Annotated in this window: 848 protein-coding genes, 15 tRNA genes, 13 pseudogenes and 2 riboswitches (1 of these 878 only partly in view); of the genes and pseudogenes, 413 read left to right on the top strand and 463 right to left on the bottom strand. The window is 67.3% G+C overall.

Annotation, left to right across the window (positions count from 1 at the left end; all coding sequences use genetic code 11):
* Window positions 1-284: 284 nt before the first annotated feature.
* Window positions 285-1,982, bottom strand: a complete 1,698-nt coding sequence (locus tag C6570_RS05820; protein WP_106702375.1) for a hypothetical protein — start codon at window positions 1,980-1,982, stop codon at window positions 285-287.
* 264 nt (window positions 1,983-2,246) lie between these two features.
* Between C6570_RS05820 and C6570_RS05815 the strand changes: the two genes are divergently transcribed.
* From C6570_RS05815 to C6570_RS05795, 5 genes are all read left to right on the top strand, one after another.
* On the top strand, window positions 2,247-3,404 hold the full coding sequence (locus tag C6570_RS05815) for a saccharopine dehydrogenase family protein (protein ID WP_106702374.1): 1,158 nt from the start codon (window positions 2,247-2,249) through the stop codon (window positions 3,402-3,404).
* Window positions 3,401-3,832 (top strand): DoxX-like family protein, encoded by a 432-nt coding sequence (locus C6570_RS05810; protein WP_106702373.1) that lies wholly within the window; start codon window positions 3,401-3,403, stop codon window positions 3,830-3,832. The genes C6570_RS05815 and C6570_RS05810 overlap by 4 nt, the downstream gene beginning before the upstream one ends.
* Before the next feature lie 18 nt (window positions 3,833-3,850).
* Window positions 3,851-4,312: a DUF2269 family protein gene (locus tag C6570_RS05805; protein ID WP_106702372.1), complete on the top strand. Its 462-nt coding sequence runs from the start codon at window positions 3,851-3,853 to the stop codon at window positions 4,310-4,312.
* Window positions 4,313-4,474: 162 nt separating this feature from the next.
* The gene (tgt, locus tag C6570_RS05800; protein WP_106702371.1) at window positions 4,475-5,647 is read left to right on the top strand and encodes a tRNA guanosine(34) transglycosylase Tgt; all 1,173 of its coding nucleotides are present in this window, start codon (window positions 4,475-4,477) and stop codon (window positions 5,645-5,647) included.
* Complete coding sequence (locus tag C6570_RS05795; protein ID WP_245896312.1) at window positions 5,619-6,452, top strand: YiiX/YebB-like N1pC/P60 family cysteine hydrolase; 834 nt, start codon at window positions 5,619-5,621, stop codon at window positions 6,450-6,452. The genes tgt and C6570_RS05795 overlap by 29 nt, the downstream gene beginning before the upstream one ends.
* A gap of 103 nt (window positions 6,453-6,555) precedes the next feature.
* On the opposite strand, the gene C6570_RS05790 is transcribed toward C6570_RS05795, so the two are convergent.
* Window positions 6,556-7,038 (bottom strand): hypothetical protein, encoded by a 483-nt coding sequence (locus C6570_RS05790; protein ID WP_106702370.1) that lies wholly within the window; start codon window positions 7,036-7,038, stop codon window positions 6,556-6,558.
* 284 nt (window positions 7,039-7,322) lie between these two features.
* Entirely contained in the window at window positions 7,323-7,664 is a 342-nt protein-coding gene (locus tag C6570_RS05785) for a hypothetical protein (protein WP_106702369.1), read from the bottom strand.
* Window positions 7,665-7,921: 257 nt separating this feature from the next.
* Here C6570_RS05785 and C6570_RS05780 point away from each other — a divergent pair, with 257 nt between their 5' ends.
* Window positions 7,922-9,376 (top strand): mechanosensitive ion channel domain-containing protein, encoded by a 1,455-nt coding sequence (locus tag C6570_RS05780; protein WP_164675496.1) that lies wholly within the window; start codon window positions 7,922-7,924, stop codon window positions 9,374-9,376.
* Between the two features lie 298 nt (window positions 9,377-9,674).
* Window positions 9,675-11,246, top strand: coding sequence for a hypothetical protein (locus tag C6570_RS05775; protein ID WP_123812226.1), 1,572 nt, complete (start codon window positions 9,675-9,677; stop codon window positions 11,244-11,246).
* A gap of 131 nt (window positions 11,247-11,377) precedes the next feature.
* Here C6570_RS05775 and C6570_RS05770 read toward each other — a convergent pair whose 3' ends face one another.
* From C6570_RS05770 to C6570_RS05755, 4 genes are all read right to left on the bottom strand, one after another.
* A complete protein-coding gene (locus tag C6570_RS05770) occupies window positions 11,378-12,487 on the bottom strand; it encodes a zinc ribbon domain-containing protein (RefSeq protein WP_106702366.1) in 1,110 nt (369 codons plus the stop codon).
* Window positions 12,488-12,564: 77 nt separating this feature from the next.
* Entirely contained in the window at window positions 12,565-13,401 is an 837-nt protein-coding gene (locus tag C6570_RS05765) for a DUF2145 domain-containing protein (protein ID WP_106702365.1), read from the bottom strand.
* 330 nt (window positions 13,402-13,731) lie between these two features.
* Entirely contained in the window at window positions 13,732-14,271 is a 540-nt protein-coding gene (locus C6570_RS05760; RefSeq protein WP_245896310.1) for a hypothetical protein, read from the bottom strand.
* Between the two features lie 71 nt (window positions 14,272-14,342).
* Window positions 14,343-14,846 carry a YiaA/YiaB family inner membrane protein gene (locus C6570_RS05755; protein ID WP_106702364.1) on the bottom strand — a complete coding sequence of 168 codons (504 nt, stop codon included), beginning with the start codon at window positions 14,844-14,846 and terminating at the stop codon, window positions 14,343-14,345.
* 372 nt (window positions 14,847-15,218) lie between these two features.
* Between C6570_RS05755 and C6570_RS05750 the strand changes: the two genes are divergently transcribed.
* From C6570_RS05750 to C6570_RS05720, 8 genes are all read left to right on the top strand, one after another.
* Complete coding sequence (locus C6570_RS05750) at window positions 15,219-15,452, top strand: hypothetical protein (RefSeq protein ID WP_106702363.1); 234 nt, start codon at window positions 15,219-15,221, stop codon at window positions 15,450-15,452.
* A gap of 261 nt (window positions 15,453-15,713) precedes the next feature.
* A complete protein-coding gene (locus C6570_RS05745) occupies window positions 15,714-16,097 on the top strand; it encodes a hypothetical protein (protein ID WP_123812225.1) in 384 nt (127 codons plus the stop codon).
* Between the two features lie 448 nt (window positions 16,098-16,545).
* Entirely contained in the window at window positions 16,546-16,965 is a 420-nt protein-coding gene (locus tag C6570_RS17975) for a hypothetical protein (protein WP_123812224.1), read from the top strand.
* Between the two features lie 211 nt (window positions 16,966-17,176).
* Window positions 17,177-17,602, top strand: coding sequence for a hypothetical protein (locus tag C6570_RS05740; protein ID WP_106702361.1), 426 nt, complete (start codon window positions 17,177-17,179; stop codon window positions 17,600-17,602).
* 538 nt (window positions 17,603-18,140) lie between these two features.
* Entirely contained in the window at window positions 18,141-18,350 is a 210-nt protein-coding gene (locus C6570_RS05735; protein WP_123812223.1) for a hypothetical protein, read from the top strand.
* A gap of 261 nt (window positions 18,351-18,611) precedes the next feature.
* Window positions 18,612-18,995 (top strand): hypothetical protein, encoded by a 384-nt coding sequence (locus C6570_RS05730; protein WP_123812222.1) that lies wholly within the window; start codon window positions 18,612-18,614, stop codon window positions 18,993-18,995.
* Between the two features lie 295 nt (window positions 18,996-19,290).
* Entirely contained in the window at window positions 19,291-19,491 is a 201-nt protein-coding gene (locus tag C6570_RS05725; protein WP_106702358.1) for a hypothetical protein, read from the top strand.
* An 84-nt stretch (window positions 19,492-19,575) separates the two neighbouring features.
* On the top strand, window positions 19,576-20,079 hold the full coding sequence (locus tag C6570_RS05720; RefSeq protein WP_123812221.1) for an ankyrin repeat domain-containing protein: 504 nt from the start codon (window positions 19,576-19,578) through the stop codon (window positions 20,077-20,079).
* Between the two features lie 139 nt (window positions 20,080-20,218).
* Here C6570_RS05720 and C6570_RS05715 read toward each other — a convergent pair whose 3' ends face one another.
* Window positions 20,219-20,698: a hypothetical protein gene (locus tag C6570_RS05715; protein WP_106702356.1), complete on the bottom strand. Its 480-nt coding sequence runs from the start codon at window positions 20,696-20,698 to the stop codon at window positions 20,219-20,221.
* 122 nt (window positions 20,699-20,820) lie between these two features.
* Between C6570_RS05715 and C6570_RS17970 the strand changes: the two genes are divergently transcribed.
* On the top strand, window positions 20,821-22,545 hold the full coding sequence (locus C6570_RS17970; RefSeq protein ID WP_123812220.1) for a hypothetical protein: 1,725 nt from the start codon (window positions 20,821-20,823) through the stop codon (window positions 22,543-22,545).
* Window positions 22,546-22,557: 12 nt separating this feature from the next.
* Here C6570_RS17970 and C6570_RS05710 read toward each other — a convergent pair whose 3' ends face one another.
* On the bottom strand, window positions 22,558-23,784 hold the full coding sequence (locus tag C6570_RS05710) for an IS256 family transposase (RefSeq protein ID WP_106702355.1): 1,227 nt from the start codon (window positions 23,782-23,784) through the stop codon (window positions 22,558-22,560).
* Between the two features lie 120 nt (window positions 23,785-23,904).
* Here C6570_RS05710 and C6570_RS17965 point away from each other — a divergent pair, with 120 nt between their 5' ends.
* From C6570_RS17965 to C6570_RS17955, 4 genes are all read left to right on the top strand, one after another.
* Complete coding sequence (locus C6570_RS17965; protein ID WP_123812219.1) at window positions 23,905-24,336, top strand: hypothetical protein; 432 nt, start codon at window positions 23,905-23,907, stop codon at window positions 24,334-24,336.
* Window positions 24,337-24,529: 193 nt separating this feature from the next.
* A complete protein-coding gene (locus C6570_RS05705) occupies window positions 24,530-25,018 on the top strand; it encodes a hypothetical protein (RefSeq protein WP_106702354.1) in 489 nt (162 codons plus the stop codon).
* Window positions 25,019-25,266: 248 nt separating this feature from the next.
* Window positions 25,267-25,515, top strand: a complete 249-nt coding sequence (locus C6570_RS17960; protein WP_123812218.1) for a hypothetical protein — start codon at window positions 25,267-25,269, stop codon at window positions 25,513-25,515.
* A 113-nt stretch (window positions 25,516-25,628) separates the two neighbouring features.
* Window positions 25,629-26,324 carry a hypothetical protein gene (locus C6570_RS17955; protein ID WP_123812217.1) on the top strand — a complete coding sequence of 232 codons (696 nt, stop codon included), beginning with the start codon at window positions 25,629-25,631 and terminating at the stop codon, window positions 26,322-26,324.
* A gap of 388 nt (window positions 26,325-26,712) precedes the next feature.
* On the opposite strand, the gene C6570_RS05700 is transcribed toward C6570_RS17955, so the two are convergent.
* From C6570_RS05700 to C6570_RS05690, 3 genes are all read right to left on the bottom strand, one after another.
* Window positions 26,713-27,192 (bottom strand): hypothetical protein, encoded by a 480-nt coding sequence (locus C6570_RS05700; RefSeq protein WP_106702353.1) that lies wholly within the window; start codon window positions 27,190-27,192, stop codon window positions 26,713-26,715.
* A 20-nt stretch (window positions 27,193-27,212) separates the two neighbouring features.
* On the bottom strand, window positions 27,213-28,184 hold the full coding sequence (locus tag C6570_RS05695) for an aldo/keto reductase (protein ID WP_106702352.1): 972 nt from the start codon (window positions 28,182-28,184) through the stop codon (window positions 27,213-27,215).
* A 315-nt stretch (window positions 28,185-28,499) separates the two neighbouring features.
* Window positions 28,500-29,357: a DODA-type extradiol aromatic ring-opening family dioxygenase gene (locus tag C6570_RS05690; protein WP_245896309.1), complete on the bottom strand. Its 858-nt coding sequence runs from the start codon at window positions 29,355-29,357 to the stop codon at window positions 28,500-28,502.
* Window positions 29,358-29,481: 124 nt separating this feature from the next.
* Between C6570_RS05690 and C6570_RS05685 the strand changes: the two genes are divergently transcribed.
* A complete protein-coding gene (locus tag C6570_RS05685) occupies window positions 29,482-30,393 on the top strand; it encodes a LysR family transcriptional regulator (RefSeq protein WP_106702351.1) in 912 nt (303 codons plus the stop codon).
* Between the two features lie 357 nt (window positions 30,394-30,750).
* Window positions 30,751-31,869 carry a protein adenylyltransferase Fic gene (fic, locus tag C6570_RS05680; protein WP_106702350.1) on the top strand — a complete coding sequence of 373 codons (1,119 nt, stop codon included), beginning with the start codon at window positions 30,751-30,753 and terminating at the stop codon, window positions 31,867-31,869.
* 334 nt (window positions 31,870-32,203) lie between these two features.
* Here fic and C6570_RS17950 read toward each other — a convergent pair whose 3' ends face one another.
* The 16 genes from C6570_RS17950 to C6570_RS05600 all read right to left on the bottom strand — a co-directional run bounded on the left by C6570_RS17950 (window position 32,204) and on the right by C6570_RS05600 (window position 40,006).
* Window positions 32,204-33,574, bottom strand: a complete 1,371-nt coding sequence (locus tag C6570_RS17950; RefSeq protein WP_123812216.1) for a hypothetical protein — start codon at window positions 33,572-33,574, stop codon at window positions 32,204-32,206.
* A gap of 123 nt (window positions 33,575-33,697) precedes the next feature.
* Window positions 33,698-34,915, bottom strand: coding sequence for an RtcB family protein (locus tag C6570_RS05670; protein WP_106702348.1), 1,218 nt, complete (start codon window positions 34,913-34,915; stop codon window positions 33,698-33,700).
* A gap of 71 nt (window positions 34,916-34,986) precedes the next feature.
* Window positions 34,987-35,775, bottom strand: a complete 789-nt coding sequence (locus C6570_RS05665) for a hypothetical protein (protein WP_123812215.1) — start codon at window positions 35,773-35,775, stop codon at window positions 34,987-34,989.
* A 67-nt stretch (window positions 35,776-35,842) separates the two neighbouring features.
* Window positions 35,843-36,979 carry a slipin family protein gene (locus C6570_RS05660; protein WP_106702346.1) on the bottom strand — a complete coding sequence of 379 codons (1,137 nt, stop codon included), beginning with the start codon at window positions 36,977-36,979 and terminating at the stop codon, window positions 35,843-35,845.
* 391 nt (window positions 36,980-37,370) lie between these two features.
* Window positions 37,371-37,442 (bottom strand) — tRNA-Thr (locus C6570_RS05655).
* Window positions 37,443-37,678: 236 nt separating this feature from the next.
* Window positions 37,679-38,254, bottom strand: coding sequence for an HNH endonuclease (locus tag C6570_RS05650; RefSeq protein WP_106702345.1), 576 nt, complete (start codon window positions 38,252-38,254; stop codon window positions 37,679-37,681).
* A 142-nt stretch (window positions 38,255-38,396) separates the two neighbouring features.
* Window positions 38,397-38,473 (bottom strand) — tRNA-Lys (locus C6570_RS05640).
* A gap of 20 nt (window positions 38,474-38,493) precedes the next feature.
* Window positions 38,494-38,570: transfer RNA gene (locus C6570_RS05635), tRNA-His, on the bottom strand.
* 18 nt (window positions 38,571-38,588) lie between these two features.
* Window positions 38,589-38,789, bottom strand: a complete 201-nt coding sequence (locus tag C6570_RS17945; RefSeq protein ID WP_123812214.1) for a hypothetical protein — start codon at window positions 38,787-38,789, stop codon at window positions 38,589-38,591.
* Between the two features lie 39 nt (window positions 38,790-38,828).
* Window positions 38,829-38,908: transfer RNA gene (locus C6570_RS05630), tRNA-Cys, on the bottom strand.
* A 22-nt stretch (window positions 38,909-38,930) separates the two neighbouring features.
* Window positions 38,931-39,006 (bottom strand) — tRNA-Arg (locus C6570_RS05625).
* 16 nt (window positions 39,007-39,022) lie between these two features.
* Window positions 39,023-39,098 (bottom strand) — tRNA-Phe (locus tag C6570_RS05620).
* Window positions 39,099-39,120: 22 nt separating this feature from the next.
* Window positions 39,121-39,198: transfer RNA gene (locus C6570_RS05615), tRNA-Pro, on the bottom strand.
* Window positions 39,199-39,205: 7 nt separating this feature from the next.
* Window positions 39,206-39,294 (bottom strand) — tRNA-Ser (locus C6570_RS05610).
* A gap of 11 nt (window positions 39,295-39,305) precedes the next feature.
* Window positions 39,306-39,382, bottom strand: a tRNA-Leu gene (locus C6570_RS05605).
* Window positions 39,383-39,811: 429 nt separating this feature from the next.
* Window positions 39,812-40,006, bottom strand: coding sequence for a hypothetical protein (locus tag C6570_RS05600; RefSeq protein WP_123812213.1), 195 nt, complete (start codon window positions 40,004-40,006; stop codon window positions 39,812-39,814).
* Window positions 40,007-40,164: 158 nt separating this feature from the next.
* Between C6570_RS05600 and C6570_RS05595 the strand changes: the two genes are divergently transcribed.
* Entirely contained in the window at window positions 40,165-40,533 is a 369-nt protein-coding gene (locus C6570_RS05595; RefSeq protein ID WP_106704535.1) for a hypothetical protein, read from the top strand.
* Between the two features lie 72 nt (window positions 40,534-40,605).
* Here C6570_RS05595 and C6570_RS05590 read toward each other — a convergent pair whose 3' ends face one another.
* Both C6570_RS05590 and C6570_RS05585 read right to left on the bottom strand, forming a co-directional pair.
* Complete coding sequence (locus C6570_RS05590; RefSeq protein WP_106702343.1) at window positions 40,606-42,567, bottom strand: MFS transporter; 1,962 nt, start codon at window positions 42,565-42,567, stop codon at window positions 40,606-40,608.
* 40 nt (window positions 42,568-42,607) lie between these two features.
* Entirely contained in the window at window positions 42,608-43,441 is an 834-nt protein-coding gene (locus C6570_RS05585) for a hypothetical protein (protein WP_245896308.1), read from the bottom strand.
* A gap of 323 nt (window positions 43,442-43,764) precedes the next feature.
* On the opposite strand from C6570_RS05585, the gene C6570_RS18380 reads away from it, so the two are divergent.
* The 3 genes from C6570_RS18380 (at window position 43,765) to C6570_RS05570 (ending at window position 46,583) form a co-directional block, all read left to right on the top strand.
* The gene (locus tag C6570_RS18380) at window positions 43,765-44,712 is read left to right on the top strand and encodes a hypothetical protein (protein WP_245896307.1); all 948 of its coding nucleotides are present in this window, start codon (window positions 43,765-43,767) and stop codon (window positions 44,710-44,712) included.
* Window positions 44,713-44,812: 100 nt separating this feature from the next.
* Entirely contained in the window at window positions 44,813-45,565 is a 753-nt protein-coding gene (locus C6570_RS05575; protein WP_106702341.1) for a helix-turn-helix domain-containing protein, read from the top strand.
* A gap of 199 nt (window positions 45,566-45,764) precedes the next feature.
* Window positions 45,765-46,583: a crotonase/enoyl-CoA hydratase family protein gene (locus C6570_RS05570; protein ID WP_106702340.1), complete on the top strand. Its 819-nt coding sequence runs from the start codon at window positions 45,765-45,767 to the stop codon at window positions 46,581-46,583.
* 32 nt (window positions 46,584-46,615) lie between these two features.
* Here the strand turns inward: C6570_RS05570 and C6570_RS05565 are convergent, their stop codons facing one another.
* The 5 genes from C6570_RS05565 to C6570_RS05545 form a co-directional block, all read right to left on the bottom strand.
* Entirely contained in the window at window positions 46,616-47,899 is a 1,284-nt protein-coding gene (locus C6570_RS05565; RefSeq protein WP_106702339.1) for an FIST signal transduction protein, read from the bottom strand.
* 46 nt (window positions 47,900-47,945) lie between these two features.
* Window positions 47,946-48,962, bottom strand: coding sequence for a PhaM family polyhydroxyalkanoate granule multifunctional regulatory protein (locus C6570_RS05560; protein ID WP_106702338.1), 1,017 nt, complete (start codon window positions 48,960-48,962; stop codon window positions 47,946-47,948).
* A gap of 138 nt (window positions 48,963-49,100) precedes the next feature.
* Complete coding sequence (locus C6570_RS05555) at window positions 49,101-49,637, bottom strand: copper chaperone PCu(A)C (RefSeq protein WP_106702337.1); 537 nt, start codon at window positions 49,635-49,637, stop codon at window positions 49,101-49,103.
* 46 nt (window positions 49,638-49,683) lie between these two features.
* Window positions 49,684-50,271, bottom strand: a complete 588-nt coding sequence (locus tag C6570_RS05550) for a YcnI family copper-binding membrane protein (RefSeq protein WP_106702336.1) — start codon at window positions 50,269-50,271, stop codon at window positions 49,684-49,686.
* 201 nt (window positions 50,272-50,472) lie between these two features.
* Window positions 50,473-50,835, bottom strand: coding sequence for a DUF2946 family protein (locus C6570_RS05545; RefSeq protein ID WP_106702335.1), 363 nt, complete (start codon window positions 50,833-50,835; stop codon window positions 50,473-50,475).
* Between the two features lie 87 nt (window positions 50,836-50,922).
* On the opposite strand from C6570_RS05545, the gene C6570_RS05540 reads away from it, so the two are divergent.
* Window positions 50,923-51,570 (top strand): glutathione S-transferase, encoded by a 648-nt coding sequence (locus C6570_RS05540; RefSeq protein ID WP_106702334.1) that lies wholly within the window; start codon window positions 50,923-50,925, stop codon window positions 51,568-51,570.
* A 229-nt stretch (window positions 51,571-51,799) separates the two neighbouring features.
* On the opposite strand, the gene C6570_RS05535 is transcribed toward C6570_RS05540, so the two are convergent.
* On the bottom strand, window positions 51,800-52,609 hold the full coding sequence (locus C6570_RS05535) for an enoyl-CoA hydratase/isomerase family protein (protein ID WP_211297649.1): 810 nt from the start codon (window positions 52,607-52,609) through the stop codon (window positions 51,800-51,802).
* Window positions 52,610-52,775: 166 nt separating this feature from the next.
* On the opposite strand from C6570_RS05535, the gene C6570_RS05530 reads away from it, so the two are divergent.
* Window positions 52,776-53,381, top strand: a complete 606-nt coding sequence (locus C6570_RS05530) for a MarC family protein (RefSeq protein WP_106704532.1) — start codon at window positions 52,776-52,778, stop codon at window positions 53,379-53,381.
* Between the two features lie 155 nt (window positions 53,382-53,536).
* Here the strand turns inward: C6570_RS05530 and htpG are convergent, their stop codons facing one another.
* The 3 genes from htpG to C6570_RS05515 form a co-directional block, all read right to left on the bottom strand.
* On the bottom strand, window positions 53,537-55,627 hold the full coding sequence (gene htpG, locus C6570_RS05525; protein WP_106702333.1) for a molecular chaperone HtpG: 2,091 nt from the start codon (window positions 55,625-55,627) through the stop codon (window positions 53,537-53,539).
* A gap of 165 nt (window positions 55,628-55,792) precedes the next feature.
* A complete protein-coding gene (locus tag C6570_RS05520; protein WP_170100123.1) occupies window positions 55,793-56,611 on the bottom strand; it encodes a pseudouridine synthase in 819 nt (272 codons plus the stop codon).
* A 175-nt stretch (window positions 56,612-56,786) separates the two neighbouring features.
* A complete protein-coding gene (locus C6570_RS05515) occupies window positions 56,787-57,815 on the bottom strand; it encodes an SLAC1 family transporter (RefSeq protein ID WP_106702331.1) in 1,029 nt (342 codons plus the stop codon).
* 199 nt (window positions 57,816-58,014) lie between these two features.
* Here C6570_RS05515 and C6570_RS05510 point away from each other — a divergent pair, with 199 nt between their 5' ends.
* The 13 genes from C6570_RS05510 (at window position 58,015) to C6570_RS05445 (ending at window position 69,920) form a co-directional block, all read left to right on the top strand.
* Complete coding sequence (locus tag C6570_RS05510; protein ID WP_106702330.1) at window positions 58,015-59,031, top strand: sulfate ABC transporter substrate-binding protein; 1,017 nt, start codon at window positions 58,015-58,017, stop codon at window positions 59,029-59,031.
* Window positions 59,032-59,084: 53 nt separating this feature from the next.
* Window positions 59,085-59,348, top strand: coding sequence for a hypothetical protein (locus C6570_RS05505; RefSeq protein WP_106702329.1), 264 nt, complete (start codon window positions 59,085-59,087; stop codon window positions 59,346-59,348).
* Window positions 59,349-59,382: 34 nt separating this feature from the next.
* The gene (locus C6570_RS05500) at window positions 59,383-59,580 is read left to right on the top strand and encodes a hypothetical protein (protein WP_106702328.1); all 198 of its coding nucleotides are present in this window, start codon (window positions 59,383-59,385) and stop codon (window positions 59,578-59,580) included.
* Window positions 59,581-59,610: 30 nt separating this feature from the next.
* Window positions 59,611-60,078, top strand: coding sequence for a rhodanese-like domain-containing protein (locus C6570_RS05495; RefSeq protein ID WP_106702327.1), 468 nt, complete (start codon window positions 59,611-59,613; stop codon window positions 60,076-60,078).
* A 55-nt stretch (window positions 60,079-60,133) separates the two neighbouring features.
* On the top strand, window positions 60,134-61,081 hold the full coding sequence (epsC, locus tag C6570_RS05490) for a serine O-acetyltransferase EpsC (RefSeq protein ID WP_106702326.1): 948 nt from the start codon (window positions 60,134-60,136) through the stop codon (window positions 61,079-61,081).
* Window positions 61,081-61,380 carry a helix-turn-helix domain-containing protein gene (locus C6570_RS05485; protein ID WP_106702325.1) on the top strand — a complete coding sequence of 100 codons (300 nt, stop codon included), beginning with the start codon at window positions 61,081-61,083 and terminating at the stop codon, window positions 61,378-61,380. The genes epsC and C6570_RS05485 overlap by 1 nt, the downstream gene beginning before the upstream one ends.
* A 91-nt stretch (window positions 61,381-61,471) precedes the next feature.
* The gene (locus C6570_RS05480; protein ID WP_106702324.1) at window positions 61,472-62,410 is read left to right on the top strand and encodes a family 2A encapsulin nanocompartment shell protein; all 939 of its coding nucleotides are present in this window, start codon (window positions 61,472-61,474) and stop codon (window positions 62,408-62,410) included.
* A 15-nt stretch (window positions 62,411-62,425) separates the two neighbouring features.
* Window positions 62,426-64,468 (top strand): family 2A encapsulin nanocompartment cargo protein cysteine desulfurase, encoded by a 2,043-nt coding sequence (locus C6570_RS05475; protein ID WP_211297648.1) that lies wholly within the window; start codon window positions 62,426-62,428, stop codon window positions 64,466-64,468.
* A gap of 67 nt (window positions 64,469-64,535) precedes the next feature.
* Window positions 64,536-65,441 carry an EamA family transporter gene (locus C6570_RS05470; protein WP_106702323.1) on the top strand — a complete coding sequence of 302 codons (906 nt, stop codon included), beginning with the start codon at window positions 64,536-64,538 and terminating at the stop codon, window positions 65,439-65,441.
* A 234-nt stretch (window positions 65,442-65,675) separates the two neighbouring features.
* On the top strand, window positions 65,676-66,671 hold the full coding sequence (locus tag C6570_RS05465) for a sulfate ABC transporter substrate-binding protein (protein ID WP_106702322.1): 996 nt from the start codon (window positions 65,676-65,678) through the stop codon (window positions 66,669-66,671).
* Window positions 66,672-66,919: 248 nt separating this feature from the next.
* Window positions 66,920-67,798: a sulfate ABC transporter permease subunit CysT gene (gene cysT / locus C6570_RS05455; protein ID WP_106702321.1), complete on the top strand. Its 879-nt coding sequence runs from the start codon at window positions 66,920-66,922 to the stop codon at window positions 67,796-67,798.
* A gap of 61 nt (window positions 67,799-67,859) precedes the next feature.
* A complete protein-coding gene (gene cysW, locus C6570_RS05450; RefSeq protein WP_106702320.1) occupies window positions 67,860-68,756 on the top strand; it encodes a sulfate ABC transporter permease subunit CysW in 897 nt (298 codons plus the stop codon).
* Between the two features lie 72 nt (window positions 68,757-68,828).
* Window positions 68,829-69,920, top strand: coding sequence for a sulfate/molybdate ABC transporter ATP-binding protein (locus C6570_RS05445; protein ID WP_106704530.1), 1,092 nt, complete (start codon window positions 68,829-68,831; stop codon window positions 69,918-69,920).
* Window positions 69,921-70,070: 150 nt separating this feature from the next.
* On the opposite strand, the gene C6570_RS18485 is transcribed toward C6570_RS05445, so the two are convergent.
* Window positions 70,071-71,066, bottom strand: a complete 996-nt coding sequence (locus C6570_RS18485; RefSeq protein ID WP_123812212.1) for an IPTL-CTERM sorting domain-containing protein — start codon at window positions 71,064-71,066, stop codon at window positions 70,071-70,073.
* 379 nt (window positions 71,067-71,445) lie between these two features.
* Here C6570_RS18485 and C6570_RS05435 point away from each other — a divergent pair, with 379 nt between their 5' ends.
* Window positions 71,446-71,838 carry a universal stress protein gene (locus tag C6570_RS05435; protein WP_106702318.1) on the top strand — a complete coding sequence of 131 codons (393 nt, stop codon included), beginning with the start codon at window positions 71,446-71,448 and terminating at the stop codon, window positions 71,836-71,838.
* A gap of 96 nt (window positions 71,839-71,934) precedes the next feature.
* Here the strand turns inward: C6570_RS05435 and C6570_RS05430 are convergent, their stop codons facing one another.
* The 3 genes from C6570_RS05430 to ssb form a co-directional block, all read right to left on the bottom strand.
* Window positions 71,935-72,927 carry a DUF2145 domain-containing protein gene (locus tag C6570_RS05430; protein ID WP_245896306.1) on the bottom strand — a complete coding sequence of 331 codons (993 nt, stop codon included), beginning with the start codon at window positions 72,925-72,927 and terminating at the stop codon, window positions 71,935-71,937.
* A gap of 60 nt (window positions 72,928-72,987) precedes the next feature.
* Window positions 72,988-73,470 carry a hypothetical protein gene (locus C6570_RS05425; protein ID WP_106702317.1) on the bottom strand — a complete coding sequence of 161 codons (483 nt, stop codon included), beginning with the start codon at window positions 73,468-73,470 and terminating at the stop codon, window positions 72,988-72,990.
* 133 nt (window positions 73,471-73,603) lie between these two features.
* Window positions 73,604-74,116, bottom strand: a complete 513-nt coding sequence (gene ssb / locus C6570_RS05420) for a single-stranded DNA-binding protein (protein ID WP_106702316.1) — start codon at window positions 74,114-74,116, stop codon at window positions 73,604-73,606.
* Between the two features lie 81 nt (window positions 74,117-74,197).
* Between ssb and C6570_RS05415 the strand changes: the two are divergent.
* Window positions 74,198-75,460, top strand: a pseudogene (locus C6570_RS05415) (chloride channel protein); the annotation flags it as partial.
* 64 nt (window positions 75,461-75,524) lie between these two features.
* Here C6570_RS05415 and C6570_RS05410 read toward each other — a convergent pair.
* From C6570_RS05410 to C6570_RS05395, 4 genes are all read right to left on the bottom strand, one after another.
* Window positions 75,525-76,751 (bottom strand): MFS transporter, encoded by a 1,227-nt coding sequence (locus C6570_RS05410; protein ID WP_106702315.1) that lies wholly within the window; start codon window positions 76,749-76,751, stop codon window positions 75,525-75,527.
* Window positions 76,752-77,190: 439 nt separating this feature from the next.
* Complete coding sequence (locus C6570_RS05405) at window positions 77,191-77,958, bottom strand: class II glutamine amidotransferase (RefSeq protein WP_106702314.1); 768 nt, start codon at window positions 77,956-77,958, stop codon at window positions 77,191-77,193.
* Between the two features lie 10 nt (window positions 77,959-77,968).
* The gene (locus C6570_RS05400; RefSeq protein ID WP_106702313.1) at window positions 77,969-79,471 is read right to left on the bottom strand and encodes an MFS transporter; all 1,503 of its coding nucleotides are present in this window, start codon (window positions 79,469-79,471) and stop codon (window positions 77,969-77,971) included.
* A 256-nt stretch (window positions 79,472-79,727) separates the two neighbouring features.
* Window positions 79,728-79,982 carry a cysteine-rich CWC family protein gene (locus C6570_RS05395; RefSeq protein WP_106702312.1) on the bottom strand — a complete coding sequence of 85 codons (255 nt, stop codon included), beginning with the start codon at window positions 79,980-79,982 and terminating at the stop codon, window positions 79,728-79,730.
* A 75-nt stretch (window positions 79,983-80,057) separates the two neighbouring features.
* On the opposite strand from C6570_RS05395, the gene C6570_RS05390 reads away from it, so the two are divergent.
* Both C6570_RS05390 and C6570_RS05385 read left to right on the top strand, forming a co-directional pair.
* Complete coding sequence (locus C6570_RS05390; RefSeq protein ID WP_164675495.1) at window positions 80,058-80,435, top strand: TraR/DksA family transcriptional regulator; 378 nt, start codon at window positions 80,058-80,060, stop codon at window positions 80,433-80,435.
* Between the two features lie 113 nt (window positions 80,436-80,548).
* On the top strand, window positions 80,549-80,878 hold the full coding sequence (locus C6570_RS05385) for a hypothetical protein (protein ID WP_106702310.1): 330 nt from the start codon (window positions 80,549-80,551) through the stop codon (window positions 80,876-80,878).
* A gap of 437 nt (window positions 80,879-81,315) precedes the next feature.
* Here the strand turns inward: C6570_RS05385 and C6570_RS05375 are convergent, their stop codons facing one another.
* Both C6570_RS05375 and C6570_RS05370 read right to left on the bottom strand, forming a co-directional pair.
* Complete coding sequence (locus tag C6570_RS05375; protein WP_106702309.1) at window positions 81,316-83,541, bottom strand: malate synthase G; 2,226 nt, start codon at window positions 83,539-83,541, stop codon at window positions 81,316-81,318.
* 412 nt (window positions 83,542-83,953) lie between these two features.
* A complete protein-coding gene (locus C6570_RS05370) occupies window positions 83,954-84,790 on the bottom strand; it encodes a hypothetical protein (protein WP_123812211.1) in 837 nt (278 codons plus the stop codon).
* A 109-nt stretch (window positions 84,791-84,899) separates the two neighbouring features.
* On the opposite strand from C6570_RS05370, the gene C6570_RS05365 reads away from it, so the two are divergent.
* The 5 genes from C6570_RS05365 to C6570_RS05345 all read left to right on the top strand — a co-directional run bounded on the left by C6570_RS05365 (window position 84,900) and on the right by C6570_RS05345 (window position 90,659).
* Entirely contained in the window at window positions 84,900-85,895 is a 996-nt protein-coding gene (locus C6570_RS05365; RefSeq protein WP_106702307.1) for a LysR family transcriptional regulator, read from the top strand.
* Window positions 85,896-85,949: 54 nt separating this feature from the next.
* Window positions 85,950-86,399: a DUF2214 family protein gene (locus tag C6570_RS05360; RefSeq protein WP_106702306.1), complete on the top strand. Its 450-nt coding sequence runs from the start codon at window positions 85,950-85,952 to the stop codon at window positions 86,397-86,399.
* 10 nt (window positions 86,400-86,409) lie between these two features.
* Window positions 86,410-87,918, top strand: coding sequence for a glycosyltransferase family 39 protein (locus C6570_RS05355; RefSeq protein WP_106702305.1), 1,509 nt, complete (start codon window positions 86,410-86,412; stop codon window positions 87,916-87,918).
* Window positions 87,915-88,787 (top strand): ChbG/HpnK family deacetylase, encoded by an 873-nt coding sequence (locus C6570_RS05350; RefSeq protein ID WP_106702304.1) that lies wholly within the window; start codon window positions 87,915-87,917, stop codon window positions 88,785-88,787. Before C6570_RS05355 ends, C6570_RS05350 begins: the two co-directional genes overlap by 4 nt.
* A gap of 183 nt (window positions 88,788-88,970) precedes the next feature.
* On the top strand, window positions 88,971-90,659 hold the full coding sequence (locus C6570_RS05345) for an ArnT family glycosyltransferase (protein WP_106702303.1): 1,689 nt from the start codon (window positions 88,971-88,973) through the stop codon (window positions 90,657-90,659).
* Here the strand turns inward: C6570_RS05345 and C6570_RS05340 are convergent.
* Window positions 90,576-90,950 carry a GtrA family protein gene (locus C6570_RS05340; RefSeq protein WP_106702302.1) on the bottom strand — a complete coding sequence of 125 codons (375 nt, stop codon included), beginning with the start codon at window positions 90,948-90,950 and terminating at the stop codon, window positions 90,576-90,578. The genes C6570_RS05345 and C6570_RS05340 overlap by 84 nt on opposite strands.
* Window positions 90,947-91,900, bottom strand: a complete 954-nt coding sequence (locus C6570_RS05335) for a glycosyltransferase family 2 protein (RefSeq protein ID WP_245896305.1) — start codon at window positions 91,898-91,900, stop codon at window positions 90,947-90,949. The genes C6570_RS05340 and C6570_RS05335 overlap by 4 nt, the downstream gene beginning before the upstream one ends.
* 126 nt (window positions 91,901-92,026) lie before the next feature.
* Between C6570_RS05335 and argS the strand changes: the two genes are divergently transcribed.
* The 9 genes and pseudogenes from argS (at window position 92,027) to C6570_RS05295 (ending at window position 102,533) form a co-directional block, all read left to right on the top strand.
* Window positions 92,027-93,730, top strand: a complete 1,704-nt coding sequence (argS, locus tag C6570_RS05330; protein ID WP_106702300.1) for an arginine--tRNA ligase — start codon at window positions 92,027-92,029, stop codon at window positions 93,728-93,730.
* 17 nt (window positions 93,731-93,747) lie between these two features.
* Window positions 93,748-94,530: an SPOR domain-containing protein gene (locus C6570_RS05325; RefSeq protein WP_106704528.1), complete on the top strand. Its 783-nt coding sequence runs from the start codon at window positions 93,748-93,750 to the stop codon at window positions 94,528-94,530.
* Window positions 94,531-94,626: 96 nt separating this feature from the next.
* A complete protein-coding gene (locus C6570_RS05320; protein WP_106702299.1) occupies window positions 94,627-95,256 on the top strand; it encodes a thiol:disulfide interchange protein DsbA/DsbL in 630 nt (209 codons plus the stop codon).
* Between the two features lie 106 nt (window positions 95,257-95,362).
* Complete coding sequence (gene lptA / locus C6570_RS05315) at window positions 95,363-96,016, top strand: lipopolysaccharide transport periplasmic protein LptA (RefSeq protein WP_245896304.1); 654 nt, start codon at window positions 95,363-95,365, stop codon at window positions 96,014-96,016.
* Window positions 96,017-96,060: 44 nt separating this feature from the next.
* The gene (lptB, locus tag C6570_RS05310) at window positions 96,061-96,831 is read left to right on the top strand and encodes an LPS export ABC transporter ATP-binding protein (protein WP_106704527.1); all 771 of its coding nucleotides are present in this window, start codon (window positions 96,061-96,063) and stop codon (window positions 96,829-96,831) included.
* Window positions 96,828-98,408 (top strand): RNA polymerase factor sigma-54, encoded by a 1,581-nt coding sequence (gene rpoN / locus C6570_RS05305; protein WP_106702297.1) that lies wholly within the window; start codon window positions 96,828-96,830, stop codon window positions 98,406-98,408. Before lptB ends, rpoN begins: the two co-directional genes overlap by 4 nt.
* A gap of 182 nt (window positions 98,409-98,590) precedes the next feature.
* Window positions 98,591-100,639, top strand: a pseudogene (locus tag C6570_RS18370) (GAF domain-containing protein); the annotation flags it as partial.
* A gap of 57 nt (window positions 100,640-100,696) precedes the next feature.
* Window positions 100,697-102,037: a THUMP domain-containing class I SAM-dependent RNA methyltransferase gene (locus C6570_RS18365; protein ID WP_245896422.1), complete on the top strand. Its 1,341-nt coding sequence runs from the start codon at window positions 100,697-100,699 to the stop codon at window positions 102,035-102,037.
* A gap of 37 nt (window positions 102,038-102,074) precedes the next feature.
* The gene (locus tag C6570_RS05295; protein ID WP_106702295.1) at window positions 102,075-102,533 is read left to right on the top strand and encodes a putative toxin-antitoxin system toxin component, PIN family; all 459 of its coding nucleotides are present in this window, start codon (window positions 102,075-102,077) and stop codon (window positions 102,531-102,533) included.
* Window positions 102,534-102,593: 60 nt separating this feature from the next.
* On the opposite strand, the gene C6570_RS05290 is transcribed toward C6570_RS05295, so the two are convergent.
* The 11 genes and pseudogenes from C6570_RS05290 to C6570_RS05240 all read right to left on the bottom strand — a co-directional run bounded on the left by C6570_RS05290 (window position 102,594) and on the right by C6570_RS05240 (window position 114,553).
* Window positions 102,594-103,595 carry a branched-chain amino acid ABC transporter permease gene (locus C6570_RS05290; protein WP_106702294.1) on the bottom strand — a complete coding sequence of 334 codons (1,002 nt, stop codon included), beginning with the start codon at window positions 103,593-103,595 and terminating at the stop codon, window positions 102,594-102,596.
* Window positions 103,596-103,605: 10 nt separating this feature from the next.
* Window positions 103,606-104,490 carry a branched-chain amino acid ABC transporter permease gene (locus tag C6570_RS05285; RefSeq protein WP_106702293.1) on the bottom strand — a complete coding sequence of 295 codons (885 nt, stop codon included), beginning with the start codon at window positions 104,488-104,490 and terminating at the stop codon, window positions 103,606-103,608.
* A gap of 44 nt (window positions 104,491-104,534) precedes the next feature.
* Entirely contained in the window at window positions 104,535-105,746 is a 1,212-nt protein-coding gene (locus tag C6570_RS05280) for an ABC transporter substrate-binding protein (protein WP_106702292.1), read from the bottom strand.
* Between the two features lie 53 nt (window positions 105,747-105,799).
* On the bottom strand, window positions 105,800-106,516 hold the full coding sequence (locus C6570_RS05275; protein ID WP_106702291.1) for an ABC transporter ATP-binding protein: 717 nt from the start codon (window positions 106,514-106,516) through the stop codon (window positions 105,800-105,802).
* Window positions 106,517-106,531: 15 nt separating this feature from the next.
* Entirely contained in the window at window positions 106,532-107,308 is a 777-nt protein-coding gene (locus tag C6570_RS05270) for an ABC transporter ATP-binding protein (RefSeq protein ID WP_106702290.1), read from the bottom strand.
* Window positions 107,309-107,874: 566 nt separating this feature from the next.
* A pseudogene (locus C6570_RS05265) lies at window positions 107,875-109,595 on the bottom strand (FMN-binding glutamate synthase family protein); the annotation flags it as partial.
* Window positions 109,596-109,816: 221 nt separating this feature from the next.
* On the bottom strand, window positions 109,817-110,284 hold the full coding sequence (locus C6570_RS05260; RefSeq protein ID WP_245896303.1) for a CinA family protein: 468 nt from the start codon (window positions 110,282-110,284) through the stop codon (window positions 109,817-109,819).
* 64 nt (window positions 110,285-110,348) lie between these two features.
* Window positions 110,349-110,822, bottom strand: a complete 474-nt coding sequence (locus C6570_RS05255; protein WP_106704526.1) for a phosphatidylglycerophosphatase A family protein — start codon at window positions 110,820-110,822, stop codon at window positions 110,349-110,351.
* A gap of 433 nt (window positions 110,823-111,255) precedes the next feature.
* The gene (locus C6570_RS05250) at window positions 111,256-111,876 is read right to left on the bottom strand and encodes a glutathione S-transferase family protein (RefSeq protein ID WP_106702288.1); all 621 of its coding nucleotides are present in this window, start codon (window positions 111,874-111,876) and stop codon (window positions 111,256-111,258) included.
* 58 nt (window positions 111,877-111,934) lie between these two features.
* Window positions 111,935-112,651, bottom strand: coding sequence for a helix-turn-helix transcriptional regulator (locus C6570_RS05245; protein WP_106702287.1), 717 nt, complete (start codon window positions 112,649-112,651; stop codon window positions 111,935-111,937).
* Window positions 112,652-112,852: 201 nt separating this feature from the next.
* Window positions 112,853-114,553, bottom strand: a complete 1,701-nt coding sequence (locus tag C6570_RS05240) for a GMC family oxidoreductase (RefSeq protein ID WP_106702286.1) — start codon at window positions 114,551-114,553, stop codon at window positions 112,853-112,855.
* Between the two features lie 114 nt (window positions 114,554-114,667).
* Here C6570_RS05240 and C6570_RS05235 point away from each other — a divergent pair, with 114 nt between their 5' ends.
* The gene (locus C6570_RS05235; RefSeq protein WP_106702285.1) at window positions 114,668-116,317 is read left to right on the top strand and encodes a TIGR04222 domain-containing membrane protein; all 1,650 of its coding nucleotides are present in this window, start codon (window positions 114,668-114,670) and stop codon (window positions 116,315-116,317) included.
* Between the two features lie 99 nt (window positions 116,318-116,416).
* Here C6570_RS05235 and C6570_RS05230 read toward each other — a convergent pair whose 3' ends face one another.
* Entirely contained in the window at window positions 116,417-116,875 is a 459-nt protein-coding gene (locus C6570_RS05230) for a bacteriohemerythrin (RefSeq protein ID WP_106702284.1), read from the bottom strand.
* Between the two features lie 237 nt (window positions 116,876-117,112).
* Here C6570_RS05230 and argG point away from each other — a divergent pair, with 237 nt between their 5' ends.
* On the top strand, window positions 117,113-118,456 hold the full coding sequence (argG, locus tag C6570_RS05225) for an argininosuccinate synthase (protein ID WP_106702283.1): 1,344 nt from the start codon (window positions 117,113-117,115) through the stop codon (window positions 118,454-118,456).
* 103 nt (window positions 118,457-118,559) lie between these two features.
* Here argG and purT read toward each other — a convergent pair whose 3' ends face one another.
* From purT to C6570_RS05210, 3 genes are all read right to left on the bottom strand, one after another.
* The gene (gene purT / locus C6570_RS05220; protein WP_106702282.1) at window positions 118,560-119,792 is read right to left on the bottom strand and encodes a formate-dependent phosphoribosylglycinamide formyltransferase; all 1,233 of its coding nucleotides are present in this window, start codon (window positions 119,790-119,792) and stop codon (window positions 118,560-118,562) included.
* Window positions 119,793-119,883: 91 nt separating this feature from the next.
* Window positions 119,884-120,732: an archaetidylserine decarboxylase gene (asd, locus tag C6570_RS05215; protein WP_106702281.1), complete on the bottom strand. Its 849-nt coding sequence runs from the start codon at window positions 120,730-120,732 to the stop codon at window positions 119,884-119,886.
* A gap of 114 nt (window positions 120,733-120,846) precedes the next feature.
* Entirely contained in the window at window positions 120,847-121,545 is a 699-nt protein-coding gene (locus C6570_RS05210; RefSeq protein ID WP_106702280.1) for a fumarylacetoacetate hydrolase family protein, read from the bottom strand.
* A 197-nt stretch (window positions 121,546-121,742) separates the two neighbouring features.
* On the opposite strand from C6570_RS05210, the gene C6570_RS05205 reads away from it, so the two are divergent.
* Window positions 121,743-122,687, top strand: a complete 945-nt coding sequence (locus C6570_RS05205; protein ID WP_106702279.1) for an ATP-binding cassette domain-containing protein — start codon at window positions 121,743-121,745, stop codon at window positions 122,685-122,687.
* A gap of 137 nt (window positions 122,688-122,824) precedes the next feature.
* Here C6570_RS05205 and cynS read toward each other — a convergent pair whose 3' ends face one another.
* The 6 genes from cynS to C6570_RS05175 form a co-directional block, all read right to left on the bottom strand.
* Complete coding sequence (gene cynS, locus C6570_RS05200; protein WP_106702278.1) at window positions 122,825-123,268, bottom strand: cyanase; 444 nt, start codon at window positions 123,266-123,268, stop codon at window positions 122,825-122,827.
* 52 nt (window positions 123,269-123,320) lie between these two features.
* On the bottom strand, window positions 123,321-124,178 hold the full coding sequence (locus tag C6570_RS05195; protein WP_106702277.1) for an ABC transporter ATP-binding protein: 858 nt from the start codon (window positions 124,176-124,178) through the stop codon (window positions 123,321-123,323).
* Window positions 124,168-125,043, bottom strand: a complete 876-nt coding sequence (gene ntrB, locus C6570_RS05190; RefSeq protein ID WP_106702276.1) for a nitrate ABC transporter permease — start codon at window positions 125,041-125,043, stop codon at window positions 124,168-124,170. Before ntrB ends, C6570_RS05195 begins: the two co-directional genes overlap by 11 nt.
* A gap of 4 nt (window positions 125,044-125,047) precedes the next feature.
* Window positions 125,048-126,439, bottom strand: coding sequence for a CmpA/NrtA family ABC transporter substrate-binding protein (locus C6570_RS05185; protein ID WP_106702275.1), 1,392 nt, complete (start codon window positions 126,437-126,439; stop codon window positions 125,048-125,050).
* Window positions 126,440-126,596: 157 nt separating this feature from the next.
* On the bottom strand, window positions 126,597-127,334 hold the full coding sequence (locus tag C6570_RS05180) for a response regulator (protein WP_106702274.1): 738 nt from the start codon (window positions 127,332-127,334) through the stop codon (window positions 126,597-126,599).
* Window positions 127,331-128,524, bottom strand: coding sequence for a sensor histidine kinase (locus C6570_RS05175; protein ID WP_106702273.1), 1,194 nt, complete (start codon window positions 128,522-128,524; stop codon window positions 127,331-127,333). Before C6570_RS05175 ends, C6570_RS05180 begins: the two co-directional genes overlap by 4 nt.
* A gap of 89 nt (window positions 128,525-128,613) precedes the next feature.
* Between C6570_RS05175 and C6570_RS05170 the strand changes: the two genes are divergently transcribed.
* Window positions 128,614-129,453, top strand: coding sequence for an ABC transporter permease (locus tag C6570_RS05170; RefSeq protein WP_106704525.1), 840 nt, complete (start codon window positions 128,614-128,616; stop codon window positions 129,451-129,453).
* 271 nt (window positions 129,454-129,724) lie between these two features.
* On the opposite strand, the gene C6570_RS05165 is transcribed toward C6570_RS05170, so the two are convergent.
* The 12 genes from C6570_RS05165 to C6570_RS05110 all read right to left on the bottom strand — a co-directional run bounded on the left by C6570_RS05165 (window position 129,725) and on the right by C6570_RS05110 (window position 143,475).
* Window positions 129,725-131,002, bottom strand: coding sequence for an amidohydrolase family protein (locus C6570_RS05165; RefSeq protein ID WP_106702272.1), 1,278 nt, complete (start codon window positions 131,000-131,002; stop codon window positions 129,725-129,727).
* Between the two features lie 133 nt (window positions 131,003-131,135).
* On the bottom strand, window positions 131,136-131,627 hold the full coding sequence (locus C6570_RS05160) for a YbhB/YbcL family Raf kinase inhibitor-like protein (RefSeq protein WP_106702271.1): 492 nt from the start codon (window positions 131,625-131,627) through the stop codon (window positions 131,136-131,138).
* A 41-nt stretch (window positions 131,628-131,668) separates the two neighbouring features.
* Entirely contained in the window at window positions 131,669-132,592 is a 924-nt protein-coding gene (locus C6570_RS05155) for an ABC transporter permease (protein ID WP_106702270.1), read from the bottom strand.
* Between the two features lie 244 nt (window positions 132,593-132,836).
* Window positions 132,837-133,895 (bottom strand): ABC transporter permease, encoded by a 1,059-nt coding sequence (locus C6570_RS05150; RefSeq protein ID WP_106702269.1) that lies wholly within the window; start codon window positions 133,893-133,895, stop codon window positions 132,837-132,839.
* 148 nt (window positions 133,896-134,043) lie between these two features.
* A complete protein-coding gene (locus tag C6570_RS05145; RefSeq protein WP_245896301.1) occupies window positions 134,044-135,726 on the bottom strand; it encodes an ABC transporter ATP-binding protein in 1,683 nt (560 codons plus the stop codon).
* Window positions 135,727-135,862: 136 nt separating this feature from the next.
* On the bottom strand, window positions 135,863-136,870 hold the full coding sequence (locus C6570_RS05140; protein ID WP_106702268.1) for a BMP family protein: 1,008 nt from the start codon (window positions 136,868-136,870) through the stop codon (window positions 135,863-135,865).
* A gap of 75 nt (window positions 136,871-136,945) precedes the next feature.
* On the bottom strand, window positions 136,946-137,575 hold the full coding sequence (gene upp, locus C6570_RS05135) for a uracil phosphoribosyltransferase (RefSeq protein ID WP_106702267.1): 630 nt from the start codon (window positions 137,573-137,575) through the stop codon (window positions 136,946-136,948).
* A 259-nt stretch (window positions 137,576-137,834) separates the two neighbouring features.
* Window positions 137,835-139,091: a URC4/urg3 family protein gene (locus tag C6570_RS05130; RefSeq protein ID WP_106702266.1), complete on the bottom strand. Its 1,257-nt coding sequence runs from the start codon at window positions 139,089-139,091 to the stop codon at window positions 137,835-137,837.
* Window positions 139,091-140,389: a GTP cyclohydrolase II gene (locus C6570_RS05125; protein WP_106702265.1), complete on the bottom strand. Its 1,299-nt coding sequence runs from the start codon at window positions 140,387-140,389 to the stop codon at window positions 139,091-139,093. Before C6570_RS05125 ends, C6570_RS05130 begins: the two co-directional genes overlap by 1 nt.
* Window positions 140,390-140,534: 145 nt before the next feature.
* Window positions 140,535-141,167 (bottom strand): CDP-diacylglycerol--serine O-phosphatidyltransferase, encoded by a 633-nt coding sequence (gene pssA, locus C6570_RS05120; protein ID WP_106702264.1) that lies wholly within the window; start codon window positions 141,165-141,167, stop codon window positions 140,535-140,537.
* A gap of 70 nt (window positions 141,168-141,237) precedes the next feature.
* Window positions 141,238-142,215, bottom strand: a complete 978-nt coding sequence (gene gshB, locus C6570_RS05115) for a glutathione synthase (protein ID WP_106702263.1) — start codon at window positions 142,213-142,215, stop codon at window positions 141,238-141,240.
* A 66-nt stretch (window positions 142,216-142,281) separates the two neighbouring features.
* Window positions 142,282-143,475 carry a benzoate/H(+) symporter BenE family transporter gene (locus tag C6570_RS05110; protein ID WP_106702262.1) on the bottom strand — a complete coding sequence of 398 codons (1,194 nt, stop codon included), beginning with the start codon at window positions 143,473-143,475 and terminating at the stop codon, window positions 142,282-142,284.
* Between the two features lie 182 nt (window positions 143,476-143,657).
* On the opposite strand from C6570_RS05110, the gene C6570_RS05105 reads away from it, so the two are divergent.
* The gene (locus C6570_RS05105; protein ID WP_106702261.1) at window positions 143,658-144,881 is read left to right on the top strand and encodes a CaiB/BaiF CoA transferase family protein; all 1,224 of its coding nucleotides are present in this window, start codon (window positions 143,658-143,660) and stop codon (window positions 144,879-144,881) included.
* A gap of 324 nt (window positions 144,882-145,205) precedes the next feature.
* Here C6570_RS05105 and C6570_RS05100 read toward each other — a convergent pair whose 3' ends face one another.
* The 6 genes from C6570_RS05100 to C6570_RS05075 form a co-directional block, all read right to left on the bottom strand.
* The gene (locus tag C6570_RS05100) at window positions 145,206-145,970 is read right to left on the bottom strand and encodes a DNA adenine methylase (RefSeq protein ID WP_106702260.1); all 765 of its coding nucleotides are present in this window, start codon (window positions 145,968-145,970) and stop codon (window positions 145,206-145,208) included.
* Window positions 145,971-146,120: 150 nt separating this feature from the next.
* Window positions 146,121-146,819: a hypothetical protein gene (locus tag C6570_RS05095; RefSeq protein ID WP_123812210.1), complete on the bottom strand. Its 699-nt coding sequence runs from the start codon at window positions 146,817-146,819 to the stop codon at window positions 146,121-146,123.
* Between the two features lie 2 nt (window positions 146,820-146,821).
* On the bottom strand, window positions 146,822-147,403 hold the full coding sequence (locus C6570_RS05090) for a hypothetical protein (RefSeq protein WP_106702258.1): 582 nt from the start codon (window positions 147,401-147,403) through the stop codon (window positions 146,822-146,824).
* Window positions 147,400-149,043: a carboxypeptidase-like regulatory domain-containing protein gene (locus tag C6570_RS05085; protein WP_106702257.1), complete on the bottom strand. Its 1,644-nt coding sequence runs from the start codon at window positions 149,041-149,043 to the stop codon at window positions 147,400-147,402. Before C6570_RS05085 ends, C6570_RS05090 begins: the two co-directional genes overlap by 4 nt.
* Window positions 149,040-152,225: a hypothetical protein gene (locus C6570_RS05080; RefSeq protein WP_106702256.1), complete on the bottom strand. Its 3,186-nt coding sequence runs from the start codon at window positions 152,223-152,225 to the stop codon at window positions 149,040-149,042. Before C6570_RS05080 ends, C6570_RS05085 begins: the two co-directional genes overlap by 4 nt.
* A gap of 62 nt (window positions 152,226-152,287) precedes the next feature.
* Window positions 152,288-156,355 carry a tape measure protein gene (locus C6570_RS05075; protein ID WP_106702255.1) on the bottom strand — a complete coding sequence of 1,356 codons (4,068 nt, stop codon included), beginning with the start codon at window positions 156,353-156,355 and terminating at the stop codon, window positions 152,288-152,290.
* 29 nt (window positions 156,356-156,384) lie between these two features.
* On the opposite strand from C6570_RS05075, the gene C6570_RS05070 reads away from it, so the two are divergent.
* Entirely contained in the window at window positions 156,385-156,642 is a 258-nt protein-coding gene (locus C6570_RS05070; RefSeq protein WP_106702254.1) for a hypothetical protein, read from the top strand.
* A gap of 75 nt (window positions 156,643-156,717) precedes the next feature.
* On the opposite strand, the gene C6570_RS05065 is transcribed toward C6570_RS05070, so the two are convergent.
* The 14 genes from C6570_RS05065 to C6570_RS05000 are packed head-to-tail and all read right to left on the bottom strand — an operon-like array spanning window position 156,718 to window position 163,944.
* The gene (locus C6570_RS05065; RefSeq protein ID WP_211297647.1) at window positions 156,718-157,509 is read right to left on the bottom strand and encodes a phage tail tube protein; all 792 of its coding nucleotides are present in this window, start codon (window positions 157,507-157,509) and stop codon (window positions 156,718-156,720) included.
* 34 nt (window positions 157,510-157,543) lie between these two features.
* Complete coding sequence (locus C6570_RS05060; RefSeq protein ID WP_106702253.1) at window positions 157,544-157,804, bottom strand: DUF7210 family protein; 261 nt, start codon at window positions 157,802-157,804, stop codon at window positions 157,544-157,546.
* 23 nt (window positions 157,805-157,827) lie between these two features.
* Window positions 157,828-158,352, bottom strand: coding sequence for a hypothetical protein (locus tag C6570_RS05055; protein WP_106702252.1), 525 nt, complete (start codon window positions 158,350-158,352; stop codon window positions 157,828-157,830).
* Window positions 158,353-158,355: 3 nt separating this feature from the next.
* Window positions 158,356-158,844, bottom strand: a complete 489-nt coding sequence (locus C6570_RS05050; RefSeq protein WP_106702251.1) for a hypothetical protein — start codon at window positions 158,842-158,844, stop codon at window positions 158,356-158,358.
* Between the two features lie 3 nt (window positions 158,845-158,847).
* Window positions 158,848-159,372 carry a hypothetical protein gene (locus C6570_RS05045; protein WP_106702250.1) on the bottom strand — a complete coding sequence of 175 codons (525 nt, stop codon included), beginning with the start codon at window positions 159,370-159,372 and terminating at the stop codon, window positions 158,848-158,850.
* Window positions 159,373-159,376: 4 nt separating this feature from the next.
* Window positions 159,377-159,595, bottom strand: a complete 219-nt coding sequence (locus C6570_RS05040) for a hypothetical protein (RefSeq protein WP_106702249.1) — start codon at window positions 159,593-159,595, stop codon at window positions 159,377-159,379.
* A gap of 2 nt (window positions 159,596-159,597) precedes the next feature.
* On the bottom strand, window positions 159,598-160,059 hold the full coding sequence (locus C6570_RS05035) for a phage tail terminator protein (protein ID WP_106702248.1): 462 nt from the start codon (window positions 160,057-160,059) through the stop codon (window positions 159,598-159,600).
* Entirely contained in the window at window positions 160,056-160,373 is a 318-nt protein-coding gene (locus C6570_RS05030) for a hypothetical protein (protein WP_106702247.1), read from the bottom strand. The genes C6570_RS05035 and C6570_RS05030 overlap by 4 nt, the downstream gene beginning before the upstream one ends.
* A gap of 6 nt (window positions 160,374-160,379) precedes the next feature.
* Entirely contained in the window at window positions 160,380-160,883 is a 504-nt protein-coding gene (locus C6570_RS05025) for a phage protein Gp36 family protein (RefSeq protein ID WP_106702246.1), read from the bottom strand.
* A 16-nt stretch (window positions 160,884-160,899) separates the two neighbouring features.
* Complete coding sequence (locus C6570_RS05020) at window positions 160,900-161,241, bottom strand: capsid cement protein (RefSeq protein ID WP_106702245.1); 342 nt, start codon at window positions 161,239-161,241, stop codon at window positions 160,900-160,902.
* Complete coding sequence (locus C6570_RS05015; protein WP_106702244.1) at window positions 161,238-161,429, bottom strand: hypothetical protein; 192 nt, start codon at window positions 161,427-161,429, stop codon at window positions 161,238-161,240. Before C6570_RS05015 ends, C6570_RS05020 begins: the two co-directional genes overlap by 4 nt.
* Before the next feature lie 2 nt (window positions 161,430-161,431).
* Window positions 161,432-161,776 (bottom strand): hypothetical protein, encoded by a 345-nt coding sequence (locus tag C6570_RS05010; protein WP_106702243.1) that lies wholly within the window; start codon window positions 161,774-161,776, stop codon window positions 161,432-161,434.
* A gap of 2 nt (window positions 161,777-161,778) precedes the next feature.
* On the bottom strand, window positions 161,779-162,708 hold the full coding sequence (locus C6570_RS05005; RefSeq protein ID WP_106702242.1) for a hypothetical protein: 930 nt from the start codon (window positions 162,706-162,708) through the stop codon (window positions 161,779-161,781).
* 39 nt (window positions 162,709-162,747) lie between these two features.
* Window positions 162,748-163,944: a peptidase gene (locus C6570_RS05000; RefSeq protein ID WP_106702241.1), complete on the bottom strand. Its 1,197-nt coding sequence runs from the start codon at window positions 163,942-163,944 to the stop codon at window positions 162,748-162,750.
* A gap of 78 nt (window positions 163,945-164,022) precedes the next feature.
* On the opposite strand from C6570_RS05000, the gene C6570_RS04995 reads away from it, so the two are divergent.
* Window positions 164,023-164,550, top strand: coding sequence for a hypothetical protein (locus C6570_RS04995; protein WP_123812209.1), 528 nt, complete (start codon window positions 164,023-164,025; stop codon window positions 164,548-164,550).
* Here the strand turns inward: C6570_RS04995 and C6570_RS04990 are convergent.
* The 22 genes from C6570_RS04990 to C6570_RS04900 form a co-directional block, all read right to left on the bottom strand.
* A complete protein-coding gene (locus C6570_RS04990) occupies window positions 164,513-164,947 on the bottom strand; it encodes a Mor transcription activator family protein (protein WP_106702239.1) in 435 nt (144 codons plus the stop codon). The two genes, C6570_RS04995 and C6570_RS04990, sit on opposite strands and share 38 nt — an antisense overlap.
* Before the next feature lie 2 nt (window positions 164,948-164,949).
* Window positions 164,950-165,384, bottom strand: a complete 435-nt coding sequence (locus C6570_RS04985; protein ID WP_106702238.1) for a regulatory protein GemA — start codon at window positions 165,382-165,384, stop codon at window positions 164,950-164,952.
* Between the two features lie 2 nt (window positions 165,385-165,386).
* Window positions 165,387-165,617, bottom strand: a complete 231-nt coding sequence (locus C6570_RS04980) for a hypothetical protein (protein ID WP_106702237.1) — start codon at window positions 165,615-165,617, stop codon at window positions 165,387-165,389.
* A complete protein-coding gene (locus C6570_RS04975) occupies window positions 165,614-165,970 on the bottom strand; it encodes a hypothetical protein (RefSeq protein WP_123812208.1) in 357 nt (118 codons plus the stop codon). The genes C6570_RS04980 and C6570_RS04975 overlap by 4 nt, the downstream gene beginning before the upstream one ends.
* Before the next feature lie 144 nt (window positions 165,971-166,114).
* Window positions 166,115-166,387 (bottom strand): HU family DNA-binding protein, encoded by a 273-nt coding sequence (locus tag C6570_RS04970; RefSeq protein WP_106702235.1) that lies wholly within the window; start codon window positions 166,385-166,387, stop codon window positions 166,115-166,117.
* Window positions 166,388-166,461: 74 nt separating this feature from the next.
* Complete coding sequence (locus C6570_RS04965) at window positions 166,462-166,683, bottom strand: hypothetical protein (protein ID WP_106701341.1); 222 nt, start codon at window positions 166,681-166,683, stop codon at window positions 166,462-166,464.
* Window positions 166,680-167,591 (bottom strand): recombination-associated protein RdgC, encoded by a 912-nt coding sequence (locus C6570_RS04960; protein WP_106701339.1) that lies wholly within the window; start codon window positions 167,589-167,591, stop codon window positions 166,680-166,682. Before C6570_RS04960 ends, C6570_RS04965 begins: the two co-directional genes overlap by 4 nt.
* A 10-nt stretch (window positions 167,592-167,601) precedes the next feature.
* Entirely contained in the window at window positions 167,602-167,778 is a 177-nt protein-coding gene (locus C6570_RS18135; protein ID WP_164675466.1) for a hypothetical protein, read from the bottom strand.
* Window positions 167,775-168,017 (bottom strand): hypothetical protein, encoded by a 243-nt coding sequence (locus tag C6570_RS04955; protein WP_106701337.1) that lies wholly within the window; start codon window positions 168,015-168,017, stop codon window positions 167,775-167,777. Before C6570_RS04955 ends, C6570_RS18135 begins: the two co-directional genes overlap by 4 nt.
* Entirely contained in the window at window positions 168,014-168,223 is a 210-nt protein-coding gene (locus C6570_RS04950; RefSeq protein WP_106701335.1) for a hypothetical protein, read from the bottom strand. The genes C6570_RS04955 and C6570_RS04950 overlap by 4 nt, the downstream gene beginning before the upstream one ends.
* The gene (locus C6570_RS04945; RefSeq protein ID WP_106701333.1) at window positions 168,220-168,771 is read right to left on the bottom strand and encodes a hypothetical protein; all 552 of its coding nucleotides are present in this window, start codon (window positions 168,769-168,771) and stop codon (window positions 168,220-168,222) included. Before C6570_RS04945 ends, C6570_RS04950 begins: the two co-directional genes overlap by 4 nt.
* Before the next feature lie 17 nt (window positions 168,772-168,788).
* Entirely contained in the window at window positions 168,789-169,046 is a 258-nt protein-coding gene (locus tag C6570_RS04940) for a hypothetical protein (RefSeq protein ID WP_106701331.1), read from the bottom strand.
* Window positions 169,043-169,432, bottom strand: a complete 390-nt coding sequence (locus tag C6570_RS04935; RefSeq protein WP_106702234.1) for a hypothetical protein — start codon at window positions 169,430-169,432, stop codon at window positions 169,043-169,045. Before C6570_RS04935 ends, C6570_RS04940 begins: the two co-directional genes overlap by 4 nt.
* Window positions 169,429-170,043, bottom strand: a complete 615-nt coding sequence (locus C6570_RS04930) for a hypothetical protein (protein ID WP_106702233.1) — start codon at window positions 170,041-170,043, stop codon at window positions 169,429-169,431. Before C6570_RS04930 ends, C6570_RS04935 begins: the two co-directional genes overlap by 4 nt.
* Window positions 170,040-170,342 (bottom strand): hypothetical protein, encoded by a 303-nt coding sequence (locus C6570_RS17940; RefSeq protein ID WP_123812207.1) that lies wholly within the window; start codon window positions 170,340-170,342, stop codon window positions 170,040-170,042. Before C6570_RS17940 ends, C6570_RS04930 begins: the two co-directional genes overlap by 4 nt.
* Window positions 170,339-170,503, bottom strand: a complete 165-nt coding sequence (locus C6570_RS18130; protein ID WP_164675493.1) for a hypothetical protein — start codon at window positions 170,501-170,503, stop codon at window positions 170,339-170,341. Before C6570_RS18130 ends, C6570_RS17940 begins: the two co-directional genes overlap by 4 nt.
* Window positions 170,504-170,512: 9 nt before the next feature.
* On the bottom strand, window positions 170,513-171,385 hold the full coding sequence (locus C6570_RS04925) for an ExeA family protein (protein WP_123812206.1): 873 nt from the start codon (window positions 171,383-171,385) through the stop codon (window positions 170,513-170,515).
* A gap of 95 nt (window positions 171,386-171,480) precedes the next feature.
* Entirely contained in the window at window positions 171,481-173,289 is a 1,809-nt protein-coding gene (locus C6570_RS04920) for an integrase catalytic domain-containing protein (protein WP_106702231.1), read from the bottom strand.
* A gap of 13 nt (window positions 173,290-173,302) precedes the next feature.
* Window positions 173,303-174,352 (bottom strand): hypothetical protein, encoded by a 1,050-nt coding sequence (locus tag C6570_RS18245; protein ID WP_211297646.1) that lies wholly within the window; start codon window positions 174,350-174,352, stop codon window positions 173,303-173,305.
* 22 nt (window positions 174,353-174,374) lie between these two features.
* Window positions 174,375-174,680 (bottom strand): IclR family transcriptional regulator, encoded by a 306-nt coding sequence (locus tag C6570_RS04910; RefSeq protein WP_106702230.1) that lies wholly within the window; start codon window positions 174,678-174,680, stop codon window positions 174,375-174,377.
* Window positions 174,680-174,880, bottom strand: coding sequence for a hypothetical protein (locus C6570_RS04905; RefSeq protein WP_106702229.1), 201 nt, complete (start codon window positions 174,878-174,880; stop codon window positions 174,680-174,682). Before C6570_RS04905 ends, C6570_RS04910 begins: the two co-directional genes overlap by 1 nt.
* On the bottom strand, window positions 174,877-175,356 hold the full coding sequence (locus C6570_RS04900) for a hypothetical protein (RefSeq protein WP_106702228.1): 480 nt from the start codon (window positions 175,354-175,356) through the stop codon (window positions 174,877-174,879). Before C6570_RS04900 ends, C6570_RS04905 begins: the two co-directional genes overlap by 4 nt.
* Window positions 175,357-175,473: 117 nt before the next feature.
* Here C6570_RS04900 and C6570_RS04895 point away from each other — a divergent pair, with 117 nt between their 5' ends.
* Window positions 175,474-175,752 (top strand): hypothetical protein, encoded by a 279-nt coding sequence (locus C6570_RS04895; RefSeq protein WP_106702227.1) that lies wholly within the window; start codon window positions 175,474-175,476, stop codon window positions 175,750-175,752.
* A gap of 9 nt (window positions 175,753-175,761) precedes the next feature.
* On the opposite strand, the gene C6570_RS04890 is transcribed toward C6570_RS04895, so the two are convergent.
* A complete protein-coding gene (locus C6570_RS04890; RefSeq protein WP_106702226.1) occupies window positions 175,762-176,022 on the bottom strand; it encodes a helix-turn-helix domain-containing protein in 261 nt (86 codons plus the stop codon).
* Window positions 176,023-176,091: 69 nt separating this feature from the next.
* On the opposite strand from C6570_RS04890, the gene C6570_RS04885 reads away from it, so the two are divergent.
* A complete protein-coding gene (locus C6570_RS04885) occupies window positions 176,092-176,400 on the top strand; it encodes a hypothetical protein (protein ID WP_106702225.1) in 309 nt (102 codons plus the stop codon).
* A 139-nt stretch (window positions 176,401-176,539) separates the two neighbouring features.
* Here the strand turns inward: C6570_RS04885 and C6570_RS04880 are convergent, their stop codons facing one another.
* Complete coding sequence (locus tag C6570_RS04880; protein ID WP_106702224.1) at window positions 176,540-176,728, bottom strand: helix-turn-helix domain-containing protein; 189 nt, start codon at window positions 176,726-176,728, stop codon at window positions 176,540-176,542.
* Between the two features lie 85 nt (window positions 176,729-176,813).
* On the opposite strand from C6570_RS04880, the gene C6570_RS04875 reads away from it, so the two are divergent.
* The 16 genes from C6570_RS04875 (at window position 176,814) to C6570_RS04800 (ending at window position 186,691) form a co-directional block, all read left to right on the top strand.
* Entirely contained in the window at window positions 176,814-177,167 is a 354-nt protein-coding gene (locus tag C6570_RS04875; RefSeq protein WP_106702223.1) for a helix-turn-helix domain-containing protein, read from the top strand.
* Between the two features lie 70 nt (window positions 177,168-177,237).
* Window positions 177,238-177,693, top strand: a complete 456-nt coding sequence (locus tag C6570_RS04870) for a DUF4124 domain-containing protein (RefSeq protein WP_106702222.1) — start codon at window positions 177,238-177,240, stop codon at window positions 177,691-177,693.
* Window positions 177,694-177,714: 21 nt separating this feature from the next.
* Complete coding sequence (locus C6570_RS18125; RefSeq protein WP_164675492.1) at window positions 177,715-177,891, top strand: hypothetical protein; 177 nt, start codon at window positions 177,715-177,717, stop codon at window positions 177,889-177,891.
* 242 nt (window positions 177,892-178,133) lie between these two features.
* Complete coding sequence (locus C6570_RS04860) at window positions 178,134-178,685, top strand: hypothetical protein (protein WP_106702221.1); 552 nt, start codon at window positions 178,134-178,136, stop codon at window positions 178,683-178,685.
* Window positions 178,686-178,986: 301 nt separating this feature from the next.
* Window positions 178,987-179,412 (top strand): putative holin, encoded by a 426-nt coding sequence (locus C6570_RS04855; RefSeq protein ID WP_106704523.1) that lies wholly within the window; start codon window positions 178,987-178,989, stop codon window positions 179,410-179,412.
* The gene (locus C6570_RS04850) at window positions 179,412-180,131 is read left to right on the top strand and encodes a transglycosylase SLT domain-containing protein (protein WP_245896300.1); all 720 of its coding nucleotides are present in this window, start codon (window positions 179,412-179,414) and stop codon (window positions 180,129-180,131) included. Before C6570_RS04855 ends, C6570_RS04850 begins: the two co-directional genes overlap by 1 nt.
* Window positions 180,132-180,140: 9 nt before the next feature.
* Window positions 180,141-180,374: an Acb2/Tad1 domain-containing protein gene (locus C6570_RS04845; protein ID WP_106702220.1), complete on the top strand. Its 234-nt coding sequence runs from the start codon at window positions 180,141-180,143 to the stop codon at window positions 180,372-180,374.
* A 3-nt stretch (window positions 180,375-180,377) separates the two neighbouring features.
* On the top strand, window positions 180,378-180,788 hold the full coding sequence (locus tag C6570_RS04840) for a hypothetical protein (RefSeq protein WP_106702219.1): 411 nt from the start codon (window positions 180,378-180,380) through the stop codon (window positions 180,786-180,788).
* A gap of 96 nt (window positions 180,789-180,884) precedes the next feature.
* The gene (locus C6570_RS04835) at window positions 180,885-181,280 is read left to right on the top strand and encodes a hypothetical protein (RefSeq protein ID WP_106702218.1); all 396 of its coding nucleotides are present in this window, start codon (window positions 180,885-180,887) and stop codon (window positions 181,278-181,280) included.
* A complete protein-coding gene (locus tag C6570_RS04830) occupies window positions 181,277-181,588 on the top strand; it encodes a hypothetical protein (protein WP_106702217.1) in 312 nt (103 codons plus the stop codon). Before C6570_RS04835 ends, C6570_RS04830 begins: the two co-directional genes overlap by 4 nt.
* 3 nt (window positions 181,589-181,591) lie before the next feature.
* Window positions 181,592-182,137 (top strand): DUF3486 family protein, encoded by a 546-nt coding sequence (locus C6570_RS04825; protein ID WP_106702216.1) that lies wholly within the window; start codon window positions 181,592-181,594, stop codon window positions 182,135-182,137.
* The gene (locus C6570_RS04820; protein ID WP_106702215.1) at window positions 182,137-183,600 is read left to right on the top strand and encodes a terminase large subunit domain-containing protein; all 1,464 of its coding nucleotides are present in this window, start codon (window positions 182,137-182,139) and stop codon (window positions 183,598-183,600) included. The genes C6570_RS04825 and C6570_RS04820 overlap by 1 nt, the downstream gene beginning before the upstream one ends.
* Before the next feature lie 2 nt (window positions 183,601-183,602).
* On the top strand, window positions 183,603-185,159 hold the full coding sequence (locus C6570_RS04815) for a DUF935 domain-containing protein (RefSeq protein WP_245896299.1): 1,557 nt from the start codon (window positions 183,603-183,605) through the stop codon (window positions 185,157-185,159).
* Window positions 185,159-185,914 (top strand): phage head morphogenesis protein, encoded by a 756-nt coding sequence (locus tag C6570_RS04810; RefSeq protein WP_106702213.1) that lies wholly within the window; start codon window positions 185,159-185,161, stop codon window positions 185,912-185,914. Before C6570_RS04815 ends, C6570_RS04810 begins: the two co-directional genes overlap by 1 nt.
* Entirely contained in the window at window positions 185,901-186,377 is a 477-nt protein-coding gene (locus C6570_RS04805) for a phage virion morphogenesis protein (RefSeq protein ID WP_164675491.1), read from the top strand. Before C6570_RS04810 ends, C6570_RS04805 begins: the two co-directional genes overlap by 14 nt.
* 140 nt (window positions 186,378-186,517) lie before the next feature.
* Complete coding sequence (locus C6570_RS04800; protein ID WP_106702211.1) at window positions 186,518-186,691, top strand: oxidoreductase-like domain-containing protein; 174 nt, start codon at window positions 186,518-186,520, stop codon at window positions 186,689-186,691.
* 74 nt (window positions 186,692-186,765) lie between these two features.
* Here C6570_RS04800 and C6570_RS04795 read toward each other — a convergent pair whose 3' ends face one another.
* The 4 genes from C6570_RS04795 to C6570_RS04780 all read right to left on the bottom strand — a co-directional run bounded on the left by C6570_RS04795 (window position 186,766) and on the right by C6570_RS04780 (window position 193,061).
* Window positions 186,766-188,649, bottom strand: a complete 1,884-nt coding sequence (locus C6570_RS04795; protein WP_106702210.1) for a potassium transporter Kup — start codon at window positions 188,647-188,649, stop codon at window positions 186,766-186,768.
* 114 nt (window positions 188,650-188,763) lie between these two features.
* Entirely contained in the window at window positions 188,764-190,050 is a 1,287-nt protein-coding gene (gene gshA, locus C6570_RS04790; protein WP_106702209.1) for a glutamate--cysteine ligase, read from the bottom strand.
* Window positions 190,051-190,133: 83 nt separating this feature from the next.
* On the bottom strand, window positions 190,134-191,645 hold the full coding sequence (locus C6570_RS04785; protein ID WP_106702208.1) for a class I SAM-dependent methyltransferase: 1,512 nt from the start codon (window positions 191,643-191,645) through the stop codon (window positions 190,134-190,136).
* Between the two features lie 93 nt (window positions 191,646-191,738).
* Complete coding sequence (locus tag C6570_RS04780) at window positions 191,739-193,061, bottom strand: glutamate-5-semialdehyde dehydrogenase (protein ID WP_106702207.1); 1,323 nt, start codon at window positions 193,059-193,061, stop codon at window positions 191,739-191,741.
* Window positions 193,062-193,467: 406 nt separating this feature from the next.
* Between C6570_RS04780 and C6570_RS04775 the strand changes: the two genes are divergently transcribed.
* Window positions 193,468-193,827, top strand: a complete 360-nt coding sequence (locus C6570_RS04775; protein WP_106702206.1) for a hypothetical protein — start codon at window positions 193,468-193,470, stop codon at window positions 193,825-193,827.
* Window positions 193,828-193,960: 133 nt separating this feature from the next.
* On the opposite strand, the gene C6570_RS04770 is transcribed toward C6570_RS04775, so the two are convergent.
* From C6570_RS04770 to C6570_RS04735, 8 genes are all read right to left on the bottom strand, one after another.
* Complete coding sequence (locus tag C6570_RS04770) at window positions 193,961-194,155, bottom strand: ribbon-helix-helix domain-containing protein (RefSeq protein ID WP_106702205.1); 195 nt, start codon at window positions 194,153-194,155, stop codon at window positions 193,961-193,963.
* A gap of 143 nt (window positions 194,156-194,298) precedes the next feature.
* Entirely contained in the window at window positions 194,299-195,375 is a 1,077-nt protein-coding gene (gene holA, locus C6570_RS04765; RefSeq protein ID WP_106702204.1) for a DNA polymerase III subunit delta, read from the bottom strand.
* A 45-nt stretch (window positions 195,376-195,420) separates the two neighbouring features.
* Entirely contained in the window at window positions 195,421-195,921 is a 501-nt protein-coding gene (locus C6570_RS04760) for an LPS-assembly lipoprotein LptE (RefSeq protein WP_106702203.1), read from the bottom strand.
* A 2-nt stretch (window positions 195,922-195,923) separates the two neighbouring features.
* On the bottom strand, window positions 195,924-198,617 hold the full coding sequence (gene leuS / locus C6570_RS04755) for a leucine--tRNA ligase (protein ID WP_106702202.1): 2,694 nt from the start codon (window positions 198,615-198,617) through the stop codon (window positions 195,924-195,926).
* A 148-nt stretch (window positions 198,618-198,765) separates the two neighbouring features.
* Entirely contained in the window at window positions 198,766-199,212 is a 447-nt protein-coding gene (locus tag C6570_RS04750) for an ExbD/TolR family protein (protein WP_106702201.1), read from the bottom strand.
* Window positions 199,213-199,310: 98 nt separating this feature from the next.
* Window positions 199,311-199,949, bottom strand: coding sequence for a MotA/TolQ/ExbB proton channel family protein (locus C6570_RS04745; protein WP_106702200.1), 639 nt, complete (start codon window positions 199,947-199,949; stop codon window positions 199,311-199,313).
* A gap of 26 nt (window positions 199,950-199,975) precedes the next feature.
* A complete protein-coding gene (gene dapB, locus C6570_RS04740) occupies window positions 199,976-200,788 on the bottom strand; it encodes a 4-hydroxy-tetrahydrodipicolinate reductase (RefSeq protein ID WP_106702199.1) in 813 nt (270 codons plus the stop codon).
* A gap of 51 nt (window positions 200,789-200,839) precedes the next feature.
* Entirely contained in the window at window positions 200,840-201,373 is a 534-nt protein-coding gene (locus tag C6570_RS04735; RefSeq protein WP_106702198.1) for an outer membrane protein assembly factor BamE, read from the bottom strand.
* Window positions 201,374-201,481: 108 nt separating this feature from the next.
* Between C6570_RS04735 and fur the strand changes: the two genes are divergently transcribed.
* Window positions 201,482-201,901, top strand: a complete 420-nt coding sequence (gene fur / locus C6570_RS04730; RefSeq protein ID WP_106704521.1) for a ferric iron uptake transcriptional regulator — start codon at window positions 201,482-201,484, stop codon at window positions 201,899-201,901.
* Between the two features lie 103 nt (window positions 201,902-202,004).
* On the opposite strand, the gene hprK is transcribed toward fur, so the two are convergent.
* The 3 genes from hprK to hpf all read right to left on the bottom strand — a co-directional run bounded on the left by hprK (window position 202,005) and on the right by hpf (window position 204,109).
* Window positions 202,005-202,964 carry an HPr(Ser) kinase/phosphatase gene (hprK, locus tag C6570_RS04725; protein ID WP_106702197.1) on the bottom strand — a complete coding sequence of 320 codons (960 nt, stop codon included), beginning with the start codon at window positions 202,962-202,964 and terminating at the stop codon, window positions 202,005-202,007.
* A gap of 90 nt (window positions 202,965-203,054) precedes the next feature.
* A complete protein-coding gene (locus C6570_RS04720; RefSeq protein ID WP_106702196.1) occupies window positions 203,055-203,522 on the bottom strand; it encodes a PTS sugar transporter subunit IIA in 468 nt (155 codons plus the stop codon).
* A gap of 254 nt (window positions 203,523-203,776) precedes the next feature.
* Entirely contained in the window at window positions 203,777-204,109 is a 333-nt protein-coding gene (hpf, locus tag C6570_RS04715) for a ribosome hibernation-promoting factor, HPF/YfiA family (RefSeq protein ID WP_106702195.1), read from the bottom strand.
* Window positions 204,110-204,475: 366 nt separating this feature from the next.
* On the opposite strand from hpf, the gene corA reads away from it, so the two are divergent.
* The gene (gene corA / locus C6570_RS04710; protein ID WP_106702194.1) at window positions 204,476-205,462 is read left to right on the top strand and encodes a magnesium/cobalt transporter CorA; all 987 of its coding nucleotides are present in this window, start codon (window positions 204,476-204,478) and stop codon (window positions 205,460-205,462) included.
* A gap of 359 nt (window positions 205,463-205,821) precedes the next feature.
* Here the strand turns inward: corA and C6570_RS04705 are convergent, their stop codons facing one another.
* The 6 genes from C6570_RS04705 to C6570_RS04680 all read right to left on the bottom strand — a co-directional run bounded on the left by C6570_RS04705 (window position 205,822) and on the right by C6570_RS04680 (window position 212,576).
* Entirely contained in the window at window positions 205,822-206,556 is a 735-nt protein-coding gene (locus C6570_RS04705; protein WP_106702193.1) for a 5'-methylthioadenosine/adenosylhomocysteine nucleosidase, read from the bottom strand.
* Between the two features lie 139 nt (window positions 206,557-206,695).
* On the bottom strand, window positions 206,696-208,408 hold the full coding sequence (locus C6570_RS04700; protein ID WP_106702192.1) for a long-chain-fatty-acid--CoA ligase: 1,713 nt from the start codon (window positions 208,406-208,408) through the stop codon (window positions 206,696-206,698).
* Between the two features lie 278 nt (window positions 208,409-208,686).
* Window positions 208,687-210,123 carry an NAD(P)(+) transhydrogenase (Re/Si-specific) subunit beta gene (locus tag C6570_RS04695; protein WP_106702191.1) on the bottom strand — a complete coding sequence of 479 codons (1,437 nt, stop codon included), beginning with the start codon at window positions 210,121-210,123 and terminating at the stop codon, window positions 208,687-208,689.
* Window positions 210,124-210,156: 33 nt separating this feature from the next.
* Window positions 210,157-210,474 (bottom strand): proton-translocating transhydrogenase family protein, encoded by a 318-nt coding sequence (locus tag C6570_RS04690; protein ID WP_106702190.1) that lies wholly within the window; start codon window positions 210,472-210,474, stop codon window positions 210,157-210,159.
* A gap of 48 nt (window positions 210,475-210,522) precedes the next feature.
* Window positions 210,523-211,362, bottom strand: a complete 840-nt coding sequence (locus tag C6570_RS04685; RefSeq protein ID WP_106702189.1) for a hypothetical protein — start codon at window positions 211,360-211,362, stop codon at window positions 210,523-210,525.
* A 53-nt stretch (window positions 211,363-211,415) separates the two neighbouring features.
* Window positions 211,416-212,576 (bottom strand): Re/Si-specific NAD(P)(+) transhydrogenase subunit alpha, encoded by a 1,161-nt coding sequence (locus tag C6570_RS04680; protein WP_106702188.1) that lies wholly within the window; start codon window positions 212,574-212,576, stop codon window positions 211,416-211,418.
* Window positions 212,577-212,743: 167 nt separating this feature from the next.
* On the opposite strand from C6570_RS04680, the gene C6570_RS04675 reads away from it, so the two are divergent.
* Together C6570_RS04675 and C6570_RS04670 are read left to right on the top strand one after the other, a co-directional pair.
* Window positions 212,744-213,232, top strand: a complete 489-nt coding sequence (locus C6570_RS04675; protein WP_106702187.1) for an NUDIX hydrolase — start codon at window positions 212,744-212,746, stop codon at window positions 213,230-213,232.
* A gap of 182 nt (window positions 213,233-213,414) precedes the next feature.
* Window positions 213,415-214,176, top strand: coding sequence for a sulfite exporter TauE/SafE family protein (locus tag C6570_RS04670; RefSeq protein ID WP_106702186.1), 762 nt, complete (start codon window positions 213,415-213,417; stop codon window positions 214,174-214,176).
* Between the two features lie 18 nt (window positions 214,177-214,194).
* Here the strand turns inward: C6570_RS04670 and C6570_RS04665 are convergent, their stop codons facing one another.
* Together C6570_RS04665 and C6570_RS04660 are read right to left on the bottom strand one after the other, a co-directional pair.
* A complete protein-coding gene (locus C6570_RS04665) occupies window positions 214,195-214,956 on the bottom strand; it encodes a hypothetical protein (protein WP_106702185.1) in 762 nt (253 codons plus the stop codon).
* Window positions 214,957-214,998: 42 nt separating this feature from the next.
* Window positions 214,999-216,138 (bottom strand): ABC transporter substrate-binding protein, encoded by a 1,140-nt coding sequence (locus tag C6570_RS04660; protein WP_106702184.1) that lies wholly within the window; start codon window positions 216,136-216,138, stop codon window positions 214,999-215,001.
* Window positions 216,139-216,344: 206 nt separating this feature from the next.
* On the opposite strand from C6570_RS04660, the gene mnmA reads away from it, so the two are divergent.
* On the top strand, window positions 216,345-217,565 hold the full coding sequence (gene mnmA, locus C6570_RS04655; protein WP_106702183.1) for a tRNA 2-thiouridine(34) synthase MnmA: 1,221 nt from the start codon (window positions 216,345-216,347) through the stop codon (window positions 217,563-217,565).
* Between the two features lie 81 nt (window positions 217,566-217,646).
* Here the strand turns inward: mnmA and C6570_RS04650 are convergent, their stop codons facing one another.
* Window positions 217,647-218,987: a dicarboxylate/amino acid:cation symporter gene (locus C6570_RS04650; RefSeq protein ID WP_106702182.1), complete on the bottom strand. Its 1,341-nt coding sequence runs from the start codon at window positions 218,985-218,987 to the stop codon at window positions 217,647-217,649.
* Window positions 218,988-219,292: 305 nt separating this feature from the next.
* On the opposite strand from C6570_RS04650, the gene uvrA reads away from it, so the two are divergent.
* From uvrA to C6570_RS04630, 4 genes are all read left to right on the top strand, one after another.
* Entirely contained in the window at window positions 219,293-222,271 is a 2,979-nt protein-coding gene (uvrA, locus tag C6570_RS04645) for an excinuclease ABC subunit UvrA (RefSeq protein ID WP_245896298.1), read from the top strand.
* A gap of 205 nt (window positions 222,272-222,476) precedes the next feature.
* Complete coding sequence (locus C6570_RS04640; protein ID WP_106702180.1) at window positions 222,477-222,917, top strand: hypothetical protein; 441 nt, start codon at window positions 222,477-222,479, stop codon at window positions 222,915-222,917.
* A 222-nt stretch (window positions 222,918-223,139) separates the two neighbouring features.
* Window positions 223,140-223,730, top strand: coding sequence for a M48 family metallopeptidase (locus C6570_RS04635; RefSeq protein WP_211297645.1), 591 nt, complete (start codon window positions 223,140-223,142; stop codon window positions 223,728-223,730).
* A 179-nt stretch (window positions 223,731-223,909) separates the two neighbouring features.
* Window positions 223,910-225,139 carry a DUF2254 domain-containing protein gene (locus C6570_RS04630; protein ID WP_106702178.1) on the top strand — a complete coding sequence of 410 codons (1,230 nt, stop codon included), beginning with the start codon at window positions 223,910-223,912 and terminating at the stop codon, window positions 225,137-225,139.
* A 193-nt stretch (window positions 225,140-225,332) separates the two neighbouring features.
* Here the strand turns inward: C6570_RS04630 and pyrF are convergent, their stop codons facing one another.
* A complete protein-coding gene (gene pyrF, locus C6570_RS04625; protein ID WP_106702177.1) occupies window positions 225,333-226,184 on the bottom strand; it encodes an orotidine-5'-phosphate decarboxylase in 852 nt (283 codons plus the stop codon).
* A 123-nt stretch (window positions 226,185-226,307) separates the two neighbouring features.
* Here pyrF and C6570_RS04620 point away from each other — a divergent pair, with 123 nt between their 5' ends.
* Window positions 226,308-227,426, top strand: coding sequence for a phosphoserine transaminase (locus C6570_RS04620; RefSeq protein WP_106702176.1), 1,119 nt, complete (start codon window positions 226,308-226,310; stop codon window positions 227,424-227,426).
* Between the two features lie 100 nt (window positions 227,427-227,526).
* A complete protein-coding gene (locus C6570_RS18120) occupies window positions 227,527-227,664 on the top strand; it encodes a hypothetical protein (RefSeq protein WP_164675454.1) in 138 nt (45 codons plus the stop codon).
* 72 nt (window positions 227,665-227,736) lie between these two features.
* On the opposite strand, the gene C6570_RS04615 is transcribed toward C6570_RS18120, so the two are convergent.
* The 5 genes from C6570_RS04615 to C6570_RS04595 all read right to left on the bottom strand — a co-directional run bounded on the left by C6570_RS04615 (window position 227,737) and on the right by C6570_RS04595 (window position 233,141).
* A complete protein-coding gene (locus C6570_RS04615) occupies window positions 227,737-229,869 on the bottom strand; it encodes a TonB-dependent receptor domain-containing protein (protein ID WP_106702175.1) in 2,133 nt (710 codons plus the stop codon).
* A 246-nt stretch (window positions 229,870-230,115) separates the two neighbouring features.
* A complete protein-coding gene (locus tag C6570_RS04610; RefSeq protein ID WP_106702174.1) occupies window positions 230,116-230,556 on the bottom strand; it encodes a hypothetical protein in 441 nt (146 codons plus the stop codon).
* 36 nt (window positions 230,557-230,592) lie between these two features.
* The gene (locus tag C6570_RS04605) at window positions 230,593-231,492 is read right to left on the bottom strand and encodes a phosphoribosylaminoimidazolesuccinocarboxamide synthase (RefSeq protein WP_106704520.1); all 900 of its coding nucleotides are present in this window, start codon (window positions 231,490-231,492) and stop codon (window positions 230,593-230,595) included.
* Between the two features lie 90 nt (window positions 231,493-231,582).
* Window positions 231,583-232,470 (bottom strand): fructose bisphosphate aldolase, encoded by an 888-nt coding sequence (locus tag C6570_RS04600; protein ID WP_106702173.1) that lies wholly within the window; start codon window positions 232,468-232,470, stop codon window positions 231,583-231,585.
* A gap of 89 nt (window positions 232,471-232,559) precedes the next feature.
* The gene (locus C6570_RS04595) at window positions 232,560-233,141 is read right to left on the bottom strand and encodes a TetR/AcrR family transcriptional regulator (protein WP_106702172.1); all 582 of its coding nucleotides are present in this window, start codon (window positions 233,139-233,141) and stop codon (window positions 232,560-232,562) included.
* A gap of 90 nt (window positions 233,142-233,231) precedes the next feature.
* Between C6570_RS04595 and C6570_RS04590 the strand changes: the two genes are divergently transcribed.
* The 3 genes from C6570_RS04590 to C6570_RS04580 all read left to right on the top strand — a co-directional run bounded on the left by C6570_RS04590 (window position 233,232) and on the right by C6570_RS04580 (window position 235,254).
* Entirely contained in the window at window positions 233,232-233,699 is a 468-nt protein-coding gene (locus tag C6570_RS04590) for a nuclear transport factor 2 family protein (protein ID WP_106702171.1), read from the top strand.
* Window positions 233,700-233,865: 166 nt separating this feature from the next.
* A complete protein-coding gene (locus tag C6570_RS04585; protein ID WP_245896297.1) occupies window positions 233,866-234,603 on the top strand; it encodes a phosphatase PAP2 family protein in 738 nt (245 codons plus the stop codon).
* A 66-nt stretch (window positions 234,604-234,669) separates the two neighbouring features.
* On the top strand, window positions 234,670-235,254 hold the full coding sequence (locus C6570_RS04580; RefSeq protein ID WP_106702170.1) for a phosphatase PAP2 family protein: 585 nt from the start codon (window positions 234,670-234,672) through the stop codon (window positions 235,252-235,254).
* An 89-nt stretch (window positions 235,255-235,343) separates the two neighbouring features.
* Here the strand turns inward: C6570_RS04580 and pyk are convergent, their stop codons facing one another.
* The 5 genes from pyk to dacB all read right to left on the bottom strand — a co-directional run bounded on the left by pyk (window position 235,344) and on the right by dacB (window position 243,760).
* A complete protein-coding gene (gene pyk / locus C6570_RS04575; RefSeq protein ID WP_106702169.1) occupies window positions 235,344-236,777 on the bottom strand; it encodes a pyruvate kinase in 1,434 nt (477 codons plus the stop codon).
* A 229-nt stretch (window positions 236,778-237,006) separates the two neighbouring features.
* Window positions 237,007-238,587: a phospholipase D family protein gene (locus C6570_RS04570; RefSeq protein WP_106702168.1), complete on the bottom strand. Its 1,581-nt coding sequence runs from the start codon at window positions 238,585-238,587 to the stop codon at window positions 237,007-237,009.
* Between the two features lie 72 nt (window positions 238,588-238,659).
* Window positions 238,660-239,856 carry a phosphoglycerate kinase gene (locus C6570_RS04565; protein WP_106702167.1) on the bottom strand — a complete coding sequence of 399 codons (1,197 nt, stop codon included), beginning with the start codon at window positions 239,854-239,856 and terminating at the stop codon, window positions 238,660-238,662.
* Between the two features lie 330 nt (window positions 239,857-240,186).
* Window positions 240,187-241,827 carry a long-chain-fatty-acid--CoA ligase gene (locus tag C6570_RS04560; RefSeq protein WP_106702166.1) on the bottom strand — a complete coding sequence of 547 codons (1,641 nt, stop codon included), beginning with the start codon at window positions 241,825-241,827 and terminating at the stop codon, window positions 240,187-240,189.
* A 409-nt stretch (window positions 241,828-242,236) separates the two neighbouring features.
* Window positions 242,237-243,760 carry a D-alanyl-D-alanine carboxypeptidase/D-alanyl-D-alanine endopeptidase gene (gene dacB / locus C6570_RS04555; RefSeq protein ID WP_164675490.1) on the bottom strand — a complete coding sequence of 508 codons (1,524 nt, stop codon included), beginning with the start codon at window positions 243,758-243,760 and terminating at the stop codon, window positions 242,237-242,239.
* Window positions 243,761-243,941: 181 nt separating this feature from the next.
* Between dacB and C6570_RS04550 the strand changes: the two genes are divergently transcribed.
* The 5 genes from C6570_RS04550 to C6570_RS04530 all read left to right on the top strand — a co-directional run bounded on the left by C6570_RS04550 (window position 243,942) and on the right by C6570_RS04530 (window position 248,099).
* Window positions 243,942-244,586, top strand: a complete 645-nt coding sequence (locus tag C6570_RS04550; protein WP_106702164.1) for a hypothetical protein — start codon at window positions 243,942-243,944, stop codon at window positions 244,584-244,586.
* A 183-nt stretch (window positions 244,587-244,769) separates the two neighbouring features.
* A complete protein-coding gene (locus C6570_RS04545; protein ID WP_106702163.1) occupies window positions 244,770-245,759 on the top strand; it encodes a DMT family transporter in 990 nt (329 codons plus the stop codon).
* A 4-nt stretch (window positions 245,760-245,763) separates the two neighbouring features.
* Complete coding sequence (tsaB, locus tag C6570_RS04540) at window positions 245,764-246,501, top strand: tRNA (adenosine(37)-N6)-threonylcarbamoyltransferase complex dimerization subunit type 1 TsaB (RefSeq protein ID WP_106702162.1); 738 nt, start codon at window positions 245,764-245,766, stop codon at window positions 246,499-246,501.
* Window positions 246,502-246,543: 42 nt separating this feature from the next.
* Window positions 246,544-247,062, top strand: a complete 519-nt coding sequence (gene rimI / locus C6570_RS04535) for a ribosomal protein S18-alanine N-acetyltransferase (protein WP_106702161.1) — start codon at window positions 246,544-246,546, stop codon at window positions 247,060-247,062.
* Window positions 247,059-248,099 carry a uracil-DNA glycosylase gene (locus tag C6570_RS04530; protein ID WP_170100122.1) on the top strand — a complete coding sequence of 347 codons (1,041 nt, stop codon included), beginning with the start codon at window positions 247,059-247,061 and terminating at the stop codon, window positions 248,097-248,099. The genes rimI and C6570_RS04530 overlap by 4 nt, the downstream gene beginning before the upstream one ends.
* Before the next feature lie 30 nt (window positions 248,100-248,129).
* On the opposite strand, the gene C6570_RS04525 is transcribed toward C6570_RS04530, so the two are convergent.
* Entirely contained in the window at window positions 248,130-249,026 is an 897-nt protein-coding gene (locus C6570_RS04525; RefSeq protein ID WP_106702160.1) for a LysR family transcriptional regulator, read from the bottom strand.
* A 12-nt stretch (window positions 249,027-249,038) separates the two neighbouring features.
* On the opposite strand from C6570_RS04525, the gene C6570_RS04520 reads away from it, so the two are divergent.
* Window positions 249,039-249,821 (top strand): class I SAM-dependent methyltransferase, encoded by a 783-nt coding sequence (locus tag C6570_RS04520; RefSeq protein ID WP_106702159.1) that lies wholly within the window; start codon window positions 249,039-249,041, stop codon window positions 249,819-249,821.
* A 117-nt stretch (window positions 249,822-249,938) separates the two neighbouring features.
* A complete protein-coding gene (locus tag C6570_RS04515) occupies window positions 249,939-250,343 on the top strand; it encodes a hypothetical protein (RefSeq protein ID WP_245896296.1) in 405 nt (134 codons plus the stop codon).
* Between the two features lie 118 nt (window positions 250,344-250,461).
* Here the strand turns inward: C6570_RS04515 and gyrB are convergent, their stop codons facing one another.
* The 3 genes from gyrB to dnaA form a co-directional block, all read right to left on the bottom strand.
* Entirely contained in the window at window positions 250,462-253,044 is a 2,583-nt protein-coding gene (gene gyrB / locus C6570_RS04510; RefSeq protein WP_106702158.1) for a DNA topoisomerase (ATP-hydrolyzing) subunit B, read from the bottom strand.
* Between the two features lie 84 nt (window positions 253,045-253,128).
* Window positions 253,129-254,256: a DNA polymerase III subunit beta gene (dnaN, locus tag C6570_RS04505; protein WP_106702157.1), complete on the bottom strand. Its 1,128-nt coding sequence runs from the start codon at window positions 254,254-254,256 to the stop codon at window positions 253,129-253,131.
* 139 nt (window positions 254,257-254,395) lie between these two features.
* On the bottom strand, window positions 254,396-255,838 hold the full coding sequence (dnaA, locus tag C6570_RS04500) for a chromosomal replication initiator protein DnaA (protein WP_106702156.1): 1,443 nt from the start codon (window positions 255,836-255,838) through the stop codon (window positions 254,396-254,398).
* Window positions 255,839-256,171: 333 nt separating this feature from the next.
* On the opposite strand from dnaA, the gene rpmH reads away from it, so the two are divergent.
* From rpmH to C6570_RS04475, 5 genes are all read left to right on the top strand, one after another.
* Window positions 256,172-256,306 carry a 50S ribosomal protein L34 gene (gene rpmH / locus C6570_RS04495; protein ID WP_005798102.1) on the top strand — a complete coding sequence of 45 codons (135 nt, stop codon included), beginning with the start codon at window positions 256,172-256,174 and terminating at the stop codon, window positions 256,304-256,306.
* Window positions 256,307-256,370: 64 nt separating this feature from the next.
* Window positions 256,371-256,799, top strand: coding sequence for a ribonuclease P protein component (locus tag C6570_RS04490; protein WP_106702155.1), 429 nt, complete (start codon window positions 256,371-256,373; stop codon window positions 256,797-256,799).
* Complete coding sequence (gene yidD / locus C6570_RS04485; protein WP_106702154.1) at window positions 256,784-257,068, top strand: membrane protein insertion efficiency factor YidD; 285 nt, start codon at window positions 256,784-256,786, stop codon at window positions 257,066-257,068. The genes C6570_RS04490 and yidD overlap by 16 nt, the downstream gene beginning before the upstream one ends.
* Window positions 257,065-258,762, top strand: a complete 1,698-nt coding sequence (gene yidC, locus C6570_RS04480; RefSeq protein ID WP_106702153.1) for a membrane protein insertase YidC — start codon at window positions 257,065-257,067, stop codon at window positions 258,760-258,762. Before yidD ends, yidC begins: the two co-directional genes overlap by 4 nt.
* 157 nt (window positions 258,763-258,919) lie before the next feature.
* Entirely contained in the window at window positions 258,920-260,506 is a 1,587-nt protein-coding gene (locus C6570_RS04475; protein ID WP_106702152.1) for an ABC transporter substrate-binding protein, read from the top strand.
* A 192-nt stretch (window positions 260,507-260,698) separates the two neighbouring features.
* On the opposite strand, the gene C6570_RS04470 is transcribed toward C6570_RS04475, so the two are convergent.
* The 3 genes from C6570_RS04470 to C6570_RS04460 are packed head-to-tail and all read right to left on the bottom strand — an operon-like array spanning window position 260,699 to window position 263,776.
* A complete protein-coding gene (locus C6570_RS04470; RefSeq protein ID WP_106702151.1) occupies window positions 260,699-262,072 on the bottom strand; it encodes a metal-dependent hydrolase family protein in 1,374 nt (457 codons plus the stop codon).
* Between the two features lie 28 nt (window positions 262,073-262,100).
* Complete coding sequence (locus C6570_RS04465; protein WP_106702150.1) at window positions 262,101-262,883, bottom strand: alpha/beta fold hydrolase; 783 nt, start codon at window positions 262,881-262,883, stop codon at window positions 262,101-262,103.
* Window positions 262,880-263,776 (bottom strand): fumarylacetoacetate hydrolase family protein, encoded by an 897-nt coding sequence (locus C6570_RS04460; RefSeq protein ID WP_106702149.1) that lies wholly within the window; start codon window positions 263,774-263,776, stop codon window positions 262,880-262,882. The genes C6570_RS04465 and C6570_RS04460 overlap by 4 nt, the downstream gene beginning before the upstream one ends.
* 156 nt (window positions 263,777-263,932) lie before the next feature.
* Between C6570_RS04460 and C6570_RS04455 the strand changes: the two genes are divergently transcribed.
* The gene (locus C6570_RS04455; RefSeq protein ID WP_106702148.1) at window positions 263,933-264,652 is read left to right on the top strand and encodes a FadR/GntR family transcriptional regulator; all 720 of its coding nucleotides are present in this window, start codon (window positions 263,933-263,935) and stop codon (window positions 264,650-264,652) included.
* 202 nt (window positions 264,653-264,854) lie between these two features.
* Here the strand turns inward: C6570_RS04455 and C6570_RS04450 are convergent, their stop codons facing one another.
* Window positions 264,855-265,826, bottom strand: a complete 972-nt coding sequence (locus tag C6570_RS04450; RefSeq protein ID WP_106702147.1) for an IS5 family transposase — start codon at window positions 265,824-265,826, stop codon at window positions 264,855-264,857.
* Between the two features lie 149 nt (window positions 265,827-265,975).
* Here C6570_RS04450 and mnmE point away from each other — a divergent pair, with 149 nt between their 5' ends.
* The gene (gene mnmE, locus C6570_RS04445; protein WP_106702146.1) at window positions 265,976-267,406 is read left to right on the top strand and encodes a tRNA uridine-5-carboxymethylaminomethyl(34) synthesis GTPase MnmE; all 1,431 of its coding nucleotides are present in this window, start codon (window positions 265,976-265,978) and stop codon (window positions 267,404-267,406) included.
* A gap of 117 nt (window positions 267,407-267,523) precedes the next feature.
* Here the strand turns inward: mnmE and C6570_RS04440 are convergent, their stop codons facing one another.
* Complete coding sequence (locus C6570_RS04440) at window positions 267,524-268,081, bottom strand: adenine phosphoribosyltransferase (RefSeq protein ID WP_106702145.1); 558 nt, start codon at window positions 268,079-268,081, stop codon at window positions 267,524-267,526.
* 101 nt (window positions 268,082-268,182) lie between these two features.
* On the bottom strand, window positions 268,183-270,168 hold the full coding sequence (locus C6570_RS04435) for a cation:proton antiporter domain-containing protein (RefSeq protein ID WP_106702144.1): 1,986 nt from the start codon (window positions 270,166-270,168) through the stop codon (window positions 268,183-268,185).
* Window positions 270,169-270,210: 42 nt separating this feature from the next.
* Here C6570_RS04435 and C6570_RS04430 point away from each other — a divergent pair, with 42 nt between their 5' ends.
* From C6570_RS04430 to C6570_RS04410, 5 genes are all read left to right on the top strand, one after another.
* Window positions 270,211-271,188: a KpsF/GutQ family sugar-phosphate isomerase gene (locus C6570_RS04430; protein ID WP_106702143.1), complete on the top strand. Its 978-nt coding sequence runs from the start codon at window positions 270,211-270,213 to the stop codon at window positions 271,186-271,188.
* Window positions 271,188-271,760 (top strand): KdsC family phosphatase, encoded by a 573-nt coding sequence (locus C6570_RS04425; RefSeq protein ID WP_106702142.1) that lies wholly within the window; start codon window positions 271,188-271,190, stop codon window positions 271,758-271,760. The genes C6570_RS04430 and C6570_RS04425 overlap by 1 nt, the downstream gene beginning before the upstream one ends.
* Window positions 271,757-272,374, top strand: a complete 618-nt coding sequence (gene lptC, locus C6570_RS04420; RefSeq protein WP_106702141.1) for an LPS export ABC transporter periplasmic protein LptC — start codon at window positions 271,757-271,759, stop codon at window positions 272,372-272,374. Before C6570_RS04425 ends, lptC begins: the two co-directional genes overlap by 4 nt.
* 57 nt (window positions 272,375-272,431) lie before the next feature.
* Window positions 272,432-273,259: an SDR family oxidoreductase gene (locus tag C6570_RS04415; RefSeq protein WP_106702140.1), complete on the top strand. Its 828-nt coding sequence runs from the start codon at window positions 272,432-272,434 to the stop codon at window positions 273,257-273,259.
* A gap of 84 nt (window positions 273,260-273,343) precedes the next feature.
* On the top strand, window positions 273,344-274,282 hold the full coding sequence (locus tag C6570_RS04410; protein ID WP_106702139.1) for an IS481 family transposase: 939 nt from the start codon (window positions 273,344-273,346) through the stop codon (window positions 274,280-274,282).
* Window positions 274,283-274,391: 109 nt separating this feature from the next.
* Here the strand turns inward: C6570_RS04410 and C6570_RS04405 are convergent, their stop codons facing one another.
* Window positions 274,392-274,973 carry an RNA recognition motif domain-containing protein gene (locus C6570_RS04405; RefSeq protein WP_106702138.1) on the bottom strand — a complete coding sequence of 194 codons (582 nt, stop codon included), beginning with the start codon at window positions 274,971-274,973 and terminating at the stop codon, window positions 274,392-274,394.
* A 564-nt stretch (window positions 274,974-275,537) separates the two neighbouring features.
* Here C6570_RS04405 and metX point away from each other — a divergent pair.
* From metX to C6570_RS04390, 3 genes are all read left to right on the top strand, one after another.
* Window positions 275,538-276,791, top strand: a complete 1,254-nt coding sequence (gene metX / locus C6570_RS04400) for a homoserine O-acetyltransferase MetX (protein ID WP_106702137.1) — start codon at window positions 275,538-275,540, stop codon at window positions 276,789-276,791.
* A complete protein-coding gene (gene metW / locus C6570_RS04395; protein ID WP_106702136.1) occupies window positions 276,788-277,381 on the top strand; it encodes a methionine biosynthesis protein MetW in 594 nt (197 codons plus the stop codon). Before metX ends, metW begins: the two co-directional genes overlap by 4 nt.
* Window positions 277,382-277,474: 93 nt before the next feature.
* Window positions 277,475-278,827 carry an amidase gene (locus C6570_RS04390; protein ID WP_211297644.1) on the top strand — a complete coding sequence of 451 codons (1,353 nt, stop codon included), beginning with the start codon at window positions 277,475-277,477 and terminating at the stop codon, window positions 278,825-278,827.
* Window positions 278,828-278,831: 4 nt separating this feature from the next.
* On the opposite strand, the gene C6570_RS04385 is transcribed toward C6570_RS04390, so the two are convergent.
* The 5 genes from C6570_RS04385 to C6570_RS04365 form a co-directional block, all read right to left on the bottom strand.
* Complete coding sequence (locus C6570_RS04385) at window positions 278,832-279,242, bottom strand: PaaI family thioesterase (RefSeq protein ID WP_106702135.1); 411 nt, start codon at window positions 279,240-279,242, stop codon at window positions 278,832-278,834.
* Window positions 279,243-279,525: 283 nt separating this feature from the next.
* Window positions 279,526-280,182, bottom strand: coding sequence for an HAD family hydrolase (locus C6570_RS04380; RefSeq protein WP_211297681.1), 657 nt, complete (start codon window positions 280,180-280,182; stop codon window positions 279,526-279,528).
* 232 nt (window positions 280,183-280,414) lie between these two features.
* A complete protein-coding gene (locus tag C6570_RS04375; protein WP_106702133.1) occupies window positions 280,415-281,875 on the bottom strand; it encodes a TrkH family potassium uptake protein in 1,461 nt (486 codons plus the stop codon).
* A gap of 46 nt (window positions 281,876-281,921) precedes the next feature.
* Window positions 281,922-283,310: a Trk system potassium transporter TrkA gene (trkA, locus tag C6570_RS04370; RefSeq protein ID WP_106702132.1), complete on the bottom strand. Its 1,389-nt coding sequence runs from the start codon at window positions 283,308-283,310 to the stop codon at window positions 281,922-281,924.
* A 90-nt stretch (window positions 283,311-283,400) separates the two neighbouring features.
* Complete coding sequence (locus tag C6570_RS04365; RefSeq protein WP_106702131.1) at window positions 283,401-283,826, bottom strand: YchJ family protein; 426 nt, start codon at window positions 283,824-283,826, stop codon at window positions 283,401-283,403.
* 49 nt (window positions 283,827-283,875) lie between these two features.
* Between C6570_RS04365 and C6570_RS04360 the strand changes: the two genes are divergently transcribed.
* Window positions 283,876-284,373: a DUF421 domain-containing protein gene (locus C6570_RS04360; RefSeq protein WP_106702130.1), complete on the top strand. Its 498-nt coding sequence runs from the start codon at window positions 283,876-283,878 to the stop codon at window positions 284,371-284,373.
* A gap of 54 nt (window positions 284,374-284,427) precedes the next feature.
* The gene (locus C6570_RS04355) at window positions 284,428-285,282 is read left to right on the top strand and encodes a DUF7003 family protein (RefSeq protein WP_106702129.1); all 855 of its coding nucleotides are present in this window, start codon (window positions 284,428-284,430) and stop codon (window positions 285,280-285,282) included.
* Window positions 285,283-285,408: 126 nt separating this feature from the next.
* Here the strand turns inward: C6570_RS04355 and C6570_RS04350 are convergent, their stop codons facing one another.
* The 13 genes from C6570_RS04350 to C6570_RS04290 form a co-directional block, all read right to left on the bottom strand.
* Window positions 285,409-286,614 (bottom strand): DUF1501 domain-containing protein, encoded by a 1,206-nt coding sequence (locus C6570_RS04350; RefSeq protein WP_106702128.1) that lies wholly within the window; start codon window positions 286,612-286,614, stop codon window positions 285,409-285,411.
* A gap of 33 nt (window positions 286,615-286,647) precedes the next feature.
* A complete protein-coding gene (locus tag C6570_RS04345; protein ID WP_211297643.1) occupies window positions 286,648-288,288 on the bottom strand; it encodes a DUF1800 domain-containing protein in 1,641 nt (546 codons plus the stop codon).
* 141 nt (window positions 288,289-288,429) lie between these two features.
* Window positions 288,430-289,566 carry an acyl-CoA dehydrogenase family protein gene (locus C6570_RS04340; protein ID WP_106702127.1) on the bottom strand — a complete coding sequence of 379 codons (1,137 nt, stop codon included), beginning with the start codon at window positions 289,564-289,566 and terminating at the stop codon, window positions 288,430-288,432.
* A 48-nt stretch (window positions 289,567-289,614) separates the two neighbouring features.
* Window positions 289,615-290,928, bottom strand: coding sequence for a glutamate carboxypeptidase (locus C6570_RS04335; RefSeq protein WP_245896295.1), 1,314 nt, complete (start codon window positions 290,926-290,928; stop codon window positions 289,615-289,617).
* A gap of 108 nt (window positions 290,929-291,036) precedes the next feature.
* Window positions 291,037-291,708 (bottom strand): SDR family oxidoreductase, encoded by a 672-nt coding sequence (locus C6570_RS04330; RefSeq protein ID WP_106702126.1) that lies wholly within the window; start codon window positions 291,706-291,708, stop codon window positions 291,037-291,039.
* Between the two features lie 156 nt (window positions 291,709-291,864).
* Window positions 291,865-292,530: an MSMEG_1061 family FMN-dependent PPOX-type flavoprotein gene (locus C6570_RS04325; RefSeq protein WP_211297642.1), complete on the bottom strand. Its 666-nt coding sequence runs from the start codon at window positions 292,528-292,530 to the stop codon at window positions 291,865-291,867.
* Window positions 292,531-292,596: 66 nt separating this feature from the next.
* Complete coding sequence (locus C6570_RS04320) at window positions 292,597-293,778, bottom strand: acetyl-CoA C-acyltransferase (protein ID WP_106702125.1); 1,182 nt, start codon at window positions 293,776-293,778, stop codon at window positions 292,597-292,599.
* A gap of 18 nt (window positions 293,779-293,796) precedes the next feature.
* Complete coding sequence (locus C6570_RS04315; protein WP_106702124.1) at window positions 293,797-294,450, bottom strand: hypothetical protein; 654 nt, start codon at window positions 294,448-294,450, stop codon at window positions 293,797-293,799.
* A 25-nt stretch (window positions 294,451-294,475) separates the two neighbouring features.
* Complete coding sequence (aceK, locus tag C6570_RS04310) at window positions 294,476-296,380, bottom strand: bifunctional isocitrate dehydrogenase kinase/phosphatase (protein ID WP_106702123.1); 1,905 nt, start codon at window positions 296,378-296,380, stop codon at window positions 294,476-294,478.
* A gap of 2 nt (window positions 296,381-296,382) precedes the next feature.
* Window positions 296,383-297,084, bottom strand: a complete 702-nt coding sequence (can, locus tag C6570_RS04305; RefSeq protein ID WP_106702122.1) for a carbonate dehydratase — start codon at window positions 297,082-297,084, stop codon at window positions 296,383-296,385.
* A 199-nt stretch (window positions 297,085-297,283) separates the two neighbouring features.
* Window positions 297,284-298,465, bottom strand: coding sequence for an isovaleryl-CoA dehydrogenase (locus C6570_RS04300; protein WP_106702121.1), 1,182 nt, complete (start codon window positions 298,463-298,465; stop codon window positions 297,284-297,286).
* A gap of 37 nt (window positions 298,466-298,502) precedes the next feature.
* Window positions 298,503-298,943, bottom strand: coding sequence for a PaaI family thioesterase (locus tag C6570_RS04295; RefSeq protein WP_164675489.1), 441 nt, complete (start codon window positions 298,941-298,943; stop codon window positions 298,503-298,505).
* Between the two features lie 55 nt (window positions 298,944-298,998).
* The gene (locus tag C6570_RS04290) at window positions 298,999-299,412 is read right to left on the bottom strand and encodes a MerR family transcriptional regulator (RefSeq protein ID WP_106702119.1); all 414 of its coding nucleotides are present in this window, start codon (window positions 299,410-299,412) and stop codon (window positions 298,999-299,001) included.
* Window positions 299,413-299,527: 115 nt separating this feature from the next.
* On the opposite strand from C6570_RS04290, the gene C6570_RS04285 reads away from it, so the two are divergent.
* Window positions 299,528-300,613, top strand: a complete 1,086-nt coding sequence (locus C6570_RS04285) for an MBL fold metallo-hydrolase (protein WP_106702118.1) — start codon at window positions 299,528-299,530, stop codon at window positions 300,611-300,613.
* Window positions 300,614-300,699: 86 nt separating this feature from the next.
* A complete protein-coding gene (locus tag C6570_RS04280) occupies window positions 300,700-302,010 on the top strand; it encodes a leucine-rich repeat-containing protein kinase family protein (RefSeq protein ID WP_106702117.1) in 1,311 nt (436 codons plus the stop codon).
* 95 nt (window positions 302,011-302,105) lie between these two features.
* Here the strand turns inward: C6570_RS04280 and C6570_RS04275 are convergent, their stop codons facing one another.
* Window positions 302,106-302,921, bottom strand: a complete 816-nt coding sequence (locus tag C6570_RS04275; protein ID WP_106704514.1) for an IclR family transcriptional regulator — start codon at window positions 302,919-302,921, stop codon at window positions 302,106-302,108.
* A 101-nt stretch (window positions 302,922-303,022) separates the two neighbouring features.
* On the opposite strand from C6570_RS04275, the gene C6570_RS04270 reads away from it, so the two are divergent.
* From C6570_RS04270 to C6570_RS04250, 5 genes are read left to right on the top strand one after another with little or no spacing between them, the layout of a single operon-like run.
* Window positions 303,023-304,024 carry a tripartite tricarboxylate transporter substrate binding protein gene (locus C6570_RS04270; RefSeq protein ID WP_106702116.1) on the top strand — a complete coding sequence of 334 codons (1,002 nt, stop codon included), beginning with the start codon at window positions 303,023-303,025 and terminating at the stop codon, window positions 304,022-304,024.
* Window positions 304,025-304,045: 21 nt separating this feature from the next.
* The gene (locus C6570_RS04265; protein WP_106702115.1) at window positions 304,046-305,554 is read left to right on the top strand and encodes a class I adenylate-forming enzyme family protein; all 1,509 of its coding nucleotides are present in this window, start codon (window positions 304,046-304,048) and stop codon (window positions 305,552-305,554) included.
* Window positions 305,555-305,576: 22 nt separating this feature from the next.
* Window positions 305,577-306,359 (top strand): citryl-CoA lyase, encoded by a 783-nt coding sequence (locus C6570_RS04260; protein WP_106704513.1) that lies wholly within the window; start codon window positions 305,577-305,579, stop codon window positions 306,357-306,359.
* Entirely contained in the window at window positions 306,356-307,090 is a 735-nt protein-coding gene (locus C6570_RS04255) for an SDR family oxidoreductase (RefSeq protein ID WP_106702114.1), read from the top strand. The genes C6570_RS04260 and C6570_RS04255 overlap by 4 nt, the downstream gene beginning before the upstream one ends.
* Window positions 307,087-307,908: an SDR family NAD(P)-dependent oxidoreductase gene (locus C6570_RS04250; RefSeq protein ID WP_106702113.1), complete on the top strand. Its 822-nt coding sequence runs from the start codon at window positions 307,087-307,089 to the stop codon at window positions 307,906-307,908. The genes C6570_RS04255 and C6570_RS04250 overlap by 4 nt, the downstream gene beginning before the upstream one ends.
* 22 nt (window positions 307,909-307,930) lie before the next feature.
* On the opposite strand, the gene C6570_RS04245 is transcribed toward C6570_RS04250, so the two are convergent.
* The 14 genes from C6570_RS04245 to C6570_RS04180 form a co-directional block, all read right to left on the bottom strand.
* The gene (locus tag C6570_RS04245) at window positions 307,931-308,887 is read right to left on the bottom strand and encodes a M48 family metallopeptidase (protein WP_106702112.1); all 957 of its coding nucleotides are present in this window, start codon (window positions 308,885-308,887) and stop codon (window positions 307,931-307,933) included.
* 22 nt (window positions 308,888-308,909) lie between these two features.
* Window positions 308,910-309,683 carry a lysophospholipid acyltransferase family protein gene (locus C6570_RS04240; RefSeq protein ID WP_106702111.1) on the bottom strand — a complete coding sequence of 258 codons (774 nt, stop codon included), beginning with the start codon at window positions 309,681-309,683 and terminating at the stop codon, window positions 308,910-308,912.
* A gap of 59 nt (window positions 309,684-309,742) precedes the next feature.
* On the bottom strand, window positions 309,743-310,354 hold the full coding sequence (gene gmhB, locus C6570_RS04235) for a D-glycero-beta-D-manno-heptose 1,7-bisphosphate 7-phosphatase (protein ID WP_106702110.1): 612 nt from the start codon (window positions 310,352-310,354) through the stop codon (window positions 309,743-309,745).
* Between the two features lie 9 nt (window positions 310,355-310,363).
* Complete coding sequence (locus tag C6570_RS04230; protein ID WP_106702109.1) at window positions 310,364-311,032, bottom strand: hypothetical protein; 669 nt, start codon at window positions 311,030-311,032, stop codon at window positions 310,364-310,366.
* A complete protein-coding gene (gene glyS, locus C6570_RS04225; protein WP_106704512.1) occupies window positions 311,029-313,287 on the bottom strand; it encodes a glycine--tRNA ligase subunit beta in 2,259 nt (752 codons plus the stop codon). Before glyS ends, C6570_RS04230 begins: the two co-directional genes overlap by 4 nt.
* 14 nt (window positions 313,288-313,301) lie before the next feature.
* Window positions 313,302-314,225 (bottom strand): glycine--tRNA ligase subunit alpha, encoded by a 924-nt coding sequence (glyQ, locus tag C6570_RS04220; RefSeq protein ID WP_106702108.1) that lies wholly within the window; start codon window positions 314,223-314,225, stop codon window positions 313,302-313,304.
* Between the two features lie 199 nt (window positions 314,226-314,424).
* Entirely contained in the window at window positions 314,425-315,129 is a 705-nt protein-coding gene (locus C6570_RS04215; protein WP_123812205.1) for a hypothetical protein, read from the bottom strand.
* A 189-nt stretch (window positions 315,130-315,318) separates the two neighbouring features.
* Window positions 315,319-316,542 carry a beta-ketoacyl-ACP synthase I gene (gene fabB, locus C6570_RS04210; protein ID WP_106702106.1) on the bottom strand — a complete coding sequence of 408 codons (1,224 nt, stop codon included), beginning with the start codon at window positions 316,540-316,542 and terminating at the stop codon, window positions 315,319-315,321.
* A complete protein-coding gene (gene fabA, locus C6570_RS04205; protein WP_106702105.1) occupies window positions 316,539-317,084 on the bottom strand; it encodes a 3-hydroxyacyl-[acyl-carrier-protein] dehydratase FabA in 546 nt (181 codons plus the stop codon). Before fabA ends, fabB begins: the two co-directional genes overlap by 4 nt.
* 81 nt (window positions 317,085-317,165) lie before the next feature.
* Complete coding sequence (locus C6570_RS04200) at window positions 317,166-318,494, bottom strand: class I SAM-dependent methyltransferase (RefSeq protein ID WP_106702104.1); 1,329 nt, start codon at window positions 318,492-318,494, stop codon at window positions 317,166-317,168.
* A gap of 16 nt (window positions 318,495-318,510) precedes the next feature.
* Window positions 318,511-320,136, bottom strand: coding sequence for an apolipoprotein N-acyltransferase (gene lnt, locus C6570_RS04195; RefSeq protein ID WP_106702103.1), 1,626 nt, complete (start codon window positions 320,134-320,136; stop codon window positions 318,511-318,513).
* 14 nt (window positions 320,137-320,150) lie between these two features.
* Window positions 320,151-321,044, bottom strand: coding sequence for a CorC family transporter (locus tag C6570_RS04190; protein ID WP_106702102.1), 894 nt, complete (start codon window positions 321,042-321,044; stop codon window positions 320,151-320,153).
* A gap of 189 nt (window positions 321,045-321,233) precedes the next feature.
* Entirely contained in the window at window positions 321,234-321,941 is a 708-nt protein-coding gene (locus tag C6570_RS04185; protein WP_123812204.1) for a GNAT family N-acetyltransferase, read from the bottom strand.
* 192 nt (window positions 321,942-322,133) lie between these two features.
* Window positions 322,134-322,622: an Lrp/AsnC family transcriptional regulator gene (locus C6570_RS04180; protein WP_106702101.1), complete on the bottom strand. Its 489-nt coding sequence runs from the start codon at window positions 322,620-322,622 to the stop codon at window positions 322,134-322,136.
* A gap of 213 nt (window positions 322,623-322,835) precedes the next feature.
* Here C6570_RS04180 and hppD point away from each other — a divergent pair, with 213 nt between their 5' ends.
* Window positions 322,836-323,987, top strand: coding sequence for a 4-hydroxyphenylpyruvate dioxygenase (gene hppD, locus C6570_RS04175; protein ID WP_106702100.1), 1,152 nt, complete (start codon window positions 322,836-322,838; stop codon window positions 323,985-323,987).
* Window positions 323,988-324,183: 196 nt separating this feature from the next.
* Here hppD and C6570_RS04170 read toward each other — a convergent pair whose 3' ends face one another.
* The 4 genes from C6570_RS04170 to C6570_RS04155 form a co-directional block, all read right to left on the bottom strand.
* The gene (locus tag C6570_RS04170) at window positions 324,184-324,636 is read right to left on the bottom strand and encodes an HIT family protein (protein ID WP_106704510.1); all 453 of its coding nucleotides are present in this window, start codon (window positions 324,634-324,636) and stop codon (window positions 324,184-324,186) included.
* A 156-nt stretch (window positions 324,637-324,792) separates the two neighbouring features.
* Window positions 324,793-325,188 carry a DUF1090 domain-containing protein gene (locus C6570_RS04165; protein WP_164675488.1) on the bottom strand — a complete coding sequence of 132 codons (396 nt, stop codon included), beginning with the start codon at window positions 325,186-325,188 and terminating at the stop codon, window positions 324,793-324,795.
* 171 nt (window positions 325,189-325,359) lie between these two features.
* Window positions 325,360-326,322 (bottom strand): lysylphosphatidylglycerol synthase transmembrane domain-containing protein, encoded by a 963-nt coding sequence (locus C6570_RS04160; RefSeq protein WP_106702098.1) that lies wholly within the window; start codon window positions 326,320-326,322, stop codon window positions 325,360-325,362.
* Entirely contained in the window at window positions 326,319-327,353 is a 1,035-nt protein-coding gene (locus C6570_RS04155; RefSeq protein ID WP_106702097.1) for a glycosyltransferase family 2 protein, read from the bottom strand. Before C6570_RS04155 ends, C6570_RS04160 begins: the two co-directional genes overlap by 4 nt.
* A 114-nt stretch (window positions 327,354-327,467) precedes the next feature.
* Between C6570_RS04155 and C6570_RS04150 the strand changes: the two genes are divergently transcribed.
* From C6570_RS04150 to C6570_RS04125, 6 genes are all read left to right on the top strand, one after another.
* Window positions 327,468-328,982, top strand: coding sequence for an ArnT family glycosyltransferase (locus C6570_RS04150; protein WP_106704509.1), 1,515 nt, complete (start codon window positions 327,468-327,470; stop codon window positions 328,980-328,982).
* Window positions 328,979-329,989, top strand: coding sequence for an NAD-dependent epimerase (locus tag C6570_RS04145; protein WP_106702096.1), 1,011 nt, complete (start codon window positions 328,979-328,981; stop codon window positions 329,987-329,989). Before C6570_RS04150 ends, C6570_RS04145 begins: the two co-directional genes overlap by 4 nt.
* Entirely contained in the window at window positions 329,986-331,317 is a 1,332-nt protein-coding gene (locus C6570_RS04140) for a UDP-glucose dehydrogenase family protein (protein WP_106702095.1), read from the top strand. Before C6570_RS04145 ends, C6570_RS04140 begins: the two co-directional genes overlap by 4 nt.
* A gap of 86 nt (window positions 331,318-331,403) precedes the next feature.
* Window positions 331,404-332,252, top strand: a complete 849-nt coding sequence (gene otnI / locus C6570_RS04135; protein ID WP_106702094.1) for a 2-oxo-tetronate isomerase — start codon at window positions 331,404-331,406, stop codon at window positions 332,250-332,252.
* Between the two features lie 245 nt (window positions 332,253-332,497).
* Complete coding sequence (locus tag C6570_RS04130) at window positions 332,498-332,866, top strand: hypothetical protein (protein WP_106702093.1); 369 nt, start codon at window positions 332,498-332,500, stop codon at window positions 332,864-332,866.
* 56 nt (window positions 332,867-332,922) lie between these two features.
* Window positions 332,923-333,522: a YceB family lipoprotein gene (locus C6570_RS04125; RefSeq protein ID WP_106702092.1), complete on the top strand. Its 600-nt coding sequence runs from the start codon at window positions 332,923-332,925 to the stop codon at window positions 333,520-333,522.
* A 220-nt stretch (window positions 333,523-333,742) separates the two neighbouring features.
* Here C6570_RS04125 and C6570_RS04120 read toward each other — a convergent pair whose 3' ends face one another.
* The 3 genes from C6570_RS04120 to C6570_RS04110 all read right to left on the bottom strand — a co-directional run bounded on the left by C6570_RS04120 (window position 333,743) and on the right by C6570_RS04110 (window position 336,335).
* Entirely contained in the window at window positions 333,743-334,279 is a 537-nt protein-coding gene (locus tag C6570_RS04120) for a 6,7-dimethyl-8-ribityllumazine synthase (protein ID WP_106702091.1), read from the bottom strand.
* Window positions 334,280-334,387: 108 nt separating this feature from the next.
* A riboswitch (FMN riboswitch) is annotated at window positions 334,388-334,544 on the bottom strand.
* A 159-nt stretch (window positions 334,545-334,703) separates the two neighbouring features.
* Entirely contained in the window at window positions 334,704-335,534 is an 831-nt protein-coding gene (locus tag C6570_RS04115) for a DUF72 domain-containing protein (RefSeq protein WP_106702090.1), read from the bottom strand.
* Between the two features lie 96 nt (window positions 335,535-335,630).
* The gene (locus C6570_RS04110; RefSeq protein ID WP_106702089.1) at window positions 335,631-336,335 is read right to left on the bottom strand and encodes a glutathione S-transferase N-terminal domain-containing protein; all 705 of its coding nucleotides are present in this window, start codon (window positions 336,333-336,335) and stop codon (window positions 335,631-335,633) included.
* A gap of 409 nt (window positions 336,336-336,744) precedes the next feature.
* Here C6570_RS04110 and C6570_RS04105 point away from each other — a divergent pair, with 409 nt between their 5' ends.
* Window positions 336,745-338,217, top strand: coding sequence for a M20/M25/M40 family metallo-hydrolase (locus tag C6570_RS04105; RefSeq protein WP_106702088.1), 1,473 nt, complete (start codon window positions 336,745-336,747; stop codon window positions 338,215-338,217).
* On the top strand, window positions 338,214-339,101 hold the full coding sequence (locus C6570_RS04100; RefSeq protein WP_164675487.1) for an alpha/beta hydrolase: 888 nt from the start codon (window positions 338,214-338,216) through the stop codon (window positions 339,099-339,101). The genes C6570_RS04105 and C6570_RS04100 overlap by 4 nt, the downstream gene beginning before the upstream one ends.
* A 97-nt stretch (window positions 339,102-339,198) precedes the next feature.
* Here C6570_RS04100 and C6570_RS04095 read toward each other — a convergent pair whose 3' ends face one another.
* Window positions 339,199-339,927: a 16S rRNA (uracil(1498)-N(3))-methyltransferase gene (locus tag C6570_RS04095; RefSeq protein WP_106702086.1), complete on the bottom strand. Its 729-nt coding sequence runs from the start codon at window positions 339,925-339,927 to the stop codon at window positions 339,199-339,201.
* A 111-nt stretch (window positions 339,928-340,038) separates the two neighbouring features.
* Between C6570_RS04095 and C6570_RS04090 the strand changes: the two genes are divergently transcribed.
* Entirely contained in the window at window positions 340,039-340,728 is a 690-nt protein-coding gene (locus C6570_RS04090) for a TFIIB-type zinc ribbon-containing protein (RefSeq protein WP_245896294.1), read from the top strand.
* Between the two features lie 446 nt (window positions 340,729-341,174).
* Here C6570_RS04090 and fahA read toward each other — a convergent pair whose 3' ends face one another.
* From fahA to C6570_RS04050, 8 genes are all read right to left on the bottom strand, one after another.
* Entirely contained in the window at window positions 341,175-342,500 is a 1,326-nt protein-coding gene (gene fahA / locus C6570_RS04085; protein WP_106702084.1) for a fumarylacetoacetase, read from the bottom strand.
* A 241-nt stretch (window positions 342,501-342,741) separates the two neighbouring features.
* Entirely contained in the window at window positions 342,742-343,539 is a 798-nt protein-coding gene (locus tag C6570_RS04080) for a cyclase family protein (protein ID WP_106702083.1), read from the bottom strand.
* Between the two features lie 32 nt (window positions 343,540-343,571).
* Window positions 343,572-344,612, bottom strand: a complete 1,041-nt coding sequence (locus tag C6570_RS04075; RefSeq protein ID WP_106702082.1) for an SMP-30/gluconolactonase/LRE family protein — start codon at window positions 344,610-344,612, stop codon at window positions 343,572-343,574.
* Between the two features lie 163 nt (window positions 344,613-344,775).
* Window positions 344,776-345,552 carry an ABC transporter permease gene (locus C6570_RS04070; protein WP_106702081.1) on the bottom strand — a complete coding sequence of 259 codons (777 nt, stop codon included), beginning with the start codon at window positions 345,550-345,552 and terminating at the stop codon, window positions 344,776-344,778.
* Window positions 345,549-346,358: an ABC transporter permease gene (locus C6570_RS04065; RefSeq protein ID WP_106702080.1), complete on the bottom strand. Its 810-nt coding sequence runs from the start codon at window positions 346,356-346,358 to the stop codon at window positions 345,549-345,551. The genes C6570_RS04070 and C6570_RS04065 overlap by 4 nt, the downstream gene beginning before the upstream one ends.
* A gap of 196 nt (window positions 346,359-346,554) precedes the next feature.
* Window positions 346,555-347,319 carry an ABC transporter ATP-binding protein gene (locus tag C6570_RS04060; protein ID WP_106702079.1) on the bottom strand — a complete coding sequence of 255 codons (765 nt, stop codon included), beginning with the start codon at window positions 347,317-347,319 and terminating at the stop codon, window positions 346,555-346,557.
* Between the two features lie 76 nt (window positions 347,320-347,395).
* Complete coding sequence (locus tag C6570_RS04055) at window positions 347,396-348,334, bottom strand: ABC transporter substrate-binding protein (RefSeq protein WP_106702078.1); 939 nt, start codon at window positions 348,332-348,334, stop codon at window positions 347,396-347,398.
* Entirely contained in the window at window positions 348,331-349,050 is a 720-nt protein-coding gene (locus tag C6570_RS04050; RefSeq protein ID WP_106702077.1) for a TetR/AcrR family transcriptional regulator, read from the bottom strand. The genes C6570_RS04055 and C6570_RS04050 overlap by 4 nt, the downstream gene beginning before the upstream one ends.
* Before the next feature lie 97 nt (window positions 349,051-349,147).
* Between C6570_RS04050 and C6570_RS04045 the strand changes: the two genes are divergently transcribed.
* From C6570_RS04045 to C6570_RS18240, 3 genes are all read left to right on the top strand, one after another.
* Complete coding sequence (locus tag C6570_RS04045) at window positions 349,148-351,430, top strand: acetoacetate--CoA ligase (RefSeq protein WP_106702076.1); 2,283 nt, start codon at window positions 349,148-349,150, stop codon at window positions 351,428-351,430.
* 326 nt (window positions 351,431-351,756) lie between these two features.
* On the top strand, window positions 351,757-353,916 hold the full coding sequence (locus C6570_RS04040; RefSeq protein ID WP_106702075.1) for a TonB-dependent receptor: 2,160 nt from the start codon (window positions 351,757-351,759) through the stop codon (window positions 353,914-353,916).
* 415 nt (window positions 353,917-354,331) lie between these two features.
* Window positions 354,332-355,174: a glycine zipper 2TM domain-containing protein gene (locus tag C6570_RS18240; protein ID WP_106702074.1), complete on the top strand. Its 843-nt coding sequence runs from the start codon at window positions 354,332-354,334 to the stop codon at window positions 355,172-355,174.
* A gap of 198 nt (window positions 355,175-355,372) precedes the next feature.
* Here C6570_RS18240 and C6570_RS04030 read toward each other — a convergent pair whose 3' ends face one another.
* The 4 genes from C6570_RS04030 to C6570_RS04015 form a co-directional block, all read right to left on the bottom strand.
* On the bottom strand, window positions 355,373-355,693 hold the full coding sequence (locus C6570_RS04030; RefSeq protein WP_106702073.1) for a chaperone modulator CbpM: 321 nt from the start codon (window positions 355,691-355,693) through the stop codon (window positions 355,373-355,375).
* Window positions 355,694-355,732: 39 nt separating this feature from the next.
* Window positions 355,733-356,728, bottom strand: a complete 996-nt coding sequence (locus C6570_RS04025; RefSeq protein ID WP_106702072.1) for a DnaJ C-terminal domain-containing protein — start codon at window positions 356,726-356,728, stop codon at window positions 355,733-355,735.
* Window positions 356,729-356,863: 135 nt separating this feature from the next.
* Window positions 356,864-357,769, bottom strand: coding sequence for a DMT family transporter (locus C6570_RS04020; protein WP_106702071.1), 906 nt, complete (start codon window positions 357,767-357,769; stop codon window positions 356,864-356,866).
* Between the two features lie 55 nt (window positions 357,770-357,824).
* Complete coding sequence (locus tag C6570_RS04015; RefSeq protein WP_106704508.1) at window positions 357,825-358,334, bottom strand: flavin reductase family protein; 510 nt, start codon at window positions 358,332-358,334, stop codon at window positions 357,825-357,827.
* A gap of 135 nt (window positions 358,335-358,469) precedes the next feature.
* Between C6570_RS04015 and C6570_RS04010 the strand changes: the two genes are divergently transcribed.
* A complete protein-coding gene (locus C6570_RS04010; RefSeq protein WP_106702070.1) occupies window positions 358,470-359,264 on the top strand; it encodes an alpha/beta fold hydrolase in 795 nt (264 codons plus the stop codon).
* A gap of 341 nt (window positions 359,265-359,605) precedes the next feature.
* On the opposite strand, the gene C6570_RS04005 is transcribed toward C6570_RS04010, so the two are convergent.
* Both C6570_RS04005 and C6570_RS04000 read right to left on the bottom strand, forming a co-directional pair.
* Entirely contained in the window at window positions 359,606-360,028 is a 423-nt protein-coding gene (locus tag C6570_RS04005) for a universal stress protein (protein WP_106702069.1), read from the bottom strand.
* A 79-nt stretch (window positions 360,029-360,107) separates the two neighbouring features.
* Entirely contained in the window at window positions 360,108-360,995 is an 888-nt protein-coding gene (locus C6570_RS04000; RefSeq protein WP_106704507.1) for a metallophosphoesterase, read from the bottom strand.
* Between the two features lie 294 nt (window positions 360,996-361,289).
* Here C6570_RS04000 and C6570_RS03995 point away from each other — a divergent pair, with 294 nt between their 5' ends.
* Window positions 361,290-361,475, top strand: a complete 186-nt coding sequence (locus C6570_RS03995) for a hypothetical protein (protein ID WP_106702068.1) — start codon at window positions 361,290-361,292, stop codon at window positions 361,473-361,475.
* A gap of 469 nt (window positions 361,476-361,944) precedes the next feature.
* On the opposite strand, the gene C6570_RS03990 is transcribed toward C6570_RS03995, so the two are convergent.
* From C6570_RS03990 to C6570_RS03985, 3 genes are all read right to left on the bottom strand, one after another.
* Window positions 361,945-363,852, bottom strand: a complete 1,908-nt coding sequence (locus C6570_RS03990; protein ID WP_106702067.1) for a phosphoenolpyruvate carboxykinase (GTP) — start codon at window positions 363,850-363,852, stop codon at window positions 361,945-361,947.
* A 330-nt stretch (window positions 363,853-364,182) separates the two neighbouring features.
* On the bottom strand, window positions 364,183-364,338 hold the full coding sequence (locus C6570_RS18115; RefSeq protein ID WP_164675486.1) for a hypothetical protein: 156 nt from the start codon (window positions 364,336-364,338) through the stop codon (window positions 364,183-364,185).
* 106 nt (window positions 364,339-364,444) lie between these two features.
* Window positions 364,445-366,076 carry a mechanosensitive ion channel gene (locus C6570_RS03985; RefSeq protein ID WP_245896293.1) on the bottom strand — a complete coding sequence of 544 codons (1,632 nt, stop codon included), beginning with the start codon at window positions 366,074-366,076 and terminating at the stop codon, window positions 364,445-364,447.
* A 262-nt stretch (window positions 366,077-366,338) separates the two neighbouring features.
* On the opposite strand from C6570_RS03985, the gene C6570_RS03980 reads away from it, so the two are divergent.
* Window positions 366,339-368,672, top strand: a complete 2,334-nt coding sequence (locus C6570_RS03980; protein WP_106702065.1) for an ATP-binding protein — start codon at window positions 366,339-366,341, stop codon at window positions 368,670-368,672.
* A gap of 64 nt (window positions 368,673-368,736) precedes the next feature.
* Here C6570_RS03980 and C6570_RS03975 read toward each other — a convergent pair whose 3' ends face one another.
* A complete protein-coding gene (locus C6570_RS03975) occupies window positions 368,737-369,402 on the bottom strand; it encodes an ankyrin repeat domain-containing protein (protein WP_164675485.1) in 666 nt (221 codons plus the stop codon).
* A 155-nt stretch (window positions 369,403-369,557) separates the two neighbouring features.
* Window positions 369,558-371,114 (bottom strand): Tle-like phospholipase domain-containing protein, encoded by a 1,557-nt coding sequence (locus C6570_RS03970; RefSeq protein WP_123812203.1) that lies wholly within the window; start codon window positions 371,112-371,114, stop codon window positions 369,558-369,560.
* Between the two features lie 266 nt (window positions 371,115-371,380).
* Between C6570_RS03970 and C6570_RS03965 the strand changes: the two genes are divergently transcribed.
* Window positions 371,381-372,823, top strand: coding sequence for an NAD-dependent succinate-semialdehyde dehydrogenase (locus C6570_RS03965; RefSeq protein ID WP_106702062.1), 1,443 nt, complete (start codon window positions 371,381-371,383; stop codon window positions 372,821-372,823).
* A gap of 93 nt (window positions 372,824-372,916) precedes the next feature.
* Here the strand turns inward: C6570_RS03965 and C6570_RS03960 are convergent, their stop codons facing one another.
* Complete coding sequence (locus C6570_RS03960) at window positions 372,917-373,552, bottom strand: ATPase (RefSeq protein ID WP_106702061.1); 636 nt, start codon at window positions 373,550-373,552, stop codon at window positions 372,917-372,919.
* Window positions 373,553-373,816: 264 nt separating this feature from the next.
* Here C6570_RS03960 and C6570_RS03955 point away from each other — a divergent pair, with 264 nt between their 5' ends.
* The gene (locus C6570_RS03955; RefSeq protein WP_106702060.1) at window positions 373,817-374,278 is read left to right on the top strand and encodes a methyltransferase family protein; all 462 of its coding nucleotides are present in this window, start codon (window positions 373,817-373,819) and stop codon (window positions 374,276-374,278) included.
* A 27-nt stretch (window positions 374,279-374,305) separates the two neighbouring features.
* On the opposite strand, the gene C6570_RS03950 is transcribed toward C6570_RS03955, so the two are convergent.
* From C6570_RS03950 to C6570_RS03935, 4 genes are all read right to left on the bottom strand, one after another.
* Complete coding sequence (locus tag C6570_RS03950; RefSeq protein WP_164675484.1) at window positions 374,306-374,659, bottom strand: type II toxin-antitoxin system prevent-host-death family antitoxin; 354 nt, start codon at window positions 374,657-374,659, stop codon at window positions 374,306-374,308.
* 98 nt (window positions 374,660-374,757) lie between these two features.
* Window positions 374,758-376,776, bottom strand: a complete 2,019-nt coding sequence (locus C6570_RS03945) for a RecQ family ATP-dependent DNA helicase (RefSeq protein ID WP_106702058.1) — start codon at window positions 376,774-376,776, stop codon at window positions 374,758-374,760.
* Window positions 376,777-377,021: 245 nt separating this feature from the next.
* A complete protein-coding gene (locus tag C6570_RS03940) occupies window positions 377,022-377,621 on the bottom strand; it encodes a hypothetical protein (RefSeq protein ID WP_106702057.1) in 600 nt (199 codons plus the stop codon).
* 8 nt (window positions 377,622-377,629) lie between these two features.
* Window positions 377,630-378,211, bottom strand: a complete 582-nt coding sequence (locus C6570_RS03935) for a hypothetical protein (RefSeq protein ID WP_106702056.1) — start codon at window positions 378,209-378,211, stop codon at window positions 377,630-377,632.
* 138 nt (window positions 378,212-378,349) lie between these two features.
* Here C6570_RS03935 and C6570_RS03930 point away from each other — a divergent pair, with 138 nt between their 5' ends.
* The 3 genes from C6570_RS03930 (at window position 378,350) to C6570_RS03920 (ending at window position 380,744) form a co-directional block, all read left to right on the top strand.
* A complete protein-coding gene (locus C6570_RS03930; RefSeq protein ID WP_106702055.1) occupies window positions 378,350-379,396 on the top strand; it encodes a homocysteine S-methyltransferase family protein in 1,047 nt (348 codons plus the stop codon).
* Window positions 379,397-379,514: 118 nt separating this feature from the next.
* Window positions 379,515-379,937, top strand: a complete 423-nt coding sequence (locus C6570_RS18110) for a hypothetical protein (RefSeq protein WP_164675453.1) — start codon at window positions 379,515-379,517, stop codon at window positions 379,935-379,937.
* Window positions 379,938-380,018: 81 nt separating this feature from the next.
* Entirely contained in the window at window positions 380,019-380,744 is a 726-nt protein-coding gene (locus C6570_RS03920) for an IPTL-CTERM sorting domain-containing protein (protein ID WP_106702053.1), read from the top strand.
* Window positions 380,745-380,843: 99 nt separating this feature from the next.
* On the opposite strand, the gene C6570_RS03915 is transcribed toward C6570_RS03920, so the two are convergent.
* From C6570_RS03915 to C6570_RS03905, 3 genes are all read right to left on the bottom strand, one after another.
* Window positions 380,844-381,599: a 4'-phosphopantetheinyl transferase family protein gene (locus C6570_RS03915; RefSeq protein ID WP_106702052.1), complete on the bottom strand. Its 756-nt coding sequence runs from the start codon at window positions 381,597-381,599 to the stop codon at window positions 380,844-380,846.
* Window positions 381,600-381,681: 82 nt separating this feature from the next.
* A complete protein-coding gene (locus C6570_RS03910; RefSeq protein ID WP_245896292.1) occupies window positions 381,682-382,908 on the bottom strand; it encodes a phospholipase A in 1,227 nt (408 codons plus the stop codon).
* A 327-nt stretch (window positions 382,909-383,235) separates the two neighbouring features.
* A complete protein-coding gene (locus tag C6570_RS03905; protein ID WP_106702051.1) occupies window positions 383,236-387,303 on the bottom strand; it encodes a Pls/PosA family non-ribosomal peptide synthetase in 4,068 nt (1,355 codons plus the stop codon).
* A 223-nt stretch (window positions 387,304-387,526) separates the two neighbouring features.
* Between C6570_RS03905 and C6570_RS03900 the strand changes: the two genes are divergently transcribed.
* The gene (locus C6570_RS03900) at window positions 387,527-387,991 is read left to right on the top strand and encodes a PACE efflux transporter (protein WP_106702050.1); all 465 of its coding nucleotides are present in this window, start codon (window positions 387,527-387,529) and stop codon (window positions 387,989-387,991) included.
* A 50-nt stretch (window positions 387,992-388,041) separates the two neighbouring features.
* Here C6570_RS03900 and C6570_RS03895 read toward each other — a convergent pair whose 3' ends face one another.
* Window positions 388,042-390,999: a DEAD/DEAH box helicase family protein gene (locus C6570_RS03895; RefSeq protein WP_211297641.1), complete on the bottom strand. Its 2,958-nt coding sequence runs from the start codon at window positions 390,997-390,999 to the stop codon at window positions 388,042-388,044.
* Here C6570_RS03895 and C6570_RS03890 point away from each other — a divergent pair.
* Window positions 390,998-391,762: a phosphoribosyltransferase gene (locus tag C6570_RS03890; protein WP_245896291.1), complete on the top strand. Its 765-nt coding sequence runs from the start codon at window positions 390,998-391,000 to the stop codon at window positions 391,760-391,762. The genes C6570_RS03895 and C6570_RS03890 overlap by 2 nt on opposite strands.
* Window positions 391,763-391,845: 83 nt before the next feature.
* On the opposite strand, the gene C6570_RS03885 is transcribed toward C6570_RS03890, so the two are convergent.
* Window positions 391,846-393,702, bottom strand: a complete 1,857-nt coding sequence (locus C6570_RS03885) for a site-specific DNA-methyltransferase (protein WP_425437920.1) — start codon at window positions 393,700-393,702, stop codon at window positions 391,846-391,848.
* A gap of 395 nt (window positions 393,703-394,097) precedes the next feature.
* On the opposite strand from C6570_RS03885, the gene C6570_RS03880 reads away from it, so the two are divergent.
* Window positions 394,098-394,523, top strand: coding sequence for a transcriptional regulator (locus tag C6570_RS03880; RefSeq protein ID WP_106702048.1), 426 nt, complete (start codon window positions 394,098-394,100; stop codon window positions 394,521-394,523).
* A 92-nt stretch (window positions 394,524-394,615) separates the two neighbouring features.
* Window positions 394,616-395,818 carry a threonine ammonia-lyase gene (locus C6570_RS03875; protein ID WP_106702047.1) on the top strand — a complete coding sequence of 401 codons (1,203 nt, stop codon included), beginning with the start codon at window positions 394,616-394,618 and terminating at the stop codon, window positions 395,816-395,818.
* A gap of 116 nt (window positions 395,819-395,934) precedes the next feature.
* On the opposite strand, the gene C6570_RS03870 is transcribed toward C6570_RS03875, so the two are convergent.
* From C6570_RS03870 to C6570_RS03860, 3 genes are read right to left on the bottom strand one after another with little or no spacing between them, the layout of a single operon-like run.
* Window positions 395,935-398,013, bottom strand: a complete 2,079-nt coding sequence (locus C6570_RS03870; protein ID WP_106702046.1) for a two-component system sensor histidine kinase NtrB — start codon at window positions 398,011-398,013, stop codon at window positions 395,935-395,937.
* A 4-nt stretch (window positions 398,014-398,017) separates the two neighbouring features.
* The gene (locus C6570_RS03865) at window positions 398,018-398,839 is read right to left on the bottom strand and encodes a carbon-nitrogen hydrolase family protein (RefSeq protein WP_106702045.1); all 822 of its coding nucleotides are present in this window, start codon (window positions 398,837-398,839) and stop codon (window positions 398,018-398,020) included.
* Window positions 398,836-402,990, bottom strand: coding sequence for a YhdP family protein (locus tag C6570_RS03860; RefSeq protein ID WP_245896290.1), 4,155 nt, complete (start codon window positions 402,988-402,990; stop codon window positions 398,836-398,838). Before C6570_RS03860 ends, C6570_RS03865 begins: the two co-directional genes overlap by 4 nt.
* 69 nt (window positions 402,991-403,059) lie before the next feature.
* On the opposite strand from C6570_RS03860, the gene glnE reads away from it, so the two are divergent.
* The 5 genes from glnE (at window position 403,060) to C6570_RS03835 (ending at window position 413,159) form a co-directional block, all read left to right on the top strand.
* Entirely contained in the window at window positions 403,060-406,038 is a 2,979-nt protein-coding gene (gene glnE / locus C6570_RS03855) for a bifunctional [glutamate--ammonia ligase]-adenylyl-L-tyrosine phosphorylase/[glutamate--ammonia-ligase] adenylyltransferase (RefSeq protein ID WP_106702044.1), read from the top strand.
* 418 nt (window positions 406,039-406,456) lie between these two features.
* Window positions 406,457-408,046, top strand: a complete 1,590-nt coding sequence (locus tag C6570_RS03850; protein ID WP_106702043.1) for an efflux transporter outer membrane subunit — start codon at window positions 406,457-406,459, stop codon at window positions 408,044-408,046.
* 41 nt (window positions 408,047-408,087) lie between these two features.
* A complete protein-coding gene (locus C6570_RS03845; RefSeq protein WP_106702042.1) occupies window positions 408,088-409,359 on the top strand; it encodes an efflux RND transporter periplasmic adaptor subunit in 1,272 nt (423 codons plus the stop codon).
* Window positions 409,360-409,437: 78 nt separating this feature from the next.
* Window positions 409,438-412,548, top strand: a complete 3,111-nt coding sequence (locus C6570_RS03840; protein ID WP_106704502.1) for an efflux RND transporter permease subunit — start codon at window positions 409,438-409,440, stop codon at window positions 412,546-412,548.
* Complete coding sequence (locus tag C6570_RS03835) at window positions 412,548-413,159, top strand: rhomboid family intramembrane serine protease (RefSeq protein WP_106702041.1); 612 nt, start codon at window positions 412,548-412,550, stop codon at window positions 413,157-413,159. The genes C6570_RS03840 and C6570_RS03835 overlap by 1 nt, the downstream gene beginning before the upstream one ends.
* A 154-nt stretch (window positions 413,160-413,313) precedes the next feature.
* On the opposite strand, the gene C6570_RS03830 is transcribed toward C6570_RS03835, so the two are convergent.
* From C6570_RS03830 to C6570_RS03810, 5 genes are all read right to left on the bottom strand, one after another.
* A complete protein-coding gene (locus C6570_RS03830) occupies window positions 413,314-416,694 on the bottom strand; it encodes an IPTL-CTERM sorting domain-containing protein (RefSeq protein ID WP_164675483.1) in 3,381 nt (1,126 codons plus the stop codon).
* Window positions 416,695-416,958: 264 nt separating this feature from the next.
* Window positions 416,959-417,576 (bottom strand): MOSC domain-containing protein, encoded by a 618-nt coding sequence (locus C6570_RS03825; RefSeq protein WP_106702039.1) that lies wholly within the window; start codon window positions 417,574-417,576, stop codon window positions 416,959-416,961.
* 81 nt (window positions 417,577-417,657) lie between these two features.
* The gene (locus tag C6570_RS03820) at window positions 417,658-419,055 is read right to left on the bottom strand and encodes an aminopeptidase P N-terminal domain-containing protein (protein WP_106704501.1); all 1,398 of its coding nucleotides are present in this window, start codon (window positions 419,053-419,055) and stop codon (window positions 417,658-417,660) included.
* Between the two features lie 446 nt (window positions 419,056-419,501).
* The gene (locus tag C6570_RS03815; RefSeq protein WP_106702038.1) at window positions 419,502-420,176 is read right to left on the bottom strand and encodes an NAD(P)H-binding protein; all 675 of its coding nucleotides are present in this window, start codon (window positions 420,174-420,176) and stop codon (window positions 419,502-419,504) included.
* A 40-nt stretch (window positions 420,177-420,216) separates the two neighbouring features.
* Window positions 420,217-421,080 (bottom strand): nucleotidyltransferase family protein, encoded by an 864-nt coding sequence (locus C6570_RS03810; protein ID WP_106702037.1) that lies wholly within the window; start codon window positions 421,078-421,080, stop codon window positions 420,217-420,219.
* Window positions 421,081-421,314: 234 nt separating this feature from the next.
* Here C6570_RS03810 and tkt point away from each other — a divergent pair, with 234 nt between their 5' ends.
* Both tkt and gap read left to right on the top strand, forming a co-directional pair.
* Entirely contained in the window at window positions 421,315-423,366 is a 2,052-nt protein-coding gene (gene tkt, locus C6570_RS03805; RefSeq protein WP_106702036.1) for a transketolase, read from the top strand.
* A 71-nt stretch (window positions 423,367-423,437) separates the two neighbouring features.
* The gene (gene gap, locus C6570_RS03800; RefSeq protein WP_106702035.1) at window positions 423,438-424,439 is read left to right on the top strand and encodes a type I glyceraldehyde-3-phosphate dehydrogenase; all 1,002 of its coding nucleotides are present in this window, start codon (window positions 423,438-423,440) and stop codon (window positions 424,437-424,439) included.
* 88 nt (window positions 424,440-424,527) lie between these two features.
* On the opposite strand, the gene C6570_RS03795 is transcribed toward gap, so the two are convergent.
* The 3 genes from C6570_RS03795 to C6570_RS03785 all read right to left on the bottom strand — a co-directional run bounded on the left by C6570_RS03795 (window position 424,528) and on the right by C6570_RS03785 (window position 428,068).
* The gene (locus C6570_RS03795) at window positions 424,528-425,487 is read right to left on the bottom strand and encodes a lactate/malate family dehydrogenase (protein ID WP_106702034.1); all 960 of its coding nucleotides are present in this window, start codon (window positions 425,485-425,487) and stop codon (window positions 424,528-424,530) included.
* Between the two features lies 1 nt (window position 425,488).
* A complete protein-coding gene (locus tag C6570_RS03790) occupies window positions 425,489-427,006 on the bottom strand; it encodes an SLC13 family permease (protein ID WP_106702033.1) in 1,518 nt (505 codons plus the stop codon).
* A gap of 384 nt (window positions 427,007-427,390) precedes the next feature.
* On the bottom strand, window positions 427,391-428,068 hold the full coding sequence (locus tag C6570_RS03785; protein ID WP_106702032.1) for a DUF4230 domain-containing protein: 678 nt from the start codon (window positions 428,066-428,068) through the stop codon (window positions 427,391-427,393).
* 303 nt (window positions 428,069-428,371) lie between these two features.
* Between C6570_RS03785 and C6570_RS03780 the strand changes: the two genes are divergently transcribed.
* The 3 genes from C6570_RS03780 to C6570_RS03770 all read left to right on the top strand — a co-directional run bounded on the left by C6570_RS03780 (window position 428,372) and on the right by C6570_RS03770 (window position 430,457).
* Window positions 428,372-428,926, top strand: coding sequence for a DUF3717 domain-containing protein (locus C6570_RS03780; protein WP_106702031.1), 555 nt, complete (start codon window positions 428,372-428,374; stop codon window positions 428,924-428,926).
* Between the two features lie 366 nt (window positions 428,927-429,292).
* Entirely contained in the window at window positions 429,293-430,003 is a 711-nt protein-coding gene (locus C6570_RS03775; RefSeq protein ID WP_106702030.1) for a TerC family protein, read from the top strand.
* A 112-nt stretch (window positions 430,004-430,115) separates the two neighbouring features.
* The gene (locus tag C6570_RS03770; protein WP_106704500.1) at window positions 430,116-430,457 is read left to right on the top strand and encodes a phage holin family protein; all 342 of its coding nucleotides are present in this window, start codon (window positions 430,116-430,118) and stop codon (window positions 430,455-430,457) included.
* Between the two features lie 169 nt (window positions 430,458-430,626).
* Here the strand turns inward: C6570_RS03770 and C6570_RS03765 are convergent, their stop codons facing one another.
* Together C6570_RS03765 and tfpZ are read right to left on the bottom strand one after the other, a co-directional pair.
* Window positions 430,627-432,231 carry a M48 family metalloprotease gene (locus C6570_RS03765; RefSeq protein WP_483870161.1) on the bottom strand — a complete coding sequence of 535 codons (1,605 nt, stop codon included), beginning with the start codon at window positions 432,229-432,231 and terminating at the stop codon, window positions 430,627-430,629.
* 41 nt (window positions 432,232-432,272) lie between these two features.
* Window positions 432,273-433,031: a TfpX/TfpZ family type IV pilin accessory protein gene (tfpZ, locus tag C6570_RS03760; RefSeq protein WP_106702029.1), complete on the bottom strand. Its 759-nt coding sequence runs from the start codon at window positions 433,029-433,031 to the stop codon at window positions 432,273-432,275.
* Window positions 433,032-433,096: 65 nt separating this feature from the next.
* Between tfpZ and moaC the strand changes: the two genes are divergently transcribed.
* Entirely contained in the window at window positions 433,097-433,603 is a 507-nt protein-coding gene (moaC, locus tag C6570_RS03755; RefSeq protein WP_106702028.1) for a cyclic pyranopterin monophosphate synthase MoaC, read from the top strand.
* 148 nt (window positions 433,604-433,751) lie between these two features.
* On the opposite strand, the gene C6570_RS03750 is transcribed toward moaC, so the two are convergent.
* From C6570_RS03750 to sucC, 9 genes and pseudogenes are all read right to left on the bottom strand, one after another.
* Window positions 433,752-435,200: a PglL family O-oligosaccharyltransferase gene (locus C6570_RS03750; RefSeq protein WP_245896289.1), complete on the bottom strand. Its 1,449-nt coding sequence runs from the start codon at window positions 435,198-435,200 to the stop codon at window positions 433,752-433,754.
* A 678-nt stretch (window positions 435,201-435,878) separates the two neighbouring features.
* A complete protein-coding gene (locus tag C6570_RS03745; RefSeq protein WP_106702026.1) occupies window positions 435,879-436,364 on the bottom strand; it encodes a pilin in 486 nt (161 codons plus the stop codon).
* Window positions 436,365-436,913: 549 nt separating this feature from the next.
* Window positions 436,914-437,718, bottom strand: a pseudogene (locus C6570_RS03740) (MBL fold metallo-hydrolase).
* A gap of 32 nt (window positions 437,719-437,750) precedes the next feature.
* Window positions 437,751-440,000 carry a CHASE2 domain-containing protein gene (locus tag C6570_RS03735; RefSeq protein WP_106704498.1) on the bottom strand — a complete coding sequence of 750 codons (2,250 nt, stop codon included), beginning with the start codon at window positions 439,998-440,000 and terminating at the stop codon, window positions 437,751-437,753.
* 41 nt (window positions 440,001-440,041) lie between these two features.
* Window positions 440,042-440,680 carry an FHA domain-containing protein gene (locus C6570_RS03730; protein ID WP_106702025.1) on the bottom strand — a complete coding sequence of 213 codons (639 nt, stop codon included), beginning with the start codon at window positions 440,678-440,680 and terminating at the stop codon, window positions 440,042-440,044.
* A 96-nt stretch (window positions 440,681-440,776) separates the two neighbouring features.
* Entirely contained in the window at window positions 440,777-441,562 is a 786-nt protein-coding gene (locus C6570_RS03725; protein ID WP_106702024.1) for a Stp1/IreP family PP2C-type Ser/Thr phosphatase, read from the bottom strand.
* A gap of 54 nt (window positions 441,563-441,616) precedes the next feature.
* Window positions 441,617-442,330: a TerC family protein gene (locus tag C6570_RS03720; protein ID WP_106702023.1), complete on the bottom strand. Its 714-nt coding sequence runs from the start codon at window positions 442,328-442,330 to the stop codon at window positions 441,617-441,619.
* Between the two features lie 102 nt (window positions 442,331-442,432).
* A complete protein-coding gene (sucD, locus tag C6570_RS03715; protein ID WP_106702022.1) occupies window positions 442,433-443,326 on the bottom strand; it encodes a succinate--CoA ligase subunit alpha in 894 nt (297 codons plus the stop codon).
* A 19-nt stretch (window positions 443,327-443,345) separates the two neighbouring features.
* The gene (gene sucC / locus C6570_RS03710) at window positions 443,346-444,506 is read right to left on the bottom strand and encodes an ADP-forming succinate--CoA ligase subunit beta (RefSeq protein WP_106702021.1); all 1,161 of its coding nucleotides are present in this window, start codon (window positions 444,504-444,506) and stop codon (window positions 443,346-443,348) included.
* Between the two features lie 183 nt (window positions 444,507-444,689).
* Here sucC and argC point away from each other — a divergent pair, with 183 nt between their 5' ends.
* The gene (gene argC / locus C6570_RS03705; RefSeq protein WP_106704497.1) at window positions 444,690-445,601 is read left to right on the top strand and encodes an N-acetyl-gamma-glutamyl-phosphate reductase; all 912 of its coding nucleotides are present in this window, start codon (window positions 444,690-444,692) and stop codon (window positions 445,599-445,601) included.
* 301 nt (window positions 445,602-445,902) lie between these two features.
* Here argC and C6570_RS03700 read toward each other — a convergent pair whose 3' ends face one another.
* Both C6570_RS03700 and C6570_RS03695 read right to left on the bottom strand, forming a co-directional pair.
* Window positions 445,903-446,091 carry a hypothetical protein gene (locus C6570_RS03700; RefSeq protein WP_123812202.1) on the bottom strand — a complete coding sequence of 63 codons (189 nt, stop codon included), beginning with the start codon at window positions 446,089-446,091 and terminating at the stop codon, window positions 445,903-445,905.
* 169 nt (window positions 446,092-446,260) lie between these two features.
* Entirely contained in the window at window positions 446,261-446,716 is a 456-nt protein-coding gene (locus C6570_RS03695; RefSeq protein WP_106702019.1) for a hypothetical protein, read from the bottom strand.
* Between the two features lie 273 nt (window positions 446,717-446,989).
* Between C6570_RS03695 and C6570_RS03690 the strand changes: the two genes are divergently transcribed.
* Window positions 446,990-447,514: a CZB domain-containing protein gene (locus tag C6570_RS03690; RefSeq protein WP_106702018.1), complete on the top strand. Its 525-nt coding sequence runs from the start codon at window positions 446,990-446,992 to the stop codon at window positions 447,512-447,514.
* Between the two features lie 101 nt (window positions 447,515-447,615).
* Here the strand turns inward: C6570_RS03690 and recX are convergent, their stop codons facing one another.
* Together recX and recA are read right to left on the bottom strand one after the other, a co-directional pair.
* The gene (gene recX / locus C6570_RS03685) at window positions 447,616-448,188 is read right to left on the bottom strand and encodes a recombination regulator RecX (RefSeq protein WP_106702017.1); all 573 of its coding nucleotides are present in this window, start codon (window positions 448,186-448,188) and stop codon (window positions 447,616-447,618) included.
* A 98-nt stretch (window positions 448,189-448,286) separates the two neighbouring features.
* A complete protein-coding gene (recA, locus tag C6570_RS03680) occupies window positions 448,287-449,357 on the bottom strand; it encodes a recombinase RecA (RefSeq protein WP_106702016.1) in 1,071 nt (356 codons plus the stop codon).
* Between the two features lie 139 nt (window positions 449,358-449,496).
* On the opposite strand from recA, the gene C6570_RS03675 reads away from it, so the two are divergent.
* Window positions 449,497-449,976 carry a helix-turn-helix domain-containing protein gene (locus tag C6570_RS03675; protein WP_106702015.1) on the top strand — a complete coding sequence of 160 codons (480 nt, stop codon included), beginning with the start codon at window positions 449,497-449,499 and terminating at the stop codon, window positions 449,974-449,976.
* A gap of 62 nt (window positions 449,977-450,038) precedes the next feature.
* Here the strand turns inward: C6570_RS03675 and C6570_RS03670 are convergent, their stop codons facing one another.
* Together C6570_RS03670 and C6570_RS03665 are read right to left on the bottom strand one after the other, a co-directional pair.
* A complete protein-coding gene (locus C6570_RS03670) occupies window positions 450,039-450,479 on the bottom strand; it encodes a PaaI family thioesterase (protein ID WP_106702014.1) in 441 nt (146 codons plus the stop codon).
* A gap of 180 nt (window positions 450,480-450,659) precedes the next feature.
* Window positions 450,660-451,073 carry a VOC family protein gene (locus C6570_RS03665; RefSeq protein WP_106702013.1) on the bottom strand — a complete coding sequence of 138 codons (414 nt, stop codon included), beginning with the start codon at window positions 451,071-451,073 and terminating at the stop codon, window positions 450,660-450,662.
* A gap of 208 nt (window positions 451,074-451,281) precedes the next feature.
* On the opposite strand from C6570_RS03665, the gene C6570_RS03660 reads away from it, so the two are divergent.
* Window positions 451,282-451,956 carry a response regulator gene (locus tag C6570_RS03660; RefSeq protein ID WP_106702012.1) on the top strand — a complete coding sequence of 225 codons (675 nt, stop codon included), beginning with the start codon at window positions 451,282-451,284 and terminating at the stop codon, window positions 451,954-451,956.
* 69 nt (window positions 451,957-452,025) lie between these two features.
* Entirely contained in the window at window positions 452,026-453,477 is a 1,452-nt protein-coding gene (locus tag C6570_RS03655) for a sensor histidine kinase (protein ID WP_106702011.1), read from the top strand.
* A 150-nt stretch (window positions 453,478-453,627) separates the two neighbouring features.
* Here C6570_RS03655 and C6570_RS03650 read toward each other — a convergent pair whose 3' ends face one another.
* The 4 genes from C6570_RS03650 to C6570_RS03635 form a co-directional block, all read right to left on the bottom strand.
* Complete coding sequence (locus C6570_RS03650) at window positions 453,628-454,293, bottom strand: glutathione S-transferase family protein (RefSeq protein ID WP_106702010.1); 666 nt, start codon at window positions 454,291-454,293, stop codon at window positions 453,628-453,630.
* Window positions 454,294-454,461: 168 nt separating this feature from the next.
* A complete protein-coding gene (locus tag C6570_RS03645; protein WP_106702009.1) occupies window positions 454,462-455,235 on the bottom strand; it encodes a sporulation protein in 774 nt (257 codons plus the stop codon).
* Complete coding sequence (locus C6570_RS03640; RefSeq protein ID WP_106702008.1) at window positions 455,232-456,050, bottom strand: biotin--[acetyl-CoA-carboxylase] ligase; 819 nt, start codon at window positions 456,048-456,050, stop codon at window positions 455,232-455,234. Before C6570_RS03640 ends, C6570_RS03645 begins: the two co-directional genes overlap by 4 nt.
* Window positions 456,050-456,646 carry an SET domain-containing protein gene (locus C6570_RS03635; RefSeq protein ID WP_106702007.1) on the bottom strand — a complete coding sequence of 199 codons (597 nt, stop codon included), beginning with the start codon at window positions 456,644-456,646 and terminating at the stop codon, window positions 456,050-456,052. Before C6570_RS03635 ends, C6570_RS03640 begins: the two co-directional genes overlap by 1 nt.
* Before the next feature lie 106 nt (window positions 456,647-456,752).
* On the opposite strand from C6570_RS03635, the gene C6570_RS03630 reads away from it, so the two are divergent.
* Both C6570_RS03630 and C6570_RS03625 read left to right on the top strand, forming a co-directional pair.
* Window positions 456,753-459,707 carry a DNA topoisomerase III gene (locus tag C6570_RS03630; protein WP_106702006.1) on the top strand — a complete coding sequence of 985 codons (2,955 nt, stop codon included), beginning with the start codon at window positions 456,753-456,755 and terminating at the stop codon, window positions 459,705-459,707.
* Between the two features lie 61 nt (window positions 459,708-459,768).
* Window positions 459,769-460,239: an FKBP-type peptidyl-prolyl cis-trans isomerase gene (locus C6570_RS03625; RefSeq protein WP_106702005.1), complete on the top strand. Its 471-nt coding sequence runs from the start codon at window positions 459,769-459,771 to the stop codon at window positions 460,237-460,239.
* A gap of 172 nt (window positions 460,240-460,411) precedes the next feature.
* On the opposite strand, the gene C6570_RS03620 is transcribed toward C6570_RS03625, so the two are convergent.
* A complete protein-coding gene (locus tag C6570_RS03620; protein WP_164675482.1) occupies window positions 460,412-461,503 on the bottom strand; it encodes an SGNH/GDSL hydrolase family protein in 1,092 nt (363 codons plus the stop codon).
* A gap of 133 nt (window positions 461,504-461,636) precedes the next feature.
* Between C6570_RS03620 and C6570_RS03615 the strand changes: the two genes are divergently transcribed.
* The 4 genes from C6570_RS03615 (at window position 461,637) to C6570_RS03600 (ending at window position 464,658) form a co-directional block, all read left to right on the top strand.
* On the top strand, window positions 461,637-462,845 hold the full coding sequence (locus tag C6570_RS03615; RefSeq protein ID WP_245896288.1) for an MFS transporter: 1,209 nt from the start codon (window positions 461,637-461,639) through the stop codon (window positions 462,843-462,845).
* A 150-nt stretch (window positions 462,846-462,995) separates the two neighbouring features.
* Window positions 462,996-463,217 (top strand): hypothetical protein, encoded by a 222-nt coding sequence (locus tag C6570_RS03610; protein WP_106702002.1) that lies wholly within the window; start codon window positions 462,996-462,998, stop codon window positions 463,215-463,217.
* A gap of 126 nt (window positions 463,218-463,343) precedes the next feature.
* Window positions 463,344-463,661 (top strand): putative signal transducing protein, encoded by a 318-nt coding sequence (locus C6570_RS03605; protein ID WP_106702001.1) that lies wholly within the window; start codon window positions 463,344-463,346, stop codon window positions 463,659-463,661.
* A gap of 223 nt (window positions 463,662-463,884) precedes the next feature.
* Window positions 463,885-464,658, top strand: coding sequence for a hypothetical protein (locus C6570_RS03600; protein WP_106702000.1), 774 nt, complete (start codon window positions 463,885-463,887; stop codon window positions 464,656-464,658).
* A gap of 154 nt (window positions 464,659-464,812) precedes the next feature.
* Here C6570_RS03600 and C6570_RS03595 read toward each other — a convergent pair whose 3' ends face one another.
* Window positions 464,813-465,373 carry a YaeQ family protein gene (locus C6570_RS03595; protein WP_106701999.1) on the bottom strand — a complete coding sequence of 187 codons (561 nt, stop codon included), beginning with the start codon at window positions 465,371-465,373 and terminating at the stop codon, window positions 464,813-464,815.
* Window positions 465,374-465,604: 231 nt separating this feature from the next.
* Entirely contained in the window at window positions 465,605-467,011 is a 1,407-nt protein-coding gene (gene purB / locus C6570_RS03590; RefSeq protein WP_106701998.1) for an adenylosuccinate lyase, read from the bottom strand.
* 132 nt (window positions 467,012-467,143) lie between these two features.
* Between purB and C6570_RS03585 the strand changes: the two genes are divergently transcribed.
* Complete coding sequence (locus tag C6570_RS03585; RefSeq protein WP_106701997.1) at window positions 467,144-467,773, top strand: glutathione S-transferase family protein; 630 nt, start codon at window positions 467,144-467,146, stop codon at window positions 467,771-467,773.
* Between the two features lie 546 nt (window positions 467,774-468,319).
* Here the strand turns inward: C6570_RS03585 and C6570_RS03580 are convergent.
* Both C6570_RS03580 and C6570_RS03575 read right to left on the bottom strand, forming a co-directional pair.
* Window positions 468,320-469,963 carry an FAD-dependent oxidoreductase gene (locus C6570_RS03580; RefSeq protein ID WP_106701996.1) on the bottom strand — a complete coding sequence of 548 codons (1,644 nt, stop codon included), beginning with the start codon at window positions 469,961-469,963 and terminating at the stop codon, window positions 468,320-468,322.
* Window positions 469,964-470,017: 54 nt separating this feature from the next.
* A complete protein-coding gene (locus C6570_RS03575) occupies window positions 470,018-471,574 on the bottom strand; it encodes a polyamine aminopropyltransferase (protein ID WP_106704496.1) in 1,557 nt (518 codons plus the stop codon).
* 448 nt (window positions 471,575-472,022) lie between these two features.
* Here C6570_RS03575 and C6570_RS03570 point away from each other — a divergent pair, with 448 nt between their 5' ends.
* Window positions 472,023-472,970: a porin gene (locus tag C6570_RS03570; RefSeq protein ID WP_164675481.1), complete on the top strand. Its 948-nt coding sequence runs from the start codon at window positions 472,023-472,025 to the stop codon at window positions 472,968-472,970.
* A 30-nt stretch (window positions 472,971-473,000) separates the two neighbouring features.
* Here C6570_RS03570 and C6570_RS03565 read toward each other — a convergent pair whose 3' ends face one another.
* On the bottom strand, window positions 473,001-473,936 hold the full coding sequence (locus tag C6570_RS03565; protein WP_106701994.1) for a LysR family transcriptional regulator: 936 nt from the start codon (window positions 473,934-473,936) through the stop codon (window positions 473,001-473,003).
* A gap of 313 nt (window positions 473,937-474,249) precedes the next feature.
* On the opposite strand from C6570_RS03565, the gene C6570_RS03560 reads away from it, so the two are divergent.
* From C6570_RS03560 to C6570_RS03540, 5 genes are all read left to right on the top strand, one after another.
* Window positions 474,250-475,032, top strand: a complete 783-nt coding sequence (locus C6570_RS03560) for a 5-formyltetrahydrofolate cyclo-ligase (RefSeq protein ID WP_106701993.1) — start codon at window positions 474,250-474,252, stop codon at window positions 475,030-475,032.
* Window positions 475,033-475,146: 114 nt separating this feature from the next.
* Window positions 475,147-476,088, top strand: coding sequence for a BMP family protein (locus C6570_RS03555; protein WP_211297640.1), 942 nt, complete (start codon window positions 475,147-475,149; stop codon window positions 476,086-476,088).
* Between the two features lie 63 nt (window positions 476,089-476,151).
* The gene (locus tag C6570_RS03550) at window positions 476,152-477,723 is read left to right on the top strand and encodes an ABC transporter ATP-binding protein (protein ID WP_211297639.1); all 1,572 of its coding nucleotides are present in this window, start codon (window positions 476,152-476,154) and stop codon (window positions 477,721-477,723) included.
* Window positions 477,707-478,831 carry an ABC transporter permease gene (locus tag C6570_RS03545; protein WP_106701991.1) on the top strand — a complete coding sequence of 375 codons (1,125 nt, stop codon included), beginning with the start codon at window positions 477,707-477,709 and terminating at the stop codon, window positions 478,829-478,831. Before C6570_RS03550 ends, C6570_RS03545 begins: the two co-directional genes overlap by 17 nt.
* Window positions 478,824-479,759: an ABC transporter permease gene (locus tag C6570_RS03540; RefSeq protein WP_106704494.1), complete on the top strand. Its 936-nt coding sequence runs from the start codon at window positions 478,824-478,826 to the stop codon at window positions 479,757-479,759. Before C6570_RS03545 ends, C6570_RS03540 begins: the two co-directional genes overlap by 8 nt.
* Window positions 479,760-479,963: 204 nt before the next feature.
* On the opposite strand, the gene C6570_RS03535 is transcribed toward C6570_RS03540, so the two are convergent.
* From C6570_RS03535 to C6570_RS03515, 5 genes are all read right to left on the bottom strand, one after another.
* Window positions 479,964-480,461, bottom strand: coding sequence for a hypothetical protein (locus C6570_RS03535; protein ID WP_245896287.1), 498 nt, complete (start codon window positions 480,459-480,461; stop codon window positions 479,964-479,966).
* Between the two features lie 151 nt (window positions 480,462-480,612).
* The gene (gene rarD, locus C6570_RS03530; protein WP_106701990.1) at window positions 480,613-481,503 is read right to left on the bottom strand and encodes an EamA family transporter RarD; all 891 of its coding nucleotides are present in this window, start codon (window positions 481,501-481,503) and stop codon (window positions 480,613-480,615) included.
* A 64-nt stretch (window positions 481,504-481,567) separates the two neighbouring features.
* Window positions 481,568-481,795 carry a DUF350 domain-containing protein gene (locus tag C6570_RS03525; RefSeq protein ID WP_106701989.1) on the bottom strand — a complete coding sequence of 76 codons (228 nt, stop codon included), beginning with the start codon at window positions 481,793-481,795 and terminating at the stop codon, window positions 481,568-481,570.
* 81 nt (window positions 481,796-481,876) lie between these two features.
* Window positions 481,877-483,376: a DUF4178 domain-containing protein gene (locus C6570_RS03520; RefSeq protein ID WP_106701988.1), complete on the bottom strand. Its 1,500-nt coding sequence runs from the start codon at window positions 483,374-483,376 to the stop codon at window positions 481,877-481,879.
* A 91-nt stretch (window positions 483,377-483,467) separates the two neighbouring features.
* Window positions 483,468-484,523, bottom strand: coding sequence for an SPFH domain-containing protein (locus C6570_RS03515; protein ID WP_106701987.1), 1,056 nt, complete (start codon window positions 484,521-484,523; stop codon window positions 483,468-483,470).
* Window positions 484,524-484,741: 218 nt separating this feature from the next.
* Here C6570_RS03515 and C6570_RS03510 point away from each other — a divergent pair, with 218 nt between their 5' ends.
* The 3 genes from C6570_RS03510 to C6570_RS03500 all read left to right on the top strand — a co-directional run bounded on the left by C6570_RS03510 (window position 484,742) and on the right by C6570_RS03500 (window position 488,111).
* Window positions 484,742-487,057, top strand: coding sequence for an NADP-dependent malic enzyme (locus C6570_RS03510; protein ID WP_106701986.1), 2,316 nt, complete (start codon window positions 484,742-484,744; stop codon window positions 487,055-487,057).
* 137 nt (window positions 487,058-487,194) lie between these two features.
* Window positions 487,195-487,602 carry a guanyl-specific ribonuclease gene (locus C6570_RS03505; protein ID WP_106701985.1) on the top strand — a complete coding sequence of 136 codons (408 nt, stop codon included), beginning with the start codon at window positions 487,195-487,197 and terminating at the stop codon, window positions 487,600-487,602.
* An 83-nt stretch (window positions 487,603-487,685) separates the two neighbouring features.
* Window positions 487,686-488,111 carry a barstar family protein gene (locus C6570_RS03500; RefSeq protein WP_106704492.1) on the top strand — a complete coding sequence of 142 codons (426 nt, stop codon included), beginning with the start codon at window positions 487,686-487,688 and terminating at the stop codon, window positions 488,109-488,111.
* Window positions 488,112-488,636: 525 nt separating this feature from the next.
* Here C6570_RS03500 and C6570_RS03495 read toward each other — a convergent pair.
* The gene (locus C6570_RS03495; protein ID WP_123812201.1) at window positions 488,637-489,119 is read right to left on the bottom strand and encodes a hypothetical protein; all 483 of its coding nucleotides are present in this window, start codon (window positions 489,117-489,119) and stop codon (window positions 488,637-488,639) included.
* Between the two features lie 161 nt (window positions 489,120-489,280).
* Here C6570_RS03495 and C6570_RS03490 point away from each other — a divergent pair, with 161 nt between their 5' ends.
* Window positions 489,281-490,792: an FAD-linked oxidase C-terminal domain-containing protein gene (locus C6570_RS03490; RefSeq protein WP_106701983.1), complete on the top strand. Its 1,512-nt coding sequence runs from the start codon at window positions 489,281-489,283 to the stop codon at window positions 490,790-490,792.
* A 62-nt stretch (window positions 490,793-490,854) separates the two neighbouring features.
* Window positions 490,855-491,394 carry a GNAT family N-acetyltransferase gene (locus tag C6570_RS03485; protein WP_106701982.1) on the top strand — a complete coding sequence of 180 codons (540 nt, stop codon included), beginning with the start codon at window positions 490,855-490,857 and terminating at the stop codon, window positions 491,392-491,394.
* Window positions 491,395-491,581: 187 nt separating this feature from the next.
* On the opposite strand, the gene C6570_RS03480 is transcribed toward C6570_RS03485, so the two are convergent.
* Complete coding sequence (locus C6570_RS03480) at window positions 491,582-492,772, bottom strand: MFS transporter (protein ID WP_106701981.1); 1,191 nt, start codon at window positions 492,770-492,772, stop codon at window positions 491,582-491,584.
* Between the two features lie 175 nt (window positions 492,773-492,947).
* Here C6570_RS03480 and C6570_RS03475 point away from each other — a divergent pair, with 175 nt between their 5' ends.
* The 3 genes from C6570_RS03475 to C6570_RS03465 all read left to right on the top strand — a co-directional run bounded on the left by C6570_RS03475 (window position 492,948) and on the right by C6570_RS03465 (window position 495,610).
* The gene (locus C6570_RS03475; protein WP_106701980.1) at window positions 492,948-493,946 is read left to right on the top strand and encodes a LysR family transcriptional regulator; all 999 of its coding nucleotides are present in this window, start codon (window positions 492,948-492,950) and stop codon (window positions 493,944-493,946) included.
* A 505-nt stretch (window positions 493,947-494,451) separates the two neighbouring features.
* Window positions 494,452-494,889 (top strand): CidA/LrgA family protein, encoded by a 438-nt coding sequence (locus C6570_RS03470; protein WP_106704491.1) that lies wholly within the window; start codon window positions 494,452-494,454, stop codon window positions 494,887-494,889.
* Window positions 494,882-495,610 (top strand): LrgB family protein, encoded by a 729-nt coding sequence (locus C6570_RS03465; RefSeq protein ID WP_106701979.1) that lies wholly within the window; start codon window positions 494,882-494,884, stop codon window positions 495,608-495,610. The genes C6570_RS03470 and C6570_RS03465 overlap by 8 nt, the downstream gene beginning before the upstream one ends.
* 118 nt (window positions 495,611-495,728) lie before the next feature.
* On the opposite strand, the gene C6570_RS03460 is transcribed toward C6570_RS03465, so the two are convergent.
* The gene (locus tag C6570_RS03460; RefSeq protein WP_106701978.1) at window positions 495,729-497,087 is read right to left on the bottom strand and encodes a ferredoxin reductase family protein; all 1,359 of its coding nucleotides are present in this window, start codon (window positions 497,085-497,087) and stop codon (window positions 495,729-495,731) included.
* Window positions 497,088-497,244: 157 nt separating this feature from the next.
* On the opposite strand from C6570_RS03460, the gene C6570_RS03455 reads away from it, so the two are divergent.
* Window positions 497,245-498,564: an NAD(P)/FAD-dependent oxidoreductase gene (locus C6570_RS03455; protein ID WP_106701977.1), complete on the top strand. Its 1,320-nt coding sequence runs from the start codon at window positions 497,245-497,247 to the stop codon at window positions 498,562-498,564.
* Window positions 498,565-498,721: 157 nt separating this feature from the next.
* Here C6570_RS03455 and cutA read toward each other — a convergent pair whose 3' ends face one another.
* Window positions 498,722-499,039, bottom strand: coding sequence for a divalent-cation tolerance protein CutA (gene cutA, locus C6570_RS03450; protein ID WP_106701976.1), 318 nt, complete (start codon window positions 499,037-499,039; stop codon window positions 498,722-498,724).
* 22 nt (window positions 499,040-499,061) lie between these two features.
* Complete coding sequence (locus tag C6570_RS03445; RefSeq protein ID WP_106701975.1) at window positions 499,062-500,228, bottom strand: pyridoxal-phosphate-dependent aminotransferase family protein; 1,167 nt, start codon at window positions 500,226-500,228, stop codon at window positions 499,062-499,064.
* An 84-nt stretch (window positions 500,229-500,312) separates the two neighbouring features.
* Here C6570_RS03445 and C6570_RS03440 point away from each other — a divergent pair, with 84 nt between their 5' ends.
* Window positions 500,313-500,987: a MarC family protein gene (locus C6570_RS03440; protein WP_106701974.1), complete on the top strand. Its 675-nt coding sequence runs from the start codon at window positions 500,313-500,315 to the stop codon at window positions 500,985-500,987.
* A 98-nt stretch (window positions 500,988-501,085) separates the two neighbouring features.
* On the opposite strand, the gene C6570_RS03435 is transcribed toward C6570_RS03440, so the two are convergent.
* From C6570_RS03435 to putA, 5 genes are all read right to left on the bottom strand, one after another.
* Window positions 501,086-501,469, bottom strand: coding sequence for a hypothetical protein (locus C6570_RS03435; RefSeq protein WP_106701973.1), 384 nt, complete (start codon window positions 501,467-501,469; stop codon window positions 501,086-501,088).
* A gap of 20 nt (window positions 501,470-501,489) precedes the next feature.
* The gene (locus C6570_RS03430; protein WP_106701972.1) at window positions 501,490-501,873 is read right to left on the bottom strand and encodes a hypothetical protein; all 384 of its coding nucleotides are present in this window, start codon (window positions 501,871-501,873) and stop codon (window positions 501,490-501,492) included.
* A 22-nt stretch (window positions 501,874-501,895) separates the two neighbouring features.
* Window positions 501,896-502,282: a hypothetical protein gene (locus tag C6570_RS03425; protein ID WP_123812200.1), complete on the bottom strand. Its 387-nt coding sequence runs from the start codon at window positions 502,280-502,282 to the stop codon at window positions 501,896-501,898.
* A 12-nt stretch (window positions 502,283-502,294) separates the two neighbouring features.
* A complete protein-coding gene (locus C6570_RS03420) occupies window positions 502,295-503,245 on the bottom strand; it encodes a DNA/RNA non-specific endonuclease (protein WP_106701970.1) in 951 nt (316 codons plus the stop codon).
* A 276-nt stretch (window positions 503,246-503,521) separates the two neighbouring features.
* The gene (putA, locus tag C6570_RS03415; RefSeq protein WP_245896286.1) at window positions 503,522-507,346 is read right to left on the bottom strand and encodes a trifunctional transcriptional regulator/proline dehydrogenase/L-glutamate gamma-semialdehyde dehydrogenase; all 3,825 of its coding nucleotides are present in this window, start codon (window positions 507,344-507,346) and stop codon (window positions 503,522-503,524) included.
* A gap of 169 nt (window positions 507,347-507,515) precedes the next feature.
* On the opposite strand from putA, the gene C6570_RS03410 reads away from it, so the two are divergent.
* Both C6570_RS03410 and C6570_RS03405 read left to right on the top strand, forming a co-directional pair.
* Window positions 507,516-508,007 (top strand): Lrp/AsnC ligand binding domain-containing protein, encoded by a 492-nt coding sequence (locus C6570_RS03410; RefSeq protein WP_106701968.1) that lies wholly within the window; start codon window positions 507,516-507,518, stop codon window positions 508,005-508,007.
* Between the two features lie 258 nt (window positions 508,008-508,265).
* A complete protein-coding gene (locus tag C6570_RS03405) occupies window positions 508,266-508,643 on the top strand; it encodes a P-loop NTPase family protein (RefSeq protein WP_245896285.1) in 378 nt (125 codons plus the stop codon).
* A 97-nt stretch (window positions 508,644-508,740) separates the two neighbouring features.
* Here the strand turns inward: C6570_RS03405 and C6570_RS03400 are convergent, their stop codons facing one another.
* The gene (locus C6570_RS03400; RefSeq protein WP_245896284.1) at window positions 508,741-509,328 is read right to left on the bottom strand and encodes a hypothetical protein; all 588 of its coding nucleotides are present in this window, start codon (window positions 509,326-509,328) and stop codon (window positions 508,741-508,743) included.
* Window positions 509,329-509,467: 139 nt separating this feature from the next.
* Between C6570_RS03400 and C6570_RS03395 the strand changes: the two genes are divergently transcribed.
* Window positions 509,468-509,965: a hypothetical protein gene (locus tag C6570_RS03395; RefSeq protein WP_106701967.1), complete on the top strand. Its 498-nt coding sequence runs from the start codon at window positions 509,468-509,470 to the stop codon at window positions 509,963-509,965.
* Here C6570_RS03395 and rocF read toward each other — a convergent pair.
* The gene (rocF, locus tag C6570_RS03390) at window positions 509,962-510,918 is read right to left on the bottom strand and encodes an arginase (protein WP_106701966.1); all 957 of its coding nucleotides are present in this window, start codon (window positions 510,916-510,918) and stop codon (window positions 509,962-509,964) included. The two genes, C6570_RS03395 and rocF, sit on opposite strands and share 4 nt — an antisense overlap.
* A 156-nt stretch (window positions 510,919-511,074) precedes the next feature.
* Between rocF and C6570_RS03385 the strand changes: the two genes are divergently transcribed.
* The 4 genes from C6570_RS03385 to C6570_RS03370 all read left to right on the top strand — a co-directional run bounded on the left by C6570_RS03385 (window position 511,075) and on the right by C6570_RS03370 (window position 515,115).
* The gene (locus tag C6570_RS03385; protein WP_164675480.1) at window positions 511,075-513,213 is read left to right on the top strand and encodes a LysM peptidoglycan-binding domain-containing protein; all 2,139 of its coding nucleotides are present in this window, start codon (window positions 511,075-511,077) and stop codon (window positions 513,211-513,213) included.
* Between the two features lie 85 nt (window positions 513,214-513,298).
* The gene (locus tag C6570_RS03380; protein WP_123812199.1) at window positions 513,299-514,153 is read left to right on the top strand and encodes a hypothetical protein; all 855 of its coding nucleotides are present in this window, start codon (window positions 513,299-513,301) and stop codon (window positions 514,151-514,153) included.
* Window positions 514,150-514,437, top strand: a complete 288-nt coding sequence (locus tag C6570_RS03375; RefSeq protein ID WP_123812198.1) for a hypothetical protein — start codon at window positions 514,150-514,152, stop codon at window positions 514,435-514,437. The genes C6570_RS03380 and C6570_RS03375 overlap by 4 nt, the downstream gene beginning before the upstream one ends.
* Before the next feature lie 90 nt (window positions 514,438-514,527).
* Window positions 514,528-515,115: an NnrU family protein gene (locus C6570_RS03370; RefSeq protein ID WP_106701962.1), complete on the top strand. Its 588-nt coding sequence runs from the start codon at window positions 514,528-514,530 to the stop codon at window positions 515,113-515,115.
* A gap of 523 nt (window positions 515,116-515,638) precedes the next feature.
* Here C6570_RS03370 and C6570_RS03360 read toward each other — a convergent pair.
* Window positions 515,639-515,944 carry an acylphosphatase gene (locus C6570_RS03360; protein ID WP_106701960.1) on the bottom strand — a complete coding sequence of 102 codons (306 nt, stop codon included), beginning with the start codon at window positions 515,942-515,944 and terminating at the stop codon, window positions 515,639-515,641.
* 117 nt (window positions 515,945-516,061) lie between these two features.
* On the opposite strand from C6570_RS03360, the gene C6570_RS03355 reads away from it, so the two are divergent.
* The 4 genes from C6570_RS03355 (at window position 516,062) to C6570_RS03340 (ending at window position 520,207) form a co-directional block, all read left to right on the top strand.
* Window positions 516,062-517,312: a M14 family metallopeptidase gene (locus C6570_RS03355; RefSeq protein WP_106701959.1), complete on the top strand. Its 1,251-nt coding sequence runs from the start codon at window positions 516,062-516,064 to the stop codon at window positions 517,310-517,312.
* Between the two features lie 128 nt (window positions 517,313-517,440).
* Window positions 517,441-517,725, top strand: coding sequence for an ATP-binding protein (locus C6570_RS03350; RefSeq protein WP_106704489.1), 285 nt, complete (start codon window positions 517,441-517,443; stop codon window positions 517,723-517,725).
* 267 nt (window positions 517,726-517,992) lie between these two features.
* Window positions 517,993-518,862, top strand: a complete 870-nt coding sequence (locus tag C6570_RS03345; RefSeq protein ID WP_164675479.1) for a transporter substrate-binding domain-containing protein — start codon at window positions 517,993-517,995, stop codon at window positions 518,860-518,862.
* Between the two features lie 253 nt (window positions 518,863-519,115).
* A complete protein-coding gene (locus tag C6570_RS03340) occupies window positions 519,116-520,207 on the top strand; it encodes a 3-deoxy-7-phosphoheptulonate synthase (RefSeq protein ID WP_106701957.1) in 1,092 nt (363 codons plus the stop codon).
* 330 nt (window positions 520,208-520,537) lie between these two features.
* Here C6570_RS03340 and infA read toward each other — a convergent pair whose 3' ends face one another.
* Window positions 520,538-520,798 (bottom strand): translation initiation factor IF-1, encoded by a 261-nt coding sequence (infA, locus tag C6570_RS03335; RefSeq protein WP_106701956.1) that lies wholly within the window; start codon window positions 520,796-520,798, stop codon window positions 520,538-520,540.
* A 769-nt stretch (window positions 520,799-521,567) separates the two neighbouring features.
* On the opposite strand from infA, the gene C6570_RS18105 reads away from it, so the two are divergent.
* Entirely contained in the window at window positions 521,568-521,975 is a 408-nt protein-coding gene (locus C6570_RS18105; RefSeq protein ID WP_164675478.1) for a hypothetical protein, read from the top strand.
* 431 nt (window positions 521,976-522,406) lie between these two features.
* Here C6570_RS18105 and C6570_RS03325 read toward each other — a convergent pair whose 3' ends face one another.
* The 6 genes from C6570_RS03325 to C6570_RS03300 all read right to left on the bottom strand — a co-directional run bounded on the left by C6570_RS03325 (window position 522,407) and on the right by C6570_RS03300 (window position 530,358).
* Entirely contained in the window at window positions 522,407-523,207 is an 801-nt protein-coding gene (locus C6570_RS03325; RefSeq protein WP_106701954.1) for a RodZ family helix-turn-helix domain-containing protein, read from the bottom strand.
* A gap of 600 nt (window positions 523,208-523,807) precedes the next feature.
* Window positions 523,808-524,248, bottom strand: a complete 441-nt coding sequence (locus tag C6570_RS17925; protein WP_123812197.1) for a TRADD-N-associated membrane domain-containing protein — start codon at window positions 524,246-524,248, stop codon at window positions 523,808-523,810.
* 187 nt (window positions 524,249-524,435) lie between these two features.
* Window positions 524,436-525,935, bottom strand: coding sequence for a biosynthetic peptidoglycan transglycosylase (locus tag C6570_RS03315; protein ID WP_106701952.1), 1,500 nt, complete (start codon window positions 525,933-525,935; stop codon window positions 524,436-524,438).
* 86 nt (window positions 525,936-526,021) lie between these two features.
* Window positions 526,022-526,828, bottom strand: coding sequence for a hypothetical protein (locus tag C6570_RS18480; RefSeq protein WP_106701951.1), 807 nt, complete (start codon window positions 526,826-526,828; stop codon window positions 526,022-526,024).
* Window positions 526,829-526,878: 50 nt separating this feature from the next.
* Window positions 526,879-527,793 (bottom strand): exosortase Q, encoded by a 915-nt coding sequence (gene xrtQ, locus C6570_RS03305; RefSeq protein WP_106701950.1) that lies wholly within the window; start codon window positions 527,791-527,793, stop codon window positions 526,879-526,881.
* A gap of 222 nt (window positions 527,794-528,015) precedes the next feature.
* Window positions 528,016-530,358 carry a VIT and vWA domain-containing protein gene (locus C6570_RS03300; RefSeq protein ID WP_106701949.1) on the bottom strand — a complete coding sequence of 781 codons (2,343 nt, stop codon included), beginning with the start codon at window positions 530,356-530,358 and terminating at the stop codon, window positions 528,016-528,018.
* Between the two features lie 312 nt (window positions 530,359-530,670).
* Here C6570_RS03300 and creD point away from each other — a divergent pair, with 312 nt between their 5' ends.
* From creD to C6570_RS03280, 4 genes are all read left to right on the top strand, one after another.
* Window positions 530,671-532,071, top strand: a complete 1,401-nt coding sequence (creD, locus tag C6570_RS03295) for a cell envelope integrity protein CreD (RefSeq protein ID WP_106701948.1) — start codon at window positions 530,671-530,673, stop codon at window positions 532,069-532,071.
* A gap of 208 nt (window positions 532,072-532,279) precedes the next feature.
* Window positions 532,280-533,563 carry a putative DNA modification/repair radical SAM protein gene (locus tag C6570_RS03290; protein WP_106701947.1) on the top strand — a complete coding sequence of 428 codons (1,284 nt, stop codon included), beginning with the start codon at window positions 532,280-532,282 and terminating at the stop codon, window positions 533,561-533,563.
* A 102-nt stretch (window positions 533,564-533,665) separates the two neighbouring features.
* A complete protein-coding gene (locus tag C6570_RS03285; protein ID WP_106701946.1) occupies window positions 533,666-535,213 on the top strand; it encodes a UdgX family uracil-DNA binding protein in 1,548 nt (515 codons plus the stop codon).
* Between the two features lie 468 nt (window positions 535,214-535,681).
* On the top strand, window positions 535,682-535,927 hold the full coding sequence (locus C6570_RS03280) for a hypothetical protein (protein ID WP_106701945.1): 246 nt from the start codon (window positions 535,682-535,684) through the stop codon (window positions 535,925-535,927).
* A gap of 179 nt (window positions 535,928-536,106) precedes the next feature.
* Here the strand turns inward: C6570_RS03280 and creC are convergent, their stop codons facing one another.
* Window positions 536,107-537,633, bottom strand: a complete 1,527-nt coding sequence (creC, locus tag C6570_RS03275; protein ID WP_106701944.1) for a two-component system sensor histidine kinase CreC — start codon at window positions 537,631-537,633, stop codon at window positions 536,107-536,109.
* Between the two features lie 273 nt (window positions 537,634-537,906).
* On the opposite strand from creC, the gene C6570_RS03270 reads away from it, so the two are divergent.
* The 3 genes from C6570_RS03270 to C6570_RS03260 all read left to right on the top strand — a co-directional run bounded on the left by C6570_RS03270 (window position 537,907) and on the right by C6570_RS03260 (window position 540,220).
* Window positions 537,907-538,698 carry a quinoprotein dehydrogenase-associated SoxYZ-like carrier gene (locus tag C6570_RS03270; RefSeq protein ID WP_106701943.1) on the top strand — a complete coding sequence of 264 codons (792 nt, stop codon included), beginning with the start codon at window positions 537,907-537,909 and terminating at the stop codon, window positions 538,696-538,698.
* An 11-nt stretch (window positions 538,699-538,709) separates the two neighbouring features.
* Entirely contained in the window at window positions 538,710-539,684 is a 975-nt protein-coding gene (locus C6570_RS03265; protein WP_425437908.1) for a quinoprotein relay system zinc metallohydrolase 1, read from the top strand.
* A gap of 206 nt (window positions 539,685-539,890) precedes the next feature.
* The gene (locus tag C6570_RS03260; protein ID WP_164675477.1) at window positions 539,891-540,220 is read left to right on the top strand and encodes a c-type cytochrome; all 330 of its coding nucleotides are present in this window, start codon (window positions 539,891-539,893) and stop codon (window positions 540,218-540,220) included.
* A gap of 313 nt (window positions 540,221-540,533) precedes the next feature.
* Here the strand turns inward: C6570_RS03260 and C6570_RS03250 are convergent, their stop codons facing one another.
* From C6570_RS03250 to C6570_RS03215, 8 genes are all read right to left on the bottom strand, one after another.
* Complete coding sequence (locus C6570_RS03250; RefSeq protein ID WP_106701939.1) at window positions 540,534-541,802, bottom strand: NAD(P)/FAD-dependent oxidoreductase; 1,269 nt, start codon at window positions 541,800-541,802, stop codon at window positions 540,534-540,536.
* On the bottom strand, window positions 541,799-542,020 hold the full coding sequence (locus C6570_RS18535; protein ID WP_342747952.1) for a c-type cytochrome: 222 nt from the start codon (window positions 542,018-542,020) through the stop codon (window positions 541,799-541,801). The genes C6570_RS03250 and C6570_RS18535 overlap by 4 nt, the downstream gene beginning before the upstream one ends.
* Before the next feature lie 145 nt (window positions 542,021-542,165).
* Complete coding sequence (gene pqqD, locus C6570_RS03240; protein WP_106701938.1) at window positions 542,166-542,423, bottom strand: pyrroloquinoline quinone biosynthesis peptide chaperone PqqD; 258 nt, start codon at window positions 542,421-542,423, stop codon at window positions 542,166-542,168.
* A gap of 93 nt (window positions 542,424-542,516) precedes the next feature.
* Entirely contained in the window at window positions 542,517-542,981 is a 465-nt protein-coding gene (locus C6570_RS03235) for a c-type cytochrome (protein ID WP_211297637.1), read from the bottom strand.
* Complete coding sequence (locus C6570_RS03230; RefSeq protein ID WP_211297636.1) at window positions 542,978-543,604, bottom strand: pentapeptide repeat-containing protein; 627 nt, start codon at window positions 543,602-543,604, stop codon at window positions 542,978-542,980. The genes C6570_RS03235 and C6570_RS03230 overlap by 4 nt, the downstream gene beginning before the upstream one ends.
* 15 nt (window positions 543,605-543,619) lie before the next feature.
* Complete coding sequence (locus C6570_RS03225) at window positions 543,620-545,503, bottom strand: methanol/ethanol family PQQ-dependent dehydrogenase (protein ID WP_245896282.1); 1,884 nt, start codon at window positions 545,501-545,503, stop codon at window positions 543,620-543,622.
* A gap of 187 nt (window positions 545,504-545,690) precedes the next feature.
* Window positions 545,691-546,278: a cytochrome b gene (locus C6570_RS03220; protein WP_106701934.1), complete on the bottom strand. Its 588-nt coding sequence runs from the start codon at window positions 546,276-546,278 to the stop codon at window positions 545,691-545,693.
* Between the two features lie 34 nt (window positions 546,279-546,312).
* Window positions 546,313-548,346, bottom strand: coding sequence for a sigma-54-dependent Fis family transcriptional regulator (locus tag C6570_RS03215; protein ID WP_106701933.1), 2,034 nt, complete (start codon window positions 548,344-548,346; stop codon window positions 546,313-546,315).
* Window positions 548,347-548,781: 435 nt separating this feature from the next.
* Between C6570_RS03215 and pedF the strand changes: the two genes are divergently transcribed.
* Window positions 548,782-549,231 carry a cytochrome c-550 PedF gene (pedF, locus tag C6570_RS03210; protein WP_106701932.1) on the top strand — a complete coding sequence of 150 codons (450 nt, stop codon included), beginning with the start codon at window positions 548,782-548,784 and terminating at the stop codon, window positions 549,229-549,231.
* A gap of 146 nt (window positions 549,232-549,377) precedes the next feature.
* Here pedF and C6570_RS03205 read toward each other — a convergent pair whose 3' ends face one another.
* The 10 genes from C6570_RS03205 to C6570_RS03160 form a co-directional block, all read right to left on the bottom strand.
* Window positions 549,378-551,513, bottom strand: a complete 2,136-nt coding sequence (locus tag C6570_RS03205) for a TonB-dependent receptor family protein (RefSeq protein WP_106701931.1) — start codon at window positions 551,511-551,513, stop codon at window positions 549,378-549,380.
* A gap of 308 nt (window positions 551,514-551,821) precedes the next feature.
* A complete protein-coding gene (creB, locus tag C6570_RS03200; RefSeq protein ID WP_106701930.1) occupies window positions 551,822-552,640 on the bottom strand; it encodes a two-component system response regulator CreB in 819 nt (272 codons plus the stop codon).
* A 285-nt stretch (window positions 552,641-552,925) separates the two neighbouring features.
* Window positions 552,926-553,204 (bottom strand): cell division topological specificity factor MinE, encoded by a 279-nt coding sequence (gene minE / locus C6570_RS03195; protein ID WP_106701929.1) that lies wholly within the window; start codon window positions 553,202-553,204, stop codon window positions 552,926-552,928.
* 3 nt (window positions 553,205-553,207) lie between these two features.
* Window positions 553,208-554,026 (bottom strand): septum site-determining protein MinD, encoded by an 819-nt coding sequence (gene minD / locus C6570_RS03190; RefSeq protein WP_106701928.1) that lies wholly within the window; start codon window positions 554,024-554,026, stop codon window positions 553,208-553,210.
* Between the two features lie 146 nt (window positions 554,027-554,172).
* Window positions 554,173-554,970: a septum site-determining protein MinC gene (gene minC, locus C6570_RS03185; protein ID WP_106701927.1), complete on the bottom strand. Its 798-nt coding sequence runs from the start codon at window positions 554,968-554,970 to the stop codon at window positions 554,173-554,175.
* 682 nt (window positions 554,971-555,652) lie between these two features.
* The gene (locus C6570_RS03180; RefSeq protein ID WP_211297635.1) at window positions 555,653-555,862 is read right to left on the bottom strand and encodes a DUF2788 domain-containing protein; all 210 of its coding nucleotides are present in this window, start codon (window positions 555,860-555,862) and stop codon (window positions 555,653-555,655) included.
* On the bottom strand, window positions 555,862-556,698 hold the full coding sequence (locus tag C6570_RS03175; RefSeq protein WP_106701926.1) for a DUF2189 domain-containing protein: 837 nt from the start codon (window positions 556,696-556,698) through the stop codon (window positions 555,862-555,864). The genes C6570_RS03180 and C6570_RS03175 overlap by 1 nt, the downstream gene beginning before the upstream one ends.
* A 370-nt stretch (window positions 556,699-557,068) precedes the next feature.
* Window positions 557,069-557,638 carry a Spy/CpxP family protein refolding chaperone gene (locus C6570_RS03170; protein ID WP_106701925.1) on the bottom strand — a complete coding sequence of 190 codons (570 nt, stop codon included), beginning with the start codon at window positions 557,636-557,638 and terminating at the stop codon, window positions 557,069-557,071.
* Window positions 557,639-557,831: 193 nt separating this feature from the next.
* Window positions 557,832-558,332: a Cu(I)-responsive transcriptional regulator gene (cueR, locus tag C6570_RS03165; RefSeq protein ID WP_106701924.1), complete on the bottom strand. Its 501-nt coding sequence runs from the start codon at window positions 558,330-558,332 to the stop codon at window positions 557,832-557,834.
* A complete protein-coding gene (locus C6570_RS03160) occupies window positions 558,329-558,526 on the bottom strand; it encodes a heavy-metal-associated domain-containing protein (protein WP_106701923.1) in 198 nt (65 codons plus the stop codon). Before C6570_RS03160 ends, cueR begins: the two co-directional genes overlap by 4 nt.
* A 219-nt stretch (window positions 558,527-558,745) precedes the next feature.
* On the opposite strand from C6570_RS03160, the gene C6570_RS03155 reads away from it, so the two are divergent.
* Window positions 558,746-561,304 (top strand): heavy metal translocating P-type ATPase, encoded by a 2,559-nt coding sequence (locus C6570_RS03155; protein WP_245896281.1) that lies wholly within the window; start codon window positions 558,746-558,748, stop codon window positions 561,302-561,304.
* Between the two features lie 33 nt (window positions 561,305-561,337).
* Here C6570_RS03155 and C6570_RS03145 read toward each other — a convergent pair whose 3' ends face one another.
* Window positions 561,338-562,390 (bottom strand): acyltransferase family protein, encoded by a 1,053-nt coding sequence (locus tag C6570_RS03145; protein WP_106701922.1) that lies wholly within the window; start codon window positions 562,388-562,390, stop codon window positions 561,338-561,340.
* A gap of 322 nt (window positions 562,391-562,712) precedes the next feature.
* On the opposite strand from C6570_RS03145, the gene C6570_RS03140 reads away from it, so the two are divergent.
* From C6570_RS03140 to C6570_RS03120, 5 genes and pseudogenes are all read left to right on the top strand, one after another.
* Window positions 562,713-562,985: a metal/formaldehyde-sensitive transcriptional repressor gene (locus tag C6570_RS03140; protein ID WP_106701921.1), complete on the top strand. Its 273-nt coding sequence runs from the start codon at window positions 562,713-562,715 to the stop codon at window positions 562,983-562,985.
* Between the two features lie 48 nt (window positions 562,986-563,033).
* Entirely contained in the window at window positions 563,034-564,146 is a 1,113-nt protein-coding gene (locus tag C6570_RS03135) for an S-(hydroxymethyl)glutathione dehydrogenase/class III alcohol dehydrogenase (RefSeq protein ID WP_106701920.1), read from the top strand.
* A 4-nt stretch (window positions 564,147-564,150) separates the two neighbouring features.
* The gene (locus C6570_RS03130) at window positions 564,151-564,657 is read left to right on the top strand and encodes a DUF2004 domain-containing protein (RefSeq protein WP_106701919.1); all 507 of its coding nucleotides are present in this window, start codon (window positions 564,151-564,153) and stop codon (window positions 564,655-564,657) included.
* Between the two features lie 46 nt (window positions 564,658-564,703).
* Window positions 564,704-565,549 (top strand): S-formylglutathione hydrolase, encoded by an 846-nt coding sequence (gene fghA, locus C6570_RS03125; RefSeq protein WP_106701918.1) that lies wholly within the window; start codon window positions 564,704-564,706, stop codon window positions 565,547-565,549.
* Between the two features lie 24 nt (window positions 565,550-565,573).
* Window positions 565,574-565,825 (top strand): annotated as a pseudogene (locus C6570_RS03120) (ArgP/LysG family DNA-binding transcriptional regulator); the annotation flags it as partial.
* A 121-nt stretch (window positions 565,826-565,946) separates the two neighbouring features.
* Here C6570_RS03120 and C6570_RS03115 read toward each other — a convergent pair.
* Window positions 565,947-567,809, bottom strand: a complete 1,863-nt coding sequence (locus C6570_RS03115) for a DUF262 domain-containing protein (RefSeq protein WP_106701916.1) — start codon at window positions 567,807-567,809, stop codon at window positions 565,947-565,949.
* Window positions 567,810-568,363: 554 nt separating this feature from the next.
* Complete coding sequence (locus C6570_RS03110; RefSeq protein ID WP_281260868.1) at window positions 568,364-569,425, bottom strand: alkene reductase; 1,062 nt, start codon at window positions 569,423-569,425, stop codon at window positions 568,364-568,366.
* A 325-nt stretch (window positions 569,426-569,750) separates the two neighbouring features.
* Between C6570_RS03110 and C6570_RS03105 the strand changes: the two genes are divergently transcribed.
* Both C6570_RS03105 and C6570_RS03100 read left to right on the top strand, forming a co-directional pair.
* On the top strand, window positions 569,751-571,040 hold the full coding sequence (locus C6570_RS03105; protein ID WP_106704486.1) for a YbfB/YjiJ family MFS transporter: 1,290 nt from the start codon (window positions 569,751-569,753) through the stop codon (window positions 571,038-571,040).
* Between the two features lie 171 nt (window positions 571,041-571,211).
* A complete protein-coding gene (locus C6570_RS03100; RefSeq protein WP_106701914.1) occupies window positions 571,212-572,123 on the top strand; it encodes a transporter substrate-binding domain-containing protein in 912 nt (303 codons plus the stop codon).
* A gap of 191 nt (window positions 572,124-572,314) precedes the next feature.
* Here the strand turns inward: C6570_RS03100 and gstA are convergent, their stop codons facing one another.
* Window positions 572,315-572,920: a glutathione transferase GstA gene (gstA, locus tag C6570_RS03095; RefSeq protein ID WP_106701913.1), complete on the bottom strand. Its 606-nt coding sequence runs from the start codon at window positions 572,918-572,920 to the stop codon at window positions 572,315-572,317.
* Between the two features lie 191 nt (window positions 572,921-573,111).
* On the bottom strand, window positions 573,112-573,429 hold the full coding sequence (locus C6570_RS03090; protein ID WP_245896279.1) for a YkgJ family cysteine cluster protein: 318 nt from the start codon (window positions 573,427-573,429) through the stop codon (window positions 573,112-573,114).
* Window positions 573,430-573,622: 193 nt separating this feature from the next.
* Between C6570_RS03090 and C6570_RS03085 the strand changes: the two genes are divergently transcribed.
* Complete coding sequence (locus C6570_RS03085; protein ID WP_106701911.1) at window positions 573,623-573,808, top strand: DUF1328 family protein; 186 nt, start codon at window positions 573,623-573,625, stop codon at window positions 573,806-573,808.
* Between the two features lie 248 nt (window positions 573,809-574,056).
* Complete coding sequence (locus tag C6570_RS03080; protein ID WP_106701910.1) at window positions 574,057-575,028, top strand: cation diffusion facilitator family transporter; 972 nt, start codon at window positions 574,057-574,059, stop codon at window positions 575,026-575,028.
* Between the two features lie 96 nt (window positions 575,029-575,124).
* On the opposite strand, the gene C6570_RS03075 is transcribed toward C6570_RS03080, so the two are convergent.
* Window positions 575,125-576,462 carry a Glu/Leu/Phe/Val family dehydrogenase gene (locus C6570_RS03075; RefSeq protein WP_106701909.1) on the bottom strand — a complete coding sequence of 446 codons (1,338 nt, stop codon included), beginning with the start codon at window positions 576,460-576,462 and terminating at the stop codon, window positions 575,125-575,127.
* A 387-nt stretch (window positions 576,463-576,849) separates the two neighbouring features.
* Window positions 576,850-577,746, bottom strand: a complete 897-nt coding sequence (locus C6570_RS03070; protein ID WP_106701908.1) for an amino acid ABC transporter substrate-binding protein — start codon at window positions 577,744-577,746, stop codon at window positions 576,850-576,852.
* Window positions 577,747-577,976: 230 nt separating this feature from the next.
* Here C6570_RS03070 and mnmG point away from each other — a divergent pair, with 230 nt between their 5' ends.
* The 7 genes from mnmG (at window position 577,977) to C6570_RS03035 (ending at window position 584,057) form a co-directional block, all read left to right on the top strand.
* The gene (gene mnmG, locus C6570_RS03065; protein ID WP_106701907.1) at window positions 577,977-579,986 is read left to right on the top strand and encodes a tRNA uridine-5-carboxymethylaminomethyl(34) synthesis enzyme MnmG; all 2,010 of its coding nucleotides are present in this window, start codon (window positions 577,977-577,979) and stop codon (window positions 579,984-579,986) included.
* A complete protein-coding gene (rsmG, locus tag C6570_RS03060) occupies window positions 579,983-580,636 on the top strand; it encodes a 16S rRNA (guanine(527)-N(7))-methyltransferase RsmG (protein WP_106701906.1) in 654 nt (217 codons plus the stop codon). The genes mnmG and rsmG overlap by 4 nt, the downstream gene beginning before the upstream one ends.
* A gap of 151 nt (window positions 580,637-580,787) precedes the next feature.
* Window positions 580,788-581,411 carry a LysE family transporter gene (locus C6570_RS03055; protein WP_106701905.1) on the top strand — a complete coding sequence of 208 codons (624 nt, stop codon included), beginning with the start codon at window positions 580,788-580,790 and terminating at the stop codon, window positions 581,409-581,411.
* A gap of 25 nt (window positions 581,412-581,436) precedes the next feature.
* Entirely contained in the window at window positions 581,437-582,222 is a 786-nt protein-coding gene (locus C6570_RS03050; RefSeq protein WP_106701904.1) for a ParA family protein, read from the top strand.
* A 126-nt stretch (window positions 582,223-582,348) separates the two neighbouring features.
* Window positions 582,349-582,918: an RBBP9/YdeN family alpha/beta hydrolase gene (locus tag C6570_RS03045; RefSeq protein WP_106701903.1), complete on the top strand. Its 570-nt coding sequence runs from the start codon at window positions 582,349-582,351 to the stop codon at window positions 582,916-582,918.
* On the top strand, window positions 582,905-583,723 hold the full coding sequence (locus C6570_RS03040; protein ID WP_106701902.1) for an NYN domain-containing protein: 819 nt from the start codon (window positions 582,905-582,907) through the stop codon (window positions 583,721-583,723). Before C6570_RS03045 ends, C6570_RS03040 begins: the two co-directional genes overlap by 14 nt.
* 85 nt (window positions 583,724-583,808) lie before the next feature.
* Window positions 583,809-584,057, top strand: coding sequence for a hypothetical protein (locus C6570_RS03035; protein WP_106701901.1), 249 nt, complete (start codon window positions 583,809-583,811; stop codon window positions 584,055-584,057).
* 78 nt (window positions 584,058-584,135) lie between these two features.
* On the opposite strand, the gene C6570_RS03030 is transcribed toward C6570_RS03035, so the two are convergent.
* Window positions 584,136-585,326, bottom strand: coding sequence for an MFS transporter (locus C6570_RS03030; RefSeq protein WP_106701900.1), 1,191 nt, complete (start codon window positions 585,324-585,326; stop codon window positions 584,136-584,138).
* 302 nt (window positions 585,327-585,628) lie between these two features.
* On the opposite strand from C6570_RS03030, the gene C6570_RS03025 reads away from it, so the two are divergent.
* The 5 genes from C6570_RS03025 to C6570_RS03005 all read left to right on the top strand — a co-directional run bounded on the left by C6570_RS03025 (window position 585,629) and on the right by C6570_RS03005 (window position 592,854).
* Entirely contained in the window at window positions 585,629-586,456 is an 828-nt protein-coding gene (locus tag C6570_RS03025; RefSeq protein ID WP_106701899.1) for a hypothetical protein, read from the top strand.
* A 292-nt stretch (window positions 586,457-586,748) separates the two neighbouring features.
* Window positions 586,749-587,744 (top strand): ParB/RepB/Spo0J family partition protein, encoded by a 996-nt coding sequence (locus C6570_RS03020; protein WP_106701898.1) that lies wholly within the window; start codon window positions 586,749-586,751, stop codon window positions 587,742-587,744.
* A gap of 300 nt (window positions 587,745-588,044) precedes the next feature.
* Window positions 588,045-588,785: a class I SAM-dependent methyltransferase gene (locus C6570_RS03015; RefSeq protein WP_245896278.1), complete on the top strand. Its 741-nt coding sequence runs from the start codon at window positions 588,045-588,047 to the stop codon at window positions 588,783-588,785.
* A 242-nt stretch (window positions 588,786-589,027) separates the two neighbouring features.
* Window positions 589,028-591,550 carry a peptidoglycan-binding domain-containing protein gene (locus C6570_RS03010; RefSeq protein ID WP_106701897.1) on the top strand — a complete coding sequence of 841 codons (2,523 nt, stop codon included), beginning with the start codon at window positions 589,028-589,030 and terminating at the stop codon, window positions 591,548-591,550.
* 335 nt (window positions 591,551-591,885) lie between these two features.
* Window positions 591,886-592,854, top strand: coding sequence for a CsgG/HfaB family protein (locus C6570_RS03005; RefSeq protein WP_425437907.1), 969 nt, complete (start codon window positions 591,886-591,888; stop codon window positions 592,852-592,854).
* Between the two features lie 175 nt (window positions 592,855-593,029).
* On the opposite strand, the pseudogene C6570_RS03000 reads toward C6570_RS03005, so the two are convergent.
* The 18 genes and pseudogenes from C6570_RS03000 to C6570_RS02935 all read right to left on the bottom strand — a co-directional run.
* Window positions 593,030-593,253 (bottom strand): annotated as a pseudogene (locus C6570_RS03000) (EamA/RhaT family transporter); the annotation flags it as partial.
* Between the two features lie 116 nt (window positions 593,254-593,369).
* Window positions 593,370-593,879, bottom strand: a complete 510-nt coding sequence (locus tag C6570_RS02995) for a methylated-DNA--[protein]-cysteine S-methyltransferase (protein WP_106701896.1) — start codon at window positions 593,877-593,879, stop codon at window positions 593,370-593,372.
* A 6-nt stretch (window positions 593,880-593,885) separates the two neighbouring features.
* Window positions 593,886-595,454, bottom strand: coding sequence for a DNA-3-methyladenine glycosylase 2 family protein (locus C6570_RS02990; RefSeq protein ID WP_106701895.1), 1,569 nt, complete (start codon window positions 595,452-595,454; stop codon window positions 593,886-593,888).
* Between the two features lie 376 nt (window positions 595,455-595,830).
* Window positions 595,831-596,502: a 7-cyano-7-deazaguanine/7-aminomethyl-7-deazaguanine transporter gene (locus tag C6570_RS02985; RefSeq protein WP_106701894.1), complete on the bottom strand. Its 672-nt coding sequence runs from the start codon at window positions 596,500-596,502 to the stop codon at window positions 595,831-595,833.
* Between the two features lie 283 nt (window positions 596,503-596,785).
* Entirely contained in the window at window positions 596,786-597,313 is a 528-nt protein-coding gene (locus C6570_RS02980; RefSeq protein ID WP_211297634.1) for a hypothetical protein, read from the bottom strand.
* Between the two features lie 60 nt (window positions 597,314-597,373).
* Window positions 597,374-597,883, bottom strand: coding sequence for a ClbS/DfsB family four-helix bundle protein (locus C6570_RS02975; protein ID WP_106701893.1), 510 nt, complete (start codon window positions 597,881-597,883; stop codon window positions 597,374-597,376).
* A gap of 90 nt (window positions 597,884-597,973) precedes the next feature.
* Window positions 597,974-598,465: a hypothetical protein gene (locus tag C6570_RS17920; protein WP_123812195.1), complete on the bottom strand. Its 492-nt coding sequence runs from the start codon at window positions 598,463-598,465 to the stop codon at window positions 597,974-597,976.
* Window positions 598,466-598,523: 58 nt separating this feature from the next.
* Window positions 598,524-598,823 (bottom strand): DUF1010 domain-containing protein, encoded by a 300-nt coding sequence (locus tag C6570_RS02970; RefSeq protein WP_106704482.1) that lies wholly within the window; start codon window positions 598,821-598,823, stop codon window positions 598,524-598,526.
* Between the two features lie 41 nt (window positions 598,824-598,864).
* Window positions 598,865-599,668 carry a CPBP family glutamic-type intramembrane protease gene (locus C6570_RS02965; protein ID WP_106701892.1) on the bottom strand — a complete coding sequence of 268 codons (804 nt, stop codon included), beginning with the start codon at window positions 599,666-599,668 and terminating at the stop codon, window positions 598,865-598,867.
* Window positions 599,669-599,708: 40 nt separating this feature from the next.
* Window positions 599,709-600,068, bottom strand: a complete 360-nt coding sequence (locus tag C6570_RS02960; RefSeq protein ID WP_211297633.1) for a hypothetical protein — start codon at window positions 600,066-600,068, stop codon at window positions 599,709-599,711.
* Between the two features lie 11 nt (window positions 600,069-600,079).
* Window positions 600,080-600,370, bottom strand: a complete 291-nt coding sequence (locus tag C6570_RS02955) for a DUF1010 domain-containing protein (protein WP_106701890.1) — start codon at window positions 600,368-600,370, stop codon at window positions 600,080-600,082.
* 28 nt (window positions 600,371-600,398) lie between these two features.
* The gene (locus C6570_RS02950; RefSeq protein ID WP_106701889.1) at window positions 600,399-600,656 is read right to left on the bottom strand and encodes a DUF1010 domain-containing protein; all 258 of its coding nucleotides are present in this window, start codon (window positions 600,654-600,656) and stop codon (window positions 600,399-600,401) included.
* A 318-nt stretch (window positions 600,657-600,974) separates the two neighbouring features.
* The gene (gene maoP / locus C6570_RS02945; protein ID WP_106701888.1) at window positions 600,975-601,271 is read right to left on the bottom strand and encodes a DUF413 domain-containing protein; all 297 of its coding nucleotides are present in this window, start codon (window positions 601,269-601,271) and stop codon (window positions 600,975-600,977) included.
* Between the two features lie 14 nt (window positions 601,272-601,285).
* Complete coding sequence (locus C6570_RS02940) at window positions 601,286-601,531, bottom strand: DUF1010 domain-containing protein (RefSeq protein WP_106701887.1); 246 nt, start codon at window positions 601,529-601,531, stop codon at window positions 601,286-601,288.
* Between the two features lie 18 nt (window positions 601,532-601,549).
* The gene (locus C6570_RS18565; RefSeq protein ID WP_425437863.1) at window positions 601,550-601,783 is read right to left on the bottom strand and encodes a DUF1010 domain-containing protein; all 234 of its coding nucleotides are present in this window, start codon (window positions 601,781-601,783) and stop codon (window positions 601,550-601,552) included.
* A gap of 81 nt (window positions 601,784-601,864) precedes the next feature.
* Entirely contained in the window at window positions 601,865-602,152 is a 288-nt protein-coding gene (locus tag C6570_RS17915) for a hypothetical protein (RefSeq protein ID WP_123812194.1), read from the bottom strand.
* Window positions 602,153-602,157: 5 nt separating this feature from the next.
* Window positions 602,158-602,391 (bottom strand): DUF1010 domain-containing protein, encoded by a 234-nt coding sequence (locus C6570_RS18560; RefSeq protein ID WP_425437863.1) that lies wholly within the window; start codon window positions 602,389-602,391, stop codon window positions 602,158-602,160.
* 29 nt (window positions 602,392-602,420) lie between these two features.
* Window positions 602,421-602,675 carry a DUF1010 domain-containing protein gene (locus C6570_RS02935; RefSeq protein ID WP_106701886.1) on the bottom strand — a complete coding sequence of 85 codons (255 nt, stop codon included), beginning with the start codon at window positions 602,673-602,675 and terminating at the stop codon, window positions 602,421-602,423.
* 149 nt (window positions 602,676-602,824) lie between these two features.
* On the opposite strand from C6570_RS02935, the gene C6570_RS02930 reads away from it, so the two are divergent.
* Window positions 602,825-603,853, top strand: a complete 1,029-nt coding sequence (locus C6570_RS02930; protein ID WP_106701885.1) for an integron integrase — start codon at window positions 602,825-602,827, stop codon at window positions 603,851-603,853.
* An 81-nt stretch (window positions 603,854-603,934) separates the two neighbouring features.
* On the opposite strand, the gene C6570_RS02925 is transcribed toward C6570_RS02930, so the two are convergent.
* Entirely contained in the window at window positions 603,935-605,362 is a 1,428-nt protein-coding gene (locus C6570_RS02925) for an FAD-binding oxidoreductase (RefSeq protein WP_106701884.1), read from the bottom strand.
* Window positions 605,363-605,585: 223 nt separating this feature from the next.
* A complete protein-coding gene (locus C6570_RS02920) occupies window positions 605,586-606,989 on the bottom strand; it encodes an MFS transporter (RefSeq protein ID WP_425437919.1) in 1,404 nt (467 codons plus the stop codon).
* Between the two features lie 116 nt (window positions 606,990-607,105).
* On the opposite strand from C6570_RS02920, the gene C6570_RS02915 reads away from it, so the two are divergent.
* Window positions 607,106-607,831 (top strand): ArsR/SmtB family transcription factor, encoded by a 726-nt coding sequence (locus C6570_RS02915; protein WP_106701883.1) that lies wholly within the window; start codon window positions 607,106-607,108, stop codon window positions 607,829-607,831.
* Between the two features lie 306 nt (window positions 607,832-608,137).
* Here the strand turns inward: C6570_RS02915 and C6570_RS02910 are convergent, their stop codons facing one another.
* A complete protein-coding gene (locus tag C6570_RS02910; protein ID WP_106701882.1) occupies window positions 608,138-609,091 on the bottom strand; it encodes a LysR substrate-binding domain-containing protein in 954 nt (317 codons plus the stop codon).
* A 101-nt stretch (window positions 609,092-609,192) separates the two neighbouring features.
* On the opposite strand from C6570_RS02910, the gene C6570_RS02905 reads away from it, so the two are divergent.
* From C6570_RS02905 to C6570_RS02895, 3 genes are all read left to right on the top strand, one after another.
* Window positions 609,193-609,459 (top strand): hypothetical protein, encoded by a 267-nt coding sequence (locus tag C6570_RS02905; protein ID WP_106701881.1) that lies wholly within the window; start codon window positions 609,193-609,195, stop codon window positions 609,457-609,459.
* A gap of 69 nt (window positions 609,460-609,528) precedes the next feature.
* Window positions 609,529-610,371: a shikimate dehydrogenase gene (gene aroE, locus C6570_RS02900; protein WP_106701880.1), complete on the top strand. Its 843-nt coding sequence runs from the start codon at window positions 609,529-609,531 to the stop codon at window positions 610,369-610,371.
* A gap of 53 nt (window positions 610,372-610,424) precedes the next feature.
* Window positions 610,425-611,188 (top strand): IS5 family transposase gene (locus C6570_RS02895; protein WP_106701879.1). Its coding sequence is split into 2 segments (ribosomal slippage): window positions 610,425-610,740 and window positions 610,740-611,188, totalling 765 coding nucleotides; the frame shifts between segments, so codons are not numbered across the junction.
* Window positions 611,189-611,219: 31 nt separating this feature from the next.
* Here C6570_RS02895 and C6570_RS02890 read toward each other — a convergent pair.
* Window positions 611,220-611,543 (bottom strand): hypothetical protein, encoded by a 324-nt coding sequence (locus C6570_RS02890; protein ID WP_106701878.1) that lies wholly within the window; start codon window positions 611,541-611,543, stop codon window positions 611,220-611,222.
* Between the two features lie 363 nt (window positions 611,544-611,906).
* On the opposite strand from C6570_RS02890, the gene aroQ reads away from it, so the two are divergent.
* Both aroQ and C6570_RS02880 read left to right on the top strand, forming a co-directional pair.
* Window positions 611,907-612,371, top strand: coding sequence for a type II 3-dehydroquinate dehydratase (gene aroQ, locus C6570_RS02885; RefSeq protein ID WP_106701877.1), 465 nt, complete (start codon window positions 611,907-611,909; stop codon window positions 612,369-612,371).
* Window positions 612,372-612,380: 9 nt separating this feature from the next.
* Window positions 612,381-612,965 (top strand): cob(I)yrinic acid a,c-diamide adenosyltransferase, encoded by a 585-nt coding sequence (locus C6570_RS02880; protein WP_106701876.1) that lies wholly within the window; start codon window positions 612,381-612,383, stop codon window positions 612,963-612,965.
* 46 nt (window positions 612,966-613,011) lie between these two features.
* On the opposite strand, the gene metH is transcribed toward C6570_RS02880, so the two are convergent.
* Window positions 613,012-615,786, bottom strand: a complete 2,775-nt coding sequence (gene metH, locus C6570_RS02875; RefSeq protein WP_245896405.1) for a methionine synthase — start codon at window positions 615,784-615,786, stop codon at window positions 613,012-613,014.
* Between the two features lie 58 nt (window positions 615,787-615,844).
* Window positions 615,845-615,919: riboswitch (S-adenosyl-L-homocysteine riboswitch) on the bottom strand.
* A gap of 337 nt (window positions 615,920-616,256) precedes the next feature.
* Between metH and C6570_RS02870 the strand changes: the two are divergent.
* The 4 genes and pseudogenes from C6570_RS02870 to C6570_RS02855 all read left to right on the top strand — a co-directional run.
* A pseudogene (locus C6570_RS02870) lies at window positions 616,257-616,610 on the top strand (ABC transporter permease subunit); the annotation flags it as partial.
* A 2-nt stretch (window positions 616,611-616,612) separates the two neighbouring features.
* Window positions 616,613-617,266 (top strand): amino acid ABC transporter permease, encoded by a 654-nt coding sequence (locus tag C6570_RS02865; protein ID WP_106701874.1) that lies wholly within the window; start codon window positions 616,613-616,615, stop codon window positions 617,264-617,266.
* On the top strand, window positions 617,253-617,990 hold the full coding sequence (locus C6570_RS02860; protein ID WP_106701873.1) for an amino acid ABC transporter ATP-binding protein: 738 nt from the start codon (window positions 617,253-617,255) through the stop codon (window positions 617,988-617,990). The genes C6570_RS02865 and C6570_RS02860 overlap by 14 nt, the downstream gene beginning before the upstream one ends.
* Window positions 617,990-618,514, top strand: a complete 525-nt coding sequence (locus C6570_RS02855; protein WP_106701872.1) for an ureidoglycolate lyase — start codon at window positions 617,990-617,992, stop codon at window positions 618,512-618,514. Before C6570_RS02860 ends, C6570_RS02855 begins: the two co-directional genes overlap by 1 nt.
* Before the next feature lie 46 nt (window positions 618,515-618,560).
* Here the strand turns inward: C6570_RS02855 and C6570_RS02850 are convergent, their stop codons facing one another.
* From C6570_RS02850 to C6570_RS18100, 4 genes are all read right to left on the bottom strand, one after another.
* Window positions 618,561-619,511: a metal ABC transporter solute-binding protein, Zn/Mn family gene (locus tag C6570_RS02850; protein WP_106701871.1), complete on the bottom strand. Its 951-nt coding sequence runs from the start codon at window positions 619,509-619,511 to the stop codon at window positions 618,561-618,563.
* Window positions 619,512-619,572: 61 nt separating this feature from the next.
* Window positions 619,573-620,469 (bottom strand): metal ABC transporter permease, encoded by an 897-nt coding sequence (locus tag C6570_RS02845; protein ID WP_245896277.1) that lies wholly within the window; start codon window positions 620,467-620,469, stop codon window positions 619,573-619,575.
* On the bottom strand, window positions 620,466-621,341 hold the full coding sequence (gene aztA / locus C6570_RS02840) for a zinc ABC transporter ATP-binding protein AztA (protein WP_106701870.1): 876 nt from the start codon (window positions 621,339-621,341) through the stop codon (window positions 620,466-620,468). Before aztA ends, C6570_RS02845 begins: the two co-directional genes overlap by 4 nt.
* Window positions 621,342-621,345: 4 nt before the next feature.
* Window positions 621,346-621,483: a hypothetical protein gene (locus tag C6570_RS18100; protein ID WP_164675476.1), complete on the bottom strand. Its 138-nt coding sequence runs from the start codon at window positions 621,481-621,483 to the stop codon at window positions 621,346-621,348.
* Window positions 621,484-621,706: 223 nt separating this feature from the next.
* Here C6570_RS18100 and C6570_RS02830 point away from each other — a divergent pair, with 223 nt between their 5' ends.
* Window positions 621,707-622,195 carry a Fur family transcriptional regulator gene (locus C6570_RS02830; RefSeq protein WP_106701868.1) on the top strand — a complete coding sequence of 163 codons (489 nt, stop codon included), beginning with the start codon at window positions 621,707-621,709 and terminating at the stop codon, window positions 622,193-622,195.
* A 159-nt stretch (window positions 622,196-622,354) separates the two neighbouring features.
* Here the strand turns inward: C6570_RS02830 and C6570_RS02825 are convergent, their stop codons facing one another.
* Complete coding sequence (locus C6570_RS02825; protein ID WP_106701867.1) at window positions 622,355-623,080, bottom strand: Crp/Fnr family transcriptional regulator; 726 nt, start codon at window positions 623,078-623,080, stop codon at window positions 622,355-622,357.
* A gap of 222 nt (window positions 623,081-623,302) precedes the next feature.
* On the opposite strand from C6570_RS02825, the gene C6570_RS02820 reads away from it, so the two are divergent.
* The 9 genes from C6570_RS02820 to C6570_RS02780 all read left to right on the top strand — a co-directional run bounded on the left by C6570_RS02820 (window position 623,303) and on the right by C6570_RS02780 (window position 633,838).
* Entirely contained in the window at window positions 623,303-625,237 is a 1,935-nt protein-coding gene (locus tag C6570_RS02820; RefSeq protein ID WP_106701866.1) for an AMP-dependent synthetase/ligase, read from the top strand.
* Window positions 625,234-626,085: an ABC transporter ATP-binding protein gene (locus C6570_RS02815; protein WP_425437906.1), complete on the top strand. Its 852-nt coding sequence runs from the start codon at window positions 625,234-625,236 to the stop codon at window positions 626,083-626,085. The genes C6570_RS02820 and C6570_RS02815 overlap by 4 nt, the downstream gene beginning before the upstream one ends.
* 10 nt (window positions 626,086-626,095) lie before the next feature.
* The gene (locus C6570_RS02810; RefSeq protein WP_106701865.1) at window positions 626,096-627,025 is read left to right on the top strand and encodes a branched-chain amino acid ABC transporter permease; all 930 of its coding nucleotides are present in this window, start codon (window positions 626,096-626,098) and stop codon (window positions 627,023-627,025) included.
* A 134-nt stretch (window positions 627,026-627,159) separates the two neighbouring features.
* The gene (locus tag C6570_RS02805; RefSeq protein ID WP_106701864.1) at window positions 627,160-628,224 is read left to right on the top strand and encodes a branched-chain amino acid ABC transporter permease; all 1,065 of its coding nucleotides are present in this window, start codon (window positions 627,160-627,162) and stop codon (window positions 628,222-628,224) included.
* 84 nt (window positions 628,225-628,308) lie between these two features.
* Window positions 628,309-629,631 (top strand): ABC transporter substrate-binding protein, encoded by a 1,323-nt coding sequence (locus tag C6570_RS02800; protein ID WP_106701863.1) that lies wholly within the window; start codon window positions 628,309-628,311, stop codon window positions 629,629-629,631.
* 208 nt (window positions 629,632-629,839) lie between these two features.
* Window positions 629,840-630,652, top strand: coding sequence for an ABC transporter ATP-binding protein (locus C6570_RS02795; protein ID WP_106704478.1), 813 nt, complete (start codon window positions 629,840-629,842; stop codon window positions 630,650-630,652).
* A 232-nt stretch (window positions 630,653-630,884) separates the two neighbouring features.
* Window positions 630,885-632,162 (top strand): phenylacetate--CoA ligase family protein, encoded by a 1,278-nt coding sequence (locus tag C6570_RS02790; RefSeq protein ID WP_106701862.1) that lies wholly within the window; start codon window positions 630,885-630,887, stop codon window positions 632,160-632,162.
* Window positions 632,163-632,407: 245 nt separating this feature from the next.
* Window positions 632,408-633,397, top strand: a complete 990-nt coding sequence (locus C6570_RS02785; RefSeq protein ID WP_106701861.1) for a tripartite tricarboxylate transporter substrate-binding protein — start codon at window positions 632,408-632,410, stop codon at window positions 633,395-633,397.
* Between the two features lie 93 nt (window positions 633,398-633,490).
* Window positions 633,491-633,838 carry a hypothetical protein gene (locus tag C6570_RS02780; protein WP_106701860.1) on the top strand — a complete coding sequence of 116 codons (348 nt, stop codon included), beginning with the start codon at window positions 633,491-633,493 and terminating at the stop codon, window positions 633,836-633,838.
* Window positions 633,839-633,987: 149 nt separating this feature from the next.
* On the opposite strand, the gene C6570_RS02775 is transcribed toward C6570_RS02780, so the two are convergent.
* The 3 genes from C6570_RS02775 to C6570_RS02765 all read right to left on the bottom strand — a co-directional run bounded on the left by C6570_RS02775 (window position 633,988) and on the right by C6570_RS02765 (window position 636,882).
* On the bottom strand, window positions 633,988-634,326 hold the full coding sequence (locus C6570_RS02775) for a DUF1840 domain-containing protein (protein WP_106701859.1): 339 nt from the start codon (window positions 634,324-634,326) through the stop codon (window positions 633,988-633,990).
* Window positions 634,327-634,543: 217 nt separating this feature from the next.
* Window positions 634,544-635,404, bottom strand: coding sequence for a DMT family transporter (locus tag C6570_RS02770; RefSeq protein ID WP_106701858.1), 861 nt, complete (start codon window positions 635,402-635,404; stop codon window positions 634,544-634,546).
* Window positions 635,401-636,882 (bottom strand): aminotransferase-like domain-containing protein, encoded by a 1,482-nt coding sequence (locus C6570_RS02765; RefSeq protein ID WP_106701856.1) that lies wholly within the window; start codon window positions 636,880-636,882, stop codon window positions 635,401-635,403. Before C6570_RS02765 ends, C6570_RS02770 begins: the two co-directional genes overlap by 4 nt.
* A 165-nt stretch (window positions 636,883-637,047) precedes the next feature.
* Here C6570_RS02765 and C6570_RS02760 point away from each other — a divergent pair, with 165 nt between their 5' ends.
* From C6570_RS02760 to C6570_RS02730, 8 genes and pseudogenes are all read left to right on the top strand, one after another.
* A complete protein-coding gene (locus C6570_RS02760; RefSeq protein WP_106701853.1) occupies window positions 637,048-637,656 on the top strand; it encodes a LysE family translocator in 609 nt (202 codons plus the stop codon).
* A gap of 133 nt (window positions 637,657-637,789) precedes the next feature.
* Window positions 637,790-638,245 (top strand): annotated as a pseudogene (locus C6570_RS02755) (EamA family transporter); the annotation flags it as partial.
* An 89-nt stretch (window positions 638,246-638,334) separates the two neighbouring features.
* Window positions 638,335-638,631, top strand: a pseudogene (locus C6570_RS18355) (gamma-glutamylcyclotransferase family protein); the annotation flags it as partial.
* Window positions 638,632-638,733: 102 nt separating this feature from the next.
* Window positions 638,734-639,963: an aminotransferase-like domain-containing protein gene (locus C6570_RS02750; protein ID WP_245896403.1), complete on the top strand. Its 1,230-nt coding sequence runs from the start codon at window positions 638,734-638,736 to the stop codon at window positions 639,961-639,963.
* A 35-nt stretch (window positions 639,964-639,998) separates the two neighbouring features.
* On the top strand, window positions 639,999-640,409 hold the full coding sequence (locus C6570_RS02745) for a VOC family protein (protein WP_106701848.1): 411 nt from the start codon (window positions 639,999-640,001) through the stop codon (window positions 640,407-640,409).
* Window positions 640,406-641,053, top strand: coding sequence for a glutathione S-transferase family protein (locus C6570_RS02740; RefSeq protein WP_106701846.1), 648 nt, complete (start codon window positions 640,406-640,408; stop codon window positions 641,051-641,053). The genes C6570_RS02745 and C6570_RS02740 overlap by 4 nt, the downstream gene beginning before the upstream one ends.
* Before the next feature lie 21 nt (window positions 641,054-641,074).
* Window positions 641,075-641,980 (top strand): PhzF family phenazine biosynthesis protein, encoded by a 906-nt coding sequence (locus C6570_RS02735; RefSeq protein WP_106701844.1) that lies wholly within the window; start codon window positions 641,075-641,077, stop codon window positions 641,978-641,980.
* Entirely contained in the window at window positions 641,977-642,684 is a 708-nt protein-coding gene (locus tag C6570_RS02730) for a VOC family protein (protein WP_106701842.1), read from the top strand. Before C6570_RS02735 ends, C6570_RS02730 begins: the two co-directional genes overlap by 4 nt.
* A 64-nt stretch (window positions 642,685-642,748) precedes the next feature.
* On the opposite strand, the gene C6570_RS02725 is transcribed toward C6570_RS02730, so the two are convergent.
* Entirely contained in the window at window positions 642,749-643,087 is a 339-nt protein-coding gene (locus tag C6570_RS02725) for a hypothetical protein (protein ID WP_106701840.1), read from the bottom strand.
* Between the two features lie 187 nt (window positions 643,088-643,274).
* Here C6570_RS02725 and C6570_RS18350 point away from each other — a divergent pair, with 187 nt between their 5' ends.
* The 5 genes from C6570_RS18350 to C6570_RS02705 all read left to right on the top strand — a co-directional run bounded on the left by C6570_RS18350 (window position 643,275) and on the right by C6570_RS02705 (window position 646,912).
* Entirely contained in the window at window positions 643,275-643,478 is a 204-nt protein-coding gene (locus tag C6570_RS18350; protein ID WP_245896276.1) for a GntR family transcriptional regulator, read from the top strand.
* Window positions 643,424-644,737, top strand: coding sequence for an aminotransferase-like domain-containing protein (locus C6570_RS02720; protein WP_245896275.1), 1,314 nt, complete (start codon window positions 643,424-643,426; stop codon window positions 644,735-644,737). The genes C6570_RS18350 and C6570_RS02720 overlap by 55 nt, the downstream gene beginning before the upstream one ends.
* 4 nt (window positions 644,738-644,741) lie before the next feature.
* Window positions 644,742-645,380 (top strand): LysE family translocator, encoded by a 639-nt coding sequence (locus C6570_RS02715; protein WP_106701837.1) that lies wholly within the window; start codon window positions 644,742-644,744, stop codon window positions 645,378-645,380.
* Complete coding sequence (locus C6570_RS02710) at window positions 645,377-646,372, top strand: threonine dehydratase (protein ID WP_106701835.1); 996 nt, start codon at window positions 645,377-645,379, stop codon at window positions 646,370-646,372. Before C6570_RS02715 ends, C6570_RS02710 begins: the two co-directional genes overlap by 4 nt.
* Window positions 646,373-646,654: 282 nt before the next feature.
* A complete protein-coding gene (locus C6570_RS02705; RefSeq protein ID WP_106701833.1) occupies window positions 646,655-646,912 on the top strand; it encodes a hypothetical protein in 258 nt (85 codons plus the stop codon).
* 277 nt (window positions 646,913-647,189) lie between these two features.
* Here the strand turns inward: C6570_RS02705 and C6570_RS02700 are convergent, their stop codons facing one another.
* On the bottom strand, window positions 647,190-649,073 hold the full coding sequence (locus C6570_RS02700) for an ATP-binding response regulator (RefSeq protein ID WP_106701831.1): 1,884 nt from the start codon (window positions 649,071-649,073) through the stop codon (window positions 647,190-647,192).
* Window positions 649,074-649,171: 98 nt separating this feature from the next.
* Between C6570_RS02700 and C6570_RS02695 the strand changes: the two genes are divergently transcribed.
* A complete protein-coding gene (locus C6570_RS02695; protein ID WP_106701829.1) occupies window positions 649,172-649,858 on the top strand; it encodes a histidine phosphatase family protein in 687 nt (228 codons plus the stop codon).
* A 104-nt stretch (window positions 649,859-649,962) separates the two neighbouring features.
* On the opposite strand, the gene C6570_RS02690 is transcribed toward C6570_RS02695, so the two are convergent.
* From C6570_RS02690 to C6570_RS02675, 4 genes are all read right to left on the bottom strand, one after another.
* Complete coding sequence (locus C6570_RS02690) at window positions 649,963-650,949, bottom strand: Bug family tripartite tricarboxylate transporter substrate binding protein (RefSeq protein ID WP_106701827.1); 987 nt, start codon at window positions 650,947-650,949, stop codon at window positions 649,963-649,965.
* Between the two features lie 223 nt (window positions 650,950-651,172).
* The gene (locus tag C6570_RS02685; protein ID WP_106701825.1) at window positions 651,173-652,018 is read right to left on the bottom strand and encodes a creatininase family protein; all 846 of its coding nucleotides are present in this window, start codon (window positions 652,016-652,018) and stop codon (window positions 651,173-651,175) included.
* Window positions 652,019-652,277: 259 nt separating this feature from the next.
* On the bottom strand, window positions 652,278-653,726 hold the full coding sequence (locus tag C6570_RS02680; RefSeq protein WP_106701823.1) for a heavy metal sensor histidine kinase: 1,449 nt from the start codon (window positions 653,724-653,726) through the stop codon (window positions 652,278-652,280).
* Complete coding sequence (locus tag C6570_RS02675) at window positions 653,723-654,424, bottom strand: heavy metal response regulator transcription factor (RefSeq protein ID WP_106701820.1); 702 nt, start codon at window positions 654,422-654,424, stop codon at window positions 653,723-653,725. Before C6570_RS02675 ends, C6570_RS02680 begins: the two co-directional genes overlap by 4 nt.
* Before the next feature lie 102 nt (window positions 654,425-654,526).
* Between C6570_RS02675 and C6570_RS02670 the strand changes: the two genes are divergently transcribed.
* From C6570_RS02670 to C6570_RS02660, 3 genes are all read left to right on the top strand, one after another.
* A complete protein-coding gene (locus C6570_RS02670; RefSeq protein WP_106701818.1) occupies window positions 654,527-656,389 on the top strand; it encodes a copper resistance system multicopper oxidase in 1,863 nt (620 codons plus the stop codon).
* Window positions 656,390-656,895: 506 nt separating this feature from the next.
* On the top strand, window positions 656,896-657,645 hold the full coding sequence (locus tag C6570_RS18555) for a copper resistance protein B (RefSeq protein ID WP_425437918.1): 750 nt from the start codon (window positions 656,896-656,898) through the stop codon (window positions 657,643-657,645).
* A 129-nt stretch (window positions 657,646-657,774) separates the two neighbouring features.
* Window positions 657,775-658,281 (top strand): DUF411 domain-containing protein, encoded by a 507-nt coding sequence (locus tag C6570_RS02660; protein ID WP_106701816.1) that lies wholly within the window; start codon window positions 657,775-657,777, stop codon window positions 658,279-658,281.
* Between the two features lie 549 nt (window positions 658,282-658,830).
* Here the strand turns inward: C6570_RS02660 and C6570_RS17910 are convergent.
* Window positions 658,831-660,117 (bottom strand): DUF5677 domain-containing protein, encoded by a 1,287-nt coding sequence (locus C6570_RS17910; RefSeq protein ID WP_123812192.1) that lies wholly within the window; start codon window positions 660,115-660,117, stop codon window positions 658,831-658,833.
* A 266-nt stretch (window positions 660,118-660,383) separates the two neighbouring features.
* Between C6570_RS17910 and C6570_RS02650 the strand changes: the two genes are divergently transcribed.
* Complete coding sequence (locus C6570_RS02650) at window positions 660,384-662,744, top strand: cytochrome P450/oxidoreductase (protein WP_106701813.1); 2,361 nt, start codon at window positions 660,384-660,386, stop codon at window positions 662,742-662,744.
* Between the two features lie 126 nt (window positions 662,745-662,870).
* On the opposite strand, the gene C6570_RS02645 is transcribed toward C6570_RS02650, so the two are convergent.
* Together C6570_RS02645 and C6570_RS02640 are read right to left on the bottom strand one after the other, a co-directional pair.
* Window positions 662,871-663,194 (bottom strand): hypothetical protein, encoded by a 324-nt coding sequence (locus C6570_RS02645; RefSeq protein WP_106701811.1) that lies wholly within the window; start codon window positions 663,192-663,194, stop codon window positions 662,871-662,873.
* Window positions 663,195-663,314: 120 nt separating this feature from the next.
* A complete protein-coding gene (locus tag C6570_RS02640; RefSeq protein WP_106701809.1) occupies window positions 663,315-664,184 on the bottom strand; it encodes an IclR family transcriptional regulator in 870 nt (289 codons plus the stop codon).
* Window positions 664,185-664,305: 121 nt separating this feature from the next.
* Here C6570_RS02640 and C6570_RS02635 point away from each other — a divergent pair, with 121 nt between their 5' ends.
* Window positions 664,306-665,277, top strand: coding sequence for a Bug family tripartite tricarboxylate transporter substrate binding protein (locus C6570_RS02635; protein ID WP_106701807.1), 972 nt, complete (start codon window positions 664,306-664,308; stop codon window positions 665,275-665,277).
* Window positions 665,278-666,296: 1,019 nt separating this feature from the next.
* On the opposite strand, the gene C6570_RS02630 is transcribed toward C6570_RS02635, so the two are convergent.
* Window positions 666,297-667,571 carry an SAM-dependent methyltransferase gene (locus C6570_RS02630; RefSeq protein ID WP_106701805.1) on the bottom strand — a complete coding sequence of 425 codons (1,275 nt, stop codon included), beginning with the start codon at window positions 667,569-667,571 and terminating at the stop codon, window positions 666,297-666,299.
* A gap of 242 nt (window positions 667,572-667,813) precedes the next feature.
* On the opposite strand from C6570_RS02630, the gene C6570_RS02625 reads away from it, so the two are divergent.
* Window positions 667,814-670,048, top strand: a complete 2,235-nt coding sequence (locus C6570_RS02625) for a protein-disulfide reductase DsbD family protein (RefSeq protein ID WP_245896273.1) — start codon at window positions 667,814-667,816, stop codon at window positions 670,046-670,048.
* A 185-nt stretch (window positions 670,049-670,233) separates the two neighbouring features.
* Here the strand turns inward: C6570_RS02625 and C6570_RS02620 are convergent, their stop codons facing one another.
* The 5 genes from C6570_RS02620 to C6570_RS02600 all read right to left on the bottom strand — a co-directional run bounded on the left by C6570_RS02620 (window position 670,234) and on the right by C6570_RS02600 (window position 673,682).
* Window positions 670,234-670,653, bottom strand: a complete 420-nt coding sequence (locus tag C6570_RS02620) for an organic hydroperoxide resistance protein (RefSeq protein WP_106701801.1) — start codon at window positions 670,651-670,653, stop codon at window positions 670,234-670,236.
* A gap of 40 nt (window positions 670,654-670,693) precedes the next feature.
* Complete coding sequence (locus C6570_RS02615) at window positions 670,694-671,155, bottom strand: MarR family winged helix-turn-helix transcriptional regulator (RefSeq protein ID WP_106701799.1); 462 nt, start codon at window positions 671,153-671,155, stop codon at window positions 670,694-670,696.
* A 108-nt stretch (window positions 671,156-671,263) separates the two neighbouring features.
* Window positions 671,264-672,118, bottom strand: a complete 855-nt coding sequence (locus tag C6570_RS02610) for a 3-hydroxybutyryl-CoA dehydrogenase (protein ID WP_106701797.1) — start codon at window positions 672,116-672,118, stop codon at window positions 671,264-671,266.
* Window positions 672,119-672,289: 171 nt separating this feature from the next.
* Window positions 672,290-672,970, bottom strand: a complete 681-nt coding sequence (locus C6570_RS02605) for a hypothetical protein (protein ID WP_245896272.1) — start codon at window positions 672,968-672,970, stop codon at window positions 672,290-672,292.
* A gap of 139 nt (window positions 672,971-673,109) precedes the next feature.
* On the bottom strand, window positions 673,110-673,682 hold the full coding sequence (locus C6570_RS02600) for a bactofilin family protein (protein ID WP_106701795.1): 573 nt from the start codon (window positions 673,680-673,682) through the stop codon (window positions 673,110-673,112).
* A gap of 398 nt (window positions 673,683-674,080) precedes the next feature.
* On the opposite strand from C6570_RS02600, the gene C6570_RS02595 reads away from it, so the two are divergent.
* Genes C6570_RS02595 through C6570_RS02580 form a run of 4 tightly spaced genes read left to right on the top strand, consistent with a single transcriptional unit; the run spans window position 674,081 to window position 677,752 of the window.
* Complete coding sequence (locus C6570_RS02595) at window positions 674,081-675,202, top strand: MlaE family ABC transporter permease (protein WP_106701793.1); 1,122 nt, start codon at window positions 674,081-674,083, stop codon at window positions 675,200-675,202.
* 4 nt (window positions 675,203-675,206) lie between these two features.
* A complete protein-coding gene (locus tag C6570_RS02590; RefSeq protein ID WP_106701790.1) occupies window positions 675,207-676,112 on the top strand; it encodes an ABC transporter ATP-binding protein in 906 nt (301 codons plus the stop codon).
* A 5-nt stretch (window positions 676,113-676,117) separates the two neighbouring features.
* Window positions 676,118-677,086: an MlaD family protein gene (locus C6570_RS02585; RefSeq protein WP_106701788.1), complete on the top strand. Its 969-nt coding sequence runs from the start codon at window positions 676,118-676,120 to the stop codon at window positions 677,084-677,086.
* Window positions 677,087-677,095: 9 nt separating this feature from the next.
* The gene (locus C6570_RS02580) at window positions 677,096-677,752 is read left to right on the top strand and encodes an ABC-type transport auxiliary lipoprotein family protein (protein WP_106701786.1); all 657 of its coding nucleotides are present in this window, start codon (window positions 677,096-677,098) and stop codon (window positions 677,750-677,752) included.
* Window positions 677,753-677,980: 228 nt separating this feature from the next.
* On the opposite strand, the gene C6570_RS02575 is transcribed toward C6570_RS02580, so the two are convergent.
* Window positions 677,981-678,490, bottom strand: a complete 510-nt coding sequence (locus C6570_RS02575; protein WP_106701783.1) for a MaoC family dehydratase — start codon at window positions 678,488-678,490, stop codon at window positions 677,981-677,983.
* A 130-nt stretch (window positions 678,491-678,620) separates the two neighbouring features.
* Window positions 678,621-679,370: an SDR family oxidoreductase gene (locus tag C6570_RS02570; RefSeq protein WP_106701781.1), complete on the bottom strand. Its 750-nt coding sequence runs from the start codon at window positions 679,368-679,370 to the stop codon at window positions 678,621-678,623.
* A 72-nt stretch (window positions 679,371-679,442) separates the two neighbouring features.
* Between C6570_RS02570 and C6570_RS02565 the strand changes: the two genes are divergently transcribed.
* Window positions 679,443-680,042 carry a 2-hydroxychromene-2-carboxylate isomerase gene (locus C6570_RS02565; protein WP_106701778.1) on the top strand — a complete coding sequence of 200 codons (600 nt, stop codon included), beginning with the start codon at window positions 679,443-679,445 and terminating at the stop codon, window positions 680,040-680,042.
* Window positions 680,043-680,110: 68 nt separating this feature from the next.
* Entirely contained in the window at window positions 680,111-680,803 is a 693-nt protein-coding gene (locus C6570_RS02560; protein WP_106701775.1) for a dienelactone hydrolase family protein, read from the top strand.
* A gap of 71 nt (window positions 680,804-680,874) precedes the next feature.
* Here C6570_RS02560 and C6570_RS02555 read toward each other — a convergent pair whose 3' ends face one another.
* The 3 genes from C6570_RS02555 to hemB are packed head-to-tail and all read right to left on the bottom strand — an operon-like array spanning window position 680,875 to window position 684,277.
* Window positions 680,875-681,999, bottom strand: coding sequence for a LysR family transcriptional regulator (locus C6570_RS02555; RefSeq protein WP_106701773.1), 1,125 nt, complete (start codon window positions 681,997-681,999; stop codon window positions 680,875-680,877).
* A 50-nt stretch (window positions 682,000-682,049) separates the two neighbouring features.
* The gene (locus C6570_RS02550; protein WP_106701771.1) at window positions 682,050-683,213 is read right to left on the bottom strand and encodes a magnesium transporter CorA family protein; all 1,164 of its coding nucleotides are present in this window, start codon (window positions 683,211-683,213) and stop codon (window positions 682,050-682,052) included.
* 56 nt (window positions 683,214-683,269) lie between these two features.
* Window positions 683,270-684,277, bottom strand: a complete 1,008-nt coding sequence (hemB, locus tag C6570_RS02545; RefSeq protein ID WP_211297632.1) for a porphobilinogen synthase — start codon at window positions 684,275-684,277, stop codon at window positions 683,270-683,272.
* A 300-nt stretch (window positions 684,278-684,577) separates the two neighbouring features.
* On the opposite strand from hemB, the gene C6570_RS02540 reads away from it, so the two are divergent.
* The 21 genes and pseudogenes from C6570_RS02540 (at window position 684,578) to C6570_RS02440 (ending at window position 699,756) form a co-directional block, all read left to right on the top strand.
* A complete protein-coding gene (locus tag C6570_RS02540) occupies window positions 684,578-685,006 on the top strand; it encodes a CopD family protein (RefSeq protein WP_106701767.1) in 429 nt (142 codons plus the stop codon).
* A gap of 19 nt (window positions 685,007-685,025) precedes the next feature.
* Window positions 685,026-686,123: pseudogene (locus tag C6570_RS02535) on the top strand (VanZ family protein); the annotation flags it as partial.
* 353 nt (window positions 686,124-686,476) lie between these two features.
* The gene (locus C6570_RS02530; protein ID WP_106701766.1) at window positions 686,477-686,821 is read left to right on the top strand and encodes a (2Fe-2S) ferredoxin domain-containing protein; all 345 of its coding nucleotides are present in this window, start codon (window positions 686,477-686,479) and stop codon (window positions 686,819-686,821) included.
* A 111-nt stretch (window positions 686,822-686,932) separates the two neighbouring features.
* The gene (locus tag C6570_RS02525) at window positions 686,933-687,571 is read left to right on the top strand and encodes an alpha/beta hydrolase (RefSeq protein ID WP_106701764.1); all 639 of its coding nucleotides are present in this window, start codon (window positions 686,933-686,935) and stop codon (window positions 687,569-687,571) included.
* Between the two features lie 76 nt (window positions 687,572-687,647).
* On the top strand, window positions 687,648-688,823 hold the full coding sequence (locus C6570_RS02520) for a D-alanyl-D-alanine carboxypeptidase family protein (protein WP_106701762.1): 1,176 nt from the start codon (window positions 687,648-687,650) through the stop codon (window positions 688,821-688,823).
* Window positions 688,824-689,007: 184 nt separating this feature from the next.
* Window positions 689,008-689,385 carry a 30S ribosomal protein S12 gene (gene rpsL / locus C6570_RS02515; RefSeq protein WP_106701760.1) on the top strand — a complete coding sequence of 126 codons (378 nt, stop codon included), beginning with the start codon at window positions 689,008-689,010 and terminating at the stop codon, window positions 689,383-689,385.
* A 160-nt stretch (window positions 689,386-689,545) separates the two neighbouring features.
* Complete coding sequence (gene rpsG / locus C6570_RS02510; RefSeq protein ID WP_106701758.1) at window positions 689,546-690,016, top strand: 30S ribosomal protein S7; 471 nt, start codon at window positions 689,546-689,548, stop codon at window positions 690,014-690,016.
* A gap of 158 nt (window positions 690,017-690,174) precedes the next feature.
* The gene (gene fusA, locus C6570_RS02505) at window positions 690,175-692,283 is read left to right on the top strand and encodes an elongation factor G (protein ID WP_106701756.1); all 2,109 of its coding nucleotides are present in this window, start codon (window positions 690,175-690,177) and stop codon (window positions 692,281-692,283) included.
* Between the two features lie 190 nt (window positions 692,284-692,473).
* On the top strand, window positions 692,474-693,664 hold the full coding sequence (gene tuf, locus C6570_RS02500) for an elongation factor Tu (RefSeq protein ID WP_106701453.1): 1,191 nt from the start codon (window positions 692,474-692,476) through the stop codon (window positions 693,662-693,664).
* Window positions 693,665-693,675: 11 nt separating this feature from the next.
* The gene (rpsJ, locus tag C6570_RS02495; RefSeq protein ID WP_106701754.1) at window positions 693,676-693,987 is read left to right on the top strand and encodes a 30S ribosomal protein S10; all 312 of its coding nucleotides are present in this window, start codon (window positions 693,676-693,678) and stop codon (window positions 693,985-693,987) included.
* A 182-nt stretch (window positions 693,988-694,169) separates the two neighbouring features.
* The gene (gene rplC / locus C6570_RS02490; protein WP_106701752.1) at window positions 694,170-694,850 is read left to right on the top strand and encodes a 50S ribosomal protein L3; all 681 of its coding nucleotides are present in this window, start codon (window positions 694,170-694,172) and stop codon (window positions 694,848-694,850) included.
* 3 nt (window positions 694,851-694,853) lie between these two features.
* Complete coding sequence (gene rplD, locus C6570_RS02485; RefSeq protein ID WP_106701751.1) at window positions 694,854-695,474, top strand: 50S ribosomal protein L4; 621 nt, start codon at window positions 694,854-694,856, stop codon at window positions 695,472-695,474.
* On the top strand, window positions 695,471-695,806 hold the full coding sequence (gene rplW, locus C6570_RS02480; RefSeq protein WP_106701749.1) for a 50S ribosomal protein L23: 336 nt from the start codon (window positions 695,471-695,473) through the stop codon (window positions 695,804-695,806). The genes rplD and rplW overlap by 4 nt, the downstream gene beginning before the upstream one ends.
* A 3-nt stretch (window positions 695,807-695,809) precedes the next feature.
* Complete coding sequence (gene rplB, locus C6570_RS02475; protein ID WP_106701747.1) at window positions 695,810-696,634, top strand: 50S ribosomal protein L2; 825 nt, start codon at window positions 695,810-695,812, stop codon at window positions 696,632-696,634.
* 12 nt (window positions 696,635-696,646) lie between these two features.
* Window positions 696,647-696,922, top strand: coding sequence for a 30S ribosomal protein S19 (gene rpsS / locus C6570_RS02470; RefSeq protein ID WP_028603962.1), 276 nt, complete (start codon window positions 696,647-696,649; stop codon window positions 696,920-696,922).
* A gap of 12 nt (window positions 696,923-696,934) precedes the next feature.
* Window positions 696,935-697,264, top strand: coding sequence for a 50S ribosomal protein L22 (rplV, locus tag C6570_RS02465; protein ID WP_106701745.1), 330 nt, complete (start codon window positions 696,935-696,937; stop codon window positions 697,262-697,264).
* Window positions 697,265-697,282: 18 nt separating this feature from the next.
* Window positions 697,283-698,182 carry a 30S ribosomal protein S3 gene (rpsC, locus tag C6570_RS02460; RefSeq protein WP_106701743.1) on the top strand — a complete coding sequence of 300 codons (900 nt, stop codon included), beginning with the start codon at window positions 697,283-697,285 and terminating at the stop codon, window positions 698,180-698,182.
* A 2-nt stretch (window positions 698,183-698,184) separates the two neighbouring features.
* Entirely contained in the window at window positions 698,185-698,601 is a 417-nt protein-coding gene (gene rplP / locus C6570_RS02455) for a 50S ribosomal protein L16 (protein ID WP_106701741.1), read from the top strand.
* Between the two features lie 16 nt (window positions 698,602-698,617).
* Entirely contained in the window at window positions 698,618-698,815 is a 198-nt protein-coding gene (gene rpmC, locus C6570_RS02450) for a 50S ribosomal protein L29 (RefSeq protein ID WP_106701739.1), read from the top strand.
* An 8-nt stretch (window positions 698,816-698,823) separates the two neighbouring features.
* Complete coding sequence (rpsQ, locus tag C6570_RS02445) at window positions 698,824-699,093, top strand: 30S ribosomal protein S17 (protein WP_106701737.1); 270 nt, start codon at window positions 698,824-698,826, stop codon at window positions 699,091-699,093.
* A gap of 156 nt (window positions 699,094-699,249) precedes the next feature.
* Window positions 699,250-699,756, top strand: a complete 507-nt coding sequence (locus C6570_RS02440; protein ID WP_106701735.1) for a peroxiredoxin — start codon at window positions 699,250-699,252, stop codon at window positions 699,754-699,756.
* Window positions 699,757-699,905: 149 nt separating this feature from the next.
* On the opposite strand, the gene C6570_RS02435 is transcribed toward C6570_RS02440, so the two are convergent.
* Complete coding sequence (locus tag C6570_RS02435) at window positions 699,906-700,379, bottom strand: GNAT family N-acetyltransferase (RefSeq protein WP_425437917.1); 474 nt, start codon at window positions 700,377-700,379, stop codon at window positions 699,906-699,908.
* Window positions 700,380-700,466: 87 nt separating this feature from the next.
* Window positions 700,467-701,147 carry a cytochrome b/b6 domain-containing protein gene (locus tag C6570_RS02430; RefSeq protein ID WP_106701731.1) on the bottom strand — a complete coding sequence of 227 codons (681 nt, stop codon included), beginning with the start codon at window positions 701,145-701,147 and terminating at the stop codon, window positions 700,467-700,469.
* A gap of 178 nt (window positions 701,148-701,325) precedes the next feature.
* Between C6570_RS02430 and C6570_RS02425 the strand changes: the two genes are divergently transcribed.
* Window positions 701,326-701,784: a c-type cytochrome gene (locus tag C6570_RS02425; protein ID WP_106701729.1), complete on the top strand. Its 459-nt coding sequence runs from the start codon at window positions 701,326-701,328 to the stop codon at window positions 701,782-701,784.
* A 194-nt stretch (window positions 701,785-701,978) separates the two neighbouring features.
* On the opposite strand, the gene C6570_RS02420 is transcribed toward C6570_RS02425, so the two are convergent.
* The 4 genes and pseudogenes from C6570_RS02420 to C6570_RS02410 form a co-directional block, all read right to left on the bottom strand.
* The gene (locus C6570_RS02420; protein ID WP_106701727.1) at window positions 701,979-702,476 is read right to left on the bottom strand and encodes a TlpA disulfide reductase family protein; all 498 of its coding nucleotides are present in this window, start codon (window positions 702,474-702,476) and stop codon (window positions 701,979-701,981) included.
* Between the two features lie 204 nt (window positions 702,477-702,680).
* Window positions 702,681-703,370, bottom strand: a complete 690-nt coding sequence (locus C6570_RS02415; RefSeq protein ID WP_106701725.1) for an alpha/beta fold hydrolase — start codon at window positions 703,368-703,370, stop codon at window positions 702,681-702,683.
* Window positions 703,334-703,417, bottom strand: a pseudogene (locus C6570_RS18605) (alpha/beta fold hydrolase); the annotation flags it as partial. The pseudogene C6570_RS18605 and the gene C6570_RS02415, both read right to left, overlap by 37 nt.
* A gap of 111 nt (window positions 703,418-703,528) precedes the next feature.
* The gene (locus C6570_RS02410; RefSeq protein ID WP_106701723.1) at window positions 703,529-704,767 is read right to left on the bottom strand and encodes a CaiB/BaiF CoA transferase family protein; all 1,239 of its coding nucleotides are present in this window, start codon (window positions 704,765-704,767) and stop codon (window positions 703,529-703,531) included.
* A gap of 202 nt (window positions 704,768-704,969) precedes the next feature.
* On the opposite strand from C6570_RS02410, the gene C6570_RS02405 reads away from it, so the two are divergent.
* From C6570_RS02405 to ptsP, 5 genes are all read left to right on the top strand, one after another.
* Window positions 704,970-705,470 carry a hypothetical protein gene (locus tag C6570_RS02405; protein ID WP_123812191.1) on the top strand — a complete coding sequence of 167 codons (501 nt, stop codon included), beginning with the start codon at window positions 704,970-704,972 and terminating at the stop codon, window positions 705,468-705,470.
* 345 nt (window positions 705,471-705,815) lie between these two features.
* Window positions 705,816-706,265, top strand: coding sequence for a PTS sugar transporter subunit IIA (locus tag C6570_RS02400; protein ID WP_106701719.1), 450 nt, complete (start codon window positions 705,816-705,818; stop codon window positions 706,263-706,265).
* Entirely contained in the window at window positions 706,234-706,503 is a 270-nt protein-coding gene (locus C6570_RS02395; RefSeq protein WP_106701717.1) for an HPr family phosphocarrier protein, read from the top strand. Before C6570_RS02400 ends, C6570_RS02395 begins: the two co-directional genes overlap by 32 nt.
* Window positions 706,504-706,525: 22 nt before the next feature.
* Window positions 706,526-707,458, top strand: a complete 933-nt coding sequence (locus C6570_RS02390; RefSeq protein ID WP_106701715.1) for a hypothetical protein — start codon at window positions 706,526-706,528, stop codon at window positions 707,456-707,458.
* Window positions 707,455-709,209, top strand: a complete 1,755-nt coding sequence (gene ptsP / locus C6570_RS02385; RefSeq protein ID WP_106701714.1) for a phosphoenolpyruvate--protein phosphotransferase — start codon at window positions 707,455-707,457, stop codon at window positions 709,207-709,209. Before C6570_RS02390 ends, ptsP begins: the two co-directional genes overlap by 4 nt.
* A gap of 119 nt (window positions 709,210-709,328) precedes the next feature.
* On the opposite strand, the gene C6570_RS02380 is transcribed toward ptsP, so the two are convergent.
* Window positions 709,329-710,222, bottom strand: a complete 894-nt coding sequence (locus C6570_RS02380) for a DMT family transporter (RefSeq protein ID WP_245896271.1) — start codon at window positions 710,220-710,222, stop codon at window positions 709,329-709,331.
* Window positions 710,223-710,367: 145 nt separating this feature from the next.
* On the opposite strand from C6570_RS02380, the gene C6570_RS02375 reads away from it, so the two are divergent.
* Both C6570_RS02375 and C6570_RS02370 read left to right on the top strand, forming a co-directional pair.
* Complete coding sequence (locus C6570_RS02375; RefSeq protein WP_106701710.1) at window positions 710,368-710,934, top strand: hypothetical protein; 567 nt, start codon at window positions 710,368-710,370, stop codon at window positions 710,932-710,934.
* Between the two features lie 113 nt (window positions 710,935-711,047).
* Complete coding sequence (locus tag C6570_RS02370) at window positions 711,048-711,938, top strand: amino acid ABC transporter substrate-binding protein (protein ID WP_425437916.1); 891 nt, start codon at window positions 711,048-711,050, stop codon at window positions 711,936-711,938.
* A 110-nt stretch (window positions 711,939-712,048) separates the two neighbouring features.
* On the opposite strand, the gene C6570_RS02365 is transcribed toward C6570_RS02370, so the two are convergent.
* Window positions 712,049-714,007 carry a sigma-54-dependent Fis family transcriptional regulator gene (locus C6570_RS02365; protein ID WP_164675474.1) on the bottom strand — a complete coding sequence of 653 codons (1,959 nt, stop codon included), beginning with the start codon at window positions 714,005-714,007 and terminating at the stop codon, window positions 712,049-712,051.
* Between the two features lie 349 nt (window positions 714,008-714,356).
* Here C6570_RS02365 and exaC point away from each other — a divergent pair, with 349 nt between their 5' ends.
* On the top strand, window positions 714,357-715,883 hold the full coding sequence (gene exaC, locus C6570_RS02360; RefSeq protein ID WP_106701706.1) for an acetaldehyde dehydrogenase ExaC: 1,527 nt from the start codon (window positions 714,357-714,359) through the stop codon (window positions 715,881-715,883).
* Window positions 715,884-716,077: 194 nt separating this feature from the next.
* Here exaC and C6570_RS02355 read toward each other — a convergent pair whose 3' ends face one another.
* The 4 genes from C6570_RS02355 to lipB form a co-directional block, all read right to left on the bottom strand.
* Window positions 716,078-717,091: an AraC family transcriptional regulator gene (locus C6570_RS02355; RefSeq protein WP_106701704.1), complete on the bottom strand. Its 1,014-nt coding sequence runs from the start codon at window positions 717,089-717,091 to the stop codon at window positions 716,078-716,080.
* Between the two features lie 38 nt (window positions 717,092-717,129).
* The gene (locus tag C6570_RS02350; protein WP_106701702.1) at window positions 717,130-718,317 is read right to left on the bottom strand and encodes a serine hydrolase domain-containing protein; all 1,188 of its coding nucleotides are present in this window, start codon (window positions 718,315-718,317) and stop codon (window positions 717,130-717,132) included.
* Window positions 718,318-718,676: 359 nt separating this feature from the next.
* Window positions 718,677-719,696, bottom strand: a complete 1,020-nt coding sequence (gene lipA, locus C6570_RS02345; RefSeq protein WP_106701700.1) for a lipoyl synthase — start codon at window positions 719,694-719,696, stop codon at window positions 718,677-718,679.
* Window positions 719,697-719,712: 16 nt separating this feature from the next.
* Entirely contained in the window at window positions 719,713-720,432 is a 720-nt protein-coding gene (lipB, locus tag C6570_RS02340) for a lipoyl(octanoyl) transferase LipB (RefSeq protein ID WP_106701698.1), read from the bottom strand.
* Window positions 720,433-720,582: 150 nt separating this feature from the next.
* On the opposite strand from lipB, the gene C6570_RS02335 reads away from it, so the two are divergent.
* Together C6570_RS02335 and C6570_RS02330 are read left to right on the top strand one after the other, a co-directional pair.
* Complete coding sequence (locus tag C6570_RS02335; protein WP_106701696.1) at window positions 720,583-721,485, top strand: amino acid ABC transporter substrate-binding protein; 903 nt, start codon at window positions 720,583-720,585, stop codon at window positions 721,483-721,485.
* A gap of 401 nt (window positions 721,486-721,886) precedes the next feature.
* Window positions 721,887-722,387, top strand: a complete 501-nt coding sequence (locus C6570_RS02330; RefSeq protein WP_106701694.1) for a hypothetical protein — start codon at window positions 721,887-721,889, stop codon at window positions 722,385-722,387.
* Between the two features lie 337 nt (window positions 722,388-722,724).
* Here C6570_RS02330 and C6570_RS02325 read toward each other — a convergent pair whose 3' ends face one another.
* Window positions 722,725-723,090: a YbeD family protein gene (locus C6570_RS02325; protein ID WP_106701692.1), complete on the bottom strand. Its 366-nt coding sequence runs from the start codon at window positions 723,088-723,090 to the stop codon at window positions 722,725-722,727.
* Complete coding sequence (locus C6570_RS02320) at window positions 723,087-724,025, bottom strand: D-amino acid aminotransferase (RefSeq protein ID WP_106701690.1); 939 nt, start codon at window positions 724,023-724,025, stop codon at window positions 723,087-723,089. Before C6570_RS02320 ends, C6570_RS02325 begins: the two co-directional genes overlap by 4 nt.
* A 207-nt stretch (window positions 724,026-724,232) precedes the next feature.
* Between C6570_RS02320 and C6570_RS02315 the strand changes: the two genes are divergently transcribed.
* The 10 genes from C6570_RS02315 to C6570_RS02270 all read left to right on the top strand — a co-directional run bounded on the left by C6570_RS02315 (window position 724,233) and on the right by C6570_RS02270 (window position 732,201).
* Window positions 724,233-724,745 carry an ATP synthase subunit I gene (locus tag C6570_RS02315; RefSeq protein ID WP_106701688.1) on the top strand — a complete coding sequence of 171 codons (513 nt, stop codon included), beginning with the start codon at window positions 724,233-724,235 and terminating at the stop codon, window positions 724,743-724,745.
* Between the two features lie 20 nt (window positions 724,746-724,765).
* Entirely contained in the window at window positions 724,766-725,644 is an 879-nt protein-coding gene (gene atpB, locus C6570_RS02310) for a F0F1 ATP synthase subunit A (RefSeq protein WP_106701686.1), read from the top strand.
* Between the two features lie 60 nt (window positions 725,645-725,704).
* Window positions 725,705-725,953 (top strand): F0F1 ATP synthase subunit C, encoded by a 249-nt coding sequence (gene atpE / locus C6570_RS02305; RefSeq protein WP_106701684.1) that lies wholly within the window; start codon window positions 725,705-725,707, stop codon window positions 725,951-725,953.
* 36 nt (window positions 725,954-725,989) lie between these two features.
* Entirely contained in the window at window positions 725,990-726,460 is a 471-nt protein-coding gene (locus tag C6570_RS02300) for a F0F1 ATP synthase subunit B (protein WP_106701682.1), read from the top strand.
* A gap of 30 nt (window positions 726,461-726,490) precedes the next feature.
* Entirely contained in the window at window positions 726,491-727,021 is a 531-nt protein-coding gene (locus tag C6570_RS02295) for a F0F1 ATP synthase subunit delta (protein WP_106701680.1), read from the top strand.
* Between the two features lie 49 nt (window positions 727,022-727,070).
* On the top strand, window positions 727,071-728,630 hold the full coding sequence (gene atpA, locus C6570_RS02290) for a F0F1 ATP synthase subunit alpha (protein ID WP_106701678.1): 1,560 nt from the start codon (window positions 727,071-727,073) through the stop codon (window positions 728,628-728,630).
* A 29-nt stretch (window positions 728,631-728,659) separates the two neighbouring features.
* Window positions 728,660-729,544 (top strand): F0F1 ATP synthase subunit gamma, encoded by an 885-nt coding sequence (atpG, locus tag C6570_RS02285; protein ID WP_106701676.1) that lies wholly within the window; start codon window positions 728,660-728,662, stop codon window positions 729,542-729,544.
* Window positions 729,545-729,586: 42 nt separating this feature from the next.
* Window positions 729,587-730,990 (top strand): F0F1 ATP synthase subunit beta, encoded by a 1,404-nt coding sequence (atpD, locus tag C6570_RS02280; protein ID WP_106701674.1) that lies wholly within the window; start codon window positions 729,587-729,589, stop codon window positions 730,988-730,990.
* A gap of 75 nt (window positions 730,991-731,065) precedes the next feature.
* Entirely contained in the window at window positions 731,066-731,485 is a 420-nt protein-coding gene (locus C6570_RS02275; RefSeq protein WP_106701672.1) for a F0F1 ATP synthase subunit epsilon, read from the top strand.
* A 122-nt stretch (window positions 731,486-731,607) separates the two neighbouring features.
* Entirely contained in the window at window positions 731,608-732,201 is a 594-nt protein-coding gene (locus C6570_RS02270; protein WP_106701670.1) for a cyclic nucleotide-binding domain-containing protein, read from the top strand.
* Between the two features lie 100 nt (window positions 732,202-732,301).
* On the opposite strand, the gene C6570_RS02265 is transcribed toward C6570_RS02270, so the two are convergent.
* Genes C6570_RS02265 through C6570_RS02255 form a run of 3 tightly spaced genes read right to left on the bottom strand, consistent with a single transcriptional unit; the run spans window position 732,302 to window position 734,445 of the window.
* Window positions 732,302-732,850: a TPM domain-containing protein gene (locus C6570_RS02265; protein ID WP_106701669.1), complete on the bottom strand. Its 549-nt coding sequence runs from the start codon at window positions 732,848-732,850 to the stop codon at window positions 732,302-732,304.
* Window positions 732,851-732,852: 2 nt separating this feature from the next.
* A complete protein-coding gene (locus tag C6570_RS02260) occupies window positions 732,853-733,776 on the bottom strand; it encodes a TPM domain-containing protein (RefSeq protein ID WP_106701667.1) in 924 nt (307 codons plus the stop codon).
* Between the two features lie 48 nt (window positions 733,777-733,824).
* On the bottom strand, window positions 733,825-734,445 hold the full coding sequence (locus C6570_RS02255) for a LemA family protein (protein ID WP_106701665.1): 621 nt from the start codon (window positions 734,443-734,445) through the stop codon (window positions 733,825-733,827).
* A 330-nt stretch (window positions 734,446-734,775) separates the two neighbouring features.
* Here C6570_RS02255 and C6570_RS02250 point away from each other — a divergent pair, with 330 nt between their 5' ends.
* Window positions 734,776-735,222: a YybH family protein gene (locus C6570_RS02250; protein ID WP_106701663.1), complete on the top strand. Its 447-nt coding sequence runs from the start codon at window positions 734,776-734,778 to the stop codon at window positions 735,220-735,222.
* 77 nt (window positions 735,223-735,299) lie between these two features.
* Window positions 735,300-736,385, top strand: coding sequence for a YheT family hydrolase (locus C6570_RS02245; protein WP_106701661.1), 1,086 nt, complete (start codon window positions 735,300-735,302; stop codon window positions 736,383-736,385).
* A 144-nt stretch (window positions 736,386-736,529) separates the two neighbouring features.
* Here C6570_RS02245 and C6570_RS02240 read toward each other — a convergent pair whose 3' ends face one another.
* From C6570_RS02240 to speD, 3 genes are all read right to left on the bottom strand, one after another.
* Window positions 736,530-737,285: an IPTL-CTERM sorting domain-containing protein gene (locus C6570_RS02240; RefSeq protein ID WP_106701659.1), complete on the bottom strand. Its 756-nt coding sequence runs from the start codon at window positions 737,283-737,285 to the stop codon at window positions 736,530-736,532.
* Between the two features lie 285 nt (window positions 737,286-737,570).
* Window positions 737,571-737,894: an MliC family protein gene (locus C6570_RS02235; protein WP_106704474.1), complete on the bottom strand. Its 324-nt coding sequence runs from the start codon at window positions 737,892-737,894 to the stop codon at window positions 737,571-737,573.
* A gap of 199 nt (window positions 737,895-738,093) precedes the next feature.
* Window positions 738,094-738,531 carry an adenosylmethionine decarboxylase gene (speD, locus tag C6570_RS02230; protein WP_106704473.1) on the bottom strand — a complete coding sequence of 146 codons (438 nt, stop codon included), beginning with the start codon at window positions 738,529-738,531 and terminating at the stop codon, window positions 738,094-738,096.
* A 206-nt stretch (window positions 738,532-738,737) separates the two neighbouring features.
* Between speD and C6570_RS02225 the strand changes: the two genes are divergently transcribed.
* The gene (locus C6570_RS02225; RefSeq protein ID WP_106704472.1) at window positions 738,738-739,283 is read left to right on the top strand and encodes a DUF2946 family protein; all 546 of its coding nucleotides are present in this window, start codon (window positions 738,738-738,740) and stop codon (window positions 739,281-739,283) included.
* Window positions 739,284-739,415: 132 nt separating this feature from the next.
* Here the strand turns inward: C6570_RS02225 and C6570_RS02220 are convergent, their stop codons facing one another.
* The 4 genes from C6570_RS02220 to C6570_RS02205 all read right to left on the bottom strand — a co-directional run bounded on the left by C6570_RS02220 (window position 739,416) and on the right by C6570_RS02205 (window position 746,480).
* Entirely contained in the window at window positions 739,416-740,336 is a 921-nt protein-coding gene (locus C6570_RS02220; RefSeq protein WP_106704471.1) for a c-type cytochrome, read from the bottom strand.
* A gap of 119 nt (window positions 740,337-740,455) precedes the next feature.
* Complete coding sequence (locus tag C6570_RS02215; RefSeq protein WP_106701657.1) at window positions 740,456-741,973, bottom strand: efflux transporter outer membrane subunit; 1,518 nt, start codon at window positions 741,971-741,973, stop codon at window positions 740,456-740,458.
* Window positions 741,970-745,131: an efflux RND transporter permease subunit gene (locus C6570_RS02210; protein ID WP_106701655.1), complete on the bottom strand. Its 3,162-nt coding sequence runs from the start codon at window positions 745,129-745,131 to the stop codon at window positions 741,970-741,972. The genes C6570_RS02215 and C6570_RS02210 overlap by 4 nt, the downstream gene beginning before the upstream one ends.
* A gap of 35 nt (window positions 745,132-745,166) precedes the next feature.
* Window positions 745,167-746,480, bottom strand: a complete 1,314-nt coding sequence (locus C6570_RS02205) for an efflux RND transporter periplasmic adaptor subunit (RefSeq protein ID WP_106701653.1) — start codon at window positions 746,478-746,480, stop codon at window positions 745,167-745,169.
* 233 nt (window positions 746,481-746,713) lie between these two features.
* Here C6570_RS02205 and C6570_RS18475 point away from each other — a divergent pair, with 233 nt between their 5' ends.
* From C6570_RS18475 to C6570_RS17895, 7 genes are all read left to right on the top strand, one after another.
* Window positions 746,714-747,367, top strand: coding sequence for a TetR family transcriptional regulator (locus tag C6570_RS18475; RefSeq protein WP_106701651.1), 654 nt, complete (start codon window positions 746,714-746,716; stop codon window positions 747,365-747,367).
* Window positions 747,368-747,383: 16 nt separating this feature from the next.
* Window positions 747,384-747,459: transfer RNA gene (locus tag C6570_RS02195), tRNA-Arg, on the top strand.
* 81 nt (window positions 747,460-747,540) lie between these two features.
* Entirely contained in the window at window positions 747,541-749,025 is a 1,485-nt protein-coding gene (locus C6570_RS17905; RefSeq protein ID WP_123812189.1) for a DUF6538 domain-containing protein, read from the top strand.
* The gene (locus tag C6570_RS17900; RefSeq protein WP_123812188.1) at window positions 749,012-749,533 is read left to right on the top strand and encodes a site-specific integrase; all 522 of its coding nucleotides are present in this window, start codon (window positions 749,012-749,014) and stop codon (window positions 749,531-749,533) included. The genes C6570_RS17905 and C6570_RS17900 overlap by 14 nt, the downstream gene beginning before the upstream one ends.
* Before the next feature lie 339 nt (window positions 749,534-749,872).
* A complete protein-coding gene (locus tag C6570_RS02190; protein ID WP_106701649.1) occupies window positions 749,873-750,193 on the top strand; it encodes a site-specific integrase in 321 nt (106 codons plus the stop codon).
* A gap of 1,232 nt (window positions 750,194-751,425) precedes the next feature.
* Window positions 751,426-752,109: a recombinase family protein gene (locus C6570_RS02185; RefSeq protein WP_106701647.1), complete on the top strand. Its 684-nt coding sequence runs from the start codon at window positions 751,426-751,428 to the stop codon at window positions 752,107-752,109.
* Between the two features lie 165 nt (window positions 752,110-752,274).
* A complete protein-coding gene (locus tag C6570_RS17895; protein ID WP_123812187.1) occupies window positions 752,275-752,841 on the top strand; it encodes a hypothetical protein in 567 nt (188 codons plus the stop codon).
* Window positions 752,842-753,205: 364 nt separating this feature from the next.
* On the opposite strand, the gene C6570_RS02180 is transcribed toward C6570_RS17895, so the two are convergent.
* On the bottom strand, window positions 753,206-754,174 hold the full coding sequence (locus C6570_RS02180) for a tetratricopeptide repeat protein (RefSeq protein WP_106701645.1): 969 nt from the start codon (window positions 754,172-754,174) through the stop codon (window positions 753,206-753,208).
* A gap of 213 nt (window positions 754,175-754,387) precedes the next feature.
* Here C6570_RS02180 and purE point away from each other — a divergent pair, with 213 nt between their 5' ends.
* The 5 genes from purE to C6570_RS02155 all read left to right on the top strand — a co-directional run bounded on the left by purE (window position 754,388) and on the right by C6570_RS02155 (window position 758,933).
* Window positions 754,388-754,882: a 5-(carboxyamino)imidazole ribonucleotide mutase gene (gene purE, locus C6570_RS02175; RefSeq protein WP_106701644.1), complete on the top strand. Its 495-nt coding sequence runs from the start codon at window positions 754,388-754,390 to the stop codon at window positions 754,880-754,882.
* Window positions 754,883-754,976: 94 nt separating this feature from the next.
* On the top strand, window positions 754,977-756,215 hold the full coding sequence (locus C6570_RS02170; protein ID WP_425437905.1) for a 5-(carboxyamino)imidazole ribonucleotide synthase: 1,239 nt from the start codon (window positions 754,977-754,979) through the stop codon (window positions 756,213-756,215).
* A 32-nt stretch (window positions 756,216-756,247) separates the two neighbouring features.
* Window positions 756,248-756,883: a LysE family translocator gene (locus tag C6570_RS02165; RefSeq protein ID WP_106701642.1), complete on the top strand. Its 636-nt coding sequence runs from the start codon at window positions 756,248-756,250 to the stop codon at window positions 756,881-756,883.
* On the top strand, window positions 756,880-757,872 hold the full coding sequence (locus C6570_RS02160) for an L-threonylcarbamoyladenylate synthase (protein WP_106701640.1): 993 nt from the start codon (window positions 756,880-756,882) through the stop codon (window positions 757,870-757,872). The genes C6570_RS02165 and C6570_RS02160 overlap by 4 nt, the downstream gene beginning before the upstream one ends.
* 149 nt (window positions 757,873-758,021) lie before the next feature.
* The gene (locus C6570_RS02155; RefSeq protein ID WP_106701638.1) at window positions 758,022-758,933 is read left to right on the top strand and encodes an SGNH/GDSL hydrolase family protein; all 912 of its coding nucleotides are present in this window, start codon (window positions 758,022-758,024) and stop codon (window positions 758,931-758,933) included.
* Window positions 758,934-759,066: 133 nt separating this feature from the next.
* Here C6570_RS02155 and C6570_RS02150 read toward each other — a convergent pair whose 3' ends face one another.
* Window positions 759,067-760,260, bottom strand: a complete 1,194-nt coding sequence (locus C6570_RS02150) for an SGNH/GDSL hydrolase family protein (RefSeq protein WP_106704469.1) — start codon at window positions 760,258-760,260, stop codon at window positions 759,067-759,069.
* A gap of 109 nt (window positions 760,261-760,369) precedes the next feature.
* Between C6570_RS02150 and C6570_RS02145 the strand changes: the two genes are divergently transcribed.
* Window positions 760,370-761,458: a tartrate dehydrogenase gene (locus C6570_RS02145; RefSeq protein WP_106701636.1), complete on the top strand. Its 1,089-nt coding sequence runs from the start codon at window positions 760,370-760,372 to the stop codon at window positions 761,456-761,458.
* Window positions 761,459-761,803: 345 nt separating this feature from the next.
* On the opposite strand, the gene C6570_RS02140 is transcribed toward C6570_RS02145, so the two are convergent.
* The 5 genes and pseudogenes from C6570_RS02140 to C6570_RS02120 all read right to left on the bottom strand — a co-directional run bounded on the left by C6570_RS02140 (window position 761,804) and on the right by C6570_RS02120 (window position 768,788).
* Window positions 761,804-763,336: a catalase gene (locus C6570_RS02140; RefSeq protein WP_281260849.1), complete on the bottom strand. Its 1,533-nt coding sequence runs from the start codon at window positions 763,334-763,336 to the stop codon at window positions 761,804-761,806.
* A gap of 258 nt (window positions 763,337-763,594) precedes the next feature.
* Window positions 763,595-765,556: a penicillin-binding protein 2 gene (gene mrdA / locus C6570_RS02135; RefSeq protein WP_106701634.1), complete on the bottom strand. Its 1,962-nt coding sequence runs from the start codon at window positions 765,554-765,556 to the stop codon at window positions 763,595-763,597.
* Between the two features lie 262 nt (window positions 765,557-765,818).
* Complete coding sequence (mreD, locus tag C6570_RS02130) at window positions 765,819-766,337, bottom strand: rod shape-determining protein MreD (RefSeq protein ID WP_106701632.1); 519 nt, start codon at window positions 766,335-766,337, stop codon at window positions 765,819-765,821.
* Window positions 766,338-766,672: 335 nt separating this feature from the next.
* Window positions 766,673-767,569 (bottom strand): annotated as a pseudogene (gene mreC / locus C6570_RS02125) (rod shape-determining protein MreC); the annotation flags it as partial.
* A gap of 178 nt (window positions 767,570-767,747) precedes the next feature.
* Entirely contained in the window at window positions 767,748-768,788 is a 1,041-nt protein-coding gene (locus tag C6570_RS02120) for a rod shape-determining protein (protein ID WP_106701628.1), read from the bottom strand.
* Between the two features lie 201 nt (window positions 768,789-768,989).
* Between C6570_RS02120 and gatC the strand changes: the two genes are divergently transcribed.
* The 3 genes from gatC to gatB are packed head-to-tail and all read left to right on the top strand — an operon-like array spanning window position 768,990 to window position 772,247.
* Complete coding sequence (gatC, locus tag C6570_RS02115; RefSeq protein WP_106701626.1) at window positions 768,990-769,289, top strand: Asp-tRNA(Asn)/Glu-tRNA(Gln) amidotransferase subunit GatC; 300 nt, start codon at window positions 768,990-768,992, stop codon at window positions 769,287-769,289.
* Complete coding sequence (gene gatA / locus C6570_RS02110) at window positions 769,286-770,776, top strand: Asp-tRNA(Asn)/Glu-tRNA(Gln) amidotransferase subunit GatA (RefSeq protein WP_106701624.1); 1,491 nt, start codon at window positions 769,286-769,288, stop codon at window positions 770,774-770,776. Before gatC ends, gatA begins: the two co-directional genes overlap by 4 nt.
* A 1-nt stretch (window position 770,777) precedes the next feature.
* Window positions 770,778-772,247 carry an Asp-tRNA(Asn)/Glu-tRNA(Gln) amidotransferase subunit GatB gene (gene gatB, locus C6570_RS02105; protein ID WP_106701622.1) on the top strand — a complete coding sequence of 490 codons (1,470 nt, stop codon included), beginning with the start codon at window positions 770,778-770,780 and terminating at the stop codon, window positions 772,245-772,247.
* A 434-nt stretch (window positions 772,248-772,681) separates the two neighbouring features.
* Here gatB and C6570_RS02100 read toward each other — a convergent pair whose 3' ends face one another.
* Window positions 772,682-773,425, bottom strand: coding sequence for a DUF4124 domain-containing protein (locus tag C6570_RS02100; RefSeq protein WP_123812186.1), 744 nt, complete (start codon window positions 773,423-773,425; stop codon window positions 772,682-772,684).
* Window positions 773,422-774,129: an orotate phosphoribosyltransferase gene (gene pyrE / locus C6570_RS02095; protein WP_106701620.1), complete on the bottom strand. Its 708-nt coding sequence runs from the start codon at window positions 774,127-774,129 to the stop codon at window positions 773,422-773,424. Before pyrE ends, C6570_RS02100 begins: the two co-directional genes overlap by 4 nt.
* Before the next feature lie 12 nt (window positions 774,130-774,141).
* Here pyrE and C6570_RS02090 point away from each other — a divergent pair, with 12 nt between their 5' ends.
* Window positions 774,142-774,933, top strand: a complete 792-nt coding sequence (locus C6570_RS02090) for an exodeoxyribonuclease III (protein ID WP_106701618.1) — start codon at window positions 774,142-774,144, stop codon at window positions 774,931-774,933.
* A gap of 280 nt (window positions 774,934-775,213) precedes the next feature.
* On the opposite strand, the gene C6570_RS02085 is transcribed toward C6570_RS02090, so the two are convergent.
* Together C6570_RS02085 and C6570_RS02080 are read right to left on the bottom strand one after the other, a co-directional pair.
* Window positions 775,214-775,993: a substrate-binding domain-containing protein gene (locus tag C6570_RS02085; protein ID WP_211297631.1), complete on the bottom strand. Its 780-nt coding sequence runs from the start codon at window positions 775,991-775,993 to the stop codon at window positions 775,214-775,216.
* A 425-nt stretch (window positions 775,994-776,418) separates the two neighbouring features.
* Window positions 776,419-777,501 carry a YeiH family protein gene (locus tag C6570_RS02080; protein WP_211297676.1) on the bottom strand — a complete coding sequence of 361 codons (1,083 nt, stop codon included), beginning with the start codon at window positions 777,499-777,501 and terminating at the stop codon, window positions 776,419-776,421.
* Between the two features lie 168 nt (window positions 777,502-777,669).
* Between C6570_RS02080 and C6570_RS02075 the strand changes: the two genes are divergently transcribed.
* The 8 genes from C6570_RS02075 to C6570_RS02040 all read left to right on the top strand — a co-directional run bounded on the left by C6570_RS02075 (window position 777,670) and on the right by C6570_RS02040 (window position 785,040).
* Window positions 777,670-778,581: a LysR family transcriptional regulator gene (locus C6570_RS02075; RefSeq protein WP_106701612.1), complete on the top strand. Its 912-nt coding sequence runs from the start codon at window positions 777,670-777,672 to the stop codon at window positions 778,579-778,581.
* 79 nt (window positions 778,582-778,660) lie between these two features.
* On the top strand, window positions 778,661-779,035 hold the full coding sequence (locus tag C6570_RS02070) for a COG4315 family predicted lipoprotein (RefSeq protein WP_106701610.1): 375 nt from the start codon (window positions 778,661-778,663) through the stop codon (window positions 779,033-779,035).
* Window positions 779,036-779,065: 30 nt separating this feature from the next.
* Window positions 779,066-779,581, top strand: coding sequence for an RNA polymerase sigma factor (locus C6570_RS02065; protein ID WP_106701608.1), 516 nt, complete (start codon window positions 779,066-779,068; stop codon window positions 779,579-779,581).
* Between the two features lie 2 nt (window positions 779,582-779,583).
* Entirely contained in the window at window positions 779,584-780,438 is an 855-nt protein-coding gene (locus C6570_RS02060) for an anti-sigma factor family protein (RefSeq protein ID WP_106701606.1), read from the top strand.
* A gap of 239 nt (window positions 780,439-780,677) precedes the next feature.
* Window positions 780,678-781,316 carry an MBL fold metallo-hydrolase gene (locus C6570_RS02055; protein WP_106701604.1) on the top strand — a complete coding sequence of 213 codons (639 nt, stop codon included), beginning with the start codon at window positions 780,678-780,680 and terminating at the stop codon, window positions 781,314-781,316.
* A 219-nt stretch (window positions 781,317-781,535) separates the two neighbouring features.
* Window positions 781,536-782,903 (top strand): AmpG family muropeptide MFS transporter, encoded by a 1,368-nt coding sequence (locus tag C6570_RS02050; protein ID WP_425437915.1) that lies wholly within the window; start codon window positions 781,536-781,538, stop codon window positions 782,901-782,903.
* A gap of 169 nt (window positions 782,904-783,072) precedes the next feature.
* Entirely contained in the window at window positions 783,073-783,780 is a 708-nt protein-coding gene (locus C6570_RS02045) for a response regulator (RefSeq protein ID WP_106704466.1), read from the top strand.
* Window positions 783,781-783,786: 6 nt separating this feature from the next.
* The gene (locus C6570_RS02040) at window positions 783,787-785,040 is read left to right on the top strand and encodes a sensor histidine kinase (protein ID WP_211297630.1); all 1,254 of its coding nucleotides are present in this window, start codon (window positions 783,787-783,789) and stop codon (window positions 785,038-785,040) included.
* Window positions 785,041-785,300: 260 nt separating this feature from the next.
* On the opposite strand, the gene C6570_RS02035 is transcribed toward C6570_RS02040, so the two are convergent.
* The 8 genes from C6570_RS02035 to proV form a co-directional block, all read right to left on the bottom strand.
* Window positions 785,301-786,611 (bottom strand): O-antigen ligase family protein, encoded by a 1,311-nt coding sequence (locus C6570_RS02035; protein ID WP_106701600.1) that lies wholly within the window; start codon window positions 786,609-786,611, stop codon window positions 785,301-785,303.
* A 55-nt stretch (window positions 786,612-786,666) separates the two neighbouring features.
* A complete protein-coding gene (locus tag C6570_RS02030; RefSeq protein WP_106701598.1) occupies window positions 786,667-786,879 on the bottom strand; it encodes a zinc-finger domain-containing protein in 213 nt (70 codons plus the stop codon).
* 98 nt (window positions 786,880-786,977) lie between these two features.
* Window positions 786,978-788,027 carry a glycosyltransferase family 4 protein gene (locus C6570_RS02025; RefSeq protein WP_106701596.1) on the bottom strand — a complete coding sequence of 350 codons (1,050 nt, stop codon included), beginning with the start codon at window positions 788,025-788,027 and terminating at the stop codon, window positions 786,978-786,980.
* Between the two features lie 53 nt (window positions 788,028-788,080).
* Window positions 788,081-789,019, bottom strand: a complete 939-nt coding sequence (locus tag C6570_RS02020; protein WP_106701594.1) for a branched-chain amino acid transaminase — start codon at window positions 789,017-789,019, stop codon at window positions 788,081-788,083.
* A gap of 121 nt (window positions 789,020-789,140) precedes the next feature.
* Complete coding sequence (locus C6570_RS02015; protein WP_106701592.1) at window positions 789,141-789,587, bottom strand: glycerate kinase; 447 nt, start codon at window positions 789,585-789,587, stop codon at window positions 789,141-789,143.
* A 166-nt stretch (window positions 789,588-789,753) separates the two neighbouring features.
* On the bottom strand, window positions 789,754-790,794 hold the full coding sequence (proX, locus tag C6570_RS02010; protein ID WP_106701590.1) for a glycine betaine/L-proline ABC transporter substrate-binding protein ProX: 1,041 nt from the start codon (window positions 790,792-790,794) through the stop codon (window positions 789,754-789,756).
* Window positions 790,795-790,810: 16 nt separating this feature from the next.
* Window positions 790,811-792,043, bottom strand: a complete 1,233-nt coding sequence (proW, locus tag C6570_RS02005) for a glycine betaine/L-proline ABC transporter permease ProW (RefSeq protein ID WP_245896270.1) — start codon at window positions 792,041-792,043, stop codon at window positions 790,811-790,813.
* 25 nt (window positions 792,044-792,068) lie between these two features.
* Window positions 792,069-793,358 (bottom strand): glycine betaine/L-proline ABC transporter ATP-binding protein ProV, encoded by a 1,290-nt coding sequence (gene proV, locus C6570_RS02000; protein ID WP_106701586.1) that lies wholly within the window; start codon window positions 793,356-793,358, stop codon window positions 792,069-792,071.
* Window positions 793,359-793,952: 594 nt separating this feature from the next.
* Here proV and C6570_RS01995 point away from each other — a divergent pair.
* Window positions 793,953-794,879 (top strand): alpha/beta hydrolase fold domain-containing protein, encoded by a 927-nt coding sequence (locus tag C6570_RS01995; RefSeq protein ID WP_164675472.1) that lies wholly within the window; start codon window positions 793,953-793,955, stop codon window positions 794,877-794,879.
* Between the two features lie 28 nt (window positions 794,880-794,907).
* Here C6570_RS01995 and radA read toward each other — a convergent pair whose 3' ends face one another.
* Window positions 794,908-796,413 (bottom strand): DNA repair protein RadA, encoded by a 1,506-nt coding sequence (radA, locus tag C6570_RS01990; protein ID WP_106701583.1) that lies wholly within the window; start codon window positions 796,411-796,413, stop codon window positions 794,908-794,910.
* A gap of 263 nt (window positions 796,414-796,676) precedes the next feature.
* Between radA and C6570_RS01985 the strand changes: the two genes are divergently transcribed.
* A complete protein-coding gene (locus tag C6570_RS01985) occupies window positions 796,677-797,921 on the top strand; it encodes an MFS transporter (RefSeq protein WP_106701581.1) in 1,245 nt (414 codons plus the stop codon).
* A gap of 167 nt (window positions 797,922-798,088) precedes the next feature.
* Here C6570_RS01985 and C6570_RS01980 read toward each other — a convergent pair whose 3' ends face one another.
* The 8 genes from C6570_RS01980 to C6570_RS01945 form a co-directional block, all read right to left on the bottom strand.
* On the bottom strand, window positions 798,089-798,391 hold the full coding sequence (locus C6570_RS01980) for a helix-hairpin-helix domain-containing protein (protein WP_245896269.1): 303 nt from the start codon (window positions 798,389-798,391) through the stop codon (window positions 798,089-798,091).
* Between the two features lie 37 nt (window positions 798,392-798,428).
* Window positions 798,429-799,373, bottom strand: coding sequence for a 2-hydroxyacid dehydrogenase (locus C6570_RS01975; RefSeq protein WP_106704463.1), 945 nt, complete (start codon window positions 799,371-799,373; stop codon window positions 798,429-798,431).
* A 160-nt stretch (window positions 799,374-799,533) separates the two neighbouring features.
* The gene (locus tag C6570_RS01970; RefSeq protein ID WP_245896390.1) at window positions 799,534-800,520 is read right to left on the bottom strand and encodes an NAD(P)H-dependent flavin oxidoreductase; all 987 of its coding nucleotides are present in this window, start codon (window positions 800,518-800,520) and stop codon (window positions 799,534-799,536) included.
* Between the two features lie 348 nt (window positions 800,521-800,868).
* Window positions 800,869-801,606 carry an amino acid ABC transporter ATP-binding protein gene (locus C6570_RS01965; protein ID WP_106701577.1) on the bottom strand — a complete coding sequence of 246 codons (738 nt, stop codon included), beginning with the start codon at window positions 801,604-801,606 and terminating at the stop codon, window positions 800,869-800,871.
* Window positions 801,603-802,316 carry an amino acid ABC transporter permease gene (locus tag C6570_RS01960; protein ID WP_106701575.1) on the bottom strand — a complete coding sequence of 238 codons (714 nt, stop codon included), beginning with the start codon at window positions 802,314-802,316 and terminating at the stop codon, window positions 801,603-801,605. Before C6570_RS01960 ends, C6570_RS01965 begins: the two co-directional genes overlap by 4 nt.
* A 10-nt stretch (window positions 802,317-802,326) precedes the next feature.
* Window positions 802,327-803,022 (bottom strand): amino acid ABC transporter permease, encoded by a 696-nt coding sequence (locus tag C6570_RS01955; protein ID WP_106701573.1) that lies wholly within the window; start codon window positions 803,020-803,022, stop codon window positions 802,327-802,329.
* 53 nt (window positions 803,023-803,075) lie between these two features.
* A complete protein-coding gene (locus tag C6570_RS01950; RefSeq protein WP_106701571.1) occupies window positions 803,076-803,903 on the bottom strand; it encodes a transporter substrate-binding domain-containing protein in 828 nt (275 codons plus the stop codon).
* Window positions 803,904-804,091: 188 nt separating this feature from the next.
* Complete coding sequence (locus tag C6570_RS01945; protein WP_106701569.1) at window positions 804,092-804,811, bottom strand: aldolase; 720 nt, start codon at window positions 804,809-804,811, stop codon at window positions 804,092-804,094.
* A gap of 182 nt (window positions 804,812-804,993) precedes the next feature.
* Between C6570_RS01945 and hpaR the strand changes: the two genes are divergently transcribed.
* The 13 genes from hpaR (at window position 804,994) to C6570_RS01880 (ending at window position 815,891) form a co-directional block, all read left to right on the top strand.
* Complete coding sequence (gene hpaR / locus C6570_RS01940) at window positions 804,994-805,512, top strand: homoprotocatechuate degradation operon regulator HpaR (protein ID WP_106701567.1); 519 nt, start codon at window positions 804,994-804,996, stop codon at window positions 805,510-805,512.
* Entirely contained in the window at window positions 805,509-806,261 is a 753-nt protein-coding gene (locus C6570_RS01935) for a fumarylacetoacetate hydrolase family protein (protein WP_106701565.1), read from the top strand. The genes hpaR and C6570_RS01935 overlap by 4 nt, the downstream gene beginning before the upstream one ends.
* Complete coding sequence (locus C6570_RS01930) at window positions 806,258-807,067, top strand: fumarylacetoacetate hydrolase family protein (RefSeq protein ID WP_106701563.1); 810 nt, start codon at window positions 806,258-806,260, stop codon at window positions 807,065-807,067. Before C6570_RS01935 ends, C6570_RS01930 begins: the two co-directional genes overlap by 4 nt.
* Before the next feature lie 12 nt (window positions 807,068-807,079).
* Window positions 807,080-808,549 (top strand): 5-carboxymethyl-2-hydroxymuconate semialdehyde dehydrogenase, encoded by a 1,470-nt coding sequence (gene hpaE, locus C6570_RS01925; protein WP_106701561.1) that lies wholly within the window; start codon window positions 807,080-807,082, stop codon window positions 808,547-808,549.
* Between the two features lie 60 nt (window positions 808,550-808,609).
* Window positions 808,610-809,596, top strand: coding sequence for a Bug family tripartite tricarboxylate transporter substrate binding protein (locus tag C6570_RS01920; RefSeq protein WP_106701559.1), 987 nt, complete (start codon window positions 808,610-808,612; stop codon window positions 809,594-809,596).
* A gap of 21 nt (window positions 809,597-809,617) precedes the next feature.
* The gene (hpaD, locus tag C6570_RS01915; RefSeq protein WP_106701557.1) at window positions 809,618-810,541 is read left to right on the top strand and encodes a 3,4-dihydroxyphenylacetate 2,3-dioxygenase; all 924 of its coding nucleotides are present in this window, start codon (window positions 809,618-809,620) and stop codon (window positions 810,539-810,541) included.
* A gap of 6 nt (window positions 810,542-810,547) precedes the next feature.
* Window positions 810,548-811,006 carry a 5-carboxymethyl-2-hydroxymuconate Delta-isomerase gene (locus C6570_RS01910; RefSeq protein ID WP_106701555.1) on the top strand — a complete coding sequence of 153 codons (459 nt, stop codon included), beginning with the start codon at window positions 810,548-810,550 and terminating at the stop codon, window positions 811,004-811,006.
* A gap of 2 nt (window positions 811,007-811,008) precedes the next feature.
* The gene (gene hpaH, locus C6570_RS01905; protein WP_106701553.1) at window positions 811,009-811,824 is read left to right on the top strand and encodes a 2-oxo-hept-4-ene-1,7-dioate hydratase; all 816 of its coding nucleotides are present in this window, start codon (window positions 811,009-811,011) and stop codon (window positions 811,822-811,824) included.
* 13 nt (window positions 811,825-811,837) lie between these two features.
* Window positions 811,838-812,674 carry an HpcH/HpaI aldolase family protein gene (locus C6570_RS01900; protein ID WP_106701551.1) on the top strand — a complete coding sequence of 279 codons (837 nt, stop codon included), beginning with the start codon at window positions 811,838-811,840 and terminating at the stop codon, window positions 812,672-812,674.
* 40 nt (window positions 812,675-812,714) lie between these two features.
* Window positions 812,715-813,182, top strand: a complete 468-nt coding sequence (locus tag C6570_RS01895; RefSeq protein WP_106701549.1) for a nuclear transport factor 2 family protein — start codon at window positions 812,715-812,717, stop codon at window positions 813,180-813,182.
* Between the two features lie 33 nt (window positions 813,183-813,215).
* A complete protein-coding gene (locus C6570_RS01890; RefSeq protein ID WP_106701547.1) occupies window positions 813,216-813,959 on the top strand; it encodes a class II aldolase/adducin family protein in 744 nt (247 codons plus the stop codon).
* 39 nt (window positions 813,960-813,998) lie between these two features.
* Window positions 813,999-814,991: a 2-dehydropantoate 2-reductase gene (locus tag C6570_RS01885; protein WP_245896268.1), complete on the top strand. Its 993-nt coding sequence runs from the start codon at window positions 813,999-814,001 to the stop codon at window positions 814,989-814,991.
* A 78-nt stretch (window positions 814,992-815,069) separates the two neighbouring features.
* Entirely contained in the window at window positions 815,070-815,891 is an 822-nt protein-coding gene (locus C6570_RS01880; RefSeq protein WP_106701546.1) for a YecA/YgfB family protein, read from the top strand.
* 191 nt (window positions 815,892-816,082) lie between these two features.
* On the opposite strand, the gene C6570_RS01875 is transcribed toward C6570_RS01880, so the two are convergent.
* Window positions 816,083-816,985 carry a LysR family transcriptional regulator gene (locus tag C6570_RS01875; protein ID WP_164675471.1) on the bottom strand — a complete coding sequence of 301 codons (903 nt, stop codon included), beginning with the start codon at window positions 816,983-816,985 and terminating at the stop codon, window positions 816,083-816,085.
* A gap of 172 nt (window positions 816,986-817,157) precedes the next feature.
* Between C6570_RS01875 and C6570_RS01870 the strand changes: the two genes are divergently transcribed.
* The 4 genes from C6570_RS01870 (at window position 817,158) to C6570_RS01850 (ending at window position 821,973) form a co-directional block, all read left to right on the top strand.
* Window positions 817,158-818,357, top strand: a complete 1,200-nt coding sequence (locus C6570_RS01870; protein ID WP_106704461.1) for a serine hydrolase domain-containing protein — start codon at window positions 817,158-817,160, stop codon at window positions 818,355-818,357.
* A 131-nt stretch (window positions 818,358-818,488) separates the two neighbouring features.
* Entirely contained in the window at window positions 818,489-819,736 is a 1,248-nt protein-coding gene (locus tag C6570_RS01865) for a nucleoside recognition domain-containing protein (protein ID WP_106701542.1), read from the top strand.
* A gap of 71 nt (window positions 819,737-819,807) precedes the next feature.
* Window positions 819,808-820,395, top strand: a complete 588-nt coding sequence (locus C6570_RS01860) for a hypothetical protein (RefSeq protein WP_106701540.1) — start codon at window positions 819,808-819,810, stop codon at window positions 820,393-820,395.
* Window positions 820,396-820,596: 201 nt separating this feature from the next.
* A complete protein-coding gene (locus C6570_RS01850; protein ID WP_106701536.1) occupies window positions 820,597-821,973 on the top strand; it encodes a hypothetical protein in 1,377 nt (458 codons plus the stop codon).
* Between the two features lie 122 nt (window positions 821,974-822,095).
* On the opposite strand, the gene rsmI is transcribed toward C6570_RS01850, so the two are convergent.
* Window positions 822,096-823,034: a 16S rRNA (cytidine(1402)-2'-O)-methyltransferase gene (gene rsmI / locus C6570_RS01845; RefSeq protein WP_106701534.1), complete on the bottom strand. Its 939-nt coding sequence runs from the start codon at window positions 823,032-823,034 to the stop codon at window positions 822,096-822,098.
* Between the two features lie 33 nt (window positions 823,035-823,067).
* Between rsmI and C6570_RS01840 the strand changes: the two genes are divergently transcribed.
* The 3 genes from C6570_RS01840 (at window position 823,068) to C6570_RS01830 (ending at window position 824,940) form a co-directional block, all read left to right on the top strand.
* Window positions 823,068-823,451 carry a YraN family protein gene (locus C6570_RS01840; RefSeq protein WP_106701532.1) on the top strand — a complete coding sequence of 128 codons (384 nt, stop codon included), beginning with the start codon at window positions 823,068-823,070 and terminating at the stop codon, window positions 823,449-823,451.
* Between the two features lie 110 nt (window positions 823,452-823,561).
* Entirely contained in the window at window positions 823,562-824,161 is a 600-nt protein-coding gene (locus C6570_RS01835) for an SIS domain-containing protein (RefSeq protein ID WP_106701530.1), read from the top strand.
* Window positions 824,158-824,940 carry a BON domain-containing protein gene (locus C6570_RS01830; protein ID WP_106701528.1) on the top strand — a complete coding sequence of 261 codons (783 nt, stop codon included), beginning with the start codon at window positions 824,158-824,160 and terminating at the stop codon, window positions 824,938-824,940. The genes C6570_RS01835 and C6570_RS01830 overlap by 4 nt, the downstream gene beginning before the upstream one ends.
* Before the next feature lie 297 nt (window positions 824,941-825,237).
* Here C6570_RS01830 and C6570_RS01825 read toward each other — a convergent pair whose 3' ends face one another.
* The 3 genes from C6570_RS01825 to C6570_RS01815 all read right to left on the bottom strand — a co-directional run bounded on the left by C6570_RS01825 (window position 825,238) and on the right by C6570_RS01815 (window position 828,552).
* On the bottom strand, window positions 825,238-826,155 hold the full coding sequence (locus C6570_RS01825; protein WP_106704460.1) for an NAD(P)-dependent oxidoreductase: 918 nt from the start codon (window positions 826,153-826,155) through the stop codon (window positions 825,238-825,240).
* A gap of 117 nt (window positions 826,156-826,272) precedes the next feature.
* A complete protein-coding gene (locus C6570_RS01820; RefSeq protein WP_106701526.1) occupies window positions 826,273-827,409 on the bottom strand; it encodes a PilT/PilU family type 4a pilus ATPase in 1,137 nt (378 codons plus the stop codon).
* A gap of 99 nt (window positions 827,410-827,508) precedes the next feature.
* Entirely contained in the window at window positions 827,509-828,552 is a 1,044-nt protein-coding gene (locus C6570_RS01815; RefSeq protein WP_106701524.1) for a type IV pilus twitching motility protein PilT, read from the bottom strand.
* 58 nt (window positions 828,553-828,610) lie between these two features.
* On the opposite strand from C6570_RS01815, the gene C6570_RS01810 reads away from it, so the two are divergent.
* The gene (locus C6570_RS01810) at window positions 828,611-829,306 is read left to right on the top strand and encodes a YggS family pyridoxal phosphate-dependent enzyme (RefSeq protein ID WP_106701522.1); all 696 of its coding nucleotides are present in this window, start codon (window positions 828,611-828,613) and stop codon (window positions 829,304-829,306) included.
* A gap of 87 nt (window positions 829,307-829,393) precedes the next feature.
* On the opposite strand, the gene C6570_RS01805 is transcribed toward C6570_RS01810, so the two are convergent.
* From C6570_RS01805 to C6570_RS01785, 5 genes are all read right to left on the bottom strand, one after another.
* On the bottom strand, window positions 829,394-829,615 hold the full coding sequence (locus C6570_RS01805; RefSeq protein ID WP_106701520.1) for a LiaF transmembrane domain-containing protein: 222 nt from the start codon (window positions 829,613-829,615) through the stop codon (window positions 829,394-829,396).
* A gap of 46 nt (window positions 829,616-829,661) precedes the next feature.
* Window positions 829,662-830,030 carry a LiaI-LiaF-like domain-containing protein gene (locus tag C6570_RS01800; RefSeq protein ID WP_106701517.1) on the bottom strand — a complete coding sequence of 123 codons (369 nt, stop codon included), beginning with the start codon at window positions 830,028-830,030 and terminating at the stop codon, window positions 829,662-829,664.
* A 33-nt stretch (window positions 830,031-830,063) separates the two neighbouring features.
* Entirely contained in the window at window positions 830,064-830,660 is a 597-nt protein-coding gene (locus C6570_RS01795; protein ID WP_106701515.1) for an RNA polymerase sigma factor, read from the bottom strand.
* A 211-nt stretch (window positions 830,661-830,871) separates the two neighbouring features.
* Window positions 830,872-831,720, bottom strand: coding sequence for a formyltetrahydrofolate deformylase (purU, locus tag C6570_RS01790; RefSeq protein ID WP_106701513.1), 849 nt, complete (start codon window positions 831,718-831,720; stop codon window positions 830,872-830,874).
* Window positions 831,721-831,763: 43 nt separating this feature from the next.
* Complete coding sequence (locus C6570_RS01785) at window positions 831,764-832,411, bottom strand: TetR/AcrR family transcriptional regulator (RefSeq protein WP_106701511.1); 648 nt, start codon at window positions 832,409-832,411, stop codon at window positions 831,764-831,766.
* Window positions 832,412-832,546: 135 nt separating this feature from the next.
* Here C6570_RS01785 and C6570_RS01780 point away from each other — a divergent pair, with 135 nt between their 5' ends.
* The 4 genes from C6570_RS01780 to C6570_RS01765 all read left to right on the top strand — a co-directional run bounded on the left by C6570_RS01780 (window position 832,547) and on the right by C6570_RS01765 (window position 839,809).
* A complete protein-coding gene (locus tag C6570_RS01780; RefSeq protein ID WP_106701510.1) occupies window positions 832,547-834,154 on the top strand; it encodes an AMP-binding protein in 1,608 nt (535 codons plus the stop codon).
* A gap of 241 nt (window positions 834,155-834,395) precedes the next feature.
* Complete coding sequence (locus C6570_RS01775) at window positions 834,396-835,598, top strand: ABC transporter substrate-binding protein (RefSeq protein WP_106701508.1); 1,203 nt, start codon at window positions 834,396-834,398, stop codon at window positions 835,596-835,598.
* 177 nt (window positions 835,599-835,775) lie between these two features.
* Window positions 835,776-839,129 carry an acetyl-CoA carboxylase family protein gene (locus C6570_RS01770; protein ID WP_106701506.1) on the top strand — a complete coding sequence of 1,118 codons (3,354 nt, stop codon included), beginning with the start codon at window positions 835,776-835,778 and terminating at the stop codon, window positions 839,127-839,129.
* 170 nt (window positions 839,130-839,299) lie between these two features.
* Window positions 839,300-839,809, top strand: a complete 510-nt coding sequence (locus C6570_RS01765) for a YXWGXW repeat-containing protein (protein ID WP_106704459.1) — start codon at window positions 839,300-839,302, stop codon at window positions 839,807-839,809.
* A gap of 53 nt (window positions 839,810-839,862) precedes the next feature.
* Here C6570_RS01765 and C6570_RS01760 read toward each other — a convergent pair whose 3' ends face one another.
* The 3 genes from C6570_RS01760 to C6570_RS01750 all read right to left on the bottom strand — a co-directional run bounded on the left by C6570_RS01760 (window position 839,863) and on the right by C6570_RS01750 (window position 842,350).
* Entirely contained in the window at window positions 839,863-840,480 is a 618-nt protein-coding gene (locus C6570_RS01760) for a ChaN family lipoprotein (protein ID WP_106701504.1), read from the bottom strand.
* A gap of 217 nt (window positions 840,481-840,697) precedes the next feature.
* A complete protein-coding gene (locus C6570_RS01755) occupies window positions 840,698-840,979 on the bottom strand; it encodes a BTH_I0359 family protein (protein WP_106701502.1) in 282 nt (93 codons plus the stop codon).
* Window positions 840,980-841,159: 180 nt separating this feature from the next.
* A complete protein-coding gene (locus C6570_RS01750; protein ID WP_164675470.1) occupies window positions 841,160-842,350 on the bottom strand; it encodes a DUF3108 domain-containing protein in 1,191 nt (396 codons plus the stop codon).
* A 111-nt stretch (window positions 842,351-842,461) separates the two neighbouring features.
* Here C6570_RS01750 and C6570_RS01745 point away from each other — a divergent pair, with 111 nt between their 5' ends.
* Window positions 842,462-843,454, top strand: coding sequence for a fumarylacetoacetate hydrolase family protein (locus C6570_RS01745; protein ID WP_106704458.1), 993 nt, complete (start codon window positions 842,462-842,464; stop codon window positions 843,452-843,454).
* A 127-nt stretch (window positions 843,455-843,581) separates the two neighbouring features.
* On the opposite strand, the gene thiL is transcribed toward C6570_RS01745, so the two are convergent.
* From thiL to apaG, 6 genes are all read right to left on the bottom strand, one after another.
* Window positions 843,582-844,631, bottom strand: coding sequence for a thiamine-phosphate kinase (gene thiL, locus C6570_RS01740; protein WP_106701498.1), 1,050 nt, complete (start codon window positions 844,629-844,631; stop codon window positions 843,582-843,584).
* 28 nt (window positions 844,632-844,659) lie between these two features.
* A complete protein-coding gene (locus tag C6570_RS01735) occupies window positions 844,660-845,508 on the bottom strand; it encodes a gamma-glutamyl-gamma-aminobutyrate hydrolase family protein (protein ID WP_106701496.1) in 849 nt (282 codons plus the stop codon).
* A 111-nt stretch (window positions 845,509-845,619) separates the two neighbouring features.
* Window positions 845,620-846,738, bottom strand: a complete 1,119-nt coding sequence (locus C6570_RS01730) for a YbdK family carboxylate-amine ligase (RefSeq protein WP_106701494.1) — start codon at window positions 846,736-846,738, stop codon at window positions 845,620-845,622.
* A complete protein-coding gene (locus C6570_RS01725) occupies window positions 846,735-848,018 on the bottom strand; it encodes a cation:proton antiporter (protein WP_245896267.1) in 1,284 nt (427 codons plus the stop codon). Before C6570_RS01725 ends, C6570_RS01730 begins: the two co-directional genes overlap by 4 nt.
* 54 nt (window positions 848,019-848,072) lie before the next feature.
* Entirely contained in the window at window positions 848,073-850,160 is a 2,088-nt protein-coding gene (locus C6570_RS01720) for a site-specific recombinase (protein ID WP_106701490.1), read from the bottom strand.
* A gap of 51 nt (window positions 850,161-850,211) precedes the next feature.
* Window positions 850,212-850,607: a Co2+/Mg2+ efflux protein ApaG gene (gene apaG, locus C6570_RS01715; protein ID WP_106701488.1), complete on the bottom strand. Its 396-nt coding sequence runs from the start codon at window positions 850,605-850,607 to the stop codon at window positions 850,212-850,214.
* A gap of 78 nt (window positions 850,608-850,685) precedes the next feature.
* Between apaG and rpe the strand changes: the two genes are divergently transcribed.
* The gene (gene rpe / locus C6570_RS01710) at window positions 850,686-851,372 is read left to right on the top strand and encodes a ribulose-phosphate 3-epimerase (RefSeq protein WP_106701486.1); all 687 of its coding nucleotides are present in this window, start codon (window positions 850,686-850,688) and stop codon (window positions 851,370-851,372) included.
* 437 nt (window positions 851,373-851,809) lie between these two features.
* On the opposite strand, the gene C6570_RS01705 is transcribed toward rpe, so the two are convergent.
* The 4 genes from C6570_RS01705 to C6570_RS01690 all read right to left on the bottom strand — a co-directional run bounded on the left by C6570_RS01705 (window position 851,810) and on the right by C6570_RS01690 (window position 856,986).
* Window positions 851,810-852,658: a DUF2894 domain-containing protein gene (locus tag C6570_RS01705; RefSeq protein WP_106701484.1), complete on the bottom strand. Its 849-nt coding sequence runs from the start codon at window positions 852,656-852,658 to the stop codon at window positions 851,810-851,812.
* Entirely contained in the window at window positions 852,651-853,370 is a 720-nt protein-coding gene (locus tag C6570_RS01700) for an OmpA family protein (protein WP_106704457.1), read from the bottom strand. The genes C6570_RS01705 and C6570_RS01700 overlap by 8 nt, the downstream gene beginning before the upstream one ends.
* 61 nt (window positions 853,371-853,431) lie before the next feature.
* Window positions 853,432-856,182 (bottom strand): DUF802 domain-containing protein, encoded by a 2,751-nt coding sequence (locus C6570_RS01695; protein WP_106701482.1) that lies wholly within the window; start codon window positions 856,180-856,182, stop codon window positions 853,432-853,434.
* A 39-nt stretch (window positions 856,183-856,221) separates the two neighbouring features.
* Window positions 856,222-856,986 (bottom strand): DUF3348 family protein, encoded by a 765-nt coding sequence (locus C6570_RS01690; RefSeq protein ID WP_123812184.1) that lies wholly within the window; start codon window positions 856,984-856,986, stop codon window positions 856,222-856,224.
* A 391-nt stretch (window positions 856,987-857,377) separates the two neighbouring features.
* Between C6570_RS01690 and gph the strand changes: the two genes are divergently transcribed.
* A complete protein-coding gene (gene gph, locus C6570_RS01685) occupies window positions 857,378-858,199 on the top strand; it encodes a phosphoglycolate phosphatase (protein ID WP_106701477.1) in 822 nt (273 codons plus the stop codon).
* Window positions 858,192-859,154, top strand: a complete 963-nt coding sequence (locus tag C6570_RS01680) for a succinylglutamate desuccinylase/aspartoacylase family protein (RefSeq protein WP_106701475.1) — start codon at window positions 858,192-858,194, stop codon at window positions 859,152-859,154. Before gph ends, C6570_RS01680 begins: the two co-directional genes overlap by 8 nt.
* Window positions 859,155-859,193: 39 nt before the next feature.
* On the opposite strand, the pseudogene C6570_RS01675 reads toward C6570_RS01680, so the two are convergent.
* A pseudogene (locus C6570_RS01675) lies at window positions 859,194-859,815 on the bottom strand (chalcone isomerase family protein).
* 78 nt (window positions 859,816-859,893) lie between these two features.
* On the bottom strand, window positions 859,894-860,715 hold the full coding sequence (locus tag C6570_RS01670; RefSeq protein ID WP_106701472.1) for a transglutaminase-like domain-containing protein: 822 nt from the start codon (window positions 860,713-860,715) through the stop codon (window positions 859,894-859,896).
* Window positions 860,716-861,144: 429 nt separating this feature from the next.
* Here C6570_RS01670 and trpE point away from each other — a divergent pair, with 429 nt between their 5' ends.
* The 29 genes from trpE (at window position 861,145) to C6570_RS01535 (ending at window position 889,519) form a co-directional block, all read left to right on the top strand.
* Entirely contained in the window at window positions 861,145-862,653 is a 1,509-nt protein-coding gene (gene trpE / locus C6570_RS01665; protein WP_106701470.1) for an anthranilate synthase component I, read from the top strand.
* 68 nt (window positions 862,654-862,721) lie between these two features.
* Entirely contained in the window at window positions 862,722-863,273 is a 552-nt protein-coding gene (locus C6570_RS01660; protein WP_106701468.1) for a hypothetical protein, read from the top strand.
* A 49-nt stretch (window positions 863,274-863,322) separates the two neighbouring features.
* Window positions 863,323-863,898: an anthranilate synthase component II gene (locus C6570_RS01655; RefSeq protein ID WP_106701465.1), complete on the top strand. Its 576-nt coding sequence runs from the start codon at window positions 863,323-863,325 to the stop codon at window positions 863,896-863,898.
* A gap of 7 nt (window positions 863,899-863,905) precedes the next feature.
* The gene (locus tag C6570_RS17890; protein ID WP_123812183.1) at window positions 863,906-864,646 is read left to right on the top strand and encodes a hypothetical protein; all 741 of its coding nucleotides are present in this window, start codon (window positions 863,906-863,908) and stop codon (window positions 864,644-864,646) included.
* A 39-nt stretch (window positions 864,647-864,685) separates the two neighbouring features.
* On the top strand, window positions 864,686-865,759 hold the full coding sequence (gene ltaE / locus C6570_RS01650) for a low-specificity L-threonine aldolase (protein ID WP_106701463.1): 1,074 nt from the start codon (window positions 864,686-864,688) through the stop codon (window positions 865,757-865,759).
* A gap of 24 nt (window positions 865,760-865,783) precedes the next feature.
* Window positions 865,784-866,506, top strand: coding sequence for a LysE family translocator (locus tag C6570_RS01645; protein WP_106701461.1), 723 nt, complete (start codon window positions 865,784-865,786; stop codon window positions 866,504-866,506).
* Window positions 866,507-866,576: 70 nt separating this feature from the next.
* Complete coding sequence (gene trpD, locus C6570_RS01640) at window positions 866,577-867,608, top strand: anthranilate phosphoribosyltransferase (RefSeq protein WP_106701459.1); 1,032 nt, start codon at window positions 866,577-866,579, stop codon at window positions 867,606-867,608.
* A 102-nt stretch (window positions 867,609-867,710) separates the two neighbouring features.
* On the top strand, window positions 867,711-867,854 hold the full coding sequence (locus C6570_RS18090; RefSeq protein ID WP_164675469.1) for a hypothetical protein: 144 nt from the start codon (window positions 867,711-867,713) through the stop codon (window positions 867,852-867,854).
* Window positions 867,847-868,659: an indole-3-glycerol phosphate synthase TrpC gene (gene trpC, locus C6570_RS01635; protein WP_106701457.1), complete on the top strand. Its 813-nt coding sequence runs from the start codon at window positions 867,847-867,849 to the stop codon at window positions 868,657-868,659. The genes C6570_RS18090 and trpC overlap by 8 nt, the downstream gene beginning before the upstream one ends.
* Window positions 868,660-868,777: 118 nt before the next feature.
* On the top strand, window positions 868,778-869,626 hold the full coding sequence (locus tag C6570_RS01630; RefSeq protein WP_106701455.1) for a uracil-DNA glycosylase: 849 nt from the start codon (window positions 868,778-868,780) through the stop codon (window positions 869,624-869,626).
* Window positions 869,627-869,642: 16 nt separating this feature from the next.
* Window positions 869,643-869,728, top strand: a tRNA-Tyr gene (locus C6570_RS01625).
* A 107-nt stretch (window positions 869,729-869,835) separates the two neighbouring features.
* A tRNA-Gly gene (locus C6570_RS01620) sits at window positions 869,836-869,909 on the top strand.
* A gap of 35 nt (window positions 869,910-869,944) precedes the next feature.
* Window positions 869,945-870,019, top strand: a tRNA-Thr gene (locus tag C6570_RS01615).
* A gap of 76 nt (window positions 870,020-870,095) precedes the next feature.
* Window positions 870,096-871,286, top strand: a complete 1,191-nt coding sequence (gene tuf / locus C6570_RS01610) for an elongation factor Tu (RefSeq protein WP_106701453.1) — start codon at window positions 870,096-870,098, stop codon at window positions 871,284-871,286.
* Window positions 871,287-871,318: 32 nt separating this feature from the next.
* Window positions 871,319-871,394 (top strand) — tRNA-Trp (locus C6570_RS01605).
* A gap of 122 nt (window positions 871,395-871,516) precedes the next feature.
* Window positions 871,517-871,900, top strand: a complete 384-nt coding sequence (gene secE, locus C6570_RS01600; RefSeq protein ID WP_106701451.1) for a preprotein translocase subunit SecE — start codon at window positions 871,517-871,519, stop codon at window positions 871,898-871,900.
* Entirely contained in the window at window positions 871,900-872,481 is a 582-nt protein-coding gene (gene nusG, locus C6570_RS01595) for a transcription termination/antitermination protein NusG (protein ID WP_106701449.1), read from the top strand. Before secE ends, nusG begins: the two co-directional genes overlap by 1 nt.
* A 127-nt stretch (window positions 872,482-872,608) precedes the next feature.
* Window positions 872,609-873,040: a 50S ribosomal protein L11 gene (gene rplK / locus C6570_RS01590; protein ID WP_106701447.1), complete on the top strand. Its 432-nt coding sequence runs from the start codon at window positions 872,609-872,611 to the stop codon at window positions 873,038-873,040.
* Window position 873,041: 1 nt separating this feature from the next.
* Window positions 873,042-873,737 carry a 50S ribosomal protein L1 gene (gene rplA, locus C6570_RS01585; RefSeq protein WP_106701445.1) on the top strand — a complete coding sequence of 232 codons (696 nt, stop codon included), beginning with the start codon at window positions 873,042-873,044 and terminating at the stop codon, window positions 873,735-873,737.
* A 258-nt stretch (window positions 873,738-873,995) separates the two neighbouring features.
* The gene (gene rplJ / locus C6570_RS01580) at window positions 873,996-874,505 is read left to right on the top strand and encodes a 50S ribosomal protein L10 (protein WP_106701443.1); all 510 of its coding nucleotides are present in this window, start codon (window positions 873,996-873,998) and stop codon (window positions 874,503-874,505) included.
* 43 nt (window positions 874,506-874,548) lie between these two features.
* The gene (gene rplL, locus C6570_RS01575; RefSeq protein WP_106701441.1) at window positions 874,549-874,929 is read left to right on the top strand and encodes a 50S ribosomal protein L7/L12; all 381 of its coding nucleotides are present in this window, start codon (window positions 874,549-874,551) and stop codon (window positions 874,927-874,929) included.
* A gap of 362 nt (window positions 874,930-875,291) precedes the next feature.
* Window positions 875,292-879,404, top strand: a complete 4,113-nt coding sequence (gene rpoB, locus C6570_RS01570; protein ID WP_106701439.1) for a DNA-directed RNA polymerase subunit beta — start codon at window positions 875,292-875,294, stop codon at window positions 879,402-879,404.
* 130 nt (window positions 879,405-879,534) lie between these two features.
* Complete coding sequence (gene rpoC, locus C6570_RS01565) at window positions 879,535-883,764, top strand: DNA-directed RNA polymerase subunit beta' (RefSeq protein ID WP_106701438.1); 4,230 nt, start codon at window positions 879,535-879,537, stop codon at window positions 883,762-883,764.
* A gap of 72 nt (window positions 883,765-883,836) precedes the next feature.
* The gene (locus tag C6570_RS01560) at window positions 883,837-884,421 is read left to right on the top strand and encodes a hypothetical protein (RefSeq protein ID WP_106701436.1); all 585 of its coding nucleotides are present in this window, start codon (window positions 883,837-883,839) and stop codon (window positions 884,419-884,421) included.
* A 1-nt stretch (window position 884,422) separates the two neighbouring features.
* Window positions 884,423-885,769, top strand: coding sequence for a 16S rRNA (cytosine(967)-C(5))-methyltransferase RsmB (gene rsmB, locus C6570_RS01555; protein WP_106701434.1), 1,347 nt, complete (start codon window positions 884,423-884,425; stop codon window positions 885,767-885,769).
* 46 nt (window positions 885,770-885,815) lie between these two features.
* The gene (locus C6570_RS01550) at window positions 885,816-886,355 is read left to right on the top strand and encodes a DUF4390 domain-containing protein (RefSeq protein WP_245896266.1); all 540 of its coding nucleotides are present in this window, start codon (window positions 885,816-885,818) and stop codon (window positions 886,353-886,355) included.
* Window positions 886,352-888,643: a sensor histidine kinase gene (locus tag C6570_RS01545; RefSeq protein ID WP_106701430.1), complete on the top strand. Its 2,292-nt coding sequence runs from the start codon at window positions 886,352-886,354 to the stop codon at window positions 888,641-888,643. The genes C6570_RS01550 and C6570_RS01545 overlap by 4 nt, the downstream gene beginning before the upstream one ends.
* A 44-nt stretch (window positions 888,644-888,687) precedes the next feature.
* Complete coding sequence (locus C6570_RS01540; RefSeq protein WP_106701428.1) at window positions 888,688-889,407, top strand: response regulator; 720 nt, start codon at window positions 888,688-888,690, stop codon at window positions 889,405-889,407.
* Window positions 889,408-889,443: 36 nt separating this feature from the next.
* Window positions 889,444-889,519: transfer RNA gene (locus tag C6570_RS01535), tRNA-Phe, on the top strand.
* Window positions 889,520-889,572: 53 nt separating this feature from the next.
* Here C6570_RS01535 and C6570_RS01530 read toward each other — a convergent pair.
* On the bottom strand, window positions 889,573-889,739 hold the 3' end of the coding sequence (locus C6570_RS01530) for an alpha/beta hydrolase family protein (protein ID WP_106701426.1). The gene runs 1,072 nt beyond the window's last position; only the last 167 of its 1,239 coding nucleotides appear in the window; the start codon falls outside the window, past its right edge; the stop codon is at window positions 889,573-889,575.

The following is an 889,739-nucleotide window of genomic DNA, read 5'->3' as shown; positions in this document are numbered from 1 at the left end:
ATATCCAATACCAATGCGCGATCTTGAGTGAACGAAAAGCCAATTTTTTGCGCCACTGAACGCCACCAAACGATGGAGAGCGATTTGGGCCGCCAGCGCAGATGGAACCAGCGCCAGCAGCTCCATAATTCATAGCACCTGATCCACTTGGACACGCAACCCACAGCGCCGCCCTGACACCCCCCTCCGTGTCGGCGCAGTTTATTGTCGCCGCCCGCCGTTTCGCAACACGCAAAAAAAAAACGCCCGGCGACTGGCCGGGCGTTGTTCCAAGCGACCTGCAATTACTGGCGTTTGCGCTGCCAGCCGCCCAAGCCCATCAGTGCCAGCGCCATCAGGCCCAGTGCGAGGGGGCCCGTCGCAGGCACCGGGGTGGCGCGCGCCAGGGTCACGGTGGCGGTGGTGCAGTTGGCCGGTGTCGCTCCGGCTTCGCAGAGGCGGTAGATGAGGTTGTAAGTTCCGTCGGCAAGTGCGCCAGTGACGTTGACGTTGCCGGACGCATCCAGGCTGACGCCAGCGGGCCAGGTGCCGACCTGCGCCAGCGTGGCGTTGGTGGGGGTAGCCGCAGCGTTGTTCACGCTGTCGTTGCCCAGCACGTTGCCCGCGGCGCCGCTGAAGGAGGCGTCCACAGCCAGCGGGTCATTGCCCGCCGAGATGGGGTGCGCGCCAGCCGCGTTGACCTGCACTTCCACGTTGGTGGTTTTGCAGTTGCCGGGCGCAGCCTGCTCGCACAGCTTGTACGCCACCGTGTAGGTGCCCGCCGCCACGCCGCTGGCCACGCTGACGGCGCCCGTGGAGGTGTCGAAAGTGATGCCCGTGGGCCAGATGCCTTCCACCGCCAGGGTGGAATTGGCGCTGGTGGCCGCGGCGGCGCCAACCGTGTCGTTGGCGCGCACGTTGGCTACTGCGGTGCCGCCAGCCGTGGTGACGGTGCCCGAGTCGTAGTTGGCCACCACCGGCGTCAGCGGCGCAGCGCTGACATGCACCGTGACGGCCGCGCCGGCGCAGCTGGCGGGCGTGGTGACCGTGTCGCACAGCGTGTAGCTGAGCGGGCCGTAGTCGCCCGCCGCCACGCTGGCCGCCACATTCACAGCGCCGGTGGTGGTGTTGAGCGTGATGCCCGCAGGCCAGCCGCTGCCTTGCGCCAGCGTGGCGCGGGGTGCGGTGGGAGTTGCACCCGCCAGATAGTCGTTGGTGCGCACGTCGGCCACCGCCGTGCTGGCGCTGCCGGCGGAAACGCTGCCTTCGTCGTCGCTGACAGCCATGACGATGGCGGCGTTGATGGTGCCAGTGTTGTCCATGTAGCACTGGTTGACGCCGGAAACGCCCGCCGCATCGGCAAAGCCGAAGAACAGGCGGGTAGCACCCGTGGGCACCTGCATCGTCTGGCGCTGTTCCGTGCCATTGGGTGTTCCGCCCGCAGCAACCCAGTCCGTTACAGTGCCATCGCCAATAAAAAATGGATTCTTGAGCCCGCGGCTGATAGTCGCTTGACTGAGATCCGCTGATGTGAAGCTGTTGAGCGCGGTCGAGTTGTAGGGGGAAACCGGCGCCAGTGTGGCGCCGTCAAGAAACACGGCCGCCAATGTGCCGTAGCGCCCGGAAAACTGCAGCCCAGGCATGGTGCCCGAGCTGTTGTAAGACACCGTGGCACTGGGCGCAGCGCTGCTTCCTGCATTCTGGTGGCCGTCTGGCGTCGTGCCCGCCGGAAATCCGCCTCCGCCAAAGCTCACGCCAGCATTGGATGTGGTGATCTGGATGGCGCGCAGACCTGCTGGCAGCGTCATGTTGGGCGGGTAGACGCCGTCTCCCAGTCCGATAGAGGGGTTGAAGGTGCAGTTGCCGGTGCTCGGCGTCAAACCCGTGCCGGCATAAAAAAGATTCGACTTGGCGTCGATACTGACCACGAAACTCTGCGCGGCGGCGCCACCAGCCACCCCCATCAGCGCCAGCGAAACGGCGACCTGAATGCCTTTGACCATGAGATTCCCCCTCCAGAGATTTGATTCTGCAGCGGCGGATATTAATCGCAACGTCTTTCTGCGGGTGATGTAGCAGCGCCTAGAGCGAGCGCACTTTTTCGCGCATCCGCACCTGAAAAACCCTGCGGGGTATCCACCCGCGCATGCGCCCGAGGTGGGCGTTTGAGAGAATCGTGCGCGCAATGGGCTGCCACCGGATAACGCCATCGCCGCCCCAGCTGCCGCGTCGGTGAATTCGCTGCAGCGCGCCCAACGCCATCTGCCATGCCCGCACTTGCACCTATTCCCTCGCCCGAGGCGGCCCAGCTGCCGAGCCCCCGCCCGCTCAAGGTGCTGATCCTGGGCGGCTACGGCAACTTTGGTGCGCGCATCGCGCGGGCGCTGGCGGGCGACGCGCGCATGGCCTTGCACATCGGCGGGCGCAGCCTGCCCCGTTCCGAGGCGCTGGCGCGCAGCTTGCCCGGCGGCGCGCGGGCCCTGGCGGTGGACGCTGGTAGCGCCGGCCTGTCCGGCTTGCTGCGCGACGAGGCCATCGGGCTGGTCATCCACACCGCCGGGCCGTTTCAGGCGCAGGGCTATCACGTGGCCCAAGCCTGCGCCACGGCGGGCGCACACTACATCGATCTGGCCGACGGCCGCCGTTTTGTGTGCGACTTTCCCGCCGCGCTGGGTGCCGCGTTTGCCAGCGCCAGGCGCGTGGGCATCAGCGGCGCCAGCACCGTGCCGGCCTTGTCTTCGGCGGTGGTGGATGCGCTGACGGCCGGCTGGCAAGCGGTGCACGGTATCGACATCTGTATTGCACCCGCGCAGTCGGCCCCGCGCGGTGTGGCCACCTTGGCCGGGGTGCTGAGCTACTGCGGCGCACCGATTCGCATCTGGATGGGCGGCCGCTGGCAAAGCGCCATCGGCTGGGCGCAGCCAGAGCGCGTGGCGTTCGCCAGGCTCAAGCCGCGCCTGGGCGCGCTGTGCGACATCCCTGATCTGGAGCTGTTTCCCGCGCACTACGCCGTGCGCGATGCGGTGATGTTCCGCGCCGCGCTGGAAGTGCCGCTGTCCCAGCGCAGCTTTGCCTGGCTGGCCGCACTGCGGCGAGCAGGCGTGCTGCGCAGGCCCGAGAAGCTGGCGGCGCTGCTGCACGCCGTATCGCCGGTGTTGGACCGCTTGGGCAGCGCGCTGGGCGGCATGGTGGTGCAGGTGCGCGGCGAAGACGCGCAAGGCCAGCCCGCGCAGGCACGCTGGGACATCGCCGCAGACGACGACCACGGCCCCGAAATCCCGTGCATGGCCGCCATCCTGCTGGCGCGCCGGCTGGCCGCAGGCGAAGGCCCGGCACCCGGCGCCTACACAGCCACCGGCCTGCTGCCGCTGGATGCGTTCGCCCCCGAATTCGCCCGCTGGGGCATGGTGGTGGATCGCGCATGAGCGGGCTGCGCCCCGCCGCCGTACCCGCCGCCGCGCCCGCGGGCTTGGGCTGGCTGCGCATCAGCCTCGTCTTCGTCTGGCTGTGGACGGCCGCCGTGTCGGCCTGGGAATGGCACGGCCAAAGCCTGGCCCTGCTGGACGCGCTGCCGCCCGCCTGGGCGGGCAGCAAGCCCTGGCTGATTGGCGCGGGCATTGCGTTAGATGCGGCGCTCGGCCTGTGGCTGCTGTGCCGCCCGGGCCGCGCCGCCTACGCCGCCGCGCTGGTGGCCTTGGCGGGCATGACGCTGCTGGCCACCTGGGTACAGCCTTCGTGGTGGCTGCACCCGTTCGGCCCACTCAGCAAAAACGTGCCCATCGCCGCCGCGCTGGTCTTGCTGTGGCGGCAGTCCGCGCGCGAACCTGCGCCCTGCCCCGGTCCCAGTGCCTGAACCCATCTACCAACCGCGATGTACCTGCTGCTGAAAACCATCCACATCCTGTCCAGCGTGGTGCTGGTGGGCACGGGCTTCGGCACGGCGTACTACCTGTTCTTTGCCAACCGCAGCGGCCAGGTGGTGGCGCAGGCCGAGGTGGCGCGGCTGGTGGTGCGGGCGGACTGGTGGTTTACCACCCCGGCGATCATCGTCCAGCCGCTGACGGGCCTGGCCATGGCGCACATGGCCGGCTGGCCACTGGCCACGCCGTGGATCGCCTGGTCGCTGGCGCTGTACGTGATGACCGGCGCGCTGTGGCTGCCGGTGGTCGTGCTGCAGGTGCGCATGGCGCGCATGGCGGCGGCGGCCGCGCGCAGCGGTGAGGCGCTGCCGACGGCGTACTGGCGCTGCGCGCGCTGGTGGGAAGCGCTGGGCTACCCCGCCTTTGCGGCGATGCTGGTCGTGTTCTGGCTGATGGTCAGCAAGCCGGGGTGAGATCGGCGCGTTCATTTCCGAATCAAAAAAGCCTCCAGCGCTAGTGGCACCTGCGCTGACAGCTATCTTTTTTATAGTTATCACACGATCCAGAAGCGGCGCGACCTGCGCCACGCCTGCCCGCGCAGCACCCCACCGCGCGCATCCCCGACAATCTCGGCCATGCTGAATTTCGAGCTTCTGGGCACCGACCCCGCCAGCCACGCCCGCCGCGGGCGGCTGACGCTGAACCACGGCGTGGTGCAAACACCCATCTTCATGCCCGTGGGCACGTACGGCACCGTCAAGGGCGTGATGCCGCGCAGCCTGCACGAGATGGGCGCGCAAATCATCCTGGGCAACACCTTCCACCTGTGGATGCGCCCCGGCCTGGACGTGATGGCGCAGTTCGGCGGCCTGCACGGCTTCGAGAACTGGCAAAAGCCCATCCTGACCGATTCGGGCGGCTTTCAGGTGTGGTCGCTGGGCGAGATGCGCAAGATCAGCGAGGAAGGCGTGAAGTTCGCCAGTCCAGTCAACGGCGACAAGCTGTTCCTGACGCCCGAAATCAGCATGCAGATCCAGACCGTGCTGAACAGCGACATCGTCATGCAGTTCGACGAATGCACGCCCTACGAAACCAAGGGCCACATCACCACCGAGCGCGAGGCGCGCAGCAGCATGGAGCTCAGCCTGCGCTGGGCCAAGCGCTGCCAGGCCGAATTCGCCCGGCTGGAAAACCGCAACGCGCTGTTCGGCATCGTGCAGGGCGGCATGTTTGAAAACCTGCGCCAAGAGTCGCTGGAGCAGCTGGTGGCCATGGACTTCCCCGGCTACGCCATCGGCGGCGTCAGCGTGGGCGAGCCCAAGGAAGACATGGCGCGCATCACCGCACACACCCCGCACCGCCTGCCCGCGCACAAGCCGCGCTACATGATGGGCGTGGGCACGCCCGAAGACCTGGTGTATGGCGTGCAGCACGGCGTGGACATGTTCGACTGCGTCATGCCCACGCGCAACGCGCGCAACGGCCACACCTTCACGCGCTATGGCGACCTGAAAATCCGCAACGCGCGCCACAAGGCCGACCCGCGCCCCATCGACGAAACCTGCACCTGCTACGCCTGCGCCGGCACCAGCGGCGTGCCCTGGGCCGATGGTGGGCGCGAAGGCTTCAGCCGCGCCTACCTGCACCACCTGGACCGCTGCGGCGAAATGCTGGGCCCCATGCTGGCCACCGTGCACAACCTGCACTACTACCTGAACCTGATGCAAGAAATGCGCGACGCGCTGGACGCGGGCAGCTTCAGCGCCTTCCGCCAACGTTTTGCGACCGACCGTGCGCGCGGTGTTTGACCGCCTCAGCCTCCGCCGCTGCGTAGCGCTGGCTGGCATGGGCCTGGTGCTGATCGGCCTCAGCGCATGCGCCGCGCGCTGGGACGCCGCCCCGGGCGACAGCGCGCCCCGGCTGCAGGTGCAAAACCGCTTGCTGCTCACGCCCGCCAACGGCGGCCGGCGCATCGGGCCAGAGGCACTTCGTGCAGGTGATCTGCTTTTATCTTCTGCCAATGGGCTTACTTCTGTCGGCATTCGGCTTTTGAGCGTGACGCCCGTCAGCCACGCCGCGCTGTACGTGGGTGAAGGCCAGGTGGTCGAGGCCGTGGGTTCCGGCGTGCGGGTGCGCAGCGCCGCCGACTTCGTGGCGGAAGAAGCCACCATCGTCGCCTTTCGCCACCCGGCGCTGAACGGCGCGCAGGCCCAGGCCGTGCGCGACTACGCGCTGGCGCAGGTCGGCAAAAAGTACAACACGCTGGGCGTGCTGCTGCAGGCGCCCTTCACGCTGCAGCGCCAGACATGCGAATTGCCCGTGGTGCCCGGCCTGGTGCGCGATTTCTGCATTCGCGGGCTGGCCGCCATTCAGCTGGGCGCGGCGCGCAACGACCGCTTCTTCTGCTCGCAGCTCGTGCTGCAGGCTTACCAGCAGGCGCAGTTGCCGCTGACCACGGCCGACCCGCTGCTCGTCAGCCCCGCCGACCTGCTGCACATGCGCGAAGGCGACGTGCCCTCGGTGCGCACCGAGCAGGCGCTGCAGTACGTCGGCCACCTGAAATCCGAGGACGACGCGCCCGCCAACGCGGCGGTGGCGTCCTCTGGCAACTGAACGGTCACTGAGCCGCAACCGAGTGGCGGTGGCACCGCCATCCGGCGGGCGCGGGCTGGCCGGTTTGCCCGCTGCAAGCCAAGCCAGCCGCGCCGCGCCGCGGTCAGTTGCCCACGTGCATGGTGAAGACCGCGCCGGTGTTCAGGCGGCAGCTGCCCGTGCCCAGCGTGGGCGAATTCATGGTGTATTGGCAAGTCAGGTAGCTACCCCGGTTGCCTGCGCCGTTGGCCACGCCCTCGCGGCCCGATCCTGCCTTGCGCGTGGCCTCGCCCACGAAACTCTCTCCATTGATGCTGGCGTTGAACGTGCCGCGCCCATGCAGGTCGTTGGTGACCGTGCCGTTCACCATGCCGTAGGCGCTGGCCAGCTCATTGGCCGGGTACAGGCGCGCGGTGAACACGGCAGGGCCCGGGGCCGGCGCGGGCACAGCGACAGGCGCCACTGCACCCGGCGCCGTGGCAGGCTGGCCGGTGCGCGGGTCGATCGGCACGACATAGCAACCCGTCAGGCTGGCCACCACGGCGGCCAGCCCTGCGGCGGCGCCCAGACGAGCCAGCGTAGGTCGGACAGCAAACAATGTCTTCATCAAAGTTCTCAATAGCCCAGCACATGCTGGTGAGGCAATGATCCGCAGCCGAGGCCGGCAAGGCATCGAAATTCGCGCATCTGGCTGCGCGAAGACACCTTCGGTATCGCACGTTAATACCTTGGGCAGCCGCAGCGCTTTGCCACCTCCTAGCTCACGGATGAGCATGCATGCGCGCCGCGCCAAAAAGCAAAACGGCCGCATCAAGCGGCCGTTTTGTTGAGAGCGGGAAGCTGACCGGGCCACCTGACCACCCGAAGGCGATCAGGCCAAGCCCCGGTGCATCACTCGCCGGCTTGCACAGCCTGGTTGTGGTACTGCTGGGCCACCGTGGAGCCGTCGAACATGCCCGATGCGGGGCGGTGGGCGATGGCTTCTTGGCGCACAGCTTCGCGGCTGGGGCTGGTGGTGTTGCGGGCTGTGGTGGTGCCGTCAAAGGCGCCGCTGGCAGGGCGTTGGGCCACAGCGTCGTGGCGCACGGTGTCGCGGCTCACGGTCGAGACAGTTTTGCCTTCGTTCAGGAACAGCGGGCCTTCGCCGCTGGCGGGCATCTGTGCCATGGCGTTGCCTGCGAACAGGGCGGTCAGGGCGGCAGCGGTAGCGATAGAAGCGAAACGTTTGGACATGATCTTTTTCCTTGGAAACTTGAATGTTGGCCAGCAACACAGCTGGCGGTGCTGGCTGGGGCGCGGCGGCGGGGTTAACTTCAAGTCCCCGGGGCCAGCGCTGCTGCCATGACCTGTACTTTGCGCCTCGCGGGTGGTTTGAAAAAGGAGCGGGCGGGCAAGGCAGTGTTTCGCCGACGGAAACAATCGCCGGGAACTTCCGGCCGCATACCCTGCCCGCGCTGGCGCTGCAGAGGCCCAATGGCATCATGGCGGCCATGCTGTTTCTCCGCTCTTTTTTCCGCTTTCCCCTGTCGACCGGCCGCTGCCGCAACGCGCTCGCCGCGCTGGCCATGGCCTTGCTGGGCGCGCTGGCCCTGCCAGCCCATGCGCAGAACAAGGGCGCGGCCACGCCGGTCGCAGCCACTGCCAGCACCGCGTCACCCGCCGCGAGCGCCAGCGCAGCGCCCGCCGACCCCAAATTGCTGGAGCAGGCCGAGCGCGCTACGCTGGCCAACGACGAACGCATCCAGATCCAGGTGACGGCGCGGCTGGCGCGCAACGCCGCGTTTCGCAACGTCGATGCGGCGGTGCGCGCCGGCGTGGCGGTGCTGACCGGCTCCGTGCCCGACAACGAAACCCGCGGCATGGCCACCAAGGTCGTCACTGCGGTGGACGGCGTGGTGGCGGTCGAGAACGAGCTGGTGCTGGTGGCCGACTTCGGCGCGCGGGTGCAGGAGACGTGGGAAATCTTCAAGGACCGCGCCGCGCGCATGGTGGCGGCCACGCCCTTGCTGCTGGTCGCGGTGCTGATCGTCCTGCTGACCAACTGGCTCGGCCTGTGGGCAGCCAACCACCTGGGCGCGGTGCGCCTGAACAGCCGCAACCCCTACCTGGGCACCGTGATCAGCCGCTTCGTGCGCACCGGCTTCCTGCTGGTGGGCGTGCTGGTCGCGCTGGATTTGCTGGGCGCCACCTCGCTGGTCACCGCCGTGCTAGGGTCGGCCGGCCTGGTCGGCATCGTGGTGGGCTTTGCCTTTCGCGATACGGCAGAAAACTACCTGTCGGGCGTGCTGCTCAGCCTGCGGCGGCCGTTTGAGCCGCGCGACCACGTGCGCATCGATTCGCACGAAGGCCGCGTGGTGTCGCTGTCCACCCGCAACACCGTGCTGATGACCTTGGACGGCAACGAGCTGCTGCTGCCCAACGCCACCGTGTTCAAGGCCGTGATCCTGAACTTCTCGCACAACCCCCGGCGGCGCCTGAGCTTTCAACTGGCGGTGGGCACCGACCAGGACCTGCAGGCCGCGCAGACGCTGGGCGTCAGCACCCTGGCGGGCATCGCGGGCGTGTTGACCGACCCTGGCCCCAGTGCATCGCTGGACGTGATCAACCCCACCACCGTGGCCATCAATTTCTACGCCTGGGTGGATCAGCGCCAGACCGATTTCGGCAAGGCCCGCAGCGAAGGCATCCGCCTGGTCAAGCTGGCGCTGGACGGCGCGGGCATGGCCGTGCCATCGCCCACGTACCAGGTGCAACTGCTGCCCGCCGCCTCTGGCAGCAGCCCGGCCGAGCCGCCGCCACCACCACCTGCCAAGCCCGAGGAAACAGCACCCTCCGCCGCCGACCTGAAGCCATCGACCGACCTGGACGAGCAGCTGACCCAAGAGCGCGCCCGCAAGGCCGAGGACGACATGCTCAACGCGCCGAGCGGCCCTGCCGCGAAATGACCGAGACGCGCCCCACTGCGAGCAGCGCCACCGACTGACCACAGCCGTCGCCGCGCAGCGGGAGGTGACCGGCGTGGACGCTCCGCTGGCCTGATCTGACCTGCCAGCGGCGGTCGTTCGGCCTGCAACCGAGCGCGGCGCTTTACGGCAGCAGCGCCTTCCTTGCGCTGCGAACGGAAGCTCCCCCGCGCCGCAAGCCAAGGGCGCGACCCTCCCACATCTGCGGTATGTTCGATCAAGGGTGCGGTAGCTAACCTCAAGGCCTCTTTACATTTTCAAACGAATGGAGGCCCCCGACATGCGTACCCAACCACGCTCTGCCCGCTTCGCACTGTCCGCGATCGTGATCGCATCTCTTGCCGCCTGCGGTGGCGGCAACGACGACGACGGCGGCAACACCCCGCCCGCCAGCGAATCCCGATCCGGTGTGGTTGTGGCCGACCAGCCCGTTTCGGGCGTCACGGTTTGCCTGGATCTCAACGCCAACGGCGCCTGCGACACGGGCGAGCCTGCCGCGCAGACCGACGCGCAAGGCGCCTATTCCGTGAAAACGACCGCCGCGCAGTCTTCGGCCTCTGTGATTGCCCTGATGACGCAGGCCGCTGGGGCGTCTTCCCCGTATGTCTTGCGACAGGTGCCCGGCAAAGGCGGCCAGATCAACCCGTTGACGACGCTGGTCGCCGCCGGGGTGGCGGCCGGCATGACCGAGGCTGCGGCGCGCAGCAACACGGCGGTTCAGCTGGGCATTGCCGAGGCGAAGATCGACAACTTCCAGGACGACCCGGCCAATGACCCGGCGCGGGTGCAGGACAACGCGCGGACCATGGCGCGCATGGTGGCGGCCGCACTCCAACGCGGTGCGGTGCTGGAGGTAGGCGACCAAACCGCCGCCTCGGCCGACGCACCCGGCGACCTCGCCAACCTGAGCTTTGGCAGCCCACAAGACTATTACTATCGAGTGATCCACACGCCGGCCAAAGCCGCTGGCGCCACACCCGTCGTGTTCAACGACCTCCGCACGCTGGTCAGCCAAGGCGCGCCGGTGACGGACGTGGCCGCTTCGTACCGCAGCATTTACCTCACCCCCACAGGGTGGAAGCGTTGCAACGCGGCGTCCGCCCACATCGTGACCCGTGGCAACCCCTATCGAGCCACGTACTGCGAAACAGAGGTCACGGCGGCCTACGTCGTGCCAACCGACGTGTCCGGCCAGCGCATGGCAGATGTCGTTACCGCCATGAGAGCCGATGGCGCGGCCAACACGCTCAACACCGACTCCGACGCAGCCCCTTTGCTCAGCGCGGTGGGTGGCGCGGTGTTCCCGGCCAATTCGGCGGTGCGCTCGCGGACCTCTCTGATGTTGAACCAGCACTACCTTGTGAACAACACCAACGCGGACTTCCGCCCCGCATCCGAGGCCACCACGCTGGAAGAATTCATTGCAGCGTATCCAGCCACCAAGGTGAACCTTGCCAACGGAAGGGGCACACGCACCCTGGGCTACGGCGCCACCACCAGCCGCACCCAGCGGTTTGCGTTCACAGGCGTTTCAAGCGCCGTCGCCGGCACCGTCCAGTACTACGACTGCGCACTCGACGCCACCGAAACCAATGTGTCTGACTGCGCCGCCACCGGCACGGGCACTTACACCATCTCCACCGTCAGCGGCAGTCGCATCATGAGCTTCACGGGCTACGCGCCTGCGCCGGCTTACCGCTACGTGGATTCGTATGCCCAAATCACCACCCCCAGCGGCGAACGCATCGCCCGGGTGCGCTCGCCCAAGCTGGATTCGACCTATGCGGCCAGCGCCACCAAGCGCCTGAACCCCACCGCATGGGCAGCGATGAAGTCCACGCTGGGCCTGTAAGGCAATGAGCGCGGGCCGGATTGACCAATCTGGCCCGCGACAGCCTCGATAGCAGGCCGCCCGCAGCCGGCGAGCGCACGCCTGGCGCGGCGGGCGGGCCCCCTGCTCCGCCGCGCCCAAGCGCTGCGCATCTAAACCGCGTTGGCGCCGCCCGGCACGGTGCCCGTCGCTGCGGCCCCCGGCAGCGGGGCCGCTCCGGCATCGGGTTCTGCGGCAGGCGCCCCACACGCCTGGCAAAAGTGCGAGAACGCGTTCTTGCGCGTGTCGCACACGCCGCAGTGGTTGAACAGGCCCATGCCGCAATGCGGGCAGAAGTCGATGCCGGGGTTTTTCAGATCCACTGCGCGCTCGCAGCCGGGGCACACGCCCTTGGCCATGCGCGCCAGCGCCGTGTCGTAGCTGAGTTCGGCGCGGCGCAGCAGGTCGGGCTGGGCTTCGACGGCGCGCTGGCGTTCCAGGTAGTTCTGCAGCGCCACGATGGCCCAGCGCCCCACCAGCGCAGTGATGACGATGCCGACGATATAGCGCACGTAGCCACCATAACTCGGCAAGTAAGGCACCAGTTCAACGAAGAAGGCGAAAAGCGCGAAGAAGATGAAGCCCCACACGAAGGGCCACCAGCGGCTTTGGCGATGGCGCTTGAACAGCCAGCCCGCCACCAGCAGCAGCGGCAGCGTCAGCGCCAGCCGGTAGCCGAACACGCGCAGCTCTTGCGCGCGCAGCGCCTCGTGGTATTGGCTTTGCGCGGCTTCTTCCAGCGTGGTGAGGTCGCGCTGCGCACCTTGCTGGGCCTGCTGCGCGTCCAGCAGCCGTTGTTGCTGGCGCTCGGTCTCGGCGCGGGCCTGGCGTTCGCGGGTTTGCAGCGTGTCCAGCGCCTGGGTGCGGCTGATGACTTCGGGGTCTTGCTCGGCGCGCTCGGTCGCCTTGCGGGTGGCGATCCAGTTGTTGAAGCTGTCGCGCGCGGTGCTCACGTCCGATGCGGCCACTTTCTGCTTGAGCTGCGCCTGCTCCAGCGCGTCGGTGGCGGCGCGCTCGGCTTGTTCGGCCTGCTTCATGTCGGCGTGCGCCTTGGCGGTGGCCGCCGGGTCCATGAAGTCTTCCAGCGAGCGGGTGGCTTCCACGCGGGGCAGGTCGCCCACGATGGTGCTGCCCAGCCCGATCAAGAAGCCGGCGAACACCAGCGCCACCAGCCACAGCCCGCGCTGGAACCATTTTTCAGACAGGCGCAATGCCTTGCTCATACCATTCCTTCGTGTTGTTAGCTACATTTTAAATAGCTGCCAGCGCTTTCCCCAGCTGCGCCAGCGGCCATTTTCGTTCATATCTTGATCATGCCCGCGGCGGCAGTTGGGCGCGCGGCAGCGTCCAGCCTGTCCAGCCAGCTGAGTACCGAATCGGCGGTGACGGTCTGGATCTGGTTGGCAAAGCGCTGGGCGTCCGGGTGGTCGTCAAACGCGACGTTGGCCGACCCCACGCGGCCGCCCAGCCGCGCCAGCGGGCCAATGCGCAGCGTGGCGGGCTGGTAGTCCTTGAGCTTCAGCCACGCCTGCGCCTGGGCGCGCTGGCGCAGGCCGGGCTCGGCCGCCAGGGCCAGCGTTTCAATCGCCCACTGGTTGGACTGCTGGTAGCGCGTGCCCCAGGCGTAGCTGACGATGCTGTAGCGCGGCTGGTGCAGCGTGAGCGCGCGGCCGTTGTCCTGCAGCAGCTGCCACAGGGCGTCTTGCCAGGCGCGGGGCGCGGCGCGCCACGTGGCCTGGTAGCGCCAAAGGTCGTCCAAGAAGAATTCGCCCAGGCCCTGGCGCGTCACCATCGACCGGTCGCTGCCGCACTGGTTGAGCTTGTGCACCACGCGCCACACACCCTGCGGCGTGCGGTAGGCCCAGCCCACGTGCGACCAGGTCTGGCCGTACTTCGTCAAATCCTGCCCCGCGCGGGCCAGCAGCACCACGCGCGTGCCGTCTTGCGCATACGCCGCGTCCAGCGCGGCGGCGGTGCGCTGCGCCAGCGCCATGCCGCGCTCGATCACCTGCGGCGTGGGCTTGGCCGTTTCGCACTGGCGGCCTGCGTAGGCTGCGCCCGTGGCCAGCGCCAAGCCTGCGGCCAGGGTGGTGAGCAGCACAGTACGCGGACGAGGGAGATACGGATTCTTTGCCATGGTTTCAGCTCCTTGATGCCCGCCGCACGATGGCGACGGATGTTCCAGCGAGGCCCGCAGAGGGCGCCAAGCCAGCGAACGCCGTGCTCGGGCTTGCACCGAGCACTGGCGTTGCCCCCCCTCCCGAAGCGCGCAGCGCGAAGAGAGAGGGGAGAAGGCGCGTCAGCGCCTCATACGAATCCGCCCTCAAAAATATAAGAACCGTTCGGGCTGAGCCTGGCCTGTCCTGAGCTTGTCGAAGGGTCGAAGCCCTGCGCGGTGCATGCACTTCGACAAGCTCAGTGCGAACGGTTTCTGACGGATTGAACGCAATTGGGTATCAGGGGGGGGTTACCCCAGTTTTTCGTCATACAACAGCGCTCGCCCCACCGCGTTGGGTATGAAGCACAGCGCCTCGCCCGCTGCCGACAGCACCACCCCGCTGGCGATCACGGTGGTGACCACCGTGGCGCCCACACTCAGCCCCAGGCCGCTGGCCGCCGCGCCCGCCAGCTGCACGCTGGCCGTGGCGCCGTCGCTGGCGCGTTCCAGCACGTAGACCGTGCCGCGCGCCGACACCTGCACCACCTTCACCGTCAGCACCGCGCCGCTGACCAGCAGCGCAGCGGGCACGGCCACCACGGCGCTGGCCGCCGCTCCCGCCACCGACGCACCGCCCACCACGGAGGCCACCGGCAGCATCGACACGCCCACCGACGCCTCGCTTTGCGCCTGCGCCGGCGCCGGGCCGACCGCCGCCAGCAGCACCGCCGTGGCACACAACACGCTGGCGGTGGCGCGGCGCAAGGCCGGCAGCGGGCTGAGCGCGGCGCCGCTGGCTGGTGACGGACGGGGGCCGCGCGGCACGCCTTCAAGGCTTGGGTTGGTCATGATTTTTGCTCCTGATTGAATAGCTGCCAGCGCAGGTGGCACGTGCGCTGGCGGTACTTTTTCTTTGAAAATCACTGGGCCGATTCGGCTTGGCGGGCGCTGTCACCCACGGGGCGCGCATCGCGTCGGCTGCGCCATTCGGCCTCCAGCAGATCCGCCTCTTGCCGGTCGCGCAGCATCTTGGCCAGCGTGAACGCGCCGGTAATCAGGTACAGCCAGCTCACGCCCAGAAAGACTTTGTAGGTGGCGTTGATGTCCATGCGCAGCAGGCCCCAGGCTGTCATCGCCATCGCCAGGCCAAAGCCGCCCCACACCACCAGGCGGAACATGGGCGTATCCGGCACGCGGCGGGTGCTGCCCGGCTGCTGCTGCGCCACCTCGCCGTCGCGCACAAACTTCGACAACACAAAGGCCGTGGACAGGCAGAACAGGTAGCCCATGAACATGAAGGCGCGGTCCAGATCCTGCCCCGGCAGGTAGGCCAGCCCCGTGGCGCACAAGGCCACGGCAATGCCAAAAGACACCCAGACTTGCAGTTGCCAGGGCTTGGAGTCGCGACGGATCAGGTTTTGCATTTCGGTTCCATGAACAGGCGGGTTGAACGTGGAACGGAGTGTGCGGCGGCGCACCTCGCTGCGGGGCTAGGAATGCGACGAGTGTCCTTTAGCGGGTTGTCCGGTACCGTGTGACGGTACTTTTAGGCGCGCCGCTGGCAGTGTTGCCAGCTGCTGGCGATCCGTATTGCGGCGGCGGCAGGTCCAGTTGAACAGCCGCGCTAGCACGCATATCGCTGAAGGCTTGAAAAATGGAGCATGGACCTCTGGCGCTGGAGGTCGCTATCCTGACGGTGCGGTCACACATATGCCGCCCGATGGCAGAGCCGCAAGTTGGCATGCGACGGGTGAACTCATTGGATTTCGTGCATTAAAAAAACGAACGGCACAAACATGGTATTTGAAAAAGTCGGCGACATAAACTCACTCTACCCATACTTGTGTATTTACGAGAATGACACAAAGGACAACCCATTCATGGAAATAGGAATATCCCAAGACAAATTGTTGCAGTACACAATTTATGCAAATGATGCCGACGTTAAGTTGAGCGCAGCGGACTGGATGCTCATTCAAACAAAGGCGATGGATTTTCTTTCAAAAGAGCTTGCCAACGGCGCCGACTGAAATAGCCCGCCTTGAATAATCCATTTTTCAAGCACTCAAGCGTTGGTTCGAGCGCTTGAAGCGAGCCGCGGCGCGATTGTCGCGCGCATCTACAGACCGAACAAAGGGCGAGCTTACAGTTTCAGTGCAGCGCCCCAAAGTGGACGATTACGGGAACCGAACCAGCACATCTGTCATTACGGCCATTCACCGGAAATGCGGCAAGAGCTTCTGGAAGATGTTGAATGGCGATTCTTCTATAAGAGACACTGCACCCGCGCCATGATCTACCAAGCACAAGTTATCGCGTTAAGCGATGACATTGAAGAGAAGGTGACCCTTCAAATCAACGATATACGGCTGAATTGTTTTGCAGGCATTTGCCCTTACCCCATATCAGTAGGCAAGAACTATCCGGTTCAACTGGAATTGGTCATGCTGCATAACTATGAGGTAATGGCGTCACCTGATAGTTCAGGCCCAGCCTTTATTGAAACAGGAGAGGGCTTTACCTATCTGATTCAAGGGCGGCTCAACGGCATGTATTTGGAGGCAGACGGACTGCTGTTTGAAGACGAAATGCTTCAAACGGACTTCGGGTACCTGGACGGGAAAAAGGTCACCGTGAAGGCTGACCGTATAGACGTTGAGTTTTTGTCGCGATAACCATGCAGCTTGCACAAAACAAAGGGCCTTCGTCAGCGGCCCCTTGTTCTTCTAGGGTGGCTGCACGTAATGAGTTGACGGACAGAGAATTTGAGCCATGAAGCAAACTGCTCTGGGCCTGAAGAGCAATCGCGCCATAGCTCGGCAACCCGTCCTGCGTGGCAGGCCGGCCTTCTGACAGCGCGACCAGGCGGCTAAACAGGTTTTCAACGTCCTGGATGCTGAGCCGGGCAACGCCGCCGGTTGAGGCGGTCGGCGCCTGCGCTGCCCACCAGCTCGCACAAGAGCGCGTCTTCTACCTGCAGCTCAAACGCCTCGGGCAGGCGTGCGTGGGCGGGCACCAGTAGAGGCCGCACGGCAAATTCTCAACGACATGGGATTCCCTCCAATTCCATACAGAGTTACATCCAGAATGGATCGAGCTGAAATCTTGAATTCCGCACCAAGAATGAATCCTGAGCAAGTGGCGGAATTCCTCCGCCGCGCCAGGATGCTAGACAACAAACAGAGAGAGATCAAGATGATGAAAAATGCCACAGAAATACTAATATCTCAAATTTTTGAAAAAAAAGAAGACACGATGATATGCTTGGCGGTGGCTGACCATGATGTAAAAGTTGGGGATATATTCACAACCCGCTACCAGGTTTCGCGGGAGGATATTGTTAACGACGTTGTTCCACGGCGAAATATCAATGTGAAAAGCATTTCTATCCGCGTCGTTAAAATAATAATAGACCGCAAGGGCACCGAAGTTGCGCAACTTGACACGAGCATTGAGGACGGTGCGATATTTCATCTTCAGGGAGACATTGACGATTTATACCTAATGTGCAGGCTAAGGGCAGGGTCACTGCCTCAAAACTAGGCATCGCATCTCGGACGATTGCATAGACCACAAGCGCCATTCACTCCTCGTAAACATACCAAATGAAAATCAACTAGCCCAACTCGGCCTCCATCTAGAGTTCAACGGCGAACTACTCCCCGAGTTTCACACCTTGGAATTTAGAAGAGCAAATGGATCGCCGCCGCCCCTCAGACAAATGCGCTCTATGGTATTTGTTAAATAATAGAATATGCCGAAAATTATCAAAGATTGCTGGAATTCGGTGCACGCATTTGATTGCCAATATGGCGCCCACATCTACGACGGCAACATCGCATCTATTTACGTCAACAACTGGCTTGCGGTCGCGGAAGAATTAGCTCCGCTATTCCTAAAACACAATGATAGAGGTTTTGTTGGACACTGTTTGCTTGTATTTTCTGGCGTCAGACTATTTGAACTCGAAATCAGCCAGTACACCGAGGAAAACAACAAAATCATTTGGACTGACCCCATAATTGTCGCGCACCAGAACAGCGCAGTCACTGAGGGTATACAGAGCTTCGTGGCAGGGGGATCTCTGCATGGCTTCAAAAGCTCTGTATCAATATCGGTTGAGGCACGAGCCTTCGAGCTCCATATTCTTGCCGCCAACGAAACCGCGGCTGGGAGCTAATCTGAAGAGCCATCGCACGCAATCCCTGGCCGCAAGCTCGACAAAGTGCCACCCATGACTTGATTGAGCCAATCTGATCTACTAGTCTCGCCAGGGCATGACGTGCGGAAGGGGAACACAGCATCGCTTACCCTTCCAAGGCCTACTAGCGCGCCCGATGGGGTGTGGCGCAGCACTTCGCGCGCCAGTGTGGGGGGCGGTGGGCAAGCAGAGATTGACAGCCAAATCAGCCCCTGATGCTCTGGGCACGTGCGTGGATTGCTCCTGAAATCAGAGCATAAACAGGGGCGGGATGTCGGTAGCAGCGGTGGTCATGCGAAGAGGCCGAGTTGAACGAGCTCGCGAGCACGCATATCGTTGAAGCCTTTGAAAATGGCACAAGAACCTCTGGTGCAGGAGGTCGCTATCCTGCCGGTGGCGTCACACATATACCGCCTGACGGCAGAGCCGCAAGTTGGCATGCGACGCGTGGACTCATTGGATTTCGTACATTAAAAAAACGAACGGCACGAACATGATTTTTGAAAAAGTCGGCGACATGAACTCAATCCAACCATACTTGTGTATTTACCAAGATGACACAAAGGACAACCCATTTATGGAAGCAGGAATATCCCAAGACAAATTGTTGCAGTACACAATTTATGCAAATGATGCCGACGTTAAGTTGAGCGCAGCGGATTGGATGCTCATTCAGACAAAGGCGATGGATTTTCTTTCAAAAGAGCTTGCCAATGGCGCCGACTGAAATAGCCCGCCTTGAATAATCCATTTTTCAAGCACTCGAGCGTTGGTTCGAGCGCTTGAAGCGAGCCGCGGCGCGATTGTCGCCCGCATCTAGAGACCGAACAAAGGGCGAGCTTACAGTTTCAGTGCGGCGCCCCAAAGTGGACGATTACGGGAACCGAACCAGCACATCTGTCATTACGGCCATTCACCGGAAATGCGGCAAGAGCTTCTGGAAGATGTTGAATGGCGATTCTTCTATAAGAGACACTGCACCCGCGCCATGATCTACCAAGCACAAGTTATCGCATTAAGCGATGACATTGAAGAGAAGGTGACCCTTCAAATCAACGACATACGGCTGAATTGTTTTGCAGGCATTTGCCCTTACCCCATATCAGTAGGCAAGAACTATCCGGTTCAACTGGAATTGGTCATGCTGCATAACTATGAGGTAATGGCGTCACCTGATAGTTCAGGCCCAGCCTTTATTGAAACAGGAAAGGGCTTTACCTATCTGATTCAAGGGCAGCTCAACGGCATGTATTTGGAGGCAGACGGGCTGCTGTTTGAAGACGAAATGCTTCAAACGGACTTCGGGTACCTGGACGGAAAAACGGTCACCGTGAAGGCTGACCGTATAGACGTTGAGTTTTTGTCGCAATAGCCATCCATCTCGCACAAAACAAGCGAACTCGTCAGCGGCGAGAGGTTAGCTGATGGAAGACATGAGTTTTTTATACACAGCTATGCCCCCGCCATTCCTTCATTGAGATGCGTCTTTATTCGGTTATGACGAAGATGGAGATGCCATGCGAGAAATGCGAAGATTAATGGCGGCCAGAGCAAAAAAACCGCGCAGCTGAAGCAGCACATTAATCATGTCATTGCGAGAAAAATTGACAGATCTATCCGGAGCACTGGCTTCCATAACTCGTAGCCCGGATGCTTATCCCTCATTCATGAGCTATGAAGGCAACAAGGCTGACATCATCGAACTCTGGAATGAAATCAAACCCAAGCTCAAACGCGATCTAGAGCAAGCCGAAATCATCGACCGGACGCTGGCGGAGATGTTTGGCGCCTATGAGTCCGGTGACGTGCAAGGAGGGCGCAATGTGGCCTGGGCGCTGTACAACATGAATGTGAAGAAACTGCGTTAAATTGCATGGAATCCAGACCATTGAAGCCTTACGATATTTATTGCCCTCCAGGCTGAATTCAAACCATAAACCACGAAAGCTCCCGTGACAAGATCAACCCAAATTGACGACCTTATAGCCAAGTTTATAGGTAAAAATTTGAATTCTCTCAATTCAACTGAATTGAGGGAACTTGATTTGGATCAAATTGGGACAAAGGGAAGAACACCTCTGATGGCCGCAGCCTTCGAGGGTGCGCTTTGGGCAGTTCAAACCCTAGTCGAAGCTGGTGCGTCGCCAGGGAAAGCTGGGTTCGCCAACCTCACGCCGCTGCACGAAGCCGCCTCGGTAGATCAGGTTGAGGTGGCTCGTTATTTGCTTTCAGTCGGCGCGAACATTAATGCGATTACAGTGGATGGCGTAACCCCGCTTATGTGTGCCGCCGCTGGGGGAAGTTTAAATTGCGTGAAATTATTACTCGATAAAAATGCTGACATCGACATCAGAGACCGAACCGGATTAACCGCATCAGATATTGCCAGCGAAAAAGGAGAAGACCTGGCAGCGAGCTTGATTGATTCTTCCCCTCAAAAAGCGTCAAACGATTGATGGAGCGATCTCACCAAGTCGCCATGTAAGTCGAATTTCTCGGATATACTCAAACCACCAAAGTCACTCGCCGTCTCTTCAACTGGAACGCAGTAATAGCTCTGGTTAGAAACAAGGTGTCACGGCGGAAGCCTCTCGCTCAAACTAGCCATACGCCGTCTTGCCCCCAATGATGCAACACCTCCCGCATGATAATCAGCCGCGCCGCGCTCGCGCCATCGCTCGGCAACCCGTCCTGCGTGGCAGGCCGGCCTTCTGACAGCGCAACCAGGCGGCTGAACAGGTTTTCAACGTCCTGGATGCTGAGCCGGGCAACGCCGCCTGTTGAGGGGTCGGCGCCTGCGCTGCCCACCAGCTCGCGCAAGAGCGCGTCTTCTACCTGCAGCTCAAACGCCTCGGGCAGGCGTGCGCGGGCGGGCATGACGGCGTCTTCCACCAACTCAATGGCTTGCTCGATCTCCAGCGGGGTGGGCGGGGTGTGGCGCAGCACTTCGCGCGCCAGTGGGGCGGGGGCGATGGGCAGTGCGAGATTGACAACCGAATCGGCCCCTGGCGCGCTGTGCACGTGCGTGGTCAGCTCCTGAAATCGGAGCGTTAGCAGCGGCTGGGTATCGTCCATTCAGTCTTGCTAACGTGGGTGTCACGGGTGCCTGATTTCGCCCAGCGTGGCGATGTCGTCGGGACGCCTGCGTAGGCAGCGCGGTCGCCCAGGGCGCTGCAGCGGGCGCCACCGGCAGTCTATTGGGCCAGTACGTTGCCACCGGCCATGTCAATTTCAAAAGCGTGCTCACATCGGCGCTGGCTGGGGGTCTGACCGCTGGCGTGATGGAGATTCCGGGCGCGAGAGAAAACCTGACTGGCGCCAGCAGTACCGTGGGCAAACTGATCCAAGCCACGGGCAGGGCCACCATTCAAGGTGCCATTCAGGAGATCGTGGGCGGCAAGTTTAAAGACGGCTTCATCAACAGCATGCTGGCCAACGCCGCACAGGAAGTGGGCGACTTGATCAATGCGGAGATTGGGAAGATCCCGAATTTGACCGAGTCCGAGCGCGGTGCCATGCGATTGCTGTCGCGCGCAACAACCAGCGCCATGCGGATGGTGGGATCCAATGATCCTGCGGCTGGGTTTGCAAGTGACTTTCTCAGTGGGGTGGTAGGCGATGCTGTCGCATCGCAAGTCCCTGCGAATCAACAAGCGTCCGGTGCCTCTACAGAGCAAGGCGCAGAAGCCATAGCCACCTCGCCAGATGGCGATCGAGTTGACGTTGCCATGCCTGCCGCGGGTGAGAACTCGGCTGGCGCGCCTGGTCTAAACGTTCGCGGTAGCGACAGCCATATCGGGGTAACGGACGGCATGGATTCGAGTGGCGCCAGCGGGATCTACGCTGGAGATGCTGCCGATACCAACGCCGATGGCGCTGGAGTTATCCCGCCCTCTTTGGGACCCGTGGGCACTGGGGTCTATGACGAGGATGGCCATTACACATACGTCAGTGCGGAGGGCGAGCTCACAGTTTCAGCGCGGCGCCCCCAAATGGATGAAGCCGCGTCTGATCACGCGCAATCAGAGGCCGCAGGCAACAGTTTCCTCCAAGAAATCGCTACTCGCACAGCAGGCGCAGTGGGCGGTACCGCCGACAGTTTCTCAGGCATGGTCCAGGACACTTGGAGATGGGGCAGCAACAGCGCCATCCAGGTAGGCGACCTACTGACATTCGGCTACAACCACGATCACCCAAGAGTGCAGGAAGCCTGGTCAGAGCAAGAGCAATTGGGCCGAAGCATTGTGAACATGATGCTCAATCCCCGTGACGCCGCCAGCGCTGGTTTCGAGAGCGTAGTCAATCGCTACAACGCCGCGATGTCACTCAACGATCCATATGAGCAGAGCAGAGCCCTGGGTCACCTGTTCAATGACGTTGGCCAGGCAGCGGCTGGGCTGGGCGTCACCAGCGCTGGACTGGTCAAGCCTGCTACTACGGTTGTGACAACGATCGGAGAGAACGCCTTCACGGGGCCTGCGGCTGGAGGGCGCAGGGCGCAGATTGGGGCCGTTGGGGACTTATCCAACACAAGGCCGACCAGCACGACAGGCGGCACGTCTTCGTTTTCGACATCCCAAGGCGTGGAATCTACCGGGGCGGCATCTAGAATTCCGAGGGGAGAGGAAATCCACGCGACATTCCCAAATTTCAATGCAGCCCGCGATGCAGCTCGAAGACTCTCATCACTTGGGAACGACGCTGTAGATTTCGTTCAGGAGAGCGGGCCCAACCGGGGTCAAATTACCGGACGGCAGAGTCCAGACGGCCTACAAGGTTGGCGAATTGATTGGAGCCGCGACTCCGGATTTCACATCAATTGGTGGGATCGTCGAGGAGGCTCTAACAGACGGCAAGATTGGCTGCACGGATCGAATAGGATTGAAGGTGGATTAGAGGGGCGTGTCCGAATTTTTGTGTAAACGGTTCGGACTTCAATTGACGGAGATGCGGTCTCCGAACTGAATGGTAAAGCGGGTCAGCGCGGCCTTCCAATCGCGGATGGGCATGGTCCACTTCTGGCTGATGTTGCGCAGCGCCAGGTAGAACAGCTTGGTCAGCGCCTCGTCGCTGGGGAACAAGCCCCGGTTCTTGGTCAGCTTTCTCAAGCTCATGTTGACCGACTCGATGGCATTGGTGGTGTAGATGACCTTGCGGATTTCCGGCGGGTAATCAAAGAACGGGATGAGCCGGCTCCAGTTCCTGCGCCAGGACTGGCCGATGGGCAGGTACTCGGCATCCCATCGGGCCTCGAACTCTGCGAGCATCAGTTCGGCCTCCTCGGCGGTGGCGGCCGTGTAGATGCGGCGCAGGTCGGCTGCCACTTCCTTGCGGCGCTTCCATGAGACGTAGTTCAGGCTGTGGCGCACCATGTGAACGATGCACAGTTGCACCACCGCCTTGGGGAACACCGCCTCGATGGCGTCCGGAAAGCCCTTGAGCCCATCGACACAGGCAATGAAGATGTCCTGCACGCCCCGGTTGCGCAGTTCGGTTACAACCTGCAGCCAGAACTTGGCACCCTCGGTCTGCGCCAACCACAGACCCAGCACCTCCTTCTCGCCCGTCATGGTGATGCCGATGGCCAGGTACACCGCCTTGACCCGCACCGCGCCCTCGCGCACCTTCACGTGGATGCAGTCCAGATAGACGATGGGGTAAATCGGCTCCAGCGGCCGGGCCTGCCAGGCCTTGACCTCGTCGGCCACGGCATCTGTCACCGAGGAAATCAGGCTGGGTGAGACCTCGGTGCCGTACATCTCTTCGAGGTGGGCCTGTATCTCGCGCACCGTCATGCCACGGGCGTACAGCGAGATGATTTTGTCGTCGAAGCCGGCCCAGCGGGTCTGGTGCTTGGGGATGAGCTGAGGCTCGAAGCTGCCATGGCGGTCGCGTGGCACTTCGATGGGCAATTCGCCGAACTCGCCCTTGAGGGTCTTCTTGCTCTTGCCGTTGCGGGTGTTGCCAGCGGGGTTGGCCACCGCCTCGTTGCGTTCATGGCCCAGGTGCTCAGTCAGCTCAGCGTCCAAAGCTCGCTCGACCAGCAGCTTGGTCAGTTGCTTGAGCAGGCCGTTCTCGCCGATGAGGTCTTCAGGCTTCTTGTAGTTGGCCAGCAGGCCAGACAGCAGTTCTTCGGGTACGTTGTGTTTCTTGGTGCTCATTGTGCTTACGGACAGGCCGGCTTGCGTCGGCGTTGGATTGTCCGTTTACACAAAATTCTGCACACCCTCGATTAGAGTCGACCTACCAAGAGCTATTTCAGCACTTTCCCAAAAAATAGCATGTACATCACACAGCCACACATCCAATCTCTGATTGAATCGAACAACGCCATACCAATTTCACAGGAAATTTCCGAAAAATTCGAGAAAAAACTATTGATGCTGCCATGGAACTTAATTGGCAGTGGGCTTGACTGGAGTCAGATCAAATCTACTCAGACGCACATCGCAGCGCTTTCTTCATCGCAGGCAGACAGGTGGATAGCAGGGACAGCACTCAAGCATGACTCACATTTAATATTTTGGCTTGGATCAGATGAGCCGTGCATTGCCTCGCCATTGCACCATGCCATTTCTATAATCGACTTTGTTTTCTGGAAAAGACCAGGGCGACAGTTAATGTTCGGCGCGAACATCAATAACACAGTGAATCCAAATTATTCGCACATCATGGAATATGATGGCGGCGACCGCCTAGTTGCCGCAGTTTAGGAACGTCTTCAAGCCCCCCCGCCGCCGAGCGGCGCTGGACGTGAGGCCGACCCGATGGCGCGCAGGACACAAGCGCAGCAGATGCTGTATTTGCTCTCCTGAACAGGTAGAACAGCATCGTAGGCAAGCTGCTGCAAGCCACTGGCAAAGCACACGCGGCGCGGTGCACGGTACCGCCGACAGTTTCTCAGGCATGGTCCAGGACGCCTGGAGGTGGGGCAGCAACAGCGCCATCCAGGTAGGCGACCTACTGACATTCGGCTACAACCACGATCACCCAAGAGTGCAGGAAGCCTGGTCAGAGCAAGAGCAATTGGGACGAAGCATTGTGAACATGATGCTCAACCCCCGTGACGCCGCCAGCGCTGGTTTCGAGAGCGTAGTCAATCGCTACAACGCCGCGATGTCACTCAGCGATCCATATGAGCAGAGCAGAGCCCTGGGTCACCTGTTCAATGACGTTGGCCAGGCAGCGGTTGGGCTGGGCGTTACCGCAGGCAGCTTGGTCAAGCCTGCTACTACGGTTGTGACAACGATCGGAGAGAATGCCTTCACGGGTTCTGTGGCGGGAAGCCGCCGTGCTCAATTGGGCGCCGTTGGTGATCGGTCCACCTTACATCAAGCGCTCCAGAGTACCGCAGATGCCCCGTTCAACGGACAGACTTTGAGTCACGCTGGATGAGCAGCGACGAAACACCCTCAATATTTCGGATTTGCGAGCAACGCAGATCTACGCGCCACGTACAGAACAGATGCCCAGTTGAACGACCTCGCTAGTACGCAAATTGTTGAAGCCTTGAGAAATGGCACAAGAACCTCTGGTGCAGGAGGGCGCTATCCTAACGGTTGGGTCACATATACGCTGCCCGATGGTAGAGCCGCAAGCTGGCATGCCACGGGTGAATTCATTGGATTTCGCGGATTAAAAAAATGAACAGTACAAACATGGTTTTCGAAAAAGTCGGAGACATAAATTCGCACTATTCATATTTGTGCATTTATGAAAACAAAACAAAAGACAATCCGTTCATGGAAATAGGAATATCACAAGATAAATTGCTGCAGTACACGATTTATGCAAATGATGCTGACGTCAAGTTGAGCGCAGAGGATTGGATGCTCATTCAAGCAAAGGCGATTGATTTCGTTTCAAGAGAGCTCGCCAATGGAGTCGAATGAAATCGTCCACTCTGAATAATCCTGTTTTCAAGCGCTTGCGCATTGGTTCGGGCGCATAAAGGCGACCAGCGCTGCGAATATCTCAAGAGCAATTGGGCCGAAGCATTGTGAACATGATGCTCAATCCCCGTGACGCCGCCAGCGCTGGTTTCGAGAGCGTAGTCAATCGCTACAACGCCGCGATGTCACTCAGCGATCCATATGAGCAGAGCAGAGCCCTGGGTCGCCTGTTCAATGATGTCGGTCAAACGGCAGTGGGGATGGGGGTAACAGCAGGTAGTTTGGTCAAGCCTGCGGCAAGCGCCGTCGATGCAATCGGAGGGCGCCTTGCCCGCGTCAACAACGAGTCTGGGAAAGCGCGCATCGCGGAACTGGCTGCACAAATAGAAAAACAAAACTTTTATCGCGATGGATGGACGCCTGACGTGGCTTCGCCGCAGACCCTAGCAAACCTCTACAAACGCTCCGCAGAAGCATCCACGAACAACCCCTCGTCCTCCGAAGTAGTGCTTGGAAAATACATCAATAATAGCGATAGCTCTTACGACGCAGTTGCTCGAAAGCGCGGGGCAACGTATTTTTCGATGGGCGACTGGGATGAGGTCAAGAGCGTTATTGGCTCGGAGAGAATGTGGGAAATTAATCGCACATTTTTAGACCAGCAAATTGCACAGAACAAAAATTTTATATTTACCTCCGATCCATCAAAATCATCCGGTTACTTCACAAAATTGGAATACAGGCATTTAAGAGATAGCGGCTACAGAGTAATTAGAGAAGGAGATTTCTACCGTGCATTCAAGCCTTAAAAAAGTCAGCCCCGACGAACTTTATAACACAATAGTTCGGCATTATTCCGACCAAAATCGAGAGTACACCATCTTTGATCAGAACGACGGCGAGGCCGAGGGGGACACTTATGTCAGATTTTTAATAGATCGAAAGCACGTCATTGAATATCGAATAACCGTGGATCGCGGCATGGGCCTTGCGATTCCTTCGGTGGCGATTGGGCCTCACTACTTTCCCCCAGTCGACTATTGGGACTATAAAAATAGTCAAAGATTCAGTTTGAGCCCAGACATTGAGGCATTGAAGCACAATCTGTCTGTGCTGGATGATTTTTTGCGTACCAGATAGAACATATTTCGCTCCAGGTCGGTTAATTCGAGGCCAGCGCGACCTGAACTCTCAACCTTAAGCCATCGTCACTCCGACCAACATCCAATGATGCAAAACCTCCCGCAAGATAATCAGCCGAGCCGCACTTGCACCATCGCTCGGCAACCCGTCCTGCGTGGCAGGCCGGCCTTCTGACAGCGCAACCAGGCGGCTGAACAGGTTTTCAACGTCCTGGATGCTGAGCCGGGCAACGCCGCCTGTTGAGGGGTCGGCGCCTGCGCTGCCCACCAGATCGCGCAAGGGCGCGTCTTCTACCTGCAGCTCAAACGCCTCGGGCAGGCGTGCGCGGGCGGGCATGACGGCGTCTTCCACCCACTCAATGGCTTGCTCGATCTCCAGCGGGGTGGGCGGGGTGTGGCGCAGCACTTCGCGCGCCAGTGGGGCGGGGGCGATGGGCAGTGCGAGATTGACAACCGAATCGGCCCCTGGCGCGCTTTGCACCTGGGTGGTCAGCTCTTGAAATCGGAGCGTTAGCAGCGGCTGGGTGTCTGTCATACGGTTGTGCACATGGAGTTTCAGGTTGCGCTGGCTTCGTCCAGCGTGGCGATGTCGGCGGGGCGCAGGCTGAGCTGGGTGGCGCGGATGCGGCTGTCGACCTGGGCGACGCTGGTGGCGCTGGCGATGGGCGCGGTGACGCCGGGGCGGGCCATCAGCCAGGCCAGGGCGACTTCGCCCGGCTGGGCGCGGTGTTGGGCGGCCACTTCGTCCAGGGCGGCCAGCACGCGCAGGCCGCGCGGGGTCAGGTAGCCCTTGACGCGGGCGCCGCGGGCCTTGCCGGCCACATCGGCTTCGGTGCGGTATTTGCCGGTGAGAAAGCCGCTGGCCAGGCCGTAGTAGGGCACGACGGTGAGGTGCTCAAAGATGGCCAGGTCGCGCAGGGGGCCGTCGTAGTTGGCCCGGTCGATCAGGTTGTATTCGGGCTGCAGGACCTGGTAGCGCGGCAGCTGGTGCGCGTGGGCGATGTTGAGCGCGTCGCGCAGCTGCGGCGCGCTGAAGTTGCTGGCGCCGATGGCGCGCACCTTGCCCGCGTCGATCAGCCGCTGGTAGGCGCCCAGGGTATCGGCCTGCGGTACGGCGGGGTCGAATGCGTGCGAGAAGTACACGTCGACGTAGTCGGTGCCCAGGCGCGCCAGCGATGCGCCGATGGCCTGCGCGATGTAGGCGGGCGACAGGCCTTCGCCGGGCGGCGGGTTGGCGGCGGCGCGCTTGCCCACCTTGGTCATGATCTGCACGCGCTCGCGCTGGGCGGGGCCGCGGGCGCGCAGCCAGGCGCCAATGACGCTTTCAGACTCGCCGCCGTGGTGGCCGGGCACCCAGCCGCTGTAGACGTCGGCGGTGTCGATGGTGGTCAGGCCCGCGTCGACCAGGCGGTCGAGCATGGCAAAGCCGGTGGCCTGGTCGGCCGTCCAGCCCAGCACGTTGCCGCCAAAAACAACGCGCGACACTTTCACGCCGGTGGCGTGGGCGGGTGATTCAGGGGTGTGCATCGGGCGGCTCCGTGGGATGGGTCTTGGGCGCGAAAGGGCAACGGATTTGCTATTGATTAAATAGCTGCTTGCGCAGGCTGCACCAGCGCCAGTGCCCCAAACTACCATGATCGCGTTACCCGCATAGGCGCCATGGCGCGCGCGGGCCGCGCAGCGCCGCGCCGGCCCTCGCGCGCGCCGGGGTCGCCACTCATACCCAATTGCGTTCAATCCGTCAGAAACCGTTCGCACTGAGCTTGTCGAAGTGCATGCACCGCGCAGGGCTTCGACAGGCTCAGCCAGAACGGTTCTTATATTTTTGAGGGCGGATTCGTATCAATCGAAGCGGAAGGCCGATATCGTGGTGCGCAGCACTTCGTCTGAAAACACCTTGCGGCCCACGCCGTCGCCCGCGGCGCCCGCCACCACGTGCAGCGGCAGCAGGTGTTCTTCGGCGCGCGGCGGGTGCGACAGGCGCCCGGCGGGGCCGCTGGCCGCGGCCCAATCGGCCAGGCGCGCATTGCGCTCGGCGGCGGGCAGCGCCACGGTGTCGGTCAGCCAGCGGTCAAACTCGGCGCTGACGGGCGTGGAACGTGGGTCGCCATAGCCGCGCATGTTGTGGTAGCTCATGCCGCTGCCCACGATCAGCACGCCTTCATCGCGCAGCGGCGCCAGCGCGCGCCCGTAGTCCACGTGGTCTTGCGCGTTCAGGCTGTCCAGCAGCGACACCTGGAGCACCGGCACATCGGCGTTCGGAAAAGCCACTTTCAGCGGGATGAAGGTGCCGTGGTCAAAACCGCGCTGGCTGTCTACCTGCGCGGCGATGCCTGCGCCGGTCAGCAGCGTGCGCACGCGCTCGGCCAACGCCGGGGCGCCGGGCGCGGGGTAGCGCAGCTCGTACGTGTGCGGCGGAAAACCGTAGTAGTCAAACAGCATGCCGGGGCGGGCGGCGCCGGTCAGCGTGGGCTGCGGCGCCAGCCAGTGCGCGGTGACCAGCACGATGGCCTTGGGCGTGGCCGGCAGGCTGGCCGGAATGCTGCGCAGAAAATCGGCCGTTTTGTCCCAGGCGTCGGCCGGGCTCCAGTCCATGAAAAAGCACGGCCCGGCACCGTGCGGGATGAACAGCGCTGGCATGCGCGTGCCCGGCGCAGCGGCGCTGGCCGAGGTGGTGGGGGTGGTTGTGGAGGTGTTCATGATGGCAAGAAGTTTGGGCTTTGACCGGCAGGAATCAAAGCCGCAAAATCGCCATTCAGTTTCAACCCCCGGTGCGAAGTGATGCACCCCAACCCCGTCAGCCGCGCCCGCTGACAGAGCACCGATGGACCGATTGACCAGCATGCGCGTGTTTGCGCTGGCCGCCCAGGTGGGCACCCTGTCTGGCGCCGCGCGCGTGCTGGACATGTCGCCCGCCATGGCCACCAAGCACCTCGATGCGCTGGAGGCGCGCCTGGGCGTCAAGCTGCTGCACCGCACCACCCGCAAGCTCACCCTGACCGAGGCCGGCGACGACTACCTGGAGGCCACCCAGCGCATCCTGAACGAGCTGGACGACGCCGACGCCGCCGCCACCTCGCAGCGCACCACCGCCACCGGCCTGCTGCGCATGAACACACCGCTGGTCTACGGCCTGCGCTACATCGCCCCGCTGATGCCCGCGTTTGGCCGCGCGCACCCCGCCGTCACCGTGGAGCTGGGCATGACCGACGCCGCCGTCAACCTGGTGGATGAGCGCTGGGACATGGCCGTGCGCATCGGCGCCCTGCACGACGACACCCTGCAAGCCCGCCCGCTGGGCGACTGCCGCATGGTGCTGTGCGCCGCGCCCAGCTACCTGAACGAGCACGGCCAGCCGCGCACCGTGGCCGAACTGGCCAACCACAACTGCCTGGGCTACACCTTGTCGGCCAGCCAATCCCCCAGCGAATGGCGCTTTGGCGCCGACGGCAGCGTGCGCCAGCCCGTGCGCGGCAACCTGCGCGCCAACAGCGGCGACGCCCTGCGCACCGCCGCGCTGGGCGGCATGGGCCTGGTCTATGAGCCCAGCTTCATCGTCGGCGCCGACATCGCCCGAGGCGACCTGCAAGCCATCACCCTGGACGAACCCCCACACGACCTGGGCGGCATCCACGCCATCTGGCCCGCCAACCGGCACCCGCCCGCAAAGGTGCGGGTGATGGTGGATTTTTTGGTGGGGCAGTTGGTGGCGGTGCCACCCGACGATCTGCGCTGAATCTCGCGGCGCTGGCGTGGGCAGCGGCCCGAATTCGTGGGTAACGTGGGCATGGCACGCACCATTCCGGCTGGCACGCGCCTCTAATGGCCGCGGGAAAAATTCACAAGCAAAAGGGGGTTTGGCGCCCATCTGACCTGCGCAGGAAGCTATCTATTTCTCAGCAAACATCAGCCCAGCGTCATCGGTCGTGTTCCAAGAATCAAAAACCATCGACACGTCAACGCCTCCTGTCGCCCGCAACGACATGAGACATGAACGTGTCGATATTTTTAAAAAAATCGTACACGTTTTATTGACGTGTCGTCCGCCGCGACATAAGCTGAAAACCTGTCGACAAAATCATCTTTTTGCATCATGAGCTTCGTAGCCCCAGCTTGGCGCGCCGATCAGCCCTACAACCAGCTGCCTACTCTTCCCCCCATACATGAGCTGGAAAGCCGCGCCGTGCTCAAGGCCTGCATCGAAGCGCGCGCTGCGCTGGCTGAACTCAAGCAGGCGGCCGAGCTGATCCCCAACCAGGCGATGCTGATCAACACCATTCCGCTGCTGGAAGCCAAGGACAGCTCGGAAATCGAGAACATCGTCACCACCACCGACCAACTGTTCCAGCACGTTCAAGGCCCAGACAGCGCCGACCCCGCCACCAAAGAGGCACTGCGCTACCGCACCGCGCTGCACCAGGGTTTTCAGTCGCTGAAGGCGCGGCCCCTGTGCACCGCCACCGCCGTGCAGGTGTGCCAAACACTCAAAGGTGTGGACATGGACATCCGCCGCACCCCCGGCACCCAGCTCGTCAACGACCGCACGGGTGAGGTGATCTACACCCCGCCTGAGGGCGAAGCCCACCTGCGCGACCTGCTGGCCAACTGGGAGCGCTTCTTGCACAACCAGACCGAGCTGGACCCGCTGATCCGCATGGCCGTGGGTCACTACCAGTTTGAAGCGGTTCACCCCTTCATCGACGGCAACGGCCGCACCGGCCGCGTGCTCAACATCCTCTACCTCATTCAGGAAGAGCTGTTGACCCTGCCCATCCTGTACCTCAGCCGCCACCTGATCGCCCACAAAGCCGACTACTACCGCCTGCTGCTGGCAGTCACGCGCAACGGCGCTTGGGAGCAATGGCTGATCTTCATGCTGCAAGCCGTGGCCGAAACATCGCAATGGACCACCGCCAAAATCGCCGCCATCCGCGCACTGGCCGAGCACACCACCGACTATGTGCGCACGCGCCTGCCCAAGATCTACAGCCGCGAGCTGGTCGACGTCATCTTCGAGCAGCCCTACAGCCGCATCGGCAACCTGGTGGACAAGGGCATCGCGAAACGCCAAGCGGCATCACGCTATCTGCACGAGTTGACCGACCTGGGCGTGCTGCGCGAGATGCCGGCGGGCAAGGAGAAGCTGTTCATCCATCCCAAGCTGATGCAGTTGCTCAGCCGGGATGGGAATGGGTTTGAGGGGTATATGTGAGCCCGATCAATACAGGAAGTCTTGATGGGCATCAGCAAACCGACCGACAGCGCGCGTCAACTCCCTGTGCACCGCCGCACGGCCTGGGTGGCATCTGCGCCGTATGGCCCGCCAACCGGCACTCGCCCGGCAAAGGTACAGGTGATGGATGATGCTTTAGTTGGGCGAGCGGTCGGCGTTGCCAAACGCACCCTACAGGAAGCCGCCTAACCGCTCACGAGCATGCAGTGGGCCCTTGTTGAAGCTGGAAGCGCATCTACATCCCGGTACCGTCTAGCTGCATTGATTCTGCATGGCAGACACATAGAGCTACCTCGCATTTTTTTTGAACTGATCACTCCTCAGCCTCAGGGGCCTCGATGGGCGGCGGCGACCAGCCGTCTGATTGTAAAAACGTAACAACTTTCTCATATTTTTCAACGCGGCGAACGCGATGGATATTTCGGTATAGGCGATCTCGCGCGCCTGCGCTAGGCAAGTCCTTCGGCGGCGTGTTTCGAAACAAGGCGAGCAGCAGGGTATCTGTATCTGCAGCATCCCAGTTCTGCCCATTTGACATAATTGCCTCACACACCTGCTCGAGTTTCTCATCATCCAATTTTCCTGCGAAGGGACTAATGAAATCACTGAAGTTCCTTTCGGATGACCGCCAGCTTCCCGATTCTTTGTATTTCTCGAGCGCTTTTGACCACAGATCGGAGAGCGGCGCAATTGCCACTGCCTCGCGCAACTGTATATCGCTTAGGCCCTCAATAAGCGACAGAAGCGACGTGCGAAACTGAGGGAGAGTTACGCCAGTTAGGATGCGATAGTCAAGTTCTGTAAGCTCCCCAGAATTCTCTGCAGTCTCCCTCAGGGCGATCTGAGTGGATTGTTGTAATAGCCCCCAAAAGTCAGGAAAAACCGCAATGAAGGCAATTGCTCGCGGCCTAAATGGCGGCTCCAGTCTATCTAGCAACTGAACAATCGACAATTTAATATCCGACCAATGATTTGGCGCACGGTCTCTTATTGCCACCAAGGATGATGATATTTTATGGTCGACGGCATCCCAGCGATCAGGCACCCCTTTAAGAAGCGACTTCGCGAGCACCGTTCCGAAGTTGCGAATATTTTGTGATCGTACATGCACAATGTAACGCTGCTCGACATATTCAAGAATACGCTCATGTTTGCTGGGGAAACCTTGAGAGAGCACATCGAGATCATAAATATCGAAAATCGCCTTACCTTGCAATGGCTCCTGCGAAAGGACGAGATCTATAGCATTAACGAGATGAAGCCTTACCAACTCCGATGTCGGCTCAAACAGCTCGGCCTCCGCTGAAAAAGCCGGGTGTGCACATAGGTGCCTGTCCTCGCGCAAGCGCTCCAAATGCGAACGTGCTAGACGGTTGACAACCTGAGTGTTCGCCGTCGCATCATTCAAGATTTCCGCTTCCAACTGAAGCAGTTTAGGGATGTCACCTGTCGACGTGGCGTTGTCCCACGATTGGAGGAATGCGCTGGCGGCCCCATCGCCCAGCGCGCTCAATTCGCGGTATTTCACGATCAAATCGTATACAAGCGCAACCCAAGCAGAAGTAAGTGCGCCGCGCAGCGCACCCGCCTTGTAAGCTTTGACGGCGTCGGCTAAATATGCTCGCGACTGAGGGCTCCTAACACGTGAAAGGAGAATGTCGAGGTCAATAAATGCGGTGTCCACAGCGGTGATTCCAAGAGGTCGTGCGACTTAACGTCATCCACTGTATCTTCATTTCTGCACGCAAAAAACGCATCGCGTGGTACTGACGCATCGCGACGCTCTGCGTGGTTCTTGAGTAGTCCCCTACCCCTTCACACAAACCACCTGCTTCAAGGTGTGCACCACGTCCACCAGGTCGCGCTGCGCGGCCATCACCGCGTCAATGTCCTTGTAGGCCGCCGGCGTTTCGTCGATCACGTCTTTGTCCTTGCGGCAGGCCACGCCTTCGGTGGCCGCGCGGTGCTGCTCCAGGGTGAAGCGGCGCTTGGCTTCGCCACGGCTGTAGACGCGGCCGGCGCCGTGGCTGCAGCTGTCGAAGGATTCGGGGTTGCCTTTGCCGCGCACGATGTAGCTGCGCGCGCCCATGCTGCCGGGGATGATGCCCAGCTGCCCCTGGCGCGCGCTGACGGCGCCCTTGCGGGTGACGTACACGTTTTCGCCAAAGTGCGTTTCTTGCTGCACGTAGTTATGGTGGCAGTTCACGGCTTCGATGTGGCTTTGGAAGGATTTGCGGATCACCGTTTTGGCGGCCTCCAGCACGCGCTTCATCATCAACTCACGGTTCACTACCGCAAACTTTTGCGCCCAGCCCACGGCGCGCACGTAGTCGCCAAAGTAGCGCGCGCCTTCTTCAAAGTAGGCCAAGTCGCGGTCGGGCAGCTTGGCGTTGTGGCGCTGCGCGTCCTTCTTGGCCAGCTCGATGAACATCGTGCCGATGGCGTTGCCCACGCCGCGCGATCCGCTGTGCAGCATGAACCACACGGCGCCCGCTTCGTCCAGGCACACCTCGATGAAGTGGTTGCCGCTGCCCAGCGTGCCCAGGTGCTGGATGTGGTTGGCTTTGGCCAGCTTGGGGTAGTCGCGGCAAAGCTCGTCAAACTCCGTCGCCAGCGGCGCCCACGCGGTGTTGACCGAGCCGGGCACCTTGCCCCAGGCACCCGGGTCGCGCGCACCGGGCTTGCGGCCGTGGGGCACGGCGCGCTCGATGGCGGCGCGCAGCGGCTCCAGGTTGTCGGGCAGGTCTTCGGCACGCAGCGTGGTCTTGCAGGCCATCATGCCGCAGCCAATGTCCACGCCCACGGCCGCCGGGATGATGGCCTTGCGTGTGGGGATGACCGAGCCCACGGTGGCCCCAATGCCGACGTGCACATCGGGCATGGCGGCAATGTGCTTGAACACGATGGGCAGGCGCGCCGCGTTGGTCAGCTGCTGGATGGCGCCGTTGTCCACGGGCACGCCGTGGGTCCACATCTTCAGCGGCACGCCGCCGGGGATGTCTTGGTGAATGTGTTGAGGTTCCATGATGAGAATCTGAAGAAAAAATGCCGCCAGCGCTCGTACCTAGAGCGCTGGCAGCTATGAATTTGATAGCTTTAGGATGCCACGGCATCGAAGGTGTTCTCCACCAACTGACGCGGGGTGAAGCGGCAGCCGCAGTTCCAGCTGTTGAAGCCGGGCAGCGCATCCAGATCGAGCGCAAGGATGCGCTGGGCGAACGTGGCTTTGGTTTCGGCGCTTTCCAGCCATGCGCACATCAGCGTTTGAAAGTCGCCTCGATCCTCACCAAACGCATTGCGTACAGCGCCGCCGCCGTGACACCAGTAGTCCCAATAGCTGGACGCGACGTAGTTGAGCGTGCCCTGCGGCGTATCGGCGCCGTGCCACCGTGCGAGCATGGGGGCGATGTCCACGCCGCCCATGGCGAACATCAGCAGCAGATCAAACAGTGAGGGCAGCGAACGCCCTTCCGCCCGCTGCCACGGGTACAGCGTCAGCCGGTGCGTGAAGATGCCTTGGCACGCACGCTCAATCGACGCCCACTCTTGCAGTGAGAACGCATCGGCCTTGCGCCGCCCGAGCCTGTCCAGGTACAGCTCGGTCGAATGGTGCACCGGCTCGCCGCGCGCCACCAATTCCAGCAGGCGCGGGATCAGGTAACGCAATTCGGGCGTGGGCTGCACTTCGCTCTTGGCCGAATCGTTGTACGCGTACATGTGCCGGCGGCCGATCTGGCGCAGCGGCAGGCGGTGCATCTCGGCTTCCAGCTTTTCGTCCATGCAGCAATGCGTGCACACGTCCAGCAAGGTGCTGGGCAGCGTGCACTTGTTGAAGGTGCGGTAGCACGCTTCGATGGCGGCTTCCAGCTCGGCGGGGATGTTCATGGTGTTCTCCTGCATTGAATACAAGGGCACGGAGCGGGCGCATGGCCCGCCCCGTTGCCGCAGGCACTCAACGCAGCGTGACCAGCCCGTTGAGCACCTGGTCCAGACCTCCGACGACTGAGATCTTGTCGATGCGCTCGGCCACGCGTTCCAGCGTTTCCAGCTCTTTCATGCGCAGGGCGATGGGGTTGCCCTCCATCACCTTGGCCGTGTTGAGCAGCGATCGCGTGGCCGCGGTTTCTTCGCGGCGGCGGATCACGTTGGCTTGCGCGGCCTTTTCGGCCTCGACCACCTGGGCCAGCAGCGCCTTCATGTCGCCGGGCAGCACGATGTCTTTCACACCCACGCTGTCCAGCACCAGGCCAAAGGCGGCCAGCCGTTCGCGCACGTGCGCGGTGACGACTTCGTCGATGACGCGCTTGTTTTCCAGCAGCTCGTCCAGCGTGCGCGTGCCCACGGCGGCGCGCAGGCCAAACTGCAGCTCGCGGTACAGGTGTTCCGCGGGCTTGGGCAGCTGGCCGAATGCGCGCAGCACGTCGGCATAGCGCCAGGTGGCCACCAGGTTCAGGCGCAGCGCGACTTTGTCGCGGGTCAGGATTTCCTGGCCGGTGACCTCCAGCGATTGCAGGCGCAGGTCGACCACGTCCACCGACACGCTGCGGCCGAACTTCCAGAACGCGTGGTTGCCGGGGGGCAGCACGCGCGCGGCCTGGCCGTCCAGCGTCAGCAGGCCGACGCCGTGTTCGGGCACCTGCACTTGCAGCACGCCCGCCAGGCCGCCCACGGGGCGTTGGCGCAGCTGGGTTTGCGTCAGCCGCTGCGCCAGGTCGGCGGGCAGTTCGGGCTGAGCGGCCACGTCGACCACGTCCACGCGCACCTCGCGCAGGCCCTGCCAGTACAGGCGGCGGGTGGCGGGCGGCAGCAGTTCGACCAGCACGCCGTCTTCAAAGCGCAGGCCGGCCTGGGTTTCGCCCAGTTCCACGCGCACGAATTCGCGCGCCACCACCTCGGGCTCTTTGGCCATCAGGTAGTCGGCCAGCGGGTGGGTGAAGGCGGGCTGGTCCAGCGCGAAGGTTTCCACGCGCAGGTCGTCCAGGCCGTCCAGCAGCCAGTGGCGGCCGGGCGGCAGTACGCGGTCGAAGTCGCCGTTGCGCAGCAACAGGCCGCGCTCGTTCTTCTTGATGGTGACACGCTTGAGCTTCATGTTGTTCTCCTTATGGAATGAGCGTGTTGATTAAAAAAACAACCTGCAGCGCAGGCGTATCCTGCGCTGGCAGCTATCTTTTACATAGTGAATGGGTGCCGTTACAGGCCGGGCAGCGGACTGGCGGCATCGGCCGCCCTTGCGCTGCCGCGCGCCCACGGCCTTGCTTGGCCCGCCGGCCAAAGCCGGGGTACATCAAGGCGGGCTGGCGACGCGCTTGGGTGGCGATGGTCGCCAGCGCAAAGCTGCCTGGGCTGACGGGCCGCTGGCGCACGCGGCCTGGCCCCTGCCAGGGGCCAAGCCCCCAACGGGTACCAGCGCCACGCGCGCTGCGCGCCCGCGTTCGGCGGGGTGGTCTTGCGACCTTGGCGTTCTGAACACTGTTCAGTACATGTTGGAACGGGATTCGAACCCGCGTCAGACGAATTACAAGTTCGTTGCTCTACCACTGAGCTATCCAATGGTGCCCCTTCGGGAATCGAACCCGGCGGCCTTGCGGCCTGCACCTGCACAGGGCGTATCGGCTGGTAGGGTGGTGCGGCATACGCGGCGGCCAACGGTTTTCACCGGGCGCCGCGCACCGGCGGGGCGCACCTTGCGGCGCCAACCCCTGGCCTGTGAGCGTTCCACCTGCGCAGCAGATGCGTGGGCGCGCCCAGCGATGGCGGGGCGCGCGTTGGTTGTCGTGCCCGAAGCTTCTCAGTTCAGGCGCGAGTGTTTGGGCAGCCGTGCAGCCAGCCAGTCGTGCACGTCGGCGCGGATATGGCGGCCTTCCAGCAGAAAGCTTTCAAACCGGCTGGGCACGTAGGGCAGGTAGGCCAATGGCATACCGGCTTCTTCGGGCGTGCGGTCGGCCTTGCGGCCGTTGCAGCCTGCGCAGGCGGTGACCAGGTTCATCCAGCTCCAGGCGCCGCCGCGCGAGGCGGGCACGATGTGCTCGCACTGCAGATCGCGCTCGGGCCACACCTGTGCGCAGTAGGCGCAGGTGTGGCGGTCGCGGCGCAGCAGCTTGCCCTTCACCACGGCAGGCACGATGTCGAACAGATTCACGCTGGGCGCGCCGTGCAGCGCGATGATGGGCGGCACGGCCAGCACCGACGGCGCCCCGCGCGGCACGTTGAAGCCGCCGCGCAGCACCGCCAAAGGCCCCTGGCCTTCAGCCCACGCCACGGCGCCGCGCGCCACGTGCGTGGCCGCCTGCTCGAGCGAGATCCACGCCTGCGGCGTGCCCTGGATGTCGAGTTGCAGCACTTGGCTGTAGCGGTGGGTGGGCATGGGCGGCCTCCTTTCGTGGCCGGTGGTGGTGATGGTGGGTGGGGTGTGGCAGGGGGCAGGAAGGTCTGAACCTTCAAGCTGCGCGGTCAAAGCGCGTTGCTCTTCCAGTTGAGCTATGCCGCGGCAATGTGGTGGAAGGGGTTGGTGCGCGCTCGAGGAATCGAACCTCGGACCCTCCGGTTAAGAGCCGGGTGCTCTGGCCTGCTGAGCTAAGCGCGCAAGGGTTGATGACCATGGGTTGGGGTGTCCAGCCGGTTTCGAACCGGCGACCTTCGGGATCACGACCCGACGCGCTGACCTGCTGCGCCATGGACACCGTCAAGCTGGGAGCGGCCTACCACTCGCCCGACGCGCGCACCCGCTCGTCCAGCGGCGCGCGGTCTGCGCGTGGGCGAAGCAACGCGGCGGGCAACCACGCGCGAGCGGTCAAGCGCAGCACGCGCTGGGCCGCGTCGGAACGCGGGGCGGAAACGGAACGAAGACCAACGCCCGGACGTACCGCCGGACGTGGCTGAATAAAACGCAGCTTGTGCATGAGGCACCTCCTTGAAAGTGGCTGGGTTGAAACAGACGATGGAGGTGCGGGCGAGATTTGAACTCGCGGTGATAGACGGATTTGCAATCCGTTGCCTTCGACCACTTGGCTACCGCACCTGGAAAAAACGAAACAAATGAATGGCACCCGCGCAGCACTGGAACCTGCAACCCCCGACTTCGTAGGCCGGTGCGCTGATCCATTGCGCCAGCGGGGTATAGAAGAAGAAAGACTGGTGCCGACAGAAGGACTCGAACCTCCCACGCCCTCGTCTTCAGCGAGGCGCTCTACCGGATGAGCTATGTCGGCAAGAAGGAAGAAAAACGAAAACTGGTCTTGGTGGCTGGCTTCGATCCAGCGTCCTCCCGCTTCCAAGGCGGGCCGTCTACCTGGCTGACACTACACCCAGAGAAAAATGGCGGAGCGTGCTGGATTCGAACCAGCGGGCCGCTGGCGCGACCACGGCTTAGCAAGCCGTTACCTTGGGCCGCTCGGCCAACGCTCCAAAAAAAACACTGGTACCCCAGGAGGGATTCGAACCCTCAAAACCCTGTGTCTGAGACAGGGACGTATGCCAGTTCCGTCACCGGGGCCAATACAAAACTTGTTATCCACTTCGGCTGTGCCCTTGCGCGATCACCCCGTCGGGTGCGGTGTTTCGCTGCACGTGGCGCCGGCCGGGCTGCCGCGCACATCACCATCGCCGCCCTCACCCGCGGTTGCGACGACGGCGTGCATGGGCACAGCCGAAGTGGGGCGAGAGCCCTCGCGCGGCACGCAGCCGGCGACGCTCTCACCTTGTTCTTTGCAAGGCGCTGGTTGCCCCATCCAGTACGGGGCGCGCCTTGCTCTAGCTTGTTAAAGAACAGTTGGGCTGCGCCCGGGGGCGCTGCCAGTGCGGTGCGATCACCACACACAGCCAGGGTTGGGTTGAAGAAAACAAAACGGCCCGGAAAACCTGTGGGTCTTCCGGGCCGTCTTGGGGCACCTGGGCTCAGGTGCCTGACGTGAGAGGCGTGCGTCTAGGCACGGCCCTCCCCGGAAAGAATGGTGTTCTCGCGCTGATCAAGCTGCCGCGGGCTCTTGCCGGCGTGCTGCTGGGCTGTGCCCCCGACTGCGGCGCAATTCATGGCGAACAGGTCATGTGCAAAACCGGCGTGCACCAGCGCGCCACTGCCAAAGCAGCGGTAGGCGGATAGGGTGTAGGCGGTTGTCACGATGAAGTCCTGAAGAAAATGAAAAGCGAAAAGTGAATCGAAAAAAGTGCTGCCCACTTGAGCGATGGGCGCAACTGTAAAGAGTCTTTACTCCACCGTCAAGCGCGGCGACAATCTTTTTTGTGCTGTTGTTGCGCGCCCACGCTGCGCCCCTTCCCTTGTCCGACTTCACTCTTGTGCGCCGCCAAAACGTGCTGGCGCTTTTTCAACGCTTTGCCGAACGCGCGCTGGCCCAGGGCGTGCCGCCCAAAGGGCTTGAGCAGGACTTTGCCGCTCGCCTGCAAATCTCGCCCAGCATGTGGAGCCAGATCAAATCGGCCCGGCCCATCGGCAACAAGCTGGCGCGGCAGATTGAAGCGGCCTGCGACCAGCCCAACGGCTGGCTGGACGAAGCGCACGAAGACGCCCCGCCCACCGAAGAAGAAAAAGCCTTCATGGCCCTGGCGCTGACCGCCTGGCGGGCCAGCAATGCTGCGGGGCGCAGGGCGCTGCGCAAGCAGATGCTGGCCATCGCGCAGGATTCATGAAGTGAACCGCTCGGCCGCGCAACCCGCGTGCATCCGCCTACAGCGGGCCTGCGCGGCGAGGATGCGGCCCGCTCAGCCGCGCGCCAACAGGCCGGCAACGCGCTCTTGGAGCAAGGCGGGCGTGACCTGCGCCGCCGGCACCGGCTCGCCCACGTTCAGGCCGACGCGGTTGAACATGCCGCGGCGGAAGGGGTGGGTCATGGCGCCTTTCTTTTCGATGCGGCTGAAGAAAGAGCCCCACAGGTTGGTCAGCGCCATGGGCACAACGGGCGTGTCCACGCCGTCGGCCTGGGCTTGCTCCAGGATCTTCATCACGCCGCCTTTGAAGGGCTGCAACTGGCCGTCGCGCGTGATGCCGCCTTCGGGAAAGATGCCCAGCAGGTCGCCTTCGCGCAGGACTTTGGCAGCCTCGTCGAAGGCGCGTTGGTAGGTGACGGGGTCGTCCTTTTGCGGCGCCACAGGGATGCACTTGGCCAGGCGAAACAGCCAGCCCAGCACGGGCACCTGGAAGATGCGCGAATCCATGATGAAGCGGATGGGGCGCGGGCTGGCGGCCATCAGGAGCACCGCATCGACAAAGCTGACGTGGTTGGCCACCAGCACGGCCGGGCCTTCGCTGGGGATGTTCTGCTCGCCCGTGACTTTGAAGCGGTAGACGATGCGGGTCAGCACCCAGGCGATGAAGCGCAGCAGGTATTCAGGCATCAGCAGAAAGATGTAGCCCGCCACCACGGCATTGGCCAGGCCGACGATGAGGAAGATCTGCGGGATGCTGAAGCCGCTTTTGAGCAGCGCGCCGGCGATCAGCGCGCTGGCGATCATGAACAGCGCGTTCATGATGTTGTTGGCGGCGATGATGCGGGCGCGGTGCGTGGGCGCGCTGCGCAACTGAATCAGCGCGTACATGGGCACGCTGTACAGGCCCGCGCACAGGCTGAGCAGCAGCAGGTCGCCCATGGCGCGCCAGTGCGCGGGCTGGGCCAGAAAGCTGCCCAGCGTGTAGATGCCGCCCACGGGCGCCGGCAGCGCGCGCGAGGCAAAGTACAAATCCACCGCGAACACCGTCATGCCCAGCGCGCCCAGCGGCACCAGGCCGATTTCCACCTGGCGGTGCGACAGCTTTTCGCACAGCAGCGAGCCGGTGCCCACGCCCACCGAAAACACCACTAGCAGCAGCGAGGCGACCTGCTCGTTGCCGTGCAGCACTTCCTTGGCGAACGCGGGGAAGTTGCTGAGGAAGACGGCGCCGAAGAACCACATCCACGAGATGCCCAGCAGCGAGCGGAACACGACGATGTTGCCGTGCGCCAGGCGCAGGTTGCGACAGGTTTCGGTGACGGGGTTCCAGTTGATCTTCAGGCCCGGGTCGGTGGCCGGCGCGCGCGGAATGAACTGCGCCACGGCGCGCCCCGCCACGGCCAGCGCTATACAAGCGATAGCTACTGATGCATGCCCCACCTGCGGCAGCGCCACCAAAAGCCCACCGACCACGTTGCCCAGCAGGATGGCGACGAAGGTGCCCATCTCGACCATGCCGTTGCCGCCCGTCAGCTCGCGGTCGTTCAGCACCTGCGGCAGGTAGGCGAACTTGACGGGGCCGAAGAAGGTGGAATGCATGCCCATCAGAAACACACAGGCCAGCAGCACCGGCACGTTGGCCACCACGAAGCCCCAGGCGGCGATCGCCATGATGACGATTTCCAGGTTCTTCACCACGCGGATCAGCGTGGTCTTTTCAAACTTGTCGGTCAGCTGCCCGGCTGTGGCCGAAAACAGCAGGAAAGGCAGGATGAACAGCGCGCCGATGACGATGCCGGCCATGGCCGGCTCCAGCCAGCTGACGCTGATCTGGTAGGTGACCATCACCGTGAAGGCGAACTTGAACAGGTTGTCGTTGGCCGCGCCAGAAAACTGCGTCCAGAAAAACGGCGCAAAGCGGCGCTGGCGCAGCAGGGCGAACTGATTGGGCTCGTCTGGCCCGCCGTGCGCTGGCGCGGCGGCGGTGGGCACGGTGGTGCCGTTGTGCTGGGTCATGATGGCGAATCCTCCGGGTACTGTCGTTCTTGTTGAAAAGTCAGCGCATTGTGGGGGCTGCACCCAGCGGCGCGGTGACGGCGGCGGCGCGGTGCAGCGCCTGCACCACAGGCCACGCGGCCAGCGCAGCGACCACGTGCTTGGCGCTGTGGCCGGACAGCCAGCCCTGCGTCCATTCAAATACGGGCTGGTCGGCCAATTCCAGCCCCTTGGCCAGCGCGTACCAGGCGATGACCGCCACGATGGCAAAGCCCAGTGCGCGCGGACGCGGCGCACGCAGGGCCAGGGCGGCCAGCAGCACCAGCCCGCCCGCCTGCAGCACGGCCCAGGGGGTCATGTTGGCCGCCCACAGCGCCACCAGCGCGGTGGCCGGTGCGGCCAGGGCGACGACCACGGCGGAGGCCACGCCCGCGCGGTCGCTGATGCGGTCGGCCACGGCCAGGCCCAGCAGGCCGGCGAAGGCCAGGCCCATGCCCAGCCGGTCGATGCACAGGCCCGCGTCGTGCGGCGCCCAGTGATAGAACGACGAGCACGCGGCGGTCGACATCAGCCCCACAAAGAACAGCGCGGACAGCGCGCGTTGCACGGCGCCGATCCGGCGCTGGCCCGCCCGCAGCAGCTGCAGGCCGCCCCAGGCGCCCATCAGGGCAAAGGGCAGATTGCTCAGCACATCCATGGCGTGCGGCAGACCCAGCCACGTGCGCTGATCGGCAAAGTCGTGGTAGTTGGCTGGCAAGGCGGTGACGGGCAACGCGAACGCCAGCAGCACCATGGCTGCAAAACTGAGCCAGAGAAAATGTTCCGGCGCAGTCAGGCGCTGGGCGCCGCGTGGGCCATCGGCAATACGCCGCAGGGAAGTTGAGATGCGTGGCATGGCGAAAAACAAGGCCCACAGGGCCGCAGTCAAGAGTGGGCGCAGTCTGTCAGCACCCCCCGGCTTGACTGGCCGGCTTTCGGCACCTGACGCGTTCTGAAAGACCCTCGGTATCGCTCAACGCTACCGGGCAACCTTGAGTCCGCGGCTGGCATCACCCGCCTTGGCGCCCGACAAGAAACTGCAAGCCGGCCATCGTCCTGCGGCGCACCAGCGTGACGGCTGAGCCGGCGGCCTCCGGGCCCACTGCGGTGCACCGCCCTAGAGCCCTTAGGGCCGTGCGGCACAATTCCTGTTCGCAGCGACACACGAGGAGTTTTCATATGACGCAGTTTCCCGCCTTCGCTATCGCGCGCGCCGCGCGTGCAGGTGCTTGGCCTTCCCGCCTGGGGGCACTGGCAATGGCGGGTGCCATCGCAGCGCTCACCGGCTGCGCGGCCTCTAATGGCGGGGGAACTGCGACAACGCCCGTCGACGACCGGGCGACGGGCAGCACGCCGCCAGCGCCGCCCCCAGCAGGCCTGCCCTATCCCGAGGTGCTGACGGCCGCCCAAGGCCCGCTCGCGCAGGCGAGGCAGGCACTGGTGGGCCAAAAGGTGGCTATTGAATTGCAAGCGCTGGGCCGTCGCGGCACGCCATCCAGCACTTACCAGGTGCAAGCGGGTGACGATGTGCTGTTTCGTTGCCTGAGCAGCGCCCGTGGTTTCAGCGGCGGGCAGGTGGTGACCGAAGTGCGCGCCGTGAGAGGCAGTGCCAACGGGCGCACGCGCACGGTGGATCTGGCCCGCTGCGACAGCGGGGCGACGGCCACGCCACCACCGGCCAGCACGCCGCCGCCAGCAGCGGATCGACCTGGCCCTGCGTCGGGCGGTGCCGGCGCAGTGGGCGCGGGCAAGCCTGGCATGGACGCGCGCGGCAACGTGGTCGACTCGTCCAAAGTGGAATCGGGCAGTGGCCGCACCGTCAAGGGCATCAACGACTACGAAGGAGAAATTACGGGCAACCCCGCGCGGGGCAGCCGCTTCACACGGTTGCAGATCGGCATGCCGGTGAAGCAGGTCACCGACCTGATCGGTCAGCCCACGGACCAAGGCGCCTACATGACCGGCAAGGCGTGGATTCCGTTTTACTTTGGCGGCGATAGGCATCGGTTTGAGCTGGTCTACAAGGGCCAGGGCAGACTGATTTTTGCCGGCGGCGGCGTGGGCAACTTCACCAGTGGCAACCTGATCTGGATCATTCACAACGCCAACGAAGGCGGTTACCGCTGAAACGCCTGTGGCACCGGGGTGCACACAGCACGCGCCCTGCCAGGCGCTGAGTCGACGCCCCCCGTGACGTGACCTCCTAATCGCCCAGAGCGCGCCCCCCATGAGCACCACCGCCGACCTGGTCACCGCCGTCAAGAAAGAGTTGAAAGCCGCCCAGATGACCTACGCCGATCTGGCGCAGGAGCTGGGCATGGCCGAATCCAGCGTGAAGCGCATGCTGGCCAAGGGCGACATGCCGCTGTCGCGCGTGGACGCCATCTGCCGCGCCCTGAAAATCGACTTTGCCGACCTGGCGCGGCGCGTGGCCGACGCGCAGCCCCAACTGCAAGAACTGACGGCCGAGCAAGAGCGCGCCGTGGTCGCCGACGAAAAGCTGCTGCTGGTGGCCATCAACGTGCTGAGCAGCTGGACGCTGGAGCAGATGACCAGCGCCTACCGCCTGAGCGAGGCGGAGGTGATCAAGTACCTGGCGCAGCTGGACCGCATCGGCATCATCGAGCTGCGCGCGCTGAACCGCTACCGCCTGAAGGTGGCCAAAACCTTCCGCTGGCGCCCGCACGGGCCGGTGATGCAGTACTTCCGCGAACACGCGCTGCTGGATTACTTTGGCGGCTCGTTCGACGGCAATGGTGAGCACCTGCAGCTGGTGCACGGCACCATCAGCCGCGCGCTGGCGCCGGGTTTTGTCGAACGGCTGCAGCGCGTGGCACAGGACTTTGCCCAGCAGCACCAGACCGACCAGAAGCTCAAAGACAGCGAGCGCGAGGGCTTCACCCTGATCCTGGCCATGCGCAGCTGGGAGCTGGCGGCCTTCGAGCGGCTGCGCCGCGTGGGCACTGCCGCCGGGGCGTGAAGCAATTGTTATCTTTTTGATAGCTGCCGGCGCCCGTCCGTAGTGCGCCAGAGGCCGTTTTGTCTTGAAGCTTTCGCTGCACGCCCGATGGCTGCGCGCCACGCAAGTGACAGCCTTGGCCGCCCGGCGCACCTAGCATCGGGCCAGCCCGCGCGCCAGCAGGTGCGCGCCGACGAACCCCGGCCCTGACAAATCGACCATGAGCAGCCCCGCAGACCACCCCGTGCCCGCCGAGGGCCGCATCGACACCGAAGTGCGCGGCCACGTGCTGCTGATCGGCATCAACCGCCCTGCCAAGCGCAACGGCTGGACGGTGCCCATGTTCCGCCAGTTGGCCGAGGCCTACACCCGGCTGGACGACGACCCCAGCCTGCGCGTGGGCGTGCTGCATGCGTTGGGCGACCATTTCACCGCCGGGCTGGACCTGCCCGCCATCGCGCCGTTCATGCAGCGCGGTGAAAAAGCGGTGCCCTACGGCCAGGTGGAGCCGCACGACTTTGGCCTGCCCGGCTACCGCCGCCGCACCAAGCCGATGGTGGCGGCCGTCAAAGGCATCTGCTTCACGGTGGGCATCGAGCTGATGCTGGGCGCCGACATCGTGGTGGCAGGGCAGGACTGCCGTTTTTCACAGATGGAAGTGCAGCGCGGCATCATGGCCACGGGCGGCGCCACCTTGCGCATGGCCGAGCGCGCGGGCCTGGGCAACGCGATGCTGCACCTGCTGACCGCCGACGAGTTTGGCGCCGACGAAGCGCTGCGCCTGAATTTTGTGCAAAAGGTGGTGCCCAACGCCGAGGTGCTGGACGAGGCCTTGCGCATTGCCGAGCGCATCGCCGCCCAGGCCCCACTGGCCGTGGTGGCCACGCGGTTGAACGTGCTGAAGGCGGTGGAACACGGCCCGCACGCGGCAGCGGCCGATTTCATCGAAACGCAGAAGCGGCTGGCCAACAGCGAAGACGCGGCCGAGGGCGTGCGCGCCTTTGTCGAAAAACGGCCCGCACGGTTTCAGGGGCGATAGAGCTGCTGTTGCCGCAGCCGGCGCCGCCTGCGTCAGTCCGAGGATTCGTCGGCGGATTCGTCGGCCACGAACACCGTCAGCACGCCGGTGTAGCCGTACAGATGGTGGCGCGCGATTTCGCCACCCGCAAAGAAGCCCACCAGCGGCACATCGCCCAGCGCGTGCCGCACGATCTGCAGCTCGGCCCCCGGCCCGCCGAAATGGGGGCCGCCGCGGCCTGAGCAGCTGATGTACACCGCGCCGGCGATGCGCCGCGCAGGGTGCGGCGCCGACACTTCCGGCGCGGCGGCCAGCGCCGCGGCCGTGGTGCCGGTGACTTCCTCTGGCTCCAGCTCTTCGCGGATTTCGGCGCACACGCGCATCAGATCGGCGCGGGCGGCCTGCACGTTGCGCTGGCAGAACGCCAGGCGCTGGCCGGGCTGGGGCCGCTCGGCAATCGCCACGCCGCGGCGCCCGGGATCGACGCCGATGATGTGGCGCACCACCACGTCCGGCCCGAAGTCGCCGGTGCGCCGCACGCCGGGCTCGCCCGCGTCGGACAAGCCCACCAGCGTCTGGCGCACCACGGCCAGCGCCTCGCGCGGCGCGTCCAGGCTGATGCGCAGGTCGGCCAGCATCACATCCAGCGCGGGCTGGCCGTCCAGCGCCAGCACCACGTTGCCCTCGGCCGCGGTGATTTCCCGCTCAGGCGCCACGGGCAGGCAGCCTTGCGTGACGCGCGAAACCAAGGCCACGCCCGCGCCCCAGGCCACGCCCGACAAGCCCCCGGCAATCACGCCGCCCACTGCGCCCTGCCCGCGCACATGGCCCTGGCTGCCCACGGCGAACTGCAGCACCTGGCTGCGGCTGGAGGACAGGCCGCCGAAGAGATAGCCGGTGTCGGTGCGCTGGGCCAGCTCGGCCACCAGCTCGGGCACGTCGGGCGTTTGCGCGTCGGCGTGGACCAGCGCGGTGTGCGGGCGAAACGGCGCGCCGCCGCCCAGCGGCATGACGCCCGAAAACACGCGGTACTGGTCGCTGGGCACGGCGCACAGCATCACGGTCAGCGCGGGCTCGTCGATGTATTCGGCATTGGTGGCGCACACGCCGATGCCCACGGTGCCGGCCCAGTCGGTCACCTCGGGCAGTTCGGCGCCGAGGTAGTCCAGGATGTCGCGCGCCGCACCCGCGTAGTGGTCGGTGATGTAGATCAGGCCCAGGGTGGGCGCGTCGGCGTAGTCGGGCAAGGCCATGTGCGCGCGCAACTGCGCCAGCACCAGCCCGCATGCCATCTGCCACTGGGGGTGTGTGGCGTGGCCATAGGGAAACAGCTTCATGCGGAGAACCGGGCCATCGTGCCCTGCTTCATGGGGTGGGTAAGTTTCAGCGCCGTTTGGCCGGCGGCGGCAAAGGCCAGCCGCCGGCCTGGCGGGCCGGTGCGGCTTCGCGCGAAGCGGCGCGCGCAGGCGCTGCCTTCTTGGCCGGTGCTTTCTTGCTGGCGGCAGCGCTGGGTTCGGCCTTCGCGCCCTTCTTGGCCGCTGCGCGCTGACCTGCGGTTGAACGAGCGGAAGGGCGTTGAGGCGCCGACTTGGGCGACGCCGCTTTCTTGGCGGCGCCCTTCGGGCGCGCGGCTTTCGGGGCCTTGGCGGTCTTTGCAGCTTTGGCGGCGGCTTTCGCGGCGGCCGGTGGTTGGGGGGTGCCGGCGGCGGCGCCCGCGTCCGCCTTGGCTTTGGGCGGCACCGCCTCGCGCAAGGCGCTGGCGGCGATTTGTTGAAATTGCTGCGTCAACGCATTCCACCACTGCATGCCGTCGGCCATGCGCGCGGCGGCAGAGGCGCTGGCGGCCGAGCTGGTGGCGGCGGCGCTGGATTCTTCGACCGGTGCGCCCTTGTCGCTGCCTGCTTGCTCCGCAGGGGCCTGCACGGCCTCTGGCGCGCTGTCGGCCACAGGCTCCGGCTCTGGCGAGGGCGCTGGCGTGTCTGGCTCAGCCGTGGGTTGGTCGACGAAGGGCCAGCTTGGCGCCGTGCCGCCGGGTGCGGGTGCTGGCGTGCGCGCGGCCGATGTCGGCGCGGGCGCGGCGGGCGTGGGCACGGCGGCGGTGAAGGCCTTGGCCACTTCGCTCATGCTGACGTTCATGCCCTGCAGCGTGGCCAGCGTCATTTTCTGGACTTCCAGCGCCTGAATGGTGGCCTTGAGCGCCGTGGCGTTCTGGTCCAGCCAGAACAGCACGGCCTTGAGTTCGCTGATGCGCTTGTCCAGCTCGTCCAAGCTCACGGTTGGCGCCACCCATTGCCCCAGGCCCGGCATGGCGCTGCCGGCCTTTTGCGCCGAAGCCAGCTGCTGAAGGAACTCAAAACCGGGGATGAACTTGCCGAAGGCAAAGGCGTTGGCGTCGCTCAAGGGGCACCTCGCGGAAGATGGGAGCCGGGGGCCGCCGCGCGCCGGGCACGGTGTTGCAGCGGGCTTGACCGCAGCTTAACCGATCACCCTGCCGCGCCGAGGGGCGGGCGCGCCTGGCGCGGCGGCGCCCGCCTGTCGTCAGTGCTGGTGCCCGCCCGCGGCAGGCGCGGCGCCCACAGGTTGCACCGGCACCTGCACATCCAGCCGCGACTCGCGGCCCTGGGCGTCGCGCAAGGTCAGCGCCAGCGGCACCGTTTCGCCCGCCTTCAACGGCTGCTTCAGGTCCATCAGCATCAGGTGGTGGCCGCCGGGCTTGAGCTCGACCGCGCTGCCAGCGGGCAGCGCCAGCGACGGGATGGCGCGCATGCGCATCACCCCGCCTTGCATGGCCATTTCATGCACCTCGGCCACACCGGCCACGGGCGACGCCACGCGCACCAGCTGCATCGGGGTGCTGGCGGTCAAGGTCATGAAGGCACCCGTGGCCTTTTGGCCAGGCACGCTGGCGCGCGCCCAGGCTTGGGTCACACGCACCGTATCGCCAGGGTTGGCGGCCGTGGGGGCGGGCGCGCTGGGGGCGGCGGTGGCGGTGGCAGGTTGCGCCCAGGCGCCAGCGCTGGCGCCCAGCCACAGCGCCGCCGTCAGGGCGTGCGGCAGAAAACGATGGGAAATCATGGTGAAGCCTCTCAGGCGGGGTGAATGGAGTGAATCATGCCGCGCATCAGTGCGCGTGTCCGGCGTGGCCAGCGTGCCCGGCGGGTGCCGCGGCATCGGCAGGGGCCGGTGCTGTGGGTGCGGCGCTTGCCGCCGCGGCGTCGGCTGCGGGCAGCACCTGCAGCAGCGCCGCCGGTGTGGCCAGGCCGTGGGTGTCGGTGCCGGTGGCGGGCACCTTGGCCCAGTCCACCTCGCCGTTTTCACACACTTGTTGCACGCGCCACCACAGCGGGCCGGGCTGCGCCGGCAGCTGCGCGCGCAGCACGAACTCGTCGTAGTGCGCGTCCAGCAGCGGGCCGCCGCGCCAGGCGATCTGCGTGGCTTCGCCGCTGGCGGGCAGCGCGTCCAGCGCCCAGCCGGGCTTGGGCATGGGATGGGCGTGGGTCACGCCAGCGGGCAAGTAGACGACAACCGCGCGCGTGGCCGAGCCGGCGCAGCCGTGCCCCACGCGGAACACCGCCTTGTAGGTGCTGCCGGCGTGGGCCGTACGCTGCTCCAGCGTGATGTGGGCCTGGGCAGCACCGGTCAGCGCCAAGGAGGCAAGAGTGGCCGCCGCGGCGGCGCTAAAGATAGAACGTAAAGCTGGGACAGTCATGGTGTCCTCCTTCAGATTTCAGGGTGTCGCTTGGACAGGCCGATCCCGCACAGCCCCGCATCGGCGCTGGGGCCCTCGCGGCGCATACCGGTGCATAGCGATGCAACCGCGCAGTGGATCGGTGAAGAAATGAGGCAGAGCCCGCCGCCGCACCGCCCGCCAATCGCCAAGCCTGGCGGGCGGGTGCGCGGCTGGCGCGGCTCAGGCAGCGCGCACGGGCGGGCCGCGGGCAGGAAGGGGCGCCCAGACGCCCGCCACGCGCGGCGCCTCGGCCTGCGCCCAGCGGTTGCCGAGCAAGGGGCGCGCGGTAGGCAGCGCGGTGGCCGGCACGTCGGCCGGGGGTGCGCCCACCAGCAGGCACAGCGCGCAATCCAGCGTGTGGCCCTGAGGCACCGGGCCCGGATCATCGTCGCCGACGGCCATCAGCTGCACGCTGCCTTGCGCGCACACCATCTGGTACGCACGCGGGGCCACCCATGGCGACGCGGCGGCCACGCCCAGCGCAAGCGCAAACCAGACGAGCGCCAGGCGCCCAAACCGGTGGTGAAGCTGCCGCCAAGACATGCGGGCGATTATGGCATGCCGTCCGCTGCGCGACTGATGGCGCGGGCCGAACCCGCTACGCTGCGCGGTTCAATTGAGGAGACCGATATGTTCAAGCTCTGTGGCTTCGCTGGCAGCAACTACTACAACAAGGTGAAACTGGCCTTGCTCGAAAAAGGCGTGCCCTTTGAAGAAGAACTGGCCTGGCTGGGCCAGACCGACGCCGCCGCCAGCCCGTTGGGCAAGGTGCCCTACGCGATCACCGAAGACGGCCCGCTGAGCGAATCCACCATCCTGCTCGAATACCTGGAAGACCGCTACCCCGAGCACCCTTTGCTGCCCGCCAACGCCTACCAGGCGGCCAAGGTGCGCGAGCTGGTTCGCTACCTGGAGCTGCACCTGGAGCTGACCGCGCGCAACCTGTACCCCGAAGCGTTTTTTGGCGGCACCGTCAGCGACGGGCTGAAGGCCAAGCTGCGCCCGCTGCTTGAAAAGTACATCGCCGGGTTTGGCCAGCTGGCCAAGTTTTCGCCCTACGTGGCGGGCGACACCTTCACCCTGGCCGACTGCGCAGCGGCTGTGCACCTGCCGCTGGTCAGCAGCTGCACCAAGATCATCTACGGTGAAGACCTGCTGGCGGGCCTGCCCGTGAAGGACTACCTGAAGCGCCTGGGCGAGCGCCCCACGGTGCAGAAGGTGAACGCCGACCGCAAGATCAACACCGAACAGATGATGGCGCGGATGAAGGGCAAGTAGCAATCAAACCGGCCGTCAGCGCTTGTCCATCAAGCGCTGAAAGCTATTATTTTTGCAGTACGCCGATATCGCTATCACACACACTCGCATGCGCCGCGCCAACCCGCCAGCGGCTGCGGAGCAAGCCAGCAAGCGCCGTTCCCGGACCTGCGCCGGGAACTGGCGTTGTCTCCCCTCCCGAAGCGCACAGCGCGTAGAGAGAGGGGGAGACGCGAAGCGGCTCAGGGGGTCAATACCGTGGCGCGCGACGGTCGCGCAGGCTGGCCACGCCCTCGTGCACGTCCGGGCCGCCAAAGCCCATGAATTCCAGCGCCAGCGAGGTGTCGAAGCTCGGCCCCGCCTGGCGGTACCAGTTGTTGAGCGAATACTTCGTCCAGCGGATGGCCGTGGTGCTGCCGGCGGCCAGCTTGTCGGCCACTTCGTAGGCTTTGGTGAGCAGCTGGTCGTCGTCCACCGCCAGTGAGACCAGGCCGATGCGCTCGGCCTCTTCGCCCGTCACCGCCTCGCACAGCATCAGGTAGTACTTGGCCTTGGCCATGCCGCACAGCAGCGGCCAGCAGATGGCGGCGTGGTCGCCCGCCGCCACGCCCAGGCGGGTGTGGCCGTCCACGATCTTCGCGGTCTTGGCGGCAATCGAAATGTCGGCCAGCAACCCTGCCACCAGCCCCGCGCCCACGGCGGGGCCGTGCATGGCGCTGACGATGGGCTTGTCGCAGTTGATGACGTTGTAGACCAAATCGCGCGCCTCTTTCCACACGCGGGTGCGCACGGCGAAGTCGCTGGCCATGTCCTGCACCAGCGCCAGATCGCCACCGCCGGAAAAGCCCATGCCTTCGCCGCGCAGCACCACGGCGCGCACGCTGTCGTCCTTGTCGATGTCGCGCCAGATCTCGCTCAGCTCCCAGTGGCCGTCGTGGCCTGCGGTGGGCAGCTTGCCGTTTTGCGCCTTCATCTGCAGATCGATCACGGCGCCATCCTGGCCGCGGCGGGTGATGTGCAGGGTCTGATAGCGGCTGTAGTCGATGGCGGGCTGGCTCATGGCAGGGGTGTCCTCGGGTGCTTTGGGATGGAGCCCGGATGGTAGCGAGCCAGTGCACCGCTGCACAATATGCACCGCCCAGCGCACGCCGCCCGTACGCTGCTTGCGCCGCCTGAACGCCACACCCCCGCAGCCCTGCGATGCACGCCAGGTCAGCCCGCCCCACATGACGTCCTACACCTTCGCCTCTGCCACCGTCTTACTGCTGCTGATCACCGATCCGCTGGGCAACATCCCGATCTTCGCCAGCGCGCTGAAGTCGGTGCCGGACGCGCGCCGCCCGTGGGTGATCCTGCGCGAAGTGCTGATCGCCTTTTTGCTGCTGCTGGCCTTCATGTTCGCTGGCGACGGATTCTTGCGCGTGATGAACCTGTCCCCGCTGTCGCTGCAGATCGCCGGGGGCGTGGTGCTGTTTCTGATCGCGCTGCGCATGGTGTTCCCGGCGCCGCCGCGCCCGGCGGCCGAGGCGGATGGGCCCGCTACCGAGCCGCTGATCGTGCCGCTGGCCATCCCTGCGCTGGCTGGCCCCTCGGCGCTGGCCACGGTGATGCTGCTGGTCAGCCAGGCGCCCCAGCAGCGCTGGGAATGGGTGGGCGCGCTGTGCGTGACGATGGCCGTCTGCGCCGTGGTGCTGGTGCTGGCCGAGCGCCTGCAGCGCATCGTCGGCCCGCGCGTGCTGCAGGCGTTTGAGCGGCTGATGGGCCTGATCCTGGTGGCCCTGGCGGTAGAGATGCTGCTGCGCGGGGCCAAGCTGTTCGCGCAGCAGCTTTGAAACGCGGCGCCACTCAGCTTGGGCGGCTCAGCGTCAGGCTGTCTGGCGAAACCGATTGCCGGCCCCGCTGCCAGCAGCGCGACAAGGCCAGCGAATCATTTCAAAAATGATAGCTGCCAGCGCTGGATACACCAGCGCTGGCAGCCGATTTCACATCAAACCAGCAGCGCATTCACGCGCCGCACGTAGGCCGCCGGGTCGGTCGGCATGCCGCCTTCGGCCAGCAGCGCCTGGTCGAACAGCACGTGGGCCAGGTCGTCAAAGCGCGGCGTGCCGGCTTCCAGCGTTTCCATCTTCTTGACCAACGGGTGCTCGGCGTTGATTTCCAGCACGGGCTTGGTTTCGGGCACGGGCTGGCCGGCTTGCTTGAGCATGCGCGCCAGCTGCATGCTCATGCCAGCGTCCTTGACCACCAGGCAGGCCGGCGAATCCACCAGGCGCGTGGTGACGCGCACGTCTTCCACCTCGCCCTTGAGCGCTTCCTTGAGCTTGTCCAGCAGCGGCTTGACCGATTCGGCGGCCGCTTCGGCGGCTTTCTTCTCGGCTTCGTCCTGCAGATCGCCCAGGTCCACCGCGCCCTTGGCCACCGACTGCAGCGGCGTGCCTTCGAATTCGGGCAGGTACGACAGCGCCCATTCGTCGACGCGGTCGGTCATCAGCAGCACTTCGATGCCCTTTTTCTTGAACACCTCCAGCTGCGGGCTGTTGCGCGCGGCGGCGGGCGTGTCGGCGGTGATGTAGTAGATCGCCTTCTGCCCTTCCTTCATGCGCGCCTTGTAGTCGGCGAAGGACACGGTTTCGCCCTCGGCGGTGGTCGATGCGTAGCGCAGCAGCTTGGCGATGCGGTCGCGGTGCGCGTTGTCTTCGCCCAGGCCTTCTTTCAGCACGGCGCCGAAAGCACCCCAGAAGATGGCGTATTTGCCCGGCTCTTTCGCCTTGTCTTCGGCAAATTTGACGGCCGTGTCGGCGGCGGTGGGCGCTTCGCTCTTGTCGACCACGTCGGTCACGGCGTCGCCGTGCAGCTCGGTCGGTTCGGGCGCGGGGGTGGCGTCGCCGGTGCCCACGTCGATCTTGCCTTCGGCGTTGGCGGCCTCGGCGGCGTCGGCGCCGCCAGCGGCCTGCTCGTCCTTGGCCATGCCTTCCAGCATGCTCAGCACGCGGCGCGTGTTGCCGTCGCGGATGGCGCGCACGTCGCGGCTTTCCTGCAGCAGCTCACGGCTGACGTTCAGCGGCAGGTCGGCCGAATCCACCACGCCCTTGATGAAGCGCAGGTAGCGCGGCATCAGCTGCTCGGCGTCGTCCATGATGAAGACGCGGCGCACGTACAGTTTGATGCCCGCCTTGCGGTCGCGGTCCCACAGGTCCATGGGCGCGTGGCTGGGCAGGTACAGCAGCTGCGTGTATTCGGTGTTGCCCTCGACGCGGTTCAGGCTCCAGGCGAGCGGCGGCTCCCAGTCGTGCGCCAGCTGCTGGTAGAAGTCCTTGAACTGCTGGTCGGTGATGTCTTTCTTGGGGCGCGTCCACAGCGCGTTGGCCTGGTTGACGGTTTCCCACTCGCCGGTCTTGGCCATGTGGCCGGCCTGGCCTTCTTCCTTGCCTTCGACCCAGGTTTCGCCTTCCATCTTGATGGGCAGCGAGATGTGGTCGGAATACTTGCCGATCAGCTCTTTCAGGCGCCAGCCGTCGGCGAATTCCAGCGCGTCTTCGCGCAGGTGCAGGATGACGCTGGTGCCGCGCGCTTCGCGGGTGATGGTTTCCACCTCGAAGTCGCCATCGCCCTTGCTCGTCCAGCGCACGCCTTGGTTGGCGGGCAGGCCGGCGCGGCGCGATTCCACGACGATCTTGTCGGCCACGATGAAGCCCGAGTAAAAGCCCACGCCGAACTGGCCGATCAGCTGCGAATCGGCCTTCTGGTCGCCCGACAGCTTGCTCATGAAATCCTTGGTACCGCTCTTGGCGATGGTGCCCAGGTGGGCAATCGCCTCGGCCTCGCTCATGCCGATGCCGGTGTCGGTCACGGTGAGCGTTTTCGCGGCCTTGTCGGTGGCAATGCGCACTTCCAGCTCAGGCTGGTCGCCGTACAGCGCCGGGTCGGCCAGGGCTTCGTAGCGCAGCTTGTCGCAGGCGTCGGAAGCGTTGGAGATCAGTTCGCGCAGGAAGATCTCGGGGTTGGAATACAGCGAATGGGTGACCAGGTGCAGCAGCTGCGCCACTTCGGCCTGGAAAGCATGTTTTTGGGTGCTCATGGGTGTCGATCAGGTCGGTGAACAAAAACAAGTGAGGGGCAGCGGCGCCAGCCAAGCCGGATGGGCGCGCCCGAGTCCCCTAAATGAGGGTGAATCCGCCCCGTTCAAGCCTGGCGCGCGGCGGGGCGGCGGCGGCCAAGGCGGTGGCGGGCAGACGGCGCGGCGTCAAAACCGCTCGTTCGGCCCCAGATAGCGCCACTGCCCGGCTGGCAGATGCCCCAGCGTGACGCCGCCAATGCGCACGCGCTTGAGGCCGGTGACCTTCAGCCCCACCGCCTCGCACATGCGGCGGATCTGGCGCTTCTTGCCTTCCTTGAGGATGAAGCGCAGCTGCTCGGGGTTTTGCCAATCCACGCGCGCGGGGCGCAGCGGCTTGCCGTCCAGGCTCAGGCCGTGGCGCAGGCGCGCCAGTTGCGCGGGCGGGAAGGCGGCCTGCACGTTCTGCACCAGGTCGCCATAGGCCACGCGCACGAGGTATTCCTTTTCCACGTCGGAATCCTCGCCAATCAGCTGGCGGGCGATGCGGCCGTCCTGCGTCAGCACCAGCAGGCCGGTGGAATCGATGTCCAGCCGGCCGGCGGGCGCCAGCCCCTTGTGCTGGGCCGACGCAAAGCGCGTGCGCGAAGGGTCTTCGCGCCAGTGGTTGCGCGCCTGAAACAGCGCGGCCGCGGGCTCGTGCCCGTCCTCGGCCTGGCCGCTGACGTAGCCCACGGGTTTGTGCAGCAGCACGGTGACGCGCTCGGCCTGCGCGGCGTCGGCGCGGCGGTCCACGGTCACGCGGTCTTGCGGGCCAACCTTGGTGCCCATGGCGGCCACCTGCCCGTTGACCAGCACCCAGCCGCGCTCGATCCATTCGTCGGCCTCGCGGCGCGAACACAGGCCCATGTCGGCCAAGCGTTTGTTCAGGCGAACGCCGGCGGCGGGCACAGCCGGCGCGGCGGCCTCGGGCCGGGGTGCGCGGCGGAAAGTGGGGGCATCGGACATGGCTGAATTATCGGGGCGGCTGCGCGGGCGGGGCGCCACAGGCAGGTGTCGCGCACGCCGATCACTATTATTCTGATAGCTGCCAGCGCTGGTACAGCCTGCGCCAGGGGCCATTTTCATTCACAAGTCTGGCTGGCGCTGCGGCGCTCAGCCCGCGCCGCGCAGCGCCCGCGCTTCACTGCGGGCCGGGTGGCTGGCCAGAGCCCGGCACGGCGACGATGGCGACCGGCTCGGCCTGCAGCAGGGAACCCTCGCGCACGCCCTTCCAGGTGGCCATGCCCAGCAGCACCGTGACGACCGACGCCACCGCCAGCGACACCATGCCGATCAACTGAAGCTGCGGAAACTGCATGGCCAGCCGCAGGGTCAGCGCCGCGAAGGCCGACAGCGGAAAGCCCAGCGCCCAGAACGCGATCGAGAACGGTTGCGCCAGCATGCGCCGTACGGTGTGGGCGCTCCACAGCAAAAAGAACAGCGCCACGCCCCAGCACATCCACGCCAGCACCGGCGCGCCGCCCAGGGCCAGCGCGCCCGTGCCCATCACGGCCGGCGGCGCCACGGTGATGAAGGTCAGCGGCAGCAGCCTTTCAGACCACACGCCCTGCACGGCGATGCGCGCCAGCAGCAGCGCCAGCACCACCGGCCACAGCAGCGCGCCCACGCCAAACTGCGCCGCCGACCAGACGGGCGCGTCCAGCGCCACGCCCGCCAGCGGCGCCAGCAGATTGCCCACGGCGGGCAGCAAAAGCGCCGGCGTCACGGCAGGCCAGCCCAGCGCGCGGCCCTTGTCGGCGCTCAGCCACCGCCCGGCCACCCACACGGTGGCGGCCATCTGGGACAGCGAGCCCAGCCACCACAGCGCCGCCACCCAGGGCTCGGCCCCGACCAGCCAGGTGGCGGCGGTGGCCAGCAGGATCAACGAAATCGGCAGCGCCGCCACAAAAGCGTGGCGCACCGGGTGCGACAAATCGCCCGCCAGCGCCGCTGCGTGGTGCTGCCACCGCAGCGCAGAAAACAAGCCCAGCGCCAGAAACAGCACCGCGGCCACGCCCGCCAGCACGATCGCCCCGGCGCCGGCCATTTCCCCCATCAAGGGCACGGCACGGGCCCAGGCCAGCGCCAGGCCGGCCAAGCCCATGACCATGGCAAACCAGTTGAGCGAGAGGTGGCGCAAAGCCTGTGAACGGTCTGATGCGGGCGACATGCCGAAATCATGCCACGCGGGCTGGCGCTGCCCGTCTGGCGCGGGCCGCCCGCGCCCGTGACCGCCCCTGGTCCGCACAAAGCGCCCAGGCGCACCTCACTCTGCGCATAAGCAAACAAAAAATGATTCGTTCGCTTTTGCGGGGCCCGGCGCGACCATCGCCTTCCTGATTGACCCATCCAACGATAAAGGCCTTCCCATGTCTCTTCGCCGCCGCACCGCCCTGAACGCGCTGGCCGCCACCGCCCTGCTTGCCACCACCGTGTCCGCCTGGGCGCAGCCGGCGCCGGTAACGCTGCTGAACGTCAGCTACGACCCCACGCGCGAGTTCTACGTCGACTTCAACAAGGCGTTTTCCGCCCACTGGAAGGCCAAGACCGGCCAGGCCGTGACCATCAAGCAGTCGCACGGCGGCTCGGGCAAGCAGGCGCGGTCGATCATCGACGGGCTGGAGGCCGACGTCGCCACGCTGGCGCTGGCCGGCGACACCGACGCGCTGCACACGCACGGCAACTGGATTCCCAAGGACTGGCAAAAGCGCCTGCCGCACAACAGCTCGCCCTACACATCCACCATCGTGCTGGTGGTGCGCGAAGGCAACCCGAAAGGCATCAAGGATTGGGACGACCTGGTCAAGCCCGGCGTGAAGGTGATCACCCCCAACCCGAAAACGTCGGGCGGGGCGCGCTGGAACTACCTGGCCGCCTGGGAATACGCCAAGCGCAAGTACGGTGGCGACGCCAAGGCGAAGGACTTTGTCGGCCGCCTGTACCAGAACGTGCCGGTGCTGGACACGGGTGCGCGCGGCTCGACCATCACCTTCGGGCAGCGCAACCAGGGCGACGTGCTGATCGCCTGGGAGAACGAGGCCTACCTGCTTGAGAAAGAGTTCGGCACCAAGTTCGACGTGGTGTACCCCAGCCTGTCGATCCTGGCCGAGCCGGCCGTCACCGTGGTCGACAAGACGGTGGACAAACGCGGCACGCGCCCGGTGGCGCAGGCGTACCTCGAATACCTGTACAGCGACGAAGGCCAGGACCTGGCGGGCAAGCATTTCTACCGCCCCATCTCCGACAAGGCGATTGCCAAGTACGCCAAGCAGTTTCCCAAGCTGAACCTGTTCACCATCGACCAGGCCTTTGGCGGCTGGACGCAAGCGAGCAAGCTGCACTTTGCCGACGGCGGCCAGTTCGACCAGATCTATACACAGAAATAAGCCCCAGCGCTGGCCGCACCTGCGCAACGCGCTATGTTTTCAGGAGTATCGCCATGAGCACACGCACCCACCTCGCCGCCGCACAAGCCGTGCTGAGCGTCACCGCCCGCGACTGGGGCGTGACCGATGAGATGCGCTGCGTGGGCGGGTCAGCGGTGGCGCTTGCCCCTGTGCGCGTGCGCGCCGCCCTGCCGACCTTGCCTGGGCGCGCCAAGCTGGGCCAGGCCGTGCGCGCCCCACGGGCCGGCAGCGACGTGACGGCCGAGCAATGGCCCTACTGGCCCACCTACCCCGGCCTGGCCGCCGGCTGGCGCTGAGGTGGTCTGGCGGAAAACCCAAGGCGCATCCACCATGTTGTTCACCCGGCCCCACACCCACTGGCGCGGCACAGAGCCCACGGACTGGGGCGCTGCCCCGTTCGACACGCCGCCCGGCGCGGCCGACGCCGCAGCCCCCCATTCCACGCGCCACGGCATGGGCCTTGGCGAGCGCATCGCCATCCTCGCCGCGGCCATCGCCCTGCCGCTGATCGCTTGGTGGCTGCGCTGAGCGAATCCACCCCCAACGAATCGAGACACCATGAGCACGCTGGATACCCTGAGCCCCGCGCTGGAAGCCTTGCGCGACATCGAACACCAGGCGGCCGACCAGGGCCTGCCGTTTCACGGTCAGGTGCCGCCCAAGCTGGCCTGGGCACTGGTCGAAGCGGGCGACGCCCGCCTGGTGGACGTGCGCACCGCCGAAGAACGCAAGTTTGTCGGCCATGTGCCCGACAGCCTGCACGTGCCGTGGGCCACCGGCACCGCATTGACGCGCAACCCCCGCTTCGCCCGCGAGCTGGAAGCCAAGGTGGGCAAGGACAGCACCGTGCTGCTGCTGTGCCGCAGCGGCAAGCGGTCGGCGCTGGCCGCCGAAGCCGCCGCCAAGGCGGGCTTCACGCACGTTTTCAACGTCCTGGAAGGCTTTGAAGGCGAGATCGACACCGACCAGCACCGCGGCGGCAGCGACGGCTGGCGCTATCGCGGCCTGCCCTGGGTGCAGGACTGAGGCCGCGCCCTGCTTTAGTACCTCACCGCCCTTCAACGCCTTCCCGCCTCTAGCCATGACGCGCCACGACGACCTTGCCCACACCTTGCCGCTGGACATCGGCCAGATCGTTGCCGAGCTGCGCGACGCCCGCACCGACTGGCGCCTGGCCCAGGGCCGGTCACTGGAGCCGCGGGGCCGAGACCTGCCTTCGCGCGAAGTCTTGCGGGGCTTGATGGTCGATCTGCACGGCCTGCTGTTTCCGATGCGGCTGGGCCCGCCCGACCTGCGCCAGGACGCAGAAGACTTCTACATCGGCTCTACCCTGGACCGCGTGCTGCACACGCTGGGCGAGCAGCTCCAGCTGGAGCTGCAGCACTCGGCCCGCCACGCACACCTGTCGCCGCGCGAGGCCCAAAGCCGCGCCGCGCACATCGTGCGGGCGTTCGCCGCGTCGCTGCCGGCCACGCGCCGCATCCTCGACACGGACGTGCTGGCCGCCTACCACGGCGACCCGGCGGCGCACAGCGTGGACGAAGTGCTGCTGTGCTACCCCGGCGTGCACGCCATCATCAACCACCGCCTGGCGCACACGCTGTACAGCCTGGGTGCCACGCTGCTGGCGCGGTTGATCGCCGAGCTTTCGCACGCCACCACCGGCATCGACATCCACCCCGGCGCGACGATCGGCGCGTCGTTCTTCATCGACCACGGCACGGGCGTCGTCATTGGCGAAACCGCCGTCATTGGCCAGCGCGTGCGCATCTACCAGGCCGTGACGCTGGGCGCCAAGCGCTTTCCCACGGACGAGACGGGGCAGCTCAAGAAAGGCGCGCCGCGCCACCCGGTGATCGAGGACGACGTGGTCATCTACGCCGGCGCCACGGTGCTGGGGCGCATCACCATTGGCGCTGGCGCAACGCTGGGCGGCAACGTCTGGGTCACGCACAACGTGCCTGCGGGCGCGCAACTGGCGCTGTCGCACTCACAGGACGCCGCAGCCACTTCGCCGGAGCCGATCTGATGACCTCGCCCGCCGCTGCCGAACCTTTTTCACTGGACATCGCCGCGCAGTTCGGCCTGACGCTGCGCTGCCAGCGCGACCAGCGGCGCTGGTCGCAGGAGCGCCTGGCGGCGGCCGCCAACCTGAACCGCACCTATGTGGGCGAGCTGGAGCGCGGTGAAGCCGTGGCTTCGCTGCAAACCGCGCAGAAGCTGGCGAGCGCACTGGGCATCGAGCTGAGCGCGTTGGTGCTGGAGGCCGAGCACCGCCACCGCCTGGCCAGCCAGCGCCGCCACGTGTTGATGGGTATAGCCGGTTGAGGCAGACCCGCCTCGCCAAGACACTTGAACGCGTCCGGTAGCCCCTGCGCTGCCACCCCACTTTTCTTTTCCGACTCACGGAGTGACTCACATGACAGCCACCGTCGGCGGCACCACCGCCCTGGGCGATCTGGCCGCGCGCCAGCTTGCCAACGCCACCAAGACCGTTCCGCAGCTTGCCACCATCACCCCGCGCTGGTTGACGCACCTGTTGCAATGGGTGCCCGTCGAAGCCGGTATCTACCGCCTGAACAAGGTCAAGAACCCCGAGGCCATCAAGGTCACCTGCACCGCCAAGGAAGAAGAAAACCAGCTGCCACGCACCTACGTGGACTATGAGGAAAACCCGCGCGAGTATTTCCTCAATGCCGTGAGCACCGTGCTGGACGTGCACACGCGCGTGTCCGACCTGTACAGCAGCCCGCACGACCAGATCAAGGAGCAGCTGCGCCTGACGATCGAGACGATCAAGGAAAATCAGGAAAGCGAGCTGATCAACAACCCCGACTACGGCCTGCTGGCGCAGGTGACCGAAGACCAGCGCATCTTCCCGCTGTCTGGCCCGCCCACGCCCGACGATCTGGATGAGCTGCTGACCAAGGTGTGGAAAGAGCCCGCCTTCTTCCTGGCCCACCCGCTGGCGATCGCCGCCTTCGGCCGCGAAGCCACGCGCCGCGGCACGCCGCCGCCGACGGTGAGCCTGTTCGGCTCGCAATTCATCACCTGGCGCGGCGTGCCGCTGATTCCGTCGGACAAGGTGCCCGTGGCCGATGGCAAGAGCAAGTTCATCCTGCTGCGTGTGGGCGACAAGCGCCAGGGCGTGGTCGGCCTGTTCCAGCCGGGTCTTCCGGGCGAGCAGGGCCCCGGCCTGTCGGTGCGCTTCATGGGCATCAACAACCACGCGATTGCGTCGTACCTGATCTCGCAGTACTGCTCGCTGGCCGTGCTGACGCCCGACGCGCTGGCCGTGCTGGACGACGTGGAGATCAACCGTTACCACGACTATTCCGCGCTGGACACCTACAAGTAAAGCGGCGCACGCACCATGACCACAGCTTCCCCACCCGTGGCCGTGCCACCGGGCCTGGAGGCGCCGATCGATCCCGCCCAGCTGGCGCGCCTGGCTTCGGCCATGTTCGCGGCGCTGCCCGGTGAAGCGGCCGGCCCGTCTGGCCTGGCGTCGGTGGCCGGCCTGCCCGTCACGCCGCCAGCCCAGCTGCCCGGCGCCGGTCAGTTGGCGCAGCCCGCTGGCGTGCAGGCGCCGGTGAACATCGCCCCGCCCGGATCGCCGCTGGCCAGCCCGGCGGGCTTCGGCCCTTCTGTGCCCGGCACGCCGCTGCCGCAGGGCGTGCTGCCCGGCGGCAATATGCTGCCGGCTTCGCCCACGCCCCTCGCCTCCCTGGCGCATCGCGCGCCCGCCTTGGTGCCGCACGCGCAGTCCGGCAACGGCCTGCCCGATCTGGTCACCAGCACCTTGCCGGCGTACGAGCCGCGCTTTGGCAGTGCGGTGCTGGGGGTGCCGCAAGCCACGGGCGCCAGCACCCAGTCGGCCACGACGCAACCAGCGGCGGGCGCCGCCCCCTACTACTTCTTGAACACCGGACACGGCCAGCCAGCACCCGGCAAGGCCGACCTGGCACCCGCCGCAGATCCGCTGGACGCCCTCGCCCGCTCGCCGTTTGCCACGGCATCGGTTCCGCAGGCCACGTCAGCGCCTGCGCCCCACGACGGGCCGCAAGGCGCATTGGCGGGCGAACCGCGCTACTACTTTGTGGATTCGGTGGTATTGCCCTCGGGCTACGTCACCCCCGCCACGCCCGGCGCGCGCACCCCGGCACCGCTGGCTGGCGCGGATCGGCATCCGGCGTTTGACGTGCACGCCGTGCGGCGCGACTTCCCCGTCCTGGCCGAGCGCGTGAACGGCAAGCCGTTGGTCTGGTTCGACAACGCGGCCACCACGCACAAGCCCAGGTCGGTGATCGAGCGCATCGCGTACTTCTACGAGCACGAGAACTCCAACATCCACCGCGCCGCGCACGAGCTGGCAGCGCGCGCCACCGATGCCTATGAAGGTGCGCGCGAGCGGGTCAAGCGCTTTATCAACGCGCCGGATGTGAACGAGGTGATCTTCGTGCGCGGTACCACCGAAGCCATCAACCTGGTGGCCAAGAGCTGGGGCGGCCAGCACGTCGGTGAAGGCGACGAAATCATCGTCAGCAACCTGGAGCACCACGCCAACATCGTGCCGTGGCAGCAGCTGGCCGCCGCCAAGGGCGCCAAGCTGCGCGTGATCCCGGTGGACGATTCGGGCCAGGTGCTGCTGGACGAATACCGCAAGCTGCTGAACGACCGCACCAAGATCGTCGCCGTCACGCAGGTGTCGAACGCGCTGGGCACCGTGGTGCCGGTGAAGGAGATCGTCGATCTGGCGCACCGCGCGGGCGCCAAGGCCCTGGTCGACGGCGCGCAGTCCGTCTCGCACATGCGGGTGGACGTGCAGGACATTGGCGCGGACTTCTTCGTGTTCTCGGGCCACAAGGTGTTCGGCCCCACCGGCATTGGCGTGGTCTGGGGCAAGCGCGAAGTGCTGGAAGACATGCCCCCGTGGCAGGGTGGCGGCAACATGATTGCCGACGTCACCTTCGAGAAGACCGTGTTCCAGCCCATCCCGAACAAGTTCGAGGCGGGCACCGGCAACATCGCCGACGCGGTGGGCCTGGGCGCGGCCATCGACTACGTGAACCGCATCGGCATCGAGAACATCGCGCGCTACGAACACGACCTGCTGGTCTACGGCATGGATGCCCTGCGCCCCATCAAGGGGCTGAGGCTGATCGGCACGGCGGCCGACAAAGCCAGCGTGATGTCTTTCGTGCTTGACGGCTACAGCACCGAGCAGGTGGGCCAGGCGCTGAACGACGAAGGCATTGCCGTGCGCACCGGGCACCATTGCGCGCAGCCGATCCTGCGCCGCTTCGGGGTGGAGACAACGGTGCGGCCCTCGCTGGCTTTCTACAACACCTTTGACGAGATCGACCGCCTGGTGGCGGTGGTGCAGCGGCTGGCCTCGCAGCGGCGCGCGGGCTGATCGCCACGGCGGGGGCCTGCGCCCCTGCCGGCGTCCGCCCTGGTGCACCGGGCGCTACAGTCGCGCCATGACCTCCACCTCCACGGCGCAGCGGGCGCCGTTTCTTTCGTCTCTGGTGCCGTTTCTGGCGGTGCTGGGCTCGGTGACGGCGCTGGGCCTGGGCACATCGTGGGCCAAGCACACGCTGTTTCCGGCGGTGGGCGCGCAGGGCACCACGGCGCTGCGCGTGGGGTTTTCAGCGCTGCTGCTGCTGGCGCTGTGGCGCCCGTGGCGTTGGCGCCTGGCGCCGCGCGACGTGAAGGCGGTGCTGCTCTACGGTGTCACGCTGGGGCTGATGAACCTCAGTTTCTACATGTCGCTGCGCAGCATTCCCTTCGGCGTGGCGGTGGCGATCGAGTTTGCCGGGCCGCTGGCCGTGGCCATCCTCGGCTCCCGCCGGGCGCTGGATTTTGTGTGGATTGCGCTGGCGATCGTCGGCCTGGCATTGCTGCTGCCCGTGGGCGTTGGCGACACGCATCTGGATGTGATCGGCGTGCTGTGGGCGCTGTCCGCGGCCACGTTCTGGGCGCTCTACATCATCTTTGGCAAGCGCCTGGGCCACTTGCATGCCGGGCATTCTGTGGCGCTGGGGCTCACGGTAGCCGCGCTGGTGGTGTTTCCGTTTGGGGTAGCGCACGCGGGGGCGGCGCTTTTCACGCCCGGCGTGTTGCTGGTGGCGGTGGGCGTGGCAGCGGTGTCCAGCGCGATCCCGATTTCGCTGGAGATGGTGGCCCTCAAGCGCCTGCCCAAAGAGGCTTTCGGGATCATGATCAGCATGGAGCCCGCCGTGGCCGCCCTGCTGGCGCTGTTGCTGCTGGACGAGCGCCTGAGCGCCGCCCAATGGCTTGCCATCGGCCTGATCATGGCCGCCTCGGTGGGCTGCGCGGCCACTTCACGGCGGGCAGCGCCCACCACCGAAACTCTCGCTGCATGAGTCGCCCTACGCTTTCCGAGCCCGTCGCCGCCGGCCCTCGCCCGATGGCTGCAAGATGCGCGCCGAAGGCGCTATCGCAGCCGGGTTGAACGCGCTGGCGTGGCTAAGGTAGCGCGCAGAGGATTTGCTGCTTATTCGGAATTCGACATAAGAACAGAAAAACAAAGTCGTTTGTATTGGATGGGCGCGCTCCCACAATCGTGCCTATCTTTGCTCTCTTGCCGATCGATTTTCATGAAAACAACGCTGAAACTGACGCTGGGCGCCGTTGCGCTGGCCGCCGCATCCCTGGCATCTGCCCAAACCACGCTGCTGAACGTGTCGTACGACGTGGCGCGTGAGTTCTACAAGGACATCAACCCCGCCTTCATCGCCAGCTACAAGAAAGCCACGGGCAAAGACATCAAGGTAGACCAGTCGCACGCGGGCTCCAGCGCGCAGGCGCGCGCCGTGGCCGACGGCCTGGACGCCGACGTGGTGACGATGAACACCACCACCGACATCGACTTCCTGGCCGACAAGGGCGTGGTGGCCAAGGACTGGCGCAACAAGTTTCCCAACCACGCGGCGCCCACCACGTCCACCATGCTGTTCCTGGTGCGCAACGGCAACCCCAAGAACATCAAGGACTGGGACGACCTGATCCGCCCCGACGTGAAGGTGGTGGTGGTCAACCCCAAAACCGGTGGCAACGGCCGCATGGCCTATCTGGCCGCGTGGGGCCAGGTGCGCGCCAAGGGCGGCACCGACGCCCAGGCGCTGGACTACGTGACCAAGCTGTACAAGAACGTGCCGGTGCTGGCGCGCGGCGGTCGTGACGCCACGGGCGTGTTCCTGCAGCGGGGCATCGGCGACGTGCTGATCACCTTCGAATCCGAAGTGGTGTCGGTGGACAACGAATTCGGCAAGGGCAAGGTGGACGCCATTCACCCCAGCGCCAGCCTGATCACCGAAAACCCGGTGGCCGTGGTGGAGCGCACGGTGGCCAAGAAAGGCACGGCCGAGCAAGCCAAGGCCTACCTGGACTTCCTCTACTCGCCCGAGGGGCAAGAGATTGCCGCCAAGCACAACATCCGCCCCAGCAACGAAGCCATCCTGAAGAAGTACCCCCAGTTCAAGCCGATCAAGCTGTTCTCGGTGAACCAGTACTTCGGCTCGTTGGCTGAAGCGCAGAAGGTGCACTTCAACGACGGCGGCCAGTTCGACAAGCTGTACCAGCCGAGCAAGTAATCCCCCCTGAGCGGCTGCGCCGCTTCCCCCCGCTCTCTTCGCGCTGCGCGCTGCGGGCGAGGGGACGCCGCCAGCGCTGCGGGGCGGCCCTTGCGCGGCGGCCGCTGGGTGTGGCGCCTTATCGACCTTAAAAGGCCTTCCGCTGATCGCGCACTTGGCCCGGCAACCGAGATCCGGCGATCAACCATTTATAAGTGTTTTAGGCCTCCAGCGCTTATCAGTCAAGCGCGGGCAGCTATCAAATTGATATGAGTACCGCGACCCTTTCCTCCCCCGGCACGCTGGCGCCGCCGCGCCGGCGCGCCGCGCGGCGTGTGCTGCCGGGCTTCAACATCACGCTGGGCTACACGGTGCTGTACCTCAGCCTGATCGTGCTGATCCCACTGTCGGCGCTGGTGTTCAAGACCTTGTCGATGACCTGGCCCGAGTTTTGGGCCGCCGTCAGCTCGCCGCGCGTGGTCGCGTCGTACCGGCTGACCTTCGGCGCTTCGCTGATTGCCGCGCTGGTCAACGTGGTGGCGGGTCTGCTGATCGCCTGGGTGCTGGTGCGCTACCAGTTTCCGGGCAAGAAGATCGCTGACGCGCTGGTCGACCTGCCCTTTGCGCTGCCCACCGCCGTGGCGGGCATTGCGCTGACGGCCATCCTGGCGGGCAACGGCTGGATCGGCCAGTACCTGGAGCCGCTGGGCATTCAACTGGCGTTCAAGCCCGCGGGCATCGTGGTGGCGCTGATCTTCATCGGCCTGCCCTTCGTGGTGCGCACCGTGCAGCCGGTGCTGGAAGACACCGAAAAAGAACTGGAAGAAGCCGCCGCCTGCCTGGGCGCCACGCGCTGGCAAACCTTCTGGCGCGTGATCTTCCCGGCCATTGCGCCGGCGCTGCTGACTGGCTTTGCCATGGCCTTTGCGCGCGCGGTGGGCGAATACGGCTCGGTCATCTTCATTGCGGGCAACATGCCAATGGTCTCTGAAATCACGCCGCTGATCATCATCGGCAAGCTGGAGCAGTACGACTACGCGGGCGCCACCGCCGTGGCCTCGGTCATGCTGCTGATCTCTTTCATCCTGCTGCTGATCATCAACGGCCTGCAGGCCTGGGGCCGCCGCCGCTACGGGGGTACGGCATGAGCACCGCACGGCCGATCCGAAGGTGCTCGCACCCGCAGTCCGAAGGACGGAGGGTCACCCGATGAGCGCAGGCATTCCCAAACGCGTCAGCACCACCGAATCGCGCGGTGTGCGCTGGCTGCTGACGGCGCTGGCCCTGGGCTTCATGGGCCTGTTTCTGGTGCTGCCGCTGGCGGCCGTGTTCGTCGAAGCGCTGCGCGGCGGCTGGCAGGCCTACTGGGACGCGCTGAAAGAGCCCGACGCGCTGGCCGCCATCCGCCTGACGCTGCTCACCGCCGCCATCGCCGTGCCGATGAACCTGGTGTTCGGCGTGGCCGCCGCCTGGTGCATCGCCAAGTTCGAGTTTCGCGGCAAGTCGTTCCTGACGACGCTGATCGACCTGCCGTTTTCCGTCTCGCCCGTGGTGGCGGGCCTGATCTACGTGCTGGTGTTTGGCGCGCAAGGCTGGTTGGGCCCTTGGCTGGCCGAGCACAACATCAAGATCGTCTTTGCCGTGCCCGGCATCGTGCTGGCCACCGTATTCGTCACCTTCCCCTTCATTGCGCGCGAGCTGATTCCGCTGATGCAGGCGCAGGGCACCGACGAAGAGCAGGCCGCGCAGGTGCTGGGCGCCAGCGGCTGGCAGACGTTCTGGCACGTGACGCTGCCCAACATCAAGTGGGGCCTGGTGTACGGGGTGATCCTGTGCAATGCGCGGGCGATGGGTGAATTCGGCGCGGTGTCGGTCGTGTCGGGCCACATCCGCGGGCAGACCAACACCATGCCGCTGCACGTCGAGATTCTGTACAACGAATATCAGGGCGCCGCCGCCTTCGCCGTGGCTTCGCTGCTGGCGCTGCTGGCCATCGTCACGCTGGTGCTGAAGTCGATCGTCGAATGGCGCCATGCGCGCGAGCTGAAGGCGGGCGCCGAGATGCTGCCGCCGGAGCCGGTTCCGCCGCACCTGAGCGCCACCTGATTGATTTGAATGAAATTAGGCTCTGGCGCCCGCCCCATCAGCGCCAGCAGCTATAGATTTGAAAGCAAGAACATGAGCATCGAGATCCGCCATGTCACCAAGCAGTTTGGCAGCTTCCGCGCGCTGAACGACGTCAGCCTGGACATCGAATCGGGCGAGCTGGTCGCGCTACTGGGCCCGTCGGGCTGCGGCAAAACCACGCTGCTGCGCATCATCGCGGGCCTGGAATCGGCCGACACGGGCAGCATTCTGTTTTCAGGCGAGGACACCACCGAGGTGCACGTGCGCGACCGGCAGGTGGGCTTCGTGTTTCAGCACTACGCGCTGTTTCGCCACATGACGGTGGCCGAGAACGTGGCCTTTGGCCTGCGCGTGAAGCCGCGCAGCCAGCGCCCCAGCGACGCGCAGATCAAGGCCAAGGTGACCGACCTGCTCAAGCTGGTGCAGCTGGACTGGCTGGCCGACCGCTATCCCTCGCAACTGTCGGGCGGCCAGCGCCAGCGCATCGCCCTGGCACGCGCCCTGGCCGTCGAGCCGAAGGTGCTGCTGCTGGACGAACCCTTCGGCGCGCTGGACGCCAAGGTGCGCAAGGAGCTGCGCCGCTGGCTGCGCCGCCTGCACGACGAACTGCACGTGACCAGCATCTTCGTCACGCACGACCAGGAAGAAGCGCTGGAAGTGGCCGACCGCGTGGTCGTGATGAACAAGGGCCAGATCGAACAGGTGGGCACGCCCCAGCAGGTGTGGGAACAGCCCGCCAGCCCCTTCGTTTACGGCTTTCTGGGCGACGTGAATCTGTTTCGCGGCCGCGCCAGCGACGGGCAGATGCAGGTGGGCGACTGGCAGCTTGCCGCGCCAGAAGTCGCCGGCGCCTTGGGCGCGGACGCCATGGCCTTCGTGCGGCCCAGCGACCTGGTCGTGTCGCGTTACGTTGCCGGCGCGCCCGGCCTGGCGGCACGGCTGGATCGCGCCCTGGTGGTGGGCCCCATCGCCCGGCTGGAACTGGTGCCCGCCGAGGGCGACACCACCCAGCTGCTCGAAGCGCACCTGGGCGCCGAGGAATACCGCGCGCTGCAGCTTAAAGAAGGCGACACCGTGCTGGTGTCACCCCGCAAGGCGCGCGTTTTCCTTGAAACGACCGACGACCCTGCGGCGATGATCTGACAGGCGGCCGCGCGGGCGGGCAGCCTGAGCCGAGCCAACCGGACACGGCCAGAGCATTCATCTCGTCCGTCACCCTGCAAAACAAAAGGCGGGCCATGCCCGCCTTTCTTTAGCGCGCCCGGCCAGCGGCCAGGCGTTGCGTTGCGTGGATCACGCTCCTGCGGACGCGCGGCGGCGCATTCCGCGCATGCCCAGCGCCGCCGCAGCAGCACCCAGCACCAGCAACGACCATTCGCCCAGCGTAGGCACTGCAGCAGGGGCAGCCGTCGGCACGATGGACACGAAACCGGCCGTGCCTGCGGTCGCGCGTGTGCGCGCCGCAGAAGCACCGCCGCTACCACCCACGCCAGTGCCCGAGGGCGCCGCGCTGGTCGCAACGCCAGAAACGCCTGCGCCGGTGTAGCAGGACTGACCTGCGCCGCCGCCCGTTGCAGCGGTTCCGTTATCGACACCGGCCGTACCGGCGGTACCCGCGCCGCCGCCACCGCCGCCGCCGCCACCGCCGTCGACGCTGGGCTGAAGGCCTGCCGCGCCAGCGCCAAGGCTGCCGCAGCTCCCATTCGGAGCTGCTGCTGCGCCCGAGCCGCCGTTCAAAGCCGACGTGGTGCCTGAGCCGCCGCCACCGCCACCGCCACCGGCGGCGTGCACGACGTTGCCCGCCACGGTCACGCTGCTCGAGCCGCCGCCGCCGCCGCCGCTACCGCTGGCCCCTTGCGCGCCAGCCAAACCGCCCACGCCACCCGAGGCGGCACCGGAACCCGCTGCCCCGCCCGCAGCGGGGTTGGGATCGTTGTCGGATGTGCCGAGACCGCCGCCGCTACCCACCATGACGTTCACCGTGCTGCCGGGCGTGACAGCAATGACCGCCTGCACGCTGGCCGCGCTGCCGCCCGTGCCGCCATTGCCGCCTTGGCGGTCGTATCCGCCGCCACCGCCGCCGCCACCGACGACCTGAACGGTGATCGACGTCACCCCTGCAGGGACTTGATAGGTGTGGGCGCCCGCTGCGCTGAAATCGTCGGCATATGCGCCAGCGGCGATCGTCATCGCTGCTGCTGCGACAGCGGCCCGCACGAATGCTTTGCTGCCCGACTTGGGCAGACCTGCCTCGGCTTTCCAATAGCCTGATGCGTGGTTGTTGTGCATGGATATTTCCTCCGGGAAGATGGGAAGCTCACCCGCGTCGATGCACTGGTTAAACCGATTTTGGCGCCGCCTCATGCCATGAATGCACGAGGTGCGAGGTGCTGACGCCAGCCTATGTCACCTTAGCTAAGGTGTGCAGGCGCTCTCATTGTAGGCAGCATCAGGGCGTCAAAGCATGGGTCGCGAGTACACAGGTCGGAGCATCCCGGACGAACGGAAGGCATACCCCCCCGCAGTGTGGCGTAAGCGATACGCATCGACCTCGTCGCCTGGGCGACGGTGACATCAGGCTTTCCCTCTCCCCCCGCGGTGGCGGTGCCCCTATGCTGTCGCCGATGCGCCCGATGGCGTGTCTTATTTACCCTTAGAAAGGCTACACATGACCATTCTCGTCGCCTATGTGGCGCGCCCCGAAGGCCGGGCCGCACTGGACAAAGGCATTGAAATCGCCACCCGCCGCAATGAAGCGCTGGTGGTCGTCAACGCGGGCCCGGGCGGGCGCGACAGCCATGACGGCGTGGTCGACGGCTACGAAGGCGAGCGCGTGGCCGACCGCTTGGCCGCGCTGCCGGTGCCGGCCGAGTTCAAGCACTTCGTGCGCGGCCGCGGCACTGTGGAAGAGATTGAAGAGCTGGTGGACACGCTGCCTGCCTCGCTGGTGGTGATTGGCCTGCGCCGCCGCTCGCCCGTGGGCAAATTGCTGCTGGGCAGCACGGCACAAGAGATCCTGCTGGGTGTGAATTGCCCGGTGCTCGCCGTCAAGGCGGATTGAGCCATCCCAAGGCGAGAAGCTGCGCTGGCTGCTGCGTGCGGACCACCGCTCCGCAGCCAGCGCTTCAACGCAGATGTCTGCCGCGCGGCTAAACGCTCATTGCGCAAAACGCTGAACACGATCCCCCGCCTCGGGTGAGCAGCTTTCGCCGATCGCCCGCCACCCCTCGCGCACAACGATCTGCTCGGTGTCGTGGCAGAACTCCAGGCGGCGTGCGCCGGGCCACCGGGCGTGCACCCAGGCTTCAATATCTGTTGGCAGGCTGGTCTGGAAGACCAGGCCCAGCTGGGTGTCCCGAGGGTGGTCGTCAAGGTGGACGAGCGGCACAAAGCCTGCGGCCAGCTTGGTGAGGTGGGAATCGACGGTGATGGGCCGGGGCGCGTAGCCGGTCTGCTGCAGCCAGGCCTGCGCGCGCCCGCGCAGCGCAGCGGGCTGGGTGGCCGACAGCGCTTGCGGGGGCCCCCAGGCGGTGGCCAGCAGTTCAGCCACCCATTGATTGCAGTTTTGATAGCGCACGCTGAAGGGGTACGCGTTGGCGCTGTACTGCGCGGCCAGCAGGGGCGCGAAGCGGGCGCGATCGACTGCCGTGGCTTGCAGCGCGTCGCCGGGCGCCATTGGCAGAAACACGATGGAGACATAGGCGAGATCGGGTGCGTCGGCACTCAGAACAAAGCCTGCCAGGCCCTGATCGAACAGGCGCGGCCTGCCCAACTCACAGTCGTAATACAGCTGGCGCACCGACCACGGCACGTCACCGTCCGACGCCAGCAGCACGCCGCTGTGCGAATAGCGCAGCTTGAAACGGCTCAAGTCCAGGCCGCTGCGCGCAATCAGCGCGACTTGTTCGCCACTTTCCCGCAAAGCCTGGCGAACCACGGCAGCAAACTGCAAGACGCGGTCGCGTTGCTGCACGGTCTGCGGCTTGCCGTTGGCACAGAACTGCGCCGACAAGGCGGTGCTGCCGCCAATTCCACCCGCTTCACTCGTTTGCGAGCCAGCCGATGCGCAGGTGAAAAAGACCGACAGTGCCGCGCCTACGACACCCGCACGCAGGCTGAAGGCTTTACGTCGGTGCGAAGGCTGTTTCAAGCGAGATAGGGGTTGCGGCGGCGCAGCCCTTCAGCAACCGGATGGCCCGCGCGCCACGCCTCACTGCGTCAACGGGCGCGAATCCAGCTCGGCACTCCACGCGTCGGCCAGCACAAGGTAGAAGGGCTTTTCCGCCCGGGCGAACTGCACCCCGTAGTCACGCCGCTGCGCCTGCAGCGTATCGCCCGTGGACGGAACTTCGCCGCCAAACGCGCCAACCGGCACGTTCAATACGAAGGCTTGCGCACCTTCCATGCCCTGCGGCGCCAGGCCCAGGCGCACCGTGCCGGCGGGTAGATCGGGCGTGACAGCCGTCACGCGGTAGGTGCCGTCCTGAACCAACGCGGTCTTGTCGCCGCGCGAGCTGCTGCCGCTGGAGCCCTCAATCGAATTGGACGAACCCTTGAGCGATACCGAGCCCGCGCTGCTGGCGGAAACACCCGCCGAAGAGCCCCCGGCAACGATGCTGTCGGCCAGCGCCGGGGCGGCTGCGCATGCCAGCGTGCAAATGGCGAGGGTGGCGCGAACAAAGGGGAAGGTCATGTCGCTGTCGGCTCAGGAATTGCGGAAACCGGAGCATAGCCGCCCACCGGCCGCCCACCAGCGCTGCACATGCAACAAGACTTCTCGAAGCAAACCGTGCCCGGCGGGCGCCAGCGATGGCGTTCTGCGGCCGTCAGAACGGAATGTCGTCGTCCATGTCGTCAAAGCCCGACGACGAGGACGGTGCAGGCGCGGGGCGCGGGGCCGGCGCACGCGGGGCCGCAGCGGGTGCAGCGCGGCGAGGCGCTTCGTATCCGCCGCCGCCACCGCCGTAGCCACCCTCGTCACCGCCACCGGGGCCGCCCATGCCCTGGCGGCTGCCCAGCATCTGCATGGTGTCGCCGCGCACTTCGGTGCTGTAACGGTCAGCGCCACTCTGGTCCTGCCACTTGCGCGTGCGCAGGCTGCCTTCAACGTACACCTGCGATCCCTTGCGCAGGTACTGAGCGGCGATTTCGGCCAGGCGGCCGTTGAAAACCACCGAATGCCATTCGGTGTGTTCGCGCATCTCGCCGCTTTGCTTGTCTTTCCACTTGTCGGTGGTGGCGATGCGCACGTTGCAGACCTGGTCTCCGCTGGGGAACGTGCGGGTTTCGGGGTCGCGGCCCAGGTTGCCGACGATGATGACTTTGTTGACGGAGGCCATGGCGTTGTCTCGCAGATGCAGGTGCCGTAAACGCCCGATTCTGACACGCCCGGCGCGCGCTGCGTGCCACAATGCCACGGCATGTCAGAGCGGCCAAGCCAGGATCCAGATTTCTACCGCCATCTGCGCAGCGAGTTTTCGGACGGCTGGCGCTGGCTCGACCGGGCGGTCGTGCTGGCCTATGGCGCTGTCGCCGGGCTGGTGGTGGTGGCGTTCACCCTGCTCAGCTACGCCGCCTTCAAGTTCTACGAAGCGCTGGCCGATACGGCGCCCGGCTGGTTCATGCTGCTGTGGACACCCGCCGTCGCGGCGGGCATCGTCTGGCTGACGCGGCGCTTCTACCCTACGGCGGCGGGATCGGGCATCCCCCAGGTCATCGCCGCGCTCGATCCTTCGCTGGACAACCGCAGCCGCGCGCGCCTGGTATCGCTTCGCCTTTCGGCCGCCAAGGTCGTGCTTTCGTCGGCGGGCCTGCTGGGCGGCCTGTCGGTGGGGCGCGAAGGGCCGTCGGTGCAGGTGGCCGCCGGGGTGATGCTGCACAGCCAGCGCTGGCTGCGGCACCGGCAGTCGCTGGTCAACCCCTACATGCTGCTGGTGGCGGGCGGCGCGGCCGGTATTGCGGCGGCGTTCAATGCGCCGCTGGCGGGCGTGGTGTTTGCCATTGAAGAGCTGTCGCGCAAGTTCGAGGCGCGCTACAGCGGCGTGATCATCGCCGCCATCGTGCTGGCGGGCCTGATCGGCGTGTCCGCCTTTGGCAACGTGGCGTATTTCGGCAGCATCCAGGTGGCGCCGCTGGGCTGGCGGCACGTGGTGCCTTCGCTGCTGGTGGCCATGGTGTGCGGCCTGGCGGGTGGGCTGTTCGCCAAGCTGATGATCGTGTCGCTGGGCGGGCAATCGCCCGACCGGCTGAGCGCCCTGCGCCGCACCCGCCCGGTGGCGTTTGCCGCGCTGCTGGGCCTGCTGATCGCCGTCATCGGCCTGGCCAGCGGCGGCCTGACGGCGGGCAGCGGCACCGAGGCGGCGCGCCACCTGCTGCGCGGCGAGCACCAAGTGCCCGGCGCCGAGGTGTTTGGCCTGCTGAAGTTCATCACCACCTGGCTGACCGCTTGGAGCGGCGTGCCCGGCGGCCTGTTTGCGCCTTCTCTGTCGATTGGTGCGGGCATCGGCTACGACCTGTCGCTGCTGACCGAGGGCCACATCAACGTGGCGCTGGTGGCGATGGGCATGGCCGGCTTTCTGGCGGCCGTCACGCAGGCGCCGCTCACGGCCTTCATCATCGTGATGGAGATGATCGACGGGCGCCCGGTGGTGTTGTCGCTGATGGCGGTGGCCATGGTGTCAGCCGCCATCTCGCGCATGATCAGCCGCCCGCTTTACGAGACGCTGGCCGACCGCATGGTCGCCACCGCTATCGAGTGGCAGGCGAGCGAGGCTGCGCGCCGGGCGCGTCTGGCGGCGCTGGCCGCCGCGGCGTCGGCGCCGGAACCACCTGCGCCCAGCCCAGCAGCAGCCACAGCAGCGCCAGCGCCGACGTTGCCGCAAACACCCCCGTCGGCCCCCACGCCTTGAGCACCAGCCCGCCCAGGGCGCCGCCGGCAAACAGGCCCAGCGACTGCAGCGTGTTGTAAACGCCCAGCGCCGCGCCGCGCGCCTGCGCGGGCGCCAGGCGCGAAATCAGGCTGGGCTGGCTGGCCTCCAGGATGTTGAAGGCCACGAAAAACCCGAACAGCGTGATGCCCAGCGCCCAGGCGCTGGGGTGGCGCGGCGCCAGCGTCAGCAGCGCCAGCTGCACCACCACCAACAGCGCCACACTGCCACGCAGCACCTGCCGCAGTTGGCCCCGCCGCTCCAGCGCGAACAGGCCGCCCAACAGCACGAAAGACCCCATCACGGCGGGCAGGTAGATGTGCCAGTGCTCGGCCTTGGGCACGCCAGCCTGCACCAGCAGCGCCGGCACCACGCCCCACATGGCCATTTGCACCGTGTGCAGCACGAACACGCCCAGGTCCAGCCGCCACAGGCTGGGGTGCATCCACACATCGGCCAGCCGGCCGCGCGGCACGTCGGCGTGGCGCGTGGGTTCGGCAGGGGTGATCCACAGCACCACGGCGATGCCGACCAGCGCCAGCAGCGCCGTCAGCCAGAACAGGCCCGACAAGCCGACGGCGCCCGCCAGCGGCGGCGCGGCCATCAGCGAAATGGCGAAGGTCAGGCCAATGCTGGCGCCCACCAGCGCCATGCCCTTGGTGCGCACTTCGTCGCGCGTCAAATCGGCCAGCAGCGCGGTGACGGCGGCCGATATGGCGCCGGCACCTTGCAGGGCGCGGCCCGCCACCAGCATCTGCACGCTGCCGGCCATGGCGGCCACGGCACTGCCCAGCGCGAACACCAGCAGGCCCAGCACGATGATCTTCTTGCGCCCGAAACGGTCCGACGCCAGGCCCAGCGGCACCTGCATGACCGCCTGGCTCAGCCCGTACACGCCCATGGCCAGGCCAATCAGCGCCGGGTCATTGCCGCCGGGCAGCTTGGCCGCTTCCAGCATGAACACGGGCAGCACCAGGAACAGCCCCAGCATGCGCAGCGCGAAGATCGCCGCCATCGACAGGCTGGCGCGCCGCTCTTGATCGGTCATGCGGTGGGTGTCGGGCGCGGCGGCAGGGGCCGCGGTGGCGGAGGGTGCGGGGTGGGCGGACATGCAGGCTGGGTGCGGGCCGGCGCCAGGGTTGCGCCGCTCGGGTCAACCCTTATTGTCTCGCATCGGTCATGCGGGGTGGTGCGCTGAGCCACGCGGCGCCCGCGGGCGGGGCGGGGCCGCACCGGCATGGCGGATGGGCGCCTGGCGCGGCGTGCAGGCTATTGCTACCAATAAAATAGCTGCCAGCGCTGGTGGCTGCTGCGCCATAGGCCGATTTGACCCTTGATCGTTCTAATTGACACAGCGGCCTGCGAAACCCTGGCTGCGCAGCGCGCCCAAAGCAATCAACTTCTGTTTTGATAGCTGCCAGCGCTTTCCCCGCCTGCGCCAGAGCCCGATTTAAGCAATCAATCAGGTCGACCGCGCCGCCCGGCCTTCAATCGGCCAGCGGCGTGCCGTCCACGAACACGCGCAGCTCGCCGGGCGCGAAGGGTGTCCAGCTTTCGTTGCTGGTCAGCGGGGTGGTGGCGATCACGGCCACGCGGTCGTGGGGCGTGGTGTGGTCGGCAAAGTTGACGGTCAGGTCTTCGTCGGCCAGCTGGGCGCTGGCAAACGGGTGCTGGCGCACGATGTAGCACAGCTTGGTGGACGCGTGCGCCCACAGCGCCTCGCCGTTGGACAGCAGGAAGTTGAAGGTGCCGTGGCACGCCACCTGGGGCACCAGCTCGCGCAGGGTGCGGGTCAGCTCGTGCACCGGCGGCACGGTGGCGTGCGCCTTGGCCAGCTCCTGCATCAGCCAGCAGAAGGCCTGCTCGCTGTCGGTGTTGCCCACGGGGCGAAACTGTCCGTGCAGGCGCGGCGCGTAGTCTTTCAAATCGCCGTTGTGGGCGAACACCCAGTAGCGGCCCCACAACTCGCGCACGAAGGGGTGGCAGTTTTGCAGCTTCACCTCGCCCACCGTGGCCTTGTGGATGTGCGAAATGACCAGCTTGCTCTTGATGGGGTAGCGGCGGATCAGCTCGGCCACGGGCGAGTCGCACGCGGCCGTAGGGTCGATGAACTGGCGCACGCCCCGGTCTTCAAAAAAGGCGATGCCCCAGCCGTCGGCGTGGTGGTCGGTGCGGCCGCCGCGCTGGGCAAAGCCGGCAAAGCTGAAGGTCACGTCCGTCGGCGTGTTGCAATTCATTCCCAACAACTGGCACATGGCCGGCAGTCTAGCGTGTTGGCGGCAGGCGGCTGTGCGAGCCCAGGCCGCGCGCGGCCAGCATGGCCAGGGCGCACAGCGCGGCCAGCATGACGAAGACGTCGTCGAACGCGGCCAGGCGCGCCGCCGGGTGGGCGTTGTCGGCCAGCGTGGCGCCGTGCACGGCCAGGCGCCATTCCAGCGCCACGCCGCACAGGCTGACGCCGGCCGCGCCGCCCAGCATGCGGATGAAGTTGATGGCGCTGGGGCCTTGGGTAAGCAGCGATCGGTCCAGCCCGCGCATCGCCCCCAGGTTGAGGGACGGCAGGATAAAGCCCAGCCCGATGCGCCCGATGATGGTGAAGGCGATCAGCAGCCACAGGCCCGATTGCAGGCCGATGGTGACCATCAGCGTGAAAGACAACGCCAGCAGCGCCAGCCCCATGTTGACCAGCCAGCTGGCGGGCGTGGTGTCGGCCCAGCGGCCCACCAGCGCAATCGCGCCGGCCAGCACCAGACCGGCCGGCAGCATCACCGCGCCGACGCTGGAGGCCGACAGGCCCAGCGCCATCTGCATGTACACCGGCAGCAGGTAGGTAGAGCCGAACAGCGCCGTGCCATAGCTCAGCGCCACCAGCGCGCCCATGGCGAAGGGCCGCCAGGCGAACAGGCGCAGGTCCATCAACGGGGCCTGGCCACGCCGCGCACGGCGGCGCTCCCACCCCACGAAGGCGATGCCGCACACCACGGCCAGCGCCAGCAGGCCCCACGCGCGCTGGGGCGGGCCTTCGCGCAGCGACACCAGCCCGTCCAGCAGCGCCAGCGTGCCCACGGTGCCCAGCACCAGGCCGCCCCAGTCCAGCCGCTCGTCGCTGCTGGCGGCCACGCCGCCGGGGGCCGAGGTGGGCACGTAAACGCGCGCCAGCCAAATCGACGCCACGCAGAACGGGATCACCATGAAGAAGATGGACCGCCAGCCAAACCAGTCCACCAGCAGCCCGCCCACCGACGGGCCCACGGCCGGCGCCAGGATCACGCCCACGGTGAACAGCGAGATGGCGCGCCCCTGCTCATGCGGCTGGAAGGCCCGCATGATGATGATGGCCGGAATGGGCTGCAGCACGCCAGCGGCCAGCCCTTCGATAACGCGCGCGGCCAGCACCAGCGGAAAGCTTTGCGCCACGCCGCCCAGGATGCCGCCGGCCATCAGCACCACCATGCAGCCGACGTAGGTGGCGCGGTAGCCAAAGCGCGCCAGCAGCCAGGGCGTGGTCAGCATGGTCACCGTGCTGGCCACCATGAAGCCGCTGGACACCCACTGCGCCATGGATTGCGCCAGGTGAAACTGGTGCGCCAGCGCCGGGATGGCGACGTTGACCACCGTGGACGACATGATCGACGCGATGGTGCCGACCATCACCGCCACCAGCAGCCGCCAGCGGTAGTGCTCGCCATGCCGCTCGCGCAGCGCCTGAGAGGTGCTGTTGGAAACTGGCGCGGATGGCGCGGATGAAAGGTCAGGCGGGCCAGACATGTAGGCCGAAAGGATACTGCCGATGCCGCCGGCGCGCTGGGCTGCGCGGCATAGCCGCCAAGGGGGGCGGCGGCGCGGCCTGCAGGGTTGGCGCGCCACACAGCCCATCGCCGGGCCGCACCAGCCTATTCACAGTGTTTTAGCCGTTCAGCGCAGGTGGCATCAGCGCTGGCAGCTATTGTATTTGGAGCAAACGCCGGCGTGGGCGAATCAGGCGCTGCCGCTTATCGGCGGGGCTGCCCTGCTGGCGCCGGCATCAGGCGCCCTCTCGCGCCGCCGCCTGCGCCGCGCAGCGCGCGCAGATGCAGGCGCGGCGGCGCGCGGCGGCGGGCACCTTCTCCAGCAGCGCGGGCGGAAAGCTGGCGGCCATGCACCAGCACGCGGCGGCCGCCTTCGGATCGGCGCCGGCCGCCGCCATCGCGCAGCCGTTGGGGCCGCCGCAAAGCGGGCAGCGGGTGGCGTCGATACCGGGGCTGGCGGCGCAGGTAGACACAAGGTGGGGCGCGGTCATGTGGGTGGTATTCTGAGCGATCACCCGCCGCGCCGCGCGCGGCGCCCCGGCATGAGCAACGAAGAGAGCCACCCCATGAGCGAAGGATTGAGCGCAGCGCAACTGAAAGAGCTGAAAGACATGCTGCTGGCCCGGCGCAAGGCGCTGACGGCAGAGATGGACCAGAACATCGAGAACCTGGCGCCGCCCGAAGTCAACGCCGGCAGCGTGTCGCAGGACGAAAACGCGCGCCTGCGCAACCAGACGCGCGAGGTGGACGCTGCCCTGACCAACCTGGACATGGCCGACATCGCCCGCATCGACCGCGCGCTGGAGGCGATGGACGAAGGCAGCTACGGCGTCTGCGCGCGCTGCGGCTGCCACATCCCGTTCGAGCGGCTGAAGGTCGAGCCCATGACCCAGCACTGCGTGAAGTGCAAGGGCGAGCTGGAACAGGCCGCCGCGCGCGCCTGACGCACTGGCCGGGCGGCTGGCGTGGGCGGCCGATGCCGCCCCTCAGCCAGCGCCGCTGACCGGCCACGCCCATCCGCGCCCGCACCCAGCGGCGCCCCACCCGTTCGCCACCCATGTCGCCCTCCACCTGGCTCAAGCTGCTCGTCGCCGCCCTGCTGGCGCTGCTGGCCGTCGCCTGGTGGACGACCTGGCTGGATGCCTACGTGCCGCCGCTGGCCGAATGGCGCCAGCAGGCGCGCCAGACCAGCGCCGGGCAAGCCTTGTCGAGCCCACCGCCGCCGCGCTGGGTGACCATCCCGCCGGGCGAGCGGGCCGCGTGCCTGAAAAAAGCCGGCGGTGAGCTGAACGCCGAATTCGTGCAGTGCCGCGCCGGGCGGCGCGAGCTGGTGCGCACCGAGTACGACGGGCGGCGCACCGTGCTGGAGGTCAAGCCGCTGGACTGATCCGCAGCGGTGTGGGAGCAGCGCGCCGATCGGCCTGCTACCGAATCCCTTTCAAGCCAACGAAGCCGTTCAAGCGGAGCCTGTCGAAACCGTTCAAGCGGAGCCTGTCGAAACCGTTCAAGCGGAGCCTGTCGAAACCGTTCACGCTGAGCCTGTCGAAGCGCGTAGCGGCTCTTTGACAAGCTCAAACCGAACGGTTCTTGTGGGTCGAAGGCCAATCGCTGCCATCCGATGGCTGCGGCGCGGCACAGCGCGGGGTGGCGGCGCGTCAGCACCGCGCCCACACGCGCACGACTGAGCCCCAGCGCGACCCAACGAAAAACCGCGCCGGAGCGCGGTTTTTATGAATCAAATTGGCCTCTGGCGCTTATCCCGCCTGCGCTAACAGCTTCTATTGTTATAGCAATCCGAAGCTGGCCGTGGAGCCGGTCAATCCATCAGGGCGTGGCGCCGGCCTTGACCTTCAGGCGCCAGGCGTGCAGCAGCGGCTCGGTGTAGCCGCTGGGCTGCTCGACGCCCTTGAACACCAGGTCGCACGCGGCCTGGAAGGCGGCGGACTTCTTGAAGTTGCCCTTCATCGGGTGGTACGCCGCGTCGCCCGCGTTCTGCTTGTCGACCAGGGCGGCCATGCGTTCCAGCGTTTCCTGCACCTGCTTGCGCGTGACCACGCCGTGCAGCAGCCAGTTGGCCATGTGCTGGCTGCTGATGCGCAGCGTGGCACGGTCTTCCATCAGGCCCACGTTGTGGATGTCGGGCACCTTGGAGCAGCCCACGCCCTGGTCCACCCAGCGCACCACGTAGCCCAGGATGCCCTGGGCGTTGTTGTCCAGCTCTTGCTGCTTTTCAGCGGCAGACCATTTGGCCTCGGGCACGACCGGAATGGTCAGCAGGCCGGTCAGCAGCTCGTCGCGCAGGGCTTGCGGGTCGGCCTTGGCCATGTCCTGCTCGATGCTTTTCTGCACATCGACCACGGGCACCTGGTGGTAGTGCATGGCGTGCAGCGTGGCCCCGGTGGGGTTGGGCACCCACGCGGTGTTGGCGCCGGCGCGCGGGTGGCCGATCTTCTGCTTCATCATCTCGCCCATCAGATCGGGCGCGGCCCACATGCCCTTGCCGATCTGCGCCTTGCCGCGCAGCCCGCAGGCCAGGCCCACCAGCACGTTGTTGCGCTCATAGGCCTGGATCCAGGCGCTGGTCTTCATGTCGCCCTTGCGGTAGACGGGGCCGGCCTGCATGCAGGTGTGCATCTCGTCGCCGGTGCGGTCCAGAAAGCCGGTGTTGATGAAGGCCACGCGCGCCTTGGCAGCGTCGATGCAGGCCTTCAGGTTCACGCTGGTGCGGCGCTCTTCGTCCATGATGCCCAGCTTGACGGTGTTGGCCTTCAGGCCCAGCAGCTGCTCGACGCGGCCAAACAGTTCGCTGGCAAAGGCCACTTCGGCCGGGCCGTGCATCTTGGGCTTGACGATGTAGACGCTGCCCTTGCGCGAGTTGCGCAGGCCGCTCTGGCCCTTGCCCTGCAGGTCGACCATGGCGATGGCGGTGGTGATGGCCGCGTCCATGATGCCTTCGGGGATTTCCTTCAGGCTGCCGTCCTTGGCCTTGTACAGGATGGCCGGGTTGGTCATCAGGTGGCCGACGTTGCGCAGGAACATCAGCGAACGGCCGTGGCGCGATACTTCGCCGCGGCCGTTGGGCTTGGTGTAGACGCGGTCGGGGTTCAGCCCGCGCGTGAGGGTCTTGCCGTCTTTCTGGAACGATTCGGTCAGCGTGCCCAGCAGGATGCCCAGCCAGTTGCGGTAGGCCAGCACCTTGTCTTCGGCGTCCACCGCGGCGACGGAATCTTCCAGGTCCAGGATGGTGGACACGGCGGCTTCCACCACCAGGTCGGCCACGCCGGCCGGGTCGTTCCTGCCGATGGGCGAGGTCGGGTCCACGCGGATGTCCAGGTGCAGGCCGTTGTGCACCAGCAGGATGGACGTGGGCGCGTTGGCGTTGCCCTGGTAGCCCACGAACTGGCTGGCGTCCTGCAGCTTGCTGCTTTTGCCGCCCTTGAGCTTGACGACCAGCTCGCCGTCTTTCACGACGTAGCCGGTGGAATCAACGTGCGAGCCTTTCTTCAGCGGCGCGGTGCGGTCCAGCACGTGGCGCGCCCATTCGATGACCTTGGCGCCGCGCTGGGCGTTGTAGCCCTTGCCTTTTTCCAGGCCCTTGGTTTCGGGGATCACGTCGGTGCCGTACAGCGCGTCGTACAGGCTGCCCCAGCGGGCGTTGGCGGCGTTCAGGGCGTAGCGCGCGTTCAGGATGGGCACCACCAGCTGCGGGCCGGCCTGCACGGCCAGCTCGTCATCGACGTTGGCGGTGGTCACCTGCACCTTGGCGGGTGCGGGCACCAAGTAGCCGATGCCTTCGAGGAACTGGCGGTAGGCGCGCATGTCCTTGATCGGGCCGGGGTTGGCCTTGTGCCAGGTGTCCAGCTCGGTCTGCAGGCGATCGCGCTCGGCCAGCAGCGCCACGTTCTTGGGCGCCAGATCGGTCACCAGCTCGGAGAAGCCGCGCCAGAAGACGTCGGGCTTCAGGCCGACTTCGGGCAGCACTTCCTGGTTGACGAATTCGTACAGCTCGTTGGCCACTTGCAGGTCGTGGGCCTGGGTGCGCTCGGTCATGAAAACCTCTTGAGAAGCAAACAATGGATGGACAAATGCCTGGGGGCGGCGCGCAGACAAGCCCGCACCGCTTGCAGACACTGTATTCGATTTGTTTAGGTCAAAAAACGGGATAAAAAACGAAGAACCTGTGACCAAAACGCAAAGATCGACGCGCTGAGCGGTTTGCGCGGGGAGGAGAGGCGGTGCGGGCTTTCAGGATGGGGAACACGATGCGCGAAAGAGCAGCTCGAAGGAGCGGGGCGCGGGCAGCCGCGCTCACCGCTGAGCGAAGGGCGTTGGCGCAAAGCGGGCGCCGTCAGCGCCGCACTATTAAATAAATAGCTGCCAGCGCTGGTGCAGCGGGCGCCGGCGCCTTATTTTCTTCATTGACGGACGCCGCCGATGCGCAACCAGCCCGGCGGCGCAGGCTTCAGTCCAGCCCCTCGCGCACGGGCCGTATCGTCATCCACAGCGCAGGCATCCACAGCGCCGCCGACTGCACCAGGGCCACCCCCAGGCTGCCTTGGCTGCGCCACGCCCAGCCCAGCGCGATCAGCACCAGCACGCCGTGCACGGGCATCGCCCAGCGCTTGCAGCCCATCAGCAACCAGCCCACGGCGGCGGCGCTGGCGCCGCAGAACAGGTAATAAACCCCGCTGCCGTGGCGCAGCGACACCAGCCCGCCAAACACCAGCAGCGCGGCCCAGGCGATCAGCACCATGCCCAGAAGGCGTGGCGGGCCGGAAGTGCGCGCGCCCGAATCTTCTTGCCGTGCGATCAGCGCCATGCGCATCTGCAGGGCTTCGTCCAGCACGGCGGCGTGGCCTTCGCCCGCTGCACCGCGCGGCGGGACGGCCGCGCCCTGCAGCGGGCCCGACGCCACGCGCGCTGGCGTGGGCGCAGCCGGCGGGGTGGCCACGGGCGTCAAGCCATTCAGGCTGGCGCGCTCGGTCAAGGTGGGCGGGTTGGCCGGGGGCACGCGGGTGGCGGGCGACAAGGCCGCCAGGGGCCGCGCGCCCTGTGCAGCCGCGGGCGGCCGGGTCATGCCCGGCACGGGGCCGGTGCGCGTTGCGTGCGCCACGGGGGCGGGCGCGCGCGGCGCCGGGGCCCGCGTGGCGGGGCCCGCGGGCTCGCTGGCGCGCATGCGGCCTTCCAGCTCGGCACGGGCGCGGCGGCTGCCGCGCTCGCTCAGCTGCTGCAGCTGGCTGACGCTCAACGAGCGCACATCAATGCGGGGCGAAGCGGGCGGCGGTGGCGCTGGCGGCATGGTGGTGGCGGGGGCTCCCTGTTTGGTTTGCGAGGATGATCGCATAGCCCCGCGCAGCGCGAACAGCGCGCGCCAGCTTTGCGCCACATCTGCGCATAATGCCCGCTTCATGGACAAGCTCAAGGCTTTCGAGACCTTCGCCTCGGTGGCCACGCGCGGCTCCTTGAGCGCCGCCGCCCGCGCCGAAGGGGTGGCGCCAGCCGTCATCGGGCGCCGGCTGGACGCCCTGGAAGAGCACCTGGGCGTGAAGCTGCTGGTGCGCACCACGCGGCGCATGGCGCTGACGCACGAAGGCGCGGCCTTTCTGGACGACTGCCAGCGCATCCTGACCGAGGTGGCGGGCGCCGAGGCCAGCGTATCGGCCGGCGGCGTGCACGCCAGCGGCCACTTGCGCATCACCGCGCCGGCGGGCTTTGGGCGGCGGCACGTCGCGCCGCTGCTGCCCGCCTTCCACGCGGCGCACCCAAGGCTGCGCATTTCGCTCAACCTGTCCGACCGCGTGGTGGATCTGGCTGCCGAGCCCTACGACTGCGCCGTGCGCGTAGGCGACTTGCCCGATTCCTCCCTGGTCAGCATCCGCCTGGCCGACAACCGCCGCTTGGCCGTGGCCACGCCCCAATACCTGCAACGGCGCGGCACGCCCGAGCACCCGCGCGAGCTGATGCAGCACGACTGCCTTGTGCTGTCCAGCGACGCCTCGCAAACCCGCGGCTGGGCTTTTCGCGTGCCCAAGGCCAGCGACGACGGCGCGCTGCCCGCCGGCGCTGCGGCGGAAGACGAGCTGATCCACCTGCGCCCCAGCGGGCCGCTGGATTGCTCCGACGGGCAGGTGCTGCACGACTGGTGCCTGGCCGGGCACGGCATCGCCTGGCGATCGACGTGGGAGGTGGAGCGCGAAATCGCCGAAGGCCGCCTGGTGCCCGTGCTGGAAGCGTTTGCCGCACCGCCCAACGGCATTTATGCGATCTTGCCGCACCCCACGCGGCACCTGCCGCTGCGCGTGCGGCTGTGGGTGGACTACCTGCGCGAGCGCTACGCGGACGAGGCCTTCTGGCGCGGCAGGCCTGCGCCGCTGGCGCGCCCGACGGTCACATCCGCTTCGTAGAATGGGCGGGATACCTGTCCCCCTATTTCGTCGCCCCCTTCGGAATCCTGTCGCATGGCGCTTGAAGCGATCCTGGCCTACCTGCACCTGCTGGCCATCCTGACCATGGTGGTGTTCATCGCCAGCGAGGCGGCGCTGTGCCGCATCGAATGGCTGAATGCCAAGGTGGTCGAACGCCTGGTGCGGCTGGACGCCATCTACGCCGGGGCGGCGGTGGCGGTGCTGGCCACTGGCGTGGCGCGCACGATCTGGGGTGTGAAGGGTACGGCCTGGTACTGGACCAACCCGCTCTTGCACATCAAGCTGACGCTGTTCGTGGTGGTGGCCCTGCTCTCCATCGGACCCACGCGCAGTTACCTGCGCTGGCGCAAGCGGCTGCGGGCCGACGGCACGCTGCCGACCGAGGCTGAGGTGCGCAAGACGCGCAAGCTGGTGATGATTGAAGCGCACCTGATCGCCCTGGTGCCGCTGGCAGCCGTGTTCCTGGCGCGCGGCTTCGGCTGACGTTAAGCCCGTGCCGCAGATTCTCCAGCGCCTGCCAGCGCGAAGCCTGGCTGCCCTGCTCTTGGCCGCCACCGGTGCGTGGGTGCTGCTGGCCGCACGGTTGTGGCGTACGCCACCCATCGACAACGTGGAGCAGCTGGTCTGGCGCGGGGCAGTGGAATGGGGCTACTACAAGCACCCGCCGCTGCCCACCTGGCTGCTGGCCGCCGCCAGCCCGGCGTGGCCCGCCACCCCGCTGCTGACGTACCTGCTGGCCGCCGCCTGCATGGTGGTGACGCTGTGGCTTTTTCACGCCCTGCTGCGGCCCCTGCTGGGGCGGGGCGATGCGCTGCTGGCCGTGCTGGCCGCGCTGTGCCTGACTTACGCCACCGACCGCCTGCCCATCTACAACCACAACGTGGTGATGATGCCGTTCATCGCCGCCGTGTGGTGCCTGCTGTGGCGCACCACGCAGCGCCCCAGCCTGGCGGCGTGGGCCGGCATCGGGCTTTGCCTGGGCGCAGGCATGCTGGCCAAGTACCAGATGGCGCTGGTGGCGCTGTGCGTTGCCTTGTGGTGGCTGCGCATCGGCGGCTGGCGCGTGGCCTGCCACCGGTGGGGGCTGGCACTGGCTGCGGTGCTGGCCGCGCTGGTCTTTGCGCCGCATCTGCTCTGGCTGACGACCCACCAGTGGGCGCCGCTGACGTACGCGAGCGACAGCTCGTTGGGCGCGCACCTGCGCTGGTCGGCGCGCGGGCCGCACGCCGTTTTGTGGATGGCCGACTGGATGGTCAACCGGCTGGCACCGGCCTGGGTGCTGGTGTTCGCTGCGGCGGGGGTGCTCAGCCAGCGCCCAGACAACCCAGAGCGGCCCGTGCCACCGCCGGACCGCTGGCAGCGCGATTTCCTGCTGCTGGCCGGTTTCGGGCCGATGCTGCTGACCGTGGCCCTCAGCATGGCGGGCGGCATTCACCTGCAGATGAAGTGGAGCACCGCCTTCGCCCTGTGGACGGTGCCGGCGATCCAGGTGCTGCTGCCCAGGCGCTGGCGCTACGGCGACGCGCCACTGCCCCGCGTGGTCTGGGCAATGGCCGGCCTGCTGCAGCTGCTGCTGCTGGCCATCACGCTGCACAGCGCAGACAAGCAGGCGCACCACCCGATGGGCAAAGGCGCCTGGCGGCAACGCGACTTTGCCGCCATGGCGCACACCATCGACGTGCCGGTGGACGTCATCAACGGGCCGTACGGCGTGGCGGGCATGCTGGCGCGCCATTTGCCCGGCCAGCCGCGTGTGCTGATCGACGGCGACTTGCGCCGAAGCCCCTGGCTGACACCCACCGATTTGGCCCAGGCCCGCACGATCAGCGTGTGGCCCACCTGCCAAGTCCCCGAAGGCGCCCGCCCGCTGGCGCGCGGCTGGGCCTGGTGGCCACGCCCAGCGCCCCCGCCGGTGGCGGACGGCCCGCAAGCTGCGGCAGAGATTGCGAGGCGTGCGCAAGCCAGCCACACGGGGGGCACAGCGGCGGTGCATTGCCCATGAACCCCTTCTTGCCCTCTGGCGGCGGCGATGTGGCCGCCACGAAACCCCTGGTGTTGTGCGCGGACGACTACGCCCAAAGCGCCACCATCAGCGCCGCCATCCGCCGCCTGGCCGCGCAGGGCCGCCTGTCTGCCACCAGCGCGATGGTGCTGTCGCCGCACTGGCCCGTGGAAGCCGCGGCGCTGCGGGCCAACGGGCGCGGGCGCATCGACGTGGGCCTGCACCTGGACTGGACCAGCCCCTTCGCCATCCACGCCGGCCACGGCATGACGCTGAACCGCGCCATGGCCCGCGCGGCGCTGGGCGGGTTTGACCGCGCCCAGGCCACGGCGGTGATTGAGCGCCAGCTGGACGCCTTCGAGGCCGCCTGGGACGCGCCGCCCGACCACGTAGACGGGCACCAGCACGTGCAGCAGTTCGCCGGCATCCGCGAGGCGCTGGTGGCCTGCCTGGCGCGCCGCTATGGCGCCCTGGCGCGCCGCCCGTGGCTGCGGGTGTCGCGCGCGCCCGCCGCACAGCGCACGCTGAAATCGGGCGTCATCGCAGCGCTGGGCGCCAACGCTCTTGAAAAGATAGCTACCAGCGCAGGATTGGCCTGCGCCAGATGGCTTTCTGGCATCTATGATTTTCAGGGCGACGAGGCCGCCTACGCCCACCACATGGCCCAGTGGCTGGCCACCAGCGACGCCGGCACGGTGCTGATGTGCCACCCCGGCGACGCCGACACGGTCAGCGAAGACCCCGACCCGATTGCGCCTGCCCGCGCGCGCGAGGCGCACTTCCTCGCCAGCGACACCTTCGCGCGGCAGCTGGCCGAGCAGCGCGTGCGGCTGGTGCGCGGCAGCGCGCTGTATTCAGCGCAGGCCTGAGCCAGCACCACGGTGCCCTGGCGCGGCAAAACGGCCCCAATCTGAAGCCGCGCTTAGCCAAACGCCTTGGCGGCCTGAAATCGCTTGCGCGCCCGCCACCGCGCCCCATACTGCGCAGCCGCAGGCCCAAGGCGGCCTGCCCAGCGCGACCCAACGCGCTGACGCACGGATGAGAGTCAGGGGATGGACGCTGCCAATTCATTGCCCACGCCGCCGCAAGGCACGCGCTGGGCCCCCAGCGCCGGCTGGCGCCTGAGCACGCGGCAGGCCCTGTTTGCGTGCTGGCTGGGGTTGATCCTGCTGGCCGCCGTTCGGCCGCTGGCGCTGCCGGACGAGGGGCGCTATGGCGAGGTCAGCCGCTGGATGCTCTTGTCTGGCGACTGGCTGGTGCCGCGCCTGAACGGGCTGCCCTTCTTCCACAAACCCCCGCTGCTGCACTGGCTGCAGGCGGCCGCCATGGCGCTGCTGGGCCCCACGGCTTGGGCAGGGCGCCTGGTGCCGGCACTGGCGGCGGGCCTCATGCTGGGCGGGCTGTACGCGGCAGCGCGGCGCCTGACGGGCGAACGGCTGGCCCGCCCCGCCGCCTGGATGCTGGCCACCAGCCCGGCGTTTTTGCTGGGCGGCCAGTACATCAACCACGACATGCTGGTGGCCGCGTGGATCGCCTCGGCCATCTGGTGCTTTGCGCTGGCCTTTTTGCTGGCGCCCGCCTCCGCCGACGCAAAACACGCTGACACGCCGCACGCCGGCTGGGCGCGGGCCGGTTTCGTGGCTTGCGCGCTGGGCCTGCTGACCAAGGGGCTGATCGGGGTGGTGCTGCCGGGCGCCGTGCTGTTCATCTGGATCAGCGTCACGCGGCGCTGGCGGCAGGTGCCGCGCCTGCCCTGGGTGTCGGGCGTGGCCTTGTTCCTGGCCATCGCCGGGCCGTGGTTCGCGCTGGCGGCGCACCGCTATCCGGGCCTGTGGGCCTATATGTTCGGCACGCAGCAGTTCGCGCGGTACACCAGCGGTGGCTTCAACAACGCGCAGCCCTGGTGGTTCTACGTGGCGGCCGCGGCGCTGCTGCTGTTCCCGTGGCCGGTGCTGATGCTCGTGCGCCAGCGCGCGCGCACCGCAGGCCAGCCCACCTCATTGGGAACGGCGGACGACCGCCGCACGCGCGAAACGCTGTGGCTGTGCGGGATCTGGCTGGGCACGATCTTGCTGTTCTTCAGCGTGCCGCGCTCCAAGCTCGTGGGCTACATCCTGCCCGTCATGCCGCCTTTGGCCTTGCTGTGCGCCGCGGGCTGGCAGCGCGCCGTGACGCGGTGGCCCGCCCTGACGCGCTGGTTCGTGGCGCTGGCGGCGGCGCCATTGCTGCTGTCGGTGGGCCTTACCCTGGGCATTGGCCGGATGACGGGGGACAAGCTCAACCCCGGCGTGGCGCAGGCGCTGGCGTGCCAGGCCAGCCCCAACGACCCGGTGTACCTGGCGCGCACCGGCTCTTACCCGTACGACCTGCCCTTTTTGGCGCGAACGCAACGCCCGCTGATCGTGGTGCAGGACTGGCCCAAGCTGCGCAGCAGCGCGGGCGACAGCTGGGCGCGCGAATTGATGGACGCGGGCGACTTTGAACCCGCCGCCGCTGCGGCGCTGCTGCAAACGCCCGACGCCCTGGCGCGCGCCGCCACCCAGCCCCGCCGCTGGCTGCTGACAGGGCCGCGCGCCGAGTCCGACACGCACGCCGACGCGCTGGCGCGCATGGGCTGGCACGCTACGTACGAAGACCCGCGCTGGACGCTGTGGCAATCAGCGCCGGAAGGCCCAGAAGCGGCTCAGCACGAAAGTTTGCCCGGCTGCCACCAGCAGGGCAGCCACCAGCGCCGGCCATGAGGGCACGCCCAGCCCGCGCAGCAGCAGCACGAATACCGCTTCGTTGGTGGCAAAGCCCAGCAGCGCCGTGGCGGCAAAGCGCCCCAGGCTCTGGCCGACGCCCGTGGCTGCATCGCGAAAGCTCAGCCACCGGTGGCCGCCAAAGCTGACGAAAAACGCCACCACGAAGCCCGCCGCATTGGCCCATTCCGGCGCCATCCAGCGCTGCGCCACACCAAACACCAGCAGGTGCGTCAGCGCGGCGGAGGCGCCCACGGCGCCAAACCAGAAGCCGGTGCGAAGGGCGCTCACAGCGTGGGGGTGTCCGCGGAAGGCGCGGCGCCATCGCCGGCCAGCCCCTGCCCCGCGCGCCCAGCGACCAGGTACAGCGGGCGCTGCTTCACCTCGTCGTAGATGCGGGCCACGTACTCGGACAGCAGCCCGATCGCCATCAGCTGCACGCCGGCCAGCAGCATCATGCCGGCCACGATGGTGGCGTAGCCAGGCACCGAGATGCCCAAAAAGGCGTACTCGAACACCACCCACAGCCCATACAGCAGCGCGGCCAGCGACAGCAGCACGCCCGTCATCCCCATCAGGCGCAGCGGCGTGGCCGAAAAGGCGAACAAGCCGGTGGTGCCCAAGGAAAAGGCGCCCACCAGGCCAAAGCGCGTCTCGCCCGCCAGGCGCGGCAGGGGTTCGTAGTCCAGCGCCAGGCTGCGAAAGCCCACCCACGCGTACAGGCCCTTCATGAAGCGGTGCCGCTCGGGCATCAGGCGCAGCGCCTGCACCACCCGCGCGTCCAGCAGGCGAAAGTCGCCCGCATTGCGCGGCACCTTGACGCGCGCGTGCCAGTTCAGCAGGCCATAGAAGACGCCCGTCAGGCGCCGCTGCAGCGCGGACTGGTCGCTGCGGGTGCGCCGCACGGTGTAGACCACGTCGTAGCCCTGCCGCCAGCCAGCCAGCATCTCGGCCAGCAGCGCCGTGGGGTGCTGGCCGTCGGCATCCATCAGAAAGACGATGTCGCCGCGCGCGCTGTCCAGCCCGGCGGACAAGGCCGCCTCTTTGCCGAAATTGCGCGACAAATCGATCAGCACCAGCTGCGGGTGCGCGGCGCACAGCTCGGCCGCCACGGCCGCGGTGGCATCGCGGCTGCCGTCGTTGACCACGATCAGCTCGACATGGGGCGAAAGCTGGGCCAGCGCGGCCAGCACCTGCGGCACGACGCGTGGCAGGGTGGCGGCCTCGTTGAAGGCCGGCATGACGCAGGAGATGCGGGGAACCGCCTGGGCGCGCTCATTCATGGGGCCGGATCATGCCGCAAATGGCGCGCGGGCTTGCGGCGCATCTGCCGCGACGGGCCGGGTGCGCGTGGATAATTCGCGCCCATGTCATCCGTCAAACAAGACTTGCTGGGCGCGCTGTCCGGCGAGCTCGAAAAACTATCGCCCGGCGCCGGTGAAAAGGCCGCGTTCGAATCGCCCAAGCAGGCCGCCCACGGCGACCTGGCGTGCACCGCCGCCATGCAGCTGGCCAAGCCCCTCAAGGCCAACCCGCGTGCGCTGGGTGAGCAGCTCAAGGCCACACTCGAAGCCACTCCGGCCTTCCAGCAGTGGGTAGAAGCGATCGAGCTGGCCGGCCCCGGCTTTCTGAACATCCGTCTGAAGCCCGCCGCCAAGCAGCAGGTGGTGCGCGAAGTGCTATCAGAAAAAGAGCTGTTCGCGCAGCAGCCACCTCGGCCAGACCGTGTTTTGGTTGAATTCGTCAGCGCCAACCCCACGGGCCCGCTGCACGTGGGCCACGGGCGCCAGGCCGCGCTGGGCGACGCCATCTGCAACCTGCTGAGCACGCAGGGCTGGCAGGTGCACCGCGAGTTCTATTACAACGACGCCGGCGTGCAGATCGAGACGCTGACGAATTCGGTGCAGTTGCGCGCCAAGGGCCTCAAGCCCGGCGCCGAGGGCTGGCCGGAAGCGGCCTACAACGGCGACTACATCCAGGACATTGCCGACGATTTTCTGGCCAAGAAGACCGTGCAGGCCGACGACCGCAGCTTTACCGCCAGCGGCGACGTGAACGACGTGGACGGCATCCGCCAGTTCGCGGTGGCCTACCTGCGCCACGAGCAGGACAAGGATTTGCAGGCCTTCCGCCTGAAATTCGACGAGTACTACCTCGAATCCAGCCTGTACACCAGCGGCCGGGTGGAAGCGACGGTGCAGCGCTTGATCGCCAACGGCAAGACGTACGAGCAGGACGGCGCGCTGTGGCTTAAGACCACGGACTACGGCGACGACAAAGACAGGGTGATGAAGAAGTCCGCCGTGACCACGCCGGACGGGCGCAAATCCGAAGGCGGCTACACCTACTTCGTACCCGACGTGGCCTACCACATCAGCAAGTGGGAGCGTGGCTACCACAAGGTCATCAACATCCAGGGCACCGACCACCACGGCACCATTGCCCGCGTGCGCGCAGGGCTGCAGGCGGCCGACGTGGGCATCCCCCTGGGCTACCCCGACTACGTGCTGCACACCATGGTGCGGGTGGTGCGCGGCGGCGAGGAGGTGAAGATCAGCAAGCGCGCCGGCAGCTACGTGACGCTGCGCGATCTGATCGAATGGACCAGCGCCGACGCGGTGCGTTTCTTCCTGCTGAGCCGCAAGCCGGATACGGAATACACATTTGACGTGGATCTGGCCATCCAGAAGAACAACGACAACCCGGTCTACTATGTGCAGTACGCCCACGCGCGCATCTGCTCGGTGCTGCAGGCCTGGGGCGGCGACGTGAACAGCCTGGCCAGTGTGGACCTGAGGCCCCTGGACAGCCCCGCTGCCCAGGCGCTGATGCTGCAGCTGGCCAAGTACCCCGACATGCTGACGGCCGCGGCGCAGGACTTTGCCCCGCACGACGTCACCTTCTACCTGCGCGAGCTGGCCGCCAGCTACCACAGCTACTACGACGCCGAGCGCATTCTGGTGGACGACGAGCCTGTCAAGCTGGCCCGCCTGGCGCTGGTCGCGGCCACCGCGCAGGTATTGCACAATGGTCTGTCGGTGCTTGGCGTGTCCGCTCCGACCAAGATGTGAGCGTTATTTTCAACATGATGAATTCAAAACAACGCGGCGGCACCTTTCTGGGCATCATCCTGGGGATGATGGTCGGCTTGGCGGCTGCGCTGGCCGTGGCGATCTACGTTGCCAAGGTGCCCATCCCGTTCGTCAACAAAAGCCCTTCGCGCACCAGCGGCCAAGATGCCGCCGAAGCGGAGAAAAACCGCGACTGGGACCCGAACAGCCCCCTGCGCAACCGCAACGCCGCCAAGCCGGGCGCGCCCACCGCCGCCGGCACCGTGGCGCCCGCCCCCGAGGCGACGCCTGTGCCTGCCCCGGTCGAAGTAGCGCGCCCCACCTCGCGGCCCGTGCCGGCGCCCGCCGAAGTCACCCCGCCCACGCGCAGCGCGGCCGCGTCCGCCACCCGTGAGCGCGAACGCGAAGCCAAGCCCGCGACGGAAACCGCCACCGCCTCGGCAACCAAGCCTGCGGCCGAATCCACCGCGCGCACCCCTTCCAAGCCCACTTCGTCCGACCCGCTGGGCGACCTGGTCGCCTCGCGCACCGGCAATGCCGCACCCAGCAGCGCCACGGCCGACCCGTTCACGTATTTCGTGCAGGCCGGCGCCTTCCGCACCCAGGACGACGCCGACGCGCAGCGCGCACGCCTATCCCTCATGGGCGTGGAAGCGCGCGTGACCGAGCGCGAGCAGGCCGGCCGCACGGTGTATCGCGTGCGCGTGGGCCCGTTCCAGAACAAGGACGCCGCCGACCGCGTGAAGGGCCGCCTGGATGGCAATGGCTTCGATTCCGCCCTGGTGCGCGTGCAGCGGTAATTCGGCACGCCGCTGCTGAAAGACGGCGGGATGGACGGAACTTCGGCCGCGCCGGCTCACTCCATAGCCCGCTACCCCTGTTTCTTGGAGAACTAGATGAAACGTCGCGAATTTGCCCTGAGCGCCACCGTGTTGGCCGCGCCGGCATTGATTTCCCTGCCTGCTCACGCCCAGTCGGGCAAGGGCTACGTCGAGCTGAAGAGCCGCGCCCCCGTGAACGCTCCGGCCGGTCAGGTCGAAGTGGTGGAATTCTTCTCATACGGCTGCGTGCACTGCATGCACTTTGAGCCGATCTTTGCCGCATGGAAGAAAGCGGCCCCCAAAGACGTTTCCGTGCGCCTTGAGCACGTGGGCTTCAACAGCAGCTTCGAGCCGCTGCAGCGCATCTATTACGCGCTGGAATCCATGGGCAAGGTCGACGAAGTGCACGCCAAGATCTTCGACGCGCTGCAGGTCAAGAAAATCCGCCTGGACAAGCCGGATGTGCTATTCCCCTGGATCGCCGAGCAGGGCCTGGATCGCGCCAAGTTTGAAGCCGCCTACAAATCCTTCGGCGTGGCCAGCAAGATTCGCCAGGTCACCCAGCTGCAGGACGCCTACAAGGTCGAAGGCACGCCTGCCTTGGGCATTGCTGGCCGCTACTACACCGATGGGTCGATGGCCGGTGGTTTTGAACGCATGATTCAGATCACCAACAACCTGATTGCCCAAACCCGCAAAGGTTGATGGCCGCAGCCCGCCAAGGCGCCAGAATGAGCCCGTTTCGACGGGCTTTTTCATGCGCGGGCGGCACGCTGCGCTTACAATGGCGCGCATAGGTAAAGCAAAAATCGTGCCCCATACCCAGACTCTCTGGCGCCTCTTGGGCGGTGCCGCTGCCGGCCTGTTGGCGCTGGCGCTGGTCACCCCCGCCTTCGCGGAACGCGCCGACCGCGACAAACCCATGAACATCGAAGCGGACGCAGGCCGCTACGAAGATCAAAAGCAAGTCACCACCTTCACCGGCAATGTTGTGGTGACCAAAGGCACCATCGTGATGCGCGGCGCGCGCCTTGAGGTGCGCCAGGACGCGAGCGGCAACCAGTCCGGCACGATGTACGCCGACTCCGGCAAGCGCGCCTTCTTCCGGCAAAAGCGCGAGGGCGTGGACGAATACATCGAGGGCGAAGCCGAAACCATCGAATACGACGGCAAAAGCGACATCGTGCGTTTCATCCGCCGCGCCGAAATGCGCCGCCTGGCGGGCGCCACGATTCAAGATGAAGTGATGGGCAGCTTGATCGTCTACAACAACGTGACCGAGGTTTACACGGTCGACGCCGGATCTCGCGCCGCAGGCGCCCCGTCGGCTGCCCCCGGCGGGCGCGTGCGCGCCATCCTGGCGCCGCGCAATCCGGCCAGCGCCCCGGCCGCTGCGCCAGCGCCCGCCGCCAGCGCGCCGCTGCGGCCCTCGACGACATTGCCCGCCACAGGATCCGCACGGTGAGCGAGGCGAACGCGGAAGCACTGGCCTCGCGCTTTGGCGGCAGCATGCCCGCCGCCTTGGCGCCTGAGCACGGCCACAGCCGCCTGGAGGTGCGCGGGCTGCGCAAGAACTACGGCGCCCGCCGTGTGGTGCACGACGTGTCGCTGGACGTGGCCAGCGGCGAGGTCGTCGGCCTGCTGGGCCCGAACGGCGCGGGCAAGACCACCTCGTTCTACATGATCGTCGGCCTGGTGCGCGCCGACGCCGGCACCATCAGCATCGACGGGCGGTCGATTGAAGACATGCCGATCCACCGTCGGTCGCGCCTGGGCTTGTCTTACCTGCCGCAGGAAGCATCGATCTTTCGCAAGCTCACGGTGGCCGAGAACGTGCGCGCCGTGCTGGAGCTGCAGGTCGGCCCCGACGGCCGCGCGCTGAGCCGCGACGAGATCGAGCGGCGCCTGACCGAGTTGCTGGAGCAGCTGCACGTCAACGACCTGCGCGATTCCCCGGCGCCGGCGCTGTCGGGCGGCGAGCGCCGCCGCGTCGAGATTGCTCGCGCCCTGGCCACTCAGCCGCGCTTCATCCTGCTGGACGAGCCGTTCGCAGGCATTGACCCCATCGCCGTCATCGAGATCCAGCGCATCATCGAATTCCTGAAGGCGCGCGGCATTGGCGTGCTGATCACCGATCACAATGTGCGTGAAACCCTGGGCATTTGCGACCACGCCGTCATCATCAGCGAAGGGCGGGTGCTGGCCACCGGCACGCCCGCGCACATCGTCGAGGACCCACAGGTGCGCCGCGTGTACCTGGGAGAGAATTTCCGCCTGTGAAGCCCGGTCTGTCGCTGCGGGTTTCGCAGCACCTTGCGCTCACCCCTCAGCTGCAGCAGTCGATCCGGCTGCTGCAGTTGTCCACACTGGAGCTGTCCAGCGAGGTGGAGCAGATGCTGGACGACAACCCTTTTCTGGAGCGCGAGGAAGACGGCGCCCCGCGCGAGGAATTCGGCCTGTCGCGTGCCGACACGCGCACCAGCGAGGGCGACCGGGTCAGCGAGAATGCTACAGAATTTGAAGCTGCCAGCGCTGATGGCGCGGGCGCTGAAGGCCCGTTGGACTCTGAATCCCTACTGCACGAAGGCTGGGACGGCGATGGCAGCGTGGACGTCAGCGCCGACGACGGCGAATGGGGTGGCGACGCCCCGGCGCGGGGACAGCAGGCTGCGGGCGACGACGAGCTGGACGCCGGCGAACGCACGGGCGCCCAGGAAAGCCTGACCGCACACCTGCATCAGCAGGCGCTGGCCCTTCGCCTGTCGCCCGAGGATTCGGCCGCGCTGCGCTTTCTGATCGAGTCGCTGAACGAAGACGGCTACCTGGAAGATTCCCTTGCGCAGCTGGCCGCCACGCTGATCGACGACGACGACGATATCGAGCAGATGGAAGAGCTGGTGCACCGCTTCACCATGGCGCTAAAACTGCTGCAGTCGCTGGAGCCGGCCGGCGTGGGCACCCGCAACCTGGCCGAATGCCTGTCGCTGCAGCTGCGCGATCTGCGCGCAGCCTGCGCGGGCGAGCCCGACGAGCTGGCCCGCGTCGGGGCGGCCGAGGCCATTTGCGCCCAGCACGGGGCAATCGAGCTGCTGGCCAAGCGCGACGCCAAGCGCCTGGCCGCGCTGACGGGCCTGCCCGAAGCGCAGGTGCGCCAGGGCATGCAGCTGATCGCCACGCTGGAGCCCAAGCCGGGGCGCCGCTTTGCCGACGTGGAGCGCAACGTGGTGGTGCCCGACGTGATCGTCAGCGTGCGCGGCAGCGGTGCGCAGCAGCGCTTTCGCGTGCAGCTGAACCCAGATGTGATGCCGCGCCTGCGCGTGCACGACGTGTACGCCAGCGCACTGCGCGGCGGCAAAGGCGGCGAAAACCACCAGGCGCTGGCGCAGCGGCTGCAAGAGGCCCGCTGGTTCATCAAGAACATCCAGCAGCGCTTTGACACCATCCTGCGCGTGTCGCAAGCCATCGTCGAACGGCAAAAGAGCTTCTTCATCCACGGTGAGCTGGCCATGCGGCCCATGGTGCAACGCGACCTGGCCGACGAGCTGGGCGTGCACGAATCCACCATCTCGCGCGTGACCACCGCCAAGTACATGGCCACGCCGCGCGGCACGTTCGAGCTGAAGTATTTCTTCGGCTCGGCGCTGGCCACCGAATCGGGCGGCAACGCGTCCAGCACCGCCGTGCGGGCGCTGATCAAGCAACTGATCGATGCCGAGAACACGGCCAAGCCGCTGTCCGACAACCAGCTGGCCGAGCTGCTGAAAGCCCAGGGCATCGACTGCGCGCGCCGCACGGTAGCCAAGTACCGCGAGGGCTTGCGCATACCCGTGGCCGGGCTGCGCAAGGCTTCTGCCTGACGCGCCGCCAGGCGCCGTCGTCGACCGCCTGTCACGGCTATGCCTCGTGGCAGAGCGCGCGTCGCGCACACCGATACACTGGGTCGCGTGTAGGAATTCCCCTACGCGTTTGCATCGGACGTGCGGCCAGCCACGGCGCCTCACGCCTGGCCGCCAGCGCACGATCTGACCAAGGACCACCGGTGGCGCTGCTCAAACCTCAATCCCAACTTCACACGCCTGGCGCGATTCAAGCCCACGGCGTGCTGATCGCGTTGGATGGCTTTGGCGTTGTGACGCACCTGAGTGCCAATGCGGCCAAGCTGCTGGGCCACGAGGCGCCCTCGCTCGGCCGCGCGCTGCCCGAACAGTTTGGGCTGAGCGGCGCCAGCCTGGTTGCCGCAAAAGCTGGCGGCGAAGATTCTGCGTTGGCCGATCATCACCGCGTCGCCCTGAACGGGCGGCAGTTTGACTGCCTTGTCCGGCGGCAGAAATGGGGCACGCTGGTCGAGCTGGAACCCAGCCCCCACCCTAGGCAAGACCTTGATCCCGGCCCAACCTTGCATCAGGTGGTGCGCCGCTTGCGCCAACAGACCAACGTACAGGGTTTGCTGGACGAAGGCACGCGGGCCCTGCGCGCCATGCTGGGTTTTGACCGCGTGCTGGCCTACCATTTCAAGCGAGACGGCAGCAGCCAGGTGGTGGCCGAGGCCAGCAGCGCCACAGACTGGCCGCCGCGCCTGGGTCAGCGCTTTCCAGAAGCCCACATACCGGTTGAAGCGCGTCGCTTGTTCAGCCTGAATCCGGCGCGGCACGTTCCGGATGCTGACAGTGCGCCGGTGCCGCTCGAAGCTGCGCCCGGTCACGAAGCTCCGCTGGATATGACACTGTCCGCACTGCGCAGCGTGCCGGACTTTCATGCCCATTACCTGCATGACAGCGGGATCAGTGCGTCCATGTGCGTGCCCTTGATCGTGGACGGCGATCTGTGGGGCATCCTCGCCTGCCATCACCGCGCGGCGGTGCAGGTGCCCTACCCCGTGCGCGCCAGCTGCGCCGTGCTGGGCGAGCTGCTGTCTACCCAGTTGCAATACCAACTGGACAAGGACCGCGCTGCACGCGAGTTGACGCACGAGCGCCTTCGCGGCAATTTGCTGGCGCAACTTCAGGGCGCCACCGATCCGGCGCTGGTGCTGGCATCGCGACTGCCGAACATGGCGCGCGCCTTCAGGGCGCAGGCTGCGGTGATGAGCCACCAATCCAGCGTGTTCGCGCACGGCGATATCCCCCACGGACTGCAGACCGCCCTGCTGCGCTGGCTGCACGACGGCGGCGTCGACAGCGGTCGGGTGTATGTCACCGATGCGCTGACCGAGTCTGCACCCGACCTGGCGGCACGGCTGACGGGCTGGGGCGGGATGATGTCGTTTTGCTTTGACGAACCCAGTCAAACGCGGATCCTGCTCTTGCGCCGCCAGGCCCCGGACGCCGGCGACGGCGATGTGCCCAGCGCAGCGCGTAGCGCCCTTGGTGAAACCACGACCGGCCCAGACAGCGACTTTGACGGCACTGTCGCATGGGGCGCGGTGGAGCGGGATGCGCTGCAGGCATTGGGTAACAGCCTGGGGCTGCTGGTGGGCGCTGGCGTGGCCGACATGCACCGCTACCGCAACGCCGTCGGGGCCATGCTGCGCGCGCAGGCGCGTGAAGTGGCGCTGCCCGAGTCCAGCGACCAAACCAGTCGCTTCGACCGCGTGCTGCACAAGGCGATGGAGCTGAGCCTCATGCGCGGCAACGTCAAGCCATTGGCCCTGGCACCCGTGGACCTGCCCGCCCTGCTGTCCGCGCGCGTGACGCAAGCGCTGCAGCGCGAACACGGTGCGTCGATCTATCTGGACACGCCCGCCAAGCGCGGCGACGCCGCCCCCGTGGTCGTTCAGGCAGACCACGAACGCCTGGCCGCGCTGTTCGACGGCTTGATCGACAACGCCTTGCGGCACGGGCAGGCCGGCGAGTCGGTGGTGGTGCGCGTCCGTCGCGAGGGCGATTCCGCCGTCACCGAAATCAGCAACATCAGCCCTCCCATCGTTCCGGCGGTGGTGGACATGTTGTTCAGCGGCACCGAACCGGCCGCGGTGGACGATTCGCGCGGCGGCCTGGGCTTCGGCCTGTACGTGTGCCAGTCGATCGCGCAGGCGCACGGCGGATCGCTGGCGTACACGCACGAAGACCCGTTCGTGACCTTGTCCGTGCGCCTGCCCCTGGCGCCGGCACTGGCGCACTGCGCGCGTCGGTCACAATGCGCAGCCATGGCGACTTCATCTGGCACTGCCGCATTCAAGGCGGCCGATCTGACACTTTTCCTGCCTTGCGCCGGCGGCGTGGAGGGCTACCTGGCCGACGAGGTTCACGGGCTCACCGGTTTGACCGGTCACGACCTGCTGGCCGAACGCGGGGGCGTGCGCGTGCGCGGCGACTGGGCCGTGGTGATGCGGCTGAACCTGCACAGCCGCCTGGCGCAGCGCGTGCTGATCGAGCTGGCGCACGGCCCCTACCGCGACGAACACGACCTGTACGCACTGGCCGCCGAAGTGCCGTGGGAACAGTGGTTTCAGGCCCGGCAGACTTTCCGCGTGGACCTGACGGCGCAGGCCAGCCCGCTCAAGAGCCTGAACTTCGCCACACTGCGCGTGAAAGACGCGGTGGCCGACCGCTTCCGCAACGCCGCGGGCGGCGTTCGGCCCAGCATCGACACGCAGCACCCGCAGGTCCGCATCCACGCGCACCTGAGCGCCACGCACGCCAGCGTGTCCATCGACACCAGTGGCGAGCCATTGTTCAAGCGCGGCTGGCGGCAAGACAAAGGCGATGCGCCGCTCAAGGAAACGCTGGCCGCTGCCATGCTGGCCGCCAGCGGCTGGTGGGAGCCCGCCGCAAGCCGCGTGAGTGAGCTGCCGCTGTACGACCCCTGCTGCGGCAGCGGCACCATCGCCATCGAAGCCGCGCAACTGGTGCTGGGCCTGCCTGCGGGCGGCGCGCGCCGCTTTGCGTTCGAGCAGCTGCGCCCGTTCGACGCGCGCACATGGATGGCGATCAAGGCCGCAGCGCGCGAAGGCGCTCGGCGCCCCGGCCCCATCCAGGTGTTCGGCAGCGACGTGGCCCACCGCATGGTCGACTTCGCCCAGCGCAACGCCGAGCGCGCGGGCGTCGGCCACGCCGTACAGCTGCGCGGTGGCGATGCGCTGCAGCGCGTACCGCCCACCCCGCAGCCGGGCGTCATGCTGATGAACCCGCCGTACGGCGAACGCATCGCGGCCGCGGGCGTGGCCGGGCAAAAGGCGCGCGGGCGCGAAGCGTTTCAGCACGGCCCACTGAGCCGCTCGGCGGACCAGCGACGCCCAGGCGAAGACGCCGCCGAACGCGACACGGGCGACGATTTCTTTGCCCAACTGGCCGCGCACTGGAAGACGCACTACGCCGGTTGGACGGCCTGGCTGCTCACGCCCGATCTGAAGCTGCCCAGCCGGTTGCGGCTGAAGGAAACGCGCCGCGTGCCGATGTGGAACGGGCCCATCGAATGCCGCCTGTTCCGCTTCGACCTGACGGCGCGGCGCGAAAAATCCGACTCAAATCCGCCTCCAGCGCCCTAGCCGCCTGCGCCGGCAGCTACACTTTTTGAAGTATTGAATGACCCAGCTGGAGGCAGGCACCGCCGTCGTCATCGACACCAACTGCGTGCTCGACCTGTGGGTGTTTCATGATCCCGGCGCCAGCGGCTTGCTGCGCGACATCGTGACCACGCGATGGCGCTGGCACGCTTCAGCGGCGATGCGCGATGAGTTGCGCCGCGTGCTGGCCTACCCGCTGATCACTGCGCGGCTGGAGGCCACCCGCCAAACCGCCGAGCAGATTCTGGCGCTGTTCGACACCCATGCCCTGATCGAAGAGGCCGCGCCAGCGCCCTGCCCTGTGCGCTGCCGCGACGCAGACGACCAGATCTTCATCGACCTGGCAGCGCAGCGCCGCGCCATGCTGGTCAGCAAGGACGGCCACGTGCTGGAACTGGCGCGCAGGCTGACCGCCTACGGGGTCCAAGTGCGCAAGCCCTGGCCTGAAGAAGCGACTTCGGCGCAAGCTGCGCCATAGAAAAAGCCGGCCAGCCCCTGCGGGGCCGCCGGCTTACGGTGTGCGGGCGGCCCGCCTGCGTCACAGCGATTTCTTGAGCAACGCCCCCAGCTCGCCGATGATGCCGCGGCGGAACAGCAGCACGCACACCACGAAGATGGCGCCCTGAATGACGGTGACCCAGGCGCCCAGCTCGGCCAGGTAGTTCTGCATCGTCACGATCACCGTGGCACCGATCACGGGGCCGAAGATGGTGCCCAGGCCGCCCAGCAGCGTCATCAAGACCACCTCACCCGACATGCTCCAGTGCACGTCGGTCAGCGAAGCCAGCTGGAACACCAGCGCTTTGGTGGAACCGGCCAAGCCCGCCAAAGCAGCGGAAATCACGAAGGCGATGTGCTTGAACTTGTCGGCGTCGTAGCCCAGCGAGATGGCGCGCGGCTCGTTCTCCCGGATGGCTTGCAACACCTGACCGAAGGGCGAATACACCACGCGGCGGATGAACAGAAAGCCAGCCAGGAAGATCACCGCCACGAAGATGTACATCGCGGTGGGGTTGGACAGATCAATCAAGCCAAACAGCTTGCCGCGTGGGACACCCTGGATGCCGTCCTCGCCGCCGGTGAACGGGGCCTGCAGACTGAAGAAGAAGATCATCTGCGCCAAGGCCAGCGTGATCATGGCGAAGTAGATGCCCTGGCGACGGATGGCCAGCAGCCCCACCACCCAGCCCAGCACGCCCGCGCTCAGCGTGCCCAGCAGGATGGCCAGCTCGGGCGTCAGGCCCCATACCTTGGCAGCGTGCGCGCTCACGTAGGCGGCGCCGCCGAAGAACATGGCGTGGCCGAAAGACAGCAGGCCGACGTAGCCCAGCATCAGGTTGAAGGCGCACGCAAACAGCGCGAAGCACATCACCTTCATCATGAAGACCGGGTACACGCCCAGCAAGGGCGCGGCCACCAGGATGGCCACCATGATGATGAAGGCGGCGCGCTGCGTGCGCGCCACGCCTTGGCTGGTGGCGGCCTGTGCTGCGGCGCCGGCCTGGTAAACGGAAGAGGAATTGGAAGTCACGGCGTTCATGGTCGGTCGCTTACTTCTGGGTGCCGAAGAGGCCGGCCGGGCGGATCAGCAACACGATGGTCATGATCACGAAAATCACGGTGGTGGAAGCCTCGGGGTAGAAAACCTTGGTCAGCCCCTCCACCAGGCCCAGCGCGAAGCCGGTGATGATGGCGCCCATGATGGAGCCCATGCCACCGATCACGACCACGGCGAACACCACGATGATCAGATCGGCCCCCATTTGCGGGCTGACCTGGTAGATGGGCGCGGCCATCACGCCGGCCAGCGCCGCCAGTGCCACACCGAAGCCGTAGGTCAGCGTGATCATGCGTGGCACGTTGATGCCGAAGGCTTGCACCAGCTGCGGGTTTTCGGTGGCCGCGCGCAGGTAGCCGCCCAGCTTGGTCCGCTCAATCACGAACCACGTGGCCAGACACACCACCAGCGAAGCCAGAATCACCCAGCCGCGGTACTTGGGCAGGAACATGAAGCCCAGGTTGTAGCCGCCCGAGAGCTGCTCGGGTATGGAGTACGGCAAGCCGGTCGAGCCGTATTCGTTGCGAAAGAACCCTTGGATCATCAGGCCCAGGCCGAACGTCAGCAGCAGGCCGTAGAGGTGATCCAGCTTGTACAGGCGCGCCAGCATGGTGCGCTCGATGACGACACCGGCCGCGCCCACCAGCAGGGGCACCAGCAGCAGCGACCACCAGTACCCCAGGCCGAATTTGTTCAGCAGCAGGTAAGCCCCAAAGGCGCCCAGCATGTACTGGGCCCCGTGGGTGAAGTTGATGATGTTGAGCAGGCCGAAGATGACGGCCAGGCCAAGCGACAGCAAGGCGTAGAACGAGCCATTGATGAGGCCGATGAGCAACTGCCCCATCATCGCCTGAATGGGAATGCCAAAGATATCCATGCGTGTCCTACGCCTTGCTAGTGCCTGACCTTAGTGGGCCTTGATTACTTCTTGACCAGCTGGCAGCTGCCCTGATCCATCGGCCGGAAAGCCTTGTCGGCCGGGATCGTGGCGACGGTCTTGTAGTAGTCGTACGGGCCTTTCGACTCGCTGGGCTTCTTCACCTCGAAGAGGTAGACCGGATGGATCTTGCGGCCGTCCTGGCGGATCTGACCCTTGCCGAACAGCGGGTCGTCGGTGGGCAATTCCTTCATCTTGGCGACCACCTTGGTGCCGTCGTCCGTCTTGGCCGCGTCGACCGCCTTCAGGTAGTGAATCACCCCCGCATATACGCCCGCGTGGTCGGAGCTGGGGTACTTGCCACCGTTGGCCGGTGCGAAGCGCTTGGTCCAGGCACGGGTCTGGTCGTTCTGGTCCCAGTAGAAAGCTTCGGTGATGTTCAGCCCCTGCGCCGTGTTCAGCCCCAGGCCATGCACGTCGGGCAGGAACACCAGCAGGCCCGCCAGCTTCTGGCCACCTTTGGTGATGCCGAACTCGGACGCCTGCTTGATCGAGTTGATGGTGTCGCCACCCGCGTTGGCCAGGCCAATGATCTTGGCTTTGGACGACTGCGCCTGCAGCAGGAAAGAAGAGAAATCCTGCGTGTTCAGCGGCACCTTGACGGCGCCCAGCACCTTGCCGCCGGCGCCTTTGACCACATCGGAAGTGTCGCGTTCCAGCGCGTGGCCGAAAGCGTAGTCGGCCGTCAGGAAGAACCAGCTGTTGCCGCCGGCCTTCACCACTGCGCTGCCCGTGCCGTGTGCCAGCATCCAGGTGTCGTACAGCCAGTGCACGGTGTTGGGCGAGCAGTCCTTGCCCGTCAGGTCAGAGGTGGCAGCGCCGGTGTTGATGAAGGCCTTGCCCTTTTCGCGCGTGACCTGGTTGATGGCCAAGGCCACCGACGAAGTGGGCACGTCGACGATGGCGTCCACTCCATCGGTGTCGTACCACTTGCGAGCAATGCTGGAGCCAACGTCCGGCTTGTTCTGGTGATCGGCGGATACCACTTCCACCTTCAGCGAAGACTTGGTGGCCTTGAGGTAGTCCTCCACCGCCATCTTGGCGGCGACCACCGAGCCTGGCCCGCCGATGTCGGCGTACAGGCCAGACATGTCATTCAGCACGCCGATCTTCACGACGTTGCCCGACACCTGGGCTTGCGCCACGCCGGCGGCACCCATGCCCGCGATCAGGGCGCACAGCAATTTGCGTTTCATACAGACTTCTCCTTCAGGTAAGTGAACAGACGTGAAAACACCGGCCAGAGCGCTCAGACGCCCAGGTACTCGTGCAGCATGTGCATGTTGGCTTGCAGCTCTTCGGCGCTGAATTCGCGCACGATCAACCCACGCTCCATGATGTAGAAGCGGTCGGCCAGCGGCGCGGCAAAGCGGAAGTTCTGCTCCACCATCAGCACCGTGAAGCCGCGTTGGCGCAGCTCGCGGATCATGCGTGCCAGCGCCTGCACGATCACCGGCGCCAGGCCTTCGGAAATTTCATCCAGCAGCAGCGTTTTGGCACCGGTGCGCAGAATGCGCCCCACGGCCAGCATCTGTTGCTCGCCGCCCGACAGGCGCCCACCCGGGCTGTTGCGGCGCGCCTTTAGGTTGGGGAACATGTCGTAGATTTCTTCCACGCTCATGCCGCCCTCGGCCACCTTGGGGGGCAGCATCAGGTTTTCCTGGCAGGTGAGCGAAGTCATGATGCCGCGCTCTTCGGGGCAGAAGCCCACGCCCAGCCGCGCAATGTGGTGCGGCGCCATCTTGATCGTTTCGGTGCCGTTCACCTGGATGGTGCCGGCGCGCTTGCCCACCAGGCCCATGATGGCGCGCAGCGTGGTGCTGCGCCCGGCGCCGTTGCGGCCCAGCAGGCTGACCACCTCGCCCTGGCGCACGTCCATGTTGACGCCATGCAGGATGTGGGATTCGCCATACCAGGCGTGCAGGTCCTTGAGCTGGATGGCCAGCGGTGCATTCGATGTGCTCATGTCGTGTCTCCCCCGTCAGCCGTGCGCGCCTTGCAGCGCTTCTTCGGCGCTGCCCATGTAGGCCTCCAGCACCTGCGGGTTGCGCGACACTTCGGCGTAAGGGCCTTCGGCGATCACCTGGCCGAACTGCAGCACGGTGATCATGTCGGCGATGCTGCCGACCACGCTCATGTTGTGCTCCACCATCAGCACGGTGCGGTTGGCGGCCACCTTCTTGATCAGCTGCGTGACCATGTCCACGTCTTCATGGCCCATGCCCTGCGTGGGTTCATCCAGCAGCATGAGCTTGGGCTCCATGGCCAGCGTGGTGGCGATCTCCAGCGCGCGCTTGCGGCCGTAGGGCAGCTCGACGGCGGGCAGGTGTGAATACTCGGTCAGACCCACTTCGTCCAGCAGCTCCATGCAGCGCATGTTCAGCTGGTTGAGGGTGCTTTCCGACTTCCAGAACTGGTAGGCGGTGCCCAGCGTCTGCTGTAGCGCCACGCGCACGTTTTCCAGCACGCTCATGTGCGCGAAAGTGGACGAGATCTGGAACGACCGCACCACACCGCGGCGGGCGATCTGGGCGGGCTTTTCCTTGGTGATGTCCACGCCATCGAACAGGATCTGGCCACGCGTGGGATCGAGAAACTTGGTGAGCAGGTTGAAGCACGTGGTCTTGCCCGCGCCGTTGGGGCCGATCAAGGCATGGATGCTGCCGCGGCGCACCTTGAGGTTCACCTCGTTGACGGCCACGAAGCCCTTGAACTCTTTGACGAGCCCGCGCGTTTCCAGAATGTTGTCCGAACTCATGTGGCCCGAGCTACCCGATAGTTGGTGAAAAACGGGCAAATTATGGGTGGCGCACTGCAGCACAACGCTAGGGGTTTTCACCCGTGAAACGTCTTGCGGGCGTGCCCAGGCTGGCCGCTTTCGGCCACGCTTTTCTGCGTCCAGAAAGGTCATCACGCGAGCGCTTTCCAAATTGCCACTGGCGGCTTGCGCGAACCGGCTGAGGGGCTGTACTAACCACTCTTGCGCGCAAGGTTCGAGTCGATTGAGCACGCCAATGGCGGCGACGCCGATAACCAATCGCTATTTAATCAATAGCCTCCAGCGCTTATCCAGCTTGCGCTACAGGCTGATTTGCCTCAAAAAAACTATTCAGCGCCGCATGGCTCAAGCGGCGGCGACGCGCACGGGCGCCACGCGCTCAGTCAATGCTGCGCGTTGTGCGTGTCGGACGCCGTCCACGTCACCGGCACCTCGCTGGGCGATGGCGGCGCGGCCACCGGTTCGGGCGCTTGTTGCGGCTCGACCGACACAGCATGCGGCTGCGCAGCAGCGGGGGCGGTGCGCAGCTGCTGCGCCACCTCGCTGGCCGAAGCGGGCGCGTTGCTTTTGCGTCGCGCCGCGGCGTCGCGCAGGTCGGGCGGCGCCGCATCGGTGGCGGGCTGTTGCGGCGCAAAGCTGTGGGCGCTGGCCAGCGGCCAGTACAGGCGGAACACGTTGGGCAGGTGCGCCAGGTCGTCCAGGATGGCGCCGCGCGCCACTTGCGGCATCAAGGAGGACAGCAGGCGCACCTCGGCATCGTCGATGCGGCGCACGATGTGGTGCGTGGTGACTTCGTCCGTGTGCTTCAGGCCCGCAGCCTGCAGCAGCTCTTTCAACGCGTGCAGCGTGTTGGCGTGGTACTGCGCCACGCGCGGCGCCTTGTCGCCCACCACCAGCGCGCGCTGGCGCAGCGGGTCTTGCGTGGTCACGCCGGTGGGGCAGCGTCCGGTGTGGCAGGTTTGCGCCTGCAGGCAGCCCACGGCCATCATGAAGGCGCGGCCCGAGTTGCACCAGTCGGCCCCCAGCGCCAACATGCGCGCGATGTCGAACGAGTTGGTCACCTTGCCCGCGCAGCCCAGCTTGATGCGATCGCGCAGGCCCACGCCCACCAGGGTGTTGTGCACCAGGCGCAGGCCTTCCTGCAGCGGCGTGCCGACGTGGTCGGTGAACTCCACCGGCGCCGCGCCCGTGCCGCCCTCGGCTCCATCCACCACGATGAAATCGGGCGTGATGCCCGTCTCCAGCATGGCCTTGGCGATGGCGAACCATTCCCAAGGGTGGCCGATGCACAGCTTGAAGCCCGTGGGCTTGCCGCCAGACAGCTCGCGCAGTTGCGCCACGAAATGCATCAGGCCCGCCGGCGTTGAGAAAGCGCTGTGCGCTGCGGGCGAGATGCAGTCGACGCCCATTGGCACGCCGCGCGCGGCCGCGATCTCGGGGGTGATCTTGGCCTTGGGCAGCACGCCGCCGTGACCCGGCTTGGCGCCCTGGCTGAGCTTGATCTCGACCATCTTCACCTGCGGCCCGCGCGCCTGCTCGGTAAAGCGCTAGGCGCTGAAGGTGCCGTCGACGTTGCGGCAGCCGAAGTAGCCCGCGCCGATTTCCCAGATCAGATCGCCACCGTGCTGGCGGTGGTACTGCGAGATGGAGCCCTCGCCCGTGTCGTGCGCAAAGCCGCCGATCTTGGCGCCCTGGTTGAGCGCCAGGCTGGCGTTGGCCGACAAGGCGCCGAAGCTCATCGCCGAGATCTTGAACACGCTGGCACTGTGGGCTGCGTGCACGGCGCGGCACCGGCGCGCGGCTGGCCTGGGTCGCCGCCGATCCAGATGCGGAAGTCGTGCGATTCGATCTTGGTGGGGTGCATCGAATGGTTGACCCATTCGTAGCCCTCGGCGCCCACGTCCAGTTGCGTGCCGAAAGGCCGGTTGTCCGGCTCGCCCTTGGCACGCTGGTAGACGATGGAACGCTGCGCGCGCGAAAACGGTTGGGCCTCGGTATCGCTTTCAATGAAGTACTGGCGAATCTCGGGGCGGATGAATTCCAGCGCAAAGCGCAGGTGGCCCAGGATGGGGTAGTTGCGCAGGATGGCGTGGCGCGTCTGCTGCATGTCGTACACGCCCAGCGCGATCAGCGCCAGCGACAGCAGCAGCCACGGCAACCCGGTGCCAAAGCCGATCAGCGAAAAGAGGCTGAGCACGGCCACCAGCACGCACAGCGCCAGGGTGCTGTAGCGCACGGTGTTGGTGAAGGTGATCGGTGGCGTCATCGGGGAAGCTCCAGGAGCGGTGAGCGCGGCGAGCGGCACGGGCGCCTGCGCAGAGGGCGATTTAGGGAGTAATCCAGCGGCGGGCCTCGCCCTGCCGGGAAGGCGCCGCGACAACGCTGCAATGGCATCGCGGCGGCACGCGAAGGGTTCAAACCATCTTAGCGGACGCGCACTTCATGGCGACGACGGCGGCGCGTGGCCCCGCCGACGTTGCCGGCCACTCAGGCCGCGCCGTTGGCGAGCCGGCTCAGCAGGCCCTGCAGCGCGTGCTGCACGGTTTGCGCGCGCACAGCGGCACGGTCGCCGTCCAGGTGCAGGCATTGCGCCTCTGCGCAGCCGCCCACGCACCACGCCACCCACACCGTGCCCACCGGCTTGGCTGCGCTGCCGCCGCCGGGCCCGGCCACGCCCGTCACGGCCACGCTGACCTGCGCGTGCGAATGGCGCACCGCACCTTCGGCCATGGCCAGCGCCACCGCTTCGCTGACGGCGCCGTGTTGGTCGATCAGCGCAGCGGGCACACCCAGCAGCTCGGACTTGGCGGCGTTGCTGTAGGTGACGAAGCCGCGTTCAAACCAGTCGCTGCTGCCCGCCAGGTCGGTGCAGGCGGCGGCGATCAGCCCGCCGGTGCAGCTTTCGGCGGTGGCCAGCATGGCGCGCGCTGCGCGCAGCGCGTCGGCCAGCTTCATAACCAAATGGGCCGCTGGCGCTGGTGCAGTCTGCGCTGGCAGCTGCTGATTTAATAGCATAGGTTCACCACGCACGCCAGATGGCGATGACCAGCAGCGTGCAGAACGCGGCAACCAGGTCGTCCAGCAGGATGCCCCAGCCGCCCTTCCAGCCACTGGCGCCGTGAAAGCGCCGGTCGGCCCAGCCGATGGGCCCGGGCTTGGCGGCGTCGAAAAAGCGGAAGAGGACGAATGCAGCGAGCTGCGCCGTCCAGCTGCCGGGCGTGACCAGCCACAGCACGATCCAGAAGGCGACGACTTCGTCCACCACGATGGCGCCTGGGTCGGCCGTATGCAGGTGGCGCGCGGTGACGGTGCTGGACCACCACGCCACCGGCACGCCAAGGCCGATCACCAGCGCCTGCGCCACGGGCGGCAGGTGCGCCAGCAGCAGCGCCCACACCAGCCACGCCCACAGCGTGCCCACGGTGCCGGGCGCCACGGGCGACAGCCCGGCGCCAAAGGCCAGCGCCAGCCAGTGCGCCGGGTGGGCGCGCATGAAGCGGGCCGTGGGGCGAATGGGTGCGCCGGGCGCAGCTTGCGCGCCGGGCGATGTGGGGGTGAGGGCCACCGGCTCGGCGCGCGCAGCGGCCTGCGCCGATTCGCGCGGCGGGCGCGGCAGATCGCGCGCGGCCACGTCCTGCACGTCGTCGCGGGGGGCGTTGCTCAGCGGCACGGGCAGCCCCCGTGGGCCGCAGGGTGCGGCGCAGCGGCTTTCGGCGCGGTGAATCTTGGCGCGGATGACGTCATCGCGCCGGTGCGCGCGCATTGGCCGGGCACGCGCATGGCGGTTGAAACATTCGGTGTGTCGGGCAGGTGGTGCGGCATGGCTCAGACGGCGCGCCACGCTCAGCGGGCGCCTGCTCGCATTGTGCCAAGGCCGAGCCAGGGCGACGGCCCATCGCCGCCCCAACGATGGCCGCAGCGCGCGCTCAGGCTGGCTTGCGGTCAGGAATGGGGCCGTCCAGCTCGTTGGCGCGCTGCGCGGCCGGGCGTTCGCGATGCCGCGCCGCGAACTGCGCGAACGCCGGGCGCGCGGGCAGCAGGCCAAATTGCAGGTACCAGCCGATGTAGGCAGACACCAGCAGGTCGGCCGCGGTGAAGGTGTCACCCGCCAGGTGGGCGCGGTCTTTCACGGCCGCTTCCAGCGTGTTGACCAGGTCGTCCTCGGTGCCGTAGCCAGCCATGGCGGGCTCGGCCAGCGGACCGCCGGTGCTCTTGGCCACCATGAGCTGCTCCAGCGGCCCCATGAAGCTGATCCAGCGGTAGTACGGCCCACGCGCGGGGCTGCCCACCGGGGGCGCCAAATGCTTGCCTGGCACCAGGTCGGCCAGGTACATGCAGATGGCAGCGTTTTCAGTGATGACCGTGTCGCCGTGCGTCAGGGCGGGCACCTTGCCCATGGGGTTGATGGCGCGAAACGCGGGCGCCTTCATGGTGGTGCCGTAGTCCAGCACCACGGTGTCGTACGGCAACCCGGTTTCTTCCAGCATCCAGCGAGCGACGCGGGCGCGGGACATGGGGTTGGTATAGAAGGTCAACTGGGCTGACATGGCGGCGTCCTTATTCAAAAGTGGCAACGGGAAGGCGCCACTTTGCGCAGCCGGGCTGTCAACTTCTGTCAGCAGCCTGCCCGGCGGGGTGCACGTTCAGGCAGCCCGCGCGCCAGCGCTGCAGCAGCACGTGGCGCCGTTCGGGGTAGCGCTGGCCCGTGGCTTCCAGCGCCACGACGCGGTCGGCACGGAAGCTGCGGAAGTCCTGCCGCAGTTCGCACCACGCGGCAATCAGGCGGGCGTGGTCAAAAAAGGCCATGGCGAAGGGCCACACGCGCCGCCGCGTGGCGCGGTCGGCTTCGTCGCGGTAATCCAGCCACAGCGCGTGTTCGTCGCGGATGGCCTGGCGCAGCGCGGGCAGCCAGGGCGCCACGGGCTGAGCGTCTGCGCGCGCGGGCACGAACAGGCCGCTGGTTTCCACCGCCAGGCGCAATTCGGCGGGCAGCGTGGTGGTGATGCGGTTCATCACCCCTTGCGCGGCAGCGGCCAGCTCACCGTCGGCGGCGTGGGCGGCCACCCAACGCGCGCCCAGCACCAGCGCTTCGAGCTCGTCCTCGCTGAACATCAGCGGAGGCAAGGTGAAGCCAGGGCGCAGCACGTAGCCAACCCCAGGGTCGCCTTCGATCTGCGCGCCTTGCTCGCGCAGCGTGCCGATGTCGCGGTACAGCGTGCGCAGGCTGACACCGCTGGCGCGCGCCAAGTCAGCGCCCAGCACCGGTCGGCGGTGGGCGCGCAGGTGTTCGAGCAGTTGCAACAGGCGGGCGGCGCGCGACATGGGCGCGAGTGTAGGCGGCAGCGACAGCTCAAAGGCGGCTGCAGTTGGCACGCTGCCGACGCGGCGACCTCGCCAATTTGCACTCAAACCAGCCTCTGGCGCCCGGCTCACCTTCGCAAGCAGCTATATATTGAATAGCGCTTCAAGCCCGCTGTTCACCGGCAGTTGCGTCCACAAATGCGTTGAACGCCGCACCTGACCTTAGCGCCCGGTGATCCAGCGCGCGGCCTTCTCGGCCATCATCAGCGTGGGGCTGTTGGTGTTGCCGCTGGTGATGGTGGGCATGGCGCCCGCGTCCACCACGCGCAAGCCCTGCACGGTGCCGCCCGCGCCGTCGCGCAGTTGCAGGCGCGGGTTGAGCACGGCCATGGGGTCGTCGTCGCGGCCCATCTTGGTGGTGCCCACGGGGTGGAAGATGGTGCTGGCGATGTCGCCGGCCAGGCGCGCCAGCTCTTCGTCGGTCTGGTATTGCACGCCGGGCTTGAATTCGTCAGGCACGTAGCGCGCCATGGCGGGCTGGGCCATGATGCGCCGCGTGACGCGCAGGCTGTCGGCGGCCACTTGCCGGTCGTCGTCGGTGGCCAGGTAGTTGGGGGCGATGGCGGGCGCGTCGCCAAACTTGGCGCTTTGGATTTGCACCGTGCCGCGGCTGGTGGGGTTGAGGTTGCACACGCTGGCGGTGATGGCCGGAAAGCTGTGCAGGGGCGAGCCGAACGCGTCCAGGCTGAGCGGCTGCACGTGGTACTGGATGTTGGGCCATTCGCGGTCGGCCGACGAGCGGGTGAACGCCCCCAGCTGGCTGGGCGCCATGCTCATCGGGCCGGTGCGGCGCAGCACGTATTCCAGGCCGATGCCGGCCTTGCCCCACGGCGTGGCGGCCAGGCGGTTGAGCGTGCGCGCGCCCTGCACTTTGTACACGCTGCGGATCTGCAGATGGTCTTGCAGGTTGGCGCCCACGCCGGGCAGATCGGCCAGCACGTCGATGCCATGCTGCTGGAGCAGCGCTGCCGGGCCGATGCCCGACAGTTGCAGCAGCTGCGGGCTGCCGATGCTGCCGCTGCTGACCACCACTTCGCCGCCGGGGGCGAGCAGCGCATCCACGCTCTGGCGACCGTCCCACACCTGCACGCCCGTGCAGCGCAGCGCGCCACCGGTGTGCGGGTCGCGCTTGATCAGCAGGCGCGTGGCCTGGGCGTTGGTCCACAGCTCGAAGTTGGGGCGGCCATAGCAGGTGGGGCGCAGGAAGGCTTTGGCGGTGTTCCAGCGCCAGCCGTTCTTTTGATTGACTTCAAAGTAGCCCACGCCTTCGTTGGTGCCGCGGTTGAAGTCGTCGGTGGCGGGGATGCCCGCCTCGACCGCGGCGGCGGCGAAGGCGTCCAGCACGTCCCAGCGCAGGCGCTGCTTGTCCACGCGCCATTCGCCGCCATGGCCGTGCAGCGCACTAAATTCAGGCGAAACCGGGCTCTGGCGCCCGCTGGATGCGCGCCGGGCGCTATCACCTTTGTAGTGGTCTTCGTGCGCCTTGAAGTCGGGCAGGCAGTTGTCCCAGCGCCAGTCGTCTTCGCCCGTCAGCGCGGCCCACTGGTCGTAGTCGCGCGCCTGGCCGCGCATGTAGATCATGCCGTTGATGCTGCTACAGCCGCCCAGCACCTTGCCGCGCGGGTACAGCAGGCTACGCCCGTTCAGGCCGGCGGCGGGCTCGGTTTTGAAGCGCCAGTCGGTGCGCGGGTTGTCGATGCAGTACAGGTAGCCCACCGGCACGTGCACCCAGTGGTAGTCGTCCTTGCGCCCGGCCTCCAGCAGCAGCACGCGCTTGGACTGGTTGCGCGACAGGCGGTTGGCCAGCAGGCACCCGGCGGTACCGGCGCCGACCACGATGTAGTCGAAAGTGGTTTCAGACATGGCGCACAAAAAGCCGGGTGCAGGCTGTCATGGGTTTGTCACATTTCTGTCGCAAAGTGAGATCCAACAAGAAGAAGTAGATCAGAACAACAAGAAAAGAAAGGAGAAGGCAGCATGCCACAAGCACCCTGCACCCCACGCCGCGCTGGAGACAGCGCGCGCCACCGAGACCATCCTGCCCGCCCGCCACGGCCCCAAACGGCCACGCAGGCGGGGCACGGCACATCCACCGCACGTGAACCCAGCTGCCCACTGTGGCAGCGCCTGGCCCGCCACGCCTGGGACGACCCGCAGGACGCCCGCCCCTTCAGCGCGCGGCTGCGGCACACCACCGGCTGGAGCGCGGCGCACACCCAGCGCGTGCTGGTTGAGTACCAGCGCTTTCTGTACCTGGCCGTGCGCCGGCGCGGCCGCGTGTGCCCCAGCGGCGCGGTGGACGAGGCCTGGCACACCCACCTGCTGGACACGCCGCGCTACTTCGGCGCCTTTTGCCCGCAGGTGCTGGGCACCACGCTGCACCATGTGCCCGACCGCGGCAGCGGCACCCGCGACGACGCGCGCCGGTACCGCGCCACACTGCGCGCCTACCGCTGGGCGTTTGGCGAGGCGCCGCCATCCGATATCTGGCCCGCGCCCGCGCATCGCTGGGCCGAGCGGCGCTGCCACGTCGACCTGCGCAGCCACTGGCTGCTGCCGCGCCCAGGCCATGCAGGACGGGCGATGGGGCGCGCGGCGCTGCGAATCTGGCAAGCCCTGACGCAGGTGAACGCCCGCGCGGTGCGGCCTTGGGCGATGGCGCTGATCCTGCCGCTGGTGCTGACGCTGGGCTGCACGCAGGGGCGCATCAGCATTCAGCCGGGCGTCAGCGGCGCGGCCTTCCTCAAGGGCTACTTCTGGACGCTGGTGGCGCTGCTGGCGGTGGGCATCTGGCGATCGGCGCGGGGGCGGCCCTCAGCGCAAGGGCCGGTGCGCGCCACGCGGTTGAACCCCATCGAAGTGGCCTACCTGAATGGCGGTGCCTTGCGCGCGGTGGTCACCGCGCTGGCACGCCAGTGGCAACGCGAAGCCATCGCGCCGATCGCCGAATCGCCCGATCGATCAACGCACTACGTGCTGCCCTGGCGTGTGGTGGGCGCGCCCGATGCCGTCCAGCCCTTGCACTCAGCGACCGACACCTCGGCGCTGGAGCGGGCCACGCTGCAGGCGCTGGGCGAGCGCCGCACGCCCGCCGCGCTGCTGGCGGCCCTGCAGGCACCGCTGGACGAGCTGCATGCGCGCTTGTACGCGCAGGGCTGGCTCACCTCGCCCACGCGCACGCAACGCCTGCGCAGCGAAGGCGACCGGCTCTACAGCGCCCTGTGGGGCGTCGCCCTGCTGTGGGGCGGCCTGCGGTTGGCCTACGGGCTGCAGCACGGCTACCCGGTCTCGCTGCTGGTGGTCTTGTTGATCGTGGCGACGCTGCTGGCGCTGCTCATGCACCACCTGCTGCCGCACCGCCGCAGCCGGGAGGGCCACGCCGTGCTGCGGCAGGCCCGGCGCCGACTGGTTCGGCGCAGCGAGATGGCCCTGAGCGACCCGCAGCTGGCGCTGGGCGTGGCCGTGTACGGCCTCGGCGCCCTGGGGCCAAGCTTGCAGCCCCTGCGCGACAGCGTCGGTTTGCTGCAACCGCGCGACGCGGGCGGCAGCGGCTGTGGCAGCACGGGCTGCGGCGCAGGCAGTGGCTGCGGGGGTGGCGACGGCGGCTGCGGTGGCGGCGGCGATTGAGGCGCCACGCGCCCGCACGGCGCGGCAAAATCAGCCCCCCCCCGTGCGCGCGCCCTGCCCCCATCAGCCTGAGCACATCGCCCGCAGCGGCCCGCGCACTTAGGCCGAGAACAGGTTGAACTTGCTGAACCAGCCCTTCTTCTGCAGCGTGGGCTTGATGCCGCGCGCGATGAAGTGCGGCACAAACTGCACGTCGGTTTCCATGATGTGCTGGCTGAGCCACTGCTTGATCAGGTACACCAGCTGGAAGTTGACGCCCTGGGGCAACTCCTCGGCCAGGCGAACCAGCCTGCGCAACTCTTCGATCAGCGCGTCGTGCGCCTTCTTGTGCGCCTCGTAGTCGGGGTATTCCATCATCCGCATCAGCGCTTCCTCGGTGGCGAAGTGCACCGACGTGTAGTGCCCCAGCTGCTGCAGGATGCTCAGCGTTTCGGCCGAGCCTGCCCGCGACTCGATCGCATCGCACAGGCCGTTGTAGATCACCACCAGCTCGTGATGCTGGTTGTCAATCTCCTCCAGGCCGATCTTCAATTTGTCGTTCCATTCGATGCGGTTCATCAGGCGCTCCCTCTGCTGTTGGTGGCCCGGAAAAGACGCCGGGCCTTCGAATTCAGTCTAGACCTCGCGCTGAGGCAGCCCATGACGCAGATCAAGACAAAGATCAAGACTGGCCCGCAAGGGAACGCTGCGCGGCATTACTTGGCACGGCGCTCCAAGCCAACGACAAATCGACCGACAATAGCCGGCTGATTCCGTTTCGATAACGCTTGCGGCCACGCGCCCTTTGTTCACGCCATGTCCAACACCATCCTGCAATCGCTTCCCACCGGCCAGAAGGTCGGCATCGCCTTTTCCGGCGGCCTGGACACCAGCGCCGCGCTGCTGTGGATGCGCCAAAAAGGCGCCGTGCCCTACGCCTACACCGCCAACCTGGGCCAGCCGGACGAGTCCGACTACGACGCCATCCCGCGCAAGGCGATGGACTACGGCGCCGAAAAGGCGCGCCTGATCGACTGCCGCACCCAGCTGGCGCACGAAGGCATTGCCGCGCTGCAGTGCGGCGCCTTCCACATCCAGACGGCGGGCGTCACCTACTTCAACACCACGCCGCTGGGCCGCGCCGTCACGGGCACCATGCTGGTCAACGCGATGAAGGAAGATGACGTCAACATCTGGGGCGATGGCAGCACGTTCAAGGGCAATGACATCGAGCGCTTCTACCGCTATGGCCTGCTGACCAACCCGTCACTCAAGATCTACAAGCCCTGGCTGGACCAGCGCTTCATCGACGAGCTGGGCGGCCGCAAGGAAATGTCGGAATTCATGCAGAAGGCCGGTTTTGACTACAAGATGTCGACCGAAAAGGCCTATTCGACCGATTCCAACATGCTGGGCGCCACGCACGAGGCGAAAGACCTGGAAGAGCTGAACAGCGGCATCCGCATCGTCAACCCGATCATGGGCGTGGCTTTCTGGAAGCCCGAAGTTGAAGTGAAGCCCGAAGAAGTGCGCGTGCGCTTCGAGGAAGGCCGCCCCGTGGCGCTGAACGGCAAAGAGATCGCCGACCTGGTGGAGTTGTTCCTGGAAGCCAACCGCATCGGCGGGCGCCACGGCCTGGGCATGAGCGACCAGGTCGAAAACCGCATCATCGAAGCCAAGAGCCGCGGCATCTACGAAGCGCCCGGCATGGCGCTGCTGTACATCGCGTACGAACGCCTGCTGTCGGGCATTCACAACGAAGACACCATCGAGCAGTACCGCATCAACGGCCTGCGCCTGGGCCGACTGCTGTACCAGGGTCGCTGGTTCGACCCGCAGGCGCTGATGCTGCGCGAAACCGCCCAGCGCTGGGTGGCCAACGCCATCACCGGCGAGGTGACGATCGAGCTGCGCCGGGGCAACGACTATTCCATCCTGAACACCGAATCGCCCAACCTGACCTACGCGCCCGAGCGCCTGAGCATGGAAAAGGTGGAAAACGCGCCGTTCAGCCCGCAAGACCGCATTGGCCAGCTGACCATGCGCAACCTGGACATTGTGGACACGCGCGACAAGCTGGGCGTGTACACGCGCACCGGCCTGCTGCAGCTGGGCGAGGGCTCGATGCTGCCGCAGCTGGGGCTGGAGCGCGGCGAATAAGGCGCAAGCCACCGACCCCACCGACCCTTCGATCCAGAGAAAAGCGCGGCATCGACCGCGCGGCCAGCCCTGCCCCCGCCAAGGCAGGGCCACACGGCGCCGATCAGCCGCCTGCGGCGCGCGGCTTGACCTTGGCGGCCGCCGCCTTGGCCTTGGTGCGGGCGGCTTGCACATCCGCATCGCGCGCCAGCGCCACGCCCATGCGGCGCTTGGCAAAGCTTTCGGGCTTGCCGAACAGGCGCAGGTCGGTGCCTGGCTCGGCGAGTGCTTCAACCACGCCGTCGAACACGATGCCTGGCGCGTCCACCCCGCCATAGATCACGGCGCTGGCGCCGGGTGTTTTCAGCGACGTGTCCACCGGCAGGCCCAGGATGGCGCGGGCGTGCAGGTCGAACTCGCTCTGCCACTGCGTGATCATGGTGACCATGCCGGTGTCGTGCGGGCGCGGGCTGACTTCGCTGAACCACACCTTGTCGCCCTTGACGAACAGCTCCACGCCGTACACGCCGCAGCCTGCCGGCTCGCCATTCAGGCCGGTGCCCAAGTCGTCGGTGATGGCGCGGGCAATGCGCTCGGCCTCGCGCAGCGCGGCTTCGCTCATGGGGTGCGGCTGCCAGCTTTCCACGTAGTCGCCGCCCACCTGTACGTGGCCGATGGGTTCGCAGAACTGCGTTTGCACCTGCCCGCCCGCGCCACGGGCACGCACGGTGAGCAGGGTGATTTCGTAATCGAAGTCGATGAAGCCTTCGACGATGATGCGGCCGTGGCTCACGCGGCCACCGGCCATCGCGTAGTCCCAGGCCTTTGGCACGTCTTGCGGGCCGTCGATCTTGCTTTGGCCCTTGCCGCTGCTGCTCATCACCGGCTTGACGATGCAGGGGTAGCCAATGCCCGCGTCAATGGCGGCCTGCAGCTCGGCCAGCGAATCACAGAACTGGTAGGGGCTGGTGGGCAGGCCCAGCGTTTCGGCGGCCAGGCGGCGGATGCCTTCGCGGTCCATCGTCAGGCGCGTGGCGCGGGCGGTGGGCACCACGCGCACGCGGCCCTCGGCCTCCAGCGCTTGCAGCACGGGCGTGGCGATGGCTTCGATCTCGGGCACGACCAGCGTGGGCTGCTCGCGCTCGATCAGCGCGCGCAACGCCTCGGGGTCGGTCATGGCGATGGTGTGCGCGTGGTGCGCCACCTGCTGGCCGGGGGCGTTGTCGTACCGGTCGACCGCGATGGTTTCCACGCCCAGGCGCTGCAGCGCGATGAGCACTTCCTTGCCCAGCTCGCCGCTGCCCAGCAGCATGACGCGGGTGGCAGAAGGGGACAGGGGGGTTCCAAGAGTGGTCATGACGGGCTGTGCCGGAAAATGCAAATGCTATGGAATAAGTAGCTGCCAGCGCTGTATGCACCAGCGCCAGCGGCCGATTTCGTTATAAGAACTAACCCAGCGCCTTGGCCATCGGCTGGCCCATGCGCACGGCGCCCGCAGGCGCCCAGTCGGGATTGAAGCGCAGCGTGCCGTGTGGCCACAGCATGACCACGGTGCTGCCCAGCAGGAAGCGGCCCATCTCGGCGCCTTGCGCAAGCGAAATGTCTTGCCCCAGGTAATCCCAGCGCTTGATCTTGCCGGGCCGCGGTGGGTTGACCACGCCGTGCCACACGGTCGCCATGCTGCCGACGATGGTGGCGCCCACCAGCACCATCACCATCGGGCCGCGCGCGGTGTCGAACAGGCAGACCACGCGCTCGTTGCGCGCGAACAGCCCGGGCACCCCGCGCGCCGTGGCGGGGTTGACGCTGAACAGCTCGCCCGGCACATACACCATGCGCTGCAGGCGCCCGGCGCAGGGCATGTGCACGCGGTGGTAGTCGCGCGGGCTGAGGTACACGGTGGCGAACAGGCCGTTTTCAAACGCGGCGGCCAGGCGCGCATCGCCCGCCAGCAGCGCCGTGGTGCTGTAGCTGTGGCCCTTGGCCTGAAAGATCTGGTCGCGCTGAATGGGGCCAAACTGGCTGATGGCGCCATCGGCCGGGCACACGTAGTCGGCCTGCGCCAGCGGGCGCGCGCCGTCCCGCAGCGCGCGGGTGAAGAAATCGTTGAAGCTGGCGTAGCTTTCAATGCGCGGGTCGGCCGCCTCGCTCATGTCCACGTTGTAACGCGCGACGAAGCGGCGGATGACGGCGTGCGTCAGCCCCCCGGCGTGCGCCGACGCCAGGTGGCCCGCAGCAACGGTGAGCAACTTCTTGGGCAGCAGGTACTGCGACAGGACGGCAAGGCGTTCGGACATGCGGGGCATTCTAGAGAGGGCGTCCGCCCGCAGCCGAACCGCCCCCCTGCAGCGCTTTGCGCCAGCGGGCACATCGCCGCGCCATGCTGCGCCGATGCGCCGCGGCCAGCGCGCTCAATCGGGCTGGCCGATGGTCAGCGCGATCTCGCCCACGCCGTCGATGCGGCCAGTGATGCGGTCGCCGGGTTTCACCGGGCCCACGCCTTCGGGCGTGCCGGTGTAGATCAAGTCGCCCGGCTGCAGGTGGTAGTACTGCGACAGGTTGGCCACCACCTCGGGCACGCTCCAGATCATGTCGGCCAGGTCGCCCGTCTGCTTGACGGCGCCGTTCACGCTCAGCTCGATCAGGCCGCCGCCCAGCGGGCCGACTTCGCTGGCGGGCACCAGTGGGCTGATGACGGCGGCGTTTTCAAAGTCTTTGCCGAAATCCCATGGCCGGCCGATCGCCTTGGCGGCGTTCTGCAGGTCGCGGCGCGTCATGTCCAGCCCGCAGGCGTAGCCCCACACGCAGGCCGCGGCCTGATCGGGCGCCACGCGAAAGGCGGGCTGGCCGATGGCGATGACCAGCTCCATCTCGTAGTGGAAGTTCTCGGTGCCGGGCGGGTAGGCGATGGTGCTGCCGCTGGCCACCAGATCGGCCGGCGCCTTGTTGAAGTAGAACGGCGGCTCGCGCGTGGGGTCCGAGCCCATTTCCCGCGCGTGGGCGGCGTAGTTGCGCCCCACGCAGAAGATGCGGCTGACCGCGTAAAGCTGGTCGCTGCCGCGCACCGGCAAGGCGGCCTGGGGGGCGGGCGGAAAAACATAGTTGGCCATGACTTCGATTGCTCCTTGTTTTATAGCTGCCGGCGCAGGCGCCTTCTGCGCCAACGCCCGAAAACCCTTGAAAGAATCCGATACGCGCCGGGCAGGTGCATTGGAACACCGCCCCGCGCACGCGCGGATCGCCAGTGTGTCACCTTCTGGCGCGATGGGCGTGCCGCAGCGGCGCCAGCGCGGGCACAATCGCCGCCATGTCTGCCCCACCGCTGCTGCACGCGCACGATCTGGTCAAGCACTACGGCAGCGCGCGCGTGGTGGACGGCGTTTCGTTCCAGATCGCGCCGGGCGAGTGCCTGGGCGTGATCGGCCCCAACGGCGCGGGCAAGACCACCACCATCCGCCTGTGCCTGGGCCTGACGGCGCCCGACGCCGGGCACATCCGCTACTTTGAACAAGCCGACGGCAGCGCGCTGGACATGCCGCGCGACGCGCTGGCCATCAAGGCCCGGCTGGGCGTGGTGTCGCAGTTCGATTCGCTGGACCCGGACTTCACCTGCGCCGAAAACCTGGTGGTGTTCGGCCGCTACTTCGGCCTGCCGCGCGCCGAGCTGGCCCAGCGCGTGCCGCCGCTGCTCGACTTTGCCGCCCTCACGCACAAGGCCGACGCCCGGCCGGGCGAGCTGTCGGGCGGCATGAAGCGGCGCCTGTCGCTGGCGCGCTCGCTCATCAACAACCCCGACCTGCTGCTGCTGGACGAGCCCACCACCGGGCTGGACCCTCAGGCGCGCCACCTGATGTGGGAGCGCCTGCAGATGCTGCTGAGCGGCGGCAAATCCATCCTGCTGACCACGCACTTCATGGACGAGGCCGAACGCCTGTGCCACCGCCTGCTGGTGCTGGACCACGGCCGCAAGATCGCCGAAGGCCGCCCGCGCGAGCTGATCGCCCAGCACCTGGAGCCCGAGGTGGTGGAGGTGTACGGCCCCGGCGCGCCCGCGCTGCTCGCCTCGCCCCTGGCCGCGCACGCCGAGCGCGTGGAGCGCAGCGGCGACACGGTTTTCTTCTACACGCACCGCGCCCAGCCGTTGCTGCAAGCGCTGCAGGCCGAGCCGCAGCTGCGCACGCTGCACCGCCCGGCCAACCTGGAAGACCTGTTCCTCAAGCTGACGGGGCGGCAGATTCGCGAAGAAGGCTGAACGCCGGCGCTCAGGAAGGCGCTGCGGCGCATTCATGATTGGCCAGTTCAGAATAAAAAACCGGCGCTAGCGCAGGCCACACCAGCGCTGGCAGCTATGATTTTTATATTGACGACCAAGCCGCCGCCGTCCGCGCGTCAGTACTGCTTGTACGGTAGGAACTTGCCCGACAGCACCACGTTCACGCGGTCGCCCTTGGGATCGGCCTCGCGCTGGATGTCCATGTTGAAGTCGATCGCGCTCATGATGCCGTCGCCAAATTCCTCGTGGATCAGCTCTTTGATCGTCATGCCGTACACGCTGACCACCTCGTACCAGCGGTAGATCAACGGGTCGGTGGGCACTGGCGTGGGCAGCGAGCCCTTGTAGGGCACCACCTGCAGCCACTTCTGCTCTTCGGCCGTCAGGCCAAATATCTTGCCCAGCACCTTGGCCTGCTCGGGCGAGGCCGTCATCTGGCCCAGGCACAGCGCGGTGGTCCATTCCTTGGACTGGCCCACCTTTTTGGCAACGTCGGCCCACTTCAGGCCCTTCGACACTTTGGTGCTAATGATTTTTTCGGTGACTTCAAGACGGGTCATGGCAAACGCTCCTGGCAGGATGAGGAATTCAAGGGTTGAGGAAAAAGGCGAATCAGTGCGCGTGCGCGCGGCTGACGAGGAAATCCACGATGTGGTTGCGCAGCGGGTAGTAGCCGCTCAAGTGGTGCAAGGTGGTGCGGGTCCGGTCCCGCGGCAGCGGGTTGACCACCATCTCGGAGATGCCGCCGGGCCGGTAGCCGCCCGCCGCGTCGGCGCCGTTGTGCATCAGCAGGATGCGGTCGGCCAGCAAGATGGCTTCGTCCACGTCGTGCGTGATCATGAACACCGTCTGCTGCGTCTCGCGCACGATGGTCATCAGCTCTTCCTGGATGGTGCCGCGCGTGAGCGCGTCCAGCGCGCCAAAGGGCTCGTCCAGCAGCAGCATCTTGGGCTGAATGGCAAAGGCGCGCGCAATGCCCACGCGCTGCTTCATGCCGCCCGACAGCTGCGAGGGCTTCTTGTCGATGGCGGGCATCAGGCCCACCATGGCCACGAAGCGCTCCACATGCACACGCACCTTGGCGGCGGGCCACTCGGGCCAGCGCGACTTGATGGCGAAGGCGATGTTCTGGCGCACCGTCAGCCACGGCATGAGCGCGTGGCTTTGAAACACCACACCGCGCTCCAGCCCGGGGCCGCGCACCTCGCGTCCATCCATGAACACGTGGCCGCTGCTGGCCGTGTCCAGCCCCGCCAGCACGTTCAGGATGGTGGTCTTGCCGCAGCCCGAATGGCCGATGATGCAGACGAATTCGCCGCGGCCGATGTCGAACGACACGTCGGCAAACACCGGCCGCGCGGGCACGTAGGCCTTGGCCAGGCCCTGGATCTGCAGAAAGCGCGGCGCGGGCGGCGCCACGCCAGCCTCGGTCACGGCCCAATCGGTCTGGTCGCTGTCGTCATTCCACATAGGTCACCGCCTTTTGCAGCGTGGCAAACACCAGGTCCAGCAGCATGCCGACCACGCCGATCACCAGGATGGCGAAGAGCACGTTCGACAAGGACAGGTTGTTCCACTCGTTCCACACGAAGTAGCCGATGCCCGTGCCGCCCACCAGCATTTCGGCCGCCACGATGACCAGCCAGGCGATGCCCATGCTGATGCGCATGCCGGTCAGGATGGTGGGCGCCGCCGCGGGCAGGATGACCAGGAAGGCCTTGCGCAGCGGCGAAACCTCCAGCGTGCGCGCCACGTTGAGCCAGTCGCGCTTGACCGAGGCCACGCCGAACGCGGTGTTCAGCAGCATCGGCCAGACCGAGCAGATGAAGATGACGAAGATGCCCGAGGTGGACGAATCCTTGATGGTGTAGAGCGCCAGCGGCATCCACGCCAGCGGGCTGATGGGCTTGAGGATCTGGATGAACGGGTCGAGCGACCGCGCGAGCAGCGGGCTCATGCCGATCACGAAACCCAGCGGCAAGGCCACCAGGCACGCCAGCAAGAAGCCCAGCGCCACGCGCGCCAGCGAATGGCCCAGCTGGATCAGGATGCCCTTGTCGTTGGGCCCGTTGTCGTACACCGGGTTGGACAGGTGCTTCCAGGCCGTGGCGGCAAACTGCGCCGGCGTGGGAAAGCCGCTGGCGTTGGCCGCGCCCTGCCCGGCGGCAGGGTCCTTGCCCAGCATCTTCTGGTATTCGATCTCTTCGGGCGTGAGCGTGGCCACGCTGGCTGCGCCAGAGCTGGCCGACTGGGTGGCCACGGCCCAGATGCCCAGCAGCGTGAGCAGCAGGCACAGCGACACCAGCGCGGCCTTGACGGAAAGCGATGGCTGCATGGCGTCAGGCCCGCGCGGCGATGGGGAAGCTCTTGAGGTACGCGTCCGGCTTGGCCGGGTCGAACACCTTGCCCATGATCGTGAACGATGGGTAGGCGCCATCGGGCACCTTCTGGCCCAGCTCCTTCATGTGCTTCTTGGCGTCGGTCAGCAGGAAGACCTTTTCGGCGATCTGCTTGTAGTTGACGTCGCCCTTCACGTAGCCCCAGCGCTTCATCTGCGTGAGCATCCACACCGCCATGCTCTGCCACGGGATGGGGTCAAAGTCGGCCCGGTCGGGCACGTTCTGGATCTTGCCCAGGCCATCGGCGAACTTGCCGGTCAGCACCTGGGTCAGCACGGTTTCGGGCTGGTTCAGGTACTGCGAGGGCGCGATCACCTTGGCGATCAGCGCGCGGTTTTCCGGCTTGCGTGCCATGGCCGACGCCGTAAGCACCGCCCGGCACAGCGCGGCGAAGGTGTTGGGGTTCTGCTGGATGAAGGCGGTGCTGGTGCCAAAGGCGCAGCAGGGGTGGCCGTTCCAAATATCCTTGGTGAGCAGGTGCAGAAAGCCGATCTCTTCATACACCGCACGCTGGTTGAAGGGGTCGGGCCCTAGGTAGCCGTCGATGTTGCCTGCGCGCAGGTTGGCCACCATCTCGGCGGGCGGCACCACGCGCAGCTGCACGTCGGTGTCGGGGTTCAGGCCCGCCTCGGCCAGGTAGTAGCGCAGCAGAAAGTTGTGCATGCTGTACTCGAACGGAATCGCGAACTTGAAGCCCTTCCAGTTCTTGGGGTCGCGGTTGTCCTTGTGCTTGAGGGCGAGCGTGATGGCCTGGCCGTTCACGTTCTGGATGGTGGCCACGTTCATCGGCGTGGCGTTGGAGCCCAGGCCCATGGAGATCGCGAGCGGCATGGGCGAGAGGAAGTGCGTGGCGTCGTACTCCTTGTTGATCATCTTGTCGCGGATCAGCGCCCAGCCTGCTGTCTTGGTGACTTCGACATTCAGGCCCTGCTTGCTGTAGAAGCCCAGCGGGTGCGCCATGATCAGCGGCGTGGCGCAGGTGATCGGGATGAAGCCGATCTTCAGGTCTTTCTTCTCCAGCGGCGCCTTGTCTTGCGCCATGGCCTGCAGGCTGGCAATGGGCAGCACGCTGCCGATGGCCGCCACGGCGGTGCTCTTGCCCACCGCACGCAGGAAGCGCCGGCGCACGGCGTCGTGCGGGAACAGCGCCTTGACCAGGCTGGCCTCGACGAATTCGCGGCTGTACGCTTCAAAGTCCGCCGTCAGGCTGCGGGCCTTGAGCTGCTGCACCGCGTCTTCGGCCTGGTGATCGGCCGCGGTGTGGTCGCGGCCGCATGAGCAGCGCATCATCAAGGGGCGGTCGGCTTCGTAGGGGGAAAAGTGCTGAGGCATGGTGGATCTCCGCGTGAACAATGCCCTTGCCTACGCAAGCGCCAGGCCAGTTGGTGCACTGCAGCAGGCCCAAGCCCAAAGTCGCGGGGCGCTGCCCTACGCGCTGTAGTGGCAGCCCTACAAAACGCGGCGTGCGCGCGCTCGATTCGGTCGGAGATCAGCCCTGGCTGGCGCGGCCGACCAGCAGGGCCAGCTCCACATCGTTGCGCGTGCCGGTCTTTTCGAGGATGCGCGCGCGGTAGGTGCTGACCGTGTTCGACGCCAGCCCCAGTTGCGCACCAATTTCGCCCACGCTGTGCCCCTGGCACAGCAGGCGGCAGACCTGATGCTCTCGATGCGATAGCGCATGCAGGCCGTCCGACAAGGGCCGCACGCCAGAACGCACCACATTGGCGCGCACCGCCCTACCCGCCAGCGCCTGCGCGGCGGCCGGGGTCAGGTAGCGCTCGCCGCGCGCGGCGGTGCGCACGGCGGCGACCATGTCGTCGGGGTCGGCGCTCTTGTGCAGGTAGCCTGCGGCGCCCAGCTCGATGCAGCGGGCGGCGTACTGGCGCTCAGGGTAGGTGCTCAGCATCAGCACGGGCAAGTTGGGCCAGCGCTGCGCCATGGCCTGCAGCACGTCCAGGCCGTCCATTTCGGGCATGGCGATGTCGAGCAGAACCACGTCGAGCAGCCGCGCGCCGACGAGCGCCTCCACCTCGTCCAGCGCGCCATGCCCGTTGGTGGCTTCACCGGCCACGCGGATCTCCGGCACGCCGTTGGCCGGGTCGGTCAGCACCTGCTTGAGGCCTTCGCGCACGATGCGATGGTCATCGCACAGCAGCACCCGTATCGGGATGGGCGGCGCGCCTTCAGGCGCTGGCGGGTGGGCGCCGGTGCGCGCCGAGCCCGTCATGCCGCCACCTTGCACGGCAGCTGCAGCATCAGCAAGGTGCCGGCGCCGGGCACGCTGTGGATGGTCAGGCGCCCGTCCAGCTGCCGGGCGCGCTCGCGCATGCCCATCACGCCGTAAGCGGTGGGCGATTCCAGCGCCTGCGCGCTGGCGCCCACGCCGTTGTCGCGCACCTGCAGGCGCAGGCAGCCGCGCTGGCGGTCGATCTGCACCTGCAGCTGCGTGGCCCGCGCATGGCGCCCCACGTTGCTCAACATCTCCTGAAAGATGCGGAACACCGCCATGGCCGTGTCGTCGGCCGGCTCCAGCGCACCCGAAAGCTGGCAGCGCCAGTCCAGCGCGATCTCGGCCGACTGCGCGAACTCGCGCGCCTGCCATTCCAGCGCGGCCCACAGGCCCTGGTGGTCCAGGATGCTGGGGCGCAGGTCGGTGATGATGCGCGCCACGTTGCCCACCGCCGTTTCGATCAGCATGCCCATGTTCTGGCACTTGCTGCGCATCTGCACGCGCATGGCGTGGGCCGCATCGGGTGTGCGCGCGGCCTGCTCGCCCAGGCGCTTGTGCAGCCAGTTCACGTCCATCTTCAGCGCCACCAGCAGGCTGCCCAGCTCGTCGTGCACCTCGCGGGCGATGCGCGTGCGCTCGTCCTCGCGCACCCGCTCGGAATAGGCCGACAGCTCGCGCAGCTGCACCAGCGCCTGGCTCAGCTCGCGCGTGCGCCGATCCACGCGCGCCTCCAGCTCGTCGTGGGCGCGCCGCAGCGCCTCGGCGTCGCGCTTGCGCTCGGTGATGTCCACAAAGGCGATCACCGCGCCCACCACCTCGCCGTGCTCGACGATGGGGTGGCTGGAATACTCCACGGCGAAGCTGCTGCCGTCGCTGCGCCAGAAGACTTCGTTGTCCAGCCGGCAGGGCATGGCCTCGCGGAAGGCGTTGAAGATGGGACACTGCGTCTCGGGATACGGCGCGCCGTCGGCGTGCGAATGGTGCGTCAGCGCGTGCATGTTGCGGCCCAGCACTTCATCGGCTGGCAGGCCGATCATCCGCGCCGCGGCCTGGTTGATGAACATGCAGTTGCCGTCCAGGTCGATGCCGAACACGCCCTCATCGGTGGAATCCAGCAACAGGCGCAGCCGGTGCTCCCAGGGGGCCAGGCTGTCCACAAGCGACGGCGAACGGGTCAACGCATGCATACGCCTTGCCCTAAGCAATGCCCGTGCCGGGTCATGGCGCCCAGCGCTTTCAAGCCGCTGCCGAGGGGCCGCTCGGCCACAATGCGCCCATGCCCACACCCGCCGCCAACGCCCTGAACCCCGCGCCCGCTGAGCCGCCCAGCGTCTGGCATGCGCCGCGCCTGTCGATGCGCTGGTGGCCGGTGTTCCAGCGCAACCTGCTGGTGTGGCGCAAGCTGGCCATTCCCAGCCTGCTGGCCAACATCGGCGAGCCGCTGCTGTGGCTGGTGGCCTTTGGCTACGGCCTGGGCGCGATGGTGGGGCGTGTGCCCACGCATGGGCAAGAGGTGCCCTACATCCTGTTTCTGGCCAGCGGCTCGATCTGCATGAGCGCGATGAATGCGGCCAGCTTCGAGGCGCTGTATTCCGCCTTTTCACGCATGCACGTCCAGAAGACGTGGGACGGCATTCTGAACACGCCCGTGCAGCTGGACGACGTGGTGCTGGCCGAGATGCTGTGGGCCGGGTTCAAGGCGCTGTTTTCGGTGACGGCGATCCTGCTGGTGATGCTGGGCTTGGGCATCAGCCACAGCCCCAAGCTGATCCTGGTGCTGCCCATATTGCTGTTCACCGGCATCACCTTCGCCAGCCTGGCGCTGGTGTTCAACGCCAAGGCCAAGGGTTACGACTTTTTCACCTACTACTTCGCGGTGTTCCTGTCGCCCATGATGTTCCTGTCGGGCGTGTTCTTCCCGCGCGAACAGTTGCCCAGGTTCGCGCAGGCGATCACCGACTGGCTGCCGCTGACGGCCGCGGTCGAGCTGGTGCGCCCGCTGTTTCTGGACCAGTGGCCAGAGCACCCATGGCGGCACCTGGCGGTGCTGGTGGTGTACGCGGTGGCGGGCTTTTGGGTGGCGCTGGCGTTCACGCGGCAGCGCTTTCGGGCGTGACCGGTGGCTGCGCCGACTACGCCGATACTCTTATTTTGATAGCTGCCAGCGCTGGTTGCACCTGCGCTGGCGGGCGATTCTTCTCATCAACATGAGCGCTGGCCGCGTAGGCTGCTGCGGGGGCCCCAGCGCGCAGCGGCTGCGCTGCGCAACACCTCAGCAGCGCACGCGCTGCAAGCCCACCAGAGTCAGTTTGCTACTGCAAAGATAGCTGCCAGCGCACGCCCCACCAGCGCCAGCGGCCCAAAACCCAGTGAACACCAGGGCGCACTTAGCCGCGCAGGAAATCCACCGCCGCCGCGCGGCCCGGCAGATCCAGGCGCACCTGCTGCGGCGCGCTTTCGGCCAGCAGCCGCCCGGCGCGCCAGACCTTGAGGCGCGCCGCGCGCAGGCGGATGGCCTCGGTCACGTCGCGCGCCTGCAGCAGCACCAGGTTGGCCGTGTTGCCCGGCGCGATGCCGTAGTCCGCCAGCCCCATGGCGCGGGCGGCGCGGGTAGTGACCGCGTCGAACGCGTCGCGCATGCCTGCCTGGCTGGTCATCTGCGCCACGTGCAGGCCCATGTGCGCCACCTCCAGCATGTCGCCACTGCCCAGGCTGTACCAAGGGTCCATCACGCAGTCGTGGCCGAAGGCGACGTTGACGCCGGCCGCCAGCAGCTCGGGCACGCGCGTCATGCCACGCCGCTTGGGGTAGGTGTCGTGGCGGCCCTGCAGCGTGATGTTGATCAGCGGGTTGGCCACCACGCTGACGCCGCCTTCGGCGATCAGCGGCAGCAGCTTGCTGACGTAGTAGTTGTCCATGCTGTGCATGGACGTGCAGTGGCTGCCCGTCACGCGGCCCTGCAGGCCCAGGCGCTGCGCCTGGTAGGCCAGCGTTTCAATGTGGCGGCTGTGCGGGTCGTCGGACTCATCGCAGTGCATGTCCACCGGCAGGCCGCGCTGGGCCGCCAGTTCGCACAGCAGGCGCACGCTCTCGGCGCCGTCGGCCATGGTGCGTTCGAAATGCGGAATGCCGCCCACCACCTGCACGCCCAGATCCAGCGCGCGCGTCAGGCTGTCCAGACCGCCAGGGGTGCGCAGCACGCCGTCTTGCGGGAAGGCCACCAGCTGCAGGTCGATGTAGGGCGCCACGCGGCGCTGCACTTCCAGCAGCGCGCGCACGGGCAGCAAGCTGGGGTCGCTGGTGTCGACGTGGCTGCGGATGTGCAGCAGCCCGCGCGCCACCGCCCAGTCGCAGTAGGCCAGCGCGCGTTCGACCAGTGCTTCCTCGGTCAGCAGCGGCTTCAGCTCGCCCCACAGGGCAATGCCCTCCAGCAGCGTGCCGCTCTGGTTGACGCGCGGCAGGCCGTAGCTGAGCGTGGCGTCCATGTGAAAGTGCGGGTCGCAAAAGGGCGGGCTGAGCAGCAGGCCCTGCGCATCCACCGTTTGGTGCGCCTGCGCGGCGATGGGGCCGGGCGCCACTTCAACGATCTTGCCGGCGCGCACGGCAACGGACATGCCCTGGCGGCCGTCCGGCAGGCTGGCGTGGTGGATGAGCAGGTCAAGCATGGGCAGGCGTGGGGCGCGGTTATTGACAGATGCGTTGGGCCACATGCACGCGCCGCGGCAGCGGGCCGGCGGCCTCTACTGCCCACAGCGCGCGCTGGCAACTAGCGGGGTGCGAACGAAACGGCCGGCCCGCTCAACGCTCGTACAGCGCCGTCAGCCGGGCTTCGGCCAGCTTGGCGAAGTGGATGTTGAAGCCGATCATGGCGGCGGTGGCATCCGGCGGCACGTCCAGCCGGGGCATCTTCAGCGCGTACAGCGTGAAGATGTAGCGGTGCGGGCCGTGGCCGGGCGGGGGCGCGGCGCCGCCGTATTCGGCCGTGCCGAAATCGGTGCGACCCAGCTTGGCCCCGGCAGGCAGCTCGGCACCGCCAGCGGCGCCCGCGCCCATCACCAGGCCGGTGGCGCTGGCCGGAATGTCGTACACCACCCAGTGCCACCAGCCGGAGCCGGTGGGCGCGTCGGGGTCGTACATCGTCAGGGCGTAGCTTTGCGTGCCTTCTGGCGCGCCGGACCAGGCCAGGTCGGGCGATACGTTCTGACCGCCTGCGCCCATGGCGCTGTGAACAAACTGAAGCGGCAGCGTCTGCTGGTCCGCGATGTGGGAGCTGGTGAGGGTGAACGCCATGTCGGTCTCCTGCAAAAAGGTGACGCAAGGGGCTGGCGCCGTCAGCGCTCGCCCTTGCGGTAGGGCTTCATCAAGGCTTGAGGATACGTCGCCTTGCGCGCCACCACCACCAGCGCCAGGATGGACAGCAGGTACGGCAGCATCAGGTACAGCTGATACGGCAGCACGGCGCTGCCCGATTGCTGCAGGCGCAGCTGCAGCGCGTCGAAAAAGGCGAACAGCAGCGCGCCCAGCAGCGCCTTGCCTGGCCGCCAAGAAGCAAACACCACCAGCGCCACGCAGATCCAGCCGCGCCCGTTGACCATGTTGAAGTAAAACGCGTTGAACGCCGACAGCGTGAGAAACGCACCGGCCACGCCCATCAGCGCCGAGCCCGCCACGATGGCCCCGGTGCGCACCGCCAGCACGCGAATGCCCTGCCCTTCGGCCGCGCGCGGGTTCTCGCCCACCATGCGCACCGCCAGGCCCAGCGGCGTGCGGTACAGCACCCACGCGATCAGCGGCACCAGCAGCAACGCGAGCAGCGTCAACGGCGTCTGCGCGTCCAGCACGGGTAGGCCCAGCCCCTGCATTGGCGCGAACGGGGTGATGGTGGGCGGCGTTTCCACCTTGGGGAAGGCGACGCGGTAGCCGTAGTAGCTGAGCGCCGTGGCCAGCATGGTCAGCCCCAGGCCCGACACGTGCTGCGACAGCGCCAGCCCCACCGTCAGCCACGCATGCAGCAGGCCCAGCAGCGCGCCGATGGCCGCCGCCGCCAGCACGCCCGTCCACAGCCCGTGGCCCGCGTACACCGTCAGCCAGCCGCCAAAGGCACCGGCCACCATGATGCCTTCGATGCCCAGGTTCAACACCCCGGCGCGCTCGCACAGCAGCACGCCCAGCGTGCCCAGGATCAGCGGCGTGGCCACGCGCAGCACCGCCACCCAGAAGGGCACGCTGGCCAGGATGTCGAGCAGCTCGGTCATGCGGCTGCCTTGCCGTCAATTGCTTCGTTTTTCATAGCTAGCAGCGCTGATCCAGCGTGCGCCAGACTGGCATTTGTTGCGTAAGAATAGACAAGGCCACGTTGATCAAGGCAGCGCGTTCTTTCAGCGCGGGCGCTGCGCTGGATCAGATGGCGCGCCCGCCCGGTGGCCACCGTGAAGCGGGCTTGGCCAGGGCGCCTCCTTCCCGCAGACGAAGGGCAAGACGCGAAACGGCTCAGGGCGTTCACCGCTTGATCCTGTACTGGGTGAACAGCCCGGCCACCAGCACCGCCAGCAGCGCAACCGCCACGATCACGTCGGCCAGGTAGGTGGGCACGCCGATGGCGCGGCTCATGCTGTCGGCGCCCACCAGCACGCCGGCCACGAACACGGCGGCGGCCACCACGCCCAGCGGGTTCAGGCCCGCCAGCATGGCGATCACGATGCCGCTGTAGCCGTAGCCGGGCGACATGTCCAGCGTGACGTAGCCGGTGCGCCCGGCCACCTCGATGGCGCCGGCCAGCCCCGCCAGCCCGCCCGACAGCAGCGCCACCAGCACCAGCGTGCGCGTGACGGGCACGCCGGCGAACGCCGCGGCGCGCGCATTGGCGCCCACCGCGCGGATGCGAAAGCCCGCCACCGTGCGCGCCATCAGCGTCCACATCGCCACCGCCAGCGCCACCGCGCCCAGCAGGCCGGTGTGCAGGCGCGTCTGCGGCACGAGCTTGCCCAGCTCCAGATCCGGCTGCAGCGCCACGCTTTGCGGCCAGCCCATGGCCATCGGGTCTTTCATCGGGCCATCCAGCAGCGCCGACACCGCCAGCAGCATGACGAAGTTCAGCAACAAGGTGGTCACCACCTCGTCCACGCCCAGGCGCGCCTTCATCAGCGCCGGGCCCAGCAGCCACAGCGCACCGGCCAGCGCGGCGGCGATCATCATCAGCGGAAAGAGCACGTACGGCGACCATTCCAGCCCCGTGCCGCCATGCAGGCCGCCCACGGCCACGGCCGCCAGCGCCCCGGCGTACAGCTGCCCTTCTGCCCCGATGTTGTAGAAGTGCGCCTTGAACGCCACCGCCGCCGCCAGCCCGGTCAGGATCAGCGGCACCGCGCGCGTCAGCGTTTCGGTGATGGCAAAGGTAGAGCCGAACGCGCCCTGCAGCAGCAGCGCGTAGGTGCGCCCCACCGGCGCGCCCGCCCACAGCACCAGCACACCGCTGAGCGCCAGGGTGAACAAGATGGCGAGCAGCGGCGCGCCCAGCTGCGCAGCGCGGGAGGGTTGGGGGCGTTTTTCAAGCCTCATCGAATCACCGCCATGGGTTGGATGCGCGCTGCGCCAATTTGCCCGCCGACCGACTCAGCGCGATAGGTAGTGAGGCGGCCTACAGGCGACGGGGCTGCACGCAAGCAGGCGATAGGCGCCAGCGGCTTCAGCGGGGCGAAGGCCTGAGTCATGCCGCTACCGCCTGCGAAGCGTTGGCACCCGCAGACGCCCCCGCCATCGCCAAGCCAATCTCCGACCGCGTCCAGGCCTCAGCTGGCCGCGCCTCGGTCAGCTGCCCGCCGTGCATGACGGCGATGCGGTCGCCCAGCGTCAGCACTTCGTCCAGGTCGTCGGAAATGACCAGCACGGCGGCGCCCGCGTCGCGCGCGGCGATCAGCTGCTGCTGCACGAAATCAACGGCGCCAATGTCCAGGCCCCAGGTGGGTTGGTGGGCGACGACGAGTCTGGGTACCCCCACGCTCCCCGCTTCGCGTGGTTCGCTGCCCCCCGAGGGGGCTGCCTCGCCTTGGGGCGGCCCGGCGGCGAGGCGCTGCGCCCTGTGCTCCGTCGCTCCGGGGGGCGTCAGCGCGCGGCCCAGGATCAGCTTTTGCATGTTGCCGCCCGACAGCGCGCGCGCCGGGGCGTCCAGCCCGCCGCCGCGCACGTCAAAGCGCTGCGACACGTGCGTGGCGTAGGCGCGCGCGGCGCGGCGGCGCACCCAGCCCAGCGCGTTGGCGAAGTGCGCGCTGCCGATGCGTTCGGCCACGGCGTTTTCCCACACGGGCAAGTCGCCCACCACGCCGACACCGGCCCGGTCTTCCGGGATGCGAGCAATGCCGCGCGCGGCCAGCCCGGCGGCGTTGGCCTTGACCGGCTGGCCCAGCACGCGCGCCTGCCCTGCCGTGGGCACGCGCAGGCCCGACAGCAGCTGCGCCAAAGCCACCTGCCCATTGCCCGACACCCCGGCGATGGCGACGATCTCGCCCGCGCGCAAAGCCAGCGATACGCCGCGCAGCCGTTCGCGCGCGCTGCCCGCGGTGTGCACGTCAACCAGTTCGGCCACCACGTCGCCAACCGCTGCGGCGGGTTGGCGGGCCCGCCGCGCCACGGCGTGGCCCACCATCCATTCGGCCAGCTGGCCTTCGCTGGTGTCGGCGGCGGCGCATTCGGCCACCAGGCGGCCGGCGCGCAGCACGGCCACGCGGTGCGACACGCGCAGCACCTCGCCCAGCTTGTGGCTGATAAAGATGATGGACAGGCCCTGCGCCACCATCTGGCCCAGGGTGTCGAACAGCGCCTCGCTCTCTTGCGGGGTGAGCACGGCGGTGGGCTCGTCCAGGATCAGGATGCGCGCGCCGCGGTACAGCGCCTTCAGAATCTCGACGCGCTGGCGTTCCCCCACCGACAGGTCGCCCACGCGCGCCGCCGGGTCCACGGTCAGGCCGAACTGATGCCCGACCGACACCAGCTTTTCACGCGCAGCGGCGCGGCGGGTGAAAGGCTGCGCCAGCGATTCGCTGCCCAGCATCACGTTGTCCAGCACGCTCAGGTTGTCGGCCAGCGTGAAGTGCTGGTGCACCATGCCGATGCCCGCGGCCAGCGCGGCGCGGGGGTTGCCCGGCGGCAGCGGCGCGCCAAAGGCTTCGATGTGGCCCGCGTCGGCCACGTAGTGGCCAAACAGGATCGACATCAGCGTGGATTTGCCCGCGCCGTTCTCGCCCAGCAGCGCCAGCACTTCGCCGCGCGCCAGCTGCAGGCTGATGTCGTCGTTGGCCAGCAGCGGGCCAAAGCGCTTGGTGATGCCCGACAGGCGCAGCACCGTGGGAGCGCTGCGCGCATCCGCCGGCGGGGTGATGGGGTCTTGACTCACGCGCGATTCGCTATCAACAAAGTAGCTACCAGCGCAGGCTGCGCGGGCGACAGAGGCCGACTTGTCTTGAAACAGCCACCGCGCATCGGCACCCCAGGCAGGGCGCACTGCACGTTCTGGCGCACCGCCGGGCGCGTCACTTGGCCGTGGACTTGGGCTGGCTGTCGTCCACCTTGACGGTGAACTTGCCTGCCAGGATGTCGGCCTCTTTGGCCTTGACCTTGGCCTTCAGGTCGGCAGGCACCTTGGCTTCAAACGTGCCCAGCGGGCTGAGCGAGCTGCCCTTGTGCTTCATCATCGAATAGGGGCCGTAGTCTTCGGCCTTGAAGCTGCCGGCCTTGACGTTTTTCAGGGCCAGCGCAATCGTGGGCGACATGTCCCACAGCGCCGATGCCACCACCGTGGCGGGGTACTGCGGCTGCGTGTTGATCACGTTGCCAATGGCCAGCTTGCCCTTTTCCTTGGCCGCGTCGCTGACGCCAAAGCGCTCGGCGTACAGCACGTCGGCACCCTTGTCGATCATGGCGAAGGTGGCTTCCTTGGCCTTGGGCGGGTCGAACCAGCTGTTGATGAAGGTGACGGTGAACTCGGCCTTCGGATTGACCTCTTTGGCGCCCGCCATGAAGGCGTGCATCAGCCGGTTGACCTCGGGGATGGGAAAGCCGCCCACCAAGCCGATCTTGCCCGTCTTGGTCATGCCGCCGGCGATCATGCCGGTGAGGTAGGCCGGCTCTTGGATGTAGTTGTCGAACACGCTGAAGTTGGGTGCCTGCGGCTTGCCCGAGCTGCCCATCAGGAAGGCGGTCTTGGGAAAGTCCTTGGCCACCTTGCGCGCGGCGCCTTCCACGGCAAAGGCTTCGCCCACGATCAGCTGGTTGCCCGCCGTGGCGTATTCGCGCATCACGCGTTCGTAATCGGCGTTGGCCACGTTTTCGGTGGCTTTGTATTCGATCTCGCCGCGCGCTTCGGCGGCCTTGAGCGCCGTGTGGATGCGGCTGACCCACTGCTGCTCAAAAGGCACGGTGTACACGGCCGCCACCTTGAGCTTGGCCTGCGCCAGCGCGGCGCCAGACCAGCCCAGCGAAGCGGCGATGGCCAGTGAAGTGGCCAGCAAATGGCCGGTGAAGATGCGTCTGCGGGTCATGGGGGCTCCTTGGGAAAGAATTCTATCGCTATGAATTAGCTAGCTGCTGGCGCCCTGTGTTCGGGCGCCAGCCGCCTATTTGGTTCCGAAGATGCGGTCGCCCGCATCGCCCAGGCCGGGCAGGATGTAGCCATGCTCGTTGAGCTGGCGGTCCACGGCGGCGGTGTAGATCGGCACGTCGGGGTGGGCCGCCTGCAGCGCGGCCACGCCCTCGGGCGCAGCCAGCAGGCAAACGAATTTGATCGAGCGCGGGCCGACTTCCTTAATGCGGTCCACCGCGGCGATGGCCGAGTTGCCGGTGGCCAGCATCGGGTCGACCACGATCACGTCGCGCTCGGCCATGTCGGCGGGCAGCTTGAAGTAGTACTCGACCGCGGTCAGCGTGCGCGGGTCGCGGTACAGGCCGATGTGGCCCACGCGCGCGCCGGGCACGATGTCGAGCATGCCGTCCAGGATGCCGATGCCCGCCCGCAGGATGGAGACGAACACCAGCTTCTTGCCGTCGATCACCTGGCCGGTCATCGTTTCCAGCGGGGTTTCGATCTCGATGGGCTGGGTGGGCATGTCGCGCGTGACTTCGTAGGTCATCAGCATTGCCAACTCTTTCAGCAGGCGGCGAAAGCTGTTGGTGCTGAGGTCGGCGCGGCGCATCAGCGTCAGCTTGTGCTGCACCAGCGGGTGGTCGATCAGGTGGACGTTGTTCATGGTTGGGTTGTTCTCATACCAAATTGCGTTCAATCCGTCAGAAACCGTTCGCACTGAGCTTGTCGAAGTGCATGCACCGCGCAGGGCTTCGACAGGCTCAGCCCGAACGGTTCTTATATTTTTGAGGGCGGATTCGTATCAGTCCTCAAAACACGTTGGCGAATACCGCTTTGACCCACCTGCCCGGCGCCGCAACGGGCGAGCACCCGCCGCGTCAGAACGCCCTGCCTCTCGCCGCAGGCGCCTCAGTCAGTGAATCTCAAAACACGGTACCGTCGCTTTCGATTTGCAGAGGTGGCAAACCACCACGCAAGCGCTGTGCCAGCACGCGGCCCGCCGCCCAGGTGCCGCCTTCCAGAATGCACGCCAGCGGCAGCGCCTGGTCGGGCAGGCCGAGCGCGCGGCACGTCAGCGGGCCCAGCTCATCCAGCAGCGCGACCGTGAGCGCGCGCCACTCCACCACCAGCGGGTCGGCCGGCGTCCAGCGGGCTTGCGCGGCGCCCGCATCGCGCAGGCGCAGCACGCCACTGTCCAGCAGCAGGCCGCCGTTGCGGTATTCGGGCAAGCCGGTCAGGGCGTCCAAGCCGGCCACCGGGTGGCCCGCCCATTCGAAGGGCTCCAGCAGCGAATAGGTAAGCCACTGCGACAGCTTGTGAAAAGGCACCCAGCCGGCGGCCAAGCCTTCGCCGCCGGCGCCAGCCAACGGCCAGCAGTCGCCCAGCGGCACGCCTTGCAGGGCGTTGCCTGCCGGCCAGATGCCCGAGAGCGTGTCCAGCAGCAGGCGCAGGATGGCGTGCGCCTGCACGGGCTGGCCATGGGCGGCCAGCGCGTCGAACAGCCCGCCCGGGCGCCCGTGCGCGCCGTACACCTCGGGCTGGGCGGCCATGGCGGCGCCCAGCCGGCGCAGCAGCGCGGCGCGGCCGTCCAGCCCGACCAGCGGGTTGCTGTCGCTCACCTGAAAAACCTGCGCCAGCGCGTTGGCGTCGATGCGTGCCAGCGCGGCAGCGTCCACGCGCAGGGGCTCGTCCACCACGCTGGAAAACAGGCCGCCGGCGAAGGCGTGCAGGGTGGCGACGGCCAGGCCTTCTGAGCGCGCCAGGCGCTGGCCGGTGGCCGCTTCTTGCCACGACCAGCCTGCGCCAGCGCCCGCGTCCAGCAGCACGGATACGACGGCCAGGTCGATCAGGGCGCGCGCCCGTTCAGCCGGTGTGGCCTGCGCCTGGCGATCGTCCAGCCAGGCACGGCGATCCACGCCGCCCGCCTCGAAATGGCGCCAGCGGCTGTGGTATGGGATGGCCAGCGTGGGGTAGCGCTGGCGCGTGACTTCGGCCACGAGTTCTGCCGTGGGGCGCAGGGCCGCGTCGTCCACGGCGAAATACTCGGATTCGTCCGCACGGGCGCGGGCCAGCAGATGGTGCGCCCGCGCGCGCACCGTCTCGGTGCTTCGCAGGGTGTTGACGGCGCGCTGAAGCGCGTCGGCGCCGGCTGGGGCCCCGTGGGTGGCGGGCGCGGGCATCACGCGTCCAGCCCCCGGCCCTTGGTGTGGCGCAGCTGCTCTGCCGTGGGCGCATCGCCGGGGGTGAAGTAGCCGGCCGCCATCTTCGCGTCGATCTCGACCCGCGCGTCGGCGGGGATCAGGTCGTCAGGGATGTTCACGCGCTCGCCCACCTCGATGCCCGCGCCGGTGATGGCGTCGTACTTCATATTGCTCATGCTGACCAGGCGGTGGATCTTTTGGATGCCCAGCCAGTGCAGCACGTCGGGCATCAGCTGCTGGAAGCGCATGTCCTGCACGCCGGCCACGCATTCGGTGCGGGCGAAATACTGGTCGGCCGTGTCGCCGCCCTCTTGCCGCTTGCGCGCGTTGTAGACGAGGAACTTGGTCACTTCGCCCAGCGCGCGCCCTTCCTTGCGGTAATACACGCACAGGCCCACGCCGCCGCGCTGCGCACCCTGGATGCACTCCTCGATGGCGTGGGTGAGGTAGGGGCGGCAGGTGCAGATGTCCGAGCCGAACACGTCCGAGCCATTGCATTCATCGTGCACGCGCGCGGTCAGCTCGACCGAGGTGTCGGCCAGGTCAGCGGGTTTGCCGAAGATGTACAGCGTGAGGTGGCCGATGGGCGGCAGGAACACCTCCAGATCGGGGCGCGTGACCAGCTCGGGGTACATGCCGCCGGTTTCCTCGAACAGCACGCGGCGCAGCTCGGTTTCGGAACAGCCGAAGCGTGCGGCCACGCCGGGCAGGTGCCACACCGGCTCGACCGCGGCCTTGGTGACCAAAGCGCCGCCAGAAGGCAACAGCACCTTGCCATCGGCCTTCAGGCGGCCCTTTTGCATGGCTTCGATGATCTCGGGCAGGATGACGTGCGCCTTGGTCACGGCGATGGTGGGACGGATGTCAAAGCCCGCCGCCAAACCGTCGGCAAAGTGGCGCCCGATCTCGGCGCCCCACGGGTCGAGCGAGACGATCTTGCCCGGTTCGCTCCAGGCCGGGTGCGGGCCAATGGTGTCGGTGGGGGCGGTGTTGGTCAGGTCGGGCTTGTGGTGCGGATCGAGTGCGTGCGCGGCCACCGCCAGCGCGCGGTACACGCTGTAGCTGCCGCTGTGCGTGCCGATCACGTTGCGGTGCGCCCGCGTGGTGGTGGAGCCGATCACCGGCCCGCGTTCGGCCGGGCTGGCCGCCGCCCAATGGATAGCCGGCGCACCCTGCCCGCCCGCGTGGGAAGTCAGCCTGATGTGACGCGCCGTGCCGGTGACCCGCGGCGGGGCGGGGGTTTCTGGGGGAGAAAGCACAGGGGCAGAGTCTGGCATGCAGGCACCTCACGGTTGGGTCAAAACACGCGTTGTGCCAACACCCGAGGGCGTCCATACAACGCGACTTCGATCAAGCACATTGTGTGCCCGCCCCGAACAGGCGCGCCGGATGGAGCGCGGCGCCGCAGCCGCCCTGCCGTGGCTACAGCTTGGGAATGCGCAGGCGGCTGATCATCAGCGAGCCAGACAGCGCATACAGCAGCACCAGGGGGTGCAGCGTGAAGCCGCCGATGCGCATCGAGCCACCCCACAGGTCAGGGCCAACGGCGCCCACCGCCGCCGCCCACCACAGCAGAAACACCAGCGCGATGGAGGTGGGGATGGGCGTGCCCTCAAAGTACTTCACCTTGCCGCCCTCGCCCGACAGTGCCTCGGCCGTGACGTTGAAGCGCGCGAGGCGTGAAACGCCACACGCCACAAAAAAGGCCAGCACCACGCGGTCCCACAGGCCCTGCATGCCGCAACCATAGGCGATCAGCGCAGGCGCCACACCGAACGAAATCACGTCGGCCAGCGAATCCAGCTCGCGCCCCAGCAGCGATGATTTTTGCCGCCAGCGCGCCACGCGCCCATCGAACACATCGAACACCAGCGCCGCCAGCACCAGCGCACACGCGTAGTACGCGTGCTGCACCGCGCCGGTCTGGATGAAGGTGATGATGGAGAACATCGAGCCCACACCGCACACCGCGTTGCCCAAGGTGAACCAATCCGCCAGATGAAACTCGCGGATCATGGAAAACGGCTTGCGCTTGGTGTCGGTTGTGGTGCTCATCGTTCAATAGGACGGCGCGCAAAAGGGCCGCCGCGCCCCGAAGTGTGACAGGGTGCAAGCCCCGCGCCTGTCAGCCGAGGCCGCGTGTGCCTGCGCTGACGTGCGCCGCCGCATGGCGCTCGACCGCGTCGATGAACAGAGCAGCCACGTCGCAACCGGTTTGTTGGGTGATCTCCTGGAAACCGGTGGGGCTGGTGACGTTGATTTCGGTCACCTTGGTACCGATGATGTCCAGCCCGATCAGCAGCAGCCCGCGCGGCGCCAGCACCTGGCCGATGGCGCGCGCCGTGGCGCGGTCGGTATCGGTCAGCGGCTGTGCCACGCCCTTGCCGCCAGCGGCCAGGTTGCCGCGCACTTCGGTGCCTTGCGGGATGCGCGCCAGGCAGAAAGGCACGGGCTCGCCGTCGATGATCAGCACGCGCTTGTCGCCCTCGGCGATCTCGGGCAGGAATTTCTGCACCATCAACGTGATGGCACCGTGGTGGTTCAGCGTTTCGATGATGCTGCCCAGGTTCAGCCCGTCGGCTTTTACGCGGAAGATGCCCATGCCGCCCATGCCGTCCAGCGGCTTGCAGATGATGTCCCCATGCTCGGCATGAAAGGCGCGCACGTCGTCGGCCGAGCGGGTGACCAGCGTGGGCCCGATGAACTGCGGGAACTCCATCACCGCCAGCTTTTCCGGGTGTTCGCGCAGCGACGCCGGTTCGTTGATGACGCAGGCGCCTTCGCGCTCGGCCTGCGACAGCAGGTGCGTGGCGTAGATGAACTCGGCGTCGAACGGCGGGTCTTTGCGCATCAGCACCGCGTCAAATTCGCGCAGCGCCACTTCGCGCTGCCCGTTGACCGTGTACCAGCGCTCGGCGTCGCCGGTCAAGGCGATGTCGCGCACACTGGCCATCACCGGCTGGCCGGTCTGCCAGCGCATGTCGCGCGGCTCGCACACCGTCAGCGCATGGCCGCGCCGGGCGGCCTCGCGCAGCATGGCGAAGGTGGTGTCCTTGTAGATCTTGAAGTGGTCTAGCGGGTCGGCGATGACGAGCAGGTTCATGGGGCAAATCCAGGTTCACGCGCGGCCAGCGCACACCGATGCGGCCAGCCGGGCCGCCATCTTGCCCTATCGCGCGCCGCCCTGCCCGCCAGCGGGCCGACGCCCCCACTGCGCCACCAGCAACGCCAGCGCACCAGCCACCACGCCCCAAAAGGCCGAGCCAATGCCCCACAGCGTCACGCCCGACAGCGTGACGAGGAAGGTGATCACGGCGGGCTCGCGGTGCGCCTCCTCCTTCACCGCCGTGACCAGACCGTTGCCGATGGTGGCCAGCAGGGCCAGCCCGGCAATGGCGGCCACCAGCTCTTTAGGGAAGGCGGTCAGCACGCCGGTGACCGCCGCGCCGAACAGCCCCACCAGCACGTAAAACGCCCCGCAGGCGACCGCTGCGGTGTAGCGCCGGCGCGGGTCGGGGTGAGCCTCTGGGCCCATGCAGATGGCGGCGGTGATCGCGCTGAGGTTGAGCGCGTAGCCGCCAAAGGGCGCCAGCACCAGCGTGGCGAGGCCCGTCAGCGTAATGATCTTGCTGATGGGCATGTCGTACCCGGCTGCGCGAATGGCCGCCACGCCCGGCAGGTTTTGCGACGCCATGGTCACCACGAACAGCGGCAGCGCCAGGCTGACCACCGCCTGCCAGCTGAACACCGGCGTGGTCCACACCGGGCGCGCCCATTCCCATTGCACGGCCGACCAGCCCACGCGCCCTTGCGCCGCCGCCATCGCAATGCCCACCAGCAGCGTGATGGGCACCGCGTAGCGCGGCTGCCAGCGCTTGCCCAGCAGGTAGGTCAGCAGCATGGCGATCACCAGCAGCGGCGCAGTTTGCGCGGCAGAAAACGCCGACATGGCAAAGCGCGCCAGCACACCCGCCAACAAGGCCGAGGCGATGGCCATGGGGATGCGGTTCATCACCCGGGCGAACCAGCCGGTAGCGCCAGCCACCGTGATCAGCAGCGCGCAGACGATGAAGGCGCCCACCGCCTGCCCCATGGAATAGCCCACGCCAGCGGTGGCCAGCACGGCGGCGCCGGGCGTGCTCCAGGCGATCATCACCGGCTTTTTCAGCCACAGCGAAGGCAGCGCCGTGGTCAGGCCCATGCCCAGGCCCAGCGCCCACATCCACGAGGTGATTTCCTGCGGCGTGGCGCCAAAGGCCTGCGCCGCCTGAAACACCAGCGCCACCGAGCTGGTGAAGCCGACCAGCACCGCGACGAAGCCGGCCACCACGGCCGAGACGCTCAGGTCCTTGAAAAATTGCATGGTGAAGGCGAATACGTAAGCGAGGGCGCGGCGCCCACCGCGGGCGCCCGGCACAGCGCAGCAGCGCGCGGCCCGGCGGATTATCCGCGCGCAGCGCACCCCGCACTGTCGCCCCGAGGGCACGGCGCCGCCCAACGAATGACAGAATGCGGCGCGCCCCGCCGACCAATCTCTTCAAGCCGATGACCCACACCCCAGCCCCCAGCACCCCAAGCACCCCCGCAGCACTGGCCGGCGTGCGCGTGATTGAAATGGGCCAGCTGATCGCCGGGCCGTTTTGCGGCAAGACGCTGGGCGAGTTTGGCGCCGAGGTGATCAAGATCGAAGCGCCCGGCGCCGGCGACCCGCTGCGCAACTGGCGGCTGTTGAAAAACGGCACATCGGTGTGGTGGCAGGTGCAGTCGCGCAACAAACGCTCGGTGGCGCTGGATTTGCGCCAGCCCGAGGGGCAAGCCCTGGCGCGCCAATTGGTGGCCGAGGCCGACGTGCTGGTAGAGAACTTTCGCCCCGGCACGCTGGAAGGCTGGGGCATGTCGCCGGCCGAGCTGCATGCGCTGAACCCGGGGCTGATCATCTTGCGCATCTCGGGCTACGGGCAAACGGGCCCGTACCGCGACCTGCCCGGCTTCGGCGTGATCGGCGAAGCCATGGGCGGCCTGCGCCACCTCACGGCCGAGCCCGGCCGCGTGCCGGTGCGCGTGGGCGTGTCGATCGGTGACACGCTGGCGGCGCTGCATGGCGCCATCGGCGTGCTGGCGGCGCTGTACCACCGCCGCGCGCACGGCGGGCCGGGCCAGGTGATCGACGTGGCGCTGCACGAAGCGGTGTTCAACGTGATGGAAAGCCTGTTGCCCGAATACAGCGCGTTTGGCGCCGTGCGCGAGGCAGCGGGCAGCGCCCTGCCGGGCATTGCGCCCAGCAACGCCTACCCCTGCCAGGACGGCTGGGTGCTGGTGGCGGGCAACGGCGACAGCATCTTCAAGCGACTGATGACCGCCATTGGCCGGAATGACCTGGGCAGCGCACCCGATCTGGCCGACAACGCGGGCCGCGTGGCGCGCGTGGCCGAGATCGACGCCGCCATCGGCGCCTGGACGGCGCAGCGCAGCGTGCAGGCGGTGACCGAGGCGCTGTCTGCCGCCCGCGTGCCAGCGGGCAAGGTCTACACCGCCAAGGACATCGCCGAAGACCCGCACTACCGCGCACGCGACATGATCCTGCAGCAGCCCACGCGCGACGGCTACACCGTCGAAGTACCGGGCATCGTGCCCAAGCTGTCGGTTACCCCCGGCACGGTGCGCAGCAGCGCGCCGCACGTGGGCGACGACACCGACGCTGTGCTGGGCGAGATGGGCCTGAGCGATGCGCAGATCGCCACGCTGCGCAGCAAGGCGATCATTCAGTGAAGGCGCTGCCGGCCTAGCTCTTCAATAAGAAATCGGCCTCTGGCGCACGTCCCACCAGCGCCAGCAGCTATCATTTTTGATGTATTCGGTGAAATGATTGCGACGGCCATGCCCTGCAGGCGCTCGGTCTAGACTAGGCTGACGGATCGCCCAGAAAGAACCGCCTGTGTTGCGCACTGCATCGCACGATGGCCGCCGACGATTGACCGATGATGAAGCGCGCCGCGATATTTGCAGCGCTGCAAGCGAGATATTCCCGCCAGGTTCCGCTTTCGACGTGTGCAAATGAATTGCTGGCGGGGAAAGTAGCTGCGCCTGCCTCGGCTAGAAGTTCTGGATGATCAGCTCGCCAGATCGCTTCCCGGCGCGCCCTTTGCCGCCCACCTGGTAGGTCAGCTCCACCCGCTGCATCTGCAGCCCGGCGAAGGCCTGGCGCATCTCGGGGATGTCGTTCACGGACACGATCATCTTGCCGGCCATGGTCTTGGCCAGGGCCGCCAGCCGGTCGTATTCGGCCAGCTCGAAGGGCACGCCGTAGCCGGCGGTCGACCAGTACGGCGGATCGCAATAGACCAGCGTGCTGGGCCGGTCGTAGCGCTGGATGCACTCGGCCCAGTCCAGGTGCTCGACGTACGTCCTGGCTAGGCGCAGGTGGGCGGCCGACAGGTCTTCTTCCAGGCGCAGCAGGTTCAGGCGTGGGGGCGCGGTGGCTGCCACGCCGAAGGTCTGGCCGTCGACCTTGCCGCCGAACGCCGAGCGCTGCAGGTAGTAGAAGCGCGCCGCGCGGTGAATGTCGGTGAGCGGCTCGGTGGGCGTGGCCTGCAGCCATTTGAAGATCTGGCGGCTGGACAGCGCCCACTTGAACTGGCGCACGAATTCTTCCAGGTGGTGCTGCACCACGCGGTAGAGGTTGACCAGCTCACCGTTGATGTCGTTGATGACCTCGACCTTGGCCGGCTCCTTCATGAAGTAGAGCGCGGCCGCGCCGCAGAAGGGCTCGACGTAGCAGGTGTGGGCGGGAAACAGCGGCAGGATGCGCGCGGCCAGGCGGCGCTTTCCGCCGATCCAGGGGATGATGGGTGTTGCCATGGATGCAAGCCTCTTTCACTGTCAGCAATTGCTGGTAGGCTCGACGCGCTCTCGCGAGAGTGGCGGGTCTTTGCCGGACTTGCAGGCTGTTTCTGCGGGGATGGGGCTGCCGTTGGTGTTCCCGCACCTTCGGCAGTCGCCCGTCTTTTTTTACCTTCGCGGCGGGCCGCACGTGGCGCACGGCGCGGCGGGTGGCCGCCGGGGCGTGTGCAGGTATTGCGGCTCAAAGCCCAGCGCGCGGCTGTTGCGCGCCCTGTCGGCGGGGGTGAAGGTGTGGTGGACCGCTTGCCGGTGCTCGCGCCAGAAGCGGCCCACGATGGGCAGATGCACCGGCTCGCGGCCGGGCGGGATCGGGGCATGAACCCCGGCCAGGTGGGCCAGCAGCACGCCCTCGGCGCCGACGTGGCAGGCGCGCAGCGCGGGCAGCGCCGGCGCCAGTACCGATCGGCGGATCAGCACCACGCCGTGGCAATACGCGCCCGTGTAGTTGCGGTGGCGCCGCTGGTCATAGCCCTCGGGCCACACGGCCGCGCGGCCGATGGGGGTCAGGTCAGCGCCGACGCGCTGCTCGCCCGCCCATGCGAAGGGCGCGTCGGGCTTTTCCTGCAGCGCCTGCAGCAGCTTGGCGAAGACGCCCCCCATGATCCGGTCATCAGGGTCGGCAAACGACACAAAGGGCGCGTCGCCCAGCGCAAAGCCGGCGGCGCGCGCGGCGCCGATCTGGCCGGGGATGCCGGCGATCCAGTGCTGGCATACCGGCTGCGCGGCCAGGTCGCGCTCCAACTCTGCACGCCACGCCGGGTTGTCGCCCGGCAAGGTCAGCACGTGACAGTCGATCAATGGCGCCATGCTCATCCTCCTATGGGCGGAAATTGGTAGTTGCCGCCCCACAGCACCACGCGCAGGATGATCGTGCCGGCTCGCGCGCCGCCGCACGAAGCCGTGGCGCGCAGCTCGGCCCACACCGGCGCGTCGTTCGGCCCTTGCACGCGCCCCGGCAGCACCAGGATGCGCAGCGTGCCGTCCTGCACCTCCACCTCCATGCCGTCCCACCAAGAAGGCGGGTAATCCGGGTCGTTGGGCAGCGGCGGGGCCTCCAGGGTCCAGCTCCAATCCACCCCGGACAAAGAGGGTCCGACCAGCACGGCGCGCCAGGCTTGCTCGTCCGGGTAAGACCACTCGCTCGGCATGTCGCAGTAGCCCGCCGTGATGCGCCAATCTTGGTAAACCACCTGCAGCAGCTGGGCGCTGGCCGACCAATGGGGGCCGTCTATGCGCGGCGTATCCCGAAAGAGCGCGGCCCCGCCCACTTCGCAGTTGCCGCCGGACTTTGCCGGCGCCGGCACCTCGGGCCGCATCTGCATCTCCAGCTCGACCTTGGCGCCCAGCGTGCGCTGCGCCTCCTGGGCGGGGAAAAACCGGCGGCGGCTCATATCACCACCACCGCCTCTGCGGGCGGGTAGCCGTCCGACTCGATCAGCAGCACATGGCGGCCGCGCACGACGGGGAAAGAGACGCGCCCAGCGGCGTTGGCGATGCGGGTGACGCCGCCATCCAGCGTGATCCGCGCGCCGGGCAGAGCGTTGCCCTGCTCGTCCCGGGCGGTGAAAATGATCTCGTTCGCCCCCACTTCGACCGTGATGCCGGGCTGGATGACCGGCTCGAACGCCGTGGACAGCTTGGTCGTTTCGATCACCGGCACCGCACCCACAGGCGCCTCGGCCGTGCATTCGAGGGTGGCGGTGGACAAATCGAGCCGCGCGGCCAACAGCCGGTGCCGGCCGGTGATGGGCGCCAGCGGGTGCGCCAGCTCGGCCCAGGCGCCGGTCTCCACGTCGGCAAACGATTGCTGCCAGCTAACGCGCCAGCGCGGCCTGGCCAGCCAAGCCAGCATGCGCTGGCCCAGCGCTTCGGCCTGGCGCGGCGTGCGCAGCCAGGCGGCGTTCCACTCCAGCTCGAGCTCGCCATAGTCCCGCGCGGCTTCTGGCGCGCGCAGCTGCACCGCGCGCCGGTAGCGGCCGGCTGCGTGGTCGTAGTCGTACAGCACGCGCAGAACGGTGAAGATGCCCGTGGCCTGCGTGGCGGCCTGCAGGCCGGCCGCCGTCAGGGCGTCCACGCGCTGGGCCGGCGCCACGTCATCGGGCAGCGGTGGCCAGGTCAGCGCCACGCCCGGCATCGCCGCCGACCAGGCGCTGCCGGCGGACTGCATCAGTTCATCGACTGCCGCGCGGATCGTGATCGTGTTGTCGGCCACCAGGCCGCCCAGCACCACGCCTGCGGTCTCGGTGCGGTAGTCGTCCAGGTCGGCCCACTGCACCGGCGCGCCGGCCAGGTTGGCCAGCAGGTCGAACAGAATCTCCGCCGGCGTCTGCAGCGGGCGGCCCGTGTCGGGGTGCATGCGCCCGCGCAGCGTGACGGCCAGGCGCTCGCCATCGGCCAGCGGCTGCGCCAGCTCGAGGAACGACACGGCGCGGCCGGTGCTGTCCACCGCGTTCTCCCACGCATAGGCTACCGTGGCCACGTCGTCGCGCTTCACTTCATCCACGCCGGCGATCGGGTGGTCCAGCAGCAGGAACACGCGCTGGTCGGCGCTGTACTGGATGGGCGTGACGGTCACCGCGCCCCAGCCCCACGGCAGCACGCGCACCTCACGCCAGCCGCCCCAAACCGCGCTGGTGCGCAGGGGCACGTTGTCCGACAGCGGGCGATCCATGCCCGCTTCCAGGCTCACGCGCACCGACGCGCCCATCTGCAGGCCCGTCACGATGCCTGCAAACAGCACGCCGCCCTCGGTCAGCACGCGCGCGGCGCGGCGCATCGGCGGGCGCTCGGCCCACAGCCTGGTGAGCGCTCCGTCGGCGTTGTCCAGCTCGACATCCATGCTGCTGGTGGGCGCCGCCTCGATGCCGGGCACCGACAGCGGCCGCTCGATCGGCGGCAGCGCCTTCAGGGCGCGCACCACCAGCCCGCCCAATGCGGCCGCGCCTTGGCGCTCATGGGGCACCAGGTTGACCGTGGTGCCGTCGGGGCCGCCGTCTATCTGCAGCCAGGCGTTGGCCAGCGCGGTGCTCATGCGGCGTAGACCGGGTCCAGCTCCAACGCGGCGGACATATACCGGTGGCCGTCGTCGTCGGCCTGGTATTCGTTCTTGTCGCCGACCTCCAGCGCATCGGCCTTGAAGCGCACCAGGCAAGCGTCTTTCGCGTGCTGAAAATGCGGCACGAACAGCAGCGGCTCGTCCGCCTGTTGCGCCCAATCGAGCAGCGCGAACAGCTTGACCACGTCGGCCTCCAGCAGGCGGCTGGCAGACCAATCATTGCTTGACCAGCCCAGGCTCCAGCCTTCGCCCACGCCCGCGTACATGCTGGCCGCGTTCCAGCCGTCGCCGCGCGTGGCGGCCCATTGGCGGCGGCGCTGGCAGCTGCTGGCGTGGTGGTCGGTCAGCATGGGCTGGCCGGCCCAGATCCAGCCGATGTGCCCGCCCTCGGCGTTGGCGACCGTCAGGCGAAGGTAGCGCGCAATCGCGCCGAACATAACCACGCTAACAGCGCGCGACATGTCCATCACCAGTGGCGCCGACCACGCGGCGCCATCGGCGGACAGCGCCACCGTCACGCTGGCGCTGGCGGGCAGCCCATAGCGCGCCAGGCCAACGGCGCCCAGCGGCTGCGGGGCGCCGAAGTCGATCAGCATGGTGGCGGCCGGGCCGCTCCAGCCCCAACTGGCGGCCTGCGCGCTCTGCACATGGCTGGCCGCCCAGGGCTGGTGCACCAGAAACTGGTAAGCGTCCCCCGGCACAAACGACGGGGCGGCGCCGGGGTCGAAGTGGGCCGTGATGCCATCGGCCAGCGGCGCCTGGCCATCGGCCGGGATGTCCGCAGGCGCTGTCCACACGCTGCCGTCCTTGCGCCAGCGGAACTGGCCGGCTTCCACCGCCAGGCTGAAGCTGTCGCCCAGCGCGAAAGGGATGCCGCCGGGCGCCATCTGCAGCGCCACGCCGGCCGCGCCATAGGGCGGCACCGCCGTGCCATCGGTGGGCACCACGTAGTCTGCCAGCGCACCGGCCGCGCGGGCGGCCACGCGCCAGCGCTGCTCATCGGTGCCGTCGACCCCGCCGGCCAGCCAGGCGGGGCCAGCGCCGATGGTCTGTATAACCGCCTCGTCGCCCACTTTGTAGGGCTTGTCGCCGTCCACGGATTCGATCCGCACCGTGATCTCATCACCAATCTTCAAGCGCTCAGGGCACGCCGCCACCAGGCCGAAGCCAAACTCCATGGTGCTGTAGGCCCTGCCGGTCTCAGGGTCGCGGCGCGCGCTGATGTACGGCTGATTGGTGAAGGCGGGCAGGTAGTGACCCTCCGGGTCGGCCCACCAGGCCGAGTCACCGTGGTCGATCCAGCAGCCGCCCGCATCTGCGCCGCTGGAATCAGATTTTGGGACGATGCCCGCCAGCGTGCGGCAGTGGTCCATCCGCGCCGTGTAGCGCCGCACCAGCTGCTCCACCGCGTTCGACAGTGTCTGCGGCATCGGCGTTTCGGAGATGCCGCCTGCGTCGGGCCTGTAGGCGCTGGGCAGCGGGGTTTGGGCGCCAAAGGCGGTGCCCGCCGTCGCCTGGTCGGTCAGGTGCGGCACCGCGTCCGGCAGGTTGGCGCCGGCGTAGTTGTTGAACGCCGCTCCGGCCAGGTCGACCATGTCGGCCTGCATGTCGGTGAATGCGGCGTCCCACTCGGCCAGCGCCGCGGCCGCTTCGAACACCTCTTGCAGGCAGTCCGAAAACGCGCGCGTCACCGCGTCGGCGTAGTCCAGGTCCTTCGGCGGGACGTAGTACTTGGAAAAGTTCGATTCGTGAAAGTCCGACCGCCAGGCGTACAGCCCGGTTAAACGGCTTTGAACGGCGGCATCGAGCGCCATGGCCTCGCCTCCTGTCGTGTCCAGCCCCAGGCATTTCAGCGACAGCCGGGGCGTTGGCATGTCGTTGCAGCTGCAGTCCGGCGGCGGCCGCAGCTGATAGCGGAAGGTGACGTTGCGCGCGACCGCATTGCGGCCCAGCCGGAACGGCCGCAGGCACACGCTGGGCAGCCCCTCGGTTTCTCCGCGCGAGATCGGTGTGAAGGTGAAGCTCCAGCGCCCGCTGCCCACGGCGGCGGGGTCGATCCGGGGCACCGTGAAGAGCGCGGCGGCGCTGGTGTAGGGCACGCCCGTGGTGGCCACCGGCAGCGCGCCGGAGACATCGCCAAAAACGCTCCAGCGCTCGGCGCCGGCAATATCGTCGTTGATGCAGCGCACCGTCACCGCCTGCGTGGGCGCGCCGCCAGGCACGGCCACGTCCGCAATGGCGGCCGTCTTGCCCGACAGGGACAGCAGCCAGGCCTGCGTGCGCAGCGGCACGTCGATAGACGCCTGGCCGCCCACCACGCGGTCAGCGGCAACCACGCCGGCCACCTCGACCAGGGCCGACGCCTGCAGCGCCAGCAGCAGCTGGTAGAAGCTTTGAATCTCGGGCTGCGCGGCCGTGGTGTCGCCAAAGGTCTCGGTGGTGATGCCGTCGGTCACGGTCACTACATAGCCGCCGGAGACGGACAGCACCGGCGTGCCCGCAGGCACATTGCGCTGCAGCGCCGGCGAAAGCCCAAACTGCCAGTCGCCGTCCTTGTACTCACGGAACGGCCGGTAGACCTGCGGATCGGCGCCAAACACGATGCGGGGGCTGTTGCCGTCCAGCTCCTGCTTGGCGTTGAGCGGCAGGCCGCCGAAGTCCCACTGCACGCCCGACTGGCGCGCGGTGCTGCTCGACCACTCAGCCAGCAGCGCCCAATTGGTGGCGCTGCGGGTCAGCTGCGGCTCTACGCTGATGCGGATGCTGTTGCCCGGCGCGCCGGGCGTGCGCGCGCGCAGGCGCACTTCGCGCACATCCAGGCCCGCGTGCTCGGTGGCGATGCCCAGGTCATACAGGGTGAGCGTGAACGACTGCAGCGCCGCGGCCGCGTCGACGCCTTGCACCAGCAGCTGCCCGTTGCCCACGCCCACGAACTGCGGCACCGACGCGCGCGGTATGCCGCCTGCGGCGACCACCTCCACATCAATGCGCGCGGCCTCGTGCCCGGTGTAGGCGCCCGCCAGGCGCGCCCGCCCGCCGCCCAAGCGCTGGGCGGCAATGCGCTCAAGGGCGGTGCTGGGCCGGACGCTGCTGGCCGTCAACGCGGCCGTTCGCACCAGGTTGTCGCGGCCAGAGAGGTAGCGCTGAACGGAAGGCATGGCCGCATGGTGCCGGCATGCCCGCGCCTGGGCCAATTAAAACGTTTTACATTCGGCGCGGATCACTGCGCCAGACGGTCCATCTTCTTCAATACGGGCACCAGCTTGCGGGCCAGCTGCACCGGGTCATTGATTCCGTTGGCGTTCACCGTGATGTTGTACGTGGCGCTGCCGCCGGTGCCGGTGCCCGCACCGATGCCGCCACTGCTGCTGTCGCTGCTACCGCTGCTGCCGCCGCCACTGCGCTCGCCGCCCGCGTTGCTGGCCTTGGCCTTGCGCTGTTTCTCTTCCTTGGCAAACACCTGGTCGAGCAGCACCAGCTGCTCGTTGTATAGGGCGATTTCCTCGCGCAGGCGCGCGGCCTCCTCATCGTCCTGGCGCAGCATGGCCCGCTTCAATTCCAGATCCAGAAGAGCGCGCTGGCGCAGGATATTGGCCTTGTCGCGCTCCATGCGCGCGCGGGCGACTTCTTCCTCGGTGCCGTCCAACTCGACAAGCCGCAGGCGCAGGTCTTCCACGCCGCGCGCCGCGCCGTTGCCCTGGTCCTGCAGCTGCTGCTGCTGGCGTGCGAGCGCCTCCATCTGGTCCACCAGTTGCGCGTGTTCGCGGCGCATATCTTCGGTGTTCTTGTTGGCGTTGTAGACCAGCTCGGCCATTTCCGACGAGTAGCGGCTGGCGGCCGCGGTGGCGTCGATCCATGTGCCCTTCAGCTCGCCGAGCGCCGCGTTGTGGGCGCGTGCCTGCGCGACCAGGTCACCGCCCGCCTTCCATGCCACGTTGGCCATGCCGTCCATCTGCTCGGCCGCGCTCTGTGCTGCCGCGCCGACGGCCCTGGTGGCCTCCTCGGCCTTCTTCATCGATTCGATGATGGATTTGCCCGCGTCGTCGGTCTTGATGGCGAAGCCGTGCGCGGCCGCCTGCGACTGGATGGCCGAATCGGCGACGCCGTTGTTGGCGGCGATGGCGGCCTCCGCCATGGCTTTCCAAGCCTCGTTGATTTCGCGCGGGGTGGCGGTGCCGCTTGCCTTCACTTTGTCGAAGGCCTCCTTGGCGGATGCGGCCAGCGCCTTCAGCTCGGCCTGCGGCTTTACGCCCAGCTGGCGCAGGGCCTCGCCCAGGCTCTGGATACCGGGCAACTGGTCTTCAATGGTGGCGCGCTGCTTGTCCAGCGCCTCCTGCGTGCGCTTGATGCCGTCGGCACTGAGCTTGCCCGCCGAGCCCAGGGCCTTGAGCTGTTTCTCCAGCTCGGCCACGGCCTCCAGGCTGTCGGCTTTTGGAATGGCGGCCATGAAGGCCATCTCTATCGCGCGCGCCGCCTCTGTGGTTTTCACGCCAGCGGCTTCGGCAGCATCGGCCACCAAGCCAACCGAGTTGATGGCCTCTTGAGCGCCTTCGCTGATCTTCCCCAGGGCCTGCGCAGCGTTCACGCCGAGACGCGAGAAACTGGACGACAAAATCTGGTCATTGGCCTCAGCCAGTTGCTTTGCCGTGATCACGCCCGTGCGGGCTGCTTCCTGCAAATTGGCTCGCAGCGCACCCAGCTCGCCTGTGCTGAGCTTGGCCAGTGCCTGCTGCCAGGCCTCGCCCACCTGCTTGGCCGTCAGGGTTCCTTTGCTGCGAAGCTCCTCCATCGCCAACACAAACCCGCTGCTGCCCCGCACGTCCTTGAACTTCAGCTGCTCGGCCAGCTTCTTGATGGCGTTTTCCGTCTCGCCCGCCGCGGCGTTGGCATTGTTGAACGCGGCCACGATGGTGGTGGCGTCGGCCGCCGCCATCTGCGCCACCGTGTCCTTCACGGCCCCGGCGAGCTTCTTCTGCGCCTGCTCTGCCGACAGGTAGCTGCCGCTCGCCTGGTCGAACACCAACTTCCCGGCGGCGACCGCGTCGTCCAGATCCTGCATGCTCTTGACGACCACGCCGGTGGCATCGGAGATGGCCTTGAGCTTCTTGGCCTTCTGATCCTCAAGCTGGTTGATGCTGGCCTGAATGGCCGCATGCTTGGCCAGCTCGGCCCGATAGGCGCCGTAGTTCTTGATGATCCCAGCGACTTGCACGGCGAGATTGGCGGCCACCACGGCAACGCTCGCCAGGCCCACCTTCGCGGGAATGGACGCGGACGCGATCTGCTTGAGCGCGCCGGCCGCACCCTCGCCTTTGACGATGACGCCGGTCAAGCCAGCGGCCACTTCAGCCAACTTCATGCCAGCGTAAGCCTTGGCGGCCAGGGTGATCACCGGCGCCATTGCGCGCAGCACGCCGATGACGCCTTGCGCCGCGTTGGCGATGTCGATGAAACCCTTGCCAATCTTGGTCGCCCACTGCTGCAGTTCGCCCGTGGCCTTCAGCCGGTCGAATTCGGCCAGCAGGCCTTGGATCTGCTCCGTCAGGTACTTCAACACGCCGGACTGCGCCACCATGTTGAAAAACTCTTGCAGTGCATCCTGCGCGCGCTGCACCGCACCGGCGTACGAGGCCATCAGGTCGGCGCTGGCGCCGGCACTCGCGCTGCCCATGGCGTCGAGCAACTTCAAGATGACGTCGCGGCCTAGAAGCCCCGCTTCGGACAGCTTCTGCAGCTCTTGAACGTTCTTGCCCGTGGCCTTGGCCAGCAAGTCCCATACGGGCACACCGCGCTCGGCCAGCTGCAGGATTTCTTCGCCCTGCAGCTTGCCCTTCGTCCACGCCTGACCCAAGGCCAGCGTCACACCTGTAAGCGCTTCCGTGCCGCCCCCCAGCTTGGCGGCTGTGTCGGCGATGGCGAGCATCTGCTCGCGCGTGGGCTGCAGGCCGAAGGCAGACAGTTTTGCGTACGCGTCGGTCAGGCCCTGCACATCGAACGGCGTGTCCTGCGCCAGCTGCTTAAGCATGGCCATTGCCTGGCGGGCCTTGTCGGCGCTCCCCAGGATGCCGGTCAATCGACGCTCCAGCTGCTCAAAGGCGCTGCCCGTGTCGAGCACCTTCTTGCCGAGCTCTCGCAGCTCGTTCAGGCCCACCATGGCGCCTGTCCATGCCAGGGCCTTGTGCGCCGCCGCGCCCAGCTTGCTGCCGGCACTGGTGCTGGCGTTGCCCAGGGCGTCGATGGCCTTGGACGCGCCGCGTGAGTCGCCCTCTACGCCCCGCATCTCTCCGCGAAGGGCCTCAATGCGGCGCTGTAGCTCTGCGCTGGCCCGCGCCGAATCCTCCGGCAGCAGCTTCTGGCCCTTGAGGCTGCGCATGGCTGCTTGCAGCCTCTCGATCTCGGCGGTGATCTGGGCGACGCCGCGCATCCCCAACTGCTTGAACGTCGCTTCCAGGGCGGGCCCCAGGCTGTCGGCCTCGGCGTGCATGTCGCGCACGACGGCCACGTATTCCTGGGCTTGCCGCTCAGCCCGCTTGAGCGAGGCCACCAGCTCGGCCTGCTCATCGCTCAGGCCCTGCGTGCTGATGCCGGCGGCGTCCAGCGCCTGGCGCGCTTGCGTGAGCGAGCGGTTCTGATCGCCCAGCACGCCGCTTAGCTGGCCGGCACTCTGTACCGAGCGTGCGTACTCGTCGGCCAGGGCCTTCTCCGCCTGCGCGGCGGCACGGCTTTCCGCCGCTGCGGCCTTGTTGGCAGACGCGAGCGCCTTGACCTGCTCCGCCGAGCGCTTTTGCTCATCCACCAAGACCTTGAGCTGAGACGCGCTGTCCTTGATTCGCTCGGCGTACACCGCACCGCCGTCGCCGCCAGACTGGAGCGCCTCGCGCTGCTGGCGCAACTCCGCGCGCGTCTGGGCTACGGCATCCTTCAGGGCCTTCTGCTGGTCGCGCGCGACCTCCAGGTCGCGGTTGGCCTTGGCCTGCGCTGCAGCGTTCTGTTGGGTGGCCTGGCCCGCCTGCGCCAGCTCGGCGGCGAGGCGATCGACGTTGGCCGCCGCTTCATCCATCGACTTGGCCGTGGCGGCGACCTCTCGGCGCAGCTCGGCAAACGTATCGACCGCGCGCGCCTGCTCGTCCATTTCGCGCAGGTTGTCGGCCAGTTCCTGGAACTTCGGCGCCGCCTCGCCGCCTTCCTGCGCGAGCGCCTCCAACTCGGAGACGATTTCCTTGATGCCGTCCGCGCCCTTGGTTTCTGCCTCAAGCAGCAGTTTGGCTTTTAGCTCTTGCGTTGCCATGTCGAACCTTTTTGAAACACAATCGGGGTATGAGCTCTTTTCTGATCGCCGCCCTGGGCGCCGCCGTTGCGCTCTTGCTGACCCTGATTGACCCGTCGATGCGCAACGTCCGGGCCATCAAAGTCGGCGCGGTGGCAGCGCTTGCGGCTTCGGCGGCGGCCATGCTCTGGCCGTCCTATGCAGTCGCCCTTTTTGTTGCTGCATTCACGTTGGCGCTGTTCTGGCTGTTCGCACAAGCGCTGTTCTGGCCCTTCCGGTTACTTGGCCAGCTGCTGCGCGGCGAGTAAGCCCGCCACAAAGCAAAACCCCGCCCAGGCAGTGCCCGGCGGGGTTCTTTTTGCCCAGCGCCAGGGCGTGACTGGTCAGGGCGTAGGCGCCGAGATCAGCTCAACGCGGCCGAAGCCTGGGGCAAATTGAGGGTGGAACTGCAGCTCCGACGCAAACAGCGCCTGGCCTTCCAGCTGCAGCTCGGCGTTGTCGTCGCCGATCCAGCTGAAGTCGCCGCCCATTGAGAAGTTGATGCGCGGCACCGTGACGCGCGCGCGCTGCCCCTTGCCGTTGATGCCGCAGAAAATCAGGCCCATCTCGACCAGGCCGGTCTTGAAGATGCTGAAGTGCACGTGCGGCTCGAACTCGTAGTCGGCTGTCGCGATGGTGGCCGCGCCGGGCAGCGCGATCACGCGGATGCGGCCGGTGGCGGCGTCTTCCACCGCGTAGTGGGTGTTCTCCACCAGCGGGGCGGCAGCGCTGTCTGTCAGCACCACGTTCTTCACGTTGGGGTAGCGCAGGAAGATGAAGTCCCCAACGGCCGTGGTGGGAGCGATGGGCTCATCGGTCACGGTGCCGGCAGCCACGGCGGTGGCTTCGCCATAGAAGGCGGTGGCCATGGCGCGAGAGTCGAACTGGATGGCAGTGAGGCCCACGCCCAGCTCGCGCGAGCTGATGCGTGACGCGAGCACGGCGCGCGCGCCCGTGCAGGTTTCGTTGATGTTCTCGGTCTCGATTTTCGGCGTCGTGGTCAGCGCCGAGGTGCCGCAGCCGATCTGGTAGACCTTCGTCAGATTGCCCATGTCAGGGCGGCCTGCGGCGGCGTCGTACTTGCCCAGAAAGACGGGCCCTTGGCCGTCCCACATCATTTTTTCGTCGAGCAACATGGTTTCAGTTCCTTTCGTGTTGCGGGTTGGTGGGTCAGGCCTTGGCGGCCTTGGCGGTGGCCTTGGCGCGCTGGTCTGCGGCCACAGCGGCTTCGACCTCGCGCATGTCTTGCACGGTCTTGATTTCCGACGGCAGGGCCGGCAGCGCCTCGCCTTTTTTGACGGCGATTTGCTTGGCGATCAGCCAGGCGGCCTGGTCTTCGCGCAGCGTGAGCACGTCGCCGCGTTCATACTCGCGGGCGCCGTGAACGTGCTTCGTTGCCAGGGTGACTTCGGCTTTCTTCGGCTCGGTCATTTGCAGTTGCTCCAGGGTTGGGCTCAGAAGAGCTCGTTAAAAAAGAGGGGGTTGGGCACGCCGGCAGGCAGGGTGTAGTCGACGTCGACCCAAAACTTCTGCCAGTACAGCGTGGCGTAGCTGGTGCCCAGCGAGAGGAAGTTGTTGGCCCACTCCAGCCCGCTGCCGCGCAGCGCTGCGGTGTTGATGCCTCTAGCTGCCAGCTCCGATGCGGTCACGCTGGCCGTCCACTGGCTGAGCGACGTCGGCACCGAAGACTGGTTGGTCTTGAGGATCGAATCGCCGTTGTAGATTTCGAAGCTGTAGAAGGCTCGGATGTTGGTTGCGCTGGCCAGTGCGAGCACCTGGGCGCGCAGGCCGCTGACGATGGCGCTGGCGGGCAGCGCACTCATGTCGATGCGGAACGTGCCGCCCAGGCCGGCGTACGTGCCAATGCTGTCGGTGTGTGTCGCCTCGGTGCTCGTGTTGCCGAGCACCTTGCTCAGCTCTGAAGCAGAGAAGGCGGAGGCGCTGAGCACCTGCGTTGGATAGAACGACAGCGTCGGCATGGATCAGGTGGCGTTCAGCTTGGCGACGCCGCAGTAAAGGAACGAACCGTCCGAATAGAAGGACAGCAGCGTGCGACCCCCGTTGGCGGTATTCATGGCAGGCTGCGAAGCAGCACCCACCCAGAAGCTGACGGGGTTGACCGACACGCTGAGGCCCGCGCTGGCCATCGTCACCACGATCTGGTAGTTGCCAACACCCGGAGTGGTGATCTGCAGCGTCGTGTTGACCTGCACGTAGACGTGCACCTTCTGTCCGTTGGCGAAGTTGACTGGCGTGCTCGACGTGTTCGCGATGAGCTGTTGAACCGCCTCGAACCGGGCCGACCCGCTGATTACCGGCGCTGCGAGCGTCTTGTTGCCCAGCGTCTGCGAATCGCTTGTGCCCACGACAGCGCCCGAAGGCGGCGTCTTGGCCGCCCACGGAAGCACCGATTTCATGTCTACGCCGATGGCCTGCAGCACGGCGCTCAGGCGCTGGGCAAGGGTTGCCATGGCTTAGGTCTTCGCGGCGTTGTAGGCGGCGACCAGGTCGGCGTCCGGGTTGCCGATCTCTGCTGCCCCATAGGCGGCGATGTTGGCGCGCGCCTGCGTTTGCTGCGGCGCCGTCAGCGCTTGTGCGGCGTCGTAGCGCACGCGGTTGGCGATCTCGCTGGCCAGCGTGGCCGCGAAGTTTGGATCGTTGTTCAGCGCGGCGGCCAGCTCTGCCAGGGTGTCCAGCGCGGCGGCAGAGCCGTTGACCAGATCGTCCTTGACGGCCTGCTTTGCCAACTCGATCGAGTCAAAGATTTTGTCGGCCGACCACGTGGCCGTGGTGTCGCCATTGCCCGCGCTGTCGTTGATTGGCGCGCCGCCGGCGCCAGACAGTGCGTCTATTGCCGTTTTCAGCTCGTTGATGGCGGCAACCAGGTTGGCCTTGGCTGCCGTAGTCAAAGCCGTCATCGCGCCCTGGTTGAGGTTAAGGGCCTTGATGTCTGCGCCCACGGCCTGGGCCAGGGCGATGATGCGTTGCTCTTGGGTCATGGAATCAGCCTTTCGCGAGGATGTAATAAGCGAGGGGGTCAGGGATCAGGTTGTCCAGCACATGAAGGCCGCCGTCGCTGCCCTCACGGATTCGGTTGTCGGGGTCGGCGCTGATCGCCGGCGCGTTGCCGCCGCCGCCGGGCCCGCCCTGCGGGCCGCGCACGCCGACCACGGTGACCACGGTCAGCCGGCCGTTGTTGGTGATGTGGGTGGTGATGGCCATGCCTAGCACGCGTTCGATATGAAGTTGATGGGGCAGTCCCACGCCAGGGGCAGGTAGAAGTGCCCATCGTCAAAGCCAGGGTTGGGCGCGGCGGCCAGGCGCAGCGGGCCGTTGCCGAACGCCTCGTCCTTGTCGTTCTTCAAGGTGTGCCGGTACAGCGCCTCCACGACTTGACTGGCCAATGGGCCGGCGGCCTGGCGCGCATGAAAGCCTTGCTCAATGTCGGCCACGTTGCGGGCAACCACCACGGTGATCCAGCTTTGCACCACGCGCACCACCGCAGGCACCTTGGTGTCTTCGGTGCGGTAGCCGTCGTACACCACGTGCACGGCAGGCGTGGGCTGCTGCTCGCCCGCGATCTTCGCCAGCTCCGCAGCGGACAGCACATGCACGTCGTCGGGCAGCACGGCCTTGAGGCGCGCAATGATCAAGGGCTCGGCGCCCAGGAAGTTGTTGGGGTTCATCGCGTCTCAGGCTCCAGAACTTGCAAGGCGATCGACTCGGTGGAGAAGACCCGGCCGCCCGCATCGGTGTAGCGAACGTCCATCGTCATTCCGCCAACTGGCCACTGCTCGGTCTGCGCTGCCGATGCGGGCAGCAGGTAGCGGCCCGCCAGCGGCGCTGTGATCTGCACGGCAAACCGGTGCACGACCTGCTTGGCCGGCGCGCGCACCCAGCTCTCGATGTGCCAGCCTGTGATGTTCAAAGGCTGGCCGCTTTCCTGCACAACGCATTCCAGCTCCAGGGTGTCGCCGCGCTTGATGGTGATGGTGTTCATGCGGCATCAGTACCTGTCCCAGTCGATGGTCTTGCAGGCGGCGCTGCTCACCATGCGGCCCGGCGGCTGCGGCGTGGCGTTGTCGGTGGCGCCCAGGGTGACGCGGCCATCGGCCAGGTCGCGCAAGTACTTCTCGGCCCATGCGGTGTTGCGATCCGTGTCCTCAGACAGCGAAGCACCCATGAGGCGGCGATAGGCGATGGTGGCCACGACGGTGGGCAGGTCTGACCCGCTGACCAGGTGCGCAGGCAGCGGCAGCTGGCCCTGGTAGCGCGGCTGAATGTAGGTGTCGGCATGCCGGCTGGCGCGCTCGAGCGTGTCTGCAACGAGCGCCAGGCCACGCTGCGCCAGCTCAAGCACGTCCGCTGCCACGCCCACCACGCTCTCGCCGCTGTACAGCGCGCGCAGCGTTTCGCCCGCTACGCGGGCGTTCTGCACCGCGCGCTGGGCAATGTCGTCCCAGCCGCGCGTGGCGACGCGGGCGACATCGGCGACAGTGGCGTAGGCCATGGCTGGTCAGCTCTCGTCAGATGCCGCGAACGATCGGAATCAGCTCGCCGGCCGCCGCGGCCGCGGCCAGCGCGTAGCCGTTCGAGACGCCACCGGCCAGGGTGATGGCGCGGCCGTCCGCATCGCCCTGCACCTGCGCACCGCGCGCCACTGCGGCGCCGGCCTCGACAAGGATCACGCCGTGCGAATCGACCGGCATGGCTTCGCCGGCAGCGGCCGTCACGGGGTTGGTGCCCAGCGCCTTGGCGCCAGCGGCGGCGGTGTTGCCGTCAAAGCCGATGAAGCGGCGTTCCTTCGTAATGGCAGCGGCGGCGATGACGGTGAGCGTCAGCAGCGGGTGAAAAGTGGGTTTGCTCACGAAGGGCTCCTGGGGGTTTCGGGTACGTTGGTGGGGGGCAGATCGGGCAGCGGCTGCAACATGCCGGACGCCAGGCCTGGGGCGGCCTCGGCATCTGTCAGGTGCACCACGCGCGGCAGGTCGCAGCAGCCCGAGGGGCGCAGGCGGTAGCGCTTGCGCACGGGCTCTGGCGTTGCAGCCTGCGTCATGGTCAGGCGCGCTTCACATCGCCACGCTGCAGCAGCACGGCGGCGGTGTCGTCGTCCAGATCCAGCGCGGCGCCTGGCTCGTAGGTGCGGCTGATGCGCTGACCTTCGGCGTCTTTGGTGCCGTACCGAATGCGGCGCAGCGCCACATAGCCGACGACAGCACCGGCTTGCTCTGGCGCCGGGGGATCGCCGGCCCCACCCGGCGTCGCGCTGGTGGCGGCGCCGGGGGCAGCTTCGCTCTCGGGGGGTGTGTCCGGGGCAGGCGCAGCGCTGGGGCGCGCGGCGTCATCAGCGGGGGCGGCGGCAGGCGCCGGCGCGTTGGCGGGGGTTTTCCTGGCGGCGGCCATGGTCAGGCGTTCGTGTTGGAGATCAGGAAGCCCGCACCTTTGGACAGCACGAAGGCGTCATTGATCTCGGTTGCGCGGATGAACTCGACCTTGCCGCCGCTTTGCGCGTCGGGGTAGCGGTCGACCTGCGGCCAGCCTTGCTTGACCAGCGTGTAGCCGAAGCTGGGCACGCGGTAGCTGCGCTGGCCATCGACCTCACGGGCGGTGTAGGTCAGGCCCATGTTGTCGCCCCAGATGTCGGTGACGGTTTCGCCATCCGTGCTGGACACGGCCTTGCCAACGACCAAATTGTCGACGCGCAAGAAGCGCTTGAGCTCGTCGTCGGTCAGGATGCGGTCTTTGTTGGTGGACAGCAGGCCCACCAGCTGCGGGTGGCGCAGCAGCGTCAGGTAGGTGCTGTACCCCATCCACAGCGTGTTGGGCTCGCGCACGATCTGCGAGCGCACGGCGGCCTTAGCGTCCAGCACCACGCCGAGCGGATCGCTGGCCGGGTTGGTGAACTGGTCAGCGCCGGCCAGGGTGATCGTGTTGCCAGGCACGTAGGTGGCCGGGTTCTGCACCATGCGCGCAACGCGCAGCTCATGGCCCAGGCGCAGGATTTCCATGGTGTTGGCGGTCTCGACCGCGTCGATCTGGAAATCGGCCTCTTGCTTTTCACGGTAGTCCAGGCGCGTGGCGATGTCGTACTCGGTCAGCACGTAGTCGATGGTTTTGACGCCCTCGGGGTCGCGCACGTTGGTGGCGCCGCGAATGGCACGCTCGGTGCGGTGTTCGATGAACTGAGCCTTGCCGAACAGCGGCACCTTTCCGCCTTCCTTGGTCACGGGGACGCGCGGCAGGATCGAGTCGGCGATGAACTCGTCGTTGATGTAGCCAGCGGCCAGATTGGTGAGCACCGCATCGACGATGCGAAGTTGTTGCAGACGGGACATGCTGGGAAGCTCCTGAGTGGTTGGTTTGCGGCGCCGCGCTTACTTGGTGACTGCGGCGTAGGCGACGGCGTACGTCACCTTGTGCGCGGCCATGTAGGCGCGAATCTTTTTGTCGAGCTCGATGCTCTCGGGGTCGACGCCTTCGGCGTACTCGACCTCCGGTGCGCCACCATCAGCGCTGCCTGCGCGGCCGCGCGTGGCCTGCTCGCCGAACTCGACGCTGGGCTTGAGGCCCTCAAGGAAGGACTTGAACTGGGCATACAGCGTGGTCTTCCCGTCGCCCTCGCCGAACATCACGGGCGCATCGCCCGGGGGATGGATGGCATCGGCAATCGCGACGATGCGGGCTTTGTCGGCCTCGGGCACCTTGGCCTGTTCGATCAGGGCCTCGGCAAAGGCCGTGTGCTCTGCGGTGCGCGCGGCAGCGGCGGCTTGCGCATCGCGCGCAGCGGCGGCCACAGCGGCCTCATTGGCGGCGGTCAGCTGCGCCTGCAGCTGGGCGTTCTTCTCGCGCAGCTGCGCGGCTTCCTGTTCGGTCACTGTGGACTCCTGTGGTGGTGGGTTGCTGGGGGCGGGCTCGCCTTCGGCGAAGGCCGGCAAAGAGGAGGAAGGGGCGCGGTGGCTGGCGACTTCTTCCTGTGCGGCCAGCTCCAGCTCGCGCACGTCGTAGTTGGGCAGCACCTTGTCGGCTTCTTCCAGGCCGAACTTGCTGACGATCCAGTCGCGCAGCTGTCGGAACAGGTTGGCCTGCGTCATGGGCGTCCAGTCGCCGAAGGCCACGCCCTCGGCAAAGCAGACGCTGTCGGCGTCGGCCTCGGCAAACTCGGGCGCTTCCAGGCCCTTCACGCCGGGCGGCTGCGCGCCCAGCACGCCGATGTGGCGCAGGTACCAGGTGCCCGGCACCGGGTTGTTGGCAGCGTCGGGGCGGTAGAACTTGGCGCTGAGGGCGCCCCAGCGGCCCGCGCGCACTTCTTCGGCGAAGGCGGGGTCTACCTTGGAGGGCAGCGCGTACAGGCCGCGCTCATTGGCCTGCAGCGCCTCGGCCCAGCCTTGGGCCGGCGCGTCGATGGCGGGATGCCCCTTGACGATGGGGGCCTTGTGAATCTTGGGGTTGTAGGCAGCGGCCGTGGCGGCAATGTCCGCCTCGCTGAACTCGATGGCCTCGCCGGCCACGGTGATGTGGCGGCCGGGCTTGAAGATGTGAAGCGCCTTGGCGGCGGGGGCTGCTTGCTGCATACCCGCCATGGTCGGCGGGCAGCGTCAAAGGGGCGATCTAAAGCGCTTTAGTATTTCTAGCGGTCAGGCAAGCCTTGGATGAACACCGTGAGCGAAAACACACCACCTACCCAGCGTCTGGTTGCACGATCATTCCGCCCCGTGAATTTTGGCCGGCCGGAGGCTTATAGCATTGCCCCCACAGCCCACATTCTGCAGAAGGCGAGAGACGCGCTGGCGCGCGAGGACTTCGACGCGGCGGTGATATGGAGTGCGACAGCGGTGGAGGTGGCGTACGTCAATAAGCGCATTGAGCTGGAGGCTCTCGATCCGGATGAAGGACTTTCCATGGTGGAGGTCATCAAAGGGCGCCAGGAATTGCTGGAGAAGATCAAGACCCTTGCGAAACTGGCGGGAACCAACGTTGGCCGGTGCAGGCATTGGCAGGATCTGGAGCCCGCCTTGAATTGGCGCAACCGAGTGATCCATCGAGGCACGTCGGTTGTCCCGCAGACTGCGCGGCAGGTTCTGGACACGGCAGAGGGAGTCTGCGAGTTCATCCACGGCCTGCAGCGGCCGGCGCAGCCGGCTAATCCAGCCCCGGCAACAGACCCTGGCGGCGCGTGAACTGCTCCCGCTGCCAAGCGTCCACGATCTGGCGCACGCGCATTTCTGTCAGGTCGAACTCTGCCGCGAGTTGGCGGTAGTTGTTGCCCGTAAAGCGGTCGCACATTTGGCGGTCTCGGGCCGACAGGTACATGGCCACGCCCTTGGCCAGGTAGATGGCGCGGCCGCCTTTCTCGCGCGCCAGGTGCTGCAGCTGTAGCGCGGCCATCCGTGCCAGGCGCTGCAGGTCGGCAAGCCAGTCGCCTGCCGGCTGCTGTTGGCCGGCGCGGCTGTCTTCCAGCGCCAGGGCTTCATACAAGCACAGCGCAACGTCGCGCATCTCGTCCGTCAAACCGGCTGGCAGCACCGCGTCCAGCACGGCGGCCTCTGCGGCGGTGAGGTGCTTGCGCATTCCCATGGCTATCGGTCTCCCCAGGCCTTGAGCGCTTCGATCAAGGTGTCCAGCTGCGGGCCGGTACAAAACCGCAGGGCGTCCACGCCCACTTGGCGCTTGACCCACGCATTCAGCGCGGCGGCGCTCGGGTTGTCGACCAGGCCGTCGCGGTGCAGCTGGTGCCACAGCGCCCACACCTTGCGCTCGCGCGGACTGGCATCCGCCTTGGCCTTGGCAAATGCCGCATCGGCCAGCGGGCGCTGGCGCGTGGCTGGCTGCTCAATGCCCATGTGGGCGGCCAGGCGCTGCAGGTGCTCGCGCACGGTGCGGCGTTGCGCCTGCGTCATGGCCTTGCTGCTGCTGTGGCCTGTGAGCTGGATCAGCAGCGCGCGGTAGTCGTCATCAGACAAGCTCAGCTTGCCCTTGAGGACGTGGATGGCCCTGATGTGGTCGGTGCTCATGGTCAGCCCAGCAGCAGCGGCCCAAGCCACCAGTTCCACAGGCCCAGCAGGCTGCACAGCAGAAAAACCCATTGCTGCACGTGCAAGGCCCACTGCGCGCGGCGGGCGCTGACGAGCAGCCAGGCCACGTTGCTGATGACGAAGGCGCCGAAGCCCCAGCCAGGCAGCGCTGGCATGGCCAGCAGCAGCGCGCCCAGGATGCCGAACGTGGCGGCGATTGTGGCGGCGCTCATGCCGGTGCTCCCAGTTGAGTAAGTGAGAGCCGCTCGGCAGGCAAGTCCAGCGTTTGCGCCAGCAAGCCGCCGTCGGCACTGCGCGACACGGCCAGCAGCTGGCCGGTGCGCGCGGCCAGGCCAGTGGCGGTGTAGGCGTGGCCGGCGTGGCGCACCTGGCCACCCGCGTAGACCTTGCGCAGAAACCAGCCGGACGCCACCACGCCCCTGCTGGCCTTGTAGCGTTCCCACGCCTGCAAGACCTTGCGGGGGTCGTCAGGCCAATACCCCTGCCGCAGGCGCCCAACGGAGCCTTTCGACAGACCCAGCACGCGGGCGGCTTCGCGCCCCGGCAGGCCGGCGACGAACTCCATCAAATCTGCGGGCGCGGAAATTAGGCCCTTGGCGCATTTTTCGGGCTGGGGTGCGGCATTGGTACCAACCGGGCAGTGATCGGCGCCCACACCCCGCCCCAAATCGCCCACAGTCGCGCTTGCGTACATGTGCAGCATCCCGATTCAGTTCAGCGCGTCTTTGAGCGCCTTGCCGGCCTTGAACTTGGGCACCTTGCTCGCCTTGATCTTCACGGCGGCGCCGGTGCGCGGATTGCGCCCGGTGCGCGCGGCGCGCTTGCCAACGGCGAAGGTGCCGAAGCCCACCAGAGAGACGGCGCCGCCTTTGCGCAGGGTGGTCTTGATGGCGCCCAGGGTCGCTTCCAGCGCGCGGCCGGCGTCGGCCTTGGAGAGGTCGGCGTTCATGGCGATGTGTTCGATCAGTTCAGTCTTGTTCACGGTTGGCTCTTTCGATGGTTGGTGTTGAAGCCCGGTGTTGACGGACACCGGAAGCCGGGTTCGATGCGTTGCGGCTACTCGCCCCCGGTGCCGTAGGGGTCGCGCGCGCTGGGCGCGTCGTCGGGGGTGATATCGACTGCGGCTTGCTCCAGTTCGTCGACCAGTTCGCTCAAGCGGTTCAGGCAGAACTGATCGACGTCCTCCCACTGCGCGGCCATGTCAATCACGCGCTTACGGAAGGTGCGCAGGGTGCGCACATGGCGGGAGGACAACTGCTTGGCTGTGGGCGCGCTCATGTCAGCCGCTCCAGTCCACCCAGCGCGTCGACCAGGTCGGTGATCAGCCCGCCCAGCTCGCCCGTAGCCAAGGCCACGTCGGCTTCAAAACGGTCTGCGTCGGCGTTGGCGTCGGTCTTCTCGAACACGCCCTCTTGAAACGCTATGCGGCGCAGGTCGAACGTGTGGGTCAGCGTGAAGGCAACGCGGCCCTGCCAGCCCAGAGCCAGCTTGGTCGGCAGCTTGCCTTCGGCGATGTGCTGACGGATCTCGTCGGTCGCCAGGTCGTGGCGGCTGAATCGAACGAGCGCTGGCTCGTCGCCGCTGCCCTTCAGCTCGCACTCGCGCTCAACGTGGAAGGCATCCGGCAGCTTGTCGGCCGAATCGGCGGCCAGCCACGCGGCCATCACGGCTTGGGGCGTTTGCTGGGTGTGCAGCAGCCGCACTTCAAAGCCCTTGCCCGCCACGCGCACCAGGCTGGTCACCAGCTCATCGGCCTTGCTGACGGTGCAGGTGTCCAGCACCAGCCAGCGGCGAACCGGGTCGATCCAGGCGGTGACCACGGTGCGCCGTGGGAATGCGCTGGGCAGCAGCGCCTGCAGGGCGTCGTCACGCAGGTCGCGCAGCTCCTTCTTGCCCGGCTTGCGGCCGGTGGTCTTCTCGATCTCAGCGGCCGCCGCTTCGGCATGCTCGCGAACCGCGTCGCCGGGCACTGACTTGGTTTCAATCTGGAAGCGCGCGATCCAATCGCCGTCCACCGCTTCGACCAGGGCGCCGTGCGCTTCGCCGCGCGGGGGAATCCAGCCGGTGCTGCGCTGCTGGGTGGCCGTGCAGGGCGTGAAGGGCTCCTGCGCCAGCGCTTCTTCCAGCTGGGCGGCGGCGGTGGGCCATGCGGCGCCGATCTGATAGAGCTTGAGTTGCTTGAACATGTCGGCCCTTTCAGTGGACCAGCGCCAGCTCGGCGGCGGCTTGTTTGGCGGCGGCGATCCAGGCGGCTTTGCCATCGTCACTCAGCGCACTCCAGGCAAGGTAGCGGCCGAGGACGACCTCTCGGCTCTCGCGCTCTTTCACCCAGGCCCGGTACATGGCCTCGGCAATCTGTTCGTAGCTTTTCATTGGTCGTTCTCCTTCTTTGGTGTGGGCTTGCGGGCGATGACGGCGGGTGCGTAGCGGTCGCAGATGCCTTGCGGCACAACGAGGAACTTGCCGAGCGTGCAGTCGTAGCCCGTGGCTCGGCCGCCGTCAAACGTTATGGCGCCGGCGCTGCGATGGACGCAGTTGCAGCAGGCATCGCGCATGCCGGGGCTGCGGTAGCCCTGGGCGGCCTTGCGTTGGGCGAAGCGGTCTGCGCTCATTCGGGGCTGACGCCGTTCAGGTGGTTGATGGCTGCAACGCACGCGCCTGCAGACACACGGGCCTCGTCGGCCCACGCGAGGTGATCGGCCTCGCTCGGATCTATCGGATCGCCGGGCGGTTGAACCACCGTCTCCAGCGTGCGCGCCAGGCTGAGAAGGTCGGCCGCAGTGGCGCCCAGGGCCGCAGCGGTGGCCGCGCGGTTCATGGCGTCACCTCTGCATTGGCGTCTTTGGTGGCCTCGCGGATCACGGCGTTGACGGCCTTCTCGATCTCGCTGTCCACGCTCTTGATCAGCGTGGCGTCGGTGTCGGCGGCCACGGTGATGCCCAGGCGCTTGATGATGTTCGCGTCCAGCTTTTCCAGCGCAGCGGCGACGGGCGTTTCCTTCGTGCGGATGCACAGGGTCACCTGCTCGGGCGTGAGAGCGCCGCTACGGGCCAGACTGCGCAGGCGCTGGCACAGCTTCTCGTCGTCGTCCCAGGACAGGCTGCCTTTCTGCTTTTGCAGGCCGAACTTCAGGCCGTCGACGACGTAGGTGCGCGGCTTCTCGAACAAGGCGGGGTTGGCCTGGATGAGCTCGGCCAGGTCGTTGTGCTGCTTGGCAACGCGGCGTGCCAGGCCGCGAATGCCGGCAAAGTTTTCGTTCTTGACCACGTCGATGCCGGCCTGCATGGTGGCGAGCAGCTCGCTCAGCTTGTCGCGGGCTTCGCTGAGGGTGGCGGCGCGCTTTTGAATTTCTTCGAGTGTTGTCATGGGTGTGCTCCGGTGGGTCAGTGAAGGTGTGAGGCAGCCGATCCGAACTCTGCGGTGCGCCACAGTCGGAAGGCATAGCGCTGCAAGGCAGCGGCCCCCGCAGCGGTACAGCAGGGGTGCACTTCGGCAACAGCGACGTAGGCGGCGAGCAGCGCCTCCAGCAGCCGCTCGGGCGACGCGCCGGCGGTGAAGCCCTGATCGATAAGCGCGGCGGCCAGATCGGCCCGTTCGCGTGCGTCGGCATCTGCCGCGTGGTCAGGCGTCCCGCGGCTCATCGGAATGGCCCCAGCGAGGGAACGGCCAGGAAGTCGGCCGCGCCGGCCCGAACCGGGGCGCTGCAGGCCGCCGCGTAGGAGGGCCTGGCCATGGGCGAGCGCGCGTCGCACGCGGCGGCACGCTGGTTGCCCGGCCTGGTCGGCAGGCGGGCGCCATCGGTCACGTGCGGCTGCGCGCTGCGGCTGATAGACCACAGCGTGCCCCGGTGGCCGAAGCGCACCAGCCAGCCCAGCGTGACCAGGCGGGCCAGCGCTTTACGGGCGGTGTCGACGCACATCGGCCGTGCGCGGAAGTCGGTCAGCAGTTCGCTGAGGTTGACGGTGCCGCGCGCGTGCACGATGCGCACGATGGCCTCGTCGCGCGGGTTCAGGCTGGCGCCGCTCATGGCTGCGCTCCTTTCTTCAGTTCTTGAAGGCGCTCGCGCACGTTGGCGGGCATGGGCACCGCCTGGGCGGCGTCTTGATCCAGCTTGGCCAGCGCCGGGTCTTTGCCGGCGTGGACGACCTGCAGGGCCTGGCCGATCTCCAGCGCCTGGCCGCGCACCTGCACGGTGTCGCGCCTGGGTGCGGTGCGCTGCTGGTGTTCGCGGTCTTGCTCGGCCTTGGCCTCGTGCTTGTCGGCCATGCCGGCCAGGATGGCGTAGAGGTAGCCGTGGCCTTTCATGGGCAGCTCTAGCCGCTGGGCGTCGCGCGCGGCCAGCATCTGGTCAAAGGCCATGGCCCAGGCTTCCAGCGGCGCGGGCCAGTCGCGGCCCTTGTGCGTGATGGCCTTGCGCTCAAGGTCGGGCAGCAGCTGCAGGATCAGCTTCAGCTTTTTGGCCATGGTCAGGCGCTGCTTGGGCGGCGTGAACAGGGCCACGTAGCGCAGCACGCGGGCGCCCAGCGGAATGCTGACGGCGGCCAGGCGGGACAGTGCGCGCTGGTCTACCTCGTGGCTGAAGGCCACGGCCAGGTCGAACTCGGCGCCGCAGGCCGGGCATTGGAAGTCGGTGCTCAAAGCATCACCCCCACGAGTGCCAGGCCAACCAGGGCGGCGGCGAACAGCTCCAGCGCCACGCGGATCGGGCTGGGCCGATCCCATGGGCCGGATACGGCACAGCGCCAGGCGGGCGTGCGGAACGCCTCGTCGACGGTGCGCGGCCAGCGCCTTTCGGTCGGGTTGACCGGCTCGGCTTCGCTGCACCCTGCACAGCTGTAGCAGGCACTGGCGGGAAGCCGCGCGGTGTCGTGCCGAACCTGCGGCGCCGCTGTGCCGGGGTGAGCGGCCGGGCCTGGGCGGGACGGAGCGGCGCTCATGCGGCACCCCCGGGCTGAGCGCCCACAGGGCAGGCGCTGATTGCGCTGGCTTGCGGGTAGCGGTCCATCGCATGAACGATGGCGCTGCAGCTGCTGCTATCGGCGCGCACTTCGAAGTACGCGCGGCCGAGGCAGGCGATTTTGATGAGGTAGAGCTTCATGGCCGTGACTCACACAGAGCGGACAACGTCACGGTCAACCACTGGCGCGCCGAGGTCGGCCGCTGTGTTGAGTGCTGCGCTCATCCAGTTGTTGACGTTGAGCGGGTTGAGCAGGCTGCTGCCGTTGGCAACCAGGCGGGTGCGCAGCTCGTCCACCCCTTCGGCCGTGATGAACTCATCTAGCTTGCGGCCCGCGGCAGCGGCGCGGGTTTGCAGATACGCTGAAAGATCGGCACCCAATGGCGGCAGGCGGGCCACTTCAATGCGTTGCATGACTTCGCGCACATCCCAGCGGGCCAGCTTCTTCTCCAGCTCCGGGTGGCCGACCAGCAGCACGCCCAGCATGAAGCTGCGGCCCAGCCGCATCTTTTCGCGCAGGCGTTTGAGGTGGTTGAGCGTGGGCACGGGCAGCGCGTGCGCCTCTTCAATGATGAGCAGGTGCGAATGGCCGGCGGCGCTCGACTCGGACAGCGCCGCGTGCACCTGGCGCGAGCGCGCCTCGGCATTGCTGGCCACGCTCGCGCGCCCGTTGAGCGTGCGGATGATGGCGGTGTGAATATCCACCGCTTTCACGGTCTTGCCCTTGGTGTCGGTTTCTTCGGCGCCTTCCATGCTGGGCTCGATGCACACCACGGGGCGATGCTCGCGCAGCAGCGATTCCTTCAGGTCGTCCAGCATGGTGGTTTTGCCGGCGCCGCTTTCGCCAACGATGGCGGCCATGCGGGCGCCTGTGGCGGCTTGCCAAGCCACCTCGCGCACGAAGCGAATGTGGCCGTTGACGAACATTTCGGCGTCGGTGGTCACTTCGCCGGCAAATGGGTTGGCAAACAAGGTGAACTGGCGGCGCGCCGCTTCGCTCAAGGTTTGTGGGGGCAGTAACATCGCTTCTTCCTCCTGGGTTTCGATGGTTTCGGGGTTCGAGGGGGCGGCCTCGCTGGGGTGCAACCCAGCGGGGCCAACTTCTTTGTGGGCGGCGATCACTTTCCGCCTCCCACCGCGCGCAGCCCGGCCGGCTGTGCGACGGGCGCCAGCGACTGGCGCCGCGCGGCAATCAGGCCGGCTGCCACGTCTTCGGGCACGCCCGCATCGCCATAGCGCTCAGTCAGCCATGCGTAGGTGCCGGGGTCGTAATCGCCCTGAAGTTCCTGCCGCACGCGCTTGCACACGGCGGCTACCGACAGGCGCACAGGCTCCAGCGTGGGCGCGGCGGCGGCATGCGGCGTGCCGGGTCGCTGCAGGTAGGCGGGCAGCGCCGCGGCCTTGGCCTTGATGTCAGCAAACGGGTCGAACTGCCCGACGTAGGGCGAGGTGCCGGCCTTTTGCGCCGCCGCCACCTGGGTGGGCGTGGCGGGCCCGGCGGGCGTGGCAAAGGCCTGGGCGGCGATGCGTGCGCGCCGCTCGTCTGCCGGCGTGGCGGGCAAGGCCCTGTACTCATCCTTGCCCAGCACGGGGGCGTCGGCGGCGTAACCCATCCAGCCTTCCTTCACGGGCTCGACCTGGTGCCAGACGATCTCGCCGGTGTCGCGGTCTGTCACGCCCACGCGGACGGCCGGTGCGGCCAGTGGGTTGACGGCCACCAGCACCTTGTCGCGCGGGGACACGCCGGGCACGTAGCGCACGTCGTAGTCGCGGGCGCCGTGCCCCTTGATGGCGAAGCTCACCGTCATGTCGCCCTTGACCTGGCGGGGCTGCGCCAGGCTGAGCGGCAGCTCGCGCATGATGTCCATGGGCGGCGCGAGGCGCAGGTGTTCTGCCCCGATGGTGGCCCAGGCGGCGTATGGCGTCATGCCATGCCGGCTGTGTTTCTTGGCGCCGTTGCGGCTGTGCATCCACAGCTCGGCCATGGCGTTCATGCGCGCGATGGTGATGCTGGCCGGATCGAGAAAGCGCAGCCGCGATTCGAAGCCGCGTTCGACAATGTTCTGGCTGCTTTCGGCCAGGCCAGTGGCGCGGCTGTTGCGCGGCGCGTGCCAGCCCTGGCGGATACCCATGGCGCTGCAGAAGTTGCGGAACGCCGCAGCCTTGAATGCGCCGCCCTGGTCGGTGTAGAGCATGAAGGGCACGCCGTGCAGGGGTAGGCCCTGGCCCGCGTCGTTGACACGCTGGGTCATCATCCACATGAGGAAGTCCAGCGCGTTCTCAGCGGTCTCACCGCCGCTGTAGAAGCGCATGCCAATGGCCCCGCTGGCGTGCTCGGCGCCGACGAAGCGCACCAGCAGCTGGTCCATCACGCGCACCAGATTGGCCGGCTTGTTCTTGTAGTGCACGCCGTCTTCTTCCAGCAGCTGCAGCTCGCCCTTGGGCGTTTTGTAGAGCACGCACACCGATGCGTCGATCTGCCACACGGCGTTGACGTGTTCGGTGCGCATGCGCACGTGGGGGCAGGGCGCGGCCAGGCTGCGGCCGTCCAGCCCGCGCTGGCGCAGCAGGCGCGCCACGTGGCCAGCGGACAGGCGCGTGGCGAGCCGGCCATCGGCATGCAGCATGTCGATGGTGTCTTGCAGCGGAATCATCCACTTGCCAGCCCGGCGGTCGTGCAGGATGGCGCCGGCGATCTGTTCCAGCTCGTCATCCGTGATGGCTGACGCCCCCGCATCTGCACGGCGCTTGCGCTGCGCCTGCAGGCCCAGCTGCCGCGCGGCTTTAGATACCAAAGCGTGAGTGCGCTGCACCGACAGGTTGAGCGCCTCGGCGGCGCGCTGCACGATCTGGCCGCGCTGGCCATGCGGCGCGGCAGCGGCGTCGCGCGCGGCGTTGGTGATGAGTTCCATGCGGAGGGCGTCCATGGTGCGGGCTTGCTTACTTGGCGCGGGGGTTGGTGTGCGGGTTGGCGGCGTTGCGCGCCTCCAGTGAGGCGAGCGCTTCCTCGTTCAACCAGGGCGGGGCAATGCGCGCCTCCAAGTCCACCTGAATGCCGAACTCCTCAGCCATGTCTGCCAGCTGCTGCACCAGGAACTCCACCGCCTGGCGGGCGCGCGTCTGGATGGCCTCGCGTGCGCCGCTGTCGGACAGGGCCACGTCGGCGGCGGCAAAGGTTTTGTGGATGGCCAGGTAGGCGGCGCTGCTGGCCTGGTCGAGCTCAGTCAGCAGCGCCTGCTCTTGCGCCGTCTTGGCTTCGCTGCCGGCCGATGGCTTGAACTTGCGCTTGCCTTCTTCTTCCAGCTTGGTCAGGCGCTCGTTCTTGTCGGCCAGCACGCGGTCTTTGGCCTCCAGCGTGGCCTTGGCCTCTTCGACCTGGGTGGCGAGCGACTCCTTTTCTTTGGCGTGGCGCGCGATCATTTCCTCAGCCAGGTCGAGAAAGCCGTCCTTGTCGCCGGCCTTGGCCACCTCGATCAGGGCCAGTTTCTGGTCTTCGGGCAGGCGGCGGTACTGGCGCAGTTCGCGGTAGCCAATGCCCATGCGGGACATGGATTCGAGGGCCTCTTCGCCGAAGGCTTTGAGGTTGGCGATGTCCAGCTCCACCTTGTCGCGAGAGGTGCCGAGCAGCTGGCAGAACTCGTCCCATGTTCCGGAAAAGTGCGAACCGTTCGCGGTTGACATGCCTTTCAACGCCCGGTACAGCTTGTTTTCCCTCACGTACGCCAGCTTGGAAGTGCGAACCGTTCGCGAAAATTGCTCGAACGCATCGGCCATCTGCGCTTGCCCCAGCAGCTGGTTGAGCAGGTCGCGCTCCTGGCCGTAGCCCTCGCGCAGGGCGTTCAGCGCGTCGGCGTTCTGCACGTCTTCGGCAATGGCGGCGTGGTTGGTGACCACGGCGACGGGCTCAGCCGCGGCGCCGGGCTTGCGGCCGGGCTTGGCCTTGAAGAATTTCTGCTCGATCTGTTCGTCGGTGAGTTGGGGGCGTGTCATAGCGGTTGGGGTAATGAAAGGGTTACAGGGCGCCGTAGCGGCGTTCGATGTCGGCACGCACCTGCCGGTCGGCATGCAGGCCGGCGGCGTACCGGCGGCTGAGTTCGATGACGTGGGGCGCCAGGCGCCAGCGCCCGCCCTGGGGCGTTTGCTCGGCCCAGCCGGCGGTGCGCAGGTTGTCCAGGTCGCGGGTGACGCTGCTGGGGCCAATGGCCAGGGCCTTGGCCATCTCGCCCGGCGCCAGGCCGTGCAGCTCGTGCCCGGCCAGCAGATCGACCATGCGCAGCAGGCGCTGCTGGGCCGGGTTGGTGTAGTTGCCGGCGCTCATCAGTAGCTCCCGGCGATCAGGTGGGCCGCCAGCTCGCGCAGGATGCGTGAGACGGTCTCCAAGTTTTGGCGGGTCTTTTTCTTGAGCGCGTGCCGCTGCGACCAGCGCGAGGGCCATTGGTCGAGACAGCGCTGAAGATCAGCCTCTTGCCTGCGCAGGAATTCAATGCGCGCAGCCTGGGCGCTCATGCCGTCGGTCATGGTGCAAAGTCCAGCTCGGGCTCGGCGAAGCCGGCCACGTTGAGTTGATGGGCGGCGACCTGCTGCAGGTGGTTGCGCAGGGCCTCAAGGGTGGCGTTGGCGTCGGCCTGCTCGCCGCCGGCGTAGAAGTCGGTCAGCAGCTGCAGGGCTTGGGCGAAGCCGGTGTTCAGCTCCACCATGTCGGCGGGCTGGGCCTGGCGGCCGCGCGGCATGTCGACGAGCAGCTTGCCGTCTGTGGCGGCCATCCAGCGGGCCACCAGGTTGATGCCGCAGGCGTGCTCGTACGCGGGCAGCAGCACGGCGGGCATGCGGCCGTTGGCGATCCACTTGTAGAGGGCCCAGTGGTCTTCCAGGCCCATGCGCTCGGCGATGCGCTCGACGCTCAGGTTGTGGCGCTCTTGCGCGAAGTCTTTGCAGCCCTTCAGCGCGTCGCGCAGGCTGGCCGGTTGCCAGCGTTTCCAATGGCGGCGCGTCATTGGAAGGCCCCCTGGCGCGAGGCGCGCAGGCCGTTCAAACAAATAGCGGGCGTGGGCCTGTGCAGCTGGCGCGCAGCGACCAAGAATTCAGCCAGGTCAACACACCCGGAGCGGCACATGGACACGGCAGCAGATTTGGAGGGGCGCATTGACGCGGTAGGCCAGGCGGTGATCTGGCTGGCGGCGGCGCTGGAGGATGCGCGGCTCATCGACGGCCCCCAGCTTTGCCGGGCGCTGCGGGGGCGCCAGCCACCGGCGGGCACGCCGGCGGCGCTGGCAGCGGCATCGCAGCGCACGCTGCGGCAGATGGCCGATGCGCTGGACGGCGCGCGGCAGGTGCGGCAGGCGCAGGCTGACCAATCACGGGGGCATCCACCCGATGGCCCCAGGGCGTGAATGCGCCCGTCATGCGGCGGCACCGGCTGCGGCCTGGGCGTGCGCCGGGCGGGTATAGGGCTGCTTGGCGGCCACGGCCTGGCCGCGCTTGAGGCCCAGGAACACGGCGATGTTGTGGCTGGCGCCGCGCTTGCAGGGCTTCTGGCCGCGCAGGATGGCGTCCACCAGGCTGCAGCTGACGCCAAAGCGGCGCGCCAGCTCGGCCTTGGACAGGCCCTGCTCGTCCATCCATTGGATGGCCTGGGCGTTGGTGCGAAGCGGTGTAGTCATGGCGTATGGGTGTTAATTGGTGGCGGCTTGGTGGTAAATTGCCCAGGCAATCAAACGAAGGAGCAACCAATGACCGACGACGAGCTGCAGCAGCCCTTGGCGCGGTGGGTGGGCGAGATCGAAGACGTTGCGCGGCTGGCCGCGCGTGACGCTGCAGCGGCGCGCTTTCTGCTGGGCAACCTGGTGCTGGAGCTGGGGCGCACGGGCCTGCTGATGGATGCGCATGCCTTCATTGATCGCCTCCTTGTTGGGGCGCAGCAGGCACCGGATCAGTCGCAGGCCCTGCAGGAATACCTTCAGGAGCTGCGCGCCCTGCTGCCAGCACCTGACGAATCCGGCGGGCCTGGCGAGCCTGGCGAGCCTGTGGTGTTTCATTAACCAGCGGGCTGCGCGGGATGTAGAGCACGGGGGGGTGTCGGTTTTCGGACAAAAGAAAGTGCAGCACGCGGCGGGCAAAGCGGCGGCGCAGCACCAACCAGTGGTCAGTGGCGCGTTTGAAGATGGGTTTCATGGCAGATCAGTCGTTGACGGGCAGGCCGAGCTTCAGGCGCACTTCACGGCCTTCGCCGTAGTTGCCCTGGCGCAGGCCGCGCACGGCATCGCTGACGGTGCGGTACTTGAAGTTGTGCATGGCGGCCCAGGCCTTCAGGGTCAAACCCTGCTGGCGCAGCCGGTGCTTGATCTGGTTGGGGGTGGCTTGCTGCATGGCGGTTGTCGCAGTGGTTGGCTGTTGATGGATGCGATTATGGGTAATTTTTTACCCATGCGCAATGCCTATTTGGAAATTTTTTATGCACATGGGCGAACGCATCAAAGAGGAGCGAGAGCGGTTGAACTTCAACCAGGCGCAGTTCGCGGATCTGGCGGGCGCGACGCGCAAGACCTTGTTCAACTGGGAGACCGGCGTGGCCGCACCAAACGCCAATGCGCTAGCCGTGTGGGCGGGCCACGGTCTGGACGTGCTCTACGTGGTCACCGGCCAGCGCAGCCAACCAGTGCCGCCCACGGCCACATTGCCACCGCGCCAGCGCGCGCTGCTGGACAACTTCGAGCACACGGATGAAGAGGGCAAGCGGCACGTTGAACAGGCGGCACTTCTGGCGGCGAAATCAGCGGCCAATGCCCAGCGCGGCAATGCGGCATAGATCTGCCAACGATTCGCAGCCCGCGCCGCTATGACAGATCAACCGAGATGACCGAGGAAAGGAGAGAGGGATGTCAACACTGAGAACAACAACCGCGATGGCGTTGATGACCGGGGCGGCATTGACGGCATCGGCCAGTGCCAGCGCGCAGGTCTACAAGTGCCCCGATGCCAGCGGGCGCACGGTGATTCAGCAGATGCCCTGCACGGGCGGCGAGAAGATGAAGGTGCCAAGCACGGGGGCGACCAACGCTGACGTGGCTGACGCGCGCGGCAAAGCTGCGGGCTTGTGCGAGGCGGCGCTGCGGTCGGTGCCTGCCTGGAAAGACCGTGACAGCGTTCGCATCTCGCGCGTGTCACGCGTCGGTTTCACGACGGTGCAGATGCATGGGACAACACTGGCTGTGGTGCAGTACGTGGCAGCAGTGGACGCCAAGAACTCCTACGGCGCCTACGGCGGCGACAAGCCAGCCTATTGCTACTTGAACGGCACCGAATCAAAGGTGCTTGACGTCAAGGTTTTCTAGGCCGCGTGCCGAGGAGGCGCAATGAATACCGAACCCACCTTGCGCCTGCAGCTCACGCCCAACCCAGCGGGCACCGTGCCCACCTTGCAGCTCATCGAGGAGGCCCTCTGGGTGGCCTACCGCGCCGGCTACGGCCAGGCCATGCAAGACAGTGACGGGCTGGAACGCCTGACAGATTTTTTAAAGGAGCGCCCATGAGCGAGCAGGGAAAACCACCACCACCACCACCACCACCACCACCACCGCCACCGCCGCCACCGCCCCCACCGCCACCGCCACCGCCACCGCCACCGCCACCGCCGCCACCGCCTGCCCCGCTGCACGAGTCGACTGAATTCAACGAACGCGGGGGCGGCGCGGTGTATTTCCATCCCCCGCCTTCGCCGCCGCCCAGGCCGCCAAAGTAGCCAGGGCGCATACCGGAGTGCACAATCGGCAACATGACTACGCCCCCCGTCGAGAGCCACAACGCAGACGCCGATGCCGCTGAAAACCAGCGCCTAGACAGTATGTGGGCGCAACGGTGCGCCACCCTGAGCAGGGCCTGGGTTCAGGTTCGCTACCACCGCCGGCGTCAGCGGTTTTTTGACCTTGCCGACAAGTTCACCAAGTCAATCACAGTTGTTCTTGGTGCATCGCTGATGGGCAAGTACTTTGTCGATTGGCTGCCCTGGCTCGCGACTGCCATTACATCGGCGGGCCTTGTAGCGTTGGTGTTCGGATACAGCGAGCGCAAGCAACTGCACAAGGAACTGGCCGAACAGGCTGCCAAGCTGGTGGCCGATATCGAACGCGTACCGGTGGGTGGCCTGAGTTTTGAGCGGACGGCGGGGTGGAACGCGGACTACGCGCAGTTGGCGGCGAAAGCTCCGCCGCCGCTCAAGGTTCTATCGCTGATCTGCGAGCGAGAGCAGGCCATTGCTGAAGGGCAGCCTGATCATGTGAAGCAGCCGGTTTTCTGGCAACGCTGGCTTTCCCAAGTCAAGGGCTGAGTCCCGCAGACCACAGCGCCCTGAGGGGCGCTTTTTTTTGCAAGCGAGCCGGCGCACCCATGCGCCGCGCGGCAAATGTAAAACGTTTTAGTTGGCCTGCATCGCGCGCGCGCGCGACCATCGTGCATGGCTGAAAACCTGCCGCCCACGTCTGACCGCTGCGCAAGCTGCGCGCACTTCTCTCGCGAGAAATCGACGCTCGCGGCGCACGGGTTCGGCCATTGTGTGCACGTCCCCATTTACCGCAGCTTCAGCGCTGCAGCGGCGTGCGCGTTCAAACCTTCTCGATGGAGCAATGGCGATGCAAAAGCAAACGCCGCCGGCCACGCGCTGGCGAATGAGTGACTGGCTGATTGTGGCGCTGGTGCTGGCGCTGGTGGTGTGGCTGATGGCGCCGCAGCAGCTGCCGGTCAGCATCTACAAGCTGAGCCTGGTTTCGATGGCTGCGGTGGCGGGCTACTGGATCGACCGCAGCTTGTTCCCCTACGCGCGGCCTGACGGACAGCTGGCGCGGGAGCTGCTGGAGGCGAAGCTGCCGGAGGCAGTGCCCCTGGAGCCGAGCCCGTTGGAAGCGTATATGGCTGACCCTGTTGACTGCGGCACTGACGATGCGTGCGCCCTGGCCGAGGCGGTGGACTGCACGTCGGTGCACCTGTTGATTGGCGCGATGCTGCGGCGCGCGTTGATTGTGTCGGCGGCGATGCTTGCGGTGAGCCTGGGGGCGTGATGGGCTGGCCGCAATGGACGTGGCTGGCGATGATGGCGATTGGACTGCTGATTGCCGCACACGAGCACGGAAAGGCACGTACTGGCAGGCAGAGTTTCTGGACGAGCGCCATAGCTGCCGCCATCCACGTCGCGCTGCTGCTTGCTGGTGGGTTTTTCGCGCAGGCAGCGCAGGCCCAGGTGCCGCCCGAGGCGCACCGCTACCGCCTGACGCTGGTGCGCGAGGCGCAGCGGGCCTGGGGGCTGGATGCACCGATTGCCGCACTGGCGGCGCAGGTGCATCAGGAAAGCGGCTGGCGCCCAGAAGCGGTGAGCCGCGTGGGCGCGCGCGGGATGGCGCAGTTTATGCCCGCCACCGCCACCTGGTGGTGCGCACGCGAGGGCATCAGCAGTGCTGACTGCCAGCCGCACAACCCAACCTGGGCGCTGCGCGCGCTGGTGGGTTACGACCTGCACCTGTACCAGCGCGCGCCGGCGCGCATGGGCCGCTACGACCGGCTGTGGCTGGCCCTGCGCGGCTACAACGGCGGCGAGGGGCATTGGCAAGCAGAAGGCCGAACGACCGGCCTGGCGGCGCCTACGCGCCAGCAGATCGACGCGGCCTGTGGCAAGGCGCGGCGTGCGCCGGTGCACTGCGCGGAGAACCTTGGCTACCCGCGCCGCATCTTGGTCACCCTGCAGCCGCGCTATGCGGCTTGGGGGCCTGTTTGGAACCCATGAGGAGCGCTGATGCCCACCCCTGAATTGACGTACGGCGAGCGCGCCGTTGGCCTGACTTTCAACCCCGGCGGCAGCGGCGAAGTGGCCGATTGCAAGCTGCACTTTGCCAAGCTGATTGACCAGCAGAACGAGCTGCGCGCGGCGTGCGCCAGTCCGGAGCAGAAGCGCCTGGCCAGCGTGGCGATCACGGAGCTGCAGACGGCGCAGATGTGGGCTGTCAAAGCCCTCACTTGGAAGGACTGAGACGTGAGCCGCGCGGTTATTGCCCTGGGCGGCCTGCTGTTGGCGCTTGGCGCCGGTGCGGGCGGCTATTGGTGGGGCCATGGGAATGGCAAGGCGGCCGAGGTGGCACGCCGGGATGCCGACACCGTTGCCAAGGTGACCGCGCAGCTGGAGGCACACCAGGGCCTGATAGACGACGCCAATGCGGCCAGTGCCGCGCTGCGCGGCGCGGCTGCGACGCGGGCGGCCAACGACCGAAAGTTTTCAAAGGAGTTTCGCGATGCGCTCAAAAACACGGCTGGTGATCGTGCTGGCTGCCGCTTTGACGATGACAGCGTGCGCCAGCTCGGTGCCGCGCGTGAACGCGCTGCCCAAGCCGCTGCCGGCGGCCTCACTGCAACAGTGCCCCGAGCCGGGCCCGGCGCCGGGAAGTGATGTGGACGACGTGGCGGTGGCGCTGATGGACTTGTACGGGCTCTATGGCCAGTGCGCGGGGATGCACGCTGAGCTGGTGCGCCACCTGGAAGGCAAGTGACGCAGGTGACGCTAGACCTTTGGCATGTGATCTCGCTGGCTGTGTCGTTCTTCGGCGCGAGCGCTGCGGCGGGCAAGTTGCTGCTGTCGCAGACGCAGAAGCACCTTGATCACCGCTTCAACACGCAGGAGGCCGCGCGCGCGGCCAACCACGACCAAGTGTCGCGCCGGCTGGACAGTATTGAGGCGGCGGCGCGCGAAGAGATGGGTAATTGGCAGCGCATTGAGCGCGATCTGCTGAAGTTCCAGGCCGACATGCCTTTGAACTACGTCCGGCGGGAGGATCACATCCGCGTCCAGTCGATTCTGGAAGCGAAGTTGGATGGCCTTGCCACGAAGATCGACAACGCGCAGCTGCGCGCGTCGCTGTCATTGAAACAGGGGGATTCATGAACACGATTGACCAGGCCCGCATCCGGCGCGAAGCGCTGCGCTGGCTGATCATCTTGACGCTGAACAACGCGCGCCCCGTTGGGGCGTTTGAGGGGCCGATTCTTTCGGTTGCGCAGGCCGAGTACCCGGACGCGACGGCGATGGAGCTGCGCCGGGAGCTGGACTACCTTGACGACCGCGAGTTGGTGCGCGTGGACAAGCAGCCCAGCGGCCGATGGTTTGCCGAGCTGTCGCGCTTTGGCGTGGACGTGGCCGAATACACGGTGCCGTGCGAGCCGGGCATCGCGCGGCCTGCGAAGTACTGGTGAGCCATGGCCCGGCGCAGCAAAGTACTGGCCCTGCCGCCTGAGCTCAAGGAATGGCTGGATGGAGAACTTGTTCGGCGGGGGTTTGCCGACTATGTCCAGCTGGCGGCCGACCTGAAAGAGCGTGGCGCTGATGTCTCGAAGTCGGCGCTGCAGCGCTATGGATCGCCCTTCGAGGAAAGACTGGCAAAGCTGAAGATGGCAACGGAGCAGGCGCGGGCCATGGTGGAGGCGGCGCCTGACGACGAGGACAACTTGGGCGCTGCGGTGGTGCGCTTGACGCAGGAGCGCATCTTTGGCGTGCTGATGGAGCTGGACATCGACGCCGACAACGTGGATGTGAACAAGCTGTTCAAGAACGCGGCCGAGATCGGCAAGGCCAGCGTGAACCAGAAGCGGCTGACGCTGGAGGTGCGCGCCAAGATCGAAGAGGCGGCGCGCAAGAAGGCGCTGGCTGATGCGGCCAAAGAGGTGGCCAGCTCGGCCAAGAAGCAAGGGCTGTCTGCCGACATGGTGGCGCAGCTGCGCGAGGCTATCCAGGCCAAGCTGTGATGCAAAAGACGCAGATCGCCCAAGCGCTGGGCATCCTGATGGACTACCAGGTCGAGTGGATCAGCGACGCCTCGGCAGTCAAAGTGGCTGAGAAGGGGCGGCGTATCGGCTTGAGCTACGCCGAGGCCGCCGACGATGTGCTGTACGCGGCCAGCGAGGGGGGGGCCAACGTCTATTACATCTCCTACAACAAGGACATGACAGCGGGCTTCATCCAGGATTGCGCGACCTGGGCGAAGGCGTTCCACGCGGCGGCGACCGAGGTGGAGGAGTCGGTGATTCAGGAGGGCGACAAGCAGATCCTGGCGTACACGATCAAGTTCGACAGCGGCCACTTCATTCAGGCGCTGACCAGCACGCCGCGCAGTCTGCGGTCGAAGGGGCGGCCGGGTGAGCGCCTGGTGATCGACGAGGCGGCGTTTGTCGACGACATCAAAGAGCTGCTGAAGGCGGCCCTGGCCATGACGATTTGGGGCGGTCAGGTGCGGATCATCAGCACGCATGACGGGGAGGACAACCCGTTCAACGAGCTGGTGAAGGATGTGCGCGCGGGCCGCTACAACTACGGGCTGCATCGGATCACTTTTGACGATGCGCTGCACGATGGCTTGTTCCGCAAGATTTGTGCGGTGACAGGGCGGGCATGGTCGCCCGAGGCCGAGGCGCAGTGGCGCATGGAGATCGTCAACCGCTACAAGCCGAATGAGGATGAGGAGCTGTTTTGCGTTCCGGCGCGGGGCGGCGGTGCCTGGCTGTCGCGCGTGTTGATCGAATCGTGCATGAAGCCGGCGCCGGTGCTGCGCTTCACGGGCACGGCCGCCTTCAACGATGCAAGCCCCGAGCGGCGCGCCGTGGAGATGCAGGAGTGGATCGACGAGCATCTGAGGCCGCTGCTGGCGTTTAACCCGGCGCTGCGGCACGCGCTGGGCCAAGACTTTGCGCGCTCGGGCGACTTGTCGGTGATTGCGCCGGGGGAGATTGCGCAGAACCTGAGTCTGCGGGTGCCGTTCTTGGTGGAGCTGAAGAATGTTCCGTACAACCAGCAGCTGCAGGTGCTTTTTGCCATTGCCGATGCACTGCCGCGCCTGTCGGGCGTGGTGATTGATAGCCGGGGCAATGGCTCTTACATCGGCGAGGCGGCGCACGACAAATACGGCTCGGTGGTGGTTCGCCTGATGCCGACGGAGGGTTGGTACCGGGACAACATGCCGCCGTACAAGGCGGCGTTTGAAGATCAGACGATCACGGTGCCGCTGGATGACAACGTGCTGCTGGATCACCGCGCGATCAAGCTGGTGCGGGGCGTGCCGCGTGTGCCTGAGGGCAAGACGTCCGAGGGGCGCCATGGCGACGCGGCGATGGCCTGCGTTTACCTGCATGCGGCGTCGCGGATGGACTACGGTCCGGTGGAAGTAGCTAGCCGCCGCCGGCGCAATGCCGACACCCTGATGCAAGGATATTGATGATGAGCGGCATTTACCTGGGCAACGATTTTGTGTCTTTCGCCGAGGCGCAGCGGCGCATGAAGCCGGGCAAGGGGGCGCTGAGCGACCACGTGGCGACGCGCGACCGCAGCCCGGATTTCGTGGCGCTGGGCATGTACCTGCCGAACCCTGACCCGATCTTGAAGAAGATGGGCAAGGACGTGGAGGTGTACCGCCAACTGCGCGGGGATGCGCACACGGGCGGATGCATCCGCCGGCGCAAAGCGGCGGTGAAGTCGCTTGAATGGCGCATCGAGAAGGACAAGGCCAGCAGCCGGATGCACAAGGTGGTGCAGGCGGTGTTTGACCGGCTTGACCTGGACACGCTGATCAACGAGATCATGGACGCGGTGCTGTATGGCTACCAGCCGCTGGAGGTGATCTGGTCAAAGGGCCTGGGGCGCGCGCCGGTGCCAGACCGGATTGTGGGCAAGCCGGCGGACTGGTTCCTTTTTGACGCGGACGCGCAGCTGCGCTTTCGCAGTCGCGAGCACCTGATGGAGGGCGAGGCGCTGGCGCCGCGCAAATTCTTGCTGGCGCAGCAGGAGGCGACGTATGCCAACCCCTATGGCTTCGCCGACCTGAGCATGTGCTTTTGGCCGGTGACCTTTAAAAAGGGCGGCCTGCGCTATTGGGTGAAATTCGCCGAGAAATACGGCATGCCCTGGGCCGTGGGCAAGCAGCCGCGCAACTCTCCGCAGCCCGAGACCAACAAGCTGCTCGACCAGCTCGAAGCGATGATTGAAGACGCCGTGGCGGTTATTCCTGACGACGCCAGCGTGGAGATGCTGCAGGCCACGGGCGCCAGCGGCAATGCGGACGCCTATGAGCGCCTGCTTATGTTCTGCCGCAGCGAGGTGGCGATTGCGCTGCTGGGCCAAAACCAGAGCACGGAGGCCAGCAGCACGCACGCCAGTGCGTCCGCTGGCCTGGATGTGGCCGGCGAGATTCGCGACGGTGACAAGGGCCTGGTGGAGTCGGTGCTGAACAAGCAGCTGATCCGCTGGATCGTCGATTTGCACGAGGGCGAGAACGCGCCGACGCCGATTTTCGAGCTGTTTGAAGAGCAGGAGGTCAGCAAGGCGCAGGCCGAGCGGGACGAGATTCTGACAAAGGCCGGGGCGAAGCTGACGCAGGCCTATTTCAAACGGACGTACGAGCTGCAGGACGGCGATCTGGACGAAACGCCGGCCGCGCCGACCGACCAGGCGCTGCCGGGCGGTGGCGGCCTGTTCACGGGCCTGCTGCAGCGGGGCGGGAAGCCGGCGGAATTCGCCGAGGGCGACCCTGCGGCGGATGAGGTAGCGCGCCTGGCGCAGCAGCTGGCGCCGGCCGGCGCCGAGGTGGTCGGGCAGTGGATGCGGCGGCTGGAGCAGCTGCTGGCCGATGCGACGAGCACCGACGATCTGCAGGCGCGCATCCTGGCCGCCTTTGACGAGCTGCCGGAGGCTGAGCTGGCGGACGTGATGGGCCTGGGCCTGGCCTTTGCGCGCCTGGCCGGGATGGATGCCGCGCGCAGCGAGGCCGAGGCGGGCTGATGGCGGATATCGACCGCGTTCGACTGCGTTTTGAGGAGGCCATCGCCGCCCTGGCGCTGCGCACCGAGCTGCGCGGCACCGCGACCTATCGCGACCTGACGGGCGACGAGCACCGGCGCGCCTTTGCAGTGGCCGGGGCCATGAAGGCCGACTTGCTGGCCGACCTGCGCGAGGCGGTGCAGCGCGCGGTGGAAGATGGCGTGGGCCTGGAGGCGTTCCGCACCGACTTTTGGGGCACGGTGAAGAAGCACGGCTGGCACGGCTGGACGGGGGAAGGCACGGACGATGGCGAGGCCTGGCGCACGCGGGTGATCTACACCACCAACCTGCGCAAGAGCTACAGCACGGGCCGCTATGCGCAGCTGACGGAGCCGGATTTTGCGGCGCGCTACCCGTTCTGGGAGTGGGTGCACAGCGGTGCGGCCAAGGAGCCTCGCGCACAGCATCTGGCTTGGAACGGAATGCGGCTGCGCCACGACGATCCGTTCTGGCGCACGCACTTTCCGCCGCGCATTCCGCCCGACTATGGCTGCACCTGCCGCGTGAAGGCGGTGCGGGCGTCGGGCGATAAGAACGCCGCGCCGGCCGGTTGGCAGGCGCAGGCCGATCCGGGCGCAGGATCGCCAACAGCCGACATTGCCGAGGAAATCCGGGCGCTGGTGGCGGCCAAACGGGCGCGCCTGCCGCAGCAGCTGGGCGACGCGCTGGCGGCGAATGTGGCCCGCTACTCAGGGACTGCTGATGCTGACGCTTAAGTTCGACCAGGGGGAGATCCCGAGCGCCCTTGCGCAGGTGTTGGGCGTGCTGGAAAAGCCGCGCCCGTTGCTGCAGGCGATCGGCGAGTACGGGATCGACTCGACGATGCAGCGGTTTCGCACCGGCAAGGCGCCCGACGGAAGCGCCTGGGCGCCCAAGAGCCCCACGACGCTGGCGCGCCACCCACGTGGCGGCCGCAAGCCATTGATCGGCGAATCCCGCGCGCTGTCGACCACGATTGCCTACCAGGTGGGGGACAAAAGCGTGGCGTGGGGCAGCAATCAGGTGTACGCGGGTGTCCAGCAGGGCGGCGCGCGAGCCGGATCGCTCTGGAGCGGCAAAGATCGGCGCGGCCGCAACGCCAAAGCGCCGTGGGGCGACATTCCGGCGCGTCCGTACCTCGGCCTGTCGGCCAAGGACGAGCGGAACATCATGGAGATCGTGAGGGACTACCTGCTGTGAACGCCCAAAAAGGCCGACGCGCTCTGTTTTCCTGAGACGAAAGCCGTTTTCAGTCAGCCGCCCCACCTCACCCCGACTCTTCCCGCATCTTCCCGATTTATCGCGCCGCCCACTCTTCCTTTATCTCACTTCCGTTCACGATGACATCCACCGACGACACCGACCCGCGCCCCTTGCCACCCGAAGAACCCGGCCCGGGTGAGTGCTGCGACAGCGGCTGCGACCCGTGCGTATGGGACTTCTACAACCAGGAGCTTGCGCACTATCGAAAAGAACTGGCGCTCTGGTTGGCGCGGCACCCCGACGCCACGTAACCCACGGTCGAGGGCCGCAGGCCCGCATACGGCACTGAATCCAGCCGCCTCGATTCACAACCGTCGGCGGGGCCTTAAATCTCGACCTTGGAGCCCAGCTCCACCACCGCGTTGCTGGGCAGGTTCAGAAACTCGGCGGCGGCCGTCGCGCTGTGGTGCATCTGCGCAAACAGCTTTTCGCGCCACAGCATCATCCCGGAGCCGAGCGTGGGCGTGACGATGTCGCGCGACAGGAAGTAGCTGGTGGACATCGGGTTGAGCTTGATGCCGCGCCCGCTCAGCAAGGCCAGCGCCTTGGGCAGATCCTGGTCGTTCTTGAAGCCGTAGTGCACGATGATCTGCCAGCAGTCGTGGCCCAGCGCGTCCACCTGCAGGCGCTTGTCCATGCCGATCCACGGCACTTCGTGGCTGCGCACGGTGACGAACAGGTTCTGCTCATGCAGCACCTTGTTGTGCTTGAGGTTGTGCAGCAAGGCATTGGGCACCACGTCGGTCTGCGAGGTCATGAACACGGCCGTGCCTTCCACGCGCACGGGCGGCGCCATGAAGACGGATTCAAGAAAAGCCTTGAGATCGATGGCCGAGGTGCGCAGCGTGCTGATGAGCAGGTCGCGCCCGTCCTTCCAGGTGATCATCAGCATGAAGATGCAGCCGCCGATCAGCAGCGGGAACCAGCCGCCGTCGATCAGCTTGAGCAGGTTCGAGCTGAAGAACGCCAGATCGATGGCAAAGAAAAAGCCGGTGGCCAGCACGCACAGCCACAGCGGGTAGCCCCAGCCGTAGCGGATGACGAAGAACGTGAGCACGGTGGTGATCAGCATGTCCAGCGTCACCGCGATGCCGTAGGCCGCCGCCAGGTTGCTGGACGAGCGAAACAGCACCACCGCCAGCACGATCATGGCAAACAGCGCCCAGTTGACGAAGGGCATGTAGATCTGGCCCTTGTCCTTGGTGCTGGTGTGGCGGATCTGCAGGCGCGGCAGGTAGCCCAGCTGGATGACCTGCTTGGTCACGCTGAACGCGCCGCTGATCAGCGCCTGCGAGGCGATCACCGCCGCCATGGTGGCCAGACAAACCAGCGGCAACGTCAGCCAGTCGGGCGCCATCATGAAGAAGGGGTTGCGCACGGCGCGGGGCTCGGCCAGCAGCAGCGCGCCCTGGCCAAAGTAGTTGAGCGTGAGGCAAGGCATGACGATGGAGAACCACGCCACGCGGATGGGCTTCTTGCCAAAGTGCCCCATATCGGCGTAAAGCGCCTCACCGCCGGTCACGCACAGCACCACCGCGCCCAGGATGATGAACGCGGTGCCCGGCTGGTGCCAGATGAACTGCAAGGCATGGTGCGGGCTGAGCGCCGTGAGGATCTCGGGGTGCCCAACGATGTGGTACACGCCCAGCGCGGCGATGGTGGCAAACCACACCAACATGATCGGCCCGAAGAAGCGGCCAATGCCGGCGGTGCCACGCTTTTGCACCCAGAACAGCACGAACAGCACCACCAGCGTGATCGGGATCACCATGCGCTTGAAGGTGTGCGAAACCACCTCCAGCCCCTCCACGGCCGACAGCACCGAGATGGCGGGCGTGATCACGCCGTCGCCATAAAACAAACAGGTGCCAAAGATGCCGATCAGCAGCATCCACTTGCGCAGCGCGGGCGCCTTGTCTTTCACCGACTGCGACGCCAGCGCCAGCATGGCAACCAGCCCACCCTCGCCATGGTTGTCGGCGCGCAGCACCAGCGCCACGTACTTCAGCGAAACGATGAGGGTGAGCGTCCAGAAGATGATGGACAACACCCCGTACACGTTCAGGTGCGTGAAGGGCACGTGGCCCGAGCCGAACACTTCCTTGACGGCGTACAGCACGCTGGTGCCGATGTCGCCGTACACCACGCCCACGGCGCCAACCGTGAGCGCCGTCAGGGAGGATTTGGCTTCAGACGCAGTGGAGCCCATGGTTCGGCTTGAAAGTGGCCGCATGAAAGCCGCCCAGGGGCGATGCGGTGAGTGGGGTGTAGGCGCGGTCTGCCATGGGCACAAGCGCGGCGATGAACGGAGGTGGCGCGGCCGTCAGGCCATGGCTTCGAGCTCGGGGTCGGTGGCTTCCAGCTCGTAACTGGCAGCGACCAGGGCCAGGCGGCCGATCACGCCATACATGTAGAAGCGGTTGGGCGCACTGGCGCCCGCCTTGGGGCCAGGTTTGGGCAACTGTGCGCTGTGCGAGAACGCCAGCGGCACGAAGCGCGCGCCAGGGGCGTTCAGGCTCTCGTCGTCGCCGCGGTCGGCATGGACGCGGTAGAAGCCACCCACGACGTAGCGGTCGATCATGTAGACCACCGGCTCGGCCACGGCGTCGTGAATGCGCTCGTTGGTCATCACGCCTTCTTGAATGAGCACTTCGCCACGCGGCACGTCGCCCAGGCGGGCGCGGCCTGCGGCGGTGCCCAGGTCGGCCAGCTCCTTCACGTCGCGCACGGTCATGATGCCCATGCCGTGCGTGCCGCGATCGGCCTTCACCACGACGAAGGGCTTCTCGTTGATGCCGTATTCCTTGTACTTGCGCCGAATCTTGGTCAGCACCGCGTCCACATTGGTGCGCAGGCATTCGCCGCCACTGGGCTCATGGATGTCGATCTCGCCACAGGTGGAAAACAGCGGGTTGATCAGCCAGGGATCCACCCCGATCAACTTGCCGAAGCGCTTGGCCACTTCTTCATAGGACTGGAAGTGCCGGCTCTTGCGGCGCACCGTCCAGCCCGCCTGAAGCGGGGGCAGCACGTACTGCTCATGCAGGTCTTCCAGGATGCCGGGCACACCCGTGGACAAATCGTTGTTGAGCAAGATGGTGCAGGGGTCGAAGTGCTTGAGCCCCAACCGGTACTCGCTGCGCTGGGCGGGCTCGTAAGTCAGTTTCTCGCCGTCGGGCAGCGTGTAGTTGACCGCCCGCTTGACGGCCGGGTCGATCGAGCCGAAGCGCACGTTCAGCCCCGCCATGCGGAAGATCTCTTGCTGGCGCGCCAGGCTGGCCAGGTAGAAGCTGCTGGGCTTGCCGTTTTCCGGCACGATCATCAGGTTGCGCGCCTCGGGGCAGATCTTCTCGATCGCCGCCTGGGCCGCCTGCACCGCCAGCGGCAGCGTATCGGCCGACAGGTTGTGCCAGCCGTCCGGGTAGAGGTTGGTGTCCACCGGGGACAGCTTGAACCCAGCGTTGCGAATATCCACCGAGCAGTAAAGCGGCGGCGTGTGCTCCATCCATTCCAGCCGGAACCAGCGCTCGATCACCGGCGTGGCGTCCAGGATGCGCTGTTCCAGCTCGTTGATGGGGCCCGTCAGGGCGGTGATGAGGTGGGGAACCATGGCGCGGGTCTGTCAAATGCCTTATATGCGGTGCATTCTAGGGAGCACAAGCGACACGCCCGCGAATTGCCGACGGGCGGCCATCAAGCTGGCGCATGCTGCGGCCCGCCCGGCGCCACTGGCGCACGTTTGGTGCGCGAGCGCCGCTCGGCCACCTCGCGGCGCTCTGTGGTCGATAGATAGCGCTTGCGAAGCCGAACCTGCATGGAATCCACCGCGCGCGGCGTGCGCATGATGGTCTGAAGATCGACCCCTTGGTTTTTCATGCCCATGCCCAGCGGACTGAGCTGCATGCCCGTGTGAACAACGTCAAAGCGCTGCTCGGTCCAGCCGAGATACCAAAACCAATCGGTGTAGTACAGCCAGCTGTTTTCGTTGAACGCGCGCACGTGCGTCGGGTCTTGCCAGGCGCCCAGGCCCAACTCGTACGGCACGGATATCTCGAACTCGCCACCGGGCCGGAGCAGGCGCAGCGCGTTGGTCATCGCACAGACCAGGTCCGGAATGTGTTCGAGCACGTCGTTGGCCACGAGCTTTTCGAACGTGTTCTCCAGCAGCCTCACGGGGCCGAAGCGCTCAGTCTGCAGCAGCTCGCCAAAAGGCAGCGGACGCCCCAGATCCAGCACCGCGTCGGGTTGCCAGAACGGATCGATATCGACGTTGAACCAGTCTTCGCGGAAATCCTTGCCGCTGCCCAGATGCAGCGTCAGCGGAATCGCGCCCAGTGCCTCGCTGGTCGGCTTGGGCAGACCAAGCACCTCGGCCAGGATGGCCGTTTGCGGGCGCGCACTGAAGAGCTCGAAGCCCCGCAGTTCCAAGCGCTTGCGCTCGGTCTCGTTCTTGACCAGGTTCTCGCAAGCCTGCACCAGGCCGTCGTAGGGCACGTAGGCCATGCCATCCCGCAGTGCCTCGTCGTCCGGGTTCATCATCGAGTGCTCGCAAACCACCGCCTTGCGATTGGTCAGCAGGTAACTCACCCGTGCCGTCTCGAAGGTGCCTGACTCATAGAAATGGGTGTTGAGCACCACCTTGGCGCGCCCGATGTACTGATCGCGCTGCTCGCCATAAACGCCAAAGAGTGCTTCCACCTTCATCCCGCGCGCCTGAAGCTGCGCCAGGACATGGTCGCGACGCTCGTTGCGCGAGCCGTAGAACAGCACGTCGATGTCCTGCTTGGGCACCGCACGCACACGCGCCAACTCGGGCACGTAGCCCAGCGGAACATGGCTCACGCGCTGATGGCCGGCTGCGCGCAACACATCGACGTTGGCTTGGCTGTAGTCCCACACCGGGAATCGGGCCATCAGGTCGAAGTAGGGCTTGGCCTCCGGCCGCTTGCTCCAGTCCGTCAGCTGCTCCAGGTTGAAGATGACGGTGCCGGCGGGCAGCGCTACACCGGGGCTGAGCAGATGGCCGCCGAACAGCAGCAGCGCGTCCGCGGCTTGCGATGGCGGCCCCATCGTGGCGTGCAAACCCAGGCTGCGCAGCGCGAAGACCATGCTCTCGGCCGCTTCCAGTAACGCCAGACTGTGCTGGTAGCCCGCAGGCTGCGCGATAGACACGACCCAGTTGCGCGCCGACTCAATGCCGCTCATCCCATCCACCTTTTTCTTCCATGGCGGTGTGCGCACTGGGCCCAAAGCCGACGCAAACACCGTGGCGCGCCATGCGCCCTACCCGCATTGTGCCTAGCCGCGCACTTCGCCATCGCCCAGCACCACCCACTTCAGCGAAGTGAGTCCCTCGATCCCGACCGGCCCGCGGGCGTGGAACTTGTCGGTGCTGATGCCGATTTCGGCGCCCAGGCCGAACTCGAAACCATCGGCGAAGCGCGTGCTGGCGTTCACCATCACGCTGGCCGAATCCACCTCGCGCAAAAAACGCTGGGCATGTACGTGGCTGGTCGTCAGGATCGCCTCGGTGTGGTGGCTGGAATAGTGGTTGATGTGCGCAATGGCCTCATCCACGCCCGCAACCAGCTTGATGCTGATGATGGGGGCGAGGTATTCCTCGGACCAATCTTGCTCGGTCGCCAGAACCAGTTTTGCTACATTTTGAGTAGCTACCTGCGCTTGTCCCGCCTGCGCTGAAGGCAGTTTTTCCTTCAAGATTGCCAATGCCTCGGGGTCGCAGCGCATCTCTACGCCCTTGGCCGCGAAGATGGCGCCGATGCGCGGCAAGAAAGCGGGGGCCACGCTGCGGGCCACCAGCAGGCTTTCGGTGGCGTTGCAGGGGCTGTACTTCTGGGTCTTGGCGTTGTCGGTGACTTTCACCGCCAGGTCCAGGTCGCACGGATCGTCCACATAAGTGTGGCAATTGCCGTCCAGGTGCTTGATGACGGGCACTTTCGCTTCGGCGCTGATGCGCTCAATCAGGCCCTTGCCGCCGCGCGGGATGATGACATCCACAAATTCAGGCATGGCGATCAGCTGGCCCACGGCAGCGCGGTCGGTGGTGGACACCAACTGCACCGCTTCGGGCGGCAGGCCCGCGCTTTGCAGGGCCTGCTGCACCAACGCCGCCAGCGCGGTATTCGATTCGATGGCTTCGCTGCCGCCGCGCAGGATGCAGGCGTTGCCGCTTTTGATCGAGAGGCTGGCGGCCTCGATGGTGACGTTGGGCCGGCTCTCGTAAATCATGCCGAACACGCCGATGGGCACGCGCATCTGCCCCACGCGAATGCCGCTGGGCTGCTGGCGCAGCGAGACAACGTCGCCGATCACGTCTGGCATGGCTGCCAGCTGCTCGCAGCCTTCGGCGCAGGTTTCCAGGATGGCGGGCGTCAGCTTCAGGCGATCGACCATCGGCTCGGCCAGGCCGGCTTCGCGCGCACGCGCCAGATCGCGCTGGTTGGGTGCCTGAAGGGCATCGGTCTGCTCGCGCAGCAGGCGCGCCAGCTCGCGCAGCGCCTGGTTGCGCACGGCAGCGCCAGAGCGGGCCATGGCGCGCGAAGCTTCGCGGGCCTGCAAGCCCAGAACCTGCATGGTTTCGACGACGTTGTGTGCGTTCATGCCCAATTGTCCCAAAAAAGCGCGTGTGCCGATCCGCCACTGGCGTGAAAGCGCGTGTGCCGATCCGCCACTGGCGTGAAAGCGCTTGAGCGCGCCGCGCCTGGCGCCAGGGGCGAAACCATCCCCTATGCGCGCCGCGCATTGAATATCGCCACGGCCAGCCAGGCGCCTTCTGTGAACCCTGGTGGCGGCCGGGTGTCGATCGCGCTACAGTTCGCTGGTTACAAGACGCAACCATGCAATCCATCACGCCAAGTCTGCGCACATGCCGGTCAACCCATTGCAAATGCCGTTGCAACCCGATTACATTGCCCCTGAGCGAGCCGCGCAGCGCCCTTTTGCAATGCACAGCCAGCGCCAATTTCGTCTCACCCCTTCCCCGCCAACAAGGAACAAGGAACTGCCCATGGCAACGATCAAACAAACTCTCGACGAACTGATGACCCTGGACGGTGCCATGTGCGCCGCCGTGGTCGATTCCGCCTCCGGCATGATGCTGGGCTCGGTCGGCACCGGTGTGGACCTGGAAGTCGCCGCCGCCGGCAACACCGAAGTGGTGCGCGCCAAGACCAAAACCATGCGCTCGCTGGGCCTGAACGACGTGATCGAAGACATCCTGATCACCCTGGGCAAGCAGTACCACATCCTGCGTCCCTCGGCCCGCAAAGAAGGCGTGTTCATCTACTACGTGCTGGACAAGCAGCGCGCCAACCTGGCCATGGCCCGTCGCAAGACCGCCGACGTGGACAAGGAAATGAATTTCTGATCACCCCCGATCAGGAAAGCAAAAGCCCCGGCGTGCCGGGGCTTTTTTGTGGCCGACGCCGCCATCAGCGGACAAACGATCGACCGAAGTAGCCAGCCGCTCAGCGACAGGCTACTGGACGCTTGCCAAAGCCTCAGCTTTCGTCGTCAGGATCGTGGTCGCCAGGACTCCACTGCACGCCGTGCTGGGTCAGGTAGTCGCGAATGAGTTTGCGAACCACTTGCGAGGGCGTTACATCTTGCGCGGCGCAAAGGGATTCAAACGCACGCTTCTTGGACGGGTCGATCAAGACCGTCAGCCGGGCGGTTTTCTGTTCTAGTTTGGCCATATGCGTTGGATTGAACTGCCATTGTAAGGACGCACGCATCCCACCGTCTACCCAGCCAGCGCCCGCGCTGCGTACAAACCGGGCAGACGTGAAATCCGACCGCACCCGCGTGGGGCGATCCGCAGCGCAATGCCCGCCGCTGCTCAACTGCGCGAGGCTACCCGCCCGCTCGCCATACCGCACGCGCCGCACAGGCTTTGCGCCAAGCGGTGCAGCGCCGCCCAGGGCTGGGCCGGCCAGCCGGGGTGCTTGAGACCTTTGACGATGCCATCCACCTGGTGCGCCGCCTGCAGCAGGCCCGCCAGTTGCGAATCGCTCAGGTGCGGCAACACCCGCTCAAACAAGCGTTCGCGCAATCCCCAGATGCGCTGCTCACGCAGGGCCATGGGCAGCGGGCGGCCTGCGGCCATCGCATCCTTCACGCGCTTGAGCGCGCGAATGTCTTCCGCCAGCGCGTAGTGCACCAGCACTTCCGATTCGCCTTCTGCCTGCAAGCCGTCCAGCATGCGCTGCACCCGGTCGCGGCGCCCGGCCAGCACCGCTTCGCTGAGCTTGAACACGTCGTAGCGGGCCACGTTCAACACCGCGGCTTCAATCTGGGCGGCGCTCAGCTCCCCAGCCGGATACAGCAGGCCCAGCTTGACGATTTCCTGGTGGGCGGCCAGCAGGTTGCCTTCCACGCGGTCGGCAAAGAAGGTCAGTGTGGTCTGGCCGGCCTCGCCCGGCGCCACGCGCTGGCCCTGCGCGGCCAGGCGCGCCGCAATCCACTGGGGCAGCGCCGGTCGCTCGACCGGATCGATCTGCACCGTAGCGCCCGCGCCGTCCAGCGCTGAAAACCAGGCGCCGGTGCGCGTGGCCTTGTCCAGCCGGGGCAGCACGACCAGCGTCAAGGTGCTGTCGTTGCCCGCCGCCGCGTCGGCAATCTGCTGCAGCGCAGCGCTGCCTTCCTTGCCCGGCTTGCCCGAGGGAATGCGAATTTCGACCAGCTGCTTATCGGCGAACAGGCTCAACGAATTACTGGCCGCCAGCACCGTGCCCCAATCGAAATGCGCGCCCTGGACCGTGTGCACCGTGCGCTCGGTATAGCCCTGCGCGCGCGCGGCTTCGCGGATGGCGTCGGCGACCTCCTGGACCAGCAGCGCCTCGTCGCCGTGCAGCGTGTAAAGCGGCCGCAGGGTCTTGGCCAGATGGGCGGGCAACTGCGTTGCGTTGACTTGCATGCGATGTGGGGCGTTTTCTCAGTGCGGCCTGGGCCGCCGCAGTCATCAGAGATGCACGGTGGCCAGGCGGCGCATCACCTGCTGCACGATGTCGCTTTGCATGTTCTGGTAGAGCATCAGGCCTTCCTGCTCTTTCGACAGCGCGGCCGATTCGGCATAGCTCTGGTCGATCTGGCGCGAGATTTCAGACATCGGCAGCAGTTCGCGCCCGTCGGCCGTGCGCAGGCGAAACCTCAGGCGGATGCGCAGCGTCAGCTCGCGCACCTCGCCGTTCGCGTTCACGCTGACGACGATGCGTTCGCGCACCTCGCCGGGCGATTCCAGCACCACCTCGGCCTTGGGCAACTCGGCCGCCTCGGTGATGACCTTCAGGCTGCCCGTGCCTTCCAGCTGCCGGCGCAGCTCCACCGTCAGCGACGACGAGGCCGGCATTGCCAGCGCAATGCTCTTGAAAGCGAAGACAGGCGGCTTGCGCAGCTCGAAGCCGCAGGCGGTCAGCAGCGGCGCGGCCAGGGCGGCGGTGAGCAGGGAACGGCGGCGAGCCATGCTCAGGCCACCACCACGTTGACGAGCCGGCCGGGCACGACCACCACTTTCTTCACCGCGCCACCCGGGTGGTGCTTGGCAAAGGCCTCGCTGGCCAGCGCCGTGGCTTCGATCTCTTCCTTGCTGGCCGAGGCCGGCACCTGGATGGCGCCGCGCAGTTTGCCGTTGACCTGCAGCATCAGCTCCACCTCGTCGAGTTTGAGCGCTTCGGCGTCCGGGCGCGGCCAGGGCGCGTCGAGCAACGCGCCTTGCGCGGCGTCGAAGCCCAGTGCCTTCCACAGGCCATGCGCCAGGTGCGGCGTGGCCGGGTACAGCACGCGCAGCAGGATGGAAAAGCCCTCGGCCAGCGCGGCCTGGTCGCCCGCCGAGCCGTCGGACTTGAAGCCCTCCAGCGCGTTCAGCAGCTTCATGGCGCCCGACACCACGGTGTTGTACTGCAGGCGCTGGTAGTCGTAGTCGATCTGGCCCAGCACGCTGTGCACTTCGTGCCGCAGGGTTTTGGCGCTCTTGCCAAATTCAATGACATTCTGGCCTTCAGCGCCCGCCGGATAAGCGCTGGCAGCTACATTACCTATAGCATTCAGCTTGGCGCCAAAGTTCCACACGCGGCGCAGGAAGCGGTAGCTGCCTTCCACCGCGGCGTCGTTCCACTCCAGCGTGGCCTCGGGCGGGGCGGTGAACATGGTGTACAGGCGCGCGGTGTCGGCGCCGTACTTCTGGATCAGGTCTTGCGGGTCCACGCCGTTGTTTTTCGACTTGGACATGGTGCCCACGCCCTCGTAGTCGATCAGCGTGCCGGCGGGCAGCTCGCCCACCGCCTTGTTGAGCTTGGCGCCCACCTGGTGGCCATCGGCGTCCATCACCGGCTCGACGTCGGCGGGCCAGAAGTATTCCTTGGCGCCCTTGTCGGTGCGGCGCGAATAGATGTGGTTGAGCACCATGCCTTGCGTCAGCAGGCGGGTGAAGGGCTCGTCCACCTTCGTCAGGCCCATGTCGCGCATCACCTTCGTCCAAAAGCGGGCGTACAGCAGGTGCAGGATGGCGTGTTCGATGCCGCCGATGTACTGGTCCATCGGCATCCAGTACTGCGCGCCCTCGCCCACCATGGCCGTGTCCAGCTGGGGGTCGCAATAGCGCATGAAGTACCAAGACGAGTCGATGAATGTGTCCATCGTGTCGGTTTCGCGCCGCGCGGGCTGGCCGCAGCAGGGGCAGTCCACCTTCAGAAACGCGTCGCACTTGTTCAGCGGGTTGCCGCTGCCGTCGGGCACCAGATCCTGCGGCAGCACCACGGGCAGGTCGCTTTCGGGCACCGGCACGGCGCCGCAGGTGGCGCAGTGGATGATGGGGATCGGCGTGCCCCAGTAGCGCTGGCGGCTGATGCCCCAGTCGCGCAGGCGCCAGGTGGTTTTCTTCTCACCCAGGCCCTTGGCTTGCAGGGCATGGGCGACGGCGTCCACCGCCTCCTGGTAGGTCATGCCGCTCAGGCTGTCGGAATTGATGGTGACGCCGTTTTGCTTGTCGGCGTACCAGTCGTGCCAGCGTTCGTAGTCGTAGTGCTGGCCGTCGACGTGCACCACCTGCTTGATGAGCAGGTCGTACTTCAGCGCAAAGGCAAAGTCGCGCTCGTCATGGCCGGGCACGCCCATGACGGCGCCGTCGCCGTAGCTCATCAGCACGTAGTTGCCCACCCACACCGGCACTTCTTCGCCGGTCAGCGGGTGCACCACGTTCAGGCCGGTGGGCATGCCTTCCTTGTCTTTCAGGGCCAGCTCGGCCTCGGTCGTGCCGCCTTGCTTGCACTTTTCGATGAAGGCGGCCAGCGCCGGGTTGCCCTGCGCGGCGTGCGTGGCCAGTGGGTGTTCCGGCGCCACTGCGCAGAAGGTGACGCCCATGATCGTGTCGGCGCGCGTGGTGAACACGTACATGCGGCCGTCCTGGATCAGGTTGCCGTCGTTGCCACGGATGTCGTGCGTAAAGGCGAAGCGCACGCCCTCGCTCTTGCCGATCCAGTTTTCCTGCATCAGGCGAACGCGGTCGGGCCAGCCGGTCAGCGTGGCCTTGTCGTTGCCGATCTGGACGTGGTCCAGCAGCTCTTGCGCGTAATCGGTGATCTTCAGGTAGTAGCCGGGAATCTCGCGCTTTTCCACCGGCGCGCCGGTGCGCCAGCCCTTGCCGTCGATGACCTGCTCGTTGGCCAGCACGGTCTGGTCCACCGGGTCCCAGTTCACCACCTGGGTCTTGCGGTAGGCGATGCCTTTTTCCAGCATCTTCAAAAACAGCCACTGGTCCCAGCGGTAGTAGTCGGGGTCGCACGTGGCGACCTCGCGGCTCCAGTCGATGGCCAGGCCCATCGCCTGCATCTGCCCCCTCATGTAGGCGATGTTTTCGTACGTCCACTTGGCGGGAGGCAAGCCGTTTTTGAGCGCGGCGTTTTCGGCGGGCAGGCCGAACGCGTCCCAACCCATGGGCATCAGCACGTTGTAGCCCTGCATGCGCAGCTGGCGCGCCAGCATGTCGTTGATGGTGTAGTTGCGCACGTGGCCCATGTGCAGCTTGCCGCTGGGGTACGGCAGCATGGAGCACGCGTAGTACTTCTTCTTGTTCGGGTTCTCGCTGACGCGGTAGGCGTCCTGGGCTTGCCAGTCGGCTTGGGCAGCCTGTTCGACGCTGCGATGGTCGTAGGTTTCTTGCATGCCCAAATTGTAGGGCGGCGCGCCCAGCCAAATGTGGGCGGCGCGTGCAAGCGTTTGCTACTCAAACAATAGCTTCTTGCGCTGGATGGGCGGGCGCCAGCGCCTTAAAACACCCTGAAACGGAGTTAAAGAGTGCTTGAACGGGCGCTTACTGCGATGCAGCGGGCACAGGCGCGGCGGCTGCGGCCGGGTCAGCCACGAAGCCGATGCGGTTCAGGCCCGCCTTTTGCGCTTCGCCCATGACCTCGACCACGCGGCCGTAGGGCACGGTGGTGTCGGCACGCAACTGCACTTCGGTGTCGGGGTTGAGCTTGGCCGCGCCCTGCAGCTCGCTGGTCAGCTGCGCCTGCGTCACCGGCTTATCGTTGAAGAACACCTGGCCAGCCTTGTCGACCACGACGGTAACGAACTTGGGCGGATCGCCCGGCTTGGCCGCATCGGTCTTGGGCAAATCCAGCCGGATCGAGCTGGCCAGCAGCGGCGCCGTGATGATGAAGATCACCAGCAGCACCAGCATCACGTCCACCAGCGGCGTGACGTTGATGTCGCTCATGGGCTCCGAGCCCTTGGTGCGTTCGAGTCTTCCAAATGCCATAAGTCACCTGCCCCCACGCTGCACGGCTTCGCCTGTTGCGCTGCCCCCCATGGGGGCGCCGGCCGCCTTGCGAAGCGTAGAGCTCAAATTCATCCAGGTCAGTGATTCACCATCAGCTCGCGCAAATCCCGCGCGAAGCCTTCCAGCTCGGCTTCGATGCGCGCGATGGTGCGGCCAAACCAGTTGTAGGCCAGCACGGCGGGGATGGCCACCGCCAGGCCTGCGGCGGTCATGATCAGGGCCTCGCCCACCGGGCCGGCCACCTTGTCGATGCTGATCTGGTTGGTGCCCGCGATGCTGGTCAGCGCGTGGTAGATGCCCCACACCGTGCCCAGCAGCCCGACAAACGGCGAGATGGAGCCCACGGTGGCCAACAGCACCTGGCCGAACTGCAGGCGCCCCATGATGGCGTGCAGCGTGTCGCGCAAAAGCCGCGTGAGCTGCTGTGCGCGGTCACCCGCCGCCGCCAGCGTGCCGCCGGCCGGGTGCTGGGTCGCATCGACCAGCGGGGACACCAACTGGCCTTTGTCAAAGCCGCTGATGCGGCTGGCCGCCTCGGCCAGCGACGGCGCCTGCCAGAAAGCGCTGATGCTGCGCGCCACATCGCCGCTGGCGCGGCGCAGCATCCATGCCTTGTAAAGAATGACCACCCAGCTGGCGACCGACATGAGCAGCAGCAGAACCGCCACGGCCTTGCCGATGGCGTCGCTTTGCGAAAAAACGTGACCGAGATTCATGGTGAGCAGGTTTCGATGAATGGGACTCAGCGAAGGTTCAACACGTCGTACATGTCGTACAAACCGTTGCGCTTGTCGGCCAGGAACCGGGCCGCGCGCAGCGCGCCCTGGGCGTAACCCTGGCGGTTGGAGGATTTGTGACTGATCTCGATGCGCTCGCCCGTGCCGGCGAACAGCACGGTGTGGTCGCCCACGATGTCGCCGCCGCGGATGGTGGCAAAACCGATGCTGGACGGATCGCGCTCGCCGGTGTGGCCGTAGCGCTCATACACGGCGCAATCCTTCAGGTTGCGGCCCATGGCTTCGGCGATCACCTCGCCCATTTTCAGAGCCGTGCCACTGGGCGCGTCCACCTTGTGGCGGTGGTGCGCCTCGATGATTTCAACGTCGTAACCGGTGGACAACGCCTTGGCCGCCAGCTCCAGCAATTTGAAGGTGACGTTGACGCCCACGCTCATGTTGGGCGCGAAAACGATGGGCACATCCTTCGCGGCGGCGGTGATCTCTGCCTTCTGCTCTTCCGAAAAACCGGTCGTGCCCACGACCAAACCCACGCCCAAGCGCCGGCAGGCGGCCAGGTTGGCCAGCGTCGCCTCAGGCCGGGTGAAATCAATCAGCACCCGGGCGCCGGCCAGACCCGCGTCCAGGTCGCCGGTGACGGCCACGCCCGACACCCAGCCCGCTGGAGCGCCTGCGTCCTGGCCCAGCGCCGGGCTGTCGGCCCGGTCAAGTGCGCCAGAAAGGACGCAGTCGCCCGCCTGGCGCACCGCATCGATCAGCATCTGCCCCATGCGCCCGCTGGCGCCGGCAATGGCAATCGGCAAAGCAGAAGAAGTCATGCAGTCCCTCAAAATGGATGGCGCGGCCAGAGCGGCCACGCGATGCGCTGCTTAGCGCTGCGGCTCCAGCGGCGGGTAGCTGCCTGCGGGGCGCGGTTCGGCGCGAGGGGCTTCGGTGCTGGCAGGCGCATCGGCGTCGTTGGGCGCGGGGAACTTGGCCAGCTGCTCTTCGGTGGCTTCGAGCTGCGGCACCTTGGGCTTCTTGTCGCGGCCGATGCGCTGAACGAACTCGGTTTCGCTGGGCATGTCGTCGCCCTCAAAGCGGTCCAGCACGTCGCCGTTGAAGAACAGCGACAGCTTGTAGTTCTGCAGCGGCACGCCCTGGCGCTTCATGGTGAACACGTAGTCCCAGCGGTCGCCATGGAACACGCTGGCCATCAGCGGCGTGCCCAGCACGTCGCGCACCTGCAGCCGCGTCATGCCGGGCTGCAGCTGAGCCACTTGCTCTTTGGACACGAAGTTGCCCTGCACCACCTCGGGTTTGTACAAGGTGATCGCGTCGGCCATGCTGCGCGTGGCTGAGTCGAAGCTGCTGCAGGCACCCAAGCCGCAAACCAGCGCTGCCAGCATGACCGGGCGGATCATGCGGACATGGAATCGAGATATAGCCACCATGTATCCAGCTCATGCACAATACGAGCCGGACATTGTAGCGGCGCGCACCTCATGCCTGCCGCGTTCTTTCAGGACGGCATGGACACCATCGACGAACTCAAGAGCACGGGCCTGAAGGCCACGCTGCCCCGTCTGAAGATCCTCGAGATCTTTCAGAAAGCCGATCAGCGCCACATGACGGCTGAGGACGTCTATCGCCTGCTGCTGGCCGACCATTCCGACATCGGCCTGGCCACCGTCTACCGGGTGCTCACGCAGTTCGAGCAAGCCGGCATCCTGAACCGCAACCACTTCGAGGCCGGCAAGGCCATCTACGAGTTGCGCGACGAGCAGCACCACGACCACCTGGTGTGCACGTCCTGCGGCAAGGTTGAGGAGTTTCTGGACGCCGAGATTGAACGCCGCCAGCACAACGTGGCGTCTGGCCTGGGCTGGTCGCTGCAGGATCACGCCATGTCGCTGTACGGCATCTGCCCCGACTGCCAGAAAAAGCGCTGACCCCGGGCGACTGACCAGCCGGGCGGCCAACCCATCGTTAGAGAGGCTTTTGAGCCTCTGGCGCCCGCCCCACCAGCGCCGCCAGCTACTCAATTGATAGCAACTACGACAGATCGCTGTCGTGCTCCATCGCGCGGCGGTGCCGCTCGACAAACTCCTGGTACGTATCGATGCCGCGCAGCTGCAGGATGTGGTTGCGCACTGCTGCCTCCACCAGCACGGCGATGTTGCGGCCGGCCACCACCTGGATGATGGCTTTCTGGATCGGCACGCCCAGCACCTCCTGCGTCAGCGGCTCGTACGGCAGGCGCTCGTAGTCGCGCTCCATGGTTTCGCGCCGCACCAGGTGCACGATGAGTTTCAGGCGCATGCGCCGGCGCACCGCGGTCTCGCCAAATATGGCGCGGATGTCCAGCAGGCCGATGCCGCGCACTTCCAGCAGGTTCTGCAGCAGCTCAGGGCAGCGGCCTTCCACCGTGGTCTGGTTGATGCGGAACAAATCGACCGCGTCGTCGGCCACCAGGCCGTTGCCGCGCGAAATCAGCTCCAACCCCAGCTCACTCTTGCCCAGGCCCGATTCGCCGGTGATCAGCACACCCAGGCCAAGGATGTCCATGAACACGCCGTGCATGGTGGTGCGGTTGGCGAAGTGCTTGGAGAGGTAGGCGCGCAGCACGTCGATGACGAAGGCGGCCGATTCGTCGGTGGAAAACAGCGGAATTTGCGCCCGCTCGCACATCGACACCAGCGCCTCGGGCGCAGCCTGAGCGTCGCACAGCACCAGCACTGGCGGCTCCAGCGTGACGATGCGCGACATGCGGCGTGCGCAGTCGTCGGGCGCGGCGTTGGTCAGGTAAGCGAGTTCGCGCGTGCCCAGGATCTGCACGCGGTAGGGGTGGATGTAGTTCAGGTAGCCCACCAGGTCGGCACTGGACTGCGCTTCGCGCACCGCCACCTCATCAAAGCGCCGTTCGGACGCGCCCAGCCCGGCAATCCACTGCCAGCGCAAGGCGGCGCGGTGGTCCTCGAACAGGACGTCGGCACTGATGACGGAAGGCTTCATGGGCACAGGCTGCTGGCGGAGGGCGTTGGCCAGTCTATGCGAGGGGGCGCGCGTTCGGGTATTCCCCGACCAGCGCACGCCTGACGAAGATCAAGCGGCTTGCGCGGGCTGCCACTGGGCGATGAGCCCGTGCAGGTCTTCGGCCGTGGGCGCGGACTTGACCCGCTCGCGCAGGTTGCTGTCGCTCAGCAGCTCCGCGATCTCGGAGAGGATCTCCAGGTGCTTTTGCGTGGCCGCCTCGGGCACCAGCAAAAAAATCAGCAGGCCCACGGGCTGCTCATCCGGCGCGTCGAAGCCGATAGGCTGCGCCAGTTGCAGCACAGCCGCCATCGGCGCCTTCAGGCCCTTGATGCGCCCATGCGGTATGGCAACGCCGTGCCCCAGGCCGGTGGAGCCCAGGCGTTCGCGGGCGAACAGGCTGTCGGTGATCAGCGCGCGCGACAGGCCGTGCTGGTTCTCGAACAGAAGGCCGGCTTCCTCGAACGCCCGCTTCTTGCTGGTGGCGTCAACGCCCACCAACACCTGCGAGGCCGGGAGAATGGATGCAAGTCGGTTCATGGCTTAGGGGGCGAATTATGCCCTGCGTCGATCCAGGGGCCACAGTGGGCGCCGCACTGCGCCGGCAAAGGCCTGTTTGAACGTGCGGTGGCCGTTTGCGCCTGCCGCGCTGCGCGGCTTGGCCTATCCACTGAAAGCAGCATGGCGGGTGACCTGCCTAAAAGCACTCAAGCCGCCCGGCGAAACCGGTGCGGCTTGAAATGGAGTGAATCCTGAAAGCCGCCGCTGGCGGACTTCAGGGTGGGAGATGGAATTTACATCAAGTGCTTGGTGGCACCCGTGCGGTCGTAGGACTGCACCTTGTCCTTGTGGCGCACCACCTGGCGATCGAGTTTGTCCATCAGTTCATCGACAGCGGCGTACAAGTCTTCATGAGCGCTTTCGGCAAACAAATCGTTGCCCTTGACGCGAATGGTGCATTCAGCGCGTTGGCGTTTGTCCTTCTCCTTCTGGTTTTCAACCGAAAGCAGCACTTTGACATCCACCATCTGATCGAAATGCCGCGTGACCCGGTCGAGCTTGCTGGTCACGTAGCCGCGCAAGGCAGGGGTAACTTCCAGATGGTGTCCGCTGATCGTCAAGTTCATGTAGAGCCTCCATTCCTGACGGGATGAACGGCTGGCACTGCCACCCAATTGTGGCGCGCCAGCCACCCATGTCGGCGTTGGCGCCGAGGCGTCATCGCACTGACATGCAAGCCCACTATGCCTTCGATCTGCAGGGATGGCAACGCCCCCCATCAATTTCCGCAGAGCCAAGTGACAGAGCCCCGAAAACCCTTTGCCGATGCCATAATCCGAGGGTTTTTCCTCTCACCGAAAGCCCTGCCTTGGAACCCGTCCCGAGTCGCTAGCTTTCGCTCCCTGGGATCCGCTGGCGCGGGGGGGCGCAAAGCCACCCAGCCGCATCAGCGCCAACTTTCTTGCCCCGCACCGCCCCAGGGATAAACACCCATGCTGAACGTGTTCACGCTGTCCAACGGACGGCTGTTTCAGGAAGAAATCGAGTCGCTGGAGGAGCTGTCCAAGTTCCGCCCCATCTGGGTGGATCTGGAAGACCCCACGCCAGAAGAAAAACGCTGGGTCCGCCAGTACTACGGGCTGTCGATTCCCGAGGACGCGATCGACGACGACATCGAAGAGTCGGCGCGCTTTTACGAAGAAGACAATGGCGAGCTGCACATCCGCAGCGACTTTCTGGTGGCCGACCCGGACGAGCCCACGCAGGTGCGCGTGGCCTTCATCCTGAACATGGTGAACGACCAGCTGCGCAGCCACGGCGTGCTGTTCTCGATCCACGACGAAACGGTGCCCGCGTTTCGCCTGCTGCGCATGCGCGCGCGCCGCATGCCAGGGCTGATGGGCGACGCCAAAGAAGTGCTGCTCAAGCTGTTTGACGCCGACGCCGAATACTGCGCCGATACGCTGGAAGGCGTGTACGACGAGCTGGAGCAGGCCAGCAAGAAAGTGCTGGCGGGCGACGTGGGTGACGAAGTGGCCAGCGAAGTGCTGGCTGCCATCGCGCGCCAGGAAGACATGAACGGGCGCATCCGCCGCAACGTGATGGATACGCGCCGCGCGGTCAGTTTTCTGATGCGCAGCAAGATGCTGGACGCCGAGCAGTTTGAAGAGGCGCGCCAGATTCTGCGCGACATCGACTCGCTGGACAGTCACACCACCTTCCTGTTCGACAAGATCAACTTCTTGATGGATGCCACGGTCGGTTTCATCAACATCAACCAGAACAAGATCATCAAGCTGTTCTCGGTGGCCAGCGTGGCGCTGCTGCCGCCCACGCTGATCGCCAGCGTGTACGGGATGAACTTCAAGCTGATGCCAGAGCTGGAATGGCAGTACGGCTACGCCTGGGCCATTGGGCTGATGATCGCCAGCGCGCTGGTGCCGATGTGGTACTTCCGGCGCCGCGGCTGGTTGAAATAAGCCCCCCTGAGGCGCTGAGGCGCCTTCCCCCCGCTCTCTTCGCGCTGCGCGCTTCGGGCGGGGGGACAACGCGAGTGGCCGCCGCGGGTGCGGCCACCGCGTTTGCTGGGTTGGGGCGTTGTGCGCTTGGCGGGGCTTTGGGGGAAATTAAGCCCTGGCGCCGGTCCCGCTTGCGCTGGCAGCTACGTTTTTCAGAGCGAATCGGCTTTTTCTATCCGCATCGGCACGCCTTGCGGAGGGCGACGCAGCTTCGCCGTCCTGCCTGATGATGGGCTACGGGCGAGCTTGCGTGCACCGCCCTGGCTATGGAAACAATCAGCCCTCAGCGCAGGTGCAACCTGCGCCACCAGCTACTCTTTTCAGAGCAACTCAAAGAACCGGTCGAGCGAGGCAGCGCTGTAGCGGCTGGCCACCTGGTCGATGAAGCGGGTGAAGTCGACGTGGGCGCTGTCGTCGGCGCGGTCGGAGATGGTGCGCAGCGCGGCCAGCGGAACGCCGTAGTCGTGGCAGACCTGCGCGACGGCGGCGCCTTCCATTTCCACCGCCAGCGCGTCGGGCAGGCTTTGGCGCAGCGCCTGGCTTTCGGCGCTGGTGGCGACGAAGCGGTCGCCGCTGGCGATCAGGCCTTCGTGCACGCGCGGCGCGTGCAGCGCGAATTCGCTCACCGCCGCCTCGCCCAGCGCATCCGCCGGGTGTGCCAGCACCTGGGCCGCGGCGGCGCGCAGGCGCTCGGTCAGCGCCGCATCGGTGTCGAAGTGGGTGCGGCCGTACAGCGGCACTTCGTAGCGCGGGAAAAGCGGCGACGCATCCATGTCGTGCTGCACGAACGAGCGGGCCAGCACCACGTCGCCCACCGCCACACCTTCACCCAGCCCGCCGGCCACGCCGGTGAAGACGATCTCGGTCACGCCGAAGCGCTCGATCAGCGCGGTGGCGGTGGTCGCCGCAGCCACCTTGCCGATGCGCGACAGCACGGCCACCACCTCGTGCCCGCGCCAGTGGCCCAGCCAGAAATCGCGCCCAGCGGCACGTTCGCGCTGCTCGTCGGGCAGCGTTTGCAGCACCTCGGCCAGCTCCTGGTGCATGGCGCTCATCAAGCCGATACGGCGGCGCGAATTCAATGTAAAAACCCTTCCCAGCGCAGGCTGCACCAGCGCTGGCAGCTTCCTTTCTAATAGCAACCAGCCGGCCGCGCCGACCGCGTCGGGCCACCGGCTGCGTGTGCCGCAGCGATCAGTTGACCGACACTGCGCCAGCGGGCGCGGCGATGGCGGGCTTGTCGCGCAGCTCGCGGCGCAGCACCTTGCCCACGGGGGTCTTGGGCAGCTCGGTACGGAATTCGATGACGCGCGGGCGCTTGTAGCCGGTCAGGTTGTCGTGGCAGAACTGGCGCACGGCGTCTTCGGTCAGCGCTGGGTCTTTCTTGACGATGACCAGCTTCACGGCCTCGCCCATGCGCTCGTCGGGCACGCCCACCGCAGCCACTTCCAGCACGCCGGGCATGCCGGCCACCACGTCTTCCACTTCGTTGGGGAATACGTTGAAGCCGCTGACCAGGATCATGTCTTTCTTGCGGTCGACGATGCGGGTGTAGCCGCGCTCGTCCATGATGCCGATGTCGCCCGAGCGGAAGTAGCCGTCGGCGGTCATCACCTTGGCGGTTTCGTCGGGGCGCTGCCAGTAGCCGGCCATCACCTGCGGGCCTTTGATGGCGATCTCGCCCGCCTCGCCCAGCGGCAGCTCGTTGCCCGCGTCGTCCAGGATCTTGATGTACGTGCCGGGCAGCGGCAGGCCGATGGTGCCGGTGAACTCTTTATTCGTCACCGGGTTGCAGGTGGCGGACGGGCTGGTTTCAGACAAGCCGTAGCCTTCGCAGATCGGGCAGCCGGTTTTCTCCAGCCACAGCTTGGCCACGGCGCTTTGCACGGCCATGCCGCCGCCCACCGAGACTTTCAGGTTCTTCCAGTTGACCTTGTTGAAATCCGGGTGGTGCGCGATGCCGTTGAACAGCGTGCTGACGGCCGGAAAGCTGTGGAAGGTGTGCTTGGACAGCTCTTTGAGCGTGGCCGGCAGGTCGCGCGGATTGGGGATCAGGATGGTTTTGCCGCCGGTGCGCAGGCCCAGCATCATGTTCACCGTGAAGGCGAAGATGTGGTACAGCGGCAGCGCGCACACGCTGGTGGGCTGCTCGTTGGACGGCACGCGCTTCATCACCGGATCGTTCCAGGCTTCGGATTGCAGCACGTTGGCGATCAGGTTGCGGTGCAGCAGCATGGCGCCCTTGGACACGCCCGTGGTGCCGCCGGTGTACTGCAGCACGGCCACGTCGTCCGGCCCAATGGCCGGTGCCGTGAAACGTGCGCCACGGCCCTTGGCCACGGCGTCGTTGTAGCGCACGGCGCCCGGCAGGTTGAACGGGGGCACCAGCTTCTTGATCTTGCGCACCACGAAGTTGACGATCATGCCCTTCAGGCCGCCCAGGCGGTCGCCCATGCTGGCCAGCACCACGTGCTTGACCGGCGTGGCGGCGATGCATTTGTCCAGCGTCTGCGCGAAGTTCTCGATGATGACGATGGCCTTGGCGCCAGAATCCTTCAGCTGGTGCTCCAGCTCGCGGGCCGTGTACAGCGGGTTGACGTTCACCACCACCAGGCCGGCGCGCAGCACGGCCGCCACGGCGGCGGGGTATTGCGGCACGTTGGGCATCATGATGGCCACGCGATCGCCGCGCGCCAGCCCCAGCCCTTGCAGGTAGGCGGCCAGGGCGCGGCTTTGCTCGTCGGTCTCGGCGTAGCTGACGTCCTTGCCCATGAAGCTGTAGGCCGTGCGATCGGCAAACCGCTTGAAGCTGTCTTCGATCAGTGCCACCAGCGAGCTGTACTGCGACGTGTCCACGTCGGCAGGGACGCCTTCAGGGTAGTTTTTAAGCCAGATGCGCGCGGTCATCGACGGAACTCCTTCAATGCAGTGCCGCGCACGCGCGGCGATGGTTCAGATTCGGTGCGGCAGCATGGGCGTGCAACCGCTCAACTCGCATTGTGGTGTGGGAAGGCCGCGTGGGCCACTGGCGTTTACCTTGAGAGCCGCCGCCGGCTACCGGCGGGCGCTTCAGGCGATACCTTGTGGCGGTACCTTTGGCCGGGTGGCCCCGGCATGCGCTCGCATGGCGCATTCTGCCGGGCCGGGTGCTGCCGCGCCGCCCAGACCCTGGCGGCGGCGCAGGCTTATTCGATGGCCTTGCCGATGTCCTCGACCACCTTCTTGGCGTCGCCAAACACCATCATGGTCTTGTCCATGTAGAACAGGTCGTTGTCCAGCCCCGCGTAGCCTGCGGCCATCGAGCGCTTGTTGACGATGACCGACTTGGCCTTGTAGGCGTCCAGGATGGGCATGCCGTAGATCGGGCTGCCTTTTTCCAGCGCGGCGGGGTTCACCACGTCGTTGGCGCCGAGGATGATGGCCACGTCGGCCTGGCCGAATTCGCCGTTGATGTCTTCCATCTCGTGCACCTGGTCGTAGGGCACCTCGGCCTCGGCCAGCAGCACGTTCATGTGGCCGGGCATGCGGCCGGCCACGGGGTGGATGGCGTATTTGACGTCGATGCCCTTGTCGGTCAGCTTTTGGGCCAGCTCTTTCACGGCGTGCTGCGCGCGCGCCACCGCCAGGCCATAGCCGGGCACGATGATCACGCTGTCGGCGTTGCTGAGCATGAAGGCCGCGTCGTCGGCGCTGCCGGTTTTGTACGGGCGCTGCTCCTTGGCCGCGCCGCCTGCATCGGCCGCTTCACCACCAAAGCCGCCCAGGATCACGTTGAAGAACGAGCGGTTCATGGCCTTGCACATGATGTAGCTCAAGATGGCGCCCGAGCTGCCCACCAGCGAACCGGCAATGATCAGCATGTTGTTGTTCAGACTGAAACCGATGCCCGCCGCCGCCCAGCCCGAATAGCTGTTGAGCATGGACACCACCACCGGCATGTCGGCCCCGCCAATGGGAATGATCAGCGTCACGCCGATGACGAAGCCCAGCGCGCACACCAGGGCAAAGTCCATCGCGCTTTGCGAATGCCAGAAGCCGTAGATGAAGAACACGGCCGCCAGCCCCAGCGCCAGGTTCAGCCAGTGCTGGCCCGGAAACACCACCGGCGCGCCCTGAAACAGGCGGAACTTCGACTTGCCCGACAGCTTGCCCCAGGCGATCACCGAGCCGCTGAAGGTGACCGCGCCAATCAGCGCGCCCAGCGCCAGCTCGATCCGGTTGCCGCCAGGAATCTGGCCGCCCACGCCGTTGACCGGGTGATCGGCAATGCCAAAAGCCCAGGGTTCGGCCACCGTGGCGGCGGCGATGAACACCGCGGCCAGGCCGATCATGCTGTGGAAGAACGCCACCAGCTCGGGCATCTTGGTCATCTCGACCGTCTTGGCGCGCCAGGCGCCGTAGCCCCCGCCGACGACCATTCCCAGCAGCACCCAGCCCAGGCCCGCCACGCTGCCCGACAGCTTGACGATCAGCCCCGCCGTGGTCAGCACGGCGATGGTCATGCCGACCATGCCGAACAGGTTGCCGCGGATGGAGGTGATGGGGTGGCTGAGGCCCTTCAGCGCCTGGATGAAGCAGACGCTGGCGATGAGGTACAGCAGCGCCACGAGGTTCATGCTCATTGGGTTGTCTCCTCTTTTGATAGCGACTTGCGCTTATTTGGCCGGCGCTGGCGCCGGTTTTTTATCTTTTTTCTTGAACATCTCCAGCATGCGCCGGGTGACCATGAAGCCACCGAAGATGTTCACCGCCGCCAGCGCGACGGCCGCCACGCCCATCGCCTTGCCGAAACCGCCTTCGGTCAGCGCCGCAGCCAGCATGGCGCCGACAATGACGATGGCCGAGATGGCGTTGGTCACCGCCATCAGCGGCGTGTGCAGCGCGGGGGTGACCGTCCAGACCACGTGGTAGCCCACATAGATGGCCAGCACGAAGATGGTCAGGTTAATGAGCGTGGGCGACACGATGTCCATGGCAGTCTCCGGCGGGCTTGGGGTGTCAGGCTGGGCGGGTCAAGGGCGTCACTCGCGGTCGGCGCGCGGCTCTGGCAGCGGCCTGGGCGCGGGCGTGAGCTGGGTGGCGCGGGCAGGTGGCGGCGCCGTGACCACTGGCGCGGGCGCGGGGGCCACGGCAACGCGCGGTGTATACGGGAATTGCGGCACCGCCAGGCGGCCGGTGCTGCCGGCTTCGCGCGCGGCCGCGCCCAGCTGGCGCGCCCACTGCGTGCCCGGCGCGCCGGCAATCAGGAAATCGTTGGGGTTGCGGGTGACCGGCTCGATCAGGTTCGGGTCGAACACCGCGTGCACCTCCAGCGCGGGGCCCGATTCGTTGGGCACGCGGTACGCCACCCAGCTGCGCGGCAGCGCGCTCCAGCCGCGGGCGGCCAGCCACTGGTGTAGCACCGAATTCTGGCGCGCCATCCAGCCGTCGTAATCGGCGTTGCGGCGCATGCGCAGGCAGTGCCCGTCGTCACCACCCGCCACCACTTCCTGGTTGTTGGCCAGCGGGCACTGGGGTCCGTTGGCGGGTGCGGTTTGCACCAGCACGATGGCCAGCCAGCGCCCGTCCTCGCGCCGCCAGCCGGCCACGCGGGTGGGGGCATTCGGCCCGGTGACGGGCACGGGCGAGTCGCCCGCCAGCCAGGGGGCGTTGAACTCACCCAGATCGATCCAGTTGCCGATGCTGGTGGGCGGCACCGTGATCAGCGGCGCGCGCGTGCCCTGGCTGGTGCCCGCGTCGGTGGCGGGCGCAGGCCCGGTGGGCATCGCGCCGGGCGCGGCGCAGCCGGCCAGCGCCGCAGCCAGCGCCACGGCAGAAAAAACCAGTGCCGGGCGGGCCGGCTTCGTCAACGTAAAAGTCATGGCGTGCTTCTAGGCCAGGAAGAAATCGGTTGCAATGTGCGGCAGCCCGCGCCCTAGCGGCGGGTGACGGCGCCCTGGTGGGCCATCAGCGTGGCGGCGACGATGTCGTCTTCCATGTCGATGCGGAAGTCGGACGCGGGCTCGCCCTTGGCAGCCGGCGGCAGCACCAGCTTCAGGAAGTCGAGCACGTTGCGCGCGTACAGCGCCGAGGCGTCGGCGCCCACGCGGGCCGCCAGGTTGGTGTCGCCCACGATGGTGACGCCGTGTTTCTGAACGATCTTGTCGGCCTCGGTCAGCGGGCAGTTGCCGCCCACGGTGCCGTCGGCGTTGGGCGCGCCCTTGCCGGCAGCCATGTCCACGATGACCGAGCCGGGCTTCATGCTTTTGACCATCTCTTCGGTGATCAGCACCGGCGCGGCGCGCCCAGGAATCAGTGCGGTGGAGATAACCACGTCGGCCTGCGCCACGCGCTTGGCCACTTCGACCTTTTGCCGCTCCAGCCAGCTGGCGGGCATCGGCTTGGCGTAGCCGCCCACGCCCTCGGCCGCTTCTTTTTCTTCAGCGGTTTCGTAGGGCACGTCGATGAACTTGCCACCCAGCGATTCGATCTGCTCTTTCACGCTGGGGCGCACGTCGCTGGCTTCGATCACCGCGCCCAGGCGCTTGGCCGTGGCAATGGCCTGCAGGCCCGCCACGCCCACACCCAGGATGACCACGCGCGCCGCCTTCACGGTGCCGGCGGCCGTCATCAGCATGGGGAAGAACTTGGCATAGTGGTCGGCTGCGGTGATCACGGCCTTGTAGCCCGCGATGTTGGCCTGGCTGGACAGCACGTCCATGCTCTGCGCACGCGTGGTGCGCGGCGCGGCTTCCAGCGCGAAGGCGGTGAGGTTGGCGGCGGCCAGGCGCTGCAGGCCTTCGGCATTGAACGGCTCCAGCATGCCGACCAGCACGGCGCCGGGCTTCATGCGGGCCACCTCGTCGCCCGAAGGCAGGCGCACCTTCAGCACCATGTCGGCGCCCAATGCCTGGCTGGCGTCGGTGATCTGTGCGCCGGCAGCTTGATAGGCCTCGTCGGTGACGCTGGCACGCAGGCCCGCGCCCGACTGCACCACCACTTGATGACCTTGAGCGACCAACTTCTTGGCGGTCTCCGGAGTGACGGCCACGCGGGTTTCTCCAGCCGCCGTTTCAGCGGGCACGCCGATCAGCATGGCACGTCTCCTCTTGATTCAGATAAGAACGGGCGCCAGGTTGGCACCCCTGTCATCAGCACTTCGGAGGGGAGCTTAACAGACGCCCCGCGCCTTGCGCACGCCCCCCTGGCCCCTGCGCGACGCCCCGCCCGCGCGGGCCGAAACCGCGGCCCGATAATTCGCGCATGAGCAAAGAGCGATGGAAACCCAGCGTGACGGTGGCCGCCGTGATTGAGCAGGAGGGCCGCTACCTGCTGGTCGAGGAGCACACAGCCGACGGCCTGCGCCTGAACACGCCGGCGGGCCACCTTGAGCCCGGCGAAGCGCCCCAGGACGGTGCGGTGCGCGAAGCGCTGGAGGAAACCGGCCGCCGCTTCACCCCCGAAGCGCTGGTGGGCGTGTACCTGGCCGCCTCACCCGACGCGCAAGGCGCACCCACTACCTGGGTGCGCTTTGCCTTTTGCGGCAGCGCCAGCGACCCGCTGCCCGGCCACGCGCTGGACAAAGGCATCGTGCGCACGCTGTGGATGACCCCCGCCGAGGTGCAGGCCAGCCAGGACCGCCACCGCAGCCCCCTGGTGTGGCGCTGCGTGCAAGACCACCTGCGCGGCCAACGCTTCGACCTGTCCGCCGTGCACACCGACGCCAGCGCGCTGGGCGGCGGCGCGGGTTGAACGTGGTGCAGGCGTCGTCAAACAATTCATCATAAAAACTGCCTCTAGCGCCCAATGGATGAGCGCTGGCAGCTATCAAATTGATACTACCAACCCGCCAACCCTGAGCGAGTGCCAAGCGCAAGCCCGAGCGATCGCCCACTCGCCCTTCCATCCCCCGCGTACCCACCCTCAACCCCGCCATGGACGCCACCACCCAGTTCCTGCTGCTTGCCTGCGCCGCCTTTGCGGCAGGGGTGCTCAACGCCATCGCCGGCGGCGGCACGTTTTTGACCTTTCCAGCGCTGGTCTACACCGGCGTGCCGCCCATCGCCGCCAACGCCACCAGCGCCCTGGCCGTGTGCCCCGGCTACCTGGGCAGCACACTGGGCTTTCGGCAAGAACTGGCCGCCCTGCCACGCCGCCAGCTGGTGCGCGAGATGCTGATCTGCGCAGCGGGCGGGCTGGCCGGGGCGCTGCTGCTGCTGGTCACCCCCGCCAAGGTGTTCGCCGGCGTGGTGCCCTGGCTGCTGCTGTTTGCCACCGCGCTGTTCGCCTTCGGCCCGCGCATCGCCCGCTGGGCCGGCGGCAGCGAGGAAGAAGGCAGCCTGGCCCGCTGGCGCTACCCCGCGCTGGCGCTGGTGGCGCTGTACGGCGGGTACTTCAACGGCGGGCTGGGCATTTTGCTGATGGCGCTGTACCTGCTGGTGGGCGAAACGCGGCTGCACACGGTCAATGGGTTGAAAAACCTCAATTCCTTCGTGCTGTCGGTGCTGTCGGTGGCCGCCTTTGCCTTGGGCGGCGCCATCGTGTGGAAGCAGGCGCTGCTGATGGCCGTGTTCGCCACCCTGGGCGGCTTTGCCGGCGCCCGCCTGGCCAAGCGCCTGCCCGTGGCCTGGGTGCGCACCATCGTGATCGTCACCGGCTTGGTGATGAGTGCGCTGTTCTTCCTGCGCGCCAACTGATCGCTTCGCCCCGCGCCTTCAGCAGGGCGAGACGGAGATGTCGCCCACGCTGGACAACACGTTGCCGACGATACGGCCCCGGTTCAACACCACGTCGGCCAGCAGGCCCGCTGCCACGCCCAGGTACGCGAAGTACGCCCAGCCCACGTAGTCGCTGAACACCACCGTGTGCAGCCAATTCTGGTTGAACAGGTACAGATAGGCGGTCACGCCGGCCGCCAGCACCAGGACGACGGCGGCCGGCAACAAATGCCAGCCCGCGCGCGGGCGCACCAGCACGGCCGCCGCCAGCAGCGCAAACACCAGCGCATTGGCGCCAGTGAAGATGCGGAATTCGCGGATCAACTGGCCCGCCGTGTCCATGTACTGCGTGCGGATCATGCCCTCCACCCGCTGCTGCAGACGCGTGGCATCGGCCAAATCGGCCAGCAGGCCGCCTTCCAGGCGGCGCTCGATCTGGCGGCGGCATTCGCAGTCCAGCTGGCGCATGCGCGCCGTCACCTCGGCCACCTTGGCGGGCAGCTGCTCACGCAACTGGCGCGCCGCCTGTTCGGCCCGCTGCGCCTGCGCCCCGCCCAAGCGGCGCGCCAGGCCCACCAGCGCGGACTGGTCCAGCACCTGCAGCTTCTCGCCGACACGCTTTTCCACCTGCTGGCGCACCAGCTCGCGGCCGACTTGCTCCACCCAACCCGGCGCGACGATGGACGCTAACCACGCGCCGCCAAACAGCAGGAAACCCGCCAGACCGATAGAGAAGACGATACCGCGCAGCCACGACATGGCGCGACTGTACTGGCCGCCGAGGGTAGCGCCAGCACTCCCTCAGTGCTGAAAGCGCCCGTTGCGGTCGATGATGGCCAGATCGACGTAGTCCAGGCCGGTGTGGTCGGTGGGGCTGTAGCCCAGGCTCAGCCCGCCCAGGTCGTACTTGTCCATGCGGTTGAGCGCGTCGATGATGCGTTCGCGCGTGGGGTTGGGGCCGGCGCGGCGCAGCGCCTCCACCAGCACCTTGGCGCTGGCGAAGCCTTCCATCACCTGCGGAGTCAGCTCGTTCTTGCCGTTCAGCACCGCATTGGCCTCGCGGTTCAGCGGCAGCCCCAGCGCGCGCACGCTGGGGAAGACCTGCGACACCACCACCCCGTGCGAATACGTGCCCAGTTGCTTGATGAAGCCGGACGAGGCGTTGTTGGACACCGTGACCACCTGCGCGGCCGAGCCCGCCTGGCGCAGCGCCTTGACGCCCTCGCTCACCGCCGTGCTGGAGCCGATCCACAGCACCGCCTGGGCCTGCTTGGCGGTCAGCTCTTTCACGATGGCCGGGTAGTCGGGCTTTTCGCGGTCGGCCTTGATCACGGTCAGCGGCTTTTTCCCCGCCGCTTCAAAGCCCTTCATGGCGCCGGCCAGGCAATCGGCGCCGAAGCTGTCATCGACGTGCACCACGGCGACGCGCTCCAGCGTGATGTTGTACAGGTGGCGAATGGCCCGCTCGGTTTCGGCCTGGTAGCTGGAGCGCACGTTGAAGACGTACGGGTTCACCGGCTTGTGAAACACCATCGCCCCGGTGGAAGGCGCGATGAGCGCCAGCTTGTGCTGCGCCAGCAGCGGCAGGATGGCCTCCGTGTGAGGGGTGGCGCGGGTCATGAACAGCGCCACCACCTTGTCCTGCTCGATCAGCTTCTTGGCGTTTTCGGCCGCGCGCGGCGGCTTGAAGTTGTCGTCCAGCGTGATCAGCTTGATCTTTTCGCCGTTCACCCCGCCCTGGGCGTTGACGTGGTCCAGGTAAGCGTGCACGCCCACCAGGGTTTCGCCCACGCTGGCCGCCACCGGCCCGGTCACGGAAGTGGTCTGCCCGATCAGGATGTCGGCGTGCGCCGGCAAGCCCATGGCCATCCAGCACAGCGCAGCGGCGGCCACGGCCATCGGGCGCGCAAGCGCGCGCCACGGAAAATTCGTGTACTTCATCAACGGAACCCCTAAGGTGGAGACAGGCGGGCCGCTGGCGATCGCATCGGCCACGTGCTCTGCGTGGCCGGGATCGGCTGGCGCCCAATTGGAGATACCCCCTGAATAGGGGGTGCGGCGAAGTGTGCCGAGCCGCGCCCTGCCCCGCCATGATCGATAACCCGTATGTACTCACCCACTTCGGGCATGTGCGGATAATTCAGCCCATGCAAGCCAAGCAACGCATCGTGGTCGGGCTGTCGGGCGGGGTGGACTCCGCCGTGACCGCCTGGCTGCTCAAGCAGGCTGGCCACGAGGTGGTCGGCATCTTCATGAAAAACTGGGAAGACGACGACGACAGCGAATACTGCTCGTCCAACGTCGACTTCGTGGACGCTGCCGCCGTGGCCGACGTGATCGGCATCGAGATCGAGCACGTCAACTTCGCGGCCGACTACAAAGACCGCGTTTTCGCCGAGTTCCTGCGCGAATACTCCGCCGGCCGCACGCCCAACCCCGACGTGCTGTGCAACGCCGAGATCAAGTTCAAGGCCTTTCTGGACCACGCCATGCGCCTGGGCGCCGAAAAGATCGCCACCGGGCATTACGCCCGAGTTCGCTGCGTCGCAGCGGACTCGGGCGAGCCCCTGGGGTCGCATGAGACATCCCGCGCGACCGCGCGGGATGGGGCGCCACGGACCGACGCGGTCCGGTACGAGCTGCTCAAGGGCCTGGACCCGAGCAAAGACCAAAGCTACTTCCTGCACCGTCTGACGCAGCCGCAGCTGTCCAAGACGCTGTTCCCCGTGGGCGAGCTGCACAAGACCGAGGTGCGCCGCATCGCCGCCGAGATCGGCCTGCCCAACGCCAAGAAAAAAGATTCGACCGGCATCTGCTTCATCGGTGAGCGGCCTTTCCGCGAATTCCTCAACCGCTACCTGCAGACGAAGCCCGGCCCGATCAAGGACGAGCGGGGCCGCAAGATTGGCGAGCACGTGGGCCTTTCGTTCTACACGCTGGGCCAGCGCCAGGGCCTGGGCATCGGCGGCGTGAAGGCCAAGGGCGCCCAGCGCGGCGGTGGCGACCATTCGCCCTGGTTCGTCGCCCGCAAGGACATGGCCACCAACACGCTGTACGCCGTGCAGGGCCACGACCACCCGTGGCTGCTGTCGCCCGCGCTGGTGTTTGACGACCTGTCCTGGACGGCAGGCGAGCCGCCCGCGCCCGGCGCCTACGCCGCCAAGACGCGCTACCGCCAGCAGGACGCGGCCTGCACGCTGGCCGCCGGCCCCACGCCGCAAAGCCGCGTGCTGCGCTTTGCCGAACCGCAATGGGCCGTCACGCCGGGCCAAAGCGCGGTGCTGTACGACGGCGAGGTGTGCCTGGGCGGCGGGGTGATCGCGCAGGCCGAGACTTTGGAGCCAAATCAGGCTCTGGCGCAGTTGTAGCGGGCGCTGGCAGCTTCTAATTCAATAGCAAAAGGGCCGCTGTGCTGCGGCCCTTTTGGTTTTTTGAGCGGCGCCTCGGCCTCAGTCGGCGGCCGACGCGGCTTGCAGCGCTGGTTCTCGCACCAGGCCGGGGTTGTTCAGCACCTCATTCAGGCGGGCGGTATCCAGCTGCTTGTCCCATTTGGAAACCACCACCGTGGCCACGGCGTTGCCCACGAAGTTGGTCAGCGAACGGCATTCGGACATGAAGCGGTCCACCCCCAGGATCAGCGCCATGCCGGCCACTGGCACCTCGGGCACCACCGCCAGCGTGGCTGCCAGGGTGATGAAACCCGCGCCCGTGACACCCGCTGCGCCTTTGGAGCTGAGCATGGCCACCAGCAGCAGCACGATCTGGTGCGTGAGGGTGAGCTGGATGTCCAGCGCCTGCGCGATGAACAGCGCCGCCAGCGTCATGTAGATGTTGGTGCCGTCCAGGTTGAACGAATAGCCCATGGGGATCACCAGGCCCACGACCGGCTTGCCGCAGCCGGCCGCTTCCATCTTGTGCATCAGGTTGGGCAGGGCAGATTCCGACGAGCTGGTGCCCAGCACCAGCAGCAGCTCATCCTTGAGGTAGCGGATCAGCTTGAGGATGGAGAAGCCGCACGCGCGCGCCACGGCGCCCAGCACCACCAGCACGAACAGCAGCGAGGTGACGTAGAACGTGGCCACCAGGTAGGCCAGGTTGCCGATGGAGTGGATGCCGTACTTGCCGATGGTGAAGGCCATCGCGCCGAACGCGCCGATGGGCGCAAAGCGCATCAGGATGGCGACGACCTTGAACACCGGCACTGCCAGCGCGTTAAGCAGGTTGAATACCGGCGCGCCACGGTCGCCCACCATGGCCAGCGAAACGCCAAACAGGATCGCGATGAACAGCACCTGCAGGATGTCGCCCCCCACCAGCGGGCTGACCAGCGTCTCGGGGATGATGTTCATCAAGAAGCCGGTGATGGTCGAATCGTGCGCCTTGTTGACGTACGTAGTGACCTTGGACGCATCCAGCGAAGCCGGGTCGATGTGCATGCCGTGGCCAGGCTGCAGCGTGTTGGCCACGATCATGCCGATGATCAGCGCCAGCGTCGAGAAGGTGAGGAAGTACGCCATGGCCTTGCCCGCCACGCGGCCCACGGCGCGCATGTTGCTCATGCCGGCGATGCCGGTGACCACGGTGAGAAAGATCACCGGCGCGATGATCATCTTGACCAGTTTGATGAAGGCATCGCCCAGCGGCTTCATCTGCTCGCCCAGGCTGGGCCAGAACTGCCCCAGCAAGATGCCCAGGACGATGGCAATCAGCACCTGGACATAAAGCACCTTGTACCAGGGCAAATGGCGGGGCGCGTGGGCCGAGGCTTCCAGTTCTTCGGCAGTCAACATGGGGAAATCTCCGCTTTGGTTTTGTGATGGATCAATGCAGCGTCTGGGCGGGGTACAGCGCCGCAGGTGCGGCATCAATCCGTCTTCCGTGCCCCGAATGTCCTGGACGTGGGTGCGTACTCTACGCCTGTCCGGGGCCCGCCCCGGCGCGCGCCGATACCGCGTGCCAGTTTGCGCCGCGCCTACCCTGCCCAGCCGCCTGGCCACGCCCGCATTCAGCGACCAGCGCCCCATCTGCGCGAAAGTGCCGCAGCGCCGATAATGCTGGGTTGCCCTTTGGGGACCCATCCGTGCTAAGAGACCCTTTGCCCATCGACGCCCGCGGCGGCGCCGAAGAACCGACCCGATCGCTTGCGCAGGCCCTGCGCGAGCCGCGCATCAGCATCCGCGGGGCGCGCACCCACAACCTGAAGAACATCGACATCGACCTGCCACGCAACCAGCTGGTGGTGATCACCGGGCTGTCCGGCTCGGGCAAGTCGTCGCTGGCCTTTGACACGCTGTACGCCGAGGGGCAGCGCCGCTATGTGGAAAGCTTGTCTGCCTACGCGCGGCAGTTTCTGCAGCTGATGGATAAGCCCGATGTGGATCTGATCGAGGGCCTGTCGCCCGCCATCGCCATCGAGCAGAAGGCCACCAGCCACAACCCGCGCTCTACCGTGGGCACGGTGACCGAAATCCACGACTACCTGCGCTTGCTGTTCGCGCGCGCGGGCACGCCGTACTGCCCCGACCACCACCTGCCGCTCACGGTGCAAACCGTCAGCCAGATGGTGGACCACGTGCTGGCGCTGCCCGAAGACACCAAGTTGATGATCCTGGCGCCCGTGGCGCGCGACAAGAAGGGCGAATTCACCGAGCTGTTCGAGCAGATGCAGGCGCAGGGCTACGTGCGCTTTCGTATCGACGGCCAAATCGTCGATGCGACCGAGCTGCCCACGCTGAAAAAGGCCGAAAAGCACGACATCGACGTGGTCATCGACCGGCTGAAGGTGCGCGAGGACATGCGCTCGCGCCTGGCCGACAGCTTTGAAGCCGCGCTGCGCGTGGCCGACGGGCGCGCCATCGCGCTGGAGATGGACAGCGGCAAGGAACACCTGTTCAACAGCAAGTTCGCCTGCCCGGTGTGCGGCTACTCCATCCCTGAGCTGGAGCCGCGCCTGTTCTCATTCAACGCGCCCGCTGGCGCCTGCCCGACCTGCGACGGCCTGGGCGTGACCGACCATTTCGACCCCGAGCGCGTGGTGGCCTTCCCCTCGCTCAGCCTGGCCAGTGGCGCCATCAAGGGCTGGGACCGGCGCAACGGCTACTACTTTGCGCTGATCGAAGGGCTGGCCAAGCACTACAAGTTCGACGTTGATACGCCGTTTGAAGACCTGCCCGCCAAGGTGCAGCAGGTGGTGCTGCACGGCTCGGGCGACGAGGCAATCAAGTTCGCCTACACCTTCGACAGCGGCGCGCAGGCCGGCAAGCAGGTCAGCAAGAAGCACCCCTTTGAAGGCGTGCTGCCCAACATGGTGCGCCGCTACCGCGAAACCGATTCGACCGTGGTGCGCGAAGAATTGGCGCGCTACCGCGGCCAGCAACCCTGCCCCGACTGCGGCGGCACGCGGCTGCGGCGCGAGGCGCGCAACGTGTTCGTGGGCGAAGGCGAGCAGCGCCGCGCCATCTTTGAAGTCAGCCACGTCACGCTGGGCGAGGCCAAGCACTACTTCGACACGCTGCAGCTGGACGGCGCCAAGGCCGAGATCGCCGACAAGGTGGTGCGCGAGATCGGCAACCGCCTGCGCTTCCTGAACGACGTGGGCCTGAATTACCTGAGCCTGGACCGCAGCGCCGACACGCTTTCGGGCGGCGAATCGCAGCGCATCCGCCTGGCCAGCCAGATCGGCAGCGGCCTCACGGGCGTGATGTACGTGCTGGATGAGCCCAGCATCGGCCTGCACCAGCGCGACAACGACCGCCTGATCGGCACGCTGCAGCACCTGCGCGACCTGGGCAACAGCGTGCTGGTGGTCGAGCACGACGAAGACATGATGCGCGCGGCCGACCAGCTGATCGACATGGGCCCCGGCGCGGGCGTGCACGGCGGGCAGGTCATGGCGCAGGGCACGTTCGACGAAGTGGCGGCGTCGCCCAAGTCGGTGACGGGCCAGTTCTTGCGCGGCGAGCGGCGCATCGACATTCCGAAGCGGCGCGCGCCAAGCTATTCAAACGATAGCAGCCAGCGCACACCGGACGGGCGCCAGGACGGTGTTTTGCCTGAAATCGAAGGGCGCATCCGCATCGTGGGCGCCAGCGGCAACAACCTCAAGAACGTCAGCGTCGACTTCCCGGTGGGCCTGCTGACCTGCGTGACGGGCGTGTCCGGCTCGGGCAAATCCACGCTGGTCAACGACACGCTGTACACCGCCGCGGCGCACACCATCCACCGCGCGCACGCCGAGGCCGCCCCGCACGAGGCGATCGAGGGGCTCGAGCAGTTCGACAAGGTGATCGCGGTGGACCAAAGCCCCATCGGCCGCACCCCGCGCAGCAACCCCGCCACCTACACCGGCCTTTTCACGCCGATCCGTGACCTGATGGCCGAAGTGCCCATGGCGCGCGAGCGCGGCTACGGCCCCGGGCGCTTTTCCTTCAACGTGCCGCAAAGCAGCGGCGGCGGCCGTTGCGAAGCCTGCCAGGGTGACGGCGTGGTGAAGGTGGAAATGCACTTCCTGCCCGACGTGTACGTGCCCTGCGACGTGTGCCACGGCCAGCGCTACAACCGCGAAACGCTGGAAGTGCAGTGGAAGGGCCGCAACATCGCCCAGATCCTGCAAATGACGGTGGAAGAAGCGCACGCCTTCTTCAAGGACCAGCCCACGCTGGCGCGCAAGCTGCAAACCCTGCTGGACGTGGGCCTCTCCTACGTCACCCTGGGCCAGAGCGCGACCACGCTGTCGGGCGGCGAAGCCCAGCGCGTGAAGCTGGCGCTGGAGCTGAGCAAGCGCGACACGGGCCGCACCCTGTACGTGCTGGACGAGCCCACCACCGGCCTGCACTTTGCCGACATCGAGCTGCTGCTGAAAGTGCTGCAACAGTTGCGCGACGCGGGCAACACCATCGTGGTGATCGAACACAACCTGGACGTCATCAAGACCGCCGACTGGCTGATCGACATGGGCCCCGAAGGCGGCGCCGGCGGTGGCACCGTGGTGGTGCAAGGCACGCCAGAGCAGGTGGCCGCCAACCCGGCCAGCCACACCGGGCATTACCTGCGGCCTTATCTGCGCCTGCCCTAGGCTTGCCAGCCTCCACGCCGCACGACAGGGGCCGTCAACCGGCCTTTGAGCGATTCCAGGCGGATCAGCGCATGCACCATCCGTCAATATGTCGTTTGTTCTAAGGTATTCAGCGGAACATTGACTTACAATTGTGTGGCTTGGGCGCCACTTCGCTGCGCCTTTTCGCACAGCCTCCGCCCATCTTCGACAGGACAAGCCACCCATGACCCGCTGGATCGCACGTTTCGCCTTGATGGCCGCCGCCTGGGCGCTCAGCGCTGCAGCCTGGGCGCAGGCCGTTGTCGCGCCCGGCCCTTCCAACAATAGCCAAAGCGTCCTCATGTTTGACGTGCAGGCCGTCAACGCGCTCACCGTCACCGGCTTGTCGACCAACATGAACAGCTCGGGCACTACCTCAATCGAAATATGGGGCCGCAGCGGCTCACATGTCGGGCACACGAGCAGTACCTCAGGTTGGACGTTGCTGGGCACCACCGCGAGTTTTTCTGCGGTGTCGGGCACCGTCTACAGCATTCCGTTGGCCTTGAGCGCGCCCGTGCCAGCCGGTGACACCTACGCGTTCATGATTCGCTCGACTGTCAACTCCATCTCTATCGGGTACGCCAATGGCGCGGGCACGCCAGGGGTCACCACCGTCGCGTAGGACGCCAACCTGCGGGTGCTTGAAGGAACAGGAGCGGACGTTAGCCTGACATCCAACTTCACCCCCCGCCAATTGGTCGGCGAAGTGCGCTACACACTCGGGAACACGCCACCGACTTCGGTGCCCACCCTTGGCCAGTAGTCGCTGCAGTACTACAACGAGCAGAACGCCGAAGCGCGCAAAGACGGCACGCTGATCACCAGCGGGCCGGAATACCAGCGCGTGTACAAGGTCATGCAGCGGCTGGTGCCGCAGGTGGCCACGTTTCGGCCCGACGCCGCCCGCTGGCCGTGGCAGCTGGTGCTGATCAACGAAGACACCGTCAACGCGCACGTGATGGCGGGCGGCAAGATCACCTTCTACACCGGCCTGATCCGCAAGCTGAAGCTGACCGACGACGAGATCGCCGCCGTGATGGGCCACGAGATGGCGCATGCGCTGCGCGAGCATTCGCGCGAGAAGATGTCGCAATCGGCCGCGGGCGACCTGGCCGTGTCGATCGGCGGCGCCTTGCTGGGCCTGGGCAGCGGCGCCACGCAGATGGCCAGCATGGGCAAGCAGCTGGCGCTGGATTTGCCCTTTTCGCGCAGCATGGAGAGCGAGGCCGACCTGTACGGCCTGGAATTGGCCGCCCGCGCCGGTTACGACCCGCGCGCGGCCGTCACGCTGTGGCAGAAGATGGCGCAGCTGGGCGGCGGAGGCGGCCCGGCCTTCATGTCGACCCACCCGGCATCGGCCGACCGCATCGCCGCGCTGCAAGCCAGCGTGCCGCGCGTGATGCCCTTGTACGAAGCGGCGCGCGTGCAGCGCTGACGCGGCCTGCCGTGCCTTGGGCTGGCGCCGCGCGGGCGCTGGCCGAGCCGCCCTTCCCGCATCCTGCTTCCCGTTCAGTGGCGCGCCTTCGGGTACGCACCACCCGCGCCTGATGCAGGCTGCCCGCGCCATGCCAGCGGCCGGCATGCGCGGGCTATATTCCCCGCAGGAGGAAGCGCATGAACGCTTGGCGATTCTGGTTGAAAAAGCTCACGCGGCGCATCTGGTTCCGCTCGGTCGTCTACAGCATCTGCGGTGTGTTGCTGGCGCTGGTGGCGCGGTTTCTGGCGCCGTTGCTGCCCGACGGGTTTGAGTCCAACGTGGGGCAGGACGCGGTCGGCTCCATCCTCCAGATTCTGGCGGCCTCGATGCTGGCGGTGACCACGTTTTCACTCACGACGATGGTCGGCGCGTATTCCGGCGCGTCGCAGGCCACGCCGCGATCCACGCAGCTGCTGATGGCCGATTCCACGTCGCAAGAAGCGCTGTCAACTTTCCTGGGCGCCTTTCTTTTCTCCATCGTCGGCATCATTGCGTTGTCTACCGGGTACTACGGCGAGCGCGGGCGGCTCATCCTCTTCGTGGGCACGCTGGCCGTGGTGCTGCTGATCGCGATCACGCTGCTGCGGTGGATTTCGCACATCACGGGCTTTGGCCGCACGTCAGACACCATCAACCGCGTGGAAAGCGCGACGCTGGCGGCCATCGGGGAGTTCCGCCGCTCGCCGCATCTGGGCGCGCGCCCGGCCACGGCGATCCCGCCGGGCGCCCACGCCATCTACACCGCCGCGCCCGGCTACGTCACGCAGATCAACGTCAAGGCGCTGCAGGCCAGGGCGCGCCAGCACGAGGTGAACGTGCACGTGGTCGCCCTGCCGGGTACCTTGGTGCACCCGAATCGCCCGCTGCTGTGGGTGACCGGCGATGCGCCAGACGACGCCGATCAAGCCGCCTGGGCCAGCGCGTTCGAGCTGAACCCGCGAAGGATGTTCGACCACGACCCACGCCTGGGCCTGATCGCCCTGTCCGAAATCGCGTGCCGCGCGCTGCCGCCAACCAGCAACGACTACGGCACCGCGATCGACGCGATCAACGCCTTGCAGCGGGTGTTTTTCTCGATCCTCGCGCCTGCCGAGGATGCCGACCAAGCCGCCAGCATCGACCGTAACGACGAAGGGCGCGTCTTCATGCCCCAGCCGTCGCTGGACGACATGGTGGAGGACGCCTTCCGCGCCGTGGCCCGCGACGGTGCCACGGCGATCGAGGTCATGACGCGCCTGTGCAAGGCGCTGGAAGGCCTGGCTGCCGCATCGCCGGAGAAGGCCGAACCCTTCCGGGCGATGGCGCGCCAGGCCGTGGCACGCGCCAGCCTGGTCATGCCATACGAGCCTGACCAGCGGGCGCTGTAGGCGCTGGTCGAGCCGTGGGCGTGAAGGCCGCTGCGGCCGCGCGCAACGTGGTCGCCATGCGGCCTACCGCCGCACCGTGACTGCGCCCATGCGCCATGCGCGGCACCGCCATGCCAGGCTCATCCGCGATTGGATAAGAAAACCGCCTTCAGCGCTTACCCCATGTGCGCTGACAGCTATCAATTTTGAATAATCAGCCCACCGAGGCACGCGCCGCCTGCAGCGTGGCGCGCGTGGCCAGCGCCGCAGCGCGCGCCGCGTCGGCAAAGTCGGCGCCGCTGCTGGCGTACAAGATCGCGCGCGAGCTGTTGACGATGACGGGGCCGGTGGTGGCACCCGCCGCGTCGCCGCGCCAGCCCGCCTTGACGGTGGCGGCCGCATCGCCGCCCTGCGCGCCCACGCCGGGGATCAGCAGGGGCAGCGTGGGGGCCAGCGCGCGCACGCGCTCGATCTCTTGCGGGTAGGTGGCGCCCACCACCAGGCCCAGCTGGCCGTTCAGGTTCCAGGGGCCTTGGGCCAGGCGGGCGACGTGTTCGTACAGCAGCGGCTGGCCTTGCACGCTGGCCAGGCGCTGGTTTTGCAGATCGTCGCCGCCGGGGTTGCTGGTGCGGCACAGCAGGAAGGCGCCCTTGTTCTTGTAGCGCAGGTAGGGCTGCACCGAATCAAAGCCCATGAAGGGTGACAGTGTGACGGCGTCGGCGCCGTAGCGGTCGAACGCCTCGGCGGCGTACTGCTCGGCGGTGCTGCCGATGTCGCCGCGCTTGGCGTCCAGGATGATGGGCACGTGCGGGGCGATCTCGCGCATGCGGCGCATCAGCCGCTCCAGCTGCGCCTCGGCGCGGTGCGCGGCGAAGTAGGCGATCTGCGGCTTGAAGGCCATGGCCAGGTCGGCCGTGGCTTCGACGATGGCGGTGCAGAAGGCGTAGATGCCTTCCGGGTCGCGCGCGATGCCGGCAGGAAAACGGGTGGGCTCCGGGTCCAGGCCGACGCACAGCATGGACTGGTTCTGGCTTTCGGCCGCGCGCAACTGATCGAGAAAGTTCATGCCGCCGATTCTAGGTAGCCCGCCCGGGCTTTCGGCGCCGCAAGGCGTGCCGAAATGGGGCGCGCCCTAAAATTGCGGGCTTGGCCGCTCACCTGGGCGGCCGCGCTTTGAGTTTTGCACCCCATGGATAAGCCCGCCGTTCGCCCCCGCGTCCCTCATTTTTCGTCCGGCCCGTGCGCCAAGCGCCCCGGCTACGACCTTGCCAACCTGGACGTGTCCGCGCTGGGCCGATCGCACCGCTCGGCGCTGGGCAAGAAGCTGCTGGGCCTGGCGTGCAGCGAAACGGCGCGCATCCTGGGCCTGCCTGAGGGCTTTCGCGTGGGCATCGTGCCCGCGTCGGACACGGGCGCGATGGAGATGGCCATGTGGTCGCTGCTGGGCCCGCGCGGCGTGGACGTGCTGGGCTGGGAAACGTTCGGTCTGACCTGGGTGAAGGACTTGAAGGACCAGCTCAAGCTGAGCGACCTGAACGTGTACACCGCGCCCTACGGCGCCCTGCCCGACCTGTCGCAGGTGGACAGCGCGCGCGACGTGGTCTTCGCCTGGAACGGCACGACCAGCGGCGTGTGCGTGCCAGATGGCGAATGGATCGCCGCCGACCGCCAAGGCCTGACGCTGTGCGACGCCACCAGCGCCGCCTTCAGCATGGATTTGCCGTGGGACAAGCTGGACGTGACCACCTTCTCCTGGCAAAAAGCGCTGGGCGGCGAAGGCGCGCACGGCATGCTGGTGCTCAGCCCCCGCGCCGTTGAACGGCTGGAAAGCTACACCCCGCCCTGGCCCATGCCGAAAATCTTCCGCATGACCTCGGGCGGCAAGCTGATGGAAAGCATCTTCGTGGGCGACGTGATCAACACGCCGTCGATGCTGTGCGTGGCCGATTACCTGGACGCACTGGCCTGGGCCGACCAGCTGGGCGGCGTGCCCGCGCTGATCGCGCGCAGCCGCGCCAGCCTGAAGGTGATCGAAGACTTTGTCGCCACGCACCCCTGGGCGCACTTTCTGGCGCAGACCGAGGCGACGCGCTCGTGGACCAGCGTGTGCCTGACGCTGGACCTGCCCGACGACAAGGTCAAGCAGCTGGCCAAACTGCTGGAAGCCGAAGGGGTGGCCTACGACATCAACGCCTACAAAGACGCCCCCGCCGGCCTGCGCATCTGGTGCGGCGCCACGGTAGACCCGGCCGACGTGGCCGCGCTGATGCCGTGGGTGGAATGGGCGTACGGGCAGATGGCGGCCTGAGCGGCAGCTGACTCGATTACTATCGATTAGATAGCTGCCAGCGCTTTACCCACGGGCGCTGGCGGGCGATCTGATCAATGAACCGGACACGCTTTGAGGCATGTCTTCTGACTGGGCCACCTGCGTGTGGCAAGAGGTGAAGATGGGCTTTATCGCCGCGCGCAGCAAGCTGCAGGTGGTGGACGAAGCCACGGGCCGCAAAGGCGTGGCAGAGACCGCGCTGGCCGCCGCGCCCTGACACTGGCGGGCCTGATCGCGCTATAACCAAGCGAATCAGGCCCTGGCGCCCATCAGGCGGGCGCCAGCAGCTTCAAAAAGCGTAGCGCGCACCAATGCTGATGCTGCGCCCCATCAGCGGCGCCTGGTCCTTGATGAACGACACGTGCGAATACGCCAGCTTGTTCGTCAGGTTGGTGCCGCGCACGTAGAACAACCAGCTGCGCCCCTCGGACGTGGGCAGCCGGTACGAAGCGCCCAGGTTCAGCATGCCAAAGCCGGCGGTGGGCGTTTCGTACGCAGCCAGCTTGCGCGCGGCGGCGGTCTGCACCCATTCGACCATGCCTTCCCAGCCCTGCCAGCGCGCGTCCAGGCGCACGCCGGCGCGCGCCGGGGCTACGCGCGGCAGGCGGCTGCCGTCGGCCAGGCGGGCGTTCACCACGTCGCCGAACAGCGTCACGCCCAGGTTGCGCGTGATGCGCTGGCGAATGTGCCCCTCCAGCCCGGTGAAGCGCGCGCTGGCCTGCGTGTACTGCAGCAGCTGCACGCCGTCCACGGCATCCAACGTCTGGCCGTAGACGTAGCCGCCGATGCGGTTGTGGTACGCGTTCACGCCGAAAGTGGTGTCGCCGCTGGTCTTGCTCAGGCCGATGTCCAGGTTGTTGGAACGCTCGGCGCGCAGCGTGTCGCTGCCGATCTCGTAGGTGCGCGTGGCCATGTGCAGGCCGCGCGCAAACAGCTCTTCGGCCGTGGGCATGCGCTGCGCGTGGGTGAAGCTGGCGGCGACCTGGTAGCCCGGCGTGAAGCGCCATGTAGCGCCCAGCGATGCCGACGTGCCGTTGTGCTTGCGCACCACGTCGGATTCTTCGGCGCGCACTTCCTGGCGCTCATGGCGCAGTGCGCCTTCCAACTGCCAGTCGTTCCACTTGAGCGTTTCCAACCAGAACAGGCTGGTGCGGCGCGTGCGCGTGGGCTGCACGTAGGCTTCTTCGCCCAGGGCGCTGAACTTGCGGTCGCTGCTGGCAATGCCAAACACGCCGCGCCAGCCCAGGATGGGCTTGTGCTCCAGCTCGACGCGGCCGCTGAAGCCCTTGTTGCGGAAGGTGGTGGCCACCTCGTCGCCTTCCTTTTCGTCGTGCTTGTAGTCGGTCACGCCCAGGCGCAGGCGCAGGCTGTCGAACCCGGCGAAGGGGTCGCGCAGTTCGCCGCGCACGTCCCAGCGGCCGCTGCGCAGGTCCACCACGGGCACACCGTGGTCGTGCTCGTGGTCATGGTCGTGCCCTCCGTCGTCATGGGCGTGGTCGCCATGGCCACCGCAATGCAGGTGCGTGCCGTGCGGGTGGCAGTCTTCGATGTCGTGGTCGTGCCCCGGCAGGCCGTAGCGCGCCCGCTGCTGCGTGTATGCCACACCCAGGAAGCCGCGCGAGCCCACCCAGGAAAGGCCCACGCTGCCGGTGCTGGTGCGGTTGAAACTGCCTTGCACACGTTGGCCGCCTTCCCAGCCGCGGCCCACGGCGTAGTCGCCATCGTCGCGGCCCACACCTTCGACGTGCAGCACCAGCGGGCCCTTGCCCACCGTGACCTGCGCGGCGCCTGCCTTGCCGCGCGCAGCGGAATCGGCGCGCAGCTCGGCGCTGCCTTCCACGCCTTTGGCGGGCGCGGCGGTGGGCACCTTGTTGTCCAGCACGTTCACCACGCCGCCCACGACACCACCGCCCTGGATCAGCGCGGACGGGCCGCGCAACACCTCGATCTGGCGCGCGAGCATGGGCTCGGACGTGACCGCGTGGTCGGGGCTGATGGAGGACGCGTCCTGCTGCTCGGCGCCGTCGCTCAGGATTTGCACGCGCGGACCGTCCATGCCGCGGATCACCGGGCGGCTGGCACCGGCGCCAAAGTGGCTGGCGCGAATGCCGGGCTCGGCCTCCAGCGTCTCGCCCAGGGTGGCGCCGCGGCGCTGCACGAGTTCGTCGCCTTCCAGCACCGATGCGGGGGCTGCCATTTCAGCGGCCGAGCGGCCCAGGCCGTCGGCCGACACGGTGACGCTTTGCAGCGAGGGCACATCGTCGGTGGGTGCGTTGTCCGGCACGTTGGCCGTCGGCGCCTGCGCCCAGACGTGTGAGCAGAGAACGCCTGTGGCCAATGCCGGGGCGACGCGCGGCCAGGGGCGCGCCGCAGCCCGCGCGGCGCGGGCCAAGATCGAGAGTCGGTTGTGAATGCGTTGCATGGTTTGCGATAGGGCAAAGTGGGCGGCACGGCAGGGCGCGCGAAGCAGCGCCCAGGCACCAGCGGCCCAGAGAATTCAAGGGATGCGCCGCCCATGGCAGCCAGCGGCGTGCGGGGCGAGACGCGGGGTGAAGCCTTGCCGCGCAGGCGAATCGGGCGCGGGCCCATCGGCGGAGCGCACACAGGCGCACTGCCATGGGCAGGGCTTCAGGAATGGCGAAGAGAAAGCGCTGGCTGTGCGCCAGCGTCAGGCGCGCAGCGGCGGGGCGCGGGCGTGGTACGCGGCGCGGCGCGGCTCGGTGGCAGCGAAGGCGCGCCAGACGGGCAGCTGATCGCTGGGCGCGGCGTGCGCCAGCCACAGCGCCGGCTCGGTGCCGGGGGCGGAGCCGTGGACCAGCTGGTCCAGCAGCTGGCAGTTCAGCTCAAGGTGGTGGCCAAAGAGATGCGCCAGCCAGCCCTCGTGCTCGCTGCTGTGCATCGCCGCAGGGGCAGCGGCGCGCACCGCGGCGGTGACCAGGCTGTGCGGGCCCTCAGCGGGGTGGTGGGCGTAGCGGTGAAGCTGCCCCAGCTCCCCTGCGACCAGCAGCGACCAGCCCAGCAACGCCAGCAGCACGCTGCGCTGCCAACCCGCGGCGCGCCGGGCCAGGGGCCACGGCCGCCACAGCGGGTGAAAACGCAGGCGCTGCATGGCGAGGAAAACGGTGGCGAAGGGCGCGGCGCGCGCTCAGCCCACCAGGCGTTGCATCGCGTCGCGGTACTTGGCGGCGGTGCCGGCGACCACATCGTCCGGCAGGCGGGGCGGCGGGGGCTGCTTGGCCCAGGGCTGGCCGTCCACGGTGGCCTGTTCCAGCCAGTCGCGCAGGTACTGCTTGTCGAAGCTGGGCGGGTTTTCGCCTTCGCGGTACTGGTCGGCCGGCCAGTAGCGTGAGCTGTCGGGTGTCAGGACTTCGTCCATCAGCACCAGCTCGCCCGCGGCGTTCAGGCCGAATTCAAACTTGGTGTCGGCAATGATGATGCCCTTCTTCGCGGCGATGGCTGCGGCGCGGCTGTACAGGGCGATGGCGGTGTCGCGGATCTGGGCAGCCAGCGGCTCGCCCACCATGTCGACCGTGCGCTCGTAGGTGATGTTTTCGTCGTGCTCGCCCACCTCGGCCTTGGCAGCGGGGGTGTAGATGGGCTGGGGCAGCTGGCTGGCGTTGCGCAGGCCGGCGGGCAGCGGCACGCCGCAGACGGACTGGCTGTCCTGGTATTCCTTCCAGCCGCTGCCGGCCAGGTAGCCGCGCACCACCGCCTCGATGGGCACGGGCTTCAGACGCTGCACCAGCATGCTGCGGCCGGCCACCTGCGCCACTTCGTCCGGCGCCACCACGCTTTCGGGCGCTTCGCCGGTCAGGTGGTTGGGCACGATGCCTTTGAGCTGCTCAAACCACCACAGCGCCATCTGCGTCAGCAGTGCGCCCTTGCCGGGGATGGGGTCGTCCATGATGACGTCGAACGCGCTGATGCGGTCGCTGGCCACCATCAGGATGCGGTCGTCTCCCACCGCGTAGTTGTCGCGCACCTTGCCGCGCGCAAGCAGGGGCAGGCTGTGCAAAGTGGAGGTGTGGACGGCGGCGGGGTTCATGGCGGGGTTTTCTGGATGGCGCTGCGCCGGGCACTGGCCTTGCCCCTCGCGCAGCACAGGGGGAAGGCGCGTCAGCGACTCAGGAGTGCTTCAGGTATTCGAGGCCTGGTAGATCGACTCGATCGCCTTGTCCAGCACGCCGTTGAATTCGGCGTCGCTTTGCTGGGCCGACAGGCCTTCGGTCAGCGCGCGGCTGAAGCTGGCGATCACGCCGGGGTTCTTGGCCAGCAGGGCGTTGGAATCGTCGCGGTTGTAGCCGCCCGACAGCGCCACCACGCGCACCACGTTCGGATGCTTGACCAGCTCGGTGTACAGGCCGGCTTCGGTCGGGATGGTCAGCTTGAGCATCACCTTCTGATCTGCGCCCAGCGCGTCCAGCTGCTTGAGGATGGCGGCCTTGAGCAGCGCCTCGGCCTCTTTCTTGTCGGTGGCCTTGATGTTCACCTCAGGCTCGATGATGGGCATCAGGCCGGCGGCCAGAATCTGCTTGCCCACCTCGAACTGCTGGGCCACCACCGCGTCGATACCGGCCGGGTTGGCGCTGTTGATGACCGAGCGCATCTTGGTGCCGAAGATGCCCTTGGCCACCGCGCGGTTGAGCAACGCGTCCAGCTCGGGCATGGGCTTCATCAGCTGCACGCCGTCTTTTTCGTCCGCCAGGCCCTTGTCCACCTTCAGGAAGGGCACGACCTGCTTGGTGTTCCACAGGTACTGCGCGGCGTCCTGGCCGTCGAACTGGCGGTCCATCGTCATCTCGAACAGGATGGCGCCCAGTACGCGGTTGCCGCCGAACGAGGGGCTGGTCACGATGCGGTTGCGCATGGCGTGCACCAGGTCGTACATCTGCGCCTCGTTGGCATAGGCGCTTTCTTCCACACCGTAGAGCTTCAGCGCCTTGGGCGTGCTGCCCCCGCTTTGGTCGAGCGCGGCGACAAATCCCTGGCCACTGGCCACTTTCTTGAGCTGGTCCTGGTTCACGGTCGTTTTCCTTATACAGATCGTCGTCGGGGCAGCCCTGGCGGCTGCGCGGAAATCAACCGCAGATTGTAGGTGCCCAGGCGCAGCGCTCAGCGCGCCAGCAAGCGCGTGCCGTGCGCCAGCGCGGCCAGCGCGCCCGCCGCGTCGCCCTCGTACACGGCGCGGGCGATGGCGCCGTCCATCAGGGTGCACAGCAGCGCCGCGTCTTCGCTGGTCGGCGTGCGCGCGGGCGGCGCGTCGCCGGACAGTTGCAAGCGCTGCAGGCGGCGAGCGACGGCCGCCTTGTGTTCGGCGGTGAGGGTGGCCACCTCAGGCAGGTCACCAGCCAGCTCTGCGGTGGTGTTCAGGAAGGCGCAGCCGCGAAAGCCTTCATCGCCCAGCCATTCGGCCAGCGCGGGTACCAGCGCGGCGACGGTGTCGCCGTGGCGGGCGAGTGCTTCGTCCAGCCACGCCATCCAGCGCGTGTGGCGATGGGCCAGAAAGGCCAGCACCAGATCGTTCTTGCTGGGAAAGTGCCGGTAGAACGTGACCTTGGTGACGCCCGCCTCGGCGATCACGCGGTCGATGCCGGTGGCGCGCACGCCGTCCGCATAAAACAGGCGAGCCGCCGTCCATAGGATGCGCTCCCGCGCGGGCAAATCGGGGGTGACGGGGGGTGGCGCGATGAGCATGACCGAGATGATAGACAGATCTGTCTACGTCAACTACATTGCGCGTAGACAAGTCTGTCTACCTTTCACCCAAACCCCCAGGAACGCCCGATGACCACCCGCCCGCCCCTGCCGCCTTTCACCGCCGAGACCGCCGCGCACAAGGTGCGCCTGGCCGAAGACGCCTGGAACAGCCGCGACCCCGACCGCGTGGTGCAGGTCTACACCACCGACACCGTGTGGCGCAACCGCGCAGAGTTCCCCGTGGGGCACGACGCCGTGCATGCGCTCCTCACGGGCAAGTGGGCGCGTGAGCTGGACTACCGTCTGATCAAGGAGCTGTGGGCCTTCACCGAAGCGCGCATCGCGGTGCGCTTTGCCTACGAATGGCACGACGATTCGGGCCAGTGGTTTCGTTCGTACGGCAATGAAAACTGGCAGTTCACCCCCGAGGGCCTGATGGCGCGGCGCCACGCCAGCATCAACGACCTGCCGATCAGCGAAAGCGCCCGCCTTTTCCACTGGCCGCTGGGCCGGCGCCCAGACGGGCACGCTTCGCTGACGGATCTGGGCCTGTAGGCGGCCTTAAGGCGTTTGTCAGCACCAACTGCATTTTTGATAGCTGCCAGCGCTGTCCGCGCCTGCGTCAGAGCCCAATTTGGCGCCTAAGCGCCGCCCCGCGCACTATGCCGGCCGGCATGCCGACTTAAGACGATGCTCAGATGCGCACGCGAGCATCGCGGGCATGTCTTCGGTACCCCCCCTGACCACCTCCGCCGCGCTGGATGCGGCGGCCCCAGCCCCGCACCCCGCCCAACGCAGCACCGTGGCGCTTGGGGCCATGGTGGCGCTGATCGGCCTGGCGCTGCTGGGCATGTGGGACGTCAGCGGTCTTGACCTGCCGCTGGCGCGGCTGTTTGGCGACGTGGGCGGCTTCGACTGGCGCAACCAGTGGTGGATGACGCGCGTACTGCACGACGGGGCGCGCAATGCATCGTGGGCGCTCACGCTGGGCCTGGCCGTCATGATCTTCTGGCCGCGCGGCGTGCTGCGTTGCCTGTCGCGCCGCGAACGCATCGGCCTGCTGATCGGGATGCTCGTGTGCCTGACCACCATGTCGCTGATGAAATTCACCAGCACCACCAGCTGCCCCTGGGACTTGAGCGAATTCGGCGGCACCGCCAGCTACGTGTCGCACTGGCGCTGGGGCGAGGCCGACGGCGGGGGCGGCCACTGCTTTCCCGCCGGGCACGCCACGGCCGGCTTTGCCTGGATAAGCGGCTGGTTCTGGCTGCGCGATCGCGCGCCGCGCGCCGCCACCGTGTGGCTGTGCGCCGCCTTGCTGGCGGGCACGGCGCTGGGCCTGGCGCAGCAGGTGCGCGGCGCGCACTTCATGAGCCATACCTTGTGGACGGCCTGGCTGTGCTGGAGCGTATCGGGTGCGGTGTGGTGGGCGCTGCGCCGCTGGGCCGCCCCGCGTTGACCGACGCTGACCGGCGTACCGGCTCCATCCACCGCATATTGGGCAAACCCTCTTCACAGGCGCGTCATGCTCATCCTTCAGGCTTCCGACATGCACGCATGGGACCGCTCGCTTTTCCTCTGGATCAACCTCGACGCGCAGTCGCCCGCCGCCCTGGTGTCGCTGGCGGTCGTGGCCAGTCGCTGGCTGCCCGCCCTGGGCGTGGCCGGGCTGGTGCTGGCGCTGCTGCTGGGGCCGCGCCGCTGGCGCCGCGCGGTGCTGGGCACTGCGGCGGCGATGGCGCTGGCCTGGCTGGGCGCCAGCCTGATCAAGCAAGGCGTGACCTCGCCTCGCCCCTTCGCGCTGGGGCTGGGCACGGATTGGCTGGGTCATTCGGGCGGCAATGGCTTTCCCAGTTCTCACGCCAGCGTGGCCACCGCCTTTGCGGTGTCCGCGCTGCTGAGCGGGTGGGCGCCCGCCGCGCGCTGGGCGTTGGCGCTGGCCGGCTTGCTGGTGTGCTGGAGCCGCATTGCCGTGGGGGTGCATTTCCCGTCCGACGTGATGGCGGCGATGCTGCTGGGCACTTTCTGCGCGGTGGCCGTTCAGGGCACGGCCCGCTGGCTGAGCGCGCGGCGCAGCGGCGCCCGGCGTTCGCTGGGCCGCGTGGCATAAGCGCTGCGTGCTGGCCGCCGTCAGCGCCCTGGCAGCGCACGCGGGCCTGGCCCGGCTGGCACGCGCGCGCCAGCGGCGGGCCCAGGCCGTCAGCTCACCCGGCAGATCTTGAGCATGTTGGTGCCACCGGGCGCGCCCATGGGCTCGCCGCAGGTGATGGCGTAAACGTCGCCCGCCACCACCACGCCCTGGCGCTTGAGGTGCGCCTCGGCCTGGGCCAGCGCTTCGTCGCGGTGGGCGCTGGTGTCCATCAGCATGGGGCGCACGTTGCGGTACAGCGCCATCTTGCGCTGCGTGACGGCCTTGGGCGTGAGCGCGTAGATCGGGATGCGCACGCGGTGGCGGCTCATCCACAGCGCGGTAGAGCCTGAATCGGTCAGCGCCACGATGGCCTTGGCGCCCAGGTGGTAGGCCGTGAACAGCGCGCCCATGGCAATCGACTGGTCGATGCGGGTGAAGGTGGCGCCGCTGAAATCGGCGTCCAGTTCCACCGGGTCGTGCTCCTCGGCCGCCTCGCACACGGCGGCCATTTGGCGCACGGTTTCCAGCGGGTATTTGCCGGCCGCCGTCTCGGCCGACAGCATCACGGCGTCGGTGCCGTCCAGCACGGCGTTGGCCACGTCGCTCACCTCGGCGCGCGTGGGCACCGGGTTGGTGATCATGCTTTCCATCATCTGCGTGGCGGTGATGACCAGCTTGTCGGCGTCGCGCGCCATGCGGATCATTTTCTTTTGCAGCGCCGGCACCGCGGCGTTGCCCACTTCCACCGCCAGGTCGCCCCGCGCCACCATGATGCCGTCGCTGGCCGCCAGGATTTCGGCCAGGCGCGGAATCGCCTCGGCCCGTTCGATCTTGGCAATCAGCCCCGGCTTGTGCCCCCATTCGGCACCGGCCACGTAGGCCAGCTGGCGCGCCATTTCCATGTCGGTGGCGCTTTTGGGAAAGCTGACGGCCAGGTAGTCGGCCTTCAGGCTCATGGCGGTCTTGATGTCCTCCATGTCCTTGCCCGTCAGCGCGGGCGCCGTCAGGCCGCCGCCCTGCTTGTTGATGCCCTTGTTGTTCGACAGCTCGCCGCCCAGCTTCACCACCGTGTGCACCGCATCGCCGCGCACCTCGGTCACCGTCAGCACGATCAGCCCGTCGTTGAGCAGCAGCGTGTCGCCGGGTTTCACGTCGCGTGGCAGCTCGCGGTAGTCCAGCCCCACGCCGTGCAGGTCGCCCGGCTCCTGGCGCGCCGCGTCCAGCACGAAGGGCGCGCCCGGCACCAGCATCACCTTGCCTTCGGCGAACTTGCCCACGCGGATCTTCGGGCCCTGCAGGTCGGCCATGATGGCGATGTCGCGGCCCGCGCGTTCGCTGGCCTCGCGCACCAGCCGGGCGCGCTCGATGTGGTCTTGCGCCGTGCCGTGGCTGAAGTTCAGGCGCACGACGTTCACGCCCGCGCGAATCATTTCTTCCAGCAGCGCCGGGTCGCTGGACGCCGGGCCCAGGGTGGCAACGATCTTGGTGGCGCGGTGGTTCATAGGGGGAAATCCTTGCAGCAAATCAGGGGGCGGCGCCCAGGCAGAAGGCGCCGTCGAAAGGGCGAACGGCTGGCTGGCATTCTGGCACGCTGATGCGTCAGGCGGTGGACGGCGGGCCTCTGCGGTCAGGCAAGCCGTCGGTCTTCAGGAATGAAAGCCTTTTCGGCCTCTAGCGCAGGCGTATCCAGCGCTGGCAGCTATCATTTTCAGAGTTAACAGCGCGGCGCGGCTACAGCTGCGATTCCAGCGGCAGAAAGCTCATCGCCCACACCAGCAGGCGCAGGCCGGCGCTGCTTTCGGGCTCATGGTGCCAGACGCGCTCGCCCTCCGCGCCCGTCCAGCGCAAGGCGCCCTGGCTGTCGTCCCACTGCACCTTCCAGGCCGCGGCGGGGCGCGCGCCTTGGTCGAACAGCTGCTTGACTTCGGCGGCCAGGCCGGGGTGGTCAAACACCACGCCCATCTCGGTGTTGAGCTGGGCCGAGCGCGGGTCAAAGTTGAACGAGCCGACAAAGCCGCGCTGCCCGTCCACCACGAAGGCCTTGGTGTGCAGGCTGGCGCCGCTGGAGCCCAGCAGCTCGCGGTCGGTCTTGGCTTCGCCGGGGCGCAGCTCGTACAGCTGCACGCCGTGGCGCAGCAGCGTTTCGCGGTAGCCGCGGTAGCCGGCGTGCACCAGCGGCACGTCGTTGGCCACCAGCGAATTGGTCAGCACGCGCACCTGCACGCCGCGGCGCGCCTGCCCCGACAGCATCAGCGCGCCGCCGTCGCCCGGCACGAAGTACGGCGAGATGACCCAGCTTTCTTGCCTGGCGGAAAAGAGCAGCGTCATCACGTCGTACAGCAGCCAGCCCGCCGGGTCGCGCCGCGCCCGCACGGCCGAGGCTTTTTCGGGCGGGTCGGACACCACGTGGATGCTGGGCGACCAGTGAATGGGCAGGTCGTCGCCGCGCAGTTTCTCGTCCAGATCGTCGCGCCCGGCCAGGGCCTTGATCCACGGGCTGGCGGCGGCGTCTGCCAGCCATTGCTGGCGGTGCTGCGAAAAGTCGTCCAGCGACCAGCGCGGCGGCGCCGTGTGCAGCGCGCCCAGCGGCACGACGGCGGCGGAATTCCAGAAGCGGTCGAAGTGGCCACTGGTCTCGCCCACGGCGGCGCCCAGCAGCAGCAGGTCGGCATCCTGGAAATTGGTGTCGGCCGACGCGTCGAAGTATTCGTCGCCCACGTTGCGCCCGCCCACCAGCGCCACGCGGTTGTCGGCGATCCACGCCTTGTTGTGCATGCGGCGGTTGAAGCCGATGAAGCGCAGGCCCATTTCCACCGCGCGCATGACGGTGCTGCTGCGGTTGCGCGCGGGGTTGAACAGGCGCACTTCGACGTTGGGGTGGCTGTCCATCGCGCGCAAGGCGTCGTCCAGGCCGCCCACGTTCATGTCGTCGATCAGCAGGCGCACGCGCACGCCGCGCTCGGCCGCGGCCATCAGCTCATGCTCCAGCAGCTTGCCGGTCATGTCGTGGCGCCAGATGTAGTACTGCACGTCCAGGCTGCGTTCGGCGGCGCGGGCCGAACGGGCGCGGGCCACGAAAGCCTGCACGCCGTCGTGCACCAGGGCGGCGCCGCTGGCTTCGGGCGCGTGCTGCGCCAGCATGGGCGCCACCAGCCGGTCCAGCCGGGTGACGGCCGGCGCCGCAGACAGCGCGGACGAGGGCTCGCCCTGCGCGCTGGCGGCAAACCGCCCCCACGACCACAGCGCCAGCACCGACAGCAGGGCCAGCACGAGCGCGGCGATGAAGGTCCAGCGCAGCACGGGCTTCACCATCAAATCACCCTTTGGCGCTGACTGGGCTGGCGCTGGCAGCTATGCTTTTAGAAGCAAAATGCGCGGCCAGCTTCAGCCGGCGGCGCGCTTGGCCAGGATCTCGAAGGCCGGCAGCGTCTTGCCTTCCAGCACTTCCAGAAACGCGCCGCCGCCGGTGGAGATGTAGCCCACGTCTTTTTCAATGCCGTATTTGGCGATGGCCGCCAGCGTGTCGCCACCCCCGGCGATGCTGAAGGCGGGCGACGCGGCAATCGCCTTGGCAATGGCCTGGGTGCCGCCGGCGAACTGGTCGAACTCGAACACGCCCACCGGGCCGTTCCAGACGATGGTGCCGGCCTTCATCAGCTGGGCGGCCAGGCGCGCGGCGGTGTCGGGGCCGATGTCCAGGATCAGGTCGTCCGGGCCCACGTCGGTGGCCGCCTTCACGGTGGCCTTGGCCGTCGCGCTGAATTCGGTGGCCACCACCACGTCGGTCGGGATAGGCACCTCGGCGCCGCGCGCCTTCATGGTGGCGATCACGGCCTTGGCTTGGTCCACCAGGTCGGCTTCCGCCAGGCTTTTGCCGATGGGCAGGCCGGCGGCCAGCATGAAAGTGTTGGCAATGCCGCCGCCTACGATCAGTTCGTCCACTTTATCGGCCAAAGACTGCAGGATGGTGAGTTTTGTGCTCACTTTGCTGCCGGCAACGATGGCAACCAGCGGGCGCGCCGGGCTGGCCAGCGCCTTGGTCAGCGCGTCAAGCTCGGCCGCCAGCAGCGGGCCGGCACTGGCCACGGGGGCGAACTGCGCGATGCCGTAGGTGGTGCCTTCGGCGCGGTGGGCCGTTCCGAACGCATCGTTCACGTAAATGTCGCAAAGTGCGGCCATCTTGCGCGCCAGTTGCTCATCGTTCTTCTTTTCGCCCTTGTTCAGGCGGCAGTTTTCCAGCATGACGACCTGGCCGGGCGCGACCGGCACGCCGTTGTCCACCCAGTTGGCGACCAGGGGCACGTCGCGCCCCAGCAGCTCGCCCAGGCGCTTGGCCACGGGGGCCAGCGAGTCCTCAGGCTTGAACTGCCCCTCGGTCGGGCGGCCCAGGTGGCTGGTGACCATGACGGCGCCGCCCGCGTCCAGCGCCATCTGGATGGCGGGCACGCTGGCGCGGATGCGGGTGTCTTCGGTGATGTTTCCCGCCTCGTCCTGCGGCACGTTGAGGTCGGCGCGGATGAACACGCGCTTGCCCTGGACAGCGCCCTGGGCGCACAGGTCGGCGAAACGAATCACTTGCATGGGATGAGGTTCCTCTGAATCAGCGAAGGTGGGATCTAAGCGCGCGCCAGGTGCGCGGCGCTGGGCCCGGCGCCGAGGATTATAGAAATGGGCTGGGCCCACCCATGGCACAACGCTACATTAAACATAGCTGCCAGCGCAGTCTGTACCAGCGCCAAAGGCCAATTTGGCACCTGTACGCTGTGTGACCGGAAGATGACGGCCGCTGCGCCAGCGTGGCGCGCGTGCAGGTGGGGCGCCGCACTTTGGCCACCGCGCACTGACCGGCGGCACTGACCGGCGGCACTGACCGGCAGCACTGGGCGGCAAACCAGCCCGGCGCCGACGAACTCAATCGGTGCGGGCGCCGTTGGGTACGCCGTTGCCGTACTCTTTGCGCAGCTCGTTCTTCTGCACCTTGCCGGTGCCGCCCACGGGCAGCGCATCGACAAAGACCACGTCGTCCGGCACCCACCACTTGGCCACGCGGCCGGTCAGGAAGTCCAGGATTTCCTGCTTTTCCAAGGTTTGGCCAGGTTTGCGCACCACGAAGAGCAGCGGCCGCTCGTCCCACTTCGGGTCGGGGATGCCGATCACCGCGGCCATGGCCACGGCGGGGTGGCCCACGGCGGCGTTTTCCAGGTCGATGGAGCTGATCCATTCGCCGCCGCTCTTGATCACGTCCTTGGTGCGGTCGCGGATGGTCAGCACGCCGTCGGCGCTGATGGTGGCGATGTCGCCGGTGGGAAACCAGCCGTCCGCCAGCGCGGTGCGGTCTGCTTTGTAATAGCGCTCCATGATCCAGTGGCCGCGCACCATCAGCTCGCCCTGCGATTTGTCGTCGCGCGGCAGCGTGTGGCCGTTTTCGTCCACCACCTTGATCTCGATACCCGGCACCGGCTTGCCCTGGCGCGCAATGATGGCGTGGCGCTCAGCGACCGGGCGGGCCATGTCCTGGCGGCTGAGCACGCTCAGCGTGGCGACAGCGGTGGTCTCCGTCATGCCCCAGCCGTGGCGCACTTCCACACCGTATTGGTCGACAAACTTGGCGATCAGCGCCTGCGGCATGGCGGTGCCGCCCACCAGCGTGCGCTTGAGGTGGTTAAAGCGCAGGCCGTTCTGCTCGACGTGCTGGATCAGCCCCATCCAGATGGTGGGCACGCCCGCGGTCATGGTGACCTGCTCAGCCTCCAGCAGCTCGTACAGGCTGGCGCCGTCCAGCTTGGGGCCCGGCAACACCAGCTTGGCGCCGGCCACCAGGGCCGAATACGGAATGCACCACGCATTGATGTGGAACATGGGCACCACGGGCAGCGCCACTTCCTGCGGGGACAGGTTCAGCACCCCGCCGGTGCACGAGGTGAGCGCATTCAGCACGATGGCGCGGTGCGAATACAGCACGCCCTTGGGGTTGCCGGTGGTGCCGGACGTGTAGCACAGCGCGGCGCCCGCGGTTTCGTCCACCGCGGGCCAGTCGAACGTGGTGGGCTGGGGTGCGATCAATGCTTCGTAGCGCAGCACCTCGGGGCCGCCTTCGATGGCGGGCGTGTGCTCGGCGTCGCTCAGGCACACCCAGGCTTTCACGCGGGGGCAATGCGGGGCGATGGCCTTGATGAGCGGCGCGAAGGTGGCGTCGAACAGCACCACCTCGTCCTCGGCGTGGTTGACGATGTAGGCCAGCTGCTCAGGGTGCAGGCGCGGGTTGCAGGTGTGCATGACCATGCCGCCACCCGAGACGGCGTAGTACGCCTCCATGTGCCGGTGGTTGTTCCAGGCGATGGAGCCCACCACCGCCCCCGGCTGCAGCCCCAGGCCGCGCAGCGCGTGCGCCAGTTGCGCGGCGCGCGCGCCCATGTCGCGGTAGGTGTAGCGGTGCAGCGGGCCGTGCGTTTCACGCGAGACGATTTCCTGGTCGCCGTACTGGGTCATGCCGTGGTGCAGCACGCCGGAAATCGTCATCGGCTGGTACATCATCAGGCTGGGGGGTTGCATGCAGGTCTCCTTTTATGGGTGTGATGGGTGCGGCGGCGCACAGGGGCGCTGCTCGCCCGCGGGGGATGATATTCAGCCCGAGCGCGCCGCGCCGTCTCGCCTGAGACGCCGCGGCGATTGAAATGAAATCGGGCTCCAGCGCAAGCCCAACCTGCGCTGGCCGCTATCTTTTTTGAATATCTTGCCGCTTGGCAGCGCAGCGCCACCGGGGCGCGCACCCACAGTGGGATGGGGCAGCGCCGGTTTGGTTCAACCGGTTGGGCGGCGGGCACCGGGCCGCTGCAACGCCACCGTCAAGCGGGCGCGGCGCGATCAGCTGCGTCACCTGGCCATGACCCGTGCGGTGGCAGGCTGCCTGACTGTCTGACTGCCGGCGAGTGGGCAGGCCGGCGGCCCGGTTCACCGGCGCTCAGGGCGCGTCCCTCACCGCCCATTCCACCAGCTTGTCCAATGCGGGGCGCGCAGCGGCGGCGTTGGGGTGGTTGATGATGCCGACCACCGCGTATTTCGCGCCCGAGCGGCCGTAGGCGTACCCGGCGATGGCCGTCACGTCGCGCAGGGTGCCGGTCTTGAGTGTGGCGTTGCCGATGGCGTCGGAGTTGGGGTTGCGTGCGCGCATGCGGCGGGCAGTGCCGTCGATGCCCGCGATTGACAGCGATTGCTCGTACGCCGCCGCAGCGGGCCCGGTGCCCGCCTGCTGAAGCAGCGCGGTGAGCGAGGCGGCGGTCACGCGTTCGTTGCGCGACAGGCCCGAGCCGTTTTCCACCACCGGCGTGGTGCGCAGGCCAAAACGCTGGCGCCACCAGCGCGCCAGGGTGTTGCGCGATTCGGCAAAGCTGCCGTGGCGGTCGCCCGCAGCAGACAGCGTCAGGAACAGCTGCTGCGCCATCACGTTGTTCGAGTATTTGTTGATGTCGGCAATGATTTCCGTCAGCGGCAGCGAAAAGCCGGTGATGAGCGGCTGGCCGCTGGCAGGCCGCTCGGTCATCTTGACCTGGCCCGTCAGCGTGCCGCCCGCGTTGCGCCACATGGCGTCGATCACGCGGGGGGCGTAGCTGGCGGGGTCAACGTAGGCCACGCTCCAGGTCTGTTCACCGCAGCTGACCGGGTAGCGGCCCGCGAAGGTGAACTGGTTGGGGTGGGTGAAATCGGCCGCCACGCGCGACTTCCAGTTGCCGCAGGCGCCGGCGGTGCCCGCGATCTCGGGCGGAATGTTCAGCCCCGCGATGGGCGGCTCGCTTTCCACGCGCACGCGGCGCCCGCCCGCGTCGGGGAAGAACTTGAGCACCACCGCCTTGAAGTTGAGCAGCAGGCCGTCCGGCCCCACGTTGTAGGGGCGCAGCGGGTCGTCGTCAAAAGCGGCGGCGTTGTGCGCCGGCAGGCGAAAAATGCTGTTGTCCAGCAGGATGTCGCCCTTGATCTGGCGCACGCCCTTGTCCTGGATGGCGCGAATCAGGTCCTGCAGGCGCTCGACCACCAGCTTGGGGTCGCCGCTGCCCTGGATGACCAGGTTGCCGTTCAGCACGCCGTTTTGCACGTAGCCCTGGGTGAAGACGCGCGTTTTCCAGAAATAGCTGGGGCCCAGCATGTCCAGCCCGGCGTAGGTGGTGACCAGCTTCATCACCGACGCGGGGTTCATCGGCACGTCCGGCTGCCAGGCCAGGCGCGGGGCCGGCAGCGGCTGGGGCGCGGGCGCCGGGTTGCGTTCACCCGAAGGGTTGACCGGCTCCGGGACGCGGCTGACGGTGCCGGGCGGCGGTGGCAGCGGCGCCACCACCATGGCCACGGCGCTGGCGGGCACATCGGCGCGGGCCAGCACCTGGGCGATGTCGGGCGGCAGGGCGCCGGCCGCCACCCCTTGCGCCGCCACCCACGCCGGGGCGGCCGCGGCTGCAGCCGTGCACAGCGCCGCCCACTTCAGTCTCAGGATCATGAGTTCAAGTGTAGACCGCAGCGGGCCACGGCCGGCTACCGCAGCGCACCGGCGGGTGGGGGCGCCACTGCGTGCCAAGGCAAGCCAATGCGATCCATTTAAATCCTTTAGGGATCCATATTGCATTTGGTAGCACAAACGCATCACAATGGCGCTTTTCAGAGCCCGGAGGAGAGTTCACATGAAGCGCCACATCGCCCTGCTCACGCTATTGGCCGGCTGCCTGGCCGCAGCGAGTGCTGGGGCCCAGACCGTGTACACCTACACATCCCCGAACTACACCAGCGCCAGCGGCGACTTCACCACGGCGATGCAGCTAAGCGGCAGCTTTACCTCTGCCACCCCGCTGCCCGCCAACCTGAGCAATGTGCCCGTGGGGCCCGGCACCGCCTACCCGGTCACCTGGTCGTTCAACGATGGCGTGCGCAACTTCACCGATGCCAATTCGGCGCGGGTCTTCGGTGCGCTGAGCGACATGTATGTCAGCACCGACGCCACGGGCACCCTCACCTCCGCGCAGTTCTACCTGATGTCCCCCGGGCCCACACACACCGTGGGGCAGACCGTTCACATCATGCTGGCGGGCTCCGCCACCACCTCTGCACAGGACAACATGATCTGCAACGCTGTTACCGGCGGTCAGTGCACGGGCTTGGCCAACAGCCCGACGATGGGGTATGCATCGCCCGGCTCCAGTGTGATCGGCACGTGGACGCAGCGGGACATCACCCCCGCAGCGGCCGTGCCGGCGCTGGGCTGGCCTGCAATGGCCCTGCTGGCTGGTTTGATGGTGGTGAGCCTGGGCGTGCGTCGCAAGCTGGGGTGAATGGGGCAGACCACGGCCATCGCCCTCGGGTGGAGTGCGGCGCATGGGTGGTGGCCGCGCACGGCCGATGTGACGGCGCTCACCCCAATGCGCGCGCCCTCAACGCAGTGCGCACGCCGCGGGTAAGGCCGCGCCAGGCGCGCCCGGTATGCCGGCGGCGCGCCAGCCCCGATAATTCGGCCAATGCGTTTGACACCTCGCCAGCTGGGCGCCGTGGCCGCCGTGGTCACGGTCGCCATCTGGACGGGCTTCATCATCATCGGCCGCGCCTCGGCCGGGCGCACGCTGCTGCCGCTGGACATCGCCCTGCTGCGCATCCTGGGCGCCAGCGCCGTACTGCTGCCCTGGGGCCTGTGGCTGACGCGCGGGCGGCGCGGCTCACTTGAAACATCGCTGGGCGGGCTGTCGCCCCTGCCGCTGCGCGTGACGGTGGTGTGCGGCCTGGTGGGCGGGCCGCTGTACGCGGTGCTTTGTTACGCCGGTTTTTTCTACGCGCCCGCAGCGCACGCCTCGGTGCTGATGCCGGGCAGCCTGCCGCTGTGGACGGCGCTGCTGGCCGCCGCGCTGCTGCACGACCGCATCACCGCCGCGCGGGCGCTGGGCCTGGCCTGCATCGTGGCGGGCGGACTGCTGGTGGGCGGCAGCAGCCTGCTGGCGTCGCTGAACGGCGGCGAGGTGTGGAAGGGCGATTTGATCTTCATGGCCGCTGCGCTCTGCTGGTCGGTGTACAGCGTGCTGGCGCGCCGGCACCAGCTGAACCCGGTGCTGGCCACCATCGCCGTCACCGCCTTCGCGTGCCTGACCTACGTGCCGGTATTCGCGCTGCTGGTGCAGGCGGGCGTGCTGCCCACCCGGCTGGGCGAGGCGCCGTGGCGCGAGATCGTTTTTCAGACGCTGTTTCAGGGCGTGGGCTCGGTGGTGATATCGGGCATCGCCTTTGTGCAGATGGTGCGCGCGTTTGGCCCGGTGCGGTCCACCATGATCACCGCGCTGGTGCCCGGCCTGTCGGCGCTGGGCGCGGTGCTGCTGCTGGGCGAGCCGCTGGGCTGGAACCTGCTGGCCGGGCTGGCCCTGGTCACGGCCGGCATACTGCTGGGTGTGCGCGCCGCTCAGGCGCCAAGCACTATCAAAATAGAAGCTGCCAGCGCAGTCGCAACCAGCGCCAGAGGCTGATTTCATGCCTAATTCTTCACCTTCCGCCCACCCGACTCGCCTGCTGGCTTTCGACACCAGCACCGACCGCCTGAGCATCGCCGTGCAGCATGGCGAGCAGCGCTTCGTGCACGAAGGCGAAGGCGGCGCGCAAGCATCTGCCGCGCTGATCCCCGCCGTGCGGCAACTGCTGGCCCAGGCCGGTTTGACGCTGCGCAGCGTGGACGCCATCGTCTTCGGGCGCGGGCCCGGCTCGTTCACCGGACTGCGCACGGCGTGCTCGGTTGCGCAAGGCTTTGCCTACGGCGCTGGCGTGCCAGTGCTGCCGGTTGACACCCTGCTGGCCGTCGCGCAAGAAGCTCGCACCCGCAGCGGCGCCACGCGCGTGCTGGCGCTGCTGGACGCGCGCATGAACGAGGTCTACAGCGCGCCCTACGCCTGGCAGGGCGACCACTGGCTGGCGCAAGGCGACATGCGGGTCAGCGCACCCGAAGCCCTCAGCCCGCCCGACAGCCCGGCCGACGCCGCCCCCTGGGTGTTGGCCGGCAACGCCTTCGCGACCTACGGCCAGCGCCTGCCCGCGGCCCTGGCCGGGCTGGCGCGCGTGGAAGCCTGGCCCACCGCCACCGCGCTGCTCGACCTTGCGCCGCCGCTGCTGGCCGCTGGCGGCGCGGTAGACGCCGCGCAGGCCCTGCCCCTGTACATCCGCGATAAAGTGGCGCAAACCACCGCCGAACGGCTGGCCAACGGCGGCCTGAAGTAAGCCGCAAACCGCCGCACGCCCCGAAGCCGCCACGCCCCCGCCATGAGCGCCCTGCCCTCGCCCCCCACGCCGCCCACCGCGCAGCTGCCTGCCGCCAACGACGCGGCCGAGGCGCGCCTTGAGCCGATGGCGCCCGACACGGTCGACGCCGTGCTGGCCATCGAGCAGCGCTGCTACAGCCACCCCTGGACGCGCGGCAACTTCGTCGACACCATCGCCGCCGGCCACCTGGCGCAATGCCTGTGGGCGGGCGACACGCTGCTGGGCTACTTCGTCGCCATGCCCGGCTACCAGGAAGTGCATTTGCTGAACATCACCATCGCGCCCGAACACCAGCGCCAGGGCTGGGCGCGCCTGCTGCTGGACGCGCTGGCGCTGTGGGCGCGCGGGCAGCACGCCGACTGGGTGTGGCTGGAGGTGCGGCTGAGCAACGTGCGCGCGCAACACCTGTACCTGCGCCACGGCTACGTGCGCGTGGGCATGCGCAAACGCTATTACCCCGCCGCGCACGGCGAGCGCGAAGACGCCGTGGTCATGAGCCTGCGGCTGGCCACGCCATGAGCCTGCACCTGGACGCACGCCAGCGCGCCATGCTGGCCGAGATGGGCATCAAGCTGTGGGCACGGCCTGGCGTGGCTGCGCCCGCCGCTGCGCCGAATGCTATCGAATCCGAAGCTGCCGGCGTAGTCACGGCCGGCGCTCGCGCCCCAAAATACCCTGCAAACCACACTGCACGCATTGGCGAATCGGCTGGCGCGCCTGCGGCGCCAACATCTGTGGCCGCAGCAGCGGTCACCGCACCAACGGAAGAGCGGGCCACTTCCCCAGCGCCAACGTCAGCGCCGGCGCCCAGCGCTCGCCCACCCGCACCGGCCTCACGCACCACCTCGCGCAGCGGCGCGCCAGCGCCGGCCACCGCCATCGCGCTGACGCCGCGCCCCGAAGGCGTTGACCAGATGGACTGGCCCACGCTGCAAGCCACCGTGGCCAGCTGCCGCGCCTGCGCGCTGTGCGCCACTCGCACCCAAACCGTGTTCGGCGTGGGCGCGCCCACGGCGGGCTGGATGGTGGTGGGCGAAGCACCCGGCGAGCAGGAAGACCGGCGCGGCGAGCCCTTCGTCGGCCAGGCCGGCAAGCTGCTGGACCAAATGCTGGCCGCCCTGAGCCTGACGCGCGATGCGCCATCTGCTACAGATTCAGAAGCTGCTGGCGCAGGCGCAGCGGGCGCCAGCGGCCCAAAACACCTTAAAAGCGACGTGTACATCGCCAACGTGCTCAAGTGCCGCCCGCCCGCCAACCGCAACCCGCTGCCGGGCGAAATCGCGCAGTGCGAGCCGTACCTGCGCCGCCAGGTCGCGCTGGTGCAGCCGCGCATCATCCTGGCCATGGGCCGCTTTGCCGTGCAGTCGCTGCTGCAAACCACCGAACCCATCGGCCGCCTGCGCGGGCGCGTGCACCACTACCAGGGCGTGCCCGTCATCGTCACCTACCACCCCGCCTACCTGCTGCGCGCGCTGAATGAAAAGGCCAAGGCCTGGCAGGATTTGTGTTTGGCGATGGATGTGGCCGAAGGGCGCGGCCCGGCTGGCGCGCCTTAGTCAAGGCCGGCAGCTGCGCGGCTGACGCGCTCAGTCTTCGCCGTCGCCCGGCGCCTGGGCCAGGCCTTGCGCCAGCGCCTCGAACACGGTGCGGATAGGCCGTGAGGTGCGCAGCTCTCGGTGGGTGACCAGCCAGATCGGAAAGCGCACGGGCGGCAGATCGTCCAGCACGCGCACGATGCCCGGGGTGCCTTGGGCGATCTCGTCCATCATGGCGCCAATGCCCAGCCCCTGGCAGACCAGGGCCCAGTGCGCGACGGTGTGGTTGGCGTAGCAGCTGAAGTTGTCTTCGCTCAGGTGCAGCCCGTGTTGGGCGAGGTAATGCAGGTACTGGCCAGACCGATCCGAGCCCACGAACGCGACGTGCGCCGCGGCTTGCGCATCGCGCGGATGCCCATGCGCCTGCACCCAGCTTTGCGAGGCATAGAAGTGCGCCTGCGCCTCGCGAACCAGCCGCGCGATCAGATCGGGCTGCTCGGGCTTGACGTGGCGGATGGCGATGTCGGCCTCGCGCCGCAGCAGGTCGCTCATGGCGTTGGATGAGATCACCTCCACCGCGATGCCCGGTTGCTGCGCGCGCAAGCGCCGCAGCAACCGCGGCAGCAGGTAAGCCGCCACCGCGTCGCTGGCCGATACCGACACCACGCCGCCCACCGCCTGCGACCGCCCGCTGGCCGCCATCCGCAAGGCCGCAGCGGCGGCCCCCATGGCGCGCGCGTGTTCCAGCAGATCCAGACCGGTGGAAGTGAGCGCCATGGTCTTGCCAACGCGCTCGAACAAGGTCACGCCCATGTGCTGCTCTATGGCGGCCACCTGGCGGCTCAGCGTGGGCTGCGTCAGCCCCAGCTTGCGCGCTGCAGCCGACAGAGAGCCGGTCTCGGCCGTCTCAAGAAACGCCTTCAGCTGGTTCCAGTCGAGGTTATCCATACGAATACGTATATGTTCACTGCAATTTACCGCAGTTTTCCGCGCATCCATGCATGGATAGCATCGCCCGTGTCGATCAACGCACCTCACTCGCCCTACGTCCATGCCACCTCCTGCTCTCGCGCCGCACGCGGACACCGCGGCGCCCGTTGCGGCCCCAGCGCCGCCAAAGCCGCTTTCTGGGACCGCATTGCGCCGAAGTACGCGACCGACCCCATCGCCGACATGGCCGGCTACCGGCACACGTTGCAGCGCGTGCAGGCGATGCTGCGCCCGGAACACCACGTGCTGGAGCTGGGTTGCGGCACCGGCATCACGGCACTGCAGCTGGCGCCGCTCACGCGCCGCTACGTGGCAACCGACGTCTCATCGCAAATGATCGCCATAGCCCACGCCCGGCACGCGCAGCAGCCCACGCCAGCCTTGAGTTTCGCCGTGGCAGACGCCGAAACGCACGGCTTTGGGCAAGGCCTGTACGACGCCGTGCTGGCTTTCAATCTGCTGCACCTGGCCAGCGACCTTGAGCTGGTGCTCAGGGTGGCGGCGCAGGCGCTGCGCCCTGGCGGCTTGCTCATCTCCAAGACGCCGTGCATTGCCGAGATGAACCCGTTGATCGGCCACGTGGCCGTGCCTTTGATGCGCCTGGTGGGCCAGGCGCCCGCCCTCAAATGCCTGCACGAGCACCAGCTTCAAGCCGCCATGGCCAAGCAGGGATTGGCCGTGGTGATCTCAGAGCGCCACGGCACGCAACGCAAGGACATCCGGGCGTTTCTGGTGGCTCGCAAGGCCGACTGACTGATTCGTCTGACAACGCGCGCGCCCTGATGGCGCGGCGTGGCCCTGGGCGCCGCTGCGCGGCCACCCCCATCGTTTTGCCCTCACCTCACCTCACCACCACCCATGAAACCAGCCATGCGATCCGCCGCCCCCATTTTTGCCGCCACCCTGCTTTCGCTCTTGAGTGGATGCGCCTCCACACTAGACCAGAACGGCCTGGAGCAGCGCACAGCGCAGGCATTGGGCAGGCCTGTCGGGCAGTTCACGATATCGGACCGCAGCGAGGAAACCGGCGGCCGCATCAACTACACCGCCAGCACGCGTGACGGCGCCGTCTACCGCTGCTACCTCTACGGTGCCACCGGCTTCCAGCAGTCGATGAGTTTTGGCCAGACCCCGCACTCTGATGCGATCTGCACCGCGATGGTCGGCGGCGCAGGCAACCGACGCAACACATCGCCGACGGCCACGCCCGGCGCGGGCAATCGCGCCCCTGGCACACCCTGCAATGCCTTGTTGCGCGCCGCCGGCCGCTGCTGATTGGGCTGCGCGCTCGGCCACCGTGGACGCAGCCTTCGCGTGTTCGCTGGCGGCGCTTCGTGCCGAAGAAGTGCTTCGCTAGCCCGCTTCCGTGGCCCCGCTAGGAGCCCGGGCCAACTCAGGCGTCGATGTTCGAGGCGCGCAGCGCGTTCGTCTCGATGAAATCGCGGCGGGGCTCCACCTCGTCACCCATCAGCGTGGTGAACACGCGGTCGGCTTCGATGGCATCGTCGATCTGCACGCGCAGCAGGCGGCGCACTTCGGGATCCATGGTGGTTTCCCACAGCTGCTCGGGGTTCATCTCGCCCAGGCCTTTGTAGCGCTGGCGGCTGGTGGTGCGCTCGGCCTCGCCCAGCAGCCACTGCATCGCTTCGCGGAAGCTGCTCACGTCCTGCTCGCGCTGGCGCTCGCCTTCGCCACGGGTCACGCGGGCGCCGGCGCCCAGCAGGCCTTTGAAGGTCTGCGCGGCCTCGGCCAAGGCGGCGTAGTCAACGCCCAGCACGAAGTCTTGCGTGATCACGCTGCTCTTGATGTTGCCGTGGTGCGCGCGGCTGATGCGCAGGATAGGCTTGTCGGTGCGGGCGTCGAATTCGCTGGCCACTTCCGGCACGCTGCCGTTGGTGTGCAGCGCTGCCAGCAGCTGCTGCAGCGCAACGGCGCTGACTTCGGCGTTCGCGGCGTTGTCCAGATTGAGCGCCACGCCGCCGGTGATGGCACGCAGGGCTTCCACGTCCATAAAAGCAGACAAGCGGCCGATGACGGATTCGGTCAGCTGGTACTTGCGGGCCAGCTCGGCCAGGGTGTCGCCGGAAAGCGCCTGCGGGTGGTCACCGCCCGTGTGCACCACGGCGTCTTTCAGCGCAATGCGCATCAGGAAGCCTTCCAGCGCGGCATCGTCTTTCAGGTACAGCTCTTCCTTGCCGGCCTTGACCTTGTACAGCGGCGGCTGGGCGATGTAGATGTGCCCGCGCTCGACCAGCTCGGCCATCTGGCGGTAGAAGAAGGTGAGCAGCAGGGTGCGGATGTGCGCGCCGTCGACGTCCGCGTCGGTCATGATGATGACGCGGTGGTAGCGCAGCTTGTCGATGTTGAAATCGTCCGCCGCGCTCTTGCCTGAATCGGCTGCGGTCTTGCCGATGCCGGTGCCGAGGGCGGTGATCAGCGTGACGATTTCGTTGCTGGTCAGCAGCTTCTCGTAGCGCGCGCGCTCCACGTTCAGGATCTTGCCGCGCAGCGGCAGGATGGCCTGGAACTTGCGGTCGCGCCCCTGCTTGGCCGAGCCGCCGGCGGAATCGCCCTCGACGATGTAGATCTCGCACATCGACGGGTCTTTTTCCTGGCAGTCGGCCAGCTTGCCGGGCAGGCCGAAGCCGTCCAGCACGCCTTTGCGGCGCGTCATCTCGCGGGCACGGCGGGCGGCTTCGCGGGCGCGGGCAGCTTCGACAATCTTGCCGGTGATGATCTTGGCGTCGTTCGGGCGCTCTTGCAGGTAGTCGGTGAGCGCCTTGGCCACGATGTCTTCAACCGGCGCGCGCACTTCGCTGCTGACCAGCTTGTCCTTGGTCTGGCTGCTGAACTTGGGCTCGGGCACCTTCACGCTGAGCACGCAGGTCAGCCCTTCGCGCATGTCGTCGCCCGACACGTCGACCTTGGCTTTCTTGGCCAGATCGTTGTCGGCGATGTACTTGCTGATCACCCGCGTCATCGCCGCGCGCAGGCCGGTCAGGTGGGTACCGCCGTCGCGCTGAGGGATGTTGTTGGTGAAGCAGAGCACCTGCTCGTTGTAGCCATCGTTCCACTGCATGGCCACCTCGACCCCGATCTCGGTGTCGGGAATGCCGCCGTAGGAATCCGCCGGGCGCGAGCCGGTGGCGTAAAACGCGTTGGGGTGCAGCACGCGCTTGCCGCCGTTGATGAAGTCGACGAAGCCCTTGACGCCGTCGGCGCCAGAGAAGTCGTCTTCCTTGCCGGTGCGCTCGTCCGCCAGGCGAATGCGCACGCCGTTGTTCAGAAAGCTCAGCTCGCGCAGGCGCTTGCTGAGGATTTCGTAGTGGAAATCGTTGTTCTCTTTGAAGATCTCGGTGTCGGGCAGAAAGCGCACCTCGGTGCCGCGCTTATCCGTGTCGCCCGTGATCTTCATCGGCGAGATTTCCACGCCGTCCACCACCTCCAGAATACGGCCCTGCACGAAGCCGCGACTGAATTCCAGCTCGTGCTTCTTGCCGTCGCGGCGCACCGTCAGGCGCAGCGTGCTGGACAGCGCGTTCACGCAGCTCACGCCCACGCCGTGCAGGCCGCCTGAAACTTTGTAGCTGTTCTGGTTGAACTTGCCGCCCGCGTGCAGCTCGGTCAGGGCGATCTCGGCAGCCGAGCGCTTGGGCTCGTGCTTGTCGTCCATCTTCACGCCGGTGGGAATGCCGCGGCCGTTGTCGACCACGCTCAGCGAGTTGTCGCTGTGGATGGTCACGACGATGTCGTCGCAATACCCCGCCAGCGCCTCGTCGATCGAGTTGTCGACCACCTCGAACACCAGGTGGTGCAGGCCGGTGCCGTCACTGGTGTCGCCGATGTACATACCAGGGCGCTTGCGCACGGCCTCCAGGCCCTCCAGGATCTGGATGGCGCCCTCACCGTACCCGTCGGCACCGCCTGGCGCCTGCGGTTGGCGCTCGGGGTCTGGAAGCTGGGTAGGTTCGGTCATATCAATCTTTCGCACATTAAAGGGTCAAAACCCGCCTTGGCCGGCGGGTTCAGAGCGCAGTCAGCTATTATTTTGCTAGCGCAATCAAATGCGCATCGGCATCACCACATACTTGAACTGCTCGTTGTCGGGGATGCTGACCAGCGCCGAGCTGTTGGAATCCTGCAGCTCGATCTTCACCATGTCCTGGCCCATGTTGGCTAGCGCGTCGATGAGGTAGGTGACGTTGAAACCGATCTCGATCGAATCACCGCCGTAGTCGATGTCGAGCTCGTCCACGGCCTCTTCCTGCTCGGCGTTGTTGGACGCGATGCGCAGCAGGCCGGGCTCGAAGTTCAGACGCACGCCCTTGAACTTCTCGCTGGTCAGGATGGCCGTGCGCTGGAGGCTGGCCAGCAAGGGCGCGCGCCCCAGCGTCACCGAGTTCTTGTGGCTTTTCGGGATGACGCGGTTGTAGTCGGGGAACTTGCCCTCGACCAGCTTGGTCACGAACTCCATGTGGCCGAAGCTGAACTTGGCCTGGTTGCCCGCGAATTGCATTTCGATCATCGGCGCCTCTTGCCCTTCGGGCACGCTGGCGTCGGACAGCAGGCGCTGCAGCTCGATCACGGTCTTGCGCGGCAGAATCACCTCTTGCTTGGGCACTTCGACGTCCAGCGTGGCGCCGGTGAAGGCCAGGCGGTGGCCGTCCGTGGCAACCAGGCTCAGCTGGCGGCCTTCGGCCACGAAGAGGATGCCGTTCAGGTAATAGCGAATGTCGTGCACCGCCATCGCAAACGCCACCTGGTCCAGCAGCTGCTTGAGGGTCTTTTGCGGCACCTTGAACGCGGGGCCGAAATTGGGCGCCTCTTGAACCAGCGGAAAGTCTTCGGCCGGCAAGGTCTGCAGCGTGAACCGGCTCTTGCCACCCTTCAGGATCAGCTTGGCCCCTTGCGATTCCAGGCTGACGGTCTGGTCGGCCGGCATGGTGCGCAGGATGTCGATCAGCTTGCGTGCGCCCACCGTGGTGGCGAAGTTGCCGCTGTCGCCGCCCAATTCAGCAGCGGTGCGGATCTGGATCTCCAGATCGCTGGTGGTCAGCTGCATGGTTTCGCCCGACTTGCGCAGCAGCACGTTGGCCAGCACTGGCAGGGTGTGCCGACGCTCGACAATGCCTGCCACGGACTGAAGCGCCGCCAGCAATTGGTTTTGTGTGGTCTTCAGAACAATCATGTCTTCCTCGTCAGGGCTTGTCTTGGGGCGGCACGACGCCGCTCAGGTCGATGTTGGGGTCTTTTGGCTACCGCCTTGTCGCGCGCGCGTGTGCGCGAATGGCAACCCCGTATTGTCGCCGCTTTTGTGACGGGCAGATTCACCCCTTCAGCGTCTGCTCCAGCACATGCAGTTGCTGGTTGAGCTCGGTCAGTTGCTGCCGCTCGCCCGCGATCTTGCGCACGGCGTGCAGCACGGTGGTGTGATCGCGCCCGCCAAACAACTCGCCGATCTCGGGCAGGCTTTTTTGAGTCAATTCCTTGGCCAGGTACATCGCAATCTGCCGCGGCCGCACGATCGAGGCCGGCCGCTTCTTGCTGTACATGTCCGACACCTTGATCTTGTAGAAATCGGCCACGGTTTTCTGGATGTTCTCCACGCTGATCTGGCGGTTCTGGATCGACAGCAGATCGCGCAGCGCCTCGCGCGCCAGAGGGATGGAAATCTCTTTCTGGTTGAAGCGCGAATAGGCCAGGATCTTGCGCAGAGCGCCTTCCAACTCGCGCACGTTCGAGCGCACGTTCTTGGCGACGAAAAAAGCCACATCCTCGGCCATGTCGGCGCCTTCGCTGGCAGCCTTGTTGATCAGGATGGCCACGCGCATTTCCAGCTCTGGCGGCTCCAGCGCGACGGTCAGCCCGGAGTCGAAGCGCGAGATCAGCCGCTCATGGATGTCCGGCAGGCCCTTCGGGTAGGTGTCGCTGGTCATCACGATGTGGCTCTTCTTGGCCAGCAGCGCTTCGAACGCGTTGAAGAATTCTTCTTGCGTGCGATCCTTGTTGGCAAAGAACTGCACATCGTCGATCAGCAGCAGATCCAGCGAGTGGTAACGGCCCTTGAACTCATCGAACGCCTTGCGTTGGTAAGCCTTGACCACATCGGAGACAAACTGCTCCGCATGGATGTAGAGAACTTTGGCCTCCGGCTTGCTGACCAGAAGCTTGTTGCCCACGGCATGCATCAGGTGGGTCTTGCCCAAGCCCACGCCGCCATAGATGAACAGCGGGTTGTACAGCCGCCCGGGGGCGCCCGCCACATGCAGCGCGGCCGCGCGCGCCATGCGGTTGGCCGAGCCTTCCACCAGCGTGTCGAAAGTCAAGGCCGTATTCAGCCGATGGCGCGGGGCCTGCGCCGGCGCGGTGTCCGCCGGCTCGCTTGCCGTTGCGCGCGCAACGGACTCAGACTCCACGGCTTCTGGGGCGCCGCCCGCTTGCACTGCAGACGAAGATTGAGATTTCACCGGCACCGAACGCGGAGCAAGCGCTAACTCCAGAGCAACAGGCTGGCCATGCAACCGTTCCAGCGCAGCGACGATCCGGCCCGCGTACTGCGCGCGAACCCAATCCATCTTGAAGCGATTGGCAATGAAGAGCGTCAGGCGCGACTCAGTGGGGGCGAACTGGGCCGTCAGGGGCTTGATCCAGGTGTTGAACTGCTGCTCTGGCAACTCTTGCGCCAGCGCCTCCTGGCAGGCGGGCCACAACCCGGCAGCGGGGGCAGATGGGGCGCCGCCCAGCCCTTCGGCGGCTTCAGTTTCGTCCATTACCCGATGCTCAAACACTGTGGATAAATCGATATTTTGCAATCCGTGATTGTGGCACGGATCGGGGTTTTCCACACCTGCGCATCGCACGCATAGGCGGCCGTCGCAAAGGCGCGAGCCGCCCCCAAACGCCGACAATTGAAGCGCACGCCAATCTCTGCGATAATGCGGGGTTCCCCTGTGTGCGTTCGGGCTTGGCGTCAAGAAAACCTTGTCGGCCGGCACCAAGGCGGCCTTTGCAAAAGCGAGCCGCTGCGCCGAGGGATGCTGGGCGCGCATTCGGCCGCCCAAAAGCCAAAACGCTCAGCCCATCGAATCAAGGACGACCTTGTCATGAAACGCACTTACCAACCTTCCAAGACCCGCCGCGCCCGCACGCACGGCTTTCTGGTTCGCATGAAGACCCGCGGCGGCCGCGCCGTGATCAACGCGCGTCGCGCCAAAGGCCGCAAGCGCCTGGCCGTCTGAACGCCTCTTTCGCTCTGTCGAAACACCTCGGACGCTGACGGCTCGGGCCGCACTAGGCTGGGACATGCGGCGTTTGCGCCATCGCCCCCAGTTTCAGGCCCTGCTGCGTACGCCGCCCATTGCGCGTACGCAGCATTTCGCGCTTCACGGGCTCTGCGTGGCTCTGCCTGAGCCCGATGGCGCAGCCACCGGTTCTGTCGCGTCTTCCAATGCGCTTTTCGCGCCGGCTGGCATGACTTGGCTGGGCGCGATGACGCCCAAGCGCAGCGCGCGCCGTGCGGTCACCCGCAACGCCATTCGCCGTCAGGTGTACGCCTTGGGCCCGCAAGTCAATTTGCCCGCCGAAGGAATGGCGTATCTGGTGCGCTTGCGCGCGCCCTATGCGCGCGAACAGTTCCCCAGCGCCTGCTCTGATGCGCTGCGCCTCGCGGTGCGCACCGAACTCACCCAGCTTTTTGAACGGGGCCGCGACAAGCCATGCGCGCCGCACTGATCGCCCTGGTCAAGGGCTATCGTCTGCTGCTGTCCCCCTGGTTGGGGTCGGCCTGCCGGTTCGAGCCCACCTGTTCCGTCTACGCCATCGGCGCACTGGAGCGCCATGGCAGTGCCGTGGGCACTTACCTGACGCTGAGGCGTCTGGCACGTTGCCAGCCCTGGTGCACCGGCGGCTGCGACCCGGTGCCTGAAGCCCCTTACAAGCCGTTTTCCGGTCTGCTGGTCAGCCGGGATGCGAATCCGACTTCTCCTCGTCATCCCTCATGAACGACATACGCCGCACGATCCTCTGGGTGATCTTTGCCTTTTCCCTGATCATGCTCTGGGATCAGTGGCAGGTTCACAACGGCAAGAAGCCCACCTTCCTGCCCAGCAGCGCGCCCGCGGCGAGTGCCAGCGCACCGGCATCGGCGGCGCAGGCGGCTGGCTCGACACCCTCCGCCGTGCCCACGTCCAACGCGGGCACCTCGTCCGCTGCCGTGCCAGGTGAAGTGCCAGCCGGCGCCCCGTCCGCCACGCCGCGCGAGCGCGTCGAAGTGGCCACCGACGTGCTCAAGCTCACCTTCGACACCGAAGGCGGCACCATCGTGCACAGCGAGTTCCTCAAGCACAAGGACATGGAACACGCGGGCGCACCGTTCGTGCTGTTCGACACCAGCGGCAACCGCGTCTACCAGGCGCAGACGGGCCTGATCGGCGGCAACTTCCCCAACCACAAGACGCCGATGAAGTTCAGCGGCGAGCGCACGCTGCCGGACGGCACGAACGAGCTGGTGCTGCGCTTCGAATCCGACCCGGTCGGTGGCGTGCGCTTGGTCAAGACCTACACGCTCAAGCGCGGGTCCTACGTGGTCGATGTGCGCCATGAAGTGGTGAATGCCAGCGGCCAGGCCGTCAACCCGCAGCTTTACATGCAGCTTGTGCGCGACGGCAACAAGGGCCCGGGTGAGTCTTCGTTCTATACCACCTTCACCGGCCCGGCCTTCTACACCGACGCCAAGAAATTCCAGAAGGTCGCGTTCACCGACATCGAAAAAGGCAAGGCCGATTTCGTCAAACAGTCACCCGATGGCTGGGTAGCCATGGTGCAGCACTACTTCGCCAGCGCTTGGCTGCCGACACCGGGCAAGGAGCACGAGAACTTCGCTCGCAAGGTGGGTGACAACCTGTACGCCGCCGGCCTGATCGCCCCCGTGGGCGCCGTGGCGCCGGGCGCCACGTTGGCCGTGGACAGCCGCCTCTTCGTTGGCCCGCAGGAAGAGAAGATGCTTGAAAGCATCGCCCCCGGGCTGGAGCTGGTGAAGGACTACGGCTTCTTCACCATCCTGTCCAAGCCGCTGTACTGGCTGCTGGACAAGCTGCACGGTGTGCTGGGCAACTGGGGCTGGTCGATCGTCGCGCTGGTGGTGCTGCTGAAGATCGCCTTCTACTGGTTCAACGCCAAGGCGTACCAGAGCATGGCGAAGATGAAAGCCATCAACCCGAAAATCACCGAACTGCGCGAGCGCTACAAGGACAACCCGCAGCAGATGCAGATGGAGATGATGCGCATCTACCGCGAAGAAAAGGTCAACCCCATGGGCGGCTGCCTGCCCATCATCATCCAGATCCCCGTGTTCATCGCGCTGTACTGGGTGCTGCTGTCCTCGGTTGAAATGCGCGGCGCGCCCTGGATCCTGTGGATCAAGGACTTGTCGGTGCGCGACCCGTACTTCATCCTGCCCATCGTGATGACGCTCACCACCCTGCTGCAGACGGCGCTGAACCCCGCACCGCCCGACCCCATGCAGGCCAAGCTGATGTGGCTGATGCCGCTGATCTTCAGCGTGATGTTCTTCTTCTTCCCCGCCGGCCTCGTCGTGTACTGGGTGACGAACAACATCCTGACCATCGCGCAGCAGTGGCTGATCAACACCCGCATGGGCGTGCCGCCGCAGTTCAACCTGCCCAAGTTCAGGTAAGCGCGGGCAGCGCCCCTCCAATCCACGCCGCGTCCGGGGCCCCGGGCGCGGCGTTTTTTTTGGGCCCCTGTCCGGTTGGCGAAAAACAAAGTCCATGCGCGCCACAAACTTTTGTAGCATTGGTAGTTTCAGCACACCTTAAGGAAAGGTTCTCCACATGGCTCGTCCTCTTTTTGTCCGCGGCGCCCTCGCGCTGGCGGTGATGACCGCCGTTGGGCTGGCGCAGGCCGCCACGCTGCGCATCGCTGGCGCCAACGACATCCTGACCTTCGACCCGGCCGGTCAGAACCACCAAACCACGCTGGCTTATCAGCAGATGGTGTACGAAGCCCTGGTGCGCTACGACGAGAAGTTTCAGATCCAGCCCGCGCTGGCCACCAAATGGACTTTCGTGTCGCCCACCCAATTGCGCTTTGAACTGCGCAAGGGCGTCAAATTCCACGACGGCGCGCCGCTGACCGCCGACGACGTGGTGTTCTCGATCAACCGCACGATGACGCCCCCGTCCAACCTGACCTCGTCCACGCAAAGCGTCAAGGAAGTCAAGAAGGTGGACGACCACACGGTGGACGTGATCCTCAAGGGCCCGAGCCCCGTGGTGCTGCGCGAGCTGGTGGAAGCACGCATCATGAACAAGACCTGGGCCGAGAAGAACAACGCCACCAAGGCGCAGGACTACAAGGCCAAGGAAGAGAACTTCGCCGCGCGCAACGCCAACGGCACCGGCCCCTTCATGCTGGTGGCCTGGCAGCCCGACACCAAGACCACGCTGAAGAAAAACCCCAACTGGTGGGACAAACCCAAGGGCAACATCGACGAAGTCGTTTTCACCCCCATCAAGTCGGCCGCCACGCGCTCTGCCGCGCTGATCTCCGGCCAGGTCGACATGGTGGTGGACCCACCCGTGCAGGATCTGGAGCGCACCAAGCGCGACCCCAACATCAAGGTGGTGGAAGGCGCCGAGAACCGCACCATCTTCCTGGGCTTTGACCAGTTCCGCGACGAGCTGCCGGGCTCCAACATCAAGGGCAAGAACCCGCTGAAGGACAAGCGCGTACGCCAGGCGCTGTACCAGGCCGTGGACATGGCTGCCATCGAGAAGAACGTGATGCGAGGCCTGGGCAAACCCACCGGCACCATGATCGCGCCGATGGTCAACGGCTGGACGAAAGAGCTGGGCACGCGCGCCGCCAAGTACGACGTGGAAGCCGCCAAGAAACTGCTGGCCGACGCGGGCTACCCCAGCGGCTTCGAGCTGGTGCTGGACTGCCCCAACGACCGCTACGTGAACGACGAGCAGATCTGCCAGGCCGTCACCGCCATGTGGACGCGCATCGGCGTGAAGACCAAGCTGCAGACCAACCCGATGGCCATCCACTCGGCCAAGATCCAGAAGTTCGACGTCAGCGCCTACATGCTGGGCTGGGGCGTGGCCACGTTCGACGCGCTGTATTCGCTGGATTCGCTGATCAGCACCGTGGACCCGAAAGGCGGCGCGGCCGGCAACTTCAACTGCGGCCGCATGAGCAACCCGATCGTCGATTCACTGATCCAGCAGATCAAGACCGAGATGGACGCCAGCAAGCGCGACGCCATGATCCACGAGGCGCTGAAGATCGTGAAGGACGACTACAACTACCTGCCCCTGCACGACCAGATCCGCCCCTGGGCCATGCGCAAGAGCGTGACCACGGTGCACCGCGCGGACGACCGCCCGATGCCCACCTGGACGACTATCAAATAACTAGCGCGTCGCGCACAACCGGCACGCGCAAACGCCTATTTTCACCCTCAATAACCCCGGCGCGTGTGCCGGGGTTTCTTCGTTCGACGGCAGTGCCGGCGCGAGCGCCACGCTGTGCACTCGCGTCTAGATCGCCGGCGGCCCGGCATGTGTCCGGCGCCCGGCGCGGACCTGGGCCAGCGGCAGCCGCTTTTACTTGGCGACCAGATCGGCTGTGGTCGAGTTCATCGGGTCCGTCGGCGCCTCCCTGCGCACGCCGGCTTCGACCAACGGATTTCCGCCGTAAACGGAGCGGATGACGCCGCGCGGGGGCAGCAAGGTGCGCTGATTCTTGTAGATCTCGCCATCCTTCATGACCAGCAGAATCTTCTGCGGATCCTGCAGCAAGGCCAGGCTCTCGATAGGATTGCCGTCGACCAGGACGATGTCGGCCAGAAACCCCTCCTTGACCTGCCCGAGCTCGTGGGGCCGCTGCATCAGCTCGCCGCCATACCTAGTGGCCGCAACCAGGGCTTCCTTGGGGGTCATGCCGACGTACTTGACCAGGTATTCGAGGTCGCGCGCATTGGTGCCGTGCGGCATCCAGGCGAAGCCGTAGTCGCCGCCGGGCAGCACGCGGATGCCGCGCTTGTGCATCTTGCTCAGGCTTTCGGCGGCGACTTCGAGCTCGCGCTTATAGCCCATCTTGGTGGCGATCTCCTCCGTCACGCCGAATTCCGCGGCGTTGTAGAGCGTGTTGACCAGCCAGCCCAGACCGGGCACCACGAAGTGCTTGTGCTTGTTGGCCTCCAGCATGTCCAGCGCCTCCTCGTCGGCAAAGCTGGCGTGGAACACCAGCTCGAAGCCGTGCTTCACGCAGGTCTTCACCGACTCGTTGGAGCGCGCATGCGCCGCCACGCGCTTGCCCGCGATGCGGGCCTCGGCCGCCAGCATGGCGATCTCCTCCTCCGAAAACGGGTTGGTTTCGGCGGGGATGCCGGCGATGTATTCGCCCGAGAGGTTGATCTTGAGATGGTCCACGCCGAGCTTGACGAACATGCGTGCGATCCGGCGCATGTCCTCGGGGCCGCTGCAGACAGCGCCGAAGTTCATGGCCGGATCTGGCAGGTGTGGCAGCGTGTTGTCGCCCAGGCCGCCCGCGGTGGTGATTTCCTGGCTGCCTGCAAGGTAGCGCGGGCCGGGAAAGGCGCCCGCTTCGATCACGTTGCGCGTGACCACGTCCAGCCGCGGCTTCGCGGTGGCCGCGCCCAGCGCGCTGGTCCAGCCCATCTCCAGGTAGCGCTTGGCCACGCGCACGCACCACAGGATGTGTTCCTCGGGCGGCATGAACTGAATCGCCGAGAGGCTGGGCTGATCGTTCCACGAGAAGTGGGTGTGGCCCTCGGTCATGCCTGGCATGAGAAAGGCGCCGTGGCCGTCGATGATCCTGGCGTCGCCGGTTTCGAGGTATTCGCCGCGGCGGGCAATCGACTTGATCCGGTTGCCCTCGACGAGCACCTCACCCGGATATGGGTCGGCGCCGCTGCCGTCGAAGATGGACACATTGGTGATGGCGATCGTGTTCATGATGTTGTCTCCAGAAGAATGAAATGCCTCACTGCTTGTTGTAGAAATCCGTGAGGATGCGGATGCACTCGAACGGCTTTTCGTAGGTCGTCCAGTGGCCACTGCCCTGCAGCACATAGGAGCGCTGATCGGCCAACCGTGCTGCCAGCGCCGCCACGCCTGCGGGCGTGCCCACGCCATCTTCGTCACCCGTGACCAGCAGCACGGGAACCTTCAACCGCTCGACCTCGGCGGGCTGCGCTTCGGCCAGCGCCTCGCAGTTGTGGGCGTAGCCCTCGGGCGGCTGGCGCATCACCGATTCGCGCACCAGCGCCAGTGCCACGGGGCGTTCGGCCTTGGTCTCGGCGCTGGTGGCGGCCTTGACGATGGCATCGGCGATCTCCTGCAGCGCGGCGGGGCCTGAGCGCGCCTGCCTTGCGCGGTTGCGCGTGGGCTCGCGCGCCGCTTCGGCTGGCGCGGCGAGCGCGCCGAACAGCGCCAGCGAGCGCACCCGCTGCGGGTGTTCAACCGCTAGGTGCTGGGCGATGATGGTGCCCATCGAGTGCGCCGTCACGTGAACCTGGTCGATGCCCAGCGCGTCCAGCACGCCCACCAGCCGTTCGACGTGGTGCGCGATGCTCAAGCCCTCGGGCGCTGCCTCGCTGCGCCCTGCCCCCGCGAGATCCGGGCGGATGACGCGCCGTTCGCCGAACGCCGGAAGAACCGGCGACCAGAAGTTGGACGTGCCGCCCAATCCATGAATGCACAGCACGGCCTCGCCGGCGCCGCCAGAGTCCTCGACCCACAGGCCATTGATCTGCACCGAACTCATGCGCCCACCTCGCCGATCGCACCCACCTCGTTTTCCAGGTGGCCGATGCCGGAAATCTCGATGGCGACCACATCACCGCGCTGAAGGAAGCGCGGCGGGTCAAAGCCAATGCCCACGCCCTCGGGCGTGCCGGTGGCGATGATGTCGCCGGGCAGCAGGGTGATGCCCTTGGAGATGGTTTCGATCAGGGTCGGGATGTCGAAGATCAGATCGCGCGTGCTGGCGTGCTGGCGCAGTTCGCCATTGACCCAGGCCTTGAGCTCGAGGTTGCCGCCATCGATCTCGTCCGCAGTCACAGCAACGGGTCCGAGCGGCCCGAAAGTATCGAAGGACTTGCCCAAGTGCCACTGCTTGTGGCGTTTTTGCCAGTCGCGCGCGGTCACGTCGTTGATGATGGTGTAGCCCCAGACGTGGTTCAGCGCGTCGGCCTTGGCAATGCCGCGTCCGCCCTTGCCGATGATGACGGCCAGCTCGGCCTCGTAGTCGAGCGCATCGCTCACGCCGGCTGCATCCCAGATGCGTTGGCCATGGGCGATCACGGTCTCGGGCGTTTTGGAGAACACGATCGGATCGGTCGGGATGGCGTCGGCAGCGGTCTGCCCGGCGTCAAAGCCGCTCTTGGTGAACTCCTGCGCGTGGTTCTTGTAGTTCTTGCCCACGCAGAAGATGTTGCGCGCAGGTCGGGGGATGGGCGCCAGCAGCTTGACCGCTTCCAGCGCCTGTACCGGCCCGTCGGCCAGGAGCGAATCGAGGGCAACATGGCTGGCGATCAGCGCAACCAGATCGTCCACGGCGCGGCCGTCGGCATAGGCCAGCGGCTGCACCGCGCCAGATGAGTTCAATTGGGCCACGCGGGTCTGGCCCGAGGTCGTGCGGAAAGTGAGTAGCTTCATGTCTTTAATCCAAATGTGAACCAATATCCAAAAACGTGAACCATTATTCCACACAATACACCCAACGTTGTCGGCTCTCACATGACATACAGGGAAAACACTAGACTCAATACCATAAATTGGACTATGATTGGTTCACTAAAGAGGAGGTAGAACATGGGGAACACCGCCGCAGGACATGGGCTGCGCAGCAAGGCCCAACACGGCAGCGCCGCGTTGATGCAGCATGTGCGCAAACGCATTGCGGATGGCACGTGGCCGGCGGGCTACCGCCTCCCCGCCGAGCGCGACCTGGTTGACCAGTTCGGCATCGCGCGCAACACGCTGCGCAAGGTGATGGATCAACTGGGTGACGAGGGCTTGATCACGCGCCACGTCGGGCGCGGCACCTTCGTTGCCCAGACGCCAGCGCCGGCCAGCAACGACGCGCAATCCCTGCTGCAACGCATTCATGGCGCCAGTCCAGCCGAGGTCATGGAGCTGCGCCTGCTGATCGAGCCGCAGTTCGTCGAACTGGCGGCCACCCGCGCGTCAGGGCGCGACTTACAGCAGATCACACATTGTCTGGAGGAGAGCGAAAAGGCCACCACCGTACTGGACTTCGAACACTGGGACGGCATGCTGCACCAGGCCATCCTCAGCGCGGCCCACAACAACCTGCTGACCGATCTCTATGAGGCCATCAACGGCGTGCGCAAGCAACCCGAATGGGAGTCGCTCAAGCAACGCAGCCTGACGCCCGCGCGTCTGGCGCGCTACCGCGCCCAGCACCGCGCGCTGGTGGATGCCTTGCGCCAGCGTAACGCCGACGCAGCCAGTGCCGCCGTGCGCCAGCACCTGCTCGAAGTGCGAAGCGGCATGATCGGGGAGGTTTGAGCACGCAGGCCTGGCGGCGGAGCGAGGCGGCAACCGGAAAGCGCCCAACCCGCAGGTCCACGCGCATCCATCGCGCTAAGGAAGGTCTGCACTAATCACTTTCGAATGCGCTAAGCCATTTGAAGAAGCTGTGATTGCGCAAATAGGTCTACAGCCCCGCCCAAGGGTTGGATAGAGGCAGTCCTCCCTCGATTTCAGGGCCTCACGCCCGCTGCGGACGCACCTGCCCCATGGCCAGCAACTTGTGCCTTGCCATCCACAGGTTGCTCAGCGCAAACAGCGTGACGATCTGCGCCGTGTTCTTCTTCAGGCCCCGGTAGCGCACCTTCACATACCCGAACTGCTGCTTGAGCACCCGAAACGGATGCTCCACCCTGGCCCGGATGCGCGCCTTGGTGCGCTCCAGTTGGTCGATCAGGTCATCGAGAGGCTTGTCCTTGTCCAGCGCCCGGCGCAAGCCCGGGCGCATGGCCACATGCCAACACACGTCCTGCTTGGCATCGGGCCGTTTGTCCACCCCCTGGTAGCCCGCGTCACCAAAGGCGTCTGTCTCCTGCCCGTGCAGCAAACTGTTGGCTTGCACCACGTCGCTGACGTTGCCGCTGGTGCACCGCACCGTGTGCACCAGGCCCGAGTCGGCATCCACCCCGATGTGGGCCTTCATGCCAAAGTACCACTGCTTGCCCTTCTTGCTTTGGTGCATCTCGGGATCGCGCTCGCCACTTTGGTTCTTGGTGGAACTGGGCGCGGCAATCAGCGTGGCATCGACCACGGTGCCCGCCTTCAACTGCAGCCCCTTGGCTTGCAGCAGCGCATTCACGGTGGCCAGGATCTGCTCGGCCAGCTTGTGGCGCTCCAGCAGATGCCTAAAGCGCAAGATGCTCGACTCGCTGGGAATCTGTTCATCCCAGTGGGACAGGCCTGCGAAATCGCGGAAGGCGGGCACGTCGTGCAAGGCCTCTTCCATCGCCGGGTCGCTGAGCTTGAACCATTGCCGCATGAAATGGATGCGCAGCAGCGTGCTCACCGCAAAGGGCTGCTGGCCCCGCCGCCCGCTCTGGGGCGCGTAGGGCTCTACCAGCGCAACCAGCTCAACCCGTTCCATCGCATCGAGGAATTCTCGCTTGCGTGTGCGCTTGACTGTGTTGCTCAGGCCCAGGCTGCTTTGCTTCATCCCTGTATTGTCTTGGCCTCCTGCATGCACATCTCGGGATGATTCGTGCAGAGCTTCCCAAACGTACGTCCAAGACAACGTCGGGCAGCAGGATCCAGCGCACAGCCCATTCACGACGCCGCAGCGCAGGGGTGGCGGACAATCATGCCATGCACGCCCAGCCCACCGCGCCCCAGCCCGACCCGATCGTCGCCATCGCCACGCCCGCCGGGCGCGGTGCGGTGGGCATCGTGCGGGTGTCGGGGCCAGACGTGCGGGCGCTGGCGCGCGCCATCACCGGGCGCGACCTGCTGCCGCGCGTGGCCACCTATGGCGCACTGCGCGGCAGCGACGGCCAACCCATCGACCAGGGCCTGGCGCTGCATTTTCCGGCGCCGCATTCCTACACCGGCGAAGACGTGCTGGAGCTGCAGGCGCACGGCGGCCCGGTGGTGATGCAGCTGTTGCTGGCCCGCTGCCTGCAAGCCGCTGCCGAGACCGACCCCGCCACGGGCGCGCCGCGCCTGCCGCGCCTGCGCCTGGCGCGCCCAGGTGAATTCACCGAACGCGCCTTTCTGAACGACAAGCTGGACCTGGCCCAGGCCGAAGCGGTGATGGACCTGATCGACGCCAGCACCGAAGCGGCTGCGCGCTCGGCCAGCCGTTCGCTGGCGGGCGAGTTCTCGGGCGCCATCCATGCGCTGCGCGACGGGCTGATTCACCTGCGCATGCTGATCGAGGCGACGCTGGACTTTCCCGAGGAAGAAATCGACGTCTTGCGCGTGCAGGACGTGCGCGGGCAGCTATCAAACCTGCAGCAATCTCTGGCCAGCGTGCAGGCGCGTGCACGCCAGGGCGCGCTGCTGCGCGAAGGCATCAAGGTAGTCATCGCGGGCCAGCCGAACGCGGGCAAGAGCAGCCTGCTGAACGCGCTGGCGGGAGCCGAGCTGGCCATCGTCACCCCGATTGCCGGCACCACGCGCGACGTGGTGCAGCAAACCATTCAGATCGAAGGCGTGCCGCTGCACGTGCTGGACACGGCTGGCCTGCGCGAAAGCGATGACGAGGTGGAGCGCATCGGCATCGAGCGCGCCTGGGCGCACATCGCCAGCGCCGACGCCGTGCTGCTGCTGCACGATTTGACGCGCCTGAACACGGCGGATTACCAGCGCGAGGATGCGCACATCGCGGCCGAGCTGGCGCGCCAGCTGCCGCGCGCCGTGCCGCTGCTGCACGTGTGGAACAAGCACGACGCGGCGCCCGGCCCGCTGCCCACCATTCAGGGCGAAGGCATTGCGCTGTCGGCCAAGACGGGTGAGGGGCTGCAGGCGCTGCGCCAGCGTTTGCTGGCGCTGGCGGGCTGGCAGCCGGGCGCGGAGGGCGACGTGTTCATCGCCCGCCAGCGGCACCTGCAGGCGCTGGCGCGCGCGGGCGAGCACCTGGAAGCGGCGGCGGCGCTGCTGCGGGCGCCCTATCCCGCGCTGGATCTGCTGGCCGAAGAGCTGCGCCTGACGCAGGTGGCGCTGGGCGAGATCACGGGCGAGTTTTCTGCCGACGATTTGCTGGGCGTGATCTTTTCGCGCTTTTGCATCGGCAAATAGCGGGGCGTGCGAAGGCGTTGCGCCGCGTGAGGCGAAGCGCTTTTTTTGAGCCAAATCAGGACCTAGCGCTTACCCCATCTGCACAAGCAGCTATCAAAATCATATTAAAAGACGAAGTCACGCGCCTTCGAAATCGACCAGCGTGAACAGGTTCAATCCCGCCGCACGCAAGCGCTCCGAGCCGCCCAGCTCGGGCAAGTCCACGATGGCGGCGCCTTCGGTGACCACCGCGCCCTGCTTTTCCAGCAGCCGCTTGCCGGCCATCATGGTGCCTCCGGTGGCGATCAGATCGTCGATCAGCAGCACGCGCTGGCCGGGCCGCACGGCGTCGGTGTGCAGCTCCACCGTGGCACTGCCGTATTCCAGCTCGTAGGTTTCTTCCACGGTGGTGAAAGGCAGCTTGCCTTTCTTGCGGATGGGCACGAAGCCGACGTTCAGCTCATACGCGACCACGGCGCCGACGATGAAGCCGCGCGCGTCCAACCCAGCCACCACGTCGGGGCGCAGCTCGGGCGCCATGTAGCGGTGCACGAAGGCGTCGATCAGCACGCGGAAGACACGCGGGTCCTGCAGCAGCGGGGTGATGTCGCGAAACTGCACGCCGGGGGCCGGCCAGTCGGGCACGGTGCGGATGTGCTGGCGCAGGTATTGGCTGACGGACAAAGGCGTGGTCATGGGGCGATTGTGCCGCGCTGGCGGCCAGTGGCGACAGACAAAGTTGAGCGGCCAATAGCAGCGTGGATGCGCCCCGCGGCGGGCAGGCCGTAGCGCCGCGATCAGGCGGCCAGGGCCAGCTCGGCCCGCGCCAGCGCCTCGGCGTTGCCCGACAGCACCACCGTGTCGCCCGCGCCGATCTTCGGGTCGTCATCGGTGGCGGCCGCGTCACCGCCCCGGCGGCGCAGGCTGACGGCGCGCAGGCCGCCACCGCTTTCATCCAGTAGCTCGGACAGGCGCAGGCCGGCCAGGCGCGCTGGGATGATGAAGGTGGCCAGGCGCTCGTGCGCGAGGTCTTCTTCGCTGACATCGTCGGCGCCGTGGAAGAAGCCGCGCAGCAGGCCGTAGCGCGCCTCGCGCTGGTCCTGCACCACGCGGATCACGCGGCGCACGGGCACGCCCATCAGCACCAGCGCGTGGCTGGCCAACATGAGCGAGCCCTCCAGCGATTCGGGCACCACCTCGGTGGCGCCGGCGGCGCGCAGCGCATCCAGGTCGCGGTCGGTCTGCGTGCGCACCAGCACGGGCAGCGTGGGCGCATGGGTGCGGATGGTGTGCAGCGCCTTCATCACGGCGTGCGTTTCCAGGTAGGTGATGGCCACCGCGCTGGCGCGCCCCAGCCCCGCGGCGACCAGCGCCTGCAGCTTGCCCGCATCGCCAAACGCCACGGTGTGGCCCGCCGCGCGCGCCTGCCGCACGCGGTCGGGGTCCAGATCCAACGCGACGTAGGGAATGCCTTCGCGCTCCAGCAGTCGCGCCATGGCTTGGCCGCTGCGCCCGTAGCCGCAGATCAGCACGTGGGCGCGCGTGTTGATGGTGGATTGGGCGATCGACGTCATCTGCAGCGACTGCTGCAACCATTCGCTGGACACCAGCCGCATCACGATGCGGTTGCTGGCCAGGATGATGAAGGGCGTGGCCAGCATCGACAGCACCATGGCCGCGAGCACGGGCGTGAAAAGCTCGGGCGGCACCAGCGCATCGCGCCGGGCGATGGACAGCAGCACGAAGCCGAATTCACCCGCCTGCGCCAGGTACAGGCCGGTGCGCAGCGCCACGCCGCCGCTGGCGCCCATGCCGCGCGCCAGCCCGGTGACCAGCAGCAGCTTGAACAGCACGGGCAGCGCCAGCAACAGCAGCACCAGATGCCACTGCACGAACACCTGCCGCCAGTCCAGCATCATGCCGATGGTGATGAAAAAAAGGCCCAGCAGCACGTCGTGGAATGGCCGGATCTCGGCCTCGACCTGAACCTTGAACTCGGTTTCGGAGATCAGCACGCCACAGATGAAGGCGCCCAATGCCAGACTCAGGCCCGCCTGCTCGGTCAGCCAGGCCAGGCCCAGCGCCATCAACAGCAGGTTGAGCACGAACAGTTCTTCGCTCTTGACCCGCGCCACCAGCGTGAGCCACCAGCGCATCACGCGCTGCCCGCCCCACAGCAGCAGCGTGATCAGCGCCGTGGCCTTCACGGCCGCGAACAGCAGCGCGGTGAACAGCTTTTCAGGTTCAGCCCCCAGCGCGGGCACCAGCACCAGCAGCCAGACCACGGCCAGATCCTGAAACAACAGCACGCCCATGATGCGCTGACCATAGGCGCTGTCCAACTCCAGCCGGTCGGCCATCATCTTGACGACGATGGCGGTGCTGCTCATCGCCATGGCGCCGCCCAGGGCCAGCGAGGCTTGCCAGCCCAGTGGCCAAATGTGCGGGACCAGCGCGTTCAGGGCTGCGCCCCCCACAGTGACCAGCAGCACGGTCAAACCAACTTGCGCGAAGCCCAGGCCGAACACGTGCTGGCGCATGGCGCGCAGCTTGGGCAGGTTGAATTCCAGCCCGATCACGAACATCAGGAAGACCACGCCGTACTCGGCCAGGTGGCGGATGCTCTCGGCGTCCTGCCCGTAGGCCAGGCCCAGGGTGTGCGGCTCCATCAGCACGCCGGCCACCAGGTAGCCCAGGATGGCCGGCAGCTTGAGCCCGCGGCAAGCCGTGACGGCCAACACTGCGGCCAGCAGGTACAGCAGCGTCAACTCAAGGGCATCCATCGGCCGATGCTAGCGGACGAAGGCACTCTATAAAATCAAGCCATGAGTTTCGACCCCGCCCAAGCCCTGCGCCTGGCCCGAGAGACGCTGGACATCGAGGCGGCCGCCATCCACGGCCTGCAACGCCGGCTGAACGACGATTTCGCGCGCGCCGTGTCGCTGGTGCTGAACGCCAGCGGCCGCGTGGTGGTGATGGGCATGGGCAAAAGCGGCCACATCGGCCGCAAGATCGCGGCGACGCTGGCCTCCACCGGCACGCCGGCCATGTTCGTGCACCCGGCCGAGGCCAGCCACGGCGATCTGGGCATGGTGATGCCCATCGACGTGGTGCTGGCGATTTCCAACAGCGGCGAAGCCGATGAGCTGACCACGCTGCTGCCCTTGATCCGCCGCATGGGCGCCCCTTTGATCGGTATGACCGGCCACCCGCAGTCCACCCTGGCGCGCAACGCCGATCTGGTGCTGGACAGCGGGGTGGAAAAAGAAGCCTGCCCCCTGAACCTGGCCCCCACCGCCAGCACCACCGCGCAAATGGCGCTGGGCGACGCGCTGGCCATGGCGCTGCTGGACGCGCGCGGCTTTCGCGCCGAGGATTTCGCCCGCTCGCACCCTGGCGGCGCGCTGGGGCGGCGCCTGCTGACGCGCGTCATGGACATCATGCGCAGCGGCGATGCCGTCCCGAAGGTTTCGCCCGATGCCACGTTTGGCGAGCTGATGCGCGAGATGACCCACAAGGGCCTGGGCGCCTCTGCCGTGGTGGATGGCGACGCCCACGCGCTCGGCATCTTTACCGACGGCGACCTGCGCCGCTTGGTGGAAACGGGGCGCGATCTGCGGGCGCTGACGGCGCGCGAAGTCATGCACGCCAACCCCCGGCAGATTCGCGACGACGCGCTGGCCGCCGAAGCAGCCAAGCTGATGGAGCAGCACCGCGTGACCGTGCTGCTGGTGCAAGGCCAGGACGGGCGGCTGGTGGGCGCGCTGAACAGCAACGACCTGATGCGGGCGAAGGTCATCTGATGCGCCCTACACTGACCTGGCCCGCCGAAACCCTGCTGCAAGCGCAGGGCGTTCGCATCGTTTTCTTTGACGTGGACGGCGTTCTGACGGATGGCGGCCTGTACTTTTCCGCTGAGGGTGAAACGCTCAAGCGCTTTCACACACTGGATGGCCACGGCATCAAGCTGCTGGCGCAGGCCGGGATCATTCCCGCAGTAATTTCTGGGCGCGACTCCGCCCCGCTGCGCCTGCGGCTGGCCGCACTGGGCGTGACGCACCTGCGCCTGGGCACCGAAGACAAACTGCCCGCCGCGCAAGCGCTGCTGGGCGAAACGGGCCTGACCTGGTCACAGGCTGCCGCCATGGGCGACGATTGGCCTGACCTGCCTGTCATGGCACGCGTGGCCTTCGCCTGCGCGCCGCCCAAGGCCCACGCCGAGGCCAAGGCCACCGCGCAGTACATCACGACCGCCGAGGCCGGCGCCGGCGCGGCACGTGAACTGTGCGACCTGCTGCTGGTAGCCAACGGCCAATACGATCGCCTGCTGCAAACCACGATGGGCCAGGCCCCTGCCGAGAAAGGCGCGCCATGAGCGAATCGCGCCTGGCCCGCATCGGCCGCGACCAGCTTTCCACCTGGCTGCCCGCACTGATGATGATGCTGTTCGCCCTGGGCACCTGGTGGCTGGTGCGCAGCGCACCCAAGTTCCCGACCGACGGCGCCGCGGCGGTGGTTTCGAAAGAGCCCGATTACTTCATGAACCAGTTCAGGGTGCGCGACTTCGACGCCACGGGCCGCCTGACCTCGGACCTGACCGGCGTGGAAGGCCACCACTTCCCGGTCACCGACACGCTCGAGGTGAAAGACCCGCACATGCGATCGGTGGACGACGATGGGCGTGTAACCGTGGCCACCGCGCTGCGCGGAGTTTCCAACGGTGACGGGTCGGAGATCCAGCTGTTTGGCAATGCCGTCATCGTGCGGGAGGCGACGAAGCGCCCCGACGGCACGGCGGTGCCGCGCATGGAGTTTCGCGGCGAATACCTGCATGCGTTCGTGAACGAAGACCGGGTGAGCTCCGACAAACCTGTCGAGCTGCTGCGCGGGGCGGATCGATTCGTCGGCGATCAGCTCGACTACGACAACCGCACAGGTGTAGCGGTGCTGAAAGGGCGCGTGCGGGGCATGCTCCAACCAGCGAAGTAGCCTTCGGTATGCGCAGCCTGACCCGAGCCGTAGCGCAGAGCAGCCGGCCGTTGCGACATGGCTGACACCTCCAGTCTCCCACCTTCGCCGCGCTCGGAGCGGGCTAATGCGCCCTTGGCCTTCATCACTGGCGCATCCAGCGGCATCGGGCAGGCGCTGGCCTGCCGCTACCACCAGGCGGGCTGGCGGTTGGCGCTGGTCGTTCGCCGCGCCGACGAACTGCGGGCCTGGGTGCAGGCACAAGGATGGCCGACTGAGCGCTGCCAAGTCTATTCAGCCGATGTGGCGGTGCCTGACAGCGTCATCGCCGCCGCGCACGCGTGCCTGGCTCAGCAAGGGCTTCCTGATCTGGTGATCGCCAGCGCAGGTATCAGCATCGGCATGGACACCGCCGAGCGAGGCGATCTTGACGTGATGGCGCGCACGTTCGCCGTGAACAACGTCGGTATGGCGGCGACGTTTCACGCCTTCATTCGCCTGATGCGTGAACGCGGCAGCGGCACCTTGGTAGGCATTGCGAGCGTCGCGGCTATTCGCGGCTTGCCAGGGCACGGCGCGTACTGCGCCAGCAAGGCGGGCGTGGTTAGCTACTGCGAAAGCCTGCGGGGCGAGCTGCGCGGCACGGGCGTGCGGGTATTGACGGTGTTGCCAGGGTTCATCGATACGGCGCTCACGCGAGGAAATCGCTACCCCATGCCGTTTCTGATGTCAGCGCCGGATTTCGCTGACCGCGCGTTTCGCGCGATTCAGGCCGGCCGCAGCTACTTCGTCATCCCGTGGCAGATGGGCGTTGTCGCGAAGCTGCTGCGCATGTTGCCGAACAGCTGGTTCGACCGCGCCCTGCAGGGCCGTGGACGCAAGGCGCGCGAAGGCGAGCATCGCTAGATGTGATGTTTCAATAGGTTGTTCACCCGGAAGTATCTGGGAGACTGGAGTTACCAAGCTTCAGTCACCACAAGGAACAACCGAGTGAACACCCACAAGAATGCCAGATTGACCCTTGAAGGACGCAAGTTGCTTGTCCAACGCATTGCTGTGATGGGGCTGATGGCGGCCGCTGAGGCCGCCGGCATCAGCGCGCGCACTGCACTCAAATGGCGCAAGCGCTTCGAGGAACACGGTGAGCAGGGCCTGCTGGACCGCAGCTCGCGCCCGGCCAAGATCCGCACGAGCCTGGATCAGGCACTGTGCCAGCGCATCGAGCTGCTGCGCCGCGCGCGTATGCCCATGCGGCACATCGCCACGGTGGTGGGGCGCAGTGTCGCCACCGTCTGCCGGTTGCTCGCCCAGCTGGGCCTGTCCAGCCTCAAGGCGCTCGATGCGGCGGCGCCGGCGGTGCGCTACGAGCGCGAAGCGCCCGGCGAGCTACTGCATATCGACACCAAGAAGCTCGGGCGCATTGTTCGTCCCGGCCATCGGGTGACGGGCGATCGACGCGATTCGGTGGACGGCGCAGGCTGGGAGTTCGCCCATGTGGCGATCGACGACCACTCGCGCGTGAGCTTCGTGCAGATGCACGCCGACGAGCGCAAGAGCTCGGCCGTGAGCTTTCTGCTGGCAGCAGTGGCGCACTACGAGGCGCTCGGAGTGAAGATCAAGCGCCTGATCACGGACAACGGGTCGGCCTACCGCTCACAGTTGTTTGCCAAGACCTGCAAGGCCCTGGGCATCAAACACACGTTCACCAAGCCTTACCGCCCACAGACCAATGGCAAAGCCGAGCGGTTCATCCAGACATGCCTGCGCGAGTGGGCCTACGGCCGCATCTGGGCCAATAGCGCCGAGCGCACTGAGTGGCTGCCGGCGTTCCTGAGCTACTACAACACACGAAGGCCGCACTCGGCTTTGGGCTACAAGACGCCAGCCTCCCGCCTCTGCGGGAACAACCTATTGCAACTCAACAGCTAGATCTCGCGAAGACGGCCCCTCCCGAAAATCCCATGAAAAAGGCCCCGAAAACGGGGCCTTTTTTGATTAACGCCCTAAGGCGCCAAGTTTGAGTCAACGACTCGGCAGATCAATAGTCGTCGCCGCCGCCATCGCGGCCACCGTCGTAACGGTCGTCGCGACGGCCACCGCCGTAGCCGCCACCGCCACCGCCTTCACGACGACCGCCGCCACCGCCACGGGGGCCTGCGCCGTAGGGGCTGCGGAAGCTGCCGTCGCCGCCAGCATTGCCGCCGCCGCCGTAGCCACCACCGCCTTCACGACGGCCACCGCCACCGTAGCCACCGCCGCCGCCTTCGCGACGACCGCCACCGTAGCCGCCGCCACCGCCGCCGTAACCACCACCGCCGCCGCCGTAGCCGCCGCCACCACCACCGAAACCACCGGTGCGAGGGGGACGCGATTCCATCGGACGCGCTTCGTTGACCACCACATTGCGGCCGCCCAGCGATTGGCCGTTCATGCCGTTGATGGCTGCCTGCGCCTCGTCGTCGCTGCCCATTTCAACGAAGCCAAAGCCTTTGGAGCGACCGGTATCGCGCTCCATCATGACTTTCGCGCTCGTGACCGAGCCAAATTCGGCAAATGCTTGCTCCAGATCGGCGTCGCGCACCGAGTACGGCAAGTTGCCGACGTACAGTTTGTTGCCCATTAAACAGGGACTCCTCAAAGACCAAAGAAAAGCGATGGAGTCCGCAAACCGCCTTCGACGAAGCTGTGCTGGGCCGGCAAGGAAGGGAGACTGACTGTGTTCACCGCAAAGACCACAAGATGTGCCAAACGCACACGCGAAGAATTATGCGGCAGAACCCCCAAAGTCAAGCATCCGGAAAATCCCCGACCAAATTAAACGGCTATTGAACAGGCACTTTGTTGCGCGCAAGATACGACAACACCGGTTTTCGCCCTTAAAAGACACATGCTCTAACAAGATGCACCTTCGCCGCGCATCCCCAGCAGGTCAGCACTGGCGACGACTATGTGGGACGAAGCCACCCAAAATGGGCGAAGGGCGCCCCGAGTCCGCCACCGACGCTGTTGAGATCGGCAAAGGCCCGCCGCTGGGGCTGGCAGGCGCACCTCGCTGCCGGCTGCGCGCTATACTGGTTCTTCAGCGCCGATTTGCCTCAGCTTGCGGGCGCTCAATAAATTCCGCTAAAACCGAGCGCAACGAAACCCGGCGCCGTTTTGGCGGCCCGGGTTTTTTGTTGCCATCATGAGCTTCTTTGTCACCCCGCAGTCGATGTCGTTCGACGCGCCGCTGCAGCTGCAAAGCGGCGCGCAGCTTCGCGGCTACGCGCTCACCTACGAAACCTATGGCCAGCTGAATGCGGGGCGCGACAACGCCGTGCTAATCTGCCACGCGCTGAACGCGTCGCACCACGTGGCGGGCAGCTACGAGGGCCAGGACCGCAGCGAAGGCTGGTGGGACAACATGATCGGCCCCGGCAAGCCGGTGGATACCAATCGCTTTTTCGTCATCGGCATCAACAACCTGGGCTCGTGCTTCGGCTCCACCGGCCCGATGGACACCAACCCAGATACCGGCGAAGTCTATGGCGCCGACTTCCCGGTGGTCACGGTGGAAGACTGGGTCAACGCGCAGGCCAGGCTGCTTGACGCGCTGGGCATCGAGCAGCTGGCCGCTGTGATGGGCGGCAGCCTGGGCGGCATGCAGGCCCTGAGCTGGACGCTACAGTTTCCGCAGCGCGTGCGCCACGCGGTGGTGGTGGCCAGCGCGCCCAACCTGTCGGCCGAGAACATCGCCTTCAACGAGGTGGCGCGCCGCGCCATCGTGACCGACCCCGACTTCTTCGGCGGTCACTTCTACCGCCACGGCGTGGTGCCCAAGCGGGGCCTGCGCATCGCGCGGATGATTGGCCACATCACCTACCTCAGCGACGACGTAATGAACGACAAGTTCGGCCGCAGTCTGCGTACCCCCACGCTCCCCGCTTCGCGTGTTTCGCTGCCCCCCGCGGGGGCTGATCCGGCTCGGGGCGGCCCGGCGCCGGATCTCCGCGATTACTTGTACAGCACGCAGGATGTCGAGTTTCAGATCGAAAGCTATCTGCGCCACCAGGGCGACAAGTTCAGCGACTATTTCGACGCCAACACCTACCTGCTGATCACCCGCGCGCTCGATTACTTCGACCCCGCGCGCGCCTACGGTGGCGATTTGACGCAGGCCCTGGCACGGGCTGCGGCCAAGTTTTTGCTGGTCAGCTTCACCACCGACTGGCGTTTTTCGCCCGCGCGCAGCCGCGAGATCGTCAAGGCGCTGCTGGAAAACCGCCGCGACGTGAGCTACGCCGAGATCGACGCGCCCCACGGCCACGACGCCTTCCTGCTGGAAGACCCCCGCTACATGAACGTCGTGAAGTCCTATTTTGATAGCATCTCGCGCACGCTGGACGGTCGCCAGAGCACCAAAACGCTTGAAAACCCACCCGCAGGAGCAGGCGCATGAGCGACACCGCACTGCTTCAATCCATCGCCCGCTTGGTGCCCGAGGGTTCTCGCGTGCTTGACCTGGGCTGCGGCGACGGCGCCTTGCTCGATTTGCTCACGCGCCAGAAAGGCTGCACGGGCTACGGCATCGAGATCGACGACGCCAATGTGCTGGCCTGCGTGCAGCGCGGCATCAACGTGCTGCAACTCAACCTGCACCAGGGGCTGAAGGCGTTCCAGGACCAGAGCTTTGACGTGGTGCTGCAGATCGATACGCTGCAGCACCTGCGCAATGCCGAAACCATGCTGCGCGAAACCGCGCGCGTGGGGCGTGTGGGCATCGTCGCCTTTCCCAACTTCGCGCACTGGCCCAACCGCCTGAGCGTGGCGCGCGGGCGCATGCCGGTCACGCGGCGGCTGCCTTACCAGTGGTACGACACGCCGAACATCCGCGTGGGCACGTACAAGGACTTTGACGCGCTGGCGCGCAAGAACGGGCTGAAAGTGCTGGATTCTTTCGGCCTGCAGCATGGGCAAGAGGTGCGGATGCTGCCCAACCTGATGGCCGCCACGGCTGTGTTCAAGCTGGCGGCGGCTCGCGCGGGCTGACCCTCTCCGCGCGCGGCAGGCAGGGGGCCGCCGAACCAACCGGTTGGGCCGGCGCGCCGCCACGCCGCAGGGCGCCGCTACCATCGGCCCACCATGAACGCCCTGCCCACCGTCACCGCGCTGGCCGCCGATCTGGCCGCTGGCCGCACCACGTCCCTGCAACTGACCGAAGCCGCGCTGGCGCGCGCGCAAGACCCGGCGGGTGAAGGCGCCCGCGTGTTCACCCGGCTGGACGCCGACCGCGCCCGCGCCGCTGCGCAGGCGTCCGACACGCTGCGCGCGGCAGGCATCGTGCGCTCGCCGCTGGAAGGCCTGCCGATATCGGTCAAGGATTTGTTCGACGTGGCCGGGCAGGTCACGACCGCAGGCTCTGCTGTCTTGAAAGGCGCGGCGCCAGCCGCGCGCAACGCACCGGTGATCGACCGGCTGATCGCCGCAGGCGCCGTGATCGTGGGGCGCACCAACATGACCGAGTTCGCGTTCTCCGGCCTGGGCCTGAACCCGCACTACGGCACGCCGAAGAACCCGTGGGACCGCACCACCGGCCGCATTCCGGGCGGCTCTTCATCCGGCGCAGCCGTGTCGGTGAGCGACGGCATGGCGGTGCTGGGCATCGGCAGCGACACGGGCGGCTCGGTGCGCATCCCGTCCGCCTTGTGCGGGCTGACCGGCTTCAAGCCCACGCAGCGGCGCGTGCCCAACGATGGCGTGCTGCCGCTGTCCACCTCGCTCGATTCGCTGGGCCCGCTGGCGGCCAGCGTGCGCTGCTGCGCGCTGGTGGATGCCGTGCTGGCAGGCTCGCCCGCGCCCAGCGGGGCGGAGCGCCCGCTGCGCCACGCGCGCCTGGCCGTGCCGCAGACGGTGGTGCTGGATGGCATGGACGCCACGGTGGCCGCCACGTTCGAGCGCGCCCTGCAGCGCCTGGCCGACGCGGGCGCCCACGTCATCCGGGTGGACATCCCCGAATTCGCCGAGCTGCCTGCCCTGCACGCGCGCGGCACGCTGGCTGCCGCTGAGGCGTGGGCCTGGCACCGCGCGCTGCTGAGCGAGCGCGGCGACGGCTACGACCCGCGCGTGGCCAGCCGCATCCGGGGCGCGCAAGCCATGGGCGCGGCCGACTACATCGACCTGCTGCACGCGCGCCGCCGCTGGATCGCGCGGATGGAAGCGCGCATCGCCGCGTTCGATGCGCTCGTCATGCCCACCGTGCCCGTCGTCGCCCCGCCCATCGCTGAGCTGCAAGCCAGCGACGACGCCTACACCGCAGCTAACGGCCTCATCTTGCGCAACCCCACGCTGATCAACTTTCTGGACGGCTGCGCCCTGTCGCTGCCCTGCCACGCGCGCGGGCAAGCCCCCGTGGGCCTGATGTTGGCCGGACCCGCCATGGCCGATGCGCGCATCCTGGCGCTGGGCGAAGCGGTGGAAGCCGCGCTGGCCGACTAGGCTGTTACAGCAGCGCGTAAGTGGTGCTGGCGCGGCACACGCTTTTGCCGTCGGCGGCGCTGCTCAGGTCAATCTCACCGAACGCCATGGTCTTGCCTGCGCGCAGCACGCGCGCGTGGATCAGCGCGTCCTGCCCGGAAAGCGGCTTGAGAAAGCTGGTGCTCAGCTGCACCGTGGTGCAGGGGCGAAATTCGCCGAAATGCGCGATCAGCGCCAGCACCATCGCCGTGTCGGCAGCGGCCATCATGGCCTGGCCACACAGCATGCCGCCGGTGCGCGCCAACTGGTCGCTGTGTGGCAGGCGCAGCAGCACCGCACCTTCGGGCTGCGCCGGCTCCACCTGCAGATGCAGCGCCTGCACCCAGGGCGCGAAGTAGTCGGACAGGGCGGCTTGCAAGGTGGCGGTGTCGGTCATCGCGGCATGGTAGCGGCTGTTCAGGCTTTTCGGGGTGCCGCCGAAGGCCCTGCCCCTGCGGCGACAAGGCGCTGGCCGCCACGCGGCGTGCGCGCTGCGCCAGCTTGACCCATTCGCACGCTGACCCGGCGTGCCAGCCGCGCACCGGCGATCCGATTGTTTACAAGCACTTCCGACCGCTAGCGCAGTCCCTACAAGCGCTAGCAGCTATCAATTTTGAAGTAGATTGGTCAATGGACGAACACGCCAGGACGCAGCCTCTGCGGCCCAGCAACCGGCCAGCTCAGCGCCCGAGCAGTGTCGCCAGGTCCGCCATGTGCGCGAACACGCGCTGCGCCCCGGTCGCCAAGAGCGGCGTAGCGTCAACGCCCGGCGGCGCGTAGGCCCACACCGTCGCCCCGGCCGCCACGCCAGCCTGGATGCCCGTGGGCGTGTCTTCCACCACCAGGCAGCGCGCGGGCGGCACGCCCAGGTGTGCCGCCGCGGCCAGGTACACGTCGGGCGCGGGCTTGGTGCGGGGCAACTCGTGGCCGCTGAACACCGCGCCCCCAAACCACCGCGCCAGGCCGACCTGCGCCAGCTGCATTTCCACCTTGAAGCGGTCGGCGCCCGATGCGCAGGCAATGCGACCGCCCGTGGCCGCGTGCGCCGCCTGCACCGCCACGTCGGCGCCGGCGATCGCCTTCAGATCGGCCTGCAGAGCGGCGTTGCGCCGGTCGTAAAACTCGGCCATCCACGCATCGGTCAGCGGCCGGCCGGTGCGCGCTTCGATCAGCGCGGCCTTGCTGCGCACGGTGACGCCGACGAATTCGGCCATGCATGCAGCCAGCGGCATGTCCCAACCCGCATCCGCCAGCATGTCGCGCAGCACGGCCATGGTGATGGGCTCGCTGTCCACCAGCACGCCATCGCAATCAAAAAGAACGGCTTCAAAAGTCATCGTCATACGGCAGAGTTTCCCAGTAACCAAGCGGATCGGAGCGAGGTAAGTTCGATGCAAGCGGCGACCACGTTGTGACCCGATGTGCCCAGCGCCCTGCGCACAAAGCCGAGCGAGCGGCGGCGGAGCAGGCCAGCAAGCAACCGCCGTGGCCAAGCTTGCACCGGCCACTGGCCGTGCCCCCTGAGGGGGTGACGAAACATCGCGCAGCGACTGAAGTCTGGGGGTGGACTTATCTCCTCCAGAACTGTGGCGTGAACAGCACCAGCACCGACAGCAGCTCCAGCCGCCCCAGCAGCATGGCCAGCGTGCACACCCAGATCTGCACGTTCGTCAGCCCGCCAAAGTTGCCCGACGGCCCCACCTTGCCCATGCCGGGCCCGATGTTGTTCAGGCTGCCGACGACGGCGGTGAACGAGGTCACCACGTCCAGCCCCGTGGCCAGCATCGCCATGGTCAGCCCCACCATCACGCCGCCGTAGATCAGCATGAAGGCCATCACGGCCCAGATGACGTCGGGCGGCACCGTCACGCGGCCCAGCGTGACCGGCCGCACCACGCGCGGGTGCAGGATGCGCACCAGCTCGCGCTGCGCCAGCTTGACCAGCACCAGCATGCGCACCATCTTGATGCCACCGCCGGTCGAGCCCGCGCACGACACGAAGCAGCCCAGAAACAGCAGCAGCACCGGCACGAAGGTGGGCCACAGCAGGTAGTCGGTGGTGGCGTAGCCGGTGGTCGTGGCCACCGACACCACCTGAAACGCCGCCTGGCGCAGCGCGGTGGCGAAGTCGGGGTACACACCGTTGACCAGCAGCATGGCCGTGATGACCACCGTGCTGAGCACCAGCACCCAGGCGTAGGCGCGCACCTCGGCGTCGCGCGTGAGCGGCTGCAGCGAATGCAGGCGCCACATCAGGAAGTAGCGCGCAAAGCTCACGCCCGCCAGCGTCATGAACAGCACGGCCGTCCACTCCAGCGCAGGCGAATTCCAGTAGCCAAAGCTCTGGTCGTGCGACGACAGGCCGCCCAGGCCGACGGTGGTGCACATGTGCATGAAGGCGTCGGGCCAGCTCATGCCAAACCAGCGGTAGGCCAGAAAGCACGCCAGCGACAGCACGAAGTACACACCCCACAGCCCGCGCGCAGTTTCGGCCACGCGCGGCGTCAGGCGCTGCTCTTTCATGGGGCCGGGCATCTCGGCCTTGTACAGCTGCGTGCCGCCCAGGCCCAGCAGAGGCAGCACCGCCACGGCCAGCAGCATGATGCCCAGCCCGCCGATCAGCTGCAGGAAGCAGCGCCAGATGTTGACCGACGGGGCCAGCAGGTCCAGCCCCGCCAGGGTGGTGGCGCCGGTGGCGGTCAGCCCGCTCATGGCTTCAAAGTACGCGTCGGTAAAGCTGATGCCGTGCACCACGAACAGCAAGGGCAGCGCGGCATAGAAAGGCAGCACCACCCACACCAGCGTGACCAGCAAGAAGCCGTCGCGCACCGACAGCTCGCGCGAGGTGTGGCGCGTGCGCAGCCACAGCCACGTGCCGCTCAGCAGCGTGAACAGAAAGCACCACGACCACACGCGCGTGTTCTGGCCGCCCTCACCCAGCCAGTCCCACGCCATGGGCACCAGGAAGGCGAACGAGAACCCCATGATCACCCACGAGAGCACGAGAAAGGTGGCGGCAAAGCGCTTCATACGGCAGGCAGCAAACGGGACAGGCGGCGATCGGCGGCGGTGACGATCAGAAGAAGGTGGCGCGCACCTGGAACAGCTTCTCCACCTCGCGCACCATGCGCTTGTGCGGCAGGAAGATGATGACGTGGTCGTCCGTCTCGATCACCGCGTCGTGCGTCGGGTTGACCACGCGCGCGTCGTTGCCCGTGCCGCGCACGATGCCCGCAATGCGCGCGCCCGCGGGCAAGGTGATCTGCTCCACGCGCCGCCCCACCAGGCGCGACGTGCGCGCATCGCCATGGGCTACGCCCTCCAGCGCTTCGGCCGTGCCACGGCGCAGGCTGTGCACCGCCGCCACCGCGCCGCGGCGCACGTGCATCAGCAGCTCGCCAATGACGGCGTTCGATGGCGATATGGCAATGTCGATGGTGCTGCCCTGCATCATGTCGGCGTAGGCGCGGCGGTTGATCAGCGCCATCACGCGCCGCGCGCCCAGGCGCTTGGCCAGCATGGCGGCCATGATGTTGTCTTCGTCGTCGCTGGTGATGGCGATGAACAAGTCCATGTCGGCCACGTTCTCGTCCATCAGCAGCTCTTCGTCCACGCCGTCGCCCTGCAGCACCAGCATCTCCGGCGGCAGCTCGCACGCCAGGTATTCGCAGCGTGCGCGGTCGCGCTCGATCAGCTTGACCTCGCACTTGCCGATCAGGCTGCGCGCCAGCCGCAAGCCCACGCGGCCGCCGCCGGCGATCATCACGCGGCGCACGGGCCGGTCGGGGTTGCCGATGGCGTGCAGCGTGGCGCGCACGCCCTCGCGCGGCACCAGCACGAAGATCTCGTCGCCCGCGAACACGCGGGTGTCGCGGTCAAACGCCTGGTCGCGGTCGCCCCGGTACAGGGCCACGATGCGCACCGGCAGGTCGGGGTTCATCGCGCGAAACTCGGCGATGCTGTGGTTGGCCAGCAGGCTGTCGGGCGCCACGCGCACAGCCACCAGGTGCGCCTTGCCCTGCGAGAACTGCAGCACCTGCAGCGCCTCGGGGTATTCGATCAGCAGGTGGATGTAGCGGGTGACGGAGGCCTCGGGGCAGATCACATGGTCGACCGCAAAGCCGTCCTTGGCCAGCAGCTTGTCGCCCGCCACGAATTCGGGCGAGCGCAGCCGCGCGATGGTGTTGGGTATGCCAAACACGTCGTGCGCGATCTTGCAGGCCACCAGGTTGGTTTCGTCGGCCGACGTGCAGGCGATGAACAGGTCGCAGTCCTCGGCCCCCGCGCCGCGCAGCACCGACGGCTGAATGCCGTTGCCGGTCACGCCGCGCAGTTCCACCCGGTCTTCCAGGGCGTGCAGGCGCTCCGGGTCCGGGTCGACCACGGTGATGTCGTTGGCTTCGGAAGCCAGCGTCTCGGCCACGCTTTCACCCACGCGGCCAGCGCCCAAAATGATGATTCTCATGTTGTCAGCCGCGCGGGTGCGGGCACTCTTTTGCTTCTGTTTTCATAGCTGATGGCGCTGGTGTGTAGGGCGCCGAAGACCAAAAACACTTCAAATCTGGTCACCGTCCAGATACCACCAGCGCGACACGCCCTGCGCGTCGGCCGCGCGCACGAAGCGGCTGCGTTCGTGCAGGCGCACGGCGCGCCCGGCCACCCGCCAGCGGGCGACGAATTCCACTTCGGCACGGTCATCGCCAGTGGCCTGCTGCGCCCGCACCTCCAGCCCCAGCCAACGCGCGCCGGGGTCGAAATCCAGCGCAGCCGGCCGGTGCTCGGCGGCCCAGGTGGCCAGCAGGTAGTCTGCCCTTTCTTGCGTGAAAGCGCTGTAGCGCGACCGCATCAGGCTTTCGGCATCGGGCGCGGGGGTGCTGCCCCAGTGGTCGACGTAGCGGCCGCAGCAGGCGCCCCAGCTCAAGGGCTGGCGGCGGGCATTCTGGCGGCCGCAGGGGCATGGTGCGCTGTCACGGGAGGGCATGGCTTGGGGCAATATCGCGGGGTTTGAAAGCTATTGTCGGAGATTGCCCATGTTTCATCTGAGCGTGCCCTGGTGGGAGTTTGTCGCGCGCGGCCTGGTCGTATACGCCTTGCTGCTGCTGTTCCTGCGCCTGACCGGGCGGCGGCAGATCGGGCAGTACGACCCGTTCGATCTGATCTTGCTGATGCTGCTGTCCAACGCGGTGCAAAACAGCATGAACGCAGGCGACAACTCGCTGGTGGGCGGGCTGATTTCGGCGCTGACGCTGATTGGCTGCCACACGCTGATGGCGCACCTGATGTGGCGGCACCCGCGCCTGGCGCACTGGGTGGACGGCCGCCCGGAAACGCTGATCAGCGACGGCCAGCTGGATGCCAACGTCATGCGCGACCAGCGCCTGACCGCCGACGACGTGCACGCGGCGCTGCGCGCGGCGGGCTGCCTGCAGACGCACGAGGTGCAAAAAGCCACCATCGAAACCAACGGGCAGATCACCGTGGTGCTGCGCAACCGCGATTCCCTGCGCACGGCCGACACCGGCGTTTGACGCGGCAGGCCGCACCAGCCGGCCTGGCGTGCGCCGCCCTTAACATCCGCGCCCATGAACTACACCGCCCAAGACATTCTGAACACGCTGGACCAGGCCGGGCTGGACGACATCCCGATGTTCGACGCGGGCGCTGCCTTCGTCGCGCCCCGGCTGGACGTGTTTCGCGACGACACGCGTTGGGCCATCGTCTTCAACATGGTGGGCTGGGACCAGGACGTGCACACGCAAATCCACCCGCTGGGCCCGCGCATGCGCATGCGCACCTGGATGGGCTACATGAACGCCCGGCACAGCGAGTGGCAGGCCGACGCGCAGCGCGAGCTGGGCGCCCACGCCGACGACCCACTCGCGCTGGCGCAGGCCTTGATGGAAGGCGCGGCGCTAGGCCAGGGCTTCGTGGCCGAGCGGATGAACCAGGTGCAGGACATGGTCCAGCACTATCACCAGTCCGTGAAAAGCGAAGGGCCTTCGGAAGAAGACAAGTTTCTGCACCCGGCCGAGATCGAGATGGATTACGCCGGCGACGACGAGCTGGAGCACGGCCTGCCCCGGGCCGCCCAGGTGCGCGGCCAGCCGGTGAGCGCAGCCGAATTGGCCGAACTGCAGCAACTGGCGCGCAGCAACGCCAGCGAAGGCATCGTGCCCGCCTACGCTTTGGCGTTCATCGAGCAGCACCGCGAAAAACTGTGGGCGCTGCCGCAAGAAGTGGCTGTCTTTTTTGAAGGCGGCCTGCCCCCGCACTTCATGACGCTGTACGAATGGGAGCACCCCGACCTCGCCAACGAACAGAAGCCCGGCGAACTGGCCAGCTGGCAAAGCCTGGCCCGCGCGATGGCGCACAACGACCGCAGTGCCTACCAGCCCGGGCCAGCCAACACGGACTGGCGGCGCTGGGAAAACATTTGACGGTGGTGCCAAGCGCCTGAGCGGGCGCAGCGCGCGTCACGGTTCAGCAGCACTTGCACTATATTTTCAATAGCTGCCGGCGCACGACTCAACTGCGCCAGGGCGGGTTTTCATCCCTAACCCGCGTTACACCAGACCCAGATCGCGCGGCGCCACGCCGTCGAACACCTTGGCCAGCTGCGCCGGGCGCAGGCCGAACTGGCGGGCGAACAGGCCGCCCAGCACCGCGCGGTATTCGTTGAGCACGCGCAGGTCGCGGTTCTGGAACAAGTGCGCCTGGTCCACCACCACCTGCTCGCCCAACACCTTGCCGCCGCGCACGCCGCCGCCCAACACCCAGTACACCGTGCCGTGGCCGTGGTCGGTGCCGCGGTTGCCGTTCTGGCGGAAGGTGCGGCCAAATTCGCTGATGACCACCACCGTGGTGTCGCGCCACGCGGGGCCCATGGCGGCGGGCAACTGCGCCAGGCCGTCGCCCAGGTTGCCCAGGCGCGTGGCCAGGTCGCCCTTCACGCCGCCCTGGTTGACGTGGGTGTCCCAGCCGCCCACGTCGACAAAACCCAGGTTGTAGCCCTGCGCCATCAGGCGGCCGATGCGCTGCGCCTCGGCGCTGAAGCCGCGCGCGCTGACGGCGCCGCGACCGGCGGCGTCCATCTCGGCGCTCAGCTGGCGGGCGACGTTGGCGCGCACGGCAAAGCCTTCCTGCACGGGCGCGGCCAGCGGGGTGTCTTCGTACATGTCGGCGATCAGGCGGCTTTGCCGCGCGTCCAGCGCGGATTTGCCCACAGAGCGCAGCGCCATGTTGGGCACCTGCGCGCGGCCCTGCATGGACAGCGGCAGCTGGTCGGTGAAGGCCATGGGCGCGGCGCCGTTGACCACTTCGGCCAGGCGGTTCAGGAAGCCCGACCGGTAGTCGCGCCGCCGGTCCAGCGGCTGACCCAGCTCGATGCCGTCCTGCGTTTCAAAGTGGCTGCGCGAGGTGTCGTCCGTGCCCGCAAAGGGCACGAAAGCCAGCTCGCCTTTCTGGTACAGCGGCCACAGGTTGCCTGCCAGCGCAGGGTGCAGGCCCCAGTTGGCGTCCAGCGCGATGGCCGTGGGGTTGGCCGGATCGGCGGCGGCGCCAGCAGCAGGCGGCCGTGCGATGGCGATGTCTGGGCGGCTTTCGTAATAGAAGTTGCTGGCCGTGGGCACCAGCAGGTTGCAGCAGTCGTACGCGCCGCGCAAAAAGACGATGAGCAGCTTGGACGAGGCCGCAGGGGCGGCCAGCAGCGCACCCGCGCCACCGGCGATAGGCAACATGCCCAGGGTTTGCAAAAGACGACGGCGTTGCATGACAGATTCCTTGGCTAAGAAGGGGGCGCGCTTTCAGCGGCGCATGAATTCGGGCGACGAGAGCAGCAGGGCATTCCACTCGGCCGGCGACTTGGCCTGGCCCAACGCCTGGCGGGTGCGCGCACCCAGCGCGTCGGCGCCCGGGGGTTGGCCGTACAGCGCATGCGCACCGTCGGGTGCGGGCAAGGGTGCAGCGGGCGGCGTGGGCGCAGCGGCGGGGCTGCCGGGCACCGGTGGTTCGACGGCCTGGCGCAGATCGGGCCGCGCCGCGCCAATGGCCCGGGCCAGCTCGAAGCGCGTTTCCATCTGGCCCGAGCTGGACCAGGCGCTGTCGTTCAGCGGGTAGCCGTCGGGCGTCTGGCGGCCGTACAGCGGCTCGCCCAGGCGATTCAGCCAGCCCAGCGCGGGCGCGGTGTTGAGGATCGGCGTGTCGCCATAACTCAGGCGCAGTGCCGACACCACGTAGCGCATCGGGTCCTTGAACTTGCCACCGGCGCCGCGCTGGAACTCATTGGAAGTGAACAGCGTACGCAACGTGGCGGCGATGTCGCCATCGCTGCGCTGGAAGGTTTGCGCCATGCGGTCGACCAGCGCACGCGGCGCGTCGTCTGACAGCCAGTAGTGGGCCAGCTTGCCGCTGATGAAGCGCGCGGTGGCGGGCGCGCGGGCCAGGCGGTCCAGCGCCTGATCCACCTCGGCCAGGCCCTGGCCGGGCACGGGCTGGCCCAGGAATACCTTGGGCCCGAAGTCGTGGCGGCGCGGGTTGAATTCAAACAAACCCTGGCGCACGTACAGGGCCTGCTGCGCCGCTGGCAGGCGCGGCTGATCGCCGCCCAATTTGGTCTGCACGCCCACGCCGGTCAGCACCCGGGCGAGCTCCTGCACGTCGCGCTGCGTGTAGCCCGCGTCCACGCCCAGGGTGTGCAGCTCCATCAGCTCGCGCGCGTAGTTTTCGTTGAGGCGGCCCGAAGCGTTCTGGGCGTTGTCCAGAAACTGCAGCATGGCCGGGTGGCGCACCACGGCCCCCAGCAGATCGCGGAAACGCCCCAGCGCATGCGGGCGGATGGCGCTGTCTTCGTAGTCGCCCAGCATGGCGCGGATTTCGCCCTTGCCCTGGAACACGCTGAAGTGGTTCAGCCAGAACCAGGTCATCTGCTCTTGCACCTGGCGGGGCGAATACACGGCGCGCAGCAGGTGGCGCTGGGCGGCCTCGCGCGCCAGGCGGTTCATCTCCTGCTGCCAGGCGTTGCGCGCGGCCTGCTTGGCCGCATCGTCAGGCAGCGCGTTGGCGGCCTGGCGCTGCTGCACCATGTCGGCCACCAGTTCGGCCACGGGGCGCTGCGAGATCGTCATCGCATTGATCTGCGCCTGCACCGGGCCGGGCAGCGTGGGCGGCGCTGACGATGGGCGAAGCTGCGCGTCGAGCCAAGCCTGCGCAGAGCTGCGCGACAAGGCCGCCACGGCGGGTACGCTGGCGCCCCAGGTCAAGCGGGTGGCACTTTGCAGCGCGGTGGCCGGGTCGCTGGACGTGCCCACGGCCGCGCAGCCACCGACCAGCGCCAAACCAAGCAAGCCACCCAGCCATCGCCCGCGCTGGCCCTGGTTGCGCAACAAACCGGCAACGCCGGGCCAACGGGCACTGCGCAAGGGCAGCGTGGAAAGTGAGGGCTTCATACGGGGCGTGCTTCAGTCAGCGGCTTGTTCCAAGCCTATGCTGACAACGCCTGTGCGCCTACCGCGGATGGCCGGTGTTTACACTTTCGCGCCAACTTCAGCGGCGCTTCATGTTAGGGCCCGCTACCGGCAACGCCCGGTTTACAAGGCGCGCTGGATGATGATCTTCTGCACGTCGCTGGTGCCTTCGTAGATCTGACACACGCGCACATCGCGGTAAATGCGCTCGAGCGGAAAGTCGTTCACGTAGCCGTAGCCGCCCAGCGTTTGAATAGCGGCGCTGCACACCGCTTCGGCCGTCTCGCTGGCAAACAGCTTGGCCATGGCCGCTTCCTTCAGGCATGGTAGACCCGCGTCGCGCAGGCTGGCGGCGTGCCAGATCAGCTGGCGCGCCGCCTCCAGCCGGGTGGCGCAGTCGGCCAGGCGAAAACCCACGGCTTGGTGGTTGAAGATGGCGGTACCAAAGCTCTCGCGCTCTTTGGCGTAGCCAATGGCCACCTCCAGCGCGCTGCGCGCCATGCCCACGCTTTGCGCGGCGATGCCGATGCGCCCGCCTTCCAGCGCGCTGAGGGCGATCTTGTAGCCCTCGCCTTCCTGACCGATCAGGTTCTCGGCCGGCACGCGGCAGCTTTCCAGGTTGATCTGCGCGGTGTCGCTGCTGTGCTGGCCCAGCTTGTCTTCCAGCCGCGCCACCACCCAGCCGGGGTTGCCCAGGTTGTGCGTGGGCACGATGAAGGCGCTCATGCCCTTTTTGCCGGCCGCCTTGTCGGTCACGGCGATCACCACCGCCACGTGGCCGTTCTGCCCGCTGGTGATGAACTGCTTGACGCCGTTGATCACGTACTCATCGCCCTCGCGCACCGCCGTGGTGCGCAGGCTGGAGGCGTCGCTGCCCACGTGCGGCTCGGTCAGGCAGAAGGCGCCCAGCATCTCACCGCGCGCGGCCGGCACCAGCCATTGCTGCTTTTGCGCTTCGGTGCCGTAGCGCATCAGGATGGCGTTGTAGGGGCAATTGGTGACGCTGATGGCGGTGCTGGTGCCGCCGTCGCCGGCAGCGATTTCCTCCAGCACCAGCGCCAGCGTGAGGTAGTCCAGCCCGGCGCCGCCGTAGGCCTCGGGCACGCAGATGCCGTAGGCGCCCAGCTCGGCCAGGCCCTGGTGCGCTGCCTTGGGAAAGTGGTGATCGCGGTCCCACTGGGGCGCGTGCGGCCACAGCTGTTCCTGCGCGAACACGCGAACCGCATCGCGGATGGCCTGATGGTCGGGGCTGAGAAGCATGGTGAAGGGTGGCAGTTGGCTAGGGGTGGATGAAATCCGTGCGCGGGCTCAGCGGCCCTGCGACAGATCCATGACGAGGCGCGACACCAGGTACAGGCGGCGCGGGATGGCGTCGATCGCCACGTACTCCTCGCGATCGCTGTGGTAGCCGAAGCCCGGCAGGCCCAGGCCTTCGAGCACCGGCTTGCCCGACAGCGCCGCGTACGCCGCGTCGGTACCGGCGGTGGTGCGCGGCAGGATGGTCAATACCGCGCCCGCTTCCTTGTAGATGGCAATGGCCTTGTCCACCAGCGCGCGGCCCTCGGCGGTGGCGGTGAAAGCGGGGCGCCCGCGCGTCACCTCGATGGTGATCACCGATTTGGCCAGCTTCTTTTCGCCCTGGATGCGGCTTTCCAGCGTGCGCAGCAGGCGCTCCAGCGCGGCGTTGTCGGCGTAGCGAATGTCGGCCTGCAGCTCGGCCCGATCGGGCACCACGTTGTGCACGCTGCCCGCCTTGCCCAGCGTCCAGTTGAAGCGCAGGTTGTGCTCGGGGTCGTCCAGATCCTGCGTGCGCCGCACGATGTCGGCCGCTTCGACCAGCGCGTTCACGCCCTGCTCGGGGTTGGCGCCCGCGTGGGCCGCCAGGCCTTGCACGGCCACCTTGTAGTACACGATGCCAGACGTGCCCCAGGTCAGCAGCTCGTCGCCCGCCGTGGTGGGCTCGAACGACAGCACCACGTCCGCCTGGCCGGCCAGCCGCTGGATCAGTGCCCGCGACCCGTACGAGCCGCCCTCTTCATCGGTGTTGAACATCACCACCACTTCGCCCCAGCCGTCGAAGCCGCGCGCCTTCAACAGCTTCAGCGTGTGCAGGATCACGGCCACACCGCTCTTGTCGTCGGCGATGCCAGGGCCGTAGGCGCGCCCGCCGTCGATCCGAAACGGCGCCCGCGCCAGCGTGCCCCGGGGGTACACCGTGTCCATGTGCGCGATCAGCAGCAGCTTGCGCTGGCCCCGCCCCGCGATGCGCCCGACGATGTTGTCGCCCACCTTGCCCGCCTCGGCCGGGTGGCGCGTGACGGTGGCGCCCAGCGCCTGCAGCTCGCGCTGCAGCAGCGCGCCCATGGCGGCCAGGCCTTCGGCATCGCCGGTGCCGGTTTCGATGTTGACCAGCGCCTGCAGCGTTTGCAGCGTGGCGGCCTGCTCTGCCTTCGCGGCGTTCATCAGGGCCTGATCGAGTGGCGCCACGGCGGCGGGTGCGCCACCCGCCATGCCCGCCATGCCCGCCCCACCGGGCGCGCCGGCGGTGTGCGCGCACCCCGTCATCAGCAAGGCCAGCGTAACGGCTGCGAAGCCCATGCGGCGGGCGAATCCGGCGTGCATCATTTGTCTCGTGTTTTGTTCTGTCACTTATGCCACCACTTTAGCCCAGGGTGTCGCGCGTGCCGGGGCTGGGCGAATGGGCTGATGCGCCAGCGCGCCCGTCGCCAATCACCATGTTGACGCGCGCTGTCCGTCGTACGAGAAAAACGCGCCCTGGTCCTGCGGCGTGACGGCCGCCATCACGCGGCGCATGCCAGCGGCGCTTTGTACCGCGGTGACGGGCGCGCTGCTGCCGCCCATGTCGGTCTGCACCCAGCCAGGGTGCAGACACACCAGCGTGGCGCCGGGGTAGCTGGCCTGGGCAGACTTCACCGCCATGTTCAACGCGGCCTTGCTCACGCGGTAAAGCCACGCGCCCGAGCTGCCCACCTCGCCAATCAAACCCATCGCGCTGGAGATGAAGGCCATGCGCCCGCCCGCCGATTCCACCAGCGGCACCACCTGCGGAATGACCTGCATGGCCCCCAGCACGTTGGTGTGCATCACGCTGTCGAACTGCTCGCGCGTGGGCGGCTGGGTAGCGTTGGCGCGGCTGCAGATCACGCCGGCCACGTACCAGGCGGTGTCGATCTTCTCGCCATCCAGCTGCCAGGCCAGCCCGCTCACGCTGGCCACGTCGGCCACGTCCAGCCGCAGGGCCTGGGCGCCCAGCTCGCGCAACTGCGCCAGCGCCGTCTCACTGCGCGCGGTGGCGATGACGCGTTCGCCCGCGTCGATGGCCTGGCGCGCCAGTTCCAGGCCGATACCGCGCGAGGCGGCAATGATCAAGGTAGTGCTCATGGTGGGTTTGGGGAGTGTTGGGCGAGGCCGCGCCGGGTGAGGCGGCGCGTTGACGGATTCCGTAGCCGGGTCTTCAGGCGATTTGCTATTGAATAGTGAGCTGCTGGCGCTCTATGCACCTGCGCCAGCGGCTGTTTTATTTCATGGGATCGGGTCTCAGAGCGCAAACGGCACACAGCGCGCCAGCCCGGTCACAAACCTTCGGCCGCCAGCTGCGTGCGGTAGCGCGCTGCGGCCTCTTCGTCGGTTTCGGTGACGATGGCGCTGCCCAGCTGGCTTTTCAGCATCGCGTTCATGCTTGCTGGGGAAGGTGCCCGGCGCCACGCGCGCGGTTGGGTTCCACACCTGCGCACGCATCAGCGCCTTGGGGCAGTGCAGGTAGGCCTCTTGCACCTGCACCTCAATCACCAGGGCGGGCAGGCGCGTGGCGCCGGGCGCGGCAAAGCGCTGGGTGAACGCCGCTTCATCGCGCAGGCGCGCCGTGCCATTCACGCGAAACACCTCGTCCACGCCGGGCACCAGAAACAGCACGCCGATGCGCGGGTCGGCCACCAGGTTTTCCAGCGTGTCCAGGCGGTTGTTGCCGGTGGCGTCGGGGATCAGCAGCGTGCGTTCATCCGCCACCTGCACAAAGCCCGGCGGGCCGCCGCGCGGCGATGCGTCCAGCAGGCCGCCGGCCGCGCCCGCGCTGGCCAGCACGCACAGCGGCGCGTGCGCGACGAAGCGGCGCATGGCCTCGTCCAGCCGGTCCAGCTGCTTGGCGCGCGAGCGGGCCGATGCCTGCGGGTACAGCTGGCGCAAGGCTTCAACGGATTCGATCATGGCAACCTCTTTTCAAGCCAAATCGGCCTGCGGCGCTGGTGTGGCCAGCGCCAGCAGCTATTCAAATCAGAGCAACTCAACCGCCATCGCCGTCGCCTCGCCGCCTCCGATGCACAGCGTGGCCAGGCCTTTCTTGAGGCCCCGGTTCTTCAGCGCGTACAGCAGCGTGACGAGAATGCGCGCGCCGCTGGCGCCGATGGGGTGGCCCAGCGCGCAGGCGCCGCCGTTCACGTTCACCTTGTCGTGCGGCACCTTCAGATCGTGCATCAGCGCCATGGGCACCACGGCAAAGGCTTCGTTGATTTCCCACAGGTCCACGTCGCCCACCTGCCAGCCCGCCTTGGCCAACGCCTTTTCGGTCGCGCCGATGGGCGCGGTGCTGAACCATTCCGGCTCTTGCGCGTGCGTGGCGTGGCTGACGATGCGCGCCAGCGGCTGCACGCCCAGCTTCTGCGCCGTGCTTTCGCGCATCAGCACCATGGCGGCGGCGCCGTCGTTGATGCTGGAGCTGCTGGCCGCCGTGACCGTGCCGTCTTTCTTGAACGCGGGCTTGAGCGTGGGAATCTTGTCCACATTGATCTTGCCCGGGCCTTCGTCTGTGCTGACCACGCGCTCGCCCTTGCGGTCTTTCACCGTGACGGGGGCGATCTCATCCTTGAACGCTCCGTTATTCGTAGCTGCCTGCGCACGCTGCACGCTGGCTACCGCGAAGTTGTCTTGTTGCTCTCGGGTGAAGTGGTACTTGGCGGCGCAGTCTTCGCCAAAGGTGCCCATGCTGCGGCCGGGCTCGTAAGCGTCTTCCAGGCCGTCGAGCATCATGTGGTCAAAGATGCGGTCGTGCCCCAGGCGGTAGCCGCCGCGCGCCTTTTGCAGCAGGTAGGGCGCGCCGGTCATGCTTTCCATGCCGCCGGCCACCAGCACGTCGTGGCTGCCCGCCACCAGCATGTCGTGCGCGAACATCGCCGCGCGCATGCCCGAGCCGCACATCTTGCTGAGCGTGACCGCACCCGCCGACTTGGCCAGCCCGCCCTTGAACGCCGCCTGCCGCGCCGGCGCCTGGCCCTGGCCCGCCAGCAAGCAGTTGCCGAACAGCACCTCGGTCACCAACTCGGGCGCAATGCCGGCGCGCTCCACGGCCGCCTTGATGGCGACGCCACCCAGGTCGTGCGCGGCCAGGTTGGCAAAGTCGCCCTGGAACGCGCCCATGGGGGTGCGGGCGGCGGAAACGATGACGATGGGGTCTGACATTCGCATTCTCCTAGTGAATCAATCTGTGGCCATTGACGCGTTCATCGCAGGAACCAGTTGGCGCGCCTTTTGCGCCCAAGCGAAATAGCCGACGACATAGGCCAGGGCGGCCAGCAAGCCGGCGAAAAGCAGGCTGCCCCACACCGTTGGGCCTTCAGTCCTCGTCCAACCGTAACCGTAAAAGCCGACGAAAGCGACGGCCCACGCCCACAAGCCCCACTCGCAAGCACCTTGTTGCCGAACAGCAGACCTGAAGGACTCCCACCGTGCCAGGGGAAGCTCCCCCAGTTCGTCCACGTCCGAAGCCAGCGACGCCTGAAGAGGCTCGTACTTCCCCACGAGGGCGCGGATAGATTTACCCAGATTGCTCCGAGCCGAGAACGACCCGTCCTTGTTGACCGCGAGACTAGCGTCAGCACCTCTTTGCATCGCCGCGCGAAGCAGGTTGGTGATTCGATGAAGCTCGGCCTTCTTATATTTGAGCTCGATGGACTCGTCCTCGCTCAACGCAAAGCAGTTTTCCCCGCCCTCGAGTCTTGCGCAGGTGTTCCCGACCTTGCGACCGAAATAGATCCGACCGATGGCCAGCGCGATGGGGACAAGCAGCAACGTCACCACAGCGATGACCAGCCAAATGCTTCCCTCGTCCCCATTCTTCTTCCTGCGAGCCATTCTTAGCGGCGTCCTATCTTGGCTTTCATTCTGACGGCTCCACCGCCGTCGCCGGCGCACTCGTATCCGGCTGATCAGCCGGCGTCTCTCCGTCGGCCGCAGCCGGGTCGGCCAGTTCGCCGAGGCCTGCCACACCGCCGTTCACGTCAAAACGCCGGTGCGTGCCGTAGGGATAGAAATCGATCACCTCGCCTTGCCGTATGCGCTGCTGCGTCTGCTGCCAGAAGGCCGGGTCCAGCAAGTCGGCGTGGTGGCGCATGAAGGCCTGGCGCACGCGGGGGTTGCCCAGCAGGAAGGGGCCGAAGGTTTCGGGGAATACGTCGTTTCGGGCGACGCTGTACCAGATTTCGCCGCTCATCTCGTCTTCTTCGTTGCGCGGCGCGGGCACGGCGCGGAAGTTGCAGTCGGTGATGTATTCGATCTCGTCGTAGTCGTAGAACACCACCTTGCCATGGCGGGTGACGCCGAAGTTCTTCCACAGCATGTCGCCCGGGAAGATGTTGGCGGCCACCAGGTCCTTGATGGCGTTGCCGTATTCGATGACGGCGTGCTCCAGCTGCGCATTGGCGGCGGCGTCGCCCTCGCCCGCGTCGAAGGCTTCCTGCAGGTACAGGTTGAGCGGGATCATGCGCCGCTCGATGTAGGCGTGGGCGATGATGACTTCGACCTGGCCGTCACCGTCGCGGTCTGAAATCTCCAGCTGGCTGGGCGCGTGCTGTTCGATCTCGGCAATCAGCTCGTCGGTAAAGCGCTCACGCGGGAAGGCCAGCATGGAAAACTCCATGGTGTCGGCCATGCGGCCCACGCGGTCGTGCCGCTTGACCAGCTGGTACTTGCCGCGAATCTGCTCGCGCGAGGTGTCTTTGGGCGCGGGGTAGTGGTCTTTGATGACCTTGAACACGTACGGAAAGCTGGGCATGTCGAACACCAGCATGACCATGCCCTTGATGCCGGGCGCAATGCGAAATGGGTCGCTGCTGTGGCGCAGGTGCCAGAGCAGGTCGCGGTAGAACAGGTTCTTGCCCTGCTTGGCCAGACCCAGGGCGTTGTAGATCTCGGCGCGCGGCTTGCGCGGCATCAGGCTGCGCAGGAACTGCACATAGGCAGACGGAATTTCCATGTCCACCATGAAATAGGCGCGCGAGAAGCTGAACAGGATCAGCAGGTCTTCCTCGCCAAACAGCGCGGCGTCCACATACAGCACGCCGGGCGCGCGGTGCAGGATGGGCAGCGCGAAGGGCACTTCCTTGAAGCCATTGATCAGCTTGCCGACCAGGTACGCGCCTTTGTTGCGGTAGAACAGGCTGGCCAGCACCTGGATCTGGAAGTTGGGGCGCTGCCGGTCGGCCGCCAGCTCGCGCCGCAGCGCGTCGGCCACGCGCTGGGCGTCGCGGCCCAGGTCTTCAAAGCGTCCGCGCAGACCGTACGACAACAGGATGTCGCGCAAGCTGGTTTCGAGCGCATCCAGGCGCGGGTAGAACGAGCGAAAGGTGGGGTTGGCCGCGGCGTCGTCGGTTTCCAGGTATTCCGTGCTGATGGCGGGGCGCACGAAGATGAAGTCGTTCTGGAAGTAGCTGCGGTGCAGGATCTTGGTGGTGACCGAGTTGAAGAACGTTTCGGCCAGCTCAGGCTGCTTGTGTTGCACCAGCAGGCCGATATAGAACAGCTTGGCCTGCTGCCAGACTTCCATCGGTTGCTGCGCGGCCTTAAATTCACGCTCAAGGCGGCGCTGGCATTCGCGCACGCGCAGGTCGTAGAACTCGATGCGTTCGCGCTGGGCGCGCTGCTGCGCGGCCCAGTCGCAGGTTTCAAAGCGGTGCTTGGCGCGGGCCGATTCGGTGCGAAACAGCCGGTAATGGCGGTTGAAGCCGTCGATCATGGCTTGCGCCATGTCGCTTGCCAGCGAAGGGGCGACGGCGTTCAAGGGCATGCCTATTGTTCGTCCTGCTGGGCGTCGGTGTCGTCCAGCTCAGCCACGAAACTGGCCGACCGTGGGTAGCGCTTGATGGCGGCGCGGTACACATCCACCACATGTTCGGGCCGCGACATGGTGACCTGCAGATCCTTCACCTTGCCGTCTTTCAGGCCATAGCACCAGCCATGCACCGACAGCGGCTGGCCGCGCGCCCAGGCGTCTTGCACAACGGTGGATTGCGCCACGTGGCCCACCTGCTCGATGGCGTTCATCTCGCACAGCGCGTCTTCCTGCTCGCCGCCGCACAGGTGCATCAGGCGGCCACGGTGGCGCATCTTCACGTCGTTGACGTGGCGCAGCCAGTTGTCGGCCAGGCCCACGCGCTTTTCATGCAGCACGGCCAGCACACCACCGCAACCATAGTGGCCGACCACCATGATGTGCTTGACCTTGAGCACATCCACGGCGAACTGGATGACGGACAGCGCATTCAGATCGGACGGCACCACCACGTTGGCCACGTTGCGGTGCACGAACACTTCACCCGGCGCTAGCCCGATGACCTGGTTGGCGGGCACGCGGCTGTCAGAGCAGCCGATCCACAGATAGTCGGGCGTCTGCTGGGCGGCCAGGGTCTTGAAGAAGCCGGGGTTTTCGTGCTCAACCTTTTCCGCCCAGGCGTGGTTGGCGTCGATGAGGTGCTGCAGCGATGAGGACATGAAGAAGGCGTCAGTGAATCTGGAAACGGGCAGTATGCAGCCACAGGGCGCACAGCCCCTGTGGCCGCGCGGTCAATCACCGGCGCTGACTCGCCGATGGAGTACACCGGCGGCGTATAGAGGCGCTGTAGGCATCGGCGTGGGTGCGCGTTGGTTGCGCGCACGAGTCGGTTGAGAGCGCGCCGCGTGGGCACGCGGCTTACATCGTTTCGGCGAACAACTCGCGCCCGATCAGCATGCGGCGGATCTCGCTGGTGCCCGCGCCGATCTCGTACAGCTTGGCGTCGCGCCACAGGCGGCCCAGCGGGTATTCGTTGATGTAGCCGTTGCCGCCAAACAGCTGAATGCCGTCACCCGCCATCTTGGTGGCCATCTCGGCCGTCCACAGGATGACGCTGGCGCAGTCCTTGCGCACCTGGCGCACGTGCTCGGCGCCCAGCGCATCCAGGTTCTTGCCGATGGTGTACAGAAACGCGCGGCCGGCCTGCAGCACGGTGTACATGTCGGCCACCTTGCCTTGCACCAGCTGGAATTCGCCAATGCTCTGGCCAAATTGCTTGCGGTCGTGGATGTACGGCACCACGTTGTCCATCACCGCCTGCATGATGCCGACGGGCCCGCCCGCCAGCACGGCGCGCTCGTAATCCAGGCCGCTCATCAGAACCCTGGCGCCCTGGTTCAGCCCGCCCAAGATGTGCGATTCAGGCACCTCGACGTTGTTGAACACCATCTCGCCCGTGTGGCTGCCGCGCATGCCCAGCTTGTCCAGCTTTTGCGCGGTGGAAAAGCCCTTCATGCCTTTTTCAACGATGAAGGCGGTCACGCCGCGCGCGCCCAGTTCGGGCTCGGTCTTAGCGTAGACGACCATCGTGTCGGCATCGGGGCCGTTGGTGATCCACATCTTGGTGCCGTTGAGCAGGTAGTAGCCGCCCTTGTCTTCGGCGCGCAGCTTCATGCTGATTACGTCGCTGCCCGCGCCAGGCTCGCTCATGGCCAGGGCGCCCACGTGCTCGCCGCTGATCAGCTTGGGCAGGTACTTGGCTTTTTGCGCGTCGCTGCCGTTGCGCTTGATCTGGTTGACGCACAGGTTGCTGTGAGCGCCGTAGCTGAGGCCGATCGACGCGCTGGCGCGGCTGATCTCTTCCATGGCGATCATGTGCGCCAGGTAGCCCATGTTGGCGCCGCCGTATTCCTCGGGCACGGTGATGCCCAGCACGCCCAGCTCGCCCATCTTGCGCCACAAGTCCATCGGGAACTGGTCGCTGCGGTCTACCTCGGCGGCGCGCGGAGCGATCTCAGCCTGCGCGAAATCGCGCACGGCATCGCGCAGGGCGTCGATGTCTTCGCCAAGGTTGAAGTTCAGGCCGGGCAGGTTGCTCATGTCGTTGTCTCCTGGAATTGAAAGTAGGCGGCGTTGGTCAGTAGGTTTTGGGCACGGGCACCAGGGTTTGCTGCATCAGCGCACAGGGCGATTCCTTGCCCGCGTCGTCAACGTGCGTGACGTCGGCGGTGGTGACGATCAGGCGCCGGCCCGGCTTGAGCACGCGGCCCACGGCGCGCAGCGTGCCGCTCTGGTAGGCACCCAGAAAGTTGATCTTGTACTCGGCCGTCACGACTTCCATGCCGGGCTCGGCCACGGTCAGGCCCGCGTAACCGCCGGCAATGTCGGCCAACGCGCCCATGGCGCCGCCATGAAAGCCGTTCTGCTGTTGGGTGACCTTGTCGGAATACGGCAGCCATATCTCGACCATGCCCGGCTCTACACGGCGCAGCTGGGCACCCAGGTGCTGCATCAGGCCCTGTCGGGCCAGGCTGTCTGCAACGCGTACGAATAGGTCCGGGTGGGCAGGAGTGCTCATGGAAGGTGGCATGCTGGCAGGCCCGGATTCTGATTGACGTTTACGTCAACGTCAATCACAAGGCCGCCCGCCGTGTGCGCCCGGGCTGCTGCCGCGCCAGCAGCTTGCGGGCCTCTTTTTCCTGCTCGGCGATCTCGGCCAGTGTGGCGTCCAGCTCGGCGCGCTGCGCCTCCAGCTGCGCGCGGTGCCCGACCAGCACCTGCAGGTACTTGCGCAGCTGCGGCCCCGTGTCGCGGGGGCTGTCGTACATCTCGATCAGCTCTTTCGCCTCATTCAGCGAAAGGCCCAGGCGCTTGGCGCGCAGCGTGAGCTTGAGGCGCGCGCGGTCGCGGTTGGAATACACCCGCACGCGCCCGCCCGGGCCGCTGCGCTCGGGTTGCAGCAGGCCCATGTCTTCGTAAAAACGCATGGCGCGCGGTGTCAGGTCGAATTCCTGCGCCAGATCGCTGATGCTGTAAGTGGTCGCCATGGCGGGGATTGAGGGTGTCTCCGATGTACTGTGCAACGCGCGCTGGCCATCCCTAGAATGGACTTTCAGGTTGACGTGCACGTCAACCGGCTCATCCTACCTCAGCGTTTTCCACATGTCTGTTTCCGACGAACTTGAGCGCGCCCTGCTCTACCCCCTGGCCGACCAACTGCCGGCGCCGGGCGGCTCGATCGAACTGGCGCCGGGCGTGCGCTGGGTGCGCATGGCGCTGCCGTTCGCGCTGGACCACATCAACCTGTGGCTGCTGCGCGACCAGGTGGATGGCCGCGATGGCTGGACAGTGGTGGACACCTGCATCGACCACCCCGAATCGCGCGCGCTGTGGGAACAGGTCTTTGCCACCCAGCTGGATGGCCTGCCCGTGCTGCGCGTGATCGTCACGCACATGCACCCCGACCACGTGGGGCTAGCGCACTGGATCTGCGCCCGCTGGAGCACGCCCGAGCACGAATGCCGCCTGTGGATGAGCGCCACCGACTACATGAACGCGCGCTACGCCAGCCAGGTGGTCAACAGTTTTGGCGGCGAGCGCCTGGCGGATTACTTTCAAAGCCACGGCATGGCGCAGGCGGACGATCTGGACCAGATCCGCAACCGCAAGAGCTACTACCGCAACCTGGTGCCCGACGTGCCGCCGTCGTACGCGCGGCTGCAAGACGGGCAGCAGGTGCGCATCGGCAGGCACGGCTGGCGTTGCATTTCCGGCTTTGGCCACGCGCCCGAACACATGGCGCTGTACTGCGAAGCGCTGGGCGTGCTGATCAGCGGCGACATGGTGCTGCCCCGCATCTCGACCAACGTGAGCGTGTACGAGATGGAGCCCGAAGCCGACGCGCTGTCGCTGTTTCTTGACTCGCTGGAGCGCTACCTGCCCCTGCCCGCCGACACGCTGGTGTTGCCTTCGCACGGCAAGCCGTTCAAGGGCCTGCACACGCGCATCCAGCAGTTGCAGGACCACCACCGCGACCGGCTGGCCGAAGTGATGGCCGCGGCGCAGGGCCGCGCCGTTTCCGCCTACGACATGCTGCCGGTGCTCTTCAAGCGCCCGCTGGATTTGCACCAGATCACGTTTGCGCTGGGTGAATCGGTCGCCCACCTGCACCGGCTTTGGTACGGCGGGCAACTGGTGCGGCGGCGCGACCCGCAAGGCGTGTGGCGCTTTTCGCCTTGCGCAGATTGATGTGGCGGTGAAAGCGCCAGCGCCGCCAATGCTGCACCTGATCGAACCGCACGCGCGCCCCTTGGCTTGCCCACCAGAGCCCCGCCATGCGTGAGCTGCGCCTGAAAGGCCAGGGCCTGACGGCGCTGCCCCGCGCGGTGTTCGACCACGCCGACACGCTGGAACTGCTGGACGTATCCGGCAACGCGCTGTCTGAGCTGCCGCCCGACTTGCACCGCTTCAAGCGGCTGCGCATCCTTTTTGCGTCCAACAACCGGTTCACCGAACTGCCACGCGTGCTGGGCGAATGCCCCGCGCTGGAGATGGTGGGGTTCAAGGCCAACGCCATCGCCCACGTACCGGCCGAGGCGCTGCCCCAGCCGCTGCGCTGGTTGATCCTGACCGACAACGCCATCGCCACCTTGCCCGACTCGCTGGGCCAGCGCCCCCGGCTGCAAAAGCTGATGCTGGCCGGCAACCGGCTGGCCACGCTGCCCGACAGCCTGCGGCAAGCCCCCGCGCTGGAGCTGCTGCGCATCGCCGCCAACCAATTTCAGCGCCTGCCCGACTGGCTGCCCGCCTTGCCGCGCCTAGCTTGGCTGGCCTGGGGCGGCAACCCGCTCACGGCGCAGCCCGAGGCGCGGGCCCTGGCCGCCGCCAGTGCGCGCGCCATTCCCGCCGAAGCGCTGGCGCTGGGCGAGCGGCTGGGCGAAGGCGCTTCGGGCGTGATCCGCGCCGCCACCTGGCAGCACGCAGGCGCGCACCAGGCCGTGGCGGTCAAGCAGTTCAAGGGCCGCGTGACCAGCGACGGCTGGCCCCGCAGCGAAATGGCCGCGGCCCTGGCGGCGGGCGCGCACGAGTCGCTGGTGCCCGTGCTCGGGCCGGTGCAGGCCGGCGCCGGGCCCCGCGCCCAGGAGGGCGGCGTGGCCAGCGGCGCGGACCACGATGCGGACGACGGCGCGCACGCCCTGGTGCTGGCCCGCTTGCCGCCCGGCACCCGGGCGCTGGCCGGGCCGCCCAGTTTCGACAGCTGCACGCGCGACGTCTACCCGCCCGGGCTGCGCCTGCAAGCCAGCGAGGCGCTGGCGCTGGCGCGGCAGGTGGCCGGCGCCATGGCACGGCTGCACGCGCGCGGCCTGGTGCACGGCGACCTGTACGCGCACAACCTGCTGCGCTGCGGGCCGCGCGCCTGGCTCAGCGACCTGGGCGCCGCCGCCTTCCTGCCCCCCGCCCAGCCCGCGCTGCACCCGGCGCTGCGCGCGCTGGACGTGCGCGCCTTCGGCGTGCTGCTGGACGAATGGCAGGCGCGCACCGCCCCCGCCGCGCCGCCGCCGCTGGCGGCATTGCGCGCGCGCTGCTCGGCGCCCGCAGACCAGATCGACATCGGCTTTGCCGAGATCGAGGTAATGCTCTCATAAACATAGCTGCCGGCGCGCATCCAGCGGGCGCTGGGGCGCAAATTGGCAACAAAACACGGCTGCTGCGGCCGGGCGGCAGAACACCGCGCCCGGGATCAGCTTGCGCCACCGTACAGGGCGCGCAGCCCTTCGCGGCAGGCGCGCGCGATCATCTGCTGGCGCTGGCGCGGCATGCGCGCCAGCGTGGAGGCCACGCTGATCGCCGCCACCGGCTCGCCGCGCTCGTCGTGCACCGCCATGCCGACGCCGAGCACGTCGCGCGTGGCGTGGTTGCCCACCACCGACCAGCCGCGCTCGCGCGTCGCGCGCACCAGGATGTGCTGGCGCTCGGGCGTCATGCCGCCATAGCGTGGCAGCTGCGGCGCGTTGGCCGCCACCACCGCCTGCACCTCGGCATCGGGCAGGGCGGCCAGCAGCGCCAGGCCGGCAGCCCCCACCCCCAGCGGCTGGCGCGTGCCCACCTGGATGACCAGCACCTGAACCGGGTGGGTGCCCACGTGGCGCGCAATGCAGTGTGAGAGCGGGCCCTCGCGCACCACGGCAAAGGCGGCGTCGCCGCACGTCTGGCTCACGCGCGCCAGCACGGGCAGCAGCCGCACCGCCATGTTCGGCAGCACCCGCGCCGGCGCGCCGCCCTGAAGCCTGGCCCCGGGGCCGTAGCGGAAGCGCCCGCTGCGCTGGGCGTAGCCGCTGTCCTGCAGTATGTCCAGCAGCCGGTGCACGGTGGCGCGTTCCAGCCCGGTGGCGCGGCACAGGTCCACCACGCGCAAGCCCTCGTCGCCGGCGGCCTGCAGCGCGTCCAGCAGGCGCAGACCGCGCCTGAGCGTGCGCCCGTCCGCCGCCTCGGCCAGGCCGGGTGGCGCTGGAATGTCCGCCTGGTGGACGTTTTCGTTCGTGTTTGCCTGCCGCATCTTGAAGAATTCTCCGTGGACGCCCATCGCTGCGCAGTGTGCCGCAGCACGCACGGCGGGCGCCAGACCGTTCCTTACTCACCATAAACGGAGACATTTTCATGAACGCCTTTTCCGCCCCCTCGGCGGCACGCCGCCGCGTGCTCGCCCTCGCCGCCACCGCCGCGGCATGCGCCGTCGCGCTGCCGCTGCAGGCGCAGCCCGGCGCCTGGCCGACCAAGCCTGTCAGGCTGGTCGTCGGGTACGCGGCCGGCGGCGCCACGGATGTGATCGCGCGCCTGATCGCCGTCAAGCTGGGCGAGCAGCTGGGCCAGCCCGTGATCGTGGACAACCGCGCCGGCGCCAACAGCAACCTGGGCGCCGAACTGGTGGCCCGCGCGGCGCCCGATGGCTACACGCTGTACGTCTACACGATTGCCAACACCATCAACGCGACGCTGTACAGCAAGCTGGGCTACGACCCGGTGAAGGATTTCGATCTGATCGGTCTCATCGCCAAGATCCCCAACATCCTGGTGGTTAACCCGGCGCTGCCGATCCGCAGCCTGGCCGACTACATCCGCTATGCCAAGGAATCGAAGAACGGCATCACCTTCGCGTCCTCGGGCAGCGGCTCGTCGATTCACCTGTCGGGCGAGATGTTCAAGATGCGCTCCAAGCTGAACATGCTGCACGTGCCCTACAAGGGCAGTGCGCCCGCAGTCACCGACCTGATCGGCGGCCAGGTGGATTCGATGTTCGACAACACGCCCTCCGCCCTGCCCCACGTGAAGGCAGGCAAGCTGCGCGCCATCGCCATCACGAGCGCGCAGCGTTCGGCGCTGCTGCCGGAGGTGCCGACGATGATCGAGTCCGGCTATCCTGGCTTCGATGTGCAGTCTTGGTTTGCACTGTCGGCGCCGGCCGGCACACCGCCGGCCATCATCGAGCAGCTCAACGCGGCCCTGAACAAGGTGCTGGCCCAGCCGGACGTGCGCCAGCGCCTCGCCGAGATGGCCGCCACGCCCGCAGGCGGCACCCCGGAAGACGCGCGCAAGTTCGCGGGCGCCGAGCTGCAGCGCTGGCGCGAGGTGGTCAAGGCGGCGGGTGTCTCTGCCCAATAACGACAGGAAGGACGCAGCCTCATGTACCCCATCGACTTCTTCTGGCGCGCGGCCCGGCGGTGGCCCGAGCGCATCGCCATCGATGCGCCCGGCAGCCGCATCCGCTACGACACGCTGGCCGCGCGCGTGACGGCGCTGGCCGCCGGACTCACCGCGTTGGACCCCAGCCCGCAAAGCCGCGTGGGCGTCTGCGCGGGCAACAGCGCCGAGCACCTGGCCGTGCTGCTCGCCGTGCTGGCCTGCGGCAAGGTCTGGGTGCCGCTGAACCCCAAGAGCACCCGGCCGGAGCTGCGCCGCATCATCGACGCCACCGAGCCCTCGATCCTCGTGCTGGACGACGCCTATGCCGGGCTGCTGGACGGGGCACCGGGCGCGCGCGTACGCACCGCGGCCGAGCCGCAGCCAGGCACCACCACGTTGCGCGAACTGGAAAGCCGGCACGCCGGTGCGCCGCAGCCCCGGCTGGACCTGCCGGGCGATGCGACGCAGGCCATCAAGTTCACCGGCGGCACCACCGGCGCGCCCAAGGGCGTGATGCAACCCTACCGCGCCTGGATGGCGAACATCGTCAACCAGATCCATGCCTGGGGCTTCGACGAGAACGACCGCTACGTGCTGGCCGCGCCGATCACGCACGGCACCTCGACCTATGTCCTGCCGATCCTCGCCCAGGGCGGTTGCCACGTCGTGATGGAAGGCGCGGGCGCCGAGGCCGTGCGCACCACGTTCCGCGAACGCGGTGGCACCGTCTGCTTCATGCCGCCGACGCTGGTCTACATGCTGATGGCGCTGCCCGGCGCCAGCCGCGCCGACTACCCGAAGCTGCGCCGCTTGATCTACGGCGGCGCCCCCATGCCGGCCGAAAAGATCCGGGAAGTGCGCGCCTTCTTCGGCCCGGTGCTGGGCACCACCTACGGCCAGACCGAGGCGCCGCAGATTCTGACCGTGCTGCGGCCGGAAGATTTCGACGACGAACGCAACCTGGCCGCCGTCGGCCGCGCCACCTGGTTCAGCGACGTGGCGGTCATGGCGCCGGACGGCCGGCTGCTGCCCGCAGGGGAAGTCGGGGAAGTGGTGGCGCGCGGCGACCTTCTGATGACGGGCTACTGGCGCCTGCCCGACAAGACCGCCGAGACGCTGGTCGATGGCTGGCTGCACACCGGCGACCGCGGCCTGATCGACGAACGCGGCTTTCTGTACCTGAAGGACCGGCTCAAGGACCTGGTGATCACGGGCGGCTTCAACGTCTACCCCGTGGACGTGGAGAACGCGCTGGGCCAGCACCCGGCCGTGCACGAGTGCGCGGTGTTCGGCCTGCCCGACGACAAGTGGGGCGAAACGGTGCAGGCCGCCGTGCAGCTGCGCCCCGGCCAGCAGGCCAGCGAGGCCGAGCTGATCGCCTTCGTGCGCGAGCGCCTGGGCCCGGTGCAGACACCCAAGCGCATCCACTTCCACGACAGTCTGCCGCGCTCGACCGTGGGCAAGGTGCTCAAGTCCGCGGTGCGCGAACTGGCACTGGCCAAACCCTGAAAAACCCATGAAGGAGACCGAAATGAACACCAGCGCCACCCCGACCACCCGGTTGTGCACGCACACGCTGACCAGCCTGCACTACGGCGACGCCGACCTGGTGCAGGACCTGATGGGCAAGAAGACGTTCACCGAGGTGATGCTGATGCAGATCCTCGGGCGCACGCCGCGCCCGGTGGACATGCGCATCACCGACGTGGTGCTGATCGTGCTGATGGAGCACGGCCTCACGCCCAGTGCCATCGCCACCCGGCTGGTCTACATGAGCGCGCCCGAAAACCTGCAGGGCGCGGTGAGCGCGGGCCTGCTGGCGGTGGGCAGCTCCTTCGTGGGCACGATGGAGAACTGTTCGCGCCTGCTCGACCGCATCCTGGCCGCGCCGGACCCCGAGGCCGAAGCGCTGGCCATCGCGCGCCAGCACCGCGCCGACAAGAAGGCCATGCCGGGCTTCGGCCACCATCTGCACAAGCCGGTGGACCCGCGCGCCTACAAGCTGCTGGAGCTGGCCGGCGCCGAACCGGAGCTGGCCGGGCGCCATCTGCGCGCGCTGCACATGCTGTCGGGCGCGGTGGACGCGGCCTGGGGCCGCCCGATCACGATCAACGCCACCGGCGCCGTCGCGGCGGTGCTGGGCGAGATCGGCGTGCCCACCGAGGTGATGCGCGGCTTTGCCGTCATCTCGCGCGCGGCGGGCCTGGTGGCGCACGTGGTGGAAGAGCAGCGCAGCCCATCGGGGCGCTTCATCTGGGACACGGTGGAGCATGCCATTCCCTACGTGGGCCAGGCCGGCAAGGCACAGGCATGAACAGCGGCACCGGACGCGAAGTCGCCCTTGTCACGGGCGCCAGCAGCGGCATCGGCCGCGCCATCCTGGAGCGCCTGGTCATGGACGGGCTGCACGTGGTCAACCTGGACATCGCCGCGCCCGCCGCGGCCAGCCCGCACGAGACCCATATCGCGGTCGACCTGCTGGACGAGGCGGCGCTGGGCCAGGCCCTGGCACAAGCCACGCAGGGCCGGGCCATCACGCGGCTGGTCAACAACGCGGGCATCGTGCGGCCGGCCGCGATCGATGCGGTTCGCCGCGCCGATCTGCAGGCCGTGATGGCGCTCAACGTGGCCGCCTCCATCGCCTGCGTGCAGGCCGTGGTGCCGGCCATGCGCGCGGCGCGCTTCGGGCGCATCGTCAACATCTCCAGCCGCGCGGCGCTGGGCAAGGGCGAACGCATCGCCTACTCGGCCAGCAAGGCGGCGCTGCACGGTCTCACGCGCACGCTGGCGCTGGAGCTGGCGGCCGACGGCATCACGGTCAACGCCGTCGGCCCCGGCCCCATCGCCACCGCGCTGTTCGAGCGCGTGAACCCGCCCGGCGCGCCCGCGACGCAGCGCATCCTGGACACGATTCCGGTGCGGCGCATGGGCCAGCCGCAGGAGGTCGCGCACCAGGTGGCCTCGCTGCTGGACGCGCGCGCGGGCTTCACCACGGGCCAGGTGCTCTACGTGTGCGGCGGCATGACCGTGGGGCTGGCGCCATGAGCGCCAACCCGCCCCCCGCGCTGCCCACCGACCTCACGGGCCGCGTGGTGTTCGTGGCCGGAGGTGGCTCGGCCGCGCCCGGCTGGAGCATCGGCCGCGCCGCCTGCGTGACCTACGCGCGCCAGGGCGCGCGCGTGTGCGTGGCCGACCGCGACGCCGCCTCGGCACAGGAGACCACGGCCCTGATCCGCGCCGAAGGCGGTCATGCGTACACCCTGGTGGGCGACGTGGCGATCGAGGCCGACGTGCAGCGCCTCTTTGCCGAGGCACGCGCGCATTTCGGGCCCATCGACGTGCTGCACCACAACGTCGGCATAGGCCAGACCGGTGGCCCGCTGGAGACCAGCGCCGACGACTTCGCGCGCATCCACGCGGCCAACGTGGGCAGCCTGCTGCTGTGCGTGCAGCAGGCGCTGCCGGACATGCTGGCGCGCCGGCGCGGCGCGGTCATCGCGATCTCCTCGGTGGCCGGGCTGCGCTATGTGGGCTACCCGCATCTGGCCTACAGCGTGACCAAGGCGGCGGTGGTGCAGTTCACACGCATGCTGGCGCAGCAGTACGCGGCGCAGGGCGTGCGCGCCAACACGGTGGTGCCCGGCCTGATAGACACGCCGCGCATCGCCGGCACGGTGGCCAAGATGTTCTCCGACAACCTGGAGGAGGCGCGCGCGGCGCGCGGCCGGCAGGTGCCCCTGGGCCGCATGGGCAGCGCCTGGGACGTGGCGCACGCCTGCGCCTTCCTGGCCTCGGATGCCGCCGCCTACGTGACCGGCACCGAACTGGTGGTGGACGGCGGGCTCACCGGCAAGTACACCTGACGCGCGCGCATCCAGCCCGCGCCTACCAGCGCGGCACCGGTTCGCCCTTGAGCTGCTCGCGCCGGTCAGCGTAGTCGGGCAGCACGTCTTCCACGTGCTGCCAAAAGCGCGGGCTGTGGTTCATCTCGCGCAGGTGCGCCAACTCGTGCACCACCACGTAGTCGATGACCGGCAGGCGAAAGTGGATCAGGCGCCAGTTCAGGCGGATCGAGCCGTCGGCGCTGGCGCTGCCCCAGCGGGTGTCGGCCGAAGACAGGCTGAGCTTTTTCCACTGCACGCCCAGCTGGGGCGCAAAGTGATCCAGCCGCTCGGTGAACAGGCGGCGCGCCTGGCGCATCAACCAGGCCTGCACGGTGTCGCGCAGTTGCTGGGCGGTAGCGGCCTGCGGCAGGCCGATGTGCAGCGCCATCGGGCTGGGCGCGACGCCTGCGCCTTCACCCGCAGGCTCTGACGGCACGAGCACGGCGCCGCCGCGGCCGTGGCGCTGGCGCGGGTCGAGCACCAGCACCACGGGCTCGCCCAGAAAAGGCAGCTGCGCCCCTTCGCGCCATTCGATGCGGGCCGATTCCAGGCGCGCATGGCGCTCGCGCGCTTCGCTCAGCTTGGTGACGATCCAGCGCTCTTTGGCGCGCAGCACGGCTTCGACCTCGGCCATGGGTGTCCAGCGCGGGGCGCTGACAGTGAGACCGTCGGCCCCCACCTGAAAGCCGATGGTGCGGCGCTGGCCACGCCGAAACTCATAGGCCACCTGCGCGTGCGCAAAGCGGATGCTCTGGTTGGCGCGCGGGTGCGCAAACTGCGCGGGCGCCACCGCGTCGGCCAAGGCAACGGGTGGCGCACTCGCTACGATTTGCGGAGCGCCTGGCGCCCTAACCACCTGCGCCAGCGGCGTTTCTGGCTTGGAATCTTCCGCTGCGCCAGCCTGCGGCGCGCGCACCCGCCGTGCGTCGTCGAACAGGTCCAGCAGCATTTGAAGCATGGCTTGCCCTGCCTTGGCCGCGTTACTCTGGCTTGGCCTTGGTGTACAGCTTGGCCTGGCCGCTGGGGTAGGCCTCTGGATCCAGGCGCACCATTTCGGCCTCGATCCATTCCTCTGCCTCGCGCATCAGCTCGGTGGGTTTGCGGCCCTTGCTGGGAATGGCCGGGCCGATGGAAATGTCGACGATGCCGGGCTTTTTGATGAAGGCCTTGCGCGGCCAGCATTTGGCCGAGGTGACGGCCACGGGAATGACGGGCGCGCCGCATTCGATGGCCAGGCGCGCGCCCCCGCTTTGGTAGCGGCCCTTTTCACCGCGCGGAATGCGCGTGCCCTCGGGGAACATGATCACCCACACGCCCTTGGCCAGCAGCTCGCGCCCTTGCTGCACCACACGCGTGAAGGCTTCGGTGCGGCGGCTGCGGTCGATGTGGATCATGTCCAGCCGGCCCATGGCCCAGCCGAAGAAAGGGATGTACAGCAGCTCTTTCTTGAAAACGAAGGCCAGCGGGTGCGGCATGATCGCCACCATGGTGAAGGTCTCCCACGTGGACTGGTGCTTGACGAGCAGCACCGCCGGGTCGCGCTCACCCTTGGGCAGGTTCTCGAACCCGGTCACGCGGTTGCGAATGCCCAAGATCAGCTGCCCCGAATTGACCGCGTGCCGCAGCCACCCAGAGCACAGCTTGTAGACCAGCTTCTGGCTGGCAAAGGGCGCGACGATGACCACCAGCAACGCCCAGGGGATGACCGTGATGATCATCCACAGCATGTGCAGCAGGGAACGAATGAAGTTCATAGATAAAAAGGGCGTTGGCGCAGACTGCTCAAGCGCCGGAAGCTATTGATTCAATAGCATTAAATTGGATCGGAAGCACCGCCTGCCTCGGCCGCCTGCGCGCGCGTGGCCGCGGCCAGTGCTTCCTGCTCGGCGATGAACGCGGTGGCGAAGGCGGCCAGGTCGGCGTGCACGCGGGTGGCGGCCGGGTAATCGGGCGGCAGGGGCGCATCCGCCTGCGGCGCGTGGCGCCCGGTCAGCACCAGGTGAGGCACGCAGCCTGCCGCGTGGGCGGCCTGCGCGTCGCTCAGGCTGTTGCCCACGGCGTGCACCTGCTTCAAATCGATCTTGTAGCGCTCGCCAATTTTGTGGAAAAGGCCGGGCGCGGGCTTGCGGCAGGTGCAGGCTTCTTCGGGCGCGTGCGGGCAAAAGAAAATCGCCTCCACCCGCCCGCCCACGGCCGCCAGCTGCTTGGCCATCTTGGTGTGGATGGCGTTCAGCGCCGCCGAATCGAACAGGCCACGGCCCAGGCCGGGCATGTTGGCGGCCACCACCACGTGGTAGCCCGCCTGGTTGAGGCGGGCGATCGCGTCCAGCGCGCCGGGCAGCGCTTCCCACTCGTCGGGCGTCTGGATGTAGCCTTCGCGCTCGACACACACGGTGCCGTCGCGGTCGACGATGACAAGTTTCATGGGCACGGATTATCCGCCCGGGGCACTTTCGCGCGCAGGGGCCACGCCCGCCGCCGCGCCAGCTGCTGCCGGCGCGCCCAGCGGCGCAACGCTGCCCCAGCGGCCCCACCAGCGCCCCACCTCGGGCTGCAGGCGCACCTGGCTCTTGAGCGGGTAGGCGGCGGGGCGCTGGCCCTCGGCCAGCACGTGCAGCGGTTCGGCCTCGCCGGGCACTTTCAGGTACAAATCGGCGCCACCCAGGTTGCGCTGGCTGGGCGCCACTTCGCGCACCAGCATCACTTCGGCCTGCTGCGGGACTTGCGGCTGGCGGCCGGTGCGGTTCAGGTGATTGAGCAGCAGCGCCGCGGCCACCACCAGCCAAAGCACCAGCCAGCCCCGCTGCACCCACGGCACCACGCGCGGCCAGCCGTGGCGACGAATGCTGGTGCGCAGGCCAAAGTACAGCGCGGCGATCAGGGCACCCAGCACGACGAGGGTGAACACGAAAGGCTTGGACGCCGCCCACACCGCCTCGCCCGGTGTGCTGACCTGCACGGCCGCGCCCAGCGCCTGCAGGCTGGCGGTGGCCTCGTCGGTGCGTTCGCGCAGGGCGGCGCGCAGCAGCAGTGCGCCGACCGGCGGCAGCACCGTCCACATCAAGGCCCGCCAAGGGATGGCGGGCGCGGGCGTGTTGGTCATGCGGCCAGGCGCGACAGGTCGGCCACGCGGTTCATGGCCTGGTGCAGCTGCTGCAACAGCGCCAGGCGGTTGGCCTTGAGCGCCGGGTCTTCGGCGTTGACCATCACGCCGTCGAAGAAGGCGTCGACCGGCGCGCGCAGCGCGGCCAGCGTTTTCAGCGAGCCGGTGTAGTCACCGGCAGCAAACTGCGCGTCGGCCTGCGGCACGGTCTGCTGCAGGGCGGTGTACAGCGCCTGCTCGGCCGGTTCTTGCAGCAAATCGGCGTTCACCGCGGCCTGCAGCGCGCCATCCGGCTCGGCTTTCTTGAGGATGTTGCCAATGCGTTTGTTGGCGGCGGCCAGGGCGGGGGCTTCGGGCAGCTCGGCGAAGGCGCGCACGGCTTTAAGCCGATGTGGCACCTCAACAAGACGCTGCGGCTGCATGGCAAGCACGGCATCCACATCCTGTGTGGAATAGCTTTGTTCACGCAAAAGACCGGCGAGCCGATCAAATGCAAACGCCTCAACTTTCGCAGGTGTCGCCGGATCAAGTTTGATCAGCGAGTGACCATATCCAACTGTTTGGATACCCGAAATACCGTCACGACGTTGCTGCTGCAACCCCTCTGCTACCACCGATTCAGCACGCTTGCTGTGATATGCCTCCTGCAGGGCTACGTCGTTAAAAATCTCATATACGTTAGTAATTAGCTCACGAAGACCTAGTGGCAAGCCCTTTTCCACGATGAGCCTTATAACCCCCAACGCATGGCGGCGTAGCGCAAACGGATCCTTGTCGCCCGTCGGCAGGTTGCCGATGCCGAACATGCCGACCAGCGTTTCCAGCTTGTCGGCCAGCGCCACCACGGTGCCTGTCTGGCCGCGCGGCAGATCGTCGCCGGCAAAACGCGGTTTGTAGTGGTCTTCGATGGCGAAGGCGATGTCTTCGCTCCATCCGTCGTGGCGGGCGTAGTAGCCGCCCATGATGCCCTGCAGCTCAGGGAATTCGCCCACCATGTCGGTCAGCAGATCGGCCTTGGCCAGCTTGGCCGCGTCGTCGGCGGACTTGGCCAGCACGTCGCCGCCCAACTGCTGGCCAATCGCGCGGGCGATGGCGCGCACGCGTTCGACGCGCTCGCCCTGCGTGCCCAGCTTGTTGTGGTACACGACCTTGGCCAGCCCGTCGACGCGGCTTTCCAGGGTTTTCTTGCGGTCTTGATCGAAGAAGAACTTGGCGTCGGCCAGGCGCGGGCGCACCACGCGTTCATTGCCTTCGATCACGGCGCTGGCGTCGGCGGGCGAGATGTTGCTGACCACCAGGAACTGGTGCGTCAGCTTGCCCGCGGCGTCCAGCAGCGGAAAGTACTTCTGGTTGGCCTTCATGGTCAGGATCAGGCATTCCTGCGGCACGTCCAGAAACGCCTTGTCGAAGGCGCAGGTCAGCACGTTGGGCCGCTCGACCAGGGCTGTCACCTCATCCAGCAACGCTTCATCTTTGATAGCCGCCAGCGCTGGCCCAGCCTGCGCTGCAGCCGCTTTTAGCTGAGATTCAATGGCGGCGCGCCGTTCATCAAAGCTGGCGATCACAGCGCCTTCGTCGCGCAGCGTGGCGGCGTAGGCGTCGGCGTTGGCCAGCTCGATCGGGGCGGCCTTGGCCTCGAAGCGGTGGCCGTGCGCGGCGCGCCCGGCCGTCAGGCCCAGCGCGGTGACGGGCACCACGTCGGCCCCGTGCAGCGCGACCAGCCCATGCGCGGGGCGCACGAACTGCACGCTGTCCCAGCCGGGCAGGGGCGTGTTCTGCTCAAGCTGGTAGGTCATCACCTTGGGGATGGGCAGCTTGGCGATGGCTTCGTGCAGGGCTTTTTGCAGGCCCGCCGCCAGGGTGGCGCCAGGCACCACCGTGTCGAGGAACAGGGCCTCGGCCTTGCCGTCTGGCGCGCGCTTGAGCTGCGGCACCACGCTGGCGTCAGCGCCCAGCGCCTGCAGCTTTTTCAGCAGCGCGGGCGTGGCGTTGCCCGCCGCGTCCAGCCCCACGGTGACGGGCATCAGCTTTTGCTGCACGGCCTTGTCGGCCGCCTTGGCCGCCACCTGCGTGACGTGCGCGGCCAGGCGGCGCGGGCTGGCGTAGGGCGTGACCACCGCATCGGCGGCCAGCAAGCCCTGGCTTTTCAGCTGCTCGGCCAGCTGGCTGGCGAACGCATCGCCCAGCTTTTTCAGCGCCTTGGGCGGCAGTTCTTCAACGAACAGTTCAACGAGAAGGTTTTGCGACGTATTCATGCTCATCGGCCTGCTCAAGCGGCCTTCTTCGGTTCAATCTGTGCAACCCATTCGCGCGGCGCCATGGGGAAACCCAGGCGTTCGCGGCTGTCGTAATAGCTTTGCGCCACGGCGCGCGCCAGGTTGCGGATGCGCCCGATGTAGGCGGCGCGTTCGGTCACGCTGATGGCGCCGCGCGCGTCCAGCAGGTTGAAGCTGTGCGCGGCCTTGAGCACCTGCTCGTACGCGGGCAGCGCCAGTTGCGCCTCCATCAGGTGCTTGGCCTGCTTTTCATGCGCGGCGAAGGCGGTGAACAAAAAGTCGGCGTCGCTGTGCTCGAAGTTGTAGGCGGACTGTTCCACCTCGTTTTGGTGGAACACGTCGCCATAGGTCAGCTGGCGGCCGTCGCCGTCGGTGGTCCAGACCAAGTCAAACATGCTTTCAACACCCTGCAAGTACATGGCCAGGCGCTCCAGCCCGTAGGTGATTTCGCCGGTGGCGGGCTTGCAGTCGATGCCGCCCACCTGCTGGAAGTAGGTGAATTGCGTCACTTCCATGCCGTTGAGCCAGACCTCCCAGCCCAGGCCCCAGGCGCCCAGCGTGGGGTTTTCCCAATCGTCTTCGACAAAACGGATGTCGTTCCTCTTCAGGTCAAACCCCAGCGCTTCCAGGCTGCCCAGGTACAGCTCCAGGATGTTGCTGGGCGCGGGCTTGAGCACCACCTGGAACTGGTAGTAATGCTGGCCGCGGTTGGGGTTCTCGCCATAGCGGCCGTCCTTGGGGCGACGGCTGGGCTGCACGTAGGCGGCCTTCCAGGGCTCAGGGCCGATCGCTCTTAAAAACGTAGCAGTATGCGACGTACCGGCGCCCACCTCCATGTCGTACGGCTGCAAAAGCGCGCAGCCCTGGGCGCCCCAGTATTGCTGGAGGGTGAGGATGATTTGTTGGAAGGTCAGCATGGATTCGGAAAGCGGCGCACACGGCCTGCGCCCACGCGCCTGCGGCGCGCGCAGCGAGCGGATTCAGGTGGCAAAAGCAGGAGTTTAATCAGCGCGCCCCCGGTTGCCACAGCGCCGTACTGGTTGGCATCGGTAAAAGGCCTGTGCCTAGGACGCAAAAAAGGCTGCCGAAGCAGCCTTGGTGCCGAGCGCGAACGCGTCAGGAACGCTTGCGACGACGGTTGGCAAACGCGGCGCCCAGCGCCAGCAGGCCACCCATGCCGACCAGCGCCCATGGCGCGTTGGCAGGCACCGCCACCGCCGGGGCAGCGCGGCAGTTGAAGGTCAAGCTTGCCTGCATGGCAAGGCCGTAGGGGTTCGCGTTGGGCGGCTCGTTGTTCACCAATGCCGTCAAGTAGTTGGTGCCCGAAGCCAGCGGCGTAGCGATGGGGCCGCCACTCGTTGCCGAAGGGCCATTGTGCGTGGCGGCGGGCAATACATTCAACGACGTCGAACCGAGCGACGCCGACAACATCGTGTTGTCCGCACGGTAGGAGAAGGACAGGGTGGCCGACGAAAGGTCGATGTTGGGATCGCTTGCGTCAATGCGAACGCGATAACCCCAGTCGCCCAAGGCACCGGTTGCGCCATCGCCAATCCAGGCGGCGCCAGGCACAGCCACCCAGTTGCCGTTGCTTGCCGCGGCCGCTGTGGTCCACGTGGCGCTACCGGGTTGTTGCGTTTCCCAGAGCCCACCGGCGGTCGACAGGTTGGCCGTCACGCCCGTGCTGGTAGGCGTGGGGCACGAAAGCGTCACCGCCTGCGCCATCGCAGCCGATGCCGACATCAGAACGAAAGCGGCGACTGCGGCGCCGCGACCCGCTTTGCTGCTCCACGCAAGCCTAGAAAATGATGACGATGTCATGTTCTTACCCTCCACTGGTTAAACGTGCTTCAACGCGGACGCGCGTGCGTCACGCAAAGGCATTATAGGAATGACCTGGAAGGCCGCCAGACGGGGATTACCACGAGTGCAGCCACTCACTTAAACCCACTTAATTACCCAGTGCGCATGCCGCGCATAGAACGGCTCCACACCCATCGGACACCCGCATCACGCCCCATCCCAACGGCGCAATACCAAGCAGGCGTTCGTGCCACCAAAGCCGAAGCTGTTGGACAGCACCTGCCGCAAGGGCGCGTCGCGCGTGGCGGTGACCAGGGGCAGATCGCCGACAGCGGCGTCGGGCACCTCCACGTTGGCCGAGCCGGCGATGAAGCCCTTTTGCAGCATCAGCAGGCAGTAGATGGCCTCTTGCACCCCCGTGGCGCCCAGCGAATGCCCTGTCAGCGACTTGGTGGACGAGAACGGCGGCACCTGACCCTCGCCAAACACGGTGCGCAGCGCATTCAACTCAGGCACGTCGCCCACCGGGGTGGAGGTGCCGTGGGTGTTGATGTAGTCGATGGGGCCGTCGAGCCCGTCCATCGCCTGGCGCATGCAGGCGACCGCGCCTTCGCCCGACGGAGCGACCATGTCCGCGCCGTCGCTGGTGGCGCCAAAGCCGACGACTTCGCCCAGGATGGTGGCGCCGCGCGCCTGCGCGTGCTCCAGCGATTCGAGCACCACCGCACCACCGCCACCCGCAATGACGAAGCCATCGCGGTCGGCATCGTAAGCCCGCGACGCCTTGGTGGGCTGATCGTTGCGCTTGCTGGACATCGCCCCCATGCCGTCAAACAGCAGCGCCATGCCCCAGCTGACCTCTTCGCCGCCGCCGGCGAACATCACGTCCTGCATGCCCCACGCGATCTGCTGCGCGGCCGACCCGATGCAGTGCGCCGAGGTGCTGCACGCCGAGGTGATGGAGTAGTTGATGCCCTTGATGTGAAAGTGCGTCGAAAGGCAAGCCGAAACCGTGCTGCTCATGCAGCGCGTGACCTGGTAGGGCCCCACGCGGCGAATGCCCTTGCTGCGCAGCGTGTCGGCCGCCTCGATCTGGTTGGCGGGCGATCCACCGCCCGAGCCCATGATCAAGCCCGTGCGCGGGCTGGACACCTGCTCGGGCGAAAGGCCGGCCTGGGCAATCGCGTCTTCCAGCGCGATGTGGGCGTAGGCCGCCGCGTCGCCCATGAAGCGCAGCTGCTTGCGGTCCAGCCGCGCTTCCAGGTCGATCTGCGGAATACCCGCGACCTGGCTGCGAAGGCCTTTTTCAGCGAAATCGGGCGCGGCGCTGATGCCGGAACGGCCAGCGCGCAAGGCGGCTTCGACCGTGGCCAGGTCGTTGCCAATACACGAGACGATGCCCGCGCCAGTGACGACGACGCGACGTTTCATGACGAAGCACTCTCCTGTGAGGCGACGGGTACCGCCGCGTTGGGTTCACGCAGAAACAGGCCCACGCGCAGGTCGTTGGCCACGTAGATTTCCTTGCCGTCGGCCAACAGGCGCGCATCGCCGATGGCCATGGTCAGCTTGCGCTTGATCACGCGCTTGATATCAATTTCGTATGTCACGCGTTTGACGTCGGGGCCCACCTCGCCGGTGAACTTGACCTCACCCGCACCCAGGGCACGACCGCGGCCAGGCAGGCGCAGCCAAGTCAGGTAAAAGCCGATCAGCTGCCACATGGCGTCCAGCCCCAGGCAGCCGGGCATGACGGGGTCGCCCTGGAAATGGCACTCAAAGAACCACAGGTCGGGCCGAACGTCCAGTTCGGCCACGATCCGGCCCAGGCCATGCGCGCCGCCAGCCGTGTCAATGTGGGTGATGCGATCGAACATCAGCATGGGGGGCAGCGGCAGGCGCCCGCTGTCGGGCCCAAAAAGCCGGCCCTCGCCGGAGGCGATCAATTGTTCGTAGGAAAAGGATTCAGCCATATTCAAGAAAAAGTGCCGATGTTGATTGGTTGGCCCACGGTCAAAGGCCGCAGGGCCGCGTAAACCAGCGGCCAGGGGCGGTCATCGGATGGTGCTGCAAAGCGTTGTGATCGGCAGATTTTCGGGGTACTTGGCCGCCATCTTCTTTGCGCTTTCATGGTAAGCGCTAGAAAGCTGACCATCGTTGTAAGAATTATGGAACAGCGGGATTCTAAGAATAGGAATGTGAATGGGCGCAGGTTTATGCGAACGCGCCTGCTGGCACAAGTCGGTCGCCCAAAGATGCCAACCCAAGCTTGAATCCAATTTCAAGGGACTGTCTCTATGGATCAGAATGGCAAACTCATCTAGAGAAGAAGCGTCCGATGAGGCAGGGAAATCCAGCAAATCCATCCGATCGACGCACAACCCGGATTTTTGACCGGTATCGCCCGAACCGATGCCCATGAACCCCACCACCGGTGTGATAGACGGGTCAATCTTACTTAACTCATGTAATAGTAGCTCTCCGCTGCCCTTCGGAAGGTAGACGTCTTGGTGGCAGTAAAGAATCCACTCCGTGTTTGACTTGGCGAGCCCTTTATTGAGTCCATCGGCCGCAGAAGTCGCGCCTTCAACGACGACAATCGGACTCTTCATCTCCAGTATGCCGGGCGACTGTTTGATGTTCGCACCAAACTGCCAGGGGTTGGTCGCTGGGACAACCACGGAAACCTTTGGGCCTTCGTTGGCTGACACCGAATCTGACAGCTCAGGACGCACAAGCGCAGGTTTGCAAGACACTATCATCTGATAGATCTGCAAATTCCTGGTCGCTATGGGGCCCGGAACACCCATTTTTGTCGCGGCATCGCCAATGGCCTGCGCCACTGGAAGATACGAAACACCGGCCATGTAGGTGTCAACAATCGACGGCAGCCACCCAGCGTCGAGCAATACCTTTTGAATCGAACTGGGCGTAAAAAATCTGAGATGGGTCTTGTCGAGCAAGCCGGAGGGCTCATACGTAAGATCACCACATATCAGCTTCTCGATGACCGAAATGTGTCCCATATTGGGGACACACGTAACCAATCGCGCCCCGGTCGACACCAGTTTTCGCAGATTGCGAAGGGTGAATTCTGGATCTATCAGATGCTCCAGGACATCTCCGCAAACCACGAGATCGAACGGCTCATCAAAATCCTCTGCCTTGATGGAATTAACGTCCCCGCAGATCACCTTGTCGAGCATCTGTGCCGCACGCTCGGCTATCTCTGGCACCATTTCCACGCCGCACCAATACGCTTTCGGATTGGCCTGCTTGTACGCGGCACCCAATCTCCCACCAGCGCAGCCAATCTCAAGGACTCTCCTCGCGTTTGGCAACGCCTTGTAAAGCTTCTCGTTCAGACCTTCGTAGTAATTCATTGCAGTTATTCTCGTTCTAGCTTTTCCCCGGAAAACAAAGGAAGCGCAGCGAAATGGCGCAAACGATCAGGCCGCAAATGGCCCAAAGTGGCCAGAGTCCAGCATAGCTGGCCCAGTGAGCAAACGGAGTGACATGGGTGCGCCCTAGGACTTCCCCCCGAAGTACCCCTCTCGTCAAACGGGGAAGCAAGCGCGTGACCTGTCCTTTGTGGTCGATGATAGCCGTCGCACCGGTATTGGTCGCCCGCAGCATGGGCCGCTCGAACTCCAGCGCGCGCATGCGGCTGATCAGCAAATGCTGGTCAATGGCCACCGAATCGCCGAACCAGCCAATGTTGCTGACGTTGACGAAGGCAGTCGGCGCCGTGGCCGGATCGACAAAGCGCGCCGCCAGTTCTTCGCCAAACAAATCTTCGTAGCAGATGTTCGGCGCCAGGCGCTGGCCTTGCCATGCGAACGAAGGCTGACCGACGGCGCCGCGGGCAAAGTCGCCCAGCGGGATGTTCATCATCTCGGTGAACCAGCGAAAGAACGGCGGGATGAATTCGCCAAAAGGCACGAGATGGTGCTTGTCGTAGCGGTACGGCGCGCCCTGCCCCGGCGCCAGTCCGATGACGGAATTGGTGTAGCCCGTCTCCAGGTCGCCCAGCGGGATGCCTAACAACGCCGCCTGACCGGGCCGCTGGTAGCGCTGCACCAGCGCGTCCCAATACCCGTCGGGCAACTGACGTGGCAGCAGTGGCACCGCTGTCTCAGGGCCGACGATCAAGGTGGCGGTGTTGTCCTGCAGCTGCTCGCCGTACCAGCGCAGCGAATCGACGATGCCGCGCCCTGGCACGAATTTTTCGTCCTGCGGGATGTTGCCCTGCATCAGCGCCACATCCATGACCAGGGAAGCCGGACGATCTGCCCCTGCGTCGGCGTCGATTGCCGTCACACGCCCTGCCCAAAGACCTGCGCTCACCAGCAGCGCCACCGTCACACCAACCCAGGTGCGCGCGCTGCGCCACGGAATATGGTTGGCCAGGGCCAGCAGCGCGGCCACGGCCGCAGCCACCAACCCCAGCCCATAGACGCCCACATAGCGCGGCAAGAAGGCCAGAACGCCGTCCACGTGCGCGTAGCCGCCCGCGCCCCATGGAAAGCCGGTGAACCAGCTGCCGCGCGCCAGCTCGGCCAAAGTCCACAGGGCCGCGAACAGCAAGGCCAGGGCAAAGGGCCGCTGCCGCGCGCCGTCACGCAACGCGAATGCGGCAAAAGCGGCGCTCGCTGCCGCGTAGTAGATCGACAGAAAGCCCGCCAGCGCCAGCACGGCGGCCAGGGTCAGCACCGCATTCAGGCCGCCATAGACGTGCATGGAGATGAACAGCCACCAGAAGGTGCCCGTCAGCCAGCCCAAGCCGAACAACCAACCCAGCAGCGCCGCACGCCAGACTGCGCGGCGCGCGGATTTGCCCATCGCGTCGTGGGCGTCGGTAGGCGACGCGGTGCGCAGCACCAGCCACACGAGCGCGGCCAGGCTGAGCACCTGCAACCAGCCGTGCGCGCCCCCGGTGAATGGGTCGGCAATGGCCAGGGACTGCACCCAGCCGGCCAGCAAGGCGGCGGCGGGCAAAGCCACGCGGCGAGCGAGGGCCTGCATGGCGGAAGGCGCGATCAGCTCTGCGCGTCCAGCGGCAGGCGCGAGACCTTGAACCAGCGCACCGCGCCGCCCTTGGTGTGCAGCGTGAGAAACTCCAGCCCGCCGACATGGTGCCGCTCGCCGCGCTTGGGCACGTGGCCCATGCGGTGGGCGATCAGGCCGCCGATGGTGTCGAAATCCACCTCCAGGTCGCCGTCCGGCTCGGGGTCCAGCTCAACGCCAAACTGCTCTTCAACGCGCTCGATCGGCGTGTCGCCGGCCACGCGCCAGGTGTCGTCGGCCAGCGCGAAGATGTCGCCGTCGTCACCTTCGATGTCGAACTCGTCCTCGATCTCGCCAACGATCTGCTCAAGCACGTCCTCGATGGTGATCAGGCCGGCCGTGCGGCCGAACTCATCCACCACGATGGCCAAATGGTTGCGGTTGACGCGGAAGGCGCGCAGCAGCTCGTTCAGGCCCTTGCTTTCCGGCACGAAATACGCCGGGCGCACCAGCGTGCGCACGTTCAGTTCCGGCGCGCGCTGCAGCTTCAGCAAATCTTTGGCCATCAAGATGCCAATGATGTTCTCGCGCTCGCCCTGGTACACCGGAAAGCGCGAATGCGCGGTGTTGATGACGTGGTGCAGGAGCTCGTCGTAAGGCGAGTCGATGTCCAGCAGGTCCATGCGCGGGGCCGCCACCATCGCATCGCCGGCGCTCATGTCGGCCAGGCGCAGCACGCCCTCCAGCATGATCCGGCTCTCGGCGTCGATGAGCTCTTTGTCCTCGGCCTCGGCCAGGGTTTCGATCAGCTCATCGGTCGAGTCGGGGCCCGGCTTGATGAATTCGACCAGTTTTTGAAACAGGGTGCGCTTATCTTCGCGCTCGGCGGCGCGCTCTGAAGCGCGCGCAGGGTGGGGGTCAGCCACGGTGGGGGTGCAGAACTGCGGTAGTGGTCAAGGCGACAAGGATAGCGGAACTGTGCGACAGCCCGTGCGGCAGCGGGCCGGATGCCGATGTTTTTGCCCTGCGCGCCTGATAGCAAACGCGGCAAATGCCTTCAGTGCGCCCCACCTGGACGGGCACGCGGGCGCAGCGCATCCGGCGCATCGGCGGGCTCAGCTGCCGGGCCGGTGCGGGTTGTCGCGCACGGCTTCGCGCACTTCGCGCGCGGTGGCGACCAGGCTGCGCAGGTGGCGGCCTTCGCTCTTGAGCCAGTAGTCGACCTGCCCGACCTGGCCGGCCACCAGCTGGCTCACGCGCGACTTGAAGGTCGCCTCGGGCAGTTGAAGGTGCGCTTCGCTTTCGCTGCCCGAGCGCTCGACCACCGCCCCGGCGTTGCGGGCGATCTTCAGCATGGCCTTGTTCTCCGACAAGGCATGGATGTACAGCGTCTTCACGTCGTCGTTCACGGCGTGGATGGCGGCGCGGTCAAACAGGCGCGATCCATAGCCGCGCCCGCGCGCATGGTGCGACACCGACACGCCAAACTCGGCAAAGGCGGCCACGCCCAGGTCGGTGGGGTAGGCCACGTGGGCCATGGCGATCAGCTCGAGCTTGCGGTTGAAGATGCCAAACACCTGGTCGCGCTTGAAATCCAGCTTGTCGACGTAGTTCTGGATCTGCCGGTCGTTCGCCGAGTAGCCGAAGCGCAAATAGCGGTCGTGCTCGTTCAGGTCGAGCAAATGCCGCGCGATCTGCTCACGGTAGCGCTCGCCGATCTCCCGGATGGGGACGATCGCCGAATGCCGGGCGGCGGCAGCGGGCGCAGGCAGTGGGCTGACTTGCCCGCTGTCCGACGGACGTGGGGTCGTGCGGTTTTCCATAGCTCTATTTTTGGGCTCAGATCCTAGAGTCAAAAGTCCAATCGCGAACAATTGGTGCAGTGCAGCAAAGAATATCGGACTTATGTCGCGCCGGCGGATCCCGGCGTTGCCAGCAGGGTCATAGCGCGAACGCCGAATTACTATCTATTTAATAGCTGCCAGCGCTCTACCCACCTGCGCCAGACCCGCTTTTTACCCCAAAATCGGCATCGCCGTGGTCGCCTTGACGCGGTCCATCACGAAGCTGGTCTTGCAATCCTGCACGGCGGGGTGGCGCAGCAGGGTGTCCATCATGAAGCGTGAGTACGCGCTCATGTCGTGAAGCACCAGGCGCAGCAAGAAATCCATCTCGCCTGTCAGCGCCGTGCATTCCACCACCTCGGGCCAGGCCTGCACGCTGGCGCGAAACTCGTCCATCGGGTTGCGCTTGTTGCCTTCGGCGCGCTTTTCCAGGCGCACGTTCACGTAGGCGATCAGCCCCAGACCAAGGCTTTCGGGCTTGACCAGCGCCACATAGCGGTCGATCACGCCCGCATCTTCCAGCTTTTTGATGCGCCGCAGCACCGCGCTGGCCGACAGGCCGATCTGCTCGCCCAAGGCCTCGCAGGTGGCGCGGCCGTCGTCCTGCAACCGGCGCAGGATGGCGCGGTCGATGCGGTCGAGTGCGCCGGCGTCTTCCATGGCGCAATTTTACGGCGCCGATCGGTCTAGCCAAGCGGGTTTTCGCCATCGCACAGCCACTCACGCAGGATTTGCGCGGGCAGCCCCGATTTGACTCACGTTTTCTGCGCCAACCGCCATAGACAGCCCTCGCAACGCCAAAAAGCGCGGCCGGGCGCACCCTAGAGTCAGGCACTTGACCCGATCCATCTGCGCACCGACAGGAGACACCCCATGACCACCGACCCGAACGCCAGCACCGCCACCGCCCAGGCGGGCACCACCTGGGACAACCCCATGGGCACGGACGGCTTTGAGTTCATCGAATACGCCGCACCCGACCCGAAGGCCATGGGCGAGCTGTTCCAGCGCATGGGCTTCACCGCCGTGGCCAAGCACCGCCACAAAGACGTGACGCTGTACCGCCAGGGCGAGATCAACTTCATCATCAACGCCGAGCCCGACAGCTTTGCCCAGCGCTTTGCGCGCCTGCACGGGCCCAGCATCTGCGCCATCGCGTTTCGCGTGCAGGACGCCAAGGCCGCGCATGAGCGCGCCCTGTCGCTGGGCGCGTGGGGCTACGCGGGCCAGGCCGGCCCGGGCGAGCTGAACATTCCGGCCATCAAGGGCATTGGCGACTCGATCATCTACTTGATCGACCGCTGGCGCGGCAAGAATGGCGCGCAGCCGGGCGACATCGGCAACATCGGCTTCTACGACGTGGACTTCGAGCCGCTGCCCGGCATCACCGGCGCCGCCGCCGTGAACCCCGAAGGCTTCGGCATGACGGTGATCGACCACCTGACGCACAACGTGCACAAGGGCCGCATGGCCGAATGGGCGGGCTTTTATGAGCGCCTGTTCAACTTCCGCGAGGTGCGCTACTTCGACATCGAAGGCCAGGCCACGGGCGTGAAAAGCAAGGCCATGACCAGCCCGTGCGGCAAGATCCGCATTCCGATCAACGAGGAAGGCAACGACCAGAAGGGCCAGATCCAGGAATACCTGGACCGCTACCAAGGCGAAGGCGTGCAGCACATCGCACTGGCCAGCACCAACCTGTACGACACGGTGGACGCGCTGCAGATGGCGGGCGTGAAGCTGCTGAACACCAGCGAGACCTACTACGAGCTGCTGCCCAAGCGCATTCCCGCGCTGAAAGAGCCGATTGGCGAGCTGCAGTCGCGCAACATCCTGGTGGACGGCGCCGAGAACGAGCTGCTGCTGCAGATCTTCAGCGAGAACCAGCTGGGCCCGATCTTCTTTGAGTTCATCCAGCGCAAAGGCAACGAAGGCTTTGGCGAAGGCAACTTCAAGGCCTTGTTCGAGACGATGGAGCTCGATCAGATGCGCCGCGGGGTGTTGAAGGACACCACGGCGGGCTGAGGCAGTGGATGGAGGCAGCGCGCAGGCGGCAGCGCCGGTGGCTGCGCTGCATGGCTGGCACGCGGCGCGGGGCTTGGCATTTGCCAATCAAATCAGCCTCTGGCGCCCGCGCCACCAGCGCTGGCAGCTATCACTTTAGAAGCATATTGGGGCGCCTAGCCTATCGGCGCGGCGGATTGCGCTTCGGTCTTGCGCTTCACCCTGGCGTTTGGCCCCAGGCTTGCCGCATCCGCTCGGCATAGGCGTTCAGCACGTCCGGCCCTGGCTCCTGGCGCGGCCAGGTGAAGCTGATGCCGTCGCCTTCATAGCGCGGCACCACGTGCAGGTGAAAGTGGCCCACGGTCTGCCCGCCCAGCGCGCCGTTGGCTTGCAGCAGCGTCAGCCCAGGCGGGTCGAACGCCGCGCGAACGGCCACGGCCACGCGCTGGGCCGTGGCCATCACGGCACCGGCCTCTTCGGGCGACAGCTCGTACAGCGTGGGCGCGTGGCGTTTGCTGGCCACCAGCACATGGCCGGGTGTGACCTGGCCCAGGTCCATGAAGGCGATGGTCTGCGCGTCCTCAAACACGCGCGCCGCAGGGATTTCGCCCGCAATCAACCGGCAGAAGATGCATTGGCCGGGCGGCGAGGTGTCGACGAACATGGGCATGGTGGCCATCCTCCTTGGCAATGATCAGGGGCGTTGCCGGTGGGCTGCGCCAGGGCGCCGGGTGACGTGCGCCCGTGTGCCACAAGGCGTGCCTGCACGCGCAACGGCTTCGCGGCGCGCTTCGTGGCCGCCGGGGCGGCATCGCCCCAGGCGTACTCAGCCGCCCAAGGGGCGCTGCCGGGCTTGGTCCAGGTCGGCGCGGGCGCGGTCCAGCTTCTGTTGCGCCTTGTCGATCTTTTTCTGCTTGTTCGTGGACTGGGCCTTGGCCAGTTCGGCTTCGCGCTCTGCCACTTTCTTTTGCGCCTTTTCCACGCGCTGGGCGTGTTCCTGCGCCAGCCCTTCGTCGGTGCAATGGCGCTGGTTGGCCTCTAGCGCCTTTTGCAGGCCAGCCACTTCGCGCGCGTTGCCGCGCGCCTGGGCCGCGGCGATGTTCGATTCGATCTCGGCCTGCTTGGCCGCGCACGCGGGGCCCGGCTGGCCAGCGGCCAACGCGCAAGTCACGCCCAGCGCCAGCGGCGCAACGATCAAGCAACGGGTGATTTTTTTCAACATGTAAACCTTTGAAGTGGTGCGGCGGGTGCCATTCCCCTGCCCGGCCCCACGCAACATGGGCCAGACGGACATCCGCCAGTGTCACCGCCGATCATAGGCCCGCACAAAAAGGGTGCGCAGATGGCCACCCGTTGACGACCCGCGCGGGCCACTCAAGCCAAAGCCGCGCCACTACGGCTTTCGCCCCGGCAACCCAAACGCCAGCGCCCCCAGTGCGCCCTGCACCAGCTGGTACAGCCCGTAGATCACCCCCACGCCCACCGCTGCAGCCGCAGGCACGCCAAACGGCGCCAGGGCCGCCACGGCGGCGGCTTCGCGTGTGCCCCAGCCGCCCACGCTGGCGGGCAGCGCCGCCATCAGAAAGATGGGGGCGATGGCGAAGGCCCAGGCCGCCCAGCCGATGTGCACGCCCAGCGCCAGCCCGCCCGCAGCCAGCGCCGCAGCAGACAGCACCTGCACGGCGGCCGAGGCGGTGGCTTGTTGCAGCAGCTGGGCGAGGAAGTCCGGGCGCTCCACGGCGCCGCGCAGCGGTGCCAGCACGGCGGCAACGCGATGCAGCCAGCCCGCGCCGCCAGCGGAAGGTTCGCCCCGCCCGGCCCGCAACAACCAGGGCAGCGCCAGCGGCAGCAGCAACCAAGCCGTCGTGCCTGCCAGCATCAGCGCAACGAAGGCACCCGTGGGCAGGCGCAGCACCGGCGCCAGTTGCGGCGCGCAGGCGGCGGCGCCCAGGCCACCGATGGCGCACAGCATCCACAGGCCGCTGACACGGTCGAGCACCACCGACCAGCTGGAGGCCAGCGTGTCTTGCCCCGCTCGCTTGAGCACGACGGCGCGGTACAAGTCGCCGCCCAGCACGGCGCCGGGCAGCAGGGCGTTCAGGCCAATGGCTTGAAAGTACCAGCGGCTGGCGTCGCGCACCCCCATGTCGGCGCCCAGCCAGCGCGCCAGCGCGCGCCAGCGCAGGGCCGAGACGATGTTGGATGCGATGGCCGCTGCCAGCCCGGCCAGCAGCCAGCCGGGCTGCGCCTGGCGCAGCTGGCCGAGCACGCGCGCCGGGTCGGCCAGCCACAGCACGGCGCCCAGCAGCGCCAGCCCGAGCAGGCCGCGCCACAAGGCCTTGCGGGCGCGCTTCACACTATGATTTCAGTAGCTGCCGGCGCTGGTGGGTGCTGCGCTGGAGGCCGATTTGGCTCAAAATCTTCAGCCGCGTATTCCTGCGAATGAAACTGCGGCGTGCCGCTGGATTCGTAGTACACGCGGGTCAGCATTTCGCCGATCAGGCCGGCCACGACCAGCTGCACGCCCATCAGCACCAGCATGACGCCCACCAGCAGCAGCGGGCGCCCGCCGATGTCGTGCCCCGTCAGCTTGACCAGCAAGAGCCACATCAAAATCAGCCCGCCGGGCGTCATCAGCCACAGGCCCAGGCCGCCAAAGGCGTGCAGCGGGCGCTGGCGGTAGCGCATGAAGAAGACGATCAGGATCAGGTCAAGAATGACGCGGAAGGTGCGGTCGATGCCGTACTTCGACACGCCCGCCGTGCGCGCGTGGTGGCGCACCGGCACTTCGGTGATGCGCGCGCCCGCATCCTTGGCCAGCGAGGGGATGAAACGGTGCAGCTCGCCATACAGGCGGATGCGGTCGATGATGGGGCGGCGGTAGGCTTTCAACGCGCAGCCGTAGTCGTGCAGGTGCACGCCGGTGGCGCTGGAGATCAGCCGGTTGGCGATGCGCGAGGGCAGCTTGCGCGACAGTTCGGCGTCTTGCCGGTCTTTGCGCCAACCGCTGACCATGTCCACGTCGGGGTCGGTCTCTAGCCGGTTGAGCAGCAGCGGGATGTCGTCGGGCTCGTTTTGCAGGTCGGCGTCCAGCGTGACGACGTAGCGGCCGCGCACGCGGTCAAACCCGGCCTGCAGCGCGCTGGACTGGCCATAGTTGCGCGCCAGGAACACCGGGCGCAGCCAGGGCGTGGCGGCGGCCAGCTCGCGCAGCTTGGCGCGGCTGCCGTCGGTGGAGCCATCGTCCACGGCCAGCAGCTCGAAGCTAAACGGCTGCCCGTGCATGGCCGCACCAATGCGCCGCACCAGCTCGGGCAGGTTGTCGACTTCGTTGTAGATGGGCACCACGATGGAGACATCGGGCGCCGGGGTGCGGTCAGCGTTCATGAAAGGGGCGCGCGCCTGGCGGGATAATGCGGCGATTGTGCCTTGCACGGTTTGCCGGACCCCAGCGCGCCCTTTGCGCGCGCCCCGCCGGCGGTTTCGGTTTTTTCCACCCGCATGAATTCAGCCAACGCGCTGCCCGCGCCTTCGCTTCGCTCCCCCGTGGCCCATCCGTTGGTGTGGTTGCTGGCCCTGTGCCTGGCGCACGTCGTGGCGCGCGTGGCCGTTTCGCCCGCCCTGAAGTGGGACGAGGCCGAGCAGATCCTGTGGACCCAACACCTGGCCTGGGGCTACGGCGCGCAGCCGCCGCTGTACACCTGGCTGCAGTGGGGCATGAACCAGGTTTTTGGCCCCAGCGTGCTGTCGCTGTCGCTGCTCAAGCACGGGCTGCTGGCGCTGACCTATGCGCTGATGTACTTGGCCGGGCGCGAGCTGCTGGGCCCGCGCGGCGCGTGGTGGGCGTCGGCCAGCATGCTGCTGCTGCCCGCGCTGGGCTGGTATTCGGTGCGCGACCAGACGCACACCATCCTGGTCACCGCCATGACGGGCGGCGCGTGGTGGCTGCTGTTTCGCATCGTGCGGCGCCCCCGCCCGCAGGATTTCGCCTGGCTGGGCCTGGTCTGCGCCTGCGGCGTGCTGGCCAAATACAGCTATGTGATGGTGATCGGCGCGATGCTGCTGGCCGCGCTGTCGGTGGCCGAATCGCGCCGCGCCTTGCTGTCGCGCGGCTGGTGGCTGGCGCCGCTGGTGGGCGCGCTGGTGGTGGCGCCGCATGCGCTGTGGCTGCTTCACCACCTGCACGAAGCCACCGCCGGCACGCTGAGCAAGATGCAGATTCAGCCCGAGCGCGGGCTGGTCAAAGGCCTGATCGCGCTGGTGGACGGGCTGGCGGGCATGTTCGCGTTGTTTGCACTGGTGGCGCTGTGGGCGTTTCGCCGGTCCTGGTGGAAAAAACCCGCGGCGCCCGCCGTACCCTGGGCGCAGCGCGTGCTGTGGCGCTACCTGGCGCTGACGCTGCTGGCCCTGCTGGGCATGGTGGTGGTGGCCGGGGTGACCAGCTTCAAGGGCCGCTGGCTGCTGCCCCTGCTGTGCGTGGTGCCTCTGGCGGCGTTTGCGGCGCGGCCCGAGCTGCAGCAGCACCCGCGCGCCGGGCGCTACACCGGCGCCATTGTGGCAATCGCCCTGGTACTGCTGCTGGCCGCCGGCGTGCGGCCTTGGTTCAGCGGCGCGCGCGGCGACACGGACGAGCTGAACCACGATGCGCGCGCCCTGGCTGGCCAGCTGATGGACAAGGGCTACGACCGCCGCAGCCCCATCATCGCGGCCGACCACATGCTGGGCGGCATGCTGCGCACGCGGTTTCCGCAGGCCGAGGTGTACGCCTGCAACGCCGACGAGCAGGACGTGGCGCGCTGCGTGGCCAGGCTCACCGCCCGCGCGCAGGCCGGCGGCGAGGGCTGGCTGCTGATCTCCCGCGCCGACCGGCTGGAGCCGCACTGGTGGAGCACCGTGTTGGCCGCCATCGGCCCCCAGAACCAGCAGGTGATCGAGCTGCCCTTCCACATGGTGCGCGCCGGCACCCCGCCCGCGCACTATGACTATGTGTGGCACCCCGCCGCCCGCCAACCATGAGCACCATCCTCGTCACCGGCTGCGCCGGCTTCATCGGCATGCACTGCACCGAACGCCTGCTGGCGCGCGGCGACACGGTGGTGGGCGTCGACAACCTGAACGCGTACTACGACCCAGCGCTCAAGCACGCGCGGCTGGCGCGGGTGGCAAACCACCCTCGTTTTCGCTTTGAAAAGCTCGACGTGGCCGACCGCACCGCGCTGCACATGCTGTTCGATCAGGTGCGGCCCACTCGCGTACTGCATCTGGCCGCGCAGGCGGGCGTGCGCTACTCCATCGACCAGCCCGACGACTACACCGACGCCAACCTGCTGGGCTTCGGCAACGTGCTGCAGGGCTGCCGCAAGGCGAAAGTGCAGCACCTGGTTTTCGCCAGCAGCTCCAGCGTGTACGGCGGCAACGCCAAGCTGCCCTACAGCGAACGCGACGCGGTGGACCACCCCGTGAGCTACTACGCCGCCACCAAGAAAGCCAACGAGGTGATGGCGCACAGCTACGCCCACCTGTACGGCATGCCCACCACCGGCCTGCGCTTCTTCACCGTGTACGGGCCCTGGGGCCGGCCCGACATGGCGCTGTTCAAGTTCACCCGCGCCATGCTGGCGGGCGAGGCGATCGACGTGTATGGCAATGGCCAGCTGGTGCGCGACTTCACCTACATCGACGACATCGTGGAAGGCGTGCTGCGCGTGCTGGACAAGCCCGCCACACCCGACCCGACCTACGACCCGCTGGCGCCCAACCCCGGCACCAGCAGCGCGCCCTACCGCATCTTCAACATTGGTAACAGCGCGCCCACGGTGCTGATGGACTACATCGCTGCCATCGAGGCGGCGCTGGGCACCACGGCCCTCAAGAACATGCTGCCCATTCAGTCGGGCGACATGCACAGCACCGCCGCCGACACCTCGGCCCTGGCCGCCTGGGTGGGTTTTTCGCCCAGCACGCCGGTTAGCGAAGGCGTGGCGCGCTTCGTCCATTGGTACCGCGAGTTCTATCAAGCATGAAAGTCACCGTCTTCGGCACCGGCTACGTCGGTCTGGTTCAAGGGGCCGTTCTGGCCGATGTGGGGCACGACGTGGTGTGCGTCGATATCGACGCCGCGAAAGTGGCGGCGCTGCAGGCTGGGCGGATTCCCATCCACGAGCCCGGCCTGACGCCGCTGGTGCAGGCCAACCACGCGGCCGGGCGCCTGCACTTCACCACCGACGCGGCGGCGGGCGTGGCGCACGGCGACCTGATCTTTCTGGCCGTCGGCACGCCGCCCGACGAAGACGGCAGCGCCGACCTCAAGCACGTGCTGGCCGTGGCGCGCACCATCGCCGCCCACATGGCGGCGCCCAAGACCATCGTCAACAAATCCACCGTGCCCGTGGGCACCGCCGACAAGGTGGCCGCCGAGGTGCGCCAGGCGCTGGCCCAGCGCGGCGCCGACATCGCTTTTGAAGTGGTGTCCAACCCCGAATTCCTGAAAGAAGGCGCCGCCGTGGCCGACTGCATGCGGCCCGACCGCATCGTCATCGGCACCAGCAGCCCCACCGCCGAACGCCAGCTGCGCGAGCTGTACGCCCCCTTCAACCGCAACCACGACAAGATCGTGCTGATGGACGTGAAGAGCGCCGAGCTGACCAAGTACGCCGCCAACGCCATGCTGGCCACCAAGATCAGCTTCATCAACGAAATCGCCGGCCTGGCCGAACGCCTGGGCGCCGACATCGAGGCGGTGCGCCGCGGCATCGGCAGCGACCCGCGCATCGGCTACCACTTCATCTACCCCGGTGCGGGCTATGGCGGCAGCTGCTTCCCCAAAGACGTCAAGGCGCTGATCCACACGGCGCGCAGCGTCGGCTTCACACCCGAGGTGCTGGAAGCCGTAGAGCGCCGCAACGACGCCCAGCGCGAGGTGCTGGCCGAACGCGTGCTGGCGCACTACGGCCCTGACCTGCGCGGCAAGACCATCGCCGTCTGGGGCCTGGCCTTCAAGCCCGAAACCGACGACATGCGCGAAGCGCCCAGCCGCAACCTGCTGGCCGCGCTGTGGGCCGCCGGCGCCCAGGTGCGCGCGCACGACCCGGTGGCCATGCCGGAGGCCCGCCGCATCTTCGGCGAGCGCGCCGACCTGACCTTGTGCGATTCACCCATGGCCGCGCTGGAAGGCGCCGACGCCCTGGCCATCGTGACCGAGTGGAAGCAGTTCCGCGTGCCCGACTTCAACCGCATCGCCCAGGCCCTGCGCGACCGCATCGTGTTCGACGGCCGCAACCTGTACGACCCGGCGGTGGTGGCGCGGCACGGGCTGGCGTATGAGTCGATTGGGCGGCCAGCGCGCGGCTGAAGCCAGCCGCAGTTGGAACAAAGCCAGCTCGCCTTCCCCGCGCCGCCGCAAACGCACCGCCTCAAGCTGCTAACGCTGAACACGCCATGCCACGCTTCGCCGCCAACCTCAGCATGCTCTACACGGAGCTGCCGTTTCTCGACCGCTTTGAAGCTGCCGCGCGCGATGGCTTTCAGGGCGTGGAGTTCCTCTTTCCCTACGCCTTCGCGCCCGAAGACATCGCGGCGCGCCTGCGGGGCAACGGCTTGCAGCAGGTGCTGTTCAACGCGCCGCCGGGTGGCAGCGACGCCGCAGGCTTCGAGGCCGCCTGGGCTGCCGGGCAGCGCGGCACGGCAGCGGTGGTGGGGGCTGAGGCCGACTTTCGCACCGGTGTGCAATGGGCGCTGCGCTACGCCGACGCGCTGGATTGCCCCCGCATCCACTGCATGGCTGGGTTGCTTCCAGAGGCCGCCAGCGCAGACCAGATCAGCGCCGCAAGCTCTGTTTATGAGAGCAACCTGCGCTGGGCCGCAGCGCAGGCGGCCGCTGCCGGGCGCGAGATTTTGATCGAGCCGATCAACCCACGCGACATTCCGCGCTTCTTCCTCAACCGGCAGGACGACGCCCACGCCATCGTGCAGAAGATCGGCGCGCCCAACCTGAAGGTGCAGTTTGACCTGTACCACTGCCAGATCGTGGAGGGCGACGTGGCCACCAAGATCCGGCACTACCTGCCCACCGGGCGCGTAGGCCATTTCCAGATCGCCGGGGTGCCCGAGCGGCACGAGCCCGACGTGGGCGAGCTGAACTACCCGTACCTCTTCAACGTGATCGACGAAGTGGCCGCCGCCTGCGCCTGGCAAGGCTGGGTGGGTTGCGAATACCGCCCGCAGCGCGGCGCCGTGCCCGCAGGCACCAGCGACGGGTTGGGCTGGTTGCGCCACGCCACGGCGTGAAGTTGTTCGCCACAGGTGGCGCGCACACGCCCGTCCATCCACCATACACGCCGTCACGACTGCGGCACTTTGCGCCAAAACATGTGCGTTTTCAGACGGCGGCGCCGCCGGAATGCGCCCCTGTCCTACAGCCCCGCCGCGCCGTGCGCCTAAGCTCAGCTTGTGCGGCGCGGGGCCACCACCAAGGTGCTTGCCGGATGGCCAGACAGGCGCCGTGACCGCAGCCGAATTCCAGAGGAAACACCATGAAGTTCAACCTGTTCCAAGCCACGCGCACCGGCCTGCTGGTGGCGGCGGCCGTGCTCGCCACAGGCGCCGCGATGGCACAAGACTCGCCCGGCGCAGCCAAGGGCTTTGACTATTGGGGCCGCGCCAACGGCAACACGAATCACGACAACCATTGGCGCCGCGAGTCGTTTCAAGAGCGTGCCGAGCGCCGCCGGCTGGAGCGCGAACGCGAGCGCTACGATCGGGATCGCTTCAACCGCGAGGGTTATGACCGGCGTCGGCACGACCGCGAACCGCGCAACGACTTTGACGTGGATCGCCGCAGGTTCGGCCCCAACGGCCAGCCCATCCAGCCCTACAACCGCCCGCATTCCGACGGCGGCTGATACCGGCGCCGCGCGCTGGCGGCGGTAACGCCACGGCGCGCGCTACAGTGACCCTCATGTCTACCCGACCCATTTCCCGCCAGGCCGCACTGCGCCTGCTGACGGGCGCCGGCCTGGCGGCGCTGCTGCCGCTGGGCGCGTGCGCTGCAGGCGGCAACGCCGCCAACGGGATGCGCAGCATCACCTTGTCGCAGGCCAAACTGAATGAGTTGCTGGCCAAGCGCTTTCCGTACACGCGCAATTTTTCGGGCTTGGCGGATCTGTCCTTGCAGTCGCCGCGCCTGCGGCTGCTGCCGCAGACCAACCGCCTGGGCACGGCGGTGGACATGGTGGTGTCCGAACGCCTGACCGGCAGCCGCTACACGGGCGGGCTGGATCTGGATTACGGCCTGCGCTTTGACGAGCAAGAAGGCGCGATCCGCATGGCCGACGTGAAGGTCAACCGCATCGACGTCGATCAGGTGCCGCCCGCGCAACGCGAACTGCTGTCGCGCTATGGGCCGCGCGCAGCGGAGACGCTGTTGTCCAACGTGGTGCTGTACCGCATCCCGGACGAATACCTGAGCATGGCGCGCAACCTGGGCTGGGCAGTGAACGCGCTGCGCGTGCAGCCCGAGGGCCTGCGCATCGAGGTGGGCCCGCAGGGTGCTCGCTAAGACCCTTCAAGTCAAATAGGCCGCCAGCGCCCGGCACACCAGCGCTGTCAGCTATTTTTTTGATAGTCAAGGTGCTGCGCGCACCCGCCGCTGTGTCGCGTTGATCGGGCCTGAAACCCCACACCCGCATAACCCAGGCAGCGGTACCCACCGAACACGCACTGGTGCTGCGGCACGACGCAGCGGCGCCGCCACCGCCTGCGCTCGCGCCGCATCGGCCTTACGCCGTGGTCAGGCCGACAGCCGCATCGGCCGCCGCGTCCAGCTCGGCATGCACCGCCAGGGTCTGGTGGCAGGCTCGGGCGGCTTCGGCGCCTTTTTCGACGAAGTGGCGGCTGAAGAAATCGCGGTGCGTGGCGTGCTCGTGGTAGTCCTTGGGCGTGAGCACCACCGAAAACACGGGCACGCCCGAATCCAGCTGCACGCGCATCAGCGCGTCGACCACGGCGGGGGCGACGAAGTCGTGGCGGTAAATGCCGCCGTCCACCACCAGCGCGCAGGCCACCACGGCGGCAAAGCGGCCGCTGCGCGCCAGGCGCTGGGCAAACAGCGGAATTTCAAACGCGCCCGGCACGGTGAAATGCTGCACCGGCGCAGGCGCGGCGCCCTGCGCGGGCAGGCGCGCCCATTCGGCGGTGAAGCCTTCATAGGCGCGTGCCACCACGTCGGCGTGCCAGCTGGCGGCGATCCACGCCACCGGCAAGGCGGCGGGCGCCGCAGGCAAAGAGGAGGAAGTCAAAGACACAGGCTGATTCATGACGGTCTCAACAAAAGAGATTTGGACAGAATCAGGGCGCACACGGCGCGCACCACGCCCAGGCTGCGCGCAGCCCAACGGCCGCGCGCAGCCAAGGGGCCGCGCGTCGCACGCTCTCTTTCATCCGGACTGTGACCGTCGGCTCTGGCATCGCACCAGATCTGCTGACCCTGGGCGGCCTGCTGGCCATCCAGGCGCTCGCGGGCTGCTGCCTTGTCAGGCAGATACCGCCGGTGGGGATTTCCACCCCGCCCTGAGAACGCATGTGCCCGCCCGCGGGCCGGCACAGGGCGAATCATAGGCCCGGCCGCAGCGCCAGGCGGTCGCGCGTGCGGCAACACGCGCGCCGCACAGGGGCTTGGAAACATGGCGCGCGCAGCACCTCACCCTGCCACCCGCACCTCGGCCACCGGCGCCGCCGCGTTCAGCCCGCGCCGTCCAGCAAGCCGATCAGCGCCTGCGCGGCCGCCGGGTTGCGCGCCTTCGCGCCGCTGATGAACTGCACGAACACATCGCGCCGCGCGCGGCCCAGCTGGCGCGCGCCATCTGCGTCGATCAGCGGCAGGTCGGCGGGCAGCCCGCCCTGCTGCCAGGTGCGCACGCGCTCGGCCCACTGCGCCAGATCCGGCTGCGTATAGCCGGTGGCGCAGTCGGCCTGGCTGCGCATCAGGCGGGCGTAGATGAAGCCCGCCGTGGGGTCGAACACATTGGGGAAGTCGGTCGAATCGGTGGCCACCGTGGCCACGCCGTAGGCGCGCGCCAGCGCCAGGTAGTCGGCGCACGCGAAGCTGGGGTGGCGCGGCTCCAGCACGTGGCGCAGGCGCAGGCCGTCCACCTCGTCGGGCAGCAGCGCCAAGAACAGCTCGACATCGCTGGCGTTGAAGGCGTAGGTGGGCCGCAGCTGCCAGACGATCGGCCCCAGGTGCGCGCCCAGTTGGGTGATGCCCGAGGCGAAGAAATGCGTCACCGATTCGGCGCCCGACGCCAGCTCGCGCCGCAGCGTGGCCATGCGGTGCGCCTTCACCGAAAAGACGAAGCCGGGCGGCACTTCGGCGGCCCAGCGCGCCCAGGTTTCGGGCTTGGGCGTGGTGTAGAAAGTGGAATTGATTTCCAGCCCGCTCAGGTGCTGGCTGGCGTAGGGCAACTCTTGCGACGCGCGCAGCCCGGGCGGGTAGAAAGCGCCACCGCGCCAGCCTTCAAAGCTCCAGCCGCCGATACCGATGTGGGCTTGGCCAGAGCGGCGGCGCGTGGCCATGGCTTTAGCCGCTTTTTGCTACGTTAAGCATAGCTGCCAGCGCTGGTGGAGCAAGCGCTGGCAGCTCATAAAGCATTGAAGACCGGCGCATGGGCCTCAGGCAGCGCGCGGTATTTCCAGCCCGCGCTGCACCGCAGGGCGCGCGACGAAGGCTTGCAGCACGCGGTCGACTTCGGTGAACTGGTCGTAGTGCACCAGATCGCGCGCCTCGTAAAAGCCGATCAGGTTGCGCACCCACGGGAAGATGGCGATGTCGGCGATGCTGTAGTCGTCGCCCATCACCCAGCGCTTGCCTTTCAGGTGGCCGTTCAGCACGCCCAGCAGGCGCTCGCTTTCGGCCACATAGCGGCCCAGCGGTCGCTTGTCTTCATAGGCCTTGCCGGCGAACTTGTGAAAGAAGCCCAGCTGCCCGAACATGGGGCCGACGCCGCCCATCTGGAACATCAGCCACTGCAGCGTTTCGTAGCGCCGCGCGGGGTCTTGCGGCATCAGCTGGCCGGTCTTGTCGGCCAGATAGACCAGGATGGCGCCCGATTCAAACAGCGCCAGCGGCTGGCCGCCCGGGCCATGAGGGTCGAGGATGGCCGGAATCTTGTTGTTGGGGTTGAGCGACAGGAATTCGGGCGAAAGCTGGTCCTGCGTGTCGAAGCTGACGCGGTGCGCCTCGTACGGCAGGCCGGTCTCTTCCAGCATGATGGATACCTTCACGCCGTTGGGCGTGGGCAGCGAATACAGCTGCAGCCGGTCGGGGTGCCGGGCCGGCCATTTGCTAAGGATCGGGAAGTCTTGGAGCGTGCGCATGCGCTGCAATATACGACAGGGGTTTTTCGCCTGCAGGGCGCGCGGCCTGCCGGGCACCAGGCGGACACCCGTCGGGCGTGCGGCGGCGCAGCGCGGCAACCCGCGCACGGCGTGAGCCGGGCCGCGCAAGCGGAGGCATGGCCGGAGTTACATATCAAAAACGGCTTTGGCGCCCGCCCCATCAGCGCTGACCGCTATTGATTTCAAAGCATTCCACGGCACGCAGGGCGGGCCGTTGCGCGCCTGCGCGCAAGGCAGACGCCCCCGGCGCATGGGCGCTGCGCGCGGTCAGGGTGCGCCCTCTAAAGCCGCCATGGCATCAGGCCAGCGTGGGCGGTTGCAGGTAAAGTCAACGCGTCCTTTTCTTTCTTCCGTTCTTTCGTTTTCGGCGGCCCAGCCCGTGCCCACCATGAACGCCCCTGTGCACCACGAACTTCCCGGCAACCTGCTCGACGCCGCGCGCGCCCAGCAACAGATCGACGCGCAATGGGACGGCGACATCCTTCGCCAGCTGACCGACTACATCGCCATCCCGGCCAAGTCGCCCACCTTCGACGCCGACTGGCAGCAGCACGGCTTCATCGACACCGTGGTGCGCAACGCCGCGCAGTGGGTGGAATCGCAGAAGGTGCCGGGCCTGAAGCTGGAAGTGGTGCGCATCGGCCAGCGCACGCCGGTGATCTTCTTTGAGATCGAGGGCACCAAGCCCGGCAGCACGCAGACCGCGCTGATGTACGGCCACCTCGACAAGCAGCCCGAGTTCAGCGGCTGGCGGGGTGATCTGGGCCCGTGGACGCCCAAGTACGAAGACGGCAAGCTGTACGGGCGCGGCGGCGCCGACGACGGGTACGCCGTGTACGCCGCCATCGCCGCGGTGCAGGCGCTGAAAAGCCAGAACGTGCCGCACCCGCGCATCGTCGGCCTGATCGAAACCAGCGAAGAAAGCGGCTCGCCCGACCTGCTGCCCTACATCGAAGCGCTGCGCGCGCGCCTGGGCGACGTGGGCCTGGTGGTGTGCCTGGATTCGGGCGCCGGCAACTACGACCAGCTGTGGCTGACCACCAGCCTGCGCGGCATGGCCGCCGGCACGCTGAAGGTGGAGGTGCTGACCGAGGGCGTGCACTCGGGCGACGCATCCGGCCTGGTGCCCAGCAGCTTCCGCATCCTGCGGCAGGTGCTGGACCGGCTGGAAGACAGCGCCACCGGCCGCCTGTTGCCCGCCAGCTTTCATTGCGAGGTGCCGGCAGAGCGCGTTGAGCAGGCCAAGGTCACCGCTGCGATCCTCGGCGACGATTTGTTCAAGCGTTTTCCGTGGGTGCACTACGACTGCGGCGGGCGCGAGCAATCCGTGCTGCCCATGACCAGCGACCCGGTGGACGCGCTGCTGGCCCGCACCTGGCGCCCCACGCTCAGCGTGACCGGCGCCGAGGGCCTTCCCACCCTGCAGAACGCGGGCAACGTGCTGCGGCCGTACACGGCCTTCAAGCTCAGCCTGCGCCTGCCCCCGCTGGTGGACGGCGCGCAGGCGGTGCAGGACTTGAAGCGCCTGCTGGAAGACAACGCGCCCTACCAGGCCAAGGTCACGTTTGAAGGCGGCGGCGGCGCCACGGGCTGGAACGCGCCCACCTCGGCCAGCTGGTTCGCGCAGGCGCTGGACGCGGCTTCGCAGGCGCACTTTGGCGCGCCCTGCGGCTATATCGGCCAGGGCGGCACCATTCCGCTGATGAGCCAGCTCAGCGAAGGCTTTCCCACCGCGCAGATGATGGTGTGCGGCGTGCTGGGGCCCAAGAGCAACGCGCACGGGCCCAACGAATTCCTGCACGTGCCCTATGCCAAGCGCCTGACGGCCGCCGTGGCCGAAGTCATCGCCCGCATGCCTTGACGAGCCGCCTGCCGCCCCCTTCCACCTGGCTGCCCGGCAGCCTGCCTGACGACAATCTGGTGCTGCACGACTGGCCTCTGCCGGTTGGCGGGCCGATTCGCGGGCAGGTGCTGCTCGTGCACGGCCTGGGTGAGCACGCAGGCAACTACACCGAGCTGGCCGACCAGCTCAACCACTGGGGCTTTTCCGTGCGCGGGTACGACCAGTACGGCCACGGCGACTCCAGCGGCCAGCGCGGCGATGTGCCCGACGAAGACCGGCTGATGCGGGATCTGGCCACCGTCATCGACGACACGCGCGCCGTGATGGACGACCGTCTGCCTTTGATCCTGCTGGGCCAGGGCATGGGGGCGCTGGTGGCCGCCCGTCTGGTGAGCCGCAAGCTGCGCCGCGTCGAAGGGCTGGTGATGTCCTCACCCGCGCTATCGGTTTGCTCTCGCATAGCGCAGGCGCCCCTGCTGCGTGCGATGGCGCTGGTGGCCGCCCATTGGCCCATCGAAAGCCGCGCGATCGCAGAGGACATGACGCACGACCTGCAGGCGATTGAAGCGTGGCGCAAGGATCGCTTGCGCCACGAATGCCTGACCGCGCGGCTGGCGCATTTCATCGTCAAGCACGGCGAGGAGGTGCTGGCCCGCGCGCCCCGCTGGAAGTTGCCCACGCTGCTGCTCTACGCCGGCCGAGACCAGCTGGTCTTCTCCGAAGGCAGCGAAAGGTTCGCGCGCCTGGCACCCGCCGACGTGGTGCAGGCGCACCATTTCCCGATGCACTTTCACGCGCTGCTGCACGAGCTGGATCGGCAGCCGGTTTACGAGGCGCTGCGCCAATGGCTGTGCGCGCGCTACCCGGCGATCATGCTGAACCAGGCGCCGCCTTACCCGTAGTTCAGCGTCAAAACCGCCCGCAGCGCAGGTGGATACAGCGCCGGCAGCTACGATTTTGATATCAAACCACGCTCATCGCTGGCGCGGCCCCGCGCACTCAGCCGCTGGTCAGCAGCACCGCCAGCGCTGCCAGCGGCGCGGTTTCGGCGCGCAGCACACGCGGGCCCAGGTGCACGGGCGCAAAGCCGCTGGCGCGCGCGGCGGCCTCTTCGGCGGGGCTCAAGCCGCCTTCGGGGCCCGACAGCAGCGTGACCGGCTCGTCCGGCGCCAGCGCGGCGGCCAGCGTGTGCAGGCGCGGCGCGGCGGCGTCCAGCGAAAGCAGCCAGCGCGTGCCGCCTGCGCTGCCAGCGGTATTCAATAGCTCCTGAAATGTGAGCTGCTCGCGCACGTCCAGCAAGCGGTTGCGCCCACTTTGTTCGCAAGCCGCAGTAGCAACCGCCTGCCAGTGGGCGCGCTTTTTCTGCGCCCGCTCCCCCGACAGGCGCAGCGCGCAGCGCTCGGTCAGCACGGGGGTAAGCGCCGCGGCGCCCAGCTCGGTGGCCTTCTCGACCAGCCAATCCATGCGGTCGGACGCCATCACGCCAGTGGCCAGCTGCACGGGGCGCAGCGGCTCGCGCTCGATGGCCTGGTGCTCGCCCAGGCGCACGCGCACGTCGCTGCGGCCCATGGCGGTGACGGTGGCCAAGCATTCGCCGCCTTCGCCGTTGAATAGGGTGATCTGGGCGCCGGGCTGCAGGCGCAGCACCTGCACGTGGCGAGCGGCGCCCGGCGGCAAGGCCAGGTCGGCATCGGGTGTGAGGGGGCCGGGAACGTGAAATCGGGGCATGGCAGGGCGCAAACAGTGCGCCGATGGTAGCGGGCGCTGCGCTAGCATCGGCGCACCATGCCCGCCCGCCTCGCTGCCAGCCCCACCGCCTGCCCTTCCTGCCGAGCGCCGATGGCCGCGTACAGGGTGGCCGGGCACAACGGCGTGGAGATCGAGCTGGACCTGTGCCACGCCTGCCACGGCATCTGGTTTGACGGCAACGAGAACCTGCGCATGTCGCCGCAAGGCGTGATCGACCTGTTTGGCGACTTGCACCAGCACCGCGACGACCCGCACACGCCGCTGGCGCAGACCATGCACTGCCCGCGCTGCCGCCGCACGCTGGCGGAGGGCGTGGACGTGGTCAAGAGCGGCCGCTATTTCACCCACCGCTGCCCCGAGCGGCATGGCCGCTTCACCACGTTTTCATCCTTCATGATCGAAAAGGGCTTCGTGCGCCAGCTCACGCGGCCCGAGATCGAAGACCTGGCCGAGCGCGTGAAGGTGATCGAATGCACCAGCTGCGGCGCGCCGGTGGATTTGCGCAAGGAGCACGCCTGCTCGTACTGCCGGGCAGCGCTGTCGCTGCTGGACCCGCAGGCGGTGGAAAAAGCGCTGTCGAACCTGGGCCGCAAGCAAGAGCGCGCCGAGGAAGGTCCGCGCGCCACCGACCTGGCCGACGCGCTGGTCAGCATCGAGCGCGACCGCGCGCGCCAGCAACGCGAAGAGCAAAAAGAGCGCTGGCAGCAAGGCAGCGCCGCGGACTCGGGGGACCTGTGGGCCGCCGGGCTGGAACTGGTCTGGCGCGTCCTGACCCGCTGACGCCCGCTTGTCTTTGCCCCCCGCAGGCCACTCAATGAAAGCGCCCGCCGGTGACCGTGCCGCGCCAGAAGGGATGAATCTGCCCCCATGGAAACGCGCGAGATGGTGTAGCGCGTCGGGGTCAGCATACCGCCGTGCGGCTGGCAGTACGCGCTGCACAGGCTCGCCCCAGCCGCGGTAGGCCGTTTCCAGATCGCCCTCTGCGCGGCAGGAAAGCGCTGCAGCAAGCCATCGTCGCCGAAGGTAGCCACCCGGCTTGGCGATGGCGCGCAACATGGCCTTGGCACACGGCGGGCGCATGAGGGGAAGCGGGCGGCCTGGCGGCTGCGGGCTGGTGGATCGCCTGGCGCGGCCATGCCAGGCGTGAGCGCCACCTCCGATTCAGCGGAAACTATGGTTTCAATAGCGTCTAGCGCCGGTAAATCAAGCGCTGCCGTCAATTTGACTCACGCCTGAGCTGGCAGCACCATGCCCCGGCATTCGCCAAAGCCGATGCGCGCCGCACCCAGCTTTTCGCACCAACCCCGCAGGATGACCGCGTCGCCGTCCAGCAGGAAGGTGCGCTGCTCGTCCGTACCACCCAGCGTGATGGGCTGGCTGCCGCCCACGCTCAGCTCCACGATGGCGCCAGCCTCGGCGTGTGTGGGGCCGCTGATGGTGCCGGTGCCGCACAAGTCGCCCGGCTGCAGGTTGCAGCCGCCCACGGTGTGCTGCGCCAGCATCTGCGCGACGGTCCAGTACTGGTGGCGAAAGCTGGTTCGCGTGATCTCGGCCGCCGGCCAATCACGCGCGCGGTGTCGCGCGGTTTCGATGGTGACCGACAGCTGCACGTCCAACCCGCCGTGAGCGCGGTTGGTTGTGTCGTCCAGGTAGGCCAGCGGCTGCGGGTCGTCCCCCGAACGCGGCAAAGGTACGCGGTACGGCGCCAGCGCTTCCATGGTGACGATCCAGGGCGAAATGCTGGTGCAGAAGTTCTTACCAAGGAAGGGGCCCAGCGGCGCCATTTCCCAGAACTGGTGGTCGCGCGCCGACCAGTCGTTGAGCAGGCACATGCCGAAGATGTGCTGCTCTGCATCGGCCAGCTTCACCGGCTTGCCCATTGCATTGCCGGGGCCGATGAAAAAGCCCATTTCCAATTCGTAGTCCAGCCGCGTGCACGGCGTGTAGACCGGCGTTTTGGCGCCGGGTGGCATAGCTTGGCCGTTGGGGCGCTGGAAGTCGGTGCCGCTGACCACCACGCTGCTGGCGCGGCCGTGGTACGCGATGGGCAGCCACTGGAAGTTGGGCGTAAGCGGGTTGTCGGGGAACAGCAGCTTGCCAACATTGATGGCGTGGTGGATGGAGGTGTAGAAGTCGGTGTAGTCGCCGATACGCGTCGGCAGCGCGTATTCCACCTCCGCCAGCGGGATCAGGCAACCGCGCAGGATCTGTTGCGTGCCACCGTTGGCGCTGGTGTGCAGCGCGTCGAACAGCGCCATGCGCAGCGCGTGCCAGGCCTGCGGGCCCGCAGCCATGAAGTCATTGAGCGCCGGCCGTGCGGCAAGGCCGAGCACCGTCTGAACATCGCCCGAAAGCGCGCCATGGCCATGCAGCGCCGCCAAGTCCAGCGCCTGGTCGCCGATGGCCACCGCACCCCGGAACGCCTCCGCGCGGCCGCGCCGCCGCAGTACGGCAAACGGAAGGTTCTGGATGGGAAAGTCGCCGCCGGATGCGTTGGCAGCAGCCAACCAACTGCGCGCAGCAGGGTCATGGGTCGCGTCGAGCCTGGTCATTTTTACTCACGAATCAATAGCTGCTTGCGCTTTATGGACAAGCGCTACAGCCCAATTTCATTCAAATGGCAGCTGCCAACCTTTGGCACGCCGCCCTCAACGCCCATCCAACGGCCGCGGAGCAGGCCACTCCAGCAGACGCCGTTCCACGACCTGCGCCGGGAACGGGTGTGATCCCCCTTCGCGCAGCAGACGGGGAGGCGCGTCAGTGCCACAGGGAGTGCGTCCATTTCACGGGGTGTCACTTCAAACCTTCATCAAAAATCGCCACCGCCCGCGTCCACCCCGCTGACGCACCGCGAATCTTGTGCGGAAAGCAGCTGATGTAAAAGCCCGTGGGCGGCAGCACTTCCAGGTTGTGCAGCTTTTCCAGGTGACAGTAGCCGATGTCACGGCCGGCCTTGTGGCCTTCCCAGATCAGGCTGGCGTCTTGCGTGGCAGCGTATTTTTCCGCGGTGTAGACGAAGGGCGCGTCCCAGCTCCAGGCGTCGGTGCCGGTCAGGCGCACGCCACGCTCAAGCAGGTACATGGTGGCGTCGTAGCCCATGCCGCAACCGGCGCTGACGAAGTCGTTGTGCCCATAGCGGCTGCCGGCGCGGGTGTTCACCACCACGATCTCCAGCGGGCTCAGCGCGTGGCCGATGCGTTTCAGCTCCGCTTCCACGTCGGCAGCGGTCACCACGTACCCATCGGGCATGGCGCGGAAGTCCAGCTTCACGCCGGGCTGAAAGCACCACTCCAGCGGCACTTCATCGATGGTCCAGGCGCGCCTCTTCTCGCCCAGCGCCTTGTCCATGGTGCTGTGGAAGTGGTAGGGCGCGTCCAGATGGGTGCCGTTGTGGGTGGACAGCTGGACCGTCTCCACCGCCCACACGTCGCCGTCGGGCAGATCTTCCTGCTTCAGGCCGGGGAAAAACGGCGCCATCTGCTCGAACGAGTTCTTGTGGTCAAAGTACTGGATCTTGGGCGCGAACGCGGGTGGATCGGAGACCACGTCGTTCTCCAAGTAGATCGACAGGTCAACGAATTGGCGGGGCATGGAGGTTTTCCTTCGAGGGTATGTCGCTTCGACTACTTCTTCCAATGCGCCATCGGCAGGCCGGTCACTGGCGCGGTGAAATAGGGGATGGTGGTGCCCATCAGGCTGCCGATGTAGGCCGTGCGCAAATCGGGCCCGCCAAAGGTGATGCTGGCCATCCACGGTGCAACGGTGCCGCGCGCCTTCATCATGTCGTCGGCCGTCACGGTGCCGGCGGCAATGTGGTCCAGCAACACCTTGGATGCGGCGGGATCGCCGTCGTCCAGCAGCACCAGCTTGTCGCCCTGCGGAGTCAGCGCGATCAGCACGTCCACCATCACCAGCGTGCACCACAGGTTGCCAACGGCGTCGAAGGCGATACCGTCCGGAAAGCCGCCCAGGTTCTGCGGCCCGAAAACTTCGCGGTCTTTCAGCTCGACGCCCTGCGCGCCTTCGTGCAGGCGCATGCGCGTGATGTGCGGGCCGGTGGTCTCGACGATGTAGAGCCACTCTTCCCGGGCGTCCAGGCGGATTTCATTGGTGAAGCAAAAGCCGTCCGCCACCACGCGCAGCTGGCCTTTTTCCAGCAGGACGATATAGCCGTCCTGCACGCGCGAGCTTGCGGCGGTGGTCCATGGGTTGACGCGGGTCGACACTGTGATCCACACACGGTCTTTCGAATCGCGCAGCACGAAATTGACCTTGCCGATGGGCTGGCCGTCGATGCGGTCCACCAGCGTGCGTGTGGCGCCGTCCCGCGTCATCACTTCCAGGCAATCGGTGCCAAAGTTGCTGATGAGAATGTCGCCGTCGGCCGCAAACGCCAGGCCATTGGGCAGCGTGCCTGTAGTGAACTTGTGCTCCAGCTCATCGCTCGTCGCCGCCGCGCTGGCAAAGCGCGCATCGGCGGTTTGGCCGATGAAGCGCTGCGAGCCATCGGCCGCGATCCGCATCACCCCACCGCGCGCATCGGCCGACCACAGCGTGCCATCCGGCTCCGCCAGGATGCATTCAGGCCGCTGAAGATCGCGTCCGATGGTTTTGATCTGCGTGCGGTCGACGGTAAACCCGATCAACGGGTTGGTGGTAGGCATGGTTTCTCCTTTCAGTGATCTGTCAGCGCGCACCGCCCCGAGGCACACAAGTCCGTAGAGTAGGGCGCACCAGCGGACACCGGTCCAGGACCTGCGCCAGGTATTGGTGCCCTCCCCCTCGCGAAGCAAGAGGGTGAAAGCGCGACGCGACTCAGGGGATGTCTCATCTGTGTTGCCAGCGAAGAAGGCGCCGTTCCGCCAGCGCCAGCAGCGCGTTGCTCACCAGCCCAATCAACCCCAGCAGCGCAATGCCGGCAAACAAATCGCTGGCGCGAAACGCCCGAGCCGCCAGCAAGATCGCCTGCCCCAATCCAGGCTGCGAAGCGATCATTTCGCCCACCACGCTGACGATCAACGCAATCGTCAGCGACAGCCGCAGTCCGGCCAGGATGTCGGGCATGGCGTTGGGCAGGCCGATCTTCCACAGGAATTCGGTGCGCGACAGCTGCAGCATGCGCGATACCTCGCGCAGGCGCGGGTGCACGCTGGTCAGGCCGTGCAGCGTGCCCAACAGCACGGGCCACATGGCGCCAAAGGCCACCACCGCCAGCACCATGCCACCCGACAGGCCAAACACCGCAATCGCCACCGGCATCACGGCCGACGCGGGCAGCGGACGGATGAATTCCAGCGTGGGCGCAATCCACGCCCGCGCCCAGGCCGAACTGCCGATCAAGCCGCCCAGCGCGATGCCGGCGAGCCCCGCCAGGCCCCAGCCGGCCAGCATGCGGCCGACGGTGGCTTGCGTGAACGCGCCCAGCTCGCCATCGGCCAGGCCTTCGCGCAGGCTGGCCCAGGTGGCTTCGGGCGTGGGCAAGAACACCTTGCTGACCCACTGCAGGTGGCTGGCCAACCACCACAGCGCGAGCAGCGCAGCCAGCACGCCGATGGCGCCGGCCATGTCCACCGGATGGCGGCGCAGGCTGTTGCCATCCCTCATGGTGCGCCCCCTGCCAGCGGCGCGGCGCCCATGCGGCGGGCCACATGGCGCTGCAGCCATTCGGCCCCGGCGTTGATGGCAAAGCCGGTGACGGCGATCCACAGCAGCCAAGCGATCATCAGCGCCGGGTCCAGGCTTTGCTGCGCGATGGCCATGGCGTAGCCCATGCCATGCGGGTTGGCGGCAATTTCCACCGTGACGGCCACCACCAGCGCAATCGCCACGCCCAGCCGCAGCGCAACGAACAGGCGCGGCACGATGGAGGGCGCGACGATCCAGGCAAAGCGCTGCCAGGGCGTGAGCTGCAAGGCGTACGCCACCTCTTGCAACTGCGGCTCCACCTGGCGCACGGCAGCCTGCGTCAGCACCATGATGGGCCACAGGCAGGCAAAGGCCACCACGGACACTTCCATGCGCACGCCGAAGCCGAACACCAACATGGCCAGCGGAATCAGCGCCACCGAAGGCACCGGCCGCAGCAGCTCAATCGACAGCGCAGACCAGCGCGCAGCCCGCGGCGCTAGCCCCAGCGCCACACCCAGCGCCACCCCCAACAAGCCCCCCATCAGCAAGCCCAGCGCCGCGCTGCCCAGTGTGAACGCCGTGCTTTGCCAGAGCGAGCCGTCCACCGCCGCACGCCCCAGCGCCTGCAGCGCGGCCGTGGGCGGCGCCAGCGAGTCGCTTTGTTTGCCCGCCGTGCGCGCCCACCATTCCACTGCCGCCAGCAACAGCAGCGGAAAGGCCAGCGGACGCAGCCAGCGCAGCAACCCCGGTCGGCTTGGTGGGGCAATGGTGGACGGGCTCATGCCAGTTCCGTTCCCCATTGGAGGCGACCTTCGCAATGCACACTAAGGTCGGCGAATCGAGCGGCCGAGGAGCAGGCCGTGCCAGCAAACGCCGCTCCCGGACCTGCGCTGGGAACTGGCGTTACCCACCCTTTCGCACCGCGCGGCGCGAAGACGGAGCAGGGAAAGCGCGTCAGCGCCACAGGGGGGAGTCTCATCAATGCTCCAAATACTGGTACAGCTCACGCCGCAGGCGCAGAAACAAGGGATCCTCGCGCGTCGTCAACTGGTGGCGCGGCTGCGCCAGCGGCACGTTGATCAGCGCGGCCAGGCTGGGCTTGTCAGGGGTAGGGTTGGCGCGCAAGGCGACCACGCGGTCGCCCAAATACAGCGCCTCTTCCAAATCGTGTGTGACGAACATCACCGTCAGCCCCTGTTCCCGCACCAGGCGCGCCAACTCATCCTGCAGGCTTTCGCGCGTCTGTGCGTCCAACGCGCCAAAGGGCTCGTCCATCAGCATCAGCTGGGGCTGCTGCGCCAGGCAGCGCGCGATCTGTACGCGCTGCTGCATGCCGCCCGACAGCTGCGATGGGAATTTGTGCGCGTGCGCCGCCAGACCCACCGTGGTCAGCACACGGTCGATGCGCGCGTGACGCTCGGCCTGCGGCACGCGGGCGGCTTCCAGAGCCAACTCGACATTGCGGGCCACGGTGCGCCAGGGCAGCAGCGCGCGGCCGTAGTCCTGAAACACGAACGCTACCTCGCGCGAGGGGCCGGTCACCGGCTTGCCGTGCCGCGTGACGCGGCCCGCCGCCGGCGTGAAGAAGCCCGCGGCCGCGCGCAGCAACGTGGTCTTGCCGCAGCCCGAGGGGCCGATGACGCAGACGAATTCGCCCCTGTGGACGTTCAGCGAGGTGGGCGAGAGGATCTCGCGCCCGCCCAGGCGGATTGCCACCTGGTCCAGCTCCAGTACCGTGTCCATCTTCTTATGATTCCAATAGGCCTTTTGCGCCGATCACACAAGCGCAAGCAGCTATTAAAAAATAGCGCCCGAGGCTTTACTTGAAGATCAGATTGGCCACCTGCGGCGTGGACTTGAGCATTTCCTGCTCTTTCATCAATCCCACCCAATAGTCCAGCTGCTGCGTGGATACCGTGGGACCTTGGGGTGAAATCTGCACCTTGGCCAGCACCTCGGGTGGCAGCTTGATGTACTTGCCAATGGCGACGCGCACGGCGGCGTCGTTCTTCGGGTTGCGGATGAAGACCGCCGCCTCCTGCACAGCCTGCTGAAAATCGCGCACCGCCGCGGCATTGGCATTAGCCCAGTCGCGACGCGCGGTGTAGATGATGGTGTGCTGGTTCTCGGGCAAGAAGGTGGAGTAGTACGACGCCACATAGCCCACGCCGGCATCGACGATGCGGCTCATGAACGGGTCGGCGCTGACCACCGCATCCATCGAGCCGCCGCGCAGCAAATCACCGTGCTGCGGAATGGAGGCTTCGACGAAGTTGACCTTCTTATAGTCCACCCCGTTTTGCTTCAGCCAGGCGCGGAAGGTCACATGCAAGAACGCGCCCAGGCCGGGCACGCCGATCTTCTTGCCCAGGCAGTCCTGCGGCGTCTTGATACCGCTGCCGCTTTTGGCCACCAGGCCAAAGCCGGTGTTGGAGCGCGAGGTAACGCCACCTCCGGCCACCACCACGTGGTTCAGCCCACCTTCGGCGGCTTGCAGGAAGACACTGGGCGTGGGCCCGCCGATCTGCAGCGAATCGGACTGGATGGCCGCCGGGATAGTGGAGTTGATGGGGATGAACTTAGGCTCCACTTCCAGCCCCCGCTTCTTGAACAGGCCCTGGTCCACGCCTACGAAGACGGTGGCAAAGTCGGTCACCGCGGTGTAGCCGAACACGATCTTGGGGGTTTGCGCGCGCGCAGGCAGCACCGCGGCGGCGGTGCTTGCGGCAAGGGCATGCAGGACGATTCGGCGTTTCATCGGGTTGGTCTCCTTGATTCTTGAGCAGGGGAAGCCGCTGTGCGCGCGGCGCGGTCAGGCATAGGGAGCGCGGCATGCAGGCCGCCGGCAATGAAATCCACCAACAGCGGCCAAGCAACCGGATCGCTAGCGCAGCTTTGCCCGGCAGACAAGCGCTCGACCCGCGTGTCGGCGAGGTGGTGCAGCAGCGCGCCCACAGCGAACTGGTAGCCCCAGGCCAGCTGCGCGCGCGTGGCGTGAGGCAGCGCAACTTGCAGCGCGTCGATGAAGGCGTTGGCCATGGGGTCGAAGTACTCTTTCAGCACCCGCTCGGTGTCTGGCGTGCGGTAGACCAACTCGCGCGCCACCAGCATGGCGTAGTACTCGCCCTCGGCGCTGGCGCGCAGCGCAACCACCGGCTCGATGAAGGCGCGGACGATTTCACGCAGATCAGGCCGCTCTGATTGTGAGAGCGCAATATCCAACAACGCCAGGCGCTGACCGATGGTGGGACTCCAGTGCTCGAAGATGGCGTGGAACAGCTCATGCTTGGCGCCGTAGTAGTAGCTGACGAGCGCCAGCGGCACGCCTGCATCGGCTGCGATCTGCCGCAGCGACACCGCGTGGTAGCCATGCTGGGCAAACAGCTTCTCGGCTGCCAGCAGGATGGCGGCCTTGCGGTCGGGCCGTAACGCGGCAGCGCCAGCGGCAGTGGGGCGACTGAGAGCGGTTCGCATGCGCTGAATTGAACACTTGTTCAAATAGATTGAACAACCGTACAAACCCTGAACTCACACCCTGGATTTGCGCGCGGCACTTACCAATAATCAGGGCATGACTTCTGCCGTCCCTCTACCAGCCCGCCCGCCACAGATCCGCCGCTATCAGCATTGGCTGCGAGATACGCGGGGTCTCCATTTCGACACTTACCACGACCTGTGGGCCTGGTCGGTCACCGAGCTGGACGCGTTCTGGCAAAGCATCTGGGACTACTTCCAGATCGAATCGCCCACGCCGCACACCGCCGCCCTGGCCCGCAACGTGATGCCGGGCGCCGAGTGGTTCCCGGGCGCGCAGCTGAACTATGCGCGGCAGGTGCTGCGCCATGTGGGCCCGGCTGCGGCGGCAGGGGTGCCGGCGATCATCAGCGAGAACGAAAAAGGCAAAGTGAGTGAGCTGAGCTGGCCTGAGCTGCAGCGCCAGGTGGCGTCGCTCGCGCTGCACCTGCGCGAACACGGCGTGCAGCGGGGCGACCGCGTGGCTGCCTACCTGCCCAACATTCCCGAAACGATGGTGGCCTTTCTGGCCGTGGCCAGCCTGGGCGCGGTGTGGAGCGTGTGCGCGCCCGACATGGGCACCCACGCGGTGCTGGACCGCTTCAAGCAGATCGAGCCCAAGGTGCTGATCGCCTGCGACGGCGTAAGCTGGGCCGGGCGCGACTTTGACCGCCTGGGCGTGCTGGCCGAGCTGCGCGCGGCGCTGCCATCGGTACAGCACGTGATCGTGCAGCGCAACCTGGGCACTACTGAAACTGTAGCTGCCAGCGCAGAATACACCAGCGCCACAGCCCAAAATGATGCTGAAACCGCCGCGTTCGATCCGCTGTGCGTGCCCTTCGATCACCCGCTGTGGGTGGTGTATTCCAGCGGCACCACCGGCCTGCCCAAGCCCATCGTGCACGGCCACGGCGGCATGATTTTGGTGATGCAGATGCTGGGCGTGCTGCACGACGACGTGGGCTGCAGCTACGCACCGGGCACGCTGGGCGAGCGCTTTCACTGGTACAGCTCCACCGGCTGGGTGATGTGGAACGCGCAGCTGGCCGGGCTGCTGGGCGGCACCACCTGCGTCATCTTTGACGGCAGCCCCGGCGGCAGCAAGGACGCACCCGACTGGACGGTGCTGTGGCGCTTTGCCGCGCGCCACCAGGTGACCTTCTTCGGCGCGGGCGCGGCGTTTTACGCCAACTGCATGAAGGCGGACGTGGACCTGGCGCAGTGCGGCGACCTGTCGCGCGTGCACGCACTGGGCAGCACCGGTTCGCCCCTGGCTGCCGACGTGCAGCAGTGGGGTACCGACCAGTTTCGGCGCCTTCGCGGTCAGCCGCCGCAGGCGGGCGATGAGCCCGCCGCCGGGCCGCTCCCCAGGCGGGCTGCGGCCCCCTCGGGGGGCAGCGCACCAGGCGCAGCCGAGGAGCTTGGGGGCGACCACCTGCGTGCCGGGCCGCTCCCAAGCGCAGGTGCGGCCCCCTCGGGGGGCAGCGCATCAGGCGAAGCCGAGGAGCGTGGGGGCGACATCTGGTGGTGCAACATCTCAGGCGGCACCGACTTCTGCGGCGCCTTCATCGGCGGCAACCGCGAGCTGCCGCAGCGCCCCGGCGTGATGCAGTGCCGCATGCTGGGCGCGGCGGTGGAAGCCTGGAACGACGCGGGCGCGCCGGTGATCGGTGAAGTGGGTGAGCTGGTGTGCACGCAGCCGATTCCGTCGATGCCGCTGTACCTGCTGAACGACCCGGAGGGCGCGCGCTACAAGGCCAGCTACTTCGAGATGTACCCGCCGGGCCATGGCCGCAAGCCGGGTGGTGGCGACCTTTCGCCCGAGGCCGGCAGCGTCTGGCGCCATAGCGACTGGCTGCGCATCGGCGATGCGCACGGCCAGGGCGAATGGTGCGTGATCTACGGGCGCAGCGACGCCACCATCAACCGCCACGGTCTTCGCATGGGCACCAGCGAGATCTACAGCGCGGTGGAAGGCATTGCCGAGGTGCTGGATTCGATGGTGGTCGATCTGGAATACCTGGGGCGCGAAAGCTACATGCCGCTGTTCGTGGTGCTGCGACCAGGGGTCGAACTGGACGACGCGCTGCGCCAGCGGCTGAACAGCGCGATCCGCAGCTCGCTCAGCCCGCGCTTCGTGCCCGACGACATCTTTCATGTGGCCGAGATCCCGCGCACGCTGTCGGGCAAGAAGCAGGAGCTGCCCATCAAGAAGCTGCTGCTGGGCCACCCGCTGGAAAAGGTGGTCAACCGCGAAGCGATGGCCAACCCGGCCTGCCTGGCCTGGTACGAGGATCTGGCGCGCGCCCGCCTGCAGAACGCGGCGCCCAGCGTGGACTGACGCGGCACTGAACCCGGCGCCGCCAGTACGCGCTGCAAAAAGCCGCGCGGGCGCGTCCCGCTTATCCACCACCCACGGCGCGGCCGCCAGCCGGCCCGAGCGCAGGCTTGGCTGCGGCCACTGCGTGACTGCCGATGCCCGCTTTCAGGGCGAACAGTGTTGCGTTGGCGCCGAAGCGTGGGCGCCATTCCCCGGCCTGCGCCACTGTCTTTCCCATATTGGAAACGATAATCGGTATCATTTAGATTCAAACGATCGCCGCCTTAGCGCCTGCGCCTGCCCGGGCGCAACCGCTTTCCTCGCCCCATACTCCTAGGAGTGCTCCATTGACTGCATCCACCCGCCGCCTGCGGCTCAGCCCGATTGCCCTCGCGCTGCTGGCCTACGGCGCCACCGCACTCGCCCAGACGCCCGCCCCTGCACCCAGCACCGCCAATGCAGACGCGGCCACGCCGACGCTGGAGCAAGTCAATATCCGCGACACGTACGAGCGTGAAGATCTGCCCCTGCTTGCGCCGGGGCGCAAGGCCGCCAAGGGTGCGCGGCTGGGCATTCTGGGCGCCACCTCGATCATGAATGCGCCAGTGCACGTGAACGCCTACACGCGCGAGCTGGCCGAGGACTGGTCTGCCCTGACCCTGCAGGACGTGCTGGAGAACGACCCCGCCGTGGTCTTCACCACCAACAAGAACCACCTGCTGCAAAACTTCAACCTGCGCGGGCTGGACATGGGCGCGCAGGACATCGCCACCAACGGCCTGTACGGCATTGCGCCGGCCAACTCGGTGCCCATCGAAATGTTCGAGCGCGTGGAAGTGCTGCGCGGCCCCAACGTGCTGCTGTCGGGCATGCCGCCGGGCACCAGCGTGGCGGGCACGGTGAACATGGTGACCAAGCGCGCGCTGGCCAAGCCCATTGCCGAGCTCACCTTCACCTACGGCACCAGCTCCTACGGCCAGGCGCACGCCGACCTGGGCAAGCGCTTTGGCCCCGAGCAGCGCCTGGGCGTGCGCTTCAACGGCGTGTACGGCACCGGCAAGATGGGCGCCAAGGACGAGAAGCAAACGCGCAGCGTGGGTGCGCTGGGCATCGACTACCTGGGCGACCGCGCCCGCTTCTCGCTGGATGTGTACAACAGCATCAACAAGATCAGCAACGGCAGCCCCGGCATGTTCAACTTCACGGGCAACGCCGCCATTCCTGGGGTGGGCGTCCTGCTCAGCCCGCCGCGCGGCGACACCAACATGTTCCGCGGCACGCACGGCAAGTACGACAACACGGGCGTGCTGGCACGCGGCGAGTTCGACTTCAACGAAAACTGGCAAGGCTACCTGGCCTTTGGCGCGGGCGAGGCCGAAGGCCGCGGGCTGATGTTTGGCACCCGCGCCATCGTCACCGGCCTGGACGGCGCCACGCGCGGCGCCATCTACAACGTGGACACGCGCTCCAAGCGCCAGACGGCCGAAGCCGGGGTGATCGGCAAGTTCAGCACCGGCGCCGTGAAGCACCGCGCGCAGCTGTCGGCCAACATCCTCAAGATGAAGGAAGGCACGAACAACACCGCGTGCAACTACTGCTACAACACCAACATGTACGACCCGGTCACGCCGGTGTTTCCCAACCCCCCGGTGTGGAACGGCTACGACAAGGCCACGGTGCGCAGCAACAACGACTTCCGCTCGCTGGCCATCGCCGACACGATGAGCTTCGCGAACGACGCCGTGCTGCTGACGCTGGGCGGGCGCTACCAGAGCATCAAGCAGCCCTGGAACAACTACAGCAAGAGCCGCTTTTCGCCCATGCTGGCCGCCGTGGTGCGGCCGTGGGGCGACAGCGTCGCGCTGTTCGGCAACTACACCGAAGGCATGGAGCCCGGCCAGGTGGTGGGCGTGACCTACGCCAACGCCGGCGAAGTCATGGGCCCGCGCGTGAGCAAGCAGATGGAGCTGGGCGTGAAGTTCCAGACCGGCGAGCTGACCCACACCGTCAGCGCGTTCCAGATCAAGCGCCCCTCCTTCATCACCGACCCCGCCAACCGCCTGGTGGACGACGGCGAGCAGCGTCTGCGCGGCGTGGAATGGAGCGTGTACGGCAAGCTGACCTCGAGCCTGTCCGTGCTGGGCGGCGTGGCCCACATCAAGTCTGAGCAGCGCAACACCGGCAAGGACACCTACGGCACGCCGGGCCTTCGCGCCCGCATGGGCCTGGACTGGGACACGCCGCTGCAAGGGCTGAAGGTAGGTGGCCGCGTTCACTACACCGGCAAGCAGTGGTCCGATTCGGGCAACCGCCTGCGCGTGCCCGCCTGGAAGCGGCTGGATCTGACCACCAGCTACGCCACGAAATTCGGCGCCACGCCCGTGCGCTTCAATGCCAGCGTGGAAAACGTGACCAACAAGAAGTACTGGATCGGCACGTTCGGGGACGGCTTCGTCATGGCCGGCGCACCGCGCACCTTCCGCCTGTCGGCCACCGTCTCGTTCTGACCGTGACGCTTGCCGCGCACGCCGCATTCGCTGTGGCGGCGCGGCCTGCCCCTCACAGCCGGCCCAATGGCCGGCTTTTTTGCATGAAATCAGCCTTTTGCGCCCGATAGCCGGGCACGGGAAGCTATCAATTGATGAGCAAATTGCGACTGCGCTGATGGCCGGCGCAGCGGGCCACGTACCCCGCCACGCATTCGCCCGCCGCGCCATAGCGGTCCTCGCAACCCCCGCTGGCCTCTCTGCCGGGGACATGCCGTCTTTCTGCCAACGGTCGCCTTGCCGCGACAGGCCTTGGCGGTGCCCACTTTGTGACTGGGTTGTAAAGTCCGTCCCCCCGCGTCGGCGCTGGGGCGTTGGGGAAGGGAATCGGCCCAAAATGTCGGCTGAGTTGTCTTGCCTTGGAGAGGATCGCATCATGAAAAGCCCCCTGACTGCCGCCACCCCGGTTCGCCTGGCCTTGCTGGCCGCCTTGGGCGTGGCTGCGACGGCGGCGAACGCGCAGTCGATGGTGACGGCGCGGGTGCTGGGCGCGCAGCCGGTGGTCGAGCAAGTGCCCGTGCAGGAGTGCGGGCCCAACCGTGCCAGCGGCACGGGCGCGGCCGTGGGCGCCGTGACCGGCGGGCTGATTGGCAGCCAGATCGGCCGGGGCAACGGCCACATCGCCGGGGCCATTTTGGGCGCCCTGGGCGGCGCGGTGCTGGGCAACACGGCCGAGGCCTACAACAACGGCTACGGCGGCTGCGCCACGCGCTACAGCCAGCGCGTGACCGGCTACGACGTCACCTACGAATACCAAGGCCGCCAATACCAGACGCGCACCGCTCAGGCGCCCGGCCAGTGGCTGCAGGTGCCCGCGCCGTACGGCTATGAAGGCCAGCAGCAGGATTACGGCTACAACAACGGCGGCTACAACAGCGGTAGCTACAACAGCGGCGTGCAGACCTACCCGGTGCAGCCCGCGCCGGTGTCGGCCTACCCGGTGGCGCCGGCGTATTCTGGGTACCCGGCCGTCAGCGCGCCGGTGGTGACCGCGCCGCCTGCGGTCGCGTACCCGTACCCGGCGCAGCCCGTGGTGCAGGCGCCGTACCCGGTGGCCTACCCGCAGCCCTACGTGTACCCGGCCCCGGTGTATCAGGCTTACCCGGCGCCCGTGTACGTGCAGCCGGCCCCGCGCTACGTGGCGCCGGTAGGCGTCAGCCTGTCGGTGGGTGGGCGCATCGGGCGCCACAGCGGCGCCGGGATCGGCGTGGGGTTCTGAGGCACGGCCTGACGGGCCGCCACTCCTGAAAACATAGCTGCCCGCGCTGGTCTATCCAGCGCGGGCAGTGTTTTTTGTGCTGAAAAATCGGGCCGCTGGCGATGGCGGCCAGCCAGCCCCCAGAAGTGCGGCTGGGGTGGTGGCGGCGGTCTGGCGGCTTGGGGTCAGCGCATCGCCCCAAGCCACGGCCGCCCGCCTTCAGATCAGCTGATGCAGGCGCCGGCGCAGCTCGACCACCTCTTCCATCAGGTCCACCGTCAGCGCAGCCAGTTGGGGGTCGGCCTCAAAGGTTTGCTCCAGCCCGGCCAGGCGGCGGGCGCGCACCAGGGTGGCGCCGGCAAAGCGCCATTCGGCGGCGGCGCCACCGCTGTCGGGCAGCAGCACGCCGGATTCGACGCGCGTGACCACCCAGTCGGGGCTGACGCGGCAGCCGCGGGCCAGTTCTTGCAAGTCCAGGGCGGCATCGCCCAGCAGTTCTACCAATTCGGCGGGGATGGCAATGGGGTTGTGGTGTGCCATGGGGATCGGTCTCCGTTGTCCGTGCGGGGCGGGCGCGCGTCAGGCGGCGCTGCGGGGGTTGAAGCCGGGGTAGGCGCCCTGCAGCGCGGCCCACGCGGCTTTCTGCTCGTCGGTCACCGCGCCGGGCACGGCCACTTCCAGCTCCAGGTACAAGTCGCCCGGCGCGCTGGTCGACGGAATGCCGCGCCCCTTCAGGCGCAGCTTGCGCCCGCTGCCCGAGCCGGCGGGCACGGTCACTTCCACCGTGGCGCCGTCGGGTGTGGTGACGTGAACGCCGCCGCCCAGCGCCGCCTCCCACGGGCTGATGCGCAGGCGCTGGGTCACGTCGCGGCCGTCGATGCGGTAGCGCGCATCGGGGCGAAACTGCACTTCCAGCATCAAATCGCCCGCCGGGCCGCCGTTGTAGCCCGCGCCGCCCTGGCCAGCCAGGCGAATCATCTGGCCTTCCTTCACGCCCACGGGGATCTTCACTTGCAGCGTGCGGTCGTCCGGCACCACGTGGCCGGATTCGTCCCGCTTGGCGCCGCGCAGGCTGATCTGCTTTTCAGCGCCCTTGTAGGTGTCGGCCAGATCGAGCTCGATGCGTGCATGGCGGTCTTCACCGCGCATCTGCGCGTGCGCGCCGGACGCGCGCCGCCCAGCGCCGCCGCCTGCGCGCGCATGGCCAAACATCTGCTCAAAGAACTCGCTGAAGTCGCCGCCGTCACCACCGCCGCCGAAGTGCCGGCTGAAGCCCTCGGCGCCGCCGCCATCGCCGTAGCCGCTGTTCCAGCCCGGCGGCGGGCGCACGTCGTCGCCCGAGCGCGCGCCAGCGGCCCAGGCCTGCGCGCCCACGGTGTCGTACGCGGCGCGCTTTTCGGGGTCGGACAGCACGGTGTTGGCTTCGTTCACCTCGGCCATGCGCTCGGCGGCGTCGGCCTCTTTGCTGACGTCGGGGTGGTATTTGCGGGCCAGCTTGCGGTAGGCCTTCTTGATGTCGTCCTGGCTGGCGCTCTTGGTGACGCCGAGGATGTCGTAATAGTCCTTGAATTGCATGGATGCGTGCGGTGTTGGCGTCTGCAGTAGAAAAGGCCCTGCGGGCCGCCCAATCCGGCCTAAATGGGGGTGCCGGGCGGTTTTTGCAATCGTAGTGCAGTTGAGTGCCGGGTGGCGCTGCCCGGCCGGGGCGATTCAGGCCCGCGCCGGTGCGCGCCGGTTGACCAGCACGATGCCCGCCGCCACCAGCGCCAGCGCGGCCAGCAGGCTGGTGGTGATCGGCTCGTGCAGCCACCCCGCGCCCGCGCCCAGCGCGAACAGCGGCGTGAGAAACACGAAAGCCGACACGCGCGTGGCCGGGTAGTGCGCCAGCAGCCACATCCACACCAGGTAGCTGATGAAGGCGCCCACCACCGTCTGCAACGCCATCGACGTGGCGGCAAAAGCCGACCACTGCCAGTTCCACCGCTCGCCCAGCGCCAGCGACAGCAGCGGCAGCACCACCGCCGACACGGCCACCTGGTAGAACAGCGTTTTCTCGGGCGTGAGCTGCGACAGCTTCGTGGCCCGGATCGTCACCGTGGTCAGCCCCCACATCGCGCCGCCGATCAGCCCCAGCACGTCGCCCTGCCAGGTCAGCCCCGCGCCGCCCTGGGTGAAGCCCTCGCGCAGCGCAAAGGCCACGCCCGCAAAAGCGCAGGCCAGCCCCACCCATTGCACGGGGCGCAGGCGCTCGGTGGGCACCAGCAGCGGCACCACCAGCGCCACCCAGAAGGGCGAGGTGTAGAGAAACACCGTCAGGCGCGATGCGGTGGTGTACTGCAAGCCCAGAAACATGGCCGCGAATTCCAGGGCGAACAATCCACCCGCCAGCAGGCCGGGCGCCAGGCTGCCGTCGCGCTGAAACAAACGCACGCCCCGCCACGCGCACCACAGGCCCAGCAGCAGCGTGGCGCCCACAAAGCGCACGCCTGCCTGGAAGATCGGCGCCAGCTCCGGCAGCGTGGCCTTGACCAGCACCTGCTGCACGCCCCAGAACAGGCAGCACAGCAACAGGATGGCGGCGGCGCGCGAGTCCAGGTGCTCGCGGCGGACGTTCACGGCGCGGCCTTCGCCAGCGCGGGCGGGCGCGCAAGGCTTGGCGCGGCCCAGTCGGTCACGCCAGCGGCTCGGTGAAGAACTTGCCGCCGTGAAACACCAGCGGCGCGGCGTCGCTGCGGTGCACGCAGCGCTCCACCCGGCCGATGAAGAGCAGGTGATCGCCCTCCAGCTGGTGGTGCTGGTTGGCGCATTCGAACTGCGCCAGCGCGCCCGCCAGCAGCGGCGCGCCGCCCAGGCCGGGCTGCCAATCCACGCCCTGCCAGCGGTCGCCCGTGGACGAGGCAAAGCGCAGCGCCAGCGCATGCTGGTCGGCCGGCAGCACGTTGATGGCGTAGTGCGTGGCCGCGCTGAAGGCCGGCACCGCGTGCGAGCGGCACGCCAGGCTCCACACGATCAGCGGCGGGTGCATGGACACCGAGTTGAATGAATTCACCGTCAGGCCCGCCACTTCGCCCGTCGCCGTGCGCACGGTGACGATGGCCACGCCGGTCGCGAACATGCCCATGGCGCTGCGGAATTGGCGCGAGCCGGGTTCGGACAAAAGAGGGGGCGTGGGTGCAAGCATGGGGTACGCGCGAAGGCAGCCGTCGATCATAGCGACGGCGCAGTGCCGCCACGGTCGCCAGGGAGATGCGGCCTGTGGCGCGCGGCGCGGGCCGCACATGGCACGCCGTCCAGCCCCGCCGATTAGGATAGGCCCATGCCCGTTCTACCCACGTTCTCGATGCTTGGCCATGGCCCCACGGTGGTGCTGCTGCATGGCTCGGGCGGCAGTTTTCGATCGTTCGCGCCGCAGGTCGAGGCGTTGGCCAGCCTGGGGTTTCGCGGCGTGGCCTGGAGCATGCCCGGCTACGGCCAGAGCGTGCCGGTGGAGCCCTACAGCTTCATGGGCCTGGCCGCCAGCTGCGCCCACCTGATCGAGGTACTGATGGGCGAGGCGCCGCGCCGCAGCGTGGCCCTGGTCGGCCACGGCATGGGCGGCATGCTGGCGCAGGAAGTGGCCGTGCGCCGCCCCGATCTGGTGCACCAGTTGGTGCTGGTGGCCACAGCACCCGCCGTGCAGCCGGGCGACAACTATGACCACGTCATCGGTGAAGGGCTGCGCTGGCTGGACGAGGGCCGCGACATGCTCGCCGTGGCCGACGCGCTGGTGCCCCAGCTGGTGGGCCCCGCGGCGCTGCCCGAAGGCGTGCAGCTGGCGCGCTTTTGCCAGTCGCAGGTGCACGCGGCGACGTGGCGGCGCGCACTGGAAGCCATGCGCGGCTTCGACCGCCGCGCGGCGCTGGGCCAGATCGCCGCGCCCACGCTGCTGGTGGCGGGCGAGCAAGACCGCGTGGCGCCGCCCGACACGCTGGCCGCCATGGCGCAGGCGATTCCCGCCGCGCAACTGCTCACGCTGCCCGGCGCCGGGCACCTGCCGCACCTGGAGCAGCCCGACGCGTTCGACGAGGCGCTGATCCACTTTCTGCGCACGGCCAAGATGCGGCCGCACTGAGCCGCCCCCGGCTGTAACAGGCTGAACTAAGCCGCGCCGAAGCCGCTCAGGTGGCCGGGGTCAGGCGGGCGCCTAGCGCGTAGCACCGCCATCTACCCCGCGCACTCCGGCGCTCGGATCACTGCGAAAATCATAGCTGCCAGCGCTGGCTGGACGGGCGCCAGAGGGCGTTTTGACTGGGTATCTCAGCCCGCGGGCTCGCAGCAAGCAAATACTATTCAATTGATAGCTGCCAGTGCTGGCGCCACCTGCGCCAGAGGCCGATTTGACCCATAAAAAAACCTGGCGTGTGCCAGGCTGGTTAAGGCGGCCCAGAGCCGGGCCCCGATGCGGCGGCGCGCTCAGCGCACCAACATCACCGGCACCTTGCAGCCGGCGAGCACGCGGGTGGCGACCGAGCCCATCACCAGGTTGCCCAGCGCGCTGTTGCCGTGCGAGCCCATCATCAGCAGGTCGAACTTGCCCGCATCGGCCACCTTGGCGATGGTTTCGCCCGCCTGGCCCACCTTGATGACGGTCTTGGGCGTGATGCCGTGGCGCGACAGGTACTTCTGCACCGGCTCCAGCACCTTGGCCGCCTCTTCGGAGTAGTAGCTGTCCACCGCCTCCTTGCCGACGGCGGCGCGCGCGCGGGCGGGCAGCGCGGGCATCACCGTGAGGGCGGTGAATTCGGTGCCGGCGGCCAGAAAGTCCTCGTGCGTGGTCAGGTAGGCCAACATCTTCTTGGTGTAGGTGCTGCCGTCAACGGCGAGTAGGACTTTCATGCGCGCTCCTCAGTGAATGGAAATGGGGGATGTAGCCCCACAAGTCTAAGCGGCGCCCGCCGCGCGCCCCTGCGCAGGATCAAGCCGCGCTGCCTGCCGCATGGCTGGCCGGGGCGCTGTCGTCCGCCGCGCGCGCCACGGGCACCGTCAATGTGGGCAGGAAGGCGGCCTGCTCGCCCTTGCCGGCGTAGCCCAGCGGGTTGGCCACCACGCGGCAGCGGCCCACGCGGTAGTCCAGCGCGCAGTGCAGGTGGCCGTGCAGCCACAGGTCGGCCTGGGGCAGCAGATCGTCCAGCGCGTTGCAAAAGCCGGCGGTGCCGGGCGTGAGGCCGTAGCGCGGGTCGGCGCTGCGCAGGCTGGGGGCAAAGTGGGTGACGGCCACGGTGGCGCCGTCAAACGGCGTGGCCAGCGCGGCGCGCAGCCAGTCCTGGCACACCAGCGCCTGTTCGCGCATCTGCTCGGCCAAAAACAGCTGGCCGCCGCGCGTGGTGGCGGCGCTGCGCAGGTAGTGGTTGGCGGCGCGAAAGGCTTTGTCGCGCGCGGTGAGCTGCGCCGTCAGGCTGGCGCCGGGGCCGCGCGGGGCCAGCGCGTCAAAGTCGGCCCACAGCGTGGTGCCGATCAGCCGCACGCCGTGGCCGGCAAAGGTGTGGGTTTCGCGCTCCAGCCAGACCATGCCCAGCCGCTCGGCCGTCTCACGCAGGCGGGCGTGGGTGGCGTCGAAATCCAGCGCGTCGTACTCGTGGTTGCCCGGTACAAAGACCACGGGCACCGGCCAGCCCGTGCCGTCGGCGCGCCGGGCGAAGGGCGCCAGGCCGAAATCGGCGATGCCGCGCGCTGCTAGCGCCGAGCCGCGCTGGTACGAGCCGATGTCGCCCGCCAGCACCAGCACGTCGGCATCGGGCGCGGGCGTGGGCACGAAGCCGGGGTTGGATTCGAGGTGCAGATCGGACAAAAGCTGAATCTTCATAGGCTGCATCTTCGCCGGGATGGGTGTCAGGCCGCCATTCTGGTCGGCTTGTGGCACGCCGGCCGCGCGCGCCGATGGCAACGGCCCGAAGCGCACCAAGCGGCTGATTTGTGGCTTGTAAGCAACGCGAAAGCCGCGTTTGGCTGAGGGGCGCTGCAGCTTTGCACGCTTTGGAGTGGCAACCCTAGGGTTTACCCTAGGGGTTTTCAGGGTGCCGGCCTACAATCCAGGGCATCGGCTACAAGCCTTCACCTAGCGGACCCGGCCAACCAATCGGGCAACCCGCACTTTGTCATGTTGATCCGACTGATCCAACGCGCCCTGGCCCCCGCCGCCAACGGCCCCCTGCAATCCACCAAAGTGGCGAACGGCGTGCCTTCGCAACTGATGGAAACCGCCGAAGCCAGCGTGGGCACCGACCCCCGCCGCGCTGCCGAGCTGCGCAGCGCAGCCATGGCCTACCTGGGCGTGGTGCGCTGAGCCAACGCGCTCGCCACCTTTTCTCCTGAGCCCCAGCGCCGCGTGCCCGCGGCGCTTCGCCAGCCGGCTGGGCCCGGCAGCACCCTCCTCTAAGCACGCGCTGTCCTGAATCAGGGCAGCGTTTGTCGTTCTCGCTGACTCGCCCGGTATCGCCGGGCGCGACGGTGGGGTCGTTGCTGCGGGGCTGTTGTTGCGCCGCGTCCCAATGTCCTGGGTTGCCCCAGGCGCATGGCACCTTCCCCTGCGAGCAGCCGTGTTTGCGGATGGGCTTGCCTGTGCGCTCGTGGCCTCACCACGCTCAACAGGCGCTGAGTCACTGCCTATTCCGCACAGCCAGCCTGCGCGGGGCGTGTTCGGGCGCTAGAACTGGCCTGCGCGGTGGCTAACAGGCAGCAAAAAGCCCCGCGCTGGCGGGGCCGGGATCGGCGCGGCGCTTGCCTTGCGGCGGCCGCGCCCGGGTGGTCTTCGCTCAGGCGTCGGCCACTTCGTTCACGCGCTTTTCCATCGCTTCCTTGGTCTTGACCAGCTGCTCCGGCATGCCTTGCGCCAGTTGGGCGAACAGCTCGTCGTGCAGGTGGAATTCGTCGGCCCAGGCGTGCGGGTCGATGCTGGTGACGGTGGCGAACTGCTCGGGGCTGAAGTCCAGGCCGTTCCAGTTGATTTCGGCGTAGGTGGGCGCCACGCCGAACATGGTGGCGCGGCCTTGCGCGCGGTTTTCAGCGCGGTCGACGATCCACTTCAGCACGCGCATGTTTTCGCCGTAGCCGGGCCACACGAACTTGCCTTCAGCGTCTTTGCGGAACCAGTTCACGCAGTAGATGGCCGGCAGCTTGGCGCCCGCGGCACGCAGTTTTTCGCCCATCTGCAGCCAGTGGCCAAAGTAGTCGGCCATGTTGTAGCCGCAGAAGGGCAGCATGGCGAACGGGTCGCGGCGCACCACACCTTGCGCGCCAAAGGCGGCGGCGGTGGTTTCGCTGCCCATGGTGGCGGCCATGTAGACGCCTTCGGTCCAGTCGCGCGCCTCGGTCACCAGCGGCACGGTGGTGGAGCGGCGCCCGCCAAAGATGAACGCGTCGATGGCCACGCCCGCCGGGTCGTCCCAGGCTGGGTCCAGCGCCGGGTTGTTGGTGGCGGCTACGGTGAAGCGCGCGTTGGGGTGCGCTGCCTTGCGGCCGGCCTGGCCGTCTGCGGGCGTCCAGTCCTTGCCTTGCCAGTCGATCAGGTGCGCCGGCAAGCCGCCCTGGTCTTTTTCCATGCCTTCCCACCACACGTCGCCGTCGTCGGTCAGGGCGACGTTGGTGAAGATCACGTTCTCATGCAGGCTGGCCATGCAATTGGGGTTGGTCAGCATGTTGGTGCCCGGCGCCACGCCGAAGTAACCCGCTTCGGGGTTGATGGCGTACAGGCGGCCATCGGCGTGGGGCTTGATCCAGGCGATGTCATCGCCGATGGTGGTGACCTTCCAGCCCTCGAAGGCCTTGGGCGGCACCAGCATCGAGAAGTTGGTCTTGCCGCAGGCGCTGGGGAACGCGGCGGCCACATGGTATTTCTTGCCCTCGGGGCTGCTCACGCCCAGGATGAGCATGTGCTCGGCCAGCCAGCCCGGGCTACCAGAGGGCCCCTGCGAGGCCGCGCGGCCCATGTTCGAAGCGATACGCAGCGCAAAGCATTTCTTGCCCAGCAGCGCGTTGCCGCCGTAGCCCGAGCCGTACGACCAGATCTCGCGCGTCTCGGGGTAGTGGACGATGTACTTCACGTCGGGGTTGCACGGCCAGCTGGTCTGGTCCTTCTGGCCCTCAGCCAGCGGCGCGCCCACGGTGTGCACGCAGGGCACGAATTCGCCGTCGTCGCCCAGCACCTCGATGGCGCCCTTGCCCATGCGCGTCATCAGCTTCATGTTGACGGCCACGTAGGCGCTGTCGGAAAGCTCAACACCGATGTGGGCGATGGGGCTGCCCAGCGGGCCCATGCTGAAGGGGATGACGTACATCGTGCGCCCGCGCATGCAGCCGTCAAACAGCGGCTGCAGCTTTTCGCGCATCTCGCCCGGGGGCGTCCAGTTGTTGGTGGGGCCGGCGTCTTCCTGCTTTTCGCTGCAGATGAAGGTGCGGTCTTCCACGCGGGCCACGTCGGACGGGTCGGAGCAGGCCAGGAACGAACCTGGGCGCTTGGCCGGGTTCAGCTTCTTGAACGTGCCGGCATCCACCAGCTGCTGGCACAGGCGCTGGTATTCGGCGTCGCTGCCGTCGCACCAGTAGACATGGTCGGGCTTGCAGAGCGCCACCATGTCGCCCACCCAGGCGATCAGTTGCGCGTTCTGGACGTAGGACGGGGTGTTCAGGTCCTTGATCAACCCGGGGGTCACCGGTGCATTCATGGGATGTGCTCCTAAGTATGAAATCGTCTTTCCGAAGAGCCGGGCGGGCGGCTTGGGAAAGACGACTGGACAGCGCTCTGATGGCGCCTGGAAGGGCCGGCGCGCCGTACCGAAACGCGCGCTGGCCGCCGCGCGGCTTGCCCGCGCAAGGTGACGATTTTATGAAACCCGCGCCCGCCGCGGATGAACGACGTAAAAAAGCCGCAGCCCTTGATTCAGGGTGCGGCTCTTTACTATGCTTTTGCTAGCTGCCAGCGCTGGTGCAGCCTGCGCCAGAAGCCTTTTTTACTTGAAGAATCGAAACGCAGGCCACCGACCAGCGGCCGCCGGTCAAGCCATCTTCACGGCGATGAAGGCCAGCAGAAACATCAGGATGGCGCCCGCCAGCGGAACGACCACGGGGATGTGTTTGGTCACGTCTTCCACCGGGTCGTGGTACTGCACCTCGGTATCGGTGGGTTGCGCGTCATGGGCTGGTGCGGACATGGGTAACCTCTTTTGCGGGGAATGCGGTGGATTCTAGCGGCGGCGGTGAGCGGCGCCACCCGCCGCGCCGCAGCGCGCCGGTAGCGCCTTCGGGCCGCACGGCTGGTCAGGGCAGCTCGTTGCCCTGGGTGGGCGCGGGCGGCGCCACGGGCGGAACAGCAGCCGGCCCGGCAGCGGGCCCCACAGGCGGGGTTTGCGGATCGACCAGCGGGTCGCCCGGAATGTCGGCCAGCGGATCGGGCGTGAAGGCGGGCATGGGCGGCGGGGTGTCGCCGGATTTGGTCAGGCGGTCTACCCAACGCGTGGCCAGGCGGCCGGCAGCGTCGCGCCCGCCCAGGCCAAACGCCAGGGCGAAGGCCACGGCCACGGCGCCCAGCGTCAGGCCGAAGGCCAGGTTGACGATGTCGTCGGCAATGCCCATGGCGCGCAGGCCCATGGCCAGCACGATGCCCAGAATGGCAAACCGCGCCACCCGCGCCACTACGGTGCCACGGCCGCCTTCGCCGCTGGCGCGCGAAATGGCCTCGTAGGCGATGTTGGCCAGCATGAAGCCGATCACCAGGATGACCGAGCCAAGCAGCACATCGCCGGCAAACTCGACAAAAGTCATGATCATGTCGCTGAAGCGGCTGAAGCCCAGCTGGTTGCCCGCCTCCACCACCGCGAACAGCATGGCAAACACCAGGGCGATGTGGCCCGCCAGGATGGATGGCTTGGTCTTCTGGAAGGCGTGCTGCATGCCCAGGCGCGCGGGCAGCGTGTCCAGCCCCACGCTGGCCAGCAGGCTGGCCAGGATGCGCGTGGCGAAGGTGGCCACCATCCAGGTCACCACCAGAATCAGCCCGGCGGCGACGATGCGCGGCACCGCGTCCATCAAGAGCGCCAGCATGTCGGTGGCGGGGCGCGAAATGGCGTCGATCTTCAGCGCGTCCAGCGCGGCGATCAGCGCGGGCACGAACACGACGATGAACACCAGCAGCCCGGCCAGGCTGGAAATCTGCACCGTGTCGGCCAGCCCGGCCTTGTTGCCGATCTGGTCGGCGCCGGCCGAGCGCAGCAGGTTGGTGGTCAGGTTGCGCAGCACGGTGGCCACGATCCAGCCCACGCCGCCAATGATCAGCGCAGCCAGCACGTTGGGCAGGATGTCCAGCGCCTTGGCGGTCATCTCGCGCAGCGGCGCCAGCAGGCCATCCATCTGCAGCGCGCCCAGAATCGCCGGCACGAACAGCAGAATGACCAGCCAGAACAGCGCGTTGGACAGGCTTTCGCTGATGGGCGACATGTTCGCGTGCTCAGACAGCTTTTCGTCCAGCGTGGTGCGGTCCAGCACCTTCAGCGTCAGCCCGCGCACCAGCGTGGCCACCAGCCAGGCCAGCAGCGACAGCAGCAGCGCGCCCAGCAGGCGCGGCGCGTACTCGAACATCTGCGTGGTCAGCGCCGAGAACGAGCCCGACACCAGCGCCAGGTTCAGCGCGTTGAACATGGCCGCCAGGGTCAGCAGGATCACCGTCCAGAACAGCGCCAGCGAGACCGCGCCCTCGATGTCCACGCGCTGGCCGGTCGAGCCGGAAAAGCGCTCGTTCAGCCGCAAGGCAGACAGCGCCTTGCGCGCCCCCGCCTTCACCAGCGCCGCCACAAACCACCCAATGATGAAGATGGCCAGCGCGCCCAGCACCTGCGGCAGGTGCGTGCCCATGGTGTTCTGCATCGAACCCCACATCGTGCTCATATCGCTCATACGTTCAGTTCCTCGCTCGTCACGCCCTCCTGGGCTTGCGGGCATCATCATCGCTGGGCACTGGCGCGTCAACTCGCCTTGCCCACCGGCCGTCGCCAGCCTTGACTTGGCGCAGGGGTGCCCACCACGGCGCGCAAACGCCAAATAGTTGGCAGGCACGCGAAACTTGCGCCCGCCACCTTGGTCAAGGGGTGTATTCCTGCACCCCAGTGTTTACGTTATGGTGCGTGTGTCTGGCGCCCTGCTCTCAAGGAGGCTTGCAATGGCGAAACGGTCGATCGCGGTGGGTGGTCAAGCGGGCATGCTTCAAGCGCCCGGGCTGGCCAACGCCCCGGTGCTGGATTTGATGTGCTCGCACTTCGTGCTGACCCTGGCCGCGCAGCAGGGCTCCAAGTTCAACGTGCGGCGCGACATCAACGGCCTGATGTCGCTGGCCGGCCGCCACCTGATGTGGCCCGAACCCGTGCTGGCGCGGGTGCGCGAGTTTTTGGAGCGCCGCTGCAAGGACAACGATTTCTGGCGCGGCCATGAGGCGCTGTCGCCCACCGAATTCCTGGAGCGGCACGGCGTCTGGCGCGGCCCCTATGAAGAAGGCACGCTGTTCTTCTACCTGGATGAATATGCCAAGGATTCGCCCAAGGACTTGCTGGCGCTGCTCAACAGCACGGGCCAGTGGCTGACGCACGCGCTCAAGAAGCAATCGACGCTGGTCGAAAAGAACATCGACGCGCTATCAAATCTATTGCAACTCAACAAGGCTGAGCGGGCGCTGCTGCTCTACGGCACCTTGGCCCGCTACCAGCGCGATTTGCGCAGCCTGCTGGTCGAGTTCAAGGTGAACAACGCCCCCGAGGCGTACGACGCCATTGGCCGTCTGGCCGGGGTGACCGGCGCCGAGGTGGCCGAGGCGCTGCGCGCCGGCGGGCGGCTGGAACGCATCGGCCTGGTGGAAAACCTGATCAGCGAGCACAGCATCACCGACCTGGCCGACCTGATGAAGGTCAGCGAAAAGCTGCCTCCGGTGCTGATGCGCGAATACCGCGACCGCGCCGAGCTGATGGCGGTGTTCACCCGCCCGGCCAGCAAGAGCGATTTGAAAGCTGAAGATTTCAGCTTTGTCGGCGACGACGTGCAGGTGCTGATCAACCTGCTGCGCAAGGCGCAAAGCACGCAGGCGCAGGGCGTGAACGTGCTGATGTACGGCCCGCCCGGCACCGGCAAAACCGAGCTGGCCAAGGTAGTCGCGCGCGAGGCCGGGCTGGACCTGTTCGAGGTGGAATACGCCGACCGCGACGGCAACAGCCTGTCAGGGCGCGACCGTTACCGCTCTATGCAGATCGCGCAGGTGTTCCTGAAGGGCTCTCAAGAAGCGGCGCTGCTGTTCGACGAGGTGGAAGACGTCTTCCCGCCCATCAGCGTGGACGCGGCCGGCCTGATGGCGCGCGCCGAGCAGCAATCGCTGGCCAACGCCGTGGGCCACAGCGTCAACGGCAAGGCCTGGGTGAACCAGATTCTGGAAAGCAACCCGGTGCCCACCATCTGGGTGACCAACCGCATCGAACAGATCGACCCGGCCTTCCGCCGCCGCTTTGCCTACCACCTGGAGCTGAAATCGCCCCCGCCCGGCGCGCGCGAGCAGCTGGTGCGCAAGTCGCTGGACGGCGTGGGCGTCAGCGACGAATTCGTGGCCAAGCTGACCGAACGCAAGGGCCTGACGCCCGCGCAAATCCGCACAGCGGTGCGCTTTGCCGACTTGGCCCACGTGGGCGAGGCGCCCGGCGGCGAGGCGTTTGAGGCGCTGATCGAGCGGCAGCTGAAAAACTCCGACGCCGCGCTGGGCCGCAAGGAAGCGAGCGCGGCCAAGGGCCGCCGCCAGGTCACCACCTACGACCTGGGCATGCTGAATGTGGAGACGCGCTTCGAGATTCCGCGCATCGTCGAGGCGCTGAAAAGCCGCGGCCACGGCGCGCTGTGCTTCTACGGCGCGCCCGGCACCGGCAAAACGGCACTGGGCGAATACATCGCGCAGCAAATGGACAAGCCGCTGATCGTCAAGCAGGCCAGCGACCTGGTCAGCAAGTATGTGGGCGAGACTGAGCAGAACATGGCCGCCATGTTCGAGGAAGCCGCGCAGGAAAAGGCCGTGCTGCTGCTGGACGAGGCCGACAGCTTTCTGATGGACCGGCGCGGTGCGCAGCGAAACTACGAAGTGACCGAGGTCAACGAGATGCTGCAGCAGATGGAGCGGCACGACGGCGTGTTCATCTGCACCACCAACTTGCTGGACCGCATCGACCAGGCGGCGCTGCGGCGTTTTACCTTCAAGATCAAGTTCAAGCCGCTCACGGCCGAGCAGCGCGAGCGCATGTTCATCACCGAGGCTTTGAAAGGAAATGCCGATTTGATGAGCAGCGACGTGCGCCAGAAGCTAGCGAAACTAGAGCAACTGTGCCCCGGCGACTTCGCCGCGGTGAAGCGCCAGACCGACATCCTGGCGGCAGAGTTCTCGGCGGAAGAATTCCTGGAGCAGCTGGAGGCCGAGCACCGCATCAAGCCCGAAGTGCGCGAGCACCGCTCAATGGGGTTCGTGCCCTAACGCGACAAGAACGGCGAACTACTCCGCTGCGGCGGTCGTGCCGCACCAGCGCGCCCCAACCGGTTTACTGGCGCTCTTCCAGCGGGATGTTCCTGCTGCGCAGCCAGGCACGCACCTTGGCGCGTGCTGCCTTGGCCTGCGGGTTCAGTAGCCGCTCGGGCGTGTTGAAGAACGCGTGTTGAAACGTGTAGCCAATGTCGTCCTTGAGCGTGGGGTCCACACCCAGCTCGAGAAAGCGAACCACGTCGTCGAACCTGTTGATGCTCGCCGCCTGGTGCAGCAGGGTTTCGCCGCTGTTGTTGCGGGCATGAATGTCAGCACCCGCGTCGAGCAAGATCTGAACATGGGGCTCGGTGTCCGCCCCCAATGCCGAGAACAGCAGCGTGTCACCCATGCTGTTGTGCACTTCGGTCGAGGCGCCGCGCGCCAGCAGCGCCTTGAGCCAGCTCGGATCGGGCAGGATGGTCGCGTAGTGCAGCGGCGTATCTCGGTGCGTGCCCAGGTAGGCCGGGTCTGCGCCCAGATCCAGCAGGCTGTCAAAGGCGCGGCGGTTGCCATCGCGCATGGCCGTTTCAAGCAGCGTCATTTCCCGCGCATTGGCGGCGTTCAGATCCGCCCCTTGGGCGATCAGTTGCCGCGCGCGCTCCAGATCGCCCGCCGCAGCGGCGCGGTACAGCGCAGCGGCCTGCGGTGAGCCAAATTTCTCTTTGCTCTGAGGGTCTTCTTGCATGTCGGATCCTTGCTGGCCGCACGCGGGCAATGCCGATGCCCATGTCAATGCGGCCGCCAGCAACAGACGCCGGCGCAAGGGCGTATAGGGCGTTGCCTGGACGGGTGGCGTGACGGTCATAAAAGGTGCGTTGGCAGACGATAGCCCGATTTTCCTCAGAACCAGTTGAAGGGGTTCAGATGGCGGTTCGCCCACCGGCCGGCGTCAATGGCCCGATCGCCCACCCACTGGGCACCCTCGACCGCCTTGTCACCCAACCACACCACCCCTGAGGCAGCCTGGTCCACAACCCATTGGCTGCGGGCGCCCAGCGCATTCCAGCCCTGCTGGGCGGCATCGCCTGCGACATCCAGCACATGGGCCACTGCCTCACCGGCCTTGTCGATACCCTGATTGGCGTAGTAACCGCCACGCTCGATAGCTGTGGCGGCGGTGTCTGCCACGCTGCCAAAGCCCACCCTATCCCCCACGTCGCGCAACACGCCGCCCACCCAGGTACTGCCTTCCATGACTACGTCACCCGCCAAGTCGGTGCCACGGTGAACCACGGCGCCGGCAGTATCGGCAACGCCATCCACCCCGCTGCCAGTGGCCCGGCCTGCGGCCAGTGCGAGCTTGCCGTTGCCCAGGTCTTCGCGCAGGCCGCCGACCATCTCACCGCCCGTCTGCTTGACGCCGGAAGCCGCGTCACTGCCCAGACCCCACAGATGGGTGCCGGTGGCTGCGAGCACATTGAATACCGCCTCGGCGCCTTTCTCGCGGCCGGGCTGCGCGAAAAGGCTTTCGCCCGGATGGCGAGCGGTGTTGTGGCGCATCGATTCAACGTATGCCTGACCATCTCCGCCACCCCCGTGTAGGTCGATCGGGTTGCGCCTGCCTGCCGGGTCGCTGACGCGCAGTTCATGGCCCACGGCATTGGGCATGCCAGAGACTGCGCCTTGCTGCAGGCCGGTGAGCAGTTCGCCCTCCACGTTGTAGCGCCGAATCTGTCCGCTATCGGCCAGTTCGCTGCGGATGGCGTTGGGGCTGGTAAATCCCAAGGACCGCAAGGTGTTGTCGCTCAGGCCGGCCGCATTGAACGTGGCGCCCGGCGCGTCAATAGCCAGCATTGCCGCCGAGGCCAGGCCGCCACCGAGTGAGTGGCCGGTGATGGCCACGTTACCCTCTCCGAAAACTTTTTCCGCGCGTTCGGCAAGTCTGATGGCCTGCTCGTATTGCCTGGTAGACAGTCCAAGGCCTTGGCCGCCATTGGCCGTGGCATCGCCACCTTCACCCGGACTCCAGTTGTCGGTACCCCGGTAGGCCACCACGTATTGGCCTTGCTCGTTCTGGTAGATGGCGGCGTCAAACCCAGTCTTCGGGTCGTGCAATAAGTTCGGCGCGATGGGGATCTGGTGGCCCTGGGCATCTACCAAGCCATTGCCCACCGGAGTCAGCCGGGTCCAACCGGCCTCGGCCAATTCACGCTCGGACTGGGTGCCGGTGGGGCCTGTGGCGTTCAGCCTGTAGGCGTCGTTCGCCATCAGGGCGAACTGCAGGTCCAGCTTGGGCTGCGGAGAGGTTCCCCTCACCTGGCTGGAGAAGCTGCCATTGCCAACTGGGTACCCTCGGCTGGTGTCCACCGCAGCCGCTTCAGGCTTGGCCGGCGGATCCATGGCAACGCGCCGCGCGTTAAGGGCGCCACCGACGCCAAAGCCCGTGATACCAACCATGCCTGCCTTCCCTGTGGTGTCGTATAGCCGTTGGTTGCGAGTCTAGGCAGAGTGCGCGCCCAGGAAAAGCTGGGAACGATCCCATTGGTAGTGTTCCTAGGGGGCGTTGGGCGCCATCGCCGGCATGCCGGGCGAAGCCGGCGCTGAGCCTCTATGATTGTTCGTGCATCCAGCCCGCACGCTGCGGTGGGCCAGGGCGCGAAATTTCGTGCGGCGTTGCAGCGCAACGTTCGCAAAACTGTGATTGACCGAATTCAGGACCCGCCATGACCGCCACCTACCCGTCCGTACAGCTGCTGATCGACAACCAATGGGTGGACGCCACGGGCGGAAAAACCATTGACGTGCTGAACCCCGCCACGGGCCAAGTCATTGGCACCGTCGCCCACGCCAGCCTGGCCGACCTGGACCGCGCCCTGGCCGCCGCGCAAAAGGGCTTTGAGGTGTGGCGCAACACCTCTGTGTACGAGCGCGCCGCGCTGATGCGCCGCGCCGCCGCCCTGCTGCGCGAGCGCGCCGACGACATCGCCCGCCTGTTGACGCAAGAGCAAGGCAAACCGCTGTCCGAAGCGCGGGTGGAGGTGAACGCGGGCGCCGAAATCATCGAATGGTTTGCCGACGAAGGCCGCCGCGTGTACGGGCGCATCGTGCCGGGCCGCAACGTGGCCGCCATGCAAATGGTGCTGAAAGAGCCGGTGGGCGTGGTGGCCGCGTTCACGCCGTGGAACTTTCCCATCAACCAGATCGTGCGCAAGATTGGCGCGGCGCTGGGCGCGGGTTGCGCCTTTCTGTGCAAGGCGCCGGAGGAAACGCCCGCTTCGCCGGCGGCGCTGCTGAAGTGCTTTGTAGACGCCGGCGTGCCCGCGGGCGTGGTGGGCCTGGTCTTTGGCAACCCGGCCGAAATCTCCAACTACCTGATTCCGCACCCGGTGGTGCGCAAGGTGACTTTCACCGGCTCCACCGCCGTGGGCAAGCAACTGGCTGCGCTGGCCGGCCAGCACATGAAGCGCGTGACGATGGAGCTGGGCGGGCACGCCCCCGTGATCGTGGCGGAAGACGCCGACGTGGCGCTGGCAGTCAAGGCGGCGGGCGCCGCCAAGTTCCGCAACGCCGGGCAGGTCTGCATCTCGCCCACGCGCTTTCTGGTGCACAGCAGCATCGTGGCCGAGTTCACCCAGGCCTTCGTCGCCTACACGCAAAAGCTCAAGCTGGGCGATGGCCTGGCCGAAGGCACCACGCTGGGCCCGCTGGCCAACGCGCGCCGCCTGACGGCCATGGCGCACGTGGTGGACGACGCCCGCCAGCGCGGCGCCGAGGTGCTGACCGGTGGCGAGCGCGTGGGCGATGCGGGCAACTTCTTCGCCCCCACCATCATCACCAACCTGACCACCGAGGCCGATCTGTTCAACAACGAGCCTTTCGGCCCCATCGCCGGCATTCGCCCGTTCGACAAGCTGGAAGACGCCATCGCCGAGGCCAACCGCCTGCCTTACGGCCTGTCCGCCTACGCGTACACCCGTTCATTCAAGAATGTGCAGTTGATTTCCACCAAGGTAGAGGCCGGCATGGTCTGGATCAACCAGCCCGCCCTGCCCTCGGCCGAGCTGCCTTTTGGCGGCATCAAGGATTCGGGCTATGGCACCGAAGGCGGCCCAGAGGCGATGGAGGCGTATCTGAACACCAAGGCCGTGGCGGTGGTCGGCGTCTGAACTGAGCCACCCCTTCGCGTGCGCCAAGGCCACCCCAGCGGTGGCCTTTTTCTTGGCGCTTCAGCGCCGGCTGCAGCGACGCGATTTAAGGCATCAACCCGCGCGCAAAGCCGCCTCCAGCACGGGCTTGGCCCAGTCGGGCGTGCGCGCCAGTTGCGTGCTGTCGGTGGGCGCGGGCCATTTAAGCCGGCCCTGGTCGAAGGTGGCCACGTGGGTCGGCTCGGGCACCGCTTCGCCCGGCGCGACGGTGGCGCTGTTGTCGAACAGGCGCGCCTGGCTGAGGTGCGGCAGCAGCGCGATGAGGTTGCTGACCGACGCGGCCCAGCGCTCGCGCACCTTGGCCTCGGGAATGTCGTGGCCGCCTGCCGCCACTCGGGCACGGATGCGCGCCAGGTGCAGCTCGGGCGAGGCCAGGCCGCAGTACCACACCAGCACGTCGTGCGTGCGCGCCGCGTCGATCAGGCGCGCGGGCACGCTGCGCCCGCCCAGTGTGGTTTCAAACGCGTAGGACTGGCCACGCTCGCACGCGGCGGCCAGGCGGCGCATGCCCTCTTGCCAGGCGATCGCGTTGGCTTCGGTCACGCTGCAGCCCGAGGCGGCGCGCCACTTGCGCGCGAACTGGTCGGGGTTGAACCAGGCCAGTCCAGCGCGGGTGAGCAGGTGGCCGCCGACCGAGCTTTTGCCCGCGCCGTTGACGCCGGCCAGCACGTAGATCACCGGGCGGTTCATTGCATATCCAAAGTGGCTCTAGCGCAGGCAGCACCAGCGCCAGCAGCTATCAATAAAGAAGCGATTCTCATCGATTCGGTTCGATGTGAAAACGTACGCGCGCACGCGGCATTGCCCCAGCCAGCGCAGACAGCCGTGGTCGAACGGCACCAGGCCAGCGCGCTGCGGCCCACGCCATTGGCGTCACAATGGGCTGCCGCAACGGGCATCGTGGGCGACCGCGACGCGCCGCCCCCCCGAGTTGATTGCCGTACTGGGTCGACCATGCACTTTCTCGAAACCAAACTGCCCGCGCCCGTGGTGGCGCTGCTTTTGGGCGCGGCGATGAAGTGGTTTGCCCTGACGCACCCGAGCATCGTCGATCCGACGAACTTGTGCCGGCTGGCGGGCATCGGGCTGGCGCAGCTCAGCGGGCTGATGGCGCTGGCGGCCTTCGTGACCATGTCGCGCGCGCGCACCACCATCAACCCGTTTTCGCCCATGCGCGCCGCGCATTTGGTCACTGGCGGGCCGTTCCGCTTCAGCCGCAATCCGCTGTATTTGAGCCTGCTGCTGTTGCTGGTGGCCTACGCGCTTCGGCTGGACGCGTGGCAGGTGTGGCTGGCGCCCGCCGTGTTTGCGGCCTACGTCACCTGGTTTCAGATCATTCCCGAAGAGCGGGTGCTGCGGCGCAAGTTTGGCGACGCCTTCGTTCGCTACTGCGCGCGCACCCGCCGCTGGATTTGACGCGCCCGCCCGCGCCATAGAGCGCCCTCAGTAGCCCTGGCCTGCACGCACCTGGCCGCCCAGCGCGGGGCTTTGGCCGAACACGTCGCGCAGGCGTTCGCCCGCATCGGGCGTGGTCAGCGCGGCCAGGCGCTCGTCGAAGTCGTGGCGCAGCGTATCGAGCGCCGAGTGCGATGAGCGCAGCGACGCCTCGGCCGCCAGCACCAGCGCGCGGTATTCGTCCAGCGAGAGGATCACCGCCTCGGGCCGGTCGTGGTTGGTGACGACCATGCTGCCGGTGCGGCCCACCTCGCGCATGACACCGCGCCAGCCCAGCTTCTTGACGTTCGAAGCGGCGGTGCGGGGCAGGTCATCCAGCGTGGTTGGGCGGGCAACGGACATGGCGTTTCCTCGAAGGAAAAGGGAATAAAGGCCAATATACCCTTTTTGGCCATTGGCTGCCGGGGCGGCCATTGCGCCAGCCCCCGTGGTGAGGCGGCCTACACCGCAGCGAGGGCCCGCAACACCTCCGGCCCGTACTTGTCGAGCTTGGCCGCGCCAATGCCGCTGATGCCTTCCAGCCCGCTGAGCGCGGTGGGCGCCGCCGCGGCAATGGCGGCCAGCGTGGCGTCGTGAAAGATGACGAAGGCCGGCAGGTTGTGTTCGCGCGCGACTTCGGCGCGCCAGGCTTTCAGCGCGGCAAAGCGGGCCTGGCCTGCGGTGTCCAAGTCGGCCGCGGCCGGCGGCGGGGCACCCCGGCGGCGTTCGGTGCGGCGCGCGGTTGTGCTCGCGCTGGCGGCGCGCAGGCGCACGGGCTGATCGCCCTTGAGGATGGGCCGCGCCGCATCCAGCAGGCGCAGCGTGTTGTAGGCCTGCGCGTCCACGTGCAGCGCGCCGACGGCGATCAACTGGCGCAGCACGCCGCGCAGCTGCGCTTCGCTGTAGTCGCTGCCGATGCCCCAGGTGCTGAGCTGCTGGTGCCCGTACTGCGCGACCTTGTCGGTGCTTTTGCCGCGCACGATGTCCATGATGTGCCCCGCGCCAAAAGCGACCTGGCTGGCCTGCTGCACGCGAAAGACGGTGGACAGCAGCTTGCGCGCGGCGTCGGTGGCGTCCCAGGTGTCGGGCGGGTGCAGGCAGTTGTCGCAATTACCGCAACGTGCCACCACGCTCCCCAAGGGGACGCTCGCCGCCTTCGGACGGCCGGGCGGCGGCTCGGCCCCGCCTTCGCAAGCGTCGGATTCGGAATGAAAATGCTCTCCAGCGCCCGCTGCACCAGCGCTGGCAGCTATCAATTTTGAATCTTCGGCATCACCAGAGGCGGCGGGGCGCGACACCATCGTCTCGCCAAAATACGCCAGCAGCCGCGCGCGGCGGCAATCGGTGGCTTCGGCCAGGGCCAGCAGCGCATCCAGCTTGCCGCGCATCACCTGCTTGAAGTCTTCGCCCGCCGGGCTTTCGTCGATCATGCGGGCCTGGTTCACCACGTCGGCCAGGCCGTAGGCCATCCAGGCGTCGGCCGGGGCGCCGTCGCGGCCGGCGCGGCCGGTTTCCTGGTAGTAGCCCTCGATGTTCTTGGGCATGTCCACGTGGGCGACAAAGCGCACGTCGGGCTTGTCGATGCCCATGCCGAAGGCGATGGTGGCGCACATCACCAGCCCGTCTTCGCGCAGGAAGCGGTCCTGGTTGCGCTGGCGCACCGCCGCGTCCAGCCCCGCGTGGTAGGGCAGCGCGTCGATGCCCGCATCGCACAGCGCCTGCGCCAGCTCTTCCACGCGCTTGCGCGACTGGCAGTAGACGATGCCCGCATCGCCATCGTGCTCGCGCTGGATGAACTGCAGCAGCTGGCGCCGCGCATCGGTTTTTTCGACGATGGTGTAGCGGATGTTCGGGCGGTCAAAGCTGCTGACGAACTGCGCGGCGTCTTGCAGCCGCAGCCGCTCGACGATGTCGGCGCGGGTGGTGGCGTCGGCCGTGGCCGTCAGCGCGATGCGCGGCACGTCGGGCCAGCGCTCTTGCAGCACCGTCAGCTGGCGGTACTCAGGGCGGAAATCGTGGCCCCACTGGCTGACGCAGTGCGCCTCGTCAATCGCAAACAGGCTCAGCTGGCCATGCGCATGCAGTGTGTCCAGCAGGCCCAGAAAGCGCGGCGTGGCCACGCGCTCGGGCGCGGCGTACAGCAGCGTCAGCTGGCCAGCCAGCAGCTGGCGCTCGATCTCTTCCGTCTGCTGCCAATCCTGGGTGGAGTTGAGGAAGGCCGCCGCCACGCCGGCCTCGTGCAGCGCCCCGACCTGGTCGTGCATCAGCGCGATCAGCGGCGAGATGACCAGCGTCACCCCCTTGCCCGCGCGCTGGCGCACGATGGCAGGCACCTGGTAGCACAGCGACTTGCCGCCGCCCGTGGGCATCAGCACCAGCGCGTCGCCGCCGCCCACCACATGGTCCACGATGGCCGCCTGCTGGCCCCGGAAGTGTTCGTAGCCGAACACGTCGTGCAGCACGGAAAGGGCGGGTGACATCATCAATGGGCAACTCTTGGTGGGGTAGCGGCGTGCGCTGAGTGAATCAGCGCCACAAAGCCAATGGCAGATTGCGCCGCGATGGGCCGTTGCAACCGCGCGGCAGCCTGAATTGTGCGATGCCCGCAGCCTGGGGGCGGGCGTAGGGCCATCCTGGCACGCTCAGGATGGCCGGCAAGCCGGCCACGGACGGCCCGTGGCGGGCCACGCCCGGCGCAGGCCGGCGCAGGCCGGCGCAGGCCGCTTTACTTCGCCAACGCGCGCGAGCGCCTCAACGCCGCCATCAGCTTGGCCAAGGCGTCGTCGCTGGCGCGCGCCGCTGCCAGGGAGAAGTTGGACTTGAACTCGGAAAACTCCGCCTCGCCACGCCCTTCCACCCGCACGGTGTCCAGCGTGGTGCCCTGCGCGTCCTTGATCTGGCAGACCAGGGTCACCGTGAAGGCGGTGGGTGGCCAGGTGAACGGGCTGGACGAGGATGAGTCGGTGGTGATTTCCGGCGTGATCAGCAGTTGGATGCCACTGGCGCGAATCTCAGCCGCGTCGGCCGGGTTCTTGATCTTGGTCACGTCGCGAAACACCGTGCCCAGAGCCTTGTACAGCCCAGGCTCCAGATCGCGGTAGGGGAAATAGCGCACTTTGTCGCCGCCACCGCCGGGCGTGGTGACTTCCTGCGCGGTGGCGCTGTCGGCGATGTAGAAGCCGACCTTTTTCTTGCTTGGCGTTGACTTGCCAGCGGCCGTTGGAATGGCGTCCAGATTGGGCGCCATGGAAATCGGGTGGGCACACCCGCCCAACGACAGGACCAGGGCTGCGGCCAGGGAAATGAAAGTGATTTGGCGAAACATGAAGTACCTCAACGCTTTTGGATGGCTTGCAGAAACTCCGGATCGGCGAACAGCTCGGCCAGCAGCTGCTGCACCATCAGCGGGTAGTTGTTGGCCGCCTGCGGTACGGCCACCGCGCCGGCAAAGGCGCCATCCCACTGGCGCGTGACCTTCTTGACCTTGTCATAGCGCACTTCAGCGTTGCGCTTGACCACGAACTGCGCCTCCAGCTGGCCGTCGTTGGTCGAGATTCCCCCGGCGTTGATGTTGTTGCGCAAGAGCGTGCCCGACACCTCCACCGCAGAAGCCGGGTCGTACAGCTTGGCCAGCTCCAGTTCGGAGCGCAGGGCCGCGGCCAGGTAGTCGGCAAAGTTCTTGCCGACCGGCGACACCATGGACGCCGCACGCAAGCTGATGGCGTCGGCGTTCTCCATGCCGGCCTTGGGCACGAAAGCGCCCAACTTGGTTGGCGCGGCATTGGCTTTCTTCAAGCGCTCCACGTTGTTGACCGACGGTGAATAGCTGGGCGCGGGGCCGACGCAGCCCGACAGAAATACGGCGGCCAAACCGGCCACCAAAAAGGCGAAACCCAAGCGTTGTTTGAATAACATGAAAGAAGCTCCCTCCGTTTGCGGTGACGTTAAACGCGATCGTCAACCATTGAGCGCCGAGCATCCTACTCTTGCCCGAAGCGGGTCTTGGCAGCGGCTGGCCGCACGCGCGCCCGCGCCTTTCCTACAATTCGGGCCATGAATCCGCCCGCCTACACCCGCGCCGCCGCGCTGCCCGACATCCTGCGCCAGCGACTGGTCATCCTCGACGGCGCCATGGGCACGATGATTCAGCGCTTCAAGCTGACGGAAGAACAGTACCGGGGCGAACGCTTCAAGGATTTTCACCGCGACGTGAAGGGCAACAACGAGCTGCTGAGCCTGACGCGCCCGGACGTGATCCGCGACATCCATGAACAGTACCTGGCCTCGGGCGCGGACGTGGTCGAAACCAACACCTTCGGCGCCACCACCATCGCCCAGGCCGACTACGACATGGCCGATCTCGCGTACGAGATGAACCTGCAAAGCGCCCGCCTGGCGCGCGCCGCGTGCGACAAGTACAGCACGCCCGACAAGCCGCGCTACGTGGCCGGCGCGCTGGGCCCCACGCCCAAGACGGCCAGCATCAGCCCCGATGTGAACGACCCCGGCGCGCGCAACGTCAACTTCGAGCAACTGCGCGCGGCTTACCTGCAGCAAACCCTGGCCCTGATCGAAGGCGGCTCGGACGTGCTGCTGGTTGAGACCATCTTCGACACGCTGAACGCCAAGGCCGCGCTGTTCGCCATTGACGAAGCGTTTGAGCAAACCGGCGAGCGCCTGCCGATCATGATCAGCGGCACCGTGACCGATGCTTCAGGCCGCGTGCTGTCGGGCCAGACGGTGACGGCCTTCTGGTACAGCGTGCGCCATGCGCAGCCGCTGTCGATCGGGCTGAACTGCGCGCTGGGCGCGGCGCTGATGAAGCCCTACATCCAGGAGCTGGCCAAGGTGGCGCCCGACACCTTCATCAGCTGCTACCCCAACGCGGGCCTGCCCAACCCGATGAGCGAAACGGGCTTTGACGAAACGCCCGATGTCACGAGCCGCCTGGTGCGTGAATTCGCTGCCGAAGGCCTGGTCAACATCGTCGGCGGATGCTGCGGCACCACGCCCGAGCACATCGGCGCTATTGCGCACGCTGTCGGCCCGCTGGCGCCGCGCGGCGCGCTGACGACCGCCTTCTACCGCGCCGCCGCCTGATCCGGGGGATTTCGGCTTTCGGACTCGCCAGGCCCTGCCGGGCCGCTTCCCAGAACGCCGCATTCGCGTGACAAAATGCGCACGTCAATTTTTTAAGTTCACTCAGGGGGGAGTTTTCATGAAGTATGGCGTTCGTCCTTCACGCTTGGCGCTGGCCGCGTGTGCTGCTGTTTCCTTGTCTGCGGGCGCTGGGACTTTGACGGTTCCCAGCGACGTTTTCTTCTATTCGGTGTCTTTGGCTGGCGCTGGCGGCGGTGCTGGTGGGCGGGACGCAAGTGCGCTCGGCGGCAATGGCGGCGCAGGCGCGCTGATCAACGCGACGGTGGCGGTGCAACCTGGTCAAACCCTGGTTGACACGACTGGCGCCGGCGGCGGCAACGGCGCCAACGATGCGCGCAGTGGTGTCTTGGGCGGAACCGGCGGCACAGGCGTTGGCAGCGGCGGTGCAGGCGGCACCGCCAACCAGATTGGCGGCAGCGGCACCGGCGGCGGCGGCGGCGGCGGCGGCGTGTTGAGCATCAACGGCACCGTGGTGCTGTAAGCGGGCGGCGGCGGCGGTGGCGGTGGCGGCTCTCTCGGCCAAACCCCAGCCGGCAACGGCACCAACGGCGCCGCGGCCGCCTTGACCGCAGCCGCGACCTGCGGCGGCTCCGGCGGCGATGGCGCGACGCAACCGGCAACCAACACCGATGGCGGCACTGGCGGCGGCGGCGGCGGCGGCTACCAAGGCGGCGCTGCAGGTACTTCCGGTCTAGATGGCACCCTCAGCCGCGCGGCGACAGGCGGCGGCGCAGGCGCATCGTGCTACATCAACACCGGTGCGGTGACCAACGCCAGTTTGGTGGCGACTGGCGGCGGCGCAGGCGCCGTGGTGAACGGCAGCGGTGCCGGTGCAGGTTCTTTCACGGCCACGCCCCTGGCGTCTGTGATGCTGCGCGGCACATGGCCCAGCGACGCGACTGCGGGCGACACGCTGAGCGTCTCCGCAGGGGGCGCCAGCCTGACATCCGCCGCGCTGGCGGGTGGCAACACCACCCAGGGCACCCGCGCGCCGCTGACAGGCACTTCCTTGAGCCTGCCAGCGCCAAGCTACGGCGGCGCAAGCACGTACGCCGCCACCGTGAGCTGCACGGTCAATGGCGCCGCGGCCACGCTGACCGGCACCGCGTTTCCGTACACGCTGAACGTCAGCCCTTCCAGCACCAACATCGTCTGCACCTACACCAGCCGCGTGACGGCCGGCCCCGTCAACCCGGTGCCAACGCTCAACGAATGGGCGCTGGTGCTGATGGCACTGGGCGTGGCGGGCTTTGCCTGGCAGCGACGCAAGACCTTGTCCGACCGCTGAGCAGCCGTCAGGCCTCGGCCCCTGCGCCGAGGCCTGAACTCAACCTAGCGCCAGCCATGCATCGGTGTGGCAGCCGCCGGATCTGCACCTCGCCGACACTCAGCGCCCAGCGTGCCCTGGCGCCCGCAGATCTTGCCAAGCCACCGCGCCCGCCCAGCCCCGCGCGGCGTCGGCCATGGGCACTGGCAGCGTCAAGGATCGCGCCGTGCAGCCTGCCAATGCGGCCTGCAGGGTGGGCGACCATTCCTGCAGCGGTTGGCCCAGGCATTTCAGGCGGGCTTCATGGGCAGCCCAGCGGGCGGCGAATGCTTCGTTTTTTATAGCTTCTGGCGCCCGTCTGGCCTGCGCCAGAGCGCGATTTGATCCTTCGTCCTGCCCCAGGTAGAGCACCGAGAGCCGACGGCGCTCAGCCGCGTCCAGGCCCTGCAGCGCCGCACGATCCTGCAGATCGACGCCGACAGGCCCGCGGTGCCAGGCGACAAGGCTCCAGCCCGCCGCGTGCGCAATGCTCAGGCGCACGGGCGCCAGTTGCGTGGCCCATGGCTCGGCCAATTGATCGCCCGCTTGCTCGGTCACTTGCGCTTGCGCAGACGACGCCCACACTGGGGGCACCGCGCTCACGCGCGGCGCTTGCCCGCGCTGGTTGGTGATCTGAAGGGCGCTGGGCGCGCAGCCCAGCTCAGCGGCCAGCAGCGCCGCCAACGCCGTGCGGCAGGCGAGGCGGGCGGCTTCGCGCTCGGCACGCGCATCGGTGGGCCGCTGCTCGGTGCGCAGGGCCCAGACGCGCGGGCCGTGCGGCACGGGGGCGCCGTCGATGCGGCAGGGCAGCAAGGTGCCGGCGGGGGCTGCGTTCACTACATTTATCATAGCTACCAGCGCTGGCGCACCGTGCGCTGGCAGCCATTCAACCCGCAAGTGAAAGGTGCGGGCCGCGCGATCAGAAATCGACCAGGCTCAGGCCGATGCGGAAGGTGGCGCGCTTGAAGTTGTAGTCGATCAGCGTGTCACCGTAGCCGTAGAAAAGCGACGTGTACAGCCGCAGGCCCGAGAAGGAGTTGCCCAGGCCGTCGCCCACCGATCGCGTCCATTCGATCTTGCCCGAGCCGCGCTTGTTGAAGCCGGTGTACACCGCGCGGATGCTGTTCTTGGAGTCGATGTTCCAGCCCACGGTGAGGTCGCCACGGCCCAGGTAGCGGGTGATGTCGGGGTTGTTGTCCTTCTCGATCGACTCAGACAGGCGCTTCCACAGGCGCAGCTGCACGGTGAAGCGGTCGTCTTTCTCGAAGCCGGTCATCAGGTAGGCGCGGTTCCAGCTGCGCGACAGCGGATCGCTCTGGCCGTTGGACTGGTGCACCAGGCCGACGCCGCTGTAGCGCCACAGCCAGCCGCCCGGCAGCTTGGCGGTGGTGGGGTACACGTAGATCAGCTCAGGCGTGTGATCGGTGTTGCGGAAGGGGCGCGACAGCGTGCTGTTGAACACCTGCCATTCCGACTGGCTGGTGTAGCCGGCCCACAGCGAATCGCGCAGCGTGCCGTCCTTGGGCGTCAGCAGGCCGCTGGCCAGCTTGGTGCGCACGGATACCTGCAGGCGCACCGAGTGCTTGCCGTAGTCGACGGGCACGGTCGCGCTGTTGGCCGGGTTGGGCGAGGTGGGCAGGCGGTTGATCTCGTCGCTGGTGGCGACAGCCACGGTGGTGGGGTAGAAGGCGCGCAGGCCGAAGGTGGGGCAGCTGGAGCCGGATTCCAGCTCCCAGAAGCGCGAGGTGTCCGAGAACTGCCGGTCGCGGCAACCCTGCTCCAGGCCGACCCCGATCACACCGGCCGAGCCCGCGCCGTCGGCCACCGGTTGCGTGGTGGCCAGCGCCGCAGCCACCTGGCCACGCACGGCCGAAGCCTGCGCGCTGGGCGCCACGTTGCGCGCGGGCGAGGTTTCGGCGGCGCGGCTTTTGTCCTCGATGGCCGACAGCAGTTCGTGCTGGCCGCGCGCCCATTGGTCAAAACAGCCCAGGCGTTCGGCGTCGGGTTTGCCCAGGCAGCTTTGCCAGGCGGCGGCGGATTCGGCGCGCTCGGGCACGCCGGCGGGTGCGGGCACCTGCGCCCAGGCGAAGCCGCCGAGGGTCATGCCGACAGTCAGCGGCGCAGCGAAGGTGTGAAAGCGTTTCATGGTTGAAAGTGGTGCGACAGAGGTTGACCCGCACCGCGTGCAGGGCGCCACGGCGGCGGATCGTCGGATGGGGAGGAAGCGGGCGTGGTTCGCGCGGCGGGCTGCATCTGCAACGCCGCGGCGCCCCATCAGCGCATAGTACTTGCGGCAGGCAGGTTGACACCATGGGCCGTGCGCGTCTTTTGGTGTGCACGCCACAGCCGGGCGTGACACCGGTCACACCGCGCGGACACACGGAACGCGCACGCACCCCATCGCCCGGATGTCTCGACGCCTCTCGCCGGTATACACCCTAGCTCCACAGCCGGGCAGTGCCGGGTGGGCGACTCAGCCGCGCCATGGCGCCGCTGGCAGCCCATGCCAGCGCGTACCGGGCGGGATGTTCTCGCCCTTCATCACCAGCGTGAGCGGGCCCAGCTGCGCGCCGTCGCCCACCCGGGCGCCGTACAGCACGGTGCAGCGCGGCCCCAGCGTCACGCGACTGCCGATGCGCACCTCGTCGATCTTCATCACGCGGTCTTCGAACAGGTGCGTCTGCGGGCAGCAGGCGGCATTCAGTTCGCTGTGGTCGCCGATGTGCACGCAATCGAATTCGGTGATGTCGGTGGTGTCCAGGTACACCCCTCGCCCGATGTGCGCGCCCAGCAGGTTGAAGGCGTCGCTCAGCCACGGCGTGCCGCGCAGGTAGCGCAGGAACCACGGCACCGTGATGCCCTCGTACATGTTGGTGGTGGCCTCGGACAGCCAGACAAACGGCGTCCACATCGGCACCGCGCGCTGGCGGTAGCGGCCCACGGCCAGCCATTTGAAGACGGCCACGAACACGAAGGTGGCAAAGCCAAACAGCACGCCGCCCACCGCCAGGTCCAGCGCCACGTCGGCCCAGCGGCCGGCTTCGGCCAGCGGCATCGCGTCCAGCACCAGCGCATAACCCACGGCGATCACCAGCGCGTGCGGCGCGGCGATGCGGAAGGCTTCGACCAGCGCGCGGCCCAGCTTGCGCCAACGCGAGGGGGCGAAGGTCAGGCTTTCGGGGTAGCCGGTGACCACTTCGCGCGCCGGCAGGTGCAGCGGCGGCGAGCCCAGCCAGGTGTCGCCGGGCTGCATGGTGGCGTTGCGCGGCACGGCGCTCATCACGCCGATCAGCACGTTTTCAGGGATGGTGGTGCCGTCGGGCACGTAGGCGCCGTTGCCGACGAAGCTGCGGCGCGACACCACGGTGGGCTTGACGGTCATCCAGCCGCCGTCGATGTGCTCGTCGCCCAGCATCACCGCATCGGCGATGAAGCATTCGTCGCCCAGCGTCAGCATGTCGGGCACCACGCCCAGGGCGGTGGACAGCTCGGTCTCCTTGCCTACCTTCGCGCCCAGCAGGCGGTACCAGCTGGCGGAATACACCGTGGCGTAGATGCCGTGCAGCACGGCCAGGCTGGATTCCTGGATCTGGTTGACCAGCCACTTGGCCAGGTAACGGTTGCTGTGCACCGGCCAGGTGCCGGCGCGCATCCTGGGCAAAAAGGCCCAGCGGATCAACGCCGACAGCAGCGCCGTCGCCAGAATGAACACCAGGCTGGCCGGCAAAGCCAGCAGGAAGAACTTGGCCAGCCGCAGCGCAAACGCCTGCCAATCGCTGATGGTGCCCGCGTCCACCAGTGGGCGCACCGAAATGCTTTCGACGTCCAGCGCGTCGATCAGCAAGAAGGTGGGAAACACCGGCATGAAGAACAGCACCGCAATGGCCAGCCCGCCCAGCACGAAGAAGGTGACTTCGAGGGCGTGCCGCATCGCCGAAACCGGTGGGCGCGCCGGCAGCGTAGCGGGGTCGAAGTCGCCCCGCTCGCGCGCAGGCGAGCCGTGCCAGATCTTGCGCGGCGGGATTTCCTGGCCCTCGCGCAGCGAAGATTGCCCTTCCAGGTGCGCGTACTCGCCGATGCGCGTCGCGCCTTCGATGGTCACGTACGAGCCGATGCACGCATTCGCACCGATGTCGATACGGTTCAGGTGCAGCATGCCCCCGGCCACGCTGGCGTTTTCCAGCATGACCACGTTGCCGATGCTGGCGCCCTCACCCACCGACACCAGCTCGGGCACGCGCACGGTGACCGAGCCCAGGTTGACCTCCGGCCCGATGCGCGCGCCCAAAGCGCGCAGCCAGGCCGAATACAGCGGCGAGCCGTTGATCATGTACGCGGGCACGGCTTCGATCAGCCGGTCGGCCAGCCACCAGCGGTAGTACGTCCAGCCCCACAGCGGGTAGCTGCCGGGCTTGAGCCGCCCGGCAATCAGCCACTTGCCGGCCCACGCCACCACGAATTCCAGCAGCGTGGTGGCCACGAACGCCAGCACCGACATGCCAATGGCCCGCAGCACCGAATCGTCCGGGTCGCCCGTGTAGAAGTGGTAGGCAAAGAATGGCGCCAGCCACTGCGCCATCTTCAAAGTCACCAGAAACGGAATGGCCACGCCCTGCGCCAGCCCGCAGCGCCAGCGCCGCCAAGCGCTGTGCAGCACAAAGGGGCGTTCGGCGCCGGCCTGCGCCGTGTCGACCATGCCTGCCTGCAGGCTTTGCGCGATCAGCCCAATGCGGCGGTTTTGGTAGATGTCGGCCACCGTCGCCTGCGCAAAGCGCGGGTCTTGCCGCAGCGCGGAGATGACGCGCGCCGCAAACAGCGAATGGCCACCCAGGTCGCTGAAGAAATCCAGCTCGCGCCGGATGGGCTGGCCGGGAAAGAGCTGCGCCAGCGCGGCGAACAGCACCTCTTCGGCCGGGCTTTCGGGCCGGTCACCGCCCTCCACGGGCGCGGCCTCGCTCAAGGCCTGCGCCTTCAGCACCTTGCGGTCGATCTTGCCGGACGACAGTCGCGGCATGGCCGACAGCGCCTCGAAACGCGCCGGCACCATGTAGGGCGGCAGGCGTTCGGACAGCCCATCGCGCAGGGCGCGCACCGCAGGCGGCGTATCGCCCGAGGGCACATAGAACGCGACGAGCTGGTCCATGCCCGCCTCGTCCTTGCGCAGGATGACGGCGGTGGTGCCCACGCCGGGCTGCTCGGCCAGCACCGCCTCGATCTCGCCCAGCTCCACGCGAAAGCCGCGAATCTTCACCTGGTCGTCCGCGCGGCCCAGGCACTGCATCTGCGGCGTGCCTTCCACGGTCTCGACACGCGCCAGGTCGCCTGTGCGGTACAGGCGCGCCTCGTCGGCGTTGCGCGCCCAGGGGTTGGGCAGGAATTTTTCGGCCGTCAGATCAGGCCGGCCCAGGTAGCCTGCGGCCACGCCGGGGCCGGTGATGCACAGCTCACCCGTCTCGCCGAACGGCAGGATCTTGAGCGGCGGCACCTGGCCACCGACGATGCTGTCGGCATCGATCACCTCGATCACCAGCAAGCCGTAATTGGGCAGCGGCTCGCCGATGGTGACCGGCTCGCCCGCGCGCAGCTCGGCCAGGCTGGCCGACACGGTGGCCTCGGTCGGGCCGTAGGTGTTGAACATCTGGCGGCCGGGCGTGGCCCATTTGTCGACCAGCGCCTGCGGGCACATCTCGCCGCCCAGGTTGATCAGGCGCAGCCCCGGCACGTCCTGCGCGAACAGCGCCAGCAAGGTGGGCACGGCGTGCAGCACGCTCACGCCATGCTCGATCAGCGCGCGCGGCAGCGCCTCGGGGTCGCCGGCCAGGGTCTTGGGGCCGATCCACAGCGTGGCCCCCACCAGGTAGCTGATCCAGATCTCCTCGAAGCTCATGTCGAAGGCGACCGAAAAGCCCTGGTACACCACATCGTCCTCGCGCACGCCCAGGCGCGCGTTTTCGCTGCGCAGAAAGTGGCAGATGCTGGCCTGCGTGATGGCGATGCCCTTGGGCTTGCCGGTGGAGCCGCTGGTGTAGATGACGTAGGCCGTGTGCGCGGGCAGCGCGCCCGCGCGGCGGCGCAGCGGCGTGCCCTCGGGCAGCGGCGCCAGCAGCTGCTGCGCCGTCAAAATCTGGGCCGAAATGCCCGTTTGCGCTTGTATGGCCTGCGCCGAATGCTCCTCGATCAATAGCGCCTTGGCGCTCGCGTCGTCCAGGCAAACGGCGATGCGCTCGCTCGGCACGTCGGCGTCGAAGGGCAGCCAGGCGGCGCCGGTCTTGGCGATGGCCAGCTGCAGCACCAGCAGCTCGACGCCGCGCGGCAGCCACAGCCCCACCATGTCGCCGGGCCGGATGCCGGCCCCGATCAGCCGGTGCGCGGCCAGGTCGGCGGCGGCGTTCAGCGCGCCATAGGACAGGCGCCGGTCACCGAAGATCAGCGCCGTCTTGTCGGCCACGCGCGCGGCGGTGGCTTCAAACACGTCGGCCAGGATTTCGGCGCGCAGCAGGTCCGGCCGGTCGGGTCCGTGGAGTACGTAGGAGGGGGGCATGACAAAGGGCGCGGGCGGCGGGCCGCCGGTCGGGGCGCAAAGGGCTGGGGCTATCACGCGCCACACGGCGGCGTGGTGGACACAAAGAAAAAGAACCGGGCGCGCAACCGCGCGCGCCGCGAGCGGCGATTGTGCGCTGTCCGCGCCGCGGTCCGGCTGACAGCGAGTGGCCGCTCACGCGCCCGCACTGGCGACAGCGGCCAGCAAGCTACAGTGCGGCCCCATGTCGGATGTCTCTGCGGCGCCTGCGCCCACCCCTTTGCTGTTTCGCCTGGCCGGCGTGCGCCGGCGCGTGGTCTACGTGGCCCTGTACGAGCTGATCGCCATGGGCGTGGTCACGCTGGCCTTCATGGCCAGCGGCGAGGCGGCGGCGCACGCCGGCGGCGTGGCGGTGGGCAGCTCGCTCATCGCGGTGGCCTGGAACCTGCTGTTCAACGCCCTGTTCGAGCGCTGGGAGGCGCGCCAGCCGGTGCGCGGGCGCAGCGCGCGCCGGCGCGCGGCGCACGCCATCGGCTTCGAGGGCGGGCTGGCGCTGCTGCTGGTGCCCTTCATCGCCTGGTGGCTGGGCGTGAGCCTGTGGCACGCGCTGGTGGCCGACCTGGCGCTGCTGCTGTTCTTTCTGGTCTACACCTTCGGCTTCACCTGGCTGTTCGACCGCCTGTTCGGCCTGCCGGCCAGCGCCGGCTGAGGGGGGTGACCGCCGCCCCGTCACAGGGTTGAGGCAAAGACCACCGCTTTTCAGAGCAGGCTGGCCTGATCGGCAGCACTGGCCAGCGGCCGCAGCCGCGCGAAATCCAGCAGTTCCGCCAGATGCGCGCCCTGGCCCTGCCAGTCCTGCACCATGTCCTCACCCAGCAGCACGTAGTTCCACGGCAAGCCCTGGCGCTGCTGCGGCGCCAAGCCGTTGATGCGCTCGCACCACGCCACGGCGGCGCGCAGCTTGCGCTGCACGTTGGGGTGCGTGGTCTGCTGCTGCGCCTTGGTTTCCACCAGATAGATGCCCGCCGCCGTGCGCACCAGAAAGTCGGGGCAGTAGAAGGCGGGCAGGCCGTCTTCCTTCACGTAGCGCAGGCGCGCGAACGGGTGGCGCGTTTCGCTGATCTTGCAGAAGGCCAGCACCTGGCTGTCGGCCTGCGCCCAGTGGATGAGCGCCTTCTCCAGCCCGCCGTTGCGCGCGGGCCAGCCCAGGCGGGTGTAGATGCATTTGCCCACGGCCACCGAATGCGCCTCGCGCACCATCAGGCGCGGCGTTTCGCTCAACCAGCGCGCATGCACTTCCGTTTGGCCGGTGGTCTGCGTCTGCGCGGATTCCAGCAGCGCCACGGCAAACACCTTGGTGATGTGGTCCACCACGGGCTGCAGCAGCAACAGGCGCCAGTTCTCATGCTCCAGCGGGTTGAAGGCTTCGCTGAACAGCTGCGTCCACACGTAGTCGTCCAGCCAGCCCGTCAGGTCCGCCGTGTGCACCTGCAGGTAAGGCTTGGCCAGGTGCGTGGCGATCTTGTTGCCCTTGGGCAGCGGCTCGCTCAGGGCCTGGCTGATGCGCCGCGTGAGCCGCGCCAGATAGTCGTTGTAGCCCGCCACATTCATCACCGCGCCCGCCACGCGGTAGTCTCCAAACAGCGTGGCGCTTTGCAAATCCTGCGAGATGAACACGTCGCCCTTGCCCAGCAGCGTGGCCAGTTGCTCACGCGGCATGGCCGTGAAGGCGGGCAGTGCGGCCACGTCGAGCGCGGCGTGGCTGTCTTCTTCAGCCGCCTCGCGCAGGATGAAGGGAATGCCGAAGTCGAACGCCTCGTAGCCCTCGCGCAGTTCGGCGGCGATCACGTCGCCCGTGCTCGACGTGCTGTCCATCGCCTCGTCCGTGGTGCCCGCCAGCCCTTCTTTCAACAGTTCGTCATAGAACGACTGGAACGCCGGGTGCTCCACGATGGAAAGCACATCCAGCAGGCTCCCGGGCTCCTGTCCGGCGGCGATGCGCTCGCGGTTCTCGCGCTTGAGGTCGCCGTATTCCGCCTCGCGCCACATCAGCCGCAGGCCCCGGCCAATCGTCTGCTCCAGCAGAATCTGCGCCTGCGACGAGCGCAGCGGCACGATCACGCAGATGTTGTTCACGTCGAAGCCCTCGCGCAGCATCAGCACGCTGACAATCACGCGCGGCGTGGCGTGCCTATCGACGTTGAACAGCCGCTCGCGCACCGGCGCCCAGTCCTTCTCGCCCAGTTCGGCTTTCTTGCCCGAGTCGATGGTCATCACCTCGTCCTCGTGCAGCCCTTCCTGCTCCTGCAGAAACTGCGCCACCAGCGGCGACACGGTGGTGTCCTCGCACACCACCAGCATCTTGGGGTGGCGCGTGGGGTCGATGCGGGCAAAGTCCGCTTCCAGCTTGCGCAGCTTGTGCAGGCCCGCGCGCAGCATCACGCGCTGGCCCTCGCTGAGGGCCGGGTTGCCCAGCTCGTCACGCTCTGCCTTGAACTCAAGGGGCAGCGCGCCCACCTCCTTGCGCCGGTCCAGCACCAGCGACTTCACCAGCCCGGCGCGCATGGCGCTTTGCAGGTCGAAATCCACCACGATGTGCGGGAAGTACAGCTTCTTCTTGTTCCGGCCACTGCCCACGTCGTTGTACGGCGTGGCTGAAAAGTCCACCTGCACGAAGCGCCGGCCCTTGGCGGCGGCGATGCGGCTCAGGCTCTTTTGCCACTCCACCTCCGTCACCTCGCCCTCGCGCTTGAACTCGTGGATGTGGTGCGCCTCATCGTTGAACACCATCAGCTCCGGCAGCGCGGCCAGAAACTCCAGCACGTTACCGCGCGCATAGCGCCGGTCCAGCACCTCCAGGCTGTTGCCCGTGGCGCGGCCAGGCGCCAGCGGCAGCACGGCGGCGGCCACGGCATGCGCGGGCAGCAGGGCGCCAGGCGCCTCCACGGCATCGGCGTCCTCCACCTCATCCACCGCATCCCCCTCCGCCAGCAAATGCCAGTTGGTGATGGCGATCATGCCGTTGCCCGTGGCCTTCAGGCCGATCTCGTCCTTGGCGCACACGTTGCCGCGCACGAAGGCGAACACCGCCTCGCGGTGCGATTCGGGGACGAACAGGTCGGCAAACTTCATCACGTCCGATTGGCCGAAATCCCTTGCCCCACTTGCGCTGCCTGCTATCAATTTTCCGCAAAAGGCATCCAGCAGCCGCTCGTACACGATCAGCCCCGGCGCCACCACCATGAACTGGCGCGTGAAGCGCGCATCGTCCAGCCCCTGAGCCAGTGCTGCGTTCTTGTTCAGCAACTGCCAGATCAGCAGCGCCTGCAGCACCCAGGTCTTGCCCGTGCCCGTGGCCATCTTGAAGCAGTACTTGGGGTGTGCATGCTTGCCCGCCGACACCTCGGCCAGCCGCGTGCCCGCCAGCAGGGCATCGGGGTCCACCTGGGCGTACAAGTCTTTCAGCGTGGCCGCGCCCAGCACCTCGTGCGCCACGATGGCGTTCAGGATCGCCTGCCGCTGCCCGGCGTGAAAGTTCATCCAGCCCCGCGCATCCACCATGTCCTGGCCAAACCACCAGTGCAGCAGCTCGGCTGTGGTGGGGGTCACCAGCTCCAGCAGGTCGGCGGCGCCATGTTCCAGGCCCAGGGAAAGTTGCTGGGTGCGGGTGGTGAGGGCGGCAGAAAGCGCCAGGGGGTTCTCAGCAATCGAAGGCATGAAGGGCCGTCCAAAAAATGTGCATGTGAAAATTGGCGCCATGCCGCACCCGCCCCCGCCACCCCGCACGCCCTGGGGCGCCTTTCCCGACGTGCTGATTCACGCCAGCGAATCGGCGGTGAAGCAGCACCCGGCGTACTGGGCGGCCAAGACAGGGAGCGGCGCCGCCGCTTTGGCGCTGGTCAACGACACGATGAGCGATCAAGCCAATCAGCGTTTGTTGAACCTGATGCAAGGACACGTGCCGACGCTGGTCAGCGCCCATGCCTATGAGCGAGAAGGCGTCAATGCCATTCCCGAAATCTTTGCCGACGAACTGAGCAAGACTTTGAGCTGGCCCGTGGACAACGGCGTGCTGCAAATCAATGCCGTGGGCCACACGGGGGCAGATGGCTTTTCGCGCCTGGCGCGGCAGGCCCGGTTCGCCGGAGCCGTCCAGCCGGGCGGTGAATATGTTCTGGTGGACGACTTCATCGGCATGGGCGGCACGCTGGCGAACCTCAAGGGCCACATCGAGTCGAACGGAGGCCGCGTGCTGGCGGCGGTTGTGTTGACCGGCAAACCCCATTCGGCCAAACTGGCCCTCACGCCCGAGCGCCTGCATGAACTGAGGACAAAACATGGAACTGAACTTGAACAATGGTGGATCGAGCGATTCGCTCACGCCTTCGACGCGCTTACTGAATCAGAAGCTCGGTACCTTGCAAGGACCGAGGGAGCTGACACCATCCGAAATCGAATTGCTGCTGGCCAGCAAGCGTGAATTGGCGGCGCTGGCGTTTGCCACGCCCACGCGCGCCGGTGCATGCAAACTCGCGCCGTCCGCTTGAGTGCAGCAGCACACACTCATCTCACTTCGACGGTCGTCGCCACTTCCGCCTCGAACCCAAACACATCCACCACCCGCACACACACCCTGCGCGGCCCGTGCTTGGCTGGAACGGTCAGCACCGCCTGCGTCACCACGCGCAGCGGATCGGCATCGTTGGCGGCGTTGCCCCGGTAGTCCTGCCAGACCGAGCGGAACACCTGCCCGTCGTAGTCTGGGTCCACCGCCCAGTATTCGATCAGCGCCAGCGGCTCGGCATTGGCCACCGCTTGCAGCTTGGCGCGGTTGGCGTCGTCCAGGTTGATGGCCTCGGGCGACAGCAGCACGTAGTTCTTCAGGCGCACCGTCAGTGTTTCCTCACTTCCGCGCACAGTGTGTTCGATGGGGTGCAGCGTCAGGTATTGCAGGCTGGAAAAGCGCACCTGACCGCGCAGTTTCTCCACGCTGTTGCCCTTCTTGCGCAGGCGGTCCAGCAGGTCGGGGGGGATCACCAGCACCTCCAGCCGGTCGTCGTTAAGGGCGGTGATGGTTTCGCCAATCGAGGGCTCGAAGTTCCAGCCCAGCACCACCACGCGGTCCCAACCACCCAGCAGGTTGTCGCGCTGGGCGATGGCTTTCTTCAGCGTGGCCGCGCCCGTGAGTTTGTTGGGCGAATCGGCCAGCACCAGCGTCTTGCTGCCGCGCCGCCCGCCCAAATCGACGCCCGTGATCTGGCCTAAGTTGCGCTGCGGGTTGGCCTCGGGCGGCAGGGGCAAGGCGCCGTAGAGCGAGAGCACGATTTGCGACAGGTCGCCGATGCGGAAATCGCGCTTGCCGAAATGGGTCTTGGCGGCTTCGACTTGGTAATCGCCGATGGCTTGGTAGTAGAAAGGTTTGGACTCCTGGTCGATCATGCGCTTGCGCATAATCATGCAGGCGGGTTTTCCGATATCGGATGTAATCCAGCGACGACCGAGTTTTTCGGCGACGGCGGCGGTGGTGCCAGAGCCTCCATTGAAATCTGCGACAACACCGCTTGCAGGGCATGAACTGGCAATAACTCTTTCTAGGAGTGCTGACGGCTTTTGTGTGCTGTAGTCTATGCGCTCCATTGATTGGGATGCGACAGGATTTATGTCACTCCAAATGGACTGAAGAGGGATTCCCTTCATTTCATCGAGGTATCTTTTGTACCTCGGAATTCCTCCTTCCTTTTTAGGCCACGCAATTCTTCCTGCTGCATCTAATTCGTCGAGTCTTGCAATCTGGAACTTCCAATGATTGCCCCGTAAATTCGGGTCAATTCCGCGCCATGGCATCCCAGAAGAGCCATTCCGTACACCGGCTGCCATCAAATCACTAAGCGTATATCGGCGTCCTGTCCCTTCTTCAATGTTTCGATATGCTGTCTCAAGATAGCTGGATTCGTATTCTCCGTATTGCGTCTCGAAGTGAAGGTTTTCTGATTTTGAGAAGAAGAAAATCACATCGTGAATATGGTTGTATGTCTCCGAATCGCTGCGGGCAGATGTTCTTTTCCAAATTAACTCATTCTGAAAATTTTCTCGTCCAAACACCTCATCCATCACCAGCTTCACGTAGTGCCCTACATGCCAATCCAGATGCACATAAATCGACCCGGTATCCGCCAATAATTCCCGCATCAAAATCAATCGCGGGGTAATCATCGCCAGATACGACGCCGTGCCGTCCGCCCAGGTATCCGAATACGCAAACTGCTCGATCACCGTGGGCCGCTGCTCCAGTTCCACGCCGGGCAGGGTGACCTTGGTGCGGTAGTCGGCCTTGCTGTCGAACGGCGGGTCGATGTAGATCAAATCCACCTTGCCGCGCAGGCTGGGCGTGTGCTCGTCGCCCGCCAGCAGCGCGGCCATAGCCAGCAGGTTGTCGCCGTAGATCAGGCGGTTCATCCACGGGGCATCGCCGCCGGGCGCAGCACCCAGCGTGGCCTGCGCACTGCCCAGCAGGCTGGCCTGGCCGGGCGCAAACACCTCTTGGTGCGCAGCACGCTTTTGTGCCATCACCCAGTCCTGCGCGGCGCTGTCGCGGGCGGGCAGCACCACTTCGCGCGTCTGCAGGCGCACGCGCTGGCGGGTTTCCAGGCTTTCGAGGATGCGTTCGGCTTGCTTGCGCCCGTTGGCGACGATGTCGGAGAGTTGTTCGAGGAGGGACTTGGGCATACGTCAGTCGACTTTTGTCGCCTGAAAAGAAACACAGAACGTCAACTGTAAGGGACATCCAGACCCACACCCCATGCCCACTAGACGGCATGGATGAGAAGCAAGAGTTCAGTGCGCGGTTGCGCGCGGCGCTGGAAGCGCGGCGCGTAGCGCCCAGCGCTGCAGTGCTGGAACGTGGGTTCAACCGCGAATGGGCGGGTGCTCCGATTCAGCGGCAAACGGCCTGGAAGTGGCTGAACGGACAGTCCATTCCCCAACAGGACAAATTGCAGGTGCTGGCCCATTGGCTCAAGGTAGAGCCGCACCAGTTGCGCTTTGGCGACCGGAATTTGAGACGTCTGCGCGCAGAACAGAAACGCTGGGACGAAGGCGTGGGCTACCTGGAGCGCGAGACTTTCGACGCCTTCTTGCAACTGCCGGCCCCGCAGCGCAAGCTGATCCGCGAGGTAATCCTGACCTTCGCCAAGGTGCACGGGCCGCAGCGCGGCGGCGATGGCGGCGCCGAGGATCTTTAGACGTTTTCAGGCGCTGGTGCCCGTCCATAAAGCGCGAGTAGCTATCAAAATAGGAATCAACCCCGTGCCATCGGCCAGCGCACAATGGCGCCATGCTGCAACTGACCGACATCCAACAAGCCGCCGAACGCCTGCGAGGCCAGGTGCTGAACACCCCCTGCGTGGAATCGCGCACGCTGTCGCAGCTGACCGGGGCGCAGGTGTTCCTGAAGTTCGAGAACCTGCAGTTCACCGCGTCGTTCAAGGAGCGTGGTGCGCTGAACAAGCTGGCGCAGCTGACCGCGCAGGAGCGCGCACAGGGCGTGATCGCCATGAGTGCGGGCAACCACGCGCAGGGGGTGGCGTTTCACGCGCAGCGGCTGGGCATTCGCGCGGTGATCGTGATGCCGCGCTTCACGCCAGGGGTGAAGGTGGCGCGCACGCGCGGCTTTGGCGCCGAAGTGGTGCTGCACGGCGACACGCTGGACGCAGCCAGCAGCTATGCGCGCGAACTGGCGGCCGAGCAGGGGCTGACCTTCGTGCACCCGTTCGATGACGAAGCCATCATGGCGGGCCAGGGCACGCTGGCGCTGGAGATGCTGGCGCAGCAGCCCGGGCTGGACACGCTGATCGTGCCGATCGGCGGCGGTGGGCTGATCAGCGGGGTGGCTACCGCCGGGAAGGCGATCAAGCCGGGCATTCGCATCGTGGGGGTGCAGACGCAGCGCTTTCCGGGCGCGGTGAACGCCGTCACGGGCAGCACGCACCCGCGCGGCGAAAGCACCATTGCCGAAGGCATTGCCGTCAGCGCGCCCGGTGCGCATTGCCTGCCGGTGATCCGCGACTTGGTGGACGAGCTGCTGCTGGTGGACGAAGGCGACGTGGAACAGGCCATCGTGATGCTGCTGGAGATCGAGAAGACGCTGGCCGAAGGCGCGGGCGCCACGGCGCTGGCCGCGCTGGTGCGCCACCCCGAACGCTTTGCCGGGCGCAGGGTGGGGCTGGTGCTGTCGGGCGGCAACATCGACCCGATGCTGCTGGCGGCGATCATCGGGCGCGGCATGGTGCGCTCGGGCCGGCTGGCGCGCATCGTGGTGAACACGCGCGATGTACCGGGCTCGCTGGCGCGGGTGACGGCGCTGGTGGCGCAGGCGGGCGCCAACGTGCAGGAGATTCACCACCAACGCGCCTTCACGCTGCTGGCAGCGCAGCACGTTGAGATCGAGATGGTGCTGCAAACACGCGATGCGGCGCATGTGCAGGAACTGCTGACGGCGCTGAACGCGCAGGGCATGCAGGCGCGGCTGATGGGGTGACTCAGACGGTGCGCGCCGCGGCCAGGCACGTCGACGTTCTATAGAAAAAATTGGCTCCCAGCGCTTGCGCCACCAGCGCTGGCAGCTATCAAAATCAAAGCAATTTCAAGTACAACTCAGCGCCGCGCCACGGGCAGCGTGAAGCTGAACACGGTGCCGCGCGGCACGTGGGCGCGGTGGGCGATGGCGCCGCCGTGCTGCTCCACCACCGTGCGGCACAGCGACAGGCCCAGCCCCATGCCTTCGGTTTTGGTGGTGAAGAACGGCGTGAACAGCGCCTGGGCCACCTCTTCGCTGATGCCGGTGCCGGTGTCGGCCACGCTGAACAGCACCGCGTCGCGCGTCTGGCCGGGCTGCGCGGGCACGCGCTGGGCGGCCAGCGTGAGCCGGCGCTCGCCGGGCACCTCCGCCATGGCCTGCATCGCGTTGCGCGCCAGGTTGAGCAGCGCCTGCTCGATCATGGTGGGCTCGCACCAGACATCCGGCAGATCGGGCGGCACGTTCAGCTGCACCTTCACGCGCAGCTTGTGCGCCTGCAGGTGCACCAGCGGCAGGATGGCGTCGAACAGCGCGTAGGGCGCCACCGCGTGGCGCGTGGTGGTGCGGCGGCGCACCAGGTCGTGCACGCTGTTGATGACCTTGCCCGCGCGGCCAGCTTGCTCGGCGATGCGCGACAGCGCCACGCGCACGTCGTTCATGGTGGCATCGCGCGCCGTGGCGGCGCCTTCGGCGTCCAGCAGGTTCAGCGAACCGGTGGCGTAGCTGGAGATGGCGGCCAGCGGCTGGTTCAGCTCGTGGCTCATGAGCGACGCCATCTCGCCCACGGTGGCCAGGCGCGCGCTGGCCTGCAGGCGCTCATGGCTGGCGCGCGACAGCTCTTCCGCGCGCCGCTGCGCGGTCAGGTCCAGCACGGCGCCCATCCAGCCGGTGTGGCCGCCCTGCGCGGTGATCAGCGGCGCCTCGATGATCAGCACCGGAAAGCGCGTGCCGTCCTTGCGCATGAAGACCGATTCGACCCCCTCGCGCGGTGGCATTTCGCCCGCGCGGCGAATGGCCTGGCGGTGGCGGAACTCGTGCGCGTTCTCGGGCGGCCAGTAGGGCGCGGGCGTGGGCTGGCCGATCAACTCCTGCGCGCTGTAGCCCACCATGTCGCAGAACGCCGGGTTGACGTAGGTGATGGTGCCGTCCAGATCGCGCGCGCGCAGGCCGGTGACGAGCGAGTCCTCCATCGCCTTGCGAAACGCCAGCGCCTGCGCCAGCCCGGCCTCGGCCAGCTGGCGGCGCCGGAAGTCGCGCACCAACAGCACCAGCACGGTGACCAGCGCGATCGACAGCAGCGTGACCAGCGCCGTCAGCACGTTAGGAAAAACGTCGGGCGGAGGGCGCCCGCCCTCCATGCGCAGCATCATGGCGTTACCCGGCAGGTCGAGGATCTGCTGGGTCACGAACAAGCGTGCGCCGCGGCGCGGGGCGCCCACCACGGCCAGGCGCGTGCCGTCCAGCTCGGTGAAGGCCACCAGCTGGCGGCGCGTGAACTGCGGCCCGAGCATGTGCGAAATCACCCCCGCCAGCGAATAAGTGGCCACCAGATAGCCCACGCGCCGTGGCCCCTGCATCAGCGGCAGGCACAGCGCCATCACCTCTTCACCTACGCCGTTGTCGCGCGTCACGAAATGGCTGGGGGCGTAGGCTGGGCCACCGAGGTTGCGTGCGCTGGTGCAGGCTTGCGCGGCGCCCATGTCGGCTTCGCCCCTGAGCCGCTCATCCACCGCACCCAGGCGCGGGTAGTAAGGGCTGTCGGACATGGCCAGCACGCCCAGGGTGGGTGATCGCCATTCCAGGCGCAGCCATTCGCGGTGGTTTTCAAGCAGCTTGTGCGCGGCCGTGCGCCATTCGTCCTCGCCGCCCGGTATGGCGCTCAGGCCATGCAGATCCTGCACGTTCAGCGCAAAGCCGTTGCGCAGCACCTGCAAGGCGTCGGCGTTGTCGCGCTCCAGCGCGCGCTGAACCTGGTCGATCTCGTGGCCGCGCGCCAGCCAGACCAGCACCCCCAGCACGACCAGCACCAGCAGCGACAGCAGGCCCCACAGCATCCAGCGCCGCCACACGCTGCGCAGCCAGCGCAGTGCCAGGCTCAGCGACACGCGCCCAGGCGCCAGCGCGCGGCGATCGGCCGGGGGCGCGCTGGCGTCCATCCTCTCAGAGCACGCGGTGCGACAGGGCCGGCAGCTGCGCGCGGCGCGCGGCCAGCTCAGCCGGCAGCAGCTCAGCCAGCACCACGCCCGCGCCTTCGGCACGGCTGTTCAGCACCTGGCCCCAGGCATCCACCACCATGCTGTGGCCCCAGGTGCGACGGCCGTTCTCGTGCAGGCCGCCTTGCGCGGCGGCCACCACGCCGCAGAGGTTTTCAATGGCGCGCGCGCGCAGCAGCACCTCCCAATGCGCCATGCCGGTGACGTGGGTGAAGGCGCTGGGCACCAAGAGAAGATCGGCGCCCTGCGCGGCGTAGGCGCGGTACAGCTCGGGAAAGCGCAGGTCGTAGCACACGCTCATGCCCACCTTCCAGGTGTGGCCGTCGCGAGAGGGCAGATCGAACAGCGTCGGCGTGCGCCCGGCGGCCAGCACGGCGGCTTCGTCGTACACGCGAGTGCCGTCGTCAAAGCGGAACAGGTGGATCTTGTCGTAGCAGGCGACGCGCTCGCCACTCGGTGCAAAGGCCAGCGAGGCGTTGCGCACACGGCGCGGGTCGGCGGGCTCGCGCGACAGCGGCAGCGTGCCGCCGACGATCCACAGGTCGAGTTCGCGCGCGGTGGCCGCCAGCCAGTCCTGAATGGGCCCGCCGCCCAGCGCCTCTTGCAGGGCCAGCTTGTCGGTGTCCTGGCGGCCCATCACGCAGAAATATTCGGGCAGCACGGCCAGTTCGGCCCCGCCGCGGGCCGCTTCGCTCAACAAGGCGTGGGCCGCGCGCAGATTGTCGGCCACCGAGGTGCACGACACCATTTGAATCGCCGCGAGTTTCATGACGTCGCCTCCATCGCCGCATTCTGCGGCAGCTGCGAGCGCTGCGCCTCCGATGCGGCGGGCGCGGGTTCTGAAGCGGCGGGCGCTGGCGGGCTGGCGGCCGCGCCCGCACGCCCCTTGATCTGCGTGACCTGCGGGTCGGCCCAGGTGCCGCCCACATGGAATTCGCGCGTGGCGGCCTTGATCAGCGGCTGCTTGAGCACCAGCTGCGCGATGAACGCGCCAATGCCGATGGCCGGGTGGATGGCCGTGGCCGCCAGCGCGGCCGTGCCCGCGTCGATCTCGGGCACCACCACCACGCGCAGGTTCTGGGTTTCGTGGTCGATGTCGGCGCTGCCGTCCATCAGCACGGCCGCGTTCACGCCTTTCATCTGCAGGTTGTTGGTGGTGGCCGCACCGCGGTCGAGCGACACATCGCCGCGCACGTAGTCGAACGCGAAGCCCGCGCTGAACAAGTCGCGGAAATCCAGCGTCAGGCGCCGGGGCAGCGCCTGCAGGCTCAGCACGCCCAGAAGCTTGCCGATGCCAGGCTCGGCCTTGAGGAACTGCCCCGCGCCCACGTCCAGGTGCAGCTTGCCGCTCAGCGTGGGGTAGTGCGGCGCCGAAGGCGCGCCCATCCACGCCAGCTCGCCCGCCACCGTGCCCTTGCCACGCGCCACCACGTCGGGCATGTCGAAGCGCTTGAGCAGCGCGCCCGCGTCGCGGATATCGACCTTGAGATTCAGCACAGTGCGGCGGCGATCGTCCGCAGCGCGCGGCCCGCGCGGGTCGACCGACAGCGCAGGCGCGCGCACGCGCGTGGCCCAGCGCCCGGTGGCGTTCAACGTGCCTTCGGGCATGGTCAGCGACAAGTGCGTCAGCTCCCAGTCCTGCGGGGTGTCGGCACCCTGGCGCGGTGCGACAACGTCGTGGTTGATGGCCTGCAGTTCCAGGCGACCCAGTTTTTTGCCACGCAGCTCGAAGTCATCGACCACGACGTCGAGCGCGGGAATGTCGGCCGGCGGCTCGCCCACCACGGCAGCACCTTCGCCGGGCGCCGGCGAAGGGATGCTCAGGCGCGCCAGGCGGGCGCGCACCTTGCCGGGGCGGCCCTGGGCGCCTTCGCTGTATTCCAGCCGGCCCGCCAGTTCGCGCGCCTGCACGTCCGCGCGCCACATCGCGCCCGTGCGCGTGCCTGAGGCGGCCACGCCGTGCAGTGTGTGATCGTCCAGCACCAGCTCGCCCACCTTCACCTCCCAGTGGGTGGGCAAATACTCGCTGCCCAGCCCGGCCGACGCGGCGTCGGGCGTACCAGCGGGGCGGGTCAGGCTGGCCAGTACGTCTTCCCACGCGCCGGTTTCCAGCCGCGGCAGCTGAACCCGCGCGCTGACACCGCTGGCCGGCAGCCGGGCGCCGTCGGGTGGCACCGCGCCCAGCGCCAGGGCGCCGCGCAGCACCCGGGCGGGCCTGGCATTGTCCTTTTCGTACGCCACCGACAGCGCGTCGCCCACGCGCAGGCTGAATTCAGACCGATCCTCGCCAAGCGGGCGCGACACATAGCGCAGAGGCCAGCTGACATCCGCCGGCTTGTTGAGCGGCGCTGGCAGGTTCCAGGCCATGCCACGCAGGTCGCTGTTGACCTGCACGTCGGGCTGGCGGCCGCTGAACTGAATCAACACGTCGTACGGCGCGCTGCCGCTGGCGTACTGCGCCAGCGCGGGCAGGGGCGCCCACTCGCTCATGCCGCGCAGGCCATCGGCCGTGGCGACGCCGCGCGCGCGCACCACCACATCCGGCGCGGGCTCGCCCGGCTTGTGGTGCATGCCACCGCTGACCTGTGCCTCGCCCCCCAGCAGTTGAACGCGCACGTCGTGGATGGCAAACCCCGCCTGCGAAAAGCTGACGTCGCCCCGCGCCTGTGCCAGCCGGGGTGAATCCTGGGTGATGCGAAGCTCGTTGCCCTTCAGCGAGACACGTCCTTCCACTTGCGCCTTGTCGATGTGGCTGATGGGCAGGTCCAGCTTCAGGCGAAGCGCGGCTTCGCCAGTGCCTTCGGCCTCGTCCAGCGCGTGGTGGATGAACCCCGTGACCGGCGACGACTTCACGATGCCCAGCGCCGCCGCCAGCGGGCCCCGGCCTTCGCCATCCACCAGCACGCGGGCGTGGTCCAGGTCGGCAATGCCCGCCTGGATCTGCGTGAACTGCCAGCCCGGGTGGCCCTGCACGCGGCCCCGCGCGTCGCGGATCTGCATGCTGGCGTGCTCGAAGATCAGCTCGCCCGAGAGATCCTCCAGCGCCGGCCAGGGCAACTGGCCAGCCGGCTGAATGGCGCGCGGCACGTAGGCCATCGTCACGCCCTGCGTCTTGCCGGCAATGCGAAATTCCGTGCCCGCCGGTGGCTGGTTGGTGGCCACGTGGCGCAGGTCGCCCTTGACCCGCACCTGCACGTCGCGCGCCTCGCCCTTGACGATGGCGTCGCGCACGTAGTGCCGGGCGTCCGCCGGGATGGCCAGCGGCAGGTAGCGGTGCACGCTGGCGCCGTTGGCGCGCGAGAAGCTGCCCTGCAAATCCAGCACGCCGGGAAAGCGCGGCACTTGCTGGCCGTCGCCGGTCTGCCAGGCCGCCTTGAAGCTGCCGATGGCGTCGGCGTTGCGCAGCCTCAGGTCAGCCACCGTCAGGGCGATGCGCTGCCCGTCCCTGCGCCAGTGCGCGGTGGCGGATAGATCCGCCAGCGCGATCTCCGGCTGCTCGAACACGCCCGGAAAGCTCAGGGCACCGCCCTGGATGCTCACACTGGCCTGCCCGCCGCCGGGGCCGACGTCGACGTCGATCGCGGCGCCGCGTACGCCGGGAATCCCGGGCACCGCCTCACCCTTGGCGTCGGCGGGCGCGGGCAGCGCCGCCACCGACAGGCCCGAGAGGCGGCCGCGCACGCGCCAATCCAGCGGCGCCTCCAGCGGCCCATCCCAGCGCGCGTCCAGCGAATCGACCAGCCCTGTCACCGGGTGCTGGCGCAGTCGCTCATGCACGCTGGGCGGCAGCGGCAAGCGCGCGGCAATCTTGTTCAGCGCGCCCAGATCCAGCCGTTCGCCGCCCAGCGTGCCACCGCCCTTGTCGCTGCCCAGCGGCTCGCGGTAGTTAAAGCTGAAGTTGCCGCCCGGCCAGGCCAGGCCGTCGGCATCCACGAACTTCAGGCCCTCGGTGTTCAGCGACAGGCCCCGGCCCTGGTCGCGCCAGTTGACGCGCCCGGTGAGCGAGGCAAAAGCCAGCGGCTCCAGCTGCGGCCCGAAGCTGACCGACACGGCGCCCAGCGCCAGATCGGCCGTGGCGCTGGTCGGTTGGCCCTTGGCCACCCGCGCCCACAGCCGCAACGCGCCCTGCCCCTGGCGCAGGTCCACGCCCCAGTCGGTAGAAAGGTCGGCGTACAGGCGCAGCCGCGACACGTCGGCGTGTGGGATGTCGGCATAGACCTCACCGCCCCAATCCTTCCAATACCCAGCGTGGCGCGAGAAGACCGGCTGGCGAAACTGCCCGATCAGCGTGAAGCGCTCGCCCCAGCCTGCGTCCGGCGTGGCGTCGATGCGCATCTGGTGGCGCCGGCGGCCGTTGCGCACCACCACCTGCACGTCGCTCAGCGCCACGGGCGGCGCACCGCGTTGCTCGTCCACCCAGCGCACCTGGCCGCCGCGCACGATGAACTCGTCCTGCGAAAAAAACCAGTCTGCCGCCCGCGTATCGCCGGCAGCGTCGCCCGACATGTCGATACCGCCCACGCGCACACGGCCTTCGGCGGTGCGCACCACCTCCAGGGTGGGCTGGTCGATGACAAGCTGCGCCAGTTCGCCGCGCACCAGCGACAACACCGAAAACGAGGCGAGCACATGCGCCAGCTGCAAGCCAGCGCGTCCCGTGGGGTCATGCACCTGAACGTCGTGCAGCGACACGGTCGGTGCGAGACCATTCGATTCAACACGCAGCGCGCCAATCGTCACCGGGGCCGAAATGGCGCGCGTGGCCAGCGATTCGAGCCGCGGGCGGAATTCGTCGATGCGCGGCACAATCACCCAGTGGAGGACGATCGCTGCGAGGATCAACAGCGCGATGGCCACGCCCACGAGGCGCGTTACCCAGCGCATCACGACGGCGGCGGCTTGGATGGAGAGCTGGAACAACGGCGTTCGGAACAAACAGATGAGGTGGACGGCACAGTTGCGTCCCCTCCACAAAGCAGTGAGGAAATTATGACCCGCGCCGATGTCGGAGGTTCTCGCGAAAGCAGTGAATCTTTGTTAACCCAGGGCCAGGGAGCAACCCACGCCAGCGCCGCCACGGCCGGCCTGGAAGGGGCGGCCCTGCATTCACGCCTGGTGCAGCGCCTGCGGCGCCGCTACGCCGATGAGCTGGCGCTGCTGCCGCCCGGCCCGCCCACGGCCCAAAGCTTGCGCCAGGGGTTGGATCGCCTGTTCGCCCAGGGCCACGACGCCAGCGCCGCGCTGCGCATCCTGCGCCAGCTGGTGATGGAGCGCCTGGTGGTGCTGGACTGCGAGCAGGCAGCGCCGCTGGAGGTGGTCACCGGCGCCGTCACCCGGCTGGCCGAGCTGGCACTCGACACCGCCTGCCGCACCGCCTTTGCGCAGCTGGACGAGCGCCACGGCGCGCCGATGACCGAGGCCGGCCAGCGCGCCGAGCTGTGGGTGATCGGCATGGGCAAGCTGGGCGCGCGCGAGCTGAATGTGTCGTCCGACATCGACCTGATCTACATCTACGACGACGACGGCGAAACCACCGGCCGCGACGACGGGCGCGGCCAGATCACGGTGCAGGAATACTTCACCCGCGCGGTCAAGACCATCTACACCCTGGTGGGCGACACCACCGAACACGGCTTTGTCTTTCGCGTCGACCTGGCGCTGCGGCCCAACGGCAATTCCGGCCCCACCGTGTGTTCGCTCGACGCGCTGGAGGAATACCTCTTGGTGCAGGGCCGCGAATGGGAGCGCTTTGCCTGGATGAAAAGCCGCGCCGTGGCGCCCCGCGCGGCCATTGAAGACGGCTCGGCCCAAGCCCTGCGCGGCGTGGTGCTGCCCTTCGTGTTCCGCCGCTACCTGGACTACAGCGTCTTTGAATCGCTGCGCACGCTGCACCAGCAGATCCGCGACCACGCCAGCAAGCGCAGCGCCGGTCGGCCCGAGCGCGCCAACGACGTGAAGCTGTCGCGCGGCGGCATCCGAGAGATCGAATTCACCGTGCAGCTGCTGCAGGTGGTGCGCGGCGGCCAGTTCCCCGAATTGCGCACACGCCCCACGCTGGAAGCGCTGCAGCGCCTGTCGCGCGCCGGGCTGATGCCCGCCGACACCGCCGACGGCCTGGCGCGGGCCTACGTGTTCCTGCGCCGCGTCGAGCACCGCATCCAGTACCTGGACGACCAGCAGACCCACATGCTGCCCACGGCCGACGCCGACCTCGACTGGATCGCCCGCACCATGGGCTGCGACGGTACCTGCGCCTTCCTGAGCGAGCTGGACATGCACCGCGAATTCGTCGCCGAGGAATTCGATCGCCTGCTGGGCAACGACGGCCAGTGCAAGGGCTGCCAGAAGAAACCGCCGGCGCCGGGGCGCACCTGCGCCACCGAGTCGCCCGCGCAGATGCGCCCCGGCGCCGGCCTGGAAGGCTTGGCCGCGCTGTTTCCCCCCGACATGCGGGCCCGCCTGGCCGAATGGACCGAGCAGGCGCGCGTGCAGGCCTTGCGCGACGCCGCCCGCCAGCGCCTGTGGCGGCTGATGGAGCGCACCGCGCAGTGGCTGGCCGAAGGCCGCACCACCGAGGCCAGCGTGCTGCGCCTGCTCGACTGGATCGAGCCGCTGCTGCGCCGCGACACCTACCTGGCGCTGCTGCTGGAGCGCCCCGCCGTGCACGAACGCCTGCTGCGTGTGCTGGGCGCCGCGCGCTGGCCCGCCCGCTACGTGATGCAGCATCCCGGCGTGATCGACGAGCTGGCCAGCCCCGCGCTGCTGAGCGACCGGTTCGACCCCGCCGCCTTCGAGCGCGAGCTGGAATGGCGCCGCGAATCGCTGGCCAGCACCGGCGAGGACGATGAGGAAACCCTGCTGAACCTGCTGCGCCGCGGCCACCACGCCGAGGTGTTCCGCACCCTGGTGCGCGACCTGGAAGGGCGCATCACCGTCGAGCAGGTGGCCGACGACCTCTCGGCCCTGGCCGACGCCGTGCTGCGCGTCACCCTGCGCTGGTGCTGGCCGCTGCTGCGCCAGAAGCACCGCCACGCGCCCCGCTTGGGCATCGTCGCCTACGGCAAGCTGGGCGGCAAAGAACTGGGCTACGGCAGCGACCTGGATCTGGTCTTCGTCTTTGACGACGACGACGAGCGCGCCCCCGAAATCTACGGCGCGCTGGTGCGCAAGCTGATCAACTGGCTGACGGTGAAGACCGGCGAAGGCGACCTGTTCGAGATCGACACCGCGCTGCGGCCCAACGGCAGCTCTGGCCTGCTGGTCACCAGCTTCGAGTCGTACGCCGACTACCAGGAAAACCGCGGCAGCAACACCGCCTGGACCTGGGAGCACCAGGCGATGACCCGGGCAAGGATGGTGCCCCCACGCTGCCCGGCTGCGCCTGGTTCGCTGCCCCCCGAGGGGGTGCTCGCCGCCTTGGGGCGGCCCGGCGTCGGCTCGGAGGTGCCCCCACGCTGCCCGGCTGCGCCTGGTTCGCTGCCCCCCAACGCCTCACCTGCCGCGCTCGAAGCCCACACAGATGCCGACGCGCTGGTCGAGCGCTTCAACGCCGTGCGCCACGCCGTGGTCACCGCGCCGCGCGACCGTGCCTCGCTCAAGGCCGAGATCGTGGGCATGCGCGACCGCATGCGCCGCGCGCACCCGGTGCGCGATGGGCTGTTCGACGTCAAGCATAGCCCGGGCGGCATGGTCGACGCCGAATTCGCCACGCAGTACCTGGTGCTGGCCCACAGCGCCGACCACCCCGCGCTGGAGCCCAACCTGGGCAACATCTCCCTCCTGCGCCGCGCCGAAGAAGCGGGCCTGCTGCCCCCGGGCGTGGGCGAGCAGGCGGGCGATGCCTACCGCGAACTGCGCCGCGCCCAGCACCGTGCGCGCCTGGACGAGCAGCCCACCCAGTTGCCGCCCGAAGCCGCCGCCACCGAATGCGCGGCCATCCTGCGGCTGTGGCATACGGTTTTTGAGTGAAACAGGCCGCTAGCGCACGCGGCACCAGCGCTGACAGCTATGTTTATTGCAGCACACCCGCCCTCGTCCGCAGCCTGAAGCGGGAGGAGCCGCGCTGCGCCGCCTGCCACGGCGCGCGCCAACCGCGCCGCAAGAGGCCCCGCTGGGGCGCCCAGGCGGCGCCGGCTCGTCGGCAATCCCCCCACGCGGCGCGGTGGCGCCCGTCATCCGTCACGGTGGGCGTGGTTTAATTTCGCCCACCTGCCGTGGCGGTGCTGTGCGCCGCCGCAGCGCCGTCCGCCCAGCCGTGATCTGCCATGGCGCGCCACCCGCTCTGCGCGGTGCCCCATCCGCCAGCTCAGCAAGGCGCCCGTTCGCATTGGGTGGTGCGGCCAGCTTGCCCTTTGGCCCACCGCGAATCGCCCCCGGCACATTCTTTATGCGCGCTGCCTTCGACCGGCTTTCAGCAACAGACTTCTTTCCGCCCCGCACCGCGCGGCCCTGGCGCCCGCTTGCGTGCGCCGGTATCGCCCCGGCGCTCTTCGCCGCGGCCGCGCTGGCCCTCACGGGCTGCGCCGCCACCCCGCCGCAGCCCGCGCCGCCACTGGCCCAGTTGGCCCCCGCGCAGTGGGTGGCGCCGCTGCCGCACGGCGGCTCGGCCGCGCAACTGGCCGACTGGTGGCGCCAGCCGGGGGTAGACGCCGCCCTGGCCGACCTGGTGGAAGCCGCCCTGGCCGACGCGCCCACGGTGGCCGCTGCTCAGGCGCGGGTGGATGCCGCGCGCGCCCAGCTGGGCAGCCAGCGCGCAGGCCTCATGCCGCGCCTGGACGGCGCCGCCAGCGCCAGCCGCGGCAACAACAGCGGCATCGCCAGCGGTAGCGGCGGCGCGCAGGACGTGAGCCGCGCCCCCATCGTCACCACCTTGCAGGCGGGCCTGCAGGCGCAGTGGGAGATCGACCTGTTTGGCCGCCAGCGCCGCCTGGTGGAAGCCGCCCGCGCCCGCGTGGACGGCGCCGATGCGCTGGCCCAGTCGGCCCGCGTATCGCTGGTGGCCGACGTGGCCGCCACGTACCACGGCCTGCGCCTGTGCCAGTCGATGCTGGCCACCACCACGGCGGACGCGGCCTCGCGCGGCGAAACGGCGCGGCTGGCGCGCATCAGCCGCGACGCGGGCTTCACCGCGCCCGCCACCGCGGCCCTGGCCGACGCCAGCGCCGCCGACGGCCGTTCGCGCGTGGTGCAGCAGCGCGCGGCCTGCGACACGCAGCGCAAGGCGCTGGTCGCGCTGACCGGCGTGACTGAATCCACCATAGAGCAAAAAATGGCCGTAGCGCAGTTGCCACCAGCGCCGACAGCTCTTTTTTCAATAGCAGAACTACCCGCCGACACCCTGCGCCAGCGCCCCGACGTGTGGGCCGCCGAGCGCAGCCTGCTGGCCGCGCGCGCCGAGATCGACGCCGCCGACGCCGCGCGCTGGCCCGCGCTCAGCCTGGGCGGCAACATCGCAGCGCTGCAGCTGCGCTCGGGCGGGCAGCACGCCAACCTCACCACCTGGACGTTCGGCCCGCTGCAGCTGGCGCTGCCGATCTGGGACGGGGGCCGCATCGCCGCCAACCAGGCCGCCGCGCGCGCCGCCTACGACGAAGCGGTGGCCAACTACCAAAGCCAGGTGCGCCAGGCCGTGCGCGAAGTCGAAACCGCGCTGACCGACGGCGCCGCCGCCCGCGAGCGCGAGCCCGATGCGCGCGCCGCCGTCGCCGGTTTCCGCCAGCAGTTCGACGCCATGCAGGCCATGTACCGCCAGGGCATGGCCAGCCTGCCCGATCTTGAAGAAGCGCGCCGCACGTTGCTGAACGCCGAGATCGCGCTGAACCAGGTGCTGCACGACCGCGACGCCGCTGGCGTGGCCCTGTACCGCGCTGCGGGGGGCGGCTGGGCCCCGCCTGCGGACGCAGGTGACTCTGCAACCAGCGTGCCTGGCGGCGCCCACGCCGCAGCCGCCGCACCCCGCACCGCCAAAGCGCCATGACGCCCGCACGCCCCCCAACACTTCGCCTGAAAGCCCGCTGCATGCCCTTGCCCCGCCCGACTCAGCCGACCTTTGCCCCCGTCGCCGCGCTGGCGCTGGTGGCCTGCGCCGCCCTGCTCAGCGCCTGCGGCGGCAAGGACGACAGCGCCGCCAAGGCGTCGGCCCCCGCGGGCGCTGCAGCCCCGGCCAACGGCGCCAGTGCGCCGCGCGCGGCGCTCACGGTGACCGCCGCCGCGCCGCAGCGGGTGGAATGGGCACGCGAGCTGGCCGCCAACGGCAACATCGCCGCCTGGCAAGAAGCCAGCATTGGCGCCGACGTGGCGGGCCTGCGCCTGAAGGAATTGCGCGCCAACGTGGGCGACCGCGTCAAGAAAGGCCAGGTGCTGGCCACCTTTGACGCCGCACCCGTGCAGCAGGATCAGGCGCAGGCGCGCGCCAGCCTGGCCGAGGCCGAAGCCGCCTACGCCGACGCGCGCGGCAACGCCGAACGCGCCCGCGCCGTGCAGGCCAGCGGCGCACTCAGCCAGCAGCAGATCAACCAGTATTCGACTGCCGAGAAAACCGCCCGCGCCCGCGTGGAAGCGGCCAAGGCCGTGGTCGCCAGCCAGAACCTGCGCGTGCGCAACACGCAGGTGGTGGCGCCGGACGATGGCGTGATCTCCGCGCGCGCGGCCACCGTGGGCCAGGTGGTGGGCGCGGGCACCGAGCTGTTCCAGATGGTGCGGCAAGGCCGCCTGGAATGGCGCGCCGAGGTGATGGCCGAAGACCTGCCCGCCATCCGCCCCGGCCAGCGCACGCAGATCGAGCTGCCCGGCCGCAGCGCCGATGGCACGCCCGGCGCCGGCACGGTGGTCACGGGCACCGTGCGCCAGCTGGCGCCCACGGTGGACGCGCGCACCCGCTACGCGCTGGTGTACGTGGATCTGCCAGCCGGATCGCCCGCGCGCGCGGGCATGTTCGCGCGCGGGCGCTTCGACATCGGCACCGCCGCCGCGCTGACGGTGCCGCAGGACTCGGTGGTGATGCGCGACGGCTTTGCCAACGTGCTGCTGCTGGGTGACGACGGGCGCGTGCGCCTGCAGCGCGTGGACACCGGCCGCATCGCCGACGGGCGCGTGGAAATCACCACCGCGCTGCCGGCCAACGCGCGCGTGGTGGTGCGCGGCGCGGGCTTTCTGAACGACGGCGACCGCGTCACGGTGGTGGACGATACGCCAGCTGCGTCCGCGCCAGCGAATGCGCCCACGTCCGCAGCTTCTACATCAAAACCGCGTCCAGCGCCCTCTGCACCAGCGCAGGCAGCTAGCAAATAAGTAGCAAATGGCCCTGCGAAAGCCGCCCCGAAGCCTCGCCCGCCGATGGCCCAGCCCGCCTCACAGGATGGCCACACCATGAATTTTTCCGCCTGGTCGATCCGCAACCCGGTGCCGACGCTGATGCTGTTCGTGCTGCTCACGCTGGGGGGGCTGTTCGCCTTTCACCAGATGAAGGTGCAGAACTTTCCGGACATCGAAATGCCGATGGTCACCGTGGTCGCGGCGCTGCCGGGCGCCACGCCGGGCCAGCTGGAAAACGAGGTGGCCCGCAAGATCGAGAACAGCCTGGCCACAGTGCAAGGCGTCAAGCACATCACCAGCAACATCGTGGATGGCGCCGTCACCATCCTGGTGGAATTCCAGCTGGAGAAAAACCTGCAAGAGGCGCAGGACGACGTGCGCTCGGCCGTCGCGCGCGTGCGCAGCGATTTGCCCACCGATCTGCAGGAACCCATCGTCGCCAAGCTGGACCTGGCGGCGCAGCCCATGCTGGCCTACACCGTGTCGTCCGACCGCATGGACGCGGCCGACCTGTCCTGGTTCGTCGACAACGACGTGGCCAAGCGCCTGCTGGCCATCCCCGGCGTGGGTGCGGTCAACCGCGTGGGCGGCGCCACGCGGCAGGTGCACGTCGATCTGGACCCGGCGCGCCTGCAGGGCCTGGGCCTGACGGCGGCCGATGTGTCGCGCCAACTGCGCCAGGTGCAGATGGAAAGCGCGGGCGGCCGTGTGGACCTGGGCCAGGGCGAGCAGCCCGTGCGCACGCTGGCCACCGTGGGCAGCGCCAGCGAGTTGCGCGCGCTGCCGATCGCGCTGCCCGACGGGCGCAGCGTGCGCCTGGATCAGGTGGCCACGGTGGGCGACACGGTGGCCGACCCGCGCTCTGCCGCGCTGCTGAACGGCAAGCCGGTGGTGGGCTTTGAAGTGGCGCGCAGCCGCGGCGCCAGCGAGGTGGAAATCGGCAAGGGCGTGCGCGCGGCCATCGCGCAGCTGGGCACGGCGCACCCGGATATGCACTTCACCGAGGCCTTCGACTTCGTCACGCCGGTGGAAGAGGAATACCACGCGTCGCTAAAGATGCTGGGCGAAGGCGCGCTGCTGGCCGTGGTGGTGGTGTGGCTGTTTCTGCGCAATGGGCGCGCCACCTTCGTGGCGGCGGTGGCACTGCCCATGTCGATCTTGCCGGCGCTGATCGGCATGTACCTGTTCGGCTTCACGATCAACATCGTGTCGCTGCTGGCGCTGTCGCTGGTGGTGGGCATTCTGGTGGACGACGCCATCGTCGAGGTGGAAAACATCGTGCGCCACCAGGGCATGGGCAAATCGCCCTACCAGGCGGCGATGGAGGCAGCCGACGAAATCGGCCTGGCCGTGATCGCCACCACGTTCACGCTGATCGCGGTGTTTCTGCCCACCGCCTTCATGACCGGCGTGGTGGGCAAGTTCTTCAAGCAGTTCGGCTGGACGGCCGCGCTGGCGGTGTTCGCCAGCCTGGTGGTGGCGCGGATGCTCACGCCCATGATGGCCGCCTACCTGATGAAGCCGCCCAAGCAAGAGGCGAAAGACCCGCGCTGGCTGCAGGTGTACAGCCGCTGGGCCGCGTGGTGCGTGCACCACCGCCTGATCACCATGGTGGCGGCGTCGCTGTTCTTCATCGGGTCGCTGGCACTGATCCCGCTGCTGCCCACGGGCTTCATTCCGCCGGACGACAACTCGCAAACGCAGGTCTACATCGAGTTGCCACCGGGCAGCACGCTGGCCAAGACCGCGCGCGTGGCCGAGGAAACGCGCCAGCGCCTGCTGGGCAACGAATACGTCAAGAGCGTGTACACCACCATCGGCGGCGGATCGGCCGGTGGCGACCCGTTCGCCAGCGCCAACGCCGACGTGCGCAAGGCCACGCTGACCATCCAGCTGTCGCCACGCGGTGAAAGGCCCGTGAAGCAAAAGATCGAGGCCGACCTGCGCGCGCGCCTGGCCTCGCTGCCCGGCGTGCGCACCAAGGTGGGCCTGGGCGGATCGGGCGAGAAATACATCCTGGTGCTGCAAGGCGACGACCCGCACGCGCTGACGCAGGCGGCCCGCGCCGTAGAGGCCGACTTGCGCACCCTGCCCGGCCTGGGCAGCATCACCAGCACCGCCAGCCTGGTGCGGCCCGAGATTGCGGTGAAGCCCGACTTCAACCGCGCCGCCGACCTGGGCGTGACCAGCGCCGCCATCGCCGACACGCTGCGCGTGGCCACGCTGGGCGACTACGATGCGCAGCTGCCCAAGCTGAACCTGGCGCAGCGGCAGATTCCGATCGTGGTGCGCCTGGACGACGAGGCCCGCCAGAACCTGGATGTGCTGTCGCGCCTGCACGTGCCCGGCGCCAAGGGCCCGGTGCCGCTGGGGCAAGTGGCCACGCTGAGCTACAGCGGCGGCCCGGCCGTCATCAACCGCTACGACCGCGCCCGCAACGTCAACCTGGAGGTAGAGCTGTCGGGCCAGGCGCTGGGCGACGTGACCGCCAAGGTGAAGGAGCTGCCGTCGATGCGCAACCTGCCCGCCGGCGTGCGCACCGTGGAGGTGGGCGACGCCGAGGTGATGGGCGAGCTGTTCCTGGGCTTCGGCCTGGCGATGCTGACGGGCATTCTGTGCATCTACATCGTGCTGGTGCTGCTGTTCCACCACGTGCTGCACCCGGTGACCATTCTGGCGGCGCTGCCGCTGTCGCTGGGCGGGGCGTTCGTGGCGCTGCTGATTGCGGGCAAGTCGTTCTCGATGCCCTCGCTGATCGGGCTGATCATGCTGATGGGTGTGGCCACGAAGAACTCGATCCTGCTGGTGGAATACGCCATCCTGGCGCGGCGCGAGCGCGGCATGAACCGCTTTGACGCACTGATGGACGCCTGCCACAAACGCGCGCGCCCCATCATCATGACCACGCTGGCCATGGGCGCGGGCATGCTGCCCATCGCCATCGGCTGGGGCGCGGCCGACCCGAGCTTTCGTTCGCCCATGGCGGTGGCGGTGATCGGCGGGCTGATCACCTCCACCTTCCTCAGCCTGCTGGTGATTCCTGCGGTGTACACCTACGTGGACGACATCGCCGCCTGGTTTGGCAAGCAATATCGGCGGCATGCGCACGTCCAGCCTGCGCCAACAGCTCCTGAAACAGGAGCAACCAGCGGATCGGGGCACTGATGCGGCGCACCTTCTATTGGCCGCTGCTGTGCGGCCTGCTGATTCTGCTCAGCGTCGCGGTGTGGCTGGCCGGTGTGGCGGGGCACGTCGTGCCGGACCGTTGGATGTGGCACCACGACCTGTGGCGCACGCAACCCTGGACGCTGTGGACCGCGCCGCTGCTGCACTTCCTGTGGCCGCACCTGCTGGGCAACGCGCTGGCGCTGGTGGCCCTGGCGGTGCTGGGCACGGCGCTGAAGGCCACGCCGCGCGACGCGCTGGCGCTGGGGCTGACCTGGCCGCTGGGCACCCTGGCGCTGATGCTGTGGCCGGCGGTGGGCGGGTTCTACGGCCTGTCGGGCCTGGTGCACGCGGCGGCAGCCATCGTGGCGCTGCGGGCGCTGGCCGATCCGCCGCTGCGCTGGCTGGGCCTGCTGGTGGGCGGCGGCCTGATGATCAAGCTGGCCATTGAGCGCGGCTGGGCGGTGCCCGTCGCTTTCGACAGCGCCTGGGGTTTCAACGTGGTGCTGGCCGCGCACCTGGCCAGCGCCAGCGTGGGCGCGGGCATGCTGCTGCTGCTGGAGCCACTTGCGCAGCGCCGAGTGGCACGCCACCGGGAACTATTAAGTTGATAGCTACCAGCGCTTACCAGACAAGCGCCAGGCAGCAAAAAGGCTTGAAATCCAGCGCTGCGGCCGCGCCACGCCACCCGGTGCCCGGGGGCGCTGCCCATCAGGGCGCGCGCAACCCGCCGGCGGTTCGCGGCAAGCGAGCGCCGCCAGCGCTTCAGCGGCCCTGGCGCCGCATCTGGCGCAGCCCGGCGACGGCCGCCAGCAGGCTGAGCAGCAGCAGCCCCCATTCGCCCAGCGTCGGCACCCCGGTCACGCCGCCGCTGCCCGGCGCGAGCACGGTGGCGCTGGCGTTGTTGTTGCTGGACACCTGATCACCCGTGGCGCTGACCACCGCCGTGGCCGTGGCCGCGCCGCCGGTGTAGCCGGCCGGCACGTCGAGGGTGATGGCAAAGGGCTGGCTGGCCCCCGGCGCGAGGTTGGTCACGGTGCAGGTGATCTGGTTGGGCGCCGTCAGCGTGCAGCCCGCCGGCAGCGTGGCGCCCGGAGGCAACACCAGCCCGGGCGGCAGGGTGAACACCGCCTGGCCGCTCATGGCGTTGGTGCCCTCGTTCTTCACCGTCATGGTGAAGGTGATCGGCGTGCCGGGCGTGAGCGCCGGCGCGCTGGGCGTTAGCGTCACCGAGAGGTCGTTGGCGATGGGGTCGCGCCGCGTGGTGGTGAACTCCACCGTGGCGTTGTTGGTGGTCTGCGCCTCGGGCTCATCAACGGCGACGGTGACGCGGTTGTAGTGCGGCGCCGAGTAGGCCGCCGGGTCGGTGATGGCGCTGGCCTGCATGCGATAGCGTACCGTGATGACTTCGTTGACGTCGATGCCGGCGAAGGTGCAGGCGAGCACCCCCGTGGTCGCACCCAGCGCGGGTTCGGTGCAGGTGCCACCGGCCGGTGTCACCGTGAGGCCGCCGCGGTAGGCGAACACCGCGCCCGAGTTGCCGCCGCTTGGGAAGCTGTCGGTCATCACCAGGTTGTGCGCGTACGACGGACCGAGGTTGCGCATCGTGATCACGTACTCGGTGTCGGTGCCCAGCGGAATCGGGTCGACCGTGTCGGCCTTGGTCACCGTGATGTCGGCCAGCGCCGCCGTCACGGCCGTGGTCGCCTGGGCGCTGTTGTTGCCGCTGTTGGACTCGGTGGTCGCGGTGGTGATGTTGACGGTGTTGACGATGTTGCTGCCCTGCGCCGCCGGCAGCGGGCGCACGCGCACCGTCACCGTGTACTGCGTGCCGGGCGGGATGCTGGGCCACTCGCAGGCCAGGGTCTGGCCGGCGGAGCCGACGGCGGGCACGGTGGGGCAGCTGCCACCGCCCGAGGGCGTGCCGGCGCTCAGAAAGTGGGTGTTGGGCGGCATCACGTCGGTGATGCGCACCGTCGCGGCGGTGGACGGACCATCGTTGATGGCGGTCAGCACGTAGGTCAGCGGCTCGCCCACCTTGATCGTTGCCGGCGCGCTCTTGGTCACGCGCACGTCAACGCGGGGGCTAACCACGCTGGTAACGTTGGCGGTGTTGTTGGGTTGTTCGGTGTCGCCGACGTCGGCCGAGCGCGCGATGGCGGTGTTGGTCCGGTTGAGGTCGGCGGAGGTGGTATTCGCCGGCTTGACGACGACGGTCACCGTCGCGCTGGCCCCGTTGGCCAGCGTACCCAGGTTGCAGTTGATGTTGGCCGTGGTGACGTTGAGCGGAAACGGGCCCGCGGGCTGTGAGCAGGCGCCTTGGCTAGGCGTCACGCTCTGCACGCCACCGGTGGCCAGAAGGTTGGCCACGGTGTCGTTGACACCGACGTTGGTGGCCGGGTCAGGCCCGTCGTTGCGCACGGTGATGACGTAGGTCAGGTTATCGCCCGCGAATACCGTGCCCGAGGCGGTCTTGCTGGCAACCAGATCGGCCGTGGTGGTGGAGGTGGTCACGCCACTGCTGGCGCAGCTGTTCCCGGTGTTGCCGGTGGGGTCGGTGGGGCCGGCGCCGCTGAGCGCCACGCAGGCGGTGTTGGTGAGGGCGCCGTTGACGGTGTTGACGACGGGCACGGCGAAAGCGACGCTGCCGCCCACGGCCAACGGGCCGGTGCGGGTGCAGGTCAGATCAAACGGGCCCGCCCGCGGCAACCCGGTGTTCGGCGTACAGGTCCAGCCGGCCGTGGTGACAGGCGCGCGCATGGTGATGCCCGCGGGAATGCTGTCGGTCACCGTCAGCGTCTGCCCGGCCGCCACCGGCACCGGGCCGTCATTGCGCACGCGCACCGTGAAGTTGTAGTTCTGGCCGACGGTGACGGGGTTGATGCTGGCGCTCTTGGTGGTGATCAGGTCGGCCTTGTTGCTGACGTCCACCGTCGCCGTGCCGCTGTCGTTGCTGGCGTTGGCGTCGCCCGGCACCGCCACGGTGGCGGTGTTGGCGACGCCGTTGGCCTCGGTGTTGGGGGTGGCCACCAACTGAATGGCGGGGAGGTTGCTGAAGTTCGAACCGGTGTACGGGCCGGGGTACGTACAGCTCAACACGGGCGCGGCGTAATTGCAGACCCAGGGCGCCGGCGCGCTGTGGCTGACGTAGGTGAGCGTGGCCGGCAACGTATCGGTGACGGTGATCACCTCGCCGGTACCGCTGGCCGGCGCGGCGCCACCTTGGTAGCGCGGCGTGATGGTGTAGGTGACCGGCTGGCCCAGCGCCACGGTGCCGCTGGGGCTGGCGGTCTTGGCCACACTCATGTCGGTGCCGGCCAAGGCGGTGACGCTCACCACGCGCGTGTTGTTGGTCAGCTCGCCGTCGGGGAAGGTGGAGCCGACGTTAAAGCTGCCCGAGACGGTACCCACGGTGCGGGCCACGGCGGGCACCGTGATGGCGGCAAACGCCGCGCCGGACGCCAGGGCATCGGTGCGGGTGCAGGTGATGGTGCCCGTGGTCAGCGGATAGCCGGTGGCGGGCGTGCAGGTCCAGCCCGGGCCCGCCGGGCGCGCCGTGATGGCGGCGCCGGTCGGCACGGCAAACGTCACCGTGGTGGTCTCGCCGGCCGGCAAGGCATTGGGGCCGGCGTTGTTCACGCCCAGGGTGTAGGTATAGGGCGCGCCGGCGGCAATGCCCGCGCCAGGTGCCGACGTGCTGGCCGTGAGCACGAGGTCGGCCGCGGCGGTGGCGGTGGCGAAGCGCGACAGGCGGTTGTTGTCTGGCGTCGGATCCGGCGTGGCGCTGCTCACGCTGACCACGTTGTTCCACACGCCGGGCGTGGGCAGGCGCACCTGCACCGCCACCGTGACCGACGCACCGTTGTTCAGGCTGGGCCAGTTGCAGGTGAAGGTGGCGGCCGGGGTGCCGCAACTGCCGCCGCCCGAGGGCATGGCCGACAGCACCGTGGCGCCGGCATCCATGGTGTCGCTCAGCACCACCGCCGTCGCCGCGTTGGGACCGTTGTTGGTCACCGTGACGTTGTAGGTGACCACGCCGCCGGCCGGCAGCGCGGCTGGCGCAGGGACCTGGTTGACCAGCAGATCGGCCGACTGCGCCAGGGCTTGCCCCCCGGCGCCGAGCGCGCACAGGCCCAATAGACCCACAAGCCATGGTCGCAGCAACCCAGCCCAAGCCCGCCCTTTAGGAGCGCAAACACGCTGTCGCACGATATCTGGCCGCGCCGGCGATGCCTCGATCATGGGATCCTCCTGTTATTTGATGGCACGGGAGCTTAATGTCAAATGAATAGCGCGGCCGACTCAACCGCCACTATTTCACCGAATCGCGCCTTTGTTCTCGCGCGCGTTGCGCTTCTAATACATCGAGGCTTGACAAATTTAATTTTGTCACGATTTCTTGCAACAGCTTCAGCCGTGCCGATGCCGTGCCCATTTGGCGCGAATGGCATCGGCTACTCGCAGGCCGCGCAGTCCCGGAGTCAGGCGCAGCGTCGCGCCCGCCTGCAGCACGCCCGGGGCATCGACGGCCAGATAAAAGCCGCAGCGCGCCTCACGCACCATCAGCCGGGCGGCTTCGGCAAAGCCCATGACGGCGGTGAACTTGCCGCACGGCTCGCGCGGCGCCGTTACGCGCAGCACGCAATCAGAGCCGTCAAAGCGCAGGGTGTCACCGATGAAAACCTGCGCTTCCAGCAGCCCCGCCAGCGTGAGGTTTTCGCCCACGAAGCCGGGCGGCAGCGGCTCGTCGAACAGGCTGGCGCCCCCTTCTCGGCGCGCGGCCTGCCAGAAGGCCAGATGCTCGCTGGGGTAGGCGTACACCGCCTTGGCCAGGCCACCGTGAATGCTCAGGTCGGCCTGCTCGTCGCCCGCCAGCCCCAGCGGGCCTACCGCCACCGGGCCGGCCATCGCCCGCTTGCCGATGCCCGAGAGCAGCTTGCGCCCGCCCACCGTCAATGGCCGCGCCTGACTGACGCAGACGTGCAGCAGGCGCACCGCCGTTGCTGATTTTTTCGCACCTGAATGCATGATCTTTTATGCCTCCAGCGCCCCCCAGGCAAGCGCTGACAGCTATTTATTTCAGAGCAAACGCATTTCTGCACTGACCTATCACACGCGCATGAGCGCCTCGATCGCGTCAGGGTCCACGGGCACGTCGCGCGTGATCAGCTCGCAGCCGGTTGCGGTCACCACGGCGTCGTCTTCGATGCGGATGCCGATGTTCCAGAAGTCCTTCGGCACCTTCTCGTCGGGGCGCACATAGATGCCCGGCTCGATGGTCAGCACCATGCCGGCGCGCAATATGCGGCTGGGCCGGTCCTTGATGAGCTCGCCCGACAGCGGGTCGGTGCGTTCGCTGATCTGGCCGACTTCGGATGGCTCCACGTAGCTGCCGCAGTCGTGCACGTCCATGCCCAGCCAGTGGCTGGTGCGGTGCATGTAGAAGGGGAAGTAGGCGCGGCGGGCGATGGCTTCGTCCAGCGTGGGGTATTCGGCCTTGTCGATCAGGCCCAGGTCGAGCATGCCCTGCGTCAGCACGCGCACGGTGGCGTCGTGCGGGTCGTTGAAGCGCGCGCCGGGGCGGGTGGCGTCCACCGCGGCCTGCTGGCTGGCCAGCACCAGTTCGTACAGCTGGCGCTGCGGCGCGGTGAAGCGGCCGTTGGCGGGGAAGGTGCGGGTGATGTCTGACGCATAACCGTCCAGTTCGCAGCCCGCGTCGATCAGCACCAGCTCGCCATCGCGGATGGGTGCCGCGTCGGCGCGGTAATGCAGCACGCAGGCGTTGGCGCCTGCGGCGACGATGCTGGTGTAGGCCGGAAACTGCGAGCCGTGCTGACGGAATTCGTGCAGCAGCTCGGCGTCGAGGTGGTATTCGCGCACGTCTTGGCCCGCGCGCAGCATGGCGGCGCTGCGCTGCATGGCGCGCACGTGGGCACGGGCGCTGATCTGGCTGGCGCGGCGCATCGTGGCCAGCTCATGTGCGTCTTTGATCAGGCGCATTTCGTCCAGCACGGCGCACAGGTCGCGCTGCGTATCGGGCGCCAGTGCGCCGTAGCGCACGCGCGCGCGCACCTGGTTCAGCCAGCCGTCGATGCGTGTCTCCAGCCCCGGATGCGTGGCAAACGGGTACCAGACGACGGCGCGGTTTTCAAGCAGCTTGGGCAGGCGCTGGTCGAGTTCATTGACGGAGAAAGCCTCGTCCACGCCCAGCGCGGCGGGGGCGGCATCGGGACCCAGGCGGATGCCGTCCCAGATCTCGCGCTCGACGTCCTTGGGCTGGCAAAACAGCGTGCTGCGCCCGTCGCCGGTGATCACCAGCCAGGCGTTGGGCTCCGTGAAGCCGGTCAGGTAATAGAAGTAGCTGTCGTGCCGGTACGGAAAGTCGCTGTCGCGGTTGCGTTGGCGCTCGGGCGCGGTGGGAACGATGGCGATGGCGTTGGCGCCGATCTGCGCGGCCACGCGGGCGCGGCGCGCTGCGTAGACCGCCGAAGGAGTGGGTGTGGACATGCGCCGGATGATGACACGGCGGCGCGCGCCCTGCAGGCCACGGTGCTCGGTTGCTGGCCGTGCTTTCAGGGGCATGGCCGCCGCCAGCGCTGTGGTTCTCGCAGGCCGCGCTGGGCAGCGCATTCGCACAAAGTCACACTCGCGCCCATGGCCTTCAGGCGCGTAGCTCCCCCGGCCCACCGCTGCGCAGCGGCGGCACCGGCTTGGCGCGGCGTGACCGGGGCGCGGGCTGTGGCCGCTGCGCAAGTGGCGCCTCCCCTGTGCGGTGTGGTTGCCGTGCACTCGCCGCCGTGCGCCGCACCCCCACCAGCGTGCGGCTGACGCCTCTTCCTCTGTCCTCCTATTGATCTTTTGGCGCGGCGCCGCTCCGTGTCGCCCTAGCTTGCTGGCGCTTGCTCCGGCGCACGAATCGCCACGGGCAACGCTTGTGTCCGTGCGGCAGCCCCTCAATGAGGCTGCATCTGGCCTGAAAGCAGTACGGTGCGCCCTGGCACACCTTGTTTAACAGACCGCCACAAAGCGGCGGCGACGTCTTCGGCGCAGATGGCGCGGTAGTTGGCCGGCATGAGGGGCTTGAGCAAGGCGCTGACAACCGCGCCCAGGCTTTCACCCCGGCGGCCTGGCTGGTTCAACGCGCTTCGGTCGCCCAGCAGCAAGGAAGGTCGCGCGATGACCAGGCATGGCAAGCCCAACTGGGCCAGATCGGCCTCGGTCTCGCCCTTGACGCGGTTGTAGAAGAGGCGCGATTGCGCATCGGCGCCCATGGCGCTGACCACACCCACGCGCGCAGCGCCAGCCAGCTGCGCCGCTTGCGCCACGGCGAGCACCGCATCGTGGTCGATTGCGCGAAAAGCCGCTTGGCTGCCCGCGATCTTGATGGTGGTGCCCAGCGCGATGAGCGCGGCATCCAGCGGCGGCAATGCGGCGATGCGGCGCAGGTCAGACGGATGGTGGGTCAACTTCGGGTGCGCTTGGGTGGGTGCGCTGCGGCCCAGCGTATGCACCTGGGCGACGTCATCGTCGGCCAGCAACAGCTTGAGCAGCTCTCGGCCCACCAGCCCGGTGGCGCCGGCCAGCAGCACGCGCTGGCCGCTATGGGCGGCAGTGTTTTCGTCTGCCATCAGTCCTTGCAACCGGTGCTCGGGTGCTGGGCACCGGCCTTCACGGCGCGGGCACCACGTTCAGCTGCGCCAGCCGCTCCGGCGTGCCCACGTCCGTCCAGGCGCCGGTGTACAGCTCGGCGCTGACCTGGCCGGCGGCGATCGCCTTGCGCAGCAGGGGCGCCAGCGGCGCGGCGGTGCCCTGCGGGTTGCCGGGCAGGATGTCGCACCACGGCGGCGCGAACAGCGCGGGCCGGTACAGGGCAACGGTGCTGAAAGTCAACGTGCCCCCACGCTCCGCGGCTTCACCTGCTGCGCTGCCCCCCGAGGGGGCGTGCCCGCCTTGGGGCGGCCCGGCGGCGGGCGCGCTGACCGGATTGAGCGCCAGCCCGTCGGGGCCGATGGCGAAGTCGCCCTGCGGGTTGTGCGCGGGGTTGGGCACCAGCCACAGGTGCGCCAGGCGGCCGCTGGCGGCAAAGCGCTGGGCGGCTTCGGCGCTGATGGTGAAGCCGGGCGCGTAGATGTCGCCCGCCATCACCCAGAACACATCCTGCGGCTGCGGCGCCAGCAGCGGCAGGGCGCGGGCGATGCCGCCAGCGGTTTCGAGGGCGTAGCCAAAGTCGCGCACTTCGGACGAGAAGGCCACGCTCAATTCATCTTTTGATAGCTGCCGACGCAGGCGGGACAAGCGCTGGGCGTCAAAATGGCTCTCAATCTGTTCGCCCAGCCAGCCGGTGTTGATGACGATGTCGTGCACGCCGCCGCGCGCGAGTGCGTCAACCCACCACTGCAGCAGCGGCTGGCCGTGCACTTCCAGCAGCGGCTTGGGGCAATGGTCGGTCAAGGGCCGCATGCGTTCGCCCCGCCCGGCGGCCAGGATCAGGCCGCGCGGTGCCGCAGCTTCGCTGAGCGCGCCCAGCCTCATCGCGCACCGCCTGCGTGGGGCTGGGCTTGCTCGCCGCGCCGTGCGCCCAGTACCGGCATGGGGCACGTGGGCGACGTCGGCGGCTGAGCCTTAAGGGGGCGCATCGGGCTTGGCATCGCCGCAACTGTAGTACGGAAAAGCGGGGCTGCCGGCCCGCGCGGGCCGCCGTGGCGGCGGCTGGGCGCACGGGCCGATAAAATCAGCGGTTTCCGCTTACCCGCCCGCTTTTCAGCCATGCCGAACACTTCCCTGATGGCCAATGCCATCCGCGCCCTCGCGATGGACGCCGTCCAGCAAGCCAATTCCGGGCACCCCGGCGCACCGATGGGCATGGCCGACATGGCCGTGGCGCTGTGGTCGCGCCACCTCAAGCACAACCCGGCCAACCCGCACTGGGCCGACCGCGACCGCTTCGTGCTGTCCAACGGCCACGGCTCGATGCTGCTGTACGCGCTGCTGCACCTGAGCGGCTACGACCTGCCGATCGAGCAGATCAAGAACTTCCGCCAGCTGCACAGCCAGACCCCCGGCCACCCCGAAGTGGGCTACACGCCCGGCGTGGAAACCACCACCGGCCCGCTGGGCCAGGGCCTGACCAACGCGGTGGGCATGGCGCTGGCCGAAAAGCTGCTGGGCGCCGAGTTCAACCGCCCCGGCCACGCCGTAGTGGACCACCACACCTATGTGTTCCTGGGCGACGGCTGCCTGATGGAAGGCATCAGCCACGAAGCCTGCGCGCTGGCCGGCGCCTGGAAGCTCAACAAGCTGGTCGCCCTGTACGACGACAACGGCATCAGCATCGACGGCAAGGTGGCGCCCTGGTTCGTCGACAACGTGGCCGAGCGTTTTGAGGCCTACCAGTGGAACGTGATCGGCCCGATCGACGGGCACGACGTGGACGCGGTCGACCGCGCCCTGCACGAAGCGCGCGGCAGCGCCGAGCGCCCCACGCTGATCATCTGCAAAACCCACATCGGCAAGGGCAGCCCCAACCGCCAGGACACGGCCAAGGCCCACGGCGAGCCGCTGGGCGCCGAAGAAATCGCGCTCACGCGCCAATCGCTGGGCTGGGAATACCAGCCGTTCGAAATTCCCGCCCAGGTGTACGCCGACTGGGACGCCAAGCGCGCCGGCCAGACCGCCGAGGCGCAGTGGGAGCAGCGCTTTGCCCGCTACGCCAAGGCCTTCCCCGAGCTGGCCTACCAGCTGGCGCGCCGCCTGGCGGGCGATCTGCCCAAGGACTTTGCGCAAACCATCGTCGACGTGGCCGTGGCCGCCCACACCAAGGCCGAAACCGTGGCCAGCCGCAAGGCCAGCCAGCTGGCGCTGGAAGCGTTCACGAAAGCGCTGCCCGAGATGCTGGGCGGCAGCGCCGACCTGACCGGCTCCAACCTGACCAAGACCGCCGCCACGCCCGACCTGCGCTTTGCGCCCGACGGCAGCGTGATCAAGAACGCCGAAGGCCAGATTGGCCGCCACATCAACTACGGCGTGCGCGAGTTCGGCATGGCCGCCATCATGAACGGCATTGCGCTGCACGGCGGCTACATCCCCTACGGCGGCACCTTCCTCACCTTCAGCGACTACAGCCGCAACGCCATCCGCATGGCCGCGCTGATGAAGCTGCGCGTGGTGCACGTCTTCACGCACGATTCCATCGGCCTGGGCGAAGACGGCCCCACGCACCAGAGCATCGAGCACGCCGCCAGCCTGCGCCTGATTCCCAACCTGGACGTGTGGCGCCCCGCCGATACGGCCGAAACCGCCATCGCCTGGGCCGTGGCGCTGGAAAACCAAACGCGCCCCACGGCGCTGCTGCTTTCCCGCCAAAACCTGCCCTACGCGCCCAAGCGCGATCTGGCCGACATCAGCCGCGGCGCTTATGTGCTGAGCGAGCCGGCCGACCTGGGTCTGAAAACCAAGGCCAAGGCGGTGATCATCGCCACCGGCTCCGAGGTGCAGCTGGCGCTGAAGGCGCAAGAGCTGCTGGCCAAGCAGAAGATCGCTGTGCGCGTGGTGTCGATGCCCAGCACCACCACGTTCGACCGGCAAGACGAGAAGTTCAAGAAAGCCGTGCTGCCCGCCGGCCTGCCGCGCGTCGCGGTGGAAATGGGCAGCACCGACGGCTGGTGGAAATACCGCGTGGACGCCGTGGTGGGCATCGACCGCTACGGCGAATCGGCCCCCGCGCCCAAGCTGTTCGAGCTGTTCGGCTTCACGCCGGAGAACGTGGCCAACACCGTGCAGGCGGTGCTGCGCGGCGGCCCGTCCGGCCGCAAGAAATAATGGCCCCAATGGGCGCCAGCGCTTGATGGACAAGCGCAGCCAGCTATCAATTAACTAGCAAAGGAAATCGCATGACCATCAAGATCGGCATCAACGGCTTCGGCCGCATCGGGCGCATGGTGTTTCGCGCCGCCGTGGCCAACTTCAACGACATCGAAGTCGTGGGCATCAACGACCTGCTGGAACCCGACTACCTGGCCTACATGCTGAAGTACGACAGCGTGCACGGCCAGTTCAAGGGCGACATCGCGGTGGAGGGCAACACCCTGGTCGTCAACGGCAAGAAGATCCGCCTGACGCAAGAGCGCGACCCCGCCAACCTGAAGTGGAACGAAGTGGGCGCCGACGTGGTGATCGAATCCACCGGCCTGTTCCTGACCAAAGAAACCGCGCAAAAGCACATCGACGCGGGTGCCAAGAAAGTCATCATGTCGGCCCCGTCGAAGGACGACACGCCCATGTTCGTGCACGGCGTGAACTGCGCCAAGTACGCGGGCGAGCCGATCATCAGCAACGCCAGCTGCACCACCAACTGCCTGGCGCCCATCGCCAAGGTGCTGAACGACAAGTGGGGCATCAAGCGCGGCCTGATGACCACCGTGCACGCCGCCACCGCCACACAAAAAACCGTGGACGGCCCCAGCAACAAAGACTGGCGCGGTGGCCGCGGCATTCTGGAAAACATCATCCCCAGCAGCACCGGCGCGGCCAAGGCCGTGGGCGTGGTGCTGCCCGAGCTGAAAGGCAAGCTGACAGGCATGAGCTTCCGCGTGCCCACGTCCGACGTGTCGGTGGTGGACCTGACCGTTGAGCTGGACAAGCCCGCCACCTACGCCGAGATCTGCGCCGAAATGAAGGCGCAAAGCGAAGGCAAGATGAAGGGCGTGCTGGGCTACACCGAAGACAAGGTGGTGGCCACCGACTTCCGTGGCGACGCCCGTTCGTCCATCTTCGACGTGGATGCCGGTATCGCGCTGGACAACAACTTCGTCAAGCTGGTCAGCTGGTACGACAACGAGTGGGGCTATTCCAACCGCTGCCTGGACATGGTGCGCGTGGTCAGCGCCAAGTAAAGCGCTGAGCGTGCGGCCGGGCGCCTGACGTGCCCCGCGCTGCCACACCGAAGGCCTGCCACGCGCAGGCCTTTTTCATGGGCGCGCTTCAGGCGGTGCGCGGCGGCAGCGCAGCCATGCCCTCGCGGAGGGTGGTGGCGACGACGGCAGCGCTGGCGGCCAGCGCCTCGCCCTCGGTTGCCGACAGCGGCGGCATGAAAGCGTGCGATGCGCCGCCCGCGCCCAGCACGTGGGGCAGCGAGACGCAGGTGTCGCGCACGCCCAGCACCTCGGGCATGAAGGTGGACACGGGGAACACGCCCTGCTCGTCGGCCACCAGGGCGTGCACCAGGCGTGCGATGCAGCCGCCGATGCCGAAGTTGGAGACGCCCTTGCCCGCCTTGATGCGGTAGGCCGCGTCGCGCACATCCTCGGCCATGGTTTGCTGCAGGGCAGCGTCGATCGGCCGGCCCAGCTGCTCGGCAAACGACAGGATGGGCACCCCTCCTGCCACGGCGCTGCTCCAGTGCAGCACTTGCGAATCGCCATGCTCGCCATAGACGTACGCATGCACCGCGCCGGGCGCCACCTTCAGGTGATGGGCCAGGCGGTCGCGAAAGCGGGTGGAGTCGAGCATGCAACCGGTGCCAATGGCGCGGCTGGCGGGCACGCCCCAGCGCAACACGGCCAGCGCGGGCATCACGTCGACCGGGTTGGTGGCAAACAGCAGCACCGTGTCGGGCGCCGCGCGCAGCACCTGCTCGACCACGTTGTCGGCAATGCCCAGGTTCTTCTGCACGAGTTGCAGGCGCGTCTGGCCCGGCTGCAGGCTGGCACCTGCGGTGATCACCACCACGCTGGCGCCAGCCAGATCGGCATAGCCGCCTTCGCTGACGCGCGCCGCGTTGCCGAAGGCGGCGGCGTGGCCGATGTCGGCGGCCTCGCCAGCCGCGCGGGCCGTGTTCACATCCACCAGCACCACATCGCTGACGCCCGCGGTGCCCGACAGCAGGTAGGCCGCCGCGGCGCCCACCTGGCCCGCACCAATTACCCCGATGCGCGCGCCCATGTCAGAGCACCCCCATCATGGGCCACACCGTGGCCGACAGCAGCATGATCAGCAGCAGCCCGGCCACCGTGACCACCAGGCCGATCTTGGCGAATTCCTTCGTGCGGATGGCGCCCGTGGCGTAGCACAGCATGTTCTGCGGCGCGTTGGTAGGCAGGATGAAGCCGAACGAGACCACGAAGCTCTGGATCATCACGATGCCGAAGGCGGTCTCTTTGGTCACCGGCAGGGTCTGCGCGAAGGCGATGAAGATCGGGATCAGCGTGCTGGCCAGGCCGGTGGCCGAGGCAAAGCCCAGGTGCAGCACGATGCTGAACAGCGACAGCGCGCCCACCACCATCACCACCGGCAGCGCGGACAGGCCAATCTGCCCCAGCGTTTGCTGCGCCAGCCAGCCGGCCGCGCCGGTCTTGGACAGCAGCGTTCCCAGCGAGATCGAGGCCGCGAACAGCACCACCGTGCCCCAGGGCACCAGCTTTTCAGCCTGCGACCAGTGCATCACGCCGATGCGCGGCATCAGCAGCAGCGCAATGCCGATCTGCGTGGTGGTAGTGGTGTCAAACGGGTGCAGCACGCCTTCGGTCGACCACATCACCAGCAGCAGCACCGCCACGGCGATCAGGCGCTTTTCAGCGCCCGACAGCGGGCCCAGCTCGGCCAGTTGCGCGCGCAGCTTGGCCTCGGCCTCTGCGGCGGGCGGCACTTGCGGGCGCAGCAAGAACAGCGAGGCCAGGAACAGCACCACCGACATGCTGGCGGTGAAGGGCAGCGCCGTCAGAAACCACTCGCTCCAGGTCACCGTGCGGCCAAACGCCTTTTGCATGAAGTCCAGGCTGATCAGGTTTTGCGCCGCGCCGGTCTTGAAGCCCATGTTGAAGATCGAGCAGGCCTGCGCCGTGACGATCATCAGCGTGGCGCCCAGCGAGCTGTTAATGGGCAGGCCCAGGGCGGCCGTGATCCCGATCATGATCGGGATCACCGCGCCCACGCGCGCCGTGGCCGATGGGATGAACAGCGCCAGCACCAGGCCGACGATCATCGCACCCAGCGTCAGCCGCGCGGGCGAAATGCCAACGCGGCTCATCACCAGCAAGGCCACGCGCCGGTCCAACCCGGTGTGCTTGAGCGCCACCGCCAGGAACAGCGCCGCCGCCACCAGCAACACCGCCGTGGAAGAGAAGCCACCCAGCATGGCAGCCAGCGCGTCGGCGGATTTCATGGGGCGCGCGCCTGGCGTCAGCGACTTGCCCATCAGCCCCAGCACGGCCGCGCCGGTGAGGATGACCGCGCTGTTGGCGGGCGACACGCATTCGCTGATCCACAACGTGACCACCAGCACCAAAAGGCCCAGCGCCACCTGCCCGGCGGGGGTGAGGCCCGCAGGCGTGGGCAGCAGCAAGACCCCGATGTAGAGCACGATCGCCAGCAACAGCATGGCGAGCTTGCGGTTGGATTCCGGTTCCAGGGGTGAATTGAGCGGCGATACCGGGCCGGCCGCAGGTTGGGGGGGAGAGGTCATGCGTCGTACTTGAACAGTCACTCGGCCGCGCACCGTGCGCCGCCGATGCTCAAATCCTACGCCTTGCACGTGACCGGCGCGGGGCTGATTCGGCCCCGCCGGCGCGAGGTTTGATGCGCGTCAAGCAATTGGCCGACCCAGCCCGGCCTGGCGTTGCGTACAGCCCAAGGCGCCGCGCCGACCGCGCACGGAGCGGCGTGTTTGGCGCAGGCGGGCTGGCCGCTGCGGGCCTTTTCAGCGCCCGACCGATGACCGCTTCGGTGCGAGACGCCACGCATCACCCGACCGACCACCGCCGCCGCACAGGCCGTGCGTCGGCGGCCCAGCGCACGCGCCACGCGCCGGTCGATCGCCTGCGTTGGCCGCCAGGCCGCGGCGCCGCGCCTACAGGCCCTGCGCCCCCAACCATTGCGCCGCGCAGTCGGGGCGGCTGCCGCAGGCGGCGTTGAGCGCCTCAATCGGCTCGTCGGCAAACAGCACCTGCACCGTGCGGCCTGCGTGCGGCTGCCATGCGGTCTGGGTCATCAGCCATTTGGCGACGAACTCGGCCACCGTCTTGCGCGCGGCCTCGCGCTGGCGGTCCAGCAGGGGCGCGGTGGCGGCCTTGCGCCCCAGCTGGGCGGTGATGCCCTTCTCAAGCGCCTTCACCTGCGCCGGTCCGGTGAACAGCGACCACAGCCCGCGCGACTCGGTCTGCAGCTGCGCCGTGTCGATGGCCACCGGCAGCGAGGGCCGCACGCGCGGTGCGATCACGCGCACGCCGCCATCGGGCAGCACGCGCACCCGCCATTCGGGCGCCAGATCCACGTGGTAGCGGTAGTGCGCTGGCACGCGCACGCGCGAATAGGTGCTGCCCATGGGCACGCCCAGCACGTCGTGGTCGCGGGTGACTTCAAAACTCTCTGTCTGCCGCAGCTCTGACACCTCCAGCCGCCCGCCGGGCGTGCGCAGCACCACCGCTTCGCCCACGGCAGTGGGCAGAGGCGCAGGCGCGGGCGGCAGGGCTCGCCACAGCCAGACGGCCAGCAGCACGTTGGCGAGCAGGCTGAGCGCCAGCACCACGCGCCGACGCGGCGACCGCGGCGAGATCGCCGGGGTGGCCGTTGCGACAGGCGAGACGGCCTGTGGCGGCGCATTCGGCCGCGGCAAGGAATCAGGAGTTCTAGATGACAAACAGGCCTCCAGCGCAGGTACCACCTGCGCAAACAGCTATCAAAACAAGAGTATTCAAATACACCACAAGTTCCGCCACCGGCGCGTCCGCCGGCCCCGGCCCCCACGCCCTCCGACGCTCGGCGGGCAGGCGCAAGGGGACAACCGCGCGCCCAGGGCGGGCATTGCCCCGCGCCTTATCATCGCCCGCGCATGGACGTTTTGCACATCGTTGACCTGGAAGCCGCCATCAACCACTGGCGCGCCCGCGCGCCCAGCCAGGCGGGCGCTGCGCTGGCGCCCGAGGTGGCCGCGCTGGCCGAGGTGTACGCGCGCATGGCCATCGCCCAGCGGCAGACGCTGGAAGTGGCCGCGCTGAGCGACGACGCCCGCAGCGCATGGCTGGCCTGGTACGACACCACGCCCGACACGCCGTGCATCGCCATCTGCTCCACCAACCAGGGCGACGCGGTCTGCAAAGGCTGCGGCCGCACCGAGGACGAAGTGCGCCACTGGCTGTCGATGGGCCCCTTTGCCAAGCGCGCCGTGTGGCAGCGCATCACGCTGGCGCAGACCGCCTGGCGCTTCACGCGCTATGCCGAACGCGCCCGCGACGTGGCCAGCGTGGGGCCGGTGCCCGCGCCCGGCACCGCGTCGCACGCCGCACCTGCATCGGCCAGCACGGCTGCCCGGCCATCGGTTGCGCGCCCCGCTGCGGCGCGGCCCGCGCGCGAGGCGCTTGCCAGCCACCGCCCGCCAGTGGTCTAATCACCGGTTCCGAAGGGGAGTAGCTCCCTGCCCCCTTGGCCGCCGCACCTTGCCGTGCGGGCCGCGCCGGGGTGGTGTCGCCGGGTCGTCAATACGAAACGCCAGGGCTTTTTGCCCTTGTGTTTCCGGCCCGACGGGCGGTGGTCTGGCGCTTCATGCCGCAGGCCGCCGCCGAGCAAGACCTTCGACAAGCCCTGCCAGCCGGCCGGGCGGTCGAATGCTGGTCTTGCCTGTTTCCCCGATGTCTGCCCGCCCGCGCGGTGCCAGCCGGTGTCAGCAGTGCACCGCTGGTGGGCGCCGCCTGGTCGACTGGTGCCCCGTGGTTGCGCCAGAATGGGCGTGGCCGCACCTTCTCTGGAGACATTCATGGAATTTCTGTCCCCCGCCTGGTGGTCCGCGCTGATGGCCATCATCCTGATCGACCTGGTGCTGGCCGGCGACAACGCCATCGTCATCGCCCTGGCCGCGCGCAACCTGCCCAAGCACCTGCAGAAGAAAGCCATCATCTGGGGCACCGTGGGCGCCATCGGCGTGCGCACCTTGATGACGCTCGTCGTGGTTTGGCTGCTCAAAATCCCCGGTTTGATGCTGGTGGGCGGCCTGGGCCTGCTGTGGATTGCCTACAAGCTGATCGCCGACCAGGGCGGTGACGACGGCGACCACGGGCCCGCGGCCACCACGTTCTGGGGCGCGATGAAGACCATCATCGTCGCCGACGCGCTGATGGGCATCGACAACGTGCTGGGCGTAGCCGGTGCCGCGCACGGCGCGATGGACCTGGTGGTGATCGGCCTGCTGATCAGCGTGCCCATCGTCGTGTTTGGCTCGACCATGGTGCTCAAGCTGGTGGACCGCTTCCCCGCCATCATCTACATCGGCGCGGCGGTGCTGGCGTGGACAGCCGCATCGATGATCGTGAACGAACCGGTGCTGTCCGGCTGGTTCGGCACGCGCGATGCGCCGCAGACCGCCCTTCGCTGGGCCCTGGCGGCGGTGTGTATCGTGGCCGTGCTGGGCACCGCCTGGCTGGCCACGCGCCGCAAGGCCTTGGCGCGCAGCGGCGACACCGCCGACTAAGGCTTTCCGCTACCATGCCCCGACGCTGAAGGGCGCTGGCCACCGGCTGGCGCCTTTTTTTAATGGTGGACGGCGGGGCACGGCGCCCCGACTTTTTGCGGAGCTGAACATGCTGAAACTGATTTTGAAATGGCTGCTGTCGGCAGCGGCGCTACTGGGCGTGGCCTACATCTACGGCGGCGTGTCGGTGGCCAGCTTTGGCACCGCCATGGTGGCCGCGCTGATCATCGGCTTGATGAACATGCTGGTGCGGCCGATCTTGGTGGTGCTGACGATTCCGGTCACGCTGATCACGCTGGGCTTGTTTTTGTTCGTGATCAACGCGCTGATGTTCTGGGCCGCTTCGGGCTTGGTCAGCGGCTTTCAGGTCAACGGCTTTGGGGCCGCGCTGCTGGGTTCGCTGATCTATTCGGCGCTGGGCGTGGTGATCGACGCCGTGCTGGAAAAGTCCTGATCGCGCGCCGCGTGCGTGGCATTTTTCTATCTTTTTGATAGCTGTCAGCGCTGGTGCAGCGGGCGCCAGCGCCTGATTTCATTCATAGAGCCGCCCGGGCAAGGTTTTGCCAGGCGGCTTTTTTACGGGCGCGGGGATCGGCCCGGTGATCGGCCCGGAGACCCGCGCGTCAGCGGCGCTTCAGTTCATCCTCGCGCTGCTGCTTGAGGGCCGCCTGCGCGGTGCGCAAGCGCGTGTCGACGATGCTGGCTTCGATCAGATCGCCGCCGCCCATCTGCGTGCGCGAAAAGTCCTGCGCGGCGCGCCAGCGGTCTACCGCGCCCGCGTAGTCCATGTGCGACATCGCCACCTCGCCCTGCGCGCGCAGCGCCCGCAGCGTTTGCCCTTGCGAGCCGTAGGCGGCTGACAGCGCCTGCCACGCCCCCGCATCCTGCGGGTGGTCGCTGACCCACGGCTGCAGCGCCGATACAGCATCGCCCGCGCGCTGCGTGGCCGTCAGCGCCTGCGCGCGCATCAGCAGCGCGGCGCGCCCGGCCTGTCCGTGCGCGGCAGAGATGGGCGAGGACGCGGGCGGTGCGGGCGCATCGCCCGTGCCCGTGCCAGTCAACGCCCCGCTCGCGGTGCCCGAAGCGTTGGCAGGCAGCCATTCCAGCGCCTTGGCCGGCTGGCCCGCTTGCAGCGCCAAATCGGCCTGCAACAGCCGCGCCTGCCGCAGCCCGCGCGCGTCGCCCGCCACGGCGTGCGCCAGCTGGGCCGCCAGCGCCTGGGCCTTGGGCAGGTCGCGCAGCTGCGCCTGCGCCATGGCGGCGGCGTACAGCGCACCGGCGCGTTTGGGCAGGGGCTGGCTGTCAAAGCCAGGCTGCGCGGGCTCCGCCGCCCAGGCGCGCAGCACGTCCACACCGGGGCGGCCCAGCACGCGGGCGCGCCCGGCCAGCAGCAGGGCTTCGTAGTCGGTGGGAGGCGTGGCGGCGCGGCCCTGCCCCTGCTGGCGCTGCTGCATGTCGGCGATGCGCTGCGTGGTCAGCGGGTGGCTGCGCAGGTAGGGCCAGTCGCCGTTGTCGTTGATGCGCGAGGCGGCCTGCAGCTTCTCGAACATGCTGACGAAACCGCTGGGCGCAAAGCCCGACTGGCCCAGCACGCCGTAGCCAATGCGGTCGGCCTCGCGCTCCATGTCGCGCGAAAAGTTCAGCTGCTGCTGGATCACCGCCGCCTGCCCGCCCACGGCCAGCGCCATGCCGGCCTGCGGGTTCTTGGTGGCGGCGATGGCGCCCAGAATCATGGCCGCCATCATCATCGGCGCCTGGCGGGTTTGCTGGCCGATCAGGCGCGCGATGTGGCGCTGCGTGATGTGCGAGATTTCGTGCGCCAGCACCGAAGCCAGCTCATCGCGCGACGCCACGGCGCCCACCAGCCCGGTGTGCAGGCCGAAGTAGCCGCCCGGCAGCGCAAACGCGTTGATGGTGCGGTCGCGCCCCATCAGCACCACCCAGGCGAAACGCTCTTCCAACTCGGGCGACAGCTCGCCGCGTGCCTTGGCGCCGGCCAGCAGCTGCCGCCACACGCCGTCAACGTATTCGCCCAGGATGGGGTCGTCCAGGTAATCGGGGTCGCGGTACAGCTCGCCTGCGATGGCGTCACCCAGCTTGCGCTCTTCCAGCGTGGTCATGTCGCCCGCATCGCCCAGCGAAGGCAGGCCGGCGGGCGCACGGGTGGTGCCCGGCGTGGGGGTGCTGGTGGGCTGCGCGCTGAGGGGCGGCGCGATCAGCGCACCCAGCCCCAGCAGCGCGCCGGCGGCCAGCGCGGCCGCGCGGGGGCTTAGAACGAATCGAGCGGCAGGTAGGCCAGTGGCTTGGCGGTCTCGCGGTCGAGGATGGCGGTCCAAACGGTGTCCTTGCGGGCCTGAAGCGGCAGGTAAACAAGCGCGTCGGCGGGCTTGCCTGCCTCGGCCAACGCGCGGGTGATCATGGCAGATTGAGTGGGAAAGCGGGTGGTGAGTTCCGATGCAGGACGCGCCGCCTTCAAGACGGCCGAGCGCTCCGACTCATACGGGCGCCACAGCTCAGGACGCGTGCCTAGAGGCACGCCGTTGAGCGCAGCCAGTGTCATCTCCATCGATTCGCTCGGAGCCAACGGGCGCAGCGCCAGCCACGTGGGCCCCGTCAGCGGCAGGGTCTGCAGCTCTTTCGGTGCTCGGCCAATAGAAGACTCCGGCACGTCGGCCGCATGGACCACACGCAGGCGATCGTATTCAAAGACGGTGTGCACGGGGCGCGCTTCGATGACGGACCAGAGTCCGTACAGCAGCGCACCCAGCTGGATGACAGCAACGAGACTGAAATCCAACACCTTTTCTCGCCGTGACTTTTTGGGGTTGAACACAGTAAACGTCACCAATGGCCCAAGCACCACGTCAACGCAAACAATCAAAAGAAACAGTTCGCGGCCGCCCGAGATGTCGCGGTAGGGATAGGGAAACCAAACACCGAAGACCACCACCGCCGCCAATGCGGCGATCAGCAGACTGAGGGACAGGTGAATGCCGAAGGCGCGAAGCTTGCTTTGCCAGAGGTTCATGCGCTTATCATGCCGCAGCCCTGCCTCGCCACCACGGCGAGATTGCCACCGTAAGCCGCGCACCTATGCCATCTTCCACACACCCGCTCACCCATTTCGACGCCCAAGGCCAGGCGCACATGGTCGATGTGGGCGACAAGGCTGCCACGCGGCGCGTGGCCGTGGCCACTGGCCGCATCGAGATGCTGCCAGCCACCCTGGCGCTGATCGAATCGGGCACGGCCAACAAGGGCGATGTGTTGGGCGTGGCGCGTCTGGCCGGGATCATGGCTGCCAAGAAGACCAGCGACCTGATCCCGCTGTGCCACCCGCTGGCGCTGACGCGCGTCGCCATCGAGCTGCTCCCCACCCCGGCCAGCGCCAACCAGCCGCCGGCCGTGCAATGCACCGCCACCGTGGAAACCACCGGCCCCACCGGCGTGGAAATGGAGGCGCTGACCGCCGTGCAGGTGGCCCTGCTCACGGTGTACGACATGTGCAAGGCGGCCGACCGCGGCATGGCCATCACCGGCGTGCGCCTGCTGGAAAAGCACGGCGGCAAGTCGGGCAGCTATGTGGCGGATGCCGTCTGAACTACTGATTTGATAGCTGCCAGCGCAGTATGCATAAGCGCTGGCGGGCCATTTCCTTTAGAAATCGATCCGCAACGGTGCGGGTACGCACCCAACTGTCTCGTGCCATGCGCACTGGCGCATCGCGCTATGGGCGCAAAAGCGCGCGTCATTGCGACGCCGCGCTCGCCGCACTGTCCGCGCTGGCGGCGCTCGCGCCGCCCTGCAGAAACTCGGTCACGCGCTCGGCCATGCGCCGGTTGTCGTCCGACCACTGCCGGTACTTTTCGGGGAAAGCCGCCTTGAAGCGCGCCAGGTGCGCGATGGCCAGGTCTTCGCGGCCCAGCACGGTGGCGCTTTCGATCACCTTGGTGATCACGCGCGGCTCGGGCGAAAAGTGCAGCGCCTTCAGCGATTCCAGCAGCATCCATGGCGCGTTGTCGCGCGTCACCGGGCGCGTGGTGACTTCGGCGAAACGCACCGAATCGGCGAACAGCCAGGATTTTTGGGCGTTGCCCATCGCGTCGTCGCGGTACCAGGCCGACCGCTGCTCAGCCGGCAGGTAGATCTGGCTGATGCGGTGGTAGTCCCACCCTGCGTAGGCCAACGCCGCCAGCATGGCCGCCGCGATGGTGAGGCGAACAGCGCTGGCGGGCGACGGCCCTGTGCTCGCCTCCGATGGCGACGCTGACAAAGGCAAATCGCTATCGGGTTGATAGCTGCCCGTGCCCGCAGGCCGGCGCGGCGTGGTCCAAAGCATCCAAATGCATAGGCCCACCGCAATCTGGAACGGGCCGTACCACAGCGGGTACTCCACCAGACTGTGCAACCCGATGGCCAGCAACACACCCCAAGCCAGCTGCCGCGTGGGATCCGTCTCGGCCCATGGCCTGCCGCGCCAGATCAGCCCGCCGATCGCGCCGCACGCCAGCACGGCCACCGGCACGCCCAGCTCCACCGCCAGGTGCAGGGGCAGGTTGTGCGCGTTGTCCAGGATGTGGCAAAAGCGCGGCCCGTCGTAGAGCGTGATGTAGTGCGCGTACGCCAGCTCACCCCAGCCCCAGCCTGTCCACGGCTTCTGCCGGATCAGGTCGATCACGTTGCTCCACAGAATCAGGCGGCTGCCGCAGGTGGATTCGGCATGCTGCAGGCGGTCCACCATGCTGCGCCCGTCGATGCCTTCGGCCCACTGCAACAGTGCGGGCAACACCAGCGCAGCGACGGCGTACACCGCCGCCACCCACAGCGCCCCCATCCCCGTCGCGCGCAGGCCGCGCCTGGCCGCCCTGGCCCACATCAGCGCCACGGCGCACAGCGCCGCCAGCTCCACCAGCCCGATGCGCGAAGCCGACGCCGCCAGCCCCACCATCAGCAGCGCTGCCGCGCCTGCCACGCGCAGGTTGTGCCACGCGTCACCCGTCTGCGCCCGCCAACGCAGCGCCATAAGGCCCATCACCAGCAGCGTGGCCAGCTGGTTGGGCTGGCGTAGGTTGCCAAACGCAGTGCCCGGCTCTGCCGCGTTTACCCACGGGTGCAGCGCGCCTTCCAGATTGAAATACTGCAGCAACCCGATGCAACTGCTGACTACCGCCGCCGCCAGCCAGCCTCGGGCCACCACGGCCCCCCCTTCGCCACCACTACGCCCCAGGCACGCCAGCAGCGCCGCAGCTGCAACCACCGACACCAGATAAGGCTGCACCGGCGCCAGCGGCCCGGAAGTGAATGGCCACAACCAAGGGACGACTAGAAATGCTGCGCACAGGAGGGGATCGAGGGGCATGGTGGCGCATTGTGCCCAAGCGTGAGGTTCTATCTTCGCGCACCAGAGTTCGCTGGGGTCAATGAGGGTCGATACCGTGCGCCAGACAACTGTGATGCTCTTCCCGCTGCTCCACCGCCCGATCGATTTCGCCTATGTCACCATCCATCGCCTGCGGAATGGTATTTTTGGCTAGTCAAAAACTTCGAATTGACCCCGGGCCTTCGGTGCATCAATGGGCGGACAATTTCAAGGAGACTGTACGCTCTAGACGTATTGTCTCGGCTCTGCGTTTATCGCATTGGACCTCAGGCCACGGGCCCGCGCGACCGTAGCGCGAGCAAAGCGGCCCCATAGTCTGAGCATAAAAAGGTTGCGCGATTCTTTCGGGGGCCACTTCTCGGTCTTAAATCCTGAAGACAAACGTGTTGATCAGCAATGCACCCCAACGAAGCAAAGCACTTTTTATGCGCACGAAAGACAAAGACCCAAACAAAAGCGGCCCGCAGGCCGCCTTTGAGACTGATAAGCGCCTTATCAGGTCGTGGATTTGCAAGAGCCCGGCAGGTATTTGGTGGGCATCGGGTTGGTCTTTGCAGGGCCACACTTCCATTCGGTAATGGTCTTACCGCCATCGTTCGCGCCATCCAACGCGGTGCCACCGACGTAAGGAACCATAGAAATGGAGTTGGCGTCCGACTTGGTGTCGCCCTTCAGACCCGACTCGTCACCGACAACGGTGATCACGCCGTCTTTATCGGCACTGCCGCTTTTCACCATCTTGGTCGGTGTCACGGTGCACGATGCTGCCAATGGGACTGAAACATCTTTGCCGGGGGCGTTTTGAACCGTGTCGGTGATCGTTGTGCGGCAGGAAGAAGCTGCCAGAATCACCTCGGAAACGCGCGCGCGCACCGTGTAGTCTTGGTAAGCAGGCAGCGCCACGGCGGCCAGAATACCGATGATCGCCACGACGATCATCAATTCGATCAGCGTGAAGCCTTTTTGCAGAGTCTTGTTCATGGTTCAGTCCTTTGGAAGAAATTGATTGCTAACCGGGAGACACTTCACTTGTCAGTGCGTCGCCGCACAGCCTTTCATTTGCAGGCGCCGTGCCAACCCGCGTGGGGGCGGTGATTCGTGCGGCAGTTCACGGTCAGGGCTAGGCGCGGCGTGCCAGGTGACAATTTGCGACAGATGGCGGGCGGGGTGCGGGTGACGTTTCTTGTCATCGGCTGGGCGCTCGACCGGTTTTTGGCAGCGATGGCGAAGGGGCTGCGGTGACGTGGGGGCCAGGCGGTCTGACCAACAGGATACTATTGAAAATATAGCTGCTTGCGCTTGCCTGGCGGGCGCTAGCGATCGGTTATACGGGAGGATTTCAACGGGCTGACATGGGCCGCGCACTGCCGCCAGCAGTGGGCGCTGGGGGTGAGGGGTTTGGCACTCATACCAAATTGCGTTCAATCCGTCAGAAACCGTTCGCACTGAGCTTGTCGAAGTGCATGCACCGCGCAGGGCTTCGACAGGCTCAGCCCGAACGGTTCTTATATTTTTGAGGGCGGATTCGTATCAGACGATGTCGAACACGTCGCCCGCGTGCAAAAGGCGCAGTTCGGGCGCGGGGCGGTCGGGGCGCTGCATGGCGGCGCGCAGCTGCGTGATTTCGCTCAGGATGACGTCGGTTTCCGACGGCTTGGTGTGCGTGATGAAGATGGGGTAGCGGAGCCCTGGCGCGATGTGGGCCAGTTCGTGGCCGAGCACTTCGGGCGATAGGTGGCGCGAGAGCCGGGCCAGGTCGCGCTCGCGGTTGCTGAAGGCGGTTTCGATGACCAAGCTGTGCACGTCCAGCTGATTGATGCGCTGCCAGAGGGCGGGGTTGCGCTCGGTGTCGCCGGTAAAGACCCACCACGGTGCGCCCGCCTCGGGCCCGCGCACGGCGTAGCCAACGGCAGGCACGGAATGGACGGCGGGCAGCGCCTCGACGGTGCGGCCTTGGCACTGGCGCACGTCGCCGGTGCGCAGCTCATGAAACGTCAGCAACGGGTTGTCTGGCGTGGGCAGGCGGGTGAAGTCGGGCCAGATGAGGTCGTTGAAGAGGTGCTGGTGCAGCGCGTGCAAGGTGTGGCAGGGCGTGCACGCGCAGGGGGCGGCCGACCCGGCTGGCGGCGATGGTGTCCAGCATGAGCGGCAGGTAGGCGATGTGGTCCAGGTGCGCGTGCGTGAGGAAGAGGTCGTCGATGCGCAGCATTTCTTCGCGCGTGAGGTCGCCCACGCCGGTGCCTGCGTCGATCAGTATGTCGTGATCGACCAGGAACGCGGTGGTCTTGCAGCCCTGCGCAATGGCGCCCGAGCAGCCCAGCACGCGAATCTTCATGATCGCCCAGCTTCCCTCATCCAACCCATTCGCTACTTTTCGCCGATCACCGTGGTTCCGTCCCAGACGGAACTCGGTGGCGTATGGATCAGCGAGGCTACACGGTCGTCGCAGAGGCGATACAGGAACAAATTGGCATCCTGCGCTCGCAGCGTCTTAAGTTTGTTGCGGCAGGCGAGAAAGCGCTGCGCACGCCAATCGGCCAGCGCGTCGGCCCACAGTTGCAGCTCGGCTTCGAGGGCGGCGTGTGATTGGCCTGGGCGCGGCGCGCGCACGGTATAGACGGTGACGGCTTGCTGGCGGCCTTTGACGCGCACGCGGTCCAGTTCTTGCCAGAGCAGGCCGTCGGGCAGATCGCCCGCCTGCGCGCGCGTGGCTTCGCTGACGATCAAGTCCACGCCGTAAAAGCGGGTCAGGCCTTCGAGGCGGGCGCCGAGGTTCACTGCATCACCGATCACGGTGTAGGCGCGGCGAAAGTCAGAGCCCATGTTGCCCACCGACATGACGCCGCTGTTCAATCCGATGCCGACGCTGACCTGCACCAGCCCTGCGGCGGCGCGTTCACGGTTGAGTTCGCGCATGGTTTCGGTCATGCCGATGGCGGCCAGCACGGCGTCGCGGGCGTGGTGGGTTGATGCTACGGGTGCGCCCCAGAACGCCATGACGCAGTCGCCGATGTATTTGTCGATGGTGCCCTGGTGGCGGCGAATCACGTGGCTCAGGCGGCTGAGCACGGTGTTGATCAGCGCCTGCACGTCCAGCGGGGCCATGGTTTCCGCCAATGTGGTGAAGCCGCGCAGGTCGCAGAACATCACGGTGAGTTCTTCTGCCCGCGCCTGCATGGTGTAGCGCTCGGGGTTGCGGACCATTTGGCGCACCAGCTCGGGCGGCACATAGGTGGCGAACTGGGTGGCCAGCTCGCGCCGGGCGCGGATTTCCAGGAAGTAGCCCAGGACCACGTTCACCGCCAGGGCTGCAGCGATCATGAGCAGCATCGTGCCCATGGGCAGCACCCACCACTCCGACAGAAACAGCACGGTGTTGGTGAGCACCACGCCGGCCAGCAGGGCCGCACCCAGCGCGATCAGCCGGCCGACGCTTTGCACCGGCATGACAAGCACAAGGAGGACGCCCACGGCCAGCAGCGCGGCGAACTGCGCCCCATTGGCCCAGCCGGGCACCCTGGGCACGCGCTCGTCCATGGCGCCGGAGATCAGGTTGGCATGGATTTCCACACCGGGGTAGGCCTGCCCCACCGGGGTGACCCGCAGGTCCATCAGGCCCGGCGAGGTGAAGCCGACCAGCGCGACCTTGCCTGCCAGCGCGCCGGCGGGCAACTTGCCCAGCAGGACATCGGCGGCGGGGATGTAGCGGTAGGAACCGCCGTCGGGGCCGCCGCGGCCGCGAAACGGCACCAGTGCCGTACCCCGTGCGTCGGCGGGCAGGCGCAGCTGGCTGGCGCCACCGGCCAGCTGCACCGCCTGCAGCGCCCCGGCGTCCGAACCCGGCTGGCGCTGAAGCAGCAGCAGCGGGGCTTTGGCGGCTTCGCGCGTCACGGCCAGCGCCAGCGACTCATACAGCTGCCCGCCGTAGGAAGCGATGACCGGCACCGAGCGGACCACGCCGTCAGGATCGGTGACCGCGTTGAAAAACCCCGACCGCGGGGCCGCGCGCGTGAGCACCGGGATGTTGGCGCCAAAGCCGCTCCAGGCCAGCAAGCCGGGCAAGGCCGGCGCGTCCGGGGCCAGCGGCTGAGGCAGTTCACCCGCGCGAACGCCGTTGCGGTCGCTGGTGAAGTAGTAGCCGAGCACCGCCGGGCTGGCGCGCAGTGCCTTGGCCAGGATGACGTCGTGGTCCAGCCGGTCCGCATTGCGCGTGAGCCAGTCCGACAGCGGTGCGTGGTGCCTGAGGTCTCCGGCGGCCAGCTCTTGCATACGGGGGAGTACGGAGCTGCGGTCGGGTTCGGCAAACACCGCGTCGATGCCGATAGCCGCCACTTGCTGGCGCTGCGCGAGCTCATCCACCAGCGCGGCGAGCTGGCGCCGGTCCCACGGCCATTGGCCGACCTGGGCCAGGCTGGCTTCATCGATGTCGATGATGACGACACGCTCGTCGAGCGTGCCGGGCATCGTCAACAGCAAGCGCGCGTCGTAGGCGGCGCGATCAAGCTGCAGGGCGAGCGGCGCAGGCCAGAGGCCCGACGCACATGCCCATGCAGCCAGAACGATGAGAGCCGTCGCTGCGAGACGCAGGCGCTGGCGCTTGAGCGTTGCACGGAACATCGTGACCAGCGCGTGGACGGCCACGCCCGCAGCTTGAGCGGTTACTGCTCGAGGAATTCGAGCCGAATGCCGGCCAGATCGATCTGATCGCGCATCTTCAGCGTCACGGGACCGGCGTCCAGCGCAACGCCGTTGACGGTGGCGACGTGTTCGCCGTTGACCTGGGCCACGTCAAAGCCGTGCGCACGGCGCGTGATGGAGGCCACGCACAGGCCGGGCTTGCCAATGGTGGTGACGACCTTGGTCAGCTCCATTTCGCGGCCGGCGGCAGAGCCGGTGAGCACGCGCACGCGCGGGCCTCGGGCGTTGGCGGTCGGCGACGCGGCCATCAGGCCAGAATCCATCCCCGCCACGGGCGCAGCGCCGCTGAGCGGCCCGGGTGAGGTGAGGCCCTCGCGGTCCTGGAATTTCAGCTTGTACTTGCCGACTTCGATCAGGTCGTCGTCAGCCAGCGCATGCTGCTTCACGGCTTTGCCGTTGACGTAGGTGCCGTTGGTGCTGCCCAGGTCTTCAAGAACGGCCGAGCCCCCAGCCATGCGGATCACGGCGTGTTCGCCGCTGACCGCCAGGCTGTCGATGACCACGTCGTTGTACGGACGCCGACCGATGGTCGAACGATCCTTGGTCAACTGAACTTCCTTGACGACGACTCCGTCGATCGAGACGATCAACTTGGGCATGAACGCGGCTCCGGCTGGGCGAAAGGGGAAACTGGGTGAGACAGGCATTCGCCTGAGTAGCCGCAGAAGATACTGCGCGATCGCGGCCGAAGCTGCTCATTTTCCCAGCAATTTCGCCATGACTCCGGACTTTTTAGGCGTTTCCTTCGAGCGGATCAGCGCCACCGTGACGTTGTCCCGCCCACCGCGTTCGTTGGCTTCGTCGATCAGATGGCCCACGGCGACGTCGATCGCGGTTGCGCTCGCCAGGACGGCGGCAATGTCGTCGTCGGTGAGCATGTCGTTCAGTCCGTCCGAACACAACAGAAAAAGGTCGCCCGGTGCAACGGGCACCTCGCGCACGTCGAGCAGGACGGTGTCCTCCACGCCCAGCGCGCGCGTGACCAGATTACGGTTGACGGAGTGCTCCGCCTCTTCCGGGGTGATCAGTCCGATGTCCAGCTGCTCCTGCAGCAAGGAGTGGTCCCGCGTGATCTGCTGCAGCGCGCCACCGCGCCATCTGTAAAGGCGGGAGTCCCCGACGTGCCCGGCAATCAAGGTGTTGTCGTGCAGCACCGCCATGACCAGCGTGGTGCCCATTCCGGCGTATGCGGCGTGGGTGTTGGCGGCTTCGAAAATCTGCCGGTTGGCCAGATCGACACAGATTTCCATGGCCCGGCGCACGTCTCGCACGGTGGCACGGTCGGCCGCCAGATCGAGCCAGCCCCTGAGTTCGCGCACGACGAGATCGACGGCCAGGGCACTGGCCACTTCACCGGCGTTGTAGCCGCCCATGCCGTCGGCCAGCACGACGATGCCGTGCTCGGCGTCGACCAGAACCGCGTCCTCGTTGTTGGCGCGCTGGCGTCCGACATCCGACAAGCTGCTGTACTCGAAATCCATGCGAACACTGATCCCGCGCTGAACCGCCAGTGGCTGCAGGCCTTCAGCGCTGCATCACGTGGCCGCCGTGGGCGGCGGCGGGCCAGGGCGCTTCTGCATCCATTTGCCAATGCCCAGCACAAGCAACGCCCCCGCGACGCCCATGCCGTAGTGCCAAGCGCGATCTTGCGGAATGTAAGACGCCAAGGCCGGGTCGCTTTGGGCCATCGTGCCGGCGATCCAACCCAGCAGCATGCCGCCCAACGTAATGATGATCGGAAAGCGGTCCATCAGCTTGAGCACCAGCTGGCTGCCCCAGACGATGATGGGAATGCTGACCAGCAAGCCAAAAATGACCAGGGGCAATTGGTGCTGCTCACCCGCGCCTTGTGCGGCGCCGGCGATGGCGATGACGTTGTCCACACTCATGACCAAATCGGCCACGATCACGGTCTTGACAGCGGACCACAGCTTGTCGCTGGACTGGATGTTGGCGTGGTCGTCTTCGTCGTCCGGCGCGATCAGCTTCATGCCGATCCAGATCAGCAACGCGGCACCCACCAGCTTCAAAAAGGGTATCTGCAGCAGCGCCAGTGCAAACGCGATCAGGATCACGCGCAGCACAATGGCGCCGATCGTGCCCCACACGATGCCCTTGGTGCGCTGCGCAGGCGGAAGCTTGCGGCACGCCAGCGCGATCACCACGGCATTGTCGCCACCCAGAAGGATGTCGATCATGATGATCTGCCCGACGGCGACCCAGAAGTGGGCGGTCAGAAATTCTTCCACGTTGTCTCTCTCGGGTGGGCTTGGCCTCAAATAATAACGCCGGACCGCCTCGAAGGGCGTCCGGCATCAGGTCTTGCGCGCCGCGTGGGCGGCGCCAACACATCAAAGCATGGCTTTGAGCAGTTTGCCCATTTCAGACGGGTTGCGCGTCACCTTGAAGCCACACTCTTCCATCACAGCGAGTTTGGCATCGGCGGTGTCGGCGCCACCAGAAATCAGCGCACCAGCATGGCCCATGCGTTTGCCGGGGGGCGCCGTCACCCCGGCGATGAAGCCGACCACGGGCTTTTTCATATGGTCGCGGCACCACACGGCTGCTTCTGCCTCGTCCGGGCCACCGATTTCACCGATCATGATGACGGCGTCGGTGTTGGGATCGTCGTTGAACGCCTTCATCACGTCGATGTGCTTCAGGCCGTTGATCGGGTCGCCACCAATACCTACGGCGGTGGATTGGCCAATGCCCAGCTCGCTCAGCTGCGCCACGGCTTCGTAGGTCAGCGTGCCGGAGCGCGAGACGACGCCCACGCGGCCGGGCATGTGGATGTGGCCGGGCATGATGCCGATCTTGATCTCGCCGGGAGTGATGAGGCCCGGGCAGTTGGGGCCCAGCAGCAGGGTTTTCTTGCCGCCAGCGGCTTCCTTGGCCTTCATCTTGTTGCGCACTTCGAGCATGTCGCGCACGGGAATGCCCTCGGTGATGCAGATGGCCATGTCCAGGTCGGCTTCCACGGCTTCCCAGATCGCGGCGGCAGCGCCTGCCGGCGGCACGTAGATCACAGATACGGTCGCGCCGGTTTCCTGGGCAGCGTCCTTCACGCTGGCGAAGATCGGCACGTCAAAAATCTTCTCGCCGGCCTTCTTGGGGTTCACGCCGGCCACGAAGCAGTTCTTGCCGTTCGCGTATTCGATGCACTTTTCGGTGTGGAACTGGCCCGTCTTGCCGGTGATGCCCTGGGTAATGACGCGGGTGTCTTTGTTGATGTAGATCGACATGTTCTGTGTCCTTCTGGGCTTACTTGACGGCGGCGACGATCTTGGTGGCCGCTTCAGCCATGGTGTCGGCGCTGATGATCGGCAGGCCGGATTCGGCCAGCATCTTCTTGCCCAGCTCTTCGTTGGTGCCCTTCATGCGCACGACCAGAGGCACTTGCAGGTTCACGGCCTTGCAGGCGGTGATCACGCCGGTGGCGATGGTGTCGCACTTCATGATGCCGCCGAAGATGTTGACCAGAATGCCCTTGACCTTGGGGTTCTTGAGCATGATCTTGAAGGCTTCGGTGACCTTCTCGGGGGTAGCGCCGCCGCCCACGTCCAGGAAGTTGGCCGGCTCGCCGCCGAACAGCTTGATGGTGTCCATGGTGGCCATGGCCAGACCGGCGCCGTTGACCAGGCAGCCGATGTTGCCGTCCAGGCTGATGTAGGCCAGGTCGAATTTGCTGGCTTCGATTTCGGCCGGGTCTTCCTCGTCCAGATCGCGCAGCGCGACGATTTCGGGGTGGCGGAACAGCGCGTTGCTGTCGAAGTTGAACTTGGCGTCCAGGGCGATGATGTTGCCCTTGCTGTCGCGGTTCAGCGGGTTGATTTCCACCAGCGACGCGTCGGTGTCCATGTAGCACTTGTAGAGCTTCTGGCACACGTCCACGAACTGCGCGACGGAATCGGCCGGCATGCCGATGCCCTTGGCCAGCTCTTCGCCTTCTTGCTGGGTGAAGCCGACGAGGGGGTCAACGAAGACCTTGATGATCTTCTCGGGCGTGCTGTGCGCAACTTCCTCGATGTCCATGCCGCCTTCGCTGGAGGCGATGAACGCCACTTTCTGCGTGGCGCGGTCCGTCACCACCGACAGGTAGTACTCTTTCTGGATATCGGCGCCGTCTTCGATGTACAGGCGGCGCACTTTCTGGCCTTCAGCGCCGGTCTGGTGCGTGATCAGCTGCATGCCCAGGATCTGGCCCGACAGCTCTTTGACCTGATCCAGCGACTTGGCCACCTTCACGCCGCCGCCCTTGCCGCGGCCGCCTGCGTGGATTTGCGCCTTGACGACCCACACCGGGCCGCCCAGCTTTTGCGCCGCCTCAACGGCTTCCTGAACGTTGAATGCCGCAATGCCGCGCGGCACGGGCACGCCGAATTGACGCAGGATTTCTTTGCCCTGGTACTCGTGAATCTTCATGTAGCCCCTCTTGGGATGGGTGATGGATTGATCGGCCGACGCCGCAGTACCAGTGCCAGCTCAACGTGTGAATGCAATCTGCAGCCCGCGAATGTATCATGGTGCGATGCACCAATTTAAGTGCCGCGGCCTGACAAGGTCTTGACGCGCGTGGTGCCGCACCCCAATCGAAAGTACGCATACATGGCCAAGGTCTTCATTGATGGCGAGGCTGGCACCACCGGCCTGCAGATCCGCGAGCGGCTGGACGGGCTGGCCGGCGTTGAGGTTGTCAGCATCGACGCGGCCCGCCGCAAAGACCCCGAGGCCAAGCGCGAGATCATGTCTGCCGTCGATCTGGTCATCTTGTGCCTGCACGACGACGCTGCGCGCGAATCGGTCGCCATGATCGACGCGCTGCCCGGCCGCCAGCCGCGCATCATCGACGCCAGCACCGCGCACCGCGTGGCCGAGGGTTGGACGTATGGCTTCCCCGAACTGTCGCCCGAGCAGCGCGCCGCCGTGCAAGCGGCCGACCGCGTGGCCAACCCCGGCTGCTACGCCACGGGCGCCATCTCACTGCTGCGTCCGCTTGTGGATGCGGGCGTGCTGCCCGCCGATTACCCGGTCGCCCTGCCCTCGGTCAGCGGCTACACCGGCGGTGGCCGCCAGATGATCGAGGCGTACGAAGCCGGCGACGCGCCCGCCTACGAGCTGTACGCCCTGGGCCTCAAGCACAAGCACATCCCCGAGATCATGCGGTTTGGCCGCGTGACACGCCGCCCCATCTTCATCCCCGCCGTCGGCAATTTCGACCAGGGCATGTTGGTGGAGCTGCCCCTGCACCTGGACACCCTGCCCGGTCAGCCGACGGTGGAGCGCCTGCTGGACGTGTACCGCGCCCATTACGCGGGCGCTGACGCGGTGACGGTCGAGCCCGCGCCCGAGTCCGGCAAGCTGGACGCCGAAGCGCTGAAGAACACCAACCAGCTTGAGATTCGCGTGTTCGGCAACCCTGACGCGCACCACGCAGTCGCCGTGGCCCGCCTGGACAACCTGGGCAAGGGCGCCAGCGGCGCAGCGGTGCAAAACCTGCGGCTGATGCTGGGCTTGTGAAGCAACGGCCACTCGTCGATTTGCTTCTATTTTTATAGCTGCCGGCGCTTGCCAATGCAGCGCTAGCAAGCGATTTGGCTTGTAGTTTCCGCGCCTTGAGCGAGCGGCCGCGGCTTCCACAGCCCGGCTCTTGGGGCCAAGCAAGTAAGGCCTGCGAGCGGCCCCAGATCACCAGCACCCCGCGAGCGCGCAAGGCAACGCACCTGGCGAACTGCCGAACAAGCCCTACGAACCAGGCGCGCACCGTGCGCGGGCGCTTCCGCTGGAAGTGCAGTCAGCCTGCCAACGCCGCTGCAGGGCCTCAAGGCTCCAGAATCTCGGCGGCGCCGTCCGCAAATTCCGCCGCCGCGCCGGGGCCTGCGGCCTCCAGCACCGCGTCGATCAGCGGGTTCAGCATCGGAATCAACTCGCCTACCGAAGCGGCTCGCCGCACCTGGTACAGGTACTCGTCCGCGTCGTCGCTCAAATGCTGCCGAATGGCGTCGCTCATGAACGCCGTCAGCGCGGCTTTCAAGTCGGGCGGAGCGGCGGAGCGTTGGGGCGCTGGCCGTGGGCTTGGCGCGTGCACCGCGCTCGCTTCAGGACGCGCGGCGGGGGCGGGGCGGGGCGGCCTGGGTGCAACCGGCGCTGCGACTGGCGGCGTGACCCGACGAGCAGGTTCAACGGGCGGCACAGACGCCATCGGTGCCGGTGGCCGCTGCGGCGCCGCAGCGGGCGGCGAATGTGGATGCGCCCGGAGGTGGCGACGCTTTGCGCACCGCCACGTCGGCCGTGCGCTCCGCCGGGCGGGCAGCCGGTGGGGGCTGTACCGGCGCGGGCGCGGTGGCGCGCGCCTTGGTGGGTTTGGCGGAAGAAGGCTTGACACCCGTATCGGCCGCCCGCTTGGCTGCTGCGGGCCAGGGTTGCAGCACCCTTTCGATGTAGCCGCTGGACGCCAACCAGATCAGCCCCCCGGCGCTGACCGCCGATTTGCCCGTGGCGGCCAGCACTTCGTCGCGCGTGCGCTTGCCGTCCACCAGCCGCAGCAGCTCGCGCAGTGCGGGCGGCACGCTGGACGTGACACCCGCGCATTCCTGGCGCCCGCGCTGCGTCAGGGCATAAATCCAGTCTCCCATATGGGTCCTCCCCGCTTCGGCGGCGCCCCACAAGGCGCTGGCGCGGATGCTTTCGTTCTCGGGTTCGTTGGTGGGCTAAAGCCCAGGGCGGGCTCGATTCTTGCGAGGCTAATCCAATTTGGTGCGCGGCGGACGTCGCGCGGGCCTACGCAAATGCAGGAACCGTGACGTTTTCTACCTCGCCAATTAAATTGCTTATACGTAGTACCCCTATGGTCGGGTTTGGGGTTTTTATTAACACTTAAGTATTCTTTTGGTCGGTTAGGAGTAGTCATGAGCTTCCTCAATGGCTTCATGGGAAATGCAAAGGCACAGCTCAAAGCACTGGCTGCCGCCGGCTCGACGTCCAAGCGGCGCGCGAGCCAGGGCGACGCCTACGAGCCCGTGCGTCTGGATTTCATTTCCGCCATCTGCGCGCACCGCCAGTGGAAAACCTACTTCAACGACTGCCTGCAAGACACCGAGAGCGACGAGCCGCTGGACGCCGAATCGGTCGGCCGGGGCGATCGCTCGGTGGTAGGACAGTGGCTCTACGGCGAAGCCAGCCTGCGCTTTGGCAAGCTGCCTTCGTTCGACAAGCTGCTGGACACGCACAGCCAGTTCCACGAAGAGGCCGCGCGCATCGCGCAGATGCACCAGAACGGCCAACGCGCCGAAGCGCTGGCGCTGCTGCGCTCGGGCGAGTACACGCGGCTGTCGCTGAAGGTGATGGGCTTGCTGGGTGCGCTGGCGGACGAATCGGCCCGCACTCAACCTGGTGCGCGCCTGGCCCCGGCACCTGCCCAGCGCGCCGCCTGAGCGAGTTCGGCGGGGCCAAGCGGCCGGCTGCGGCGGCGGGCGCACGTCCCGCCTTGCGATTCGGTGCCCTGCCCCTGTCGTGCGCGCTACTTAAGCCCGCGTCAATCGTCGCCGAACTCGTCTTGGCTCGACACTGCCGACGGCGCGTTGCCTGGCTGCGCTTCGTCGCGCGCGCGGCGCATCACGCGCTGCACGCTGGCGCCTGAAAAGCCGCGGCTGGCCATAAAGCGCATCTGGCGCGCCCGCTCGGCCGCATCGGCGGGGGGGCGGCCAAACTTGCGCGCCCACACGGCGTAGGCGCGCGCCTCTTCCGTGGCCTGCAGCTGCTCGGCGGCCTCGCGCACGATGTCGTCCGGGAGGCCTTTGGCGCGCAATTCCTGCAGCACGCGCGCGTTGCCCAGGCGCCCGGCGCGGCGGTGTAGTACCGACTCGGCCACCCGCGCCTCGCTGATGAAGCCCTTGGCGGCCAACTCATCCAGCACCCGCGCCACCGCTTGCTCGTCGTCGCCCGCCGCGCGCGCGTGCGGCAGCAGCTTGGTCATCAGCTCGGCGCGCGAATGTTCGCGGGCCGACAGGTAGCGCAGCGCCCGCCCTTTGAGCGACAGGCCGGGGCGCGGGGCGCGGGCGGGCGCCTCAGACCGCGGCGCCTTCACCTCATTTGCTTCAAATTTCATAGCTGCTTGCGCACTACCGGCGGGCGCCAGAGCCCGATTCTTTGCCCATCACCTACGCACGGCAACGCGCCTACCCAGCGCGCCGTGCGTGGCAGCGATCAGTCCTGCTCGTCGTCCGCTGCGTCGGCGGCTTTGGCGGCACCGGTGGTGACCGGGCGCAGGCTGATGCCCAGCGATTCGCGCACCTTGTTCTCGATCTCGCGCGCCAGATCGGCGTTTTCGCGCAGGAACTCGCGGGCGTTGTCGCGGCCCTGGCCGATCTTTTCGCCGTTGTAGGCGTACCAGGCGCCGGATTTGTCCAGGATGCGCGCGTTCACGCCCATGTCGATGATCTCGCCTTCGCGGCTGATGCCCTCGCCAAACAGGATGTCGAACTCTGCCGTCTTGAAGGGCGGGCTGACCTTGTTCTTCACCACCTTGACCTTGGTCTCATTGCCGATGGCGTTGTCGCCCTTCTTGATGGTGCCGGTGCGGCGGATGTCCAGGCGCACGCTGGCGTAGAACTTCAGCGCGTTGCCGCCGGTGGTGGTTTCGGGGCTGCCGAACATCACGCCGATCTTCATGCGGATCTGGTTGATGAAGATCACCGTGCAGTTGGTCTTCTTGATGGTGGCCGTCAGCTTGCGCAGCGCCTGGCTCATCAGGCGGGCCTGCAGGCCGGGCAGGCTGTCGCCCATCTCGCCTTCGATCTCGGCCTTGGGCGTGAGCGCCGCCACCGAGTCGATGACCACCAGATCCACCGCGCCCGAGCGCACCAGCGAATCGACGATTTCCAGCGCCTGCTCGCCCGTGTCCGGCTGGCTGATCAACATGTCGGACAGGTTCACGCCCAGCTTTTGGGCGTAGGCGGTGTCCAGGGCGTGCTCGGCGTCGATGAAGGCGCAGGTGCCGCCCAGCTTCTGCATCTCGGCGATGACCTGCAGCGTAAGCGTGGTCTTGCCCGAGCTTTCCGGGCCGTAGATTTCGATCACCCGGCCGCGCGGCAGGCCGCCCACGCCCAGGGCAATGTCCAGCCCCAGCGAGCCGGTGGAAACCACCTGGATGTCGGCGATCACTTCGCCTTCGCCCAGCTTCATGATCGTGCCCTTGCCGAACTGCTTTTCGATCTGGGCCAGCGCGGCCTGCAGGGCTTTGGCTTTTTCGGATTTGTCTGCTACTGCCATGTCCATGATTCTCTCCTGTATGCAACTGTTAGGGGCATCCGGCCACCCGTTGAAACGGCTGAACTGGATGCATGGACAGGACTGTATAGGAATACATTGATTGACGTAAAGCCGATTTAACGTCAGTTTGCCTTACCATATCGCCATGGCCAACTCGGACTACGACGACCGCTGGCGCCAAACGCACCTGGGGCGTTTGCTGGGCCACGCCATGCGGCGCTTTGACGAGCGCGTGCTGCAGCTGATGGCCGTCAACGAGCGCGCGCCACTGGCGCTGTCCAACCTGGCGGCGCGCGACAAGGTGGGCGCGGCGCACATCCACATCACCCGCCACCTGCCGCTGGAAGGCGCGCGGCTGACTGAGCTGGCGCGCTGGGCCGGCATGAGCAAGCAGGCGATGGGCGACCTGGTGGACCAATGCGCGGCCTGGGGCCTGGTGCAGCGCGAGCCCGACCCGGTGGATGCGCGGGCGCGCCGCATCGTCTTCACCGCCAGCGGGCTGGACTGGCTAGCGGCGTTTCAGGCCGCCGTGGCGCAGGCCGAGGCCGAGTTTCAAGCGGCGGTGGGCAAGGACGTGGCCACCGTGGTCGCGCTGGGGCTGGAGGCCTACGCCGCGTCGGCCTGATGGCGGCGCGCAAGGCGGTCAGGCCGCGCGTTGGCGTACCACCATGACTTCTGCGCCAGTGTTCAGCCCAACACACCCACCACCAAGAACACGGCGCGGGCGCTCGCCACCGGCTGCGCCTCGCCTTGCGGCGGGGTGGCCGTGATCAGGGCCTGCGCAAAGGCCAGGCGGCTGCCGGCCTTGGTGACCTGCACCTCGGCCTGTACCCAATCACCGACCTGCGCCGCCCCCACGTAGTCAACACCCAGACTGGAGGTGATCATGCGCAGCGGCGGCGTGCGCGAGGCGGCGGTGACGTAGCCCAGCGCCACGTCGGCAAGCGTGGCGATCGCCCCGCCATGCCAAGTGCCCGACGCGTTGGTGTGCATGGGCGCCACGCGCAGCCCGATCAGAAAGCCCTGCGCCAGGGGCCGGTGGAAGTACGGCCCGGTCAGATCCAGAAACGGGCTGGTGCGAAACAGCGGCACGAAGCCGTCGGGCACGGCGGGCAGGGGCGCAGTCATGGCCGATGGCGCTCGGCAAAGGCAAAGGCAAAGGCAACGGTGGGCGATGAGGGCATGCGGGGCTCCGGCAGCGGTATGAAAAGCCCATTGTGATAACCCTAGCGCAGGGCGAAGCTCATCCGGCCTTCAGGTCGCGCCGCATGCCTTGGCAGCTCAACCGGCTAGCTGCCGGCCCGCGGGCTACTCAGCCAGATGGCACACGGCTTCGATGTTGTTGCCTTCCGGGTCGATGACGAAGGCGCCGTAGTAGTTGGGGTGGTAGTCGGGGCGCAGGCCCGGCGCGCCGTTGTCCTGGCCGCCCGCGGCGATGGCGGCTTGGTAGAAGGCGTCGACCTGCGCGCGGTTTTGCGCGCGCCACGCCAGGTGGCACCCGGTGGTGGCCGCGGGGCCGCCGTAGGGCGATGGGCCGTCGATGAACCAGACGTCGGCCTTCTTGCCGTCGGGCTCTGCCGCGTCGGGGTAGGCGAAGCCGACGATGTTGGCGCCGTAATGCCCCTCCAGACACACGCTGTAGCCCAGGGGCGCCAGGGCGGCGCTGTAGAAGGCTTTGGCGCGTGCGATATCGGCGACGCGAAAGGTCATGTGGTCCAGCATTGTGAGTTCTCCTTCCGTGGGTAGTGCGGCAAATTCTAGATCGAAACTGTATAAATAAACAGTTGTTTTCTGCCGCAGCGACGCGCTGCGCGGGCGGCCCCGTGCCCGGGCGACCAGGCCGCCGCGCACCGCCGTCGCGCAGGCGACCTAGAATGGTTGCCAAGGCGCGGCGTTCCCACACAGCGCTGGACTTCAGGAGACACAAGGCATGCGCATCCTCATCGCGGAAGACGACCAGGTGCTGGCCGATGGCCTCATGCGCAGCCTGCGCAATGCGGGCGCCGCCGTTGACCACGTGGCCAGCGGCAGCGAGGCGGACACCGCCCTGCTCACCAACACCGAGTTCGATTTGCTCATCCTCGACCTGGGCCTGCCCAAGCTGCACGGCCTGGAAGTGCTCAAGCGCCTGCGCGCGCGCGGGCAGACGCTGCCGGTGCTGATCCTGACAGCGGCCGACGGCGTGGACGAGCGCGTCAAAGGCCTGGACTACGGCGCCGACGACTACATGGCCAAGCCCTTCGCGCTGAGCGAGCTGGAGGCGCGCGTGCGCGCCCTCACGCGGCGAGGCATGGGCGCGGCCAGCTCCACCATCAAGCACGGCCCGCTGGAATACGACCAGACCGGCCGCGTGGCCAGCATCGACGGCAAGATGGTCGATTTGTCCGCGCGCGAGCTGGGCCTGCTGGAAGTGCTGCTGCAGCGCAGCGGCCGCCTGGTCAGCAAAGAGCAGCTGGTCGAGCGCCTGTGCGAATGGGGCGAAGAGGTGAGCAACAACGCCATCGAGGTGTACATCCACCGCCTGCGCAAGAAGATCGAGAAAGGCCCGATCCGCATCGCCACCGTGCGCGGCCTGGGCTACTGCCTTGAAAAGATCACCCCCTGATCTTTTCAGCAGCAAATTGGCCGCTGGCGCCGGTGCACACTGCGCCAGCAGCTATTTTTAATATAGCAAGTGAAACTCTTCCAGCGGTCGCAGCGCTCGCTCTTCGGCGAGATCCTGGACTGGATGCTGACGCCGCTCTTGCTGCTGTGGCCCATCAGCCTGGCGCTGACCTGGCTGGTGGCGCAGAACCTGGCCAACAAGCCGTTTGACCGCGCGCTGGTCTACAACGTGCAGGCGCTGGCGCAGCTGATTCAGGTTGGGCCCGGCACGCAGGTGCGCTTCGTCCTGCCGCAACCGGCCAGCGAACTGCTGCGCGCCGACGATTCGGACGACGTGTACTACCAGGTGCGCGACGCGCGCGGGCAGCACCTGTCGGGCGAGCGCGACCTGCCCTTGCCTCCGCGGATCGAACGCGCCGACGACCCCGAATCGGCCCGCCTGCTGGATGAGCCGCAGCTGCGCGACACCGAGTTCCGCGGCCTGCCGGTGCGCGTGGCCTACCTGTGGGTGCCCGTGGGCGGCGGCGCGCAGCACGCGCTGGTGCAGGTGGCCGAGACGCGCGAAAAGCGCAGCGTGCTCGCCACCGAGATCATCAAGGGCGTGATGCTGCCGCAGTTCGCCATCTTGCCGCTGGCGGTGCTGCTGGTGTGGCTGGCGCTGGTGCGCGGCATCAAGCCGCTGAGCCAGCTGGAGCAGCGCATCCGCGCGCGCCGCCCCGACGACCTGAGCCCGCTGGACGACAGCGCCGTGCCGCAGGAAGTCAGCCCGCTGGTCGATTCGGTGAACGACCTGCTCACGCGGCTGAAGGATTCGGTGGGGGCGCAAAAACGCTTCCTGGCCGACGCGGCGCACCAGCTCAAGACACCGCTGGCCGGGCTGCGCATGCAGGCCGAGCTGGCCCAGCGCGAAGGCGCCAGCGAGGAGGAGCTCAAGCAGTCGCTGCAGCAGATCGGCCACGCCAGCGTGCGCGCCACCCACACCGTCAACCAGCTGCTGGCGCTGGCCCGCGCCGAAGGCGGCAATGCGGCGCTGGCGCGCCAGCCGGTCGACCTGGCGGCGCTGACGATCGAGGTGGTGCGCGAAGCCGTCCCCGCCGCGATGGAGCGGCGCGTGGACCTGGGCTACGACGGGCCCGAGCCCGGCGCGCCGCACCTGGTGCGCCACGGCAACCCGCTGCTGCTGCGCGAAATGGTGCGCAACCTGGTGGACAACGCGCTGCACTACGCCCCCGTGGGCGCGCCGGACGGCACGGCCGAAGTCACCGTGCGCCTGCGCGTGGCGCCGCCCGGCGGCGGCCTGGCCATCGAGGTGGAAGACAACGGCATGGGCGTGGCCGAGGCCGACCGCGAGCTGGTCTTCCAGCCCTTCTACCGCGTGCTGGGCACCGACGTGGACGGCACTGGCCTGGGCCTGCCCATCGTGCGCGAGATTGCCGAGCAGCACGGCGCCAACGTCACCGTGCTGGAGACCCACCCCGGCCAGCCCCGGCCGGGCGCGCGGTTCGTGGTGCGGTTTTTGTGAGGCGCGCCGGGGCGGGCTGCTCCGCTGGCCTCAGCTGCCCTGCGTGCCGCCTGGCGACGGGCCGGTCGCGCGGCAGACCGAACAGCGAATAACTACCAATTCGATAGCTGCCAGCGCTGGTGCAGCGGGCGCCAGAGGGTGATCTGGCTATTAGTCTGCCGCCGGCCGGTACAGGTTGAGCTGCAGCCTCTCGCGCTCGATCGCGCGGGCCATGCCTGGCACCTGCGCGGTGCGCTGCACCTGGGCCCACAGCTCGGGGTAGTCCTCGGGGTTGATCCCGGCGATGCTGCCCCAGCGCAGCAGCGTGAGCGCGTAGGCGTCCAGCGGGCCGGGGTGCACGCCGCCCAGCCAATCGCTGCCCGCGGCGCGCGTGCGACGCACCATCGTCTGCAGCTCTGCCAGCAGATGGCGGTAGCTGGCCACGCCAAAGCGCTTCATCTCGGCCTGCGCGGCTTCGTTGTCGCTGAATTTGTGCGGCATGAAGATGTGCGTGAACGCCGGGTGCACGGTGTTGTTCATCCAGGCCAGCGCTTCGTAAAAGCGGGCGCGCGCCAGCGGCTGGTGGGGGATGAAGTGGGCCTCGGGGAAAGCGGCGTCGATGTAGCTGACGATGGCCACGATCTGCGTGAGCACCTCGCCGCCCGCCACCAGCACCGGCACCTGGCTGCGCGGGTTCAGCGCCTTGTAGTCGTCGCCGTACTGCTCGCCCTTGTGCAGCTTGATGGGCACGGGCTCGAACGTGGCGCCGGCCAGCTCCAGCATGCTGTGCGGCACGAACGAGCAGGCACCGGGGGCGTAGTAGAGCTTGAGGGGCATGGCGGCGTCTCCTTGGCGGTGGGGCCGAGCGCGTTCTGGCTGAGCGCGTTGGGCCTGGTGCACAGGATACCGTTGCACCGCCGAATGGCGCAGCGGCTGCGGGCTATGGGCATGCGCCGCGCGGGGTGGCGGCTGAGGGCGGTGCTGCGGGCCGGCAGCGCGACGCGATCAGTCGCAGTCGCGCAGCTCACGCCCGCCCAGGGCGCCGCGCAGGCCGCGCGCCTGCTGGCGCAGCGCGTCGTCGGCGTTCGGCAGGCGCAGGCGGTAGCCGGGCACGTCGCGCCTTTCCTGCACCACGCGGGCGGTGCGCACGCCCTTGCGGCCCAGATCGGCCAGCGCGCGGTCGGCCGCGTCTTCGTTGGCAAAGCGGCCCAGGGACAGGCCCGGCTCCAGCCCGGCGCCGGGGCGGTCGGTATCGACACCCAGCGCGCGCAGCTCGGCCCGCTTGGCGGCCACGGCGCTGGCGTCGGCGAGCTTGCCCACGTACACCATCCAGCGGCCCGGCAGCTGCACTTCGTCCAGGCGCCAGCTGCCCTCGGGCAGCTTGGCCAGCGCCTTGCGCAACTCCGCCACCTGCTTGTCGTCGAACACGCCCGCCTGCAGGCACGCGCCGCCGCTGGGCGCTGCGGCGGCCTGGGTGGCAGACGCACCGGCCGCGCTGGCCGCGGCTTCGGCAGGGGCGGGGGTGTCGGCCGCCGGGCGGCCCGTGGCGCTGTCGGTGCTTGCTGCGGCGGGCGCGCGGGCGGGCGTGGAGGCGGGGGTGCCGCTGGCGTCTTCCTGCAGCGGGCGCACCTGCAGCGCTTCGGGGCGCACCTGGCGCTCCAGGCGTTCGGGCTCGCGGGTGGGCGCGGGGCCCATGCCCACGCCACGCAGCCAGCCTTGCGACCAGGCAAACCAGGCCGCGTTGGCGGCCAGCAGCAGAATGACCAGGCGGCCGATCATGCGGCGCCCTCGTTCACGGGCGCGGGCCGCACGCTGACTTCGGCGCTGGTGATTTCGCGCACGCCGGCGTCGGTGCGCACCTTCAGCGCGCCTTGCGCCGACACGCCCAGCGCCCGGCCCGTGAGGCCGTCCGACAGCACCACGTCGCCCCCGGCCAGCACATCGCGCGCGGCATAGCGGGCCTGCAGCGGCGCAAAGCCTTCGCGCTCGAACGCCAGCACGGTGTGCAGCAGCGGCAGCGCTACGCGCTGCAGCAGGCCGGGCGCGTCCAGCGCGGGCAGGAATTCGCGCACCCAGGCGGGTGCGGTGCGCAGGCCGTCGGCCTCGGGCGCATCCAGGTTGATGCCGACCCCGATCACCACCTGACGCGGCGCATCGACCGGCGCACCCCCCGCGGCCGTTTCGATCAGGATGCCGGACAGCTTGCGCCCTTGCCACCACAAGTCGTTGGGCCACTTGATGCGCAAATCGGGGTGCAGCGCCTCGGCCAGCGTCAGGCCCACGGCCAGCGACAGGCCCGACCAGTCGGGCGGCGCCAAGGGCAGGCTGAGCGAAAACGCCAGTGCGCCCTGCCCGGCGGCCGAAGCGCTTTTCCACGCGCGCCCCAGGCGGCCGCGCCCCGCGGTTTGAGCCTGGGCGACCAGCAGCGTGGGCGTGGTGTCGCCCGCGCGCGCGCGGCGCATCAGCTCGGTGTTGGTGGAATCGATTTCGGCCAGCACCTGCACGCGCAGGCCGGGCAGCAGCGGCTGCAGGCTGTCCTGCAGCGCGGCGGCGCCCCAGCGCTGGTCCAACTCGTGCGGGGCGGATGTAGCCATCACGCCTTGGCCTTGCGGCCTTGGTCCTTCTTCTTGCCGGCTTTCTTGTCAGCCTCGGCGCGCAGTTTTTTTTTCTTCTTCTTTTTCTTCCGGCTGCGCTCTTCGGCCGTTTCAAGGTCGGACGACAGCAGCGTGCCTCGGCATTCGGCGCTGCCGCACCAGCAGGGGTAGTCGGCGATCAGCTCGGGCGTGAGCGGCTCGTCGATCACCAGGCCGTAGTCGTAGTTCAGCTCTTCGCCCGCGCGGATGGGCCGTACCGACTTGATGAAGATGCGGCCTTCGTCCTCATCGGCCTCGCAGTTGGCCGCGCAGCTGTGGTTGATCCAGCGCGAATCGTTGCCGCCGTACAGCGCGTCGATGACGCGGTGCTCGTCGATGTGGAAGTAGAACGTGTGGTTGGGCTGCGCCGGGTCGTGCGGGTGGCGGCGCAGCGCTTCGTCCCAGCTGATGATCTCGCCCACGTACTCGATGATGCGCACGCCGGCCGGGATGTCTTCCAGCGCGAACACGCCCTGGCCGTGCACGCCGGAGCGGCGCGTTTCGATGCGCCAGGCCCCAGGCGGCGTGGGCGTGTCAGCAGAAGGTTTGGAAGCCACGTCCGGAATTTGCTATGTTGAACCTATGGGCGCGCACGTGTGTGGGCGCGCGAGAGCGGGTGCGCGTGGGCGCACGCGCGCGTGGGAAGCAACGGATTCTAGCGAGATGAAAACCCTGGTCATTGCAGAAAAGCCCTCGGTGGCGCAAGACATCGTTCGGGCGCTGACGCCGGTCACGGGTGCTTTTGACAAGCACGACGACTATTTCGAGAACGAGCGCTACGTGGTCACCAGCGCCGTGGGCCACCTGGTGGAGATCCAGGCGCCCGAGGCCTATGACGTCAAGCGGGGCAAGTGGAGCTTTGCGCACCTGCCCGTCATTCCGCCGCACTTCGACCTGAAGCCGGTGGACAAGACCAAGACGCGGCTGAACGCGGTGGTCAGGCAGGCCAAGCGCAAGGACGTGAACGCGCTGATCAACGCCTGCGACGCGGGGCGCGAGGGCGAGCTGATCTTCCGCCTGATCGACCAGTACGCCGGCGGCGGCCAGCCGCTGGGCAAGCCGGTCAAGCGCCTGTGGCTGCAAAGCATGACGCCGCAGGCCATCCGCGACGGCTTTGACAACCTGCGCACCGACCAGCAGATGCAGGGCCTGGCCGACGCCGCGCGCAGCCGCAGCGAGGCCGACTGGCTGGTGGGCATCAACGGCACGCGTGCCATGACGGCCTTCAACTCGCGCGACGGCGGGTTCTTCCTGACCACCGTGGGCCGCGTGCAAACGCCCACGCTGGCCGTGGTGGTCGAGCGCGAAGAGCAGATCCGCAAGCACATCGCGCGCGACTATTGGGAAGTGCACGCCAGCTTTCTGGCCGAGGCCGGCCAGTACACCGGCAAGTGGTTCAGCCCCGGCTGGAAGAAAGACCCGGACGACGCCGACAAGCGCGCCGACCGCGTGTGGACGCAGGCCGAGGCGCAGGCCATTGCCGACGCCGTGCAAGGCAAAGCCTGCACCGTCACCGAAGAAAGCAAGCCCAGTACCCAGGCCAGCCCGCTGCTGTTCGATTTGACCAGCCTGCAGCGCGAGGCCAACGGCAAGTTCGGCTTTTCGGCCAAGACCACGCTGTCGCTGGCGCAAAGCCTGTACGAGCGCCACAAGGCGCTGACCTACCCGCGTACCGATTCGCGCTACCTGCCCGAGGACTATCTGAAGGTGGCGCGCGACACCTTCCAGATGCTGGCCGGCGGCGAGCAGCGCCACCTGGCGCCGTACGCCCGGCAGGCGCTGGAGCAAGGCTACGTGAAGCCCACGCGGCGCATCTTCGACAACAGCAAGGTGTCGGACCACTTTGCCATCATCCCCACGCTGCAAGAGCCCGGGCAGCTGTCCGATGCCGAGCGCAAGCTGTACGACCTGGTGGTGCGCCGCTTCATGGCGGTGTTCTTCCCCAGCGCCGAATACCAGATCACCACTCGGATAACGACCGCTAGCCATGAAGGCCAGCCATACAACTTCCAAAGCAACGGCAAGGTGCTGGTCAAGCCGGGCTGGCTGGCCATCTACGGCAAGGAAGCCGACGACGAGATGGAGAAGAAAGAGGGCGAAAGCAGCAAGTCGCTGGTGCCCGTGAAGCCCGGCGAGGTGGTGCACAACGACGGCGTGGACATGAAGGCACTGCGTACGCGCCCGCCCGCCCGCTACAGCGAAGCCACGCTGCTGGGCGCCATGGAGGGCGCAGGCAAGTGGATCGATGACGACGAGCTGCGCGAAGCCATGCAGGAAAAAGGCCTGGGCACGCCCGCCACGCGCGCGGCCACCATTGAAGGGCTGATCACCGAGAAGTACATCCTGCGCGAAGGGCGCGAGCTGATCCCCACGGCCAAGGCGTTCCAGCTGATGACGCTGCTGCGCGGGCTGCAGGTGGAAGAGCTGTCGCGCCCCGAACTGACGGGCGACTGGGAATACAAGCTGGCGCAGATGGAGCACGGCCAGCTGTCGCGCGAGGCGTTCATGCACGACATCGCCGCGATGACCGAGCGCATCGTCAAAAAAGCCAAGGAATACGACCGCGACACCGTGCCGGGCGACTACGCCACGCTGGCCACGCCCTGCCCGCACTGCGGCGGCGTGGTGAAGGAAAACTACCGCCGCTACGCCTGCACTGGCGCGGACGGTGCCAGCGCGGGCTGCGGCTTCTCATTCACCAAAACGCCGGCGGGCCGCACCTTCTCGGTGGAAGAAGCCGAGCAGTTCGTGCGCGACCACAAGATCGGCCCGCTGGAAGGCTTTCGCAGCAAGGCCGGCTGGCCCTTCGTGGCCGAGCTGGCGCTGGTCAAGGACGAGGAAACCGGCAACTACAAGCTGGAATTCGACTTTGGCGACGACGCCAAGGCCGAGCAGACGGGCGAGATCGTCGACCTGTCGGGCGAGCCCAGCGTGGGCCCCTGCCCCAAGTGCGGCGCGCCCGTGAAGGCCTTCGGCAAAAGCTACGTCTGCGAAAAATCCGTGCCGACCGCCGCGCAACCCGTGCCCAGCTGCGACTTCAAGAGCGGCCAGGTCATCCTGCAGCAGCCGGTGGAGCCCGAACAGATGCACAAGCTGCTGACCGAGGGCAAGACCGACCTGCTCGACAAGTTCGTCAGCATGCGCACGCGCCGCGCCTTCAAGGCCCGGCTGGTGTGGAGCGCTGAAGAAAGCAAGGTCAACTTCGAATTTGAGCCGCGCGAAGGCGGGCGCAAATTCCCGCCGCGCAAGACGGCAGCCGCTACCAAAAAAGTAGCTGCCCGCGCAGGCGGCACCAGCGCTGGCGCATCCAAAGACGCCAAACCTGCAGCAGCGAAGAAAACCGCAGCCAAGAAAGCCGCCGCGCCCAAGGCCGCCAAAGCCCCGCGCGCCGGCACGCTGAAACCCAGCCCGGCCCTGGCCGCCGTCATCGGCGAAGGCCCCTTCGGCCGCGGCGAGGTGATGAAGCTGCTGTGGGACTACATCAAGGCCAACAACCTGCAAGACCCCAGCGACAAACGCACCATCCGCGCCGACGACAAACTGCGCCCCATCTTCGGCGCCGACAGCGTTGGCATGTTCAAGCTGGCGGGGATTGCGGGCGGGCATTTGACCAGCTGATCCCGCCACTGGGCGCCTGCCCCCATCTATTCAAGACAAGAACGTACACAGAGAAAACCGTATGAGCATCACCCAAGACACCGCCGTCACCATCGCCTACAAGGTCACCGACGCCCAAACCGGCCAGGTGCTGGACAGCGGCACCACCGCCTACCTGCATGGCCATGGCAACCTGTTTCCCAAGGTGGAAGCGGCGTTGGAAGGCCGGGGCGTGGGCGCCAAGGTCGAGATGGATCTGGCCCCGCCGGATGCGTTTGGCGAGCGCGATGAAGCGCTGGTGCGCGCGATTCCGAAAAGCGAATTCCCGCCCGGGGTGAAGGTGGGCGGCCAGCTGCAGGGCCAGGGCCCGCACGGCCACCCGGTGGTCTATAACGTGGTGAAGATCAAGGGACCGGAGGTGCACCTGGACGGCAACCACGCGCTGGCGGGCAAGGCGATCCGCTTTGCCGCCACGGTGAAAGCGCTGCGCCCAGCCACCAGCGAAGAGCTGGCGCATGGCCACGTGCACGGCGCGCACGGGCACCACCACTGACGCGCGCGGGCACCGCGCGCATTCCTGATGACGCGCACGGTGCCGGGCTCGGCTGGGCGGCCGCACGCGCCGGCGCAGTGAATCGCGCGTGGGCGCCATGCCATCAATTTGATAGCTGCCAGCGCAGGTCAGGCGGGCGCTAGGGCCCGATTTCTTTCAATAGCCCGAACGCTCAACGCCACCCGGCTTCGCGCATCTGCGCCAGCGCGAAGTCGGCGATCAGGCCGTGGGCGTAGGGCGTGGGGTGGATGGCGTCGGCCAGCAGGTAGCGCGAGCGGTCGCCGGGCAGCAGGTTGGCGCTGTTGCAGACCAGCGCGGTGCCGTTGGTGCTGGGCGTGGGGCTGAAGGCGTTGGGGCCGCAGGCCACGTCGCTGACGTTGGACAGGCCGTAGTGGCCGGGGCGGGCCAGCATGTCGCTGGTCAGGCCGTACGCATCGGCCAGGTGCACCTGCGGCACGCCGGCCAGCGCGGCGGCCAACTGCTGGTTGAAGGCGCGGGTCATCGTGTCGCCCAGCGTGGCGATGGCCTCGCCCTGGTCGCGCAGGTACGGCAGGCCGGCGATGTTCGGCACGTTGAGCACCAGCACGCGCTGCGCGCCCTTGGCCACCACTTCGCTGCGCACCAGCGCGCCCAACTGGGCACCGGCGTCGGCAACGTTCTGCAGCGCCTGCGTGGGGTTGGTGGGGGCAGTGAGGGCCAGCTCCATCACGACGTCGTTGGTGCCGGCCATGACGACGACGAGTTCATCGCCCCGATAAGCGCCGCCGGCAGCGGCCAGGTGCGCCGCCATCTGCTGCTGCACGGGCTTGGCCAGGTAGCCGATGTTGACTTCGCCCAGGCGCTGCATGGCGACCGAGCTGCCGGCCAGCACGCTGGCCACGCGCGCGCCGCCTTGCGCGTAAATGGTGCAGCCGGGGTGCGCGGTGACGGGCGCGCCGGTCAGCGCAGGGCTGTTGGGCTGCAGGCCGGTTTCGGCGGCGCAGGCGGGCGGCAGGTCGAGGCGCTGCGACAGCTGTTCCACCCACACCTGGCCGCCGCGCGTGTCGTTGACGGTCCAGCGCCCGGCGCCGCCGGTTTGTGCGCCGATCAGCGCAATGGTGCCCACGCCGTAGCTGCCCACGTCGCTGAACGAATCGCCAAACGCCACCAGCCGCTGGATGGGGTGGCCGCCGGCGCCGTCGTCGTCACCGTCTCCCCCACAGGCCGTGACCGCCAGCGCCGCGGCCACTGCCGCCAGGGCGGTGCGCAAAAACCTCAATCGCATCTTTCTCCATAGGCGGCGCGGGGTGGGCGCTGCAGGCCGCATGGTAATGCGCACGGGGCCACTTACACTTGACCGGGTGTCCGCCCCGCCCACCCAGGCGCCTGCATCACCGATGGCGCCGCCCGCTTCCCTGATGACCCCGCGTCTGGCGTGGGCCATGCTGTTGGCGCTGGCCAGCGGCTTCACGCTCAGCCAGGCGTTTCGCACCGTGGCGGCCATCATGGGCCCGTCGCTGGTGACGCAGTTGCAGCTGTCGCCGCAAGAGCTGGGCCTGTGGGCGGCCACGTTCCACTTCTCGTTCGGGCTGATGCAGCTGGTGATGGGCGTGTCCATCGACGTGTTCGGCGTGCGGCGCACCATCGTCTGGGCGTTTCCGGTGGCCGTGCTGGGCGGCGCGATCTCGGCGCTGGCGCCCAGCTTCGGCTGGCTGCTGCTGGGGCAGGTGCTGATCGGCAGCGGCTGCGCGCCTGCGTTTCTGGTGTGCACGGTGTTCATCGGGCGGTACTTTCCAGCCGCGCGGTTTACCGCGGTATCGGGCCTGGTGATGAGCATCAGCGGCCTGGGCGTGCTGGCCACGGCCACGCCGCTGGCCCTGTTGATCGAGCTCAGCAGCTGGCGCTGGGGCTTTGGCGTGCTGGCCGCCCTGGGCCTACTGAGCTGGGCCGCCATGGCGTGGCTGGTGCATGAGCCTGCCACGGCGGTAGGTGGCGCCGCACAGCGGCCCTCGCTGCGCGAAGCCACGCTGGGCCTGCTCAGCCTGTTTCGCCTGCCGCACACCGCCGGGCTGGTGGCCTATGCGGCGGTGGCGTACGCGGGCTTCATCACGTTGCGCGGGCTGTGGCTGGGGCCGCTGCTGATCGAGCGCTACAGTTTCACCCTGGTGCAGGCGGGCAACGTAGCGCTGGCCATGACGCTGGGCAGCATGATCAGCCCGGCGGTCTTTGGCCGGCTGGACCCGGGCGGCGCGCGGCGCATCCGCTGGCTGCTGGGCTTTGCGGCGCTGGCCGCGGCGCTTTTGGCGCTGATGGCGGTGGTGCACCACGCCGCGCTGGACGTGGCGCTGGCGCTGACCTACGGCCTACTGTCAGGCTACGGCCTGCTGCAGTACGGCTACGTACGCGACGCCTACCCGGCCGAAATGCGCGGGCGGGCGCTGTCGCTGTTCACCATGGCGATGTTCCTGGGCATTGCGCTGATGCAGTGGCTGACCGGACTGGTGGCCTCGCTGGCCAAGGCCGCCGGGGGCGACCCGTTCACCGGCGCGCTGCTGGCCATGGCCGCCATGGTGGCGGGCGGCGCGCTGCTGTTCTGGAAGCTGCCGCGCGCGCAACTGGCGGATTAGCGCGCGGGCACGCCCGGCCAACGTGACGATTCGCTGATCCGCCGGCTCGCCGGTTCGCCGGTTCGCCGGTTCGCCAGCGCATGTGACGTCCTGACACCGGCCCGCATCGCCCAGCGGGCATACTGCAACCAGACGAAGGAGTGCCCTGACATGATGAATTACCAACCCACTTCGCCCGCCACGCAGGCCGCCCCGGCATCCGTGGCTTCGCGGCGCGGCGCCGCCCTGCGCTGGCTGGCCGCGCTGGGCTGCCTGGCCACGCTGGCCGGTTGCAGCGGTGTGCCCGTCAGCAACCCCGACACGGCGGGCAGCGGCTCCAGCGTGAGCGTGTACGGCACCGTGGACGCCGGCGTGGGCCGCACCAAGCGCTGATCCGAAAACTATTGTTTTGATAGCTGCCAGCGCTGGCCAGTCCTGCGCCAGCGGCCTGATTGATTCAAAGCGCCAACGCCCCCAGCCCACCCTGACCCCCACGCACGCGGGGCGCCCATCCGCCGCATGAAACGCCTGCGCTCCGCCCCCAACGCCGCCATCGCCCAGATCTGGGCCGATCTGCTGTGCGAAGCCGGCTTGCCCGCCACCGTGGAGCGCCGTTACCTCTCTGCCGTGGCCGGCGAACTGCCGCCCGACCAATGCCTGCCCGAAATCTGGCTGCGCCACGACGAACACGCCCCCGCCGCCCGCGCCCTGCTGGACGAGCTGGAGCGCGTGCCGCAGCGGCAATGGACTTGTCCGGCCTGCGGCGAGCACATGGAAGGCGGGTTTGAGCAGTGCTGGGCGTGCGGGACGGCGATGCCCGCCCCAGGCCCTTTCTAGGCCTGCGTCGCTGCCGCGCGCTTCGGGCTACGGCCATGGCGCGCCGCGTTCGCGCCCACCGCATCGTCGTCGATGGCGTCTTCCGCTCAAGCGCTGGGGCACCCGCCCCCGGGCGAACTCGCCTCATCGCAGGCCACTCCAATCCCACATAATCGCCTATGTCAAGTGGCATACTTCACTTGAGTTTGGTATTTGACTCACCAAGGACGATCAGGGAGTGAACATGAAAAAATCAGTTTTGCTGGCAAGCACCGCGAGCGCACTGTTTCTGGCGGGCGGGCCGACCACCACCGCCGTGGCGCAGACCGCGGCCCCGCGCACCGTGACGTGCGCATCCACCGCAGTGTTCAACACCGGCGCCGATGGCGCGGGGGGCAAGCTGGCCTTGTCGAACGTGGCCGACCCGTCCTGGGGCTATGCCACCGGCAGCGGCAGCAGCTACCCGCCTCCCAGCACCACATGGGGTACGCCGGTCACCGGACAACTTTCAACCTCAGCTTGGGTATGGACCGACTCGGACACGGTGTCGCCCCAAGCGCAGTGGCTGACCCGCGATGCCACCCTGAACGGCTCGCCCAACAATTACTACCGCTACGTCTTCAATCTGGCTGCCAACGTCGACCCGGCCCAACTGCAGGTCACCACGACGTACTACGCTGACGACGGCGTTACCGCCATTTACGTCAATGGCCAGGCGGCGCCGTCGCTTCAGCCCAACGCCTGGGCGACGGGTTCGCCGCGCGAGACCGTGCCGGGCAGCACGACGCTGTCAGGCAACTGGGTGGCGGGCACCAACGAAGTGATCGTGGCGGTCGGCAACTCTGGCAACAGCCCCAGCGGCCTGCTGGTCAACACGGCGATCGCCAACTGCGCGAGCTTGGCGGCCCCGGCTCAGGTGCCCACCATGGAAGTGTGGGGGCTGGCCAGCCTGGCCGCGCTGATGTCGCTGGGCGCGTCCTTCGGGCTGGCACGCCGCTCGCGCCGCCGCAGCGCCTGAGGCGAAAGCGCGGCCGGGCACCCGCCGTGCCCGTGCCGCGCCATGCCCCTGGAGTTTTGCTATACGTTGAATAGCTGCCGGCGCAGATCCGACGGGCGCCAGAGCGGCTTTTTGCTCTACCGCGCCGCATCACGGCGGGGATTTTGCCGCCGCCCTACTTCCACCGCACCGGCTCCACGCTCACGCTGCCGCGTTGGCTGGACAAGGTGAGCACGCCGTCGAGCAGCGTGGCTTGCAGCTGCATGCTGCGTTCGGCCAGGGCGCCCAGCGCCTGCGCTTCGGGCGTGGGCAGGCGCCAGACGCTGAGTTTGTCCAGCCGCGCCAGCTTGCCTTCCATGCCGCGCCACCACACATCGGCGGCGCTGCCGTAGGCGTAGAGGCTGACGGCGTCGGCCTGGCTGCAGGCCTTGGCGACCGGCTTGTCCTCGGGCTGGCCGACTTCGACCCACAGGCGCTTGCGGCCGGTGAAGTCGCTGAGCAGCACGTCGGGCTCGTCCGGGCTGGACAGGCCCGCGCCAAAGCCGATGCGCGCGTCGCCATCGCACAGCGTCTGCACCAGGTGCGCGTTGAGCGCCAGCGCGACCAGCCGCACCATCATGCGTTCGTCCGTCTCGCTGGGGTGGCGCGCCAGGGTCAGGGCGTGGTCGGCGTAGTAGGCATGGTCGATGTCGGCGATCGACAGGTCGGCCTTGAAGATGGTGGATTTGAGGGCCATGAACGGTGTGATTTGCTACGCTAACAATAGCTTCCAGCGCTGATTGCACAAGCGCCGGAGGCCGATTTGACTAAAAAACCATTCCTAGCGAGTCGCACAAGCGCATGGCGCGCTGAGCCCCTCTCAGCCCCGCAAACGCCGTTCCCGGACCCGCGCCGGGAACTGGCGTTGTCCCCCTCCGGAGCGCGCAGCGCGCAGAGAGGGGGAAGGCGCGCAGCGCCACAGGGGGTGTCAAACCCTTTTCGCGAGTTCGGCCGCCTTGCCCACGTAGCTGCCGGGCGTCAGCGCCAGCAGCCGGTCTTTCTCGGCCTGCGGAATCTCCAGCCCGGCGATCAGGCTGTGCAGCGCCTCGCGTGTGACGGCCTGGCCGCGGGTAGCTTCCTTCAGCTTTTCATAGGCGCCGGCCACGCCGTAGCGGCGCATGACGGTCTGGATCGGCTCGGCCAGCACTTCCCAGCTGCTGTCCAGATCGGCGGCCAGGGCGGCTTCGTTCAGCTCGAGCTTGTTCAGCCCGGTCATCAGCGACTGGTGCGCCAGCACGGCGTAGCCCAGGGCCACGCCCATGTTGCGCAGCACGGTGGAATCGGTCAAGTCGCGCTGCCAGCGGCTGACGGGCAGCTTTTCAGACAGGTGGCGCAGCAGCGCGTTGGCCAGGCCGTAGTTGCCTTCGGCGTTTTCAAAGTCGATGGGGTTGACCTTGTGCGGCATGGTGGAGCTGCCGATCTCGCCCGCCTTGGTCTTCTGCTTGAAGTAGCCCAGGCTGATGTAGCCCCACACGTCGCGCGCCAGGTCGATGCAGATGGTGTTGGTGCGCGCCACGGCGTCGAACAGCTCGGCCATGTAGTCGTGCGGCTCGATCTGGATGCTGTAGGGCTGAAACGTAAGGCCCAGGCCCGGCTGGCCGGGCACGGCGCCGGGCTCGCCCGCGGCGGGCGATTCGATCACGCGGCGGCTGAAGGCTTCCCAATCCACATCCGGCCAGGCCGACAGGTGGGCGTTGTAGTTGCCCACGGCGCCGTTCATCTTGGCCAGCAGCTGCACGCTGGCGATCTGCGCGCGCGCCTTGGCCAGGCGGGCGACGACGTTGGCCAGTTCCTTGCCCACGGTGGTGGGGCTGGCGGTTTGCCCGTGCGTGCGGCTGAGCATGGGCACGGCGGCGTGCGTGTGGGCCAGCGTGCGCAGCTTGTCGATCACCGCGTCCAGCTGCGGCAGCAGCACCTGGTCGCGCCCGGCCTTCAGCTGCAGCGCGTGGCTGGTGTTGTTGATGTCTTCGCTGGTGCAGGCGAAGTGCACGAATTCGCTGGCGGCCTGCAGCTCGGGCCGGCCTTCAAACTTGGACTTGATCCAGTACTCGACCGCCTTCACGTCGTGGTTGGTGGTCTTTTCGATGTCCTTGATGGCCTGGCCATCGGCGGGCGAAAAATCGCTCAGCAGGCTGACCAGGTAAGCGCGCGCTTCGGCGGAAAGCGGCTTGAATTCAGCCAGGCCAGCGTCGGACAAGGCGATGAACCAGGCCAGCTCCACCTGCACGCGCCGCTGCATGTAGCCCAGCTCGCTCATGATGGGGCGCAGGGCGCTAAGTTTGGCGGCGTAGCGGCCGTCCAGCGGCGAAACAGCGGTCAGCGGGGTGAGTTCCATGGCGCCGATTGTAGAAGCCGCGCCTGCGCCGGCGGCCCCGGCCCGGCGCCCAGCCCCACGCCCCGCGCGTAGGGCCTTGGCCTAAAATCTCGCGTAGCTTTCTGTCACATATCCAAGCCAAAGCGAGCAGCCATGCGTTTGATCGGCGCCCCAGCCAGCCCCTTTGTGCGCAAAGTGCGCGCTGTTCTGGCCGAGAAAAAGCTGGACTACCTTTTCGTGCCCGAAAACGTCTGGGCCGAAGACACCCAGATCCACGCCGCCAACCCGCTGGGCAAGGTGCCCTGCCTCGTCATGGACGGGCAAGAGGCGGTGTTCGATTCGCGCGTGATCGTCGAATACCTGGACACGCTGTCGCCCGTAGGCAAGCTGATCCCGCCTTCGGGGCGCGACCGGGTCGAAGTCAAAACCTGGGAAGCCCTGGCCGACGGCCTGTGCGACGCGGCGCTGCTGGCGCGGCTGGAGCGCACCTGGCCCGGCCGCGCCGAGGGCGAACGCAGCGCCGCCTGGATCGAGCGGCAGATGCGCAAAGTGGACCAAGCGCTGGCCGCCATGAGCAGCGGCCTGGGCGACAAGCCCTGGTGCGCCAGCGGCGTGCACCCTACCCTGGCCGACATCGCCGTGGGCTGCGCGCTGGGCTACCTGGACTTTCGCTTTCCTGAACTGGACTGGCGCGCACGGCACGCCAACCTGGCGGTGCTGCTGGACGACCGGCTGATGGCGCGCCCAAGCTTTGCCGACACCCTGCCCGCCGACTACGCCTGAGTCTGACCGCCCCGACGCCGGGCGGTTTACCCCAAAAAGAAACGCCGCCACAGCACAAGGCTGGGCGGCGTTCGGGGGCATAAAAAAGCTGCCGGAGCGGCCTGAAGCGAAGGAGGAGGAGGGAGGGAGGAGGAAGTGCGCTTCAGGTTTTCAGCGGACCGTCATGGGTCCTGGGCTCGGCAGCGTAAGTTCGATAACGGGACAGCTTTCTGAGGACTGAGATGAGAGATGGCGGCTCTTGTTCCGCTTTCAACATCTGAGGCCTGGATGATCGCGATAGTTCCAAGAAAAATGATGGCGCTTCGGTAAAGATGTGTGTAGCTGCAGTGACAGTTTGCTGCGGTTCAGCCGGGCACCTTAAACAGGGCTTAAAGCCTTGCGCCAAGCGCCATCGCTGGATGGGTTTGACTCTAGCTGCGCCCTGCCCCCGGGGGTGTCGGACAAGGGCTTGTCTCGGCTTATGCGGTGCTGAACGTCGAAACGCAAGTGCGGCGACTTAGGCGTGAAGCTTGAGGGCGTGCACGCCGTGCAGCCCTGCGCTTCATTTCACGCCGACGCCAACCCCGCCGCGTGGCCCAGCGTGAAGGCCTCTTCAAACACCGAATAGCCCGCCCAGTCGCTATGGGCGAACCGCAGGCGCGGCGCTTCGGCAAATTGCGGCACTGGCAGATGCTCTGCTTTCAATAGCTGTTGGCGCTTGCCTGACGTGCGCCACGGGGCGATTTGGCTCAAAACGCCAGGCACGGGCACGGCCATGGCGTGGCCGTAGCGGACGATGTCGATGCGCTGGGTTTGGCTGGCCAGGTCGGGGTGGGCGGGGGCCAGTTCGGCGAGGATGGCGTCGCGCCAGCTGGCCCAGGGGGTGTTCAGCAGCGCCTCGCGCGCGCCGGGCTCGTCGCCCAGGGCGCGGTACCAGGTCAACACGGTGGCGCCGGGCACGGGGGCCAAGCTTTGGTGCATGGCGTCCACATAGCCCAGGCCGGCACTGCCGTACAGCACGTTGTCCCAGCTGGGCGCGGCGCCGCGCCGATCTGCCAGGGGTGCGCGCAGGCGCAGGTTGGCGACCAGCCAGGGCGCGCTGCGCAGGCGGGCGGCGCGCTGGCGCAGGGCGTCGGGCAGCGGCTGCACCACGCGGGCGGCCACGTGCAGCGGCAAGGCGACAATGGCCTGGCGGGCGTGCCAGCGCTCCAGCCGGTTGCCCGCCACGTCCAGCGCATCGACGACCACGCCCTCGCGCTCGGCCGCGATGCGCAGCACCACGCGCCCGGTGCGCAGCCGATCGTCCAGCGGCGCCGCCAGCCGGGCGCTGAGCCAGCCGTTGCCCTCGGGCCAGGTGAGCACGGCGTCGGGCGCTTCGTCGCTGTTCTCACCCGGCGCATGAAAGCCGTGGCGGCTGGCGAAATAATGCAGCCCCGCCCAGGCGGAGACGGTGGCGCTGCCCGCGCCGAAGTCGTCGCGGCAGGCGTAGTCCAGGTACCAGCGCAGGTGCGGGTCGGTCAGCCCTTGTTGGTCCAGCCATGCTTTGAAAGTGATAGCGTCCAGCGCAAGCTGCGCGGGCGCCAGCGTGCTTCTGAGCACCGGAATGGCGTAGTGCGCCTGCCGCTGCGCATCGGCCACCAGCGCGGCAAAACGCCGGTACTGCGCCAGGGTGCTGGCGCCCACGCCTTCGACGGGCAGCAGGCCTTCCTGCCAATGGCCTTCAAAGAACAGGCGTTCCTGCGGGCTGTGGCACAGGTGGCGCTCGTCGTACTGCCAGCGCCCCGCCACGCGCCGGCGCAGGCCCAGCTCTTCCAGCAGGTCTTGCACCTCGCGCGCGTCGTCGCCCGGCACCGGCAGGTAGTGCGCGCCCTGCGGGCAGGCGATGCCGCCGACCTGCGTGCCACGGCTGTTGCCGCCGGGGGCGTCTTCCAGCTCCAGCAGCGCAAAGTCGTCGTGCCCGCGCTGGCGCAGCGCCCGCGCCGCCGCCAGCCCGGCAATGCCGCCGCCGGCGATGAGGGTGTGGGTGCGGTGGGTGACGTCGGGCTGGCGCGCGGCACGCGCCTCACGCAGCAAGTGCCCGCGCTCGGGCGAGGTGCCGGTGAAGCCACCTTCGATGTGCGCGGTGGCGTCTGGCGTGCAGCCGGCCAGTGCCCAGCCGGCCAGCGCCGCGCCCGCGCGCAGCACCTGACGGCGTCGCGGCGGCGTGTTCATGCAGCGATGCGCGGCGAAGCGGGCAGCGCTGCGCCGCTGCTGCGCGCGGGCCGCTCACTCATGCACCCGCCCCCATTCGGTTTCATAGCTGTGCACCAGCACCTGGTTGGACAGGCGGTTGACTTGCGCAGGCACGCGCGCCATGTCGGCCGGAAAGTCGAACAGCAGCGGCAGCGTGGCGGGCGTGAGGTAGCGCAGGCCCGGTGGCAGCTGGCTCGGCAGGCGCCAGGGGCGGCGGCTGGCGATGACGAAGCCCCATTCGCCAAAGCTGGGCACGTGCGCGTGGTAGGGCGCGGTGCGCAGGCCGGCCGCTTCGATGGTTTGCACCACGGTCCAGAAGCTTTGCCGCGCGACCAGGGGTGAGGTGGTCTGCACCACCGCGTAGCCGCTGGCGGCCAGGCGCTGCTCCAGCAGGGCGTAGAAGCTGAGGGTGTAGAGCTTGCCGATGTTGAAGTTGGTGGGGTCAGGGAAATCCACCACGATCACATCAAAACTGTCCTGGCTCTGCTCCAGCCAGCGAAACGCGTCGGTGTTGACGATGGTGAGCTTGGGCGATTTCAGCGCGCCGCCGTTCAGCGCCGCCAGCTCTGGCTGATCGCGAAACAGCCGGGTCATGGCCGGGTCCAGCTCGACCAGGGTGATGCTTTCCACGCTGGGGTATTTGAGGATTTCGCGCACGGCCATGCCGTCGCCACCGCCCAGCACGGCCACCTTTTTGGGCGCGCCGTGGGCGGCCATGGCGGGGTGCACCAGCGCTTCGTGGTATCGGTATTCGTCGCGCTCGGCAAACTGCAGGTTGCCGTTCAGGTACAGGCGATGACCAGGGCGCCCCTGGCCCGGGTTGTGGGTGACGACGATGCGCTGATAGGGCGTGGTTTCGGCAAAGACGACGCGGTCGGCGTACAGCTTGTCTTCGGTCAGCGTGGTGATCTGCCCGGCGCCCGCCAGCCCCGCGGCCAGCAGCGCCACCGTCAGCGCGCAGGCCATGGCGTGCGCGCCCCACTGGCGCAGCTCATGCCGGAACAGCCACAGCGCCCACACCGCCACCAGCGCGTTCAGCAGGCCGAACAGCAGCCCGGTGCGGATCAAGCCCAGGCGCGGCACCAGCAGCAGCGGAAAGGCCAGCGACACGGCCAGCGCGCCCAGGTAGTCGAAGGTCAGCACCTGCGACACCAGCTCTTTCAGCTGCACGTTGCGCCGCAGGATGCGCATGACCAGCGGAATCTCCAGCCCCACCAGCGTGCCCACCAGCAGCACCAGCCCGTACAGCAGCCAGCGGAAAGCGCCCGGCGCGTACGCGTTGGCCAGGAACAGCGCCACCGGCAGCAGGCCGCCGGCCAGCGCCACCAGCAGTTCTATGCGCAGGAAGTGGGCGGGCAGTTGCCGGTCAAAAAAGCGCGACAGGTAGCTGCCGATGCCCATGGCAAACAGGTAGCTGCCGATGATGGTGGAAAACTGCAGCACCGAATCGCCCAGCACGTAGCTGGCGATGGCGCCGGCGGCCAGCTCGTACAGCAGCCCGCACGCGGCGACGACGAAGACGCTGGCGAGCAGGGCGATGTGAACGGGGTGCGCCGCCGACACAGGGCCCGCAGCCGCTGGGGTCGGCAGGTCGTCGGCAAGTCCGGTTGGGGCAGATGGCTGAGTCACTTCAGCGCGACTGTAGCGTGACCCACCGACGCGGCGAGCCCTACTCCGCGAACCCGCCGCCAGCCGACCTACCAGAAGGTGTGGGTCGCGAGCCACGCACTGGCGGTGCTATGGCCACCGGGCCCAGCTGTTCGCACCAATTTCGCCTTGTTCAGCGCACGGCTTGGGTGCCAGCGCACCGCGGCTGGGCAATTTCGGAGCTAGCGACCAGGACATGTGCGCGCCGCGATGGACTCTATGGCGCCAGTGCGCTGGCGAGGGCCAGGCCGCGTTCCTAGACTGACTTCAGCCAGGCCGGCACGCGACATCCCATTCACCCACTGTTTGAACAACCAACATGAAAACCAGCTTACTGAAGCCACGGGGCGCATTTGCCCTGGCCGCCATCGCCACCGCTTGCCTGCCCGGCTTGAGCCATGCCGAGTCGACGGTTTCACTGTATGGGCTTGCCGACGCCGGCGTGGGCATTTACCGCGGCGGCGGCGCCAACCAGACGCGCTTTGCCAGCGGGCAGGATGCGCCGTCGCGCATCGGCTTTCAAGGCAAAGAAGATCTGGGGAGCGGCCTGTCCGCAGTTTTCAAGCTGGAAGCCGGCTTGAACCTGGCAGACGGCTCGGGCGCAAAGGGCGGTGGCCTGGCCTTCAACCGCAGCAGTTACGTGGGCCTGGAAGGCGGCTTCGGTCAATTGGTGATCGGCCGGGTCTGGTCGGTGACCGACGACGCATGGAGCGTGCACCGGTTCAACAATTTCTCGGCCTACATATTCCCGGAGTTCGGCAACTTCGACAGAACCTATCCGAGCGCGGTCAAGTACACGTCGCCCACCTTTGCAGGCATGCAGGCCGGTGCGATCTACAGCAAGCAGGAAACGGCCAACGACAACACCAAGACAGACGGTGTCCGCGAGCTAGGGCTGACCTACCAGGGCGGCCCGGTGTCTCTGTTTGCCAGTTACAGCCAGACGCGCCGCGTAGCCGCCGCAAAGGCGGACAAGCTGGCGATCGTTGCAGGCAGCTTCAAGATCGAACCCGTGCTGATCCGCGCGGCGTACATGGATTCGCGGCCTGGCGCTACCGGTGCAGCGTCTGCCAAAGTGGCAATGCTCGGGGCCGACTATTCGTTCTTGCCGAACTGGACCATCGGGGCGGACTACCTGCGCCGGACCGTCAAAGATGCCAGCGGCGGCAGCGCCATTGCGCGCGTGCTGCTGAACTATGAGATGTCCAAACGCACCGGCTTCTATGCCTATGTGGCCCGCCTCACCAACCGCAACGGTGACACACAGTCCTTCAGCGGCAGCGTGGAGCCCAACGGCAGCCAGACGGGCATCAACATCGGCATTCGCCACCGCTTCTGAACCGGCAGGGCTGCACCGCCCTGCGCGCGTTCACGGCGCGCGGAACCCGCCCAGCTCGCCAGCCACCCAAGCGATTTGCTGGCGCAGCCAGACCGACGCAGGGTCAAGCTGCGCGCAGTCGTGCCAGAGCAGGTAAAAGCGCATGGGCTCCAGCTCGGCCGGTGCGTCAACGCTCAACAACCCCAGCAGATCGGCGTAGTGCTGCCCGTAGTGGCTGCTGCTTGTGAACACCAGGTCGGAATCGGCAACGAGGTAGCTGGCCAGGCCGAATTCGGGCACCGTGACCGCAATGTGCCGCTTCACGCCAAGCTGCGCCAATGCGCCATCCACCGGGCCTGGCGTGTTGGACAAAAAAGGCTCTGGCGCGACGTGGTCCAGTTGCAGGTAGGTGGCCAGATCCAGCGCGTCCCGGTCCGCCAGAGGGTGGCCCGGGCGCATGAGGCAAATCATGCGGTCTTCAATCAGCATGCGCTGGCGCAGATGCGCCGGTGGGTTGGGCCAGTTCCCCACCACCGCATCCAGCGCACCTTCTTCCAGCGCGACCGAGAAATCGAACTGGGCAGTCAGCGGGCGCAGGCGCAGCTGGATGTTGGGCGCCACAACCCGCAGGTGCCGCACCAGCAGCGGCAAGAAGAACGACTGCATGCAGTCGGCCGTGGCCAACGTGAATTGCCGCGTCGATGTCTCGGGTGAAAAGCCGGTGTTGTTGCGCAGCATCTGGCCCATCTCGGCCAGCAGCTGCGCAAGGCGCGGCTCCATGGCCAATGCGCGGGTGGTGGGCACTAGGTGGCTGCCGCTGCGAACCAGCAACGGGTCGTTCAGCACTTCACGGAGGCGGCGCAGCGAGACACTGACGGCAGACTGCGTTTGTCCCAACTCGTCGGCCGTGCGCGACACGCTGCGTGTGCGCAAGAGCACGTCCAGGGTATGAAGCAGCTGGAGCGTGAGTGCACCGTGGATTTGCATATGGAATCGATTCTAGGGATATCCGCAGCGAAATCTGCCCGGCCACACGTCGCATGTGCTGCCAGATTTCGAAGCAGCGCGCACTGCCACGCGGCAGCGCGCGCGCATCAGGCCTTGTTCGTCCCTAGTTGGTGCGCGCAATAAGCCTGCGCCTATTCGATGTGCGCTGCCGCCGGTCTTCTGCACCACCGGAGTGCAATCCAACATCCGGTTGCCCGACCTCGGCTGGCTGGCATGAACTACATAAGCGCCACCCGATGGGCTGGCGCCCAAGGGCCTTCTAGACTGCCTTCATCCATTGACGAGGCAACCTATGAGCTATCACCATGAAGAAGCCGCCCGCTGGCAAGGACGACACAGCGGCAAAGACCAATTGCGTGAAGACGTCTGGCAACAGCTGATCGACCACCACGTGAACGTAGGGCCGGTGTTCAGCCGCATCCCCAACTTCGTCGGTGCCGACGTAGCCGCACAAAAACTGAGCCAGCAAGCGTTCTGGACCGACGCGCGCATCGTGAAGTGCAACCCTGATCCACCCCAGATTCCCGTGAGGCTTCGGGCGCTGTACGACGGCAAGATCCTGTACACACCGGTGCCCGAACTGGTGAAAGGCTTCCCATTCGTTCGCCTGGATCCGGAAGAGCTCAAGCGCGATGACATTTCTTTCGAGCTGGCAGCAACCTCACAGGGCGCGGTGCAGGTGGGCAAGCCCGTCCACTTCGAGGAAATGGAGCCCATGGACGTGATCGTGGTCGGCTGCGTGGCGGTCACTGCGCAAGGCGGCCGCACTGGCAAGGGCGGCGGCTTTGCCGACTTGGAACTGGGTATCTTCCGCGAGCTGGGCAAAGTGCCAGCGCATGCACAAATCGTCACCACGGTGCATGAAGTCCAAGTTGTGGACAACGACCGCATCGAGATGCTGGCGCACGACTCTGCCCTGGACTGGATCGCGACGCCAGAGCGAATCATCCAGACGCATTCACCTTTCCCACAGCCGAGTGGTGTGGCATGGGATGTGGTTCAGGACGATCAGATCCGGGACATTCCGTTCTTGCTCGACCTGAAACACCGCCTGGTTGCCAGCAAGGCCCATTGATTCCCTCTTTACCACGCATCTTCTCTACCGACAGGGGTATTTATGACCATCTTCTCCCGCCGCGATTTCCATCGTCTTTCGCTCGGCCTGGTAGGTTCGGCAGCCGCGACTTCCATGTCTTCCGTGCTGGCAGCGCAGAAAACCAAGGTGGTGCTTCTGCTGTCCGGAAGCATCTCCGACGGCGGCTGGGGGCAGCTGGCCCACCAGGGGATTGCCGCCTTGCAAAAGGACGCCGCATTCAAGGCCAGCTTCGTCGAAAACGTGTCCCAGGCGCAGATTCCCCAGGTGGCGCGCGGCTACGCCGACGATGGCTACGACTTGGTGATTGGGCACGGCTATGAGTACGGCAGCCCCCTGCTGGAGATTGCCCCGGACTATCCCAAAACCAAGTTCTTCGTCTCTTCGTTCCTGCCGCAGCCCAAGGTGCCCACGAACATTCTGTACGCCGACCTGGCGTACTTTGATGCCGCCTACTGCGCAGGGGCACTGGCGGCGCTGATCTCTCCAGCCGCCAAGGCCGTAGGCTTTGTCGGCGGCGGTGACAACCCCACCCAGCAAAACATGCTCAAGGCGTTTGTGATGGGCGCCCAGCGCACGGTACCCAGCGTGAAGGGCATGGGCATCGTGACGGGTGAATACGGCAACGCAGCGAAAGGACGGCAGGCGGCCGCGACGCTGATTGGCAACGGGGCCGACGTGATCTGGCATGCCGCCAACGAGACCGGGCTGGGTGCCCTGCAGGCAGCTGCATCCGCGAAGGTGAAAGCCCTGGGCTGCTATTCAGACCAGACGGCGATCGCGCCCTCGGTGATCGGCACAAGCTTTCAGATGGAGCTGGGCAAGATGGTGCAGACCGTGTCGCAAAGCGTGGCGTCGGGCACCTACGCGGGCGGCAAGGAATGGCGCCCCACCGTGGCCCAGATGTGGTCGACGCGCGCCGGTAGCGCGGGCGACCATAACCCCACCATCATCAGTGCCGCCGCCTGGGCCAAGTTCGAGGCCATCTGGAAAGACGTGGCCGCGCGCAAGATCGACGTTTCGGCCTTGCTCCGCTAACCCCTCCGACGATCACGCTGCCGGCAAGCCATTGGCTTTCCGGCGTGCCACGCGCAATCAGCTATGCAGACATTGAATGAGCCCGAGGCATTGGCGCCAAGCTGGTTGCGCATGCGTGGCATCGTCAAACGCTTTCCAGGTGTTGTGGCCAACGACGGGGCCACCCTGGAAGTAGCGCAAGGTGAAATCCATGCGCTGCTGGGTGAGAACGGTGCCGGCAAGAGCACGTTGATGCAGATCCTCTACGGCATGCAGAAAGCCGATGCGGGCAAGGTTGAACTGGACGGGCGTCTGTTGCAACTGCACTCGCCCGCCGACGCCATGGCCAACGGCATCGGGATGGTGCACCAGGAATTCATGTTGGTGGCGCCCATGACCGTGACGGAGAACGTGGCACTGACTCAACCGCCCGGTACGCCCTGGAGCCTGGCCCAAACGCGCGCCCACTTGGCAGCCACCGCTGAGCGGTATGGCCTGGCGGTCGATCCCGACGCGAAGATCGAGCACTTGCCCATCGGCGTGCAGCAGCGCGTGGAAATCCTCAAGCTCCTGTGCCGAGATGCTCGGCTGCTGATCCTGGACGAACCGACGGCGGTGCTCACGCCTGGCGAAAAGGACAGCCTGTTCGCGGTGCTGCGCTCCCTGGCCAAGCAAGGCCGATCGATCATCATCGTGAAGCACAAGCTGCACGAGATCATGGAGATTGCTTCGCGCGTGACGGTCATGCGTGCAGGCCGCACGGTGGAGTGCTTTCCAACCAAAGACACTTCGCCGCAAGAACTCGCGCGCTGCATGGTGGGGCGCGATGTGGTGCTGGACGCCCGGCACACCCCCGGATCGCCGGGACAGGCGGTGCTGGCCGTTCGCGCCTTGCATGCCGCCAGCGACAGCGGCACCAACGCCGTGCGCGGGGCCTGCCTGGAAGTTCGCGCGGGCGAGGTGCTCGGTATCGCCGGCGTCGACGGCAACGGCCAATCTGAACTGGCCGAAGCCATCATGGGTTTACGGCCCTCACACGAGGGCGCTGTCGAGGTGGACGGCGTTTCACTCGAGAGCCTCACCGTGGCCCAGCGCCGCCGAGCCGGTCTGGCGTACGTACCTGCAGACCGACGCCACGTGGGGTCGGTGCCGGAACTGTCGGTCGGCGAGAACGCGCTGCTTGGCATGCAGCGGCGGCTGTGCCGCTTGGGCGGGTGGTGGCGCGACGAGGACCAGATTCGGGCGCATGCACAGACCCTCGTCGATCGGTTCGGCGTGCGCGCTGCCAGCATCGACGTGGCGGCGGGCAGCCTATCTGGCGGCAATCTACAAAAGGTGATTCTGGGCCGCGAGCTGTTGCTAAACCCCAAAGTGCTATTGGTCGAGCAACCCACCCGTGGGCTGGACGTGGGTGCCATCGAATCGGTGTGGCACGAAATGCGCAGTGCGCGCGACAACGGCAGCGCCATCCTTTTGATCTCTGCCGAGCTGGAGGAGCTTTTCGCCCTGTCAGACCGGATCGCAGTGATGTACGAGGGCCGCATCGTCCAGGTGTTGGCCAACGATGCCAGCGCGGGGCTGCGCGAACGCATTGGCTTGCTGATGGCGGGTGGCGATCTGGCAGAAGCGGAGGCGGCGCATGCCCTTGGCCATTGAACGCCGCCTGGAACCTCTCCAGTCGCGCTTTGCCGTCACATCGGCTGCGGTTGGCGCCGTGCTGTTGGCGCTGGTGGTGTGTGCGGCGCTGTTTGCCATGGTCGGCGTAAACCCGCTGGAGGCGTACGCCTCGTTGATGGCGGAGGCGTTCGCGACCGAGCGCGGCATCGGCTACACGGTGGTGCGGGCCACGCCGCTGATCTTGATCGCGTTGGGCACCATCGTGGCCTGGCGCACGGGCTTCGGCTATCTGGGTTTTGAAGGTTGTTTCGTCGTCGGTGCCGCAGCCTGCACGGCCATAGCGTTGCACGGCAATCCTGGCGGCGTGCTGGAGGACTGGCCCCGGCTGCCCATGCTTCTGCTGTGCGGCGCGGCCAGCGCGGCGGCTGGCGCGGCGTGGGCGGGCCTGGTGGGTTGGGTGCGCATACGGTGGGGGGGCAGTGAAGTGCTGATGTCGCTGATGACCAACTACATCGCCTTGCTGTTGGTGCAGTACCTGGTTTCAGGCCCGCTGCGTGCGCCGGGCGGTTTGCCGCAAAGCGCGCGTTTGCCCGAGAACAGCTGGTTGCCGCTTTTGATGGAAGGCAGCCGGGCACACGCGGGCATCTTCATCGCCTTGACGAGCGCTGCGCTGGTGTGGCTGCTTCTGCGCAAGACGCCCTTGGGCTACGAAATGGTGCTGAGCGGGCTGAGCCCCCGCGCTGCCCGCTATGGCGGTATTGCCGTTGGGCGGCGACAGCTCCAGGCGGCCATGCTGGCGGGTGCACTGGGCGCGCTGGCAGGGTTGGCGCAGGTGCTGGGGGTGCATTACCGGCTGATGGATGGCATGAGCGGCGGCATTGGGTTCATCGGGATCGTCGTCGCCCTGCTTGCGCGCTTGAACCCTGCGGGCGTGGTGCCGGTAGCGCTGCTCTACGGCGGGTTGAGCGTGGGGGCAGATGCCATGCAGCGCGCCACCGGCACGCCTTCGTCCATTACGTTCATTCTTCAAGCCTTGATCGTGTTGCTCGTCTTGGCCAGCCCGGTGGTCTTGCGCTGGCGCGTCGTGTGGCGCGGGCGCGCTTCCCGCGAAGGCGGCACGCTGGCACAGGGGGTTGGCCGTGGATAACTGGGTGGACGTTGCGTTCTTCACGACCTGGCTGGCGGCCTCTGTCCGCCTGGCAGGGCCGGTGATGCTGGCGGCGCTGGGCGAAGTGTTGTCAGAGCGCGCCGGTGTGCTGAACATTGGTATCGAAGGTGTGATTCTTTTGGGCGCTTTGGGCGCTTACCTGGGCGCAGCCGGTTCGGGTTCTGCTTGGGTGGGCCTGCTGGCCGCTGCAGGCGTGGGCCTGGTCTGCGGCCTACTGCTCAGCTGGATGTACGTGAGCGCACGCGCCAGCCAGGTCGTGACGGGCATCGTGTTCAACCTGCTGGCGCTGGGGCTGGCAAGCTTTGTGTACCGGCAGGCCGTGGCGGCCGGGTTCAGCGAATCCGTGCCAATGCTGGAGCCCGCCGCGTGGCAGCAGGATCTTGCCAAGCTGCCCCTGGTGGGCCCGGCGCTGTTTGGCCAGCCGCCGCTGCTGTACGCCACCTTGGGCCTGGCCGCACTCGCCAGCTTCGTGCTGTACCGAACGCGGTTTGGCCTGTCCGTGCGTGCCGTGGGTGAGAACCCCCGCGCTGCCGATGCTGCCGGCATCAGCGTGGTCAAGACGCGGTACGCGGGTGTACTGATATCGAGCGTGGCCGCCGCCTTGGCAGGCGCCTACCTGATGGTGTGCGAAGTGGGCTTGTTTCGCGACGGCATCGTATCGGGGCAGGGGTTCATCGCCCTGGCCATCGTCATCCTGGGGCACTGGAGCCCCGGGCGCGTCGCGCTGGCGGCCTTACTCTTTGGCGCGGCCGATGCGTTGCAGCTGTCGCTCCAGCTGCGCGGGTGGGGCTTGCCGCCCCAAGTACTGCTGGCCTTCCCATATGTGCTTGCACTCCTGGCGATATGCGGCGTGTTTGGCCGCTCGACCCGCCAGCCGCGCGCGCTGATGCAGCCACTTGAGAACTGAGCGTGCAGCGCGCCGAAGCAAGCGCAGAGACGGAAAGCTGGCCCAAACGACCTTGCGCGCAACTGGCGCGCCTGCCCTTACACAGACGCCGCCAACTATATAATTTATAGCTGTTAACGCAGACTACAGGGCGCTGGCGGCCAGTTCGACTGCGCCGATATTCCGGCGCAACGGCCCCACAACATGTGGCGCGAGGCCGGCACCTCAGCGACCGATGTTGTTGTTCTTGAAGCGCGCCAGCGCAATCATCAGCGCGCCGGCGCCCAGGGTTTTGACCAGGTCAGGGTGCTCGGCGTAGAAGTTGCCGATGCGGTCCATGATGCCCGGCTCGCCCTGCTGGGCGGCCACGGCCACGTCCCGCACCTGGTCGGGCGTGACCTGGCTGGCCTTGGTGGCGTCCACCTGCGGGGTGCTGGTGCCTTCGTGGCCCGCGAGCGCGCCGCCGGCCACACCGGCCAGGGCACCTGCGCCTAATTTTTCAGTCAGCATGTTCAGGATGTCGGCACGGTCTTGCGGCGACGCATTGGCGAACAGATTGGACAGCGTGTCGCCCAGCTCGGGCGTCTGGTCCGAGCGCAGGGCATCGGCCACGCCGGCGCCCAGCTGGTCCTTGGGTGCTTCGCGCGAAATCTGGTCCACATGCTGCGGATTGGGGTTGGTGGCGTTGGCCAGGATTTGTTGCAGGGTGTCGAGCAGGGCCATGGGGGGAACCTCCGTTAAGGTGGGCCAAAAAAGCAGAACCGCGCCATCCTAGATCGCCAGCGTGTCCGGCCCAAGTCCGTGGCGCCAACTCGCGGCCTTGTCCGACAGGCGGTGCGTGACGGGGTGCGCACCGGCGGGGCGATCAATGCACTCAGGCGCTCTGAGACAGCGCTGGGCGGCTGCGGCGCCGCTTGGCCAGCGCCGCCGCGCTGAAAACGGCCAGCCCGGCCCACACCGTGATGAAGCCTGCCAGCCGCCGCGGCTCCATCGGCTCATGCAGCACGAAGACGCCCAGGGCGAACTGCAGCGATGGCGAGATGTACTGCAGCATGCCCAGCGCCGCCATGGACAGGCGCTGCGCCGCGTAGGCAAAGGCGACCAGTGGCACGGTGGTCATCAGGCCGGTGCTGATCAGCAGCGCGTCCAGCCCGCGCGAGACGTGGCCAAACGCCAGTTCGCCGCGCGTGCCCAGCCACGCCAGTACGGCCAGCGCGGGCACGGCGATCAGCGCCGTCTCCAGCGCCATGCCTTCGGCCGCCGCCAGCGTGGCGCGCTTCTTGACCAGGCCGTACAGCCCGAAGCTGAAGGCCAGCACAAGCGCCACCCAAGGAAAGCGCGGCGACGCCCACCCCAGCCAGGCCACGCCAGCCGCGGCCAGCGCCACGCCGATCCACTCGGCGCGGCTGAGCCGCTCGCCCAGCACGAGCACGCCCAGCCCCACGTTGACCAGCGGCAGCAGGAAGTAGCCCAGGCTGGCGTCCAGCGCATGCTCGTGCGTCACCGACCACACATACGTCACCCAATTGATGCTAACCAGCAGCGCCGCCAGTGCAAAGCGCGCGAGCAGCGGCGCGCTCAGCCGGCGCCTAAGCGCCCCCAACTGGCGGCTGGCGCCCAGCACGGCCAGCAGCAGCACCAGCGACCACACCACGCGGTGGGCGACCACCTCCAGCGCGCTGGCGGGCGCCATCAGGCGGAAGTACAGCGGCATCAGCCCCCACAGGCCGTAGGCCAGCAGCGCAGCGGGCACGCCGCCTTTCATGCGCAGGCGCTTTCAGGCGACCGACGGGCGGGCGGGGCCGGGCGCCGCGCGGGGGGCAAAGACCTCATCCGCCGTGGATGGCGGCGGCCACGATGATCGAGATGCCCAGGCACATGGCGGCCACGACCAGGCCCAGCGCGCGGTTCTGCTTCTCGACGATTTCGGCCCACAGGTCGTATGGCGTGATCTTGTCCACGATGATGAAGCACACCCAGAAGACCACCACGCCGATCAACGCGTACACGATGGAGCCGACGAACGCGGCGGGCCGAAGCCATTCAATGCCCAACATGACAGGGGTTCCTTCCAGAGTAGGTGCAGCCAGGCGCCGCTGCGTGGCGGCGGCTGGTACGTTGATAAAGCATGGGCCGGCTCATTTGTGGCTGCCGCCCGAGGAATAGCCGCCGTACGAGCCGCCAGCGCCGCGCACGCTGCCGCCGCCACCGCTGCTGTCGCTGCAGCTGCCCATCAGCACCAGCAGGATGAACAGCAGAACCATCACCACGGCGAAGATGATCAGCGCGCGCGACAGGTCGGGCGTCCACGGCGCGGCGTCGGCACGGCCGCTGCGCGCCAGCTCGGTGCCCAGGCCAAAGGCCTGCTTGACTTGCGCGGCGGGCAGCTTTTCGCCGTGCGACCAGGTGACTTCGTTGCCGCTCTGCTCGCGCGAAAGCACGCCGTTGCCGCCGGCGGCGGTGAAGTCGGTGTTGGCCGTGCGGTCGCCCACTTGCACGGGCCAATAGAACTCGCCTTCAACGTAGTCGGTGCGCGCGGCGTAGGCGTCGGTGCGCCGGTACGTCTGGCCCAGGTAGCGCGCGGTGCTGGCGCCGGGCGTGTAGTCCGGCGCGCCGGTGGTGGGGCGCACCAGGCTCCAGCCGTCGCTGGCGTCCACCAGAAACTGAAAGCCGCGCTGCGCCTGGTACAGCAGGTATTCGTCCCAGCTGAAGGCCTCGCCGTCGATGCTGCCGCTGCGGCGCTGAAAGCCCACCAGTTGCCAGCTTTCGCCCTGAAAGCGGCCGGTGCTGCCCAGCGCCAGCACGGGCGTGACCCGCTGCGCCTGGCGCGCGTGCTTCAGCTCGCCGCCGATCCCGCTGCTCAGGTCGATCACGTGGTGGCACTGCGGGCACGTCACGCCCCGCGTGCTGGCCAATTGCACCGAGATGGGCGAGCCGCAGTTCGGGCAGCTGAACTGGCGCACGCCACGGTCATCGCTGGCCGATTCGGTTTTCAGGCCGGACAGGGCCAGCTCGGGCAGCTGCACGGCGCGCCCGCGCTGGGCTTGGGGCGGGTCGGTGGCGTAGTCGATGGCCAGCACTTCGCCGTCGGCGCTGCGCAGCTCCACCACTTGCGACGGGCGCTCCAGCGAGGGGCGGTTGGGCAGCTCGCCTTCGGCCGACACCACCTGCACGCGCAGGTTGGCGGCCACGCTGTACGCCTTGCCGCCCAGCACCGCGTTGGCGCCCACGGTGAACTGCCCCGCGGCGGGCAGGGGTTGCGGCGCATCCACCGGGCGGGTGAAAACGTAGGCGCCGTTGTCTTCGCTCAGCGTACCGGTGCTGCCGCCCGGCAGCAGGGCCGTCCATTCGGTCCAGCGGCCGGCATCGCCCAGGTACTGAACGCGGCCGATCAGGGTGAAAGGCTGGGCGCTGCCATCCAGCGTGATGCGGCCTGCAGCGCCGATTTGCAGCGGGCTGTGGTCGTCGAACAGCTCTGCCACGCGGCCCACGCGCTGCAGCGCCTCGCCGCTGCGCACCACCATGCTGTGGCAGTAGGCGCACACGGCGTGGGTGGCCTGCGCGCTTTGAAAGACCACCGGCGCGCCGCAGCCTGGGCAGGGCGCGCGGTAGACGCGCTGGGCGACGGGGTCAGCCATGCACGGTGCGTATTCAGGGACTGCGGTTTACAAGCTTTTCAGGCCGCCAGCGCACTACCCACCAGCGCTGGCAGCTATCAAAATCATAGTTTCAGACCAACTTTTTCAGCAGCTCGGCCTTCTTGGCGTCGAACTCTTCCTGCGTCAGGATGCCCTTGGTCTTCAGCTCGCCCAGCTTTTCCAGCGTGGCCATCACGTCCTCGGGCTTGACGCCGACGGGTGCCGCTGCCGGCGCTGCACCCCCGGCCGCCGGGGCGGCGCCCTGTAGGGCCGTCTGCATGTTCTGCGCGAGGATTTGCCCCATCGCCACGCCTGCGCCCATGCCCAGGCCGGCACCGGCCAGGCCACCAGCATCGCCACCGGCGCCCACGCCCTCGGCCATCTTGGGGATGGCCTGCGCGGTCTGGTACTGCATCAGCTTGCCCATGTCGCCGCCGACCATGCCCATGCCGATCTTTTGATCGAGCACTTTTTGCAGCTCGTCGGGCAGCGAGATGCTTTGCACCGTCATGCCTTCCAGCTTCAGGCCGTAGGCCTCCATGGCGGGCGCCAGCGCCTGCGTCAGCGCCTGGGCGAACAGCAGCTGGTTGGCGGCCAGGTCCAGGAAAGGGATGCTGCTTTGCGCAATGGCCACGCTGATCTGCTGCATCACCAGGCCGCGCAGCTGGCCGTCCAGCTCGGCCACGGTGTAGCGCTCGCGCGTGCCGGAGATCTCGGTGTGGAATTTCTTCGGGTCGGCCAGCCGGTAGGCGTAGTTGCCAAAGGCGCGCAGGCGCACGGCGCCGAATTCTTTGTCGCGGATGGTGATCGGTTGGGGCGTGCCCCACTTCTGGTCGATCTGCTGGCGCGTGCTGAAGAAGTACACGTCGCTTTTGAAGGGCGACTCAAACAGCTTGTCCCAGTTTTTCAGGTTGGTCAGCAGCGGCAGCGTCTGCGTGGTCAGGCGGTAGGTGCCGGGGCCGAACACGTCGGCCACCTGGCCTTCGTTGACGAACATCGCCATCTGCGATTCGCGCACCACCAGCCGCGCACCGTTCTGGATTTCCATGTCTGCCATGGGGTAGCGCCAGGCCAGCGTGCCGTTGTCGTCCTCCGTCCACTGGAGGACGTCGATAAATTGCTTCTTGATGAAATCCATCAGTGCCATGGCAGTGTCTCCTGGTGAACCCGCCGGGGCCGGCGTGAGGCGATGATAAGGGCGGCCCGTGTCCACACCACCGCTACGGCAAGGGTGGCCCGGCGCCGCCGCCGCGCCCCTCACCACCCCGCCGCCGGGGCCGGCGAAAGCGCTGCGGCACGCTGTCTTATCATCTTTCGCCCCAACGTACGAACGCGCAGCGCCAAGCTGCCCGAGGAGATCCTCCCATGCCCACCCCCGAAGAACTTGCCGAAAAACGCGCCGCCCTGCGCCGCGCCGCACTGGACTATCACGAGTTCCCGATCCCCGGCAAGCTCGCCACCCAGGCGACCAAGCAGATGGTGAACCAGCACGATCTGTCGCTGGCGTACAGCCCGGGCGTGGCGGCGCCGTGCGAGGAAATCGTGGCCGACCCGGCCGCCGCCTTCAAGTACACGGCGCGCGGCAACCTGGTCGGCGTGATCACCAACGGCACCGCCGTGCTGGGCCTGGGCGACATCGGCGCGCTGGCCGGCAAGCCTGTGATGGAAGGCAAGGCGGTGCTGTTCAAGAAGTTCTCGGGCATCGACGTGTTCGACATCGAGATCAACGAGAAGGACCCGCACAAGCTGGTGGAGATCATCGCGGCGCTGGAGCCCACCTTCGGAGCCATCAACCTGGAAGACATCAAGGCGCCCGAGTGCTTCATCGTTGAGCGCGAGCTGCGTTCGCGCATGAAGATTCCGGTGTTCCACGACGACCAGCACGGCACAGCCATCGTGGTGGGCGCGGCGGTGGTCAACGGCCTGAAGGTCGTCGGCAAGAAGATCGACGAGGTGAAGATGGTGGTGTCGGGCGCGGGCGCAGCGGCGCTGGCGTGCACCGGCCTGCTGGTGAAGCTGGGCATCAAGCGCGAAAACGTCTGGGTGACCGACATCAAGGGGCTGGTCTACGAAGGCCGCACCGAGTTGATGGACCCGGACAAGACCATCTACGCGCAGAAAACCGACAAGCGCACGCTGGGCGAAGTGATCGACGGGGCGGACGTCTTCCTGGGCCTGTCGGCCGCGGGCGTGCTCAAGCCTGAGATGGTGGCGCGCATGGCCGATCGCCCGCTGATCCTGGCGCTGGCGAACCCCAACCCGGAGATCCTGCCCGACGAGGTCAAGTCGGTGCGCCAGGACGCGGTGATGGCCACGGGCCGCACCGACTACCCGAACCAGGTCAACAACGTTCTGTGCTTTCCGTACATCTTCCGCGGCGCGCTGGACTGTGGCGCGACGACCATCACCAATGAGATGGAAATCGCGGCCGTGCACGCCATCGCTGAGCTGGCGCAGGCAGAGCAAAGCGAAGTGGTGGCGCGCGCCTATGTGGGCGAGCAGCTGACTTTTGGGCCGGAATACCTGATTCCGAAGCCTTTCGACCCGCGGCTGATGACGATGATCGCCCCGGCCGTCGCCGACGCCGCCGCGCGCAGCGGCGTGGCGGCACGCCCCATCGCCGATCTGGACGCCTACCGCGACAAGCTGCAGACCTTCGTGTACGCCTCGGGCACGACGATGAAGCCGATCATCGACGCCGCCCGCACGGCGGAGAAAAAGCGCGTGGCCTACGCCGAGGGCGAAGAAGAGCGCGTGCTGCGCGCCGCGCAGATCGTGGTGGACGACCAGATCGCGCGCCCCACGCTGATCGGCCGCCCCGCCATCATTGCCCAGCGTGTGCAGAAGTTTGGCCTGCGCCTGCGCGAAGGTGTGGACTACGACGTGGTCAACGTCGAGGACGATCACCGCTACCGCGGCTTCTGGCAGACCTACCATGAGCTGACCAAGCGCAAGGGCATCACCGTGCCCATGGCCAAGATCGAGATGCGCCGCCGCCTGGCGCTGATCGGCGCCATGCTGCTGCGCTCGGGCGACGTGGACGGCCTGATCTGCGGCACCTGGGGCACCAACCAGATGCACCTGGGCTACATCGACCAGGTGATCGGCAAAAAGCCGGGCGTGCAAACCTACGCCGCGATGAATGGCCTGCTGCTGCCGGGCCGCCAGGTGTTCATGGTGGACACGCACATCAACTACGACCCCACGGCCGATCAGATCGCCGAGATCACCGTCATGGCGGCGCGCGAAATGCAGCGCTTTGGCTTCAAGCCCAAGGCGGCGCTGCTGTCGCACTCCAACTTTGGTTCATCCAACCAGCCCAGCGCCGTCAAGATGCGCGAAGCGCTGGCGCTGATCCAGGACCGCGCGCCCTGGCTGGAAGTGGACGGCGAAATGCACGGCGATGTGGCGCTGGATGGCGATCAGCGCCGCACGGTCATGCCCGACAGCCCCCTGGTCGGCGACGCCAACCTGCTGGTGCTGCCCAACATCGACGCGGCCAACATCGCCTACAACCTGCTCAAAGTGGCCGCCGGCGGCAACATCGCCATCGGCCCCATCCTGCTGGGCGCCGCCAAGCCGGTGCACATCCTGACCGCCAGCACCACCGTTCGTCGCATTGTCAATATGACCGCCCTGACTGTGGCGGACGCCAATGCAATAACGGTACAAGACGAGTAATTACTTACATATCGTCGTCTTATCCGCCCCGCCCGCTGCCTAAACTTTAGGCAGCGGCTTGCATTTTTGTTGCCGTTGCGTCACACTAGGGCCTTGGAATTTTCGGGTAACCCGGAGGCTTCCGAAAGGTGTTTTTCATGTGGCGAACAGCGGCATTGCGAGTTGCACAGTCGCTCTTGACAGTGTCGTTGGCGGTGGGCGCCGCGTCCCAGGCGGACATGGCGCACGCGCGAGGGCTGTTTTCAGGACCACCTGAAAACAGCATCGCAGCAGCGGATTTGCCAAGGCAAGGCCAGCAAACGTACTTGCTGATTCTGCAAGGCGGTCCGTTTCCTCACGACAAGGACGGATCGGTGTTCGGCAACCGCGAACGCCTGTTGCCGCGTGAGCGGCGGGGCTACTACCGCGAATACACCGTCGAGACCCCCGGCAGCCGTGACCGTGGCGCACGCCGTATTGTATGCGGTGGCGTTCGCGTCAAGATTCCCGATGTCTGCTACTACACAAGCGACCACTACTCGAGTTTCAGGATGATCGTGCCATGAAATCGCTTGAAGACTTTCAGCCCGTGCCAGCGCAGCCGCTGGGGGCTACCCCCGAATCATTGACTTCACAGAAAGCTGCGGAGATGGATCAACCACTTCGTCCCCCGCCTGAATCGATTTTCAAGGGCGTTCGCACCAACATCGTTCAGTCGATCCGGGCATTTCGCGTGCATGACCTACAGGATGCGGCGGCCTCGTTGGGCCAGCACTTCCTGTACGCCAACCTGGCGGCGGCGCAAACCAAGCAGGACGTGCTGGACATGATTGCCGCGCAGTTCACGTTCCCGCCGCATTTCGGCAAGAACTTCGACGCGCTGTACGACAGCATGACCGATCCGCTGCACAAAAGCGGGCCGCAACCCGGCTTCATCGTGGTGCTGGAGCAGATCCCGGCCACGGCCAAGTTCGACAAGGAAGCGCGCGAGCAGCTGCTGGACATCTTCCGCGATGCGGCCGACTACTGGAACGACCGAAAGATACCGTTCCGGTGCTTCTATTCTTTTCTGTAGCCCGTTCTGCAGCAGCTGGCCAAGCAGAACGGGCGACCGAGGCCCTCATCGATGCCGTATCCGCGGCGGAGACTCCCGAAGAACCCGGCGAAAAAATGCCGACGGACAAGCTGGTGGACATTTCCCCGCTGGCGCTGCGCATGAGCAGCCCGTTCAACGCCGGCTACTGGTTGAGCGCCGCCTGACGGCGCCGTGACCGCCTAGCCCAAAAAGGGGTGCTGCACAGCACCCCTTTTTTCATGGCTCGCCGCCGCCAACGTGCACGGTCGCAGTCAAGAATCCATCCGTTTTATCGCCGCCCGGGCGGGCGCCAGCGCGTGCGTGCGTGCGTGCGTGCGTGCGTGCGTGCGTGCGTGCGTGTCGTGTCGTGTTGTGCCCTGTAGCGAAGCGCCGACACGCTCTACGTTCCTCCCCACCACTCCGCGCAGGCTGAGCGCTTCGCTGCCCCAGCTCGGCTTCGATCAGCCAGCGCAGATCCCGCACCCGCGGCACGAACCCCATGCGCGTTGTCGCGACGGCTACGGCTCAGTTCTCGCCCGACGCCGGCAGGGGCGCGGTGCCCACCGGCATCATGCCGGTGGCGGCGGGGCGACGGGGTTCGGCCGTCAGCATCGGGCGCGGCGCCGGGGCCGGGCCGCGCGGTAGTTCGGACGAGGCGACCGACAGCGCCTGTCTTTCGCACGCCAGCTGCGCGGCCTGGCGCGCGTGCACGCCCTTGGCGCCGCTCACCTGGCGCTTGCAGTCGCGTTGCACCACGCGCTCGCCCTCCAGGCGGCGAGCCAGGCAGGTGCGCATGAGCGACTGGCGGTCGCCCGCCTGCGCGGCCACTTCGCGCTGGCACAGCACGAAGCGCGGCGGCAGGGGTTCGGCCACGGTGGCCACCGATGGGCCGGCGCTGCCAGGCTGCGCGGCCTGCGCCCAGCTGGCGCCGCCGCTGGTGCACAGCGCGGCGCTGAGCACCCAGTGGCTCAACGTTCGGGGCGGGGAAGGTAGTGGGTACTGCTGCATGCTCGTTTTCTTCTGCGGGGCGACACCGGCGGTGCGCTGGGCGGCGCCTCCCTGGCGGCCGGATAGCCCATTGTCGCTACCGAAACCCACCGCAGGATGACGCCCGACCCGCCCGCCCGCTTGGCCTATAGTGGCTGACCCTCGTTGGAACCCGTACCGCCATGTCCGCCGTCATCGAAGTGCCGCCCCAGGCGCGCACAGAAGCACTATCAAAAGAAGAGCTGCTAGCGCAGGTCACACAAGCGCTGCAGGCCGTTTTACCCCCAGAGTCGCTGATCACCAACGCCGAGCGCACCACCCCTTACGAGTGCGACGGCCTCACCGCCTACCGCCAGCGCCCGCTGGCCGTGGCCCTGCCTTCCAGTTACCAACAGATTCAATCGGTGTTGCAAACCTGCCACCGCCTAGGCGTGCCGGTGGTGGCGCGCGGCGCGGGCACCGGCCTGTCGGGCGGGGCCATGCCGCATGAGCGCGGCGTGACGCTGTCGCTGGCCAAGTTCAACCAGATCCTGAAGATCGACCCGCTGGCGCGCACCGCCACCGTGCAGTGCGGCGTGCGCAACCTGGCCATCAGCGAAGCCGCTGCCGCGCACGGCCTGTACTACGCGCCCGACCCCAGCAGCCAGATCGCCTGCACCATCGGCGGCAACGTGGCCGAAAACTCTGGCGGCGTGCACTGCCTGAAATACGGCCTGACGGTGCACAACCTGCTGAAAGTGAAAGGCTTCACCGTGGAAGGCGAGCCCATCGAATTCGGCAGCGAAGCGCTGGACGCGCCGGGCTACGACCTGATGGCGCTGATCACCGGCAGCGAAGGCATGCTGGCCGTCACCACCGAAGTCACCGTGCGCCTTTGCCCCAAGCCGCGCCTGGCGCGCTGCATCATGGCCAGCTTCAGCGACGTGCGCCACGCGGGCGACGCGGTGGCCGCCGTCATCGCCGCGGGCATCATCCCCGCCGGGCTGGAGATGATGGACAAGCCCATGACGGCCGCGGTCGAAGACTTCGTGCAGGCCGGCTACGACCTGGATGCCGCCGCCATCCTGCTGTGCGAAAGCGACGGCACGCCCGAAGAGGTGGCAGAAGAGATTGAGCGCATGACGCAGGTGCTGACTGCAGCGGGCGCTACCAAAATTGCAGTAAGCGAGTCTGAAGCCGAGCGCCTGCGCTTCTGGAGCGGGCGCAAGAACGCCTTCCCCGCCAGCGGCCGCATCAGCCCCGACTACATGTGCATGGATTCGACCATCCCGCGCAAGCGCCTGGCCGACATCCTGCTGGCCATCCAGGCGATGGAGCAAAAGTACGGCCTGCGCTGCTGCAACGTGTTCCACGCGGGCGACGGCAACCTGCACCCGCTGATCCTGTTCGACGCCAACGACCCGGATGAGCTGCACCGCTGCGAACAATTCGGCGCCGACATCCTGGAAACCAGCGTGGCGATGGGCGGCACGGTGACGGGCGAGCACGGCGTGGGCGTGGAAAAGCTCAACAGCATGTGCGTGCAGTTCAGCGCCGAAGAAAACGAGCAGATGTTCGCCGTCAAACGCGCGTTCGACCCGCAGGAACTGCTGAACCCCGGCAAAGTGATTCCCACGCTGCAGCGCTGCGCGGAATACGGCCGCATGCTGGTGCGCGGCGGCGCGCTGCCGCACGCGGAGTTGGAGCGGTTTTAAGCGGCGTCCTCCGACCGACTGCACCAGTCGAAAACCAGGGGGCCCATCAGTGAACCCAGCCTATGACCGACCTGCTGCCCGAACGCATCGAAACAGACCGGCTGCTTCTGCGTCGGCCTGAACGGCCGGACGCGGATGCGATCTTTGGCGCGTACTGCCAAGATCCGGAAGTCTGCCGCTACATGGTGTGGACCCCTCACGCACGGCTGGCGGATACGCAGCAGTTCGTCGAGGGGTGCATCAAGGCATGGACTGGCGCCGACGTCTGGCCCTACATGCTGGTGCGGCGCACAGACGATCTGGTGATGGGCATGATTGAGGCCCGATGCGCTGGGCACCGATTGAACATCGGCTACGTGCTGGCGAAGGCGCACTGGGGGCGCGGCTACGTACCCGAGGCGGTACGGGCGGTCACAGAGCTGGCGCTGGCACAGCCTGGGCTCTTTCGCGTAGAGGCCACCTGCGATGTGGACAACCTCGCCTCCGCGCGCGTGCTTGAGAAATGCGGCTTCGCCCGTGAAGGCAGGTTGGCTCGCTACACCGTGCACCCCAATCTGTCGCCCGATCCGCGCGACGGCTGGCTTTACGCTAAGACCCGCTGAGCACCAGGCGCGCGGCAGCGCCCGACCGATCGGCTCGGCGTCCGATGCCAAATAGACAAACTTGATAGCAGCTTGCGCACGCCCATCCTGCGCTGGACCGCGATTCGATTGACAAGAAAAAGACTGAGCAGCAAGCGCAGCACAACCGGCGGTCGATGGCCTGCGACCTCTGCTGCGCTCATGCTCACTAGGCGGAAGCGGCGCAGTGCGGCGTCTCGGCGTCGCCGCCCGACGCACCGCGCCCAGCCGCCGCACTCCACCCCACCAGCAGCAAACCCAGCCCCGTCAGCCCAGCGGCGGCCCAGCCGATGTTCAGCAGGCCCACGTGGGCCAGCACCCAGCCGCCCACCCACGCGCCGATGGCGTTGCCCAGGTTGAAGGCGGCAATGTTCAGGCTGGACGCCAGGTTGGCGCCCGCGCTGCCGGCCTGTTGCAGCACGCGCATCTGCATGGGCGCCACGGTGGCGAAGGCCACGGTGCCCAGCACCACCACGTAGGCCATGGCGGTGGCCTGGCTGCCAAAGGCCCAGTGCGCGACCAGCAGGGTGATCAGCAGCGCCCCGATGCTGAGGCCCAGCGCGCGCATCACGCCGCGATCGGCCAGGCGCCCGCCCAGCAGGTTGCCGGCGGCCAGCCCCGCGCCGAACAGCAGCAGCGTGAGGGCCACGCGCCCTTCGGGCATGTGGGTGACCTGGCGCAGCAGCGGTTCGATGTAGGTGTACAGCGCGAACAGGCCCGCAAAGCCGAACACCGTAATGCCCAGGCCAAGCCACACCTGGCCGCGGCCCAGCATGGCCAGCTCTTGCCGCACGTCGCCCACCTCCGGGCGGCCACGGTCGGCGGGCACGAAGGCGGCCAGGATGGCCAGCGCCACCACGCCGACCAGCGCCACGGCCACGAAGGACGCGCGCCAGCCCCAGTGCTGGCCCACCCACGCACCGGCGGGCACGCCCAGCAGCGTGGCCAGCGTCAAGCCGGAAAACATCAGCGCGATGGCCGATGCGCGCTTTTCGGCGGGCACCAGCCCGGTGGCCACCACGGCGCCCACGCCGAAGAAGGTGCCGTGGGTGAGCGAGGTCAGCACCCGCGCGGCCATCAGCCAGCCATAGCTGGGCGCCAGCGCGGCGGCGGCGTTGCCGGCAATGAAGATCAGCATCAACGCCATCAGCAGGCGCTTGCGCGGCCAATGCCGCGTGGCCAGGGTGAGCAGCGGCGCGCCCACCGCCACGCCAATGGCGTAGCCCGAAATCAGCGTGCCGGCCAGCGGGATGCTGATGCGCAAGTCTTCGCTGACCTGCGTGAGCAGGCCCATGATGACGAATTCGGTGGTGCCGATGCCAAAGGCGCCGGCGGCCAGGGCGAGCAGGGATAAGGGCATGGTGTGCAGGGCGCGCCCGCTTGCTGCGGCGCGCCAATGGTTCAACACCCTGAACTGTGGCGGCTGGCGCGGTGTTTGTGTAGATGGAACAATGGCACAGCATTTGTGCCACGCTGGCACAAGTCCAACCCGCCCTGCTTCACCCCGCCCCCGCCCTGACCCCGCCACCCCGCCGATGACCGACGCCGTTCAACCCGCACCACAAGCCGCCACCGGGGCAGACGCCCCGCTGCGCGCCGAGCGCTGGGCCGACCTGCAGGCGCTGGTGGCGGTGGCCGAGCGCGGCAGCCTGTCGGCGGCGGCGCGGCAGCTGAAGGTGTCGCCCTCGGCCGTCAGCAAGCTGATGACACGGCTGGAGGCGCGCCTGGGCGTGCAGCTGCTGCGCCGCAGTACGCGCAGCGTGCAGCTGACGCCCGAAGGCGCCCAGCTGTACGAGCGCGGCAAGCGCCTGCTGGCCGATCTGGACGAGCTGGAACGCACCGTGGCCACCGCCGCCACGCCGCGCGGCGCGGTGCGCATCACCGCCAGCACGTCCACCGGCCGCGTGCTGCTGCTGCCGCTGGTGCCCGCGCTGCTGGCGCAGTACCCGCAACTGCAGCTGGACTTGAGCTTCACCGACGAGGTGGTGGACCTGGCCGACAGCGGCATGGACATCGCCGTGCGCTGGGGCGAGCTGCCCGCGTCCGACATGGTGGCGCGGCGCCTGGGCAGCACGCGCCAGGCCATCGTCGCCGCGCCCGCGTACCTGGCCGCGCGCGGCACGCCGCGCCACCCGGCCGAGCTGGGCCGGCACACGCGCCTGGGCTGGAACTACCGCCGCGCCCGCCCGGCGTGGCCTTTTGACGTGGACGGGCGCCGCCTGCAGGTGCACGCTGGCGAGGTGCTGCGCGTGAACGACGGCGACGTGATGCGCCAGCTAGCGCTGGACGGCGCGGGCCTGGCGCGCCTGTCGGTCTACCACGCGTGGGACGACCTGGCCGCGGGCCGGCTGGTGGCGGTGCTGGAGCCGTTCAACACCGGCGAGCTGGAGCCGATCCACGCCATGTACCTGGGCCGCCCCGACCGGCTGCCCGCGCGCACCCGCGCGGTGCTGGACTTTCTGCAGGCGCACGTCGACCTGACGCACGCCGAAGCCCGGTTGCCTGAGGCTTGGCAGCGGGCCGGGGCGCCCTGAGGGGGCATCTGAGGGACATCTGAGGGGCTCGCGCATCGCGCCCGCAGGCCAAGGCGCCAGCACGGCATGACCGGCGCGGCCCTTCGCCCGGCAGATGGCCGCATCACCGAGCCGTGGCCAATCTTGCTTTGACCGTGCTGGTGCGGGCCGGATGAGCCGCCTTGCCCCGGCAACCACCACGCCCTGCCCCGCATCTTTAGTGGTGTTCTTGACCTCTGGCGCACGCCCCACCAGCGCTGGCAGCTATCAATTTCGCAGTAGACGTCAGCACCTTGCGGCGCCATCGCCACAGCGCTGGCCCGCCGCCGGCAGCGCGGCCCGCGCCGCACGGCCGCGCCAGCACGGCGCCCCACCGCACCCCGCTCCAGCGCTCGGCAGCAGGCCCCGCCGTCCACTTGGGTGAAACACTCGGTCTTTACACACCCGCTACCATCGCGCTCGGCCGGCGGCCGGCGCCCAAAACGGCGCGCTGCGCTGTCCGCCGCGAAAGGTTTTCACGATGAGTATTCAACCCCTGATTGGCTTTGCCTGGCTGCTGGTGCTGCAGCTGGTGGGCGAAGTGCTGGCCCGCGTGCTGCACCTGCCATTTCCCGGCCCGGTGATCGGCATGGTGCTGCTGACGCTGGCGCTGCAATCGGATTTCATTCGCGTGCCCGTGGTCGACATGGCGCGCTTTCTGCTGAGCCATTTGTCGCTGCTGTTCGTGCCCGTGGGCGTGGGCGTCATCACCCACCTGGACGTACTGCAGCACTACGGGCTGAAGCTGGCGATGGTGATCGTGCTGTCCACCTGGTTTGGCCTGATCGTCAGCGCGCTCACCCTGCGGGTGCTGATGCGCCACGCGCCGCCGTCGGAGGACGACCCGGAGCCGCCCGGCGAATTCACCGAAACCAGCGTCGCCGCCGCCGAAGGCCAACCCACCCAGGAGCCCGGCCATGCCTGATTTCGTGCAACTGTGGGTTTACCTGTCGTCGGCGCCGCTGGTCGGGCTGACCTCCACCCTGGTCGTCTACCTGCTGGCGCTGGCGTTCTATCAGCGCGTGGGCCAGGCGCCCTGGGCCAACCCGGTGCTGTGGTCCATCGTGGGGCTGGGCGCGGTGCTGCTGATCAGCGGCGTGCCCTACCCCAGCTACTTTGCGGGCGCGCAATTCATCCACTTCCTGCTGGGCCCGGCGGTGGTGGCGCTGGGCGTGCCGCTGTGGGAGCGGCGCACCACGCTGGCCAGCTCCTGGGGGCGGTTTCTGGTGGCCGGGCTGATCGGCGGCACGGCCGCGGCCGCTTCGGCGGTGCTGCTGGGCTGGGCCGTGGGTTTGCCGGGCGACCTGCTGCGTTCGCTGGCGCCCAAATCGGTCACGGCGCCTGTCGCCATGGGCGTGGCCCAGTCGATTGGCGGCGTGCCGGCGCTGGCGGCGGTGTTCGCGGTGCTGACCGGCCTGGTCGGCGCGCTGAGCGGCCGCGCGCTGTTTCGCCTGATGGGCATGAGCGAGTCGCGCCTGGACTGGATGGCGCGCGGCTTTGCCATGGGCACCTCAGCCCACGGGCTGGGCGCGGCGCGCGCGTTGCAGGTCAACGCCGACGCGGGCGCCTACGCCGGGCTGGCGCTGGGCCTGCAGGTGCTGCTGGGCTCGCTCATCATTCCGCTGGTGGCGCACTGGTTCTTCTGACGGCGCGCCGCATGGGCCGCCGCCGCGCTGCCTTCGCGCTGGACCGGTGATGATCAAAAACGCACGCTGGCGCCCATCCAGCCTGCGCTGGAAGCTACTCTTTATATAGCAACCCAGCTCAGCGCATCTGGAACAGCTCTTGGTGCCAGCGGCCCTGCGGCAGGCCGTGGGCGACCATGTCGCGCTGCAAAGCCTGGCCGAACCCGGCGGGGCCGCAGAACCACACGCTGGCCGCGCGCCATTCGGGCACGGCCGCGCGCAGGCGGTCGCCGGTCAGCCGGCCGTCGCGCGCGTCGACCAGCACGTGCAGGTCGATACCGGCGGCGCGGGCGTCGTCCGCCAGCAGCGCCAGCGCCTGCGGGTCTTCTTCGCGCGTGGTGTGAAACAGGGTGACGGGCACGCGCGGCGTGCCGGGCGCAGCGGGCGCGGCGGGCGTGGCCTGGGCCAGCTGGTGCATGCGGGCGATGAAGGGCGTGATGCCGATGCCGCCGCCCACCCAGATCTGCCGCGCCGCGCTGTCGTCGAAGGTGAAGCAGCCGTAGGGCCCCTCCACCTGCACGGGCAGGCCGGGGCGCAAGGTCTGGTGCAGCGCGCGGGTGTGGTCGCCCAGCGCCTTGGTGACAAAGCGGATCTGCCGGTCGGCCGCGTTCCAGGCCGAGGCGATGGTGTAGGGGTGGGCGCCTTCGCGCGGGTCGCTGGTGACGAAGGCGAACTGCCCAGCGGCGTGCCCCGGCCAGCCGGGCGCCAGGCTCAGCGTGGTGCGGGTGGCGCGCAGGGGCTCGAAATAACGCACGTCGGCCACCTCACCGGCCACGGTGCGCGAGCGGCCCACGCGCCCGCTGAGCACCCACGCGCCGGCCACGGTGCCCGCCAGCATCAGCCCCGCCGTCAGCCAGCCCACGGGCTGCGTCCAGTAGTCCCACTTCAGCAGCACGGCGGCGTGGAACACCAGCACCAGGTAGGGCACGACCATCCAGCGGTGCGTTTTCGCAAACCAGCGGTAGGGAATGCGCTTGAGCAGCGCCACGGCGATGAAGGCCACGGCGGCGTAGAAGGCCCATTCGCCCACGTCCTCCGCCAGGTGGCGCTGCCCGTCGAACCAGGCGCGCAGCGGGTCGGTGATGGGCTCGCGCGGGCCGCGCGCCGGGCGCGTCAGCCAGCCCCAGCCCACCATCCACTTGGTGCCCTGGGCCAGCCACCAGTGCGCCACCGCCGCGACCAGCGCGGTGATGCCCAGCCATTTGTGCAGGCGGTACATCTTGTCCAGCCCGTTAAGCAGTTTGTCGGCCCAGCGCGGGCGCACCGCCAGCACCATGGCAAAACTCATCGCGGCCATCGCCAGCACGCCGGTGAGCTGGATGGCCGCGCTGCGGAACGCGAAATACTCAAACGGCCGGGGCCACAGGGCGTCGGCCAGAAACCAGCTGCCGGCAGCCAGCAGCAACAAGGCCCCAAGGGCACGGTAGATGTTCTTCATTGCAAGGTCCAATCGCCCACACAGGGCGTAGGGTCATTGTCGTACCCGCGACTGAACGCCACCTGAACGCCGCGTCTGCGCCTGGTCAAGCCGGGCGTGCCACGCGCGCAGGCACAATCCCGGGGTGTCTTTGCTCACCGCTCAGGAGGATTTGGTCATGGTGGAACGCGCGATGTGCGACGTGCTGGTGATTGGTGGCGGCCCCGCCGGTTCGACCATTGCCACGCAGCTGGTGCGGCAGGGGCGCAGCGTGGTGATGCTGGAGAAAGACCACCACCCGCGCTTTCACATTGGCGAATCGCTGCTGCCGGGCAACGTGGCGCTGTTCGACAAGCTGGGCGTGCGCGAGCAGATCGACCGCATCGGCATGCCCAAGTTCGGCATCGAATTTGTGCCGCAAGAAGGCCCCGAGCGCAGCTACGTCGACTTTGCCGAGGGCTGGGATCCGTCCAAGGGCCAGGCCTGGCAGGTGCGCCGCTCGGACATGGACGAGATCCTGTTTCGCCACGCTGGCCAGCAGGGCGCGCTGACGCTGGAAGGCGCGCAGGTGCGCCAGGTCACGTTTGACAAAGACGGCGCCGACGTCATCGCGCAGATGGAAGACGGCAGCCAGCGCCAGTGGCGCGCGCGCTTCGTGGTGGACGCCAGTGGCCGCGACACGCTGCTGGCCAACCAGTTCAAGACCAAGCACAAGAACGACCGCCACAACAGCACGGCGCTGTTCGGCCACTTCCGCCACGCACGGCGCCTGCCGGGCAAGCGCGAGGGCAACATCAGCATCTGCTGGTTTGAGCACGGCTGGTTCTGGTTCATCCCGCTGGCCGACGGCACCACCAGCGTGGGCGCGGTGTGCTGGGCGTACTACCTGAAGGCGCGCGACAAGCCGCTCAAAGACTACTTTTTCGACACGCTCAAGCTCTGCCCCGAGCTGCATGACCGCCTGAAAGACGCCGAACTGGTGGACGACAAGGTGCACGCCACGGGCAACTTCTCTTACAGCAGCGACCGCGCCACGGGCGAACGCTATCTGATGATCGGCGACGCCTACACCTTCATCGACCCGATGTTTTCATCCGGCGTGTTTTTGGCGATGCAGGCGGGCTTTGACGGCGCCGAGCTGGTGGCCACCGCGCTGGACCGCCCGGCCGATTACCCGGCCGCGCGCACCGCGTTTGAAGAGCGCATGCGCGTGGGCCCGCGCGACTATTCGTGGTTCATCTACCGGTCGACCAACCCGACGATCCGCGACATGTTCATGCACCCCAAGAACATCTTCAAGGTCAAGCAGGGGCTGATGTCGCTGCTGGCCGCCGACATCCACCACGGCCCGGCGTACCGCCAGTCGCTGCGCATGTTCAAGGTGGTGTATTACTTCGTCAGCCTGACGCACCCGGTGCGCAGCTGGCGCGGCTGGCGCCGCCGCCGCGTGAACATTGCCGACCACGGCAAGCTGCGCGGCGAGACGATTCAGACTTGAAGCCGGGGCGGCCAGCACCGCCGATTGCTTCGTATTTGATAGCTGCCAGCGCTGTATGCACCGGCGCTGGCAGCTGTTTTTAATTGAGAAGCGGAAGGCGCGAGAGCGGCAGCGCGTGGCACGCCGCGCCGGGCGTGCCCATCCCACCCACACCAACTTACGCCAGCTCGCCCTTGACCCACTCCGCAAACGCCACCGACACGGTGTGCGTGGGCACGGCCACCACGGCGGGCAGCTCGTAGGGGTGGGCGTCCAGCAGCGCGGCTTCCAGCGCGGCGTAGTGCGCCTCGGTGGTTTTGAAGACCACGCGCCATTCGGGCGTGGCCTGCAGCGCGCCCTGCCAGCGGTACACGCTGCTTTCAATGCGCTCGATCTGCGCGCAGGCGGCCAGGCGCTGCTCGACCAGCAGCTGCGCCAGCCGGTCGGCGTCGGCGCGTTCGGCCACGGTGGTGCTGACCAGCAGGATATCGGTCAAATCAGCCTCCAGCGCGCGGCCATCAAGCGTGGGCAGCTACTTTTTCAGTAGCGTTAATGCCAATCTTGTCCAGCGCGGCCTGCAGCTGGGCCACGCTGCGGTCCACGTTGGCCCACTTGTCCAGCCCGAACAGGCCGACGCGGAAGGTGCGGAAATCGGCCGGCTCGTCGCACATCAGCGGCACGCCAGCAGCCGCCTGAATGCCCACGGCCAGGAATTTTTTGGCGTTCTGCACGTCCGGGTCGGTCGTGTAGCTGACGACGACGCCCGGCGCCTTGAAGCCCTCGGCCGCCACGCTGGGCAGGCCGCGGCTTTCAAACAGCGCGCGCACCTTTTGGCCCAGCGCGATCTGCTGCTGGCGCACCGCCTCAAAGCCGCGCGCCTTGGTTTCGGCCATGTTGTGGCGCAAGTCGAGCAGGGCCATGGTGGGCATGGTGGCGTGGTAGGCGTGGCTGCCGGTTTCGTACGCCTGCATGATCTGGTGCCACTTCTTCAAGTCGGCGGCAAAGCTGGTGCTGGTGGTACCTTCCATCGCCTGCAGCGCGCGCGCCGACAGGCAAATCATGGCGCAGGCGGGCGAGCTGCTCCAGCCCTTTTGCGGCGCGCTGATCAGCACGTCTACGCCCACGGCCCGCATGTCGACCCACATGGCGCCCGAGGCAATGCAGTCCAGCACGAACAGGCCGCCGGCGGCGTGCGTGGCGTCGGCCACCTGCTTGAGGTAATCGTCCGGCAGGATCATGCCGCTGGCCGTTTCCACGTGCGGGGCAAACACCACGGCGGGCTTCACGCGGGCGATGGTGGCCACCACCTCGTCGATGGGCGCGGGCACCCAAGGCGCCTGCGCGCCGTCGCCGGTGCGGCGGGCTTTCAGCACGGTGATGTGGTCGGGCGCGGTGATCTTGCCCATCTCCAGGATCTGGCTCCAGCGGTAGCTGAAAAAGCCGTTGCGCAGGATGAGCACGGGCTGATCGGTGGCGAACTGGCGCGCCACCGCTTCCATGCCAAAGGTGCCGCTGCCGGGCACCAGGGCCACCGCGTCGGCGTGGTAGACCTCTTTGAGCAGCGCGTTGATGTCGTTCATCACGCCCTGGAACTTCTTGGACATGTGGTTCAGCGCGCGGTCGGTGTAGACGACCGAGAATTCAAGCAGGCCATCGGGATCGATGTCGGGCAAAAGTCCGGGCATGGGGGTCTCCTGTAAGCGATGATCGGCGCCTCACGCCGACCTGAAACAATTCACTGTACACGCAAGCGACGCTGCCCGCGCACCATGGACATTCCCTCACTGGCCCTGGCCTTTGGCAAGAGCTTTCTGCTCGCCCTGGCGGCGGTGCTGCCGATTCTGAACCCGCCCGCATCGGCCCCCATCTTCGTCAACCTGACGCGCGGGCTGGACCGCTCTACCCGCATCGCGCTGGCCCAGCGCATTGGCCGCAATGCCGCGCTGATGCTGATGGGCGCCATGCTGGTGGGCACCTACGTGCTCGACTTTTTCGGCGTGTCGCTGCCCATCGTGCGCGTGGCCGGCGGCCTGATCGTGGCCGTCACCGCCTGGAAGATGCTCTACGCGCAGCAGGTGCACAACGAAGACAAGGCGCAGATGGCCGAATCGCTGACGCAGGACAACGTGCGCATCCAGGCCTTCTACCCCATGACCTTCCCGCTGACCTGCGGGCCGGGCTCCATCTCGGCGGCCATCACTGTGGGCGCGGCGCTGCACAGCAAGCACTGGGCCGCATCGGCCGCCAACTTTGCGGGCGGCCTGGCCGCCATGGTGGCGGTTGGCGTGCTGATCATGCTCACCTTCCGCTACGCCGGGCGCATCCTGCGGCCGCTGGGCGAAGTGGGTTTGGTCGTGTTTCTGCGCCTCACCGCCTTCATCCTGCTGTGCGTGGGCGTGCAGATTCTGTGGGACGGGGCGCGCGAGCTGATCAGGGGGCTGTAGACGCGACGGGCGGCGAACGCCAGAGGCCGCAGACGGCCACCGACACCCTGGCGCCCGCTTGCGCCTGACCGCCGAAGCAGGCGCAGGCGCAGGCGAAACTAAACCGGCATGGCCGCGTATTCGGCGATGCGCTGCTTGTAGTTATCGGGCGTATGGCTCCAACGATCAGGGTCGTTGTATTCAAAATCTGCACCCACTTCGCCGTTGCGAGAGATTCGGATCATGCACTTGAGCCAGCCTCGACCGTTCGGGTTCTCCGCCCTCATAACCGCATGCAGTTGCTTTAATGACTTCAGATTCGATGCAGCCGGCGACACCATCAGGCATTTTCCTTGAATGTCATAAGAATAGCCGCCCAAACTGACACCCCCATTCCCCACTTCGCCTATTAGCACGAGTTTCTGCCAACCCTCTTGCTCGACGACATAGGCGTCTTGCAGCATGTCTTTGCATAGCTGTACCAACGCCTTGTCTTTCGTCATACGTGCCGATCCGAGTAGATTTACACCGGCATGGCCGCGTACTCGGCGATGCGCTGTTGGTAATTATCAGGCGTATGACTCCAGCGATCAGGGTCGTTGTACTCAAAATCCGCACCCACTTCACCGTTGCGTGAGATACGGATCATGCATTTGAGCCAGCCTCGACCGCTGGGGTTTTCGGCCTTCATGGTGTCGTGCAGAGACTTCAGCTTATCGAGATTGCGAGGTGCCGGCGCCACCAGCAAGCACTTGCCATCCAAGTCGTAAGAGTAGCCATGCATACCTCTGTCGCCATCGTTGACCTCATCGATCAGGACAAGCTTTTGCCAACCTTGCTGTTCCACGATTTCTGGATCGTCCAAGAGCGTCTTGCACAAATCAATCAAGGCTTCGTCTTTGGTCATTCAATATCCCGAGTTCGGAGCCTCACACCGGCATGGCTGCGTATTCGGCAATGCGTTCTTTATAGTTGTCGGTGGTGTGCTCCCAGCGTTTGGCGTCGTTGTACTCGAAGTCGGCACCAATTTCACCATTGCGTGAGATGCGAATCATGCATTTGAGCCAGCCGCGACCATTCGGATTGTCCGCTTTCATGACGGCGTAAAGCGCTTGAACCGGGTCGGTACTGAAGTCGATCGATGGCGCCGTCAGCTTCCCTGAGCCGCTCAGGTCATAGGAATAGCCGAATACGCTGGTAGAGTCATCATCGACCTCGCAAATCAAAACCAGCTTTTGCCAGCCATTCTGAGATGTCAACTTAGAATCTCGTAGAAACGCCTTGCACAGATCAATCAGTGCTTCATCTTTAGTCATTGAAAACTCCCATCAAAAATACTTGCGATCGAAAGTTTGTGCGGTCTTGTTGCTAAACTCCTTGAATACTTCGCGCGCAACATTTCCGTCTGAGTCCATGAGCCGATAACTCACCTTAACCTTATCTGGTCTAGTTGAGTTACCCACCAACTGAATATCGACCTCAACAGACCCGCCCTTCTTGGTGATCCAGTCCGCCCATTCATTCTCCACCTTCTTGAACGCACTGTTATTGAAGTTGGCGTTCTGCGGGAACATGTTCTTGATGCCTTGGTCACCCGCGAAACGGTGGCCGATCAGGTGGCCGCCGACATCATCTGCACCGCCGCGCGCGCCGGCCTTGGCTTGGTCTTTGATCTCATCAGACAAGCGCTTGGCGCCTGAGAACACCTCGTTCAGCGTGGCCTTGGCGCCAATGGTGTCACCGGCGGCGTTTTGCGTCCAGGTGATGTGGTTCTTGCCCACGGTGCTGCTGACCTGGTTGACGCCCACGCGGGCAAAGTCGTCCAGCTTGGTTTTAAGCGGCTCGACGGCGTTGCGCAGGCCGTCGGGCAGTTTGTCCAGCGGTACGGCGCCGATGGCGCCGCGCAGCTTTTCCATGGCCGGGCCGATGGCCTTGGCCACTTCTGGGCTGGCCTTGGCGGCCTCCACGGCCTTGGCCAGCGTTTGGGCATAGCGGCCCAGCTTGCCGAGCTTGGCGGCGTCGCCCACGTACGGAACGATGCTGATGGCGCTGATGCCCGCGCCGACGAAGTCGCCCCGGAACAGCGAGATCAGGCCGCTGGCGCCGTCGGAGATGGGTGTGGGGTCAAAGATGCCTGCAATGTCCAGGCCCATCTGGGTGATGTCCAGCGCCAGGTCGGCCGGATCGACCTTGCTGGCGGCGCCCGCGTCGTCGGCGGCGCGGGCGGGGGTGGATGGCGTGGGTGTCTGTCGGGTGACGTGGTTGGCAACGGCGTTCATGCGGCGCACTCCGGGTCAAGAGGAAGTGCGGCTATTGCACCCGTTCATGCTGCGCTGCGCCATTCGGCACGTTACCAGCTGGGAGTGTTACCAGCTAGGGTAGCTACCAGGGTGCGCGGTACAAGCTGCCGCTCTGGCCGTCGCTCATTTGCTTTTACTTCGATAGCCGGCAGCGCTCAACCCATAAGGGCTGACGCAGTGTTTGGCTCAGAGCTCCGCGGAGCGCTCAGCTGGCGGCGCAGGGGGCATAGCGTTCTCTTCGCACCCACCGCCAAATCAACCCAACACCATTAAACTCGCATTCCCGCCCGCTGCCGCGGTGTTGACGCTCACCGAATGCTCCACCAGCAGCCGCTCCAGCGGCACGGTGGTGCTGCCGGGGGCCATCACCGTCAGGCCGACGATGGGGCCGGGGCGTTGGGCCAGGGTGTGTTGCACGGCCAGGGCTTCTTCGGGCTCGCCGTGCAGCAGCACGGCGTCAAATTCAGCCTCGGGCGCGCGCCAGTCGGGTGTCAGGGCGATGTGGGCGAGCAGGTCCACCGGCAGTTGCGCCCAGCCGGCGGCGGTGGCGGCGTCGGCGGGCCAGACGGCGGTGGCGCCCACGGCGCGGACGGCGGCCAGTTGGGTGATGCGGTCGGGCCACTGGCTGGCCAGGCACAACACGCGGCGGCGCGGGGCCAGGGCGTAGCTGTTGCGTTCGCCCGTGGGGCCGTCCAGCGCATGGGGCGGTGCGCCCAGCGGGGTGACGGCGCCGGGCAGCGCGGCTTGCAGGTGGCCGGCGGTGTCGGCGCAGTCGGCCAGGCCTTTGTCTTGCAATTGTTTTTGTAGCTGCTCGCGCCCGTCTGGCGGGCGCTGGGCGGTGTTTTTATCTTCAACCGGGGTGTGGCCGAAGGCGGCGACGGCGCGCTGCGCGGCGTCGACCGGCTGGCGCGCCAGCAGGCGCAGCAGGTACAGCGGGCCGCCGGCCTTGGGGCCGGTGCCGGACAGGCCTTCGCCGCCAAAAGGCTGCACGCCGACCACGGCCCCGACCATGTTGCGGTTGACGTACAGGTTGCCCGCCTGCACGCGCCCGGCCACGCGGGCAATGGTTTCGTCGATGCGGGTATGCACGCCCGCCGTCAGGCCGTAGCCGGTGGCGTTGATGGCGTCGATCAGCGCGTCCAGCCCCGCACGGGGGTAGCGCAGCACGTGCAGCACGGGGCCGAAGACTTCGCGCTGCAGCTGGTGCAGGTGGTCAATCTCGATCAGCGTGGGCGCGATGAAGGTGCCATGTTCTGTGGCCGCCGCGTCCACGGGCGGCTGGTGCACGGCGTGGCCGCTGGCGCGCAGGGTATCGATGTGGCGCTGGATGCCCGCCTGCGCTTCGGCGTCGATCACGGGGCCGATGTCGGTGGCCAGGGCACGCGGGTCGGCCACGCGGGCTTCGGCCATGGCGCCTTGGAGCATGGCGATGGTGCGGTCGGCCACGTCGTCCTGCAGGCACAGCACGCGCAGGGCCGAGCAGCGCTGCCCGGCCGAATCAAACGCCGAGGCCATCACGTCTTGCACCACCTGCTCGGCCAGGGCCGAGCTGTCGACGATCATGGCGTTTTGCCCGCCGGTTTCGGCGATCAGCGGCACGGGTTGGCCGCCGGGGTTCAGGCGCCGGGCCAGCTGGCGCTGCAGCAGGCGCGCCACTTCGGTGGAGCCGGTGAACATCACCCCGCGCACGCGCGCATCGCCCACCAGCGCGGCGCCCACGCGGGCACCGTCGCCGGGCAGCAGTTGCAGCGCGGCGCGCGGCACGCCCGCATCCAGCAGCGTGCGCACGGCGGCGTGGGCGATCAGCGGGGTTTGCTCGGCCGGCTTGGCCAGCACCACGTTGCCCGCGGCCAGCGCCGCGGCGACCTGGCCGGTGAAGATGGCCAGCGGAAAGTTCCACGGGCTGATGCACACCACCGGGCCCAGCGGGGCGTGAGTGGCGTTGTCCAGCTGGGTGGCGGCCTGGTGCGCGTAGAAGCGCAAAAAGTCGATGGCTTCGCGCACTTCGGCGATGGCGTTGGGCCAGCTTTTGCCGGCCTCGCGCACCAGCAGGCCCATCAGCTGCGGCATATCGGCCTGCAGCGCGTCGGCGGCGCGGTTCAGGGCGGCGGCGCGCTCAGCCGGGGGGGCGGCGGCCCAGGCGGCGGCGTGCGCCTGGGCGGCGGCCAGGGCGTGGGCGATGTCGGCATCCGACGCGTCGGCCACGTGGCCCACCACGTCGCGCTGATCGGCCGGGTTGCGCACGGGCGCGGCGGGCAGGGGCGCGGCCGCGTCGTGCATCAAAGGGGCAGCCAGCGCTGGCTGCACCTGCGCCGGCAGCAATGCTTTTGATAGCAAATGCAGTGCATCTTCATCACTCAAATCCATACCCGCCGAGTTCAGCCGCGCGGCGCCGTACAGCGCGGCGGGCAGCGGTATGCGCGGGTGCGGCGCGCCGGGGGGCGCGCCTTCGCGCTGGGCGGTGTGGGCCACGGTTTGCACCGGGTCTTCGATGAGCGTGTCGATGGGCACCTGCGCGTCGGCGATGCGGTTGACGAACGAGGTGTTGGCGCCGTTTTCCAGCAGGCGGCGCACCAGGTAGGCCAGCAGCGTTTCGTGCGTGCCCACGGGGGCGTAGATGCGGCACGGGCGGCCCAGGCCGCCTTGGGCCACCGGGCGCACTACCTGCTCATACAGCGGCTCGCCCATGCCGTGCAGGCACTGGAATTCGTACTGTGGGGGCGCGTCGTCGGGGCCGGCCACTTCTTCGGCCATTTTCGCGATGGCCGCGACGGTGTGCGCGTTGTGCGTGGCGAACTGCGGGTAGATGGCGTCGGGCGCGGCCAGCAGCGCGCGGGCGCAGGCCAGGTAGCTGACGTCGGTGTGCGGCTTGCGCGTGTACACGGGGTAGTCGGCCTGGCCGTCCACCTGCGCGCGCTTGATCTCGCTGTCCCAGTACGCGCCCTTGACCAGCCGCACCATCAGGCGGTGGCCGCTGCGGCGGCCCAGCTCGACCAGCCAGTCGATCACGCGCGGGCAGCGCTTCTGGTACGCCTGGATGACAAAGCCAATGCCGTCCCAGCCCGCCAGCTCGGGCGCGAAGCACAGCTTTTCCAGCAGGTCCAGCGACAGCTCCAGCCGGTCGGCCTCTTCGGCGTCGATGTTCAGGCCGATGTCGTGCCCGCGCGCGCGCACCGCCAGCGCCAGCACGCGCGGGTACAGCTCGGCCATCACGCGGGCGCGCTGCGCGCGGCTGTAGCGCGGGTGCAGCGCCGACAGCTTGATGGAAATGCCCGGCCCGCCGACCACGCCGCGCCCGGCGCTGGCCGCGCCAATGGCGTCGATGGCCTGCTCGTAGCTGGCCAGGTAGCGCGCCGCATCATGGGCCGTCAGCGCGGCTTCGCCGAGCATGTCGTAGCTGTAGCGAAAGCCCTGCGCCTCGTGCGGGCGGGCGTTCTTCAGCGCCTGGCCAATCGTTTCGCCGGTGACGAACTGCTCGCCCATCATGCGCATGGCCATGTCCACCGCCTTGCGGATCAGCGGCTCGCCGCGCTGGCCGATCAGCCGCGTCAGCGACTGGCCGAGTGTGCGTTCGCTGTGCGTGGCCACCAGCTTGCCGGTGATCAGCAAGCCCCAGGCCGCCGCGTTGACGAACAGCGAAGGGCTTTGCCCCAGGTGCGCCTGCCACTGCCCGCCGCTGATCTTGTCGCGGATCAGTGCGTCGCGCGTGGCGGCGTCGGGAATGCGCAGCAGCGCCTCGGCCAGGCACATCAGCGCCACGCCTTCGTGCGACGACAGCGAAAACTCCTGCAGCAGCCCCTGCACCAGCCCGGCGCGCCCCACGGCCCGCTTGCGCTGGCGCAGTGCCTGCGCCAGCTGAAAGGCCAGCGCATGCGCGCCCTCGGCCTGCGCCGGCCCCAGTTGCGCGCGCGCCAGCAGGGGCGCCAGCGCCTCGGCCTCGGGCAGGCGCGTGGCGGCGGTGATCGCGGCGCGCAGCGGGGTTTGCGGGCGCACGTCGGCGCGCAGGGCGGCGAAGGGGTCGCCCGCCGCAGAGGCGGCGGCGTGGCTAAGACCGGCAGGCGAAGTGGCGGTGGCGGGCATGGCGGCGGCGGTAAAAGAAGGGTCTGAGGGGTGTGAAGAAGCAGGCAACGGAGGGCGGCTGCGCAGGCCGCACGACGCGCCTTGCGCCACCCGCAATCCCACCATTGTTCTGGCGAATTGACTGAGTTATTCGCTGTATTGACGGCATTGCACCGACTAATATTCAGCCATGCAGCCCACCGACACCCCGCTTGACCGCATCGACCTGCGCATCCTGGACGCGCTGCAGCGCGACGGCCGCCTGTCCAACCTGAAGCTGGCCGAGCAGGTCGCCCTGTCGCCCACCGCCGTGCTGGCGCGCGTGCAGCGGCTGACCAAGGCCGGCTACATCGAAGGCTACGCCGCGCGGCTCAACCCCGAAAAGCTGGGGCGCGGGCTGGTGGTGTTTGTCGAAGTGCTGCTGGACCGCACCACGCCGCACGTGTTCGACGCCTTCAAGGCCGCCGTGCAGGTGCACGAAGACATTCTGGAATGCCACATGGTGGCGGGTGGCTTTGACTATCTGGTGAAGACCCGCGTGGCCGACATGGCCGCCTACCGCACCTTTGCGGGCCAAGTGCTGTGGCAGCTGCCCGGCGTGCGCGAGACGCGCACCTATGCGGTGATGGAGGAGGTGAAATCGACCACGGTGCTGCCGCTGGGGCCCGTTCGCGGTGCGTGACAGCGGCGGTGGCTGCGGCGCCTGCACAAGCGATTCACTTGATACAAAATTGGCTGCCAGCGCAGTTGCCACCAGCGCTGGCAGCTATGTTATTTATAGTGCAGCATGAGAATCATCGTCATCGGCACCAGCGGATCGGGCAAGTCCACCTTGGCTGCTGAGCTGGCGCGCGTGCTGCACTTGCCGCGCACCGAGCTGGACGCGCTGTACTGGGGCCCCGGCTGAGCGCCCAACCCTACCGAACAATTCCTGGCCGACGTGCAAGCCGCCGCTGCGGGCGAGCGCTGGGTGATGGACGGCAACTACAGCGCCGCGCGCGAGCTGATCTGGCCGCGCGCCACGCACATCGTGTGGCTGAACTACAGCCGCCCGCGCGTGTTCGCTCAGGTGCTGCAGCGCACGTTGCAGCGCGGCTGGAGCCGCGCGCCCTTGTGGGCGGGCAACCGCGAATCCCTGCGCACGGCGTTTTTCTCGAAAGACAGCATCCTGCTGTGGTCGCTGACCACCTTCACCAAGAACCGGCGGCGCTATGCGGATCTGCGCGCCAGCGGTGCCTATGCGCAGGCGCAGTGGGTGGAGCTGCGCACGCCGCGGCAGGCGCGCGCCTGGGTGGCCGACCTGGCCCGCCGGGGCTGAAAGCGCGGCGCGCGGCGACTGGCCGGGCCAAAGCGTTTCGTGCGCGGCGCACGGGCCGTGGCGTCTCGCACGCAGCACACGCGCCTTGGCTGCGGCGCTACCGTGCGGTGACCCGCGCGCGCAGATTCGGGTCGTCCGCGCGCACGGCCTCCACCACGCCGCGGCGGTTGAAGACAACGTGGAATTCCTCGCCACGGCTGCGCCAATACTTCCACACGCGGCTGTCCAGGCTAGGCGTTTCGCTGGCGATGGGGTAGCCCTGCGACATGATGACCTGCTCGCGCGTCATGCCCAGGCGCACGCGGCTGGCGCGCACGGCCTGTTGCACGGCGGGCGGGGCGCTGCGCAGGCGGCGCTGCGGGTTGGTGGGCACGACGTAGCGGTGCGCGAAGGCGCCCATGTCCACCTCGCGGCTGTAGTCGTTGCCAAGGTCCTGCTTTTCGCCGTTCATCAGCGTGTGCACGCGGTAGCGGCCATAGCCGGTGATTTCCACCGGCGTGCCGGCTGGAAGCACGCGCTGCGCGCTTTCGTAGTTGATGTCGCTGATCCAGCCGCCGTCGGTGCGCATGTTGCAGCACAGCCAGCCGTTGAAGTTGGATTGCGCCGGTGCGGCGGTGCACGCCAGCAGCAGCGCCCCGGCCAGCGCCCACGGGCGCACGGCGGCGCGTTCACGAAGCATTTTCATCGTTACCCCCCTCGGTTCAGGTGCCACACAAGCGGCCCATTCTGAAGGGGTTTCGCGGGGTTTTGAAGACCGACATGAAGTGGGGGACTATGGCCGTGTTGAGCGCAACAGCGGAAGATCGGGCACACAAGGAGATGAAATGACAAGCAAAGAAGCGCTGGAACGCTGGCCCTGTGAAGTGCTGGCGGAATGGCTCACTGCCACCACAGGCGATGCCTGCACGTTCGTGCGCAGCTCGGATGCGCCGGACGTGATTTACGAGTTTCGAGGCCGAACCCTGTCAATGGAGGTCACGATGGCGTTTGCCGACCAAGAACACCACGCCAAATTCGTCTTCAAAGGCATGGGGCCTTGGGATGGCGAGGCGCCGGATGAGCGCCTGGCCCAAGACATCCTGCGGTGCGTAGCCAAAAAGTCGATCAACCAGTACGGCGAGAACGTCCTGTTGGTCGTGCGGGTGCCACCGTCGGTCACCGCATTCGAAGAGCTGTGCACCGCCTTGGCAGAACTAGCTGTTCCTCAAGACACCCCTTTCGCTGGCATCTATGTAGTGGGCAACTTCCCGATGACCAGTCGAAGCGAGGGCGGGATTCGCGTGCTGCCCCTGCTCGCACTGGCAGGAACCGTCAGCGCCTAGCCGCGCCGCCGCATCAAGGTGCTTTTGCCGAACAGGCTTTCCACCAAATCCACCGCCAGTTCGGCCGTGCGGTTGTGGGTGTCGTAGGCGGGGTTGATTTCGACGATGTCCAGCGACGCCATTCGGCCCGTGTCGGCCACCATTTCCATGCACAGCTGCGCTTCTCGGTAGGTGGGGCCGCCGCGGATGGTGGTGGCCACGCCGGGGGCGATGTCGGGGTCGAGAAAGTCCACGTCTAGGCTGACGTGCAGGTGCGTGCCCGGCGCCATGTCGGCCAGCGCGCGTTCCATGGTGGCGCGCATGCCGTGCTCGTCGATGTAGCGCATGTCGAAGACGTCGATACCGGCCTGGTGCACCAGCTGCTTTTCGCCCTCGTCCACGCTGCGGATGCCGATCTGGCGCAGGTCGCGCGGGCTGAGTGCCGGGTGCGCGGCGGAGAAGCCGCCCAGGCCCACGAGTTCGGGCGGGCCGTCGCCGCACAGGCTGGCCACGGGCATGCCGTGCAGGTTGCCGCTGGGGGTGAGCGCGGCGGTGTTGAAGTCGGCATGCGCGTCGAACCACAGCACGCGCAGGGGCACGCCCCGGTCGGCGCAATGGCGCGCCACGGCGCTGATGCTGCCCATGGCCAGGCAGTGGTCGCCGCCCATCATCACCGGCACGCAGCCTGCGTGCAGCTGGGCCAACACGGCGTGGTGCACGGCACGGTTCCATTCAATGACTTCGCCCAGGTGGCGAAAGCCGTTGACGGGCGGCTGCCAAGGGTTGGGCGGGCCGGCCAGGTTGCCGATGTCGTGCACAACCAGGCCCAGCGCGGCCAGCGCCTCGGCAATGCCGGCCACGCGCAGCGCCTCGGGGCCCATGCTGGCGCCACGCGCGCCGGCGCCGACGTCGGTGGGGGCGCCGATCAGCGCAATGGGATGGGCGGATGAAGGGGTTGCGACTGCGTCTGTCATATGACAAATCCGTGAATAGGAAGTCTTCCCGATGGGAACGCCACTGCTATGCAAGCCGCAGCGCGATCCCTACAGTTTGCCGTGTTCCTGGCTGCGCCGCGCGCGGCCTGCTCGCGGCGCAACGGCGCTGCACCTGCCCCTTCAGGAGTACCGCCCATGTCCGGCCCCATTCAGACCAACCCCTCGCCGCCGCGCAGTCCCGCGCCCACGCTGACACCCGACCGCGCGACCGGCGCAGGTCCACGCGGCGCGCCGCAAGCCGGTGGTGATCAGTTGACCATTCCGTCTGCCACACCCGGCTATGAGCAGCAGTACACGGTGCGCAGCGGCGACACGCTGAGCGCGATAGCCGAGCGCCACCACCTCAAGCTGAGCGAGCTGCTGGCGGCGAATCCGCAGTTCGATCCGAACAGCGTGGGCAACGGCATCGACTTCCAGCGCGGCGCGCCCGGCACGTGGGACGCCGACGCGATCTTCGCGGGCGACCAGATCCAGCTGCCACCGTCCGCGCAGCCTCCCGCACCAGCACCAGCACCAGCACCAGCACCAGCACCAGCACCAGCACCAGCACCAGCACCAGCACCAGCACCGACGCCAGTGCCTGCGCCCAGCCCGGCACCGGCCCCCACACCCGCGCCGCCGACTGCCCCTGCGCCACAACCGACGCCGACACCCCAGCCCGGCCCATCGCCCACGCCCCGGCCCACGCCCCGGCCCACGGCGCCCACAGTGCCACCGACCGTGCCGCCGCAAGGGCCGCCCGTTTTCCCGGTGCCGCCCCCAGCCGGGCCGCAGCCGCCGGTGCAAGGCCCCAAGCCGCCAGCACCCGACCGGGCGCGGGTGGACCAGGCCGTGTCCGACATCCGCGAGCGGATGCGCGGCAGCTTCTTCAACCCCGTGGGCGCGGACGACGTCAAGGCCGTGCAAGACACCATCGGCGGCCTGCCCCGGCTTGACGCCAGCGCGACGGTGAAGGCGCTCTCGGACGACGAACTGCGCAACCTGGCCAGCGAAGTCAACGACGGCAGCTGGATTGGCGGCGGGCTGAACAAGGACGATAAAACGGCCTTCTTCGACACCATGGCCAAGCAACTGGACGCCACGCAGCTGGCGCGGCTGACCACGGCGTTCGACACCACCCAGAAGGGCATGGGCCTGGGCAAGCTGGATTCGTCCGACGACGTGGCCGCGCTGGGCGCCGCCGTGGGCCGCCATGCGTCCATCGCCACCAAGCAGGACTACATCAAGGCGCTGAGCGCCAACGGCGCCCTGACCGACCAGGCCCGCGTGACGGGCACCTCGATGGGCACCACCATGACCCAGATGTCCGACCCGCAGGCGCGCGCGGCCGCCGAGGTGCTGGCCAGCATGGGCGGCAGCCCCACGGCGGCGGGCAAGGCGCTGGAATCGCTGACCACCGAGCAGCTCAACGCCGTGGTCAACGCCGCGGCCGACCCCAGCATGACCACCACCACGTCGCCCATGGGCGGCGGCGCGGTGTCCAGCCACTACGACACGGCCACTTTCCGCAAGCTGATGGAAGTGGCGGGCAAAACCGACAGCGCGGACCTGAAGGCGCGTGTGTTTGCCGCCGGGGCCAACGTGCTGAAAGAGGCCGAATCGGGCAACTTCTTCGCCCCCGTGCTGGCCGACACCGCCGCGATGCGCGCCGGGATGAACCAGCTGCTGATGAGCGATGTGAACGGCGTGGTGGGCGAGCTGGCGTCCAACGCCGAAACGCGCGACGGCACGGCGCTGGCAATCTACGCCAAGTCCGCGCTGAACGCCAAGGAATTCGACCAGCTGGGCGCGGTGCAGGCGCGGCTGTCACTTGGCAACGATCTGAAAAGCGACCCGATGCGGTCTTTCGCGGCCACCACCCAAGCCGCCGACGGCACCGACCGCTATCTGAACGCCGAGCGCCTGGGCTACTTTGCCGGCGCCATGAATGCGGCCACGCGCTCGATCTCCGGCGACGCGGCCAAGCAGGCCGAGCTGACCAACGCCGTCATCAAAAGCGGCCTGTCGGTCATCGACAAGGTGTCGCCGCGCCCGGTGGGCATGGGCGCGTCGGTGCTCAAGGAATGGACGGGCTTTGCCGTCAAGTACGCCTATGAGCAGGCCATCTCGCCCCAGCTGAAGTCGGAAGACAAGATGTTCTGGGCCATGCAACCCGTGACCGCGACCGAGGTGCGCCCCAACGGCGAGGTGGATCGCGAAGTGGCCAACGGCACCGCGTCCCGCTCGGCGTTTGAAGACACCTGGAACATGGTGGCGACCCGGGCCAAGCCGTGATCGCGCTACTGAGCAAGCCCGACCTGCCGCGGCGCCAGCGGCGCGCGCCACACGGTCGCCGCGCCAGCGTGCTACGGTAAAGCTCATGGCCTACCGCGCACTGCCCGCCCGCTGCCCAGGCCGCCCGGCCGTGGCGGCGCTTGCGATGGCCGCGGCGCTGGCCGGTTGCTGGGGCGACGATGCGGGCAAGCCGCCAGCCGCCCAGCCCGCTGCCCGATCCACTGCCTCCGCCGCCCCCGCTTCTGCCCCCGTGGTCGCCCGGGCCACGCCCACACCGATGGACAACCCCGACTTGCCCGCCTCTCTCAAACTCGATGCCGCGCTGAACGCCGACGCGCCCGCCGCCGTGCAATCGCTGGCGATGTCGGCGGCCGGTGCCGACGGCCAGGCGCTGGCGCAATGGGCGCGTGCGCGCTGGCAGGCCGCGGATGTCGATGCGCTGGCCCGCGTGCTGGTGCAGCTGGTGCTGGGCGCCGACTTGCAGCAAGACGCGGTGCAGCATTTCTCGGCCGCCACGCAGGCCGCCGACGGCAGCCCCAACTACGCGAACGCCGCTGCGCTGGGCTACTTCGTCGGCGCGCTGCAGTCGGGCCTGGACGCCGTGGCGCGCAATGCGGACGACCGCCGCGCGCTGGCCGTGCGGTTGCTGCGCAGCGCCGCGCGCCAGGCCGGTGTGGCCGAACCCACTGCCGCCCTGCCCGGCCCCGGCGCCCCCGCCGGTCAGCGCTGGGTGCGCCTGAACCTGTACCCGCTGCTCACGCCGCCCGCAGGCGCGTCGCCCGACGACGCCGACACCCTGCTGGAGCGCGCGGCGCTGCCGTTGGCGGCCACCCGCGTGCGCGCCAATGGCGAGCCCGATCTGGAAGTGGCCGTCGGCACGGCGCCGCAGATCGCCTTTCGCCACCGGCTGCGGGCCGTGCAGCGCGCCCAGCACGGATGAGCACCGCGCCGCCGCCCGCCCCAGCGCCCGAGCCAACGCCCGCAGCGCCCGCTGCTCCCTTGTGCGCCGCATGCCGCGTGCCGCTGCAGCGCGGCTTCATGCTGGACCTGGGCTACAACGACCAGGCCCGCGCCGCCGAATGGGTGGAAGGCGCGCCGCAGCCCAGCTTCTGGCGCGGGCTGCAGCTGGACGGGCGGCTGCGCCTGCCGGTGCAAAGCTGGCGCTGTCCGGCGTGCGGGCTGCTGGCGCAGTACGCGCACACGCCGCCCGCTGAGGCGCGCTGATTGGGGGTATGCGCTGCTTGCCAGCGCCGCCCATAATCGCGCCATCCCACCATCGACCGGCTGCCGCCCCGCGACGCAGCCCATCCGCCCATGACCGTCCTCATCCTCGGCTTGTTGCTGTTTCTGGGCGCGCACTCGGTTCGCATCGTGGCCGACGGCTGGCGCAGCCGCACGCTGGCCCGCTTGGGCGAAGGCGGCTGGAAGGGCGCCTATTCCGTCGTATCGCTGGTGGGCTTCGCGCTGATCATTTGGGGTTTTGGCCTGGCGCGCCAGCAGCCGGTGCTGGTCTGGTCGCCGCCCACGGCGATGCGCCACCTGAATGCGCTGTTCACCCTGCTGGCGTTCATCCTGGTGGCCGCCGCCTACGTGCCGCGCAACCAGATCAAGGCCCGGCTGCACCACCCGATGGTGCTGGGCGTGAAGCTGTGGGCCTTTGGCCACCTGCTGGCCACCGGCACGCTGGCCGACATGGTGCTGTTCGGTGCGTTCCTGCTGTGGGCCGTGCTGGACTTTCGCGCCGCCCGCCTGCGCGACCGTGCGCAAGGCACGGTCTACCCGCCCGGCACCGCCAGCGGCACCGTCGCAGCGGTGGTGGTGGGCGCCGTGGCCTGGGCGGTGTTTGCGTTATGGCTGCACGCGGCATGGATTGGCGTGGCGCCGCTGGGGCGCACGTTCTGAGTGGCGCTCGGCCGCTGATTTCCGATTGAAATATGGCGCCGGCGCTTGTACAGCCCGCGCCAGCAGCTATCCTTTTGGAAGTGATTGGCCTCCATTGAATTGAGAGAGCTGCACCCGCAACCCACCAGCCCTCAGAGCCGAGCGCAGCGATGGCCCGTTCGGCTTCCTGCCCTTCTGGATGCGCCTGGGTCGGGGTGTTGGCGGGGTGGCGGCTGCACCGCAGGATGCAGCCGCTTCGTGAACTGACTGGCCGCAGTTGTCCGAACGGAGCTGCGCAGCAGCGAAGTGAGTTCTGCGGCTCACCCCGCCAGCGCCCCGACCCAGGTTGCCCCGTAGCAAAGCGAAGGGGTCGCAGCCAGCAGGGTCGCCTTTTCTTTGCCTTCTTTCTTTTGACGAAGCAAAAGAAAGAAGGTCGGCCGCCGGGCCGAGACCCGGCCCCCGCCCTCAGCAACCCAAGGGAATATCAAAAAAGATAGCTGCCAGCGCAGGCAGGGCAAGCGCCACGGGCCAAAAACCCTTTCAACTAAACCGTCGCCAGCGCCTCAAACCCCTGCAACGCCTGCGGCACTTCTTCACTCAGCGCCACCTCGCTGACCTGCGCCTGCGGCGGCCCGCGCCGCGCCCAATCGACCAGCGCGTCCACCACCTCGGGCGCGCCTTGCACCCACGCCTGCACGCTGCCATCTGTGCGGTTGCGCACCCAGCCCACCGCGCCCAGGCGGCGCGCCTGTTCGACCATGCTGGCGCGGTAGTACACGCCTTGCACGCGCCCGCGAATGCGCAGCTGGCGCGCGACATCAGGCAGCTTGGACACGGGCGTGAAAGACATGTGCGGCATGATACGCAGCGACCGCTGCCGCACCGCGCCGGGCCCGACCGCGCCAGCAGAGCAGCCAGCGCCCTACGCCCTAACGAGACAAAGACACCCCAAAAGAAAGGCCGCCCCATGCTCCGCTGGTTCACCCGCCTGTTGCTGGCCCTCTTGGTGCTCGCCCTGCTGGGCACGGGCTGGGCCTTGTGGCGCTTTGACACCTACCGCGCGCCCGACCCGACCATCACCCCAGACCCTGCCGCGATGGCCTATTTCAAGGACGACTACACCGCCGCCCGCGCCGCCTTCCTGCAGCAGGGCGACGCGCTGGCCCGGCGTTACGCGCGGGTGGAGCGCCTGGCCATTCCCGTGGCCAGCGGACACCTGCGCGACCTGACGGTGGACGCGCTGTACGTGCCGGCGCAGCAAACGCCCCGGCGCCTGCTGATCCTGATCGCCGGCACGCACGGCGTGGAAGGCCCCGCCGGCAGCGCCGTGATGCGCCTGTTCATGAGCGAATTCATGAGCCCCGCCGCGCTGGCCGACACCGGCGTGCTGCTGCTGCACGGGCTGAACCCCTACGGCTTTGCCGCGCAGCGCCGCGTGACCGAGCAGAACATCGACCTGAACCGCAACGCCGCCCAGACGCCCGCGCTGTACCTGTCCGACAACGCCGGGTACCCGCTGGTGGACCCGCTGATCAACCCCACCGGCCCGGCCGACACAGGCGCCGCGCAGCACCGCTTCTTTCTGCTGCGCGCGGCGGCCATGCTGGTGCAGCACGGCATGGGCCCGCTGCGCCAGGCCGTGCTGCAAGGTCAGTACGCCAAGCCGCAGGGCATCTACTACGGCGGAAGCGCGCTGGCCCCGCAGCTGGAGGCGCTGGCGCCGCCCCTGCGCCGCATCATCAACGCGTACCCGCTGTCGATGACGCTGGACCTGCACACCGGCTACGGCGCCCGCGGGCAGCTGCACGTGTTCATGAACCCGCCTTCCGACCCGCGCGTGCGCCAGGCGCTGGAAGCGCTGTTCAACGGCCACCCGATCGACTGGGGCAGCGGGCAGGATTTCTACACCGTCACCGGCGACGTGGCGGGCTGGATCGGCTCGCTGCGCGACACCGGCACGCACCTGCCGGGCGTGTTCGAGTACGGCACCATGGACAGCCAGGGCACGCTGGGCGCCATCAAGTCGCTGCACATCGGCGTGCTGGAAAACCAGGGCGCGCAGTACGGCTACGCCAGCGACGCCCAGCGCGAGCGCATCCACCGCGACTACGTGGAGATGTTCAACCCCAGCTCGCCCGCATGGCGCACCCAGGTCATCGCCGACAGCCGCCGCCTGCTGACACAGGTGATGGCGCGCCTGCCGCAGCTGGGGCAGTAAGGCCGCAGCGCACAGAAGCGGCCGTGGCACGTTCGTCACCCACCCAGCCTGTCGCACCGCCTGCGCCGCCCGGGAGCGTGGCTGCAGATGAAACCGGCGGTGCTTTGCCCTCGGGCGCGCTAGCGACCCTGCCACCCACGCCGTCCACGCCAAGCGCCGGGCGCCCACCCCGCGCCACCCGCAAAGCGCTGCCCGTGATCAACCCCGCGCGCTGCACCGGCTGCGGCTGGTGCGTGGGCGTGTGCCCGCCGCACGTGCTCAGCCTGCACACGGCAGGCGGCCGCAAGACCAGCACGCTGGACGACGCCGCCGGCTGCACCGGTTGCGCGCTGTGCGCGGTGCGCTGCCCGTTTGATGCCATCGCCATGCGGCGGGTGGTGGCGCCACCAGCCTCACCACACCAGCGCAACTAAAACGATAGCTGCCAGCGCAGGCCCGGCGGGCGCTGGCTCGCGAAATTGCCGTGAAAGTAGCGGCGCTCGCCAGCCCCTGCAGGTGGACGGATGCGGTGGCGCATGGTGCGCACCACGCACGCATGGCATGTCACCCGTGTGTGACGGACATGTGACTAATTAACACTTTTGTGTGATCGACAAGCGCATGCATGGGCGCCAGGCGCGCCGGGCGGGCTGCCGTCGGCTATCTTGGCCGCACTAAGGGAGCTAACGATGACAAAACACTTGAAAACACACTGGCGCGCGTGCGGCCTGGCGCTGATCGCGGCCACCGCGCAACTGGCTTTCACGGCGCCCGTGCAAGCCCAAGCCGCCCCGGACACATTGGCCAAGGTCCGCAGCGAAGGCGTGATCCGCCTGGGTGTGCGCGACAACGCGGCGCCCTTCGCCTACGTGGACGCCAAGGGCAAGCCCGGCGGCTTTACGTGGGACGTGTGCCGCGCCATGGTCAAGAACCTGGAGGCCGAGCTGGGCCGCCCCATCGAGATCAAGGTGGTGCCCAACGCCTTTGCCGCGCCTTTTGATCTGCTCAAAGACGGGCGCATCGACATGCAATGCGGCGCCACCACGCACAGCGCCGAGCGCGCCAAGCAGGCCGATTTCTCCAACACCTTCTTCGTGTCGGGCATCGCCGTGGCCTACCGCAAGGAAGACGTGCAGTACGCCAACCCGCTGAAGTTCGGGCGCGTGGCGGTGCTGGCCAATTCGACGGCGGCCAAGATCATGGAGCGCCGCATGGGCGCCAAAGGCTCGGCCTCGATCGACACCATGGTGCCGGTCAAGAGCTATGAGGAAGGCGTGGCCAAGCTCAAGGCGAAAGAGGCCGACACGCTGTTTGCCGACAGCGTGCTGATTCCGCTGGACCCGGCCATCGACCGCCGCCGCTCGCTGGAGACGGTGGAGCCCTACGCGCTGATGATGCGCAAGGGCGACCGCGCCTTTGTCGACGCGGTGGACCGCGCGCTGATGAAGGTGCTGAGCGGCCCGCAGGCGCGCCAGTTCGCCACCGACGCCAAGCTGGACGGCCGCCTGAACGTCCTGACCCCCGAAGCGTGGCGCCGCGGATCGAAAGAACCCGCGCCGCAGATGTACTGACGCGCCACCCCGCAGGAGCGCGCGGGCGGCTGAGGCCCGCGCCATCGCGATGGGTGTGAGAGGACAAGACCAAGCAAGACCCAGCAAGACCAAGGCCGGGCCGGGCCGGACGGGGCGCAGCGGCGCAAGCGAGCGCCCTGCCCGCATGCGCCGGGCGTTGCGGCATTCAGCCCGCCAGCGCATTCATCAAAATTGATAGCTGCTTGCGCAGGTGGGGCGGGCGCAAGCGCTGCGAAAGGCCGATAATCGCGGGATGCCTTCGCAAGACACCCTCAGCACCCTGGACACCACCCGCACCGACGGCCGCCGCATTCGCGCGGTGCGTCCGCTGCTCACCCCCGCCATCCTGCAGGAATGGCTGCCCGCCCCCGAAGCCGCGCAGGATCTGGTCGAAGCCAGCCGCCACGCCATCTCGCGCGTGTTGCACGGGCAGGACGACCGGCTGGTCGTCGTCGTCGGGCCGTGCTCCATCCACGACCACGCGCAGGCGATGGATTACGCCCAGCGCCTGGCCGTGCAGGCGCAGCGCCACGCCGGCGAGCTGCTGACGGTGATGCGCGTGTACTTTGAAAAGCCGCGCACCACCGTGGGCTGGAAGGGCTACATCAACGACCCGGGCATGGACGGCAGCTACGCCATCAACGAAGGGCTGCAAAAGGCGCGCCGCCTGCTGCTGGACGTATCGGCCCTGGGCCTGCCGGTGGGTTGCGAGTTTCTGGACCTGCTCAGTCCGCAGTTCGTGACCGACCTGGTCAGCTGGGGCGCCATTGGCGCGCGCACCACCGAAAGCCAGAGCCACCGCCAGCTGGCCAGCGGCCTGAGCTGCCCGGTGGGCTTCAAGAACGGCACCGACGGCGGCGTGAAAGTGGCGGCCGACGCCATCCTGGCGGCGCAAGCGCCCCACGCCTTCCTGGGCCTGACCAAGATGGGCCAGGCGGCGATTTTCGACACGCGCGGCAACCCCGACTGCCACATCATCCTGCGCGGCGGCAAGGCGCCCAACTATTCCAAAGCGGATGTCGATGCGGCTTGCGAGCTGCTGAAAAAGGCCGGCCTGCGCGAACAGGTGATGATCGACCTGTCGCACGCCAACAGCAGCAAGCAGCACGCGCGCCAGATCGTGGTGGCCGAGGACGTGGCCGCGCAGGTGGCCGCGGGCGACGCGCGCATCATGGGCGTGATGATCGAAAGCCACCTCGAAGAAGGCCGCCAGGACATCGTGCCCGGCCAGCCGCTCAAACACGGCGTGTCGGTGACCGACGCGTGCATCAGCTTCGACCAGACCGTGCCGGTGCTGGACGGGCTGGCGCAGGCGGTGAAAGCCCGGCGCGCTTTGAAAGGCTGAGTGGCGCTGATTCGTTGCAGGCGGCTTTGGCGGCGCTGACCGTGGGCCGCCGCTGCGGGGCGGCCGCTTGCGGGCAGCGGCGATATCAGCTGGCCGCCGTCACAAACGGTTCAAGCGCGCTTCATGGGCGCTGCGCCAACGACCGTGCGCCAAGGCGGCATAAGGCCCCAAGGCCTGCGCTGCGCCAGCAGCCGCAAGGGGCGCAACCAGCAGGGCGCGCCACACTTCTTTTTTGATAGCTGCTGGCGCTTATCTACCGTGCGCTGCAGCCCAATTTAACTACAAATAGCCCGCGCGCCACTCAAGCGCGCCAGGCGAAGCCGCCGCGCCTCAGCGACGGCGCGGGCCGCCGCCACCGCCGTCGTTGCGGCGCTCCAGGTGGCGGAAGCTGATGCGGCCCTTGGTCAGGTCGTAGGGCGACAGCTCCAGCGTCACGCGGTCACCCGCCAGGATGCGGATGTGGTTCTTCTTCATCTTGCCGGCGGAATAGGCCACCAGCTCGTGCCCGTTGTCCAGCGTCACGCGAAAACGCGTGTCGGGCAACACCTCGTTGACGATGCCTTGCATCTCGATCAGTTCTTCCTTGGCCATGCGGCTCCTTCCATTTGACTTGTTCGGTTGCGCGGGCGGCCCACTCCCATGAGCCGCCCGGCGCGAAGGGCTGGCCCCGTCGGTCGGGGCGCGCGGCGGACGCGCACTGCGCGGCCCGTCGCTGACAATCTTTGTGTGCCTTCGGCGGGCGTTGCCCGCACGCCGATGCGGCTTGATGCACTGCCCAGGGCCTTCAGCGCGCCACCGCGTTGAGCGAGACAGCGCGGACTGACTGAACCTGAACCGCTAGGCGATGCCCGCTGCGCCAAGACCGCCAGCGCCATCCGGGCGCCGCGCCCGGCGCCTTCACGCCCACCGCGCCATCAGCGCGTCTGCGCTCACCCGCACCCGCATCCCGCCAGATGCTTCCAAGCCCCACGCCGCTGCGCTGCCACCGGCATGGCCCAAAGCCCACCTGCACACCCTTGCACAACCCTCTGCGCGCACCACTGCGCCCGCAAAGGTAACCGCGCATTTTACTGGCCAGCACATTTTTTCGCCAGTTGCAAGCGGCTGCGCGCGCCCTGGCGTTGCGCGTGGCCTGCAAACCAGGCGGTCGGCCGTTCGGCCCGGGCTGCGTGGGCGCTGGGGGCTGGCCTGCCGCGCTGTGCTGGTTCACGCGGCTTTCACAAACCGTTTGCTGGCGCTGTCTATTTGTAATGTGAGTACCCATTCACATGGTTACATCGCCAACATTTCTGCCCGCCATGTAACGCGATTGGCCGCCAAACTTGGCCCCGTGTTCCACCAAACCGAAAGGTTGTCACGCATGACCCAACGCAATCTGCGCACTGTGCCCGCCGCCCTGTTGATGACCACCGCGTTGTCCTGGAGCTTGCCGACACTGGCCCAGACCGGCAGCGCCACCGGCGCCGCGCCGTCGCGTTCCGCCAGTTCCACCGCACCGGCCGCCGGCCGCAGCGGCGGCAGTGGCCTGCACCCCGGCACCACCTTGGCCCCCGGCGCTGCCGCGGCCGGCACCTCCACAGGCAGGCCGCCCGCGACCATGGGCACCGCGCCCGCCGCGGGGGGCACCAACAGCACCGGCGCCCCATCGGGGTCGGGCAGCGGCGGCTTGCCGCCAGGCTTTGAGCCCGCGATGCCCGGCGCCAAGAGCAGCGCACCCGCCGCCCCCAACGCGGGCGGCAGCTACCAGGCGCCCGGCGCGCGCCCCTGAAGCGGCGGCGTTTCTGACAGCGCGGCGCGGGCCGCAGCACCCCACGGTGCACGTCCGTCGCCTGGTGGCATGCCGCAACGCACCGCCGCCAGCGCCGCGCCTGAAGCGCGCCACTTCGCCAATCGGTCACTCCGTCACGCCAACCCCGGCCCACCGGCTGTCCTCAGCAGCAAGTGGGCCGGGGTTCTTTTTTATGGGACTGGAGCAAGCGGGGGCTGCAAAGCGCAGCCGCTGGCACGCCGCATGGGAGCATGGCATCCAGATGTCAGATTGCCGGATAGAGCATCAAAATGCCATCCAGCGCTCGCCGCACCTGCGCTGGCAGCTACTCAATAGATAGCAAAATTCTGGTGAAGATCAGCCCATCGGCGCATGCAACGGCGCGATGCTGACCGCGCTGCGTTGGCCTCACGCGCCCGCGCCGCGCCCAATCAATCTTCGCTGCGCTCTTCCACCATGCGCGCGGGCTTGGACGCCGCGCGCCTTGGCGTGGCGGGCTTGGTGGCAGCCGCCTTGGGCGCTTCTTCGGCCAGCTTGGGCGCCGGGCCGCAGCGCGCGTCGCGGAACTGGCCGCGCAGGTTGCCCAGGTGGGTGGAGATCTGGTCCAGCACCGGCGGCGGCAGCGGCTGCTGAAACTCGAAGTTCAGCCGTTCGATCTCGGCCGTCCAGTAGCCGCACATCGACGCGTGCGCCGAAGGGTCGTGCCCCGTGGCGTCCAGCAGCACCGGGCGCGCCACCTGCACCGCGCCGCCGTCACCGGCCGAGCCCGTCACGCCGTTGGCGTCGGTGCCCGTCACCGCCGCCTGCACGGTGCTGGCCGGCTCAGGCGTGGCGCCGGGCGGGCACGCCGTGTTGGTGTACGTCACCTGCCCGTCCACCACGCATTTGTTCACGCCCTCCAACCCCGCCACCTGACCGGCCGCGCGCGCGCCCGAAGCCGCCTTCTGCGCCGCGGGTGCCTGCACCGTGCGCGGCACCGTGATCGGCGGGGGCAGCGCCGTCGGGTCGGCCGGGGGCGCGTCGGCAGAAGAGGACTGCAGCGCCGAGCCCGAAGCCACCGCGCGCCGCTTGGCCACGTCGTCGATGAACCACATGTAGCCGCGCCACGCGCCCACCACCAGCAGCACCAGCGCAATGCCGGTGATCACCCAGCGCAAGGCGCCCATGCCCGAATCCAGCTCGGGCGGCATCAACGGGCGGTCGGCCGGATCGGCCACAGGGTCCTGGTTCATGGCGGTGATGGTAGATCCGGCGCGGGGCACCGGGGTCTCGGGATGATACCGGGGCGTCACCGTGAGCCGGTGTTGGGGGCGAGAGGCGCTGCGGCGGGCAGCTGGCTCACAAGGGCGCGCGGATGGTGCGCCGTTACAGGCGCTCGGACGATGGCAGAGGTCGCGTTCCTGCCTGTTTGTCATCGGTGTGGGTAGTCATCCGGCGTCCAACACCTAACCCACGATCTAACCGCTTACCGAAGACAGTCCGCTTGAGCGCCGAGTCGGAGACTACTTTTTGCCTTTGGCCTGCGACAGGGCGCTCCCTGCTGCTGATTTTGCGGCCGCGCTGCTTCGGCCATCGCGCAGCACTTTGGATGCGGCGGTAGCCGCGCGCGCAGATGTTTGCTCCTTAGGTGCGCCCTTTTGAGTAAGAGCACTTCCTGCGGCCGTTCTGGAAGCCGCGCCGGTGGACTTACTAGTGAGAACGTTTGATGCAGACGATGCGGCTTTGGAACCGGTGGTTTTAGTAACCATTGACATTCCTTGAAGAACTTATAACGGAAACGCTAAGCCTACCGCCGAAGGCGGGTCGGTTTGAGTGCTAGGGTAGCGCTAGTTTTAGGGACGCTTGGCATCGGCAAGGGCCTTAACTAATTCCGGCGTGACCTCGGTGGAGGGGCCATTGCGAGAAAGAAGCGCACCAATAATTCCTTGAATAACGCCCGAGCGTTCTGCCTCAGGTATATAACCAAGCAAGCTCAGCGTGAACAACGTTTCTTGGTTGCGAATTAGTTTCTCATAGAAAATATTTAGCTGCTTTAGATTTCTGCTGTAGACATAGAAAAAACCAGCGCTTATGAACTGTGTGAGAACTCCCGCCGCTGCAGCAGTGACTGAAATTGCCGTGTTATTTTCTGCAAGGGCAAGGCCGATTCCAAATATTAATACCAACAAGCCGACAATGAGAGCAGCTAGGCTTGACCAGAAGCTCCACTTTACATGCGTTTGATTTGTTTTGTAGTAGGCGTCTATGTAAGCTTGGTTTTTTGCAGAATCCATAAATGGCACCTAGGTAAAAATGGACGATATGCTGCAGCCAAAAGCAGCCGCACAAACAACGCGAAAATCACACTCACTCCACAGAGCCGCCTTCCCACGTTTAGGAAAACCTAAAGCCTTGCGGATGGAACCGCCTTGTTCCGGTCGAAGTGCCCTACCCGCGTGATGGCATACACGCGATTCCACCTCAGTCCATCTTAGCCGCCAGCTTCACGCTTTCAACCCGCTGAGACGCGGCCTGGCCCGCCAAAACCTCCCCAGGCTCCTCGGCGCGTTCCGCCCCCACGCGCCCCGCCGCCACCAACCACTGCGCCCGCTCCTGTGTCAGTTGCGCCGCCAGCGCGCGCCGGGTGCGGATGGGCACGCCGCGCACCTGTTCGGCGATCCAGATCAGGCGGTTGCGGTCCACGCTGCCTTCGCTGGCCCAGCGGTTGGCCTCGCGCTGGGGGTTGCGCAGCATGGCGGCCAAGGTGACGGCTTGGCGGGGGCTTAGGCGGCGGGCGGGCAGCTTGAACCAGTGCTGGGCGGCGGCTTCGGCGCCGCAGAGGGCGCGTTGCGCGGGCGGGCCATCGGCGCGTTCGCCCCAGGGGGCCAGGTTCAGGTACAGCTGCAGGATGCGGGCCTTGCCCAGGGTTTGTTCCATCTCTACGGCGTAGAGCAGTTCGCGCAGCTTGCGTTGCAGGGTGCGGTCGCCCCCGGCCACCATCAGTTTGGCCAGCTGCTGGGTGAGCGTGCTGCCGCCGCCATGGACGGCACCGGTGCGCAGGTTGCCTTGCCAGTTGTGCAGCAGGGCGGGCAGGTCGTAGCCGGGGTGTTCGTAGAAGTTCTGGTCTTCAGCGGCCAGCACGGCGCGGGCCAGCCAGCCGCGCGGGTCGTGTTGCACGGTGGGGCCGCAGGCGGCGCGCAGGTGCGCCCATTCGGCGGTGCCCAGGCCTTGCACCGCAAACCCCGTCAGCACGGGGTGGATTTGCAGCTGGCGCTCTGGCAGCGTGAGTTCGGCCGACAAGGCCAGCGTGCCATCGACCTGAATGCTGCGCAGCTCGGGCAAATCGGGGCCGACCAGCGCCAGCCAGTCGCGAACGGGGGCGTCTTGCCAGCGCAGGGCCACTTGCCAGCCGGCGCCGCGCCGTTCAGCCTGCCAGCGGGCGCTGAGCACGGGGCGCGCGCCGTTGGCGGCCTCGGCGCCCAGCAGCAGGCGGCCTTGCAGGTGCTGGCCGTTGGTGTCGGTGATGCTGCGCGACAGGGCCAGTTGCGCGGCGGGCAAGGTGAGGGCAGCCTGCCCCGCGCCCGCGGGCAGCGGCAGGGTGCAGGGCTCGCAATGCAGCGTCAGCACGGGCTGCGGCCCTTCGGCCCCCGCAGGCACCCAGCCCAGCGTGACGGGGCCGAGGCGCGTGGCCACGCGCAGGCCGTGCAGCCTTTCGCCCACCCACGGCGTGGTGCCCAGCCACACCAGTTGCGGCACGCTGGCGCGCAGGCTGAAGGGGGCGCGGCCAATGTCCACGGCCCATTCGCCGGGCTTGGGCGCCAGGGCGGCGCGCAGTACGGCGCCCAGCGCGCCCAGCAACACCAGCCCGGTGAGCGCGACGGCCAGCGCGGCCCACAGCAGCCGGCGGCGCCAGTGACCGGGTGCGCGGCGCGGGGCCGACGGGGCGGGGGTTGCGGGCAGGTCAGCGAGTGGTGTGGTCATGGCCGTGTCCTTGCTCGGTTAGCGGGTGATTGCTTCTCTTTTGGTAGCTTCCAACGCAGTCTGCACATGCGCTGGAGGCGTATTGGTTAGACATCACCGCGCCCCAGCGGCTGGGTGACGGTGACGGCGCGCCAAGGTCCGGTGGAGCGGCCCAGCGCCGCCGCCCAGTACCAGGCGGAGGTGTCGGCAAAGCGCTGGCCGTGCGCGTCTTCGATCTGCTCGCACACGCGCAGGGCCACGTCGCCCTTGCGGGCGGTGAAGCAGCGCTGCACGTTGGGGGCGGTGGCGGCTGGGCGGGTGGCGGCGGGGCCATTGCCTGGCGCTGCGGGTTGCAAGGCGCCGCTGGGCGCGTGCGGCGTGGCGCCCCAGGCATCGCCCGGCGCATCGCCCACATTTCCCGGAGACAGGCGGTTGGTCACGCGCAGCGCCACGGTTTGCAGCAGGGGCGCGGCGGTGTCATTGCGCTGGGCGGGCTGGGCGGGCGGCGCGGCGGCGGCCGCATTGGCGCGGGCGGGCAGCTCCAGCCGCTCGCCTTCGATGCGGTAGCCCAGCGCGCGAAAGCAATCGGCCGCCGGGTGCAGCATGCGCGTGGGCTGCGCCACTTCGCGCAGCACGACGATCTGGCGGCCGTCCGTCAGCCGCGCGATGCTGCCGGGAAAGCGGTCGGCAAAGCGCTGCTCTACGGCCGACAGCGCCAGCGGGCGCACGGGCACGCCCTGCCAGGTGCGCGGCAGCTCGCTGGCCAGGGTGGGCGCGGCGCGATCGGCATCGCCTGCGCCACCGCCCGCACCCGCCACGCCGATCGCGCTGGCCAGTGCACAGCCCAGCATGGCGGCGCCGAAAGCGGTCTTGGCCAGCACGCGCTGGGTGAAGCTGTTGAATGTGGTGTTCATGGTCTTATGCCTTTCTGGCGCTGGTGGGGCTTGCGCTGGTAGCTCTGGTTTCAATAGCACTGGTCGGCCGGTGCGCGGCGCGCGGCCAGGCCCATGCCCATGGCGATCACGCCGCAGACGGCGGCCAGCGCGGCCACGCCCACGCCTTCGTGCACGCCGGGCAGCTCGCCGTGGCCGCTGGCCTGCAGCGCCACCAGCACGCTGTTGCGAAGCACGTTGCCCACCAGCACGGCGGCGCCCACCAGCGGCAGGCGCAGCGTAAAGGCGCGGTCGCTGCGGCCGGCCCACAGCGCCACGGCGCAGGCGGTGAAGTAGCCCGCCCAGGCCATTTGCACGCCCGAGCAGGGCGCGTCCACGATGACCAGCACGCCGTTCACACTCAGGCTGCTGCCTTCGCGCACCACGGCAAACCACGGCGCCAGCAGCCAGCGGCTGGCCTCGGCCGTCAGCACGCGCAGCGGGTAGCCCGCGTAGAACTGCAGCGACGCGATCAGCGGCAGCGCCAGCACGGCCAGGCCCAGCACCGGCAGGCGCCCCACGGCCAGGCGCGGCGCGGGCCACAGCACGCCGCCCTGTACGCGCATGGCGCCGCGCCGGGTCACCGGTAAAAAGGCGAGCAGCCCCGCCGCCCAGGCCAGCACGGCGATCAGGCTGACGAGCAGCGCCGGTGCGGCGCCGCGCAGTACGGTGGCGGCCAGCGTGCCCGCCAAGGCGGCGGCCAGCCACGGCAGGCGCGGGGCGGTGCGCAAGTCGCGCCGCAGCGCCAGCACCAGCGCCGCCAGCGCGGCCAGCGCCAGCCAGCCCAGCGGGTCGTCTGAGCCGTCTTGCAAACGCGCGGCCATCCAGCGCCAGGTGGGCCACAGCGCGGCGGTTTGCAGCGCGACCCACGCCAGCGCGGGCGCGCGGTCCAGCCGCATGGACCAGGTTTGCAGGTGCGGGCGGCGCAGGAGGAAGGGCGTGGTCATGGCGGGTCTTAACGAGGTGGTTTGAAGTGTTTTGGGCCGCTGGCGCTGGTGCAGTCAGCGCTGGCAGCTATGAAATTGAGAGTTGATGTGCTCACCGCAAAGCACCGTGGCCAGCCAACGCCGCACCCGGATCTGCGCCGGGTGCCGGCCTTGCCGCCCGCCCGCACGAGATGGGCGAAGGCGCTGCAGGCGACTCCGGCGGTGCGCACGGTGCCGACTGGCTCACGCAGTGAATCGGTCCGTCCGCCTCCGTGCGGCGCACGCGCCCAGCACCGCCAGCACGACCAGCATCGCGGCCCAGGCATGCGGCTCGGGCGTGCTGCCCACTGCGGCGCCCAGCGCGCTGGCGTCGCCGCCCACGGCCAGGTTGCCAACGCCTTCGGGCAGCGGGCTGGGCTGGTTGGCGGTGGCGTTCTGGCCGCCGGGGTTGCGCACCACTTTGTCCACCGCGATGAAGCTGGTGTATTGCGTCAGCAGGCTGTAGTCCAGGCCCAGCTGGGTGATGGCGGGCCTTTGCGCGTCGCCGCCGGTCAGCGATTCCTCGTCGCTCAGCGCGGCGATGCGGTGGCGCGCCCACAGGCTGCGCAGGGCCGCGTTGCCGCTGCTGTTGGCCTGCGTGTCGATGGGCACGGTCTGGCTGACATGCCCCTGCGCCCCGCCTTGCGGCGCGCGGCCTTCCACGATCAGGCGGGGCGCGGCGGCGCTGCCGCTGGCCGGTTCGCGCCATTTGCCAAACAGCACGACGGGGCGGTCGGCCAGCACGTCGGGCAGGGCTTGGGGTTCGACGTCGTACACGTCCAGGCCTTCAAAGCGCGCCTTCACGCTGGTCATCACCGGGCTTTCGATCAGGCGGCGAAAGCGCTCGGCCTGGGCCTTGGCTTCGTCGGGGCGGGTGATGACGAAGGGCTCGCCCATGCCCGCGCGGGCCAGGCCTTCCATCAGCTGCCGGTTGACCGAGCCGCCGATGCCGAAGGCGAACACGTTGGCCTGGTTCAGGTGCTTGCGCACCAGGGCAAACGCCTCGGATTCCACGGTGACGTAGCCGTCGGTCACCACCACCACGGTACGCGCCACGTCGGGGTTCTTGGGCTCGGCGTACACGCGGCGCAGCGCGGGCAGCAGCTCGGTCGAGCCGCCGCCGCCCATCTCGTCAATGGTGCGGATGGCGGCGTTCACGTTGGCCGCCGTGGCGGGCACCGAGTGCGGCGACAGGAAGCGGTTGCTGCCCGAAAACAGCAGCACGTTGAAGGTGTCGCTGGCGCGCAGGTGGCCCAGCAGCTGGCGCATCAGCGCTTTGGCCGTCTCCAGCGGAAAGCCGTGCATGCTGCCCGAGATGTCCACCACGAAGATGTAGTCGCGTGGCGCGATCTCGGCCACCGGCACGGCCTTGGGCGGCTGCACCATGGCGAGGAAGAAGTTCTCTTTGTCGCCCTTGTGCAGCAGCACGCCCGACTGGATGGCGCTGCCCGCCAGCCGGTAGTCCAGGATGAAGTCGCGGTTGTTGCTGGCGCTGACACCACGCGAGCTGTTGCCCGCCAGGCGCACGCTGGCGCGCTGCGCGGCGCTGCCCGCATCCATCTGCGTGTCGATGGCGTGGCTGGGCGAGCGGATCTCTTGAATGCCCACCGGGCTGGCGAGCTGCACCTTGAGGTTGAACGCGCTGGTGGATGCGCTGCCTTCGCGCAGCACCGGCTGCGCCGGGAAGCCCTGCGCATGCGCCAGCGGATGGCCGCTGGTGGTTTCGGTGGGCGCTGCGCCGCCACCGCCGGGCCGCCCCAAGGTGGCGGCAGCCCCCTCGGGGGGCAGCGCACCAGGCGAAGCCGGGGAGCGTGGGGGCTCGTGACTGCTTGCGTAGCGGGGGCCGACCACCGTCGGGTAAACAAACTGGTACTGCCCATCGGTCGGCACCAGCAGTTCGTTGTAGCGCAGCTCCACCTGCACGTCGTCGCCGGGCAGGATGTTGGCCACGTTCATCTGAAAGACGTTGGGGCGGTGCTGCTCCAGCAGCGCGGCGGTCTTGCCTTCGGCCTTGGCGGCGTTGTATTCCACCTGGGCCTGGCGCTTTTCGCGGATCTGCGCGGTGATCAGCCGTTCGCCCACGCGCACGTTCATGCCGTTGACGGCGGCGCGGGTCGATCCGGGGAAGAGGTACTTCGCCTCGATCGGCACCGTGCCCTCATTTTTATAGCGCTGGGTGACCACCACATCGGCGATCACGCCGCTGATGTTCACCTGCACGTCGGTGCTTTTCAGCGGCAGCGCGTCCACGCCGGGCTGCGCGCCCTGGACGAAGAAGTACGGGCTTTCGGCCTTGGCGGGCGCGTCGTCGCCGTCCTGCGCACGCGCCAGCGGGCTGAGCAGCACCAGCCCGGCCAGCAGCGAATACCAGGCCGCGCGCTGCACCACCAAGGCGGCGGGGCGGACCGCGCGGGCAATGTGCGCCACGGCGCCGGGCACAGCAGCGTGCAAGGGGGGGACGACGGCAGCGTTCGGCACGGCATGCCAGGCGGCCTGCGGGAGCGCGCGCAGGGCCGTGAGCGGATCAAGCCAGAGAGAGGGGCGCATGGTGTTTTTTCCTTTGTTCTTCAGTCCCGTGAGGGCGGGGGGGTTTGGGGCTGCGCTACCAGCCCTCACACCACCGGCAGCGCATGGCCGGTACTTTGAAATTCGTGCTGGAAGGGACGATGAAGCGCGCAAGAAAAGCGAACGAATGCGAACGCGCGCCGCCGCGCTGTGTGAAGCCTGTGTGAAGTCGCGGTGAAAACCGGCCGTGGTCTGCCGCCCCTTGCTGGCGCGCACTTCACACGGCGTTCGAGCGCGGCGCCGAGCATCGGCCGCTTTCAAACCCATCCATTAACAAGAAGGGAAGGACGGCCGATGAACCGATTCAAGAACTGGCGCGACTCGATGCTGATCAAGGGCGCGGTGTTGCTGCTGTTGCTGCTGCTGTTGTGCATTCCGCTGTCGCAGATCGAATGGGTGATCCACGATCGCCAATCCACCGAGCAGGCGGCGGTGCAAGAGCTGGCGCAAACCTACGTGGGGCCGCAAACGCTGGTGGGCCCGGTGCTGGTGGTGCCGTATGTGGAGCGCTGGGAGGTGGCCGAGCGCAATGAGCGCGGTCAGCCTACCGCGCTGCAGCCCATGTCAGAACAGCGCTACCAGCTATTTTTTCCGCAGCAGACCGATCTGGTCGGCACGCTGGCGCCGCAGCTGCGCTACCGCGGCATCTTCACCGTGCCTTTCTTCCAACTGCAGGGGCAGATGCAGGGCCGCTTTGCGCCGTTTGCGCCGTCGCAGCTGGTGCAGCAGGTGCGCGGCTCGACCATCGAGGTGCAGACGCCCGCGCTGGTGCTGTCGGTCAGCGACCTGCGCGGGCTGCAAGGCGTGCCGCAGCTGCGCATGGCCGCCGCGCCGCTGAGTTTTGAGCGGCGCGCGCCGCACATTCCGGCCGCGGGCTGGCTGAGTTCGGCCGTGCACGCGCCGCTGTCGGGCGCCGCGCTGCAGGCTTTCAACGCCGGGCAGGCGCTGCCCTTTCAGCTGGATCTGCAACTGGCGGGCCAGGACGAGCTGGCGCTGGCGCCGCTGGCCGACGAGACAACGGCGCACCTCACCTCGCCCTGGCCGCACCCGCGCTTTGGCGGGCGCTTTCTGGCCACCGAACGCCGCGTGAGCGACGCGGGCTTTGACGCGCGCTGGCTCATCGCCGGCCTGACCAGCCAGGCGCGCGAGCAGGTGCGCGCCTCGCTGGGCGGCGACGAGGGCGCCCGCAGCGCGCGCGGCGAGCTGGACAGCTTCAATGTGGCGCTGGCCCAGCCGGTCAGCGTGTATTCGATGAGCGAGCGCGCAGCCAAGTACGGCGCGCTGTTCATCGCCCTGGTGCTGCTGGCGGTGTTCACGACCGAGCTGGTCAAGCGCCTGCGCCTGCACCCGGTGCAGTACGCGCTGGTGGGCCTGTCGATCGCGGTGTTCTTCCTGCTGCTGCTGGCGCTGTCGGAAAAGCTGGGCTTTGCCTGGGCCTACGCGGCAGCCGCAGGCGCCAGCGTGCTGCTGCTGGCCGTGTACTTCAGCGCGGTGCTGCGTGGCGTGAAGCGCGGCGGCGCGCTGGCGGCGTACGTGGCGCTGCTGTACGGGGCGCTGTATGCGCTGCTGGCTTCGGAAAACAACGCCTTGCTGCTGGGCGCGCTGCTGGTGTTCGGCATGCTGTCGGCCTTGATGCTGGCCACGCGGCATGTGGATTGGTGGCGCGTGGGCGGCGCGCCGGGCGACGGCACCTAGCCGCGCCAATCGATGGGGCAAGGGGGCCGGCGGCGGCTGCGCGAGTGAAGCCGTTCGCCCCCCGTCAGAATGTATTTGCTATTAATTGAGTAGCTGCTGGCGCTCTACAAATCAGCGCCAGAGCCGGTTTTCATTCACAGCCAACCCCTGCCCGCCAAGCCGCGCTGTGCGGGTTTGCAGATCGGCGCATACTGTATATACTGACAGTATGAGTGCCGTACTGAAGAAGCTGATGGTGCTGGCGGACGCAGCCAAGTACGACGCGTCCTGCTCGTCCAGCGGCGGGGCGCGGCGCGATTCGCGCGACCAGAAGGGCGTGGGATCGACCACCGGCACGGGCATCTGCCACAGCTACGCGCCGGACGGGCGCTGCATCTCGCTGCTCAAGATCTTGCTGACCAACTGGTGTGTGTACGACTGCCTGTACTGCGTCAACCGCGTGTCCAGCGACGTGCCGCGCGCGCGCTTCACCGTGGACGAAGTGGTGGCGCTGACGCTGGATTTTTACCGCCGCAACGTGATCGAGGGGCTGTTCCTCAGCTCCGGCATCATCCAGTCGCCCGACTACACGATGGAGCAGCTGGTGGCGGTGGCGCGCACGCTGCGCGAAGTGCACCACTTTCGCGGCTACATCCACCTCAAGACCATTCCCGACGCCAGCGAAGAGCTGCTGGCCGAGGCCGGGCGCCACGCCGACCGGCTGAGCATCAACATCGAGCTGCCCAGCCAGCCCGCGCTGGACACGCTGGCGCCCGGCAAAAGCGGCACGCAAATCCGCAGCGCCATGGCGCACATCCGGCTGCGGCTGGACGAGCACCGCAGCGCGCGCCAGCACGACGGGCGCATCCGCTCGCTGCCCGGCGCCCGGCCGCGCGCCGTGGCCACGCCGCGCTTTGCGCCCGCCGGGCAAAGCACGCAGATGATCGTGGGCGCCGACGGCTCTAACGACCGCACGCTGCTGCAAACCAGCGCCGAGCTGTACGGCGGCTACCGGCTGCGGCGCGTGTACTACTCGGCCTTCAGCCCCATCCCCCACGCCAGCGCCCGGCTGCCCGGCATCGCCGCGCCGCTGATGCGCGAACACCGCCTGTACCAGGCCGACTGGCTGCTGCGCTTTTACGGCTTTGAGGCGCATGAGCTGGTCACGCCCGGCGGCATGCTGTCGCTGGAGAGCGACCCCAAACTGGCCTGGGCGCTGGCGCACCCCGAGCGCTTTCCCATCGACCTGAACCGCGCGCCACGCGAGGTGCTGCTGCGCGTGCCGGGCCTGGGCGCGCGCACGGTGGCCAAGCTGCTGCAGGCGCGCCGGGTGCGCCAGCTGCGCCACGCCGATCTGGAACGCCTGGGCGCACCCGGGCGCAAAGCCCTGGGCTTCGTGCGGCTGCCCGACCACCGGCCCGACCCGCGCGCGGCGGCGGCGTGGCCATCGACGGCATCGCCTGGTTACGGCGCGGCCAGCGTGCCACGCCAGGGCGATCTGTTTGCGGCGTGAGCGGCAAGGCAACGGATAGACGCGCCGCGCGCCGCTCTACCGACCGCCCATCAGCGACACCGCTCAGCACGCCCCGCCACCGCGCACCAACGCCCTGCCCGCATGCCCCGCTACCTGGTCGAGCTGGACCCTGAAAACCCCGGCCCCACGCTGACCGCGCTGCACACCCTGCTCTTGGCCGGCGTGGCGGCGGACGATGTGCAATGGCGCGCACTGGACAGCGTGCAGGCCGAGCTGTTCAGCGCCACGCCAGCGCTCGCCGACGCCGACGACCACGGCGCCGCGCCCCCCAACGACGATCACGTTGATCCGGCCGCGGGCCGCATTACGCCTGCCCCACCGGTGCTGCACGCGCCCGTGCGGTACCCGCCGGACTGGGCCGCCGCGGGCCTGCCGCCAGCCTTTCACGCGCTGGCCAGGCTGGTGGCCATGCACAGCGATGCCGACCGCTTCACGGTGCTGCACCGCATGGCGCAGCGCACGCAGGCCGACCCACGGCATTGGCACGACACGCTGGCGCCCGAGCACGCGCGGCTGCAGGCGCTTGCACGCCAGGTGCGCCGTGAGATCCACAAGGTGCACGCCTTCGTGCGCTTTCGGCCGGTGGACACCCCCACCGGCGTGCGGCATGTGGCCTGGTTCGAGCCCGAGCACGCGGTGATGCGCGCGGCCGCGCCGTTCTTCGTCAAGCGTTTTGCGGCGATGGACTGGTCCATCCTCACGCCGCGCCTGTCGCTGCACTGGGACCGCCAGCGGTTGCGCCACGAAGCGGGCGCGGCCCACGCCGACGCCCCCTCGGCCGATGCCGGCGAAGCGCTTTGGCTGGCCTATTACGCCAGCATCTTCAACCCCGCGCGCGTCAACCCGGCCGCCATGGCCCGCGAGATGCCGCGCCGCTATTGGGCGGCGCTGCCCGAAGCGCGGCTGATCTCGCAACTGGTGCGCGAAGCGCCCGAACGCAGCGCGCGCATGCAGGCATCGGCCAGCCGCAACCTGCGCCGTCTACCGATGGCGGCAGTGCCCCCCATCCAACGCGCGCCACCCACTCCGCAAGCGCGCCTGCAGGACCTGGCCCGGCGTGCCCGCCATTGCACCGATTGCCCCTTGGGCCCCAAGGCCACGCAAACCGTGTGGGGCGAAGGCCCGGTGGGCGCCACCTTGATGCTGGTGGGCGAGCAGCCGGGCGACCAGGAAGACCTGGCGGGCCAGCCCTTCGTGGGCCCGGCCGGCCAGTTGCTGCGCCGCGCCATCGCGCAGCTGCGGTGGCCGGTGCAGGCGCTGTACTTCACCAACGCGGTCAAGCACTTTCGCTTTGAACTGCGCGGCAAGCGGCGGCTGCACAAGACGCCCGGCCAGCGCGAAGCGGCGGCGTGCTCGCAGTGGCTGGAGGCCGAGATCGCCGCCGTAGCGCCGCAGGCCATCGTCGCGCTGGGCTCTACCGCCGCCAGCAGCCTGCTGGGGCGCAGCGTTCGCGTGGGCGACTGCGCTGGGCAGTGGCTGCACCGCAGCGACGGCCTTGCCGTATGGGTGGTGCACCACCCCGCCGCGGTGCTGCGCCGCGCCGAATCTGGCGCGCCGGACATGGCTGCCTGGGTGCGCGCATTGGCCGGCGCCTGGCCCGAAGCGGCGACATTCGACGCGCCGGATTGAAGGGCCGGGCAATGCGTGAAGACGCGATCACGCTGGCGCTGGCAGCTTCGTTGCTAGCTCGACGTCGCGGCGGAATGTGTAACAACGCCGTGGTCGAATCCGTTGGCCTGCGCGCGGTGCGCGCTGGTCTGCAAACACGCACTTGCTGCTCGCCCGCCAGCGCCCTGAACGGCGCCCACAGTTTGTCCGGTCGAACAACCACTCGCTATGACATAAATAGCGCGTTGCGCCCGCCAGTGGTGCGATGCAACCATGTTTGAACCATATGCTAATACCAGTTGAACGCGATGCGAAGACATGTGAAAAATGTCGTGGTCGCCCCCTCACAAGCCCTGTGACCGCACGGCTGTGACCGTGCAATTTGTCGCGCAGCGGCGCAATGTCGGTGCGCCAAAACGGCCCATGAATGTCACAGTCACGTTTGTTTACCTACCAACGACAGCACATGCCGCTAGGCAAGGAGAAGATATGTCAGCCAAAAAAGTACGCGTGGAATTCCTGGACGGCTCTGGACAAGGCGTGGCCGGCGTGCCCGTCAAGGTGACGGGTTGCGCCGAGCTGCACTCGGCCCCCACGGGCCAGGCCTTCTTCCTGGTGGAAGACGAAAACTTTGCCGTGTTCGCCAATGGCAAAGAGGTCTACAAGGGCACGCTGTCCAGCCTGCCTGAAAAGATCGTGTTCCATCAAGACGGCGCCAGCTGGAAAGCCGCCTGATTGCGCCAGGCAAGGGCGACCGGTTCGCCCAACCGCCACGAAAGCACGGCCCCTACGGGCCGTTTTCCTTTGGGCCATCGGTTGCTGCACGGCGGATGCGCCTGCAGCGCGCAAGGCCGGTCGGTGAACGATGCCGCGCTCAGACGGTGCCCTGGGGCGGCACCACGCGCGCCTAGCCCTCAGCCCGCCTTCACGGCGGGCAAGCGCAGCACGGCCAGCGCGCCGCGGTCGGTGCGTGAAGGGTCGCTGGGCGCGCGCCGCGCCACGGCGTTGCCGACTTCCACGTTGCCCTGGTGCAGCGTGGCGATCTCGCGCACGAAGGACAAGCCCAGCCCCGTGCTCTTTTTTGGAGAGCCCGGCCGGGCCAGCGAGAAGAACTTGTCGAACAAGCGCCCCTCCGCATAGGGCGGCACACCGGGGCCATGGTCGCGCACGGCGATGCGCGCCATGCGGCCTTCACGCGCCAGGGTGATCACGATGTCGGCCGCGCCATCCGAGGGCGCATCGGCATCGGCCAGGGCCGCTGGTGCCGTGAACTCCACGGCGTTATCCAGCAAGTTGCCCACCGCGCGGCGCAACAGAAACGGGTCGCCGTCCACCGCCAGATCGTCCTGAATGCGCACGTCGATGCGCAGGTGCGGCGCCTTGGCGCGGGCACCGGCGGCCAGCTGTTGCAGCATGGGCGCCAGGGGCACGCGCTGCTGCTCGCGCAGCATGCGGCGGCTCTCCAGGGCAGACAGTTCGGTCATGCGCTCCACCACTTCTTGCATGCGGTGCGATTCGTGCGCGATGTTGGCAGCAAAGCGCGCCGCCTGTTCGGGTGGCATGCCAGGCTCTTGCAGCAACTCCGCCGCGCCGCGCACGGCCGAGATCGGGCTTTTCAGCTCATGCGTGAGCTGGCGCACATAGTCCTGCACATAGTTGCGCCCGGCGATGGCGTCGCGCACCTCGTGTGCGGCGGCGCGGGTCTGCGCGCGCAGCGCGCGCCAGGCCCGGCGCGGGCTGAAGCGCCTGCGGCCATCGCCATCGCGCCACCACGCGGTGCGCAGCGCAGCCAGCACGTCGCTGGTGATGCCCAAGGGGCGTATCAGCAAAAATGAGAGCACCATCGCCAGCAGCAGCGCCGACAAGCCCGACACCAGGCCCACATAGATCACATTGCTGCGCGCCGCCGACACGAACTGCCCGAAACTCTGCACCGGCTTGCCCAGCGTCAGCACGCCGACGATTTCGCCGTTCCAGCGGATCGGCGCGCCCACGTACATCACGGTGCTGCTCGCATCGCTCGGCACATCGCGCGTGGTGCGCGCACCGTACTCGCCGTCCAGGGTTTCGCGCACGTCGCGCCATTTGGAAAAATCCTGCCCCAGCGCCCGACCGGTGGAGTCGTACACCACCACGCCATGCCGGTTGGTGACGTAGGCACGCAGGTCGACGCGCGTCTTGTGCAGCTGATAGACCTGGGCCGAAAAGCGGCGGGCGTACAGGTCGCGAAAGATGCCGGAAATGCGGTCGGTGGGCAGCGCGCCGAATTCCACATCCTGCTCGATCACCGTCGCCATCAGCTGCGCGGTCTCGATCAAGCCTTCCTCCGCCGATTCGCGGTAACGCGGGTCCAGATCGGCCAGCAACTGGTACAGCAGCGCTGCCATGCCGATGGCGTACACCGCGATCAGGGCGAGGAAGATGCGGGTGCGGCGGCTCAATGTTGCATTCCAAGGCCCGGGGCGTTCGTGCGCAGGGCAACGGGGTACGAGTCAGTCGGAGGGGCGCGGTAAACACAGGCGCCCTTCAACGGGCGATTTTCGGAGTCTCGACGCAGTTGGCCGTGACGCACTGCCGCAGGCACCCTGCTCCAGATTGGGACAGTGTCACGGTCGGGCTCCGTGTAGCGGCCGATGTCTCCAGGCAAATTCGCTGGCACCGGTCTTGCAACATTATCGACTTTGCCGCGATTGGCCCACCGAAGGAGAACCGTCATGCTGCGTCGAACCATGGTGTTGTCGGGTCTGGTGGCTGCGGGCAACGCATGGACGCAAGAGCAGAACACGGACCGCACTGAGGGCGACCCGCTGGGGTCGATGCAGTGGCCGGGTTTGCGCCAGCAGTACCTAGGGCAGGATCCGATGCGGTTCACGGACGCAGTGATCGTGCATACCCCTGCCTTTGCCGACGACGCGATGAACGTGCCACTGCAGGTCGACGCCCGCAAGCTGGCCGCCACGGGTGGCGGCGTGCAGCGCATTCGGGTGATCGTGGATCGCAACCCGATCCGCGAAGTGCTGGAGTTTGAGCCAGAGCGCGCGCTACCGATGCTGTCGTTTCGGATCCGGCTGGAGCAAGCGTCCCCGGTGCGCGCCATGGTTCAAACGCGCGATGGTCGGTGGCACGTGGGCGGCGTGCTTGCCCAAGCGGCGGGAGGTGGTTGCACGGTACCTGGCGCTTCGAGGGTCGACGGCTCTTGGAAAGACACGCTCAATCAGGTGCAGGCGCGCATCTTTCCCAACGTCGTGGAAGGCAGCCGCCGCCTGCGACTGCGCGTGATGCACCCCATGGACACCGGCTTGGTCGCAGGCATTCCTTCGTTCCATATCGACCAGCTGGAGCTTCGCGATGCGAACGACGTTGTGTGGTGGAAGCTGACGCTGCATGAGCCAGTTTCAGAGAATCCGATGATCTCGTTCGAACTGCCGCTGGAAGGACCTCCATCGTTCCGGCTGCTGGGGCGAGACAACAATGGCAACAAGATTGACGCACGGGTGCCGGCATGAGGCGCCTGCGCTTGTTCAGCCTGGCCATTCTGGCGATCACATTGGGCTTTGATGCTCATGCCCAGGACGCCGCTGTCCGCTTAGCGAAGGCAGATCACTCAACGCTTGACTACCGCTTGGAGCCACGCCGCATCGCCGAGCACACCTGGGTCATTGAGGGCGCGGTAGAGGATTTTTCGCGCGGCAACGGCTGCAACATCATCAACACCGCCTTCATCGCCACAGGCGATGGCGTGGTGGTAATCAATACCGGGCCATCGCGCCTGTACGGCGAACAGCAGCGCCGCGCCATTGCCAAGGTGACGAGCGAGCCCGTGCGTCAGGTGCTGAACCTCAACTTGCACCCTGACTACTTCCTAGGCAACCAGGCCTGGGCGGACCGCCCCACGATGACGCTGCCAGGCACCGTAGCGGGCATGCAAAAGGAAGGGGCGATGTACGAGGACAACCTGTACCGTCTGTGCGGCGACTGGATGCGCGGAACGCAAGCCACGCCGGCGCGCGAGACACTGCTGCCGCAGACGTTGACGCTTGGGGACCACGTGCTGGAGCTGCGTCGCCTGAGCGGTCACACCGCAGACGACCTGGTGGTGATTGACCGCCACACAGGCGTGCTGTTCGCCGGCGGGCTGGTCTTCGCCGATCGCGTACCCACCACGCCGCATGCGGACCCAGAACGCTGGCTGTCCAGTCTGGACACCCTGCAGAGGTGGCACAGCCAGGGCGAGTTCAAGCTGGTGGTGCCGAGTCACGGCCCTGTACACAACGGCACGCGCGGACTGGAGCAGACGCGTGATTGGCTTCAGTGGTTGCTTGCGGTGATGCGCGAGAACGCCGCGCGCGGAGTGGATCTGAGCGAGCTGTTGCGCTTGGATGTTCCCACTCGATTTGCCGGCTGGGCCGCACAGCCGGCGGAGTTTCACCGCAGCCTGGTGCAGTGGTACCCGCGTGAAGAGCAGCGCGCGCTGGACAGCGGCAGGCGCTAGAGCGGCGCGTGCCGTGTTCACTTTCAACCTGCGTGTGCCGATATGTCGCCTGCGCTGCGTCAATGTTGAACAGTGTCACAGCCGCACGGAACAGTTGTAGCCCAGCGCAGCAAGCAAATCGCTTGGCATGGTTGTTGCCACTTTCATGGTGCGCCACGTCGATGGTGCGTCACCCACAACATCCACACCGATACCACCTAACTACTATGCGCGCTGCACTTTTTATCAGCCTCTTGACGGTCGGCACCGCCGGGTCGGCTACTGCTGGAGATCTGGACGTTGCTGCCGCGACAGAGCTGGCCAAGTCCACCGGATGCTACAGCTGCCACTCAGCCAAAGAGAAAATTGTCGGCCCGGCTTTCAGCAGCATCGCCGAGAAGTATGCGGACGACAAAGGCGCCGTAGCGACGCTGTCTCAATCGATTCAGATGGGGTCTACCGGAAAATGGGGCCGCGTTGCCATGCCCGCGCACGCGAGTCTGAAGCCAGCCGAAGTCAAGCTCCTCGCCGAGTTCGTGATGTCCACCAAGCGGTGACCGCGTTGCGCTCGCAGCCTGCGCCGCACCCATGCACCCTGTTGGGCGCGGCGCGCATGACACTCGCACCCGCAGAGGGCCTGGAGAGCTTGCACCTGAAAGCCACCGCGGCGTGCTGGCTTGGCTACCATGCGTACGCTCGCAGTCTCTGGGAAAAGCTGGCGCACGCTGGTGATGCCGAGGCGATGTGTCAGCTGGAGCACTTGGCGGCCATGGGCTTGGCCGAGCCGCGCAGTGCATCGCACGCGCAGACTTGAGTCATTCGAACGCACCTCGCTCGCCGCACCGAAGCAGGCACCTGCGCAGCGTCAGCTCATCGGTCCCAGATATCTCTGCTGATCGCTGCGTACCACGACGCACCGTAGCGCGCCTCGGCATCTCGGAATGCCGCGTCGGCATCCAGCGGACTGATGCCGACCGAATGCGGTACGTCCACCACCCTGCCAGCTTCCGCCCGGTAGACGCCCGCCACCGAGATGCCATAGCCAGGCCCGATCAGGCTGTAGCACGTGTTCGCGTACGAGGCCTCCGGGCTTGGCAAGCCCATCAATTCGGCAGCGAGCCATGCAGCGACCAACTTGCCCTGGTTGTTGGCGGCAAAACCAGATTTAGGCATGGGCCCGGCAAAGCTGGCATCGCCCACGACGTGGATACCTGAGGCTTGCCGCGCCTCGAAGTTCTCGCCTTTCACCGGCACCCAGCCGGTGGCGTCCGTCACGCCCGCTCGATGCGCGATCAGGCCCGCCTTCTGCGGTGGAATGACATTGAGCACCGAGGCCTTGTGGCGCGAACCAAAGACGGTTTCCACTTCCAGCGCTATAGCATCGACGCGTGCGACCTGTCCGTCTTGTGCCAGGCCCTGCCATTCGATCATGTTGCCGTAAAGCGCTTTCCAGCCCTGCAGGAACAGGGCCTTCTTCGAAAAGTTCTGCTTCGCATCCAGCAGCAGGATCTTGCTGCGCGGTTTGTGCTGCTTGAAGTAGTGGGCCACCATGGCCGCCCGCTCGTAAGGGCCGGGCGGACAACGAAACGGATTGTCGGGAATCGTCATGATGAACAAGCCCCCATCCGGCATCGCCTCCATCTGCCGGCGCAGCAGACGTGTCTGCGCGCCGGCTTTCCAGGCGTGGGGGGCCCGGTCTGCTGCTGCCTCGTCATAGCCCTCCAGCGCGTTCCAGCGAAGATCGATGCCGGGCGCCAATACAAGCCGATCCCAGCGCAGCTGTTCGCCGCCTGAAAGCACCAAGGTGCGCCGCGCGACATCCACATCCTCGGCCCGTGCATGCACCACGTTCACGCCCGCACGGCGCAAGCCGTCGAAACCGTGCGCAAGGCTTTCCCAGGTACGCAGACCGGCGAGGTACAGGTTGGAAAACGGACAGGTGTAGAAGCGTTCAGCAGGTTCCACCAGCGTGACTTGCACGGTGGGGGCAAGCTGCTTCAAGTAGCGTGCGGCCGTCGCACCGCCAAAACCGCCGCCTACGACGACGACATGCGCCGCGGCGGCCTGCGCGCGCACGATGGAAGGCGCAGCCAGGGCAACCACCGCGGCACCCAGCATGCTGCGCCGCCGTGTGGTCATCGCGGGCTCGCCTGGCGCGACGCAAACCATTCAGCCAAGGCTCGGATCTGCGCTTCGTCATAGCCTTGCATCAGAAGCGGCATGATCGTCATGGCAGCAGTGGTCTGCGCGGGACCGTTCCCCTTGAAGCCGCGCAAACGAGTGAGCAGGTGCTCTGCACTGAGCCCATTCAGAGAAGGGATGCCGCCTGGTTCCGGCGAAGGGGCATGGCAGGTCACACAAGTAGCGGCCACGACTGCCGTATCCCACACCGCATGCCTGACGTTGCCCCCATCGGCGACAGCACCGCTCGAATGAAAAGCTATCGCGCAGACAAGGGCCGCCGCTGGTCCGCCTGATGCCCGTGCGCGGCGCGGCCGCCCTTCAGACAAGCCAACCACGGCGCGTTCCTTCGTCAATCAACGTTTGCACCTGTGTGGCGATTCCCGAGGTTTCGAACAGCTCCTCCAGCTCGTTGACGATGGCCTGCACGGTATGCCTGCCATCGCAACGCCGAATGATCTCTGCCGCACTGTCGTTGAGCTTCATCACGCCATCGGGCAGGAACAGCATCCATACGGCGTGGGCCGGCTCGTACCGCATGCGCAGGTGCTCGGAAAGAAGTGGCAGGGCGGTGTTCATGGACGAAGAAAGGATCGGCTCTTGTGGTGCGGGTACCCTCCAGGAGACGGCGTGTTCGGGATGGAACCGTCCGGTCTTGGCCACTGACACGCCTTATTCTTTGGGCGCGTTCTCAACGAATGTCCGCACCGCCCACACCACTTCCGGCTCCAGAATTCCCTCCCATGGGGGCATGTGAACGATGCCAAATTTTTGCTTGCCATAGCGAACAGACTTGATGAAGAACGCATCTGCGTCGCCCATGCACCGCGCACGCAGTGCCATGTCCTGAACACGTCGACAGCCGCTGCCCATGCGGCGCAGGTCGGGCGCAGGTGATCGAGAGCCGTTGGCGTCGGCGCCATGGCACTGCGCGCAGGCTTGATTGAACGCGCTTCGACCGATCGCTATCGCGTCCTTGTTGGCGCGCAGCGGATTGGGCTCTTCCCAGGTCTTGGCGGCGGCCGGTAGTCCGGCGGTGTCCACCTGAGGCCTGACGATCTCGAACGCGCTCGCCGATTGCGAGGCAAGAACCGTAGCGAGCAGGAGCAGCGAAAGGATGCGCATGACAGTTTTCATTCCCATTCTTTCTTGCAGCCCTGGCAACCTTCCATGTTTGACTCATGGAACAAGGTGTAGCGCACGAAATTGCCTTCGAACACGGCGTCCTTCAAGTTGGTCGCGGCCAGCTTTGCTTCCTGCAAGTCGTTGGAGATGAAGCGCGTGCCCACGAACCAGGCGTGGTTGAAACGCGCGAGCTCCAGGTTGGAGCCTTCAAACAATGCGCCGGAAAAGTCTGATCGCATCAATCGCGCGCCCTCTAGATCCGCGCCGACGAAGCGTGCCTTCTTGAAGTCGGTGTTGGCTGCGGTCGCCTTGGAAAGCCTCGCGCCGGTAAGGTTGGCCCCTTCCAGATTAGCGGCGGCAAGGTTGGCCCCTCGCAGGTCCGCTCGGGTGAGATCGGCGCCGCGCAGGTCTGCACCTGCGAGGTTGCGACCCACCAGATTCGCGTGCCGCAAATCAGCCCCCGGGCAGCGCGTGTAGGTCCAGATGGGGCAACCGTTGATGACCAGCGTTTCGATCGCCTCATTCGCTGGGTGCGCGCCGACATCGCCTGTGGGCTGAGCCGACACCGTGACACTGGCGAGTGCCGCCAGCATCACGGCTGCGCGCCGCAATAAGAGCGCAGCAGTCTGCTTCATGGTCTTAACCCGGGCTTACCTGCTGGCCACTTGCTTGGGCAGCTTGAACACCCACATCGATCCACCCTGCGTGACCTGCTTGGTCAGCTCAGCCATGTCGCCGCCCCAGAGTGGCACCGCGCCGCCGTAGCCCGACTGGATGCCCACATACTGCTCGCCATCCATCTGCCACGTGATCGGAACGGAAACCACGCCCGATCCGGTCTGAAACTTCCACAGCTCCTTCCCGTTCTTGGCATCGAAGGCTTTCACGTAACCGTCAGATGTCCCGGTGAACAAAAGGCCGCCGCCGGTAGTGAGCGTGCCGGCCCACAGCGGAAACTGCTCTTTGTGTTCCCATGCGATCTTGCCGGTCTGCGGATTGATGGCGCGCAGGATGCCGACATGGTCGTCGTACAGCTTCTTGATGCGAAAGCCCTGACCCAAGTACGCTGCGCCCGCCTTGTACGTGATCTGCTCGGACCAGTAGTCCATGGCCCAGTGATTGGCCGGGATGTAGAACAAACCGGTGTCGGGGCTATAGCTCATCGGCATCCAGTTGGTGCCGCCAAGGAACGGTGGCGAAACGAAGACGCTGTCGCCCTTCTCCTGACCTTCCTTGGGCTCGGGCGGACGATTGCCCTTCTCATTGGGAAGGCCGGTCTTGAGGTCAAAGCCCGAGGCCCAGGTGATGCCGTCCACGAAGGGCCAGGCATTGATGATGGCGTTCTGCTTCCAAGGATGACCACCGTCGGCTTTGGCGAGTTTCTCGCGGTCGGTCACGAAGAAAAAGCCATTGCGGTCGGCGTGGGCAGATGCCTTGACAGTCTTGCCGGTCGTCTTGTCCTTGTAATCGAACAGGAGCACGGAGTTGTTGCCGGAGAAATCCCAGGCGTCGTTGGGCGTATGCGAGAAGAACCCCTTGAGGTCGCCAGTCGTCGGATCGATGTAGGCCTGACCCGAGGTGTACAGGCTGGGCCAGTTGCGCGGGTCGTCACCCTTGGCCGTGCGCTTCCAGGTGTTCCAAGGCGCTGGGTTGCCGGTACCCACGATGATGGTGTTGGTCTCCACGTCGAACGACGGTGTTTGCCACGGCGCACCGCCCCCCTGGCTCCAGGCCTCCGCCTTGCCGGTGGGGGAATTGGGGTCGTTCGGCCAGGTCGGCGCCTTGGGATCGCCTGTAGGCGTGCTGGGCTGACCGTTCAATCGACCCACATGGCCTTCCACCAGTGGTCGTGCCCAGATCTCCTTGCCGGTGTCGGGGTCTCGCGCGTAGAGATAGCCCACCACACCGAATTCGTCGCCAGACGATCCATGCACCAGCAGCACCTTGCCGGTCTGCTTGTCCTTGATGATGAAGGGCGCACCGGTCATGGTGTAGCCCACCTTGTGGTCGCCGAACTTCTCGTTCCACACGACTTTGCCGGTCGCGCGGTCCAAAGCGATCACGCGCGCATCGAGCGTACCGAAATACACCTTGTCGCCGTAGATCGCAGGTCCGCGATTGACCACGTCGCAGCACGGCCGGATATCCTCCGGCAGTCGGTGCTCATAGGTCCAGAGGCGCTTGCCGGTGCGCGCGTCGATCGCCACGAAGCGCGAGTAGGAGGCTGTCACATACACCACACAGTCGTGCACGAGCGCCTGTGCCTCCTGGCCGCGCTGCTTCTCTCCGCCAAAGGAGTAGCTCCACGCCGGAACAAGGCCTGCCACGTTCTTGGGGTTCAGCGTCTTCAGCGGGCTGTAGCGTTGGGCCGTCAGCCCTAATCCATAGGACAGCACGTCTTCGGTGGTCTTGGCGTCGTTTGCAATGTCTTCCCAGGTCACTGGCTTGACCGCGAACGCGGGAAGACTGACGGTGGCTGCAATCGCCAGACACAGCGTGTTCAAACGCATGGGGCGGAAGGCCGATGTGGACATGTGGTTTGCTCCTCGTGTGGTTGTAGATGATGGCCATCCAACATCTGCAAAACACATGCCATCGCCTGGCAGGCAGGCTCCGCTGCTTTGAACCGGCGCTCCCGTTCAAATGTGGAGCGGAGTGTGGCGCGCGAGCTGTTCAAATACGGAGCACCGCGGCGCAATGTCCTGAGCGCCGCAGCCTATGTCATCGCATGCGGCGAATGAGCCCGTCCTTCAAGACGACCTGGTGGTACGCGAAGGCCAGCACATGGGCCGCGATGAGAACCAGCATGGCGTAGACCGAGACCTCATGCATGATGCTGAAGAACGCCTTGGCAGAGTCCCAGCGCTCGGCCAGCTGGGGCAGTTTCATGCCGAAGAATCGAATGGGGTAGCCCGAATACATCGAACCCAAGAAGCCCGAAACCGGCGCCATCAGCATCAGCAGGTACAGCAATCGGTGATTGGCAATGGCCAGCGCGTGTTGCGTGCGCGGCAGGGGAAATTCAATGACACGGGGGCGCAGGACCGCCCAGGCAAGCCGAACGAGCACCAACATCCCGAGCAACATGCCGATGGATTTGTGCAGATTGAACCAGGCGGCCCGGACTCCGCCAGCGTCCTTGGGCAGGCCGGTCATCCAGATGCCCAGCACAAGCTGGGCCAGCAGCATCACGGCCATGAGCCAATGCAGCCCTACCGAAAACCGGTCGTAGCGATGTGAAACGGGCGCGGGTACTTTCATCTCGGCGTCTCCATGGACTTGTGTCATGCAGCGCAGCAGCGTGCGCATGCCCTGTGCGGGAGTTGCGCAGCGCTGCCGAGCCTCAGTTCAGCAGGTCGGGAGGAAGCAGGTTCTTCTTGCGGTAGATGGTGTTTCGTGACACCCCAAGCGCCTTGGCTGCCGCCGACACATTGCCCCTGTGAATGCGCAACATCTGTGCCATCGTATTCAGGGTGACGTCCTGCAGACGCACGCCGTCGGTGAACACTTCTTCAGAGTTCGCAATGGCGACGGGCGCAGAAGCGATCACGCTGGCCTCAACAGCCAACGGGGCGTTGTTGGCGATGCTCAGCTCTTCGAGAAAATCGTCCGGCAGGTGCTCCGCATCGATCACACCATCGGTGTCCACCATGACAACGGCCGTGCGAAGCAGGTTATGCAACTGGCGCAGGTTGCCTGGCCAGTGGTAGCTGGCCAGCAATGTCATCACGTCCGAAGAGATGGTGATGTGCGGCTCGCCCTCGCAAAGCGATTTCAGGACTTTCTTCACCACGACTTCAAAGTCGGTGCGCTCGCGCAATGCAGGCAGCCGCACCACCAGGCCATTGAGGCGATAGTAAAGATCCTCTCGAAACTCACCGCGGGAGATCATTTCCCTGATGTTCTTGTGGGTCGCGCAAACCACCGTGACATCCACCTCAACATCCTTTCGCGCGCCCAGGGGGCTGACCTTGCGTTCCTGCAAAACGCGCAGCAGCCGTGCCTGAAGATGCCTTGGCATGTCACCGATTTCATCGAGGAACAATGTGCCGCCATCGGCCTGCACGATCTTGCCAATCGCACCCTTCTTGCGCGCGCCGGTGAATGCCCCTTCCTCGTAGCCAAACAACTCGGCCTCGATCAAAGTCTCAGGAATGGATGCGCAGTTAACGGCGACGAAAGGCATGCGCGCGCGCGCCGAATCGTTGTGGATGGCCTGCGCCAGCAGGTCTTTGCCTGTACCGGTTTCACCCAGGATCATCACGGGGATGTCGCGATCTACGATGCGGCGCAGCTTCTGGATGACGGATTTGATCTGCGCGTCTCCAGTGTCGAGATACTGCAACGACGACAGGTGCGGCTTGCAGCGCGACTGCGTTGGCGTGGCCGTGCGAGCCGATGGCGGCGTGGCGCCGCCCTCCTGCTCGACGGGCGCGAGCGAAGGATGCGACCATGGCCCAGCGGGCTTGATTTCCGTCCGGCACCAGACCGACACCCCGTTGTGCATTCCGAGCTGGCGCGGTATCGACGCTGAGCCGCTGAACAGTTCGAACAGTGCGGAAATGGGCAGATTGAAAAGCGAAGAAAAGGTGTGCGCCTGCAGGGCGTGGTGCGACAGGCCCAGTTGGAATTGCGCGCTGCGGTTGGCCGAGATGAAGCGCCCCTCCGGCGAAAACACCGCTATGCCTTCCACCAGCGTGCCGAGAAACTCCGGGCGCGAATGAAAGTGCAGCCGCACCGCCTTGGGGAAACTGCCCGCGAACATATGGTTCTCGATCAGTTGAGCCGACATGCGCACCAGGGCCAGCGTGTGCTGGTGATAGCTGCGGTGATCGCCCGTGACGTCGAGGGTGCCGATGACTTGGCCATGCGGGTCGAAGATGGGCGAGCACGAGCAGGTGAGCGATTGATTGGCGCTCATGTAGTGCTGGTTGCCATGGACCGTAATGGCCTCCTCCTCACTGAGTGCCGTACCGATGGCGTTGGTGCCCTTGGTTTTTTCCGACCAGTCGGTGCCAGGCACGAGGGCCACGCGCGAGGCTTTTTCCAGAAAATCGTTGTCCCCGAGTGAGTGCAACACCATGCCTTGCGCTGAGGTCAATAGCACCATGCTGTGCGTATTGGCGATCTGCCCGTAGAGCGTCTCCATGATCGGCGCGGCATGCTGGAACAGGAAGCGGTTCTCATCCATTGCGCTGCTCATGTGGCCGCGACTGGGACTGGTGTAGTCGGGCTCTTCATGCACGGACACGCCGTAGGTCTGTGACCGGCGGTTGGCCTTGTCCAAAACTTCAGCAACGTGATGATCCGGCGCTGCTGGCTGGGATGCGACGCCTGTCTGCGCCGGAAAGCGACCGACGGATTCAACGATGGGCATGTTGACTTGTCTCCTGCGTGAGGCTCTTGGTGCCTGCGAAGCCGGTATTGATCCGGATGGCGTGCTGCGCGTGGCGCAGCTCACAAGCACGGCCTTGCTTTAGTTGTGCTCGCTGTCTACGGGATGCTTCTTGTTATGAACGGCATTCTCTGTATCCGCAAGCTTGCCTACAACTGGGATATCTCCCAGGGCCTCCTTCGGTCCAGCGCGCAGAAGCGGCGAGCTGTTCCACATTGGAGCAAATGGGACCTGAAGTGCTGCAGTTTGAAGCACGCCTGGCTCAATGGTTGAAACACCGGAGGCCGTGGCTTGCTATTTGCTTTTCATGGGTAGCGATTTGCTTTCTTATTTTTCCAACAGGAGACACCCGTGAAACGCTTTTCTTCCGACCCTCCCCAGCGCCCTGGATCAGCCATTCGCCGCTATCTGCTGCCCATGGCCTTGGCATGGGGCTTCTCGTCGGCCGCCCTGGCGCATGGCGACATGGTGCCGCAGGCGGTGGACACCAGCAGCCTGCCGCAGCTGGGCGCCAAATGGCTTGAATCAAACCCCTATGACAAGGCCAGCCCTGCGCGCGGCGAGGCCCTGCGCATCGGCAGCTCGGCCTACAACCAGAACTGCGCCAGATGCCACGGTCTGGAGGCCCTGTCCGGCGGCATTGCGCCCGATCTGCGCAAGTTCGACGACGACTGCATCAGCCTGGCGGATGCGGCGAAAAAAGCGGCCTGCTTCAAGGAGATGGACGACTACTACGCTGGCACGGTACGCCGCGGGCGCACACGTGACGGCCGCGTCTACATGCCTCCTTTCGAAGGTACGCTGACGCAAGAAGCCATTTGGGCTATCCGCTCTTACCTTGAAGATCGCCGCGACAAGACAAAGTGATCCAGCACATCTGCCAACAAAAGGGGCTCCTTATCGGAGTCCCTTTTTTTGTCGATATCCCTGCCCTGATGGATCAGCCGCCCCGTCTGGCATGAACTCGATACCCACGCAAGGCGTGATCAACACGCGGCCGAGCGGTCGTGCCTTCAGAACTGGTACGCCGCAGTCACCCCCAGCATCCATTGCCTGCCCGGCGCACTTTCGTAAAAGCGCCCATTGCCTTCGTTCACGATGACAGAACCAACGTATTTCTTGTTGGCCAGGTTATCGACACGCGCGAACGCATCGACCTTCCAGCCGCCAAAGCGCGCGGTATAGGCGCCGCTGACCCCAAAGACGCCGTATGCCGGAGCCCGCACGGAATTGACATCGTTGGCGGCAACAGCGCCTACGTGACGCCAGTCAATGCCTGCGCGCCAATGGCTGGTGGGCTTCCAGTCCAGCGAAAGAAAGGCCTGCGTGCGCGCAGTACCCGCGATGCGCTTGCCCGCCGGCACGCAAGTAGCGCCCTTGGCATCGCAAAAGCCTTGGCTCAGCGTGGCATCCAGCCAGGTGAAAGCGGCGTTCAGCTGAAGTTGGCGATCAATCCAGGTCGTGTTGCTCAGCTCCAGCCCTTGCCGTCGGGTGCGGCCCGCGTTCTGGAAGCTGCTGCGGCCGCCGGTGTTGTCGGCCACCACGATTTCATTGCGCGTACGCGTCTGGAAGACCGCTGCAGTCCACTCTCCGCGCACCGCATCCCCGAAGCCATAGCGCTGCTTCCAACCCACTTCGGCGCTGACCGACGTGGCGGGGCGCAAGCCGAAGTTCAAACCCGGCAGCGAGCCCGGCCTGTAAGAGATCTCGTTGAACGTCGGGGTTTCGAAACCACTGCCGACCGACGCGTAGACATTGGCGCTGTCGCTGACGCGGTGCTGGAGCGACAGCACGGGCAACACGCGGTGAAAGCCAGTGTTTCCGCTGTCGTCGCCATTGCCGTTGGCGATGTACTTGTCGCGCGATTGAAGCTGCACGTTGCTCCAGCGCAGGCCGGCCAGCGCCGTCCAATCGGGCGCGAAGCGCCACGAAACCTGGGCATAAGGGTCGATATTGGTCAGCGTGTTGCGTTCCTTTCGGCGCAAGGCGCCCTCGACCCCCAGCACGCCGTTGCTGAAATTGTTGTAGCCACGGCGGTCCTCTTCCACAACGTTGGCGGCCAGGCCAGCCACCAGGCTGAATGGGCGCGCCGCAACTTCCGTATCGTGCGCCCAGCGCAAATCCATGCCGCCATAGGTGCGCTTCAGATCAATCACGCCGCCCGCGCTGGTGGCCGCCTGTTGCGATGCGGCAGGCGTGGACTGGTATTGCACGATCTCGCGTTCGCCCGCGTAGACCATCATGCGCAAGGTGTTGGCGCTGTCGATCCGTCGCTCATAGGTCAAGCCCGCCTGGGTCTGGCGGGTGTTCTTGCGGGCGTTGTAGTCGATCGGGTTCTGCGCAACCGCACGCGCATTGGCGGTCCAGTCGGCGGGGGTCACGCCACCCGGGTCCTGCGCGTTCACCGATACGTGGCTTGCCACCAGCGTCAGCTGGCCGTCCGCGCCAACCCGGGTGTCGATCCGCGCATTCAGCAGGTTCTTGTCGGCGGCGCTCTGCCGGCGCCAGCCGTCGGTCAGGTAGCGGCTGGCACTGATGACATAGCCGATGCCCTGGCTTTCACCCTGCGCCTTGAGGCCCAGGCGCTTCTGGCCATCGCTGCCGACTGCGAAGGTGCTCTGGACACGGGGCGCGCCTTCACCTCGCTCGGTGTAGACGTTGAGCACGCCACCGGCCGAGTTGCCATACAGCGCAGAGTAGGGGCCGCGCAGCACCTCGATGCGCTCCGCCGAAGAAAGGTCTATGTTGCTGATCTGCCCCTGCCCGTCCGGCATGGTCGAGGGAATTCCATCCACGAAAACCTGCACCCCGCGCACGCCGAACGTGGACCGAGCGCCATGGCCGCGAATAGACAGCTGCAGGTCTTGCGCGTAGTTCTGCCGGTTCTGCAACAGCAGGCCGGGTACGCCTGGAAGGGCTTCCGACAGGTTCACCTGCCACTGGCGATCGCGCGCGCGCTCACCGTCCACCACGGTGATCGACGCAGCGGTTTGATCCAGTGTCGATGGCGCCAGCGTGCTGCCCACGGTCACATCCGGCAGCGTGGGGACGTCGGCCTGCTGTGCGACGGCCACCTGTGCCATGGCCATGAGGCCACCCAATGCCACGGTCTTCAGTGGGTACGGCGCGCGCGGGGCAATGGCTGGCATGGGATTCCTTGTCTCGTCGATGTTTTTTTCGGTTGGAGCATCTGTTTACACATACCGTGCCATGACGCTCGACGGCGAGAACGGGACACCTGCAGCGCGCAGGCCGCATGCGGTGCTGCAGTTTGGAACACCCACTGTTCCAGATCGGGCAGCCTGCCCCAGCACTGACAAACGACCCGCCCCACCAAAGGCGCATGTTCGCCGCATTCACCCGCGATTCGCTTCAAAGGTCAATTTCTCCCCTTGAAGCTCTTAAGCGATGAGCTCCGGCGCCAAGCCTCAGCGGTGCGGCAAAGCAGCGCCCGGCATCAACCGTCGCGCAAGGCGTAACCCACGCCCCTCAAGGTGCGAATCGGGTCTTGATCATCCCGCACCGCACGCAGCTTGGCGCGCAGGGTTTTGATGTGGGCGTCCACCGTGCGGTCGAAGCTGTCGCCCGGGTCGTCCCACACGCGCTCCAGCAGTTCGTCGCGGGTGTACACGCGCCCGGGCCGCTGCAGCAGCGTAGCCAGCAAACCATATTCGTAGCGTGACAACACCAGCGACTGGCCGTGAAAACGAATCAGGCGGCGTTCGGCATCGCATTCCAGCGCGCCGTGGCGAACGATGTAGTTTGCTTCAAATTCAGTAGCTGCTTGCGCAGTAGAGATGGGCGCTGGCGGTTGATTCAGCTCAGAGTCATGGGTGGTTGCGGGCGCCACCAAGCCCCCATCGTCCGCGCCTTGCGCGCGCTGGCTGCGCCGCAGGATGGTGCGCACGCGGGCCACCAGTTCGCGGGGTGAAAACGGCTTGGCCACGTAGTCGTCTGCGCCCAGCTCCAGGCCAACGACGCGGTCGATCTCGCCGCTGCGCGCGGTCAGAAACAGCATCGGCACGCGCTTGCCACCAGGCAGATCCTGCAGGCGGCGAAACAGCTCAAAGCCGTTCATGTCCGGCAGGCCGACATCCAGAATCACCAGGGCCGGCGGCGCGGTGGTGAACTGCGCGATCGCATCTCGCCCGCTGCCGCAACACACGGGCGCAAAGCCATCACTGGCCAGCGCGTACTGGATGGTGTCGGCGATGCCCGGCTCGTCTTCCACCACCAGGATGGTGGGTTTGACCGAAGCGGCAGGGACTGACGACATGCCCGCGATTCTAGATTGCTACAAGATAGATAGCTGCTCGCGCAAGCAGCTACGGCACCAGAGGCTAAATTGACTTGGAATCGAGAGGTGCCGAGTTCGAGTACCGCATGGCTGCAGACTCTCATCATGCAGCGTCCACTCCACCCGACGCCAGATTCGCTCACCCCAACCGCGCGCGAGCGAAGCGACGCGCCCCAGCGAACGCCGTTCCCGGGCCTGCGCCGGGAACTGGCGTTGTCCCCCCTCCCGAAGCGCGTAGCGCGAAGAGAGCGGGGGGAAGGCGCGTCAGCGCCTCAGGGGGGTGTCGTTCTTCTCCGGCAGCTCGATCTTGACCTCCAGCACTTCCAGGTCTTCCTCGCGTTCGAGGTTGACCTTGATGTCCTTCGGATCGATCTTGACGTATTTGCTGATCACCGCGATCAAATCGCGCTGCAGATCGGCCAGGTAGTCGGGCTCAGCCGCGCCGCGGCCGCTGCGTTCGTGCGCCAGGATGATTTGCAGGCGTTCCTTGGCGACGCTGGCGGTCTTCTTCTTCTCGCCCAGGAAAAAGGAGAGGAAGGACATGGCTTACTTGCCTCCGAACAGGCGCTTGAAAAAGCCGGGCTTCTCGGCGTCGATGTAGCGCATGGGCTTGTCGGTTTCGCCCAGAAAGCGGTCGATCACATCGAGGTACGCTCCGGACACGTCGGTGCCCTTCAGGTGCACGGCGGGCAGGCCCTGGTTGGAGGCTTGCAGTACGGCTTCGCTTTCGGGGATCACGCCGATCAGCTTGATGCGCAGGATGTCCTGGATGTCCTGCAGGCTGAGCATTTGGCCGTCGGCCACGCGGTTGGGGTTGTAGCGCGTGATGAGCAGGTGCTCCTTGACGGGCTCTTTGCCGTCGATGGCGCGTTGGGTCTTGCTGCCCAGCATGCCCAGGATGCGGTCGGAGTCGCGCACGCTGGAGACTTCGGGGTTGGTGACCACCAGCGCCTCGTCGGCGTAGTGCATGGCCATCAGCGCGCCGGTTTCAATGCCGGCGGGCGAATCGCAGACGATGTACTCGAAATCCATCGCGGCCAGCTCGTCCAGCACTTTCTTCACGCCTTCCTGCGTGAGCGCGTCCTTGTCGCGCGTCTGGCTGGCGGCCAGCACGTACAGGTTCTCGCACTGCTTGTCCTTGATGAGCGCCTGGGTCAAGTTGGCTTCACCCTGGATGACGTTGATCAGGTCGTACACCACGCGGCGTTCGCAGCCCATGATCAGGTCGAGGTTGCGCAGGCCGACGTCGAAGTCGATCACCGCGGTCTTGTGGCCCTTCAGAGCCAGGCCAGAGGCGAAGGCGGCGCTGGTGGTGGTCTTGCCCACACCGCCTTTGCCGGAAGTCACTACGACGATTTTTGCCATGTCGGTTTACCTTGTTGAATGGGGCAACGCGTTGCGTGCGTGGGGCGCTGGTGACGGCATGAGGCACGCACCGGCCGCCGCTTGGGCGGTTCGTTGGGGTGCCTGGCCCCGCCAAGGCCCTTTTGCCTGAAGCCGTTGGGCGGTGTTCATTGCTTCACCGGCTCAAAGATGAGTTTGTCGCCTGCGTCGGTCGACTGCAGCCGCACGGTGGCGGCATGGCCCCACACGGCTTCGGGCAGCGCTTCTTCGCTGGTGCGGTACACGCCGCTGATGGAGACCAGCTCGGGCTTCATCTCCAGCGCGAAGATGCGCGCCTCGGGCCAGCCGCGCGCACCGGCGATCGCCCGTCCGCGCAGCGGCGCGTAAATGTGGATGTGGCCGTCCGCAATGACCTCGGCACCGGCATTGACCATGGCCATCACCACCAGGTCACGCCCGCGCGCATACACCTGCTGGCCAGAGCGCAGCGGCTTATCGATGACCAGGGCGCCCGGCGGTGGGGCGTCCAGCGCGTCGTGTGCGGCGGCGGGGGCCGGTGCGGGGGCCTGGGTGGGCGCAGGCTCGGCGGGGCGGGCGCTGCTTTGCACGCGCACGTCTGGCGCGGCCAGCAGGCCGGCGGCCACCGCCTGTTCGGTTTGCCGGGCATTGCCTCCGCGCACGGCCAGCGGGCGCAGCCGGTGGGCCTGCAGCAGCGCGATCAGGGCGGCGAAGTCGATATCGACCGATGGGGCCTGGCCATCTTCGCCGGCCTCGGGCTGCAGCGCCGCCAAGTCCAGCACCAGCAGGTCGTCTTCAAAAAAGCCGGGCTTGTCACCGTACTGCGCGCGCAGCTCGTCCGCCAGCACCTGCAGATCGGGCGACTTCAGGCGCAGCGCCAGCAAGGGCAGGCTGGCGCTTTTGATCTCGAAGGTGGTGGGGCTGCGGCCGGTCAGGGCAACGGACATGGGGGCGTGAAGAAAAGAAGGTGTTGGCAGCCGCAACCCGAAGACGGGTGGCGCGCAACCGGGCGATCTTAACAGCCCCGCCGCGCGCCGAAGCGCCTGAGGACAACGGCTGTGTAACGGCCCATGGCCAAGGCAGCCGCTCGTGGCTTCGCCAGCGCGCCCAGGCCACGGTTTATCCCCGGGAGAGTTGTTTTTGACTTCTTCTTAATGACTTCTATCTCTAAATAGTCGTAGTAGTAGAAGGCGCGCCAAAGTGGGGATAAGCACTAAATTCCTTGGCCTGACAGACAGTTGCCGTCGTCCAAACCCTGTGCAGAGCCACCGGAGCCAGGCCGCCGCGAAAGGGGACAACCCAGCGCAACCACGATGTCTTGTGGATAAGTGGCCACTTGTTCGCTCGCTTTAGGCAGGCTTATCCACAGGCCTGGGCGAACCGGTCTTGGCGCTTTTTCGCACCGCGCGGGCGACGTGGAGGAAAAGTGGTGAGGACGCGCGTAGGTGCCGATTGCCTGGCGCACGGATCGGGCGGGCACAACGAAATCACCCGCTCGAGGCGGGTGATGCAGTGGTGTGTGTAGGGTGCCTGCCAGGGGCGCAGGCGGAGGAAGCTGCTTGGCGGTTCAGCCCAGCGGCGGGCGCCCAGAGGCCCAAGCAGGCTGTGCCGTGGCCGCCCGTCAGGCTGTCAGTGCTCCAGCACCCATTGGATAACCATCTTGGCGATGAAGCCCACCATGCCGAAGGCCAGCGCCAGGAACAGCACGAAGGTGCCGAATTTGCCGGCCTTCGATTCCCAGGCCAGCTGGGCGATGATGAAGACCATGTAGAGCATGAAGGCGCCCACGCCAATGGTCAGGCCGAACCAGGCGATCTGCTCTTCGTTGAAGCCGAACATCAGGATTGGCCCTCCGGCGGCAGGCGCTCGGCCAGGGTGCTGGTGTCCACCAGCGCGCGAAACGCGTACCAGCTGGCGTGGCCCAGCCACGGCATGATGATGACCAGCCCCAGCAGGCCGGTGGCCATGCCCAGCAGCGTCAGCCCCATGATGAGTGCCGCCCACAGCGCCATGGCGGCGGGGTTGGTCAGCACGGTTTGCCAGCTGGTCAGCACCGCCTGCAGCACGTCCACGCGGCGGTCCAGCAGCAAAGGCATGCTGACTGCGCTGGACGCGAACAGCGGCGCCGCCAGCAGCGCGCCCATGGTCAGCCACAGCTCGAACAGGTAGCCGCCCGGCGCCAGCACCACGTAGCGCAGGAAGTCCAGCGGGGTGTTGACGGGCTGCGGCGCCAGCGCGGTGATCAGCGCGGCCGAGGTCAGCACCCAGCCCGTGCCCGCCAGCGACAGCAGCAGCCCGAAGCGCACCAGGCTCCAGTAGCCGCCGTGCACCGCAAAGCGCGAGTACTGCCAGCGCGTCCAGGTGCGGGCGATGGTGTGCAGGTTGGCCGGCTCGCCCCGCTCCAGCGCGCGGCTGAGCGCGTACAGGCTGGTGGCCAGCACCGGCGCGACCACCAGAAAGCCCGAGAACGCCCCCGCCAGCAGCCAGAACTGTTCGCGCGCCAGCCACACCAGGAAGGCGCCGAACAGCGCCAGCGCCACGCCGTGCATCAGGCTGGGCCAGCCGATGCGCCAGACGTCGCGCCAACCCTGGGCCAGCCAGTGAAAAGGCGCCGACAAGGGCACGCGGCGCACGGCGGGCAGCCGCAAGGTGCCGGGCGCCGGGCGCGGCGGCATGGGGGGTGGCGGTGGGGCGGTGTGGGGCATGGCGATCAGCGGACGTCCAATGGCCAGGGCGCGCCAGCGGCTGGGTGTGCCCCGATGAATATGAAAACTATAGCTGCTTGCGCTGGCTGCACCAGCGCTGGAGGCTGTTTTGATCTGAAAATGCGGCCCAGGCTTGACGTGGGTCAAGCCTGTGGGGCTGGCCTGCGGCGAGCGCGCAAGAAAAACGCCAGCCCTGGCGCAAGGCCGGGGCTGGCGTGGGGTTGGCGCAGGCAGGCTGCCGGGCGGGTGGGCCGACGCCGCCGCGTGGGCCAGCGAGGCCGCCCTGGCACGGCGCGCCCCTGCGCGATCTGCTGATTCAGCCGATCACGCGCTTTGCCGCTCAGCGGGGGCCAGGGCCGCCCTGGTCGCCGGGACGGCCGTGCGGGCCATGCATGCCGCGGGGGCCGTCGCCGCGCGGGCCGTGGCGCATGGCACGCTGGTCGAACACTTTTTGCTGTTCGGCCGACAGCTGCGCATAGAACGCCTTGGTGGCGTCACCGCGCTGCTTCATACGGGCCTGGTGCTCGGCGCTGCGCTGCTCCATCAGGTCGATGCGCTGCGGGGTGGTCAGGTTCTTGAAGGCCTCGCGGTCCATCGGGGGGCGCTCACCGCGGGCGGGCGGCTGCGTGGCGGCGGTGAAGGTGTTCCACGCGCCTTCCTGGGCGGCGGTCAGCTTCAGGGCGGCTTTCAGCTCGGCCTGGCGCTTGGCGTGGTGGTCGGCCATGCGCTTTTCGCGCGCGGCGGGGTCGCGCAAGGCAGGGCGGGCACCGGGCGCGGCTTCGCCAGCGGCGGGCGCGACGGGCGCACCTGGTGCCGCAGCGGGGGGCGGCGGTGGGGTTTGGGCCATGGCGGCGGCGCCGGTGGCGGCCAGCAGGGTGGCGATCAGAACTTGCTTGGGTGCGAAAACCATGGTGATGGCCTTTCTAGTACAGATGAAACCGCTTCACGAAGAAGGTGTGGCCCCGGGCCGGTGGCTGAAGCCAGCCTGCCTTGAGCTTGGTGTGAAGTCTGCGCACCCGATGTAACCCCCGCATCGCTGCGGCGTGATGCTTTTGTAAAGTTGCGGCCCCGGTGCGGGCGCCAGCCATGTGCGCCGCGGCGCGTCAGCCGCAGCAGCCGGGCCCGCCGGCCAGGTTGTCGAGGATGGGGCAATCCGGCCGGTCGTCGCCCTGGCAGCTTTGCACCAGTTTTTGTAGCGTCCGGCGCATGTCCTGCATGGCCTGGATGCGGTTTTCAAGCTCAATCAGGTGCTGCTGCGCCACGCGCTTGACCTCGCTGCTGGCGCGCGCCTGGTCGTGCCACAGGCCGACCAGGTTGCCAATTTCGGCCATCGAAAAGCCCAAGTCGCGCGCCCGCTTGATGAAGCGCAGCGTGTGGATGTCCGCCGCGCTGTACTGGCGGTAGCCGCTGTCGGTGCGCGCCACCGCGCCCAGCAGGCCCAGCGACTCGTAGTTCCGCACCATCTTGGCCGACACGCCCGAAGCCCGCGCCGCGTCGCCAATGTTGACCGGCCCTTGCGTTGCGCTGGGCAGCGGCGCGCCGGCCCCGGCGGCCTGGGCCTGGGTGGCGGCAGGCCGGCGCCCGCCGGTGGCCGTGGCGGTCATGCGGCGACGGTGTAGCCTTCTTCGCGGATGGCGGCGGCCAGCGCCTCGCGCGGCTGGGTCGAATCGACCTGCACCAGGTTCTGGGCGCGGTCGATCTTCACTTGCGCTGCTTGGTCGGTTTGCTTGATGGCGCGCGTGACGGCCGCTTCGCAGTGGCCGCAGGTCATGCCGGTGACGGTGAATTGCTGTTGCATGGTGTGCTCCTTTTGGGGTTTGATGGCCAGAGTTTGAACCTTGACATGATGGGAATGTCAAGCGCCGCTGTTTTATCTGACCGGAGACCGTGCTGCGGCCAGTGGAAAAAATCAAAAATGATAGCTGCCAGCGCTGTACCTACCAGCGCTAGAAGGCATTTTGATGCCGATCATTTCAGAGCTTGACCTTCCCATCATGTCAAGCCTGACACTAGCGCCATGAACACAACGAGTTTGACCGCCAACGACACCGCCGCTGCCCACACGCTGGACCTGGGCGTGGGCGGCATGACCTGCGCCTCTTGCGTGGGGCGCGTGGAAAAGGCGCTGAAGAAAGTCCCCGGCGTGGACGATGCGGCGGTGAACCTGGCCACCGAATCGGCGCGCGTCACCTGGCACGGCAGCGACGACCTGGCCCCGCAGCTGCGCCGCGCGGTGCGCGACGCGGGTTACGAGCCCCGCGCCGCCGATGCGGCGATGGACGCGGCGGACGCATCGCCCTGGGCGGGCTTCATGCCCATCGCGCTGGGCCTGCTGCTGTGCGCGCCCATGGTCCTGCCCATGCTGCTGATGCCCCTGGGCGTGCACTGGATGCCGCCCGCCTGGGTGCAGTTTGCGCTGGCCACGCCGGTGCAGATCTTCCTGGGCGCGCGTTTTTACAAGGCGGCGTGGGGCGCGCTGAAATCGGGCAGCGGCAACATGGAACTGCTGGTGGCCATTGGCACCAGCGCGGCGTGGCTGCTGTCGGTATGGCAGTGGCTGTTCTCGGGCCATGGCGAGCACGCACACCTGTACTTTGAAAGCTCGGCCATGGTGATCACCCTGGTGCGGTTGGGCAAATGGCTGGAAGAGCGCGCCAAGCGCCAGACCACCGCCGCCATCCGCGCGCTGCACGCGCTGCGGCCCGAAGTGGCGCACCTGATCGACTGGGACGGGCAGGAAAAAGACATCCCCGTGGACGAGCTGCGCGTGGGCGACCGCGTGGCGGTGCGCCCGGGCGAGCGCATCCCTGCCGACGGCACCGTGACCGAAGGCAGCACGCAGGTGGACGAATCCATGCTGACGGGCGAGCCGCTGCCGGTGGCCAAGACCTTGGGCGAAGCGCTGACCGGCGGCGCCATCAACGGCGACGGCCGCGTGCTGCTGCAGGTCACGGCGGCGGGCAGCGACAGCGTGCTGGCGCACATCATCCGGCTGGTGCAAGACGCGCAGGCCGTGAAGGCGCCCGTGCAGCGCCTGGTGGACAAAGTCAGCGCCGTGTTCGTGCCTGTGGTGCTGGGCGTCGCGCTGCTGACGTTCATCGGCTGGTGGCTGGCCGGGCTGGGCGCCGAAACCGCGTTGATCCGCGCCGTGGCGGTGCTGGTGATCGCCTGCCCCTGCGCGCTGGGGCTGGCCACGCCCACCGCCATCATGGCGGGTACCGGCGTGGCGGCGAAGTTCGGCATCTTGATCAAGGACGCCGAGGCGCTGGAGATCGCCCACCGCGTGGACACCGTCGCCTTCGACAAGACCGGCACCCTCACCGAGGGCAAGCCCCGCCTGCTGGCGCTGGTGCCCGCGCCCGGTGTGGACGCGGCCGCCGCGCTGCGCACCGCCGCCAGCCTGCAAGGCGGCAGCGAACACCCGCTGGCGCGCGCCGTGGTGCAGGCCGCGGCCGATGGCGGCGCGGCGGTGCTGCCCGCCGAAACCGGCGCACAGGCTGGCCCAGCCCAGCGCGCCGAGCCCATCGCCCCGCCCCCCGCGCAAGACGTGCGCGCCGTGCCCGGCCAAGGCACCGAGGGCACGGTGGAAGGCCACGGCGTGCTGATCGGCAGCCTGCGTTGGCTGCGCGACCTGGGCGCTGATTTAAAGCCGTTTGAGGCTGCAGCGCATGCGCAGCAAGCGCAGGGCGCTACAGTTTCGATACTGGCCGTGCGCAACCCGGACGGCGCCGCGCCCCAGCCGCTGGCGCTGCTCGCCTTCGGCGACGAACCCAAGCCCGGCGCCGCCCAGGCCCTGGCCGAGCTGCGCCAGCGCGGCGTGCGCACGGTGATGATCTCCGGCGACAACCAAGGCGCCGCCGACGCCATGGCCCGCCGCCTGGGCCTGAACCCGGACGCCGGCGACGTGCTGGCGGACGTGCTTCCGGGCGATAAGGCGGCGGCGATCCGTCAGTTGAAAGGCGCGGGCGAACTGGAGGCCTCGGCGCCCGGTGCTTCGGGGGTCAGCGAACCGCGCGAAACGGGAGAGCGTGGGGGCGATCGCCTGGGCGAAGGGCCGTTCCCGAGACCAGGTGCGGCCCCCTTGGGGGGCAGCGAACCGCGCGCAGCGGGGGAGCGTGGGGGCGATCGCCTGGGCGAAGGGCCGTTCCCGAGACCAGGCGCGGCCCCCTCGGGGGGCAGCGGACCACGCGCAGCGGGGGAGCGTGGGGGCATTGTTCACACCGTCGCCATGGTCGGCGACGGCGTCAACGATGCCCCTGCCCTGGCCGCCGCCGACGTGGGCATGGCCATGGGCAGCGGCACCGACGTGGCCATGCACGCGGCCGGCATCACGCTGATGCGCGGCGACGTGGCCCTGGTGCCCGCCGCGCTGGACATCTCGACGCGCACCGTCGCCAAGATCCGCCAGAACCTGTTCTGGGCCTTTATCTACAACGTGTGCGGCATTCCGCTGGCCGCGTTCGGCTACCTCAGCCCCGTGGTGGCCGGCGCGGCGATGGCGCTGTCGTCGGTCAGCGTGATGAGCAATGCGCTGTTGCTCAAGCGGTGGAAGCCGGGTGGCGGGGCGCGCAAATAGCCGGATGGGGCCTGGGCGCCGTGCGTGGCTGGCTCAGGGCTGAACGCGCGGCGCGTCGGCTGTGGCGGGCGAGAAGCGCTTGGCCAGCCGGCGGCCGAAATCCATCGAAGGTTTTTCGATGAAACGGTAGCTCAGGTAGGCCAGCACAAAGATGACCACCAGGGATACCAGGGTCATGGCGTATTTATTTTCCACGCGGGTGGAAATGTACGCAATCACGCTGAAATGCACCAGGTAGATTGAATACGACGTGTCTGAAAGAAAACGCACCACCGGGCCATGGAAAGTGCGTTTCAGATTGACGAATGCCCAGAATACGCCGCCCAGTGCCAGGCCGGTAATAAAAATCGGGTTAGGGAAGTAACTGGCCCACTTCCTGAACGTGATCAAGATCAGAACCGAGGCAATCACCACCGGAATCATCGGCAGGCGGGGCCGGTAGAAATAAATGACACTGCCCATCAGGAAGAAAGGCAGCTGGCCGATGAGGTTGTTGGTCAGGAAGAAGTAGCTGTAAACCGGATCTTGCTTCGACATGGCCTCGGTCAGCGGGTGGTGCATCCAGCCGCCGGCCGTCCACCAGGTGGACACGACGATAGAGATCAGGAAATACGGCAGGATATATTTCCGGTTGGTCATCGCGAGAATGATGGCCAGGATGTACCAACCCCATTCGACACTGAGCGTCCACGACGGATTGATGAACGTGTAGCGCAGGTACGCTTCTGGAATGAAATGCTGCAGCAGCACCAAATTGCCGTAGAAATACGGATCGGTCAACGCAGCGCCCACCAGTTTGCCGCTGATCAACCCGAAAAGGATGTACCAGAACAGGTAAGCCGGGAAAATGCGGAAAACGCGGTGCGTGAAATATTCCTTGGCGGTATATTTGTACGCGCTTTGAATGATCAGGTAGCCGCTGATGACAAAAAACAGCTGCACCCCCACCCAGCCGCCTTCCTGCCCAAACCAACCGAGGTTGATGATTGGCTGCAGGTGACTCATCACCACCAGCATCGCCGCGCTGCCGCGCAGCAAGTCGATGTTCTTGGTGTTGTGGACGGGGCGGGATTCGGGGTTGTTCATGCGCTGCGCCGGATGCAGGCGCGGTTGTGAATCACTTCAGGCGCCCGGGAATGTGACGGAATCGAGGCATTCTACGAGCGCGGTGCAAAGAGCGCGCCCTTTCGCACGGTGCGGCTCCGCCGTATCGCGACGGCATCGCGCGCCCTGGGGCGCACCAGGTGCGGGCGCGCCGGTTAACCCGAGTTGCGCCCCTGCACGCGCTGTGGCACCCTGCTGAAGGCGCGCGCCTGCGTCCCCAGTGTGTGGGGCCATTGCATGGGTAGCCTGGTCTCGCCGAGGCGCGCACGTTTATACTACCCATCAGTATCCAAGCGAGGCTTGCATGCCGCATTCGCCCGAGGAAAAAAAGCGCGCCATCACGCGCCTGCGCCGCATTCGCGGTCAGGCTGAGGCGCTGGAAACCGCCATCGACACAGGCGCCAGTTGTTCGCAGGTGCTGCAGCAGCTGGCTGCGGTGCGTGGCGCCGTCAATGGCCTGATGGCCGAGGTGCTGGAAGGCCATCTGCGCGAGAGCTTTGGGCCGACCGCGCCGCCGGGCGATGCGGACGAGGCCATCGACGAGGTGGCCGCGTTGGTGCGGTCATACCTCAGGTAGCGCCCGTCCAGCCTGCGCTAGCAGCTATATTTTTAGGAGTTTTTGTCAATGAAATCGCGCGCCGCCGTGGCCTTCAAGGCCGGTGAACCCCTGCAGATCGTCGAGATCGACGTGGCCCCGCCCAAGGCGGGCGAGGTGCTGGTGAAGATCACCCACACCGGGGTGTGCCACACCGACGCCTTCACACTGAGCGGCGACGACCCGGAGGGCCTGTTCCCCGCCGTGCTGGGCCATGAAGGCGCGGGCATCGTGGTGGAAGTGGGCGAAGGCGTGACCAGCGTGAAGCCGGGCGACCACGTCATTCCGCTGTACACCGCCGAATGCGGCGAATGCCTGTTCTGCAAAAGCGGCAAGACCAATCTGTGCGTGGCCGTGCGCGCCACACAGGGCAAGGGCGTCATGCCCGACGGCACCACGCGCTTCAGCTACAACGGTGAGCCGATCTACCACTACATGGGCTGCAGCACGTTCAGCGAATACACCGTCGTGGCCGAGGTGTCGCTGGCCAAGGTGAACCCCGACGCCAACCCCGAGCAGGTGTGCCTGCTGGGCTGCGGCGTGACCACCGGCCTGGGCGCCGTGTGGAACACCGCCAAGGTACAGCCGGGCGACAGCGTGGCCGTGTTCGGCCTGGGCGGTATCGGTCTGGCGGTGATCCAGGGCGCGCAGCTGGCCAAGGCGGGGCGCATCATCGCCATAGACACCAACCCGGGCAAGTTCGACCTGGCCAAGACCTTTGGCGCCACCGACTGCGTGAACCCGAAGGACTTCGACAAGCCCATCCAGCAAGTCATCGTCGAGATGACCGGCTGGGGCGTGGACCACAGCTTCGAGTGCATTGGCAACGTCAACGTGATGCGCGCCGCGCTGGAATGCGCGCACCGCGGCTGGGGCCAGAGCGTGGTGATTGGCGTAGCCGGCGCGGGGCAAGAGATCAGCACCCGCCCCTTCCAGCTGGTGACGGGCCGCAAGTGGATGGGCACGGCCTTCGGCGGCGTGAAAGGCCGCAGCCAGCTGCCGGGCATGGTCGAAGACGCCATGGCCGGCAAGATCCAGCTGGAGCCGTTTGTCACGCACACCATGCCGCTGGCGGACATCAACGAAGCGTTTGATTTGATGCACGAGGGCAAGTCGATTCGCTCTGTCGTCCACTACGCCTGAAAGCGTGCCCGTGGCGACCCTGGATCACCCGTTTTTCGGTCATTGCAGCACCGCCGGTTTCACCACCGAAGAGGTGTGCTGGGAGAAAGAAATCGCTGTGAACGGCAGCGGGGTGGACGTGGCGCTCTGGGCGCCTCCGGACGCGCCCATGCGCAACGGGCTGGACAAGGGCGAGCTGGACCAGATGGCCGACGCCGTGCAGCACCTGACCACGCTGGACGAGCAGGCCCGCCGCCACCTGCTTGACTATCTGGACGACGACGACGCCTTCATCCGCCACCACCTGGAAGAGGCCGACGCCTTCCCGCGCGTGGCCGAGCTCTTTCCCAGCGGCAGCACCACGCCGCCCGACTTTGCCCAAGCCCTGCAATTGGTCCAGGTGGGCCTTTGGCTGGGGCACCCCGATCCGATCGTGATGGACTACATGATCGACCCCGACCACAGCGACCAGGTGCTGGCCGTCAAGCTGGGCGCCGATGGCTCGCTTGCCAGCATCGACTGGGAAAGCTGAGCCACGGCCAGCCACCCCAACCCGCACACCGCCCAGAGAAACCGCCATGCAACGCACTGAACACCACGCCAGCTTTGGCGGCCGCCAAGAGGTTTGGCAGCACACCAGCACCACGCTGGGCTGCGACATGAAGTTTGGCCTGTACCTGCCCCCCGCCGCGCTGGCGGGCGAGGCCTGCCCGCTGCTGTACTGGCTGTCGGGCCTGACGTGCACCGAGCAGAACTTCATCACCAAAGCCGGCGCGCAGCAGGTGGCGGCCGAGCTGGGGCTGATCCTGATCGCGCCGGACACCAGCCCGCGCGGCGACAACGTGCCCAACGACCCGGCCTACGACCTGGGCCAGGGCGCGGGCTTTTACCTCAACGCCACGCAAGCGCCCTGGGCCAAGAACTACCGCATGGAAGACTATGTGGTGGATGAGCTGCCCACCGCGCTGGCGGCGCTGCTGGCCCAGCAGGGCGTGAAGACCACCGGGCGCCAGGGCATCTTCGGCCATTCGATGGGCGGGCACGGCGCGCTGACGCTGGCGCTGCGCCACCCGGGGCGGTACCAAAGCCTGTCGGCCTTTGCGCCCATCGTGGCGCCGCGCCTGGTGCCCTGGGGGCAAAAGGTGTTCACCGCCTACCTGGGTGACGACCCGGCCGCGTGGGCAGCGCACGACGCGGTGTCGCTGATCGCCACCGCGCAGGACCGCCTGCCGATTTTGGTGGACCAGGGCACGGATGACGAATTCCTGAAGCAACTGCAGCCCGAGCTGCTGCAGGCCGAGTGCGACCAGGTGGGCCACCCTCTGACCCTGCGTATGCAGCCGGGCTACGACCACAGCTACTACTTCATCGCCAGCTTCATGGGTGACCACCTACGGCACCACGCCACGGCGTTGCGGGGCTGACCGGCTGGGCGGCGCGGCGCCCAGCCCGCCCTGCCGCGCCACACCGTGCCGTCACTGCAAGCCTTCGTCGCCACCTGCGTGGCCGGCATGGGCTGGGCCATGCAACCGCAGACGCTGATCCAGGCCGAACTGCAAGCCGGCACGCTGGTGGAACTGGTGCCTCACACCCCGCTGGACGTGCCCCTGCACTGGCAGCAGGCCCGCGCCGGATCGGCCTTGTTGGATGGGTTGACGCGGTGCGTGACGGAGGCGGCGCGGGGGGTGTTGGTGGGGTGATGGAGATGCCCGCGAAGTTGGCGAATAGGCGTGATTGTTGACCGTGGTGCGGCTTTCGCAGAGGGCAGCATTCGGCTAGGAGCGGACAGCTGACAATGGCTGGTTCGAAATCAGGTGGGGCTTACCCTCGCGGCCACAGTTCAAGCGCCCGAGAAAGCAGGTCGCGGCCGCGCCGCTCAATCGCTTCTTCGCCCCACGTTTCAGCGCTCCGCAACTGGAGGTTGATCGGCAGCAAGCTATTCGCCTCAATGGCGGCTCGTTTGGTTGCCCAGTCACCATTCGAGATCGAGCTGTTCAGGCCGCCTGTGATCAAAGTGAGGTTGCCGAACGTCTGGACGATAGCGCTTCGAGCGCGTGTCGCAAGTGCCCGGGGGTCACTTTCCGGTACAGACCATGTGTTGTCGACGCCCTTGCTTCCATCCGGTAGCGGCCAGTGAGCGACCCAAGCCTGCGGCATCAGATGCTCTACCGTAAGTTGCCCACTTACTTTTAACTGTTCGGTCTTGGAATTTCTATAGGTTTCGCTGAGCTTGGTCAGGATGTAGACGATCCTGGCGTTGTTGAGCGTCGAGTATGCGTGTCCCGTCATCCAGGCCTCCGCGAATCGGTCGTCACTCGGCCACGCATCGGTAGCGCCATGGAGGCCGGCCAAGTGCGAACGAACAACCGCAGCGGTCGCCCCGTCTCGGCGAATCGCCCGCGTAAGGCCCATAAAGACACGGTTGTACGCCTTGGTATCCGACACGCAGACCGTACGACGAAGGAGGTAGCTCTCGAGCACGCGAGCAGCCTGGCGCATTTCATCGTCGCTAGCCCCGAGATCAAGCATGGCCAGGAGAGGTGGGAAGACGGTACTTACGTCGAACGTCTCCAGAAAGTAGGCGAGCGGCCCGAGCGCATCGGCATCACTGCGAACGACAAGGCGTCTGAAGTCCTTGCCTTGCTTTGCTAGCGCCGCGAGCTCCGCCTCGACCGTCTTATAGGGGGCACTGCGTTCGACCCAATACTTGTATTCGACGAACAGGTGCTTAATTGGGATGTCTCTGGCCTGCTTGCTCGCAAGGAAGTGCTGAATGAAGAGGTCACTGCGCGGACGCACTAGGCGCCCCTGTACGACCTCCTTGCGCCAGAAGGGCTCATCGAAGGCCGCCCAGTACTTCTTGTACAGCGCCTCTTGCTCCTCGTTTTGACGAGCAGCCCGGAGGAAGATGAAGTTCCGTAGAAGATCAGCCGGCAGAAGGGGCTCGCCACGGGCGTTGAGCGTCTCGAAGATGACCTGCGCGTCGTCGTCGCGGTCAAGGTCGATAGCCACCACCTTCAGCGCCGTCTTGAGGGCTTCGAAGCACTCCTCAAGACGATCTGCCAGCGGCTTGTCGGCCGCCAGCGGGGGCTCGGACGGTGTTCCCTTGAAGAACTCAGCAAGACTGTCGTAGAAGAAGAAATAGGCCTCCACCATTCGAGGGCGCGGCTCGAACTTTCGCGAATGCTTGCGTCGCGTCAGCGGATGGAGTTTCTCCAGTGCATCTCGTGATCCCGCGTCGATGACGTCAATGAACTGCTGTCGGTCGCTCAGGGTTGGCCAAACCTTGTACTTCTCCACCTCCGGTTCTGCCATCCGGCCGGTGTTCAACGTGTACTTCTCGCACTCGTCGGCGAAGTCGCCCAGACCTTCAAGCCGACAAAAGTCGCGAAACGACGCGAGGAAGATCTGGAGAGTTGTGAGACGCTGTTGACCGTCGATCACGCTGCGTCGTTCGACGCGGCCGGTCTGCGTTTGCCGCTGGTCGAGCACCATAGCACCGAGGAAGTGAACCGGTGCGTCGGTTCGATCCTCAATGAACTCCACGAACTTGCGAGAGATATCCTCCCACAGTGGCGCCCACTGGTGCTCCTGCTTCCAGACGTACTGCCGCTGGAACATCGGCACCTCGAGCCGCATCTTCTTCTCAAAGATGTCCAGCAGTGCAATCGCATTCGCGTCCATGGTTCCTCCCGGCGTTAACGTGAAAACCGCGTAGCTTATCGGATGCCATCCGCTGGCGGAACGAGGTTCTCAGGGGGTGCTGCGCGTCCTTCCGATGCAGGAGCGCTACGCCCTGATCCTTCTTCGCGGGTAGTCGAGTTGTGTTCGGAACAACTCGAGTCGAGCACGCGATGAGTTGAACAGCTCGCCCTAGGTCGCTGGGCCGAACTGGATGTTCTTCTCGTGATTCTTGATGGACGAAGCCGTATGGCTTGCCCGCATGGCCTCACCCGCTGTGGCAGGAGCCAAGCCTTCTGCGTGCGAGCGCCAGCTTTCGGGACACGTGATTGGGCGAGCGGGTGTCTTCTTTGGGTCGGGAGCGTTCTCAACGTACAGCGTACTGCGTTGGCCTATCTATATGCACGAGTGCAGCCCGATGCTCGGCGGCGATCAGCAACGCGCTACGCTGATGAAGAAAACACCCTCTAGCGCCCGCCCATAGTGCGCCAGCAGCTATCAATTCCATTCCAACCCGCGCGGCAGCGACCACTTCCGCTGCGTTCTTCCCCCGCCCTTCAATCCAGCGTCGGATAATCCGTATACCCACGCGCCCCGCCGCCGTACATCGTGGCCTTGTCCACGTCCTGGAAGGGGCCGCCGCGGCGGATGCGTTCGGTGAGGTCGGGCATGCTGATGAAGGCTTTGCCGAAGGCGACCAGGTCGGCGCGGCCGCTGGCGATGGCGTCTTCGGCCAGCAGCGGGTCGTAGCCGTTGTTGACCATCCAGGCGCCGTGGCCGCCGGCGTCGCGGTAGGCGGCTTTCAGGCGGGCGTAGTCGAAGGGGCGGCCTGCCACTTCGCGCGGGCCGCCGGTGGCGCCTTCGATGACGTGCACGTAGGCCAGGCCCAGCGGGGCGAGGTGCTTGGCCACGTAATCGAACAGGGGCTGCGGGTCGGCGTCGACGATGTCGTTGGCGGGGGTGACGGGCGACAGGCGGATGCCCACGCGCTCGGGGCCCACGGCGTCGGCCACGGCGCGGGTGACTTCCAGCAGCAGGCGCGCGCGGTTGGCGATGCTGCCGCCGTAGTCGTCGGTGCGGTGGTTGGCGCCGGTTTTGAGGAATTGGTCCAGCAGGTAGCCGTTGGCGCCGTGGATTTCCACGCCGTCGAACCCGGCCGATTGCACGGCGTTGCGGGCGGCCACGGCAAAGTCGTGGACGATGCCGGGGATTTCTTCGCGGTGCAGCGCGCGCGGCGCGCTGGTGGGCACAAAGGCGCCGTGGCCTTGCGCGTCGACCAGGTAGGTTTTGGCCTGGGCGGTGATGGCCGATGGCGCCACGGGCGCGGCGCCGCCGGGCTGCAGCAGGTGGTGCGAGATGCGGCCCACGTGCCACAGCTGGCAGAAGATGTGGCCGCCCTCGGCGTGCACGGCGTGGGTGACGTGCTTCCAGCCGTCGAGCTGCTCGGTGCCGTACAGGCCGGGCACGTCGGCATAGCCCTGGCCTTGCGGGCTGATGGCGGTGGCTTCGCTGATGATGAGCCCGGCGCCGTCCAATGGGCTGGCGCGCTGGGCGTAGTACTCGGCGGCCAGCGCGGTGGGGATGGCATTGGGCGAACGGTTGCGCGTCAGCGGCGCCATGACGACGCGGTTGGGCAGTTCCAGCGCGCCCAGGCGCAGGGGGGAAAACAGGGTGGCAGTGGTCACGGGACGGTCTTTCGATGCGGCTGCGCAGCCGCCTTGTTGAGACGGGCTGCCATTGTGCGACCAAGCGCGTGCCGGTGGCGGCGCGGGCCTTTGCAGGCGCCCGACGGGCGGGGCCGCGCCCGTCCGCTGCGGTGAAGCGGGCGGGGCGCGCCCCGGCGTCGAAGTGGCGCGGCGGCGAGCGGCTGAGGCATGCCACGCCAAGTGGGCCTTGTCATCTGCTTGACCCGCTCTGGCGGCTTGCCGCCCCACAATGGGTGCGATGCCACCCCCGCCCGCGCCAACCCCGCCGCCGCGCCCTGCCCCGCCGCGCGCCGGGGGCGACACGGGCGGCGAGGTGGCTTTGGCCCCGCTGCTGTGGCTGGCGCTGGCGTTGTCGATGGGCGCGGCGGTGTCGCTGGGCGTGACGCGCTTTGCCTACGGGCTGCTGCTGCCGGTGATGCGCGAAGACCTGGGCTGGTCGTACACGCTGGCGGGCGCCATGAACACCGCCAACGCGCTGGGTTACCTGTTGGGCGCGCTGGTTACCCCGCGGCTGATTCGGCGCTGGGGCGCTTCGCACGTGTTGCTGGCGGGGGCGGTGCTGGCCAGTGCTTTTATGGCGGCGTTGGGCTTTTTCACGGCGCCATGGCCGCTGATGGCGCAGCGCACGCTGGCGGGCGCGGCCAGTGCGCTGGTGTTCGTGGCCGGGGGCTTGATGGCGGCGCGGCTGGGGGCGCGGGCGCCGCAGCACGCGGGGCTGCTGCTGGGGCTGTACTACGGCGGCACGGGCTGGGGCATCGTCGCGTCGGCGCTGGGCGTGCCTTGGCTGCTGGGCGTGGGTGCGGCGGGTGCGCACGCCTGGGCGTGGGCCTGGTGGGGGCTGGCGTTGCTGTGCGTGCTGGCCACGCTGGTGCTGGCGTGGCCTGCTCATTCACTACAAAAAGAAGAGCTGCTGGCGCAGGCTGCACCAGCGCCAGCGGCCAATTCTTTTCATAACCCCCTGCCCTGGCGCCGCATGGCCCTGGCGCTGGCGGGCTACACGCTGTTTGGCGTGGGCTACATCGGCTACATGACGTTCGTGATCGCCCTGCTGCGCGAGCAAGGCGTGCGCCCCGGCGCCATCACGCTGTTCTATGCGCTGCTGGGGCTGGCGGTGGTGGCTTCGGCGCGCATCTGGGCGGGCTTGCTCAACCGCGCCAAAGGCGGCGGTGCGCTGGCGCTGCTCAACGCGCTGCTGGGCGTGGCCACGGTGCTGCCCGCGCTGACGGGCGCCTGGCCGGTGGTGCTGGCGTCGGGCCTGCTGTTTGGCGCGGTGTTTTTGTCGGTGGTGGCGTCGACCACGGCGTTCGTGCGCCACAACCTGCCGCAGCCGCAGTGGGCGGCGGGCATCAGCGCCTTCACCATCGTGTTTGCGCTGGGGCAGATCGTGGGCCCCACGGTGGTGGGCTGGGTGGCCGACGGCGCGGGCGGGCTGGCCAACGGGCTGGTGTATTCGGCGGTGGCGCTGTGGGCCGGCGCCTTGCTGGCGTGGCGGCAAAAACCGCTGTGGCGGGCCGAACGGGCGGCGTGACATTTTGCGCGGCACCGCCGCTGGAACGCATACCAAGGTGGTACTACTGCGCAGTACGGGCTTTGGCATGGTGCGCGGGGACTAGGCGCTGGCGGGGGCCGCCGGAACAATCCGCGGTCGAAAGCGGGCCGGACGTCGGCCGCGCATGCTTTGCCGTGAGGAGCCTTCCCGATGCAGCCATTCGCCCCCTCTGCCCTTCGCCGTGCCCTGGCTGGCGCGGCCGCCGCCCTGTGCGTGGCGCCGGTGTTCGCGCAGCAGCCTGCCGCCGCTGCTGCTCCCGCTGCGCCCGCAGCGACTTCGGCGCCGGTCAACACGCTGGCCAAGTTGGCTTCCAGCAAGACCATCACGCTGGGCGTGCGCAAGGACGCGCAGCCCTTCTCGTACCCGGACGCCGCGGGCAAGCCGGCCGGCTTCAGCTGGAACCTGTGCCAGGCCGTGGTGCAGCAGATCGGCGACGAGCTGAAAGCGCCCATCGCCATCCGCTTTGAAACGGTGTCGCTGTCGGATTCGTTCGACATGCTCAAGGCCGGCAAGATCGACTTGCACTGCGGCATTACATCGAACACCGCGCCGCGCCAGGCTGAGGTGGATTTTTCCGACACCTTCTACGTCTCGCGCGTGGTGGCCGCCTACCGCGAAGGCGACGCCAAGTTCGCCTCGGCGCGCGAATTCGGCCGCACCGGCGTGCTGCGCGGCTCCACCGCGCAAGGGCTAATGGCCACCTACGCCAGCAAGAAGGCCGCCACGCTGATGCTGGGCCCGGTGCGCCCCGTGGCCAGCTATGCCGAAGGCGTGCAGCTGCTCAAGAGCAACGCCATCGACACGCTGGTGGCCGATGAAATGATGATCCCCAAAGGCGCGGGCGTGGCGGTGCGCCGCGAACAGCTGACGGTGGAGCCCTACGCGCTGGTGATGCGCAAGGGCGATGCCCAGCTGCAGGCCGCCGTGGACCGCGCCCTGCACAAGGTGCTGAGCGGTGCGCAAGGCAAGCAGCTGGCCACCAGCAACGGCATCGCGCTGGATTCGCTGACGCTGGACGCCTGGCGCAAGCCCAGCAAGCAACCCGCCCCGCCGGTGATGTAAGGGCTGCGCGGCGCCACGCTGCAGCGAAGACAAAAAAGGGCGAGGCCGCAGCATGTGCTGTGGCCTCGCCCTTTATGCTTTTCGGGCCTCTGGCGCCCGCCAGAGCAGCGATGGCAGCTATCAAAATGATGGCAAATGCAGCGCTGGGTGCACCGCGGGGTGCCGCGCTGGCGGGCGCGCGGCGGGCCGCGTCAGATCAGGCCTTCGGCCTTCATGGCGCGCTGCACGGCGGGGCGCGCGGCGATGCGTTCGCGGTAGGCGCTCAGGTTTTTCAGGCCCGACAGGTCGATGTGCATCGGCTTGGCCCAGTTGGTGACGGTGAACAGGTAGCCGTCTGCCACGGTGAAATCTTCGCCCATCAGGTAGGGCTTGCTGGCCAGCTCGCCGTCCACCCAGGTCAGGCGTTCCAGCAGCTTGTCGGTGGCCATCTTTTTCACCTCGGCGGGGTAGGCGGGGTTGAACAGCGGGCCGAAACCTTTGTGGATCTCGGTGCCGATGAAGTTCAGCCAGCTTTGCAACTGGTAGCGCGCCATGGTGCCGTTGGCGGGGGCCAGCTTCTTGTCGGGCGCCTGGTCGGCGATGTATTGCACGATGGCCGGGCCTTCGCGCAGGCCGGTGCCGTCGTCCACCACCAGGTAGGGCACGTAACCCAGCGGGTTGACCTTGCGGTAGTCCGAGCCGTCGGGCAGCACCTTGGTCTTGGTGGGCGCCAGGATGGCTTCGTAAGGCAGGCCGGTTTCTTCCAGCGCGATGTGGGGCGACAGCGAACAGGCGCCGGGGGAGTAATAAAGTTTCATGGTGCAAAGGCTCCGGGTCTTGGTGGAATGCGTCGGCCGGGCCCCGTGCGGCCAAGGCGCGCATGCCGTGGTACGCGGCGCCCCAAGGCCGCGCGGTCGGCACGGCAGCACGTCAGCGTACCAAATTGCGGTGTGCCGCGCGGCAGTGGGGCTGTGCGGGGGCGGGGGTCGGAGGCGGCTTGGGGCCGCGTTCAGGTGGGTGCGTCGGCGCGGGTGGCGGCTTCCAGGGCGGTCAGCCAGCGCATGGCGTGCTGGCCGCCGTCGTCGCGCGGGCCGCACATGGCGCGCTCGGGCCGCAGCTGGCCGCAGACGGCGGGGCGCTCCGGCAGGCCGAAGAGGCGGCAGCGCAAATCGGCGTCCAGCTGCACGCAGCGCACCCCCGCAGGCTTGCCCTGCGGCATGCCCGGAATGGCCGAGCTGATGGAGGGCGCGATGCAGCAGGCGCCGCAGCCTGTGCGGCAGGCCGACACTGCGTCATAGTGCGTGAGATCGACGATAGTTACCTTCACATCCCGCAGGATTTGCGATAAAAATATAGAAAAAAGTGCTCATGGGTGCGGGCGCGGCGCTGTCGGCTTGCGCTTCGGCGCTCGCTTGTCCTACGCGGCGCGCGCCTGGCGGACGACGCAAGCGCGTGCACGCGCCTGCGATAAACGAAGGGCACTTACTTATCAATTGCTGTCACTGAGGAAGGAAACCCGTATGTTGAAGTGGTCCATCATTTTCGCCCTGATCGCGCTGGTTGCCGGCGTGCTGGGCTTTACCGGCGTCGCGGCGGGCGCGGCGGGCATCGCCAAGATCCTGTTCGTGCTGTTCCTGGTGGTGGCGGTCGTCATGCTGGTGCTGGCCGTGATCGGCGGCAAGGCCATTGGCGACGCGATGAAGTGATCGGCACCGTGCCCGCCGCTTGCCGGCGGGCACGCGCTGGTCTGACGCGGCAGTGCGCCGCTGATCGGGCTTTCGCTCACTGGACTGGCGGTTGCGCACAGTCCTCGCCCAAGGGGCGCCGGCAAGGCGCCCTTTTTAACGTCTTTTCTACGCCTGGATGGGCGCGCGGCGAATGGCGCCGCCGCCCGCGTCAGGCGCTTGCCCATAGCTGCAACCCGGCCGCGTGGCGGCCGCTTTAATCTCGACCCATGACAAGTGGACACGCCAATTCAAGCCGGCTGGTGGTTCACGCGGCGCTGCTGGGCAACCTGGCCGTGGCGGTGGTGAAGTTCATCGCGGCGGCGGTGACGGGCAGCTCCGCCATGTTGAGCGAGGGCGTGCATTCGCTGGTGGATACCGGCAACGAGGTGCTGCTGCTGTTCGGCATGCGGCGCGCGGCGCGGCCGGCGGACGAATCGCACCCGTTCGGCTACGGGCGCGAGGTGTACTTCTGGTCGTTCATCGTCGCGCTGCTGGTGTTTGCGCTGGGCGCGGGCGTGTCGCTGTACGAGGGCGTGCAGCACATCCTGAAGCCGGAGCCCATCCAGCGGCCGATGGTCAACTACGTGGTGCTGCTGGCGGCGATGGCGTTTGAAGGCGCCTCGTGGTGGGTGGCTTGGCGCGAGTTCAAGCGCGTGCGCGGCGAGGTGGACACGCTGCAGGCGGTGCGCGACAGCAAGGACCCGACGACCTTCGTGGTGCTGTTTGAAGACAGCGCCGCGCTGGTGGGCCTGCTGATGGCGCTGGCGGGCGTGGCGGCCAGCCACCTGCTGGGCTTGCAGCAGGCGGACGGCGTGGCGTCGGTCCTGATCGGGCTGGTGCTGGCCGCCACGGCGTACTTTCTGGCGGTGGAAACCAAGGGCCTGCTGATGGGCGAGCCGGCCCTGCCGCGTGTGCGCCGCCTGATCATGGACGCGGCGCAAGGTGAGCCAGGCATTCGCGCCATCAACGGCGTCATCACCTCGCAGCAAGGCCCGCACACGGTGGTGGCGGGCATGAGCGTGGAGTTTGACGACGCGATGACGGCGGTGGAGATCGAGCGCTGCATCGAACGCATCGAGGCCAAGCTGTGGCAGACGGCGCCCGATGTGGTGTCGCTTTTCGTCAAGCCGCAAACGCCGCAGGCCTGGGCCGAGCGCCTGCGCCGCCGCCGCGAGCGGCGGGTGGAAGGCGCGGGGTAGCCGCGGGCTAGACGCGGATAGACGTGTCAGGCGTGCGTTGACGCGCACCCGCAAGGGCGCACGCGGCGCGATGGCCGCCGCGCCCGGCGCCGTCGCTCAGGGGTACAGGCCGCGCAGGTCGCGCGCTGTCAGGATGCGCGTGCAAGCCACGATGAAGGTGGCCGTGCGCAGGCTGACCTTGTGCTGCTGCGCGGTGTTCCACACGCCTTCGAAGGCGTCCTTCATGATCTTGACCAGGCGCTGGTTGATCTCGTCCTCGCTCCAGAAGAAGCTGGAGAAATCCTGCACCCATTCAAAGTAGCTCACCGTCACGCCGCCGGCGTTGGCGATCACGTCGGGCACGACCAGCACGCCTTTGTCCTGCAGGATGTCGTCGGCCTCGGGCGTGGTGGGGCCGTTGGCGCCTTCGATGACCATCTTGGCCTTGATCTTGGGCGCGTTGGCCTTGGTGATCTGGCCTTCCAGCGCGGCAGGAATCAGGATGTCGCACTTGTACGACCAGAAGTCGTTCAGGCTGAGCGGCTCGCCGCCCTTGAAGCCCGCCACGCCGCCCGTCTTGGCCACGTGCTCGAGCAGCTTGGGCACGTTCAGGCCCTTGTCGTTGGCCACGCCACCCGTGTGGTCCTGTACCGCCACGATCAGCGCGCCGGCTTCGGCGAACAGCTTGCCCGCGATGCCGCCCACGTTGCCGAAGCCCTGCACGGCCACGCGCGCGCCTTCGATCTGCAGGCCGATCTGCTTGGCCGCCTCCGCGCCCACGGTGAACACGCCGCGGCCCGTGGCCTCGCGCCGGCCCAGCGAGCCGCCCAGCGCGATGGGCTTGCCGGTGACCACGCCGGTGGCGGTGGCGCCTTCGTTCATGGAATAGGTGTCCATCATCCAGGCCATCACCTTTTCGTTGGTGTTGACGTCGGGCGCGGGGATGTCCTTGGTCGGGCCGATGATGATGCCGATCTCGGACGTGTAGCGGCGCGTGACGCGCTCCAGCTCGCCCTGGCTGAGCGTGCGCGGGTCCACGCGGATGCCGCCCTTGGCGCCGCCGTAGGGCACGTTCACGGCGGCGTTCTTCACCGACATCCAGGCTGACAGGGCCATCACCTCGGACAGCGTCACGTCCTGGTGAAAGCGCACGCCGCCCTTGCCCGGCCCGCGGCTGACGTTGTGCTGCACGCGGTAGCCTTCAAAGTGGGCGATGGTGCCGTTGTCCATCTCGATCGGCACGTCGACGATCAGCGCGCGCTTGGGCCGCTTGAGCGTTTCGACCCAGCGGCTGAGCGGGCCCAGGTAGGGCGTGACGCGGTCGACCTGCTGCAGGTAGATGCCCCAGGGGCCGAGGTGATTCGGGTCCAGGTACGAGGGCAGCGCGTGGGTGGGGATTGCGGACGGCGCGGACGCGGTTGAACCGGCTTTGGTCGCCTTGGAAGCGGTGGCCATGAGACGAATGCTCCTTGAGTTGGGACAAGGGCGGCCGCTTCAGCGATAGCCATCGGCCGCCGCCAGCCAGCATAGCAAAGCGGGCTCCAGCGGTCTACCTGCGGGCGCTGACTGCTATCTATTGAATAGCTGTTGGGCATTGTCGGCTCGCCGGCAGCGCGCCATGCCGCGCGCGGCGCCGGCCCGCTCAGATGGAAGGTCCGGACTGGCCGCGCGGATCGGGCAGCACTTTGTCCCACGCGGTGGGCTGGGTGCGGCGTGTGGGTATTTGTATGCCCAAATTGCCCTCTGGCGCAGGCGCACAGGGCGCTGGCAGCTATCTAAAGCGTAGCAAGCGGGCGTGTCGACCACGCACCCGCAGCCCGCCGCGCGGGCGCTGGCCAGCCGTCAGAGCACCACCCAGTCGGTCACGTACGAGCTGGGGCGACGAAAATTGTCGTTCAGCAGTGGGCTCAGCTTGAGGTCGAGCCCGAACGTGCGCCCCGGCAGCGGCTTGAGGAACCAGCGCTCATACAGCGCGGCCATTTCGCCGTCGCGGTAGATCTGGCGCATGGCGGCCAGCACGCCCTCGGCCAGTTCGGCGTCGTTGCGGGCGAACATGGGCGCCAGCGGTTCGATCGACAGCGGCTGGCCGGCCAGCACCAGCTTCTTGCCCGACTGGCGCGCCAGCGGCACCAGCTGGATGTTGTCCTGGATGACCGCGTCCACCTTGCCCTGCTCCAGCGCCTGCACGGCGGCGCGGGTGTTGTCGAACAGCGCCAGCTTCCAGCCGGCACGGCCATCGCGCTCGCGCATTTCCACCACCTGCTGGCCGGTGGTGCCCTTGACCGCCGCCAGCGTCTTGCCGCGCAGGTCGTTCAGCCCGCCGATGCCCTCGCCGTCACGCACCAGCACGCTGGCCCCGGCGTAGAAGTAGGTCAGGCCAAAGGCCGCCTGTTCGCGGCGCGCCTTGGTGTTGGTGGTGCCCGCGCATTCCAGATCGATGCGGCCGTCCTGCAGCGCGGGAATGCGCTCGGCCGAAGTGAGGGGCACGTAGCGCACCGCCAGCTTGGGCAGCTTCAGCTGCTGCTGCAGCAAGGCGGCCACGCGCTGGCAGACGTCGATGGCGTAGCCGATCACCCTGCCCTTTTCTTCATACGAGATCGGCGCGCTGTTGGCGCGGTAGCCGATGGTGAGGGTCTGGGTGGACTGGATGCGGTCCAGCACAGGACCGGCGTGAACGTTAAAGGCGAAAACGACGGTGCTGACCGGAAGGGCCAGCCAGCGCGAGAAACGGTACGGCATGAGATGTGAACAACCTGACAAATAAAGGTGCAAGGCAAAACTGACGCAAAAATTATGCCCAATGTATTAAGCGCCCCGTGCGTGGCAACGGGCGCAGGGCCCTATCGGAATCACTGCCAAGGGGGTTTCCAATTCTCCAGCAGAAAATGGGGGCGATTTTTATAATCGCCCCTTCCACCCTATTTTGATTGCCGCACCGCGGGCGTGATTGCGCGCGGAATCGGCTGCCCATGGCGACCATTTCTTATACCCACCCTCAACAGTTCGACGTGATCGTCGTCGGCGGCGGTCACGCCGGGACCGAGGCCGCCCTGGCCGCGGCACGCATGGGCGCGCAGACCTTGCTGCTGACCCACAACATCGAAACGCTGGGCCAGATGAGCTGCAACCCCAGCATCGGCGGCATCGGCAAGGGGCATTTGGTCAAAGAGGTAGACGCACTGGGCGGCGCCATGGCGCTGGCCACCGACGAGGGCGGCATCCAGTTCCGCATTTTGAACAGCAGCAAGGGCCCGGCGGTGCGCGCCACCCGTGCGCAGGCCGACCGCGTGCGCTACAAGGCGGCCATTCGCCGCTTGCTGGAAAACCAGCCCAACCTGTGGCTGTTCCAGCAGGCGGTGGACGATCTGATGCTGGAAGGCGACCGCGTGGTGGGCGCGGTCACGCAGGTGGGCATCGCTTTTCGGGGGCGCACCGTGGTGCTGACGGCCGGTACCTTCCTGGACGGGCGCATCCACGTGGGGCTGGACAACTACCAGGCCGGCCGCGCGGGCGACCCGCCGGCGGTCAGCCTGTCGGCCCGCCTGAAAGAGCTGAAGCTGCCGCAGGGCCGCCTGAAAACCGGCACCCCCCCGCGCTTGGACGGCCGCACCATCGACTTCAGCGCCTGCGAAGAGCAACCCGGCGACGGCGTGCCCGGCGGGCAGAACCCGCACATGCCGGTGTTCAGCTTCATGGGCCGCGCCGACATGCACCCCCGGCAAGTGCCGTGCTGGATCACGCACACCAACGCGCGCACGCACGAGATCATCCGCAGCGGCTTTGACCGCAGCCCCATGTTCACCGGCAAGATCGAGGGCGTGGGCCCGCGCTATTGCCCCAGCGTGGAAGACAAGATCAACCGCTTTGCCGACAAGGAAAGCCACCAGATCTTCCTCGAGCCGGAAGGCCTGGACACGCACGAGGTGTACCCCAACGGCATTTCCACCAGCCTGCCCTTTGATATTCAGCTGGCGCTGGTGCGCAGCATGCCGGGGCTGGAGAACGCGCACATCCTGCGGCCGGGCTACGCCATCGAATACGACTACTTCGACCCGCGCTCGCTCAAAAGCAGTTTCGAGACACGCCAGATCGGTGGCCTGTTCTTTGCCGGCCAAATCAACGGCACCACCGGCTACGAAGAAGCGGCGGCGCAGGGCCTGTTTGCCGGCATCAATGCCGCGCTGCAATGCCGCCAGTTCGACGGTCGCGCCGACGACTTTGGCGGCGCCTGGCTGCCCCGGCGTGACGAGGCCTACCTCGGCGTGCTGGTGGACGACCTCATCACCAAGGGCGTGACCGAGCCCTACCGCATGTTCACCAGCCGCGCCGAATACCGACTGCAACTGCGCGAAGACAACGCGGACATGCGCCTGACCGAAATGGGCCGGGCGCTGGGCCTGGTGGATGACGCGCGCTGGGATGCGTTCAGCCGCAAACGCGATGCTGTTTCACGTGAAACAGAGCGGCTGAAAGCCACCTGGGTCAACCCGCGCAACCTGCCCGTTGCCGAATCTGAGCGCGTGCTGGGCAAAGCCATCGAGCATGAACACAACCTGTTCGATCTGCTGCGCCGCCCCGAGGTGGGTTACGAAGCTTTGATGAGCCTGGACGGCGGCAAGCATCGGTCGCCCGACGTTTCACGTGAAACATTGGGCGAAGACCTGCTGGCGCCGGTGGTCGAGCAAGTCGAGATCGCCGCCAAGTACGCTGGCTACATCGACCGCCAGCGCGAGGAAGTGGGTCGCACCGCGTATTACGAAAGCCTGAAGCTGCCGCCTGAGCTGGACTACATGCAGATCACCGCGCTCTCGATCGAAGTGCGGCAAAAGCTGCAGCAGCACCGGCCAGACACGCTGGGCCAAGCCGGGCGCATCAGCGGTGTGACACCCGCCGCCATTTCGCTGCTGCTGATTCACCTGAAAAAGGGCGGCTTCAAGGGCTTTACTTCCCAGGCGCCCGCCTTGGCGACTGCGCCATGAGCGCGGAGCCCGAAGCACTGCGCGCGCGCCTGAGCGAAGGCGCCGCCGCCTTGGGTGTCACGCTGTCTGACGAGCAGCGCGGCCAGCTGCTCGACTACCTGGCGCTGCTGGGCAAGTGGAACAAGGTCTACAACCTGACGGCCGTGCGCGACCCGGCCGAGATGCTGACGCACCACCTGCTGGACAGCCTGAGCATCATTGCCCCGCTGCGCCGCCACACCCGCGGCCAGCCCACCCGCTTGCTGGACGTGGGCTCGGGCGGCGGGCTGCCTGGTGTGGTGATCGCCATCTGCTGCCCTGAGATTCAGGTGAGCTGCGTGGACGCGGTGGCCAAGAAGGCGGCCTTTGTGCAGCAAGTGGCCGTCGCGCTGCGGCTGCCCAACCTGCGCGGCTTGCATGCCCGGGTGGAAGCCGTGCAGGACAAATTTGACGTGATCACCTCGCGCGCGTTTGCCTCGTTGGCCGACTTCACCCAATGGTCCGCCCCGGCGCTGGCCGAAGGCGCGGTGTGGTTGGCCATGAAGGGCAAGCGCCCCGACGACGAGATTGCCGCACTGCCGCCAGGGGTGGAAGTGTTTCACGTGGAACAACTGCAGGTGCCGGGGCTGCGTGCTGAGCGGTGTCTGCTCTGGCTGCGCCCCAGGGCTTGAGCCAAGGGCGGCTGTCGTGTTGCGGCGGCTCGCTGGCGCCGTGCGCTCAACATTCGTGAATGCGACACTGGATGCGCTCTCGGCACGCCGCTGCGCGCGGGGCCGCAGTGGCTCCGTCCCTTAAACTCGCTGCATCGCCCAAGCGCCCACCATGCTCGCCATCACCGACTATCCCGCCTTTGTCATTGCCATTCTCGTGTTCCTGGCTATTCCAGGGCCGGGTAATCTGGCGATGATTTCCAGCACCGCGCAAGGCGGCATTCGTGGCGGGTTGGCGTCCACCTTTGGCATCATCGCGGGCGACCAGATTCTGCTGTGGTGTGCGGTGGCGGGCGTGGCCGCACTGCTCAAGGCCTACCCTGCCGCCTTTGCCACCGTGCAGTGGGTCGGCGCGGCGTATCTGGCCTGGATGGGCTACAAGCTCATCACCGTCATCACCGCCAAGCCGGGGCAAGGCGCGGTGCTGCAGCTCAAGCCCAGCCATTTTGCGCGGCAGTCGTTCTTCATCACCTTGCTGAACCCCAAGGCCATCGTTTTCTACATGGCCTTCTTCCCCCTGTTCATCGACCCGGCGCGCGCGCCCGGCCTGGGCACCTTCGCCGCCATGGCGCTGACCATCGCGGTGCTGACCTTCGCCTACGGGCTGGCGGCCACGCTGATATCGCACTTCATGGCCGAGCGCATCCGCGCCAACCCCCGCGTCTCGGGCGGTCTGCAAAAGCTGGCGGGCGTGGCCCTGATCTGCTTTGGGCTGCGTCTGGCGTTGACCAAGTAAGCCCTAGCGGCGCTTTCACAGTTTCATGGCCCAAATCTTCTGCATCGCCAACCAGAAAGGCGGGGTGGGCAAGACCACCACCACCGTGAACCTGGCCGCCGGCCTGGCCAAGATCGGCCAGCGCGTGCTGCTGGTCGACCTGGACCCGCAGGGCAACGCCACCATGGGTTCGGGCGTGGACAAGCGCACGCTGGAGGCATCCGTGTACGACGTGCTGCTGGAATCGGCCACGGTGGCCGAGGCCGCCGTCACCCCCGAAAAGCTGAAGGAAGCCGGCGCCGCCTACGCCGTGCTGGGCGCCAACCGTGAGCTGGCCGGTGCCGAGGTCGAGCTGGTCAGCGAAGCCCGCCGCGAACGCCGCTTGAAAGACGCGCTGGTCGTGGTCGCCGCCGACTACGACTTCGTGCTGATCGACTGCCCGCCATCCTTGAGCATGCTGACCCTCAACGGCCTGTGCGCCGCGCAGGGCGTCATCGTGCCCATGCAGTGCGAATACTTCGCGCTGGAAGGCCTGGCCGACCTTACCAACACCATCAAGCAGGTGCACGCCAACCTGAACCGCGACCTGCGCCTGATCGGCCTGCTGCGCGTTATGTTCGACCCGCGCATCACGCTGCAGCAGCAGGTCAGCGAACAGCTCAAGGCGCACTACGGCGACAAGGTGTTCGACACCGTCATCCCGCGCAATGTGCGCCTGGCCGAAGCGCCCAGCTACGGCCTGCCCGGGCTGGTGTTCGATCCGTCCGCCAAAGGCAGCCACGCATTCCTGGCGTTCGCGCAAGAGCTGGTCGATCGCGGCCTGCGCGGTTGATGCCGCTGGCGCGCCCGCGCTGGGCAGAATACAAGCCTTATTGCCCTCTGGCGCTGGTGCAGTCTGCGCTGGCAGCTATCAAAACATGAGTAAAGTGCGTCCGCGCGCCACTGGCAGAATGCACGCATGAGCGCACCCACCATCCTCACCCTGCCCGGCTGGCAAGGCAGCGGCCCCGAGCATTGGCAAACCCGCTGGGAGGCGCGCCACGGCGACCAGCGCGTGCAGCAGCACGACTGGATGCGCCCGCTGCGCGGCGACTGGACCGCGCGGCTCGAAGACGTGGTGCTGGCCCAAAGCGACGCCAGTGGCGCCCCCGTGCTGCTGGCCGCCCACAGCCTGGGCTGCATCCTCACCGCCTGGTGGGCCGCCCACACCCGCCATGCCGCCCGCGTGGCCGGCGCGCTGCTGGTGGCCCCACCCGACATCGAGCGCGACGACCTGCGCCAGCAAATCCCCGGCTGGGCGCCGCCCGTCCGCCAGCGCCTGCCCTTCCCCGCCATCCTGGTTGCCAGCAGCGACGACCCGTTTGGCAGCCTCGAATCCGCCAGCCGCCTGGCCAGCGACTGGGGCGCCGAATTCCACGCCATCGGCCCGCGCGGCCACATCAACGCCGATTCGGGGCTGGGCGATTGGGATGAGGGGCGGGCGTTGTTGATGACATTGGCGAAGGAAATAAACGATGGCAAGTCCTAAGACTATTTTTAAAGTTGAGTCGGAAGCACCTTCGCTTAGGCTGGCGGTTCTGATTGACGCTGACAACGCTCAAGCCTCCGTCATGGAAGGGTTGTTTGCAGAGATTGCGGGCTTCGGCGAAGCAACCGTGCGACGCATTTATGGTGATTTCACGTCCAGTCAAAGTGCTTCGTGGAAGAAGGTGCTCAACCAGTTTTCCATTAAACCGGTACAGCAATTCGCCTACACGTCGGGCAAAAATGCGACAGACGGCACCATGATCATCGACGCGATGGATCTGCTCTATACCCGTCGATTCGATGGGTTTTGTCTGGTCACAAGCGACAGCGACTTCACAGGCTTGGCGGTGCGGCTCCGGGAGGAAGGGGTTACCGTCATTGGGTTCGGTGAGCAAAAAACGCCTTCCGCGTTTCGGACCGCGTGCCACAAGTTTGTTCTGACGGAAGTGCTGCGACCCACTGCGGCGCCCGAACCTAGCTTGGATCGACCGCCATCGAGCGCCATCGAACTCTCTGCCAGCGCCTCGACGAAAGAGGTTGTTTCGCAGGGACTACCCGCGCTGCCAATGCCATTTATCAGAGATGCGATCGAACAGTCGTCAGGCGATGATGGGTGGGCTCACCTGGGCACCTTTGGTCAGTATCTGTCCAAGCTGAAATCAGACTTCGACAGCCGCGTGTATGGTCACCGGAAACTGTCTGATCTCGTGCGAGCGCGAACCGATGTGTTTGACGTGCAGGATCGCGTTTCGCCGGGTTCAGATCAAAAGGTGTTGTACGTGCGCGCCAAGGCGCCCAAAGGGTGATGCCCGCCACAGCATCGATCCCAACACTTGCCCGACGCGTGCGCACGCTGCCCGCGGCGACGCTGGAGCCAACCTGGACCACCGCATGAATGCTCCCTCTTCCCCGCCGCCCAATCAACCTGCGCGCCAGCCAGACGCCAGCGCGCTCTACGCCCTGGCCGATGTCGTGAGCACCGTCATGGCGGTGGCCGTGGGCGGCTCGGCCGCTGTGGTGGCGGCGTTGGGGCAGTTCGCGCTGGCGGTGGTGCTGGCCGTGGTGGCGCTGGGCATCGTGCTGCGGCTCTGGCGCACGCGGCGGCGGCGCCGTGCCGCGGGGGTTGCCAAGCGCGCGTGAAGGCTTGGGCGAAGCGAATGCTACGCTTTATGTAGCTGCTCGCGCAGGTGGGTCGTGCGCCAGCGGTCGATTGGGCTCTTAGTGCTCCCGCACCTGCGGCACGCGCAAACACCACAGCGCGGCCAGCGCCATGCCGCCCGCCGATGCCCACAGCGTGGCGCTGAAGCCGTGGCTTTGCACCAGCAGCCCGCCCAACCAGAAGCCCACGCCAATGCCGATCATGAACACCGTCATGCTCCAGGTGAAGGCCTCGGTGACGTATTCGCGCGGGCTCAAGGCGCCCAGCTGCAGCGACAGCGCGGTGATCATCGGCCCGAAGGCCATGCCGGTGCAGCCGCACGCGGCGGCAAACCACCACGGTGACGGCGCGAAGGCCATGGCCACGCTGCCCAGCGCCAGCCATGCCAGCGTCAGCTGGATCTGGTGGTTCAGCGACCAGCCCCAGCGCCGCGTGCCGTAGTACAGCCCCGCCAGCGCGGAAGGCACGCTCATCGCCGCATAAAAGGCGCCGATGGCGCGCGGCAGACCGGCCTCGGTGGCAAAGGCGGGGATGGACATCTCATTCAGCCCAATGCCCACGGCGGCGGCCAGGCCCAGCACCAGGCTGCGGCGCACGGCCGCCACGCGCAGCGGGCCCAGCCAGTGGCGCGCGGCCGCGGGTTCCACCTCGCCCCAGCGCTGCAGCGCGCCCGACCGCACGAACAGGGGCACGCCAATCGCCGTGCACGCCGCGGCCAGCGCCACTGCGTACGCGGGCGAGCCGGCCAGCAGCCCCAGGCTGACCAGCAGCGGCCCCAGGATGAAGCAGGTTTCCGTCACCACCGAATCGACGGCAAAGGCCGACTGGCGCTGCGCCGCCGTCAGATCCGCCTTGCGGAAGGTGGCGCGCAGCACCATCGCCACGGGCGGATACGACAGCCCGGCCACGAAGGCCAGCGCCAGCACCCAGGGCATCGCCATGCGCTGGGTGACCACGCCCACCAGCGCCAGCAGCGCCAGCACGTGCAGCGCCGCCAGCGGCCCCAGCAGCCCGCGCGGGCCGCGCCGGTCCACCCAGCGCCCGATCATCGGCGCCTGCACCGCCAGCGCGGCCATGTAGGCGCCAGTGACCCAGCCGGCCCGCGCGAACGAGCCCGTGGCGCTTTGCACGAACAGGGTCAGCCCCAGCGCGTTCATGCCGATGGGCAGGCGCGGCAGGATGGAGCTGAGGACGATGCGGGCGAGCTGGCGGTCGGCGAACAGCGCGCGGTAGGCAGAAAGATCAAGCAAAAGGGGGCAACACGCAAAGCGGGCCACCGCGCGGGGCGGCCAGGGGATCGAATTGGCACCAGAGGTGCCAGCCGGGCATTCTAGGAGGCGACGCGCCCGCGCCTGGGAAAATGACCGCCCTCGGGGCCAGGGCGCCGCCCGATGCGCACGCGCTGCATCTTGGTGCATGGGCGCGGCTTGCGGGGTGTGCAGTACCTGATCGCCTTTGCTCTGAGTCGCGTCGAGATCGCCTTGAGCCTGCCCTGGCAACGCCCCCTCGCCTTCCCCGCTGTGTTTGACCACCCGCCCCATCGCCCCTCGCCATGATTCCGTTTGCACCCTGGTCCGCGCTACAGCTGCTGATGCTCTTGGGCGTGCCGCTGCTCGGCCTGGGGCTGACGCTGTATTTGCTGGGCGTCGCCTGGCGCTTGCAAGGGTGGCGGTGGTGGCAGCCCGGCGGCAGGCCGCCCGAGCGCGAGTTCGCCACGCGGTTTTTCACGCCGGCCCGGTGCGCGGTGCTCGGCGTGGCCACCCTGTGCCTGGCGTGGACGGGCTGCGTGGCGTACACGATGGCGCGCTTTCAAAGCGACGCTGAACTGGCGGCCCACTACCGCGCCAGCCGCCGCCATTTCGTGCTGCCGCGCGACTTTCAGTATGGCGAGCTGCGCATCCCGCGCGGCAGCCTGATCGACCGCTACGACCCGTTCGACAACGGCGAGCCCCAGCGCCCGCTGGGCCTGGCAGGCTTGCGCGCCGTGCGCTTTGCGCACCCGGTGCAGGTGGCGGGCGTCTGGGCGACGGCCATGCAGGTGTACCCGGCCAGGTTGGAACTGGCGCAAGACCAGGCCATTCGCCCCGTTTTTCATTTCGACCCGCAGGCCAGCGCCTGGGTACCCGACCCGCAGCGCAGCGCGCTGCCTTGCCGCCAGGGCGCGCAGGCGCTGTTCGAGGTGCCGCTGATCGAAAGGGACACCGTGGCCGAGTTCGGCCAGCCCGAGCCAGACGGCCCGCAGGCGCGCTTTCGGCCCAGCCAGTGGGCCGTGACGCAGTGCGACAACCAAGGCCCCGTCGAGGTAGCGCCCGCCTACGCGGGGCCTGCGCCCAAGGGCGCGCGGGCCGACATGTGGGCGCACGTTGCGGCGCCGGGGTAGGCGGGTGACAGTTTGGGTTTGCCTATCCCATAGCCCGCCAGCGCCCACGCAGCCAGCGCTGGCAGCTATCAAAACAGTAGAAAGCGCCACTCGGCGGCGCAGCCACGCCGGGTGCGCGGCCAGCCGCGCCGTGACCGGCCGACGCAGCGCGCGGCTTGCGGCTCCGCCCCGCCCGTCACACCGGCGCCCAGCCCTCGAATCGGCCCTGGTTGCTACACTGCCCCGAACCGATTTTTACCGCCCGCGCCGCGCCGCCCGGCCCGCAACGGCGGTCTGCCCACCACCGACACCCATGGTCACCAAAAAACCCAAAGGCCTTGGCCGCGGCCTGGAGGCGCTGCTGGCGCCCTCGGCACTCGACCCCGCCACCGGCGACGCGCCCACCACCCCGGCCGGCACGCCGATGATGCTGCGCCTGGACGCGCTGCAGGCCGGCCAGTACCAGCCGCGCACGCACATGGACGAAGGCGCGCTGTACGAGCTGGCCGAAAGCATCAAGTCGCAGGGCGTGATGCAGCCGATCCTGGTGCGGCGGCTTTCAGCAGCGAACAAGGCGCCAGCGCAGGCAGGACAAGCGCCGGCAGCTAGCAAAACAGAAGCAAACTACGAAATTATCGCGGGCGAACGGCGCTTTCGCGCGGCGCGCCTGGCGGGCCTGGACGAGGTGCCGGTGCTGGTGCGCGACGTGCCCGACGAGGCCGCCGCCGCGATGGCGCTGATCGAAAACATCCAGCGCGAAGACCTCAACCCGCTGGAAGAGGCGCAGGGCCTGCGCCGCCTGATCGACGATTTCGGGCTGACGCACGAGCAAACCGCCCAGGCAGTGGGCAAAAGCCGCAGCGCCGCCAGCAACCTGCTGCGCCTGCTGAACTTGACCGAGCCGGTGCAAACCATGCTGATGGCCGGCGACATCGACATGGGCCACGCCCGCGCGCTGCTGGCGCTGGACGGCGCGGCGCAAATCACGGCGGCCAACCAGGTCAGCGCGCGCAAGCTGTCGGTGCGCGAGGCCGAGGCGCTGGTCAAAAAGCTGGGCGCCGAATTCAACCTGACCGCGCCGCGCAAGCCCGCGCGCAGCGCCGACAAATCGGGCGACGTGCGGCGGGTGGAGGAAGAGCTGTCCGACCTGCTGACCGCGCAGGTCGAAGTGCGCGTGAAAAAGCAGCAACGCCAGGGCGGCAAGCTGCAGCCCGTGGGCGAAGTGGCGGTGCATTTCGGCTCGATGGACGAGCTGAACGGCCTGATCGAGCGCCTGCGCGCAGCCGGGGGCGGGGCGGCGGGCGGCTGAGGGGCCGGTCGGTCGCCGGTCGTAGGTCGTCTGGTCGCGCTGGCGGCCAGTTCAGCAGCGCCCATCGAGTTGGGCGCGGGTGACCGCGTCCGCCCACTGGCGGGCGCTTTGCGTCGGCGTTGGGCAGCCGATGTGCACCGCTGAGGAGCGTCGCCAGCGGCCCGCTGGGGTGTTCTTCAGCCCGTGCGTGACGTCATCGCAAGGGCCCGCCTGCCAGGCCCGGCGCTCGTTACATTTCGGGGCCCGAGGCGCGTGGGATCGGTATAAGCTCCACCCCTTTCCAGCAGCCCCACTCTGCTCATGCGACTGCAGAACAACCGCGTTGTCCGCACCCCTGGCGTTCGCGCCCTGGCCCGCCTGGCCCGGCGCGAGGGCACCGGGGTGGCGGGCACGGCACTGGCCACGCGGGCGGCCCGCGTTGGTGTGGCCCGGGTGCGCCGCGCGATGGATCTGGCCGTGGCGCGGTCGCCCCAATCCCTTTTCCTGCGTGAACTGGTGGCCCAGCCCGCCAGCGTGGGTGCCATCTGCGCCAGCTCGCCCCGGCTGGCTGCGCGCATGGCGGCGCTGGTGGGCGCGCACCCGTCTGGCCTGGTGGTGGAGCTGGGCGGCGGCACTGGCGTGATCACCGCCGCGCTGCTGGCGCACGGCGTGCCGCCGCATCGCCTGGTGGTGGTCGAACAATCGGCCGCGCTGGCCGAGCACCTGCGCCGCCGCTTTCCCGACGTGTGCGTGATGCAAGGCGACGCCGCCGAGCTGACGGACTGGCACGCCGCCGGCCGCCTGCCCGCCGGACAGGACGGCTTGCCGCAGCCGATCCACACCATCGTCTCGGGCCTGCCGCTGCTGTCCATCCCGGCGCCGGTGCGTCAGCGCATCCTGCACGCCGGCGCCCAGGCCCTGGCGCCACAGGGGCGGCTGGTGCAATTCACCTACGCGCTGCGCGGCGCCTCACCCTGGCAGGCCAGCGGGCTGGTGCGCCAGCACAGCGAACGCGTGCTGGCCAACCTGCCCCCGGCGCGCATCGACGTGCTGGGGCATTGAGCGCGCGGCGCCCCGTCGCTGCTGTCCGGCGGGGCGCCAGATGGCCCTGCGGCCCCGGTGCCGCCCGGCGCGCGCTCGCCACGTTGGCTCGTAATTTCACGCAGTTTGTTGCATTTGCGGCGCAAGTGACCGCCAACTCAGCCGTTTTGGCGGGTGCTGAGGTTACTATTTGATGCTGAATCGCTGCGCCCGCAGGGCGTGGCCGTGCCAAGCATCCAGCCATGCGCCGAGGAAAGTGCATCATGAAGTCCGCCAAAACAAAGAAATCCGTGTCTGTCCACACTGCGCTGCGCCGCGCAGGTCTCTTGGGCGGCACCCTTGCGCTGGCCACGGCGGCGCAGGCGGGCATGGTCACCGACCCGCATGGCAACGTCGGCTACGACAGCGCCGCCGAATGCGATGCCGCCGTGCAGGCCGGCAATGCGCGCTACTACCAGCCAGTCACCACCCGCCCCGCCGCCCGCAAAAAGGGTGAAGCGGCGGTGCGCACCATCCGCCTGAGCGAGCTGGCCAGCGCCACCGCGCAGGCTGCGGGCCTGCGCTACGCCGCCGCCGACTACGCGCGCGGCGCCTGCGACCTGGGCATCCGCCACGCCCAGGGCCGCCCCGACATCACGCCCGAACTGGTGGGCAAATGGGTGCCGTTCAGCCCCGACATGCGGCTGAACCTGTACACCGACGCCGCTGGCCAGCCGGTGCGCGCCACCATGGCGCAGTGCGACAACGGCTTTTCCGGCAACCTGCCGCGCCCCGTGCCGCCCGCGCCCACCGTGGCCCAACCCGCGCCCGCGCGCATCGAGGCGCTGCCGAACCAGTGCTTTGCCAACGTGCTGTACCCCGCGCGCTTTGAAACCCGCAGCGAGCGCGTGTTGGTCGCGCCCGCCACCCAGCGCGAGGAAGTGATTCCCGCCACCTACAAGACGGTGACCGAGCAGGTGCTGGTGCAGCCCGAAACCCGCCAGCAGGTGGTCGAGCCCGCCCAGCTGCGCACCGTCACCGAGCAAGTCGTGGTGCGCCCCGCCGGCGTGCGCGACGAGCCGGTGGCCCCCACCTTCAAGACCACCACCGAACAGCTCACCACCCGCGCGGCCACCACCCGCTACGAGGTGCAGCCGCCGATCTACAAGAACGTCTTCGAGCGCGTGGTCGATGTGCCCGAGCACACCATCCAGCGCGTGATTCCCGCCAAGTACAAAGAGGTGCAAGAGCGCGTGCTGGTCAACGCCGCCACCACCCGCACTGAAACCGTGCCCACCCGCTACCGCAGCGAGGTCGAACGCGTGCTGGTGCGCCCCGAGGTGCTGCAGTACGTGCCCGTTGTGCTGCCTACCAAGCAGGTGGCCGAGCAGCGCCTGCGCAGCGCCGCCACCACCAAGGTCGTGCCGGTGCCCGCCGCGATGGAAACCGCCGTGGTGCCCGTGGAAGTGCGCCCGGCCAGCGTGCGCCGCGAAGCCGTGCCCGCCGCCTACGACGTGGTGACCGAGCAGGTCAAAGTCAGCGAGCCCTACCGCGAATGGCGCCGGGGCCGCGCCTGGGTGAACCAGGCCGTCGACGTGGTGCCTGTGCGCGGCTTCGTGGTGGACCCGTCCGGCCAGTTCAAGGGCTACCGCGTTGAAGGACGCACCCAGGTGGCGGCGGCCACCGGCGGCGTGCCGCGCGGCGTGGTGGACACGGGCCTGACCCTGTCCGACAACACCAACCTTGAAGACGATGTGTGGTGCCTGGTCGATGTGCCCGCCCAGTACCAGACCGTCACCCGTCAGGTGCTGCGCGCACCCGCCACCGTCAGCGACGTGCCGGTGCCCGCCGAATACAAGAACGTGACGCGTCAGACCGTCGTGCGCGAAGCCACCGTGCGCACCGAAGCCGTGCCCGCCGTGTACCAAAGCGTGTACCACACCGAGGTCGACTTCGACCGCGCCCGCGCCCTGGGCTTTCAGTTCAACCACGCGGGCGAGCTGGTGGCCACGCCCACCGGCCAGCGCGTGAGCCGCGTCGCCAGCGTCAAGCAAGGCCCTGGCGTGCAGCTGGACCGCGCGCTGGCGCCCGACAGCTGGGTGCGCGAGGTGGTCATCCCCGCCGAATACCGCAACGTGACGCGCTACGTGCCCGAACAAGCCGCCACCGTGCGCGTGGTCGAGGTGCCCGAGGCCTACCGCACCATCAAGCGCCGCGTGGAAGTGGAGCCCGCCCGCACCGAGGCGGTGACCATCCCCGCCACCTACAAGAGCGTGCCCAAGCAGGTGCTGGTGCGCCCCGAAGTCACGCGCGAAGTGGACGTGCCTGCCGAAACCACGGCCGTTACCCGCTACGCCGTGGACCAGCCCGCCAGCCTGCGCCAGGTGGAAGTGCCCGCGCTGGTGCAGCCCGTGTCGCGCCAGGAAGTGGCCAAGGCCGCCAGCGTGCGCGACGAGGTCGTGCCCGCCGTGTACCGCACCGAAACCCGCCAGGTCATCGACCAGCCCGCCACCACCCGCGTGGTGGACGTGCCCGCCGTGTACGACACGCTGAGCTGGCTGGTCAAGGTCAGCGAAGCGCGCGAGGAAAAACGCGAAGTGATGTGCGAGACGAACACCTCGCCGCAGAAGATTCAGGAAGTGCAGCGCGCGCTGCAGGCCGGCGGCTTCAACCCCGGCGCTGAAAGCGGCGTGCTGGGCCAGCAGACGCTGGAAGCGGTGGCGCGTTACCAACACGCGCGCGGCCTGCCGGTGCACGGCTACCTCGACATCGAAACCGTGCGCGCCCTGGGCGTGGCGCCGAACTGATCCGGGCGCCCTTTTTGCTCATTTTTCAATAGCTGCCCGCGCTGGTCCAGCCAACGCGGGCAGTCTTTTTTGTACGTATCCATTCATGGCGTGGTGCCATCGCCTGCGTGCTGCGCGGGCACGCTGGCATTGGCCATTCGGCCTAGGCCGTCCGTCAGATGGTCACGCGCGGGGCATCTTCGTACGATCGGTAACAAGCATGGGGCTGACTCGCGCAGCGCCCGGCCCAACGCCCTGAAGTGACGGTCGGGGCGTGGCCGGGCGCGGGCCGCAGCGGCCCCCACCGCATCAACGAACCAGGAAGGCGCGCCCCGGCGCGCGGACGGAGGAACAGCATGGCCGCTTATTCGCCAACCCCCTCGCTAACCCTCTCGCCAACGCCCTCACACGCCCCCACCGGCACGCCAAGCCGCACGCCGCGCACCACCTGGGCGCTGGCCGCCGTGGCGGTGGCGGCGCTGCTGGCCGGCTGCGAAACCACCGACATGAAGATGGGCAGCCAGGACGCCAAGACCGTGGCCACCGGCAGCGCGGCGGGCTCGGCCACCAGCGGCGCCAGCGGCGCGCTGGAGCGCTGCGCCTCGCCCCTGGGCACCGTGTCGCTGGTCGAAAACCAATCCGCCGGCTGGTACACCGTGCTGACTGGCGAATACAAACTGCCGCCCACCGCCAACCTGCTGCGCCTGCTGGTGCAGCAATCGAACTGCTTCGTGGTGGTGGAGCGCGGCGCCGCCGGCATGCGCGCCATGAACCGCGAGCGCGACCTGCAGCGCTCGGGCGAAATGCGCCGGGGCAGCAACTTCGGCGGCGGGCAGATGGTGGCGTCCGACTACGGCCTGTCGCCCGAGGTGGTCTTCAGCAGCGACAACGCCGGCGGCATTGGCGGCGTGCTGGGCGGGCTGATCGGCGGCGGGCGCGGGCGCGCCGTGGCGGCCGTGGGCGGTGGCCTGCAGACGCGCCAGGCCAGCGCCCTGCTGACGCTGGTGGACAACCGCTCGGGCGTGCAGGTGGCCGCGTCGGAAGGCAGCGCCTCCAAGAGCGACCTGAATCTGTTCGGCGGCCTGGTGGGCGGCGGCGCGGGCGCGGGCCTGGGCGGGTACACCAACACACCGCAGGGCAAGGTGATCAGCGCCGCCTTCATGGACGCGTTCAACCAGATGGTGATCAGCCTGCGCAACTACCGCGCCCAAACCGTGCAAGGCCAGGGCCTGGGCGGCGGCGGCCGGCTGGGTGTGGACGGCGGCGCCACGCCGCAACCAACCTACACCCCGCAAAACGTACCGCGCGGGCGCAAGCAGCGCTGACAGGGCACGGCGCCCGGGCCGTGGCGGGGCTGGGTGCGCGGTCAGCCCGAGTGCAGAATCTGAATCAAATCGGCTCTGGCGCAGGTGCGGCCAGCGCTGACAGCTATCAAAATCAGAGTAAACGGATGGTGGCGGTGCGCTACGCAGCGCCTTCTGAACCCGTAAGGCCGCTCATTCAGCGCTGCCACCGCAGCGCCCCCGTGGCCAGCGCCGTGCCCAGCACCAAGGCGCCGCAGCCCAGCACCCACGGCGTGACACGCTCGCCCAGCAGCAGCGCGCCGTAGGCCACGGCAACCACCGGGATCACGTCACCGCCACCGCACGCGAAGGGCCGGCGCCCGCGATCAGCCTGAAATACAGCACGTAGGCCACGGCGCTGCACAGCACGGCCAGCGCCACACCCACCACCCGGGCAAACAGGAAGGACGCGCCCCACAGCGCGGCCAGCAGCACGAACTCCGGCAGTCACGCATTGCTGTCTGCGCCTGCGCCCGCTGTTTCGGTGGCCACCTCGCTCACAGCAGCCGGGCGCTGGCTGCGCCTTCCAGATCCAGCAGCGCCTGCTTGCGCGGCAGGCCGCCCGCGTAGCCGGTCAGCGACCCATCGGCGCCCAGCACGCGGTGGCAGGGCACGATCACGCTGACCGGGTTGCGCCCCACGGCGGCGCCCACGGCGCGCACGGCGGTGGGCTGGCCCAGCTGCGCCGCCAGCGCGCCGTAGCGCGTGGTGCTGCCAGGGGCGATCTGCGTCAGCGCGCGCCACACCGCCTGCTGAAAGGCGGTGCCGCCCGACATGTCCAGCGGCAGATCGAAATGCTGGCGCTGGCCGGCGAAGTACTCGGCCAGCTGCGCGGCGGCGGCGCGCAGCGTGGGGTGATCGGGCGCGGCGGGCCAGGCGCTGTGGTCGGGCTCGTGCCGTTGGCCTTCAAACCAGGCGCCGGCCAGGCCGCGCGCCGTGGCGGCCAGCACCATGGGGCCCAGCGGGCTGGTCCAGCGGGTTTGGACGATGGCGTTGTCGAATCGCATGGTGGCTCAGTCTGAAGTGGAAGGGGCGGAAGTGCCTGAGGCGGCCAGGTGTGCGCCCGCCCAGGCGCGCACCACGGCGTAGCTGCGCCAGGGGCGCCAGGCTTCGGCGGCCTGCTCGGCCGCGTGGGCGGGCTTGGGCTGGCCGCGCACGCCCAGCGCCTGCTGCAGCGCCACGTCGCCCGCGGGAAAGGCGTCGGGCCAGCGCAGCGCGCGCATGGCGATGTACTGCGCCGTCCAGTCGCCCACGCCAGGCAGCGCGCGCAGCGCGGCCATCGTGCTGGCCACTGGCGCGCCGATGTGCAGCGAAAGCTCGCCGCCCGCCACCGCGCGCGCCAGCGCCGTGATGGCGCCCTGCCGTTGCCGCACGATGCCCAGCCGGCCCAGCGCGTCGCCATCGGCCTGCGCCAGCACGGCGGCGCGCGGAAAGCTGCGCGTCAGCTCAGGCCACGGCGTGGCCACCGCGTCGCCAAAGCGCGCCACCAGCCGCGCGGCCAGTGTGCGCGCGGCCGCCACGGTGATCTGCTGGCCCAGGATGGCGCGCACCGCCAGCTCAAACCCGTCCAGGCAGCCGGGCACGCGCAGGCCCTCGCCCGCCGGGAAGGCCGCGCCCAGCGCCGCCTCAATGGCCAGCGGGTCGGCGTCCACGTCCAGCCAGGCGCGGGCGCGGTGAATGACCTGCGGCAGCGCATCGCGCAGCCCGTCGCCTACGCGCAGGGTGATCTGGTGGCGGGCGGGGTCAAACTGCGCTTCTACCCAGCCGGTGCGCGCGGCACCGTCGGGGCCAGGCATGGCCAGCGTGCGGCGCAGGCACCGCGCGGCGGGGTCGGCCCATTCCATGCCGGGCACGGCGCGGGCGGCAAAGAAAGCCACCAGCGCCGCCACGTCGTACGGGGGGCGGTAGCCCAGGCGCACACGCACGGCGCCGCTGGGGGTGGCCTCATCGCCCTGCCCCGCCAGTGGCGCGGGTGCATCGGGCGCGCGCTGGGGCTGTCGCCGCAGCGCGCTGGGGTTCAGGTGGTAGTGCTGCGCAAACGCCGCGTTGAAGCGCCGCACGCTGGCAAAGCCGCTCAGCAAGCCCACCTGGGTCACGGGCAGGTCGGTGTCGGTCAGCAGCTGCTTGGCCGTCAGCAGGCGGCGCGTTTGCAGGTACTGCAGGGGCGACACGCCAAAGCGCGCCTCAAAAATGCGGCGCAGGTGCCGGTCGCTCACGCCCAGGCGGGCGGCCAGCGCGGGCATGCCAAAGCCGTCGGCGGCGCTGGTGGCCGGGTCGTCCAGCAGGCGGGCGGCCTGCTCGGCCAGGATGGCGCTGGCGTCTTGAATGGACCAGGCCAGCGCGTGCGGCGCCAGCTCGGGGCGACAGCGCAGGCAGGGGCGGAAACCGGCGGCCTCGGCCTGCGCGGCCAGGTCGAAAAAACGGCAGTTCTCACGCCGTGGCGTGCGCACACGGCACACCGGGCGGCAGTAGATGCCGGTGGAGGTGACGGCGGTGAAAAAGCGCCCGTCAAACCGCGCGTCGTGGGCTTTCAGCGCGCGGTAGCAGGCATCGGCGTCCAGGGCGGCGGCGGGGGAAGACATGCGGCCATGGTAGTGCGGTGGGCGTCAGATACTGGCCGTTTTCGGACATGCGCATGGGGCTGCGCGGCTGGGCTTGTCGGTGGCTGAGGTGCCTTGCCTTGACGTGCCTGGATGTGCGCCGACGGGGCCGCGGGGGCTTCGCCACTCAGCTGCGGCTGTGATCTGCGGCGCCACCGTCTGCGCTTTGCGCCTGCGGCGGATTGCCACAGTTGGCGGCGCTGGTCAGCGACGTGATTTCAAATAAAAACACCCGACAGCGCAGGTGCCACCAGCGCTGGCAGCTTCACAATTCATAGCAACTAGAGTCGCCGCTCGCAGCGAATAAAGCGCCGCAGCCGCGCATTCCACGCGGCGCCATGCGCTCGCAGCCCTTGCGCTACGCCGCGCCCGCCCGGGCCACGCTGCCCTGGCGCATCACCCGCACGATGGCCGCCAGCGCCACGCCGTACGCCGGCACGAACAGCAGCAGGCTGACCGCCAGCTTGATCACGTAATCCACCACCGCAATCTCCATCCAGTTGGCGGCCATGAAGGCGTCGCTGCTGCGCCAAAAGGCGATGCTGAAAAACGCCGCCGTATCCAGCGCCTGCCCCACCACCGAAGCGGCGGCGGGCGCCAGCCACCACGCGCGGCTGGCCTGGCGCATGCGGTCAAACACCTGGATGTCCAGCAGCTGCCCCAGCACGTAGGCCGCAAAGCTGGCGAACGCGATGCGGAACACGAAGGTGTTGAACGCGCCCAGCGCGCCCACGCCGTTGAAGTGCCCATCGTGAAACAGCACCCCCGCGATGTACGACGCCACCAGCGCCGGCACCATCGCCCACGCAATCACCCGCCGCGCCGGCCCCTTGCCGACCAGCCGCACCGTCAAATCGGTGGCCAGAAAGATGAACGGAAAGCTGAACGCGCCCCACGTGCTGTGAAAGCCCAGCAGCGTGATCGGCAGTTGCACCAGGTAGTTGCTGGCAATGACGATGGCGATGTGAAACGCCACCAGCAGCGAGAGAAAGAGCGGCACACGCGACGGCGGCGCCATGGGGGTCGGCATGAGGACATCCTTTTTGGTGAATGGGGGCGAGGGAACCCATGGGTGGCGCAAGGCGCGCCGGGTGCGGATTGTACGGTGCGGCGTGCGCGCCGCGTGTTCAGCAAGGCGTGTTGCGAAGTGGCGTTGGCTTGAATGAATTCTGAGGTGCAGGCTTTGGGCTGCTGCAAGCTTAACTGCAGCGGTTCTTCCTTGCTCTTGTAGACGAATGCAGCGCGGCTCATCTAAAAATGCCTAACGTTTGAGTTAAGCCGAGCCGCGAAGCGGCGTCGGCTTGGACGAATTGTTAGGCACTCCGCAGCGTACGCCGGAACCACTCATACATGACCTCCATGGCCAGCTTCGCATCCGCCTCCAAAATCGTAGCGGGGTGCGCTTTGGTGGCCTGGAATCGCGTGCCGAACGCCTCGGGGTGATCAGGCGCCTTGCGGTGAGTGAACGGGTTGCGGAGTAAGCGAAGCCTGTCAGTGCGATCAAATAGGTCGCTAGGCAGCTGCAGATGTTTCCGGCCGACTTTAATCATGAGCTCGAATGTGCGCCGCTTTTGTGCAGACACCACGTTTTCAAGTTCTTCGCTAAGGGTCTGCTCTATGAAGGACGTGGCGAGGAGTAGCGCGCCGACGAAGTGGCCGGAAACGAAACAGAGCCGAGCCTCTTCCAGCATGTGGAGCACGGCCAGTTCGCCCATCACTGCACCCGGATGGAAGTAGTGCTGAGCCAGCCACTCGATACGCTCCACGCGAGCGGCCCGCGACGATTCGTCGGCCCGTGCAAGAGCGGCAGTGAGGTTTTCACGAGTGGCTGGAATGGGCATTGGGGAGCCTAACGCCTGAATTAAGCCGAGCCGCGAAGCGGCGTCGGTTTGAGTGAATTGTTAGGCATGATTAGATTTTCTCCATTTTCTGAGTCGCCCGCAGGCATTGGCGTATGGAGAAGAAGTATTAAATTGAATCATCCTTCCCATAGTCCATGTTTCATACCATGGCTGTCCATAAAGTTCAGAGTCGTCATGGCTTTTCACTAACTCAACTATCTTACCCTTGGCGGAATTCAGCCGCGCGACCAATTCATCAAATGGAACGCCTTCATAGTCTTTGTAAAATTTTCCCGCCAGTGATCCCAGTTCATTCCACTTGAACCCTGTCTCAGGGAAGTCAACTTTTTCTCCCAGCGTCATTTTGGCATGCCATTTAAGAACTAGTTCGTTCCAGCCGACAAGGTACGAAATCAAGTTATGAGGACTCATTTTGCTGCCTTTGGCATGTCCGTCCATAGACTTGTTCAAGGCGAATTCAGCAGGAATCAGTGCAATTTCACTGCTTAGTTTCTTATGTTCTTTCTGGATTGCAGAAAGAAGCTCGGTCTTGTTTTGCGGTACTGACATGCCGACGACCTGATACCTAACGCTTGAGTTCAGCCGCCGCGTAGCGGTCGGCTGCGACGAAATGTTAGATAACGAAATTATTCAATAGGCTTACTTGGAAACCTCAATGACTGCTGGCGCCTCGAATCGGGCCCCTTTTGTTGAGGTGGCAAATATTCTTGCATTCTTTTGCTTCCCCAGTCTGATGTCGTCGAGAAGTTGTTTGTCGATTTTTATCAGATCTGGAATATTGAATATAGCTTGCTCACCCGGAGATAGGATTTTGGCGTTTTCTGTATTCGCATAAAATGCATGCGTTGGCAAATCGAAATCTTGATAGCCAACCTCCAAAATTCGAGTGGGGACGCTCCCAATGTTTGTAAGCAATATAGCCGCCTCAAGATCCTTCCTTTCTTCTACGCCACTAATCATTCTTAAATCTAATGGGTTTAGAGGCGTTTTGTTGTGAACCATTTTTAGTTCAATTTTTACCTTTTCTTCAATCGAGTCTTGTCTTGTTTTATATTGGAAGTAGGCAGTGGTAACTGAGACGGCGAGAGCGAGGGTGGACATTCCAAGAGAAAGTATTTCGTATTTATTCATGGTTTTATTTTTCTCTTTGATATTTCAGCTGCGAGTGAAACCAATTCTCTTTGATCATCTAACGGCCAAGGTAAGCGGCTGGCCGTAGGCCAGTCCGCTTGACTGCAGAGTTAGACCCGAAGGCCAAAAGGGAGCGCCTGGACTTGAAGACGCACGCGACCCACGAAAATGCGCTGCGCCACGGAAGCGGCGAAGCGCTGCAAGAATGATAGCTGCTGGCGCTTGACTGGCAAGCGCTAGAGGTCAAAAAAGCTTGAAACTGACACCAAGCCAGCAGGCGAAGCCCGGCGAGCGGCCTAAACCCCAAAGCAGAAACCTTTGAGAAAGGCAAAACCCTGGAATAACTAGTGGCCTGCATAAAGCGGGTGATGGGACTAACACCTGAGCTAAGCGGCAGCATCAATCGCGAAGCGATTGATCTGTCCGCTTGAGCGAACTGTTAGGCGAACCGACGCGCAACTGCTTTCCCGAGAAAAGAACCATGAGTGCGCACGCGAAGATTAGGACGACGCTGTGTAGCGCAGGATCGTAGTGCGATCCTGCAACGGGGTAAAGCTGCCAAGACGCGTTGATCGACGCGTGAAATGCTGTTGCCACCAGTACGGGCATTGGCGCATTCACTGCGAGAAAGCAGATCATGATGCGTAGAGCGATGGCCGTTATGGACCACCAAGCAATCCATTCAAGATCTCGTCCAATTTGCAGAAGTGGGATCCAGTGCCACACAGCCCACACTGACCCCAAGACCAGCGAAGAGAGAAGGGCGCTGTAGCGCTGGTGTAGTCGCGGGAAGGCGTATCCCGTCCACCCCAATTCCTCCAAGAGCGCTGGAACAAAAAAGAGCAGGAACAGGAGAGCAAACTGTGCCGGAATCCCTGCCGGCTCTGGCGGTGAAGGCGTTGATGACCCAAAGAACTGAGCACACGTGTAGGTGATCAGGAGCACGACAACGGGTATGAGTACCGCGACAAAGATCCAACCAGGAGTTTTCTCGCGAGGCGCCGAAAAATGCCCTCGAAACCACGCCCATATGCTCAGATTGCTGCCAGGCCCGAGAAGCATGAACACGGCAGCGATTGCAGGCGCTGCGAACATCATCGCACTTGCCGGGACGCCGGGAAGAAGCACCCAATCCGTAACGAGGCCGACGAGCCAAAAAGGCATCGACGCCAGCATTACAAGCGCGAAGTATCGGTACTGCATTTCGCGTGGACCTACGACCCGGAGCGCCTAACGCCTGAGTTCAGCGGTCGCCGGAGGCGATCCGCTGGAACGATGGGTTAGACGTGTTGATAGATGCATAGAGGTTTTGAATGGTGTATTCCAGTTCATCTTGATTGCACCAGTACTCATTGATAGTTCCGAATTGTGAGTAACTGGAGCAATTGAAACCTTCTTCAATGTCGTTGTACCAAACGACGAATGAGCCCAGGATAGCTACGACCCAAAAGCCACCACCCTCCGCTCCGTACGGAGTTTGAATCCATTTTTGAGGTGGGATACGAATCAAACTCCAGAGCCTCGCTTGCTCAGGGTTCATTCGGGATTCTGCGGCACTGATTTTGCCTCGCAACGAAGTTTCCGAAAGCGGTTTCCAGTCCATGATGAGAGCGTTTAACGGGCGAGGTAAGCCGACCGCAGAATGCGGGTCGGCTTGACCGAAATGTTAGAGCCAGAAGCCAAAACGGGTAAATTGAATTTGGCGACGGGCACGAACCGCGAAAAAGCGCAGCGCCACCGAGGCGGCGCAGCACTACGGAAACAATAGCTGCTCGCGCTTGCTACGCAAGGGCTGGAGGCCAAAAAGACTGAAAAATGACAAAACGCCAGCAGGCGAAGCCCAGAGAAACGACAAACCCAGCGCTGAACAACGCTTGAGAAATTGAATGCCGTTTGAATAAGCATGGGCGAAATAAATTGGTTTTCAGTGGTACTAACGGACAAAGTAAGCCGCCCGCCGAAGGCGGGTCGGCTTGACTGCCGGGTTAGACCCGACGGTGGACGAAGGAGCGCAGCGCACACGCCAAGCGCTACCAAAGAAAGAGCTGCTAGCGCACGCCAGGCGGGCGCTGGAGGCCCAAAAGGCTTGAAACTCGTGCAACGGTTGCAGGCGAAGCCCAGAGCAGCGGCCAAACCCCAAAGGCGAAACCTTTGAGAAAGGCGAAACGCTGGAATAAAGGCTGGCCTGCATAAACGGATATTTGAGCTGACTAACGAATAAGTTCAGCCGCCGCCGTAGGCGGTCGGCTGCGACGAATGGTTAGATTGAAATATGGATATGTCATGCAATCTAAATATAACCATTCCCATCGCACCGTGAGCAGTTGCCCATGGCTCCCGTTCCTTGGCAGATTGGGCATATTTTTCTGCTATCTAAAACGGGCTGTGGTTTTTTAATATTTAGTTCTTTTTCATATCGATCGATTTTGGCCCAGCAGGTTTTAAGGTTGTCTTTTAATTTATCAACTTCAACATTAAGCGGGCCGACTCTTTTCTCTATCTCACTCTCTTAATTATTTATCCGCGCTACAAGACCTTTTATTCGTAGTTTTTCATTTTCAAGATGAGACTCCAGGGATGCGCACTTTTCTATTAGCTGGTTGATGGCGATAATATTAAACCAAATTACTTCAGATGTTCCTTCGGGGCACTTACCGCTTTTGAAAGCATCGACGAATTGCCGTTCGTTTGGGCGGCTTGGTTCCATTCTTCCCTCATATAGGCCAAGTAGTTTGATGCCCCATTTGGAAAGAAACTGGTGCCCTTCTTCGCTAAGGTATTCGCCGAACTCTGAAAAATCTCTCATCTTGCCTCTGATAGCTAACGGCCAAGGTAAGCGGCCCGCAGAATGCGGGTCCGCTTGAGCGCAGAGTTAGACCCGAAGGCCAAAAGGAAGCGCCCGGACTTGGACAAGGGCGCAGCCCACGAGAAAGCGCTGGGCCAGGGAAGCGGCGCAGCGCTGCAAGAATGATAGCTGGTGGCGCTTGCTACAAAGGCGCTGGAGGCCAAAGGGGCTTGAAAGCCTTTGGAGCAGGGCCAAGCGCTGGAACAAGTGGCTGCGCGCATAAAGAGGGGGTGATGGGACTAACGGACGAGGTAAGCGGCTTGCCGTAGGCAAGTCCGCTTGACCGCCGGGTTAGACCCAGCAGCTGAAACAAGCAGGCTTTGCAAGCGCACAATGCTACCAAGAAGAGAGCTGCGTGCGCAGGTGGTACCTGCGCTGGCGGCCAAAACTGCCCCGAAATGGCGAAGCCCCGCGAGCCGTGCCACACCGAGCGGCACAACGCTGGAGAGGCTGAATGTGGCTGGAATAGGCATAGGGTTTAAATATGCCAGAACTGAGCGGACTAACGATAAAGCTAAGCGGCTGGCCGAAGACCAGTCCGCTTGAGCGCAGGGTTAGACGAAACCGACGTGTTCACCACCAACACGTTCGATAGCATGACTATCCACTGCGATGGCGTGCACTTCAGTCTCGCCACTTCCACGCGGAAAATATAAGCAAACCCAAACTTGGCCGTCTTCATACACATCGAAAACTGTCACTTCTGTTTCAAGCATTGATGAAACATCTACATGCTCGGATCCTGTGAGGCGTTTGAGGATCGAAGGACGAATGTCAAACAGACGAACCTTATCGCCAATTTCAACAACCACTCCGTTTCGATCAAGGCCAGGACGAGTCATGAGTTCTAACGGACGAGGTAAGCGGCTTGCCGTAGGCAAGTCCGCTTGACCGCCGGGTTAGACCCAGCAGCTGAAACAAGCAGGCTTTGCAAGCGCACAATGCTACCAAGAAGAGAGCTGCGTGCGCAGGTGGTACCTGCGCTGGCGGCCAAAACTGCCCCGAAATGGCGAAGCCCCGCGAGCCGTGCCACACCGAGCGGCACAACGCTGGAGAGGCTGAATGTGGCTGGAATAGGCATAGGGTTTAAATATGCCAGAACTGAGCGGACTAACGAAAAAGATAAGCCGCCCGCAGTATGCGGGTCGGCTTGAGCGCCGGGTTAGACCCAAAGCCAAAGCGCAAAAACGAAAGTGACCGCACAGGCCACGGACTACGGAAAAAAGAGCTGCCTGCGCTTGCTGCACAAGGGCTAGAGGCCAAAAAGGCTTGAAACTGGGACAACCCATGCAGGCGAAGCCCGAGCGAACGCCAAACACCCAGCGGATAAACGCTTGCGAGGGTAAATGGCGTTTGAATATTCATGGGCTGAAATGAGCAGGAATAAAAGGCAGGCTAACTAGATTTAGACGACGGCAATCTTAGGCTGGACGGTCGGATAAGACAGTGCACGCGATCGCATCCTCTGGAAAACACCGAGCAATTCCTGTTTAGGCAAACCTAAAATTTCACGGATGAACTCGGATCGTGCATCCAGCCCTGCACCCGCCGCTGCAGAGCCGACGCAGCAGCCCAAGTTGCTGGAGCGCATGCGCATCCATCTGCGCACGCGGCACTACAGCATCCGAACCGAGCAAGCCTACATCGACTGGGCGCGCCGATTCATTTTGTTTCATGGCAAACGGCACCCGCAGGACATGGGCGCCATCGAGGTGGAGGCATTCTTGAGCCATCTGGCGGTGGACCGGCAGGTGTCCGCTTCCACCCAGAACCAGGCCAAGGCGGCGTTGCTTTACCTTTACAAGCAGGTGCTGGGCGCCGATTTGCCCTGGCTGGACGAGGTGGTGCAGGCCAAGCGGCCGCAGCGCCTGCCGGTGGTGCTGACGCCCTCGGAGGTGCGCGAGTTGCTGCTGCACGTGGAGGGCACGGCGGGCCTGGTGGCGCAATTGCTGTATGGCACGGGCATGCGGCTGCTGGAGGCGTTGCGCCTGCGGGTGAAGGATGTGGAGTTTGCGCGGCGCGAAGTGCTGGTGCGCGAGGGCAAGGGCAACAAGGACCGGGTGACGGTGCTGCCCGAAAACCTGATGGCGCCGCTGCAGGCGCAGCTGCACAAGGCCCGCGCGCTGCACCAGAAAGATTTGGACGCGGGCCAGGGCCGTGTCTACCTGCCCCATGCGCTGGCGGTGAAGTACCCCGAGGCCGACCGCAGTTGGGCGTGGCAGTACGTGTTTCCGTCGCCGGTGCGGGCCATGGACCCGCGCCCGGACGCACGCACCGGGCAGCCGATGGAGCGGCGCCACCACGTTTACCCCGAATCGGTGCAGCGCGGTGTGCGCGAGGCGGCGCGGCGCGCGGGCATCGACAAGCCGGTCAGCCCGCACGTGCTGCGGCATTCGTTCGCCACGCACCTGCTGCAGGCGGGTTACGACATCCGCACGGTGCAGGAGTTGTTGGGCCATGCGGACGTGAGTACGACCATGATTTACACCCACGTGCTGAACAAGGGCGGGCGGGGCGTGCTGAGCCCGCTGGATGCCTTGTGAGTATTTGGCGTCAAACAGGCCTTTTGCGCAGGTCTAACAAGCGCTGTCAGCTATTCAATTGGTAGCGACGAGGCGCAGCCACTACGCCCCAAACACCTTCCCCGGATTCATGATGTTGTCCGGGTCCAGCGCGTGCTTGATGGTGCGCATCATCTGCACCGCGCCCTCTCCCGCCTCGTCGCGCAAGAAACCCATCTTGTGCAGGCCCACGCCGTGTTCGCCGCTGCAGGTGCCGTCCATGGCGATGGCGCGGGCGACGAGTTGGTGGTTCAGCGCCTCGGCGGTGGCGCGTTCTTCGGCGCTGTCGGGGTCGATCAGGTAGCCGAAGTGGAAGTTGCCGTCGCCCACGTGGCCGACCAGAAAGTAGGGGATGCCGGTGGCGTCGGCTTCGGCGACCGAATCCAGCAGGCAGTCGGCCAGGCGGCTGATGGGCACGCAGGTGTCGGTGCTGATGGCGCGGCAGCCGGGTTTACTTTGCACGGCGGCAAAGTAGGCGTTGTGCCGTGCGGTCCATAGGCGGGTGCGTTCTTCGGGGGTGTCGGCCCATTCAAAGCCGGCGCCCTGGTGTTCGCTGGCGATGTCTTGCACGGTTTCGGCTTGCTCGCGCACGCCAGCGGGCGATCCGTGGAATTCCATCAGCAGCATGTGCTGCTCGCGCAGGTTCAGCTTGCTGTGGCGGTTGACCAGGCCGACGGTGTTGGCGTCGATCAGCTCGACGCGCGCAATGGGTACGCCCAGCTGGATGATCTGGATGACGGTGTTCACCGCGTCGGCGATGGTGGGAAAGCTGCAGGTGGCGGCCGACACGGCTTCGGGCAGCGGGTACAGGCGCAGGGTGACTTCGGTGATCACGCCCAGCGTGCCTTCGCTGCCGACAAAAAGGCGCGTCAGGTCGTACCCGGCGCTGCTTTTCTTGGCGCGGGTACCGGTGCGCACCACTTCGCCGCGCGCGGTGACGACTTCCAGCGCCAGCACGTTTTCGCGCATGGTGCCGTAGCGCACGGCGTTGGTGCCGCTGGCGCGGGTGGCGGTCATGCCGCCTAGGCTGGCGTCGGCGCCGGGGTCGATCGGAAAGAACAGGCCGGTGCTTTTCACCTCTTCGTTCAGCTGTTTGCGCGTCACGCCGGGCTGCACGGTGACGGTGAGGTCTTCGGCGTTGATGCTCAGCACCTTGTTCATGCGGCCCACGTCCAGGCTGATGCCGCCCTGCACCGCCAGCAGATGGCCTTCCAGCGACGAGCCGACGCCAAACGGAATCACCGGCACCTTGTACTGCGCGCACAGCTTGACGGCGTCTTGCACGTCGGTGGTGCTTTCGGCAAACACCACGGCGGCGGGCGGCGGCACGGTGGTGAAGGCCGATTCGTCGCGGCCATGCTGTTCGCGCACGGCCAACGCCTCAGAAAACTGCGCGCCAAAGCGGTCTTTGAGCGCGGCCAGCAAGGCGGCGGGCACTTCGCGCAGGTGCACTTCGGGGGTGACGTGGGCAATGGGGGTGGGGGCGTTCATGGCGCAAATCCTGTGGATGGGGCAATGCCTCAGTTTACGGCGACTGGGCGGGCGCGGGGTGTGGGGGCGCCTACACTGCCTGCTCAAATTGCTATGAAAAAGCGAGCTGTTGGCGCAGGTGGGTGGTGCGCCGCAGCCGATTCTGATGCTGAACCGCTGAACCGCTGAACCGCTGAACCGCTGAACCGCTGAACTGCGCAGGCCACGCCGGCTACGCGCCATGTCATCGGCGCGCCCGCCCCAGGGCGCGCCACGCCAGCGCGGCGCTGGCCAGTTGCACGGCGGCGGCCACCGTCATGGCCAGGCGCAGGCCGGGCGCGCCCGCGCCTGCATGGGCGTACAGCGTGCCCAGCACGGCCACGCCGACGGTGGCGCCGATCATGCGCGCCACGTTGATCAGCGCCGCCGCCGTGCCTGCCCACCCCGGTGGCACGGCGCCCACGGCCAGCCCCATCAAGGGCGCCGTGGCCAGGCCCATGCCCAGGCCCGTCAAGCCCAGGCCGAGCAGCGTGGCCCACCACGCGGGCGCGGCACCGGCCGTCCAGCCCGCCAGCAGCAGGCCGGCGGCGATCACGGCCAGGCCGCCGCAGGCCAGCGTGCGCGCGCCTGCGCGGCGGGTCAGCCCGCCGCTGAAGGGTGACACCAGCACGAACACCAGCGCCATGGGCATCAGCGCCAGGCCCGCCTGCCATGCGCTCAGCTGCCCGCTGGCCTGCCAGTCCAGCGGCAACAGGAACAGCACGCCGTACATGCCAAACGTCATCGCCACCGTGGCGACCATGGCGCCGCGAAAGGCCGGGATGCGAAACGTGTCCAGCGGCACCAGGGCGTGCGGGCCGCGCGCGCGCTCGACCAACACAAACCCGGCCAGCGCCAGCGCACTGAGGGCCAGCGACACCGTGGCCAGCACCGGCTGCGCCCGCGCGTGGATGGCCGCCACCGCCAGCGCGGCCAGCGCGGCGGCAGCCAGCAACTGGGCACCGCCGTCGAAGGCGCGCTCTTGCGGGTCGGCCGATTCAGGCACCCACGCCCACGCCCCCCCTAGCGCCAACGCACCCAGCGGCACCACCGCCAGAAACACGCTGCGCCAACCGAAGTGCTGCAGCAACAGCGCACCCAGCGAAGGGCCGATGGCCAGCGACAGCCCGTTGCATGCCGCCCAGATGCCCAGCACGCGGTTGCGCGCGGCGGTGTCGGGCCACACCACGCGCACCAGCGCCAGTGACGCCGGAATCATGCAGGCCGCGCCCGCGCCCGCGCCCGCCAGCGCGCGTCCCAGCACCAGCACCCCCACCGACGGCGCCAGCGCGCACAGCAGCGACGCCTTCGTGAAGAGCGCCAGCCCGGCCATGAACAGCCTGCGGCGCCCCCGCAGATCGGCCAGCAGCCCGCCGGTCAGCAGCAGCGCCGCGTAGCTCAGGTTGTAGCTGTCCACCACCCATTGCAGCGCGGGCACGCTGGCGCGAAAGTGCGCGCCGATGGCCTGCGTGGCCAGCATCACGATGGAGGTGTCCACCTGCGCCACCATCACGGCCAGGCACAGCACGGTCAGCACCCAGCGCGAGCCGCGGCGCTGGCTGCGGGGTGGCATTTCGGGGTGGTTGCTGGGGCGCGGGGTTTCGTTCATAGGCATCGGGTGGGGCGGCAGGCCACACCGTACGGCCGCGCCGCGCGCCGGTGCTTCGACCCGCATCGAAGCATGGCCGCCCCGCGCCGCGTAGAGTGGCTGCAGGAGATACCCCCATGAGCGATGTGCCTGGCTTTGCCCCGGTGGCGGCCCTGCTGGCCGACCCCACGCGCGCCCTGATGTTGACCGCGCTGCTGGACGGCCGCGCGCGCCCGGCGGGCGACCTGGCCTTTGCCGCCCGCATCATCCCGCAGACGGCCAGCTTTCACCTGGCGCAGCTGTTGGACGGCGGGCTGATCGCGCTGGAAAAGGAAGGCCGGCACCGCTACTACCGGCTGGCCAGCCCCGAGGTAGCGCAGGCCATGGAGCAGCTGACCACGCTGCCCACGCGGCTGCCGGTGCGGCGGCCCGCGCTTTCGCCGCAGGCGCAGCGCCTGCGCTTTTGCCGCCGCTGTTACGACCACCTGGCCGGGCAGGTGGGCGTGGCGGTGGCGCAGGGCTTGCAGCAGCGCGGCTACCTTGTCGCCGCGCCCGACAAGCGCTTTCACGTCACCGACGCCGGCCGCGCCTGGCTGGCGGGCCTGGGCGTCAGCGCCGCACCCGCGCCCGCACGCAGCCGGGGTTACCCCGCGCGCCAATGCCTGGACTGGACCGAGCGCCAGCACCACCTGGGCGGCCCGCTGGGGGTGGACCTGCTCACGGCGCTGTGCGCGCACGGCTGGCTGCGGCGCTCGGCCGATTCGCGCGCGCTGCAGGTCACGCCGCCCGGCGCGATCGCCCTGCGCGAAGCCCTGGGCGTGGATGTGGATGCCTTGCGCAACGCAGGCAGCGTGGCGGTGTGACGGCGGCCCGCCGCCGCTGCGTTGGCGCGGTGCTGCAACGCCCGCGTCTGTTGAAATGGGCCGCCGCGCCTCGCTGCCGGCTCTGCCGCAGTCTCTGTCGCCGCTGAGCGTTGTCGGACGGCGGCGCTGCCTTCCTGCGGCGCAGATCAGACCCAAGGGCGCGCGCGGGCAAAGCGCAGCGCGGCAATCGCGGCAAGTGTGTTTGCTACAAAATAGTGAGCTGCTGGCGCAGGTGGCACCTGTGCTGGAGCCGAATTTGATTCGAAACCAGTGCGACGCAGTCCCTGGCCAGCGCCAGCGTCGCCATCAGGCCAGGCCGCCCTTGTGCGCGGCCGCCAGCTGCGCACGCGAGCGCGCCAGCTCGCTGTGCAGCCAGTCGCGCAGCGCCTGCAGCGGCGGCCAGTCGCTCAGGTCTTCGCGCCAGGCCAGCCAGTACACGGTGGGGTCGTGCCCGTAGGTGTCGTGCGATTCGGGCAGGGTTTGCGGCGCCAGCTGCACCAGGCGGCCTTCCACCAGCGCGTCGGCGGCCAGCAGGTCGCGCACCAGGCCCAGGCCCACGTCGGCCTCTACCGCCTGCAGCAGCAGGGCCGCGTCGTTGAAGGCCGCCACGGGGTGCACGGCCGGCGCGGGGGTCACGCCAGCGCGGTCAAACCACTGGCGCCACAGCGCGGTGTTGCCCAGCAGCGGCTCTTGCGCAATCGCCGCCGGGCCTTGCCCCGCCAGGCGCGCAGCGGCGGCGGGCGAGCCCAGCACCACGCGCGGAGACTGGATCAGCGGCTCTGCCCGCAGGCCGCGCCACTGCCCGCTGCCGTGGCGGATGGCGGCGTGCAGGCCTTCCTGGCGCAGGTCGGCCATGTGCATGGAGGCCGTCAGCTCCAGCCGCAGCTGCGGGTGCGCCGCGCGCCAGCGCGCCATGCGCGGCATCATCCAGCGCTGCGCGAACGAGGGCAGGATGGCCACGCGCAGCGCCTGCGCGTCGTCCTGCGCCAGGCGGGCTGCGTCTCGGCACGCGTCGGCCAGCTGCGCCAGCGCGCTGCGGGTGCTGTCCAGCAGGCGCTGGCCGGCGGGCGTGAGCACCAGCCCGCGCCCCTGCCGCGTGAATACGGCAAAACCCAGGCGCTCTTCCAGCAGGCGAATCTGCTGGCTGATGGCGCTGTGCGTGAGGTGCAGCACCTCGCCCGCCGCGCGCATGCTGCCCGCGTCGGCCACGGCGGCGAAGGTGGGCAGCACGTCCAGCGGCAGCGGTTTGGCGTCGGGCATGGTAAGTAGAGCTAACCAATAAGGTCAAAAATGATCGGTTGTGTGGCGGTAATGGTCAGCCTAATCTACCATTTCACCCCTTTACCGCCAAGAGGCCCGCCATGCCAGCCAGCTGGTCCGCACCTGTCGCCATGCCCTCTGCCCATGCAGCGCCCACCGATGCGTGGGAACGCGCCCTGCGCGCGTTGGCCGCCGGCATGCTGCGTCTGGCGGCCCGCCACGCGCAGCGGCGCCAGCAGCGCGCACGCCGCCAGCGCGTGCTGCAGGCGCGCCGGGTGCGCCACGCCCAGCGCCTGGCTGAGCGCGCCGTGCGCCGCGAGCTGGCGCGCCAAGTCAGCCCCCGGCTGCGGCGCGACCTGGGCCTGTGAAGGCGGCGCGGCCATCTACACTGGGCGGCTGTTGCCCGCCCCTTGCACCGCCCCTTGCAGATTCGCCCCATGCCCGACCGCTACGCCGTCATCGGCCACCCCATCGCCCACAGCAAATCGCCGCAAATCCACACCTGGTTTGCCGAGGCGACGGGGCAGGACATGGTCTACGAAGCCATCGACGGCGGCGCCGAGCCGGGCGGGTTTGAGCAGGCGCTGCACGCCTTTGCCCGCCACGGCGGGCGCGGCATGAACGTCACCCTGCCCTTCAAGCTGCAGGCCCTGGCCGCCGCCGACGTGGCCAGCGACGACGCCCGCGCCGCCGGCGCCGCCAACGCGCTGCGCTGGCACGAAGGCCGGCTGGAGGCGCAGAACTTCGACGGCGTGGGCCTGGTGCGCGACATCGAGGTGAACCTGGGCCAGCCCCTCCGTGGCAAGGCTGTGCTGGTGCTGGGCGCGGGCGGCGCCACGCGCGGCGCGCTGTTGCCGCTGGCGCGCGCAGGCGTGGCGCGCCTGGCGGTGCTGAACCGCACCGCCAGCAAGGCCGTCGCCCTGCTGGACGAACTGGCCGCGAACCTGCCCCCCGCGCTGGCCCTGCACAGCGGCGGCACCGATCTGCTGCCCGGCCTGCCCGCGTTCGACGTGGTCATCAACGCCACGTCTGCCAGCCTGAGCGCCGACGCCCCTGCTGTGCCGCCCCAGGCCTTCGCGCCGGGCGGGCTGGCCTACGACATGGTCTACGGCAAGGGGCTGACGCCCTTCCTGCGCCTGGCGCAATCGGCGCCTAACGTGCGCGTGGCCGACGGCGTGGGCATGCTGGTCGAACAAGCCGCCGAGGCCTTCGCCTGGTGGCGCGGCGTGCGGCCGCAGACGGATGACGTGCTCAAGCGGCTGACGGTGCCGTTGGCCTAGAGCGTGTTAACACTAATGGTGATTAGTGGCGATTGCGTTGGACAATCTCGTGCATGGAGATCACAGCCCAGCAATTCGCCACTATCGAGCACTGCCTGCCTAGGCAGCGGGGCAACGTCAGCCTGAGCAACTTGCAGGTCGTCAACGCCATCCTTTATGTGGCTGAGCATGGCTGCAAGTGGCGTGGACTGCCCAAGCGTTTTGGCAACTGGCACACGATCTACACGCGCATGAACCGCTGGGCCAAGGCCGGTGTACTTGATCGCATGTTCGAGGAGTTGCAGCGCTCGCAGGTCGTGCGCATCAAAATCGAGGCGGTCTCGCTGGACTCCACCAGCATCAAGGTCCATCCCGATGGAACTGGTGCGTTAAAAAAAACGGTCCGCAGTCCATCGGAAAATCCCGAGGCGGATGGAACACCAAGATTCATATGGTTGCCGCGGATGCTCGGACAGCCGTGACGTTCTGCCTCTCGCCAGGACAAGCGCACGACGCACCTGAAGGCAGGCGTTTACTCAACAGCCTCGGGGCGACCAGCAGACCGGTGCATTTGTTGATGGACCGCGCCTACGAAGGTAACGAGACGCGGCAACTGGCACTTGATCTGGGATTCATTGCCGTCGTGCCACCGATGAGGACGCGGATCGAACCTTGGGAGTACGAGCGAGAGATGTACAAGCGCCGCAATGAGGTCGAGCGCTTGTTCCGTCGGCTCAAGGGCTATCGCCGAATCTTCTCGCGGTTCGAGAAACTCGACCTCATGTTCCTGGGCTTCATCAGCTTCGTGCTCGTCGCAGATGGACTCAGGATGTGTTAACAGGCCCTAGGCGCCTGCTGGCCTGAACGGATCACTGGCTGGCTGTCCAACCGTCTGGCCCTTTGACGACCCGCATTGGTGCGGTTTGCTTCGTGCGGCCAACAAACGGCGCTTCAACGTCCACCTGGACGTCGCAGATGTAGGCTTTGTCGCCATCTGCCTTGCAGCCAATCTTCTTGAGCGAATGCAGCTTGCTCTGCATCTTTGGGTTGGCGCTGACCTTGCTGACAGCGGCGTTGGCGGACTCAATGCCTTTTTCCATGGCAGCGCGAAGATCATCGCCCGATGGCTCCCCGCTGCAGCCGACCAGCAGAAGTGCCGAGAAAACGAACAACGGGCCGTGAAATCTTTTCATGTCATCTCCCTGAGTTGATTTGTCATCAGAACGCATTTGAGGAGGCCACGGCGCGCACTGGCCGTGATTCACTCATGTTTTCGCAACGTCGTCACGGCATCCTGAGCGCCTCCGTGCCACCGACCCGCAGCGCCTGAATTGAGATCATGCCATTGGATCCAGCCACGGTTCGGCGGCGCCCGATCGTCCAAAGCAGAGGTGGCCAAGTTCGCGGTAGCGCCCGCTGCTCTCAATGCTTAACGCTGCGCGCCACGCCGCTCACGTACGATAGTGCCGTCAGTCCGCACGGCACGGCCATGCGCTTTCACTCGGTGCGCTCACCGGCGCGCACCCTCTTCTTACTGACGGCAACCAGAGCACCGCATGAACGCACCCACCCCCCGCCTGTTGGTACTGCACGGCGTCAACCTGAACATGTTCGGCCAGCGCGACCCGGCGCAGTACGGCACCGCCACGCTGGCCGACATCGACGCGGCCCTGCGCACGCTGGCGGCCGAGCTGGGCGTGGCCGTCGATTGCTACCAGACCAACCACGAAGGCGAGATGTGCGAGCGCATCCACCAGGCCCATCGCGACGCGGTGGACGCGGTGGTCATCAACGCCGGCGCCTGGACGCACACCAGCATCGCCATCCGCGACGCGCTGGCCATCCTCAAGTGCCCCATCGTCGAAGTGCACATGAGCAACATCCACGCGCGCGAGGCGTTTCGCCACCAGTCCTACATCAGCGACATTGCGCGCGGGCAGATCTGCGGCTTTGGCGTGGATTCCTACCTTTTAGGGCTGCGGGCCGCCGCCCAGTCAGCGCAAGCAGCTATCAATAAGTGAGTAATCGACATGGGTAAACGCCTCACGCAAATCGCCACCCGCACCGGCGACGACGGCACCACCGGGCTGGGCGACAACACCCGCGTGTCCAAATCCAGCGGCCGCCCGCACGCCATGGGCGACGTGGACGAACTCAACAGCCACATCGGCCTGCTGCTGTGCGAAGACATGCCCGGCAGCGTGCGCGAGCTGCTCGTCGACGTGCAGCACCAGCTGTTCAACCTGGGCGGTGAGCTGTCCATCCCCGGGTTCGAACTGCTGAAAGACGACGCGCTGGCCCAGCTGGACGCGGCCCTGGCCCACTACAACGCCCAGCTGCCCCGGTTGGAAGAATTCATCCTGCCCGCCGGCACCCGCGCCGCCGCCCTGGCGCACGTGTGCCGCACCGTCGCGCGCCGCGCCGAACGCGCCGTCGTCGCGCTGGGCCAAACCGAAGGCGACGCCCTGCGCCCTGCCCCGCGCCAGTACCTCAACCGCCTGAGCGACCTGCTTTTCGTGCTGGCCCGGGTACTGAACCGCCACCGCCCGGATGGCGGTGCGGGCGATGACGTGTATTGGAAGAGTGAGCGGCTGGCGCGGGCGACGCAAAGCTGAGCTGCGCCTGGCATTGCGCCTTGGTTGGCCGCTGGCGGCCCAGGCGCTACACCCCGATATTCGGCGCCAGCAGGCGCTCCAGCTCGGCCCTGTCCATGTCCCTGCGCGCCGCCATGTCGCTGACTTGCGAATCGTCGATGCGGCCCACGTTGAAGTACGTGCTGTCGGGGTGGCTGAAGTAAAAGCCGCTGACGCTGGCGGCGGGCGTCATGGCGTAGGCGTCGGTCAGGTGCATGCCGACGTCGTGGGCGCCCAGCAGCTCGAACAGGGGGCGCTTGACGCTGTGGTCGGGGCAGGCGGGGTAGCCGGGCGCGGGGCGGATGCCGCGGTACTGCTCGGCGATCATGCTGTCGTTGTCCAACTGCTCGTCGGCGGCGTAGCCCCACCAGTCGGTGCGTACGCGCCAGTGCAACCATTCGGCGCCGGCTTCGGCCAAGCGGTCGGCCAGGGCCTTGAGCATGATGGCGCTGTAGTCGTCGTGCTGGCCCAGGAATTGCGCCTCTTTGGCGTCCACGCCCAGGCCGGCGGTGACGGCGAAGGCACCGATGTAGTCTTTCAAGCCAAAACCGCCGCTGGCGCCCGCTGCACCAGCGCCGGCAGCTACTGAAGTTGTAGCGGATGCTGGCGCGACGAAGTCGGCCAGGCAGCGGCTGGGGCGCAGCACGCCGGCGGCGTCTTCCTGTTTTTCAGCCTGCTGGCGCAGGCCGTACCAGGTCAGCGCCACGCTTTGGCGCGATTCGTCGGTGTACAGCGCGATGTCGTCGTCCTGCACGGTGTTGGCGGGCCAGAAGCCGACGACGGCGTTGGCCGTCAGCCAGCGGGCGTCAACGATCTGCTTGAGCATGGCCTGCGCGTCGGCAAACACGCGGGTGGCTTCTTCGCCCACCACCTCGTCGGTGAGGATGGCGGGGTACTTGCCGTGCAGGTCCCAGGTCTGGAAGAAGGGCGTCCAGTCGATGAAGGGCACCAGCTCGGCCAGGTCGATGTGGTGGATCAGCCGGCGGCCCAGAAACTTGGGCGCGGGCGGCGTGTAGGCAGCCCAGTCGATGCGTGTCTTGTTGGCGCGCGCCTTGTCGATGGGCCACAGCGGCTGCTGCTTCTTGTTGGCGTGCAGCTGGCGCACCTTGTCGTAGTCGGCCTGCGTGTCGGCCACGAACTGCGCCGCCTGGTCGCCCAGCAGGCCCTGCGCCACGCCCACGCTGCGCGAGGCGTCGGGTACGTAGACCACCGGGCCTTCATAGTGCGGCGCGATCTTGACGGCGGTGTGCACGCGGCTGGTGGTGGCCCCGCCGATTAGCAGCGGAATCTTCTTGATGCGAAAGTGCTCGTCCTTCTGCATCTCGCCAGCCACGTACTGCATCTCTTCCAGGCTGGGCGTGATCAGGCCCGACAGGCCCACGATGTCGGCGCCCTCCACCTTGGCGCGCGCCAGTATCTCGTGGCAGGGCACCATCACGCCCATGTTCACCACCTCGAAGTTGTTGCACTGCAGAACCACGGTGACGATGTTCTTGCCGATGTCGTGCACGTCGCCCTTGACGGTGGCGATGACGATCTTGCCCTTGCTGCGCACGTCGCGCCCGGCGGCTTCGTCGCGCTTCTTTTCTTCCTCGATGTAGGGAATCAGGTGCGCCACGGCCTGCTTCATCACGCGGGCCGACTTCACCACCTGCGGCAAGAACATCTTGCCCGCGCCGAACAGGTCGCCCACGATGTTCATGCCGTCCATCAGCGGCCCTTCGATCACGTGCAGCGGGCGCCCGCCCTTGGCCAGCACCTGCTGGTAGGCCTCTTCGGTGTCTTCGGTGATGAAGTCGGTAATGCCGTGCACCAGCGCGTGGCTCAGCCGCTCATTCACCGTCTTGGGGTGCTCGGGCGTGCCGCGCCATTCCAGCTTCTTGCTGTCGTCCTTGGCGGCGCCCTTGGCGCTTTCGGCGATCTCCAGCAGGCGCTCGGCGGCGTCGGGCCGGCGGTTCAGCACCACGTCTTCCACGCGCTCGCGCAGCTCGGCGTCCAGGTCGTCGTACACGCCCACCATGCCCGCGTTGACGATGCCCATGTCCATGCCCGCCTGGATGGCGTGGTACAGGAACACGGTGTGGATCGCCTCGCGCACCGGGTCGTTGCCGCGGAAGCTGAACGACACGTTGCTGACGCCGCCGCTCACCTTGGCGCCGGGAAGGTTCTGCTTGATCCAGCGCGTGGCCTCGATGAATTCGACGGCGTAGTTGTTGTGCTCTTCGATGCCGGTGGCCACGGCAAAGATGTTGGGGTCGAAGATGATGTCTTCGGGCGCAAAGCCCACCTCGTCCACCAGGATGCGGTAGGCGCGCTCGCAGATCTCCACCTTGCGCGCGTAGGTGTCGGCCTGGCCTTGCTCGTCGAACGCCATCACCACGGCGGCGGCGCCGTAGCGCTTGATCAGGCGCGCGTGGTGCTTGAAGGGCTCCACGCCCTCCTTCATGCTGATCGAGTTGACGATGCCCTTGCCCTGCAGGCAGCGCAGGCCCGCTTCGATCACGCTCCATTTGCTGGAATCGACCATCACCGGTACGCGGGCGATGTCGGGCTCGCTGGCCATCAGGTTCAGAAAGCGCACCATCGCCGCTTCCGAATCCAGCATGGCTTCGTCCATGTTGACGTCGACCACCTGCGCGCCGTTTTCCACCTGCTGGCGCGCCACCGACAGGGCTTCCTCAAACTGGTCGTTCAGGATCATCCGCGCGAAGGCTTTGGAACCGGTGACGTTGGTGCGCTCGCCCACGTTGACGAAGAGGGAGCCGGCGTCGATCTGCACCGGCTCCAAGCCGGCCAGGCGCATGGGTGGGGGGGTCAAAGCAGCGGCGTTCATGGGGCTCACCTGTGGGGGCACGAAACAGTTCAGGTGAGCGCCGTTGAGTGAATGCGGCCCAAGCCTGGCGACGTGGGCGGTCGCTGCAGCGCTCCTTGGGTAACCGGTGATTTTATGTTGCCTGCGCCTGTTGCGTAGTTCGTGCACGCGGGGGCGCTATGCAGCACGTACGCGCACGCCTGCGGCGCGGTCGCCTTTGGTGCGCGATGCACCAAGCCGGGTCGCCCGTGGGTGCGCACGGTGGCGGGGCGTGGCCCGCCGTCGGCGCGGGCGCAGCGCATTCACGCCCGGCGGCGCGGGGCTGGCATGAATCTCGCAACAGCTGCCGCATTGGGCCCGATCCGCTTGGCGGCGGTGGGTGGTGGTTGCAGGCGCTGGCCGCACCGTTCGCCGCTGCAGGCGCCCGCGTTGGCTGATTCGTTTTCAAGGAGTTTGTGCATGTTCAGGCCGCCAACGCCCTGGGCATGGGGCGCTGGGCGTACTTTCGCCACGTGGTGCTGCGCCCGGCCCTGCAGCGCGTGTGGCCGGCGCTCACCAGCCAGATCGTCATCGTCATGCTGGGCACGTCGGTGGTGTCGCAGATTGCCGCGCAGGATCTGACCTTTGCCGCCAACTTCATCCAGTCGCGCAACTTCCGCGCGTTTGAAACCTACTTGGTGGTCACCGCCATGTACTTCCTGCTGGCGTGGTTCCTGCGCCATGTGTTGACGTGGGCGGGCCAGCGCTGGGTTGTCGGTCGCCCCGCGCTCAAGCGGCAGCGGGCGCCGCAGGCCGTGGCCCAACAGGCGCATTGATCATGATCGCCGACATCCCCTTGATGCCGATCCTGGCCAAGCTGTTCGAAGGCCTGCTGGCCACGCTGCTGCTGTCGCTGCTGGCCTTCGTGCTGGGCGGCGCGATGGGCCTGCTGGTGCTGTTCGCCCGCTTGGGCCACTGGCCGCTGGCGCGCCGCATCAGCCGCGGGTACATCCAGCTGTTTCAGAACACGCCGCTGCTGATGCAGATGTTCCTGGTGTTCTTCGGTGCGTCCATGGCCGGCTACAGCATCTCGCCGTGGACGGCGGCGGCCATTGGGCTGACGCTGTACACCAGCGCCTACCTGGCCGAAGTGTGGCGCGGCAGCGTCGAGGCCGTGCCGCGCGGCCAATGGGAAGCCTCATCCAGCCTGGCCATGGGTTATGTGCAGCAGATGCGCCACGTGGTGCTGCCGCAGGCGCTGCGCTTGTCGGTGGCGCCCACCGTGGGCTTTTCGGTGCAGATCGTCAAGGGCACGGCGGTGGCGTCCATCATCGGCATGACCGAGCTGAGCAAGATCGGCTCGATGCTGGCCAACGCCACGTTCCAGCCCTTCCTCATCTACGGGCTGGTCGCTGCCGGCTATTTCATTCTGTGCTGGCCGCTGTCCATGGCCGCCAGCCACCTGGAGAAAAAACTCAATGCCGCTCGTTGACGTTCGTTCGGTGCACAAGCACTTTGGCCAGAACCACGTGCTCAAGGGCGTGGACCTGCAGGTGCAAAGCGGCCAGGTGGTCGCCATCATCGGCCGCAGCGGTTCGGGCAAGAGCACCTTGCTGCGATCGGTGAACGGGCTGGAACGCATCGACCAGGGCGAGATCGTCGTGGACAACGCGGTGCTCAAGGGCGCCGAGGCCACGCCCGCGCAGCTGCGCGCGCTGCGCATGAACGTGGGCATGGTCTTCCAGCAGTTCAACCTGTTCCCGCACCTCACCGCAGGGCAGAACGTGGCGCTGTCGCCGGTGGTCGTCAAAGGCGTGTCCAAGTCCGACGCGGCGGCGCTGGCGCACCAGATGCTGGACAAAGTCGGCCTGGGAGCCAAGTACGACGCCTACCCCGACCAGCTGAGCGGCGGTCAGCAGCAGCGCGTGGCCATCGCGCGCGCCCTGGCCATGCAGCCCAAGGTGCTGCTGTGCGACGAGATCACCTCGGCGCTGGACCCGGAGCTGGTCAACGAAGTGCTGGCCGTCGTCAAGCAACTGGCCGCCGAAGGCATGACGCTGATCATGGTCACGCACGAGATGCGCTTTGCCCGAGACGTGGGCGACCAGCTGGTGTTCATGCACCACGGCCGCATCCATGAGCAAGGCCCGGCGCGCGACGTGTTCGCCGCCCCCCAAACGGCCGAACTGGCGGGCTTCATCGGCGCCGTGCACTGATGGCGAGTGCCCCGCGAGTGCCCCTGGCGCTGCGCCCGCTGACGGCGCAGGCGTTCGCGCCGTTCGGGCAGGTCATCGACACCCAAAGCGCGTCCCAGCGCGTGGCCATCAACGCAGGCACCTGCCAGCGCCACCACGACTTGGGCCGCCCCAGCGCCGACGGTGGCGCGCTGGCGTTCAACCTGTTCGTGGCCGACGCGGTGGCGTGCCCGGCGCCGCTGCGGCTGATGGAGCGCCACCACCGGGGCAGCCAATCGTTCGCCCCTTTCGGCGCCGCGCTGCGCATGGGGATCGTGGTGGCCGCGCCCACGCTGGATGCGGCGGCCCTTGCGCCGGAGCACCTGCACGGCTTCATCACCGACGGGCACCAGGGTATCAACCTGAACGCGGGCGTGTGGCACCACCCGCTGCTGGCGCTGGATGCGGGCCCCTGGCTGGTGGTGGACCGCGTGGGCGCCCCGGGCGATGCGCCCGACTGCGAGGTGCTGGACATCTCGCACTGGCACCTGGAAGTCAAAAACTGAGGGCGCCCGCCTTGGCGGTAGTTTCAGGTGCCTGAGGCGCCGATGCTCATGACGTGCCCTTGACGGCCGCCACCATGCGCGCGGTGTTGGTGCGCATCATCTGCACGTAGGTGTCGGCGTCGCCGCCGGTTTTGGTCAGCGCGTCGGAATACAGGCTGCCCGAGGCGCGCACGCCCGTTTCGCGGGCCAGCTGCTCCATCAGGCGCGGGTCGCTGATGTTCTCGATGAACAGGGCCCGAACTTTTTCGGTGCGAATCAAACGTACCAACTGCGCCACCGCCTTGGCAGACGGCTCGCTGTCGGTGCTGACGCCGCGCGCCGCCAAAAAGCGCACGCCGTACGCCTGCCCGTAGTAGCCGAACGCCGCGTGCGAGGTGATGACCTTGCGCTGCGCCGCTGGCACCGGCGCCCAGACGGCGCGGATGTCGGCGTCCAGCTGGCGCAGCTCGGCCGTGTAGCGCTCACCGCGCGCGCGGTAGTCGGCGCAGCCTGCCGCGTCGGCCGCGCACAGCCCGTTGACGATGTTCTTCACATAGACCTGCGCGTTGGCCGCGCTTTGCCAGGCGTGCGGATCGGTGTGGCCGGCGTGCGCGTCGTGGTCGTGATCGCCGTCGCCATGGTGGTGATCGTGGTCGTCGCCCGGGGCGGCGTCCAGCGGGCGCACGCCGTTGGTGGCCTGCACCGTGGGGCCGCGGTAGCCGGCGCTTTGCACCAGCCGGGCCATCCAACCCTCGTAGCCCAGGCCGTTGGCCACCAGCAGCTGTGCCTGCCCCACCTGCCGCGCCTGCGCGGGCGATGGCTGGAACACGTGCGCGTCTTCGCCGGGGCCGACCAGCGCCTGCACCGCCACGCGGTCGCCGCCCACCTGGCGCACCATGTCGGCCAGGATGCTGAAGGTGGCGACCACGCGCAGCGGCTCGGCAGCGTGGGCAGCGCTGCACAGGCTGGCGCCCAGCGCCAGGGCGGTCAATGCGGTGGTGAATGCTCGTTTTTTCATAGCTGCTTGCGCAGTTGTGGCCTGCGCCAGAAAGGGTTTTGGTTCAGAATCCAAGCAGGCCTTAGCGCTGCAGGTGGCGTCGCGCAGACCGCGCCCCGCCGCGCCACAGCCCATTGCGCCCCAGTACCAGCGACGCCAGGTACGCCGCGCCCAGGCACAGCACGATGGCCGGGCTGGTCGGCCACTCCACGTGGTACGACAGCAGCAGCCCGGTGACCGACGCGGCCAGCGCCAGCCCGGTGGCCAGCGCCATCAGCGCGGGCAGGCTGCGCACCCACAGGCGCGCGGCGGCGGCGGGCAGCACCATCATGCCCACGGCCATCAGCGTGCCCAATGCGTGAAAACCGGCCACCAGGTTGATGACCAGCAGGCACAGAAAGCCGTAGTGCGCGACGGGGCTCAGGCGGCTCACGCTGCGCAGGAACTGCGGGTCCACACACTCCAGCACCAGCGGGCGGTAAAGCAGCGCCAACGCCAGCAGCGTGACGATGGCCGTGCCCACCAGCAGCGCCAGCGCGCCATTGTCCAGCGCCAGCACGGTGCCAAACAGCACGTGCAGCAAGTCGACGTTGCTGCCGCGCGTGGAGACGATCAGCACGCCCAGCGCCAGCGAGATCAGATAGAACGCGGCCAGGCTGGCGTCTTCGCGCAGCACCGTAGAGCGCGCCACCAGCCCCGAACCCACCGCCACCAGCAGGCCGGCGACCACGCCGCCGAACGTCATCGCTGGCAGCGACAGCCCGGCGATCAGATAGCCGATGGCCGCGCCGGGCAGCACGGCGTGGGCCATGGCGTCGCCCGTCAGGCTCATGCGGCGCAGCAGCAAGAACACGCCCACCGGCGCGCAGCTGAGCGACAGCGCCAGGCAGCCCACCAGCGCGCGGCGCATAAAGCCGAACTCGGTCAGCGGGCCGATCAGCAGGCTCCACAGGCTGACGTCCATGGTGGCGGTGCTCATCGGGTGGGCTCCGGCGTGCGGTGCTCGTGCGCGCCATGGCCGGTGTGGTCATGGGCGTGGCTGTGCTCGTGGTTGTGCGTGTGGCCACCGGCGGGCGCCGTGACGCCCGCGTCGGTGGGCACTTCGCACACCGGGGCGCGTTCGTCAAAAGCTTCGGGCATTACTTGCAGGCGGCGCAGGTTGCCGGGGGTCAGCACCTCGTCGGTTGGGCCGCAGGCCACCAGCTCGCGCGCCAGCATCAGCGTGCGGGGGAAGGCGGCGCGCACCTGCTGCAGGTCGTGCAGCACCACCAGCACCGTCTTGCCCTGCTGGTGCCAGCGGTGCAGCAAGGCCACCAAATCGGCGGTGGTGCGCTGGTCGATGGCTGAAAAGGGTTCATCCAGCAGCAAAACGTCGGCATCTTGCAGCATCATGCGGGCAAAAAGCACGCGCTGGAGCTGGCCGCCCGACAGTGTGTCGATCGGCTGGCGCGCGTAGCCTTCCAGGCCCACGGCGGCCAGGGCGTCGCGCACGCGCTGGCGCTGCGCATCGCTGTACCGGCCGAAGGCACCGGCCTCGCGCCACAGCCCCATGGCAGCGAATTCGCCCACGCGGATCGGAAAGCCGCGCTCCAGCGAGGCCTGCTGCGGCAGGTAAGCCACGCGCTGGCCGCGCAGCCCGTCGATGCGCCCGCCGATGGGGTGGATCAACCCCGCCAGCGCCTTCACCAGTGTGGATTTGCCCGCGCCGTTGGGGCCGATCACGGCCGTCAACGTGCCTGGCGCAAAGGCGCAGCTGACGTGGTGCACGGCCGGATGGCCGTCGTAACCCAGCGTGAGGTCGTGCAGGCCAATCGCCTGGGGCACGGTTGGGGTGGTGGTGGGCGCGGTCATGCGTTCAAGCCGCGCCGCCGCCACTCAAGGCCCAGCGCCACAGCGCGATCAGCACCGCGGAGATCAAGGCCGCGCCCACCAGGCGCCACGCGGCCGAGCGCAAGAGCAGCGGCGTGCGGGGGGTGAGCTGGGGGTCTGCCATGGCGGTGAGGAGGTCGGGCGAAGAAACGCGAAACTGATGGTGCGCGGCAGGCCGGCAGGCCGGCAAGCCGGCAAGCCGTTGCCAAGGCGGTGGCCAGGGGCCGTGAGGTGCCAAGGCAACGCCCGACTTGCGCCATCGCGGGTCGCGGCGCATCATAACGCAACTCAGTTGCGATAATGCCGCCTTAATTTCCAGCGCACCACCCAGCCTGCCCCGCCCCAAGATGCCCGCCCGATCCGTTTCTGCCCCCGCGCTGGCCGACGACCGCGCGCAGCGCCTGCGCGAAGCCGGTCTGCGCCGCACGCGCGCGCTGCAAGCCGTGCTGGCGCTGTTCGACGGCGCACCCGGCTGGCAACCCACGCACGCGCAATTGGCCGAGCGGCTGGCCGATGAGGGCGAGCCGGTCAACGCCGTCACGCTGTACCGCCTGCTGGAGCGGCTGGTGGCCGCGGGCGTGTTGGTCAAGCGCACTGCGGCGGATGAGCGCGCATGGCGGTTTCATGCACCGGGTGCGGCACCGGCCACTGGCCCGCTGTTTGAGTGCGATGCCTGCCACACGCAATTTCCGCTGGCTGAAGACGACGCCTCGGCCCGCGCCGTGGCCGCTGCGGTGCGCCGCACGCTGGCGCGCCAGGGGCATCAGGCCGCGCGGGTGGATCTGGCGGTGCACGGCACCTGCGCGGACTGCCGTGGCGGGCGGTCTCACGCGTGAGGCGCAAGGCAAGGTTGCTCTAATAAATATAGCTGCCGGCGCTGATGCAGCGTGCGCTGGAGTCTGATTTGCCTATCAAGTGGCAAGCGCTTGGTGAGCGCGGTGGACGGCTCACGCGCATCGCGCTGAACGCATGGCCTGACCGCCGCGGCGCCCCGCTCAGCCGCTGTCGCTCGCGTCGCCGAAATGACGCGTGCGCAGCGCCGCCCGGTCCAGGATGCGCAAGCCGCCGTACTCGATCTGCAGCACGCCCGCCGTGGCCAGGTGCTTCAGCGCCTCGTTCACGCGCTGGCGCGACAGGCCGACCAGGTAGGCCAGCTCTTGCTGCGTGATGCGCAGCAGATCGCCCACACCAGGAAACAGCACCGGGTTGGCCAGCGCCGCCAGGTTGCGTGCCACGCGCTGCTCGGGGTTGGGCGTGCGGTCGGCTTCGATGGTGGCGATGAACTGGGCCAGCCGCTCGTTCAGCTGGTTCATCACAAAGCGGTTGAAGCCCAGCGAGTGGTCCAGCAGCCACTGAAAGGTGTCCAGCGGCAGGCCCGCTACGCGGCTCTTGCGCAGCGCCTGGATGTTGTAGCGGTAGGGCTCGCGCTTCATGGCCGTGCCTTCGCCAAACCAGCCGCCCGAGGTCAGCCCGCTGTAGGTGATGGTCAGCCCCTGCGCAGTGTCGGTGGACATTTTCAGCAGGCCGTCCACCACGCCAAACCAGAACGTGGGCGGGCGCCCGAAGCGGCAGATCAGGTCGCCCGGCGCCGCCTCGGCCACGCGCAGCTCGGGCCGGATGCGCTCGCGCTGATCGGCGGTGAGCATCGGCATCCAGGGGATGCTGGCCAGCTCCTCCTCGGTGAGCTGGCGGCTGCGCTGCAAAAGAGTGGGACCAACCATCGTGCGTGCGGGATGCGGGCGAAATACGTGCGGTTGCGGGCCATTGTGGGCCAGAACACGGCTGGCGAAGCCCCCGCCGGGCCGCGGCGTGCTGCGGGTATGTCCCAATGAAATCGCCCGCAAATTGTCGCCGCAAAGACAAATTGGCGTCAAAGATCTCTCTACTATTTGGACACATTGGCACCCTGACAAAGTGCCCATTCATAACCATAAGGTCGATGCATGGAGACAACTTTCCCGCGCCTGCTCAAGCAGCACGCCAGTGAACGGCCCAACGACCCGGCACTGCGCGAAAAAGAGTACGGCATCTGGCAAACCTGGAGCTGGCAGCGCGCGCAGGACGAAGTGCGCTGGATGGCCGCAGGCCTGGCCGCGCTGGGCTTCTCGGCGGGGCAGAACCTGGCCATCGTGGGCGACAACCGGCCCTACCTGTACTTGAGCTTTTTGGCCGTGCAGTCGCTGCGCGGCGTGCCCGTGCCGATGTACCAAGACGCGGTGGCCAGCGAGATGGCTTTCGTGCTGCAAGACGCCGAAGTGCACTTCGTCTTTGCCGAAAACCAGGAGCAGGTCGACAAGATGCTGGAGCTGCGCGAGTCGGTGCCCGGCCTTGCGCACATCATCTACGACGACCCGCGCGGCCTGCGTAACTACACCCAGCCGGGGCTGATCAGCGTGCAAGAGCTGATGGCGCTGGGCCAGCAGCACGACGCCCAGCACCCGCAGCTGGTGGCCGAATCGGCCGCCGCCGTGCAGCCGGGCGACGTGGCCGTGATCCTCTACACCTCCGGCACCACCGGGCGGCCCAAGGGCGTGTGCCAGACGCACGCCAGCTTCATCGGCGCGGCCCAGGGCGGCGTGATGACCGACGGGCTGACCAAGGACGACAACATCCTGTCGTACCTGCCGCCGGCCTGGGTGGGCGACTTTCTGTTTTCGATGGCGCAGTGGATGGTGGCCGGCTTCACCATCAACTGCCCCGAATCGGCCGAAACCGTGTCGATCGACATGCGTGAGATCGGCCCCAGCTACTACTTCGCGCCGCCCCGCGTGTTTGAAGGCATGCTGACATCGGTGTCGATCCGCATGGAAGACGCCGCCCGCTTCAAGCAATGGCTGCACCACAAGGCGATGGACGTGGCGCGCCGCGTGGGCTCGGACATCCTGGACGGCAAGCCCGTGGGCCTGGGCGATCGCCTGAAGTACGCGCTGGGCAACATCCTGGTGTACGGCCCGCTGAAGAACGCCATGGGCCTGTCGCGCATCCGCGTGGCCTACACCGCCGGCGCGGCCATCGGGCCGGACCTGTTTCGCTTCTTCCGCTCGATCGGTGTGAACCTCAAGCAGCTGTACGGCCAGACGGAAACCTGCGCCTACGTGTGCATCCAGAAGAACGGGCAAGTCAAGCTCAACAGCGTGGGGCAGGCCGCGCCCGGCATCGAGCTGAAGATCGCCGACAACGGCGAAGTGCTGGTCAAGGGCGTGTCGGTGCTCAAGGAGTACTACAAGCGCCCCGACGCCACCGCCGAAGTGATGGACGCCGAGGGCTACTTCCACACCGGCGACGCGGGCGTGCTGGACCACGAAGGCCACCTGCGCATCATCGACCGCGCCAAGGACGTGGGCAAGCTGAACCAGGGCGCCATGTTCGCGCCCAACTACATCGAGAACAAGCTCAAGTTCTTCCCGCAGATCAAGGAAGCCGTGTGCTTTGGCCATGGGCGCGACCAGGTGTGCGCGTTCATCAACATCGACTTCGATGCCGTGGGCAACTGGGCCGAGCGGCGCGGCCTGGCCTACGCCGGCTACGTCGACCTGGCGGGCAAGCCCGACGTGCTGCAGATGATGGCCGAGAGCATCGCGCAGGTGAACGCCGACCTGGCCGCCGAAGAAGGCATGCAGGCCACGCAGATCGCGCGTTTTCTGGTGCTGCACAAAGAGCTGGACCCGGACGACGACGAGCTCACCCGCACGCGCAAGGTGCGGCGCGGCTTCGTGGCCGACAAGTACGCGGTGCTGGTGGACGCGCTGTACGCCGGGCGCACCGAGCAGTTCATTGAAACCCTGGTCAAGTTCGAGGACGGGCGCACCGGCAAGGTAAGCGCCACGCTGAAGATCCTGGACGCCAAGACCTTCCCGCCCGTGAAGGTGGCCGCATGAACGCTGTGCAAACTCCTGAATTGATAGCTACTGCCGCTGATGCAGCGAGCGCTGGCGCCGCAATCGATGGCCGAAACATCGGCGACGTGATCCTGGATGTCAAGAACATCAGCCTGCGCTTTGGCGGCGTGAAGGCGCTGACCGACATCTCGTTCAACGTGCGTGAGCACGAGATCCGCTCGATCATCGGCCCCAACGGCGCGGGCAAAAGCTCGATGCTCAACTGCATCAACGGCGTGTACGTGCCCAGCGAAGGCAGCATCACCTTCCGCGGCAAAACCTTCAGCCACATGAACAGCCGCCAGGTGGCCGAGATGGGCGTGGCGCGCACCTTCCAGAACCTGGCCCTGTTCAAGGGCATGAGCGTGCTGGACAACATCATGTCCGGGCGCAACCTGAAGATCAAAAGCAACCTGCTGCTGCAGGCGCTGCGCATCGGCCCGGCCGAGCGCGAGGAAATCCGCCACCGCGAGTTTGTCGAACACATCATCGACTTCCTCGAAATCCAGCCCTGGCGCAAGACGCCCGTGGGCCGCCTGCCCTATGGCCTGCAAAAGCGCGTGGACCTGGGCCGCGCGCTGGCGATGGAGCCGCAGGTGCTGCTGCTTGACGAGCCCATGGCCGGCATGAACGTGGAAGAGAAGCAGGACATGAGCCGCTTCATCCTCGACGTGAACGACGAGTTCGGCACCACCATCGTGCTGATCGAGCACGACATGGGCGTGGTGATGGACATCAGCGACCGCGTGGTCGTGCTGGACTACGGCAAGAAGATCGGCGACGGCACACCCCATGAGGTGCGCAACAACGAGGACGTGATCCGCGCCTACCTGGGCACAGGTCATTGAAGGGGACGAAATGGGCTTTTTCCTGGAAACCCTGTTTGGCGGCCTGATGGTGGGCATGCTGTATTCGCTGATCGCGCTGGGCTTCGTGCTCATCTACAAGGCCAGCGGCGTGTTCAACTTTGCGCAGGGCGCGATGGTGCTGTTCGCCGCGCTGGCCATGGCGCGCTTTGCCGAGTGGTACCCCAAGTGGTTCGGCTTTGACAACCTGGTGGTCGCCAACATCCTGGCCTTCATCACCGCCATGGCGATCATGGTGGTGGTGGCCTGGCTGATCGAGCGGCTGGCGCTCAGCAAGCTGGTGAACCAGGAGCACATCACGCTGCTGATGGCCACGCTGGGCATCACCTACTTTCTGGACGGGCTGGGCCAGACGCTGTTCGGCAACGACATCTACAAGATCGACGTGGGCATGCCCAAGGATCCGATGATCCTGTTTGAAAACGTGTTCGACGGCGGCGTGCTGATCAGCAAGGAAGACCTGATCGCCGCGGGCGTGTCGGCCCTGCTGGTGGTGGCGCTGTCGATCTTCTTCCAGAAAACCGCCACGGGCCGCGCCCTGCGCGCCGTGGCCGACGACCACCAGGCGGCGCAGTCCATCGGCATTCCGCTCAACCGCATCTGGGTGATCGTGTGGTCGGTGGCCGGGTTTGCCGCGCTGGTGGCCGGGATCATCTGGGGCTCCAAGCTGGGCGTGCAGTTCTCACTGTCGCTGGTGGCGCTGAAGGCGCTGCCGGTGGTGATCCTGGGCGGGCTGACGTCGGTGCCGGGCGCCATCATCGGCGGGCTGCTGATCGGCGTGGGCGAAAAGCTGTCTGAGATCTACCTCGGCCCCATGCTGGGCGGCGGCATCGAAATCTGGTTTGCCTACGTGCTGGCGCTGGGCTTCCTGCTGGTGCGCCCGCAGGGTTTGTTCGGCGAAAAAATCATCGACCGCGTATGAGCCGCGAGCGCTGCTACGCCAAGCACCCCGAACCAGGCACGTGCATGACAAACTATAAAAAACATAGCTGCCAGCGCACTGTGCACCTGCGCTGCGGGCTGATTTCTATCCATAACCAGGCGGAGCGCTGACCCATGCTGTACCGAGAGAACGGCCAGTTCAAATCCACCTACCGCGCCGACCAGCAGATCTTCCCGATCGCGCAGGACCGCATCGCCATCCTCGCCCTGCTGGTGCTGGCCTTCGTGGCGGTGCCGGCGGTGGCGTCCGAATACTGGCTGCGTGCCATCCTGGTGCCGTTTCTGATCCTGTCGCTGGCCGCGCTGGGGCTGAACATCCTGGTGGGCTACTGCGGCCAGATATCGCTGGGCACCGGCGCCTTCATGGCCGTGGGGGCGTACGCGGCGTACAACTTCCACGTGCGCATCGAAGGCATGCCGCTGCTCGCCTCGCTGCTGCTGGGCGGCCTGTGCGCCACGGCTGTGGGGGTGCTGTTCGGCATTCCCAGCCTGCGCATCAAGGGGCTGTACCTGGCGGTGGCCACGCTGGCGGCGCAGTTCTTCACCGACTGGGCCTTCCTGCGCATTCCGTTTTTCACCAACAACTCCAGCTCGGGCTCGGTCAGCGTGGCTGGCCTGCAGATGTTCGGCCTGCCCATCGAAACGCCGGTGCAGAAGTACCTGCTGTGCCTGACGCTGGTGGTGGTCTTTGCCCTGCTGGCCAAGAACCTGACGCGCAGCGCCATCGGCCGCGAATGGATGGCCATGCGCGACATGGACGTGGCCGCCGCCGTCATCGGCATTCGCCCGGTGTACGCCAAGCTGACGGCGTTTGCGGTCAGCAGCTTCATCGTCGGCGTGGCCGGGGTGCTGTGGGGTTTTGTTCACCTGGGCGCGTGGGAGCCGGCGGCGTTCAGCATCGACCGGTCTTTCCAGCTGCTGTTCATGGTGATCATCGGTGGCCTGGGCTCGATCATGGGCAGCTTCTTCGGCGCGGCCTTCATCGTGCTGCTGCCGATCCTGCTGAACCAGATGCCCGGCTGGTTCGGGCTGTCGATGTCCACCGCGACGGCCTCGCACCTCGAATTCATGATCTTCGGCGCGCTGATCGTGTTCTTCCTGATCGTGGAGCCGCACGGCCTGGCGCGGCTGTGGTCTACCTTCAAGGAAAAACTGCGGCTGTGGCCCTTCCCTCATTGACCGAATGACCGATTTCGACGGGCGCCAAAAGGCGGCGCGCCTGACTTGTTAGTGCTTTTGCCCGCCAACTCTAAGGAGACAACCATGAAATTGAAGTCACTTGCACTGGCCGTAGCCGCGGCCTCCGCCCTGGTGGGCGCCGTTGCGCCGGCCCAGGCCCAGGCCAACGAACAGTTCTTCCCGCTGCTGGTGTACCGCACCGGCCCCTACGCGCCCAACGGCACGCCGTGGGCCAACGGCAAGCAGGACTACATCAAGCTGGTCAACGCGCAGGGCGGCATCAACGGCGTGAAGATCGCCTACGAGGAATGCGAAACCGGCTACGCCACCGACAAGGGCGTGGAATGCTACGAACGCCTGAAAAGCCGCCCCGGCGTGACCGTGTTCGACCCGCAGGCCACCGGCATCACCTTCGCGCTGACCGACAAGGTGCCGCAGGACAAGATCCCGCTGATCACCCTGGGCTATGGCCTGGCCGCCTCGCAGGACGGCAACGTGTTCAAGTGGAACTTCCCGCTGATGGGCAGCTACTGGACCGCCGCCGACATCCTGATCCAGCACATCGGCAAGACGCACGGTGGCATGGACAAGCTCAAGGGCAAGAAGATCGCGCTGGTCTACCACGACTCGCCGTTCGGCAAAGAGCCCATTCCGCTGCTGCAAGAGCGCGCGAAGATGAACGGCTTCGAGCTGACACTGATCCCCGTCACCGCGCCCGGCGTTGAACAAAAATCCGCCTGGCTGCAGGTGCGCCAGCAGCGGCCCGACTTCGTGCTGCTGTGGGGCTGGGGCGTGATGAACTCCACCGCCCTCAAGGAAGCGATTGCCACCGGCTACCCGCGCGAGAAGATGTACGGCGTGTGGTGGGCCGGCGCCGAGCCCGACGTGAAGGATGTGGGCGCCAACGCCAAGGGCTACAACGCGCTGGCGCTGAACACCTCGGGCACGCAGCCCAAGGTGATCCAGGACATCCTGAAAAACGTGCACGACAAGGGCCAGGGCACGGGGCCGAAGGACGAAGTGGGCTCGGTGCTGTACACGCGCGGCGTGATCATCCAGATGCTGACCATCGAAGCCGTCAAGCGCGCGCAGGAGCGCTTTGGCAAGGGCAAGGTCATGACCGGCGAGCAGGTGCGCTGGGGCATGGAAAACCTGGCGCTGGACCAGAAGAAGCTGGACGCGCTGGGCTTTTCCGGCGTGATGCGCCCCGTCAGCACCAGCTGCCAGGACCACATGGGCTCCACCTGGGCGCGCGTGCACACCTGGGACGGCAGCAAGTGGGGCGGCATGTCCGACTGGTACCAGGCCGACGAAGCGATCCTGAAGCCCATGGTCAAGGCCGCCGCTGACAAATACGCCAGCGAGAAGAAGCTGACGCGCCGCACGCCAGCGGACTGCCAGTCTTGAGGGCATCCCCCTGAGGCGCTGATGCGCCTTTCCCCTTCTCTCGAATCGCGGTGCGATTTCGGGAAGGGGGACAACACCAGGGGCCGGGCAAAGCCCGTTCCCCGGTGTTTCTGGCGCTGCGCCAGTTTTTATCGGCTGTTCACAGCCGCCAACCGAAAGGCTTGTGTCGTACCGCAGCCCTTTCGATTGGCACAGCGAAGGCAACACCATGGATTCCCATAGCGACATCGTTCTGAACGTCAACGGCATCGAGGTCATCTACAACCACGTGATCCTGGTGCTCAAGGGCGTCTCGCTCACGGTGCCCGAAGGCGGCATCGTCGCCATCCTGGGCGGCAACGGCGCGGGCAAGACGACCACGCTGCGCGCGGTGTCGAACCTGCTCAAGGGTGAGCGCGGCGAGGTCACCAAGGGCAGCATCGAATACAAGGGCGAGCGCATCGAAAACCTCAGCCCGGCCGATCTGGTCAAGCGCGGCGTGGTGCAGGTGATGGAAGGGCGCCATTGCTTCGCCCACCTGACCATCGAGGAAAACCTTCTGACCGGCGCCTACACGCGCACCGACAAGGCGGAGATCGCCCGCAACCTGGAGAAGGTCTACAACTACTTTCCGCGCCTGAAGACGCGGCGCGGCAGCCAGGCGGCCTATACCTCGGGCGGCGAGCAGCAGATGTGCGCCATTGGCCGCGCGCTGATGACCAACCCGAACATGGTGCTGCTGGACGAGCCATCCATGGGGCTGGCCCCGCAGATCGTGGAAGAGGTGTTCAACATCGTCAAAGACCTGAACGCCAAGGAGCGGGTCACCTTCCTGCTGGCCGAGCAGAACACCAACATGGCGCTGAAGTACGCCGACTACGGCTACATCATGGAAAGCGGCCGCATCGTGATGGACGGCAAGGCGTCAGACCTGGCCAGCAACGAAGACGTCAAGGAGTTCTACCTGGGCGTGGGCGGCGGCGAGCGCAAGAGCTTTCGCGACGTCAAGAGCTACAAGCGCCGCAAGCGCTGGCTGGCGTGATGAGGAACACCCCCCTGAGTCGCCTGCGGCGCCTTCCCCCCTCTCACGGTGTGAGGGGGGACAACGCCAGCGGCCGGCGCGGGTCCGGCCGCGGCGTTCGCTGGCACGGCGAGCCGGGCGCCTCTTTACGTTGGCGCTGTACAGAGCCAGCGCTTCGGATCATTTTGAGCGCTGGCGCCCAAGAGGCGGGCGTCGGCAGCTACTAAAAACATAGTACCAACAAGGTGTACCCATGAGTGGTGAGTATTTCGACGCCCTGGAGACGCGCGCCCCGGCCGCGCGCGAAGCCGCGCTGATGGACGCCTTGCCGCGCCTGATCGCCCACGCGCAGCAGCACAGCCGGGCCTTGGCGCACATCCTGGCGGGCGTGGACGCGCAGAAGGTCACCACGCGCGAAGCGCTGGCGCGACTGCCGGTCACGCGCAAAAGCGAATTGCTGGAACGCCAACGCGCCACCCGGGCCGCAGGCCAGGACGCCTTCGGCGGCTTTGCCACCACCGCTTACGGCGCGCGCATGCAGCGCGTGTTCGCCAGCCCCGGCCCGATCTACGAGCCCGAAGGCGTGGCGCCCGACTACTGGCGCACCGGCCGCGCGCTGTACGCCGCCGGCTTTCGCGCGGGCGATCTGGCGCACAACGCCTTCAGCTACCACATGACGCCGGGCGCCTTCATCATGGAAAGCGGCGCGCGCGCCGTGGGTTGCACGGTGTTCCCAGCGGGCACCGGCCAGACCGAGCAGCAGCTGCAAGCCATTGCCGAGCTGCGCCCCCACGGCTACACCGGCACGCCCAGCTTCCTGCGCATCCTGCTGGAAAAAGCCGCCGAGGCGCACAGCGACGTCAGCAGCCTGACCAAGGCCATGGTCAGCGGCGAAGCCTGCCCGCCCTCGCTGCGCGACTGGTTTGCCGAGCGCGGCGTGGCCGCCTACCAGAGCTACGCCACGGCCGACGTTGGCCTGATCGCCTACGAAACCGCTGCGCGCGAAGGCCTGGTGCTGGACGAGGGCGTCATCCTCGAAATCGTGCGCCCCGGCACCGGCGACGTGGTGCCTGATGGCGAAGTGGGCGAGGTGGTGGTGACGGTGTTCAACCCCGACTACCCGCTGGTGCGCTTCGGCACGGGCGACCTGTCGGCGGTGCTGCCGGGCGCCTGCCCCACCGGGCGCACCAACACGCGCATCAAGGGCTGGCTGGGCCGCGCCGATCAGACCACCAAGGTGCGCGGCATGTTCGTGCACCCGGGCCAGGTGGCCGAGATCGTGCGGCGCTGCCCCGAAGTGGCCCGCGCACGCCTGGTGGTCAGCGGCGAAATGGCCGACGACCGCATGCTGCTGCGCGCCGAATCGGCCCTCAGCGGCGGGGCGGACGAAGCCGCCAGCGCCGCGCTGAGCCAGCGCCTGGCCGAGGCCATCCGCGACGTGACCAAGCTGCGCGGTGACGTGGAGCTGGTGCCCCCCGGCAGCCTGCCCAACGACGGCAAGGTGATCGAGGACGCGCGCAGCTACCAGTAGCCTGCGGCTGCGAGGGCGGCTGGTGCTGGGCGCGGCGCAGCGGCCCGCCGCCCGGTGCGATGCCGCGCGCGACCATCTCGCCGGGCTGCGGCCAGCGCGTTTTGCGCTGGGTCAAAAAGCGTGGAATGGGGCGCGAAATCGGGGCCGTTTATCAGGGCTTTCCCCGGGCTTGTCCGGGTGGTTTTGGGTGCGTTGTCTCGGTAGGATCGACGGTTGACCTATTTCAATCAAGAGGAGCTCGCCTGATGTCCCCATTGTTCAAGTTGACCTTCGCCGCTGGTGCTGCCGTGCTGGCGCTGGGTGCCCAGGCGCAAGCCTTTCCTGCCCCCGGCAAAACCTTCACCCTCATCGTGCCGTTTTCGGCCGGCGGGCCAACCGACAAGGTGGCGCGGGACCTGGCCGAGGCGCTGCGCAAGCCGCTGGGCGGCGCGACGATCGTGATCGACAACGCCGCCGGCGCGGGCAGCACCATCGGCACGGCCAAGGCCTTCCGCGCGCCGCCCGATGGCTACACCCTGCTGGTCACGCACGTGGGCATGGCCACCACGCCCGCGCTGTACCGCAAGCTGCCCTACGTGGTGGATGAATTCGAGTTTGCCGGCCTCATCAACGAAGTGCCGATGGTCGTGGTGGGCAAGCCCACGCTGGAGGCCAACAACTTCAAAGAATTGACCGCCTGGATCGCGCAGAACAAGGGCAAGGTCAACATGGCCAACGCCGGCCTGGGCTCGGCGTCGCACCTGTGCGGGCTGATGCTGCAGCAGGCGCTGAAAACCGAGATGACCACCGTGCCCTACAAAGGCACCGCGCCCGCCATGACCGACCTGATGGGCGGCCAGGTCGACTTCATGTGCGACCAGACCACCAACACCACCAGCCAGGTCGAGGGCAAGAAGATCAAGGCCTACGCCGTGAGCACGCCCAAGCGCCTGACGCAGCCGGCCGTCTACAAAGACCTGCCGACACTGGACGAAGCGGGCCTGAAGGGCTTCAACGTGTCGATCTGGCACGGCCTGTACGCCCCCAAGGGCACGCCGGCCGCCGTCGTCAAGACGCTGAACGATGCGCTGAAAGTGGCGCTGAAAGACCCGGACTTCATCAAGAAGGAGGAAGGCCTGGGCGCCATCGTGGTGAACGACGCGCGCGCCAATTCTGCCGAGCACAAGAAGTTCGTGCAGGCCGAAGTGGCCAAGTGGGGCCCCGTCATCAAGGCTGCGGGCCAGTACGCCGACTGAGGCGCTGCATCGCATCGCAACGCGCTCCGGCGCGTTCGCAACCTCAGCCGCGCGAGCGCCACCGCCTCGCGCGGCTTTTTTCTTGGGAAAGGCTTGGCCGCCGTGAAGCCCGCGCTGCGCATCGTCGATTCCATCACCGAGCTGGTGCCCGGTGCAGACGCCGGTTGCGTGGCCGTCAGCGGCTCGCACGGCGGCATCAGCTCAGCGCGGTACGCGCTGGCCGCCCTGCCGTTTTTGCAGGACCAAGGGGTGGCTGCGTGCGCCGTGTCGCACCAATCAGCGCGCATCGGCGCCGCGCTCAGCACCTGGGCCACGGGCGTCATCTCGCACTGCAATGCGCTGGCCGAAGCCTTGGGAGCGGCCCCGGGCAGGCCGTGCGCGGAGTTGGTGCAGCGGCTGACGAGCGGGCCGGCGCCGCCGTTGCCGCACGAAATGGTTTGAAGCGAAATAGCGCGCCAGCGCAGGATGGACGAGCGTTGGCTGCTACAAAAACAGGAATGAATGGGTTGCCCTGTGCGCAGGCATGGGGCCCAGCCGCCGCACCGTGTGGCGCGCCTGAGTGCGGCGCGGCGTGATGGAGCGGCCGTTGCTCAAACGCCCCAGACCACGTCTCTGCCGTCGGCGGCGCTGCGCTCCAGCATGTCGATGAACGGGGCGGCGCGGCGGCGCAGCGCGATGGGTTCGTCCTGCACCTTGTCTGCGTCGCCTTCCCTGGCTGCGTCGTCGCCCGCAGCTTGGGGCGCCTGGGCCGGGGCGGTTTCGCGGCGCTCGATCTCGGCTTTGAGTGCAGCAACGGCGCCGGGGATCTGCGCCACGGTGATGATGCCGGTCGCGCCAGGGTCTTTGCCCACGATCTTCAGGATTTCCTCCGCGCTGTCACGCAGCATGATCACGTCGGCGGTGGCTTGGGATTTGAATTTGTAAAGCAAGGCAGTTTCTCCGGTCGATCCGTTGGGCAGCGGCAGCGCGATGGCGCAAGGGCCGCAGGTTGCGCATGAGGCTGGGCTATCGTAACCATTGCGCCGCCGCGTGCGGGTAGGCGCCTGCTGATTTTTGAGGGCAGGCAGCGTCGGGGCGGCCCTGGCCGCACCGCGCCCTGGTGCGGGGGATTCACGCGCTGTGCGCACGCTCCCGGCAGCGCACGCCTCAATGCGCCAGCCGCAGCAGCCCCAGGCCCGCCACCACGCAGACCGCCGCCATCCAGGTGCGCAGGCGCAGCGGCTCGCGCAGGAACCACCCGCCGATCAGCACGGCGAACAGCACCGACGTCTCGCGCGCCGCGGCCACCAGCGGCACGGGCGCGCGCGTCATGGCCCACAGCGCAATGCCGTAGCTGGCCAGCGACGCCGCCGCGCCGCCCAGCGCCCACGGCCAGCGCTGGCGCGCGGTGGCGCGCACCGCCGGCCCATCGCCGCGGCGGTGCCACGCCACCCACAGCGCGAACGGCGGCGCTTCCAGCAGCGCCAGCGCCATCACATACGCCACCGCGTTGCCGCTGGCGCGCACGCCTTGCGCGTCGGCCAAGGTGTAGGCGGCGATCACCAGGGCGTTCAGCAAGGCCCACGGCAGCGCGGCGGGCGCGGCGCTGCCCCCGGTGCGCGGCCGCCCCTGCAGGCCCAGCCACAGCACCCCCAGCGCGATGGCGGCCACGCCCGCCGCCGCCCAGGGCGAAAACGCCTCGCCCAGCCACAGCCAACCCAACAAGGCCACCAGCACCGGCGCCACGCCGCGCATCACGGGGTACACCACGCTCAGCTGGCCGCGCTCATAGGTTTTGGCCAGCAGGTAGTAGTAGGCGAAGTGGATGGCGCCCGACAGGCACAGCCACGGCCACGCGGCGCGTGCGGGCAGGCCGGTGACGGCCAGCACCGGCAGCGCCAACGCCAGGCCGGCCACGCGCATCAGCGCCATCTCCACGGCCTTGTCGGCGCCCGCCTTGATCAGCGAATTCCAGCCCGCGTGCAGCAGCGCCGCCAGCAGCACCAGCGCCAGGACAGGCGCACTCACGGGGCCTTGACCATCGTGTCGCGCGCGCGCTGGAAGGCCGCCCAGAAGTGCGGCTGCTGCGCGGTGGCGAAGTTGATGCGCATCAGCGTGCTGGGCGTGCGCGTGGCGTGAAACAGCGCGCCGGGCGCCAGCAGGTAGCCCGCGTCCAGCAGGCGCAGCGCCAGCGCGTCGGTGTCCACGCCCGTGTCAATCCAGCCGAACAGGCCGGCCGGCTCGGTCACGAAGCGGCAGCCCGCCGCGCGGGCGCAGTACACGCTGCGGGTGCGCGCGGCCGCCAGCCGGGCACGCATGCGTTCGGCGTGGCGTTGCAGCTGTTCGTGCTCGATGCACTGCGCCAGCGCGCGTTCCAGCAAGGTGGGCGTGGTCAGGGTGGTAAGCAGCTTGGTGTCCAGAAGCGGCTCGATCAGCGCCGGCGGCGCGGCCAGATAGCCGATGCGCCAGGCGGGCGCCAGGATCTTGGCGAAACCGCTGACGTAGATGGTGCGCTGCAGCCCGTCCAGCTGCGCCACGCGCGTGGCGTGGTCGGGCGCCAGGTGGTGGTAGGTGTCGTCCTCGACCACGTGAAAGTCGTGCTGCTGCGCCAGCTGCAGCAGCTGGTGGGCGCTGGCGGGGCTCAAGCAGAAGCCGGTGGGGTTGTGCAGCACGCTGACGCTGACGAACAGGCGCGGCGCCTCGGGCGTGCCGGCGCGGTCTTCGCAGTAGCGCGCCATCACCGCCAGATCGGGCCCGCTGGCCAGGCGCGGCACGGGCAGCAGGCGCATGCCCAGCGCGGACAGGCGGGCGAATTCCACCGACCAGCCGGGCTCTTCCACCATCACCGTGTCGCCGGGCTTGAGCAAGGTGCGGCTGACGATGTCCAGCGCCTGCGTGGCGCCGATGGTGGTGACCACCTGCGCGGGCGTGGCGTCGATGCCCTGCTCGGTCAGCCGCTCGGCCAGCACGCGGCGCAGCGTGGCGTCGCCTTGCGGATCGCCGTAGCGGATGCTGGCGTCCAGCAGGCCGCGGCCGCTGCTGACGCGCTCCAGCGCGGTCGCCATGAAAGGGTTTTCCAGCCACTCGGGCGGCAGCACGCCCATGCCCGGTTGCGGGCGGTCGCTGCCGCTGTGGAACATGCCGCGCATCAGCGTTGACGCGCTGATGGGCGCGTTCAGGCGGCGCGCCTCGCAAGGGTCGCTGGATGCTATCGAAAAAGAAGCTTCCGGCGCTTTCTGGTCGGGCGCTGAGCGGGGTTTTCTTGTCCAATCGCGCACGTAAAAGCCGCGGTTGCGGCGCGCCTCTACCAAGCCCTGCGCCAGCAGCTGGTCGTACGCGGCCACCACGGTGGAGGGGCTGACTTCGTGCAGCGCCGCGCACTGGCGCACGCTGGGCAAGCGCGTGCCCGGCGCCATCAACCGGTCGCGAATGCGCGTGGCAAAGCGCGCGGCCAGCTGTTCGGTCAGCGTCTGGGTGGTGTCGCGTTGCAGCGTGAGCAGGGCCATGAATGAGCGGTGGGAGGGTGGCGCGACGGCGTTGGCGGCTGCGTCGCCGTCTGGTGGCGGGGGCCTTCGGGGCGCCAGCGCCGGGCGGCACGCAACCATACAGTTCTGCATCTGATCCTGTCAACTGTATTGGTGGTGTATGGATCGTTGGGCTAGAGTGGCGCCATGCCCTTGTCGGAATTCACTGCCCTGTTGCTGGTCGCCACGGCGGCCAGCTTCACGCCAGGGCCGAACACCACGCTGTCCACGGCCATCGCCGCCAACCGCGGCCGGCGCGGTGCGATGCGCTTCGTGTGCGCGGTGCCCGTCGGCTGGGGGCTGCTTTTCGTGGCCTGCGCGATGGGCGTGGGCGCGCTGATCGTCGCCGTGCCTGCGCTGCGCTGGGCGGTGCTGGGCCTGGGCACGGCTTACATGCTGTGGCTGGCGGCGCGGCTGGCGCGCAGCGGCACGCTGGCACAGGCCGACGGCGCGCGCCTGGACGTCACTTTCTGGCAAGGCGTGCTGCTGCAGTTTCTGAACATCAAGGCCTGGATGCTGGCGCTGGCCGTGGTGGCCGGCTGGATCGCCGGTCGCCCGGATGCGCCCACGCGGCTGACGCTGGTGCTGCCGGTGATGGTCGTGTTCGGCTTTGTCAGCAACCTGACGTACGCGCTGGTGGGCTCGCTGCTGCGCGACTGGCTGGCGCAGGGGCGGCGTTTGCTGGGCTTCAACCGACTGATGGCGGCTGCGCTGGTGCTGACGGCCGGTTGGATGGCATGGAGCGCGGTCCAATGAGGCACCCCCTGAGTCGCTGCGCGCCTTTCCCCCTCTCCTGCGGGAGGGGGACAACGCCGATGCCCGGCGCAGCTCCGGGCAAGGCGTTCGCTGAGCTGGCCGGGCGCCTTGGCCAACGCGCAGGGTGCATGACATGAGCACGCTGACGCACCCTCATTCCCCTTCGCGCCAAGCAGCGGGGTTCTGGCTGGGCGTGCTGGGCACGGCCTGCTTTGCCGTCACGCTGCCGGCCACGCGGCTGGCCACGGGCACGGCGGCGGACCCGCAGCTGTCGCCCCTGTTCGTCACGCTGGGGCGCGCCGCCATGGCGGGGCTGTTGTCGGCGGCGTTTCTGGTGGTCACGCGCGCGGCCTGGCCTACGGCGCGGCAGTGGCGCCTGCTGTCGATGTCGATGCTGGGCAACGCCATCGGTTACCCGCTGCTGCTGGCGTGGGCGCTGCGCAGCGTGACGGCCACGCACGCGGCCGTCGTCACCGCGCTGCTGCCGCTGACCACCGCCGTGGTCGCCGCGTGGGTGCTGCACCAGCGCGCCCGCCCGGCCTTCTGGGGCTGCGCCGTGCTGGGCAGCGCGCTGGTGGTGGTGTTCGCCTGGCCGCTGCTGGGCGAACAGCCGGATGCGGTCGCCATCGGCTTTGCATTGGCCGTGGTGGCCACGGTCTTCGTGAGCCGGAGGCTGCGATGTACGCAACGAAAGGTGATCTTGTGAACCTGCTTTTCTCCTACGGCACACTGCAGCAAGACGACGTGCAGCGCAGCACCTTCGGCCGCCTGCTGCTCGGCAGGGCAGATGCCCTGGTGGGTTACGCCCAGACCTGGTTGAAAATTGAAGACGCCCAGGTGGTGGCCACCAGCGGCAAGACTCACCACCCCATCGTGCGCCGCACCGGCCACGCAAACGACCGCGTCAGCGGCACGGTGTTCGAGATTTCCGACGCCGAGCTGGCGCACGCCGACGCCTATGAGGTGGCCGACTATCGGCGCGTGCGGGCCGACCTCGCATCCGGCCAGCAGGCCTGGGTGTACATCGATGCCCGCAGCCACAACCCCTTACTTGATCCCCGCCAAGAAAGCACAACCATGAATCCCAACGATCTGAACAGCACGTCCCCCTGGAATTTGGCCGAGCGCGCCCACGGCATGAACCCATCGGCCATTCGCGAAATCCTGAAAGTGACGGAACGCCCGGGCATCCTCAACTTCGCCGGCGGCCTGCCCTCGCCCGAGACCTTTCCGGTGGACGCCATGCGCGCCGCCTGCGACGCGGTGCTAGGCGGCCCGGCGGCGCGCCCGTCGCTGCAGTACGCGTCCAGCGAAGGCCTGCCCGAGCTGCGCCAGTGGGTCGCCAACGAGATGGCCAAGCAGGGCGCGCAGGTGTCGCCCGACCAGGTGCTGATCACCACCGGCAGCCAGCAGGGGCTGGATCTGATCGCCAAGGTGCTGCTGGACAAGGACAGCCCGCTGCTGGTGGAGTCGCCCACCTACCTGGGCGCGCTGCAGGCGTTCATGCCGATGCAGCCCAAGGTCGTCAGCATTGCCAGCGATTCTGGCGGCTTGTCTTTGCCAGTCCTGCGCGAACAGCTATCGAAAGCAGAGCAATCTGGCCAACGCCCTCGCTTCATCTACCTGCTGCCCAACTTCCAGAACCCCACCGGCCGCACCATGGATGAGCAGCGCCGCAACGACGTGATCGCCGTCTGCCGCGAATTCGGATTGCCCATCGTTGAAGACAACCCGTATGGCGAGCTGTGGTTCGACGCGCCGCCGCCTGCGCCGCTGCTGTCGCGCTGGCCCGAAGGCGTGCTGTACCTGGGTTCGTTCAGCAAAATCCTGGCGCCGGGCCTGCGCCTGGGCTACGTCATCGCCCCGCCGGCGCTGTACCCCAAGCTGCTGCAGGCCAAGCAGGCGGCCGACCTGCACACGCCCGGCTTCAACCAGCGCGTGGTGGCCGAGGTCATCAAGGACGGCTTCCTGGACACGCACGTGCCCACCATCCGCGCCCGCTACCACGCCCAACGCGACGCCATGCTGGCCGCGCTGGCGCGCGAACTTGGCCCCACCGGCGCCGAATGGACGCAGCCCGTGGGCGGCATGTTCGTGTGGGTGCGCCTGCCGGAAGGCGTGAACGCGCAAGCCCTGCTGCCCAAGGCTGTGGACGCGGGCATGGCCTTCGTGCCCGGCGCGCCGTTCTACGCCGACCACGCCGATCCGCGCACCCTGCGCCTGTCCTTCGTCACCTCCACGCCCGAGCAGATCGACCGCGGCATCGCGGCGCTGGCGCAGGTGATCCGGCAGGCCACCGGCGGCTGAGCGCGCCGCACAACCGCCGCAAGAAAGGCGCGCCTATGTTCAGCCACATCACCGTCGGCACGCGCGATCTGGTGCGCGCCGCAGCGTTCTACGACGCCGTGCTGCTGCCGCTGGGGCTGCTGCGCCGCCCCGTCACGCCCGATGGCGGCCCGGCGGCCGCGTGCTGGGTCAGCCCTGACCACACGCTGCCCCGCTTTTTTGTCTTCATGCCCTTCGACGGCCGCCCCGCCAGCGCGGGCAACGGCAGCATGGTCGCTTTCACGGCGCCGGATGCCGCCACGGTGCGCAGCGCCTACGCCGCCGGTTTGGCGGCAGGCGGCGCCGACGAAGGTGCCCCCGGCGAGCGGCCACACTACGCGCCCGGCTACTACGGCGCCTACCTGCGCGACCCGGACGGCAACAAGGTGCACCTGGTCTACCGGGGCGACCTGGCACCCGCGCCATGAACGCCGCTGCGCCCACGCCACGCCTGCACCTGTGGGGCCGCCTGTCGTCCATCAACGTGCGCAAGGTCGTCTGGGCGCTGCAGGAGATCGGCGTGCCCTTCACGCGCACCGACGCCGGCCTGGCCTACGGCGTGGTCAACGACGCTGCCTACGCCGCGCAGAACCCCAACCGCCTGGTGCCCCTGTTGCAGGATGGCGACTACACGCTGTGGGAATCGAATGTCATCGTGCGCTACCTCTCCGCACGCTACGCACCCGTCGACACGCTGTACCCCAGCGATCTTCAGCGCCGATTTGATGCCGAACGCTGGATGGACTGGCAGCAGACCACGCTGAACCCCGCGGGCAGCCCGGCGTTCAAGCAGCTGTTTCGCACCCCGCCCGATCAGCGGCAACCCGCGCTGATCGAGGCATCGCGCGCCGCCATGGCGCCGCTGATCGACTTGCTCAACACCCACCTCGCCACCCGCACCTGGCTGCTGGGCGAGCGCTTCACCATGGCCGACATCCCGGTGGCGTGCGACGTGCACCGCTGGTGGGGCCTGCCCCTGCCCGCGCCGCAGGCGCCGCATGTGCAGCGCTGGTTCAACGCCATCCTGGCGCGGCCGGCCACGCGCGGCGTGCTGGATCTTCCCTTGTCCTGAACCCCGTCAAAGCTGTTCACCATGCGCGCCCGCCCTTTCCAGCAGATCGACGTTTTCACCGCCACGCCCGGCTACGGTAACCCCGTGGCCGTGGTGCTGGACAGCACGGGTCTGGATGACGCGGCCATGCAGCACTTTGCGCGCTGGACCAACCTGTCTGAAACCACCTTCGTGCTGCCGCCCACCGACGCGCAGGCCGACTACGCGCTGCGCATCTTCACGCCGGGCGGTGAGCTGCCCTTTGCCGGCCACCCCACGCTGGGCTCATGCTTTGCGTGGCTGGCGGCGGGCGGCCAGCCCAAGTCGCCTGACTGCGTCATGCAGCAGTGCGCCAAGGGCCTGGTGCCCATCCGGCGCGAAGCCGCCGGCCGCGTGGCCTTTGCTGCGCCCGCCATGCAGATGACGGCACCGTCGCCCAGCCGGCTGGCCAAGGTCGCGCAGGCCCTGGGCGTGACGGCCGCGCAGGTGCAGCGCGCGCAGGTACTGGACAACGGCCCGCAATGGTTCGGCCTGCTGCTGGACAGCGCCGACACCGTGCTGGCCCTGCAGCCTGACCACGCCGCGCTGGCCCAGTTAGGGTTGAAAGTGGGCGTGGCCGGCGTGCATGCTGCGCCAGGTGCTTCTATGTTGATAGCAAAATCCAGCCGCGAGGCGCGTGCCTTCGGTGCCGGGCGCGAAGCGCCGCTGATCGAGGTGCGCGCGTTCGCCGCCCCCATCGGCGTGGCCGAAGACCCGGTTACCGGCAGCCTGAACGCCAGCCTCGCGCAATGGTTGATTGGCGACGGCGAGCTGCCAGCCCGCTACCTTGCGGCGCAAGGCACCGCGCTGGGCCGCGCCGGGCGCGTGCACGTGCAGCGCGACGAGGCGGGCCAGGTCTGGGTGGGCGGCGACTGCGTCAGCGTGATCCGCGGGGAAGTCTCTTTATGACCGTCAGCCTTGACGCCACGCCCCGGCTCGATCACCTGGTCGTGCTGGCCGACACCCTGGGCCAAGGCGTCGCCTGGTGCGAAGCCACGCTGGGCGTCACCCCCGGCCCCGGCGGCGAACACCCGCTTTTCGGCACGCACAACCGCTTGCTGAGCGTCGCTGCGGCCGCGTTTCCGCTGGCGTACCTGGAGATCATTGCTATCAATAAAGAAGCTGCCAGCGCTGATGCAGCGGGCGCTACAGGCCGAAAACGTTGGTTTGATATGGACGACGAGGCTCTGCGCCGCGACGTGCGCCAGCATGGCCCACGCCTGATCCACTGGGTGGCCCGCGTGCCCGACGCAGACAGCGCCTGCGCCGCCCTGGCCGTGCAGGGGCTGGACGGCGGCGACGTGCTGCGCGCCAGCCGCGAAACGCCCCACGGCCTGCTGGAATGGAAGATCGCCGTGCGCCCGGATGGCCGCCGCCTGATGGACGGCTGCCTGCCCACGCTGATCGAGTGGGGCGCCGTGCACCCCGCCGCGGCCATGCCCGCCAGCGCGCTGGCGCTGTCATCGTTTAGCCTGCAGCATCCGCAGCCGGATGCGCTGCGCGCCGTGCTGGCCGCCATCGGCCTGCCCGACGTAGCCGTGTTAAAAGCCAAGCGCCCCGCACTGCACGCCGTGCTGCAGACCCCGCGCGGGCCGGTCACCCTGACGTCGTGATTCGCGTGGTGAAGATCGGCGGGCCAAGCGCCAATCCGCACGCGCCGGGCAGCGCCGCCGCGCCTCAACCCCTTTGCACGCCGGGCCTTCGCCACCACCGGCCCCACGCCGCACCGGCGCTGCGCACGGCGCCCAGCCAACGCGCGCTGGCCGGCGCAGGCGCGTGGCAGATCAGCGCGCCGCCGCGCACCACTTCCACGCGCACCCAGCCGCCGTGCGTCACACGGTGGGCGGCGCCGGCGCCCAGCGGCACGCGCACGGTGACGCACATGCCGTCCAGCCAGCGCGGTGATTCGGTCAGCGTGGCCTGCGCCTGGCCGCACAGCACCAGCACCGTGCCGGCGCGCAAGTCGGCCAGCCACACCGTGCCTGGGGTCAGTTCATGTCGGGTTGGCGGCTGCATGGCGCAGGCCCTTTCTTCAGTGAATCAACGGATGGCTTCACTGTAGGAACCGATGCGCGTGCCCACCAGCCACAGCACCCGCCCAACTACGCCAGCACAGCGTGCCGGCGGCGGCACTGTGTTGCTCGCGAATGCGCCGTTCTGTATCGGTCCGCGTGCGCGGCGGGTGGCACACTGAACGGCCACCATGGCAGAGCTGCTTTACCAACAACTGGCCGACCATTACCTGGGCCTGCTCAGGTCGGGCGCGCTGCGCGATGGCGACCGTTTTCCGTCGGTGCGCCAGCTCATGCGCACGCACCAGGTCAGCATGAGCACGGCCACGCAGGCCACCTGGTGGCGCGCCCGCGATCGGGCTACTACGTGCAGGCCGCGCCGCGCACGCGGCTGAAGCCGCCCGCCGAGGGGCGGCCGCTGCTGGCCAAGGTGCCGGCCGAGGCGTACCGCGGGCTGAACCTGTTCATCTCCGAATACCTGGCCCGCGCCGAAAGCGCGCCCACGCGCATCAACTTTGGCGTGGCGGTGGGCGCGCCCGCGTTGTACCCGGCGGCCGCGCTGCAGCGCATCGCGGCCAGCCTGTTGCGGCGCGAGCCGCAGGTGCTGACCACCATGGCGCGCCAGTACGGGCACCCTGAGCTGACGCAGGCGCTGGCGCACCGCGAACTGGCGCGCGGCATGGGCGTGCGGCCGCAGGACATCACCATCACCTGCGGCTGCTCCGAGGCGATCCAGCTGGCCCTGCGGGCCACCACGCAGCCGGGCGACACCGTGGCCGTGGAATCGCCCACCTTCCACGGCGCGCTGCAACTGCTCAGCAGCCTGGGCCTGCACGCGCTGGAGATTCCGACCAGCCCGGTGCACGGCCTGTCGGTGCCCGCGCTGGAGCTGGCCCTGCGCACCCACGCGCCGCCGATCCGCGCCGTGCTCGTCATGCCCACCGTGCACAACCCGCTGGGCTGCAGCATGCCCGACGAGAAAAAGGCGGCGCTGGTGGCGCTGTGCGCGCGGCACGACGTGGCGTTGATCGAAGACAACAATTACAGCCCCATGGACGCGCGCCAGGTGCACAGCCGCCCCGCCAAGGCCTGGGACACGAACGGCGGGGTGATCTACTGCGCCTCGCTCAACAAGATTCTGGCGCCCGGCATGCGCATCGGCTGGATGCTGGCCGGCCGCTGGCAGGCGCGCGTGGAAATGCTCAAGTACACGCAAAGCCGCTTTCCTGAAGAGCTGGGCCAGCGCGTGCTGGCGCGCTTCATCGACAGCCGCGCTTTCGACGCGCACCTGCGGCGCATGCAGCACACGCTGCGCATCCAGCGCCAGCGCATGGCCGATGCGGTCGCGCTGCACTTCGGCGATAGCGCCGCGCTGCACGTGCCCGACGGCGGCCTGATGATGTGGCTGCAGCTGCCCGCGGGCGTCAGCGGCACGCACCTGGCCAACGCGGCGCTGCGCGAAGGCATCCGCACCATCCCGGGCGCGCTGTGCTCGGCGCTGCCGCAGTTCGACGCCTACCTGCGCCTGTCCTGCGGCGCCGTCACGCCCGAAGGCATCGACGAAGGCGTGGCCACGCTGGCGCGCCTGGCGCGCGGGCTGGCCGTGCGCAAGTTACCGCAGCGCGCCGCCGCGCCCGCCCCATTGTTGGAGTAGCCCGATGTTCACCTTGCAAGAGTTGTTGTTGTTTGCCCTGGCTTCGCTGGTGCTGGTGCTCACGCCGGGGCCCAACATGGTGTATTGCGTTTCGCGCAGCCTGACGCAGGGCCCGCGCGCGGGCCTGCTGTCGCTGGGGGGCGTGGTGCTGGGCTTTGCCGTGCACCTGCTGGCCGCTTCGCTGGGGCTGACGGCGCTGCTGCTGGCGGTGCCGCTGGCGTTCGACGCCATCCGCATCGCTGGCACCCTGTACCTGCTGTGGATGGCGTGGCAGGCCGTCAAGCCCGGCGGCGCCGCGCCCTTCCAAACCCGCGCGCTGCCGCACGACGGGCCGCGCAAGCTGTTCGCCATGGGCTTCATGACCAATGTGCTGAACCCCAAGGTGGCGATGTTCTACCTGTCGTTCTTCCCGCAGTTTCTGCACCCCGAGCGCGGCCACTGGCTGCTGCAATGCCTGGCGCTGGGCGCCATCCAGATCGCCGTCAGCGGCGGCGTGAACGCGCTGCTGGTGGTGGGCGCCGGGCGCGTGTCGCGCTTCTTGAACCGCAGCCCGCGCTGGATCGCCGCGCAGCGCTGGTTGATGGGCACCGTGCTGGTCGCCCTGGCGCTGCGCCTGTTGACTGAAAGAAAGACCCCCGCATGAATGCCGTGATCGCTGAACGCCCGCCCGTTATCGAGCTGCCCACGCTGGCCGAAATAGAAGCCGCCGCGCAAGTCGTCTACCGCGAATTCCCGCCCACGCCGCAGTACCGCTGGGCGCTGCTGTCCGAAAGGCTGGGCACCGACTGCTGGGTCAAGCATGAGAACCACACGCCCGTCGGCGCGTTCAAGATCCGCGGCGGGCTGACGTACTTCGCGCAGCTGAAAGCGCGCGGTGAACTGCCGCGCGCCGTGGTCAGCGCCACGCGTGGCAACCATGGCCAAAGCATTGGCTGGGCGGCGCGCGCGCACGGCGTGGCCTGCACCATCGTCGTGCCCAAAGGCAATTCGGTGGAAAAGAACGCCGCCATGCGCGCGCTGGGCGTGCAGCTGATCGAGCACGGCGACGACTTCACCGCCAGCGCTGAGTTCGCGCGCCAGCTGGCGCAGCAAACCGGCGCGCAGATGGTGCCCAGCTTCCACGCCGACCTGCTGCGCGGCGTGGCCACCTACTGGTGGGAATTCCTGCGCGCGGTGCCGCAGCTGGACGTGGTTTACGTGCCCATCGGCATGGGCAGTGGCGCCGTCTCGGCCATCGCCGCGCGCAATGCGTTGGGGCACAAGGCGCGCGTGGTGGGCGTCATCAGTAGCCACGCCACCACCTACGCCGATTCGCTGGCCGCAGGCCGCGTGGTGGAAGCGGCCGCCACCACCCGCTGGGCCGACGGCATGGCCGTGCGCCGCGCCGACGCAGGCGCCCTCGCCGTGCTGGCCGATGGGCTGGACCACCTGGTGCAAGTCAGCGACGAAGAAGTGGCCGCCGCCGTGCGCGCGCTGTACGCCGATACCCACAACCTGGCCGAGGGCGCTGGCGCCGCCGCCTTTGCCGCCGCCTGGCAAGAGCGCGTCGATCTGCGCGGCCAGTGCGTCGGCGTGGCGCTCACGGGCGCCAACGTGGATGCGGGCACGTTGGTGGCCATGCTTCAAGAACGATAGCTGCCAACGCCGTATGGATGCGCTCTGGCGGGCTCTGTCAGGCCAGGCAGTTGCGCATAGGAAAAACTGCAACAGCGAGCCACGACCAGCCGGAGCAGCGCGCGGCGTACTCGTCTGGAGGGCGCGCGCCTGTGGCTTTTTCGCCGCAGCGTTGTTTCTTGTGACGCCCCTCGTCTGCATCGCATAGCGCGCGCCGGGGGCCAGCAGACGACCGGCAGGCCTGTGCGCGCTGAGGGCGGTGACACGCCACGAAACGCACCAGTTTCCTGCACAATTTGCCGCATGGGCACGTTTCTGACCACTGGACTTCTCGTCGCACTGATCGTGCTGAACCTTTCCGGTGACCCCAGCCCGCGCAACTTCCGGACGCTGAAGATCGCTGCGATCGCCAGTGTGGCGAGTGCGGTAGCGGCATGGCTATGGCCGCTTCAGCTCGCGCAGTTGTTTCTAGGCGCCTTCTGTCTGGCGTTCCTGTGGATCGTCGCCCGCTTTCTCTTGTGGCCGGTCGTGGCGCTTTTTCGGTTGCTCGACCAAGATTGATTTGGCCCGGCGAGGCCGCGCGCGACACCTTCGTTGGCTGGCCACCTCTGCGCCAGGCTCGGCCAGAGGCCAGCTTTGCTATGAAAAGCAAAGCTGCCTGCGCCGATGCAGCGGGCGCATGAAGGCTGAAAGCCTGATACCAAATTGCGTTCAATCCGTCAGAAACCGTTCGCACTGAGCTTGTCGAAGTGCATGCACCGCGCAGGGCTTCGACAGGCTCAGCCCGAACGGTTCTTATATTTTTGAGGGCGGATTCGTATGAGAACCACCCCGCGCCTCAGGCCGGCCTGGCCACGTCGGCGCGGATCAGCTCCCGCAGCGTTTGCAGCAGCACCTCGGGCTGCACGGGCTTGAACATCACCGTCAGCCCGCTGGCGTAGGCGGCGCGCACGCGGGCCGGGTCGGTGTCGCCCGTGACCAGAATGGTGGGCAGCGTGCGCCCCGCCAGCTGCCACAGCTGCGCCGCCGCTTCAATGCCGTTCAGCGCGCCTGACAGGCGGTAGTCCACCACCAGCGCATCAAAGCCCGCGGGCTCAGCCGCGACGTGGGTACAAGCCTGCTCGGTGGTGGTGGTGACCTGCACGCGCGCGCAGTGCGGCGCCAGCCACAGGCGCACCGCCTCGCCCACCCGGGCCTCGTCGTCCAGCACCAGCACGCGCGGCGGAGAGATCGGCACGGTGGGCACGTCGGCGGTGGCTGGCGACGCTGAGGTGGCCAGCTCGGGTAGCGGCGCCTGCGGCTGCGCTGCGGCGCGGCAGGGCACGTCCAGCCAGAACACCGTGCCGCGCCCCAAGCGCGAACGCACCGCCACTTCGCCCCCCAGCAGGTGCGCCAGCCGCCGCACGATGGACAGGCCGATGCCCAGCCCGCGCGCCACGTCGCGCTGCGGGTTGTGGGCTTGATAGAACTCGTCGAACACGTGGGCGATCTGGTCGTCGGCAATGCCGATGCCCGTGTCCCACACGGCCAGGCGCATCCAGTCACCGCGCGGGCGGGCGGCCACCAGCACGCCGCCGCGCGGGGTGTACTTGATGGCGTTGTCGACAAAGTTGGCCAGGATGCGCAGCAGCAGTTCGCCGTCCACCCGCATCACGGCGGGCGGCGTGTGAAAGCGCAGCGCCAGCCCCGCTTCTTGCGCGCGCGGCTCGAACAGCTGGGCTACGCGCATGAACACTTCGTCCACGGCCACGTCGGTGGGGCGCGGCACCACGGTACCCGCATCGATGCGCGAGATGTCCAGCATGGCGTTGAGCAGGCCGCTGACAGCGTCGGTGGACTGCACGACGCGCTGGGCCACGGGCTGCGCGGCGTGGCCCTGCAGATCGCGCAGCAGCGACCGCGAGAACAGCGCCAGCGCGTGCACGGGCTGGCGCAGGTCGTGGCTGGCCGAGGCGAAAAAGCGGCTGCGCTCCTGGTTCAGGCGCTGCAGCTCGCGCGTGCGGGTGACCAGTTGGGCGGTCAGCTCTTCGCGCTCCAGCTGGCCGCGCAGCTCGGCCACCAGCAGGCGCCGCTGCGCGATGGCAAAGCGCGCCATGGTGACGGCAAACAGCAGCGCGCCGATGGCCGTGATCCAGCCCTGCGCGCTGCCCACCCAGGCAAAGCGCGCGGACAGCGACAGCGCCAGCGGCACCAGCCACACCGCCACCAGCGCGGGCATGGGCATGATGGCCGGGATGGAGCCGGCGATCATCCCGAAGAGAAAGATGGCCAGCACCGGCAGCTGCGCATCGTGCGCTCCGTTGGCGGGCGTCAGCAGCCAGGGCGCAGCGCCCCACGCGCAGGACGTCATGAGCAGCAAGGGCGACACGTGGCGGATCGCCTCGGACGGCAGGGCGTCGGGATAGCGGCTGGCCGGATAGCGCCGCGCCGTCCCGGCAAAGCCGGCGTAGCGCAGGGCCTGAGCGCAGTGCACCATGGCCGCCCAGCCCAGCACCCGTCCATCGCGCGTGACCCAGTAGAACGCGCCCCACAGCAGCACGGCGGCCACCAGCGCCACCGCCTGCGTCGCGCGGCCCAGCGTGAACACCTGGAAGTTCAAGCGCTCGCGCACGTAGCGGTCACGTTCAGCCGTCACCGTGTGCGACTCGCGCGCATGCGGTGCGGCGGGCCATGCGGCAGGCGGGGCCGTCGCCTCGGGCGCGGCGGTGGGCGGGGCGCTCATGGGGCGCAGTGTAGGCGGTGCCACGGCGGTCGAACAGCACGCAACGGCTGTCACCTACGCAGCGCGCCCCAGCGGGTGCGCGCCCCACAATCGCCGCCATGGGAACGCTTTACCTCGTGCGCCACGGCCAGGCCAGTTTTGGTGCCGACGATTACGACCAACTCAGCCCGCTCGGCCAGCGCCAGAGCGTGCGGCTGGGCGAATACCTGCGCTGGCGCCACGGCGAAGCACTGCGCCTGGACGCGGTGCTGACCGGCACCCTGCGTCGTCAGCGCCAGACCTGGGACGGCATTGCCGCCGGCGCCGGGCTGGCCGCCACGCCGCACACAGCGTGGCCGGGGCTGAACGAGTACGACAGCCACGCCTTGATCAGCGCCGTGCACCCCGCGCCACTGCCCAAGCCCGACACGCCCGAGCTGTACCGCCAGCACTTTCGGCTGCTGCGCCAGGGCATGGCCGCGTGGATGGCGGGCCAGATCGAACCCGCGGGCATGCCCAGCTACGCCGACTTTCGCGCGGGCGTCGTTGGCGCGCTGGACCACGTGCGCAGCCTGGCGGGCGGTGACGGGCAGGTGATGATCGTCTCCAGCGGCGGGCCCATTGCCACCGCCGTTGGCCACGTGCTGGGCACCACGCCCGAAACCACCATCGAGCTGAACCTGCGCATCCGCAGCAGCGCGGTGACCGAGCTGCACGTCAGCCCCAAGCACTTGAACCTGGTCACCTACAACACCTTGCCGCACCTGGATGCGCCGGAATACCGCGACTGGGTGACGTACGCCTGAGCTGGATCGAGGCGGTGCCCGACGGCTCGAGACCGCGCGTGGCACGCTGGCCTTCATTCAGGCCCACGCCGTTCTAGGAGGGGCGCCCCAGCGCCTCAGCCCCTTTACTGCGCCTTGAACCCGCTGTCGCGGATGATGCGCGACCACACTTGCGTGTAAGCGCGCTCGCGCGCATCGAGTTGCCTGGGCGACATGTATTCCACCGTCAGGCCCAGGTCGGTCAGCTGCTTGTGCACGTCGTGCTGCGCCACCACCTTGTCCAGCGCGTGGGTGAAGCTGTTGATGAAGTCCACCGGCGTGCCCTTGGGCGCCCAGATGCCGTAGAAAGGCAGGTCGTCCAGGCCTTTGAAGCCCAGCTCGTTCAGCGTGGGCACGTCGGGCATGGCGGCCTGGCGCTTGCCGCCCAGCACGCCGATCATGCGCACCCGGCCTGTGCGTTGGTATTCGATGAAATCCTGCACCGAACCGATGCCAGCCGGAATCTGGTTGCCCAGCATGTCGCCGATCATGGGCGCGCTGCCCTTGTAGGGCACGGGCACCAGGTCCAGCCCGTACTTCTTGCCGATCAGCTGCACCAGGAATTCGGGCGTGGACGCGGGCGCCGGAATGCCGATCGAGCTCTTGCCGCCCTGCGCCTTCACCCAGGCCACGTACTCGGCCATCGATTTGGCCGGTGTGCCGGGCGACACGGCCAGCCCGTTCACGAAGGTGGCAAAGCCGCCCAGCGGGGTGAAGTCGGCCTGCGGGTTGAAACCCGGGCGCGCCACCACCTGCGGCAGGATCGAGATGGTGTGGTCGTGCGATAAAAACACCGTGGTGCCGTCTGGCGCGGCGCCCTTGAGCAGCTGCGCCGCCAGCTGGCCACCGGCGCCGGGGCGGTTGTCCACGATCACCGGGCGTTTGAGCTCGTCCTTCAGCTTTTCGGCCAGCAGACGCGCGATGGCGTCGCTGCCGCCGCCCGGCGGAAAGCCCACCATGATGCGGATCGGCCGATCGTCCGACGCCCAGGCCGAGCTCAGCCCGGCGGGCAGCGCCACGGCGGCGGTGGCTAAACGGGCGGTGAACTGGCGGCGCGACAGGTGCGTGGACATGGCGAATGAAGGGTTGTGGGAATAGATGAAGCCCGAATTCTAGGGTTGAAAGCCGAATGCGCCTTCAGCGCTTGCCCCACCAGCGCTGGCAGCTATCAAAGACAGAGTAATCAAGCTGGCGAGGTGGAGCGAAGGTCGGCACGTGGGGCCGCGATGCCCCGCTCTACGGCGCCGAGCGGTGCGCTCAGCCCCGCGCGCACGGCCAGCAGCCCGGCCCGGCCCGTTACCCCATGCCGCGCAGCGTGTCGGGCGGCAGGCGGTCGATTTCTTCGAGCAGCGCGGCCAGCGAACGGCCCGCCGCATCCACCAGCGCCAGGCCGTCTTCGGGCTGGGCGGCGGCGGCGTTGCCCGCCGCGCCGTCCGGGTGCAGATCCTGCGCGGCCCAGGCCAGCTTGGCGCTCTTGCCGTTGCCCAGGATGGGGAAATCCTGCGACCGCCGCTGCGAGCTGGACACAAAGTTTTGGGCCTTGGTCTTGCGCACCAGCCGGGGCTTGAGGGCCAGCATCATCGCCGTCTCTACCTCGCCGCCGTGCACGCCAAAGCGCTGCTCGTCGGCGCTGAAGCGCGCCATCAGCTCTTCGCCGTCGGCGCCTTTCAGTGGCAGGTTGAACCAGCTCACGCAGTACACCAGCATGCCCAGGCGCATGCGCAGGTCGCGCGCCACCACGTCCATCAGGCCCACGTTGCCACCGTGCGTGTTGAACAGCACGAGCTTGCTCACGCCGCTGACGGCCACGCTTTCGGCGATGTCGGTCCACAGGCGGATGACGGTGTCAGCCTTCAGGCTCAGCGTGCCGGCAAAGGCGCTGTGCTCGGGGCTGTAGCCGATGCGCTGCACAGGCAGGAACAGCGCGGGCACGCTGGAAGGCAGGTGCGCGATGGCCGCGTGCACCATGCTGTGCGCCAGGTTGGCGTCCACCGACAGGGGCAAGTGCGGGCCGTGCTGCTCGGTCGCGCCCAGGGGCATCACCGCGATCACGCGCGGCAGATCCAGCGTGGCGAAGTCGTTCGTCACCAGGTCGGACCACTGGCGCGAACGCGGCGGGAGCGGGGGCAGTTTGTCGGGCATGGGGGCGTAATTTCTGCCCGAAGCTCAGGCGGCTGTCACGGTCGAAAGTAAGAAAAAGCTACTTGTGCTGATTGTGCCGAGGCTTGCGGATATTCAAGCCTGGGCACCCGCAAAAATGGCACGAAAGGCGGAACCGACGCGACCGCCGGTGCGGCCACGCGACAGACGATTATGTAAGAAACGCGCAAGAAATCGGCTGGCTGTCACGCGGATGAGGGATAGAAAAAAGGCCTAGCGTGCGTCCATGCTGCGTGGGTAGCTACCAATTTTGAACTGGCTGAGCGCGCTGCTCTGGCAGCACGATCTCCATGACATTGCCATTCGCCTCGGCGCTGGCCGAAATGCGCCCGCCGTGCGCCTGCACGATGGCCTGCGTGATGGCCAGGCCCAGCCCGGCGCCGTCGCCCTGGCCCTGCGCGTGGCTGCGGTCGGGCTCGGCGCGGTAAAAGCGCTCGAACAGGCGCGGCAGCGCTTCGGCGGCAATGGGCGTGCCGTCGTTGCGCACGCGCAGCACGACCTGGCCGTCGCGCGGCGCAATCGTTACGTCGATCGCGCCACCGCGCGGCGTGTAGCGCAGCGCGTTGGACAGCAGGTTGCCGATGGCGCGGCGCAGCATCAGCGAATCGCCCAGCACCGTGCCGTCGCCCTGCAGGCGCAGCGCGATGCCGCGGTCTTCGGCCAGGGCTTCGTAAAAGTCGAACAGCGCGCGCACCTCGGCGCCCAGCGCCACCGGCTGGCGCGAGGGCAGCAGCTCGCCGTGCTCGGCCTGCGCCAGAAACAGCATGTCGGCCACGGTGCGCGACAGACGTTCCAGCTCTTCGGCGTTGCTGGCCAGCACCTCGCGGTAGGCGGCGGCGTCGCGCGGCTGGGCCAGCGCCACGTGCGTTTGCGTCATCAGGTTGGACAGCGGCGTGCGCAGCTCGTGCGCGATGTCGGACGAATAGGTGGACAGGCGGGCAAACGCGCTTTCCAGCCGCGCCAGCATGGCGTTGAGCGTGGCGGCCAACTCGGCCAGCTCAATGGGCGCTTCTTGCACGGGCATGCGCGCGTCCAGCTGGCCCGCGCCGATGCGTTCGGCCTGCGCGCGCATCAGCAGCAGCGGGCGCAGGCCGCGCCGCACCACCCAGCTGCCCAGCAGCGCGCAGGCCAGCGCGGCCAGCAGCACGTAGCCGATCAGCGCCCGGCGAAAGCTGGTGGTGAAAGCCTCGTGGTGGCGAATGTCCAGCGCCATCGCCACCGTCAGCGGCGCCGCGCCCGGCATGGGCAGCGGCATCACCATCGCGCTGCCGCGCCAGGCGTTGCGGCCCTCGCGCCAGGTGATCAGCGGGGCCGGCGGCGCCGTGGCGGGGTGCGCCATCAGCGCGGGGGGCATCTGCGCTTCGCTGTGCTGCTCGAACAGCGGCTGCGCGTACGCGCCTTGCACACGCACCGCCAAATCCTTTTGCGTGCCGAAGGCGGCGCTCAGGTCGGCGGGCAGGGCGGCCAGCGCGCCGGTGTTGTCCACCCGCGCCAGCAGGTGGCGCGCCTGTTGCAGGTGCGCTTGCAGGATGTCGCGGTCCTGCGCCTCAAAGTGCAGGTTCAGCGCCAGCAGCGTTACGCCGCCCAGCAGCGCCAGCGCCGCACTTGCGACCAGGGCAAACAGCAGCGTGAGCCGGGTGCTGAGCGATGCGCCCGGCGGGCGCGGCGTGGGGGTGCGCTGCGTGTTCATGGCTGGCGGGGTGCCTCGTCCAGCACGTAGCCCATGCCGCGCACCGTCTGGATCAGCTTGGGTTCAAAGGCGTCGTCCACCTTGGCGCGCAGGCGGCGCACGGCCACTTCGACCACGTTGGTGTCGCTGTCGAAGTTCATGTCCCACACCTGCGCGGCGATCAGCGAGCGCGGCAGCACCTCGCCGCGCCGGCGCAGCAGCAGCTCCAGCAGGGCGAATTCCTTGGCCGTCAGGTCGATGCGCTGGCCCGCTCGCGTGGCGCGGCGCCGCAGCAGGTCCAGCGACAGGTCGGCGGCGGCCAGCGTGGTGGGCTCGGCCGCGCCCGGCCCGGCACCGCCGCGCCCGCGCCGCAGCAGCGTGCGCACGCGCGCCAGCAGCTCGGCAAAGGCAAAGGGCTTGACCAGGTAGTCGTCGGCGCCGAGCTCCAGCCCTTTCACGCGGTCTTCGACGGCGCCGCGCGCGGTCAAGAACAGCACGGGCACTTCGCGCCCCGTCTGGCGCAGCGCGCCCAGCACCTGCCAGCCGTCCAGCCCGGGCAGCATCACGTCCAGCACGATCAGGTCGGGCGTTTCCGTCAGCGCCAGGTGCAGGCCGTCCGGCCCGTTGCGCGCCAGCAGCACGGTATAGCCCGCCTCCTGGAGCCCCTGGCGCAGGTAGTCGCCCGTCTTGGCCTCGTCTTCGACGATCAGCAGCTTCATGGCGCGAAGTGTGCCTTGTGCGGGCGCGCCTGACGGGCAGATAACAGAAATGTCATCCGTCAGTCAGCCTGCGGACGGCGCGCGCGCCGCAGACTGCACGCCATGTCTGTTTTTCTTGCCCCAGGGCTTGCCTTGCCGCCACGGCGGCGCTTTCTGCGGTCGGTTGCCGGTCTGGGCGCCTTGGCGACACTCGGCCCGGCGTGGGCGCAGCAACTGCCCGCAGCGCGCACCGGCACACCGCCCGAGCTGCGCGGCACCGAGTTCGACCTGGTCATCGACACCACGCGCGTGGATTTCGACGGCCGCGCGGGCGTGGCCACCACCGTCAACGGCAGCCTGCCCGGCCCCACGCTGCGCATGCGCGAGGGCGACACCGTCACCGTGCGCGTGACCAACCGCCTGCGCGAAACCACGTCCATCCACTGGCACGGCATCCTGCTGCCGTTTGATATGGACGGCGTGCCCGGCGTCAGCTTTGCGGGCATTGCGCCGGGTGCCACCTTCACCTACCGCTTCACGCTGCGGCAAAGCGGCACCTACTGGTACCACTCGCACGCGGGCATGCAGGAGCTGACGGGCCTGTACGGCGCGCTGATCGTCGAGCCGCGCGGGGGCGAGACGCTGCGCGCCGACCGCGACCACGTGCTGCTGCTGTCCGACTGGACGGGCGACGACCCCATGGCGGTGCTGGCTGGCCTGCGCGCGCATGCCGAGGCGTACAGCCCGCACAAGCCCACCGTGCCCGAATTCCTGCGCGATGCGCGCCAGCAAGGCGTGGCCCAGGCGCTGGCTGATCGGCAAATGTGGCGCCAGATGCGCATGAGCCCCACCGACCTGTCGGATTTGTCCGCCACCACGCTCAGCTACCTGGCCAACGGCTGCGGCCCCGGCCAGAACTGGACGGGCTTGTTCCGCCCCGGCGAGCGCGTGCGCCTGCGCTGCATCAACGGCGCGGGCCACACTTTTTACGACGTGCGCATCCCCGGCCACCAGCTGACGGTGGTGCAGATGGACGGGCAACTGGTGGAGCCCGTGACGGTGGACGAATTCCGCTTCGGCCCCGGCCAGACCTGCGACGTGCTGGTGCAACCCTCGCAAGACGCTTGCACGGTGTTCGCCCAGGCGATGGACCGCACCGGCTACGCCCGCGCCACGTTGGCCGTGCGCCCAGGACTCGCCGCGCCCGTGCCCCCGCTGGACCCGTTCCAGCCGCTCAGCATGGCGGACATGATGGGCGACATGGCGGGCGGTGGCATGGATCACGGCAGCATGGGCGGGGCGGGCCAAGCAGCCCAGGGCGCACCCGGCGCTTCGATGGCGATGGGCGGCGCTGCCATGTCGCCCGGCGCGATGGACCACGCCGCCATGGGCCATGGCGGCGCATCACCGGCCGCGTCAGCCACCCCAGCCCAGCCCGCCAGCAACCCCATCGCCCAACCCAGCCGGCAGGTGCGCCACGCGCGCACCGAGTGGGCCTACACCACCGACATGCGCGTCAACACCCCGCGCGCGAATCTGGACGACCCTGGCGCGGGCCTGCGCGGCAACGGCCGCCGCGTGCTCACCCTGGCCGATCTGCACACCCTTGGCGGCCCGCTGGACGCGCGCGGCCCCGGGCGCGAGGTAGAGCTGCACCTGACCGGCAACATGGCCCGCTACGACTGGTCCATCGACGGCCAGCCCTTTGGCGACAGCCGCCCCGTGCACTTCCGCCACGGCGAACGCCTGCGCGTGATCCTGCACAACGACACCATGATGACCCACCCCATGCACCTGCACGGCATGTGGTCCGAGCTGGAAACGCCCAGCGGCGCCTTTCAGGCGCGCCTGCACACCGTGCCCGTGCAGCCCGCGCAGCGCGTCAGCTTCCTCGTCACCGCCGACGCGCTGGGGCGCTGGGTGTGGCACTGCCATTTGATGTTCCATATGGACATGGGCATGTTCCGCGAGGTGCTGGTGTCATGAACATCGAATACAAGCCAAATCGACTGCTGGCGCAGCAGCCACTTGCGCTGGAAGCTATGTTTTGCATAGCGTTGATGCCCTCGCTCTGGCCCACGAACGCCGCGGCGCAGGACGGCGCGCACACCCACCACGGCATGCCCGCGGCGGCCGCGCTGCCCTCAACGCCCGCCGCGTCGGCCATCACGCCGGCCCCGCCCGGACTGCCCAAGGGCATGGCGGACATGCCCGGAATTGACCACGGCGCGATGCACCCTGGCCACACGCTGCACGCCACCCCGCCGGACGTGCCGGCGGCGACGCCCACCTCTGCGCCCCCGTCCGCATCGGCCAGCGGCACGCCGTCGCCCGCCTTCGCGCGCGCCGCGCCCGCACCGGCCTCGGCCATGCCCAACATGGATCACGCAGCCATGGGCCACGGCAACGCGCCGTCACGCGCCCCCGCGCCTGTCGCTCCCGCACCGGCCCACGCCATGCCCGGCATGAACCACGCCGCCAGTCCCCAACCCATGCAAGGCGGCCGCCCGCCGCCCGATGCGCGCGACCCCGATGCCTACGCCGACGGCTTTACCCGTGGCAGCGGCCCCTACAGCCTGCCCGGCGTGGCGCCGCTGCACCTGCACGACCAGCACCCGTTCGCCAGCCTGCGAGTGGACCGGCTGGAACGTGCGGTGGCGCGCCACGGCCCCGACGCCACCGCGCTGGAAGGCGAGCTGCGCGTGACGCGCGGCGCGCACCAGGCGCTGATCAAGTTCGAAGGCGACGCCGCGCGCGGCCGCCTGCACGATGCGCGCACCGAGCTGCTGTGGGGCTACGCCGTCGCGCCGTTCTGGGACACGCAACTGGGCCTGCGCATCGACGGCGGCCAAGGGCCCGCGCGCACCTGGCTGGCGTTTGGGGTCGAAGGCACGGCGCCCTACAACATCGACACCCGCGCCACCGCCTACCTGGGCCAGGGCGGTCGCGCCGCGCTGCGGCTGGCGCTGTCGTACGACGCCTACCTCGCGCAAAAACTGGTGCTGCAGCCGCGCACCGAGTGGACGCTGAACAGCCGTGACGACGCCGCGCGCGGCGTTGGCCGGGGCCTGAGCAGCGCCATCGCCGGGCTGCGCCTGCGCTATGAAATCACGCCGCAGATCGCGCCCTATGTGGGCGTGGAATGGCAGCGCGGCTTTGGCCGCACGGCCGATCTGCTGCGCGCAGGCGGTGAACGGGCCGGCACCACGCGCTGGGTGGCGGGCGTCAGCTTCTGGTTTTGACGGCGCACGGCGCTGCGCCCACACTTGGGTTCATTGAACAGGCCGCCAACCACCCGCCACGCGCTGGTACAAGCGCAAACGGCCCACGCAAGGCCCCCGCACCGCCCATTCGCCAAGGATTGATTCACGATGAAACCCGCCACCCACCCCAGCACCGCCGCCCACCCTCCGCGCCGCACCGCCTTGCGCTGGCTGGCCGCCAGCGCCGCCGCGGGCGTGGCCGCGCCCCTGTGGGCACGCACCCCGGCGGCCGACGCGCCTGCAGTCGAAGTCTGGAAAGACCCCAACTGCGGCTGCTGCGGCGACTGGATCGCCCACATGCAGCAAAGCGGCTTCCAGGTGACCACGCACGACAGCGGCAGCAACGCCGTGCGCGCCAAGCTGGGCCTGCCCAAGCAGTACGCCTCGTGCCACACCGCGCTGGTGGGCGGCTACCTGGTCGAAGGCCATGTGCCCGCGGCGGACGTGAAACGCCTGCTGAAGGAAAAGCCCAAGGCATTGGGCCTCGCCGTGCCCGGCATGCCCGTCGGCTCACCCGGCATGGACGGCCCCGTTTACGGCGGCCGGAGGGATGCGTACGACACGGTGCTGGTGCTGCGGGATGGCAGCAGCCGGGTGTTTCAGAGCCACCGCTAAGGATTAATGGGTTTCAAGCCAAATTCGCCTTCAGCGCCACAACGACCTGCGCGGCCAGCTATTGAAAACAGAGCGATTCGTGCATTGGCAGACGCGCTGGGCGGGTGACAGCGCAAGGCGCGCGCATGACCGAACCGACCCCGTCCGTCCGCCCGACCCCGTCCACCCCGCGCCCGCCGCCGCGGCCCTGGTCACGCGCGGCGCCGCCCTTTACGCCCGGCACTGCGCCGCCTGCCACGGCGCCTAGGGCGAAGGCTAGCCCGACTGGCGCGAACGCGGCCCCACCGACATGCTGCCCGCGCCCCCGCACGACGCCAGCGGCCACACCTAGCACCACCCGGACGAACAGCTGTTCGCCATCACCCGCCACCATCGCCAGACCGACTACGCCAGCACCATGCCGGCCTACGCCGGCGTCCCGAGCGGCGCCGACATAGTGGCCGTGCTGTCGTACATCAATCAAGGCGCAATGGCCGCTCGAGGTGCGGGGGCACCATGACCAGGTCACTGTGCAGGATCGGGAGGCGGGGCGGTGATCGGAGCGTGGCGCTATGGCGAGCGTTGGTCAATTCGCTTGCTTCGCGCCCTACGCGAGGCCAGCCTGGACAGGCGGGACATCTCGTCGCGGTGTAAAAGTTCGTCTGCCGCTTTTAACGCGGGCATCACGGCATCTCGGATTCGCAATATGGTCTTGAGCTCGGTTAAACGGTCCATATCAGAGCCAGGTTCCACGTAGAGGCTAGTAATCAGAGCGAGCGTTTGCGCTGTCCTAACACCTGGCTCAAAAAGTCCCGCGTTACTGCGACCAGCCAGAAGGATTTCCTGGGTTCCGATCGAGCTGAGGTTAAAAAAGAGACTCCGTGCCCCTGCGTGAACATTAAAAGAAGCCAACTTGTAGTAGCTATTCATCGCTTGATGGCCAGCTTTTTCCTGGAGATCCTTAAATGTCGGTTTTTTGAGTTCCAACGCGTCCGCAGCCCAGCCATATGGTGATGCGAAGGCTTTACCGAAGCGGTCAATCGCGGCTTTGTAGCGGAGCTCGATTGCTGATCGTTGTCGTTTGCCAATCGGTGAGAACCCCATCGGCACCTGCGTAGCGTCATGGTCGTCCGCCTGACGTTTGAGTTCCACATCGTCATGCAGGATGTACCGCTCCGCGAGTGCTTCGTCGCCCTCAGCAATTAATGTGGCAACAACCGCGATCTCATGAAGAGTTCGCCAGCGCGCTAAGGCGCCATCGGCAAAGCCGTTTTCCATGAGGCAGATGACCTCATCTGCCACTTGGCATGAGCGCACATGGAGGCGTAGCAAGACCCATCGACGATAGTGATGACGAAAGGAGCGTGATCTTTTGTGACGCTTGAAACTCTCGTATCCCAACTCCCGGCAACAGGTAAGGAGCATCCGCAAATGATCAAGCCCAACACCCCATCTCTCATTCAAACGGTTTCGGAACGAATCGAAATCCTCCGATTGAAGTTTGTACTCGTCAATCCATTTTTGGCATAGGTTGTCAAAGGATAGACGGCTGACTCGATCTGAGGCCTTGGTAATGGCAATCGGAAATTTCTCGATTGCGTTTTCAATGTTTGCTTCGAGCTCTCCGATATCTTCGTCAGTGAGTGTTAGGTTAAAACTCTTTTCGCCCTTTCCTCGCGGTGAAGTCCATACAAACTCCCCGGCTCCTCCTGCGAGCAGATGTGCGGCAAGAGCTTCCGAGAATTTTTTGGGTGTGGGAATTTCAGCTTCTTTGGCCTTCCGAAGCAGTAATTTACGTAGGAAAACAGCAGGAAGTTCCCGAGCCGCGTTTTGGACGGCGCTCTTGATCGGACGCATATGAATTTGATGTCTTGTTCAGGATGCGCAGCAGGTTGGTGTAATGGTGTCGCTGCGGTGAGTTCTAGCTTACCTATCTGGCGGAACGGGCCTAGTCGGGGAGTATTTACAAGTGAGGGAACGCGCACGCCTTGATCAAGCCATCGTGTAGCCACTCCAAATCACGCCAGCGAATGGCGCGCGGGACGATTGCTCATGATCTTGCTAGATTGCGCGTTGCGTAGTCAAATTACGCAAAACGCAATCACTGAGACAGATCGCCCACCATGACCCCCGACGCCTCTGCCGCGCCCGTGCGCGCTGACGCCGCCCGCTGCCCGTTCGACCACAGCGCCCTGACCGGTCAGACGGGCCCCACCGGCTGCCCGGTGACGGCAGGCGCCGCCGCCTTCGACCCCTTTGAAGACGGCTACCAGCAAGACCCGCCCGATTACGTGCGCTGGTCGCGCGAGCAGGAGCCGGTGTTCTTCAGCCCCAGGCTCGGCTACTGGGTGGTTACGCGCTACGACGACATCAAGGCGATCTTTCGCGACAACCTCACCTTCAGCCCGTCCATCGCGCTGGAAAAGATCACACCCACGGGGCCAGAGGCGAATGCCGTGCTGGCGCAGTACGGCTTTGCGCTGAACCGCACCCTGGTGAACGAGGACGAGCCTGCCCACATGCCGCGCCGCCGCGTGCTGATGGAGCCTTTCACGCCCGAACACCTGAAGGCGCATGAGCCGCTGGTGCGCCAGCTGGCGCGCGAGTATGTAGACCGCTTCATCGACGATGGCCGCGCCGACCTGGTGGACCAGATGCTGTGGGAAGTGCCGCTGACGGTGGCGTTGCACTTCCTGGGCGTGCCCGAAGACGACATGGATCAGCTGCGCCAGTACAGCATTGCCCATACGGTCAACACCTGGGGCCGGCCCAAGCCGGAGGAGCAGGTGGCGGTGGCGCACGCCGTGGGCAACTTCTGGCAGCTGGCGGGGCAGATTCTGGACAAGATGCGCCAAGACCCCGAGGCGCCCGGCTGGATGCAGTACGGCCTGCGCCAGCAGCGCGAACACCCCGAGGTGGTGACCGATTCGTACCTGCATTCGATGATGATGGCGGGCATCGTCGCCGCGCACGAAACCACAGCCAACGCCACCGCCAACGCCATGAAGCTGCTGCTGCAGCACCCGCACGTGTGGCGCGAAATCTGTGAAGACCCCAGCCTGATTCCCAACGCGGTGGAAGAGTGCCTGCGCCACAACGGCTCGGTGGCGGCCTGGCGCCGGCTGGTGACGGCCGACACGCAGGTCGGCGGCATCGACATCCCGGCCGGCAGCAAGCTGCTGATCGTCACCTCGTCCGCCAACCACGACGAGCGGCACTTCGCCGACGCCGACCTGCTGGACATCCGCCGCGACAACGCCAGCGATCACCTGACCTTTGGCTACGGCTCGCACCAGTGCATGGGCAAGAACCTGGCGCGCATGGAAATGCAGATCTTCCTGGAGGAATTCACCCGCCGCCTGCCGCACATGCGGCTGGCTGAGCAGACCTTCAGCTACGTGCCCAACACCTCGTTCCGTGGCCCCGAGCACCTGTGGGTGGAATGGGACCCAGCGCGGAACCCCGAGCGCACGCAGCCGGCGCTGCTGCGGCACGAACAGCCGGTGCGCATGGGCGAGCCGTCCCGCCACACCGTGTCGCGCCCCCTGGTGGTGGCGCGCGTCACCCGCCTGACACGCGATGTGGTGCAGCTGCGCCTGGTCAGCCCGCACGGCGCGCCGCTGCCGCGCTGGCAGCCGGGGGCGCATATCGACATCGAGTGTGGCGACACCGGCCTGTCGCGCCAGTACTCGCTGTGTGGCGACCCGGCCGACACGCACGCGTTCGAGATCGCCGTGCTGCGCGACGAGGCCAGCCGGGGCGGCTCGGCCTGGGTGCACGACCACCTGCGCGAAGGCGCCGCGCTGCGCGTGCGCGGGCCGCGCAACCACTTTCGCCTGGACGAAGGCGCACCGAAGCTGATCTTTGTTGCCGGCGGTATCGGCATCACCCCCATCGCCGCCATGGCGCAGCGCGCGCAGGCGCTGGGGCGCGACTACGTGCTGCACTACTGCGGCCGCAGCCGCGCCGACATGCCCTTGCTGGCCGCGCTGCAAGCGCGCCACGGCGCGCGGCTGGTGGTGCACGCCAAGGCCGAAGGCCAGCGCGCCGACCTGGCCGCCTTGCTGGCTACGCCGCAGCCCGGTGCCCGCATCTACGCCTGCGGCCCCGCGCGCATGCTGAGTGCGCTGGAAGCGGCCACCGCGCATTGGCCGGCCGACGCGCTGCGCACCGAGCGCTTTCAGACCGACGCGCCCACGCTGGACCCGGCCAAGGAACACGGCTTTGACGTAGAGCTGAAAGATTCCGGCATCAGCGTGCACGTGCCGCCGGATCAAACCGTGCTGGCCGCGCTGAAAGCCGCCAACATCGACGTGCCCAGCGACTGCTGCGAAGGCCTCTGTGGCTCGTGTGAAGTGCGGGTGCTGGGCGGCGCCGTGGACCACCGCGACGTGGTGCTGACCCGCGCCGAGCGCGATGCGCAAGACCGCATGATGGTGTGCTGCTCGCGCGCGGCCGGTCAGCGCCTGGTGCTGGCGCTGTAGCGCGCCCGCCGTCGCGCCGTGGCCCATGCGCTGCGGCTGCGGTGATCCGCCCGCCCAGCAAAAAGCCAGCCCGAAGGCTGGCTTGTGCAAGGCGCGGCGCCGATGGATGGCGCCGTCGCTGCTGGCTTACTGCTTCTGCGCGTCGCGGGCGATGTCCGCGTTGGTTTCAGGCTGCGTGGCGGGCGCCGGGCGGCGTTTTTTCGGTGCCTTGGCTTTGCGGTCGGCGCGTTTCACGCGCTTTTGCACGGGCTCGGCATCGCGCGCCATGTCGGCATTGGTTTCGGGCTTGACGGCCGGGCGCGTGCGCGGACCGGTAGGGGCGCCGCCAGGGTTTTGGGCGTCGCGCGCCATGGCTGCGTTGGTCTCAGGCGCTGCTGGCGCCTGGGCAAAAGCGGTGCTGCAAACTGCAGTGATGGCGGCGGCAGAAAGAATGCCAACAAGGCGCTTCATGAGATATCCCTCAGGTGTGAATTGAACACGGCTGTCATGCAGCCGCACTGGCATCTTAGGGCCCCCTTCGGTGTCCTATTTGTCGGTGGAAACCCTGTTGCACCGTAGGCGGCGCCCTGCTCAGCGCTGCGGCGATGCGTTCAGAAAACCCAGTTGCGCGCTGACCGACGCGGCCGCCGCGCACAGGCGCCCCACCGCGTCACCGCCTGGGCGCGCGTCAAAACCGCCTGTCGCGCCCAGGGCCGTGAGGGCGCCCACCACGGCCCCGTCGTGCCGGCGCAGCGGCGCAGCGGCGGCGCTGATGCCCGGCAGCAGCAAATCCTGCACGTTGGCAAAGCCTTGTGTGCGCACCTGCAGGCACAGGGCGTCGATGGCGGCGGCGTCTGGCAGCACCGCTTTCTGGCGCGGGGTGGCGCGCGCCCATTCCTGCTGCGCCTGCACCCTGAGGGCCGCCCCGGCGCCCAGCGCCATAAAAACCTGCCCCGTGGCCGACCACAGCAGGGGCAGCACCGAGCCGGCCCGCACATTCACCACCACCGCCAGCGGCGGCTCTTCGATGCGCAAAATAGTGGGCCCCAGGTTGCCCATCACCGCGATGAAGCAGGTCGCGCCCAGCTCGGCCTGCAGCTGCAGCAGGGCGGGCTCGCCCGCGCGGATCGGGTCGCACTGGCGCAGCGCGGCCTGGCCGATGTGGATCGCCTCGGGCCCCAGCACGTAGCGCTGGCTGGCCGCGTCCTGCGTGACCAGGCCTTCCTCGACCATGCTGGCCAGGTAGCGGTGTACCTTGGCCGTGCTTTCGTCCACCGCCTGCGCCAGCGCCGTCAGGCTGGCCGCGCCGCCCAGGCGGGCCAGCGCCTTCAGGATGCCCATGCCCGTCTCGGCCGACTGCACGCGGCGGCGCCGCGCGGTGGGCGCGCTGGCGGTCGGTTCGTTGGCGTTGCCGTTGGCGATGACGGCTGGCGGGGGCACTGCGGTTGAGGTTCGGGGCATCGTCAGGCGGGGCTTGGCAGGGCGGTGAATCGGGGGAAATCCGGGTGCCGTATTCCGCCATGGGAAGTACGCTTACGCACCCTGTTCTAGCATCCTACTTCGATTGGGGTGCCCAACCACCATGAAGCCCATCGCTTCCGCCCTGCTGGCGGGCCTGACCCTCACCCTGGCCAGCGGCGCCGCGCTGGCGCAGGCCTACCCGTCCAAACCCATCCGCTGGGTGGTGCCCTACCCGGCGGGCGGCGGCTCGGACTTTCTGGCGCGCACCATTGGCCAGCAACTCACCACGCAGGTCGGCCAGACGGTGCTGGTGGACAACAAGCCCGGCGCCAACACCGCCATTGCCGCATCAGAAGTGGCCCGCTCCGCACCCGACGGCTACACCGTGCTGTCGGCCGACAACGGCACGATGACGTTCAACACCGCGCTGTACAGCAAGCTCAGCTACAACCCCGACAAGGATCTGACGCCCATCACGCTGATGGGCCGCTTTCCGATGATCCTGGTGGCCGGCCCCAGCGCCGACGCCAAGAGCGCGAAGGACTTCCTCGCCAAAGCCAAGGCCGCCCCCGGCAAGATCAGCTACGGCTCGGCCGGCGCGGGCAGCCCGCACCACCTGGCCATGGAAATGCTGAAGTCGCGCACCGGCGTGCACATGGTGCACATCCCCTACCGCGGCGCGGCGCCCGCACTGGCCGACCTGGCAGGCGGGCAAATCCCCGTGATGATGGTGGACATGGCCGCCGGCGCGGCCTTCATCAAGTCCGGCAAGATCCGCCCGCTGGCGGTGGCCAACGACAAGCGCCTGCCCCAACTGCCCGACGTGCCCACCTTCGATGAGCTGGGTATCAAGGGCGTGGAATCCGCCGCGCTGGTGGGCCTGGTCGGCCCCGCCGCGCTGCCTGCAGACGTGAAGGCCACGCTGCAAAAGCAGGTGGCCGCGGCCATCCATACCCCGGCCATTTCGCAAAAACTGATCGAGTTCGGCGTGGAGCCGGTGGGCAGCAGCTCGGCCGATTACGCGGCGCTGCTGAAATCCGAGAACGCACGGTGGCACAAGCTGATCAAGGATTTGAAGATTACGTTGGATTGAGGGCGTTTTGGGGTTGTGGCGCAGGTGCTGCTTGCGCTGGCAGCTATCTTTTTTGATGCTGGGTGAGCTTGGCTGAAGGCAGAGGCCGGGTCTCGGCCCGGCGGCCGAAGTCCTTTTCTTTGCTTCGCCAAAGAAAAGGACTCAAAAGAAAGGCGACCCTGCTGGCTGCGACCCCTTCGCTGCGCTGCGGGGCAACCTGGATCGGGGCGCTGGCGGGGTGGGCCGCAGAACTCACTTCGCTGCTGCGCAGCTTCGTTCAAACAACTGCGGCCAGTCAGTTCACGAAGCGGCTGCATCCTGCGGTGCAGCCGCCACCCCGCCAGCACCCCGACCCAGGCGCATCCAGAAGGGAGTGGGGCACCACACGGGCCATCGCTGCGCTCGGCCCTCGGTGTTGGGTGCCACAGGATGCGATGCAATGGGTTGTCGAACTCGACGCCACTTGACCCGCCTGAACTCGACCGTACCGAACCTGCCCGATCGCCCCCCCCCCGGCGCTGGCTTCAGTCGCAGAAAGAGAAGCGTGGGTGGGGAGAGCCAACATGGGAGGCGGCCCCAGCAGCGGCTAAGTGTCTGGAAGTCGCCCAGCACGCCCGTGCATCCAGGCCGAGCGCAGCGATGGCCCGAGTTGGACTTCCCACCCCTCTGGACGTGCCGAGAAGCGCAGCGGGTGAGGCGCGCGGGGGCACCGAAGGATGCCCACGCTTCGTGATCTGACTTGCCGCAGTTGTCCGAGCGAAGCGCTGCAAGCGCGCAGCGAGTTCTACGGCAGCGCCTCTCCCGCGAGCATCGCAGGTTGCCCGCAGCGGAGCGGAGGGACACGGCCAGCGGGGTCGCCTTTTCTTTGCCTGCTTTCTTTTGGCGAAGCAAAAGAAAGCAGGTCGGCCGCCGGGCCGAGACGCAGCCCCCGCCCTCAGCAACCCAAGCGAACATCAAAAAAGATAGCTGCTACCGCAGGCCCCACCAGCGCCAACGGCCAATTCCCCGGCAAACAAAGAACGCGTCAAGGCACTCGCCAGCTAGTGCGGGTGCACCCCGCTCGCGCCTTCGTACATCCACCCCCGCGACCAAGGCAGCCCCTGCGCCGGCTGCCCGGCGCGGTGGCACAGCACTTGAAACAGCGCGATGTCGTCGTGCTCAAACGACCATTGGCAGCCCACCAGGTACACGCGCCAGATGCGCCAGGTTTTGTCGTCGACCAGCGTTTTCAGGTGCGCGCTCTTGGCCTCGAACGCCTCGCTCCAGCAGCGCAGCGTGCGCACGTAGTGGCGGCGCAGGTTTTCGGCGTCCAGCGCTTCCAGGCCGCCCTCTTGCATGGTGGTCAGCACGGTGCCGATGTGCGGCAGCTCGCCGTTGGGAAAGACGTACCGGTCGATGAATCGGCCGCCGCCGTGGCGCGTTTCGCCGTTCTGCGCATCGCTGGAGGTGATGCCGTGGTTCAGCGCCCAGCCGTCGGGCGTCAGCAGGTCGTGGATCTGCTGGAAGTAGGCGCGCAGGTTCTTCAGGCCCACGTGCTCGAACATGCCCACGCTGCTGATGCGGTCGAAAGGCTCGTGCACCTCGCGGTAGTCCTGCAGGCGGATTTCGACGCGGCCTTGCAGCCCGGCGGCGCGCACGCGCTCGGTGGCCAGGTCAAACTGGTTTTGCGACAGGGTGATGCCCACGCAGCGCGCGCCAAAGCGCTCGGCCGCGCGCAGCACCAGCGCGCCCCAGCCGCAGCCGATGTCCAGCAGCCGCTGGCCGGGCTGCACGCGCAGCTTGGTCAGGATGTGGTCGATCTTCTTGACCTGCGCCTGCGCCAGGGTTTCGTCGCCGTTTTCAAAGTAGGCGCAGGAATAGACCATCGCCGGGTCCAGCCATTCGGCGTAGAAGGCGTTGGACACGTCGTAGTGGTAGTGGATGGCCTCGCGGTCGGCCGCCTTGGTGTGGCTGGTGGCGTCGGTCAGGTGGTGCACCACGCGGCCCAGCCAGTGGCCGCCTGCGTCCTGCTGCGCGCCGGCGTCGGCCAGGCCGTAGGCCATGTCCACCACGTCTTGCACGGTGCCGGTGACGTCAATGTGGCCTTCCACGTAGGCCTGGCCCAGGTTGTCCAGCGAGGGCGACAGCAACGCCGCCGCGCCGGTGGCGTCCAGCACGTCGATGGTGACGCGGGGCTGGTCAAACTCGCCCAGCTTGAAGCCGCTGCCGCCCTGCCAGCGCAGCAGCAGCGGCAAATCCAGGCGGGTACGCAGGCGCTCTACCCAGGGGCCCAGCAAGTGGGGGACGTTGGGGGCGGACGAGAACGACAGTCGCATGGCGGCAGGGCTCCTTACAACGGGCCCGGCGAACCGGCGAGACACCGGTCGCGCGAGTGGACATGACTCAGGTGATATCAAAAATTACCATGTTTGTGAGACATTCGCAGCTGGCGCGCGGCAAGCCCGCGACGCAATCCCGGCCACGTGGAACCATTGCGGTGCACAGTGGCTCCTATTTCGTTTGTCTTCTGGTTGGGGTCATGGCCTGTGCGCGCGCGCTGAGAATTTCGCTGATCGCTATGTTTTGGATAGCTGTCAGCGCAGTGTGGACGGGCGCCAACGCCCAAAACGTCCCTAAAGCGGAAGTCAAGACCGAGCAAGTGCAGGCCACCTTGCTGGCCCACGCGCCGCAGGGCGTGCCCATCGGCCTGCAGCCCGGGGCCGCCACCGGCCAGCCCGTGTGGGTGGGCCTGCAATTCACCCACGCTCCGCACTGGCATACCTACTGGAAGAACGCGGGCGATTCCGGCATGCCCACCGAATTGCAGTGGACGCTGCCGCCCGGCGTGATGGCGGGCGACATCGCCTGGCCGCTGCCCAAGAAGATTCCCATCGGCCAGCTGGCCAACTACGGCTACGACGACACGGTGCTGCTGCCCGTGCCGCTGATCATCACGCCCGAATACAAGCCCGGCGTGCTGGACGAGGCGATGGACGTGCGCCTGAAGGCCACTTGGCTCGTCTGCCGCAAGGAATGCATTCCGCAGGAGGGCGAATTCGCGCTCAAGCTGCCGCTGCGCAGCTCCACCGCGCTGAACGCCGCCGCGTTTGATGCGGCCCTCAAGCAGCAGCCCGCGCCGCTGGGCGGCACGCAGCAGGTCGCGCTGACCGACGGCGGCCAGCGCCTGGCCGTGCGCGTGAGCGGCCTGCCCGCCAGCGCGCGCGGGCAAACGCTGGAGCTGTTCGCTGAAACGCCCAACGTGCTGTTGACCGGCGCCACCCAGGCCGCCCCCGGCGAAGCCGCCGGCCCCCGCACCTGGACGCAGCGCTGGGACGGCGACGTGTGGACGGCCGACGTGCCCGTGTCGCCCGAGCGCAGCGAATCGCCCGAGAAAATGCCCCTGGTGCTGGTGGCCGGCCAGCAGGGCTGGCGCGCCGACGCGGTGGTGCAAGGCGCGTGGCCAGCGGTGGCGCAGGCGGCGGTGGTCTCGCCCGCGCTGGAAGCGGCGCTGAAGGCGAATGCGCAGAACTCCACGGGTGGCACCGCTGGCGACGCCAATGCGGCGGCGCCGCCCGGCACGGCCACGCCGGTGCCCACCGGCACTTTCCTTTTCGCGCTGCTGGGCGCCGTGCTCGGTGGGCTGGTGCTGAACCTGATGCCCTGCGTGTTTCCGGTGCTGGCCATCAAGGTGCTGGGCTTTGCGCAGCACGCCAACGACCAGCGCGCGCACCGCATCAGCGGTGTGGCCTACAGCGTGGGCGTGGTCCTGTCGTTCTTGGCGCTGGGCGCGTTGGTGCTGGCGCTGCGCGCGGCCGGGCAACACCTGGGCTGGGGCTTTCAGTTGCAGTCGCCCGCGGTGGTGGCGGCGCTGGCGGCGCTGTTCACCGTGATCGGGCTGAACCTGGCGGGCGTGTTTGAGTTTGGGCGCATGCTGCCCAGCAGCGTGACGTCGATGGAGGCGCGCCACCCGGTGGCCAATTCGCTGCTGTCGGGTGTGCTGGCGGTGGCGGTGGCCTCGCCCTGCACCGCGCCGTTCATGGGCGCATCGCTGGGTTTGGCGATGGCGCTGCCCGCATGGCAGGCGCTGGCCGTGTTCGCCGCGCTGGGCTTAGGGATGGCGCTGCCCTACCTGCTGGCCAGCTGGCTGCCGGGGGTGGCGCGACTGCTGCCGCGCCCCGGCGCGTGGATGGACACGCTGCGCAAGTTCCTCGCCTTCCCCATGTTCGGCACCGTGGTGTGGCTGCTATGGGTGCTGGGCCAGCAAAGCGGCGTGGACGGCGCGGGCGCGCTGCTGGCGCTGCTGGTGGTGCTGGCGCTGCTGCTGTGGTCGCTGGGCCTGACGGGCCGCACGCGCGTGGCGCTGACGGGCCTGTCGCTGGCCTTTGGCGCTTTCATGCTGTGGTCGTTCGGGCCGATGGTCACCCGCGCCGAGGCGGCGCCTGCCGCCGCAGCCAGCACCGTTGGCGCACGCTGGCAGCGCTGGTCGCCCGCCGACGTGCAGCAAACGCTGGCCGAAGGGCGGCCGGTGTTCGTCGATTTCACTGCCGCCTGGTGCGTGACTTGCCAATACAACAAGAAGACCACGCTGGCCAACGAGGCGGTGCTGCGTGCGCTGGACGATGCGCGCGTGCAGACCTTCCGCGCCGACTGGACGCGCCGCGACCCGCAGATCACCGCCGAGCTGCAAAAGCTGGGCCGCGCAGGGGTGCCGGTGTACGTGCTGCAGGCACCGGGCAAGGCGCCGATCGTGCTGAGCGAAGTCATCAGCGCGGGCGACGTGCAGGACGCGCTGGCGCGGCTGGCGCCGGGCTGATTCGGCAGCGCCCAGCGGTCGGCGCTGGGGCGAGCCGGGGGCGCTGCGGGCTTTGCGCCGCTGCGCCCTGGTGCGGTGATGTCAGTTAAATACTACAAAAATAATAGCTGCCAGCGCTGGTGGGGCCTGCGCTGACAGCTATTTTGGCTTGAAGGCCTTGCCGCCCAGCTACAGGCGGTCGCAGATCAGGCCAGCGTCAAATCCACCGCAATGTTGCCGCGCGTGGCGTTGGAATACGGGCACACCTCGTGCGCGGCGGCCACCAGTTTCTGGGCCGTGTCGGCGTCCAGGCCGGGCAGGCTGATCTTCATGCGCACGGCGATGCCGTAGCCGTGGCGGGTGGGGCCCAGGTGCACTTCCGAGTCAATGGCGGCGTCGGCGGGCACGGCCACGTTCAGCTTGCCCGACACGGCCTTCATCGCGCCCATGAAGCAGGCGGCGTAGCCGGCGGCAAACAGCTGCTCGGGGTTGGTGCCGTTGCCGGGTTGGCCGGGGGGCGTGAGCTTGATGTCCAGGCGGCCGTCGTCGGTGCGCGACGCACCGTCGCGCCCACCCACGGTGTGGGCGTGGGCGGTGTACAGAACTTTGTCGAGTGGCGTGGTCATGGGGCTTTCCTTTCGGAGGGTTGGGGAAACAATGGGCCGGTCAGCCTTCCAGCCGCTGGCGCAGCGCCTGCAGCTCGGCCGTGAGTTGGCGCACTTGCGTGGCCGTGACGCCGCTGCCGGCCAGCAGCGACGTGGGGATGTGTTGGGCGCGTTCGCGCAGGGCGCGGCCAGCGGGCGTCAGGCGCACGCGCACGCGGCGCTCGTCGGCGGCGTCGCGCTCGCGCGTCACCCAGCCGGACGCTTCCATGCGCTTGAGCAGCGGCGTCAGCGTGCCCGAATCCAGCGCCAGCCGATCGCCCAGCGCCGAGACGGTGACGTCGTCGTGCTCCCACAGCGCCAGCAGGGCGATGTACTGCGGGTACGTCAGGCCCAGCTCGGTCAGCAGCGGCTGGTAGCGCCGCGTCATCGCCAACGAGGCGGCATACAGCGAAAAGCACAGCTGGTGGTCCAGCAGCAACTGGGGCGCTGGGGCCGGCTGGACTGTGGCGGCGCTGGTGGGCATGGGTGGAATTGTTTCTCTCAATTAAATTGTGTGCAATTGAACGGCACCAAAAACACCGGCCGGTGCAAGGTCTTGCGGGCGGCCGGTGTGCAGCGGGCGCGGCCGCGCTTACTTGGCGTAGCTGTAAACGCCCATGCCGGTCTTGCGGCCCAGGCGCCCGGCGGCCACGTATTCGCGCAGCAGGTGGCAGGGGCGGTATTTGCTGTCGCCGAACTCGTCCAGGTACACCTCCATGACGGCCAGGCACACGTCCAGGCCGATCATGTCGGCCAGGGCCAGCGGGCCGATGGGGTGGTTGCAGCCCAGGCGCATGCCCGCGTCGATGTCTTCCGGCGTGGCCAGGCCTTCGGCCAGCACGAAGAAGGCTTCGTTGATCATCGGCACGAGGATGCGGTTGACCACGAAGCCCGGTGCGTTCTTGACGGTGATGGGCGACTTGCCCAGCGTTTCGGCCAGCGCTTTGACGGCGTCGTGCGTGGCGTCGCTGGTCTGCAGGCCGCGGATGATTTCCACCAGCGCCATCATCGGCACGGGGTTGAAGAAGTGCATGCCGACGAAGCGGTCGGCGCGGCCCGTGGCGGCGGCCAGCGCGGTGATCGAGATCGACGAGGTGTTGGTGGCCACGATCACCTCGGGTGCCAGCAGCTCGTCCAGCTGCTTGAGGATCTTGGTCTTCAGCTCGCGGTTTTCGGTGGCGGCCTCGATCACCAGATCGGCGCCCTGGAAGTCTTCATAGCGCGTCGAGCCCTTCACGCGGGCCAGCGCGGCGGCCTTGTCGGCCTCGGTGATCTTTTCTTTTTGCAGCAGGCGGTCCAGGCTTTTCTCGATGGTGGCCAGGCCCTTGTCCACCGCCGCCTGGTTGATGTCTACCATGACCACGTTGATGCCCGAAACGGCGCAGGCCTGCGCAATGCCGTTGCCCATGGTGCCAGCGCCGACAACGCCAACCGTGTTGATGCTCATGCGATTTCTCCGGAAGTAAAGGGTAAGAGCCGTGTGCCGCCGCGTGCGTGCGGCGCGGGCAGCCGGTGGCGCCTTGGGGCACCCGGGCGGGGCCCGGCGCTTGCGCGGCAGCGGCCGCTTTTGCGGCGGATTATTGCACCCGCGCCCTCGTGGGAAAGTCGCGCGGGGCGCTCACTTGACCGGCAGGAAAGCCAGCACCGGCGCCGCCACGAGCCCTTGCACGTAGCCGATGGCCGCGCGGCGGTAGCGCTCGGTCGTGTAGGCGGCCAACAGATCCAGGCGCCCGATGATCTTGCCGAACTCGCGCTCAAAACTCAGGTTGCGCTGATCGGGCCCGATCTCGTTGGCCAGCAGCAGCGGCTGGCCGCCGGGGCCACGGCGCGTGTTCAGCACCCACAGCGCCGTTTCCATGTTGCGCGCGGCGTTGTAGATGTGCTGCGGGTCGACCCCGTTCAGGTAGTAGAAGTCGCGCCGCCCGCCGTGGGCGGTGACGATGGTGTCGTGGCAGCTCAGGATGAACGCGGCCACGCGGTCGCCGGTGAATTCGGGCGACAGCGAGAGCGACAGCGCGCTCACGTCGCGCCGCCCGCCCAATGGCGCCCACGCCTGCCCGTTGGTCATGGCCGACTGGATCAGGTCCAGCGCCGCGTCGCGGTTGGGCGCGGTCTTGCGCCATTCGCCGGGGTTGCGGCGGTACAGCTTGTCGGCCAGCTGCAAAAGGCTGGCCTCGTTGGCGCGCATGCCAACCTGCGTGACGCGGTTGCCCTCGCTCTGGATCAGCTCGCTGGCGTGAAACTCGGCGCCCTGCACCGTGCCGCGGTCCACCGGCGCATCGCTGGCGCAGCCGGCCATCGCCGCCGCCAGGGCGAGCGGCCACCAGCGTGCGCGGCACGAAAAAAAGACCGTCGAAACGGTCTTGGCGCAGTACCGGCTTGCGCCGGATGCTATGATTTTTGATGCGGCCAATGCCTGGCCGCCATCCGAAGGCGCGTCAGGCCGGAACGGCCACCGGCTCGCCTTTGGCGCCAGTGGTTTTGCTGGATGACGATGCGCTGGCGCTGTCGCCAGAAGTGCCGAACGTGATTTCACCGGAGAGTTGCCCCCCTTCCTCGATCACGATCTTGCCATAGCGAATCTTGCCGGTGACCTTGCCGGTCGAGAAGATCACCAGTTTTTGGCGCACCGTGAGGTTTCCATCAAACACGCCGTGCACTTCGGCGATGTCGATCTCGGCAGAGCCCTTGAAGGCGCCCTGCTCGGCGATCTGGATCACGCGCGAATTCATCGTGGCTTCCACGGTGCCTTCGACCACCAGCGTGTCGCAGTCGGTGATCTCGACGCCCTTGAGCTTGATGTTGGGGCCCACGGTGAGTTTGGCGCCGCTTTCCACCGCCGCAACGGGCGATGGCGTGGCAGCGGGGGCTGCGGGTGCGAAAGCTGGCTGTGCGGTGGAAGAAGTACCGGCCGAACCGAGTGAGCTGGTGCCGCCCAGTGATGAGCTGCCCGGCGCGCGCGCTGGGGTGGGTTCGTCGCGCTTGCCGAAAAACGGTCCTTGAAGTGCCATGCTTTCTCCTTGTGACAATCTGCTGATCCTAAAGGCGCGAGTGACCTTTTCCACATACAAGAGGAAAAAATCGTAACCAATCCGGCCGGTGCGTGAGATCGTTGCCGCTGGGGCCGGCACCAGTGCTGGCTGGCCATCAATCAACGTGCGCCGTCCGCCTACAAAGCCAAGCGCGATGCGCCCGGCGGTGTACGGGCCTGCGGGGCGCTACCATCGCGGTTTTGCCGAGCCTGGCAGCCGGTGGGGCCGGCGGTTCGAGGGATGGCCGCAGCCCAAGCCTAAATGGCACGCGCGCGGCCCCAGCGCCGCTTCGCTTGCTTGCCAATCTTGCTGAACCGTAGCCTTTTCTTACCGCTTTCTCGCCGACCGACGCAGCCCGCTTCCAACCAGCCCAACGCATGTCCGACGCCGCGCCCAGCATTGCCACCGACCAGACGCCCGACGGCGTGGTCGCCGTGCTGCACGGGCACTGGACGGCCGCGCAGCTGACGCAGCCCGCGGCACTGCGGGCGGTTTCCAGCGCGCTGCACGCGCAGAAAGGCGCGGCCGGCTGGGACTTGCGCCCCATCCAGTCGCTGGACCACCTGGGCGCCCTGCTGCTGTGGGACCACTGGCAGCGCCAATGGCCCGCCCGCCTGGAGGCCGACGAAGACCAGCGCGCCGTGCTGGAGCGCGTGGCGCAGTTCAGCAAGGTGCCCCCGCCCGAGGCGCCGCCCGTGACCTTCAGCGACCGCGTCGGTGCGCTGGGCCTGGCCGTGGTCAAGGGCGTTCAGCAGGTGCGCGACTTCGTGGCGCTGATGGGCCAGCTGGCGCTGGATCTGCTGCGCCTGGCGGCCCGGCCGCTGCGCGGGCCGTGGCGCGATTTTTCCGGCCACCTGTACCGCATCGGCGCCCAGGCGCTGCCGATCACGGCGCTGGTGGGCTTCTTGATCGGCGTGGTGCTGGCGTACCTGATGAGCTCGGTGCTGCGGCAGTTTGGCGCCGAGACGTTCATCGTCAACATCCTGGGCCTGGCGCTGATCCGTGAATTGGGCCCGCTGCTGGCGGCGGTGCTGATCGCCGGGCGTTCCGGCTCGGCCATCACCGCCCAGATCGGCGTGATGCGCGTCACCGAAGAGCTGGACGCGATGCGCGTCATGGGCATCTCCACCGGCTTTCGCCTGGTCATGCCGCGCGCGCTGGCGCTGTCCATCGCCATGCCGCTGATTTCGATCTGGACGACGCTGGCCGCGCTGATCGGCGGCATGCTGGCGGCCGACCTCACCCTGGGCATCACGCCCAGCTACTTCATCGAGGCCATGCCCAAGGCGGTGCCGGTGGCCAACCTGACGCTGGCCATCGCCAAGTCGGTCGTCTTCGGCCAGGCCATCGCCTTGATCGCCTGCCATTTCGGCCTGCGTGTGAAACCCAATACCGAGAGCCTGGGCGAGGGCACCACCTCGTCCGTGGTGGCGTCGATCACCGCCGTGATCCTGATCGATGCCCTGTTCGCCATCATGTTCAAAAGCATCGGGATCTGAGCGCATGAACGCCTTGCCCGAAAGCCAAGCCGTCGCCACGCCGAAGACCGGCCCCGGCTTGCCCGCCGCTGGCCAGCCCTTGATCGAGGTGAAGGGGCTGTGGAGCGTGTTCCCCGTGGTCGGCGGGGGCGAAGTGGTGGTCCACAAAGACCTGGATTTGACCGTGCTGCGCGGCGAGGTGCTCACGCTGGTGGGCGGCTCTGGCACCGGCAAGACGGTGCTGCTGCGGCAGATTCTGGGGCTGAACACCCCGGCCAAGGGCACGATCACCGTGCTGGGCCAGCCCGTCAGCCAGCTGACGCGCGAAGGCGCGGCCGCGCGCGTGGGCATGCTGTTTCAGCAAGGCGCGCTGTTCTCGGCCTTCAACGTGCTGGACAACATCGCCTTTCCCCTGCGCGAAACCGGCGCGCTGCCGCCCGAGTTGGTGCGCGAGGCGGCGATGATCAAGCTGGAGATGGTGGGCCTGAAGCCGGGCGACGCCACCAAGATGCCGGCCGACCTGTCGGGCGGGATGATCAAGCGCGTGGCACTGGCGCGCGCGCTCATCATGGACCCGCCGCTGCTCATGCTGGACGAGCCCACGGCGGGGCTGGACCCGGACAGCTCCGATGCCTTCGTCACCCTGCTGCGCTCGGTGCACGAGGAGCTGGGCTTGACGGTGGTGATGGTCACGCACGATCTGGACACGCTGTTCGCGCTGTCGTCGCGCGTGGCGGTGCTGGCCGACCAGCACGTCATCATCAATGCGCCGGTCAAGGAAGTGCTGGCTTTTGACCACCCCTTCATCCGCCACTTCTTCCTGGGCGACCGCGGCCTGCGCGCGATGGAAGACCTTCACATCCAGCGCCCGAGCACGCCCGCCGCTGACGACACCCCCGCCGGCGCCCCCGCGCCGCAGAAAGGACAATAACCGCCATGGAAAACAAAGCCCATGCGTTCGCGGCCGGCGTGTTCGTGCTGGCCGTCACCGCCCTGCTGGTCGGCATGGTCATGTGGCTGATGCGCGACACGGTCAGCACCAGCCGCTACGAAATGACCACCACCGACGCCGTCACCGGCCTGCAGCCGCAGGCCGCCGTGCGCTTCAAGGGCGTGGCCGTCGGCAAGGTGACCAACATCGACTTCGACCCGGACAAGCCCGGCAACGTGCTGGTTGAGCTGGCCGTGGACCGCAACGCGCCCGTCACCCAGTCCACCTTCGCCACGCTGGCCTTCCAGGGCGTCACCGGCCTGTCGTTCGTGCAGCTGGACGACGACGGCAGCTCGACCGCCGCGCCCACGGCCGGCCCCAACGGCGTGCCGCGCATTCCGCTCAAGCCCAATGCGCTGGGCCAGCTGCAGGACATGGCCAGCACCCTGGTCGAGAAAGTCGGGCAGGCCACCGACCGCGTCAACCAGCTGCTGGGCGCTGAAAACCAGGCCGCGCTGAGCAACGCGCTGACCGAGCTGGGCGCCGCCGCCAAAAGCGTGAACCAGCTGGCCAGCCACACCGACAAGACCATCCAGAGCATCAAGCTGGAGGGGCTGGTCCAGCAGACCAGCGGCACGCTCACCACCATCGACAAGGCCGCCTCGCAGGTGCGCGTGACCGCCGCCAACCTGGACACCACCGTGGGCCAGCTGGGCAAGGGCGTCGAGCGCGTCACCGGCCCCGGCGGCGTGGTGGACCGCATGAGCGAAGGCGCCAGCACCGTCACCAACACCACGCTGCCGCGCATCCAGAACCTGACCGAAGACGCCAGCCGCACCATCCGCCGGCTGGACCGCATCGCCAATGCGCTCAGCGAGAACCCGCAGGCGTTCATCTACGGCTCTGGCACCGTGCCCGCTGGCCCCGGCGAGCCCGGCTTTCAGGCGCCCGCCACCGCCCCTGGCGGCCCTTGAGGAGAAACTATGAAATTGATAGCTGCTCGCGCACATCTGGCCGGCGCCAGGGCCGTTTTTCTTTCATTGGCTTCGGCCCTCATGCTGGGCGCCTGTTCGCTGCCTTTGCCCGACAAGCCCGTGCGGCCCGAGCCCTACGACCTGGGCCCGCCGCTGCCGCTGGCCGCCAGCACCACCGCCACCGGCCCGGCGCTGGCCATGGACTCGGTCGAAGCCAACGCCGCCATTGACGGCACCTCGGTCGTCTACCGCTTGCTGTACAGCGGCGACGGCCAGCAGCCGCGCCCCTACGCGCAGGCGCGCTGGGTAATGTCGCCGCCGCAGCTGGTCAGCCAGCGCCTGCGCGAAGCGTTTTCCGCCACGCGCCCGGTGGTCGACGTGGGCATGGGGCTGGCGCAGGTCGAGCTGCGCGCGCAGCTGGACGATTTCTCGCAAGTGTTCAGCGGCCCCAATGCCAGCGAGGGCGTGGTGCGCCTGCGCCTGACGCTGATCGCCCCCGCTTCGGCCACCCAGCGCCTGCTGGGCCAGCACACCGTTGTCGTGCGCAAGCCCGCGCAGACCGCCGACGCGCCCGGTGGCGTGGCCGCCTTGCGCGCCGCGACCGACGAAGCGGTGCGGCAGGCCGTGGCCTGGGTGCAAAGCGTGCCGGTGCCTGCGGCGCGCTGAAACGGCGCATCCGCCGAATCACCGTGTGATGAGGTTGGCGTGTGGCCGCCAGCGCGTGGCGCGGTCCCAGGTGCGCTGGGCGCGCTTCACTTCACTTCACCGAGCCGTCAGCACCGCGTCGAAGGCGGCCGCTGCCGTTGCGGCAGCCGAATGCACCCGATCCGCAGATTGCTGCATTATTCATAGCTGCCGCCGCCCACTGCGCGGGCGCTGGAAGGCTAAATGCCTTCAATTCGCGGGCGAAGGCGCGGCCACGCTAGCCGCCTCGCCGGGCGTTCTGCGGCGGAACATGCCGTAGCCGTCCATCATCAGCACCTGTTCGCCGTCTTGGTTGAACGCCTCCCACACCGAGCGCACCAGGCCCACGTCCGGGCGCGAGGCCATCGGCCGCGATTCGACGATGCGCTGGCGCACCGTCAACGTGTCGCCGGGGTACACGGGCCTCAGCCACTTCAGTTTTTCCAGGCCGGGCGAGCCCAGGCTGGACGACTGCAGCAGAAAGTTGCGCGCCATCAGCCCCATCACCATCGCGCAGGTGTGCCAGCCCGATGCGGCCAGGCGCCCGAACATGGATTGCGCGGCCGCCTCGTCGCTCAGGTGAAAGGGCTGCGGGTCGTACTTGCCGGCGAATTCGAGCACCTCGTCGCGGTCCACCGTCAGGCTGCCCAGGTCGATGGTGGTGTCCACGGGCAGGTCTTCCCAGTAGTACTGGATGGCGGGGGTGGCGGGTGCGTTCACGGTGATGTCCGGTTGGGTGGTGGGCAGGCGCCGGGGCGCCCGGCACGGCTTGGGCGCATCGTAGTGGGCGGCGGCGCGGCGCGCTGTCTCATGGGTGCAAAGGCCGCGGCGGCGGGCGGGGTGCCAGCGCCTACCGCCCGCCCGACACGTCGATCAAGGACATGGTGGTGTAAGGCGACTTGTCGGACAGCAGCCAGACGATCAGCTCTGCCACCTCGTGGGGGGTGCCGCCGCGACGCATCGGCACCTGGCCCATCAGCGCGGCCACGCGGTCGGGGCGCCCGCCCGATGCGTGGATTTCGGTCTCGATCAGCCCGGGCCGCACCGCGTTCACGCGGATGCCGTCGGCGGCCACTTCCTTGGCCAGCCCGATGGTGAAGGCGTCGATCGCGCTTTTGGCCGCCGCGTAGTCCACGTATTCGCCCGGCGAGCCCAGCCGAGCCGCCGCGCTGGATACGTTGACGATGGCGCCGCCCGCGCCGCCGCCGCGCGGGCCCATGCGCCGCACCGCTTCGCGCGCGCACAGCATGCTGCCGATCACGTTGATGTCGAACATGCGGCGCCAGCGCGCCACGCTCATGTCTTCCACGCGCTGGGCCTGGTCCACCACGCCCGCGTTGTTGACCAGGCCCGTCAGGCGGCCCAGCTTGGCGTCGATGTGGGCAAACATCTTCAGCACCTGCGCCTCATCGGCCACGTCGGCCTGCACGGCGATGGCCTGCCCGCCCGCCGCGCGAATGGCGCGCACCACCTCGTCGGCGGCCAGTGAATTGGCGGTGTAGTTCACCGCCACCGCCCAGCCGTCGGCCGCAGCCAGCCGGGCCGTGGCGGCGCCAATGCCGCGGCTGCCGCCGGTGACCAGCAATACCTTGTCGCCCATGTCCTGTCTCCTGCAAGAATGCCGTGGTCGGGGTAAAAAACGCCCAGGCATTATCAGGAACAGGAGACCACCGTGGACCGCGCCATCGACTACTACTTCGCCACCCCCAGCCCCTGGGCGTACCTGGGGCACGAGCGCCTGGCGGCGCTGCTGGCCGCGCACCGGCGCGACGTGCGCGTGCTGCCGGTGGACTATGGCCGCATCTTCGCGGTCTCAGGCGGGCTGCCCTTGCTCCAGCGCGCGGCGCAGCGCCAGGCCTACCGCCTGGTCGAACTGCGCCGGTTTGCCGACCACCTGGGCGTGGCGCTGAACGTGCAGCCGCGCTACTTCCCGGTGGACGCCGCTGCTTCGTCGCTGCTGATCACCGCCGTGGCGCACGCCGACGGCATGCCCGCCGCCATGCGCCTGGCCGGCGCCGTGCTGGCCGCCTGCTGGCGCGAAGAGCGCGACATCGCCAACGACGGCACCTTGACCGAGCTGCTGGAAGAAACCGACCTGCCCGCCGAACGGCTGGCGCAATCCAAAGACGCCGACACGCTGGCGCGCTTGGAAGCGCACACCCAGGCCGCCATCGACGCGGGCGTGTTTGGCGCGCCCACCTACGTGGTCGAAGGCGAGATGTTCTGGGGCCAGGACAGGCTGGACTTTTTGCAGCGCAAGCTGGGGCTTTGACAAACCAGTTGCCCTCTGGCGCAGGCTGCAAGTGCGCTGGCAGCTATTAAAACAGGAGTTAATCCACCATGGGACAGATGCTTGAAATCACCGCGGCCGACGGCCAGAAACTGCCCGCCTACGTGGCCCAGCCGGAGGGCGCGCCGCGCGGCGCGGTGGTGGTGCTGCAAGAGATCTTTGGCGTCAACTCGCACATCCGCGACGTGGCCGACGGTTACGCGCGCGCCGGCTACCTGGCCGTCGCGCCCGCGTTGTTCCAGCGCGTGCAGCCGGGCGTGGACATGGGCTATACCGACGCCGAGGTGAAGGCGGGCATCCAGCTCAAGGTCAAGGCCGAAGCGCTGCCCGCGCCCGGCGTGCTGCCCGACGTTCAGGGCGCGATCGACTACGCCGCGCAGGCCAGCGGCGGCCAGAAGGTGGCCGTCGTCGGCTACTGCTGGGGCGGCCTGTGGGCGTGGCGCGCGGCGGCGCTGGCCACGGGCCTGTCGGCCGCCGTGCCCTACTACGGCGGCGGCATGACGCAGCCGGCCGAAATCGCGCGCCAGCCCAAGGTGCCGGTGATGGCGCACCTGTCGGACAACGACGGCTCGGTACCGCTGGACGGCGTGAAGGCGCTGCAGCAGGCGCACCCGGCCGTGCAGGTGTTCATCTACCCCGCACACCACGGTTTCAACTGCGACCAGCGCCCGGCCTACGACGCGGCGGCGGCGCAGCAGGCGCTGGAGCGCACGCTGGCCTTTCTGGCGCAGCACGTGGGTTGAGGGCGCGGGCGCCTTCGTGGCGCGCAGGTGACGTGCCCCCAGTTTGCGCGCCCGGATGCGGCGCGGGGGGCTCAGGCCTTCTTGCGCGGCGCCTTGCGGGCGGGGCCGGGCGCAGGCGCGCCGTCTGCCGTCGCGTCTGACGGAGGCGCCAATGGCGTGCTGGATCCGGTGCCGCGTTGGGCGGCCGGTTTCGCCCCAGGTTTCACTGAAGGTTTCGCGGGCGCTTTCTCCCTGGGCTCCTCGCCAGATTTCGGCGCCTGGGCGTCGGGTGGCGTGCTCAGCTCAAGCATGACCGGGATCTTGCCGTCGCGCACCCGCAGCCGCTCGTCCAGGAAGTCCAGCAGCGCGCGCAGTGCGGCGCTGTTGTGGCGCCGCTGGGCGTAGGCGGCATAGACCCACATGCCCTGAATCGAAAAGTTTTGCAGCGCGGCTTCCAGATCGCCGCGCGCCAGCGCCTCGAAGATCGCCAGCCGCGGCGACCAGATCACGCCCAGCCCTTGCGCGGCCAGCTTGCGCAGCGGGGCGGCGTCGGTGGCGCAAAAGCGCGGCTGCTGCAGCGCGATGCTCTGCGTGCGCCCGTCCACGGTGAACTGCCAGTGCGGCGTGTCGCCCGGCAGCGCGTACGCCAGCTGCGCGTGCTGCGCCAGCTCGCTGGGGTGGCTCGGGCGCCCGTGGCGGTTCCAGTACTCGGGCGAGGCGGCCACCACGTAGTCCAGCGGCACCAGGCGGCGCACGATGATGTTGTCGTCTTCAATGGGGCCGATGCGCACCGCCAGATCCACCCCGTCGGCGGCCAGGTCCACCACGCGGTTGGTGACGCGCAGGTCCACGCTGACATCGGGGTAGCGCTGCATGAAGTTGCCCAGCAGCTCAGGCAGCTGCGTCAGCATCATCCCGTGCGGCGCGGTGACGGACAGGCGGCCGCTGGGCTTGGTGGCGCGCTCGTGCAGCTCGTCGGCGGTCAGGTCGATCAGCTCCAGCAGGGCGCCGCTGCGCTCCAGCAGCAGCTGGCCCGCGTCCGTCAGCGACACCTGCCGCGTGGTGCGGTTGAACAGGCGCACGCCAAAGCGCTTTTCCAGCTGGGCGATGTACTTGCTGACGTTGGCGGGCGACATGTCGGTGGCGCGCGCCGCGGCCGCAAAGCTGCCGCGCTGGGCCACTTCGCGAAAGGTTTGGATCAGGTCCAGTGAGTCCATGGGCAGGCCCGGTCAAGGGTGGCGGCGCATGGCACGCGGGTGCGGTGCCTTCAGCGGTCGTCAGGCGCAATGTAGCGCCGTCGCCGGAAGATCACCCAGATGCCCGTGGCCAGCAGCGCCAGCAGGCCCAGCGCCAGCCACATGCCTTCGGTGCTGTGGATCAGCGGCAGGTGGTCGAAATTCATGCCGAAAAACCCGGTGAACAGGTTCAGCGGCAGGAAGATGGCCGTCACCGCTGTCAGTGTGCGCATGATGTCGTTGGTGCGCTGGCCCTGGGCGGCAAAGTGGATCTGCACGGCGGTTTCGGCCGATTGCTCCAGCCGCCGCGCGTGGTGCAGCACGCGGTCGATGTGCTCCATCACGTCGCGCGCGCGGGCCACCAGCTGGTCGCGCCGCGCCAGCGCCTGCGCGGCGTCGGTGTGGTAGCTGGACAGGGGCAGCTCGCGCAGCGTGTCCAGCCATTCCTGCATGGCGTCCTGCTGCTCTTCGCACAGGTCCTGCAGCACGTGCAGGCGCTTGCGCGCGAACATGATGTCGCCCCAGGTGTCCTGGTCGGGCGTGGGTTTGAGCAGCTCGCCTTGCGCGTGCTCCATGGCGGCCGTCAGGTCCTTGCGCAGGTCCAGGTAGCTGTCGACCATGTTGTTGACCATGCGCAGCGTCAGATCGGCCGGGCTTTGCGGCACGCGGGTGCGCGTGCCCAGCGCGTCCACGCTCAGCTTGGCGTCATCCAGAAAGCGTTGCACGTAGTTTTTGGCCACGTTGCAGCCGCCGGGGTGCACGCTGATCAGCAGCCGGTCAAACACGGCAAAGCCCACCGGGTGGGATTCGATGCGCGCGTACGCGCTGGCCACCGACGCGCCTGCCCCGCCGCTTGAGGCCGCCGCGGCCACGGCGTCTGCGGTGGTGCGCGCCGCTGCCGCCTCGGCGCTGCCGGGCCGCACTTCGCTGGCGGTGGCCAGGCGGCGGAAGATGATCAGGTCGTACACCGATGTGGCGTCGTAGCCCGAGGGGTGCACGTCGCTGGCCAGGTCCTTCACGTGCACGTCCAGCAGCGGCGAGCCGCCCAGGCGCTGCGCGATGCCTTGCAGCTCGACCGCGCGCGTCAGGTATTCGGCGCGGTCCAGGTAGACCCAGACAAAGCCGTCGGCCGGCGCCTGCCCGGGCACGCCTTCGGCAAAACGCAGGCTGCCCGCGGTGAACTCAACAATCTGCACGGATGGATTCTTTGCGTAAAAGGTGGTTCTGGCGCTGGTGCAGCCTGCGCTGGCAGCTATTTATTCAATAGCAAACGGGCCGCGTCGCGCGCAAAGTAGGTCAGCACGCCGTCGGCGCCCGCGCGCTTGAAGGCCAGCAGCGATTCCATCACCACCTGGTCGTGGTCCAGCCAGCCGTTCTGCGCGGCGGCCTTCAGCATGGCGTATTCGCCGCTGACCTGGTAGGCGAAGGTGGGCACGTGGAATTCGTCCTTCACGCGGCGCACGATGTCCAGGTAGGGCATGCCGGGCTTGACCATCACCATGTCGGCGCCCTCGGCCAGGTCGATCGCCACTTCGCGCAGCGCCTCGTCGGTGTTGCCCGGGTCCATCTGGTAGACCTTTTTATTGCTTTTACCCAGGTTGGCGGACGAGCCCACCGCGTCGCGGAACGGGCCGTAGAACGCGCTGGCGTACTTGGCGCTGTAGGCCATGATGCGGGTGTGGATGTGGCCCTTGGCCTCCAGCGCTTCGCGGATGGCGCCGATGCGCCCGTCCATCATGTCGCTGGGCGCGACGATGTCCACGCCGGCGGCGGCCTGCGTCAGCGCCTGCTTGACCAGCTGGCCCACGGTTTCGTCGTTCAGGATGTAGCCGGATTTGTCCAGCCAGCCGTCCTGGCCGTGGCTGGTGTACGGGTCCAGCGCCACGTCGGTCAGCACGCCCAGCTCGGGAAAGCGCTTTTTCAGCTCTTTGACCACGCGCGGGATCAGCCCGCGCGGGTTGGTGGCTTCGCTGCCCTTGTCGTCCTTGAGCTTCGCGTCGATCACGGGGAACAGCGCCAGCACCGGAATGCCCAGCGCCACGCAATCCTCGGCCACCGGCAGCAGCTGGTCGAGCGACACGCGCTCGACGCCCGGCATGGAGGGCACCGGCTCGCGCCGGCCCTTGCCGTCCAGCACGAACACCGGGTAGATCAGGTCGTTGACCGACAAGGCGTGCTCGCGCACCAGCCGGCGGGTGAAGTCGTCGCGGCGCAGGCGGCGCGGCCGCAGGGATGGGAAGGGGGCAATTGGGGCTGTCATGGGGAAAATTGTGCCCCAACGCGCGCAGGCCTCCATCCCAGCACTAGGGTAAACCCGTGTGGCGAAGATGATAAGTATGCAAACATTTGGCGGCTAATTCGTTTGTTCGTGATGACTACTTTTGCTATATTGCGAGTCGAGCGGCTTGCCGCTCCCCGCTTTTCCTCCCTGAGCGGGAGCCTCGACGTGTGACAGCAGACAGGCTTTTTAACCCCGGCCCTCGTGCCGGGGTTTTTTCTGCCCGGCCGATGCGTGGTTCTACGGCGGGCGGGGCGCGATGCGGTCGCTACACTCGGGCGCATGCTCTGGGTCAAGGCACTGCACATCGTCTTCGTGACCAGCTGGTTCGCCGGTCTGTTCTATTTGCCACGCATCTACGTCAACCTGGCCATGGTGCCGCCGGGTTCCGTGGCCGAGCGCGAGCGGCTGCTGCTGATGTCGCGCAAGCTCTACCGCTTCATGACCCTGCTGGCGGTGCCCGCCATCGGCCTGGGGCTGTGGCTGTGGCTGGGTTACGGCATCGGGCGCGGGCCGGGCAACGGCTGGCTGCACGCCAAGCTGCTGATCGTGCTGCTGCTGATCGCCTACCACGCGTGGTGCGGCCGCCTGCTGGCGCAAAGCCAGCGCGGCGAGCCGATGCACAGCCACCGGTGGTTCCGCTGGTTCAACGAAGTGCCGGTGCTGCTGCTGCTGGCGGCCGTGATGCTGGTGGTCGTCAAACCGTTCTGAACGGCCGCGCCCGCGCGCCATGCACCGCTACAAATCGGCCGCCCTGCCCCTGGCGCTGGTTTACGCCACGCTGATCGTCTACGCCAGCCTGTTTCCGTTCACCGGCTGGCGCGACCAGGGCATCGCCCCGTGGGCCTACCTGAACGCGCCCTGGCCGCAGTACTGGACGCGGTTTGACCTGATCTCCAACCTCATCGGCTACATGCCGTTCGGCTTTCTGCTGACGCTGGCGATGCTGCAGCGCCTGCGGCAGCGCTGGCTGGCGGTGGTGCTGGCCACACTGGTAGCGGCCGGGCTGTCGTTCGTGATGGAGTCGCTGCAGTCGTACCTGCCCACGCGGGTGGCGTCGAACGTGGACCTGGGCTTCAACGCCGCGGGCGGGCTGCTGGGCGCATTGACTGCCGCCGTGCTGGCGCGGCTGGGCGCCATCGACCGCTGGCGGCGCTTTCGGGCGCGCTGGTTCGTGCGCGATTCGCGCGGCGCCCTGGTGCTGCTGGCGTTGTGGCCCGTGGGCCTGCTGTTTCCGGCGCCAGTGGCCTTTGGCCTGGGCCAGGTGTATGAGCGGCTGGAAGAAGGCCTGGCCAACCTGCTGGTCGACACGCCCTTTCTGGAATGGCTTCCCCTGCGCGAGCTGGATCTGCAGCCGCTGCTGCCGGGCGTGGAGCTGACCTGCGTGGCGCTGGGCGCGCTGGTGCCTTGCCTGCTGGGCTACACCGTCATTCGCCACAAGGGGCGGCGCCTGCTGTTTGCCGCCATGGCGTTGATCGCGGGCGTGCTGGTGTCGGCGCTGTCGGCGGGGCTGAGCTACGGCCCCATCCACGCCTGGGCCTGGATCAGCGCGCCGGTAGAGCTGGGCCTGCTGGCGGCGGTGTTCGCCGCGGCGCTCACGGCGCTGCTGCCCGGCCGGGTGTGCGTGGTGCTGCTGGTGGCGGTGTTGATCGCGCAGCTGGTCATGCTGAACGCGGCGCCCGAGAGCGCGTACTTTTCACTGACGCTGCAGCAGTGGGAGCAGGGGCGCTTCATCCACTTCAACGGCCTGGCGCAATGGGTGGGCTGGCTGTGGCCCTACGTCGCGCTGCTGTACCTGGGCGGCCGCGTGGGCCGGCCCGACGGCGGGCAGCCAGAGGCGGCGGCGCCCATCGCTGCGGCGGTGCCTGCGCCAACGCCTGCTGCACCAGCGGCTCAGGCCGAATCGGCGGATGCGGCGCTTTTGCCGCCGCCCACCGAGCCGTCGACCTCACCCGCGCCGCTGCCCGCTGCCAGCGCATCCGGCGTGCCCGTCACCACGGACCACCACCCCACGCCCTTGCCCCCCGACGTTGCGGCGCCCGCATCCATCGCGCCGCCGCCAGGCCAAGCCCTGAGCGCCCCCGCCGCGCCCACCGCCGACGCCGCGCCGCCCCCGGCCGATGCCCCCGCCACGGAAACCCCGCCGCCGCCAGTGCCTGCCCCGCCCCCTAGAATCGCGCCATGAGTTCCGCGCCATCGCCCTCTTATTACCAGCGCCACATCTTCTTTTGCCTGAACCAGCGGGAGAACGGCGAAGCCTCGTGCGGTGACCACGACGCCCAGGCCGCGTTCGACCACTGCAAGGCCCGCGTCAAGCAGGCCGGGCTCTCTGGCCCGGGCAAGGTGCGCGTGAACAAGGCCGGCTGCCTGGACCGCTGCGCTGGCGGGCCCATCGCCGTGGTGTACCCCGAAGCTGTCTGGTACAGCTACGTGGACAAGAGCGACATCGACGAGATCGTCGAATCCCACCTGCGCGACGGCAAGGTGGTGGAACGCCTGCTGACGCCGCCCGACTTGGGCCGCTGAACGCCCGCGCCGCCCGGCGCCCTGCCCGCTTGCGCAAGGCACCTGTTACAGGCTTTTTCTCGCGCCAGCGCTAGCGCAGCCTGTGGCGGTAGCTATAATTTGCGTAGCGAAATGAATGCCCAGACGCAATCCCTGACCCTGCAAGGCCCGGCCGGCGCCATCGAAGCGCTGCTCGACTTGCCCGACCCGGCGCAGTTCGCCGCCGCGCGCGGCACCGCCGTCATCGCCCACCCGCATCCGCTGTTCGCCGGCACCATGACCAACAAGGTCGTGCAAACGCTGGCGCGCGCCTGCGTGCAATGCGGTTGGCGCGCGCTGCGCTTCAACTTTCGCGGCGTGGGTGCCAGCGCCGGCGCCTACGACGAAGGCCGTGGCGAGGTGGACGACATGCTCGCCGCCGTGGCCGCGCAGGCGCCCGCGGGCGAGGCGCTGGTCATCGCCGGTTTTTCCTTTGGCGCCTACGTGGCCAGCCGCGCCGTGGCCGCCCTGCACGGCCCCCGCCCGATCGACGGCGTGGTGCTGGTGGGCACCGCCGCATCGCGCTTCGACGTGGCCCCCGTCCCGCCCGAGCTGCAACCGCAAACCCTGGTGGTGCACGGCGAGCTGGACGACACCGTGCCGCTGGCCTCGGTCATGGACTGGGCGCGCCCGCAAAGCCTGCCCGTGACCGTGGTGCCGGGCGGCGAACACTTCTTTCACGGACAATTGCCGCTGCTCAAGACGCTGGTCGTGCGGCACTTGCGGCCTTGATCATTTTTAAGCATCCAATCGGGTTCTAGCGCCCGTCCAGCCTGCGCCAGCAGCTTCAGTTTTTGTAGTGAAACCCATGCTTTTCCAATCCTTATCGCGCTTTCTGGGCACCGCGCTGCTCGCCGTGGTGGCCGCCGCAGCCCCCGCCGTTCACGCGCAGCAGGCGCCGCAGCCACCCGAAGTGGCGGCCAAGTCGTACCTGCTGATGGACGTGTCGGCCCACCAGATCCTGGCTTCCAAAGAGATCGACACGCCGGTCGAGCCCGCCTCACTCACCAAGCTGATGAGCGCCTACCTGGTGTTCGACGCGCTCAAGTCCAAGAAGCTCAGCCTGACGCAGACGCTGCCCGTGAGCGACCGCGCCTGGAAGATGCCCGGCTCGCGCATGTTCATCGACCCCAAGATGCAGGTGCCCGTGGAAGACCTGATCAAGGGCATGATCGTGCAGTCCGGCAACGACGCCACCATGGCCCTGGCCGAAGGCGTGGGCGGCACGGCCGAGCACTTCGTGCAGCTGATGAACGACCAGGCCAAGGCGCTGGGCATGAAAAACACCAGCTACCGCAACCCCGAGGGGCTGACCGAGGCCGGCCACACCACCACTGCGCGCGACTTGGCCACGCTGGCCATGCGGCTGATGACCGACTTCCCCGAGTACGTGCACTACTACACCATCAAGAAGTACCGCTACCCGGGCACGCCCGCCAGCAACGACACCAACCGCAACGCGCTGCTGTTCCGTGATCCCACCGTCGACGGCCTGAAAACCGGCCACACCAACGCCGCAGGCTACTGCCTGGTGGCCACGGCCAAGCGCGACTTCCCCAACCTGCAGGGGCGCCGCCTGCTGTCGGTCGTGCTCGGCACCGCCAGCGAGAACGCCCGCGCCAACGAATCGCAAAAACTGCTGAACTGGGGCTACACCGCCTATGAAGGTGTGAAACTGTTCGACGCCGGCAAGGCCGTGGCCACACCCAAGGTCTGGAAGGGCAAGACGGCCGAATTGAAACTGGGCAGCAGCACCCCCATCATCGTGGCAGTGCCCTCTGGCATGGCTGGGCAAGTCAAGACCGAAGTCGCCCGCCCTGAGCCGCTGATCGCCCCCTTCAAACAGGGCCAGCGCGTGGCCACGCTCAAGGTCAAGCTGGGCGAGCAGCAACTGACCGAAGTGCCGCTGGTGGCGCTCGAGCCGGTGGAGGAAGCTGGCTTCCTCGGCCGCGCATGGGATGCCATGCGCCTGTGGATCCAGTAAGCGGCCGCTGACCGGCCCAACGGGGCGCAGCTTGCGCCCTTGGTAGCGCTGCGTTGCAGGAAAACCGCAGCCGCGCTACAATTGAAGGCTTTTCCGCATTGGGGCGGAAAAATTCCATGCCGCGCGCGTGGGCTGTTATGGCCGCACGCGCCGGTTTGTTTTTGACGTTTAGGGACGTTTTTCAATGCCAACCATCAGTCAACTGGTGCGTCAGGGGCGGACGGTCGAGAAGACCAAATCCAAAAGCCCTGCGATGCAAAATTCGCCGCAGCGTCGCGGCGTGTGCACCCGCGTGTACACCACGACGCCGAAGAAGCCGAACTCGGCGCTTCGTAAAGTCGCCAAAGTGCGTCTGACCAACGGTTTCGAGGTCATCTCGTACATCGGCGGTGAAGGCCACAACCTGCAAGAGCACAGCGTGGTGCTGGTGCGCGGCGGCCGGGTCAAGGATTTGCCCGGCGTGCGCTACCACATCGTGCGCGGCTCGCTTGACTTGCAAGGCGTGAAAGACCGCAAGCAGTCGCGCTCCAAGTACGGCGCCAAGCGCCCCAAGAAGGCCTAAACGCTTTCGTCATTTTTCGGTGCTCGAATCGAATGGCTTCGATTCCAGCGTAGTGACCTTGAACAAAGGTCGAGTAAGTGCGGTCCCTGGATGGGTCTGCAGGGTTGTCGGGAATACAGGACTTTTCCGCCAGCCAGCTGAAGCAAACATGAGGTGAAACATGCCACGTCGTCGCGAAGTCCCTAAACGTGAAATCCTGCCGGATCCCAAGTACGGCAATGTCGAGCTGTCCAAATTCATGAACGTCATCATGGAAGGCGGCAAGAAGGCGGTTGCCGAGCGCATCATTTACGGCGCGCTCGAGCAAATGGAGAAGAAAAGCGGCAAAGACCCGCTGGAGCTCTTCGTCATCGCCATCAACAACGTCAAGCCGATGGTCGAGGTCAAGTCTCGCCGCGTCGGTGGCGCCAACTACCAGGTGCCCGTGGAAGTGCGTCCCGTGCGCCGCCTGGCGCTGTCGATGCGCTGGATCAAGGAAGCCGCCCGCAAGCGCGGTGAAAAATCCATGGCGATGCGCCTGGCCAACGAACTGCTGGAGGCCAACGAAGGTCGCGGCGGTGCCATGAAAAAGCGTGACGAAGTGCACCGCATGGCCGAAGCCAACAAGGCGTTCAGCCACTTCCGATTCTGATCTGACCATCAGAGCACCGGGGCTCTGCTCAGTGCATCGAAGGCCGCTCGCGTGTCGTGTACACGCCGCGGCCTTGTGCTGATTAAGGGCTCCGCAAACCGTTTCCGCCGCGCCCACGCGTGGCCTGCTTCAAAAGAGCGAACAACCAAGGACTCATCATGGCTCGCAAGACCCCCATCGAGCGCTATCGCAACATCGGCATCTCCGCGCACATCGACGCTGGCAAGACCACGACGACCGAGCGCATCCTGTTCTACACCGGCGTGACCCACAAGCTGGGCGAGGTGCATGACGGCGCGGCCACGACCGACTGGATGGAGCAGGAGCAAGAGCGCGGCATCACCATCACTTCCGCAGCAGTCACCTGCTTCTGGAAGGGTATGGACATGTCCTACCCGGAGCACCGCTTCAACATCATCGACACCCCCGGACACGTGGACTTCACCATCGAGGTGGAGCGTTCCATGCGCGTGCTGGACGGTGCCTGCATGGTGTACTGCGCCGTGGGTGGCGTGCAGCCGCAGTCCGAGACGGTGTGGCGTCAGGCCAACAAGTACAAGGTGCCGCGTCTGGCGTTCGTCAACAAGATGGACCGCACCGGTGCCAACTTCTTCAAGGTCGTCGACCAGATCAAGACGCGCCTGAACGGCAACCCCGTTCCGGTCGTGATCCCCATCGGCGCGGAAGAAGGCTTCAAAGGCGTGGTCGACCTGGTCAAGATGAAAGCGATCATCTGGGACGAGGCTTCGCAAGGCATGAAGTTCGACTACCAGGACATTCCTGCCGAACTGGTCGACACCGCCAAGGAATGGCGCGAGAAGATGGTCGAGTCGGCTGCCGAAGCCAGCGAAGACCTGATGAACAAATACCTTGAAGAAGGCGACCTTTCGGAAGCCGACATCAAGGCCGGACTGCGCGCGCGCACGCTGGCGGTCGAAATCCAGCCCATGCTGTGCGGCACCGCGTTCAAGAACAAGGGCGTGCAGCGCATGCTGGACGCCGTGATCGACTACCTGCCCTCGCCCGTGGACATCCCGGACGTGGAAGGCACCGATCCTGACGACGAAGAGAAGAAGCTGTCGCGCAAGGCCGATGACGGTGAGAAGTTCTCTTCGCTGGCATTCAAGCTGATGACCGACCCGTTCGTGGGCCAGTTGACCTTCGTGCGCGTCTATTCCGGCGTGCTGAGCAAGGGCGACACCGTGTTCAACTCGGTCAAGGGCAAGAAGGAACGCATCGGCCGTATCGTGCAGATGATGGCGAACGAGCGTATCGAAGTGGAAGAAATTCGCGCTGGCGACATCGCTGCATGCGTTGGTCTGAAGGACGTGACCACCGGTGAAACCCTGTGCGATGTGGGTTCCCCCATCGTGCTCGAGCGCATGGTGTTCCCCGAGCCCGTGATCGCGCAGGCCGTCGAGCCCAAGACCAAGGCCGACCAGGAGAAGATGGGTATCGCCCTGTCGCGCCTGGCCGCCGAGGATCCCTCCTTCCGGGTACGCACCGACGAGGAATCGGGCCAGACCATCATCGCCGGCATGGGCGAGCTGCACCTCGAGATCATCGTGGATCGCATGAAGCGCGAATTCGGCGTGGAAGCCAACGTGGGCAAGCCCCAGGTGGCCTACCGCGAAACCGTGCGCAAGACGGTCACCGACGTCGAAGGCAAGTTCGTGCGTCAGTCGGGCGGTAAGGGCCAGTACGGTCACGTCGTGTTCACGCTGGAGCCGCAAGAGCCTGGCAAGGGCTTCGAGTTCGTCGACGCCATCAAGGGCGGTGTGGTGCCTCGCGAGTACATCCCTGCGGTGCAGAAGGGTGTCGAAGAAGCGCTGACCTCCGGCGTGCTGGCTGGCTACCCGGTGGTGGACGTGAAAGTCACGTTGACCTTCGGTTCGTACCACGACGTGGACTCGTCCGAGCAGGCGTTCAAGATGGCCGCCATCTTCGGTTTCAAGGAAGCCGCCCGCAAGGCGACGCCCGTGATTCTGGAGCCCATGATGGCGGTGGAAGTCGAAACGCCGGAAGACTACGCCGGCACGGTGATGGGCGACTTGTCGTCTCGCCGCGGCATGGTGCAGGGCATGGACGACATGGTCGGCGGTGGCAAGGTCATCAAGGCCGAAGTGCCGCTGTCGGAAATGTTCGGCTACTCGACCGATCTGCGCTCGGCCACGCAAGGCCGTGCGACGTACACGATGGAGTTCAAGCACTACGCTGAAGCGCCGAAGAACGTGGCCGACGCCATCGTGGCTGCCCGCGCCAAGTGATGTGAGTGAAAAGTGGCTGCAGCGCTTGTGCAACAAGCGCGAGCAGCTACTTTATTGATAGCTGACGGGTGGTTGCCCGTCGGTCTGCGATCCGGAGTCCGCGCCGTGCCCGTGCAGCGCGATTCAAGGCATCCGGGTGCAGACCTAAAACCGACACACGGGTATCTGTTCTTTTTCGGAGTAAGTTGAAATGGCAAAAGAGAAATTTGAGCGTAGCAAGCCGCACGTGAACGTGGGCACGATTGGTCACGTGGACCACGGCAAGACGACACTGACCGCGGCCATTGCCACGGTGCTGTCCAAGAAATTCGGTGGCGAGGCCAAGGCCTACGACCAGATTGACGCAGCGCCCGAAGAAAAAGCGCGCGGCATCACCATCAACACCGCCCACGTCGAATACGAAACCGCCAACCGCCACTACGCCCACGTGGACTGCCCTGGCCACGCCGACTATGTGAAAAACATGATCACCGGCGCCGCCCAGATGGACGGCGCCATCCTGGTGTGCTCGGCCGCTGACGGCCCCATGCCCCAAACGCGCGAGCACATCCTGCTGAGCCGTCAGGTTGGCGTGCCCTACATCATCGTGTTCCTGAACAAGGCCGACATGGTCGACGACGCCGAACTGCTCGAACTCGTCGAAATGGAAGTGCGCGAGCTGCTCTCCAAATACGAATTCCCCGGCGATGACACCCCCATCATCAAAGGCTCGGCCAAACTGGCCCTGGAAGGCGACACCGGCGAGCTGGGCGAACAAGCCATCATGAAGCTGGCCGACGCCCTGGACACCTACATCCCCACGCCTGAGCGCGCCATCGACGGCGCCTTCCTCATGCCCGTGGAAGACGTGTTCTCCATCTCCGGCCGCGGCACCGTCGTGACCGGTCGTATCGAGCGCGGCATCATCAAAGTCGGCGAAGAAATCGAAATCGTCGGCATCAAGCCCACGCAGAAAACCACCTGCACCGGCGTCGAGATGTTCCGCAAGCTGCTCGACCAAGGCCAAGCTGGCGACAACGTCGGTATCCTGCTGCGCGGCACCAAACGCGAAGAAGTCGAGCGCGGCCAAGTGCTGTGCAAGCCCGGCTCCATCAAGCCCCACACCGAATTCGTCGGTGAGGTCTATGTGCTGAGCAAAGACGAAGGCGGCCGTCACACGCCCTTCTTCAACAACTACCGTCCGCAGTTCTACTTCCGCACCACCGACGTCACCGGCAGCATCGAGCTGCCCGCTGACAAAGAAATGGTGATGCCTGGCGACAACGTGTCGATCACCGTCAAGCTGATCGCCCCCATCGCCATGGAAGAAGGCCTGCGCTTCGCTATCCGCGAAGGCGGCCGTACCGTGGGCGCTGGCGTCGTCGCCAAGATCATTGCGTGAGGTGAACGGACATGGCCAAGCAAAAGATCCGTATCCGCCTGAAGGCATTTGATTACAAGCTGATCGACCAGTCGGCAGCTGAGATCGTTGACACCGCCAAGCGCACCGGCGCCGTGGTCAAGGGCCCCGTGCCCCTGCCTACGCGCATGAAGCGCTTCGACATCTTGCGTTCGCCGCACGTCAACAAGACCAGCCGCGACCAGTTCGAGATCCGTACGCATCAGCGTCTGATGGACATCGTCGATCCCACCGACAAGACCGTCGACGCGCTGATGAAGCTGGATCTGCCGGCCGGCGTGGACGTCGAAATCAAGCTGCAGTGATGGTGTAACGGGAAGCGCCGTACGGCGCCTTCCAGGCCACCCAAGCGCGGACTTGCCGTATCGGCAATGTCCGCGTTATAATTTCAGGCTTGCCTTTTTTGGGCAAGACTTTTCAACCCTCTTTCGCATTCCAAACGCGCAGGCCAATTGCAGCAGGCGCGGCGAGAGTTCAGGAGCAATAAATGAGTCAAAGCAATCGATTGGGGTTGCTGGGGCGCAAGGTGGGCATGATGCGTCTGTTCACCGATGACGGCGATGCAGTGCCCGTCACGGTGGTCGATGTGTCGAACAACCGCGTTACCCAGGTCAAAACCCAGGAAAACGATGGCTACGTGGCCCTGCAGGTCACGTTTGGCGCACGCAAAGCCTCGCGCGTGTCCAAGCCCCAAGCCGGCCACCTCGCCAAGGCGGGTGTCGAAGCCGGTGAAATCACCCAGGAATTCCGCGTGGACGACGCCGTCGCCGGCAAATACGCCGCTGGCGCCGCCGTGCCCGTGGCCGACGTGTTTGCCGCTGGCCAGAAAGTCGACGTGCAAGGCACCTCGATCGGTAAAGGCTACGCCGGTACCATCAAGCGCCACAACTTCAGCTCGCAGCGCGCGTCGCACGGTAACAGCCGTTCGCACAACGTGCCGGGCTCGATCTCCATGGCGCAGGATCCTGGCCGCGTGTTCCCGGGCAAGAAGATGACCGGTCACATGGGCGATGAGACTGTCACCACCCAGAACCTGGATGTCGTTCGCGTCGACGAAGCACGCCAGCTGCTGCTGATCAAGGGCGCTGTCCCTGGTTCGCGCGGCGGTTTCGTGACCGTGCGTCCGGCCGTCAAGGCGCCGGAAGGCAAAGCGAAAGAGGAGGCGTAATCCATGCAACTCGAACTCCTCAACGAACAAGGTCAGGCTGCCTCCAAGGTGGATGCCCCTGAAACGCTGTTCGGCCGCGACTACAACGAAGCGCTGGTGCACCAGCTGGTGGTGGCCTACAAGGCCAATGCCCGCCAAGGTACGCGCGCTCAGAAAGATCGCGAACAGGTCAAGCACTCGACCAAGAAGCCGTTCCGCCAAAAAGGTACGGGTAATGCCCGCGCCGGTATGACGTCCTCGCCGCTGTGGCGCGGGGGTGGTCGCACCTTCCCGAACAGCCCGGAAGAGAACTTCGCCCAGAAGATCAACAAGAAGATGTACCGCGCCGGCATGGCGTCCATCTTCTCCCAGCTGGCGCGTGAAGGCCGCCTGGCCGTGGTGGACTCGATCAAGGTCGATTCGCCCAAGACCAAGCAGCTGGCCGCCCGCTTCAAGTCCATGAAGCTCGATTCCGTGCTCGTGATCGCCGATGAAGTCGACGAAAACCTGTACCTGGCTTCGCGCAACCTGGGCAACGTGCTGGTGATCGAGCCGCGTTACGCCGATCCCGTGTCGCTGGTGCACTACAAGAAGGTGCTGGTCACCAAGGGTGCCATCGACAAGCTCAAGGAGATGTTCGCATGAGCCGCATCAATCCGACTCCGAAAGAGCGCCAGTTCGACGAAGGCCGCCTGATGCAGGTCCTCATCGCTCCGGTGATCTCCGAAAAGGCCACGCTGGTGGCCGAAAAGTCCAATGCCGTCACCTTCAAGGTGCTGCGCGACGCGACTAAGCCCGAAATCAAAGCCGCTGTTGAACTGCTGTTCAAGGTGGAAGTCAAGGGCGTGTCCGTGGCCAACATCAAAGGCAAGACCAAGCGCTTTGGTCGCACCATCGGTCGTCGTGACCACGTGCGCAAGGCCTACGTCCTGCTCAAGGAAGGTCAAGAGCTGAACCTGTCTGGGGAGGCTGCGTAAACCATGGCCGTCATCAAGATCAAACCGACCTCGCCTGGCCGCCGCGCCATGATCAAGGTCACGCGCGACCACCTGCACAAAGGTGAAGGTTTCGCGCCCCTGCTGGAGCCGCAATTCCAGAAGGCTGGCCGCAACAACAACGGCCGCATCACCACCCGCCACAAGGGCGGTGGTCATCGTCACCACTACCGCGTCGTCGACTTCCGTCGCGACAAGGATGGCATTCCGGCCAAAGTCGAACGCGTTGAGTACGACCCGAACCGCAGCGCGCACATCGCGCTGGTGTGCTATGCCGATGGCGAGCGCCGCTACATCATCGCCCCGCGCGGTGTGGAAGTCGGCAGCCAGCTGCTGAGCGGCGCCGAAGCGCCGATCCGCGCCGGCAACACGCTGCCCATCCGCAACATCCCGGTGGGTTCGACCATCCATTGCATCGAGCTCAAGCCCGGTGCTGGTGCCCAGATCGCCCGCTCGGCCGGTACGTCCGCCACGCTGCTGGCGCGCGAAGGCACCTACGCTCAAGTGCGTATGCGCTCTGGCGAAGTGCGCAAGATCCACATCGAGTGCCGTGCCACGATCGGTGAAGTCGCCAACGAAGAGCACAGCCTGCGCCGTTTGGGCAAGGCCGGTGTGAAGCGCTGGATGGGTATCCGTCCGACCGTCCGCGGTATCGTGATGAACCCGGTCGATCACCCGATGGGTGGTGGTGAAGGTCGAAGCAAGTCGGGCCGCCAGCCTGTTGACCCATGGGGCAACCTGACCAAGGGCTATCGCACCCGTTCTAACAAGCGTACGCAGAACATGATTGTTTCGCGTCGCAAGAAGTAAGGACCTCCGCAAATGACACGTTCTCTCAAGAAGGGTCCGTTTGTGGACCACCACCTTCTGGCCAAGGTCGACAAGGCCGTGGCCACGAAGGACAAGAAGCCCGTCAAAACCTGGTCGCGTCGCTCCATGATCCTGCCCGATTTCATCGGTCTGACGATCGCCGTGCACAACGGCAAGCAGCACGTGCCCGTTTATGTGACCGACCAGATGGTTGGCCACAAGCTCGGCGAATTTGCGCTGACGCGTACCTTCAAAGGTCACGCGGCAGACAAAAAAGCCAAGAAGTAAGGAACAGGACCAATGGAAACACGTGCAGTCCTCCGTGGCGTACGCCTGTCGGTCGACAAGGGCCGTCTGGTGGCCGATCTGATTCGCGGCAAGAAAGTGGATCAGGCGCTCAACACCCTCACCTTCACGCAGAAGAAAGCCGCCGGCATCATCAAGAAAGTGCTGGAGTCGGCCATCGCCAACGCCGAGCACAACGACGGTGCCGACATCGACGAGCTTCGCGTCAAGACCATCTATGTCGAGCAGGGCACCACGCTCAAGCGCTCGGCAGCCCGCGCCAAAGGCCGCGGCGCTCGCTTGTCCAAGCCCACGTGCCATGTGTACGTGACGGTGGGCAACTAAGGAAGGCCGGGAAAGACTATGGGACAAAAAATCCACCCAACCGGTTTCCGCCTGGCGGTGAGCCGCAACTGGGCCAGCCGTTGGTATGCCAACAACCGTGACTTCGCCGGCATGCTGGCCGAAGACATCAAGGTGCGCGAGTACCTCAAGGCCAAGCTGAAGAACGCCGCTGTGTCGCGCGTTCTGATCGAGCGCCCCGCCAAGAACGCCCGCATCACCATCTACTCGGCACGTCCGGGCGTGGTGATCGGCAAGAAAGGCGAAGACATCGAGAAGCTGAAGAAGGACCTGGCAGCCCAGTTGGGCGTGCCTGTGGCCGTCAACATCGAAGAAGTGCGCAAGCCTGAAGTCGATGCCCAGCTGATCGCCGACTCGATCACGCAGCAGCTCGAAAAGCGGATCATGTTCCGCCGCGCCATGAAGCGCGCGATGCAGAACGCCATGCGTCTGGGTGCCCAGGGCATCAAGATCATGTCCGCCGGTCGTCTGAACGGCATCGAAATCGCACGCACCGAGTGGTACCGCGAAGGCCGCGTGCCGCTGCATACGCTGCGTGCCGACATCGACTACGCCACGTCTGAAGCCAAGACCACCTACGGCATCATCGGTGTCAAGGTGTGGGTCTACAAAGGCGACACGCTGGGCCGTAACGATGCCCCGTCGCTGGACAGCACGCCGCGCCCCGAAGGCGAAGAGCGTCGCGGTCCGCGTGGCCCGCGTCGTGACGGCCGTGGTGGCCCTGGCGGCGACCGCGCTGGCCGTGGTGGCCCCCGCCGTGGCGGTGCTGGCACCCATGCCGCGCCGGCCGACGGCAGCGACAAACCCGCTGAGGCCGCAGGCGCCGACGCGCAACCCGCCGTTAAGCGCGTCCGCAAAGCCGCGCCCGCTGCAGCAGCGGACGGCGCCAAAGGAGAGTAAACATGCTGCAACCTGCACGCAGAAAGTACCGCAAGGAGCACAAGGGCCGCAACACCGGTATCGCCACACGTGGCAATACCGTGGCCTTTGGCGAATTCGGCCTGAAGTCCACCGACCGTGGTCGCCTGACGGCGCGCCAGATCGAATCCGCTCGCCGTGCCATCACCCGTCACGTCAAGCGCGGTGGCCGCATCTGGATCCGCGTATTCCCGGACAAGCCAATTTCTACCAAGCCCGCCGAAGTTCGTATGGGTAACGGTAAAGGCAACCCCGAGTACTACGTGGCTGAAATCCAGCCCGGCAAGGTGCTGTATGAAATCGTGGGTGTGCCCGAGGCGCTGGCCCGCGAGGCATTTCAGCTGGCTGCCGCCAAGCTGCCCCTGCGCACGACCTTCGTGGCGCGCATGACCGGCCAGTAATCAGGAGCAACACCAGATGAAAACCGCTGAACTGCGCAACAAGGACGTGGCTGGTCTGCAAGCCGAGGTGAAGGACCTGCAAAAGGCCCATTTCAACCTGCGCATGCAAAAAGCCACGCAGCAACTCAACAACACGGCCCAGCTGCGCGAAACGCGCCGCGCGATCGCCCGCGCCAAAACGCTGATCGCCGAGAAACAAGCCGCCGCCAAGTAAGGACTGTGATGACGGAAGCCAAACCCTCCCTCAAGCGCACCCTGATCGGCACGGTCGTCAGCGACAAGCGCAACAAAACTGTGACCGTGCTCATCGAGCGCCGCGTCAAGCACCCGATCTACGGCAAGATCATGATTCGCTCCTCGAAGTACCACGCGCACGACGAGAACAGCGAATACAAGATGGGCGACACGGTGGAAATCACCGAAAGCCGCCCGCTGTCGAAGACGAAGAACTGGGTCGCTACGCGCCTGGTGCAGAAGGCTGCCGCGGTCTGATTCCGCGCGCCACGGGGGTTCGGCCTTGCAGCCGCTCCTACCGCCAAGACCCCGCCCCGGTGCGGGGCCCCGAAACGGCCCACAATGTGGGTCGTTTTTGTTTTTTGGGCGCTCGCTGTACGTTGCGCCGCCCTATTCACTCAAAAGGACTGCACCATGATTCAAGTTGGAGACGCTCTGCCCGCCGTGACCCTGGCCGAGTATTCGGAAGTGGAAGGCAACGGCTGCAGCCTGGGCCCGAACCCCGTCGATGTCACGCAGGCTGCCGCTGGCAAGACCCTCGCCATCTTCGCCGTGCCGGGCGCCTTCACGCCGACCTGCTCGGCCAAGCACGTGCCCAGCTACCTGCAGAACGCCGACGCGCTGAAGGCCGCTGGCGTGGACGAGATCTGGTGCCTGTCGGTGAACGACGCGTTCGTCATGGGTGCGTGGGCGCGCGACCAGAAGACCGAGGGCAAGATCCGCATGCTGGCCGATGGTGACGCCGCGTTCGCCAAGGCCGTCGGCTTGACGCTCGACTTGAACGGCAAGGGCCTGGGCCTGCGCAGCAACCGCTATTCGATGCTGGTCAAGGACGGCAAGGTGGTGACGCTGAACGTGGAAGCGCCGGCCAAGTTTGAGGTGAGCGACGGCGCCACCATGCTGGCGCAGGCAAAGGCCTGATTCGCCTGGACTCCGGTTTGCTCTAAAAGTGATAGCTGCTAGCGCTTGTCCATAGGGCGCTGGCGGCTTATTTGATTCCAAAGCGTAGCGCGCCCCGCTGCGGCGCATCACGCCGCCACCCGTGGCCGCTAGCGCGGTGATCCTGCAACCTAGGCCTGCAAGTCCACCTTCAGGTAGTGCGCGCCTGGCAGGGGGTTGTGGTAGTAGGGTGGGATGGGCTCGAAGCCCAGGTCTTCGTACAGCGCCCGGGCCGATTCCATGTCGTCCAGCGTGTCCAGCAAGACGCTGTCGTAACCCAGCTGCAGCGCGGCGGCCAGCACCGATTCGGCCAGCTGGCGGCCCAGGCCAAAGCGCCGGAATGCCTTGCGCACGAACAGGCGCTTCATCTCGGCGGCGTTCGCGTAATCCACATCGTCAATGGGCCGCAGCGCGCAGCAGCCGGCCAGTTCGCCATCGACCATGGCCAGCAGCAGCGTGCCGCGCGGCGCGGCGTAGTCGCCGGGCAGGCGGGCCAGCTCGGCCTCGAAATCCTGGAAGTCCAGGTCTACGCCCAGCAGGCTGGCGTATTCCGCGAACAGTTCGCGCGCCTGGGCGATCTGGTCGGCGCTGGTGGCCACAACAATGTCAACGGGCGGGCGGGTATCCACGGGCGTTCAAAAAAGCTTGAAAGATGCCGCTGACGCGCACGGCGCCAGCGGCTGCGACCCAGTTTAGCCCAGCGCCGGGGCCGCGCCCAGTTGCACCACGGCATAGACCACACCGGCCGACACGGCCAGCAGCACCAGCGCCAGCACACGGTTGCCAGCGCCATCGCGCGAAGACGGCAGGGCCACGCCATCGGCCACGCGCTTGTCGCCGGTCAGCATGGGGCCAATCAGGTTCTTGCGCCGCGCCAGGTACGCAAACACGGCCACCACGTGCAGCACGACCAGCCCGATCACCAGGTACTGCCCCCAGCCCTTGTGCCAGGTGGTCGCGCGGCTGACCCAGTCGCCCGAAACGAGCGACGTTAACGGGCCGGCGAAGGCGATCTCGTCGTCGGTGAACAAACCGCTGGCCACTTGCAGAACCAGCGCCGCCATCATCGCCAACACCGACAAGGCGCCCACGGCCGAATGGCCGGCGGTTTCGCTGGCGGGCGCGCGTCCGCCCAGATAGCGCGCGATGCGCCCCGGCGTGGGGAAAAACGTGGCAAAGCGCGACCAGTGGCCGCCCACCAAGCCCCACAGCACACGAAACACCAACAGCGTGAACACCGCGTACGCCAGCCTGAAGTGCCAGTTCATCGCGTCGCCACCCACCTTGGCGGTCACGACCAGGCCGATCACGCAGGCTGCCAGCGCCCAGTGAAACAGTCGGGTGGGCAAGTCCCAGATACGGACGGTGGTCATCGGCTCTCCTGAAGCAGCGTGGGGGTGTGGCCATTTGAACGAAAACCGGCGCTGGTGAGCGCCGGTTTTCTTGCGGTGAAGGTAGCATTCTGCCCGGCACCAGCACAGGTGCGCCGTAGAACGTCCCCACTTGTGCGCCGGACTTCCCATCACCAACGACTCCGACGGAGCGCCTCCCATGAAAAACAAGACCGTGTTGATCCTGTCCCTGGCCGCCGCCAGCCTGCTGACCGCCCTGCCCGCCGCAGCGCAGTTCGCCAAGGCCGAAGACGCCATCCAGTACCGCCAAAGCGCCTTCCGCGTGCTGGGCCACCACTTCAGCCGCCTGGGCGGCATGGCCACCGGCCGTGCGCCTTACGACGCCGCCGCAGCAGCGGCCGATGGCGACGTGCTGGCCGCCGTGGCCAAGCTGCCCTTCCACGGCTTCGTGGCCGGCTCGGACACTGGCAACACCCGCGCCCTGCCCGTCGTGTGGACGGCAGCGCCCAAGTTCAAGGAAATGAACGACAAGATGGTCGACGCCACCGGCAAGCTGGCCGTGGCAGCCAAGAGCGGCAACCTGGACCAACTCAAGGCCAGCTTCGGCCCGGCCGCGCAGACCTGCAAGGCCTGCCACGACGAATTCCGCAAGAAATAAGTAGCGTAGCCAGTTCGATCGCGCAGCGCGGCGCCTGCACAGGCAACTGCGTTTCGCTATAAAAACTGCAGCTGCCAGCGCTTGTCTGACGTGCGCTGGCGGCCAAAAATGCATAAGAAAACCGCCTCATGGGCGGTTTCTTTTTTGGGGTAACGCGGTGACGCTGCAGGCGCCTCAGGCCTGCGGCGAAGCGCTCAGGCTTCAACCAGCAGCTTTTCAATCAGCTTGTGCAGCTCATCAAAATTGGGCGCACCCACGTAGCGCTTGACGATCTCGCCCTTCTTGTTGACCACGAAGGTGGTGGGCGTCAGCTTCACGTCGCCCCAGGCTTGCGCCACGGCCCCGGTGTTGTCGATCGCCACCTTGAACGGCAGCTTGCGCGTTTCTGCGAAGTTGACGACGTAGCTGGGCGGGTCGTACTGCATGGCCACGGCCACTGTTTCGTAGCCTTTGCCTTTGAACTTGTCGTAAGTGGCGACAATTTCGGGCATCTCCGCCACGCAGGTGGTGCAGCTGGTGGCCCAGAAGTTGACCAACGTGACCTTGCCTTGCAGCGACTGCGTGGTCTGGCTGCTGCCGTCCAGCAGGACGAAGGTGGATTGGGGCGCGGCGTCCTGGCCGCAGCCGGCCAAGGCCAGCGAACCGGCCAGAGCGAGGCCGAGACCCAAGGAGCGGAAAGAAAAGGTGTTCATGGTGCAGTCGGCATTTTAGGCAGTTGCGCGTCCGCGCGCTGGCGGCATGGGCACGGGCTAGGGCGCGGCGCGATGGCCGAAGCCGGGTAGACCCGAAGCAGCGCGGTAAGTTCGGCTGACCGTTGCGTTAGTGCTCCAGGGGTTTGCGCCGCGCCGCACAGGGCGATTCGCCGGCGCCATGACGGGCGGCGCGCAAAGCGGCGCTTACTGCCCCAGCCCCAGCAGCAATTCGTGAAACGCCTGCGGCTCGGTCAGCATCGGGTCGTGCCCGGTGGCCATTTCCACCACGCGCGCGCCGCCGCCAGCGGCCCAGTGGCCGCCCCAGAACTGCGGGTCGGCAATGCGTTGGCGCGAAGGGTCGATGGTGGCCAGTTGGGGCGCGGTGCAGCTGATGAAGCTGCGCGGCACGGCGGCGACGCGCGCGGGGTCAAACTGCAGCGGCTGCGTGTAGGTGTGGCCGGGGTGCGGCGTTTGGCGGCGGTTCACCCAGTCGGCCAGCGGGCCGGTCAGGCCAAAAGCGTCTGGCGGCGGGGCGGGGATGGCGTACTGCGCGTTGGCCTGCGCGCCGCCCAGGCGCTGGGCGCGCGTGGCCTCGCTGTGGGCGCTGCTCCAGCTTTCGCCTGGCTTGGGCAGCACGGCATCTACGTAAACCAGGTGGCGCAGGCGGCCAGGGCGCCGGTCGGCCACGGCGGTGCCCAGCATGCCGGCGTAGGAATGGGCGACCAGGATGCAGTCGCTCAGCTCTTCTGCCTCCAGCGCGCCTAGCACGTCGGCGATGTGCGTTTCCAGGTCGATCTGGGGGTCAGCAGGTGCGCGCGCTCGCCCAGGCCCGTCAGCGTGACGGCATGGGCGCGGTGCCCGGCGCGGATCAGCGTGGCGAGCGTGTCGCGCCAATACCAGGCGCCACCCCAGGCGCCGTGAACGAGCAGGTAGTTGGCCATGGTGCGGTTCCTTGGTTTCAGTATTGGCTAAGAAAAACGCCTCTGGCGCAGGCGCACAGAGCGCTGGAAGCTATCAAAACAATAGTTTGTCTGGTTGCGGGCCGCAGCGCGTCAGATGGCGCCATCCGCGCGCAGCTGCGCCAGCCGCGCCGCGTCGTGCCCCAGCAATTCGCCCAGCACCTCGTCCGTGTGCTGGCCCAGCAGCGGCGGCGGCAAGTCGGTGCGCACGGGGGTGGCCGAGAGTTTCAGCGGGCTGGACACCAGTTTCAGGTCGGCCTTCAGCGGGTGCTGCCACTCGGTGACCATGCCGCGCTGCTGCACCTGCGGGTCGTCAAACACCTCGCTCAGGTTGTTGATGGCGCCGCAGGGCACCTTGGCCGCTTCCAGCGCGGCCAGCCAGTCGGCCTTGCTGCGCGTTGCCATGATTTGCGTAAGGATCGGCACAAGTTCGCCGCGGTTACGCACGCGATCGGCGTTTTTAACGTAGCGCGGGTCAGCCGCCAGCTCGGGCTGTCCCGCCACCTGGCAGAACTTGGCAAACTGCCCGTCGTTGCCGACGGCCAGGATGATGTGGTCGGCGCTGCCATCGGGCTTGGGCGCCACCTCGAACACCTGGTAGGGCACGATGTTCTGGTGCGCGTTGCCCATGCGCCCCGGCACCTTGCCGCTGACGAGGTAGTTGGCGCCCAGGTTGGCCAGCATGGCGGTTTGCGTGTCCAGCAGCGCCATGTCCAGGTACTGGCCTTCGCCGGTGCGTTCGGCGTGGCGCAGCGCGGCCAGGATGCCCACGGCGCTGTACAGGCCGGTGAACAGGTCGGCCACGGCCACGCCCACCTTCTGCGGGCCGCCGCCGGGCAGGTCGTCGCGCTCGCCGGTGATGCTCATCAGCCCGCCCATGCCCTGCACGGCGTAGTCGTACCCAGCGCGCGGCGCGTACGGCCCCGTCTGGCCAAAGCCCGTCAGGCTGCAGTACACCAGCGCGGGGTTGATGGCGCGCAGGCTGTCGTAATCCAGCCCGTAGCGCGCCATGTCGCCCACCTTGAAGTTTTCGATGAATACGTGGCAATGGGGCACCAGCTCGCGGATCAGCTGCTGGCCCGCGGGCTGGCTGATGTCGCAGGTGACCGAGCGCTTGTTGCGGTTGGCGCCCAGGTAATAGGCCGATTCTTGCGATTCGCCGCCGCCTTCGGCCTGCAGGAAGGGCGGCCCCCAGCTGCGCGTGTCGTCGCCCGTGCCGGGCCGCTCGATCTTGATCACGTCGGCGCCCAGATCGGCCAGGGTCTGCGTGCACCACGGGCCTGCCAGCACGCGAGACAGATCCAGAACGCGAATGCCATCCAAAGAGTTCATGGCTTCATTCTCACCCAGCCCTGTGCGCCACGGTCCCGCGCGGGCGACAACGGGGCGTAGGCCCGCGCCGATAATGCGCCGCATGGCCTGCTCGCGCCCCATTTTTTGCTCGTTGGCCGCATCGCGCGCCGGCGGCCTTCGCCGCGGGATCCGCAAGATCGCCCGCACGTTCGCGCCAGCGTGGGCCGCGGCAGCGCTGTGGATGGCCCTGACCGCCTGCACACCCACCCTCAATTGGCGCGAGCTGCCCCTGCCGCCCACTGGCGCCCATGCCCTGCTGCCCTGCAAGCCCGACCGCGCTGAACGCAGCGTGCCGCTGGGCGGCGCGCCCACCGATCTGGTGGTGATGGGTTGCGATGCGGGCGGCACCACGTTCGCAGTGATGGCGGCCGTGGTGCCACCCGGCCGCGCGCCGGATGCGCTGCTGGAAGGCTGGCAGCAGGCCACCCTCAGCAATATGAAGGCGCATGGCGAGGTGCAGCGGCAGCCCTTTCACCCCGCCGCCGGCCTGCCACTGCCCCACGCGCAGCGGGTGGTGGCGCAGGGCGATGCACCCAGCGGCCGGCCCGTCTATGCGCAGGCGGCCTGGTCGGCCCGCAGCGCGGAAGGCGGCGCCACCGAGCTGGTGCACGCGGTGATGTACAGCGAAAAGCCCCAGCCGGACGTGGCCGACGCCTTCTTCGCCGGGCTGAAGTGGCGGTAAGCGCGCGGGTCATCTTGCCTGCGAGCGGCGGGCGTGCTCCTCCTTGCCTGGATCGGTCAACCTATCTGCTGCGCGCGCTGGCCAGACGCCGTCGCGCATGGGCCGGGGCATGGCTCTGCCGGAAGTGCGTCGCGCCGGCAAGTCGCGCGCGCCGGCACCGCGCCGTGGGCTTGTGCAGCCGATGTGGCCTGGCCGGGCAGGGGCATTCACGCTGGCAGCGCGCGGCGGATAATCGGCTCCTGTTGACTACTATCCACCCCATGCGTTGCCACCCCTGCGCCCCGCTGAAGGGCACCCCAGCCCACGGCGCGGCCTTCGTGCGGGCGGCGCGCGCCGGGTGCTGAAATGAACGCCGTCCTCATCATTGCGCACGCCCCGCTGGCCAACGCCTTGCGCGAAGGCGTGCTGCACTGTTTCCCCGACGCCGCCGACGCGGTGGCGGCGGTCGATATCCAGGCCCAGGCTGAGCCTGAGGCTTCCCTCGCCCAGGCGCAACACGCGCTGGCCGCCCTGCCCAGCGACGAGGTGCTGGTGCTGACCGACATCTTTGGCGCCACGCCCTGCAACGTGGCGCAGCGGCTGGTCGATGGCGTGCGCACCCGCCTGATCGCCGGGGCCAACCTGCCCATGGCGCTGCGCGCCATGAGCTACCGCGCCGAGCCGCTGGAAGCCATGGCCGCGCGCGCGCTGGCTGGCGGCGCCCAGGGCGTGATGTCCGTGGCGGCCACCGGGCCGCAAAACCAGAGCCGACGACCCACTCCGAATGATTCAGAGCAACATCACCATCAGCAATAAGCTTGGCCTGCATGCGCGCGCCTCGGCCAAACTCACCAAGCTGGCGGGCAGTTTCCCGTGCGAAGTCTGGATGGCCAAGGGCGGCCGCCGCGTCAACGCCAAGAGCATCATGGGCGTGATGATGCTGGCCGCCGGCATCGGCAGCGAGGTGTCGATCGAAACCGATGGCGAGCGCGAGCAGGAAGCCATGGACGCGCTGCGCGCCCTGATCGACGACAAATTCGGCGAGGGCGAATAAACCCGCCAGACAAGCGCAGCGCATGCCGATCCGCCTCAGTCGAAATGGCCGCGCCGCGCGCCTGAACGCGCTGGCCAACGAGCGCTGCGACGCCGGCGACGTGCCTGGCGCGCTCGACTTGTACGGCCAAGCGGCCCGCGCGCAACCCGCCTGGGCCGTGCCGTGGTTCAACCTGGGGCTGCTGCACAAGTACCGCGGGCAATGGCAGGCGTCGCTGGACGCCAACCAGGCCGCGCTGGCGCGAGAGCCGTCTCACGAAGGGGCGATCTGGAACGCCGGCATCGCCGCCACCGCCCTCGGGCAATGGCGGTTGGCGCGCGCCCTGTGGCGCCGCTATGGCATCGACATGCCCGACAGCGATGCGCCCCCCGCCTTCGCGCCCAGCCTGACCCCGATCCGCGTGAACCTGTCCCACGCGCCCGAGGTGCTGTGGGCCGACCGCATCTGCCCGGCGCGGGCGGTGATTCGCTCGGTGCCCACCCCCTCTTCAGGGCGGCGGTACGGCGATGTGCTGCTGCACGATGGCGCGCCCAATGGCACGCGCCGCCTGCACGGGCGCGAGGTGCCCGTTTTTGACGAGCTGCAGGTGCTGGCGCCGTCTGACCACGCCACCTGGACGCTGCAGCTTGACGACCTGGCGGCCGAGCAGGCCGACGCGCTGGTGCAGCGCCTGGTCGACGCCGATTTGCCCGCCGAGGACTGGACCCGCAGCCTGCGGTCGCTCTGCAAGGCGTGCTCGGAAGGCCGCGCGGACGACGACCCCGCGCATACGCACGCTGCTGAATTGGCGCAGGATGACCGCCCCGGCAGCACCACGCTGGCGCTGGCCCTGCGCCGCGAAACGGGCGACCGTGACAAGGCCCTGGCGCTGCTCGCGCCGCTGCCGCAAGCGGCCACCGGGCGCTGGGAATGCGTGCTGCCCGCCCACGGCGACGCCGCGAAGGAATCAACATGAGCTTTGCCATCCATGGATTGGCGGTGGCGCGCGGCGTGGCCATTGGCCGTGCCGTGCTGGTGGCGTCCAGCCGGCTGGACGTGGTGCACAACTTCATCCAGCCCGATCAGGTCAAAAGCGAAATCGCCCGCCTGAACGCCGCGCGCGACGCGGTGATCGAAGAGCTGCAGCGGCTGCTGGCCACCATGCCCAAGGACGCGCCGGGCGAGCTGTCGGGCGTGCTGGAAGTGCACCTGCTGCTGCTGCAAGACCCCAGCATTGGCGCCGACACGCGCCGCTGGGTGGTAGAGCGCCACTACAACGCCGAGTGGGCGCTGACCAGCCAGCTGGAAGTGCTCTCGCGCCAGTTCGACCAGATGGAGGACGAATACCTTCGCGAGCGCAAGGCCGATGTGGAGCAGGTGGTTGAACGCGTGCTGCGCCACCTGAAGGGCGCTGCCTTGCCGGTCACGGCCGCCGCCGCGCGGCGCGAACCGCGGCAGCACGACCTGGCGCTGGACGACACGCTGGACGTGCCGCTGGTGCTGGTGGCGCACGATTTGTCGCCCGCCGACATGCTGCAGTTCAAGCAAAGCGTGTACGCGGGCTTTGTGACCGATGTGGGCGGAAAGACCAGCCACACGGCCATCGTTGCGCGCAGCATGGACATTCCGGCCGTGGTGGGCGCGCGCTCGGCCAGCCAGCTGGTGCGCCAGGACGACTGGGTCATCATCGACGGCGATGCGGGCGTCATCATCGTCGACCCCTCGCCCATCATCCTGGCCGAATACGGCTACAAGCAGCGCCAGGGCGAGCTGGAGCGCGGGCGCCTGGCGCGGCTGAAGAACACCCCCGCCGTCACGCTGGACGGCCAGCGCATCGACCTGCTGGCCAACATCGAAGAGCCGGGCGACACCGCCGCCGCGCTGGCGGTGGGCGCGGTGGGCGTGGGGCTGTTCCGCAGCGAATTCCTGTTCATGGGCCGCCAGGGCAAGCTGCCGGGCGAGGACGAGCAGTACGCCGCCTACCGCGCGGCGGTGGAGGGCATGCACGGCCTGCCGGTGACGATCCGCACCGTGGACGTGGGCGCCGACAAGCCGCTGGACGAATCGCGCCACGACGCCGCGCACCTGAACCCTGCGTTGGGCCAGCGCGCCATCCGCTGGTGCCTGGCCGAGCCAGCCATGTTCCTGGCGCAGCTGCGCGCCATCCTGCGCGCGGCGGCGCACGGCAAGGTGCAGATCCTGATTCCGATGCTGGCGCACGCCAGCGAGATCCGCCAGACGCTGGAGCTGATCGACAAGGCGCGCGAGCAGCTGGACCAGCGCGGCCAGGCCTACGGCCCCGTGAAGCTGGGCGCGATGATCGAGGTGCCGGCGGCCGCGCTGTCGCTGCGGCTGTTCTTGCGCTACTTCGACTACCTGTCGATCGGCACCAACGACCTGACGCAGTACACCCTGGCCATCGACCGCGCCGACGAGAGCGTGGCCAACCTGTACGACCAGCTGCACCCGGCCGTGCTGCGGCTGGTGGCCGACACCATTGCGGAAGGCGCGCGCCTGGGCAAGCCGGTGGCGGTGTGCGGCGAAATGGCGGGCGACCCGGACATGACGCGCCTGCTGCTCGGCCTGGGGCTGCGCAGCTTTTCCATGCACCCGTCGCAGATCTTGCAGGTCAAGCAAGAGGTGCTGCGCGCCGACGTCAGCAAGCTGACCGACTGGGCGCAGGCCGTGCTGGAAAGCGACGAACCGGCCGCGCTGCTGGAAGGCTGAGCGGCGCCGCCTGGCGCGCAGATTCGATAAGAAAAGTGGCCCTGGCGCAGGTGCCGCCAGCGCTGGCAGCTATCAAATAAATAGTATTCAGCGCAGCCGGGCAGTGCGCTGGCCGCGCTTCAACGCGCCCGCGTGCCCAGCACCGCCGCCACCAGGATCAAGCCCGTGGCCAGCGCCACGTTCCAGGTCAGCGCTTGGCCGGTGGTCATCAGCAGCAAGAAGGTGGACAGCAGCGGCGTGAGGTAGCTCAGCACGCCGATCTGCCGGGCGTCGCCGCGCTTGAGGGCCGCGTCCCACAAGAAGAAGGCGCCGCCCAGCGGGCCCAACCCCAGCAGGGCGATCAGCGCCAGGTCGCGCGCCGACAGCGCCACGCTGGGCTCCAGCAGCGCGTGGCACACCAGCGCCAGCACGCCCGACACCACGCCGAACAGGCCGATGGCGGCCGTGGGAAAGGCGCGGCCCGTCATCGACAGGCGCTTGGTCAGCAGCGAATAGGTGGACCACACCACCGCCGCCGCCGCCGCGCAGCCATAGCCCGCGGCGGCCCACGGCCCGGCGCTGGCGCCCGCGCCGCCGCGCCCCACGATGGCGATCGCCGCCCCGGCAAAACCCAGCACCGCCGCCACCATGTGCAGGCGCGTCAGCCGCACGCCCGGCAGCAGCAGCGGCGCCAGAAACACGATGCCCAGCGGCCACAGGTAGTTGACCAGGTTCGCCTCCACCGGCGGCGCCAGCTGCAGCGCGGTGAACAGCAGGAAGTGGTAGCCAAACAGCCCATACACGCCCAGCGCCAGCGTGGGCCAGGGCACGGCCAGGCGCCGCACGTCGAACCGCACCATGGGCAGCGCCAGCACGCTGCCCAGCAGCAGCGCCAGCCCCGTCAGCAAGAACGGCGGCACGTGCGCCAGCGAGGTGCCCAGCGCGGCCAGCGAAGCCCACAGGCCCACCGCGCCCAGGGCGAGGCCATTGGCCGCCGCAGCGGACGAGGAGGAAGGGCGGGCGGAGGAGGTCAAGGGCGGCGCGGCGCGAGGGCGGTGTAGGTCAGCGATGGGGACGATGGGCGGGCAATGCTTGCGTAAGATAACCGGCTTTCCGCCACCGCCCGCCAGGCCCAGTCGTCTTGCCATGACCTCTCTCACACGCGCCCCACGTGGCCGGATGGCCCGATCAGTTCGTCGCTGGCGCGCCGTCGCGCTGTGGCTGTCGGCCTGCCTGGCGACGGCGGCGTTCGCTGCTGCGCCTTCGGTGCCCGCCACGGCCACGTTCGTCGACAAGGCCAGCGGCGTCACCTACGACTACCCGGCCAGCTTCAAGCTCGACCCGGAGTTCCATGGCTCGCCCGTCATGATCGGCGTGTCCGATTCGTCGATGGAAAAAGGCGACATCAGCTTTCGCTTCCTGACCGACCCTGCGCTCGTGCCAAAGGTAGACAGCGCCGCCGACGCCGAGCAGCTGGGCGCCGCGCTGCGCGCGCGACTGGACGCATTCTTGCGGCGCGCGCAGTTCCAGCGCATGGGCAGCACGCAACTGCTGGGGCGCCCCGCCGCCGACGTGGTGTACCGGCACATCCTCAACGTGGCTTCAGGGCGGCCGCTGCAGCTGCGCCTGGTTGCCACGGTGATCGGTGGCAAGACCTACTTTCTGCGCTGCAGCTACCCGGCCGATCTGGCGGCCGAGTACGACGCGGTGTGCGATGCCATCCGCGACAGCGCCCGCCTGCGCTGACGGGCCGCCGACCGGCGCCGGTGGCTAGGGCAAGCCCCGTCGCCGCTGCGCCCAAGTGGCTGTAAGCTGTAGCCACCCACCTCTTCTGGAGCTTGAACTCGATGAAACGTGTTATGACGGGCGCCCTGTGCGCCGCCACCGTAGCCATGCTGGGCGCCGCGTTGCCGGCCCATGCCCAAAGCGCCGACACGCTGTCCAAGATCAGCAGCAGCGGCAAGATGACGTTTGCCTACCGCGAATCGTCGGTGCCGTTCAGCTACCTGGAAGGCCCCGAGAAGCCCATCGGCTTTGCGGTGGACATCAGCAACGCCATCGCCGACGCGGTGCGCAAGCAGACCGGCAAAAGCAACCTGACCGTGGGCTGGCAGGCCGTGACCTCGGCCAACCGCATCCCGCTGCTGCAAAACGGCACGATCGACCTGGAATGCGGCTCCACCACCAACAACAGCGCCCGCGGCAAGGATGTGGACTTTGCCATCAACCATTTCTACACCGGCACGCGCCTGCTGGTGAAGAAGTCGTCGGGCATCAAGAACTACGCCGACCTGAAGGGCAAGACGGTGGCCATCACCACCGGCACCACCAACATGCAGGTGGTGCGCCGCTACAACGAGGAAAAAGGGCTGGGCATCAACATCGTGTCCACCAAGGACCACGCCGATGCCGCCCTGCTGGTCGAAGCCGACCGCGCCGCCGCCTTCGCGATGGACGACATCCTGCTGTTCGGCCTGAAGGCCAATGCCAAAGACCCGGCTTCGCTGGAAGTGGTGGGCGATTCGCTGCAGGTCGAACCCTACGCCTGCATGATTCGCAAGAACGACCCGAAATTCAAGGCGCTGGTCGACGGCGTGATCACCGGCATGATGAAGTCGGGCGAGTTTGAAAAGCTCTACAACAAGTGGTTCATGCAACCGATCCCCCCGCGCAACCAGAGCATCGGCCTGCCGATGAGCAAGGAACTGCAAGACAACATCAAGGCCCCTTCCGACAAGCCTGCCACCTGATGGTTTGACCCAAAGTCGCAAGGTCCAAGGCCCGCTTCGAGCGGGCCTTTTTTCTGGGCAATCAGGAAAAGCGCAATGCAGGCGTCGCCCGGCGGCAGGCACGCGCGAGCTCAGGCCTCGGCGTCAGCCTTCTTCAAATGGCGGTAAATGGTCTGGCGGCTGATGCCCAGGCGCCGCGCGGCCTCGCTGACGTTGCCGCCGCCATCGGCCAACGCCTGCGCGATGGCCTGGTGGGCGATTTTTCGCAAGGCCGCCGGCGGCGCGGCTTCTGGCGCTGCGTTAGCCTGACCCACCGAAATGGCGCGCGTTTCCGCCGCTTTACCGGCGGGCTGCACCCGTGCTGCCGGGCTGGCCAGCGCATCGCGCAGGTCGCTGGCCAGGTGCGGCCAGTCGATGGCGGGCTCGTGCGCCGGGTCGCGCAGCGCGCAGGCGGTTTGCAGCACGCTGGCCAGCTGCCGCAGGTTGCCGGGCCATGCGTAGCCGCGCAGCGCGGCCAGCAGATCGGGCGCGATGCGCACGCCGCCGTCGTCCCACTGCGCCAGCATGCGCGTGGCCAGCGCATCGAAGTCCTCGCGCTCGCGCAGGGCGGGCAGCTTCACGCTGAAGCCGTTGAGGCGGTAGTACAGGTCGCTGCGAAAGCGCCCTTCCGCCACCGCATCGGCCAGCACGCAGTGCGTGGCGCTGACCAAGGCAAAGTCCACCGGCACCGGCGTGCCGCCCAGCGGCGTGACCTTTTTTTCCTGCAGCACGCGCAGCAGCCGGGTTTGCAGCAGCAGCGGCATGTCGCCGATCTCGTCCAGGAAGAGCGTGCCGCCCTCGGCCTCGCGGATGCGGCCCAGGCTGCCGCCCTTTTGCGCGCCGGTGTAGGCGCCGGGGGCGTAGCCGAACAGCTCTGCCTCGATCAGCGATTCCGGGATGGCCGCGCAGTTGACGGCCACGAAGGGCCGGCCGCGCCGCGGCCCGCTGTCGTGGCAGGCCCGGGCGAAGACTTCCTTGCCGACGCCCGATTCGCCCTGGATGAGCAGCGCGATGGGCTTGTCCAGAATGCGGCGCACCTGTTGCGCGGCGCGGCGCCATTGCGTGTCGCCCGTGTCGCTGGCCGCCAGCGCGTCCAAGCGGGGCTCGTGGGCCTCGGGCACGACGGCGCGGCTGGGCGTGCGCTGCGTGGGCCGCTCGACCCGCAAGAACATGCGCCGCCCGTCCGGCAGGCGCACGGTGTGCGGTTCGCGCCCCGTGCGGGCCAGCAGGTGCGCCAGGCGTTCTTGCAGGCGCGTTTCCAGCTGAAGCGCAAAGAAGTCGTGCGGCGCCAGGCGCAGGGCGCGAATCGCTTCCTGGTTGGCGCCCAGCAGCGTGCCGCTTTCTGACAGCACCACGATGCCTTCGGCTGGCGTGTCCAGCCCTTCGGCGGCGCTGTGCAGGTGCACGCGCACCGCGTCGCGGTAACGCGCCTTGAGCCAGTTGTTTTCGATCAGGCGCGCCGCGCTGCTGGCCAGCCCCAGCGCGTGCATGTGCGACGCGCGCTCGTCCCCCGAAATGTCGATGGCGCCGGCCACGGCCCCCTGCGCGGTGAAGATGGGCGCGGCCGAGCAATGCAGGAAGCCGTTGCGTTCCAGATAGTGCTCACCGGCCCGCACCTGCAGCGCGCTGGCGTCCTCGATGGCGGTGCCGATGGCGTTGGTGCCCCGCACCGATTCGCGCCAGGAGGCGCCGGTGCGCAGCTCCACCCGCTGCGCCTTGGTCAGAAAGCCGTGGTCGCCCACCGTGTGCAGCAGCATGCTGTCCACGTCTGCCAGCACCACCATGCAGTCGCCGCCGCGAATCTGGCCGTACATAAAGTCCATCACCGGGCGGGCGAAAGACAGCATCTGCGCGTTTTGCTCCAGCGATTGCGACAGGCTCAGCCCGCCCACGGGCTCGGCAAGCTCGCGGCCGCCGAACGGCGGCAAGCCCGCGTGCAGGCTGCGCTGCCAGGAGCGCGCCAGGCGGTCGTTCAACGCGCTGGGCAGGCAGGCACCGTGATCCAGCAGGTGCCGGCGTGCCAGCTGCAGGCTGTCGGTCGCAATACCCATGGCTGTCTGTCTCCTGATCGGCCTGCCGCGGGGCGGCATGGCGGGTGTCGGGTGCCCGTGTGCGCCGGCGTTCAAGCGCGCGGTCCGTGGGCGTTGCCAGTCTATCGGAGCGGCGCGGCGTATGAAATGTCCCTGCTCGGATGTGACGTTCCAAATTGTCCGCGCCTGTCACGCCAGCTGTTCCATAAAGTGACAGTGCCCCGGGGCCAAGCCAAGCCACAGGGCTGCCAATCACAGGGTAAACCCGCGCCTTTGGCCCAGGTGCGCCAAGCTGGCACGGCCTGTGTATCTGTGCCTGCAGCCGACCCGCCTTGGGCGGCCGCATACGTACCTCTCAGGAGACAAGACCATGGACATGTTTGAGCTCAAGCGTTTCGGCCTCGAAGCCGCCTACCCCTACAAACAGCAGTACGACAACTACATCGGCGGCAAATGGGTGCCCCCGTCGGCTGGCCGCTATTTCGAGAACGTCTCCCCCATCACCGGCAAGCCCTTCACCAAGGTGGCCCAGTCCGACGCCGAGGATGTGAACCGCGCCCTGGACGCCGCCCACGCCGCACAGGCCGCCTGGGCCAAGACCTCGGTCACCGAGCGCTCCAACATCCTGCTGAAGATCGCCGACCGCATGGAGCAGCATCTGCAGACGCTGGCCATCGCTGAAACCATCGACAACGGCAAGCCGCTGCGCGAAACCATGGCGGCCGACATTCCGCTGGCCATCGACCATTTCCGCTACTTCGCTGGCGCCATCCGCGCGCAGGAAGGCGGCATCTCCGAGATCGACGAAACCACCGTCGCCTACCACTTTCATGAGCCCATCGGCGTGGTCGGCCAGATCATTCCCTGGAACTTCCCGCTGCTGATGGCTTCGTGGAAGCTGCCGCCCGCGCTGGCCGCCGGCTGCTGCGTGGTGATGAAGCCCGCCGAGCAAACGCCCGCCTCCATCATGGTGCTGATGGAGCTGATCGGCGACCTGCTGCCGCCCGGCGTGGTCAACATCGTCAACGGCTTCGGCAAGGAAGCGGGCGAGGCGCTGGCCACCAGCACGCGCATTGCAAAAATTGCCTTCACCGGCTCCACCCCCGTGGGCCAGCGTATCCTGCGCGCGGCGGCCGACAACCTGATCCCCTCCACCGTCGAGCTGGGTGGCAAGAGCCCCAACATCTTCTTTGCCGACGTGATGGACCACGACGACGCCTTCCTCGACAAGGCGCTGGAAGGCCTGTCGATGTTCGCGCTGAACCAGGGCGAGATTTGCACCTGCCCGTCGCGCATCCTGATTCAAGAATCGATCTACGACCGCTTCATCGAGCGCGCCTTGAAGCGCGTGTCCGCCATCAAGCAAGGCCACCCGCTGGACACCAGCACCATGGTGGGCGCGCAGGTGTCGCAGCAGCAGATGGAGCGCATCCTGGGCTACATCGACATCGGCCGCAATGAAGGCGTGCAGACCCTGACCGGCGGCGAGCGCAACCGCCAGGGCGGCGACATCAACGACGGCTTCTACGTCAAGCCCACGCTGCTGTTCGGCAAGAACGACATGCGCGTGTTCCAGGAAGAGATCTTCGGCCCCGTGGCGTCGGTCACCACCTTCAAGGACATGGACGAAGCCATCCACATCGCCAACGACACCACTTTCGGCCTGGGCGCCGGCGTGTGGTCGCGCAATGGCAACGTGGCCTACAAGGCGGGCCGCGCCATCCAGGCCGGCCGGGTGTGGACCAACTGCTACCACCTGTACCCCGCGCACGCGGCCTTCGGTGGCTACAAGAAATCCGGCATCGGCCGCGAAAACCACCAGATGGCGCTGAACAACTACCAGCAGACCAAGAACCTGCTGGTCAGCTACAGCGAGAACAAGCTCGGCTTCTTCTGAGGCCCCTGCCCCGGACGGCATGGATGGAGTTGGCCCGCCGCGCAGTCATGCGCCGGCGGGCCTTTTTTTGTCATGCAGGCGGGTGCAGCAGGATGATGGTTTGCTTCAATAAATATAGCTGTCAGCGCTGATCAGGCGGGCGCTAGAGCCTGTTTTATTCTGAAAGTCATTCGCCGCGGCAGCGCCGCCGGGCATCAGGCGCGGCGCTTCAGTGTTTCAGAAGGCGATTCGCCGAACCGCCGGCGGTAGTTGGCCGCGAAGATGCCCAGCTGCGCGTAGCCCCAGGCCTCGGCCACGTCGCGCACCCGCGCGCCGGGCCGCGCCGCCAGCAGGTCGGCGCGCACGCCAGCCAGGCGCGCGTCGCGCAGCGCCTGCATCGGCGTGCATTGGCGGTATTCGCGAAACGCGGCGTTGAGCGTGCGCACGCTGACACCCGCGTGGCTGGCCAGCGCGCTCAGCGTGGGCGCCTCGCGCGCGCGGTCGCGAATGTGCTGCTCGGCCGTCAGCACGTGGCGCGGCGCCAGGCTGTGCAGCGTGGGCGATGTGGGTGCGTCCAGCTGCTGGCGCCATTGCGTCAGCAGGTGCACGCCGATCATTTCCTCCAGGTGGCGCCCCAGCGGGCCGTGCTGCACCGCGTCGGGCATCTCGGTGATGCAGCGGCAGACGTAGCCCAGCAGCTGCATCCAGCTGGATTGCGCGCCGCCAAAGCGGTAGGCGCGCGCCCACATGCGTTCATCGGCGGGGCAGCCGAACCAGCGCTGGTGCAGCGCGGCCATGGCGTCGTGGCGAAACGTCAGGTTGACCTGCAGGTGCAGGGCGTCGGCGTCCAGGCGGTAGTGCGCGCGCGACAGATCGACCAGGTACGAATCGCCCACGCCGGTGTCGGCGTGCGTGCGGCCGCTGGACCAGTGCCGCACCGCGCCTTGCAGCGTGGTCAGCACCAGGCCAATGCCAGCGCCTTCGTCAAAGCCGCTCAGGTGCACCGGCACGCCGTAGCTGAACCGGCTGAGCGTGAGCTGCCCGATCTGCATGGCGTCCAGCACGGCGTTGGGCTGGCGCGCCGGGCCGGCGGGCGTCGCGTCGTACGGCAGGTAGATCTGCCGGCACCAGTGTTGCACCTCGTCCCAGTCGGTGGACGCCACCAGCCGGTGGCGCTGCGTGGGCGCGCCATCGGCGCTGGTGATCAGCACATCGCGCATCGCTTGCATACCGGCACGCTCCTTGGGGCGCCGCGCGGTGCTGCGGCTCAGCGATGATGGTAAACGGTGGTTTCGAACTCGACGAAGCCGGGGTACGACACCGCGTCCTGGAACGGCAGGATCTGCGTGGCCCAGTAGCCGCCGATGCCGCTGGCGCGGTCGATCCAGTAGTAGCAGTTGGCCAGGCCCGCCCACATCAACGAGCCCGCTGCGCGGCCGGACGGCGTGCGCTCGCGGTTGGTGAGGAAGGTGTACGCCCAGCCCTTGGGCGAACCCGGAAAGAACTCGCCGCTGTTGCTGAGCGAGGGGATCGAGGTCGTCCACCCGCCGGTCGACAGGCCCATGGGCGCCAGGCCGTCGCGGCCCATCGCCTGCACCGTCTCGGGCTTGAGCACGCGGCCGTGCGGGCCGGCGCCGTCGTTCAGCATCATGCGGATGAACTTCATGTATTCGCCCACCGTGGCGTACAGGCCGTGGCCGCCCATGTCCATGGGGGGCGGATCGGGCAGCGCCAGCACGGGCAGCGGCGTCAGCTTGCCGTCGGCCGCGCGGTCATGGATGGTCACGCGGCGGCTGCGCATGGATTCGGTCATGCCGAAGCCGATGTCCTTCATGCCCAGCGGGCCGAAGATGCGCTCGGCCATCACCGCGCCCAGGCGTTGGCCGCGCTGCTGTTCGACGATGCGGCCCAGCCAGTCGATGTTGGGCCCGTAAGTCCAGGCGGCGCCCGGCTCGTGCACCAGCACGGTACGGATGGAGGCAAAGTCGCAGCCCACCACCGTCGGGATGCCCTTGGCCGTGCGGTAGGCCAGGTCGTCGGCGCTGAAAAACTCATACGCCAGGCCCGAGGTGTGCAGCATCAGGTCGTTGACGGTGATCGCGCGCTTGGGCGGGCGGGTGCGGGGCTGGCCGGCGGCGTCAAAGCCGTCCAGCACTTGCAGCTCGTCGATCTCGGGCACGTAGCGGCCGGCGGGGTCGTCCAGGCGGATCTTGCCTTCTTCCACCAGCTGCATCACGCACGCGCCAGTCAGCGCCTTGGTGGTCGAGAAGATGGCGAACACCGCGTCGGTGGTCATGGGCTGGTCCTGGCCCAGCTCGCGCGTGCCGGCCGCGCCTTCGTAGAAGTTGCCGTCGCGGTCGGTGACCATGGCGACCACGCCGGGTACGCCGCCGTGGCGCTGGGTGGTCTGGGTGAGCAGCGCGTCCAGCGCAGACGTGATGGTGCCTTGTGGCATGTCTTTGTCTCCTGTTTTTGGTGTGGTTTCGCGCCGCCCGGCGGCCCGGCGTCCGACGCGCCTTCACTCTAGGGCGGGCTGCGGCGCCGCGCTGTCTGGAACTGGCGCGGCGATGTCTCTGGCTGGCAGGAATCGTGGCGACGTGCATGGCGGCCAGGCGGCTGGCTGGCCACGCGAGCGCCAGCGCGGCGCGTGCATGTGCGCCAAAGTCGTCACGTCAAGAAGACCGCCACAAGCGGCGGCCGAAGCGGCCGGCGCGACCCACGCACCGCCTGTGCACGGACGACGCGGGGCAACTCGCGCGCCGCGCGTCAGCTGCCGGATGGGCGAATCGGGGCAGCGCAGTGCTGCCGCGCAGGTCAGCCCGCGGCGCCGTCCGTCACGCCCGCGGCCTGCGCCTGCTTGTCGGCGTGGTAGCTGCTGCGCACCATCGCGCCCACGGCGGCGTGGGTGAAGCCCATGGCGTAGGCCTCGCGCTCGAACATCTTGAAGGTGTCCGGGTGCACGTAGCGCGCCACCGGAATGTGGGCGTTGCTGGGCGCCAGGTACTGGCCAATGGTGAGCATGTCCACGCCATGCGCGCGCAGATCGCGCATCACTTCCAGGATTTCCTCGTCGGTCTCGCCCAGCCCGACCATCAGGCCGCTCTTGGTCGGCACGTCGGGGTGCAGCGCCTTGAACTTCTTGAGCAGGTTCAGCGAATAGGCGTAGTCAGACCCAGGGCGCGCCTGCTTGTACAGGCGCGGCACGGTTTCAAGGTTGTGGTTCATCACATCCGGCGGCGCGGCGGTGAGGATGGCCAGCGCCCGGTCGTCGCGGCCACGAAAGTCGGGCGTGAGGATTTCGATCTGCGTCAGCGGCGATTTGGCGCGCGTCTCGCGGATGCAGTCCACAAAATGCTGCGCACCGCCGTCGCGCAGGTCGTCGCGGTCCACGCTGGTGATGACCACGTACTTCAGCTTGAGCTGCGCGATGGTGTTCGACAGGTTGGCCGGCTCGTTCACGTCCAGCGGGTCGGGGCGGCCGTGGCCCACGTCGCAGAACGGGCAGCGGCGCGTGCACTTGTCGCCCATGATCATGAACGTGGCCGTGCCGTGGCCGAAGCATTCGCCGATGTTGGGGCAGCTGGCTTCCTCGCACACCGTCACCAGGTTGTTCTTGCGCAGGATGTCCTTGATTTCGTAGAAGCGCGTGTTGGCGCTGCCCGCCTTCACGCGAATCCATTCGGGCTTTTTCAGCGCAGGGCCGGTGTTTTGCACCTTGACGGGGATGCGCGACAGCTTGGCGCCGGCTTTTTGCTTGGCGTTGGCGTCGTAGCTGCCTTGCGGCTGCGCGTCGCGTACGGTGGGGGCGTCGGGGCCGACAAGCGGGGTGGACATGGCGTGGTGTGCTTTCTCAGGCGGCCAGCAGGCGGGTGAGGTGCGTGGCCAGTTGGCGCGCCGCGTCGTCCCAGGTGACCGATACGCCCATTGTAGAAAGGTCAACCGTGGGCAGCCCCGCGTAGCCGCAAGGGTTGATGCGCGAAAAGGGCTCCAGATCCATCGCCACGTTCAGCGCCACGCCGTGGTAGGCGCGGTGGTTGCTGACCTTGATGCCCAGCGCAGCGATCTTGCCCAGCCCAGTGAAATCGGGCTGCGGCGCAGGACTGCCGGGCGCGCGATGCTGTGGTTTTTGTAGCAAAACGGCGTGGCTGAAAGGGTCGTCAAGCCGCACGTAGATGCCCGGCGCGCCCGCCACGCGGTGGCCGGTGACGCCCAGGTCCGCCAGCGTGCGGATCACCGCCTCTTCCAGCCGGTGCACGTATTCCTTGACGAAATAGGGGCGCGCTTTCAGGTCGATCAGCGGGTAGGCCACCACTTGGCCGGGGCCGTGGTAGGTCACCTGACCGCCGCGGTCGGTGGCCACCACCGGAATGTCACCTGGCGCCAACACATGCTCGGGCCGTCCGGCCAGGCCTAGGGTAAATACCGGTGGGTGCTCACAAAGCCATAGCTGCTCGCGCTCATCCGGCGGGGGCTGGAGGCCGAATTCCTTCATCGCTTGGAACGTGGGCAGGTAGTCCACGCGCCCCAGGTCGTGCACGGGCAAGTCCAGATTGGTGACAGGGTTTTTCATAAAAAACACTTTGTTTCATATACAAACTCGCACGTTTGCGCTGGTGGCAGCACGGCGCGTTGGCGCAGATCTTGCTGCCGCGACCGCGGGTGCAATGCATGCACTGAAAGGGTTCCGATGTTGGCTTGGACGAAACGTGACGGGCGGTGGATGGGCTTGGCAAACTGGGCGCGATGCGGCGTTCTGGCAGCGCTGTGCGCCGGCACGGCCACGGCCAGTGGCGCGGCAGAGCTGGACCGCATTCGCCAGGCGGGCAAGATCGTGGTGGCGCACCGCGAAAGCTCCATCCCATTTTCCTACCTCGACGCGAACCAGCGGCCCGTGGGGTATTCGATGGACATCTGCGCGCGCGTGATCAACGCCATCCGCGCGCAGCTCAAGATGCCCGACCTGCCGGTGGAATACCTGATGGTGACGGCCAGCTCGCGCGTGCCCGCCATCGCCTCGCACAAGGCGTCGCTGGAATGCGGCTCCACCACCAACACCGCCGAGCGCCGCAAGCAGGTGGACTACACCATCCCGCACTTCATCTCGTCGTCGCGCTTTCTGGTCAAGAAAGCCTCGGGCATCCAGCGCATCGAAGACCTGGCCGGCAAGCGCGTGGTGTCCACCAAAGGCACCACGTCGCTGACCGTGTTTCGCCGGCTGGACAAAGAACTGGGCCTGCGCGCCACCGTGCAAAAGGCCGACGACCACGCCGCCGCCTTTGCGGCCGTGGCCAAGGGCGAGGCCGACGCCTTCGTCATGGACGACGTGCTGCTGTACGGCCAGCGCGCCATCGCCGCCAAGCCGGACGATTTCGTGGTGGTGGGCAAGCCGCTGACCATCGAGCCCTACGCCATCATGCTGCCCAAGGACGAGCCCGAGTTCAAGGCGCTGGTGGGCGATGAAATCCGCCGCCTGATCCGCACGGGCGAGATCTACCAGCTGTACACGAAGTGGTTTGAGCGCCCCGTGCCGCCCAAGGGCGTGGTGATGCAGATGCCCATGTCCTTTCTGCTGCGCGACTCGTTCAAGTTTCCGTCCGACAAGGTGGGCGATTTGGGCGAGTGACGGCCCGCGCGGGTGCTGCCACCGGGCAGCATCAGGGGTAGATCGCTTTTAAATTGATAGCTGCCGGCGCTGGTGCGGCGTGCGCTGGAAGGTGATTTGGCACCAAACCCCGCCGGGCGCGGCGCCACCGCTGCCCACCTGCGGAGCAGGGCCGCCGAGCCTGTGCCATGCGCAGCGCTGGCGCGCGTGCCGCCCCATCATTTCCCTTGTCGCTTAACGCCCGCGCCGCCCGCTTGTTCTGCGGGTTTGGTACCCTGCGCCACGGCCCCGCGCACCAGCGGCGGGCGTTCGCCGCCGCGGCGAATGTCCGCCATGGCTGCACGCGGTGCGCCGCTGCGAAAGGACGATGGCGAATGGGTTGGCTGCGGCTTGGCAGGCCACACAAGGGCGCGGGCAGCGCGATGCCCGGCGCATTGGCGACGACGACGGTGCTGGCCACCGTGTTGACGATGGCGCTGGGCGGCTGCGCTGCGCCGCCCGGCGCGTCCGAGCGTGAGCCCGACAAAGGCGGCGCGGGCAGCTACACGCTCATCTGGGGCCGCCCGCTCACGCGCCAGCCCGGCGATGGCATCGTGCTGGACCGGCCCGGCGGCAGCAGCACGCTCACCGTCACCTCCGCCAGCGGCGTGGGCGGCGCGCTGTTTCAGCCCACCTCAGGCACCTGGCCGCGCGAGCTGCGCCTGGAATTCCGCTACACGCCCGACCGCCCCTTCACCGCGCTGGAGGGCCTGACCCTGCAAACGCCCGCCAACAGCTTTGACAGCACCGCCGACTGGCAGACGCTGAAGCTGCCAGACCTGCCCATGCGCCGCAGCGCCGGGCAATTCTGGTTCACGCTGCCGGAGGGTTGGCTGGTGGACCAGCGCCCGCTGAAGCTGGAGTGGGTAGACCGCTACCGCTGAGCCGCAGCGCCGGTTTGCTCCGAAACCAATAGCTGCCGGCGCTGATTGGACGTGCGCTGACGGCCTGAAAGACTTGAGAAAAGATACGCCAGCGCAGCCGAGCCGGCAGGTCGCCAAGCCGGTGCGTGCGGGCCGCGCGGCGGTGCACGCCGCCTCGTGCAAGCGGGTTGCGGGCTCGCGGTACGCGATAGATCGGTCGAGAGAGGTGGGTCGCAAAAGGTGCGTCGAGATAGGCAGATCGCAACGGGCGGATCGCGATGTTCCGCCAGCCGGTTCCGCCCCGGCGTTCGCGCCCTCTCAGCGTCCTCTCAGCGACGGGCGCCGCTGGCGCGCAGCCTCACAGCACCCACTTGGCCATCGGGTGCGTGCTGAGCGCGCGGTACAGGTCGTCCAGCTGCTCGCGGCTGGTGGCCTGCACCGTGATGGTCAGGCCCAGGTACTTGCCGCCGCCGCTTTCGCGCAGCTCGATGGTGCTGGCGTCAAAGCTCGGGTCAAACTGCTTGGCGATGTGCGTGATGGCGTGCACAAAGCCGTCTTCGTTGCTGCCCACCACCTTGATCGGAAAGGCGCTGGGAAACTCGATCAGCGATTCGCGGCCCTCGGGCGTCAGCGGCTGCACCTCCACGCCCTCGGGGGGGGTGGTGGCTGCATCGACGGCGTTCGGGGCGGGGCTGGCGTTGGGGGGCGTGGAGTTGGAGCTCATGCGTTGAAAAGCGCGTCCTTGTCGCGTTGGTAGGCGGCGTACAGCTTTTGGTACACCGGCCCGGGTTGGCCTGTGCCGACGGGCTGGCCGTCCAGCTTGGTGATCGGCAGCACTTCCTTGGTGGCAGACGACAGCATCAGTTCGTCGGCGTCCAGCACTTCGGCGCGGGTGATGGGGCGCAGCTCGAAGGCAATGCCTTGCTGGCGGCACAGTTCTTCCACGGCGCCGTAGCGAATGCCTTCCAGCACCAGGTTGTTCTTGGGCGGGCCCATCACGGTGCCGTTTTTCACCACCCACACGTTGCTGGCGGCGGCCTCGCTCAGCAGGCCGTCGCGGAACATCACCGTCTCCAGCGCGCCCTGCTCAAAGCTGATCTGGCGCGCAAACACCGCGCCCAGCAGGCTGATGGACTTGATGTGCGCCTTCTGCCAGCGGAAATCGTCGGCGGTGACGCAGGCCACGCCCTGCGCGCGCTGCTCGGCCGTGGCGGTCTTCATCGGCAGGCAGGTAGCGAAGACGGTGGGCGTCAGGCCCTCCAGCATCGGGTGGTCGCGCAGGGCCACGCCGCGCGTCACCTGAAAGTAATAGAACCAGTCCTGCGGCCAGTCTTTTGAATCTTTTTGGGCGACAGCGCCCGCTGCGTCGGCGTAGGCAGCTACCAAATCCAGAGCAATCTGGCGCCACTCCTCACGCGTGTGCGGGTTGGCGATGCGCGTTTCGCCCAGGCTGCGCTCCAGGCGCGCCATGTGCTGGTCAAAGCGGTACGGCTGCGGGGCTTGGCCGGGCCGGCCGTAGAAAGAAATACCTTCGTACACACCGTCGCCGAAGATGAAGCCGCGGTCGAACGGGCTGATGCGCGCTTCGCGCATGGGCACGATCTCGCCATTCAGGTAGCAGGGCAGCTCGGGCAGGTGGTCGGCGCGGTCAGTGGGCATGGTGGCAGAGGCTGAAAGTGGCGGCGCGCGCGGCGCGCGGCGGGTGGATAGATGGATCGATCCTGCATTGTTACCCAGGCCGCCCGGCGGCGGGCTTGACGCAGTCAAGCCACGCTTTTGCAACGCAACGTTAAAAAATGCCTTCTGGAAACCCTATAATCAGAGGCTTTGCAGGCGTTGCCAAACGTCAACTGCACGTAATTCGACATGGCCACAATCGAGCCCGCATCGGGAGGAAGCGGGTCCGCCGAAGAAGCAACTAACGCTTCTGACGCAGATTTCAAGCCCTGGAGCGCCGAACAGGCGCGCGAATGGCGTGCAGCGCACCCCCCGATGTCGCCCTGGCCCGTGGTCGGGTGGCAAGCGGTTGCCGGACTGGCGGTGGTACTTGTGGCGCTGGTATGGTCTGGCGGCATGACCGCCGTGACGTACTCGGCGGCCTACGGGGTTTTGGCAGCGTGGGTACCGGCGGTCTTGTTTGCCCGCATGGTGGCCCGCCGGATGCGGCGGCAAGCCAGCCCGCACGGCGCCTTGATGGCGCTGATGGTGGGGGAGGGTATCAAGGTCGCTTTGACGGTGGCGCTGCTTCTGGCGGCGCCCAAGATCCTGGCGCAAGTGCACTGGTTGGCTCTGCTGGCTGGTTTTGTTGTGACGATCAAGGCTGCTTGGGTGGCCTTGTGGCTGAAATCGGCAAAGCGCCGTTCGGCGCGAACTGAGTGAGACTCGAGAGATGGTGACCTATGGCTGCTGAATCCGTTGGAGCTCCAACCGCTGGTGAGTACATCCAGCATCACTTGCATCATCTGCAAAAGGACTTCGCGTTCAACGACGTGGTCCAGAAAAAGATCGTCGACTTTGGCGTCTTCAACCTGGACTCGGTGTTCTGGTCCGTCCTGCTGGGCGTGATCGGCTGCTTCGTGATGTGGCGCGCTGCGCGCCATGCTACGGCTGGCGTGCCGGGTCGGTTCCAGGCGGCGATGGAAATCCTCGTCGAGATGGTGGACAACCAGGCCAAGGGCGTCATCCACAACGAAAAAAGCCGCCGTCTGGTCGGCCCCCTGGCGCTGAGCGTCTTCGTCTGGATCTTCCTGATGAACGCCATGGACATGCTGCCGGTCGACCTGCTGCCGATGGCCTACCAGTACGCAGTGGGCGACCACCACGCCTTCCAGCGCGTGGTGCCCACGGCCGATCTCTCCACCACGCTGGGCCTGTCGGTCAGCGTGCTGCTGGTCTGCATCGTCTACAGCCTGAAAATCAAGGGCCTGGGCGGCTGGTCGCACGAATTGGTCACGGCGCCCTTCGGTGCCAACCCGATCCTGTGGCCCATCAACTTCCTGATGCAGATCATCGAATTCGTCGCCAAGACCGTTTCGCACGGCATGCGACTGTTCGGCAACATGTTTGCCGGCGAGCTGGTTTTCATGCTGATCGCTCTGATGGGCGGCGTATGGGCCTGGCAGTTCAACCCCCTCTCGGGTGGTTTCTGGCTGGGCATCGGGCACGTGATTGCGGGGTCTGTGTGGGCGATCTTCCACATCCTGATCATTACGCTGCAAGCGTTCATCTTCATGATGCTGACGCTCATCTACGTGGGTCAGGCGCACGACGCGCACTAACTTCCGTCAACCACTTCACTCTTCCTTCAACTTTTCTTTTTTCTTTATCTAGGAGCAATCATGGAAAACGTACTCGGTCTCGTCGCTCTGGCTTGTGGTTTGATCGTCGGCCTGGGCGCCGTCGGTGCCTCCATCGGTATCGCCCTGATGGGCGGCAAGTTCCTGGAATCGTCTGCTCGCCAGCCCGAACTGATGAACGAACTGCAAACCAAGATGTTCGTTCTGGCCGGTCTGATCGACGCCGCGTTCCTGATCGGTGTGGCCATCGCACTGCTGTTCGCCTTCGCCAACCCCTTCACGCTCGCCTGATCGACTGAGCCTTTCTAGACTGAAAGGAGTCGAACCGTGAATATCAACGCGACCCTGTTCCTGCAGGCCGTTGTCTTCGCGATCCTGGTGTGGTTCACGATGAAGTTCGTGTGGCCGCCGATCACGAAGGCACTGGACGAGCGGACGCAGAAAATCGCCGCCGGGCTGGCCGCTGCCGATAAAGCCAAAACCGAACTCGCCGCCGCTAATCAGCGCGTCGAGCAGGAATTGGCCACATCGCGCAACGAGACCGCCTCCCGGCTGGCCGATGCCGACCGGCGCGCGCAGCAGATCATCGAAGAAGCCAAGGTGCGCGCCTCTGAAGAGGCCAACCGCATCATCGTCGCTGCCCGTGCCGAGGCCGAGCAGCAGGTGGTCCAGGCACGTGAAGCCCTGCGCGAGCAAGTGGCAGCGCTGGCTGTGCGTGGCGCTGAGCAGATCCTGCGCAAGGAAGTCAATCCGACGGTGCATGCGGAACTGCTGTCTCGTCTGAAGACCGAGCTCTGATCCTCAGGGCAAGCGTCAAAGGAAACGACCATGGCAGAACTCGCCACCATCGCAAGACCCTACGCAGACGCCTTGTTCAAGGCGTCTCGTGGCAACCTGCCGCAAACCCAGGCGTGGCTTGACCACCTGGCCGCCGCGGCAAGCAGCCAGGAATTGCTGGACTTTGCCGCCAATCCGCGCGTGAATGCCACCCAGGTGTTCCACGTGGTTACCAGCGCAATCAAAGACGGCCTGCCTGAGCACGGCGTCAACTTCCTGCGCATGGTGATCGACAACGATCGCTTGGCGGCTGTGCCCGAAGTGGCGCGGCAGTTCCGGGTGCTGGCCAACGAGGTGTCGGGCAGTTCCGACGCCGTCATCGTCAGCGCCTTCCCTATCGATCAGGCTGAGCTGCAGCAGCTCGTCGCCACACTCGAAAAACGCTTCGGGCGAAAGCTGGAAGCGTCGGTGAAGATCGATCCCGAGTTGATCGGCGGCGTGCGCGTGGCGGTAGGCGATGAGGTGCTGGACACCTCCGTCAAGGCCCGCCTTGAGCAAATGAAATCGGCCCTGATCGCCTGAGCCCCGGGCGCAGGCACCTCGATAAAACCCTTAGTACTAGGAAAGAGTCATGCAACTCAATCCCGCAGAAATTTCAGAACTGATCAAGAGCCGCATCGAGGGCCTGGGCGTCAGCGCCGACGTGCGCAACCAGGGCACCGTGGTGTCGGTCACCGACGGCATCGTGCGTGTGCACGGCCTGTCTGACGCCATGCAGGGCGAGATGCTGGAATTCCCGGCAACCGCCGATGGCACGCCGACGTTCGGCCTGGCCCTGAACCTTGAGCGCGACTCTGTCGGCGCCGTGATTCTGGGCGAGTACGAGCATATTTCCGAAGGCGACACCGTCAAGTGCACGGGCCGCATTCTGGAAGTGCCCGTTGGCCCCGAGCTGATTGGCCGCGTGGTGAACGCGCTGGGTCAGCCCATCGACGGCAAAGGCCCGATCAACGCCAAGATGACCGACGTCATCGAGAAAGTGGCGCCGGGCGTGATTGCACGTCAGTCGGTTGACCAGCCTGTGCAAACCGGCCTGAAGGCCATCGACTCCATGGTGCCGATCGGCCGTGGCCAGCGCGAGCTGATCATTGGCGACCGCCAGACCGGTAAGACGGCCGTGGCCATCGACGCGATCATCAACCAGAAGGGCCAGAACATGGTCTGCGTTTACGTCGCGATTGGCCAAAAGGCCTCGTCGATCAAGAACGTGGTGCGCTCTCTGGAAAAAGCCGGCGCGATGGACTACACCATCGTGGTGGCCGCCTCGGCATCCGAGTCCGCAGCGATGCAGTACGTGTCGGCCTATTCGGGCTGCACGATGGGCGAATACTTCCGCGACCGCGGCGAAGACGCTCTGATCGTGTACGACGATCTGTCCAAGCAAGCTGTCGCCTACCGTCAGGTCTCGCTGCTGCTGCGTCGCCCGCCGGGCCGCGAAGCCTATCCAGGCGACGTGTTCTATCTGCACAGCCGTCTGCTCGAGCGCGCAGCCCGCGTGAACGGCGACTACGTCGAAGCCTTCACCAAGGGTGAAGTCAAGGGCAAGACCGGTTCGCTGACCGCGCTGCCCATCATCGAAACGCAGGCTGGCGACGTGTCTGCCTTCGTGCCGACGAACGTGATCTCGATCACCGACGGCCAGATCTTCCTGGAAACCAACCTGTTCAACGCCGGTATCCGCCCCGCTATCAACGCCGGTATTTCGGTGTCCCGTGTGGGTGGTGCAGCGCAAACCGACCTGATCAAGAAGCTGTCCGGCGGTATCCGTACCGACCTCGCCCAGTACCGTGAACTGGCTGCGTTCGCGCAGTTCGCTTCCGATCTGGACGCGGCCACCAAGAAGCAGCTGGACCGCGGCGCCCGCGTGACGGAACTGCTCAAGCAGCCCCAGTACAGCCCGCTGCCGATCAGCCTGATGGGTGCTTCGCTTTTCGCCGTGAACAAAGGCTTCATGGACGATCTGGAAGTTAAGCAAGTGCTTCCGTTCGAATCGGGCATGCACAGCTACCTGAAGGACAAGCACGCAGCGCTGCTGGCCAAGATGGAAACGGGCAAGGCGATCGAGAAGGACAAGGACGCCGAGGCCGAACTGACCGCCGCCATCACCGCCTTCAAAAAGTCTTTCGCCTGATTCGGGCGGCAAGGCATTAGGAGTCACGCATGGCAACAGGCAAGGAAATCCGCGGCAAGATCAAGAACTTCGAGAGCACGAAGAAGATCACCAAGGCCATGGAAATGATTTCCGTGTCCAAGATGCGCAAGGCGCAGGATCGCATGCGTGCGGCCCGCCCCTACGCGGAGAAGGTGCGCAACATCGCGTCTCACCTTGGTCAGGCCAATCCCGAGTACGTGCACCCGTTCATGAAGACGAACGATGTCAAGAAAGCCGGCATCATCGTCGTCACCACGGACAAGGGGCTGTGCGGCGGCATGAACACCAACGTGTTGCGCGTGGTCACCGGTCGTCTGCGTGAACTGCAAAGCGCTGGTGTGTCCACGGACACGGTGGCGGTCGGCAACAAGGGCCTTGGCTTCCTGACGCGCATTGGCGCCAAGGTGGTTTCGCAGGTCACTCAGCTGGGTGATACGCCACACCTTGAGCGCCTGATCGGCCCGATGAAGACGCTCTTGGACGAGTACGAAAAGGGCGAGCTCAACGCCGTCTACATCGCCTACACACGCTTCGTGAACACGATGCGGCAGGAAGCGGTGATCGAGCAGTTGTTGCCCCTGTCGGCTGAGAAGATGCATGAGGAAACGCGTGCCAGCGGTACACAGCACGCGTGGGATTACATCTACGAACCCGATGCCAAAAGCGTCATTGACGACCTGTTGATCCGCTATGTCGAAGCGCTGGCCTACCAGGCCGTGGCGGAAAACATGGCGTCCGAGCACGCTGCGCGCATGGTGGCCATGAAGGCCGCAACCGACAACGCAGGCAACGTGATCGGCGAATTGAAGCTGGTCTACAACAAAACGCGTCAGGCGGCGATCACCAAAGAGCTTTCTGAGATCGTGTCCGGGGCTGCGGCCATCTCGGCGTAAGTCCGGGCCCAGCAAGCAAGATTCAAATTACTGGAGCAAAACATGGCTCAACCCCAAGGAAAAATTGTTCAGTGCATTGGCGCCGTGGTGGACGTCGAGTTCCCTCGCGATCAGATGCCCAAGGTGTACGACGCGCTGAAGATGGAAGGCTCGCCGCTGACGCTGGAAGTTCAGCAGCAGCTGGGCGACGGCGTGGTGCGCACCATTGCGCTGGGTTCGTCCGACGGCCTGCGCCGCGGCACCCAGGTTTACAACAGCGGCCAGCCCATCACGGTGCCGGTCGGCCCCGCCACGCTGGGCCGCATCATGGACGTGCTGGGCAACCCGATCGATGAACGCGGTCCGGTCAGCCATGAGCACACTGCCTCCATCCACCGCAAGGCGCCGACGTACGACGAGCTGTCTCCGTCGCAAGAGTTGCTGGAAACCGGCATCAAGGTGATCGACTTGATCTGCCCGTTCGCCAAGGGCGGCAAGGTGGGTCTGTTCGGCGGCGCCGGCGTCGGCAAGACCGTGAACATGATGGAGTTGATCAACAACATCGCCAAGGCGCACTCGGGTCTGTCCGTGTTTGCCGGCGTGGGCGAGCGTACCCGTGAGGGCAACGACTTCTACCACGAGATGGCCGACTCCAAGGTGGTTGATCTGGAGAACCTGCCCAACTCGAAAGTGGCCATGGTGTACGGCCAGATGAACGAGCCCCCGGGCAACCGTCTGCGCGTGGCGCTGACCGGCCTGACCATCGCTGAATCGTTCCGCGACGAAGGCCGCGATGTGCTGTTCTTCGTGGACAACATCTACCGCTACACGCTGGCCGGTACCGAAGTGTCCGCTCTCTTGGGCCGTATGCCTTCCGCCGTGGGCTATCAGCCGACGCTGGCCGAAGAGATGGGCCGCCTGCAGGAGCGTATTACGTCGACCAAGGTCGGCTCGATCACGTCGATCCAGGCCGTTTACGTGCCTGCGGATGACTTGACCGATCCGTCGCCTGCCACCACCTTCGCCCACTTGGATTCGACCGTCGTGTTGTCGCGTGACATCGCCGCGCTGGGTATCTACCCTGCGGTCGATCCGCTGGACTCCACCAGCCGCCAGCTCGACCCGCTGGTGGTCGGTGACGACCACTACAACACCGCGCGCCAGGTGCAGGGTACGCTGCAGCGCTACAAGGAACTGCGCGACATCATCGCCATTCTGGGCATGGACGAGCTGTCGCCTGAAGACAAACTGGCCGTGGCACGCGCTCGCAAGATCCAGCGTTTCCTGAGCCAGCCGTTCCACGTGGCGGAAGTGTTCACCGGCTCGCCCGGTAAATACGTGTCGCTGAAGGACACCATTCACGGCTTCAAGATGATCGTGAATGGCGAATGCGATCACATGCCCGAGCAGGCTTTCTACATGGTCGGCACCATCGACGAGGCCATCGAAAAGGCCAAGAAGGTCTGATTCGACGCAGTTCTCAGGCGCACCGCGGCTTGGCCGCCGGTCGCGCCCAGCGTCAAGGTTTAACCAGGAGCACGCATGGCCCACACCCTTCATGTTGACGTGGTCAGCGCCGAGGAGTCGATCTTCTCTGGCGAGGCGACGTTCGTTGCGCTGCCCGGTGAAGCGGGCGAGCTGGGGATCTACCCACGCCACACCCCGCTGATCAGCCGCATCAAGCCCGGTTCGGTTCGTATCACCAAGGCCGACGGTGGCGAAGAGTTCGTCTTCGTGGCCGGCGGCATTCTGGAAGTCCAGCCCAATGTGGTGACCGTGTTGTCCGACACCGCCATTCGCGGCAAGGACCTGGACGAAGAGAAAGCCAACACCGCGCGCCACGCGGCCGAAGAGGCCCTCAAGAACGCCAAGAGCGAGATCGACATGGCGCGCGCCACGTCAGAACTCGCCATTCTGGCCGCCCAGATCGCTGCGCTGCGCAAGTACCGCGACAAGCGCTGACACCCGGCCGGGCGCCCGACAGCGTCCTGCCTGCCAGTATTGCCAAGGCCCGCCATTCGCGGGCCTTGTCTTTTAACAACTATTCGCTAGGGTACTTGGGTGCAGGTGCCTAGAATCGCGGCATGTTCTCAGTCAAATCGCGCGCCAGCGCCCACGTGCAAGCCAAGGCGGCGGCCATGCTGGTCACCGAGGGTGCGTTGGTTGAACTCAGCGCCTCCGATGCGCGGGTGATAGTGACGTACATGCGGCCTTCGCTGGTCAAAACCGGTGAGGTGGTGATCCGCGAGGGCGAAGCGCTCAAGAACGATTTCATGGCGCTGGTGCTGGACGGTGAGGTGACGATCGAGAACTCCATCTCCGCCGCGCACGAAAGCATGGTGGTGTCGGTAGAGGGCCCGGGCAGCCTGATCGGCGATATGGGCATCCTCGACAACGCGCCCCGCTCAGCCACCTGCATCGCCGCCACCGATCTGGCCCTGGCGGTGCTGACACGCGAAGCCATGACACGCCTGTTGGACGACCACCCAGCCGTGGCCGCCCGTCTGCTGATGGCCATGTCCAAACGCCTGTCGGACCACTTGCGCGAAACCAACCGCAAGCTGATGACGTTTGCCCAGGTCAGCAAGGCCTTGCAGCAAGAACTGGACGCCGCGCACGGGGTCAACAAGCGCCTGCTGGATCAGATCAGCGCGCTGGAGAAGGCTGCGCGGGCCTGAGGCGCGGGCCACGGCGTTGCGTGGTGCAAACGTCCGGCTATCCGTTCGGTCTGGGTGTGTTCGTCGGCAGCGCTGCGCAGCGGAATCGGCCCGCGCACGTTCAGCGCAACACAGGCTCGTCAGGCAATGCGTTGGGTCGCAGTGGTGTATCCGCTGCGCCACCTTCAGGCTGCGGAAAATGGGCGACCAGTACCGCGCTGACTTCTTCCAGGGCCTGCGTCAGGCCGTCCTCAAAGCTGCCGCTTTGCAGCGCATTGGAAAGCCGCGCCACAATGGCCGCCCACTCTTCGGGGGGCACCAGGCGGTGCACGCCACGGTCGGCCACCAGCTCGATCGCGTGTTCGGCCAGCAGCACGTAGATCAACACGCCGTTGTTGTCCTCGGTGTCCCACACGCGCAGCTTGGAAAACTGCATCAGCGCCCGCTGGCGCACGATGTCTGCGGCAGAGACCCCATCGCGCAGGTGGCGCCACAGGTAGCTGGTGGGCAGCCCGCCTTCCACGCAGATGCGTACCTCGCCGGTGTGGCGCTGCTCGCTGGCGTGCACGCGGCGGCGCAGGCGCTCGGACGCATCGGGCGGCACCGCGCGGCGCGCGTCGGCTTCGTCCATCCAGCGGTGGCGCAGCAGGCGATTCAGTTTGGCCAGCATGCTCACCAACTCCCACTGGCGCCGCCGCCACCGAAATCGCCACCGCCGCCGGAGCTGAAGCCACCTCCGCCACCGCCACCGAATCCTCCACCGCCGCCCCAGCCCCCGCCGCCCATGGGCGGGAACATGCCGCCGCCGCCCGAGCGCGATTGCGGCAGCATCGAAGCGGCCGCGGAAAACAGGCCATACAGCAGCGCAATCACGCCCGCCACCAAGGCCAGCGCGATGCTGGCCGTCACCACGAACGCCAGCCCGCCCATGCCCGCGGCGGTCATCAAAGCGCCCAGCTTGCGCCCGAAGATGCCGCGCGACAGCGCGTTCACGATGGGCAAGGCGATGAACAGCAGCAGTCCCAGCTCCAGCAGGCCGAAGCTGTCGTCCTGGCCGCCACCGCGTTGCTGCTGCGGTGCCGCCACCGGTGGCAGTTCTTCGCCGCGAACGCGTGCGGCGATCTGGTCCACGCCTGCTTGCAAGCCCTGCGCGTACTGGCCTTGGCGAAAGTGCGGCGTGATGGCGTCTTCAATGATGTGGCTGGCGGCAATGTCGGGCACCGCGCCCTCCAGCGTCTTGGCCACTGCGATCCGCACGCGCCGGTCCTTCACCGCCACCACCAGCAAGATGCCGTCGCCCACGTTGCGGCGGCCGATCTTCCAGGTGTCGCCCACGCGCTGCGCGTAGGCGACGATGTCCTCAGGCGCCGTGGTGGGCACCATCAGCACCACCAGTTGCGAGCCCTTGTCTTTTTCAAGCGCCGCGAGCTTGGCGTCCAGCGCGGCGATCTCGTCCGGCTTCAAGGTGCCGGAGGTGTCGATCACCCGCGCCGTCAACGGCGGCACGGGCTGCACCTGCTGGGCACCCACGCCCAGCGCGGCAAACACTATCAAATAGATAGCTGCCAGCGCTTTAAGGACGTGCGCCAGACGCATATTAGGCACCTGAATACCGGCGAGCAGGCAGATCTATGCGGCGAACAATCAGCGCGACGCCGCGGGCGCGGGGCTGGTGCCGAAATCCACCTTCGGCGCGCGAGAGATTTCCGCCTCGTTCGCCACGGAGAAGTTTTGCTTGGGCTTGTAGCTGAACACCATCGCCGTCAGGTTCGTGGGGAAGCTGCGTGCCAGCACGTTGTATTCCTGCACCGCCTGGATGTAGCGGTTGCGCGCCACGGCGATGCGGTTTTCGGTGCCTTCCAGCGCCACGCGCAGGTCAGAGAAAGCCTTGTTGGCCTTCAGATCGGGGTAGCGCTCCACGGTCACCATCAGGCGGCTCAGGGCGCTGCTCAACTCGCCTTGCGCAGCCTGAAACTGCTGGAAGGCCTGCGGGTTATTCAGTGTTTCGGGCGTGACCTGGATCGACGTGGCCTTGGCACGTGCGTTGATCACCTGGTTCAGCGTGTCCTGCTCAAACTTGGCCTCGCCCTTGACGGTGGCGACCAGGTTGTCGGTCAGGTCGGCGCGGCGCTGGTACTGGTTCACCACCTCGGACCAGGCCGAGTTGGTGGCCTCATCCAGCCGCTGGAAATCGTTGTAGCCGCAACCGGTGAGCGTCAGCGCCAACGCGATCACGGTGCCCATTCTGACGAGCCAAGTTTTCATGAGAAGTCCTCCGGTCAATCCGCGTAATGTAGGTTGCGGCGGAAAGTACCATAGCTGGGTGCGCGCGTCTGTAGGTCAAGCGCTTGCCGGCCCACGCGCAGGCCAAGGCACGCAACACCGTCACATGGCGCGGGCCGGGCCGCCACATGGCGCCGACCGATGGCGGTTGGCCAGCACGACGCCCGGCGCCCGCGGGCCAGCCCGGCGGCCCATGCCGTCAGGGGTTTTTCCAGGGCGCGAACGCCCGGCGGCGGGCACAATCCGGCGATGCACCGCACGCCCATGCCCCGCACGCCGATACATCCTGCGCACTGAAACCGCTTGCCCGCCATGCCCAAGTCCCGCTACAGCGCCGCGCAACTCGGCGGCACCGCCGACGAGGTGGAAGCCGCGTTCTACGAAGCGCTGCAGCGTGGCGATCTGGACCAGCTCATGGCCTGCTGGGCGGACGAGGACGACGTGTTCTGCGTGCACCCGGGCGGCCCGCGCCAGGTGGGCGTGGTGGCCATTCGCGCCGCTTTTGAAGCCCTGCTGACCGGCGGCAGCCTGCGCGCCACACCCGAGCGCGTGCGCCGCATCGAAACGCTGGGCGCGGCCGTGCACAACGTGATCGAGCGGATCGAGCTGCGCACCGCCGAGGGCACGCACCACGCCTGGGTGGTGGCGACGAACGTGTACATGAAGACGGCCGAAGGCTGGCGCCTGGTGGCGCACCACGCCAGCCCTGGCGGCAGCGAAGAGCCAGAGCACACCGTGCCCGGCCAGCTGCTGCATTGAAGGCGTGGCATTCCCGTTTCAAGTATTTTCGGCCTCCAGCGCCCGCCCCATCAGCGCTGGCAGCTATCAAAACTGAAGTGAAAGCCGCTTACCAAGCCCCCGTCTGGCTGCCCGGCGGGCAGCTGCAGACGATCGGGCCCGCGCTGTGGGCGCGCCGCGTGACCGGCCCGACCATCCGCTACCGGCGCGAGCGCTGGGACACGCCCGATGGCGACTTCGTGGACGTGGATTGGCTGGACAACGCCGCGCCCGCCGCGGCAGCGGCAACCGAGACAGCGACCGGCCCCGCGGCGAAGGCGGCGCCCGTCAACCCACCCGGCGCGGGCGCCAGCCGGTCATCACAGCCGCTGCTCGTGCTCTTCCACGGCCTGGAAGGCTCGTCGCGCAGCCACTATGCCGAAGCCCTGGCCGACTGGGCGCGCGCGCAGGGCGTGGCCTTCGCCGTGCCGCACTTTCGCGGCTGTTCGGGCACGATCAACCGCGCGCCACGCGCCTACCACTGTGGCGACTTTGCCGAGATCGGCTGGCTTTTGCAGCGCTTTCACGCCGCGCAACAGGCGCGCGGCGGCGGCCCGGTGCTGGCCGTGGGCGTCTCGCTGGGTGGCAACGCGCTGCTGCGCTGGGCCGGCGAAGCGGGCGCTGAGGCCGCGCGCACCGTGCAGGCGGTTGCCGGCGTGTGCGCACCGCTGGACATGGCCGCCAGCGGCCACGCCATCGGCCGGGGCTTCAACCGGCAGGTGTACACCCGCATGTTCCTGCGAACGATGAAGGCCAAGGCACGCGCCAAGCTGGCGCAGTACCCCGGCCTGTTCAACGCGCGGCGGCTGGCCGCCGCGCGCGATCTGTATGAGTTTGACGACCTCTTCACCGCGCCGCTGCACGGCTTCGCGGGGGTAGACGACTACTGGCGCTGCGGCTCCGCCAAGCCGCATCTGGGCGCCGTGCGCGTGCCCGCCCTGGTGCTGAACGCGCGCAACGACCCTTTCGTGCCCGCCGCATCGCTGCCCCGCGCGGACGAGGTCAGCCGCCACGTCACCCTGTGGCAGCCCGCGCAGGGCGGCCATGTGGGCTTTGCCGAAGGCCGCTGGCCGCCGGGCGACGTGCATTGGATGCCACGGGCAGTGGGCGGCTGGCTGTTGGCGGCGGCGGGCCTGGGGGCGTGATCGCCTGACAGGCTGCCCGCTGTTGAAAAGCGCCGGTGCGCGCACGCCGGTTTGCGACCAAGGCCCGTCCGCCGCTTGCGCCGGGCGAATCGGCCACGCTGCACTTGTAGCCCGTCGCACGCGCACACCGCCGCCGCGCCCCGCTCAGCCCGCGCGTCGTCGGCGCGAGGCTGCGGCCACGCCCGCCAGCGCCGCGCCCAGCGCAGCCAGACTGGCCAGCGACAGCGTGGGCACGCTGGCCGGGTCGGCCGTGACCGACCACGTGCCCCCGCCGGGACCTTGGGCCGATTCAAGGGCGCCCATCTGCCGCACGCTGGTGCAGATCACGGGCGGGGTGGCCGACACGGCCTGGCAGACCGAATCGCCCACCACCAGCGTGCGTGTGCCGTTCAACGCCAACGACGCGACCACCTGGTTCAACACGTGCGGCGGCGGTGGCTGGATCAGGTCGATCTCATGGCCTACGATCTGGCCGGTCGCGTCGGTGGCCACCGCAAACTGCGCCGGCAGGCCGTACAGCAAAGCCGAGTCGGCCGAGGTGTAGGTGCGAACGCCGTCAAAAAAGCTCCACGACGTCACCCGCACCGGGCTGGCGCCGGGGCCGATGGGCGTCAGCGGCATGTTGGCGGGCAAGGGCGCGGCCGTGGTGAAGCTGCCCGTTACCCGCATGCTGCTGGTGTAGGCGCCCGTGGGGCCGGGGGCGCCGATGTAGGCGCTGGTGAAGTTGGGCGAGGTGAAGTGGTACGTCTCTGCCAGCGCGGGTGCGGCGGGCAGCGCGAGCAGCGCCAGGGCCGCCACGACGCCCAGGTGCTTGGCGCGGCGCGTGGGGTGCCTGCTGCGGCGCACGGCGGGGCGCGTGCGGCTGCGGGCCAGCGCAGCGCGGGGCGGGATGAAGCTCATGGCAGTCCTGACGAAGGGTTGCAAAACCCTGCCAAGCCTAGGCAGCCCAGGCCGCCCCGTCGATACACCGGACGGCTTAGGCCATGTGAACGAGCGCTGGCCCATCGGCGCGCTGGGTCGCGTGATTCGCGCCGCGCCTATTAGCTGCGGCACGGCACGGCGCGGCGGGCGCGCGCCGTGCGTTGAACGATCTGGATCAAACAGGGCGCCAGCGCACGGCCCACTTGCGCCAGACGCTATAAAAAAACTAGTTAACTGTTTGTCGAGCGCAGCGCTGCCACCCCATCAACGCGCCTGGCATTGCAGCGGCACCCTGCGGCCGATTTCCACCGTCAGATCCTGCCCCTTGCCGCGAATCGTGTTCGGCCCGTTGCTGTAGATGAAGCCCGATCCGCTGGGCTGCTGCTGCAGTGCGATGTCATGCCCGTTGCGCGTCAGGATGGCGCGCGCTTCTTCGGTGAAAAAGCGCACCGACAGCCATTCGCCGTTCGTGCAGGTGAACCGGACATTGCGCACGGCGGGCGTTGGATCGGTTGGCGGGGCGGGCGTCGGGCTGGTGCAGGCCAGGGCGCTGCAGGCGGCCACAAGAGCGATGGCGAGGGTTTTCATGGTGCGTTGAAAGGTGGGTGGCGAAGGGGCGCTGCGGTGCATCGCGGCGCCCGTGCCCGGACGTTAACAGCTGACAGGCGGATGGGCGCGCCCGAATCGCGTGGCTTGATGGCTGCTTTGCGTCGGCAAGGCGCCGTGGCTGCGCAGGGCAAGCATGCTTCGGCGCCTGGCCGCGCCCATCCGGGGCGAGCGCTGGCGCCTAACCACGTTCAATGCGCTGCAGGTGTGGCTCGGCCGGGCTGAAGGCCTGCACCACGGCGTCGAACAGCGCTTGCGCGCGCTGGCGGTTGTCGGTGCTGTAGCTGCAGACGTACACGTCCAGCGTCACATAGCCGTCTTCTGGCCAGGTGTGCACGGACAGGTGCGATTCCGCCAGGACCACCACGCCCGTTACCCCGGCGCCTTCGCCAAAGCTGTGAAACAGGGCGCCCACGGCGGTCAGCCCGGCAGCGGCCACCGCGCGCTGGCAGAACGCCTGCAGGTGGGCGGCGTCGCGCATCAGGCGCGCATCGCCTCGGCAGCCGTGCAAGTCGCCCAGCAGGTGCACCCCTGGCGCCTTGCGCGCGGCGGGGCGCAGGCGCGCATCGCCAGCGGCCGCTGGCTGGGCGGCGCTGGGCGCGGTGTGCAGCGGTGGCATGGCAGTCTCCTGGTACGACATCAGGGCGCGGCGCTAGAAAGGAGGCGCGCCGGTGCAACGTTGGCGGAAAGCGCGGGCGCCTTCCGCTTGGGCGACCCAGCGCGTGGCGCCGCCGCCTGGCGAAGCCCGCCGATTATGGGCTGCGCCATGGCGATGCACGCGCGGCCCGCCTGTCGCCAAGTACAGCGCCGCGTATCATGAACCGCATGGACGACATGGTTCTGCAGGCGATGGCCAAGTGGCCCAACGTGCCCGACTGCTACGGCTGGCTGGGCCTGGACGCGCGCGGCGACTGGTACCTGCGCGACGCTGCGGCGCAGGCGCAGGGCGCCTTCACCATCGGCGCGCCGGGCGCCAAGGGTTCGCGCCTGGAGCACGCCAAGTTCATCGACTTCATCCAGCGCAACTACGAGGCCGACGCCCAGGGGCGCTGGTTCTTCCAGAACGGCCCGCAGCGCGTGTTCGTCGAGCTGGAAGTCGCCCCGTGGGTGTGGCGGCTGTCGCCCGACGGCAGCGTGCGCAGCCGCGACGGCCGCCCTGCCGACGTTCAGGCCGTGCTGGTGGACGAGCTTGGCCGCGTCTTCCTGCGCACCGACCGCGGCATGGGCCTGGTGCACACGCAAGACATGGGCCTGCTGGCCGATGCGCTGGAAGCCGGCCGCTGGCAGCCACGCGACGTGCGCAGCGCCGACTTGCCGACACTGGGCGGCTACGTGCTCAGCCCGCAAGCGGATGCCGCGCCCAGCCGCTGAGCGGGTGGCGCATTTCACTATCAAATAAATAGCTGTCGGCGCTCGTTGCGCCTGCGCCAGGGCCTGAAAACATCCATGAAAAAAGCCGCTCGGTGAGCGGCTTTTTCTGGGGGCCATCGCTGGCCGGGGCGCTTACTTGGCGTGGTCCACCATGTACTGGATGGCAGCACGCAGCTCGTCGTCGGTCGCGGTGCTGGCGCCGCGCGGCGGCATGGCGCCTTTGCCGCTGATAGCCACTTTCAGCATGGTGTCGATGCCGGTCGCCACGTAGGGCGCCCAGGCGGCCTTGTCGCCAAACTTGGGTGCGCCGGCCACGCCAGCGCCATGGCACAGCACGCAGCTTTTCTCGTACAGCGCCTTGCCCACGCCAGGATCGGCAGCGGCCGGCGCAGCGGCCACGGCCGCAGCCGCCGGGGCAGCTGCTACAGCTGCGGCAGCAGGGGCTTGGGCAGAGGCGGCCGGAGCCGCCGCAGGTGCCGGCGCAGCGGCAGCGGCGGGCGCTGCTGCTGCAGGGGCGGCATCACCCGCGGCCGAAGCGGCGTCGCTGGCGCCAGCAGCAGGCGCAGCCGGTTCGGTGAACTTGGCGCCGCCAGCGTTGGCCATGTAGGCCACGGCGCGGGCGATCTCGGTGTCGTTGAAGTTGCCGCCGCCTTGCGGAGGCATGGCGTTCTTGCCCTTCAGCGCGTCGTGCACCAGCGTGTCAAAACCCAGCGCAATGCGCGGGCCCCAGGCGGCAGCATCGCCAAACTTGGGCGCGCCGGACACACCCGCTGCGTGGCAGGCCGCGCATTGGGTCTTGTAGACGGTAGCGCCTTCTTCCAGCGGACGGTTGGCGTCGCGCACTTCCACGGTGCCGACTTTCTGCAGGCGTTCGGCAATGCCGCGCGCCACGTCGGTGGCGCCGGGTGCTTGCTTGTTGCCGGAAGTGACGAAATAGACCAGCCCGATGATGACGAACACGGGGATCACGAAGGCCCCCACACTGACCCAGAACAGCTGCTTGGGGGTCTTGACCGGGCCGGTGTGTGCTTCCTCGTGCGTGTTCTCGCTCATGGCGTCCTCGGGGCTCTCGTCGTGGTATTTCGTTAGGGGCGCAGCGCGCGGCGCTGGGCCCGGCAACCCCGGATTATAGGAGAGCCCGCCCCAGGCCCCGAGGCGGGCGGCGCCCCTGCTCAGCGCGCTGGCGCGCTGGCCGCGGTGGCCTCGGGCTGGGCGTCGATCCAGCCGCCGCCCAGGGCCTTGTACAGCTGCACTTCGTTGGCCCGCTGCGCCAGCTGCGTTTGCGCCAGCGCCTGTTCCACCGCGAAGAGCGAACGCTGTGCGTCCAGCAGATCCAGGTAGTTGGCAATGCCATTGCGGTAACGCAGGTCGGCCAGGCGGAAGCGGTCGCGTTCGGCCTCGGCCTGCGCGTTGAGTGCGGTCACCTGGTCGGCCAGTGTGGCGCGGCCCGCCAGCCCGTCGGCCACTTCGCGGAACGCGGTCTGGATGGTTTTTTCATACTGCGCCACCGCGATCTCGCGGCCCGCCTTGGCCGAATTCAGCCCCGCCACGTTGCGGCCCATGTCGAAAATGGGCAGCGTGATGCTGGGGCCGAAAGACCAGGCCCTGCTGCCGCCCGAGCCGAACAGCCCGTCCAGATCGGCACTGACGCGGCCCAGCGAGCCGGTGAGCGTGATGCGCGGGAAGAAGTTGGCCCGCGCCGCGCCGATGTTGGCGTTGGCGCCGATCAGCTGCTGCTCGGCCGCGCGGATGTCCGGGCGGCGCAGCAGCAAGTCAGACGGCAAGCCCGCGGGCACCTCGGCAAAACGCGGCAGTGCGGCGGCGGGCTCCGCGGCCGGGGTCGGCTGCGTCAGGTCGTTGCTGGCTTGCGCTGCGGTGACCGGCGGCACAGCGGGGATGAGCGATTCCGGAATGGGCGCGCCCACCAACAGCGTGAGCAGGTTGATGTCCTGCGCACGCAGGCGTTGCTGCTGCGCGCGGGTGGCCTGTGCGTTGGCGCTGAGCGACTCGGCCTGGCGCATGTCCAGCGCCGAAGAGGCGCCATTGTCAAAGCGCAGCTTGGTCAGGCGCAGCGACTGGTCGCGCGTGGCCAGTGTGCGGTCGGCCAGGGCCAGCAGCTCGGTGTCGGTCTTGAGCTGCAGCCAGGTGCTCATCACGCTGGCAATCAGGCTGATCTGCGCCGATTTGCGAGCCTCTTCGGTGGCCAGGTAGTCGGCCAGGGCGGCATCCTTCAGTGCGGCGACGCGGCCGAAGAAGTCCAGCTCCCAGGCGGACACGCCGATGCCCACCGAATAGGTCGAGGACACACTGCCGCCACCCAGCGCCGCATAGGGGTTGGGGGCCGAGCGTGTGCCACCGGCGGTGGCGCCGAGCGTGGGCACCTGGTCGGCGCGGCGGATCTGGTACTGCGCGCGCGCCTGCTCGATGTTCTGCACCGCCACGCGCAGGTCGCGGTTGTTGTCGATCGACAGCTGCACCAGCTGGCGCAGCTGCTCGTCCTGAACAAACTGCTGCCAAGGCAGCTCGGCAGCGGCAATCAGGCCTTCCGGCTGCGCGCCGGCGCTGGCCGGCCACGCGGTGGCCACTGGTGCGGCGGGCCGTTCGTAGTGGGGTGTCAGCGAGCAGCCGCTGACCAGCAGTGCAGTGGCCAGCGCCAGCGGCGACCAGCGGGTGAGGATCATGTCGCTCATGGTTGGGGTTCTTCCTGAATGCCTGCGCCTTGAGCGTGCTGTTTGTCCCGTTCCTGCTGGCGCTTGCTGCCCTTGAACAGCGTGCGCACCACCACGAAGAAGATGGGAACGAAGAACACGGACAAGGCGGTGCCTGTCACCATCCCGCCGATCACGCCGGTGCCGATCGCGCGCTGGCTGGCCGAGCCGGCGCCAGAGGCAATGAACAGCGGCACCACGCCGAGGCCAAACGCCAGCGAGGTCATGATGATTGGGCGGAAACGCAGGTGGGCCGCTTCCAGCGCGGCGGCAACCACGTTCTTGCCTTGCGCCTGCAGGTCCTTGGCGAATTCGATGATCAGAATGGCGTTCTTCGCCGACAGGCCAATGATGGTGATCAGGCCCACCTGGAAGTACACGTCGTTCGAATAACCGCGCAGCATGGTGGCGCTCAGCACCCCCAGAATGCCCAGCGGCACGACCAGAATCACCGACAGCGGGATCGACCAGCTCTCGTAGAGCGCTGCCAGGCAGAGGAACACCGCCAGGATGGCGAAGCCATACAGGATGATGGACTGCGAGCCCGCCAGCTTTTCCTCACGCGACTGGCCCGTCCACTCATAGCCAAAGCCTGGGGGCAACTTGGCAGCGAGCTTTTCCATTTCCGCCATGGCCGCGCCCGTGCTGAAGCCGTGCGCCGCATCACCGCTGATCCGCATCGACGGATAGCCGTTGTAGCGCACGGTTTGCTGCGCGCCTGTGATCCAGTGCGTGGTGGCAAATGCCGACAGCGGAACGGACTGGCCTTGGGCGTTGGGCGCGGTCAGCTTGAGCAAATCCTCAGGCTGCATGCGCGCAGGCGCGTCGGCCTGGATCACCACCCGCTGCAAGCGGCCGCGGTTGGGGAAGTCGTTGAGATAGCTGGAGCCCAGCGCGGTGGACAGCGAGCTGTTGATGGCGTCAAAGCCCACGCCCAGCGCCTGCGCCTTGTCGCGGTCGATGTCGATCTGCAGCTGCGGCGCGTCTTCCAGGCCGTCCGGGCGCACCTGCGACAGCACCTTGCTTTGCGAGGCCATGCCCAGCAACTGGTTGCGCGCGTTCACCAAGGCCTGGTGGCCCTGTCCGGCGCGATCCTGCAAACGGAAGCTGAAGCCGCTGGCGGCACCCAGTTCAGGGATGGGCGGGGGGCTCAACGGGTAGATGAAAGCGTCGCGGATGCCCGACAGCGCGCCAAACGCACGCCCGGCCAGCGCCGAGGCGCTTTCGCCCGCGCCCTTGCGTTCGCTCCAGTCTTTCAGCGTCACGAAGCCGATACCCGCGTTCTGGCCCTGGCCCGAGAAGCTGAAGCCCAGCACGCTGACCATGCTTTTGACTTCCGGCTGCTTGAGGATGTAGCCCTCCACCTGCTCCATCACGTTGACCATGCGTTCCTGCGTGGCGCCGGGGGGCAGCTGGACGTTCACCAGGATGTTGCCCTGGTCTTCGTTGGGCAGGAAAGAGCTGGGCAGGCGCTGGTACAGGATGACCACCGCGCCGATGATGGCCACGTAGATCACCAGGTAGCGCGCGGCGCGTTTCAGGATGCGCGACACCACGCTTTCATAGCCCTTGGCCGTGCGTGTGAAGCCACGGTTGAACCAGCCGAAGAAGCCGGACTTCTCGTGGTGGTGGCCGGCCTCGACCGGCTTGAGCAGCGTGGCGCACAGCGCAGGTGTGAGCGACAGCGCCATGAAGGCCGAGAACCCGATCGAGGCGACCATCACCGCAGAGAACTGCCGGTAGATGTTGCCCGTGGAGCCCGAGAAGAAGGCCAGCGGCACGAACACCGAGATCAACACCACGGTCACGCCGATGATGGCGCCCGAGATCTGCTGCATGGCTTTCTTGGTAGCCTCGCGCGGCGGCAGGCCTTCCTCGCTCATGATGCGCTCGACGTTCTCGACCACCACGATGGCGTCATCCACCACGATACCGATCACCAGCACCATGCCGAACATGGTCAGCACGTTGATCGAGAAACCCAGTGCCAGCAACGTGGCAAACGTACCCAGCAAGGCAATGGGCACCACCAGCGTGGGAATCACGGTGTAGCGCCAGTTCTGCAGGAACAGGAACATCACCAGGAACACCAGCGCCACGGCTTCGAACAGTGTTTCAGTGACCTGCTTGATGGAGATGCTGACGAATTCAGAGCTGTCGTAAGGAATGCTCCACTTCACGCCCTGCGGGAAGAATTTGGCCAGCTCGGTCATCTTCTCGCGCGTCAGGCGCGCGGATTCCATGGCGTTGCCGCTGGGGGCCAGCTGCACGCCCAGGCCCACGGCGGGCACGCCATCCAGGCGCGCCGACGTGGCGTAGCTCTGGCCGCCAAGCTCCACGCGAGCGACGTCTTTCAGGCGCACCGAAGAGCCATCTGCGTTGGCGCGCAGCACGATGTTCTTGAACTGCTCCACGCTGGAAAGCTGCCCTTTGACCACCACCGTGGCGGCGATGCTCTGGCCAGCGACGTTCGGCAGGTCGCCAATGGTGCCCGACGCCACCTGGGCGTTCTGCGCGCGGATCGCGGCCGAGACTTGCGCCGCCGACAGGCCGTAGCCTTGCAGCTTGGCAGGGTCGATCCAGATGCGCATGGCCGTTTCTGAGCCGAACAGCTGCACCTTGCCGATGCCCTTGACGCGCTGCAGTTCAGGCTGGACGTTGCGGGCCGCGTAGTCGCCCAGCATCACCGGGTCGAAGTTCGGGTTGTCCGAGCTCAGCATCGCGAACAACAGGAAGTTGTCGCGCGCCTTGTCCACCAACACGCCCTGCTGGGTCACGGCCGCTGGCAGGCGCGAAGTGGCGCGCGACAGGCGGTTTTGCACCTCCACCTGCGCCAGATCTTCGTTGGTGCCAGGCTCGAACGTGATGGTGATCGAGCCCGAGCCATCGGCCTGGGCCACCGATTCCATGTAGATCAGGCCAGGTGCGCCGTTCATCTCGCGCTCGATGACGGACAGCACGCTGTCCTCCAGCGTCTGCGCTGAGGCGCCCGGGTAGGCGGTGCTGATCAGAATCGCCGGCGGTGCGACGGGCGGGTACTGCGCGACCGGCAGCTGGGTGATGGAGACGGAGCCCATCACGATGATGAACAGCGCGATCACCCAGGCGAAGATCGGGCGTTCGATAAAGAACTTGGCCATAGATGCCCTTGTGGTGCTTTTCCGTGGTTACAAAGTTACTGCTTCGGAGCAGGGGCTTGGGCAGACGAGGCGGCCGACGCGGGCGCTGAGGCAGGCACAGCCGCCGAAGCCGGTGCGGAAGCCCCGGCCGCCGCCTTGCCCGCAGGCGCGGAACCAGCGTTTTGCTTCCAGGGCACGGGTTTCACCGGTGTGCCGGGCGGCATCATTTGCAGCTTTTGGAAGCCGTCGACCATGACCTGCTCGCCCGCTTTCAGGCCCTCGGTGACGATCCAGCGGTTGTTTTGCCCGGCAGTGACTTTCACCTGGCGCTTCTCCAGCTTGCCGCCCTCGCCCACCACTGTCAGCGTGTCGCCGGTGTCGCTGCGCGTCACGGCCTGCTGCGGCACGGCAATGGCGTTGCTCACTTCGGCTTGCTCGGCGCGGATGCGCACATACAGGCCCGGCAGCAAATCACCCTTCGGGTTGGGCACTTCGGCGCGCAGGGTGACCTGGCCAGTGGCCTCATCCACCGTCAGGTCAGAAAACAGCAGCTTCGCGCGCTGGGCGTACTCGGTGCCGTCTTCCAGCACGATGCGCACCGACGCCGCACCGGCGCCAGCGCTCTTGAGCGTGCCGGCTTCCATCGCGCGGCGCAGGCGCAGCGCATCCGTGGCCGATTGCGTGAAGTTGACATACAGCGGATTGATCTGCTGGATCGTGGCCAGCTGCGTGCCTTCGGTGGCGCTGACCAGCGCACCTTCGGTGACCAGCGAGCGGCCGATGCGACCCGAGATCGGGGCCGTCACCGTGGCGTAGCCCAGGTTGATGCCAGCCGTGCGCACGGCAGCGCGCGCCACAGCCACCTGCGCCTGCGCGGCTTTCTCCGAGGCCACGGCAGCGTCGTATTCCTGCTTGCTGACCGCGTTGGCGGCCACCAGCGGGCGATAGCGCGTGACCACGCCGCTGGCGTTGGCCAGCTGCGCCTGCGCCTGCGCCAGTTGCGCCTGCGCGCTCTGCTCGCTGGCCTGGTAAGGCGCCGCGTCGATCTGATAGAGCAGCTGGCCAGCGCGAACGTCCGAGCCTTCGGTGAACACGCGCTTGGTCAGGATGCCGGTGGCCCGCGCGCGCACCTGCGCCACGCGAGAAGCCTCCAGCCGACCGGGCAGCTCGGTGGTCAGGCCGACGGATTCGGGCTGCGCGGTGATCACGCCCACTTCGGGCGGCGGAGGCGCGGCAGAGCCGGGCGCGCCAGCCCCGCCCGCTTCTTTCTTCTCGCCGCAGGCCGCAAGACTGAGGGCGATCAGGACAGCTGCGCCCAGCGGCAGCAGATGGTGGGGCGCAAAGCGGCGAACGGTGCGGTGTTCGGGCATGGAAGTTCTCGTTTCGGAAAAAGAGGGATGGTTGCCAAGCCCCTCCGGCAAGGCAACGTCATCAGTAGCAGCAGCGAACGCGCCATGTTGCAGGAGCTGCGTGACAAATACTGTCAGCAAGCATCGCGAGATGCAGACGCACTGAAGAGGTGGAGGCCATTCTATATACATTCATGAATGTATGTAAATGGTAGAATGACGTATCTGCCACATCAAATAGGGTCTTGTTATCAATGGCGCGCCGCACCAAGGAAGATGCCCTCGCTACCCGCGAGGCCCTGCTGGATGCCGCAGTGTGCGTGTTCGGGCGCCGCGGCGTCGCACGCAGTTCGCTGGCCGAGATCGCCGAGCAGGCGGGTTTGACCCGGGGTGCCGTCTACTGGCACTTCAAGGACAAAGGTGAGTTGTTCAACGCGATGATGGATCGCGTGACCCTGCCGCTGGAGGCCGACCTCATCGGCCATTGCGAAGGCCAGGGCGACCCGGTGGTGGAGCTGCTGGACAAAATGCGCCGCGCCATGCGCACCATCGAGCACGATGCGCTCACCCAGAACGTGCTGGAAATCGCCACGCTGAAGGTGGAGCACGTCGATGACATGGGCCCGGTGCGCGACCGCTACGTGGCCGCCCACCGGGACAAGCTCCATCTGATGACGCAGGCGCTCGAGCGTGCGGCAGCGCTGCGCCACAAAGCACTGCCCGCCCCGGCCCGCACGCTGGCCGAGGGCTACCACTCGCTGATCCACGGCCTGGTTTTCAGCTGGCTGCTGGGGCGCAGTTTTCCCTTGGAGCAGACTGCCGTTCTGGCTATGGAAACCTACCTGGCCGGGGCTGGCCTGATGCCGCCTTTGACCTGCGCGTCTGCGGGCGCCGCCAATCAGGGATAATCGCGGCCTTGCACTAGCGGCTGTAGCTCAGTGGATAGAGTATCGGCCTCCGAAGCCGAGGGTCGTGGGTTCGATCCCCGCCAGCCGCACCAGTACAACGAAAAGTCCTTTTAAACCAATGGGTTACAAGGATTTTTTTGACTGTTACGTCGCCCTGCTACAAAGGGCAAGCGATGAACGGTCTATTTCGCCGGGGCGGCGTCTGGTGGGCGCGACTAGCCATTCCCGAGCACTTACGCGCTGCCGCTGGGCGGCGCGAGTTCGTGCAATCGACACGAACCTATCATCATGAAGTCGCTAAAGTCGTCGCTGCTAGCCTGATCGCTGCATGGCGGCACCAGCTGTTGAGGTTAGATTCGCGGCGTATGGACGAGCGCGACATTCTCAAACTTGTGTCTGGCAGCCCGCTTCTGAACGGTGATGGTTTCTTGTCTCTCAAAGAAGCCGCACAGGCTAGCGGCTTGCCCGAATCTGAGCTGTTAAGACGCGTACAGCGCGGGGCGCTCGGGCTTCACTACACGGTGCCGCATGCCAATGGCAACGGTTACAAAGTGCCGAAGCCCGACCTTGAGCCGGATGACCCAGAACTTGGCATCGATGCTGGCATCATCGCCCCGAATTTCAAGGGCAATAGCGCGCCCGCGTCCGCACAGCGAATCAACGTATCAGGGCAAACACTACGCTTGGTGGACGGTGCGCTCTTCGCAGGCCTCCTTTTGGATGGCAAAGACGCCGTAACTGGGTTTGTATTGCGAGCGCCTGATCAGGCCGGTGTGCGTGCAAATGCTTCGGTTGCAAACGTGGTCAAGGACGGGCAGCGGTTAGAAGCTGAACTGGCGCCTGAAAAGTGGTACTTCCCAGATGTCGAATTCACCGAGGTGCCCACGTCGCTACTTCTAGTCGCGAAGCGCGACATAGAGAGCATTCGTGTGGAACTCGCTGCAGCCGTGTCGCCAAAGCGGGCTGAAGACGCAAGAAAGGCAGTCTTATCGAGCGGCACCGAAAAAAAACATGTAGCGAGGGCGCCCGAAAAAACTGAGAAACTGGCGGGGAAGAGATTCTCTGAGGCGGTAGCTATTTACTGCGAGGACCCCCATGGATTGTCCCGCAAGCTGTCTGAGAAAAACGAGATTGCACTGAGAAAAAGAGCGCTCTTGCTCTTCGCTGAGCTTATGGGCGATATGCTTATCACAGCGATCGATCGTGATATTCTTGCGAAATACCTTTATGAGGTATTGCCTGAGGTGCCAAACAAGCCGAATAACCTTCCGGGTGATGTGACATGGGTTGAAAATGCGGAAGGAAGCCGCCGAAAAGCAACCATGAAAGAGATCATCTCTACGCTGGAGGCGCGCAGTTGGACCGTTAATGGCAAAACTTGGCAAAAAATAACTGATGCTGCCCGTGATGAGCGGCGTCAGTGGCTCTGCAACATCTTTGTTTGGGCGCACGAATCGGGATATATTGGTGCGAATCCAGCTGCGTCATTTCTCGGTAAAAAGATCATCGAAAAGCGAAAGAAAGGTAGTAAAGCCGGCGGTGAGCGTACGCGTAACCCGTTCAGCGACGATCAGTTGGTCGCGATTTTCGAAAAAGGGCGCTTTAAAAGTGGGGGGGAAGGAAGTCACGCACAAGAATGGCACAATGTACCCGTTTGAGTATTGGCTGCCCTTGCTTGCGTTGTATGCTGGTTTGCGGATTGAAGAAGCGGCCCAGTTGCATCTTGAAGACCTTTCTTGCGAGGATGGAATTTGGTTTTTTGACATCAATTCAAGGCGTGAAAAATCACTCAAGAACGACAATGCCGCTAGAGAGATTCCCGTCCACCCGGAATTGATTCGCCTCGGCTTGCTTAAATATCGAGAGGCTCTTCGCGACAGCGGTTACGTGAGGTTGTTCCCGGAATTAACGTATGAAAGCGCATCCGGATATAGTGGCACCGCATCAAACAAATTCACAAAAATGTTTGCAGCTCTAGGATGGCCGCGCGATGGGACAGTCGTATTTCACTGTTTTAGACACAATGCCAACAACGCGATTCTTAAAGTTGACGCATCTGTGTTGGGCGGTGGGGGTGAGCTATACAAGCAGTTTCTGCAATACAAGATAATGGGCCATGAACTCGGAGATGACACAATAAGAAGCACTACACGGCTGCACCGCTGAAGGACAAAGCTGCGCTCATTGCTGGGGTATCGCACGGGTTGCCGTCCATCGTGCCATTTGAAGTGAGTTTTGGGCTGGCACAGGTTGATGCGGCATTGGCCCGAAAAAAGGGTGATAATCGGGGCCTTGAAAGTATTGGCGCTGGCAAATGGCGGCGACCGTCAGCTCCAATTGCAGCCTTGGTATAACCCCTGCAGGGTTATTTCTGTCGACTCGCACGTATGGCGAGAATGTTTAAGGAAAAATACGCCGGACGCCGATGACGTTAAATTAATAAGGCTTCCCGAGGATTTCTGAGGTTAAGAATGGCAAGGCCCACAGCTTGCCCATTACACCCCTGTGCGGGAGATTCTGGCCAGACGCTGTGAGGGCCTGGAAGCGGGCGATGAACTGTTTGCCGGGGTGTCTGAGGATCATCTGTCGCAGATGGCAGGGCGCATGGGTTCGCCCAAGTTCATGCTGCACGATTTGCGCAAGTTGCTGGCGACGGTGGGTGAACGGCTGGGCCTGACCAGTGCGGTGCTCAGGCGCATCTTGAACCACACCCCGCCCAAAGCAGATGTACTGCACCGGCACTATGTGCAGCTGGGAGTAGAAGATGTTCGGCAGGCACTGGAAGTGGTGCAGGCGGAATTGCTACGCTTGGGCCGAGATGGGTAAAACCTACTTTGAGGCCCTAAACACGCGCATTGCCTTGACGTTGCGTTGGCAGACTGTTGATCCCAGCAGCCGGAACACCCTTGCACAGCCATTTGAGGAGCCTGATTTTGTGGCAGCCGCAGGGAGTGTGTAATCCCTCACTATTCCCATTGCAAACCCGGAGTTCTTACAGTAAGCAGCAAAGTGTTCTCGCCAATTGGAGTTTTGAAGCCCGAGTTTTCAGAATAAAATGCAATAACTCACACAATAGGCCGCACAACGCTCTGGAATACACAGAAGCAATCGGCCAGCCAGCCTCAACACGCCCTCGGGATCTATCGTTCGCCTTATTTGGCTGCAATTCGGGCTAATACAGGTTGAAATAATTTCAATCTAAGATAGCAAGAATTAATAATAGAAGATAAATTGAAGATATCCGGTTGGGGAAGGGCAATACTCCCCTAACCCATGCGCACGGCATAGGTTAGCGGCCCAATCGCCCTTCCGAATCACAACATCCGTATAGGGTTCCACCTCTCTCAGTTAGTCGCTCTGGTATTGACAAAGTGCGACCCTGAGAGTCCGGGCGACCACACTTATCTCATCCGGCGGGGCAGCGACGCTCTCGCGGCTACACAACCCCTCGCCTTGGGCCGGACTCTCTTCTAGGCGTTGAAGGTATTCACCTTCTTCATTCATGCCCGAACGTACGATTCACCGATAAAGCCTGAATGCAGCTGGCTTGGTAGACCAGCTGTTGCATATTATATGCATTACAGTGCCAAAATCAAATGTGAACAATCTGACGAACTGCTCGGCGGTGGGATTGCATTGAGAATTCGGTTTAAACGCGCCGTAGCCATTTAAAAACCTTGGAGCTGGGTGGGTAGCTGTTTGAAGCGGCACGAGCACCAAGCGGTGTTACGCGCGTCCTATGGGCGTTCATGAATCGATAGCCCAGCAAACACGATCAGTTTCTGGCGAGTAGGAAAAACGCGGCGTGAAGGGCCACGGGTCTGCGCGATTCGGCATAAGGGGTGCAAGGTCGCTGCTGTTTCCCTTCAATACTCAGCGGTTGGCGACTGCTGCCGTACTGGCTAACTGGCGCAGTCAAGCAGAAGTTGGCAATCCTCGGCAAAACAACGCACACCGGCGAACATCCTTCCCGGCACGGCGCTGCCTTTGTAGGCTTTGGCTACATACAGGACGGTCGTCCTTATGTGTAGCCAAGATCAACCAGCCCCAAAGCGCGCATGTTTCAGCCCCAGTCGTTCACAGCACCTTCGTTCGTCGCTTACTACCGCGTCAGCACCCAGCGACAGGGCGCTTCGGGTCTAGGGATTGAAGCGCAGCGTCAGATGGTGGCGCGCTTCTTGTCTGAGCGCGCTTGCTCGCCCTTGGCTGAGTTCGTAGAGACAGAGACTGGCAAAGGTGCGAATGCTTTGGAGAAGCGCCCGCAGCTGAAGGCAGCGTTGGAGCTTTGCAAGAAGACAGGGGCCACCTTGTTGATTGCGAAGCTGGACCGATTGGCCCGCAATATTCACTTCGTGTCAGGGCTGATAGAGATGGGGGTGGACTTCGTGGCGGCGGACATGCCGCAGGCCAACAAGGTGATGATCCAGATGCACGCGGTGATGAGTGAGTGGGAGCGCGATCAGATCAGCGAGCGGACCAAAGCGGCGTTGGCGGCGGCCAAAGCCCGTGGGGTGGTGCTGGGGGCGACGGGACGGGACAACCTGAAGCGGCACACCGAAGAAAAGCAAGACGCTGCCCGGGCGTTTGCGCAAAGGCTGGACGGGCTGGCGAAAGGGTTTAAGGCCAGGGGGTTGACGCAACGGCAGATGGTGGCTGAACTCAATCTGGCGAGGGTGAAGGCGCCTAGAGGGGGCAGCTGGACGCTGAGGCAGGTGCAGAGGGTGTTAACGCACAATTCGTAGTTATCCGCATTCTTCCATGAGGTTCAAGACGATTCTGCGAATCAACCGGGAAAGGCACTGTTGCTAGATGTCAACTTGAGCCGCCATCTATGTAATTTTTTGTGTCTAGTGATTCAAAATTTACATATAATCCTCGCGAGTCTATGTTGCGTGAGCGTGCCTTGCGTGTTGCATAACTATTTTTCGGATTCTATTAAGGCGAAGAGTTTTTATATGGCTAGACATCTTAAGCTGCTTACAATTACTGCACTTTCTGTTGCCTTGCTTGGCTGTGCAGCAGCACCGAGAAAGATCGAAGTATCCGCCCCCTTTAATCTTGAGGAGGCGAAGGCTATGCTAAAGCCTGGAAAAAATTCTATTTCTGGCTCGGCGATGATGAGGCAAGCGGGAGGTGGCGTTGTTACCTGCGCAGGGGAGGAGGTCAACCTTGTGCCGGAGACGGAATATGCGAATCAACGCATCGGAAAGGCGTATGGAAGCACGGATCGAGGCTATATTAATGTGTATCAGGCGCGCATTCAAATAGCCAATCCACCTGGGTATCTTGAGAGCACATTGAAAACCCGATGCGACCCCCAGGGAAAGTTCACATTCAAGAATGTGGGAGATGGTAACTGGTTCGTAGTCACCGGCGTGATCTGGCTGGTGGGCTACTCTACCGAGGGTGGAATGCTAATGGAAAGAATTTCACTTAAAGGCGGTCAGAACCATGAAATTATAATGACGCCCTAGGAAAGCATGCGCGTTGGGAGCGGGCGGAATATCCCAGCATCGGAAATTCCACGAAGCCGATTAGCAGGCTCGGAAGTGATCCTCTGAGATGGCGCGAATGCTACAAAACCGTGCTACAAAGGCGCTTCAATCAATAGGGTGACGGGCGGCAAAGTCGTGGGTTCGATCCCCGCCAGCCGCGCCAAATGCCAGAAACGCCTTGAAGTTCAAGGCGTTTCGCGTTTCTGGCCGACAGTGTTTGCCTGGCTGCGCTCCAACCAGCGGCGCGCGCGGTGCGCCGCGTGACAGCGTCGCTCGCTTGCCGCACGGGCGGCTCGGCCAGCGTGCCGCCCCCGTAGGCCGCAGCCGGCGTGCCCAGCCCGCCTCAGTTCAGCGCCATGCTCAGCTTGCGCCGGTAGCTGGACAGCAGCTCGGCCTGCGGGTCTTCCTGCTTGGCGGCCTTGCCCGTCAGCTCGATACCGCCGGCGCTTTTGCCATCGGCGGCGGCGCCTGCGCGGGCGGGCGGCGGGGTCAGCAGCTCCAGGATGGCCACGTAGGTTTTGCGCGCCAGGTCGTCGTTCCACTTGCGGTCGCGCATGATGATTTCCAGCAGCTCATCCATCGCGGCTGTCCACTGGCCTTCGGCCATCAGCGCCTGGGCCTTGGCAAAGCGCGTGTCGAAATCGCGCTTGTTTTCAGCGATCTTGGCGTCAAAAGCGCTGATCTCCCAGTTTCCGCGCTCATCGCGCTCGACAAATTCGCGCGCATCCAGCCAGCGGCGCAGCGCGTCAAAGCGCAGCGGGCGCGGCTCGCGCTTCAGGGGCTCTTCCAAGACGGCGGCGGCTTCTTCGTAGGCGCCGGTGCCGATCAGCAGGCGGATGTAGTCGGCGCGCGCGTCGTCGTTGCCCGGGTCTTGAGCGACGGCGTCGGCCAGCTTGGCCAGGGCGGCGTCGGTGTCGCCCGATTGCAGCAGCGCCTCGGCCTCGCCCACGTCGGCCTCGGCCGTCAGCGCGCCTTCGCTGGGCACGTGCTTGTCGAGGAATTCGCGCACCTGCGCCGCGGGCAGCGCGCCGACGAAGCCATCCACCGGCTGGCCGCCCTTGAACAGCACGCAAAACGGAATGCTGCGCACGCCGAACATCTGCGACAGCTGGCCGGCCAGCTGCTGCACTTTGTCGGCGTCCAGCTTGGCCAGGACGAAGCGGCCGGCGTATTCCGCCTCCAGCTGCTCAAGCACGGGCCCCAGCTGCTTGCAGGGGCCGCACCATTCGGCCCAGATGTCGACCAGCACCGGCACCTGGGTGGAGGCCAGCATGACCTCGGTTTCGAAGTTTTCTAGGGTGACGTCAATCATCGGGCGTATCTGAAGGCAAAATCGGTGAATTCCAGCGGCAGAAATGGCCCGCTTGCGGTGCAACGGGGCGCCATGCCGCAGGGCGGGGCGGGATCGGCCGGGGCGCTCGCCGCGCTACGGCGGGGCCCACGGGGCGAGCATAGCAAGTCCACCAGCGTTTGGCGGGCGGCCCCGTTCGCTGTGCGCTGGAGCTTATTAGGTAGGGCCTAACGGATGACTTCTCCCCTCGTCGGCGTGGTGATGGGTTCCAGCAGCGACTGGGACACGATGCAGCACGCGGTGCAGATCCTCACGCAGTTTGGCGTGCCGCATGAGGCGCGCGTGGTGTCGGCCCACCGCATGCCGGACGACATGTTCGCCTATGCCGAAAGCGCCGTGCAGCGCGGGCTGCGCGCGATCATCGCCGGGGCGGGCGGCGCCGCGCACCTGCCGGGCATGCTGGCCGCCAAGACGGTGGTGCCCGTGCTGGGCGTGCCGGTGGCCAGCCGCCACCTGCAGGGCGTGGATTCGCTGCACAGCATCGTGCAAATGCCCAAGGGCGTGCCCGTGGCCACCTTCGCCATCGGCCAGGCGGGTGCGGCCAACGCGGCGCTGTTTGCCGTGGCCATGCTGGCCAGCACCGACGACGCACTGCGCGCCAAACTGGAAGCCTTCCGCGCCGAACAAACCGCCGCTGCGCGCGCCATGGCGCTGCCGCCCGTGGCCTGAGCGGGTGTCTGTCACCCCAACAAAACTATTATTTCCATAGCTGCCAGCGCAGGCTGCACCAGCGCCAGCGCCTTGTTTCATATCCAATTCCAACGTGCCTGAAACGACCCACGCCACTTCCCTGCCGCTGCTGCCTGGCAGCCTGATCGATGGCCGCCCGGTGGTGCTGGGCGTGCTGGGCGGCGGCCAGTTGGGCCGCATGTTCGTGCACGCCGCGCAGGCGCTGGGCTACGAAACCGTGGTGCTGGACCCGGACGCCAGCAGCCCCGCCGGCCGCGTCAGCCAGCACTTTGTGCAGGCCGACTACCGCGACCTGAGCGCGCTGCGCGTGCTGGCCGACGACGCCAGCGCCATCACCACCGAATTCGAGAACGTGCCCGCCGAAGCGCTGGCGGCGCTGGCCGTCAACCGCCCGGTGTCGCCCTCGGCCGAATGCGTGGCCATCGCGCAAGACCGCATCCGTGAAAAGGCGCACTTCACCCGCTGCGCCGCGCGTGCCGAACAGGCGCCCTCGGGGCTGGGCGGCGTCGCGCCCGCGCCGTACGCGGTGATCCAGACCGCCGCCGACTTGGCCGCCGTGCCCGAATCGCTGCTGCCTGGCGTGCTGAAAACCGCGCGCATGGGCTACGACGGCAAGGGCCAGGCGCGCGTGGCCACGCGCGAAGCCCTGGCCGCCGAATGGCACGACATGGGCGGCGTGCCCTGCGTGCTCGAGCAGCTGTTGCCGCTGGCGCTGGAATGCTCGGTGATCGTGGCGCGCGGGCGCGACGGGCAGGTGGTCAGCCTGCCGGTGCAGCGCAACCTGCACCGCGACGGCATCCTGGCCGTGACCGAGGTTTATGAAGGAAATCTGCCGCCAGCGCTGGCGCAACAAGCGCAGGCAGCTACCGAAGCGATAGCAAACGAGCTGAACTACGTCGGCGTGCTGTGCGTTGAATACTTCGTGCTGCAAGACGGCCGCCTGGTCGTCAACGAAATGGCGCCGCGCCCGCACAACAGCGGCCACTACACCGTGGACGCGTGCGACGTCTCGCAGTTTGAGCTGCAGGTGCGCACCCTGGCCGGCCTGCCGCTGGCCGCGCCGCGCCAGCACAGCGCGGCCATCATGCTCAACCTGCTGGGCGACCTTTGGTACACCGCCAGCGGCGAGCCGCACACGCCCCCCTGGGCAGACGTGCTGGCCCTGCCCGGCGCGCACCTGCACCTGTACGGCAAGACCGAGGCGCGCCGTGGCCGCAAGATGGGCCACCTGACGCTGACTGGCCCCAGCGCCGCCGCCGTGCGCGCCACCGCCCTGCGCGCAGCCGAGCTGCTGGGCATGCCCGCTTTCTGAGCCTTGCTTTTCAAGTCCCGCCTGCAACGCCCATGCCCAGCGCCACCCTGCTGCTGTTCATCCCCGCCTGCTTCGCGCTGAACATGGCGCCTGGGCCCAACAACCTGCTGTCGGTCAGCAACGCCACGCGCTACGGCTTTCGCGCTGCCTGCGCGGGCGGGCTGGGGCGGCTGCTGGCCTTCGCCGGGATGATCGCGCTGGCCTCGGTGGGCCTGGCGGTGGTGCTGCACACGTCCGAATGGCTGTTTGGCCTCATCAAGCTGGCCGGCGCGGCCTACCTGCTCTACCTGGCCGTGCAGCTGTGGCGCGCGCCCGTGGCGGATGGCACGGCTGGCGATGTGGCGGCCACGGCGCCCGCCGTTTCGGTGTGGGCGCTGGCGCGGCAGGAATTCTGGGTGGCGGCGGGCAACCCCAAGGCCATCCTGATCTTCACCGCCTTCCTGCCGCAGTTCGTCAACCCGGCGCTGCCCGCCACCCCACAGTTCGTGGTGCTGGGCACATTGTTTTTACTGCTGGAAGTGGTGGCCATCGCCCTGTACGCGCTGATGGGCCTGCACATGCGCCGCTGGCTGGCGCAGGCGCGAGGGCAGCGCCTCTTCAACCGCGGCTGCGCCGTGCTGCTGACCGGCGCGGCGGCGGGCCTGCTGGCTTCGCGGCGCGCGGCATGACGCTGGACGGTCAGCAACCCGAGGCCATCGCCGCGGCGGTGGATGCGCTGGCGGCCGGCCGCCTGGTCGGCCTGCCGACCGAAACCGTCTACGGCCTGGCCGCCGATGCGGGCAACGACGCCGCCGTGCGCGCCATCTTCGCCGCCAAGGGCCGCCCGGCCGACCACCCGCTGATCGTGCACGTGGCCAGCGCCGAGGGCGTGGCGGCCTTCGCGGCCGAAGTGCCCCCGTTTGCGCAGCGCTTGATCGACGCCTTCTGGCCCGGCCCGCTCACCCTCATCCTGCCGCGCCGCCCCGGCGTGGCCGACGCGGCGGCCGGCGGGCACCCCACCATCGGCTTGCGCTGCCCGTCGCACCCCGTGGCGCACGCGCTTTTGTCGGCCGCGGCGGCGCGCGGTATCGCCGGCCTGGCCGCGCCCAGCGCCAACCGCTTTGGCCGCATCAGCCCCACCACCGCCGCGCACGTGGCGGCCGAATTCGGCGCTGACCTGCTGGTGCTGGACGGCGGCGCGTGCGCAGTGGGCATTGAATCGACCATCATCGACTGCACGCGCGGCGCGCCCGTGCTGCTGCGCCCCGGCCAGCTGCCGCGCGCCCGCATCGAGCAGGTTGCAGGAACACGAATGCTATCGAAAGAAGAGATGTCTGCGCCCGACCCACAAGCGCCAGGTACGCTTTCAGCCCATTACGCGCCGCGCGCCAAGCTGCGCCTGATGAACGCCCGCGAGCTGCGCACCGCGCTGGAGCTGCTGGGCGCCGACGCGAAAAACATCGCCGTGTGGGCGCGCACGCCGCTGCATTCCGAGTCGCGCCAGCTGGTGCTGCGCCGCATGCCCGACGACGCCGATGCCGCCGCCCAGCAGCTGTTTGCCGTGCTGCGCGGTTTTGACGAAGCGCAGGTCAAGCTGATCTGGGTGGAAGCCGTGCCCGACGACGGCGCCTGGGACGGCGTGCGCGACCGCCTTGCGCGCGCGGCGGCCTCCGCCTGAAGCCGCTCGTGCCGCCCGCTTTCAAGGCCCGAAACCCTGGGCCGCGCGGGCCTCGCGCTGCCACCGGCCGAAACCGCGCGAAGCACTTCGCCCCCGTCTGGCCACTGGCCTTGCCCTAAACTACGCCCCAGAAATTGGAGATGCCTGTTATGAAAGCTTCCTGGACTCGACGCGCCGCGCTGGCGCTGGTCGGCGTGAGCGCCGCCGCGATGATGGCCGCCTGCGGCGACGGCTCGGTCGTCTCCGACCTCAAACCCGCCCGTTTCATCACCGTGGGTGACAGCTTTGCCGACGTCGGCCAGGCCAGCGGTAAATACACCGTGAACGACGGCAGCCTTACCTGGGTGCAGCAACTGGCGGCCAACTACAACCTGACGGTGGACCCGGCATCGGCCGGCGGCTGGGGCTATGCGCAAGGCTACGCCCGCGTGGATTCCGCCGACACCAGCAGCGGCACCGCCGCCCCCAGCGTCAAGCAGCAGATCGACCAGCTGCTGGCCCGCACCACCATGCAAGAGGGCGACGTGATGATGCTCAACGGCGGCATGCACGACATCGTGGCCGCCGTGACCGCCACCGGCATTTCCGACCAGACCACCGCCACCGTGAAGGCCGCCGGCCAGGCGCTGGCCGCGCAGGTGCGCCGCGTGGTGGCTGCGGGTGCCACGCACGTCGTGGTCACCGGCGTGCAAAACGTCGGGCTGACGCCCTGGGCGGTGCGCCTGGGCCAGCAGGCCGACATCGAAAAGCTGTCGGTGGCCTTCAACGACGCGCTGCTGATCGACATTGCCGACATGGGCGCCACGGTGCTGTACTTCGATTCGTCGCTGTTCTTCAACCTGATCAACAACAAGCCCGAGCGCTATTCTGTTGACAACGCGACCGACCCGGTTTGCACCACGCCCGACGCCAGCACCTGCACGCCCAGCTCGGTGGTCAGCACCGACTACAACCGCTACATGTACGCCGACAGCCTGAACTTCACGCCGAAGGTTCAGCGCAACTTTGTCGACCGCAGCTACACCGAAAACGCTTACGACAAGTTCAAGAACCGCTGGTAAGCGCAGCGGGCGGCTGTCACCAGGCCGCCGGTGGCACCCCCAAAAAAGCCGGCCCGATGGCCGGCTTTTTTGTGGGCTGGACTACCCGCCGCGCCACCCACCGCACCTTTCGGCTTGGCGGGCGCGCAGGGCTTTACAGCCAGTCCTGTTTGTCCAGCATGTCGATCAGCTCGTTGGCCATCAGCGCATGACCGTAGGGCGTGGGGTGGAAGCCGTCGGCGAAGAAGTAGCGCTCCCACCAGTTGGTGCCGCCGGGGCCGCCCGCAGGTGCGGGGGTGTTGGACAGGGCCGAGGCCGTGCAGTCGGCAAAGTTGCGCTCAGGCACGGCGGTGATGCCGCTGCCGCCGCACACGGGCAGCGTCACGTTGGTCACGCCCCAGGCGCCGGGGTGCAGCATCTGGTCGGTGAAGCGACCGGCGAAGTCGAACACGCGCACGCGCGGCTCACCGCCAAACGAGGTCGAAAGGCGCTGGTTGAAGGCATTTATCCAGCCCTGGAACAGCGATTCGGCCTGCGCGCGCGCCGCCGAGCCTGCCGCACCACCGCCCGCAGCGCCGGCCACCTGATCCAGCACCGCCTGAAAGCGCGGCGTGTAGGTAATGGTGGGCATGTTGGCCACCACCACCTGCTGCGCGCCCTTGGCCAGCGCCTGGGTGCGAACGCCGTTGGCAAAGGTGTCGGCCAGCGCCTGCATGTACAGCACGCCGGCGGTTTCGGCTCCATTGGGGCCGGCCAGCACGTTGGCCAGCGTTTGCGCCGGGATCAGGGTGGACAGCAGCGCGGTGTAGGCCACGCCCTTGTCGCGCGAGGCGCCCAGGTAGGTGCCGATCAAATCGGCCGCGTCGTTGCCGCCGCCATCGACGATCAGCAGGTCGGTCTTGGACCAGCCGGCGTTGGCGCCGTCTTCCAGCTGCCGCAGGATGGACAGCGGCGCGGCAATGCCGCCCGCAGCCAGCGGGTTGCTGATACGCCCGCCGCCCACGGCGTAGTTGGTGCAGCCCGGCGTGCTGTTGCGCGCGAACGTGACGCCGTTGAAGCGGTACACCGGGCATTGCGCCGCCAGGCCGTACGCGGCGGTGACGTGCTCCACCCACAGCACATTGGGTTCGCTGCGCGAGCCCTGCACGGTGAAAGTGCGCCCCACGCCCGGCAGGCCCCGGAAGGTGCCGCTGTCGCTGAGGGAATCGCCAAACACCTTCACGGCGGTGATGCCCAAGGGGTTGTCGCCGTTGTTGTCGTCGCCACCACCGCAGGCGGTCAGCGTGACCGCCACGGCGACGGCCAGGGCGCTGAGCTTCCAGCTCCAGCGCGGGTCTTTCACAGGCATGTGCGTCTCCTTTTTTTGATGCAGCTGCATCGTAGCGTGAACCCTGTGGGGCGCAACTGGGGCCTTACCCGAGCGGCTATGCTCACGGCCACCCACCCAGGAGCCCCGAATGAGTCCCGCCCAGAACCCCGATGGCCGCCGCCGCCACCGCATCGCCGTCATTGCGGGCGATGGCATCGGCAAGGAAGTGATGCCCGAAGCGCTGCGCGTGTTGAGCGCGGCGCAGCAAAAGTTCGATCTGCCGCTGGAGCTGGTGCCCATCGACTGGGCCAGCTGCGACTATTACGCCGAGCACGGCCAGATGATGCCCGACGACTGGAAGCAGCAGCTGCAGGGCGTGGACGCCATCCTGTTCGGCGCTGTCGGCTGGCCGGCCACGGTGCCCGACCACATCTCGCTGTGGGGCAGCCTGCTGAAGTTCCGGCGTGAGTTTGACCAGTACATCAACCTGCGCCCCGTGCGCCTGTTTGAAGGCGTGCCCTGCCCGCTGGCCGGGCGCAAGCCGGGCGACATCGACTTTCTGGTGGTGCGCGAGAACACCGAGGGCGAATACACCAACCTGGGCGGCGTGATGTACGCCGGCACCGACCGCGAAATCGTCCTGCAGGAAACCGTGATGAGCCGCTTCGGCGCCGATCGCGTGCTCAAGTTCGCCTTCGAGCAGGCCGCCGCCCGCCCGCGCCAGAAGCTCGACGTGGCCACCAAAAGCAACGGCATCGCCATCAGCATGCCCTGGTGGGACGGCCGCGCCGACGCCATGGCGCAGCACTACCCGCAGATCGCGGTCGAGAAACACCACATCGACATCCTTGCCGCGCGCTTCGTGCTGCAGCCGCAGCGCTTCGACGTGGTGGTGGCCAGCAACCTGTTTGGCGACATCCTCTCCGACCTGGGCCCGGCCTGCACCGGCACCATCGGCCTGGCGCCCTCGGCCAACCTGAACCCCGAGCGCACCTTCCCCAGCCTGTTTGAGCCGGTGCACGGCTCGGCGCCCGACATCTACGGCCAGGGCATCGCCAACCCCGTGGCGATGATCTGGTCGGCCGCGCTGATGCTGCAGTTCCTGGGCGAGCAGGCCGCGCACGACGCCATGCTGCACGCCATCGAACACGTGCTGGCCCACGGCCCGCGCACGCGCGACCTGGGCGGCCTAGCCAACACCGCCGAGATGGGCGCGGCCATCGCGGCGCTGGTCTGAAATTAAAAGAAAAACAGCCTCTGGCGCTGGTGCCATCAGCGCTGGACGCTATCAAATTTGATTGTTTTGCGCCCCGGCGCCGGGCGCTGATACAAGGTTTCAAGTGGCTATCGGCAGCAGCAGGTAGCTAAACCGCTGTCCAGCATCACCCCGAGCACGACACTCGCCCGAGCACAGCCACCGCCCACGCCACCCGGCTCAAGTGGCCGCGCATCAGGCCAGCCGAGCGAGCGAGGTGGCCGTACCCGCGGCTCCCTATCTGCCTGCGCAGATAGGGACGGGCCAAGGGGCCGTTGCCTCTGGCAACGAGCACCGGGCGGTTGGCGCCTCAGGGGGCAGCCCCTATCACGCAGGCAGCGGCACCAACGGGTTGCCGAACATCGGGTCGTCCTTCTTGGACGCCAGCGCCTTCTGCAAGTCCAGCCCCAGCGCCTTGGCCACGCCGGCTGCGTAGGCCGGATCGGCGACGTTGCAGTTGCGGATGTGGCGGAACTTGATGAACTCCGGCGCGTCGCCCATCGCGCGGGCGGTGTTGCCGAACAGGGCTTCCTGCTGCGCGGGCGTCATCAGCTGGAACAGCTTGCGCGGCTGCTCAAAGTAGTCGCTGTCGTCCTGGTGGAAGGGCCAGAACTTGGCGTCGCCGTTGATCTTCAGCGGCGGCTCTTCAAACTCGGGCTGGGCTTGCCATTGGCCGTAGCTGTTGGGCTCGTAGTGCGGCAGCGCGCCGTAGTTGCCGTCCACGCGGCCCATCCCGTCGCGGTGGTTGCTGTGCACCGGGCAACGCGCCTTGTTCACGGGAATCTGCTGGTGGTTCACGCCCAGGCGATAGCGCTGCGCGTCGGCGTAGTTGAACAGGCGCGCCTGCAGCATGCGGTCGGGGCTGACGCCGATGCCCGGCACCAGGTTGCTGGGCGAGAAGGCGCTTTGCTCCACGTCCAGGAAGAAGTTTTCGGGGTTGCGGTTCAGCTCGAACTCGCCCACCTCGATCAGCGGGTAGTCGCCCTTGTACCAAACCTTGGTCAGGTCAAACGGGTGCAGGCGCTGCTTTTCGGCCTCCAGCTCGGGCATGACCTGGATGAACATCTTCCACTTGGGAAAGTCGCCGCGCGCGATGGCGTCGAACAGGTCGCGCTGGCTGCTTTCGCGGTCTTTGCCCACCAGCTCGGCGGCCTCTGCGTCGGTCAGGTTCTTGATGCCCTGCTGCGTCTTGAAGTGCAGTTTGACCCAGAAGCGCTCGCCGTTGTTGTTCCAGAAGCTATAAGTATGAGAGCTGAAGCCGTGCATGTGGCGGTAGCCGTCGGGAATGCCGCGGTCGCTCATCACCACGGTGACCTGGTGCAGCGCCTCGGGCAGCAGCGTCCAGTAATCCCAGTTGTTCTTGGCCGAACGCATGTTGGTCTGCGGGTCGCGCTTAACGGCCTTGTTCAGGTCGGGGAACTGGCGCGGGTCGCGCACGAAGAACACGGGCGTGTTGTTGCCCACCATGTCCCAGTTGCCCTCTTCGGTGTAGAACTTCAGGGCAAAGCCGCGGATGTCGCGCTCGGCGTCGGCGGCGCCGCGTTCACCGGCCACGGTGGTGAAGCGGGCGAACATCTCGGTCTTCTTGCCGACTTCGCTGAAGATCTTGGCGCGCGTGTATCGGGTGATGTCGTGGGTGACGGTGAAGGTGCCGAAAGCGCCCGAGCCCTTGGCGTGCATGCGGCGCTCCGGAACGATCTCGCGCACGAAATTGGCCAGCTTCTCGTTCAGCCACACGTCTTGCGCCAGCAGCGGGCCGCGCGGGCCGGCGGTCATGCTGTCGCGGTTGGTGACCACCGGGGCACCGAAGTCGGTGGTCAGGTGGGTCACGGGGCACTTCATCGTGTCGTCGCTTTTCATCGGGGTTCCTTGGGGGGTTGCAGACGGGTTGGAGTCCACGTCATCATATGAATTCCATATGGCGGCGCAAAGTCAATAGTTTTTATTGACGCGATTGAATAAGCGCATTGACCAGGCCAATACCGCCGCAACCATGCTAAGCGGCACCGATGGCGCTGGCCGTCCGGCGATGGCCGAGGCGAAAGTAGGAGGGGGGCGCGCGGTGGCGTGCCCATCAGCGTCGGGCTCAGCCCCGCGAGGCGCGCGGCGGCAAAGTGCTCAGGGCGCTGCAGCGGCAGAGGCGGGCATGCCCAGCGCCATGTCGGCGGCGCGGCGCGGCGTGCCGATGGGGGCGCCGGCCTGGCCCTGCTGCACGGCGCGCAGATCGGCCTCGCTGGGGTACTGGCCCGCCAGCCAGTAGTCCATCACGCGGCGCACCAGCGGTGCGGCGTGGGCGGCGCCAAAGCCGGCGTTTTCGACGATGGCGGCCACGGCGATGCGCGGGTTGTCGGCCGGGGCGAAGGCGATGTACAGCGAGTGGTCGCGCTGGTGTTCGGCCAGGCGGCGCGCGTCGTAGCGGGCTTTCTGCCCGATGGTCACCGCCTGCGCGGTGCCGGTCTTGCCGCCCGACAGGTAGGGCGCACCCGCAAATACGCCGCGCGAGGTGCCTTCCTGCGTCACGCCCACCATGCCGCGTTTGACCAGCGCCACGTTGGCGGCTTTGTAGCCCAGGTCGGCGCCGGGCGGCTGCGCGATGTCCTTGAACTGCAGCGTCTGCGGGTCTTGCTCGGCCTTGACGAGGTGCGGCGTGTGCTTGGTGCCGCCGGCGGCCAGCGTGGCCGTGGCGCTGGCCAGCTGCAGCATGGTGAAGTTGTTGTAGCCCTGGCCAATGCCCAGCGAAATCGTCTCGCCCGCGTACCACTTTTGCTGCGCCGCGCGCTTGTAGGTGGTGCGCTTCCATTCGGTGGAAGGCAGCACGCCGCGCGTTTCGCCCGGAATATCAATGCCGGTGATCTGCCCAAAGCCCAGCGGCTTCATGAAGTCGTGAATGGCGTTCACGCCCATGTCGTTGGCCAGTTGGTAGAAGTACACGTTGCTGGACTTGACGATGCTGCGGTACAGGTCGACCGGGCCCAGCGCGTGGCCGGATCGGAAGGTGTGCCCGCCAAACGTCCACGAGCCACCGTCCATGATCACCGTGCCGGGCTGGCGCTTGCCCGTTTCCAGCGCGGCCAGGCCCATGAACGGTTTGTAGGTGGAGCCCGGCGGGTACGTGCCGCGCAGCGCGCGGTTGAGCAGCGGCTTGTTGATGGATTCGTTCAGCTCGGACCAGCTTTCTTGGTCGATGCCTTCCACGAACAGGTTCGGGTCGAAGGTGGGCTTGCTCACGAAGGCCAGCACCTCGCCGTTCTGCGGGTCGATGGCGACCAGCGCGCCGCGGCGCTCGCCGTACATGTCTTCCACCAGCTTTTGCAGGTTGATGTCGATCGACAGGCGGATCGACTCGCCCGGCACGGCCGGGTGGCTGCCCAGGCGGCGCACCGCGTGGCCGCCGGCCGAGGTTTCCATCTGCTCCACGCCCGTCGTGCCGTGCAGCACTTTCTCGTAGCTGGCCTCTACGCCCAGCTTGCCGATGTAGTCGGTGCCGCGGTAGTTGGCCGCGTCGTCGGAATCCTCGATGCGCTCTTTGTCGCGCTGGTTGATGCGGCCCAGGTAGCCAATGATGTGGCCGCCGGTCTCGCCCAGCGGGTAGGTGCGAAACAGCCGCGCCTTGATCTCCACGCCCGGAAAGCGGTAGCGCTGCGCGGCAAAGCGCGCCACTTCTTCGTCCGTCAGGCGCATGCGCACCGGCAGCGATTCAAACGTGCGCGAATCTTCCTGCAGGCGCTTGAAGCGGCGCCGGTCGCGGGGGCTGATCTCCACCACCTGGTGGATGGCGTCGATCACTTCGTCCACCGGCTTGCCCGTGCGCGACGGCGTGATCTCCAGCGTGTACGACTTGTAGTTGGTGGCCAGCACCACGCCGTTGCGGTCCAGGATTTCGCCGCGGTTGGGCACGATCGGCACCACCGCCGTGCGGTTGGTCTCGGCGCGCTCGGCGTACGCATCGTGCCGCACCACCTGCAGCACGTAAAGCCGCCAGCCGATCAGCGTGAAGCACCCCAGCACCACCAGCGCGACCACGGCCAGACGCAGGCGAAAGCGCGTCAGCTCGGCGTCCAGGTTGCGCAGCTCGGCCATGGTGATGCTATGAATTATCTAGCTGCCGGCGCTCGTCGGGCGGGCGCTGCAGGCCTAAAAGATATTGAACAGGTGTGGGGCGCAGACACGGTGGCGCCCAGCCGCACCAATGTACAAGCGGAAAGGCCCGCAGGCCAGCCTGGTGCGGCGATGCCCTCACGGCACTGCCGGAATGCGCCGCCGCACTGCGGCCACGCCGACGGGGCTGCACGCAGAGGGCGCGCGCGGGGCGCACCAGGCGCCACGTGCATCAAGGCGTGCGTCATAGCGGCCGGTTGGCGTCGGGGTTGGGCGCACGGCGCTGCGGAGCCAACAGCAGCACGCTGACCAGCGGCCACAGGGCCGACTCGAGCACCGGCGCCAGCAGCACCTGCCAGCCAGGAAACTCCGCCCCGCCGATCAGCCGCAGCGCGATGGTGATGGCGTGCGCCGCCGCAAACAAAGGCAGCAGCTGCACCGCCTGCCCCGGCACCGAAAACCACAGGATGCGGCGGTGCACCATGATCGCGCTGTAGATCAGCACCGAATAGGCCAGCGCGTGCTGGCCCAGCAGCGAAGCTTGGTGCACATCCAGAATCAGCCCGAAGACGAAGGCCGCGCCCAGGCCGATGCGGCGCGGCTCGTGGATGCTCCAGAACACCAGCACCACGGCCAGCACGTCGGGCATCCACAGCACGCGGCCCAGGGGCAGCAGGTTGATCAGCAGCGCCACCAGCAGGCTGCCCCAGATGAAGGCGGGGCTGGCTGGCAGCAGCAGTTGCTGGCCGCGCGGCATGATCATGGGGCAGCTCCTGAAGCGGCAGCGCGCGGTGCAGACGCCGTTCGCGCTGCCGGGGCAGCCGCACGGCGGCGCGGTGACGGGGCGGACGCGGCAGCGGTGGCGGGCGCGGCGGCACTGGCTGCACCCGCGCGCGCGGCGGCAGCGGGTGGCGCCGCAGGGCGTGAGGGGGCTGCAGGCTTGGCCGGTGTGGCCCGGCCCGAAGCCCTGCCCGCAGGCGCGGCGGCCGCGCCCACAGCACCCACGGCTGCCGCAGCACCGGCGGCCACCCCAGCCGCTGGCGCGCCTGGGCGCGTGGCCGCTGGCGCCGAAGCGGCGGATACAGCCCCGGATGCCGCGCCTTGTGCGGCGGTCACATCGCTCGGCGCGGTGTCCGACGCGGGTGTCAACGGCGTCAGCACCATCACGTGGTTCACCGCGCTCAGGTTGGCCAGGGGCTGGCAGACGATGCGGGCAAAGCTGGTGTCGCTGCGCCGGTCCACGCGCACGACGCGCGCCACCGGCAGGCCGGGGGCGTATACGCCGTCTACACCGCTGGTGGTCAGCAAATCGCCTTCTTTCACGTCTTCGGTGACGGACATGTAGCGCAGCTCCATCATGCCGCGGTGCTGCGACGGGTCGCCATAGGCCACGCTGCGCGCGCCAGTGCGTGCGTTCATCACCGGTATGACTTGGTCGCGGTCGATCAGCAGGGTGATTTCGCTCACGAACGGGTACACGCGCGTCACCTGGCCCAGCACGCCCGATTCGTCCATCACGGGCGAGCCGGGCTCGATCCCCTGCATCTGCCCCTTGTCGATGACCACGCGGCGGCTGAACGGGTCGGTGGCGTCGTACAGCACCTGCGCGGCGGTGGCCTTGACCTGCACGCGGTCGCGCAGATCCAGCAGCTGGCGCAGGCGGTTGTTCTCCAGCATCAGCTGCTCGACCTGGCCGGCCCGCTGCGATTGCTCGGCCAGCTTGCGGCGCGCCGCATCTTCGGTGGCGTGCGCGGTCTTCAGGTCGGTCAGGTAGGCCGTGGCCTGGTTGACCATCTGCACCGGCTGCAGCGCCACCCACTGAACGGGGTACAGCACCGTGGCGATCACGGCGCGCAGCGGCTGCACCAGGTGAAAGCGCGCATCGGCCACCATCAGAAAGAGCGCCAGCGCGCTGAAGAACACCAGCCGCGACAGCGCCGACGGCCCTTGCTTGAAGAAGGGCGGCGGCGAACGGTCAAGCGTCTGCAGGGGCATGGGGCGTGGACGGGTCCCGGGGCGCGGGCGAGATCAAGGCAATCTCGCTACACAAATGTGAGCATTATGCGCAATTCGGGGCAGCGCGACAGGCAGTTTTTTGCTTAGGCCGGTGCTTCGGCCCGTGCAGCGGCAAGGCGTGGGGCCGGGCGGCCACAGGCCCGGCGCGCCGAGAAAATCACTCGCTGGTGAAGATATTGCCCAGGCGTTCCATGCGCTCCAGCGCCAGGCCGCAGCCGCGCACCACGCAGGTCAGCGGCTCTTCGGCCACCAGCACGGGCAGACCGGTTTCTTCGGCCAGCAGGCGCTCCAAGTCGCGCAGCAGCGCGCCGCCGCCCGTCAGCATCATGCCGCGCTCGGCAATGTCGGCGCCCAGCTCGGGCGGGGTTTCTTCCAGCGCTTTCTTGACTTCCGAGACGATGCTGTTGAGCGGCTCGGTCAGCGCTTCCAGAATTTCGTTGCTGCTGATGGTGAAGCTGCGCGGCACGCCTTCGGACAGGTTGCGGCCCTTGACTTCCATTTCCTTGACTTCGCTGCCAGGAAACGCGCTGCCAATCTGCTTCTTGATGGCTTCGGCCGTGGGGTCGCCAATCAGCATGCCGTAGTTGCGGCGGATGTAGTTGACGATGGCGTCGTCGAACTTGTCGCCGCCCACGCGGGCGCTGCCCTTGTAGACCATGCCGCCCAGGCTGATCACGCCCACTTCGGTGGTGCCGCCGCCGATGTCCACCACCATCGAGCCGCTGGCCTCGCTGACCGGCAGGCCAGCGCCGATGGCCGCTGCCATCGGTTCTTCGATCAGGTACACCTCGCTGGCGCCCGCGCCCAGGGCCGACTCGCGGATGGCGCGGCGTTCCACCTGCGTGGAGCCGCAGGGCACGCAGATGATGATGCGCGGGCCGTTGAAGAAATTGCGCCGGCTCACCATCTTGATGAACTGCTTGAGCATCTGCTCGGTGACGGTGAAATCGGCGATCACGCCGTCTTTCATCGGGCGGATGGCTTCGATGTTGCCGGGCACCTTGCCCAACATGGCCTTGGCTTCGGCACCCACGGCCTGGATCGTCTTCTTGCCCTGCGGGCCGCCTTCGTGGCGAATGGCGACGACCGAGGGCTCGTCTAGCACGATGCCCTTGTCGCGCACGTAGATCAGGGTGTTGGCCGTGCCCAAATCAATGGCCAGGTCGGTGGAGAAATACCGACGGAGAGCTCCAAACATGAAATGTCCTTGAGGGGCTGCACGCCGGGCGTGCCGCCGGCGGCGCGTGTTCGATGCGATTTGCGAGAGATTTGGGTGCAAAAGCGGCCCGTTGACGGGCCGTTGTGCAAAGGCGGGATAATACCGCATTGGCCTGTCTGGCGCCTGTCGGAACTGGGCCAAAACCTTCAAAAATCACCCTCCGCTTCGGCTTTTCTTCGCATGGCGCTGACCCCCAACGACGTCGACCGCATCGCGCACCTCGCGCGACTGGCGCTGACCGACGCACAAAGTGAGCAATTGCTTACAAAATTGAATGGTTTCTTTGACCTGGTGCAGGCCATGAGCGAGGTCGACACCCAGGGCGTCGAGCCGCTCGCCCACCCCGTGGCGGTGATGCAGGACGTCGCCCTGCGCCTGCGCGACGACGTGGTCACCGAGCCCAACCAGCGCGAAGCTAACCAGCGCAGCGCGCCTTCGGTGGAAGACGGTTTGTACTTGGTTCCGCGGGTGATCGAATGACTCAGCCACTGCACGATCTCACGGTGGCCGAACTGGCCACCCGCCTGAAAGCCCGCGACGTGTCGGCCGAAGAAGTGGCGCGCCACTTCCTGGCCCGCAGCCAGACCGCCGCCGACCTGGGCGCCTACCTGGCCATGGATGAAGAAGCCACGCTGGCCCAGGCCCGCGCCGCCGACGCGCTGCTGGCGGCCGGCAACGCGCCAGCGCTGGCGGGCGTGCCCATCGCGCACAAGGACATCTTCGTCACGCGCGACTTCGCCACCACCGCCGGCTCGAAGATGCTGGCCGACTACCGCTCGCCGTTCGACGCCACCGTGGTGCGCCGGCTGGGGGTCGGAGCGCCCGGCCAGACCGGCGGTGCAGGCATGGTCACGCTGGGCAAGCTCAACTGCGATGAATTCGCCATGGGCTCGGCCAACGAAAACTCGGCCTACGGCGTGGTGAAAAACCCCTGGGACACGGCGCGCGTGCCCGGCGGCTCGTCCGGCGGCAGCGCGGCGGCGGTGGCCGCGCGGCTGACCCCCGCAGCCACCGGCACCGATACCGGCGGCTCCATCCGCCAGCCCGCCAGCTTCTGCGGCATCACCGGCATCAAGCCGACCTACGGGCGCGCCAGCCGCTACGGCATGGTGGCTTTTGCGTCCAGCCTGGACCAGGCCGGCCCCATGGCGCGCACCGCCGAAGACTGCGCCCTGCTGCTGTCGGCCATGTGCGGGCCCGACCTGGACCGCGACTCCACCTCGCTCGACGTGCCCGCCGAAGATTTCACGCGTGGCCTGAGCGGCGACCTGACTGGCCTGCGCATCGGCCTGCCCACCGAATTCTTCGGTGACGGGCTGGACGCCGATGTGCGCGCTGCCATCGACGCCGCGCTGGCCGAGCTGCGCCAGCTGGGCGCCACCGTGGTCGACATCTCGCTGCCGCGCACGCGCCTGGCCATCCCGGTGTACTACGTGCTGGCCGCGGCCGAAGCCAGCTCCAACCTCAGCCGCTTCGACGGCGTGAAGTTCGGCTTTCGCGCCCCTGACTACACCGACCTGGAGGACATGTACAAGAAAACGCGCAGCCAGGGCTTTGGCGACGAGGTGCAGCGCCGCATCATGACCGGCACCTACGTCCTCTCTCACGGCTACTACGACGCGTACTACCTGCAGGCGCAGAAGGTGCGCCGCCTGATTGCGCAGGATTTCCAGCAGGCCTTCACGCAATGCGACGTGATCGCCGGGCCCGTGGCGCCCTCGGTCGCCTGGGGCCTGGGCGCGCACGGCGACGACCCGCTGGCCGACTACCTGGCCGACATCTACACCCTGCCCGCGTCGCTGGCCGGCCTGCCGGGCATGAGCGTGCCCGCGGGCTTTGGTGCTGCCGGCATGCCCGTTGGCCTGCAGCTGATCGGCAACTACCTTCAGGAAGGCCGGCTGCTGAACGTGGCGCACCGTTTGCAGCAAGCCACCGACTGGCACCAGCGCAAGCCAAACGGCATCTGACATGACATCTCCCAAACTCATCCAAGGCTACGAAGTCGTCATCGGCTTCGAGACCCACACCCAGCTGCAAACGAACAGCAAGATCTTCAGCCGCGCCAGCACGGCCTTCGGCGCCGAGCCCAATACGCAGGCCTGCGCCGTCGATCTGGCCTTGCCCGGCACGCTGCCCGTGATGAACCGCGAGGCGGTGCAGTGCGCTATCAAATTGGGACTGGCCCTTGGCTCCCACATTGCGCCGCGCAGTGTTTTTGCCCGCAAGAACTACTTCTACCCGGACTTGCCCAAGGGCTACCAGATCAGCCAGTTTGAGATCCCGGTGGTGCAGGGCGGCGAAGTGTCTTTTTTTGTCGGAGACCAGAAGAAAACTGTGCGCCTGGTGCGCGCCCACCTGGAAGAAGACGCCGGCAAATCGGTGCACGAAGGCCTGCACGGCCATTCCGGCATCGACCTGAACCGCGCCGGCACGCCGCTGCTGGAGATCGTCACCGAGCCCGACATGGGCAGCAGCGATGAAGCCGTGGCCTACGCCAAAGAGCTGCACAAGATCGTCACCTGGATCGGCATCTGCGACGGCAACATGCAGGAAGGCAGCTTCCGGTGCGACGCCAACGTCTCCGTGCGCAAGCCCGGCCAGCCGCTGGGCACGCGCCGCGAGATCAAGAACCTCAACAGCTTTCGCTTCATGCAGCAGGCGATCGACTTCGAGATACGCTGGCAGATCGAGCAGATCGAAGACGGCCACGCCATCCAGCAGGCCACCGTGCTGTTCGACCCCGACACGGGCGAAACCCGCGCCATGCGCACCAAGGAAGACTCGGCCGACTACCGCTACTTCCCGGATCCCGACCTGCCGCCGCTCTGCATTTCAGAGCAATGGGTTGAGCAAACACGGGCGCTGATGCCCGAATTGCCGCGCAAGATGGCCGAGCGCTTCGTGGCCGACTACGGCCTGCCCGAATACGACGCCACCACGCTCACGCACTCGCCGGCCATGGGCGCCTACTTCGAGGCGGCCGCCAAGGCCAGCGGGCAGCCCAAGCTGGCCAGCAACTGGGTGATGGGCGAGTTTTCCCGCCGAATGAACGCGGAGGAGTTGTCGATTGATCAGGCCGTGAAGAAGATTCGTTCATCCGACTTGGCAGTAATCATCAAGCAGATCGTCGATGGACAGATTTCTTCTAGCGGGGCGAAGACTCTGTTTGCCCACGTTTGGGAGCGCGGGCTTCAGTTCATCGCCCCTGAGGGGATTGGCTCGGTGATCGACGACCTGGGGCTGCGTCAGATGAACGACACCGGCGCGCTGGAAAAGATCGTCGACGAGGTGATCGCCGCCAACCCCGACAACGTGGCCCAGTTCAAGGCGGGCAAGGACAAGGCGTTCAACGCGCTGGTCGGCCAGGTGATGAAGGCCAGCAAAGGCAAGGCCAACCCGGCGCAGGTCAATGAATTGCTGAAGGCGCGGCTGGCCTGATGGCGCAGCGGGGGCCTGCCTCGCCGCCTGGCGAGGCCAGGGCGGATGGCGTGCCGCTCGGCTGGCAGGCTTTAAGCCAAATCGCCTTCTAGCGCTGGCGTGACCTGCGCCAGAAGCTATGGTTTAAATAGCAAAATGAAGCAACACAGCCAATCTTGGCAGCCAGCGGTTCAGCTGCTGTGCCGAGTGACGTCTGCGTTTGGAGGTCATCCAGACTGGCTCAGGCCGACAGAACGGCTCTGACGAGACGGGTTGGGTCGCGTGGCGCAGCCGCTGCGCCCGTGCTCCGTTGCACCTCAGGCGCCGAATTCACCGAGGGCGGCGTACGGGCCATGCCACCGCGGCCAGGCCCACGTGAGTTCGGCTATTGCTATGAAAAGCAGAGCTTCTGGCGCCCGCTGCACCTGCGCCAGTGCCAGCTGGGCTTGTAAAGCTCAGCGGCCCTGACCGCCCGGGCGCGTGGCGGCGGGGGCGTTGGCCGGGCCAGCGCTCGATTGCATCTGCCACAGCTGCCTGAGCCGCACCAGCTGCTCGTCAAACGCGGCGTTGATGCGGTCGCGCTCGGCCTGCTGCGCGCCGATGGCGCGTTCTTGCACGGCGATGGCTTCGGCGTTGGTCTCGATGGCCTGGCGCACTTTGGCGGGCGCCTTGGATGGGTCTTTCTTGTAGAACTCCATCTCCTCGTCCAGGCCCTTGCGCTCCGCCTTCAGATCGTCGATGCGCGCCTGCGCGGCGTTCACCACCACCTGCGTCTGGGCCAGCGCCTTCTTGCGGCCGTCGTCGTGGGCGGCCTGGTTCGGGTAGCGGTTGACCAGGGCTTCGTCGCGGCGGATGGCGTCGCGCCCGCGCTGTCGGTCCAGTTCGGCCTGGCGCTGCCGGGCTTCCTCGGCTTCGCGCTCTTTGGGCGTCAAGGTGGGGCCGATCACGCGAACCACGGTGCCGCTGCGGCTCAGCTCGCGCTGCTCGCGGTCGTTGCAGGCCATGATGGGCCGGTCGGAGGTGATGCGCCGGCCCTGCGCGTCCACACAGGTGTAGATGCCGCCCACGCTGCCAGTTTGCTGCTGCGCCTGCGCGTGGGGCACCCCCAGCGCCAGCAGCGCGGCGGCGGCCCAGCCCGCGCTGAAGCGGGCCGAACGAGCGGCAAGTTGACAGAAAAAGCGTGGGCGAAGCAGGGTCATGTCCTCAGATCAACGCCGTAGCGGCTCCGGTAGGCGGAGACCGCATCGACGTAGGGCAAAAATTTGTCAGTTGACTGCAAATGCTGCAATAACTGGGCCAGATTGGCGATGGCGCACACCTGCAGGCCCAGCGTGTCGCGGACATATTGCACGGCGCTCCAGGAAACGTCCTGGCCGCCCTCGGTGGCCTTTTCCTGCCGGTCCAGCGCGATGGCCACGGCATGCGGCGTGGCGCCGGCCGCGCGGATCAGCGCGATGGATTCGCGCACGGCGGTGCCGGCGGAAATCACGTCGTCCACGATCAGCACGCGGCCTTTCAAGGGCGCGCCCACCAGCGTGCCGCCCTCGCCGTGGTCCTTGGCCTCCTTGCGGTTGTAGGCAAAAGGTTTGTTCACGCCCAGGCGTGCCAGCTCCACCGCGACCGCCGCGCCCAGGGGAATGCCCTTGTAGGCGGGGCCGAAAATCACGTCGAATTCGATGCCCGAGGCTTGCAGGGCGCGGGCATAGAATTGCGCCAGCCGCTGCAGCTTGGCGCCATCGTCAAACAGCCCGGCGTTGAAGAAATAGGGGCTCATGCGCCCCGCCTTGGTCTTGAATTCGCCAAAACGCAAGACCCCCGCGTCGATGGCGAATTGCACGAATTCCTGCGCCAGTCCGTCTTGCCCGATGGCCGCGTCTTGGGCGCCAATTTGCGCGCTGTTCATTGGAGATACCCCTTGTTCAAGCTCACCAGCCTCAACCTGAATGGCATCCGCTCGGCCACCACCAAGGGTGTCGAAACGTGGCTGGATTCGCACGCGCCGGATTGTATTTGCGTGCAGGAAATCAAGGCCCAGTTGCCCGATATCGAAGGCAGGTTCGAGGTGCTGGCGGGCATGAAGGGCCACTTTCACCTGGCCGAGAAAAAGGGCTACTCCGGCGTGGGCGTGTACACGCGCCACGAGCCGTCGGCGGTGATCGCCGGCTACGGATCGGAAGAGTTCGACGCCGAGGGCCGCTACCTGGAAGTGCGTTTCGACACGCCGCGGCGCAAGTTCTCGGTGATCAGCTGCTACTTTCCCAGCGGCTCGTCCGGGCCTGAGCGGCAAGAGGCCAAGTACCGCTTCCTGGCCGAGTTCTACCCGGTGCTGCAGCGCCTCAAGGCCGAGCGCGACTTCGTCCTGTGCGGCGACGTCAACGTGGCGCACCAGGAGATCGATCTCAAGAACTGGAAGAGCAACCAGAAGAACAGCGGCTTCCTGCCCGAGGAGCGCGCCTGGGTCACCCGCGTGATCGACGAACTGGAACTGGTGGACGTGTACCGCCGCCTGCACCCCGACACCACGGGCGAGGCCTACACCTGGTGGAGTAACCGAGGTCAGGCCTATGCGAAGAACGTGGGTTGGCGGTTGGACTATCAATTGGCGACGCCTCCGCTTGCCGCAGCGGCGCGAGAAACCGGCATCTACAAATCCGAGCGATTCAGTGACCACGCCCCTCTCACCGTTGATTACGATTTCGGGCTTTGATCAGTCACGTCAGGCGTGACGCAAGCTGTCCGCCAGCCTCGGTGCCCGGCCGTCGGGTGTGGAAGCACGCGGCGGATCAACGGAAGACGAGCGGTCTTCCTGCGTCAACATCCCATCGCAAAGGCCGCGTGACCGTTGGCGTGGCTGCGCAAACTGCCGATCCAGTTGCCGGCGCGCGCTGAACGGTGGGGCCGTGGCTTCTAGGCGGCCATAGGACACCAGCCGTTATACGGATTCGGCGCTCCGCCCTGGCGCACGATGCCTGTGCGAGTCGGCTGCTTCAAGGCGTCGTCTTCCAACCCCACTTCCCAAAGATCGATTGCCCTTGCGGCGACTGCAGGAAGGCCACGAACGCCTTGGCCTGCTCCCGCTCCGCGCCCTTGTGGGTGAGCACCACGCCGGTATCCCGGTAGATGCGGAACGGCTCATCCACTTCCACCAGTTGGGCCAGACTCGGATTGGCGACCTGCCAGATGTTCCAGATCAGCCAGACGTCGATGTCGGGTTGCTCGGTCCAGCGCTTGCGGGCCTCCGCGCTGTTGGGGGCCTCGGGCAGAACCAGGTTCTTGCGGAAAGCGCGCACCATGGCGATGTCGCCCGTGCGGCCGGCCACGTCTTCCCAAAGGCCCGTCTGTCCCGCGCCCGCCACGGCCATCACTTTGACACCGGGCTTGAGTAGATCGCGGAACCCGTGGATGTGCTTCGGATTTCCTGGGCGGACCAGGATGGCCGCAGGTCGCAGGTACAGCGGCTCGGCTTTTTCCAGCTCAAATGCACCCGGCAACGCCTTGGCGAACTCGCTCATCATGTTTTCGGCGCCACTGAACACCACGTCGGCGTTCGCCTTTGCCATCTCGACCCACTGCGGAGTCGGGCCGGCGGTGACCTCCACCGCGATGTTGTTCGCGGCGCCAAAAACCTGCGCCGCCTCCTTCATGGCCGGGGCCGGCCCGCCGGGTCCGTAGACGTGGAGCACTTCCTGCGCCTGGGCGCTGAAGGCAACCAACGCCATGGTCAGACAAAGGACGAGGGCTGAACGAACACGTTGAACCTTGTGCATGCGGGGACTCCTGGGTTGGTAGATATCAATTCAGCCGCATTGGTCTAGCGAGCGTGGCGACCAGGCATGGGCTTGCGCAACCGATCTTGGTTACGTTCAAGTCTTTGTGGGGTACCGGCTGTGAGTCCTTGTCTGGCCATTCCTCGGGTCGTAGATGACCGCGTCGGGGCTTGCTGCAAGACACAGCTGCCAGTCGATCGTCCAGATGGATGGGCAGCGCGTTGGATGGTGCAGTCAGGGGCGCGGAGCGCTGGGCTTGCCGGCTTGCCCCTGATGGAACAAGCGGAGGGCGGCGGCGCCGGCGTGAGTGCGGCGCCGAGAGGGGGGCTTTCATGGTGCTTCCTGTCGACTTCATCGGATGTCTACCGAGATGGACGGATGGCGCCCCTCAAACATTCCATACGCTCCAAAAAAGTCGGCCCCGATCAGGCAAATAGAGCCGCCACACCCGCGTTGATGGCCAACCCGCCACCGATAAGCCAGGCGAACAGCAGTGCCGCCAATGCCAGCGGCTTGATGCCAGCGCTGCGGATGGCCGAGACATGCGTCGTCAGGCCCAGGGCGGCCATGGCCATCGCGAGCAGCACCGTGTCGATGTCGATCGCCGTGCTGACGACCTGCTGGGGCAGCAGGGCCAGGGAGTTGAGGCCGGCCACGGCCAGGAAGCCCAGCGCGAACCATGGGATCACGATGCGGCCGGGCTTGTCGCGCGCGCCATCGGCGTCCGGCGTGGCGTGGGCCGCGCTGGGGTCCTTGGCGCGCGAGAGATAGGCCGAGAGCACGATCAGGAACGGCGCCAGCATCATCACGCGCACCATCTTGGCGATCACCGCGGTGTTGCCCGCGTCGATGCCTACCGCGTTGCCCGCGGCGACCACCTGCGCCACCTCGTGGATCGTCGACCCTGCAAAGATGCCGTAGGCGGTCGGAGACATTGTGACCAACTGGTACTGCGCGTTCAGGTGGTACAGCACCGGGTACAGGAAGATGGCCAGCGTGCCGAAGACGACCACGGTGGAGACGGCCACTGTCACCTGTTCGGCGCGACCGCGCACCACGGGCTCGGCGGCCATCACGGCAGCAGCGCCGCAGATGGAGCTGCCCGCGCCGATCAGCATGGCGGTCTTGCGGTCCAGGCCGAACACGCGGGTGCCGAGGAACCAGGCCAGTGCAAAGGTGCTGCTCAACACCAGCGCATCGATCAGCACGCCGGCCAGGCCGACATGGCCGATGTCCTGGAAGGTCAGGCGCAGGCCGTACAGGATGATCCCCAGACGCAGCAGAGTCTGCTTGGAGAACGTCACGCCCGCCGCGCTCGCTGGCGCGATGTGTGCGTACGCGGTGTTGCCGACCAGCATGCCCAGCACGATGGCGATGGTGAGCGCGCTGATGCCGTTGTGCTGCAGCCAGCCCAGCCGGCCCAGCGCGATGGCCGCGGCTGCCAGCGCGCCGGCCAGGGCCAGGCCCGGCAGGAGCTGGATGGCGCGCTGCGCGCCATGCGAAGGCATGTGGCTGTGCGGCGCTGCGAAGGTCGAATGGGCGGGCATGGGGAGCTCCAGACGTACTGGATTCGGGCGGGACGAGGACATGCCCCAGACTGTGCAGCGGCTCCATCAATCTGACAAACGGGTAGTTTTTGTATGATCTAGCTGCAAATCAGCTAATCAAGCACCGACATGCGTCTCACGTTGCGTCAATTGCAGATCTTTGCCGCGGTGGCCGACACTGGCAGCACCACCGCCGCCGGGCTGCGGGTCGCGCTGTCTCAGTCTGCGTCCAGCGCCGCGCTCAACGAGCTGGAAGGGCTGCTGGGAGTTCCGTTGTTCGACCGCATCGGCAAACGCCTGGTGCTCAACGACACGGGGCGCGGCCTGCTGCCCCAGGCGCGGGCGCTGTTGGACGGCGCAGCGGGCATCGAGAGCCAGTTCGGCATCGGCGCAGGCGAGCGTTCTTCCCCGGTCATGCGCACCCGCTTACGCGTCGGCGCGAGCACGACCATCGGCAACTACCTGCTGCCGGCACTGGTGGCCAGCCACCTGCGCGAAGCTCCCGGCACCGCCATTGACGCGACCATCGGCAACACGAGCGACGTCGCCGCTGCGGTGGCGCGACTGGACGTGGACCTGGGGCTGATCGAAGGTCCCTGCCATGAGTCCGCGCTGCAGGTGCGGCCTTGGCTGGAGGACGAACTGGTGCTGGTCTGCGCCCCATCACACCCTTTGCTGGCAGGCGATCCTGCCGCCCGTATCGGACTGAAGGCGCTGCGCTTGCAATGCTGGCTGGTGCGTGAACCGGGCTCGGGAACCAGGGAAGCGGTGGAGCACGCGCTGCTTCCGCACCTGCACCAGTGGGAGCAAACGATGCAATTGGGCAGCACCGAGGCCATCAAGCAGGCCGCCGCCGAGGGCCTGGGGCTCGCCTGCCTGTCCCTGTGTGCCGTCCAGGACCTGTTGACGTTGCGGCGGCTGGTGGTCGTCAACAGCAGCCTGCCGCGGCTAAGCCGACGCTTTTACCTAGTGCACCATCGGCAAAAGCAGTTCTCGGCAGGCCTGCAGAGGTTCGTGGACCACTGCGAGACCGCCAGGTGAATTTCAAGGCACTGGTGGAATAAACCCGCAAAGCCAATCGTCTATGTCAGCGTTACAAACTTTTTTTGGAGAACTGACCATGACTGTTCGTTTGCTGCCTACCCTGGCTTTGTCACTGACCGCTGTCTTCGCGACGTTGGCCCACGCCGAGCCCGCTGCCAAGATGGCCGGCGGCATGCTGGTCAACACCAGCGGCATGACGCTCTACACCTTCGACAAGGACGTCGCCGGCAGCGGCAAGAGCACTTGCAACGGCCCTTGCGCCACCCTCTGGCCGCCGGCGGCCGTTGCGGCCGACGCCAAAGCCGAAGGGGACCTGAGCATCGTCACCCGCGACGACGGCAGCAAGCAGTGGGCCTACAAGGGCAAGCCGGTTTACACCTATGCCGCAGACAAGAAGCCCGGCGACGTGACGGGCGACAACTTCAAGGATGTGTGGCACGTCATCAAGTAAGCACGCCACGCATGACCGCCTGATCCCACGATGCGCGCGCAAGACGAAGCCGAGATCGTTGCTTGCATTCCCAGCCTGCGGCGCTACGCGCGCGGGCTGGTATCGGACCGAGACCGAGCCGACGACCTGGTGCAGGACACGCTGGAGCGCGCTTGGAGCCGCTTCTCGATGTGGCAAAGGCGTGGCGACATCCGGGCGTGGATGTTCGGTATCCTGCACAACCACTTCGTCGACCGCTTGCGCGCGCAACGCAGCCGCCCCGAGGACAGCGCCGGAGACGATCTGCCCGAGACACCGCAGCGCCCGCGGCAGACCGATGCGCTGGAACTGCGCGACCTCGATCGCGCTCTTCAGCGGTTGCCGCCCGAACACCGCGAGGTGCTGCTGCTGGTGGGCTTGGAAGAGCTGAGCTACCAGGAGGTGGCCGCCGTGTTGGGCATACCGGTTGGCACCGTGATGTCACGCCTGTCGCGTGCCCGTGCGCGCCTGCGCGAGCAACTTCAAGGCCATGCCGCCCCTGCGAGCAAGATTCAACGCGTGAAATGACCATGGACGACAACAAGCCCCGAAGCGTCGGCTCGGGCATCGGCCCCGGTGCACCAGCCCCCATCACCGAGGCGGATCTGCACGCTTACGCCGACCGCCAGTTGTCCGGCCAGCGGACGGCGCTGGTCGAGCAATACCTGGCGACGCATCCGCAGGAGCAGGAGCGCGTGCGCGACTGGCAGCAGCAGAACCGGCTGCTGCACCGCTGGCTGGACCCTGTGCTCGACGAGCCGCTGCCCCTGGGCCTGCCGCTGAAGCGCCCCGCCGGTGCCTTGCCGTGGCGGGGGCTCGCCGCCGGCGTGCTGGTGGCCGTCGTCAGCGGCGGCTCCGCGTGGTCGCTGCGCGGCCACCTGGATGCCGAGAGCATGCGGCTGGTCCAAGCCAGCCAGTCCAGCGCGGCCTCGATGGCAGGCGACGGTACGCTGTCCGGCTTTGCCCGCCGTGCCGCCATCGCCCACGTGGTGTACAGCCCCGACGTGCGTCGGCCCGTGGAGTTGGGTGCCGATCAGGAGCAGGCCCTGGTGACCTGGTTGACCAAACGCATGGGCACGGCCGTGCGGCCGCCGATGCTCACCAACCTGGGCTACGAGCTGATGGGCGGCCGCCTCCTGCCGGGTGACAAGGGGCCGGTGGCCCAGTTCATGTATGGCACCACGAGCGGGCAACGCCTGACCCTGTACGTGACGCGCGAGGTGCCGGGCGACGCGAGCACCTCGTTCCACTTCGGCACCGACGGTCCCGTCAACGTGTTCTATTGGGTCGAGAATCAGTTCGGCTACGCCATCTCGGCCGGGGCCGATCGGGCCGAGCTGATGCGGGTTTCGCAAGAGGTGTATGCCCAGCTGAAGCCGCGCTGAGGCAGGCGGCGGCGCGGCCTGCGAACCGCTGCGAGCCGAAGATGTGATCATTCATCCCGGTGGTCCCGCCCATCGCCGCGCTGGCGTACGTCGAATCGATCCGTGGAGACCAGAAAATCAGCAGCCATGCGCCAGCCATGTCGACTGCGCGTTGGTGCTGAGTTGATGATTCTATTATTTTTATAGCTGCTGGCGCTTTCTGGGCGGGCGCCAGATGCCAATTTCATTCATAAACTGACATGCTGCGCTACCGCACCGTCCCCGTCACTCCGTTTCAGCAAAACTGCTCGATCGTCTGGTGCGACGCCACGCGCCAGGCCGCCGTTATCGACCCCGGCGGCGATCTGCCGCGCATCGAGGCGGCGGCGCGCGAGCGGGAGGTCAAGCTGGGTCAGATCTGGCTCACGCACGCGCACATCGACCATGCCGGCGGCGCGGGCGAGTTGAGCCGGCGCCTGGGTCTGCCCATCATTGGCCCACACCCGGGCGACCAGTTCTGGATCACCGGCCTGGCCGAGCAGGCGCGCATGTTCGGCTTTGCGCCGGCCGAGCCCTTCGTGCCCACGCGCTGGTTGCAGGACGGCGATACCGTGCAGGTGGGCAACTGCCGCCTGGCCGTGCGTCACTGTCCGGGCCACACGCCGGGGCATGTGGTGTTCCACGCGGCCGAGGCGCGGCGAGCGTTCGTGGGCGACGTGCTGTTTGCCGGCGGCATCGGGCGCACCGATTTCCCGGGCGGCAATCACGCGCAGCTGATCGCCAGCATCCGCGAGCGCCTCTGGCCGATGGGCGACGACACGGTCTTCATACCCGGCCACGGGCCGGAAAGCACGCTGGGTGAAGAGCGGCGCCACAACCCCCACGTGCGCGGCGCCTGACCGGGGCGCGGCAGGCCCGGATGGCGCGCCGCGTGGCGGCGTGCCAGCGCATCCCCGGGGCCAATTCGCGCCGCCTGCTCGGGCCGGCGCGGCGAGCGGCGGGTGAATAATAGAGAACGATGACATCCCTCATGACCACCCCACCGGCCCGCCAGCGCCCCACCCGCACGGCCCCCGCGCCCGACGCGGCCCAACCCGGGGCGGCCCTTGTCTGACGCGGTGGGTGGCGGCCCCGTCGATGCCGCCCAGGCAGCCGCGCCGCGCTTGCCCTGGTACCGCGCGCTGCGGGTTTACCTGACCCCCGCCAGCCTGCGCATGCTGGCCCTGGGCTTTTCTGCCGGCTTGCCCTTGCTGCTGGTGCTGGGCACGCTATCTTTTCGATTGCGCGAGGCGGGCATCGACCGCTCCACCATAGGTTACCTCAGCTGGGTGGGCCTGGCCTACGGCTTCAAGTGGGTGTGGGCGCCGCTGGTCGACCGCGTGCCACTGCCGGGCCTGACGCACTGGCTGGGGCGGCGGCGCAGCTGGCTGCTGCTGGCGCAGTTGGGCGTGGTGGCGGGCATCGTCGGCATGGCCATGACCGACCCGCGCGTGTCGCTCTCGGGCATGGTGTGGGCGGCGCTGGCCGTGGCCTTCGCGTCGGCCACGCAAGACATCGCGCTGGACGCCTACCGCATCGAATCGGCCCCCACCGTGCAGCAACCCGCGCTGGCCGCCAGTTACCAGACCGGCTACCGCCTGGCCATGATCTGGGCGGGCGCAGGCGTGCTGTGGCTGGCCGCACGCGCGCAGGGCGCCAACACGGGCTACGACCAGGCGGCCTGGCAGGTGGCGTACCTGGTGATGGCCGCGTCGATGGTGGTGGGCGTGCTGACGGTGCTGGCCTCGCCCGAACCGGCGCCGGTGGCGCTCAAACCCGCCCGCGGCGCGCGCGAGTGGGTCCAGACCGCGCTGATCGAGCCCTTTGCCGACTTCTTTCGCCGCTACAAGTGGCAGGCCGCGCTGATCCTGGCGCTGATCGCCATCTACCGCATCAGCGACGTGGTGATGGGCATCATGGCCAACCCCTTCTATGTGGACATGGGCTACACCAAGGACGAGGTGGCCGCCGTCACCAAGATCTACGGCGTCATCATGACGCTGGTGGGCGCCTTTGTGGGCGGCGGGCTGGCCATGCGCTTTGGCGTGATGCGCATCCTGATGCTGGGCGCCGTGCTGTCGGCCTTCACCAACCTGCTGTTCGCCTGGCTGGCGGGTTTTGGCCACGACGTCACGGCGCTGATCTTCGTGGTGTCGGCCGACAACCTGGCTTCGGGCATCGCCTCCGCGGCGTTCGTGGGCTACCTGTCCAGCCTGACCAACATCAGCTATTCGGCCACGCAGTACGCGCTGTTTTCGTCGCTGATGCTGCTGCTGCCCAAGTTCGTGGCGGGCTTTTCGGGCGACTTTGTCAACGCCTTCGGCTACGCCAACTTCTTCACCGCCACGGCCTTGCTGGGCTTGCCCGTGCTCGTGCTGGTGGCCTTGGCGGCGCGCGCGGCGCGGCGAAGTTCAGAGTCAAATCAGGCTCTGGCGCCCGGTGGATGAGCGCTGGCAGCTATCGAAAAGATAGTATTTGCCTGGCCACCCTGCAGCGCCGTCGGGCCTGGCGGTTTACCTTTCTTTACCCCGCCTTCAAGCCCCCGCGCGGGCGGCGCCACCATGATGGGGCTGATCGGCGCAGAAGGCCATCGGCCCGCGTGCCAGAAAGATGCGCATGAGTACCCAACGCCTGTTGATGATCGAAGACGACGCCCGCCTGGCCGGCATGGTCGGCGAGTACCTCACGCAATCCGGCTTTGCCGTGGAACACGCGGGCGACGGCGTGTCCGGCCTGAACCTGCTGCAAGACAAGCCTTTCGACCTGGTCGTTCTGGACCTGATGCTGCCCGACATCGACGGCCTGGAAGTCTGCCGCCGCCTGCGCGCGCTGCCGGGTGACGTGGCACGCACGCCGGTGCTGATGCTCACCGCCAAGGGCGACCCGATGGACCGCATCATCGGCCTGGAGCTGGGCGCCGACGACTACCTGCCTAAGCCGTTTGAGCCGCGCGAGCTGCTGGCGCGCATCCGCGCCGTGCTGCGCCGCCACCAGCCCGGCGCCGCCCCCGAGCACCAGGTGCTGCGCTTCGGCACGCTGGAGATCGACCGCGACGCGCGCGTCGTCACCGTGGCGGGCCAGCCGGCCGAGCTGACCAGCTACCAGTTCGACCTGCTCGTCACCCTGGCCGAGCGCGCCGGCCGCGTGCTGACGCGCGAGCAGATCATGGAAGCCGTGCGCGGGCGCGAGCTGGAGGCGTTTGACCGCAGCATCGACGTGCACATGGGGCGCATCCGCGCCGCCATCGAAGAAGACGTGAAAAGCCCCAAGCGCATCGTCACCGTGCGCGGTGTGGGCTACGTGTTCGCCAAGCAGCAGGACTGACTGCGCGTGCGCCTGCCCAACCCGATCGCCCGCAAGCTGTACCTGCGCATCTGGCTGGCCGTGGTCGGCAGCGTGGCCGTGCTCAGCCTGGTCGTGGGATGGGCGTGGCACAAGGCCGACGAGCAGCGCGACCGCGAGCGCCAGAACCCGCCTTCGCGCGAAGTGGTGGTGCGCGACGCGGCCGGTGCCGTCATCGGCACCGCCGAAGCGCAAGCCCGTCGCGTGCCGCCCACCCCGGGCGACCCCGGCGGGGTGGAATTCGTGGTGACGCTGCAAGACGGCCACGAAATGGTGCTGCAGATGCCGCGCCCGCGCCCGCCCAGCCGCATCCACCGCCCCGCCGACATCATGGGCTGGCTGCGGCCGCCGTTCGGCTTTCTGTGGGTGCTGGGGCTGGCGGGCCTGGTCGTGATGATCGGCGTGTTCCCCGTGGCGCGGCGCCTGACGCAGCGGCTCGAAGGCCTGCAGCGCGGCGTGCAGCGCTGGGGCGAGGGCGATCTGTCGGTGCGCCTGCCCACGGGCGGGCAGGACGAGGTGGCCGACCTGTCGCGCCGCTTCAACGACGCCGCCGAGCGCGTGCAAAGCCTGATGGATTCGCAGACCGCGCTGCTGCGTTCGCAAAAGTCGCTGCTGGCCAACGCCTCGCACGAGCTGCGCTCGCCCCTGGCGCGCATCCGCATGGCGCTGGAGCTGTCGGGCTCGGCCCCCACGCCGACCGTGCGGGCCGAAATCGGCCGCAACATCATCGAGCTGGACCAGCTGATCGACGAAATCCTGCTGGCCAGCCGGTTGGACGCCAAGGAGCTGGACCTGGGCACCATGGAAGAGGTCGACCTGGTGGGCCTGGTGGCCGAAGAAGCCGCACGGGTGAACGCCGCGTTTGAGCTGGCGCCGGGCGTGGTCAGCGTCATCGTGCCGGGTGTCAGCAAGCTGCTGCGGCGCGCGGTGCGCAACCTGCTGGAGAACGCGCGCCGCTACGGCGGCCAGGACGTGCAGGCCGAACTGTGGACCGAAGGCGACCAAGCGGTGGTGGTGGTCAACGACCGCGGGCCCGGCGTGCCTGCGGAACAGCGCGAACGCATCTTCGAGCCGTTCTATCGAATGCCCGGCGCGAGTGAGAGCCACGGAGGCGTCGGCCTGGGCCTGGCGCTGGTGCGATCGATTGCCGAGCGGCATGGCGGGCAGGCCAGCTGCGGGCCGCGCGAAGGTGGTGGCGCCCGTTTTCGGTTGGCGCTTCCGTTGGTTTCTCCCCACAGCTGAGGCCTTTGGTGTGCGTTTTGACGCGCAATGGATGCATTACCCCGGAATGAGGGGTTTCCACAATTCAAGCAACTTGTAAAGTAGGTGTTTTGCTGTCACACTGCTTCTGGCCAGGGCCTTGCTTACGCGAGCGCCGCATGGTGATAAGAGTCAAAAAGGTCCTCAAGAAGCGTCACTGGAAACCGCCCTTCATTGGGCGGTTTTCTTTTGGCGCGCCTGAAACACCCTTGGCCGCGCGTTTTTGGCTGAGCAGCGCGGCATCAGCTCCTGGGTGCGCCCACGGCTTTGGGCCGCCAGCCGCCTTGGCCTTGGGTAGCGGCGTTCGCAAGGTGTGGGTGCAACGAGGCCCACAGCAGGCTCGTCAGCGCGAGGTAGATCACCACCCCGTTGTAGTGCGCAAAGAACACCTGGGTCAGCCCGAACCCCATGTGCGCCAAAACCACCGTCACGCCCATCAGGCGGATGCACACGTCGTCTTCAAGCGGCAGCGCGGCGTTGGTGCCCACGGTGCGGCGGCGCGGCCAGAACAGGGCCAGCGGCACGAAGTACAGCATGCCCAGGCCCGCCACGCCGATCAGCCCGCGCTTGACGAACATGTCCAGCACCTCGTTGTGGGCGTGACCGAATTCCAGAATCACCGGACTGGCCTGGCCTGCAGCCACGCGGCGCGCCTTTTCTTCAACGTAGCCCACTTCGCCCCAACCGAGCAGCGGCTTGTCCTTGCCCATGGCCCAGGCCAGCTTCCAGTGGTCCAAACGTTGGCCGACCGACGTGTTGGCGTCGCCCGTGGATTCGTACGACGTCACCTCGTGAATCGCCCAATCCAGGCGCTGCTCCAGTTGCGGCGCCATGTGCCAGCCCAGCGGCACCACCGGCACGCACAGCACCGCGATGGCCAGAACCGCACGGCGGCGCGACACCCAGCGCGCAATCAGCCACACCAGCACCGGCAGGCAAAGCGCAATGGCCAGCCAGCCGCCACGCGTCTGCGACAGCAGCGAGCCGAGCAAGCCCAGCCCGCAGCAGACCAGCACCGCCAGCCGCAACGGCCAGCGCCAGCGCTGCCAATACACCGCCAGCTGCAGCCAGCACATCACGCCAAACAAGCCGCACAGGTTGCCGAGCTGGATGGCGCCACTGGTCTTTTCGGCGCTGGTCCACGGCCGCTCCAGGCCGAGCACCATGACTTCGATCACCGCGCGCACGCCGCCGCAGGCCGCGCCCACCGCGAATCCGGCCAGCAAGAAGCGAAGCTGCGGCGGAAAGCGCATCAAATACAGCAGGCAGGGCACCACCAGCAGGTAGCGCACGGGCTTGTTCAGCACGGCCACCCCTTTGGACCAGTCGCTGCCGTGCAGCCAGACCAGGGCCATCACCAGCACCGCCCCAGCCAGCCAGCGCGTAGCCGGGGCGGTTGGCCAGCGCAGCCAGCAGGGCCACCCGAGCAGCGCGCCGACGAGCAGCAGCGCCGTGCCCCACGCGTAGCCCGAGGGCAGCCACAGCGCCAGCGCAGGCACCAGGAAAGCCGCCAGGCTGGTCAGGCGAAGGTGCGTCGCTTCGGTCAGGTTCAAGATGTGCTCAGGCGGCTGGAGTAGCTGTCACCCGAGGTAGCCACGGGCGTGGCTTTCAGTGGGCGGAAAACTTCTCGCCCGCCTTGAGCTGGTAGACCGTGCCGCAATACGGGCATTTGGCTTGCCCCGTGTGTGCCACATCCAGATACACCTTGGGGTGCGAGTTCCAGAGCGCCATCTTGGCCAGCGGATTGGGGCAGAAAACGCTGCCTTGCGGCGTCAGGTCCTTGGCGAGCAGCTGAATCGGCGTTGACGTCGTGGAAGTCATGGTGGTTGGAATCTCGGGTCAGCGAAAGGCCGCGCTGCGCCGCTTCGGGGCGATCGGCGCGCGCAGGCCGCAGGTGCGAAGTGTAGTGTGCGCCGCGTTCAGGGCGTATCGGGGCGCGCATCTGCGGGCAGCACAAGCGGGCGTGCCAGTGCGTCCAGCTCGCGCCGGTAAAACGCATCCAGTTGCGCCAATTTGCTCTCAATACTGAAGCGGGCTAGGTCGTATTGGCGGCGGCGAGGGCGCGATTGATCCATGCGCTGCAATGCCTGGGCCAGCGCGGCGACATCGTCGATCGGCACCAGATCCGGCTGCATCGTCTGCGCCAGGTGCAGTGCCCCTTCCGAGCGCGAGGCAATGATCGGCAGGCCCGCCTGCATCGCCTCCAGCAGCACCAGGCCGAAGGGCTCGAAGCGCGCGGGGCTCACGAAGGCGTCGAAGGCCGCCATCCAGTCCTTGGGCTTCCGCGAAAAGCCCGGCAGCACCACGCGCGGCCCCGCCTGGCGGCGCAGCTTGGGCAGGGCGTCGCCGTGGCCGACGATCACCAGCCAGGCGTTGGGCAGTGCGGCGCGCTCGAACGCGTCGATCAGCACGTCCAAACCTTTGCTGGCCTCGGCTCGGCCGACGGCGCCGAACACCCAGGCGTCTTGCGGCACGCCGTACTCGGCGCGCAGGCGCGCGCGGGATTCGGGCGAGCCGCGCGCGGGCAGGATCCAGTTGTCGATCTGCGCGGTGTGCTCGCGCAGCGGCGGCGGAATGTCGTTGAGCTGCCAGGGCGCCACCGCCACCAGCGCGTCCATTGTGGCGTGCTGACTGGGTTTGTAGCGGATGTGCAGGGTGGCCACACGCAGGCAAACGCCGTGCAGGCCACTCAAGGCGCGGCAGGCGCCGCTGAGGTGCGCGTGGGCCACGTCCGGGCGCAGCGCCTTGACCGCGTTGGCGGCGTGCCAGACGGGCAGCCAGTTGGGCACCAGCACCGTGCGCACCTGCGGGCTCACACGGTCGGCAAAGGCGTCTGCGTGCTTGCCCGCGGCGCCCTGGCGCAGGATGAGGGTGACTTCGTGCTCGCGCGCCTGGGCATTGGCCAGCTCGACCGCGTGGCGTTCGCTGCCCGCGAAGTGGCGCGTGAGGATCAGGTGTGCAATGCGCATGTTCTGGGCACGGGCCGAGGCGGCCGCGCGCCGAACCGCTGGCTGAGGGCCGCTTAGACCGGCGTCAGCCAGTGGGCGTACTTGGGATTGCGACCGTGGACGATGTCGAAGAAGGCGCTCTGGATCTTCTCGGTCACCGGGCCGCGCTCGCCGGCGCCGATCTGCACGCGGTCCAGCTCGCGGATCGGCGTGACTTCGGCCGCCGTGCCGGTAAAGAATATTTCGTCAGAGATGTAACACTCGTCGCGGGTGATGCGTTTTTGCACCAGCTTGATGCCCAGGTCTTCGCAGATGTGCAGCACGGTGTTGCGGGTGATGCCGTTCAGCGCGCCGGCCGACAGGTCGGGCGTATAGATCACGCCGTCTTTGACCAGAAACACGTTTTCGCCCGCGCCTTCGCTGACGAAGCCGCTGGTGTCCAGCAGCAGCGCCTCGTCGTACCCGTCGTCCAGCGCTTCCATGTTGGCGAGGATCGAGTTGCTGTAGTTGCTGACGGCCTTGGCCTGCGTCATGGTGATGTTGACGTGGTGGCGGCTGTAGCTGCTGGTCTTGACGCGGATGCCTTTTTTCATGCCCTCCTCGCCCAGGTAGGCGCCCCAGGCCCACGCCGCCACCATCAGGTGGATGGTGTTGCCGCGGGGGCTGACGCCCAGCTTTTCAGAGCCGATCCAGGTCAGCGGGCGCAGGTAGCAGCTTTCCAGCTGGTTGACGCGCACCACTTCGCGTTGGGCTTCGTTGACTTGATCCTGCGTGAAGGGAATCTGCATGCGCAGAATCTTCGCGCTGTTGAACAGGCGTTGCGTATGTTCTTGTAAGCGGAAGATCGCCGTGCCCGCATCCGTCTGGTAGGCGCGCACGCCTTCAAAAGCGCCGCAGCCGTAGTGCAGCGTGTGCGTCAGCACGTGGATCTTGGCGTCGCGCCAGTCCACCAGCTGGCCGTCGAACCAGATCTGGCCGTCGCGGTCGGCCATGGAAAGGGGAGGATTGCTCATGAAAGTACCTGTGGGTGCACGCTGGGCGGCCGCAGGCAGCAAAACCCCCCTCAGCCGAATGGTCAACGGCGGATTTTATGCCCGGCGGCGTCGGCCGTCGACTGGCGCGGCGGCGGGCCGCTCAGCTCGCGCGGGTGGCGCTGGCGGGGCTTTCTTCGGGCGCGGGCGGCTGGGGCTCGGCAGCGGGCCGCTCCAGGCGCCACTGGCTAAGCTTGCCGCCCTGGAATTCGGCGGTGACGTGAGAGCCGCCCGGGTCCGTCCAGCGATAGACCTCCGGCTCGGCGCCCTCGGGCGACAGGCGTTCGCCCAGCGCTTGCGTCAGCGCGATGACGTGCAGCAGCGCCTGGCGCGGCTTGAGCTTGGCGTTCAGCATGACCGCGCTGCCCACGTAGCCGATGGGACGGTCGGCGGCGCGTTTCATCACCTGAATCAGCCGCGTGTAGTACAGCAGGAACCACAGCACCAGCGCGCTGGCGGCCAGGGCCAGCCCGGCCCAGCCGCCGGCGCGCCAGGCACCGGCGCCCAGGGCCACGGCGATGGCGAGGGTCAGAATTCTTTTCCAGCTCATGCGGGGATTGTCGCCGGGCCGCGTGGCGGCTTTGACTTACGAGTCAAATCGGCCTCTGGCGCAGGTGGCTAGAGCGCTGGCAGCTATCAATTGAATAGTAAATGGCCTGGGTAAGCAGGCCATGCTGCCCACGCTGTCCCGGCGTGGGCCGGGCCTGGCGCAACGGTCAACGCGCCGCGGCGCGGGCCTGGTCGATCCAGCTGTCAAACAAGGTCTGGTGTGCCTTGATCCACCCCTCGGTGTGCCGCTCGATATCGGCCTGCTTGTTCTGGCCGTTGTTCATGGCGTTGTTCTGCGCGGTGATGTCGGCCACCGGCAGCTTCATCAGGCTGAACAGCTTGGCCGCGTCCGGGTGCGCGTCGATGAACGCGCGGTTGGCCAGGATGCGCTGTGTGTTGATGACGGCGCCGTAGTTGCGGCCGTTGGGCAGCGTGGTGTCCACCTTGGCCTGGTCGCCGGGCAGCGCCGAGAACGGCACCTGCAGCCAGACCACGTCCTTGCCCGGCACCAGCACGTTGCTGACCCAGTAGGGCGTCCAGGTGAAGTACAGGATGGGCTGGCCCGCCTGGTAGCGCTGGATCACGTCGGCCATCAGCGCGGGGTAGCTGCCCTGCACGTGCTGCACGGTGGGGCGCAGCTTGTAGGCGGTCAGCTGCGTTTCGATCTGCGCCTCGCAGCCCCAGCCGGGCGTGCAGCCCGTGAGGTTGGCCTTGCCGTCGCCATCGGTGTCGAACAGCTTGGCGATGGCCGGGTCGCTCAGCTGGCTGAGGTTGGTGATGCCGTGCGCCTCGGCGGTTTTCTTGTCGATCAGGTAGCCCTGGATGGCGTTGCCCGAATAGGCGTTGTCCCGCCACAGCTTGGCGTCGCCGCCCGCGTTGCGGTAGTAGTCGGCGTGCAGCGGGTCCCAGTGGGCGGCCATGAAGGTGGCGTCGCCGTTGCCGATGGCCAGGTGCGCCGTGGGGTATTCCACTTCGCGGATCGGCTGCACGTCGTAGCCCAGGCGCTGCAGCCCTTTCATGACCAGCAGCGTCTGGAAGGTTTCTTCCGCGATCGAGCTTTTCAGCGGCTGCACGCGCACGCCTTTGCCGGGCTGTGCCGGGTCGGCGGCCGCGAAGGCGGCGGGGCTGCCCAGGGCCAGCAGGCCGGCGGTGAGCACGGCGGCGCCGAGGGCGCGCCAGCGGGTGAGTGGGGAGAGGGATGGGGTCATGTCGATTCCTTCCAGTTCAGGCGGGCTGGGCGCGCGAGGCGGTGGTGGCGGCAGCGTCGCCAGCCTTGGCGGTGGCCGGGCGGCCGGTCAGGCGGCGCACCAGGCCGATGGGGCCGCGCATCGTCCACGGCTGGCCGTGGCGCGTGGGCTGGCTGAGCGCCTGCGTCAGACGGTCCAGCATGATGGCCAGGATCACGATGCCCAGGCCGCCTACGGTGGCCAGGCCCATGTCCAGGCGGCCAATGCCGCGCAGCACCATCAGGCCCAGGCCGCCCACGGCGATCATGGAGGCGATCACCACCATCGACAGGCTGAGCATCAGCGACTGGTTGATGCCCGCCATGATCGAGGGCATGGCCAGCGGCAGCTGCACCTTGGCCAGCAGCTGCATGGGCGAGGCGCCGTAGGCGGTGGCGGCTTCCACCAGGTCAGGCCGAACCTGGCGGATGCCCAGATTGGTCAGGCGCACCAGCGGCGGCAGCGCAAAGATGATGGTCACGATCACGCCCGGCACGTTGCCGATGCCGAACAGCATCACCACCGGCACCAGGTACACGAAGGCGGGCGTGGTCTGCATCGCGTCCAGCAGCGGGCGCATGACGCGGTTGGCGCGGTCGCTGCGCGCCAGCCACACGCCCAGCGGCAGGCCGATCAGCACGCAGAAGAACAACGCCGTCAGCACCAGCGACAGCGTGACCATGGCTTCGGGCCAGATGCCCAGCAGGCCGATCACCATCAGCGAGATCAGCGTGGCGATCGCCATGCGGCCGCCGGCCAGTTGCCAGGCCAGCAGCGACAGCAGGCCGATCATCACCATCGTGGGCGGGTACAGCAGCGCGGCTTCCACGCCGCCCAGCAGCGCGTCCACCGGCCCGCGCAGGGCCTGGAAGAAGGGGCGGAAGTGCGCCACGAACCAGGCCAGGCCGTCGTTGATCCAGGCCTGCACGGGCAGGCCGCCGTCGAACCAGCTGGCGACCGCGTGGGCACCGCTGTCAGCGCCCGGGGTGCCTTGCGGGGTGCCCTGGCTGGCGGCGTGCGCGGCGGCCACCAGGCCGTCGCCGGGCGCGGTCACGTCGTGCGTCACCGCCTGCGGGCCGCCCAGCCAGGCGGGGCTGGCTTCGGCGGGCGGGGCCTGATAGGGGTCGATGTAGGCGGGCGCGGCGGCGCTGGCGGTGTCGGCGGCGGTGGTTGCAGTTGTGGTTGCGGTAGCGGTGTCTGCCATCGGGGCAGTCGAAATGGGGGTGCTCATGGGCGTGCTTGTTCCTGCGGTGGGTTCACGCGTTCAGCGCGGGCTCGGTCGGCTCGGTGGGGGTGGCGGCTTCGGGCGCTTCGGCTTCAGCCGGCGCGGGCAGCGGGTTGCCGCGCGGGTCGGTGGTGGGGTCGAGGAATTTCAGCAGCGTGTTGCGGCTGATGGTGCCCACCAGGCGCCCGTCTTCGGCCACGACGGGCAGTGGCGCCGGGTGCGCCGCCATGCGGCTGTACAGGTCGGCGATGGGGGTGTCGGCCGCAACGGCTTCCACCTCGGGCACGAAGGCGTGGCGCAGCCCCAGCGTGCCTTCATGGCCGTGCAGTGCGGCGCGCAGCGAATCGGCCGACACGGCGCCCATGTAGCGGTGCTGGGTGTCCACCACGTAGGCCCATTCCCGGTCTTGGTCCTGCAGGCGGCGCAGGGCCGGGCGGCAGCCGCGCGTGGGGCTTTCAGACACTTCTACCTGCGTCTTGCGGGCAATGTCGGCCGCCTTGAAGACGATGGCCGCATCCACGCCGCGCACGAACTGGCGCACGTAGTCGTTGGCAGGCTGACGCAGGATGTCTTCGGGCGTGCCCACCTGCTCCACCTGGCCGTCTTTCATGATGGCGATGTGGTCGCCGATGCGCATCGCCTCGTCCAGGTCGTGCGAGATGAAGACGATGGTGCGGCGCTTGATCTGCTGCAGGCGCAGCAGCTCGTCCTGCATTTCGGTGCGGATGATCGGGTCCAGCGCCGAAAAGGCCTCGTCCATCAGCAGGATGGACGGGTCGGCCGCCAGCGCACGCGCCAGGCCCACGCGCTGCTGCATGCCGCCGGACAGCTCGTCGGGGTAGCTGCCCGCCCACACGCCCAGCCCGACCTGCGCCAGCGCGTCGCGCGCAGCGGCTTCGCGCTCGGCGCGGGGCACGCCCGCCAGTTCCAGCCCGAAGGCGGTGTTGTCCAGCACCGTCAGGTGCGGCAGCAGCGCAAACGACTGAAACACCATGCTGATGTGCTTGCGCCGAAAGTCGCGCAGCTGCGCGTCGCTGTACTGCGCGATGTCCTCGCCGTCGACCACGATGCGCCCGGCCGTCGGCTCGATCAGCCGGTTGAGCATGCGCACCAGCGTCGATTTACCCGAGCCCGACAAGCCCATCACGACGAAGATCTCGCCCGCCTCAATGGTGAAGCTGGCGTCGAACACGCCGATCGACTGGCCGGTCTGCGACACGATGTCCTGCTTGCTCAGCCCCTGGCGTGCAAGCGCCAAGGCGCGCTTCGGCTCTTCGCCGAAGACCTTGAATACGTGGTCTATCTGAATGTTTTTGGCCATGGCTCCTCCTGAAGTGGCGAGGCAGCCGCGTGGCGGATGGCAGCAACAAGGACGCCAACCGCACGCCGCTGCGCGACAAACGGGTTGGGAAGGGTGGGGTTACCGTAATCGGGCAACGCCCCCAAGAACGGGCGATGTGGAGCGCGTGCGGCCCCAGCAAGTCCTTGGCCACACCCCAAAACCGATCTGAAAAGACGGCGGGGACGCGGCCCACGGCAAGAAGCGGCCGTTGCGCTGTGACAAGCCGATGCGGCCCCGAGATAGGCGGGCGCCGGCCTGAAGAGTTGTCATTATATGTTATTTGGAATTACAAATCAACACTGATGGCATTTATTGATATGAAGACGCGCCAGCCAGGCCTTGATGGAGCTGCAAATCCGTGAGCACCGGCCAGCACACCCGCGCCAGAAAAAGGCACCAATGCGTGCATGGCCGACGCGCGAAGCGCCACTGTCCGACAGGCGCGACGGCCGGGCGCCGGTATCTTCGTCACATCTGCCGCAGCGTCGCCCGTGGGCGCGGCGCGGTCTTTCTCTAGCGCGGTGGCCGCCAACCCAAGCGGCCACGACCTCCGCGGCCTTTGCTTGCAGCCCCATGAACACCTCGTACGAATACACCCACGCCGAGCCGCCCAGTTTTTTGTCCAAGCTCTGCGTCCTCGGCTTTCGGCTGTCTGGAATCAAGCGGCAAAGCGCGGACAAGGCGCGGGAGGCCATCGACAAGGATTCGCTGCCCGCGCCCATTCCGGCGCGGATGTTGGCCAAGTTCGACGTGGTTCAGCGTGAATTCGAAGGCCGACCGGTGTGGACACTGTCGCCCAAGGGCGGCCGATCCGACAAAGTGGTGCTGTATCTGCACGGCGGGGCGTACATCGCCAACATCATCCGCCCGCACTGGAGCCTGATCGAATGCCTGATCGACCAGACGCAGGCCAGCGTCATGGTGCCGGACTACCCGCTGGCCAGCGCCGCCACGTGCCTGGATGTGTTTACCTACCTTGATCGGCTGATGCCCGACTTTCACCGGTTCCGCGCCAACCGCCCCTGGACGATCATGGGCGACTCGGCCGGTGGCGGCTTGAGCTACGCGTGGTCGCAGTGGCTGCGCAATCACGGCCAGCCGCAGGCCAACCGCATCATCCTGCTGTCGCCCTGGCTGGACATCAGCACCACCAACCCCAAGCAGCTGGAAATCGACCGCCACGACCCCATGCTGCCGCTGATGCCCGTGCGTATGGCCGCCAAGGCCTATGTGGGCGACGTGCCGTACGACGACTACCGCGTGAGCCCCTTGTTTGGCGACCTACAAAACCTGCCGCCGGTCAGCGTGTTCACCGGTACCTACGACATCGTCAACGCCGACGCGCACGAATTGAAGGATCGGCTCAAGTCCGAGCACATTCCCTACAACTTCTACGAATACCCGAAGATGTTCCACGTCTTCATGGCCCTGACGTTCCTGAAGGAAGCCAAAGTGGCCATCGGGCAGATCAGCGACCTGATCCGCGGCGCGCGCGACTGAGCGGTCTCTGCCGGCGGCCAAGCCCAGCTCAGGCCAGCGAGCGCACCACTTCGAGTGCCTCTTCGATGCGGTCCACGGTGTGGATCGTCAGCCCCTCAAACGCCTTGTCGTTTTTCTTGGGCGCGTTGGCTTTCGGCACCACCGCCACCGAAAAACCCAGCTTGGTCGCTTCGCGCAGGCGTTCCTGCCCGCGCGGGGCCGGCCGCACTTCGCCGGCCAGTCCCACTTCGCCGAAGGCAATGAAGCCCTTGGGCAGTGCCTTGCCGCGCAGGCTGCTGGTGATGGCCAACAGCACCGCCAGGTCGGCCGCCGGTTCGCTGATGCGCACGCCGCCCACGGCGTTGACGAACACGTCCTGGTCGCCCGTGGCCACGCCCGCGTGCTGGTGCAGCACCGCCAGCAGCATGGCCAGGCGGTCGCGCTCCAGCCCCACCGACAGGCGGCGCGGGCTGATGCCACCGGTGTCGACCAAGGCCTGAATCTCCACCAGCATCGGCCGCGTGCCTTCCAGCGTGACCAGCACGCAGCTGCCCGGCACCGGCTGGCTGTGCTGGCTCAAGAAGATCGCGCTGGGGTTGCTGACGCCCTTCAGGCCCTTCTCGGTCATGGCGAACACGCCGATCTCGTTCACCGCGCCAAAGCGGTTCTTGATCGCGCGGATCAGGCGGTAGCTGCTGTGCGTGTCGCCCTCAAAGTACAGCACCGTGTCCACCATGTGTTCCAGAACGCGCGGGCCGGCCAGCTGGCCGTCTTTCGTCACGTGGCCCACCAGCACGATGGCGCAGCCGCTGGACTTGGCCCAGCGCGTCAGGTGCGCCGCGCACTCGCGCACCTGCGCCACGCTGCCCGGCGCGCTGGTCAGCTGGTCGCTGTACACGGTTTGAATGGAGTCAATAACGGCCACAGCCGGCTTCTGCTCTGCGAGGGTTGCTATGATTTTTTCAAGCTGAATCTCCGCCAGCACCGCCACCTGAGAGCCGGTGATACCCAGGCGGCGCGCCCGCAGCGCCACCTGCGCGCCGCTTTCTTCGCCCGTCACGTACAACATGCCCCCGCGCTCCACGGCTGCGCCAGTTGCGCTGCCCCGGGCAGGGGAGGGGGCCCCAGCTTCGCTGGTGCGTGGGGCGCTCGCCGCCTTGGGGCGGCCCGGCGGCGACTCGGGCGTCGGCAGCAGGCTGCGCTGCAGCGAGTCCAACGCTTGCAGCAAAAGGGTGGATTTACCGATGCCCGGGTCGCCGCCGATCAGCACCACGCCGCCTTCGACGATGCCGCCGCCCAGCACGCGATCCAGCTCTGGCTGGCCGGTGGGCGAGCGCGCCACGTCCACCGCCTCGATGGCGCTGAGCGCCTGCACCGCCGCCGCAGGCGCCAGCGCAGTGAAGGCGCTGCCCAGGCGGTTCTTGCCGCCGCCAGCCGGCTCTGGCGCGGATTCGACCAGCGTGTTCCACGCCCCGCAGCCGGGGCACTTGCCCAGCCAGCGCGGGCTGCTGGCGCCGCATTCGTTGCAGACGTAGGAAGTCTTCTCTTTGGCCATGGCGGGGGACTATACGGGTGCCGGGCAATCCAGGCGCGGGCGCGGCCAAGTGGCGGCCCCAAGCCCGCCGCCTGTGCCCAAAGCCCGAGCCCGTCGCTTGCCCGTCGATTTCCAGGCAACGCAGATGGTCGTTGGCCCTGGCTGACTTTGCGATGACAATGCGCCGGGGCGAAGGGGTTGTACTTCCCACTTAACGGGGGTGCCGCCGCCAGGCCCTGCACCGCCGGCGCTCGCCCGGTTGACCCCGTTCCTTGGAGATTTCGATGAACGCTGTTGTACCGCCCGGCCCAGCTTCTTCGCCGCCGCCCACGCCTTCACGCAACCGCCTGCTGGTCACCTCCGGCATGGGCTGGATGTTCGACGCCATGGACGTGGGGCTGCTGTCCTTCATCCTCGCGGCGCTGAAGGCCGACTGGGGCCTGTCGGCCGGCCAGATGGGCTGGATCGGCGCCATCAACTCGATCGGTATGGCCGTGGGCGCCATGATGTTCGGCATGATGGCCGACCGCATCGGCCGCAAGCACGTGTTCGTCATCACGCTGCTGCTGTTTGCCATTGCCAGCGGCCTGTCGGCCTTTGCCAGTACGCTGGCGGTGCTGATGGTGCTGCGCTTTTTCATCGGCATGGGGCTAGGGGGCGAGTTGCCGGTGGCCAGCACTTATGTGTCCGAGCGCGTGCCCGCGCACGAGCGGGGCCGCGTCGTGGTGCTGCTGGAAAGCTTCTGGGCGCTGGGCTGGATATTGGCCGCGCTGATCGCCTACTTCGTCATTCCGCGCTTCGACAAGGACACGGGCTGGCGCGTGGCGCTGCTGCTGGGCGCGCTGCCGGCGTTCTACGCGCTGTACCTGCGCCGCAAGTTGCCTGATGACAAGCCCACTGCGCCGCCGTCGGCCGGCCTGCCCTGGACGGCGCGGCTGGCGCGCCTGTGGGCGCCCGAATACAAGCGCGCCACCGTGATGCTGTGGGTGCTGTGGTTCACGGTGGTGTTCTCGTACTATGGCATGTTCCTGTGGCTGCCCAGCGTGATGATCGGCAAGGGCTTCGCGCTGATCAAAAGCTTTGAATACGTGCTGCTGATGACGCTGGCGCAGCTGCCTGGCTACTTCACCGCCGCGTGGCTGATCGAGCGCATGGGCCGCAAGTTCGTGCTGGTGGTGTACCTGCTGGGCACGGCGGGCAGCGCCTGGATGTTCGGCAGCGCCGACACGCAAGAAGCGCTGCTGCTGTGGGGCGCGCTGCTGTCGTTCTTCAACCTGGGCGCCTGGGGTGCGCTGTACGCGTATTCGCCCGAGAACTATCCCGCCCAGATTCGCGCCAGCGGCGTGGGCATGGCGGCGGGCATCGGGCGCATCGGCGGCATTCTGGGGCCGCTGACCATCCCGTACCTGGGCGCGCAGGGCTGGGCCACCGGTGCCATCTTTGGCCTGTTCGCCGTCACCATCGTCGTCGGCGCGTTGGCCGTGGCCGTGCTGGGGCGCGAGACCAAGGGCGAGCTGGCCGTGCATTGACGCGAAGGGCTGGGCGCGTGCGGCGCGCCGCCCGAAAGTGTGGGTGCTTCGTTTTTGATAGCTGTCGGCGCTTATGGCAATGGCGCTGGCGGCCGAAATGAAGGCCAAACCTACCTGGGCACGTCACCCCGACATGCCTCCATTGGTAAGGGGCACGCCCAGTCAACTCAGCTGGCCGCGCCTTGCGCATTCGCCAGCGCCACCACCGCCGCGATGGCGGCGCGCGCCTGCGGGCTGTTGTGCCAGCAGCTCGCGCGCAGCATGTGGGCTACGCGCTGGGTGATCGCGGCGGCGTCCAGGCCGGCCAGCTGATCCAGGCTTTCAAACCCCGCTTCTTCCAGCCGCTGCACCACCGTCGGGCCAACGCCGCGCAAGGCCAGCAGGCGGGCGCGTTCGTCTGGCGCAAAGCCCGCGTGGGGCGTCTGAGCTTGTTGCGGCCGCTGGTCGGCGGGGGCGGTGGGTGTCGGCATGGCTTGAGGATAGCCCGGTGCGCGCGTCGAAACGCGCTCAATCCACGGCGGTCACCACGCCCGTGCCCGCAAAGAAGCCGTCCGCGTTGCGCAGGAAATGGTCGACCGTGGCCTGTACGGCCTCGGGCGACCAGCCTGCCAGGTGGGGCGACAGCAGCACGTTGTCCAGCGCGACCAGCTGCTCGGGCGGGCGTGGCTCGTTCTCATACACGTCCAGGCCCGCGCCGGCAATGGTGCCGCTGCGCAGGGCCTGCGCCAGCGCGTCGGTGTCGACCACGCTGCCGCGCGAGATGTTGATCAAGTAACCGCGCGGGCCCAGCGCCTGCAGCACTTCGGCGTTGATGGCGTGGCGCGTGCCGGGGCCGCCGGGCGTGGCGCACACCAGCACGTCGCACCATTGCGCAAGGCCCAGCAGGGTGTCGAAATACCGGTGCTCGGCCGCGTCCTGGCGCGGCTGGCGGTTGTGATAGCCCACCGGCATGTCGAAGCCCGCCGCGCGCCGCGCAATGGCCAGCCCGATCGTGCCCAGGCCAAAGATGCCCATGCGCTTGCCCGACACGTTGGGCGGCATGGCCACGCTGTCGCGCCAGCCACCGGCGCGGCACAACTGGTCCAGCGGGCGCAGCTGGCGGATCACGCCAATCGTCAGTCCAAAGGCGTGGTCGGCCACGCAGGCTGCGTTGGTGCCGGCGCCGTTGGCCACCACGATGCCGCGCTGGCGGGCCGCCGCCACGTCGATGTTTTCATACCCCACGCCCAGCGCGCAGACCAGCTGCAGCTGGGGCATGGCGGCCATCTCGTCGGCGGTCAGCCCCACCGTGCCAATGGTCAGAACCGCTTGAAAGCGTTCGCCCTGCGCGGCGATGGCGGAGGCACGCTCGGCAGGCGTGGGCGCATAGACGATGTGGTAGCCCGCGCCGATCTGCGCCAGGTGTTCGGGTGACAGTGTGTGCAATACCAGCAAAGTGGGGCGGAGAGACATGGTGTGCTTTTCTATGAAATAGATAGCTGCGAGCGCTTGCCCCAAGCGGGCCAGCGGCCAATTGGATGAAAAGAAAAGAGGGCCGCCATCAACGTGGTGGTCGACGTGGCCATCGTGCGACCCGCTGCCCAAGCGTGGCGGTGCCGGCGGGTTGGGCCCGTCAGCTCAACCCCTTGGCCAGCGCCGCCGTGATCTGCGCGGCGGGCGCGCTGCGGCATTGGCTGGCGTTCTGACCGCTCCACATCGAGGTGAAATCGCTGCGGCCCAGCTTTTCAGCCGCCGCACGCAGCGGGGCAACGGCGGCGGTGGCCAGCGGAAAGGTGGGCGCATTGGGGCTGATGGGGCCTTGCTCGCGCATCAACCGGTTGACGATGCCGCGCGCCGGCCGGCCGGTGAAGCAGTTGGTCACGGCGGTGTGGCGTGCGGCCTCGCTTTGCAGCGCCGCGCGGTGCAGCGGCGAGGTGGTGGCCTCGTCCGCGCACAGGTAGGCCGTGCCCACCTGAACGCCCGCCGCGCCCAGCGCCATCGCGGCGCGCACGCCAGCCGCATCGGCAATGCCGCCGGCGGCGATCACCGGCAGGCGCACGGCGGCCACGATCTGCGGCAGCAGCGCGAAGGTGCCGGGCTGCTCGGTCAAATCGTCGCTCAGAAAGTGGCCGCGGTGGCCACCGGCTTCCCAGCCTTGGGCGATGATGGCGTCGGCGCCGTGCTCTTGAAGCCATAGCGCCTCGCGCACGGTGGTGGCCGACGACAGCACGAAAGCGCCCCAGGCCTTGACGCGCGCGAGCAAGTCCGGCGCGGGCAGGCCGAAGTGAAAGCTGACGACGGGCGGCGCGAACTCGGCCAGCAGATCGGCCGCTTCGGCAGTGAACGGCGCGCGCCCTGGGCCAGCGGGGATGGCGGCAATGTCCAGCCCCAGTTCATCGTAGTAAGGCGCCAGCGCGGCGCGCCAGGCAGCTTCGCGAGCGGCATCGGGCACGGGCGGCGTGTGGCTGAAGTAGTTGACGTTGTACGGCAGGCCGCTGGCCTTGAGCGCGCCCAGTTCAGCGCGCAGCGCATCGGCGCCCAGCATGGCGCAGGGCAGCGAACCCAAGCCGCCCGCGCCGCTGACGGCCAGCGCCAGCGCGCTGCCTTGCACGCCGGCCATGGGGGCCTGGATGAGGGGGTGGCGGGTGCCAAGGCGGTCGGCTAAAGCGGTCACGGTAGATCCTGATCCTGTGGTGCACGGCGATGCCGGTCATTCTGTTCGATCTGGGCCGCGCAATGCGCTGACGCGCAGCAAACACCTGCTGCAAATGCGCTTGATGCTGCAGCGGGCGGCCCGCGGTGCGCCGGGCGCTGGTCGAGCTTTGCGGGGCAGCGTCCTGCGCAGAAGGTGATGGGCGACAGCCCTGCTGCATTGAGCGAAAAACAACGCTCTAGCGCAGGCGTGACAAGCGCCGGCAGCTATCAAAATCATTGCAATCGGTTGACGGGGCGACCACGCCGCCGCAGATCAACTGCTGAAGGGCGAGCGGATGTCGGACAGGAACTTCTGCGTGCGCTGGTGCTGCGGGTGGTTGAAGAAGTCGTGCGGCGCGGCCCGCTCTACCACCGCGCCCTGGTCCATGAAGATCACGCGGTCGGCCACTTCGCGGGCGAAGCCCATCTCGTGCGTGACGCAGACCATCGTCATGCCGTCCCTGGCCAGGTCGCGCATGACCAGCAGCACCTCGCCCACCATTTCCGGGTCCAGCGCGCTGGTGGGCTCGTCGAACAGGATGACTGGCGGGCGCAGCGTGAGGGCGCGCGCAATCGCCACGCGCTGCTGCTGCCCGCCCGACAGCTGGCTGGGAATGGCCTGCGCCTTGTGCGCCAGGCCCACGCGGTCGAGCAGCGCCATGGCGCGTTCGCGCGCCTCGGCGGGCGTCAGCTTCTTGAGCTGCATGGCGGCCAGCGTGCAGTTTTCCAGCACCGTGAGGTGCGGAAACAGGTTGAACTGCTGAAACACGAAGCCAATGCCCGCACGCAGCGCGTTCACGTTCTGCTGAGGCGCATGCACGTCCTGCCCGTCCACCAGGATGCGCCCGCCCTGGATCTCTTCCAGCCGGTTGATGGTGCGGATCAGCGTCGATTTGCCCGAGCCCGAAGGCCCGCACACCACCACCACTTCGCCCGTGGTGATGATTTCATTGACGTCCACCAGCGCGTGGTAGTCGCCATACCATTTGTTGACGTTCTGCAGTTCAATCATGTTGCGATGGCCGGTGCGATGTGGGTGCCCAGGCCCCGGCGCGCCAGGCGCCGCTCGACGTAGTGCGCGAGGCGCGACAGGCCGAAGCACAGCACGAAATACGTCAGCCCCAGGATGCCGAACACTTCGGCCGGCTTGGTGAAAGTCAGGGTGTTGATCTGGTTGGCGATGAAGCTCACCTCGGTCAGGCCGATGATGTAGCCCAGCGACGTCTCTTTGATGGTCGAGATGAACTGGTTGACCAGCGAGGGCAGCGAATTGCGCAGCCCCTGCGGCAGCACCACGGTGCGCATCGCCGTCAGGTAGGGCAGGCCCAGCGAACGGGCGCATTCCATCTGCCCCTTGGGCAGGCCCTGCACGCCCGCGCGCACGATCTCGGCCAGGTAGGCCGCGTCAAACACCACCAGCGCGATCAGCATCGTCCAGAACTGGTCGGTTTTCACGCCCGTCACGCTGGGCAGGAAGAAGTAGGCCCAGAACACCACCATCAGCAGCGGCATGCCGCGCACCAAGTAGATGAAGGTGGTGACCGGCACGCGCACCCACGCCCAGGGCGACACGCGCATCAGCCCGAAGACCAGGCCCAGCGGCAGCGACAGCAGCAGGCCCAGGGTGGCCAGGATCAGCGTCAGTGCCAGCCCGCCCAGGGGGCCGTTGGGGTACTGGCCGACCAGGAAGTACAGCCAGTACTGTTGAATCAGCTCGATCACGGGCGCGGCCTCACATCGTGCGCACCGGGTAGCGGTGCTGGAACCACGCAGCCAGGCCCGTGATGATCATCGACACGGTCAAGTAGGCCGCGCTGGCGAAGGCGAAGGCTTCAAAGCTGCGAAACGACTGGCTTTCCACCTGGCCGGCCTGGTACATCATCTCGGCCGCGCCGATCACGGTGGCGATCGAGGTGCCTTTCCACAGGTTCAGCGTTTGCGAGATCAGCGGCGGCACCGTCAGGCGAAACGCCTGCGGCAGGATCACCAGACGCATGGCGCGCAGATAGGGCAGGCCGATGGCGCGCGCCGCCTCCAGCTGCACCGCCGGCACCGCGCGGATGCCGCTGCGGATGTCCTCGGCCATGTACGCCGCCGTGTAGAAACCGATGGCCAGCACGGCGCAGATCGATTCCACCGGGCCTTCGTACAGTGCGGCCTTCACCGACTCGGGCAGCAGCTCGGGCACGCCGAAATACCAGAAAAGCATTTGCGCCAGCAGCGGGATGCTGCGCACCACCTCGACGTAGCTGGCGCCCAGCGCGCGCAGGATCTTGTACGGCGACAGCCGGCACAACGCAATCAGCAGGCCCAGCGGCAGCGCCAGACACAGGCCGTAGAACAGGTACTGCAGCGACATCAACAGGCCAGACACCAGCATGTCGTGGTACTGGCCCGCGATGAGCATCTGCGGATCGAATTGGATCATGGGCGCGTGGGCTCAAAAAAGGGCCGCTGCGGCGGCCCTGCAAGATCAACCGGTTATTCGGAGATCTGGTCGCTTTCCATCTTGAAGCGGCGCTGGCCCATTTTCAGCGGGCTCTTGCTGCCAAAGTGCTGGTCGTACAGCGATTGCGCCTTGCCGGTGGATTCCAGCTCGCGCAGCGTGTCGTCCACCACTTTCTTCAGGGCTGGCTCGCCCTTCTTGATGCCCAGCGCCAGCGCTTCAGAGCTGATCGTGGTGGGCAGCAGGCGGTAGTTCTTGGCGTCGCTGCCCATGGCCACCAGCGCGCGCGCCAGGCTCTGGTCTTCGTTGACGAACGCCACGGCCTTGCCTTGCTGCATGGCCACCAGCGCCTGCGGCGAGGTGTCGAACGACACCACGGTCACCGTCGGTACGGCTTTCTTGATGTTCACTTCCATCGAGCTGCCTTTGGCCGTGGCCACGCGCTTGCCAGCCAGGTCGGGCACGTCCTTGATTGGGCTGGCGGCCTTCACCATCACTTGCTGGTTGGCCACGAAGGTGGTGACGGAGAAATCGATCTGCGCCTCGCGCTCTTTGTTGTGCGTGAGCGATGCGGCCAGCAGGTCGACGTGGCCTTGCTGCAGCTCAGGAATGCGCGCAGCCAGGGTGATCTGCTTGAACACCGGCTTCACGCCGATCTTTTGCGCCACGGCGCGGCCCAGGTCCACCTCGTAGCCCACCAGCTCGCGCGTTTTCGGGTCGATGTAGCTGTTGGGCTCATCGGTGCCCAGCACGCCCACCACCAGCTCGCCTTTTTTCTTGATGTCCGCCAGTTGATCCGCGTACACGGTGGTGCCGAACACCGCCAGGCCAGCGGCCACTGTGGCAAGCCAACGAAACTTCATGGGAACTCTCCTTCAATCGGTTGTTTGCCCCACGGTGCCGCATCCTCGGCATTTTTCGGAGCGCGGTGACTGTAACAGGGCTGTGCTAGCGGCAACGGCCGCTGCCAGCGGGCCCCGCCCTGGCGCTGCCGCCGGCGGGACATGGCCGCCGTGCAGCTGGGCCGGCTGACCCGCCCGCGCGGGCGGCCTCAAAGCTTGCGGCGCAGCGCTTCAAAGAACAGCTCGGACTGCAGGCGCTCGCCCAGCGTTTGCGCGCACACGCGCGCCGCCAGATCGGCCGCCACGGGCGCCAGCGGGCGCCCGGTGGATTGGGCCAGCACCTGCGCCTCGCAGGCGCGCTCCAGGTAGTAAAGGTCGTCGTACGCGTGGTCGATGCGGGCGCCGCACACCACCACGCCGTGGTTGCCCAGAAAGCCGATGTCCGCATCGCCCATGGCGGCGGCGATGCGCTCGCCCTCGCGCGCGTCCAGCGCCAGGCCGCTGTAGTGGGCGTCCACCGCCGTGCGGCCATGAAAGCGCATCGCGTTTTGCGACAGCGTGGTGTCCAGCGCGCGGTCGGCCGTCAACGTCAGCGCGGTGGCGTAGGGCATGTGCGTGTGCAGCACGCAGGCCTGGCGGCACAGGCGGTGAATGGCGGCATGGATGAACATGGCCGTGGGCTCCACCGCATGGCGACCGGCCAGCCGCTGGCCTTCGGTATCGACCATCACCACGTCGTCCGGCTGCACCTCGGCCCACATCAGGCCCCTGGGGTTGAGCAAAAAGCGCCCGCTGCCGTCGGGCAGCTCCACGCTGAAATGGTTGCACACGCCCTCGGCCAGACCGTGGTGCGCGGCGGCGCGCAGCGCCAGGGCCAGGTCGGCGCGCAGCTGGCGCACCTCGGCGGAATCGAAATCGAGCGGGGTCATGCGGGGTTCCTGTGGGGTGCTGGAGTTCTTCGGGGCGCCATGCGCGATGGCACAGCGCGAGCGTAGCGCGTCCGCCGCGCTTGCATCAGCGCCGGTCAGCCTCGCGGCGGTCGCTGCCCTGCCGCTGACAAGCCGCCTCAAGTGGGCTTGCGTCGAACCCAGATATTTAATACATTAAATAAATGGCTCGCGATCAGGCATTCACCCACCGCAACCTGCCGCTTCTGCTGCTGAAGGCGCGCGAGGCGCTGATGCAGAACCGGCGCCCCGCACTGCGCGCGCACGGCCTGTCCGACCAGCAATGGCGCGTGTTGCGCGTGCTGGCCGAGCCGGCGCACGCGGCAGGGCTGGATACCGGCACGCTGGCGCGCGAGGCTCATTTGCTGGGCCCCAGCCTCACCGGCATGTTGGTGCGCATGGAAGCGGCGGGCCTCGTGCAGCGCGAACGCAGCGCCGAGGACGCACGCCGCAGCGTGGTGCGCGCTACGCCAGCGGGGGCGGCGCTGGCCGCCTCGCTGCGTCAGGCCATCGAGGCGCAGTACGGCGAGCTGGAGGCGCACATCGGCCCCCAGCGCCTGACGCAGCTGTACGCCCTGCTCGACGAACTGATTGCGCTGCAGGGCAGCGACGAAGAACAGGAGACCGAGGACATGACCAGTCTGGCCAGCGCCGCCAACCCCTTGACCGGGTCGGTCGCATGAACGCGCTGGCCACGCGCGCCCCCGCGCCTGCGCCCGCCGCCGCGTGGCTGCCGTGCGGCACCGTCTACGGCACGCTGCTGAACTTCCAGCGCGAGCGCGACCTGTGGGCGCCCCGGATGACCCAGCCGCCGTACCTGGCCGCGCCGCAGGCTCCGGTGCTGTACGTCAAGACCGCCAACACCTTCGCGCTGGGCGGTGCCGCGGTGCCCGTGCCCGCGCCGGTCTGGCTGGGGCCCACGCTGGGTCTGGTCATCGGTGAATATGAGCCAAACAGCCCTGCAGCGCAGGATGGACAAGCGCCGGCAGCTATAAAAAACAGAGTTATCGGTGGCGTGACCGTGTCGGCCTGCGTGCTGATGAACGACCTTTGCCTGCCGCATGAAAGCTACTACCGCCCCGCCATCCGCTACCGCAACCGCGACGGCTTTCTGGTGTGCGGCACGCAGCCGGTGCGTGCGACCCAGGTCGATCTGGCGACCCTGCGCATCGAAGCGTGGCTGAACGGCACGCTGGTTCAAACGCTCGACCTCGCCACGCTGGTGCGCGACGCCGCCACGCTGCTGGCCGATGTCAGCAGCTTCATGACTTTGCAGCCCGGCGACGTGCTGCTGCTGGGCACCGACTGCCTGGCCGACGGCAGCCGCCCATTGGCGCAGCCGGGTGACCATGTCGAAATACGCGCCCCAGGTTTTCCCACGCTGTCACACAGCCTTGTCGCCCAGGCCGATGAAGAAGGTGGTGCCCCATGAAGCACGCCCGCATCGCCTGGGCTGGGGCCCTGCATGACGCGATCGAAAGCGATGGCCAGCTGGAGCTGCTTACCCCCGCGTTCCGCGGCCAGCGCGTCGGGTTTGACGACGTTGTCTGGCTGCCCCCGCTGGCGCCCACGCCGCCGCACCGTCCGCGCACCGTGCTGGCGCTGGGCCTGAACTACGCCGATCACGCCAAAGAGCTGGCCTTCAAGCCGCCCGAAGAACCTCTGGCCTTTGCCAAGGGTGCCGCATCGCTCATCGGCCACCGCGCACGCACCGTGCGCCCGGCGGGCGTGAAGAACATGCACTACGAATGCGAGCTGGCCGTGGTCATCGGCCGCGAAGCCCGGCGCGTGAGAAAGGCCGACGCCTACGACTTTGTGCGCGGCTACACCGTCGCCAACGACTTCGCCATCCGCGACTACCTGGAGAACTGGTACCGCCCCAACCTGCGCGTGAAGAACCGCGACACCTGCACGCCCATCGGCCCCTGGCTGGTGGACGCGGCCGACGTGCACCAACTCAGCGGCGGGCCCATGGCCCTGAAGCTGCAAACCACCGTCAATGGCCAGGTCACCCAGCAGGGCAGCACCGCCGACATGGTCTTCGACGTGCCCACGCTGATCGAATACTTCAGCAGCTTCATGACGCTGTACCCCGGCGATGTGATCCTGACCGGCACGCCCGACGGCGTGGTGGACTGCCCCGTGGGCGCCGAAGTGGTGTGCAGCGTGCAAGGCATTGGCGAGCTGCAGACCACCATGGTTTCTGAACCCAACAGGGCGCCAGCGCCCGCCCCATAAGCGCAAGCAGCTATGAAAATTGATCACCTCATCAACGGCAAGCCGGTCGCTGGCGACACCTACTTCGAAACCGTGAACCCCGCCACGCAGGCGGTGCTCGCCGAGGTGGCCGCCGGTGGCGCAGACCAGGTCAACGCTGCCGTGGCCGCCGCCAAAGACGCCTTTCCTGCCTGGGCCGGCCTGCCTGCCACCGAGCGCGCCAAGAAAGTGCGTGCCCTCGGCGAACTCATCGCCCAACATGTGCCTGAACTGGCCAAGACCGAGACCGACGACACCGGGCAAACCATCAGTCAGACGGGCAAGCAGCTGGTGCCGCGCGCGGCCGACAACTTCAGCTATTTCGCCGAGATGTGCACGCGGGTGGACGGCCACACCTACCCCACGCCGACGCACCTGAACTACACGCTGTTCGCGCCCGTAGGCGTGTGCGCCCTCATCAGCCCGTGGAACGTGCCCTTCATGACCGCCACGTGGAAGGTGGCCCCCTGCCTGGCCTTCGGCAACACGGCGGTGTTGAAGATGAGCGAGCTCAGCCCCCTCACGGCGGCGCGCCTGGGCGAGCTGGCGCTGCAAGCCGGCATCCCGCCCGGCGTGCTGAACGTGGTGCACGGCTACGGCAAGGAGGTGGGCGAGCCGCTGTGCGCGCATCCCGACGTGCGCGCCATCAGCTTCACCGGCAGCACCGCCACCGGCAACCGCATCGTGCGCACGGCTGGGTTGAAAAAATTCAGCATGGAGCTGGGCGGCAAAAGCCCCTTCGTGGTCTTTGAAGACGCCGACCTCGACCGCGCGCTGGACGCCGCCGTGTTCATGATCTTCAGCAACAACGGCGAACGCTGCACCGCGGGCAGCCGCATTCTGGTGCAACAGAGCATCTACGCCGACTTCGCGGCGAAGTTTGCGGAGCGCGCCAAGCGCATCACCGTGGGCGACCCGCAGGACGAGCGGACCCTCATCGGCCCGATGATCAGCCAAGGCCACCTGGCCAAGGTGCGCAGCTACATCGAGCTGGGGCCGAAGGAAGGCGCCACGCTGCTGTGCGGCGGGCTGGACCGGCCCAGCTACGCACCCGAATTGCCCGCCCACGTGGCCCAGGGCAACTACGTCTGGCCCACCGTGTTCGCCGACGTGGACAACCGCATGAGGATTGCGCAGGAAGAAATCTTCGGCCCCGTGGCCTGCCTGATCCCGTTCAAGGACGAGGCCGACGCGATCCGCCAGGCCAACGACATCGACTACGGCCTGTCCAGCTACGTGTGGACCGAGAACCTTGGTCGAGCCCACCGCGTGGCCGCCGCCATCGAAGCGGGCATGTGCTTTGTCAACAGCCAGAACGTGCGCGATTTGCGCCAGCCCTTCGGTGGCACCAAGGCCAGCGGCACCGGGCGCGAAGGCGGCACCTGGAGCTACGAGGTGTTCCTGGAGCCGAAAAACGTGGCCGTGTCGCTGGGCGGCCACCACATACCGCACTGGGGCGTGTAAGCCGGTGCGTGGCAGCTAAGACCACCGGGCAGCGCCCGGATAACGACAAGGAGACAAGCGATGCCAACCCCAGACCCCCATCGCCGCCGGCTGTTGCAGGCCGGCGCCGCGCTCAGCCTGGCGCCCTGGCTGGGCACCGCCACGGCGCAAGACTGGCCCAGCCGGCCGGTGCGCATCGTCGTGCCCTTCACGCCAGGGGGCACGACCGATTTCGTCACGCGGCTGGTCGGCGTTGAGCTGGCCAAGGCCATCGGCCAGCCGGTGCTGGTAGAAAACAAGCCCGGCGCCGGCACCGTGATCGGCGTGGACAACGTGGCCAAGTCCGCCCCGGATGGCTACAGCCTGGTCACCGTGGCCAACAGCTTCTGCGTGAACGCCACGCTGCTGAAAAAGCTGCCCTACGACACGCTGAAAGACCTGCGGCCCGTCGCGCTGATGGGCATGTCCGAACACGTGCTGGCCGCGCACCCCGGCAATGGCCTGAAAAGCGTGGCCGACATCGTCGCGCAGGCCAAGGCGGGCAAGCCGCTCAGCTACGCGTCGTTCGGGCAGGGCACCTCGGCCCACCTGGCCGGTGAAACGCTGAAGCTGGCGCTGAACACGCCCAACATCGTGCATGTGCCCTACAAGGGCCAGGCGCCTGCGCTGGCGGATCTGCTGGGCGGCCAGGTCAGCATGATGTTCGGCAACTGGCCGGAATTTCGCAGCCACATCCAGCAGGGCAAGCTGGTGGCGCTGGGCATGGCCACGGCCAAGCGGTCGGTGTACGCGCCAGACATTCCCACGCTGGCCGAACAAGGCGCCAAGGTCGAATCCAATTCATGGAACGGCCTGCTGGCGCCCGCCGCCGTACCCGACGCGGTGGTGCAGCGCCTGAACCAGGCGGTGAACAAGGCCCTGCGCCAGCCCACGGTGGTCGAGGCGTTTCGCACCGGCGGCATCGCCGACAAATCCGGCACGCCCGCCGAGTTCACCACTTTCATCCGCAGCGAAATCGACCGGTACGCCGACGTGATTCGCAAAGCGGGCATCACTTCGCAAGCGTGAGCGCGCCAGAGGAGAAGCACCATGGGAACCCTCGCCCTTGCCGCCAAGATCACCCACGTGCCCAGCATGTACCTGAGCGAGTTGCCCGGCCCGCGCCAGGGCACGCGGCAGGACGCCATCGATGGCCACCGCGAGATCGGCCGCCGCTGCCGCGAGCTGGGGGTGGACACCATCGTCGTGTTCGATACGCACTGGCTCGTCAACGCGGGCTACCACCTGAACTGCGCGCCCCACTGGCAGGGCACCTACACCAGCAACGAGCTGCCGCACTTCATCAGCAACCTGCCGTACGCCTGCCCCAGCAACCCCGAGCTGGGGCGCCTGCTGGCCAAGGTCTGCAACGAACACGGCGTGGAAACCCTGGCGCACGACAGCACCACGCTGGGCCCCGAATACGGCACCCTGGTGCCGATGCGCTACATGAATGCCGACCAGCACTTCAAGGCCATCTGCGTATCGGCGCTGTGCACCAGCCACTATCTGAACGATAGCGCTCGATTGGGCTGGGCCATGCGCGAGGCGGTGGAAAAGCACTACGACGGCACCGTGGCCTTCCTGGCCAGCGGCTCGCTGTCGCACCGCTTTGCGCAGAACGGGCTGGCGCCCGAATTCGCCTTCAAGGTCTGGAGCCCGCTGCTTGAGCGGCTCGACCACGAGGTGGTGCGCATGTGGCAAAACGGCGAATGGGCCGACTTCTGCGCCATGCTGCCCGAGTACGCCAGCAAGGGCCACGGAGAGGGCTTCATGCACGACACCGCCATGCTGCTGGGCGCTTTGGGCTGGTCGGCCTACGACGGGCGGGTGGAGGTGGTCACGCCGTACTTTGGCGCGTCGGGCACGGGGCAGATCAACGCCATCTTTCCCGTTACGCCGCAAGACGGCAGCGCCGTGCCGCCGCCCGAGGCTTCGCGCGCCCAGGCTTTCAAGGCCTTTCCACGACTCTGACCCGCCATGCCGCACCTCGTCATCCTGTACACCGCCAACCTCGACGCCGTGGTCGACATGCCCGCGCTGTGCCGCGAGCTGGCCGACACCATGCTCAGCGTGCGCGAAGAGGGCGGCCAGCCCGTCTTTCCGCCCGGTGGCACGCGCGTGCTGGCCTACCCCGCGCCGCACTTTGCCGTGGGCGACGGCGGTGCGGCCGGGCGCGCGGCGGGCGCGGGAAAGACAGGCGTATCCACCGACGACCCGGGCGAGTACGGCTTCATGTACTTGAACCTGCGCATGGGCGGCGGGCGCAGCGATGCTACACAAAACAGAGCTGGCGGCGCACTGCTGGCCTGCGCAAAAGCCCGATTGGAGCCTGTGATGGCCACGCGCCACATCGGCCTGACCGTGCAGGTGGACGTGGGCGCAGAGGTGTTCGATGGCAAGCACAGCACCCTGCATCCCTTGTTTAAAAAGACCTGACCATGCTCACCGACGACCAGATCCAGCAGCTTGCCGATGAGCTGCACACCAGCGAAGCCACCCGCGTGCAGGTGGAGCATTTCTCCAAGCGCTTTCCCGGCATGACGGTGCAAGACGGCTACCGCGTCAGCCGCGCCTGGGTGGCGCGCCAGTTGGCTGAGGGGCGGCAAATCATCGGCCACAAGATCGGCCTGACCAGCCGCGCCATGCAGATCAGCAGCCAGATCGACGAGCCGGACTACGGCACCCTGCTCGACAGCATGCTGTTCACGTGCGCGCCGGGCCAGGTGCTGAGCATTCCGGCCAGCCGCTTCATCGCCCCGCGGGTGGAGGTGGAGCTGGCCTTCGTGCTGAAGGCCGACCTGAAAGGGCCCGACGTGGGCGTAGAGCAAGTGCTGGCAGCTACCGACTACGTCACCCCCGCCATCGAGATCATCGACGCGCGCGTCGAACAGTTCGACCGCCACACCAAGCTCATGCGCAAGGTGTTCGACACCATCAGCGACAACGCGGCCAACGCGGGCATCGTCGTGGGCGCGGGCCGCGCCGATGCGCGCAGCACCAACCGCCCCTGGGTTGGCGCCATCCTGCGGCAGAACGGCATGGTGGAAGAAACGGGCCTGGCCGCCGGCGTGCAGGGCGACCCGGCCATCGGCATCGCCTGGCTGGCCAACAAGCTCGCCCCCTGGGGCGAATCGCTCAAGGCAGGGCAGATCGTGCTGGCGGGCTCCTTCACGCGGCCCGTGGCGGCCAAGGCGGGCGATGAGTTCGAGGCAGACTATGGGCCGCTGGGCTGCCTGGCTTTCCGATTCACCTGACGCTGCGTTCACCATGAAAACCCCGCACAACACCTTCAAGCAAGCCATGGCCGATGGCCGCACCCAGATCGGCCTGTGGGCCGCGCTGGCCAGCCCGTACAGCACCGAGCTGCTGGCCGGCGTGGGCTACGACTGGCTGCTGATCGACGGCGAACACGCCCCCAACGACGTGCGCAGCGTGCTGGGGCAGCTGCAGGCGGTGGCCAGCGCGCAGCTGGCGCTGGGCGACGCGCGATCCCACCCCGTGGTGCGCGTGCCGCTGGGCACGGGCGAGGCGGGCACCGCCATCATCAAGCAGTACCTGGACATCGGCGCGCAGACGCTGCTGGTGCCCATGGTCGACACGCCCGAGCAGGCCGCGCAGGTGGTGGCCGCGTGCCGCTACGCACCGGCCGGTGTGCGCGGCATGGGCAGTGCGCTGTCGCGCGCGTCGCGCTGGCAGACCCACACCCAGTACGTGCACGAGGCGAACGAGCAGGTCTGCGTGCTGGTGCAGGCCGAAACCGTCACCGCCATGGCCCACCTGGACGCCATGGCCGCCACGCCCGGCGTGGACGGGGTCTTCATCGGTCCGGCAGACCTGAGCGCCAGCATGGGCTACCCGGGCAACGCGGCCCACCCCGAGGTGCAGGCCGTCATCGAACAAGGCATTGCCCGCATCCTGAAGGCGGGCAAGGCGCCCGGCATTCTGGCCACCAGCGAAGCGCAGGCGCGCAAGTGGCTGGCGGCGGGTGCGCGCTTCGTCGCCGTGGGGGCCGACACCATGCTGCTGGCCAGCGGGGCCCGCGAACTGCTGGGCAAGTACAAGACCGACCCTGCTGCAGCGGCGCCTGCGGACCGCAGCTACTGAAACACCCCGTTCCCCTTGTCTGGCATAGAAGGAGCCTGTCGTGAAACGTACCCCCCTCGTCGCCTTGGCCGCTGCAAGCGCCGCCGCGCTGCTGACCGCCTGCGCAACCCACAGCGCCAAAAGCCCCACCGCATCCGCCGAAGCCAATCGCCAGGCGGTGCTGGCCTTTTATGAAAAAGGCCTGAACCAGAAAGACGCCGATGCCGCCCTGCAGTACGTGGGCGACCGCTACGTGCAGCACAACCCCAATGCGGCGGACGGGCGGGAAGGCTTTCGCCAGTACGTGGCCATGCTGCGCGAGAAATTCCCGCAGTCGCACAGCGAGATCAAGCGCAGTTTCGTTGATGGCGACTACGTGATCCTGCATGTGCACGCGGTGCGCGACCCGGGCACGCGCGGCAACGCCATCGTCGACATCTTCCGCCTGGAAAACGGCAAGATCGCCGAGCATTGGGACGTGACGCAGCCCGTCCCCGAAAAGACCGCCAGCGGCAATTCCATGTTCTAGGGCGCCGCTGCGTTGGCACCCATTCACCCTGCCATGCACTCGGACGAACGCGCCGCGCGCCTGCAACTGGCCGCCTGCTACCGCGTCTTTGCCCTGCTGGGCTGGACGGAGATGATCTACAACCACATCACGCTGCGCCTGCCGGACAGCGTGACGGGTGGAGAAAAGCACTTCCTGATCAACCCCTTCGGCCTGCACTACACCGAGGTGACGGCCAGCAACCTGGTCAAGGTGAACCTGGCGGGCGAGGTGCTGGACGGCTCGCGCCACCCCATCAACCCGGCCGGTTACGTGCTGCACAGCACGATCCACGCGGGCATCCAAGGCGCGCACTGCGTGATGCACACGCACACCACGGCGGGCGTGGCCGTGGCGTCGCTGGCCAGTGGCTTGTCGCAAAGCAACTTCTACAGCGCGCAGCTGCACGGCATGGTGGCCACGCACGACTTTGAAGGCATCACCCTCCATGCCGAAGAAGGGCCGCGCGTGCTGGCGTCGATAGGCGGGCGCCAGGCGGTCATCCTGCGCAACCACGGCCTGCTGAGCTGGGGCCAGACGCTGCCGCAGGCCTTTGCCGTGCTGTGGACGCTGCAGCGCGCGTGCGAGATTCAGCTGGCCACGCAAAGCATGGGCGCACCGCTGCCTGTGCCGGACGACGTGGCCGCGCGGTGCACGCGCGATTCGCTGCAGTTTGACCCGCGCCACGGCGCCGGGCAGGACGTGTTCAACGCGCTGGTGCGGCAGGTCGATCGCATCGACGACAGCTATAAAAACTGAAGCTGCTTGCGCACGGCTGGCAAGCGCTGGAGGCCTGTTTTGTTCCAAAATATCTGTATCTACGGCGCGGGTGCCATCGGTGGCTGGCTGGGCGCGGGCCTGGTGGGCGCGGGCCATGCGGTGAACGTGGTGGCGCGCGGCGCCACGCTGGCGGCGTTGCGGGCAAACGGCCTGCGGCTGCGCGAAGGCAGCGGCGCGGATGAGCGTGAGCGCGCCTTTCCCGTCCACGCCACCGACCAGCCTGCCGAGCTGGGCGTGCAGGACCTGGTCATCGTCTCGGTCAAGGCGCCCGCCATGGCCGACGTGGCGCGCGGCATCGGCCCGCTGATCGGCCCGAACACCGTGGTGCTGACGGCGATGAACGGCGTGCCGTGGTGGTTTCTGCAGGGCTTTGGCGGCGCGGCCCAGGGGCGCACGCTGCAGTCGGTGGATGCGGGCGGTGCCATTGCGCGGGCCATGGGCGCGCAGCACGTGGTGGGCTGCGTGGTGCACGCCAGCTGCTCGCTGGACGGCCCTGGCATCGTGCGCCACCGCATGGGCAACGGGCTGATCGTGGGCGAGCCATCCGGCGCCGACACGCCCCGCCTGCAGGCGCTGGCGGCGCTGCTGGGTGGCGCGGGTTTTGACGTGACCGTGTCGCCGCAGATCCAGCGCGACGTGTGGTTCAAGCTGTGGGGCAACATGACGATGAACCCCGTCTGCGCCATGACCGGGGCCACGTCCGACCGCGTGCTGGACGACGAACTGGTGCGCGGCTTTGTCACCGCCGTGATGCTGGAGGCGCGCGAGATCGGCGCGCGCATCGGCGCGCCGATCGAGCAGACGCCCGAAGACCGCCACGTGATCACCCGCAAGCTGGGCGCGATGAAACCGTCGATGCTGCAAGACGTGGAAGCCGGGCGCGCGGTAGAGCTGGATGCGCTGGTCGCCGCCGTCCGCGAGCTGGGCCAGATCACCGGCGTGCCCACGCCCTACACCGACGCGCTGCTGGGCCTGGCGCGCCTGCACGCCCAGGTGCGCGGGCTGTACTGACGCGGCGGCAGCCGGCGGCCCGGCCCACGCCGCTGCCCGGGGCGCTACCATCCACGCCACCAACGAACGCCGCAAACCATGAGCAGCCAAGACACCACGCCCCCCGATTCGCCCCAAGATAACAGCCGCGCCGAGCTGGACGAAGCCAGCTCCGCCACGCTGGACGCGCTGGAAGACGTGCTGGACGCCGTGCGCGAAGCGCACCCCGACACGCCGCAGTGGGAATTTTGCGAAGGCGCGCTGACCGCCCTGCTGTGCACGCGCCGCGCGGTGCCGCAGGCCGAATGGCTGCCTTTCATCTTCGGCCGTGACGCGGGCGACATCTTCGCCAGCCCGGCGCAGGAAACCACCTTCCTCATGGGCTGGCAAGAGCGTGAAGCGCAACTGCGCGCCGCACTCGAAGCACCCGTGGATTCGCTGGAAGACGAAGGCGCACTGGCCCCGGCGGTGATGGACTGGCGCGGCCTGCTGGCCAGCCTGCCCGAGCCCGACCGCGCCGAAGCCGCCGCCGACCAGGACGGCCCGCCGCCCGCGCTGGCGCAGGTGTGGGCGCAAGGCTTCATGGCGGCGGTCGACCGCTGGTCCGACGACTGGGCGCCGCCGCGCGACAAGGAAATCGCCGAGTCGATGGGCGATGCGCTGGCCTGCGTGGACGACCTGCTGGACGACGACACCGCCCAACCCGCCCTGAACCTGTACGAACCCGACGCTGCGCCCAGCGTGAGCGAGGCCAGGTTTGAAGCCTTTGGCGAAGCCCTGTGGGCCGTGTACGACCTGTACGCCATCGCCAAAAGCCTGGGCCCGCGCACCGGCCCGATCCGCAACGACGACAAGGTCGGCCGCAACGACCTGTGCCCTTGCGGCAGCGGCAAGAAGTACAAGAAGTGCCACGGCGCGTGAGGGGGCACGGGCGGCGGCCAGCGCAAAGTCGCTTGCTGCTGCCGCGTCATCTCTCCAATCATTTGCTATTGAGTTGATAGCTTCTGGCGCTGGTGGGTTGGGCGCTGGCGGCTGTTTGTAATCAGAACGACCGCCATCGCCGGCGCATCTCGGCGGCCACCGACAGCGAGCTGGCGCGGGTAGCGAAGCAGCTAAGCCAGCGGCCCAAACCCGCAAGACTCTCGCAGAAAAGACACGAAGGCGCGCAGCTTGGGCGCTTGCAGGCGCCGCGCCGGGTGGTAGATGCAAAACCCTGAAAACGGCTGCGCGTGGCGCGCCAGCACGGGCACCAAGAGGCCCGCTTTCAGCTCGTCACGGATGCTGCATTCAAAGCGCTGAGCCAGGCCGTGGCCGGCCACCGCGGCCTTGTTCAGCCAGCTGTCGTCCGAGAAGATCAGCGCGGCATTCACCTCCACCTTCACCGGCTTGCCGCCCACCATCAGCACCCACGGTTCGATGCGGCCGCTGCCCGGCATGCGAAAGTGAATGCAGCGGTGGGCCAGCAGATCTTCGGCGCGGCGCGGTGTGCCGCAGCGCGCCAGATAGTCGGGGCTGGCCACGGTGATGCGGCGCTGGCCGTGGTCCAGCGGCAGGGCGACCATGTCCCGCGCAATCGAATCGCCCAGGCGAATGCCCGCGTCAAACCCGCCGTGCACCAGGTCGGCGAAGGTGTCGTCCAGAAACAGCTCCAGCTGAATCAGCGGGTAGCGCGCCAGGAAGGCGTCCAGCACCGGCTCGATGAACACGCGCGCTGCCAGGCGCGAGGTGTTGATGCGCAGCAGGCCGGACGGCGTGTGCTGGTCGGCCGCCAGCCGCTGCAGGCTGGTCGACAGCGTGGCCAGTGCGGGGCCGACCTCGTCCAGCAGGCGCTGCCCGGCTTCGGTGGTGTGCACGCGGCGGCTGGTGCGCTCCAGCAGGCGCACGCCCACGCGCGATTCCAGCGCGCGGATGTGCTGCGACACCGCCGCCGTGCTCACGCCCAGCGCCGCGCCCGCGCGCGTGAAGCTTTGCAGGCGCGCCACCGCCTCCAGCGCCTGCAGGCTGCTGGTGGGCACCGGTTCCGTTAAGTGCTTCTTCACGGTGCATCAAGGCTAGCGCCGTTGATGCTTGGCGGTGCGCGCCGCACCATGCAGCCTTGTGCAACGCAAGGGATTGGCGATGACGCAGTGGATGAATCAACGCCGCAGCCTGCTGGGCGCGGCCGTGGGCTCGATCACGTGCGGTGCGATGGCGCAGGGCGCGCCCGCCGTGGCTAGGCCTTCACCCGACCAGGCAATGGCCCAGCGGATAGACCGCACGCTGGCGCTGGCCGTGGCGCAGCAGCGGGTGGTGGGTGCGGTGGTACTCGTCGCGCGCGACGGGCTGCCCGTGTACCAAGGCGCGTTCGGCCAGGCCGACCGCGAAGCGCGCCGCGCGATGACGGTGGCAACGCCGTTCCGGCTGGCGTCGATGACCAAGCCCATCGTCACCCTGGCGGCGCTGCGCCTGGCCGAGCTGGGCCAGATTCGCCTGCAAGCCCCCGTCACCGACTACCTGCCCGACTTCCGCCCCCGGCTGGCCGACGGCAGCGCGCCCGCCATCACGCTGCAGCAGTTGCTGCTGCACACCTCGGGCCTGGGCTACGGGTTTGAGGAAGGGCCGGGCGGCGCCTACGCCCGCCTGGGCGTGTCCGACGGGCTGGACCGTGCGACGCTGACGCTGCAAGAGAACCTGCGGCGGCTGGCGCAGGCGCCGCTGTACTTTGCGCCGGGTACGCAGTGGCGCTATTCGCTGGGCATCGACGTCGTCGGCGCGGTGATCGAGCGCGTGACCCACCGCCCGCTGCCGCAGGCCGTCGACGCGCTTGTGCTGCAGCCCGCCGCGCTGCAAGGCTTTGCCTTCTCGGTGCCGCGCCGCCAGCGCCTGGCCACGCCCTACGCCAACGGCCAGCCGCGCCCCGTGCGCATGACGCGCGACATGCGGGTGCCCATACCCGGTGCGCCAGGTGCGCCCGGCAGCGGCGTGGTGTTCGACCCCGCGCGCGCCTACTCGGCCAGCGCCTTTCCGTCTGGCGGGGGCGGGATGATCGGCACGGCGCCCGGCTACCTGCGTTTGCTGGAGGTGCTGCGCGCGGGCGGCGCCCCCGTGCTGGCGCGCGCCGCACCGGCCGGCTGGATGCAGCCGCTGGTCGGCCCGCAGGCGCAGACGCAAGGGCCCGGTTGGGGCTTTGGCTACGGCGGCGCCGTGCTGGTGGACCCGGTGGCCGCCGCTTCGCCGCAAAGCGCGGGCACGCTGCAATGGGGCGGTGCCTATGGCCACAACTGGTTCATCGACCCACCGCAGCGGCTGAGCGTGGTGATGCTGACCAACACCGCCTTCGAAGGCATGAACGGCGCCCTGGTCACGCAGCTGCGCGACGCGGTTTACGGCGCTGCACCGGCGGCTTAAGGCTGCGCCCGAGCGCTGAGCGGCCCCGCCTCGCACGCGCACCCAGCCACGCGGCGCCGCATGGGCGCATAGGTCATTCGCTACATTTACAATAGCTTCTCGCGCTGGTCGCACAAGCGCTGGAGGCCGATTTGGTTCTGAATTTTGTCTGGCTGGGCTTCTTCGTCAGCGCCTTCGTGGCGGCGCTGGCTCAAACGTTGCTGGGCGACTTCACCGTCTTCCCGCGCATCATGGCGGCGCTGTTCGATTCGGCCAAGACCGGCTTTGAAATCGCACTGGGCCTGACCGGCATGATGGCCCTGTGGCTGGGCTTCATGAAGATTGGCGAGCGCGCCGGCATGATCGACGCCTTCGCCCGTGGCGTGAACCCCGTCATGCGGCAGCTGTTTCCCGGTGTGCCGCCCGGGCACCCGGCGCAGGGCGCGATGACGATGAACATCAGCGCCAACCTGCTCGGTCTGGACAACGCCGCCACGCCGCTGGGCCTGAAGGCCATGCAGGAGCTGCAAAGCCTGAACCGGCAGCCCGACACGGCCACCAACGCGCAGATCATGTTCCTGGTGCTGAACACGGCGGGGCTCACGCTGATACCCACGTCGGTCATCGCCATCCGCCAGACCATGGCCGCCAAAGAGGGGCTGAGCGGCTTCAACGCGGCCGACATCTTTTTACCCACCCTGCTGGTCACGGCCATCACGCTGGTGTGCGCGCTGCTGGTGGTGGCGGCGGTGCAACGCATCTCGCTGTGGCGCGCCAGCCTGCTGGTGCCGCTGGCGGTGCTGGGTACGTCGGCAGGTCTGCTGACCTGGTGGCTGGGCGGCATGCCGCCCGAGCAGGCCACGCTGTGGATGGGCCTGATCGGCAGCGGCGCCATTCTGTCGGTGATCGTGCTGTTTCTGGTGGCGGGCGCGCTGCGGCGCGTGAACGTGTACGACGCGTTCGTCGACGGCGCCAAGGAAGGCTTTGGCGTGGCCGTGGGCATCATCCCCTACCTGGTTGCCATGCTGGCGGCCATCGCCGTGTTTCGCGCCGCTGGGCTGATGGATGTGCTGATGGGCGGCATCGCCTGGGCGGTGGCCGCGCTGGGCTGGCCCACCGATTTTCTGCCCGCCGTGCCGGTGGGGCTGATGAAGGTGCTGTCAGGCTCTGGCGCGCGCGGCCTGATGGTGGACGTGATGCAGACCTACGGCGTGGCCTCGTTCCCGGCCAGGCTGGCCGCGATCATCCAGGGCTCGACCGAAACCACCTTTTACGTGCTGGCCGTGTACTTCGGCAGCGTGGGCGTGAAACACACGCGCCACGCCTTGCCCTGCGCCCTGTTCGCCGACGCGGTGGGCATCGTGGTGGCGGTGGGGGTGGCGTATGCGTTTTTCAGATAGCTGTTGCGCTTGACCAACAACGGTGCCTAAAATTCACGTTTTAATACATTACGTAACGTGGAGATGCGGTCATGGGAAAACGAATTTTCGGTGCGCTGGTCCTTTTTCTGTCGACGCACGGCATGGCGTGGGCCCAGATCGCTGACGGCACCCCGTTCACGATCGATTGGTTGTATCCCAATGCGTCGACGGTTTACAGCACTGCCAGCAAGACGGTGGGCGCTGGCGCCGAAGTGAATTGCCCCGCGAATAGTGGCGGCGGTGATACGCCGACGCTGTGCGGCCCAATCAACGGCGGTCCGGTCACCATGGACGTATCGGCCACGTCGATCGCCATCTCAACCAGCAGCAATGCCTGGGCTGGCGTGCAGTTCAACGGCTTCAGGTTCACGTTTCCCGCAGCTTCGCCTGCCATCGCCGGCGTCACGCTGGTCACCAACGACCCCGGCTTCGCGGCGTCGAACGTGCAGTTCACCGACCACACCGTCGCCATCAATTTGCAGGGCCGCAACGGCGTCTACACCTACACCCTCAACCTGACGTTTGCCGCGCCGCCTGCCGTACCAGTGCCCACCGCTTCAACTTTGGCCCTGGCGTTGATGGGCTTGCTGCTCACCGCGGCGGTCGCATGGCGCGTGCACGGCCGGGCGCGAGGGTAGGTCTTCCCTCGCGGGAGATTTCCAAAATAATAGCGGCCAGTGCTTTGTAGGCTGGCGCTGGCGGCCTTTTTAATCTTCAGGCTGCCCTTTGGCTGATGCGGCTCGCTGCGCCACATATGCGCGTGGTCGCTCTGCGCTCGCCCTGACACTGCCCGCTTGGGCGACACTCGGCTGTTCAACTCACAGCGGACCGGGGCTCCCATGGACAGCCAACGCATCCTTACCGTACGCGCGGCCTGGGCCGCCCTGGCCTTGCTGCTCGCTTTGGGCAGCCATGCCCACGCCCTGAGCGGCCCGGCCGCATCGGCCAAGGCAGAGGCGCCGCCCAAGGTCACCGCGTGCCCTGCCGGGGTGCCCAGCAGCACCACTTGCTACGCCGGGCAGGATTCGGCGGGCGCTTATTACATGATCGCGAAGCCGGCGCCCTGGAACGGCGTGCTGGTGCTGCACGCACACGGCGGGCCGGACCTGGGCGCGCCGCGCGCCGACCGCGTGGCCGAAGATCTGGCGCGCTGGTCGGTCATGCCGCGCGTCGGGTACGCCTGGGCGGGCACCACGTACCACCAGGGCGGCGTGGCGGTGACCGCCGCCGCCGAAGACGTCGAGCGCCTGCGCGGCATCTTTCGTCAACACATCGGCGCGCCGCGCCGCACCATCCTGCACGGCCAGTCGTGGGGCGCGGGTGTGGCGGCCAAGGGCGCCGAGCTGTTCACAGCAGCCACGGTGGGCGAAAAGCCCTACGACGGCGTGCTGCTGACCAGCGGCGTACTGGGCGGCGGCACGCATTCGTACGACTTTCGCACCGACCTGCGCGTGGTCTACCAATACCTGTGCCACAACCACCCGCGCCCGGACGAGCGACCCTACGACCTGAACCTGGGCCTGCCCGCCGGCGTGACCAAGAAGCGCGCCGACATTGCCGCGCGTGTGAACGAGTGCCTGGCGCTGAACCAGCCGGCGGCGCGCCGCACAGCCGAGCAGCAGGCCAAGATCGACACCATCACCCGCGTCATCCGGATTCCGGCCAGCGCCATCCTGTCGCACATCGACTGGGGCACGCGGCACTTCCAGGACATTTCATCACGGCGCACGGGCAACGCCAGCCCGTTCGGCAACGTCGGGGCGGTGTACACGGGTTCGGCCGACGACGCGGCGCTGAACGCCGGCGTGCAGCGCTACCGGGCCGACCCGGCGGCGTACGCGCGCTTCGCGCTCGACAGCGACCCCAAGGGCCACATCCCCGTGCCGGTGCTCAGCACCAAATGGGTGGCCGACCCGACCGCGTTCGTCGAGCTGGAAGCCCGCTTTCTGCACACCATGCAGCAAGGCGGCAGCGCCAGCCGGCTGGTGCAGACCTTCACCACCCAAGGCACGCACAGCTACATCACCGATGCGACCTACACCACGCTGATGCACGCGCTGCTGGGCTGGGTGGACGAGGGTCGCAAGCCGACGCCCGCCAGCATCGCCGCCGCCTGCCGGGCGGATGGGCCGCAGGCGGACGCAGGTTGCGTGTTTGACGCGGGCTACACCCCAGCCTCGCTGGACACGCGCGTGCCGGAGCGCGACCGGCCTTAGGGGCTTAGCTGGCTTTCGGGCGCTTGAACGGCTTGGGGCGCGGCGCGCAACCAGGGGCCGAATGCGCCCACATTGGGCCTCGGTGCGCCGCGGCAGAACTTGCGCGCAGCGTGCAGCCGCGCTCAGTCCTCTTGCCCGCCTGCCTCGGCCTTCATCTGCAAGGCGCGTTCGTACAAACCGTTGCGCGGCGTGTCGGTGATCTCGGCCGCCAGGCGCACGGCGGTTTTCAGCGGCAGCTCGGGCAGCAGCAGGCGCAGCACGCGCTCGCCCGCCGCGCCTTCGTCCGTGTCGCCGGTGGCGGGGTGCAGCACCAGGGCGAATTCGCCGCGCTGGCGTTGCGCATCGGCCGCCAGCCAAGTGGGCAGATCGGCGCAGGGCAGCGTGGCGATCTGCTCGAACTGCTTGGTCAACTCGCGCGCCACCGTCACGGGCCGCTCGCCCAGCACGGTCAGCGCATCTGCCAGCGCGGTGATGCGGTGCGGCGCCTCCAGCAGCACCACCGCGCGCGGCTCGGCGGCCAGCGCCTGTACGGCCTGGGCGCGCTCGCCGCTCTTGGTGGGCAGAAAGCCGGCAAAGACGAAGTGCCCGTCGCCCGCCAAACCGGCCACGCTGAGCGCCGTGGTCACGCTGCTGGCGCCGGGCAGCGGCAGCACCCGCACTTGGGCGGCGCGGCACGCGGCCACCAGGCGCGCGCCGGGGTCGCTGATGGCGGGCGTGCCCGCGTCGCTGACGTAGGCCACGCGCTCGCCCGCCTGCAGCCGCGCCAGCACGGTTTGCGCGGCTTGCAGCTCGTTGTGCTCATGCAGCGCGATCAGCGCCTTGCCGTCCAGGCCGTAGGCGCGCAGCAGTTGCTGGGTGTGGCGCGTGTCTTCGCAGGCCACGGCGTCGGCGATGTCCAGCACGTGCAAGGCGCGCAGGCCGATGTCGGCCAGGTTGCCGATGGGCGTGGCCACCACGTACAGCGCGCCGGCCGGATAATCCTGCCCACCCGCTGCGGCGCGTGCCGCCGCCAGGGCGGGCAGGAAGTTGGGGGCGCCCAGAAAGGGCTGTGTTTTGGACATGATTCGATCGTCTGGCGCAACAGGGGCAAGCGCATGCCGCTATTGAATTGGAAGCGTAGCAGCGTCACGCGGCAAACCGGCGCGGCCGCCGAAGACGTGGCGTTGGCGCACCTTCAGGCCGCTGGCATGGCGCTGGTCACGCGCAATTATCGAACGCCGGGGCGCGGCGGTGGCGAGATCGACCTGGTCATGCGCGCGCCAGACGGCACGCTGCTGTTTGTCGAGGTGCGCGCCCGCAGCGGCGCCGCGCAAGGCGGCGCGGCCGCCACCGTGGGCCACGTCAAGCAGCGGCGCCTGGTGCACGCCGCGCAGCACTACCTGATGCAGCACGCCACGCCGCCGCCATGCCGGTTTGACGTGGTCGCCATCGACGGCGACCGCATCGAATGGCTGCGCGGCGCGTTCGACGCGGGCTGATGTGGCGTGGCCCGGCCCACCGTGGAAAAGCACGCCGGCCCGTGCGTCGAAATGAAAACCTGCTCCTAAATTTGCACCGATGGCGCGCCACGCAGGTATGATCGGCGGCGATGGTGGAACAACGCATTCAGCAGCAATTCATCGACAGCGCCGACCTCACTTACCAGTGGGCGCAGACCCTGGCACGCCCGGTGATGGACGCGTTGCAGGCGCTGCTGGCCTGCGTCACCGGCGGCGGCAAGGTGCTGGTCTGCGGCAACGGCGCTTCGGGCGCGCTGGCGCAGTACATGACCACGCTGCTGGTCGGCGGCATGGAGCGCCCCCGGCCTGAATTGCCCGCGCTGTCGCTCAGCGCCGACGCGGCGACGCTGACGGCCGTGGCGCGCCGCGGCGAGTTTGCCGACGTGTTCGCCGCGCAGGTGCGCGCGCTGGGCGCGGCGGGCGACGTGCTGCTGGTGCTCACGTCCAAGGGCGACACCGCCAACCTGGTGCGCGCGGCGCAGGCCGCCCACGAGCGCGACATGGTCGTGGTCGCGCTCACGGGGCGCGGCGGCGGTGAGCTTGCCCGCATGCTGCGCGAAACGGATGTTCACGTGGGCGTGCCGCAGGAAGGCGTGGCCCACATTCACGAAGCGCACCAGCTGGTGCTGCATGCCCTGTGCGACGGCCTGGATATTGAGCTGCTGGGCGAAGAGGAGATTGCTGAATGAGCCATTTGATCAAGGAAAGCTGGTTGCGCACCGGCCTGTTGGCGGCCGCGTTGGGCCTGTCGGTGTCGGCCTGCGTGCCCGTGGCACTGGTGGGCGGCGCCGTGGCGGGCGGCACCCTGCTGATGTCGGCCGACCGCCGCAGCAGCGAAACGCAGACGGCTGACAGCACCATCGAATCCGCCGCGCAAGAGGCCATCGTCAAGCTGCTGCCGGGACGCGGGCACGTCAACGTGAACAGCTACTACCGCAAGGTGCTGATCACCGGCGAAGTGCCCACGGCGCAAGACAAGCAGACGGTGGAAGCCGCCGTGCGCGCGTTGCCCGGCGTGCAATCGGTGGTCAGCGATCTGGCGGTGATGCCTGATTCCACGGCCATCCAGCGGTCCAACGACGGGCTGATCACCAGCAAGGTGCGCGCCCGCTTCGTCGGCACCAACGGCATCCCGGCCGGCAGCATCAAGATCTTCACCGAGCGCGGCAATACCTACCTGATGGGGCGCCTGACGGCCGATGAAGCCGCCCGCGCAACCGACCTGGCCGCGCAGACCGACGGCGTGCAGCGCGTGGTGCGCGTGATCGACCTCATCTCCAACGCAGCCCTGTACGGTGGCACGAACAACGCCAATGCCACCAGCGCTGCACCGGCCGTCGACCCGGCGGTGTTGCCCAAGACCGGCGCCGACACCGCCCCTGGGGTGGTCGCCACGCCGGTGACGCAGCCCACCATCGAACAACCGCGCCGCCCGGTACAGGTGCAGGATCTGCCGCCGCTTAAATAATGATAGCTGTCAGCGCAGGTGCAGCCTGCGCTAGCAGGCGATTTCATTCGGGGTTTGACCCAAGGCGCAGCCAATCGCGCAGCACGTAGAAAAGGGCGCATCGCGCCCTTTTCTGCTTTTCCGCGAGCAATGCGCGCGGGCCACCCACCGAACGCGCCCACCGCCAGAAGATCGCGCAACGCCGCGCATTCATTCTGGCGCCGGGCTTGCCCTGTGAACCTCGCCCCCGTAGGAGGCGGCGCGAAATCGGTCCGGAACGTCGGCGACGCAAGCGCCCTCAGCCGCCCAGCCGCCAGCTCACTTCAGCCGTTTGATCAGGCTCGACGTATCCCACCGCCTGCCGCCCATCTGCTGCACGTCGGCGTAGAACTGATCGACCAGTGCCGTCACCGGCAGGCGCGCGCCGTTGCGGTGCGCCTCGTCCAGCACCAGGCCCAGGTCTTTGCGCATCCAGTCCACGGCAAAGCCAAAGTCGAACTTGCCTTGCACCATCGTCGGGCCCCGGTTGTCCATCTGCCAGCTTTGCGCCGCGCCCTTGCCGATCACATCCAGCACCAAATTCATGTCAAGGCCCGAGCGCTGGCCGAAAGCCACTGCTTCCGACAGGCCCTGCACCAGCCCGGCGATGCAGATCTGGTTGACCATCTTGGTCAGCTGGCCGGCACCACTGGGCCCCATCAGCGTGAAAGCGCGCGAAAACGCCAACGCGACGGGCTTCACGGCTTCAAATGCCGCCGCGTCGCCGCCGCACATTACCGTCAGCAGGCCGTTCTGCGCGCCCGCCTGGCCGCCCGAGACCGGGGCATCGATGAACTGCAGGCCGCGTGCGCGGGCGGCTTCGTCCAGCTCGCGCGCCACCGTGGCCGACGCGGTGGTGTGATCGACGAAGATCGCGCCCGGCGCCATGCCGGCCAGCGCCCCCGTGTCGCCGAGCACGACAGAACGCAGGTCGTCGTCGTTGCCCACGCAGCAGAAGACCATCTCTGCGCCTTGCGCTGCCAGCGCCGGTGTTTCAGCGCTTTTGACCTTGCCAGCGCCCGCCAGTCGTGCGCAGAACGCTTCTGATTTGCTAGCGCTTCGGTTGTACACGGTCACTTCGTGACCGGCCAGCGCCAGGTGGCCGGCCATGGGAAAACCCATGACGCCGAGGCCCAGAAAGGCGACGCGGCGCGGCGGGCAGGGTTCGTAGGTTTTGGCGTGGATGTCGGTGTTCATGCGGCGCATTGTAGGAGTGCGCTCCCGCTTGAACCGGCGCCGCGATGGCGCCGCACAAAGCGCAACGCCCCGGCGGGCGGGGCGTTGGGAGGCGACTGAGTCCGCGGGGCCTTGTGCTCAGACGATCTGCAGATGCTCCGTGCCTTCCGCCAGATCGTTCGAGCGGGCGCGCTTGCTGGTCAGCTTGATCTGCAGGCGCAGGTCGTTGGCCGAATCGGCGTTGCGCAGGGCGTCTTCGTACGTGATCAGGTTGGCTTCGAAGGCATCGAACAGCGCTTGGTCGAAAGTCTGCATGCCCAGCTCGCGGCTCTTCTTCATGACTTCCTTGATCTCGCCCACTTCGCCCTTGAAGATCAAATCCGAGATAAGCGGCGAGTTCAACATAATCTCTACCACCGCGGTGCGGCCCTTCCCATCCTGCTTGGCGATCAGGCGCTGCGAGACCAGGGCGCGCAGGTTCAGCGACAAGTCCATCAGCAGCTGCTCGCGGCGCTCTTCGGGGAAGAAGTTGATGATCCGGTCGAGTGCCTGGTTGGCGCTGTTGGCGTGCAGGGTGGCCAGGCACAGGTGGCCGGTCTCTGCGAAAGCCACGGCATGTTCCATGGTTTCGCGGTCGCGGATTTCGCCCATCAGGATGACGTCGGGCGCCTGGCGCAGGGAGTTCTTGAGGGCCGATTCCCAATCGTCGGTGTCCAGCCCCACTTCGCGCTGGGTGACGATGCAGTTCTTGTGCGGGTGCACGAACTCCACCGGATCTTCCACAGTGATGATGTGGCCCTGCGAATGGATGTTGCGCCAGTCCACCATGGCCGCCAGCGTGGTCGATTTACCCGAACCGGTGGCGCCCACCATGATGGCCAGGCCGCGCTTGCTCATGGCCACGTCCTTCAGCACCTGAGGCATGCCCAGCGAATCGATCGTGGGCAATGTCTGCGGGATCACCCGCATCACCACGCCGACGTTGCCCTGCTGCACGAACGCGTTGCAGCGAAAGCGGCCGATGCCCGCCGGAGAAATGGCGAAGTTGCACTCCTTGGTGCGTTCGAACTCGGCCGCCTGCTTGTCGTTCATCACCGAGCGCACCAGCGCCAGCGTGTGCGCCGCGGTCAGGTTCTGCGCAGACACCTTCGTCACCTTGCCGTCGACCTTGATGGCCGGCGGGAAGTCGGCGGTGATGAACAGATCGCTGCCCTTGCGGGTGAGCAGCAGCTTGAGCAGGTCGTTGATGAACTTGCTGGCCTGATCGCGTTCCATGGTGTGGACCTTCCAGCGGCGCCGTGGCCGCAAACTACTATCGTTTCAATAGCTTGCCGCGCCCGTGGGTACAGCGCGAAAAGCCAAAAATACCTGAAATCAGCCGGGGAAGTTTTCCGGGATCTTCGCCTTGCCCCTGGCCTCGGCCGGGCTGATGACGTTGCGGCGGACCATCTCCGTCAGATTCTGGTCCAGCGTCTGCATGCCCATGCTGTTGCCGGTCTGGATGGCGGAATACATCTGCGCCACCTTGGCCTCGCGGATCAGGTTGCGGATGGCGGGGGTGCCCAGCATGATCTCGTGCGCGGCCACGCGGCCCTGGCCGTCCTTGGTCTTGCACAGCGTTTGCGAAACCACCGCCTGCAGCGATTCCGACAGCATGGCCCGCACCATCTCTTTTTCTTCCGCGGGAAACACGTCGATGATCCGGTCGATCGTCTTGGCGGCCGACGAGGTGTGCAGCGTACCGAACACCAAGTGGCCGGTTTCGGCCGCGGTCATGGCCAGGCGAATGGTTTCCAGGTCACGCATCTCGCCCACCAGAATGGCGTCTGGGTCTTCCCGCAGGGCAGAGCGCAGCGCGTTCGCAAAGCTGTGGGTCATGGGGCCCACTTCGCGCTGGTTCACCAGGCACTTCTTGGATTCGTGCACGAATTCGATCGGGTCTTCCACCGTCAGCACGTGGCCGTATTCGGTTTCGTTCAGGTGGTTGACCATCGCCGCCAGCGTGGTCGACTTGCCCGAGCCCGTGGGGCCGGTCACCAGCACCAGGCCACGCGGCTTGAGGGCCAGATCGCCGAAGATCTTGGGCGCGTTCAGCTGCTCCAGCGTGAGGATCTTGCTGGGAATCGTCCGCAGCACGCCCGCGGCGCCGCGGTTCTGGTTGAAGGCGTTGACGCGAAACCGCGCCAGGCCCTCGATCTCGAAGGAGAAGTCGACCTCCAGGTTTTCCTCATACACCTTGCGCTGGGTGTCGTTCATGATGTCGTACAGCATCGCGAACACCTGCTTGTGGTCCAGTGGATCCACGTTCAGGCGCCGCACGTCGCCGTGCACACGAATCATGGGGGGCAGGCCGGCCGAAAGGTGCAGGTCGGATGCTTTGTTCTTGACGCTGAACGCCAGCAGTTGCGTGATATCCACGGGGCCTCTCGAAAATGCAGTGAAACCAGTGGTTTCAGTTTGATACGCTGCGGGCATTATGACGACGATCGCCAGCAATCTCCAAGCCGTGCGTGAGCGGATTGCCACAGCCTGCACAAGTGCCGGACGAAGCGTGGAAGATGTCACGTTGCTTGCCGTGTCCAAAACCTTCGGCCCCGGCGCCGTCCGCGAGGCCCATGCGGCAGGCCAATTGGCCTTTGGCGAGAACTACGTGCAGGAAGCGCTAGAAAAGATGGCCGATCTGGCGGATTTGCCGCTGCAATGGCACTGCATCGGCCCCTTGCAAAGCAACAAGACGCGCCCCGTGGCCGAGCATTTCGACTGGGTTCACACCGTCGACCGCCTGAAGATCGCCGAACGCCTGGCGGCCCAGCGCCCGCCCGAGCGGCCGCCGCTGAACGTGTGCATTCAAGTCAACGTCGACGGCGGCCCGACGAAGGCGGGCGTGGCCCCGGCTGAGGCGCTGGCGCTGGCGCGGGCCGTGGCGGCGCTGCCCGGCTTGCGTTTGCGCGGCATCATGACAATACCTGAGCCTGCTGCAGATTTCGTAGCTGCTCGCGCCCTACACGCGGGCGCCAGAGCCGTTTTTGATCAGTTGAATGCTGCTGGGCTGGCGCTGGACACCCTTTCCATGGGAATGAGTGCCGATCTGGAGGCGGCCGTGGCCGAAGGCAGCACACTGGTGCGCGTGGGCAGCGCCATCTTTGGCGGCCGGCCCGCTTTGAGGGCATAGGCCGCTAGCCCCGGAAAGGCCCTGACGGCTGGCCGCTAAAACTGCCCAGCGGCCGTTGCCTGCCCGGCAGCGAGCGCCAGAAGGCAGTTAAGGGGTGGGCGCGCTGGGCGGGGCCAGCCGGTCGTCGCGGCGGTCGCTGGCGCGCCAGTCCGCCCGGCAGTGGCGGCGCCGGCGCAACAGCAGCGATGCACCCAGCGCAATCAGCAACACCGGGCCGACGAGGGGCATCATTCCGACCGGGATCAGGCCGAAATACTTGGCAACGCCCAGGGCGCCGATGACGATGAGGGCGATGGGGAAGATTCTCATGGTGGACTCCAGGGGGTGAGGAAAAGGGTGCGCTTGGCGCCAGCGATCAGCGCGGATCGCGCGGCGCCGTGGGTTCGGAAGGTGTGGCGGGCGCCTCGCTGCCTGGGCCGCCAGCGCGGTGATCGCGCCCGCGTCCGTGCCATTGGTTCATGCCCGCGCGAAAGCGCTCGCGCTCTTCCTCGCTCAGACTGTTCCATCCGGCGCCGAAGCGGCGGTGCATGCGGTGCTCCCAGCGCTCGTGCATGCGCTCGCGCGCTTGGGCGCGCCAGCGTGGGCCCGCGATCAGCATGGCTAGGCCGACCGCGATCAGCAGCAGCGGCCAGAAAAGGCGCATGAACTCCGGGTCGATCCAGCCGAAGTGCTTGAGCACGCCCACCACGCCGATGGCGATCAGGGCAAAAGGAAAAATACGCATGCTTATCTCCAGGAAAAAACTTGGGGGTTGCCGTTAAACGATCAGGTCGCCGTATTCCGCCTGCAGCCGCGTGCGCAGCGCAAGCACGGCGTAGCGCTTGCGCGCCAGCAGGGTGTTCTGCGGCACCTGCCACTCGGCCGACATCTCGGCGAACGACAGGCCATCGATTTCGTGCGCGAGAAACACGTCGCGCTGCTCCGGCGGCAGCGCTTGCAGTGAGGTGTGGATGGCGCACAGCAGCACCGACCGCGCATAGGCGGCCTCCGGGCTGGCGGCGGGGTCGGGCAGGGTTTCTTCCAGCCAGCGCTGGGCGTCCGCGCCGCCCACGTCGCCGTCTTGCGTATCGGCCAGGGGCAGCGGGGCTTCCTTGCGCTTGCGGGCGCGGTCGATGATGCGGTTCTTGGCAACGCGAAACAGCCAGGCGCCGGCTTGCTCGATGGCGTCGCTGGCGAGGTAGAACTCCAGCAGCACGTCCTGCAGGATGTCCTCGGCCTCGGCGGCGTTGCGCACCTGGCCGCGGATGAAGTTGCCCAGGCGCGCGCGCTCCCGCGCCACGATCTCGGAAAAGCGCGAGGGGTGAGCAGGCACGGCAAGAGGGGCGGGTGGCGGCGGGCCGAACGGGGCGTCCATGCGGGGTAGACGAACCAGCCGCCGAAATATTGTGCGCTGCGGCCGGATGGCCGTCGATAGTCCGGGCAGCGACGGGCAGCGACGGGCAGCGCCAGCCCTAGGCGCACCCCTTTTTGCGACGGATCTCTAGACGCTGCGGCCAGCCGTCAACGCGGGCTGGCGATGTTGGCCACCGGCGGCGCACCTGCCCATTGGGTGGCCAGTGCCGCGTTTACCTGAACACCACCGTGCGGTGCCCGTTCAGCAGCACGCGGTGCTCGCTGTGCCACTTCACGGCGCGGGCCAGCACTTGGCTTTCGGTGTCGCGGCCGCGGGCGGTCAGGTCTTCCACCGTAGCGGTGTGGTCGGCGCGGGCCACGTCTTGCTCGATGATCGGGCCTTCGTCCAGGTCGGCCGTCACGTAGTGCGCCGTGGCGCCGATCAGCTTCACGCCGCGGTCGTGCGCCTGGTAATACGGCTTGGCCCCCTTGAAGCTGGGCAGGAAGCTGTGGTGGATGTTGATGGCGCGGCCGGACAGGTGCCGGCACAGGTCGTCCGACAGGATCTGCATGTAGCGGGCCAGCACCACCAGCTCGGCGCCCTCGGCGTCAATGATCTCTTTTTGCCGCGCCTCGGCCTGCGCCTTGTTCGTCTTCGTCATGGCGACGTGGTGAAACGGCACGTTGTAGCTGGCGGCCAGCTGGTAGAAGTCGCGGTGGTTGCTGATGATGGCGCGGATGTCCACGGGCAACAGGCCGCTTTTCCAGCGGAACAGCAAGTCGTTCAGGCAATGGCCTTCGCGGCTGACGAAGATTACCGTGCGCATCGGCTCGGCCACGGGGTGCAGGCCCCAGGTCATGCCGAAGGGCTCGGCAAAGGCGGCCAGTGCCTGGCGCAACTCATCGGGCTCGGCGGCGGGGCACGAAAAGCGCACACGCATGAAGAACAGGCCGGTGTCGGTGTCGTTGAACTGCGCGGCTTCTTCGATGTTGCCGGCGCGCTCCAGCAAAAAGCCTGTCACGCCGTGCACGATGCCGCGACGGTCCTGGCAAGACAGGGTCAGGATGTAGGTGTGAGACATGGGGCGCGATTGTCGCAGGGCCACCGGCCGCCGCGCTGACACCTTACCCCGAAGCCTGGCGCTTGAGCCCCAGCACGCGGCCCGCCAGGCGGGTGAGTTCCTGCGCCATGGCGTCTGGCGACAAGCGCCCGTCCGGGCGGTACCAGTGGTACAGAAACCCCGGGAGGCTGCAGGCGGCCTGTGCGGTCACGCGGGTGTCATCAAAATCGAAGCTGCCGTCGGCGCGGCCTTGCTCGAGCAGGTGGCAAAGGCGCTCGTAGAAGTGCTCGGCGATGCGCTTTTGCGCGGCCATGTATTCGGGGCGATACACCTGCGGCTCGCGGTAGGGGAAGAACGCTGCCGGGTAGCCCGCGATGGTGGCGCGAATCAGCCTTTCCAGCCCGGCCATGACTTTCTCGTGCGCGGGGCGTGGGTCGCCGTCGGCGAAATCCATGCTGGTGAAGCACTCCACCGTGGGCGCCCAGGACAGGGTTTCAAAGATCTCCTGCTTGTTGCGAAAGTAGTAGTAGACGTAGGGCTTGGTCACACCCAGCTCACGCACGATCTGCTCCATCGTGGTGTGCGCATAGCCCTGCGCGTGAAAAAGGCGCTCGGCCGTGCTCAGGATCTGCGCGCGCTTGGCGTCGGTGCCCGGCGTGCTGGATTTCTGGCGCCCTTGGGCGGGCGCGCTGGGTGCTTGGTCGGGACTCACGGGGTGGGCTGCGGGATGGTCTGGTCGCTCAGGTTATACCGATGGGTAGAAAAATACTACCAATCGGTATATATTGGCTGAAACAAAGGAAGCGGCGCGGCGCATTGTGCCCGCGCCAGATCCGCGGAGACAGCCTTGACCACCCCAGACCAGCCTTTGCACGAGTATCTGCGCGCCCATGCGCGCCAGCGGCCCGACCACCCCGCGCTGATCTGGTACGGCCGCGCCATCACCTGGCAAGAGCTGGACGCCTGGAGCGACGCGCTGGCCGCGCACCTGCAGGGCCTGGGCGTGCAGCGTGGCGCGCCCGTGGCCCTGTTCATGAACAACTGCCCGCAGTATGTCGTGGCGCACTACGCTATCCAGAAGATCGGCGCAGTGGTTTGCCCCTGCGGCCCGCTGAACAAGGCGCACGAGTTGCAGTACCAGCTCAGCGATCTGGGTGCGCAGGTCATCATCGCGGCCGACAACCTGCTGCCGATCGTCGAACAGGTGCGGGCCGACACGGCCTTGCGGCACGTGCTGGCGGTGCGCTATGCCGATCTGCTGCCCGAGGCGCCCACGCTGCCGGTGCCGCCGGAACTACAGGCGGCGCCCGCGCCACTGCCCCCTGATTGCATCGACCTGCTGGCCACCGCCCGCGCAGGGGCCGAACGCGGCGAGCGCCCCGCCCCGGTCAACGTGGGCATGGACGATGTGGCGCTGATGACCTACACCAGCGGCACCACCGGCCTGCCCAAGGGCGCCATGCTGAGCTACGGCAACGCACGCTTCAAAACCGGGGTCACCGTAGACAACTTCGGTCTAGCGGACGGCCACATTGCCTTGTCGGTCGCACCGCTGTACCACATCGCGGGCATGCTGCTCGGCGTGAACACGCCCATCCTTGCAGGTGCCACGCAGGTGTTGTTGTTCCGCTTTGACCCGGTGGCTGTGTTGCAGGCCATCGACCGCTACCAGGTCACGCACTGGTATTCCATCGCGCCGATGAACGTGGCCTGCATGCAGGTGCCCGATGCGGCGCGGTTCGACCTGCGCAGCCTGCAGCGCAACCCGGTCACCAGCTTTGGCATCACCTTCACCGAGGCGCTGGCCCGGCAGTGGCAGGCGTTTACGCGCGGGCCGTGCGTGTCGTACGAGGCGGCCTACGGCCTGTCGGAGACGCACACGATGGACACTGGCATGCCGCACGACGCCATCCGCTGGGGCACGCACGGGCGGCCCATGCCGGGTGTCGCCATCCGCATCGTCGACCCCGACACCGGCGCCGAGAAAGCCACGGGCGACGTGGGCGAAATCACGCTGCTGTCGGCCGGCAACTTCAAGGGCTACTGGAAGAAGCCAGAGGCAACCGCCAAGGCGCTGAAAGACGGCTGGGTCTGGACCGGCGACATGGGCCGCCTGGACGACGAGGGTTACCTCACCTTCATCGGCCGCACCAAGGAGATGATCAAGGTCTCCGGCTACAGCGTGTTCCCCGAAGAGGTGGAGAGCATCCTCATCAAGCACCCGGCCGTGGCCCAGGCCGCCGTGCTGGCCGAGCCCGACGCCGACAAGGGCGAGGTGGTGAAAGCCTTCATCGTCAAGAAAGCCGGCACGGCGCTGGACGCCGACGCGCTGGTGGCCTGGTGCCGCGACAACATGGCGCCCTACAAGGTGCCCCGGCACGTGCGCTTCATCGACGCACTGCCTTCCACAGGCGCCGGCAAGGTGCTGCGCCGCCTGCTCAAGGATGAGGCCTGAGCAGCCTGGACAGGCGCGGAGGGGCGCGCCGCCAGCGCCGGCGCCAGCGCACAGCGCCGCTCACACGCCTCGCCGCCCCAGTGCACACGCCAACCGCTGCAAAAAAGGACGAGGACGCGCACCAGGACGAACACCGCCACCCGCTTACCCACCGCCCCGTGAACGATTCAGATTTAAAAAAGATAGCAGTCAGCCCAGGCCACATAAGCGCTGGCTAGCCAATTACATCGGAGACAACGTCATGAAGCTGAGAATCCTCCTGGCAAGCGCCGCCTTGCTGGTGCTCACGCAGGCGCCATTTGCCCTGGCGCAGACCAAGGCCGTGAAGATCGGCGTCCTGAACGACCAGGGCGGCCCGTATTCCAGCGTCACCGGCCCGGGCGCGGTGGCCGCTGCGCGCATGGCGATCGAGGATGTCGGCGGCCCGGTGCTGGGCAAGCCTGTCGAGCTGGTGGCCGCAGACCATCAGCACAAGCCGGATGTCGGCTCGGCCATCGCCCGCCGCTGGTACGACGCCGAAGGCGTAGATGCCGTGTTCGACATCTACAACTCGGGCGTGGCGCTGGCGGTGCAGCGGCTCGCGCAAGAAAAGAACAAGGTGCTGATCTCGTCCGTCAACACGGCGGAGGTCACCGGCAAGTCCTGTGCGACCAACGGGCTGCAATGGGGTGGCGACGGCTACGCGCTGGCCAACCTCACGGTCAAGGGCGCGTACAAGGGCAAGCCCGAATCCTGGTACTTCCTGACCGTGGACTACGCAGCGGGCCACAGTCTGGAGAAAGACGCCCGCGCAGCCGTTGAGGCGCAGGGCGGCAAGGTGCTGGGCGCGGTGCGTTTTCCGTTGGGGTCCACCGATTTCAGCTCGTACCTGCTGCAAGCCCAGGCGTCCAAGGCCGACAACATCGGCATTCTGGGCGGCGGCACCGATCTGCTGAACGCCATCAAGCAGGCCGATGAATTCCAGATCCGCAAGACCAAACAAAAGGTGATTCCCTTTGCGCTGACCACGGCCGACGTGGTGGCGCTCACCAACCAGACGGCGCAGGGCTTTCCGCTGGTGATGAGCTTCTACTGGGACGAAAACGCCGCCACGCGCGCCTGGACCGAGCGCTTTCGCAAGTCGCAGGGCAAGCTGCCCACCGACCTGCAGGCCAACGTCTACAGCGCCGTGCTGCACTACCTGAACGCCGTGCAGGCGGCGGGCACCACCGACGCCAAGGCAGTGCTGGCCAAGATGCGCGACACGCCGGTGGAAGACTTCTACACCCACGGCGCGCGCATCCGCGAAGACGGCCGCCTGATGCGCGACATGATCTACGCTGAAGCGAAGGCGCCCGGCCAGATGAAAAGCAAGGACGATCTGGTCAGCGTGGTCAAACGGTTCACGGGTGAGCAGGCCTTCCTGCCGCGCGCACTGAGCGAATGTCCCCTGGTCAAGAAATAAAGCCGCGCGGCCGGCCAAGCCGGGTTCAGCCGCCCGGCCTGCCGCCTTGTCGCGCCGCCTGGCCGCACTGCCCGTGCAGCGTGGTAGCGGCCGTGTCGCGGCGTGCCAACCTTGCATCAAAAAGGCCGCCAGCGCAGTCTGGTGGTGCGCAAGCAGCTTCATAAAACATAGCATCCCATGTCTTCCACCGCGTTCCACAAAGTCCTGATTGCCAACCGTGGCGAGGTGGCCGTGCGCCTGATCCACGCCCTGCGCGACGCGGGTATCGCCAGCCTGGCCGTCTATGCGCAAGACGATGCCGAGGCGCTGCATGTGCAGCTGGCCGATGAAGCCGTGCCACTGGCCGCCAGCGGGCCTGCGGCCTATCTGGATGCGGCGGCCGTCATCGCCATCGCCCGCGCGCACGGCGCCGACGCGGTGCACCCCGGCTGGGGCTTCTTGAGTGAGCAGGCCGACTTCGCCCGCGCCTGCGCGGCCGCCGGGCTTGTCTTCATCGGCCCCGAGCCGGAGCAGCTCGCGTTGTTTGGCGACAAGGCCCGCGCCCGCGCGCTGGCCGCTGCCGAAGCCGTGCCGTGCATGCCGGGCATCGACCACGCCGTCACGCTGGAAGAGGCGGCGGCGTTCTTTGCGGCGCAGGCGGCCGACGGCGCGGCCATGATCATCAAGGCCGTGGGCGGCGGCGGTGGGCGCGGCATGCGCGTGGTCGAGCGCGCCGAAGACGTGGCCGCCAGCTGGGCGCGCTGCCGCTCCGAAGCCAAGGCCGCCTTCGGCGTGGAGGGCGTGTACGTCGAACGCTTCATGCCCCGCGCGCGCCACATCGAGGTGCAGGTGATCGGCGATGGCGCGCAGGTGGTCGCGCTGGGTGAGCGCGAATGCACGCTGCAGCGGCGCTTTCAGAAGCTGGTGGAAATCGCCCCCAGCCCCACGCTGAGCCCCGCACTGCGTGAGCAGATCGCCAGCGCCGCGCTGCGCATGGCGCGCGCCGTGGGCTACCGCAGCCTGGGCACCTTTGAGTTTTTGGTGGACGAAAACAGTGCCGCCCTCCCTTCCGTTTTTATCGAAGCCAACGCGCGTCTGCAGGTGGAACACACCATCACCGAAGCCGTGACGGGGCTGGACCTGGTGCAGTTGCAACTGGGCGTGGCGCAGGGCCGCACGCTGGCCGATCTGGGCCTGGCGCCCGGCGTGCCGGTGCCTGTGCGCGGGCACGCCATCCAGTGGCGCATCAACGCCGAAACACTCACCGCCGACGGCCAGGCGCGCCCTGCCAGCGGCAGCCTGCAGCGCTTTGATCTGCCCAGTGGCCCCGGCGTGCGCGTGGATACGCATGGCCGCGCGGGGCTGGCGCCGTCGCCGCATTACGACACGCTGCTGGCCAAGCTGATCGTGCACCATCCGTCCAGCGATTTTGCCGCCGCGCTGCGGCGTTCGCGCGGCGCGCTGGCGGAATTCGGCATCGGCGGAATCGCCACCAACCTGCCGCTGCTGCGCGCCCTGGCCGACCGGCCCGAGACCGCCAGCCAGGCGGTGGACAACCGCTTTGTGGAACGCGAGTTGCCCACGCTGCTGCAAGCCGCCGAAGCCCTGGCCGCGCGCAGCTCCGAAGCCGCCGCGCCCGCCCCCATCGGCGCCGCCCTCGCGCAAGAAGCCGACCCCACCGACGGCAGCACGTTGGTGCGTGCCCCCATGGCCGCCAAGCTGGTGCAGTGGGAAGTGGCCGTGGGCGACGTGGTGCCCGCCGGCGCCACGCTGGGCGTGCTGGAAGCCATGAAGATGGAACACGTGCTGCACGCGCCCATCGCCGCCCGCGTGGTGGCGCTGCCTGCGCAGCCCGGCGAATTCCTCGTGGAAGGGCAGGCGCTGGTGCGGCTGGCGACGGTGGATGCGCAAGGCGTGGCCACCGCCGTGGCCGAAGAGGTGGACCTGGACCAACCGCGCCCCGACCTGCAGCGCGTGATCGACCGGCACGCCTTCACACTGGACGCCAACCGCCCCGCCGCCATGGCCAGGCGCCACGCGCAGGGCGGGCGCAGCGCGCGCGAAAACATCGCTGATCTGTGTGAGCTGCATGCTACAGAAAGTGAAGCTGCCACCGCAGGTGCCACGCCGGCCAGGGCCGGAAACTTCATTGAATATGGCGCGCTGGCCATCGCCGCGCAGCGCACCCGCCGCACGCTGGAAGACCTGGTCGCCAACACCCCGGCCGACGGCATGGTCACCGGCATTGGCAGCGTGAACGAGGCGCTGTTCGGGCCAGAGCGGTCGCGCTGCGCCATCATGGCCTACGACTACACCGTGCTGGCCGGCACGCAGGGCTGGCGCAACCACCACAAGAAAGACCGCCTGCTGGCGCTGGCGCACCAGCTGCGCATTCCGCTGGTGCTGTTCGCCGAAGGCGGCGGCGGCCGGCCGGGCGACGTGGACATGCCCATCCTCGCCGGGCTGAACAACCACACCTTCAGCCAGTTCGCCGCGCTGTCGGGCAAGGTGCCGGTGGTGGGCGTGGTGCATGGCCGCTGCTTTGCGGGCAACGCGGCGCTGCTGGGCTGCTGCGACGCCATCATCGCCACGCGCGTCAGCAACATCGGCATGGGCGGGCCGGCCATGATCGAAGGCGGCGGCCTGGGCAGCTTCGCGCCCGAGCAGATCGGCCCGGCCGACGTGCAAAGCGCCAGCGGGGTGATCGACGTGCTGGTGCAGGATGAGGCCGAAGCCGTGGCCACGGCGCGCCAGTACCTCGGCTACTTCCAGGGCAGCGTGGCCGATTGGCAGTGCGCCGACCAGCGCCGGCTGCGCCACGCCATCCCCGAAAACCGCCTGCGCGTGTACGACGTGCGCGCCGTGGCGCGCGGCCTGTTCGACACCGGCAGCTGGCTGGAGCTGCGCGCCGGCTTTGGCGCCGGCATGGTCACCGGCCTGGCGCGCGTGGAAGGCCGCCCCGTGGCGGTGCTGGCCAACAACCCGCACCACCTGGGCGGCGCCATCGACCCCGACGCGGCCGACAAGGCAGCGCGCTTCATGCAACTGGCCAACGCGCACGGCCTGCCCATCGTCGCGCTGGTCGACACACCCGGCTTCATGGTCGGGCCCGAGATCGAGACGAAGGCCCAGGTGCGCCACACCAGCCGCATGTTCATGATCGCCTCGCACCTGCGCGTGCCGTACTTCTCGGTGGTGCTGCGCAAGGGCTACGGCCTGGGCGCGCAGGCCATGACGGCGGGCGGCTTCGACGCGCCGGTGTTCAACATCGCCTGGCCCACCGGCGAATTCGGCGCCATGGGGCTGGAAGGCGCGGTGCGCCTGGGCTTCAGGAAAGAGCTGGAAGCGGTGCCCGAGGGCGCCGAGCGCGATGCGCTGTTCCAGCAACTCGTGGCGCGCCAATATGCCAACGGCGAAGCGATGAGCATGGCGCAGACGCTGGAGATCGACGCCGTGATCGACCCGGCCGACACCCGCGCCTGGCTGGCACGCGGCCTGGCCAGCGCCACGGCGGCGGTGGGCGCTGCCCAGCCTTTTGTAGACGCGTGGTGATGGGCCGCGGCGGCGGCGCCAGCGCGCCTGCCGCCGCGCGTTTCATCCCGCAACGCCCCGGGCGCAGCTGTTACCTTTTTGCGTACTGAACTTTGCGCCGGCTTTGCACAATGCACACCTGTGGCCTGCAGCATGAAGCCATCGCCAACCCGTCAGAAAGGACTGCGACCATGACCCATTTCGCCAACCGCCGCGCCGCCTGGCTGGCTGCCGCCGCGCTGGGCGTCGGCGCGCTTACCTTCGGCGCCGCGGGCGCCGCCCACGCCCAGGCGTACATCAACGTGCAGATTGGCCCGCCGCCACCGCCGCCCGTGCAGGTGATGGTGCCGGCGCCGCGCCCCGGCTACGTCTGGGCGCCGGGGCACTACGAATGGCGGCGCGGCCAATATGTGTGGATGCGCGGCTACTGGCTGCGCGACCGCCCCGGCTACGCCTATTCGGCCCCGGCATGGCATCGGCAACCCAACGGCTGGGCCTACCAGCCCGCCCGCTGGGAACGCAGCCCCGTGCCCGCCTACGGCACCGGCCCGCGCTACCGCGACCGGGACCGCGACGGCATCCCCGACCGTTTTGACCGCCACCCTGGCCGCTACGACAGGCACCCGCACCCCGGTCGCCCCGGGCCCCACGGCGGCCCGCCCGGCCCTGGCCGGCACGGCCATCACCCGCACCGCCCCTGAAGGCGGCTGGCCGCGGTGAAGGGCGGCACCTGCCGCCTGGCCGCGTGGGCCGATCAACGCGTGCGCGACACAGGCACGCGGAAAGCGGCGCAGTGATCGCGCGGTGGCACGGGCGGCGTGGGCCAGCGCAAGTCGCCGTCCAGCAGGTCGGGCGAGGGTTCAGTTGCTTCGGTTTTCGTAGCTGCCAGCGCCGGTTCCGCCTGCGCTGAAAGCACTTTCACCTCTATATCAGTCGCTAGATGCACCGGCACACCCAGCCCGCGTGCGACGTGTCCGTTGCCGGCCACCAGCAGCACCCCACGGCCCGGCTGGCGCGCCCCGGTCACGGTGTCGGCCATCGCCAGGCCGCGCGCAATCAGCACGCGCGTCATGGGGCGAATCTGGCTGCCTGGCAGCGCGTTGCAGTGGCCGGTGCGGATGCGCGCTTCCTGCTCAGCCAGCTGCGGCGCGGGCAGGCGCGCATCCAGCGTGCTGTCTTGCATGGCGGCACGCATTTGCGCGCGCGGCAGGTTGTCGCCCACCACCGGAACACCTTCGCGCACCGCCGCCATCACCACCGGGCCGTAGTGGGCCCAGGGCCAGCCTGCGTCGGCCCACGCCAGTGTCTGGCGCACCTGCGCGTGGCTGGCGTTGCGCGGCAGGCCGGCGATGCTGTGGCCGCGCTCGGTCATTTCCAGCGCCAGCGCGTGCAGGTTTAAGGAATGAATCGGCCGTTAGCGCCCGTTGCAAGGGCGCTGGCAGCTATAAGGAAGATAGTAAATTGCGGCTGGAGACGGTCGGTGCAACTCGGCCGAAACCGCAGAAAGCAACAAGCCCGCTGATCAGCGGGCTTGTGGTTTGGCGGGCCGGCGGCGCGCCGGCCAAGGTTTTAGAGCAAGGCGCGTTGAATCAATGCACCACTACCGGGTTTTGCGCCAGCTCGGCGTAGCCTTCCAGCGTGTCTTCCACTTCTTCCTGGGTGGGCAGGTTTTCCTGCCACGCGGCGATGCGTTGCTGGAACAGCTCGGCCCATAGGCCATCCAGGTAAACCTCTTTGCCGGAGCGCTTGTCCACGATCTCGAACCCGTGGCGCGCCAGCCCCGGCGTGCCAGCGGGCACATCGGCGTCTTGCAGCGCCTCAGGCAGCAGGTGGACGACCGCGAAGCTGTCGGAGTCGTAGAGCGTGTTCATCGTGGCGTAGCGTCTTTCTCTGGGGTGCGCGCGAGGCTTTCGCGCCAGGTACAGATAAGAACGCACCAGCGTATTTCAAGGTGCACGCCCGTGCCGCAACGGTTGGTGATTGCGCGGCCGGCCGGCCAATCTGTGTGACAAATGCACGGATCTCGCGCGGCGCGCTATCGCGTTACCGCGCTACCACGCGGTGGGCCAGCTCTGCAGCTGGTGTTCCAGCGTGTCGCCGTTGGCTTGGGTGGTGCGCAGGCGCACGGGCAGGTGGCCGAATGGCCGCGCCAGCCAGAGCGCGGTGGCCGGTTCGTACGGCGCTTCGGGCGGGTGCACCAGCACGGCGCAGGGCACGGGGCGGCCAGCGATGTCCAGCGTTTCGTCGTCCAGCACCTGCCAGAGCCAGGTGGGCGCGTCGCGCGCGCCAGCGGTTTGCAGCGCGATCTGGCTGCCCGGTGGGTAGCGCGCTGGCGCGGCGGCCAGCATGCCGGCCAGTTGCAGCACGGCGCTCAAACGGTCTTGCCCTCCGGCCGACCATTCGGCATCGGGCGTGTTGGCGCTGAAGCGGATGCGCTGGCCCGCGGCGTCGAAATGCGCCGCCCGTTCGCTGCGGGTTTTCTCTGCAAAGCGCTCGGGCATCAGCCCGGTGGCCGTCACCAGCCCCTGGCTTTGCCAGCGGCGCGCCACGGCGCCAGCGGCACCTGCCTGGGTGACCCATTCGGCCTGGTAGCGGCTGGCCTCGGGCTGCCAGCGCAGCTGCGACTGGGTGGCGTACGGCACGCCGCGCGCCGTGCCGGTGACGGCGTAGTTCAGCGTGGCGGCCGGCGGGATTTGGACGGGCGGCAGGGTCTGTTTGCTGGGTGACTTGGCGGGGCTGGCCGAGATCGACACCGGCGCTGGCTGGGCGGCGCCGGCGGGCGAACCGGTGGATGCGCTGACGGGCGATGCGGGCGAAAACTTGCCAAGCGCAGCGGCAGGTGGCGCTTTTGACGGCTGTGCCGCGTCCGCCGCTCTGGATGACGCGGGCACGCGGCGCGCGACGGGGCTGGGCGCGCGCAGCGGTTGATCCGCTTTGGTTTTTGTAGCAGATGGCGAAGGCGCAGCGTGCGCTGGCGCCGAGTTTCTCGTATGCGCTTTCTGCGTGGCAATCGCCGCTGGCGGCCCGTCATCGGCCCCGGCATCGCGTGCGCCTTCCCGCACTTCCGGCGCTGCCGCAGGCGCTGCCACCGTCCGCGTCGCCCACGCGGGTGCGGGCGGTGCCACGGCGGTCCGGCGCACGGGCGGCGCCAGCGCCGTCAGCACCAGCGCATGCGCCAGCAACACCAGCCCAAGCAACCGCAGCCAGGGCGGTGAGAGGTGGCGGGGGGCGTCGTCGGCCATGGTTGCGCAGCGTGCTCTAGTATCATTTTCCATCCACGAAGCGGCGCCCACCAGCCGTCCTTCTTCACGGTGCGGGCCGGCCTGCGCCGCCCGCGCACGCACGCTATTCCCATGAAACTGGCTACTTTGAAAGACGGCTCGCGCGACGGGCAATTGCTGGTCGTTTCACGCGACCTGGGCACTGCCCACTTCGCCACCGGCATCGCGCAGCGCCTGCAGCAGGCGCTGGACGACTGGAACTTCATCGCCCCGCAGCTGCAAGACCTGTACGACGCGCTGAACCACGGGCGCGCGCGCCATCCGTTCCCGTTTGACCCGGCGCAGTGCATGGCGCCGCTGCCGCGCACGGGCCAGCGCATCGAAGGCGCGGCCTACCCCAACCACCTTCAGCTGGTGCAACCCGCCCTGGCCGACGCGCCCGGCCCGCTGCTGCGCCAGCGCGCCAGCGACGACCTGCGCGGCCCGCGCGACGACGTGCAGGTGGCCGACGAGGCCTGGGGCATCGACTTTGGCGGCGAGCTGGTCGCCATCGTGGCCGACGTGCCCCTGGGCGCCACGCCCGAGCAAGGCCTGGACGCCGTGCGCCTGCTGATGCTGGCCAACGACACCACGCTGCGCCAGTGGGCCGCACCGCCCGCCGCCCAAGCGTGGGGCGCCGTCGCCAGCCAGCCCCATACCGCGTTCAGCCCGGTCGCCGTCACGCCGGACGAGCTGGGCGACGCCTGGCAAGACGGCCGCGTGCACCTCACCCTGCAAACCAGCTGGAACGGGCGCAAGGTGGGCATGGCCGACGCAGGTGCCGACATGCGCTGGGGCCTGGGCGAGCTGATTGCCCACGCCGCGCGCACCCGCCGCCTGCGCGCCGGCACGCTGGTTGGCACCGGCCCCGTCAGCAACGCGGGCGTTGAAGCCAACGGCCGCCGCGAGTGGCCCAAGGGCTACGCCAGCGTGGCCGAAAAGCTCGCCATGGAAGCGCTGCAAGACGGCGCCGCGCAGACCGACTACCTGCGTTTTGGCGACACGGTGCGCATCGACATGCGCGGGCGCGACGGGCAGCCGCTGTTCGGTGCGATCGAGCAGAAGATCGTTCAATTCGGCGCCTAGCGCTCTCTGCGCGGGCGCTGGCAGCTATTGATTTGATAGTTTTGCGTTCGTTGCAGTGACCTGAGCGGCACGCCTGCCTGGCTACGCGCCGCTGCAACTGAGGGGCCGCCGCTGCTGCCCAACGCCCTCAGGCGAAGTGGTCGAACGACCGGAAGTCGCTGAGCGGCTGGCGGCCGCCTTGCGCGTCCTGCAGCCACGCGCCCTGCGCCGGTTCGATGCGGCCGATGCGTGTCACCGGCGTGGCGCTGGCGGCGCCCGCCGCGCGCACGGCTTCGCGCTGCGCAGGCGCTGCGGTGAACAGCAGCTCGTAGTCGTCGCCGCCCGTCAGCGTGTGCTGCAGATCCTGGCCCGCATCGGCGGAACGCGCGTGCGCCAGCCCCGTTGCCGTTGCCGCTGTCGCGCCCGCCGTGCGCAAGGCCTTGGCGTCCAGCACTGCGCCCACGCCGCTGGCGTTCAGGATGTGGCGCAGGTCGCCCGCCAGGCCATCGCTCAGGTCGATGGCGCTGGTGGCCGCGCCGCGCAGCGCGGTGCCCAGCGCGAGGCGCGGCGTGGGCTGCTCCAGGCGCTGGCGCAGGGTGGCCAGCTGATCGGGCGGCAGCGCCAGTTGGCCCTGCAGCGCAAGCAGCGCCAGCCGCGCGTCGCCCAGCGTGCCGCTGACCCAGATGTCGTCGCCCGCGCGGGCGCCGTCGCGCCTCAGCGCCTGGCCCGCGGGCACCTGGCCCAGCACGGTGATGCTGATGTTCAGCGGCCCGGCGGTGGTGTCGCCGCCCACCAGCGCGCAGCGGTGCTCATCCGCCAGCGCGAACAGGCCGCGCGCAAACCCGCTCATCCACGCATCGTCGCCCGCACGCGCTGGTGGCAGCGCGAGGGCAAGGGTAAAGGCCAGCGGCTGCGCGCCCATGGCGGCCAGATCGCTCAGGTTGACGGCCAGCGCCTTGTGGCCCAGCGCGGCGGGGTCGACGTCGGCGAAGAAGTGGCGGCCTTCGACCAGCATGTCGGTGCTGATGGCCAGCTGCTGGCCGGGCGCGGGGGTGAGCAAGGCGCAGTCGTCGCCAATGCCCAGCGCCACGCCGGGCGTGTCTTTTGCTATAGATAAGCTAGCTGCTGGCGCTGGTGCCGCCTGCGCTGGGGCCGTGTTGCGCTTGAAATAGCGCGCGATCAGGTCGAACTCGCCCACCTTGGCAACCTTGCAGCCGGGTGGGGGCTCAGCGGCCGCCGAAAGCGTTGGCGCGTTCGCGCACGCGGGCGACGCCGTCGGTCAGGCGGCGCATGCGGCCGGCGCGGCGCGCGGCGGCCTTGAGGAAAGCCATCATCAGCGGGCCGCTGTCCAGCGCGGGCGAGGCGGCGTCCTGCGCGTTCATATGGAACTCGGGGTGCCACTGCACGCCCATCACGAAGGGGTAGCTGGTGTGGCGAATGGCTTCGGGCACGCGGTCGATCGGGCTGCGCGCCTCGATCACCAGCCCGCGCCCCACTTCGTCCACGCACTGGTGGTGGATGCTGGTGACGTGCTGCGGCTCATAGCCGTAGATGTCGGACAGCAGCGAGCCGGGCACGAAATGCACCTCATGCACCAGGCGGTCGTAGTTTTGCGTGTCCTGGTGCTTGATGGCGCCGGGCCACTGCGTGGGGATGTCCTGCACCAGCGTGCCGCCGAAGTACACGTTCAGCAGCTGCGCGCCGCGGCAGATGCCCAGCACGGGCTTGCCCGCGCCGATGAAGCCGCGCAGCAGGTCTAGCTCGTATTCATCGCGGATGGGGTCGGCGTCGGTTTCGGTCTTCCAGGGCTTGGCGCCGTAGGTTTCGGGGCTGATGTCCACCCCGCCCTGCAGCACCAGGCCGTCCAGGTTTTCAACCAGGTCGGCCGTGGGCGGGCGCTTGCGCAGCGTGGGCGTGCGCTGGTCGATGAAAGGGATCATCAGCGCGACCACGCCGTAATTCATGATCCAGTGCGCCATGTTGCTTTCCAGGTACTGCAGGCGCTTGAGCGGCAGGCCCAGGCCAGGCGGGGGTGCATGCAACAGACGAGCCGAAATGCCGATGCGCAGGGTCATGATGGGGTGGATTGTGATGCCAAAGCCGAAGTCGTGTCAGAGCCGTGCGCGGCGGGCGGGGTTCCGCGTGGGATGGATGCAGGCGTGACGGGTGGCGCCGCGCACGCACTGTCAGCCCCCGCGAAAGCGCAGCGCCGCCTGGCGGATTACCTCGCCCAGCAGGTGTTCGCGCGCCTGGCGTTCGCGCAGCCAGCGCGCGTCGTTGCGGTCTTCTGCCACCAGCTGGCCCAGCGCGGTGAGCGCGCCGGTGGCGTCGCACGGGGTGGCGAAGGGCGCCAGGCGCTCCATGGTGGCCAGCAGGTGGTCGCGCAGCGGCAAGTGTTCGCCACTGGCCGGGTCGACATACACCGCGTCCAGCCCGAAGCGGCAGGCCTGAAAGCGGTTGTAGCTGTAGACGAGGTAGTCGTCTTCGCAGGGCACGAAGGGCCGGTCTTGTTGAAACCACGCCGCCAGGCACTGCACCAGGCCGGCCAGCGTGGCGGCACGCTCCACCGTCAAGGGGGTGTCGAACACGCGCACCTCAATCGTGCCGAACTCCGGCTTGGGGCGAATGTCCCAATAGAAGTCCTTCATGCTCTTGACCACGCCGGTGCGCGTCATCTTGTCGAAGTACGCGCTGAACTCGGCCCAGGTCAGCAGGCAGGGCGCGCGGCCCGACAGCGGAAAGGCAAATACCGAGTTCAGCCGCGCCGAATCGAAGGCGGTGTCTTGCGCCTGCACGTAGGGGCTGGATGCGGCCAGCGCGATGAAGTGCGGGATGTAGCGCGACATGCAATGCAGCGTGTACAGCGCCGTGTCGGCATCGGGGCAGCCCACGTGCACGTGCTGGCCAAAGATGGTGAATTGCTTGGACAGGTAGCCGTACAGCTGCGACAGCTGGTGAAAGCGCGGCTTGTCGTAGATGCGCTGCTGGTGCCACTGCTGGAACGGGTGCGTGCCCCCGCCCACCACGGCGATGCCCAGCTTGTCGGCGCACTGCACCAGCGCGTCGCGGATCTGCTGCAACTGGCCCTGCGCCTCGCGCCAGGTGTGGCAGACGTCGGTGGATATTTCGATCATCCCGGCCGTCATCTCTGGCACCACGCTGCCGGGCAAATCGCGCTTGGCCATCAGCCGCAGCATGTCGTCGGCGTAGTGGGTCAGGTTGTAGTCGTGCGTGTTGACCAGCTGCAGCTCCAGCTCTACGCCCAGCGTCAGGGCTTCGGACTGGCCGAAGGCTTCGAGGCTCATAGCGATGGCCCTTGGGTTGTTTCGGGCGGCAGCTCGGGGGCCGCCTCATTGGGTGGCGGCTCGGCGCCCGACTTGGCGGCTTCGCCGGTGTGCGTCAGGGCCAGGCTGACCAGCACGGCGCCCACCAGCTCGGTCATCAGGATCACCGGCAGCGCCACCGCAGACACCTTTTCGCCGATGGCCGGCGCCGCCGACGCGAATTGCGACGTCAGCAGCAACGCCACCGACGACATGGGCACCATCGTCACGCCCACCCAGAACGATTTGCGGGGCGACAAGCCGCTGCCCCAGCTCATCGCCACCAGCGCGCCCACTTTCGCCAGGGCGCGCACCACGATCAGCGCCAGCACGGCCCAGATCAGCGCGACTTGCCAGTCGGCCTGCGCGGCGGTGGAAGACACCAGCACGAACATCACGATGGTCAGCATGTATGCGGCCGTGCCCAGCTGGCGCGGCCACACCCACGGGCGCGGGTAAATGTGCTTGAGCAGCAGCCCGCCCAGCAGCGCAGCCAGCGGCGCCGAGCCGCCCAGCGGCCCCGCCACGGCGGTGCAGGCGCCCACCAGCGCCAGCATGACCACCGCCGTGTCCTGGCTGGTGGCGCGCAGGATGCGAAAAGCCCCCGCCAGCAGCAGCGCCAGCGCGCCGCCCAGCACCAGCGAAATGCCCAGCACCGCCAGCGACAGGCCCACCGAGGCCAGCATGGACGAATCGGCCCGCCCGATGCTGCGCAGCATGGCGGTGCCCAAGGTCAGCGCGTAAAGCGTGTTCAGCGTGGCCAGCGCGATGGACCGGTCGGTGATGGGCCCATCGGCCCGCAAATCGGACGCCACCCGCATCAGCACGGCGGGCGCCGAGGCCACCGCCAGCACCGACAGCGCACGCACCACCGGCAAGTCCAGGCCCAGCGCGCGCAGCGTCAGAAATGCCACCGCATAGGTCGCGAAGGACTCGGCCAGGCTTTGCACCACCAGCATCGGGTTGTGGCGCAACCAGCGCAGCGACAGCCGCGCGCCGGCCTCGAACAGGACGATGGCGATGGCCAGCTCCAGCAGAAGCAGGCTCACGCCGCCCAGCGGCCATGCCGAGCCAGCCAGGCCCGCCCAACCCGCGATGGCCCCCACCACGGCGTAGCCGATGATCTTGGGCAGGTGGGTATAGCGTTGCACCCAATGGCCGGCGAGTGCGGCCACGGCCAGCAGCAAGGCCCATTCCAGCGCTTGCGGGCCCGGGGTATGGCTCCATGCCGCAGCCCACCCGGACGTGATGTGTTCGGTCAAGCGGTCAGCCCTCGGAAGTTCAGCATTCATCCTAACCGCTCAACCCTCACCCAGCTACCCGGAGGGCTGCGTCGGGTCGGTGGGCTGGCTGTCAGGTGGCGCCGTCTGGCTGGCGGCTGGCGGCGCGGGCTCTGTCGCCGTGTGGGGCCGTGGGTTCAGCCGCACCGGCAGCACGAAGCTGAGGGGCTGGCGCAGCATGCGCCGCCGCAGGGCCGCATACAGGCGCTTGCGGTTGACGGTGCCGATGCCCTGGGCCGTCAGCGCCAGCCGGAAGGCCAGCCAGAAGCTGAAGCTCACGTTCATCAGGCCGGTGATGGCGATGCCACCCACGGCACCCCAGAAAGCGGGCCGGTGGATGACCTGCGGCCCCAGTTCATGCGCGGCCGCGGCGATCTGGCCGGCCACCAGCGTCACGTGGCGCACCTCGAACGGGATGCCGAAAAAGCCCAGAAACGGCGGCACCAGCCCCAGCATCAGCCCCAGCGAAATGTTGGCGGCGTAGCCCGAGATGTTCTGACGCCAGTACGTACCCCATCGCCGCGCCCGCTCAGCGCCCAGGCGCCGCGTGATGCGCGGGTGGTAGGTGATGACCGAGTCCAGCCGGTGGAACACGAACCAGTTTTCCACCCAGCCCGCCACCAGGCTCGACAAGAACAGCAGCCCGCCCGTGGCCGCCGCAAACAGCGCGGTGGGCCCCAGGACCTGGTGGTTGGACAGTGTCTGCAGCGCATGCCGATGGTCCATCACCGTGTGGTGGCCCGCGCTTTCCACGGCGATGGCAATGCCGATCACCACCGGCATGACCACGCCCACGTTGCCCAAAATGGCGGCGAACTGCGAGCGCAGCAGGTGGCCCACCTCGTCCAGGAATTGGTCGGTGGCGCCGGGTGCATTGATGTCGCGCAGCTTGGCAGCCATGGCGGGCGCGGTCATGGCCGGCTGCTTGGTGGCCACCGTCCAGTGCATCAGCATGATGAACACGAAGCACACCGCGTAGTTGATGCCCGCGGCCAGCCCGCCCCAGAAGGCCGTCAGCCCCACCGCGCCGATCAGCAGCTTGATCCAGGTGGTGCCCGCCAGCACCGCGCCACCGCCCGCCGCCGCGCCCAGCATGTGCAGGTATTCGCTGGCGTCGCGCGTGATGTAGTGCTGGCCGGTTTCGGCGTTGCGCTCGGTCACCTTGGCGGCCAGCAGCTCGGTGCTGTCGCTCATCAGCTCGCGCATGCTGCGCGATTCATGGTCCACGCGCACCAGGTGCGACAGCAGCTGCGTGGTGGCCTGTACCGGCACGTCGGTTTCCAGGCACAGCAGCAGCGCCTTCATGCGGATGATGCGCTGGCGCAGCTGGCGCAGCTGAAACTCGATCTGCACCGAAATACCGTGCTCTTCGAGGTGGATGTACACCGTCTGGGCCGCCGCGCGGCAGGCGTCCAGCTGCTCGCGCAGCTGCCCGATGGCGATCACTGCCGGCGCGCTGGCGCGGCCGTGGGCCTGCACCGCCTCGCGCACCGCCAGGAAGGCCTGTGGCAACACGGCGAAAGCGCGGTCGCGCTTGGCGTCGGCCGACATGCGCGTGCGCACCGGCGCCGAATGGCCGATGGCGCAAATCTGCGTCACCGCGAACATCATCGCGTCCAGCAGCGTGCGGATGGCGTAGTCGTTCACGTTCGGCGGCGGTGCGTCGGGCGCGGCGCGAAACAGCACCGTGCGCAGGCGCGTGAGCGTGCGCGCGTCCAGCGCGCGCAGCCAGCGGCCGTCGAATTCGGTGGGAAACAGCAGCGGGAACAGCTCGCTCAGGTCCGTCGTCTCGGGCGTGGGCGGCATCAGCTTGCGCTGCAGGCGGTGGCCCAGCTCGCTGGTGAACGAGTCTTGCGGCGCAAAGCCCAGGTCGGCCAGCAGCGGCGTGGCGTCCATGGTGGTCAGGAACTCTTCCCACCAGTGCTGCCACAGCTTCAGCCAGTCGGGCCGCACCTCGGCCGCGTCGATCAGCATGCGCACGCGCGCTACCGCCATGTCGGGGTCTTGCGTGTCGCCGCGCACCCAGTCCAGCAGCTGCATCAGCCACAGGTGGCGCTCGGCCAGCGGCGCCTCGGGGTCGATGGCGCGCAGCAGTTCGATCAGGTCAAGCTGTGATGTCGCCATGGCTCAGGGTTTTGTGGGGCCCGCGGTAGGCGGGCAAGGGCGCCGCCGCACTCAGTGCAGCACCCGCGCAGTGCCGGCGCCATCGCCGTGCGCGTCCAGCACGAACATCGGAATCTCGGCCTCAAAGCGCTCGCCGTCGTCGGCCACGCAGAAGTACGTGCCGTGCATGGTGCCGCTGGGCGTGCGCAGGCGGCAGCCGCTGGTGTATTGAAAGGCTTCGCCCGGCTGCAGCAGCGGCTGCTGGCCCACCACGCCCAGGCCCTTGACCTCTTCCACATGGCCACGCGCGTCGGTGATGATCCAGTGGCGCGAAATCAGCTGCGCCGCCACCTCGCCTGTGTTGTGCACGGTGATGGTGTAGGCGAAGCCGAACTGCTCATCCTCCGGATGCGACTGATCCGGCAGGAACTGCGGCTCGACTTCAACTTGAAACTGGTACTTGCCCATGTAGTCAATGGTAAACGGGCTTGGGCCGCCGTGCCCGGCGCGCGCCCGCGGCCACCGCCTGCGCGACAATCGCCGCCCATGAGCACCGAATACGTCATCGCCCCGTCCATCCTGTCGGCCGACTTCGCCCGCCTGGGCGAGGAGGTGACCAGCGTCATCGCCGCCGGCGCCGACTGGATCCATTTCGACGTGATGGACAACCATTACGTGCCCAACCTCACCTTCGGCCCCATGATCTGTGAGGCCATCAAGCCCCTGGCCGTGCGCGCCGACGGCACGCCCGTGCCGATGGACGTGCACATGATGGTGCAGCCGGTCGACGCGCTGGCCCAGGCCTTCGCCAAGGCGGGCGCCACCTCCATCAGCTTTCACCCCGACGCCAGCACCCACGCGCACCGCAGCGTGCAGGCCATCAAGGCGGCCGGGTGCCAGGCCGGGCTGGTGTTCAACCCCGCCGCGCCGCTGGACGTGCTGGACTGGCTGATCGACGACATCGACCTGGTGCTGATCATGAGTGTGAACCCCGGCTTTGGCGGGCAAAGCTTCATCGACAGCGCGCTGCGCAAGATCGAGCTGGTGCGCCGCCGCATCGACGCCACCGGCAAGCCCATCCGGCTGGAAGTGGACGGCGGCATCAAGGCCAGCAACATCCGCCAGGTGGCCGACGCCGGGGCCGACGCCTTCGTGGCCGGCAGCGCCATCTTTGGGCAGAAGGACTACGCGGCCGTCATCGCCGACATGCGCCGCGCGCTGCAGGCTGGCTGAACGCCGGGCGGCCCGCCCGCACGCGCCTTGAGCGGGGTGATATCGCTTTTGATTTGATAGCTGCCAGCGCTGATCAGGCGGGCGCTGACGCCTGTTTTGGCGATGAATTTGTGAAGGCGGGCGCGGTACGTTGACTGTGGGCGCCGGGTCGCGCGGGAGCGACGAACGCGCACACGCTGCTGGCTGCCCGACAGTGTGAAGTCGGTTCGTCCCTGTTGGCAGTCAAATAGCGTTGTAGCGCAGGCGCCTGCTGCGCTGGCAGCTCTGTTTTGCATAGCGCTACTGCCGTCGCCCGGTGGGGGAGCCGATGGCGTACTTGACGCACGGCCATCCCCGGTGATGGCATGGATTCAGGGCAGCCGATGGTCGGTCAAACAACCCTCCAGCGCCCGCTGGATGTGCGCCAGAAGCTCACATTTTTGAAGCAAATCCGTCCGTCAACGCCGGGCGGCCCCTCCGCTGGGCTTGCCTGCAGCGCGCCCGCGCGAGGCCGCCTTGGGGCTTTTCGCTGCTGTCTTGGCGCGTGACGCGGTCTTGGCGTCCGCGCTGGGGGCGGCCAGGGCTTGCTCCAGCCACATCAGGGCCTCGGCCTGCCCCATCAGGTGCTGCAGGTAGCCGGGGGACGTTTCGCGCATCAGCGTCAGCGCGCGGTGCAGCAGCAGCTGGGAATTGAGCGGGCCCGCCTGATCGGGCAGCGCGGTCTGGGACTGCGCTACGCGCTGCTCGGCGCGCAACTGCGTCCAGGCGCCGCGGTGCTGCTGGACGATGTTCAGGTCGCGCGGCGGCCGGCTGGTGCGGGCCGCGAGCGGTGCGGTGGCCGACGTGGCTGCCGCGCGGTCGTCGCCCTCGGCAGCAGCGGAGCCTGCGCCAGCCGCCATGCCGACTTCCTGCAGCCGCGCCAGCAGCGTGCTCAGCGTCGGCGTTTGCGCCGCTGCGTCGGGCGCGGGGGCAGTGCCTGCGGTGGAACCGCTTGGCGCAGCCGTTGCGGGCGCTGCCGCCGCTGCCGCCTCGTCCATCAGCGCCTGTAGGCGCGCGTCCAGCAGTTGCCGCGTGGCGCCGCTGTGCTGCGCCGCACGCTGGGCCAGCGCGTCGATGCGCCGCCAGCGCACCGGGTCGCGCGTGGGCAGGTCTTGCGCGCGGGCTTGTGCCAGCAAGGGATGCGGCTGATCTGCTGGCGCGGGCGCGGGCGCGGGCGCGGATGCCGGTGCGGGGCCTGCGGCGGCGTCGCCCGGCGCGCTTGGCAGCGGCTCAGCGCCGCTGCCACCGGGCAGTGCCGGCTCAGCCATGCGCGGCCTCGGTGGCGGATGCGGGTGCGGCGGGGGCAACGGCTGCTGGCGCCGCGCCCGGGGCCGCAGCGGCGCCGTTCGGCGCTGCCGCCGCTTGGCGCGGCATGGGCGCGATCTCGACGCGGCGGTTGCGCGCGCGGCCTTCGGCGTCGGCGTTGGACGCCACGGCCTGCTGCGAGCCAAACGCCGCCGCGAACACGGCCGAGGGCGGCACGCCTTCTTCGATCAGCGTGCGCGTCACCGTCAGCGCACGCTGGGCAGACAGCTCCCAGTTGTCGGCAAAGGCCTTGCTGCCGCCGCGCACCTGCCGGTCGTCGGTGAAGCCGCTGACCATCAGGATTTCCTGGCGCGACTTCAGGTAGCCCGCCAGCGGCGCGGCCAGGCTTTTGAGCAGCGCGCGGCCTTCGGGCTGCAGCTCGGCCGAAGACAGCTCGAACAGCACGCTGCCGTTGATGCCGATGCGCCCGTCCTGCAGGGTGACGCGCCCGCCCGCCAGCGGCCCGGCCAGGGCCTGCTCCAGCGTTTGCAGGCGCTGGGTTTGCGCCTGGCGCTGGCGGATCTCGTCCTCCAGCCGCGTGCTCAGCTCAAACTGCAGGCCCAGCACGCTGACCAGGATCAGCACGAAGGCGCCCAGCAGCCCGGCCATCAGGTCGCCAAAGGCCGTCCAGACCGGCAGGGCGCCGTCGCTGTCGGCGTCGTCCAGCGTGCTCATGGTGCGGCGCCGGGGCGGGCGGCGGGTGTAGGTGGCAGGGCAGGCATGGCTGCAGCGCGCGTCACGCGGCGGCTCCTTCGCCGGTGTCGGCAACGCCTGCGGCACCTGAAGTACTGGCGGCACCTGCAGCACCTGCAGCACCCGCGGCACCGCGTGCGGCGCTCAGTTCGCTGGCCCGTTCGCGCGCCAGGCGCTGCAGGTCGCCCATGATCTGCTGCTGCGACGACAGGCTCAGGTCGATCACCTCGCGCGCCTGCGCCACGTAGTAGGCCAGTTGCTCGTCGCTGCGCGCGATGGATTTGGCCAGCGTGTCGTCCAGCTGCTGCAGGTGGCCCGTCAGCAGCGTGTTGGATTCGCCAAACGCCTGCACGGCCTGGCCGAACGCGTCGCCCAGGCTGGCGATTTCGGTGGCCCCGGCGCCGATGTGCGCGGCGGCCTCGGCCAGGCGGGTGCTGTCGGCTTCCAGGCGCTCGGCAAAGCGCGCGGCGGTGCGTTCCAGCACCTCGGCCGAGCCGCCCACCAGCTGGTCGATGGCCTGGCGCTGCTCGGACGACGCGTGGTTGACGCGCTCCAGCAGCGCGCCCAGCGTGTCCAGCGCGCGGGCGCGTTCGTCCAGCATGGCGTTGTCGCGCGCCATGCTGTCGGTGAGCTTGTCGCGCAGCTCGCCAATCACCTCGGCGGCGGCGCGCGGCGCGGCGGCGGCGGCGTCCAGCAGGCGGTTGATTTCGCCCAGCGTGCTGGCCGCCTGCGTGGCAGATTGGCTGGCCATGGTCTGCGCGGTGTCGGCCAGCGCGGCCAGCACGGCCTGCTGCTGGCGCGCGCCGTCGGCGCCGCTTTGCTGCCATTGCTGGTGCAGCTGCGCGGCCATGTCGGTCAGCGATTGCTGCCAGGTGGCCAGGCGGATTTGCTCTTGTTCTGATAGCTGCTCGCGCAGGTGGCTATAGCGCTGGTCGGCGTTTTCATTCACCAACCTGGTTTGCTCGGCGAACTGCGCGGCGGCGGCGGCCAGGGCGTCTTGGGTGCGGCTGGCCAGGTCCTGGCTGGCCTGGGTGTGCTGCATCAGCGAGGTGGTCCAGGCGGCCAGCTGCTGCGCGTCGCGCTCGGCGGCGTGCGCTTGCAGCGCGGCGTGCGCCTGGGCCACGCCTTCTTGCAAGGTGTCGACTTGTTGGGCAAAGCGCTCGGCGGTGCCGCTGAGTGCGTCGCGTGTCTCGGCGCCCAGGGCCTGCGTGGTGCGCTGGTGCTCGGCCAGCGCGTCGCGCCAGGCTTGCAGCTGCTGGGCGTCGCGCTCGGCGGCGTGGGCTTGCAGCGCGGCGTGGGCCTGGGTCACGCCGTCTTGCAGGCTGCGCACCTGCTGCTCAAAGTGCTGGGCGGTGGCGCTCAGCGCGTCGCGCGTGTCGGTGCCCAGCGCTTGCGTGGTGCGCTGGTGCTCGGCCAGGGCATCGCGCCAGGCTTGCAGTTGCTCGGCGTCGCGGGCGGCGGCTTGCGTCTGGCTGTCGGCCAGGGCTTGCTGGGCGCCTTGCAGCAGCTGCGCGGTGTGGCCCGCCAGCTGGGTGGTGGTGTCGCTCAGCTGGCGCTGCAGGTGCTCGGCCTGGGCGTGGTGGGCTTCGGTCTGCTGGGTCAGCAGCGCCTGGCTGCGCTCGGCCAGCGCGCCGGTGGCGCCCGCCAGCTGCGCGGCCAGCTGGTCAACCAGTTGGGCCGAGCTTTGTTGAAAGCCGCTGCCAAAGCCCGCCAGCGTGTCGTGCAGGCGGGTGGTGAGCGCCTCGTGCGTCTGGCGCTGGCCGGCCAGCGCCTGCTGCCAGTGGCGGGCGACGTCGGCGTTGTGCGCGTCAAAGCGCTGCGCGAGGCTGTCCAGGTGGTGCTGAACGCCGGCCGACACGCTGGTTTGCAGCGCGCTGGTTTCGCGCGCCAGGCCGGCCAGCGTGGCTTCGACAGCCGGCTGCAGCGCGGCGCTGGCGGCGCGGGCGCTGCCTTCCAGGCTGTCTTGGAGCGACCGGCCTACCGACGCGGCCAGCCCGGTGTAGGCCGATTCGGCCTGCTGGTGAAAGCGCTCTTGCCCGGCCAGCAGGCGTTCTTGCAGGGTGCCGTTTTGCGCCTCCAGCTGGGTGGCCAGCGTTTGCAGGCGCTCGGCCAGCAGGGGCAGCGCCTCGGCCTGCTGGCGCATCAGCGCAAACGATTCTTCGCGCTGGAAGGCGGGCGAATACGCGCGCAGCGCGGTGGCGGCGCGCGCGTCCAGCTGCTGGCCGGCCAGCAGGCGTTCGCGCCGCGCCAGCGCCGACAGCAGCCCCAGCATGGCCGAGGTGGCTACGCCCGCGAGGGACGTGCCAAACGCCACGCCCAGCCCCATCACCGGCGCGGCCAGCGAGGCGCGCACGGCGGCCAGGTCGGTTGCGCTTTGCAGTGCCTGGCCGGTGCCGCGCAGGGTGACGACCATGCCCGCAAAGGTGCCCAGCATACCCAGCAGCACCAGCAGGCCGGCCAGGTAGGGCGTCAGGCTGGGGGCGGGCAGGCCGGCGCGCTCGCCTTCCACGCGCTGGCGCACGGGCTGGCGCAGGGCCGGGTCGATCTGGCTCAGCCAGTCGGCCAGCGGCGAGGCGGGCTCGCTCAAGCCGGCCAGGGCGCCGGTCAGCGTCTGGGTGGCCTGGCGGTAGCGGTACAGCTCGGCCACGCCCACCAGAAAGAACGCGCCGATCAGCACGGTGACGGCCAGCGCCAGCGGGTAGCTGCCCGCGTAGCCCGCGCCCACCCACAGCACGGCGACAAGGCCGGCCAGCGTGGGCAGCGCGAACGAGGCAAATGAAAGGAATCGGTTCATGGGGTCTTCACACGGGCCGGCGCGTGGGCGCCAGCCCTATCAGGAAAGGGGGTCAGAGGGGCCGGGCGCGGGCAGCGCGGCCAGCAGGCCGGCAATCGGTTGCCAGCGCAGGTCCAGCTCGGCCTGCAGCAGGCCGTCCAGCTCGTGTTGAAAGTGGGGCTGCCAGGGCGGCGCGGCGTCGCTGGTGGCGTGCTCTGCCGCCTCGGCTTCTGCGCGCAGCTTGGCAAAGCGCTTTTCCAGCAGCGTGGGCAGGCTGGCCAACAGGCGGCGTTCGGGCTCGCCCAGCAGGCGTTCGGCCACCGCGTCCAGCGCGGCCAGGCGCGCCAGCTCGGGCGACTGCAGCGCCAGCACGCGGCGCAGGCGTTCGCGCAAGGGGGCGATGCGGTCTTCCATCTGCTGCTGCTGGGCGACGTAGTGGCGGCGGTAGGTGGGAAAGTCGAAAGCCACCGCGTCGGGCGCGGCGGCAGCTGAAGGCTTGATCCACCCGGAAGTCAGGCTGCGGCGCTGGGCGCGCGGCGCCTCGCGCCAGGGCGCGTCGTCGGTCAGCGCGCGGGTCAGCAGGCTCAGCACGGCCTGGCTGTCGGCACGGGCGCTGTCGGGGCTGGGGTCTTCGTCCGGGGCGCAGGGCGGGGTGGCGATGGGCTCTTGCAGGGCGGCGAACAGCGGCTGCGCGTCCGTCCAGCGCAGCCAGGCGCTCAGCTGGTCGAGAAAGCCCACGGGCGCATCCGTGGCCGGGCCGATCCACGGCGCCAGCCGGCGCACCAGCGCCGCGTCGGTAAAGCCCGTCCGTCCCGTCCCTGCCATGCCGCCCAAAAGTCAAAGCGGGGGAGTCTACACGGCGGCGCCCGCCCGCCAAGTGGGCGCGCGCTGCGCGGGTTGGGCGCGGCGGTTGGCGGGCGCCAGCGGTGCATGGGCCGGGCGGGGCTGATCTAGGCGTTGCTTTAAAATTGATAGCTGCTTGCGCAGGTCAGACGGGCGCTGGAGGCGGATTGGGCTTGTAGCCCGACGCCGCTGCCCGGTGGCGCTAGCGCCCCCCGCACCGCCGCCCCGCCGTGGCCGTGGACACCGGCTTTACCGGACAATCCGGGGCCGCACCCCGGCCTGCCGCCAGAATGGCTGCGCGCCCGCACCGCTTGGCGCGCCTTGGCCTTGCCGCACTTTCCCTTCCCCAACGCCCTCGCCTGGCCGACCGTCCATGGATACGAACCACCCCGCCCCTCTGCCCGCCCACAGCCCGTTCGCCGCCGGCCAGCCCGCCATCCAGGCGTGCCTAGTCGACCTGGACGGCACGCTGGTCGAGACGCTGGGCGACTTTGAGGCCGCGCTGGGCGACATGCTCACCGCCCTGGGCCGCGCGCCGGTTACCCGGGCGCAGATCGAGCGCATCGTGGGCAAGGGCTCCGAGCACCTGATCCGCTCCGTGCTCGCGCTGACCGCGCCGTGTAATACCGCCACTGCCGACGACCCGGCGGCCCAGCAAGCCCTGTACGACCGCGCCTGGCCGCTGTACCAGGCCGCCTACCTGCGCATCAACGGGCAGTTCAGCACCGTCTACCCCGGCGCGGTGGCAGGCCTGCAGGCGCTGCGTGCACGCGGCCTGCGCCTGGCCTGCGTCACCAACAAGCCCATTGCCTTTGCGCGGCCCTTGCTGGCGGCCAAGGGGCTGGGAGGCTACTTTGACCAGGTTTTTGGCGGCGACAGCTTCGCCCGCAAGAAGCCCGACCCGCTGCCCCTGCTGGAGGCCTGCCGCGCGCTGGGCACCGCGCCAGCGCAATCGCTGATGGTGGGCGATTCCAGCAACGACGCCGCCGCCGCCCGCGCCGCCGGCTGCCCGGTGGTGCTGATGACCTACGGCTACAACCACGGCCAGGCGGTCAGCACCGTCGACGCCGACGGCCTGGCCGATTCACTGGCGCAACTGGCCGATCGCCTGCCTGCCGCCGCCCCAATGCCCCACGCGGCCACGGGCTCTGCGCAGGCGGTAGCATCGGGCGATGCAAGCCAAGCCAATGCCTGAAGTGGGTGCCGTGCAAGACCTGCTGGCCAGCGCCGTCGCCCACCCCGACGTGCTGCAGTGGCACACCTGGGCGTCGCTGAACCCTGGCCCGGCGCTGGTGGTGCTGGGCGCCGTGCACGGCAACGAGCAAAGCGGCGCCACGGCCATCGTCCGCATCATCCATGATTTCCAGACCGGCCGGCGCGTGCTGCTGCGCGGGCGCGTCACGCTGGTGCCCATCGCCAACCCGCTGGCGTTTGCGCAGAACACGCGCGAGGGCGAACGCAACCTGAATCGCCGCTTTCTGCCGCGCGAGCAGCCGCAGGACTACGAAGACCGCATCACCCGCCAGCTGGCGCCGCTGCTGGCCGCGCACGATGCGCTGCTCGACCTGCATTCGTTCCACACCCCTGGCGTGCCCTTTGCCATGGTCGGCCCGCGCAACAACAGCGGCCCGCGCGAGCCGTTTGCCCGCGCCGCCGAAGAAATGGCGCTGGCCCGCGCCCTGGGCGCGCCCCAGGTGGTCGAAGGCTGGCTGGAGGTGTACGACCGTGCGTCGCAGGCGCGCGGCGAGCCGCCGGACGACGAGGGCATCGGCACCAACGAATACATGCGCAGCCAGGGCGGCTACGCCGTCACGCTGGAAAGCGGCCAGCACGAAGACCCACAGGCCGTTGAGGTGGCCTACCAGGCCATCCAGGGCGCGCTGCGCCACCTGGGGCTCGCCGACGTTCCCGCGCCCGCGCCGTTCACCGGGCTGGCCACGGGGCTCAAGGATGTGGTGCTGCGCGAATCGCCGGACGACCGGCTGGCGCGCGACTGGCGCAGTTTTGACCCGATTCGCGCCGGTGAGCTGATCGGCGTGCGGGCCGACGGTACCCAGGTGTTGGCGCCCTACAGCGGCTGCGTGCTGTTTCCCTACCCGGAGGCGGAGGTGGGCGGGGAATGGTTTTATCTGGCCGCGCCGCAAGCCTGATCGGTTGAAGCGGCCAGCCTCCCAATGCGCAGGCGGGGGTCAGGGCGTGTTGGTGAGACCCAGCAAGGCGTCTTTCAGGGGCCAGTCGGCTGGGTGCGGGCCCAGCCAGATGCGCATCAGCATCTGGAAAAACTCGGGCTCGCGAAACGGTTCGCCGACGGACTGGCCGGTGATGGTCAGCACGGCGCCCGTGCCCGGGATCCAGTCGACCTGAAAGCCTTCACCCTCCTTAAGCCGTTTGTGGTCTGAAAACACCTGGCTCATGCGCATGATGCCGGGGCAGCAGGCGCGAGGCGTTGGTGCGGTCCATGTTTTCCTGCATGCTGCGGGTAAACAACTGGCCCAGTTCGGCCGAATCGATGTCGCGCAGCATCACCACGCTGATGCGCCGTGGCGTTTTGGTCGAAAGCGTTTCCTCGGCCGAGTGGGTGGTCTGTGGCAGGTACAGCCCGATGGCGTACACCTTGAACACAGCCTTGTGGCGCACGCCCGCGCCGTTGAGCACCAGGGGTACGCCGGCCACGGTGGCCTTCTCGGCAAAGTTGACTCCGGCCACCTCGCGCGCGGTTGCCGGTGTGGCTGCGGCCAGCCACAGGCTGCACAGCAGCGCCGCAAAAAAAGGTGCGCGGGCGGGCGGGCAAAGGCGTGGCAAGCGGAGCATGGCGGGATTTTGGGGGGCGGTGGCCAAAATTATGACGCCGCGTCCAACCCCGCCTATCGGGGAAACGCCTCTTGCGCCTCAGGGCGCCGGGGTCTCCTCCGTCACCACATCGAAGCGGTCCAGCCGATGCCAGCCAAAGACGGTGGCGATGGCGACGTCGGCCGCATCACGGCCGCGGGCCATCAGAACGCGCCCAACGCGTGGGACGTTGTGGCGTGCGTCAAACGTCCACCACTGGCCGCCCAGGTAGGCTTCGAACCAGGCCGAAAAGTCCATGGGCACTGGCACCGCCGGCACGCCGATGTCGCCCAGGTAGCCCGTCGCGTAGCGGGCAGGGATGTTCATGCAGCGGCACAGCGTGACCGCCAGGTGCGCAAAGTCGCGGCACACACCCACGCCTTCCTGCCAGCCCTGCAGTGCCGTGCGGTTGGCGCGCGCCTGCATGTAGTCGAAGCGGATGTGGCCGTGCACGTAGTCGCAAATCGCCTGCACGCGGGCCCAGCCTTCGGGCGTTTGGCCAAACTGGTTCCAGGCGAACTGCAGCAGCTCGCTGTCCACCTCGCAGTAGCGGCTGGGCAGCAGGAAGCGAAACATGTCTGAAGGCAGCTCATCCAGGGCATGCTGGCGCGCGTTCAGGTTCACCGGGTCGGGCACGCCGCTGTCGCGCACCACGGCCGAATTGCGCAGGCGCAGCTGGGTTTCGCCCGCGGGCAGATCGATGCGGGTGATGATGTTGTCAAACTTGTCGCGGTAGCTGGTCCAGGGCACGTTGGGCTCGACCACCACTTGCTCAGGCGCAAGCAGGTCGCCGGCGCGCGACGGATGCACGCTCAACGCGCCCAGTACGGTAGTGGGGCTGTTGAGCTGGAAGACGATGTCGTAACCGATCTGGATGTGCATGCGTTTCTCGGGGCAAGAACTCGGGAAAGGCAGAGCGGACGGCTCGGCCACGTGATGAAAGCCATTGCACCTTTCGTGCCAGCAGGGCGCCAGCCGCCGAGTGCCTGTACGTGTGTCGGACAAGAACCCTTGCGCGAGCAGGCGGCCTGCGTGGCGTGCCCGCCACCGGGGCGCAAGGCGCAATGGCTTTGCTACACTAGTCGCCATGTGTTCTTCCCACAATGTCATTTCACCGCTGGGCGCCCAAGGCACCCAGGGGGCGTGGCCCTGGCGTAAGCCTGCACGTTGACTTGTGACCGCGTCCGCAACGGGCGCACTTGGGGCGCCCTGCGGGTGCCGATCCGGACAGACACATGGCAGCCGCCGCGCCGCTGACACCCAGCACACCCGCCCGCGTGCCACGCTGCCATGAGCTTGGAGGCTCTCCCTTTGATCACCGAACTTGAATTCAAAAGCCTGGCCGCGCAGGGCTACAACCGCATACCGCTGATGGCGGAGGCTTTCGCGGATCTTGAAACGCCGCTTAGCCTATACCTCAAATTGGCCGCCAACGCAGGCGGGTCGGGCGGTGGGCGCTATACTTTTTTACTGGAATCGGTCATCGGCGGTGAACGCTTTGGCCGCTACAGTTTCATCGGCCTGCCCGCCCGCACGGTGCTGCGCGCCAGCGGCTTTGGCGCCGACGCCAAGACCGAGGTGGTGACCGACGGCCAGGTGGTTGAAACGGCGCCGGGCAACCCGCTGGACTTCATCGCCGCGCACCAGGCGCGCTTCAAGGTGGCGCTCAGCCCCGGCCTGCCGCGCTTTTGCGGCGGCCTGGCGGGCTACTTCGGCTACGACACGGTGCGGCACATCGAGAAAAAGCTCGAGAAAACCTGCCCGCCCGACCCGATCGGCCTGCCCGACATCCTGCTGATGCACTGCGAAGAGCTGGCCGTCATCGACAACCTGTCGGGCAAGCTGTACCTGATCGTCTACGTGGACCCGGCGCAGCCCGAGGCCTACAGCAAGGGCAAGCAGCGCCTGAAAGCCCTGCGCGAGCAACTGCGCTATTCGGTCAGCGTGCCGCAGGTCAAGGCCACGCAAAGCCACCCGGCCGAGCGCGAATTTGCCAAGGCCGACTACCTGAAGGCGGTGGAGCACGCCAAAGAGCTGATCGCCGCGGGCGACTTCATGCAGGTGCAGGTGGGCCAGCGCATCAAGAAGCGCTACACCGAGTCGCCCCTCAGCCTGTACCGCGCGCTGCGCTCGCTGAACCCGTCGCCGTACATGATTTACTACGACTTCGGCGACTTCCAGGTGGTGAGTGCCAGCCCTGAAATATTGGTGCGGCAAGAAAAGACGCCCGAGGGGCAGAAGATCACCATCCGCCCGCTGGCCGGCACCCGCCCGCGCGGCGCCACGCCCGAGCTGGACAAGGCCACCGAGGTGGAGCTGGTCAACGACCCGAAAGAGCGCGCCGAGCACGTCATGCTGATCGACCTGGCGCGCAACGACATCGGCCGCATCGCCAAGACCGGCAGCGTGCACGTGACCGAAGCCTTCGCGGTGGAGCGCTACAGCCACGTGATGCACATCGTCAGCAACGTTGAAGGCATCTTGAACGACGGCATGACCAGCATGGACGTGCTCAAGGCCACCTTCCCCGCCGGCACGCTGACGGGCGCGCCCAAGGTGCACGCCATGGAAATCATCGACCAGCTCGAGCCAACCAAGCGCGGCATCTACGGCGGCGCCTGCGGCTACCTGAGCTATGCGGGCGACATGGACGTGGCCATCGCCATCCGCACCGCCATCGTCAAGGACCAGACGCTGTACGTGCAGGCCGCCGCCGGCGTGGTGGCCGACAGCGTGCCTGAGATGGAATGGCGCGAAACCGAACACAAGGCGCGCGCCCTGCTGCGCGCCAGCGAATTGGTGGAAGAGGGGTTTGAATGAAAATACTCTTGAAAATGCCTTCTAACGCCCACGCCACAAGCACCATAAGCTATAGTAAATATAGCAAAATGACACCGGGCGATGCCCGCCTCGCGCCGCGCGCCTGGCTGGCCGCCGCCGCCATCGCCGCGCTGTCGGCCTGCCAGCAAACCCCCACGCCACCGCAGGCCGCTGCGCCTGCCCCCACGGCCACAGCCACGGCGCAACCGCCCGCGCCCGTCGTGCCGCCCGCACCGGCATCTGCGAACCGCGCCCCCATCGACTGGGCGGCGCTGCAAAACGCCGTGGGCAGCTACAACGCGCAAACCCAGTTCCTGCGCCAGCCCGGCATCAACCGCCGCCTGCGCGCGCTGCTGGGCGTGCAGTACGAGCTGGTCATGCGCGATCTGCAAGTGGCGGGCCCGCTGCAGCAGGACAAGGGCGTGTACTACGTCACCGGCAACCAGGCGCACAAGGGCGGGGTGGAGGCCGTGGCCATCGCCATGCAGCCCGCTTCTGATTCGGTGCGCGTGTGGCTGCTGCACGAAGGGCGCGAACAGGTGCTGCAAGAGCAGCCCAACGCCTTCGCCTGGCCGGCCGAGGTGCAAACGCTGATCCAGAACAGCGCGGCGCGGCGTTGACGTCGCTGCACGCGCACTGCCTTCTCAAACCGGATATTCAGGAGTCGTCATGCGTGTGCTGATGATCGACAACTACGACAGCTTTACCTTCAACATCGTCCAGTACTTTGGCGAACTCGGCGCGCAGGTGCTCACCCTGCGCAACGACGAAGTCACCCTGGACGAGCTGGACGCGCGCCTGGCCGCCGGCGAGTTCGAGCGCCTGTGCATCAGCCCCGGCCCCTGCTCGCCCATGGAGGCGGGCGTGTCGGTGCCCGCCATCCGCCACTTTGCGGGCCGCGTGCCCATCCTGGGCGTGTGCCTGGGCCACCAGGCCATCGGCGCGGCGCTGGGCGGGCCCATCATCCGCGCGCAAAAGCAGATGCACGGCAAGACCAGCGTCATCACCACCGACCAGCAGGGCGTGTTTGCCGGGCTGCCCCAGCAGTTCACCGTCAACCGCTACCACTCGCTGGTGATCGACCGCAACCACGTGCCCGACGAGCTGATCGTCACCGCCACCAGCGAAGACGGCGAAATCCAGGGCGTGCGCCACAAAACGCTGCCGATTGAAGGCGTGCAGTTCCACCCCGAAAGCATCCTGACCGAGCACGGGCATGCGATGTTGGGGAATTTTTTGAGGTGAGGTTGGTGTGTTCAAACTCTCGGCTGGCTCGCTTCTAAAGAATATTCCTCTGATATTTTCCGCGGAGGAAACTCTTCTGCTAGATGGAATTCGGCATCCGGCTGAAATGGCCTGCTATGCCTTGCATCGATTGGCGGGGAACCTTTGGAAGATAACCGCAGAAGGAAGGTTGGCTGAGGGTGATGTAGAGAGTGTCTTTCTTGACGCATGGGCGGTCGTTGATTCAATTGATCGGTTAAGAGGCCTCTTAGGTATGGTCGAGCGACGCAATCCTGAATGGATCAGTGGTTGCCAAGAGTTTCTGCAATCTACGCAAACATTTCGAGCAATGCGAAATGTGACGGATCATCTTGGAGCCCGAATCCCCTATGTGGTCGCAAAAAAGGGAAGTGCACTTGGGGTGCTCAAATGGCTGGCGGTAAGAAACTTTAGTCCCGATGTGCCAAAAAATGACTGGATTATTTCGACCTGCCTTATTCTTCCTGGGACTTTATATCAGCCAAATGTCCAATTTTTGTTGTCTCGTGACGGAGAGCAAATAGATAATCCCGTCGGGAAGATTTCGCTTTTCGCTGGTGAATACGAGTGTGATTTGAATGACGGGGTGAAAAAGATCGTCGCTGTGGTTGAGTCACTAGAGTTGAAGCTACGGGCTCAGTTGGTAGGAATGGATCCGGATAACTTGCGCTGCGCCAAATCAGACATTTATGGAAAGGCGGACCTCAATGCAGAGGTGCGCGATGCATGAACGCAGGGACGCGATCGTTGCTGCCATAAGGAGTTGCCAGTGAGTTTCATCGACCTCCGCAGCGACACCGTCACCCAGCCCACGCCCGCCATGCGCGCCGCCATGATGGCCGCGCCCTTGGGCGACGACGTGTTTGGCGACGACCCGACGGTGAATGCGCTGCAGGAACGCATCGCCGCCATCACCGGCAAAGAGGCGGCGCTGTTCATGCCTTCGGGCACGCAGAGCAACCTGTGCGGCATCCTGGCGCACTGCGGGCGGGGCGATGAATACATCGTTGGCCAGCTGGCGCACACCTACCGCTATGAAGGCGGCGGCGCGGCGGTGTTCGGCAGCGTGCAGCCGCAGCCCCTGACGCAGGACGCGCAAGGCCGCATGGCGCTGGCCGACATCGCTGCGGCCATCAAGCCGGACGACCCGCACTTCGCGCGCACCCGCCTGCTGTGCCTGGAAAACACCTGGAACGGCCATGGGATGCCCGACGATTACCTGCAAGGTGCCGCCGCCCTGGCGCGCTCGCACGGGCTGGCGGTGCACCTGGACGGCGCGCGCGTGTTCAACGCGGCCGTGGCCAGCGCCCGCCCATGCCAGTCGGGCGAGCAGCGCGTGCGTGAGATAGCGGGCCATTTCGACAGCCTGTCCGTCTGCTTCAGCAAGGGGCTGGGCGCGCCCGTCGGCTCGGCGCTGTGCGGCTCGCGTGAGCTGATCGCCCGCGCCCTGCGCATCCGCAAGATGGCCGGCGGCGGGCTTCGGCAGGCGGGCCTGCTGGCCGCTTGCGCGCTGTACGCGCTGGACCACCACGTCGAGCGTCTGGCCGACGACCACGCCAACGCCCGCCGCCTGGCCGATGGGCTGCGTGGCATCGAAGGGCTGACGGTGCGCTCGGCTGAGACCAACATCGTGTTTGTGGACGTGGCCGACGGCCGCGGCCCGGCGCTGCTCAACCATTTGAAGGCGCAGGGCGTGCTGGCCACGGGGCTGATCGGCCTGCGCTTTGTCACGCACCTGGGCGTTGGCGCTGCCGGCATCGACCGCGCCGTGGCGGCCACGCGCGAATTCTTCGCCCAGGCCACGGCGGGTGAAGCTGCCGCCGGCCCGCGCGGTCCGTATTGACAGGCCACCCAAGCTGAGCACGCCATGCCCGATCTGCACCACTTGCTGCTTTTCATCGCCGCCGGCCTGGTGCTGAACCTGACGCCGGGGCCCGACGTGATGTTCATCGTGGCCAACGCGGTGCGCGGCGGCCTGCGCGCGGGCGTGGCGGCGGCGCTGGGCATCGGCGCCGGTTGCCTGGTGCATGTCACGGCGGCGGCGGCCGGGGTGTCGGCCTTGCTGGCGGCCAGCAGCGCGGCGTTCAGCGTGCTGAAGTGGGTGGGCGCGCTGTACCTGGTGTGGGTGGGTGTGCAAATGTTGCGCGGTGCGCTGAAGCGAGCTGCTGGCGGTGCCGCTGCGGGTGCAGTAGCCGCTTCTGAAATGATAGCTGTCAGCGCTGGTGGCGCGGGCGCTGCAGGCCAATTTAACTCAAAATCTGTTGAGCCCGCCGCCGGCTGGTCGGTGTTCCGCCGGGGCTTTCTGACCAACGCGCTCAACCCCAAGGTGGCGCTGTTCTTCCTGGCCTTTGTGCCGCAGTTCATTGCGCCGGGCACCGCGCACCCGGGCTGGGTGTTTGCGGTGCTGGGGCTGCTGTTCACCTTCAACGGCCTGCTGGTTTGCCTGGGCTGGGCGCTGGTGGCCGCCTGGGCCGCGCGCCGCGCCAGTGCGCTGCGCCGCGGCATGCGCTGGCTGGACGGCGTGGCCGGCAGCCTGTTCATCGCCTTTGGCGTGAAGCTGGCGCTGACCGACGCGCCCGTGGCGCGCTGAAGGCTCAGGCACCGCCGGCCGCCGCACCCATCCTTATCACTATCCCGCCTTCAAGGACCAACTCTTGACCATGATGATCACCCCCCAGGAAGCGCTGCAGCGCACCATCGAACACCGCGAGATCTTTCACGACGAGATGCTGCACCTGATGCGCCTCATCATGAACGGCGAGATCAGCCCGCTGATGGTGGCCGCCATCACCACCGGCCTGCGCGTGAAGAAGGAAACCATTGGCGAAATCACCGCCGCCGCCGAGGTGATGCGCGAGCTGTCCACCAAAGTGCCGGTGGCCGACCGCACGCACCTGGTCGACATCGTCGGCACGGGCGGCGATGGCTCGCACACCTTCAACATCAGCACCTGCGCCATGTTCGTGGCCGCCGCCGCGGGCGCCAAGGTGGCCAAGCACGGCGGGCGCAGCGTGTCCAGCAAATCGGGCAGCGCCGACGTGATGGAGGCGCTGGGCGTCAACATCCACCTGAAGCCCGGCCAGATCGCCCAAAGCGTGGCCGAAACCGGCGTGGGCTTCATGTTTGCGCCCAACCACCACCCGGCCATGAAAAACGTGGCCCCCGTGCGGCGCGAGATGGGTGTGAAGACCTTCTTCAACATCCTCGGCCCGCTGACCAACCCGGCCGATGCGCCCAACATCTTGATGGGCGTGTTCCACCCCGACCTGGTGGGTATCCAGGTGCGCGCGCTGCAGCGCCTGGGCGCCGAGCACGCCGTGGTCGTCTACGGCCGCGACGGCATGGACGAAGTCAGCCTGGGCGCCGCCACGCTGGTGGGCGAGCTGAAAGACGGCCAGATCACCGAATACGAGATTCACCCCGAAGACTTTGGCCTGCCGATGCAAAGCAACCGCAGCATCAAGGTGGCCACGCCGGAAGAATCCGTCGCCATGCTGCGCGGCGTGCTGGCGGGCGAAGCGGGCGCGGCGCGCGACATCGTCCTGCTGAACGCCGGCGTGGCGCTGTACGCGGCGGGCGTGGCGCCGAGCATGAAAGACGGCATCGCTTTGGCCCGCACGGCCATCGATTCGGGCGCGGCCAAGGCCAAGCTGGAACAGGTGGCGGAGTTTAGCCAGGCGCAGGCGGCGTGAGGCCCGGCCTGCGCGGCTATCAATTGACGTTTTGGCAGAACGACTTGAGGGTGACTGCGTGAAACCAATGCGCGCAACCCTCATGTCAATTGGTCGATAAGCATGTGGCAGGACGAAGGCACCTGGATCGCCCTGGGCGTTTCGGCGCTGTTCCTGGTGGCGGCGTTGGTGATGCACCGGGTTTTCATGAAAATACTGCGTTCGCGCCCACCGGATGAGCGCGAGGAGCTATCAAAAGATGAGTGATATCCTGAACAAGATCGTCGCGGTCAAACGCGAGGAAGTGGCCGCCGGCCTGAAAAAAGTGCCCCTGGCCGCCATGCGCGAAGACGCCGAAAGCCGCGTGCTGACGCGCGATTTCGTGGGCGCGCTGCGTTCAAAAATAGCCGCCGGCCAGGCCGCCGTGATCGCCGAGGTGAAGAAGGCCAGCCCCAGCAAGGGCGTGATCCGGCCCGATTTCGTGCCCGCCGACATCGCCCAAAGCTACGCCGTGGGCAACCGCGACAGGGGCGGCCAGGTCAGCGCGGCCTGCCTGTCGGTGCTGACGGACAAGCAGTTCTTTCAGGGCAGCATCGACTACCTGAAGCAGGCCCGCGCCAGCTGCGACCTGCCAGTGCTGCGCAAGGATTTCATGATCGACCCCTACCAGGTGTACGAAGCGCGCGCCATCGGCGCCGACTGCATCCTGCTGATCGCCGCCTGCCTGTCGGACGCGCAGATGGCAGAGCTGGAAGCCGTGGCGCATAGCCTGGGCATGGCGGTGCTGGTCGAGGTGCACGACGGCGCCGAACTGCAGCGCGCGCTGAAGCTGAAAACCCCTCTGGTGGGCATCAACAACCGCAACCTGCGCAACTTTGAAGTCACGCTGGACACCACGCTGGGCCTGCTGAAAGACGTGCCCGCCGACCGCTTGCTGATCACCGAAAGCGGCATTGCCACCCGCGACGACGTGGCGCGCCTGCGCGAAGCCGGCGTGCACGCCTTCCTGGTGGGCGAAACCTTCATGCGCGCCGACGAGCCCGGCGAGGCGCTGGCGGAGTTGTTTGCGTGATGAGCGGGCCACATGGCCGCAGCCACGGTGTTCGAGGCGCCAGTTTTTGCTATCAATTTGATGGCTGGTGGCGCTCATCCACTGTGCGCCAGGGGCTGATTTGACTCAGATTCCGTTGATGAACGCGTGCGCTGCGCCAGCCGATCAGCTGGCGGTGTGGCCACCGTCTCTCGGCGACTTGGCCGCATTGGCGCCCGCGTGGCGCGCGGTGTGGGACGCGTTTGCCGCCAGCCCGCAAGGCGCTCAACTCACGCAGCGCTTGTCGGCGGCGTTGGCGGATGGCAACACCATCTACCCGCCCCAGCCGCTGCGCGCCCTGGCGCTGACGCCGCCTGACGCCGTTCGCGCCGTCATCTTGGGCCAAGACCCGTACCACGGCCCTGGTCAGGCCAACGGGCTGGCCTTTGCCGTGGCGCCCGGCGTTCGCACACCGCCCAGCCTGCGCAACATCTACAAGGAACTGGCGCGTGAATATGGTCGCCCGCCCCGCTTGGAAGCCGACGCCAACGGCCTGGTGCTGCTGGAACATTGGGCGCGCCAGGGCGTGCTGCTGCTCAACACCAGCCTGACGGTGGCCGACGGCCAGGCGGCCAGCCACGCCCGATGGGGTTGGTCGGCCCTGACCGATGCGCTGATCGCCCATGTGGCGCGCCAGCCACAGCCGGTGGTCTTTCTTCTGTGGGGCGCGCACGCCCAGGGCAAACAGGCCATCGTGCAGGCTGCGGCGAGTGACCGGCCGCACGCGGCAGGTGGCGTGGCGCCCGGGGCGCGCCACTGCGTGCTGACGGCCAACCACCCCTCGCCGCTGTCCGCGCTGCGGCCACCCGTGCCGTTCATCGGTTGCGGGCATTTCGGTGCGGCCAACGCATTTCTGGCCGCGCGAGGGCTGCCGCCCATCGACTGGCTGGGCGATCACGCCGCCCATCCGCACAAGCTGCTTGCCGAAGCGAAACGAACGGTGGCATAATCGGAGGTTCTCTGCCGGAGAGGTGGCCGAGTGGTTAATGGCAGCAGACTGTAAATCTGCCCTCTTACGAGTACGCTGGTTCGAATCCAGCCCTCTCCACCAGCAGACACCACGCCGTTGGGCGCGGCTGACAGGCGAGCGATAAGGATTGGCGGTTCCGGTGTTTGCCGCGAACGGGCTCTCAGCAAGACGCCATCCTTGGCGTCATCGCGGGAGTAGTTCAATGGTAGAACCTTAGCCTTCCAAGCTAATGACGCGGGTTCGATTCCCGTCTCCCGCTCCAGTTGGTCGATTCTGGCGGTGCAGCAAAGAGAATTTGCCCTTGTGGCTCAGTGGTAGAGCACTCCCTTGGTAAGGGAGAGGTCGTGGGTCCGATTCCCACCAAGGGCACCAATCACGATGGTCGCGTGCAGTGCAGCGCCGGCCCATCCAAAGCGTTGTTGAGTCAATTTTTTTCGGAGTCGAAGAAATGGCAAAAGAGAAATTTGAGCGTAGCAAGCCGCACGTGAACGTGGGCACGATTGGTCACGTGGACCATGGCAAGACGACACTGACCGCGGCCATTGCCACGGTGCTGTCCAAGAAATTCGGTGGCGAGGCCAAGGCCTACGACCAGATTGATGCAGCGCCCGAAGAAAAAGCGCGCGGCATCACCATCAACACCGCCCACGTCGAATACGAAACCGCCAACCGCCACTACGCCCACGTGGACTGCCCCGGCCACGCCGACTATGTGAAAAACATGATCACCGGCGCAGCCCAGATGGACGGCGCCATCCTGGTGTGCTCGGCCGCTGACGGCCCCATGCCCCAAACGCGCGAGCACATCCTGCTGAGCCGTCAGGTTGGCGTGCCCTACATCATCGTGTTCCTGAACAAGGCCGACATGGTCGACGACGCCGAGCTGCTCGAACTCGTCGAAATGGAAGTGCGCGAGCTGCTCTCCAAATACGAATTCCCCGGCGATGACACCCCCATCATCAAAGGCTCGGCCAAACTGGCCCTGGAAGGCGACACCGGCGAGCTGGGCGAACAAGCCATCATGAAGCTGGCCGACGCCCTCGACACCTACATCCCCACGCCTGAGCGCGCCATCGACGGCGCCTTCCTCATGCCCGTGGAAGACGTGTTCTCCATCTCCGGCCGCGGCACCGTCGTGACCGGCCGTATCGAGCGCGGCATCATCAAAGTCGGCGAAGAAATCGAAATCGTCGGCATCAAGCCCACGCAGAAAACCACCTGCACCGGTGTCGAGATGTTCCGCAAGCTGCTCGACCAAGGCCAAGCTGGCGACAACGTCGGTATCCTGCTGCGCGGCACCAAGCGCGAAGAAGTCGAGCGCGGCCAAGTGCTGTGCAAGCCCGGCTCCATCAAGCCCCACACCGAATTCGTCGGTGAGGTCTATGTGCTGAGCAAAGACGAAGGCGGCCGTCACACGCCCTTCTTCAACAACTACCGTCCGCAGTTCTACTTCCGCACCACCGACGTCACCGGCAGCATCGAGCTGCCCGCTGACAAAGAAATGGTGATGCCTGGCGACAACGTGTCGATCACCGTCAAGCTGATCGCCCCCATCGCCATGGAAGAAGGCCTGCGCTTCGCTATCCGCGAAGGCGGCCGTACCGTGGGCGCTGGCGTCGTGGCCAAGATCATTGCCTAATCAGGCCTTGGCCTTGAGGTAATGGCTCTCTTAGGGGTATAGCTCAATTGGCAGAGCGTCGGTCTCCAAAACCGAAGGTTGTAGGTTCGATTCCTACTGCCCCTGCCACCTGATCGGTGGCGCCGCCAAGGCACCCAGCCCGCCCGAGAACCGAGGCGGGCTTGCGTGTCTTGACGTTTTGAAATTTTGGATGAAGTGCTTTGGCACTTCGTCAATGGAACAAGCCCAGCATGGCGAGCACTCAAGTTGAAACCGTATCCTCCAGCGCGGACAAGCTCCGTCTGGCGGTGGTGGTGTTGCTGGTCGTTGGCGCCTTGGCGGCCTACTACCTGCTGGCGCCCCAAGGCCCGGTGGCGCAATGGGGTGGTTTGGTGGTCGGCTTGGTGCTGGCTGCGGTGGCATTCTTTACGTCCGAATCCGGCAAGCGCCTGATTGCCTTTGGTCGCGATGCCTGGCGTGAAGTGCAGAAGGTCGTTTGGCCCACCCGCAAGGAAACCATCCAGACCACGGCATTCGTGTTTGCGTTTGCGGTGATCATGGCGCTGTTCCTGTGGACCACGGACAAGACGCTGGAGTGGGTGTTTTACGACCTGATTCTGGGTTGGAGAGGCTGATGAGCGATACCGCAGTCAATGAAGTCGCTGCTGGCGAGTCGCGCAATCCCGACCTGAAGTGGTACGTGGTGCACGCCTATTCCGGTATGGAAAAGGCGGTTGAGCGCAACATCGTCGAGCGCGTGAACCGTGCCGGCATGCAGGACAAGTTCGGTCGCATCATGGTGCCGACCGAAGAAGTCGTTGAAGTCAAGAACGGCCAGAAGCGCACGACCGAACGGAAATTTTTTCCTGGCTACGTCCTGGTCGAAATGGTGATGGACGACGAAAGCTGGCACCTGGTGAAGCACACCAACAAGGTGACCGGCTTTGTCGGCGGCGCCAAGAACCGCCCGGCGCCCATCTCGGAAGACGATGTGATGAAAATCGTCAACCAGATGCAAGAAGGCACGGACAAGCCCCGCCACAAGGTGGAGTTCGAAGTGGGCGAGTACGTGCGGGTCAAGGAAGGCCCGTTCACCGACTTCAACGGCACGGTCGAAGAGGTCAACTACGAGAAGAGCAAGCTGCGCGTCTCGGTCACGATCTTCGGTCGTGCCACGCCGGTGGAACTCGAATTCGCACAGGTCGAGAAGGCCTGATCACTACTGTTTTTATAGCTGTTGGCGCTTTCTGGCTCTGCGCTGACGGTCAATTTCACTAGAGCCCACAACCCCGGGGAGCTTTGAGGCATTGGCCCAAGGCGTTTGAACCCGCAAGGAGAAAAGCATGGCGAAGAAAATCGTCGGCTTCATCAAGCTGCAAGTGCCGGCCGGCAAGGCCAATCCATCGCCACCCATTGGTCCTGCACTGGGCCAGCGTGGTTTGAACATCATGGAGTTCTGCAAGGCGTTCAACGCCCAGACCCAAGGCGTCGAGCCGGGTCTGCCGCTGCCGGTGGTGATCACTGCTTTCGCGGACAAGAGCTTCACCTTCGTCATCAAGACGCCGCCTGCGGCCGTCCTGATCAAGAAGTCCATCAAGCTGGACAAAGGCTCTGCCAAGCCCAACACCGACAAGGTCGGCAAGATCACCCGCGCTCAGCTCGAAGAGATCGCCAAGACCAAAATGAAGGACATGACCGCTGCCGATCTGGACGCCGCCGTGCGCACGATCGCCGGTTCGGCCCGCTCGATGGGCGTGACTGTGGAGGGCGTGTGAGATGGCCAAGCTGACCAAGAAACAAAAAGCCCAAGAAGGCGCCGTCGAGTCCACCAAGCTGTATCCGCTGGCCGATGCCATCGAATTGGTGAAAAAGCACGCCACTGCCAAGTTCGACGAATCGATCGACGTGGCGGTGCAGCTGGGCATCGACGCCAAGAAATCCGACCAGGTGGTGCGTGGCGCTGTGGTGCTGCCGAACGGCACCGGCAAAACCAAGCGCGTCGCTGTGTTTGCGCAGGGCGCCAAGGCTGAGGAAGCCAAGGCCGCTGGCGCCGACGTGGTTGGCATGGACGATCTGGCCGCCCAGGTGAAGGCTGGCGACATGCCGTTCGACGTGGTCATCGCCGCGCCGGACGCCATGCGCGTGGTCGGTACGCTGGGTCAGATCCTGGGCCCGCGCGGCCTGATGCCGAACCCCAAGGTCGGCACCGTGACGCCGGACGTCGCCCAGGCCGTGAAGAACGCCAAGGCGGGTCAGGTGCAGTTCCGCGTGGACAAGGCCGGTATCGTGCACGGCACGATCGGTCGCCGCTCGTTCGACACCGACAAGCTGCAGGGCAACCTGGCAGCGCTGGTCGATGCGCTGAACAAGGCCAAGCCGGCAACCAGCAAGGGTGTGTACCTGCGCAAGGTGGCTGTGTCCAGCACGATGGGTCTGGGCGTTCGCGTCGATACCCAAAGCATCACGGCTTGAATGTGAATTCGCGGGCAACCTTTCGAGGTTGCCCGCGGTGTGGTGGGCCGAGGCGCCGCAGTATTGCGCGTCGGGCCATCCAAGACCGCTGGCGTGTGTGAAGCACACTTAATCGCTCTTATTTTGAGAGCTGTCAGCGCAGATGGCGAGCCCGCTGCAAAGGTTTTTCCTGACGCAGTAGGTCGCTGCAAGTAGGCGCGTTAGGCGGCCTGCCGATTTCGGCAAACGGCCAATGAACGCAAATTGAAGGAGTAGACCTTGAGTCTGAATCGCAGTGAGAAAGAAGCGGTCATTAAAGAAGTGACCGACCTCGCCGCTAAAGCTCAAACGCTGGTGATGGCGGAATACCGCGGCATCACGGTGGCCGACATGACGAAACTGCGCAATGCAGCGCGCAGCAATGGCGTGGCCCTGAGTGTGTTGAAAAACACCCTGGCCCGCCGTGCTGTGAGCGGCAGCAGTTTCGAAGTGGCTGGCGACCAGATGACCGGCCCGCTGATCTATGGCTTCTCCGAAGACGCTGTCGCCGCTGCCAAAGTGGTGGCCGATTTCGCGAAGACCAACGACAAGTTGGTGATTCGCGGTGGCGTGTTCGGTGGCAAGGCCCTGGATCCCAACGGCGTGAAAGAGCTGGCAAGCATTCCCAGCAAGGAAGTGCTGCTGGCCCAGCTGTGCGGCTTGCTCATGTCGCCGATCTCCCGCACCGCCGTGGTGCTGGGTGCTCTGGCGGCCAAGAAAGGCGAAGGCGAACCGGCGGCTGCAGCCTGATTGGCGCAACCCGTTCGTCCCAATACTGTTTTAGGAAATCAACATGGCATTCGATAAAGACGCATTTTTGACCTCGCTGGACAGCATGACGGTCATGGAACTCAACGACCTGGTGAAAGCCATCGAAGAGAAGTTTGGCGTGAGCGCCGCAGCCATGGCTGCCCCTGCTGCTGGCGGCGCCGCTGCTGGTGGTGCAGCTGCCGCTGAAGAGAAGACCGAATTCAACGTGGTGCTGACCGAAGCCGGCGCCAACAAGGTGTCGGTCATCAAGGCCGTGCGTGAAATCACCGGTCTGGGCCTGAAAGAAGCCAAGGACTTGGTCGACGGCGCACCGAAGCCGGTTAAAGAAGGCATTGCCAAGGCCGACGCCGAAGCCGCCAAGAAGAAATTGGAAGAAGCCGGCGCCAAGGTCGAGCTCAAGTAAGGCGGCGTGGGCCAGACGGGCAAGCACGCTTGAAACCCGGGAAGGCGCCCTCAGATGCACTGAGGCGCTCTTTCTCTCAAGACTTCCTTACCCCTCCGGTTCACCCGGTTTGCCGGCTGGTTCGAAACGAACCAGCCTTTTGCGCTTTCAGAGCGCACCTGAAAACCAGCTCACGCAGATGGTTTTCAAGTGTCTTCTGATCCCGACTGCAGAAGACCACTTGGTTCGGACCGCGTGCAACGCGCGGTCGTCCGCCATCGGCTGGTAGTGGCCAGCCACCAAGCATGCATCAGACCTGCGCCCGCCGTCTGATGTCTAGTCGCCAGATGTCCAGGACACCCAGTTCACCGCCCGGAGATTTCATGGCTTACACCTTCACAGAACGCAAGCGAATCCGCAAGAACTTTGGCACGCGCGAGAGTGTGCTTGAGGTTCCGTACCTCCTCCAAATGCAAAAGGACGCCTACACAGCTTTCCTGCAAGCCGATACCGCGCCCAAAAAGCGCACGCACGAAGGCCTGCAAGCGGCGTTCGAATCCGCGTTCCCGATCGTGTCGCACAACGGCTTCGTCGAGATGAAGTTCGTCGAGTACAACCTGGCCAAGCCAGCGTTCGACGTGCGCGAATGCCAGACGCGCGGGCTGACTTTCTCCTCGGCTGTGCGCGCCCGCGTGCAGCTGATCATCTACGACCGCGAGTCTTCGACTTCGCAGTCGAAAGTGGTCAAGGAAGTGAAGGAGCAAGAGGTCTACATGGGCGAAGTGCCCCTGATGACCGACAAGGGCTCTTTCATCATCAACGGCACCGAGCGCGTGATCGTCTCGCAGCTGCACCGTTCACCTGGCGTGTTCTTCGAACACGACAAAGGCAAGACCCACAGCTCGGGCAAGCTGCTGTTCTCGGCGCGGATCATCCCTTACCGCGGCTCCTGGCTGGACTTCGAATTCGACCCGAAAGACATCCTGTTCTTCCGCGTTGACCGCCGCCGCAAGATGCCGGTCACGATCCTGCTGAAGGCCATCGGCCTGAACCCTGAGCAGATCCTGGCGAACTTCTTCGTCAACGACAACTTCCGCCTGATGGACAGCGGTGCCCAGATGGAATTCGTGGCCGACCGCCTGAAGGGTGAAGTCGCACGCTTTGACATCACCGACAAGACCGGCAAGGTCATCGTCGCCAAGGACAAGCGCATCACGGCGCGCCACACGCGTGAGCTGGAGCAGTCCGGTACCACCCACATCAGCGTGCCGGAAGACTTCCTCATCGGTCGCGTGGTGGCCCGCAACGTGGTCGATCCGGACACGGGCGAGATCATTGCCAAGGCCAATGACGAGCTGACGGAAGTGCTGCTCAAGAAGCTGCGCGACGCGGGCGTCAAAGACCTGCAGTGCATCTTCACCAACGAGTTGGACCAAGGCGCGTACATCTCGCAAACCCTGCGTGCCGACGAAACGGCCGACGAGTTTGCTGCGCGCGTGGCCATCTACCGCATGATGCGCCCCGGCGAGCCGCCGACGGAAGACGCCGTGCAGGCCTTGTTCCAGCGCCTGTTCTACAACCCGGACACGTACGATCTGTCGCGCGTGGGCCGCATGAAGTTCAACGCCAAGGTGGGCCGCGACGAGTCCACCGGCCCCATGGTGCTGACCAACGAAGACATCCTGGCCGTGGTCAAGATCCTCGTTGAACTGCGCAATGGCCGCGGCGAAGTCGATGACATCGATCACCTGGGCAACCGCCGCGTGCGCTGCGTGGGCGAACTGGCCGAAAACCAGTACCGCACTGGCTTGGCACGTATCGAGAAAGCCGTGAAAGAGCGTCTGGGCCAGGCTGAGCAAGAGCCGCTGATGCCGCACGACCTGATCAACAGCAAGCCGATTTCGGCCGCGTTGAAAGAGTTCTTCGGTGCCTCGCAGCTGTCGCAGTTCATGGACCAGACGAACCCGCTGGCAGAGATCACGCACAAGCGCCGTGTCTCGGCCCTGGGCCCGGGCGGTCTGACGCGCGAGCGCGCAGGCTTTGAAGTGCGTGACGTGCACGTGACCCACTACGGCCGCGTGTGCCCCATCGAAACGCCGGAAGGCCCGAACATTGGTCTGATCAACTCGCTGGCGCTGTACGCGCGTCTGAACGAATACGGCTTCATCGAAACGCCGTACCGTCGCGTGGTGGACGGCAAGGTGACCAACGAGATCGATTACCTGTCTGCCATCGAAGAAGGCAAGTATGTGATCGCGCAGGCCAACGCCGCGCTGGATGCCGATGGCCGACTGACGGGTGACCTGGTGTCTGCCCGTGAGATGGGTGAATCGGTGCTTGTGGGTGCCGACCGCATCCAGTACATGGACGTGTCGCCCGCGCAGATCGTGTCGGTGGCCGCGTCGCTGGTGCCGTTCCTGGAGCACGATGACGCCAACCGCGCGTTGATGGGCGCCAACATGTCGCGTCAGGCCGTGCCTGTGCTGCGTCCCGAGAAGCCCCTGGTCGGTACCGGCATCGAGCGCGTGGCCGCAGTGGACTCCGGCACCGTGGTCACGGCGCGCCGTGGCGGCGTGGTGGACTACGTCGACGCAACGCGCATCGTGATTCGTGTGAACGACTCGGAAGCCGTTGCCGGTGAAGTCGGCGTGGACATCTACAACCTCATCAAGTACCAGCGTTCCAACCAGAACACCAACATTCACCAGCGCCCCATCGTGCAGCGCGGTGACGTACTGGCCAAGGGTGACGTGGTTGCCGACGGTGCTTCGACCGATCTGGGTGAGATCGCCATCGGCCAGAACATGCTGATCGCGTTCATGCCCTGGAACGGCTACAACTTCGAGGATTCGATCCTGATCTCCGAGAAGGTCGTTGCCGACGACCGCTACACCAGCATCCACATCGAGGAACTGGTGGTGATGGCCCGCGACACCAAGCTGGGCCCCGAGGAAATCACGCGCGACATCCCGAACCTGGCTGAGCAGCAGCTCAACCGCCTGGATGAGTCCGGCATCATCTACGTGGGCGCCGAAGTGCAGCCTGGCGACACGCTGGTGGGCAAGGTCACGCCGAAGGGCGAAACCACGCTGACGCCGGAAGAAAAGCTGCTGCGCGCCATCTTCGGCGAGAAGGCCTCCGACGTGAAGGACACTTCGCTGCGTGTGGATCAGGGCAGCTCCGGCACCGTGATCGACGTGCAGGTGTTCACGCGCGAAGGCATTCCGCGCGACAAGCGCGCCCAGCAGATCATCGACGACGAACTCAAGCGCTATCGCCTCGACCTGAACGACCAGCTGCGCATCGTCGAAGCCGACGCGTTCGACCGTATCGAGAAGTTGCTCAACGGCAAAACCGCCAACGGCGGCCCCAACCGCATCTCCAAGGGCACGAAGATCGACAAGGCCTACCTGGCTTCCGTCGACAAGTACCACTGGTTCGACATCCGCCCGGCGGAAGACGACGTGGCGGCCCAGCTGGAAAGCATCAAGGTCTCCATCGAGCAGCAGCGCCACAGCTTCGACCTCGCGTTTGAAGAAAAGCGCAAGAAGCTGACGCAAGGCGATGAGCTGCCTGCGGGCGTGCTGAAGATGGTCAAGGTCTACCTGGCCGTCAAGCGTCGCCTGCAGCCCGGCGACAAGATGGCCGGCCGCCACGGTAACAAGGGTGTGGTGTCGAAGATCGTTCCGGTCGAAGACATGCCCTACATGGCCGACGGCACGCCCGCCGACATCGTGCTGAACCCGCTGGGCGTGCCTTCGCGCATGAACGTGGGTCAGGTGCTGGAAGTTCACCTGGGCTGGGCCGGCAAGGGCATTGGCCAGCGCATTGAGGAGATGCTCAAAGGCGAACAGCGCGTGGCCAAGCTGCGCAAGTACCTGGAAGAGCTCTACAACAGCACCGGCCGCAAGGAAGACCTGGCCAAGTTCAGCGACGAAGACTTGCTGAAGATGGCGGGCAACCTGACCAACGGTGTGCCGTTTGCCACGCCGGTGTTCGACGGTGCCTCCGAAGAGGAAATCCGCGCGATGCTCAAGCATGCGTACCCGGATGAAGTCGTGAAGGCCAAAGGCCTGACCGACACCCGCACGCAGGCCTACCTGTACGACGGCCGCACCGGCGACGCTTTTGATCGCCCGACGACCATCGGCTACATGCACTTCTTGAAGCTGCACCACTTGGTCGACGACAAGATGCACGCCCGCTCCACCGGCCCGTACTCGCTGGTCACGCAGCAACCGCTGGGCGGTAAGGCGCAGTTCGGTGGTCAGCGCTTCGGTGAGATGGAAGTGTGGGCGCTGGAAGCGTATGGCGCTTCTTACACGCTGCAGGAAATGCTGACGGTGAAGTCCGACGACGTGCAAGGCCGTACCAAGGTGTACGAGAGCATCGTCAAGGGCGAGCACTCGATCGACGCGGGCATGCCCGAGTCCTTCAACGTTCTGGTCAAGGAAATCCGTTCCCTGGGTCTGGACATCGAACTGGAACGCTCCTGAAGCGGGGCAGATTAATCAAAAAAGAGAGCTGCTAGCGCTTGTCTGGCGTGCGCTGCGAGGTGTTTTCATCCTCGAAGCCACGCCCGCATAGCGCGGCCAGCCATGGTTTTTGAAGCAAGGAAAGAGTCACATGAAATCGCTACTCGACCTGTTCAAGCAATTCACGCCCGATGAGCATTTCGATGCCATCAAGATTGGCCTGGCGTCGCCTGAAAAAATCCGGTCCTGGTCCTTCGGTGAGGTCAAAAAGCCCGAGACCATCAACTACCGTACGTTCAAGCCTGAGCGCGATGGCCTGTTCTGCGCCAAGATCTTTGGCCCGATCAAGGACTATGAGTGCCTGTGCGGCAAGTACAAGCGCCTGAAGCACCGCGGTGTCATCTGCGAAAAGTGCGGCGTTGAAGTCACGCAAACCAAAGTGCGCCGCGAACGCATGGGCCACATCGACCTGGCTGCGCCTTGCGCGCACATCTGGTTCCTGAAGTCGCTGCCTTCGCGTCTGGGCCTGGTGCTCGACATGACGCTGCGCGACATCGAGCGCGTGCTGTACTTTGAAGCCTACGTGGTGACCGACCCCGGCATGACGCCCCTGAAAAAGGGCAGCATCATGAGCGAGGACGACTACGACGCCAAGCGCAAGGAATACGGCGACGAATTCGTGGCCCGCATGGGTGCCGAAGGCGTCAAGGAGCTGCTGGAAGCGATTGACCTCGACATCGAGATCGAGCGCCTGCGCGGCGACCTGACCGGCTCCGAAGTCAAGGTCAAGAAAAACGCCAAGCGCCTGAAAGTGCTGGAAGCGTTCAAGAAATCCGGCATCAAGCCCGAGTGGATGGTGCTGGACGTGCTGCCCGTGCTGCCGCCGGACCTGCGTCCGCTGGTGCCGCTGGACGGTGGCCGTTTCGCCACGTCGGATCTGAACGATCTGTACCGCCGCGTCATTAACCGCAACTCGCGTCTTCGCCGCCTGCTGGAGCTGAAGGCGCCTGAAATCATCGCGCGCAACGAAAAGCGCATGCTGCAAGAGGCGGTGGATTCGCTGCTGGACAACGGCCGTCGCGGCAAGGCGATGACCGGCGCCAACAAGCGCGCCCTGAAGTCGCTGGCCGACATGATCAAAGGCAAGAGCGGCCGCTTCCGCCAGAACTTGCTGGGCAAGCGCGTCGACTACTCGGGCCGTTCGGTCATTACCGTGGGCCCAACGCTCAAGCTGCACCAGTGCGGTCTGCCTAAGCTGATGGCGTTGGAGCTGTTCAAGCCCTTCATCTTCGCCCGTCTCGAAGCCATGGGCATCGCGACCACCATCAAGGCCGCGAAGAAGGAAGTCGAAGCCGGCACGCCGGTGGTGTGGGACATCCTGGAAGAGGTCATCACCGAACACCCGGTGCTGCTCAACCGCGCACCCACGCTGCACCGCTTGGGCATCCAGGCGTTCGAGCCGATCCTGATCGAAGGCAAGGCCATCCAGCTGCATCCGTTGGTTTGCGCTGCGTTCAACGCCGACTTCGACGGTGACCAGATGGCTGTGCACGTGCCGCTGTCGGTGGAAGCGCAAATGGAAGCCCGCACGCTGATGCTGGCGTCCAACAACGTGCTGTTCCCCGCTTCGGGCGAACCGTCCATCGTGCCTTCTCAAGACGTGGTGCTGGGCCTGTACTACACCACCCGCGAGAAGATCAACGGCAAAGGCGAAGGCATGGTGTTCACCGACGTGGGCGAAATCCAGCGTGCGCTGGAAGCCGGCGTGCTGGAACTCACCGCCAAGATCACCGTGCGCCTGACCGAGTGGACCAAGGACAAGGCGACGGGCGAATTCGTGCCCTCTACTGGCCTGGTGGAAACCACGGCTGGCCGCGCGCTGCTGTCCGAGATCCTGCCCAAGGGCCTGCCGTTCTCGGTGATGAACAAGGCGCTGAAGAAGAAGGAAATCTCGCGCCTGATCAACGCTTCGTTCCGCAAGTGCGGCCTGAAGGAAACCGTGGTGTTCGCAGACAAGCTGCTGCAAAACGGTTTCCGCCTGGCGACGCGCGCTGGCATCTCGATTGCGATTGACGACATGCTGGTGCCGCCGCAGAAGGCCGGCATCATCGAGCGCGCCGAGAGCGAGGTCAAAGAGATCGAGCAGCAGTACGTCTCGGGCCTGGTGACCGCGGGTGAGCGCTACAACAAGGTGGTGGACATCTGGGGCAAGGCCGGTGACGAAGTGTCGAAGGTCATGATGGCCCAGCTGGCCAAGCAAAAGACCACCGACCGCCACGGCAAGGAAGTGGATCAGGAGTCGTTCAACTCCATCTACATGATGGCCGACTCCGGCGCCCGCGGCTCGGCTGCGCAGATTCGCCAGCTGGCCGGTATGCGTGGCCTGATGGCCAAGCCTGACGGCTCGATCATCGAGACGCCCATCACGGCGAACTTCCGTGAAGGCCTGAACGTGCTGCAGTACTTCATCTCGACGCACGGTGCGCGTAAAGGTCTGGCCGATACGGCGCTGAAGACCGCCAACTCGGGTTACCTGACTCGCCGTCTGGTGGACGTGACGCAGGATCTGGTCGTGACCGAGAACGATTGCGGCACCAGCGATGGCTCTGCGATGCGCGCCATCGTCGAAGGCGGTGAGGTTATCGAATCGCTGCGCGAGCGTATTCTGGGCCGCAGTGCCGCAGAAGACTTGGTCAACCCCGAGACGCAGGAAGTCGTCATCAAGGCGGGCCAGATGCTCGACGAAGACGCCATCGACGAGCTCGAAGCCGCCGGTATTGACGAAGTGCGCGTGCGCACGGCACTGACTTGCGCCACACGCTTCGGCATCTGCGCCAAGTGCTATGGCCGCGACCTGGGCCGTGGTGGCCTGGTCAACCAGGGTGAGGCTGTGGGCGTGATCGCCGCGCAGTCTATCGGCGAGCCGGGTACGCAGCTGACCATGCGGACGTTCCACATCGGCGGTGCGGCTTCGCGTGCGGCCGTGGCATCCAGCGTGGAAGCCAAGTCCAACGGCCTGATCGGTTTCAACCCGACCATGCGCTACGTGACCAACAGCAAGGGCGAGTTGGTGGTGATTTCACGTTCGGGCGAGATCGTGGTGCACGACGAGCATGGCCGTGAGCGTGAGCGCCACAAGGTGCCTTACGGCGCCACGTTGACCGTGAAGGCGGATCAGGCCATCAAGGCGGGCATGGTGCTGGCCAACTGGGATCCGCTGACGCGACCCATCATCACCGAGTTCGCCGGTCAGGTTAAGTTCGAGAACGTAGAAGAAGGCCTGACGGCGGCCAAGCAGGTGGACGAGGTCACGGGCCTGTCCACGCTGGTGGTGATCGATCCGAAGCGCCGCGGCTCTGCCAAGATCGTGCGCCCGCAGGTCAAGCTGGTGGATGGCGAGGGCAAGGAAGTGAAGATTCCTGGCACCGACCACTCGGTGACGATCGGCTTCCAGGTCGGCGCGCTGATCCAGGTGCGCGACGGCCAGGACGTGGGCCCTGGCGAGGTGCTGGCGCGTATTCCGGTCGAAGGCCAGAAAACGCGTGACATTACCGGCGGTCTGCCACGCGTGGCTGAGCTGTTCGAAGCCCGTTCGCCCAAGGACAAGGGCATGCTGGCCGAGATGACCGGCACCATTTCCTTCGGCAAGGAGACCAAGGGCAAGATTCGCCTGCAGATCACCGACCCCGAAGGCAAGGTGTGGGACGAGCTGATTCCCAAGGAAAAGAACGTGCTGGTGCACGAAGGCCAGGTGGTCAACAAGGGCGAAAGCATCGTCGACGGCCCGGCCGATCCGCAGGACATCCTGCGCCTGCTGGGCATGGAAGAGCTGGCGCGCTACATCGTGGACGAAGTCCAGGACGTGTACCGCCTGCAGGGCGTGAAGATCAACGACAAGCACATTGAGGTGATCGTTCGCCAGATGCTGCGCCGTGTCGTGGTCGAGAACTCCGGCGATTCCGGCTACATCGCCGGCGAGCAGGTCGAGCGCAGCGAAATGCTGGACACCAACGACGCACTGCGCGCCGAAGGCAAGGTGCCGGCTACCTACACCAACCTGTTGCTGGGTATCACCAAGGCTTCGCTGTCCACCGACTCGTTCATCTCCGCCGCTTCCTTCCAGGAAACGACGCGCGTGCTGACCGAAGCGGCCATCATGGGCAAGCGCGACGAGCTGCGTGGCCTGAAAGAGAACGTCATCGTCGGCCGCCTGATCCCTGCAGGTACCGGCATGGCCTATCACCAGGCCCGCAAGGTGAAGGACCAGATGGACGAGGCCGAGCGCCGCGCCATCGCCGAAGCCGAGGAAGCCGAGTTGGCCGAAGCCACCGCTGGCGCCGACGATGCGCCCGCCGCGGATGAGGGTCACGCAGCCGAGTAACAATCTGCTGCGTTTATAGGAGCGCCCGGCCGTTGTGCATTCAGCGGCGCGGGCGCTTTTTTATACAAATTCATGGGCACATCAAGCATCTGGATCGCCGCGGCTGCCGCCATCGTCTTTTTCTGGGGCGTGGGCGCGTACAACCGCCTCGTTCGCCTTCGCGCCGCAACGCGCACGAGCTTTTCCGTGCTCGACGAGCAGCTGATGCGGCAGGTGGTGCTTGTGCAGGCGTCCATGCCCGAAGCGTTTCGGGGCGGGCTGAAGACTTCGCCAGGTGAGTTGCAGGACGGCGGCACCGCTGCGTGGACGCGCTTGCAGGCCGCCAGCGAACAGTTTTCAGCCGCTTTGGCGCAGGCGCGCCGGGCCGCCACCGATGTTCCCAGCATGGCCAGCCTGGTGATGGCCCACGAAGCGCTCCGCGCCGCCTGGGCGGCCGCTTTGGTCGACGCCGTGCCAGCCGACGCCGTGCCCTCTGCCGAGCGCCTGCAGGAGCGCTGGATGCGCCAGTTACACCAGGCCATGCCCCTGCGTGCTGCCTACAACGAGGCGGCTGCGGCCTACAACCGTGAGATCGCCATGTTTCCCGCGTGGCTGCTGGCCAAAGCGTGTGGCTTTGCGCCTGTGGGGTCCTTGTCGCGCATGACGGAGGCGCGCTGAGATGTCTGTTCAAACCGAAGCCCAGGCCACCACGCCGCATGGGCCGCCTTTGTGGCGGCAACTGCAGTGGACGGCCAAGCTCGTGCAGGGCGTAATGGCCGGCCAATCCCTGGCCACGCAGCTGAACCAGGTGCCGGGCGAACTGCGCTCGGGCGTTCAGGCACTGACGTTCGAGGTATTGCGTGGGCTGGGCTTGGCCACTGCTGTGCGCAGCCAGCTGGTGCCGCGTCGCCCCCCCGCACCTGCGGATGCGCTGCTGTGTTCCGTGCTGGCGCTAATGCTGGCGCCGGGCGCTGAGCGCTACGCGCTGCACACTCTGGCGGATCAAGCGGTAGAGGCCGCCAAGCGAGGCCGCGACACACGCAACCAGGCGGGGCTGATCAACGCGTGCATCCGGCGTCTGTCGAAAGAGCGGGAGGGCCTGCTCCAGCGGGTGGCCAACGACCCGGTGGCGCGCTGGAACTATCCGGCGTGGTGGGTCAAGCAACTTCGGTCCGACCATCCAAAAGACTGGCAAACGATATTGGGGCAGAGCCAACACCCCGCGCCCATCGTGTTGCGCGTGAACGTTCTGCGAAGCACGCTGGATGAGGCGATGGCCGATTTGGCGGCGCACGATATTGCTGCAGCGCCGGTGGGAGAAGCGGCCATTCAACTCGCACGGCCGATGCCCGTGGCGGCGATTCCTGGCTTTGCTGAAGGGCGCGTTTCGGTGCAGTCGGCGGCGGCGCAAAGAGCAGCGCCGTTGCTGATGGCGGACCTGGGCACGCAAGCGCCGCGCATTTTGGACGCCTGCGCTGCGCCCGGCGGCAAGACCGCTCACATGCTGGAGCTGCACCCCGACGCGCAGGTCACGGCGCTGGAAGTCGATGCCGTGCGCGCAGCGCGCATCGGCGAAACGCTGACCCGCCTGGGGCTGCACGCAGACGTTCGCGTGGCCGACGCAGCCAAGCCGGCCGACTGGTGGGATGGGCGCGCATTCGACCGCATCATGCTGGACGCGCCCTGCAGTGCCTCGGGCATCGTGCGCCGCCATCCGGACATCCGTTGGCTCCGCAGGCAGACCGACATTGCCGCGCTGGCCGCGCTGCAGGCGGGGTTGCTGGAGGCGTTGTGGCCTTTGCTGGCGCCAGGCGGGCGAATGCTCTACGTCACTTGCTCCGTATTTCGGGAGGAGGGTGAGGGCCGAGTCCAGGCATTCGTCGCGCAGCACCCCGAGGCGCAGGCGTTGCCCTCCCCGGGGCATCTGCTGCCCAGGGGCGACTCGGGGGGTATTCCGGCGACAGGCGAGAATGCGCGCTGTGACGATGGTTTCTATTACGCACTTCTGGCCAAGCGCCCGGGTTGACCGCCCCTTGCGGTGGCTGGCGCTCGCCTGCGCACTGGCGCTGCCCGTGGCCGCAAGCGCGCAGAACGCCGATCTGGAGAGCCTGCGCGTCGAGCGCACCGATGAAGGCCTGCTGTTGAGCGCGCGGCTGAACATCCGCTTGCCCGGCGCGGTAGAGGAGGCGCTGGACAAAGGCATCCCCATCCACTTCGTGGCCGACGCCACGGTGATGCGCGAGCGCTGGTACTGGACGGATCAGCGTGTGTCGGCGTCGCAGCGCTACATGCGCGTCGCCTACATGCCGCTTACCCGGCGCTGGCGCTTGAACACGTCCAGCGAACCGTTGACCAACGCCGGGTTGGGGGTCAGCCTCACCCAGCATTACGACACGTTGGCGGAGGTGATGTCGTCGGTAGGGCGCTTCTCGCGCTGGAAGATCGCATCTTCGGCCGACATGGATTCGGGCAGCAAGCAAAGCCTGCGGTTTCAGTTCCGCTTGGATTCATCCCAGCTACCGCGAACCATCCAGCTGGGCTCGCCCGGTCAAGCGAGCTGGACCGTTGGTGTCGACCGCACGGTGGATTTGACCCAGGAGTCGATCCGGTGAACAGCGGCGGCGGGCCGGTCGCACAGCGCACCGCTGCGCGCACGGCGGGCTCGCGCTGGGCGCTGTGGACTGCGATTGCGGTGCTGGTCGGGCTGGGCCTGGTGCTGGTGTTCTTGCTCGCTCAGGCCACGAACAACCGAGAGCTTTACGAGCAGCACTACGCGCGGCTGTTTGTTGTCAACGTTGTGGTGGCGACCGGGCTGGCCCTGGTCATTCTTTGGGGCGTCTATCGACTCTTCACGCGGTTGCGCAAGGGCAAGTTCGGCAGTCGCCTGCTGATCAAGCTGGCAGCCATCTTCGCGCTGGTCGGTGTCTTGCCTGGCCTGCTGATATATACGGTTTCGTTTCAGTTTGTTTCGCGCTCGATCGAATCGTGGTTTGACGTCAAGGTGGAGGGCGCGCTGGACTCGGGCTTGACCCTGGCGAGAACCTCGTTGGACACACAGGCGCGCGACTTCGGCAATCAGCTGCGCGCTGCGTCCTCTGCCTTGGCCGACACGCCGGATGCATTGGCCGCGCTGCCGTTGGACCAAATTCGTACTCAGCTGGGTGCGACGGACGCCACGTTGTGGAGCAGCTCCGGCCGGCTGATTGCCAGCGCGGGGCAGTCTCGGTTTGATCTGACGCCCGAGCGGCCCTCTGCCCAGCTCATGCGCAATCTGCGCACGCAAGGCGTATCGACCTTGATCGAAGGGCTGGACGATGTGGGTAACCCCCAGTCGCCCTCGGCAGGTCAGCCGCGCATCCGCGCGCTGGTTCTGGTCACGTCGCGTTCCGTGGGGCTGGTGAGCGAGCAGCGTTTGCTGCAGGCCGTCCAGCCTTTGCCCTCGGCGTTGGTGGCCGATGCGCTGGCGGTGCAGGAGGCCAACCGTGAGTATCAGGAGCGTGCGCTGGGCCGCGATGGCCTGCGCCGCATGTACATCGGCACGTTGACGCTCACACTGTTTCTTGCCGTGTTCAGCGCCGTTCTGCTGGCGGTCATGCTCGGCAAGCAATTGGCCACACCTCTGCTGATGATTGCGGATGGCGTGCGCCAGGTGGCGGCCGGAGACCTGACACCCAAGCTGGTCATGCAGGGGCGCGACGAGCTGGTTGGCCTGACGCGGTCGTTCGCCGACATGACGCAGCAATTGGCCGATGCCCGAGCGATCGCCGACACCAGTATGCGCGAGGCGGTGGCCGCGCGCACCAACCTTCAGACCATTCTCGACAACCTCACTGCCGGCGTGATCGTGCTGGACGCGCAGGGCACCATTCAGTCCACCAACCCGGGCGCGACGCGCGTGCTGCGCCTGCCCATGGCGGCCTATACCGGTCGGTCGTTGGGCGATCTGCCGGGCCTGGACCAGTTTGCGCAAGAAGTTGCGTCGCAATTCGAGCTGTTCGAGGGCGAGCGCCTGGAGCATGGGCTCGACCACTGGCAGCACCAGTTCGAGTTGTATGGGCACGGCGGCGGTGGCGTGGCGACCGAGGCGATCTCCCTGCTGGCGCGCGGCGCCGCCATGCCGGACGGCTTGCGCCTGCTGGTGTTTGACGACATCACCGAAGTCGTGTCTGCCCAGCGATCACAAGCCTGGGGTGAAGTGGCGCGCCGCTTGGCGCATGAAATCAAGAACCCGTTGACGCCCATCCAACTGTCTGCCGAGCGGCTGGAGCGCCGCCTGAACGACAAACTGGAGCCTGCCGACCGCGCGGTGCTGACCAAGTCCGTGCGAACCATTGTTGACCAGGTGGACGCCATGCAGCGGCTGGTCAACGAATTCCGTGATTACGCCCGCCTGCCCACCGCGCAGCTGCAGCCGGTTGATCTGAACGAGCTGATCGGCGAGGTGCTGCACCTGTATGGCAGCCACGCTGACGCGACGAGGGCGAACGGGCCTGCGCTGCGGTTCGAGCCGGACGCGCGTTGCCCAAGGATCATGGGCGATGCCCAGCAGCTGCGTCAGGTGATCCACAACCTGGTTCAAAACGCTCTGGACGCCACGCAGGACAACGAAGGCGTGCCCTCGGCGGATACCGCAGTGATGATCCGCACGCATTGGGCCGAGGCTTCAGGCCGTGTGCGCATGAGCGTAGTTGATGCCGGGCACGGCTTCACGGACGCCATTCTCAAGCGCGTGTTCGAGCCATATGTCACCACCAAGGCCAAGGGCACGGGCCTGGGCCTGGCGGTGGTCAAGAAGATCGCCGAAGAACACGGCGCGCGCATTGATGTTTCGAATCGACTTCATGACGGCCGCGTGGTCGGTGCGCAAGTGTCGTTATCATTCGAGCCAGCGCCCGCGTGACCCGCGGACGATTTCAGTTGCATTGAAGGGAAGCAGTCTCCAACATGGCCAATATCCTCGTCGTTGACGACGAACTCGGCATCCGAGATCTTCTGTCTGACATCCTCAACGACGAGGGGCATACAGTGGAGTTGGCCGAGAACGCGGCCCAGGCCAGATCGGCACGTCAGATCGGGCGCCCCGACCTGGTTCTGCTCGACATCTGGATGCCCGACACCGATGGCGTCACGCTGCTCAAGGAATGGCGCGGCACCGGCATGCTGACCATGCCGGTCATCATGATGAGTGGCCACGCCACCATCGACACGGCGGTCGAAGCCACGCGCATCGGCGCGATGTCGTTTCTTGAAAAGCCCATCACGCTGCAGAAGCTTCTGAAGGCTGTTGATGCCGCCTTGACGCGCGAGCCCTCTGCGCCACGCAGCGCGCCCGTCATGGAGGTGGCCGAGCTGGCCGTGGGTGCCGCGGTGACCACTCACGCAGCAGATCTGACGGTGGAAGCGGCCATGACCGGCGGGCAATCGTTGCCCACCATTGCCGATCTGGGCCCGCAGGGGCAACGCACGTTCGAGCTGGACAAGCCGCTGCGCGACGCGCGCGATGCCTTCGAGAAGGCCTATTTCGAATTCCATCTGGCCAAGGAAGGCGGCTCGATGACCCGCGTGGCGGAGAAGACCGGCCTGGAGCGCACGCACCTGTATCGCAAGCTCAAGCAGCTGGGTGTCGATCTGTCGCGCGGACGTCGCGGAAACGCCGCTGTCTGATTCGGCCAAACTTGGTGATAGAATTCGTCGCTTAACGGCCCGGTAGCTCAGTTGGTAGAGCAGCGGATTGAAAATCCGCGTGTCGATGGTTCGATTCCGTCCCAGGCCACCAAATAAAAAGCCCTTGGTTTGATTCAACCAAGGGCTTTTTTCTTGCCTGCCGCCTCAGAGGTCTGTGGCGATCTGCCCCAGGCGGGTGACGGCGAAGTGGAAATACTCGGGCACACAGTCCAGATGGCCGAGCTTGCCTGTCGTGCAATCGGTCAGCGTCACAGCTGGAGCGCCAGCGGCGCGCAGCGCGCTCAGGGCCGAGGTGGATGCTGAGTAGGGCA

This window comes from Ottowia oryzae (assembly GCF_003008535.1).
Classification (GTDB): Bacteria; Pseudomonadota; Gammaproteobacteria; order Burkholderiales; family Burkholderiaceae_C; genus Ottowia; species Ottowia oryzae.
Note: the sequence above shows the minus strand (reverse complement) of the source record. Positions and strands in the feature narration are given on the sequence as shown.

Bases quoted from the DNA above. Each gene is read 5' to 3' on its own strand.
- C6570_RS04405 (WP_106702138.1), bottom strand. From the start codon at position 274,973: ATGGGCAACAAACTGTACGTCGGCAACTTGCCGTACTCGGTGCGCGAC.
- C6570_RS03700 (WP_123812202.1), bottom strand. From the start codon at position 446,091: ATGAGCGACGCCATTCGGCAGCATTTGAGCGACGACGCGGACGAGTAC.
- C6570_RS03695 (WP_106702019.1), bottom strand. From the start codon at position 446,716: ATGGGAGACTGGATTTATGCCCTGACGCAGCGCGGGCGCCAGGAATGC.
- C6570_RS03820 (WP_106704501.1), bottom strand. From the start codon at position 419,055: ATGTCCACACCCACTCCTTCGGCGGTCTACGCAGCGCGCCGCGCCCGC.
- C6570_RS03995 (WP_106702068.1), top strand. From the start codon at position 361,290: ATGTTGATCCGACTGATCCAACGCGCCCTGGCCCCCGCCGCCAACGGC.
- C6570_RS04050 (WP_106702077.1), bottom strand. From the start codon at position 349,050: ATGCGAACCGCTCTCAGTCGCCCCACTGCCGCTGGCGCTGCCGCGTTA.
- C6570_RS01765 (WP_106704459.1), top strand. From the start codon at position 839,300: ATGACCCATTTCGCCAACCGCCGCGCCGCCTGGCTGGCTGCCGCCGCG.
- aztA (WP_106701870.1), bottom strand. From the start codon at position 621,341: ATGACCGCGCCCACCACCACCCCAACCGTGCCCCAGGCGATTGGCCTG.
- C6570_RS05025 (WP_106702246.1), bottom strand. From the start codon at position 160,883: ATGGCCTACGCCACTGTCGCCGATGTCGCCCGCGTCGCCACGCGCGGC.
- C6570_RS01920 (WP_106701559.1), top strand. From the start codon at position 808,610: ATGCCAACCCCAGACCCCCATCGCCGCCGGCTGTTGCAGGCCGGCGCC.
- C6570_RS05010 (WP_106702243.1), bottom strand. From the start codon at position 161,776: ATGGCCGCCGCCAGGAAAACCCCCGCCAACGCGCCGGCGCCTGCCGCC.
- C6570_RS01795 (WP_106701515.1), bottom strand. From the start codon at position 830,660: ATGGACGCCCCGTTCGGCCCGCCGCCACCCGCCCCTCTTGCCGTGCCT.
- C6570_RS02605 (WP_245896272.1), bottom strand. From the start codon at position 672,970: ATGGCCGGCTGCGCCAGCGATGCGCCGGTGGACCGCGGCACGGTGCAG.
- rpsC (WP_106701743.1), top strand. From the start codon at position 697,283: ATGGGACAAAAAATCCACCCAACCGGTTTCCGCCTGGCGGTGAGCCGC.
- C6570_RS02025 (WP_106701596.1), bottom strand. From the start codon at position 788,027: ATGCGCATTGCACACCTGATCCTCACGCGCCACTTCGCGGGCAGCGAA.
- corA (WP_106702194.1), top strand. From the start codon at position 204,476: ATGCTGAACGTGTTCACGCTGTCCAACGGACGGCTGTTTCAGGAAGAA.
- C6570_RS05080 (WP_106702256.1), bottom strand. From the start codon at position 152,225: ATGCCTTCCGTTCAGCGCTACCTCTCTGGCCGCGACAACCTGGTGCGA.
- C6570_RS05775 (WP_123812226.1), top strand. From the start codon at position 9,675: ATGCGTACCCAACCACGCTCTGCCCGCTTCGCACTGTCCGCGATCGTG.
- C6570_RS04990 (WP_106702239.1), bottom strand. From the start codon at position 164,947: ATGGGAATGCGCAAGCACCTCACCGCCGCAGAGGCCGCCGTGCTGGAC.
- metW (WP_106702136.1), top strand. From the start codon at position 276,788: ATGAGCGACACCGCACTGCTTCAATCCATCGCCCGCTTGGTGCCCGAG.
- C6570_RS04570 (WP_106702168.1), bottom strand. From the start codon at position 238,587: ATGGTGAAGCCCGTGCTGCGCTGGACCTTCATCGCCGCGCTCGTGCTG.
- C6570_RS02215 (WP_106701657.1), bottom strand. From the start codon at position 741,973: ATGAGCGACATGATCCTCACCCGCTGGTCGCCGCTGGCGCTGGCCACT.
- C6570_RS05695 (WP_106702352.1), bottom strand. From the start codon at position 28,184: ATGCACACCCCTGAATCACCCGCCCACGCCACCGGCGTGAAAGTGTCG.
- C6570_RS04045 (WP_106702076.1), top strand. From the start codon at position 349,148: ATGACTTCTGCCGTCCCTCTACCAGCCCGCCCGCCACAGATCCGCCGC.
- C6570_RS03905 (WP_106702051.1), bottom strand. From the start codon at position 387,303: ATGCCCCCCTCCTACGTACTCCACGGACCCGACCGGCCGGACCTGCTG.
- C6570_RS02580 (WP_106701786.1), top strand. From the start codon at position 677,096: ATGAAATTGATAGCTGCTCGCGCACATCTGGCCGGCGCCAGGGCCGTT.
- holA (WP_106702204.1), bottom strand. From the start codon at position 195,375: ATGCAAGTCAACGCAACGCAGTTGCCCGCCCATCTGGCCAAGACCCTG.
- C6570_RS05650 (WP_106702345.1), bottom strand. From the start codon at position 38,254: ATGCCCACCCACCGCTACAGCCAAGTGCTGCAACTCGACATCCAGGGC.
- C6570_RS03020 (WP_106701898.1), top strand. From the start codon at position 586,749: ATGGTCACCAAAAAACCCAAAGGCCTTGGCCGCGGCCTGGAGGCGCTG.
- C6570_RS17940 (WP_123812207.1), bottom strand. From the start codon at position 170,342: ATGAGCGCCGCTCCGTCCCGCCCAGGCCCGGCCGCTCACCCCGGCACA.
- C6570_RS04340 (WP_106702127.1), bottom strand. From the start codon at position 289,566: ATGCTTCTCAGCCCCGACCATCAGGCCATCCGCGATGCGGTTCGCGTG.
- rimI (WP_106702161.1), top strand. From the start codon at position 246,544: ATGAGCGCCCTGCCCTCGCCCCCCACGCCGCCCACCGCGCAGCTGCCT.
- C6570_RS04455 (WP_106702148.1), top strand. From the start codon at position 263,933: ATGGGGAACACCGCCGCAGGACATGGGCTGCGCAGCAAGGCCCAACAC.
- C6570_RS03550 (WP_211297639.1), top strand. From the start codon at position 476,152: ATGCAGACATTGAATGAGCCCGAGGCATTGGCGCCAAGCTGGTTGCGC.
- C6570_RS02365 (WP_164675474.1), bottom strand. From the start codon at position 714,007: ATGGGTATTGCGACCGACAGCCTGCAGCTGGCACGCCGGCACCTGCTG.
- C6570_RS04985 (WP_106702238.1), bottom strand. From the start codon at position 165,384: ATGAGCACCGACCACATCAGGGCCATCCACGTCCTCAAGGGCAAGCTG.
- C6570_RS18475 (WP_106701651.1), top strand. From the start codon at position 746,714: ATGGCGCGCCGCACCAAGGAAGATGCCCTCGCTACCCGCGAGGCCCTG.
- C6570_RS03660 (WP_106702012.1), top strand. From the start codon at position 451,282: ATGCGCATCCTCATCGCGGAAGACGACCAGGTGCTGGCCGATGGCCTC.
- C6570_RS04845 (WP_106702220.1), top strand. From the start codon at position 180,141: ATGCCCACCCCTGAATTGACGTACGGCGAGCGCGCCGTTGGCCTGACT.
- C6570_RS01735 (WP_106701496.1), bottom strand. From the start codon at position 845,508: ATGACCCTGCGCATCGGCATTTCGGCTCGTCTGTTGCATGCACCCCCG.
- hemB (WP_211297632.1), bottom strand. From the start codon at position 684,277: ATGACAGCCCCAATTGCCCCCTTCCCATCCCTGCGGCCGCGCCGCCTG.
- C6570_RS01835 (WP_106701530.1), top strand. From the start codon at position 823,562: ATGGTGGAACAACGCATTCAGCAGCAATTCATCGACAGCGCCGACCTC.
- C6570_RS18365 (WP_245896422.1), top strand. From the start codon at position 100,697: ATGGCGACTTCATCTGGCACTGCCGCATTCAAGGCGGCCGATCTGACA.
- C6570_RS02390 (WP_106701715.1), top strand. From the start codon at position 706,526: ATGCCGATCCGCCTCAGTCGAAATGGCCGCGCCGCGCGCCTGAACGCG.
- C6570_RS02725 (WP_106701840.1), bottom strand. From the start codon at position 643,087: ATGCAGCCGCCAACCCGACATGAACTGACCCCAGGCACGGTGTGGCTG.
- C6570_RS02820 (WP_106701866.1), top strand. From the start codon at position 623,303: ATGGAGACAACTTTCCCGCGCCTGCTCAAGCAGCACGCCAGTGAACGG.
- C6570_RS01955 (WP_106701573.1), bottom strand. From the start codon at position 803,022: ATGATCCAATTCGATCCGCAGATGCTCATCGCGGGCCAGTACCACGAC.
- C6570_RS05470 (WP_106702323.1), top strand. From the start codon at position 64,536: ATGACCTCCACCTCCACGGCGCAGCGGGCGCCGTTTCTTTCGTCTCTG.
- C6570_RS02255 (WP_106701665.1), bottom strand. From the start codon at position 734,445: ATGAAAACTTGGCTCGTCAGAATGGGCACCGTGATCGCGTTGGCGCTG.
- C6570_RS05500 (WP_106702328.1), top strand. From the start codon at position 59,383: ATGTTGTTCACCCGGCCCCACACCCACTGGCGCGGCACAGAGCCCACG.
- atpG (WP_106701676.1), top strand. From the start codon at position 728,660: ATGGCAACAGGCAAGGAAATCCGCGGCAAGATCAAGAACTTCGAGAGC.
- C6570_RS02085 (WP_211297631.1), bottom strand. From the start codon at position 775,993: ATGCACAAGGTTCAACGTGTTCGTTCAGCCCTCGTCCTTTGTCTGACC.
- C6570_RS03300 (WP_106701949.1), bottom strand. From the start codon at position 530,358: ATGCGCCCCTCTCTCTGGCTTGATCCGCTCACGGCCCTGCGCGCGCTC.
- C6570_RS02790 (WP_106701862.1), top strand. From the start codon at position 630,885: ATGAGTGGTGAGTATTTCGACGCCCTGGAGACGCGCGCCCCGGCCGCG.
- C6570_RS05125 (WP_106702265.1), bottom strand. From the start codon at position 140,389: ATGCCAGACTCTGCCCCTGTGCTTTCTCCCCCAGAAACCCCCGCCCCG.
- C6570_RS05725 (WP_106702358.1), top strand. From the start codon at position 19,291: ATGAGCTATGAAGGCAACAAGGCTGACATCATCGAACTCTGGAATGAA.
- C6570_RS03615 (WP_245896288.1), top strand. From the start codon at position 461,637: ATGACCCCGCGTCTGGCGTGGGCCATGCTGTTGGCGCTGGCCAGCGGC.
- C6570_RS04005 (WP_106702069.1), bottom strand. From the start codon at position 360,028: ATGAAAGTCCTACTCGCCGTTGACGGCAGCACCTACACCAAGAAGATG.
- C6570_RS03105 (WP_106704486.1), top strand. From the start codon at position 569,751: ATGCCACCCCCGCCCGCGCCAACCCCGCCGCCGCGCCCTGCCCCGCCG.
- C6570_RS02120 (WP_106701628.1), bottom strand. From the start codon at position 768,788: ATGTTTGGAGCTCTCCGTCGGTATTTCTCCACCGACCTGGCCATTGAT.
- C6570_RS02065 (WP_106701608.1), top strand. From the start codon at position 779,066: ATGCGCGCGCAAGACGAAGCCGAGATCGTTGCTTGCATTCCCAGCCTG.
- C6570_RS02060 (WP_106701606.1), top strand. From the start codon at position 779,584: ATGGACGACAACAAGCCCCGAAGCGTCGGCTCGGGCATCGGCCCCGGT.
- C6570_RS04110 (WP_106702089.1), bottom strand. From the start codon at position 336,335: ATGCGCACGCTCCAAGACTTCCCGATCCTTAGCAAATGGCCGGCCCGG.
- rsmB (WP_106701434.1), top strand. From the start codon at position 884,423: ATGTCTGTTCAAACCGAAGCCCAGGCCACCACGCCGCATGGGCCGCCT.
- pedF (WP_106701932.1), top strand. From the start codon at position 548,782: ATGGCCTTGGCATGGGGCTTCTCGTCGGCCGCCCTGGCGCATGGCGAC.
- C6570_RS02920 (WP_425437919.1), bottom strand. From the start codon at position 606,989: ATGAACGAAACCCCGCGCCCCAGCAACCACCCCGAAATGCCACCCCGC.
- C6570_RS02430 (WP_106701731.1), bottom strand. From the start codon at position 701,147: ATGACCACCGTCCGTATCTGGGACTTGCCCACCCGACTGTTTCACTGG.
- C6570_RS18240 (WP_106702074.1), top strand. From the start codon at position 354,332: ATGAAAAGCCCCCTGACTGCCGCCACCCCGGTTCGCCTGGCCTTGCTG.
- C6570_RS02585 (WP_106701788.1), top strand. From the start codon at position 676,118: ATGGAAAACAAAGCCCATGCGTTCGCGGCCGGCGTGTTCGTGCTGGCC.
- purE (WP_106701644.1), top strand. From the start codon at position 754,388: ATGACTTCTCCCCTCGTCGGCGTGGTGATGGGTTCCAGCAGCGACTGG.
- gmhB (WP_106702110.1), bottom strand. From the start codon at position 310,354: ATGAAACTTGTCATCGTCGACCGCGACGGCACCGTGTGTGTCGAGCGC.
- C6570_RS04580 (WP_106702170.1), top strand. From the start codon at position 234,670: ATGCTCATCCTTCAGGCTTCCGACATGCACGCATGGGACCGCTCGCTT.
- C6570_RS03865 (WP_106702045.1), bottom strand. From the start codon at position 398,839: ATGAAACTCGCGGCGATTCAAATGGTGTCGTGCACCTCGGTGGCCGAC.
- C6570_RS03410 (WP_106701968.1), top strand. From the start codon at position 507,516: ATGCAGCCCACCGACACCCCGCTTGACCGCATCGACCTGCGCATCCTG.
- C6570_RS05275 (WP_106702291.1), bottom strand. From the start codon at position 106,516: ATGAGCACATCGAATGCACCGCTGGCCATCCAGCTCAAGGACCTGCAC.
- C6570_RS04855 (WP_106704523.1), top strand. From the start codon at position 178,987: ATGCAAAAGCAAACGCCGCCGGCCACGCGCTGGCGAATGAGTGACTGG.
- C6570_RS04470 (WP_106702151.1), bottom strand. From the start codon at position 262,072: ATGAACACGATCGCCATCACCAATGTGTCCATCTTCGACGGCAGCGGC.
- rsmI (WP_106701534.1), bottom strand. From the start codon at position 823,034: ATGTCCAAAACACAGCCCTTTCTGGGCGCCCCCAACTTCCTGCCCGCC.
- C6570_RS05570 (WP_106702340.1), top strand. From the start codon at position 45,765: ATGAGCAGCCCCGCAGACCACCCCGTGCCCGCCGAGGGCCGCATCGAC.
- C6570_RS05585 (WP_245896308.1), bottom strand. From the start codon at position 43,441: ATGCCACGCATCTCAACTTCCCTGCGGCGTATTGCCGATGGCCCACGC.
- C6570_RS03025 (WP_106701899.1), top strand. From the start codon at position 585,629: ATGATTCCGTTTGCACCCTGGTCCGCGCTACAGCTGCTGATGCTCTTG.
- C6570_RS05075 (WP_106702255.1), bottom strand. From the start codon at position 156,355: ATGGCAACGCAAGAGCTAAAAGCCAAACTGCTGCTTGAGGCAGAAACC.
- C6570_RS04995 (WP_123812209.1), top strand. From the start codon at position 164,023: ATGAACACCGTGAGCGAAAACACACCACCTACCCAGCGTCTGGTTGCA.
- C6570_RS02320 (WP_106701690.1), bottom strand. From the start codon at position 724,025: ATGCCCACTGACCGCGCCGACCACCTGCCCGAGCTGCCCTGCTACCTG.
- C6570_RS03205 (WP_106701931.1), bottom strand. From the start codon at position 551,513: ATGCCAGCCATTGCCCCGCGCGCGCCGTACCCACTGAAGACCGTGGCA.
- C6570_RS03520 (WP_106701988.1), bottom strand. From the start codon at position 483,376: ATGGCTGACCCCGTCGCCCAGCGCGTCTACCGCGCGCCCTGCCCAGGC.
- tuf (WP_106701453.1), top strand. From the start codon at position 692,474: ATGGCAAAAGAGAAATTTGAGCGTAGCAAGCCGCACGTGAACGTGGGC.
- C6570_RS03960 (WP_106702061.1), bottom strand. From the start codon at position 373,552: ATGAACCGCCCGGTGATCTACGTGCTGGCCGGCGTCAACGGCGCGGGC.
- C6570_RS05765 (WP_106702365.1), bottom strand. From the start codon at position 13,401: ATGGCAAAGAATCCGTATCTCCCTCGTCCGCGTACTGTGCTGCTCACC.
- C6570_RS03250 (WP_106701939.1), bottom strand. From the start codon at position 541,802: ATGACCACACGGCGGCGCAGCATGCTGGGTGCCGCGGTGGTTGCCCTG.
- C6570_RS03110 (WP_281260868.1), bottom strand. From the start codon at position 569,425: ATGGCGCCGCTGACGCGCAACCGTTCGCCCAATGCCATCCCCACCGCG.
- upp (WP_106702267.1), bottom strand. From the start codon at position 137,575: ATGAACAACGTCCACCTGATCGACCACCCGCTGGTGCAGCACAAGCTG.
- C6570_RS03815 (WP_106702038.1), bottom strand. From the start codon at position 420,176: ATGGCAGACGAAAACACTGCCGCCCATAGCGGCCAGCGCGTGCTGCTG.
- C6570_RS03620 (WP_164675482.1), bottom strand. From the start codon at position 461,503: ATGCGATTGAGGTTTTTGCGCACCGCCCTGGCGGCAGTGGCCGCGGCG.
- C6570_RS03010 (WP_106701897.1), top strand. From the start codon at position 589,028: ATGAAGTCCGCCAAAACAAAGAAATCCGTGTCTGTCCACACTGCGCTG.
- C6570_RS04265 (WP_106702115.1), top strand. From the start codon at position 304,046: ATGTACCCCATCGACTTCTTCTGGCGCGCGGCCCGGCGGTGGCCCGAG.
- C6570_RS03950 (WP_164675484.1), bottom strand. From the start codon at position 374,659: ATGTCCGTTGCCCGCCCAACCACGCTGGATGACCTGCCCCGCACCGCC.
- gph (WP_106701477.1), top strand. From the start codon at position 857,378: ATGGATACGAACCACCCCGCCCCTCTGCCCGCCCACAGCCCGTTCGCC.
- C6570_RS05350 (WP_106702304.1), top strand. From the start codon at position 87,915: ATGAACCCCTTCTTGCCCTCTGGCGGCGGCGATGTGGCCGCCACGAAA.
- dacB (WP_164675490.1), bottom strand. From the start codon at position 243,760: ATGATCCTGAGACTGAAGTGGGCGGCGCTGTGCACGGCTGCAGCCGCG.
- C6570_RS18120 (WP_164675454.1), top strand. From the start codon at position 227,527: ATGTCTTCTGACTGGGCCACCTGCGTGTGGCAAGAGGTGAAGATGGGC.
- C6570_RS03475 (WP_106701980.1), top strand. From the start codon at position 492,948: ATGACCGACGCCGTTCAACCCGCACCACAAGCCGCCACCGGGGCAGAC.
- C6570_RS02625 (WP_245896273.1), top strand. From the start codon at position 667,814: ATGTTTTGGATAGCTGTCAGCGCAGTGTGGACGGGCGCCAACGCCCAA.
- purU (WP_106701513.1), bottom strand. From the start codon at position 831,720: ATGTCTCACACCTACATCCTGACCCTGTCTTGCCAGGACCGTCGCGGC.
- C6570_RS05045 (WP_106702250.1), bottom strand. From the start codon at position 159,372: ATGACCCAAGAGCAACGCATCATCGCCCTGGCCCAGGCCGTGGGCGCA.
- fghA (WP_106701918.1), top strand. From the start codon at position 564,704: ATGCAACGCACTGAACACCACGCCAGCTTTGGCGGCCGCCAAGAGGTT.
- C6570_RS05540 (WP_106702334.1), top strand. From the start codon at position 50,923: ATGTTCAAGCTCTGTGGCTTCGCTGGCAGCAACTACTACAACAAGGTG.
- hpf (WP_106702195.1), bottom strand. From the start codon at position 204,109: ATGAACTTGACGATCAGCGGACACCATCTGGAAGTTACCCCTGCCTTG.
- C6570_RS05205 (WP_106702279.1), top strand. From the start codon at position 121,743: ATGTCTGCCCCACCGCTGCTGCACGCGCACGATCTGGTCAAGCACTAC.
- C6570_RS05505 (WP_106702329.1), top strand. From the start codon at position 59,085: ATGAGCACACGCACCCACCTCGCCGCCGCACAAGCCGTGCTGAGCGTC.
- C6570_RS17975 (WP_123812224.1), top strand. From the start codon at position 16,546: ATGAATCCTGAGCAAGTGGCGGAATTCCTCCGCCGCGCCAGGATGCTA.
- C6570_RS03440 (WP_106701974.1), top strand. From the start codon at position 500,313: ATGGACATTCCCTCACTGGCCCTGGCCTTTGGCAAGAGCTTTCTGCTC.
- C6570_RS03735 (WP_106704498.1), bottom strand. From the start codon at position 440,000: ATGTTCCGTGCAACGCTCAAGCGCCAGCGCCTGCGTCTCGCAGCGACG.
- C6570_RS03380 (WP_123812199.1), top strand. From the start codon at position 513,299: ATGGCCTACCGCGCACTGCCCGCCCGCTGCCCAGGCCGCCCGGCCGTG.
- C6570_RS04015 (WP_106704508.1), bottom strand. From the start codon at position 358,334: ATGCTTGCACCCACGCCCCCTCTTTTGTCCGAACCCGGCTCGCGCCAA.
- C6570_RS03400 (WP_245896284.1), bottom strand. From the start codon at position 509,328: ATGAAAATGCTTCGTGAACGCGCCGCCGTGCGCCCGTGGGCGCTGGCC.
- C6570_RS05770 (WP_106702366.1), bottom strand. From the start codon at position 12,487: ATGAGCAAGGCATTGCGCCTGTCTGAAAAATGGTTCCAGCGCGGGCTG.
- C6570_RS04165 (WP_164675488.1), bottom strand. From the start codon at position 325,188: ATGTTGAAAAAAATCACCCGTTGCTTGATCGTTGCGCCGCTGGCGCTG.
- C6570_RS02765 (WP_106701856.1), bottom strand. From the start codon at position 636,882: ATGGCCCTGCTCACGCTGCAACGCGACACCACCCAGACGCTGACCGAA.
- C6570_RS04805 (WP_164675491.1), top strand. From the start codon at position 185,901: ATGCTGACGCTTAAGTTCGACCAGGGGGAGATCCCGAGCGCCCTTGCG.
- C6570_RS04475 (WP_106702152.1), top strand. From the start codon at position 258,920: ATGGCTCGTCCTCTTTTTGTCCGCGGCGCCCTCGCGCTGGCGGTGATG.
- tgt (WP_106702371.1), top strand. From the start codon at position 4,475: ATGCTGAATTTCGAGCTTCTGGGCACCGACCCCGCCAGCCACGCCCGC.
- gap (WP_106702035.1), top strand. From the start codon at position 423,438: ATGACCATCAAGATCGGCATCAACGGCTTCGGCCGCATCGGGCGCATG.
- C6570_RS04330 (WP_106702126.1), bottom strand. From the start codon at position 291,708: ATGAGCACTACCTTGATCATTGCCGCCTCGCGCGGTATCGGCCTGGAA.
- C6570_RS05070 (WP_106702254.1), top strand. From the start codon at position 156,385: ATGAGCTCTTTTCTGATCGCCGCCCTGGGCGCCGCCGTTGCGCTCTTG.
- minC (WP_106701927.1), bottom strand. From the start codon at position 554,970: ATGTCCGTTGCCCTGACCGGCCGCAGCCCCACCACCTTCGAGATCAAA.
- C6570_RS02180 (WP_106701645.1), bottom strand. From the start codon at position 754,174: ATGATTGACGTCACCCTAGAAAACTTCGAAACCGAGGTCATGCTGGCC.
- C6570_RS03420 (WP_106701970.1), bottom strand. From the start codon at position 503,245: ATGAACGCCGTTGCCAACCACGTCACCCGACAGACACCCACGCCATCC.
- C6570_RS04910 (WP_106702230.1), bottom strand. From the start codon at position 174,680: ATGAGCGCCGGCAACTACACCAACCCGGCCCAGCAGCGCCTGCTGCGC.
- C6570_RS04945 (WP_106701333.1), bottom strand. From the start codon at position 168,771: ATGACAACACTCGAAGAAATTCAAAAGCGCGCCGCCACCCTCAGCGAA.
- C6570_RS04965 (WP_106701341.1), bottom strand. From the start codon at position 166,683: ATGAGCGCGCCCACAGCCAAGCAGTTGTCCTCCCGCCATGTGCGCACC.
- C6570_RS03870 (WP_106702046.1), bottom strand. From the start codon at position 398,013: ATGGACGCCAGCGCGCCCCCGGCCGATCGCCGCGCGCTGGCGCCTGGG.
- C6570_RS02860 (WP_106701873.1), top strand. From the start codon at position 617,253: ATGCCGCTCGTTGACGTTCGTTCGGTGCACAAGCACTTTGGCCAGAAC.
- C6570_RS03015 (WP_245896278.1), top strand. From the start codon at position 588,045: ATGCGACTGCAGAACAACCGCGTTGTCCGCACCCCTGGCGTTCGCGCC.
- C6570_RS02910 (WP_106701882.1), bottom strand. From the start codon at position 609,091: ATGCCCGACGCCAAACCGCTGCCGCTGGACGTGCTGCCCACCTTCGCC.
- C6570_RS02400 (WP_106701719.1), top strand. From the start codon at position 705,816: ATGAACGCCGTCCTCATCATTGCGCACGCCCCGCTGGCCAACGCCTTG.
- C6570_RS04105 (WP_106702088.1), top strand. From the start codon at position 336,745: ATGAACGCCCCTGTGCACCACGAACTTCCCGGCAACCTGCTCGACGCC.
- C6570_RS05710 (WP_106702355.1), bottom strand. From the start codon at position 23,784: ATGAGCACCAAGAAACACAACGTACCCGAAGAACTGCTGTCTGGCCTG.
- C6570_RS04685 (WP_106702189.1), bottom strand. From the start codon at position 211,362: ATGACTTTTACGTTGACGAAGCCGGCCCGCCCGGCACTGGTTTTTTCT.
- C6570_RS18115 (WP_164675486.1), bottom strand. From the start codon at position 364,338: ATGTCCGCACCAGCCCATGACGCGCAACCCACCGATACCGAGGTGCAG.
- C6570_RS05035 (WP_106702248.1), bottom strand. From the start codon at position 160,059: ATGAACCCCAACAACTTCCTGGGCGCCGAGCCCTTGATCATTGCGCGC.
- C6570_RS01880 (WP_106701546.1), top strand. From the start codon at position 815,070: ATGAGCAGCCAAGACACCACGCCCCCCGATTCGCCCCAAGATAACAGC.
- C6570_RS04980 (WP_106702237.1), bottom strand. From the start codon at position 165,617: ATGAGCGCCGCCACAATCGCCGCCACGTTCGGCATCCTGGGCGCGCTG.
- C6570_RS01540 (WP_106701428.1), top strand. From the start codon at position 888,688: ATGGCCAATATCCTCGTCGTTGACGACGAACTCGGCATCCGAGATCTT.
- C6570_RS04515 (WP_245896296.1), top strand. From the start codon at position 249,939: ATGCGATCCGCCGCCCCCATTTTTGCCGCCACCCTGCTTTCGCTCTTG.
- C6570_RS04280 (WP_106702117.1), top strand. From the start codon at position 300,700: ATGCGTGAGCTGCGCCTGAAAGGCCAGGGCCTGACGGCGCTGCCCCGC.
- lipB (WP_106701698.1), bottom strand. From the start codon at position 720,432: ATGAAAAACCCTGTCACCAATCTGGACTTGCCCGTGCACGACCTGGGG.
- C6570_RS05085 (WP_106702257.1), bottom strand. From the start codon at position 149,043: ATGAGCACCGCGCTGGCCAACGCCTGGCTGCAGATAGACGGCGGCCCC.
- glyQ (WP_106702108.1), bottom strand. From the start codon at position 314,225: ATGCTGACCTTCCAACAAATCATCCTCACCCTCCAGCAATACTGGGGC.
- C6570_RS04080 (WP_106702083.1), bottom strand. From the start codon at position 343,539: ATGCCCCGCCAATTCGTTGACCTGTCGATCTACTTGGAGAACGACGTG.
- C6570_RS01810 (WP_106701522.1), top strand. From the start codon at position 828,611: ATGACGACGATCGCCAGCAATCTCCAAGCCGTGCGTGAGCGGATTGCC.
- C6570_RS05040 (WP_106702249.1), bottom strand. From the start codon at position 159,595: ATGGCCATCACCACCCACATCACCAACAACGGCCGGCTGACCGTGGTC.
- C6570_RS04245 (WP_106702112.1), bottom strand. From the start codon at position 308,887: ATGCTTCAAATGCTGCTGGACCTGTTCGACGACGCACGGCGGGTGCGC.
- fur (WP_106704521.1), top strand. From the start codon at position 201,482: ATGGACACCATCGACGAACTCAAGAGCACGGGCCTGAAGGCCACGCTG.
- C6570_RS04425 (WP_106702142.1), top strand. From the start codon at position 271,188: ATGCGCCCTACACTGACCTGGCCCGCCGAAACCCTGCTGCAAGCGCAG.
- fahA (WP_106702084.1), bottom strand. From the start codon at position 342,500: ATGACCAGGCTCGACGCGACCCATGACCCTGCTGCGCGCAGTTGGTTG.
- C6570_RS04180 (WP_106702101.1), bottom strand. From the start codon at position 322,622: ATGGAAGACGCCGGCGCACTCGACCGCATCGACCGCGCCATCCTGCGC.
- apaG (WP_106701488.1), bottom strand. From the start codon at position 850,607: ATGGGCAAGTACCAGTTTCAAGTTGAAGTCGAGCCGCAGTTCCTGCCG.
- cynS (WP_106702278.1), bottom strand. From the start codon at position 123,268: ATGACCCGTCTTGAAGTCACCGAAAAAATCATTAGCACCAAAGTGTCG.
- aceK (WP_106702123.1), bottom strand. From the start codon at position 296,380: ATGCCCTTGAACGCCGTCGCCCCTTCGCTGGCAAGCGACATGGCGCAA.
- rplW (WP_106701749.1), top strand. From the start codon at position 695,471: ATGAGCCGCATCAATCCGACTCCGAAAGAGCGCCAGTTCGACGAAGGC.
- C6570_RS05715 (WP_106702356.1), bottom strand. From the start codon at position 20,698: ATGGACGATACCCAGCCGCTGCTAACGCTCCGATTTCAGGAGCTGACC.
- C6570_RS03230 (WP_211297636.1), bottom strand. From the start codon at position 543,604: ATGAAGCAGACTGCTGCGCTCTTATTGCGGCGCGCAGCCGTGATGCTG.
- C6570_RS02440 (WP_106701735.1), top strand. From the start codon at position 699,250: ATGATTCAAGTTGGAGACGCTCTGCCCGCCGTGACCCTGGCCGAGTAT.
- C6570_RS04605 (WP_106704520.1), bottom strand. From the start codon at position 231,492: ATGAACCCCGCCGCCGTCCACACCTCCACTTTGCACAGCCTGCCCCTG.
- C6570_RS04270 (WP_106702116.1), top strand. From the start codon at position 303,023: ATGAACGCCTTTTCCGCCCCCTCGGCGGCACGCCGCCGCGTGCTCGCC.
- C6570_RS01830 (WP_106701528.1), top strand. From the start codon at position 824,158: ATGAGCCATTTGATCAAGGAAAGCTGGTTGCGCACCGGCCTGTTGGCG.
- C6570_RS04240 (WP_106702111.1), bottom strand. From the start codon at position 309,683: ATGAACTTCATTCGTTCCCTGCTGCACATGCTGTGGATGATCATCACG.
- C6570_RS05690 (WP_245896309.1), bottom strand. From the start codon at position 29,357: ATGAACACCTCCACAACCACCCCCACCACCTCGGCCAGCGCCGCTGCG.
- hpaE (WP_106701561.1), top strand. From the start codon at position 807,080: ATGAAAATTGATCACCTCATCAACGGCAAGCCGGTCGCTGGCGACACC.
- C6570_RS05805 (WP_106702372.1), top strand. From the start codon at position 3,851: ATGTACCTGCTGCTGAAAACCATCCACATCCTGTCCAGCGTGGTGCTG.
- exaC (WP_106701706.1), top strand. From the start codon at position 714,357: ATGGACATGTTTGAGCTCAAGCGTTTCGGCCTCGAAGCCGCCTACCCC.
- C6570_RS05175 (WP_106702273.1), bottom strand. From the start codon at position 128,524: ATGCATGCGTTGACCCGTTCGCCGTCGCTTGTGGACAGCCTGGCCCCC.
- C6570_RS04885 (WP_106702225.1), top strand. From the start codon at position 176,092: ATGACCGACGACGAGCTGCAGCAGCCCTTGGCGCGGTGGGTGGGCGAG.
- C6570_RS02570 (WP_106701781.1), bottom strand. From the start codon at position 679,370: ATGGGCGACAAGGTATTGCTGGTCACCGGCGGCAGCCGCGGCATTGGC.
- C6570_RS02220 (WP_106704471.1), bottom strand. From the start codon at position 740,336: ATGAGCGAGAACACGCACGAGGAAGCACACACCGGCCCGGTCAAGACC.
- C6570_RS04640 (WP_106702180.1), top strand. From the start codon at position 222,477: ATGACCCGCTGGATCGCACGTTTCGCCTTGATGGCCGCCGCCTGGGCG.
- C6570_RS03080 (WP_106701910.1), top strand. From the start codon at position 574,057: ATGACAAGTGGACACGCCAATTCAAGCCGGCTGGTGGTTCACGCGGCG.
- C6570_RS05790 (WP_106702370.1), bottom strand. From the start codon at position 7,038: ATGAAGACATTGTTTGCTGTCCGACCTACGCTGGCTCGTCTGGGCGCC.
- C6570_RS03730 (WP_106702025.1), bottom strand. From the start codon at position 440,680: ATGCCCAAGTTGATCGTCTCGATCGACGGAGTCGTCGTCAAGGAAGTT.
- C6570_RS02940 (WP_106701887.1), bottom strand. From the start codon at position 601,531: ATGCGCGCAGCCACTTGTTCCAGCGCTTGGCCCTGCTCCAAAGGCTTT.
- C6570_RS02270 (WP_106701670.1), top strand. From the start codon at position 731,608: ATGTTCTCAGTCAAATCGCGCGCCAGCGCCCACGTGCAAGCCAAGGCG.
- atpB (WP_106701686.1), top strand. From the start codon at position 724,766: ATGGCTGCTGAATCCGTTGGAGCTCCAACCGCTGGTGAGTACATCCAG.
- hprK (WP_106702197.1), bottom strand. From the start codon at position 202,964: ATGAAGCCTTCCGTCATCAGTGCCGACGTCCTGTTCGAGGACCACCGC.
- C6570_RS03485 (WP_106701982.1), top strand. From the start codon at position 490,855: ATGACCGACCTGCTGCCCGAACGCATCGAAACAGACCGGCTGCTTCTG.
- C6570_RS05475 (WP_211297648.1), top strand. From the start codon at position 62,426: ATGACCACAGCTTCCCCACCCGTGGCCGTGCCACCGGGCCTGGAGGCG.
- C6570_RS03880 (WP_106702048.1), top strand. From the start codon at position 394,098: ATGGATGAGAAGCAAGAGTTCAGTGCGCGGTTGCGCGCGGCGCTGGAA.
- C6570_RS04295 (WP_164675489.1), bottom strand. From the start codon at position 298,943: ATGAGCACTCCTGCCCACCCGGACCTATTCGTACGCGTTGCAGACAGC.
- C6570_RS05230 (WP_106702284.1), bottom strand. From the start codon at position 116,875: ATGAACCGCATCGAATGGAACGACAAATTGAAGATCGGCCTGGAGGAG.
- C6570_RS05780 (WP_164675496.1), top strand. From the start codon at position 7,922: ATGCTGTTTCTCCGCTCTTTTTTCCGCTTTCCCCTGTCGACCGGCCGC.
- rpsG (WP_106701758.1), top strand. From the start codon at position 689,546: ATGCCACGTCGTCGCGAAGTCCCTAAACGTGAAATCCTGCCGGATCCC.
- C6570_RS01980 (WP_245896269.1), bottom strand. From the start codon at position 798,391: ATGCCGACACCCACCGCCCCCGCCGACCAGCGGCCGCAACAAGCTCAG.
- C6570_RS04095 (WP_106702086.1), bottom strand. From the start codon at position 339,927: ATGCCCCGATTTCACGTTCCCGGCCCCCTCACACCCGATGCCGACCTG.
- C6570_RS03455 (WP_106701977.1), top strand. From the start codon at position 497,245: ATGGTGGAACGCGCGATGTGCGACGTGCTGGTGATTGGTGGCGGCCCC.
- C6570_RS04055 (WP_106702078.1), bottom strand. From the start codon at position 348,334: ATGAAACGCCGAATCGTCCTGCATGCCCTTGCCGCAAGCACCGCCGCC.
- C6570_RS04760 (WP_106702203.1), bottom strand. From the start codon at position 195,921: ATGGCTCGCCGCCGTTCCCTGCTCACCGCCGCCCTGGCCGCGCCGCTG.
- C6570_RS17955 (WP_123812217.1), top strand. From the start codon at position 25,629: ATGATGCTCAATCCCCGTGACGCCGCCAGCGCTGGTTTCGAGAGCGTA.
- atpD (WP_106701674.1), top strand. From the start codon at position 729,587: ATGGCTCAACCCCAAGGAAAAATTGTTCAGTGCATTGGCGCCGTGGTG.
- C6570_RS02615 (WP_106701799.1), bottom strand. From the start codon at position 671,155: ATGCCCACCAGCGCCGCCACAGTCCAGCCGGCCCCAGCGCCCCAGTTG.
- C6570_RS04750 (WP_106702201.1), bottom strand. From the start codon at position 199,212: ATGGCATTTGGAAGACTCGAACGCACCAAGGGCTCGGAGCCCATGAGC.
- C6570_RS04770 (WP_106702205.1), bottom strand. From the start codon at position 194,155: ATGGCCAAACTAGAACAGAAAACCGCCCGGCTGACGGTCTTGATCGAC.
- leuS (WP_106702202.1), bottom strand. From the start codon at position 198,617: ATGCAAGAAACCTACGACCATCGCAGCGTCGAACAGGCTGCCCAAGCC.
- C6570_RS05005 (WP_106702242.1), bottom strand. From the start codon at position 162,708: ATGTCCCGTCTGCAACAACTTCGCATCGTCGATGCGGTGCTCACCAAT.
- C6570_RS05535 (WP_211297649.1), bottom strand. From the start codon at position 52,609: ATGAGCCAGCCCGCCATCGACTACAGCCGCTATCAGACCCTGCACATC.
- lptC (WP_106702141.1), top strand. From the start codon at position 271,757: ATGAGCGAATCGCGCCTGGCCCGCATCGGCCGCGACCAGCTTTCCACC.
- C6570_RS05555 (WP_106702337.1), bottom strand. From the start codon at position 49,637: ATGATTTCCCATCGTTTTCTGCCGCACGCCCTGACGGCGGCGCTGTGG.
- C6570_RS05000 (WP_106702241.1), bottom strand. From the start codon at position 163,944: ATGCAGCAAGCAGCCCCCGCCGCCAAGGCGCTTCACATCTTCAAGCCC.
- C6570_RS01900 (WP_106701551.1), top strand. From the start codon at position 811,838: ATGAAAACCCCGCACAACACCTTCAAGCAAGCCATGGCCGATGGCCGC.
- C6570_RS04895 (WP_106702227.1), top strand. From the start codon at position 175,474: ATGGACACGGCAGCAGATTTGGAGGGGCGCATTGACGCGGTAGGCCAG.
- C6570_RS05530 (WP_106704532.1), top strand. From the start codon at position 52,776: ATGACGTCCTACACCTTCGCCTCTGCCACCGTCTTACTGCTGCTGATC.
- C6570_RS02555 (WP_106701773.1), bottom strand. From the start codon at position 681,999: ATGGACTCACTGGACCTGATCCAAACCTTTCGCGAAGTGGCCCAGCGC.
- C6570_RS05295 (WP_106702295.1), top strand. From the start codon at position 102,075: ATGACCCAGCTGGAGGCAGGCACCGCCGTCGTCATCGACACCAACTGC.
- C6570_RS03940 (WP_106702057.1), bottom strand. From the start codon at position 377,621: ATGTTTCGCCAAATCACTTTCATTTCCCTGGCCGCAGCCCTGGTCCTG.
- C6570_RS01755 (WP_106701502.1), bottom strand. From the start codon at position 840,979: ATGAACACGCTCTACGACTCCGACAGCTTCGCGGTCGTCCACCTGCTG.
- C6570_RS17905 (WP_123812189.1), top strand. From the start codon at position 747,541: ATGAACGGTCTATTTCGCCGGGGCGGCGTCTGGTGGGCGCGACTAGCC.
- pqqD (WP_106701938.1), bottom strand. From the start codon at position 542,423: ATGAACACCGCCCTGCCACTTCTTTCCGAGCACCTGCGCATGCGGTAC.
- C6570_RS04530 (WP_170100122.1), top strand. From the start codon at position 247,059: ATGAGCCTGCACCTGGACGCACGCCAGCGCGCCATGCTGGCCGAGATG.
- C6570_RS05810 (WP_106702373.1), top strand. From the start codon at position 3,401: ATGAGCGGGCTGCGCCCCGCCGCCGTACCCGCCGCCGCGCCCGCGGGC.
- C6570_RS03140 (WP_106701921.1), top strand. From the start codon at position 562,713: ATGCCGCATTCGCCCGAGGAAAAAAAGCGCGCCATCACGCGCCTGCGC.
- C6570_RS04335 (WP_245896295.1), bottom strand. From the start codon at position 290,928: ATGCACGCCGGATTCGCCCGCCGCATGGGCTTCGCAGCCGTTACGCTG.
- C6570_RS02740 (WP_106701846.1), top strand. From the start codon at position 640,406: ATGAACGCCGCTGCGCCCACGCCACGCCTGCACCTGTGGGGCCGCCTG.
- C6570_RS03395 (WP_106701967.1), top strand. From the start codon at position 509,468: ATGACAAGCAAAGAAGCGCTGGAACGCTGGCCCTGTGAAGTGCTGGCG.
- C6570_RS18560 (WP_425437863.1), bottom strand. From the start codon at position 602,391: ATGCCTATTCCAGCCACATTCAGCCTCTCCAGCGTTGTGCCGCTCGGT.
- C6570_RS02670 (WP_106701818.1), top strand. From the start codon at position 654,527: ATGTCTGTTTTTCTTGCCCCAGGGCTTGCCTTGCCGCCACGGCGGCGC.
- C6570_RS04560 (WP_106702166.1), bottom strand. From the start codon at position 241,827: ATGCAACCCCCCAGCCTGATGATGTACCAGCCGATGACGATTTCCGGC.
- minE (WP_106701929.1), bottom strand. From the start codon at position 553,204: ATGTCCTTCCTCTCCTTTTTCCTGGGCGAGAAGAAGAAGACCGCCAGC.
- C6570_RS17945 (WP_123812214.1), bottom strand. From the start codon at position 38,789: ATGCACAAGCTGCGTTTTATTCAGCCACGTCCGGCGGTACGTCCGGGC.
- C6570_RS04435 (WP_106702144.1), bottom strand. From the start codon at position 270,168: ATGGATGCCCTTGAGTTGACGCTGCTGTACCTGCTGGCCGCAGTGTTG.
- C6570_RS02235 (WP_106704474.1), bottom strand. From the start codon at position 737,894: ATGAAAACCCTCGCCATCGCTCTTGTGGCCGCCTGCAGCGCCCTGGCC.
- dnaN (WP_106702157.1), bottom strand. From the start codon at position 254,256: ATGATTGTTCTGAAGACCACACAAAACCAATTGCTGGCGGCGCTTCAG.
- C6570_RS04675 (WP_106702187.1), top strand. From the start codon at position 212,744: ATGAGCAAAGAGCGATGGAAACCCAGCGTGACGGTGGCCGCCGTGATT.
- C6570_RS02800 (WP_106701863.1), top strand. From the start codon at position 628,309: ATGAAATTGAAGTCACTTGCACTGGCCGTAGCCGCGGCCTCCGCCCTG.
- C6570_RS03565 (WP_106701994.1), bottom strand. From the start codon at position 473,936: ATGCAAATCCACGGTGCACTCACGCTCCAGCTGCTTCATACCCTGGAC.
- C6570_RS05180 (WP_106702274.1), bottom strand. From the start codon at position 127,334: ATGACGGGCTCGGCGCGCACCGGCGCCCACCCGCCAGCGCCTGAAGGC.
- rplD (WP_106701751.1), top strand. From the start codon at position 694,854: ATGCAACTCGAACTCCTCAACGAACAAGGTCAGGCTGCCTCCAAGGTG.
- C6570_RS05245 (WP_106702287.1), bottom strand. From the start codon at position 112,651: ATGTCGCGCGCCGCCCGCCTGTTGCAACTGCTCGAACACCTGCGCGCC.
- rplK (WP_106701447.1), top strand. From the start codon at position 872,609: ATGGCGAAGAAAATCGTCGGCTTCATCAAGCTGCAAGTGCCGGCCGGC.
- C6570_RS03510 (WP_106701986.1), top strand. From the start codon at position 484,742: ATGCCCACCCCCGAAGAACTTGCCGAAAAACGCGCCGCCCTGCGCCGC.
- C6570_RS03930 (WP_106702055.1), top strand. From the start codon at position 378,350: ATGAATCCGCCCGCCTACACCCGCGCCGCCGCGCTGCCCGACATCCTG.
- radA (WP_106701583.1), bottom strand. From the start codon at position 796,413: ATGGCCAAAGAGAAGACTTCCTACGTCTGCAACGAATGCGGCGCCAGC.
- C6570_RS03270 (WP_106701943.1), top strand. From the start codon at position 537,907: ATGCTGCGTCGAACCATGGTGTTGTCGGGTCTGGTGGCTGCGGGCAAC.
- C6570_RS04075 (WP_106702082.1), bottom strand. From the start codon at position 344,612: ATGCCTACCACCAACCCGTTGATCGGGTTTACCGTCGACCGCACGCAG.
- C6570_RS02705 (WP_106701833.1), top strand. From the start codon at position 646,655: ATGGGCACGTTTCTGACCACTGGACTTCTCGTCGCACTGATCGTGCTG.
- C6570_RS03595 (WP_106701999.1), bottom strand. From the start codon at position 465,373: ATGGCCCTCAAATCCACCATCTTCAAGGCCGACCTGTCGATCGCCGAC.
- C6570_RS04695 (WP_106702191.1), bottom strand. From the start codon at position 210,123: ATGAGCATGAACCTCGTGGCGCTGCTGTACCTCATCGCCAGCGTCTGC.
- C6570_RS02240 (WP_106701659.1), bottom strand. From the start codon at position 737,285: ATGAGCTTCATCCCGCCCCGCGCTGCGCTGGCCCGCAGCCGCACGCGC.
- C6570_RS04060 (WP_106702079.1), bottom strand. From the start codon at position 347,319: ATGGACACGGTACTGGAGCTGGACCAGGTGGCAATCCGCCTGGGCGGG.
- infA (WP_106701956.1), bottom strand. From the start codon at position 520,798: ATGGCCAAGGAAGAACTGATCGAGATGCAAGGCATCGTCAACGAGGTG.
- C6570_RS03360 (WP_106701960.1), bottom strand. From the start codon at position 515,944: ATGTCTTTCACGCCCGTGTCCAAGCTGCCTGATGTCGCGCGCCAGCTG.
- C6570_RS02610 (WP_106701797.1), bottom strand. From the start codon at position 672,118: ATGAGCATCAACACGGTTGGCGTTGTCGGCGCTGGCACCATGGGCAAC.
- C6570_RS02140 (WP_281260849.1), bottom strand. From the start codon at position 763,336: ATGAAAAGCGACGACACGATGAAGTGCCCCGTGACCCACCTGACCACC.
- C6570_RS03840 (WP_106704502.1), top strand. From the start codon at position 409,438: ATGAATTTTTCCGCCTGGTCGATCCGCAACCCGGTGCCGACGCTGATG.
- proW (WP_245896270.1), bottom strand. From the start codon at position 792,043: ATGAGCACCCCCATTTCGACTGCCCCGATGGCAGACACCGCTACCGCA.
- C6570_RS03990 (WP_106702067.1), bottom strand. From the start codon at position 363,852: ATGAATGCACCGGTGACCCCCGGGTTGATCAAGGACCTGAACACCCCG.
- C6570_RS05370 (WP_123812211.1), bottom strand. From the start codon at position 84,790: ATGCCGCCAGCGCCACCGCCGCCCGCTTCGCCCCGCATTGATGTGCGC.
- mnmE (WP_106702146.1), top strand. From the start codon at position 265,976: ATGCACGCCCAGCCCACCGCGCCCCAGCCCGACCCGATCGTCGCCATC.
- C6570_RS02805 (WP_106701864.1), top strand. From the start codon at position 627,160: ATGCTGTACCGAGAGAACGGCCAGTTCAAATCCACCTACCGCGCCGAC.
- putA (WP_245896286.1), bottom strand. From the start codon at position 507,346: ATGCCCGCCACCGCCACTTCGCCTGCCGGTCTTAGCCACGCCGCCGCC.
- C6570_RS05345 (WP_106702303.1), top strand. From the start codon at position 88,971: ATGGACGCTGCCAATTCATTGCCCACGCCGCCGCAAGGCACGCGCTGG.
- pyrE (WP_106701620.1), bottom strand. From the start codon at position 774,129: ATGAACAGCGCGCAAATTGGCGCCCAAGACGCGGCCATCGGGCAAGAC.
- C6570_RS01660 (WP_106701468.1), top strand. From the start codon at position 862,722: ATGACACCGGGCGATGCCCGCCTCGCGCCGCGCGCCTGGCTGGCCGCC.
- C6570_RS03665 (WP_106702013.1), bottom strand. From the start codon at position 451,073: ATGCTGGACCACATGACCTTTCGCGTCGCCGATATCGCACGCGCCAAA.
- C6570_RS03045 (WP_106701903.1), top strand. From the start codon at position 582,349: ATGAGCGCACCCACCATCCTCACCCTGCCCGGCTGGCAAGGCAGCGGC.
- C6570_RS03100 (WP_106701914.1), top strand. From the start codon at position 571,212: ATGCAGCCATTCGCCCCCTCTGCCCTTCGCCGTGCCCTGGCTGGCGCG.
- C6570_RS03460 (WP_106701978.1), bottom strand. From the start codon at position 497,087: ATGAAGAACATCTACCGTGCCCTTGGGGCCTTGTTGCTGCTGGCTGCC.
- rpoC (WP_106701438.1), top strand. From the start codon at position 879,535: ATGAAATCGCTACTCGACCTGTTCAAGCAATTCACGCCCGATGAGCAT.
- C6570_RS05510 (WP_106702330.1), top strand. From the start codon at position 58,015: ATGTCTCTTCGCCGCCGCACCGCCCTGAACGCGCTGGCCGCCACCGCC.
- C6570_RS04795 (WP_106702210.1), bottom strand. From the start codon at position 188,649: ATGGGCTCCACTGCGTCTGAAGCCAAATCCTCCCTGACGGCGCTCACG.
- C6570_RS02350 (WP_106701702.1), bottom strand. From the start codon at position 718,317: ATGCCACAAGGCACCATCACGTCTGCGCTGGACGCGCTGCTCACCCAG.
- C6570_RS05130 (WP_106702266.1), bottom strand. From the start codon at position 139,091: ATGCCCGCGCCCGCCACCCACGGGGCCCCAGCCGGCGCCGACGCGCTT.
- C6570_RS05335 (WP_245896305.1), bottom strand. From the start codon at position 91,900: ATGCCGGCCTTCAACGAGGCCGCCACCCTGCCACGCGTCGTGCCGCAG.
- C6570_RS05260 (WP_245896303.1), bottom strand. From the start codon at position 110,284: ATGAAGCTGGCCGACGCGCTGCGCGCAGCGCGCGCCATGCTGGCCACC.
- C6570_RS04115 (WP_106702090.1), bottom strand. From the start codon at position 335,534: ATGGCCACGCGCCGCCGCTCTGGCCAAGCCCACATCGGTATCGGCGGC.
- C6570_RS02700 (WP_106701831.1), bottom strand. From the start codon at position 649,073: ATGAGCGCCCCGCCCACCGCCGCGCCCGAGGCGACGGCCCCGCCTGCC.
- glnE (WP_106702044.1), top strand. From the start codon at position 403,060: ATGACCCGCGCCGATGTCGGAGGTTCTCGCGAAAGCAGTGAATCTTTG.
- rpsS (WP_028603962.1), top strand. From the start codon at position 696,647: ATGACACGTTCTCTCAAGAAGGGTCCGTTTGTGGACCACCACCTTCTG.
- C6570_RS03610 (WP_106702002.1), top strand. From the start codon at position 462,996: ATGATGAATTACCAACCCACTTCGCCCGCCACGCAGGCCGCCCCGGCA.
- C6570_RS03495 (WP_123812201.1), bottom strand. From the start codon at position 489,119: ATGCAGCAGTACCCACTACCTTCCCCGCCCCGAACGTTGAGCCACTGG.
- C6570_RS01825 (WP_106704460.1), bottom strand. From the start codon at position 826,155: ATGAACACCGACATCCACGCCAAAACCTACGAACCCTGCCCGCCGCGC.
- C6570_RS04775 (WP_106702206.1), top strand. From the start codon at position 193,468: ATGGCAACGATCAAACAAACTCTCGACGAACTGATGACCCTGGACGGT.
- C6570_RS05240 (WP_106702286.1), bottom strand. From the start codon at position 114,553: ATGTCTGAAACCACTTTCGACTACATCGTGGTCGGCGCCGGTACCGCC.
- C6570_RS04200 (WP_106702104.1), bottom strand. From the start codon at position 318,494: ATGAATTACTACGAAGGTCTGAACGAGAAGCTTTACAAGGCGTTGCCA.
- C6570_RS04355 (WP_106702129.1), top strand. From the start codon at position 284,428: ATGAACTACACCGCCCAAGACATTCTGAACACGCTGGACCAGGCCGGG.
- C6570_RS02690 (WP_106701827.1), bottom strand. From the start codon at position 650,949: ATGTCCACGCACCTGTCGCGCCGCCAGTTCACCGCCCGTTTAGCCACC.
- C6570_RS01775 (WP_106701508.1), top strand. From the start codon at position 834,396: ATGAAGCTGAGAATCCTCCTGGCAAGCGCCGCCTTGCTGGTGCTCACG.
- C6570_RS03355 (WP_106701959.1), top strand. From the start codon at position 516,062: ATGCTCCGCTGGTTCACCCGCCTGTTGCTGGCCCTCTTGGTGCTCGCC.
- pssA (WP_106702264.1), bottom strand. From the start codon at position 141,167: ATGAGCACCACAACCGACACCAAGCGCAAGCCGTTTTCCATGATCCGC.
- hpaH (WP_106701553.1), top strand. From the start codon at position 811,009: ATGCTCACCGACGACCAGATCCAGCAGCTTGCCGATGAGCTGCACACC.
- C6570_RS04870 (WP_106702222.1), top strand. From the start codon at position 177,238: ATGTCAACACTGAGAACAACAACCGCGATGGCGTTGATGACCGGGGCG.
- C6570_RS04875 (WP_106702223.1), top strand. From the start codon at position 176,814: ATGCACATGGGCGAACGCATCAAAGAGGAGCGAGAGCGGTTGAACTTC.
- C6570_RS03645 (WP_106702009.1), bottom strand. From the start codon at position 455,235: ATGATCGGCCGCCTGGTCATTCTGCTGCTGGCCGCCAACGCGGCCTGG.
- C6570_RS05325 (WP_106704528.1), top strand. From the start codon at position 93,748: ATGAATTCAAAACAACGCGGCGGCACCTTTCTGGGCATCATCCTGGGG.
- C6570_RS05055 (WP_106702252.1), bottom strand. From the start codon at position 158,352: ATGCCGACGCTGTCGTTCTATCCAACGCAGGTGCTCAGCGCCTCCGCC.
- C6570_RS03055 (WP_106701905.1), top strand. From the start codon at position 580,788: ATGCTCGCCATCACCGACTATCCCGCCTTTGTCATTGCCATTCTCGTG.
- C6570_RS02980 (WP_211297634.1), bottom strand. From the start codon at position 597,313: ATGCCCATTCCAGCCACTCGTGAAAACCTCACTGCCGCTCTTGCACGG.
- C6570_RS17925 (WP_123812197.1), bottom strand. From the start codon at position 524,248: ATGGATTCTGCAAAAAACCAAGCTTACATAGACGCCTACTACAAAACA.
- rplB (WP_106701747.1), top strand. From the start codon at position 695,810: ATGGCCGTCATCAAGATCAAACCGACCTCGCCTGGCCGCCGCGCCATG.
- C6570_RS03935 (WP_106702056.1), bottom strand. From the start codon at position 378,211: ATGTTATTCAAACAACGCTTGGGTTTCGCCTTTTTGGTGGCCGGTTTG.
- C6570_RS05280 (WP_106702292.1), bottom strand. From the start codon at position 105,746: ATGAAACGCAAATTGCTGTGCGCCCTGATCGCGGGCATGGGTGCCGCC.
- C6570_RS04960 (WP_106701339.1), bottom strand. From the start codon at position 167,591: ATGTTCAAGCAACTCAAGCTCTATCAGATCGGCGCCGCATGGCCCACC.
- C6570_RS04705 (WP_106702193.1), bottom strand. From the start codon at position 206,556: ATGAGCGCCATGCACCAGGAGCTGGCCGAGGTGCTGCAAACGCTGCCC.
- C6570_RS05170 (WP_106704525.1), top strand. From the start codon at position 128,614: ATGCCCACACCCGCCGCCAACGCCCTGAACCCCGCGCCCGCTGAGCCG.
- C6570_RS01690 (WP_123812184.1), bottom strand. From the start codon at position 856,986: ATGGCAGGGACGGGACGGACGGGCTTTACCGACGCGGCGCTGGTGCGC.
- C6570_RS04800 (WP_106702211.1), top strand. From the start codon at position 186,518: ATGACATCCACCGACGACACCGACCCGCGCCCCTTGCCACCCGAAGAA.
- C6570_RS05160 (WP_106702271.1), bottom strand. From the start codon at position 131,627: ATGGCGTTCACCCTCACCAGCTCCCACATCGCGGACCAGCAGACGCTG.
- C6570_RS04230 (WP_106702109.1), bottom strand. From the start codon at position 311,032: ATGACCAACACGCCCGCGCCCGCCATCCCTTGGCGGGCCTTGATGTGG.
- C6570_RS18130 (WP_164675493.1), bottom strand. From the start codon at position 170,503: ATGAAGCTCTACCTCATCAAAATCGCCTGCCTCGGCCGCGCGTACTTC.
- C6570_RS02045 (WP_106704466.1), top strand. From the start codon at position 783,073: ATGAGTACCCAACGCCTGTTGATGATCGAAGACGACGCCCGCCTGGCC.
- argS (WP_106702300.1), top strand. From the start codon at position 92,027: ATGTCATCCGTCAAACAAGACTTGCTGGGCGCGCTGTCCGGCGAGCTC.
- C6570_RS05445 (WP_106704530.1), top strand. From the start codon at position 68,829: ATGAGCATCGAGATCCGCCATGTCACCAAGCAGTTTGGCAGCTTCCGC.
- C6570_RS05365 (WP_106702307.1), top strand. From the start codon at position 84,900: ATGGACAAGCTCAAGGCTTTCGAGACCTTCGCCTCGGTGGCCACGCGC.
- C6570_RS05465 (WP_106702322.1), top strand. From the start codon at position 65,676: ATGAAAACAACGCTGAAACTGACGCTGGGCGCCGTTGCGCTGGCCGCC.
- C6570_RS01910 (WP_106701555.1), top strand. From the start codon at position 810,548: ATGCCGCACCTCGTCATCCTGTACACCGCCAACCTCGACGCCGTGGTC.
- C6570_RS05140 (WP_106702268.1), bottom strand. From the start codon at position 136,870: ATGACCCGCAGACGCATCTTCACCGGCCATTTGCTGGCCACTTCACTG.
- C6570_RS05105 (WP_106702261.1), top strand. From the start codon at position 143,658: ATGACCCACACCCCAGCCCCCAGCACCCCAAGCACCCCCGCAGCACTG.
- C6570_RS05760 (WP_245896310.1), bottom strand. From the start codon at position 14,271: ATGACCAACCCAAGCCTTGAAGGCGTGCCGCGCGGCCCCCGTCCGTCA.
- C6570_RS02395 (WP_106701717.1), top strand. From the start codon at position 706,234: ATGATTCAGAGCAACATCACCATCAGCAATAAGCTTGGCCTGCATGCG.
- rplL (WP_106701441.1), top strand. From the start codon at position 874,549: ATGGCATTCGATAAAGACGCATTTTTGACCTCGCTGGACAGCATGACG.
- C6570_RS02865 (WP_106701874.1), top strand. From the start codon at position 616,613: ATGATCGCCGACATCCCCTTGATGCCGATCCTGGCCAAGCTGTTCGAA.
- C6570_RS04460 (WP_106702149.1), bottom strand. From the start codon at position 263,776: ATGAAGCTACTCACTTTCCGCACGACCTCGGGCCAGACCCGCGTGGCC.
- C6570_RS02695 (WP_106701829.1), top strand. From the start codon at position 649,172: ATGGGAACGCTTTACCTCGTGCGCCACGGCCAGGCCAGTTTTGGTGCC.
- C6570_RS02715 (WP_106701837.1), top strand. From the start codon at position 644,742: ATGTTCACCTTGCAAGAGTTGTTGTTGTTTGCCCTGGCTTCGCTGGTG.
- C6570_RS01695 (WP_106701482.1), bottom strand. From the start codon at position 856,182: ATGAACCGATTCCTTTCATTTGCCTCGTTCGCGCTGCCCACGCTGGCC.
- dapB (WP_106702199.1), bottom strand. From the start codon at position 200,788: ATGACTTCTTCTGCTTTGCCGATTGCCATTGCCGGCGCCAGCGGGCGC.
- C6570_RS02680 (WP_106701823.1), bottom strand. From the start codon at position 653,726: ATGAACACGCAGCGCACCCCCACGCCGCGCCCGCCGGGCGCATCGCTC.
- C6570_RS05700 (WP_106702353.1), bottom strand. From the start codon at position 27,192: ATGACAGACACCCAGCCGCTGCTAACGCTCCGATTTCAAGAGCTGACC.
- C6570_RS04300 (WP_106702121.1), bottom strand. From the start codon at position 298,465: ATGAGCAACCTGCCCGGCCTGAACTTCAACCTTGGCGAAGACATCGAC.
- C6570_RS03630 (WP_106702006.1), top strand. From the start codon at position 456,753: ATGAAAACCCTGGTCATTGCAGAAAAGCCCTCGGTGGCGCAAGACATC.
- C6570_RS05390 (WP_164675495.1), top strand. From the start codon at position 80,058: ATGAGCGAAGGATTGAGCGCAGCGCAACTGAAAGAGCTGAAAGACATG.
- C6570_RS04070 (WP_106702081.1), bottom strand. From the start codon at position 345,552: ATGAGGGATGGCAACAGCCTGCGCCGCCATCCGGTGGACATGGCCGGC.
- ptsP (WP_106701714.1), top strand. From the start codon at position 707,455: ATGAGCTTTGCCATCCATGGATTGGCGGTGGCGCGCGGCGTGGCCATT.
- C6570_RS03315 (WP_106701952.1), bottom strand. From the start codon at position 525,935: ATGACCACACCACTCGCTGACCTGCCCGCAACCCCCGCCCCGTCGGCC.
- C6570_RS02915 (WP_106701883.1), top strand. From the start codon at position 607,106: ATGAGCGATGTGCCTGGCTTTGCCCCGGTGGCGGCCCTGCTGGCCGAC.
- C6570_RS02370 (WP_425437916.1), top strand. From the start codon at position 711,048: ATGACGGGCGCCCTGTGCGCCGCCACCGTAGCCATGCTGGGCGCCGCG.
- C6570_RS02985 (WP_106701894.1), bottom strand. From the start codon at position 596,502: ATGCCGACCCCCATGGCGCCGCCGTCGCGTGTGCCGCTCTTTCTCTCG.
- C6570_RS03875 (WP_106702047.1), top strand. From the start codon at position 394,616: ATGCTGCAACTGACCGACATCCAACAAGCCGCCGAACGCCTGCGAGGC.
- C6570_RS05495 (WP_106702327.1), top strand. From the start codon at position 59,611: ATGAGCACGCTGGATACCCTGAGCCCCGCGCTGGAAGCCTTGCGCGAC.
- C6570_RS04065 (WP_106702080.1), bottom strand. From the start codon at position 346,358: ATGAGCCCGTCCACCATTGCCCCACCAAGCCGACCGGGGTTGCTGCGC.
- C6570_RS02830 (WP_106701868.1), top strand. From the start codon at position 621,707: ATGCCCGCCCGATCCGTTTCTGCCCCCGCGCTGGCCGACGACCGCGCG.
- C6570_RS01645 (WP_106701461.1), top strand. From the start codon at position 865,784: ATGCCCGATCTGCACCACTTGCTGCTTTTCATCGCCGCCGGCCTGGTG.
- C6570_RS03670 (WP_106702014.1), bottom strand. From the start codon at position 450,479: ATGACTGCGCCCCTGCCCGCCGTGCCCGACGGCTTCGTGCCGCTGTTT.
- rarD (WP_106701990.1), bottom strand. From the start codon at position 481,503: ATGAAAGGCGGCGTGCCCGCTGCGCTGCTGGCCTACGGCCTGTGGGGG.
- C6570_RS05665 (WP_123812215.1), bottom strand. From the start codon at position 35,775: ATGAACATCCCCGCCGAGCTGGAAGCCGCCATCGAAGCGTGCTACCGC.
- C6570_RS05065 (WP_211297647.1), bottom strand. From the start codon at position 157,509: ATGTTGCTCGACGAAAAAATGATGTGGGACGGCCAAGGGCCCGTCTTT.
- C6570_RS01750 (WP_164675470.1), bottom strand. From the start codon at position 842,350: ATGGCCGACGACGCCCCCCGCCACCTCTCACCGCCCTGGCTGCGGTTG.
- trkA (WP_106702132.1), bottom strand. From the start codon at position 283,310: ATGAGAATCATCATTTTGGGCGCTGGCCGCGTGGGTGAAAGCGTGGCC.
- fusA (WP_106701756.1), top strand. From the start codon at position 690,175: ATGGCTCGCAAGACCCCCATCGAGCGCTATCGCAACATCGGCATCTCC.
- yidD (WP_106702154.1), top strand. From the start codon at position 256,784: ATGCGCGCCGCACTGATCGCCCTGGTCAAGGGCTATCGTCTGCTGCTG.
- C6570_RS04975 (WP_123812208.1), bottom strand. From the start codon at position 165,970: ATGGAGTTCGTCGCCGGCCTGCCGGGGCGCGAAGCCGCCCGCGTGCTG.
- hpaD (WP_106701557.1), top strand. From the start codon at position 809,618: ATGGGAACCCTCGCCCTTGCCGCCAAGATCACCCACGTGCCCAGCATG.
- asd (WP_106702281.1), bottom strand. From the start codon at position 120,732: ATGTCCGAACGCCTTGCCGTCCTGTCGCAGTACCTGCTGCCCAAGAAG.
- C6570_RS04850 (WP_245896300.1), top strand. From the start codon at position 179,412: ATGGGCTGGCCGCAATGGACGTGGCTGGCGATGATGGCGATTGGACTG.
- C6570_RS05290 (WP_106702294.1), bottom strand. From the start codon at position 103,595: ATGAACGCCGTGACTTCCAATTCCTCTTCCGTTTACCAGGCCGGCGCC.
- aroQ (WP_106701877.1), top strand. From the start codon at position 611,907: ATGAACGCACCCACCCCCCGCCTGTTGGTACTGCACGGCGTCAACCTG.
- C6570_RS04430 (WP_106702143.1), top strand. From the start codon at position 270,211: ATGAGTTTCGACCCCGCCCAAGCCCTGCGCCTGGCCCGAGAGACGCTG.
- C6570_RS04275 (WP_106704514.1), bottom strand. From the start codon at position 302,921: ATGCGGCAGGCAAACACGAACGAAAACGTCCACCAGGCGGACATTCCA.
- speD (WP_106704473.1), bottom strand. From the start codon at position 738,531: ATGCCACCGCTGCACACCGCGCCCAGCGCCGCCCAGCCAGCGGCCGCT.
- C6570_RS05670 (WP_106702348.1), bottom strand. From the start codon at position 34,915: ATGGAACCTCAACACATTCACCAAGACATCCCCGGCGGCGTGCCGCTG.
- C6570_RS03825 (WP_106702039.1), bottom strand. From the start codon at position 417,576: ATGCATTCAGGTGCGAAAAAATCAGCAACGGCGGTGCGCCTGCTGCAC.
- C6570_RS03955 (WP_106702060.1), top strand. From the start codon at position 373,817: ATGCACTTTCTCGAAACCAAACTGCCCGCGCCCGTGGTGGCGCTGCTT.
- C6570_RS02315 (WP_106701688.1), top strand. From the start codon at position 724,233: ATGGCCACAATCGAGCCCGCATCGGGAGGAAGCGGGTCCGCCGAAGAA.
- C6570_RS05435 (WP_106702318.1), top strand. From the start codon at position 71,446: ATGACCATTCTCGTCGCCTATGTGGCGCGCCCCGAAGGCCGGGCCGCA.
- C6570_RS02080 (WP_211297676.1), bottom strand. From the start codon at position 777,501: ATGCCTTCGCATGGCGCGCAGCGCGCCATCCAGCTCCTGCCGGGCCTG.
- C6570_RS05395 (WP_106702312.1), bottom strand. From the start codon at position 79,982: ATGACCGCGCCCCACCTTGTGTCTACCTGCGCCGCCAGCCCCGGTATC.
- tsaB (WP_106702162.1), top strand. From the start codon at position 245,764: ATGCCTAATTCTTCACCTTCCGCCCACCCGACTCGCCTGCTGGCTTTC.
- C6570_RS02795 (WP_106704478.1), top strand. From the start codon at position 629,840: ATGGATTCCCATAGCGACATCGTTCTGAACGTCAACGGCATCGAGGTC.
- C6570_RS04670 (WP_106702186.1), top strand. From the start codon at position 213,415: ATGGACGCCACCACCCAGTTCCTGCTGCTTGCCTGCGCCGCCTTTGCG.
- C6570_RS04815 (WP_245896299.1), top strand. From the start codon at position 183,603: ATGAGCGGCATTTACCTGGGCAACGATTTTGTGTCTTTCGCCGAGGCG.
- lnt (WP_106702103.1), bottom strand. From the start codon at position 320,136: ATGCAGGCCCTCGCTCGCCGCGTGGCTTTGCCCGCCGCCGCCTTGCTG.
- C6570_RS04955 (WP_106701337.1), bottom strand. From the start codon at position 168,017: ATGAGCGCAGACCGCTTCGCCCAACGCAAGGCCGCCCAGGGCTACCGC.
- C6570_RS02150 (WP_106704469.1), bottom strand. From the start codon at position 760,260: ATGCCTGTGAAAGACCCGCGCTGGAGCTGGAAGCTCAGCGCCCTGGCC.
- C6570_RS03725 (WP_106702024.1), bottom strand. From the start codon at position 441,562: ATGGATTTCGAGTACAGCAGCTTGTCGGATGTCGGACGCCAGCGCGCC.
- C6570_RS03545 (WP_106701991.1), top strand. From the start codon at position 477,707: ATGCCCTTGGCCATTGAACGCCGCCTGGAACCTCTCCAGTCGCGCTTT.
- C6570_RS05520 (WP_170100123.1), bottom strand. From the start codon at position 56,611: ATGTCCGATGCCCCCACTTTCCGCCGCGCACCCCGGCCCGAGGCCGCC.
- C6570_RS01870 (WP_106704461.1), top strand. From the start codon at position 817,158: ATGGCGCAGGGCGCGCCCGCCGTGGCTAGGCCTTCACCCGACCAGGCA.
- C6570_RS03325 (WP_106701954.1), bottom strand. From the start codon at position 523,207: ATGAACCAGGACCCTGTGGCCGATCCGGCCGACCGCCCGTTGATGCCG.
- C6570_RS01630 (WP_106701455.1), top strand. From the start codon at position 868,778: ATGAACGCGTGCGCTGCGCCAGCCGATCAGCTGGCGGTGTGGCCACCG.
- C6570_RS02650 (WP_106701813.1), top strand. From the start codon at position 660,384: ATGACCCCCGACGCCTCTGCCGCGCCCGTGCGCGCTGACGCCGCCCGC.
- C6570_RS03975 (WP_164675485.1), bottom strand. From the start codon at position 369,402: ATGCAAGAAGACCCTCAGAGCAAAGAGAAATTTGGCTCACCGCAGGCC.
- C6570_RS05785 (WP_106702369.1), bottom strand. From the start codon at position 7,664: ATGTCCAAACGTTTCGCTTCTATCGCTACCGCTGCCGCCCTGACCGCC.
- C6570_RS04030 (WP_106702073.1), bottom strand. From the start codon at position 355,693: ATGGCACACCACAACCCCATTGCCATCCCCGCCGAATTGGTAGAACTG.
- C6570_RS02165 (WP_106701642.1), top strand. From the start codon at position 756,248: ATGCCCAGCGCCACCCTGCTGCTGTTCATCCCCGCCTGCTTCGCGCTG.
- C6570_RS03340 (WP_106701957.1), top strand. From the start codon at position 519,116: ATGCCTTCGCAAGACACCCTCAGCACCCTGGACACCACCCGCACCGAC.
- C6570_RS05820 (WP_106702375.1), bottom strand. From the start codon at position 1,982: ATGGTCAAAGGCATTCAGGTCGCCGTTTCGCTGGCGCTGATGGGGGTG.
- C6570_RS03445 (WP_106701975.1), bottom strand. From the start codon at position 500,228: ATGCCCGGACTTTTGCCCGACATCGATCCCGATGGCCTGCTTGAATTC.
- C6570_RS02560 (WP_106701775.1), top strand. From the start codon at position 680,111: ATGGGACAGATGCTTGAAATCACCGCGGCCGACGGCCAGAAACTGCCC.
- C6570_RS04345 (WP_211297643.1), bottom strand. From the start codon at position 288,288: ATGAAGCCCTCACTTTCCACGCTGCCCTTGCGCAGTGCCCGTTGGCCC.
- C6570_RS05195 (WP_106702277.1), bottom strand. From the start codon at position 124,178: ATGTGGAATGACGACAGCGACCAGACCGATTGGGCCGTGACCGAGGCT.
- C6570_RS03505 (WP_106701985.1), top strand. From the start codon at position 487,195: ATGTGGCGAACAGCGGCATTGCGAGTTGCACAGTCGCTCTTGACAGTG.
- C6570_RS04900 (WP_106702228.1), bottom strand. From the start codon at position 175,356: ATGACGCGCCGCCATTGGAAACGCTGGCAACCGGCCAGCCTGCGCGAC.
- C6570_RS05090 (WP_106702258.1), bottom strand. From the start codon at position 147,403: ATGAGCCGCCGCCGGTTTTTCCCCGCCCAGGAGGCGCAGCGCACGCTG.
- C6570_RS03525 (WP_106701989.1), bottom strand. From the start codon at position 481,795: ATGTTGGGCATTGAATGGCTTCGGCCCGCCGCGTTCGTCGGCTCCATC.
- hpaR (WP_106701567.1), top strand. From the start codon at position 804,994: ATGGCTCGCGATCAGGCATTCACCCACCGCAACCTGCCGCTTCTGCTG.
- C6570_RS05110 (WP_106702262.1), bottom strand. From the start codon at position 143,475: ATGCAATTTTTCAAGGACCTGAGCGTCTCGGCCGTGGTGGCCGGCTTC.
- C6570_RS02355 (WP_106701704.1), bottom strand. From the start codon at position 717,091: ATGCAAGCGATGCGCGATGTGCTGATCACCAGCGCCGATGGCGCGCCC.
- gatC (WP_106701626.1), top strand. From the start codon at position 768,990: ATGGCGCTGACCCCCAACGACGTCGACCGCATCGCGCACCTCGCGCGA.
- C6570_RS03845 (WP_106702042.1), top strand. From the start codon at position 408,088: ATGCCCTTGCCCCGCCCGACTCAGCCGACCTTTGCCCCCGTCGCCGCG.
- C6570_RS17915 (WP_123812194.1), bottom strand. From the start codon at position 602,152: ATGACTCGTCCTGGCCTTGATCGAAACGGAGTGGTTGTTGAAATTGGC.
- proV (WP_106701586.1), bottom strand. From the start codon at position 793,358: ATGGCCAAAAACATTCAGATAGACCACGTATTCAAGGTCTTCGGCGAA.
- fabB (WP_106702106.1), bottom strand. From the start codon at position 316,542: ATGAAACGTCGCGTCGTCGTCACTGGCGCGGGCATCGTCTCGTGTATT.
- C6570_RS05745 (WP_123812225.1), top strand. From the start codon at position 15,714: ATGATCTACCAAGCACAAGTTATCGCGTTAAGCGATGACATTGAAGAG.
- C6570_RS03180 (WP_211297635.1), bottom strand. From the start codon at position 555,862: ATGTTCGGCTTCAACGAAGAGCAGATCGCCTGGTTCGGCCTGACCATT.
- C6570_RS04465 (WP_106702150.1), bottom strand. From the start codon at position 262,883: ATGAGTTCGGTGCAGATCAATGGCCTGTGGGTCGAGGACTCTGGCGGC.
- C6570_RS03050 (WP_106701904.1), top strand. From the start codon at position 581,437: ATGGCCCAAATCTTCTGCATCGCCAACCAGAAAGGCGGGGTGGGCAAG.
- C6570_RS04880 (WP_106702224.1), bottom strand. From the start codon at position 176,728: ATGCAGCAAGCCACCCCCAACCAGATCAAGCACCGGCTGCGCCAGCAG.
- C6570_RS04315 (WP_106702124.1), bottom strand. From the start codon at position 294,450: ATGGCTCGCAGGAAGAAGAATGGGGACGAGGGAAGCATTTGGCTGGTC.
- C6570_RS05400 (WP_106702313.1), bottom strand. From the start codon at position 79,471: ATGTCTGGCCCGCCTGACCTTTCATCCGCGCCATCCGCGCCAGTTTCC.
- rplC (WP_106701752.1), top strand. From the start codon at position 694,170: ATGAGTCAAAGCAATCGATTGGGGTTGCTGGGGCGCAAGGTGGGCATG.
- C6570_RS17960 (WP_123812218.1), top strand. From the start codon at position 25,267: ATGAACAGTACAAACATGGTTTTCGAAAAAGTCGGAGACATAAATTCG.
- C6570_RS04690 (WP_106702190.1), bottom strand. From the start codon at position 210,474: ATGGACATCGTGTCGCCCACGCTCATTAACCTGACCATCTTCGTGCTG.
- C6570_RS01965 (WP_106701577.1), bottom strand. From the start codon at position 801,606: ATGATTGAACTGCAGAACGTCAACAAATGGTATGGCGACTACCACGCG.
- mreD (WP_106701632.1), bottom strand. From the start codon at position 766,337: ATGATCATGCCGCGCGGCCAGCAACTGCTGCTGCCAGCCAGCCCCGCC.
- C6570_RS05360 (WP_106702306.1), top strand. From the start codon at position 85,950: ATGGCGCTTGAAGCGATCCTGGCCTACCTGCACCTGCTGGCCATCCTG.
- C6570_RS02925 (WP_106701884.1), bottom strand. From the start codon at position 605,362: ATGAACGCCCCCACCCCCATTGCCCACGTCACCCCCGAAGTGCACCTG.
- xrtQ (WP_106701950.1), bottom strand. From the start codon at position 527,793: ATGACCACGCCCTTCCTCCTGCGCCGCCCGCACCTGCAAACCTGGTCC.
- C6570_RS04525 (WP_106702160.1), bottom strand. From the start codon at position 249,026: ATGGATAACCTCGACTGGAACCAGCTGAAGGCGTTTCTTGAGACGGCC.
- creD (WP_106701948.1), top strand. From the start codon at position 530,671: ATGAACCGATTCAAGAACTGGCGCGACTCGATGCTGATCAAGGGCGCG.
- C6570_RS04145 (WP_106702096.1), top strand. From the start codon at position 328,979: ATGAGCACCATCCTCGTCACCGGCTGCGCCGGCTTCATCGGCATGCAC.
- C6570_RS02640 (WP_106701809.1), bottom strand. From the start codon at position 664,184: ATGCCCCGAACCTCAACCGCAGTGCCCCCGCCAGCCGTCATCGCCAAC.
- C6570_RS02030 (WP_106701598.1), bottom strand. From the start codon at position 786,879: ATGACTTCCACGACGTCAACGCCGATTCAGCTGCTCGCCAAGGACCTG.
- C6570_RS04025 (WP_106702072.1), bottom strand. From the start codon at position 356,728: ATGCAATTCAAGGACTATTACGACATCCTCGGCGTCACCAAGAGCGCC.
- C6570_RS01730 (WP_106701494.1), bottom strand. From the start codon at position 846,738: ATGAGCCTCGAAGCCTTCGGCCAGTCCGAAGCCCTGACGCTGGGCGTA.
- C6570_RS01745 (WP_106704458.1), top strand. From the start codon at position 842,462: ATGAAACTGGCTACTTTGAAAGACGGCTCGCGCGACGGGCAATTGCTG.
- C6570_RS03170 (WP_106701925.1), bottom strand. From the start codon at position 557,638: ATGGTTTTCGCACCCAAGCAAGTTCTGATCGCCACCCTGCTGGCCGCC.
- C6570_RS03945 (WP_106702058.1), bottom strand. From the start codon at position 376,776: ATGTCACCCGCCCTTTCCGTGCTGCACGACGTGTTCGGCTACGAACAC.
- C6570_RS17900 (WP_123812188.1), top strand. From the start codon at position 749,012: ATGTACCCGTTTGAGTATTGGCTGCCCTTGCTTGCGTTGTATGCTGGT.
- C6570_RS01705 (WP_106701484.1), bottom strand. From the start codon at position 852,658: ATGGCTGAGCCGGCACTGCCCGGTGGCAGCGGCGCTGAGCCGCTGCCA.
- trpD (WP_106701459.1), top strand. From the start codon at position 866,577: ATGATGATCACCCCCCAGGAAGCGCTGCAGCGCACCATCGAACACCGC.
- C6570_RS04830 (WP_106702217.1), top strand. From the start codon at position 181,277: ATGAACACGATTGACCAGGCCCGCATCCGGCGCGAAGCGCTGCGCTGG.
- C6570_RS01670 (WP_106701472.1), bottom strand. From the start codon at position 860,715: ATGCACATCCAGATCGGTTACGACATCGTCTTCCAGCTCAACAGCCCC.
- C6570_RS03810 (WP_106702037.1), bottom strand. From the start codon at position 421,080: ATGAGGCTGGGCGCGCTCAGCGAAGCTGCGGCACCGCGCGGCCTGATC.
- C6570_RS03970 (WP_123812203.1), bottom strand. From the start codon at position 371,114: ATGGTTGGTATCACGGGCTTTGGCGTCGGTGGCGCCCTTAACGCGCGG.
- can (WP_106702122.1), bottom strand. From the start codon at position 297,084: ATGTCCTCATCGCTGCAGCACCTCATCGACGCCAACCACGCCTGGGCG.
- otnI (WP_106702094.1), top strand. From the start codon at position 331,404: ATGCCACGCTTCGCCGCCAACCTCAGCATGCTCTACACGGAGCTGCCG.
- C6570_RS04665 (WP_106702185.1), bottom strand. From the start codon at position 214,956: ATGTCGTGGCTGCGCGGTATCGTCTTCTCTATCGGTCTGGCGGGTTTC.
- cysT (WP_106702321.1), top strand. From the start codon at position 66,920: ATGAGTACCGCGACCCTTTCCTCCCCCGGCACGCTGGCGCCGCCGCGC.
- atpE (WP_106701684.1), top strand. From the start codon at position 725,705: ATGGAAAACGTACTCGGTCTCGTCGCTCTGGCTTGTGGTTTGATCGTC.
- C6570_RS03175 (WP_106701926.1), bottom strand. From the start codon at position 556,698: ATGCCGCCGCGCCCGGCGCCCGGCACCTTGCGGCTGCCCGCCGTGCGC.
- C6570_RS02685 (WP_106701825.1), bottom strand. From the start codon at position 652,018: ATGCCCGACAAACTGCCCCCGCTCCCGCCGCGTTCGCGCCAGTGGTCC.
- C6570_RS02960 (WP_211297633.1), bottom strand. From the start codon at position 600,068: ATGGACTGGAAACCGCTTTCGGAAACTTCGTTGCGAGGCAAAATCAGT.
- C6570_RS03385 (WP_164675480.1), top strand. From the start codon at position 511,075: ATGTCCGGCCCCATTCAGACCAACCCCTCGCCGCCGCGCAGTCCCGCG.
- C6570_RS03290 (WP_106701947.1), top strand. From the start codon at position 532,280: ATGAGTGCCGTACTGAAGAAGCTGATGGTGCTGGCGGACGCAGCCAAG.
- C6570_RS04745 (WP_106702200.1), bottom strand. From the start codon at position 199,949: ATGAATCTCGGTCACGTTTTTTCGCAAAGCGACGCCATCGGCAAGGCC.
- C6570_RS05550 (WP_106702336.1), bottom strand. From the start codon at position 50,271: ATGACTGTCCCAGCTTTACGTTCTATCTTTAGCGCCGCCGCGGCGGCC.
- C6570_RS02825 (WP_106701867.1), bottom strand. From the start codon at position 623,080: ATGGTTGGTCCCACTCTTTTGCAGCGCAGCCGCCAGCTCACCGAGGAG.
- tkt (WP_106702036.1), top strand. From the start codon at position 421,315: ATGCCGAACACTTCCCTGATGGCCAATGCCATCCGCGCCCTCGCGATG.
- C6570_RS03850 (WP_106702043.1), top strand. From the start codon at position 406,457: ATGCGCGCTGCCTTCGACCGGCTTTCAGCAACAGACTTCTTTCCGCCC.
- mnmG (WP_106701907.1), top strand. From the start codon at position 577,977: ATGGCGACCATTTCTTATACCCACCCTCAACAGTTCGACGTGATCGTC.
- C6570_RS02145 (WP_106701636.1), top strand. From the start codon at position 760,370: ATGAGTCCCGCCCAGAACCCCGATGGCCGCCGCCGCCACCGCATCGCC.
- C6570_RS18555 (WP_425437918.1), top strand. From the start codon at position 656,896: ATGCAAGGCGGCCGCCCGCCGCCCGATGCGCGCGACCCCGATGCCTAC.
- C6570_RS04140 (WP_106702095.1), top strand. From the start codon at position 329,986: ATGAAAGTCACCGTCTTCGGCACCGGCTACGTCGGTCTGGTTCAAGGG.
- C6570_RS04935 (WP_106702234.1), bottom strand. From the start codon at position 169,432: ATGAGCGGCGCCAGCCTGAACCCGCGCGACGAGGCCATCGTGCGCATC.
- C6570_RS03480 (WP_106701981.1), bottom strand. From the start codon at position 492,772: ATGCCCTTATCCCTGCTCGCCCTGGCCGCCGGCGCCTTTGGCATCGGC.
- C6570_RS04735 (WP_106702198.1), bottom strand. From the start codon at position 201,373: ATGATCCGCCCGGTCATGCTGGCAGCGCTGGTTTGCGGCTTGGGTGCC.
- C6570_RS02100 (WP_123812186.1), bottom strand. From the start codon at position 773,425: ATGACCCTGCTTCGCCCACGCTTTTTCTGTCAACTTGCCGCTCGTTCG.
- C6570_RS04720 (WP_106702196.1), bottom strand. From the start codon at position 203,522: ATGAACCGACTTGCATCCATTCTCCCGGCCTCGCAGGTGTTGGTGGGC.
- fic (WP_106702350.1), top strand. From the start codon at position 30,751: ATGAGCTTCGTAGCCCCAGCTTGGCGCGCCGATCAGCCCTACAACCAG.
- C6570_RS18350 (WP_245896276.1), top strand. From the start codon at position 643,275: ATGGCAGAGCTGCTTTACCAACAACTGGCCGACCATTACCTGGGCCTG.
- C6570_RS05385 (WP_106702310.1), top strand. From the start codon at position 80,549: ATGTCGCCCTCCACCTGGCTCAAGCTGCTCGTCGCCGCCCTGCTGGCG.
- creB (WP_106701930.1), bottom strand. From the start codon at position 552,640: ATGTCGTCAGTCCCTGCCGCTTCGGTCAAACCCACCATCCTGGTGGTG.
- C6570_RS05575 (WP_106702341.1), top strand. From the start codon at position 44,813: ATGAGCACCACCGCCGACCTGGTCACCGCCGTCAAGAAAGAGTTGAAA.
- C6570_RS04780 (WP_106702207.1), bottom strand. From the start codon at position 193,061: ATGAACGCACACAACGTCGTCGAAACCATGCAGGTTCTGGGCTTGCAG.
- C6570_RS03285 (WP_106701946.1), top strand. From the start codon at position 533,666: ATGCCCCGCTACCTGGTCGAGCTGGACCCTGAAAACCCCGGCCCCACG.
- argC (WP_106704497.1), top strand. From the start codon at position 444,690: ATGGCCAAGGTCTTCATTGATGGCGAGGCTGGCACCACCGGCCTGCAG.
- C6570_RS02055 (WP_106701604.1), top strand. From the start codon at position 780,678: ATGCTGCGCTACCGCACCGTCCCCGTCACTCCGTTTCAGCAAAACTGC.
- C6570_RS04565 (WP_106702167.1), bottom strand. From the start codon at position 239,856: ATGCAAGTGATTCGTTTCGCCGACCTGTGCGCCCAGGGCGCTGTCCAG.
- C6570_RS03640 (WP_106702008.1), bottom strand. From the start codon at position 456,050: ATGGCTACATCCGCCCCGCACGAGTTGGACCAGCGCTGGGGCGCCGCC.
- C6570_RS03070 (WP_106701908.1), bottom strand. From the start codon at position 577,746: ATGCCGTACCGTTTCTCGCGCTGGCTGGCCCTTCCGGTCAGCACCGTC.
- C6570_RS02015 (WP_106701592.1), bottom strand. From the start codon at position 789,587: ATGAGCTGGAAAAGAATTCTGACCCTCGCCATCGCCGTGGCCCTGGGC.
- C6570_RS01860 (WP_106701540.1), top strand. From the start codon at position 819,808: ATGGGAAAACGAATTTTCGGTGCGCTGGTCCTTTTTCTGTCGACGCAC.
- trpC (WP_106701457.1), top strand. From the start codon at position 867,847: ATGAGTGATATCCTGAACAAGATCGTCGCGGTCAAACGCGAGGAAGTG.
- C6570_RS18565 (WP_425437863.1), bottom strand. From the start codon at position 601,783: ATGCCTATTCCAGCCACATTCAGCCTCTCCAGCGTTGTGCCGCTCGGT.
- C6570_RS01975 (WP_106704463.1), bottom strand. From the start codon at position 799,373: ATGTCTCTCCGCCCCACTTTGCTGGTATTGCACACACTGTCACCCGAA.
- C6570_RS05755 (WP_106702364.1), bottom strand. From the start codon at position 14,846: ATGCAAAACCTGATCCGTCGCGACTCCAAGCCCTGGCAACTGCAAGTC.
- C6570_RS02210 (WP_106701655.1), bottom strand. From the start codon at position 745,131: ATGGCCAAGTTCTTTATCGAACGCCCGATCTTCGCCTGGGTGATCGCG.
- C6570_RS04375 (WP_106702133.1), bottom strand. From the start codon at position 281,875: ATGAAGCGCTTTGCCGCCACCTTTCTCGTGCTCTCGTGGGTGATCATG.
- C6570_RS04700 (WP_106702192.1), bottom strand. From the start codon at position 208,408: ATGACCGCGCGCATCTGGCTTAAAAACTACCCTGAAGGCGTCCCTGCC.
- C6570_RS04590 (WP_106702171.1), top strand. From the start codon at position 233,232: ATGACCACCCGCCCGCCCCTGCCGCCTTTCACCGCCGAGACCGCCGCG.
- C6570_RS17910 (WP_123812192.1), bottom strand. From the start codon at position 660,117: ATGCGTCCGATCAAGAGCGCCGTCCAAAACGCGGCTCGGGAACTTCCT.
- C6570_RS18125 (WP_164675492.1), top strand. From the start codon at position 177,715: ATGAATACCGAACCCACCTTGCGCCTGCAGCTCACGCCCAACCCAGCG.
- rpoB (WP_106701439.1), top strand. From the start codon at position 875,292: ATGGCTTACACCTTCACAGAACGCAAGCGAATCCGCAAGAACTTTGGC.
- C6570_RS04090 (WP_245896294.1), top strand. From the start codon at position 340,039: ATGGCCGCGTACAGGGTGGCCGGGCACAACGGCGTGGAGATCGAGCTG.
- C6570_RS04290 (WP_106702119.1), bottom strand. From the start codon at position 299,412: ATGGCGACCACTTACAGCATCAGCGATCTGGCGCAGGAATTCGACCTG.
- C6570_RS02620 (WP_106701801.1), bottom strand. From the start codon at position 670,653: ATGACCACGCCACTCGACAAAGTTCTGTACACCGCCCACGCCCACACC.
- C6570_RS18480 (WP_106701951.1), bottom strand. From the start codon at position 526,828: ATGAACACCACATTCAACAGCTTCACCCAGCGCGTGCTGGCCAAGACC.
- C6570_RS01700 (WP_106704457.1), bottom strand. From the start codon at position 853,370: ATGAGCACGCTGGACGACGCCGACAGCGACGGCGCCCTGCCGGTCTGG.
- gatA (WP_106701624.1), top strand. From the start codon at position 769,286: ATGACTCAGCCACTGCACGATCTCACGGTGGCCGAACTGGCCACCCGC.
- mrdA (WP_106701634.1), bottom strand. From the start codon at position 765,556: ATGGCCGAGCTGCGCAACCTGGACGCCGAGCTGACGCGCTTTCGCCTG.
- C6570_RS05410 (WP_106702315.1), bottom strand. From the start codon at position 76,751: ATGACCGATCAAGAGCGGCGCGCCAGCCTGTCGATGGCGGCGATCTTC.
- purB (WP_106701998.1), bottom strand. From the start codon at position 467,011: ATGGAACTCACCCCGCTGACCGCTGTTTCGCCGCTGGACGGCCGCTAC.
- C6570_RS05590 (WP_106702343.1), bottom strand. From the start codon at position 42,567: ATGACCCAGCACAACGGCACCACCGTGCCCACCGCCGCCGCGCCAGCG.
- C6570_RS02975 (WP_106701893.1), bottom strand. From the start codon at position 597,883: ATGTCAGTACCGCAAAACAAGACCGAGCTTCTTTCTGCAATCCAGAAA.
- C6570_RS02070 (WP_106701610.1), top strand. From the start codon at position 778,661: ATGACTGTTCGTTTGCTGCCTACCCTGGCTTTGTCACTGACCGCTGTC.
- C6570_RS02250 (WP_106701663.1), top strand. From the start codon at position 734,776: ATGCCCAAGTCCCGCTACAGCGCCGCGCAACTCGGCGGCACCGCCGAC.
- C6570_RS02075 (WP_106701612.1), top strand. From the start codon at position 777,670: ATGCGTCTCACGTTGCGTCAATTGCAGATCTTTGCCGCGGTGGCCGAC.
- C6570_RS02750 (WP_245896403.1), top strand. From the start codon at position 638,734: ATGAATCCCAACGATCTGAACAGCACGTCCCCCTGGAATTTGGCCGAG.
- C6570_RS02810 (WP_106701865.1), top strand. From the start codon at position 626,096: ATGGGCTTTTTCCTGGAAACCCTGTTTGGCGGCCTGATGGTGGGCATG.
- C6570_RS02645 (WP_106701811.1), bottom strand. From the start codon at position 663,194: ATGAAGCGCCTTGTTGGCATTCTTTCTGCCGCCGCCATCACTGCAGTT.
- C6570_RS02815 (WP_425437906.1), top strand. From the start codon at position 625,234: ATGAACGCTGTGCAAACTCCTGAATTGATAGCTACTGCCGCTGATGCA.
- C6570_RS05255 (WP_106704526.1), bottom strand. From the start codon at position 110,822: ATGCGCGCCCACCCGGCGCACTGGCTGGCGCTGGCCTTTGGCGCCGGG.
- C6570_RS03980 (WP_106702065.1), top strand. From the start codon at position 366,339: ATGGCGAAACGGTCGATCGCGGTGGGTGGTCAAGCGGGCATGCTTCAA.
- C6570_RS05210 (WP_106702280.1), bottom strand. From the start codon at position 121,545: ATGGCCAACTATGTTTTTCCGCCCGCCCCCCAGGCCGCCTTGCCGGTG.
- C6570_RS05480 (WP_106702324.1), top strand. From the start codon at position 61,472: ATGACAGCCACCGTCGGCGGCACCACCGCCCTGGGCGATCTGGCCGCG.
- C6570_RS03085 (WP_106701911.1), top strand. From the start codon at position 573,623: ATGTTGAAGTGGTCCATCATTTTCGCCCTGATCGCGCTGGTTGCCGGC.
- C6570_RS05285 (WP_106702293.1), bottom strand. From the start codon at position 104,490: ATGGATATCTTTGGCATTCCCATTCAGGCGATGATGGGGCAGTTGCTC.
- C6570_RS04250 (WP_106702113.1), top strand. From the start codon at position 307,087: ATGAGCGCCAACCCGCCCCCCGCGCTGCCCACCGACCTCACGGGCCGC.
- C6570_RS02155 (WP_106701638.1), top strand. From the start codon at position 758,022: ATGAAAGCTTCCTGGACTCGACGCGCCGCGCTGGCGCTGGTCGGCGTG.
- C6570_RS02630 (WP_106701805.1), bottom strand. From the start codon at position 667,571: ATGCGACTGTCGTTCTCGTCCGCCCCCAACGTCCCCCACTTGCTGGGC.
- C6570_RS02970 (WP_106704482.1), bottom strand. From the start codon at position 598,823: ATGCAGGCCACTAGTTATTCCAGGGTTTTGCCTTTCTCAAAGGTTTCT.
- C6570_RS03650 (WP_106702010.1), bottom strand. From the start codon at position 454,293: ATGCCCCTCAAGCTCTACTACGCCCCCGGTGCCTGCTCGTTCGTGCCG.
- metX (WP_106702137.1), top strand. From the start codon at position 275,538: ATGAGCTTCTTTGTCACCCCGCAGTCGATGTCGTTCGACGCGCCGCTG.
- C6570_RS04925 (WP_123812206.1), bottom strand. From the start codon at position 171,385: ATGTTACTGCCCCCACAAACCTTGAGCGAAGCGGCGCGCCGCCAGTTC.
- C6570_RS05015 (WP_106702244.1), bottom strand. From the start codon at position 161,429: ATGACGCAGGCTGCAACGCCAGAGCCCGTGCGCAAGCGCTACCGCCTG.
- cysW (WP_106702320.1), top strand. From the start codon at position 67,860: ATGAGCGCAGGCATTCCCAAACGCGTCAGCACCACCGAATCGCGCGGT.
- C6570_RS04120 (WP_106702091.1), bottom strand. From the start codon at position 334,279: ATGAATCAGCCTGTGTCTTTGACTTCCTCCTCTTTGCCTGCGGCGCCC.
- ntrB (WP_106702276.1), bottom strand. From the start codon at position 125,043: ATGCAGCCATCGCTTTCCGTCAAGGCCGCGCTGGTGTCGCTGTGCCTG.
- C6570_RS03375 (WP_123812198.1), top strand. From the start codon at position 514,150: ATGAGCACCGCGCCGCCGCCCGCCCCAGCGCCCGAGCCAACGCCCGCA.
- C6570_RS04215 (WP_123812205.1), bottom strand. From the start codon at position 315,129: ATGACATCGTCATCATTTTCTAGGCTTGCGTGGAGCAGCAAAGCGGGT.
- C6570_RS01680 (WP_106701475.1), top strand. From the start codon at position 858,192: ATGCCTGAAGTGGGTGCCGTGCAAGACCTGCTGGCCAGCGCCGTCGCC.
- gyrB (WP_106702158.1), bottom strand. From the start codon at position 253,044: ATGACCGAACCTACCCAGCTTCCAGACCCCGAGCGCCAACCGCAGGCG.
- C6570_RS01950 (WP_106701571.1), bottom strand. From the start codon at position 803,903: ATGAAGTTTCGTTGGCTTGCCACAGTGGCCGCTGGCCTGGCGGTGTTC.
- C6570_RS05100 (WP_106702260.1), bottom strand. From the start codon at position 145,970: ATGGCAACACCCATCATCCCCTGGATCGGCGGAAAGCGCCGCCTGGCC.
- C6570_RS03145 (WP_106701922.1), bottom strand. From the start codon at position 562,390: ATGAACAACCCCGAATCCCGCCCCGTCCACAACACCAAGAACATCGAC.
- C6570_RS03435 (WP_106701973.1), bottom strand. From the start codon at position 501,469: ATGACGAAAGACAAGGCGTTGGTACAGCTATGCAAAGACATGCTGCAA.
- glyS (WP_106704512.1), bottom strand. From the start codon at position 313,287: ATGAATACGTCGCAAAACCTTCTCGTTGAACTGTTCGTTGAAGAACTG.
- C6570_RS04385 (WP_106702135.1), bottom strand. From the start codon at position 279,242: ATGACCGACACCGCCACCTTGCAAGCCGCCCTGTCCGACTACTTCGCG.
- C6570_RS02590 (WP_106701790.1), top strand. From the start codon at position 675,207: ATGAACGCCTTGCCCGAAAGCCAAGCCGTCGCCACGCCGAAGACCGGC.
- C6570_RS03425 (WP_123812200.1), bottom strand. From the start codon at position 502,282: ATGACTAAAGATGAAGCACTGATTGATCTGTGCAAGGCGTTTCTACGA.
- proX (WP_106701590.1), bottom strand. From the start codon at position 790,794: ATGACCCCATCCCTCTCCCCACTCACCCGCTGGCGCGCCCTCGGCGCC.
- C6570_RS02845 (WP_245896277.1), bottom strand. From the start codon at position 620,469: ATGAGCACCGCCACCATGGACGTCAGCCTGTGGAGCCTGCTGATCGGC.
- atpA (WP_106701678.1), top strand. From the start codon at position 727,071: ATGCAACTCAATCCCGCAGAAATTTCAGAACTGATCAAGAGCCGCATC.
- C6570_RS02850 (WP_106701871.1), bottom strand. From the start codon at position 619,511: ATGAAAAAACGAGCATTCACCACCGCATTGACCGCCCTGGCGCTGGGC.
- C6570_RS01930 (WP_106701563.1), top strand. From the start codon at position 806,258: ATGAAGCACGCCCGCATCGCCTGGGCTGGGGCCCTGCATGACGCGATC.
- C6570_RS05185 (WP_106702275.1), bottom strand. From the start codon at position 126,439: ATGCCTCAGCACTTTTCCCCCTACGAAGCCGACCGCCCCTTGATGATG.
- C6570_RS02995 (WP_106701896.1), bottom strand. From the start codon at position 593,879: ATGCGATTCGACAACGCCATCGTCCAAACCCGCTGGACCAGCCCGCTG.
- C6570_RS05375 (WP_106702309.1), bottom strand. From the start codon at position 83,541: ATGACCGAGCGCACCCAGGCCCACGACCTGCAAGTGGCCAACGAGCTG.
- C6570_RS04650 (WP_106702182.1), bottom strand. From the start codon at position 218,987: ATGTTGACTGCCGAAGAACTGGAAGCCTCGGCCCACGCGCCCCGCCAT.
- pyk (WP_106702169.1), bottom strand. From the start codon at position 236,777: ATGAACCACCGCGCCACCAAGATCGTTGCCACCCTGGGCCCGGCGTCC.
- C6570_RS04820 (WP_106702215.1), top strand. From the start codon at position 182,137: ATGCAAAAGACGCAGATCGCCCAAGCGCTGGGCATCCTGATGGACTAC.
- C6570_RS02595 (WP_106701793.1), top strand. From the start codon at position 674,081: ATGTCCGACGCCGCGCCCAGCATTGCCACCGACCAGACGCCCGACGGC.
- C6570_RS03555 (WP_211297640.1), top strand. From the start codon at position 475,147: ATGTCTTCCGTGCTGGCAGCGCAGAAAACCAAGGTGGTGCTTCTGCTG.
- rplV (WP_106701745.1), top strand. From the start codon at position 696,935: ATGGAAACACGTGCAGTCCTCCGTGGCGTACGCCTGTCGGTCGACAAG.
- C6570_RS03580 (WP_106701996.1), bottom strand. From the start codon at position 469,963: ATGAACACGCCGCCGCGACGCCGTCAGGTGCTGCGCGCGGGCGCGGCG.
- C6570_RS03625 (WP_106702005.1), top strand. From the start codon at position 459,769: ATGAGCATCACCCAAGACACCGCCGTCACCATCGCCTACAAGGTCACC.
- C6570_RS05660 (WP_106702346.1), bottom strand. From the start codon at position 36,979: ATGAAGCTCAAGCGTGTCACCATCAAGAAGAACGAGCGCGGCCTGTTG.
- C6570_RS04630 (WP_106702178.1), top strand. From the start codon at position 223,910: ATGAACGCTTGGCGATTCTGGTTGAAAAAGCTCACGCGGCGCATCTGG.
- C6570_RS17920 (WP_123812195.1), bottom strand. From the start codon at position 598,465: ATGAATAAATACGAAATACTTTCTCTTGGAATGTCCACCCTCGCTCTC.
- C6570_RS02020 (WP_106701594.1), bottom strand. From the start codon at position 789,019: ATGAGCAATCCTCCCCTTTCCATGGCCGACCGCGACGGCCAGATCTGG.
- C6570_RS04360 (WP_106702130.1), top strand. From the start codon at position 283,876: ATGTTTCATCTGAGCGTGCCCTGGTGGGAGTTTGTCGCGCGCGGCCTG.
- C6570_RS04595 (WP_106702172.1), bottom strand. From the start codon at position 233,141: ATGCTCATCGCGCCACCCCCCGTCACCCCCGATTTGCCCGCGCGGGAG.
- C6570_RS01970 (WP_245896390.1), bottom strand. From the start codon at position 800,520: ATGGCCGGCGTGCAAGGCAGCGCGCTGGCGCTGGCCGTCAGCGGCGCG.
- C6570_RS18090 (WP_164675469.1), top strand. From the start codon at position 867,711: ATGTGGCAGGACGAAGGCACCTGGATCGCCCTGGGCGTTTCGGCGCTG.
- C6570_RS05270 (WP_106702290.1), bottom strand. From the start codon at position 107,308: ATGAGTTCGGACAACATTCTGGAAACGCGCGGGCTCGTCAAAGAGTTC.
- C6570_RS04155 (WP_106702097.1), bottom strand. From the start codon at position 327,353: ATGAACGCTGACCGCACCCCGGCGCCCGATGTCTCCATCGTGGTGCCC.
- rplA (WP_106701445.1), top strand. From the start codon at position 873,042: ATGGCCAAGCTGACCAAGAAACAAAAAGCCCAAGAAGGCGCCGTCGAG.
- C6570_RS03115 (WP_106701916.1), bottom strand. From the start codon at position 567,809: ATGGACGCGAATGCGATTGCACTGCTGGACATCTTTGAGAAGAAGATG.
- C6570_RS04545 (WP_106702163.1), top strand. From the start codon at position 244,770: ATGCGTTTGACACCTCGCCAGCTGGGCGCCGTGGCCGCCGTGGTCACG.
- C6570_RS05730 (WP_123812222.1), top strand. From the start codon at position 18,612: ATGATCTACCAAGCACAAGTTATCGCATTAAGCGATGACATTGAAGAG.
- C6570_RS02935 (WP_106701886.1), bottom strand. From the start codon at position 602,675: ATGAATATTCAAACGCCATTTACCCTCGCAAGCGTTTATCCGCTGGGT.
- C6570_RS04940 (WP_106701331.1), bottom strand. From the start codon at position 169,046: ATGAGCCGCGGGACGCCTGACCACGCGGCAGATGCCGACGCACGCGAA.
- C6570_RS04860 (WP_106702221.1), top strand. From the start codon at position 178,134: ATGACTACGCCCCCCGTCGAGAGCCACAACGCAGACGCCGATGCCGCT.
- C6570_RS03560 (WP_106701993.1), top strand. From the start codon at position 474,250: ATGAGCTATCACCATGAAGAAGCCGCCCGCTGGCAAGGACGACACAGC.
- C6570_RS05235 (WP_106702285.1), top strand. From the start codon at position 114,668: ATGCCACAAGCACCCTGCACCCCACGCCGCGCTGGAGACAGCGCGCGC.
- gatB (WP_106701622.1), top strand. From the start codon at position 770,778: ATGACATCTCCCAAACTCATCCAAGGCTACGAAGTCGTCATCGGCTTC.
- C6570_RS04490 (WP_106702155.1), top strand. From the start codon at position 256,371: ATGCGGCGTTTGCGCCATCGCCCCCAGTTTCAGGCCCTGCTGCGTACG.
- secE (WP_106701451.1), top strand. From the start codon at position 871,517: ATGGCGAGCACTCAAGTTGAAACCGTATCCTCCAGCGCGGACAAGCTC.
- C6570_RS01805 (WP_106701520.1), bottom strand. From the start codon at position 829,615: ATGAGAATCTTCCCCATCGCCCTCATCGTCATCGGCGCCCTGGGCGTT.
- C6570_RS03515 (WP_106701987.1), bottom strand. From the start codon at position 484,523: ATGGCACTGATGGATTTCATCAAGAAGCAATTTATCGACGTCCTCCAG.
- C6570_RS02520 (WP_106701762.1), top strand. From the start codon at position 687,648: ATGCTTTTCCAATCCTTATCGCGCTTTCTGGGCACCGCGCTGCTCGCC.
- C6570_RS04825 (WP_106702216.1), top strand. From the start codon at position 181,592: ATGGCCCGGCGCAGCAAAGTACTGGCCCTGCCGCCTGAGCTCAAGGAA.
- C6570_RS05405 (WP_106702314.1), bottom strand. From the start codon at position 77,958: ATGTGCCAGTTGTTGGGAATGAATTGCAACACGCCGACGGACGTGACC.
- C6570_RS18245 (WP_211297646.1), bottom strand. From the start codon at position 174,352: ATGACACGCCCCCAACTCACCGACGAACAGATCGAGCAGAAATTCTTC.
- C6570_RS02260 (WP_106701667.1), bottom strand. From the start codon at position 733,776: ATGCGTCTGGCGCACGTCCTTAAAGCGCTGGCAGCTATCTATTTGATA.
- C6570_RS18100 (WP_164675476.1), bottom strand. From the start codon at position 621,483: ATGGCAGACCCCCAGCTCACCCCCCGCACGCCGCTGCTCTTGCGCTCG.
- gstA (WP_106701913.1), bottom strand. From the start codon at position 572,920: ATGAAACTTTATTACTCCCCCGGCGCCTGTTCGCTGTCGCCCCACATC.
- C6570_RS02375 (WP_106701710.1), top strand. From the start codon at position 710,368: ATGGCCCGATCAGTTCGTCGCTGGCGCGCCGTCGCGCTGTGGCTGTCG.
- C6570_RS03155 (WP_245896281.1), top strand. From the start codon at position 558,746: ATGAACACAACGAGTTTGACCGCCAACGACACCGCCGCTGCCCACACG.
- C6570_RS03775 (WP_106702030.1), top strand. From the start codon at position 429,293: ATGGAATTTCTGTCCCCCGCCTGGTGGTCCGCGCTGATGGCCATCATC.
- C6570_RS03690 (WP_106702018.1), top strand. From the start codon at position 446,990: ATGAGCTTCCTCAATGGCTTCATGGGAAATGCAAAGGCACAGCTCAAA.
- lptB (WP_106704527.1), top strand. From the start codon at position 96,061: ATGCCCGCCGCCTTGGCGCCTGAGCACGGCCACAGCCGCCTGGAGGTG.
- C6570_RS01720 (WP_106701490.1), bottom strand. From the start codon at position 850,160: ATGGCGACATCACAGCTTGACCTGATCGAACTGCTGCGCGCCATCGAC.
- cueR (WP_106701924.1), bottom strand. From the start codon at position 558,332: ATGACCGCCACGGCCACCGGCGGGCGCCGGCCTGCCGCCACCCAGGCC.
- C6570_RS03225 (WP_245896282.1), bottom strand. From the start codon at position 545,503: ATGTCCACATCGGCCTTCCGCCCCATGCGTTTGAACACGCTGTGTCTG.
- C6570_RS03795 (WP_106702034.1), bottom strand. From the start codon at position 425,487: ATGGGCGCGCGCATCGGGGTAATTGGTGCGGGCCAGGTGGGCGCCGCG.
- sucC (WP_106702021.1), bottom strand. From the start codon at position 444,506: ATGAAGATTCACGAGTACCAGGGCAAAGAAATCCTGCGTCAATTCGGC.
- C6570_RS04440 (WP_106702145.1), bottom strand. From the start codon at position 268,081: ATGACCACGCCTTTGTCCGTCAGCCAATACCTGCGCCAGCACATCCGC.
- C6570_RS04000 (WP_106704507.1), bottom strand. From the start codon at position 360,995: ATGAAGATTCAGCTTTTGTCCGATCTGCACCTCGAATCCAACCCCGGC.
- C6570_RS05740 (WP_106702361.1), top strand. From the start codon at position 17,177: ATGCCGAAAATTATCAAAGATTGCTGGAATTCGGTGCACGCATTTGAT.
- C6570_RS01655 (WP_106701465.1), top strand. From the start codon at position 863,323: ATGCGTGTGCTGATGATCGACAACTACGACAGCTTTACCTTCAACATC.
- rpmH (WP_005798102.1), top strand. From the start codon at position 256,172: ATGAAACGCACTTACCAACCTTCCAAGACCCGCCGCGCCCGCACGCAC.
- C6570_RS01760 (WP_106701504.1), bottom strand. From the start codon at position 840,480: ATGACCGAGCGCGGCCACAGCATCGCCGGCCTGCCGCGCAACGCCAGC.
- C6570_RS18135 (WP_164675466.1), bottom strand. From the start codon at position 167,778: ATGAAAAGCTACGAACAGATTGCCGAGGCCATGTACCGGGCCTGGGTG.
- purT (WP_106702282.1), bottom strand. From the start codon at position 119,792: ATGACCACTCTTGGAACCCCCCTGTCCCCTTCTGCCACCCGCGTCATG.
- C6570_RS03430 (WP_106701972.1), bottom strand. From the start codon at position 501,873: ATGACCAAAGACGAAGCCTTGATTGATTTGTGCAAGACGCTCTTGGAC.
- C6570_RS02540 (WP_106701767.1), top strand. From the start codon at position 684,578: ATGCTCTGGGTCAAGGCACTGCACATCGTCTTCGTGACCAGCTGGTTC.
- C6570_RS05150 (WP_106702269.1), bottom strand. From the start codon at position 133,895: ATGAGGCTTGAAAAACGCCCCCAACCCTCCCGCGCTGCGCAGCTGGGC.
- C6570_RS05545 (WP_106702335.1), bottom strand. From the start codon at position 50,835: ATGTCTTGGCGGCAGCTTCACCACCGGTTTGGGCGCCTGGCGCTCGTC.
- C6570_RS01770 (WP_106701506.1), top strand. From the start codon at position 835,776: ATGTCTTCCACCGCGTTCCACAAAGTCCTGATTGCCAACCGTGGCGAG.
- C6570_RS04920 (WP_106702231.1), bottom strand. From the start codon at position 173,289: ATGGACGCCCTCCGCATGGAACTCATCACCAACGCCGCGCGCGACGCC.
- tfpZ (WP_106702029.1), bottom strand. From the start codon at position 433,031: ATGAACCTCTGGCAAAGCAAGCTTCGCGCCTTCGGCATTCACCTGTCC.
- tuf (WP_106701453.1), top strand. From the start codon at position 870,096: ATGGCAAAAGAGAAATTTGAGCGTAGCAAGCCGCACGTGAACGTGGGC.
- C6570_RS02730 (WP_106701842.1), top strand. From the start codon at position 641,977: ATGACCGTCAGCCTTGACGCCACGCCCCGGCTCGATCACCTGGTCGTG.
- aroE (WP_106701880.1), top strand. From the start codon at position 609,529: ATGCCCGACCGCTACGCCGTCATCGGCCACCCCATCGCCCACAGCAAA.
- hppD (WP_106702100.1), top strand. From the start codon at position 322,836: ATGACCACCGACCCGAACGCCAGCACCGCCACCGCCCAGGCGGGCACC.
- C6570_RS02275 (WP_106701672.1), top strand. From the start codon at position 731,066: ATGGCCCACACCCTTCATGTTGACGTGGTCAGCGCCGAGGAGTCGATC.
- C6570_RS04130 (WP_106702093.1), top strand. From the start codon at position 332,498: ATGAAGTTCAACCTGTTCCAAGCCACGCGCACCGGCCTGCTGGTGGCG.
- nusG (WP_106701449.1), top strand. From the start codon at position 871,900: ATGAGCGATACCGCAGTCAATGAAGTCGCTGCTGGCGAGTCGCGCAAT.
- C6570_RS04255 (WP_106702114.1), top strand. From the start codon at position 306,356: ATGAACAGCGGCACCGGACGCGAAGTCGCCCTTGTCACGGGCGCCAGC.
- C6570_RS05320 (WP_106702299.1), top strand. From the start codon at position 94,627: ATGAAACGTCGCGAATTTGCCCTGAGCGCCACCGTGTTGGCCGCGCCG.
- C6570_RS05685 (WP_106702351.1), top strand. From the start codon at position 29,482: ATGGACCGATTGACCAGCATGCGCGTGTTTGCGCTGGCCGCCCAGGTG.
- C6570_RS05155 (WP_106702270.1), bottom strand. From the start codon at position 132,592: ATGACCGAGCTGCTCGACATCCTGGCCAGCGTGCCCTTCTGGGTGGCG.
- yidC (WP_106702153.1), top strand. From the start codon at position 257,065: ATGAACGACATACGCCGCACGATCCTCTGGGTGATCTTTGCCTTTTCC.
- C6570_RS03890 (WP_245896291.1), top strand. From the start codon at position 390,998: ATGAAGGGCCGTCCAAAAAATGTGCATGTGAAAATTGGCGCCATGCCG.
- C6570_RS02600 (WP_106701795.1), bottom strand. From the start codon at position 673,682: ATGGCACTTCAAGGACCGTTTTTCGGCAAGCGCGACGAACCCACCCCA.
- C6570_RS01850 (WP_106701536.1), top strand. From the start codon at position 820,597: ATGGACAGCCAACGCATCCTTACCGTACGCGCGGCCTGGGCCGCCCTG.
- C6570_RS03040 (WP_106701902.1), top strand. From the start codon at position 582,905: ATGGCAAGTCCTAAGACTATTTTTAAAGTTGAGTCGGAAGCACCTTCG.
- C6570_RS01995 (WP_164675472.1), top strand. From the start codon at position 793,953: ATGAACACCTCGTACGAATACACCCACGCCGAGCCGCCCAGTTTTTTG.
- C6570_RS05485 (WP_106702325.1), top strand. From the start codon at position 61,081: ATGACCTCGCCCGCCGCTGCCGAACCTTTTTCACTGGACATCGCCGCG.
- dnaA (WP_106702156.1), bottom strand. From the start codon at position 255,838: ATGGACGAAACTGAAGCCGCCGAAGGGCTGGGCGGCGCCCCATCTGCC.
- C6570_RS01820 (WP_106701526.1), bottom strand. From the start codon at position 827,409: ATGGAACGCGATCAGGCCAGCAAGTTCATCAACGACCTGCTCAAGCTG.
- C6570_RS05705 (WP_106702354.1), top strand. From the start codon at position 24,530: ATGGTCCAGGACGCCTGGAGGTGGGGCAGCAACAGCGCCATCCAGGTA.
- C6570_RS05250 (WP_106702288.1), bottom strand. From the start codon at position 111,876: ATGTCAGCCCAGTTGACCTTCTATACCAACCCCATGTCCCGCGCCCGC.
- C6570_RS02325 (WP_106701692.1), bottom strand. From the start codon at position 723,090: ATGAGCTCCAACTCCACGCCCCCCAACGCCAGCCCCGCCCCGAACGCC.
- C6570_RS04170 (WP_106704510.1), bottom strand. From the start codon at position 324,636: ATGCCCATGTTCGTCGACACCTCGCCGCCCGGCCAATGCATCTTCTGC.
- C6570_RS04615 (WP_106702175.1), bottom strand. From the start codon at position 229,869: ATGCAACGCATTCACAACCGACTCTCGATCTTGGCCCGCGCCGCGCGG.
- epsC (WP_106702326.1), top strand. From the start codon at position 60,134: ATGACGCGCCACGACGACCTTGCCCACACCTTGCCGCTGGACATCGGC.
- gshB (WP_106702263.1), bottom strand. From the start codon at position 142,215: ATGAACCTGCTCGTCATCGCCGACCCGCTAGACCACTTCAAGATCTAC.
- C6570_RS05565 (WP_106702339.1), bottom strand. From the start codon at position 47,899: ATGAAGCTGTTTCCCTATGGCCACGCCACACACCCCCAGTGGCAGATG.
- gshA (WP_106702209.1), bottom strand. From the start codon at position 190,050: ATGGTTCCCCACCTCATCACCGCCCTGACGGGCCCCATCAACGAGCTG.
- C6570_RS01935 (WP_106701565.1), top strand. From the start codon at position 805,509: ATGAACGCGCTGGCCACGCGCGCCCCCGCGCCTGCGCCCGCCGCCGCG.
- C6570_RS02295 (WP_106701680.1), top strand. From the start codon at position 726,491: ATGGCAGAACTCGCCACCATCGCAAGACCCTACGCAGACGCCTTGTTC.
- C6570_RS03235 (WP_211297637.1), bottom strand. From the start codon at position 542,981: ATGAAAACTGTCATGCGCATCCTTTCGCTGCTCCTGCTCGCTACGGTT.
- C6570_RS03465 (WP_106701979.1), top strand. From the start codon at position 494,882: ATGCCTGATTTCGTGCAACTGTGGGTTTACCTGTCGTCGGCGCCGCTG.
- rocF (WP_106701966.1), bottom strand. From the start codon at position 510,918: ATGACAGACGCAGTCGCAACCCCTTCATCCGCCCATCCCATTGCGCTG.
- C6570_RS03075 (WP_106701909.1), bottom strand. From the start codon at position 576,462: ATGGCCACCGCTTCCAAGGCGACCAAAGCCGGTTCAACCGCGTCCGCG.
- rpe (WP_106701486.1), top strand. From the start codon at position 850,686: ATGAGCACCGAATACGTCATCGCCCCGTCCATCCTGTCGGCCGACTTC.
- C6570_RS02955 (WP_106701890.1), bottom strand. From the start codon at position 600,370: ATGCTTATTCAAACGGCATTCAATTTCTCAAGCGTTGTTCAGCGCTGG.
- C6570_RS02760 (WP_106701853.1), top strand. From the start codon at position 637,048: ATGCCCTTGTCGGAATTCACTGCCCTGTTGCTGGTCGCCACGGCGGCC.
- C6570_RS04610 (WP_106702174.1), bottom strand. From the start codon at position 230,556: ATGCAGCGCCTGCGTTTTCACCCGCTGTGGCGGCCGTGGCCCCTGGCC.
- C6570_RS02330 (WP_106701694.1), top strand. From the start codon at position 721,887: ATGCCCGGCGCATTGGCGACGACGACGGTGCTGGCCACCGTGTTGACG.
- recX (WP_106702017.1), bottom strand. From the start codon at position 448,188: ATGAAATTTGAAGCAAATGAGGTGAAGGCGCCGCGGTCTGAGGCGCCC.
- C6570_RS01840 (WP_106701532.1), top strand. From the start codon at position 823,068: ATGCCGCTATTGAATTGGAAGCGTAGCAGCGTCACGCGGCAAACCGGC.
- C6570_RS04520 (WP_106702159.1), top strand. From the start codon at position 249,039: ATGTTCACTGCAATTTACCGCAGTTTTCCGCGCATCCATGCATGGATA.
- C6570_RS05030 (WP_106702247.1), bottom strand. From the start codon at position 160,373: ATGAACACCATCACCATCAAGCGCGGCGACACCCTGGAGCTGGAATGC.
- C6570_RS02710 (WP_106701835.1), top strand. From the start codon at position 645,377: ATGAATGCCGTGATCGCTGAACGCCCGCCCGTTATCGAGCTGCCCACG.
- C6570_RS05735 (WP_123812223.1), top strand. From the start codon at position 18,141: ATGAACTCAATCCAACCATACTTGTGTATTTACCAAGATGACACAAAG.
- C6570_RS04150 (WP_106704509.1), top strand. From the start codon at position 327,468: ATGAATTCAGCCAACGCGCTGCCCGCGCCTTCGCTTCGCTCCCCCGTG.
- C6570_RS02890 (WP_106701878.1), bottom strand. From the start codon at position 611,543: ATGAAAAGATTTCACGGCCCGTTGTTCGTTTTCTCGGCACTTCTGCTG.
- C6570_RS04450 (WP_106702147.1), bottom strand. From the start codon at position 265,826: ATGAAGCAAAGCAGCCTGGGCCTGAGCAACACAGTCAAGCGCACACGC.
- C6570_RS04010 (WP_106702070.1), top strand. From the start codon at position 358,470: ATGCCCGTTCTACCCACGTTCTCGATGCTTGGCCATGGCCCCACGGTG.
- C6570_RS03035 (WP_106701901.1), top strand. From the start codon at position 583,809: ATGAATGCTCCCTCTTCCCCGCCGCCCAATCAACCTGCGCGCCAGCCA.
- rpsQ (WP_106701737.1), top strand. From the start codon at position 698,824: ATGACGGAAGCCAAACCCTCCCTCAAGCGCACCCTGATCGGCACGGTC.
- C6570_RS02425 (WP_106701729.1), top strand. From the start codon at position 701,326: ATGAAAAACAAGACCGTGTTGATCCTGTCCCTGGCCGCCGCCAGCCTG.
- rsmG (WP_106701906.1), top strand. From the start codon at position 579,983: ATGAGCGCGGAGCCCGAAGCACTGCGCGCGCGCCTGAGCGAAGGCGCC.
- C6570_RS02335 (WP_106701696.1), top strand. From the start codon at position 720,583: ATGGGCTTGGCAAACTGGGCGCGATGCGGCGTTCTGGCAGCGCTGTGC.
- C6570_RS02160 (WP_106701640.1), top strand. From the start codon at position 756,880: ATGACGCTGGACGGTCAGCAACCCGAGGCCATCGCCGCGGCGGTGGAT.
- C6570_RS03535 (WP_245896287.1), bottom strand. From the start codon at position 480,461: ATGGCCCTGCTCGACACCCTGCAACAAATCCTGGCCAACGCCACCAAC.
- C6570_RS03585 (WP_106701997.1), top strand. From the start codon at position 467,144: ATGCGTTTGATCGGCGCCCCAGCCAGCCCCTTTGTGCGCAAAGTGCGC.
- C6570_RS17965 (WP_123812219.1), top strand. From the start codon at position 23,905: ATGTACATCACACAGCCACACATCCAATCTCTGATTGAATCGAACAAC.
- C6570_RS03005 (WP_425437907.1), top strand. From the start codon at position 591,886: ATGGCCGCTTATTCGCCAACCCCCTCGCTAACCCTCTCGCCAACGCCC.
- C6570_RS02930 (WP_106701885.1), top strand. From the start codon at position 602,825: ATGAACTCGGATCGTGCATCCAGCCCTGCACCCGCCGCTGCAGAGCCG.
- C6570_RS02855 (WP_106701872.1), top strand. From the start codon at position 617,990: ATGGCGAGTGCCCCGCGAGTGCCCCTGGCGCTGCGCCCGCTGACGGCG.
- C6570_RS03600 (WP_106702000.1), top strand. From the start codon at position 463,885: ATGAAAAAATCAGTTTTGCTGGCAAGCACCGCGAGCGCACTGTTTCTG.
- moaC (WP_106702028.1), top strand. From the start codon at position 433,097: ATGCCATCTTCCACACACCCGCTCACCCATTTCGACGCCCAAGGCCAG.
- C6570_RS03900 (WP_106702050.1), top strand. From the start codon at position 387,527: ATGTCGGATGTCTCTGCGGCGCCTGCGCCCACCCCTTTGCTGTTTCGC.
- C6570_RS04905 (WP_106702229.1), bottom strand. From the start codon at position 174,880: ATGACCGACGGCATGAGCGCCCAGGCTGCGCGCATTGAATTCCTGCGC.
- C6570_RS03745 (WP_106702026.1), bottom strand. From the start codon at position 436,364: ATGAACAAGACTCTGCAAAAAGGCTTCACGCTGATCGAATTGATGATC.
- C6570_RS01560 (WP_106701436.1), top strand. From the start codon at position 883,837: ATGGGCACATCAAGCATCTGGATCGCCGCGGCTGCCGCCATCGTCTTT.
- C6570_RS03895 (WP_211297641.1), bottom strand. From the start codon at position 390,999: ATGCCTTCGATTGCTGAGAACCCCCTGGCGCTTTCTGCCGCCCTCACC.
- C6570_RS18110 (WP_164675453.1), top strand. From the start codon at position 379,515: ATGAAGTATGGCGTTCGTCCTTCACGCTTGGCGCTGGCCGCGTGTGCT.
- C6570_RS01800 (WP_106701517.1), bottom strand. From the start codon at position 830,030: ATGCGTATTTTTCCTTTTGCCCTGATCGCCATCGGCGTGGTGGGCGTG.
- C6570_RS04380 (WP_211297681.1), bottom strand. From the start codon at position 280,182: ATGACTTTTGAAGCCGTTCTTTTTGATTGCGATGGCGTGCTGGTGGAC.
- C6570_RS05515 (WP_106702331.1), bottom strand. From the start codon at position 57,815: ATGTCGCCCGCATCAGACCGTTCACAGGCTTTGCGCCACCTCTCGCTC.
- C6570_RS05425 (WP_106702317.1), bottom strand. From the start codon at position 73,470: ATGACCTTCCCCTTTGTTCGCGCCACCCTCGCCATTTGCACGCTGGCA.
- C6570_RS04185 (WP_123812204.1), bottom strand. From the start codon at position 321,941: ATGGAAAACCGCACGACCCCACGTCCGTCGGACAGCGGGCAAGTCAGC.
- rplP (WP_106701741.1), top strand. From the start codon at position 698,185: ATGCTGCAACCTGCACGCAGAAAGTACCGCAAGGAGCACAAGGGCCGC.
- C6570_RS02405 (WP_123812191.1), top strand. From the start codon at position 704,970: ATGGCCCTGACCGCCTGCACACCCACCCTCAATTGGCGCGAGCTGCCC.
- mnmA (WP_106702183.1), top strand. From the start codon at position 216,345: ATGCAAGCCAAGCAACGCATCGTGGTCGGGCTGTCGGGCGGGGTGGAC.
- C6570_RS04680 (WP_106702188.1), bottom strand. From the start codon at position 212,576: ATGCTGATCGGCGTGCCCGCTGAAACGGCGGCTGGAGAAACCCGCGTG.
- C6570_RS04415 (WP_106702140.1), top strand. From the start codon at position 272,432: ATGGCTGACACCTCCAGTCTCCCACCTTCGCCGCGCTCGGAGCGGGCT.
- C6570_RS05165 (WP_106702272.1), bottom strand. From the start codon at position 131,002: ATGCTTGACCTGCTCATCCACCACGCCAGCCTGCCGGACGGCCGCCAG.
- C6570_RS05815 (WP_106702374.1), top strand. From the start codon at position 2,247: ATGCCCGCACTTGCACCTATTCCCTCGCCCGAGGCGGCCCAGCTGCCG.
- C6570_RS03370 (WP_106701962.1), top strand. From the start codon at position 514,528: ATGACCGTCCTCATCCTCGGCTTGTTGCTGTTTCTGGGCGCGCACTCG.
- C6570_RS05095 (WP_123812210.1), bottom strand. From the start codon at position 146,819: ATGGCGCCATTGATCGACTGTCACGTGCTGACCTTGCCGGGCGACAAC.
- C6570_RS04950 (WP_106701335.1), bottom strand. From the start codon at position 168,223: ATGAACCGCGCGGCCACCGCTGCGGCCCTGGGCGCCACTGCGGCCGAC.
- C6570_RS02420 (WP_106701727.1), bottom strand. From the start codon at position 702,476: ATGAACACCTTTTCTTTCCGCTCCTTGGGTCTCGGCCTCGCTCTGGCC.
- sucD (WP_106702022.1), bottom strand. From the start codon at position 443,326: ATGTCGATCTACATCAACAAAGACACCCGCGTCATTACCCAGGGCATC.
- C6570_RS01945 (WP_106701569.1), bottom strand. From the start codon at position 804,811: ATGACCCCGCTCGATTTCGATTCCGCCGAGGTGCGCCAGCTGCGCGCC.
- C6570_RS04810 (WP_106702213.1), top strand. From the start codon at position 185,159: ATGGCGGATATCGACCGCGTTCGACTGCGTTTTGAGGAGGCCATCGCC.
- C6570_RS04585 (WP_245896297.1), top strand. From the start codon at position 233,866: ATGTCTTCGGTACCCCCCCTGACCACCTCCGCCGCGCTGGATGCGGCG.
- htpG (WP_106702333.1), bottom strand. From the start codon at position 55,627: ATGAGCACCCAAAAACATGCTTTCCAGGCCGAAGTGGCGCAGCTGCTG.
- fabA (WP_106702105.1), bottom strand. From the start codon at position 317,084: ATGGCTGAATCCTTTTCCTACGAACAATTGATCGCCTCCGGCGAGGGC.
- C6570_RS04260 (WP_106704513.1), top strand. From the start codon at position 305,577: ATGAACACCAGCGCCACCCCGACCACCCGGTTGTGCACGCACACGCTG.
- C6570_RS02525 (WP_106701764.1), top strand. From the start codon at position 686,933: ATGAATGCCCAGACGCAATCCCTGACCCTGCAAGGCCCGGCCGGCGCC.
- C6570_RS18380 (WP_245896307.1), top strand. From the start codon at position 43,765: ATGACGCAGTTTCCCGCCTTCGCTATCGCGCGCGCCGCGCGTGCAGGT.
- C6570_RS03160 (WP_106701923.1), bottom strand. From the start codon at position 558,526: ATGCAACAGCAATTCACCGTCACCGGCATGACCTGCGGCCACTGCGAA.
- C6570_RS04320 (WP_106702125.1), bottom strand. From the start codon at position 293,778: ATGTCAGACCCCATCGTCATCGTTTCCGCCGCCCGCACCCCCATGGGC.
- C6570_RS03260 (WP_164675477.1), top strand. From the start codon at position 539,891: ATGCGCGCTGCACTTTTTATCAGCCTCTTGACGGTCGGCACCGCCGGG.
- C6570_RS04620 (WP_106702176.1), top strand. From the start codon at position 226,308: ATGGATAAGCCCGCCGTTCGCCCCCGCGTCCCTCATTTTTCGTCCGGC.
- C6570_RS01985 (WP_106701581.1), top strand. From the start codon at position 796,677: ATGAACGCTGTTGTACCGCCCGGCCCAGCTTCTTCGCCGCCGCCCACG.
- C6570_RS02635 (WP_106701807.1), top strand. From the start codon at position 664,306: ATGAAGCCCATCGCTTCCGCCCTGCTGGCGGGCCTGACCCTCACCCTG.
- C6570_RS03885 (WP_425437920.1), bottom strand. From the start codon at position 393,702: ATGGCCGCGCTGCTGGCGGGCGACGAGCACACGCCCAGCCTGCGCGGC.
- C6570_RS05750 (WP_106702363.1), top strand. From the start codon at position 15,219: ATGGTATTTGAAAAAGTCGGCGACATAAACTCACTCTACCCATACTTG.
- C6570_RS05060 (WP_106702253.1), bottom strand. From the start codon at position 157,804: ATGACCGAGCCGAAGAAAGCCGAAGTCACCCTGGCAACGAAGCACGTT.
- C6570_RS02905 (WP_106701881.1), top strand. From the start codon at position 609,193: ATGCCAGCCAGCTGGTCCGCACCTGTCGCCATGCCCTCTGCCCATGCA.
- C6570_RS04285 (WP_106702118.1), top strand. From the start codon at position 299,528: ATGTCTGTTTCCGACGAACTTGAGCGCGCCCTGCTCTACCCCCTGGCC.
- C6570_RS03215 (WP_106701933.1), bottom strand. From the start codon at position 548,346: ATGCCCATCGTTGAATCCGTCGGTCGCTTTCCGGCGCAGACAGGCGTC.
- rpsJ (WP_106701754.1), top strand. From the start codon at position 693,676: ATGGCCAAGCAAAAGATCCGTATCCGCCTGAAGGCATTTGATTACAAG.
- C6570_RS04350 (WP_106702128.1), bottom strand. From the start codon at position 286,614: ATGCAACGCCGTCGTCTTTTGCAAACCCTGGGCATGTTGCCTATCGCC.
- C6570_RS04125 (WP_106702092.1), top strand. From the start codon at position 332,923: ATGTCTACCCGACCCATTTCCCGCCAGGCCGCACTGCGCCTGCTGACG.
- rpmC (WP_106701739.1), top strand. From the start codon at position 698,618: ATGAAAACCGCTGAACTGCGCAACAAGGACGTGGCTGGTCTGCAAGCC.
- C6570_RS03790 (WP_106702033.1), bottom strand. From the start codon at position 427,006: ATGACCTCTCCCCCCCAACCTGCGGCCGGCCCGGTATCGCCGCTCAAT.
- C6570_RS03490 (WP_106701983.1), top strand. From the start codon at position 489,281: ATGTCCGCCGTCATCGAAGTGCCGCCCCAGGCGCGCACAGAAGCACTA.
- C6570_RS04660 (WP_106702184.1), bottom strand. From the start codon at position 216,138: ATGAAGTACACGAATTTTCCGTGGCGCGCGCTTGCGCGCCCGATGGCC.
- recA (WP_106702016.1), bottom strand. From the start codon at position 449,357: ATGGACATGGCAGTAGCAGACAAATCCGAAAAAGCCAAAGCCCTGCAG.
- ssb (WP_106702316.1), bottom strand. From the start codon at position 74,116: ATGGCCTCCGTCAACAAAGTCATCATCGTCGGCAACCTGGGCCGCGAC.
- C6570_RS03605 (WP_106702001.1), top strand. From the start codon at position 463,344: ATGAAACGCCTGCGCTCCGCCCCCAACGCCGCCATCGCCCAGATCTGG.
- C6570_RS03220 (WP_106701934.1), bottom strand. From the start codon at position 546,278: ATGCGCACGCTGCTGCGCTGCATGACACAAGTCCATGGAGACGCCGAG.
- C6570_RS02225 (WP_106704472.1), top strand. From the start codon at position 738,738: ATGGACGACATGGTTCTGCAGGCGATGGCCAAGTGGCCCAACGTGCCC.
- C6570_RS03835 (WP_106702041.1), top strand. From the start codon at position 412,548: ATGCGGCGCACCTTCTATTGGCCGCTGCTGTGCGGCCTGCTGATTCTG.
- C6570_RS03965 (WP_106702062.1), top strand. From the start codon at position 371,381: ATGACCGCCACCTACCCGTCCGTACAGCTGCTGATCGACAACCAATGG.
- C6570_RS02675 (WP_106701820.1), bottom strand. From the start codon at position 654,424: ATGAAGCTGCTGATCGTCGAAGACGAGGCCAAGACGGGCGACTACCTG.
- C6570_RS18105 (WP_164675478.1), top strand. From the start codon at position 521,568: ATGACCCAACGCAATCTGCGCACTGTGCCCGCCGCCCTGTTGATGACC.
- lipA (WP_106701700.1), bottom strand. From the start codon at position 719,696: ATGTCCACCCCGCTTGTCGGCCCCGACGCCCCCACCGTACGCGACGCG.
- C6570_RS04550 (WP_106702164.1), top strand. From the start codon at position 243,942: ATGAAGCGCCACATCGCCCTGCTCACGCTATTGGCCGGCTGCCTGGCC.
- C6570_RS01890 (WP_106701547.1), top strand. From the start codon at position 813,216: ATGCACTCGGACGAACGCGCCGCGCGCCTGCAACTGGCCGCCTGCTAC.
- C6570_RS02185 (WP_106701647.1), top strand. From the start codon at position 751,426: ATGTTTCAGCCCCAGTCGTTCACAGCACCTTCGTTCGTCGCTTACTAC.
- metH (WP_245896405.1), bottom strand. From the start codon at position 615,786: ATGCGCCTGGCCGGCTTGGAGCCGGTGCAGATCGACGCCGGCTCCCTC.
- C6570_RS03910 (WP_245896292.1), bottom strand. From the start codon at position 382,908: ATGAAACGCTTTCACACCTTCGCTGCGCCGCTGACTGTCGGCATGACC.
- rpsL (WP_106701760.1), top strand. From the start codon at position 689,008: ATGCCAACCATCAGTCAACTGGTGCGTCAGGGGCGGACGGTCGAGAAG.
- C6570_RS02530 (WP_106701766.1), top strand. From the start codon at position 686,477: ATGAGTTCCGCGCCATCGCCCTCTTATTACCAGCGCCACATCTTCTTT.
- C6570_RS02735 (WP_106701844.1), top strand. From the start codon at position 641,075: ATGCGCGCCCGCCCTTTCCAGCAGATCGACGTTTTCACCGCCACGCCC.
- C6570_RS03985 (WP_245896293.1), bottom strand. From the start codon at position 366,076: ATGAGCGATATGAGCACGATGTGGGGTTCGATGCAGAACACCATGGGC.
- argG (WP_106702283.1), top strand. From the start codon at position 117,113: ATGTCCAACACCATCCTGCAATCGCTTCCCACCGGCCAGAAGGTCGGC.
- C6570_RS04390 (WP_211297644.1), top strand. From the start codon at position 277,475: ATGAACGCCCTGCCCACCGTCACCGCGCTGGCCGCCGATCTGGCCGCT.
- minD (WP_106701928.1), bottom strand. From the start codon at position 554,026: ATGGCAAAAATCGTCGTAGTGACTTCCGGCAAAGGCGGTGTGGGCAAG.
- C6570_RS04325 (WP_211297642.1), bottom strand. From the start codon at position 292,530: ATGATCGAATCCGTTGAAGCCTTGCGCCAGCTGTACCCGCAGGCATCG.
- C6570_RS02785 (WP_106701861.1), top strand. From the start codon at position 632,408: ATGTCCCCATTGTTCAAGTTGACCTTCGCCGCTGGTGCTGCCGTGCTG.
- maoP (WP_106701888.1), bottom strand. From the start codon at position 601,271: ATGAGAGATTTTTCAGAGTTCGGCGAATACCTTAGCGAAGAAGGGCAC.
- C6570_RS04365 (WP_106702131.1), bottom strand. From the start codon at position 283,826: ATGCCCTCCCGTGACAGCGCACCATGCCCCTGCGGCCGCCAGAATGCC.
- C6570_RS03780 (WP_106702031.1), top strand. From the start codon at position 428,372: ATGGACGTTTTGCACATCGTTGACCTGGAAGCCGCCATCAACCACTGG.
- C6570_RS03675 (WP_106702015.1), top strand. From the start codon at position 449,497: ATGGCCAACTCGGACTACGACGACCGCTGGCGCCAAACGCACCTGGGG.
- C6570_RS18485 (WP_123812212.1), bottom strand. From the start codon at position 71,066: ATGCACAACAACCACGCATCAGGCTATTGGAAAGCCGAGGCAGGTCTG.
- C6570_RS02950 (WP_106701889.1), bottom strand. From the start codon at position 600,656: ATGCAGGCCAGCCTTTATTCCAGCGTTTCGCCTTTCTCAAAGGTTTCG.
- C6570_RS02745 (WP_106701848.1), top strand. From the start codon at position 639,999: ATGTTCAGCCACATCACCGTCGGCACGCGCGATCTGGTGCGCGCCGCA.
- C6570_RS05050 (WP_106702251.1), bottom strand. From the start codon at position 158,844: ATGGCAACCCTTGCCCAGCGCCTGAGCGCCGTGCTGCAGGCCATCGGC.
- C6570_RS03135 (WP_106701920.1), top strand. From the start codon at position 563,034: ATGAAATCGCGCGCCGCCGTGGCCTTCAAGGCCGGTGAACCCCTGCAG.
- C6570_RS04890 (WP_106702226.1), bottom strand. From the start codon at position 176,022: ATGACTACACCGCTTCGCACCAACGCCCAGGCCATCCAATGGATGGAC.
- C6570_RS03500 (WP_106704492.1), top strand. From the start codon at position 487,686: ATGGATCAACCACTTCGTCCCCCGCCTGAATCGATTTTCAAGGGCGTT.
- C6570_RS03280 (WP_106701945.1), top strand. From the start codon at position 535,682: ATGTCAGCCAAAAAAGTACGCGTGGAATTCCTGGACGGCTCTGGACAA.
- C6570_RS02265 (WP_106701669.1), bottom strand. From the start codon at position 732,850: ATGCTGGCCAAACTGAATCGCCTGCTGCGCCACCGCTGGATGGACGAA.
- pyrF (WP_106702177.1), bottom strand. From the start codon at position 226,184: ATGAACTTTCTCGATCAGTTGCGCGCGGCCGAAAGCCAGAACCAGTCC.
- C6570_RS02990 (WP_106701895.1), bottom strand. From the start codon at position 595,454: ATGTCTTCCCCCGCCGCCGCCCTGGACGCCGATGCCTGCTACCGCGCG.
- C6570_RS02660 (WP_106701816.1), top strand. From the start codon at position 657,775: ATGAAACCCGCCACCCACCCCAGCACCGCCGCCCACCCTCCGCGCCGC.
- C6570_RS02965 (WP_106701892.1), bottom strand. From the start codon at position 599,668: ATGCAGTACCGATACTTCGCGCTTGTAATGCTGGCGTCGATGCCTTTT.
- C6570_RS04785 (WP_106702208.1), bottom strand. From the start codon at position 191,645: ATGAGCGGCATTGAGTCGGCGCGCAACTGGGTCGTGTCTATCGCGCAG.
- C6570_RS02205 (WP_106701653.1), bottom strand. From the start codon at position 746,480: ATGCCCGAACACCGCACCGTTCGCCGCTTTGCGCCCCACCATCTGCTG.
- C6570_RS02880 (WP_106701876.1), top strand. From the start codon at position 612,381: ATGGGTAAACGCCTCACGCAAATCGCCACCCGCACCGGCGACGACGGC.
- C6570_RS02410 (WP_106701723.1), bottom strand. From the start codon at position 704,767: ATGAACTCTTTGGATGGCATTCGCGTTCTGGATCTGTCTCGCGTGCTG.